Source organism: Pseudomonas argentinensis (genome assembly GCF_001839655.2).
GTDB lineage: Bacteria > Pseudomonadota > Gammaproteobacteria > Pseudomonadales > Pseudomonadaceae > Aquipseudomonas > Aquipseudomonas argentinensis_B.
Window position 1 is genome coordinate 2,652,672 of the sequence record NZ_CP056087.1, and the last position, 916,351, is coordinate 3,569,022.

The following is a 916,351-nucleotide window of genomic DNA, read 5'->3' on the forward strand; positions in this document are numbered from 1 at the left end:
AAGCCGAACAGGGACTTCGGATTTCCCCGATTCTGATCCAAGTTTTGATGCTTTTAGGCACGCCTACACCAATGCGGTTTGGTCTTGGCTTTCGACGCCTGGAATATCAAGGCTGGGTGGTGATTACATAGAAAGTCGAAATTCGAGAAATTTCGAGTCTGAGCGCGGCAAGCGCGATATGAATGGGGATTTGTACAATAACGACGTAGGGCGTCAACTCGGTCAGCAAGATTGGTCTAGTGCTGGTGACATCGGTGATGCAGTACTTGATAAGCTAAAGCGCGGAGATTTGATCACTGATCCTCAGAATGATCCTAGAACTGACCCGGCAAATTTTCCGGAAAATTTAAATGCTCAGCCAATTGATGATAACTTAAGAGAGTCACTTAGAGACTTGATGGATAAGTGGCAGGGTTATCTCGATGATAACCGTATGAGTGAAGACAGTAAAGATATCATTAGAGATTTAATCACCTATTACGACACGGGTGCAAGTTGCGCAATTGCACCAATGGCTAATTCCGGCTTCATGTCTGCTATGAATTTTGTTCCACGAGTGGATCCTTTGGCACTCGATTTGGATGGTGATGGAGTTGAAACTGTTCCATCTAATCTCGGAATTGTCTTTGATTTTGATGGCGATGGGGTAAAAACCGGCACTGGATGGCTGGGCGGTGACGATGGCTTCCTGGTGCTCGATAGAAATGGAAACCGTCAAATAGATAATGGGGGGGAGCTCTTCGGTGTCGATACTATAAAAATTGATGGCTCGAAGGCTGCAAATGGATTCGACGCTTTAAGTGACTTTGATACAAATTCAGATGGTGTCTTTAACATACAAGATGATCGATTTGGCGAAGTTCTTATCTGGAGTGATGCTAATCAAGACGGCCTGTCTCAGCAAGGGGAACTGAAAACCCTTTCTGATCACGGCATCGTCGCGATTAACTTAACTTCTAATAGTGTCGCTCAGGAGTCTAATGGGAATTTGATTAGTGCTCTAGGGAGTTATGTTAGAAATGATGGTAGCGCTAGCTATATCAGTTCCAGCCTGTCCCAAGCGGCCAACCTCGACTTGGCCTCCAATCCTTTTTATAGGAAGTTTACCGATACCATAACGCTCGATGCATCGGCCAAATCACTACCCGATATGTATGGCTCGGGAGCAGTCCGTGATCTGCGCGAAGCTACTATGCTTAATCCGCATTTGAAGAGAGCATTGTCTGATTACTCCCAAGGTGGAACCAGACTCGAGCAAATAGGAATGATCGCTGGCGTAGTAAAGGAATGGGCTGCTAGTTCGAATTTCAGAACCTTCGATCAACGGGTCTCTGACCTCAATACTGATAAGGCAAGGTTCGTTTTTTCCTATTCTTGGGAAAAGCCAGATAGCACCGAATTTGCCGCCGGAACATCGGGGGGTAACGGAAACAATGTCGGGTCTATCTCTATCGGTGAAGGTCTCAGTGAGCCCTCGGCGGAACAATTAGCCCAGAAAGCTCTTTTAGAAAAAATAAAAGTTCTAGAAATTTTTAACGGGCAAGATTTTTTCAAATTCGTATCTACTAAAACTGTAGATAGCAGTGGCAAAGAATTTGTTAGTGCGAGTGTAGGTGCAGGTTCTATTCAGGGCGGTCGTACTACGTTCGGTGGTGGAATCGAATCAGGAGACGCTACGTATTATATTACAGAAAAGCACTTGGCAGTTGATAGTACTCAAGCCGCGTTTATCAATCAAGCATATGAGGCACTGTTAGAGTCTGTGTATCAGGGTTTAATCCTTCAAACTCGGCTATCTAAGTACTTGGGGGAAATCCAGGTTGGTGTGACATTGGATGGCGTCTCTCTAGACTATAGCAGCGTTTCAAATAAGCTGGAGGCTGCTTACGAGGCCGATCCCGTTAATGCAGTTCTGGACTTGTTTGAACTCATGAAGGAGCTGAGGGGGCCTTTGAATGAATGGTCTACCAGGCTTGGGGTATGGGTTGAATCATTAACGCCAGAGAACAGGTCGGCAGTTGCGGTTCAGCTGGGGGCACAAACAATATTCAGCTTCTTAGATCAGAGTGGACAGAATAAATCTTTAGAGGGTGGAGTCGATTTCGCTATCGGCTCGGGTGCGGACGACCAAATACACGGTAATAACGGCGACGATTATTTGTCGGGTAAAGAGGGTAGTGATTATTTAAGTGGGGGCGCAGGGAGAGATATTATCGTCGGCGGGAACGGCAATGATATGCTGTTTGGTGAGGGTGGCAACGATATTCTCAACGGCGGGGCTGGAGATGACTATTTAGACGGAGGCGAAGGAGCGGATACATATATATTTGGGGTCGGCTCTGGTAACGATGTCATTCATAGCTATGATCGATCCATAGGTCGATTTGATGTCGTCTCTGTTTCTGGCGGTCTGACCAAGGCGGATATTGATGTCTCTCGCGTCGGTAATGATCTGCTACTGAAAATAAAAGGGCAAAGTGACTCTTTAAAAGTTGAAAGATTCTTCTATCTAGATGCTAAGGGCGGATACCAGATAGATCAGATCTTGTTCTCTGGCGGGCAATCCTGGGGGCGTGATGAGATAATGAGATTGGTTTTGTCCCCAGGTGAAGGCCTAACTCGGCTGCAGGGTTACGAGTCTGCTGATACGATAGCTGGTTCTGATTCGCACGAGTTGATTGAAGGCAATGGTGGTAATGATACCTTGTCGGGAGGTGGTGGTAATGACAACATTATTGGTGGCGCAGGCAATGATGTCATAGATGGCGGTGAGGGAAATGACTATCTGAATGGCGGAATTGGTTCAGATACATATCGCTTTGGTTTTGGCTCAGGTCATGATGTTATTTATAATCATGACACCTCCGCCTCTCGCCTAGATCGTGTATTGCTAGGTGGCAATTTAGAGAAACATCAGGTTTCGTTACGCCGGTCTAGCGACGATCTTTTGATACATCTGGAGGGCGGGCTCGACAGTTTGCGTATACAGTCATTCTTTTATAAGGATGGTGCTGGTGGATATCAAATAGATCGCATAGATTTTTCTAATGGGTCTTCTTGGAGTGTTGATGAGATCAAGGTAGCTGTAATTGCTTCAACCGATGCTGATGATCAATTGCTAGGCTATTCAGGTAGTGATCTAATCGAAGGCGGTATTGGCAATGACCTGCTAGATGGAAAAGGTGGGGATGATACCCTTTTCGGTGGTTTGGGAAACGATACGCTGAATGGTGGTATAGGTGATGATACTCTGGTTGGTGGGCGAGGGAATGATAGTTTAAACGGTGGTGCAGGCTCAGATACATATGTATTTGGTCGTGGCGACGGCAATGATCGAATTTTAAACCTCGATAATACGATTGGGAGGTTAGATGTACTAAGCCTTTCCGCAGGTATCGCTCAATCGGATATCCGTTTGACTCGCAGCGGTAACGATGACCTTGTACTCACCATCGTTGATACAGGTGATTCTGTTTCTATTCTGAGTTTCTTTGCTGGTGATGCAACGAGCGGACATTTTATTGATCGAATCGTTTTCGCCGACGGTAGCTTCTGGACGCTTGAGCAAATCAAGCAGCTAGTTTTGCAGCCCACAAGCGGGGCGGACACCTTATACGGCTATGCGTCAGATGACCTGATCAACGGCGGCGCGGGTCACGACACCTTGATTGGTAATCAAGGGAATGATCATTTGATTGGCGGCGAGGGTAATGATCGCCTTGAGGGTGGCGACGGCGGCGACACTCTGGATGGCAGCGCCGGCAATGACTACCTCACCGGCGGGGAAGGCTCTGATACCTACCTGTTCGGTCGCGGTTACGGGCAGGATGTGATCAATAACTTTGATCGTTCTGCTGGTTCCGAAGACGTTATTCGGCTTGCTGCGGATGTTTTACCTGCCGATGTTCGCCTGACCCGTCTGCAGAACAGGCTCATCTTGAGCATTCAAGGCAGTGACGACAAACTGACGGTTGAACACTACTTTGAAAGTGATGCCACCGACGGTTATCAGATTGATCGAATCGTTTTCGCTGACGGTACTTCGTGGAATGTCGAGTCGGTCAAGCAGCTGGTACAGGTTGGCACTGATGGGGCTGATAACCTTTATGGCTATGCAACAGATGATGTCCTTGACGGTGGTGCTGGCCATGATGTGCTCCATGGCTACGACGGGAATGATCATCTATCGGGGGGCGCCGGAAATGATCATTTAACCGGGGGCGCTGGCAACGACACCTTGTTGGGTGGTGATGGTGGTGACGAGCTGTCTGGTGGGGCAGGCGAGAACGTACTTGACGGCGGCGTCTGCAACGATCTCTATTGGGCCGGCGAAAAAGACACCTATATCTTCCGGCAAGGTAGTGACCACGACCGAGTAAGCGGGTTACCAGATGAAGCCACTATTAAGGTTGAGGGCTACAGCCTTGAACAGTTGTTGTTACGTCGTAATAGCGACAATCTCGTTGTCTCTTTCCTAGGTAATAGTCAGGACACATTGACGTTCGAACGGTTCTTCGATGGTAGCAGTCCGCAGCGCGGGCTGATCCTTAAGGATGCGCTAGGAAATCTGGAAGTATTGGATTCCGAGGGTCTAAATGCGAGAACGCTGGCTGGCTCGACGGGAGACGATCATATCCAGGCTAACGATCTGGACAATACGATTTCTTCTGGCGATGGTGCAGACCACATTCAAGGTTTCGCTGGCAATGACTTACTTAGTGGCGGCGCTGGCGATGATTTGCTTCAGGGTGGACAAGGTGATGACACCCTGGTGGGCGGTTCCGGCGACGACCAGCTGCAAGGGGGGCAGGGAGACGATCTATACCATTTCTCCGCTGGAAACGGTGTCGATCTCATTCTGGACGAAAGCGGTAACGACAGGCTGCAACTGACTGATGCGGCTCCTGCAGATGTCGTTTTGCGTCGTGATCAATACGACTTGGTGATAAGCCGTACGGCCACTGGTGATCAGATTCGAGTCAAGGATCAGTTTTCTTACCAGGCGGGTCTAAATGGCCATACACCAGTTGAGTCAATTCTCTTTGCCGATGGCACATCTTGGGATATTGCTCAGATTAAGCAAATGGCGTTGGCCGGTACCGATGTTGCTGATGAGATTTTCGGCCACCCGGACGACGACCTGATTGGAGCCGGAGCGGGGGACGATATCGTTCACAGTCACGAAGGTGATGATGAAGTTCATGGCAATGAAGGCAATGACACTCTGAATGGAGGTGATGGTAACGACACCCTGTTTGGCGGTGCCGGTGACGACCTACTTAATGGGGACTGGGGTGATGACGAGCTACACGGAGGTGACGGCAACGACACCCTCCATGGCGGCGGCGGTTATGATCAACTCCATGGTGACTCCGGTGATGACCATCTTTACGGCGATGGGGTGCTCTCAGGCGGTTCCGGAAATGACTACCTGGAAGGCAGCGGCCTGCTAGCTGGCGGCGATGGTAACGATACCCTCAAGGGCCAAGGCTTCGACACCTTGCAAGGCGGTGCTGGTGATGACCTGATTGAGGCATACAGCAATGCCTGGAATCAGGGCACCAATATCATCGAAGGCGGCACGGGTAACGACACCATCTACGGCTCGTTCGGTGAGGACACCTACATCTTCAATCTGGGCGATGGCCATGACCTGCTGATTGAGCGTCGTGCGAATGAGGCCTACAGCAACATTGAGCCGACTGCAGATACCTTGAGCTTCGGGGAAGGTATTTCGGCCAGCGATCTGAGCTTCCACCGCCGTGGTCTGGACATGGTTATCGAGCATGCCAACGGCACTGACTCGATCACGGTACAGAACTGGTTTAAGGAGCCCAATGATCACTTCAAACTGGAGTACTTCGTTTTCGCCGATGGCAGCGAACTGAGCCAGGCGGAAGTCGAAGGCCAGGTAATCTGGCATGGCACCTCTACTACGGATAGCTTTATCGGTTATCGCGACCTCAATGACACCATGCAGCTTGGCGCCGGTGACGACCAAGCATGGGGCCGCGCCGGCGACGACGTGATTCATGGTGAAAACGGTAACGACTACTTGGATGGCGAGGCTGGTAACGACACCATTTCTGGCGGTGCCGGAAACGATCAACTAATGGGCGGTACAGGTAATGATCTGTTGGCCGGAGGCTTGGGGGACGATAAGTACGTTTACTTCCCAGGCGGCGGTGTAGACAAAATCGACAATACCGGCGGTGGCAATGATGGGGTGTTCTTCAGCGGCGGTATTGACGAGGCGCGCCTAACGTTCAAACGTGACGGCAATGATCTCCTGATCCTCGTGGATGAGGACGCTGAACAGTCAGTACGAGTGCTAGGTCATTTCTTGGGTGGCGACAAAGCCATCAGCTACGTGCAGCCTGATAGCGGCTTCATGATCAATGCCGCTCGCATTGCGCAGATCGTGGCAGCCGCAAACATCCCGGGTGGTTTCGAAACTCTGGTCGAGGGTACAGCCACGGGCGAGCAACTCGCTGGCGGACAAGGTAAAGATTTACTCCGCGGTCTGGCCGGCAATGACACCTTATTTGGCATGGGTGGTGATGACCAGCTCGAAGGCGGCGATGGCAACGACTACCTTTCCGGTGGCAACGGATCGCAGAGTGGTTCGGGTAGCGACATACTGATTGGCGGTAATGGCAACGACGTGCTCGATGGAGAGGATGGCAATGACCGGCTGGCCGGTGGCGCTGGCGACGATCAGTACTACTACCGTGCTGGTGGCGGTGTCGATGTCATCGACAACAGCGGCGGTGGTTTCGACGGTGCATTTTTCATCGGTATCGCGCGAACTCGATTGAGTTTCCATCGTGAGGGTAACGATCTGCTGGTTCTGGTGGACGGCGATATTCAGCAGCAGTTGAAAGTTACCGATCACTTCCTCGGTGGCGATTTCGCCATCGATTACGTTCAGCCCGATGGTGGTAACTACATCACCACCGCCCAGATTGCTGGCCTGCTAACAGCTCTGCCCGGCGGTGGCACCGGCGAGCCGGGCGATGGTGAAGGCCCTGGTAATGGTGAAGAACCAGGTGACAGCGGTACCAATCCAGGCGGCGGCGATCAGCCTCCGGTTGCAGGCGTTGGTGGTGATGATGTCCTCACCGGAACTGCTGCCAATGATGTGCTGATTGGTGGTGCTGGTAAGGACACCCTCAATGGCGGGGCGGGTAACGACCGGCTGCTAGGCGGTGTTGGTGACGACACCTATATCTACACAGCTGGCCAGGATGTGCTTGAAGAACTCGGCGGCATCGACACTCTGCGCTTCGCCAATGGAATTACCTTTAACCAGGTAGCTTCTGGCCTGGGTAAGTCGGGTAACGACCTCGTCCTGAAGGTAAATGGCAGCTCCACCAACCAAGTGACCCTAAAAGACTTCTTCCTGGGTGGTGATAACTTGGTTGAAACGATCAGCTTCGATACAGGCGGGCAGTTGACTGCGGCGCAGATCTTTGGAGCTTTTGGCCTTGCTGTACCTGCAGCGTCTGCAGCTGCGTTTGACAGTGTAGTGCAGGGCACCGGCGGTAATGATGCGGCACTGAATGGCACTGCTCAGCGTGATTTGCTGCAAGGTTTTAACGGCAATGATCAGCTATCTGGTGCTGCTGGAAATGATCGCCTTGAAGGTGGCAACGGTAACGATACCCTCAGCGGTGGCACTGGTAATGACACGCTAGTTGGCGGCCGTGGCGATGATACTTATGTGTTCGCGGCAGGCGGTGGGCAGGACGTCATCGACAACATCGGTGGTGGCTTCGACACCTTGCGTTTCGATGGCATCACGTTCAACCAAGTCTCCAGCGGGCTGATGAAAAGCGGCAACGATCTGGTGCTGAAGGTCAGCGGCGGTAGCGATCAAGTCACACTGAAAAACTGGTTCTTGGGTGGCGACCATGTGGTCGACGTAATCAGCTTCGCTTCGGGCGGTCAGCTGACTGCTGCCCAGCTGTTCGGTGCTTTCGGTCTGACGAATCCGGACACCAAGGGTTCGCCGAACTATCAGGGGGTACCGGATGAGCGTTCCTTTGGCACCATCCTGGCAGGGCAGGCTGGTGATCAAAACATCATTGGCTCGTCCGATGCTGACTTAATCGATGGCGGTGCTGGCAACGATAAGCTGCGTGGTGGCAAGGGTAATGATTACCTGCTCGGTGGTGATGGAAGTGATACCTACTACTTTGCTGCCGGAGATGGCCAGGATGTGATCAATAACCTCTCCAATACCCCAGCTGACAGCGATGTACTGAGTATCGAAGGCATCACTCGGGATAATCTCTGGCTGTCGCGCCAGGGAAATAACTTGGTGGTCGATGTGCGAGGCTCAGGGGACAGTGTCACCGTGCAGGACTGGTATGCAGACTCAGCCCAGCGTCTGGATGTCATTCAGGCCGGTAGCTCTTCTTTGTATGCAAATCAGGTCGATAACCTCGTCAACGCCATGGCTGCCTTCGGCGCACCCGCTGGAGGTGAGATCAATCTGACGCAAGCGCAAAAAGAACAGCTCAATGTCGTCATTGCTGCCAACTGGCAGTAGATCTGAGGGAAGAGAAAACCCGGCGATTAGCCGGGTTTCTTCATCCAGTAAAAATTTCTCCTCCTCACACCCTGGCCCGCCAGCAAATCACTCCGAACCTGGGCGGGCTTGCGATCACTTGGAAGAGGCCTTGACGATGTTCACCTGTTACACCTTAGGCTGCGCTGAGGATCATCTGTGAGGCTCGACCAGTACCCCTCAAACGATGAATTTAGTGCGGTAGGTACTCATAACCATGGCGAGAGACTGATTGAGCCGTCATAGGGATTGACGGCTCAAGGAAGCTATTGCAGGCGCGCTTGACTTAAACCCCCAAGTCGTCCCGGAACCTAATTTCAGAGAGGCGGGGAGTGAGATTCTCCTCAGGCACACGCCTGAGGATCTCACACGCGATCGCAAACCTAATGTCTTTCAATGCGCGCAAATGCTCACGATTGAACGAGCGAAAGTCATGCAAAAGTGGACGTTTACCTTGTTCGATGTCGGACAATAGGTGGCCTACGACTTCTGACATGCCTTCAGCGCTCGCCAAACGAGGGATATCGCAGTCAGGCTTGCCAATCTGAATGTACTCGATGCTCTTAAGCACAAAGCTTTGTAGAACGGGCAGTGCAAACAACTCCAACGCACATACCCACACCAGACGTTCCTCTTCGCGAGTCATTCGCCTACCCATTTCCCTTCTGCAGATCTGCTCGTGTGGCGATCCAGCGATACGCTGGAGGGGCCGCACGTCTATGGCACTTTACCATGGCCGAGAAACCAGCCACTGGATTTCAGGACGGCGTTGAGCAAGCCGTAATTGAGAGATCCCGCATATATGTATATAGTCATATATGCGGGTTGCGTGCTGTTGTGTTGATCAACGCGCGCCCTGGGAGTTTCCACGCATCAATATATGGCTAATTCGCGATTCGAAAATGGTCTGAAGAAAAAGCATGAAAATTTCGATTTATTCCGACCTTCATTTGGAGTTCGGCGTTGGTTTCGAACCACCCAATTGTGATGCCGACATAGCTGTGCTGGCCGGCGACATTGGAAAGGGCGTCCGTGCAACGGAGTGGGCTAACCAATCCTTTAAATGCGATGTGGTGCAGATTGCGGGCAATCATGAGTTCTATGGCGGCCACATTGGTCGCACCTGGGAGAAAATGAAGGCAGTCGCGGCGCCGCATGTACACCTCTTGGAAAACCAAGCATTCATCTGGGAAGGCGTACGCTTCCTGGGCACCACGGCGTGGACTGACTTTTCGATCACCGGTAATGCGCCGATTGCTGCCTTCGAGGCCCTTAGCCGGATGAACGACTACAAGCTGATCCGTGCTGGTGACAGCTATCGAAAGCTCCGCCCGGCTGATGTGATTCAGCGCAACCGGATTGCTCACGACTGGCTGAAAAGCGAGCTGGAGAAGCCGTTTGACGGCAAAACCTTAGTGATCACACATCACGCGCCGCTCGCTTCCATAGTGGGGGAGGATCACCTCAGTGCTGCCTACGCAAATGAATGGCCGTCACTTCTGAGTAAGGCTGACGCGTGGATTTTCGGGCACACGCACGAAGCGGTGGATGAAGAGTTCTACGGGTGTCGGGTGATCTCCAATCCGCGCGGTTACCCAGGGGAAGAGACAGGATTTGACCCCAGCTTCGTGATTGATCTTTAAGTTTTTCCAGGAATTTATGCGGTGGATGAAAAAAACATACCTGCTGATGTCGAGAAGGCCTCTCGTATCAATTGGGGCGTGCTAATCGATGCTTACCTGACGAACGCTGCGAGAGTGGGCAGTCGTTATGCCGGTACGCTCTTTTTGGACTGCGCGGGCTCGATCAGCAATGGTGAGACTGTCGTGACACCGCCAGTGCGTAGGCTCACTTCACGCGGAGATTTCTGCTTGGTACAGAGCGCGTGTGGCAAGGATCACTACGTCATCGTTTCCGAATGTGAGCCCTCACGCCTCCACTTGGTGTGAGCATCTCTCCCTGTATATCGATAAGCGTTGTCAGCTGAGCTGCAGGCAAAGTCGATTAGTACCATCCTGCTGTACGAGCCGCCGGGGTAGATGACCAATGTTGGACGTGTTGAATGCGTTTAGAGCGATGTTGTCGCTACCTTCGCAGCATCAAGTAACGGCAATCATGAGCCAAGTTTATCTGTGGAATGGACACCTATGCGGTGAGGTTCATGGCGACAAGGAAAAGCGCTTCCGCGATGGCGCTCGGATGATGAGCTCAAGAATCAATTTCGGATTTGAGATCTCCGGCCATCGGCTCTTTCTCACCCAGTCTGGGAGCCTGTATCTCATAGCCAGCTGGCGAAGTTTTGATGGGGGTAGGGATGGCCTGGATTTTTCAAATGGGATTAGCCCCGTCGATCTCATGTTTCGTAGTGATCCTGAACGTCAACCGGACTTCTCGAATGACGTCGAGCTTGCCAATGAAGATGAAGTGAAGCTGATCAACGTCGGGCTTCCGAATCAACGCAGGTGTAGGACGATAGCAACTGTGGACGAGGCAGATATCAAAGGTGACAGGGTAGAAGAGCGCAATTCAACGATATTCCAGCTTGCCCACCTGATGGATCCTGAGGAGCTCAAAAGCACGCTTGAACAAGCGCGAGACGAGTTCATGGCAATGGAGAAAACTCAGGTTCTCATCGAATGCACCAGACGCCGTCCTGACCCGTTTTTCCTTCCGCTGCTTTCACTGGGATACCTCCCGGAGTGGCAGGCCGTTCTTGTTTTGGATGGACAATTCAACGTTTCCGCGAAAGCGACACACCATGCTGCAATCCGCTTGCTAATCGCGCTTCCAGTCAGCGCGCTCAGTGATGAGCTTCGCGACCTGAGGTTTCAGGTTGATGTCGGCGTTTAGGGCGCTAGCTATACCAAGTCCACCGCCGGTTAGGTGACCCCAGGAGCCTCAATGAAGACCACAGCAGTAATTTTTGATGTCTTCGGAACTGTCATCAGCATCGAGGACAGGCGCAACCCGCACCTGCAGCTTCTGCGTCTGGGCCGGCAGCAGGGGCGTTGGCCCACGGCTGACGATGTGAAGATGATCATGACGCATGAGCTCGGCTGGGAGGAGTTAGCGCGCTGCCTCGACATTCGAGTCAGCCATGAGCAGCTGCAGCACCTAGCTGAGGAGCTCGAAGCAGAGCTTTCGAGTTTGCAGGTCTACCCGGATGCGGCCCAGGCAATTGCGCTTCTGCAGTCGGCAGGCGTCAAGATCGGTTTGTGCTCAAATTTGGCCTCTGGGTATGGCCCCAAGGTTCGAGAGTTGTTACCGGGGCTGGATGCCTATGCGTTTAGCTACGAGCTGGGTGTGACGAAGCCGGATCCATGCATTTACCAGGCGGTGTGCCGCGACTTAGGGGTTCAACCTGGTCAACAACTGGGAGACGAGAGGGTGGTAATGATAGGAGACTCTATTAGGTGCGATCGCGACGGGGCTAGAGCAGCCGGGATTGCTGGGTGTTACCTGAGTCGCGCGGGCGGTGGCGATTTTTCCAACCTGATCGAATTTGCTGAGCGGGTTCTGAAAGAATGATGAAGTATCGTGATGGCTTGCTACAGGGGATCTGGAGCCAGAGTGTTTTCTCGCAAGGATGTGTAGATTAATATGTACCCCCTCAAAAAGGTAATCATTTCATTTACTTTGTGCCCAGTATTGGTTGTGATTTTCGGCGCATTCGATTTTGCTAGAGTGGAGCTTTTGTCGCAAAGCTCCAGCATGAGCACGGCTGAAATATTTGTTGCTGCATTTTGGCTTTGTGTGCTGGGATCTCTGACTAGCTTACTCTTTTATGGATTGCCGGCCTTGATTCTATCAGTCATATATGCGTCTTTTAGGCTCTATAAATGCGCTCTTCATGTCTTTATCGTAACCATGGCTGGAGGTTTTGGCGCACTGGCTTGGGGTACGGTTCTATCTATGGATATAAATGAGACGTTCAACTTCCTATCAGGTGCAATAACTTCGCTCGTTATGGCTATGTATGCGCTTCCCAAGAAAATAATCCGTGATCATACGGGCGACCCCTAAAGGCGCTAAGCGAACTAGGTTTGTAAAAGAAATCTAGGACAGGATTACCGTTGTTGCCCAACAAAGCTTGTGATACTCCGCACCCTGGGATGCTTTTTTGTGCTGACTGCCCCGGCTTACCCACCAACAGCCCGGCGCCCAGCCGAGCGCTGTTACCTTATGCAGACTGACCGGTAGGCATGAATGCTCACCGGTTGGACATGGCCCCAAGGGCGTGAGGAATTCGGAGCTCACCTGTTGGATCATGCATCGACCAGATCTGTCGCTAACTGTCACCAATATTCCTCATTTATCCCCTGTCGATGGCTAGATTTTCTTAACGACGCCAAGATTTTTTTAATATCCGCGGCGAAGATCCAGAAAATTTTAACCAAATCGCCACGCTACTGGCTTAGCCGCCTGGTCGGACAGTTACGGGATTTATTAGGCCCAGCGCAATTCAATCAGAGCAAAGTCGTACATTCTCTCGGGCCGTGTCAGACAATGCTACCGTTCGTCGGCTATTAGGCGTCTTTTCGACTTTTTTTCACTTCGCCCCCTTAAAAAATTTTAAACGCGACGGAGTTTATATATTTGAGGGCAAAGAAAAAGCAGCAATGGAGACAGCCCCGTTGCCTGCAGAACTCTCACGGTTTCTCCCACCAGGGTTTGAGCTTTTCGCGGTGAGCTTTTAACGATTTCGAGGCGTGCGATTAAATGGCGGTCTCTGGCGATCAGCTCGACAGGGCGGCCATAGGGCATCGGTATTTCGCAGCCTCTGGCTGCGACTTTTCTTTTGACCTCAAATAATTGGGAAAATAGGGCAAATTTTTTGAGAAAACCACTATATGTTGTGGTTCTTGATGCTATCTCCCAGGGGCACGGCCTTTTCTGAAGCCGCTGCGCTAAACCTGCAGAAGCCAGAGCTGGCTCCCCCTTTCACGGATTTTTCCTTCAACAAATATCTCCGGCCAGTCTCTAAGACTCAACGCGCGCAGGTCTGGCGCAGGGCTCAGGTGGCTAACCAGGCGAAGGCATTGATTCGCCGAGGAGAGATTCTATGAATGTGTTCATAAGCTCCGTGGTGCGGGGATTCGAGGCTTACAGGGCTGCGGCCAAGAAGGCGGTGATGCTGTTAGGACACCACCCGGTGATGTCCGAAGATTTTGGTGCTCGCCCGTACTCATCAGAAACGGCCTGTATGACTGAGGTCGATCAGGCTGACGTTGTGATCATGGTGCTTGGTGCGGATTTTGGATTCGCCACGAGCAGTGGCGAGTCAGTTACTCAACAGGAGTTTCGACGCGCTGTGGCCGGGCGAAAGCCGGTGCTCGCTTTCTTGCAAAATGTGCCGGCAGAAGAAAGGCAGGACGCGTTCCGCAGGGAGGTTTCGGATTATGTCGATGGGCTGTTTCGCGTGACATTCACCAGTGAGCAAGAACTCTCTGATGGGATCGTTCAGGGATTGAATCAACTCACCGTCACACGCGGCGCGGTCGCAGAAACGGAATTCGTCGAGCGCTTAAGGGTGCTCCAAGGTCATAGCCATTTTGGAAATTGGAACCAGGAAACTCGCTTAGAGCTGGCCTTCCTTCCGCAGCCCGAACTAGCAGGTTCGTTGCGCCGGGTTCACGGTGAACACGAGTCTTTCTTCCTGAAACTCTGCAACGCCGGCCTCAGCTCGGTGAGAGATGGTTACGAGGATTTTGACCAGGGCGATGTCACAGGGATCGATACTAAGTCGGTGCGCTGGCGTTACCACGATTGCGGGTTGGCCAAGCTGTCGGTTGTGCTCCAATCACCGGCCTCCCACAACAACTTGATCGCAAGCTATTACGTATCCCCCTCACGGGTAAGGGCGGTCGCCGTTGCTGCGTTCGGCCTAATCAATCAGGGTAAAGGCGGATGGTTCCAGCTCGGGCTTTACAGTCTGTCCCACAAGCTTTTCCAAGAACCTCCGGCGTCTCTGGGTAATTCTATTAGCCTGGCGCCCGGTTCGACGGAGAGCGTTGAGGAGAGAGTGCTGCTGATACCGGCGTCTTCAGCAGCGTATGAGCGTTGGCTAGACGAAGCGCTCTTTCGGATTGGCCGGAAGCTGACGACTTAGGCACAGGCACGGCGGCGCGGGGAAGACGGTACGCGCGAGGTTCAAATTCGTCACTCGGCGCGCTCAAGCGCCTCTTGAAGCGCAGCAAGCGCATCCGCCAGGCGCGCGTCCTCTCTAGGATCTCCAGTTGCCGGTTGGAACGACTGGCAGTGACGAAGTAGCGCGTCGCGGTCGTTATGGTTGAGATCAAATTCGACTAGCACGGCAGGGGCTCCGATCAGACTGTGATCCCCGCGAATCTACCCATTGCGATGCAAGTTTCCAACTGGCCCGTCGATCAACACGCCTATTGCTGGGGATTTGGCCTGTACCAATGGCGCCCGACTGTCGAACTGGAAAGATTTAGAGCGCGAGCAACCTCTAACTGATTGAGGCCCTTGGCTTTGAGCGCGTGAACCGCCTTGGTGGTTTCGACGCCCCTGGCGGCTTGCGGGTGCGTCAGCTCTGCCTGATCAGCGTCCAATTGCACATCGAAAAGCTTCAGCTCATTGAGCTCTCGGACGGTCTCTTCCAGGACTTCTCTGGCTGACACCCCGCGCTGTGCGCCGTGTGCAAGAGCTAAGAGGGTGAGCGGGGCAATCTGCATGCCCCGCGCAACGGAATCGTTGGCTTCGATCGTCACCGCTCGCTCACCTCGCTCCAGTCGGCTGACGTACGAAGTGTCTACGCCGACTGAAAGATCCTGCTGTCTAAACCCCTTGTTTTTCCGTAGCAAACGGAGCGTCAAGGCATAGGCGTCGCGGAGCAACATACACGTGTCCTGCAAAAGGAGACGGTATGCCGTGTTTGTTATGTCCCTCACAAATGTATATAGTCATGCATCCGGGATTTCCGATTTTCTTATGGTTTTTCAACGGATGTCGGCATGACTCCCAGGCCTGCTGCCGCCTCTCACAAGGGGCCTGCCGAGTTGCCCTGGTCGCCGATTAGCCGCCAGCCATAGGCCCGCAGCCTCCAGACCGATCGGCTTCACGACGGAAGAGGGCGAGTTGGACACTGCCTGCTCACGGAATTTAGATAAATTGATAAAGGGATTGCTGTATGTCGCAAATGCGCAAAATTGTCGTAACGGTTAGAAATCATAAAGACAGCGACACAGGCAATTCTTCGACGCTCTATCAGCGAGTAAGGGCTGAAGATGAATCGGGCAATACTATCTACTTTAAAGCGTTGTTAATCCCCGATTACATTAGAAAAAAGGGCGCCTATGATAAGGACGTTCCGCGAACTTGGTTCGTGAAAGAGACCTCGAAAAAAATTACTGTTGTTGTTGGCTTTGAAAATAGCAGGGGTGAGTTTTTCTTTGATGCCGATGAGCTCCGGGAAGTTACTCGCGGAGCAAGGGTACAAGGTTTGATTTTTGCTATTGCCGCGGTACCAGCGTCTGTAATTATTGCAATCGCAACGTACGGATTAGGGCTGCTCCTAATGCCAGTGTTTTTTTTCTTGGCTTATCGATTCTTTTTCAAAATTCCTGCTGTGTTAGGACATAAAACTCTGCAACGTGATTTTGAGGGGTTTGGGATCAAAATTTAGCGCTTACGATTGTTCTAGTCGGATAGGCTTTGCATGAGACGAAACTATGAGTCGCAAAGTACCCACTACAGCGAAATGCCAAGATCCTGGCGATGGTAGCGGTGATTTCATAATTGACCTTCCGCCAGAGATACTAGCGGCTCTGGGCGTTGGCATCGGAGACTTATTAAGTGTTGAGCTAGTTGATGGTTTGATAGTTCTCAAAAAAGTGCGCGATGATGAAAGGACGTCGTGAGAGTTGGCCAGCTGTGCGCGTTTTCAAGGGGGATGTTGGCTATTCGCCCAAAAGGTTTTTTCGGGTGGCATCAAAAAATAGCGTTTTTGTCGGATGGTATTAGTTGTGTAGGGTAGGGGAATGAGCTGGGAAGTGACTATCGAAAACTGGGATGGGGAGGGCGCTATCGGCATTCCCGACGAAGCGTTGCACAAGCTAGGCGTCAATGTTGGCGATAGCGTCTACCTGTTGATTGAGTACGTCGGCAATGTTCCCTGCCTTGTGCTCAGCAAAACACCTCAAGTCCCGGATCGCACCGATGAGCTGGTTTCGCATTGGGATCGATCTGGGGAGGAGTCGCAGTGATCATGCTGGGCGACTCGTGGTTGCGAGCAGCGATCGATGAAGTGTTTGGCAGATATCTACAGGGCTTGGGAGCTTCCGTGAAACTGGCCGATTCAGGCAATGGAAACGACTCAGGTGAGTGATGATTTTGACGCGCCTGATTCGTCGCGCGAGGTTGACGAACAAGTAGGTCATTACGACGTGCCCCTGTGTCCAAATCGTCTAATTTTGGCTGTCGAAGCTGCGCGTGGGCCGGGCACTGCGCTCGCGTTGCTCCGAGAGCATCTGCAGCTGCGCGAAACCGCAACGATGGTGTTCTCTGCCTACAGCGATTGCTTCTTTTTGCGGCTAGATGAGATCGACCGCTTTCAGAACCGGCGTGTCGGCGGGCTGGAGGCAGTGACAACTATGCCGTTCAAGGCGGTCGAGATCTTCAAGCACGAGATTTCGACCTGGACAGGTTGAGATGTTGCTGGAGTTGAAGACATGCAGGGTGTTAGGGCGCTTACAGCGCTTGGATTGATTCCCGACGCACCGTGAACGGGTGCTCCGCGCAAATCAGAGCTAAACGCTCAAGGGGTGGTTCCGAAAGTGTTGTCGGTGAGTTTTCATGAGAGGCTTATTCGCGCCGCCTTCCACCATTGAAAGCAAGTCGAGGCCCTCTCTGTAGCTGAGCTGAAACTTGTCTGTTGTTGCCTGCCTTGCGGTGATCAGATCCTTCGAGGCGCTGGGTGAGAGACGCATTTGTCTAAAGCTCATATGACTGAGCGCAATCTTTATAATGGAGCGGCTGTTTCGTAGCTTGAAAACGGAGTAGGTGCCGACGGTGGGCTACATGACGACAGCGCTGGCTGAGCAGGACATTAGCCGCTATCTCATGCAACGCTAGAACTGGACAAGGCCGCATCAGCACAACGGTTTCGTACCGCCGGCGGTTGTGGAAGAAAAACTCAACTCTGTGTCCGGGAATTGTTGACCACTACATATGGCTCTGTGTCGAGCGGGGGATAGGGGCAGCGCACGTTCGGTGCGCTGCCCGGTGAGGCGGTTGTTACCGGCCTTACGGCGTCTTCAGTTTTGCGTGTGCATCCAAATCCCTGCGCAGAGTCGCCACATTCTCAGCGGACACTTCCATGGCGCCGTTGGACTACCCTCGCTCCGGTAGACATCCCCGGCCTATGAATCGCGTTTTGATGCCTCCCAGGGCCCAAAGATCGTCCACGCTCCTGTGATCACTGCATAAGCGCTTTAGGGCGCATGTACAGTCATTATCTGAGGGTATAGGGTAGAGCCGGAATTCTCGATCTTTGGAGGGGTGCATGTATCAGGCTATAGGGATTGCCAAGACCCTCAGTATTTTTGCCACCCTGTGTCTGGTGGCTTTTATTGTTCTTAACCACGGCAATATCAGTGCCCTGATGGCGGGGCCACTGCCGGCGCTCGGGCGTGCCGTGTCATCGAGTGTTGCTGCGGGTAGCCTCGTTCTTTTCCTCGTGGGACAAACATTCCTCTTTCCTTGGATCTGCAGGTTGCCCCTGATCTGCAAGATCTTTCCTCCCATCGACGGCGTTTGGAATATGCGCTTGGACTCTAATTGGGGGGTGATTCAAAAGTGGCTTGGGCTGGGCGACGGCACGCAGCTTCATGTCGTCGAGGGGAAGGTACGAATCAAGTCGCGGTTCTTCAGTGTAGGGATGGAGTTCGAGTCGAACGACCGTTATTCAGACTCCAAGACGATCTGTGTCTCTGTTCGTCCGAGTACGCAAGCTGGTCTGATCGAGTTGAACTACATGTTCGTCAACAGCACTCTGGTGCCAGTCCCGACTGACTCCAATTCGCATAATGGTGCGGCTAGGGTCTTTCTCAAGGAGGACGGTGGGCGCCTATTCATGGAAGGAACCTACTTCACGGATCGTAACTGGACAGACGGTCTCAACACTGCAGGGAGGGTGACCTTTACCCGTGATTTAGCTGGCTAACCTTGGCAAAGAGCTTTTGACGCAAAAAGTTACAAATACAATATGTAGTGTAATTTTAGTGTCATTGATCTATATGTTGTGTGGTGGCACCATGTCATCTCAGACGTGTGGTCATGCCCACTTGCTGCTGCCCCTCGCTAAGTAACGGCCCTCGGCGGACATTACTTGGCAAAGGGTTACAGTCTTGAGATCCGTCGGCGCTTGAGTGCTAAGGGGCCTCAATACCTCGTTCAGCAATTGCAGCTGGCACCGTTCAACATCCATTTGAGCGGAGACTCCTCATGCCAAATTTTAGGTTCTTCACGGAATCCCGGGAAACACAGAAACAAGAACGCCGATTTGATTGATGATGTTCGTGCGAGCAAACACATCTACCAAACCGGCGTTCTTATGCGCGATATTAATACTTTCCTTCCTTTTTGGGAGGGCTTTTCTGTCGTCACGATCAAGCCTGATGGCGACGCGCTTCAGATCGAACTGATTCCCCACGCCACCCGATTCCCTTCCTGTGGCGGCTGCCAAAAGCCCTGTTCAACCACTCATGAGTATTGCGAACGAACCATTCGCGATCTGCCGATTCTCGGCCGTGCGGTGCGCCTCAGCGTGTTGCTCAGGCGGGTGGGCTGTCGTGACTGCGGCAAGCGCATGGAGGCTGTCAGTTGGCTGGACCGCTATGCCCGCATGACGCGCCGCTTAGCCGAGGCAGTCATTCAAGCCTGCGAGCGCCTTCCCACGCTACACGTGGCTCAGATGTTCGGGCTGCATTGGGACACCGTTCGGTTGCTGGAGCGTCGAGCCTTGCAAGCGGCGTTGAGCGTTTTGCCAAAGGCGCAACCGCGACGCCTAGTGATGGACGAGTTCGCCCTTTTCAAAGGTCATCGTTACGCCAGTGTGGTGCTGGATGCGGATACCCGGCGAGTGCTGTGGATCGGTGAAGGCCGCAGCCGAGCGGCAGTCAGGCCTTTCTTCGAAGAACTGGGGCCAGAGGGTTGTGCTCGAATCGAAGCGGTGGCGATGGACATGAACACCGCTTTTGACCTGGAGGTTCGTCAGCACTGTCTCAACGCGAGAGTGGTCTACGACCTCTTCCATGTGGTGGCCAAATATGGCCGAGAGGTGATTGATCGGGTCCGCGTCGACGAGGCTAACCGGTTGCGCCACGACAAGCCTGCCCGCAAGGTCATCAAGCAGGCGCGATGGCTATTGCTGCGCAATCCGCAGAACTTGAAAGCGCCGGAACAACAGGTCCGTCTGGAGGACCTGCTGGCCGCCAACCAAGCGTTGATGACGGTCTATTTGATGAAGGCTGAACTCAAAACACTCTGGACGCCGAGTACTGCCTGGGCCTGGCGATCGGCCTGGAAGCAATGGCTGCGCCATGCCCAGGAAAGCGAACTACCGGCTCTGATCCAGTTCGCCAAACGACTAAAGACTTACTGGCGGGGCATCATCAGCCGGGTTCGCTGGCCGATGCACACCGGTCAGTTGGAAGGAATAAACAATCGAATAAAGGTGATCAAGCGGATGGCGTACGGTTACCGGGATAGCGAATTCTTTTTCATGAAGATCAAGAGCGTCTTTCCCGGCAATCCGTGATGAACCAAATTTTAGCCCACTGCTGTTCACGACGACCGGGGAGTCCTGCTTCCTTGATGAGCTCAACCTTGACGCTGGAGAGTTGTCTCAGATTGATGGTGCACGAAAGGATATTAGGGAGGCCCTGAAGGCTGGTCTCCCTCAGAAACTACGCGATAAAGGCCTAGAGGGCGATGTTTGTGAGCCGCGTTTCTACATCCAGGGATCTCGCGCTTACAAGACGCTCAACAGCCCCTGTTTCACACCGCCGCAGCAGTCGGATATCGATGATGGTGTCTATCTGCCGCTGAGTGTCATGCGCGAGGAAAGCAGCCCCAAGCTTGCGATTAGCTTGTTTTTCGACGCCGTAATTGAAGTGCTCGGCCCGCTCTGTAGGGCCAACTGGTGGAGTACGAAAAGCAAAGACACCTGTGTCCGCGTGACGATCTCTGATCGAGCTCACATTGACCTCCCTTTGTACGTCATCCCCGACAAGCTGTTTATGCAGATCAAGGCCAATATGGAGAGCCGTGGGCACGCCGTGTTCGACGCTGCTATCAACTCCGAGCAGGACAGCTGGAAAACGCTGCCGAAAGATAAAATTCTGCTGGCAGACCGTGAACAGGGTTGGCGCAAATCCGACCCGATGGCGATGAAAAACTGGTTCAAGCATGAGGCTTTGGAAAAAGGCGATCAGCTTGTTCGGGTTGTGCGGTACCTCAAGGCATTCCGAGATAAGCAGTGGAAAGAAAAGGGGCCTAGCTCCATCCTTCTCATGGCCGCTGCCTGTCCCTTGTTTGAGTACCATGACAAGCGCGATGACCGCTCTCTGCTGAACGTGGTCAAGGGCATCCCCGCAGCGCTTCGGGCTGGCGTGAAAAGTCCAATCGATCCGGAGGCTTCGCTCACTGCACATCTGAGCCGAGAGGATATCGATACAGCGGTCATGCACTTCCAGGATTTTGCACAGTACCTGCAAGGAGCCATCGACTCGCCAGATCCGCATACAGCTTACGCTTGGATGCATAAGATGCTTGGTGATCGTTTTCCGAATGCCCCTCATCGTATGAAGGCGTCTGACGGCATGCCCGCATCAATGGCCGCGATTGCTCCGCTAGCGGGCCCACCGGAGACAGTTAAGCGCACCAAGGCAGGTTGAGCGCGTGGAGCAGTTACCGGAGGTGCTTCGTCACATGGTGGCTTGGGGATTTACCAAGGTGGATCCTCAACCGCATGGTGATTGGATCGTCATGAACGGTGGGTTGCCGACTGCTACGCAAGGCAATGTGCCGTGTGATGTGTGGATTGATCGAACACACCAACGGGTGCCTATGGTGAGGCTCACCCGGCTGCCTGATCACCTCCCGGGACTGGTACCCCATCTGGGGCCGTCGGGCTTTCTTTGCTATTCGGCTCCAGGCACTGAGGTGGTCGACATCTTCGACCCTGTTGAGCAGACCCGTACCTCATTGCTTCAAGCCGCTCATGTGCTTGAGCAGATCCTCGCAGGAGGGATGGTCGAGGATCTACAGGAGGAGTTTTTTGCATTCTGGCAGGGGGCGTCCTGCTTTCATGACGTAGAGCGGCGCTCGTCAGGGTCGCTGAAAATGCTCAGGTTGTCTGACTCAGGCATGTTCGTGATTACTGACGACGATGAACGAAGTCGGCTCAAGTTTGCTCGCAGCGGCAGGACGATTGGAGACTTTAGTTCTCAGCTGGTCATGCTCACGTCTACTGCTGCCCCTAGGCCCCTGCAGGAGTACTGGCCACCGGAAAATGTCGACCAGATTCTGGCTTGGCAGGGGAAGCTGGATGGTGCCTGCCGGCGCAAAATCTACGATAAGATCGTTGATGCATACCGTGAGCGCTGGAACGCCATCGCTTTTGTCATCGAGTCCAAGAAGACCGGTTATAGCTACGGCTTTATGGTGTATGAACTCCAGCGTAACCGGCCACCTGGTCAGGCCTATACCGATCAGGGGCTCCCAATCTTCGATTGCCCTGTCCAACCTTTGGAAATGGTGCGCGTGGACGACAAGTATTTGTGCCAGCGCAATATCCCTAAGCAAGCCACCTTCATAGGAAAACGCATCGCCTTGATTGGCTGCGGCACCATCGGAGGTTTTCTCGCTGAGATGCTCATGAAGGCAGGGGCGGGCCTGGGCGGTGGAGAGCTGCTGCTGATCGATAATGACAGCTTGGCACCACAGAATCTGGGCCGACATCGACTGGGATTCAATCGACTATTCCTTCCGAAATCGTCTGCGCTGGCGAGCGAGCTCAAGGTTTCCATGCCGGCGCTGAACGTGAAAGCATTTGAGGTCAAAGCCCAAGAGGTGAACCTATCTGGGGTTGATCTCGTCATTGATGCGACAGGAGAAGAGGCATTCGGGCATTGGCTGGCTAAGGCTATCTCCAGCCCGCTACTACACGTCTGGATCGAAGGTGCAGGCGTCGCCGTGAGAGCTCTGACCAGGTTCGAGGCACGGCAAGGTTGTTACCGTTGCCTGACTGATCACAATCATGAGGGAGCGCTGATATCTGTCGAAGGGGGTCTAGAGCCCATCTTTGCAGGGCAGGGTTGTGAAGGGCTGTATGTGCCTTTCCCGGCGTCTGTCTCGATCCAGGCGGCTGCTTTGGCACTCGATTCGGCATTAGCCTGGGTTGGCGCAAAAGCCTGGCCCTCGCTCTCGACTCGTGTGGTCGACACGAGCTACGAGTTGCTGACGCAGGATTGCTCTCCTTTAAAGCGTCCTGGATGCCCTGCATGCAGTTCATGAATACCTGGAAGGTACCTGGTGGCGACCAGCTCGTTTATTTGCAGCAGCAGCCACTGGAGGTGTTTGGTCGGTACATCCAGGATGGCACTGACTCAAAAGAGGCAGGTGGCATTTTGCTTGGCCACGTGCGTGGTGAGCACCTGGAGATTATCGAGGCTACGGAGCCGAGCACCATGGATAGGCGTTTCCGTTACCTTTTCGAGCGTATGACCTTTTTCCACCACCGGCTCGCGATGAAAAGGTGGAGTGATAGCCACGGCCTGATTCGTTACGTCGGTGAATGGCACACTCATCCTCAGGATTACCCGACACCTTCCTCAACCGATCTCCATGAGTGGCAGATTCTGGCCGCTGATCGACGTGATGAAAGGCCTTTGCTGGCATTGATCGTTGGTTGCCAGAGCCTGCATGTCGAATACATGCACTGCACTGGCAAAAGGCAGGTGCTGAAGCATGGCGTGGAATAGGGAGCCAAGGCAGGCCTGCTACGAGGCATCTACCCTGGCCGGGCTCAGCGTAGCAACGGCCGACGCTGCGCGTAGGCCGTCGAGATGACCGAGGGCTCTACTTGTGTTGGGTGCCTTTCACGTACTGAAAAGTAGGTAAGTGCGGGGTATTCCCAGTCGCCATCTGAACTTCATGGAGATTCAAGGAACGCCTCAAGTTGCTCGCCGAAAACTTTCTGGTGCTGAGCTTTGCCAAAACTGACCAGAGTTCACAGATCAGTCGGAGCTCGCGAGCTGACATAGGCCGAGCGGGATCGTTGCTAGAGGGAAACAAGAAGTCATCTCTTTTGATTTTGTTACGGTTGATGTATGCCTCAACAGTTGACACGCCGGGCATCGATAGCGCGTCACTTTGCGCTAACAAAATCTGTTTGCGCTGAAGAGGATGCCCAGATTTGGAGAGATCGATGTGCGCAATAATTCGGGGCGGCTGGTCGGAGAACTCGGATTGCCGCAAGGCCAGTTCGCTCGCCTTAATTCCCAGGAACTCGTTGCTACGTAGCCCCGACAGCATAAACACAAGCAGCGTCATATCACGCAGATTGCCAGACTCTTCCACCACACGAACGATTGACCGGAGCTCCTCTGCGCTTATCAACGTAGGCATCTCTGATCCTGAGGCACCTTCGAGGCTCTGCGCTTCTGTTGCTGGTGTCTGGTTGTTGCCTGCATCGTCAATCAACGCTGGCTGCGACTCTGGCTGGGCAGTGACGGTTGAGGCACTCTGAGGTGCTAGGGCGGTCAAGCTGGTCAAGGGGAGCGAATGTACCAACTGCTGCAGGTTGGCCGGGAGTATGTGTAATGCAGGATCTGCCTGCGCAGCCATGTTAATCGCGTACTTGATCGCGTCGCGTACTTCACTTTCAGATGGAGTGTAAGGATCTCCACTATAAACCTTGGCCGACATTGTCACGTCATGATAATCGTCATAGCCAAAACCCCGGGCGAGGAGCTCCCGCGCTTTTGAGAGGCTGATGGGATACAGGCCTGACCAGTCACGGGTCAGTCGTTTGGCGATTTGCTTGAAGCCTTTCTGAGGGGCGAGATCAGAGGGATAGACAGGAACGCGCATGCAGTTCTCCATAATGCCATGGTGTCGGCTGCCCACTGGCAAATGTCGAATTGCGTGCCGGTGTGGGAGATGCAACCTGTGCTGAAAGCTATGCGTGCCGACCGCGCGGTTCAGGAATACCGCAAGACCCTGATGCTAGCATGAGCATGGGAACGGCATCCATTCGGTGTTCACTTCAGGGCGTGTATTGGCCAATAGGGACGGAACCCAATACCGAACGTATCCTCAAGCAGGTGAGCTTCTCGAAACTCGATTGATGGATCCGCACTGAGGGTCTGGTAGATGTCTCTTTTACCCGCTTCCGGCATGCGTGCGCCGAAAATGATGGCGGAGATCGGCGCAGGGGCTCGATAGAGTTTTGCTCCAACGGGCGATACGACTCGCCACTCCTTCTCATAGCTCCATTGACGTGCCTTGGTGTACACGCAGATATCGATGAAGTTCTCGTCCGCGTCAGCAGCCAAGTTTTTCGCAGAAAGCGACGGGTACGTATCGGTATATCTGACGGGGCGCGCCATCCTCTCCAAGAGGCTGTCGTCGTCAACCCTGTACTCGATGCAGAACCCTTTGTGGTATTGCGCGTAATGAGACCACATCAGGATCTCGTTGGGTGATTCTGTGAGGCAAAGTACACCGATGCTGGCCATCTGGGCGGCTAGCGAGTCGCGAAGCTGCACGTACGCTGCCTCGTCCTGAGCACTCACCAACCTGAGAGAGTTATCTAATTGAGTGCCATGTTTTTTCGCCACCAGCTCTACTGCGTGAGCAACGGACTCTTCTAGCTTCTTCGGATCAAGGTTTATCGCGCAGTCGAAAGGGTCGTTAAAGGATTCGGGGCTGGACAGCCAGACGGTTCCCTCAACCAGTGACTTGAGGGAGTACTCGGTGACGCTCTGGTACTTGTACAGGAAGGCGGGGATGCGCATAACGTAGACCGATTTTCGTGGCTGGGAGTTTGCGCCTGTAGCGCTGACCAGTTCAAAAGCTAAGAGTTGGTCGAGCCAGGACGCCGTTCAATGGTGAGGCTGGTTAAAGAGCGGAGGGCCCCGTATGCCCGTATGCGAGACCTAGCGGTTTCCATTGTTTCCGCCGCGTGATCGCCGAACGCGGCAGGGGAGCAGGGCAGACGCCCGAGTAGCTGAGTAGCTCGGCTCACGATAGCTGGCCTGGAAATCTACACACAGACGCCTGCATCTGCGCGTTGAGCAAGTGCATGGCATTGGGATGAACCAGCCGCTCAGTAATGGTATCCAGGAGTCTTCTTAAACGGAAAAATGGAGATACTGATGGCTCAATCATCCAAAAACGGCCCCAATGCTTGGTTTGCACCTGCCAGCGCGCCCGTCTACAAGTTCTTCTTGCTGCCGTTGATGATGCTTCTCCCGCTGTGCGGGCTCTGGATGCAGGGGCACCTGACACAGGCAAATGCAGTGTGGTCGTGTGCTGCATCGTCGCTGGTTTACATGCTCTTGCCCCTAACAACGTCCCTGTGGCGTGATGACGATCTACGTGCGTACCGGGGGTACCGAGCAGTGATCGTGGCCGAACTCAGGGAGCCTAGTACCTCACCTAAGCGCAGGCGCTACCTGCTCCGCCGCCTGTCCAAGCTGAAAAGTCAGTATCACCTGGTCTTAAATCCTGCACCGGCTATGAGGGTTGCAATGACGCTGGGGTCAACAGCGTCCCATTTAGCTCGCGTGATCTCGCGATTCTGGTAGCTTATTCGCAGTCTGGCCTGCTGCTAGAGCGGCCAATCATGGCATACGAAAGCTCTGCCCCGCGCAGCAAGGAAAGTGTGTAAACCTCTATTTTTGACCTGTAAACCGCTTAGGTTTACAGGTCAAATTTCAAGGCTACACGCGGGCACCTCCAAGAAATTATGGCGAATTATGGCTCAGCAATAATTCCCCGCAGAGCCCCATGCTAGGAGCCTCGCCAAAAGTGAGCGCCTGGCTATGTGCGTGGTCAAGGTGCGTTCGATGACCCCTTACGCTCGACGTGTTCAAGACCTGCGATTTGCTTCATCTGTCTCTACTCGTGAAACAAGTCCGAGCTCAGTGAGCGCCTTCACGTTCTCCGGCTCTACAACCCGGGAGATATCCGACGCTGTCCAACTCGACATCTCTTGCCGAAAAATTTCGCCCGCACGAAAAGGCATCGTCGACACCGCCTCCAGCAATCCGACTCGCTTATTTTAGCGATCAATGTCGTCCAGCAGCAGGAAATAGCACTCCGCGTACTCTGAGTAGACGAGCCGAGCTGACGCACGATGATGCAGATGCTCGCGCAGCAACTCCAGGGCAAACCCAGGGCCTCGGACTGCTTCGACTGCAGTTATCATTCGGCTCGGACACAGCGGCAAGTCATGTCGAGCTGCTCCTTGGAGGTGCGCACTCAACGCCTGTCGCTCCCCAATCTTCTCCATACTTTACCCTTGCCTTTGAATCATCATGAACTGAGGGTAAATCCCCCACGGAGCCGGGCAAATGCCCTCTCTCCAATACCTACGGATACAGCATGAAAGCACTGTCATCATGCCACTGGCCAGGATCGATATGACTTACATTAATTTGCCCATTGATCAACAAGCTGCAATCAGCGACGTCGATGAGGAGGCGCTTAGTGCGGCAGTACAGAGGTGCCTGGATGAAGAGCGTGTCGGCCCGATTCAAGGCCTTGGGCTCAATGGCTGTGGGCCATACGTGGGTAACAAGCTGAATCTATTCCAGCAAGCGATTGCTGAGCACTGCAAGGCCAAGGCTTATGCCAAGCGCGAACGCACTCGGCAGGATGCACTGAATGCCGGCGATGACCTCATTCACGCTGTGCAGCAGATGAAAGAGCGGCTCGAAGAAGAGCGCAAACAGGGGGAGCTGTTCTTCATTGATGATCAAATCATGCCGCCTTTCCATCTCGGCAAGCGACTGTCAGTGCAAGTGTCGTATCGCTGGCGAGCGTCCTCGTCTGCGGACTGGAAGTATGGGTACCTGACGTTCGTCTACGATTTCTCCCCTCAGCCCAACTACGCCACGCCGCTGCCCAAGCGCAAACCCAGCTCGGCGCAGGCGGCGAGGGATCTCGAAGACAGCCTGTACCGCGAATGGGAGCACTTGAAAACTTTGGCGCTCTACTCCATGAGGAAGTTCTTCCGCGATGGCGGCGACGGTGATGCTGTGCCTGAGAAGTTTACGGTGCGCCCTAGTCGATACGGTGCAGGCCTGGATAACCTCAGTTGTGATTTTTGGCTGCCCGAGAGGTCAGCACCATAAACCCGGCCAGCTGTCAGCTTCGATGGTCACTGATGGGATTGAGGGGGCTTAGGGGGCCAGGGAAGGCAGAGGGAAATCGCCATCCTTGGCAGCCGAAAGCTACAGCTTTTGCTTTGAGCTCAAACCGCTGTGATTTTCGTCGAGGTACAGGATCGCCTGTGACAGTTACCGTCTCGTGCAGCACGTAAGCATCAGCTCAGGTTTCGCTTTGAGGGTTGAGCGAGTTCGATCGCTTCTGCCTAGGTTTCGAGGGCGCTCATCAATCTCCGGTCTTCTCGGGCATCTCCACTGCGTGGCTCGTGGTCATGGCAGTGTCTGAGCAGTGCCTCCAGATCGTTGTAATTTAGGTCTAAATCGATGAGCATAAATTCTCTCCGATACATTGATTTGCCATAGGCATGCTACGGGGTTTCATCCGCTTGCCTGGGATGTTACCTCGGCATTTACCTTGTTTGAGCGATGAAGGATTTGCGGTTGAAGACTGACGCAGAGGCGCTGGTGTGGGAGTTGGCTGGCGAGCGTTATGGGGATGACTTGGAGCAAGTCGTCACTGCAGCTATCCAATCGTTCAAGCGGCGCCCTGGGCTCGGTGGCCTTACTTGGGTGTACGCTCAAACCATTGGTGAGCAGGGGTTGTGGGTGCTCATCGAGGCTCTTTCCTGTAACGCGGTGGGCAGATTCCATGTCGCGAACGGTGGCGTCGAAATTCGTATCGGGCTCCTGAGTCACTTGCTCTGGTGTCTCCGTCAAAAGTTGATGGACGATGGGCACGCTCCGGCTCGCATGAGGGATGATCATTTTGCGGGCGATCTAGGCCTATAGGTTGTTTCTCATCACTCAGGGTTGGCGCTCCGGAAAGACACCCGCATCCACTGGTTAGCGTTGTTTCATCAGGACTGGTCAGAACAGCTCAAACTCATGCTCGTCAACAGCCTTGTAGATTCTGCCTTTCAGATCAGTTGCGAATGCTCGAATGGTCAGTATGGCTTGCTGTACTTCTGCATGATCAAGCTGAATCGGAACATCATCGATAGTCCTCCCGTTGCGATGCACGATGTCATGCCGCTTGGAGCAGATCGTACTGATCTCGTTCAGATCGAGACCGGCCATGTGATGTCCAAACGCCGCACTCATCACTGTTTTGATGGTTGAGGGATTGTGGAAGGAGAGGGTGGAGAGCGTATTCAACACGATGCTTTCCATGCCTTTGGGCTGGTCGATGATTTCCTTGAGGGTGAATTTCTTCTTGCTCAAGTCGTCGTAACCTTTCGCTATGTTGACCATGAAGGTCGGGTGGCTCACCACCAGCGAGCGCACAACTGAGCTGATGAGCGATTCGAGCAAGGTCACTGAGTGGGCGTAGACGAGCTTGTAGAGCGTCTGGGTTTTATCTCTGTCCAGGGGCTGATCCAGAAGGTCTGAGGCAGTGACCAGCTCCTGCGCAAACTCGTTGAAGAACGTGTTGTGTGAGTGCCGCTCCAACCATCGATATTCAGCCTCTTCTTCGAATGCATCGCGCATTGAAGAGTACTCGGCAGACATCCTTTCCCACGTTTCGACGTCTTCGTCTGGGTCAATCTCAATGCCGTAGGTGGCTTTGATCCAGGCCAGGCATCGCGCCTGTTCAGCGTCGAAGTAATAGTCTTTCGTTGAGCTCATTTTGCCTGTTCGTCCTTTCAGTGGGCGATGGTGTAATCGGTTGGAGCTGTGTGAGAGCGATCTGTTGAAAGCGCTAGGCTGGTGGGCCTGCCAGTGGCTACTGGTTAGCTCCCCGTGCTTGCCGCCGGGAGTCCTTTCGGCCCTGGTGAATGATTGCTTCGCACAAAGGGCCACGTCACCAGCAGGAACACAGCCATTCCCGCTAGGTCGGCCAGGAAGTGATGGTACGCCTCGGTGAACGGTATGCCGTTGGTGGCTGGGTCGACGAATACCTCGTTTCCAATCGAAAAGAAGAGCGTAATGGCTACGCCAATCCATGGTGTCCATGAGGTGCCCTCGTTGAAGTCCCGGGCGATCGAGCGCTTCAGAACCTTCAGAAATGACAGTGGCCATGAGGCAAGCGGTATTACACGGATCGCCTGCAGCACCTGGCGCAGACTGGGTTGCTGCAGACGATTACGCGGGAAGCTGAGGTAGCTGAAAAACAGGGGGAAAGTGAACCCGAATAGCACATTGCACATCGAGTAATTCCAACCGATGATGTCAAAAACGAAGAATTGGATAACACAGAACGCGATCGAGATTGCAGCGAAAATCAGGCCAGGAATAAAGACTTTGAAACGCTTCAGCAGCATGGCAATACCTTGTAAGTGACGGGGAATCGCCCGCTCACACACGCTAGCGGTAACACGCCTTGTAGGGCAACTCCGCCCCTGTACGCCACGCAACTCCATGCAGTAGGTGTATGTACTGAACGATCCAGCCCCCAGAGACTTCCTGCCTGAGCAACCCACAGCCTGGCATTGCCGGGCTGTGCATCGACTCAGGAGAGGTTGAGCGCAAGCGGAGCGCGAAAGCGAGTCGGATGAAAGCCCGAAGGCCAAGTCCCGGGCGAAGCCCAGGGGCTTGGTTCACGACAGTCGGTCTGCAAGGCTCGCCCCGTTATTATCTTCTCTGCATGGTCAACAACCAACACCGGCCAGAACTTGGGCATTCATTTGCGATCAAGGAGTAGCCTGCCGACTATACACTTCATCAATAGCGTTGAAGACATTTATGTTCTTCTCATGAATTGTTTCATTGGTGAAACCTTTGGTGGCAAGAATTAATTGCCGGCCCAAAATCAAGTAGTGGTTGTAGGTCGTTGTAAAGTTTTCATGCCCCAATTGATTCATGATGACTTCCGTGATAGCGAGATCTAGAACTTCGGCATTCTTCTCAAGTATTCCTTCTGTGCCGTGGTGCTGAATCATCATTAGCGTTGGCCACCACTTGCGGGTGTGATAAAAGATATTCGATGACTTGAAGCTTGGGTCTTTGGCAGCGGCTAGTTGTTTGGCGTAGTTTGTGGCATTTGCAATTCTTTCAACAGTGACGGGCTCGCCGCGATCAGTAAGGAATAAAATAGAGAGTGGGCACTTTTTCCCGTAGTTTTCACGGTATAGTTTGGCGCGCTTAGCATATTCCTTTTCAGTGTATTCGGTGTTGACCATTTCTAGGGCATAGGCTGGGATTATGATTTCCCTGTGTTTGTTTCCTTTTCCTACCAGGTTGTAGGTGAACGTGGTGGCAGTTTTATCCATCTCACTGTACGGCAGGATGTGGCGATTTTTTCCGGTGCCCATATAAGGGAAGTCAACAAGCTCCATAGGGCGCATGCCGGTCGCAAGGGCTAGCTTGAAAAGACACTTGAAAACAGGGTCTGGATATGACTCGGTAAGTGTTGAAATATCCTGGCTAGATATGAGTGTCTTGGCTCTCTTCTGTCTGGCTTCTCGATCAAGTACCTTGATAGAGCTTGAGTCTATAGTCTGTTTTGCTCTTTTCTGAATATAGTTAAGAAGGTGGTGGCTTCTGAAATTGGCGATCCAGGTTTTTAGATGAATTCTGAACTGAGTGGCTATCTCGCGCTCATGAAGCCATTTGAAAAAATATAATACTACGCAGGCGTCATTGAAAATAGTTTCAGATTTCGGGCGAAGCTTGTTGTTTATGACGCGGTCGGTCTGCCTGTGAACCTGCCAGCGTTTGAGATCTTTGTTGGTGATGTGGGTATGATAGTCGCCAGGGTTTATGTTTTTGAAGCGAGGCAGGACAGAGATGAATTTATAAAATTTAGTAAGTATTGTGGCGTAGCGCTTGGAGGTTTGAAGGGAAGAGCGTGTTTTTTCGTACAGATATAAATTCGGCATGCTGAGCAAATAGTTTTTGTTCTTGTTGCTCGCAATCATGATGTAATGTTCCACGGCCTTGTCGTATTCGACCGTGCGATAGTCCAAGCGTCTAAATTCAAATTCCATCAGTCGCCCTGCCTGATTTTGTTTATATGAATGGAATCAAATCCCCAGTTCATCGAAGGTAATTTGGCGTTATCAGCATCCCTGAGTTCTTCGGGCGGAATATCTCTAAAGTTGAACTGGCGCTGGGAGGCAATGATGGCTTCTGAAGCGCTATAGGGGACATACATTGAAAATGATGTAATGGGACGCAGTGCTTTCATCAATAGCTTGATTTCTTCTTGGCTGTAGATGGGGAGCCTTATGACGATGAGAAGCCTTTGTTTTGCAGGGTGGACGCGATCACCAAACGATTTGAAGGTGGAGATGTACTTTTCTTGAAAGAATATAATGTCAATCTGTTCTGGGTTGGGTAGTTTTTTGATCTGCTTTATCGTCTCGGCAAGCTTTTCTTCTTTGCGGTCTTCATAGTCCGAAAAATTTTTGGAATCGGCATAGGCTTGGTTTGCTTTATCAAGGTTGAAGTCAAAGCAGATAAAATTTTTGTCAGATTTTCCTGTGGTGAGCGGCGCGTTGGTGTTTGCCGCCAGGAAATCCATCGTCAGCTTTGCATTTTTAACCTCCAGCTCTGTTACCAATTTATTCAGGTAAGCGTTATGGTTACCTTGGTTGGTAAGGGTGGCTGTCAGTTGGCTTGCTTCAAATGCAAGTATGTCATTGTTCATTAGAGTGGATAAGTGGTTTTTTACGACCGCGTCCAGCTCTTGCTTGTGAGCAGATATTTTGGTGCTCAGTTCGTTTTCCAGTTTTAATATACGCTCATCTTTGTTCTCAATGAGTTCGGTCAGCGAAGCATTGTCATCGACAAATAGCCGAGCGATAGGCATTTTTCCGCTGGAATAGTCCTTCAGGTCACCGTAGTAACGATTGAACGCTTGTCTACTGATCTTGGCTAAGAGGCACAACTCAGACACTGATATCTTGGTTTGGCCATGCTCAAGTTGGTGATCCTTGATAATCGATATCAAGCGGTCGCGGGTTTCTTGGCTGCTCATGCTTGAAGATCCATTGTGGGAATAATGGTGAAGGACTGATTGTTTCTCAGCTGTTCCAAGTGCCTGGCATTGTCAGTAACCTTCTTCCTAAGCATGACCTTGGAGTTTTCGGACAATGTGTCATCTGCAGCCGTCAGCATATGCTGATAAAAATCCATATTGTCCTGTAATGCCTGTTTAGCCTTTGCCACTATGACTGCGTGAATGCACGATGTGTCGCAGAACATGGGGTCTGGCAGAGCATTCTTGATAATGCCTTCGCGGTGGGAAAGGCAGGGCGGAAGTGAGGGCGAGGAGTACAGTTGCGTGGTCATGCAATAGCTGCCAACCGCAGTGCGGTGGATGAATATAGGCTCACCTGATGAGAGCAAGTGGGTCACATAGGTGAAGACAGTTACCTTGAGTTGTTTGCCGCTAAATGCTTCGGGGTGAGAGGCAATCTTGTCTAGAATGCGCCGGGCGCCTTCACCTGAAGAGACGGTATCTTTCACGGAGCTGACAATGTCGGTGAAGTCATCAATGTAGTTCTTTTCGATGGCCTTGGCCACGCTTTGAACAATATAGGGATTCCTGCCGATGTAGCGCATCGTCATTGCGTAACTGGCGTGCCCGAAAAGAAGTCGAATAATGTCTACGTTCCGCTCACTTCGGTTGATTAGAATTTCAGCGATGGTCTTGCGGAAACGGTGCGTGTGTACCCGGTCAATATTGAGATCTTCTTCAATTTTCTTCGTGATATGTTCTATCCGCAGAGACGGGGTTTTACTGATTTTTTTCGTGCTGAGCACTGATTGGAAGAGATATCCTTCTCTGTAGGCGTTAAGGTCTTTTCGCAGTTGCTCGTATTCCTTTACTTTTCTCCCTACGAACTTAGGGAGAGGGATAGAAGTAGTATCTCCATTGTAGTTGGGGTCGTTACTAGTTTTGTAACGGGTTACCTGTAATTTATATCGACCGGATTTGGTGAGGATGACATGTTCGAACTTTAAGACGTCGATTTCGCTAACTCGCAGTCCGGTCACTAAGGCCACGAGGATGTAGATGGCATTACGAATCTCTGTTAGAGAGGCGAGGGCGCTGGAGTACCATGAGTAACTCCAGAACGAGCCGCTCTTGTAATCTCTCTTGATTCTGCTGGTGGTTATAATTTCTTTTCCGTCGATATTGAGATTAAGGTTTTCCTCAATTTCAATATCTATTTGAGCTTTTGTGATAGTTTTGCTTTGTAGTTCTAAATAACCATTGTTTTTCGCAAACTCCGCTGCTTTCTGGAGCGGGGCTATTACCTTTTCCGTCCAGAATGAGGCGTATTCGACCATTTTCTTGAGGTCAGCCTCCGCGAACGGAGCCCAGGACGCAATCGAACCGTTGAAATGGCCTATTACGTCTTTTTTCCGTTCAGGCGTATCAATTGCTGTTGCAGGTACTGAGATACGATGTTCGACAGGTATAAGCTGTTGGACGCTCAGTGACATCCAGAACCGAATATACAAGAAGAGGTAGTGGTAATGGGTATAGGCTGAGGATTCCTTGGCGCGATCCAACGCATCATTCAAAATTTTGCTAGTTATGAAGCTGAGGGACTCAGCATCACCCGTTAGGTGGTTGTCCTGAAGTACGTACTTTGCAAGGATTACAAACTTATGGCTATGTCCGTGAGTCGTTGAGTACGCTCGGATGCCGCCGAAGGGCGAAAATTCTGGGATTAAGTGGTATATGATAGACTTTTTAATAGCTGCCATACTGGCGGACAAGTTATTAAACGTAACCCGTCTCACTGTTCCATCATCACCTTTAAAAATGATCCAGGTTGGATCGCTGTATAGTGAGTGCTTGGAAATGGGGAAGTCCCCGTTCGGGTACAGCTCCAGTTTTTTAAGAAGTGTACTTTGGGTTTGAGTATCTGCCCCTGTAACCTCTACCAATAGGCGCTCAAGTTCTAGTTCCTCAGCCTCTCCAGCCTCCTCAGGGTCATCCATGAGGTCGATAGCTAAGGCTTCATCGAGAATAGCCTGAGTTTTCTTGTTACTTTTATCTGAGGCCTTATTCATTCTTTGTCCTCCTCCTCAAGTATAAGCTGCAGGAAGTTCAGGTCTCGTGGCAAGAGGGGAGTGTTGCGGCGTTGATAGCGAGCAGCTTCTCGGACAGCCTGCTCATCGTCCCAGTTATCTAGAATCGAATCGATCTTCATCAGCTCAATTTCATAATCGTTGCTGTAATCTGAGCTGGATTCTGGCTGATCTTCGATAAGCTCAAGAACGTGAATGCGGCGCTCCACCAAGTACGGAAGTGAATCCTCGAAAATATTGCATTGGCTGCAAAACACACATTTGCTGATTACGTAGCACCGTTTGCCCTCGGGCACACGATTTCGTGCTCCGTGCCAAGTTGGCTGCAGCTGGTTGGCGCAAGCCCAGAGAGGCTTCTCCATTCCCGGTATGTGAAAGACCTTGAACGGCAGCTGTACGGCTTGCTGTGGGGGCGTGCCGAGCATGCCATCGAAATTCCCTGACAGCATCAGCGCCAATACGGCCTCAAGCTCTGATTCAAGCCTGTCATACCTTTCTTGTTGGGCCAGAGCGGAATTATCGTAATGAACGTCGGTGGTCACAGTGCTGGCATGGCCTAATAGCAGCGCAAGCAAACCATGTGAGCTTTTCTTCTTCTCTTTTTGAAGCTTTACCCAGGTAGGGCGAAGCCGTGTGGTTAAGTCTTTCCCTGCCAACAACCGTTCGCCATTCTCATAGACAGGGTAACGTTTCAAGAATTGCTTAATGCCCTGCAGGAACGCCTTTTCGTTCGAGGCTGATGTGTGACGGCCACCTTTGCTCACCCAGTCGCCATAGAAACGGATACAGAGGAATGCTGGATTGTAGTCCTCACTCGTCATCCGATGTTTGATGTAGTCAAACTCGTAATCTTTGAGTACGGAAGAAAGCTTGATCGACAGGTGAATCAGGTTGAATGCAGAGTATTTGTTGCTCCTGCTGCTGGGCGCCAAAATCTCTTTAGGGGCGTAGTAGGGCTTGTCTAATCCCTGGCTCTTATTTTTCTCGGTCTGGAGCATGACATACTCTTCATCCATTACGCCCGTTAATGCATGCTCAACATTTTTGGGATCTACGGCCAGTACTGCCTCTTTGTTCCAGTTGGTTTGAAGCATGATGAACTGGATCAAGCACGACATATCCAGCATCGTCGGGAAATATAGCCCGAGAAGATCATTCCACATCACTGGGACGTTTGTTTTAGGTATGGTGTAGCCGGCTCTCCACTTAAGGATAAAGAGGTGAATAACGTCGCTGCAGTGACTTAGTGCAAATGTTTTGCTGACAGAATATTTTTCCCCTATTTCCTCTAAATCCATTTCAAAAGGATAACCATTGTCTAGGAATGTCTTGATTACCCTCGCAAGGTCAGGCGTAAAATTCGCAATGGTTGGGCTAAGATTGGAGTTGATAGGGGTTTCGAAAATAAATTCATCATCCCGATTGTTGTACTCATCCATTATTAAGTCTTGCCAGTTAGGACGTTCGGCAATCCTGCGAAATGACGGGTCGCTTGAGTTTTCCAATCTGCGGTAGAGGTCGCGCAAATTAAATTTTAAGTTATTGTCTAGATGGTACTGTAGCCAGTGAAAAATAACAGATCGACTGTATGTTATTTGGTCGAGAACTTCTTGGTAGGTGTAAGGTTCGGCCTGATGAACCCGTTCGCGAAATTCAAGCTTTGCATAGAGTTCGTCGATGTGTGACGTGAAAGCACCCGCCAGCATTTCGTTGGCTTCATTAGTCAGCGGCATTCGAGGTTGATGTTTGTCTCGTGCTGCGTAGGGGAACATCATGTCTGGAATGGCGTCAGTGAGTGAGGACGCATTCCGTAGGGCTGTCTGGATTCGAGATAAGTTTTCCAGTCTCTCGCCATTCTCAAGGAGATAGTTTTCAAAGCGCTTCATAACTTCAGCGCTGAGATCGGTGATCTTCTCTATCTGAAGGGCTGGAGGGTTGTAAGCGTTGTAATCTTCAGCGAAGTTGAAGAAGATATTAATTGCTCGGCGAAGTGTGCTTCCGGATACTCGGCTTCTTGTCGGGCAGTACTTGATAAAGATCAAGTGCATTGCCATGCAGATCGGCTTCTTTGCGTCGTAAAAACTGTGCCCTTGGTAATGACATTCTACGTCATGGTTGTCGCTGGACTTTAAGACGTCAAAGACGGCTTCCTTGGGTTTGTATAAGTGATCCACTGCTTAGTTCTCGCCTCTCGCGTTGGCAGAGAGTGAAGCCCATGCGCTATCTAACTTGTTTCGATACTCTATGATTGTTCCGTCATTGTGAATGACAGTGTCCATGTCCTGCACAGCAATTCCAGATTCCGAGGAGTGTTGATTTACAGGCTCAGCATCTTTTCGGACGATGTGCCAGATCACGCCATTGATTTTTCGGATATATGCCGCTTCGTTCTCAAAGCGAATGTCTTTGATGATAATGATGTTTTTGTTTTGAGTGTTAAGGGCGGGTTTGGTAACAAAGGCAGATGTGTTGATATCTTGCTCTGGCATTGCGCTGTAATGAGCAAAGAAGTCAGGGAAGTCGGTTAAAGCTTTAGTCTTTACCAGTTCAATCATTTGACTGGGTGTCATCTGCCAGAAAGGATCGACATTCATCCTGTCGTTATCTTCCCAGCACTGTTTGTCGCTCATGCCGAAGAACGCCTTGGCGCCAAGGATGAATGGAAGGTCAGGATTGGACAGGTGCTCTGCAGGGACTGGTGTGATTGCCTCTTGGGCGTAGATCTCGCGGTCTGCGCGCATCAACCAGTGATCTAAGTTATGGCCCCTCATCCATTCGGTGCCTACTCGCTGGAAGAATTCCCTAGGCGAAAGGCCCCATGCACCCACCCTGATCTCCTTTGCGTTATCATCCCAGGTCTGTGAATCAGATAGGTTGAAGAGAGCTTGGCAACCTCGTTTGAGGGGGTCTGCCAGGGCATAGGCAGTCACTTCTGGGTGCTGCTGCAAGAAGGCGGCAGCTGTGTCCTTCCCAGATCTGGCCCTTGCGGCTAGCCCTACGACTCTCTTCATTTTGTCCTAACTCCACGGTTCATAAGGCTTTAAGGGTTTGTTTACATTTTTTTTTGACTTGAGTATAGCAGCTTGTTTCCACTTTTGCCGATTCCAAAACAAGATGCCACCTATGCCTACCAGGGCGGCGGCCGGGGGCTGGATATCGCGCGCATCGCCCAGCTGGAGGATTTCGTCCAGGGTGCGCTGCGCCCGGACCTGACCCTGGTATTCGACCTGCCGGTGGAGGTGGGCCTGTCCCGCGCCGCCGCGCGCGGTCGCCTGGATCGTTTCGAGCAGGAAGGCCGCGCCTTCTTCGAAGCGGTACGCGCCACCTACCTGCAGCGTGCCAAGGCCGAACCAGCGCGTTACCGGATTGTCGATGCGTCGCAGTCCCTGGGTGCCGTGCAGCGGGACCTGGATGCCTTGCTGCCGCAGCTGCTGGAGTTGCAGCGTGGCTGACGTCTACCCCTGGCAGGCTGCGCTCTGGCAGCAACTGGCCGGACGCACCCAGCATGCCCACGCCTATCTGCTGCATGGCCCGGCCGGTATCGGCAAGCGCGCCCTGGCCGAGCGCCTGATGGCCTTGCTGCTGTGCAAGTCGCCAGTGGATCTGCAACCGTGCGGGCAATGCAAGTCGTGCCACCTGCTGGCCGCCGGCAGCCATCCGGACAACTACGTGCTGGAGCCGGAAGAAGCCGACAAGCCGATCAAGGTCGACCAGGTGCGTGCGCTGGTCAACTTCGTGGTGCAGACCGCGCAACTGGGCGGGCGCAAGGTGGTGCTGCTCGAACCCACCGAGGCGATGAACCTCAATGCTGCCAACGCGCTGCTGAAAAGCCTCGAAGAGCCGTCCGGCGATACCGTGCTGCTGCTGATCAGCCACCAGCCGAGCCGCCTGCTGCCGACCATCAAGAGCCGCTGTGTGCAGCAGGCCTGCCCGTTGCCCAGCGAGGCGATGAGCCTGCAGTGGCTCGGCGAAATGCTGCCCGGTAGCAGCGAACAGGACATCCGCGAGCTGTTGTACCTGGCGGCGGGCTCTCCGCTGGCCGCTGCCAGGCTGCAGGAGCAGGGCGTACGCGAGCAGCGCGCCCTGGTGGTCGACGGCGTCAAGAAGCTGCACAAGCAGCAGGCCTCGGCCAGCCAGTTGGCCGAAGCCTGGAAGGACGTGCCACTGCCGCTTTTGTTCGACTGGTTCTGCGACTGGGCTCACCTGACCCTGCGCTATCAACTGGCCCAGGACGAGCAGGGCCTTGGCCCCGCGGACATGGCCAAGGTGGTGCAGTACCTGGCGCAGAAGTCTTCCCAGGCCAAGGTGCTGGCCATCCAGGAATGGCTGCTGCAGCAGCGCCAGAAAGTGCTGGGCAAAGCCAACCTCAACCGTGTGCTGCTTCTCGAAGCCTTGCTGGTGCAGTGGGCAAGTCTGCCTGGACCGGGCTAGAATCGACCCCACGTCATGACTTCAGGAATCACGCATGAACTTGCCACCTAATCTGGGACCCCGTAACGGCATCCTGTCCCTGACCATCAAGGACAAGTCCGTGCTGTATGCCGCCTACATGCCCTTCATCAAGAATGGCGGCCTGTTCATTCCCACCAACAAGAGCTACAAGCTCGGTGACGAAGTGTTCATGCTGCTCAACCTGATGGATGAGCCGGAGAAGATTCCGGTGGCCGGCAAGGTGGTGTGGATCACCCCCAAGGGCGCCCAGGGCAATCGCGCCGCTGGCGTAGGCGTGCAGTTCAACGAAGGCGACAATACCGCCCGCAACAAGATCGAGACCTACCTGGCCGGCGCCCTCAAGTCCGATCGCCCCACCCATACGATGTAACAACAGCCGCACGCTTCGAGCCTCAAGCGCCAGGAAAGCTTTGGTGCTCTCGGTTCTACCTGTGGCTTGAAGCTTGCCGCTCGAGGCTTCCCATCATGCTCATCGATTCCCACTGCCACCTCGATCGTCTCGACCTGGCCGCCCATGGCGGTTCTCTGGACGACGCGCTGGCGGCCGCCCGTGCCCGCGGCGTCGGCCATTTCCTGTGCATCGGCGTGAGCGCCGACAATGCCGCTGCCGTGCGTGAACTGGCGGGGCGCTACGCCGATGTCGACTGCTCCGTCGGCATCCATCCGCTGGATCTCGAGCCCGGCAGCGCGCCGGCGCTCGACTGGCTGCTCGCCGAACTCGACCATCCCGGTGTGGTGGCCATCGGCGAGACCGGTCTGGACTATCACTACGAGCCCGAAGCGGCCGAGCTGCAGCAGGAGGCATTTCGCCTGCACCTGCAGGCCGCGCAGATCACCGGCAAGCCGGTCATCGTGCATACCCGCGAAGCCCGCGCCGATACCCTGAGTCTGCTGCGCGAAGCCGCGCTGCCCCAGGGCGGCGTGCTGCACTGCTTCACCGAGGACTGGGAGATGGCCAAGGCGGCGCTGGATATCGGCTTCTACATTTCGCTGTCCGGCATCGTCACCTTCCGCAACGCCGACGCGCTGCGCGAGGTCGCCCGCCAGGTGCCGGCCGACCGCCTGCTGGTGGAGACCGATTCGCCGTACCTGGCGCCGGTGCCGCACCGTGGCAAACCGAACCTGCCGGCGTACGTGCGTGACGTCGCCGAGTACCTAGCAACCCTGCGTGGGGTCAGCTATGAGACCCTGGCGCAGCAGACCGGCGACAACTTCCGGCGGTTGTTCCCGCTGGCGCGCGTCGCCGCTGGCACCTGAGGCACCGAGGAAAACCGCGAGCAGTTTTGCCGTCGCTTGCGCCGCTGCAACGGCTGGCCGCCAGCGAGTGGGCAGAAGAGGTTCTTTGCATTTTCGCGGGGAGAGTACGCTGGACACCGGACTGGCAAGTTTGTGTGCGTATCGCTTACCTACATAGCACCATCCATTACCGAGTCCACTGAGCGTTTTGGTTGCGCCCCTTACGGGCGCCACACCTTGATTCGCAGCGCTCACCCCCCGAGTGAGGAACTGCGTGATGTTTTCGAACGTACGCTCGGTGTACCGCTGTTCCAGGAACAGGTCATGCGACTGGCGATTGTCGCGGCTGGATACTCACCTGGTGAAGCCGACCAACTCAGACGATCTATGGCCGCCTGGAAGCGCCATGGTGGACTGGAGCCGCACCAGATCCGATTGCGTCAGGGCATGCTCGAACGAGGCTGCAGAGAGGGGTTCGCGGCTCGCATCTTCGAGCAGATCAGGGTTTCTGCAGCTATGGTTTTCCGGAGTCGCACGCGGCCAGTTTCGCCCTGCTCACCTACGCCTCGTGCTGGCTGAAATGTCATGAGCAATCAGCCTATGCCTGCGCCCTGATCAACAGCTGGCCGATGGGGTTCTACAGTCCCGACCAAGTTCTGCAGGATGCACGCCGGCACGGCGTTGAAATCCGTCCTGTCGACGTGACGATGAGCGATTGGGACTGCACACTGGAAGCTCTGGATCGCCCGCTGCCGGCACTGCGAATGGGCCTGAGGATGATCAGGGGACTGGCTGAAGCGGTGGGCAGAAGGATCCAGGTCGAACGGGAAGTGAAGGCGTTGGAGACGTTGGAGACCTTTGTCTACGCGCGGGACTCGATCACAAGGCACGCCAGCTTCTTGCTGAAGCTGATGCGCTGAAAAACCTCGCTGGGCGCCGCCATGCAGCGCGTTGGGAATTGCAGCGGTGCAGCAGCCCCCCTATCTCTGTTTGCTCAGGAGCCCGATGAGAAGCCGGTAGCGATTCCAGAGCCCAGCGTGGCTGAGAACATGCACGCGGATTATGCGCGGACAGGCACGACCCTGGGCCGCATCCGATGTCGTTACTCAGGGCTCAGCTTAAGAAAATGCGTGCGAAGAGCTCGCGGGATTTGCGGGAGATGGGGGACTGCAATCACGTCGCTGTGATCGGGATCGTGACTGGTCGTCAGCGACCATCGACGGCGGGCGGTGTAACGTTTGTGACCCTGGAAGATGAGTTCGGCATGACCAACGTGATCGTCTGGAAGGACTTGGCCGAGCAGTATCGATCGGCCCTGGTGCATTCGAAGCTGCTCCAGGTAAAGGGCAAGCTGGAGGATCAGGAAGGCGTGGTGCACTTGATCGCGCGGACAGGAGCGACTTGCTAGAGGGGCTGGATGTGAGGAGTAGAAACTTTCACTGATGCTTTCGATTTGGGGCCATTCTCTCAACTACCAACCTAACTGGCCGAAACTGGTCGGCTGCAGCTGTAGGGGATGGGCAGTTATGGCCAATACCAGCCCAACAGCAAGTCTATGATTCTGCTACCAGACGTGTCTCACACTTCGCGCAGTCGAGGCCGCTACGTCACGACCTTAGGCGCTAAAAGGTTCGCTTTAGATGTCCGGCTTAGCAAGCTGTCGGCCTAAAGCAGATGGTAAGCACAGGAGCCGAGTCAACGAACCGGCTCCGGGCGCCATTGGTAGAGGAATGCTGAGAGCCCTTGGTTATATTCTGAAGCTCTGCACTAACCGATTCAGTTGCGCAGACTGCTGCTCAAGCTCTTTACAGGCTTGCAGCGTGGTACGCAGGTTCTCCACCCCATTTTGGTTCAACGTGTTGATTTCCGTGATGTCCATGTTGATCGACTCGACCACAGCGGTTTGCTCCTCTGTGGCCGTCGCCACAGACTGATTCATGCCGTCAATTTCGTCGATTCGTGTGGTCACGCTACCAAGACGGTCGCCAGCCAGGTTCGCCACCTGCACGGTCTTATCACTCTGCAGCTGACTCTCTTCCATGGTGCTGACGGCGCTTCGGGCTCCTGATTGCAATTCATCAATCATGTGCTGCACCTGCTGAGCCGACTCCTGCGTCCGGTGCGCCAAGTTGCGGACCTCATCTGCCACTACGGCGAATCCGCGTCCTGCCTCCCCTGCACGTGCCGCTTCGATTGCAGCGTTCAGTGCTAACAAGTTTGTTTGTTGCGAAATTCCAGTAATCACTTCCAAAATCTGGCCGATGTTCGCCGTTTTCGCGTTCAAGGTCTCAATGGTTTGGCAGGACTCACTGATCTTCTGAGAAAGTTCGCGCATGGACGTGATTGACTGGCCCAGAACCTGCTGACCATCTGTAGAAAGCGCACTGGCATCCGCCGAATGTTCAGAAGCTACGGCAGCATTGCGGGCAATTTCATGGGCGGCAGCACCGAGTTCATTTATTGCCGCTGCGACGCTGGTGGTTCGCGACGCCTGTTGGTCAGAGTTCATCAGCGATGCGTTGGAAGCGCTTACCACTCGCGAAGCAACTTCGTTTAGCTGGAGGGTTGAAGACGCTACATCTTTGATCGTCTGATGAATACGTTCAACAAAGCGGTTGAACGATGCTCCAAGCTGGCCGAACTCGTCTTGGCGGTGTACTTCCAGACGCCGCGTCAAATCACCCTCGCCCTCAGCGATGTCCTGCATTGCCCGCCCCATCACGAAGAGTGGCTGCATCAGGGCGCGTGTGAGAATACCTAATAGAGTCATAATGAGGATTACGGAAATCACGGTGGCGAGAGCGGCGGATACGCGAAACTCCTTAAGCATCGAAAATGCGAAGGACCGTTCCAGCGCCAGGCCTATCTGCCAATTCGCGGAGGGGATACCTTGTAGCGGATTGAAATGCACAAGTAAGGGCTCATCGCCAGCCTCAACCTCACTCAAGCCATTCTTTGCCACCAGACCGCTGCCTGGGTAGGCATCCTTCAGAGGCTTCAGGATTAGCTCTTTATCGGGATGAATCAGAATTTTGCCGTCTGCGCTAACGATAAACGCATGGCCGTGACCATCGAAATCGAGCGAGTTAATGATCGCACTGACGTTAGCAAGATCGATGTCCGCGCCCGCTACACCGATAATTTCGCCACCTCTATTGACCGGGGTCGCAACGGTAATCACCAACTTGCCGGACGAAGCTGCGATGTAGGGCTCGGTCACAATCGTCTGACCAGCAGTCATCGCTGCTTTGTACCAGCCTCGTGCGCGTGGATCGTAGTCCGCCGCGCGTGAGCCTGCCGGTACTGAAAACATCATCCCGTCGGCGCCGCCGAAATAGCTGAGCTGAAAAGAGGAACCGTAGACGGACAAGCCGACGATCTGCTTTAGCTTATCAGGCGCTGTACCCTCCGCGCCGATCTGCTGGGCCATAGAGTCGACCAGCGACATGTTGCCCCGCAGCCAAGTCTGGATATTGGAAGTGGTTAACTCGCCCAGCTCCGCCATCGAACGCTCGGCATCCACTCGCAGCGATTGACGTTGCTGATAATCATTGAACAGTACAAACATTGCGAATGCGAATACAACCGTCAATCCTGCAGCTAGCAGGATCTTGTGGCGAAATTTCAGGTTGAGTGCCATAAAACTGCTCTCTAGGATCGGTAAGGAAGGATGTGTGAGTTCCGAACTCGGTTTCGCGCTTAGTAGGTATCGGCTGAGATGTTCACCCCTTTAGCGAGCTCGTCCTGAAACCATATCGCTTCATTGAGGGGCCACGACCCCGGCTCATCGATAGGTTCGAAGTCCAGTTCTCGATAATTCGTGAGTGAATGAAAGTCGACGTACGTCTGCTCACGTTCTATGAGCGTATGGCCGGTTGGCGACGGCCCTACTTCGACCGTCGCTTTACGGGGTCAAACCTGGGTCTGCTCCATCATTTTCAAGGCGTCATCGACTTCGACCCCGAAGTATCGAACGATGCTCTCCAGCTTCGTAATAGAAGAACCGGCACTCTGTTGGGGAGGTACTGGCAAAACCTAGCTCTTAAAGGGCCCCAGCGACCTACTCGGTGGAGCTAGATGGGGCAACCTTTACTGCGTAGCAGATCATCGAATCGGTTGGGATCGAGCGTCCCGGCTCTGATCGACTTCAAGATGCTGGATTCCCTGTCTAGAAGAGCATTGCAGCGCTCCGCTACGGAAATCAGGTCGGTTGCTGGAATGGCGACAACACCAGTGACGGGTTAGTGCCTGAGCGTGCTCCAGGCAAATCAAGCAAGCGATACAGCTGACGCCTGTTTGGCTAAAGCAACACAGCGCTGCGCCAGTACGTTAGTGGGATCCACGAAAGCAACGCTGATACCGGCAACATCAAAGTCATCAGATTGGGGAATGATCAGCGGGAGCTCGGTACAACCGAGGATCAGCACCGTCGCGCCCTGTTCGACCAAATGTGCAGCAGCGAGTAGGAGTTCCTCCCGGCACTGTCCAGAGTTGAAGCCGGCCTTCACACCGTGCTCACCGTAAATGGCGTTCATCACTAGCTCCTGATGGGGTTCGTCAGGGACAATAAATTCAATGCCAACATGCTCAGCAGCCTGGTGGTAGACACGGCTTTGAATCGTGCCTGAAGTAGCTAAAAGACCAACTTGCCTTGACGAGCCATAGGCCTGTCGGATGTGCTCGATGGTCTCGGTGAGCATGTTGATGATCGGGATACCCAGATGCCCTTGAATTCGTTCTACGAAGGCATGTGCGGTGTTGCAAGGGATGGCTATCGCATCAGCCCCCTCCTGCTCCAGGCGTTTGCAGGTGGAGTACATCGCGACAGTGGGGTCGGCCTCCTTGCGCAGCAGATTGGCTGTCCGATCCGGGATCTGTGGGTTCTGCTCCACGACTATTTTGATGTGATCCTGGTCGCGCCCGGCCGGAGTGTTCTTAACCACTTTACCCATGAAGTCGACGGTAGCAGCTGGCCCCACACCGCCCACAATTCCCAGCTTGAACGGTGCGATGCTGATACCAGAATCACCGGCCGTTGCAAAATCCGCGTAGACCGAATTTACATCGACGCAATTGAGACCGCGCCGGCAAAGCTCCTGCGCGACTAATGACAGTTCAGTCATCCCAGGCAACAGCACATCTACACCTTGCTGCTGAAGATTAAGTCCGACCTGGTGCAGCAACTCAACAGCAACGCCATCTAAGTGGCCAGCCTTCAGACCTGCCTGTCCATATACCGCCTCCATCAGTGCAGCTTGGCTGGTCTCAGAGGGGTAGACGATGTCAAAGGCATCGCCCAGATAGCGCTCAAACAGACCAGACGCCCTGACGTAGTCAGATGCCAGCACGCCAACCCGTGCCCCAGGCGCCGCTGTCTGCTCCAGATGCTGTTTGAGCGCCGTCATCATGTTGACGATCGGGATATCTAGCTCTGCGCGTAGCTCGTCAAGAAAGGTGTGGCTCGCGAAGCAAGGAACCAGAACCTCGTTGGCACCGCTTTGGGCATATGCCTGGCAGACCTGAAAAACGTACAGCTTTCGGGACGTCATGTTGGCATCGGCACTGAGCTTAACGGCCAGCCCCTTGAACGGATGCTGTTCGAATAGCAGGTGATAGCGTCCTTGATCTGCCAGCACTGGCTGGCTCTTGATCAGTTTTAGAAACAGATCACCACCAGCCAGAGAGCCAAGTCCACCGATGATTCCAAGTGTGCGACCGTTGTTGTTGCTTCGCGACAGTTTCATTTCTTGCTCGGATTAGGCAATGATAAAGATAGGGGCGAGACAGTGTTTAGGCACTCTGAACTGGCTGGTTTCGCGATTGCTTTAGCGTGGCCTGCTCGTGCTGAGCATCACTGCCCGGTTTATCCTCAAGTGTGGAAATGACTGCCGTGGCGATGCTGTTACCCACCACGTTGGTCGCCGTGCGTCCCATGTCTAGGAACTGGTCGATAGCTAGGATCAGTAGCAGACCGGCTTCCGGCAAGCTGAACATCGGAAGTGTTGCAGCGACGACAACCACAGAAGCACGCGCCACACCTGCCATTCCCTTGCTGGTCACCATGAGCGTGAGCAGAATCAGGATCTGCTGGGTAAAGCTCAGATCAATGTTGTAGGCCTGGGCGATGAACATGATCGCAAAGGCCTGATACATCATCGAGCCGTCGAGGTTGAATGAATATCCGAGAGGTAGCACAAAACTCGAAACGCGTTTAGGGGCGCCAAATTTCTCTAGGGCTTCGATGGTTTTCGGATAGGCCGACTCACTACTTGCCGTGGAAAAGGCCAGGAGTACCGGCTCTCGGATCAGTTTGCCTAGATGGAAGACCGGACGACCCAAGAAAAAATAACCGACGGCAAAGAGGGTGGCCCAAAGGATAAGAATTCCCAGGTAGAACTGGCCGATCAGCTTGCTGTAATCCAGAAGAAGGCTTATCCCTTGAGTTGTTACTGCAGCTGCCAGTGCCGCGAAAACACCGACAGGGGCGAATAACATGACGTAGTCGGTGACCCGAAACATCACTTTGGCTAGTTCGTCGACGATGTTCCCAATGGCCTCGTAGCCTTGCCGCTTCACAAAAGCGAGTGCCAGACCGAAGAAGATCGAGAAGACCACGATTTGGAGGATTTCGTTATTGGCCATCGCCTCCGCAATGCTGCGGGGGAACACATGGCTAATGAAGGTCTTCAGGCTGAAATCACCGACATTTACTGCAACACCGGTAGCCACATGTGTCTCCGGTGCGACCATGTTGAGTCCCGCGCCCGGCTGGAAAATATTAACCAGCAGCATACCTAGGGCAAGGGAGAACACAGACGCACTCAGGAACCAGATCATTGATCTAAGCCCGATCCGCCCTACCGAGCCTGAACTGCCCAAACTGCTGATGCCGGCAACCAGGGTAGCAAACACAAGTGGTGCGATGATCATCTTGATCATGCGCAGGAAGATATCGGTAAGCAGGCTAAAGTAGCCCGCAATCTCCTTCGCGGCCTCTGGACTACCTGCGTATCGGTTGCAGGCCCAGCCTACGATGATCCCAAGCACAATTGCGATGGCAATGTACTTAGGGAGCTTTTTGCTATTCATAAAAACCTCTCTTGTTTTTGTAGACAGATCGCTAGCTGGCTCGAAGCCGCTGCCGGGTATGCAGGAGTTGGTTCAACCGAAGGCAGCGAGGAGTTGGAGCGAACGCGATGTCCAGCTACAGGCCGTGTAGGTCTTTGGTCGAGGAAGCTGTCAGGCGAGAAAGAAAGAGTTGTCGCCGATCAGTTTCAAGCCGAGATTAAAGGGCGGCAGCGGCTGAGTTGATGAGTAAGCGCCATAGGTCTATGCGTTTTTGTCATAGTTTTTTCTGAAGCTTTTGGCAGCGGATCCGCCAGTCTAATCTTCGCCGACGACTGGCCGGCACAGCTGCGGCGATATGCAAGGTGAGAGCTGCATGCAAACGAAATGGATCGACGATCTCTTAGCGGTCGCTGAGACCAAGAATTTCTCCCGAGCAGCGGAGATCCGTTTCATTACTCAGTCGGCGCTGTCGCGCCGCATAAAGTCGTTAGAAGAGTGGGTCGGGGTCGATCTCGTTGATCGCGGCACCTACCCTGTGCAGCTGACCAAGGCTGGCCGAGTCTTCTGTGAGCAGGGGCGCGACGCGCTTGCTGCTTTCATGGAGCTGCGATCAGCACTCCGTAGTGGTGATCGAATGCCTGGGCGCTCCGTTCAAGTTGTCGCTGGTCATACTCTGTCGATGACCTTTGTTCCTAAATGGTTCGCTCAGTTCCAACGTCGAAGCGGACACTTTAACGCACGAGTTCAGGCCGCTAATGTGCATGAAGCAGTCATTGCGTTGGCTGAGGGAAACTGCGACTTGATGATAGGTTACAACCATCCAGCCGCACCGATCTATTTGGACTCCGAGCGATTTACGGGGCTGCGAATAGGTCAGGATGCGTTTCTTCCGGTCTCTGCACCTGACAGCAACGGCAATCCACTCTTCAAGCTGGCTGCATCAGGCGAAAAGCAAATTCCTTACCTCGCGTACACGGAAACATCATCCCTAGGACGCGTCGCTGAGAACATCCTTCGGACTGCGCAAAGCAAGCCTGTATTAAAACGCTGTCATGAGGCCGACATGGCGATGCACTTGATGCGCATGGCGCGAGAGGGATACGGCGTCTCTTGGCTTCCCGAGTCAGCCGTGGAAGAGGAAATCGCAAGTGGAAACCTCGTGATAGCTGGAGGTCAGGAGTGGCAAGCACAGTTAGAGATTTGGTCGTTCAAGAGCAATGCAAATACAAATCAAACCATGCTTGATCTTTGGGCCTCGCTTGAGCGAGATAGGCGATAATGTAGTGGTCCACTAACCCCGGACACCTTTTTAGGCGAAGATGATCGCCATGTAGAGGTGTTCGATGAGCAGACAACGACGTACTTTCACTCCTGCCTTCAAGCGTGAGGCTGCCAGCCGGGTGCTCGACCAAGGCTACAGCTGCCCCGAGGCCGCCAAATACCTCGACGTGGGTGAGACCGCCCAGGTGCAACTGGAGCGTGGAGGCGTCACGCCTAGTGCCAAAGCGCTCACGCCGGAACAGCAGACGATTCAGGAGCTGCAGGCCCGTATCAACCGGTTGGAGCTTGAGAAGAAAATCTTAAAGGAAGCCACTGCGCTCTTGATGGCCAAGGAGCACGGGCGCAGACGTTGAAGTCGATTCGGCAGTTGGCCAAGCGTCACCCTGTTCAGCTGTTGTGTTCGGTCTTCGAGCTGCCTCGCTCGTGTTACTACGCTTATCTGGCACGACGGCGTCGTATCGATGTGCGCCGAGTAAGTCTGCGCAGCCGCATCAACGAGCTGTTCAGCCAAAGCCGTAGCTCAGCCGGTAGCCACAGTATCGTCGCCATGCTCAAGGACGAAGGCACCGAGGTTGGGCGCTTCAAGGTCAGAGCTTTGATGAGGGAACAAGGATTGATCAGCAAGCAGCCAGGCTCTCGGATATTCCCAATATCCTCGACCGGCAGTTCACCGTGGCAGCGCCAAACAGGGTCTGGTGCGGCGATATCACCTATATCTGGACACAGGGTCGATGGAGTTACCTGGCCGTCGTCCTGGACTTGTACCGCCGTAGAGTGGTGGGCTGGGCGATGTCTGCCAAGCCTGATGCCGAATTGGTCATCAAGGCGCTCGACAGGGCTTACGAGATGCGTGGCAGGCCGCAGGGTGTCCTGTTTCACAGCGACCAGGGCAGCCAATATGGCAGCCGTAGTTTCCGTCAGCGGCTTTGGCGCTATCGGATGACGCAAAGCATGAGCCGACGGGGAAATTGCTACGACAACGCACCCATGGAGCGGCTGTTTCGTAGCTTGAAGACGGAGTGGGTACCAACGGTGGGCTACATGACCACAGCGCTGGCCGAGCAGGACATTGGCCGCTATCTCATGCAGCGTTACAACTGGGCAAGGCCGCATCAGCACAACGTTTTCGTGCCGCCAGCGGTTGCGGAAGAAAGACTTAATCCTGTGTCCGGGAATTGTTGACCACTACAACCCTCACTTCCCCGCGCTATGGGAAAAACAAAAAAAACCCGGCTTCGGGACGGAATCCGGGTCAAGACCATTAGGAGTCGAACGAAGTGCGCGGTCCTCGGCACTTCGGCCGCTGCGACACTTGGGGGAATATGCCGCACCGGTACGATTGAGTATTGGTCATCCGCGGCCATCGTCCATGGCGGCTTTAAACGGATTTGGAATACTCCTGCCGCCTCTGAGTGCCTATTCGCCGAGGATCGTCCGCAGGCGCTGCAGGCTGTGCTCGATCACCCGTGCTTCGGTATAGAAGTGCGGTGACAGGCGAATGCCGCCGCCGCGCTGGGCGCAGATGATCTGTTCGGCCTTGAGGCGTTCGTGCAGGTGGCGATTGTCCCAGGCGTCTGCGGTGAAGGTGACGATACCGGCGCGCCGATCAGGTGCCTGGGCGCTGAGCAGGCGCACGCCCGGCATCTGGTTCAGGCCATCGAGCAGCCACTGGACCCGCTCGTGCAGCGCACGCTCGACCTGCGCCATGCCCACTTCCTCGAGCAGCGACAGGCTGGCCTCCAGGGCCATGGCGCCGAGCATGTTGGGGCTGCCGCATTCGAAGCGGCGGGCGCTGCGGGCCGGCGCCCAGTCGTCGCGGTCATAGTCGCCGGCGTTCTCCAGCATGTGCCAGCCGTATTCGTGCAGGGCCAGCCGCTCACGCAGATCCTGGCGGCAGTAGAACACGCCCAGGCCTTCCGGGCCGAGCATCCACTTGTGGCCGTCGGCCATGGCGAAGGCGCAGCGGCTGCGCTGCACGTCCATGGCCAGAGCGCCCAGTTGCTGGATGGCATCGATGCACAGCAGCACGCCACGCTGTTCACAGCCGATGCCCAGGCGCTCCAGGTTCAGACGCAGGCCACTGGCATACTGTACGGCGCTGATCGCCATCAGGCGGGTGCGCGGTGTGCAGGCGGCGAGCAGGGCGCCTTCGGCATCGCCGCCCTGCAGATCGACCTGCACCACTTCCACGCCGCGCGGGCGCAAGGCTTCCCAGACGATGCGGTTGGAGGGGAATTCCTCGCTGCTGATGATCACCTGGTCGCCGTCGCGCCAGTCGAGGCCGAAGGCCACGAACGACAGGGCTTCGGAGGTGTTCTTGAGCAGTGCGATGTCGGCGCGCGAGGCAGCGTTGAGCAAGCGCGCCAGGCGCTCGCGCAGGGTGCGTTCGGTAACCAGCCATTGCGAGTAGTCGCGGGCGCCGGTGGCGATATTCTCCCGGGCGAAACGCTCCACGGCCCGCGCGCTGCGCGCCGGCCAGGGAGCGACTGCGGCGTGATTGAGGTAGTAGAGATCGGCCGGTTGGGGAAACTCGTCAGTGATGGCATTCATGTCGTGTGATCCGTGCAATTTGGCGTTAGTTGGGCATAATAGCGGACTTGAATTCCGACCTTGTCATTTCCCTATGCAGAAAGAACCCCGCAAGATCCGTGAGTTTCGCCGCCGCGAGCAGGAGATTCTCGATATCGCTCTGAAACTCTTCCTCGAGCAGGGTGAGGACAGCGTGACCGTGGAGATGATTGCCGACGCCGTGGGCATCGGCAAAGGCACCATCTACAAGCATTTCAAATCCAAGGCGGAAATCTACCTGCGCCTGATGCTCGACTACGAGCGTGACCTGAACGAGCTGCTGCATTCGTCCGATATCGATCGCGACAAGGAAGCGCTGTCGCGGGCCTACTTCGAATTCCGCATGCGCGACCCGCAGCGCTACCGCCTGTTCGACCGCCTGGAAGAGAAGGTGGTCAAGGGCAATCAGGTGCCGGAACTGGTCGAGCAGTTGCACAGCATTCGCGCCTCGAATTTCGAACGCCTGACCCAGCTGATCAAGGGACGCATCGCCGAAGGCAAGCTCGAAGACGTGCCGCCGTACTTCCACTACTGCGCGGCCTGGGCGCTGGTGCATGGCGCCGTGGCGCTCTACCACTCGCCGTTCTGGAGCAACGTGCTCGAGGATCAGGAAGGCTTCTTCCAGTTCTTGATGGACATCGGCGTGCGCATGGGCAACAAGCGCAAGCGCGACAGCGAAACGCCTCCCGCCTGAGTTGCTGCGCGACCTGCCAGGGCCGCGCGGCTCTCCTGGCGCGAAACCTGCTTGGAGCAGACATTCGCCGGTTTTCCGTCGCCGGTGTCGGGAGATTTCCTATGCGTAACCTGTTCGCCCTGGCCTTGGTGCTGAGCCTGACCGGCTGCATGAACGTCAGCGACATGGCCGATGGCGCCACCTACCACCTGCGCGATGCCGGCGTGCTGGACTACAGCAAGATCCGCCGCTCGGCGTCCTGGCGCCTGCAGGCCGACTCGTTCATCTACATCGCCCAGGGGCCGTTCACCCCCAACGGCAAGCATGCCTACCCGCGGCCCAACGTGGTGGCCGAGGAAGCCTTTCGCGGCTTCGTCGAGTACTTTCCCATGGTTCGCCGCGCCAGGGCGCCGGTTGGCCTGGATGAAGCGCTGGGTGAGGCCCGGGCCGCTGGCGCTCACTACTTGCTTTATACCCGTTTCGCCTACGCCGACGATCGCATCGGCACCATGGAGGAGTGGGAGGATCAGGAGGAATTCGATCGCCTGGGCACCGACCGCAGCGTGCTGCAGCTGATGCTGATCGAAACCAATACCCGCTTTCTGGTGGACACCGCGCGCATCCGCAGCCGCGGTGGCTTCCTGACCTTTTACGATGCCCGGCCCGAAGACCTGATCCGGGCGCCGCTCGAGGATTATGCGCGTACACTTCTGGGTTTCAGCCGATAACTCGGGAGAGACGATGAGCGAGGGCGACAAGGCCGGCGATCTGCTGGCGCAGATTCCGCCGGCAGGCAGCAAGGGTATGCCCCCGGTACACCTGTGGAACCCCGATTTCTGTGGCGATATCGACATGCGTATCGCCCGTGACGGCTCATGGTTCTACATGGGCACGCCAATCGGCCGGCCGGCGATGGTGCGGCTGTTCTCGACCATCATTCGCCGCGATGGCGATGACTACTTCCTGGTCACGCCGGTGGAGAAGGTCGGCATCACCGTCGACGACGCCCCCTTCGTGGCGGTGTCGCTGCAGGTGAGCGGGCAGGGGGAAACCCAGGTGCTGAAGTTCGTCACCAATGTCGGCGACGAGGTGGAGGCGGGGGGCGAGCATCCGCTGCGCGTCGAGCTCGATGGGCGAACTCAGGAACCATCGCCCTATGTACATATCCGCGCCAACCTGGAAGCGCTGATTCACCGCAACGTGTTCTATCAGTTGGTGGAGCTGGCCCAGACCCGCGAAATCGATGGCCAGCCCTGGCTGGGCGTGTGGAGCGGCGGGGTGTTCTTTCCCATCGGACCGCTGGAATAACACCCAATAAAAAGGCTCCCGAGGGAGCCTTTATTTCGCGTTGTAGACGGGCATGCGAGCTAGAGCCCTGCAAGGCCTAGGCGGCCCCGAAAAAACAGGCGAGGAAGCGGCCGGGGTCGCGGGCGACTGTACTGGTGTACATGAGCATGACTCGCTTCGCTCACCCTCCGGGCCGCGCTAAAGCGCGTTAGCCGCAAGCGGCTCCCCGACCGGGCTGGCGATCCAGCCTGTTTTTAACGCCGCAGGGCCGACGCGCAGCTGGCCGTGGTCACATGTTGGGGTAGTTGGGACCGCCCGTACCTTCCGGCGCCACCCAGGTGATGTTCTGGGCCGGATCCTTGATATCGCAGGTCTTGCAGTGCACGCAGTTCTGCGCGTTGATCTGGAAGCGCTTGCTGCCATCGTCGTTGCCCACCACTTCGTACACGCCGGCCGGGCAGTAGCGCTGCGCCGGTTCGTCGTACAGCGGTAGGTTCTTGTCGATCGGGATGCTCGGGTCGGCGAGCTTCAGGTGACAAGGTTGCTCTTCTTCATGGTTGGTGTTGGAGAGGAACACCGAGCTGAGCTTGTCGAAGCTGAGCTTGCCGTCGGGCTTGGGGTAGTCGATCTTCTTGCAGTCGGCAGCCAGCTTGAGGCAAGCGTAGTCCGGCTTGTTGTCGTGCAGGGTGAAGGGCGCCTTGCCGCCGAACAGATTCTGGTCGACCCAGTTGATGCCGCCGCCGATCACCGCGCCGTACTTGTGGATCGCCGCGCCGAAGTTGCGGCTGCGCAGCAGTTCGTCGTACAGCCAGCTGGCCTTGAAGCCATCGACGTAGCTGCGCAGCTCGTCGCCACCTTCGCGGCCGGCGGCCAGGGCTTCGGCGATGGCCTCGGCGGCCAGCATGCCGGACTTCATGGCGGTGTGGCTGCCCTTGATCTTGGCGAAGTTCAGGGTGCCCAGGTCGCAGCCGATCAGCGCACCGCCCGGGAAGACCATCTTCGGCAGCGAATTCAGGCCGCCCTTGGCAATGGCGCGGGCGCCATAGGCGACGCGCTTGCCGCCTTCAAGATACTGCTTGAGCACCGGGTGATGCTTGAGGCGCTGGAATTCGTCGAACGGCGACAGGTGCGGGTTGGCGTAGGACAGGTCGACGATCAGGCCGACCACCACCTGGTTGTTTTCCAGGTGATAGAGGAAGGAGCCACCGGTGTTCTCGGTGCCCATGATGTCCATCGGCCAACCGGCGGTGTGCACCACCAGGCCCTGCTGGTGCTTGCTCGGGTCGATGTCCCAGATTTCCTTGATGCCGATGCCGTAGTGCTGGGCGTCGGCTTCGCTATCCAGGTTGTACTTCTTGATCAGCTGCTTGCCGATATGGCCGCGGCAGCCTTCGGCGAACAGCGTGTACTTGCCACGCAATTCCATGCCGGGGGTGTAGTAGCCTTCCTTCGGATTGCCTTCACGGTCGACACCCAGGTCGCCGGTGACGATGCCGCGCACCACGCCGTTCTCGTCGATCAGTGCCTCCTGAGCGGCGAAACCCGGGTAGATTTCCACCCCGAGGTTCTCGGCCTGCTGGGCCAGCCAGCGGCACAGGTTGGCCAGCGAGATGATATAGTTGCCTTCGTTGTGCATGGTCTTGGGCACGAAGAAGCCCGGCACCTTGACGGCGCTGTCGGCATCCTTGAGCACATAGATGTCGTCACCCTTGACCGGGGTGTTGAGCGGGGCGCCCAGCGCTTTCCAGTCGGGAAACAGCTCGTCGAGGGCGCGCGGTTCGAATACCGCGCCGGAGAGGATGTGGGCACCCACCTCGGAGCCTTTCTCGACCACGCAGACGCTGATTTCCTGGCCAGCCTCGGCGGCTTTCTGCTTCAGACGACAAGCGGCGGACAGGCCGGCAGGGCCGGCGCCGACGATGACGACGTCGAACTCCATAAATTCGCGTTCCACGGGCTATCTCCTCATCTAGGCTCTCTAATTTTCATGGCGGGCCGGCATCCTTCCCGAGGCGCGCCCGCGCAGTATATAGCGAGCCCGGATCTGGGCCAATACAAACGTTTGTTTGAATTTTCTGTAGGCCTGCTAGAATCCGGCTACAACACGAATGGCTCGCAGCCAGTCGTATTGACCGAGTTGGGTCCTACGGTCAAGATACGGGCGGTTTTGCGCTCGCCGTCTGGGCTGAAGGTCGCTCGCGTCCTGCTTGTCTGCATCACCCGCATGCTCGCTTCTGGCGACATTCCTATTCACCGGAGAGTAACGAGGAATCCATGAAGGTTCTTGTAGCTGTCAAACGAGTGGTCGATTACAACGTCAAGGTTCGCGTCAAACCGGACAACAGTGGCGTCGATCTTGCCAACGTCAAGATGTCGATGAACCCTTTCTGTGAAATCGCCGTTGAAGAAGCCGTGCGCCTGAAAGAGAAGGGCGTGGCCAGCGAGATCGTGGTGGTTTCCATCGGCCCGACCCAGGCTCAGGAGCAACTGCGTACCGCCCTGGCGCTGGGTGCTGATCGTGCCATTCTGGTCGAGTCCGCCGACGAGCTGAACTCCCTGGCCGTCGCCAAGCTGCTCAAGGCCGTGGTCGACAAGGAGCAGCCGCAGCTGGTCATTCTCGGCAAGCAGGCCATCGACAGCGACAACAACCAGACCGGCCAGATGCTCGCCGCCCTGACCGGCTACGCCCAGGGCACCTTCGCCTCCAAGGTGGAAGTCAATGGCGACAAGGCCAACGTGACCCGTGAGATCGACGGCGGTCTGCAGACCGTTGCCCTGAACCTGCCGGCCATCGTCACCACCGACCTGCGCCTGAACGAGCCGCGCTATGCATCGCTGCCGAACATCATGAAGGCCAAGAAGAAGCCGCTGGAAACCCTGACCCCCGACGCGCTGGGGGTTTCCACCGCGTCCACCGTCAAGACCATCAAGGTCGAGGCGCCTGCGGCACGTGGCGCCGGTATCAAGGTCAAGTCGGTCGCCGAACTGGTCGAGAAACTGAAAACCGAAGCGAAGGTGATCTGATGACTATCCTGGTAATCGCTGAAAACACCAATTCCGTGCTGGCACCTGCCACCCTGAACACCGTTGCCGCTGCCCAGAAGATCGGTGGCGACATCCACGTGCTGGTCGCCGGCCAGGGCGTCGGCGCCGTTGCCGAAGCCGCTGCCAAGATCGCCGGCGTGGCCAAGGTGCTGGTCGCCGACAACGCCGCGTTCGCTCACCAGTTGCCGGAAAACGTCGCGCCACTGGTTGCCGAGCTAGGTAATAGCTACAGCCACGTGCTGGCCGCTGCCACCAGCAACGGCAAGAACATCCTGCCGCGCGTCGCTGCCCAGCTGGACGTCGACCAGATCTCCGAAATCGTATCCGTGGAAAGCCCGGACACCTTCAAGCGCCCGATCTATGCCGGTAACGCCATCGCCACCGTGCAGTCCTCGGCTGCCGTGAAAGTGATCACCGTGCGCGCCACCGGCTTCGACGCCGTGGCGGCCGAAGGCGGCTCTGCGGCCATCGAAAACCTCTCGGCAGGCGGCGACGCCGGCAAATCGGCGTTCGTCGGTGAAGAGCTGGCCAAGTCCGACCGTCCGGAGCTGACCGCCGCCAAGATCGTCGTTTCCGGTGGTCGCGGCATGCAGAACGGCGACAACTTCAAGCACCTGTACACCCTGGCCGACAAGCTCGGCGCCGCAGTGGGCGCTTCCCGTGCCGCCGTGGATGCCGGCTTCGTGCCGAACGACATGCAGGTCGGCCAGACCGGCAAGATCGTCGCGCCGCAGCTGTACATCGCGGTCGGTATCTCCGGCGCGATCCAGCACCTGGCGGGCATGAAGGACTCCAAGGTGATCGTGGCGATCAACAAGGACGAAGAAGCGCCGATCTTCCAGGTCGCCGATTATGGCCTGGTGGCTGATCTGTTCGAAGCCGTACCGGAGCTGGAAAAGCTGGTCTGATCCGCTTTTACCGCAACGCAAAAACCCGCTCATCGAGCGGGTTTTTTTGCGCCAGATCACTACGGTGCTACTGCCGCTTTGCTGGCCTCGGCCGCCTGCTGGCTCGCCTGGTCGATGAATTTCAGGTAATCGGCGGCGCTTTCCTCCGGGCGTTCGAGAATCGGCGCGTGACCGCAGCCCTTGATGATCACCACGCTGGGATCCTTGAGCAGCGGCTGCATGGTCTCGATGCTGGAAACGTCGAGGATGCGATCCTGGTCGCCCCAGAGCAGCAGGGTGGGCGCGTCGATTCTCGGCAGCTCGGGTTCCAGAGGCAGATAGCGGTCGTGCAGGTGTTCGAATACCTGTCGCTGATGGGCGCTGTCGGCGACGGCGCGCTGCGCCAGGTACTGGTGCAGTCGTTCGGGCAGTTGCGGCGGTGCGACGAACAGCCAGTCGAGCAACTCGTCGAATTGCGGTGCGCTTTCCACCAGCAACGGATTGTCGCCCTGTTCTTCGAGGTGCTGGAAAAACGCGCTGCGTCTCGGCGCAGTGACCCCGGCATTGGCGATCAGTGCCAGGCTGGTCACCCGTGCGGGGTAGCGGGCCGCATACAGCGCGGCGATATGGCCGCCCATGGAATGGCCGGCCAGGTGCAGGTGGCGGATGCCCAGGGCATCGACGAACGCCGCCAGTCGCTCGGTCTGGGTGCCGACGTCATAGCTGCCCTGGGGCCGGTCGCTGGCGCCGAAGCCGGGCAGGTCCACGGCAACCACGTGATAGCGCTCGGTCAGCGCCCGGGCGAACCACAGCCAGGTGCTCTTGTCGGCGCCAAAGCCATGCACCAGCAGCACGGTCTCGGCGCCCTGGGGGCCGCCTTCGTAGTAGCTGACCTTGAGGTCGCCCGCGCTGGCGCTGCGCTCCTGCAGCCCCGCGCGCCACTGCTCGACGCCCTGGTAGACCTTCAACTGCGCCGCTGGCGACAGGTACAGAATGGTGCCGGTAGCAATGGCCAGGAGAACGAGTAGGGCGGGGATCAATTTCTTCATGCGCCGTCTTATCGCTGATTATCGAGATCGTATGAGCTAGCATGTCATGAATCCCCGGCCGGTGGATGGCCGGCTGCATCGGAATCGAGAGTGTGCCAATGGGTAAGCGAGGTTTTGGCTGGGCTGGGCTATGGGTGAGTGCCGCCATGTTGCTGGCTGGCGGCGCCCAGGCCGCCGGTAAGTGCGAGCGGCTGGTGGCCACGGGCAACCCCGAGTATCCGCCATACCTGTGGCGTGACCCGCAGAATCCGGAAAAGCTGATCGGCGCGACCGTCGATCTGCTCAAGGCAGTGGCCGAGGACCTTGGCGTCGGCATCGAGGTGATCTATGCCGGGCCCTGGTCGCGGGCCCAGGAGGAGGTACGCACCGGGCGCGTCGACATGCTGGCCGGCGCCTTTCTCACCTTGCCGCGCCTGGAGACCATGGACTTCGTGCACCCGGCCTTTCTGTCCACGCCGAGCGTGGTGTGGGTGCGCAAGGGCCAGGAATTCCCATACGCCAGCTGGTCTGACCTGCAGGGGCGTACCGGCGATACCCTGGTCCACAACAGCTTCGGTCAGGCCTTCGATGCCTATGCACGCGACAACCTGACCCTGGAAGGCGTTTCCAGCCTGAGCCAGGCCTTCCAGAAACTGTTGCTCGAGCGTACCGATTACGTGCTCTATGAGCGCTATCCGGGGCAGGCGCTGGCCTCGACCCTGGGCCTGCAGGACGACCTGCAGGTGCTCGACCCGCCGGTGTCCAGCGAAGGGCTGCATCTGGCGCTGTCGCACAACTCGGCGTGCAATGACGCCTGGCTGCGCGGACAGCTGGCCAAAAAAATGACAGAATTCACCGCCGCCGGCATGCCGCAAACCCTTCTGCAGCGCAATTTGCAGCGCTGGAAGGAGCAACAGCCCGCACCGGCTGCCAGTGTTCCGAATCAGTAGGACATACCCGTGATCTATCGATATACAGGCGCCGCCCTGGCGCTGCTGTTGCTCCAGGGCTGTGCCAGCGATCCCGCGCCGACCGAGCAGATGCGTCTGACCGAACAGGTGGTCGAGCAGGCGCGTACCGTGGCTGCCGGCGATACCCTTGCCGAGTTGAGCCAGGCCGAAGAAAAACTCGCCCACGCCCAGGCCGCCATGACAGCCGGCGCCTACCGCACGGCGCGGGTGCAGGCCGAACAGGCCGAGCTGGATGCGCGCCTGGCCGAGGCCCGGGTGCTGACGCTGCGCAGCCAGGCGCAGTTGACCGAACTCAACCGCCGTATCGGGCGTTTGCGTGATCAGCTGGGAGCCATGCCATGAGCCCGCTACGTGTTGGCGCCCTGGCGCTGATGAGCCTGGCCATGGGCGGTTGTGCCGGCCTCGGTGATGAGCATACGGCCGATCTGGACGCGGCCCGTGCCAGCTTTCAGGCCGTGAAGGAAGACCCGCAGGTGCTGCGCAGCGCACCCAAGGACGTGATTCGCGCCGGCGAGTCCCTGGGCCGGGCCGAGCGGCTTGCCGGCTACTGGGGCAGCGCCGACGACGTCGCCCACTACGCCTACCTGAGCCAGCGCTACAGCGAGATCGCCCGGGAGCATGCCAAGCTTGCCCTGGATCAGGAGCGAGCGGCGCGCCTGGAACTGGAACGGCAGCGCCTGCAACTGGCGCTGCGCGAGGCCAAGCTGGTCAGTGTGCAGGAGCAAAACGCCTGGCTGGAAGAGCAGATCGTCAACCTGGCCACGGCACAAACCGATCGCGGCCTGGTGATGACCCTGGGTGACGTGCTGTTCGATGCCGGCGAAGCGCGCCTCAAGGCCAGTGCCAACCGCACCGTGCTCAAGCTGGTGCAGTTTCTCCAGCTCAACCCGCGGCGCACCGTGCGCATCGAAGGCTACAGCGACAGCAGCGGCAAGCGTGAAGAGAACCTGGCGTTGTCCCGAGCGCGGGCACAAACCGTCGCCGATGCGCTGATCGACCTGGGCATCGATGCCAAGCGTATCGAAGTGCAGGGTTTCGGCGAGAGCTTCCCGGTGGCGGAAAACGCCTCGGCCAAGGGACGGGCGCAGAACAGGCGGGTGGAGATCCTGTTCTCCGACGAACAGGGGCGCCTGGGCGCCACGCGCTGAGCCGGTTGCATCGAAACCCCGCGCTGGAACAGTGCGGGGTTTTTTATTGCCTGTGAAGTGGGTGTATCGTCCAGATATTTCAAGGCTGTACCGGTACAGAAACATTTTGATGGGCTACTGTTATGGTTCAGTATCGGGAAGAAACGGCCATGACCAATCTGTTGCTTTATCAGCGTATCGCTCAACAGCTGGCGGATGACATCCGCCGCGGCGTCTATCAGCCCGGCGAGCGGGTGCCCTCGGTACGCAAGATGAGCGCGCAGCTCAGCGTCAGCCATGCCACGGTGCTGCAGGCCTATGCCAACCTGGAGGATCTCGGCCTGATCCGCGCGCGGCCGCAGTCCGGCTTCTACGTGCACCAGACGCCGGCGCTGACCGCCGACACGCCGGATATCGCCCGGGTCGAGCGGCCTGGCCTGGTGACGCGCAGCAGCATCATCAACCAGGTGCTCGGCGAAGCACGTCGTGAAGGTGTTTTCCCACTCGGCGCCGCGGTGCCTCATGTCGACTACCTGCCGGTGCGTGCGCTGCACCAGCAGCTCGCCAAGGTCACCCGTTTCCAGAGCCCGCGGGCGTTCAGCTACATGTTCAGCCCGGGATTCGAGCCGCTGCGCCGCCAGGTGGCGATTCGCATGCGCGATGCCGGTGTGCTGGTCGACCCTTGCGAAGTGGTGATCACCCACGGTTGCGTCGATGCCCTGCAGATGAGCCTGCGGGTGCTTACGCGGCCGGGCGACCTGATCGCCACCGAGTCGCCGACCTACTACGGCCTGCTGCAACTGGCCGATCTGCTGGGCCTCAAGGTCATCGAGATCCCCAGCGACCCGACCACCGGGATCAGCGTGGAGGCATTGCAGCTGGCGGCCAGCCAGTGGCCGATCAAGGCGCTGGTGCTGACCGCGCGCCTGAGCAACCCCCTGGGCGGCACTATCCCCGAGGCCCGGCAGAAGCAGCTGCTGCGCCTGGCCAGCGATTTCGACATCCAGATCGTCGAGGACGATATCTACGGCGAGTTGATGTTCGAGCAGGGCCGTACCAAGGCGCTCAAGGCCGGCGATCTGGAAGGGCGCGTGGTGTATTGCTCGAGTTTCTCGAAAACCCTGTCGCCCGGTGTGCGCATCGGCTGGATCATCGCCGGCAAGTACCAGGACGAGGTGCAGCGCCTGCAGATGTTCACCACCCATTCGGCGTGCAGCGTCACCCAGATGGCCGTTGCCGCGTACCTGGAGAACGGCGGCTATGACCGCCATCTGCGGCATATCCGCCAGGAGTACCGCAAGAATCTCAGCGCCTTCCAGCTGGCGATCCAGCAGTATTTCCCCGAAGGCACGCAGATCACCCGGCCCAACGGGGGCTTCATCCTCTGGGTCAGCCTGCCGGCGCGGGTCAATACCAAGGACCTGCACATCAGCGCGCTGCAGCAGGGCATCAGCATCGCCCCGGGGCTGATCTTCAGCAACACCGAGCAGTTCAACCACTGCGTGCGCATCAACTGCGGCATTCCGTGGAACCGCGAGGCGGAGCGCGCGCTGATGACCCTGGGCATGCTGGCCACCCAATTGTGTCAGGAGGCGAGTTGAGGCGGCTCGTGTCGGGTTAACCCGAATCAGCGGCTGCCTGCGTCTACTGGATCAGAACGCTCTTTCGATCCAGGAGAAACATCATGGGCAGCCGTTCCCCATTCGTGTCGTACAGCATTGCCGGCAGCATCGTGCTGTCACTCGCCGCCTGCAGTGCCGGGCACAATCCCTCGAACGACTCGGCAGCCAAGCCGGCACCAACCACCGAATCGCCTCCTGTCGGGCCTGCTATCGTCCCGGCGCCGATGATGACGCGCATGGCCGCGCCGGCGGCGCGCGAGTACGCGTATAGGCCGCCGGCCGAAGCCAGCCGTGAGCGATACCAGCGCCTGGCTGCCAACCCGGTACAGTCGGTTGCCGAGGCGCCGGTGTCGACCTTCAGTATCGACGTCGACACCGGCAGCTACGCCAACGTGCGCCGCTTCCTGAGCGAAGGGCGCTTGCCGCCCGCCGAGGCCGTGCGTCTGGAGGAGCTGGTCAATTACTTCCCCTATGCCTATCCCTTGCCCACAAGCAGCGCGCCGTTCGGGGTCGGCGCCGAGCTGGCCGTCACGCCCTGGAACCCGCAGAGCCGCCTGCTGCGCATCGCCATCAAGGCGTCGGACAGGCAGGTCGAGCAATTGCCGGCCGCCAACCTGGTGTTTCTCGTCGACGTGTCCGGCTCCATGGATCGCCCCGATGGGCTGCCCCTGGTGCAGAGCACCCTGAAGCTGCTGGTCGATCAATTGCGGGCCGAGGACCGCGTGTCGCTGGTGGTTTACGCCGGTGATTCCAGCGTGGTGCTGGAACCCACCGCGGGTTCGCAGAAAGCGCAGATCCGCGCGGCTATCGAACAGCTGCGTGCGGGCGGCTCGACGGCAGGCGAGTCGGGCATTCAGCTGGCCTATCGGCAGGCGCAGAAGGGCTATATCGAGGGCGGCATCAATCGCATCCTGCTGGCCACCGATGGCGACTTCAATGTCGGCGTCAGTGACTTCGAGAGCCTCAAGGCGCTGGCTGCCGACAAGCGCAAGAGCAGTATCTCGCTGACCACCCTGGGCTTCGGTACCGGCAACTACAACGAGCAGCTGATGGAGCAGCTGGCCGACGCCGGTGACGGCAACTACGCCTATATCGACAACCTGCGTGAAGCGCGCAAGGTGCTGGTCGAGCAGCTCAGTTCGACCCTGGCCACGGTGGCGCGGGACGTGAAGGTCCAGGTGGAGTTCAACCCGGCCCAGGTCAGCGAATATCGCCTGCTCGGCTACGAGAATCGCGCCCTGAAACGCGAAGACTTCAGCAACGACAAGATCGATGCGGGGGATATCGGCGCCGGGCACAGCGTGACCGCGCTGTACGAAATCGTGCCGGTCGGCAACCCGGGTTGGCTGGAGCCGCTGCGCTATCGGCAAGTGGCGCAACCACCTGCGGGCGACAGCGAGCTGGCCTGGCTGCGCATCCGTTACAAGACGCCGGAGCAGAACCACAGTCGTCTGCTGGAGACTGCCGTCGAAGCACCGGCGTCCATCGCGCCAATCACCAAGGCCAGCGAGGACCTGCGTTTCGCCGCCGCCGTCGCCGCGTTCGCCCAGCAACTGAGCGGTGGCCCGTACACCGGCCATTTCGACTGGGCGGCCACCGCGGCGCTGGCACGGGGCAGCCGGGGCGATGATCCGTTCGGTCTGCGCAACGAGTTCGTGCAACTGGTGGAACTGGCGCAAAGCCTGCAAACTGCCGACTCCCGCACCTCTGGAGCCGAGTGAGTGTGACTGTCCAACCTCCCAGCGCCGAGCCCGGCGACGCCGACCTGTTGCGGCGCTACCGGGCCGGCGACGCTGCAGCCTTCACGCAACTCTATGAGCGCCATCGCCTGGGGCTGTTCCGCTTCCTCATGGGCTTGTGCAGCGATCAGGCGGTCGCCGAGGAGGTGTTCCAGGAGACCTGGATGAGCCTGATTCGCAGCGAGTCGTTGCAGCGAGAAGCCGCGGTGCTGTTCAAGACCTGGCTGTACCAGATAGCGCGCAATCGCCTGATCGACCACTGGCGCAAGCATGGCAAGCGTCAGCAGCGCGAAGAAGCGTTCGACGAGCAACTGCATGACCAGGCCATGGCCGAGCCGGATCCCGAGCGCCAGCTCAGCCTCAGCCAGGATCGGGCGCGCATCCAGGCGGCGCTTGCCGATTTGCCGGCCGAGCAGCGCGAGGTATTCCTGTTGCGTGCCCACGGCGATCTGGAGTTGCACGAGATTGCCGAGCTGACTCGCACGCCGGCAGAAACGGTAAAAAGCCGCCTGCGTTATGCGCTGCAGAAAATGCGCCGCCTGCTCAGCACGGCCGAAGAGGTAGCACCATGAACGATCACCGGCACGAACACGATGAGCGCTTGCTGCGTCACGTCCGTGAGCACAGCGGCGAGCGGCCAGGGCCAGCGTTGGACGCGCGGATCCTGGCGGCAGCTGGCGAAGCGGCCGCGGCCAGGCGGCGCCCGCCGGAGGGCTTCTGGGCACGGCTGCGTCGCGCACTCGGTGGTGCCTCGGCGCACGGACGCTGGTCAGCAGCCTTTGGTTGCCTGGCGCTGCTGGGCGTGGGGCTCGGGCTGAGCCTGCAGACGCTGGAACAGCCGCCGGCTCGCTACGATGCGCCGGCTGCCGCGATGCAGCGGCAGGCACCCATGGCCTTGCAGGCCCCTGCCAGCCCGGCACCCATGGCCGAGATGAGTGAAGCGCCCCGGGTCATGGCCCGCATGGCGGCAAAGGCGGCGCCGCCACCCGCGCAAGTGCTGGCCGCACTGCGCGATATTGCCGACCAGCGTGAGCGGGGTGAAGCAGAGCAGGCGCAGCAGCGCATCGACCGCCTGCAGGCGGAGCAGCCGACCCTGGATGTGGAAGCCGAGCTACGCCGTCTATCCAGGGAATGATGGTGCCAGGGCGACGGGTGGCACTGCCATTCGGCAGACTGGCTGGCGTTATCGTCCAGTCGTTTTAGAATGCAGGATTATCGTTACACGAACCGATGGGGGAATGTCGATGCGCTATCTGTTGTTGCCGCTGTGTCTTGCCGTGCTGCTCAGTGCCTGTGGCGCCGATGAGCAGGGCAAGGACGTGCCGCGCAAGGACAGTGAGCCGGCAGTGGCCGTCGAGCCCGCCAAGCCGGCCCAGCCGGTCGCGCCGCCTGAGCCGCCAGCCGCGCCGGCCGTACAGCCTCAGGCCGCCGAACCGCAGCCCCAGGCCGCTCGGAAACCGGCGCCTGCCGAGCCGAAAAAGGCCGCCCAGCGTGCCAAGCCCGCTAAGGCTGCGCAGAAGGTCGCCCAGACGCCGCCCAAGACCAAGCTGGATCTCAGCCTGCCACCCGAGCTGGCTGCTGCGCTGGACGCCGAAGACAAGGCCGCGGCCGATGGTGCGCCGCCGATCCTGCCGTCGTTCTTCGAAGAGCGTAAATCCGCGCTCAACCCCTTCCAGGTCAGCGGCAAGCTGCTGACTGGCGAACTGGGCTCCGAATACTGGAATGCCGTCGAAGGCGCCGAACTGCAGTTCGAGTTTCGCCGCTAGCTGGTTTGCCTAGACGATACGCAGCGGGTAGCTCAGCAAGGTGAAATGCGCCAGATTGACTAGCCCGTGCAGGGCGATGGCCAGGCTCAACCGGCCGCTGACCTGCATGACCAGGCCATAACCCAACCCCGCTACCGCGGCCACCATTGCAAAGCTCGGGCTGAAGGGGATATGCACGGCGCCGAACAGCAGCGCCGTCACCAGTATTCCTGGCCACATTCCTAACCAGCTCACCAGGCGCGCCTGCAGCAAACCGCGAAACAGCAATTCTTCGGCCAGTACCGCGACGACCAGGTTGACCGCCAGCCAGGCACCGAGCAGCTCCGGCCACTTCGGTTGCCAGGCGACCACGCCCAGCAGCAGCGCAAGGCCCGGAACCGCCAGTAGGGTGACGATGAATATCGGCACCACGAAAGCGGGCCGTGGCCTTGGCCTCGGTGGCAAGCCCAGCCACCAGGCGAGTAGGGTGCAGCCCACCAGCAACTTGTCCCATGACAGCCTCAGCAGGTAAGGCGCGGCGTCCGCGCTGATGCGCTGTGGCTGCGTGATGACCCAGGGTGCGAATCCCTGCAACAGATGGGCTGCCAGCAGAACGCTGGCGATTATCACCAGCGCGCTCCACAGCTCCTGGGGCAGGCGCGTGGGCAGTAGCACCAGAGCAATGAACAGCAGGGCCCACAGCAGGCCGATGGGCTGGATATGACCCATGAGCACACCCGCCAATAGCGGGCAGCAGGGCAGTAACAGGCGGGGGAAAAAGGGCATCGCGCCTCCTGGGTGGCGGCGCAGTTTACCGGGCGACGTCAGCTTGTGCAGGCGTGATCAGCGATCTTGCGCGTCCTTGGCGTTCTGCTCGATTTCCCGTTCGTGGATGCGCTTTAGTTGCTCGTCGCTGAGCGGCAGCTTCCTGGCACTGTCTCGCAGCATCAGCAGGCCACCGACGATGGAGCCGATCGCCAGAATCAGGATCAACCAGGCATACCAGGGCATGTGCGACTCCTTCTATCGAGTGATGGGCCTCGCGTCGATCGAGGTATCGAGGCCCTGTGCTGAAGACCGCCCGTCGCTGCCCTTGGTTCAGGTTAACGCGCGGTTCAGCGGCGCACCTGCTTGAGCGTCTCGGCGATCATGAACGCCAGTTCCAGGGACTGGTCGGCGTTCATCCGCGGGTCGCAATGGGTGTGATAACGGTCCGACAGGCCGGCCTCGGTGATCGGTTTGGCGCCGCCGATGCATTCGGTCACGTCCTGGCCGGTCATCTCGATATGGATGCCGCCGGCATAGCTGCCCTCGGCGTGGTGCACGGCGAAGAACTGCCGTACCTCGGCGAGGATCTGCGCGAAATCCCGGGTCTTGTAGCCGCTCGACGCCTTGATGGTGTTGCCGTGCATCGGGTCACTGCTCCACAGCACCTGGCGGCCTTCGCGCTGCACGGTGCGGATCAGCCTCGGCAGGCCGGCCTCGACCTTGTCGGCACCCATGCGCACGATCAGGTTGAGGCGGCCCGGGTCGTTGTCCGGGTTGAGGATGTCGATCAGGCGGACCAGGTCCTCGTCGGTCATGCTCGGGCCGACCTTGACGCCGATCGGGTTGCCGACGCCGCGCAGGAATTCGACATGGGCGCCGTCCACCTGGCGGGTGCGGTCGCCGATCCACAGCATGTGCGCCGAGCAGTCGTAGAAGTCGCCGGTCAGGCTGTCGCGGCGCACGAAGGCTTCCTCGTAATTGAGCAGCAGGGCTTCGTGGGCGGTGAAGAAACTGGTCTCGCGCACCTGGGCCGCGCTGTCCATGCCGCAGGCGCGCATGAAGGCCAGGGTCTCGTCGATGCGGTCGGCCAGTTGGTGGTATTTCTGGGCCAGGGCCGAGTTGGCGATGAAGTCCAGGTTCCAACCGTGCACCTGGTGCAGGTCGGCGAAACCGCCCTGGGCAAAGGCGCGCAACAGGTTCAGCGAGGCGGTGGACTGGTGATAGGCCTGCAGCAGGCGCTGCGGGTCCGGCGCGCGGCTGGCCGCATCGAAGCCGATGCCGTTGACGATATCGCCACGGTAGGCGGGCAGGGTGACCCCGTCGATGGTTTCGTCATTGGCCGAGCGCGGCTTGGCGAACTGACCGGCCATGCGCCCGACCTTCACCACCGGGCAGCCGGCCGCGAAGGTCATGACGATGGCCATCTGCAGCAGCACCTTGAAGGTGTCGCGGATCTTCGCGGCGCTGAATTCGGCGAAACTCTCGGCGCAGTCGCCGCCCTGCAGCAGGAAGGCGCGGCCCTGGGTGACCTCGGCGAACTGCTTGCGCAACTCGCGCGCCTCGCCGGCGAATACCAGGGGCGGGAAGCTCGCCAGGGTCTGCTCGACCTGGGCGAGCCTGGCGGCGTCCGGGTATTGAGGTTGTTGCTGGATGGGGCGGCTTCTCCAGCTGTCGGGGCTCCAGGGCTGACTCATGGCGGCTTCTCTTGTGGGCGATGGGGCATGGTAACCGATCGCTGACCGGCGCCGAGCATGGCGCCCGGCAAAAACCGATGGCATTTAGCACGTGACCTGAGCGCGCCCCATCGCCGACAATCGCGTTCTAGCCCGGCCTGAGCCGGGGAACGCGACGGTGGAGAATCTGCGCATGCCTGGCTTGCCTCCGGTGGAGGAGATGAAGGACGAAGTGGTGCTGGCCGAGGTGCACGATGCCTTCGGGGTGATCCGTGTGATCGAGGTCGGCGAGTACCGGTTTCTCGAGTTCGGTGAGTCGATCGAGCAGAGCTGCGTGTTCACCGCCGACCCGAGCTGGCTGGAGTACGACTACACCCGCGCCATGTTCGTCGGTGCGCTGTGCCATGAGGCGCCGGAAAGCGCGCTGTTCCTGGGGCTGGGCGCCGGCACCCTGACCCAGGCCTGCCTGCGCTTTCTGCCCCTCGACGATGTCGAGACCATCGAACTGCGCCCCGACGTGCCGCGCCTGGCCATGCAGTACCTGGGGCTGGAAGACGATCACCGGCTGACGGTGCGCATCGGCGATGCCATGCAGCTGCTGCCCAGCGCGGAAACCGCGGACCTGATCTTCGTCGACCTGTATACCGACACCGGCCCCGGCGTCGGCCACCTGGCCTGGCGTTTTCTCGATGACTGCCGGGCCAAGCTCAACCCCGGCGGCTGGCTGATCATCAACCAGTGGGCCGGCGACGACGGCAAGCCATTGGGCGCCGCGCTGCTGCGCGGCCTCTATCACCGCCACTACTGGGAATGCCCGGTGGTGGAGGGCAACGTGGTGGTGCTGGTGCCGGCCGAGCTGGACCAGCAGTTCGACCGCGAGGCGGTGAGCCGGCGCGCCCAGGCGCTGCAGGCGCAGCTCGGCTATTCGCTACAGCCGCTGATCGACGCCATACGGATGGCGAGCTAGGGTCTGCTCCCGCTGCATCCATGGTCGCGGGGCCTGGCAAGGGGGGCATTCGCTGGAGCGGTGAGCAGGCTCCTCGGAATCAACCGGCGACGGCGCTGTCCCTTTAGCATCTCGGATGTTCGGCGCGCCTGCCTGAGCCTGCGAAGCCCTCAAGCCCATTGCCACGGAGCCCTGTCATGAGCGATCAAGATCTTCCCACCCTGTATCGCGCCTATATCGACTGCCTCAACCGGCAGGACTGGGCGAACCTCGGACAGTTCGTTCACCACGATGTGGTGCATAACGGGCGGCGCCTGGGGCTCGATGGCTACCGCGCGATGCTCGAGCGTGACTACCAGGAAATACCCGATCTGCAGTTCAACATCCGCCTGTTGACCTGCGAGGAATCGATGATCGCCTGCCGCCTGGATTTTCACTGCACCCCGAAAGGCCGTTTTCTCGATGTGCCCGTCAATGGCCGCAAGGTGGCCTTCAGCGAGAACGTGTTCTATGCCTTTCGTGACGCCAAGGTCGCAGAAGTCTGGTCGGTCGTCGACAAGGCGGCGATCGAAGCGCAGCTCACCAGCAGAGCCTGACCGTTCGATCAATATCGGGGCGGCTGCGGCATACTGTCGCGAGCCGGCCGCTACCTGCCGTGCGCCTATTGTGTGAAAAAGCGCACACGTCTGTATGAATTCCGGTATAGTACGCGCCGGCCAATTCATGGCCACGTTCAAGTAGTGCAACTCGCCCGGAAGCTTTCCGGCAGCCAGTCCGCCAAGCGGGCTATCTTGACGATTCACTTTTCACCACGTTTTCGCAAATCCCCGCCGACCAGGCTGCCAGGGTGACCCACAAGGTCCTACATGGCATGCGCAGCTTTGGAACATGGGTCTTTGCGGATGCACTCAGAGGCAGACCCATGACCCAGGAAATCGGCGGCTTCGCCGCACTCGGACTTCATTCCAACATTCTCGCCGCGCTGACCGCCGTCGGTTACGAAGAGCCGTCGCCCATTCAGTCGCAAGCCATCCCGGTGATCCTCTCCGGTCAGGACATGATCGGCCAGGCCCAGACCGGCACCGGCAAGACCGCCGCCTTCGCATTGCCGATCCTGTCGAAGATCGATCCGGCCAAGCGTGAGCCCCAGGCGCTGATCCTCGCCCCGACTCGCGAGCTCGCTCTGCAGGTTGCCACCGCGTTCGAAACCTACTCCAAGCAGATGCCTGGCCTGAGCGTGGTCGCCGTCTACGGTGGCGCGCCGATGGGTCCGCAGCTCAAGGCCATTCGCCAGGGCGCACAGGTCATCGTCGCCACCCCGGGCCGTCTGGTCGACCATCTGCGTCGCGACGAGAAAGTACTCTCGACCATCCAGTACCTGGTACTCGACGAAGCGGACGAAATGCTCAAGCTGGGCTTCATGGACGACCTCGAAGTGATCTTCGAAGCCATGCCCGAGAGCCGTCAGAGCGTGCTGTTCTCCGCCACTCTGCCGCACTCGATCCGCGCCATCGCCGAGAAGCACCTGCGCGAGCCGCAGCACATCAAGATCGCTGCCAAGACCCAGACCGTCTCGCGCATCGAGCAGGCGCACCTGATGATCCACGCCGATCAGAAGACCAACGCCGTACTGCGTTTGCTGGAAGTCGAGGAGTTCGACGCGCTGATCGCCTTCGTGCGTACCAAGCAGGCCACCCTGGACCTGGCCGCCGCGCTGGAAGCCAAGGGTTTCAAGGCCGCCGCGCTGAACGGCGACATCGCCCAGAACCAGCGTGAGCGTGTCATCGAGTCGCTCAAGGATGGCCGTCTGGACATCGTCGTGGCCACTGACGTCGCCGCCCGTGGTATCGACGTGCCGCGCATCACCCACGTGTTCAACGTCGACATGCCGTACGACCCGGAATCCTACGTGCACCGTATCGGCCGTACCGGCCGTGCCGGTCGCGATGGCCGTGCGCTGCTGCTGGTGACCCCGCGTGAACGCCGCATGCTGCAGGTGATCGAGCGCGTGACCGGCCAGAAGGTTGGCGAGGTCAAGCTGCCCAACGCCCAGCAGGTGCTGGATGCGCGCATCAAGAAACTCACCAACAGCCTGGCGCCGCTGGTTGCCGACGCCGAAGCCAGCCATGGCGATCTGCTCGACCGCCTGACCGCCGATATCGGCTGCAGCCCGCGTGCCCTGGCCGCTGCGCTGCTGAAGAAGGCCACCAATGGCCAGGCTCTGGATCTGGCCAGCGTCGAGCGCGAGCAGCCGCTGGTGCCCGGCGTCGGTGGTGCACCCCGTGAGCGCCGTGAGCGTGATGGCGAGCGCAGCGGTGAGCCGCGCGAGCGTCGTGCGCCGATGCCGCTGGCCGAAGGCCGTGCGCGCTGCCGTACCGCCCTGGGTGCCCGTGACGGTATCGCGGCCAAGAACCTGCTGGGCGCGATCCTCAACGAGGGTGGCCTGGCCCGTGAAGCCATCGGCCGCATCCAGATCCGCGAGAGCTTCAGCCTGGTGGAGCTGCCGGAGGATGGCCTCGAGCGTCTGCTGACCAAGCTCAAGGACACCCGCGTTGCCGGCAAGCCGCTGAAGCTGCGTCGCTACCGCGAAGACTGATCCGTTCGTGCAGCACTGATTCGGGGGAGCCAATGGCTCCCCCGAGTCGTTTCTGGAACCTGAACCGTCGCTTGCCGGGCCTAGGACGATCCGGCCGGCGGCTCTACAATCGGCCGTCCTTGTTTTCGTGATGCCTCGAATGCCCACCTGTCTTGTCCATCCGCTGCCCTATCAGGCCGACCCCGCCGTCTATTTCCAGCCCGTGCGCCAGGCGCCGGGCGCGGTGTTGCTGGATGCCGGTCGGCCGGTGGCAACCCGTGGGCGCTATGATCTGCTCAGCGCCTGGCCGCTGGCCCAGTTGGCGCCAGGGCAGGGGGAGTCGGGCGCTGCGTTCTTCGCGCGGCTGCGCGAGCAGCTCGCAGCACTAGGGCCCGCCGAAATGCCGCCAGGTGCCGAACTGCCGTTCGCCGGCGGCCTGCTCGGTTACCTGGCCTACGATTTCGGCCGTCGTATCGAAGCGCTGCCTGAGCAGGCCCGGGACGATCTGGATTTTGGCGACGCGGTGTTCGGCCTGTATGCCTGGGCGCTGATCAGCGACCACCAGGCGCGTACCAGCCAGCTGGTGTTCCATCCCGCCTTGCCAGCGGCCGAGCAGGCGCGCCTGCTGGCGTTATTCGAGCATCGGGGTGAGGCCCCGGAGCAGGCCGCCTTCGCGCTGCTGGCGCCGTTTCAGGCGAATATCGAGCAGCAGCGCTACGGCGAGGCCATCGACCGGATTCAGGCCTATATCGCCTCCGGTGACTGCTATCAGGTCAACTATGCGCAGCGCTTCCAGTCCCGCTATCAGGGCGATCCCTGGCAGGCCTATGGCGCATTGCGGGCTGCCTGCCCAACGCCGTTCGCCGGCTACCTGACCCTGCCCGGTGGCGGCGCCTTGCTGAGCCTGTCGCCGGAGCGTTTCATCCGGGTCAGTGGAGGGCAGGTGGAAACGCGGCCGATCAAGGGCACCCAGCCCCGCGGCCGTGACGCGCAGGAAGATGCCAGCAACGCCCAGGCGCTACTCGCCAGCGCCAAGGATCGCGCCGAGAACCTGATGATCGTCGATCTGCTGCGCAACGACCTGGGGCGCAGCTGCCGTATCGGCTCGGTGCGCGTGCCCGAGCTGTTCGCCCTGGAGAGCTACCCCAACGTGCACCACCTGGTCAGCGCGGTGACCGGGGAGCTGGCCGCTGACAAGGATGCCCTGGGCCTGCTGCTGGGCGCCTTTCCGGGGGGTTCCATCACCGGTGCGCCGAAGATCCGCGCGATGCAGATCATCGACGAGCTCGAGCCGACGCGCCGTGGCCCTTATTGCGGCTCGCTGCTGTACCTGGACGTGCGCGGCGAGATGGACAGCTCCATCGCCATTCGCAGCCTGCTGGCCAAGGACGGCGTGATCAGTTGCTGGGGCGGTGGCGGTATCGTCGCCGACTCGGCCTGGCAGGCCGAGTATCAGGAATCGGTCACCAAGGTGCAGGTGCTGCTCAGTACCCTGGAGCGCTTCTCCAGGGTCTGTTGATGTTTCAAGCACGGCGTTGAAGCATCAACAGATCCTAATCGAAGCGGTAGATGTCCATGCCCAGGGCGCCCAGGGTGAAGCCCTGGTGCTCGATGGCAAAGGTGCCGCCGGCGCCGCGGGCGAAGAACAGCGGCAGCAGGTGCTCGTCACTGGGATGGTTGCGCCGCGCGTGAGGGGCCTGGCGGCGGTAGTCGAGCAGTGCTTGCAGGTCGTCCCGTTGCAGCTTGTCGACCATCCAATCGCGAAATTCCAGGGCCCAGGGCGCCGCTTCGTCGCCGGTGGAGCGCCAGTCCAGCTCCCCCAGGTTGTGGGTGATGCTGCCCGAGCCGATCAGCAGCAGGTTCCGCTCGCGCAGCCCGGCCAGCGCTTCGCCTACGCGCAGTTGCAGCGCCGGGCCCTGGCGGCTGGGCAGGGACACCTGCACCACCGGGATATCGGCGTCAGGGTAGAGCAGCGACAGCGGCACCCAGCTGCCATGATCGAAGGGGCGACGCTCATCGGTTTGTGCGGCCAGGCCGGCCGCCCCCAGGCGCTGGACGATGTCCTCGGCCAGCTGTGGGTTGCCGGGCGCTGGGTACTGCACCTGGTAGAGCTCGGCAGGAAAGCCGCCGAAGTCATGCCAGGTTTGCGGTTGCGCATTGCTCATCACCTGCAACGCCTCGCTTTCCCAATGGGCCGACACCACCACGATGGCCTCCGGGCGTTGCAGCTCGGCAGCGAGGCGAGTGAGGGCGGGGCCGCTGGCGCCGGGTTGCAGGGCAAGCATGGGCGAACCGTGGGAAATGAACAGGCTGGGCTGCATGATGGTCTCCTAGTGACGTCATCATGATCCATCAGCCAAGTTGGCCTAACAACGGCTAAAGTCTGCTCGGTGTTATCTGTTTTCTTGATGGCTTGAGGGTAAAACATGCAGGATTCATTCTGGCTGCAACGCTGGCACGCCAACCAGATCGGCTTTCATGCCCGGCAGGTCAATGACCTGCTGCAGCGCCACTGGGCCACGGTAGCGGGTGCGAGCGAAGCGCCGGTGCTGGTGCCGCTATGTGGCAAGAGCCTGGACATCGCCTGGCTGGCGGCGCGGGGGCATCGGGTGGTGGGGGTGGAATTGGCGGAAGTGGCGGTCGTGGCGTTCTTCGCCGAGCAGCGCATACAGCCGGTGATAAGCGAGGAGGGCGCCTTCAAGGTCTATCGCCATGGGCGTGTCGAGCTGTTCTGCGGTGATTTCTTCGCGCTCGAGGCTAAGCATCTGCAGGATTGCGCATTGTTCTACGACCGCGCGGCGTTGATCGCGCTGCCGGCTGAGATGCGTGAGCGCTACGTGCACCACCTGCAGCAAATCCTGTTGCCGGAAAGCCACGGCCTGCTGGTGACCCTGGACTATGACCAGAGGCTGATGGACGGGCCGCCGTTCTCGGTGAGCGACGCAGAGGTGCGCAGCTGGGCCGGCAGCATATGGGAAAGCGAATTGCTGGAAAGCCAGGATGCCCTGGAGGATCGCTTCAGAGCCCGCGGCCTAGCGCGCATGGACGAGCGCGCCTACCACCTGCGGCTGCTGTGAGCTGAATCGCAGGCATGAAAAAGGCGACCCGAAGGTCGCCTTTTCGTTGGTGTTGCGATCAGCCCAGGCGGCGCAGGGCTTCGATACGCTCTTCCAGCGGCGGGTGGGTCATCAGCAGGCCGGCCAGGCCGTTCTTCAGGCCACCATTGATGCCGAAGGCGGTCAGGCTGTCGGGCATCTGCACCGGTACACCCTGTTCGGCACGCAGGCGCTGCAGGGCGGCGATCATCGCGCCCTTGCCGGCCAGTCGTGCACCGGCTTCGTCGGCCTTGTACTCGCGTTTGCGCGAGAACCACATGACGATGATGCTGGCCAGGATACCCAGCACCAGTTCGGCGAAGATGGTCGCCACGAAGTAGCCGATGCCATGGCCGTCTTCGTTCTTCAGAATCGCCTTGTCGACGAAGTTGCCGAAGATACGTGCGAAGAACATCACGAAGGTGTTCACCACGCCCTGGATCAGCGCCAGGGTGACCATGTCGCCATTGGCCACGTGGCCGATCTCGTGGGCCAGCACGGCGCGCACTTCATCGGGGGAGAAGCGCTCGAGCAGGCCCTGGCTGACGGCGACCAGCGCGTCGTTCTTGTTCCAGCCGGTGGCGAAGGCGTTGGACTCGTAGGCCGGGAAGATACCCACCTCCGGCATCTTGATGCCGGCATCGCGCGACAGCTCTTCGACGGTCTGCAACAGCCACTGCTCGTGGCGGGTACGCGGTTGGGTGATGATTTCGGTACCGGTGCTCATCTTCGCCATCCACTTGGACAGAAAGAGCGAGACCAGCGAGCCGGCAAAACCAAAGACGGCGCAGAATATCAGCAGGCTGCCGTGGTTCTGGCCGGTGAAGCGATCAACCCCCAGCAGTTTGAGGGTGATGCTGGCGATAACCAGTACCGCCAAGTTGGTAGCCAGGAACAACATAATGCGCATCATGGTGTGAAACGACTCCTCACGAGTAAAGACAGGCTCATTACGGCGGCTATATAAGGGCGCGCCCTATGGCGATTCAACCGAGTCACTATTTCAAACTGTGTCGCCTTGCCCGTCCGCTGCAAAGGGTCGTGCACGGGCGCCAATGCTTAGATGGGCTTTTTCGCGATTATTTCAATCGCGGCCGAGAAAAACCGCCGCTCGCGAGGCGTAGCCGGCGGGCCGACGACCCTCAGCCAGGCGCAGCCGGGCGCTGTTCGAAGAGTTGGCGAGTCAGTCGCGCAATCCGTTCACCATGTTGCTGGGCGAGCGCGTCGCGCAATTGAAAGGCAAGGGTCGCCTGCACCCGATCCACCGCAGGCGGTAGGGCTTCATCCTCGTTGACCGCCCGCGGGATGCCGCGCGACAGGCGCAGAAAACCCTTCTCGCTCAGCACCGCCTGATCGAGGGCGTCATAGCCGATGGTGGATTCGTAGCGCAGGTAGCCTTCTTCAGCCAGCCACAACAGCGCGCCCAGGCAGGCCTGGTGGCGCTTGCTCGGCAAGCCGAATTCGTCCGGCTCTTCGCGGCCGATCAGGTCTTCCACGTACAGCGAGGCCTTGCGCGGAAAGGCCTGGTAGAGCATCAGCAAACCGCTGGCGGCGTCCTTGTAGAAGTCGTCTATCTGCAGGTCCATGGGCTCGTGCTCTGGCGAGGGTTACTGGCGGTAGGTCTTGAGGAAGCTGCCGATACGGCCGATCGCCTGTTCCAGGTCGTCGACGCGGGGCAGGGTGACCACCCGGAAGTGGTCCGGCCACGGCCAGTTGAAGGCGGTGCCCTGGACGATCAGCAGCTTCTCGGAGAGCAGCAGGTCGAGGACGAACTTCTCGTCGTTGTGGATCGGGCAGACCTTGGGGTCGATCTTCGGAAAGGCGTACAGGGCGCCCATGGGTTTCACGCAACTGACGCCGGGGATGTCGTTGAGCAGCTCCCAGGTGCGGTTGCGCTGTTCCAGCAGGCGACCATTGGGCAGCACCAGGTCGTTGATGCTCTGGTAGCCCCCCAGTGCGGTCTGGATCGCATGCTGGCTGGGCACGTTGGCGCACAGGCGCATGTTGGCCAGGATGTCGATGCCTTCGATATAGCTTTTCGCGGTGTGCTTGGGCCCGGAAATGATCACCCAGCCGGAGCGGAAACCGGCTACCCGGTAGGACTTGGACAGGCCGTTGAAGGTCAGACACAGCACGTCCGGCGCCAGGGAGGCGGTGGAGATGTGCTGGGCTTCGTCATAGAGGATCTTGTCGTAGATCTCGTCGGAGAAGATCACCAGGTTGTGCTGGCGGGCCAGTTCGACGATGTCCTGCAGCACCTCGCGCGAATACACGGCACCGGTGGGGTTGTTCGGGTTGATCAGCACCAGTGCCTTGGTGTTCGGGGTGATCTTGGCGCGCATGTCGGCGATGTCCGGGAACCAGCCGGCCTGTTCGTCGCACAGGTAATGCACCGGCTTGCCACCGGAGAGCGCCACGGCAGCGGTCCACAGCGGGTAGTCGGGTGCCGGGATCAGCACTTCGTCACCGTTGTTGAGCAGCGCCTGCATGGCCATGACGATCAGCTCGGACACGCCGTTGCCCAGGTAGATGTCCTCGATGCCGACGCCTTCGATCTGCTTCTGCTGGCAGTACTGCATCACCGCCTTGCGCGCGCTGAACAGGCCCTTGGAGTCGCTGTAGCCTTGCGCCGTGGGCAGGTTGCGAATCACGTCCTGGAGGATTTCCTCGGGAGCTTCGAAACCGAATGGCGCCGGGTTGCCGATGTTCAGCTTGAGGATGCGCTGGCCTTCCTCTTCCAGACGCTTGGCGTGCTTGAGCACCGGGCCGCGAATGTCGTAGCAGACGTTGGCGAGCTTGTTGGATTTGCTGACCTGCATGGTGAAGAATCCCGAATCGAAGAAGGGCGGCCTGCAATGGGCCGTTGCGGCGGCGAGCCGTGGCGGGTTGAGGTGTCGAATCATACGTGTCAGCCTGAGTCGGGCAAAGATACAGATAGGGCTTTTTTATCCCGAGGAGGACGGCCTGTGAGCAAGCTCGAAAAACCCCTGGAAACCTGGCGCGAGGAGCTGACGGACGCGCAGTTCAACGTCTGCCGCCTGGGCGGCACCGAACGGCCGTTCACCGGTGAGTACCACGACAGCAAGGTGCCGGGCGTCTACCAGTGCGTGTGCTGCGGCACGCCGCTGTTCGACTCGGATGCCAAGTTCGATTCCGGCTGCGGCTGGCCGAGTTACTTCCAGCCGCTCGACGACCAGGTGATCACCGAACTGGACGACTTCAGCCACGGCATGCATCGCATCGAAGTGCGCTGCAGCAACTGCGAAGCTCACCTGGGCCACGTGTTTCCCGACGGCCCGCGGCCGACCGGGTTGCGCTATTGCATCAACTCGGTGTCGCTCAAGCACGTGCCGCGCGAGGCGTAAGCGGCAGGCCGGCATCAGGTCCGCTGATGGCGGGCCTGTTTTTGGATGAATCGGATTGTGTGCAATTCAATTGCTGGCTACTCTTTTCGCTCCATGCAAAAGAAGAGCGCTGACGCCATGAGCCAAGACCTGCTGGCCATACCTTGTACCACCATCACCGGCGAGCAGACGCGCCTGGGCGATTTCGGCGCCAAGGCCTTCCTGGTGGCCAATACCGCCAGCCAGTGCGGCTTCACGCCGCAGTACCAGGGGCTCGAAGCGCTCTGGAAGCGCTACCGCGACAAGGGGCTGGTGGTACTGGGCTTTCCCTGCAACCAGTTCGGCAAGCAGGAGCCGGGCGACGAGCAGGCGATCTCCAGTTTCTGCGAGCTGAATTTCGGGGTGAGCTTCCCGCTGTTTCGCAAGGTGGAGGTCAATGGCCCGGCGGCGCATCCCCTGTTCGTGCAGCTCAAGCGCCAGGCGCCGGGCTTGCTCGGCACGCAGCGGATCAAGTGGAATTTCACCAAGTTCCTGATCAGCGGCGATGGTCGTCAGGTCAGCCGTTACGCACCGACCACCAAGCCTGAGGCGCTACAGGCGGCCATCGACGCGCTCACCGATGGATGACCTGGCCCTCGACCGGCAGCTGTGTTTCAAGCTGTACGCGGCGTCCCGCCAGGTGATACGTGCCTACAAGCCGATGCTCGACGGCCTGCAACTGACCTACCCGCAGTACCTGGTGATGTTGGTGCTCTGGGAGTGGGACGAGGCAGCGCCGCCGCAGCCGACGGTCAAGGCCCTGGGCGAACGCCTGCTGCTCGATTCGGGCACCCTGACCCCGCTGCTCAAGCGCCTGCAGGCGGCAGGCCTGGTGGAGCGTCGGCGCAGCGCCGTGGACGAGCGCGAGATGCACCTTTGCCTCAGCGCGCAGGGGCGCGAGCTACGTCGCCGCGTGCCGGTTCTCAAGCAGCAGTTGCTCTGCGAGCATGGCGTCGATACCAGGCAGCTGGAGCCCCTGCGCGCCCAGCTGGATGCGCTGCTGCAGCGCTTGGCCGAGCCGTTACCCGGTTAACAGGTGGTGGCCGCCGCTCAGGCGGGCAGCCACTGGTCGAGCAGGGCGAGCAGCTCTTCACGGCGGAACGGCTTGGCCAGGTAATCGCTCATGCCCGCGGCCAGGCAGCGCTCGCGCTCGTCCGACAGGGCATTGGCGGTCAGCGCGATGATCGGCAGCTGCTGCCAGGCAGGATTTTGCCGAATGCGGCGGCTGGCCTCGTAGCCATCCATGACCGGCATGTTGCAGTCCATCAGCACCAGTTCGAAGGCTTCTTCCTGCAGCCGCTCCAGGGCCTGCTGGCCATTGTTGGCCAGCACCACCTCGAGGCCCTGTTTGGCCAGCATGCCCTTGGCGACCAACTGGTTGACCGGATTGTCCTCGACCAGCAACACGCGCGCCGGTTTGCGGTCGCTGGGGATCGGTTTGGGCGCGCCGGCCGAGTCGTCGGATGGCCGCTTCAGCGCGTGATTCAGCGCCTGCAGCAGGTGCTGCCGGGTCAGCGGCCTGGCGACCTGCTCCAGGGGCGCGAGCGCTGCAGCCCGTTCGCTGTCCAGGAAGCTGCCATAGGCGGTGACCAGGATGATCGGCGTCGCCGTCTGCTGGCGCAGCCTTTCCATGCAACTGGGGCAGTCGCTGACGATCACGTCGGCGTGGATATCCTCGGCATCCCGGGCGCTGTCCAGGCGGCGGTAGCCCAGCCCCCAACTGCCGATCAGCAGCGGCAGCAATTCGGCCAGGCCGGTGTCCGCAGCACAGATCGCCAGCACGCGTCCGCTAAGCTGGGGTGCCGGTTGCGGCGCCTCCATGCCCGGCAACGGCAGGATGGCACTGAAACGACTGCCGCTGCCTGGTGTGGATTGCAGCTCCAGCGTGCCCTGCATCGCCTCGCAGAGGCGGCGGGTCAGGGCCAGGCCCAGCCCGGTGCCACCGAACTGCCGGGTGATATTGGCGCCAGCCTGGGTGAACGGCTGGAAGATGCGCGCCTGGGCATCCTGGGCAATGCCGATGCCGGTGTCGCACACTTCGATACGGATGCGTTCGCCTTCAGCGCTGATACGAATGTCGACACGGCCTTCGCGGGTGAATTTCAAGGCATTGGACAGCAGGTTGCTGACGATCTGCCGAACACGGGTCGGGTCGCCGAGCACCTGGGCGGGCAGCCGGGGATCGATCAGGCAGGTCAGCTCCACGCCGGCCTGGGCATTTTGCGACAGCAGGCTGGCGGTGCCTTCCACCAGGGCGCCGAGGTCGAAGGCGATGCGTTCCAGTTCCAGCTGGCCGGCCTCGAATTTCGACAGGTCGAGGATGTCGTTGAGCAGGTCCACCAGCACCTTGCCCGAGTCGTGGGCGATGGACAGCTGCTGGCGTTGTTCGCTGTTCAGCGGCCCTTCCAGCGACAGGGCGAGCATGCCCAGCAGGCCATTGAGCGGGGTGCGGATTTCGTGGCTCATGTTGGCCAGGAAGATCGAGCGTGCCTGGGCCATGGCCAGGGCGTCGCGGCGGGCCTGCTCCAGCTCGTGGTTGGAGCGGCTGAGGCGGCTGTTGGCCGCCTTCAGCTCGACGGTGCGCGCCGAAACGATGGCCTCCAGTTCGCCCAGGTAGTCGGTGAGGCGATCCTCGGCGGTGCGCCGGTGCTCGATCTCGGTGGCGATGCTGGCGAACTGGCGGTTGGCGACCTTGACCAGCACGCCGATCTCGTCGCGTTCGTGGCCGGGCGGGCAGGGCAGCGGGGTGCGGTCGGGCGTACGCAAGTCGCGGCCGGCGAGCGCCTGGATCACCTGAGTGAGCGGCTTGGTCAGCATGAAGTAGAACAGCACCAGCAGGATCACCGACAGCAGCAGGCTGCGGGTGAAGCCATTGACCATGGTCAGCACCGAGCGCTTGAGAAAGTTGCTGCCGAAGGCATAGGTGTCGATGTCGAGCTGCAGCATGCCGAGCTGTTCGTCCGGCGCGTGATCGACCGAGAGCCTGGTCTCGAAATGGCGGCTGCTGCCAAACAGGAAGTCGCTGAACAGCCGGTAGCGGCTCTGCATGGATGGCTGGGTGGCGCTGGCCAGCACTTCGCCGTTGCTGTCGACGATGCGCGCGCCGATCACCGCGGGCGAGCGCCGCAAGCCCACCACCAGCTCCTGGGCCAGTTCGGCATCGATGTTATAGGCGATTCGTGCGGCCGGGTTGTGGCTGATCTCCATCAGCGCACGAATCTCGCGGTTGATGGCCGCGTCTTCACTGGCATAATCGACGCCGATCTGCACCAGGCTGAGTAATGCGCCCAGAATGAACGCGACGAGAACGGTAAGGCCTGCCTGCTTGAATGACAGTCGCTGTCTGAGTGGTATTTCCATATTGGGTGGCGCTATCTCGTTCCGATCGCTGCCCAAGCATAGACGATCTGGCCTGTTTTTCGGCATACCCGCCTCACAGACTGAATATCCGAGGAGCTGCTACGTGGATTCCCGTATTACCGATTTTCTGGCTCGCGCCGAGAGCGTGCTGACCCGTCTCGAGCCGCTGTTGCCGGCTGTTCGCGAGCCGCTGGACTGGAGCCATACCCTGGCTGCGCGCTGGCAGCGCGAGGGCCGTTCGGGCTACTTGCAGGCGCTCAAGGTGAGCCTGGACATGAGCCTCGCCGACCTGATCGGCGTCGATACCCAGCGCGAGCAGCTGGCGCGCAACACCCGGCAGTTCGTGCAGGGCATGCCTGCCAACCATGCGTTGCTGTGGGGGGCGCGCGGCACGGGCAAATCGTCGCTGGTCCGCGCGCTGCTGGCCGAGCATGCCGGCGCCGGACTGCGCCTGATCGAGATCGAGCGTGATCACCTGGCTGATTTACCGCGGGTGGTGGAGCAACTGATGAAGCTGCCGCAGCGCTTCATCCTGTTCTGCGACGACCTGTCGTTCGAGGCGGGCGAGGGCGATTACCGGGTGCTCAAGAGCGTGCTCGACGGCTCCCTCGAGCGTTCCCCGGAAAACGTGCTGCTGTATGCCACCTCCAACCGCCGGCATCTGGTGCCGGAGCGCGAGAGCGACAACGCCAACACCAGGATGGTCGACGGCGAGCTGCACCCCAACGAGGCCGTCGAGGACAAGATCGCCCTGTCGGATCGCTTCGGCCTGTGGCTTTCCTTCTACCCTTTCACCCAGCAGCACTATCTGGATGTGGTGCGCCACTGGATCGAGGTCCAGGCGCAGCAGGCCGGCCTGCAGTGGCAGTGGAGCGAGGAGCTGGAAAAACTCGCCGTGCGCTGGGCCACCGGGCGCGGTAATCGCAATGGCCGCTGCGCCTATCAGTTCGCCCGCCAGTGGGTCGGGCTGCAGTTACTGGAGACATCGCAATGATCGATTTGAGTCAAACCGCTTCCGGCCTGGACGGTTACGCCCTGCTGACCGCCCAGCTGGAGGCCCTGCTGTCCGGCGAACGGGATTTCGTCGCCAATGCCGCGCAGTTCAGCGCCTTCGTCTATCACGAGTTGGAAGGGCTGAACTGGGCCGGTTTCTATCTCGTCAAGGGCGATGAATTGGTGCTCGGCCCGTTCCAGGGCAAGATCGCCTGCGTGCGCATCGCCTTCGGACGCGGCGTCTGTGGCGCCGCCGCCGCGTCGCGGCAAACCCAGCGGGTGGAGGATGTGCATGCGTTCCCGGGTCATATCGCCTGCGACAGCGCCTCCAATAGCGAACTGGTGGTGCCGTTGATCAAGGAGGGCCGGCTGATCGGCGTGCTGGACCTGGACAGCCCGCGGGTAGGGCGTTTCAGCGAGGCGGATCAGCGCGGTATCGAAGGCTTGGCCGCCGTGCTGCTGCGCGCCAGTGATTGCTGAGGGCTGAGAGGCGCAGGCCTCTCAGTCGTACAGCGCCTTCTTCTTCCAGTCGCCGTCGTCTTCCATCGACTTGAGCCCCTCGGTCAGCTCGCTGTTGGCATCGCCGCTAGGTGCCTGCGAGCTGACCAGCATGGCATTGACACGCTCGAGCTGCTTCTGGAATTGCGCCAGGGTCGCCTGGTAGCGCGCAGTGTCGGCCTGCTTCTGCAGGAACTGCACGCCGCGTTCCAAGGCCAGCCGCGCGTGTCCGGTCTGTTGCTGCTGCAGCGCCTGCTTGGCCTGGTTGCCGTACAGCTCTATATACAGCTGCACCAGCATGTGGCGAATTTCCTTGGCCCAACCCTTGGCTTCGTCCACCGGCAGCATGCCGGCCTGCGCCAGTTTGCCGACCTGACCATGCAGGGCCTCCAGCTGTGCGCGTACCTGGGTGGCCTTGGCATCGTCGGTCACATGGAAGGGCGCGTTGCGTACCGGAATGTCCTGGCCCTGGGCGATCAGCTTGCGCAGTTCCTCGGCCATGGTCGCGTAGGCGCTGTCGTGCTTGTCGACTTCCAGAATGCGTTCGGCGTACTGCAACTGCAGGCGGCACAGCAACAATTTGAGTTCGGGAGTCATGAACTGGCCGGCGAACTGTTCGTTGAGATCGGCGATACGCCGATAGCGTTCGGCCAGATCCGCTTTCAGGCGCGATTTCTTGCGCTTGTTGTTTTCGGCCAGTTGATTCAGGTAGGCCAGCAGCACCAACAGCGTGATACCGCCGATTATCGCCATGGTGATCACGAGCGAGGACATCGTCTTAACCTCTCGAATGCCGTTGTGCAGGGCGCAGCGACCCGCGAGGTGGTGGCTGCTTGTCAATGCCGATCAGTTTACTCGCGTTCTGCCATCATTGCGCGCATTAGGCGAGGGCGCGCGCCGCCAGCCTGCTGCATTAAAGCAGGCGGTATTGGTTTGTACTGCGCCGGTGGTGCCGGAATCCGGGTGAAGTCGTTGATTTTAAAAAATTTTATATGAGAGGTTGACGACCGTTGAAAGCCTCCATAGAATGCGCGCCACTTCCACGGTAATGCTGAAAAGCACAGCGGGGAAGCCGGAGATTCCGGGCAATGTCCCCTTCGTCTAGTGGCCTAGGACACCGCCCTTTCACGGCGGTAACAGGGGTTCGAGTCCCCTAGGGGACGCCACTTCCAAGAGAAGTGGAGCAGCAAAAGATTGCGGGAATAGCTCAGTTGGTAGAGCACGACCTTGCCAAGGTCGGGGTCGCGAGTTCGAGTCTCGTTTCCCGCTCCAGATTCTAGATCCAGCCTGGCAGCTGGATCGCGGTAAGAAGTTCCAGGTCCCCTTCGTCTAGTGGCCTAGGACACCGCCCTTTCACGGCGGTAACAGGGGTTCGAGTCCCCTAGGGGACGCCAATTTGTTGTAACTGCGGGAATAGCTCAGTTGGTAGAGCACGACCTTGCCAAGGTCGGGGTCGCGAGTTCGAGTCTCGTTTCCCGCTCCAAATAAACGAAAACGCCGCTCAATCGAGCGGCGTTTTCGTATCTGCGTTTCGGCGCTGAAAGGAGCCCGCCAGCATTTTGGATTGCTGGCGGGCTTTTTCGTCAGTGGCGGCTGGTTGATGCCGGCATTGCCAGCGGCTGCGTTTACTGGTTTCTGCCGATCAATCTAGCCATGCCTGCTCGGGATGATGTGGGGTTTGTGGTTTTCCGCACCTCGAAACCTGTACCTATCTCGATTAAGAGTCAGGGTACCGCTGCGTCTGTTCTCTATATCAGGAAGACCACGCGCCGCGGCCAGGTGCTTGCTCGGCGCGCGGGATGGCACCAAGTTCATCGAGGTCATCGCGAAATGGCGCGTGCGCCTGTCGATAGGGCAGTAGGCTAAGGATATCTGTTGGCGAGCCCCGTCATCACCTTTCGCGCCGCAGTCAAGGTCCAGAGTGTTGCCATGTAAGGCGGCCAGCGAGGCAGATGCCCGACGCTGCCCAGGCGTGATTGGAAACTGATCAGGCGGTCGACCTCTGGCGTTCATTCGGCAAGATCGAGAACACCGTGCCGAGATAGGCTACGGTTTTCTGAACCTCGCCAAAGGTGGCACTGCGCCGGACGGGCGCCCCATGCAAGGCGCCGGTGAAGAACCGTGGCGCCATGATGAACAGATGGCAGGGCGGTAACCTGTTCACCCCACGCAGTTGCTATAACCCCAGCTGTTTTAACGCACTTATTCAATAGCCTCTGGGTAGGCATAAAGGCGCCTAACTGGCATAACCTCACGCCTCCGACTTATGGCTTCTCGCTATCATTGCAATGAGAAGTGTTTGCATTCAGGATTGGCGCTCCTTGCCAAGAGCGTGACCTCACATGGAATGTTCTCAACAGTCATTGCCAGCCTCGGGTCGAAGAGGGTTTCGGCCGTCCTTTGCCGCGAATGCATCTGCTTATCGCCGTGCCGCTGCCGCCATTGATCGCAAGGCGTTGCTGGCTGCCTATCAGGCTCAGCGTCATTCGTTGCTCAATGTGGCGACACGCATACTGGGCTGTCGCAGCAGAGCCGAAGATGTCCTGCAGGATGCCTTTCTCAAATTGTGGGAGGGCAACCTCAATCTTTCTCGGCTGGAGGCGCCCGAGCGCTACCTGAGTCGTCTGGTGCGCAATCTGGCCATCGATCATCTGCGCCGCTTGCAGCTGGAGCAGCGCTACGGAGCTGTCGCCGAGCTGGCGGATCTGCAGCCCTCGGAGATTTCCCCGGAGCAGGCGGTAGGCGGGCAGCAGGCGGTGCGCCGGTTGCTCGATGCCCTGGCCGAGCTGACCCCGCGCATGCGGCGAGTTTTCACCCTCAGTCGGTTGGATGGTCTCACCCAGCGCGAGGTGGCGACTCGACTGGGTGCGTCCCCGGCGCTTATCAATCTGATCTTGCGCGATACCCTGGGGCATTGCCGTGTTCGACTCGACGGGCATTGCTCGCGTAACTGTCCCCTGACCAAGAGGTTGTGAATGAAGCTGCTGCGTCTGGTTTTTCACGAATATCGCTGGTCCATCGCGCTGGTGCTGGGGCTTAGCCTGAGCAGCGCTTTGCTCAGCGTGGCGGTGATCGCCTTCATCAACCAGCGCATGCTCACGCCAGCGGGCAATCCGGGTGAGGCACTGGGGCAGTTCATCGCCTTGCTGGCGTTACTGCTGGTGCTGGCCTCGGCGGCGCAACTGTCACTGACGGCGCTGGGCCACCGTTTCGTCTACCGCATGCGGCGGGCCTTGGTGAAGCGGGTGCTGGACACCAGCATCGAACGCCTGGAGATCATCGGTGGCTCCAACCTCATCGCCAGCCTGTCGAGCGATATCCGCAACATCACCCTAGCCTTCGTGCATCTGCCCGAACTGATTTACGGCAGTGTCCTGACGCTGGCGGCATTCGCCTATCTGGCTTGGCTGTCGCCCGGCCTGTTCGTCACCACGCTGCTTTGGATGAGCTTTACCCTCGGCGTCGGCTGGCTGCTGGTCGGTCGCCTCAATCACCACCTGCGCATGTTGCGTGAGTCCGAGGATCGACTCTACGGGGATTACCAGGCAGTGATCGATGGGCGTAAGGAACTGACCCTCAACCGCGATCGCGCTCAGCGCCTATACGAAGACGAGTTCGACCTCAGCGCTCGCGCCTATCGCGATCACGTGACCCTGGCCGACCGTTACCACGGCCTTGCCAGCAACTGGGCCAACATCATGGTGCTGGGCACCATCGGCCTGGTGTTCTACCTGGCCAACGGTCTGGGATGGGCCTCCACAGCGGTGGCCTCGACCTATGCGCTGACCATTCTGTTCATGCGTACGCCGCTGGTCTCGGCAGTGGCAGCGATCCCGGCACAGATCGCCGGTCGCGTGGCACTGGACAAGGTGGAATCGCTGGCGCTGGCGCCCCATGTGGAGGCCTTCAAGCACCCGGCCGACCCCTTGAGTGGCCAGTGGCAGGTGCTGGAGTTGCACGAGGTGGAGTATCGCTATCCGGCGCAGGACGGTGAGCCCGGCTTTGACGTGGGGCCGGTCAGCCTTCGCCTTGAACGCGGCGAGACGGTGTTTCTGGTCGGTGGCAACGGTAGCGGGAAGTCTACTCTGGCGCGTCTGCTGACGGGGTTGTACATCCCGCAGCGCGGCGAGATCCGCGTCGACGGCCGGGTGATCGGAGCGCAGGAGTGGTCGGCCTACCGTCAGCTGTTCGCATCGGTGTTCACCGACTACCACCTGTTCTCGCAGCTGCTTGGCCCGCAGGGTGTGGCAGCGTCTGATGAAGAACTCGATCACTGGCTCGGCAGCTTGCACATGCGCCACAAGGTGCAGGTGGCGGCAGGGCGCTTGCGCGACACGCGCCTGTCGGCCGGTCAGCGCAAGCGTTTGGCCCTGCTCCTGGCGCTGCTCGAAGCGCGCGATATCCTGCTACTCGACGAGTGGGCCGCCGATCAGGATCCGCTGTTTCGCCAGGTATTCTACCGCGAGCTGTTGCCGCAGTTGAAAGCCGCCGGCAAGACCGTATTCGCCATCAGTCACGACGACCACTACTTCGATCAGGCTGACCGCCTGCTGAAGATGGATAGTGGACAGCTCTATGAGTTGCAGGGCGAACATCGCGCCCGGGCCAGTCGCAACGCGCTACTGGAGATCGGTGGCGCCGCTCATTCCTGAATAGTGTTGTCCTTGTTGCGCCCGCTTGATGCGGGCGCAGTTGTTGCTGCCGGAGTGATTTCACAGTCCGCAGGCAATTGCCCCTAAACATTCCTCTCCCTCGTTCGTCAGTGTTAATGAGAATGTTTTCCAGTTCATTCCGGCTGGCGAACCGCCCATTCAGTACGCAGATATCGGGAGGATTTATGGGGCTCGTTTACGACTATATCGGGGTTGGCTTCGGGCCCTCTAACTTGGCACTGGCCATCGCTACCGAAGAGTTCGCGCAGCGCAGTGGACGAGAGCCCAGCGTCTGCTTTATCGAGCGCAAGCCTTCATTCAACTGGCATGAAGGAATGCTGATCGACGGTTCGAGCATGCAGATATCCTTCCTCAAGGATCTCGCCACGCTGCGCAATCCGGCCAGCCGTTTCACCTTCATCAGCTACCTCAAGGCATGCGGGCGCCTGGAGGACTTCATCAACCTGAATACCTTCTATCCCAGCCGCGAGGAGTTCAACGACTACCTCGGCTGGGCCGCCGATGCATTCGCCGGGCAGGTCCATTACGGCGAAGAGGTGACCAGCATCGAGCCGTTCTACAGTGCCGGCGTATGTGCCGGCGTGGAGGTGGTTTCACGCGGTACGGACGGACAGAGCACGCGGCGCCGCGGGCGCAACCTGGTGCTGGGTATCGGCGGTGTGGCACAGATCCCGGCGGCCTTCGCCGGCCTGGCTGATCCACGCATCGTGCATTCCTCGCGCTACCTGGGCGTGCTCGATGCCTTGTTGGGCGATGGCAGTCCTCCACGTCGGGTCGCCGTCATCGGGGGTGGACAGAGCGCCGCGGAAATCTTCCATGATCTGGCGTGCCGCTTCCCGCAGGTCGAGGCCAGTCTTTTGATACGCGGCGGCAGCCTCAAACCCTCCGATGACAGCCCGTTCGTCAACGAGATATTCAATGCTGACTTCACCGACCGCATCTTCGCCCAAGGCCCTGAGCAGCGCGCGCGGATGCTGAGGGAGTACCGCAACACCAACTATTCGGTGGTCGATCTGGAGCTGATCGAGAAGATCTACCACCTGTTCTACCAGCAGAAGGTTCGCGGTCAGCACCCCCATCGTTTGCTCACCCATCGCGAAGTCATGGCCGTTGCCACCGACGACAACGGTGTGGAGTTGAGCCTGCGTAACACGGTGGGCGGCGATCAGCACAGCGAGCGATTCGATGTGGTGATCCTCGCCACCGGCTATCGCCGTGATTATCACCGCACCCTCCTGGAGGGCTTTGCCGACTACATCGAGGGCGATGCGGTCGACCGTCAGTACCGCTTGTCACTGCGTGCTGGCTGCCAGGCACAGATTTTCCTGCAAGGCAGCTGCGAGGGCAGCCACGGCCTCAGCGACACCCTGCTGTCGGTACTGGCCCTGCGTTCCGAGGAGTTGGTCACCTCGATGTTCGCGGAGCCCTCCGGCACGCAGGTGCGCGAGTCGCTGCGTCTGGCCGCGGCATCGCTCAGCTAACCGACTGACGCAGGTTTTCCTACTTTCGCGAGCGGCTCGGCAGTCTTGCTAGGCCGTTGCGCAGGCACGAATTTTCACGGGTGACAAGATGAGATCGATGGTGGATCAGGCGCAGCACTTTGCCGACATTCTGGACTATCACGCCGAGCGCACGCCGGGCCGAGTGGCCATCCGGCATATCGTGGCGGATCAGGGCGAGCCACTATTGACGACTTATGGCGAACTGCGGGAGCAGGCGCTGGCCGTCGCCGGCCTGCTGCAGCAGCGCCTGGGCTGTCAGGCGGGGGAGCGTTGCGTGCTGATGCTGCCCAGTGGCGCCGAGTACGCTGCTACCTTCTTCGGTTGCCTGTACGCCGGTGTGATCGCGGTGCCGGCCTTCCCGCCGGAGAACAACCGGCAGATGCATATCGAGCGCCTCACCGGCATTCTGCTCGATGCCCAGCCCGCAGTGGTGCTGGCGCCGCGCGAGGTGATCCAGCGTTGCCAGGCGGATCTGCAGCCGCTGCTCGCGCCCGAGGCAAAGATGATCGCCATCGAGGATGTCGATGCCCACGACCGCGCTGGCTACCAGCCGCGTTTGATTACCAGCGATGCGCTGGCTTTCCTGCAATACACCTCGGGTTCCACCCGTGCGCCCAAGGGGGTAATGGTCAGCCACGCCAACCTGCTCGCTAACGAGCGCAGCATGAACCGGGGCTTCAAGGCCATTGAGGAGGAATCCTGGGTCAGCTGGCTGCCGCTGTACCACGACATGGGGCTGATGGCCGGGCTGCTGCTGCCGGTTCTGCACGGCGGTACCCTGACGCTGATGGCACCGAACTTCTTTCTCGCCAGGCCGGCGCGCTGGTTGCAGGCCATCAGCCAATACGGGGGCACTTTCTCCGGCGGGCCGGATTTTGCCTATCGCCTGTGCGCCGAGCGTGTGCCACAGAGCAGCCTGGAGACACTCGATCTGAGTAGCTGGCGTCTGGCGTTTTCTGGCTCCGAGCCTATCCGGTTGGACACTCTGCAGGCCTTCAGCCAGCGTTTCGCGGAGGTGGGTTTTCGTGCTCAGGCGCTGGCGCCGAGCTACGGATTGGCCGAAGCGACGCTCTATGTCTGCACCGACGCCGCTGAGCGCGAACCGCAGGTGGAGGCGTTCGCCAGCAAGACAGCTGGCCAGGCGGGTAGCCGCCTGCCGGCCTGTGGCTGGAGCGATGCGCAGCACCCGCTACGCATCGTCGAGCCGCAGACGCTGGAGGTGCTGGAGGATGATCAGGTCGGCGAAATCTGGGTTGCCGGGCCGAGCATCGCCCAGGGTTACTGGCGCAACCCTGAGGCGACTGCCGAGGCCTTCGTCGAGCGTGACGGCCGGCGCTGGCTGCGTACCGGCGACCTGGGCGTGGTGCGCGAGGGTCAGCTGTTCATCGCCGGGCGCCTGAAGGATCTGATCATTCTCAATGGTCAGAATTTCTACCCGCAGGACATCGAGCAGGCCCTGGAGCAGGACATCGAACTGCTGCGTCAGGGACGTACAGCCGCGTTCGCCGTTACTGACGAGCAGGGAATGGAGGGCGTTGGCCTGGCTCTGGAGGTCAGCCGCAACGTGCGCAAGCTGATCAGTGCCGAGATGATCTGCCAACGCATCGCCGATGGCATGGGTGAGCGCTTCCAGCTCGCGCCACAACTGATTCTGTTGCTCGAGCCAGGCGCCTTGCCGCGCACTACCAGCGGCAAGCTGCAGCGCTCGGCCTGTCGCAGCGGCTGGCAGAACGGCAGCCTGGCGATCTTCGCGCAGTGGTACAAGGGGCGCCTGCAAGGTGCTGATACGACGAATCCGCTGCCGCAAGCCAATGTCGTGCTGCCGCAGGTGCTGCAGGCCTGGCAGGAAGTGCTGGGCTGCACGGTGCTGGAGGAGGGCGACCACTTCTTCGCGCGCGGCGGCGACTCGGTGGGCGTGATGCAAGTGCTGGCGCGCCTCAACGCCGAGCTGGGGCTGGAGCTGCAGGCCGACAGCCTGTTCGAACGGCCGCGCCTGGGTGAATTCAGTGCCTGGGTCGCGGCGCAGCCGCGTACGGCCCGGCAGATGCCGCCACTGCAGGGCGAGGTGCGTGACGCGCAATGCGCGCAATCCTATGCGCAGCAGCGCCTGTGGTTTCTCGAGCGCTTGCAGGGGGATGCCAGCGCCTACCGGCTGGGCGGTGAACTGTGTTTCCGGGGCCGGCTCGACGAGGCGGCACTGCAGCGCAGCTTCGATGACCTGATCAGTCGCCACGAGAGCTTGCGCACGCGCTTCTCTGCTGGTGAAGAGGACGGCGTGCCGCTGCAGCGCATCGATCCGCCTTTTGCTGTCGATCTGGTGCGTTTCGATCTACGTGGCGAGGCGGATGGGGAGGCGGCACTGGCACGCCTGCGCGAGGCGCGGATGAACCTGCCGCTTGATCTGCAGCAAGGCCCCTTGTGGCATCTCGCCCTGGTGCGGGTAGGCGAGGCCGATCATCGCCTGTTGCTGGTGATGCACCACATCATCTGCGACGGTTGGTCGATCCAGGTGCTGATTCGCGAGTTCGCCCAGCTCTACGCTGCCCATGTACTCGGCCAGGCGGCGAACCTGCCGGCGCTGCCCGTGCAGTACGCCGACTATGCGATCTGGCAGCGACGCTGGCTACTGGCGGGCGAGGGTGAGCGTCAGCTGACTTATTGGAAGCAGCAGCTGGGCGATGAGCAGCCGTTGCTGCAACTGCCTGCCGACCATCCGCGCCCGGCGCGTCAGAGCCACCGGGGTGCGCGCCATGCCATTCGTCTCGATGAGGCGCTGAGCCAGCGTCTGCACGCGTACGCTGCTGATCAGGGCGTCACTCTGTTCATGCTGCTGCTGGCCGCCTTCAAGGTGCAACTGCAGCGTTACAGCGGCCAGCGCGATATCCGCGTCGGCGTGCCCAGTGCCGGGCGCGTGTGCCGGGAGACCGAGGCGCTGATCGGCTTCTTCGTCAACACCCAGGTGTTGCGCAGCGAGTTCGGCGGCGAGCACAGCTTCGCCGATGTGGTGGCCCAAGCGCGGGCAGCGGCCCTCGGCGCGCAGGATCACCAATTGCTGCCCTTCGAGCAACTGGTCGAGGCGCTGGCGCCGCAGCGCAGCCTGAGCCACAACCCGCTGTTCCAGGTGAAGTTCACCCAGCAGTTCGCCTTGGCCCAGGATCTGGCCCTACCCGGCGTAAGTCTCAGCGCGCGCCAGCTCGACGAGCAGGCCGCACACTTCGACCTGGGGCTGGATATTACCGACTTGCCCAAGGGTATCGAGGCTGCCTTCACCTATGCCCAGGATCTGTTCGACGCCGAGCGCATCAATGCATTGGCTGCCGATTTCGAGCAGCTGCTGGAGCAACTGCTGGCGCAGCCGCAAGCGCCGCTGGCCAGCCTGCAACTGACGGTACAGCCCTCGCAGGTGGTGGGCGTCGAGTGCAGGTTCGCCGCTGCGACGGTGCTCGATCTGTGGCAGCCGCATGTGCACGGCGAGGCCGTGGCTCTGATGCACGATGGCGTGCCCTGCAGTTTCGCCACGCTGGAAGCCCAGGCCAATCAGCTGGCACAGCATCTGCTCGCCCTAGGGGTGGCGCCGGAGCAGCGCGTCGCCCTGTGCCTGCAGCGTTCGCCGTCTTTCGTCATCGGCCTGCTGGCTGCGCTCAAGGTCGGGGCTGCCTTCGTGCCACTCGATCCGGCCTGGCCAGCGCAGCGCCAAGCGTTCGTCCTGGCCGACAGCGCCTGTGTGGCATTGCTCTGTGAATCCGTATCGGCGCAATCCTTCGCCGGCCCGAAGCTGGACTTCAGCGCCGATGCGCCGTGGCGCCAGCAGCCCAGCGAGGCGCCAACGGTGCTGGTGCATCCGCTACAGGCAGCCTATCTGATCTACACCTCCGGCACCACCGGCCAGCCCAAGGGCGCAGTGATCAGCCATGGGGCGCTGGCCGACTACGTACAGGGCATGCTCGAACAATTGGCTCTGGCGCCTGAGGCGAGCATGGCGATGGTGTCCACCGTTGCGGCCGACCTGGGCCATACCGTGCTGTTCGGCGCGCTGCTGTCCGGGCGTACCCTGCACCTGCTGAGCGCGGAAACCGTGGCCGATGCCGATAACCTTGGGGATTACCTGACCACGCAGCAGGTCGGCATTCTCAAGATCGTACCCACCCATTTGGCTGGCCTGCTGCAGGCCGGCGCAGGTGAGCGGGCGATACCTGCGCATGCTCTGATCGTTGGTGGCGAAGCCCTGCCGGCCGAACTGGTGAAGGAGGTCAAGCGTCTGCGCCCGCAGTGCCGGCTGATCAACCACTATGGCCCCAGTGAAACCACGGTCGGCGTGCTGACTTACGAGGTCACGGACGTCGAGCTGGCAGCACTGGGCGGCGTGGTGCCGATTGGCCGGCCATTGCCCAACGTCCGCGCCCTGGTGCTGGACATGGCCCTGACGCCGCTGCCGCAGGGTGCGGTCGGCGAGCTGTACCTGGGTGGGCCTGGCCTGGCACGCGGTTATCTCGATCGTCCGGGGCTGACGGCGGCGAGTTTCCTGCCCGATCCCTTCGCCAAGGGTGAGCGTCTTTATCGCACCGGCGACCGTGCGCGCCTGCTGGCCGACGGGCGTATCGAGTTTCTCGGGCGCAGCGATGATCAGGTAAAGGTGCGCGGTTATCGCGTCGCCCTCGGCGAGATCGTGGCGCAGCTGCGCGGCCTGGCGGGCATCGCCGATGCCCATGTGCAGCTGGACGAACGTGGCCAGTTGCTCGCCTATGCGGTCGCGCAGGAGTCTTCTCTCGACCCCGCGCAGGTGCAGGCACAACTGGCCGAGCGCCTGCCGGATTACATGCTGCCGAGCCATGTGCTGCTGCTCGAACGCTTCCCGCTGACCGCCAATGGCAAGCTCGATCGTCAGGCGCTGCCGCAACCGCAGGCGGCAGAGCAGGGTTTCGAGGCGCCGCACGAGGGCATCGAGACGCAACTGGCAGCGCTCTGGCAGCAGGTGCTGAAGGTCGAGCACGTCGGTCGGCACGACAACTTCTTCACCCTTGGCGGCGACTCCATCCTCAGTCTGCAGATCATCGCCCGGGCGCGGCGCCAGGGCATTCGCCTGACGCCCAAGCAACTGTTCGAGAAACAGAGCATTGCTGAGCTGGCGCAGGTCGCCGTAGTTGCAGAGACGCCGGTGGCACCCGCAAGTGCCAGCGCAGAGGTGACGCACAGCTTCGCCCTGACGCCGATCCAGGCGCGCTTCTTCGCCCAGCCTCCGGCGCGCATCGGCCACTGGAACCAGGCTTTGCTGCTGGCGGCGGACGAGCCGCTCGACGCTCGTGCGCTGGCTGAGGCACTGCAGGCCGTGGTGCGTCATCACGCCAGCCTGCGCCTGAGTTTTCAGCAGGACACGCAGGGCAACTGGCAGCAGCGCTATCGTGGTGCGCAGCCGGCGCAGGAGCTGCTGTGGGTCTGTCAGGTGGCCGCCGCCGATGACCTGCCGGCGCTGTGCGACGAAGCCCAGCGCAGCCTGGATATCGAGCGCGGCCCGCTGCTGCGCGCGGTACTGGCCCAGTTGCCGGACGGGCGCAATCGCCTGATGCTGGCTGTTCACCATCTGGCGGTCGATGGTGTGTCCTGGCGCGTGCTGCTCGACGATCTGCAGCAGGCCTATGCGCAGCGACTGGCCGGAGAGACGATTAGTCTCGCGGCCGTTGCGACCAGCTTCCAGCAATGGTCGGCGCATCTGCAGACCCTGGCGGGCAGCCCGCAGCTGGCAGCACAACTGGAGTACTGGCAGGGTTTCAGCGCCGCCGCAGCCTGTCTGCCCTGCGAACGGCCCGAAGGCAGCGCCAAGGTCGCCGATGCCGGCCAATTGCATCTGACGCTCGACGCTACCTCCACTGCGCGCCTGCTCGGCGAAGTGCCAGCGGCCTACCGCACGCAGATCAACGATGTGCTGCTGGCGGCGTTGGCCCAGGCCTTATGGCAGTGGAGCGGTCGCCGGCGCACGGTGATCAGCCTGGAGGGCCATGGCCGCGAGGAAGATCGGCTCGATCTGAGCCGCACGCTGGGCTGGTTCACAAGCCTGTACCCCGTGACGCTGCAGGCCAGCGATGACTTGAACGCTACCCTCAAACTGGTCAAGGAAGGGCTGCGTCAGGTGCCGGACAAGGGCATCGGCTACGGCGTACTCAAGTACCTGGCCAAGGCCCCGCTAGAGGAACTGACGGGCCAGGGGCTGACCTTCAACTACCTGGGCCGTTTCGATGACCAGGCCAGTGCACGCTGGCGTCTGGCCGACGAAGCGAGCGGCGCGCCACGCGACGGCAGCGGCCCGCTGGCCAATGCCCTGGCCATCGACGGTCAGGTGCGTGGTGGTTGCCTGCAACTGGCACTGACCTATAGCCGCGCGCGTTTCGAGGCGAGCACCGTCGAGCGTCTGCTGGGTTTGTACGACCAGGCGCTGCGGCAGTTGATCGAGCATTGCTGCGCGCCCGGAGCCGGCGGCCTGACACCTTCCGATTTCCCTCTGGCAACGCTCGGTCAGGCGCAACTCGACGCCTTGCCTTATGCGCCGCAGCAGATCGAGGATCTGTTCCCGCTGGCGCCGATGCAGCAGGGCATCCTCCTGCACAGCCAGCTGGAGCGGGGCAGCGGCATCTACCTGATGCAGGACCAGTATGCCGTGGCCAGTGCGCTGGATGTGGAAGCCTTCACCCATGCCTGGCAGCAGGTGGTGCAGCGTCACCCGGCGCTTCGCACAGCCTTCTGCAATCTCGACGACACACCGCATCAGCTGGTGCTGCGCCAGGTGCCTTCGCCCGTGCAGTTCCTCGATTTCAGCGAGCTGCCGCGCGATGAAGCCGAGGCCAGGTTGCAGGCAATCCTGGACGAGGAGCGTCAGCTTGGCTTCGACTTCACCCGGGCGCCGCTGCTGCGCCTGCGCCTGGTGAAGTTCGCCGAGGCCGATCTGCGCATCGTGCAGAGCCATCACCATGTCCTGATCGACGCCTGGTGCCGGGGCCTGATGCTGGCCGAGTTCTTCGCCCAGTACCGCGCTCGCCTGCTTGGGCGCAGGCTGCAACTGCCGCCGGCGCGACCCTATCGCGACTTCATCGCCTGGCTCGCACGTCAGGACGAGGCGGCCAGCCGTCGCTACTGGCAAGACGAGCTGGCCGGCTTCGACACGGTCACACCACTGCCTTATCGCTACCAGCAGGGCGAGGCGGGTATGCGCGATGTCAGCCTGGCGCTCGACGCGGCGCAGACCCGCGCTCTCGCCGAGCAGGCGCGGCGCCATCAGTTGACCGTCAACACCTTCGTCCAGGCTGCCTGGGCGCTGCTGTTGATGCGCTACAGTGGGCGTGATGACGTGCTGTTCGGCGTCACCGTGGCCGGTAGGCCTACCGAGCTGGAGGGTATCGAGGAGGCGCTGGGGCTGTTCATCAACACCTTGCCGCTGCGCGTGCAGCTCCCGGGTGCGGACTCGACCGGGCTGCAATTGCTGCAAGCGCTGCAGGCGCAAAATGCCGGCATGCGACAGCATGAGCAGCTGTCCCTGGCCGAGGTGCAGAGCTTCGCCGACACCCCGCGCGGCCAGCCGCTGTTCGACAGTCTGTTCGTATTCGAGAACGTGCCGCTCGGCGGCGAAGTGCAGCAGGCCGTTGAGACCTACCGCATCACGCCGTTGACCAACCGTACCCATACCAATTACCCCTTGACCGTGGTGCTGCTGCCGGGCTCCAGTTTGACCCTGCAACTAAGCTTCGATACTCAGCAGTTCGCCGTGGCCGACATGCAGGTGCTGGTCGAGCATTTCCGTCGTTTGCTACTGCAGTTGAGCGAGGCACCGCAACGTCCGCTGAGCGCATTGCGTCTGCTCGACGATGGCGAGCGCGACGCCCTGAGCCAACTGGGGCAGGGCCAGACGCAACCCCAGTGGTATGCGCAGAGTTACTTGGCGCGCTTCGAGGCCCAGGTCGAGCAGCATGGCGCCCGTACCGTGGCCCGCTGTCAGGGGCAGACGCTGTCCTACCTCGAGCTCAACGAGCGGGCCAACCGTATCGGTCACGGCCTGATCGAGTGCGGTGTGCAGTTCGATGACGTGGTGGCGCTGTATGCGCCCCGTGACCTGCCACTGCTGAGCCTGATCATCGGCGCATTCAAAGCCGGTGCCGCCTACCTGGCGCTGGACGAGCGCCATCCGCCGGCGCGCAGCGCGCGCATGCTGACCAGCAGCGCCGCACCGGTGCTGATCACCCCGCGCGAGCAGCTGGCGCAGGTTCAGGCGATGCTCGCCGAACTGCCGCAGCCGCCGCGCGTGCTGGTCTATGAAGACCTGCTGGAGCATAGCCGCAGCGACAATCCCGGGCGCTATGCCGGCCCCGAGCACTTGGCCTACCTGATCTACACCTCCGGCTCCACCGGCGAGCCAAAAGGGGTGATGGTCAGCCAGCGCGGCATGCTCAACAACCAGTTGGCCAAGGTGCCTTATCTGCAACTCGGCGAAGCGGACGTGATCGCCCAGACTGCCGCCACCGGCTTCGATATCTCGGTCTGGCAGCTGCTCACCGCGCCGCTGTTCGGTGGCGCGCTGGAGATCATCCCCGATGCCATCACCCATGACCCGCAGGCCCTGCTCGCGTGCGTCGCTGATACCGGGGTGAGCGTGCTGGAGGCGGTGCCGGCGGTGATCGACGGCATGCTCGAAGCGTCGCCCGTGGCGCTGCCGGCATTGCGCTGGCTGTTGCCCACCGGCGAGGCGCTGAGCCATGAGCTGGCCACGCGCTGGTTCGCCCGCTACCCGCAGGTGCCAATGATCAACGCCTACGGCCCGGCCGAGTGCGCCGATGACGTGACGCTGTACCGTCTGGACGCGGCTCCGCCGCGGCGACAGCCCATCGCCATTGGCCAGCCGACCGACAACAACCGCCTGTACGTGCTGGGCGGCGACCTCGAGTTGCTGCCCAGCGGTGTGGTCGGCGAGCTGTACATCGGTGGCACCGGTGTGGGCCGTGGCTATGCCGCGCGCCCGGGGCTGACGGCCGAACGCTTTGTGCCCGACCCCTTCGGCGCACCTGGCGAGCGCCTGTATCGCAGCGGCGATCTGGCGCGCTGGAACGCCGAGGGCTACCTCGAATACGTCGGCCGGGTGGACTTCCAGGTGAAGATCCGTGGCCAACGTATCGAACTGGGCGAGATCGAGGCCTGTCTGCTGGCCAGTGCGCCGCTGCGTCAGGCAGTGGTGGGCGCCCACGAGGGCGCCGCCGGTACGCAGCTGATCGCCTATGGCGTGGCCGAAGCCGGCCAGCAGGTTGAGGTGCAGGCGCTGCGTGAGGCGCTGGCTGCGCAGTTGCCAGCCTACATGGTACCGGCGCAGATCATCCTGTTGCCGCGCCTGCCGCTCAACGCCAACGGCAAGCTGGATCGCCGCGCGCTGCCGGCACCACAGGTGCAGGCACACAGCTTCGAGGCGCCACAGGGTGAGCTGGAGCAGCATTTGGCACAACTCTGGCGCGACCTGCTCAAGGTGGAGCAGGTCGGCCGTCACGACCACTTCTTCGAACTCGGCGGCCACTCGCTGCTCGCCACCCGCCTGCTGGCGCTGATCCGCGAAACACGGGGAGTCACGGTGCCGCTGGCACAGGCCTTCGAGGCCACCACCGTGGCCGCCATGGCCAGCCTGATCCGCAACCTGGAAAACCAGGCTCTCAATGATGAACGCCTGGACGCGCTCGACGACCTGATGAGCGCTCTGGAGGAAATTCAGTGAATCTGTTGCATGACAAAGCCTTGCTGCTGTCGCGTCGCTTTCTCGGCCTGGGGCCGCAGCAGCGCCGCGCCTTCCTCGACAAGCTGCGCGAACAGGGGCTCGACGCCTCGGCGCTGCCGATCCCGCCGGGTGCGGCCGATGCCGAGGGCAGCGTGCTATCCTACGCGCAGCAGCGCCTGTGGTTCCTCGAACAGCTGCAGCCGGGTAACAGCGCCTATCACCTGCCGGGCGCCCTGCAATTGCAGGGGACATTGGACGAGGCCGCGCTGCTGGGCGCCTTCGGCGATCTGGCGCAGCGTCACCCGAGCCTGCGCACGCGCTTCTTCGCCGATGCCGACGGCAACCCGCGCCAGTGCATCGAAGCAGCGCCGGCACTGACCCTGGAACCGCTGCACGGCGATGACTTTGCTGCCCTGGCGCGGGAGTTCGCCCAGCGCCCGTTCGACCTCGGGCAGGCGCCGTTGTGGCGCATCGGTTTGCTGCGCCAGGATGAGCAAAGGCATGTGCTGCTGGTCTGTCTGCACCACATCATCGCAGACGGCTGGTCGATCCAGCTGTTGTTGACCGAACTGGCGCAGTTCTACCGCGCGCGCGTGCAGGGCGAACCGGTCGCACTCGCCGAGCTGCCGCTGAGCTACGCCGACCACGCCCTATGGCAGCGCGCCTGCCTGGATGCCGGCGAAGGTGGGCGGCAACTGGCCTACTGGCGTGAGCAACTGGGCGACGAGCAGCCGCTGTTGGAGCTGCCTTGCGATCATTCGCGCCCGGCGCAGCAGAGCTTTCGTGGCGCGCGCCTGGCCTTTCGCGTGGAGCCCGCGCTTGCCGCGCGCGTGCGCGAGCTGGCGCGGCAACAGGGCTGCACGCCGTTCACCGTGCTGTTGGCGGCCTACAAGGTGTTGCTGCATCGCCTGAGCGGCCAGCGCGACCTGCGTGTCGGCGTGCCCATCGCCGGGCGTACGCAGAGCGAAACCCAGGGGCTGATCGGCTTCTTCGTCAATACCCAGGTGCTGCGCAGCGAACTGAGTGGCGAGCAGAGTTTCAACCAGTTGCTGGAGCAGGTGCTGCGCACGGCGCAGGGTGCCCAGGCGAATCAGGCGCTGCCCTTCGAGCAACTGGTCGAGGCATTGCAGCCCGAGCGCAGCCTCAGCCACAACCCGCTGTTCCAGGTGCTGTACAACCACCAGCAGCGCCCGCAGGACAGCCTGCAACTGACGGCCGATCTGCACGCGGAGCTGATTGCCCTGGACAGCGGCAGCGCCCAGTTCGACCTGGCGCTGCATACCTGGGAAGGCCCGGGTGAGGAGCTGGCCGGCAACTGGAATTACGCCCTGGATCTGTTCGAGGCGGCGACGGTCGAGCGTCTGCACCAGCGCTTCATTCGCCTGCTGGAGCAGTTGCTGGCGCAGCCGCAACTGGCCATTGGCGAGCACCGCCTGGACGATGATCAGGATCGCCTGGCACTGACGAGCTTCAACGCCACCCGTGTCGATTACGGCGCGGTCGAGCCGGTGCATCGTCAGTTCGAACGCCGTGTGCAGGCGCAGCCGCAGGCCATCGCCCTGGTGTTCGGCGAGCAGCGTCTGAGCTATGTCGAACTGGACCTGCGCGCCAACCAGCTGGCTCACCATCTGCAAAAGCTCGGCGTGAGCCGCGACAGCCTGGTGGGTGTGGCGGCGCTGCGTTCGGTGGAGATGGTGGTGGCGCTGTACGCCATCCTCAAGGCCGGCGGCGCCTATGTGCCGATGGACCCGGAATACCCGGCCGAGCGGCTGCGCTACATGCTCGATGATGCCGGCGTCAGCCTGCTGCTAAGCCACGATGCGGTGATCGACAGCCTGCCGCAGGTGGGCGGTGTGCAGGTGCTCAACCTCGATCATCTGGATGTGAGCGGCGAGCCGCATACCTCGCCCGAGGCGAATATTCACCCGGAGCAACTGGCCTACCTGATCTACACCTCCGGCTCCACCGGCAAGCCCAAAGGGGCAGGCAACAGTCATGCGGCGCTGCACAACCGCCTGGCCTGGATGCAGGAGGCTTACCAGCTCACGGCTGAAGATCGGGTGCTGCAGAAGACCCCGTTCAGCTTCGACGTGTCGGTGTGGGAATTCTTCTGGCCACTGATCACGGGCGCACGCCTGGTCATGGCGCAGCCGGGCGATCACCGCGACCCGGCCAAACTGGTCGAGCTGATCGAGCGTGAAAAAATTAGCACCTTGCACTTCGTGCCCTCGATGCTGGCGGCCTTTGTCGGTCATGGTGACTTGCACGGCTGCGAAAGCCTGCGACGTATCGTCTGCAGCGGGGAAGCGCTGCCGGCGGAACTGGCCTGCAGCACGCGGCAACTCTTGCCCCAGGCCGAGCTGTACAACCTGTATGGCCCGACCGAAGCGGCCATCGATGTGACCCACTGGCACTGCAGCGGCCAGGAGCGGCGCAGCGTGCCGATTGGCCGGCCGATCGCCAACCTGCAGATCCATATCCTCGACGAACGCCTCAACCGGCAACCGATTGGTGTGGCTGGGGAACTGTATATCGGCGGCGTCGGCCTGGCGCGCGGTTATCACCGTCGTCCCGGTCTGACCGCCGAGCGTTTCGTCGCCAGTCCCTTCGGCGACGGCCAGCGCCTGTACCGCAGCGGCGACCTGGCGCGCTGGACCGAAGCGGGCGTGCTGGAGTACCTGGGTCGTATCGACCATCAGGTGAAGTTGCGCGGCTTGCGTATCGAGCTGGGCGAGATCGAAGCGGCGCTGCTGGAACATCCGGCGCTGCGTGAGGCGGTGGTGCTGGTGCGCGAGGTAGCGGGTAGCCCACAGCTGGTGGCCTACGTGGTCGGCGATGCGTTCGAGGAAGAGGCACTGCACGCCCAGCTTAAACAGCGCCTGCCCGAGTTCATGGTGCCGAGTTACTTCGTGCAGCTCGAGCGTCTGCCGCTGTCGCCCAACGGCAAGCTGGAACGCAAGGGGCTGCCGGAGCCGCAACGCATCCAGCGCGATTACCAGGCGCCGCGCCCTGGACTGGAAAGCCAGTTGGCGGCCATCTGGCAGGAATTGCTGTGTGTAGAACGGGTAGGGCGCGACGACAACTTCTTCGAGCTGGGTGGCGACTCCATTCTCAGCTTGCAGATCATTGCCCGTGCCCGCCGTCAGGGTATCGAGCTGACGCCACGGCAGCTGTTCGAGCGTCAGAGCATCGCCGAGCTGGCTCAGGTCGCAACCCGCAGCGCCGAGACGTCGGGATGCATCATCGACAGTCAGCGCGACATCCCGCTGACGCCGATCCAGCACTGGTTCTTCGCCCAGCCGATGGACAATCGCCAGCACTGGAATCAGTCCGTGCTGCTCAGTGCACGCGAGCCGCTGCAGCCACAGCGCCTCCACGCTGCCCTGCAGGCCGTGCTGGAGCAACACGACGCCTTGCGCCTGCGTTTTCAGCAGCAGGGCGACAGCTGGCGTCAGCGCTATGCGGCCGAGGCCGAAACGCTCGAACTGCGCGTCGAGCGCTGCAGCCTGGCCGAGCTGAGTGCGCTGTGCGATGAGGTGCAGGCCAGCCTCGATCTGAGCCATGGCCCATTGTTGCGCGCCGTGCTGGTGCAGTTGCACGAAGGCGGCGAGCGTCTGTTGCTGGTGGTTCACCACCTGGTGATCGATGGCGTTTCCTGGCGCATCCTGCTCGATGACCTGCAGCGTGCCTACGCGCAACTGGGCGTGGGCGCCGCTGCCGATCTGGGGCGCAAGAGCAGTGCCTGGCAGAGTTGGAGCGAGCGCCTGTCGGCCTATGCGTCCAGCCCCGAAGTGGCCGGCGAACGTGGCTACTGGCAGGCGCTGCCGGCTGATCGCGGGCTGCCCTGCGACCACCCGCAAGGGCGCAACCTGACGGCCTGCGCTGAACGTTTGGAGGTGCAGCTCGACCCTGCCTCCTCCGAGGCACTGCTGACACAGGCCCCGGCGGCGTACCGCACGCAGATCAACGACCTGCTGCTCAGTGCACTGGCCCTTGCCTTGCGTGACTGGAACGGGCAGGCGCAAACCCTGATCGCCCTCGAAGGCCATGGCCGCGAAGCGCTGTTCGAGGAGCTGGACCTGAGCCAGACTCTGGGCTGGTTCACCAGCCTCTACCCGCTGCTGCTGCAGGCTGGTGATGACTGGGATGCGACCCTCAAGGGCACCAAGGAGAACCTGCGCCAGGTACCGCGCGGCGGCATCGGTTACGGCCTGCTGAAATACCTGCAGGGCGAGGACCTGCCGGCGCTGGATGATGCGCTGCTGTTCAACTACCTGGGCCGCATGCAGACCAGCGGGCAGTTGTTCGACCTGGCTGAGGAAGCGTCCGGCGCGCAACGCGACGCCAGCGCACCGCTGACCTGTGCCCTTGCTCTGGACGGTCGCGTCACGGGCGGCTGCCTGCAGTTCACCTGCACCTTCAGCCATGAGCGTTTCGAGCGCGAGCGCATCGTCGAACTGCTCGAGGCGTACCGCTGCGCGCTCGTCGAGCTGGTGCAGCACTGCCGCACGCAGGCTGCTGTCACTCCCAGCGATTTCCCCTTCGTGCCGCTCAGCCAGGTCGATCTCGACAGCCTGCCGCTGCCGGCCCGGCAGATCGAGGCTATCTATCCGCTGACACCGATGCAGCAGGGGCTGTTGTTCCACAGCGAACTGCAGGTGGCCGATGGTGCCTACGTCAATCAGCTCAGCCTGGAGGTCGAGGGCTTGCCGGTGGCGCGTTTCAAGGCGGCCTGGGCGGTTGCGCTGCAGCGCCATCCGCTGCTGCGCGGGGCGTTTTTGCGCCTGGGCGCCGATCAACAGGCGGTGCAGCTGGTGCAGCGCGAGACGCATCTGACGATTCGCGAACTGGATGGAAGCGACCTCGATCTTCAGGCACTGCTGCGCGAGGAGCGCGAGACGCCATTCGACCTGACGCGGCCGCCGCTCATGCGCCTGGTGCTGGTACGCCTGGGCGAGGGGCGTCATCAATTGATCTGGACCCTGCACCATATTCTGCTCGACGGCTGGAGCAGTGCCGCGCTGCTGGCGCAGGTACTGCAGGACACGCGCGGCGAGGGCGGCGCGCACGAGGTCGGGCATTACCCGGATTACCTGGCCTGGCTGCAACGGCAGGATCTTGCTGTCAGCGAGGCGTTCTGGCGTGAGCAGCTGCAGGGCTTCGATGAGCCGACGTTACTGACCGGCAGTCTGCACAGCGAGCTGCCTACCAGTGGCAGCGGCGTGCATGTCCTGAACCTGCCGCGTGCTGAACTCGAAGCCTTCGCCAAGGCTCGACGCATCACCCTCAATACCCTGATCCAGGCGACCTGGACGCTGCTCCTGCAGCGTTATTGCGGGCGCCGCCAGGTGGCCTTCGGTGCCACCGTAGCGGGGCGGTCGGCGACTGTGGCGGGCATCGAACACATGCTTGGCCTGTTCATCAATACCCTGCCGGTGGTGCAGGCCCCGCAGCCTCATGAGCCTGTCGGTGACTGGCTCGAAGCGCTGCAGGCGCACAACCTGGCGCTGCGCGAGCACGAGCAGGTGCCGCTGTTCCGCCTGCAACAACTGGCCGGCCACGCCGGGCGCGAGCTGTTCGACACCCTGCTGGTGTTCGAGAATTATCCGGTGGATCAGGTGCTTCAGGGGCAGGGCGATGGCCTGCGCTTCACCAATCTGCAGGCGCACGAGCAGACCCATTATCCGCTGAGCCTGGCGGTGATGGCCGGTAACGAGCTGCAGGTGCACTGGCATTATCAGCGCGCGCATTTCAACGATCGGCAGATCGCCGGCATGGGTCGCCAGTTCGAGCGATTGCTGCGAGCCCTGTGCGCCGATGCGCAGCGCTGCATCGGTGAACTGCCCTTGCTGGGCGAAGCCGAGGTGGCCGAAGTCGAGGCCTGGAACGACCCAACGCCAGTTCCGAACAGCACTCAGTTGTTGCCAGGGCGCATCTCTGAACAGGTGCGTCTGCGCCCGACGGCCATTGCCCTGGTGCATGGCCAGCAGCGCCTGAGCTTCGCCGAGCTGGAAGTCCGCGCCAATCGCCTGGCCCATCAACTGATCGCCCATGGCGTTGGTGCCGAAGTGCGCGTCGGCGTGGCGCTGGAGCGCGGCATCGAACTGTTCGTCGCCCTGCTGGCGGTGCTCAAGGCCGGCGGTGCCTATGTGCCGTTGGACCCGGACTACCCCGGTGAGCGCCTGCGCTACATGCTCGAAGATGCCGGGGTGAAGCTGCTGCTGAGCCACCAGGCGGCCCTGCCACGCCTGCCCGAGGTGGCGGGTATCGAGGTGCTCGACCTCGATCAGCAGGAGCTGAGCGGCGAATCGTCAGAAGCGCCTGAGGTGAGTATCCACCCCGAGCAACTGGCCTATCTGATCTACACCTCCGGCTCCACCGGCAAGCCCAAGGGTGTGGCGGTGGCCCATGGTGCGATCGCCCTGCATTGCCAGGCCATTGGCGAGCGTTACGAACTGACGGCCGAGGATCGCGAGCTGCATTTCCTCTCGGTCAGCTTCGACGGCGCCCATGAGCGCTGGCTCACACCACTGAGCCATGGCGCGCGGGTGGTGATCCGCGACCAGCAACTGTGGAGCGTGCAGCAGACCTATGACTGCCTGATCGCAGAAGGCATCAGCGTGGTGGCCTTGCCGCCCAGCTACCTGCGTCAGTTGGCCGAATGGGCCGAGCAATGCGGTCGAGCCCCTGGGGTGAAAACCTACTGCTTCGCCGGTGAAGCCTTCAGTCGCGAGCTGTTGCAGCAGGTGATCCGCAGCCTGCAACCGCAATGGATCATCAACGGCTACGGACCGACCGAAACCGTGGTCACCCCAACCCTGTGGCGAGCACCGGCGGCCACGGCCGATTTCACTACCGCTTACGCGCCGATTGGCGACCGGGTCGGGGCGCGTCAGGGCTATGTGCTGGATGCCGACCTCAACCTGTTGCCGGTCGGTGTGTCCGGCGAGCTGTACCTGGGCGGGCTGCTGGCGCGGGGTTATCTAGATCGACCAGGTGCTACCGCCGAGCGCTTCGTGCCCAATCCGTACCGCCCCGGTGAGCGTCTGTACCGCACCGGCGACCGCGTGCGCCTGGGCGCTGACGGCCAGCTGGAATACCTGGGCCGGCTGGATCAGCAGATCAAGCTGCGTGGCTTCCGCATCGAGATCGGCGAAGTCGAAGCGGCGCTGAAAGCCTGCGCCGGTGTGGGTGAAGCGCTGGTGGTGGTCAAGGACAGTGCCGTCGGTAAGCGTTTGGTGGGCTACGTCAGCGGCCAGGGTTTGAGCGAAAGCGAGTTGAAAGCGCAGCTCAAGCAGCGCCTGCCGGCGCATATGGTGCCGAGCCATATCCTGGCGCTGGAGCGTTTGCCGCTGCTGCCTAACGGCAAGCTGGATCGGCAGAGCCTGCCGGAACCGCAGGTGGAGGCGGGGGGTTACCAGGCGCCGCGCACCGAGCAGGAACGGCTGCTGGTCGAGCTGTGGAGCGAATTGCTGGAGCAGCCGCGCATCGGCCGTGAGGATCATTTCTTCGAACTGGGTGGTCACTCGCTGCTGGCGACGCAACTGATCTCCCGCCTGCGCCATGCGCACGGGCTGGATCTGCCGCTACGCGCCGTGTTCGAGGCGCCGCTGCTCAGCGATCTGGCCAGGCAGCTGAAGCAGGCCGCTCAGACCGTCAACCGGCCTCTGCAGGCCAGAGGCGAGCGGGCGCAGGCGCCGCAATCCTACGCCCAGCAGCGCCTGTGGTTCCTCCAACAACTGGAGCCGAGCAGCAATGCCTATCACCTGCCGGGCGTGTTGCGCCTGCGTGGTGAAGTGGACCGGCAGGCACTGCAGCGGGCCTTCGAAGCCCTGGCCGAGCGTCACTGGATTCTGCGTACCACCTTCACCCAGGACGCCGAGGGCAAGCCGCTGCAATGCATACAGCCGCAGGCGTCGGTGAATCTGGAGAGTCTCCAGGCCAGGGGCGAGCATGCCTTCCAGACCCTGGCGCGCGCGTTCATGGAAAAGCCTTTCGATTTGCGGCAGTCGCCGCCATGGCGTGTTGCCCTGGTGACCCTGGAGCCGGGCGAGCAGCGCCTGCTGCTGTGCCTGCATCACCTGCTGTCCGATGGCTGGTCCGTGCAGATTCTGCTGGCCGAATTCGCCGCCCTGTACAACGCCGCCCGCGCTGGCGTGGCGGCTGCACTGCCGGCACTGGTCGTGCAGTACGCCGATTACGCGACCTGGCAGCGTGAGTGGCTGGCAGGCGGTGAAGGCGCGCGGCAACTGGCCTACTGGCGCGAGCAGCTGGGCGACGAGCAGCCGCTGCTGGAACTGCCTTGCGACCATCCGCGACCGGCGCGGCAGAGTTTTCGCGGTGGGCGGGTGCATTTCCGTCTCGGTGCGACCTTGGGCGAGCGCCTGCGCGATTTGGCCCAGGCGCAGAATGCGACGCCCTTCATGGTGTTGCTGGGCGCCTACAAGGTGCTGCTGCACCGAATGAGCGGTCAGCGTGACCTGCGTGTCGGCGTGCCTATCGCCGGGCGTACACGTACCGAGGTCGAGGGGTTGATTGGATTGTTCGTCAATACTCAGGTGCTGCGCAGCGAGATTGTTCCGCAGCAGAGCTTCACGGCCTTGGTCGAGCAGATAAGGCGCACCAGCCTGGACGCCCAGGCGCATCAGGAACTGCCCTTCGAGCAACTGGTTGAGGCGTTGCAGCCCGAGCGTAGTCTCAGCCACAACCCGCTGTTCCAGGTGGCCTATGACCATCAGCAGGTGCGTCATGAGGCGTTGGGGCAGCTGCAGGATCTGCACGCCGAAGTGCTGAGCCTGGCCGATGGCGGCAGCCAGTTCGACCTGGCGCTCAATACCCAGGAAGATCGCCACGGCCAGTTCAGCGGCAACTGGAACTACGCCCTGGATCTGTTCGAGGCGGCCACGGTGGAGCGTCTGCATCAGCGCTTTATCCGTCTACTGGAGCAGTTGCTGGAACAACCGCAGTTGGCCATCGGCGAGCACCGTCTGGACGATGACCAGGATCGCCTGGCGCTGACGAGCTTCAACGCCACCTGCGTCGATTACGGCGCGGTGGAGCCGGTGCATCGTCAGTTCGAACGCCGTGTGCAGGCGCAGCCGCAGGCCATCGCCCTGGTGTTCGGCGAGCAGCGTCTGAGCTATGTCGAACTGGACCTGCGCGCCAACCAGCTGGCTCACCATCTGCAAAAGCTCGGCGTGAGCCGCGACAGCCTGGTGGGTGTGGCGGCGCTGCGTTCGGTGGAGATGGTGGTGGCGCTGTACGCCATCCTCAAGGCCGGCGGCGCTTATGTGCCGATGGACCCGGAATACCCGGCCGAGCGGCTGCGCTACATGCTCGATGATGCCGGCGTCAGCCTGTTGCTGAGCCATGACGCGGTGATCGACAGCCTGCCTCAAGTGGCGGGCGTGCAGATGCTCAATCTCGATCATCTGGATCTTTCTCAAGAGCCGCAGACCGCGCCCGAGGTGGCGATTCACCCCGAGCAACTGGCCTACCTGATCTACACCTCCGGCTCCACCGGCAAGCCCAAAGGGGCAGGCAACAGTCATGCGGCGCTGCACAACCGCCTGGCCTGGATGCAGGAGGCTTACCAGCTCACGGCTGAAGATCGGGTGCTGCAGAAGACCCCGTTCAGCTTCGACGTGTCGGTGTGGGAATTCTTCTGGCCACTGATCACGGGCGCACGCCTGGTCATGGCGCAGCCGGGCGATCACCGCGACCCGGCCAAACTGGTCGAGCTGATCGAGCGTGAAAAAATTAGCACCTTGCACTTCGTGCCCTCGATGCTGGCGGCCTTTGTCGGTCATGGTGACTTGCACGGCTGCGAAAGCCTGCGACGTATCGTCTGCAGCGGGGAAGCGCTGCCGGCGGAACTGGCCTGCAGCACGCGGCAACTCTTGCCCCAGGCCGAGCTGTACAACCTGTATGGCCCGACCGAAGCGGCCATCGATGTGACCCACTGGCACTGCAGCGGCCAGGAGCGGCGCAGCGTGCCGATTGGCCGGCCGATCGCCAACCTGCAGATCCATATCCTCGACGAACGCCTCAACCGGCAACCGATTGGTGTGGCTGGGGAACTGTATATCGGCGGCGTCGGCCTGGCGCGCGGTTATCACCGTCGTCCTGGTCTGACCGCCGAACGCTTCGTCGCCAGCCCCTTCGGCGACGGCCAGCGCCTGTACCGCAGCGGCGACCTGGCGCGCTGGACCGAAGCGGGCGTGCTGGAATACCTGGGTCGTATCGACCACCAGGTGAAGTTGCGCGGCTTGCGTATCGAGCTGGGCGAGATCGAAGCGGCGCTGCTGGAACATCCGGCGCTGCGTGAGGCGGTGGTGCTGGTACGTGATCAACAGCTGGTGGCCTATGTGGTCGGCAGCGATTACGACGAGGTTGAGCTGCGGGCGCGGTTGAAACGGCGCCTGCCCGAGTTCATGGTGCCGAGTTACTTCGTGCAGCTCGAACGCCTGCCGCTGTCGCCCAACGGCAAGCTGGAACGCAAGGCGCTGCCCGAGCCGCAGCGCGTTCAGCGCGATTACCAGGCGCCGCGCCCTGGGCTGGAAAGCCAGCTCGCAAACATCTGGCAGGAACTGTTGGGTGTAGAACGGGTAGGGCGTGAGGATGATTTCTTCGTCCTTGGCGGTCATTCGCTGCTGGCTATGCAACTGGTGTCGCAGATTCGTCGCCAACTGCAGCGTGAGCTGCCGCTACGCGCGGCTTTCGAGGCCAGCACCCTCAGTGATCAGGCCCGGCAGCTAGCGGTGGCCGATGCCGTACTTGGTGTCGGCCTGCAGGCTCGCCAGCGTGCAGCGCGCAGCCCACAGTCCTTCGCTCAGCAGCGCCTGTGGTTCCTTGCCCAACTGGAGCCCGACAGCCTGGCCTACCACCTGCCTTGTGCCGTGCGCCTGACGGGTGAGTTGGATATCCAGGCCCTGCAAGGCAGCTTCGACACACTGGCCCAGCGCCATGAAAGCCTGCGCACCACCTTCGCCAGCGGCGACGAGGGTGAGCCTTTGCAATGCGTGCAGCAGCCGATTTCGGCCGGCATCGAGCGACTGCGGGCGCAGGACCAGGCGCAGCTGCGACAGCAGGTCGATACCTTCAATCGGCGCCCCTTCGACCTCGAACAGAGCCCGCCCTGGCGTGTGGCGCTGATCGAACTGGGGCCGCAGCAGCACGTGCTGGTGCTCTGCCTGCATCACATCATCGCTGATGGCTGGTCGATCCAGGTGCTGCTCGACGAGTTCGCCGTGCTCTATCGGGGGCATGCCGAAGGGCAGCCGGTGGAACTGGTGGCACTGCCGATCCAGTACGCCGACTATGCCCTGTGGCAGCGTGATCACCTTGCAGGCAGTCGCCTGGCCGAGCAGGTGCAGTGGTGGCGTGAGCAGCTCGGCAATGAACAACCGCTGCTGGAGCTGCCGGGGGATCGACCACGTCCGGCCGTGCGTCTGGGGCAGGGTGCACGGCATGCCTTCAGCTTGCCGGCCAGCCTGGCCGAGCGACTGCGCGAGCAGGCGCAACTGCACGAAGTGACCCCGTTCATGCTGATCCTGGCGGTCTATCAGAGCCTGCTATATCGCCTGACCGGCCAGCGCGACCTGCGCATTGGCGTGCCGGTGGCCGGGCGTACCCAGAGCGAGAGCGAGGGGCTGATCGGCCTGTTCGTCAACACCCTGGTGATTCGCAGCGAAGTGGACGGGCAGCACTCGTTCCTCGACCTGCTGCGGCAGGTCAAGGCGCGGGTGATCGGCGCCCAGGCCCATCAGGATGTGCCCTTCGAGCAACTGGTCGATGCTCTGCAGCCGGAGCGCAGCCTTAGCCACAACCCGCTGTTCCAGGTGGCGTACAATCATCAACGCCAGGACCAGAGCGCCCTGCAGGCGCTGCCCGGCCTGCAGTGCGAAAACCTCGACTGCCAGGGGCGGAGCGCTCACTTCGATCTGGTGCTGGGCACCCTTGAACAGGCCGATGGCCGCTTAGAGGCCTACCTGGATTACGCCACCGATCTGTTCGATGCCTCCAGTGTCGAGCGCCTGGCCAGCCAGTTCCTGCGTCTGCTCGATGGCGCATGCCGCATGCCTCAGATATCGCTGGCTGATCTGCCCTTGCTGGACGCCGCCGAAGTGGCCGAAGTCGAAGCCTGGAACTATCCAGCGACGCTTCCGAGCACCATTCAGCTCTTGCCGGAGCGTATCGCCGAGCAGGCGCGCCTGCGCCCGACGGCCATTGCCCTGGTGCATGGCCAGCGGCGCCTGAGCTTCGCCGAGCTGGAAGTCCGCGCCAATCGTCTGGCCCATCAACTGATCGCCCATGGCGTTGGTGCCGAGGTGCGCGTCGGCGTGGCGCTGGAGCGCGGCATCGAACTGTTCGTCGCCCTGCTGGCGGTGCTCAAGGCCGGCGGCGCCTACGTGCCGCTGGACCCGGACTATCCCGGCGAGCGTTTGCGTTACATGCTCGAAGATGCCGGGGTGAAGCTGCTGCTGAGCCACCAGGCGGCCCTGCCACGCCTGCCCGAAGTGACCGGTATCGAGGTGCTCGACCTTGACCAGCTGGAGCTAAGCGGCGAATCGTCAGAAGCGCCTGAGGTGGATATCCACCCCGAGCAACTGGCCTATCTGATCTACACCTCCGGCTCCACCGGCAAGCCCAAGGGCGTTGCGGTGGCCCATGGTGCGATCGCCCTGCATTGCCAGGCCATTGGCGAGCGCTACGAACTCACGGCCGAGGATCGCGAACTGCATTTCCTCTCGGTCAGTTTCGATGGTGCCCATGAGCGTTGGCTCACACCACTGAGCCATGGCGCGCGGGTGGTGATCCGCGACCAGCAGTTGTGGAGCGTGCAGCAGACTTACGACTGCATGCTTGCCGAGGGCATCAGCGTGGTGGCCTTGCCACCAAGCTACCTGCGCCAGTTGGCCGAATGGGCCGAGCAATGCGGTCGAGCCCCTGGGGTGAAAACCTACTGCTTCGCCGGTGAAGCCTTCAGCCGCGAGTTGCTGCAGCAGGTGATCCGCAGCCTGCAGCCGCAGTGGGTCATCAACGGCTACGGGCCGACCGAAACCGTGGTCACCCCGACCCTGTGGCGAGTGCCGGCGGCCACGGCTGACTTCACTACCGCTTATGCGCCGATTGGCGACCGGGTCGGGGCGCGTCAGGGCTATGTCCTGGATGCCGACCTCAACCTGTTGCCGGTCGGTGTGGCCGGCGAGCTGTACCTGGGCGGGCTGCTGGCGCGGGGTTACCTGGATCGACCGGGCGCTACCGCCGAGCGCTTCGTGCCCAATCCGTACCGCCCCGGTGAGCGTCTGTACCGCACCGGCGACCGCGTGCGCCTGGGCGCTGACGGCCAGCTGGAATACCTGGGCCGGCTGGATCAGCAGATCAAGCTGCGCGGTTTTCGCATCGAGATCGGCGAAATCGAGGCGGCGCTGAAAGCCTGCGCCGGCGTGGGCGAAGCACTGGTGGTGGTCAAGGACAGCGCGGCGGGCAAGCGTCTGGTGGGCTACGTCAGCGGCCAGGGTTTGAGCGAAAGCGAGTTGAAAGCGCAGCTCAAGCAGCGCCTGCCGGCGCATATGGTGCCGAGCCATATCCTGGCGCTGGAGCGCCTGCCGCTGCTGCCTAACGGCAAGCTGGATCGGCAGAGCCTGCCGGAGCCGCAGGTGGAGGCGGGGGTTTACCAGGTGCCGCGCACCGAGCAGGAGCGGCTGCTGGCCGAGCTATGGAGCGAGCTGCTCGGTATTAGCCAGATCAGCCGCGATGCCCAGTTCTTCGCCCTGGGCGGTGATTCGATTCAGTCCCTGAGCCTGGTGACACGGCTGCGCAAGGCCGGTTGGGAGCTGACGCCCAAGGCGGTATTCCAGCATCCGCGCCTGGCCGATCTGGCTGCGGTGCTGACACCGGTCAGCACTCAGAGCGTGATGGTGCCGCGCGCCAGTGGCGAGCTGCCGCTGACGCCGATCCAGGCGCATTTCTTCTCGCTGCCCATGGCCAACCGTGCGCACTGGAACCAGGCCTTGCTGCTGGATGTGCGCCGGCCTTTGCAGGTCGCGCCTCTGCAGCGTGCGCTGCAAGGGCTGTTCGAGCATCACGATGCGCTGCGTCTGGCCTTCCGTCAGGATGAAACGGGCAACTGGCAGGCCTTCTACCGGGACGAGGAGCAGGCCGAGCGTCTGTTCTGGCAGCGCCGCATCGACTCGGAAGCAGCCCTGCAGGCGCAATGCGAGGCCGCCCAGCGCAGCCTGGATCTGCAGCACGGCCCACTGCTGCGGGCGCTGCTTGCGGACATGCCGGATGGCAGTCAGCGCCTGTTGCTTGCGGCTCATCACCTGATCATCGATGGCGTTTCCTGGCGCATCCTGCTGGATGATCTGGCCCGCGCCTACCAGCAGGCTGTGGCTGGCCAGCCGGTCGATCTCGGTGACCGGCCAGGCAGCTATCAGGCCTGGGCCGAACATCTGTGGCGCCACGCGCAGGGAGCGCCGCTGGCCAGCGAGATGGACTACTGGCAGGCGCAGCGTGCCGGCCAGCGTTTGCCCGTGGATGACCCTGCCGGCGAGGCGAGCCATGCCCAGGTGCAGACCTGTACCTGGCAACTGAGCGAAGCGCAGACCCGGCGTCTGCTGCGCGAAACCCTGCAGCAGCAGGATGCGCGTATGGACGAGGTGCTGCTTGCCGCCTTGGCCGAAGGATTGCGCCGCTGGGGCGGCCTTGATGACAGCCTGATCGCCCTCGAAGGTCATGGGCGCGAATGGCTCGACGAGCATGCCGAGCAGGATATCGCCCGTACGCTGGGCTGGTTCACCAGTCTCTTTCCGCTGCGTCTGCAGGCGCAGGAGACGCTGCCACAGACCTTGGCCGATGTGCGTCGGCGCCTGCGCAGCGTGCCCAACAAGGGCCTGGGCTATGGTCTGCTGCGCCATCTGGGTAATGCCGAACAACGCCTTTGTCTGGCCGAACTCGGCGAACCCGATGTGGCGTTCAACTACCTGGGGCAATTCGACGCGCAGCTCGGCGATGGTCACTTCGCTCCCGCCAGCGAGTCGCCGGGCACTCTGGTCGATCCGACCACGGCGTTGACCCGGGAGCTGGAAATCAACGGCCAGGTGTTCGCCGGTCGTCTGAGCCTCAGTTGTCGATTCAGTGCGCAACGCCATCGGCTGCAGCGCATCGAAGCGTTGCTGGCGGCGGTGGGCGATGCACTGCAAGCCCTGATCGACGACACGCCGGCCGTGTCTGTTCCAAGCCCGCATGTCACGACGGCTGCTGCGCCCAGCCCCTTGCTGCGCCTGAACCAGGCGGATACCGAACGGCCCACGCTGTTCTGCGTTCATCCGGTGAGCGGCACGCTGGTCGGCTACTACCCGCTGGCCCGTGCTCTGGCGCCGCACTGGCAGGTATTCGGCCTGCAGAACCGGCAATTGCTGCAACCGGCCTGGCGTGATCAGAGCCTCGAACAGATGGCCCGTGATTACGTCAGGGTGATGCTGGAAACCCAGCCGCAGGGTCCTTACCACCTGCTCGGCTGGTCGATGGGTGGCGCCCTGGTGCTGGCCATGGCCCGGCTGCTGGAGCGTCTGGGCAAGGCGGTGGCCTTCGTCGGCTTGGTGGACGGCTATGTACCCGGCGCCGGTCTGGCCCGTGCACCACGCGCCGCCCTGGCAGAGGCGTCGGCCTCGGGCGATGACGACTGGCAACAGTTGCTCGCCCTGGAGCGGCACATGCACGCGCTGGCCGCGCAGCACCGGCATATCCAGGCGCTACGCAGCCCGGTACAGGCCTGGTGGGCCGCGCACTCGCCGGAGAACAACCGCAATGGCGAGGCGCTGCTGCAGGCGGCGCTGGGCCGCGAGTTGCAGCTGTCGAGCTGGGTTCAGGCCGACCACCTGGGCATCGTTTGCGATCCGTCCTTTATCGAACACCTGAGCCGGCAACTGGCTGCGCTCGATCAATCGTCACGGCCGCTGGGCCTGGAGAGTCACGATTATGCAAATTGAACCGCACTACGATCCGCTGCCGATGCCTGTCGCTCTCGATCTCGGCCCGGAGGCCACGCTGCGTGGCGCCGACTACCGCTTCGCCAGCACGGCCAGGCTGCAGCACCAGAGCGAGGTGGAGTCCAACGCGCGCAGCTATCCCAGGCGCATCCCGCTGGAGCTGCGCCGCGCGGAGGGTATCCATGTGCAGGATAGCGAGGGCCGCTGGTTCATCGACTGCCTGGCCGGTGCCGGCACCCTGGCCCTGGGGCATAACCATCCCGTCGTGTTGCAGGCCATTCGCGGTCTGCTCGATGGCAAGCGGCCGCTGCACACGCTGGACCTGATGACCGAAGCCAAGGACGATTTCATTACTGAACTGTTCGCCTGCCTGCCGGCCGAGTTCGCCCGCGATGCGCGCATCCAATTCTGTGGGCCAGCCGGCACCGATGCGGTGGAGGCGGCCTTGAAGCTGGTGCGCACGGCCACCGGGCGCAGCCAGATGCTGGCTTTCCATGGCGCCTACCACGGCATGACCCAGGGCGCTCTGAGTCTGATGGGCAGTCTGGGGCCCAAGCAGTATCTGGACGGCATGGTCAGTGGCGTGCAGATGCTTCCGTATCCCTACGGCTATCGCTGCCCGTTCGGCCTGGGCGGTGTCGAGGGCGAGCGGGTCGGCCTGCATTACATCGAGAACCAGTTGTGCGACCCGGAAAGTGGCGTATTGCCGGCTGCCGGTATGATTCTGGAAACAGTGCAGGGCGAGGGTGGGGTGATCGCCCCGTCCGCCGACTGGTTGCGCGGTATTCGCCGTATCACTCGTGAGGCCGGCGTGCCGCTGATTCTCGACGAGGTGCAATGCGGCATCGGTCGCACCGGTAAGCTGTTCGCCTTCGAGCATGCCGGCATCACGCCGGACGTGCTGGTGCTGTCCAAGGCCATCGGCGGCAGCCTGCCGCTGGCGGTGGTCGTCTATCACAAGGATCTCGACCGCTGGCAGCCGGGCGCTCACGCCGGTACCTTCCGTGGCAACCAGATGGCGATGGCGGCAGGCGCCGCCACCTTGCGCCTGATCCGCGAGGAGCGTCTGGATCAGCACGCCGCCGCCATGGGCGAACGCCTCTGTGCTCATCTGCAGGCCTTGCAGGCGCGCTACCCGCAGATCGGCGAAGTGCGCGGCAAGGGATTGATGCTTGGGGTGGAAATGGTCGATCCACGAGGCAAGGCAGATTCCATGGGCCACGCTCCGCACAACCGCGCGCTGGCCTCGGCCGTGCAGCAGCAGTGTCTGCGTCGGGGCCTGATTCTGGAGGTCGGTGGGCGCCATTCCAGTGTTCTGCGTTTGCTGCCGCCGCTGATCATCACGGCGGCGCAGGTGGATCAGGTGGCGGAACTCTTCGCCAGCGCCCTCGACGCCGCGGTCGACCAATAACAACGTTCTGCAAGAACGATCCACCGTCGCTCTCGCGAAGGCAGGTGCCCAGCTGGTGTGGAATGGCTTCCCGCCTGAGGCGGGAATGACGGCTGTTTCAAGATTGCCAATCAAATCGATCAGTGCATGGTCCATCTACCGCGATAGTGGCAGAGTAATTTCAAATTGCCTGCTAAATGATAAAAGTTACTATTCAGTTTTGCGTTCATATTGGTTAGGCTAGCCAGCGTTTTCTTGACGGGCCAGCGGATTGGCTGGCGGTATCGGGGGAGAGGATGATGTCGAAAGCAGAGCAAGGTGCTGGACGTTTTCAACTGAAATGCCTGGCTGTGGTGATCGCTGCTGCATGCCATGGCGTGGTTCAGGCGCAGGAGAGCGATGATGCCAATCAGGTGACATTGCCTGCACAAACGGTCACCGGTGAACTGGAGCGCCCGCAAGGCCCGGATTATGGTTACAAGGCCGAGAAAAGCCTGACCGCCAGCAAAACCAGCACGCCGCTGTCGGAGACGCCGCGTTCGGTGTCGGTGGTGACGCGCAAGCGCATCGAGGACCAGAAGTCGCAGAGCCTCACTGATGTTCTGGGCTACGTGCCGGGTATCTTTGCGCCGCCATTCGCCGCTGGTGATGGCCTGGCTGGCGACCTGTTCTTCATCCGCGGCTTCAACGCCACCGACTTCGGCTACGGCCTGCTGCGCGATGGTTTGCGCGTCCAGGGCAACCGCTACGACACCACCAGCGAGCCCTATGGCCTTGAGCGGGTGGAAGTGTTCCGCGGGCCGACCTCGATTCTCTATGGCGAGAACGCGCCGGGTGGCCTGGTCAACCTGGTCAGCAAGCGTCCAACCGCCGCTCGGCAGGGCGAAGTGCAGCTGAGTTACGGCAGCAACAACCGTAGACAGTTGAACGTGGATGTGTCCGGCCCGCTCACCGACAGCGGCAGCGTGCTGGGCCGCGTGGTCATGGTGGGGCGCAAGTCTGACACTCAGACCAACCATGTGCAGGATGACCGCATCTACATCGCGCCGTCGCTGACCCTGGATTTCGACGATTTCAACAGCCTGACCCTGTTGGCCACTTACCAGAAGGACCGCACCAATCTCGAGCTGGGTCTGCCGGCCGCCGGTACGTTGTTGAATAACCCCAATGGCAAGCTTGACAAGGACACGTTCCTAGGACATCCAGACTGGAACGATTTCGACCGCGAAGCGTGGACTGCCGGCTACGAATTTACCCACCGCTTCAACGATGATTGGCAGTTCCGCCAGAACTCGCGCTACATGCAGTCGCAAATTCAAAGGTATGAAACCTGGCCAGGCAACCTGAACGGTGGTGGTTTTGGCACAACCCTAGCCATGACAGCCTACGATCGCTATAACAAGTCGATTGCCTACTCCCTGGATAACCAGCTAGAAGGCAAGTTCAGCGCAGGCGGTTTGGAAAATACGGTATTGTTTGGGGCCAGTTTCGACCGTACCTCCTTCAATCAAAATTGGGATGCAGGTGTGGTTGGCTTGGGGGTGCCTGGCCCTATCAACATCTTCGATCCTGTTTGGACTGCCAAACCGACTACCCCGGTTGCGGTACAAAACACTCTGCTGACTCAGGATATGCAAGGCCTCTATAGCCAGGTCCAGAGCAAGTACGAAAATTGGATATTCCTTCTAGGTGGACGTTACGATTGGGTTGATAGTGACTTCCGCAATAAGCTCGCACCAACCACCGATATGAGCGCGAAGGATGAGAAGTTCACTTGGCAGGCCGGTGTGATGTACGAGTTCGAGAACGGTCTGTCCCCGTATGTCAGTTACTCCACAGCGTTCGTTCCCGTACAGCAAACTACCAGCGCTGATGGCCCGCTCGACCCGATTACCGCCGAGCAATATGAATTGGGCCTGAAGTACGAGCCGAAAGGCTGGAATACGATGTTCACCGCCGCGGTGTTCGATCTGCGCAAAGAGGACGATATCTACTTTGAGAGTGGTATTCCCCGTCAAGTTGGGGAAAGTCGCTCCAAAGGTATTGAGCTGGAAGTCAATAGCGATATTAGCGCCAACCTGAATGTCACGGCGGCGTATACCTATACAGACGTGCGAATCACCAAGGATTTTCCCGGGTCCTTGCTTGAAGATAAACAGATCACTGGCGTGCCACGTAATCAAGCCTCAATCTGGGCCAATTATCGCTTCCTTGATGGCGCCTTACGTGGTCTGCGCTTGGGCGGCGGCGTGCGCCACTTCGACAGTACCTTCGCCTACACTCCGCAAACGCTTTACGGCAAGCTGGACACCGGCGACGTGACCCTGGTCGATGCCGCCATCGGCTACGACATCGACGAGAACTGGTCGGTCGACCTCAACGCCAAGAACCTCTTCGATCAGGAGTACGTGGCAGGCTGCAACAATGCCGGGCGTTGCTACTGGGGCGATGAACGCACCTTCCTCGGTAGCGTGTCGCTGCGCTGGTAAGCGGCAACCGAGCGGGCAAACCAAGGCGAGGGGGATACCCTTCGCCTTTTTGCATATATAAGGACAACGGATGACGAGTTTGAGTCGCCCAGGGCAACCAGCTGCTATGCGCGGGTTCGGTCACGCTGGCCTGGCGCTGCTGGGGCTCGCGCTGCTGTTGGGCATGCTGCTGTGGCAGGGCGTGTTGCGCCACCCCTCGCCAACAGCCGAGGCCTGGTTGGCGCCGCTGTCTTCAACGCCGTCGCTCGACGGCCTGCTGCTGTGGTGGATCCAGCTGCCACGCGCCTTTGCCGGGGTCGTGGTTGGCGCCTGTCTGGGCGTTTCCGGGGCGATCATGCAGTTGATCACGCGCAACCCGCTGGTGTCGCCGGATCTGCTGGGCATCACCGCCGGGGCGCAACTGGGCGTTATCCTCGGCATGCTCCTGCCTGGCGCCTTGGGTTTGCCGTTGATCTTCGTCGGCGGGTTGCTGGCGGCGCTGTTTACCTTCCTCATGGCCGGCGGCTGGAACACTTCACCACTACGTCTGACCCTGGCCGGCGTGGCGGTGGGGCAGACCTTTGCCGCGTTGATCGCGTTGTTTCTCAGCCTCAACGACCAGGCCGCGATGGTGGTATCGCTGTGGAATACCGGTTCGCTGCAGCAGTTGGGCTGGGGCGCGATGCATCCGGCGCTGTATCTGTTACCGCTGATTGCCCTGGCGCTGCTGGTGCTGATGCGCCCGATGAACCTGGCCGTGCTGGGCGACGGGCAGATGCGCTCGTTGGGTCTTTCGCCGGCCTGGCTGAAAGGGCTGAGCATTGCTTTGGGTAGCCTGCTGGCGGCGCTGGCCATTCATCTGGCCGGGCCGCTGGGCTTTATCGGGTTGATCACGCCGAATCTGCTGCGCTTTGCCTTCGCTGTGGTGCGGCCTTCCCGATTGATCCCCTTGTGCGCGATCTGGGGGGCACTGCTGACGGTACTCGCCGATGCGCTGGTAGCGGCGGTGGAGCCCTGGTTCCAGCTGCCGCTGGGGGTGCTGTCGGCCATTCTCGGTTCGGCGGCGATTCTCTTGCTGCTGCGCTACGGGCGCAGCGCGCCGGTGGCGGCGGTCACGGCGAGCATGCCGGGCGAGAGCCGGGCCATGCGCCTGCCACTTTGGTCATTCGTCGTGCTCTCCGTGCTGGTCTGCCTGGTGCTGCTGGTAGGGGGCACGGCGCAGGGCGAGTCGGGCGTCTGGGCATTCTGGCAGCGGGTGTGGGCCAGTGAGCCCATGGCCTTGACCCTGCTCGATCTGCGCTTGCCGCGCCTGCTGGTGGATATGGCCGCCGGGGCACTGCTGGCAACCGCCGGCATGTTGTTGCAGGCGGTCACGCGCAACCCGCTGGCCGGCCCGGAAATTCTCGGGGTAAGCCAGATGGCGGCCCTGGTGGTCCTGCTGGCACTGATCTTCATGCCCGAGCTCGCGGTAGCCTGGCGCTTCCCGCTGGCCTGGCTGGGCGCCGGCCTGGCGCTGGTGGTCGTCATCGGCCTCAACCTGCGCCATGGCCTCGAGCCGTTGCGCGTGACGCTCACCGGTTTTGCCATCAGCGGTGTGGTGCTGGCCCTGGTGAGCCTGCTGATGGCGCAGTTCACCAGCAATATCGCCCAGGCGCTGATCTGGATGGTGGGCAGCAGTTACGGGCGTACCTGGGGCGATCTGCAGGCCATGTTGCCATGGCTGGTGATCGGGTTGGCGCTTTGCGCGGCGACCACGCGCTGGATGGACCTGCTGCAGTTGGGTGAGGGCGTAGCCAGCAGTCTCGGTTTGTCGGTACCGAGCCGCAGGGTATTGCTTATCGTGCTGGCCAGCGCATTGATTGCGGCGGCGGTGGCGGTGGTTGGGCCAGTGGCGTTCATTGGTTTGCTGGTGCCCCATGGCGTGCGTCTGCTGGGTTTTCATCGTGCCCGTCAACGCCTGCTGGCGGCGCCACTACTGGGCGCGACCCTGCTGGCCTCGGCCGATTTGCTCGGGCGCGTGCTACTGGCGCCACTGGATATCCCGCTGGGGATCGCCACGGCCGCCATCGGTGCGCCGTTGTTTCTACTGTTGCTCAGTCGTGTCTATTTCAGTGACAAAAGGAGCTAGCGCGGTGGCGATGCTGCGTCTTTTCTGTGGGGCGTTGCTGCTCTGTCTGGCGCAGGGCGCCTTGGCGGCCGATGCGCAACTGGTGGCCCGGCAGTCGGCCGGCGTTGGAGATGCGCCGCAGCGGATCGTCAGCCTCGATGAGCTGAGCACCGAGCTGCTGGTGTCGCTGGGGATCGAGCCGGTTGGGGTGGCCAACCTGGCCAGCTACCGCCGCTATATCGGTATCGGCAACGACCTGCTCGAGCGCAGCATGGCGCTGGGCAGCGCGCAGCAGCCCAATCTGGAGGCCATCGCCCGGCTCAAGCCGGATCTGATCGTCGGCGTGGCCTACCTGCACCTGCCGTTGTTCGAGCGTCTCGACGGCCTGGCGCCGACCCTGATCTATCAGGTGTCGCTGGCATCGGCTGGCTATGACGGCGTGGCCATTGGCGAGGTCATGCTGGAGCATCTCGGGCGCCTGACCGGACGCCAAGAGCGTGCTGCTGCAGTGATCCGCGAGGGCCGGCAGGCGCTGGCTGCCGCGCGTCAGGCCGTTCGCGAGCGAGACCTGCAGGGCGAGCCGGTGGCCGTGCTCTATCCGCTGGTGCAGCAGGGCAGTTTCATTGCCCTCAACCAGCAGGCACTGATTGGCAGCCTGATGAACCGCCTGGAGGTACGCTCGCCCTGGACCCTGCGTTCCGCACACAGTTTGCATCGGCGCATCGATATGCGCACCTTTGCCAGCGAGCCGGGGCTGCGCGTGCTGTTCATCGGTGGGCAGGAGCAGGCGCCGTTCTTCGCAAGCCCCCTGTGGAAGGCCCTGCCAGTCGCCCAGCAGCGGCGTTACGCCTTTCTTCCCACGCCGTACTGGACCTTTGGTGGCCCGCGCTCGACGGCCGCCATCGCGACCCAGGTGCGCGAGGCGATCAAGGCAATGAATCGTTGAATTTTGTCTTTGGCCATTCGTCCTTTAAGAGGACCCTGGCGACCATCGGTATTGGCCAGGGCAAGCCACTTTCACAGAGGTCATAGCATGAGCTTCGACAACGACAACGCGCGCTTTCTGGTCGTGATCAATCATGAGCAGCAGTATTCCATCTGGCCCGAGTACAAGATCATTCCCGAAGGCTGGTCCGCGGTGGGCGTGTCTGGCGACAAGGCGGCCTGTCTGGCTCATATCGAAGAGGTGTGGACCGACATGCGCCCGCTGAGCCTGCGCCAGGCCATGGCGTGAACAGCGACCTGCGGGGACCGCGATGATGAATCAAGTGACCGATCTGACGCATGTCGCCCTGAGCATCGAAGCCGGCCTGCCGATGCGCGTCAGCCCGCTGCAGGCCGGGCAGAGCTTGCGCGAGCATATGCCGGCCCTGCAGCAGCTGGTGGCCGAGCATCTCGAAGTGAGCGGCGGTCTGCTGTTCAGTGGCTTCGCCAATGCCGATGTGGCGGGCTTTCAGCAGTTTGCCGGCGCATTCGGCCATCCGCTGCTGAGCTACGAGTTTGGCTCCACGCCGCGTAGTCGGGTAAGTTCGGGTGGGGTGTATACCTCCACCGAGTTTCCTGCCCATCGACCGATTCCGCTGCATAACGAGCAGGCTTACACCACCGAATGGCCGTTGCGCATCTGGTTCTATTGCGCCCAGGCGGCCGAACAGGGGGGCGAGACGCCGATCGCCGACAGCCGTGAAGTGTTCCGGCGTATCGACCCAGCCATCCGCCAACGTTTCGCCGAACGCGGCCTGCTTTATGTGCGCAATTACGGCAATGGGCTGGATCTGCCCTGGCAGCAGGTCTTCAATACCGAAGATCGACAGGTAGTCGAGCGTTACTGCAGCGCCCGTCGCATTGATCTCGAGTGGATCGGCGATGATGAGCTGCGCACGCGCCAGCTGTGCCAAGGCGTCGCCCAGCATCCGCGTACCCGTGACTGGGTCTGGTTCAACCAGGCGCACCTGTTTCACCTGTCGGCCCTGGATATCGATACCCAGGAGGTATTGATCGACGCGGTCGGCCTCGAGGGGCTGCCGCGCAACGTGTATTTTGGGGACGGGACGCCCATCGAGGCAAGTCTGCTGGACGAGGTGCGTGGCGTGCTGGACGCCTGCACCATCCGTTTCCCTTGGCGCGACGGCGATATCCTGATGCTCGACAACATGCTCACGGCCCACGCACGCGATCCCTTCAACGGGCCGCGCAAGGTGGTGGTGGCGATGGCCGAGGCCTATGGCCAAGAGGGCTTCCAATGAACGTGTTACCACTGCCTGACGGGCGCGTGCTGCAAGGCGAGTCGCGCGAATCGACGATCTGGCTGAGATGCGACGGCCGACCGCTGATGCAACTGCGTACCAGCGAGGCCAACATCGTGCAGGTGCTGGAAGTGGCTACGGCCGATCTGGCCGATGCCCTGTGGTGCGCCAGCTATTGGTGGTTCGCCGCTCATCCGCAGGCGCCAGGTCTACTGTGGCAGGGGCTGGATCAGCAGGCTGTGCAACCCTGTGGCGACTGGTTGCGTAAAGACGCCGGCACGCAAAGCACGCTGGTCGAGCGCAGCGTGTTCTGGCAGTTGCCGCAGCCCTGGCTGCGCCAGGCGTCGCCGCCTTATCCGCAGCAAATGGTGATGAGTGACGGCAAGCGTCATCCGCGGCGCCGGGTCAAGCCCCAGGGCGAGGTGTACCGGCGCTTCGATGCGCGGTTGGGCGCCTGGATATCCCTGCGTACGCTGGACATGGAGCAGGACCTGGAGCGCTTCAATCGCTGGCAGAACACGCCGCGGGTCCTGCATTTCTGGCAGGAAGGCGGAGATCTGGCACAGCACCGTAGCTATCTCGAGACCATCGCTGCCGATCCGCATGTGTATAGCCTGATAGGCTGCTTCGACGACCAGCCCTTCGCCTACTTCGAGCTCTACTGGGCCAAGGAAGATCGCATCGCGCCTTTCTATTCTGTGGACAACCATGATCGTGGCATTCACATGCTGGTGGGTGAGCAGGCACATCGCGGGCCGCACAAGGTGGCTAGCTGGCTGGCGGCGCTGACCCATTACGCCTTTCTCGACGATCCGCGTACAAACCTGGTGGTAGCCGAGCCACGTGCCGACAACGCGAAGATGATTGGCTACATGCAAACGCTGGGTTACTACCGGGAAAAGGAATTCGATTTTCCTCACAAGCGCGCCGCGCTGATGGCGATTGGGCGCGAGCGTTTTTTCGATAGCGGGGTATTGTGTTGAGCGCACCCGGAATCGCTCAGGATGATTGAGGCACTGGCGCCGCTGTTCATCGGCGATTTCTCCTCGTATCGGGACACCCTGGTGTTGCACGATGACCCAAGGCCCTCGGTGCCGTTGCGCGAACTGCTCAGCGCCGAGGGCCTGCCGGCGCTGTTGGCGCGCTTCGGTGAGGCGTACGCAGACGGTGACCGCCGCGCGCTGCTTTCGCAGTGGTCGAAGCATTATTTCGTACGCCTGATCCCGCCGGTGGTGGCTGCCGCACTGGTGCTGAATCGGCGCCTGCCGCTAGATCTTGATGACATTGAGGTGGTGCTCGATGAGGAGCACCTGCCACAAGCGTTCAAACTGCGCCACGCGGGCGGGTCTTTCGCCCCTGACGATCCGTTCGAGCGTTTCGCTCATCTCCAGCACGATCACTTGGCACCCCTGATCCAGGCATTCACCGCGCAGGTGAAGATCGCTCCGAAAGTGTTGTGGAGCAACGCTGGCAATTATTTCGAGTGGATCCTGACCGCGCTTGGCAAGGTGCTGCCGGCACCAATGCTGGCCGATGGTTTCAGCCTTCTGCAGGCGACACTGCAGCCTGATGGCGGCCGCAACCCGTTGTATCAGCCGGTGCGTTATGTCGAGCTGCAGGGCGCTGCATTGCCCTGGCGGCAACGGCGGGTGTGCTGCATTCGCTATCTGCTGCCCGAGCTCGAGCTATGCGAGAACTGCCCCTTGCTGGACGAGCCCCCCGTTGCTGGCGATAGCTTGGATTGAGTCTGCAGTTGCAGGCCGTGATTTGACGCGTTGGCGGGGCTTGGGCAGTTTGCCTAGGGTCTGTTGACGTTTCACGCACGGCCGCGCCGGAGCCCGGTTTGTCGCGAGGCAAGGCACGAGCCGCGAAGTTTAGTGGGCTAAATGAGCCGGCGAGAAACGCCGCATCGCGACAAAACGGGCCCGGCCCTGCGGGTTGCGCGAGAAATCTCGCCATGCGTTGTTGGAGGACTTGGCAAGGGAACAACCATTCCCTGCGTCCTCCGCCTAGCCTGGCGAGATTTCTCGCGGCAACGCGGCTCGCGCTGAAACGTCAACAGACCCTAGTGCAGATAGCTGATCGGTGAACCGTCCATCGGGTTGGCCATTACGCCCATGGGCACACCATAGATGCGCTCTAGCGTTTCGCTGTGCATCAGTTCGGCCGGGCTGCCCTGGGCTAGCAGGCGGCCACTGCGCAAGGCCAGCAGGTGGTCGCAATAGCGTGCGGCCATGTTGATGTCGTGCAGCACCACCAGCACACCCAGGCCCAGCTCCTGGCTAAGTTCTCTGACGCGCGAGAGGACTTCCACCTGGTGAGCGATGTCCAGCGCCGAAGTGGGTTCGTCAAGCAACAGATAGCGGGTGTTCTGTGCTAGCAACATGGCCAGCCAGACACGCTGGCGCTCGCCTCCCGACAGTTGATCGACCAGGCGCCCGGCGAAAGCAGCGGTATGGGTCAGCTCCATGGCACGCTCGATATGCGCCCGGTCCTCGCTGCCCAGGCGACCAAGGGCGCCGTGCCAGGGGTAGCGACCGAAGCCCACCAGCTCACTTACTGTGAGGCCCTCGGTCTGAGGCGAATGTTGCGGCAGGTAGGCAACTTGCCTGGCGAAATCGCGTTGCCCCCAGGCCGACAATGGCTGGCCATCGAGACGAATGATCCCCATGCTGGGTTGCTGCTGGCGAGCGAGCAATTTGATCAGGGTCGACTTGCCCGAACCGTTATGGCCAATCAGGCCGATCATGCGGCCGGAGGGAAGGCTCAGGCTAAGGGGGTGCAGCAGAGTACGCCCAGCAACGCTGAAGCTGGCGCTTTCCAATTCAAACATGGGCTCTCCGCCGGTTGAATCTAGAAGAGGGCGCCAATCTAGTTCAAACGCTAATCGTTATCAAATCTGCTTCTGTATTGGGCATGCAGTCGCGAGGGCGGCATGATTCCCGTGCTCGATCCATCGCTATCGCACGGGCGCGCGCCTGCCTGGAGCGTGGCCTGATCGTCGAGCTGGGTGGCCGGCACGGTGCAACCGTCAGGTTCCTGCCGCCGCTGATCATCAGCGAGGCGGAGGTCGATCTGGTCGGGCAGATTCTCTACCAGGCGGCGCAGAGCGTAGAGAATGCCAGCCGCGACAACTGACGGGTATACCGGGAGGCCCAGGCGCCGCGCTGGCCGACTTAATGGCGGCTGCCGGGTGCCGGCATGGCCAGCAGCTGCTTTTCCTGGTTCCAGTCGAACGGCTCGTCGTTTTCCTCGGCATGGAAGCGGCGCTCGTCGAGCTGCTGGTACAGCTCGATCTCTTCGTCCGGCATGAAGTGCAGGCAGTCACCGCCGAAGAACCACAGCAGGTCGCGCGGCACCAGGTGGGCGATCTGCGGGTAGCGCTGGAAGATCTGACTGATCAGCTCCTGGCCCAGGTACAGGCTGCGCTCCATGTCCACGGGCAGCTCGGCGAGCAGCTCGTCGTAGCGCTCGAGGAAATTGGCATGGCTGGCATCGAGAATCTGCTCGGCTTCACCCAGGGCGACCAGGATGGTGCGCAGGTGATTGAGCAGGACGATGTGGTGGTCGAGGTGGGGATTGGCCATGTCCGGGTGATCCTGAAAGTGAAACGGGCGCCGGAGTATAAAGTCCACGGCGCCCGCTGTCGTCTCTGCAGTTCGACTACCTCACCTTGCCCTCGCTGGGCAGCAGCTCTTCTTTGCCGAAGTCATCGACATCGATCACCACGCGGCGGGCCTGCTCGGCGCGCTGCAGCTGCTGGCCTTCCTCGGCGCTGAGTACGCCGGCGGTAACCGCCGTTTCGATCTCGTTCTGCCCAGGTGTTTCCTTGACCTGACCGGCCTTGACGGACTTGTACAGCTTCTTCTGCAAAGGCGCGGCTTCCTGCAGCAGGTTGAGGGCATGTTGCAGGGCGCCGACCGGATCCTCGGTCGAGGTGGGCCGGAAGCAACCTTCGAGTACAGCTTCCAGTGCCGGGTCGCCGGCATTGCGGCCGATGATTGCGGCGACCTGGGCGTCGAGGTGATCGTCCGGGCCCTGGTGACGGCGGCCGAAGGGGAACACCAGCACGCGCAGGGCACTGCCGAGCAGGCGGTTGGGGAAGTTGCTGAGCAGCTCGTCGATGGCGGTTTCGGCCTTGCCCAGGCTTTCTTCCAGCGCCCAGTGCAGCAGCGGGCGAACGTGCTCCGGATAATCCTGGTCGTGGTAGCGCTTGAGCGCCGCCGAGGCCAGGTACAGGTGGCTGAGTACGTCACCGAGACGTGCCGACAGGCGCTCGCGACGCTTCAGTTCGCCGCCCAGCAGCATCATGCTGAGGTCGGCGAGCATGGCGAAGGCAGCGCTCAGGCGATTGAGGGCGCGGAAGTAGGGGCGGCTGATGCGATCCCCCGGTACCTTGCCGAGCAGGCCCAGGCTGAGACTCAGGACCAGCGTGCTGGCGGCGTTGCTGACGGCGAAGCCGATGTGCTGCATCAGCAGGTCGTCGAACTCCAGCAGCGCCTGGTCGCGGTCTTCACGACCGGCCAGGGCCATTTCCTTGAGCACGTAGGGATGGCAGCGAATGGCGCCCTGGCCGAAGATCATCAGGTTGCGCGAGAGGATATTGGCGCCCTCGACGGTGATGAAGATCGGCGCGCCTTGCCAGGAGCGGCCCAGGTAGTTGCTCGGGCCCATGATGATGCCCTTGCCGCCGTGCACGTCCATGGCGTGGGTGATGCACTCGCGACCGCGCTCGGTGAGGTGGTACTTGAGGATCGCCGACAGCACCGAGGGCTTCTCGCCCAGGTCCACCGCGTTGGCGGTGAGGATGCGTGCGCTGTCCATCAGCCAGGCGTTGCCGCCGATGCGCGCCAGGGCCTCCTGAATGCCCTCGAAGGCCGACAGCGGCACGTTGAACTGCTCACGCACCTGGCTGTACTGGCCGGTGACCAGGCTGGTGAACTTGGCGGCGCCGGTGCCCACCGCCGGCAGGGAAATCGAACGGCCCACCGACAGGCAGTTCATCAGCATCATCCAGCCCTTGCCCAGGTACTCGGGGCCGCCGATCAGGTAGTCCAGCGGGATGAACACGTCCTTGCCGGAGTTGGGCCCGTTCATGAAGGCAGCGCCCAGCGGTATATGGCGACGGCCGATGTCCACGCCGGGTGTATCGGTGGGGATCAGCGCCAGGCTGATGCCCAGTTCGTCCTTGTCGCCGAGCAGGTGATCGGGGTCATAGGCCTTGAAGGCCACGCCCAGCAGGGTCGCCACCGGGCCGAGGGTGATGTAGCGCTTTTCCCAGTTCAGGCGCAGGCCGACGACTTCCTCGCCGTTCCACTGGCCTTTGCAGACGACGCCGCTGTCGGGCATGGCGCCGGCATCGGAGCCGGCCAGCGGGCCGGTCAGGGCGAAGCAGGGGATGTCCTCGCCTCTAGCCAGGCGCGGCAGGTAATGGTTGCGCTGCTGTTCGGTGCCGTAGTGCAGCAGCAGTTCGGCCGGGCCGAGTGAGTTGGGCACCATCACCGTGGAGGCCAGGTCGCCACTGCGGGTGGCCAGCTTCATCGCCACCTGGGAGTGGGCATAGGCGGAAAAGCCCTTGCCGCCGTATTCCTTGGGAATGATCAGGGCGAAGAAGCCGTGCTGCTTGATGTGCGCCCAGGCCTCGGGCGGCAGGTCCATGCGCTGGCCGATCTGCCATTCGCTGACCATGGCGCACAGCTCTTCGGTGGGGCCATCGATAAAGGCCTGTTCCTCGGCGGTGAGGGTGGCTTTCGGGTAGGCCAGCAGCTTGTCCCAGTCCGGGCGCCCACTGAACAGCTCGCCGTCCCACCAGACGGTACCGGCTTCGATGGCGTCCTTCTCGGTGCTGGACATCGGCGGCAGCACCTTCTGGAACCAGGCGAACAACGGCGCGGTGAAGTGCTTGCGGCGCAGTTCCGGCAATGCGAGCGGAATGGCGACCGCTAGCCACAGCAGCCAGAAGATCACCAGCAGCCAGCCCGGCGCATGGTTGTAGGCGCCCATGATCAGCAGGTAGGCGGCGACTATCGCCAGGGCGGGTAGGGGAGCCGTGCGGCGGTGGGCCAGATAGGCCGTACCGATGACCAGAACGAGCAACCAGACAGCGAGCATGCAGAATCCTCCGTGATGGCGACAGCAGAACGGCGTGTGCCGCCATAATCGTAGTCGGCCCGGGTGAAAGCTGCCGACAAGGGCGTAACAGGGCGCTTCCTGCAAGGGGTGGCCCGTCACGTTCCCGATAGTGACCCCGTTGCAGGCCGGCGAGTTCGTATAACAAATTGCCTGTGCGGATGACCTGTTGGTCAGCCGCTGAGTGGCGCCAGTGCCTGTGTTATGAACCCGGTCGATAGCCAACATCACCGTGGCTGGCTTTCTTCTTGGCGACACAGTGGTAGGGTTGTCAGCCTCTTGGCTGGCAGGACTCTGATTAAGGACGGTTGGTGATGCTGAAAATTTGGGGCCGCAAGAATTCCAGCAACGTGCGCAAGGCGCTGTGGTGTGCCGAGGAGGCCGGCGTCGCTTATGAGCGAGTCGAGGCCGGTGGCGCCTTTGGGGTGGTCGACCAGGCCGAGTACCTGGCGCGAAATCCCAACGGCCGTGTGCCGATGCTCGAGGACGGCGACCTGGTGTTGTGGGAATCCAACGCCATCGTGCGGTACCTGGCCGCAGCCTATGCGCCGGGCACCCTCTATCCCGAAAACCCCGCCATTCGCGCATGTGGCGACAAGTGGATGGACTGGACGAGCTCCAGCTTCGCCGGTGAATTTCGCGATCTGTTCTGGGGCATGCTGCGGACCCCGGTCGAGCAGCGCAACTCGGCGCTGATCGAAGCCGCCCGGCAGCGCTGCATCGACCTGCTGGCAATGCCCGAGCGGGCGCTGGGCGAACAGCCCTACCTGTCTGGTGACCGCTTCGCCATGGGCGATATCCCGCTGGGCAGCTTTATCTACGCCTGGTTCGAAATGCCCATCGAGCGCCCGGCGCAGCCCAACCTGCAGGCCTGGTACGCGCGTTTGTGCGAGCGGCCTGCCTACCGGCGTGCGGTGATGACCGAACTGACCTGAGGGCACCTCTAAATACCGCCTGCGTTGTCATCGCCGCGTTGAAAACAGACTTGGATGCGAGTCCAATCAAAATGCTCATCCCGCTTTTTCGCCTGTTTTCGCCTTGCGATGACTGCCTCGCCTACGTTTTTAGAGGCGCCCTGAATGGCAATTACGTTGCAATGTTTGCCCGGCATTCCCCTCTAAACCCTGTCTTTTTAATGGGTGCATATCCTTTATGAGTACTGCTCTGTCGATCCGACAGCTGACCAAAACCTATGGCAACGGCTTTACTGCCCTGCACGGCCTCGACCTGGACGTGGCCGAGGGCGACTTCTTCGCCCTGCTGGGCCCCAACGGCGCCGGCAAGTCCACCACCATCGGCATCCTCTCCACCCTGGTGAACAAATCCAGCGGCACGGTCAGCGTGTTCGGCCATGACCTGGATGCCCAGCCCGCGGCGCTCAAGCGCTGCATCGGCGTGGTGCCCCAGGAGTTCAACTTCAACCAGTTCGAGAAGGTCTTCGACATCGTCGTGACCCAGGCCGGCTACTACGGTATTCCAGCACGCCTGGCCAAGGAGCGCGCCGAGCTGTACCTCACCCAGCTGGGGCTGTGGGACAAGCGCGGCGTGGCATCTAGGGAGCTGTCCGGGGGCATGAAGCGCCGGCTGATGATCGCCCGCGCCCTGGTGCACGAGCCGCGCCTGCTGATCCTCGACGAGCCGACCGCGGGTGTGGACATCGAGCTGCGCCGATCGATGTGGAGCTTTCTCACCGAGCTCAACGAGCAGGGCATCACCATCATCCTCACCACCCACTACCTGGAAGAGGCCGAGCAGCTGTGCCGCAACATCGGCATCATCGATCACGGGCGGATCGTCGAGAACACCAGCATGAAGGCGCTGCTGGGCAAGCTGCACGTCGAGACCTTCCTGCTGGATCTGAAGAACGATCTGGCCGCCGTGCCGGCGCTCGTGGGCTACCCTGCCAAACTGGTCGATCACCACACCCTGGAGGTGCAGGTCGACAAGAGCCAGGGGGTCACCGAGCTGTTCCGCCAGCTGGCGGCGCACGATATCGAAGTGCTGAGCCTGCGTAACAAGAACAACCGCCTGGAGGAGCTGTTCGTGTCCCTGGTCGAGAAGAACCTGTCGAAGGTGGCCATATGAACCAGCAGTCCGAGTTCAACGCCAACCTGGTGGCCCTGCGCACCATCGTCTACCGGGAAGTCCGCCGTTTCATGCGCATCTGGCCGCAGACCCTGCTGCCCCCGGCGATCACCATGGTTCTGTACTTCGTGATCTTCGGCAACCTGATCGGTCGGCAGATCGGCGACATGGATGGCTTCACCTACATGGAATACATCGTGCCGGGGCTGATCATGATGTCGGTGATCACCAACGCCTACGGCAACGTGGTGTCGAGCTTCTTCGGCAGCAAGTTCCAGCGTTCGGTGGAGGAGTTGATGGTGTCGCCGGTATCGCCGCACACCATCCTTATCGGCTACGTCACCGGCGGCGTGTTGCGCGGGCTGGCGGTCGGCATCATCGTCACCCTGCTGTCGCTGTTCTTCACCCACCTGCAGGTGCATCACCTGGGGCTGACCGTGCTGGTGGTGTTGCTGACCGCGACCATCTTCTCCCTGGGCGGCTTCGTCAACGCGGTGTTCGCGCGAAATTTCGACGATATCTCGATCATCCCGACCTTCGTGCTGACGCCGCTGACCTACCTGGGCGGGGTCTTCTATTCGATCAGCCTGCTGCCGCCGTTCTGGCAGACGGTGTCGCTGGCCAACCCGGTGCTGCACATGGTCAATGCCTTCCGCTACGGCATTCTCGGCGTGTCGGACATCAGCATCGGCACCGCCATCGGCTTTATGCTCGTTGCCACGGCGCTGCTCTATGTACTGTGCGTGCGCCTGCTGGTCAGCGGCCGCGGGATGCGCCAGTAAGCGCCATCGCGCGGCGGGCGGTGGCCGGGTTCTACAGCCAGCCGTAATGCCGGAAGCTGGCGTACAGGCCGGCGCAGCCTGCGCCGATCACGCCCAGTACGGCGAAGTAGCCGTACTGCCAGCTCAGCTCCGGCATGTTGTGAAAGTTCATGCCGTAGATGCCGGCCACCGCGGTGGGGAAGGCCAGGATCGCCGCCCAGGCGGCGAACTTGCGTTGCACCACGCTCTGCCGGGATGACTCCAGCAGCAGGCCGATCTCGATGGCGTGATCGGCCATCTCCCGCAGGTTGGTCAGGTCTTCGAGCAGGCGATTGACGTGAATCGCCACGTCGCGAAAGTAAGGCCGCATGTTCTTGTCGATAAAGGGAAAGTCCAGGTGCTGCAGCTCCTGACAGATCTCCGCGAGCGGCCCGATATTGCGGCGCAGGCGCAGCAGGTCGCGGCGCAGCTGCTGGATGCGCACCACTTCGCCGTGGGTCATGGCGCACTCGAGCACCGTCTGTTCGAGCTGCTCCAACTCGGCATAGTAGGTGTCCATCAGCGGCCGGTAGTTCTCGATGATGAAGCTGATCAGCGCGTAGAGCACGAAATCCTCGCCGTGCTCGAGCAGCAGCGGCCTGGCCTCGCAGCGCTGGCGCACCTTGGAGTAGGGCGCGGAGTCGCCATAACGGGCGCTGATCACGTAGCCCTTGCCGGCGAACAGCTGGGTTTCCACGAAGGTCAGTTCACCGCCGACCTGCACGGGCGAATAGAGCACCAGAAACAGCGCGTCGCCGAATATCTCCAGCTTGGGACGGGTGTGGCGCTGCAGCGCATCTTCCAGGGCCAACTCATGCAGGTTGAACTGCCGTTGCAAATTGCCGAGTTCCTCGCTGCCGGGATCGTGCAGGCCGATCCAGACGAAGTGCTCGGGCTTGCAGGCCCATTCCCGACCTTCGTCGAGGTGGATGTCGCCGACCTTGCGGCCCTTGCTGTAAACCGCTGCTGCGACCACTTCGCCCATGGTGTGCCCCGTGCATGATTGTTGGCGGCAGCTTACCTGCTTATCTCGGCGCGCTCAGCAGTCACGTGATCGATCTGCACGGCTGGGGCGGCGAAGAGGCTGGCGTGCAGGGAGGCCGCACGCCAGCCTGGGGGCGTTACAGCGACTGCTGCTTGTCCAGCTCGATGGATTTATCGAGGGTTTCCAGCAGGGCGGCGCGCACCTTGAGCTTGGTCTTACGGTGGGCGTTCATGTTGATCTTCTTGAACTGTGCCGCGACGGCCAGGGCGGCGGCCATCAGCTGCTCGGCCGGCACCACCTTGTCGAGAAAGCCGGCGTCGATGGCGCCTTGCGGGTCGAACATCTCGCCATTGATCACCGAGCGATGGAAGGCCGATTTGCGCAGGCGATCACGGGCCAGTTCGATGCCCACGTGGTGCATGGTCATGCCGATCTGCACTTCGTTGAGGCCGATGGTGAAGGGGCCCTCGACGCCGATACGGTAATCGCTGGAGAGCAGCAGGAAGGCGCCCTTGGCCACCGCATGGCCGGGACAGGCGGCGATGATCGGGTAAGGGTGGGCGAGCATGCGCCTGGCCAGGGTCGAGCCGGCGGCGACCAGGTCGATGGCGTTCTGTGGGCCGGAGGTCATCACCTTGAGGTCATAGCCGCCGGAGAGAATGCCCGGCTGGCCGGTAAGGATGACGATGGCCTTGTCCTGGATGGCGCGATCCAGGGTCGCGTTGAAGGCCTCGATCACCGCTGGCGAGATCGCATTCACCTTGCCGTTGTTGAGCGTCAGCGTGGCGACGCCGTCATCGAGTTGGTAGCTGATCAGGTCGCTCATGGTCGACTCCTTGTTGTGAAAGTGCGGCTGACGTTACCCATCCGGCCTGCTCTGGTAAAGCACGAAGGGTGACCGTCGAGTCAGGGTGGCTCGCTCGCTACAGCAGCAAGGCAAGCCGTCGGCTCACTGGCCGTGCCGATGATGGAAGGGACGAATTACCACTACAGACTTTTTTTAGGCGCCGCTGGCCAGCGCTCATGGGCCCTTTGCTCGCGCTGACCTGGTGGCGGGTAGGCCGGTCGCGCGCTCGCGATGGCTTAAGCGCATGAATCTTTTGAAAAAAGTTTTGCGTTTGGGAAAGGCTTCGATTACATTAGCGCGCCTCGACAGACAGCACGTCTGGCGAGATCCGGTGAAGTGTCCGAGCGGTTGAAGGAGCACGCCTGGAAAGTGTGTATACGGGAAACCGTATCAAGGGTTCGAATCCCTTCTTCACCGCCACTTTCGCAATACTTAGAGCCCTGAAAACGTTACCGTTTTCGGGGCTTTTTGCATTCCAGGCCAGGTAACTGTCGAAAGCGCTTTATTCGTAATGCGTCCAGAGCCGTAGCACCTTGAGCACGTGCTCATCCTGCAGCACCTGATAAACGAGCCTGTACTGGATGTTGATGCGCCGTGAGTAGGCGCCGGACAGATCGCCCACCAGCTTTTCGTAGGGCGGTGGGTTCTGAAAGGGGTTTTCCTGTATCAAGTTCAGCAAAGCCTTGGCCTTGTCCTTCAAGCCTGCTGCAGCAAGCTTCTTGGCATCTTTTTGAGCCTGTTTCGTGAAGGCGAGCTGCCAAGTCACCAGTCCAGTTCCTTAGCGCAGTTGTCTACCGGCTCTTCCATGCCTTCTTTGATGGATTCGCGCATGCCTGGAACGGACAAGAGGTACAGCGTTTCCTGGATGGCTTCCCAGTCCTCGGCCGAGACCAGGACGGAGTTGGTGCGCTTGCCCGAGATCATAATCGGCTGATGGGATTCGGCGGATTGATCCATCAGACGATATAGGTTGGTGCGTGCTTCGCTGGCGGTAAGTATTTGCATGATGATTGGCCTCTTAGGGATGCTTGAATCGTACGCTAAGTCGTACGTCGCGTTAAGGGCTTTTCATCGCTCATGGGTGAGTTGCGAGGCATCCTGATTGTCCGCATCCACCGGCTCGTGTATCGTCCGCGGCCTCTGATGGAGCACCCTGCGCCCGTCAGGTTCTATCGTTTCAGCTCCCCACCTTCAAACAAAAACCAAAAGCCACTCGGGCATTTGGGTTTTGGCGTCCGCGTTTCTGTCACGGCGTCTTTCCCTGAAGCATCCCCATTGGCCAAGCATTGCTTGTCCTCGAGCGCAGCTGTGTGTGCGGTTTAGGTTGTCTGTAACGGTTATATCACTGTTCTCGATGCGCCTGTGTGGCGGCATCGTTCCGAGGTTTTTATGTCGCAATTGCTTGGCATGGCGCTGGGGCCCTTGCTCGGTTTGTTCATCATCAGTATCGGTAACGGCTTCATTTCGTCGCTGACCACGCTGCGCCTGGATGCGGCGGGGGTGTCGGCAACGGTGATCGGTATCGTGTCGGCGTCCTACTTTATCGGCCTGACCCTGGGCGCGCTGTTCAACGACCGGCTGATCCTGCGCATCGGCCATATCCGTGCCTACAGCAGCTTCGCCTCGCTGACCGCGGTCAGCGTGTTGTTGCAGGGCCTGTTCTTCGACCCCTGGGCCTGGTTCGTTTTCCGCCTGGTCGCCGGCTGGTCGATTCTGGGCGTGTTCCTGGTGGTGGAAAGCTGGATGCTGCTGGCCGGCGACCAGAAGGTGCGTGGCCGCCTGCTGGCGCTGTACATGATGGCGCTCTACGGTTCCGGCATGCTCGGCCAGCTGCAACTGGGCGCCATCGACGCCTGGGGTGAAACCGCGCCCTTTATGGTGGCCGGGCTGCTGGCCTCCTTGTCGGTGCTGCCGATGGGCATCATTCCGCGGGTGACGCCCCTGGTCGAGAAGGTCGAGCCGCTGCTGCCGCATCAGTTGATCCGCATGACCCCGACCGGGGTGATTGGCTGCTTCGGTTCGGGCATCGCCATCGCCGCGGTCTATTCGCTGCTGCCGCTGTATCTGCAGCGGGTGGGCATGAGCGTCAGCGAGGTCGGGCAGATGATGGCCAGCGTGATCCTCGGCGCCATGCTGCTGCAGTACCCGGTGGGGCGCTGGTCCGACCAGCATGATCGGCAGAGCGTGCTGATCGTGCTCAGTCTGTTCTGCCTGCTGATCTCCCTGGCGATCATGATCCTGCCGTCCTCGCCGCTGTTGCTGATGGTGTTGCTGTTCCTGCTCGGTGGCGGGGTCTTCGCCGTCTACCCGGTGGCGGTCAGCCATGCGGCGGACCGCGCGCCGGCCGGGGCGCTGGTGCGCATGGTGCAGGGGCTTCTGCTGATCAACTCCCTGGGCTCGGCGATCAGCCCGCTGATGATCTCCCCGCTGATGGAGCACGACGGCGACGCCGGACTGTTCCTGGCCTTCAGCCTGCTCAACGGCTGCCTGGTGATGCTGTTCTTCTGGCGCCGCAAGCTGCGCCCGGCACCCCAGCCTGTGGCACCATTCGAGCCGGCGACGCCCGCTTCTATGGTCGGCGCGGAGCTGCGGGTGACCGAGGACCTGGTACAGGGCGCGCTCGAACACGAGCGCCAGGAAGACCTCTCCGATGTGGTGCCCGGCGTCGAGGTTGCCGAGCCAGCGGTCGATGTGACCCTGGACGGCCGGCAGCGTGAAGGCGGGTTGCAGGCCTGAGCCGGCCGATAAGGGAGGGCAGCTATGAAGTGGGACATATTCTGCTGCGTCGTCGACAACTATGGCGACATCGGCGTGACCTGGCGCCTGGCGCGGCAACTGGTGGCCGAGCAGGGCGCCGAGGTGCGCCTGTGGGTCGATGACCTGGCGGCGCTGGCGCGCATCTGCCCGCAGGCCGAGGCCGGGGCCAGCTGTCAGCGATTGAGCGGGGTCGAGGTACGCCATTGGGCGTCGGCCTGGCAGGCGGTCGAGCCGGCCGACGTGGTGATCGAAGCCTTTGCCTGCCAATTGCCTGCCGATTACCTGGCGGCGATGACGGGGCGCAAGACGCCGGTGCTCTGGCTGAATCTGGAATACCTGAGCGCCGAGCGCTGGGTCGAGGGCTGCCACGGCCTGCCATCGATGCAGGGCAACGGCTTGCAGAAGTTCTTTTTCTTTCCCGGATTCACTGCCGGCACCGGCGGGCTGCTGCGTGAGCGCGGGCTGCTCGCCGCGCGGGACAGGCTGCAGGGCGATGCCGAGGCCCGCGCAGGGTTCCTCGCCTCCCTGGGCATCACGCCGGCCGCCAATGCCCGCCTGGTTTCCCTGTTCGCCTATGAGAACGCCGCGCTGGCCGGCTGGCTGGATACCTTGGCCGGCGATGCCATGCCCACCCAGCTGCTGGTGCCGGAAGGGCGGATTCTCGGCGATTTGCAGCGCTGGGCGGGGCAATCGCTCGAAGCCGGCAAGGTGCTGCAGCGCGGCGCCTTGAGCGTTCAGGTGGTGCCCTTCATGCAGCAGGAGCAGTACGACGCGCTGCTTTGCAGCTGTGATCTCAACCTGGTGCGCGGCGAGGACTCCTTCGTGCGAGCGCAGTGGGCCGCTCGGCCGCTGGTCTGGCATATCTATGCGCAGCAGGAAGACGCACACCTGGAAAAGCTCGAGGCCTTCATGGTCCTCTACTGCCAGGGGCTTTCAGACGAGGCCGAGGCCGCGTTGCGTGCCCTGTGGCACGCCTGGAACACGGGTGAGGCGATGGCACCGGCCTGGGGCGCCTGGCGGCACCATGCCGATGAACTGGCCGCCCATGCCCAGACGTGGGCCAGGCGCCAGGCGGTACGTGCAGATCTTGCCGCGGCGCTGGTGCAGTTTTACCGAAATTGGCTATGATACGCGGCCTCGAATTTTGTAAATCCATTCAGATCCGGATATTCGTATGAAAACCGCACAAGAAATGAAGCCTAACAGCGTGGCCCTGATCGACGGCCAGCCATGGCTGATCCAGAAGGCCGAGTTCACCAAGTCCGGTCGTAACAGCGCCATCGTCAAGATGAAGCTGAAGAACCTGATCAACGGCTCCAAGACCGAAACCGTCTACAAAGCCGACGACAAGATGGAGCCGGTCATCCTTGAGCGCAAGGAAGTGAACCTGTCCTACATCAGCGGCGACGACTACGTGTTCATGGATCCGGAGTACAACTCCTACGAGCTGCGCGCCGAAGACCTGGAAAGCGTCCTGCCGTTCATCGAAGAAGGCATGAACGACGTCTGCGAAGCGGTGTTCTTCGAAGGCAAGGTCATCTCCGTAGACCTGCCGACCACCATCGTGCGTCAGCTGGCCTACACCGAAGGCTCGGCCCGTGGCGACACGTCCGGCAAGGTGATGAAGCCTGCCAAGCTGAACAACGGTACCGAAGTGAAAGTGGCCGACTTCTGCGAAATCGGCGACTGGATCGAAATCGACACCCGCACCGGCGAGTACAAGTCCCGCGCCAAGGCGCCGGTCTGATCGTCAGGCTCGCGATGTGAAAACCCGGCCTCAGCGCCGGGTTTTTTATGCGTGCCCTTCGGCTGAGGCGAGGGCGGCGGTGCAGACGTGCTACTCGTCGCGGCCATCGAGCATGGTGCGCTTGAGCATCACGTAGACCGCGCCGGTACCGCCGTGCTTGGCGATGCACGAGGCGAAACCCAGCACCTGCGGATGCTGACGCAGCCAGGTGTTCACATGGCTCTTGATCATCGGTTTGCGGCCGTCGGTGCGCACCGCCTTGCCGTGGGTGACCCGCACGCAGCGGATTTCCAGCTTGGTGGCTTCGGCGAGAAACTCCCAGAGGGTGTCGCGGGCCTTCTCCACGCTCATGCCATGCAGGTCCAGGCTGCCGTCGAAGGGAATCTGGCCGAGCTTGAGTTTGCGCATCTGGCCGTCCTGAACGCCGTTGCCGGCCCAGAAAAGGGCGTCCTCGGCGCCGACGTCGATGACGAACTGGTCGGACAGGCCATCGACCTTGAGGGTGTCGGTACGCTGCGTGGCGGCCTGGCGCAGGGTGGCCAGGCGTGCACGGTCGCTCCTTGGCTTACCGGTGTCGGCACGGTCGTGCTTGATCGGCTTGACGCCTAGCAGCTGGGCTTTGAACAGGGAAAGGTCATCGTCTTGCATGGGGCCTCCGCACGGGCGCCCAGTTTACCAAGCGGCGCAGGGCGGGTCAGTCGCGTTTCTTCATCAGCTGCGGTGACATCGCCAGGTCGGCCCGGCGCTGGCGCATGCGCCGCCGGGATTTGCGCCAGCCCAGCACGCCACCCCAGAACAGCACCAGGCCAAGCACCAAGAGCACGCTGGCGTCGACCGTCGAATCATTGAGGCTCCCCAGCGCCGGCGGGCGGCCCAGCAGGGTCGACGCGCCGGCCATCATGAGCAGAATGCCGAATACCGCGATCAGCGCCGTCAGGTACGCGACGAAGCGCAACCGCAAGCTGCCCGGGCGTCTAGGGCGCAGGTGGCTGGCATTGAAACCGTCTGTTTGCTTCATGCGCTAATTCCTCGATGGGTCTTCTCGCTATGACTGGCAGTGTAGTAGCGGGTTCACAACAACGCGGCGTCCATGGGCTTGTAGCCGGTGAGGATCTCGCCATCAAGAGCGATACAGGGCTGGACGCCATAGCAAGAACGATCGACGAAGAGACTGCACTCGCCCGCAATACGCGCCTGGCTCGCCCTTGTGGGGCGTGCCAAGCGCGTAGGCCCGAGCGGTGTTTCGACCGGGCTGGCAATCCAGATAGGCTTTAACGCGGCAGGTGCCGACGCACCGACGGCCGTGATCAGGTTTTTACAGCAGGGCGTTGGCGTCCGGCACCCAGGCGGCGAAGTTGTCGGCCAGGGCGATCATTTCCACGCGGTGCATGTCGGCGGCGCTGATCACCTTGCCATCCGGCGTCGGCAGGTCACGGGTGGCGCAGGCGGCATCGACCACGGTGCAGCGGTAGCCGTAGTCCTTGGTGGCACGAATGGTGGTGCTGATGCTCGAGTGGGTCATGAAGCCGCACACGATCAGGTCCAGATGGCCGAGCGACTGCAGCTTCTCGTGCAGCTCGGTGCCGGAAAAGGCGTTTGGCATGCGCTTCTCGACGACGATTTCGCCGGGCAGCGGGGCCACTTCCGGCAAGTGATCGCCACGGGGGCCGCGTGGATCGAGCAGGCCACCGGGAATGCCCAGGTGCTTGATATGCACGATGGCGCCGCCCTGGGCACGCACGGCGTCGAGCAGCTTGGCGATCTCCACCAGGGCCGCGTCGAGGCCGGGCAGTTGCACCACGCCGCTGCGGTACTCTTCCTGGGCATCGATGACCAGCAGGGTCGCATTGCTCAGGCTGGCGGGGGCGTGGCCACGGCCGGTGAGCTGATAGAACGTTTGCGGGTGGGACGACATGTACGACTCCTTGCTGGCGCGGTTAACGGTGCACATTGTCCGCCTCTATGACGCCGCTGTGAACCTCTCTGTTGGTTGTATTGCTGCGTTGCAGCGCAGCGGTGCCAGAAGAATCGTTTCAGCTCACCGGCGCTGGTAAGCGTGCGGCGCCGTGACAATCTCCCCGGGGCGCTGGAATGCCGGGGCCGGCCTGCTAGACTAACGCCTTTTGCCCGGAGCCCTGTTGTGAACGATGCCCGCCCAGCCCTGAATACTCGCCTGCGCACCCTGCGTGACTACATTCGTTGGGCGGTTAGCCGTTTTCAGGCCGAGGAGCTGTTCTTCGGGCATGGCACCGACAACGCCTGGGACGAGGCCCGGCAACTGGTGCTCGGCGCCTTGCATCTGCCCTGGGAAATCGCCGACAGCTACTTGGATTGCCGCCTCGAAGACGATGAACACCTGCACCTGCAAACCCTGCTCAAGCGCCGCATCGAAGATCGCGTACCCACCGCCTATCTGCTCGGCGAGGCCTGGTTCTGCGGCTTGCCATTCATCGTCGACGAGCGCGTGCTGGTGCCCCGTTCCCCGATAGGCGAGTTGATCGAGCAGCGCTTCAGCCCCTGGCTGGCCGGCGAGCCGGCGCGGATTCTCGACCTGTGTACCGGCTCGGGCTGCATCGGTATCGCCTGCGCCTACGAGTTCCTCGACGCCGAAGTGGTGCTGGGTGACCTGTCCTTCGAGGCGCTGGAAGTGGCCAACCGCAATATCGAGCGTCACGGCCTCGAGGAACGGGTCTATACCGTGCAGGGTGACGGTTTTGCCGGGCTGCCGGGGCAGCGCTTCGACCTGATCCTGTCCAACCCGCCCTATGTGGATGCCGAGGATTTCGCCGATATGCCGGCCGAGTACGGGCACGAGCCGGAAATGGGCCTGGCCTGCGGTGACGATGGGCTGGACCTGGTGCGGCGGATGCTGGCCGAAGCGGCCGATCACCTGACCGAGAAAGGCCTGCTGATCGTCGAGGTGGGCAACAGCCAGGTGCATGTCGAGGCGCTGTACCCCGAAGTGGATTTCGCCTGGCTGGATTTCGCCCGCGGCGGCCATGGCGTGTTCATGCTGTCGGCCGAGCAGTGCCGTGAGCATCAGGCGCTGTTTCGCGAGCGCTGCTGAGGCAATATAAGACTTGTTAGCTCGAGTCATTTGGGATTAGCAGGCCGCTATGTGGCGCAAGCGGCCGCAAGCTGCAAGCCCCGAGCTACAAGTTAAAAGCAGTCCACAGTGCTCTAGCTTCTTCTTGCAGCTTGCAGCCCAATGTCCGCTTTTGCCGGCGCAGTCAACGCTCTTTTATCCACCACTGCGATTGCAGGGGGGTAGATGGGGCAGGCCGCGCATGTGCAGCGTCAGCTACGCGCCCAGATCCACTCTATGGATTGGTGATTATCTGTGGGAGCGGGCCATGCCCGCGAAAAAATCACGGGCATGGACTCGGCGTCCCCGCCCGTTCCGACAGGTAAAGCAACGATGTCCGCCGGTCGGCATCCGTGAGTTTAGCCTCAGGCTTCGCGCCCACCGCGGCGCAGCAGGTAGCTGTCCATGATCCAGCCATTGGCCTCGCGCGCGGCAGCGCGGGTCGTGGCGATCTGCTCGGCCACCTCGGCGAGCGTTCCTGAGATAAGGATCTCATCCGGCGTACCGACGTAGGCCCCCCAGTAGATGTGCAGATCTTCGTCGATCAGGTGGCGATAGCTTTCCCCGGCATCGAGCATCACCACCACGCTGTCCACGCCCTCTGGCCAGCCTTCGCGCAGGCGGCGGCCGGTGGTGATCTGCACGGCGCGGCCGATCTGGTTCAGGGGAATGCGGTGGCGGGCGGTAAGTGCCTGCACGCTGGTGATGCCCGGAATCACCTCATAGTCGAGGGGCATGCCACTGGCGATCACCCCGTCGAGTATGCGGATGGTGCTGTCGTACAGTGACGGGTCGCCCCAGACCAGAAAGGCGCCGGTTTCGCCATCCTGCAACTGGCCGAGCAACTGCTCGAACACCGCCTGCTTGTCGCGATTGAGGCTGTCGATGCTGGCGTCGTAATTCGCCACATCGCGCTCGCGTTCCGGGTTGGTCGCTTCAAGGATGCGGTACTGGCGGTCCGGCGCTATATAGCGGTCTAGGATCAGGCGGCGCAGGGCGATCAGCTTGTCCTTGGCTTCACCCTTGTCGAGGAGGAAGAACACGTCGGCGCGGTTGAGCGCCTTGATCGCCTGGGTGGTGAGGTAGTCGGGGTCACCGGCACCGATACCGATGATCAGGATGTCGTTCATGCTGCGTGTCTCGTTCTTGCGATGGCGCGCAGCATATCAGGAGCGAGCGGTAGAGCAGGGTAGAACACTGCTTGTGGGAGCGGGTGGAGACGCCCAGTCCATGTGCGCGAAAAGCCTCGCGGGCATGGCCCGCTCCCACAGATCTATTCCCTTGGCTCAGCCCGCCGCCAGCTTCAATACCGGCTCCGGCTCGGCGACGCCGGCCAGGAACTCGTCGCCCCAGCGGCGGATGTCGTTGTAGCTGACGATATCGAACAGCTCGCGCAGTCGCGCCTTGGCCTCGGCCTTGGGCATGTTCAGCGCCAGGTAGCAGGTATGCGCCAGGTCGGCGGTGTCGTGGGGGTTGGTCAGCAGCGCGCCCTTGAGTTCGGCGGCGGCGCCGGCGAATTCCGACAGGGCCAGCACGCCCTGGCCTCTGGTGAGCCCCTGGGTGACGACGAATTCCTTGGCCACCAGGTTGAGGCCGTCGCGCAGTGGGGTGATCCACATCACGTCGGCCATGGCGTACCAGGCCACCACCTCGTCGAACGGGAAGCTGCGGAAGAAGAACTGCACCGGCGTCCAGCCGATCCGTGCGAAGCGGCCATTGATGCGCCCGACCGCCTGTTCGATCTGCGACTGCAGTTCGTCGTAGATGGTCATCTCCCGGGCGGCCGGCACGCAGATGCTGACCAGGGTGATCTTCTTGTGCAGTTCCGGGTTGTCGGCCAGCAGGCGCTCGTAGGCCTGCAGTTTTTCCAGGATGCCCTTGGTGTAATCCAGGCGCTCGACCGACAACACCAGCTTGATGCCGCTCAGCTCCTTGCGCAGGTTGGCCATCTGTTCGCGGGTCTTGTTCTGGGCCAGGGCGTTGCGCACCCGGTCGATATCCAGGCCGACCGGGTGGGCGCCGAGCTTGACCACCCGGCTGTCGGTGTCCACCGCGGTGGTCATTCGCTCCAGGCCCACGGCGCAGCCGTAGGTGACGAAACGCGGTGCGCAGTTCTGTCGGCTGACGGTCTGCAGCGGCGTGACGCCCCGGGCCACGTCGACGAAGTTCTCCACCTGACGGGGAATATGAAAGCCGATGTAGTCGCACTGCAGCAGGCTGCCGATGATCTGCCGGCGCCACGGCAACACGTTGAACACGTCCGCCGACGGGAAGTAGGTGTGGTGGAAGAAGGCGATGCGCAGGTCCGGGCGCAGCTCGCGCAGGTAGCCCGGCACCATCCACAGGTTGTAGTCGTGCAGCCAGACCACGGCACCGATGGCGGCTTCCTCGGCGGTGCGCTCGGCGAAGGCGCGGTTGACCTTGAGAAACACCTGCCAGTCGTCCTCGTCGAAGCGCGCGCGCTCCCAGAAGGTGTGCAGCGTCGGCCAGAAGGCTTCCTTGGAGAAACGCTTGTAGAAGATGTCGACTTCCCTCTTGCTCAGCGCCACCCGGGCGGCAGTGAGTTTCGGGTAGCGCTCGGCGTCCACGGTGGTGTGGGTTTCGAAGGGCTCGTCAGCGCCTTCATCGACCGCCCAGGCCACCCAGGAACCCGGGCGCGCGTCGCCGAAGAAACTCATCAGGGTGGGGATGATGCCGTTGGGCGAGGTTGGGCGGCGGCGCTGGATCTTGCCGTCCGCGCCGCGATATTCCTCGTAGGGCAGGCGGTGATAGACCATCACCAGCTCGGCACGCCCCGGTTCGGTGGCGGTGCGTTTCTCGGCGGCGATGCCGTGCTCATCGAGAAAGCCGAAATGCACGAAGGCCTGCAGAATGCCGCCACAGCCGGGGCGATCCGCCTGCAGGATCCACGACTGGTGCTCGGTGGCCTTGAGCAGCTTGGGCTCGGACTCGCCCACGCAGACGCCCTTGTAGGTGCCGTCGAGCATATTCAGGTCATTGAGGGTGTCGCCACAGGCCAGCACTTCGCCGTCGTCGAGCTGCAGCCAGTCGACCAGCGCCCCGAGGCTGGTGCCCTTGTTGACGCCCCTGGGCAAAAAGTCGAGGTAGCGATCCGCGGAATACAGCAGACCGCAACCTAGCCTTTCTGCGACCTCGGCAAGGGTCGGGTCGGCGGCCTGTTCAGGTGTGCAGAAGTACGAGCAGCGGCGCGCCTGGGGCACGTCCTGGCGCTCCAGGCCGAAGCCTTCCAGGGCCTGGGCCACCTGGCTCTCGCCCGGCCAGCGGGCATCGACCTGACCCTGCAGATCCTGAATCGGTTGCAGGCTGTCGCCATGTACGAAGGTGGCGCCGACGTCGGCGATGATGAAATCCGGTTGCGGCAGGGTCGGGTCGGCCAACAGCGGCAGGACCGCTTCGAGGCTGCGCCCGGTAACGTAGGCCAACTGGATCTCCGGGTGGGCGGCGATGGTCTGGTAAAGGCTCAGGCGGTCCTCGGGATCACCGGCGAGAAAGGTTCCATCGAGATCGGTTGCAAGTAGCATGCGCTGTCTCCCTGTCAAAGCGCCGGCAGTGGCCGACGGGTAAAGCGGGCACCTGGTTGGCGCCTCTGTTCTGTAGGCCTGTAAGCCTACGACGAAGCGGCCGCGCGCTCCTGCACGCGGCCGCGGTTATCGGGGCCCGGGTCGTTGTCATCGTCTGCCGGCGGGGCGTCTGGCATCAGTTCCAGCACGGTATGGCTGGTGCGCAGCATCGGCACGAAGTGCGCCTGTTCACCGGCGACCAGGTCGCTGACGCGACGCAGACGATAGAAGGTGTAGGCCGACAGCAGCCCCAGGGTGGCGGCGAAGTACAGCGGCAGTGCGGCGGCGCCCAGGTGCTGCATCAACAGGCCGGCGAGCAGCGGGCCGCACACCGAGCCGACGCCGTTGACCATCAGCAGGCTGCTGGAGCCGGAAAGAATCTCGTCGCGGTGAAGCTGATCGATCAGCTGCGCCACGGCGATGGGGTAGATGGCGAACGACAGTCCACCGAACAGGAACATCAGCCCCAGCAGCGTGCGCCCGGCGGGCAGCAGGCTCATCGCCAGGGCGACGATCACCGCCGCGCTGACCACCCAGAACAGCACCCAGCGCCGGTCGTGCTTGTCGGAAAAACGCCCGATCGGCCATTGCAGCAATGCGCCGCCGAGAATGGCCGCGCTCATCATCAGGCCGGTCCCGGCAGCGTCGAAGCCGTTGAGGCTGGCATACACTGGCGCCATGCCCCAGAACGCGCCGAGTGCCAGGCCGGACAGGCCGGCAGCGGCAATCGACAGCGGCGCGATGCCGAGGATGGCGCGCAGGTTGGTGTGCAGGGTGTCCGGCACGCTGGGCTGGGGCTGGCGGGTCAGGGTGATGGGCATCAGCGCTGCGCTGATCAGCATGGCCGCCAGGGCGAACAGCAGGAAGTCGGTCGGCTCGGCGAGGTTCAGCAGTTGCTGGGCGGCCGCCAGGGCGCCGAGGTTGACCGCCATGTACACGGCAAACATCTGCCCGCGTTTGTCGTTGGGCACCTGGGCGTTGAGCCAGCTCTCGATGACCATGTACAGGCTGACCAGCGCCAGGCCGTAGAGTACCCGCAGGCCGAGCCAGACCCAGGGATCGACGAGCAGCACATGGAGCAGTGCGGTGATGGCGGCGAGGGCGGCGCAGAAGGAGAAGGCACGGATATGCCCCACGCGGCGCACCAGCGGAATCGCCAGCCAGGTACCGAGGAGAAAACCGACGAAGTACCCGGACATGATCAGGCCGAGCATCCCGGTGGAGTAGCCTTCGGCGACGCCACGCAGGGTCAGCAGGGTGTTGAGCAGGCCATTGCCGAGGAGGAGTAATGCGACCCCACCCAGCAACGAGCTGATAGGGGCAATCAAGGACCACATGGCAAACAACCCTAGGGAACAATGCCGGTGATGGCAAGCAGGAAGCGCGCCAGTGATCCTTGGGGGTGGTTTCTATCTACTTGATATTAAAAGAATATTTCTATCGACGAACGGTAGTCGCGGTTTTTAGGGCAGTGAAAGGCACTAGCGTGGTGCACGCAGAAGCGAGTTTTCCCCGCTCATGGGCATTTTACTTGCGCCCCTCGACCGCCTTCGCCAGCTCGTCGGTGCGTGCCGCCATGACGAAGTCGTTGCGGTGCAGGCCCTTGATGGAATGGCTCCACCAGGTCACGGTGACCTTGCCCCATTCGGTGAGCAGCGACGGGTGATGGTTCTCGGTCTCGGCGATCTCGCCCACCGCATTGGTGAACGCCAGCGCATGCTTGAAAGTGCGAAAGGCGTAGGCCCGCTCGAGCTGCATCACGCCGTCACGAACCTCGATGTTCCAGTCCGGGATTTCCTTGATCAGCTGTGCCAGTTCGGCCTCGCTGACTTTGGGCGCATCGGCGCTGCAGGCTTCGCAAGTGGCTTTGGACAGTGCGGTCATGGGGTTTCCTCGAGTTTACAGATGGCAAGTGAGCAATTGACGGGGCCTCGCCTGGGCTGGCCATCCAGCTTGTTCTTAACCCAGGCGGGCCGACGCCTAGCAGATCGTGGACAGATTCTCAGGCCGCCTTGGGTGGAAATTTCGGTGCATGCAGGCCGAGCGCCATGGCTTGCTGCACCAGACCCATGATGTCCTGTTGCGCCACGGCGAACAGTCGCTGCAGGTCCGGAAGCACGAAGTACAGCGGCTGCAGAATGTCGATGCGATAGGGCGTGCGCATGGCTTCCACGGGGTCGAATGGCTGGTGCTCGGGTTCGCCGGACAGACAATACACCGCCTCCCTGGGCGAGGAGAGAATGCCGCCGCCGTAAATGCGCCGGCCGGCGGGCGTATCCACCAGGCCGAATTCGATGGTCATCCAGTACAGGCGCGCCAGGAACACCCGTTCCTGTGGGCTGGCAGCCAGGCCCAGGCGGCCGTAGGTGTGGGTGAATTCGGCGAACCAGGGGTTGGTCAGTAATGGGCAGTGACCGAATATCTCATGGAAGATATCCGGCTCCTGCAGGTAGTCCAGATCCGCTTCGGTGCGGATAAAGGTGGCCACCGGAAACTGCCGGTTGGCGAGCAGCTCGAAGAAGCGCTGGAACGGAATCAGCGCCGGCACCTGGGCGACCTGCCAGCCAGTGCTGGCCTGCAGCACGCGATTGATATCGGGCAGTTGGGGAATGCGCTCACGGGGCAGGGCGAGCTTGTCGATGCCGTCCAGGTACTCCTGGCAGGCCCGTGGCTCGACCACCTCCAGCTGGCGCCCGATCAGCGTCTGCCAGGTGCGATGCTCGACCTCGCTGTAGTCAATGAAGCCGTTCGCGTCAGGCTGCCTGGCAACGTATTGGCTGGCTTTCATCTGGCGATCTCCCTGCACATCCGCTCTGGTCGTGGCTGGCCTGAGCATGCCGCAGGCGGGTGCGCTTTGCGCGGGCGTGAGCGGTGTTTCGGGATCCGAGAAAGAGCCGTTTTCGTAAAGAAAGCATTACGTCATGGGCGAAAGCCTGTGCCTGGCCCAGTGGCTTCCTCTAGACTGGCAAGAAACCTTGACGAAAATAACAAGAGCGGCCGTCATGCGTATCAAGATCCACTGCCAGAACCGTGTAGGCATCCTGCGCGACATCCTCGAATTGCTGGTCGATTACGGCATCAACGTCGCCCGCGGCGAGGTCGGCGGCGAGCAGGGTAACGCCATCTACCTGCATTGCCCCAACCTGATCAATCTGCAGTTCCAGGCCCTGCGCGCCAAGTTCGAGGCCATCACCGGCGTGTTCGGCGTCAAGCGCGTGGGGCTGATGCCCAGCGAGCGCCGTCATCTGGAGCTCAACGCCTTGCTCGGTGCCCTGGAGTTCCCGGTGCTGTCCGTGGACATGGGCGGCAGCATCGTCGCCGCCAACCGGGCGGCGGCTGGTCTGCTCGGTGTGCGGGTCGACGAAGTACCGGGCATCGCCCTGTCGCGCTACGTCGAGGATTTCGACTTGCCGGAGCTGGTGCGCGCCAATCGTTCGCGGATCAATGGCCTGCGGGTGAAGGTCTGCGGCGACGTGTTTCTTGCCGATATCGCGCCGCTACAGAGCGAGCACGACGACAGCGAAGCCATGGCCGGCGCGGTGCTGACCCTGCACCGCGCCGACCGCGTCGGTGAGCGCATCTACCAGGTGCGCAAGCAGGAGTTGCGCGGCTTCGACAGCATCTTCCAGAGCTCCAGGGTGATGGCTGCGGTGGTGCGCGAGGCGCGGCGCATGGCGCCGCTGGACGCGCCGCTGCTGATCGAAGGCGAAACCGGTACCGGCAAGGAGCTGCTGGCTCGCGCCTGCCACCTGGCCAGCCCACGCGGGCAGTCGCCGTTCATGGCGCTCAATTGTGCCGGCCTGCCCGAGTCGATGGCCGAGACCGAGTTGTTTGGCTACGGCCCCGGCGCTTTCGAGGGCGCCCGCGCCGAAGGCAAACTGGGGCTGCTGGAGCTGACCGCAGGCGGCACGCTGTTTCTCGATGGCGTCGGCGAAATGAGCCCGCGCCTGCAGGCCAAGCTGCTGCGCTTTCTGCAGGACGGCTGCTTCCGCCGCGTTGGCAGCGACGAGGAGGTGTACCTGGACGTGCGGGTGACCTGCGCCACCCAGGTCGACCTCTCCGAGCTGTGCGCCCGGGGCGAGTTTCGTGAAGACCTCTACCACCGGCTCAACGTGCTGAGCCTGCATATCCCGCCGCTGCGTGAATGTCTGGATGGTCTGCAGCCGCTGGCCGAGCACTTTCTCGATCGCGCCAGCCGGCAGATCGGTTGCCCGCTACCGGGCCTGGCGCCAGCCGCGCTGGAGAAACTGGGCCGTTACCATTGGCCGGGTAACGTCAGGCAGTTGGAGAACGTGCTGTTCCAGGCGGTGTCGCTGTGTGACGGCGCGGTGGTGAAGCCCGAACATATCCGCCTGCCGGGTTACGGCGCGGCGCAGCCGCTGGGCGACTTCTCGCTGGAAGGCGGGCTGGATGCCATCGTCGGGCGCTTCGAGAAGGCCGTGCTGGAGCGCCTGCACGGTGAGTTCCCCAGTAGCCGTCTGCTCGGCAAGCGCCTGGGCGTGTCCCATACCACCATCGCCAACAAGTTGCGTGAGCACCGGGTGGGCAAGGAGTAAACAGAAATCAAACGAGCCCGGTGGTCCGGACTCGTCTGGCGGGGCCTCAGCGAGCGCTGACGGGCTGCGCGCGGGGGCCGGGCAGAATGCCGTTGACCGGGTTGCTGCTCAGCAGGCGGGCGCTGGTGATGCCGGCGATCTCGTGGCCGCGGTCGTTCAGGCTGTTCATCACCTGGTTGACCAGGGCGGTGATCAGGATGCCGGCGAGGCCGCCGCCACTGTTCTGCTGCTGTTCGGCGCTGCTGGCCCGGGCGACGCCTTTCCACAGTTCCTTGCCGGTGCGCAGGTCGACCAGGGTGGCGCTGGCGGCCACCGCCACCTCGCTGCTGATCACCTTGTAGCTGCTGCCGTATTCGGTCACGTCGATATACAGCACGGTGTCAGCGCCGAAGATCTCGTAGAGCTTCTGCGGCGGAACCTCGCGGATTTCCTCGGCATTGAGCATGCCGTTCTGCTTGAAGGTCTCGTTGACCACCGCCACCGGCAGCACGTAATAGCCGGCTTCGCTCAGGGGCGCGGTGATCAGCGAATACATGCTGAAGGTGGCCTTGATGTCCGGCGATTTGTTGACCGGCGGCAGGACCAGGATGGAGGCCGGGCTGCTTTCCTTGAAGGCGCTGTAGTCGTAGGGCTGCTGGGTGGCACAACCGGCCAGCAGGGCGATGGCGGCCAGGGCCGCGAGGGTTCTGAGAGAGTTCAGTAGAAGCATGTCGGTCACTTGGCCATATTGCGCATCAGGAAGTCCATGTACTGAGCGGACTCGGGGAACAGGGCTTTCTCGGTTTCGAATTGCTGGCGCACCTGATCGGGCTTGCCGATTTCCGCGTACAGCATGCCGAGATGGGCATGAAAGCCCGGTGGCAGGGTGCGGTCAGCGGCGCGAGCCTTCTGGACGCTGGCTTCCAGCGCCGCGATCTGCTCTTCGGTGCCGGTGGTGTTCTCGAAACGCTGATAGACCTGCTGCTGGTAACCCTCCCAGTAGTACAGCGATTTCGGTTGCTGGGCGCAGCCGGCCAGCAGGGCGGAGGCCAGCAGGGTGGTGAACAGAAGTGGGGATTTCATGGTTCGCTCCTCGCTCACTTGACCGGGCGCCAGGCGCCGCTGTCGACGCCGCTGACCAGCTTGTTCACCGCCTCGCGGATCGCCAGGTCGAGGACCTTGCCATTGAGGGTGGAGTCGTAGCTGGCGGTGCCGCCAAAGCCGATGATCTCGCGGTTCGACAGGGCGTATTCGCCGGCACCCTGGCTGGAATACACCACTTCGGAGGTGGCCACGTCGACGATGTTGAGGTTCACCTTGGCGTAGGCGATCTGCTGCTTTCCGCGGCCCAGGATGCCGAACAGCTGGTGGTCGCCGACTTCCTTGCGGCCGAACTCGGTGACGTCACCGGTGACCACGAAGTTGGCACCCTTGATCTGCTGAGCCTGCTTGGAGAAGCCCGATTCCTGCTGCAGTTCGCTGAGGTTGTCGCGGTCCAGCACGTTGAAGCGGTTGGACTGCTGCAGGTGGGTGATCAGGATGGTCTTGGCCTGCCCGCCAAGGCGGTCGACGCTGTCGCTGAAAATGCCGCGCAGGTAGCTGGAGCGGTTGTCGAACTTGCCAACGGCGATCGGACTGCGTGGGCCGCTGTACTGGCTGGTGGCGGTGTTGACCTTGGCGACTTCCAGGGTACGCGAGCTTTCGGTGGCGCAGCCGGCGAGCAGCACGAGCACACCTGCGAGGCCAGCGGTAATGATCTTGTTCATACGAATCTCGTTTGCAAAGTGGGCAGGGCGAGCCTGTAGCAGGCAGGAATCAACCGGACACTTTCACGAGAGATGAGGCATGGGACGGCTTCGCGACGCGACGCGAGGCGCTTGAAGAGTCGATCCATGACGCTGACCCTGGAATGGGTGCGGGGTGCTTCCTGCTGCGGCGATTCTATTGGGCGGCAAGGCGTTTTGCCAGCATTGTCGTTCGCCGCTGTGATCCGTTTCGCGTCTTCCGGCTCGCCAGGCCGTATCAGACGGCCGCGCTTTCCGGCAGCAGTGTGGCGATCAACGCCCGGACGCTGCCAGGCAGCGCCTCCAGGTCGCGCACCAGCATGCTGCGCTCGCGAATCGCCCAGGGCTCTTCCAGTTCGATGGTGTGCAGTTTCATGGTGCGGCGGTGCCGGCTGGCGGCGGACTCGGGAATGATGCCGATGCCGACGTTGGCTTCGACCATGCGGCAGATGGCTTCGAAGCCGGACATCTGGATGCGCAGCGACAGGGTGCCGCCCAAGGTCTCGACATGCTCGCGCAAAAAGGTCAGCAGGGTACTGCCGTCGTGCAGGCCGATGTGCTGGTATTGCAGGGTATCGCGCAGGCTGACGCGCTGGCGGCCGGCCAACGGGTGGCCGTCCGGCACCACCAGCACCAGGCGGTCGGTGCTGAAGTGCAGCACTTGCAGGCCGGCGGCTTCCACCGGGCCGGCGATGATGCCCAGGTCGGCGCCGCCATCGAGCACGCCACGCACGATATCGCGGCTCAGGCGCTCCTGCAGGTCAACCGTCACGCCGGGCCGGCCGGCGAGAAAGCCTGCGAGTACCTCCGGCAGGAATTCGGTTACCGCCGTGGTGTTGGCGAAGATGCGGATATGCCCGGCCGCATCGCTGCCGTATTCGGTGAATTCGCTTTTCAGGTAATCGACCTGGCGCATGATCAACCGCGCGTGCTGCAGCAGGCGCTGGCCGGCCGGCGTCAACTCCACGCCACGGCTGTCGCGGTACAGCAGGCGGGTGTCCAACTGGCCTTCCAGGGCCTTGATGCGCGCGCTGGCTGCGGCGGGCGACAGCGAGGCACGCCGTGCGCCCTGGGTCAGGCTCGGCGACTCGGCGATATGGATGAAGAGGCGCAAATCCGGCAGGTCGAAGTGCATGGCAGCTCGGCATTTGGTTGGAAACGGCGTTCAGCATATCCAAACGCCGGATTAAATAAATGCGGATTCTCGGAACGTTCATCGGCTTGCATCCTGCCTGCACTCCAAGAACAAGCCGGAATCGACCATGAGTGACTCTGCTTTCGCCGCCTGGATTGGCCGCACCGAAGAAGCCCACGACCAGCTGAGCCGCAATCTGGTCAAGCGCATCGCCGCGACCCTGGGCGAAGACACCCCCGCCCATGGTGAGGCGCTGCCGCCGCTCTGGCACTGGGCGTTCTTCCAGGAGCCCATCGCCGAAAGCGGCCTGGGCGGTGACGGGCACCCGGCCCGCGGTGGCTTCCTGCCGCCGGCGGAAAACCGCAATCGCATGTGGGCCGGTGGTCGCCTCGAGTTCATCGCGCCCTTGCGCGTCGGCGGCGAGGCCACCCGGGTATCGACCATCAAGCACATCGAAGAGAAGCATGGTCGCACCGGCGCACTGCTGTTCGTCACCGTGCAGCACGACTACCTGCAGGACGGCGAGCTGGCGATCCGCGAGGAGCAGGACATCGTCTACCGCGAGCCCAGCCCGCCCAAGCGCGGCACCGGCGAAGCGCTGCCGGCCAGTGACTGGCGCGAGGCCGTGGTGCCAAGCCCGACCCTGCTGTTTCGCTACAGCGCGGTGACCTTCAACGGCCATCGCATCCACTACGACTGGCCCTACGTCACCGACACCGAAGGCTACGCCGGTCTGGTGGTGCACGGCCCGCTGATCGCCACCCTGAACCTGCGCGCCTTCTGCCGCGCCCAGCCCCAGGCGCGGCTGCGCCGTTTCGCCTATCGCGGCCTGCGCCCGCTGGTGGCGCCCGAGCCGTTCGAGGTGGCCGGGCGCATCAATGAGCCGGGCAGGGCGCAGCTGTGGGCGGGTAACGCCGCGGGCATGGCCCAGCAGGCCGAGGTGGAATTCGAATGATTGAGCCTAGGTAGAGTGGATCGCGCTTCACCGATCCACCGATATCGGCCGCGAAAACAACAAGAATCGAGGAATCAAGATGACCCCGGAACAGAACGAAGAGCTGAATTTCATCCGCGAAGGCGTGCGCGGCCTTTGCGCCGAATTCCCCGCCGAGTACTGGCGCAAGATCGACGAGGAAAAGGGGTTCCCCGAAGCCTTCGTGGCGGCCATGACCGAAGCCGGCTGGCTGTCGGCGATGATCCCGGAGGAGTACGGCGGCTCGGGCCTGGGCCTGGCCGAGGCCTCGGTGATCCTCGAGGAGGTGAACCGCTGCGGCGGCAACTCCGGCACCATCCACGGGCAGATGTACAACATGTTCACCCTGCTGCGTAACGGCAGTGACGAGCAGAAGAGCTACTACCTGCCCAAGCTGGCCAGCGGCGAGTTGCGCCTGCAGTCCATGGGCGTCACCGAGCCGACCACCGGTACCGACACCACCAAGATCAAGACCACCGCGGTGCGCCAGGGCGACACGTACGTGATCAACGGGCAGAAGGTGTGGATCTCGCGTATTCAGCACTCCGACCTGATGATCCTGCTGGCGCGCACCACGCCGCTGGCCGAGGTGAAGAAGAAGTCCGAAGGCATGTCGATCTTTCTGGTCGACCTGCGTGAGGCCATCGGCCACGGCCTGACCGTGCAGCCGATCGCCAACATGGTCAACCACGAAACCAACGAGCTGTTCTTCGACAACCTGGAAATCCCCGCCAGCAGCCTGATTGGCGAGGAGGGCAAGGGCTTTCGCTATATCCTCGACGGCCTGAACGCCGAGCGCACGCTGATCGCTGCCGAGTGCATCGGCGACGGGCGCTGGTTCATCGAGAAGGCCAGCGCCTACGCCCGTGATCGCGTGGTGTTCGGCCGGCCCATCGGCCAGAACCAGGGCGTGCAGTTCCCCATTGCCAAGGCCCATATCGAAGTGGAGGCCGCCGACCTGATGCGCTGGCGCGCCTGCGAGCAGTACGACCGCGGCGAGAATGCCGGGGCCAGCGCCAATATGGCCAAGTACCTGGCGGCGGAGGCTTCCTGGGCGGCGGCCAACGCCTGCCTGCAGACCCACGGCGGCTTCGGCTTCGCCAACGAATACGACGTCGAACGCAAGTTTCGCGAGACCCGCCTGTATCAGGTGGCGCCGATCTCCACCAACCTGATCATGTCCTACGTGGCCGAGCACTTGCTCGAACTGCCGCGCAGCTTCTGAGGTCTCGACCATGAGCACACATACTCAGCAACTGGCCGCGTTCCTCGCTGAACTTTCCTACGAGCAGATTCCCGGCCACGTGCTGGATCGCACCGAAGACCTGTTTCTCGACTGGCTCGGTTCGGCCCTGGCCAGTGAAGGCGCGCGGCCGATCCCGCTGTTCGAAGCTTACGCGCAGAAGATGGGCCCGGCCGATGGCCCGGCGCGCATCCTGGTCAATGGGCGTGGCACCTCGGCGTACTTCGCGGCGCTGGTCAACGGCGCGTCATCCCACCTGGTGGAGCAGGACGACCTGCACAACAGCTCGGTGCTGCACCCGGCCACCGTGGTGTTCCCGGCGGCCCTGGCGGCCGCGCAGGACCTGGGCAAGTCCGGTCGCGAGCTGTTGCTGGCCTCGGTGGCCGGCTACGAGGCGGGCATCCGCATCGGCGAATTCCTCGGCCGCTCGCACTACCGCATCTTCCACACCACGGCCACGGTCGGCACCCTGGCCGCCGCCGTGGCCGTGGGCAAGTTGCTGGACTTCGACAGGCAGCAGTTCGTGCATCTGCTGGGCAATGCCGGTACCCAGGCCGCTGGGCTCTGGGAGTTCCTGCGCGACGCCGCCGATTCCAAGCAGCTGCACACCGCCAAGGCCGCCGCCGATGGTCTGCTCGCCGCCTACTTCACCGCCCAGGGCCTCACCGGTGCGCAGAACATTCTCGAAGGCGAGCAGGGCATGGCCGCCGGCATGTCCAGCGATGCCGACCCGAGCAGGCTGGCGGATCGCCTCGGCAGCCGCTGGGCGTTGGCGGAAACCTCGTTCAAGTTCCACGCCTCGTGCCGGCATACCCACCCGGCTGCCGATGCACTGCTCGACCTGATGTGGCGCGAGGGCCTGCGCCATGACGATATCGCCAGGGTCATCACCCATGTGCACCAGGGCGCCATCGACGTGCTCGGTCGCGTGGTGGTGCCGCAGACCGTGCACCAGGCCAAGTTCTCCATGGGCACCGTGCTCGGCCTGATCGCCGTGCATGGCAAGGCGCAGCTCAGCGAATTCGCCAACCTGTCGCTGACCGATGCCAACGTAGCTGCCTTTCGCGACAAGGTCAGCATGCGCCTCGACCCCGAGGTGGACGGCGCCTATCCGGCGCGCTGGCTGGGTCGGGTCGAGGTGCTCACCACTGACGGTCGCACCCTGCATGGCGCCATCGACGAGCCCAAGGGTGACCCCGGCAACAGCCTCAGCCGCCTGGAGCTGGAAGACAAGTTCCGTCGCCTGCTGGCCTTTGCCGGCAAACGCAGCAGCGATGAGGCGGGCGAGCTGATCGCCAGGGTCTGGCGCCTGCGCCAGACCGATGAATTGAGCCACCTGGCCTGACGGCTCGCTTCGACTTTCCGGTGGATCGGTAAAGCGCGGACTACGCGTCCCGATCCACCCTACGGAACAGGGAACTGCATATGAACAACCCACAACAACCCCGGCCACTGGACGGCATCACCGTGGTCAGCCTGGAACATGCCATCGCCGCGCCGTTCTGCACCCGTCAGCTCGCCGATATGGGCGCCCGGGTGATCAAGGTCGAGCGCCCCGGCAGTGGCGACTTCGCCCGGGGTTACGACGAGCGCGTCAACGGCCTGGCCTCGCACTTCGTGTGGACCAACCGTTCCAAGGAAAGCCTGACCCTGGACCTCAAGCAGGACGATGCCGCCAAGGTGCTCGATAGCCTTTTGGCCAAGGCCGACGTGCTGGTGCAGAACCTGGCACCTGGCGCTGCGGTGCGCATGGGCCTGTCGTTCGAGGCGCTGCATGAGCGCTTCCCGAAGCTGATCGTCTGCGACATCTCCGGCTACGGCGAGGGCGGCAGCTACGAGAAGAAAAAGGCCTACGACCTGCTGATCCAGAGCGAGGGCGGCTTTCTGTCGGTGACCGGCGGCGCGGGTGAGGATCAGCTGGCCAAGGCCGGTTGCTCCATCGCCGATATCGCCGCTGGCATGTATGCCTACAGCAATATCCTTTCGGCCCTGCTGCTGCGCGGCAGGACTGGCCTGGGCAGCCGCATCGACGTGAGCATGCTCGAGAGCCTGGTCGAGTGGATGGGCTATCCCCTGTACTACGCGTACGACGGTGCCACGCCGCCGCCGCGTGCCGGGGCCGCCCACTCGACCATCTACCCCTACGGCCCTTTCCCAGCGGGCGACGGCGGCACGGTGATGCTCGGCCTGCAGAACGAGCGCGAGTGGCAGGCGTTCTGCGAGCGGGTATTGCTGCAGCCGGAGCTGGCCACGGACGAGCGCTTCTCGGCCAACTTCAAGCGCTCGGCCAATCGGGAAACGCTGCGCGCGATTATCAATGAAGCCTTCGCTGCGCTGAGCGCCGAACAGGTGATCGAACGGCTGGAACAGGCGCAGATCGCCAACGCCCACGTCAACGACATGGCCGGCGTCTGGGCCCACCCACAGCTCAAGGCCCGTGACCGCTGGCGTCAGGTCGACAGCCCCGCCGGCAGCCTGCCTGCCTTGTTGCCACCGGGCAGCAACAGCGCCTTCAGCCCGCGCATGGACCCCGTGCCGGCGTTGGGCGAGCACACCGACTCGCTGCTGGCCGAGCTGGGCTACGGCGAGGCGCAGATAGCCGGCCTGAAGGTGAGCGGGGCGGTTTGAGAGCTGTTCGCGACAGGTCGTGCGTGGCCCATCCCCTGTGCAATGGTGCCGCTGTCAATTGGTGGGCTAAAGCCCACCCTACGGCAGGCCTGCGCGAATTGTAGGGTGGGCTTCAGCCCACCATTTACCAATTAACGAATTTCACGTCAGGAAGCCGATGCCATGACGACCTCCATCATCCGTACCGCGCTGTTCGTTCCCGCCTCGCGACCCGAGCGCATCCCCAAGGCCCTGGCCAGTGGCGCCGATGCGGTGATCGTCGACCTCGAGGATGCGGTGCAGGAAAGCCTCAAGGTCGAAGCCCGCGACAACCTCGAGCGTTTCCTGGCAGGCAATCCCGAGGCGCGCCTGCTGGTGCGTATCAACTCGCCCGAGCACGCCGGCCATGCCGAGGATATTGCGCTGTGCCAGCGCCATGCCGGAGTCATCGGTGTGCTGCTGCCCAAGGTGGAAAGCGCCGCCCAGGTGGCTCGTGTGGCCGAGGCCGGCAAGCCGGTCTGGCCGATCATCGAGAGCGCCCGTGGTCTTTACGAACTGCCGGCCATCGCCGCGGCGCCCGGGGTCGAGCGATTGTCCTTCGGCGGCCTGGATCTGGGCCTGGACCTTGGCCTGAACAGCGGCACCCCGGCAGCCGAGCGCCTGCTCGATCAGGCGCGCTACGCCGTTCTGTTGCATAGCCGCCTGGCCAATCTGGCCGCACCGCTGGATAGCGTGTTTCCGGCGATTCAGGATCAGGCCGGCCTTGACCGCGCCAGCCGGGACGCCCGCGACATGGGCTTCGGCGGCCTGCTGTGCATCCATCCCAGCCAGGTTGCCGTGGTCCACGGGGCCCTGGCGCCTTCGGCCGAAGAGCTCGACTGGGCGCACCGCGTGCTGAGGGCCGGCGAGGGCGGTGACGGGGTGTTCGTGATCGACGGGCAGATGGTCGATGCACCGGTAGTCGGGCGCGCTCGGCGCATCGTCGCCCGCGCCGGCGATACGGGCTGATGGCGCGGGCCCATTCGGCACGGCCGAATGGGCCTTTGCACAATGCCGAATTCCGCCGAAGCAGGCGCGGTTGTAAACAGAGTTCTACCTACCAACAACAACAAGATGAGGTCACTCCATGCTCAAGCTTTCTCTCAAGGCGCTGGTCTGCGCTGTGTCACTTTCCGTGGCTGGCGCGTTGCACGCCGCCGATCCGATAAGCATCAAGTTCGCCCACGTGGTTGCCGAGCACACGCCGAAGGGGCAGGGCGCGCTGCTGTTCAAGAAGCTCGCCGAGGAGCGTTTGCCCGGCCGGGTCAAGGTCGAGGTGTACCCGAACTCCTCGCTGTTCGGCGATGGCAAGGAGATGGAAGCGCTTCTGCTCGGCGACGTGCAGTTGCTGGCGCCTTCGCTGGCCAAGTTCGAGCACTACGCCAAGCCCATCCAGATCTTTGATCTGCCGTTCCTGTTCGACAATATGGAGGCGGTCGACCGCTTTCAGGCCAGCGAGCAGGGCAAGGCGCTGCTGACCAGCATGGAGGGCAAGGGCATCACCGGCCTGGCCTACTGGCACAACGGCCTGAAGCAGCTGTCCTCGAACAAGGCGATGCACGAGCCCAAGGATGCCCGCGGCCTGAAATTCCGCGTGCAGGCGTCGGCGGTGCTCGACGAGCAGTTCAAGGTGCTGCGCGCCGCACCGCGCAAGATGAGCTTCGCCGAGGTCTACCAGGGCCTGCAGACCGGCGTGGTCAACGGCACCGAGAACACCTGGTCGAATTACTACAGCCAGAAGGTCCATGAGGTGCAGCCGTTCTTCACCGAGTCCAACCACGGCCTGATCGACTACATGGTGATCACCAACACCAAGTTCTGGAGCGGCCTGCCGGAGGATGTACGCAGCGAGCTGGACAAGATCATGGTCGAGGTTACCGCCGAGGTGAACCGCCAGGCCGATGACCTCAACAAGGAGGCCCGCGCGGCCATCGTCAAGGCCGGCACCAGCGAGATCATCCAGCTGACCCCGGAGCAGCGCGAGCAATGGCGCGAAGCCATGCGCCCGGTCTGGAAGAAGTTCGAAAGCGATATTGGCGCCGATCTGATCAAGGCGGCCGAGGCGTCCAACCAGGCGCAGTGATCACCCTGGGGTTCGCTAGGTCAACGGCCGCATCCTCCAGGATGCGGCTTTTTTATGGTTCATCACGGATTGCCGGGAAAGACGCTCTTGATCTTCATGAAAAAGAATTCGCTATCCCGGTAACCGTACGCCATCCGCTTGATCACCTTTATTCGATTGTTTATTCCTTCCAACTGACCGGTGTGCATCGGCCAGCGAACCCGGCTGATGATGCCCCGCCAGTAAGTCTTTAGTCGTTTGGCGAACTGGATCAGAGCCGGTAGTTCGCTTTCCTGGGCATGGCGCAGCCATTGCTTCCAGGCCGATCGCCAGGCCCAGGCAGTACTCGGCGTCCAGAGTGTTTTGAGTTCAGCCTTCATCAAATAGACCGTCATCAACGCTTGGTTGGCGGCCAGCAGGTCCTCCAGACGGACCTGTTGTTCCGGCGCTTTCAAGTTCTGCGGATTGCGCAGCAATAGCCATCGCGCCTGCTTGATGACCTTGCGGGCAGGCTTGTCGTGGCGCAACCGGTTAGCCTCGTCGACGCGGACCCGATCAATCACCTCTCGGCCATATTTGGCCACCACATGGAAGAGGTCGTAGACCACTCTCGCGTTGAGACAGTGCTGACGAACCTCCAGGTCAAAAGCGGTGTTCATGTCCATCGCCACCGCTTCGATTCGAGCACAACCCTCTGGCCCCAGTTCTTCGAAGAAAGGCCTGACTGCCGCTCGGCTGCGGCCTTCACCGATCCACAGCACTCGCCGGGTATCCGCATCCAGCACCACACTGGCGTAACGATGACCTTTGAAAAGGGCGAACTCGTCCATCACTAGGCGTCGCGGTTGCGCCTTTGGCAAAACGCTCAACGCCGCTTGCAAGGCTCGACGCTCCAGCAACCGAACGGTGTCCCAATGCAGCCCGAACATCTGAGCCACGTGTAGCGTGGGAAGGCGCTCGCAGGCTTGAATGACTGCCTCGGCTAAGCGGCGCGTCATGCGGGCATAGCGGTCCAGCCAACTGACAGCCTCCATGCGCTTGCCGCAGTCACGACAGCCCACCCGCCTGAGCAACACGCTGAGGCGCACCGCACGGCCGAGAATCGGCAGATCGCGAATGGTTCGTTCGCAATACTCATGAGTGGTTGAACAGGGCTTTTGGCAGCCGCCACAGGAAGGGAATCGGGTGGCGTGGGGAATCAGTTCGATCTGAAGCGCGTCGCCATCAGGCTTGATCGTGACGACAGAAAAGCCCTCCCAAAAAGGAAGGAAAGTATTAATATCGCGCATAAGAACGCCGGTTTGGTAGATGTGTTTGCTCGCACGAACATCATCAATCAAATCGGCGTTCTTGTTTCTGTGTTTCCCGGGATTCCGTGAAGAACCTTTTTTATGCGCATAAACCAGCTGCGCTAGGTCCGGCTATTCAACTGCCTTGCCATCCCCTCGCTCACCTTGGCGCATCTCGCAGACTCCTCCTCGTATCCCATCGCCCCCCATAAATCCCCTGAACCCCCGCCAGCCCTAGCCAGTCATTTCAGTACCTCCGAATATTTCAAAGTATTTCTGAAATTGATAACAAGTATTACGAAATGTAATTGGGTTGATCGCTGCCTGGGCAGTAATCTGCAGGGCATTCACTGCCTGGGCAGGTAATTCTCATGCCGCATTTCGACCGCGAGCGATTCTCGCTGCAGCACTCACCCGGCCATCTGATCGCGCTGATCAATCAGCTCAAGGACCGCATGCTCGAGCGCCATCTGGTGGATCACGGCGTGACGGCCGCGCAGTTCAAGGTGGTGCTGCTGATCAGCCAGAGCCGTGCCAGCACGCCTGCCGACCTGGTGCGCCTGCTCAGCCTAGACAGCGGGGCAATGACCCGCATGCTCGACCGTCTGGAACAGAAGGGCCTGCTCACCCGCGAGCGTAGCCATGAGGACCGCCGCCAGGTGCGCCTCACCCTCACCGACGCGGGCAATGCCCTTGGCGTGCGGGTGCCGCAGATCGCCGCCGACGCCACCAATGAGCTGACCGGCTGCCTGAGCCGCGCCGAACTCGACGAATTCCAACGCCTGTTGAAAAAAATGCTGATGGCCGCCGGCGCCTTGCCAGAGCTGCCAGGAGAATGATGAACACCATGCCGTTGCGTACCCCCCTGTCGCTGATTTTCAGCGCCCTGTTGCTGGCCGCCTGTGCCTCCCAGGACGGCCTGCACACCAGAGGCCACACCCTCGACGCCGCCAGCCTGCAAGGGCAGACCTTCACCGGCAACCTGTCGCCGGCCGCCTGGCCGGCCAGCGACTGGTGGAACCGCCTGGGCGACACGCAGCTCGATGCGCTGATCGAAGAAGCCCTGCGCAGCAACCCGGATCTGCAGGTCGCCGATGCCCGCGCCCGCCAGGCCAATGCCGCGGTGCTGGCTGCCGATGCGCAGCGCCAGCCGAACCTGGATGCCAATGCCAATGTCACCCGCTCACGCTCCGCCCGGGTCGATGATCCCAGCGGGCAGGGCGGCCGTTACGGCACCCTGCGCAGCCTGTCACTGGAAGGTGGCTACCACTTCGACCTGTGGGGCGGCGATCGTGCTGCCTGGGAAGCAGCCCTGGGCCGCGCCCGCGCCAGTGAGGTGGATCGCCAGGGCGCGCGCCTGACCCTGGCCGCCGAGGTCACCCGCGCCTACAACGACCTCGGCCTGGCCTACGCTACCCAGGATCTTGCCGAGCAGGACCTCAAGCGCAGCCGCGACATGCTCGACCTGGCCCGCAGCCGGGTCGATGCCGGCCTCGACAGCGAATACCAGCTGCAACAGACCCAGAGCCTGGAAGCCGCCGCCGAAGCCAGCCTGACCGCCGCCACCCAGCAGGTGGACAGCGCACGCATTCGCCTGGCGGCGATGCTCGGCCAGGGGCCGGACCGTGGCGCCACGCTGCCCAGGCCGCAACTGATCGCCCCCACGGCGGTGAGTTTGCCGGCCAACGTGCCGGCCGAACTGCTCGGTCGCCGCCCCGACCTGGTTGCCGCGCGCTGGCGCGTCGAGGCCGCCACCCGCGACATCGACGCCAGCAAGGCGGACTTCTATCCCAACCTCAACCTGAGCGTGGCAGCCGGCAGCAAGTCGCTGCTCGGTGATGCCATGTTCGGCGGTGCCAGCCGCTTCTTCAGCGTTGGCCCGGCCCTGAGCCTGCCGATCTTCGACGGCGGCGCCCGCCGCGCTGCACTGGCTGGGCGCAACGCCGATTACGACGTGGCCGTGGCCCAGTACAACCAGACCCTGGTCGGCGCCTTGGGTGATATCGCTGACGGCATCAGCCGCATTCGCTCCCTGGAGCAGCAGATCGCGCAGCAGCAGCGGGCCCGCGACATCGCCCGCAGCTCCTACGACATTGCCATGCAGCGCTATGCCGACGGCATCGGCAACTATCTCGATGCGCTAAGCGTCGAGCAGCAACTGCTGCAGAGCGAACGCCAACTGGCCAGCCTGCGTGCCGAGCGTATCGACGCCTCGGTGTTGCTGATGCAAGCCCTGGGTGGCGGCTTCGAAGCGCCCGTCCAATCATCCACTTCCGCACGCTGAGTACCCGCCATGACCGACTCTCAAGCCAACGCCGCCAACCCGAACTCGGGCAAGCGCAAACGCCTGCTGATTGGCCTCGGCATCATCGTCGTGCTGTGCAGCGCGGCCATCTTCGCCTACCACGAGCTGTACGGGCGCTTCTATGAAGAGACCGACGACGCCTACGTGGGCGGCAACCTGGTGCAGATCACCCCGCAGATCACCGGCACCGTCACCCGTATCGCCGTGGACGACGGCGACTATGTCGAGGCCGGCCAGCCCCTGGTATGGCTTGACCCGGCCGACACCCAGGTGGCCCAGCAGAGCGCCGAGGCCAACCTGGCGCGTACGGTGCGCCAGGTGCGCGGGCTGTACAGCAACGTCGACAGCTACAAGGCCCAGGTGGCCTCGCGCAAGATCGACGTGCAACGCGCCAAGGCCGACTACCAGCGCCGCGTGACCCTGGCGAGCAAGGGTGCGATTTCCCGCGAGGAGCTGGCCCACGCCCAGGACACCCTGAACAGCGCGCAGAGCGCCTTGACTTCCGCCCAGCAGCAACTGGATACCAATCAGGCGCTGGTCGACGACACCGTGATCGCTTCCCACCCGGACGTGAAGAGCGCCGCCGCGCAGCTGCGCCAGGCCTTTCTCAACAATGCCCGCAGCACCCTGGTGGCGCCGGTCAGCGGTTACGTGGCGCGTCGCTCGGTACAGGTCGGTAGCCGCATCCAGCCCGGCGCGGCGCTGATGGCGGTGGTGCCGCTGCACGAGGTGTGGATCGACGCCAACTTCAAGGAAACCCAGCTGCGCGAGATGCGCATCGGCCAGCCGGTGACCGTCGAGGCCGATCTGTACGGCGATGACGTGACCTACCAGGGCCACGTGGAAAGCCTCGGCGTGGGCACCGGCAGTGCCTTCTCGCTGCTGCCAGCGCAGAACGCCAGCGGCAACTGGATCAAGATCGTGCAGCGCCTGCCGGTGCGTATCCGCCTGGACGACGAGGCGCTGGACAAGCACCCGCTGCGCATCGGCCTGTCCACCACGGTGGCCGTCGACCTCCATGACCAGAGTGGCGCCCAGCTCACCACCCAGATGCCCGAGCAGGCGCGCTTCAGCACCGCCGTTTACGACGCACCGCTGGGCGAGGCCGACGCGCTGATCGAGCGGATCATCCACGCCAATGGCCCGCAGAACGCCAGTGCCGCCCAGGCGAAGCAGGGCTGACATGAGCGACGCCAATTTCCGCCCGGCCAGCATGCTGCTGGCCACCATCGGCATCTCCCTGGCGACCTTCATGCAGGTGCTCGACACCACCATCGCCAACGTCGCCCTGCCGACCATCTCCGGCAACCTGGGCGTCAGCTCGGAGCAGGGCACCTGGGTGATCACCTCGTTCGCCGTGTGCAACGCCATCGCCTTGCCGCTGACCGGCTGGCTGGCGCGGCGCTTCGGCGAGGTGAAGCTGTTTCTCGCCGCGGTGGTGCTGTTCGTGATCACCTCGTTTCTCTGTGGCATCGCCCGTTCGATGCCCGAGCTGGTGGTGTTCCGCGCCCTGCAGGGGCTGGTCGCCGGCCCGCTGTACCCGATGGCGCAGACGCTGTTGCTGGCGATCTTTCCCAGTGCCAAACGGGGCATGGCCCTGGCGCTGCTGGCCATGGTCACCGTGGTGGCGCCGATCATCGGGCCGATTGCCGGCGGCTGGATCACCGACAGCTACAGCTGGCCGTGGATCTTCTTCATCAACGTGCCGATCGGCATCCTCGCCACCCTGGTGGTGTGGACGCAGATGCGCAACCGCCCGGAAACCACCGTGCACCAGCCCATCGACTACGTGGGGCTGATGCTGCTGATGCTGGGCGTCGGCGTGCTGCAGGTGGTGCTCGACAAGGGCAACGACCTGGACTGGTTCGAGTCGACCTTCATCCAGATCGGTACCGCCATCTCGGTGGTCGCACTGGTGGCCCTGGTGATCTGGGAGCTGACCGACCAGCACCCGATCATCAACCTGCGCCTGTTCATGTACCGCAACTTCACCTTCGGCACCCTGGCGCTGGTGCTCGGCTACTCGGGCTTCTTCGGCATCAACCTGCTGCTGCCCCAGTGGCTGCAGACCCAGCTGGGCTATACGCCAATCTGGGCGGGGTTGGCGGCGGCGCCGATCGGCATCCTGCCGCTGTTCCTGTCGCCGCTGGTGGGCAAGTACGCCCACAAGTTCGACCTGCGCCTGCTGGCCGGCGGCTCGTTCCTGGTGATCGGCGCCTCGTGCTTCATGCGCGCCTCGTTCAACACCGAGGTGGACTATCGGCATATCGCCGAGGTGCAGGTATTCATGGGCCTGGGTATCGCGCTGTTCTTCATGCCGACCACCAGCATCCTGCTCTCCAGCCTGCCGCCCAAGGACATCGCCGACGGCTCCGGCTTGGCCACCTTCCTGCGGGTGCTGGGCGGCAGCTTCGCTTCGTCGCTGACCACCTGGGTCTGGCACCGCCGGGAGATCTACCACCACGCCCAGCTCACCGAGCACGTCACGCCCTATGACCCGGCCACCCACCAGTACCTGGAGCAGCTTGGCGGTGCGTCGCAATCGGCCTACCTGCAGATCGACCAGGTGGTGGAAAGCCAGGCCTACATGCTCTCCACGGTGGACTACTTCACCCTGATGGGCTGGCTGTTCTTCGGCCTGATCCTGATCATCTACCTGGCCAAGCCGCCGTTCTCGGCCAAGGGGGCAGAGGCAGGCGGCGGGCATTGATGACTGCCTGCAGGCGTCGTGGTGACCCTGCCCAGGTAGCCCGGGTTGAACGAAGTGATGCCCGGGGCTGGTTTCCTGGGTATTGCCGCGCTCGACCCTAGGCTATGGGCGTTCGATCAGGCGCCTGCTTCGTTCATCCATTTCGGTTTCGGGTAACGACGGTCCGACTTGCCGGCCTTGAGGATCGCGCCGGGCACCTCGTGGCCGATCAGCTCGGGCAGGGTGGCCGCGGCAGCCAGCAGCGCATCCAGATTCACCCCCGTCTGCAGCCCCATGCGCTGGAACATGTGCACCAGGTCCTCGGTGCAGATATTGCCGCTTGCGCCCGGTGCGTAAGGGCAGCCGCCCAGGCCGCCGAGGGAGGCGTCGAAGCGGTCGATGCCGGCGTTCAGCGCCGCCAGGGCATTGGCCAGGCCCATGCCACGGGTGTTGTGAAAGTGCGCGGTGAACACTGCCTCGGGCCAGCGCCGCAGCGACTCGCGGCAGATACGCTCGACCTGGCTGGGATCGGCCATGCCGGTGGTGTCGCACAGGGTCACGCCCTGCACGCCGAGGTCGAGCAGGCGCTCCGTCAGCTCATGGACGCGGGTTTGCGCCACCTCGCCCTCGAACGGGCAGCCGAAGGTGGTCGACAGCGATGCATTGATGAATACACCGCTGCCACGGGTGACCTCGATGATCTCGCGAAACTGCGCGAGCGACTGCTCCGGCGTCATGCGCAGGTTGGCCAGGCCGTGGGTGTCGCTGGCCGACATCACCAGGTTGATCTCGTCCACCGCGCACGACAACGCCCGCTCGCAGCCGCGCACGTTGGGCACCAGCACGGTGTATTCCACGCCCGGCACGCGCTGGATGCCGCGCATCACGTCTTCGGCATCACGCAGGTTGGGAATGGCCTTGGGCGAGGTGAAGGAGGTGACTTCGATCTTGGCCAGTCCGGTGCGGGACAGCCTGTCGATCAGCGCGACCTTGGCTTCGGTGGGCACGAAGGCCGCTTCGATCTGGAAGCCGTCGCGGGTGGCGACGTCCTGGATATAGAGGCGTTTGTTCATGGGTAGTCCTCAGGAGAGCTGCAAGCCGCAAGCTGCAAGTAAAAGCTTGGAGCCCTTTTTCTTGAGGCTTGCCGCTTGAAGTTGGGTAGGGTGGATGACGCTCTTTTCATCCACCATTGCGATCGTGGATGGGCTGCAGATGTCTGCCATGGACATGGGTGTTGGTGGACAAGCTTCGCGTTGTCCACCCTACGATATAGAGGCGTTTGTTCATGGGTAGTCCTCGGGAGTAGCTACAAGCGGCGAGTAAAAGCTTGGAGCCCTTTTTCTTGAGGCTTGCCGCTTGAAGTTGGGTAGGGTGGATGACGCTCTTTTCATCCACCATTGCGATCGTGGATGGGCTGCAGATGTCTGCCATGGACATGGGTGTTGGTGGACAAGCTTCGCGTTGTCCACCCTACGATATAGAGGCGTTTGTTCATGGGTAGTCCTCGGGAGTAGCTGCAAGCGGCGAGTAAAAGCTTGGAGCCCTTTTTCTTGAGGCTTGCCGCTTGAAGCTTGCAGCTGCTTTTAGATGATCCCCCGTTCGCGCAGGCCAGCGACTTGCTCGGCGCTGAGGCCAAGCCCAGCGAGGATGTCGTCGTTGTGCTCGCCTAACTGCGGGCCGCCAGCGCCGATGCGCCCCGGTGTGCGGCTGAGTTTGGGCAGCACGCCCGGCACCTTGAGCGGGCCGACGCTGGTCTGCACCTGCTCGATCATCTGCCGCGCCAGGTAATGGGGGTCCTGCACAATATCGGCGGCGGTGTAGGGATAGCCGGCCGGCACCCGGGCGCCCTCGAGCGCTTCGATCACCTCGTCGCGGCCGCGCTGGGCCGTCCATTCGCCGATGGCGGTATCGATCAGTTCGGCGTGCTGGCTACGCCCGTCGTTCTGCGCCAGGCGCGGGTCGTTGCCCAGGTCGTCGCGGCCGATCAGGCTCATCAGGCGCTTGTAGATGCTGTCGCCATTGCCGGCGATCAGTACGTAGCGGCCGTCGTTGCAGGGGTAGGAGTTGGACGGGGTGATGCCGGGCAGGGCGCTGCCGGCCGGCTGGCGGACGTAGCCGAAGGCGTCGTATTCGGGCACCAGGCTTTCCATCATGGCGAACACCGACTCGTACAGGGCCACGTCGATCTCCTGGCCTTCGCCGCTACGCGCTCGCTCCTGCAGGGCCAGCAGCACGCCAATCACCCCGTACAGCGAGGACAGCGAATCGCCGATGCTCACCCCGACCCGTACCGGCGCCTGGCCGGGGTAGCCGGAGAGGTGGCGCAGGCCGCCCATGGCTTCGCCGATCACCCCGAAACCGGGGAGGTCGCGGTAGGGGCCGGTCTGCCCGTAGCCGGAAATGCGCAGCATGATCAGTCGCGGGTTGATCGCCTTCAGTGCCTCGTAGCCCAGGCCCCAGCCTTCCAGTGTGCCCGGACGGAAGTTCTCCACCAGGATGTCGGCCTCGGCTATCAGCTTACGCACGATGTCCTGGGCTTCGGCCTGCTTCAGGTCGAGGGTCAGCGAGCGCTTGTTGCGCGACTGCACGTGCCACCAGAGAGAGGTGCCGTCCTTGATCTTGCGCCACTTGCGCAGCGGGTCGCCGACGCCCGGCGGCTCGATCTTGATCACCTCGGCGCCGAATTCGCCGAGCAGCTTGCTGGCGAACGGCCCGGCGATCAGCTGGCCCATTTCGATGACCTTGAGGCCGGCCAGGGCCATGGGTGCAACGGTTGTGTTGGCAGGCATGTGCGGCTTCCCGATGACTTGGGTACGATGGCGCCGAGCATCGCCCAGGGCGCGGCCCGCCGCAATCAGTCAATCGCCAAGTCTGGCTTCGTGCTACACGAAGGCTTATGGTGCCGACTGCTGTCCGGTGCCCTCAACGTGGGCACCGGCCTTTCGTCAGCCACGAAGCGGAGCCTGCCATGCGTGTGGATTTCACCACCCTCAAACTGTTCGTCGCCATCGCCGACGAGCGCAGCCTGACCCGCGCCGCCGAGCGCGAGCATCTGGCGCTGGCGGCGGTTAGCAAGCGCATCAGCGACCTCGAGGCGCACCTGCGCACGCCCTTGCTGTATCGCCAGCCCAAGGGCGTGGCCTTGACGCCGGCCGGTGATGCGCTGCTGCACCATGCGCGCAACCTGCTGGACAACATCCAGCACATGCAGGCCGACCTCAGCGAGTTCAGCGAGGGCATCAACGGCCATGTGCGCATCCACGCCAACACCTCGGCGGTGATCGCCTTTCTGCCCGAGGACCTGGCGGCCTTCAGCGCCGAGCACCCGCAGATTCGCATCGACCTGGAAGAGCGGGTCAGCAGCGAGATCATCCACGCGGTGCGCGAAGGGCTGACCGATATCGGCATCTTCGCCGGTCATGTGCAGGCCGATGGCGTGCAGGTGTTTCCCTACCGTCACGACCGCCTGGTGCTGGTGGTACCCAGCGGGCATCCGCTGGCGGCTCGCGAGCGGGTGACGCTGTCGGAAACCGTTGGCTACGACTTTATCGGCCTGCAGAAGGAGGCCTCGCTGCACAGCCTGCTCAGCGAGGCGGCGCAGCAGGCCGGTGTGCATCTGCGGGTGCGTATCCAGGTTCGCAGTTTCGAGGCCATCTGCCGGATGATCCATACCGGCCTGGGCATCGGCGTACTGCCCGAGCAGGCGGTGCGCACCTATCTGCCGAGCATGGCGGTACGTGCGGTGGCGATCGAGGACGCCTGGGCGGTGCGCGAGCTGAACATCTGCGTGCGCCATTACGACAACCTGTCGCTGATCTCCCGGCAGATGGTCGATCACCTTGCCTTCGGCAACGGCGAAGGCAGGCTTGGCCAATCAAGAATTTAGTCGGCGCTGGGGCTGCAGTAGAGTTCGTCGCGAACAAAGGCATCCGGTGGCCCAGGCCCCCGTACCAATAACAACAGGAGATCGCCTCATGTCCCGCTTGCTCTGCCGCAGCCTGTCCTGCGCGCTGCTGTCCACCGCCATGGCCTTCGGCGCAGCCGTTCAGGCCGAGGAAATCGTCATCAAGTTCGCCCATGTCGCGTCCGACCAGACACCCAAGGGGCAGGGCGCGCGCATGCTGCAGAAACTGGTCAAGGAGCGCCTGGCCGGCAAGGCGCGGGTGGAGGTGTACCCGAACTCCTCGCTGTTCGGCGATGGCAAGGAGATGGAGGCGCTGCTGCTCGGTGACGTGCAGCTGTTGGCCCCCGCCCCGGTGAAGCTGGAGAAGTACCAGCCGCGGGTGCAGATCTTCGACCTGATGTTCCTGTTCGACAATGCCGCCGCGTCCCAGCGTTTCGAGCAATCGCCCAAGGGCCAGGAGCTGCTGCACAGCCTTGAGAACAACGGCATTCTCGGCCTGGCCTACTGGCTCAACGGCATGCGCCAGTTCACTGCCAACAAGCCATTGCACCTGCCGAGCGACGCCCGCGGGATGAAATTCCGCGTGCAGCCGTCTGACCTGCAGGCTGCGCAAATCAGCGCGCTGCGTGCGGTGCCGCGCAAGATGGCCTTCGCCGAGATCTACCAGGGTCTGCAGACCGGGGTCATCAACGCTTCCGACAATCCCTGGTCGAACATCTACAGCCAGCGCCACTATGAAGTGCAGCAGTACATGATCGAATCCAACCACGCGGTCGGCAATTATATGCTGATCACCAATGCGAAGTTCTGGAACGGTTTGCCAGACGATATTCGTGGTGAGCTCAAAGGCATCATCGATGAAGTCACCCGCGAGGTGAACAAGCAGGCGCTGGCGCTGAACGAGCGGGACAAGCAGCAGATCCTTGCCGATGGCAAGCGTGAGCTGATCGTGCTCACCGATGCAGAACGCCAGCAATGGCGTGAGGTGATGCGCCCGGTGTGGAAGGAATACGAAGGCAAGATCGGCAGCGACCTGATCGAGGCGGCCCAGGCGGCCAACGCTGCCGCCCAGTAAGCAGAGAACAAAGAGGAGGGCTGGCATGCTCGACCACCTGGATCATCTGGTACTCACCGCCACCGATGCCGAGGCGACCACGCATTTCTATACCGAGGTGCTGGGCATGCGCCTGGAAACCTTTGGCAGTGGCCGCCAGGCGTTCTGTTTCGGCAACCAGAAGATCAATCTGCATGTGCGCGGCCAGGAGTTCGAGCCCAAGGCTCATCTGCCGTTACCGGGTGCGCTGGATCTGTGCTTTATCGCCAGCCAGCCCCTGGACGAGGTGATCGCCCATCTGTAGCGAGTCGGCTGGCCGATCATCGAGGGCCCGGTGATGCGCACCGGCGCCACCGGCCCGATCCGGTCGGTGTACCTGCGCGACCCCGATCTGAACCTGATCGAGCTCTCCGAGCTGGTGTGAGTTCTGCGATGAAGGCTGCTAGGTGGCGGGAGCGGCCGTTCGTAGGGTGGACGACGCTTCATCCGTCCACCGCTCTGCGAGCGCAATGGTGGACAAAAAGAGCGTTGTCCACCCTACGCTGGGAACGTCCGCTATCGCCTTGATCTTGCCGATCCTGGCGCTTCGACAGCACTGGGCGCTGTCCGGCGTGAGCTATTCGCCAAGACCGAAGGCCGCGTTTACTAATCGTGAATATCTGCCCGCTAACGTCGGGTTTAGAGTCGGCTTGCCAAAACAATTACAACAACCCTCTCTGGGAGACCGCTGATGCAAGCTTTGCAGCGCCTGTGGAGTCGCCTCGAAGAAGTCGCCATCGCCTTTCTTCTCGCCGCGATGACCCTGGTCACTTTTTCGTACGTGGTATTCAACAACATCTACGGCGTGTTTTATTCGCTGGGAGATTCGCTGCCTTTCGCCAACGATGCGATGTTCGCCATCGGCGACAGCATCCTCTACGTGGCCCAGGAAATGACCTGGAGCGTGGCGCTGACCAAGGCCATGTTCGGCTGGCTGATTTTCGTCGGCCTGGCCTGGGGGGTTCGCATCGGCGCGCACATCGGCGTCGACCTGCTGGTGCGCCAGTTCAGCCCCGCCAATCAGCGCCTGATGGCCATCCTGGCACTGCTCATCTGCCTGGGCTACTGCGCGCTGATGACCTATTCCAGCGAGCAGTGGGTTGCCGTGCTGTACAGCGTCGGCACCGGCGCCGAGGATCTGGATCGCTTCGGTGTTCGTCAGTGGCACATCGTGATGATCGTGCCGATCGGGTTCGCCCTGATGTTCGTACGTTTCCTGGAAATCTTCATTCGCGTGCTGCAAGGCAAGCAACAAGGCCTGGGCTTGCACAGCGAAGTGGACGATGCCGTGAAGCTGGCTGAAAACGACAAGGCGGAGACACGCGCATGACCATTGCCTTTCTGTTCGTCGCCCTGTTCGTGCTGATGTTCATCGGCATTCCGGTGGCGATTTCCTTGGGCTTGTCCGGGGCCATGACCATCCTGTTCTTCAGTAACGACTCGGTGCGTTCGCTGGCGATCAAGCTGTTCGAGACCAGCGAGCACTACACGCTGCTGGCCATTCCCTTCTTCCTGCTGTCCGGCGCCTTCATGACCAGCGGCGGCGTGGCCCGCCGCCTGATCGATTTCGCCAACGCCTGCGTCGGTCATATCAAGGGCGGCCTGGCCATCGCCGCGATCATGGCGTGCATGCTGTTCGCCGCGCTGAGCGGCTCGTCCCCGGCCACCGTGGCCGCGGTCGGCTCGATCGTCATCGCCGGCATGGTGCGTTCGGGCTACAAGCAGGACTTCGCTGCCGGCATCGTCTGTAACGCCGGCACCCTGGGCATCCTGATTCCGCCGTCGATCGTCATGGTGGTCTACGCCACCGCGACCGAAACCTCGGTGGGCAAGCTGTTCATGGCCGGCGTGGTACCCGGCCTGCTGCTCGGCCTGGTGCTGATGGTGGTGATCTACATCATGGCCCGCGTGCAGAACATGCCGTCGCTGCCGCGCGCTTCGCTCAAGGAGATCCTGGTTGCCGGGCGCAAGGCGGGTTGGGGGCTGCTGCTGATCGTGATCATCCTTGGCGGCATCTACTCGGGCATGTTCACGCCGACCGAAGCCGCAGCGGTGGCCGCGGTATACGCCGCGTTCGTGGCGATCTTCGTCTACAAGGACATGACCATCGGCGAATGCCCGAAGGTGATCATCGAGGCCGGCAAGCTGAGCGTGGTGCTGATGTTCATCATCGCCAACGCCATGCTGTTCGCCCACGTGCTGACCACCGAGCAGATCCCGCAGTCGATCACCGCCTGGGTCGTGGAGCAGGGCTTTTCGCCCATCGAGTTCCTGATCGTGGTGAACATCGTGCTGCTGATCGCCGGTACCTTCATGGAGCCGTCGGCGATCATCCTGATCCTGGCGCCGATCCTCTTTCCGATCGCCATGCAACTGGGCATCGACCCGATCCACCTGGGCATCATCATGGTGGTGAACATGGAAATCGGCCTGATCACGCCGCCGACGGGCCTGAACCTGTTCGTCACCTCGGCGGTCACCGGCATGCCGCTGACCCGCGTGGTACGCGCCGTATCGCCATGGCTGCTGGTGATGCTGGGCTTCCTGCTGCTGGTCACCTATGTGCCGTTCATCTCCCTGGGGCTGCCGAACTGGCTGGGCATGTAAGCACCCTGGCCTGACGTCGATCCCCTGACCCAGAAACCCGGCCCAGTGCCGGGTTTTCCATGTTTCAGCCAGGCCGAGGTGGCATTTCCAGAGCCTTGAACAACGCCGGTGCCGGCATCGGCCTGGCGAACAGGTAGCCCTGCAGGAACTGCACGCCGTGCTGACTGAGGTAGGTACTCTGTTCGACGGTTTCCACACCTTCGGCGACCAGGCCGAGCTCCAGGCGCACCGCCAGGTCGAGGATGTTGTCGAGGATATGCCGGGACAGGGCGTCTGAGCCGATCAGGGAGACGAAGCTGCGGTCGATCTTCAGGTAGTCGACGCGAAATTCACGCAGGTAGGCGAGGCTGGAGTGGCCGGTGCCGAAATCATCGATGGCGATGCGCACGCCCAGCTCGCGCAGCTGGGCGAACAGCTGTTCGGTCACTGGGGTGGAGGTGATCATCTGCCGTTCGGTGAGCTCCAGCACGAGGTTGATGTGCCCGGCCGGGAAGGCCGCCAGAAAGTCGCGACACTCTTCCAGCCGATGCAGATTCTGGCAGTGCGCCGCGGTGATGTTGATGCCGATATGAAAGCCTGGCGGCAGCTGCTCCACCCGGCTGGCGAAGTCGTCGCGTACCTGACCCATCAGCGCGCTGGTCATGGGTACGATCAGCCCCACACGCTCGGCCAGGGGGATAAATTGATCCGGCGGCACCAGGCCTTCTCTGGGATGCTGCCAACGCATCAGCACTTCCACGCCATCCCAGCTGCCGTTGCGAGCATCCACCAGCGGCTGGTAGTAGGGAATGAATTCGCCGGCTTCCAGGGCGCGCTGCAGCTCGCCGCTGGGCGAGGCCGAGCGCAGGCTGAAACGATAGGTCGCAGTGCCGGCCAGCGCGCCCAGCACCAGAAACAGCAGGAACTGCGGCACATAGTGGACACGCATGTACTGCAGCGAGGCGCCAGCGGGATAGCTGGCGAGTACCTTGAACGGATAGCGCGAAGACAGGGTGCTGAAGGGGTAGTCGGTGTTTTGCATCACTGCGCTCTGGCTGACCAGGCCATCGGCGGTCATCCAGTTCGCGCCGACCGAGAGCTGCAGGGGCACTTCCTGGCCATTGACCTGCAGCAGGTTGTTCAGGTGCTGGCCGTCGATACCGATAAGCACGCTGCCGTTGGCATCGCTCTGTCGGTAGACCAGCACGGCGCGTTCCGGGGTGACCGGGTTGCCCGGCATCAAGCGCAGGCGGCCGTCGCTGTAGGCGGCAGGCTCTTCGGCAATGTCGTAAGGGCCCATCAGCGAGGTGCAGTAAATGATGCCATCATGCACCAGGTTGACCGAGCGGGCGAAGGGGCTGGCGGTGGCCTCGCGACGAAGTTGCGGTTCCACTTCTGTGCAGGAGCGGCCCGCGAGTTCGACCACCGCATTAGCCGCCTGCGCCGCATTGTCGAGTACCCCTTCAAGCTGTGCCTGGGCACCCAGTGCGCTCTTTTGTGCGCGATCAGTCAGTAGCGTCGCGGCCTGCCAGTACATCAGTGGCATGCCCAGCAGCAGTGGCAGCGCCGCCACACTCAGCGAGGTGCTCAGCCGCCGAGCGCGTCCGCGCGAGCGAAGGGTGGAGAAGGGCATGAGGATCCTTGGTCCGGATGGCTGTAACGAGCTTAGCGAAAGACGTCCGACAAGAATGCTCGCTGCGTCTCGCAATTGGTGCCAAACGCCTATTATCGTGGCGTTCGCGAGTAATCACGGTCTGGCCGCTGGGGCTGCGACCAAGGTTCTGGAGCGCTAAGACCATGGTCGAATGGTTGAGCAGGAGGGCGATGGTTACAAATGTGGGCATAGAAAAACAACATTAATAAAGCCGAGGTGATTCAATGAGTGCTGCGTCCCTGTATCCCGTGCGCCCCGAGGTGGCGGCCAATACGATGACTGACGAGGCCACCTACAAGGCCATGTACCAGCAGTCGGTGATCAACCCCGATGGCTTCTGGCGCGAGCAGGCGCAGCGCCTCGACTGGATCAAGCCGTTCACCAAGGTCAAGCAGACTTCCTTCGACGACCATCACGTCGATATCAAATGGTTCGCCGACGGCACCCTGAACGTTTCCTACAACTGCCTGGACCGTCACCTGGAAGAGCGTGGCGATCAGATCGCGATCATCTGGGAAGGCGACGACCCGTCCGAGCACAAGGAAATCACCTACCGCCAGCTGCACGAGCAGGTGTGCAAGTTCGCCAACGCCCTGCGTGGCCAGGACGTGCACCGTGGCGACGTGGTGACCATCTACATGCCGATGATCCCCGAAGCGGTGGTGGCCATGCTGGCCTGCGCGCGCATCGGCGCCATTCACTCCGTGGTGTTCGGCGGCTTTTCGCCCGAAGCCCTGGCCGGACGCATCATAGACTGCCAGTCCAAGGTGGTGATCACCGCGGACGAAGGCCTGCGCGGCGGCAAGAAGATCCCGCTCAAGGCCAACGTCGACGACGCCCTGACCAACCCCGAGACCCGCAGCATCCAGAAGGTCATCGTGGTGCAGCGCACCGGCTCCGACATCAAGTGGAACCAGCACCGCGACATCTGGTTCGAGGACCTGATGAAGGTCGCCGGCAGCGTCTGCGCGCCGAAGGAAATGGGCGCCGAGGAAGCGCTGTTCATCCTCTACACCTCCGGCTCCACCGGCAAGCCCAAGGGTGTGCTGCACACCACCGGCGGCTACCTGCTGTACGCGGCGCTGACCCACGAGCGGGTGTTCGACTACAAACCAGGCGACGTCTACTGGTGCACCGCCGACGTGGGCTGGGTCACCGGCCACAGCTACATCGTCTACGGCCCGCTGGCCAACGGCGCGACCACCCTGCTGTTCGAAGGCATCCCCAACTACCCGGACGTGACCCGTGTGTCGAAGATCATCGACAAGCACAAGGTCAACATCCTCTACACCGCACCGACCGCGATCCGCGCCATGATGGCCCAGGGCGAAGCGGCCGTGGCCGGCGCCGACGGCTCCAGCTTGCGCCTGCTGGGCTCGGTGGGCGAGCCGATCAACCCGGAAGCCTGGGACTGGTACTACCGCAACGTCGGCAAGGAGCGTTGCCCGATCGTGGACACCTGGTGGCAGACCGAGACCGGCGGCATCCTCATCAGCCCGCTGCCGGGCGCCACTGCGCTGAAGCCGGGCTCGGCGACCCGTCCGTTCTTCGGTGTGGTGCCGGCGCTGGTCGACAACCTTGGCAACCTGATCGAAGGCGCCGCCGAGGGCAACCTGGTGATCCTCGATTCCTGGCCGGGCCAGTCGCGCAGCCTGTACGGCGACCACGACCGTTTCGTCGATACCTACTTCAAGACTTTCAAGGGCATGTACTTCACCGGCGACGGTGCGCGCCGCGACGAAGATGGCTACTGGTGGATCACCGGCCGCGTCGATGACGTGCTCAACGTGTCGGGCCACCGCATGGGCACCGCCGAGGTGGAAAGCGCCATGGTCGCTCATCCGAAGGTCGCCGAAGCGGCGGTGGTCGGCGTACCGCACGACATCAAGGGGCAGGGCATCTACGTCTACGTGACCCTGAACCAGGGCCAGGAGCCGTCCGAGCAGCTGCGCCAGGAGCTCAAGGCCTGGGTACGCAAGGAAATCGGTCCGATCGCCACGCCGGACGTGATCCAGTGGGCGCCGGGGCTGCCCAAGACCCGTTCGGGCAAGATCATGCGCCGCATCCTGCGCAAGATCGCCACGGCCGAGTACGACAGCCTTGGCGACATCTCCACCCTGGCCGACCCGGGTGTGGTGCAACACCTGATCGACACCCACAAGTCGATGCAGAGCGCCTGCGCCTGACCTGATCGCCCTGGACCCGAACGCCCCGCGCTGGCCCGCCAGCGTGGCGCGTTCGCTTTGAGCTATCGTCGGTGGACTTGCAAGTCAGAATTGGCTGATTTTTATTCTGTCAAGATGCCTGCAGGGCGCCGCTGCGGCTTCTGTAATTAGTTGTCGCATCTGGGAAATATCGCCTGCCGCGCTATCGCTAGAATGCCGCACTTCCGTGCGCCGTCCGCAGCCCTGCGTTACGCTGGCGAAGGCACCCCTCCATGGCCCGGCTTTACCTGCCTTGCGGCCAGTGAAACCCCATCCCTGTCAGGAGTTTCCCCATGAAGAAGATCGCACTGCTCGGCGCGCTGGCACTATCCCTGCTGTCGCCGCTGACCATGGCCCAGGAGGCCAAGGCGCTGCGTATCGGTATCGAAGCGGCCTACCCGCCGTTCGCCTACAAGACTCCCGACGGCAACATCACCGGCTTCGACTACGACATCGGTGTGGCCCTGTGTGAAGAAATGAAGGTCGAGTGCAAGTGGATCGAGCAGGAGTTCGATGGCCTGATCCCGGCCCTGAAGGTGCGCAAGTTCGACGCCGTGCTGTCGTCGATGTCGATCACCGAAGAGCGCAAGCGCGCCGTGGACTTCACTGGCAAGTACTACGCCACCCCCGCCAAGCTGGCGATGAAGAGCGGCGCGGTGATGAACGACGTGGCCAGCGACCTCAAGGGCAAGAAGATCGGCGTGCAGCGCTCCTCCGTGTATGACCGCTATGCCACCGATGTCTTCGCCCCGGCCGGTGCCGAGATCGTGCGCTACAGCTCGCAGAACGAAGTGTTCCTGGACCTCAGTGCCGGTCGCCTGGACGGCACCATCGCCGATTCGGTGAACATCGAAGACGGCTTCCTGAAAACCGAGGCCGGCAAGGGCTTCGCCTTCGTGGGCCCGGATTTCACCGAAGAGAAGTACTTCGGCGAAGGCCAGGGCATCGCCGTGCGCAAGGGCGACAAGGCGCTGGCCGACAAGATCAGCGCCGCGATCCTGGCCATCCGCGAGAACGGCAAGTACCAGGCCATTCAGGACAAATACTTCAGCTTCGACGTCTACGGCAAGTAACACCACGATCTGCCGAGCACGGGCCTGCGCTGTTCCAGCAGGCTCTGGCCATGGTGATTTCTTGTTGGAGGTGGCACACGCTGACTCGCGGCGTGTGCCACTTTTGCGTTGCATTTCCGGCGCCTGCGGGCGCACGCATGAGGTAAGCGGATGCTCAACGGCTACGGCTCGTCCATTATCGAGGGCGCCTGGCTCACCCTGATTCTGGCCCTGACCTCGATGGCGGTGGCGATCGTGCTCGGCCTGATCGGTGCGGCGTTTCGGCTGTCGCCGGTGCGCTGGCTGGCGGTGCTGGGGGAAACCTATTCGACGGTGATTCGCGGCATTCCCGACCTGGTGCTGATCCTGCTGATCTTCTACGGTGGCCAGGACATGGTGAACCGGGTCGCGCCGATGCTTGGCTACGACGACTATATCGACATCAATCCGTTCATCGCCGGTGTGTTCACCATGGGCTTCATCTTCGGTGCCTATCTGTCCGAGACCTTCCGCGGCGCCTTCATGGCCATTCCCAAGGGCCAGGCCGAGGCGGGCGCGGCCTATGGCATGAGCGGCCTGCAGGTGTTCCTGCGCATTCTGGTGCCGCAGATGATCCGCTTCGCCATCCCGGGCTTCACCAACAACTGGCTGGTGCTCACCAAGGCCACCGCGCTGATCTCGGTGGTCGGCCTGCAGGACATGATGTTCAAGGCCAAGAGCGCCGCCGACGCCACCCGCGAGCCCTTTACCTTCTACCTGGCGGTGGCCGGCCTGTACCTGCTGATCACCAGTGTCTCGCTGCTGGCCCTGCGTTACCTGGAAAAACGCTACTCGGTCGGCACCAAGGCTGCCGAGCTGTGAGGGCCGCACGATGATCTTTGATTACACCGTCATCTGGGACAGCCTGCCGCTGTATTTCGGCGGCGTGCTGGTGACCCTCAAGCTGCTGGCCATCGCATTGTTCTTCGGCCTGCTGCTGGCCATTCCGCTGGCGCTGATGCGCACCTCACGCTCGCCCTGGGTCAACGGCCCGGCCTGGCTGTACACCTATGTGATTCGTGGCACGCCGATGCTGGTGCAGTTGTTTCTCGTCTATTACGGCCTGGCCCAGTTCGCGGCGGTGCGCGAGAGCCTGCTGTGGCCTTACCTGTCCAACGCCACCTTCTGCGCCTGCGTAGCGTTCGCCATCAATACCAGCGCCTACAGCGCCGAGATCCTGGCCGGCAGCCTCAAGGCCACGCCCCATGGAGAGATCGAGGCGGCCAGGGCCATGGGCATGTCGCGGGCCAAGCTGTACCGCCGCATTCTCCTGCCGTCGGCACTGCGCCGCGCGCTGCCGCAGTACAGCAACGAAGTGATCATGATGCTGCACACCACCAGCCTGGCGTCGATCGTCACCCTGATCGACATCACCGGCGCGGCGCGCACCGTCAGCTCCCAGTACTACCTGCCGTTCGAGGCGTTCATCACCGCCGGCCTGTTCTACCTGTGCCTGACCTTCATCCTGGTGCGCCTGTTCAAGGTGGCCGAGCGTCGCTGGCTGGCCTACCTGGCCCCGCGACGTTCCTGAGCCCTCGGACTTCTGAAAGAGTGAAAAGCATGTACAAGCTCCAAGTGACGGACCTGCACAAGCGCTACGGCAGCCACGAGGTGCTCAAGGGCGTATCGCTGGCGGCCCGGGCCGGGGACGTGATCAGCATCATCGGCTCCAGCGGTTCCGGCAAGAGCACCTTCCTGCGTTGCATCAACCTGCTCGAGCAGCCCCATGCCGGGCAGATCCTGCTCAACGGCGAGGCGCTCAAGCTGGTGCCCGGCAAGGGCGGCGCCCTGCGCGCCGCCGACGACAAGCAGCTGCAGCGCCTGCGCTCGCGACTGGCCATGGTGTTCCAGCACTTCAACCTGTGGGCGCACATGAACGTGCTGGAAAACGTCATGGAGGCGCCGGTGCACGTGCTGGGCATGGGCAAGGCCGAGGCCCGCGACAAGGCCGAGCACTACCTGCAGAAGGTCGGCGTGGCCCATCGCAAGGCCGCTTACCCCGCCCATATGAGTGGCGGCGAGCAGCAGCGCGTGGCCATCGCCCGGGCCCTGGCCATGGAGCCGGAAGTGATGCTTTTCGACGAGCCCACCTCGGCCCTCGATCCCGAACTGGTCGGCGACGTATTGAAAGTCATGCGAGATCTGGCCGCCGAGGGGCGTACCATGGTGGTGGTCACCCACGAGATGGGCTTTGCCCGCGAGGTGTCCAATGGATTGCTGTTCCTGCATCAGGGCCTGGTAGAGGAGCAGGGCGACCCGCGCGAGGTGCTGGCCAACCCGCAATCTCAACGGCTGCAACAGTTCCTCAGCGGCAGCCTCAAGTAGTTGGCGTTATCATCCCCGACCTATCACTGCCTTCAGAGCCCAGCCTGCCCATCATGACTGCCCCCCGAATCGGCTTCCTGCTTTGGCCCTCCACCAAGCCCCTGACCCTGGCGCTGGCGGAAGAAGCCCTGAGCGTCGCCCAGCGCGTCCATCCGGAGGTGGTCTACGAGGTGGCGTTCCTGCAGGCCGAAGAGCCCGCCGAGGGCGCCTGGCGGCTGCCGGGCAGTTCCTGGGCGGCGGGCCTGGAAGGCTATCGCAAGCTGTTCCTGCTCGCCGACGAGCCACCGGCTGCCGTGGCACCGGCATTGGCCACGGCGCTCAAGCAGGTGGCGCGCAACGGTTGTTGCCTGGGCGCGGTGGCGGCGGGGGTCTACCCGCTGGCGCAACTGGGGCTGCTCGACGGTTACCGGGCATCGGTACACTGGCGCTGGCAGGACGACTTCGCCGAGCGTTTTCCGAAGGTGATCGCCACCAGCCACCTGTTCGACTGGGACCGTGATCGCCTCACCGCCTGTGGCGGCATGGCGGTGATGGACATGCTGCTGGCGCTGCTGGCCCGTGACCACGGCGCCGAGCTGGCCGGCGCGGTATCCGAGGAACTGGTGGTCGAGCGTATTCGTGAAGGGGGCGAGCGCCAGCGCATCCCCCTGCAGAACCGCCTCGGCTCCAGTCACCCCAAGCTGACCCAGGCGGTGCTGCTGATGGAGGCCAATATCGAGGAGCCGCTGACCACCGACGAGATCGCCCAGCACGTGTGCGTGTCGCGCCGCCAACTGGAGCGTATCTTCAAGCAGTACCTCAATCGCGTGCCCAGCCAGTACTACCTGGAGCTGCGCCTGAACAAGGCCCGCCAGCTGCTGATGCAGACCAGCAAGTCGATCATCCAGATCGGCCTGTCCTGCGGCTTTTCCTCGGGGCCGCATTTCTCCAGCGCCTACCGCAACTTCTTCGGCGCCACGCCGCGGGAAGACCGCAACCAGCGGCGCAGCAACAGCCCCTTCGAGCTGACCTCGGCGCCTGCGGAGCGCGGCTAGGCAACCGTCTCGATCGTCACCTCATCTCGCGGGCATGGACTAGGCGCCCCGCACGCTGCCACTGCATGCAGCAGCCAGGGTGGACCGGGGCGCGTAGCCGGCGCTTTTTGCGTCCACCCGCTGCAGGCTGCCTGCCGGCCCGGATCAGTGGCTCCAGATAATCCCGATCAGCAGGTAGCACAGCAGGGTCACCAGCACCACGCTGTAGAGGTTGATCACGAAGCCCGCCTTGATCATCGACTGGATGCGCATCAGCCCGGTGCCGAACACCAGGGCGTTGGGCGGCGTCGCCACCGGCATCATGAAGGCGCAACTGGCAATGATGGCCGCCGGGATGGCCAGCAGTTCCGGGGCAAGCCCCTGGGATACCGCCAGGGCTCCTACCAGGGGCAGGAATGCCGCGGCCGTGGCGGTGTTGGAGGTGATCTCGGTCAGCATGTTGATGGTCAGCACCACTACGCCGATGATCAACACCAGGGGCAGGCTGCCGATGCCTTGCAGACCTTCGCCGATCCAGCCTGCCAGCCCTGTGGTGGTGATGGTACCCGCCAGCGACAAGCCGCCGCCGAACAGAATCAGAATGCCCCAGGGCACCTTGTTGGCGGTGTTCCAGTCCATCAGCAAGACGCGGGTCGACCCCTCCCGCTGCGCCGGGATCAGAAACAGCGCCATGGCACCGATCATGGCGATCAAGGTGTCGTCGAGGGCGGTGACATATTGCGACAGCAGCGGCTGGGTAACCCAGGCCATGGCGGTACAGCCGAACACCAGGGCCACGCGCTTTTCACCGGCCGACCAGTTGCCGAGCTCGGCGAGTTCCTGGCGCAGCATCGCGCGGCTATCGCCACCCTCCAGCTCGAAGCCGCCGCGGGTCAGCCACCACCAGGTGAACACCAGCATGCAGCTCGACACCGGTACGCCGATGAGCATCCATTGGCCGAAGCCGATATGCACATCGTGGTTCTCGCGCAGGTAGGCGGCAAGCAGGGCATTGGGCGGCGTGCCGATCAGCGTGGCGATGCCGCCGATACTGGCGGCATAGGCGATACCCAGCAGCAGCGCGGTCGCGAAGCGCTCATGCTCGCGCTCGTCGCCCCGCTGGGTGAGCATGCTGATGACCGACAGGCCGATGGGCAGCATCATGATGGCGGTTGCCGTATTGCTGACCCACATGGCCACCAGCGCCGTGGCCAGCATGAAACCACCGACCTGACGCGCTGGCTGGTTACCGACGGCTATCAGTGTGCGCAGGGCCATACGCTTGTGCAGGTTCCAGCGCTGCATGCCAAGCCCTAGCAGGAAGCCGCCGAGGAACAGGAAGATGGTCGGGTTGGCGTAGGGAGAGGTGGCCTGCTGAATGGTGCCGATGCCCAGCAGCGGGATCATCGGGATGGGCAGCAGGGCGGTAGCAGGGATGGGAATGGCTTCGGTCGCCCACCAGGTGGCCATCAGGCCAATAAGGCCGGCGGTCAGCCAGGCTTCCCGGCTGAGGCCGGCCGGCGGCTCGCTGGCAATGCAGGCAAGGAGTAACAGAGGCCCGAGAAACAGGCCGATACGGGCGGCCAACAGTGCTCCACTGGATTGTTCTGGTTTGCTCATTGTCTTGTTCTCGTTGTTTTTTTCGCCGAGAACTATGACCCCTGACGCTCTATATGGGGCGTTGCAGCTGTTTCAGCAGGTTTCCCGTGCCTGCTCAGGCACAGGGCGGCAGGGCCATGATCGGCAGGGCGATGAACACCACGGCGATGGCGCCGATCAGGTGCCCAGCCGCCGAGACACTGGCCAAGAAGCGCTCGCGTTCACTGCAGTGCGGGCGCTTGGCGGCCTGCTGGAACAGCCGCGCCAGGCCCAGCAACAGGCCGGCGGTGAGCAGCGACAGCAGGCCCAATGACAGGTTGAGCCAGGTCCAGGGGCCGTCTTCCAGCGGCGGCGGGGCCACCGAGCAACCGACCCCCTGGCCACCGTACAAGGCAACGAACCACAGGCTCCAGATGCTCAGGCCGGTGGCGATATGAACCGGGTTGTAGACCGAGCGCAGGCTTCGCATCAGGCGCCTCCGAAAGCAGGTGGGAAGAGGGCGATGGCAAAGTAGCTGACCCACAGCACACCGAGGTTGTAGGCCCACAGCTGGGCGACCACCAGCGGCTCGTAGGGCGAATCGGCGCCGACATAGCCGATACGTACGCGCAATGCCTGCAGCATGCTGAGGATGCTGGCGAGCAGGGCATGGCCAAGGCTGTAGGCGAGCATCACGAAGATCACCGCATCGTGGGCGCGGGCGGTCGGCTCCAGCGTTTCGCTGAGCAGCGCGACCAGCAGCAGAGCGCCCTGCACCAGGCCAATCGCGGCCAGGCCGAGCTGGCAGGCGAGTAGCCCGCGGGCGTCGCCCAGGCGCAGCCGTGCCAGTACGCGGCGGTGCCAGGGGGTCGCCAGGCTGAGTAGCAGAGCGGCGGCCAGCAGCAACCAGTGGTTGATCACCGGTGCGTCCGGCACCTGCCAGTTCGGCGCCACCGTCCACAGGTAGAACCAGCCGAACAGCAGCGACAGGTACAGCGCGCCGTTGGACAGCAAGGTCACGCCCATGCCCCACAGGCCAGGGCCATCACAGGTGCGCGAATGCAGCGGCGGCTCATGGGGTTGGGTACGGGCATCCGGCGCGGCCTTGGGGTGGGCGCCGTTCTCCCAGCTCCAGCGCAGCAGCACCACGATCGCGGCACAACAGGCGAACAGCGCCAGCAGGTAGGTCTTGGCCAGCAGGCTCAGGCACAGCATGGCGATGAAGCAGGCGGCGATAAATGGCAGCCAGCTGTTGCCGGGCAGGTGGACGATCTCCCGCACCTTGCCGGTCAGCGGATCGACCCCCCAGGTTTCCCGGCGGCCGTGGTCGATCACCGTCAGGGCGTGCTCGCCGCGGGCCATGCTTTCGCCCAGGTCCGGGTCGCGCCACAGCGGGTGGCGGTCGGTGACCTTGGCCAGGCTGACGAAGTTGTAGGGGTTGGGCGGCAGGCTGGTGGCCCATTCCAGGGTGTCGGCCTGCCAGGGGTTGTTGCCGGCGGGCTTGCCGTAGCGGTAATGCAGCACCAGATCCAGCAGCAGGGTGGCGATACCGATCACCATGATGAAGCTGCCGATGGACGAGACCAGGTTGGGCATGTCCCAGCCCAGACCCGTTTCATAGGTATATACCCGCCGCGGCATGCCCAAGAGGCCGGTCCAGTGCATGATCAGGAAGGTCATGTTGAAACCGATGAACACCAGCCAGAAGCCCCATTTGCCGAGGCGTTCGGAGGCCATGCGCCCGGAGAAGTGCGGCAGCCAGTAATACAGCCCGGCGATCAGCGGAAACAGCATGCCGCCGATCAGCACGTAGTGAAAATGAGCGACCACGAACTGGGTGTCGTGGACCTGCCAGTCGAACGGCACCAGGGCCAACATCACCCCGGTCAGCCCGCCGCACACGAAGATGATCAGGAAGCCCACCAGCCACAGCATCGGTACGTTGTAACGCGGTTTGCCGAGCCACAGCGTGGCGATCCAGGAGAACACCTGAATCGCCGTGGGAATCGCTACCAGCATGCTCGCGGCGGAAAAGAACGCCTGGGCCAGCTGCGGGATGCCCACCGTGAACATATGGTGCACCCACAGGCCGAAACTGATGAAACCGGTGCTCAGCACGCCCAGCACCACGGCGCGGTAGCCCACCAGCGGGCGGCCGCAGAACACCGGCAGCAGGGTGGAAACGATACCGGCCGCCGGCAGGAAGATGATGTACACCTCGGGATGGCCGAACAGCCAGAACAGGTGCTGCCAGAGCAGCGGATCACCGCCGCGCGCCACCTCGAAGAACGGCAGGCCGGCGGCGCGTTCCAGTTCCAGCAGGATGCTGCCGAGGATCAGCGGCGGGAAGCCGATGACGATCATCATCGCCATGGTGAGGATGTACCAGGCGTAGATCGGCATCCTGTTCAGCGCCATGCCCTCGGCGCGGGTGCGCAGGATCGACACTACAAGCTCGACCCCGGCCGACACCGCGGAGATTTCCACGAAGGTGATGCCCAAGAGCCAGAAGTCGGCGTTGAGGCCCGGCGAATGCGCCGCGCTGGACAGCGGCGTGTACATGAACCAGCCGGCATTGGGCGCCACACCGAACAGCAGGCTGGAGCAGATGATCAGCCCGCCGAACAGGTAGCACCAGTAGCCGAGGGCCGACAGGCGCGGGAACACCAGGTCGCGGGCGCCAAGCATCTTGGGAATCAGGTAGACCGCCAGGCCTTCCATCATCGGAACGGCGAACAGGAACATCATCACCGTGCCGTGCATGGTGAACACCTGGTTGAACACCTCCGGGCCCATGAAGGCATTGCCCGGCAGCGCCAGCTGGGTACGGATCAGCATGGCCAGCAGGATGCCGAAAACGAAGAAGCACAGCCCGGTGACCATGAAGCGCAGGCCCAGGGTGGTGTGATTGACGATGGTCAGCGCCCGCCAGCCGCGCGGGTTGCCCCAGACGTCGTCGAACTGGTCGTGCAGGGCATCGGCCTCGGCGGTTTCGCGGCACTGTTCCTGGCGTGTGTCATTCATGGTTCGAGGCCCTCCAGCCAGGTGGCGATGGCCTGCAGGTGCTCGGCATCGAGGTCGTCGGTCAGCGGCATACCGGTGCCCGGTTTCAGGCGTCCGTGCTCGCGGAGCCAGGTCAGCGTGGCGCCGGATTCGTTGGCCAGCAGGCCACCGCCGAGGTGGCGGCGGCTGGCCAGGTCGGTAAGGTCCGGGGCGCGATTGCCGGCGCTGACGCCGGCCACCCGGTGGCACATGCCGCAGTGGGCGAGAAAGGTGTCGGCGGCCGGGCCTTGCAGCGCGTCGACCCGGGGCTCGCGGCGGGCGTCGATCCAGGCAGCGAAGTCGTCTTCGCTGTGCGCCTGCACGTCGAGCACCATATGGCTGTGCTGGGTGCCGCAGAACTCGGTGCACTGGCCGCGAAAGGTGCCGGGCTCGTCGGCCTGCAGGCGGATGCGGTTCTCGCGGCCGGGAATCATGTCGATCTTGCCGCCCAGGCGGGGCACCCAGAAGGAGTGGATCACGTCGGCGCTGCTGACCGCGATGTCCACCGGCCGGCCGGCCGGCAGGTGCAGCTGGTTGGCGGTCACCACGCCACTGTCCGGGTAGCGCACCTCCCACCACCACTGGTGGCCGATCACCTCGATCTGCAACGGCCGCTCGCCGAGGATCGGCAGCTGCATCATGCGCTGGCCCACCGGAATGCCGAAGGCCAGCAGCAGTACGATGGTCACCGAGGGCAGCAGGATGCCGCCGCCGATCAGCCAGCGCCGCTGGATGCGCCGGGCCTCCTCGAGCGAATACTCGCGCGGTTTACGCCACAGGGCGTAGATCCACAGGGCGCTGACCACCACCAGCACCAGGGTGAAGAAGCCGCACATGGCCCACCACAGCAGGGCGATGTCCCGCGCCGCTGGGCCGGCAGGGGCCAGAATTGATTGGTCACCACTGCACGCGGAGATAATCGGAACTGCTGCGGCGACTGCGGTCAACTTGAGTAGGGTCGCGCAAGCACGGCCTTTTCTCGAATCGACAGGGAGGCCGCCATGGCTGAGCAACAAGAGTCCATCATCAGTCGCGCGGCCATCGCCGGGCACCCGCTGCACCCGATGATGATCCACTTTCCGGTCGCCGCGCTGCTGGGCCTGGTGGCCACCGATTTCGCCTACTTCTGGACCACCGACCCATTCTGGGTGCGCGCCAGCCTGTGGCTGGCCGGCGTCGGCGCGGTCGGCGGCTGGATTGCCAGCATCGCCGGGCTGATCGACCTGCTGACCGTCAAGCGCATTCGCCAGAAGATCAGCGCCTGGTGCCACGCCATCATCGCCGTGATGATGCTGTCCCTGGCGTCGCTCAACTGGATGCTGCGCTACCGCCACGGCGAGGAGGGGTTCGAAATCTGGGCGTTCTATCTGTCGTTGTTCACCGCCGGGCTGATCGCCATCGCCGCGTACCTGGGCGGGCGCCTGGTCTATGAGCATGCCGTGGGTGTCGACGTCGAGTAGATCCGGCTTGGGCCCGCCTGCATTCATGGGTGGGTAGCTCCTGGTCAGAAAGGTTTGGCGATCACCAGCCACAGGGTGGCGGCAATCATGCCGAAGGTGATGCCGCCCAGCGCCGCGCAGGCGACGGTCAGGGCAGGACGTGGCTGGCGTTCGCACTGCAGGATCAGCAGGCCGCACAGCGCGTGGCAGATGACCATCACTGCCACGGTGGTGAGCTTGGCCACCAGCCAGATGCCAAAGGTGCCGTCACGCAGGAACAGGGCGGTGCCGCTGCCGATGGCGATCAGCGCGGCAGGCGTGGCCACCAGGGTGAAGATCGTGCGGTTGAGTACCGGATGGCCGGGGCGCTCCACGCTGTAGGCCGTGCGGCAGTTGGCTGCGATCAGCGCAGGCAGGTAGAGCAGGGTGCCGCACCAGGCGAACAGTGCGGTGAAGTGCAGCAGTTTCAGCAGTGGCATCGGCGCCCTCCATTGCCAGTCGTCCTGAGGTCTGCCTGTGTGACCCTGGCCGGCGAAACCCGGTTCGACCTTTTCGCCGCTCTCACCAGGCGGCCACCGCAGCCTTCACTCGACCCTTGCAGGCCGCATTCTGCCTGGCCTGGCGCCGCTGCCACATGCAGCGTAAGGGCGCTGCGCCGGTCCTGAAGGTATCCGCGGTTGTGTCACTGAATGTGTGGGCATGGTGGTGCGACCCGACAGGGTGTGACCCCGTGACGGGCGCGGCGCCCTGGCAGGCGTGGTAAACTTGGCGCCACTTCGCAGCCAATCGGGCTGCCCACTGTCGCGCTGGCGGCAGCCACTTCCAGCTGGCCGCAAGGCCGGGAGATCGGATAGATGCACACGACGCAGTTGGTCGATCCCTTCGGCCGGCGCATTACCTACCTGCGACTGTCAGTGACCGATCGCTGTGACTTCCGCTGCACATACTGCATGAGCGAGGACATGGTCTTCGCGCCCCGTTCGCAGATCCTCAGCCTCGAAGAGCTGTACAACGTCGCCGATGCGTTTATCGGGTTGGGCGTCAAACGCATTCGCATCACCGGCGGCGAACCGCTGGTGCGCAAGAATCTGCTCAGCCTGCTGCGTCGCCTGGGCGAACGCAGTGAACTCGAAGACCTGTCGATCACCACCAATGGTTCGCAGCTAGCGCATATGGCGAACGACCTGCGCGCCGCTGGCGTCACCCGCCTGAACGTCAGCCTCGATTCGCTGCAACGCGAGCGCTTTGCCGCGTTCACCCGCCGCGACATGCTCGACCAGGTGCTCGCCGGCATCGACGCAGCAGCTGCGGCGGGCTTCCGGCGCATCAAACTCAACAGCGTGGTGCAGACCGGTCGCAACGACGACGAAGTGCTGGGTCTGGTCGAGTACGCCATGGCCCGGGGCCTGGACATCAGTTTCATCGAAGAGATGCCGCTTGGCAGCGTGGTCAGCCACCAGCGCGAGCAGACCTTCTGCTCCAGCGACGTGGTGCGCCAGCGCATCGAGCAACGTCATGCGCTGGTGCGCAGCAGCCATGTCACCGGCGGGCCGTCGCGTTACTGGCAGGTCAGCGGCAGCGACACCCGCGTGGGTTTCATCTCGCCGCACAGCAACAACTTCTGCGGCGACTGCAACCGAGTGCGCGTCACCGCCGAAGGCAAGCTGGTGCTCTGTCTGGGACATGACAACGCACTGGATCTGCGCAGCCTGATGCGTGCCCATCCGTGCGACAGCGAGCGCCTGCGCGAGGCCTTGGTCGGTGCGCTGCAGCTCAAGCCCGAGCGCCATCACTTCGAGACCGACGAGCAGGTGCAGGTCATACGTTTCATGAGCATGACCGGCGGCTGAGAATCTATCCACAGTCAGCTGCGCGTCGGCCCTGCTTCGTTGAAAGCAAGCTCGGCCTGCTCATTTACAGCTCGCGAAGTCGCCCGCGACTCCGACCGGTTCTCGCTTGCTTTCGCCTCGCAGTTCTCTAGCTCGCAAGACTTTGCACAGATTCTGGTCGTTTTTGCTATCCAGACGAGCGGTTCGCGCCCAGGCGGTGCGGGCCTTTGCCCACAGCCGGCTGATCGCCGTTTAGCTGGCTCGCCGGAATTTCCCTGAACCTCCGCGACAGGCGCTCACTCAACTTAAGGGAGCGGCCCATACAGGGCTATTTTCTGAAGCGACGAGGAGATTCAAAGTGGATAACAAAGACGTTATTTCGGTACTGAACGACCTGATCGAAACCAGCAAAGACGGCGAGAAAGGCTTCAGCGAGTGTGCCGAAGACGTGAAAGAGCCGCGCCTCAAAACCTTCTTCGTTCAGCGTTCGCAGGACTGCGCCAGCGCCGCAGCCGAGCTGCAGCAACTGGTACGTGGCCTGGGCGGCGACCCGGAAACCAGCTCCAGCGTTTCCGGTGCCCTGCACCGTGGCTGGGTCGACCTGAAATCGCTGCTGACCGGCAAGAGCGAAGAGGCCATCCTCAATGAGTGCGAGCGCGGTGAAGACGTCGCCCTCAAGGCCTATCGTGAAGCCCTGCAGAAAGACCTGCCAAGCAACGTTCGCGTTGTTCTGGAAAAGCAGATGCAAGGCGTACAGCGCAACCATGATCAGGTCAAGGCACTGCGTGATTCCGCCCGCGCCAACTGATCGACGCTGATTGAAAAAAGGATGCCCGCGGGCATCCTTTTTTGTGCCTGCAATGGCAGCGGTGATGGTCATCGAGAATAGTTCTTACTGACGTTTGGGCGAGCGTTTGTTACCCTATGTTTCCGTTTTTTCTGCTGGCGCTCGTCGCCGGCTCGCCGTGCAGTAAAGGTTCTTCCCTCCATGACCATCCCCGTGTTCCTGGCTCGCCCCATGGCGGCCCTGTGTCTGGTCTGCAGCGTCGCTGCCCAGGCCACCGACTATCCGCTCACCGTCACCGACCTGGCCGGCCGCCAGGTGACCCTTGAGCACGAGCCCCAACGCATCGTGCTCCAGGATGGGCGCGACCTGTTCGCCCTGGCGTTGCTGGACCGTGATGACCCGTTCAAGCGCATCACGGTATGGAACAACATCATCAAGCGCTCCGATCCCAATACCTGGCAGGCCTTCCAGAAGCGCTGGCCGGAGAGTTCCGGGCAGGCCATCGACATGCAATTCGGCGACGAGGGCGACATGAACCTCGAAGCCGTGGTTGCCGGCAAACCCGACCTGCTGGTATTCCAGCTGCGTGCGCGCAGATCCCTGGAAGGTGCAGGCGTCGAGCGCAAGCTGGCGGCGCTGAACATTCCGGCGATCTATGTCGACAGCGACCTGGACCCGGTGCCCAACGGCCAGCAGAGCGTGGCGCTGCTCGGCAAGGTGCTCAACCGCGAGGCCCGCGCCAGGGAGTACCTGGATTTCTACAAGGTGCGCCTGGCGAAGGTCGACAAGGGGGTCGCCGAGCAGGGCAAGCGCCCGCTGGTGTTCGTCGAGGCCAAGGCCGGGCAGGGCGGTGCCACCAGCTGCTGCTTCACCCACGGCGACGTGTACTGGGGCAAGCTGGTGCAGGCGGCCGGCGGCGATAACCTCGGCAGCCGGCTGCTGCCTGGCGCCACGGGCGACGTGACCCTGGAAACGGTGATCAGCCGGAAACCCGACGTCTACCTGATGAGCGGCACCCAGTTCCCGGGCAGTGCCTCGATTTCGCCACCCTTCGGCTTCGGCCCCAGGGTGCAGCAGGCGGCCATAGACAAGGCCATGCAGCAACTGTTGCAGCGTCCCGGCATGGCGCAGCTGAGTGCCGTGCAACAGGGTCGCGTGTATGGCGTGTATCACCAGTTCTATGCCAGCGCCTGGAACATTCTGGCGGTCGAGTACCTGGCCCAGGCCTTTTATCCGCAAGCCGCCACTGGCCTGGATCATGCCGCCAGTACCCGCGCGCTGCTGGGCATGACCGGTCTCGGCGACGTGCCGGCGATTCTGTTCGGCCAGGCGCCTGCCAATGAGTGAGTCCGCGCTAGGCGCAGCCCCGGCCGAGGGCTACCAGCAACGCTATGCGCGCACGGTCTGGCATCGCTGCCTGCTGCTGGCCGGGCTGGTGCTGGTGGCCTTGATCGCGTTCATCGCCGATCTGGTGGTGGGCTCGGGGACCCTGAGTTTTGCCGATGCGCTGCAGGGGCTGTTCACCCCGGATCGGGTAGATGCCTCCACACGGGTGATCCTCTGGGAGCTGCGCATGCCGATGACGCTGATGGCGGTGCTGGCCGGCACCTGCCTGGCGCTGGCTGGGCTGATCATGCAGACGGTGCTCGACAACCCGCTGGCCGAACCCTTCACTCTGGGCATTTCCTCGGCGGCGGGCTTCGGCGCCGCGCTGGCGCTGACCTTCAACCTGTCCCTGGCGCAGTGGCTGCCGGGTTTTGGCGCTGAGATGCTGGTGACGGCCAACGCCTTCCTGTTCTCGCTGCTCACCGTCGGCGTGATCCTGCTGCTGACCCGCGGGCAGATCGGCCTGCAGGCCATCACCCTGCTGGGTATCGCCGTGCATTTCGTGTTCAGCTCGTTGCTCGGCCTGGTGCAGTACGTGTCCAGCGTCGATCAGCTGCAGAGCATCGTGTTCTGGCTGATGGGCTCGCTGCTCCACGTGACCTGGAGCAAGGTCGGGCTGTGCGCCGTCATCGCCCTGGTGGCGGTGCCGCTGGTGCTGCTGCAGGCCTGGGCACTGACCGCGCTGCGCAGTTTCGGCGAGCAGGCGGTGGTGTTCGGCATCCGCGTCAAGCGCGTGCGCACCAGCATGCTGGTGCTGGCCGCGCTGCTCGCCGGTGCGGTGACCTCGGTGGTCGGCATCATCGGCTTCGTCGGCCTGGTCGCACCCCATGTGGCGCGCCTGCTGGTTGGTGAGGATCAGCGTTTCACCATCGGCGTGACCCTGGCCTGCGGCATCATCTTCGTCACCCTGGCGTCCCTGGCCAGCAAGCTGATCGTGCCGGGCGCGGTGCTGCCGATTGGCATGGTCACCTCGCTGATCGGCCTGCCGTTCTTCATCATCCTGATCCTGCGTGACCGGAGGCTGACCTCTCGATGAGTTTCCTCACCCAGGATTACCGCGTTTCCATCGGCGGCCGGCCGATCATCCGCGACTTCGCCGTGCGTGCCGAAGCGGGGCGCACCCTGGCCCTGCTCGGCGCCAACGGCGCGGGCAAGTCGACCTTCATGAAAGGCCTGTGCGGCCTGCTGCGCGCCGAGGGCTCGGCGACCATCGACGGCACCCAGCTGATCGGCCTGGAGCCGGCGTTGCGGGCGCGGCTGATCGGCTACGTGGCCCAGGATCTGACCCACCTCGATGTGCGCCTGTCGACCTACGAGCTGCTCTTGCTGGCGCAGCATGGCGGTGCCCGGGGCTGGGCGACCCAGCGCGACAGCCAGCGCCGCGCCAGCGACGTGCTCGACCTGCTGGGCCTGCAGCGTTTCGCCGAACAGCAGCCCGGGCAGTTGTCCGGCGGTGAGCGGCAGATGATTTCCCTCGCCCTGGCGCTGGTGCGCAGCCCGCGCCTGCTGCTGCTCGACGAGCCGACCTCGGCGCTGGACCTGGCCAACCAGTTGCACATGCTCGAGGCGGTCAGCGCTTATACAAGGCGCGAGAATATCGTCACCCTGGCGATCTTCCACGACATGAACCTGGCCAGCCGTTACGCCGACGATGCGCTGATGATCAGCCAGGGGCGCGTGCATGGCTGCGGCACTGTGGAAGAGATGCTCACCCCCGAGCATCTGGCGCAGGTGTACGGTGTGGATTGCCGAACGCTGAGCGTGGACGAGGGCGCCTATACCGCGATCTATCCGGTGTCGGTGATCGGCGCGTAAAGCTCCAGGGTATAGCGGCGCTCAACCCGAGCTACAGGTAGCCGACTAACACCTGTGGGAGCGGGCGGGGACGCCTAGTCCATGCCCGCGAAGCTGTCGCGGGCATGGCCCGCTCCCACATTCTCACATGCCGGGTAATCAGCCGAAGTCCACCCTCGATGTGAGGCTGCAGCTTTCTCGCAATCTGCGGCTCAGCCATCCCGCCGATGCACGCTGTTCCCCGCAGCAAAGGTCTCTCTGACCATCCGATCATCACCCAGGGTAATCAGCGCGAACAGCCGTTCGGCCAGGTTGCCGCTCTGCCGCAGGCGGTAGTCGATCAGCGGCGTGGCCTGGTAATCGAGCACCACGAAATCCGCGTCCTTGCCGGCCGCGAAGTTGCCGATGCGCTCGTCCAGATACAGCGCCCGGGCGCTGCCCAGGGTGGCCAGGTACAGGGACTTGAACGGGTCGAGCTTCTGCCCCTGCAGCTGCATGATCTTGTACGCCTCACTCAACGAACGCAGCTGCGAGAAGCTGGTGCCGGCGCCGATATCGGTGCCCAGACCGACGCGTACCTTGTGCTGCTCCATGCGCTTGAGATCGAACAGGCCGCTGCCGAGAAACAGGTTGGAGGTCGGGCAGAAGGCCACCGCCGAGCCGGTTTCCGCCAGGCGCTGGCATTCGGCGTCGCACAGGTGCACCGCGTGGGCGAACACCGAGCGTGGGCCGGTCAGCTGGTGCTGGTCGTAGACATCCAGGTAGCCGCTGTTGTCCGGGAACAATGCCTTGACCCACTCGATTTCCTGGCGGTTTTCCGACAGGTGCGTGTGCAGGTACAGATCGGGGTATTCACGCAGCAGGCGCCCGGCCATGGCCAGTTGCTGCGGCGTGCTGGTCGGCGCGAAGCGCGGCGTCACCGCGTAGTGCAGGCGGCCCTTGCCGTGCCAGCGCTCGATCAGCTCGCGGCTGTCGGCGTAGCCCGATTCGACGGTGTCGGTCAGTGCCTCGGGGGCGTTGCGGTCCATCAGCACCTTGCCGGCGATCATGCGCAGGTTCAGTGCCCTGGCCACTTCGAAGAAGGCGTCCACCGATTGCTTGTGCACGCTGCCGAATACCAGGGCAGTGGTGGTGCCGTTGCGCAGCAGTTCCTTGACGAATACCTCGGCCACTTCGCTGGCGTGGGCCTTGTCGGCGAAGCGCATCTCGGTCGGGAAGGTGTAGGTGTTCAGCCAGTCGAGCAACTGCTCGCCATAGGCGCCGATCATGCCGGTCTGCGGGAAGTGGATGTGGGTGTCGATAAACCCAGGGGTGATCAGCGCGTTCTCGTAGTGGGTCAGGGCGACGCCGGACAGCCGCGGCAGCAGCTCGGCAGCCGGGCCCACTTCATGCACCTTGCCGTCCTCGACCAGCAGAATGCCGTCTTCGAAATAGGCGTAGGACGCCTCGATGCCGACTTCGGCCGGGTCGGCCAGGCTGTGCAGAATGGCGCCGCGGTAGGCGTGGGAACTAGTGGACATGGGGCCTCGATAGAAATCCGCTGGAGCGGTGCTGGGCTTCGCGGAAGGCGATGCCCGCTGGGCGAGCGCCATGACAAGGGGCGCTCGCAGCTGTGAACCGGGATTCTGCGTGACAAGCGCGGTGTCGACAACCATGGCCGTCGCTGAGGCGAATGTTGACCTTATGGTCAGATGCTGGGGCGAGGCGCTACGTCGTCGAGTCTGGCCGTTGGTGCATCGGCCTTCAGGGTCTCCGGCATGCCCAACAGCAGCAGCACCGCACAACCGGCCACGGCGGCAAGCACCAGGAAGGCGCTGTCGTAACCATTGGCCTCGGCGACATATCCGGCCAGGCCGTTGCTCAACGCCGCCCCGATACCGAACACCAGGCTGACGCTGGCCAGGCTGACGTTGAAGTGGCCGCTGCCGTGGGTCAGGTCGCGCACCATCAATGGGATCAACGCACCGAACAGGCCGGCGCCGATGCCGTCGAGCAGCTGCACCGAGACCAGCCAGAGCGGATCGTCGCTGAGCGTATAGAGCACGCCACGGATCGGCAGAATCAGAAAACCGGCCAGCAGCAACGGTTTGCGCCCCCACAGGTCGGCGCGGGCACCGACCAGCATGGCCGCTGGAATCATCACCAGTTGGGCGGCGACGATACAGGCCGAGATCAGCGTGGTGGCCAGCTCAGGGTTGGCCAAGGCCAGTTTCTGCCCCACCAGCGGCAACATCGCCGCGTTGGCCAGGTGAAACAGCGCACAGCACAGCGCCAGCAGCACCAGCGGCGGCTGGGTGAGCAACTGCCGCAGCGGGGTCAGCGCCATACCGGGTTCACGGCCCCGGGCCTGGTCGGCATCGATGGCGCGCGCCGGGATGCTCAGCGCCGACAGCAGGCTCAGCAGGGCCATGGCGGTCATCAGATAGAACACCGCTACCGGGCCCCAGAGGTAGGCGAACAGCCCGGCCAGCAGTGCCGCCGTGGCGTTGCCGGCGTGGTTGAAGGATTCGTTGCGGGCGATACGTCGGGTAAAGGCTTTCGGCCCGACGATACCCAGGGTGATGCCGGCCAGCGCCGGGGCGAACACCGAGGACGCCATGCCGGCGGCGATCTGGCTCACCGCCACCCAGGCGAACTGCGCCTGCCACAGGGTGACCAGGCAGGCGAGGGTGACGAGGATGGAGGCGCTGACGATCAGCAGGCGCTTGTCGCGCACCCCGTCCACCAGGGCGCCAGCGGGAATCTGCGCCGCCAGCCCGGCCAGCCCGCCAAGGGCCATGACCAGGCCGATATCGCCGGCCTGCCACTTGTGCACCGACAGCAGGTAGATCGCCAGGTAGGGGCCGAGCCCGTCGCGTACATCAGCCAGAAAGAAATTCAGACGATCCAGTTTCGCGGCGCATGCGTACGTCGGCATGGAGAACCTCGGGCGGCAAGAAAACGCGCCAGGCGATTGCGCTGGCCTGGCGATTGGATGCCAGCGAAGCGGCGGCGTTCCATGTGCACAAGCGCTGCTCAGCTTCATGGCGCTGCTGTGCTAAACTCGCGGCCCCTCTGGCCATTGGCCAGGCCCCACGTTCCCCAAGCATCGCGCCTCAAGGACCTTTATGACGCCGTGCGCCGCTGACCTCCCTGCCAATCCGGTTGCCGTCTCGGCGGGTGCCTGCCCATGCGCCTGAAATCCATCAAGCTGGCGGGCTTCAAGTCCTTCGTCGACCCCACCACGGTGAACTTTCCCAGCAACATGGCGGCGGTGGTCGGCCCCAACGGCTGCGGCAAATCCAACATCATCGATGCCGTGCGCTGGGTGATGGGCGAGAGTTCGGCGAAGAACCTGCGCGGCGAGTCGATGACCGACGTCATCTTCAACGGCTCCAATACCCGCAAGCCGGTGACCCAGGCCAGTATCGAACTGATCTTCGACAACAGCGACAACACCCTGACCGGCGAGTACGCGGCCTTCGCGGAAATCTCCATCCGCCGTCGGGTGACCCGCGACAGCCAGAACACCTATTTTCTCAACGGCGTGAAATGCCGCCGGCGCGACATCACCGATATCTTCCTGGGAACCGGCCTGGGTCCGCGCAGTTACTCGATCATCGAGCAGGGCATGATCAGCAAGCTGATCGAGGCCAAGCCCGAGGAGCTGCGCAACTTCATCGAAGAGGCCGCCGGCATCTCCAAATACAAGGAGCGCCGCCGCGAGACGGAAAGCCGCATCCGTCGCACCCAGGAAAACCTGGCGCGCCTGAGCGACCTGCGTGAAGAACTGGAGCGCCAGCTCGAGCGCCTGCACCGCCAGGCCCAGGCCGCCGAAAAGTACCAGGAATACAAGGCCGAGGAGCGCCAGCTCAAGGCGCAACTGACCGCCCTGCGCTGGCAGACCCTGAACGAGCAGGTCGGCCAGCGCGAGGCGGTGATCGGCAACCAGGAGGTCAGCTTCGAGGCGCTTGTGGCCGAGCAGCGCAACGCCGATGCCAGCATCGAACGGTTGCGTGACGGCCACCATGAGCTGTCCGAGCGTTTCAACCTGGTGCAGGGGCGCTTCTATTCGGTGGGCGGCGATATCGCCCGGGTCGAGCAGAGCATCCAGCATGGCCAGCAGCGCCTGCGCCAGTTGCAGGACGACCTGCGCGAAGCCGAGCGCGCACGCCTGGAAACCGAATCGCACCTGGGCCACGACCGCACCCTGCTGGCCACCCTCGGCGAAGAGCTGGCCATGCTCGAACCGGAGCAGGAAATCACCGCCGCAGCTGCCGAGGAATCCGCCGCCGCGCTGGAAGAAGCCGAGACCGGCATGCACGGCTGGCAGGAACAGTGGGACGCCTTCAACCAGCGCAGCGCCGAGCCACGCCGCCAGGCCGAGGTGCAGCAGTCGCGCATCCAGCAGCTGGAGCAGAGCCTGGAGCGCCTTGCCGAACGCCAGCGACGCCTGGGCGATGAACTGCAGCAACTGGCCGCCGACCCGGAAGATGCGGCGATCATCGAGCTGGGCGAGGAGATCGCCGGCGGTGAGCTGGACCTCGAACAATTGCAGGAGCAGGAAGCCGAACAGGCCGAGCGCCTGCAGCAACTGCGTGACGAACTGCAGCATACCGGCCAGGCCCAGCAGCAGGCCCAGGGCGAGCTGCAGCGTCTCAATGGCCGCCTCGCTTCCCTGGAAGCCTTGCAGCAGGCCGCACTGGACCCCGGCAAGGGCACGGCGCAGTGGCTGCGCGACAACGGCCTGGAGCAACGCCCGCGCCTGGCCGAAGGCCTGCGGGTAGAGAGCGGCTGGGAGCTGGCGGTGGAAACCGTGCTTGGCGCCGACTTGCAGGCCGTGCTGCAGGATGATTTCACCAGGCTGGACTTCGCCGCCTTGGAGCAGGGCGAGCTGCGCCTGGTGTCGGCGACCGCAGACGGCCAGCGCATCGCCGGCAGCCTGCTGGACAAGGTCGAATCCCCCGTGGATCTCGCGCCCTGGCTGGGCCAGGTGCGCCCGGTCGAGAACCTCGACCAGGCCCTGGCCGAACGCGCCGCCCTGGCACCTGGTGAAAGCCTGGTGAGCCGTGATGGCTATTGGGTCGGACGGCATTTCCTGCGCGTGCGGCGTGCCAGCGAGGCGCAGAGCGGCGTGCTGGCCCGCGCCCAGGAGCTGGAGAGCCTGGGCCTGGAGCGCGATGAGCGCGAGGCTGCGCTGGCACTGCTTGAGGAAAGCCTGCAGGCCCTGCGCGAGCGTCAGCGCCAGGAAGAAGAACTGCGCGAGCAGCAGCGTCGCCAGTTGCAGGATCAGGCACGCCGCCTGGGCGAGCTCAAGGCGCGCCTCTCGGCGGGGCAAGCCAAGGCCGAGCAGTTGCTGCTGCGGCGTCGGCGCATCGAGGCGGAACAACAGGAGCTGGCCGAGCAGCGCGCCATGGAAACCGAGCAACTGGGCGAGGCGCGCCTGTACCTGCAGGATGCGCTGGACAGCATGGCCTTGGACACCGAGCAGCGCGAAAGCCTGCTGGCCAGCCGCGATGCCCTGCGCGAGCGCCTCGACCGGGTACGCCAGGAAGCCCGTCAGCAAAAGGATCACGCCCACCAGCTGGCCGTGCGCCTGGGCTCGCTGCGTGCCCAGCATGATTCCACGCGCCAGGCCCTGGAACGTCTCGAACTGCAATCCGAGCGCCTTACGGAAAAGCGCGAGCAGCTCGACCTGAACCTGGAAGAGGGCGCCGCACCGCTGGAAGAGCTGCGCCTGAAACTCGAGGAACTGCTCGAACGGCGCATGGGCGTCGAAGAGGAGCTGCGCCTGGCGCGTCTGGCCCTGGAAGACGCCGATCGTGAACTGCGCGACGCCGAGAAGCGCCGTACCCAGGCCGAACAGCAGGCGCAGCTGCTGCGCGGCCAGCTGGAGCAGCAGCGCCTGGAGTGGCAGTCGCTGAACGTGCGTCGCAAGGCGCTGCAGGATCAACTGCTGGAAGATGGCTACGACCTGCACGGCGTGCTCGCCACCTTGCCTGACGAGGCGAGCGAGGCGGCCTGGGAGCAGGCCCTGGAACAGATGGCCGGGCGCATCCAGCGGCTCGGCGCCATCAACCTGGCAGCCATCGAGGAATACCAGCAGCAATCCGAGCGCAAGCGTTACCTGGATGCCCAGGACGCCGACCTGGTCGAAGCGCTGGACACCCTGGAAAACGTCATCCGCAAGATCGACCGGGAAACCCGCAACCGCTTCAAGGAAACCTTCGACCAGATCAACGCCGGCCTGCAGGCGCTTTTCCCGAAAGTTTTCGGCGGTGGCAGCGCATATTTGGAACTCACCGGCGAAGATTTACTCGATACCGGGGTGACCATCATGGCGCGTCCACCGGGCAAGAAGAACAGCACCATCCATTTGCTGTCCGGCGGCGAGAAGGCATTGACGGCGCTGGCGCTGGTTTTTTCCATCTTCCAGCTCAATCCGGCACCGTTCTGCATGCTCGACGAGGTGGACGCACCGCTGGACGATGCCAACGTCGGGCGTTACGCGCGGCTGGTCAAGGAGATGTCGGCAACCGTGCAGTTCATCTACATCACCCACAACAAGATCGCCATGGAAATGGCCGACCAGTTGATGGGCGTGACCATGCACGAACCCGGTTGTTCGCGCCTGGTGGCGGTGGATGTCGAGGAGGCGTTGGCGATGGTGGACAGTTGAGAGGGCCAGCTAAGGGTTTTGTCGCGTAAAAACCGGCCGCAGTGGCGGTTTTACAGCGTTTTGCCGGTGTAAAGTTGCCTTTCGTCGTGCTAGCTTAACGCCCACTTTTGTTGCGCGTGGGAAAACGCCAGTCAGAACATGGAGTTGGCGCCACGTTTCAAGGTCATCAGTAGGGGCCAGGACGCCTTTTTTCATCAATTTTTTGCTTTAGGGGTCAGGACATTTCATGGAATTCGGTCTACGCGAGTGGCTGATCATCATCGGTATCATCGTCATCGCCGGCATCCTTTTCGATGGTTGGCGGCGGATGCGCGGTGGCAAGGGCAAACTCAAGTTCCGGCTCGACCGCAACCTGTCCAACCTGCCCGATGACGAGGGCGACCCCGACGTGCTCAGCCCGCCCCGGGTGGTGGAGCGCAACCACGAACCCTCGCTGGACGAAGACGACCTGCCGTCGATGAGCGCCCGTGACGTCAACGGCCGCCGTCGCGGTGAGCCACGCCAGGGCGACCTGGACCTGACCTCCGACGAGCCGGTGCCGACCCTGCTCAGCCCGGTGGACGACGAACTCGATACGCGCAACAGCGTCTCCAGCAAGCAGGGCGACAAGGATCTGCCGCCGGTCGAGGAAGTGCTGGTGATCAACGTCATCGCCCGCGACGAACAAGGCTTCAAGGGCCCGGCGCTGCTGCAGAACATTCTGGAAAGCGGGCTGCGTTTCGGCGAGATGGACATCTTCCATCGCCACGAGAGCATGGCCGGTAACGGTGAAGTGCTGTTCTCCATGGCCAATGCCCTGAAACCGGGCACCTTCGACCTGGACGACATCGAAGGCTTCAGCACCCGTGCGGTGAGCTTCTTTCTCGGCTTGCCGGGCCCGCGTCATCCCAAACAGGCCTTCGACGTGATGGTCGCGGCGGCGCGCAAGCTGGCCCACGAGCTCAACGGCGAACTCAAGGACGATCAGCGCAGCGTGCTGACCGCACAAACCATCGAACATTACCGTCAGCGCATCGTCGAATACGAACGCCGCCTGTTGACGCAAAAACGCTGAAAGAAAGTGGCACCGACGAGCCTCAAGCTACAAGCCCAGCGCTTGGCTTGAGGTTTTTCGTTTCTATGCCCTGGCCGTGGCCCGCCGAGACCGACCCACATGAAAGACTCCGCCCAACGTATCCTCGAACTGCGTCACGAACTGGACGCGCACAACTACCGCTACTACGTGCTCGACGAGCCGAGCGTGCCCGACGCCGAATACGATCGCCTGTTCCGTGAGCTGCAGGCGCTGGAAGCCGAGCACCCGGAACTGGTGACGCCCGATTCGCCGACCCAGCGTGTCGGTGGCGAAGCGCTCAGCGCTTTTGGCGAGGTGCGCCACGAAGTGCCGATGCTCAGCCTCGGTAACGCCTTCGAAGAGGACGACCTGCGGGCCTTCGACCGCAACGTGCAGAGCGGGCTGGGGCTACGCAGCGGTGACCTGTTCGGCGCGGGTGGCGAAGTCGAATACAGTTGCGAGCCCAAGCTCGACGGCCTGGCGGTGAGCCTGCTGTACCGCGATGGCAAGCTGGTGCGCGGCGCCACCCGCGGCGATGGCACCACCGGCGAGGACATCAGCGTCAACGTGCGCACCATCCGCAATGTGCCGCTCAAGCTGCAGGGCAGCGGCTGGCCGGAGGTGCTGGAGGTGCGTGGCGAAGTGTACATGTCCCGCGCCGGCTTCGAGCGCCTCAACGCCGCCCAGGCCGAGATCGGCGGCAAGACCTTCGCCAACCCGCGTAACGCCGCGGCCGGCAGCCTGCGCCAGCTGGACTCGAAAATCACCGCCAGCCGCCCGCTGGAATTCTGTTGCTACGGCCTCGGCCAGCACAGCGCCGAGCCGGCGCCAACCCAGGTCGGCATGCTGCAGCGCCTGAAGACCTGGGGTATCCCCATCAGCCCCGAGCTGAAACTGGCCAAGGGCGTGGACGAGTGCCTGGCCTATTACCGCGATATCGGCGAACGACGCATGGGCCTGGCCTATGACATCGACGGCGTGGTGTTCAAGGTCAACAACATCGAGGACCAGCAGCAGCTGGGCTTTCGTGCGCGCACGCCGCACTGGGCCGTCGCCCACAAGTTCCCGGCCATGGAGGAGCTGACCGAGCTGCTCGACGTGGAATTCCAGGTCGGCCGCACTGGCGCGGTGACCCCGGTGGCGCGCCTCAGACCGGTCAAGGTGGCGGGCGTGACGGTGGCCAACGCGACCCTGCACAACATGGATGAAGTGGCGCGCCTGGGGGTGATGATCGGCGACACGGTGATCATCCGCCGCGCCGGTGACGTGATTCCCCAGGTGATGCAGGTGGTCACCGAACGGCGCCCCGAGAATGCGCGCCCGGTCGCGGTGCCGGAGCAATGCCCGGTCTGTGGCTCGGCGGTCGAGCGCACCCAGCTGATCAAGCGCAGCAAGGGCCGCGAAACGGTCAGCGAGGGCGCCGTGTATCGCTGCGCCGGTCGCCTGGCCTGCGCCGCCCAGCTCAAGCAGGCGATCATCCATTTCGTGTCGCGCCGCGCCATGGACATCGAGGGCCTCGGCGAGAAAAGCGTCGAGCAACTGGTGGACGAAGGCCTGGTGGGCTCCCCGGCCGACCTCTACACCCTGGCGTTCGAGCAGATCGTCGGCCTGGAAGGCTTTGCCGAGGTGTCCAGCCGCAAGCTGCTCGACGCCATCGCCGACAGCAAGCGCCCGGCCCTGGCGCGCTTCATCTACGCCCTGGGGATTCCCGATGTCGGCGAGGAAACCGCCAAGGTGCTGGCACGCTCCCTGGGCTCGCTGGAGCGCGTCACCCAGGCGCTGCCCGAGGTCCTGACCTACCTGCCGGACATCGGTCTGGAAGTGGCCCACGAGATCCACAGCTTCTTCCAGGATGCCCACAACCAGACGGTGATCAAGCACCTGCTCGAGCGTGGGCTGGAACTGCAGGAGCAAGGCGAACTGGCGGCCGAGTTCGCCGCCAGCACTACCCTCGGCGGGCTGCTCGACAAGCTGAACATTCCCTTCGTGGCAGCCACCGGGGCGAAGAACCTGGCCGAGCGCTTCAAGACGCTGGAAGCGGTGATCACCGCCGATTGGCTGGATCTCAGCGCCATGAAAGGCCTCAACGAAAAAGCCAAGCAGTCGGTGCGTGAGTTTTTCGCCAACGTCGAGAACTCCAATCGCGCACGGGCCATCGAGGCGCAACTGCGTGATTTCGGCATGCACTGGGAGAGCGAGAAGAAGGTCGTCGAAGGCCTGCCCCTGGCCGGCCAGACCTGGGTGCTGACCGGCAGCCTGGAAGTGATGAGCCGCGACATCGCCAAAGAGAAACTGGAAAGCCTGGGCGCCAAGGTGGCTGGCTCTGTGTCGGCGAAAACCACCTGCGTGGTCGCCGGCCCCGGCGCGGGTTCGAAACTGGCCAGGGCCACCGAGCTGAACGTCCCGGTGCTCGATGAACAGACCTTTATCGCCAGGCTGGGTGATTACGGTGTTGCCGCTGAGTGAGGAGTGGGAACTGCTCTAAGTGGGAGCGGGCATGCGCGCGATTTTTTCGCGGGCATGGCCCGCTCCCACAAGGTTCCCTGCGTGTGCTCGGATGGGTGAAACCCATCAAGCCGGCTCTTGAGTACCCCCTCAACCACCCGCCAACATCATCCAGAACGACGCCCCGACCCCGACGATGCTTTCGCCCGCCACCAGGCCGGCTGCGGCGGCGATGGTGAAGCGCTCGCCGAGGCTGCGCCAGCGCGACTGCACCACCCAGGCGAGCAGGGCACCGATGGCCATCATCAGCGAGATCGACGCCGGAATGATGAACGCCAGGCCGAAGGCCGCCGAGCTCGGCAGCAACCGGGCGTAGATCGACTGCTCGGGCAGGCTGGCTTCCAGGACGCCGAACGCCACGCCGCACAATGCGCCGATCAGCATGGCCCAGCGAATGCTGGCGTCGAGGGAGTCGAGGCCAAAGCCCAGTACCTCGGCCACCGCCTTCCAGGTGGCCACGGCCGGTGCCGGCCACTGCTGGGTGATCAGCATGCCTTGTGGGTCGGGAATCAGGATCTGGTAGACCAGCACGCCGACGACGCTGCCGACCAGGATACCCAGGCACTGGGCGATCAACTGGTTGTAAGGCTTGGCGCCGATGGCGTGACCGACCCGGAAGTCATTGAGCAGGTCGGTGCATTGCCCGGCGGCGCCGCCAGCGGTGTTGGCGGCCATCAGGTTGACGCTGATCTGCCCCGGTGCGATCACCCCGAAGGTCAGTTGCGACAACTGCCCGGTGGCGCCAATCGGCGGAATGCCGGTCGCCCCGACCACCCGCGCCGCCATGCAGGCGAGGGCGACGGCCAGGGGCACGCTGAGCAGCGCCATCAGCGGGTCGATATCGAACAGCGATACCTGCAGCGTCACCACCAGCAGCGAGGCCAGGGCCAGCATGAGCAGCGGCAGTTTCGCCGGGCTGTGCCGGGGCGTTTCACCCGTGGCGCGGACGACCCGCCGGCTTGCCACGAAGCGCACCGCCAGCGCGGTCAGGGTGGCGCAGACCAGCAGGGTCACGCCGGGCCACAGCAGCCATTCCACCAGGGGGGCGAACTGCGGGCCGCTGGCGTCATCGGCAAGGGTGACCAGGCCGCTGCTCAGCAACCAGGGCGCCAGACCGCCCCAGGCGATCAGCGCGCCGAGCAGCAGCGACAGGCCGACGCGAATGCCAATGATGCCGCCAAAGCCGATCAGCAGTGGTGACGGGTCGAGGTTGAAGGTCAGCCGCTCCAGCTGCGTGCTGGGCGACCAGCGCGGCAGGCCGTAGAGGAAGGTATCGGCCCATTTGACCAGGCCACCGAGCAGGGCTGCCGCACCGAGCACGCAGAGGCGTTGCAGCGCGTCACGGCCGTGGTTGTAGACTTGCTGCATGGTTTCCAGGGTGGCGACCGCTTCTGGAAAGCGCAGGCGGGTGTCTTCCACCATGCTGCGGCGCAGGTACCAGGCCACCCAGATCCCCAGAAAGCTCACCGAAAATACCCAGGCCACCAGGGGCAGGGTCGGCAGTTGCTGGCCGGTCAGCAGGGTGTAGGCCGGTATGGGCGCCACCAGGCCGCCGGCGATGATCGAGGCGGCCGCCGAGGCAGTGGTCTGGTTGATGTTGCTCTCGCGCATGGTCCAGGCCGTGCCCAGGCGCCAGCGCACCAGGCTTTGCCAGATGCCATAGCTGACCAGCAGGGCGATGATCGACATATTGAATGACCAGCCGATCTTCAGGCCCGAATAGATGTTCGACGGCGTCAGCAGGGCGCCGAGCAGTACACCGGAAAACAGCGCGCGGAAGGTGAGTTCGCGGTCGGCGAGCATGGCGAGCCTGCAACTGACGAATGTCGTCGTTTGAGGCGACAGGCTGGCGGGGGTTCAGTCTTAACGGAGGGGTGGTGCTGCGGGGAGAGCGGCGGGGCGCCGTAGGGCACCCCGCCGATGGATCAGTTGACCGCGTCGGTCAGGGCCTTGGCCGGTACGAACTTCACGACCTTCTTGGCAGCGATTTCGATGGCCTTGCCAGTCTGCGGGTTGCGACCGGTGCGCGCCGGGCGCTCGCTGACCTTCAGTTTGCCGATGCCCGGCAGGGTGATTTCACCACCATTTTCCAACGCGTCGCTGACGATCTCGCTCAGCTGATCGAGTGCCGCACGGACGGTGGTCTTCGGCGTGTCGATGGCTTCTGCGATGTCACCGATCAGTTGGTCTTTGGTAATGGCCATGTGATTGCTCCTTGGGATGAAAAGTCTGGCGTCGGATAACGCGGGTACTCGTGGATGATCGATCGGGGCAGTTCTGCCCGATCAGTCAGGCTTCATTGTGACCGACCTGCTGCGGGTTAATTCCGCCGCAGTGCTCAATTACGGGCATTTAGGGCCGTTTGCTGCGGCCAGTAACGGCCTTGGACCATGCCGAACATACTGGCGGTTCTGCAATCGGGTCTATTCTGCTGGAAACAGTCGCCAGAACCGTTGGGGTTCTGCTGGGGGAGCCATGCTGCGTCTATTCGCTGATCTCGGGTTTCGTTCGAAGATCACCTTGCCGATCATCTTTCTGGCGCTGCTGTTGGTGCTGATAGGCGCATTGGCCATGTGGGGAGTCGGCCAGGTGGTCGGCGCCAGCAACCGGCTGACCCACCATTTCCTGCCGGGGGTGAGCCTGCTGCTCAACGCCGATCGCGACCTCTACCAGGCGCTGGTCGCCGAGCGCAGCCTGCTCAGCGATGACGCGTCGGAACATGCCGCCGCCCTGCGCCAGGCCCAGGCCGAGAACGTCAAGCAGGCTGCCGATCGTGTTCGGGCCTACGCGCAAATGCAGCCGGGCGACGAAGCCACGCAGCTGGTGCACGAGTTCGAGCGTGCCCTCGCGACCTGGGAGCGCAGTGCTGCGCGGGTCATGCAACTGATCGGCACAGATCCAGCGGCCGCCGCTCGCCTGAGCTTTGGCGACAGCGAGGTGCAGTTCGATGCCATGCGCGAGGTCATCGACAAGCTCGGCGAGCTGGAAGACCAGGCCGCCAAGGATGTCGGCACCGCCGCGATTGCCCAGGGAGAACGCCTGAGCTGGCAGCTCGGCGCAGCGGTGTTGAGTGGCCTGCTGGTGTGCCTGTTGCTGATCGTCGCCTTCCCGACGCTGGTGACCCGCCCGCTGCACCGTTTGCTCGAGCGCATCGAGCAACTGGCCGATGGCGACGGCGACCTGCGGGTGCGCCTGGAAGTGTCGTCGCGCGATGAACTCGGCCGGCTGAGTGCCACCTTCAACCGCTTCCTCGACAAACTGCACCCGATGATCAGCGACGTGGGACGGGTTACCGGCGAGGTGGCCAATGCGGCGCAGGGTCTGGCGGTGATGGCGGCGACCAATGACCGGCTGATCAACAGCGAGCATGCGGCGGTCGATCAGGTCAGCACGGCGGCGACCGAGATGAGCGCCGCGGTGCACGAGGTCGCTCGCAGCGCCCAGGGCGCCGCCGATATCGTCCGCCAGGCCGAGACTCAATCACGCGAAAGTGCGCGGGTGGTCGGTGCGACCATCCAGACCATTCGGCACCTGGCCGGCGAGGTGGAAAGCGCGTCGCAGAGCATCCAGGCGCTCGAACAGGAGGCTGGCAGGATCGGCGAGGTGCTGGCGGTGATCCGCGGCATCGCCGATCAGACCAACCTGCTGGCGCTCAACGCCGCCATCGAAGCCGCGCGGGCCGGGGAGCAGGGCAGAGGCTTCGCGGTGGTGGCCGACGAGGTACGTGCCTTGGCGGCGCGCACCCAGCAATCGACCACGGACATCCAGGACATGATCATGCGTCTGCAGGGCGGGGTGCAGAATGCCGTCAAGGCGACCCAGACCGGCAGCCTGAAGGCCCGGGAAAGCGTCGACCAGGCGGCATGCGTGGATCAGGCGCTGAACGACACCAGCGACTCGCTGCAACGCATCAACGACATGACCGCGCAAATCGCCACCGCGTGCGAGCAGCAGAGCAGCGTCACCGAGGAGATCGCCCGTAACATCACCGATATTCGCGAGCTGTCCAACGAGGCGGCACATACGTCGCAGCAGAGCACGCAGGCCAGCCAGCGCCTGTCCGAGCTGTCCAGCGATCTGGCGCGACTGGTCGGGCGCTTCCGCGTCTAGCCACCCATATGCACGCTAAGTGCTTGAAGCAGTTGTAAGTTCGGCGCAAGCCGGTACAATGGCGCCGGCTCACTGCATGGTGAGCCGCGTTATGGTGGTCCTGCCGGTCCCCCCGCAACGATTACCCGTGAACCTGGTCAGATCCGGAAGGAAGCAGCCACAGCGGGAACATTGTGTGCCGGGGTGTGGCTGGCAGGATCGCCTCCATCTCCAGGCCCGTTCGGGTCATGGTCTCTCAGAATACGGCTTCGGCGCTCGGTACCTACCGCAGCGGCGCTTTCTGCTGTCTGCCGTTATGTTCCGGGCAGGCGATCGTTCATGTTGGCCGTGAAAAAGCCGGTGCAGCCAAGCCGCCATGATCCCCTTCACGCGCTGCGATGATTTCAGAATGTGGCGGTTCCGCCGACATCTGCGGGTCTTTAGAATCCCGGCAAATCCTTCGAGGGCAGAACCATGGCCGGGAGCCAGATAGAACGGGCATTGCACCTGCTGGAAAATCTGGCAGGCGCCGGCGACGTACCGATGCAGACGCTTGCCGAGCAACTGCAGATTCCCAAGAGCGCCACCCACCGCATGCTTGCCGAACTGGTGCGTCTGGGGTACGTGCGCCAGGACGCCGAGACCAGCCGCTATAGCTTGTCGACCAAGCTGGTCGCCCTGGGCTTTCGTTACCTGGCCGGCAGTGGCGCGGATATCGTGCAGCCGATCCTCGATCGCCTGGCCCGGCAAAGTGGTGAGCTGGTGCGCCTGGGGGTGATCGAAGGCGAGCGCCAGACCTGGATCGCCAAGTCCCAGGGCGCGCGCTCCGGCTTGCGCTACGACCCGGACATGGGCCGTGACGCGCCGCTGCGCTATACCGCATCCGGCCATGCCTGGCTGGCCAGCCTGACGGATGCCGAGGCGCTGGCACTGGTGGCGCGCCAGCACATAGCCGACGACAGCGAATTCGGCCCCAACGCGCCCCATGATGATCAGGCGCTGCTCGGTTATCTGCAGCGTGCCCGCGAGCGCGGCTATGCAATGGTGGTGGAAACCTCCTCGCTGGGCACCTGCGCACTGGCGGCGGTGGTCAGCCATCCGCAACAGGGCGGGGTGATTGGCGTACTGAGCATCGCCGGCCCCAGTGCGCGCATGCCGGCCGGGCGCATGGAGCAGCTTGCACCACTGTTGCTGGAAGCGGCTGCCGAGCTGTCATCGGCGAGCCAGGCTTCGGATCTGTTCCGCTGACCGGCTGATAGCGTTCGATTAACGCCCGAGCGATAGCAACGCTATTGATTGAATATGGAACCGGGTTCTAGATTGTTGTCAGGCGCCATGTGCCAACGACAATCAGAAAAGGACTCGAGTCTTGACCCCCCTACGAATCGTTCTGCTCGGTGCCGGCATCATGGGCCGCCAACACCTCAACTATCTGCGCGAGCTGCCAGAAGCCACCCTGTGCGCCATCGTCGATCCCGCCGAGCAAGCCCGACAGTTGGCCAGCGAACACGGCGTCCCCTGTTTCGACGAGTTGCAGGGGCTGCTCGATAGCGGCCTGGCGCAGGCGGTGATCATCGCCAACCCCAATGCTGCCCACGTACCCAGCGCAGTGCGCTGCATCGAGGCCGACCTGCCGGCGTTGCTCGAGAAGCCGGTCGGCGTGAACCTCCTGGAAGTACGCGAGCTGGTGGCGGCGGTCGAACGTAGCGGTGTGCCGGTGCTGGTCGGCCATCATCGTCGCCACAACCCGCTGATCGGCAAGGCGCGGGAATTGATGCGCCAAGGCGCGTTGGGCCGGCTCACCACGGTCACGGCGCTCTGGCAACTGCAGAAGCCGGACAGTTATTACCAGGTGCCTTGGCGGCGTGAGCCTGGGGCGGGCATGCTGCTGACCAACCTGATCCATGATCTGGATCTGCTGCGTTACCTGTGCGGCGAGGTGGAGCAGGTTCAGGCGCTTACCAGCCGTGCGGTGCGCGGTTTCGCCAACGAAGACAGCGCAGCGATCATCCTGCGTTTCGCCAACGGCGCCTTGGGTAGCCTGACCGGCTCCGACGCGGTGGCCGCACCCTGGAGCTGGGAGCTGAGCGCCGGGGAAAATTCGCTGTACCCAAGGCAGCCTGATCAGCCTTGTTACCTGCTGGCTGGTACCGCAGGTTCACTGAGCATCCCGCAACTGCGCTACTGGTCGTACGCGTCGCCAGGTGCAGGCTGGCACGAGCCCTTGCACAGCTTGGAGCAACCGCATGAGGCCGCTCCTGCGCTTTTGTTGCAGCTCAGGCATTTTATCGAGGTTGCCAGGGGCGACGTGCCGCCGCTGGTCAGTGCAGCCGACGCGGGGCGCACCCTGGCGTTGTATGACGCCATCTCCCGCGCCGCCGAGCAGGGCTGCGCCACCGTACCCGAATCCATCTGAGCCACCGTCCATTGGCGGGCCATGGCCCGGAGAAAAGATCGATGCGCACCCACGAACGCCCCATTTCCCTGGCCAGCCTGACCGTGCTGGAGCTGTCCCCACCGCAGATGGTCGAGGTGGCGGCCCGCAGCGGCTACAGCCATGTCGGCCTGCGCCTGATCCCCGCCACCAAGCAAGAACATCACTTTGCGCTGGTGGCCGACCCGAATCTGCGCCGGCAGACGCTCAAGCGGCTGCGCGATACCGGCATCGGCGTGCTCGATGTTGAGATCCTCCGTCTCAAACCACACACACGCTGCAGCGACTTCGCGTCAGTGCTGGAGGTTGGCGCCGAGTTCGGAGCCAGCGAGGTGCTGGTCGCCGGCAACGACCCGGACGAAGCACGGCTGACGGACAACTTCGCCGAATTGTGCGACCGCGCCATGGCGTACGGCTTGCGCCCCCACCTGGAGTTCATGCCCTGGACCAACGTTGCCGACCTGTCACAGGCGGTGCGTATCGTGCGTCAGGCCGGGCGTGCCAACGGCGGCGTGCTGGTCGATGCCTTTCATTTCGACCGTTCGGGTTCACGCCTCGACGCGCTGCAGCAGGTGGAACCATCATGGCTGCGTTATGCCCAACTGTGCGATGTGGCCGGGCCGCGACCGGACGACATGACGGAGATTCTGCGCCAGGCGCGCAACGAACGGCGCTTCCCCGGTGATGGCGATTGTGACTTGATGGGGCTGTTGCGCTGTCTACCGGCCAATGTTCCGTTGAGTCTGGAAGTGCCCAACCGGCAGGTGGCGGATCCGGCACGGCGGGCGCAGCTGGCCATCGACAAGACCCGGCTATTGCTGGAACGCCTCGCGCCGTCGGTATGAGCCTACCCGCATCCGCGATGGCAGTGGAACCTTTAGATAGTTAGTTTGCTACCGATAACGACGTCTGGATCACGAGAATCCCCATGAGCACCCCGAGTTCGCTGTCAGGCGTCAACCATCCCCTGAAGGGCATCGCCCTGGTGGTGCTGGCGACCTTCCTGTTCGCCAGCCATGACGCGCTGTCCAAGTACCTGTCCGGCATCTACCCGGTGATCATGGTGGTGTGGGCCCGCTACGTGGTGCATACGTTGTTGATGGCCGGTATCTTCCTGCCCCAGTCGGGCCTGCGCGTGCTGCGCAGCAAGCGGCCGGGGCTGCAGGCGCTGCGGGCGATCTGCCTGCTGGGCTGCAGCCTGTTCTTCACCACCGGCCTCTTGTACATCCCCCTGGCCGAGGCCACGGCGGTCAACTTCCTGGCCCCGCTACTGGTCACCGCGCTGTCGGTGCCCCTGCTCAAGGAGCATGTCAGTCGTGGGCAGTGGGCCGCTGTGCTGGTCGGCTTCGTGGGGGTGCTGATCATCGTGCATCCGGGCGGCGATCTGTTCACCCCGGCAGTGCTACTGCCGCTCTGTTCGGCGAGCTGCTTCGCTGCCTACCAGATACTCACGCGGCTGCTCAGCCAGCACGACACGCCGACTACCAGCAACTTCTTCACCGGCCTGCTCAATACCTTGCTGATGAGCTGCCTGGTGCCGTTCTTCTGGCAACTGCCGCAGTGGCACCATTTGCCGCTGATGCTGGCCCTGGGGGCGTGCGGCATGTTCGCCCATCTGCTGCTGACCAAGGCCTTCCGCCATGCCGCGCCGGCACTGCTGGCGCCGTTCGGCTATTGCCAGATCGTCTTCGCCGGCCTCTTGGGGCTGATCATCTTCGGCCACGACCCTGAGGCGAGCGCCAAGGTGGGCATCGCCATCATCTGCCTCAGCGGGTTGGCGGCCGCCTACCAGCAACGCAGAAAGCGCTGAAGGTTTCCTCCGCTGGTATGCAAGAAGGCCCGTCAAGGGCCTTCTCTTTTCTACATCGGTTTGGTCAGTGGCTGGCTTCGTTCACACTGTTCTGGCGGGCGGCGTCGTACTCGGCCTTGTCCATCGGCTTGGCCCCCGGCTTGCCCAGTTCGCTCATCGGGATGCGGTAGGTTTCCGGCGCGATGAAGGCGGCGATGGCGCACAGGCAAGTGATGCCGAATGCCAGGCCGCCGACCAGCCATGGGATGTTGTCCGAGCCGGGCGGCGCGACCATGGCGAACACCGCGGGCAGCATGGCGGTGAGCATGGTGCCGATGTTCTGGGCGATGGCCATGGCCGAGACGCGATAACGGGTCTGGAACAGCTCCGGATAGAAACTTGGGAACACCGCGTTGTAGCCCTGGTAGACCACGCCCCACATCAGCAGCGACATGATGAACGCCAGCGGCACGTTGCTGATGCTGATCGCATACAGGTAGCCGAAGGCCAGCAGGCCCGAGCCCAGCGCGCCGGTGATCATGGTCGGGCGGCGGCCGATCTTGTCGGAGAGGTTGCCCACGAAGGGGATCACCAGCACCGCGACGATGTTGCCGACCACGGGAATCCACAGGTAGATGCTCTTGTCGAAGCCGATCCCGTAGGCCGGTTGCACGGCGTAGGCGGCGCCGAAGATGGTCGCCACCACCGGGATCACGTTCATCAGCGCCATGACCATGACCAGAAACATGGTCCGCCAGCTGGTGCTGAAGGCTTCGGCGATCGGCGACTTGGCGATCTTCTGCTTGTTCTCTTCGTTGACGAAGGCCGGCGTCTCGTGGACTTCACGACGGATGATGAAGCCCGCCAGCAGCACGAAGGCGCTGAGCAGGAACGGGATCCGCCAGCCCCATTCGTTGAACGCTTCGGTCGGCATGAAGTAGGCCAGCGGCAGGAACACGGCTGCGGCAAGCACCTGGCCGGCCTGCACGCCCTGCAGCGTGAAACTGGCATAGAAGCCTCGTCGTCCGAACGGCGCATGTTCGAGGATCATCGAGCTGGCGCCGGAGATCTCGCCGGCTACGGCAAAACCCTGGATCAGACGCAGCACCACCAGCAGCGCCGGAGCGAGGAAACCAATGTCGTGGTAGGTCGGCAGCAGGCCCACGGCCATGGTGGAGATGCCCATCAGAAACATGCACAGCAGCAGCACGTTCTTGCGACCACGGGTGTCGCCCCAATGGCCGAGAACGAAGGCGCCTACCGGGCGGGCCAGGTAACCGACGCCGTAGGTGGCCAGCGAGGCGACGATGGCCATCTTCGGATCGGTGCTGGGAAAGAAGATCTGCGGGAAGATCAGCGCGGCAGCTTGCGCGTAGATGAAGAAATCGTAGTACTCCAGCGCTGAACCGACCCAGCCGCTGGCAGTGGCTTTCTTGGCTTGTGAACTTGAGGGCTTAGCCATCATGGTCTCCGTTGTTATTAGAGCGCCGAGCGAAGCGGCATCTGGATGCGGCTTGCCACGGCGTGAGGGGACCGGCCTTGTGGATGGCACCGGTCAACCCGCTTTCAGGATTATCGAGCGGAGTGTCGCGAGTCAGGGTTGGACGTGCGCAGGGGCAGTTGGCTGGGTGGACGCCAAAAAGCGTGCGAATGGTATGCGGGTATGCGCAAGCTGGGAAGTGAACATGGGCGTACTCTTATTGAAATTGTTATGGATGAAGCGGGGTCGTTTGCTGATCGCGGCGGAAGGGTTTCCGTCACTGCAGTGGGAAAACATGGTGTTGCAAACCACGAAATAGCGTCAATTCGATAAACGGCCTATTGTTCGATAATCGCACGAAATACTAACTAGTTCGTACACTTTGAATTGCCGCCTCCCGCGGGCGCGCGAATAATCGCTGCAGGCCTTAAGAGATGGCATCGGGATGAACGGCCTGGCGAGTTCCAGGCTCGAACGCTCTGTCGGCTACGCTTGCCGATGCCGGGCCAGGTCTTACACGATCCGCAGAGGTCGTCATCTACAAGGAGCTGAAGTATGCATCGCTCGATCGCCACCGTCTCGCTGAGCGGCACCCTGCCCGAGAAACTCGAAGCCATCGCCGCTGCCGGCTTCGATGGCGTGGAAATTTTCGAGAACGACTTGCTGTACTACGCGGGCAGCCCGCGCGACGTGCGCAAGATGTGCGCCGATCTGGGCATCGCCATTACCCTGTTTCAGCCTTTCCGTGATTTCGAGGGCTGCCGTCGCGATCGCTTGCAACGCAATCTGGATCGCGCCGAGCGCAAGTTCGACCTGATGCAGGAACTCGGCACCGACCTGGTGCTGGTGTGCAGCAACGTGGCGGCCGACTCGCTCGGCGACGAGGACATTCTCGTCGATGACCTGCGCCTGCTGGGCGAGCGCGCCGGCGCGCGCGGCTTGCGTATCGGCTACGAGGCGCTGGCCTGGGGGCGCCACGTCAATACCTACCAGCAGGTCTGGAACCTGGTACGCCAGGCCGACCATCCGGCGCTCGGCGTGATCCTCGACAGTTTCCATACCCTGTCGCTCAAGGGCGACCCGGCGGCCATCGCCGAGATCCCGGGCGACAAGATCTTCTTCGTGCAGATGGCCGATGCGCCGCTTCTGGCCATGGACGTGCTGGAGTGGAGCCGCCATTTCCGCTGCTTCCCGGGGCAGGGCGAGTTCGACCTGCCAGGCTTTCTGGCGCCGATCATCCGCACCGGCTACAACGGCCCGCTGTCGCTGGAAATCTTCAACGATGGCTTTCGCGCCGCGCCACCACGCGCCAACGCGGTCGATGGCCTGCGTTCGCTGCTGTACCTGGAAGAAAAGACCCGGCAACTGCTGGCGGCCGATGCCCAGGCGCCGAACCTCGACCTGTTGTTCGAAACGCCCGCGGCGAGCCGCTACCACGGCGTCGAGTTCCTCGAGTTCGCCGTCGACGAAGCGGCTGGAGCCAAGCTGTCCGGTTGGCTGCAGCGCCTGGGGTTTGCCAGGGCCGGCGAGCACCGCTCCAAGGACGTCAGCCTGCTGCGCCAGGGCGACATCAACATCGTGCTCAACGCCGAACCCTATTCCTTCGCCCACGGCTTTTTCGAGGCCCATGGGCCGTCGCTGTGCGCCACCGCGCTTAAGGTCAAGGACAGCGCCGCGGCGCTGCAGCGTGCCGTCGATTACCGTGGCCACCCGTATCGCGGCCTGGTCGGCCCGAACGAGCGGGAGATTCCGGCCATGCGCGCGCCCGATGGCAGCCTCATCTACCTGGTCGACCAGGCCGAAGCAGGGCAGACCATCTATGACAGCGACTTCAAGCTTGACCCCGCCGCGCTACCGACCGGCAGCCTGCAGCGCATCGACCATATGGCGCTGGCGCTGCCGGCGGACAGCCTCGACAGCTGGGTGCTGTTCTATAAAAGCCTGCTGGATTTCGAGGCCGATGATGAAGTGGTGCTGCCCGACCCCTATGGCCTGGTGAAGAGCCGAGCCCTGCGCAGCCGCTGCAGTTCGGTGCGTTTGCCGCTGAACATCTCGGAGAACCGCAACACCGCCATCGCCCACGCACTGTCCAGCTACCGTGGCTCCGGTGTGCATCACATCGCGTTCTCCTGCGAGGACATCTTCCAGGAAGTCGAGCGGGCCAAGGAGGCCGGGGTGCCGCTGCTGGACATCCCGCTCAACTATTATGACGATCTCGCCGCGCGCTTCGATTTCGACGACGAGTTCCTCAGCGAGCTGGCCTATTACAACGTGCTCTACGACCGCGATGCCCAGGGTGGCGAGCTGTTCCACGTGTACACCGAGGCGTTCGAGGAGCGTTTCTTCTTCGAGATCATCCAGCGCAAGAATGGCTACGTCGGTTATGGCGCCGCCAACGTCGCGGTCCGTCTGGCGGCCATGGCCAAGGCACGTACTGGTGTGACGCGGCAGGCCAAGCTGTAAGCTGTGCGCAGGCGGATGCGTGCCGATGGGCGCATCCGCTTTTCGTTTGCAGTGATAACAAGAATGCTTTGATGAGTGATTCCATGACCGCTACCCTCGAGCCTGTGAGCCAGGAACAGGCCGCAGCGCCGCGCAAACCGCCGCGCAAGAACAACCCGGAGAAGACCCGGGAGAATATCCTGCAGGCCGCCATCACCGAATTCGTCCGGCAAGGGCTGTCGGGTGCCCGGGTCGATGCCATCGCCGAGCGCACGGCGACGTCCAAGCGCATGATCTATTACTACTTCGGTAGCAAGGAGCAGCTTTATCTCGAAGTGCTCTCCAAGTTGTATGGTGATATCCGCAGTACCGAGCGCCGGCTGCACCTTGATGAGCTGCCCGCGCCGGACGCCATTCGCCGGCTGGTCGAGTTCACCTTCGATCACCACGACCGCAATTCCGATTTCGTGCGCATTGTCAGTATCGAGAACATCCATTACGGCGAGTACGTGAAGCAGTCGCCGGAAATCCGCCGGATGAGCGACGTGGTGCTGCTGACCCTGGGGGAGACCCTCAAGCGTGGCGAGAAGGAAGGGCTGTTTCGCGAGGGGCTCGATACCCTGGACGTGCACATGCTGATCAGCTCGTTCTGCTTCTACCGCGTCTCCAATCGGCACACCTTCGGAGAGATCTTCCAGATCGACCTGCCGGACGAACAGGTCAAGCAGCGCCACAAGACCATGATCTGCGAAGCGGTATTGCGCTATATCACACGCTGAGCTTATCACCTGGTGAGCTCAGGCCGACTCGTTGCTGAGTCGGCCCGTTGGCATCAGCCGTTCATGCTGTGGAAGTGATCGAGCATGCGCTGGGCATCGGCCTGGGCGTCGCTGAACAGCTCGAATGCCTTCACGGCCTGAAAGACCGCCATGTTGCCACCGTCCAGGGTCCGGCAGCCGACGGCACGGGCTTCACGCAGCAGTTCGGTTTCCAGCGGGAAGTAGACGATCTCCGCGACCCACAGCGCCTTGCGAAGCAGCGCCTTGTCGACCGGCATGCCGGGCAGCTTGGCCATGCCCATCGGCGTGGTGTTGACCAGGCCATCGGCGGCAGCCATCGCTGAACTCAGGTCACCGCCGGCCCCGGCACGTGGTGAACCGAAGTGCTTGTTGAGGTTGGCGGCCAGGGCCTGGGCACGCGCGGGCTCGACGTCGAAGATGCTCAGCTGTTCGACGCCCTCGCTGAGCAAGGCGTGGGCGACCGCGGCACCGGCGCCCCCGGCGCCCATCTGTACGACACGCCGGCGGGCGACGTCACCCAGGCCGCGCTTGAAACCTTCGGAAAAACCCAGGCAGTCGGTGTTGTGACCGATGCGTTTGCCATCCTTGAACACCACGGTGTTCACCGCCCCGATGCCTCGGGCTTCGTCGGAGAGTTCGTCGAGCAGCGGAATGATCGCCTGCTTGCAGGGAAAGGTGATGTTGAGCCCGGTGAAGCTCATGCGCTCGGCGGCGCTGAGCAGGTCGGGGAGGGCGCCGATGTCGAGCTTCAACTGATCCAGGTCGATCAGCCTATATAAGTAGCGAATCCCCTGGGCATCGCCTTCATGCTCGTGCATGGCGGGCGTACGCGACGCCTGGATGCCTGCGCCAATAAGGCCGGCCAGAATGCTCTTGCTGGAAGTCATGGCTGCCTATTCCTTTACCAGGTGGCTGAAATGGTGAAGCGCCGCGCGATAGCCATTGCTACCGAGGCCGCATATCACGCCAAGGGCGACCGGTGAAACGAAGGAGTGATGGCGGAAGGCCTCCCGCTTGTGCACGTTGGAGAGGTGCACTTCGATGACCGGCAGCTCGCTGGCTACCAATGCGTCGCGAATGGCGACGGAAGTGTGCGTCCAGGCAGCGGGGTTGATCACGATGCCGGCGCAGCGACCGCGAGCCTTGTGGATCCAGTCGACCAGTTCGGCTTCTTGGTTGGTCTGCCGGAACTCCGTGGCCAGGCCCAGCGCTTCGGCGCTGTCTGCGCAGAGCCTGGAGATATCGGCCAGGGTTTCATGGCCATAGGTGGCCGGCTCACGGGTACCGAGCAGGTTCAGGTTCGGGCCGTTGAGAATCAGAATGATGGGAGCCATGGTGCTTCCTGTTGTTATTGTGGAATCCGCCTGTTATGGCTCAGATAAAAATGTACTAACTGGTTAATTAGGTCAACTGGCTACCTATATAAGAGGAGGGCAAAGCGTTCGATTATCGAGCCGCAGGTAATCTTGCAAGAAATCGAAATAAACGGTTGACCTGAGTTTCAGGGAGCCTATAATGCGCACCACTTCCGGCGCAGCCTGATCTGAAAACTCCTTTGAATACAAAGAGTTAGAAGAAAATAAGGGTTGCGCGGGCGGCGAATTCGAGTAGAATGCGCCGGCATCGACAGGGTGGTTTGAGTGGCGCTGTTGATGGTTCGATCAGGTTTGATCGAAGGCGGTAAAGAGGGTGTTGACAGCGGTTTGTAACGCTGTAGAATGCGCCTCCCGCTGGAGAGAAGATGATCTGGTCGGGCGCTGCAAGGTGTTGAGAAGAAAGAAAAAGTTCTTCAAAAACAGCTTGACAGCAAATGAGGGTGCTGTAAGATGCGCGCCTCGGTTGAGACGAAAGCCTCAGCCAACCGTTCTTTAACAACTGAATCAAGCAATTCGTGTGGGTGCTTGTGGGTTAAGACTGACTGATCGCAAGATTATCAGCATCACAAGTAAACACTCGTTAATTCGAGAGTTACCTCTCTAGCGATAGAGAGATTTGCGATTGCTGAGCCAAGTTTAGGGTTTTCTCAAAACCCAAGCAGTATTGAACTGAAGAGTTTGATCATGGCTCAGATTGAACGCTGGCGGCAGGCCTAACACATGCAAGTCGAGCGGTTGAAGGGAGCTTGCTCCCTGATTCAGCGGCGGACGGGTGAGTAATGCCTAGGAATCTGCCTATTAGTGGGGGACAACGTTTCGAAAGGAACGCTAATACCGCATACGTCCTACGGGAGAAAGCAGGGGACCTTCGGGCCTTGCGCTAATAGATGAGCCTAGGTCGGATTAGCTAGTTGGTGGGGTAAAGGCTCACCAAGGCGACGATCCGTAACTGGTCTGAGAGGATGATCAGTCACACTGGAACTGAGACACGGTCCAGACTCCTACGGGAGGCAGCAGTGGGGAATATTGGACAATGGGCGAAAGCCTGATCCAGCCATGCCGCGTGTGTGAAGAAGGTCTTCGGATTGTAAAGCACTTTAAGTTGGGAGGAAGGGTTGTAGATTAATACTCTGCAATTTTGACGTTACCGACAGAATAAGCACCGGCTAACTCTGTGCCAGCAGCCGCGGTAATACAGAGGGTGCAAGCGTTAATCGGAATTACTGGGCGTAAAGCGCGCGTAGGTGGTTTGTTAAGTTGGATGTGAAAGCCCCGGGCTCAACCTGGGAACTGCATCCAAAACTGGCAAGCTAGAGTACGGTAGAGGGTGGTGGAATTTCCTGTGTAGCGGTGAAATGCGTAGATATAGGAAGGAACACCAGTGGCGAAGGCGACCACCTGGACTGATACTGACACTGAGGTGCGAAAGCGTGGGGAGCAAACAGGATTAGATACCCTGGTAGTCCACGCCGTAAACGATGTCAACTAGCCGTTGGAATCCTTGAGATTTTAGTGGCGCAGCTAACGCATTAAGTTGACCGCCTGGGGAGTACGGCCGCAAGGTTAAAACTCAAATGAATTGACGGGGGCCCGCACAAGCGGTGGAGCATGTGGTTTAATTCGAAGCAACGCGAAGAACCTTACCTGGCCTTGACATGCTGAGAACTTTCCAGAGATGGATTGGTGCCTTCGGGAACTCAGACACAGGTGCTGCATGGCTGTCGTCAGCTCGTGTCGTGAGATGTTGGGTTAAGTCCCGTAACGAGCGCAACCCTTGTCCTTAGTTACCAGCACCTCGGGTGGGAACTCTAAGGAGACTGCCGGTGACAAACCGGAGGAAGGTGGGGATGACGTCAAGTCATCATGGCCCTTACGGCCAGGGCTACACACGTGCTACAATGGTCGGTACAAAGGGTTGCCAAGCCGCGAGGTGGAGCTAATCCCATAAAACCGATCGTAGTCCGGATCGCAGTCTGCAACTCGACTGCGTGAAGTCGGAATCGCTAGTAATCGTGAATCAGAATGTCACGGTGAATACGTTCCCGGGCCTTGTACACACCGCCCGTCACACCATGGGAGTGGGTTGCACCAGAAGTAGCTAGTCTAACCTTCGGGAGGACGGTTACCACGGTGTGATTCATGACTGGGGTGAAGTCGTAACAAGGTAGCCGTAGGGGAACCTGCGGCTGGATCACCTCCTTAATCGAAGATCGCAGCTTATTCATAAGCTCCCACACGAATTGCTTGATTCATTGTAGAAGACGATGCTGTAACGCCTTGCCTAGGCCGGTGCTCAGTTGGTTGGAGCGCACCCCACGCTGTTGTAGAGAGTAGGGTGAGGTCGGCTTGGTGCCGCCCTGTTATAGGTCTGTAGCTCAGTTGGTTAGAGCGCACCCCTGATAAGGGTGAGGTCGGCAGTTCAAATCTGCCCAGACCTACCAATTCAGGTGCAGATGATACGGGGCCATAGCTCAGCTGGGAGAGCGCCTGCCTTGCACGCAGGAGGTCAGCGGTTCGATCCCGCTTGGCTCCACCACTTTCGGGTTACAGTCGTTACGTTGAGAGTTCAGAAATGAGCATTCCTGCCGGTGGCAGAGAGAATGTTGATTTCTGGTCTTTGACCAGTCGATACATCGTTCTTTAAAAATTTGGGTATGTGATAGAAGTGACTGATTGGCTGCTTTCACTGGCAGTTGATCTGGTCAAGGTAAAATTTGCGTTGTTCTCAAGTGCAAATTTTCGGCGAATGTCGTCTTCACGTTATAGACAGTAACCAGATTGCTTGGGGTTATATGGTCAAGTGAAGAAGCGCATACGGTGGATGCCTTGGCAGTCAGAGGCGATGAAAGACGTTGTAGCCTGCGATAAGCTTTGGGGAGTCGGCAAACAGACTGTGATCCAGAGATCTCTGAATGGGGGAACCCACCTAGCATAAGCTGGGTATCATGCACTGAATACATAGGTGCATGAGGCGAACCAGGGGAACTGAAACATCTAAGTACCCTGAGGAAAAGAAATCAACCGAGATTCCCTTAGTAGTGGCGAGCGAACGGGGACTAGCCCTTAAGTTGATTAGAGTGTAGTGGAAGGCTCTGGAAAGTGCCGCCGTAGTGGGTGATAGCCCCGTACACGAAATGCTCTTATCAATGAAATCGAGTAGGACGGAGCACGAGAAACTTTGTCTGAATATGGGGGGACCATCCTCCAAGGCTAAATACTACTGACTGACCGATAGTGAACCAGTACCGTGAGGGAAAGGCGAAAAGAACCCCGGAGAGGGGAGTGAAATAGAACCTGAAACCGTATGCGTACAAGCAGTGGGAGCCTACTTTGTTGGGTGACTGCGTACCTTTTGTATAATGGGTCAGCGACTTATATTCAGTGGCGAGCTTAACCGAATAGGGGAGGCGTAGCGAAAGCGAGTCTTAATAGGGCGTTTAGTCGCTGGGTATAGACCCGAAACCGGGCGATCTATCCATGGGCAGGTTGAAGGTTAGGTAACACTGACTGGAGGACCGAACCGACTACCGTTGAAAAGTTAGCGGATGACCTGTGGATCGGAGTGAAAGGCTAATCAAGCTCGGAGATAGCTGGTTCTCCTCGAAAGCTATTTAGGTAGCGCCTCGTGTATCACTGCTGGGGGTAGAGCACTGTTTCGGCTAGGGGGTCATCCCGACTTACCAAACCGATGCAAACTCCGAATACCAGCAAGTGTCAGCACGGGAGACACACGGCGGGTGCTAACGTCCGTCGTGAAAAGGGAAACAACCCAGACCGTCAGCTAAGGTCCCAAAGTTATGGTTAAGTGGGAAACGATGTGGGAAGGCTTAGACAGCTAGGAGGTTGGCTTAGAAGCAGCCACCCTTTAAAGAAAGCGTAATAGCTCACTAGTCGAGTCGGCCTGCGCGGAAGATGTAACGGGGCTCAAACCATACACCGAAGCTACGGGTTCAACGTAAGTTGAGCGGTAGAGGAGCGTTCTGTAAGCCTGTGAAGGTGAGTTGAGAAGCTTGCTGGAGGTATCAGAAGTGCGAATGCTGACATGAGTAACGACAATGCGAGTGAAAAACTCGCACGCCGAAAGACCAAGGTTTCCTGCGCAACGTTAATCGACGCAGGGTGAGTCGGCCCCTAAGGCGAGGCAGAAATGCGTAGTCGATGGGAAACGGGTTAATATTCCCGTACTTCTAATTACTGCGATGGAGGGACGGAGAAGGCTAGGCCAGCACGGCGTTGGTTGTCCGTGTTTAAGGTGGTAGGCTGGTTTCTTAGGTAAATCCGGGAAATCAAGGCCGAGAGCTGATGACGAGTTGTCCTTTAGGACGATGAAGTGGTTGATGCCATGCTTCCAGGAAAAGCTTCTAAGCTTCAGGTAATTAGGAACCGTACCCCAAACCGACACAGGTGGTTAGGTAGAGAATACCAAGGCGCTTGAGAGAACTCGGGTGAAGGAACTAGGCAAAATGGCACCGTAACTTCGGGAGAAGGTGCGCCGGTGAGTGTGAAGGGTTTACCCCGTAAGCACATGCCGGTCGAAGATACCAGGCCGCTGCGACTGTTTATTAAAAACACAGCACTCTGCAAACACGAAAGTGGACGTATAGGGTGTGACGCCTGCCCGGTGCCGGAAGGTTAATTGATGGGGTTAGCTAACGCGAAGCTCTTGATCGAAGCCCCGGTAAACGGCGGCCGTAACTATAACGGTCCTAAGGTAGCGAAATTCCTTGTCGGGTAAGTTCCGACCTGCACGAATGGCGTAACGATGGCGGCGCTGTCTCCACCCGAGACTCAGTGAAATTGAAATCGCTGTGAAGATGCAGTGTATCCGCGGCTAGACGGAAAGACCCCGTGAACCTTTACTATAGCTTTGCACTGGACTTTGAGCTTGCTTGTGTAGGATAGGTGGGAGGCTTTGAAGTGGGGACGCCAGTTCTCATGGAGCCATCCTTGAAATACCACCCTGGCAACCTTGAGGTTCTAACTCTGGTCCGTTATCCGGATCGAGGACAGTGTATGGTGGGTAGTTTGACTGGGGCGGTCTCCTCCTAAAGAGTAACGGAGGAGTACGAAGGTGCGCTCAGACCGGTCGGAAATCGGTCGCAGAGTATAAAGGCAAAAGCGCGCTTGACTGCGAGACAGACACGTCGAGCAGGTACGAAAGTAGGTCTTAGTGATCCGGTGGTTCTGTATGGAAGGGCCATCGCTCAACGGATAAAAGGTACTCCGGGGATAACAGGCTGATACCGCCCAAGAGTTCATATCGACGGCGGTGTTTGGCACCTCGATGTCGGCTCATCACATCCTGGGGCTGAAGCCGGTCCCAAGGGTATGGCTGTTCGCCATTTAAAGTGGTACGCGAGCTGGGTTTAGAACGTCGTGAGACAGTTCGGTCCCTATCTGCCGTGGACGTTTGAGATTTGAGAGGGGCTGCTCCTAGTACGAGAGGACCGGAGTGGACGAACCTCTGGTGTTCCGGTTGTCACGCCAGTGGCATTGCCGGGTAGCTATGTTCGGGAAAGATAACCGCTGAAAGCATCTAAGCGGGAAACTTGCCTCAAGATGAGATCTCACTGGAACCTTGAGTTCCCTAAAGGGCCGTCGAAGACTACGACGTTGATAGGCTGGGTGTGTAAGCGTTGTGAGGCGTTGAGCTAACCAGTACTAATTGCCCGTGAGGCTTGACCATATAACACCCAAACAATTTGGCTGTTAGACGGTTGAAGTCGACAGTAATGCCGAAGATTTGCGAGAACACGCACTACCAACCGATATCACATACCCAATTCGCTGCAGCGGCTAAACCCCGAAGCAGCAACCAGTTTGCTTGACGACCATAGAGCGTTGGAACCACCTGATCCCATCCCGAACTCAGTAGTGAAACGACGCATCGCCGATGGTAGTGTGGAGCTTCTCCATGTGAGAGTAGGTCATCGTCAAGCTTCTATAAGAAACCCCAGGTCTCGACAGAGATCTGGGGTTTCGTCTTTTCGGCACATAAAAACCGGAAGATGCAGGGCAAGCTGCCCTGGGTATCGCTTCGCTCAACCGCAGGCTACGGACGATATAGCCCTAAAGACTCAGGCTCCACCGTGGCAGAGTTGCTGAAGGGAGCGGCGGCAGCGCCCTGATCAAGAAACCCCAGATCTCGACAGAGGTCTGGGGTTTCGTCTTTTCAGAGCGGTAAAACCGGATCCACAAAGGCGATTCGCATGTCCCCCTGTATGGCTGCGCTCAAACCAGCTACGGGCCGACTCGTAGGGGCCTGTGCACCGCAGCGACATAGTGGTGGAAGGATGAAGCGTCTTCCACCCTACGGATCTGCGTATGGCTCGTAGCTTGTATCAGCTGAAGGCGTATACCCAGGGACTGGCTAGTTCAATACCTGCCTGCCTTGCATACGGAACATGTCGCAAAGCCGGGCATAGTGATGCCTGGACTTAACTACGCCGAGTCGAGCAGGGGCAGAACCATCTGTACGTCATTGAAACGAAAAACCCGCACAAGGCGGGTTTTGATCGTTGCAGCAGATGGACCTGTATCAGTCACCGCGATATTCGCAGCCGCTGGTGCAGGTCTCGTGGATGCGGATGCGCGACAGCTCCGGCAGCAAGGGCTTGAGTTGCTGCCATACCCATTTGGCGAGGATCTCGCTGGTCGGGTTTTCCAGGCCGGGAATGTCGTTGAGGTAGTTGTGGTCGAGCTGCTCGTAGATCGGCTTGAAGATGGCCTTGATCTCCGAGAAGTCGCGAATCCAGCCGGTATGGGGGTCGACCTCGCCCTCGATATAGACGGCGATGCGGAACGAATGACCATGCAGGCGGCCGCATTTGTGGCCTTCGGGGACGTGGGGAAGCCGATGGGCGGCTTCGAAGATGAATTCTTTGAACAGTTCCAAGGCCAATCTCTTTTCTACAGGGCGAACAGGCTGCGATTCTAGCAGCCTGCTGCGACCCATAGGGGCTTACTGACCCAGTGCCGCGTTGCGATCGTGGCGATAGACGCTCACGGCTTCGTACACGGCCTTGCGCAAGCGGTTGATGCCGCCGATCGGCCGATGCTCGGGCAAGGCGTGCCAGGGATTGAACGACAGGTTGTCGCAGAACAGGTTCTGCTCCGTGCTATCGAAGTCCTGGGCTGGCAGGCGGATATCGGCGACGGTTTCGAACGGCGCGATCTTCTCGTCCCACTCTACGCTGGGGTCTTCGATCGGCATGTAGTAGTCCGGGTTCTGCTGCTGTACCTGCAACGCAAAACAGGCTGGCATGCGATCCAGCGAGAGCTGCTGATAAAGCGCGCTACGCAGGAAATTGGGCAAGTCGGTGTTGGGCTTGGGAATGTCGTAAGCCGGGCAGTTTTCCGGGGTTGGAATGACCCGGTACTTGATGTTGTGTGGGCCCAGCTTGAACGGCGCGATGGAGTTGTAGGTGGTTTCCACCGGGCTGCTGGGCGCCGGCGACAGGGTTTTCAGTGCGATGATCAGGTGGCGCAGCTCCCAGCTTCGCGGGTCCCAGCTCGGAAAGAAGGCCAGGGCTTTCTTGCCGTCCGCTTGCGCCGCGAAGTTGCTGCGGTACTCCGCCACGTCGCGAACGAAGAAGGCCGGGTGATTGAACATCACGAAATCCTGATCGCCGGCACTACGCGGATTGCTCATCAGCTTGGTACCCGGTACGTCGAGCAGTTTGATGGCCATGCCCCGCGCATCGCGAGCGCGGTCGAATTGCGGGTAGGCGTTGCCGTTGGACAGGCGCATCCACGCTTGCCAGGTCTTGCCCGGCTCGGCGAGCACGCCATGGCGCAGGCTCTCATCGAGATCCGCCTTCACGGTGACTTCAGCCTTGACGCAGCCGTGGGCCTTGGCATGGGCGTCACGCAGGACGCGGGTATTGTCGCGGTGCTGCTCGACGACACGGATGGCGTCGTCGATGATGCCGGCGGTATAGGCGGCTTCGTTTGCCGGGATTTGCTCTTCGCTGGAAACCGGGCCGGAGAATTTCCAGCTGTAATAGGCGCTACCGGCGGCCCAGCCCCCCAGGGCGACGACCAGCAGCAAGACCAGGGTTCTGCCCAGCAGGCGTCCGAGCCACAGCCAGAATCGTTTAAGCATCGTTGGACTCCTCGAGATTGGCTTTCACGCTGCCCTGGCAGTATTGCCCCGGGCTCCAGGGCTTGGCCGGCACCTCGCTCAACTGGTTTTCCAGGGCGGTATTACCCAGCACTTTCAGGTACTCGACCAGCGCCCAGCGTTCTTCCGGTTGCAGGCCGCGGCCGATGACGCCGTCGTTGCGGCAGCCATCGCGAAACTCATGGCCACCGTTGCCGTTGCCCTTGATACGGGTATCGAGCAGGAAGCCGCCGGGAAACTTGTCGCTGACGAAACCCACATGTTTGGGATCGAATTCGAAATTACCCACCCAGAAGCTGCTGGGCCGCTCCGATACGGGCGACAGCAGATGAAACAGCGTTGGCACCGAGCCGTTGTGCAGGAAGGGTGGAGTGGCCCAGATGCCATCCAGGGGGCGTACCTTGTAGCCACGAATTTCCTGGACGCCAATGGGCAGGCCGTAACCATTCATGCGTTTGCGCTGCTCGGGCGTGATGCCGTTGTCGCGGTAGGCGCGGTCTTCGACGTAGGCGGTGACATAGGCCAGCGCCTCGGCAGTGGAGATGGCGCTGAAGTCGATCTTGTCGAGGCTGTTACTGTGTAGTTCGACATCCAGTTTGGCCAGTTCGTCTTTCTTCCAGCCCAGCTTGCGGATGTCGAAGCGGTGGTCGGCGATATTGTCGGCGGTGGTGGAATCGGTACCCACGACGGACGTTTCGACGACCTGCATGTACCACTCGGGATCCCGATCGGGCGCCATGCGCCGATCCGGTGGTACGACCTTCGGGGCGTGGCAATGGGCGCAGTTTTCCTGGAACAGGGCGCGCCCCCGGCTGGCGAGGGGCAGGTCGATCTTGCCAAGGACCTGTTGCGGCCAGGCGGGTGGCTGCAGGTGCTTGAGCGTTTCTTCCAGCTGGTAGAGGTCGTTGATGCGTACACTGGAGGCGTAGCGCTGGTCGTGGGGCACGGCGCGCCCGTTGTCGTCGAGCAGATGCAGCGAGGCGCCGACCCCCAGCGCCTCACCGACGTTACGGGCCATGGGTTGCATGGCCGAACCGTTCCATTGCACCCAGTCGAATTTCCAGATGTCCCACAGATGCGGATAGCTGACCGGCGCGTCGGCCACGCGGTAGTTCGCCGCATCGATGCTGTCACCGAAGACGGTGTTGGCGATGCGGCCGAACGCATCGGTACGGCCAAAGCCTTCTTCGGTCGGGTAGAGGCCGCGGTGCCAGTCGTTGTAGGCGGTATTCAGCAAGCGATCGAGCACCTGCTTGAACTCCACGCGCAGGCTGTCGTAGTCACGCTGGTAATGCTCACCCAGCACCTCATGGGCGAAGCGGCGGAACTTCAGCGGATTGTAGTAGGTGAACGCCATGCTCATGCCGAGGGCCTGGCCAAAGCTGCCGCCCTTGAGCGTCGGCACGGTGGATGCCAGCGAGTGCAGCGCGGCGCCACCGTCGATACGTACCGCCTGGCCCTGATAGCGTAGCTCGCCGGTGTGGCAGGCGGCGCAGGTAATGTCCAGGTACTGAACGCCGCTTTCATCGTCCTGGTGGCGGGCAAAACCCACGGGCAGGTTGCCGGGGTTCAAGGCCGTGGCTTTCTGTGCGGGCTGGGTCAGAAAACCGAAGCGCGCGAGATAGTCCGGATCGGCGAACTTGGCCTTGCTGAACGGCAGTTCCAGCGCCGAGAACCAGGCATACTGCAGGCCTTTTACCGAGGTGCCCTGGGGCGTGTAGTAATAGAACTGACGCTGCTGATCGTTCCACTGGCCGAGGTAGTGCACTTTTTCCACCGGCGTGTAAGCCGGCAGATTGGGCCTGGCGATGTAGTAGACGATGACCAGCAGAGCGGTCAGCAGGAGCAGAATGATGATCTGCACGGCGCGGCGAATGAGGCGCATCGGGGACATCCTTGTTGCGTTTTTCTGGTCGTGTTCCTTTATGCCCATGCTGCCGGTTAATGGCAAGATGCCATGGGAATATCTTCAGTAATCAGCCGAACGGCTATCCGCTGATGCCCAGCCAGTTGGTCACGCAATCTATCGCTGCGCGCTGTCGTTCATGCCAGGTACCGGCGATTTCCACCACGTTCTGACCATTGGCCGTGAGCCATTGCGCGCAGCCCTGATAAAAGGCCAGGCGCTCTGCCAGGTCCGGCTGGCAGCGTTGGCCGTCGCCGACCCACTCGACGCCGCGCGGGTCGAGCAGCAGGTGCAGGTGATACTCCCGGGCCAGCAGGGCCGGCTCCATCCAGTCCGGGCAATCACCGAACAGGGTGCGGCTCCAGAGGATATTGCTGAGCAGATGGGTGTCGAGGATCAGCAGGTGAGGGCGCTGCGCAAGGGCGGCATCTTCCCAGGCGAGCTGCCCGCGGGCGATGGTGGAGATATCGGCGTAGCAGGTATCGCGCTGCAGGCTATCGATGAAGTGGCGGACGTATTCACCGACCACTATACCGCCGAAGCGCTGTTGCAGTTCGCTCGCCAGCCAGCTCTTGCCGGTGGATTCCGGGCCGGTCAGAACCAGGACGTTCATGGCCGCGCAGCGACCACTTCGCGGCGCCAGGTCAGCCAGCCATGGCAGGCAAGCAGCGTGAACAAGGCGTACAGCGCAGCGGTAAGGTACAGCCCCTGATCGATGAACAGCACGACGAACAGCACGTCGAGGAGTACCCACAGCGCCCAACACTGCAGGCGCTTCTTGGCCATCCACACCTGCGCGACGAGGCTGAAGGCGCACAGCGTCGCGTCCTGCCAGGGCGCACTGGCATCGGTGTAGGTCATCATCAGCAGGCCCAGTACAGCCGAGCCGAGCACGCCCAGGGCAAGGCCGAAGAGCGTCTGGCGCAGGCCCAGGCTGGATACCTGCAAGCGCTCGTCGGGACGCTCGCCGCGCGTCCAGTGCCACCAGCCGTAGAGCTGCAGGGCGGCGTAGATGCATTGCAGCAGCGTGTTGGAGTAGAGCCTGGCCTGGAAGAACAGCCACGCATAGAGCACCACCATGACCAGCCCGATGGGCCAGCACCAGGGGTTCTGTCGCACGGTCAGCCAGACGGCGATCAGGCCGAGCAACGAGGCGCAGACTTCTAGCGGTGACATGGAACCTCGTGCATGTAACGGGCGGGCGCGCATTCTATCGTCTGTCGCGCCCGGAGGGACCGTTCGGCTGGCAGGAAATGCAATTTCGCTTTGATAGCGTTTTGAAATTGCTCGCTGGTGCTTTATAACTGCCCCCTTTTTTCGGCCCTGCTGGAACCTCCACCAGCGGCTCTAGTCCGAGAAACAATCCCTTTACAGCCAGTTCATCTGGCACCTTTCCGAGGAGTTTCGATGGACAGCTGGCTCGCGTTTCAGGCGCTGATTCTGGGTATCGTTGAGGGTCTTACCGAGTTCTTGCCCATTTCCAGCACCGGACACTTGATCGTGGTGGGTGACTTGCTGGACTTCAATGGCGAGCGTGCCACGGCCTTCAAAATCATCATCCAGCTCGGCGCCATCCTGGCGGTGATGTGGGAGTTTCGCCAGCGCATCCTGTCGGTGGTCACCGGCCTGGGGAGCGATCCCATGGCGCGGCGCTTCACCGTCAATCTGATGATCGCCTTCTTCCCGGCGGTGGTGCTCGGCCTGCTGTTCGCCGATCTGATCGAGCACTGGCTGTTCAACCCGATCACGGTCAGCGCCGCGCTGGTCGTTGGCGGCGTGGTGATGCTCTGGGCCGAGAAGCGTCAGCACCGCATCCTTGCCGAAACGGTCGACGACATGGACTGGAAGCTGGCCCTCAAGGTCGGCTTCGCCCAGTGCCTGGCATTGATCCCGGGTACCTCGCGCTCCGGCTCGACCATCATCGGCGGCCTGCTGTTCGGTCTGTCGCGCAAGGCGGCCACCGAGTTCTCGTTCTTCCTGGCAATGCCGACCATGGTCGCCGCCACCGTCTACTCGCTCTACAAGTATCGGGACATCCTGCAGTGGAGCGATCTGCCGGTATTCGCCATCGGTTTCGTCACCACCTTCATCGTCGCCATGCTGACGGTGCGCGCTCTGCTGGTGTTCATCGCCAACCACAGCTATGCGGTGTTCGCCTGGTACCGGATCGCCTTCGGCCTGCTGATTCTGGCCACCTGGCAATTCGGCTGGATCGACTGGAGCACGGCCGAGGGCTGATCGCCTCGCCGCGGGTGATGCACATGCAGGGCCGGGAACAGGCCGGGCGCATCAAGCGCTGGGACGATGACAAGGGCTTTGGGTTTATCCAGCCCATTGCCGGTGAGGGCGACCTGTTCGCGCACATTTCGGCGATGCGCGGGGATCGTCGGCCTGCTGTGGGTGACCAGGTGCTGTTCGTGGCCGGGCGTGACGAGCGCGGCCGCCCGCGTGCCGAGCATGTGCGCCTGGCCGGTGAGCTGGCCATCGACCAGCCGCAGATTGGTGTCAAACCTGGTACCGGCAAGCCCAGCGCCAAGGCTGCCAGGCCAACCGCGCGCAGGGCCGGACGGCCTAGGGGTGCACTGCGTAACCCGCTCGCCAAATGGCTGATTTTCGCCGCGTTGTGCCTGCTGCCGGTGGTCGGCGCATTGCGCTGGCTGGCGATTGGGACGGTGTGGCCGGCGCTGCTCTATCCCGTGGCCAGCGTGCTGTGCTTGTTTCTTTACTGGCACGACAAGAACAGCGCCCAGCAACGCCGCCAGCGTATGCCGGAAAACACCTTGCACCTGATCGAGCTGGCAGGCGGCTGGCCGGGTGCGCTGGTGGCCCAGCAGGCCTTTCGGCACAAGACGCGCAAGGCGTCCTACCAGCTGGTGTTCTGGGCCATCGTGGTGCTGCACCAGCTGGTCTGGATCGATCGGTTGATGCTCGGCGGTGCCTACACCAGCGGCTGGTTGCGCGGCCTGTTATAGGTCGAGCAGCAGGCCGACCTGCTGTTTGCGTGGCAGGCGCCGCACCACGAGCTGGTGGGAGCGGGTCAGCAGATCCCGCAGTTCCTCGTCACCCAGTGGCGGTTGGCTGCCGCTCATGCTGATCCAGTGAGCCCGGGCGAGGTAGGGCGCCGGCCGGATGCCGGGCCGATCGGTGAGACCCAGAAACAGCGCGTCATCCACCTTGAAGGCCAGGTTGTCGCCGAGAAAAATCCACGACGGCGAACATCTTGTTGTGCGCCACGGAGAACACCTGGTTGCTGCCCCACTTGTAGTCGACGCGAGCACCCGGCAGTTGCAGACAGAAGGCGATCAGTTCATCGCGAGTCATGGTTGCACCGCCTTTGGCAGCTGCGCCCGGCGCAGCAGCAACAGGCTCAGGCCCAGGCCGAGCAGCGCCAGCAGACCCGAGGCGAGAAATACCGCGCCGTAGTCGTAAGCGGTGGCCACCAGGCCCATCAGCGGGCCGGCGACGCCAAGCGCCAGATCGAAGAACAGTGCATAGGCGCCCAGCGCCGAGCTGCGGCTGGCCGCGGGAATATTGCCGATGGCTTCGACGCCAAGCGCCGGATACACCAGCGACAGGCCAAAGCCGGTGAGCGCCGCACCACACAGGGCCAGGGCGGGAATCGGCGCGATCCATAGCAGCAACAGGCCGAGGGTTTCGATCGCCAGGCAGACGGTCGCGACCCGGTAGCCACCGCGTCGCTCGATGGCCCCGGCGAACAGCAGGCGGGCGGCGATAAAGGCCAGGCCGAAGGCGCTCAGGCAATAGGCCGCGTGCTCCCAGCCGAGGCTGGCGTAATACAGGGTGACGAAGGTCGCCAGGGTGCCGAAACCGATGGAGCCCAGGGCCAGTGCCAGGCCGTTGGGGGCAATGGCCAGGAACACGTTGTGAAACGGCAGGCGCTTGCCCTGAATCACCGGAATGGCCGGTTTGTCGCGCGCCACCCACAGCGCACCAAGGCTGAGCAGGGTGATGGCCGCGCCTATGCTCCACAGGCCAAGCGTCGCGGCCATCAGCACGCCCAGCGGTGCGCCGATGGCGATGGCACCGTAGGAGGCGATGCCATTCCAGGAGATCACCCGAGCCGTGTTCTCGGCGCCGACCCGACCGATGCCCCAGGTGATCGAACCGGTACCGATCAGCGCCTGGGAGATGCCCAGGGCGACACGCCCGGCCAGCAGCAGGCCCAGGCCGGTCTCGCCGGAAGCCCCATGCAGGCTGGTCGCCGCCAGGGTCAGTACGCCGCTGCCCAGGGTGCCGCCTAGGCCATATACCACCGCGCGCTTGGGGCCGATGCGGTCGATCAGCATGCCCGTGAGCGGTCGTGAAACCAGGGTCACCAGGTACTGCAGGCTGATCACCAAACCGGCCATTACCGAGCCATAGCCCAGGTCATTGAGCACGAAACCGGGCAGCACGGCCAAGGGCAGGCCGACGCAGAGAAAACCGATGAAGGTGAAAAACACCACGGCCAGAATTCGCGCGGTCTGGCCGGGAGCCTGGGGCTTGCGAGCGGTCATCGGCTGTCCTGTTCGGTGGGGTGGGAGATAACGTTATCAGGTTGCTCTGACCCTGGTCGAATCAGGTCCGTTCCAGGCATTAGCCAACCGTTGCTGCTGGCCTGGATCATATGGTCGAGCCAGGCACGTACCGCTGGCAGCATGCCGCGCCGGTGAGGGTAGACGGCCTGCAGGTGCCCGCCGGGCAGGTTCCAGTCCGGCAGCAGGTGTACCAGGCGGCCGGCCTGCAGATCGGTCAGGCATTTGGTGTGTGGCAGCATGGTGAAACCCAGCCCCTGCAGGGCGGCCTCCCGACGGATATCGAAGTCTTCGATGCTCAGACGGGCTTCCAGGGTCACTTCGCGGCGGATGCCGGCAGCATTTCTGAGCAGGTGATGGATGCGTCGGTCGCTTGCCGCCGCGCCAAGCGCCGGTAGCTGCTGCAGATCATCGGGGGTACGGATGTCCAGGCCGTGCAGCAATGCCGGAGCAGCCACCAGATAGGCGGAGGCGGGTGCCAGTTGGCGGGCGATCAGCGACGGATCCTCATCGCTCTGATCACGGACCCGCAGCGCGACGTCGAGGCCCTCTTGCAGCAGGTCCACGCGGCGATTGGTCAGCACCACATCGAGTTGCACCAAGGGGTACTTGGCCAGAAAGCTGGTGATCACCGGGTGCAGCCCGGCGCGCGCCAGCTCCACGGGGCAGGACATGCGCACCCGCCCGCGTGGCTCGCTGCTCAGCGAGGCCACGGCCTCCTGCGCCTGCTCGGCTTCGAGCAGCATCGCCTGGCAATGGCGCAGGTAGCGCTCGCCGGTTTCGGTCAACGCCAGTTTACGGGTGGTGCGCTGCAGCAGGCGCACACCCAGACGCGCCTCGAGTTCGGCCACGCGCCGTGACAGGCGCGACTTGGGAATGCCCAGCTGTTGCCCGGCGGCGCTGAAGCCGCCGTGCTCGACCACCTTGGCGAAGTACATCAGGTCATTGAGGTCCTGCATGAGAGCTCCGGCCCGTAAAAAAAGGATTGTTCTGCTGGTGGAACACATCTTCGCATTATTGCCGACTAATCAGTGATTGGCTTCATCGGTAGGATTAATCCATCAAACAGTAACCGACCTCTTTCTAAGGAGCACTTGATGAAACTTCTGCATCTCGATTCCAGCATTCTTGGCGACGCTTCCGCTTCTCGCCAGCTCAGCGCAGCGGTTACCGAAGCCTGGAAAAGCAGCCAGGCCGATATACAGGTGACCTACCGCGACCTGGCCAGCGATGCCCTGAGCCACTTCTCGGCAGCCAGCCTGGTTGCCGGTGGCACGCCAGCGGAACTGCGCGACGCCGCCCAGGCGCACGAAGTGGCCCTGGCCGAAGCGACGCTGGAAGAATTCCTGGCGGCCGACGCCATCATCATCGGTGCACCCATGTACAACTTCACCATCCCCACCCAGCTCAAGGCCTGGATCGATCGAGTCTGTGTCGCCGGCAAGACCTTCGCCTATGACGAGAACGGCCCGAAGGGCCTGGCAGGCGGCAAGAAAGTGATCATCGCCTCCACTGCCGGCGGCGTCCACGCCGGGCAAGCCAGTGGCCAGGCCCATGAGGACTACCTGATTCGGGTGCTGAATTTCCTGGGCATCACCGATATCGAGGTGGTGCGTGCCGAAGGCCTGGCATACGGTGAAGAGCCGAAAGCCAACGCACTGCGTAGCGCCCACACGCAGATCGACGGGCTGTTCGCCGCCGCCTGATCGAACTTCCGCTGGCGGCGCGCGGGTTTTCCTGACGCCGCAAATGTGCTTCCTTGTGTGCCAGGCGCAGCTTGTGCTGCTTCATTGAGGGAGTCATGGGATGAAGAAATCACTGTTGTCGGCAGCGTTGCTGGGGCTGGCAGGGCTGGCGCAGGCGGGTGTGGTGGTCAAGAGCGTGCCCTACGAGATCGATGGCCAGCCGTTCGAAGGCAAACTGATCTACGACGATGCGATCAGCGAACCACGCCCCGGCTTGCTGATGGTGCCGAACTGGATGGGGGTCACTGACGCCTCTGCCGAGAAGGCGGCACGGGCTGCCGGCGACAAGTACGTGGTGTTCATGGCCGACATGTACGGCAAGAACATCCGCCCCAGCAATGCCGACGAAGCCAAGCAAGCGGCAACGACAGTACGCAGGGACCGCGCGCTGATGCGCAAGCGCGCCCAGGCCGCCGTCGAGGTGCTCAAGGCGCAAACCACCCAGGTGGCACTGGATACCACCAAACTGGGTGCGATCGGTTTCTGTTTTGGCGGTGGAACCGTGCTGGAGCTGGCCCGTTCGGGTGCACCATTGAAAGCCTTCGTGTCGTTCCACGGCAACCTGGATACGCCAAACCCGGCCGATGCCAATGACATCAAGGCGCCGGTGCTGGTGCTGCACGGTGCCGATGATCCGGCGGTGCCGCAGGCGCAGGTCGATGGCTTCGTTGCAGAGATGAAGGCCACCAAGGTGGACTGGCAACTGGTCAGCTATGGCGGTGCGGTGCATTCATTCACCAACCCACAGGCCAATACGCCGGGTAGCAATCAGTACCACCCACTGGTCGCAGCCCGTGCCTTCAAGGCGATGAACAATCTGCTCGATGAGGTGTTCGAGTAACGCCAGGCGGAGAAAGGGAAGGCCGGCTGGCCTTCCCTTGTCGCGGTTACTTGGCGGGTAGAACGGCGATGTCGATGATGTCGGCCGGCAGATTCTTGATCTCACCCAGCGCGCTGGCCTTGCCGGTTTCCAGATTGACCTGGTGCAGCGTGGTGCCGGTCAGCAGGTAAGCGGTGTTGCCGCCTTTACCGTCACTCTTGATATCCAGCGCTGCGCTCTTCAGGCCGTCGCCGAGCTTGCCGACCACTTGCTGAATACCGTCATTTGGCGGGTTCTGCAGCATCAGGTTGCCACTGGCCAGATCTACGGTGTAGAGGGCGGTTTTCTCGGTGCCCTTGTAGGCGTTGGTGTACGCACCGGCTACCACCTTGGCGGTCTTGCCGGCGTACGGGCCGTCCTGGGCGTAGGCGACCTTGCCGTCCACCACCACTTCACCACTGTCGACATTGACACGCAGGCTGGTGCCATCGGCTGCCAGCAAGCGCAGGCGGTCGGCGACCGGGTTGAAGTCCACCACGGCCTGGCCCTTGCCTGGCAGCGCCTGGCTCAGTTTGGCGGCCTTGCTGGCCATGCCGCTCTTGGCATCGACGGTGTACAGCTGGCCAGCAGCATCCAGGCCGTAGATCGAGCCATTGGCCGGGCGTACATCGAGGCCACGCAGGCTGGAAACGCCGCTGAGTTTCACGTCGGAAGCGACGGTGAGGGTCTCTGTGTCGATGTGCAGCAGCTTGCCGTCCGCACTCAAGGCCAGCAGGGCATCGGCATTGGCGGTGGCGCAGCCCAGGGCAGCGGTGGTGATGGCGATACCGAGCATTTTCTTGGCAATGTTCATGAGCGTCCTCTCTATGGGTAAGGCGCGAAGGTCTCTTCGCGCTCGCATCCAGGCGCCGTGAAATAGAGCACCTGTTATCAATACCCACGAGAGCGGCGGGCAGATGTCGGCAGACATATCTGTTTACATCTGCCGAATCTGCTCAGTCCACTGCCGCCATCACTGCACGGCCGATATACAGCACTTCACCCGTAGGCCGGTTCAGCGGCGAACCGCCGGATGGTTCCAGGGTCAGCTCGAACAGCTGACCGGCGCGTACCGCGCCGATCTGCTCGGCGGACAGGGTCAGGCGCTTGCCCGGCTCGACCAGACCCAGCGAACGGGGGCCGTCCTTGGGATCGACCAGTGTCCAGAACTGTACCGAGCGGTCCGCCGCGACCTGGTCATCGCGCAGCGGTTCGAGCAGCAAGGTGCCGGCTGCATCGATATGCACCACCCAGCCTGGCGCTGCCGCTTCGCCCGGCGGTTGCAGGACGGCGGTGTAGCTCGCCTGCGGGGTGTCGCTCTGCCAGGGCATGGGCAACAGGGCCATGATCAGCGCCATTGCCAGGGCTGCGCTGGTCAGACGCCAGGCGCTCAAGCTCGACCACCAGGCCTGCCAGGCGCTGGTTCGCTGGCCCAGATTCAGGGTTTGCTGCAACCTAGGCCAGAGGGCCGGCGAGGGCGCGCTGGGTTCGAGCCTGTCACTGAGTTCGAGAAAGTGCTGCTGCCATTGCAGCGCCATGGCGGCAGCCTGCGGGTCGCGCTCGATCAGTTCGGCGACTTCGTCGGCCTGCTCCTGCCCGAGCAGGCCAAGCACGTATTCGCCGATCAGCGCGCGGCGTTCTGCGGGGTCGGTGCTGATCATCGTTGTAAACACTCCTGCAATGCGCGTAAACCGCTACGAATTCGCCCTTTGATGGTGCCCAGCGGGGTGGCCAGGCGCTCGGCGATCTGCTCATGGGTCAGGCCACGGTAGAACGCCAGCAGAACCGGATGGCGCCGTGGCCGCTCGAGCTTCTGCAGGCAGGTACGCAGGTGGCGTTTGTCCGACTGCTGTTCGTGCTGCTGGGCAGCCGATGGGCTATCGTCAATCAGGTGGTCGGCGATGTCGTCGGCCAGCGCCACCGTGCGGCCGCGCTGGCGCAACTGGTTGAGGGCGCGGTAACGCAGGATGCTGTAGATCCACGCCCGACCACCGCCCAGCGAGCGCTGGAAGCGCCCGGCATTGCGCCAGATCTGCACGAAGGCATCGTGCAGACAATCCTCGGCCGCGTCGCGCTGGCCCAGCAGGCTGATGGCCAGCCCGAGCATCTGCGCCGATTCCTGGCGGTACAGCGCCTGCAAGGCGCGCTCGTCATGGCGTGCGCAGGCTTCTAGGGTGCGGTCGTAATCGAACATCGGGTCAGACATGCCGTCGTCCTGTAATGGGGCGTTCTGAGGGTGGCAAGGGTTATACCCGAGACCAGGCCGTTTGGATGTGCCGGTAATGAAACAATCGGTCTCGTCAGCTGGGTGGCAGCGGTCGCCGATAGCCTGAACTTGAGCGAAGCGGTGGCAGTCTATGCTGCTCAATGCCAGAGGAGCGTCTGCATGCGCCTGATTCGTCTCGGTTTTTTATTGTCGGCGGGGCTGCTGGCGGGTTTTGCCGAGGCTCGCGAGTATCGCTACAGCGATGCCCACCTGCATTACGTGGATTTCTTCCAGGAAAGCGCCGGCATGGACATGCTGCTCAAGCGCATGGATGAAGCGAAGGTCGAGCACGTGATGTTCTCGGGCATTCCGGTCGCCAAGAAATGGCACGAGGACGAGCCCAAGCGGCCGCGCTACTACGCCGGCGACGATGCCGCGGCCTATTGGTACAGCGCCACCGACGTGCTGATTGCCCATGCCTACAAACAGGTACCCGAGGCCCAGCGCCACCGCTTTCATCCCTTCCTGTCCGGCTTCAACCCCAACGACAAGAACTCCGATTCCCATATCCGTCGCATGCTGGAGCTCGAACCCGGGCTGTGGCAGGGCATCGGTGAGGTGTTCACGCGCCATGACGATCTCACCTCACTGATCGAGGGCAGCACGCCGCGGGCCAACAACGAGGCCATGACGCGGGTCTATCACCTGGCCGCCGAATACGACCTGCCGGTGATGATGCACTCCAACATCACCTCCAAGCGCGAGCGCAACCCGCTGTATCTGCAGGAGATCGAGGAACCGCTGCGTAACCACCCCCACGTGCGTTTCATCTGGGCCCACGCCGGCACCAGCATGGAGATTCATCGCCACCAGGAGAAGCTGGATTTTCTCTTTGATACCCTGGCGCGCATGCTGGAGAGCTATCCCAACCTGTACATCGATCTGTCCTGGACCATGCTCAGGCCATACCTGACCGATGAGCGCGGCACGCCGGACCCCAAATGGGTAAAGCTGGTCGAGCGCTACCCGGACCGCTTCATGGTCGGTTCCGACGTGGTCGGGCGCTTCGACAGCCTGGGCGAGTACATGCACGGCTTCGACCGCTTTCTCGATGCGCTGCCTGAGGATGTCGCCCACAAGGTCGCCCGGGACAATTTCCTGTCCATCCTGCCGCGCAAGGTGCAGGAAGCCTTGCCAACCTCTCACTGAGGCTGTCATCAGGTTGTCATTGCCGCGTCATAGCCTCGCGCCATTCCAATGGAGGAGCGTGAGATGGACTGGTTCAGGCCGAGGTGCGAGTGCAGGGGCCGGTCGAGTACGGCGTCTTTATCAGCCAACACAAGAATTTTCAGCCGGGTGAGCGGGTGCTGACCCAGGCCAGCCAGCAAATGGAACGAACGACCGTGGTGCCTGCCAAACTGGGCACCAAGTTCGGCATGCGTTATACCCTGACCGGCAAGACGGTCGATGGCGAGCCACTGACCCTGCTGTACCTCACCCCCGGCGTGATCGGCGCCGACGGTCAGCGCCATGACAAGTTCGTGGTGACGCAGAAGCTGGTGCCCGATGCGCCCCAGGATGTCATGGCCTTCGAGTTTTCCGAGAACCATGAGGTGGTGCCTGGGGAGTGGCATTTCCTGCTGTTCCAGGGCGATCGCAAGCTGGCCGAGCAACGCTTCGACGTGCGCTGAGAAAACGCCAGGCAAATAAAAACGGCGCCCTGAGGCGCCGTTTTTTATGGTGAGCAGCCGATCAGTTGCCGGCCCAGCGCTTGAGCACCAGGGTGGCGTTGGTGCCACCGAAGCCGAAGCTGTTGGACATGATGGTGTCCAGCTTGGCGTTTTCACGGGTCTCGCGCAGGATCGGCAGGTCGGTGACCGCCGGGTCCAGCTCTTCGATGTTGGCCGAGGCGGTGATGAAATTGCCTTCCATCATCAGCAGGCAGTAGATCGCCTCGTGCACGCCAGCGGCGCCCAGGCTGTGGCCCGACAGGCTCTTGGTTGAGCTGATGGCCGGCGCCTGGCCTGCGAACACTTCACGAATACCCTTGATTTCCGCAACATCCCCGACCGGAGTCGAGGTGCCGTGGGTGTTCAGGTAGTCGATCGGGCCGTCGACGGTGGCCAGCGCCTGCTGCATGCAGCGCACCGCGCCTTCGCCGCTCGGGGCGACCATGTCGTAGCCGTCCGAGGTCGCGCCGTAGCCGACGATTTCCGCGTAGATCTTGGCACCACGGGCCAGGGCGTGCTCCAGCTCCTCGACCACGACCATGCCGCCGCCGCCGGCGATGACGAAACCGTCACGGTTGGCATCGTAGGCACGAGAGGCTTTTTCCGGCGTGTCGTTGTACTGGGTGGAGAGGGCGCCCATGGCATCGAACAGGCAGCTCTGGCTCCAGTGCTCTTCCTCACCGCCGCCGGCGAAGACCACGTCCTGCTTGCCGAGCTGGATCTGCTCCATGGCCTGGCCGATGCAGTGGGCGCTGGTGGCGCACGCCGAGGAGATCGAGAAGTTGACGCCCTTGATCTTGAACGGGGTCGCCAGGCAGGCCGATACGGTGCTGCCCATGGTACGGGTCACACGGTACGGGCCAACGCGCTTGACGCCTTTCTCGCGCAGGGTGTCGATGGCTTCCATCTGGTTCAGCGTGGAGGCGCCACCGGAGCCGGCGATCAGGCCGGTACGCGGGTTCGATACCTGCTCTTCGCTGAGGCCCGAGTCCTTGATCGCCTGCTCCATCGCCAGGTAGGCGTAGGCAGCGGCATCACCCATGAAGCGGAACAGCTTGCGGTCGATCAACTCTTCCAGGTTCAGGTCGACGGAGCCCGACACATGGCTGCGCAGACCCTTCTCGGCGTATTCCGGATTGAAGCGGATACCGGGGCGGCCAGCGCGGAGGTTGGCGGAGACGGTTTCTTTGTCATTGCCCAGGCAGGAAACGATGCCTAGACCGGTAATAACGACGCGACGCATGGAAAGGATCCTTTAGAAACTGTCGGTGGAAGTGAACAGGCCGACCCGCAGGCTTTCGGCACTGTAGATCTCGCGACCATCGACACTCACGGTGCCATCGGCGATCGCCAGGATCAGCGAACGGGTGATGGTGCGTTTGATATGGATGTTGTAGGTGACCTTCTTGGCGGTAGGCAGCACCTGGCCGAAGAATTTCACTTCGCCCGAACCCAGGGCGCGACCACGGCCGGGGTTGCCCTGCCAGCCGAGGAAGAAGCCGACCAGCTGCCACATGGCATCGAGGCCAAGGCAGCCTGGCATCACCGGGTCACCTTCGAAGTGGCAACCGAAGAACCACAGATCAGGATTGATATCGAGCTCTGCGACAATTTCGCCTTTGCCGTACTTGCCGCCCGTTTCGCTGATGTGGACGATCCGGTCGATCATCAACATGTTGGGGGCGGGCAGTTGCGCATTACCCGGGCCGAACAGTTCGCCGCGGCTGCAGCGCAACAGATCTTCCTGGGTGAAGGCGTTTTGTTTGGTCATGCGAGCTCCTCAATAATCCCCACGCGCCTCGGCTGGGTAAATCGTCCTGGCCGGCTGCGCATGAGTGATGCGACTGCCAGCAGCCTAGTCATAGACTGTTGCGTTGTGGTGAAAGTCACAGTGTGGTGAGTACAGTTGTACTCTGCAGGCGGCAATGGTGTCATAGATGCCCCTTTGATGCCCACTTCAACCAGCAAGCGTGCAGTATTTTCGCCCATCTGACTAGAGGTTGCGAGCGTTGCGCGCCCCGGTGGGGGCGAATTCGCTTGGCTGCTGCGCAACTGGCGTCAATTCGTTGCGCCGCCGCTCGACAGCCAGCGCTCGAGCACGTCCTGCAGCTCCGTGCGTTTGAACGGTTTGGCGAGGTAATCGTTCATTCCGGCTTGCAGGCAAGCCTCGCGGTCGCCCTGCAGGGCGTTGGCGGTCAGGGCGATGATCGGCAGGCGACCTGGCGGGCCGAGATCGCGAATGCGCCGGGTGGCTTCGTAGCCATCCATGACCGGCAGGCGGCAGTCCATGAGTACCGCGGCGAATGGCCGTTGCTTGACCGCCGCGACTGCCTGGGCACCATCGGCGACCAGCTCCACCTGGTAACCCAGGCTGCGCAGCATGGCTTCGATCACCGTCTGGTTGACCGCGTTGTCTTCCACCAGCAACACCGAGCGTACTGCCGCTGCTGCAGGTGCACTGCTTGCGGTATGGGTGGGCAGCTGCACCTGCTGGGCGGAAAAGGGCAGGGGAATTTCCAGGGTGAAGCAGGAGCCACGGCCCGGCTCGCTCTGTGCCTTGAGCGTGCCGCCCATGCATTCGGCGAGGGTGCGGGCGATCGGCAGGCCCAGCCCGGTGCCACCGTAGCGCCGGGAGATCGAGTTGTCGGCCTGCTGGAAGGCGTCGAACATGGTCTCCAGGCGCTCGGCGCTGATGCCTATTCCGGTGTCGTGCACCTTGCACGTGAGCCACAGCACCTGATTGTCCAGAGCTTGCCAGTGGGCCTCGATACGCACCTCGCCGCGCTCGGTGAACTTCAGGGCGTTGCCGATCAGGTTGACCAGGATTTGCCGCAGGCGCGTCGGGTCACCCTGAACCTGTGGCGCCGGCAGAGCGTCGTCCAGCTCCAGGCGCAACTGCAGGCCACGCTGCTGGGCGCTGTGCTGGAAGGCTTGCCGGGCGGCCTTGAGCAGGGCCGGCAGGTTGAAACTGATCAGCTCCAGCTCCAGTGCGCCGCGTTCGATACGCGAGAAATCGAGGATGTCATTGATCACCTTCAACAGGTGCTCGGTGGACTCCATGGCCAGTGCGGCATATTCGTGCTGTTCCTCGCTCATGTCGGTGGTGTCGAGCAATTGCAGCATGCCGAGCACGCCGTTCATCGGCGTGCGCAGTTCATGGCTCATCATGGCCAGGAAGTCGGACTTGGCCCGGTTGGCCAGGTCGGACTCCTCGCGCGCCTTGATCAGCAGGGTCATGGCCTGCTGTTGCTCCTGGGCCGCGTTGTTCAGGCCGTTGGCCAGGTTATTGATATGCCTGGCCAGCGTCGCCAGTTCGCCGCCGCCGACCTCGGGAAGCGTGGCCTGATAGTTGCCGGCCTGGATGGCGGTGACGGCGTCGCTCATCGCGCTCAGTGGCCTGGACAGACGGCTGGCCAGGCGGCGCGCCAGCAGGAAGGTCAGCAGCAGGGCGAACAGCACGAGCACCGTGACCTTGAGGAGAATTTCCTGTTGCCGGGAATTGAAGGCATCACTGGACATGCCGACGACCACGCGACCGAGGTAGTCGGCGCCAGGCAGGTCGGCCACCCGTGGGCGGGCTTCGCCGAAATCCGTATCGAGATCGATCTGCTGCTGTTGGATGGGCGCCTGGAAGATGTCCAGATGGCCGTTGCCGGCATGTGGTTGGTCGGGCTTTTCGAGATAGGCCAGGATGTTCTCGTCACGGTCGCGTACTTCGACGAAGCGCACGTGGGGCGTTTTCAGCGTGGCCTGCAGCAGGGACTCCAGCACCCGACGATTGCCGGAAATGACTCCGTACTCGGTGGCAGGGGCCAGTTGGCTGGCGATCAGCTGGCCGGTGTGGTTGATCTCCGCGCGCAGGTCCTGCAGGCGATTGAAGGTCAGGAAACCGGTCAACAGCAGGGTCAGCAGCAGGGCAGGGCCGACGCTGATGAGCTGGGTACGGGCATGAATGTTCCAGCCTCGCCACCGTTTCATGGCGTATCTCCTTGCGACAGATGCCGGGCGAGCTCGGCATCACTGGGCAGGGTGATACCCAGTGCGCGTGCCACCTGCGGGTTGCCAAGCACCTTGAACGTGGACGAATAGGTGCCTGCGGGCCACTGCGCCGGCGCCTGGTCGAGCAACTGGTCGAGCGTGACGAGCCAGTCGTTCAGATCGCCGTAGGTACTGACCAGGCTGCCGGCACGCACGAAACCTGCGCTCGGGCCGATCAGGGCGTGTTGCTGGCCGTAGCTGGTCAACAGCAGGGTCTTGGCGGTCAACGGGTTGTAGAGGTCGTCATCGGCGACGGCGAGCAGCACGTCGCTGGCGCTGAGCACGCGAATCACCGGCTGGTTGTCACGGGTATCCGGCCAACCCTGGGCCACGATTTCCAGACCCAGCCCGCTGGCGGCCTGCCGCAGCTCCTGAATCAGAAACTCGTTATGGGGGTCATACAGCACACCCACGCGCCTGGCCTTGGGCAGCAGATGCTTGAGCAGCCGCAGCTGGCGGCGGGGGGCCGGATCCTGCCAGAGCACACTGAGGTTCGCGGGCCGGAGCTCGCCAAGGGTTTCGCGAGCCCGGGTTTTGTTGACCTGCAGCACCAGGGTCGCCGGGGCATTCGACGACTCGAGGCGCCAGGCCAGCGCCGCCTGGCCGAACAGGATCAGGCGCGTATCACCGGGGATCTGATCGAGGGGCGGCATTTCGTTCAGGGGCATGATGCGAACGCGGTCGGCGGGGCGTGCCGCTGCCAGCGCGTTGCCGAATTGCTGCAGCGTGGTGGTATCGCCCGCGGTGCTCAGCAGCAGTTCCGCTGCCTGTACCGCGGGGGAGAGCAAGCAGAGTACGACCAGGGCGCGGCGAATCCAGGCGCGGCACGGGCAATGGCGGGTCATCTAGGGTCCGATAGGCGGCATGGGGCTGGGCACGCGCAGGCGAGCGATGTCGCCAGCAATATGGATTGATCAACGACAATGATAGACGACACGCAACGGCCCTGTTCGCGCAGAGCGGGCATGTTAACCGAGCCGCGCTGCGTTGCCAGCCATGCATGCCAAAATCGCGACCCTCTCGGATGCCCGGTAATGCCTCGCGACGCCACAAGGCTGGTCGTCGCAACGGCTAACCGTATAATGCCCGGCACTTGCACAGCATTCACAACGGACTGGTCATGACACAACAGCAACCTATCGCAGTACTGGGTGGCGGCAGCTTCGGCACCGCCATCGCGAACCTGCTGGCGCAGAATGGGCATCGCGTCCTGCACTGGATGCGCGACCCCGTGCAGGCTGAAGCCATTCGCACCCAGCGCGAAAACCCTCGCTATCTCAAGGGCGTCAAGGTGCTCGACGGTGTGGAACCGACCACCGATCTGACGGCGGCGCTGCAGGCGTGCGAGCTGGCGTTCGTGGCGCTGCCGTCCAGCGCGCTGCGTCAAGTGCTGCAGCCGGTGTCCGGCCTACTGGCCGGCAAGCAGTTGGTCAGCACTACCAAAGGCATCGAGGCGCAGACCTTCAAGCTGATGAGCGAGATCATCGAAGAGGTCGCTCCCCAGGCGCGCATCGGCGTGCTCTCGGGGCCGAACCTGGCCAAGGAAATCGCCGCGCACACCCTGACTGCCACCGTGGTGGCCAGTGAGGACGAGGCGCTGTGCCGCACGGTGCAGGAAGTGCTGCACGGGCGTACTTTCAGGGTCTACGCCAGTACCGATCGTTTTGGCGTCGAACTGGGCGGTGCCCTGAAGAACGTCTACGCCATCATCGCTGGCATGGCCGCCGCGCTGGGCATGGGCGAGAACACCAAGAGCATGTTGATCACCCGGGCCCTGGCGGAGATGACCCGCTTCGCCGTGCACCTGGGCGCCAATCCCATGACCTTCCTGGGCCTGGCCGGGGTGGGCGATCTGATCGTTACCTGTTCGTCGCCGAAAAGCCGCAACTACCAGGTCGGTTTCGCCCTCGGCGAGGGCCTGAGCCTGCAGGAGGCCGTCGAGCGCCTCGGCGAAGTGGCCGAAGGCGTCAATACCATCAAGGTGCTCAAGGCCAAGGCCGAAGAGCTGCAGGTGTACATGCCGCTGGTGGCTGGGCTGCACGCCATCCTGTTCGAAGGGCGCACCCTCGATCAGGTGATCGAGGCGCTGATGCGCGCCGAGCCCAAGACCGATGTCGACTTCATTTCCGCCACGGGTTTCTGAGGACAAATCGTTATGAATGATCACCCCAAGGGCGAGCCCATCGGCCTGCGCCTCGTCTGGATGCTGTTGTTCCTGTTCGTCTGGCAACTGGCCGAACTGCTGCTGGCTGGCGTCGTGCTGCTGCAGCTTATTTACCGCCTTATCTACGGTGCGCCGAATGCCGGTCTGCTGAGCTTCGGCGACAGCCTCAGCCAGTACCTGGCGCAGATCGGTCGCTTCGGCACCTTCAACACCGAAACCAAGCCCTGGCCGTTCGCCGACTGGCCGGCTGCGCGCCCACCGCAAGGCGAGGCGGCGCATGGCGTGCCGCCGGCACCTCAGCCGGTCCGCGACGAGGAGGCAAAGCCATGAGTCAGCCGGCATGAGGCTGTGGTTGCTGCGCCACGGGCAGGCCCAGGCCGAGGCACGTACTGATGCGGCGCGTGAATTGACGGCCCATGGCCGCGACGAAGTGAGGCAGTCGACCGAGCACCTGCGGGGTCGCTCGCTCAACATTTACGCCAGCCCCTATGTGCGTGCACAACAGACGGCTACGCTGGTGCGTGACGCCCTGGCGGTGGATCGCCCGTTGCAGACGGTTGCCTGGCTGACCCCCGACAGCGACCCGCGTGACAGCCTGGTCAGGTTGCAGCAACTGGCTGGCGATGAAATCCTGCTGGTTTCCCATCAGCCCTTCATCGGCGCACTGGGTGGGCTCCTGGTACACGGTCATCGCCAGCAGCCGCTGGCCATGCATACGGCCAGCCTGGCGCTGCTCGAAGGCGATGACCTGATCGCCGGGCTGATGTCCCTCAGCCTGCTGGCGCACCCCGAGGTGCGCTGAAGGTGCCGAGTCGAACAACGTCATAACAACAAGGATCGACCATGAGCATCTGGCGCCAGACACCCAACCTCGACGAACTGAACGCCGCCCAGCGCAATACCATCGGCGAGCTGCTGGACATCCGCTTCGAGGCCTTCGATGACGAGTCGCTCACCGCCAGCATGGTGGTCGATTCCCGGACCCATCAACCTTACGGCCTGCTGCATGGCGGGGCCTCGGTGGTGCTGGCCGAAAGCCTGGGCTCCACGGCCAGCTACCAGTGCATCGACACGCAAAAATTCTTTTGCGTGGGCCTGGAGGTCAATGCCAACCACCTGCGTGGGCTGCGCAGTGGGCGCGTCACCGCGGTGGCCAGAGCGGTGCACCTGGGCCGTACCACCCACGTCTGGGACATTCGTCTGCATGGCGATGACGGCAAGACCAGCTGCATTTCCCGACTGACCATGGCCATCGTGCCGCATGGCAGCCCGCCGCCACAGGGCTAGTTGCGCCGGGTACTTGGCCGGAGCGTCGTCCTTCCTGACCATTACGGGCGTTGCCGCCTGCGGGGGGCTGCCTGACAATCCCTTCACTGCCCGCCACCAGCACGACTGCCATGCACCAGTTGATCTTCTTCGCTCACGCCAACGGGTTCCCCTCGGCCACCTACCGCAAATTGTTCGCGGCGCTGGCGCCGGAGTATCAGGTGCAGCACCTGGCGCAGCATGCCCACGACCCGCGCTTCCCGGTGAATGACAACTGGAGCAACCTGGTCGACGAGCTGCTCCATCACCTCGAGCAATGCGCCGAGCCGGTATGGGGCGTGGGCCATTCCCTGGGCGGGGTGCTGCATTACCACGCGGCGCTGCGTCGACCGGATCTCTATCGCGGCCTGGTGATGCTCGACTCGCCGGTGCTCAGTCGCCTCGATCAGCTGGTGATTCAGGCGGCCAAACGCCTGGGCCTGATCGACCGCCTCACGCCTGCCGGGCGTACGCTGGGCAGGCGCGAAGCCTTCGTCGATGGGCTGGAGGCACGGCGTTATTTCGCCGAGCGTGCGCTGTTCAGCCGTTTCGACCCGGAGTGCCTGGACGCCTATGTCGAGCACGGCCTGCACCCTCACCAGGACGGCCTGCGCCTGCGCTTCGAAGCGGCGACCGAAATCAGCATCTATCGCAGCGTGCCCCATACCAGCCCGGGGCGGCCGCAACAGCTGCAGGTGCCACTGGCTTTGGTGAAAGGGGCGCAGAGCCGTGTGGTGCTGCCTCATCATGGGCGCATGGCGCGGCGCGCTCCCCGGGGCGAGTTCCTGACCCTGCCGGGCGGGCACATGTTTCCGCTCGAACACCCGGACGCCACTGCGCAATTGATCCGCCGCCTGTTCACGCGCTGGCAGGAACCTGCCGAGGGCGTGCGATGAGCCTTGTGCCCGAAGAGATACGCCTGCGCTTGCCGCATATCGAACTGGCCGCTCAAGTGTACGGCCCGACCGACGGCATACCGGTTATCGCCTTGCATGGCTGGCTGGACAATGCGGCGACATTCGCCCGCCTGGCCCCGAAGCTTCGGGGCCTGCGCATCGTCGCGGTGGATCTTGCCGGCCATGGCCACTCGGCGCACCGCCCGCCAGGGGCTGGTTATGCCCTGTGGGACTACGTGCACGACGTGCTGCTGGTCGCCGAACAGCTCGACTGGCCGCGTTTCAGCCTGCTCGGCCATTCCATGGGGGCCATCGTTTCGGTGCTGCTGGCGGCAACCTTTCCCGAACGGGTGCAGCGCCTGGCATTGATAGACGGCCTGGTGCCACCGACCATCGAGGCCGATGCAGCGGTGGCCACCTTGGCCGAGGCGCTGCGTGGGCGCCTGACCCTGGCCGCCAAGCGCAAACCGCTGTATCCCAGCCTCGAGCGCGCTGCCCAGGTGCGCCAGCGCGGTGTTGGCCAGGTCAGTTTCGAGGCGGCCCGGTTACTGGCGCAGCGCGGGCTGATGCCGGTGGAGGGCGGTCTGACCTGGCGCACCGACAGCCGTCTGACGCTGGCGACGCCGATGCGCCTGACCATGGCCCATGTGCAGGCGTTCGTCACGGCGCTGAGCTGTCCCACCCGCCTGGTGCTGGCCGAGCAGGGGCTCCTGGCGCCCCGTGAAGGCCTGGCCGAATTGTTGAGGCAGACGCCGATCACGGTCGAGTGCCTGCCCGGCGGTCACCACCTGCATCTGGATGACGAGCAGGGCGCGCAACTCGTAGCAGACTGTTTCAATCCATTCCTGAGTGCGCCTTGACGGCCCGTTGCAACTGGGGAAAGGTGTCGGGCACTGCCATGGAGATCTGCATGACCGACCTGTGTACCGTCGCGCCGGATGCGCTGCCCACCCCATTTGCCTGTTCGCTGACGCCTCTCGCCATCGGCGTAAGAGGGGCGGCATGCGCCTGAGTTACCTGCTTGCCCTGCTGGTGTTCAGCCCGTTGGCCAGTGCCGATGTGGCCGGTAGTCGCGATCTGGATGGGTTGCCGCGTTTCCCGGGCAGTGAAATCGTTACCTTCAGGGAACAGGCCGACCAGGAGCGCCTGTATCCCCAGGGTACCGCCCGGCGCATCAGCGGGCGCCTGCGTTACGAGCGCGAAGTGCTCGTCCAGGGGGCGCTGACGGCGGTCACCTACGAGTTGCCGCGTACCCACAGCGCCAATGAAGTGTTCGCCCAGGCGCGCGAGGCCCTGCAGGATCAGGATGCGCAACTGCTCTACTGGTGCCAGGGACGTGAGTGCGGCTCCAGCAGCCTGTGGGCCAATTCGGTGTTCGGCAACTCCACGCTGTACGGCTCCGATGACCAGCAGGCCTATGCGTTGCTGCGCCTGGCAGAGCCCAACGAGGACAGCCTGGTGGCGCTGTACAGCATCACCCGGGGTAATCGCCGCGCCTACCTGCATGCCGAGCAACTGGCGGCGGACCAGCCCTTGGCTAAGGTGCTGCCAACCCCCGCCACGCTGTCGCGTCAGCTCAAGAGCACCGGCGAGCTGCGCTTGCCGGGGCAGGATGAGCCCAAACCGGAGTGGACCGAACTGCTGGCGCGCAGCCTGAACCTGGACAGCACCCTGCGCGTCAGCCTGTCCGGCGTCAATGCCGAGGCCTGGCGTGAAGCACTGATCGAAGAGCGGGTCAGGGCCGCGCGCCTGGAAATCGGCGAGAGCAGTGGCGACGGTTTGCGTATCGACGTGCTACGTTGAGCGCGCCCGTGCCACGGGCCTGAGTCTGGTTTTCTGGAAGTCCTGAAAAAATGCCGAATAACGACCGCTTGCTGGTGCAGATCCTGCTACTGGGGCTGCTGGGTGCAAGCCTATGGGTGCTCGCGCCATTCTGGTCAGCACTGTTCTGGGCGGCCGTGCTGTCTTTCGCCAGTTGGCCGGTGATGCGCTGGCTGACGCGCGTGTTGAAAGGCCGGCAATCGATTGCCGCCGGCGTGCTGACCGGGGTGTGGATCGTGCTGGTGGCGGTGCCCCTGGTGATGCTGGGCTTCAACCTCGCCGACCATATTCGTGATGCCACCGCGATGCTCAAGGACGTTCAGGTCGAGGGCCTGCCGCCACCGCCTGGCTGGCTGGCCTCGGTGCCCCTGGTCGGCGGCCGCCTGGTGCGCATCTGGGACACCCTGGATCAGCAGGGCTCGGCGCTGTTCGCCACGGTGCAGCCGTATCTCGGCCAGGTGGGCAACTTCCTGCTGGTGCGCAGCGCCAAGATCGGCGGCGGCATTCTCGAACTCGCCCTGAGCCTGATCCTGGTGTTCTTCTTCTATCGCGACGGCCCGCGCCTGGCAGCCTTCGTGGAAAGCCTGCTCGAAAGACTGATCGGTGATCGGGCCCAGCATTACCTCGAGCTGGTAGCCGGGACCGTGCAGCGGGTGGTAAACGGGGTGATCGGTACCGCGGTGGCGCAGGCGCTGCTGGCTTACATCGGCTTCATGATCGCCGGCATTCCGGGCGCCTTGCTGCTGGGCCTGCTGACCTTCGCCTGCAGCCTGATCATGGTGCCGCCCCTGGTCTGGGGTCCGGCGGTGGGCTGGCTGATCTGGCAGGGCGAGATCGGCATGGCGATCTTCCTCGGCGTGTGGGGCTTTTTCATCATCAGCGGCGTGGACAACATCCTCAAGCCGTACCTCATCAGCCGCGGCGGCAACCTGCCGCTGGTGGTGGTGTTGCTCGGCGTGTTCGGCGGCATCCTGGCCTTTGGCTTCATGGGCCTGTTCCTGGGGCCGACCCTGCTGGCCGTGGCCTATAGCCTGCTCAGTGACTGGGTCGCCCACAAGGCGCCGGCGGGCCTGCCGCCCCGTGAGGAACGCAGCCCGCCGTTGTAGCACGGCGACTCAACGGTCGCCGCGTTCGTACCTGTCGAGGGTGTCGCTGGCGATCTGCCGGCCCAGCATGATCAGTTCCGGCGCCTTGTAGAACTCGAAGAAGCGGCACACCCGCTTAGGCACGTTGATCAGGATGTCCGGCGGGTAACCGGCGATCTTGTATTGCGACAGCGAGGTCTGCATCACCTCGAAACTCTGGTTGATCAACTCCAGCAGCGACGCCGGCCCGGCCATATGGGCCACTCGCGAGCCGCTGGCCGACCTGGGCGCGCTGTCGCCCTGGGGCGCGGCAGCCGGTTGCTGGCCATGGGGATCCACCGGCTCCTGTAGCCACAGATCGGGTTGTCGCGGCACTGCCGGTTCGGTTACCTCCAGCAGCAGCGGGTCGTCCTCGCCACCTTTGCGCCGCAGCGATGGCAGGTGCGAGCCCAGCGAGGTCATGATCTGATCGAAGCGTCCCTTCAGGGCTGCAGGGCGCTCGATTACGGGCAACTGGTAGTGCTGTTGATGGGCCGAGTTGAGGTTGACGGCGACGATCAGGTCGCAATGGCTCGATACCACCGGCACGATGGGCAGCGGATTGAGCAGGCCGCCATCGACCAGCATGCGCTTGCCCTGGATCACTGGGGTGAACAGGCTGGGAATCGCCGCCGAGGCGCGCATGGCCTGGTGCAGACAGCCTTCCTGGAACCAGATTTCCTGCTGGTTGGTGAGGTCGGTCGCCACCGCCGTGAAGGGGATGTTCAGCGACTCGATGTTGATTTCGCCGACGATGTCGCGAATCCGCCCGAAGACCTTTTCCCCGCGTATGGCGCCCAGACGAAAACTGACATCCAGCAGGCGCAGCACGTCCAGGTAGTCCAGGCTCTGGGTCCAGTCGCTGTAGTCCCTGAGCTTGCCGGCCGCATAGATGCCGCCGACCACCGCACCCATGGAACACCCGGCGATACAGCCAATCTCGTAGCCGCGCGCCTCCAGCTCCTCTATCACGCCGATGTGCGCATAACCACGCGCACCACCCGAGCCCAGCACCAAGGCCACTTTCTTGCTCATTCAGCTCTCCCTGATTCGTGCGGCTGTCCGCGCGCATTGTGCGCCTTGTCGCACGCCGATAGTGGCACTTTTTCACTGCCCTATCGTCATACACAACACCGGCAAGCTGATTGCCGGCCAACCTCTGGAGTATGCGACATGAAAGCCTGGATTCTCTTACCGATTGCGCTGTTGGCGGGCTGCTCAGCGACCACGTCCTACCGTGACAGCTGTGCGACCCAACTCGATGCGGCCTGGCAGGAACTCGACCTGGCCAAGGCCGAAGGTTTTGCCGGTACGGTCAGCTATTCCAAGGCCGCCTCGCTGATGACCGCGGCTAAAACCCAGCAGCAGTTCGAGGCCTACCGCGGCTGCACCAACAAGTCCGAGAAGGCGCGCTTCTATATTCGTGAGTCCCGAGCGGGCCGTTGAGTCGCGCAGTGGAGTAAGCTTGCGGCAATCTGAATGCCGGAGATCGCAATGCTGCTCGATTTCGCTGACCTGACCCCGCTGGACCGCTACCGCTGGCTCGCCGCAACCGTCACACCCAGGCCGATCGCCTGGGTGTCGAGCATCTCGAGGGAGGGCGTGACCAACCTGGCCCCCTTCAGCTTCTTTCAGATGATCAGCGACGAGCCAGCGACGCTGATGGTCAACGTCGGCACCCGGGATGACGGCGCCCTGAAAGACACTCTGCGCAATGCCCAGGAAACCGGGGAGCTGGTCATCCATCTGGTGGCGTTCGCGCAAGCCGAGGCCATGAATGCCAGCGCGGCCTTCCTGCCGCGCAGCACCAGCGAATTTGTCCAGTGTGGCATCGACTCGATAGCCAGCAGTCGCGTCGCGCCGCCACGGGTCAAGGGCGCCGCCGTGGCGTTCGAGTGCCGGGTCGCGCAGATCATGGGGTACCCACAGGACAAGCCCAACCATCACCTGATCTTCGCTGAAGTGCTGCTGGCGCATATCAGTGACGAGGTGCTCAACGAGAAAGGGCGGATCGACCCGCAGCGCCTCGATCTGGTCGGGCGTCTGGGCGGCACGGCCTACAGCCGCACCCGTGACACCTTCGACCTGCAGCGCCCGCTGTGACCCACCAGTAACGTTCGATACGCGAGCGCGGGGCGGGGAGCAGGTGGCGAGATGAAGTGTGCGCGGAAACGGTCCTGCCGACGCCGTCGTCAGCCCTGAACCCACGCCGATTCTAGCAGCGCTCTTGGCTTATGGCGATGTGCGATCGTCCGCTGGCCTGATTCTGCGACGGCCGACGATATCCTGAAAACGACATCGCCTTAGCTAAAATCCCCCGTTGGCGCCTTGCTGGCTTGTCGCCACTAGTGGCCTGTATCACTGTTGATGCCTGGAGGGCTACTGCCCAGCACGGGAGGGTTGGCAATGGTATCTCTACGCGCACTGGCCAGCCTGGCAACGGCGGTCAAATTGTCCCTGGGATTCGGCGTGGTGCTGCTGCTCACCCTGGTGGTGGCGGCTACTGGGTTTTTCGCCCTGGGTGACGTGGGCGCCAGGTTTTCCCTGCTCGAGCGTTTCAGCGACATCAATGATCGGGTCGCGCAGATGCGCCGCACCGAACAGGCCTTCATCACCACCGGCGACGCGGCGCAGACGCAGCGCCTGCACGAACAGGCCCAGGCCATCCGCGAGCAGGTGCAACAACTGCACGATCAGGTGACCGATAGCGAGCGTGAGGCGCTGCAGCAGGTCGATGGAGATATCGCCGAGTACGTGCAGGTCTTCGATCGCTATGTGGAGCAGAGCGACAATATGCGGCTGTCGCTGGATGCCGCGAAGTGGCTAGTGGTCGGTGCCGCCAACAGCCTGGATCTGCTCAAGGATGGGCTGGCCGAGGACGGTGTCTACGCCCTCAAGGAGAGCCAGGGCAACCAGGGCGGCGAGGCGGTCACCCAGGCAGGTCAGATCGGCAAGGTGCATGTGCTGCTCCTGCAGGCCCTGGAGCAGGCGCGGGTGCTCCTGGAAAGCAGCCGCAGCAGCGGCGAAGTGCCCGGCACCAGCATCCAGGAAGCGCTCGATGCCCAGACCCAGGCGGCCCAGTTGCGCGACGCGCTGGGTGACCCGGGGTACCGTTCGGTGCTTGCCGAGGTGGTGGGCAATATCGACTCCTTCAACCAGCGGTTGCAGGAGTACACCGGCCTGCTGCAACAGCAACAGCAGGAGCATGGGCAACTGGTGGCGCGTGCCGACAAGGTGGTCGAGCGGGTCAGCCAGACCTATGCCCAGCAGAAAGATGCGCTTCACCGCCTGGTGCGCAGCAGCGCGCTGCTGATTCTGATCGCCGCCGCTGCCGCCTTGCTGGTCGGCCTGCTGGCGACGTTGCTCATCACCCGGGTGATCGTGCAGCCGCTCAAGCAGGTGACCGCGGTCGCCCAGCGCATCGCCGCTGGTGACCTCTGCGCCGAGATCGAGGTACGCCGCACCGACGAGATCGGCCAGCTGCTGCTGGCCATGCAAGGCATGTCGCGGGACCTGCGCAGCATGGTCGGGCGCCTGCAGGACGGCGTGGCGCAGCTGTCCACCTCGGCGCAGACGCTGTCCTCGGTCACCGAGCAGGCGCGTCAGGGCGTCAGCGGCCAGAAGGAAGAAACCGATCTGGTGGCCACCGCGATCACCCAGATGGCGGCGACGGTTCATGAGGTGGCGCAGAATGCCGAGCAGGCTGCCGCCTCCACCGCCCAGGCCGATTCACGGGTCGCAGCGGGCAGCCAGGTGGTGCGGGAAACCCTGCAACGCATCGAGCAACTGGTCGCGGCCATGGCGGTGACCCGGCAGGGTATCGAACAGCTCAGCGCCGACACCCGCAACATCGACGCGGTGCTGGAGGTGATCAAGAGCGTGGCGCAGCAGACCAACCTGCTGGCGCTCAACGCGGCGATCGAGGCGGCGCGGGCGGGTGAGCAGGGGCGTGGGTTCGCGGTGGTCGCCGACGAGGTACGTGCGTTGGCGCGGCGTACCCAGCACTCCACCGAGGAAATCGAAGGGCTGCTGCGCACCTTGCGTGCTGGCGCCACCCGCTCCGTGGCCGACATGCGCCAGAGCGACGAACTGGTCGAGCAGGTGGTGCACGACGCCCGCCATACGCAAGAGGCCTTGACCGGTATCGCCGACGCCGTTGCGGTGATCCACGGCATGAACCAGCAGATCGCCGCTGCCGCCGAACAGCAGACCGCGGTGGCCGAGGACATCAACCGCAGCGTCACGTCGATTCGCGACCTGGGCGAGCAGTCCGCCGCAGCCATGCGGGAAAACGCCGGCTCCAGCCAGCAACTGGCAACGCTGGGGCGCGAATTGCAGGGCATGGCCGCGCATTTTCGCCTCTAGCGCGCTGCGCTGCGGCGTCCGCCGTTGCGCTGCGGGCCTGGGCCTGGTGCACAGTTTCGTCAGCAAACATTACGTAACGCTTTGCCCGCCGCCGTCAGGTCAGTAGCATCGGGCCACTTGCACGAGGAGTGGATGATGCACACGAAACTGGACGCCTGCCTGGATACCATCAACCAGGTGCTGCTCGGCAAGGAGGCGCAGGTGCGCCTGGCGCTGACCTGCCTGCTGGCCCGCGGTCATCTGTTGATCGAGGACCTGCCCGGCATGGGCAAGACCACCCTCAGCCATGCCCTGGCCAAGGTGCTGGGGCTGAGCTTCCAGCGCATCCAGTTCACCTCTGACCTGCTGCCGGGCGATATTCTCGGCACCTCGGTGTTCGACAAGGACAGCGGCCAGTTCCTGTTCCACCCCGGCCCGGTGTTCGCCGAGCTGGTGCTGGCGGACGAGATCAACCGTGCCACGCCGAAAAGCCAGAGCGCGCTGCTCGAGGCCATGGAGGAAGGACAGGTGACCATCGAGGGCGCGACCCGGCCGCTGCCCGATCCCTTCTTCGTCATCGCCACCCAGAACCCGATCAGCCAGAGCGGCACCTTCGCACTGCCGGAATCGCAACTGGACCGCTTCCTGATGCGCCTGTCGCTGGGTTATCCGGCCCGTGCCGCAGAGAAAGCCCTGCTGCTCGGCGAGCCCCGCCGCTCGGTGCTGCCGACGCTGGACGCGGTACTCAATCATGCTGAGCTGGCGAAGCTGCAGGCTGAAGTGCCCAAGGTGCGCGTCAGTGATGCGCTGGTCGACTACGTGCTGCGCCTGGTCGAAGCCACGCGGACCCAGCCGCAGTTCGCCTGGGGCCTGTCGCCACGCGGCAGCCTGGCGCTGCTGGCGGCAGCACGCGCCTGGGCGCTGCTGGCCGAGCGCGATTACGTGATTCCCGAGGACGTCCAGGCTGTGCTGCCGGCCGTGGCCGGGCATCGCCTGCGTGATCAGGCGGACCCGGCCGGTCACGGCGGCGGTGCCCTGGTGCAGTGGTTGCTGCGCGAGGTGCCGGCACTTTGACGGGCGCCTTCAGGCAGCGCTGGGATCGCTGGCTGGCCAGGCGCATACCCGCGGCCGCCAGTGTCCAGCTCAACCAGCGGCGGATCTTCATCCTGCCGAGCCGCGTGGGCGTGGCCTTTCTGTTCGCCCTGCTGGTCATGCTGCTGGCCGCCATCAACTATCAGAACAGCCTGGCCTACGGGCTGACCTTTCTGCTCGGCTCGGTATTCGTGGTGACCATCCTGCACACCTACCGCAACCTGGCCGGGCTGGTGCTGCATGCCGGTGGCGCCGGTGCGGTGTTCGCCGGCGAGGCGGCGCGCCTGCGGGTACGTCTGGAAAGTCGCGGCCGCGCCCACGAGGCCATCGCCCTGGGCTGGCCACCTGCCGAGCTGCAGCAACAGGACGTGCCGGCGCAAGGTTCGGTGGAGTGCGAGCTGAGCCTGCAGACTCAGCGCCGCGGCTGGCTGCAGCCCGGTCGCTTGCGGGTGGAAAGCCGTTTTCCTCTGGGGCTGCTGGTCGCCTGGAGCCATGTCGACCTCGATCAGGCGGTGCTGGTCTATCCGCGGCCACTGGAGGGCGAGCTGCCGCTGGCGCCCGTCGGCAGTGAGGGTGACGAGCAGGCCGGGCTGGTCAGCCAGGGGCAGGGCAGCGATGACTTCCAGGGACTGCGCACTTATCAGCCCGGCGATTCACGCCGGCGGATGCACTGGAAGGCTTATTCGCGCGGGCAGGGATTGTTGGTCAAGGACTTCGCCGCCCAGACCGGCCGCGACCTGTTGCTGGATTTCGATGTGCTCAGCGGCGACCTGGAAAGCCGCCTGTCACTGCTCTGCCACTGGGTGCTGGTACTCTCCGAACGCCAGCAGCCGTTCGCCCTGCAGCTGCCGAACGAGTCGCTGCCGGTGGCCATTGGCGAACGCCACCGTGAGCAGTGCCTGCGCGCGCTGGCGCTGCATGGAGCGCGAGCATGAGCAGCGTCGCCGGCATTCCGCGTATCAGCCTGACCTGGCTGCTGGTCGCCCAGGCACTGGTGATCCTGCCGCACACCTTCCACCTGCCGATCTGGGTGATCGGCCTGTGGCTGGGCTGTGCACTGTGGCGCATCCAGATTTTCCGCATGCGCGCCGGCTACCCCAGCCTCGTCGTGCGGATCGGCCTGATCGCCCTGGCGGCGGCGGGCGTATTTCTGTCCCGCGGTACCCTGGTCGGGCTGGATGGCGGGGTGGTGCTGCTGGTGGCGGCATTCACCCTCAAGTTGCTGGAGATGCGCAGCCGCCGCGATGCGCTGGTGGTGATCTTTCTCGGCTTCTTCGTGGTGGTCACCGCCTATCTGTTCGATGACGGCATGCTCGTCGCGCTGTTCAGCCTGCTGCCGGTGTGTGCCCTGTTGGCCGCCCTGATCGGTCTGCAGCAGAGCGGCACGGCAACACGGCCGTGGCGCACGCTGCGCCTGTCGGCCAGCCTGCTGCTGCAGGCGCTGCCGCTGATGCTGCTGCTGTTCCTGTTCTTCCCGCGGTTGGGGCCGCTGTGGTCGTTACCGGTACCCAACGAGCGTGGCGCGATCACCGGATTGGCCGACAGCATGGCGCCCGGCGATATCGCCGAGCTGACCCGCTCCGGTGAACTGGCCTTTCGGGCCAGCTTCGATAACCGGGTGCCGGCGCGTAGCGAGCTGTACTGGCGCGCGCTGACGCTGGATCATTTCGATGGCCGGCGCTGGTCGCAGTCGTCTGGGGAGCAGTTCTCGCCGGCGCCGCAGTGGCAGCCCCGTGGTGAGGCGCTGCACTACAGCGTGGTGATGCAGCCGACCACGCGGCCCTGGTTGTTCGCCCTCGACGTGGCCCGGACCGACATGCCAGGCACACGGCAGATGGGCGATTTCCGGTTGCAGCGCAACCGTCCGGTGGACCGTGCGCTGCTCTATGACGTGAGTTCCTGGCCTGACGCGCTGCGCGAGCCGCAGCTGCCGCCGGGCCGGCGGCAGGCCTTGCTGCGCCTGCCCCGTGAGGGTGATGCGCGCAGTCGCGCCTGGGCTCGGGAATTGCGCAGCCAGTATGCGCAGGATGAACAGTTGGTCGCGGCGCTGCTCAGCCATTTCAACCGCCAGCCCTACGTCTATACCCTGACGCCAACCCCCCTGGGCGACGACTCCATCGACGAGTTCCTGTTCGATACCCGCAGCGGCTTTTGCGCGCACTACGCCGGCGCCATGACCTTCGTGCTGCGCGCCGCGGGCATTCCCAGTCGCGTGGTGGCCGGATACCAGGGCGGCGAACTCAGTGGCAAAGGCAGCTATGTGCAGGTTCGCCAGTTCGATGCCCATGCCTGGGTCGAGTACTGGTTGCCGGAGCAGGGCTGGAGGCGTGCGGACCCAACCTTTCAGGTCGCCCCCGAGCGCATCGAGCAAGGCCTGGAGCAGGCCCTGGCCGGTGAACAGAGCTTTCTCGCCGACTCGCCGTTTTCGCCGTTGCGTTACCGCAACCTGACCTGGCTGAACGAGCTGCGCCTGGCCTGGGACGACCTCAACTACGGCTGGCAGCGCTGGGTGCTGGGCTATCAGGGCGCGCAACAGTTCGAACTCCTGCAGCGCTGGTTCGGCCAGGTCGACGCCGGCAGGCTGATTCTTGCGCTGGTCGGCGGCGGTGGTTTGCTGCTGGGCCTGCTCTCGCTGTGGCTGTTCAAGCCCTGGCGGGTCGAGCGTGACCCCTTGCTGCGCCTCTTTCAACGCTTCGAGCGACTGCTGGCCCAGCATGGTGTACGGCGCCATGCCGGCGAGGGGCCACGGGTCTTCGCACAGCGTGCCGGCAAGGCACTGCCCGCTCAGGCAGAAGCCATTCTTGCCTTCGTGCAGGCTTTCGAAGCGCAACGTTACGCGGGGCAGAACATTTCCCCCAAGCGCTGCTCCAACAGCTGAACGCGCTGCGCCGCCAACTGCCTTGGCGCTGGAGCCGATCCCCTTGAACGGTTTTTCAGGAGTTCCGTGATGAGTGGTTTTGTCGGTACGTTGCGCAGCGAAGTGCTGCGCCTAGAGGTTGCGTTGTACGCCTGTCGCGAGCGTCTGCAGGCGCAGACCGATGACGAGGCGCTGCATGATCTGCGGGTCTGTTTGCGCCGCTTGCGCAGCCTGCTCAAGCCGCTCAAGGGCGCTGCCGGGAGTGATCCCTTGCAGAAGCGAGCCGCCGAGCTCGGGCGTCTGACGGGCCCGATACGGGATCTGGAGGTGCTGATCGGCACCTTGCGCGCCAGCGGTGAGCACGTCGCTGCTGAGCGACGTCTGGCGCAGCGCCGCAAGGGCGACGCGCTGGTACTGAACAGCCGCGCATTGCCTGCGCTGTTCCGCGCCCTGGACGAGTGGCCCCGGGAGCTGGCTGCCCAACAGGCGAGTGGCGAGCTGGAAGACTTGCACAAGAAGGTGCGGCGCTACCTGCGCAAGCAGCTTGCCAAGCTCGTCGAGTCCCTGGACGATGCAGCCCATGATCGCCACCGCGTGCGCCTGCTGATCAAGCGCGTGCGCTACACTGCCGAGGCCTACCCACAGCTTTCGCCGCTGTCGGCTGGGCAATTGAAACTGCTCAAGAAAGGCCAGGCGCTGCTCGGGGATTGGCACGACCATGTGCAGTGGCTGGCGACCGCCGAGCGCGAGCCCGATCTGCGTGGCTTCATCCCCGCCTGGCGCGCCTCGATGGAGGCCGCCGAGCGCTCGGCGCAAACCATCCAGGCGCGTCTGCTGGCAGCACTCCAGCCCCAACAATGACCGATCTGCCGTCTGCGCCGGGCTCGCAGTTGCGTGGTGCGTCTCTTACCATCCGTACGATGACAAGGGGAGGTGACCATGGATTTCTTCGAGCTACTGGAACAGGTGCAGCGTACACCCGAGGCGCTGTCGATTCCGCCTGACTGGGGCCAGGGCCGCGCCAGCTTCGGCGGCGTGGTGGCGGCGCTGGTCTATGCCGTGATGCGCGGCAAGGTACCCGCCGATCGCCCACCGCGGTCGTTGGCGATCAGCTTCGTCGCGCCGGTGACGCCCGGCATCGCCACCAGCTTCGAGGCCGAGGTGTTGCGCGCGGGCTCGGCGGTCAGCCAGGTGCTGGGGCGTGCCGTGCAGAACGGCCAGGTGGTGGCGTTGATACAGGGCAGTTTCGGTACGCCGCGCAGCTCTTCGATCAGCGTGCCGGCGCTGCCGGCACCCGCGATAAAGGCGCCCGAGCAAAGTCAGGAGTTGCCCTACATCCCCCAGGTCACCCCGGAGTTCACTCGTCATCTGGTGCTGCGCTGGGGCTTGGGCGGCCTGCCGTTCAGTGGAAACCCGTCGCGGGAAATGGGCGGTTGGGTACGTTTTCGCGATCAGCAGCGCATCGAAACCCTCGACGAAGCCCTCCTGCTCGGGCTGGTCGATGCCTGGCCACCGGCGGTGTTGTCGCTGCTCGACAAGCCGGCGCCTGGCAGTTCACTGACCTGGACCATCGAGTTCATTCAGCCGCTGCACCCTATCACCTCGGACCAGTGGTGCCTGTACCGCGCCGAGATCGAGCATGCCCGCGATGGCTACGGGCATGTGGCGGCCGGGCTGTGGAGCGCGGACGGAGAATTGCTGGCCATCAGCCGTCAGACGGTCACGGTATTCGACTGAGCGTCACCCAGCAACGCCTGGCGCGCCAGGGCATAGGCGGCAATGGCCCCCAGGCCCGACAGCACCAGGGCAAGGGCACCGGAGCCGCTGCCCGCCAGCGCCAGGGAGACCAGCAACAGCGGCAGGGCAACGGCCAGCATCGGCATGTCCAGCGATTCGGTGTGACGGACGAGGGTAGCGGCTTGGGTGCTCATGAACGGTCTCCTGCATCAGATGGAGCCAGTCTATGGCCCAGGCGCCAGGGTCGCGAATTGATCCGTCCTATACGCCAGATAGGGTTTCTACTATCTGCCGCAGGCGGCTGGCCGTCAGGGTTTTAGCTGGCGGATGGCCCGGGACAGCTCGCCCGCCAGGTCGGCCAACTGGCTGCTGGTGGTGGCGGACTCCAGGGTCTGCTGGACGGTCTGTTCAGTGACGTCACGAATGCCGATCACCGAGCGGGTCATTTCTTCGGCCACCAGGCTCTGTTGTTCTGCCGCGACGGCGATCTGCGTGTTGCTTTCGCGCATTTGCGCCACCGCGCCGGTGATCGCCACCAGGGCGTCGCCGGCCTCATGGGCAGCGCGCACGCAATCGTCGGCTTTCAGCGAGCTTTCCTGCATGAATTCCACGGCATCGCGGGTACCGGCCTGCAGCGTACCGATCATGCTGGTGATCTCGTCGGTGGAGTCCTGCACGCGCTTGGCCAGGTTGCGCACCTCATCGGCCACCACGGCGAAACCGCGGCCCATTTCGCCGGCCCGCGCCGCCTCGATGGCGGCGTTGAGGGCCAGCAGGTTGGTCTGTTCGGCGATGCCGTGAATGACGTTCACCACGCTGCTGATCTTCTGGCTGTCGGCGGCCACCTGCTCGATCATGGTGGCCGTCTGCTGCACCCCGCTGGACAGGCCGGTGATGGATTCGACCACACGGGTGACCACGGTCTGCCCGGCGCCGGCGAGCTGGTCGGCGGCCTGCGACTGGTCGCGGGTGGTGGCGGCGTGTTCGGCGATGTGGTGAACGGTGGTCGACATCTCGTTGATGGCGGTGGCGGCCTGATCGGTTTCGCTCTGCTGGCCGAGCATGCCCTGGCGCACCTCCTTCATGCTTTGCGCCAGGCGCCCGGTGCCCTCGTCGAGCTGCGAGGCCGCCTGGATGACGGCGCCAACGACCCGCTGGTAACCAGCCTGCATGGCATTGAAGGCACCGGCCATCTGCCCGACCTCATCGCGGCTCTGCAAGGGCACGCGGGCGGCCAGGTCACCGCTCTTCTCGACGTGCAGCATGACATCCTTGAGGGTATTGAGGTGGCTGAGCAGAAAGCGGATCAGCAGTTGCGAGGCGGCGAGCAGGGCAAGCATCAGCACGGCAACCGCCACGGCGTAGCGGCCGGCACGCTCGGCGAACACCTGGGCCAGGCTGCGGCCAGTGGCGAGGACGGCGATACGCTGGTCGCCAGCGCGCTCGACGAGTTGCGCGCCGAGCAGCGGGTCGCTGCCGAACAGGGCGTCATGTTCCAAGGCAACCCAACCGCGACCGCCCTTCAACGGCGTGGCATCCACCTTGCCGGGCAGCCCCGGTGCCTCACCGGCCTTGAAAGCGACGAGAGCAGCTGTGGCAGGCAGCGGCTGGTCGACCGGCCAGGTGGCGAGCAGTTGCGCCCGCTGCTGGACATTGGCGCGGGCGGCCTGGGCATAGGTGTCCTGCTCCTGAAGCATGGCGAACAGAACCAGTAGCAGGGTGGTGACGAAGGCGACGGCATTCACCGCCCAGAACTTGTGTTTCAGGGAGATATCGCGAATCCACACGGGCATGTTCTTTTGCTCTCGACATGAATGAAGTGCTGGCAAGGCGCCATTATTCTTTCATGGGCAAATTCATCATCCCTTGATATGAGTCAACGGCAGCCGACGACTCGGCTGCCACGGCTCGCAAGCAGCGCGGTTGCCTCCAGGTCAACGGCGACGATCCACCTGACTTGAGGGCTCCCGGTCATCTTCCCGATCATCGACCGGTTCGGCGAGGGTCGGTAGGGCGAAGAAGGCTCGGGCGCAGGCCGTCGTGTGGCTGGCCACATGATCGGGTGATTCCTGGCGGTGCAGGGCCACTTCGCGCAGCACCTCGGGCAGAAACGCCGGCTCGTTGCGACCGCCCTTGGGTTTCGGGCGCAGGCTGCGCGGCAGCAGGTAGGGCGCGTCGCTTTCCAGCATCAGACGGCCGACCGGGATCTCCTTTACCAGCGGATGCAGGTGCGCCCCGCGGCGCTCATCGCAAATCCAGCCAGTGATGCCGATGTGCAGGTCCAGATCCAGGTAATCGAACAGCGCCCGCTGCTCGCCAGTGAAGCAATGCACCACGGCGGCCGGCAGGCGATCGCGGTAATCGCGCAGAATCTGCACGAAGCGTGGGTGGGCGTCGCGTTCATGGAGGAACACCGGCATTTGCAACTCGGCGGCCAGGCTCAGTTGTTCCTCCAGGGCTTTTTCCTGCTGCGGGCGTGGCGAAAAATCACGGTTGAAGTCCAGCCCGCATTCGCCCACCGCCCTGACCTGCGGTTCACCGAGCAGGACACGCAGGCGCTTGCTGTCGTCACTGCTCCAATGCCTGGCGTCATGGGGGTGCACGCCGGCGGTGCTGAATAGCCGCTCGGCGCGCTCGTCGAGTTTGTGGCACAGGCTCAGCGCATGGTCACTTTCACCCAGGCTGGTGCCGGTCAACACCAGCTGGCAGACACCCGCTGCGAAGGCGCGTTCGAGCACGGCCGTGTGCTGGTCGTCGAAGCTTGCGTGAGTCAGATTGACGCCGATGTCGATGAGTTGCATGGTGTGACCCTGTAAAACGAGAGGGCGCAGCATAACAGAGCTTTTTATCTCCACTAAAAAGCTAAGAATTACAAAAACTTGTTGTCGATTCGTGACGTAAATAAAGAGCCGAGCCGTCATGGTGGTGGCCGTGCCACGCCTGGCGATCCGCCTTCGAATCACCCTCTCTGGCTATCAGCCGGTTTCCGCTATCGGAGCATCGATATTGCGTGTCCTGTTCATCATCTGCCTGCTGCTCTGGCTGCCCATGCCGGCACTGGCACGTATCGCCGGTCCTCTGGAGGTCACCGGCACGGCTGCGCCACGGGATCTGCCGGGGATTCGCAAGAGCGGCGAGCTGCGCGTGCTGGTCAACCAGAGTCGCAACAGCTCGGGTGAGGTGAAGGGACAGAGCTTCGGCGTGGAATACCAACGCCTGCGTGCCCTTGAGCAGTACCTCAACCGCAACGCCCGCGATGGCCGCAACCTGCGCCTGAAACTGATTCCCAAGGCCAAGGACCAGCTGCTCGCCGCCCTGCAGCGTGGCGAAGGTGATCTGGTTGCTCCAGGCGAGCTGCTGAGCAGCAAGGGCGGCAACGTGCTGGCCAGCGAAGCGATACGCCGTGACGTACCGGTGGTGATCGTCGCCCGGCAGGGCAATCGGCGTTACCAGCGGCTCGAGCAGCTGGCCGGGCGCAGCCTGTCGCTGCCGGCCGGCAGCGTGGCCAAGGAGGCGCTGCACGACATCAACCGCCGGCTCGAGGCGCGCAAGCTGCCGCCCATCGTCGTCGAGTGGGTGGATCCGACCCTGGCCGTCGAGGATGTGCTGGAAATGGTCCAGGCCGGCATCTTCGATTTTACCGCCGTGGAGCTGCACATCGCCGAGCGCTGGGCCAAGGTGATGCCCAAGCTGCGTGTTGACCGCCACCTGGTGCTCGATAACCAGGGCGCCATGCGTTGGTACATGCGCCGCGACGCGCCCATGCTCAGTGCCAGCGTCGACCGCTTTCTGGACGGCTACCGGGTGCCCGATGATCAGGACGCCGCTTTCCAGCGCGTGTACCGACGGCTCTACAAGGTGCATTCGCCCATGGGGCGTACCGAGCGCCAGCGCCTGGAGCGGGTGCGGCCAGTGCTGCAGCGCTACGCCGAACAGCATGATTTCGATTGGCTGGCCCTGGCCGCCCTGGCGTTCAAGGAGTCGACGCTCAACCCGGCGGCCCGCGGCAGCAGCGGCGCCACCGGGTTGATGCAGATCACCCCGGCGGCGGCGCGCAGCGTTGGCATCAGCGATATCTCCCGAGTCGAGAGCAACGTGCAGGCCAGTGCCAAGTACCTTGCCAAGATTCGCCGTGGCTTCTTCAACAGCCCGCGGCTCAACGAGCGCGAGCGTATGGCGTTCGTGCTCGCCGGTTACAACCTCGGCCCGCAGAGGGTGCAGAGCCTGCGGGCGGAAGCGCGGCGCCGCGGCCTCAACCCCGATCAGTGGTTTTTCCAGGTCGAGCGGGTGGCGATGGAAGAGTTGGGCATGGGCGTGGTGAGCTACGTTAACGCGGTGAACAAGTACTACCTGGCCTACGCCCGCGAGCGCTATTCCCTGGAACCGGGGCAAAAGGTGAGCATGGGGAAATAATCGATTTATTCGATTATTTTTAGCGGTTTTATTCGGTATTCATATTGATTATCTGAATTAATATGCCGCCATCTCACTCGCCTAGCAAAGGATTCACCCCATGAACTCATTCATCAAATCACTGACAACCACCCGTGCCGGCTTTGGCCTGACCCTCCTGCGCGTGCTGGTCGGCATCACCTTCATGGCCCATGGCGCGCAGAAACTCTTCGGCTGGTTCGGCGGCTACGGCCTGGCCGGTGTCGCCCAGTGGATGGAGAGCATCGGCCTGGCGCCGGGCTACCTGATGGCCTTGCTGGCTGGCAGTGCCGAATTCTTCGGCGGCCTGGCCCTGGTCATCGGCCTGCTGGTTCGGCCTGCGTCGGCGGTACTGGCGGTCACCATGCTGGTGGCGATCTTCTCGGTGCATATCGGCAATGGCTTCTTCATGGCCGACAACGGCTACGAATTCGCCCTGGCCCTGCTGGCCGCCACGCTGGCCCTGCTGATCGAAGGCGCCGGGCGGCTGTCGCTGGACAAGCGCATCGCCGGCTGACCGCGGCGCCACCTGAGAAAGCCCGCCCATGGGGCTTTCCTGGTTATTGACAGGCTGATCGGCAACTCTCTAGGATTGCCACTTGCGCCGATTTAGACAGCTACTTGCGGGGCGCCTCAGGGGCTCGACATCGAGTCTCGAAATTCCGCTAAAGCGCTGGTTCGGTGTTGCCTCTCACCGCTGCCCAGCGGGATTTTCGAGGCGGAGACAAGCACCCATGACCTGCTCCCAGGCGGCACAGATTCGTATCGTCCCCATCACCACCCGACTGGTTCGCCGCAATCCGCGCATCCTGCTCGGCGGCGTCCATCAACCGATCCTGCTGCGTTATCTGGACGGTTGGCCCGCCCGCCGCGACGGCCAGCGCGCCTTTCTCGTGCAGTTCGCCGAGCCGGGCGAGTCGCTGCAGCGTTTCGCCGATGACAGTTTCGACTTCGCCGTGCTGCAACGGCCGAGCGCCGAGGCGCTCGGCCAACTGACGCGTATCGCCCGGCAGGGGTTGATCACCCTGCGCTGAATGGCGTTTACGGATAGTCGATGGCGACGATGTACCAGTACTTGTCGCCGGTCGGCGTCTGTACCCGCACCTCGGCGTCCAGGCCCTTGCCGACCAACGCCCGGGCCAAGGGTGAGTCGATGCTGATCAGGTTCAGCTTGAGGTCGAGTTCGTCGGGGCCGACGATGCGATAGCGCGCCTCAACGCCGTCTTCATCTTCGAGGGTGACCCAGGCACCGAAGTACACCTTGTCGGGGTCGCTGGGACGGGTATCCACCACCTTGAGCTTTTCCAGGCGTTTGGTCAGAAAGCGCACGCGGCTGTCGATCTCGCGCAGCATCTTCTTGCCGTAGGTGTATTCGGCGTTCTCCGAACGATCGCCCTGGGCCGCCGCCTCGCTGACCGAACGGGTCACCTCGGGCCTGCGCACGTGCCAGAGCTCGTGCAGCTCGGCGCGCAGGCGCGCCTCGCCTTGCGGGGTGATCAGGGGCGTGCCCGCGGCGCGGGGAGGGCGGTATCGGCTCATGCTCGGCTCGGTCTATGGCGGACGCCCAGTCTATCAACCCTCGCGCAGAACGGTGAGCGGGCTGGCGTTCAGCGCGCGGCGGGTACCGAGCACACCGGCAATGCCGACCAGCAGCGCACCGATCAGCGGCAGCACCAGCAGCCATGGATGGGGCTGCCAGTCCATCTGGAAGGCGTAGCGGTAGATCAGGAAACTGACCAGTTCGCAGCCCAACGCGGCCAGCAGGCCGCTGGCGGCGCCCAGCAGGCCGAACTCGGCGCGCCTGGCCTGTACCAGCAGCTTGCGTTCGGCACCCAAGGCTCGCAGCAGGGCGCCCTGGTGGATACGCTCGTCCAGGGTCGACTGCAGGCCGGCGAACAGCACGGCCAGGCCCGCGGCCAGCACGAACAGCAGCACGAACTCGATGGCGATGGTGACCTGGGCGAGGATGCTGCGCAGTTGGTTGAGCAGCGCCTCGACCTGCAGCAGCGATACCGAAGGGAAGGCGCGGGACAGTTCCACCAGCTGCTGCTCGTGCTGCGGCGGCAGGTAGAAGCTGGTCAGGTAGGTCACCGGCAGATCCTTGAGGGTGCCGGGCTCGAAGATCATGAAGAAGTTGGGCTGGAAGTTGTTCCAGTCCACCTCGCGCAGGTTGGTCACCACCGCATCGCGGTCGACGCCGCCAACATTGAAGGTCAGGCGGTCGCCGAGCTCGATGTGCAGGCTCTGCGCCAGTTCGTCCTCTACCGACACACCGGGCAGCTCTTGCCGTTCACCCGCTGTCCACCACTGCCCGGCGGTGAGGGTATTGCCATCGGGCAGGTCGGCGCTCCAGGTCAGGCTCAGGTCGCGGCGTACCGCGCGTTCGCCACGGGAATCCTCGGTGACGTACTGACGAACCGGCTCGCCGTTGACCTGGGTCAGGCGGCCCGGCACCACCGGGTAGAGCGGGGCGGGATGGGGAGAAAGCTGGGCGAGGCGTTCGGCGAAGGCGTCGCGTTCGGCAGGCAGAACGTTGAGGGCGAAATGATTGGGGGCGTCGACTGGCAGCTGCTCCTGCCAGTTGTCCAGCAATTCGCCGCGCAGCAGGGCGATCAGCGCCATCGCCAGGAGGATCAGACCGAAGGCCAGGGCTTGCCCGGCTGCCGCGAGCGGGCGGCGCAGTAGCTGACCCAGGCCCAGGCGCCACGGCAATGCGGCGCGAGCCAGCAGGCGGCGCAGGCTCTGCAGACCGAGCAGCAGCAGGCCGCCCAGCAGCAGGGCGGTGATCAGCCCGCCACCGAGCAGGGCCAGGGTCAGCGTCAGGTCGAGGCTCAAGCGCCACATGATCAGGCCCAGGGCGAGCAGGGCAGTGCCGTAGACCAGCCAGGAACTTGCAGGCACCGGCAGCATGTCGCGGCGCAGTACGCGCAGCGGCGGGACGCGGCCCAGCGCCGCCAGTGGCGGCAAGGCGAAACCGGCGAGGGCCACCAGCCCGGTGGCGATGCCGGCCAGGGCGGGCCAGACGCCGCCGGGGGGAACTTGCGCGGGCAGCAGGCCTTGCAGCAGGTGAAACAGCGTCTGCTGGGCAAGCCAGCCGAGCAGCGCGCCGGCCAGGCTGGCGAGCAAGCCGAGCATCGCCAGTTGCAGGCCGAACAGGCTCAGCGCCTGGCGCCGCGACAGGCCCAGGCAGCGCAATAGTGCGCTGGCGTCGAAGCGGCGGCTGGCGAAGCGCGACGCCGACAGGGCGACCGCCACGCCAGCCAGCAGTACGGCGGCCAGGCTGGCGAGGTTCAGGTAGCGCTCGGCACGATCCAGGGCGCCGCCGACGCGGCGGCTGCCATCGCGGGCGTCGTCGAAGCGCTGGTGGGCCGCCAGTCCCGGCTCGATGGCCTGTCGATAGCTGGCCAGGGCATCGCTCGGGCCGTTCCACTGTTCGATGTAGCGCACCCGGCTGCCCGGTTGCACCACGCGGGTGGCCGGCAGGTCGTCGAGGTGCATCAGTACATGAGGCGTCAGGCTGTAGAAATCGCCGGCTTCATCCGGCAGGTAGGTCAGCACCCGGGTGAGGCGCAGCTGCTTGGCGCCGACTTCGATCTGGTCGCCAGTTTTCAGGTTCAGGGCCGCCAGCAGGCGCGACTCCGCCCACACCTCGCCAGGCCCTGGCCCTGGGCTGACGGTTTCTTCGGCATAGGGCGCCGCGGCGCTCTTGAGCTGGCCACGCAGCGGGTAGCCCTGGCCGGCGGCCTTGACGCTGGCCAGCTGGATGCCGGCGTCGCTGGCGATCACGCTGGAGAACTCGACCACCTGGGCGTGCTGCAGCCCGCGCCTGGTGCCGGCCTCGATCTGCTCGGCGCTGGCGGGGGCGCTGCCCCTGAGAATCAGATCGGCGCCCAGAAATTCGGTGGCGCGCAGGCTCATGCCCTCGTTCAGCCGGGCCCCGAAATAGCCAATGGCGGTGCTGGAGGCGACGGCGATCAGCAGGGCGAAGAACAGCACGCGCAGCTCGCCGGAGCGCGCATCGCGCAGCAGCTGGCGGCCCGCCAGCGCCAACAGGCCGGAAAAGGACAGGGCGCGCATCAGGCGTCCACCGCTGCCACCAGGTGGCCGGCCTCCAGGCGGATGATGCGCTTACAGCGCGCGGCAAGGCGCTCGTCATGGGTGACCAGCACCAGGGTCGCGCCGCGCTCCCCGTTGAGTTCGAACAACAGGTCACTGATGCGCTCGCCCGTGTGGGTGTCCAGGTTGCCGGTGGGCTCGTCGGCGAACAGCACATCGGGCTCTGCGGCAAATGCCCGGGCGATGGCCACGCGTTGCTGTTCACCGCCGGAAAGCTGGCGCGGCGAGTGGGTCAGGCGTGCCCCCAGGCCGACGCGCTCGAGCAACTCGCTGGCGCGCTGCCGGGCGTCGCTGCGGCCTTCGAGCTCCAGGGGCAGCATGACGTTTTCCAGGGCATTGAGACTGTCGAGCAGCTGGAACGACTGAAACACGAAGCCCACGTGCTCGGCGCGCACCCGGGCACGGGCGTCTTCATCCAGGCTGCCGAGATCGTTGCCGGCCAGCAGGATGCGCCCGGTGCTCGGCAGATCGAGGCCGGCCAACAGGCCGAGCAGGGTGGATTTGCCGGACCCCGAACTGCCGACGATGGCCAGGCTGCCCCCTTTTTCCAGCTCCAGCGACAGGTCGTGCAGGATGGTCAACTCGCCTTCCGCGCTGGAGACCACTTTGGTAAGGTTCTGCGCAGACAGAATGCTTGAGCTCATGAGGAATCCGATGCGTGCAATAGTGAAGGGGGCCATTCTGGGCCTGCTGCTGATAGGGCAGATGGCGCAGGCGGGGACCGTGCTGGTCGTTGGCGATAGTATCAGCGCCGCTTTTGGCATGGATACCCGGCAGGGCTGGGTTCATTTGCTCGATGAGCGCATGCGCAACGAGGGGTTCGAGCACCAGGTGGTGAACGCCTCGATCAGCGGCGACACCAGCGCTGGCGGGGCGGCGCGGCTGCCGGCGCTGCTGGCCGAGCACCAGCCGCAACTGGTGATCGTCGAGCTCGGTGGCAACGATGGCCTGCGTGGTTTGCCACCAGGCCAATTGCAACAGAATCTTGCATCGATGATCGATGCTTCCCGTGGCGCCGGTGCCAAGGTGCTGTTGTTGGGCATGCGCATCCCGCCCAATTACGGCGAGCGTTACACCACTGCGTTCGCCAGGGTGTTCGACGATGTGGCCGCCGACAAGAATGTGCCGCTGGTGCCCTTTCTGCTCGAGGGCGTGGGCGGTATCGCCAGCCTGATGCAGGATGACGGCGTGCATCCTGCCGTGGCCGCCCAGCCGCGGCTGCTCGAGAATGTCTGGCCGAGCTTGAAACCATTGCTGTAACGGGCTTTTCCGCTGACGGTGTTTCGGCTAATGTGGCGCCCCCGTTCTGGAGCCCCCCATGTTGCGACCCGTCTGGTCTCTGTATGCCTACCAACTGATCGAGCCGGACGAGCAGCTGGATCTGTTCGCCTGCCGCGAGGTGAAGGTGCACCTGGTCGCTCGTCAGCTGGAGCTTGGTGGTCACGCCGATCGCACCCTGTGCGGTGGTCTGCTGCCCGCGCAGCCGCTGTGGCGCGACCTGGAACGGCCGATGTTGCAGGACCGCCGCCTGTGCCGCGCCTGCCTGGCGACGCTGGAGGCCCAGCGTCGTGGTGAGCGGCCCGCGTGGCCGGGGCGCTGAGGGGCGCCACGGTATACAATCAACTCCCACCATCATCACCACCTCGAAGGTTTTCTGCATGTCGCCGCGCGTTTCAGCTCTTGCCCGCTGTCTGTCGTTGGGTGCTGTCTGTCTGGCAGGTTCCGCTGCCGCACTGGAATTGCCGTTGCCACCGCCCGGCGAGGACATCGTCGGCGAGATCCAGGTCATCAAGGCGCGCTACGAGGATACTTTCGCCGACATCGGTACGGCGAACGACCTGGGCTATCTGGAAATGGTCGCCGCCAATCCGGGTGTGGATGCCTGGCTGCCGGGCGAGGGCACCGATATCGTGCTGCCGACCCGCTTCATCCTGCCGCCCGGGCCGCGCGAAGGCATCGTGATCAACCTCGCCGAATACCGGCTGTACTACTTCCCGAAGGGCCAGAACGTGGTCCATACCTATCCGCTGGGCATCGGTCGCGAGGGCTGGAGTTCGCCGGTAACCCAGGCGCGCATCACCGCCAAGACGCCGAACCCGGGTTGGTACCCACCGCAGTCGATTCGCGATGAGCACGCGGCCGACGGCGACCCGCTGCCGAGTTACGTACCGCCAGGCCCGGACAATCCACTGGGGCCCTACAAGATGACGCTGTCGGTGCCGGGCTACCTGATTCACGGCTCGAACAAGAAATTCGGCATCGGCATGCGCGTGAGCCATGGCTGCTTCCGCATGCTCAACAACAACGTGCTGGAGCTGGCCGGCATGGTGCCGGTCGGCACGCCGGTGCGTATCGTCAACGAGCCGTACAAGTTCGGCGTGAGCGGCGGCAAGGTCTACCTGGAAGCGCACACGCCGCTGGGCGAGGAGGATGCCCCGGCGGTCGATCACCACACCGAGGTGGTCAATGCCCTGATCCGCCGTAATGACCTCAGCGCCGATACCCTGGACTGGGACGTGGTGCGCGAGGTGGTGGCGGCCCATGACGGCCTGCCGGTGGAGATCGCCTCGCCGCGCGACGCGGTAATCCAGGCGCAATCGCCCGCGTTCTGACGGCGGCGGGCGTGGCGCTCTCGGGAGCGCCCCGTGCAGCATTCATGCAGACATGAAAAAGCCGGCTCGAGAGCCGGCTTTTTCATTGCCCGGGGGCGATTACTTGCGGCTGGCTTTTTCCAGCATACGCAGAGCGCGCTCGTTGGCCTCGTCAGCAGTTTGCTGAGCCTTCTGAGCGGCAGCCAGTGCTTCGTCAGCCTTGCGGTAGGCTTCGTCGGCACGAGCTTGAGCGCGGGCTGCTGCGTCTTCGGTTGCAGTCAGGCGAGCTTCGGTTTCTTTGGTGACGCTGCTGCAACCGGTAGCCAGAACTGCGGCCAGAGCCAGAGCAGAGAATTTCAGAACGTTGTTCATCGTGTTCCCCTTAGGGTCAGTTTTTTGCTTTATTGAAGCCCTTTCCCGAACCCGGAAAATGGCCGGCGTACATACTACCTGTAACTTTTAGTAAGTAAACGGACGAGGGGCAAGGGTTCCGAATTTTTTCTCTGAAATGAATATGCTAGCGCCGACTACCTGTACGGATGGCGGCTATGTACGCAGCTGAGCGCGAGGATTTTCCCACCTCGGATTTCTCTGGGTCGGCAATTTCTAGGTGAACGGATTTTGCCTTGCCCTTTACGTTCTACAGTGGCTTTATAGCCTATTGTTACCGGATGTACGCAGGCCCTGCCGGGGATGTCGTGCCTGGCCCAATCGAGAGGAGTAGTAATGAGCGAGCCACTGTCCATTCATCATGACCTTGCCGGTCACCAGTTCGAGACCACAGTGGATGGGGATCGCGCTTATCTTTCCTACATGGATCTGGGCAAGCAGACCCTGGATATCTATCGCACCTTCGTGCCCAACTCGCTGCGCGGTCGTGGCATCGCCGCGGCCCTGACCAAGACGGCGCTGGATTACGCCGACAGCATGGGCTACACGGTGATCGCGTCCTGCTCCTATGTGGAGCGCTACATGGCGCGTACCGAAGGCGCTGCCGAGCAGGACTGAAACAGACGCCGCCATGAAAAACGCCGAGCAGATGCTCGGCGTTTTTCATGGCGGCGGTCTCAGCCGCGCTGGCGCTTGGGCAGTACGTCCCTGAGTTTGCCGTGCATGCTGCGCAGGGTCTTTTCGGTGCTTTCCCAATCGATGCAGGCGTCGGTGATCGAAACGCCGTACTTGAGCTGTTGCAGGTCCTTGGGAATCGACTGGTTGCCCCAGCCCAGGTGGCTCTCGACCATCAGGCCGACGATCGACTGGTTGCCTTCGAGGATCTGGTTGGCGACGTTGTCCATCACCAGGGGTTGCAGCGCCGGGTCCTTGTTGGAGTTGGCGTGGCTGCAGTCGACCATGATGTTCGGCTTGATCGATGCCTTCTTGAGTTCCTGCTCGCAAATCGCCACGCTGACCGAGTCGTAGTTCGGCTTGCCATTGCCGCCACGCAGCACCACGTGGCCGTAGGCGTTGCCCTTGGTGGTGACGATGGATACGCCGCCTTGCTGGTTGATACCCAGGAAACGGTGCGGGCTGGAGACCGACTGCAGGGCGTTGATGGCCACCGTGAGGCCGCCATCGGTGCCGTTCTTGAAGCCGACCGCCGAGGACAGGCCCGAGGCCATTTCCCGGTGGGTCTGCGACTCGGTGGTGCGCGCGCCGATCGCCGACCAGCTGATCAGGTCCTGCAGGTACTGCGGGGAAATCGGATCCAGCGCTTCGGTGGCAGTGGGCAGGCCCATTTCCGCGAGGTCGAGCAGGAGCTTGCGGCCGATATGCAGGCCGTCCTGGATCTTGAAGGAGTCGTCGAGGTAGGGATCGTTGATCAGGCCTTTCCAGCCGACGGTGGTGCGCGGCTTCTCGAAGTACACGCGCATGACCAGGTACAGGGTGTCGGAGACTTCCTCGGCGAGCACCTTCAGGCGCTCGGCATATTCGTGGGCGGCTTTGATGTCGTGGATGGAGCAGGGGCCAACCACCACGAATAGGCGGTGGTCCTTGCCGTCGAGGATGTCACGCACCACCTGCCGGCCGGCCGATACGGTGCGTTGCGCACGTTCGGTCAGTGGAATCTCGAGCTTGATCTGTTCCGGGGTGATCAGGGTTTCGTTGGAAGCGACGTTGAGGTCGTTGATCGGTAATTCAGCTGTCGTGCTTTTCATCGGGTGGGTCATCGGGTCACGGGAGCCGGCCGCCAGCGATCCCCGTGCAGCGGGCACAGCAGTATGGGCACAGCGGGGAAGCTGAACCTTAGCGCGTTAGCGCCCGTCGAGACAATGGCATTTAGGGCCTGGACGGGTGAAAGATGGCCAGCCGCTGCTCGCGCCATTGCTGAGCAATGGGCTCCAGGGCAGCACCTGGCCAGCCTGCTATTCGCGATGCCTGCGGTAGCGTTGCAGGTTGTAGATTTCTTCGACCCTGCGCGCGCCGCTCGGACGCCTGCTCGCTGAAGGCGACGCCTAGCAGATAATGCGCCGATTGCCTCGTGCACCAGGCGACCTGACCAGGGTAGGCTAGCACCCAGTACCGCAATGTGCAGCGTGACCGGCGTGCCCCGGACCAGGGGTGACTGGACTGGCAGGCGGCGCCAGGGCTGAGGTTGGCCAGCGTTGGTTGGCGCTGGGCGGCTGGCGGCGTAGCCTCAACTCCACAGGCAGATCGCTGCCATGACGAAGAAAGCGACGCATGAACGAGCACCCCGGTTGCCATCAGAATGATAGTGTCCTGCCGCGTATAGCCACGCAATTGGAATTGACCGATTTTGATGCCGATCGGCGGTTGCTCGATCTTCCCGGCGCATCATTGGTGATCTTCACCAGTCAGGGTTGCGCGAGCTGCCGCTACGCGCGCCAGCGGCTTCCAGGGATGGCGTTGCCCATCGCGCGTCTGGTGTGGATCGACGCACAGGAGAACTTCGGCCTGGTGCAGCGCTATGAGGTCTTTCAGCTGCCGGCGCTTTTCGTGGTGCGCGATGGCGCGTTCTTCGGTGCGCTGCACACCAGGCTGTCGGCAGCCGAGCTGCGGGAAGCGGTGGCCGAGGCCCTTGCCAGAGCGCCCGAAGACCTGCCCTGAGGCGGTGCACCCTGGCAGCTACAGCGCTCGGGCTGGGCATGGGTTAGCCTTTTACAGTGGCTTTTTCACGACGCTGCTAAGCTCAAGCCAGGCCCCGCCGTGCCGGCAGTCGAGGAGGCCGCATGATCCGTTCGATTCTCTACGCCACCGATCTTGGTTTGTATGCGCCTTATGTGTTGCAGCACGCGCTGGCAATGGCCCGCAGTTTCAAGGCGCGCCTGCACGTCGTGCACGTGGTGGAACCCATGGGCCTGTTCGCCGAATCCGTTCTGCAGACCTACGTCGACGAGGACCGTCTGAAGGAGCTGCGCAGCACGGGCCTGGAGACCGTCATGAGCAATATCGAGCTGCGTGTGCTCGAGGGGTTCCGTGACGAGCTGGGCGACAATCCCGAGGACCTAGAGCTGATCGGCTCGGTCAGCGTTCTGCGTGGTGATCCGCCGATTTCCGTTCTCGAACACGCCCAGAAACTCGCCGTGGATCTGCTGGTCGTAGGCAGTCATAGCCACGGCGCGGCGCTCGAGGTGCCCATGGGCCGCACGGCTGCCAGACTGCTGCAGTTGTGCGATGTGCCGGTTTATCTGGTGCCCATGTTGCAACATCGATCCCGCCATGAGTGAACGGCGCAACCCAGATAAAAAATCTATATATACCGCCTTTACCATTAATATGGTTATATAGCGGATCGATGATCAGGCGGCGGCCTATCCGCTTTGAGGGATTTATATGAAGCTTCAGCAACTGCGCTACATCTGGGAAGTTGCGCACCATGACCTCAACGTTTCCGCCACGGCGCAGAGCCTGTACACCTCGCAGCCGGGGATCAGCAAACAGATCCGCCTGCTCGAAGACGAGCTCGGTGTCGAAGTCTTCGCCCGCAGCGGCAAGCACCTGACCCGCGTGACCCCGGCGGGCGAGCGGATCATCACCACCGCCGGGGAGATCCTGCGCAAGGTCGAGAGCATCAAGCAGATCGCCCAGGAATTCTCCAACGAGAAGAAGGGCACGCTGTCCATCGCCACCACCCACACCCAGGCGCGCTATGCGCTGCCGCCAGTGATCAGCAGCTTCATCAAGCAGTACCCGGAAGTCGCCCTGCACATGCACCAGGGCACGCCGACGCAGATCGCCGAAATGGCTGCCGACGGTACCGTGGACTTCGCCATCGCTACCGAAGGCCTGGAACTCTACAACGACCTGGTGATGATGCCGTGCTATCGCTGGAACCGCTGCGTGATCGTGCCCCAGGGGCATCCGCTGAGCAAATTGCCGAAGCTGACCCTCGAAGCGCTGGCCGAGCACGAGATCGTCACCTACACCTTTGGCTTCACCGGCCGTTCCAAGCTCGATGAAGCCTTCAGTCACCGTGGGCTGACGCCCAGGGTGGTGTTCACCGCCGTCGATGCCGACGTGATCAAGACCTACGTGCGCCTTGGCCTGGGTGTCGGCATCGTGGCTGGCATGGCGGTCGATCCGACCCTGGATCCGGATCTGGTGGTGCTCGATGCCAGCGAGCTGTTCGAGTCCAGCGTGACGCGCATCGGTTTCCGTCGCGGCACCTTCCTGCGCGGCTTCATGTGCGATTTCATCGAGACCTTCGCCCCGCACCTGACCCGTGACGTGCTGGCCAAGGCCGTGCAGTGCCACAACAAGGTCGAACTCGAAGAGCTGTTCAAGGACGTCAAGCTGCCGCTGCACTGATCAGCAATGCAGAACCGAAAAATGGCGCTCTAGGGCGCCATTTTTTCGTCTCGAGATCAGTGGCTCAGGTGCAGGCCACACTCGCGGTTGTCTTCACCCTTGGTGGGGTCGAAATAGTCGAAGTTGTTCGGCAGGCCGTGGGCGGTCAGGTACCCGTAGAGATCCTTGGAGGACCAGTGCAGCAGCGGGGCGACCTTGATCAGGCCGTCCGGGTTGATGCTCACCGGCTGCATCTGCGCACGTACCGCCGTGTCGGTGGCGCGCAGGGCGGTGAACCACACCCCTGGCGCGGTTTCGCGCAGGGCGCGGGCGAAGGGCTCGAGCTTCACTTCTTCGGTGAACGCGGCATGGCGCGGGTCGTCCAGCCCAGGCGTCGGGCCGTCGATGGCCTCGCGGTGGGCACGGCTGCGCTTGGGCAGGTAGGTGATCAGGTTGAGGCCCAGCTGCTGGGTGACTTCATCGGCAAACCGGTAGGTGGCCTCGGTGTTGTAACCGCTGTCCATCCACACGACCGGGATATCGGCCTTGACCTGGCTGACCATGTGCAGGATCACCGCTTCGAACGGGCGGAAGTTGGTGGTGCAGATGGCGGGTTTGCCCAGGCCGATCGCCCACTCGATCAGCTTTTGCGGCTGGTTGGCGAATTCGGCGTTGAGTCTGTCCAGGTCGAGATCCATTGCGGGCTCCGAGGCGTGTGGGTGAGAGGGGCGATGGTAGCAAATCTGCGCGGCAGCCGTGGCAGCGCGGCAGGGTGATCAAGGCTGAGCGAGCCTGCTACCGGGGTAGCCGGTAGCAGGCGGCTTGATCAGATTTCCACGGGCGGAATATGGCCGAACAGTTCCTGGGAGAAGCGCGTGCGCTGCTCGGCGTTTTCCTGGATGCCCTTGGCGGCCAGTTCTGCCAGGCGCGCTTCCACGGCGTGGGCGCGATGGGTCAGGCCGCAATCGTTGGCGATCTGGATGTTCAGGCCGGGGCGGGCGTTGAGCTCGAGAATCAGCGGGCCCTTGTCCTGGTCGAGCACCATGTCGACACCGATATAGCCCAGGCCGCACAGCTCGTAGCAGCCGGCCGCAAGCTTCATGAAGCCATCCCAGTTGGGCAGCTGCACGCCATCCACCGCGTTGGTGGTATCGGGGTGCTTGGTGATCTTGTTGTTCAGCCAGGTACCGCGCAGGGTCACGCCGGTGGCCAGGTCCACACCAACGCCGATGGCGCCCTGATGCAGGTTGGCCTTGCCGCCGGACTGGCGGGTCGGCAGGCGCAGCATGGCCATCACCGGGTAGCCCATCAGCACGATGATGCGGATGTCCGGTACGCCTTCGTAGCTGATGCTCTTGAAGATGCTGTCCGGGGTAACCCGGTACTCGATCAGCGCACGGTCGCGGTGGCCACCCAGGGAGTACAGGCCCGAGAGGATGCTGGAGATCTGCTGCTCGATTTCCGAGTGGCTGACGATCTTGCCGGACACCGTCTTGAAGCGATCCTCGAAGCGGTCGGCGATCACCAGGATGCCGTCGCCGCCGGCGCCCTGGGCCGGCTTGACGACGAAATCGCTGCGCTCACCGATGATCTTGTCGAGGTTGTCGATCTCCTTCTCGGTGGAGATCACCCCGTACATTTCCGGCACGTGAATGCCGGCTTCGATGGCGCGCTGCTTGGTGATGATCTTGTCATCGACGATCGGGTACAGGTGGCGCTTGTTGTACTTGAGCACGTAGTCCGCGTTGCGGCGGTTGATGCCCATGATGCCCTTGGCTTCAAGGGCCTTCCAGGTTTTCCAGAGACCTAGCATTGGCTCAATCCTTCAGGAAGGCTTTGAAGCGGAACAGTTCGGTCAGGCGGTAGCCGCGGTAGCGACCCATGGCCAGCATGAAGCCCACCAGCACCAGCAGCACCGCCGGGAAGGTGAACACGAAGTACACCAGCTCCGGCACGCTCATCAGCAGGTGCGCCAGGGTGGCGGCGACCAGGGTGCCGATGGCGACCTTGAAGGCATGGCCACCGCCACGCTCTTCCCAGGTGATCGACAGGCGCTCGATGGTCATGGTCAGAATCACCATCGGGAACAGGGCGACCGACAGGCCGCGTTCCAGGCCCAGCTTGTGGCTGAACAGGCTGATGGCGGCGATCAGCACCACCACGAAGGTCAGCACCACCGACAGCCTTGGCAGCATCTGCAGCTTGAGGTGCTCCAGGTAGGAACGCAGCGACAGGCCCAGGGCGGTGATCACCGTGAACAGGAAGATACCGAAGCCCAGTTGGGTTTCCCGGAAGGCCAGGGCGATCAGCACCGGGGTGAAGGTACCCAGGGTCTGCAGGCCGCCGAGATTGCGCAGGATCAGGATCACCAGCACGCCGATGGGGATCATCACCATGATCATGAAGGTCTGCTGGGTCTGCAGCGGCAGGCCGTACAGCGAGTACTCGAGGAAGTCGGCGTCGGTGTTCTCGTCGGTCAGCTGGGCGAGGCGAATGGCATTCATCTCGCTGTTGTTGAGGGTGAAGGTGGTGGTGGCCTGACGACCGCCATCGAGGGTGATCAGCGGCTCGTCACCGGTCCACCAGACCAGGCGATCGGCCGGCAGGCCCTGCTCGCCGGTTTCCGGGTTGAAGTACAGCCAGCGGTCGCCGTTGAAGCTGCGCAGCCACAGCTCCGGGCTCTGCTGGATGTCGGCAGCCAGGCGGATGGTGTGCACGCGCTCCATCGGCACGTGGGCGATGGACAGCAGCAATTCGACGGCCTGGGCCTTCTTGGTGGTCGAGGCATCACCGCCGAGCAGCAGCTTGGCGTTGTCGTCGTTGGTGTTGTTGACGCGCTTGATGGTCTCGCTGATGAAGGTCTCGACGTCGGCCGAGTGCTGGCGGATCGGCGCCAGCAGCGCCTCGGCGGCGATCTTCTCGGGGCCTTCCACCGGGATGCTGTCACGGAAGATCGGGCCTTTGGCCTTGGCCTGCTCGCCGCTGTAGCGCTTGGTCAGCACCAGGCGGTAGTAGAGGGTCTGCTTGCCGCTGGCGCGGCGCGCCGACCAGGTCACCTTGCGGTTGCCATCGGCCCGGTTGACGCTCACCCCGTAGTTGTTGGAGATGAAGCTCTCGTTGAGGCTGACGTAGTCCTGGTTCAGCGGCGGTACGAACATCTGCAGCTTGATCGGGTCACGGCCATTGGCCTGGAATTCGACCCGGGTGTCGATGTTCCAGAGGTCGTCGGTTTCGTCACTGCTGACCGGGATGCCGAGGATGAAAATCTGATAGGCCGTAATCAGAACGCCCAGGCTCACCAGAATGGTGATCAGGATTTTCAGATGCAGGGTAAGAGAGCGCATGGGGATTACTCGCCGGATTTTGCTTTGGAACAGTCAGGTTTCCCTGCTGCGTATTTTAGGCTGGGGTCGACCAGGGCATCGAAGCGCTTGAGCGCGTCGGAGCCGATCAAGAGCGGGTATTGGAAGGCGCTGCGATCGGTAAGGTTCACTTCGATCTGGCGTTTGACGTTACCCATGCACAGGTCCAGTTCGATGACCGGGCGCGCGGTGTAGCTCTTCTCGTCATCCTCGTCGACATCACCGGCGCGGCGCTTGATCTTGCTGATGCGGGCAAGAGGGCGCTCGATGGGGTGCGCGTGGGCATCGTCGATGGCCAGGTAGAAACGCACCCAGCGCTCGCCGTCGCGCTTGAAGCGCTCGATGTCGCGGGCGCTGAGCGAGGCGGTCTGGGCGCCGGTGTCGAGCTTGGCGGCCACTTCCACGTCGATGTCGAGGCTGACGTATTCGTTGAGCCCATAGATGGTTTTGTCCGCGGCGATAGCGTGGCAAGACAGCGCCAGCAGGCAGGGCAGAGTCGTTAGGAAATGAAGTCTCATGGGTCCTTGAATAGATGAAGCGATGGACGATCCATGCGCCATTGAAGACGGCCCCCAGGCCGCTGCTGCAGCGGCCTGGGGGCGAAATGAGGCGAAGTCTAGCATGGCCTGCAAAGGCGCCGACAGTCGCTTGTATGGCGTGGTGCGGGGGGCAATAGGTATCGGGTGGCAGGGCGGTACCCGACAGATACCCGCCCTGCAGGGCGATGCCTGCGCCTCAGGCCATTGCCTGCTGGCGTGCCGGGTCGTTCTTCAGCGCCTCGAACTCGGCGAAGGACACCAGACGCTGGCGCTCGGCGTCCCATAGTTTGAGGTTCAGGCAGCGCCAGATGTCCCGCGGATGCAGGGATGTGACGATGGGTGACTGCAGGGCGGGAATCGCCGCCATGGCTTCTGGCAGGCGATAGAACGGGATGCTCGAATTGGCGTGGTGCACGTGATGGTAGCCGATATTGGCGGTGAACCAGGCCATCAGCGGCCCGGTGCGCATGTAGCTCGAGGAATGTACGGCAGTGGCGGTGTAGTTCCATTGCTCTGGCGTCAGGTAGCGAGCGCCGGGAAAATTGTGCTGGCAATAGAACATGTACACACCCAGCGCCGAGCCGACCAGATGCGGCACCAGCAGCGCGAACAGCAGGATGTCCGCTGCGTTGATCGCCAGAAAGGCCACGCTGCCGATATTCAGGCCCAGGGCCAGCAGAGCCCAGGGGCGATGGCGCGGCTGGGTGAGCAGCGACACCACGCAGATGCTGAACACGAAGATGGTCTGCGAACCCAGCAGGATCATCAGGGGATGGCGGGCGATCCGGTAGCGCAGGCGTTTCCAGCTGTCGGCCCGCTGATATTCATCGGTGGACAGCAACGGGAAGGTACCCAGGTCGGTGTGGGTCGACAACAATGGCCAACGGCCGTTTTCCGCGCCCACGTACTGGCAGCTGTGGCCGTGGTGGTAGTCGTGTGACTGGCGCCACAGGCCGGGCGGTGCCATGAGCAGCAGGCCGAAAGCCTTGAAGAACAGCGCGGCGAATCGCGAGCCGCGCAGGAAGGCGCCGTGCATGTAGTCGTGGTACAGCACGAACAGGCGGACCACGGCCAGGCCCAGCAGCACACCCGACAGCAGGCGCAACGGCCACGGCAGCGCGGCCACGGCGCCTGCGCTGAACGAGGCGATCACCGCCAGGGTGGTGAAGAAATGCCGCCAGCTGGTGAAGCGGTTCTCCTGAGTGAAGGGCTGGGTCTGGCCCAGGATGTCCTTGGCGTACTGGCGCAATTGCTCGGCGTCCATGGCATCGGTGGGCCAGGGCGCTGGACAGCTCGCTGGCGCTTGCTCGGTTGCTTTGCTCATGTCAGGTCCTCAGGCCAGGGCCGCTTCGCTGGTGGCCGCCGTGTTGTCCGGCAGCGGCTCGCGGTGTTGCCATGGGCGGGCTTGCTCCAGCTGCGCCGCCAACCGGAACAGCAGGGCTTCTTCGCCAGCGGCCGCGCTGAACATCAGGCCGATCGGCAGGCCCGCGGCGTTCCAGTGCAGCGGCAAGGAAATAGCCGGTTGGCCAGAGGCGTTCTGCAGGGCAGTGAAGGGGCTGTAGTCGACGATCGGCGCGTAGGCTTTCTCCAGATCCTGTTCGTGGATGTCTATGCAGCCATTGCGCAATGGTGGCGTGGCCAGGGTCGGGGTCAGCCAGCAGTCGTAGCGCAGGTGAAACTGGGCCATCTGCCGGCCGACCTGTTGCGCCACCAGCTCGGCCAACTGGTATTCCACCGCGCTGACGGCCAGCCCTCGCTGATGCACGGCCTGGGTCAGGCCTTCGAGCTCGTGGGGCTGCGGGCGCCGCCCCAGTTGCATGGCCATCAGCTCCACCGCGAAAGCGATCCCGGAAAACCACAGCGTGGCGAAGGCCTGATCGAACGTCGCAGCGTCGATCTCCGGCTGCGCCTGCTCGACCTCATGGCCCAGGGCCTCGAGCAGCGCTGCAGTGCGTTCCACGGCCTCGACGCAGTCGGCGTGCAGGGGGCGGCCATAAAGGTCGACGGGGGAAAAGGCGATGCGCAGCCGCCCGGGCTGCCGCCGGGTTTCGTCGAGAAAGGCACCGCTCACCGGCGGCGCCCGGTAGGGGTCGCCGGGTACCGCGCCGTGCGTGGCATCGAGCAGCGCAGCGCTGTCACGCACGCTGCGGGTCAGCACGTGTTCGTCGAGCAGCCCGCTGAGCAGTTCACCGAAGTCCGGGGCCATGGAGTTGCGTGCCCGGGTGGGCTTGAGCCCCACCAGGCCGCAACACGACGCCGGGATGCGAATCGAGCCGCCGCCATCGTTGCCATGGGCGGCCGGTACCATGCGCGCGGCCACCGCAGCTGCTGCGCCACCACTTGAGCCGCCGGTGGAATAGGCGAGGTTCCAGGGGTTGCGTGCCGCACCGTAGTAGTCGCTCTCGGTGGTCGGCAGGATGCCGAACTCCGGGGTATTGGTCTTGCCGACGAACACCAGGCCGGCACGGCGAAAGCGCGCCACCAGCTCGCAGTCCTGGGTCATCAGGCGATCGTGCAGCAGGCGCGAAGACAGCCGCGACGGCATGCCACGGCAGTCGCCGAGGATGTCCTTGAGCAGGAAAGGGACGCCGTGCAGGGGGCCCTGGGCGGCGACGGGTGTGTCGAGCGACTGGCGTGCCAGGTCGTAGGCCTTGTGGACCACCGCGTTGACGGCGGGGTTGCAGGTTTCGATGCGGCGTATCGCCGCCTCGAGCACCTCGTGGGCGCCGACCTGCCTGTTGCAGATCAGCTCGGCCAGGCCGATGGCGTCGTATTGCGGGTATTCGCTGAAAGACACTGGGCTTCCCTCCGTACGCCGTCACCGGTCTGCAGAGGATCGACGCATGGGCGCGATCCGGGCACGACAAGGGCGCAACTATCATTGAATCCAGAGGCATCGGCGATCCGCCGTGACAGCCGGGGAGGGCTGTGGCGTGGTGGACCGACGCTGCACGGGGCGGGCACTCGGGAGCCATTATTGGAGGCCGTTTCGTGTCGTCGGTATACGCCGTATGGAGTATTCCTTTCGTGACCTCCCTTTCACAGGATGGTGGCGCATGGAAATGCACACGAAGCGTCTAGAGAGCACGCTCTCGACCATGGCGCTGAAGGATTCCGCATGAGCGAGAGCATAATAAATGGCGCAGATTAAGCAGGATGGTGACGGTTTCCTTTACACCCATTTTTCCGAATGCCTGAGACACCACGCGCGAGCCACGCCGGATCGGCTCGCCTACCGCTTTCTCGCCGATGGCGAAGATGGCCTAACCATCACTTTCGCCGAGTTGGATACGGCAGTACGCGCCCTGGCGGCGCTGCTGCAGGCGCGCTACAGCCCCGGCGAGCGGGTGCTGATCCTGCTACGTCCCGGGCTCGGTTATGTCACCGCTTTCATGGGGTGTCTGTACGCCGGGTTGGTGGCGGTGCCGGCCTACCCGCCGGGGGCCACCAAGACCCTGGGTCGTCTGGAGGGCATTCTCACCGACTGCCAGCCAGTGGCCGCCCTGGTGGCTGGCGGAGATGTGAGTGAAATCGCCGCCAGCCTCGCCGCAGTGGCGCCGCAGACGGAGGTTCTCGACCTCGATAAGCTGGATGTGCGGCATGCCGAAGGTTGGCAGCCCGTCGCGGGGCTGCGCAGTGATCCAGCCTTCCTGCAGTACACCTCGGGCTCTACCGGCAACCCGAAGGGCGTGATCATCAGCCACGGTAACCTGATCCATAACTCGCAGTGCATCAGCGATACCTTCGGCATCTCCCCGGACAGCCATATCGGCAGCTGGTTACCGCCTTACCACGACATGGGGCTGATCGGCGGCATTCTGCAGGCCCTGTATGTCGGCTGCTCGGCTACCCTGATGACGCCTATCGCCTTCCTGCAGCGCCCCCTGCGTTGGCTGCAGATGATCAGTCGCTACCGGGTCACGGTCAGTGGCGGCCCCAACTTCGCTTATGAACTGTGCGCCCGCAAGGTGCGCGACGAAGACCTGCAATCACTGGATCTGAGTTGCTGGGCCGTGGCCTACAATGGCGCCGAGCAGGTTCGGGCCAGGACCTTGCACGCCTTCGCCGACAAATTCGCTGCCTGTGGCCTGCAGGCTGGCGCGCTGTTTCCCTGCTATGGCCTGGCCGAAGGGACCTTGCTGGTGACCGGCAACGGCCTGGCCCGCGGCGCGATCGTGCGCAGCTTTCATGCCGACCTGCTGGAGCACAATCGCGCGGTGCCGCTGGCGGTCGGGCAGCCGGTCGAGGGGCGGGCACGCACCCTGGTCAGCAGCGGGCGGCCGACCCCGGGGCTGGAGCCTTTCATCTGTGATCCCGACAGCGAGCGCCGCCTGGGCGACGGGCAGGTCGGCGAGATCTGCATTGTTGGTCACAGCGTCTCTGCCGGCTACTGGCAGCGGCCGGACAGCACCGCCGAGGCATTCCGGCCCGCGCACGTGCAGCAGACCCCCTGGCCGCGATTCTTTCGCACCGGTGACCTGGGCTTCATGTTGGAGGGCGAGCTGTACGTCAGTGGCCGAGTGAAGGATCTGATCATCCTCAATGGCGTCAATCACCACCCGGGCGACATCGAGTGCTCGGTGTTGCGCGCCCATGAAGGCTTCAGGCCCGACGGCGCAGCGGCGTTCAGCATCGAAACGGACGACGGCGAGCAGTTGGTGGTGGTTCAGGAGGTGGAGCGCCGCGCGGTACGCGGGCTGGACGTGGTCAAGGTGCTGGCCGAGATTCGCGCCGCGCTGTGGCAGCAGCACCGTTTGGCACAGCCCTGGCTGCTCTTGGTGAGTGGCGGCACGCTGCCGCGAACCTCCAGTGGCAAGGTGCGTCGGCAGGACTGCCGGCGCCTGTTTGGCGCCTATCTGCAGGCGTTGGCGGCAGGCGAAACGGCACCCCTGCAGCAGCGGGTGATCGCGGTGGAGCAGGGCGGGCAACAGCGTGTCGAGCCGGGATCGCAGCACCAGGAGCTGGCGGTATGAGGCCCCATCTCGCGCTGGAGCTCGCCCAGCGTCAGCCGATGTTCTTTGCGCTGCATGGGTTTCACGGGCAGCGCCCGCAGCCCCTGAAAAGTCGACTATTGCCACTGTTCCCGGTGGACCGTGAGCAACGCCAGACGCTCAGTCGCGTGCTCAACGCAATCACCTCGGCGACCACCATCACCGAGTTGAAAGCGCGCACCCAGCAGGCGCTGCCGCTGTTGCTGCCCTGCGAGAACTTCGTGTTCGCCTGCGGTCATGTAAAAGCCCACCGGGTGTTCATCAAGCACCTGATTTCCGCTGATGCGGTTTCGGAGAACTATCTGCAGGACATCGTCGGGCCGGACGGCATGGTTCCGCCCTTGTGCCTCGATCCGCTCGAGCACTGCGGCCTGCCGAAGTTTACCTCGGTGTCGGCCCTGGACAGCGACATCGACCAGATCTGGGCGAGCATCTTTCGCCGCTACGGCATTCGCAATTTGGCCTGGATGGTTCTGCCCTGTCTGCACCGCAACGCCTTCTCGGCGTACTTCTTCCAGAACCTGCCTGCGTCGGTGATCCAGGAGTGCAAGGTGCGCATGGCCTTGCTCACCCCCTATGTGCACATCGCCCTCAACCGTACCCTCGGCGCCCGCCGGCTGCTCCAGCAATCGGGCAGCAAGGGCCGGGCGCACTGCCTGGCGCTGCTGTCCACTCGCGAAGTCGAGATTGCCCGCTGGGTGGCGCGGGGCAAGACCAATTGGGAGATCGGACAGATTCTGCACATCAGCGACAAGACCGTGAAAACCCACATGCAGAACATCTTCTCCAAGCTGCAGGCCACCAGCCGAGCGCAGATCGCTGCGCTGTTCGCGGACGCCTGAGCCGCGGCGCACTACTCCCCATGGAGTATTGAGGCACACTCGCCAAGAGCGGAGCATCGAACCTGCGCACAGCCACCGGCTAGCGCGTGAAACCAAGCAGGATGCATGTGCCGGCCCCCGGCGGGGCCGTGCACTCTGGAGGTCAAGGTGCACATCGACGATATAACCACGGCCGTGATCGATACCCTGGCCAGGATGCTGGACATCGAGTCCACCGCCCTCGACCGTGAGCGTTCGTTTCACGAAATGGGGCTGGATTCGGTGCTGCTGGTCGGGTTATCCGCCGAATTCGAGGATCGCTTCGGCGTTTCGCTGGACCCGGAATTCGCCTACCAGCACGACAGCGTGCACAAGATCAGCCAGCACCTGCATGGCCTGCTGAACGAAGAGGTGGCATACGGATGAGCCTCTCGCTGATCAACCGAACCCGCCAGGAACTGCTCGACTTCGTCGGCCTCGACGAAACCATCGTCAGTGCCAGCGGCACGCAGCTGGTAACCGCGGCAGGCCAGACCCTGATCGATTTCGTCGGCCAGTTCGGTGCGGTGCCTTTCGGCTACGCCCCGCAGCGCCTCGTCGAGGCGGCTACGGCCTTTCTCGCCTCGCCGCAGCCGACGTTCGTGCAGCCGTTGCTCAACCCGGTGGTCGAGGCCCTGGCCCGACGGCTGATCGAGGTCGCACCCGGCGAGATGGCCCGGGTGACCTTCACCACCAGCGGCGCGGAAACCGTGGAAGCGGCGATCAAGCTGGTGCGCGCCGCCACGGGCCGCGAGCTGGTGGTTGGCACCCTGAGCGGGTTTCACGGCAAAACCCAGGGCGCCGTGGGGGTGACCGGCAAGGCGATCTACCGTGAATCCTTCCAGATCCGCACCGATGGCTACGCCCATGTGCCCTATGGCGACCTGGCTGCCCTCGAGGCGTTGTTGCGTGAACAGCGGGTGGCAGCCTTCTTCGTCGAAGCCGTCCAGGGTGAGGCCGGCATGGTCACCCCGCCGGACGGCTATCTGCTGGGTGCCCAGCAGCTGTGTCGGCAATACGGTGCGCTGTTCGTGCTCGACGAGATCCAGACCGGCCTGGGCCGTACGGGCACATTGTTCGCGGCCAGCGCCCATGGCCTGAATCCGGATGTGTTGCTGCTGGCCAAGGCCCTGGGTGGCGGCCTGGTGCCGCTCGGCGCCTGCCTGTATGCCGAACGCTGCTGGAGCCGCGACTTCGACCGCCACCACAGCTCCACCTTTGCCATGAACGGCTTTACCGCCAGCGTTGGCCTGGCAGTGCTCGATCAGCTCGCCGCCGATGACGCTGCCGTGGTCAAGCAGGCCGCTGCGCGCGGCAGCTACCTGCGTGACGGCCTGCAAGGCCTGCTGGCGCGCTATCCCCAGGTATTCGCCGGCCTCGATGGCCGCGGCCTGATGCTGGGGCTGAAATTTCGCCGTTGGTCAGGCGAGCGGCTGTACAGCTTCTCGCTGGCCAGCGCCTTTGGCGCGCTGGTGCCGATCGTCTGCGGTTACCTGAAGTCGCGCCATGGCGTGTACTGCCTGCCGACGCTCAGCGAAGGCAACGTGCTGCGTATCCAGCCATCGTTCGTCATCAGCGAGGCGCAAATCGACCAGTTGCTGACCGGCCTTGGCGCTGCTGCAGAACTGATTGCCCAGGGCCTGCACCATCGCCTGATCCTCGAGGCCCACGGCTTTGCCAACCCGCAGGGCGTGCCCGGCCGCGCCAGCCAGCCTGTCGCGAAGCCGCGCGCTGGCGGCGGGCGCTGCCTCGGACGGTTCGCCTTTCTGCTGCACCCGACCACCCCGCAAAGCGTCAACGGCGACCGCATCGTCGAGGCGCTCGGCGTCTCGGCCGAGGAAAAAGGCTTCATGCAGCAATGGCTGGACGACTTTTCCGAGTGGGCCAAACCGGACCTGGATGCAGGTGTGTCCTACCACGCCGAGCGTGTCTACAACGCCGCGGGTGATTACGTCGAAGGTTGGCTGGTCGGCAGCCTGCTGCAACCGCGCGACCTGATGCGCCTGAGCCTGGGGCGGCGGCGCAAGCTGCTGGACAACTACCTGGCGACGGTAGCCGAGTTGGGCGTCGATTTCGTCGGCCTCGGCGCCTATACCTCGGTGATTTCCAACGCCGGCGAGGATGTGCGCAACGAACGCTTCCACACCACCACCGGCAATAGCCTGACCGCCATGGTCGGCGTCGATGCCCTGGTCAGCACCTGTGCCAACCGGGGCGCGCCACTGGCCAAGCGCCTCACCGGGGTGATCGGCGCCTATGGCTCGGTCGGCCGCCTTGCCAGCCTGCGTCTCGGCCAGTACGCCGAGCACCTGGTGCTGCTGGGCAACGCCGCCAACCGCGGCGCCATGCAGGCGCTCAAGCGGGTCGGCGGCGAGTTGTATCGCGCTGCCCTGCAGGCGCTGCTCGCCGGGCAACGTCGCGGTATCGCCCGCAGCCTGGCCGCGGCGCTGCCCCCCGGCCAGTCACTGGAGGCATTGCTGGCTCGCGATTGCAGCGAAGAGCAGGGGCTGTGTGCGCTGTTCGACGAGGTCGATGCCTTGGTGCGAGGGACCGGCACGCTGGCGCCGCTGAGCATCGACTCCGATCTGGAGCGCTGGCTGCCGCGCCTGGACGCCCTGCTGTCGGCCACCTCCAACGGCTCGGCCTTTATCGATTCGCAGCGCCTGCGCAGCAACGCGGTGATATGCGACTGCGCGCAGCCGCCGGACATCGGCCGCTCCTCGCTGGCCGACCGCCCGGACGTGTGCGTGATCGAGGGCGGGCTGATCCAGATGCCCGAGCGTGGCCAGCGCTTCGGCAACCAGAACCTGACCGACCTGCCCACCGGCGTGACCTTCGCCTGCCTGGCCGAAACCCTGGTACTGACCATGGCCGGCAAGCGTCGCGACTACAGCGTCGGCAAGCGCCCGTCACTGGAAGACGCCGAGGAGATTTTCGAGTTGGCACTCGGCCTGGGCTTCGCGCCGGTGGTCGAGCAACCGGTCGAGAAGGCCGGCTGACGGATTGCCCGGCCGCACCGCCAGATGGCCGGGCCTAGAAGAATGGAAATCGAGGATCAATCATGTCGATGCTGCATGCACGGAACGTCACTGAGCAACGCCTGCCGGGTCTGATCGGCGCGCTGGAACAACGCGGGCGGATGGCGCTGGAAACGGCGGATTCCGCTGAGGTCTGCGAGCTGTTCCGGCGCTACCGCGCCGCAGGCCTGATCATTCCCGAGACCTATGGCGGCCTGGGGGTCTCGACCCGCGAAACCGTCGAGATACTGCGTGTGGTGGGCTCGCTGTGCCCCTCGCTGGCAGTGATGATGACCATGCATCACCACACCATCGCCACCATCGTTCAGCTCGGCGGGCTGATCCCGGCCGCCGATGAGCTGCTCTGCGCTATCGCCCAGAACCAGCTGCTGATCGCCTCGGCGTTCGCCGAAGGCAAGAGCGGCGCGCAGATCTTCAACAGCAGCGTGAAGGCCCAGGCGGTGGAGGGCGGCTTCCTGCTCAGTGGCAGCAAGAAGCCCTGCACCATGAGCCATCACATGGACGTCATCGTGGTCGGCGTGGTGCGCGAGAACGCCGATGGCGGCTTCACCCAGGGTTTTGCGGTGGTCTTCGAGGATGGCAGCCGGGTTACTCGCCAGCCGTTCTGGAACACGCCGGTGCTGGCCGCGGCCAACAGCCATGCCCTGGTGTTCGACGAGGTGTTCGTGCCCAGCGAACGCATGCTGCTCGCCGAGGGCGACGACGAGGCGGTGGCAGCATCGGTGCAGGAAACCTCCCTGTCGGGGCTTTGCTGGTTCCAGCTGATGGTCGGCGGCACCTACCTGGGGGTGGTGTCCGCCATGGCTGGGCTGCTGCTGGCGCGCCGCGGCGGTGAGGACGCGCCGCTGGCGCAACTGGCCATCGAGCTGGAAGGCGCACAGCAGGCGCTGATCGGCACTGCGCGGGAGCTCGAAGAACAACGTGCCGCCGACGAGGCCACCTACGCCAAGGCGCTGTGTACACGGTTCATGGTGCAGGGCGCCATCGAGCGTAGCAGCAACCTGGCCGTCGAGGCCCTGGGCGGCATGGCGTTCATCCGCTCCAACGAGGTCGCCTACCTGCTGGCCGCGTCCCGGGCGATCTGTTTTCACCCGATTTCACGGGCGGCAGCGGTGCCGCTGCTGGCGGATTTTCTGGGCGGCAGCGTGGCCGCCCATGGCTGATCGGCTGCCTGCCCGCTGGCCGGGCGTCTCTCTGCCACCGAACTGGAGCTAGAACCCATGGCCCACTCCACGGACTCGCTGTACCCCGGCTGCCGGCCAACGTCAGCCCGCTGTTCCATTTCGTCGCCATTCCCCTGTTCGCCGTGCTGGTGGCCTTCAGCGGGGTGGCAATCATCGCCATCCTCATCTTGTCGTTCGCCTTGCAGCTGGGGCGCCGGCTACTGGGTTGCGTGCCGGGTGCGACACGTTTCGGTGACGCCTGGGTGAGGGGGTATCACCGCCAGGTGCAGCGCCTGGCGGATCGCTGGCTGAAGGACCCGCGTGACGAACCGATCCTGGCGGCGGCGCTGACCCTGGCGCTGACGGCAGGGCCGGTGTTCATCCTCCAGTTGTGGCTGGGCGCCTTGGCCTGGCCTCTGGTGCTGGCGTTCTATGCGGCGGTGTATGGGCCCAATATTCGCGGCTTCGTGCGCTCGTTCAGTTCGATGCACCAGGAAGGTCATGTGCCGGGCGGCGTCTTCAAGCGCCCGAGCCGGCTCGACAAAAGGTGCGGCAACTCCTTCCTGTACATGTTCTTCGCCATTCCCATGGGCCTCACGCCCCATGCCCTGGCGCACCTGCAGCAGCATCACCGCGAGAACGCCGGGCCGCTGGATATCTATGCCACCGCCCGTTACGACCACGCCAACCTCTGGCATTTCGTGGTCTACATGGTGCGCGAAGTGATGTACCAGCAGTTCCTGATCTCGCCCTACCTGTACTTTCGCAGCCGGGAGAAGCGTGCGCAGATGCGCGCCATGATCGCCGGCAATCTGCTGCACCTGGCACTGTTCGCCGCGCTGGCGTGGTACAGCCTGCCCGTCGCGGTCTTCTACATGCTGGTGCCCTGGTGCGCGAGCAACGTGCTGATGGGGGTGATCCACTGGAGCCAGCATGCCTTCTATGGCGGGCAGAGCGACCCAAGGGCGTACATGTACAACACCGTCACGCTGCTGGAGAAACCGGTCAACATCCTCAACGAGGGGTACCACGTCTGCCACCATCATTGGGCCAACGTGCACTGGTCGGAGAGCCCGCAGTTGTTCGAACGCATCAAGCCGGAGATGCGCGCCGCCCAGTCCATGGTGTTTCGTGATCTCAGCGTGATGGACCTGTTCCTGCTGCTGATGCTGCGCCGTTTCGAGGTGCTGGCCGACAAGCTGGAGTGGTGGGAGCCGCTGTCGCAGGCGGAGAAGGTCGCGCTGCTCAGGCAGCGGGTGCGACCGGCGCCGATCCACGAACACGAGCGCCTGCACCAGCAGGCGGTCGCGCGACGTCAGGCGACAGTCGAGCCGGGCTTCGCCCCGGTGCAGGGGGTGCAGTCATGAGCCGGCCCCTGTCGCTGAAGGTCGCCGCCATCGAGCAGGAAACCGCTGACGCCGTCACCATCCATCTCAAGCAGCCGCTGCTGCGGCGCATTCGCTACGAGGCCGGGCAGTACCTGACCCTGGAATTCGATGTCGAGGGTGGCAAGGGCTGCCGCGCCTATTCCATCAGCAGCACGCCGGGCCTGGACCGGGCCCTGGCGATCACCGTCAAGCGGGTGGCCGGCGGCCAGGTGTCCAATCGCCTGGTGAGTGGGCTGGCAGCCGGTGATCGCGTCCAGGCCCTGGGCGCCCAGGGGCGATTCACCTTCGCACCGAAACCGGGGCAGGGGCGGCATATCGTCCTGTTCGCGGCGGGCAGCGGTATCAGCCCGATCTTCTCCATCCTGCGCTCGGCCCTGCATTTCGAAGCGGATGCGCGGGTGACCCTGATCTATGGCAACCGGCATGCCGGCGCGGTGATCTTCGCCGACAAGCTCGAGGCCTTGCAGCGCAGCTTCGCCGGGCGCCTGGAGGTGTTGCATGTGTTTTCCCAGCCCCAGCAACCCTGCCGCTACAGCGGTCGGCTGAACCGCGAGCGCGTGGTCGAGTTGCTCGACGGGCTTCCTGACCTGGAAGTGTCGCGTTGCGAGTTCTATACCTGCGGCCCGGCGGCCATGATGGACGAGGTGACCGCGGCGCTGGAGGGACTGGGGGTGCGCCGCGAAGCGATCCATCTGGAGTGCTTCACGCCACGGCAGGCCAGCGACAGCGGCGAGGGGCGGGTGGCGCGCCGCGTGAGCCTGTTGCTGCACGGCCAGGAGCATCGGTTCATGGTGGGGGCCGGGCAGAGCATCCTCGACGCCGCCCTGGATAACGGTCTGCAACCGCCGTTCTCCTGCCGCAGTGGCTTCTGTACCGCCTGCGTGTGCACGCGGCTGGCCGGTGAGGTGGGCATGGGGCACGAGCACGGCTTGTCGGCCGCCGAGCTGGAGAAAGGGCAGGCGCTGATGTGCGTGGGCTTTCCGCTCAGCGACGACGTACGGCTGAAGATCGACTGACCAGGCGGAGGAAACAGGATGATCGCTGACCAACGGCAGCACGCAACCCATGATGCGATACGCCTCGACAGCCGTGCACGGCTACGGGTGGAGCCCTCTCAGCAGGCTCGGTTACAGGCGCTGATGCAGCCTGATGGGGCCCGCTTCATGCGCTGGGTGGCCTTGCACCTGACGGTATGGGGGGCAGCGGCGGCGCTGATCCTGTTTATCGACACCCTCTGGATCCAGGGGCTCGCGACCCTGGTGCTGGGCAGCCAGTTGCATGCCTTTACCGTGCTGCAGCACGACTGCGGCCACCAGAGCGCCTTTCGCTCGGCTGCCTGGAATCTCTGGGTGGGGCGCCTGCTGGCCTGGTTCATCGTGTTCCCGTTCTCGTCCTTTACCGAGTGCCACAAGCGCCACCATCGTTACCTGGGCGACCCCCAGCAGGATCCGGATGACTGGAACTACCTGGCCGGGGTGCGCTGGATGTTCCTGCGCATCGCCCTGTTCGTGCCGCGCTTCACCTACTTCTCCCTGGTTCGCTATGGGCATGCGGTACGCAACCGGGTGGTGCGTGAACTAGTGTTCAACCTGACGAGCATGGGCCTGCTGTGCGCCATTTTCGTCGCCTGCGAGCGCCTCGATGCATTCCTGCTGATCTTCGCGGCGCCGCTGCTGTTGCTGGCCCTGGTGATCAACCCGATCTCCCGGGGCTACGAACACTTTCCCATGGCCACCCTGCCTGCCGAGCAGGACGAGCGCCTGGACCTGTCGAGGAACACCATCACCGTGACCAGTCGAGTCGTCGGCCTGCTATGGGCCAACATCAATTACCACGTCGAGCACCATGTATACCCCAACGTGCCGTTCTTCAACCTGCCCAAATTGCATGGGCTGCTGGCCCATCAGTCGTTCCAGCGTGACCGCTGGCTGCTGGCCCGACTGTTCAGCGATCCGGCCCCTCGACCCGCCACGCCAACGGTCATGGAAGGACGCAGTTCATGAGCCGGGACTGCATCTTCTGCAGCATCGCGGCGGGCAGCGCACCGGCCGCATTGGTGCACCGCGACGAGTACTGCATGGCCTTCATGGATGTGCATCCCCTCGGCCAGGGGCACGTATTGCTGATCCCCCTGGCCCATGTCGAGAAGCTCGAGCAGCTTGATGCCGGGCAGCGCAGCCACCTGTACCGGGTCTATGACCAGGTGCTCGCGGCCCAGCGCCGGGCAGGCTTCGGCGTCGAGGGGACGCACCTGATCGTCAATGACGGCAAGGCCACCAACCAGCACGTTCCCCACGCTCATCTGCACCTCGTACCACGTCGGCGTGGCGACGCCCTTGGCTTCGCCTGGCGGCTGTTGCTGCATTTTTCCGGGCTGTTCGGGCCGCGAACCCGCGATGACAGGCTGCAGGCCCAGGCCCGTGCCATCGCGGCCGCCCTGGCGAGCGACAGGGCCCCGTGACCCGGCGGGTTCGCCCTACATCCACTCAGGAGTTGTCGTTGCATGAACGCACCAATGCAGGGAGGTGCCTGTACGCCGCGCAGGTACAGGGTGTTGATCGTCGGCGCCGGTTTTTCCGGCATCGGCATGGCCATCCGCTTGCGCCAGCGCGGCGAGGAGGACTTCGTCATCTATGAGAAGGAGGCAGGCTTCGGCGGCACCTGGTGGGTCAACCAGTATCCGGGCTGTGCCTGTGATATCCCCTCGCATCTGTACTCCTTTTCCTTCGCGCCGAACCCGGGCTGGACGCGGCGCTTTTCCGCGCAAGCGGAGATCCGCGATTACCTGATCGATTGTGCCCAGCGCCATGGTCTGGAGGCTCATACGCGCTTCGATACCAGCGTGAAGTCGCTGCGCTGGCTCGAGGACCAGAGCCTCTGGGAAGTCACCGATGAGCGCGGCGAGACGGTGCACGCCAGGGTGGTGGTCACCGGCACCGGCGCGCTGTCGATGCCGCGTGCACCGGAGATCCCCGGAATCGAGCGGTTTCGTGGGCGGATCTTCCATTCCCAGCGCTGGGCGCATGACTACGCGCTGGCTGGCAAGCGCGTCGGGGTGATAGGTACGGGCGCCTCGGCGATCCAGTTCATTCCGGCAATCCAGCCGCAGGTGGCCAAACTGGTGGTGTTCCAGCGCACCGCGCCGTGGATCATTCCCAAGCTGGATCGCGTTTTCAGCGCCGCCGAGCGCAAGCTGTTGCGCGCCGCGCCGTGGCTGCAGAAGCTGTTGCGGGGCGCCATCTACACCGCGGTCGAGGCCCGCGTGCTGGGCTTCGTGTTCCAGCCACGGTTGATGGCGCTGCACCGCTTGCTTGCCCTCACCCTGATGCGCTGCCAGGTCAGCGACCGGGCGCTGCGCCGCCAGCTCACCCCGGATTACGCCATCGGTTGCAAGCGTATCCTGATCTCCAACGACTATTACCCGGCCATCGCTCAGCCCAACGTCGAGCTGGTGACCCGCGATATCGTCGAAATCACCGAAGACGGGCTCGTTACCCGCGACCAGGTGCGCCATCCGCTCGATGCGCTGATTCTCGGTACCGGCTTTTCCGCCAACAGCCTGTTTCCGCGCGGCATGATCTTCGGCCGCCAGGGCCGCGACCTGCTCGATGCCTGGCCCCAAGGCCCGGAGGCTTACAAGGGCACCACGGTGGCCGGTTATCCCAACCTGTTCCTGCTGATGGGGCCCAACACCGGGCTGGGCCATAACTCCATCGTTTACATGATCGAGTCGCAGATCGCCTACGTGCTCGGCGCCCTGGATGCCATGACCGAGCAGGGCCTCGCCAGCGTCGAGGTGCTGCCGCAAGCGCAGCAGCGTTTCAACGACCAGCTCCACGGGCGCATGCGCGGTACCGTGTGGAGCCGTGGGCAGTGCCAGAGCTGGTACCAGCACCCGCAGAGCGGCCGCAACGTGGCGCTGTGGCCGGGGCTCACCTGGGTGTTTCGGCGCCAGACCCGCCGATTCGACACCGAGGCCTACTGCCTGACGCCGCAATTGGCCGAGCAGCGCCAGGCCCATGAACAGCCCATTCAAAGGTGTCGACAGGAGGAGCTGGTATGAGCGGGCCAGGCAGGAGCGTTTTCGCTTTCGGCTGTTACATGTTGGTGTTGGGGCTAGGGCTGCTGCTGCTGCCCAATCTGCTATTGGGGCTGTTCGGTTTCCCGCCAACCCGTGAGGTATGGATCCGCGTGGTCGGCCTGCTGGTGCTCTATCTCGGCGTCTACTACCTGTATGCGGGGCGCTGGGAGCACCGGGCTTTCATCGGCCTGACGGTACCGATCCGCCTCTCGGTGCTGCCGGTTTTCTCACTGTTTGCCAGCCTGAACCTGGTGTCACCGATGCTGGTGTTGCTGGCCGTGCCGGATCTGTGCGGCGCCCTGTGGACCTGGCGCACCCTGGTCCAGAAGCGCTCATCGTCTGCACCTGGCCTGAGCCCCTAGGGCTGGCGCAACCACAATGGGGGCGGCGCGACTTGGTGTTGCCAGATAAAACTGCGTATTGTCGACAATAACTTCCTTGCCTTTGACTTGGTTGGCTAAATGGCCTATTTATTAGGCTGTTTTTGCGATTGGTGTCGACACTATGTCGGGCTTCGAGCTTCACGACCTCCATAACGATTCGGATACCCTGGCCGAAAACGTCTTCCGCCAGATCCAACTGGCCATCGTGCGTGGCGAGATGGCGCCGGGCAGCAAGATTTCCGAGCCCGAGCTGGCGCGTATCTATGGCATCAGCCGCGGGCCGCTGCGCGAGGCGATCCATCGGCTGGAAGGGCAGAAGCTCCTGGTGCGCATCCCGCATGTGGGGGCGCGAGTGGTGTCGCTCAGCCATGCCGAGCTGATCGAGCTGTACGAGGTTCGTGAATCCCTCGAAGGCATGGCCTGCCGTCAGGCGGCCGAGCGCATGAGCCAGGAGGAGATCGACGAGCTGCGCCGGGTGCTGGACCTGCACGAGCAGGATGCCGCGTTCCAGGCTGGTGTCGGCTACTACCAACAGGAAGGCGACTTCGACTTCCATTACCGGATCATTCAGGGCAGCGGCAACCGCACCCTGGCCAAGTTGCTGTGCGACGAGCTGTATCAGCTGGTGCGCATGTACCGCCTGCAGTTTTCCGCCACGCCCAATCGGCCGCACCAGGCCTTCGCCGAACACCACCGCATCCTCGACGCCATCGCCGAGCGTGACGGCGAGCTGGCCGAACTGCTGATGCGCCGGCATATCGGCGCCTCCAAACGCAATATCGAGCGGCATTACTTGGCCCAGGCCGGGCAAGTGGCGCTCGCCAAACCGTCCAAGACCCGAGGTGATTCATGACCCAGCTTTCTGCCGGCCAGCGTTTTCGTCAGGCCCTCGCCGCCGAAGCACCGTTGCAGGTGATCGGCGCGATCAACGCCAACCACGCGCTACTGGCCCAACGTGCCGGCTTCAAGGCGATCTACCTGTCCGGTGGCGGTGTGGCGGCCGGCTCGCTTGGCCTGCCGGACCTTGGCATCAACACCCTGGAAGACGTACTGATCGATGTGCGCCGCATCACCGACGTGTGCGACCTGCCGCTGCTGGTGGACATCGACACCGGTTTCGGCCCCAGCGCCTTCAACATCGAGCGCACCATCAAGAGCCTGATCAAGGCCGGTGCGGCGGCAGCGCATATCGAAGATCAGGTGGGCGCCAAGCGCTGCGGTCATCGCCCGGGCAAGGAAATCGTCTCCTGCGAGGAGATGGTCGACCGCGTCAAGGCCGCCGCTGATGCCAGGACCGACCCGGACTTCTTTCTGATCGCGCGCACCGATGCCATCCAGGCCGAGGGTGTGGAGGCCGCCATCGAGCGTTGCCAGCGCTATGTGGAGGCGGGTGCGGATGGCATCTTCGCCGAGGCCGCCGTTGATCTGCCGACTTACCAGCGCTTCGTCGAGGCACTCAAGGTGCCAATCGTGGCCAATATCACCGAGTTCGGCGCCACGCCGCTGTTCACCCGCGACGAACTGGCGTCGGTGGGCGTGGCCATCCAGCTCTACCCGCTGTCGGCGTTCCGCGCGGCCAACAAAGCGGCGGAAAGCGTTTACACCTCGATTCGCCAGAATGGCCATCAGCAGGACGTGGTCGAGCAGATGCAGACCCGTGGCGAGCTGTATGAGCGTATCGGCTACCACGCCTTCGAGCAGAAGCTCGACGCGCTGTTCGCCGCCAAGAAGTGATCGCCTGGCGGGCCGCACCGCGCCCGTGCATAACAACAAGACATCCCCTGCGGATGAAAGGAGAGACTGATGAGCGCCACCGACACCACCGTTGCGGGTTTCAAGCCGAAGAAGTCCGTGGCCCTGAGCGGCACCGCTGCCGGCAACACCGCCCTGTGCACCGTGGGCCGCACCGGTAATGACCTGCATTACCGCGGTTACGACATTCTCGATGTTGCCAACACCTGCGAGTTCGAGGAAATCGCCCACCTGCTGGTGCACGGCAAACTGCCGACCGTTGCCGAATTAGCGACCTACAAGGCCAAACTCAAGGCGCTGCGTGGTTTGCCAGCAGCGCTCAAGGTCGCGCTGGAGCAGCTGCCGCCTTCGGCCCACCCGATGGATGTGATGCGCACCGGCGTATCGGTGCTCGGTTGCCTGTCGCCGGAAAAGGATGATCACAACCACCCCGGCGCGCGAGATATCGCCGACAAGCTGATGGCCTCGCTCGGCTCGATGCTGCTGTATTGGTACCACTTCAGCCACAACGGCAAGCGCATCGAGGTGGAGACCGACGACGACTCCATCGGCGGGCATTTCCTGCACCTGTTGCACGGCGAGGCGCCTCGCGATTCTTGGGTGCGCGCCATGCACAGCTCGCTGAACCTGTATGCCGAGCATGAATTCAATGCGTCGACCTTTACCTCGCGGGTAATCGCCGGTACCGGGTCGGACCTGTTTTCCGCCATCGCCGGTGGCATCGGCGCATTGCGCGGGCCCAAGCACGGCGGCGCCAACGAGGTGGCCTTCGAGATCCAGAAACGCTACGACACCGCCGATGAGGCCGAGGCCGATATTCGTGCGCGGGTGGAGAAGAAGGAGGTGGTGATCGGCTTTGGCCACCCGGTTTACACCGTCAGCGATCCGCGCAACAAGGTGATCAAGGAAGTGGCGCGGGAGCTGTCGGCCGAGCAGGGCAACAACAAGATGTTCGACATCGCCGAGCGCCTGGAAACCGTCATGTGGGATATCAAGAAGATGTTCCCCAACCTCGACTGGTTCAGTGCCGTCAGCTACCACATGATGGGCGTGCCGACCGCCATGTTCACCCCGCTGTTCGTCATTGCCCGCACCGCCGGCTGGTCGGCGCACGTGATCGAGCAACGCATCGACGGCAAGATCATCCGCCCGAGCGCCAACTACACCGGGCCTGAAGACCTGACGTTCGTGCCGCTCAAGGATCGCAAATAATTAATCATGGAAAACGCCATGAACCACACCGTGAACAGCCAATACCGCAAGCGCCTGCCCGGCACCGACCTCGATTATTTCGATGCCCGCGAGGCCGTCGAGGCGATCCAGGCCGGCGCCTGGGAGAGGCTCCCTTACACCTCGCGGGTGCTCGCCGAGCAATTGGTGCGCCGCTGTGACCCGCGGGATCTGACCGCTTCGCTGGAGCAACTGATCCATCGCAAACGCGATCTGGACTTCCCCTGGTACCCGGCGCGGGTGGTCTGCCACGACATTCTCGGCCAAACCGCGCTGGTCGACCTGGCCGGCCTGCGTGACGCCATCGCCGAGAGGGGCGGTGATCCGGCCAAGGTCAACCCGGTGGTGCCGACCCAGTTGATCGTCGACCATTCGCTGGCCGTGGAAGCGGCGGGCTTCGACCCGGACGCCTTCGAGAAGAACCGCGCCATCGAGGATCGCCGCAACGAGGACCGCTTTCACTTCATCGACTGGACCAGGACCGCGTTCAAGAACGTCGACGTGATCCCCGCCGGCAACGGCATCATGCACCAGATCAACCTGGAGAAGATGAGCCCGGTGATCCAGACGCGCGGCGGCATCGCCTTTCCGGATACCTGCGTCGGCACCGATTCCCATACCCCGCACGTCGACGCCCTGGGCGTGATCGCCATCGGCGTCGGCGGCCTGGAGGCCGAGACGGTAATGCTCGGCCACCCGTCGATGATGCGCCTGCCGGATATCGTCGGTGTCGAGCTGACCGGAAAACGCCAGCCGGGCATCACCGCCACCGATATCGTCCTGGCACTGACCGAGTTCCTGCGCAAGGAGCGGGTGGTGGGCGCCTGGGTCGAGTTCTTTGGCGAGGGGGCGGACAGTCTGTCCATCGGTGACCGTGCGACCATTTCCAATATGTGCCCGGAATATGGCGCGACGGCTTCGATGTTCTATATCGATGGCCAGACCATCGATTATCTGCGGCTCACCGGTCGAGAACCAGAGCAGGTCGCCCTGGTGGAGCACTACGCCAAGACCCTTGGCCTGTGGAGCGATGCGCTGACAACCGCCGAGTACGAGCGGGTGCTGCGTTTCGACCTGGGCAGCGTGGGCCGCAACATGGCCGGGCCGAGCAACCCGCACCGTCGCCTGCCGACCTCGGCACTGGCCGAGCGCGGTATAGCCGACGAAGCCAAGCTGCAGGCCGGCAGGGGCGAGGAAACCCAGGGCCTGATGCCCGATGGCGCGGTGATCATCGCCGCCATTACCAGCTGCACCAACACCTCCAACCCGCGCAACGTGGTCGCGGCTGGCCTGGTGGCGAAAAAGGCCAATGCCTTGGGCCTGCTGCGCAAACCCTGGGTGAAAACCTCCTTCGCGCCGGGCTCCAAGGTCGCCAAGCTGTATCTGGAAGAGGCCGGTCTGCTGCCGGAACTGGAAAAGCTTGGCTTCGGCATCGTCGCCTATGCCTGTACTACCTGCAACGGCATGTCCGGCGCCCTGGATCCGGTGATCCAGAAGGAAATCATCGACCGTGATCTGTACGCCACCGCCGTGCTGTCGGGCAACCGCAACTTCGATGGGCGCATTCACCCCTACGCCAAGCAGGCTTTCCTCGCCTCGCCGCCGCTGGTGGTGGCCTATGCCATCGCCGGTACCGTGCGCTTCGATATCGAACGGGATGTGCTCGGCCATGACTCGTCTGGCAACCCCGTTACGCTGAAGGACCTGTGGCCGAGCGACGAGGAGATCGACGCCATCGTCGCTGCCTCGGTGAAGCCCGAGCAGTTCAAGCAGATCTATATCCCGATGTTCGACCTGGGCAGCGTGCAGGAAGCGGAAAGCCCGCTGTACGACTGGCGGCCGATGAGCACCTATATCCGCCGCCCGCCGTACTGGGAGGGCGCGCTGGCCAGTGACCGCACGCTCAAGGGCATGCGCCCGTTGGCGATACTGCCGGACAACATCACCACCGATCACCTGTCGCCGTCCAACGCCATCCTGGCGGACTCGGCCGCCGGTGAGTACCTGGCGAAAATGGGCTTGCCGGAGGAGGACTTCAATTCCTACGCGACGCATCGGGGTGACCATTTGACCGCCCAGCGCGCCACCTTCGCCAACCCGCAGCTGGTCAACGAGATGGTCGTGATCGACGGGCAGGTGAAGAAGGGCTCGCTGGCTCGCGTCGAGCCGGAGGGAGAGGTGATACGCATGTGGGAAGCCATCGAGACCTACATGAACCGCAAGCAGAACCTGATCATCGTGGCGGGCGCCGACTACGGGCAGGGCTCGTCTCGCGATTGGGCGGCCAAGGGCGTGCGCCTGGCCGGGGTGGAAGTGATCGTCGCCGAGGGCTTCGAGCGCATCCACCGTACCAATCTGGTGGGCATGGGCGTGCTGCCGGTGGAGTTCAAGCCGGGCACCACGCGCCTGACCCTGGGCCTGGACGGTACCGAGACCTACGATATCCAGGGCGATATCACGGCACGCGGCGAGCTGACCCTGGTGGTCAACAGGCGCAACGGCGAGGTGGTGCGGGTACCGGTGACCTGCCGGCTGGACACGGCGGCCGATGTCAGTGTGTACAAGGCCGGTGGCGTGCTGCAGCGCTTCGCCAAGGACTTCCTCGAAGGCGCGGTGGCGTGATCGCGTAGGGTGGATCACGCCTCATCGATCCACCGTGGAACCCGCCACGGTGGATGGGAAAAGCGCCAGCTACGCGCCCCGATCCACCCTACGATTAGCGCGTCGCCCGGATGCAAACCGGGAAAAACCAGCACCATCATTTCCTATCAGGACTGCACTCATGGCTTATCTGCCGCAAGTGAAAATCCCCGCCACCTATATGCGTGGCGGTACCAGCAAGGGCGTGTTCTTTCGCCTGCAGGATCTGCCCGAACAATGCCAGGTGCCGGGCGAGGCCCGCGATACGCTGTTCATGCGGGTGATCGGCAGCCCCGACCCCTATTCGGCACATATCGATGGCATGGGCGGGGCGACGTCGAGCACCTCCAAATGCGTGATCCTGTCGAAAAGCAGCCGGCCTGATCACGATGTCGACTACCTCTACGGCCAGGTCTCCATCGACAAGGCCTTTGTCGACTGGAGCGGCAACTGCGGCAACCTGTCTGCCGCCGCCGGTGCCTTTGCCATCCATGCCGGCCTGGTGGACGCTGCGCGCATTTCCGAGAACGGCACCTGCAGGGTGCGTATCTGGCAGGCCAACATTCAGAAAACCATCATCGCCCAGGTGCCGATCACGGACGGCCAGGTCCAGGAAACCGGCGATTTCGAACTCGATGGGGTGACCTTCCCGGCGGCGGAGATCGTGCTGGAGTTTCTCGATCCGTCCGATGAGGGCGAGGAGGGCGGCTCGATGTTTCCCACGGGCAATCTGGTGGACGAGCTGGACGTACCGGCCGAGGTTGTAGAGGGGGGCACCTTGAAGGCGACCCTGATCAGCGCGGGCATTCCAACCATCTTCGTCAACGCCGCGGACATCGGTTATCAAGGCACCGAGCTGCGCGAAGACATCAACTCGGACCCGGCGCAACTGGCGCGCTTCGAGCAGATTCGCGTGGCCGGCGCGTTGCGCATGGGGCTGATCAAGAGCGCCGAGGAGGCGCTGACCCGCCAGCATACGCCCAAGATCGCTTTCGTCAGCCCAGCGAAAAGCTACCGGGCATCGAGCGGCAACCAGGTCGATGCGGACGAAGTGGATCTGCTGGTGCGCGCGCTGTCCATGGGCAAGCTGCACCACGCCATGATGGGCACCTGCGCGGTGGCCATCGGCGCGGCGGCGGCGGTGCCCGGCACCCTGGTCAATCTGGCAGCAGGCGGCGGCGAGCGCCAGGCGGTGCGCTTCGGGCATCCCTCCGGCACCTTGCGCGTTGGCGCCGAAGCGGGGCAGGTCGACGACCGCTGGGTAGTCACCAAGGCGATAATGAGCCGCAGTGCCCGCATCCTAATGGAAGGCTGGGTACGGGTGCCAGCGTGATACCGGCAACTCGTCAGTGCTGAGTCGTGCTGAGTAGCAAACCGCCTGCGCCCATAAAAAAGGCGCCGGTGGTGCGGTTCAGCCGCTGTGCGCCTTGGCGGGTACGGATGAAGCGGCGGATCTGCCGACCGAACAGGGCATAGACCAGCGAGGCGGCGTATTCGGCCAGCAGGTAGGTGGCGCCCAGGTATATGAACTGTTCGCTTGCCGGCTCGCCGGGCTTGATGAACTGCGGGAAGATCGCGGCGAACAGAAGAATTGCCTTGGGATTGCTGATGCCGATCAGAAACTCCTGCAGCATCAGACGGGACACCTGCCGTTGTGGCTGCACGGCCGGCACTGCGCCGTCGAGGTCCAGGCCGCTGAACTCCCGGCTACGCCAGGCGCTGATACCCAGATACAGCAGGTACAAAGCGCCGACCCACTTGATCATCGTGAAGGCGGTTTCCGATGCCAGCAGCATGGCGCCCAGGCCCACGGCGGAAATGCTCAGGAAGATGGCGAACGCCGCCACGCGCCCGGTGGTGGCCAGCAGGGCTGCGCCGATGCCATGGCGGATACCGTTGTTCATCGCGCAGAAGTTGTTGGGACCCGGCGTCAATGCGATCACAAAGGCGAGCGGGGCGAACAGCACGGCATCGGACAGCGTCATGGCGAATCCCTCACGGGGGCGGTTATTTGAAGCGTCGTTCGACGCCTTTTTCCACCAGGATCTTGGCGGAAATCTCTTCCACCGAGAAGTGGGTGGAGTCGATGAAGGCGATCGATTCGCGGCGGAACAGGCTTTCCACCTCGCGCACCTCGAACTCGCACTGAGCATAGCTGGCGTAGCGACTGTTTGGCTTGCGCTCGTTGCGGATGGCCGCCAGGCGGTCGGGGTCGATGGTCAGGCCGAACAGCTTCTCGCGGTACTTCTTCAGCGAAGCCGGCAGTTGCAGGCGCTCCATGTCGTCTTCGGTAAGCGGGTAGTTGGCGGCGCGAATGCCGTACTGCATGGCCATGTACAGGCAGGTCGGGGTCTTGCCGCAACGCGAGACGCCGACCAGGATCAGGTCGGCCTTGTCGTAGTAATGGGTGCGCGCGCCGTCGTCGTTGTCGAGGGCGAAGTTGACCGCCTCGATGCGCTCCATGTAGTTGGTGTTGCCGCTGATCGAGTGCGACTTGCCCACCGAGTACGACGAATGGGAGGCGAGCTCCTGCTCGAGGGGGGCCAGGAAGGTCGAGAAGATGTCGATCATGAAGCCGCGGGACTCGGCCAGGATGTCGTGGATTTCCTGGTTGACGATGGTGGCGAAGATGATCGGATTGGCGCCATCCTTGTCGGCGGCATTATTGATTTGTTGTACCATGGCGCGCGCCTTTTCGACGCTGTCCACGTAGGGGCGGGTGAGCTTGGTGAAGCCGATGGTGTCGAACTGGGCCAGCAGGCTTTGCCCCAATGCCTCCGCGGTGATACCGGTGCCGTCGGAGATGAAGTACGCGGTTCGTGTCATTGCGCAAATGGCCTATAAGCTGGGAACGAATCTTGGCTATGATAGGTCGGTTTTTCTGCCGGCCCTGATGGGTTTGCATTGTTACTTATTTTCCAGGGCCAGGCCATTGTCCACCCGGCGCATGCCGACGGCGTTTCCAGCCCATGAGCTTTTCCAACACTGAAGTGGAGAGATCACCTTGGCAGAGTACGTAGTTTCCCTCGATAAGCTCGGCAATCACGATGTCGAGCATGTAGGGGGCAAGAACGCCTCCCTCGGCGAGATGATCAGCAACCTGGCGGGTGCTGGCGTTTCGGTTCCCGGTGGTTTCGCCACGACGGCCCAGGCCTATCGCGACTTTCTCGAGCAGAGTGGGCTCAATGCGCAGATCCACGAGGCCCTGGACGCCCTGGACGTCGACGACGTCAACGCCCTGGCCAAGACCGGCGCGCAGATTCGCCAGTGGGTGATGGAAGCCGAGTTCCCGGCCGCGCTCAACGAGCAGATCCGCACCGCCTTCGCCGCCATGGCGGGTGGCAATGACAACATGGCCGTGGCCGTGCGCTCCTCGGCCACCGCCGAAGACCTGCCCGATGCCTCCTTTGCCGGTCAGCAGGAAACCTTCCTGAACATCCGCGGCGTCGACAACGTCATCCGCGCCGCCAAGGAAGTCTTCGCCTCGCTGTTCAACGACCGCGCCATCGCCTACCGCGTGCACCAGGGCTTCGACCACAAGCTGGTCGCCCTGTCCGCAGGCGTGCAGCGCATGGTGCGTTCGGAAACCGGCACCGCCGGGGTGATGTTCACCCTCGATACCGAATCGGGCTTCCGCGACGTGGTGTTCATCACCGGTGCCTACGGCCTGGGTGAAACCGTGGTGCAGGGGGCGGTCAACCCCGACGAATTCTATGTCCACAAGCAGACCCTGGAGGCTGGTCGTCCGGCGATCCTGCGTCGCAACCTGGGCAGCAAGGCGATCAAGATGGTCTATGGCGACGAAGCCAAGGCCGGCAAGTCGGTCAAGGTGGTGGATGTCGACCGTGCCGACCGCGCGCGTTTCTGCCTGACCGACGCCGAGGTCAGCGAGCTGGCCAAGCAGGCCATGATCATCGAGAAACACTACGGTCGCCCGATGGACATCGAGTGGGCCAAGGACGGTGACGACGGCAAGCTGTACATCGTCCAGGCCCGTCCGGAAACCGTGAAGAGCCGTGCCAGCGCCACCGTGATGGAACGCTACCTGCTCAAGGAAAAAGGCACGGTGCTGGTCGAAGGCCGCGCCATCGGCCAGAAGATCGGCGCCGGCAAGGTGCGGGTGATCAACGACGTGTCCGAAATGGACAAGGTCCAGCCGGGCGACGTGCTGGTTTCCGACATGACCGACCCGGACTGGGAGCCGGTGATGAAGCGCGCCAGCGCCATCGTCACCAATCGCGGTGGGCGTACCTGCCACGCGGCGATCATCGCCCGTGAACTGGGTATTCCGGCGGTGGTCGGCTGCGGCAACGCCACCCATGCACTGCGTGACGGCCAGGGCGTGACGGTTTCCTGCGCCGAAGGCGACACCGGCTTTATCTTCGAGGGCGAGCTGGGTTTCGACGTGCGTCAGAACTCCATCGACGCCATGCCCGAACTGCCGTTCAAGATCATGATGAACGTCGGCAACCCCGACCGCGCCTTCGATTTCGCCCAGTTGCCCAACGCCGGTATCGGCCTGGCGCGCCTGGAGTTCATCATCAACCGCATGATCGGCGTGCACCCCAAGGCGCTGCTGAACATGGACGGCCTGCCACCGGAAATCCAGGAAAGCGTCGAGAAGCGCATCGCCGGCTACGCCGACCCGGTGAACTTCTACGTCGAGAAGTTGGTGGAGGGCATCAGCACCCTGGCGGCGGCGTTCTGGCCAAAGAAGGTCATCGTGCGCCTGTCCGACTTCAAGTCCAACGAATACGCCAACCTGATCGGCGGCAAGCTGTACGAGCCCGAAGAAGAGAACCCGATGCTGGGCTTCCGCGGCGCATCGCGCTACATCAGCGAGTCGTTCCGTGACTGCTTCGAGCTCGAATGCCGGGCGCTGAAGAAGGTCCGCAACGAGATGGGCCTGACCAACGTCGAGATCATGGTACCGTTCGTGCGCACCCTGGGCGAAGCCAAGCAGGTGGTCGATCTGCTCGCCGAGAACGGCCTGGCCCGCGGTCAGGATGGCCTGAAGGTCATCATGATGTGCGAGCTGCCGTCCAACGCCATCCTGGCCGAGGAATTCCTCGAATACTTCGACGGTTTCTCCATCGGCTCCAACGACCTGACCCAGCTGACCCTGGGCCTGGATCGTGACTCCGGGATCGTCGCGCACCTGTTCGATGAGCGTAACCCGGCGGTCAAGAAGCTGCTGTCCAACGCCATTCAGGCTTGCAACAAGGCCGGTAAGTACATCGGCATTTGCGGCCAGGGGCCATCGGATCACCCGGACCTGGCGCGCTGGCTGATGGAACAGGGTATCGAAAGCGTCTCCCTGAACCCGGACTCGGTGCTGGAAACCTGGTTCTTCCTCGCCGAAGCCCAGCCCAGCTGATCGAAGCGGTTTCAAGGATGACCCGAGGGCAGGTTCTACCTGCCCTTTTTTTGTGGCCTGCCATCCCTGGCGGCCACCCTTCGGGCCGTCGCAAGCGATGTCAAAAACTTCTTCCGGAAGTTTTTTGTGCCGCTGTGCGGGCGCCAAGCCGAGGGCCCCTGTACTGGTCGTGTCACCAGGTTTTGAAATTTGCTGTCTGCCACCGGGCGATCCCTGCGGCGGGCAGTCTATTGTGTCAGAGCGAAGAAGATGCAAAGCAGCAGTGTGTTGTTTCCCGTAGCGCTGATGAGTGCCGAGCTACGGGGTGACCTGAGTGAAGATGTCTACCGCCTCAAGCCGGGCAACAGTCCGGACTTCAGTGTCGAGCTGGCCGTCACCCGTCTGGGTTTGGCGGGGCAGGAACAGGCGCGCGGCGAGCCGGTTATCCTGCTGCATGGCAGTTTTACCAATCGACGTTTCTGGTACTCGCCCGGCGGCATTGGCCTGGCGCCTTATCTGGTGCGCGCCGGTTTCGATGTGTGGATCGCCGAGATGCGCGGCCATGGCCTGTCGCCGCGCAACCTGGCTTACCGGGATAATTGCGTGGCGCACTATGCCCGCTACGATTTGCCGGCGATCGCCGCGTTCGTCGCCGAGCAGAATCCGGCGCCGATCCACTGGCTCGGCCACTCGCTGGGCGGCCTGACCCTGGCGGCGGCGCTGGGCGGCGGTTACCTGCCGCAGGCCGGTGTCGCCAGCCTGGTGCTATTCGGGGCCGAGGTCAGCCGCCGCTACTGGGGGCTCAAGGTGCCGCCCATCGAGTGGATCGCGCGCCTTGCGCTCAAGCGATTCACGGTGCTCTCGGGGGCGCGGCTCAAGCGCGGTCCGGAGGACGAGCCGGTCGGCATTGCCCTGGAAACCCTGCGCTGGCACCGCCTGTTCGGGCGCTTCGGCGACGCCGAGCGCGACTGGTGGGCCGGGTTGCAGCAGGTCAGGGTGCCGCTGTTGGCGGTGGCCAGCGACGGAGATCGGCAGTGCCCGCCCGAGGCCTGTCGCGCCTTGTTCGGGCAATTCGCCTCGGCTGATCGCCGGTTCGTCAATCTGGGGCGCGGGCAGGGCTTCGCGCATGAGTACGATCACGTGCAGATGCTGGTCAGCAAGCCGGCCCAGGCCGAAGTGTGGCCATTGGTACGCCGCTGGCTAGCCGGCGAGCGCCAGCTCCCGCGCCATGGGGCGGACGAGCAGGATGGGGCGGCTATCGCTGTTGCGCCGTGATGCCGCCAGGATAGCGCGCCGAGAGTGTTCGAGGCGTAGTGGATAAGGCTATGCTGCAGGCTTCGCACGCCCATCAGGAGCTTCGCCATGCACTACAGCACGCCCGATCTGTGTGACGCCAACCCGGAACTGGTCAGCGTCGTGGAGCCGATGTTCAGCAACTTCGGCGGCCGCGACTCGTTCGGCGGGCAGATCGTCACCGTCAAATGCTTCGAGGACAACTCCCTGGTCAAGTCCCAGGCCGAGCAGCCCGGTGCCGGCAAGGTGCTGGTGGTCGATGGCGGCGCCTCGCTGCGCTGCGCGCTACTGGGCGACATGATCGCCGAGAAGGCGGCGAGCAACGGCTGGGAAGGCATGGTGATCTACGGCTGCGTGCGTGACGTCGACGTGCTGGCGCAGACCCACCTGGGTGTACAGGCACTGGGCAGCCATCCGATGAAAACCGAGAAACGCGGCCTGGGCGACCTCAACGTGGTGGTCAGCTTTGGCGGCGTCAGCTTCCGCCCCGGCGAATACCTGTATGCCGACAACAACGGCATCATCGTTTCGCCGCAGGCGCTGCAAACCGAGTAAGCCGCGCGCAGCAGTCTGCGCGGCCAGCAACCATCAGAGGTAGGGATGTACGAGGAAGACAACGCGCAGTGGGGCCTGGTGCACGGCTTCGTGCTGGACGGCAAGGGCGGCGCCCAGGCGGTGGCCCGCGAGCACCTCGACGGCTTGCAGCTCGAGGACGGGCAGAGCCTGTGGCTGCACTGGGATCGCAGCCACCCGCAGACCCAGAGCTGGCTGCGCCGCGACAGTGGTCTGAGCGAGTTCGCCTGTGACCTGCTGCTGGAGGAAAATACCCGCCCGCGGGCCTTGCCGCTGCCGGACGACGAATTGCTGCTGTTCCTGCGCGGCGTCAATCTCAACCCTGGGGCCGAGCCCGAGGACATGGTCTCGGTGCGCATCTCCGCGGGCGCGCAGCGGGTGATCTCGCTGCGCTTGCGTCCGCTGCGGGCCACCGAAGACCTGATCGAACGGCTGCAGGCAGGTAAGGGGCCGAGAAACCCTTCCGAGCTGATCCTGCAGCTCAGCGATTACCTCACCGACAAGATCGAGGATCTGGTGACCGGGCTTTCCGACCTGGTCGACGAGCAGGAAGAGCAGGTCGATGGCAACGAGCGCAGCTTGCCCGATCACGGCCTGCTGCTGCATATCCGTCGCCGCGCCGCGGGCCTGCGCCGCTTCCTGTCGCCGCAACGGGATATCTACGCGCAGCTCACCCGCAGCCAGTTGCCCTGGTTGAGCCACGAAGACAGCCTGTACTGGAACGAGCTCAACAACCGCCTGCTGCGCTATCTCGAGGAGCTGGAACTGACGCGCGAGCGCATCGGCCTGCTGCTGGAAACGGAGAACCGCCGGCTCGACGTGCGCATGAACCACATCATGTTCCGCTTCGGCATCATCACCTGCATCTTCCTGCCCATGAGTTTCGTCACCGGCCTTTTGGGCATCAACGTCGGCGGTATTCCCGGTGCGCAGAGCCCCTATGGCTTCCTGGTCGCGTGCCTGCTCATGGTATTGATCGGCCTCGGCCAGTGGCTGCTGTTTCGCCGCCTGCGCTGGGTGTGATGTGACTCGCCGCGCAGCCGCTTCGTCTAGCGGAGACGTTCTGTGAGGTCTGCCATGCACGATCCATTCGAAGAATCTCTGCGTGATCTGTTGAAAACCCCGTCTTCGCCGGCGCGCGACGACGATGCCTGCTTGAACCGGGTGCTGAAAACCGCCAACCGCCAGGTGGGCGCGGGCGACCTGTTCGGCCTGATGGGGCACTGGGCCAGCGCCCTGATGATCGCCCTCAACACTGGCTCTTCCCATGTCGCACCGGTGTCCCGCCGCCGTGCTTGTGCTCGTTCCTCCGATAAGGCTCAATGAAATGGAACTCGATCCCTGGACCCATAGCCTGGTCGCCGCGATGACGGCGCTGTGGACGAAAGTCGCTAGCTTCATTCCCAACCTGTTCGTGGCGCTGGTGCTGGTGCTGCTGGGTTTCATCGTAGCCAAGCTGCTCGACACCTTGCTCTCCAAGCTGCTCGGCAAGCTGGGCCTGGATCGCCTGATGGCCGGCACCGGCCTGACCAAGATACTGGGTCGCGCGGGCTTCCAGGTGCCGGTTTCCACCCTGATCGGCAAGATCGTCTACTGGTTCGTGCTGCTGATATTCCTGGTCTCGGCTGCCGAGTCGCTGGGCCTGGAGCGCGTTTCCGCGACCCTCGACGTACTGGCGCTATACCTGCCCAAGGTATTCGGTGCGGCGCTGATCCTGCTTGCCGGTGTGCTGCTCGCCCATCTGCTCAGCGGCCTGGTGCGTGGCGCCGCCGAAGGTGTCGGTCTGGAGTATGCCCATGGCCTGGCGCGACTGGCCCAGGGCCTGGTGATCATCATCAGCATCTCCGTGGCCATCGGTCAGCTGGAGGTCAAGACCGACCTGCTCAACAACGTCATCGCCATCGTGCTGATTTCCGTCGGCCTGGCGGTGGCGCTGGCGCTGGGGTTGGGCAGCCGCGAACTGGCCAGCCAGATCCTGGCCGGCATTTACGTACGTGAGCTGTACCAGGTCGGCCAGGCAATCGAGGTGGGCGGCGTCGAAGGACAGATCGAGGAGATCGGTACGGTCAAGACCACCGTGCTGACGGACTCCGGTGAGCTGGTGTCGCTCGCCAATCGCGTGCTGCTCGAGGAGCGGGTAAGCAGCCGCTAAGGGGCATTTCTGCTACCCTATGCGCCCAGCCAGCGGCCTGTTCGAACAGGCGCTGGCTGTTTTCGTCCTGACCGTTGGCCCGACCTGCTTTGAACGCACCCCAATCACCGTCACTGCGCTATGACCCACGCGAGCTCTCCGACGAGGAGCTGGTGGCGCGTGCCCATGACGAGCTGTTCCATGTCACCCGTGCTTACGAAGAATTGATGCGTCGTTACCAGCGCACCCTGTTCAATGTATGCGCGCGATATTTAGGGAACGATCGAGATGCCGACGATGTCTGTCAGGAAGTGATGCTCAAGGTTCTTTATGGGCTGAAGAACTTCGAGGGTAAATCGAAGTTCAAGACCTGGCTCTACAGCATTACCTACAACGAATGCATCACTCAGTACCGCAAGGAGCGTCGCAAACGTCGTTTGATGGATGCGCTGAGTTTGGATCCTCTGGAAGAGGCGTCGGAAGAAAAGGCGCCGAAGATAGAGGATCGAGGCGGATTGGATCGCTGGCTCGTGCATGTCAACCCAATCGACCGGGAGATCCTGGTACTGCGTTTTGTCGCAGAGCTGGAGTTTCAGGAGATCGCCGACATCATGCACATGGGGCTCAGTGCAACCAAAATGCGCTACAAGCGCGCGTTGGACCGATTGCGGGAAAAGTTTGCAGGTATTACCGAAAGTTAGTTCGGTGCAGGCTTTAACTGGCAAAGGTGAGTTTTGTTAAACTTACCGCAGACTCGCATGTCTACCTGCATGCGGATCAATCACTCATAGATGGGGATTTAACGGATGAAACTGAAAAACACCTTAGGCGTAGTCATTGGCTCCTTGGTAGCCGCTACCTCCATGGGCGTGCTGGCTCAAGGCCAAGGCGCTGTCGAGGTGGAAGGCTTTGCCAACCGCTACTTCACCGACGTTCAGCGTGATTTCGCTCATGACGAAGGCAACCTGTTCGGCGCAAGCGTTGGTTACTACCTGACCGACGATGTCGAGCTGGCACTGTCCTACGGCGAGTACCACGACCTGCGTGGCGAAGGCGCTGCTGGCAGCAAGAACATCAAGGGCAACCTGACTGATCTGAAAGCCCTCTACCACTTCGGCCAGCCGGGTGTAGGTCTGCGTCCTTATGTCTCCGGCGGCGTTGGTCACCAGAGCATCGGCGACGCCAACAGAAGCGGCCGTGACACTTCCACTCTGGCCATCGTTGGCGGCGGCGCGAAGTACTACTTCACCGAGATGCTGTACGCTCGTGCTGGCGTTGAAGCCCTGTACAACATCGACAAGGGTGACACCGAATGGCAAGCCGGCGTGGGTGTCGGTCTGAACTTCGGCGGTAGCACCCGTCAGGTCGCTCAGGTAACCGAGCCGGCTCCAGAGCCAGTTCCGGCACCGGCTCCGGTCGTTGAAGAAGCTCCGCAAGTCGTTCGCGTCGAACTGGACGTGAAATTCGACTTCGACAAGGCTGCTGTCAAGCAAGAAAGCTACGGTGACATCAAGAACCTGGCTGACTTCATGAACCAGTACCCGCAAACCAGCACCACCGTTGAAGGTCACACTGACTCCGTCGGTACCGACGCGTACAACCAGAAGCTGTCCGAGCGCCGTGCAAACGCTGTTCGTGACGTGCTGGTCAACCAGTACGGCGTAGGCGCTGATCGCGTCAACTCCGTTGGTTACGGCGAGTCCCGTCCGGTTGCTGACAACGCCACCGAAGAAGGCCGCGCTATCAACCGTCGCGTTGAAGCCGAAGTCGAAGCCCAAGCCCAGTAATAGGCTCAGGCGTCACGAAAAACCCGGCCTAGGCCGGGTTTTTCTTTGCCCTCAGAAAGGCTGGGGGCAAATAAGAACGGCACCTACCAGAGCACCCGATGGGGGAAGGTGATCTGGCAGATGCCGTGTCCGTTACCTGGCTTCCCATAAGAGCGGCGCAAGGTGTCGTTCATTTTCTTGAAGCAAACATCGCGCCAAACGCCCTGCGGCTACTTGGCGGTACTAAGCGCTGTTTATTTGCAGGATCTGAACCACTGGCGGGCAACGCACCTTGTCGTGTGCTTCTTTATGAGGCAGGGCAGGCCCGGGCTTCCTCGACATAGTCCCTGAGCCAGCGCAGCACTTCCACAGCCTCCCAGCGATTGGGATCGAACATCGCGTAGGCCAATCCCTGGTAGCCCACCACATCCAGCTGACGGTGATAGCCAGCCCGTTGCAGCAGCGCTTCGATCTCGGCAAAGCAGGTATTGAAGTGCAGGCGATTGAACGGCGTTTTACCTTCGGTAACGATCCCCTCCAGATGCAGTTCCTCGACGATGAGGCGCACCTTGTCCAGCGGCATCCGATTGACCGTGTGTTTGAGTTGCAATACGTCCAGCATCGTTAGGCTCCCGCTATAGGCCTGATCTCGGCTGGAATGTTCCGAGCCCGTGATCATGTGGTGACGGCTGCTAGGGTAATTCAAAAGTACTGTACAAATAAACAGTATTCGGTAATAGTGAGTCTCGACGCTTGTCGACTCCCATGTGCGGCGGCGCTGCGTGGCGCTGCTCATCAATGCCGAGGACTCCCTGTAATGCACCAGATACTCATGACAATTGTGCTGTTGGTAACGCTGACCGGTTGCGTGCAACCCCAGGTCGAGCAACCCAAGGTCAATGCCAATTACCTGGTCATCGAAGACAGCCAGGCCTGGGCTGTGCTGGTTTCCGATGGCAAGCGTGTTGAAGAGCACGGTGTGGTGGTCGATGCCATCAAGCTGGCCAGCAACGATGCTCCCGTGGCCGCCAGCTACGTGATCGACACGCCAAATTGCGGCAAGCTGCAGTGGCTGGTCGAGCGTCAGGACGCCGCCGATGGCGTGACCACACGCATGACCCTGCACGACAACAAGCAGCTGGGCGCATCGAATTGCGTGATCGGCGAGGGCCTGACGCGAATCTGGACGGTGCTGGACTATTCCAGTTGAACTTGGTCCAGCTGACCTCAGGCGCCGACGCTGACTGCCGCTTTGCGTTCTTCGGCGGTGATGCGCTGGCAGATCTCGATGATCTGTTCACGCATCCAGCGGTTGGCGGGATCCTGGTCAGTACTGTCGTGCCAGTACAGGTGGGTTTCCAGCGAGGGGATGCCGGCCACTGGCAGTTCGCTGAAATGCAGGTCGTTGTCGCGGGCAAAGCGCTCCGGTACGGTGATCGCCATGTCGGTGTCGCGCATCACCCGGCAGGCCATCAGGTAATGCTGCGAACGCAGGGCGATACGTCGCTGAATACCCATCTTTCCGAGTGCCAGGTCGACATAGCCCAGGCCGCTGCGGCGGCTGGATATCTGGATATGGGTCAGTGACAGATAGGCCTCCAGGCTGAGCTTTTCCTTGGCCAGTGGATGCCCGTGGCGCATGGCGCAGACATAGCGATCTTCCATCAGTTTGACGTGGCGCACCTGCGGGTCGATGTTCAGTGGTGCGTCCACGGCGAAATCCAGCCGGCCGGCGGCCAGTTCCTTGGTGGTTTCGCGACGGCGAACCAGCATGCTTTCGATGGTCACGCTTGGTGCCTGGCGGCGCAGGCGCTGGAACAGCGGCGGCAGCACCACCGCTTCGGTCAGGTCGGTCATGCTGATGCGAAAGCTCTTGGTCGCCTGCGCCGGGTTGAAGGTGCGGCTTTCCTGTACCGAGATGCGCAACTGCTGCAAGGCGTTGCGCACCGGGGTGATGATGTTCTGCGCCATGGGCGTGGGCACCATGCCCTGGGCGGTGCGCACGAACAACGGGTCGTTGAAGGTCTCGCGCAGACGGGCCAGGGCATTGGATACCGCGGGCTGGGTAATGCCGACGATCTGCCCGGCGCGGGTGAGGTTGGCTTCGGTGTAAATGGCGTCGAAGACCACGAAAAGATTGAGATCCACCTTGTTCAGGTTCATGCCTGAGCGACTCCGTGCGTTGTTCTTGTGCGCCGATCTTATATCGGTGATGAATGTTTATACACGCTGAAAATAGCGTCGATAAATGACCCGCCGTCCACTAGCATCCTCCGCACACAGAAATGCAGCCGAGGTGCGCCGTGGATTTCGCCTATTCCCCCAAGGTTCAGCAGTTGCGCGAGCGCGTCAGCGCGTTCATGCAGGATCATGTCTATCCAGCCGAGGCCGAGTTCGAGCGCCAGGTCGCCGAAGGTGATCGCTGGCAGCCGACGGCGATCATCGAGCAGCTCAAGGACCGCGCCAAGGGCGAAGGCCTGTGGAACCTGTTCCTGCCCGATTCCGAACTGGGCGCCGGGCTCACCAACACCGAGTACGCGCCGCTGGCCGAGATCATGGGCAGCTCGCTGATCGGCCCCGAGCCGTTCAATTGCGCGGCGCCCGACACCGGCAACATGGAGGTGCTGGTGCGCTACGGCAGCGAGGCGCAGAAACACCAGTGGCTCGAGCCGCTGCTCAGCGGCGAGATTCGTTCGGCCTTTGCCATGACCGAGCCGCAGGTTGCCTCTTCGGACGCCACCAATATGCAGGCCACGGCCGTTCGTGATGGCGAGCATTGGGTGATCAATGGCCGTAAGTGGTGGACCTCGGGCGCCTGTGACCCACGCTGCAAGATCATGATCTTCATGGGCCTGACCAACCCGGATGGCCCGCGTCACCAGCAGCACTCGATGATCCTGGTACCCATGGACACCCCTGGGGTGAAAGTACTTCGCCCGTTGCCGGTGTTCGGTTATGACGACGCGCCCCACGGCCACGCCGAAGTGCTGTTCGACGATGTTCGCGTGCCGTACCAGAACGTGCTGCTCGGCGAGGGCCGCGGTTTCGAGATTGCCCAGGGGCGCCTCGGTCCTGGGCGCATCCACCACTGCATGCGCTCCATAGGCATGGCGGAGCGGGCCCTGAAACTGATGTGCGAACGCGCCATTGGGCGTACCGCGTTCGGCAAGCCGCTGGCGCGCCTGGGCGGCAACATCGACCTGATCGCCGAGTCACGCATGGAAATCAACATGGCGCGCCTGCTCACCCTCAATGCGGCGTACATGATGGATACGGTCGGCAACAAGGTAGCGGCCAGCGAGATCGCACAGATCAAGGTGGTGGCGCCCAACGTGGCCTTGAAGGTCATCGATCGTGCCATCCAGATGCATGGCGGGGCAGGGGTCAGTGGCGATTTTCCCCTGGCCTACTGGTACGCCATGCAGCGCACCCTGCGCCTGGCCGATGGCCCGGATGAAGTGCACCGTGCGGCCATCGGCAAGTACGAGTTGGGCAAGTACCTGCACAGACCCTAGCTGCCCGGCTCCTTGTCAGTGCCCGGCACCAGGCTCAGCTTCTCGCCGTTCAGGCGCATGTGCAACTGGGCCGCGAAGGCCCGCGCGGCGCCCTCATCGTCGAACATCAGCGTGCGCTTGCCCAGGCGCACGCACCAGCGTGCCCCGTCGGGTCGGTCCATGCGTTCAAGCAGCACGTCTCGTTCGCTCACGTCGTCTCGGCAGGTTTCTTGTCACGGGTTTTCAGCAACGACAGGATCACGCCGCCGGCCAGTACGCCCATGGTAACGCCGAGCGACAGCAGGGCGGGCACCTTGATGAAGCCGTGCAGGAAAATCTTGCAGCCGATGAACATCAGCACGATGGCCAGTGCGTACTTGAGGTACACGAAGCGGTGCATCAGCGCAGCCAGGGCGAAGTACAGGGCGCGCAGGCCGAGGATCGCGAAGATGTTCGAGGTGTAGGCGATGAACGGATCCTGGGTTATGGCGAATACCGCTGGCACGCTGTCCACCGCGAATACCAGGTCCGCCAGTTCGATCAGCACCAGGGCCAGCAGCAGCGGGGTGGCGAACAGCAGCATCTTGCCGCTGGCCGGGTCCTTCTGGCGTACCAGGAATTTGCCGCCGTGCAGGTCATCGGTGACCCGGATGTGCTTGCGCAGGAAGATCAGCAGCTTGTTCTGCGACAGGTCCGGGTGCTCGTCATGATCCTTGCTGAACAGCATCTTGATGCCGGTGAACAGCAGGAACGCGCCGAACACGTAGAGGATCCAGTCGAACTCCTGCACCAGGGCGGTGCCCAGGCCGATCATGATGGCGCGCAGCACGACCACGCCGATGATCCCCCAGAACAAGACGCGGTGCTGGTATTTGCGCGGGATGCCGAAGAAGCCGAGGATCATCGCCATCACGAAGACGTTGTCCATCGACAGCGACTGTTCGACCAGAAAGCCCGTGTAGAACTCCAGCGCCTTGGTGGCGCCCAGTTCCCACCACACCCAGCCACCAAAGGCGACGCCCACGCTGAAGTAGCCCGAGTAGAGCAGCAGGCTCTCGCGCATTTCGATTTCGTGTTGGTCGCGGTGCAGCACGCCGAGATCGAAGACCAGCAGCGCGATGACGATGACGATGAAGGCCAGCCAGAAATAGTACGGGGTGCCGAGAAACGGCGTGAGCATAAAGGCATGTAGAGCTGTCATGGGCCCTCCCTGTCGATGCCTAAGTTGAGATTCAACTTAGTGACTCCGACATCACGATGAGGGGACTCATCGCCAGAGGGGCCCGGCGTCACATGTTCATAAGGCTAGGATGAATCGGGCGGTTCGGCAAGTACCTGCCGCGCCTGGAAAAATCAGTAAACCCAGACCTCCACGCGGCGATTCTTGATCCTGCCGCTGTCGCCTTCGTTGTCGGCGACCGGCAGGTCGTCACCCAGGCCGGTGACCTCACGCATCACCACACCTTCGCGAGCCAGTTCGCGGCGTACCGCCATGGCGCGCAACTTGGAAAGCAGCTCGGCACGGGCGGAGACCGCCTTGGGATCGCCAAAGCCGACCAGCACCACCCTGTTCTGCAGCTTGTCGTGCTGGCGCAGGTAGTCGAGCACGCGGCGCAGGTCCTGCTGCGCCTTGTTGTCCAGGCTGGCGCTGCCTTCCTGGAAACGAAAGTTCACCGACAGGCGCTGGGCATTGCGGGCCAGTTCCTGATAGGCCGGCGGCATATCCGCAGTGGCCTCGATTTTCACCGCTTCGACGGTCTGCGCGATGAAACCGTTCTGCGCGACGATTGCCTGGCCCCTGGGGCTCTGGGCGAATTGCAGCAGGGCTTCGGCCCAGGGATTGCTGCGCTTCGGCGGCCCGTACAGGAACAGGCGGCGCGACAGCGGGTAATCCTCGGTGGCGATCAGCGTCACGCTCGGTGCCATCGGCTGCGAATCACCAGCGGCAATGGCCACCGCCTTGGCCTTGCGCACGTAGGGCAGGCCGATGAAACCGATGCCGTTGGGATCGCGGGCCACCGAGTCGGACAGCTGTTCGCTGGACTCGAAGCGCTTGGCCTTGGCCGACAATTGCTTGCCGTTGGCGCCCAGTACCAGTTCCTTGAAGGTGTCGAAGGTGCCGGAGTTGTCGTCCCGGGCGTACAGGTTGATGGCGCCGGCGCGGCCGCCAAGCTGCGACCAATCGCTGACCTCCCCGGAGAAGATCTGCGCCAACTGCTGGGTGCTGAGTACGTCGATGGGGTTGCTAGGGTGTAACACGATGGCCAGCCCGTCGATGGCGATGACCTGTTCGGCGTCCTGGCTCTTCATATTGCCGAGCGACGACAGGCTGGCGCTTTCGCTGTCCTTGATGGGGCGCGAAGAGGCGGCGAGTTCGGCGCTGCCCTGGCCGATGGCGGTGAAGCCGGTTCCCGACCCGTGGGCGGCGATGGTCACGGTAATCTTGCGGCCCGCGCCATTCAGCGCGCTGACCGCCTGCTCGTTTTCCTGGGTGACCCTGGTGCGAATGTCGTTGAGCCCTTGCTCCTGCATCAGGCCCTTGACCAGGGCCGGGCCGAGACTGGCGCCGATGGTGTTCGAGCCCTGAATGCGCAGCACCGGCCGGTCATCAGCCGGCAGGGGCAGGGCGGCGAAGGCCGTCCAGGGGCTCAGGTAGAAGACGAAACCGAGCAGCAGGAAGGTCGCCGTTCGGCTCCAGGTCTCATGGTCACAACGGGTTGAGGTGCGCAGCATGCGGCAATCACCTTGCAAGGGGCGGTTGAAGTGCTGCGACGATAAGACAGAAAAATGACTACACGATGACGGTCAGCAACCGAGTTGCAGCCAGATCGGTGCGTGGTCCGACGGTTTCTCCATGCCGCGCAGCTCGTAGTCGATACCTGCGTCCTCGAGGCGCTCCTGCAAGGCGCGCGAGGCCAGGATCACGTCGATGCGCAGGCCACGCTTGGGCTCGTCCTCGAAGCCGCGGCTGCGGTAGTCGAACCAGCTGAAGCGGTCATCGACCTCGGGGTGCAGTTGGCGGAAGCTGTCGACCAGGCCCCAGTTCTTCAGCGCTGCCAGCCACTCGCGCTCCTCCGGCAGGAAGCTGCATTTGCCGGTTTTCAGCCAGCGCTTGCGATTGACCTCGCCGATGCCGATGTCGCAGTCCTCGGGAGAAATGTTGATATCGCCCATGACGATCAGTGGCTGGTCATGGGCGAAGCGGCTTGCCAGCAGCGCCTGCAGATCCGCGTAGAAGCGCTGCTTGGCGGGAAACTTGGTGGGATGGTCGCGGCTCTCGCCCTGGGGAAAGTAGCCATTCATCACCGTGACGGGATTGCCGTTGGCGTCCGCATAGGTGCCATAGATAAAGCGCCGCTGGGAGTCCTCGCCGTCGTCCGGAAAACCCTTGGTGATCTCCAATGGCGCCTGGCGCGACAGCAGTGCGACACCGTAGTGGCCTTTCTGGCCGTGGTAATGGACGTGGTAGCCCAGCTCACGGATTTCCGCCTCGGGGAACTGCTCGTCGCTGACCTTGGTTTCCTGCAGGCCGATCACGTCCGGCTGGTGCTTCTCGATCAGCGCCGCGAGTTGATGCGGGCGGGCACGCAAGCCGTTGATGTTGAAGGAAACGAGTTTCATGTGGCGATCCTGAACGTAGCGGGCAGTAAAACTGCGATGCTAGCCGATCAGCTCGGCAGGCGGCCAGCGCAGTGGAAATTCGTTTCCATTCATAAGTGCACTGGAATAGCGCGTTTGCCGTGATAGCATCCCGGTATGAGAGTAATTTCGACACTCGGCGCGGGATGCGCGCTCATGCTGTTCAGTGCTGCGCTGCTTGCTGAAGACGCTCGTCTGGTGGTCAGCGTACAGCCAGCCAACAATGCCCTGAAGAGCAATGTCGAAGGCTACATCGGCAATCTCGGCGAGCGCGATGTCGAGGCGCTGCAGCGGCTACGGCGGGTGGTCGAGGGCCAGGCCGAAAAAGCCGCCCAGGCACTGGGTTATTACCAGGCGCAGATCAGCAGCGAAGTGGTCGAGCAGACGCCGCCACGCCTGAATGTACGGATCGTGCCCGGCGAACCGGTGCGCATTGGCAAGGTCACCGTCAGGGTCGATGGGCCGGCGTCGCAAATGCGCGCCTTTCAATTGCCCAAGAACGCCCAGCTGACTCAGGGCGCGCGGCTCAATCATGGCCGCTACGAGGCGGCCAAACGGCATATCCAGAACCAGGCGTCGCGCTATGGCTTCTTTCGCGGGCGCTTTACCCAGCAGAGCCTGCGTATCGATCCCCAGGCCGGCCTGGCCGATATCGAGCTGGTCTACGACAGCGGCCCGCGCTACAGCCTGGGCCACGTCAGCTTCGAAGGCGACATGCCCTTCGATGACGAACTGCTGCAGCGCATGGTGCCGTTCCCGGCGGACACGCCCTATGACTCGGAGCGCATCGCCGAGCTCTACCAGGCGCTGCGTTCGAGCGGCTACTTCGAATCGGTGCGGGTCGATGCCAGCCCCACGGTGGCCGAGCAGCAGGTGATTCCCGTCAACGTGCACCTGCAGACCCGCTTGCCGCGCACCATGGGCCTGGGCCTGGGGTTTTCCACCGACGTCGGCCCGCGCGGGCGCATCCAGTGGGAGCGGCACTGGGCCAACCCGCAGGGGCACAGCTATGGCGCGGAAATGGAGCTGTCGGCGCCGCGGCAGAACGTCGGCCTGTGGTATGACATACCCGGCAACCCACCGATAACCGACAAGCTGCGCATCGCCGGCGGCTACCAGTACGAGGAGCTGGCCAATACCGACAGCCTCAGCCGCCTGCTGACCGTCGGCCCGGAATGGCACAGCCAGCTCGACAGCGGCTGGCAGCGGGTGATTTCCCTGAAATGGCAGCGCGAGGAATACCGCCTTGGCGATGACTCGGGACTCAGCACCCTGCTGATGCCCGGCATCAGCTATTCCTACCTGCACAGCGACAGCCGCATCGATCCCAACGATGGCTATCGCCTGCAATTCGACGCCTCGGTGGCCAAGGAAGGGCTGCTGTCCGACTCCGACGTGGTACACGGCAACGTGCTGGTCAAGGGCCTCACCACGCTCTGGCAGAACCATCGATTTCTCGGTCGTGCCCAGTTCGGCGGTACCGAGTCCAAGGGCTTCAATTCATCGGTGCCGCCGTCGCTGCGCTTCTTCGCCGGTGGCGACCAGAGCGTGCGCGGCTACGACTACCAGAGCCTGTCGCCGGTGAACAACCAGGGCGACAAGATCGGCGCGCGCTACATGCTCGCCGCCAGCGCCGAGTACCAGTACAGCGTCGCCGACAAGTGGCGCGTGGCGACCTTCTACGACACCGGTAACGCCTTCAATTCGCTGGACATGCCGACCCTCAAGAGCGCCGTGGGCATCGGCGTGCGCTGGGTGTCGCCGGTGGGGCCGCTGCGCCTGGACCTGGCGCATCCGCTGGATGACGAAGGCGGTGTGCGCCTGCACTTTTCCATGGGGCCGGAACTGTGAGGCGGGCGTTCAAGTATGCCGGCCTGAGCCTGGCCGGGGTGCTGACGCTGCTGCTGGTGCTGTTGGTATGGATGTTGGCGTCGGCGTCCGGCAGCCGCTGGGCCCTCGGCCTGGTGCCCGGGCTGCAGGTGGAGGGCTTCGAAGGACGGTTGGGCGGGCGCTGGAGCGCTGCGCAGCTGCGCTGGCAGCAGGGCGACGACCAGGTATTGGTGGCCCAGCCGCGGTTCGACTGGTCGCCGGCGTGCCTGCTGCGTTTGACCTTGTGCATCGACACCCTGCGCACTGAGCGCATCGAGCTGAATTTCGCGCCGGGCGAGGAGGCGCCAAGCGACGAACCCTTCAGCCTGCCGCAGCTGGAGCTGCCGGTGGCGCTGCAGGTCGGCGAGGTGTGGATCGGCAACCTGCAGTTCAACGGTGATGACCAGCTGCAGGGGCTCGAACTGGCCGCGGACTGGGCACACGAGGGGTTGAATATCCGTCGGCTGCATGTGCAGCGTGACGACCTGGTCGTCGACCTGCAGGGCCATGTTCGGCCCAGCGGTGAATGGCCGCTGCAGCTGCAGGGCAGCGCCGTACTGCCGTCGCCCGATGAGCAGCCCTGGAACCTGACGCTGCAGGTCGAAGGCAATCTGCGCCAGCGCCTGGCCCTGGTAGTCGACAGCAGCGGTTATCTGGCCGGGCGCCTGAGTGGCGAGGTGCAGCCGCTGGTCGAGCATATCCCGGCAACGCTGACGCTTAGCGCCGACGGCTTCAAGGCCGAGGCATCGCTGCCCGATACCCTGCGACTGAACGCTGTCACCCTCAAGGCCGCCGGCAATCTCCACGACGGTTACGGCATCGACGGCACGGCCACGCTGCCCGCCGAAGGGGGCCCGGTTGCCCTAGCGCTGCGGGGCCGTGTCGATGCGGCCGGCGCGGATATCGAAACGCTGCGCCTGGCAGCCGCCGCAAGCCAGTACCTGGCGGTTAACGGTCGCCTGGACTGGCAGGACGGCTTTAGCGCCGACACCCATGTCGACTGGCAGGATTTCCCCTGGCTGCGTCTGTATCCGTTGCAGGAAGCCCCCCCGGTCACCGTCAAGACGCTCACCGGTGATCTCGCCTACGACAATGGCAATTACCTGGGCAACCTGTCCGCCGCGCTCGACGGCCCGGCCGGTGCGTTCACCATACAGACGCCGCTCAGCGGCGACCTGCAGCAGATCCACCTGCCCCAGCTGCAGGTGCGTGCCGGGCAAGGCAAGATCGAGGGCCAGCTCAGCGTCGGCTTCGCCGAGGCGGTGCGCTGGGATGCCCAACTGCAGGTCAGCGACTTCGACCCCGCTTACTGGGTCGCCCAGTTGCCCGGGCGCATCGCGGGTCCGCTGCGCACTCAAGGGCAATTACTCGACGGGCGCCTGGAGTTGACCGGCGACCTCGATCTGCAAGGCCGTCTGCGTGGCCAGCCAACGCAGCTGCAGGCCAAGGTCGCAGGTGCCGGTGAGCGTTGGGATGTAAGCGCATTGAACATGCGTCTGGGCGACAACCGTATCGACGGCAGCGGCCAGCTGGATCAGCGCCTGCAGGGCCAGGTGCGCATCGCTCTCGATCGGCTCGGTCAGTTGTGGCCGGGGCTGCAGGGGCAGGCCGCCGGGCGATTGAACCTGGCCGGCAGCCTGCAAGCCCCGCAAGGTACCTTCAGCCTCGATGGCCAGGGCCTGGCATTCGAGGCAATGCGCCTGCGTCAGCTGGGCCTGGATGCCACGCTGGACGGCAACGGCCAGGCCAGGGTGCAGTTGCGCGGCCAGGGTATCGCCAGCGGCGACAGCCAGCTCGGCAACCTGACGGTCAATGGCACCGGCAACTCGCTTCAGCAACAGGTGGACCTCAGCCTGCAAGGGCCGCAATTGCAGACCAGCCTGGCGCTCGATGGCACCCTGGAGCAGGGCAACTGGCGCGGTCGCCTGAGTCGCGTCGAGATACAGGCCGGCGGGCAGAACTGGCGGCTGCAGGCACCGGCCTCGCTGGTGCGCCTGGCCAGCGGCGAGATCGACCTCGGCGCCCACTGCCTGCGCTCCGGCGCGGCCAGCCTGTGCGGCGAACAGCAGCGCCTGCAGCCGGAACCGAAGATCCGTTATCGCCTCGCCGACTTTCCGCTCGACAGCCTGGCGCCGTGGTTTCCGGATGATTTCGCCTGGCAGGGCACCCTCGATGCCGACGTGCATCTGGATCTGCCGGCCGCAGGCCCCAGCGGGCGCGTGGTGGTGGATGCCGGCAGCGGCACCTGGCGCGTGCGCGACCAGGATCGATGGGTGGATTTCACCTACGACAGCTTGCGCCTGAGCAGCGAGCTGCGCCCGCAACGCATCGACACTGAGCTGAACCTGCGCGGCCCACGCATCGGCGAATTGTCGGTACAGGCGCAGCTCGACCCGCGCCCGGCGAACAAGCCCTTGTCCGGCCAGTTTCGCCTGGGCGGCCTCGACCTGGCCATTGCCCGGCCGTTCGTGCCCATGGTCGAGCGCCTGGCCGGGCAACTGAACGGTAGCGGCACGCTGTCCGGTGATCTGCTCAAGCCGTTGGTCAACGGCCAGCTGGCGCTCAGCGGCGGCGAACTCTCCGGTGGCGAACTGCCCACCCGTTTCGAGGACCTGGACGTTCGTGTGCTGATCGCCGGCGAAAGCCTGCAGCTCGACGGTGGCTGGCGCAGCGGCGAGCGAGGGCAGGGCACGCTCGACGGCGCGCTGGCCTGGGGCGGCCCGCTCAGCGGCAACCTGAACGTGCGGGGCAATCGCCTGCCGGTGACCGTCGAGCCCTATGCCGACCTGGAGGTCGAGCCGGACATGCAGGTGCGCCTGGCCGATGATCAGCTGTCGGTCAGTGGCAAGGTGTCGATTCCCCGCGGCAAGATCGTCGTTCGCGAGTTGCCGCCGTCCACCGTCAGAGTCTCCGACGACGCGGTGATCGTCGGTGCCGAGGCCCGCGAGCAGCAGCCGGTGGCGATCAGCATGGATATCGATGTGGAGGTGGGCAGCGACAAGCTGACCTTCAGCGGCTTCGGGCTCAATGCCGAGCTGGCAGGCCGCGTTCATATCGGCGATGACCTGGATACCCGCGGCGAGCTGAACCTCAACAAGGGCAACTTCCGCGGCTATGGCCAGCGCCTGACCATCCGCCGTGCGCGCCTGCTGTTCGCCGGGCCCATCGATCAACCCTTCCTGGACATCGAGGCGATCCGCAAGGTCGACGACGTGGTGGCCGGGCTGCGCCTGACCGGCAGTGCCGACCAGCCGCGCACCGAGGTGTTCTCCGAGCCGGCCATGAGCCAGGAACAGGCGCTGTCCTATCTGGTACTGGGCCGGCCGCTGTCGACCGGCAGCGAGGACAACAACATGCTTGCCCAGGCCGCGCTGGCACTCGGCGTCGCGGGCAGTTCCGGAGTCACCGGCTCGGTGGCGCAAAGCCTGGGCATTCAGGACTTCCAGCTGGACACCGACGGCAGCGGCCGTAGCACCAGCGTGGTGGCCAGCGGCAACCTGTCCGAGCGCCTGAGCCTGCGTTACGGGGTCGGCGTGTTCGAGCCGGTCAATACCGTGGCGCTGCGTTATGCCCTGACCCGCCGCCTGTACCTGGAGGCGGCGAGCGGCCTGGCCAGTTCTCTGGACCTGTTCTACAAGCGGGATTTCTAGGCCTGACCGGAGGCGGCCGGCAGCGCCGAGATAAGCGTTTGCGGGCCGCGTCGACTGGCGTAGGATGACCGTTCCTGCGTGTTTTCACCCATCAAGAGAAGGATTGTTTCATGGCACAAGTAACCCTGCGCGGTAACCCGGTTGACGTCGATGGCCAACTGCCGCAAGTCGGTCAGCAAGCGCCGGCGTTCACCCTGGTCGGTGCTGGCCTGGCCGACGTGAGCCTGAGCAGCCTGGCGGGCAAGCGCAAAGTGCTGAACATTTTCCCAAGCGTCGATACCCCGACCTGCGCCACCTCGGTGCGCAAGTTCAACGCCGAAGCCAGCCAGCTGGCCAATACCGCCGTGCTGTGCATCTCCGCTGACCTGCCGTTCGCCCAGGCGCGCTTCTGCGGCGCCGAAGGCCTGGAGAATGTCATTAATCTGTCGACCATGCGCGGCGCCGCCTTCCTCAAGGACTACGGTGTGGCCCTGAGCTCCGGCCCGCTGGCTGGCGTGGCCGCCCGCGCCGTGGTGGTGCTGGATGAGCACGACAAGGTGCTGCACAGCGAGCTGGTCGGCGAAATCGCTGACGAGCCAGACTACGACGCTGCCCTGGCTGCGCTGAGGTAAGCCACCCGCGCTACCCGAAACGGCCTGCCTTGCGCAGGCCGTTTTCGTTTCAGCGGGTCATTTGTTCAAGGCCGCGGTGACCAGCCGGCGCAGGCGGTTGGCCACCGGCGACAGTTCGCGGCCTTTGACCAGCAAGAGGTAGTAGGGCGACATCTCGATGGTCATGTTCAGCGGCAGCACCTTGAGCCGGGCGCCGACCTGATCGCCGAGCAGCAGGTCCGGGACCTCGCTGGCCAAGGGCGCGATGGCCGATGACGACACCAGGATGGCGATCATCGCCAGCAGCGAGGTGGTGTTGGTGATATTGGTCGGCAATGGTGCGCCGGCACTCAGAAACGCCGTTTCCATCGCCTCGCGGATCGGCGCCCGATGGCTCTGCATCACCCACTCGTAGTTCGACAGATCGCGCAGCGTCACCTGGTCGACGTTGGCCAGGGGATGATCCTGGCGCACGATCAGCTTGAGGGTTTCGGTGCGCGCCGGGTAGATCTCGAAATCCGCCGGGTTGACGCCGCGGGGCAGGCGGGCCAGTACGAAATCGTTCTTGCCGCTCGCCAGGTCATGCACCAGTTCATCACTGGCGGCCACGTTGACGTGCACATCGGCGCGCGGCGAAATCGCCTTGAGCTGGCGAATCGCCGGAATCACGAAACCCACCGCTGCCCCCGTGACGGCGCCGACCGTGGTCATGCCGCCTTCGCCGCGCTTGAGCTCCTCGACGTCCTGGGCCAGGTCGCGCAGCTCCACCAGCATGTTGTGCGCGCGGCGGGCCAGCGCCCGGCCGATCAGCGTCGGCAGCATGCCCTTGGCATGGCGTTCGAACAGCCGGGCGCCCAGGGTGTGTTCGATATCGGCCAGCATGCGCGAGGCGGCGGGCTGGGTGACGGTCAGCTCGTCGGCAGCCAGGCCGAGCTGCCCATGCTCGGCGATGGCGGCGATCAGCCGTAGCTGGGGAATCTTCAAGTGACGGGCAATGCCGATGTCCATGACGGTGCTCATTGTTGTCGTTATGCGCCGAGTGTGCGCCTTGAACAGCGGCCTGTCGATCATGGTATGCCAATATTGGTATGCCGTTGCGCGAAATATGAATTTGCTTGATATGGGGGTGTGCTTCTATCGTCAGGGCTGCTTTGAGCTCTTCGTTGCCCGAACAACAATAATCGCGATGTCGCGCGTTCCTGAGCGCGCCAGGCGTCGCCAGGAGAAGCTGAATGAACACAGTCCGTAAACTCGTGGCCGCCATGGCCATGGGCGCCACCCTGGTAAGCGCCGCTTCCGTCGGTGCTGCCGAGAAAGGCTTCGTGGGTATCGCCATGCCGACCAAGTCGTCCGCCCGCTGGATCGACGACGGCAACAACATGGTCAAGCAGCTGGAGAAAGCCGGCTACAAGGCCGACCTGCAGTACGCCGAAGACGACATTCCCACCCAGGTCTCGCAGATCGAGAACATGATGGTCAAGGGCGTCAACGTCCTGGTCATCGCCGCCATTGACGGCACCACCCTGACCAACGCCCTGGAAAACGCCAATGCCGCGGACATCAAGGTGATCGCCTACGACCGTCTGATCCGCGACAGCGAATACGTCGACTACTACGCCACATTCGACAACACCAAGGTCGGCGTGCTGCAGGCCGAATCCCTGGTCAAGGGCATGCAGGCGCGCGGCAAGGGTCCGTACAACGTCGAGCTGTTCGGTGGCTCGCCGGACGACAACAACGCCTACTTCTTCTACAACGGCGCCATGTCGGTGCTGCAGCCGCTGATCGACAAGGGCGAGATCAAGATCCTCTCCGGGCAGACCGGCATGGGCAAGGTCGGCACCCTGCGCTGGGACGGCGCTACCGCCCAGGCGCGCATGGACAACCTGCTGTCCGCCAACTACACCAAGGAACGCCTCGACGGCGTGCTGTCGCCCTATGACGGCATCTCCATTGGCGTGCTGTCGTCCCTCAAAGGCGTCGGTTACGGCTCCGGCGACATGCCGATGCCGATCGTCACCGGCCAGGATTCGGAAGTGCCGTCGGTTAAATCGATCCTCGCCGGCGAGCAGTATTCGTCGATCTTCAAGGACACCCGCCAGCTCGCCGAAGTGACCGTCGGCATGGTCAAGGCGCTGCTCGAAGGCAGCGAGCCGCAGATCAACGACACCAAGACCTATGACAACGGCAAGAAGGTGGTGCCGGCGTACCTGCTGCAGCCGGTCACGGTCGACAAGAGCAACTGGGAAAAGGTGCTGATCGACAGCGGCTACTACACCAAGAACCAGGTCCAGTAAGCACGCCCCCGCCGGCAGCCAGGCGCTGCCGGCCATCCACCTCCTCGTTTACCTGAGCATGGCGCGCCCGCTGCGGTTGGCGCGTGCCTTGCGGATGGATAAAGCCATGCAGCAAGACATCATTCTGGAAATGCGCGGCATCACCAAGACGTTCCCGGGCGTGAAGGCGCTCAACAACGTCAACCTCAAGGTGCGCCGCGGCGAGATCCATGCCCTGTGCGGCGAGAACGGCGCCGGCAAATCGACCCTGATGAAGGTGCTCAGCGGCGTCTACCCCCACGGCAGCTACGACGGCGAGATCGTCTACGAAGGCAAGCCGCTGGCTTGCAGCGGCATTCGCGACAGCGAGCGCGAAGGCATCATCATCATCCACCAGGAGCTGGCGCTGGTGCCGCTCTTGTCCATCGCCGAGAACCTGTTTCTCGGCAACGAGATCGCCAGCAACGGGGTGATCGACTGGCCCGAGGTGTATCAGCGCACCGAAGGGCTGCTCAACAAGGTCGGCCTCGACGAGGTGGCCACCACGCCGGTCGAGAAGCTCGGCGTCGGCAAGCAGCAATTGGTGGAGATCGCCAAGGCGCTGGCCAAGGACGTCAAGCTGCTGATTCTCGACGAGCCCACCGCAGCGCTGCAGGAGAACGACAGCCAGAAGCTGCTCGACCTGCTACTGGAGTTCCGCGCCCAGGGCATTTCCTCGATCCTGATTTCCCACAAGCTCAATGAAGTCAGCCGCGTTGCCGACAGCATCACCGTGCTGCGCGACGGCGCCTCGGTGAGCAGCATGGATTGCCACACCGAAGAAGTCAGCGAGGAAACCATCATCCGCGGCATGGTCGGCCGCGACATGGAAAACCGTTACCCCGAGCGTACGCCACAGATCGGCGAAACCCTGCTGGAAATTCGCGACTGGAACGTCTGGCACCCCGAGTCGGCTTCCCGGCAAATGATCCGCAACGTTAACCTGCGCGTGGCCGCTGGCGAGGTGGTCGGTATCGCCGGGCTGATGGGGGCAGGGCGCACCGAGCTGGCCATGAGCGTGTTCGGCAGGAGCTACGGGCGCAACATTTCCGGCTCCGTGCACCTGCGCGGCCAGCAAATCGACGTGTCTACCGTGCGCCGCGCCGTCGACAACGGCATCGCCTACGTCACCGAGGACCGCAAGGCCCTGGGCCTGGTGCTCGACGAAAGCATCCTGTGCAACACCACCCTGGCCAACCTGCCGGGGGTGTCCAGCCATGGGGTGATCGACGAGCACGAGGAACGCCGCGTTGCCGAGCAGTACCGCGAGGCGCTGCATATCCGCACGCCCGGGGTGTTCCAGAAGGTGCTCAACCTGTCCGGCGGCAACCAGCAGAAGGTGGTGCTCAGCAAATGGCTGTTCGCCAAACCCGAGGTGCTGATTCTCGACGAGCCCACCCGCGGCATCGACGTCGGGGCCAAGTTCGAGATCTACAGCCTGATCAACCAGCTCGCCGCCGACGGCAAGGGCGTGATCATCATCTCGTCGGAGATGCCTGAGCTTTTGGGCATGTGCGACCGCATCTACGTAATGAACGAAGGCGCCTTCCTGGGCGAACTGGCACGTGAAGAGGCGAGCCAGGAAAAGATCATGTCGATGATCGTCAAGGCGTGAGCGAGGACAACGCAATGGAAACCAACAACCAAACCGCCCAAACCCAGCAGGCGCGACCCTCTCTGCTGGGGCACATGAAGAGCCATATCCGCGACTACGGCATGCTGCTGACTCTGGTGGTCATCATGGCGCTGTTCGAGGTGCTCACCGATGGCACGCTGATGCGCCCGGTGAACCTCACCAACCTGCTGCTGCAGAACAGCTACATCATCATCATGGCCTTGGGCATGCTGCTGGTGATCGTCTCCGGGCACATCGACCTGTCGGTGGGCTCGGTGGTCGGTTTCGTCGGCGCCGCCGCGGCGGTGATGATGGTGCAGTGGGGCTGGTCCACCTCGCTGGTGGTACCCGTGTGCCTGCTGATGGGCTGCCTGATCGGCGCGGCCCAGGGCTACTGGATCGCTTACTGGCAGATCCCCTCGTTCATCGTCACCCTGGCCGGCATGCTGGTGTTTCGTGGCCTGACCCTGGCAGTGCTCGATGGCCAGTCGATCGGCCCGTTCTCCAGCAGCTTCCAGCTGATGAGCAACGGCTTCATCCCGGACATCTTCGGCGTCAAGCGGCCCAACGTGACCGCCATCGTGCTCGGTGTGTTCGCTGCCGGGCTGATCATCTACCTGGCGGTGCGCGGCCGTCGCCGCGCCAAGCGCTATGGCATCGTCGATGAGCCGGCGCCGTTCTTCGTTGCCAAGAACCTGCTGATCGCCGGCGCCATCGTCTACATCGCCTACCTGCTGGCCACTTACCGCGGCCTGCCCAACGTGCTGATCATCATGGCCATGCTGATCAGCGCCTATACCTTCCTGACCAACCGCACCACCCTGGGCCGACGTATCTACGCCATCGGCGGCAACGTCAAGGCGGCCAAGCTGTCGGGCATCAACACCGAGCGCCTGACCTTCTTCGCCTTCGTCAACATGGGCATGCTCGCCGCCCTGGCCGGGCTGATCTTCGCCGCACGTCTGAACACCGCCACGCCCAAGGCCGGCGTGTCCTTCGAGCTGGACGTGATCGCTGCGGTGTTCATCGGCGGTGCGTCGATGTCCGGCGGCGTCGGCAAGATCATCGGCGCGGTGATCGGCGCCCTGATCATGGGGGTGATGAACAACGGCATGTCGATCCTCGGCATCGGCATCGAATGGCAGCAGGTGATCAAGGGGCTGGTGCTGCTGGCCGCGGTGATCTTTGACGTGGTGAACAAGAGCAAGTCCCGTTAAGGCATGCCCAGTCGCCGCCACCATCTTTCCGCAGTACCGCGCGCGCCAGGCACAGCCGGGCGCCGCGGGATGAACACGAGGTAACAGGCCATGAACAGCCACAATCAACCCTCAGGCAAGGCGGTGTACGCCGACCTGGCCGGGCGCACCGTGCTGATTTCCGGTGGCGCCACCGGCATCGGCCGCGCGCTGGTCACGGCGTTTGCCAAGCAGGGCGCACGTACCGCCTTCGTCGATATCGACGACAAGCACGGCAAGGCCCTGGCCAGCGAGCTGAGCGAGGCGGGGCACCAGGTGCTTTTCCTGCGCTGCGACATCACCGACGTGAAGGCCTACCAGGCGGCCATTCACAAGGTCGCCGAACGGTTCGGGCCGATCACCGCGCTGCTCAACAACGCCGCCAACGACGTGCGCCACGCCCTGGATTCGATCAGCGTCGAGCGTTTCGACGAGCTGATTGCCGTCAACCTGCGCCACGCCACCTTCGCCACCCAGGCGGTGGTGCCGATGATGCGCCAGGCCGGCGGCGGCGCGATCATCAACTTCGGCTCGGTGGGCTGGATGATGGCCTCGGCCGGCTACCCGGTGTATGCGGCGAGCAAGGCCGCCACCCACGGCCTGACCCGAGGCCTGGCGCGGGAGCTGGGCAAGGAGCGGATTCGCGTCAACACCCTGGTGCCCGGCTGGGTAATGACCGACAAGCAGCTTGCCATGTGGGTCGACGAAACGGCCAAGGAGCAGATTCGCCAGAACCAGTGCATGCCCGGCCAGTTGCTGCCCGAGCATATCGCCGACATGGCGCTGTTCCTGGCATCCGATGCGGCGGCCATGTGCACCGCGCAGAATTTCATCGTTGATGGAGGTTGGGTATGAGTACCTTCAAGCCGGCAGTCTGGCCGCGCAAGCTGCGCTCCACCGAATGGTTCGGCGGCAACTCGCGGGATCATATCTACCACCGCAGCTGGATGAAGAACCAGGGCCTGCCGGCCGACCTGTTCGACGGCCGCCCGGTGATCGGCATCTGCAACACCTGGTCGCAGCTCACCCCGTGCAACGCCCACCTGCGGGATCTGGCCGAGCGGGTCAAGCACGGCATTTACGAGGCCGGGGGCCTGCCGCTGGAGTTTCCGGTGTTCTCGGCTGGGGAAAGTTCGCTGCGCCCGACCGCGATGATGTACCGCAACCTGGCGGCGATGGACGTCGAGGAGGCGCTGCGCGCCAACCCGCTGGACGGCGTGGTGCTGCTGGCCGGTTGCGACAAGACCACCCCGGCGCTGTTGATGGGCGCGGCCAGTGTCGACATTCCGGCCATCGTGGTGTCCGGCGGGCCGATGCTCAATGGCTGGTTCCGCGGCGAGCGGGTCGGCTCGGGTACCGCGCTGTGGCAGATGTCCGAAGACATCAAGGCCGGCAAGATGAGCCGCGAGGACTTTCTCGAGGCCGAGCAGTCGATGTCGCGCTCGCCCGGCTCGTGCAACACCATGGGCACCGCCAGCACCATGGCCAGCATGGCCGAGGCGCTGGGCATGGCACTGTCCGGCAATGCGGCGATTCCGGCGGTGGACAGCCGCCGCCGGGTCATGGCGCACCTGACCGGGCGGCGCATCGTGCAGATGGTCAAGGACGACCTGAAACCGTCCGACATCATGACCCGCCAGGCCTTCGAGAACGCCATCCGCGTCAACGGCAGCATCGGCGGCTCGACCAACGCGGTGATCCACCTCTTGGCCATCGCCGGCCGTGTCGGCGTCGACCTGACCCTGGATGACTGGGACCGCCTCGGCCAGGACATCCCGACCATCGTCAACCTGATGCCCTCGGGCAAATACCTGATGGAAGAGTTCTTCTACGCCGGTGGCCTGCCGGTGGTGATCCGCATGCTCGGCGAGGGCGGCAAGCTGCACAAGGGCGCGCTGACCGTCTCCGGGGAAACCATCTGGGAGGAGGTCAAGGGCGTTCGCAACTGGAACGAGGACGTGATCCGCCCCGTCGACAAGGCGCTCACCGCCAAGGGCGGTATCGCCGTGCTGCGCGGCAACCTGGCGCCCCGCGGGGCGGTACTCAAGCCGTCGGCCGCATCAAAGCACCTGATGCAGCACCGTGGCCGCGCCGTGGTGTTCGAGGACATCGACGACTACAAGGCGAAGATCAACGACGAAAGTCTGGATATCGACGAACACTGCGTGATGGTGCTGAAGAACTGTGGCCCGCGCGGTTATCCGGGCATGGCCGAGGTCGGCAACATGGGCCTGCCGCCCAAGGTGCTGCGCAAGGGCATCACCGACATGGTGCGCATCTCCGATGCGCGCATGTCCGGCACCGCCTACGGCACCGTAGTGCTGCACACCACGCCGGAAGCGGCGGCCGGCGGCCCGCTGGCGGTGGTGCGCGATGGCGACATGATCGAACTCGACGTGGAGGCGCGGCGTATCCACCTGGATATTCCCGATGAGGAGCTGCGCCAGCGTCTGGCCGAATGGCAGCCCACCGTCGAGGCGCCGACCAGTGGCTATATCAAGCTGTTCCACGACCACGTCGAGGGCGCCGACAGTGGGGCGGACTTCGACTTCCTCAAGGGCTGCCGCGGCGCCGGTATTCCCAAGGACAGCCATTGAGCGGAAGAGGACAGCACATGAGCGAGGTCAGCTGGATCGCCGTCGACTGGGGCACCACGCAATTGCGCGCCTGGGCAATATCGGCGGGCGGCGAGGTGCTGCAGCGTGGCGCCTCGGCGCGTGGTATGGGCAGCTTGGCGCCGGATCAGTTCGAGGCGGCTTTGCTCGAGCTGATCGACGGCTGGCTGTCTGGCGATAAGGTCACCGAGGTGGTGGCCTGCGGCATGGTCGGTGCGCGCCAGGGCTGGTGTGAAGCGCCCTATGCCGAGGTGCCCTGCGCCCCCCAGGCCATGGCGCGGGTGATCAGGCCGCAAGTGAGCGATACGCGGATGCGCGTGTCAATCATCCCCGGGCTCTGCCAGCGCGCGCCGGCCGATGTGCTGCGCGGTGAGGAAACCCAGATCGCCGGTCTGCTGGCGGTGCAGCCGGACTATCACGGCCTGGTCTGCCTGCCCGGTACCCACAGCAAATGGGCCGAGGTGGGCGAGGGCCAGGTGTTGGGCTTCCAGACCTTCATGACCGGCGAGCTGTTCGCGCTGCTTAGCGGGCAGTCGGTGCTGCGTCATGGCATGCGCGGTGATCAGCCCCTGGATTGGTCGGCCTTCGAATTGGGCCTGCGCGCCGCCACCGAGCGCCCGTTGCTGGGCGCCTTGTTCGGCCTGCGTGCCGAAGGCCTGCTCGAAGGTCTGGCCCCGGCCGCGGCCTGGGCGCGCCTGTCGGGGTTGCTGATCGGCCAGGAGCTGAGGGGATTGCCTGAACGCTGGCAGGGCCTGCCGGTCTGTGTAATCGGTGATGGCGAAGCGGCCGAGCGCTATCGCCATGCACTGGCGACTCTGAACCTCTCGGCCCGGACCCTGGACGCCGAGCGGGTCACCCTGGCCGGCCTGGCGGCCGCCCACCGGCACATTCGAGGAGGCACCTAGACATGACTGCGACCCCCCACGGCAGCACCGCTGCGCGTATCGCCGACTCGCGGGCCTGCACCCTGGGCGAGGGCGTGTTCTGGCACCCGCAGCGCGAGCAGCTGTTCTGGTTCGATATCCTCGGCAAGCGCCTGCTCAGCCAGCAGAATGGCCAGCCGCTGGAATGGGCGCTCGGCGAGCGTGCCTCGGCCGCCGGCTGGATCGACAGCGATCGCCTGCTGATGGCCAGCGAAACCGCCTTGTCGATCTTCGATTTGCGCAGTGGCGCCCGTGAGCAGGTTTGCCCGCTGGAGGCGAACAACCCGCTGACCCGTTCCAATGATGGCCGCGCTGACCCCTGGGGCGGTTTCTGGATCGGCACCATGGGCCTCGAGGCCCTGCCCCAGGCGGGCGCCATCTACCGTTATTACCGGGGCGAACTGCGCCGGCTGTTCGCCGATATCACCATCACCAACGCCATCTGTTTTTCTCCGGACCGGCGCTTCGCCTATTTCGCCGACACGGCCCGTCAGCAGATCTGGCGCCAGCCGCTGGACGAATTGCACGGCTGGCCGAGCGGTGAGGCGCAACCCTTTATCGACGGCCGCGTGGCCAACCTGAATCCCGATGGTGCCGTGGTCGACGCCCAGGGCCGGCTGTGGAGCGCGCAGTGGGGCGCCTCGCGGGTCGCCTGTTACGACAGCAATGGCCAGTTCCTGCAGGCCGTGGCGTTTCCCGCCTCGCAGATATCCTGCCCGGCATTCGGTGGGCCCGATCTGTCGACGCTGTTCGCCACCTCGGCGCGCGACGGCCTGGAGGACGATCAGCTCGCCGCCGAAGCCCATGCCGGCAAGCTGTTCGCGGTGGAAGTGCCGGCCCAGGGCCAGGCCGAACATCGGGTAGTGCTCTAGGCGCCTACCGCCGTTGGGGTAACACCAGGCAATACATCCGCTGCGCCTAGGGAGCCCGAAACAGAGCCGCTAGGGGTCTTCATCCGGTGCATTTGTCGCTTTAAAACATCTGTGGAGGTAAATAGCCGGTAAAGAGGCTTTGCTTCATGCCGAGGAGTGCTTATCGTTCACGCTCCTCACAGGAAGCGATTGGCTCATGTCCGAAGTAAACACAACGTCCAGCACCCCATCCTCGAAACGTCAGTGGTTCATCGGTCTGCTCTTGCTGGCGTTGATCATCCTTCTGATCTGGTGGTTCTGGCCGGCCAAAAGCGCCCCGCAGGACATGCAGGGCTGGGGTTTCGACAACGTGCCGGTGCGCATCGCCCAGGTCGAATCCCGCGACTTTCCCATCGTGCTCAAGGCCCTGGGCACGGTCACCGCCTACAACACCGCCAATGTTCGCGCCCGCGTCGATGGCCAGTTGACCGAGGTGCTGTTCAAGGATGGCCAGCCGGTCAAGGCCGGTGACGTGCTGGTGCAGATCGACCCGCGGCCCTACCAGATCGCCCTGCAGCAGGCCCAGGGTACCCTGGCCGAAAACCAGGCCCAGCTGCGCGCCGCAGAAAAGGATCTGGCGCTGTATCGCGGCCTGTTCAAGGAAGACTCCATCGCCCGCCAGACCCTGGATACCCAGGAAGCGCTGGTCAACCAGTACCGCGGCACGCTGCAGAACAACCAGGCCGCCGTGGCCGAAGCCAAGCTGAACCTGGACTTCACCAGGGTGCGCGCGCCCATCGATGGCCGCCTGGGCATTCGCCAGGTCGACCGGGGCAACCTGGTCGCATCCGGCGATACCGATCCCATCGTGGTCATCACCCAGACGCTGCCGATCTCGGTGGTGTTCACCTTGCCCGAAGGCGAGCTGCCCGCCGTGCTGAAGCAGGTTCGCAGCGACCGCAAGCTGGTGGTGCAGGCCTGGGATCGCAGCGAGAAGCAGCAATTGGCCGAAGGCGTGCTGGAGAGCCTGGACAACCAGATCGACACCGCCACCGGCACGGTCAAGCTCAAGGCGCGCTTCGAGAACGCCGACGAGATGCTGTTCCCCAACCAGTTCGTCAATACCCGGCTGCAGGTCTCGGTACGCAATGACGCCCTGGTGGTGCCGGTGGCCGCCGTGCAGTTCGGCGCCAGCGGCACTTTCGCCTACGTGATCGATGGCGAGGACAAGGTTCAGGTACGCCAGATCAAGGTCGGTCCCAGTGATGGCGAGTTCACGGTGATCGAGGAGGGCGTCGCGGCTGACGAGCGCGTCGTGGTCGAGGGCACCGACCGCCTGCGCGAAGGCAACAAGGTGGAAGTGATCGGCCAGGGCACCAGCGAGCCGCCCGCCACCGGGGAAGCCGCCCCGCGGGTGCGTAGCGCTTCATGAACGTCTCGCGCCTGTTCATCCTGCGACCGGTCGCCACCACGCTGATCATGCTGGCGATCTTCCTCAGTGGCGTGATCGCCTACCGGCTGTTGCCGGTGTCGGCGCTGCCCGAGGTGGATTACCCGACCATCCGGGTGATGACCCTCTATCCGGGCGCCAGCCCCGACGTGATGACCAGCGCGGTGACCGCGCCGCTGGAGCGCCAGTTCGGGCAGATGGCCGGCCTCCAGCAGCTGTCGTCGACCAGCTCCGGTGGTGCCTCGGTGATCACCCTGCGCTTCAACCTCGAGGTGCAGCTGGATGTCGCCGAGCAGGAAGTGCAGGCCGCCATCAATGGCGCCACCAACCTGTTGCCCAACGACTTGCCGGCGCCGCCGGTGTACAGCAAGGTCAACCCGGCGGACACGCCGGTGCTGACCCTGGCGGTGACCTCCAGGGAATTGCCGTTGCCCCAGGTCAATGACCTGGTCGACACCCGCCTGGCCCAGAAGCTGGCGCAAACCACCGGGGTCGGCCTGGTGTCGCTTGCCGGCGGCCAGCGCCCGGCGGTGCGCATCCGCGTCAACCCCGAGGCCCTGGCGGCCTACGGCCTGAACCTCTCCGACGTGCGCACGCTGGTCAACGCCAGCAACGTCAACCAGCCCAAGGGCAACTTCGACGGCCCGACGCGGGTGGCCCAGCTCGACGCCAACGACCAGTTGCGTTCGGCCGACGAATACCGCGAGCTGATCCTCACCTACGCCAATGGCGCGGCGCTGCGCCTGGGCGACGTGGCGCAAATCGTCGACGGCGCCGAGAACCAGCGCCTGGCCGCCTGGGCCAACCAGAACAGCGCAGTACTGGTCAACGTGCAGCGCCAACCGGGCGCCAACGTCATCGACGTGGTGGACCGCATCCAGACCCTGCTGCCCAACCTGACCCAGGGCCTGCCGGCCAGCGTCGAGGTGACGGTGCTCACCGACCGCACCCAGACCATCCGCGCTGCGGTGCGTGACGTGCAGCACGAGCTGATGCTGGCCATCGCCCTGGTGGTGATGGTCACCTTCCTGTTCCTGCGCAAGGTGTCGGCAACCCTGATTCCGTCGGTAGTGGTGCCGCTGTCGCTGATCGGCACCTTTGGCGTCATGTACCTGGCCGGCTTCACGGTCAACAACCTGACGCTGATGGCGCTGACCATTGCCACCGGTTTCGTGGTGGACGATGCCATCGTCATGCTGGAGAACATCGCCCGCCATCTTGAGGACGGCGAGACGCCGCTCAACGCCGCGCTCAAGGGCGCCCGGCAGATCGGCTTCACCCTGGTGTCGCTGACCCTGTCGCTGATCGCCGTGCTGATCCCGCTGCTGTTCATGGCCGATGTGGTGGGACGGCTGTTCCGCGAGTTCGCCATCACCCTGGCGGTGGCCATCCTGATTTCCCTGGTGATCTCCCTGACCCTCACGCCGATGATGTGCGCGCGCCTGCTCAGGCACGAGCCGGAGGCGGAGCAGGGGCGCTTCTACCGTGGTGCCGGGGCCGTCATCGACGGCATGATCGAGCGCTATGCGGTGGGCCTGCGCTGGGTGCTGCGCCATCAGCCGCTGACCCTGCTGGTGGCCATCGGTACCATGGCGCTGACCGTGGTGCTGTACCTGGCGGTGCCCAAGGGCTTCTTCCCGGTGCAGGACACCGGGGTGATCCAGGGCATTTCCGAGGCGCCGCAATCGATTTCCTTCAGCGCCATGAGCGAGCGCCAGCAGCGCCTGGCCGATGTGATCCTCAAGGACCCGGCGGTGGCCAGCCTGTCGTCCTACATAGGCGTCGACGGCGACAACCCGACGCTCAATAGCGGGCGCATGCTGATCAACCTCAAGCCCCATGCCGAGCGTGACGTCAGTGCCAGCGAAGTGATCGAGCGGCTGCGCCCGGAGCTGAGCAAGCTCGCCGGTATCGAGCTGTTCATGCAGCCGGTGCAGGACCTTTCCATCGAGGACCGGGTCAGCCGTACCCAGTTCCAGTTCAGCCTGGAGTCGCCGGATCCGGCCCTGCTGGAAACCTGGTCGGCCAAGCTGGTCGAGGCGCTGCGCCAGCAGCCCGAGCTCAGCGACGTGACCAGCGATCTGCAGAGCCGCGGCCTGCAGGTGTACCTGAACATCGACCGCGACATGGCCGGGCGCCTGGGGGTGAGCGTCGCCAATATCGACGATGCGCTGTACGACGCCTTCGGCCAGCGGCAGATCTCCACCATCTACACCCAGGCCAGCCAGTACCGCGTGGTGCTGGAAAGCGCCAATGGCGGCAGCATCGGCCCGGCCGCGCTGCGCCAGATCCATGTGGCTACCGCCGACGGTGACCAGGTGCCCCTGTCGTCCCTGGCCCGGGTCGAGGAGCGCGCAGCGAGCCTGTTGATCAACCATATCGGCCAGTTCCCGGCGGCCACGCTGTCGTTCAACCTCAGCCCCGGCGTCGCCCTGGGCGATGCGGTGGCAGTGATCGAACGGGTGCAGCAGGAGATCGAGATGCCGGTCAGTGTGCAGATCAATTTCCAGGGCGCCGCCGAGGCCTTCCGCGCCTCGCTGTCGTCGACCCTGCTGCTGATCCTCGCCGCCATCGTGACCATGTACATCGTGCTCGGCGTGCTCTACGAGAGCTACATCCACCCGGTCACCATCCTCTCGACCTTGCCGTCGGCGGGTGTGGGTGCCTTGCTGGCGCTGCTGCTGACCGGCAACGACCTGGGGCTGATCGCGATCATCGGCATCATCCTGCTGATCGGCATCGTCAAGAAGAACGCCATCATGATGATCGACTTCGCCCTCGACGCCGAGCGCCACCAGGGCATGACGCCCCATGACGCCATCTACCAGGCGGCGCTGCTGCGCTTCCGGCCGATCCTGATGACCACCCTGGCGGCACTGTTCGGCGCCATCCCGCTGATGCTCGCCTCGGGCTCCGGCGCCGAGCTGCGCCAGCCCCTGGGCCTGGTGATGGTTGGCGGCCTGCTGCTCAGCCAGATCCTCACGCTGTTTACCACCCCGGTGATCTACCTGTACTTCGACCGCCTGGCGCGGCGCTTCAGCGGCCGCAGCGCGGCGGGGGTAGCGGTATGAGCGGCAAGTTCCAAGCGGCAAGCCGCAAGTTGAAGACGTGCCGCAGCGGGGCCTTTGCTTCTCGCTTGCAACTTGAAGCTTGTGGCTTGTGGCTGCCTCTATGAATCTTTCGGCACCCTTCATCCGCCGCCCGGTGGCCACGCTGTTGTTGAGCCTGGCGATCATGCTGCTCGGCGGCGTCAGCTTCGGCCTGCTGCCGGTGGCGCCGCTGCCGAACATGGACTTCCCGGTGATCACCGTACAGGCCAACCTGCCCGGGGCCAGCCCCCAGGTGATGGCGGCCACCGTGGCCACGCCGCTGGAGCGTTCCCTGGGCGCCATCGCCGGCGTCAGCCAGATGAACAGCAACAGCAGCCAGGGCAACACGCGGATCATGATCGAGTTCGATCTGGACCGTGACATCAACGCCGCGGCCCGCGAGGTGCAGGCGGCCATCAACGCCTCCCGGGAGCTGCTGCCCAGCGGCATGCGCAGCATGCCGACGTACCGCAAGATCAACCCGTCCCAGGCACCGATCATGGTGCTGTCGCTGACTTCCAGCGTGCTCGACAAGGGCCAGCTGTACGACGTGGCCTCGACCATCGTCGGCCAGAAGCTGTCCCAGGTCACCGGCGTCGGTGAGGTGCAGATCGGCGGCAGTTCGCTGCCGGCCGTGCGCGTGGCCCTGGAGCCGCGCCTGCTCGACCAGTACGGCGTGGCCCTGGACGATGTGCGTGCGACCATCGCCGCCGCCAACGCCAAGCGCCCCAAGGGGGCTGTGGAGGACGCCGAGCGCCACTGGCAGGTGCAGGCCAGCGACCAGCTCGAGCGCGCCGCCGACTACGTGCCGATGATCATTCGCTACCAGGACGGCGCGGCGATCCGCCTGGGCGATGTCGCCCAGGTCAGCGACGGCGTGCAGGACCGCTACAACAGTGGTTTCTACAACGACAAGCAGGCCGTGCTGGTGGTGGTGAACCGGCAGAGCGGGGCGAATATCATCGAAACCGTGGCCGGGATCCGCGCCTTGCTGCCGGAGCTGCGCAGCGTGATTCCGGCCAGTGCCGACCTGGAAGTGGCCATGGACCGCTCGCCGGTGATCCGCGCCACCCTCAAGGAGGCCGAACACACCCTGCTGATCGCCGTGGTGCTGGTAATTCTGGTGGTGTTTGCCTTTCTGCGTCGCTGGCGCGCGGCGCTGATTCCTGCCCTGGCGGTGCCGGTGTCGCTGGTCGGCTCGTTCGCCGCCATGTACCTGTTGGGCTTTTCGCTGAACAACCTGTCACTGATGGCGCTGATCATCGCCACCGGGCTGGTGGTGGACGACGCCATCGTCGTGCTGGAGAACATTTCCCGGCATATCGAGGCGGGCGAGACGCCCATGGCCGCTGCCTTCAAGGGCGCCCGCGAAGTGGGTTTCACGCTGCTGTCGATGAACGTCTCGCTGGTGGCGGTGTTCCTGTCCATCCTGTTCATGGGCGGGCTGGTGGAGCGCCTGTTCCGCGAGTTCTCCATCACCCTGGCGGTGGCCATCGTCATTTCCCTGCTGGTATCGCTGACGCTCACGCCGATGCTCTGCGCCCGCTGGCTCAAACCCGAGCCCAGGGAAGAAGCCCGTGAGCCGGGGCGGCTGGAGCGTATCGGTGCGCGCATCGTGCGCGGCTACGAACGCAGCCTGGACTGGGCGCTGCGCCACTCGCTGCTGATGCTGATCAGCCTGTTCGCCACCATCGCCCTCAACGTGTTTCTGTTCGTCAGCGTGCCCAAGACCTTCATGCCCCAGCAGGACACCGGCCAACTGATGGGCTTCATTCGCGGCGACAACGGCCTGTCGTTCCAGGTCATGCAGCCGAAGATGGAAGCCTACCGCCGCGCGATTCTCGCCGACCCGGCGGTTGAGAGCGTGGCGGGCTTTATCGGCGGCAACAGCGGCATCAACAACGCCATCATCATCGTGCGCCTCAAGCCGATTGCCGAACGTGATCTGTCGGCCCAGCAGGTGATCGACCGCCTGCGCAAGGAGGTGCCGAAGATTCCCGGTGGTCGGATGTTCCTGATGCCCGACCAGGACCTGCAGGTGGGCGGCCGCCAGGGGCGCAGCTCGGAAAACGAATACATGCTGATGTCCGGTGACCTGGACGCCCTGCGCGAATGGCTGCCCAAGGTGCGCGAGGCGCTGCGCGCATTGCCCGAGCTGACCGACATCGACGCCACCGAGGACGGCGGCGCGCCGCAGATTCGCCTGGTGGTCGACCGCGACGAGGCCAAGCGCCTGGGCGTGGACATGAGCCTGGTGACCGGTGTGCTCAACAATGCCTTCAGCCAGCGGCAGATCTCCACCATCTACGACAGCCTCAACCAGTACAGCGTGGTGATGGAAATCAACCCGCGCTACGCCCAGAGTCCCGAGGCCCTGAGGCAGATCCAGCTGATTACCGCGGACGGCGCGCGGGTGCCGCTGTCGGCCATCGCCCACTGGGAAAACAGCCTGGAAGATGATCGCATCAGCCACCAGGGCCAGTTTGCCGTGGAAAACATCGGCTTTTCCCTGGCCGAAGGCGTCAGCCTCGACCAGGCGACCCGCGCCATCGACCGCGCCGTGGCACGCATCGCGCTGCCCACCGAGGTGCAGGGCACCCTGGGCGGCACCGGCGCGGCGTTCCAGAAGACCCAGGACAACCAGCCGTGGATGATCCTGATGTCGCTGGTGGTGGTGTACATCGTGCTCGGCGTGCTTTACGAGAGCTACGTGCACCCGCTGACCATCCTCTCCACGTTGCCCTCGGCGGGCGTCGGTGCGCTCCTGGCGCTGCAGCTGCTCAACACCGAGTTCAGCCTGATCTCGCTGCTGGGGCTGTTCCTGCTGATCGGCGTGGTGAAGAAGAATGCCATTCTGATGATCGACCTGGCCCTGCAGCTCGAACGCCACGAGCACCTGAGCCCGGCCGAGTCGATCCGCCGTGCCTGCCTGCTGCGCTTCCGGCCGATCATGATGACCACCCTGGCGGCGCTGCTCGGCGCCTTGCCGCTGATGCTCGGCAGCGCCGAGGGCTCGGAAATGCGCCAGCCGCTGGGCATCACCATCGTCGGTGGCCTGATTCTCAGCCAAATTCTCACGCTTTACACCACGCCTGTGGTCTATCTCTATCTCGATCGCCTGCGCCACCGGGTCAACCGCTGGCGTGGCGTGCGCACCGATGCCGCTCTGGAAACGCCTCTATGACTTTTGCTTCCCGTCGAACCCTCTGTCTGCTGGCGCTCAGCGTTGCCCTGGCCGGTTGCGCCATCGGGCCCGATTACCAGCGTCCGGAGATCAGCACACCGGCGTCCTTCAAGCAGGCTGACGGCTGGAAGGCCGCCGTGCCGGCCGACGCCCTGGCACGGGGCGCCTGGTGGGGGCTGTACGGCGACGGCGAGCTCAATGCCCTGGTCGGTCGCCTCAACGTCTCCAACCAGAACCTGGCCGCCTCCGAGGCCCAGTACCGCCAGGCCCGCGCTTTGCTGCGCAGCGGCCGCGCGGCGTTCTTCCCGACCCTGTCGACCAGCGCCGGGATGACCCGGGCCGGGCAGGGCGGTGGTGACAGCACCCTGCGTACCGCCGATGGCATCGCCATTGGCGGTGGAAACTCGTCGAGTATCAGCAAGAACTACGACCTGAGCCTCAATGCCAGCTGGGAGCTGGATCTATGGGGCAAGCTGCGCCGCGGCCTGGAGTCCAACCGCGCGGCCTTCGAAGCCAGCGCCGCCGACCTGTCTGCCGTACGCCTGAGCCTGCAATCCGAGCTGGTGCAGAGCTACCTGCAATTGCGCGTACTGGACGAACAGCAGCGCCTGCTCGACGCCACCGTGGCGGCCTATCAGCGTTCGTTGCGCCTGACCGAGAACCAGTACCGCGCCGGTATCGTGCCGCGTTCCGACGTCGCCCAGGCGCTGACCCAGCTGCGCAGCACCGAAGCCCAGGCCATCGACCTGCAATGGCAGCGTGCCCAGCTCGAACATGCCATCGCCGTGCTGATCGGCGTACCGCCCAGCGAGGTCAGCATCGCCCGCCGCGACACCTTGCCAGGTTTGCCGGAGGTGCCGGCCAGCGTGCCATCTGCGCTGCTGGAGCGGCGCCCCGACGTGGCGGCGGCCGAGCGCCGGGTGATCGCTGCCAACGCCGAGATCGGTGTGGCCAAGGCCGCCTGGTTTCCTGACCTGACCCTTTCCGCCGCGGGTGGCTACCGCGGCAGCAGCTTCGCCGACTGGATCAACCTGCCCAATCGCTTCTGGTCGGTGGGCCCGCAACTGGCGTTGACCCTGTTCGACGGCGGCCGGCGCAGCGCCGAAAGCGAGCGAGTCGAGGCGGCCTATGACCAGACCGTGGCGCAGTACCGCCAGGCGGTGCTGGACAGCTTCCGCGAAGTCGAGGATTACCTGGTGCAGCAGCGCGTGCTGGGCCGCGAAGCCGAGGTGCAGGCCCAGGCGCTGGACGCGGCGCGGGAATCGCTGCGCCTGATCGAGAACCAGTACCGCGCCGGCACCGTGGACTACAACAGCGTGGTCAACGTGCAGGCCACTGCCCTGAGCAATGAGCGGAGCGCCCTGACGCTGCTGGGCAGCCGCCTGACCGCCAGCGTGCAACTGATCGCCGCCCTGGGCGGTGGCTGGGATGTGCAGCAGCTCGAAGAAGGCGAGGATTAACCACGATTCGTAGAACCGTAGCCCGGATTAGCCGCAGGCGTAACCCGGGAATCATCGCTGAGTCGTGAGGAAGAACCCGGGTGTCGCTTCGCTCGACCCGGGCTACAGGTACTGGTCAAGCCTGACGGTATACACCCTTGCCCGGCAGGCGCTCACGGTCGTGGGACGCATCGAATTCCAGCGCCGGCCCCTTGGGCACGATGCCGGTCGGATTGATGGTCTGGTGGCTGGCGTAGTAGTGGTGCTGGATATGCCACAGGTCCACGGTCGCCGCCACGCCGGGCCACTGGTACAGCTCGCGCAGCCAGTTGCTGAGGTTCGGGTAGTCGGCGATGCGCCGCAGGTTGCACTTGAAGTGGCCGTGGTACACCGCATCGAAGCGCACGATGGTGGTGAATAGCCGCCAGTCGGCCTCGGTCAGGTATTCGCCGGCCAGGTAGCGTGAATGGCCCAGGCGGGTCTCCAGTACCGTCAGCTCATCGAACAGTTCATCGAAGGCTTCCTCGTAGGCCGCCTGGGTGGTGGCGAAGCCGGCGCGATAGACGCCGTTGTTCACCGCCGGGTAGATGCGCGCATTGAGCGCGTCGATCTGCCCGCGCAAGGCCTCGGGGTAGAAATCCAGGTGGTTGCCGGTCAGCCCATTGAACGCCGAGTTGAACATGCGGATGATCTCCGCCGACTCGTTGCTGACGATGCGCTGTTGCCTCTTGTCCCACAGCAGCGGCACGGTGACCCGGCCGGTGTACTCCGGGTCGTCCCTGGTATAGCGCTGGTGCAGGAAGGCAAAGTCATCCAGGGCGTCGCCGCTGGAGCCGTGTTCGACGTCGAAGGTCCAGCCGTTCTCGCGCATCAGCCAACTGACTACCGACACGTCGATCAGCGGTTCGAGGCCCTTGAGCGTGCGCAGAATCAGCGTGCGGTGCGCCCAGGGGCAGGCCAGCGACACGTAGAGGTGATAGCGCCCGGCTTCGGCGGCAAAACCACCTTCGCCCGATGGGCCGGCCGAGCCGTCGGCGGTGATCCAGTTGCGCCGCTGGGCGTTCTCCCGCTTGAAGCGGCCGCCGGCGCCGGTGTCATACCATTGGTCGTGCCATTGGCCCTCGATCAGCAAGCCCATGTCCGTTACTCCCCCTATCATTTGATTGCCTGGAGTCTACCCAGTCAGCTATCGACAGAAGACGTAAAAACCGGGTTCAACGAATCGGCTGACTCGATAGATGGCGCGCCTGCCAGCGTGTTTCCGCCTCGGCGAACGCCGCATCACGCGACATGCCGAGCCCACGCAAGGCCAGCGCCATGGTGGCGATGATCGCGTATTGGCCATAGGCATCTTCGCCATCACCACGCCACACGGCCTGCAGGTGAGCCGGGTCCAGGTGCTCGGGTTTGACGTGGCGGCGCTCGGAAAGCATCGGCCAGTCCTCGTCCCAGTTCTCGCCGTGTTCGGTGCCGTACAGATGGCAGACGGCATCCGGGTTGAGTTCGATCTCGCCACCGTCACCCTTGACCACGATGGCGTGGTCGCCAAGCAGCCGGCTGGCCTCGCGGTGCACCGCCTGATAACCCGGGTGGAAGATGCTCTGCAGGCCGCAACGTGCGGCCAGGGGGTTGAGAATGCGCGCCAGGGAATGGATCGGCGAGCGCAGGCCCAGCACATTGCGCAGGTCGATCATGCGTTGCAGGGTGGGCATCCAGTCGCCCAGGGGCATAAAGACGAGGTTGCCGCTGTCCAGGTGTCGCGAAACCTCTTCCCAGCGGCGGCACAGCGGGATGTCCAGCTCGCCGAGCAGCTGCTCGCTGTACAGGCGCCCGGCGGTATGCGCGCCGCCGCCGTGCATGAAGATGCGCAGGCCGCTGCCTGCCAGGGCCTTGGCGGCGAGCAGGAACCAGGGCAGGTGGCGCTTCTTGCCGGCATAGGTCGGCCAGTCGAAATCGACCGCAATCGCTGGCGCCGCCAGGCGCGCGCGAACCGCTTCGGTAAAGCCGGCCATTTCCTCGGCGCTTTCCTCCTTGTGGCGCAGCAGCATCAGAAAGGCGCCGAGCTGGGCATCTTCGACCTTGCCGTCGAGGATCATGCCCATGGCCTCGCGGGCTTCCTCGCGGGTCAGGTTGCGCGCGCCGCGCTTGCCCTTGCCGAGAATGCGCACGAAGGCGGCGAAAGGATGTTCTGCGGGGGTGATCAGGTTCATAGGCAATTCGTGGGCTTGGGCAGGCCCGCCAGCTTGGCGGCGAGTTTGGCGGGAGTGCCATTGAACAGGCGGTTGAGGTGCAGGCTGTTGCCCTTGTCCGGCCCCAGTTTGAGGGCCACGTACTTGATCAGCGGGCGGTTGGCCGGCGACAGCTGGAACTCGGCGTAGAAAGCGCGCAGCAGCTCGAGGATCTCCCAGTGTTCGGCGCTCAGCTCAAGGGCTTCGCGCTCGGCCAGGGCCGTAGCGACCTCGACGGACCAAGCCTGCAGATCGAGCAGGTAGCCATCCTTGTCCAGCTCGATGGGGCGGTCGTTGACGATCAGGGTGCTCATGACCAGGTGTTCACCTTGCTGAATTGGCAGGCGAGGGCGACGAACCTCGGGTAGTCGATCCGCTCGATGGCTGCGGCAGGTTCAAGGCCGCGGGCCTGGATATCTTCGGCCAGGGCGTACAGCGAGACACCTTGCAGCGCTGCCAGGGCTTCTGCGTGGCCATTGCCAGGCTGGGCAGCGTAGGTGGCGTCGCCGCACAACAGCAGGCCGTCGCCGCTGCCCAGCAGGCGCAGGCAACTGCTCAGTCGGTCGTCGCTGAACGGGGAGCTGGAGAGTACATGCAGGGTCTTCATCACAGGGTGATCACCTGATCGTAGCGGTCGATAAGGGCGCGCAGCCCGTCGCTGTCCAGGCGCTCGACGTCCAGCGAGGTTTCCCTCAAGCCGCGCAGCGCAAGGCTATGGGCGCAGGCATACAGGGACTCGACGCCGAACATCGGCAGGGCCTGCAGGTTGGCGGTCAGATCCTTCTGCTGCACTGCCTGAGGCGCTTGCCCGACAGCCAGCTGCAGCACGCCGTCATCGAGAAACAGCAGGCCGATGGGCAGGTCGAAGGCGCCGCCGGCCAGGGCGATATCCAGCGCTTCGCGGGCGCCAGTGCCGTTCCAGGGTGCCTGGCGGCTGATGATCAGCAGGGATTGGCTCATCTCAGTCGCCTCCAAAGCAGATCAGCCGGTCGGCGTCTTGCGCCGCTTCGTGCAACTGGCCCAGGCCGGACAGCACCCAGGGCGCGGGCAGGTTGGCCGCCCCGCGCTCGTAGCGGCGTGCTTCCCTCTCGTCGAGCACGCCACGGCGCAGGGCGGCGGCGATGCACACCACACCGTCGAGCCCGTTGCTGGCGACGAATTCGCGCCACTGGCGCGCCACATCGGTTTCATCCTGGGGGCTGACGATGGTGCCCGAGGCGCTGTGCACGCCGTCGGCGTAGAAGAACAGGCGCACGATCTGGTGCCCGCCTTGCAGCGCCGCTTCGGCAAAGCGCAGCGCGCGGCGGGAAGAGGGCGCCGAAGGCGGCGAAAACAGGGCGATGGCGAATTTCATGAACGGCCCGGCTGTGGAAACAGGGCGCCATGATAAAGCCTGAGCGGTGGGGACAGAAACGAAAAAGCCCATATCCGCGGATATGGGCTTGCGCTGACGCAGTGCGAGCGGATTAGCGCTTGATGTCGCGCTGGGTCGGGCCGGTGTACAGCTGGCGCGGACGGCCGATCTTGTACGGGCCGGAGAGCATTTCCTTCCAGTGCGAGATCCAGCCGACGGTGCGCGCCAGAGCGAAGATCACGGTGAACATGCTGGTCGGAATGCCGATCGCCTTGAGGATGATCCCCGAGTAGAAGTCGACGTTCGGGTACAGGTTGCGTTCCTTGAAGTACGGATCGTTACGGGCGATCTCGTCGAGCTTCATCGCCAGTTCCAGCTGCGGGTCATTGATGCCCAGCTCGGCCAGTACTTCGTCGCAGGTCTGCTTCATGACCTGGGCGCGTGGGTCGAAGTTCTTGTAGACGCGGTGACCGAAGCCCATGAGTTTGAACGGGTCGTCCTTGTCCTTGGCCTTGGCGATGAACTTGTCGATGTTCGACACGTCACCGATTTCGTCCAGCATGGCCAGCACGGCTTCGTTGGCGCCACCGTGGGCCGGGCCCCAGAGCGCGGCGATACCGGCAGCGATACAGGCGAACGGGTTGGCACCCGAAGAGCCGGCCAGGCGCACGGTGGAGGTCGAAGCGTTCTGCTCGTGGTCGGCGTGCAGGATGAAGATGCGGTCCATGGCCTTGGCCAGCACGGGGCTGATCGGCTTGGTCTCGCACGGGGTGTTGAACATCATGTGCAGGAAGTTTTCCGCGTAGTTCAGATCATTACGCGGGTACATCATCGGCTCGCCCTTGGAGTACTTGTACACCATGGCGGCGATGGTCGGCATCTTGGCGACCAGGCGCATCGCGGAAATGTCGCGGTGCTGCGGGTTCTTGATGTCCAGTGAGTCGTGGTAGAAGGCGGAGAGGGCGCCGACCACGCCACACATGATGGCCATCGGATGGGCATCACGACGGAAGCCGTTGAAGAAGGTCTTCAGTTGTTCGTGAACCATGGTGTGGTTCTTGATGGTGCTGACGAACTGGGCCTTCTGCTCTTCGTTCGGCAGTTCGCCGTTGAGCAGCAGGTAGCAGGTCTCCAGGTAGTCGGCTTTCTCGGCCAGTTGCTCGATGGGGTAGCCGCGGTGCAGCAGTACGCCCTTGTCACCATCAATGTAGGTGATCTTCGACTCGCATGAGGCGGTCGACATGAAGCCGGGGTCGAAGGTGAAGTTGCCCGTGGCAGTCAGGCTCCGCACGTCGATGACATCTGGGCCAACGGTGCCGGATAAAACGGGCAGCTCGACGGGGGCTGCGCCCTCGATGATCAACTGCGCTTTTTTGTCAGCCATGTGTGGCCTCCTAGTTATGCTTGGAATCATCAGTCGGCCCCCCACGCAGGGCCCGCATCACTATAGTGTTATGAATCTGAAAGTCAATTTGCGAAAACCCAGGTACTAGAAGGGTTTGAGTGCCCTGCCTGCGACAAAAGGGCGCGCCCTATTACGCCATTTTCAGGCTTGACGCAATCGCTATTAGGTCGAGGTAACCGCGTTGTCATTAGCGACCTAACTGTCTATACTCTGCGCCCGACTACCAAGGGCCTTGAGCCCGGTTTCTGGTGGTTGTCACTTCTTGGGTGATGGGTACCTGACCAGTGCGCTTCCCGACAACTCAGCCCTGATAGCTGGGGCTCTCAGTGTGATAATAAAGCCGTGAATAGCCAACGACCTGTAAACTTAGACCTTCGGACGATAAAACTCCCAGTCACTGCTTACACGTCCATTCTTCACCGTATATCTGGCGTGATCCTTTTCCTCGGCATTGCCGTGCTGCTGTTCGGGCTCGACAAGTCGCTGGCCTCGGAAGAGGGCTTCGCGCAGGTGAAAGAATGCTTGACCAGCCCGCTGGCCAAGTTCGTGATCTGGGGACTGTTGTCCGCTCTGCTGTACCACCTGGTGGCCGGTGTGCGCCACCTGATCATGGATGCTGGAGTCGGTGAGACGCTGGAAGGCGGCAAGCTGGGTTCCAAAATCGTTCTCGTCGTATCGGCGATCCTGATCGTGCTGCTGGGGGTATGGATATGGTAACTAACGTCACGAATTTCTCGCGTTCGGGTCTCTACGACTGGATGGCTCAGCGCGTTTCTGCGGTCGTGCTCGCGGCTTATGTCCTGTTTCTGCTGGGCTACATCGTCCTGAATCCAGGCATGGGCTACGCGCAGTGGCATGGTCTGTTCTCCAATAATGCAATGCGCATCTTCAGCCTGTTGACCCTCGTTGCCCTCGGCGTTCACGCCTGGGTCGGCATGTGGACGATTTCCACCGACTACCTGACGCCGACCGCGTTGGGCAAGTGGGCAACCGTTGTGCGTTTTCTGTTCCAGGCCACGTGTGGCATCGCCATGTTCGTGTTCTTCGTCTGGGGCGTGCAGATTCTTTGGGGTTTCTGATTCATGACTAGCATTCGTACTCTTTCCTATGACGCCATCATCGTCGGTGGTGGCGGTGCCGGTATGCGCGCTGCGCTGCAGCTGGCGCAAGGCGGTCACAAGACAGCAGTGGTCACCAAGGTCTTCCCGACCCGTTCTCACACCGTTTCCGCCCAGGGCGGCATCACCTGTGCCATCGCCTCGAACGATCCGAACGATGACTGGCGCTGGCACATGTACGACACCGTCAAGGGTTCCGACTACATCGGTGACCAGGACGCCATCGAATACATGTGTTCCGTCGGCCCGGAAGCGGTGTTCGAACTCGAGCACATGGGGCTGCCGTTCTCCCGTACCGAGCAGGGTCGTATCTACCAGCGTCCGTTCGGTGGCCAGTCCAAGGGCCCGGACAATCCGACCCAGGCTGCCCGTACCTGCGCCGCTGCCGACCGTACCGGTCACGCCCTGCTGCACACCCTGTACCAGGCCAACCTGAAGGCCGGTACCTCGTTCCTCAACGAATGGTACGCGGTCGATCTGGTCAAGAACCAGGACGGCGCCATCGTCGGCGTCATCGCCATCTGCATCGAAACCGGCGAAACCGTCTACATCCGTTCCAAGGCCGTGGTGCTGGCCACCGGCGGTGCCGGCCGTATCTACGCCTCCACCACCAACGCGCTGATCAACACCGGTGACGGCGTGGGCATGGCCCTGCGTGCCGGCGTGCCGGTGCAGGACATCGAGATGTGGCAGTTCCACCCGACCGGTATCGCCGGCGCCGGTGTACTGGTTACCGAAGGCTGCCGTGGTGAGGGTGGTTACCTGATCAACGCCCATGGCGAGCGCTTCATGGAGCGTTATGCGCCCAACGCCAAGGACCTTGCCGGTCGTGACGTGGTGGCCCGTTCCATGGTCAAGGAAGTGATCGCCGGCAACGGCTGTGGCCCGAACAAGGACCACGTACTGCTCAAGCTCGATCACCTCGGTGAGGAAGTGCTGCACAGCCGCCTGCCAGGCATCTGCGAACTGTCCAAGACCTTCGCGCACGTCGACCCGGTGGTTGCGCCCGTTCCGGTCATCCCGACCTGCCACTACATGATGGGCGGCGTTGCCACCAACATCCATGGTCAGGCCATCACCCAGGACGCCAATGGCAACGACAGGATCATCGAGGGCCTGTTCGCCGTGGGCGAAGTGGCGTGCGTATCGGTGCACGGTGCCAACCGCCTGGGCGGCAACTCGCTGCTCGACCTGGTGGTATTCGGCCGCGCCGCCGGCCTGCACCTGGAAAAAGCGCTGAAGGAAGGCGTGGAAGTCCGCGGTGCCAGCGAAACCGACATCGAACTGTCGCTGGGCCGTCTGGCTGGCGTCAACGAGCGCAGCAGCGGTGAAGACGTCGCCACCCTCAAGCGCGAGCTGCAGTCGTGCATGCAGAACTACTTCGGCGTATTCCGTACCGGCGAATACATGAAGAAGGGCATCGCTCAGCTGTCCGACCTGCGCGAGCGCATCGCCAAGGTCAAGATCAACGACAAGAGTCAGGCCTTCAACACCGCGCGTATCGAAGCGCTGGAGCTGCAGAACCTGCTGGAAGTCGCCGAAGCCACTGCCATCGCAGCCGACACCCGTACCGAGTCCCGCGGCGCCCACGCCCGTGAAGACTTCGAGGACCGTGACGACACCAACTGGTTGTGCCACAGCCTGTACTTCCCGGGTGAGAAACGTGTCGCCAAGCGCGATGTCAACTTCTCGCCGAAGACCGTACCGGCGTTTGAACCCAAAGTTCGTACTTATTAAGGGTGGCTACCATGTCTCTTGGCAAAAGCTTGAAAGTCAGCGTTTATCGCTACAACCCGGAAGCGGACAAAGCGCCGTTCATGCAGGACTTCGACATCACCATCGATGGCAAGGACCTGATGGTGCTGGACATCCTGGCCCTGATCAAAGAGCAGGACGAAGGCTTCTCCTACCGTCGCTCCTGCCGTGAAGGCGTGTGCGGTTCCGACGGCATGAACATCAGCGGCAAGAACGGCCTGGCCTGCATCACGCCGATCTCCAGCGTGGTCAAGGGCAACAAGCTGGTGATCCGCCCGCTGCCCGGCCTGCCGGTCATTCGTGACCTGGTGGTCGACATGAGCATCTTCTACAAGCAGTACGAGAAGGTGCAGCCGTTCCTGCAGAACGACACCCCGGCTCCGGCCATCGAACGCCTGCAGTCGCCGGAAGAGCGCGAGAAGCTCGACGGCCTGTACGAGTGCATCCTGTGTGCGTGCTGCTCGACCAGCTGCCCGTCGTTCTGGTGGAACCCGGACAAGTTCCTGGGCCCGGCAGCCCTGCTGCAGGCCTACCGGTTCCTGGCCGACAGCCGTGATACCAAGACCGCGGAACGATTGGCATCGCTCGATGATCCATTCAGTGTGTTCCGCTGCCGCGGGATCATGAACTGCGTGAACGTGTGCCCCAAGGGTCTGAACCCGACCAAGGCCATCGGTCACGTACGCAACATGTTGCTGCAAAGCGGTACCTGATTCACCGTTCTTTAGCTGTACCCGTAACGCCTGCCGCACCGACGTAATGTCGGTGTTGCAGTATCGCCAGGGCGTTGGCCTAGCCGCCGACGCCCTTATACGAAAAATATGACGACCAGCAGGGGCATTCGGGCTGGTGCCCGGACTATCTGCGGGATTCTTGGTGGCTTGCTGAAGTCGCTGCAACATGACTTCGCAAGCCAGTCGGTGTCCTCGCCGGTGGTGTCCCCTTACCGAGGGTGACCAAGCATGCAAGAAAGCGTGATGCAGCGCATGTGGGACAGTGCCCACCTATCCGGTGGTAACGCTGCCTACGTGGAGGAGCTCTATGAGCTCTACCTGCACGATCCCAACGCCGTGCCGGAAGAGTGGCGCACTTATTTCGATAAGTTGCCGTCCGAAGGCAGCACCGCCAATGACGTATCGCACTCGACGATTCGTGATCATTTCGTGTTGCTGGCCAAGAACCAGCGTCGCACTCAGCCGGCTTCTGCCGGGACCGTGAGCAGCGAGCACGAGAAGAAGCAGGTCGAAGTGTTGCGGTTGATTCAGGCATTCCGCATGCGTGGCCACCAGGCGGCTCAGCTCGATCCGCTTGGGCTGTGGCAGCGCCCTGTTCCTGCTGATCTGTCGATCAGCCATTACAGCCTTACCGACGCGGATCTGGATACCACCTTCCGCACGGGTGGTCTGGCAATCGGCAAAGAAGAGGCAACTTTGCGGGAAATCCGCGACGCTTTGCATCAGACATATTGTCGCACCATCGGCTCCGAGTTCACCCACATCGTCGATTCCGATCAACGCAGCTGGTTCCAGCAGCGCCTGGAAAGCGTACGCGGCCGCCCGCAGGTTTCCGCCGAGGTGCAGAGCCATCTGCTCGAGCGTCTGACCGCCGCCGAAGGCCTGGAAAAGTACCTGGGCACCAAGTACCCGGGCACCAAGCGCTTTGGTCTGGAAGGTGGCGAGAGCCTGATTCCGCTGCTCGATGAAATCATCCAGCGCAGCGGTTCCTACGGCACCAAGGAAATCGTCATCGGCATGGCCCACCGTGGCCGTCTCAACGTGCTGGTCAACACCTTCGGCAAGAACCCGCGCGACCTGTTCGACGAGTTCGAGGGCAAGAAAGTCGAGGGCCTGAGCTCCGGTGACGTGAAATACCACCAGGGTTTCTCCTCCAACGTGATGACCTCCGGCGGTGAAGTTCACCTGGCGCTGGCGTTCAACCCGTCGCACCTGGAAATCGTCTCTCCGGTGGTCGAGGGCTCGGTACGGGCGCGTCAGGATCGTCGTAACGACGCCCTGGGCGACAAGGTACTGCCGATCTCCATCCACGGTGACGCCGCGTTCGCCGGTCAGGGCGTGGTCATGGAAACCTTCCAGATGTCGCAGACCCGTGCCTACAAGACGGGTGGCACCATCCACATTGTGATCAACAACCAGGTCGGCTTCACCACCAACCGGGCCGACGACGCGCGTTCCACCGAGTACGCCACCGACGTCGCCAAGATGATCCAGGCGCCGATCTTCCACGTGAATGGCGATGATCCGGAAGCCGTGCTGTTCGTCACCCAGCTGGCCGTCGATTACCGCATGCAGTACAAGCGTGACGTGGTCATCGACCTGGTCTGCTACCGCCGCCGTGGCCACAACGAGGCCGACGAGCCGAGCGGCACCCAGCCGCTGATGTACCAGCAGATCGCCAAGCAGCGCACCACCCGTGAGCTGTACGCCGATGCGCTGAGCCAGTCCGGCAGCCTCGATGTCGATGCCATCCAGGCCAAGGTGGACGACTACCGTACCGCCCTGGACAACGGTCAGCACGTGGTCAAGAGCCTGGTCAAGGAGCCGAACAAGGAACTGTTCGTCGACTGGCGTCCGTACCTGGGCCATGCCTGGACCGCGCGTCATGACACGCGCTTCGATCTCAAGACCCTGCAGGAGCTGTCCAACAAGCTCTTGGAAACGCCGGACGGCTTCGTCGTTCAGCGTCAGGTCACCAAGATCTACGAAGACCGCGCCAAGATGGGCGCCGGCGGCCTGCCGCTGAACTGGGGCTACGCCGAAACCATGGCCTATGCGACCCTGCTGGTCGAAGGTCACCCGATCCGTATCACCGGTCAGGACGTTGGCCGCGGTACCTTCTCGCACCGCCATGCGCAGTTGCACAACCAGAAGGACGGCACCTCCTACCTGCCGCTGCAGCACCTGTACGAAGGTCAGCCGCGTTTCGACCTGTACGACTCCTTCCTCTCGGAAGAAGCCGTGCTGGCCTTCGAATACGGCTACGCCACCACCACGCCGAACGCGCTGGTGATCTGGGAAGCCCAGTTCGGCGATTTCGCCAACGGCGCCCAGGTGGTGTTCGACCAGTTCATTTCCAGTGGCGAAACCAAGTGGGGCCGTCTGTGCGGCCTGACCATGCTGTTGCCGCACGGTTATGAAGGGCAGGGCCCGGAGCACTCCTCGGCACGTCTGGAGCGTTACCTGCAGCTGTGCGCAGAGCACAACATCCAGGTGGCGGTACCAACCACGCCGGCGCAGATCTACCACCTGCTGCGTCGCCAGGTCATTCGTCCGCTGCGCAAGCCACTGGTGGTGCTGACACCGAAGTCGCTGCTGCGCCACAAGCTGGCCGTATCGACCCTGGAAGATCTCGCCGAAGGCTCGTTCCAGACCGTCATTCCGGAAATCGATGCGATCGACCCGAAAAAGGTCGAGCGCCTGGTGCTGTGCAGCGGCAAGGTCTACTACGACCTGCTGGAAAAACGCCGCGCCGAAGGCCGCGAAGACATCGCCATCGTGCGTATCGAGCAGCTGTACCCGTTCCCGGAAGACGACCTGGCCGAGATTCTTGCGCCGTACAAGAACCTCAAGCACATCGTCTGGTGTCAGGAAGAGCCGATGAACCAGGGCGCCTGGTACTGCAGCCAGCACCACATGCGTCGTGCCGCTTCGGCGCACAAGAAGTCGCTGGTGCTCGAGTATGCCGGGCGTGATGCGTCGGCGGCTCCGGCCTGTGGTTACGCGTCCATGCACGCCGAGCAGCAGGAAAAACTGCTGCAGGATGCCTTCACCGTTTAACGCCATCGCGAAGGAGGCGGCCCACCGAGGCCGCTTCCTCGAAATCACCGAATTAAGGAAAAGAACACAATGGCTATCGAGATCAAAGCCCCTACATTCCCGGAATCGGTCGCCGACGGCACCGTGGCCACCTGGCACAAGAAGCCGGGCGAAGCGGTCAAGCGCGATGAGCTGATCGTCGACATCGAGACCGACAAGGTAGTGATCGAAGTGCTGGCCGAGGCCGATGGTGTGGTCGCCGAAATCATCAAGAACGAAGGCGATACCGTCCTCTCCAACGAAGTGCTGGGCAAGCTGACCGAGGGTGGCGCTGCCGCCGCCGCGCCGGCCGCTGCGCCTGCGCAAGCCGCTGCTGCGCCGGCTCAGGCTGCTGCTGCACCTGCCGCTGCTGGTGACGACCAGATCCTCTCGCCGGCCGCTCGCAAGCTGGCCGAAGAGAACGGCATCGACCCGAACAGCCTCAGCGGTTCGGGCAAGGGCGGCCGGGTGACCAAGGAAGACGTGGTCGCTGCCGTCGAAGCCAAGAAGAACGCGCCGGCCGCCAAGCCGGCTGCTACCGCCGCTGCAGCAGCGCCGGTGGTAAGCGGTGCTGGCGACCGCACCGAGAAGCGCGTGCCGATGACCCGCGTTCGCGCCACCGTTGCCCGCCGTCTGGTCGAAGCCCAGTCGAACATGGCGATGCTGACCACCTTCAACGAAGTCGACATGTCCGAGATCATGGCGCTGCGTTCGAAGTACAAGGACCAGTTCGAGAAAGCCCACAACGGCACTCGCCTGGGCTTCATGTCCTTCTTCGTCAAGGCGGCTACCGAGGCGCTGAAGCGTCTGCCGGCGGTCAACGCCTCGATCGATGGCAACGACATCGTCTACCATGGCTACCAGGACATCGGCGTAGCCGTTTCCAGCGACCGTGGTCTGGTGGTTCCGGTTCTGCGTAACGCCGAACTGATGGGCCTGGCCGACATCGAAGCCGGCATCGCTGCCTATGGCAAGAAAGCCCGTGACGGCAAGCTGTCGATCGAAGAGATGACTGGCGGCACCTTCACCATCACCAACGGAGGTACCTTCGGTTCGATGATGTCGACGCCGATCGTCAACCCGCCGCAGGCCGCGATCCTGGGCATGCACAACATCATCCAGCGCCCGGTTGCCGTGAACGGCCAAGTGGTCATTCGCCCGATGATGTACCTGGCACTGTCCTACGATCACCGCCTGATCGATGGTAAAGAAGCCGTGACCTTCCTGGTGACCATCAAGAACCTGCTGGAAGACCCAGCGCGTGTGCTGCTGGACATCTAATACACCAGCCTCAAGCTGCAAGCGCCAAGCTTCAAGAGAAGCGCTCCGTCTTGCAGCTTGAAGCTCGAAGCTTGAAGCTGAAAAGGAATCTTTTATGAGCCAGAAATTCGACGTGGTAGTCATCGGTGCCGGCCCTGGCGGCTATGTGGCCGCCATCAAGGCCGCTCAACTCGGTCTCAAGACCGCGTGCATCGAGAAGTACCAGGACAAGGACGGCAAGATCGCCCTGGGCGGCACCTGCCTGAACGTCGGTTGCATTCCCTCCAAGGCGCTGCTGGACAGCTCCTGGAAGTTCCACGAAGCCCAGGACGGTTTCGCCGTTCACGGCATCAGCGCCAAGGGCGTGAGCATCGACGTACCGGCAATGGTCGGTCGCAAGAACACCATCATCAAGAACCTCACCGGCGGCGTTGCCGGCCTGTTCAAGGCCAACGGCGTGACCCTGCTCGAAGGTCACGGCAAACTGCTGGCTGGCAAGAAAGTCGAAGTCACCGACAAGGACGGCCAGACCTCCATCGTCGAAGCCGACAACGTGATCCTGGCTTCCGGCTCGCGTCCGATCGACATCCCGCCGGCTCCGGTCGACCAGGATGTCATCGTCGATTCCACCGGCGCCCTGGAGTTCCAATCGGTACCGAAGAAGCTGGGCGTCATCGGCGCTGGCGTCATCGGTCTGGAACTGGGTTCGGTCTGGGCTCGCCTGGGCGCTGAAGTGACCGTTCTGGAAGCGCTGGACAAGTTCCTGCCGGCCGCTGACGAAGCCGTCTCCAAGGAAGCCTTCAAGACCCTCACCAAGCAGGGCCTGGACATCAAACTGGGCGCTCGCGTGACCGGCTCCGAAGTCAAGAAGAAGCAGGTTACCGTCAACTACACCGACTCGGCTGGCGAGCAGAAGATCGTCTTCGACAAGCTGATCGTTGCCGTTGGCCGTCGCCCGGTGACCACCGACCTGCTGGCTTCGGACAGCGGCGTGGACCTGGACGAGCGTGGCTACATCTTCGTCGACGACCATTGTGCCACCAGCGTTCCGGGCGTCTATGCCATCGGTGACGTGGTGCGCGGCATGATGCTCGCCCACAAGGCCTCGGAAGAGGGTGTGATGGTCGCCGAGCGCATCGCCGGCCACAAGGCGCAGATGAACTACGACCTGATCCCGTCGGTCATCTACACCCACCCGGAAATCGCGTGGGTCGGCAAGACCGAGCAGCAGCTCAAGAGCGAAGGCGTGGCCGTCAACGTCGGCACCTTCCCGTTCGCCGCCAGCGGTCGTGCCATGGCTGCCAACGACACCGGCGGTTTCGTCAAGGTCATCGCTGACGCCAACACCGACCGCGTGCTGGGCGTTCACGTCATCGGGCCAAGCGCGGCCGAGCTGGTACAGCAGGGCGCCATCGGCATGGAATTCGGCACCAGTGCCGAAGACCTGGGCATGATGGTGTTCTCGCACCCGACGCTGTCCGAGGCGCTCCACGAAGCCGCGCTGGCAGTCAACGGTGGCGCGATTCACATCGCCAACCGCAAGAAACGCTAAGAAATCGTCGGTGCGTTGCCGGCCCTTGGGCGGCGACGTACGGACGGTTTTTCGCGAAGCAGAACCACGGTGCATGGCCCGTGCGAGGCCCAGGCCTATCGCGGAATGTGCGCCGGGCTGCCTTGAGGCAGCCACAGGTGGTGCGGCACGTGAGTGCAGCACCGATGCGCAATACCTAAACGAAGACGGTAGACAAGCATGAATCTTCACGAGTATCAGGGTAAGCAGCTGTTCGCTGAATACGGCCTGCCCGTATCCAAGGGCTTCGCCGTAGACACCCCGGAAGAGGCCGCTGAGGCCTGCGAAAAAATCGGCGGGACCGAGTGGGTCGTCAAGGCTCAGGTACACGCTGGTGGCCGCGGTAAAGCGGGCGGTGTGAAACTGGTCAAGAGCAAGGAAGACGCCAAGGCTTTCGCTGCCAACTGGCTGGGCAAGCGCCTGGTGACCTATCAGACTGACGCCAATGGCCAGCCTGTCACCAAGATTCTGGTCGAGTCCTGCACCGACATCGCCAAGGAACTGTACCTGGGCGCGGTCGTTGACCGTTCCAGCCGCCGTATCGTGTTCATGGCCTCCACCGAAGGTGGCGTGGACATCGAGAAGATCGCTCACGAAACCCCTGAGAAGATCCTCAAGGCGACCATCGATCCGCTGGTCGGCGCACAGCCGTTCCAGGGCCGCGAGCTGGCTTTCCAGCTGGGCCTGGAAGGCAAGCAAGTCGCTCAGTTCGCCAAGATCTTCGTCGGTCTGGCCAAGCTGTTCAAAGACCACGACCTGGCCCTGCTGGAAGTCAACCCGCTGGTCATCAAGGCCGACGGCGACCTGCACTGCCTGGACGCGAAGATCAACATCGACGCCAACGCCATGTACCGTCAGCCGAAGCTGAAGACCTTCCACGACCCGTCCCAAGACGACGCCCGTGAAGCGCATGCTGCCAAGTTCGAACTGAACTACGTTGCCCTCGAAGGCAACATCGGCTGCATGGTCAACGGTGCCGGCCTGGCCATGGGTACCATGGACATCGTCAACCTGCACGGCGGCAAGCCAGCCAACTTCCTCGACGTAGGTGGCGGCGCAACCAAAGAGCGCGTGACCGAAGCCTTCAAGATCATCCTGTCCGACAGCAACGTCGCTGCCGTTCTGGTGAACATCTTCGGCGGTATCGTTCGTTGCGACATGATTGCCGAAGGCATCATCGGTGCAGTGAAAGAAGTTGGCGTTAAGGTTCCGGTTGTCGTCCGTCTGGAAGGCAACAACGCTGAACTGGGTGCCAAGGTACTGGCCGACAGCGGCCTGAACATCATCGCGGCAACCAGCCTGACCGACGCTGCTCAGCAAGTCGTCAAAGCTGCGGAGGGCAAGTAATGAGCGTCCTGATCAATAAAGACACCAAGGTCATCTGCCAGGGTTTCACTGGCTCGCAGGGTACCTTCCACTCCGAACAAGCCATCGCCTATGGCACCCAGATGGTTGGCGGCGTGACCCCGGGCAAGGGCGGCACCACTCACCTGGGCCTGCCGGTGTTCAACACCGTGAAAGAAGCCGTCGAAGCCACTGGCGCCGATGCTTCGGTCATCTACGTTCCGGCTCCGTTCTGCAAGGACTCGATCCTGGAAGCGGCTTTCGGCGGCATCAAGCTGATCGTCTGCATCACCGAAGGCATCCCGACCCTCGACATGCTCGACGCCAAGGTCAAGTGTGACGAGCTGGGCGTGCGCCTGATCGGCCCGAACTGCCCGGGCGTGATCACGCCCGGCGAGTGCAAGATCGGCATCATGCCGGGTCACATCCACCTGCCAGGCAAGGTCGGCATCGTGTCGCGTTCCGGCACCCTGACCTATGAAGCCGTCAAGCAGACCACTGACGCCGGCTTCGGCCAGTCCACCTGCGTGGGCATCGGTGGCGACCCCATCCCGGGCTCCAACTTCATCGACATCCTGAAGCTGTTCCAGGAAGACCCGAAGACCGAAGCGATCGTCATGATCGGCGAGATCGGCGGTTCGGCTGAAGAAGAAGCGGCTGCCTACATCAAGGCCAACGTCACCAAGCCTGTAGTGTCCTACATCGCTGGCGTTACCGCTCCTCCCGGCAAGCGTATGGGCCATGCTGGCGCCATCATCTCCGGCGGCAAAGGCACTGCAGACGAGAAATTCGCTGCTCTGCAGGACGCTGGCGTGAAGACCGTGCGTTCCCTGGCTGACATCGGCAAGGCCCTGGCCGAGCTGACCGGTTGGGAAGTGAAGAAGGCGTAAGCCATTCTGATCTGCAAAGAAGGCCACCCGAGGGTGGCCTTCTTTTTTGCCTGCAGAAATGTTGCCCAGGCGACAGCACATTACAGCCAGCCGTCAGCCGGGCTGGAACGGGCGGGGCGTTTGCGGCAAAATCGTTAGCTTTGCAACTAACGGGCCTGGTCTCTATCCGAAACCTGCTCGCAACAAGGGTTCGCGCCACAAGGGCGAACGACGTTTCCCTCTATCCATCGGGATTCCCTCTCTCAACTCGGTTTCAGTGATGTGGTATTTCCCTCTATGACTCGCTTGAAAAGCCTGGATATCCTGGCTCTCGGTTTCATGACGTTCGCGCTTTTTCTGGGCGCGGGCAACATCATCTTCCCGCCCAGTGCGGGCTTGTCTGCCGGTGAAAACATCGGTGCTGCCGCTGTGGGCTTTCTGCTGACCGGTGTCGGCCTGCCGCTGCTTACCGTGGTAGCTCTGGCGCGTGTGGGCGGTGGTCTGCCTGCTTTGACCACGCCAATGGGACGCTGGGCGGGTATCGCGCTGGCGGTGGCGGTGTATCTGACGATCGGCCCATTGTTCGCCACGCCACGCACCGCCGTCGCTTCGTTCGAAATCGGTGTGCAGCCTTTCGTGGGCAGCAGCGCAACGGCCCTGTTCGTCTACACCCTGGTGTACTTCGCGGTGGTGCTGTTCCTGTCGCTGACGCCCGGGCGCCTGGTCGATCGGGTCGGCAAGTTCATCACCCCGGTGCTGATCGTCGCCCTGGTGATCCTGGGCGGTGTCGCGGTGTTCGCACCGGCGGGTGAGGTGGGTGAGGCGACTGGCGCCTATCGCAGCGAACCCCTGGTACAGGGCTTCCTGCAGGGCTACCTGACCATGGATGCCCTGGGCGCTCTGGTGTTCGGCATCGTGATCGCCAATGCGGTACGTGCCCGGGGCATCACCGACAGTGGGCTGATCACCCGCTATTGCGTGATTGCCGGCATCATCGCCGCGGTGGCGCTGTCACTTGTCTACCTGTCGCTGTTCTATCTCGGTGCCACCAGCCATGAGCTGGCTGCTGGCGCGGAGAATGGCGGGCAGATTCTCTCCAGCTACGTGAACCAGACCTTTGGCTCTGCCGGTTCGCTGTTGCTGGCGGTGGTGATCATTCTGGCTTGCCTGACCACCGGCGTGGGCTTGCTGACGGCCTGTGGGGAGTTCTTCAGCGACCTGCTGAACGTGTCCTACCGCAGCGTGGTCATCGTGCTGGCGGTGTTCAGCCTGGCCGTCTCCAATCAGGGCCTGACCCAGCTGATCAGCGTGTCGGTGCCCGTGCTGGTCGGGCTTTACCCGCTGGCGATCGTGCTGGTGGCGTTGAGCCTGATGAACCGCTTGTGGGTATCGCAGCGCCGAGTATTCATGCCGGTCATGGCCGTCACCTTGATCTTCGGCGTGGCCGACGGCATGGCCGCCGCAGGCTGGGGGGCCTACGTGCCCCAGGTGCTGAGCAAGTTGCCGCTGGCCGCCCAGAGCCTGGGCTGGCTGGTTCCGGTACTGGTGACACTGGTGACCAGCTGCGTGGTCGATCGCGCGTGTGGAGCCAAGCGTCAGGTCAGCGCCTGATCGCCCCTGCGCCGCACAAGAGCCGCTCCCCTGGAGCGGCTTTTTATTGCCTGCCACGGCTATAATCGCTCCAGCTTACAAGGAGCCTGCATGTCCATCAGCGAAGACTACCTCCACCATCTGATTGCCGCCTGCTGGTTCGTCCTGTGCTGGGCAGGCTACACCCGCTATGCCCACGCCAAGGGGCGCACCACGCCATGTCTGGCCAGCGTGCTGCACCTGTATCGCGAGGACTGGATGCGCCGCATGCTGCTGCGCGAGAACCGAATCGCCGACGCCAATGTGATCGGCAACCTCGAGCGCAACGCCTCGTTCTTCGCCTCCAGCACCTTGATCATCCTGGCCGGTATTCTTACCGTGCTGGGCGCCTCGGATCGCGCGGTTTCGCTGCTCGCCGACCTGCCGTTCGTGCAGTCGGTCAGCCGCGGCATCTCCGAGGTCAAGCTGCTGTGCCTGGGCGTGGTGTTCGTCTACGCCTTCTTCACCTTCAGCTGGTGCATGCGCCAATACAACTTCGCCGCCGTGCTGGTGGGCTCGGCGCCGATGATCGGCGAGCGCCACGTGACCGAGCAGGAGCGCAAGGCGTTCGCCGAGCGCACCGCGCGGGTGATCTCGATGGCGGCCAACCAGTTCAACTATGGCCTGCGCGCCTACTATTTCGGTATGGCCACCCTGGCGTGGTTCATCAACCCCTGGTTCTTCATGATGGTCAGCGCAGGGGTCGTGGTGGTGTTGTATCGCCGCGAGTTCCATTCGGATGTACTGGAAGTCATGGTGTACACACAAACGCCGACCTTCGAGCCGGCCAAGGAGAAAAGCGAGTGAGCATTCCATTCTGGTGCATCTTCATCAGCGCCTTGCTGATCTTCATCGCGAAGATACCGGTGGCCAAGGCAATGAAGGAGGAGGGAGGGCACTACGATAACCATCATCCGCGAGCGCAGCAGGCACGCCTGACAGGCGTGGGCGCACGCGCATTGGCGGCGCATCAGAATAGCTTCGAGATGTTCCCGCTTTTTGCCGTGGGCGTGTTGATGGCGCAGGTTACCCAAAGCAGCGGATGGCTGGTCGATATGCTTGCGGTGATATTTGTGCTTTCGCGAGTGCTCTACCTGCTGTGCTATCTGGCAGATCTGCATTGGCAGCGCAGTGCGGTATGGGTGGTGGGCTTGATATGCAGCTTGTTACTGATGCTGACGCCAGCACTCTGACAGGTGCAGGGCCGGGAGAGGGGACACTATCCGCAGCAAGCTGCGGATAGTGTGACAAGCATTAAGGCTGCTTGGCAGGTGCGGCTGGCTCAGCCGGTACCGCGGGTGGTGTAGCGGGCATGCCATCACCAGGTGCGGTGTTTTCCGGCGTGCTCTGCTGAGAATTCTGCTGTTGCTCGTCGGCGCGCTCTTGGGCAGCCTCGGCTTCTTTCTGAGCAGCTTCGTTGCTCTCTTGTGCCGCGTCGTTCATGGACTCTTGAGCTTCGGTACGGGATTCCTGAGCTTCTTGAGCTTTGTTTTCGGAAGGCTTGTCACAGGCCGCAAGGCCCAGCGTGGCAGCCAGCATGAAGGCGTAAGCGACTGATTTTTGCATGGTGGTGTTTCTCCTTAGGGTGAATGCCATTACCGTTTTTCGAGGCGCCGAAGGCGGGATAAGTTCACTGACTTTGTATCAACGCGCTTTTTTGTCCCGCTCAACCCCGTGAAAGCACCAATCCAGGGCCACCACGAAAAACGAAAAGGCTCGACGCGTCGATGGAACGCGCGCGCCGTGATGATTATCGTGGCGCCTTTTGCGCCGCTGACCGTGCTCGGTCGACGCCTGCTACTGATCTAAGGAAATCGAATGGATGCGTTGTTGATCCTGGGCGGCCTGCTGCTGATCCTCGTCGGCCTGGTGCTGTTGGTGATGCGCGGCTTCGCCACCAGCCTGCTATGGGGCTGGGCATGCCTGTTGCCGCCGTTGACGCTGCTGTTCATCGTGCGGCACTGGCGTCGGGCCAAGCAGCCCCTGGGCTGCTGCGCCCTGGGTATGATTCCGCTGATCGTCGGGCTGGCGGTGATGGCCGGGCAGGATCCGCAACGCCTGGAGGCCATCATCGGTCTGCAGTGGCTGCAGACCGAGCAGCCGGCATCGGGTGAGCTGGACATTCATCTGCATGGCCAGCTCAAGGGCGAGCCCTTCACGCCCCAGGAAGGTGCGCTTATCGATGGCGTGCTCAGCCTGCGCGAGGGCCAGGATTTCTTCGCGCGTCGCGAGTTGAGCATTCGCGGTCTGCCAGTGGGCGCCGACGGCTTGCGGCTGGATGTACTGCCCGATGATCCGGGGCAATTGCCGGAAGTCGAGCTGAGCTGGTTGTCGCCCGACCAGGAGCTGCCCGAGGCCCGTCAGCTCAAGGGTGGTTATACCCTGCACCTGGACCTGCGTCCAGAGGAGCCGAACCGCCTGGTGGGCGAATTCCATCTAGTGTTGCCGGCGCAGTTCCAGACCACCCTGACCGGCAAGGTCGAGCTGTTTCGCAATGGCTTGCGCTACCGGCAGGGCGAGGTCGATCGCACGGTCGATTCGCGCGATACCCTGAGCTACCTGATCACCGATTACCTGCAGCGACGCTTCGCCACCCGTGACGTGCAGCTGGCGCCGCTACCGTTGCACAACGTGACCACCGGCAGCTTGGCGCTCGACGTACAGGCGCGTGTGGGCGGCCAGGAACAGCGCGTTCCGGTGCACTTGAGCAAGCATCCGCAGCTTGGCTGGCGAGTCGATGATGATCGTTTCCCCGAGTTGCCTGAAATCGATAAATCCGCTGCGGCCGCTGCTGCGCCCAAACCGGCGCTGAGCGCGCCACCCACACCGCCCGATACGCGCCCGGAGCTGACTCTGGCGCGCCTGCTCGCCGAGCCGCAGCGCTACGTCAACCAGCCCATGCGCCTGTTTAGCGAGAAGGGCAGCGCGGTTCAGGGCCAGTTCGCCGGCCTCGACGAACAGGGGCAACTGGTGCTGCGTCAGCGCCTGAACGGCGCGGGCGAGGCACGCTTCACCATGGCGCCGGCGGACGTGGTGTATGTGGAGCGCGTCGACGACTGACTTGAATTTTTCCATGCCGCCCCCACCTGATGGTCATCCGCCGTACCGCGGCTTAGCCATCAATGTGGAGTTAGATGACCATGAGTGTGGAAACTCAAAAAGAAACCCTGGGCTTCCAGACCGAGGTAAAGCAGCTGCTGCACCTCATGATTCACTCGCTGTATTCCAACAAGGAAATCTTCCTGCGCGAGTTGATCTCCAACGCCTCCGACGCCGTCGACAAACTGCGTTTCGAGGCGCTGGCCAAGCCTGAGCTGCTCGAAGGCGGCTCCGAGCTGAAAATCCGGGTGAGCTTCGACAAGGACGCCAAGACCGTCACCCTCGAAGACAACGGCATTGGCATGAGCCGCGAAGAGACCATCGCCCACCTGGGCACCATCGCCAAGTCCGGCACCGCCGACTTCCTGAAGAACCTCTCCGGTGACCAGAAGAAGGACTCGAGCCTGATCGGCCAGTTCGGCGTCGGCTTCTATTCCGCGTTCATCGTCGCCGACAAGGTGGAGGTGTTCACCCGTCGCGCCGGTCTGGCTGCTGGCGAAGGCGTGCACTGGGCCTCGAAGGGCGAAGGCGAATTCGAGATCGCCACCGTCGAGAAAGCCGAGCGCGGTACCCGTATCGTCCTGCATCTGAAGAGCGGCGAGGAAGAGTTCGCCGATGGCTGGCGCCTGCGCAACGTCATCAAGAAGTACTCCGACCATATCGGCCTGCCGATCGAGCTGCCGAAGGAATTCCACGGCGAAGAGAAGGACAAGCCGGCCGAGGGGTGGGAGGTAGTCAACCGCGCCAGCGCGCTGTGGACGCGCCCGCGCACCGAGGTCACCGATGAGCAGTACCAGGAATTCTACAAACACGTTTCCCACGACTACGACAACCCGCTGAGCTGGAGCCACAACAAGGTCGAAGGCAAGCTGGAATACACCTCGCTGCTGTACGTGCCAGGCCGTGCCCCGTTCGACCTGTACCAGCGTGAAGCGCCGCGCGGTCTGAAGCTGTATGTGCAACGCGTGTTCATCATGGACCAGGCCGACGAGTTCCTGCCGCTGTACCTGCGCTTCATCAAGGGTGTGATCGACTCCAACGACCTGTCGCTGAACGTTTCGCGCGAGATCCTGCAGAAGGACCCGGTGATCGACTCCATGAAGTCGGCGCTGACCAAACGCGTGCTCGACATGCTGGAGAAACTGGCGAAGAACGAGCCCGAGCAGTACAAGACCTTCTGGAAGAACTTCGGCCAGGTACTCAAGGAAGGTCCGGCGGAAGACTTCGCCAACAAGGAGAAGATCGCCGGCCTGCTGCGCTTCGCCTCGACCGCCGAAGGCGAGGGCGAGCCGGTGGTCTCCCTGGGCGACTACGTCAGCCGTCTGAAGGAAGGCCAGGACAAGATCTACTTCCTCACTGGCGAGTCCTATGCCCAGGTCAAGAACAGCCCGCACCTGGAAGTCTTCCGCAAGAAAGGCATCGAAGTGCTGTTGCTCACCGATCGCATCGACGAATGGCTGATGAGCTACCTCACCGAGTTCGACGGCAAGTCGTTCATCGACGTGGCCCGTGGTGATCTGGACCTCGGCTCGCTGGACTCGGAAGAGGACAAGAAGGCCCAGGAAGAAGTCGCCAAGAGCAAGGAAGGCCTGGTCGAACGCCTGAAAACCGCGCTGGGCGAGCAGGTCGCCGAGGTTCGCGTTTCCCACCGCCTGACCGACTCGCCGGCCATCCTGGCCATCGGCGAACAGGACCTGGGTCTGCAGATGCGCCAGATCCTCGAAGCCAGCGGGCAGAAGGTGCCGGACTCGAAGCCGATCTTCGAATTCAACCCGAGCCACCCGCTGATCGAGAAGCTGGATGCCGAGCCGGACGAAGATCGCTTTGGCGACCTGTCGCATATCCTCTTCGACCAGGCCGCCCTGGCAGCAGGCGACAGCCTGAAGGACCCGGCCGCCTACGTGCAGCGCCTGAACAAGCTGTTGGTCGAGCTGTCCGCCTGAGAACCTGTCTACGACTAACTGCGCGTCGGCCCTGTGGCGTTCAAAACAGGCTCGGGATGCTCATGTACACCAGTACACTCCGCTTCCTCGCCTGTTTTCGCCTTGCAGGTCTCCAGCTCGCAAGGTCGTAAACAGCTTCTAGCCGCTAGCCGCAACGTAAAACGCCGCTCTATGAGCGGCGTTCTTGTATTTGCAGCCTCATTTTCGATTGCGTAGCCCGGGGCGAGCTCAACGATACCCGGGGAATATGCTGGGTATCGCGATGCTCAACCCAGGCTACGCCGACAGGCTCTATGCCATATGAGTGTGCAAAACATGCCGTGAGGCGCGATGCAAAAATGTGGGAGCGGCTTCAGCCGCGATCAGCCTTGAAATCGCCGATAGCATCGCGGCTAAAGCCGCTCCCACGAACCCGCGCCCAGCCTTCTAAAAGCGTACTACAGAGCTGATGGGAGATCGGGAAGGTGGGAGCGCGCCATGCGCGCGAAAAAAAAGCGGGCATGGGCCGCTCCCATAGGGGAAACCTGATATCGGCTTCTCGCCAGGGGGCGCAGGTTGCAACCGATATTGGCCAAGTCTGCGAAGCTAACATCCGTCCATACGAAAAAGCCCCATCATCCAGCGGATGACGGGGCTTCCTGTCGTGCCGGCTCAGCCGATCAAACGATGATGCCCTGGCTGCGCAGGTAGTCGTCGTAGGTGCCGCTGAAGTCGGTCACGCCGTTATCCGACAGCTCGATGATGCGCGTGGCCAAGGAGCCGACGAACTCGCGGTCGTGGCTGACGAAGATCAACGTGCCCGGGTAGTTCTCCAGCGCCAGGTTGAGCGCCTCGATGGATTCCATGTCCAGGTGGTTGGTCGGTTCGTCCATCACCAGCACGTTGGGTTTCTGCAGGATCAGCTTGCCGAACAGCATGCGGCCCTGCTCACCCCCGGAGATCACCTTGACCGACTTGAGGATCTCGTCGTTGGAGAACAGCATGCGCCCCAGGGTGCCGCGAATCACCTGCTCGCCGGTGGTCCATTGGCCCATCCAGTCGAACAGGGTCACATCGTCCTCGAAATCGTGGGCGTGATCCTGGGCGTAGTAACCGACCTCGGCGCTCTCGGTCCATTTCACTGCGCCGGCATCGGGCTTCAACTCGCCGACCAGGGTGCGCAGCAGGGTGGTCTTGCCGATCCCGTTGGGGCCGATGATCGCCACGCGTTCGCCGGCTTCGACGGTGAAACTGAAGTTCTTGAACAGCACCTTGTCGTCGAACGCCTTGCTGAGCTTCTCGATGGTCACGGCCTGGCGATGCAGCTTCTTGGTCTGCTCGAAGCGGATGAACGGGCTCACGCGGCTCGACGGCTTGACCTCGGCCAGCTGGATCTTGTCGATCTGCTTGGCACGGCTGGTGGCCTGCTTGGCTTTCGAGGCGTTGGCCGAGAAGCGGCTGACGAAGCTCTGCAGCTCGGAAATCTGCGCCTTCTTCTTGGCGTTGTCGGCCAGCAGCTGCTCGCGCGACTGGGTCGCGGCGGTCATGTACTCGTCGTAGTTGCCCGGGAACAGGCGCAGCTCGCCGTAATCCAGGTCAGCCATGTGGGTGCAGACCGAGTTCAGGAAGTGACGGTCGTGGGAAATGATGATCATGGTGCTGTTACGCGCCGTGAGGATGGTTTCCAGCCAGCGGATGGTGTTGATGTCCAGGTGGTTGGTCGGCTCGTCGAGCAGCATCACGTCCGGATCGGAGAACAGCGCCTGGGCCAACAGCACACGCAGTTTCCAGCCGGGCGCCACTTCGCTCATCGGGCCGAAGTGCTGCTCCAGGGGAATGCCCAGGCCGAGCAGCAGCTCGCCTGCGCGGGACTCGGCGGTGTAGCCGTCCATCTCGGCGAACTCACCTTCGAGCTCGCCAACCTTCATGCCGTCTTCTTCGCTCATTTCCGGCAGCGAGTAGATGCGGTCGCGCTCGGCCTTGACCTTCCACAGCTCCTCGTGGCCCATGATCACCGTGTCGATCACGTTGAATTCTTCGTAGGCGAACTGATCCTGGCGCAGCTTGCCCAGGCGCACGTTCGGCTCGAGCATCACCTGGCCGCCCGACGGCTCCAGATCGCCGCCGAGAATCTTCATGAAGGTCGACTTGCCGCAGCCGTTGGCGCCGATCAGGCCGTAGCGGTTGCCGTTGTTGAACTTGACGGAAACGTTCTCGAACAGCGGCTTGGCGCCAAACTGCATGGTGATGTTAGCGGTGGAGATCAAAGGTGTTACCTATCAATAAGTTATGAGCGCTTTTGCCAGGCCGACAGCGATTCGAGCTGATCCAGCTCGCCCCGGTGCAGAGTCGAGTTGGGCCATTTGCGCGGAGGTTGAGGGCAGCGTTCGTTCGGCGTGATCGAGCTGCCAGGCAATAAAGGCGGGATTACAAGCCTGATATTGCCGCTATTGTCGCATAGCTGTGCCGGCAGTTGTATGGCGTCCTGCGATGGTCGTGGCGGCAACGTCCCACTGCCTGTGCCATGCCAGCTCACGGCGTGCTGCGCCGGTAGGCAAAGCGCCGTTCGGCTGAAAGCTGCAAAGTTTCCTGAATCCCCGTAACAGCGCCTCTGTCACTAGTTACAGACGCGGTATTTCCCACCCATGTCGATGAGGTGACAGTAGTGAGATGCTTTATCTGTGGCGACGACGCCTGGTTGATTTCCAAAACCGGTACCTATGCAGCGTGCGATTGCCGCACCTGTGGCTTGTATCGAGTCGAGGGTGGCTGGTTCCAGGGCGCCGCTGCGCCGGTGCCTGCCGAGGATTTTCGCGCCTTTCTGCAATTACAGCGCGAAGAAAGCCCGGATGACACCCCGGTGATCAGCAGCGAATCGGCCAAATCGTTGCTCGCGCTGAGCCAGCTCAATACCTCGCAAGCGACCTGAACCTTGGGGTTCGCCTGCGCGTATGGGCCGGCGCGGCGTATGGCTTCGGCCAGGTTTCGATAACGGCGAGGGCATTTGGAACTTATGGCGCGCCAAGCATCTACAGTGCTGGGATTATTCGCTAACGGATGGAACATCGAAATGGCCAGTTCACCTCTGCTCACCACAGCCATCGTTTCGCTCGCCATGGCCATGGGACCGTGCCTGGTCGCGGCCGACCCGGGTAACGGCAAGGGGCACGGGCAGGCCAATGGCAAAGGTCAGGCCGAGCATTACCAGGGGCCAGGCAAACAAGCTGGTGGTGGGCCGAAGGCGGGGCGCCATGGCGGCCCGTCGATCGATCGCGGCGGAGTATTGAGCATCCTGCAGGGCAATCGATCCTACTGGTCGCCAGGCCCCAGCCTGCCGCCGGGCATTCAGAAGAATCTGGCGCGTGGCAAGCCGCTACCGCCGGGCATCGCCAAAAAGCTGGATGGCCGGCTGCTGGGGCAATTGCCGCGCTATGACGGCTACGAGTGGGTGCAGGCCGGTGTGGATCTGATTCTTGTTGCAGTGGCTACCGGGGTCATCTACGAAGTGCTGAATGGCGCGCTGGATTGACGCGTCGCCAGGCCAGGCAGCCGGTGACCTGCCAGGCCGCATCAAGCGCTTTTAGAGCGAACGATCCGCCCGGCCTTGACCTCGCCGGCATATTTGTTGAGCCGGTCTTCATCGTTGGTCAGCACGCCGACCATGCGCAGAATGGCCCACGCATCCGCCTCGTTTTCCGTGCCGCGCAGCCGTTCGGCTATTTTCAGCAAGTCGACGGAGACCCATCGAAGGTCTTCGGCCACGGCTTTCAGGTCTTGCTTGAGTATCTGGGTTTGGCGCTGGCCCATAGGTCCTGTTCTCATAGATTGGGAATCTGCACCGGTCAAGTGGAATAGCTCGCCGACCCGGTGCACTTTGCATCGACAAATTATCCTGCTTTTCGACCGCCATCGAAATCGACTTTTCGGCATGGCCCAAGGCGCTGCATTGGAGCAGCGGTGCTGCCATGAAGATTGACGCAGCCACGACGCTCGAGATGGCAAATGGCTATACTGCGATACGCAATGGCTTCGCGGATTGCGCTTTGCAGCCTGGCGAACTCGGCCCCTTCAAACTCTCGACTACGCAACCCCATGGTCACCACCGTCATCCTCGGCATGCTCTGCGTGTACCTGCTGTGTTTTTGCGTGATGTTCATGCTGATCAGCACGCGGCTCGCCGACAGGAAAATGGGCATGGAGGTCTTCGCGCTCGGCAATCTGCTGCTCGGCCTTGCCTATATCCTCCAACTGTTCGGCGGCGCGCCTGGCTGGAGCATGTTGAGCGTAATCAATCACAGCCTGACGCTCTGCGCGCCTGTCGCCTACCTGCTTGGTGCCCTGCGGTTCTTCGAACGACCCACAGCGGTGGTGCGCCCATTGCTTGCCCTGGCGGTTACCTACACGGTCGCCCAGGCGCTGGTGCAGCTGTGGCTCGGCGACGAGGCGCGTCATGCCTTGCTGGCCGGCACCTGTGCGCTGCTCTTTCTGCTCATGATGCTGGCGGCGCTGCACGGCAGCCGAACCTTCGCCAAGGATCTGCGAGTCGAGATGCTGGTGATGGCGGCGCTGATCGGCGGCATCTGCGCACTGAACGCCGCCAAGCTGGCGATGATCGTCAGCGGTGGCATGGCCGCGCTGGATATGAACGGCGGCTTTCAGAAGGTCTTCTACCTGTACATGTCGTTCCTGGCGACCGTACTGCCGCCCTGTGCGGTATGGCTGGTGCTGCGTCGCCTGACCGATGAACTGCGCAGCCTGGCGGCCCATGATCCGCTGACGCGCCTGCTCAACCGGCGCGGGCTGATGGACGCTCTGGAGGTACATTTTCGCTCACGTACTGCGCAGCCAGCCTTTCTGTTGATCGTCGACATCGACCACTTCAAGCGCATCAACGACACCCATGGCCACCAGGCCGGTGATCTGGTGCTGTGCCAGGTTGCCGACGTCATCAAGGCCAGCGCTCGCCAGGGCGATCTGATCTGCCGCCTGGGCGGGGAGGAGTTCGTGGTGGTCGCCCTTGGCTCGGACAGCACGGGTGTATTGCAACTGGCGCAGCGCATGCGCGCGGCAATCGACAACCATGAGGTATCTGATTCGAGCCGAGGCCAGGCCATTCGCTGCACGGCGACCATTGGTGTTTCAGGCCCGTTCAACGGCGTGCAGGTGTTCGATGAGTTTCTGCTGCAGGCGGATTCGGCGTTGTATCAGGGGAAAGCGGCGGGGCGTAATCGGGTTGAGTGGTCTTCTGTGCATCAGGTTTAGTCCAGTGCCATCCAGGTCTCAAATGGATATCGCGTCTGGCGCTGTCTCGTCATTCGACTTCTTGCCTTTGCAGCGCAGCTGACGAGTTGGTATGGCGGCGGCTGCGGCGAACCTGCCAGGCTTTCAAAGCCTCTGACACTGACACCTTCTCCTGCGGTGCGCTGTGTTACTTGCATGCGAACTACCGGCACCGCGTGCTCAGGTGTTTTGAACAGACAAAAGCAGGCCGGTACTCGCGTACCGGCTTGTTTGATCTTTTACTTTTTACTTATCGCGCAGGAAGTTCAGCAGGTCCTGGTTCAACTGGTCCTTGTTGGTATCCGCCAGGCCGTGGGGCGCGTCTTTGTAGACGATCAGCTTGGCACCTTTGATCAGCGCCGCCGAGGCTTTGCCCGAGGTTTCGATGGGGACAATCTGGTCGTCGTCGCCATGGATGACCAGGGTTGGCACGTCGAACTTGGCCAGATCCTGACGGAAGTCGGTTGCGGAAAAAGCGGCGATCGAGTCGTAGGTGTTTTTCGCACCGGCGCTCATGCCCTGTCTCCAGAAGGACTGGATCCGGCCCTGCGACGGTTTGGCACCGGGCCGGTTGTAACCGAAGAACGGACCGGAGGCGATATCCAGATACAGCTGCGAGCGGTCTTCTTTCGAGGCCTGGCGCAGGCCGTCGAATACCGAGAGTGGCAAGCCATTCGGGTTGCTGGCGGATTTCAGCATGATCGGTGGCACCGCGCTGATCAGGGCGGCCTTTTTCACCAGACCGGTTCCATGCCTGCCGATATAACGCGCCACTTCGCCGCCTCCGGTCGAAAAGCCGACCAGGGTCACCTCCTTGACCCGAAGCGCGGCAATCACGGCGGCCAGGTCGTCGGCGTAGTGGTCCATGTCGTTACCGTCCCAGGGCTGGCTGGAGCGACCGTGCCCGCGTCGGTCATGGGCGATCACCCGGTAGCCTTTCTCGGCGAGAAACTCCATTTGCGATTCCCAACTGTCGGAGTTCAGCGGCCAGCCGTGGCTGAACATGACGACCTGGCCATTTTTCGGACCCCAGTCCTTGTAATACAGTTCGACGCCGTCCTGGGTGGTGATGGTGCTGGCGGAGTGCGGAATCTCGGTCAGGGAATCGGCCGCCATGGCGATGACCGGCAAGGCGGCAGTGGCGAAGGCTGCCAGGGTATTACGAATGGATTTGTTCATGACCTGTACCTCTATCGTCTCGGAAAGGGATGGTTTGCTGTGTTGACGAGGGACAGTATCTAGGGTCTGATGATACGAAATATCACTAATCGTCCATTATTTTTAACGGATCGTATTTTTATGGTTGATCGTCTCGAGGGCTTGCTGGGACATTTCTCGGTCAGCGCGCGCACGTTCCAGGCAGGCCCGTTATGTGGCATCAACACCTTGGATGGCAGCCTGCCCTACGGCCAGCTGCACCTGTTGCGTCATGGCAAGGCCGAAGTCTGGCATGGCGCGACACGCGCGCACCGCCTCGACGGACCGACACTGCTGTTCTACCCCCGCCCCCTTGCGCACCGATTCGTGACCGATCAGGAGCAGGGGGCCGAGTTCGTCTGCGCGCACATTGCCTTCGAAGGGCACGCCGCGAACCCGCTTGGCAATGCGCTGCCCGGCTGCGTGTGCCTGCCGCTTGCCTCCTTGCCTGACTGCGTGCCGGTACTGACGCTGCTGTTCGCGGAAGCGCAGGCAAGCAATTGCGGGCGTCAAGCGATGCTGGACCGTCTGTTCGAGGTGATACTCATCCAGTTGCTGCGGCATTTGATGGAGCATGGCAGCACCCAGGCAGGGTTGCTGACTGGCCTCGCTCATCCCCAGCTGCGCCACGCGCTCGCGGCGATGCACCAGGCTCCCGCCAAGGCCTGGTCTGTCGAGTCCCTGGCCAGCGTGGCGGGCATGTCGCGCAGCGTCTTTGCCAACCAGTTTCGCGATGTGGTCGGTGAAACGCCGGCCGGTTATCTGCAGCGTTGGCGCATCGGGCTGGTGCAGAAATGGCTGAAGAATGGCCAGCCGCTCAGGCTGATTGCCGAGGAGGCCGGTTACAGCAGCGAGCCTGCCCTGTCGCGGGCGTTCAAATCCCAATGTGGCTTGTCGCCGAAGGCCTGGCTCGCTCAGGAACAGCAGCGTTCGCTTGAAGCGCGGCTGTAATTGCGCCCCCTCGTTCAGCCGCGCTGTGGCGCTATTGGCCTGGAAGAAGCCCGCAAATCCGGGCTTTCACGGGGGCAGGCAAGCGCTTTACCGCTTGTTCAAGCGCTGCGCCAACCGATCCCCGCCAAACTGGATAAGGCTGACCATCACCACCAGCACGACGATCACCGTCAGCATCACCTGGGTGTCGAAGCGCTGGTAGCCGTAGCGGTAGGCCAGATCGCCGAGGCCGCCTGCGCCGATGGCGCCGGCCATGGCGGAGGAGTTGATCATGGTGACCAGGGTGATGGTGAAGCCGCCAACGATGCCGGGCAGGGCTTCGGGGAGCAGTACGTGCCAGACGATATGCCGGCGGCGGCAGCCCATGGCCTGGGCGGCTTCGATCAGCCCGTGGTCGACTTCGCGCAGGCTGACTTCGGCGATGCGCGCGAAGAACGGCGTGGCGGCGATGGTCAGGGGCACCACGGCGGCCCAGACGCCGTAGGTGGTGCCGACCACCAGGCGGGTGAAGGGAATCAGCGCGACCATCAGGATCAGAAAGGGGATGGAGCGGAACAGGTTGACGATGGCGCCCAGCACCCGGTTAAGCCGTGGTGCCTGGAAGATGCCGCCCTTGCTGCTGGTGACCAGAAACACCGCCAGCGGAATGCCGGCCAGCAGGGCGAGCAGGGACGACACGCCGACCATCAGCAGGGTGTCGAGCAGGCCTTGCCACAGGCGTTCAAACAGCAGAGACATAACCCAGTACCTCCATATGGTCGGCCAGCGCGCGGGCGTTTTCGATGAGTGCGTCATGACCGAGGGCGCACGGGCCGACGGCCAGTATCAGGTGGCCCACGGCGTGGCCCTGGATCTGTTCCAGGCTGGCGTCGAGCAGCGTGGCGCGGCCGCCCAGGGCGGCGCCGATTGCTGGCAGGTCCGGTTCCAGACCCGTGCCGGCGAAGTGCAGGCGCAGCACCAGATCATCCGAGCTGCTGCCGCATTCTATTTGCAGGCGCTGTTGCAGACTTGCCGGCAGGGCGTGTTGCAGCGGCGCGAGCAGGGTGCGGGTGACCTCGTGGCGCGGCGCGCCGAATACCTGCCAGACCGGCCCTTGCTCGACCACCTCGCCACGCTCCAACACCACCACGCGGTCGCAGATCTCGCGGATCACCGCCATCTCGTGGGTGATCAGCACCACGGTCAGGCCCAGGCGCTGGTTGATCTCGCGCAGCAGGCCGAGAATGGCGTGGGTGGTTTCCGGGTCGAGGGCGCTGGTGGCTTCGTCGCAGAGCAGAATCTGCGGGTCGTGCACCAGGGCGCGGGCGATGCCCACGCGCTGTTTCTGGCCGCCGGAGAGCTGCGCCGGGTAGGCGCTGTGCTTGTCCTGCAGACCGACCAGTTCGAGCAGCTCGCGCACCTTGCGCTGGCGGGTTTCGCGCGGCACGCCGGCGACCTTGAGGGGCAGCTCGACGTTCTGCCACACGGTCTTGGCGGACATCAGGTTGAAGTGCTGGAAGATCATGCCGATGCGCCGGCGCAGGGCTACCAGGGCGTCATCGTCATAGCCGGCGATGTCGCTGCCGTCGATCAGCACGCGGCCACTGCTGGGCCGCTCCAGGCGATTGATGGTGCGCAGCAGCGAGGATTTGCCGGCGCCGCTGCGGCCGATGATGCCGAACACTTCGCAGCGGCTGATCGACAGGTCGATATCGACCAGCGCCTGTACCGGGCCCTCGGCGCCCTCATAGGCTTTGCCGAGCTTGTCGAAGTGCAGGTGAACGCTGGCCGCCAGGCTGGCCTGGGCCGCTTGCTGCAAGTGGGGATCGAAGCCGCTCATGTCAGATCTCCCAGCCGGCCTGGTAGAGGTTGCCGTGGGCCTTGTCGAGGGCGGCGCGCACGGCCGGCGAGTGCTGGTAGATGTCGATGAACTTGAGCAGGCGCGGGTCCTGCGCCTTCGCCGGCTGGGCCACGAAGTGGATGATGTACTCGGGATGGTCGACGCCGTCGAACAGCAGGGCCGAGGCCGGATCGAAGGTCTTGGCGAGGCGGATGTAGGCCGGGTAGCCCTGCACCAGGTCGACCTCGTCATAGGCGCGTACCAGCTGCACGGCTTCCAGCTCGATGACGCGGATGTTCTTCGGGTTGGCGGTGATGTCCTGCTGGGTCGCCTTGTAGCCGACGCCCGGCTTGAGCTCGATCAGCCCGGCCTTTTGCAGCAGCTGCAGGCCGCGCCCGCCGTTGACCGGGTCGTTGGCGATGGCCACCTTGGCGCCGTCCGGCAGGCTGGCGAAATCCTTGTGCTGCCTGGAGTAGAGGCCGACGTTGTTGACCACCCCGCGTGCCACGGGCACCAGGTCGTAGCCGCCCTCGGCCTTGGCGTTCTCCAGGAAGGGGATGTGCTGGAAATAGTTCACGTCGATGTCGCCATTGGCCAGGCTGACGTTGGGGGCGATCCAGTCGGTGAACTCGATCAGCTGCACGTCCAGGCCTTGCTTTTTGGCTTCGGCCACGGCCACTTCCAGCGGCGGGGCGAAGGCAGCGGTGGTGCCGAGCTTGAGGGCGGGCTCGGCCTGGGCCAGGGTGCTGGCGGCGAACAGCGCAGCGAAGGTCAGGGTTTTCAGCGATTTGAGCATGGTGGCGTCCTTGTTGAGTCAGAGCAGGTTCAGCGCGTTGGCGCTGAGGCTTCGCAGTTCGTGGGGGATGGCGTTGGCCTGTTGCAGGCGGGCAGGGTCGCGCCAGGTGGCGGCCGGGTGATCCGCCGGCAGCCGGGGGCCGTTACCAAACAGCTTGTGGCGCAGGGCACCGCCTGCGTAGGCGGTCTTGTAGCGGCCGCGCTGTTGCAGCTCGGGGATCACCAGGTCGATGAAGTCGGCGTAACTTTGCGGGGTGACGATGCGCGTAAGGTTGAAACCGTCCAGGCCGGTGGCGTCGATCCACTCGATCAGCTGTTCGGCCACCTGGCCGGACGAGCCGATCAATACCGGGTAGCGGCCGCCCAGGGCGTGCTGTTCCAGCAGCCGGCGCTTGGTCCAGCCGGTGAAGGTTTTCACCACCGATTCGATGGCGTTGGTCTTGCGCGCCGGAAGCGGCTCGTCGAGGCCGAAGGCGGCCAGGTCTATCCCGGTGGAGCTGGAAAAGTGCGCGATGCCGGCTTCCGGGCTGGCGTAGCGCAGGTACTCGGCGTGCTTGTCACGGGCATCGGCCTCGGTGGGCGCGACGATCACGGCGATACCCATGAATACCTTGATCGCATCGCCCTTGCGCCCAGCCGCCACGGCGCTGGCGCGCACCTGCTCGACCTGGGCGCGTACCGCCTCGATGCCATTGCCGCCGATAAACACGCACTCGGCGTGCTGCCCGGCAAAGCGTGAACCGCGCGCCGACGAGCCGGCCTGGAAGAGCAGCGGGGTGCGCTGTGGCGAGGGCTGGCTGAGGTGGTAACCCTCGACCTGATAGAACTCGCCGTGGTGGCGCACCTTGTGCACCTTGCCGGGCTGGGCGTAGACGCGCCGTTCGCGGTCGGCGAGTACGGCATCGTCCTGCCAGCTGCCTTCGAGCAGCTTGTAGAGCACTTCCAGGTATTCGTCGGCCTGGTCGTAACGGCGGTCGTGCTCGACCTGCTGGCTCAGGCCCATGGCCTTGGCGGCGCTTTCCAGGTAACCGGTGACGATATTCCAGCCGATGCGGCCACCAGTCAGGTGATCGAGGGTGGAGAGCCTGCGGGCGAAGGTGTAGGGCGCCTCGTAGCTGAGATTGGCGGTGACCCCGAAACCCAGGTGACGGGTGACGCTGGCCATGGCCGACACCAGCAGCAGCGGGTCGTTAACCGGCAACTGGATGGCTTCCAGCAGGGGCAGGTCGATGCCGCTGCCGTACACGTCATAAACGCCGAGGATGTCGGCGATGAACAGCCCGTCGAACAGCCCACGCTCCAGTAGCTGGGCCAGGTCGGTCCAGTAGCTCAGCCCGTTGAAGTTCACCGACTGATCATGGGGGTGCGTCCACAGGCCATGGTGAATATGCCCAACGCAGTTCATGTTGAAGGCGTTGAGGAGGATCTGTTTGCTCATCAGATCGTCCCCCGGCGCGGTGGCAGGCGGTCGTTGAGGTAGAAGTCGCCAATGGCGTGGTACTTCCAGCGCACCGGGTCGTGCAGGGTGTGGGTGCGGGCGTTGCGCCAGTGACGGTCGAGGCCGTGTTCGGCCAGGGTGGCGCGGCTGCCGGCCAGCTCCAGCAGCTTGCTGCCCAGCAGCAGCGAGGTTTCCGTGCTGATCGCCCGGGCTTCGGCGACCGCAATCGAGGCTGCCGCCATGCTGTCGGCATCCGGGGCGGACTGGGCGCGGTCGACGAATTCGCCGGCGCGCTCCAGCAGCGCCTCGCTGGCCGCCAGGCGCACGCGCAGCTTGCCGATTTCCTGCTGGGTCAGCGGATCATCACTGGCCTTGTCGACGCCGGCGTCGATCCATGGGCGCGACTTGTGCCGCACGAAATGCAGCAGGTCTTCATAAGCGCCACGGGCGATGCCGGTGTCGATGGCCGCGTGCAGCAGTTGGGCGAACGGGCCGACCGTGGTCGGGCGCTCGAAGGCGCTCTGGAACGGCACCACGTCATCGGCCGCCACCGCCACGCCTTCGAACACCACGCTGCCACTGCCGGTGGTGCGCTGGCCAAAGCCGCTCCAGTCGTCGATCACCTGCACGCCGCTGGCCTGGCGCGGCACGAAGGCGAGGAAGCCGACGCCGTCTTCATCGATCGCCAGGGTGGGGATGCGCTGGGCGAAGAGGGCGCCGGTGCAGTAGAACTTGCGCCCGTCGATGCGGTAGCCGTCGGCGCTGCGGGTCAGCCGCGTGTTACGATCCAGCGCGGTCCTGGTGCCCAGTTCGGCCAGGGCATTGCCAAAGCGCTGGCCGGCCAGCACCTCGGCATACAAACGGCGTTGTTGTGCCTCGTTGCCGTTCACCCGCAGCACTTCCAGAGCGTAGAAATGGTTCTGGGGGATTTGCCCCAGCGAGCCGTCGGCCTGGGCGATGCGGGCGATGACGTTGGCCAGGGTGACGGCGGAAACCCCTACGCCGCCAAAAGCCTTGGGCACGCTGATACCGCCGAGGCCGGACTGGCTGAACTGCTCCAGCTCGCCATAGGGCAACTGGCGATTGGCATCGCGTTCGGCTGCACCGGTTGCGAAGTGCTCTGCCAGGCGCGCGGCAGTAGCCAGCGCCTCGGCGTCGTCGCGGATGGTTACCGCTGCGGTTTTGAGAAGTGCGTTCATGGGTCAGATCCAGGAATGGCGGTTGGGGCGAGTGCCGTTGAGGTGCCAGGCGCCGATGGCGTGATACTTCCAACGCACCGGGTCGTGCAGGGTGTGGGTGCGGGCGTTGCGCCAATGGCGGTCGAGGCCGAACTCGGCCAGGGTGGCGCGGCTGCCGGCCAGCTCCAGCAGCTTTTCGCTGGCCTGCAGGCTGATTTCGGTGGTGAGCGCCTTGGCTTCGGCCACGGCGATCGAGGCCCGCGCGGCGCCGTCCGCATCGATGGGGGCAGCGGCCACGTCGTCGAGCACGCGGGCGGCCCCATGCAACAGTGCCTCGGCGGCGTGCAGCTCGATCTGCAGGCGGCCGATATCGGCGATCACGTAAGGGTCATCACCGGCGCGCTCGACCTTGGCGTCGATCCATGGCCGGGATTTCTCACGCACGAAGGCGATGGCGTCACGCACCGCGCCGTCGGCGATGCCCAGGTCGATGGCCGCCTGGATCAATTGGGAAAACGCGCCCTGGATGCTTGGCTTGCCGGCCAATGGCCACAGCGGCACGAGGTTGTTCTCATCGACCTCCACCTCATTGAGCAGCACGGTGCCGCTGGCGGTGGTGCGCTGGCCGAAGCCGGACCAGTCATTGACGATGCGCAATCCGGCGCGGCCGCGCTGGATAAAGGCCAGCCACGGGCGGCCCTGGTCGTCCAGCGCCTTGGCGGTCACCCAGTGGGCGAACAGGGCGCCGGTGGAGTAGAACTTCTCGCCACTGAGCAGCCAGCGGCCGTCGCGCTGGGTCAGGCGTGCACGCAGCTCCAGGGTGTGCTTGCTGCCGCGCTCGGGGCCGCCGTTGCCGATGCGCCAGCCGGCGAGCACGCTGGCGAACAGGCGCTGCTGTTGCTCCGGGCTGGCGGCGGCGTGCAGCAGGCCGATCAGGCCGAAGTGGTTTTGCGGAATCTGCCCCAGCGCCGGGTCGACGGCGCTGATGATGCGAAACACTTCGGCGATGGTCGGGTACGACAGCTGCTGGCCGCCAAAGGCGCGCGGCACGGCGATACTGCCCAGGCCGCTGGCGGTGAAACGCTCCACCAGCTCCCAAGGCAGGCGCCGTTCGCGGTCGCGCTGGATGACATCGGCCTGGGCGGCCTGGGCCAGGGCACGGGCGGCCTCCAGTGCGTCGGCATCGCTGGTCAGAATGGCAGCGGGGTGTAGGGGCGGTGCGACGTCCTGGTCGGAGACGCTGTCCTCAAGGGTAATCGGACGGGTCATGTGAACCTCATCGTGTGGCTGATTGCGCAGCGGCACCGGTAAGGCGCGCGCAGCGGCGGGAATCGAGGCGCCGGTGGTCCGGTGGCGGGGATTGATTCGGTGATTGGTGGGCTGCTGCCGCTATCGGCTCAGCTGTACAGCGAGGGCGGCGGGCCCTGGCCGCTGAGCAGCCAGTGACCGAGGTCGCGCACCTTGTAGTCGATGGGGTCGTGCAGGCTGTGCACCCGCACGTTGCGCCAGAAGCGATCGAAGCCGTAGCGCGAGCTGGTGGCGCGGGCGCCCATGTTCTCGAAGATCAGACTGGTGATATCCAGCGCAGCACGCACTGCCACCACCTTGGCCTCACTGATGGCCAGGGCGACCTCGGCGCGTTCGGCGGCGGTGAGTGCGGATTTTTCCCAGGCGCTCTGCAGGCGCTGCGCGGCGTGCTCGGCCAGGGGCAGAGCGGCGCGATAACGCAGCCACAGCTCGCCGTAGCGTTGCTGGATGAACGGGTCGTCACCTGCCTGGGCCACGCCGGAGGCCGGCCAGGGGCGGCTCTGTTCGCGGGTGTAGCGCAGTGCGGCGTCCAGCGCGCCCTGGGCGTTGCCCAGGTAGAGCTGGGTAAGGATCAGCTGCGACAGGCACGCGCGCAGGGTGGTGCGCGGGCTGGGGCCGACCGGGCCGAGCAGCTCGCTGCCGTCGACGAACACCTGCTCGAACTGCACGGTGCCGCTGTCGGTCTGGCGCTGGCCGAAGCCGTCCCAGTCCTGATTCACCGCCAGGCCTTCGCGCCCGCTGGGCAGCACGATGAACACGCGATCTTCGGAGTTCTTGCCGCGTGGTGCACTGATCACCAGGGCATCGGCGCCCAGGGCGCCGGAGCAGAACGATTTGCTGCCGTTGAGCTCGAAGTGCTCCTCGCGCCGGGTAAGGTGCAGCCCGACGTCACGGCCATTGGTGGCATTGCCCCAGAACCAGCGCTCCTGCACCGTGGTGGTCAGCCAGTGGCGCTGCTGCTCGGGGCTGGCGAACAGCAGGATGGTCGCCACCTGCAGGTGCTGGAAGGCAAACAGGTGGGCGAGCGAGCTGTCCGCCGCGGCCAGGTGGCGCACGATGCGGTAGATCTCCGGCCAGGCTGCGCCTTGGCCACCAAATTGCTGCGGCACGGCGAGAGTCAGCAGGCCGCTGCCGCGCAGCAATTCGCGCTCGGCCAGTGCGCTGCCGCCGGCCTTGTCGCGCTCCACGGCGCTGGCTGCCAACTGGCGGGCCAGGCGCTCGACCGTGGCGCTGCGGCTGCCGAAATCGGCCGGGAACAGATGCGCGGCGAACAGCGGTTGTTCCGGGCGGGCCAAATGAAGGCGTGCTTCGCTGCTCATTTCGCGGGGCTCCAGAGAGTGACCTTGCTGGCATCGACGGCCTTGGGCAGCAGGCCCGCGGCAAAGAAGGCATCGGCGATTTTCTGTTGTTCGGCCAGGCTGCCCGGATCGACCAGGCGAACTTGGTAGCTGCGTTTGGCATTGGCTTGCTCGACCACCACGGGGTCGAGATTGCCCCACAGCGGGCCGAGGATTTCAGCCGCCTGGCGCGGGTTGGCGCGCAGCCAGTCACCGGCTTTCACCAGTTCGCTGAACACGCTCTGCAACACCTGCGGACGAGCCTTGGCGAAGGCGGCGCTGCTCAGGTAATAGCGCTGGTAGTCGGCCAGGCCTCCGCCGTCGGCGAGGATACGGGTGGACAGTTGCTGCTGGGCGCCACTGAGGAATGGCTCCCAGGTCACCCAGGCGTCGACCTTGCGGTTCTCGAAGGCGGCGCGGCCGTCGGCGGGCGTCAGGTAGGCCGGTTCGATGTCGCCGAATTTCAGCCCCGCCTTGGCCAGTGCGGCAATCAGCAGGTAGTGAACGCCGGCAGCCTTGGTGACGGCGACCTTCTTGCCTTTTAGGTCGGCCAGGGTTTTGATCGGCGAATCCTCGCGCACGACGATGGCCTGGGCGTGGGGCGAGGGCGCTTCCTGGGCGAAATAGGCGAGGTCGGCACCAGCGGCCCGGGCGAACACCGGTACGGTATCGGCGACGTCGGCCGAGAGGTCGATATTGCCGACACTGAGCGATTCCAGCAGCGGCTGGCCGCTGGGGAATTCGTGCCAGCTGATGCTGACGCCCTGGTCCGCCAGCGCCTTTTCCAGGGTGCCCTGGCGCTTCAGCAGGCTGATCAGGGTCGAGGATTTCTGGTAGCCGATGCGCAGCTGTTCAGCGGCTTGAGACAGCGGCGCGGTGGCGAGGCCGAAGCTCAGAAGCAAAGCAAGCAAAGGGCGGTGCAGGGAGTGGAGCAATGACATGGCAGGGCCTCGGCAAAAACGCGTGGCGGCCATGCAGGGACGATCACACGTACTTCATGAATGAGCTGGTGAAGTCCGGTGATCCGGTGGAGAGAAGCTAATCGATATAAAAAACGGTTGGTAAATAATTTTTTGTACTTAGCTTAGGTCGACAATCCTCGGTTGAGGTATATGCAAAATAGTTACTACAAAGTGAAAAATAATTCTTTTTAGGGATTAGCGTTGCTCTCGTAGATTAGCCAACAGCCGACAGCGGACCACCGCATCGGGCCCGAATCAGGGGCTCTCTGCCAACGTCTTCATGTCGGCGACCGTCGAGCCCCTGAGCCGTGCCCGTTCTAACAGCACCCCCGCACTGGAGCATCGAGCATGAACAAGTCCACCCTGGCGCTGGCTGTCACCCTGGCCACTCTGGCCACCGAAGCGAGCGCCGCCGGTTTCATCGAAGACAGCAAGGCCAGCGTCGGCCTGCGCAATTTCTATTACGACCTGAACACCAAGAACACCGCCAACAACAATGGCAAGGCGCAGGAGTGGGGGCAGGGGTTCATCTTCAACTACGCCTCCGGTTTCACCCAGGGCACCGTCGGCTTCGGCGTCGAGGCCATCGGCCTGCTTGGCGTGAAGCTCGACTCCGGCGGCCGGGCTGGCAAGGCCGGCCGTGATCGCACCCCAGGCCAGCTGTTCCCGCTCGACAGCGACGGCAGCGCGGTGGACGACTATAGCAAGGCCGGGGTGACCGCCAAACTGCGTCTGTCCAGGACCGAAGCGCGCATCGGCACCCTGCAGCCCAAGCTGCCGGTGGTGATATTCAACGATGGCCGCCTGCTGCCGCAGACCTTCGAAGGCGGGCAGATCACTTCCAATGAAATCGACGGCCTGACGCTGACCGCCGGCCAGCTGGAAAGCACCAAGACCCGCAGTTCCACCGACGACATCGCCCTGCGCATCGCCGGTGCCTCGGGCGAGGCCGACACCAACACCTTCTACTTCGCTGGCGGCGACTGGAAGGCCACCCCGGACCTGACGCTGCAGTACTACTACGGCAACCTGGAAGACTTCTACAAACAGCACTTCCTTGGCCTGGTCCATAACTGGGCGATCGGGCCGGGGTCGCTGAAGAGCGACCTGCGCTACTTCGACAGCAATTCCGATGGCAAGAACGGCAGCGCGGCGGGCCGTGCCCAGGGCTACACCAGCAACGGCTACTACGGTAATGGCGTGACCACCGGCGAGGTCGACAACCAGACCTGGAGCGCCTTGTTCACCTACACCCTGGGTGGCCACTCCGCCGGCCTGGGCTACCAGCAGGTCGAAGGCGACAGCGCCTTCCCGTTCCTCAACCAGTGGGGCGGCTCGTCGTCCTACCTGATCACCGACCGGCAGATCGGCAAGTTCGCCAGTGCCGGCGAGCGCACCTGGGTGGCCGAATACGCCTACGATTTCGCCAAGCTCGGCGTGCCGGGCCTGAAGGCCAGCCTCGCCTACCTCAAGGGTGACAACGTCGACTCCTCCAGCAGTGACCTCAAGGAGTGGGAGCGTGACCTGCGCCTGGATTACACCCTGCTCGACGGCCCGCTCAAGGGCCTGGGCGTGTCCTGGCGCAATGCCACCCAGCGCGGCAACGTCGCCACCGATGCCGACGAGAATCGCCTGATCCTGAGCTACACCCTGACGCTGCTGTAAGGCCCGTTATCGCCATGAGCCGGCGGCCCGCAACGGGCTGCCAGCGTAGTTCATAAGGAATAGAGTCATGAACAGAACCGCTTTACGTGTCGGGCTCGCCGCCCTGCTTGCCGCCTGGCTGCCGGTTGCCGCGCATGGGGCGCCGCTCAAGGAAATTCGCCTGGATTACGCCTTTTATTCGCCGGAAAGCCTGGTAATCAAACACAACGGCTGGCTGGAAAAAGACTTCGCGCCTTCTGGTACCGAGGTGCGCTGGGTGCTTTCCCGGGGCAGCAACAACTCGCTGGAATTTCTCAACAGCGGCGCGTCGAATTTCGCGCTTACCTCCAGTATCTCGGCCTTTGTCAGCCGCGCCAACGGCCAGCCGGTCAAGGCCGTCTACAGCTACCTCTGGTACGTGCCCAGTGCCATCCTGGTACAGGCCGATTCACCCTACCGAACATTGCATGACCTGCGTGGCAAACAGATCGCCGCCACCAAGGGCACCGACCCGTACTTCTTTCTGCTGCGCGCCCTGGCCGCCGAAAGCCTCGAGCCGACCGACGTGAAAATCGTCCACCTGCAACATCCCGAGGGGCGCACCGCGCTGGAGCAAGGCCGAGTGGACGGCTGGGCGGGGCTCGACCCGCACATGGCCGGTGCGCAACTGGCCGGCGCGCGCTTGATCTACGAAAACGCCGGTTTTGGTCTTGGCGCCTTTCTCAATACCCAGGAGCGCTTCCTCAGCGAACAGCCCGAAGCCGTGGCCACGGTGGTCAAGGCCTACGAGCGCGCACGTCGCTGGATCGTCGCCAACCCCGAGCAGGCCGCTCAACTGATCGCCGGTGAAACCCAACTGCCGGTCGAAGTGATTCGCCTGCAACTGGGCCGTTACGATTTCAGCAAACCGCTGCCAGGCCAGCGGCATCTGGAGGCGATCGAGCCGGTCATCCCGCTACTGGTTAGCGATGGTGTGCTGCGCCGCAATGCCGATACCGAGGCGGCACTGGCCAGCCTGATCGATGCCCGCATCGCCAAGCAAATTGTCGAGGTCCGCGATGAGCCGCGCTGAGAGTCTATCTCGTGCCCAGTCGAGCCTTGTATGGCGCAGCCGGCTGCCTGGCTTGTCGAGCCTGCGCGGATGGTTGCTGCCACTGACGTTACTGGCCGTGCTCGAAGCGGTGGTGCGTATCGGTTGGATACCTGCCTATCTGATGCCCGCGCCCAGCGAGCTGGCGATCACTCTCTGGGAGCTGGCCGACGGCCCGCTGTGGGCCCACATCCTCGCCAGCACCCTGCGTGTGCTGGCAGGATTCGCCATTGGCGCTTCGCTGGCGCTGCTACTCGGCTCGCTGGTCGGGTTGAGCCGCCGGCTGGAAGCCTACCTGGATCCGACCTTCCAGGCCTTGCGTGCCGTTCCGGGCCTGGCCTGGGTACCGCTTCTGCTGATCTGGCTGGGCATCGACGAGTCGTCGAAAGTCACCCTGATCGCCATTGGTTCGTTCTTTCGGGTGTACCTGAACCTGGTGGCCGGCATCCGTAACGTCGACCGCAAACTGGTCGAGGTGGGCGAGCTGTACGACCTCTCACGTCTGGCGACCGTCCGCCGGATTTTCGTGCCGGCCGCGCAGCCGTATCTGTTCACAGGTTTGCGGGCGGGCCTGTCGATGGCCTGGCTGTGTGTGGTGGCAGCCGAACTGCTGGCCGCTACCGAAGGCATCGGCTACCTGCTGACCGATGGTCGTGAAGTCTCGCGCCCCGATCTCGTGCTGGTGGCCATCGCCACCCTGGCGGTGATGGGCAAACTGAGCGACAGCCTGTTGAAGGCCCTGGAAATCCGTGCGCTGGCCTGGCGGGACAACTACGGCGCAGAGAAATGATGATCGCCTTGATCGAACTGCGGCGAGTCAGTAAATCCTTCGGTGCCACTCTGGTGCTCGATGACGTCAGCTGGGGCCTGGTCGCGGGGGAAGTGGTCAGCCTGCTCGGCCCCAGTGGTTGCGGCAAGAGCACCTTGCTGCGCATCGCCGCGGGGCTGGATCGCGACTACCAGGGCGGCTTGCAGTTGGGTACACAGTTGCAGCGGGGGCGTGGCAACGGCATCGGCGTGGTGTTCCAGGAACCGCGGCTGATGCCCTGGCTCAGCGTGGCGCAGAACGTCGGCTTTGTCGATGGCCGGATCGCCGACGACAAATGGGTACAGCAGCTGCTGCATGACGTTGGCCTGCAGGGGCGCGGTGATGCCTTGCCCAAGCAGCTGTCGGGCGGCCAGGCGCAACGTGTGGCGATTGCCCGGGCGCTGTACAGCAAACCCCAGGTGCTGCTGCTCGACGAACCGTTCAGTGCGGTGGATGCCTTCACGCGGATGAAACTGCAGGATCTGCTGGTGGATCTGGCGGCCCGCTACGCAATCGCCGTGCTGCTGGTCACCCATGACCTGGACGAGGCGTTCTACCTCAGTGATCGGGTGCTGATTCTCGGCGGTACGCCCAGCCGGTTGCAGCGAGAACTGGCGGTGCCGCTGGCGCGTCCCCGTGATCGGCGCTCGCCCCACCTGGCGCAGCTGCGAAGTGAAGCACTGACCGAGTTGTACCAGTCCCACGCGCTGTAAGCGCCTGTTCATGACCTTTCTGGGCATGCGTACGTGCAACTACAAGGCAAAAGCGGACATTGAGCTTCAAGCCGCAAGCCTCAAGCTGCAAGAAGAAGCTAGAGCACTGCGGACTGCTTCTAACTTGTAGCTTGTAGCTTGTAGCTTGCGGCCGCTACCGCCACGTTGCAGTCAAATAGAAGGCCCGGCATGAAGATCATAAGCAGGCGCTAAGCGCCCGCGTTGGAGTCGGGCGCTGGTGTGTCACACCACGCCGGTAGCTTTCGGCGTATCGGCGCGGCTGCCCCATTCGGTCCAGGAGCCGTCGTACAGCGCCCCTTCGGGCAGCCCGGCCACTTCCAGGCCCAGCAGCAGGACTGCGGCGGTAACCCCGCTGCCGCAACTGGTGATCACCGGCTTCTTGCCATCGACACCTGCGGCGCTGAACAGGGTACGCAGGGTATCGGCTGGTTGCAGGGTGTGATCGCTGCGCAAAAGCCGGCTGTAGGGCAGGTTCTGGCTGCCGGGGATATGCCCCGAGGCGACACCCGGGCGCGCCTCGGCGGTGCTGCCGTCGAAGCGATTGGCGGCGCGGGCATCGAGAATCAGCGTGTCGTCGCGCTCGACCGCCTCCAGCACATCGCCCAGCCCCCGAACCTTGCGGCTGTGCACGTTGACCTGGAAGCTGCGTTCGCTGGCGGCCGCCGGCTCGCCGGCTTCGGTGGCGCGTTGTTCGGCCAGCCATTTGGGCAGGCCGCCATCGAGTACCGCCACATTCTGATGACCGAAGTAGCGAAACAGCCACCAGGCGCGGGCGGCGGAGAACAGCCCCTTCTGGTCGTAGACCACCACGCGGCTGTCGTTGCCCACGCCCTGGGCGCCGGCCAGCCGCGAGAAGCGGCCCTGGGACGGCAGGGTGTGGGGCAGCGGCGTGTCGGGGTCGGAGAAGGCCTCGATATCGAAGAAGCGGGCGCCGGGAATATGCGCCTTCAGGTATTCCTCGCGGCCATTCTTCGCCTCGTTGGGCAGGTAGGTGCTGGCGTCGAACAGCACCAGGTCCGCGGCATTGCCTTCGCGGGCCAGCCAGTCGGTGGTTACCAATGGTCCAAAAGTCATGCTTGATCTCCTTTTGCAGCGTTGGCGTTCATCCTGCCAGCTTGACGAGCCCGGCGCAGCCCCTGGCGACCGGCTGTAGCAGAGCGCTTTTGCCTATGCACAGAGCGCGCTCAGTCGCGAAAGAACACCTGTACCAGATGATAGCCGAACTGGCTCTTGATCGGCCCGTGCACCTCACGCAGCGGCTTCTTGAAAATCACCTGATCGATCACCCGCACCATCTGGCCGGGCCGTACTTCGCCGAGGTCACCTCCTTTCTTGCCCGACGGGCAGGTGGAGTGCTTGCGCGCCAGCACGTCGAAGGCTTCACCGCCGGCGATGCGCTTCTTCAGGGCAGCGGCTTCCGCTTCGGTCTTGACCAGGATGTGGCGGGCCATTGCCTTTGCCATGACAGGTTCCTCATTTATCGGGCGCGTATTGTGCCAGTATTCGCGTCGCCAGCTAAATGGCGTCATTAATTCGGCCTTAACGGGCCAATACCTTCATCGAATCTTGGCTAACGTAATAGCTTCAGTCGACAGGAACGCTGCCCATGGATCTGCACGCAATGCTGAAAATCCTCTCCAGCCAGGATGGCTCGGATCTCTACCTGTCGACCGGTGCGCCGCCCTGCGCCAAGTTCAATGGCGTGCTCAAGGCCCTGAGCAGCGAGCCGCTCAAGGCCGGCGCCGTGGCGCAAATCGCCGATGCGGTGATGGACGGCGCCCAGCGCGAAGAATTCGAGCGCGAACTGGAAATGAACCTGGCGATCTCCCTCAATGGCGTCGGGCGCTTTCGAATCAACATCTTCAAGCAGCGCAACGAGGTGTCCATCGTCGCGCGCAACATCAAGCTGGACATTCCGCGCTTCGAGGATCTGAGGCTGCCCGAGGTGCTGCTCAAGACAGTGATGGAAAAACGCGGCCTGGTGCTGTTTGTCGGCGGTACCGGCTCCGGCAAGTCGACCTCGCTGGCCGCGCTGATCGACTACCGCAACCGCAACAGCGGCGGGCACATCATCACCATCGAGGACCCGGTGGAATACGTGCACCGGCACAAGAAGTCGATCATCAACCAGCGCGAGGTCGGCGTGGATACGCGCAGCTTCCACGCGGCGCTGAAGAACACCCTGCGCCAGGCACCGGACGTGATCCTCATCGGCGAGATCCGCGACCGGGAAACCATGGAGCACGCCCTGGCGTTCGCCGATACCGGCCACCTGGCGATTTCCACCCTGCACGCCAACAACGCCAACCAGGCGCTGGACCGCATCATCAACTTCTTCCCCGAAGACCGCCGCCCGCAACTGCTCAACGACCTGGGCAACAACCTCAAGGCCTTCGTGTCCCAGCGCCTGGTCAAGACCACCGACGGCAAGCGCCGCGCTGCGGTCGAGGTGCTGCTCGGCACACCGACCATCCGCGATCTGATCAAGCGCAACGAGTTTTCCGAGATCAAGGAGATCATGGAAAAGTCCAGGACCCTGGGCATGCAGACCTTCGACCAGGCGCTGATCGACCTGGTCAACGAAGGCGCCATCGACGAGGAGGAGGCCGTCAAGAACGCCGACTCGGCCAACAACGTACGCCTCAAGCTCAAGCTTTACCGTGACAATCCCGCTGTTGCGGCGCCCGCAATGCAACCAGCGGCTGCGCTAGCCGACGTTCCCCCGGTGACGCCTGCCGGGCCCGCAGACTGGGGGCTGGAACTGAAGCTGGAAGACATCGAGCAAGACGCGCCACCCGAGGATCCGGGGCGCCACGGTATCTGATCCCCTTCAGCACTGTATGGGCGAAATTGTACAGCGCTGTGCGTGGCGCGTATGCCGGGGATGACCGTAGATTGCCTTATGGTCAAGAATTCCGGGGTAAGACATGCGCGTAGCCGTACTGACATTCGATGGTTTCAACGAGCTCGACTCGTTTATCGCCAGTGCCTTGTTCAACCGCCTGCGCGAGCAGGGCTGGCAGGCGCAGATCACCTGCCCGAGCGCGCAGGTCACCTCCATGAACGGCGTACGGGTCGAGGCTCAGCAGCCGCTCGAGTTCGCCCGTGAAGCGGATGTGGTGCTTTTCGGCAGCGGCATCAAGACCCGCGAGATCGCCCAGGACCCGAGCATCCTCGAGCGCCTGCAGCTTGACCCGGGCAGGCAGTTGATCGGCGCTCAGTGTTCGGGCACGCTGCTTATGGCCAAGCTGGGTTTGTTGCAGGCGCTGCCGGCCTGTACCGACCTGACTACCAAGCCCTGGGTGGTGGAGGCGGGGATCGAAGTGCTCAACCAGCCCTTCTTCGCCCGTGGCAACCTGGCCACGGCGGGCGGTTGCCTGGCGGCGCCCTACCTGGCGGCCTGGGCCATCGCCCGGTTGGCGGGTGAACAGGCTTGCGCCGAGGTGCTGCATTACGTGGCGCCGGTGGGCGAGAAGCAGGCGTTCGTCGATCATGCCCTGGGGGTGATCCGGGCCTATCTGCCGTAACGGATCATCGCTGTGGGCGAGCTTCGTGGGCTTCGATGATCGCCAGCACTTCAGCAATCGTGCTTTGCAAGTAACGCCCGGCGCGGTAGTCGGTCTTGGCTGCTTCGCCTCCGTCGACCACCGCCTGGGGCTGCTCGACGAAGCGGCCGATCGGCTCGAAGCGATCGTCCAGTACCAGCACCAGCGGAATCGAGATGCGCTCCAGCTCCAGCAGCGTTTTCAGGGCGTGCTCGGCGCGAGCCCTGGAGATGATCGCCAGGCTCACCTTTGCTTGCAACTGCTGCAGGTGAGCCATCGCCGCGAGGTTGAGCTGGCAATCCGGGCACCACATCTCACCGGCGGCCAGCAGATGATAGCGACCCTGAACGGCGGCCAGGCGCTGATGAGTCTCGGCGCTCAGGGCGTCGGTGCGGCCGAGCTGCGCCTGGGCGGTTCGAACCGTCTCGATCTCGGCGGGCAGGCCACGGCTGGCGAAGGCGTTGAATGACTCGCCGATGGCGAACAAGTCCTGGTAACTGGGCATTGACGTGCTCCTGTGGGCGGTGGTGCAGTCCAGCAGAAAAGTTCGGGTGCGGCAACCGCCTTAGCGGTTGGGTACGTAGCGTTCGATGATCCGCTGCAGGCTGCCGTCGTCGCGCATGCCCTCCAGCGCATCGTGGACCGATCGGACCAGTTGCGGGTCGCACTGCAGTGAGCAGGCGATGTACATGTCCAGCGGTGCGAGCAGGGCGCTCATGGCCAGCTCCGGCCCGCCGTCCCAGAGGTGACGACCTTCCAGGTCGGTGGTGAACCAGGCATCCACGCGGCCGCGCCTGACCAGTTGGATCGGCTGGTCGCCGAGTTTCAGGGCGTAGAGCTGGTCATTGGTAAAGCCGGCACGCCGGAGGATCTCTTCTTGCGCGGTGCCCAGGCCGACGGCCACCAGGCGATAGCGCTGGCGTGCCTCCTCCAGGCTGGAAACCGGATCGTCGCGGGTGAAGAAGGCGCGGGACAGCGGCTGGATATTGGCGACCCAGGTAAAGTGCGCTTCGCGTCCTGGGGTGCGCGAGAGAGGTACGATCATCACGTCGCGCGCTTGCTGGGTGCGCTTCTGGGCACGCGCCCAGGGCGCGTTTTGCACCACGGCACGGTAGCCTGCTCGCTGCAGCGCCATGATGGCGATGTCACCGGTAATGCCATGGCCGTCGTCGCCATGCAGCGCCAATGGCGCGGCATCCGGCATGTACAGCTGGATCGGACGTGGCTCGGCGGCCAGGTAGCAGGGCAGCAGCAGTGACAGCAGGCAGGCGATAAGGCGCAACGCGAACATTCCTTGGCGGTATGTCGCGAGTATAGGAGCTGCCGAACCGGATATCCGGGAACTACTGGCGCGATGGACGGAAGGCGGTTCCCATACCGGTAGGTTCAGGGCGATCACCCGGCCGTGTACCGGGTGATCGCCCCCGTCAGCTTTGCAGTGCGGGCAGGTCGCGATACAAGTCCAGCGCCTGGGGATTGGCAAGGGCATCGGTGTTTTTCACCGGTTTGCCGTGCACCACGTTGCGCACCGCCAGTTCGACGATCTTGCCGCTGATGGTGCGCGGAATATCGGTCACCGCAATGATGCGCGCCGGCACATGGCGCGGCGTGGTGTTGGCGCGGATCACCTGGCAGATCTGTTTCTGCAGCGCCTCGTCGAGCGTCACGCCGTCGCGCAGGCGCACGAACAGCACCACGCGCACGTCGCCGTCCCATTCCTGACCGATGGCGATGGACTCGAGCACCTGCTCGACCTTTTCCACCTGGCGGTAGATCTCGGCGGTGCCGATGCGCACGCCACCGGGGTTGAGCACGGCGTCCGAGCGGCCATGGATGATCAGCCCGCCATGGGGCGTTTCTTCGGCGTAGTCGCCATGGGCCCAGACGCCGGGAAAGGTCTCGAAATAGGCGCTGCGAAACTTCTCGCCGTCGGCATCGTTCCAGAAGCCCACCGGCATGGAGGTGAAGTGGCGGGCGCAGACCAGTTCGCCCTTTTCGCCGACCACTGCCTTGCCCGCGTCGTCCCACACCTGCACGTCCATGCCCAGGCCCTTGCACTGGATCTCGCCGCGGTACACCGGCGCCACCGGGTTGCCGAGGGCGAAGCACGAGACGATATCGGTGCCGCCGGAGATGGACGACAGGCAGACATCGGCCTTGATGTCGCGGTACACGTAATCGAAACTTTCATGGGCCAGGGGCGAGCCGGTGGACAGGAGCGCCTTGAGGCGGCTCAGTTTGTGGGTTTCGCGGGGCTTGGCAGCGGCCTTTTCCAGGGCGGCGATGAACTTGGCGCTGGTGCCGAAGATGCTGATGTCCTCGGCGTCGATCAGGTCGATCAGCCGGGTTGGCTGCGGGTGAAACGGCGAGCCGTCGTAGAGCACCAGGGTGGCGCCCAGGGCCAGGCCGGAGACCAGCCAGTTCCACATCATCCAGCCGCAGGTGGTGTAGTAGAACAGCGTGTCGTCGGCGCTCACGTCGCTGTGCAGGCCTAGCTCCTTGACGTGCTGCAGCAGCGTGCCGCCAGCGCCGTGGACGATGCACTTGGGCACGCCGGTGGTGCCGCTGGAGTAGAGGATGTACAGCGGCTGCTCGAATGGCACGGCAATGAAAGTCGGCTCGCCTTCGGCCTGGTAGAAATCGTCCCAGCACTCGACCTTCGCCTGGGTCTGGAAATCATCGGCCTTGCAGCCGGTGTTGGCGTAAGGCACCACCACCAGCTGCTGCAGGGTCGGCAGGTGGGTGAGTATTTCGTTGAGCTTGTCGGTCAGGTCGAGGTTCTTGCCGGCGTAGCGATAACCGGCGCAGGCGATCAGCACCTTGGGTTCGATCTGCCCGAAGCGGTCGATCACGCCCTGGGTGCCGAAGTCAGGCGAGCAGCTCGACCAGGTGGCGCCCAGGCTGGCGGTGGCGAGCATGCCGACCAGGGTTTGCCAGGTGTTGGGCATAAAGGCCGCGACCCGGTCGCCACTGCCTACGCCGGCTTCTTGCAGGCTGCGCTGCAGGCCGGCGACATGGGTCGCCAGTTGCGCATAGGTGAGTTGCTCACGGCTGCCGTCTTCGCCGATGGCGACGATGGCCGGATGGTCGTCACGGCGACGCAGCAGATGCTCGGCGAAGTTCAGGGTGGCGCCGGGAAACCAGTGGGCGCTGGGCATCGCCGGGCTTTCTTCGAGCACCGCTTGCGGCGCCTGGGCGAAGCGAATGTCGAAGACCTCGACTATGGCCTGCCAGAAGGCCTCGCGCCTGTTCACGCTCCAGGCGTGCAGGGCCGGGTAGTCGGCCAGGTCCAGGCCGTGGCGCTGGTTGATGAAGCGACGAAAACCATCCATGCGGGTGGTAGCGATACGCGAGGCGGAGGGTGTCCAGAGTGGCGTGTTCATCGGTACATCCAGTCAGGCGAGAAAATAGAAGCAGCCGGCGATAACCAGGCCGGAGTAGATCAGGGCGATCAGGCAGTAGCCCATGATGTCGCGGGCGCCGAGGCCGACGATGCCGAGCAGCGGCAGCGCCCAGAAGGGCTGGATCATGTTGGTCCAGGCGTCGCCCCAGGCAATGGCCATGGCGGTGACCGCCGGCTCCACGCCCAGCGCCTGCCCGGCGGGCAGCATGATCGGGCCCTGCACGGCCCACTGGCCGCCACCCGAGGGCACGAAGACGTTGACCACACCGGCGCTGAGAAACGCCAGCAGCGGGAAGCTGTCCGCCGACGAGCCATCGATGAACAGCTGGCTGATCTGCCCGGCCAGCGAGACGCCGCCCGCGCTGGCGCCGGTCATCATGCCCATGATGCCGGCATAGAAGGGGAACAGCAGCACGATGCCGCCGATGCCGCGCACGCTGATGTCGACGGCGCGCATGTAGCGCTCCGGGCTGCCGTGCAGCAGCAGGCCGAGAAACAGGAACAGGCCGATCACGGTGTTCAGGTCCAGGGCCAGGCCCTTGTCCATGAAATGACCGACGTAGAACAGCGCGGCCATGGCCACCAGGGCCAGGCCCAGCAGGCGGCTGTCGTCCAGGCGCTGGGCCGGGGTGTCGCGCTCGGGCGCTTCGGCCTCGGGTTCCCGCAACAGCTCGGGGTCGGCCACCTTGGTCTGCGCAGGCGCTGGGTGCATGGCGCGGTTGAGCAGCGGCAGGCCGACTACCAGAAAGGCGATGATGGTCAGGTTGAGTGGCGTGAACAGGGTCAGCGCCACGCCGATCGGTGCATCGATCACGCCGCCGCTGACCTTGGCCACGTCGGGCCCACCGCCGGCCAGCGCCAGGGGAATGGAGCCGGACAAACCGCCGTGCCAGACCAGAAAGCCCGAATAGGCCGAGGCCACCAGTAGCGGGTAATCCACACCCTTGACCTGCCGAGCCAGGGCGCGCGCCATCACCGCGCCGATCACCAGGCCGAAGCCCCAGTTGATCCAGCAGCCGGCCAGGGCGATCAGGGTGATCGCCACGATGGCCTGGGTAGGCGTACGCGGAATGGCCGCCAACCGATCCAGCAGGCGGCGAACCGGTGGCGCACTGGCCAGCGCGTGGCCGGTAACGAACACCAGGGCCATCTGCATGGCGAAGGCCAGCAGCGCCCAGAAGCCGACGTTCCAGTGGCGCACCATGGCCGGCAGGCTCTGCTCGGTGCTGAACATGGCCAGCGCCAGGACGAAAAGGGTGAGCAGGGCGGAAAACACGAACGACGAGGGCAGGTAGCGCTGAACCAGCTGCACGCTCCAGTGGGTGATTCGGTTGAACATCGGGTGACCTCTTATTGTTGTTGTGCGGCGCCTCCTGGCGCCGTTCCCTGCAGTCTATCGCGATTATTGGGCCAGCCAGCCGCCGTCCATGTTCCAGGCCGCGCCGCGCACCTGGGCGGCGGCATCGCTGCACAGAAACAACGCCAGCTCACCGAGCTGCCTGGGTGTGACGAACTCCAGCGATGGCTGCTTCTCAGCCAGTAACTTGCGCTTCTCCTCTTCGCTGTTGCCGCTCTCGGCGGCGCGGGCGTCGATCTGCGCCTGCACCAGGGGCGTCAGCACCCAGCCGGGGCAGATGGCGTTGCAGGTGATGCCGGTGGTGGCGGTTTCCAGGGCCACCGATTTGCTCAGGCCGACCAGCCCATGCTTGGCCGCCACGTAGGCGCTTTTGCCGGCCGACGCCGCCAGGCCGTGGGCCGAGGCGATATTGATGATGCGCCCCCAGTTACGCCGGCGCATGCCGGGCAGCGCCAGGCGGGTGGTGTGGAAGGCCGAGGACAGATTGATGGCGATGATCGCGTCCCAGCGCTGCGGAGCGAAATCTTCCACGGGCGAGACGTGCTGGATACCGGCGTTGTTGACCAGAATATCGAGGCTGCCGAACTCCTGCTCGGCGTAGGCGATCATCGCCTCGATCTGCTGCGGATCGCTCATGTCTGCAGGATGGTGAAGCACCTTGCCGCCGAATGCAGCCACGGCGTCGATGGCCGCCTGGGCGTCGCCAAAGCCATTGAGCAGCAGATCGGCGCCGGCGTCGGCCAGTACCAGGGCGATACCCAGGCCGATGCCGCTGGTGGAGCCGGTGACCAGTGCGGTCTTGCCTTTCAGATTCATAACAACTCCTTGGGTGCGCGGCGCTTGCCGCGGGCCGCGCATCTCAAAAAAATTAGACGATGCCGGTGGCGTAGAAGACGCCGATGACGAAAAACACGGCGAGGGTCTTGATAAGGGTGATGCCGAAAATGTCCTTGTAGGCTTCGCGGTGGGTCAGCCCGGTAACCGCCAGCAGGGTGATCACCGCGCCGTTGTGGGGCAGGGTGTCCATGCCGCCGCTGGCCATGGAGGCGACGCGGTGCATGACTTCCAGCGGGATATTGGCGGCGTTGGCAGCGGCGATGAAGCTGTCGGACATGGCTGCCAGGGCGATGCTCATCCCGCCCGAGGCCGAACCGGTGATTCCGGCCAGCAGGGTGACGGTCAGCGCCTCGTTGACCAGCGGATTGGGGATGCCCTTGAGTGCATCGGCGAGGATCAGGAAGCCCGGCAGCGAGGCGATCACCGCACCGAAGCCGTATTCCGACGCCGTGTTCATCGCCGCCAGCAGCGAGCCACCCACGGCGCTCTTGGTGCCCTCGGCGAGTTTCTCGCGGATCACCCCGAAGGCGCTGATCAGCACCAGCAGGATGCCCAGCAGCAGCGCCGCCTGCACCGCCCAGATGGCGGTCAGCTTGCTGACGTCGGTCTGCAGCGGTGTGGCCATGCCGGCCAGTTGCAGGCTGTGGGTCTTGCCGTAGAACGCGGGAATCCACTGGGTGAACAGCAGGTTGGCAACGCCCACCAGAACCAAGGGCGCAATGGCCAGCCACGGGCTCGGTAGCTTGATGTCGTCCGGGGTTTCCGGTTCGTTGCGCAGTTCGGTGCCGTAGCCTTCACCCGCGCGCCCTGCCTTGTTCAACTGGCGGCGCAGGTAGAGCATGCCCACACCGAGCACGAACAGGCTGCCGATCAAGCCCAGCCAGGGCGCGGCCCAGGCGGTGGTGTTGAAGAAGGTGGTGGGGATGATGTTCTGGATCTGCGGCGTGCCGGGCAGGGCGTCCATGGTGAAGCTGAACGCGCCCAGGGCGATGGTCGCCGGAATCAGCCGCTTGGGAATGTTGCTCTGGCGGAACATCTCGGCGGCGAAGGGGTACACCGCGAACACCACCACGAACAGCGACACGCCGCCGTAGGTGAGCAGGGCGCAGACCAGCACGATCACCAGCATGGCCTGGCCGGCGCCGAACACCCGAATGGCCGCGGCGACGATGGAGCGCGAGAAGCCGGACAGCTCGATCAGCTTGCCGAATACCGCGCCGAGCAGAAATACCGGAAAGTAGAGCTTGATGAAACCGACCATCTTCTCCATGAACACCCCGGTGAAGGCGGGCGCCACGGCGCTGGGATCGGTGAGCAGTACGGCGCCGAGGGCGGCGATGGGAGCAAAGAGGATGACGCTGTAGCCACGGTAGGCGGCCAGCATCAGCAGAGCGAGTGCAGCAAGCGCGATGATGACACTCATCGACTGTCTCCTGACCCTGCAGCACGGCGAATCGCAGGCTGCCGTTAGCCTTCGAGTAACTCGCACAGGCGCTGTGGGCGCTTTTGTTTTTGTTGTCGGCGGCGGGTGAGCCCGCCGCCTGGCTTTAGCGAGTTCTATGCCAAGTTGTTAAGTTGCTGAACTGAAAGGATTTTATCTTTATCGCGACGATATGCTGCTTCGTTTGTCCCAACTTTGGGACGAAAACGGACGGTTGATTCGTCCAGCATGGCATTTGCACTTGTCCCGAAAATGGGACGAGTCTCGAAATTAGGACGAGAGACCGAGCTCGAGCATCTTTCGGTACAGGGTGGAACGGCCCAGTCCCAGGCGCTGCGCCGCCTGTGGCACATCGCCGGCCGTTGCGGCCAGCGCCTTGCGGATCAGCTCGCGCTCGAAGCCGGCCCGGGCCTGATGGAAGTCTTCGATCTGCCCATCGTCCGCCGCCGCTGGCTGTGTCTCTGGCAAGGCCTGCAGCGTGCCGATGGCTGCCGCTACCGCAGCAGGGTCGAGCAGCGTTTCATCGCTGAGCAGGCAGGCGCGCTCGAGCACGTTGTGCAGTTCACGCACGTTGCCGGGCCAGGCATGGCGGGCGAGCAGGGCCATGGCATCCGGATGCAACTCATGGCGACCCTGCAGCGCATCGAAGATCGCTTCGCACAGCGCCGGCAGATCTTCCAGGCGCTCGCGCAGCGGCGGCACGGCGAGGGTCAGTACGTTGAGCCGGTAGTACAGATCGGCGCGGAAGGTGCCTTTGCGCACCGCCGCATCGAGGTCAATGGAGGTAGCGGCAATCAGCCGAACATCGCTGCGCAGCACCTCATTGGAGCCCACCGGCTCGAATTCCTTCTCCTGCAGCACACGCAGCAACTTGCTCTGCAGCGGTAAAGGCATATCGCCGATCTCGTCGAGAAACAAGGTGCCGCCGTGGGCGATCTGCAGCTTGCCGGCGCGGCCCTTGCGGTCTGCGCCGGTAAAGGCACCTGGGGCGGTGCCGAAGAATTCGGCCTCCAGCAGGGTTTCCGGGATCGCCGCGGTATTCAGGCTGACGAAGGGTTTGCTGGCCCGTGGCGAGGCATTGTGAATGGCGTGGGCCAGCAGCTCCTTGCCGGTGCCTGTCTCGCCCAGCAGCAATACCGCCGAATCGCTGGTCGCACTGCGCCGCGCCAGGCGCTTGACCTCCAGGCTGCGGGCGCTGGTGCCGATGAACTGGGCGAAGCTGTATTTGGCCTGGCGCGACTTCAGTTGCGAGAGGGTCGACGCCAGTTCCTGCTGCATGCGCTGGTAGCGGGCCAGCAAGGGCGATAGCGATCGCAGTTCGTCGAACAGGGCAAAACCGATGGCGCCGATCACCTGGCCGGCATCGTCATGGATGGGCAGGCGCATGACCACCAGCGGCTCGCGGGGCGTGTCCATCAAGTCCAGGAGGATAGGGCGGCCGCTCTTCACGACCTCGCGCAACAGGCTGCCCGGAATCACGCTTTCGCAGGGCCGGCCGATGGCTTCGGCGGCGCTGCGCAGGCCGAAGCGCTGGGCATAGCGCTCGTTCATCCAGACGATATGGGCATCGCGGTCGACGATGATGGTGCCTTCGCTGGAGTGTTCGAAGATCTCGAACAGCGATCGGATGGCCGACTGGCGAATGTGGGGGTAGTTGCCGAGATCCTGCATGGCGCGCTCGTCATGGGCATGGAGCGCGGATCATAACGCGGCGCGGCACCCTTGCGGTGCCGCGCCACCGCCTCAGGAGGCTTCGGCAGCCTTGCGCGGGGCTTTGCTGGCAGGCGCTTCGATCAGCCCGTCGGCGCGGAACATCGCCTTGATGCCACGCACGGCCTGGCGAATGCGGTCCTGGTTCTCGATCAGGGCGAAGCGCACGTGGTCGTCGCCATAGTCACCGAAGCCGATGCCCGGCGACACGCAGACCTTGGCCTCGGCCAGCAGCTTCTTGGCGAACTCCAGGGAGCCGAGGTGGGCGTAGGCCTCGGGAATCTTCGCCCATACGTACATCGACGCCTTGGGGTTTTCGACCATCCAGCCCAGCTCGTGCAGGCCCTTGACCAGCACGTTGCGGCGCTGGCGGTACTGCTCGGCGATATCCAGCACGCATTGCTGGTCGCCTTCCAAGGCGGCGATGGCCGCCACCTGCAGCGGTGTGAAGGTGCCGTAGTCGTGGTAGCTCTTGATTCGCCCCAGGGCGCTGACCAGCTCCGGGTTGCCGACCATGAAGCCGATCCGCCAGCCGGCCATGTTGTAGCTCTTGGACAGGGTGAAGAACTCCACGGCAATGTCCTTGGCGCCCGGCACCTGCATGATCGACGGCGCCTTCCAGCCGTCATAGACGATATCGGCATAGGCCAGGTCGTGGATCACCAGCACGTTGTACTGCTTGGCCAGGGCCACCACGCGCTCGAAGAAATCCAGCTCCACGCACTGCGCGGTCGGGTTGGAGGGAAAGCCGAGGATCATCATCTTCGGCTTGGGGATGCTCTCGCGGATCGCCCGCTCCAGCTCGATGAAGAAGTCCACGCCCGGTACCAGCGGCACCGAGCGCACCTGGGCGCCGGCGATCACCGCACCGTAGATATGGATCGGGTAGCTGGGGTTGGGCACCAGCACCGTGTCGCCATGATCCAGGGTGGCCAGCATCAGATGCGCCAGGCCTTCCTTGGAGCCGATGGTGACGATGGCTTCGCTTTCCGGGTCGATATCGACCTGATAGCGATCCTGGTACCAGTGCGAGATGGCCCGGCGCAGGCGCGGAATGCCGCGGGAGGTGGAGTAGCCATGGGTGTCTTCACGCTGGGCGACCTGTACCAGCTTTTCCACGATATGCGGCGGGGTGGCGCCATCGGGGTTGCCCATGCTCAGGTCGATGATGTCCTCGCCACGGCGGCGGGCGGCCATCTTCAGTTCAGCGGTGATGTTGAAAACGTAAGGGGGGAGACGATCGATGCGCGCAAAGCGGCGCGAAGCCTGGTCAGCCATGCTTTCCTCGAGAGACGTAAGCGCCCGGAACCGTCCGAGCGACGTAGGCCACTGCGGTGGCCTGGGCGGACAATAAGCCCCGCTGCAGGCTTTGTCGAGAGACTTGATGAGCGTGGCGAGAGGTTTTTCTACCTCGTCTACCTGTCGCCAAGAAACGCTATCCTAGCGAGCGACTCGAACACCGACACATCGTGCGGGCACCGGGCAGGCCAGTGCCGCATCACCACCAGAGAGGGAGCCTTATCAGATGACTCACCGCACTATCGCCATGGCCCTGTTCACTGCCAGTCTTGCCGTGACGTTGCCGGTCGCTGCGATGACCGAGCAGCAATTCCAGGACAAGGCCGAGCAGGTGTTCGCGCCATTGATGGACGAGTACGACGTGCCGGGCCTGGCGGTCGGCATCACCTGGCAGGGCAAGCACCATGTGTTCACCAGGGGCCTGGCGAACCGTGAAGCAGCCACGCCGGTGTCTCGCCAGACGCTGTTCGAGCTGGGCTCCCTGAGCAAGACCTTCAACGTCACCCTGGCAGCATTGGCCCAGGAGCGTGGCTTGCTGTCGCTGGATGATCAGGTCGGCGAGCGCCTTCCGGTGTTGAAGGCCTCGCCGGTCGGTGCGTTGAGCCTGATGGATCTGGCTACCCATCAAAGCAGTGGCCTGCCGCTGCAGGTACCGGATGACATCAAGGGCGACAGTGCGCTGATGACCTGGCTGCGCCAGTGGCAGCCGACGGCTGGCGCGGGCCATGAGCGGGCCTACTCCAACGTCAGCATTGGCCTGCTGGGGCGTATTTCCGCCAGCGCATTCGGGCAGCCCTATGCCCAGGCGCTGCAGGAGCAGGTATTGGCGCCGCTGGCGCTCGCCAGCACCTATGTCCAGGTACCCGCCGCGCAGATGCAGCGCTATGCCTACGGCTATGGGCGGCAGGACGACAAGGCCATCCGGGTGAGCCCCGGCATGCTGGATGCGGAGGCCTACGGCTTGAGGTCGAACATCGACGACATGCTGCGTTTCGTCGATATCAACCTGGGCTCAACGGCGGCGCCCAAACCACTCGCCGCCGCCATCGCGGCTACCCACCAGGGGGTGACGCGAACCGCGCCGTTCACCCAGGCGATGATCTGGGAGCGTTATCCCTGGCCGCTTTCACGTGAACAACTGCTGGCCGGCAACGCGCCGTCCATGGCCCTGGAAGCGCAGCCTGCCAGCCGCTTGGCCAAGCGGGAAGCCGGCGAGCAGGGCGTGCTGTTCGGCAAGACCGGCTCGACCAATGGCTTTGGCGGCTACGCAGCCTTCGTGCCCGACGAGCGCATTGGCGTGGTCATGCTGGCCAACCGCAACGTGCCCCTCGAAGCCCGAGTCGATGCGTCCTACAAGCTGCTGCAGCAGGTGTTGGAAACCGGCCGCTGAAGCTCAAGCGCAGCGGTCCTCATAACGTCTTGCAGCTTTCCCGTCAGGCATAAAAAAGGTTCATCACGGATTGCCGGGAAAGACGCTCTTGATCTTCATGAAAAAGAATTCGCTATCCCGGTAACCGTACGCCATCCGCTTGATCACCTTTATTCGATTGTTTATTCCTTCCAACTGACCGGTGTGCATCGGCCAGCGAACCCGGCTGATGATGCCCCGCCAGTAAGTCTTTAGTCGTTTGGCGAACTGGATCAGAGCCGGTAGTTCGCTTTCCTGGGCATGGCGCAGCCATTGCTTCCAGGCCGATCGCCAGGCCCAGGCAGTACTCGGCGTCCAGAGTGTTTTGAGTTCAGCCTTCATCAAATAGACCGTCATCAACGCTTGGTTGGCGGCCAGCAGGTCCTCCAGACGGACCTGTTGTTCCGGCGCTTTCAAGTTCTGCGGATTGCGCAGCAATAGCCATCGCGCCTGCTTGATGACCTTGCGGGCAGGCTTGTCGTGGCGCAACCGGTTAGCCTCGTCGACGCGGACCCGATCAATCACCTCTCGGCCATATTTGGCCACCACATGGAAGAGGTCGTAGACCACTCTCGCGTTGAGAGAGTGCTGACGAACCTCCAGGTCAAAAGCAGTGTTCATGTCCATCGCCACCGCTTCGATTCGAGCACAACCCTCTGGCCCCAGTTCTTCGAAGAAAGGCCTGACTGCCGCTCGGCTGCGGCCTTCACCGATCCACAGCACTCGCCGGGTATCCGCATCCAGCACCACACTGGCGTAACGATGACCTTTGAAAAGGGCGAACTCGTCCATCACTAGGCGTCGCGGTTGCGCCTTTGGCAAAACGCTCAACGCCGCTTGCAAGGCTCGACGCTCCAGCAACCGAACGGTGTCCCAATGCAGCCCGAACATCTGAGCCACGTGTAGCGTGGGAAGGCGCTCGCAGGCTTGAATGACTGCCTCGGCTAAGCGGCGCGTCATGCGGGCATAGCGGTCCAGCCAACTGACAGCCTCCATGCGCTTGCCGCAGTCACGACAGCCCACCCGCCTGAGCAACACGCTGAGGCGCACCGCACGGCCGAGAATCGGCAGATCGCGAATGGTTCGTTCGCAATACTCATGAGTGGTTGAACAGGGCTTTTGGCAGCCGCCACAGGAAGGGAATCGGGTGGCGTGGGGAATCAGTTCGATCTGAAGCGCGTCGCCATCAGGCTTGATCGTGACGACAGAAAAGCCCTCCCAAAAAGGAAGGAAAGTATTAATATCGCGCATAAGAACGCCGGTTTGGTAGATGTGTTTGCTCGCACGAACATCATCAATCAAATCGGCGTTCTTGTTTCTGTGTTTCCCGGGATTCCGTGAAGAACCATAAAAAAGCCCCGCGCTGGGCGGGGCTCTTTCTGACGCGGGTGAAGCCTTACGCTTGAACGACCGGGATGTTCGCGTTGGCCGCGGCCTCGCGGAACTCGGCGATCTGGTCGAAGCTCAGGTAGCGGTAAACGTCGGCAGCCATGCTGTCGATGTTCTTCGCGTACTCCATGTACTCCTCGACGGTCGGCAGCTTGCCGATGATCGATGCGACAGCGGCCAGTTCGGCCGATGCCAGGTACACGTTGGCACCATCGCCCAGACGGTTCGGGAAGTTGCGCGTCGAGGTAGACACCACGGTGGAGTTCGCCGCCACACGTGCCTGGTTACCCATGCACAGCGAGCAACCCGGCATTTCCATGCGTGCACCGGCCTTGCCGTAGATACCGTAGTAGCCTTCTTCGGTCAGCTGGTGAGCGTCCATCTTGGTCGGTGGCGACAGCCACAGACGGGTCGGGATGGAACCCTTGACCTTGTCGAGCAGCTTGCCGGCAGCGCGGAAGTGGCCGATGTTGGTCATGCACGAACCGATGAACACTTCATCGATCTTCTCGCCCTGAACGCTCGACAGCAGGCGTGCGTCGTCCGGGTCGTTCGGCGCGCAGAGTACAGGCTCCTTGACGTCGGCCAGGTCGATTTCGATGATCTCGGCGTACTCGGCGTCGGCGTCGGCGGACAGCAGTTCCGGCTTGGCCAGCCAGGCTTCCATGGCCTGAGCGCGACGCTCCATGGTGCGGGCATCGCCGTAGCCTTCGCTGATCATCCAGCGCAGCAGGGTGATGTTCGACTTCAGGTACTCGGCGATGGCCTTTTCCGGCAGCTTGATGGTGCAGCCGGCAGCGGAGCGCTCGGCCGAGGCGTCGGACAGCTCGAATGCCTGCTCGACGGTCAACTCGTCAAGGCCTTCGATCTCCAGGATGCGGCCGGAGAAGATGTTCTTCTTGCCTTTCTTCTCGACGGTCAGCAGGCCCTTCTGGATGGCGTAGTAGGGGATGGCGTGGACCAGGTCACGCAGGGTGATGCCCGGTTGCAGCTTGCCCTTGAAACGCACCAGAACGGATTCCGGCATGTCCAGCGGCATCACGCCGGTGGCGGCGGCGAAGGCCACCAGGCCGGAGCCGGCCGGGAAGCTGATGCCGATCGGGAAGCGGGTGTGCGAGTCGCCGCCGGTGCCGACGGTGTCGGGCAGCAGCATGCGGTTCAGCCAGCTGTGGATGATGCCGTCGCCAGGACGCAGGGACACGCCGCCACGGGTGCGGATGAAATCCGGCAGGGTGTGGTGGGTGGTGACGTCGATCGGCTTCGGATAGGCCGCTGTGTGGCAGAACGACTGCATGACCAGGTCAGCGGAGAAGCCAAGGCAGGCCAGGTCCTTGAGCTCGTCGCGGGTCATCGGGCCGGTGGTGTCCTGGGAACCGACGGTGGTCATCTTCGGTTCGCAGTAAGTGCCTGGGCGAACGCCTTTGCCTTCCGGCAGGCCGCAGGCCTTGCCGACCATCTTCTGGGCCAGGGTGTAGCCCTTGCCGGTGTCGACCGGGGCTTCCGGCAGTTTGAACAGGTCGGTTGGGCCCAGGCCCAGCTCGGCGCGGGCCTTGTCGGTCAGGCCGCGGCCGACGATCAGCGGGATACGGCCGCCCGCGCGGACTTCGTCGAGCAGCACCGGGGTCTTCAGTTCGAAGGTGGTGATGACCTCGTCGGTGCCGTGCTTGCAGACCTTGCCCGCATGGGGATAGACGTCGATCACGTCGCCCATCTCGATATTCGACACGTCGAACTCGATCGGCAGGGCGCCGGCATCTTCCATGGTGTTATAGAAGATCGGGGCGATCTTGGAGCCGAAGCAGAAGCCGCCAGCGCGCTTGTTCGGCACGTACGGAATGTCGTCACCGAAGAACCACAGCACCGAGTTGGTGGCGGATTTACGCGAGGAACCGGTACCGACCACGTCACCGACGTAGGCAACCGGGAAGCCCTTGGCGCGTACTTCTTCGATCTGCTTCAGCGGGCCGATGGAGCCTGGCTGCTCGGGAACGATGCCATCGCGGGCCATTTTCAGCATGGCCAGGGCGTGCAGCGGAATGTCCGGGCGCGACCAGGCGTCCGGGGCAGGCGAAAGGTCGTCGGTGTTGGTTTCGCCGGGCACCTTGAAAACGGTCAGGCTGTACTTCTCGGCGATCGCCGGGCGCTTGGTGAACCACTCACCGGCGGCCCAGGACTCCAGAACGGCCTTGGCATTGGCGTTACCCGCCTTGGCTTTCTCGGCGACGTCGTGGAAGGCGTCGAACATCAGCAGGGTGTGCTTGAGCTGTTCGGCAGCTACGGTGCCCAGCTCGGCGCTATCGAGCAGCTCGACCAGGGTGGCGATGTTGTAGCCGCCCTGCATGGTGCCGAGCAGTTCGGTGGCGCGCTTCTTGTCGAGCAGCGGGGAGGTGGCTTCACCCTTGGCGACGGCGGACAGGAAGCCGGCCTTCACGTAGGCCGCTTCGTCGACGCCTGGCGGCACGCGATTGGTGATCAGATCGAGGAGGAATTCTTCTTCGCCGGCCGGCGGGTTCTTCAGCAGGTCGACGAGACCGGCCGTTTGTTCGGCGTTTAGCGGCTGGGGCACGATACCCTGGGCGGCACGCTCTGCTACGTGTTTGCGGTAGGCTTCAAGCACAGTTATTACCCTCATCAGTGGTCCCAAATGGGAAGTCCGGGACGCATGCAGGAAAGCATCAAACACATCCGTTGCGCAGCCTCATGGGCTGAGCACGATGGTTTCGATGCTTCCATCCGGAAGCTGCTTTCAAAGTTTTACGCCTGCAGAGCGGGGCTGATGAGGGGCTGGCATGGCCTGAGGGTGACCACGCCAACATCGCGCTGCAGGATCGACTGTGCTCGTGACGCTTTGAAAACAGCTTCCAACGGACATTGGCGCCTTTGGCAAGGCGCGCTGATTCTAGCGGAATCTTCGCGCGAAGTTAAGTGAAAGACCCATCGACCTCTGGGGTGATCCCCATTAGACAAAGGGCTAAGATGCACCCCTTCATTGTCCGGTTTATCGATTCAACGCATGCCCAATCAACGTATCAAGACACCTTGCATAGGTCTGTGCTCCACGGTATTCGGGGATACCGTATGCCGTGGTTGCAAGCGCTTTCACCATGAGGTGATCAACTGGAACGGCTACAGCGACGAGGAAAAGCAGTCGGTGTGGCTGCGCCTGGAAATGTTGCTGGTGCAGGTGATGACCGCCAAGCTGGAAGTGTTCGATGAGGCGCTGCTGCTCAAACAGCTGCAGCAGCGGCAGATTCGCTTCGTTGCGCAGCAGTCGGCCTATTGCTGGGCCTATCAGTTGCTGGCCCGCGGTGCCCGGGTGATCACCCAGCTGGAAGCCTACGGCATCGTATTGCTGCCCGAATTTCGCGATTGGGAGTTGCCGGAGCTGCGCGACGCCATCGACCGCGAGTTCTTTCTGCTCTCCGAAGCGCATTTCGAACGCTATATCGCGCCGCGCTTCCTCAAGGAAGGCATGGAGCTGCGCGTCTGATTCGCACGCGCGGTTCTTGAATGCAAAAAGCCCGGCACCTGGCCGGGCTTTTTCTTGCCGCGAGACCTGTCAGCGGTATTCGCACAGGTAGGCGGTGTCCTGTTCGACCTTGAGCTGGAACTTGCTGTCGGCCGGCACGGTGAAGCGGCTGCCGGCCGTGAAGGTTTCCCAATTGTCGCTGCCCGGCAGCTTGACGGTCAGGGCACCTGCGATCACGTGCATGATCTCCAGCTGGCCGGTGCCGAATTCGTATTCGCCTGCCGCCATCACGCCAATCGTGGCCGGGCCTTCTGCCATGCCGAACGCGATGGATTTGACGGTACCGTCGAAATACTCGTTGACCTTGAACATGTGCATCCTCGTGAGCGGCAGAATAGGTGGCTGGCAAGTATGCCCAAGGCATCTGGTGGCGTCACGTGTTGCGCGTGCCGCTTCGCTCGACCATGACCAAGGGCAGCAGGCGGGCGGTATTGCGTGCATCGTTCAGTGCGCGGTGCTGCTGGCCGCTGAAGCTGATGCCCGCCAGCTGCAGTGCGGCATTCAGGCCAACCGGACGGGGCAGTTGCCGCTCCTCGGTGAAGCGGCGCTTGAGATTGAGGTGGGGTAGCGTCTGCAAATGGCTGGTGAGTTCATGGCGCTGCCAGTCCTGCTCCAGCTGCTGGCGATCGTAATCGCCCCAGCTGCACCAGCCCTGCAGGCGCGGGTGATAGGGCTCCAGCCAACGCTCGAATTGCGGCCACAGCACCGGCAGCGTGGCGGCTTGATCCACTTCCGACTGGCTGATATGGGTCAACTGTCGGCAGAAGCGGGTCAGCATAGGGCGGCGCAATGGCCTTACGAAACGTTGGAAATGGTCGATCTCATGGCCGCCGGCATCGACCAGGCTGGCGCCGATTTCGATGATCTCCATGTGTTCCACCGGCCAGCCACCTTCTTCGGTGGTGGCTTCCAGGTCGATGACCAGCCAATACCCCATTGCCGCTCCTTTTGCTGCCGTCATGCCAGGGTCGCTCAGGGCTCAGACCGACGAGTGGTGCGATTCGTGCCATATATGAAATGCCATCATGGCCATTGTGTCTTTGCGGCGCTGGCTATACTTGCGCACGGAAGACCGTGGTTCTCTATTTCCCGCGTGAAAGGTGAGTGTGCTTCATGGATGACTCTGTGGTGTTTTCAGATGACGAGACGATTGGTGAAAGCACCCACCAGGCGTGGCGCATCCTGACCGTTGATGACGACCCTGACTTCCAGCGCGCAACCGCCTTTGCGATCGGCGAGATGGACATCCTCGGCCGGCGCGTCGAGATCCAGCAGGCTTTCAGCAACCGCGAGGCCGCCATGCTGCTGGCCGAGCAGCAGGATTTCGCCCTGGTGTTGCTCGATGTGGTGATGGAGACCGAAGACGCCGGGCTGCGTTTGGTCAAGACCCTGCGCGAGGTCATCGGCAACGCCGAGATCCGCATCGTCCTGCTCACCGGCGAGCCCGGCATGGCACCGGTGCAGAGCGTGATGCGCGACTACGACATCAACGACTACTGGTCCAAGAGCGAACTGAGCGCCGAGCGCCTGCGCACGGTGCTCACCGCCGGGCTGCGCAGCTACTCCCAGCTCAAGGCCACTGCCCGGGCACGCCGCGGCCTGCAGATGATCGTCGAGTCCAGCAATGCGCTGTTCTGTTCGAAGAACACCCGTGAGCTGTCGGCCAAGATTCTTTCCGAGATCGCCTCGCTGCTCGATCTCCAGGCCGAGGGCATCGTCTGTGTGAAGGCCCATGATGCCGGGCCCGGCGAGCTGCCTGACGCCTATGTGATCAGTGCCAGCGGCCGCTTCTACGGTTCCATCGACGGCAACCTCAATGGCCTGGGCGATGACGCGGTGGCCAGTGCGCTGCGCTGCTGCCTGCAAAAGCAGGCCACCCTGCGTTTCGACGATTGCACGGTGCTGTTCTTTCCGCGTTTCCAGGCGGGTGCGGACTACGCCTGCTACGTGGCCACCGAGCGTACGCTGGACGATACCGAGCTGGAGCTGCTCGAGGTGTTCAGTGCCAGCATCAGCCGAGGGCTCTACAACGTGGCGCTGTTCAGCCGCCTGGAGGAGATGGCCTACCAGGACGACCTGCTGAAGATTCCCAACCGCAATGCGTTGATCCGCATGCTCGACATGACCCTGAGCAGCCCCAACAAGAATGATCGGGTGCTGGTGCTGCTCGACATCGACAACTTCTCGGGTGCCAACACCGCTTTCGGGACCGGCTATGGAGACTTCATCCTCGGGCTGGTGGCCAACCGCCTGCGCGATGCCTTCGATGGCAATGTACTGATCGCGCGGATCCGCGATGATCTGTTCGCCGTGCTGGGCCCCGAGGATCAGGTGCGCGCCGAGGACATCGTGGCCTTGTTCCGTCGTCCCAACCGGCCCTACGAGCTGGGCCAGGTGCACAGCCTGAGCAGTGTCACCCTGTATCTGCGCGATTTCGAAGACAGCGCCAGCGTGGCGCTGCAGGACGCAAGGCTGACCCTCAAACAGGCCAAGCAGCTGGGCCATGACCAGCACGTGGTGCACGACCGCCGGCTGCAGAGCGCCCATGCCGAGTCGTTTCGCCTGTTGCTGGCGCTGCGTGATGCGGTGGCCAGCGACCTGATCAGCATCGAGCTGCAACCCCAGATCGATCTGCGCAGCGGCGTGGTCACCGGGGTCGAGGCCCTGGCACGCTGGTACCAGGCTGACGGCAAGGCAGTCCCGCCGCTGCAGTTCATTCCGCTGGCCGAGGCCACCGGCTACATCCTGCCCCTAGGCGATCTGCTCATGCGCCTGGCGTTGCAGGCAGCGCGGCGCCTGGCCGAAGGGGGTTACCGCGACATCCGCGTGGCGATCAACGTGTCGGCCACCCAACTGCTGCAGCGCGACTTCATCGAGCGATTCACCCTGCACCTGGAGGCGGCCGGCGTAAATGCTGACCAGGTCGAGCTGGAAATCACCGAGTCGGTGGCCATGCGTTCGTTCGAGCAGGTCTGCGAGCAGCTGCTGGCGCTGCGCGCGATGGGCGTCAAGGTGGCCATCGACGACTTCGGGACCGGTTTCTCGTCTCTCAACTACCTGCGCCAGCTGCCGGCCGACCGCTTGAAGATCGACCGTAGTTTCGTCGAGGAGCTGCGTGCGCAGGACGATGGTCAGGCAATCGCCGAAGCGATCATCCAGATCGCACGCCGTGTCGGCATGACGGTGATCGCCGAGGGCGTGGAGAACCAGCAGCAGGCCGAGTGGTTGAAACAGCATGATTGCCTGGAGGCCCAGGGCTATCTGTATGCCAGGCCAATGCCACTGGAGCGCCTGCTGACCTGGCTGGGCGAGCGTTCGCCGCGGTGATGAAGCGCCGCATCGCCGGCTGGCGAACGGCGCTTGCCAGGCCGCTGCCGCGCAATCTGCTGGTGTTGTTTCTGCCCTGGTCGCTGCTGATCGTGGTGCTCAGCCTGTTGCTCTACGATCGTATGCTCAATGATCGCCTGGAGCCGCTGCTCGAGGCGCAGACCGACAGCCTCAACGAGGGCGTGGCAGTGCTGGAGCGGCACCTGTCGAGTCTGCGTGGCGACCTGCAGTTTCTCAGCCAGCAGCCCTTGCTCAAGCGCGCCGTGAGGCAGGATGCCGACGATAGCGACGCCGCGCTGAGTGAGCTGTTCGCCGAGTTTTCCAACAGCCGGGCGATCTACCAGCACATCCGCTGGCTCGACGAGAGCGGCATGGAGCGGGTACGCATCGACAGCGTTGCGGGAAAGGCGCAGCGGGTTGCCGCAGCGGATTTGCAGAATGACTCGGCCGCCTATTATTTCGTGGAGACCATGCATCTCTTCAAGGGTGAGTCGTACCTGTCGCGCTTCGATCTCGAGCGAAAGTACCGGCCTGACGGCTCCGTCGACTCCCTGATACCGATCCTGCGTGCGGCGGTGCCGGTTTTCAGCGAGCGTGGCGAGCGGCGCGGCATCCTGATCCTCGACTATCGCGCCGAGCGCTTGCTGGAGCGGCTGCGCGAAACCTCCGTGGCCTATGGTGGCTGGTTGCAGCTGCTCGATCATGAAGGTTACTGGATGCTCGGCGAGCGCCCCGAACACGCCTGGGGCTTCTTGCTGGGCAAGCCCGAACTGACCCTTGCCAGCCACCAGCCGTCGAGCTGGCGACGCTTGCAGAGCGAGCAGCGTGGCTCGTTCATCGATTCGGCAGGCTTCTGGGCCTACAGCCATTTCCGGCCGAGCGATGCCGCTTCGGCAACCTCCAATGCCGCCGACCACTGGCTGTTGCTGTCTCACCTGCCTGCCCAGAACCTGAGCGAATTGCGCTGGGACGTCCTGTGGCGCGTCCTGCTGTTCTTCAGCGTCCTGCAGGGCGTGGGGCTCTTGATCAGCGTGCGTCGCGCCATCGACGAGGCCGAGCGGCTGCGCGCCGAGCACGGCCTGCACCTGAGCAGTCGGGCCCTGGCCGCCAGCAACGAGCAGTTGCAGCGTACCGTCGAGCAGTTGCAGCGCACGCGCCGTGCTTTGCTGCAGGCTGAAAAGCTGTCGTCCCTTGGCACCATGGTGGCCGGCGTCGCCCATGAGTTGAATACGCCAATAGGCGCCGCCAGCGTGGCGGCTTCGACCCTGGAGCGGGCCAGCCAGGAGTTCCAGGTGGCGATGCGCGAAGGCCTGAAGCGCACCACCCTGGAGCGTTTCGTGCAGCGTACCGACGACGGCCTGAGCATCATTCTGGTCAGCCTGGAGCGCATGTCGCAGTTGACCCGCGCCTTCAAGCAACTGGCCACCGACCGTGCCAGCACGGAACGGCGGCGCTTCGACCTGCGTGAACTGGTGGAGGAGGTGGTGCTGCTGTTGCAGCCGAAACTGCGCCAGAACGATCATCGGATCCTGGTGGAGGTAGCCCCGAATCTGCTACTGGACAGCTACCCGGGGCCTCTAGGGCAAATCGTGCAGAATCTCGTCGACAATGCCCTGGTTCATGCATTCGATCCCGGGGTGAAAGGTGTGGTCACCGTCCGTGGTCAGGTCGATGAGGCGCAAGGCCAGTGCGTGATCGAGGTCATCGACGATGGTCGCGGCATGAACGAGGAACTGATGGGCAAGATATTCGACCCGTTCTTCACCACCCGGCGCGGCCAGGGCGGTACCGGCCTGGGCTTGCATATCACCCACCAGCTGGCGGTGGATGTGCTCGGCGCCGAGCTGGAGGTCCACAGCACGCCGGGAGCGGGGGCGCGCTTCAGCATTCGCTTTGATTTGAACTGACTGTCGAGGCTGCCTGCTCGCCGTGCGGTAGGCTAGAATCGCCGCCGTTTGCTGCATGCCCCTTGTTCGAGGTCCGTTCCATGCAATGCCGTCCTGGTTGTGGCGCCTGCTGTATCTCCCCGTCGATCAGTTCCTTCATCCCGGGTATGCCCAATGGCAAGGCTGCCGGCGAGCGCTGCGTGAATCTGGCCGAGGACAATCGTTGTTCGATCTTCGGGCGCGAGGATCGACCCGCCGTGTGCGCCGCATTTTCGGCCGATTTCGCTGTCTGCGGTAATAGCCGTGAAGAAGCCATCCGCCTGCTGGCGTGGCTGGAAGGTGCCACGGCAACGGCTGTCTGACCCTCTACAGACAAACCCCGGAGAATGAAATGTCGTTGACCCGTTTGTTGCTAGCAAGTACGGCGCTGTGTCTCGCCTCTGCCGCCCATGCCGAGGACTGGCGCCTGGCCAAGGACGAGGAGGGCATCAAGGTCTACCTCAGCGAGGTGGCTGGCTCTCCCTACAAGGCTTACCGCGGCGTTACCCTGATCAAGAGCGATGTGGCCAAGCTCAGGGCGCTGCAGGAGGACGTGGTGGCTTCCTGTGGCTGGATTCACGAGTGCCAGGAGCAACGGCTACTCAAGCAAGAAGGGGATAAAAGCTGGACCTACACCCGTTTCAACACGCCATGGCCGGTGACGCCACGGGATTCGATCATCGAGGTCACCACCGAGCAGGGCGCCAATGGCAGCGTGACTCGCACCCTGCACGGCGTGCCTGATTATCGCCCCGAGGAAAAGGGCTATGTGCGCGTTGCCAGTGTCGAAGGCCATTGGACGATGACGCCCAAGCCCGACGGCATGGTCGAGGTGGAGTACGAAGCGCATACCGATCCCGGTGGCAGCGTGCCGTCCTGGTTGTCCAACAAGTTCGTGGTGGAGGCGCCATTCAATACGCTCAAGGGCATGCGCGAAAAGGCCCAGCAGTAATATTTCCAGGCCATAAAAAAACCCGCCATTGAGGCGGGTTTTTTGTTTCCGGGTGACGATCGATCAGTCGTCGCCGCCCATGATGCCGAAGATCTGCAGCAGGCTGACGAACAGGTTGTAGATCGATACGTACAGACTGATGGTCGCCATGATGTAGTTGCGCTCACCACCGTGAATGATCGCGCTGGTCTGGAACAGGATACAGGCCGACGAGAACAGTACGAAGCCAGCGCTGATCGCCAGTTGCAGGCCGCTGATCTGGAAGAAGAAGCTGGCCAGTACCGCACCCAGCAGGACGAAGAAGCCGGCGGTGATGAAACCGCTCAGGAAGCTCATGTCCTTGCGCGTGGTCAGCACATAAGCCGACAGGCCGCAGAAAACCACGGCCGTCATCATGAACGCGGAGCTGACGACTTCGGCACCGTTGGCCATGCCCAGGTAACGGTTGAGAATCGGGCCCAGGGTATAGCCCATGAAGCCGGTGAGGGCGAAGGTCGACAGCAGGCCCCAGCCGGAATCACGCAGCTTGGCGGTCAGGAAAAACAGGCCATAGAAGCCGATCAGCACCACAAAGATGTTCGGGTAGGGGACGTTGGCACGCTGTGCCATGAAGGCCACGATGCCGCTGAATGCCAGGGTGAGAGCCAGCAAACCGTATGTATTACGCAGAACGCTGCTGACTGCGGTTTGTTCAACCCGTGTAGGGCTATGGGCGTAATCTTGTTCGCGCATGGCGACACTCCTAGTAAATGCTGTTGGTCCGTGACCAAGGTCGAGAAGCATCTTAGCAGAGCCTTGGGTACTGCCAAGTCAGAGTGTTTGACAGTGTGTTGCGTTCCGGTAAGATGCCGCCCGCAGCCTGGGAGGTTGCAAAGGAATGTTTCGGCAAGCCGAGACAGTTCGTGTCGACCTGGAGGGTTGGCAGAGCGGTTGAATGCACCGGTCTTGAAAACCGGCGAACGTTAATAGCGTTCCCAGGGTTCGAATCCCTGGCCCTCCACCACTTCTGAAAAAGCCCGGCGTTCGCTGGGTTTGTTCGTCGTCCTCTATAGCTATAGCTATAGCTATAGCTATAGCTATAGCTATAGCTATAGCTATAGCGCGCGAGTGCGCCGTGCCGTAGCTCGGGAAGGAGAGATGCACGCCAGTCCCTTGCCCGGGTTCGCTTTCGATGGTCAGTGGACCATTCATCTCGTGACGAAGCCGCGCACCATGGCCGGGTCAAGGCCGGTGCCCTTGCCATTTTCCTTGGTGGTGAAGAAGGGCGCGAATACCTTGTCGGGCATTTGCGCGCTGATGCCGCAGCCCGTGTCGATATCCTGCAATCGCCTAACCAAGGGCCAGGCGTGTTTGCCGCTGTCGTTCCGCCGTCGAGCCTCTCAGCCCTGGCTGAACTCACCAAGGATTAGCAGGAGCGAATAGATGCCTGCGCCCAGAAGCGAGGCGAGTGACAAGGCGACGCCGAGTGCTATCCAGATCATGGTCGTGTTCTTCATATGGGCTGTTGACGGACTGCCCGCCCGCTAGCGGCGCTGGTGGGGCATAATCGAAACAGAATGAACACCCTGCAGGTTCGTTCAGGTAATTTGTGCGACTGACCGGTCAGGTTTTGCGCGGTTCGCGGAGCCGCTGGGGTCACGCAAGGCGAGGTGCTTGTTATTCGGGTGGCGGGAGCGGGGTCGCTGGGCTGGGGGCGCCGGGCATCCGCGATGGGTGGGGGCAGGGCTCCAGTACGGCTCATCCGTCTGGGTTTCTAGCGCGGCTCTGCTGTATCGAGGCCGCGCTGCAAGGGAAGCCGGTAATTATCCACGCTAACTGCAGCGCATCGATCAATAACCCAGTGTGCCTTTAAGATCGGCATACACCGCGGTCATCAGGATCTTGTTCTGCAGCTGGGCCGCGGTCAGGCGGCGCGTGGCCACCAGATTGCATTGCAGATCGAGGCAGTCCACCTGCAAGCCTTCGGCAGAGGCCTCCGTGATGATGTGGTAACGCCCGGCGGTCACGGTTTTGAGCTGCTTGATGAGCATGTCCATGGAAAATCCCTCGGTTCGGTTCGCGGTCTGTAAATTCAGAGCCATGCGACGGGTAGGGCGTTCCGAATATATTCCTTGCAAGGCAGCGCCCGGCGGCGCGGCATCTTTTCGACTGTTTGGTCACGAAAACACGGCCCAAGACCCATCCGTGTCGCAATGACACCTGCATGCCCACGACGGGTCTGCAAGAATGCGCCCAGGTAAATCCGTTCACCGTCCCCGGGATGTTTGGCGCTTGTAAATTGACGCCTATCACTAACTCATCCGTCAGGTTTTTTGTTATGGTGCGGTTCTCTCAGGTTGTCGCCGTGCGGCGCTCGCGCAGGTACGAGGTGTTCGTTTGATTAAGGTATTGGTTGTTGATGATCACGACCTCGTTCGTACGGGTATCTCGCGCATGCTGGCCGACATCGACGGCTTGCAGGTCATCGGTCAGGCCTGCTCCGGCGAAGAGGCGCTGAAGAAGGTCCGCGAACTCAAGCCCGATGTCGTGCTGATGGACGTGAAAATGCCCGGCATCGGTGGGCTCGAGGCCACCCGCAAACTGATGCGCAGCCATCCCGACCTGAAGGTCGTCGCGGTTACCGTGTGTGAAGAGGATCCGTTTCCCACTCGGCTGCTGCAGGCTGGCGCCGCTGGCTATCTGACCAAGGGTGCCGGCCTGGAGGAAATGGTGCAGGCCATTCGCATGGTGTTTGCCGGCCAGCGTTTCATCAGCCCACAGATCGCCCAGCAACTGGCCCTGAAATCCTTTCAGCCACAGAGCAGCAATTCGCCGTTCGACCTGCTTTCCGAGCGGGAAATCCAGATTGCCCTGATGATTGCCGGCTGCCAGAAGGTGCAAAGCATTTCCGACAAGCTGTGCCTGTCGCCGAAAACCGTGAACACCTACCGCTACCGGATATTCGAGAAGCTTTCGATCACCAGCGATGTGGAATTGGCGCTGCTCGCCGTCCGCCACGGCATGGTCGATGCCACCAGCTGACGTGAGCCCAGTGTTCGATTCCAGTGCCTTTCTCGCCACCTGCAGTGGGCGCCCAGGCGTTTATCGCATGTTCGACGCCAGCGGCAACCTGCTGTATGTCGGCAAGGCGAAGAACCTCAAGAAGCGGCTTGCCAGCTACTTTCGCAAGACCGGGCTGGCCACCAAGACCATGGCGCTGGTGGGCAAGATCGCCCAGGTGGAAACCACCATCACCGGCAATGAAACCGAAGCGCTATTGCTTGAGCAGACCCTGATCAAGGAATGGCGCCCGCCGTACAACATCCTGCTGCGTGACGACAAATCCTACCCTTACGTGTTCCTGTCCGATGGTGATTACCCGCGCCTGGATATCCACCGCGGCGCGAAGAGTCGCAAAGGTCGCTATTTCGGACCCTACCCCAGTGCGGGGGCGATCCGCGAAAGCCTGGCGCTGTTGCAGAAGGCCTTTCTGGTTCGCCAGTGCGAGGACAGCTACTACCGAAATCGCACACGACCGTGCCTGCAGTACCAGATCAAGCGCTGCAAGGCGCCGTGCGTGGGCCTGGTCGAGCCGGCCGAGTACGCCGAGGACGTGCGTCACTCGGTGATGTTCCTGGAAGGGCGCAGCAACGCCTTGAATGCCGAGCTGTCCGCCAACATGCAGCTGGCCTCCGCCGCGCTGGATTTCGAGAAGGCAGCGGAACTGCGTGACCAGATGGCCTTGCTGCGCCGGGTTCAGGACCAGCAAAGCATGGAGGGTGGCACCGGCGACGTCGATATCATTGCGGCAATGGTCAATCCCGGGGGCGCCTGCGTGCACCTGATCAGCGTGCGTGGCGGGCGGGTGCTGGGCAGCAAGAATTTCTTTCCCCAGGTGGCGATCGAGGAAGAGACGCAGGATGTGCTGGTCGCCTTCCTCGGCCAGTATTACCTGGGCAGTCACGAGCGGGATCTGCCCAGCGAGTTGATCGTCAATGCGCCGCATGAAGACTATCCGGTGTTGATTGCGGCCATTCAGGAGCTGCGTGGTCGCGAGTTGGCCATCAGCTACCGGGTGCGCGGTACGCGTGCACGCTGGCAGGCGCTGGCGGTCACCAATGCCGAGCAGGCCCTGGGCGCCCGGCTGGCCAATCGTGAGCATATGGCCGGGCGTTTCGATGCCCTGGCCGAGGCACTGGAGATGGACGAGGTGCCGCAGCGCCTGGAGTGCTTCGATATCAGCCACTCCAGTGGTGAGGCGACGGTGGCCTCCTGTGTGGTATTCGGCCCCGAAGGCCCGATCAAGTCGGATTATCGGCGCTACAACATCGAAGGCGTGACCGGCGGCGACGACTACGCAGCCATGCATCAGGCGCTGACCCGGCGTTTCAGCAAGGTCAGGCAGAACGAGGGCAAGTTGCCGGACATCCTGCTGGTCGACGGCGGCAAGGGGCAGCTGGCGATGGCGCGTGAGGTGCTGACCGAGCTCGAGGTTCCGCCGTTGATCCTGCTCGGCGTGGCCAAGGGCACCACCCGCAAGCCCGGCCTGGAAACCCTGTACCTGAATGATGCCGCCCATGAATTCACCCTGCCGGGCAATTCGCCAGCCCTGCACCTGATTCAGCAGATTCGCGACGAATCCCACCGTTTCGCCATTACCGGCCACCGGGCGCGCCGCGGCAAGGCACGGCGTACCTCGAGCCTGGAGGAGGTGGCAGGCGTCGGGCCGAAACGGCGCCGTGAACTGCTCAACCATTTTGGCGGTCTGCAAGAGTTGTCCCGTGCCAGTACGGAAGAAATCGCCAAAGCGCCGGGCATCAGTAAAAAGCTCGCCGGTTTGATTTATGCGGCACTGCACAGCGAGTAGAATGCCGCCTCACCTAACCGTCCAGTCGAGCCGATGAATATCCCCAACCTCCTCACGGTGCTCCGCGTTCTGCTGATCCCGATCTTCATCCTGTTGTTCTACATGCCATTTTCCTGGAGCTATTGGGCTGCCAGCGCGGTATTCGCCTTCGCGGCGGTGACCGACTGGCTGGATGGTTATCTGGCTCGCCGCTGGGAGCAGAGCACCCCATTCGGCGCATTTCTGGATCCGGTTGCCGACAAGCTGATGGTTGCCACGGCACTGGTGCTGCTGGTGGCCGAGCACGCCAACCTGTGGCTGACGCTGCCGGCGACCATCATCATCGGCCGCGAGATTGTCGTATCGGCCCTGCGCGAGTGGATGGCCGAACTGGGCGCCAGGGCGCACGTGGCGGTCTCCAACCTGGGTAAATGGAAGACCGCTGCGCAGATGGTCGCCTTGGTGATCCTGCTCGGCAATCCGCCGCTGTTCGGTTTCTGGGTGCTGATGGGCTATGCACTGTTGCTCGTGGCGGCAGCGCTCACGCTGTGGTCCATGGTGCAGTACCTGCTCGCCGCGTGGCCGCATCTGAGCGTGACCGCCGAAAAGAAATAACTTTTTTGAATCAAAGGCTTGACTGGGCGTTGTGAAGATATAGAATGGCGCCCGTCGACAAGACAAGCGGGAATAGCTCAGTTGGTAGAGCACGACCTTGCCAAGGTCGGGGTCGCGAGTTCGAGTCTCGTTTCCCGCTCCAGTTTCAACGGGCCGTCACGTACGGCCCGTTCAGTTTAAGGCTGAGTAGCAGAGTGGTTATGCACCGGATTGCAAATCCGTGAACGCCGGTTCGATTCCGACCTCAGCCTCCAAACGCAAAGCCCCGTAGTTACTGACTACGGGGCTTTTTTATGCGCGCTGGAAAGCGCATCCAAAGTGCTATTTCGAGCTCGTCCAAAGCTTTGGAAGGTCGAGGACTTGCTTCAGACGGCAGCGCGCCCGACTTTCATCGAGACAGGGTGCGTTGCCCGTGGGCACCGGCTGGGGGCTAGCAGTTTGTGCCGCCTGCTAGGCGCTGCCCTCCGGCCGTCCCGTGCTCTTGATCTTCAGAAGCGGCAAGCTCGCTTCAAACCGCCTTTGACCTGGGGTAACTGCTGAGATAGCGAGAAAGTTCGTCTCGGCCCGGTGCGCGGTGCGGGGCGCCGGGGCCGTCATTGGGGATGTAGAACTTGTCGGAGCGAGGGTGCTTTTCCTCTGCCAGGGAAACGGTCTGCAGTGACACCCAGGGCAGCACGATCGCGCCATCTTCGAAGCCGTAACAGCCGGAAAGCGACGCCAGGTGTAGGGTCTTCCTGTTGCCCCCCGGCAAGGTCAAGGTAGCCTGGCGCTCATTGAACAGACGGTGGGCGAACACCGGGCCCAGGAGCTTTTCGATGTGCTCGTTCAGGCTGCTGATGATCCCAGGCACCAGCATGATGTCGTCATGCTTCTTCATCGCCAGGTCGAGAACGCGGGAAAACTCTTGCAGGCAAGCGCCGTATTTCAGGGTGTGGTGCATCATGGAGAGTGTGTGTCCTTACTTCGTGTGGCTCCTGGTTGCTAGGGTAGTGCTCCCTGATCCATCTTGGAAGCTGCGGCCGCTTTGGTCGGCATGACAATCCGACGATCAGGCTCCGATGTTTTCAGGCGTTAACGGGGTCCCCCCCCGATATGTGGAACGTGGCCCCTGGCCCGAGCTCAACAGCCGGAAATGAAAAAGCCCCGAGAAAGCCGGGGCTTTGATTTGACCATGCACCTATAGGCAATTAGCGTGTGCCCGTCTTGAGGCCGTCGAGGTAATCGATATTGGCTTCCTGAGCTTTCTTGCTCGGCTTGGCCGCAGTTTGCAGTTCGCTCTTCAACTTCGCTTCCAAGGCATCGATCAGCAAGGTCTGCCTTGCCTGGCCTTCCAGATGGGCTTCGATGGCGCGGATGATCTCGGTGTTCATGCTGGTGTAGTTGTCATTGGCCAGGTCTTCGATGCGCTTGCGCATTCCATCCGGCAAACGGACGACGAACTTGTCCGCGGTGCGGGCATTGAAAATGGGTTTGCTCACGATTGGTTCCTCCATATCGAGTAATACTAGCTATTTGATAGTGTCTGAGGCGATAGTTCAGTCGGCCGGACGATTGGTACCCAAATTAAGACGCTGAACAAACTCCCTGCCTCTGCCCGAACCCGGCTTGTATATAGGCCACGCCAAAACAGTCATTATACCCTGTCTAATGTGGCATAGTGATATTGCCTGTCAACTCGGAAGCGGCATGGAAGTCCGGTAGCGTGATGCAGGCATCAGTATCTGAACCAACGAGAAGGAACTCGCAGGGCCGTTCATACGCCATCGCTGAAAATCGCCACTGACTTCGGCCTCAGGGAAAGCCTGTCGAAGTGGATCACCCATTCGCGACCTTGCTCGAATGGCAGCGGTTACCGGGCATTGTTAAAGGCCGAGACACTGACCGACATCCGGCAACTGCGGCCGCGACTCACGCCGATCAACACGCTCATCGTCCTCGCCCGGTAACCGTTAGGTTTCAGGGGGAGATCGGGTCGCTGGCCGGGAAGGTTTCCTCCAGCGCGTTTTCCATTCGTGCCTCTTCATTGCGCTTGCCGGCCTCGGTTGTGGTCGCTGCGCTGGGCTCACGCGGCGGCTCCTCGTCGCCACCATCGCGCTGGGTCTCCAGCAGGCTTTTGAGCTGGCAATGCCCGGTCAGCCCGCGCTTGGCAATCATTGCCGAGGCGGCGATCTTGAGCAGCCCCCCCACGCCGCCCTGCCTGATGCCACTGACCATGCCCATCGTGCCCACGGCCAGCGAGAGCAAGCGTTCGGTACCCTCTACGTTCTGCGTATGCATGTTTCACCTCATCGACTGTCGGTAATGCCCACCTAGGGGCAGTGAAGTAGGGAGAGGGCAGAACAGCGGGAGGTTCACGGTGCCTTACGAGTGGTCGCCCGGGGCATGGCAAACCGCCAGCCGATAGACGGGACAAAATGTCTCATGCCGGATTTCATGGGACAGCTAGACTCCACTCGTCATCAACGTGAGGAAGGAGTTTCCAGGATGATGTCCATTCTCGAGCAGCGTCATATAGTCGAATGTGCGTTTCTGCCCTTGGCGTGCAGTTGCGCCATCGATGGCAATGAGTCGGTGACGATTCAGATCAAGGATCCGGTCACCGCCCAGGTGTACCTGAATGTCACGGGAATTTCCCGCGCCGAACTGTCGACTTCCCGCCAGATTTCGCAACTGGTTATGCAGCTTCGCCAGGATCTGCGCACCCTGAATTCCGGCACGGCCAAGCGGCAGGCCTGAGCGCCTCGCAAGAGAGAGAGGGAACTGCCTGCCCGTACCTGGGGCCTCAGTTAGCAACATTGACCTGAGGAGGGCGACGATATGGACGGTGGAAAATTCGATGGCTACGATCTGGAGCGCTTCAACGCCTTGCTGGCGCAGGAGCTCGGCCTGAGCGAGGACGAGTTGCAGACCTGGATGCAGGAAGAGTGTGAGCGTGTCGACGAGAATGGCCAGTTGATCGGGCATGCGGTGACATTCAAGGCGGATATGCCCTTTGACCTGCGTGCGCGGATACGCGGCATGGCCGGAGACCATGTGGCTCACACCGGCATCATCCCGCTCGACGCCTGAGGCCTGACGGTCGCAAGCGGCAAAAAGCCTGAACTCTGCCGCTTGGCCAGGCCTCCAAAAAACATCAACCACTGTATGGAGCATTCGCCAATGGCACGTAAAACTTCGCTCGAGAGCGGCCTGGATCAGTTTCAACAGGAAAGCGCCAAGGAATTGAAGAAGCTTCTTGATCAGGCCAGCAAGGCGCTGGGTGATGCCGAGTCGTTTTCCGGTGACAAGGCCCATGAAGCCCGCGAAAAAGTGATCGCGCTGCTGAACGAGGCCAAGGGCACCATCACCGACAAAGGCCGTGAGGCTGTCGAATTAGGTCGCGAGACCATCGGCAATGCCCAGGATCGTATCGAAAGCAACCCCTGGACCTCGGTGGCCGTCGCCTCTGGTTTCGGCCTGCTGATTGGCCTGCTGGTCGGCCGTAGCAGCAGATAACTGCCGACGCGGGGTTGCCTGAGCCCTGCAGACGCGACCAGTGCTGTTGCGCTGCTAAACCGACAGCGCAACGCGATAACCTCGTAGATCACTGATTTACGAGGTTTTTTATTGCGTGCTTTAAACTTGCGGCGTTGCCTGGGGGTGTATATAGTCCTGCCCTCGCATATTTCGCCGCCCCGATGGTGAAATTGGTAAACACAGCAGACTTAAAATCTGCCGGCCGCAAGGCCTTGCCGGTTCGATTCCGGCTCGGGGCACCATTTCAGGCGTCGGCCCAGGCGAAGCCCGCGCGTCGGTCCTTTTATTTCTACGGGCGTGTCTCTCAGGCGCATCGGGTGAAGCATGGACAGCGCACTCGCTCCATTTCCCGAATCCTCATTGGCCGGCTTCAGATTGCGGCGCATCCGTCCTGACGATATCGAACAGGTCTATGCCGCTCTGTCGCATCCCCAGGTGATCGGCCATTACGGTGTTTCCTACCCGAGTCTGATCGCTACCCGCGAGCAGATGCAGTGGTATGAGCGGTTGTTGGCAGACGAAGCGGGCATCTGATGGGCACTGGCCGATGAACATGACATGTTGATCGGGTTCTGTGGCTTCAGTGACTGGAACCACGCGTACCACAGTATCGACATGGGCTACTGGTAATTGCCATTGCCGCAGCACTGGCGGCGCAGCCTCATGCGCAGGCCCTGCCGCACGTGCTTCGCCATGCCTTGACGGTCATGGGCATGCACCGCGTTCACCTGGATATCGAGCCGGAGAACGTCGCGAGTTGGCGACTGGCCGAGAAACTGGGCTTCAGCCGCGAAGGCACCTTGCGCGACGTCGAGTACAAGGGCGGGCGCTATCTGAGCCTGCATCAGTACAGCCTGCTGAGCACCGATCAGGCAGCGCGCGTGCTGGTGGCAGGCTGACCGGCGATAGCTGGCCGCCGCCGTGACGACGGCCAGCTCGGCGGATCAGTAATGCGCCTTGACCAGCAGGCTGATGGCGCTCTGATTGGTGCCACCGAGCACCTCGTCACCCAGCGGGCTGTCGTTGTCGATGCCGTACTTGTGCTTCCAGTAGTCGTACTCGACGCCCACGTAGAATTTCCGCCCCCAACCCATGGCCTTGGCCAGGTCGTATTTGATCTGCGGGTTGATGTGCAGATTGGCGTGATAACTGTCGTCGTTGTCCACCACCCAGTCGATGAAGCCATCGATCACCAGCTCCGAGCGGCCAACCGGGACGGTGTAGCTCCACACCGGGGTGATCTGCCAGACGTCGCGGCCGTCGCGCTTGCCATCCGGGCGGCGCAGGTAGGTGTTGAGCTGGAAGTAGTCGAAGCCGGGAATCGCCAGGTCCAGCGCCGGGCCCAGCAGGTAGGCGTCGACGTCGTCCTCGCCGAATTCATAGGTGGCCGCCAGCAGCACATCCTTGACCGGACCGAACGACAGATCGGCACCACTGAGTTTTCCGAACGACAGCCGTGGGCTGATTTCACCATAGAAGGTGTGGCCGTCACCGGCACCATTGGTGGCCTCGGTGTTGTACTTGATGCCGTCGACGAACAGGAACAGGTCACCGAAGCTCCAGCCGCTGGCGTGCTCGAAGGTCAGCGTCTGCTGGCGGGGCGGATCGATCTTGAAGTCGATGCCGTTAAGGTAGGTCAGGCTGTTGTCCTGCCAGAGCAGGAGGTCGGCCATGGCCTGGGCAGGCGCCAGCAGGCTACCCGCCAGCAACAGGGAGGTTGCGGAGTGTTTCATCACGAGGTGTTCCGGCAAGTGTTGAATAGTCGCTATGCCGCGTTGGGCGTCGAAGGCGTACGCAGGGGCAGGCAAGCGCTCTGCGGCGGCTGTCCCGGCAGCGCGCCGCGCGGGAGTGTACAGCATTTGCAGGTATCGGATGCGCCATGATCGGCCGGGCCGCAGAAACGACTGCGCCGTTTTCCGTTGGCGGGAAAACGGCGCAGGTCTCGCAGCGATGGGGTAGGTCAGGCGTCGAGCTGCTTGGCCGTCTCGACGCCGGAGGAGCTGAGCTTGATGGGGTAGTGGATGGACAACTCGCCGTCCGATTCGGAAAGGTTGCCATCGTGGATCAGGCCGTTTTTCTGCAGGTGCCTGAGCACGTCCACGACCGCGTGCTCGCCACGGAAATTGTCCAGCACCTCTTTGCCCAGGCCGGCAGGATGAGCGTGCAGCAGACGAGTGAGAACTTCTTTCTTCAGGTCATTGTCGATGGACATGCGAACCTCGCGTTGCGGTGGGTTTCACCTGTTGTGACTGCCCGCTGCCGCAAACGTTTGAGCTGTTTGCATTGCTCCCGTTGTAAGCCTTGCACGTCCTGCTAGACTGCTGCGGCGTCGATAACCCTCTCTCATTCAGGGACTTCCATGATCAAGAAATGCTTGTTTCCTGCCGCTGGCTACGGCACTCGTTTTCTCCCGGCAACCAAGGCCATGCCCAAGGAAATGCTGCCAATCGTGAACAAGCCGTTGATCCAGTACGGTGTCGAGGAAGCGCTGTCTGCCGGCCTTACCGAAATCGCCATGGTGACCGGTCGCGGCAAGCGTTCGCTGGAAGACCACTTCGACATCAGTTACGAGCTGGAAGAGCAGATCCGCAATACCGACAAGGAAAAGTACCTGGTCGGCATTCGTCGCCTGATCGACAACTGCACCTTCTCCTACACCCGCCAGGTGGAAATGAAGGGCCTGGGCCACGCCATCCTCAGCGGCCGTCCGCTGATCGGCGACGAGCCGTTCGCCGTGGTGCTGGCCGATGACCTGTGCCTGAACCTGGAAGGTGACAGCGTGCTGACCCAGATGGTCAAGCTGTACAATCAGTTCCGCTGCTCGATCGTGGCGGTGCAGGAAGTGCCCATGGACGAGATCCACAAGTACGGCGTGATCGCCGGCGAGATGATCCGCGACGACATCTTCCGCGTGAACAGCATGGTCGAGAAGCCCAAGGCCGAAGATGCACCGTCCAACCTGGCGATCATCGGCCGCTACATCCTGACCCCGGACATCTTCGAGCTGATCGAGAAGACCGAGCCGGGCAAGGGTGGCGAGATCCAGATCACCGATGCGCTGCTCAAGCAGGCGCAAGACGGTTGTGTACTGGCGTACAAGTTCAAGGGCCAGCGTTTCGACTGCGGCGGTGCCGAGGGTTACATCGAGGCGACCAACTTCTGCTACGAGAACCTGTACAAGACCGGCAAAGGCTGAATCGCGTCAGTCGCATTCGGAAAAACCGCCCTCGGGCGGTTTTTTTGTGCCAGCCGTGTCCTGCACGCGCATGGCAAGCCGCGGTCGCTCAGCTGGCGTTGATCGGCGTCGCGCCGGGGCCGAGGGGTTGGCCGTAGCTGAACTCGATCTGGTGACCGGCCGGATCGCGAACGCCGCAGTAATAGCCCACTGGATACGGCTCGTCGCGCTGCGCCCAGAGCAGGCACCCGGCAGCCTCGGCCTTGGCGACCACCGCATCCACCTCGGCGCGGCTCTGCAGGGCGAAACCGAAGTGGCTGTAATCGTTGGCCGCCAACTGGCGCGGCTGACCACCGGGCATGATCACGAAGATGAACTCGCTCTCCCGACCCGGCTCGGCCATCCACACGATCTGCGAACCCTTGCCGGGGCGACGGTGGATGACCCGCATGCCGCAGAAGTCTTCGTAGAAGTCGATACAGGCCTGCAGGTCCGGTACGTGCAGGGCGAGATGGGTAAGAATTGGGCGCATGAGCGTGCTCCTCTGTTAAGCCTCTAGACCCGGCAGCGTGCCGACAAGTTTGACCCTTGTGCCAGGCGGGCAGGGCGCTGCGTTTGCGGTATGCTCTGCGTCTGTTCAGGAGGCTGTTATGACCTACGATTTCGATCTGTTTGTAATCGGCGCCGGCTCCGGCGGCGTGCGTGCGGCGCGCTTCTCGGCCGGCTATGGCGCCCGGGTGGCCGTGGCGGAAAGCCGCTATCTGGGTGGCACCTGCGTCAACGTCGGCTGCGTGCCGAAAAAACTGCTGGTCTACGGCGCCCAGTTCGCCGACGAATTCGAGCACGCCGAAGGCTTCGGCTGGACACCAGGCCAGGCCAGTTTCAGCTGGCCGACGCTGATCGCCAACAAGAACCGCGAGATCGAGCGCCTCAACGGCGTCTACCGCAAGCTGCTGGTGGGCAGTGGCGTCACTCTGCTCGAGGGCCATGCACGCCTGCTCGACGAACACCGGGTGGAAGTCGGCGGCAAGACCTATAGCGCCGAGCGCATTCTGATCGCCACCGGCGGCTGGCCCCATATTCCAGAGATTCCGGGTCATGAGCACGCGATCAACTCCAACCAGGCGTTCTTCCTGGAAGCGCTGCCCAAGCGCATACTGGTGGTGGGCGGTGGCTACATCGCCGTGGAGTTCGCCTCGATCTTCAACGGCCTGGGCGCCGAGACCTCGCTACTGTACCGCGGCGAGCTGTTCCTGCGTGGCTTCGACAATTCCCTGCGCACCCACCTGCATGAAGAGCTCGGCAAGCGCGGCCTGGACGTGCAGTTCAACACCGACATCGCGCGCATCGACAAGCAGGCCGACGGCAGCCTCAAGGCCACCCTCAAGGATGGCCGTACGCTGGAAGCCGACTGCATCTTCTACGCCACCGGTCGGCGCCCGATGCTCGACAACCTTGGCCTGGAAAACACCTCGGTCAGCCTGGACGACAAGGGCTACATCAAGGTGGACGGCGAGTACCAGACCTCCGCGCCGTCGATCCTGGCCATCGGTGACGTGATCGGTCGCGTGCAACTGACGCCCGTGGCCCTGGCCGAAGGCATGGCGGTGGCGCGTCGCCTGTTCAAGCCGGACGAGTACCGCAAGGTCGACTACCGGATGATCCCCACCGCGGTGTTCAGCCTGCCGAACATCGGCACCGTGGGCCTTAGCGAAGAGCAGGCCCGCGACGCCGGGCATGAAGTGAAGATCTTCGAGAGCCGCTTCCGGCCGATGAAGCTGACCCTGACCGAGAGCGACGAGCGCACGCTGATGAAGCTGGTGGTCGATGCCAATACCGACCGGGTGCTGGGCTGCCATATGGTCGGGCCCGATGCCGGCGAGATCGTCCAGGGGCTGGCGATCGCGCTCAAGGCCGGGGCGACCAAGCAGGTGTTCGACGAGACCATCGGCGTTCACCCCAGCGCCGCCGAAGAGTTCGTGACCCTGCGTACGCCGGTGAACTGACTTGTCGATGAACCTGCTGTTCTACCTGGCTGACCTGTTCGGGGTAGCGGTGTTCGCCATCACTGGCGCGCTGATGGCCGGTCGCAAGTCCATGGACCTGTTCGGTGTGCTGGTGATCGCCATCATCACCGCCCTGGGCGGCGGCACCCTGCGCGACGTGATTCTCGACAATCACCCGGTCAGCTGGATTCGCAACGACACCTATATCCTGGTGGCTACCCTGTCGGCGCTGGGCACGGTGATCTGGGTGCGCATGACCCGGCCGATCCATGAAAAAGGCCTGTTGATCGCCGACGCCTTCGGGCTGGCGGTGTTCACCGTGATCGGCACCGAGGTCGCCCTGCAGTACGCCATGCCATCCAGCACGGCGGTGATCATGGGCGTCATGACCGGCGTTGCCGGCGGCGTGATGCGCGATGTGATCTGCAACGAGATTCCGCTGATCTTCAAGAAGGAGATCTACGCCACCGCCTGCCTGGCCGGGGCGGTGACCTTCGTGCTGCTGCGCATGCTGGAAACCCCGCACTGGCTGGATACCGGGGTGGCCATGCTGGTGGTGCTGGGCATTCGCCTGGCCGCCATTCGCTGGCGCTTTTCACTACCGCGGTTCCACTTGCTGGACCGCGACTGAGCCCGATCGCCTGAACGCTGCTCGTTCTCGCCACTCACACTGCTCGCCAAGGATGGTTGGTTCGATGGACCGCTTGCTCCTGTGTCTTTGTCTGATCTGCTCCAACGTCACCGCTCAAGAGGTGGTCAACGACGTGAGCGGTCTCAACCCTGTGGTGGTGGCGCGCGTGGTCGCGCCACGTAGCGAGCGGGATGTCGCCGATGCGCTGCGCAGTCACCTGGGCCCCGTCAGCATTGGCGGCGGGCGTTACAGTATGGGAGGGCAGACCGCTGCAGACGGCGCCCTGCAGCTGGACATGCGCGGTCTCGATCAGGTGCTGGCGTTCTCTGCCGAGCGCCGCGAGATTCGCGTACAGAGCGGGATCACCTGGCGCGCGATACTCGAATACATCGACCCATACGACCTGTCGCCGCAGATCATGCAGTCCTACGCCAACTTCACGGTGGGTGGCTCGTTATCGGTCAATGTGCATGGCCGCTATGTGGGTGAGGGGCCCATCGCGGGTTCGGTGAAGGCCATCCGTGTGGTGCTCGCCGACGGCCGCGTGGTGGATGCCAGCCCGAGCCAGAATGCCGCGCTGTTCCATGGCGTGATCGGCGGCTACGGCGGTCTGGGGGTCATAGTCGAGGCCACGCTAGGCCTGGTCGAGAACAGTCGAATTGCCCGGGAAAGTCAGGTCATGGCGCTGCAGGACTATCGGCCGTGGTTCTACCGCGAGGCAACCTCCCAGTCCGATCTGGTGATGCACAACGGCATTCTCTATCCCGATGATTTCTCCACGGTGCGCGCGGTTTCCTATCGGCGAACCGAAGCAGCGTTGACCGAAACGGACCGACTGAGCCCAGCGCAGCAGGGCAGCCATCTGCAGCGCGCGGGGATTCGCCTGAGCGGCTCGCCATCGGGCATCAAACTGCGCGAGGCGGCGCTCGACCCGCTGCTGTTTCGCAGCCCCAAGGTGCAATGGCGCAACCACGAGGCCAGCCTCGATCTCAGCGAGCTGGAGCCGATATCCGGGGCGGATTTCAGTTATGTGCTGCAGGAGTACTTCGTGCCGCCGGCGCAGCTGGAACTGTTCGTTGGCGAACTGGCGCGCCTGACTCATCAGCATCAGGCCAAGCTGATCAACGTTTCCATTCGCCATGCCAAGGCTGATCCGCACACGTTGCTGAGCTGGGCGCCCGAGGAAGTTTTCGCGTTGGTGCTCTATTACCGGCAAGGCACATCTGACAGCGAGCGGCACAAAGCCGCGGCCTGGACGCGTGATCTGATTGCCGCTGCCTTGCGCTGTGGCGGTCGGCATTACCTGCCGTATCAGATTCACGCCAGCCGCGAGCAGTTTCTGCAGGGTTACCCGCGGGCAGCGGAGTACTTCGCGCTCAAACGTCAGGTGGATCCCCGCAACCGCTTTCGCAACCGGCTGTGGGATGCCTATTACCAACCCTGATCAGTGACGAGTGGGTGCGTCGCCAAGAAACTTGCTGAGAAACTGCTGGGTGCGTGCCTGTTTGGGCGCGCGGAAGAGTTCGCGGGCATCGCCCTGTTCGACGATCACGCCGCCGTCGATAAAGATCGCCCGGTTGGCCACGTCACGGGCGAAACTCATCTCGTGGGTGACGATCACCAGGGTGCGGTTTTCTTCGGCCAGGGCGCGGATGGTCGCCAGCACTTCGCCTACCAGTTCCGGGTCCAGGGCCGAGGTCGGTTCGTCGAACAGGATCACGTCCGGTTCCATGGCCAGTGCCCGAGCGATGGCGACACGCTGCTGCTGACCGCCGGAGAGGCGCTTCGGGTAGGCGTCTTCCTTGTCAGCCAGGCCGACCTTGGCCAGCAACTGCCGGCCGAGTTCGATGGCCTTGTCGCGCGGCTGTTTCCTGACCACCACCGGGCCTTCGATGACGTTTTCCAGGGCGCTGCGGTGGGGGAACAGGTTGAAGTTCTGAAACACGAAACCCACGTGCTGGCGCAGCCTGCGAATCAGCCCCTGTTGCTGGCCGATCGGTTTGCCGGCGTCGATCTCGATGTCGCCGACGCGGATGCTGCCGCCATCGGGGGTTTCCAGGAGGTTGAGGCAGCGCAGCAGGGTGGTCTTGCCCGAGCCGCTGGGGCCGATGATGGCGACCACCTCGCCGGGGGCGATATCCAGGTCGATACCCTTGAGTACGGCCTGGCCCTTGAAGGATTTGCTCAGGTTGCGAACGGTGATCATGCTTGAGGCCATCAGTTGTCCGCCTCGTGGCGGTTGACGCGTGCTTCCAGGCGGTTCTGCAGGTGGGCGAGCAGGCTGGAGAGAATCCAGTAGATCACCGTCGCCGCCAGGTACATGGCGAACACCTCGTAGGTGCGGGCGGTGATCAATTGGGCCTGGCGGAACAGCTCCGGCACCTGGATGGTGGCCGCCAGGGCGGTGTCCTTGACCAGCGAGATGAAACTGTTGCCCAGCGGTGGCAATGCCGTGCGCATCGCCTGCGGGAGAATGGCGCGCAGCATCGTCTGGCTCTTGCTCATGCCGATGCTGGCGGCGGCTTCCCATTGACCGCGGTCGATGGAGGCGATGGCCGCGCGCATGATCTCGGCGACGTAGGCCGCCATGTTCAGGGAAAAGCCGATCAGCGCCGCGGTCAGGGGCTCGAGCTGCAACCCCAGTTCAGGCAGGCCGAAGTAGATGACGAACAGCTGCACCAGCAGTGGCGTGCCGCGGAAGAACGAGATGTAGACCCTGGCCAGCCAGCCCAGCGGGGCGATGGCGTAGAGCCTGACCAGGGCAAGGCCGAAGCCCAGCAGCATGCCGAAGAACATGCCGCCGAGGCTCAGAACGATGGTCCAGATCGCGCCCTTGAGGAGAAAGGGCAGGGAGTCCAGCACCAGCTGGAAGGTGTCCGGCATCATTGCGTGACGTCAGCCTTGAACCATTTCTCGGAGAGCTGTTTCAGGGTGCCGTCGCTGCGCAGCTTGTCGAGGGCCTTGTTGAGGGCCGCGAGCAGCTTCGGGTTGCCTTTGCGCAGGGCGATCCCCGATTCCTGGCGAGAGAAGGCATCGCCGGCAACGGCCATGCGCTCACCGGTCTTGGCGACCATCTCGAACGCGGCCAGGCGGTCGACTAGCACCACGTCGATACGGCCGACGTTGAGGTCCTGGAACTTGGTCGGATCATCGTCGTAGGTACGGATGTCGGCCTGCGGCACGTTTTCCTTCAGCCACTGCTCATAGTTGGTACCCAGGCCCACGCCGACCTTCTTGCCGGCCAGATCCGCGGCGCTCTTCACGCTGGCCGCTTCGCTCTTGCGGGTCAGGGCCTGGATGCCGGAAACGGTGTAGGGCGTGGAGAAGTCGTACTTCTTCTTGCGCTCGTCGGAGATGGTGACCTGGTTGATCACCACGTCGATACGACCCGATTCGAGGGAGGCGAGAATGCCGTCCCACTTGGTCGGCTGGAAGCTGGCAGTCACGCCCAGTTCCTTGGCCAGCGCGTTTGCCAGGTCCACTTCGAAACCGGCGAGCTTGCCGCTTTCGTCCTGGAAGTTGAACGGTGGGTAGGTGCCTTCCAGGCCCACCTTGATGCTGCCGTTGTCCTTGATCTTCTGCAGGTCATCGGCCGCGTAGGCCTGGCTGCCTGCGCCGGCGAACAGCGCCAAGCCGAGGCTGCCAATAAGGAAATGTCGACGCAGTGTGGCAATTATCATGATCAGGCCTCGGGGGTGTTGTTATGAGGTGCTTGGGACGCGGCACTCTAAGATGGGCGGGGTAGTCGAGAAAATAATAAAAAATTATTTGTATATGCCGTTCAGAGAGTCAAGGACTGGTACGCAAATAACGCAGGCGCGCCGCCGGTATGCAGGAAGACGACCGGCTTGCCTTCCTCGAACGCGCCTTTGTGGATGCCGTCGAGCAGGCCGGCGAAGGCCTTGCCGGTATATACCGGATCGAGCAGCAGGCCCTGGCTGCTCGCCAGCAGGCGAATGGCGTCCAGTGTGCCGGTGTTCGGCTCGCCGTAGCGCGGGCCGTAGTACTCGTCCCACAATTCGATGGCCAGCGCTTCCGGCACGTTGACGCCCAACAGCTCTGCGGTGCGTTGTACCAGGCCCAGCACCCTGGGGCGCTGCAGGTTGGCGGGGCGCGATACGGTAACGCCGAGCACCCGCCATTCAGGCAGCACATGGGCCAGGGCCAGCGCCAGGCCCGCATGGGTCGCACCGCTCCCCGAGGCCAGCACCAGGGTGCCGCTGTCGAGGCCCTTGACGCTGACCTGTTCGGCGAATTCCAGCCCCGCCTTGACGTAGCCCAGGGTGCCGAGGGCGTTGGAGCCGCCGATGGGAATCACGTAAGGGCTCTTGCCGGTGGCACGCAGGCGGTCGGCCTTGGCCATCAGCATCAGATCCGGCTCTTCGAGATTGTCGACATGCTCCACACGCGTGCCGAACAGGTCCAGCAGCAGGCGGTTGCCGTTGTGCAGGTAGTTCTGCTCCTGGGTGTCGATGGGGTTTTCCAGCAGGGCAACGCAGGCCAGGCCCAGCTTGGCGGCCAGCGCGGCGGTCTGGCGCACGTGATTGGACTGGATGGCGCCGGCGGTGATCAGCGTATCGGCCTGCTGGGCCAGGGCGTCGGAGCCCAGGTATTCCAGCTTGCGCGCCTTGTTGCCGCCCAGGGCGAACAGGGTCAGGTCATCGCGTTTGACGTAGATATCGCGGCCCATATGGTGCGACAGGCGCAGCAGGTGTTGCAGCGGGGTAGCATGGGGAACCAGTTCCAGGCGCTCGAAACGGCTCAGGGCTTCGCTGATCATGTTCATCAATCCGCAATGGAGGTGCTTTCACTGTAGAAGTGACCGCCCGAAACACAACAAGTGCGCCGGCTTCTGCTTATTCTGATAAGAAATATGAGAATGAATTAAAAGTATTTTCCACGTATAACTGTGAATCGTATTGTCAGCGCGCCGCCGCTATCCGGTCCGGCCGAATCATCCCCATGCTGCTGTCGGTCCACCGGCAACTATCGAGAATAAACATGAAAAAAACGCTTCTGTTGGCTGCATTGGCTTCCATCCTGACCACCCCGGCATTCGCCGCCGAGAAACTCACCGTGGCGGCCACGCCGGTTCCCCACGCCGAAATCCTCGAGCTGATCAAGCCGAAACTGGCGGAGCAGGGCGTCGACCTCGAGATCAAGGTGTTCACCGACTACGTGCAGCCCAACCTGCAGGTCGAGCAGAAGCAACTCGATGCCAACTACTTCCAGACCAAACCCTACCTGGACAGCTTCAATGAAAGCCGTGGCACCCACCTGGTGATCGTCAAGGGCGTGCACGTCGAACCCTTCGGCGGCTACTCGCGCAAGTACAAGAGCCTTGATGAACTCCCGAATGGCGCCACCATCGCCATCCCCAACGAAGCCAGCAACAGCGGCCGTGCCCTGCAGCTGCTGCAACATGCCGGCCTGCTGACCCTCAAGGATCCGGCCAACATCCAGGCTACCCCGAAGGACCTGGCCAGCAACCCGCACAACTTCACGTTCAAGCAGCTCGAAGCGGCCATGCTGCCGCGCGTGCTGGATCAGGTCGACCTGGCGCTGATCAATACCAACTACGCGCTGGAAGCCAAGCTCAACCCGAACAAGGACGCGCTGGTGCTGGAGAACAAGGATTCGCCGTACGTGAACTACCTGGTAGCCCGCCCGGACAACCAGAACAGCGAAACCATCAAGAAGCTCGCCGCCGCCCTGACCAGCCCGGAGGTGAAGGCCTTTATCGAGAAGAAATACTCGGGCGCCGTGGTGCCTGCGTTCTAAGAACCTGTCCACGATCTTTTAGGGGGCTTAAAAAGGCTGCTACAAGGCTGAAGCGGACATTGAGCTTCAAGCCGCAAGCCTCAAGCCGCAAGAAGAAGCTAGAGCACTGCAGAGCGCTTTTAGCTTGGGGCTTGCAGCTTGAGGCTGCTCCCGCCACTTTGCAGTCAAGGCGCTGAAGTCGAGCCGAAAGATCTTGAGCGGGCTCCAAGGCTCACGCCTGCTGTACGGACGCCGACAGGGCTGAACCTTGTCGGCGTTTTCGGTTGTACAGGCGTATGCGGATCGCCATAAGCAAATGCGAAAAAGGTATTTAAATTAATTTTTTTATATCGATATAGTTCTCCCATGCGTACCCGCTGGCTAACCGGCGCGCCGCACGACTGAATACAGGTGCCTGACACCTGCTTCTTAAGATGCGCCCCGCTGGCGCCCTTACCGTGTGGAGTTGCGCAAATGCCCGCCGTGTCGTTGAGTTCTGCCAGTCACCAGCCGACGCAGAACTTCGAAGTACGTCCGTTTTCCGCCGCCATCGGGGCCGAGATCGTCGGCCTCGACCTCAGCCGCCCGTTGAACGACGCCGATTTCGCCCGTGTTCACCAGGCCCACCTCGACTACAACGTCGTGGTGTTCCGCGACCAGCGCATCACCCCGCAGCAGCAGATCGATTTCAGCCGCCGCTTCGGTATCTTGCAGATCCACGTGCTCAAGCAGTTCCTGCTGCAAGGCCACCCGGAAATCTTCATCATCTCCAACATCAAGGAGAACGGGCAGCCGATCGGCCTGGGCGATGCCGGCAAGTTCTGGCATTCGGATCTTTCGTACAAGGAATTCCCCAGCCTGGGCTCCATGCTCTACGCCCAGGAGCTGCCCGAAGAGGGCGGCGATACCCTGTTCGCCAGCCAGCAGCTGGCCTTCGAGACGCTGCCGACCGAGTTGCGCCAGGCCATCGACGGCAAGCGCGCTGGCCACTCCTATACGACGCGTTATGCCGATGAGGTGTTCGCCGGCATTCGTCGCCCGACGCTGACCGAGGCGCAGCTGGCCGAGGTCAAGGCGGTGATCCATCCAGTGGTGCGCACTCATCCGGAAACCGGCCGCAAGGGCCTGTTCGTCAACGAGAACTTCACCACTCATATCCTCGATGTGCCCGAGGACGAGAGCCGGCAGATCCTCGCTGAGCTGTACGCCCACAGCGCCAAACCGGAATTCATCTATCGCCATCAGTGGCGGGACAACGACATGGTGTTCTGGGACAACCGCGCGCTGATCCATCTGGCCACCGGCTTTCCCAGCCATCTGCGCCGGCGCATGCACCGCACCACTATCCAGGGCGATGCGCCGTTTTAAGCGGTAGCTCGCCACACCCGAATTTCCGCACTTTTTTGACTGGAGCCTCGATATGTCGGCAGGCAAGCGCTTTCCCTTTATCCCTCGTTTTGGCCGGCTGGCTGGCAGCATCGCCCTGAGTCTGAGCCTGCTGGCCGGCAGCCTGGCGGCGCCGCAATTCGCCCATGCCGAGGGGCAGATCCGTATCGCCGAGCAGTTCGGCATCGTTTACCTGCTGCTCAACGTGGTGCGTGACCAGCAGCTGATCGAAAAGCACGGCAAGGCCGAGGGCCTGGACATCAAGGTCGACTGGCAGCAGCTCTCCGGTGGCTCGGCGGTCAACGATGCGCTGCTATCCGGCGCCATCGATATCGCCGGTGCCGGCATCGGCCCGCTGCTCACCGTGTGGGATCGCACCCACGGTCGTCAGAACGTCAAGGGCGTGGCTTCACTCGGCAACTTTCCTTACTACCTGCTGAGCAACAACCCCGAGGTCAAGACCATCGCTGACTTCTCCGCCAAGGACCGTATCGCCGTGCCAGCCGTGGGCGTATCGGTGCAGTCGCGCTTCCTGCAGTACGCCGCCGCCAAGCAGTGGGGCGACAAGGCATTCAACCGCCTCGACAAGTACACCGTGGCACTGCCGCACCCGGATGCCACCGCGTCTCTGAAAGCCGGTGGCACCGAGCTGACCGGGCACTTTTCCAACCCGCCGTTCCAGAACCAGGCGCTGGAAAACCCCGATGTGCATGTGGTGCTCGACACCTACGAGCTGCTCGGGCCGAACTCGCCGACCGTGCTCTATGCCACCGAGAAATTCCGCACCGAAAACCCCAAGACCTACAAGGCTTTCGTCGCGGCACTGGCCGAAGCGGCGGACTTCGCCCAGCACGACAAGGGCGCGGCAGCCGACACCTACCTCCGCGTCACCGGCGCCAAGATCAGCCGCGAGGATCTCCTGAAAATCATCGACAACGAGCAGTTCCAGTTCACCGTCACCCCCACCAACACCTACCCGCTGGCCGACTTCCTGCACCGTGTCGGCGCCATCAAAAACAAACCGGCCAGCTGGCAGGACTACTTCTTCCAAGACGCCGCCATCGGTCAGGGAAGCTGAAATCATGAACGCCACTCTGCAAGGCCACACGGCCGGTACCCCCGTTGCAGGTGCCTTCGACACCCTGTTGCAGGTGGACAGGGTCAGCCTCGAGTACCGCACCCCGCAGCGCGTCGTGCGCGCTACCCACGAGGTCAGTTTCGAGGTGGACCGTGCCGATCGTTTCGTGCTGCTCGGCCCGTCTGGTTGCGGCAAGTCCACGTTGCTCAAGGCAGTCGCCGGGTTCATCGAACCGGTGGCCGGCACCATCCGCCTCGATGGCGCCCAGGTGCGCGAGCCAGGCCCGGATCGCATCGTGGTGTTCCAGGAGTTCGACCAACTGCCACCGTGGAAGACGGTGAAGCAGAACGTGATGTTTCCGCTGCTGGCCTCACGCACCCTGGGCCGTAGGGAGGCCGAGGCGCGTGCCCTGGATTATCTGCACAAGGTCGGCCTGGCTGCCTTTGTCGACGCCTATCCGCACACCCTGTCCGGCGGCATGAAGGCGAGGGTGGCGATCGCCCGTGCCCTGGCCATGCAGCCGAAGATCCTGCTGATGGACGAGCCCTTCGCCGCCCTCGACGCTCTGACCCGCCGCAAGATGCAGGAGGAGTTGCTGGAGCTGTGGGAGGAGGTGCGCTTCACCCTGCTGTTCGTCACCCACTCCATCGAGGAGGCGCTGATCGTCGGCAACCGCACGCTGCTGCTGTCGCCACACCCTGGCCGGGTGCGGGCAGAAATCAACAGCCATCAGTTCGGCCTGCACAGCCTCGGCGGCGTTGGCTTCCAGCAGACCGCGCAGCGGATTCACCGCCTGCTGTTCGACGAAGCGGTCGACAACGGCACGGCCGCCGAGCTGGGTTTCCAGGATATCCGCATCGCCTACTGAGGAGCGTTTCGCCATGAGTCTTTCCCCCGCACGGCGTGAGGAATACGAAATCCCCCTGCAGCCGCTGCCCGGTCTCAAGCTGGAACGCGAGCTGTCCCTCGGTCAGCGTCTATGGCAGCAGGGCTGGCTGCGCAAGTCGCTGATTCTGCTGGCCCTGGCATTGATCTGGGAGGTGGCGGCCCGCTACCAGGCCAACGACCTGCTGCTGCCCAGCTTCCTGCAGACGGCCAGGGCCTTCATGGAAGGCATCGGCACCGGCGAGCTGCTGGAAAAGATGGCGATCTCGCTGTCGGTGCTGGTCAAGGGTTACCTGATCGGCATCGTCCTGGCCTTTCTGCTGACCAGCCTGGCGGTCTCGACCCAGCTCGGCCGCGACCTGCTGTCGACCCTGACCTCGATGTTCAACCCGTTGCCGGCCATAGCGCTGCTGCCGCTGTCGCTGCTGTGGTTCGGCCTGGGCGAGAACAGCCTGATCTTCGTGCTGGTGCATTCGGTGCTCTGGGCCCTGGCGCTCAATACCTACGCCGGCTTTCTCGGCGTTTCCGAGACCCAGCGCATGGCCGGGCGCAACTACGGCCTCAAGGGCCTGCGTTTCGTGCTGTTCATCCTGATCCCGGCGGCACTGCCGTCGATCCTCTCGGGGCTGAAGATCGGCTGGGCCTTCGCCTGGCGCACGCTGATCGCCGCCGAACTGGTGTTCGGCGCCTCCAGCGGCAAGGGCGGCCTGGGCTGGTACATCTTCCAGAACCGTAACGAGCTGTACACCGACAAGGTCTTCGCCGGGTTGGTGGCGGTGATCCTGATCGGCCTGCTGGTGGAGAACCTGATCTTCGCCAGCATCGAGCGGGTCACCGTCAAGCGCTGGGGGATGCAGCGTTAGGGCACAGTAGGGTGGATCACGCTTCACCGATCCACCGTTTCGCAATCGCAATGGTGGATGAAAAGAGCGTCATCCACCCTACGTAACCAACTTACTGATCACATAACGAGAAACGACCATGACCACCACGTTCAAACTTGGCCGCCTGGCCACTGCGCTGGGTTTGCTCGGTGCCCTGGCGATTCCGCTGGCCGCTCAGGCCGAAGGCCAGATCAGCATCGCCCAGCAGTTCGGCATCGGTTACCTGGTGCTGCACGTGGTCAAGGACCAGCAATTGATCGAGAAGCACGCCAAGGCCCAGGGCCTGGACAAGATCGACGTCGAGTGGCGCACCATCTCCGGTGCCACCGCCATGAACGAGGCGCTGCTGGCCGGTGCCATCGACGTGGTGTCGGCTGGCGTGCCGCCGATGCTCACCGTCTGGGACCGCACCCACGGCCGGCAGAACGTCAAGGCCGTGGCCTCGCTGGGTTCGCTGCCCAACTACCTGCTGAGCAACCGTGAGGAGGTGAAGAGCCTCGATGATCTCGGCGAGAAGGACCGTATCGCGGTGCCGGCTGCCGGTGTCGGCTTCCAGTCGCGTACCCTGCAGATCGAGACCGCCAAACGGTATGGCAATGCCGACTTCCAGCGCTTCGACAAGATCTCCGTCAGCCTGCCGCACCCGGATGCCACCGCGGCGCTGACCAGGGGCGGCTCGGAAATCACCGCGCATTTCTCCAGCCCGCCGTTCCAGTACCAGGCGCTGGAAAATCCCAGGGTGCACAAGCTGACCAGCAGCTACGACATCCTCGGCGGCCAGGCCACCTTCAACGTGCTCTACGCCACCGAGAAATTCCACGACGACAACCCGAAGACCTACCAGGCCTTCTACGACGCCCTGGTCGAAGCCTCGCAGATCATCAGGGCCGACAAGGCCGCGGCAGCCGAGACCTACATCCGCGTGGAGAACTCCAAGCTGCCGCTGGCGTTCGTGAAGAAGATCATCGAGGATCCGGAAAACGACTTCACCGTGTCGCCGCAGCGCACCTTCATCTACGCCGAGAAGCTGCACGAGCTGGGCGTGCTGAAGAACCAGGCCAGCTCCTGGAAGGAATACTTCTTCGAAGAAGCCTATGCCAATCCAGGGAGCTGATCAGCGTTGAACTGGATAGGGCCCTGGATACTGGGCGCTTCACTTCTGGCAGCGTAGCGACTCGATGAATGGCTGGGGAACGACCAGCAAGGGCAGTTCCTGCTTGGCTTGCAGGCTCTCCATAGTTCACCAGAGGCGGCAAGTGGATCGACTGGCTCGCCTGCTGACTTCAGCTGCCATCAACAAAGCCCGCCTGGGAAATCAGGCGGGCTTTGTTGCATCTGCGTGCAGAGCATCAGACCAGCAGGGGTTTGCGGCTATGGACGGGGTTCGGGAATAATTTTTCGTTTAGCATGGATCGCGCCGCGCCGATGATTGAGCACTGCGAAGATGTCAGGCCTTTGGCGATCTTGCACAGTCAGTCCTTGCGATTGCGGCGCAACTCCTCCAGCAACTTGTGCTTGTCGCGCTCGCGCTTGGCAATCACGTCACGCTCGCTGCGGATCTGGGCATGGCTGAGCAAGGCAAAGATAAAGCTGCCGCCGATGATATTGCCGGCCAGGGTAGGCCCCGCAAACATCAGCCAGAAATCGCCCCAGCTCACTTCGCCGGCATACACCAGATAAGACACCTCTACCGAGCCGACCACGATATGGGTGAAGTCACCCAGTGCCATCAGGTAAGTGATCAGCACGATAATGGCGATCTTGGCGCTTTCCATCGAGGCGATCATCCACACCATGGTGGCGATCATCCAGCCTGAGATGATGCCTTTGGCAAGCATCTTGGACACGTCGTTTTCCATCACCTTACGGCCGATTTCCAGAAACGCCACGTCGGTCTGGGCATCGAAAATCGGCAGGCGCAGCATCACCCAAGCCACCAGCAGGGTGCCGGCCAGGTTTCCGCATAGCACCACGCCCCAAAGACGCAATAGTCGCCCGACATTGTTCAGGGTCAGCTTGCTCATCACCGGCAGCACGGCGGTCAGGGTGTTTTCCGTAAACAGTTGCTGACGGGCGAGGATCACCGCCAGAAAGCCTGCCGAATAACCGAGGCTGGCGATCACATGACTTTCATCGCTGGGGCCCAACCGAGAGCGGAACAAACCCATGGCCATCAGCGACAGGCCCATGGTCAGCCCGGCGGCCAGCGCCGACCACCATAATGCTGCGATGCTGCGTTCCAGCTCATGGTCGCCCTGGATCCTGATGGTTTCATGCAACACCGCCGCCCGCGGCGGCAGCTTCTCATCGATCTCGCGCTCTTCTTCGGCTGACAGGCCGGGGGTCTTGCCGTCTGCTTGTTCGTGCATACCAGTTACCTTCAGGGGTGGAACGGCGGAGGCCCGTCTGTCTGAGAACCTGTTCAAAGTCTGCTGCGCGTCGGCACTGCGGCGTTAAAAACAAGCTCTGAGGATTTCAGACCTGCGGCGCCCGGCGTCGTTCTGCCGTTATGAAGGCGTCCATGCCTCGCGGCAAAATGGGCTACAGCGCAGCCGTGCGTGAAACGTCAACAGACCCTAGTGCGTAGTGGAATATGGTTATGATAAAAGGGTTCTTTTAAGGCATAAGGCCATCGGGCAGGCTACCGCCCTTATCTGCCCCCTCGTAAGGAAACCCTGGATCATGCTGAAGAAACTCCTGCTGGCGACTGCCGTCACCACCTCGCTGCTCGGTAGCGCTGCGGCGCTGGCTGCGGACAAGCCGATTCTCAACGCCTCCTACGATGTCGCCCGCGAGCTGTTCGCCGAGATCAACCCCAAGTTCCAGGCTCACTGGAAAGCCGAGACCGGCAAGGATCTGAAGATCGACCAGTCGTTCGCCGGCACCTCGCGTCAGGCCCAGGACATCATTCAGGGCAAGAAGGTCGACACCGTTACCTTCAACCAGGTCACCGACGTGGACATCCTCGCCAAGCGTGGCCTGGTGCGCAAGGACTGGGCCGAGCAGTTCCCCAACCACAGTTCACCGTACTACAGCACCACCGCCTTCCTGGTTCGCAAGGGCAACCCCAAGAACATCAAGAACTGGGACGATCTGGCCCGTGAAGACGTGAAGCTGGTGTTCCCCAACCCGAAAACTTCCGGCAACGCCCGTTACAGCTACCTGGGCGCCTGGCTGTACGCCAACGAAGCGTTCAAGGGCGACGAAGCCAAGATCAAGGCGTTCGTCGGCAAGGTGCTGCGCAACGTCGAAAACTTCCCCACCGGCGGCCGTGGCGCCACCGTGGCCTTCGCCCAGAACGGGCAGGGCGACGTGCTGCTGAGCTTCGAATCGGAAGTGGTGAATATCGCCAAGGGCGAAGAATTCAAGTCCGGCGAGTTCGAGGTGGTGGTTCCGCCGGTGAGCGTGCTGGCCGAGTTCCCGGTGGCCATCGTCGACAAGGTGGTGGACGAGAAGGGCACCCGCGACGTGGCCAAGGCCTACCTGAACTTCCAATACAGCAAGGACATCCAGAAGCTGCTGACCACCTACCACTACCGTGTGCAGGACAAGGAAGTAGCCGCCGAGACCGCGGGCCAGTTCCAGGAGCTGCGCCTGGTCAACCCGACCGAGGTACTCGGTACCTGGGACGAGATCACTGCCAAGCATTTCGATGGCAATGGTATCCTCGACCAGCTTCTGGCCGAAGGCCGGTAATCGGCTTGCAGTCGACCGACGGCGATAAGGCAGAAGCAGCCGCTCGCTAGGTAGGGTGGATGACGCTCTTTTCATCCACCATTGCGATCGCAGAGAGGTGGACGGGTGAAGCGTCGTCCACCCTACAAAAGGCCGCTAACGCCACTTTGCAGCCAGTACAGATGGCGTTACCGCGGAAGAAGAAATAAGGGCCAGTGGCTGCGGCCAGTGAGTGCTGACCACCCTGGCTATCGAGCGCATTAGCCGTACTCCACGAACCGCCGACCTCGGCGGTTTGTGCATTCAAGGATTTCCGAGTGAGCAAGACCCCTGTTTTCTTTCTGCAGAACCCGTTGCTGCCGGGTTTTGGCCTGAGCTTCGGTTTCAGCGTCTTCTACCTGTCGCTGGTCATCCTGTTTCCGCTGTCCGCCTTGCTGCTGTACGTCAGCGACATGAGCTGGGCGCAGTACTGGCAGGCGATCAGTGATCCGCGCGTGGTGCAGAGCTACAAGGTGACCATCAGCGGCGCCTTCTACTCGACGGTGATCGTCACGCTGATCGGCCTGCTGATCGCCTGGATCATCACCCGTTACGACTTCCCGGGGCGCCGCCTGGTCGATGCCCTGGTGGACCTGCCATTCGCGCTGCCGACTTCGGTGGCCGGCTTGACCCTGGCGACCCTGCTGGTGCCGGGCGGCTGGCTGGGTCAGTATTTCGAGGCCGCGGGCATCAAGATCGCCTATGCCTACCCGGGCCTGCTGATCGCCATGGTGTTCACCAGCCTGCCGTTCGTGGTGCGTACCGTGCAGCCGGTGCTGCAGAGCCTGGGCAGCGAATACGAGGAAGCGGCGCGCACCCTGGGCGCCAGGAAGTGGCAGAGCTTCGTCTACGTAGTGCTGCCGAGCCTGGCACCAGCGCTGATCACCGGCGCGTCGCAGTCGTTCGTGCGCAGCCTGGGCGAGTTTGGCGCGGTGATCATGATCGCCGGCAACATTCCCTACAAAACCGAAGTGTCCTCGCTGATGATCTTCGTGCGCCTGCAGGAGTTCAACTACCCGGCGGCGGCGGCGATCGCGTCGGTGATTCTTCTGGCTTCGCTGTTTCTGCTGTTCACCTTGCAGGTGGTGCAGGGCAGGCTGTTCAAATGGCAGAGGCAAGGTCGATGAAAAAGCCTCAATACTGGCATCAATGGTTGCTGATCGGCCTTGGCCTCGGCGCGGTCGCGCTGATGCTGCTGGTGCCCCTGGCGCTGATTTTCACCCGGGCGCTCAGCGGTGGCTGGGCGATGCTGGTCGACAACCTGTCGCAAGACTACATGCAGCACGCCATTGGCCTGACCCTGCTGGTCGCCGCGCTCACCGTGCCGCTGAACCTGTGCTTCGGCATTCTGCTGGCCTGGTGCGTGACCCATTACGACTTCCGCGGCCGCAAGTTGCTGACCACCCTGGTGGACATTCCCTATGCGGTGTCGCCGGTGGTGGCGGGTCTTTGCTATCTGGTCGTCTATGGGCTGGAAAGCGCCTTGGGGCAGTGGTTCTACGCGCGCGACATGCAGCTGATGTTCGCCTGGCCGGGCATCGTGATGGTCACGGTGTTCGTCACCGCCCCTTACGTGGCGCGTATTCTGATTCCGGTGATGCAGTCCCAGGGCAACGACGAGGAAGCCTCGGCGCTGTGCCTGGGTGCCAACGGCTGGCAGATCTTCCGCCATATCACCCTGCCCAACATCAAGTGGGCGCTGCTGTATGGCGTGGTGGTCACCAATGCCCGGGCGGTCGGCGAGTTCGGAGCGGTGTCGGTGGTCTCCGGCACCATCCTCAACCAGACCCTGACCCTGCCGCTGCTGGTCGACCAGCTCAACAACGACTACAAGCCGGTAGCGGCCTTCACCGCCGCAGCGTTGCTGGCCTGCATGGCGCTGCTCACCCTGTTGCTCAAGACCTACATGGAATGGCGCCAGCGGGTGAACATGCAGCGCGCTGCCGACAGCTGAGTCAGCGGGCGATCTGCGTCAGGTGCCTGGCCAGGGCGGTCTTGAACGGCGGCAGGTTCTGCGCCAGGCGCAGGCCCGCATTGCGCAGCAGGCGGGTAGGCGCGCGATCATCGGTGTACAGGCGCACCAGCAGGTTGGTGGCCTGATACAGCGGCCAGCTGGCCCGCTGCTGGGCACTGGCGTAGCGCTGCAGTACGCCTGGCTCACCGATGTCCCGGCCATGGTGCAACGCGCCGAGCAGGGTGTCGGCCAGGCGCTTCTGGCTTTGCAGCCCAAAGTTGAAGCCATGGGCCGTGACCGGGTGCATGCCCACCGCGGCGTCACCGACCAGCGCGCTGCGCAGCCCGGCGAAGCGCTCGGCATAAACGCCCACCAGCGGGTAGGTGATGCGCTCGCCCAGCAGCTCCATGCGCCCCAGGCGCCGGTCGAAACGCCGTTCCATCTCGCGGGCGAAGGCCTGTTCATCGAGGCTCATAACCCGATTCATTTCCCCAGGCGCAAGGGTCAGCACCGCCGAGGCGCAGTTGCCGTTCAGGGGCAGCAGGGCGAGGGTCTGCCCGTAGCCGAACCATTCCCAGGCGACCTGTTCATGGCTGTGCTCGTGGGCCATGCGGCAGACAAGCATGGTCTTGCCGAAATCCTCCTGGCGTGCGCCGATGCGGAGGCGCCTGCGGGTTTCCGAAAAACGGCTGTCGGCCGCGACGATCAGGCGAGCCTGCAGCGTTGCGCCGTCGCTCAAGCGCAGGGTGACGCCGTCAGCCGAGCAACTCAGCTCGCTGATCGTGCGTTCGCAGAGCAGTTCGATATCTGTACATTCGCTTACCGCGCCATAGGCGGCCCGGCGAATCACCTGGTTGGCCACCAGGCAGCCGAGGCGCTGTTTGCCAACCGCCGCGGCGGCAATGCGCAGGGCATAGGGGGAGGGGCCGTTGAGCACCTGGGCGTCGCGCAATGGCGCAATTTCCTCGGGAAAAAACTGTTGCCACAGGCCCAGGTTCTCGAGGGTGCGTTGCGAGGCGTGGGTCAGTGCGATGTCGCGACCGTCGAATGGCGGCGTGGCCAGTTCAGCTTCCCTCTGCCGTTCGATGATACGGATGGACAAGCCATGGCCCGACAACGAGCGCGCCAGGCATAGCCCGGCAGGCCCGGCGCCCACGATCACGACATCGGTTTTCATGGCTGTTTCTCCTGAAGATCAGCCGCCAGTCTAGGTCAGCACTAGCCGGCAAAACTTGCTCAGGATCAGCCCATCTCGGGATTACCAGAAGCCGATGGGGTGACGCTCGTTGATGTAGTCGAGCGGCAGGGCGAAACCCTTGCGGAAGAAATTGGCCAGGCGGGTATCGATGACCTTTTCGTTGATCGAGGCGAGCAGCGACTCCTGACGGTGGATATCGCCGCTGTCGGCGTAGAACTCCTCGTGCAGCATGCGCTGCGAGGCCAGGTTGGCGACCAGGCTGTAGCTGCTCACGGTGTCTTCACCCGGTCGGCTGGCCGCCAGGATCAGGCGCGGCTTGTCATGCTCCAGCACCAGATCGACCACCACGTCGAGATCGTGATTGCGTGCGTAGCTGGCCGCTTCCTCGAACAGCGGGCGCGCCTTCTCGCTCAGCGCCTGGACGAATGCCTGACGCAGCGAGTCGTCGCTCACGTCGTGCAGCTCTTGGGTGTCTTGCGGTTTGCGCAGCGTATTCACCTGTCATCCCCTCGTTCTTAGGCTCTCTAGCCTGGGAAAAACAGCCCGGGTGCGGAGTTCATCCGACACGATCAGCGGTCGGCGCTAAATGCTTCGGAACTTGTGTGCCCCAGCCACTGCCATAGACACACGGTAACGATTGGGTAGGAGACATTCGCGGGCATGCAAAACATCGAGCAGGCGGTCCATTTCCTGGAAAAGTACAACCTGGTGCTGAGCACCGCGGAGTCGGCCACGGCCGGCCTGCTGGCTGCCACGGTGGCTGCCGTGCCGGGTTGTGATGGCGTGCTCGAGAGCGGCTTCGTGGTGTATTCCAAGCGCGCCATGCAGGCCTCTCTGGGCGTCAAGCCGGAGACCATCGAGACCTTCGGCATGAACAGCGAAGAGGTTGCCCGCGAGATGGCCTTGGGCGTGCTGATGACCAGCAGCGCCGACATCATCCTGGCCATCACCGGCGCACCGACCGCCGACGACAAGCGCGGCCAGGAAATCTATGACGGCGCCATGTGCTTTGCCTGCGCCACACGCCTGGCCGAGCACCAGGGGGTGACCAGCGAGACCGTGATCCTTCCCGGCGACAACAACGAACGACGTGCGGCCGCCGCACGCCATGCTTTGCTGCAACTGCCTTATTACTACGAACGGCTGCGTCAGACCTCCTGATGCCGGCGTTTCAGCGACTTGAGCAACATTGACCATTCAAGGAAAACCCATGATCAAGAAATGCCTGTTCCCTGCCGCCGGTTACGGCACGCGCTTCCTTCCGGCGACCAAGGCCATGCCCAAGGAAATGCTGCCCGTGGTCAACACGCCGCTGATCCAGTACGGCGTCGAGGAAGCACTCGATGCAGGCCTGAACGAGATCGCCATGGTCACCGGCCGCGGCAAGCGCTCGTTGGAAGACCACTTCGACATCAGCTACGAGCTCGAGCACCAGATCCGCAATACCGACAAGGAGAAGTACCTGGTCGGCATTCGTCGCCTGATCGACAACTGCACCTTCTCCTACACCCGCCAGGTGGAAATGAAGGGCCTGGGCCACGCCATCCTCAGTGGTCGCCCGCTGATCGGCGACGAGCCGTTCGCCGTGGTGCTGGCCGACGACCTGTGCCTGAACGTCGGCGGTGACGGCGTACTGACCCAGATGGTCAAACTGTACAACCAGTTCCGCTGCTCGATCGTGGCGGTGCAGGAAGTGCCGATGGACGAGATCCACAAGTATGGCGTGATCGCTGGCGAAACCATCCGTGACGACATCTTCCGCGTCAGCCACATGGTCGAGAAGCCCAAGGCCGAAGACGCGCCGTCGAACCTGGCGATCATCGGCCGCTACATCCTGACCCCGGACATCTTCGACCTGATCAAGGACACCGAGCCAGGCAAGGGCGGCGAGATCCAGATCACCGATGCCCTGATGAAGCAGGCGCAGGAAGGTTGCGTGCTGGCCTACAAATTCAAGGGCCGTCGTTTCGACTGCGGGGGTGCCGAGGGCTACATCGAGGCGACCAACTACTGCTTCGAGAACCTCTACCGTGAGGGCCGCGGCTGATCCGCGACGCTGAACGAGAAAACCGGGCCAGGGCCCGGTTTTTTTTTGTGTGGATCAATCGCGCCTCGGATCACCAGCAGGGTACGGTCGTTACGCCAGCCAACTCCACTTCGCTCCTGAATCCAACGGTCTGGCGAGCGCGCTGGTCATGTGGCGTCGAATCCCGCTGCCTGCAGCTGCCACAGTCTTTCGAAACTGCCACCTTGCTGACGCAGCTGTTCGGGCGCGCCGTCTTCGACGATACGACCCTTTTCCAGCACCACCACCCGATCGAAGCTGGCCAGCGTCGACAGCCGGTGCGCCACGGCCAGGACGGTACGGCCCTGCATCAGGTTGGCCAGGGCGGCCTGGATTTCCGCTTCCGAATGGGTGTCGAGTGCCGAGGTGGCCTCGTCGAGAATCAGGATCGGTGCGTCCTTCACAAAGGCCCGGGCGATGCCCAGGCGCTGGCGTTGGCCGCCTGACAGCATGACGCCGCGTTCGCCGACCAGGGTGTCATAACCCTGGGGCAGCTCACGGATAAAGGTATCGCAGAAGGCATGGCGGGCCGCAGCGACCACCTCGTCGTCACTGGCATCCGGGCGGCCATAGCGGATGTTCTCACGAATGCTGCGGTTGAACAGCGCGGTTTCCTGGGGCACCACGGCCATGCGGGCGCGCAGGCTGTCCTGACTGACGTGGCGGATATCCTGACCGTCGATCATGATCTGCCCGGCCTGCACGTCGTCGAGGCGCTGGATCAGACTGATCAGCGTCGACTTGCCGGCACCGGAGGCGCCTACGATGCCTACTTTCTGACCGACCGGCACATGCAGGTCGAAATCGGTGAACACGCGGCGGCCATCAGGGTAGGCGAAAGCCACCTGATGGAATTCGATATCGCCACGCGCGAGCGATAGCTGGGTATCCGGGTCATCCAGCGCATGGGGCTGCACGATGATGCGCAGGGTGTCTTCGATGGCGCCGAGTTGCTGGGTGGTGTCGACCAGTGCCAGGGCCAGATCGCGCGAACCGTGCAGGATGCGAAAGGTGAGGGCGCTGACCATCACTACGTCGCCAGCGGTCACGGTGCCGGCGATCCACAGCTGGATGGCCCATACCAGCATGCCGCCGGCCATCAGCGACAGGCAGATGTCGTGCATTACCCGGGCTTTTTCCAGGTACATCCAGCTGCGCCGCTGGGCACGGGCTTCCAGGCCGATTTCCTCGGCCAGGCGCCGGCTCTCGCGATCGCGGGCGGAGAATGCCTTGATGGTCCATACGTTGGACACCACGTCCACCAGCTCGCCACCCACCCGTGCTGCCTGGGCGGCGAAGCGTTGGTGCTTGGTGCGGCCGCGGATACCGAAACCGGTGATCAGCGCCGCGACCACCATCACGAATAAGATCAGCGCCCATGCCATGTGCGCATGCACGGTGAACAGCACGATGACCGCGCCGAGAAAGTCCACGCAGGGCGGCATGATCTTCCAGGCCAGGCCACCATAGATGGCGCCAGCCGCCTGGCCGGTGGCGGAAATGCGGTTGCCCAAGGCGCCGGCGAAGTGTTCGGCGAAGTAACGCATCGGGTGGCCGGTAAGATGGCGGAACAGGTCGACACGCAGGTCCACGCAACTGGCCACCACCGTGTGGCAGCCGAGCCAGCCGCCGAGGCGCCAGAACACGTTTTCGATCACGATCAACCCGATGAACAGGCACAGGGGCAACCACACCTGAGCCTGCTGGCGGTCATCGGTGGCCATGGCGTCTACCAGCAGCTTCATGCCGTATTGCACGGCCACCGCGCAAGCACTTGCGCCGAGAATGAGCAGGAACACACCGCCGAAATGCCAGGGGCGGCGGCGCACGTAATGGCCGAGAAAGGCCACCGGGCGGGCGGGCAGATGGCAGCTTCGCTGGGCGGCCTGAGCGCTCATGCCTGGGCCACCAGACGAGCCGCCAGCGCCTGAATCTCTGCCTGTTGGCGACGTAGCTCTTCTGCGAACGGCGTGTAAAGGGGCCGTTCACCGCGGGCATCGGCGTAGCCGAAGAGCCCCGTCTGGCAATGCCGGTCATCCGTCCAGCCGGGGTAATCGAGGACCGGGTACAGGCAGATGCCCTCCAGCGGCAAACCACGCTGCAGGGCCAGGCGCACCTGCTCGCCGACATAGCGCAGCCATTCGGCGCGTTGCTCGCCTTCGGCGCCCGTTTCGGCAACCAGCAAAGGCCGGCGGTAACGCTGATGGACCTCGGCGAGCATACCGGCGAATGGCCGGTAGCCCGGCTCACCGCGCCACAGTGTGCCACCGCCCGCATACCACTGATTGTTCGGGTAGAAATTGACGCCGACGATATCCAGGTACTCCGGCTTGCCGCCGAGCCCAGGCCACTGCAGGCCGGCGAGCATGTCCCAGGCTTGGAACTGGGCCAGGCGGTAGCGCTCGGCTTCGGCCTGGGCGTCAGGACGATCGGTGCGCGGCACCACGTGAATCAGGGGGTCGACCTGAACGAAGCGTGCCCGCGGATCAATGTTGCGGATGGCTTCGATGGCGGCGATGCTGGCGCGCACCAGTTGATGCTTGAGTTCGTCACCACGGCCTTCGCTCAGCGGCGAAAAATAGGCCACTTCACCGCCCGCCCAGGCCCAGAAGGACATTTCGTTGAGCGGCGAATAGAAGGGCACGCGGTCGCTTTCATCGCGCACTACACGCGCCGTCGCCGCCGCGAAACGCGCGAAGCGTTCCACGAACTCGGGCCGCCAGATGTCGATGTCGTCGGGCCAGCCGTAATGGCAAAGGTCCCAGATCACCTGTATACCGGTCTGTTCGGCAGCCCGAAGCTGAGGCAGAAAACTCGACCAGTCGTAGTGCCCGGGCTGCGCCTCGATCAGGTGCCAGCGCAACCCGTCCCGTGCCGAACGGATGCCTTGGACGCGCAAGGCCGCGTAATCCTCGCGGGCCCAGGCGGCATGGCCAGTGCCCTCGAGCAAATCGAGCCGGCGCCCATCGCCGCGGCGATGCGTCGAGCATTCGAAGCCGCCCAGGAAGAAACTCTCGAATAGCGAGGGGAGGTGCATCGCGCGTCCTCAGGTGGCTTGCCTGGCGGGGCTTTGATCGTGCTCCAGGTCGGCTGCAGGGTCACCGCTGTGAGCCTGCTCAATGCGTTTGTACAGCGCCAGCGCCTGGCCGACGACCTGATCCATATTGTAGTACTTGTAGGTACCCAGCCTGCCAAGGAAGGTCACGCCCTCGGTCTGGCTGGCCAACTGCTCATAGCGCTTGTAGAGCTCGGCGTTTTCCGGGCGCGGAATCGGGTAATACGGGTCGCCTTCGGCCGATGGGTATTCATAGGTGATGCTGGTGCTGGGGTGCTGCTGGCCAGTGAGGTGCTTGTATTCGCTGATGCGTGTATAGGCCACTGCTTCGTCAGGGTAGTTGACCGTGGCCACTGCCTGGAACTGCGCCTGGTCGAGGTTACGGTGCTCGAACTTGAGTGACCGGTAGGGCAGTTTGCCGAAGCAGTGGTCGAAATACTCGTCGACCGGGCCACAGTAGATCAGGTGCCCGTAGCGCACCTCGTCACGCACCTGGCGGAAATCGGTATCCAGTTGGATGGTGATGTTCGGATGGTCGAGCATGCGCTCGAACATTCGCGTGTAGCCGTGCAGCGGCATCTGCTGGAAGGTGTCGGTGAAATAGCGGTCATCGGTGTTGGTGCGCGTTGGCACCCGCGAGGTGACCATCTTGTCGAGTTGTGACGGATCGAGCCCCCATTGCTTGCGGGTATAGCCGCGAAAGAATTTCTCGTAGAGCTCGCGGCCGATCTGGTTGACCACCACGTCTTCGCTGGTGTGGATGGTGGCTACCGGCTCGGCTCGGCCGGCCAGATACCGTTCGGCTTCTTCGTCACTGGCCAGGCTCAGGCCATACAGCGCGTTGAGGGTGGTGCGATTGATCGGGATGGGTACTTGCTGGCCGTCGACCACCGCCAAGACGCGGTGCTCATAAGGCCGCCATTCGGTGAAACGCGACAGGTAGTCGACGATTCGCTGCGAATTGGTGTGGAAGATGTGCGGCCCGTAGCGATGCACCAGCACGCCCGCTTCGTCATGGTGGTCGTAGGCGTTGCCGCCGATATGCGCGCGGCGGTCGACCACCAGCACGCGCTTGTCCAGCCCGGCGGCCAGTCGTTCGGCGAGCACGCTGCCGGCGAAACCAGCCCCGACGATCAGGTAATCGAAGGCCTCGGTGAGGTCTTCGCCTGGCGATTGCTCAGCGACGCGGGTAGGGCGATTCAACGGATGCATTCGATCATCTCCTTCATCTTGGCCTGGGTCTGGTCCCAGGACATATCGCCCAACACACGGTCGGCCGCTGCCTGCATGGCGTCGCGGTCAGCTGCCAGCGCAAGGGCCTGCTCGCAGGCTGCCACAAACTCCTCGGCGGTCGCTGCAATCAGCACCAGGCCGCAGTCGCCGTAGCTACGCACCACATCGTGGATAGGCGTTGACACCACTGGGCGCCCGCCGGCCAGGTACTCCGGGGTCTTGGTGGGGCTGATGAAGCGGGTCGAGGCGTTAAGGGCGAATGGCATCAGGGCCACATCCCAGCCGGCGAGGTAGCGGGGCAGTTCGTCATAGGTCTTGCCGCCCAGGTAATGGATGTTCGGCTGGCTTGGCAGGGCTGCCGGGTCGATCTTCACCACCGGGCCGATCATCACCAGCTGCCAGTTCGGGCGCATGCTCGCCACGGCACCGAGCAGGTCGATATCCAAACGCTCGTCGATCACGCCATAAAAGCCGAGTCTCGGCGTGCCGATTCGGGCCTGGTCGGCGGGCTCTTCCTGAGGCTGCCGGGCGGCGGCGAAATGGCTGATATCGACGCTGCTGGGAAAGGCGTGGGCGTTGTCATGCAGCTCGCGCTTGGCTTCCCAGATGCTGTAGCCACCGGTGAACACCAGGTCCGCCTTGGCCAGTAGCTCACGCTCACGCTGCACCAGCTCGGGCGGCGCGCCGTGGAATGCGGACAGTTCGTCCATGCAGTCGTAGATGATGGCGCGTGGCTGCAGGTGATCGGTGAACGCCAGGCTCATCGGCGTGTAGTACCAGAGCAACAGGTCATCGACCTGTAAGCGCGCCAGGTAGGCGTCCAGCAGCTGGCGAGTCGCGGCGTGGCCGGCCTGCGCGTCGACACCATGGGGCAGGCGGGGCACCAGCACCTGCACACCTTCCTCGTCGGGTCGTACTTCCAGCCAGGGGTCGGCCTCGTCGGTGACCACCGGTTCTTCGAAGAACAGCACGTTGCAGGTGCGAACGAAACGGGCCATCAGGTGCTGCGGCCGCTGATAGACGAAACTCCAACGCAGGTGTGACAGACACAGCAGCGTCGGGAGGCTGGGGTCGAAAACCACCGCGGTGTCAGCTTCGGCCGAAGGTTTCGATGACTTGCCGATTTGCCCTTGAAAAGATCCTGCCCAGCTCATGTTCGCGTCTCCTTAAATTGGCCGCACAAGCGAAGCGGCGGGATTCAGCACCGGCGTTTCGGTTAAGCGAGTGGATGCGAAAAGTGGACGATGGGGGTTCCGAGCAGTTCAAGTCATCGGCTGAAAGGTCGCCGGATGACACGTTCATCCTATGACCTGAACTCCTGTGAACAGACCTTCGTCGTTATCTCTGTAGTCGGTCGTCTTGCAGCCGAACACGCAGCCCGTGTCGTTGATGCAGTCCATGGGTGTCATCTCTCGAGCGACCCAAGCGGAGGTCAACATGATATTGGTCACAGGCGGAGCCGGTTATATCGGTTCCCATGCAGTTCTTGCGCTTCTAGAAACCGGCCACGAGGTGCTGGTGCTGGACAATCTCTGCAACAGCTCGCGGCTATCGCTCGACCGCGTAGCCTTGCTGACGGGCCGCCAGCCGCGATTCATCGAAGGCGACGTGCGCGATGGCGCGCTGCTCGATGAACTGTTCCAGCGCTGGCCCATCACTGCGGTGATGCATTTTGCCGGGCTCAAGGCTGTCGGCGAGAGCGTGCGCGAGCCGCTGCGCTATTACGAAACCAACGTGGCCGGTAGCATCACCCTATGCCAGGCGATGGCCAGGGCAGGCATCTTCCGGCTGGTGTTCAGCTCGTCCGCCACCGTTTATGGCGAGTCGGTGAGCATGCCGATTCGCGAAGATTGCCCGACTGGCATTCCCACCAATCCCTATGGCCAATCGAAGCTGATGGCCGAGAACGTGCTCAAGGCACTGGCCGACTCCGACCCGCGCTGGTCCATTGCCCTGTTGCGTTACTTCAATCCTATCGGCGCCCATGAGTCCGGCCTGATTGGCGAAGATCCCAACGGCACTCCAAATAACTTGCTTCCGTACATGCTTCAGGTCGCGGTTAGACGACAGCCGCAGCTGAGCATCTACGGCGGCGATTACGCCACCCACGATGGCACCGGCGTTCGCGATTACATTCACGTGATGGACCTGGCGCAGGGGCATATCTGCGCCCTCGAGAGGCTTGGCCGCAGCGCTGGTGTATCGGTTTGGAACCTGGGTACGGGACAGGGATATTCGGTGTTGGAAATGGTGCGTGCCTTCGAGCAGATCACCGGGCGCGCGTTGCCATACCGTATCGTTGCGCGGCGGCCGGGTGACATCGCCCAGTGCTGGGCCGACCCCAGCAAGGCGCGAGTCGAACTGCAATGGAACGCCGAGCGCGACCTGCATGCCATGCTGGCCGACGCCTGGCGCTGGCAGCTCAGCAATCCCCAGGGGTATCAGCACGAGCAGGCGCCGCAGGCGGTCATGGTCGGCTAACCGGCGGGTGGGCCTGCTGCGGCGCAGCAGGCCCGTTGTCGCGACCTCAAGGGATATCCGGCAAGGTCAAGCTTGCCAGGGGCAGACAGTCGTTCTGATTGTCCTCCAAAGCGTCGCGTGTGCGCTCGTAAGCCTCATCGGCCGCGGTGATCAGCAAGTGCCAGTCGTCCGAGGAAATCACGGCGCGTTCCTTCAGCTCGTCGGCACGGGCGACCAGTGTCTGGTGATAGTCACCCGGGCATTGCAGTCGATATACATCATCTTCAAGCAGCATTCGCCAGGCTGCCAGCTCCATTTCGGCAGGTGTTTCGCTCATACAGCGGTCCCCTTGCACAAGGAATCGAGGGTTCATGACATTGACCGCGCTGGCCAACACCCGTGTGCACGCCCCGGACGAACGGGGCGCGCGGATCGCCGTAGTCAACTGACCTGGTTGAGCAGGTCGCGCCGGATCAGGTCACGAACCGTTGCCAGGTGCACCTCCTCCTGCTCGAAGGCGGGTTTGAAGCTTTCGGCGATGAGCGGGTGGCCGCCTTTGTGGGCCAGTTCGATAAGTAGCTCCCAGGCAGCGTTGTCTTCCAACTCGATGGTCAATATGGCGCTCAATGATTGCGACAGGGTAGTGCGCGGATCGGTCAGCACCTGCAGCACGCCTTGCGCCTTCACCGCGGCGACATCGGCACAGGGAGTCATGGTCGTCGGGTCGCCGCCCAGGGTTTCGATGGCCTCGCGTACCAGGTTCATGTGCTCGAGTTCCTGGGCCTGGATCTCCCGAAGGGTAGCCACAAGCGCCGGGTTGGCGCCGACCGCCGAGGTGGCCTTGGCGACCATCGCTTCGTACAGCCGCACGCCGGTTCGCTCGAACGCCAGGCGTTCGCCGAGCTTGTCCAGCAGCACTTCCGGGTGATTGCCGAGCATCTTGTCCAGGGCGGTCTTGAGCATACCTTTGGTGGAGCCGGGTGGTGGCACCGAGCCGATGCGCTCGGCGGTGCCGATGGCCTGTTCGCGTGCCTGGGTATAGGTGCCCATGTCGCCCGGCACATCAGCCGGGTAAAGGCGTGTGGCTTCGAGTTGCTGTTGGGTATCCTGTGGCGACATTTTTGCGCCGGTGCGATTGAGTCCCAGGTTGACTTGTCGTTCGCTCATCATGCTTCTCCCGCCGGGTTGAGTTCGGAGCCGGGTTTCCAGTGGTAGCCGGCCGATACGACGTTGGCCGGCACGCCCTCGCCATTGAGGCGCGCGCGGTAATCCAGCGAGGCACGGCCTTCCTTGTCCTTGGCAACGTAGTCCACGCCACGGGCGCGCAGGTCGATCTCCTGCGCCAGGGTCTGGCGCACGAAGTCACGTTGGCTCTTGAACTGGATCATTTTCGGCAGTTGGCCACCGAGCACTTCGGCCGGATCGCGACGTTCGTACTTCTTGAACAACTCGCAGGCCAGGTTGAGGTGGCCCAGTTCGTAATCGAGGAAGCGCTCCCATAGCGCACGGATACGCGGGTTGTCCTCCTGCTCGGCGCAGCTGGCGTAGGTATAGACCTCCATCGCCTCGTGCACGAGCCACTTCTCCATAAAGCTTTCGCTGGGGTCTTGCAGCGAGCCGTACTGCGTGACGTGCTGCTCCTCGACCGAGGCGATTTCGGCATACAGCGCCCTGGCCACGGGGTCGGCGAACAGCGGACCGATGTTCATGTAATAGTCGTGGGTCTGGTATTCGGCACCGGTAATCAGCGCGGCGTGGATCTTGGTGATCAGCGCGGCGCTGTCTTTCTGATAGTTGTCGCGCAGGTCATCGTCCGGGGCGCGATGATGCTCGCTGGTCGGGCGGCCGGGAATGATGTCCGTGTAGCCCTGCAGGATATTGTTGGCGTCCTTGCCTTCCAGGCGATCGAGCATCGCCGCGTAGCGGTACAGGTGATCGAAGTCTTCGAGCAGGCCAAAGCGATAGGTCTGCGCCTGGTAGGGATCCGGCTCGTTCTGGGCGACCGCCGCGGTGACTTCGATGGCCACCTGCTCGTAGGCCACGGTGGTTTCCAGCGGTGAATGATCGGAAGACAACAGCCAGTTGATCGCGGTCATCTGGTGCTGTTCGACGCGGCGGATCTGCGCCAGGGGCAATTGCAGTTCCTTGTGAAAACGCGCCCCGAAGTGCTTGAGGCGCAGCGCATCGGCCTCGACGCCATTCATCAGGATCACCCGGACCCGGGTGAACGCATCGTCGTCCAGCTTGCTGATCGGTCGGCTGGCCATCTCGCGCCAGGTGAACGTCTGCTTTTCCAGGGGCGTTCCCCTGTTGTCCAGCAGGGTGTCGATCGTGCTCATGGGTAAACCTCCATCATCATTGTCACGGAAGTCGGCGACATCTCGGGCCTGCCGTACTTCCTGGACTGATGGCGGGTTCGGCCCATTACAGGCCTGCGACAAGTGGCCGCTTCGCTGCCCGGTTCGTTTTCGATAGGCTCTGTCACTGGCCTATAAGCACCGCCCTAGAGCGGTTCGAGCCGTTTCGATGGTGCTCGCTCGGGGCACCGGGTGTGTGACGTAAGTTATTGAATGGATGAGCTTTTTCCCACTCGTCAATCATCGTGCACCAGGGAACGGGTGCTTGGCGTCCAGGTCTTGTAGGATGGTGGGCGGTCAGGTCTGCAGTGCCCCTGCATGCCAGGGCGAAAGCAGGCGGATCGCATACATGACGCGGCTGTCGAAGCTCGGGCAGGGGCCGCGGGCAGTTTTGTTAGCGCCCATTTTTAAGGTTCTAGTTCGCTGGTTTGTCAGCTCACAGGCGCACCTCACGATGATCATCAACGCTCTGGTTTTCTTCACTACCCTGACCGCCATGGAAGGCGTGGCCTATCTCGCCCACAAGTACGTGATGCACGGTTGGGGCTGGGGCTGGCATCGCTCTCATCACGAGCCCCGCGAAGGCTGGTTCGAGAAGAACGACCTGTACGCGGCGGTATTCGCCGGGCTGGCCATCGTGTTGATCGCCCTGGGCACCCAGGGTTGGCACCCACTGGAATGGATCGGCGCCGGCATGACCGCCTACGGCCTGGTGTATTTCGTCGTCCATGACGGCCTGGTGCATCACCGCTGGCCGTTTCGCTTGGTGCCGCGCAGCGGCTATCTCAAGCGCCTGTATCAGGCGCACCGGATGCACCACGCGGTGGAGGGCAAGGAGCGCTGCGTGTCGTTCGGGTTTCTCTATGCGCCGACTACGGCGCGTCTGAAGGCGCAGCTGCGGGCGATGCACGAGGGTCCGCTGCGCAAGGCGGACGGGGCCGCTGCCACAGATCGGCGGAACGAGCCGGCCAGCGCGCGAAACGGCTCGTAACCGCCTGCCACAGGCCGCTCAGCACCGCGCCGATCTTCTCTGCCTTGGAGGTGGAGATGCGCTCATCCCAGGCGTGCTCGCCAGCTTCCAGCACCTTCATGCCGATCTGCCGATAGACCACGGCCGCCGTCGCTACCGCCCAGGCAGAGCGCCAGGGCAGGGCGCTGAGGCCTGCCCTGGCGCTGGCATAGTAGGGCTCGGCCAGCTCGACCAGGCGCTGGCCGAGCAGGGCCACAGCCGGGCGGTGATGGATGTCGGCGAGCCGGTCGAGGGGGACGGCCTGCTCTTGCAGCCATTGCTCGGGCAGGTAGCAGCGGCCCACGGCGGTGTCATCGATGATGTCGCGGGCGATATTGGTCAGCTGGAACGCCAGGCCCAGGTCGCAGGCGCGATCCAGGGTCGGCTCATCGCGCACGCCCATCACCCGGGCCATCATCAGGCCCACCACACCCGCGACGTGGTAGCAGTACTCGAGGGTGTCATCGATGCTCAGGTAGCGGCGCTCCAGCACATCCATCTCGAAACCGGCCAGGTGTTCGAGGGCGTGCTGCTCTGGAATCTGGTGGGCGAGCACCACCTGGCGAAAGGCCGCGAAGGCCGGGTCGTCCAGCGCGTCGCCGCGGTAAACCGCATGGGTCTGGGTCTTCAGGTGTATCAGGCGCCGCTCGGCTTCCTCGCGGCTGATCGACACGGCGTCGTGGCCGGCCTCCTGACCATCGATCACGTCGTCGCAGTGGCGGCACCAGGCGTAGAGCATCACGGCGCTGCGCCGGGTGGGTTCGTCGAACAGTTTCGAGGCCGCGGCAAAGCTTTTCGAGCCCGCCGCGATGCTCCGGTTGGCGTGTTCGATCAGCGCGTCGTCCTGCGGCACGCCGGTCATGCCTGCAGGTCCTCGAGCATCAGGCTAGCGGTGGCCTTGGCCGACCCGATCACGCCCGGTACGCCTGCGCCCGGATGGGTGCCGGCGCCGACCAGGTAGACGTTACCCAGCTGGGCATCGCGGTTGTGTGGGCGGAACCAGGCGCTCTGCTGCAACACCGGCTCCAGTGAGAACGCCGAGCCCTGATAGGCGTACAGCTCGTCGCGAAAATCATCCGGGGTGAAGATCCGGCAGGTCACCAGATCCTCGCGCAGGCCGGGCATGTAGTGTTCTTCGAGATAGGCGAGGATACGGTCGCGGTAGCGCGGCCCTTCGATGCTCCAGTCGATGGGCGCGTTACCGAGGTGCGGCACCGGCGACAGCACGTAATGGCTGGAGCAGCCCTCGGGGGCCAGGCTCGGGTCGGTCACGCAAGGCGCGTGTAGGTAGAGGGAGAAATCCTCGGCCAGGGTCTGGCCCTTGAAGATTTCCTCGATCAGCTCGCGGTAGCGCGGGCCGAAACACACCGTGTGGTGCTGCAGCTGGGGCTGCGGGCGCTTGAGACCAAAGTGGATCACGAACAGCGAGTTGCTGAAGCGCTTGCCTTTCAGGCGCTTGCCTTCCTGGCGGCCGCGCGGGTGGCCAGCCAGCAGCTTGTCATAGGTGTGCACCACATCGCCGTTGGAGGCCACGCTGTCGGCCTTGAAGTGCCGGCCGTCCTGCAGACGCACGCCCGTGGCGCGGTTGCCCGCGGTGTCGATGGCGGCCACGTCGGCGTTCAGTTCCAGCGTGCCGCCCAGGTCTTCGAACAGCCTGACCATGCCCTGCACCAGCGCGCCGGTGCCGCCCTTGGGAAACCACACGCCCCATTCACGTTCCAGGGCATGGATCAGCGTGTAGATCGACGAGGTGGCGAAGGGGTTGCCGCCCACCAGCAGCGAGTGGAAGGAGAACGCCTGGCGCAGTTTGTCGTGCTCGACGAAGCTCGACACCATCGAATAGACGCTGCGCCACGCCTGCAGGCGGGCCAGCTGTGGGCCGACTTTGAGCATGTCGCCAACCGACAGGAAGGGCACGGCGCCGAGCTTCAGGTAGCCCGCCTTGAACACGGCTTTGGAATAGGCGAGAAACCGCTGGTAACCGGCCACGTCAGCCGGATTCAGGGCGGCAATCTGCCGGTCCAGCTCGGCCTGGTCGTTGGCGTAGTCGAACTGCGTGCCGTCTTCCCAGCACAGGCGGTAGAACGGCGCGACCGGCAGCAATTCGACGTAGTCCTCGATCCTGCGGCCGCTGAGGGCGAACAGCTCCTCGATGGCGCTGGGGTCGGTGATCACCGTCGGGCCGGCATCGAAGGTGAAGCCCTGGTCGCGGTACACATAGGCACGGCCGCCGGGCTGGTCACGTTTTTCCAGCAGGGTGGTCTGGATGCCCGCACTCTGCAGGCGGATGGCAAGGGCCAGCCCGCCGAAACCCGCGCCGATGACGATGGCTGTTTTCGCTTGGTTCATGAACGCGTCTCGAAATGCCTGGGCGAGTGGCGCAGGGCCGCCCGCATGGCTTGGTCAACGGGGACCGGCGGTTTGCCGACAAGAATTCGTGCACGGTCGTACCAGGGGTTGCGGCTGGCGTAGAAACGCTCGATCAAAGCGGCTGGCAGGCCGTAGAAACGTTGCATCACCTGCCAGCGATCCTGTGGCCGGCCGGCCAGGAACAGCATGCGGTTGAGCAGGCGATAGAAACCCTGGTTGCGCCATTCACCCCTGGCGTGCTCGCGCAGATCGCGGGCCAGGGCGGCGGCGTCGCCCAGCTGATAACCCACCAGCCAGTCGGCCAGGCGCACGGCGTGGGGCAGGGAGTACCCGGTGGTGCAGTGGAACAGGCCGGCGCGCAGGCCTGATAGCGGCTGGCCGGCGGCCTCGTCCCAGAAAGCGTCGAAGTCGCCGGCCAGGGTGATCGGTAGCACACCCTGTTCCTCGCGCAGGCATTCGGCTATCTGCCAGCCATGCTGCTGCGCATAGGCTGCGATGTGCTGGCGAAGCTGGTCGGTACCGGCGCGGTGCTGGTCCACGTAGTGGGTGTCCTCGATCAGCAGGGTATCGGCCGAGAAGGGCAGCACGTAGACGAACCGGTAGCCATCGCCCTGGGGCACTCGCGCATCCATGATGATTGGCGCAGTCAGCCCGTGGGGCCGTTCGAGGCGCAACAGCTGGCCGACGAAGGCCTGCTGGCCAAGCACCAGGTTGCTGCTGGGCCGCGCGCCACGCCCGTCGATGACCGCCCGCGCCTCCAGGCGCTCGCCGCTTTCCAGCATCACCCGGGTTGGGCTGACCTCGGCGATGCGGCAGCCCAGCAGCAGCCCGCTGCCCAGCGCCGGGGTGAGCACCTCGGCGAAGCGCTCGCCGGTGATGCTCGCATAGCCGCTGTTCAGGGTTCGCGACAAGTAGGGGAAGTGCACCTGGTAACTGGCCCAGCGCTTGACCACCAGCGGTTCCAGCCAGCGGTGCTGAGCATCACTCAGGTCGCCGTCATGGAACGACCAGGTGTGGTTGCCGCCCAGGCTCTGTTGCTCCTCGATGCACAGCACCTTGAGGTCCGGGCGTTGCTGCTGCAGGCGCCAGGCGATCAGGCCGTTGGCGAGGCCGCCGCCGGCCAGGATCAGGTCGTAGGTCATAGGGTGTGCGCCTGTGCGGTGGCGTGGCTGACCACGGCAGCCTCGACGATATCGGCCGCCCGGCTTACCCCGCCGGCCTGCTGCAGCTCGTCGATCAGCGCGTCGAAGCCTGACAGCGGCCGGGCGAGCAGCTCGCGAAGCGCCGCTTCGATACGGGCCGCGCTGGCTCGCCGGCTCAGTTGGCTGCCCACACCACGGTAGGCCACCCGTGCAGCGACGCCCGGCTGGTCGAAGGCGATCGGCATCACCAGCATCGGCGTGCGCGCAACGATGGCATCCATCACCGTGTTCAGGCCGCCGTGGGTGATCACCGCATCGGCCCTTTCCAGCGCCCATTGCTGCGGCGCGAAGTCGGTGACCCAGGTGGCGCCGCGGTCGATCAGACGGCGTTCCTGGGCGGCATCGAGCTTGCCGCAATGGGCGATCAGCAGCTGCCCATCGAGGCGCTTGCAGGCCTTGGCGATGCGCTCGAACAACCCGAGCCGGTCGCCCTGCAAGGTACCCAGGCTGGCGAAAAAGAACGGCCGTGCCCCGTCGATCGGCCATTCACCCTGCTGCGGCGTGGCCGGGCTGCGCAGCGGGCCGACCGCATGGAAATGCGCCGGCAACTGGCTGCGTGGGAAATCGAAACCGCCTAGGGTCTGGCTGAGCTGCGCCAGGGGCGACAGGCACTCATGCAGGGCCGTGCGTGGCGGCACGCCCAGGCGCAGCGCCGCATCCTGGATCACTCTACCCAGGGGCTTCATCAGCCAGTCGTATACCTGGGTGCTGCCGCGGTACATGTGTTGACTGCGTTCATCGGTGGCGTAGGCGAAGGGCATCACCGGCAGGGGCAGCCCCGGCTCACGGTTGACCGGCAGCGCGCAGGCTACCGAGAAGAACGGCAGGCCCAGGCTTTCCGCGACCAGCCCGCCGGCGGGTTCCATCTGGTCGCAGAGCAGGGCCTCCACGCTGTTATCGGCCAGCGCCTGGGGCAGCTCGTTGCAGAGCATGGCGGTGGTGGCTGCCATCTGCTTGATGATGCGCCGCAGGCCCCAGGGCGTGTCCGGGCGTGCGGCCTGGTGCAGGGTGCGCGCCAGGCTGCCGGGCGGGTGGCTGTTGGCACCCACCGAGCGAAAGGTCACACGCGGGTCGCTGAGCCAGTGCGCGGCGTCGGACTGATGAAAGAAGGTCACCCGGTGGCCGCGGCCGATCAGCTCGACGGCGAGGGCCTGCAGGGCCTGGAAGTGACTGTAGTAAGGCGGTGCGACAACCGCGAAGTGGGTCATGCCTGGCTCGCCAGCAAAGGCGCCTGGCGCAGCGCGGCCAGGTTGGCCGAACCGGTGCAGAAGCACGCGGTACGCAGTTGCCGAATGACGATCTGGAAATGCTCGATCACCGCCTCGGTCGACAGTGTTGCGCCGGGCAGCGCGCCCGCCGCCTGGCCGACGATATCGGCGCCCAGGCGGATGGCCCTGGCGGCATCGACGCCGTCGCGTACCCCGCCGGAAGCGATCAGCGTCACGTCCGGCAAGGCAGCGCGTATCGCCTGCACGGCGCTGGCCGCAGGAATGCCCCAGTCGGCGAAGGCCATGGCCACCGCCCGATCGGCCGGGTTGGTGGCACGCTCGCCTTCCACGGCCGCCCAGCTGGTACCGCCGGCACCGGCCACATCGATGACCTGCACACCGGCCTCGACCAGCGAGCGGGCCACGCTGGCCGACAAGCCGGCGCCGACTTCCTTGACGATCACCGGCACCTCCAGGCTGTCGACCACCCGGGCGATCTGCGTCAGCACACCGCGCCAGTCACGGTCGCCTTCGGCCTGCACGGCTTCCTGCAGCGGGTTGAGATGAATGATCAGGCCATTGGCCTGTAGCGCATCGACCGCGCGCCGAGCCAGGTCGAGGCCGTTCACCTCGAGCAACTGGGCGGCGCCGATATTCGACAACAGCACGATATCCGGAGCGAGGCGACGCAGCTCGCGGGTCAGGCCCTGGTCATTGCCGGTCTGCAGGCTGACGCGCTGGGAGCCGACGCCCATGGCGATGCCCAGTGCCTGGGCGGCCTCGGCCAGGTGACGGTTGATGGCTTCGGAGCGCACCGCGCCACCGGTCATGGAGCTGATCAGCAGGGGCGCCTGCAGCGGGGCGCCGAGCAGCGAGGCGCGCAAGTCGATGGCGCCATGGTCGAGTTCGGGCAGGGCGCAGTGCTCGAATTGCACCTGCGACCAACCGGCGCCGACACGGGTAACGGCCTTGTGCCGATCCAGAACGATATCCAGATGATCATCCTTACGCCGACTGAGGTCGCTATTATTCATGCAGGCTCCATTGCGCCGGAATCATTTTGCTGTGCATGCGGTCTGTCCAGAACGGAATAATCGAATAGCATGTCGATCGAGCCGCCTTGTACAAGTTTTTGAACAACCTGCTGGCGGGCAAGATTATCAGGCAACCGCGCGCATTAGACGTTCCAACATTACAAATCGGCTTTGGTTACGATGATTGAGATGCCAGGATCGTACAACGTCGTGACCCTCGGTACGTAACAGGTGTGCGTACTGCAGGCATACAGAAGAAGAGAGTGAACGATGACAGCCTATGCGACCGCAACGATCGACAGCGGATTCACCGAACACCTGATGCAGCTGCGTGCCGCCGTCGATGATCGACTCGACGAGCTGTTGCCGCCTGCCAGCAACGAGCGCGACCTGGTCGCCGCGGCGATCCGTGACGGTGCGCTGGCGCCGGGCAAGCGTATGCGCCCGCTGCTGTTGCTGCTCGCCGCCAACGGGCTGGGCGCCAACCAGCGCCAGGCGCTGGATCTGGCCTGTGCCATCGAGATGGTGCATGCCGCCTCGCTGATTCTCGACGACATGCCCTGCATGGATAACGCCCAGCTGCGCCGCGGGCGGCCCACCGTACACCTGACGTTCGGTGAAGACATCGCCATTCTCGCGGCCGTGGCGCTGCTGTCACGGGCTTTCGGCGTGGTGGCCTCGATCGACGGGCTGCGCCCGCTGGTGCGCACCCAACTGGTGGAAATTCTCGCCAACACCGTCGGTTCGCAAGGCTTGGTGCAGGGGCAGTTGCAGGACCTGCGCGACGGCAAGCACGCCCGTAGCGAAGAGGAAATCGCCGCCACCAACAACCTCAAGACCGGGGTGCTGTTCAGCGCGATCATGGACATGGCGTTTCTGATCAGCGATGCACCCAAGCCGCTGCGGGGGGTGCTGCAGCGCTTCGCCATCGAGCTGGGGCACGCCGTGCAGCTCTACGACGACCTGCAGGACATCAATCCCAACAGCGACAAGGACCAGGGCAAGGACAACGGCAAGTCGACGCTCCTGGCGCTACACGGTGAGCAGAAGGTGCGCGAGCGCCTCGATGGTCACCTGGCGCGGGCACACATCTGCCTGGATGAAGCCTACCGCGGCGATGCCCATATCGGCCGCTTCCTGGGCATGCTGTTCGGCTGATTACCGGGGCAGCGCTTCCAGCGCGGCCTGCAGGGCTGCCGCATCACTGAAACGCTGTTCACCCACCACGTTGCCATTGTGCACGTCCAGCCACTGCACGGTTTCCCGATCACCGGCGTAGCGGCTGGCGACCCGACCGGTCTGGTCGAGCATGATCCGATACTTGGCCGAGCGCATGGCCGGCACCGCGACCATCTTGGCCAGCGACGGCATCTTCTCGATGTCGGCCACGTAGACCACGTGACGAGCATCCAGGAAACCCTCCGGCTGTTCTTCCAGCGCGCCGTTGACCAGGCGGGCGGTGGACATGCTGCGCGCCACCAGCACCACGCGGGCGCTGTCGTCCAGGGTATAGGCCTTCTCGAATTGATCCAGCAGCGTCCAGCGTGTCGGCGCGGGCGCGTCGGTCGCCCAGGTGGAGGAACAGACAACACTGAACAACAGGATGCAAAGTCGTTTCATGGCAAGCCGCTCGGTAAAAAAGTGGCAGCACAATAGAGCGCGGCGGTCACGCTTGCCAAATATTTTGCATTTGCCCGGCCCGCTCGGCGCTGCAGCTGCCGGCCTGGGCAGGGCCCGGTAAATCCGAGTGCCAGGCTACCTTTCGGGATGGTTGTTAATTAGAATCGATCTCGTTATTGATCTTTCGTAACGGGTGTTTGCATGGGTGGTGTGGCTGTATCGAGCGAACGCGCGTTCGACGACCTGTACCGGGAGCATCGCAGCTGGCTGGAGCAGTGGCTGAGCCGCCGCCTGGGCAATGGCTGGGATGCCGCCGATCTCAGCCAGGATGCCTTCTTGCGCGTGTTGGCCGGTTCCCAGGCGATCAGCGAGCTGCAGGAACCCCGTGCCTACCTGAAAACCATCGGTAAACGCCTGCTGATCAACCTCTACAAACGGCGCAGCCTGGAGCAGGCCTATCTGGAAGCGCTTGCGCAATTACCGGAAGCCTGTGCGCCGTCGCCGGAAGAGCGCTGGCTGGTGCTGGAAACCCTGCAGGCCTTGGACGAACTGCTCGACGGCTTGCCCCAGATGGTGCGCCGGGCGTTTCTGCTCAGCCAACTCGAAGGGCTGAGCTACCGGGATATCGCCGAACGCCTCGAGGTCTCCGAGCGCAGCGTCAAGCGCTATATGGCGCAGGCCTACGAGCACTGCCTGCTGGTCGAGCTGTGCTGAAGCGGGAGGTCAGTGGCGACACTCGGCATGTCGCGCGCTCGGCGGCGCGTTGGCTGGCGTTGCTCGAGTCCGGCGAGGCCAGTGAGCACGACCACAGGGCCCTGCAGCGTTGGCGTGACGTGCATGCCAGCCACGAACATGCCTGGCAGAAGATTCAGGCCTTGCGTTCGCGCTTTGGCGCATTGCCATCCGAGTTGGCGATGGCCAGCCTCGACCGCCCTGACCAGGGCCGGCGGCGCCTGCTCAAGGGCATGCTCGGGTTCGCCACCCTGGCTCCAGCGGCCTGGCTGGTCAGCCGTGAACTGCCGATCGAAGCCTGGCGTGCCGATCTCTCCACCCAGGTCGGCGAGCGGCGCCGGCTGACCCTGGCCGATGGCAGCGTGCTGGATATCAATACCGATTCTGCGCTGAACCTCGACGCCGATGGGCGTCGCCTGACTCTGCTGCGGGGCGAGGTGGCCCTGAAGGTCGCTGACAGCGCTCCATTCGTTATCGAGACCCGCCAGGGCAGGGCGACCCTTGCGGCTGGAGAGATCTGCGTGCATCAGCAGGGCGATAGCTGCCAGTTCTCGGTGCTGGCTGGGTCGGTGCAACTGCAGGCAAGTACTCATGAGACACAGGTTCTGCAGCGGGGGCAGCGAGTCACGCTGCGCGCTGGGCGCATCCAGTCCACCCAGACCTTCGACACTGGTGCGCCTGGCTGGCGTGACGGTGTGCTGATGGCCAACGATCAGCCGCTCGGCGACTTCCTGCGCGAGCTCGACCGCTACCGGCCGGGCATTCTGCGCTGGTCGCCGGCCTTGGAGACGCTACGCGTCACCGGCAGTTTTCGCCTCGCCGATACCGATCAGATCCTCGATCTGCTGGCTGCCAGCCTGCCGCTGGACGTGCTCAAGCGTACCCGTTACTGGGTCACCCTGGTGCCGCGCGAAAAAATTGCCTGAAGCCTGTCCCTTTTTTTTCACCCACCTGTCATGGGAGGTAGTGAATTAAAAAGAGAGCGTCTGCCATGCCTTCACTGACACGTCATCGGCCTCGTCTGGTGTCTTCGATTTCCTGCTCCACCCTGTGCCTGAGCCTGATGCTCGGGCTGGGCAGCATCGCGCCGCTGAGCGCCGGGGCACAAACCGCCGAGCGCAGCTACAGCGTGCCGAGCAGTAGCCTCGGTGAGGCCCTGAGCCGTTTCGCCAGCCAGGCCGGGGTAAGTCTGTCGGTAGATCCGGCGCTGGTCAGCGGGCGCAGCAGCCATGGGCTGTTCGGCACCTACAGCGTCGATGAAGGCTTTGCGCGCCTGCTGCAGGGCAGCGGCCTGCGCCTGCAACCGGTGGGCGACTCGGCCTATACCGTTGCGCCGGCAGCCGACAGTGCCGACACCCTGGAAATCGCCCCCACCGCCATCACCGGGGTGACCATCCCTTCGCAAAGCCTGGAAGGTGAGCGCTACGCCGGCGGCCAGGTCGCGCGCCGCAGCTCCCAGGGGCTATTGGGCTCGCGGGATTTCATGGAGTCGCCCCTGAGCATGACCACCTACACCAGCGAGGCGGTGAAAAGTACCCAGTCGCGCACCCTGGCAGACCTCACCGCCAGCGACCCGGCGGTACGCTCCACCAACCCGGCGGGCGGGCGCTTCGAGCAGTTCACAATTCGTGGTTTCAGCCTGTTCAACAGCGATGTGTCCTACGACGGGCTGTACGGCATCATGCCGACGTACTCCATCGACATGGAGATGGCCGACCGCGTCGACATCCTTCGTGGCCCGACCCAGCTGGTCAACGGCATCTCGCCACGCGGTAGCGTCGGCGGCGGCATCAACCTGGTGCCCAAGCGCGCCACCGACAAGCCGATCACCGAGTTCACCGGCAGCTACGCCTCGGACAGCCAAGTCGGCGGTGCCGTCGACGTGGGTCGTCGTTTTGGCGAGGACAACCGCTTCGGCATTCGTTTCAACGGCGTCAAGCAGTCCGGTGATACCGAATGGGATCACCAGAAGGTCAACCGCGAGATGGCCGTGGTCGGGCTGGATTTTCGCGACGAGCGCCTGCGCCTGTCGATGGATCTGGGGCACACCGAGCGCGATACCGATGCGCCCCAGGAGCGCGTGCTGGTCGGCGCCAATGCCCCTGTGCCAAGGGTCGATGACGTACGCCATAACTATGCCCAGGCCTGGACGAAAGCCGAGACCAGCGACACCTTCGGTGCGCTGCGTGGTGAGTACGATATCGACGATTCGCTGATGGTTTACGGGGCGGTAGGGGCGCGCAAGAGTAATTACGATTTCCTGCGTCATAACGTGTCGATCACCAATGCCGCTGGTGACTTCACCATCCAACCCCGTGACTTTACCCGGGATGAAGACGTACGCACTGTAAACGCAGGTGTACGCAAGTGGTTCCAGACCGGGCCCGTCAGCCATGAGGTCAATCTGGCTGCCGATTATTTCTCGATGGATTTCGAGAATGGCGGTGGGCGTTACGCCAACCGTGCGGGCAATCTCTACAACCCGATCGCGACACCTGAGCCGACAGTGCGGACTCGTGATGATGCCAAGGTCTACACCGAGAACCGCTTCAGTGGTGTCGCGCTCTCCGACACCATGGGGTTGCTCGAGGACCGAGTGCTGCTGACGCTGGGTGCACGCTGGCAGCGCGTGAAGGTCGATGATTGGGAAAACGGCATCAAAGGCGAGACCGGCTACGACGAGGAGAAACTGTCGCCCTCGGTCGGTGTGCTGTTCAAGGCCACCGATCAGCTGTCGCTCTACGCCAACTACATGGAAGGCCTGAGCCAGGGCAAGATCGCGCCGTCCACCGCCAACAACGAAAACCAGATATTCGCGCCCTTCATCAGTCGTCAGCTTGAGGCCGGCGCCAAGTACGACCTGGGTAGGTTCGCGATTACTGCCGCTGTGTTCCGCATCAAGCAACCGGCTTACGAGACGGCGGCGCCAGTAGGTAGTCAAGTCGAGGGGACGTTCGGCCCCAACGGCAAGCGCATCAACGACGGTATCGAGCTGAACGTGTTTGGCGAGCCCATCGAAGGCTTCCGCCTGCTCGGGGGCGTGATGTATATCGACAGCGAGCTGAAAGACACCAATAACGGCGGCGCCAACGATGACAACCGCGCGCCGGCCACCCCCAAGTACAACGCCAACCTCGGCGCCGAATGGGACGTGCCAAGGGTTCAGGGGCTGACCCTGACCGCCCGCAGCATGTACAGCAGTTCCCAGTATCTGGATCAGGCCAATACCAAGGAGATCGACTCCTGGACGCGCTACGACCTGGGCGCGCGCTATGTCTTCAAAGTCAGCGAGACCGATGTCACCTTGCGTGGCACCGTCGAGAACGTGGCCAACTCCCGGGACTGGATCTCGGCGGGCGCCTCGGATGACAGCGAGGCGGGCCTGACCCTTTCAACCCCGCGCACCTTCTTGCTGTCGGCAACCCTCGGGTTCTGATCCAGTGACTAGGATCGAATTTGCAGGGTAGTAACAGGTCGTTGTCCGGGCGCACATTGATGCGCCTGTCCCTGGGCGTTCTAGCTGGCGGTGCAATCCCCCTGGCCAAGGCCGGGCCTGCACCGCGGCGCGTCATCAGCCTGTTTCAAGGCGCCACCGACACTGCGGTGGCGCTTGGCATTCGGCCGGCCGGCGTGGTCGATCCGCGGAGCGAGAAACCCATGTATCGGTACCTGCGCCGGTCCTGGCCGGCGTGGCCCATGCCGGCCTGGAGACCCCGCCGAGCCTGGCGGACATCGCCTCGCTCAGCCCGGACCTGATCGTCGCCTCGCGCTTTCGCCGCGAGCGGATTGCCAGGCTGCTCGAACAGCCATGCCGGCAGCGTACTGGCCGAGCTGGGTTTCGTGTGGAACCAGCGGACTATTGCTCGACCTGCCCGTTGATCCGCCCGAAGGCCCCCGCGATGACGCCAGCGACCGAAACCGTTGCCGCTTATCGCGGTTCCGCGCTCGGGTGGCCATCCCCTCGTCTGTCTGCCAGCGCGATCTTGGCGCCATTCTCCTGATTGACCATCCAGCGCAGCAGGCTGACCAGCGACACCTTGTGATCCCGCGTGGCGCCCCAGATGGACTGGTTCTCGCAATACAGCTCGGTATAGCGGCTGAGCACCAGGTGGCGGCCATCGGTGTCGAGGCGCAGTTCCAGTTCGCGGCAATGCAGGGTGGTCATATCCGGGGTTCTGATTCGCCGGTGTAGGACCAGCACGTCTTCAACGCTCATCGCTCGCTCCACAAAGATCCGCTTGTGTGCCGAGTTTGCCCTCGGCGACGAAATGCGCTCGCCGCTCGGCCACCGCATCGCGCAGGGCCAGGTAGTAATCGGGCTGCTTTCTCAGCTCGTCGGTCAGCGGCAGCGCCTCGGCGCGGCCATCGACGATGCCGCCGACGGTATTCACCGTGCCCAGTGTCTCCAGGGTGTCGCTGTTGCTGCCGAACGGCGAGACCACGAAACTCAGTACCTTGCCGCTGGCGTCGCGCAGGTTGCCGGTGCCCAGCAGCGGCAATTCGACGATCGGGCCGTTGGCGATATTCCACACGCCGAAGGTCTGGCCGAAGTCCGCCTCGTGACGTTCGATGTCCAGCCGTCCGGACACGTCGATCAGGCCGAGGATACCCACCGTGGTATTGAGCGCGAAGCGGCCGACCGTGGTGACCGAGCGCCGACCGTTGCCCTGCAGCAGATCGTTGATGAACACCTTGGGTTCGCCGAAGTTGGCGACGAAATTGTGCACGCCGCCCTGCACGAAGCCGGGCAGGTGCCGATAGCCGCGGGCCACCGGGGCCAGCAGGTAGTCGTCGACGCTGCGGTTGAACGCGAAGATGCCGCGGTTGAGCGGCTCGACCGGGTCATGGGGCGCTGCCAGCGTGCCCTGGCAAAGCTGGGTGGAAGAAGGGGTGGGGCTGGCACAGCCCGCGGCCAGGCTCAGGGCAGCAGCCAGCGAAAGCGTACGGGTGAAGGGACGAGCGAAAGCAGGAGTCGGCATGGGTGATCCTCGATGGAAATTGCGCCGATGCTGCCTGGCAGGTTTTGCCGGTGAATGTCCGCCTTGTTGCGAAATCGCCGCTTTATTGCCGGATTGAAATATATGACGCGCCCGCGCCAATGGTTTTAGATAGCCGCTCCACAACTGCCCGCAGCGAGCCCCGCGTGAACCACCTATTGCTGGTGGACGATGACCTCGACGTCCTCGCCCTCCTGAAGAAATTCCTCGAGCTGCACGGCTACCGCGTCGACGTGGCCACCGATGGCGCCAGCCTGTGGCAGGCGATGCAGCGCCAGCAGCCCGACCTGGTGATCCTCGACGTCATGCTGCCGGGGGAGAGCGGGCTGGTGCTCTGTCAGCGCCTGCGCAGCGAACACGGCATGGCGGTGATCATGCTCACCGCCATGGGCGAACTCAGCGACCGCGTGGTGGGCCTGGAGCTTGGCGCCGATGACTACCTCACCAAGCCCTTCGACGCCCGTGAGCTGCTGGCCAGGGTGCGCGCGGTGCTGCGTCGTACCGGCCAAGTCAGGAGCGTGCTCAACGACAAGCCGCGACCGACCCTGGAGTTCGCCGGCTGGCAGCTGGACGTCACGCGCCGGGAACTGCGCTCGCCGGACAAGGTGATGATTCCGCTGTCCGGTGGCGAATTCGAGTTGCTGCTGGTGTTCGCCGAGCACCCGCGCCGGGTGCTCAGCCGCCAGCAACTGCTGGACATGACCCGCGGCGAGGCCTTTGAGGCCTTCGATCGCAGCATCGACGTGCAGGTCAGCCGCCTGCGCCGCAAGCTGGAGGGCGATGTCAGCGGCGTGCCGATGATCCGCACGGTGCGCAACAGTGGCTACCTGTTCACTCCCAGCGTGCTGGTGAAACGATGAAGCCGCTGCAATGGCTCAACTGCCCCAGCGATACGGTGGCGCGCTGGATCGCCCTGACCACCATGGCCGCCATGCTGACCGCGCTGCTGCTGACCTGGGCACTCAGCCAGCTGGCCGGCGTATGGGCACGGCCACCGCTGCTGCAGACCGGACTGCTGGAGAGCCTGGCCAGTATCAGCCGGATCATCGACGCCGCGCCGGTCGAGCAGCGGCCGTCCATCGCCAGGTTCGCCAGTAATGAGATATACAGCACCACCTGGCTGCGCCGCTTCGAGGATGCCGAGGTGCCCACGCCGTACGACGATGCGGAGTTTCGCGCCGGGGAAGAGTTTCTGCGCAGCCAGTTGGGCAATCCCAACGCCAGGATCCTGGGCTATGAGCCGGATGAATGGCCGGTCAACGACCCACGGGCAGGTTATGCCCTGTTGGTCGAATTGCGCGACGGCTCATGGGTGAAGTTCTCGGCATTCACCCGCAACTGGGGCCTCGACCCATTGCCGCGCAACCTGATCGTCATCGCCCTGGTGCTGCTGTCGACCATTGCCGTGGCGCTGATCGCCACACGCCATCTGGCTGGGCCGCTGGAGCGCTTCGCCCGCGGCGCCCGGCGCTTCGGCAGTGATTTCCGCGCGCCGCCCATCGCCGTCGAGGGGCCCCGGGAGATCCGCCAGGCCATCGTCGCCTTCAATGCCATGCAGGCGCAGTTGCAGCACTTCATCCATGACCGCACACAGATGCTCGCGGCGATTTCCCACGACCTGCGCACGCCGCTTACGCGCATGCGCCTGCGCGGCGAATTCATCGACGACCCGGAGCAGCAGGCCAAGCTGTTTCGCGATGTGGACGAGATGCAGGCGATGATCAACAGCGCCCTGGAATTCTTCCGCGACGAAGCCCGCCTGGAACCGGCGACCGCCTTCGACCTCGCCGGGTTGCTGCACACCCTGGTCGACGACTACCGGGATGCCGGCATCGAGGTGCAGCTGAGCCCTCCCGGGCGACTGGTCTATGTCGGTCGGCCGATCGGCATCAAGCGCGCGCTCGGCAACCTGCTCGACAACGCCATCAAGTATGGCCGCGAGCCGGCCGTCACTCTGGAGCAGGGCGCACACGGCGTGCTCATCCGCGTGCGGGACCGCGGGCCGGGCATCGACCCGGCGTATCAGGAGGAGGTCTTCAAACCCTTCTTCCGTATCGAGGGCTCGCGCAACAAGCACACCGGCGGCGTTGGCCTGGGGCTTTGTGCCGCCCGGGCCATCGTGCTGGAACACGGCGGCAGCCTGTCCTTGCGCAATCGCCCCCGCGGCGGCCTGGACGTGCGAGTCGAACTGCCGTTCACCTGAGCACCTTACGACGTTCAGCTGACCGGTCCGGCCTTCCGGCTCGCCAAGAAGGCCCCAGCCGGAGGGCTCGTGGACGTCCGGCGACGTCATCGTGACAAAGCCGGCCGGTTCGACAGGTTTCTGATGGACGCCGGCCGGCAGAGGATCCTTCTTGAAGGAAGGCGATTGGTGGGCGCCCAGCGGATCCGCGCTGGTCTCGCGCTCGGCCATCTTGCGCGTGCCATTTTCCAAGAAGGCGAACACTGAAGTTCCTGTGCAGCCTGGGCGTCGCTGCGTTCTCCCGTTTACTCCTAAGCGGGCCGCGGGCCATGGGCGGTGGTTGACGGTCGAACAGCCTCGACCGGCCGTTACATAAGTTGCACCGGCTGCCGGTTGCGCAGGTCACAAGCCTACGATGATCATCCTGGGAGCCGCCGATGAAACGCCTGCGCATCGCCACCTTCAATATCAATGGCATCAACGCCCGACTGCCCAACCTGCTGAGCTGGCTGGAGCGCGAGCAGCCGGACGTGGTGTGCCTGCAGGAGCTCAAGACGCCGGACAAGTCGTTCCCGGCCAGGGATATCGAAGCGGCCGGCTACGGCGTGGTATATCAGGGGCAGACGTCGTGGAACGGCGTGGCTATTCTCGGCCGCGACACCCAGCCCCTGGAAATTCGTCGCGGCCTGCCCGGCGCCGAATGGGACACCCAGGCGCGCTATATCGAGGCGGCGGTACTCGGCGTGGTGGTGGCCTGCCTGTACCTGCCCAACGGCAACCCGCAGCCCGGCCCGAAATTCGCTTACAAGCTCAGGTGGTTCGAGCACCTGATCGAGCATGCACAGACCCTCCAGGCCAGCGAGCACCCCGTGGTGCTGGCTGGCGACTTCAACGTGGTGCCAACCGATTTCGATATCTACAACACCCGTTCCTGGCTGAAGGATGCCTTGCTGCAGCCCGAGAGCCGCGAGTGTTTCCAGCGTCTGCTGGATCAGGGCTGGGTGGACGCGTTGCGCACCCTGCACCCGGATGAACAATTGTTCACCTTCTGGGACTACTTCCGTCGCCACTGGCAGAGCAACTCCGGGCTGCGGATCGACCACCTGCTGCTCAACCCGGCACTGGCGCCCTACCTGCAGGCGGCGGGCGTGGACACCTGGGTGCGTGGCGAGGAGCACCCCAGTGACCATGCGCCAACCTGGATCCAGCTGAGCAGCCGCAAACGGCGAAGCAAATGACGCCCATGCTGAACCCTTATGGACGATCAGAGGTTTTATTTCTTTTGGAAATAAGTAAAGACCGTTTTCATATTTGCAGCCGCTTTGGGTGACAAGGACAATGCTCTATTACGCAATTTTTTGATACAGGTCAAAGCCTTACTTTAAAGGTGCCTTTTGAACCCATCCCTCAGCGGCCAGCTGGCCAGAACGCTTTTCGACAGCCAGCCGGGGCCTGACGAGCGTCAGCGTGCCCGCGACGGCCTGATCGACTATTTCGCCTGCTTGCTGCCGGTGCAGCTCGGCCTGGTGCAGGACTCGGGACTGGCGCCGATACGTGGGGTGTTTCCTGCTGCGCGCAGCATGGAAAATCATGCGTTGCAGCTCGGCTACATGAGCCATGCGCTGGATTTCGACGACTACCATGGGACCTTTCGCGGCCACCCGACCACCGTGGTGCTGTCGACGCTGCTGGCTTTGCTCGAAGACCAGCCGCCGATGGCGGTCGAGGACTTTCTCGACGCCTATATCCTCGGCGTCGAGCTGGCGGGGCGCCTGGGCAAGGCCATCGGCACCCGTCATTACGCGGCGGGGCTGCACAGCACCGCGACGCTGGGCGTGATTGCGGCGACCGGCGCCGCGTGCCGGTTGCTGCGCCTGACGCACGAACAAAACGAAGTCGCCCTTGGCCTGGCCGCCACCCAGGCTTCGGGCCTGCGCGCCCAGTTCGGCTCCGCGGCCAAGGCGTTGCATGCCGGTTTGGCCGCACGCAGCGCGGTCAACAGCGTCGAGTTGGCCCGCGCCGGTTTCGCCGCGCAGCGCCACGGCGTGCTGGAGGCATTTCTGGCCACCCTGGGTTACGGCGTCGAACGCCCCGATGATCTGCTGGCCGAGTGGGGCGCACCCTGGCGAATCATCTCGCCAGGCCTGGAGTTCAAGCGCTACCCAACCTGCGGTGGTACCCACAGCGCCGCGGAGGCGGCCTTCGCGCTACGCGAGCGGCTCGGCGGCGACATGGACGCGGTGCAGCATATCGAGGTGAGCTTCCCGCCGGGCGCCGATACCGCGCCCAATATCATCGCCCCGGTCAATGGCGTGCAAGCACGCTTCAGTCTCGAATACGTGATCGCCGATGGGCTGCTCAACGGTGCGATTTCCCTCGAGCGTTACGGCGAAGAACCGGTCGATACCCGGATCGCCGCGCTGGCCGCCCGGGTACGCCGGGTACCGGACCCCAGTGCGCCGGCCGACGAGCTGGATCCGGACCGGCGCTTTCACCGCGTCACCCTGTTCATGGCCAATGGCACGTCCCACAGCCACTGCGTGACCCGCCTGGAAACCGCCGCCGCGCCCACCGATGTGCTGGCCAAGCTGCGCAACAATCTTCGATCCCTGCCCGAGGCCCGGCTGGCCGCGATCAGCGGGGATCTGCACCTCGCTGACGATGCTGCGCTGCATCGCCTGGCTTCACTCATTCGCTGTCAGTAAGGATTGGTTATGTCCGTGCAATCTGCTTCACCCCGTCAATTGCGCCTCGGCCTGTTCGTACAGGCGCTGGGGCACCACGTGGGCGGCTGGCGTGCCGAGGGCGCGAAAGGCTCGCCCACCGACATCGACTGGTTCACCTGGATCGCCAGGAAGGCGGAAGAGGGCAAGTTCGACATGTTCTTCGTCGGCGACGCCCTGGCCACCAGCGTGCACCGCCTGCCATCCACCATGTCGCGCCTGGAGCCGCTGACCCTGCTCTCGGCCCTGGCCGTGCAGACCAAGCACATCGGCCTGGCCGCCACCGCGTCCACCACCTTCGACGAGCCGTTCCACCTGGCGCGGGCCTTGTGCTCGGTGGACCATATCAGCCGTGGCCGTGGTGCCTGGAACGTGGTCACCTCGTTCTCCCTCGACGCCGCGCGCAACTTCAGCCGTGAAGACCTGCCGTCCCACGCCGACCGCTATGAAATGGCCCGCGAGTTTCTCGACGTGGCCTTCAAGCTGTGGGATGGCTGGGAAGAGGGCGCCATCGTCCGCGAAAAGGAAACCGGCCGTTACTCGGACGAAAGCAAGATCCACGCGGCCAACCACAAGGGCAAGCACTTCCAGGTGCAGGGCCCGCTGAACATCGCGCGCTCGCCCCAGGGCCGCCCGGTGATCATCGAGGCCGGCTCGTCGCCGGCAGGCCAACAGTTGGCCGCGCAAACCGCCGAGGTGGTGTTCACCGCCGCGTCGTCGCTGGAGGAGGGCCAGGCCTTCTACCAGAGCCAGAAGCAGTTCGTGCGCGACGCCGGTCGTCAGCCGGACCATCTGCTGATTCTGCCGGGGGTGATGCCCATCGTCGGCCGCACCCGTGAAGAGGCCCAGCAAGTGTGGAACCAGCTCAACGAGCTGGTGGACATCGACAACGGTATCGAGCAACTGTCCGCCCGTTTCGGCGTGGACATGACCGCCTACCCACTCGACGGCCCGGTGCCGGAAATCCCCGCCACCGAAGGTAGCCAGAGCCGCGTCAAGCTGCTCACCGAGCTGGCCGCCCGCGAGAACCTGACCCTGCGCCAACTGGCGGCGGTGGCTGCAGGCTCCCGTGGTCACCGCGTGGTGGTCGGCACCGCCGAGGATATCGCCGATGACTTCCAGCACTGGCTGGAGCAGGGCGGCGCCGATGGTTTCAACATCATGCCGGCGGTGCTGCCCGAGCAGCTGGAGCTGTTCGTCGAGCTGGTGATTCCCGAGTTGCAGCGCCGCGGCCTGTTCCGCACCGATTACCAATTCAGCACGCTGCGGGAAAACCTCGGCCTGCCTTCCGTCGACGAAAACTTTGCCGCCGTTGCCCCGCTGGCAACCGAGAAGGAGTGACCATGAAAGGTTCTGCACTGACCGCCGCTGCTTTCGCGCTGCTGCCACTGACCGGCGCCATTGCCGCCGACAAGGGCGTGCCGTTCAACGCCACCGCCAAGCCGGCGGCCGACGCCGCCCTGCATGACACGCTGCCGGAGGCGATCAAGAAGCGCGGCAGCATCATCGCCGGCACCAACCCCAATACGCCGCCGACCACTTTCTACCAGGCCGACAACAAGACCCTGGCCGGGCGCGAGATCGACATCATCAGCGCGGTCGCCGACCGCCTCGGCGTCAGGCTGGAACTGCGCGACACCGGCGGCTTCGACAACATCATTCCGGGATTGAAATCCGGGCGTTACGACGCAGCGATCTCCAATATCGACGCCAACGCCAAGCGCCTCGAACAGGTCGATTTCGTCGGCTACTACAACGCCTCCAAGCTGGCCCTGATCGGCCGTGCGGATGCCGACAAGGGGCCGTTCAACAGCTTTGCCGAGCTGTGCGGCCAGACCGTCGGCGCCGGCGCCGGCACCTCCCAGGTGACCCGCCTGCAGCAGGCCAGCGAGGCCTGCGTGGCCGATGGCAAACCGGCCATCCAGGTGCCGATCTTTCCGGATCGCCCAGCCGGCGTGCAGGCGGTGATCAGTGGCCGCGTGCCTATGTTCTTCGGCCCGTACGAGGGCCTGCGTTACCAGGCCAACCAGGTGAAGGCGCTGAAACTGGCCGGCGAGATCACCATCGAGGACACCATCGTCTCCATCGCCCTGGTCAAGGATTCGCCGCTGGGCAAACCGATCCAGGCGGCGCTCAACTCGCTGATCAAGGACGGCACCTACCAGCAGATCCTCGACAAGTGGGAAATCGGCTTCGGCGCCGTCGAAACCGCCGGCCTCAACGAAGAAAACCTCAAATGAGCCAACGGCCTGACGACGACATCGCCGGGCTGCGCATCGTCAAGCACCGTCACTGGGGGCGCTGGTTCAGTGCCCTGATCGTGCTGGTGCTGCTGTCGCTGGTGGCCACCTCGATGGTCAACAACCCGCGTTTCGAATGGGAGGTGGTGGCGCAGAACCTGACGGAGGAGTCGATTCTCGCCGGCGTGCTGATGACCATCGAACTGACGGTCATCTCGGTGGTGTTCGGCTTTGCCGGCGGCACGCTGCTGGCCCTGATGCGGCTGTCTTCCAATCCGGTGCTGGTCAGCGTCAGCTGGGCCTATACCTGGTTCTTCCGCGCCGTGCCGATGCTGGTGCAGCTGTTTCTCTGGTACAACATCGCGGCGCTGTATCCGCAGCTGTCGCTGAGCCTGCCATTGGTGGGCGAGGTGTGGAGCGCGGCGACCAACGAGATCATCAGCCCGTTCAGCGCTGCGGTACTGGCCCTGGTGATTCACCAGTCCGCCTATGCCGCGGAGATCATTCGTGCCGGTATCCAGAGCGTTGGCCAGGGCCAGCTCGAAGCGGCCAAGGCGCTCGGCTACCGGCCCGGACAGATCTTCCGGCAGACCGTGCTGCCCCAGGCCATGCGCACCATCCTGCCGCCCGCCGGCAACGAGGTGATCGGCCAGCTGAAAACCACCGCGGTGGTGTCGGTGATCGCCCTGCAGGACGTGCTCTATTCAGCGCAGATCATCTACCAGCGCACCTATGAGGTGATCCCGCTGCTGCTGGTCGCCACCCTCTGGTACCTGGTGATGACCTCGGTGCTGTCGGTGCTCCAGCATTACATCGAAGTGTGGTACAGCCGCGGCAATGGCCCGGCGCGCATAAGCTGGCTGCGCCGCAACAAAGGCACGCAGGAGTCCGCGTCATGAGCGAGTCCATCCGCCTGCGTGGCGTGCACAAGCAGTTCTCCGGCAATACGGTGCTGCATGGCATCGACCTGGACATCACCGCCGGCTCGGTGACGGTGATTCTCGGGCCGTCCGGCTCGGGCAAGTCGACCCTGCTGCGCTGCATCAACCACCTGGAAAAACTCGACGGCGGCACCATCCACGTCGGTGACACCCTGATCGGTTATTGCCGCAAGGGCCAGGCGCTGTACGAACTGCCGGAAAAGGCCGTAGCGAAGCAGCGCCAACGCATCGGCATGGTGTTCCAGCAGTTCAACCTGTTCCCGCACCGCACGGTGCTGCAGAACATCGCCGATGCACCGATCCGCATCCTCGGCCAGAAACGCGCTGACGTGGAGGCGCGGGCCATGCAGCTGCTCGACCAGGTCGGCCTGGCGCACCGTGCGCAAGCCTGGCCACGGGAGCTGTCCGGCGGGCAGCAGCAGCGAGTGGCGATCGCCCGGGCACTGGCCATGCAGCCAGAGGTGATGCTGTTCGACGAGCCGACCTCGGCACTGGACCCCGAGCTGGTGGGCGAAGTGCTGCAGGTGATGAAGCAGTTGGCGCACTGGGGCATCACCATGGTGGTGGTCACCCATGAAATCGGCTTTGCCCGCGAGGTGGCGGACAATATCGTGTTCATGGACAACGGCAAGGTGGTGGAGGCGGGCGATGCCCGCGCCTTGCTGGACGACCCGCAGCATCCACGGCTGCGTGAGTTCCTGGCCAGCGTGCTGTAAGGCGCCGTCTGGTGGTGAGCCCTTGCTCATCGCCAGGTGCTTTATTTAGCCCGGCTTGCGTGAACGGCATTTAGAAATTGCGCAGCCGTTGTAGATGGGAGAGGGCGTCGAATCGAGGCGAGCTGCCAAGTAACAGCGCAGCCACGCGCGCAGACGGGTCGGAATCGCTCGCCTGATGCGTTAAAGTAGCCGGTTTGCGTAAGAACCGTCATGGCCATAGCCATGAAGGGCTTCAAACCTTCAAATATGTGTGGTGAAGATGACCAAGCCTTTCATTTCGCTGTGCCCGGAGGTCACTCGGGCACATGCGTTGAGGCTGATGGACTGGTTGGAAGATGATCGCGTTACCTGCTACCTGAGCGATTCGCGTGATGTTTCCCGCTCCATCGAACACGCCATCGATCGGACTCAGTTGCCGATTCTGACCCATCTGTTCAACCAGGGCGGCCGCTTCTTCATGGCCTATGACCGGTATGACGAACCGGTGGGCTTCGTGCGTCTGATCAAGAGCGGCGCGGAGTGCGAGATCGTCCTGGCCATCGGCGACAGCGACAAGTGGGGGCAGAACCTGGGCACCCGCACGATCCGCGAAGGCATGAAACTGGCCTTTCTCGACATGCGCGCCGAGAAACTCATCGCCAAGATCCATCCGGATAACCTGCGCTCGCAGAAAGCCTTCCTGCGCAGCGGCTTCGAGCTCGGGAGCGAAACGCCGACCATGACCTCATGGGTCATGACGACCGGTCGCTACCTGCAGCTGCTGCGCGAAGATTCCTTCCGCGATGCGCCAGGGATCTACATCACCGAAATGGACAAGGCCAAGCTCGACAATTTGATCGCGCTGGAGGAAGGCCCGGTCGTCCAACTCGAACACGAGCTCGAACGCGCCGTTGTCGTCGAGGCTGAACAGGTGCCCAGCACCGTCGTCACCATGAACTCCAGGGCCCTGGTGCAACTGGGCGACGAAGCGTTCGAAGTGACCCTGGTTTACCCCGAAGACGCTGACCACAGCGCCGGCAAGCATTCGGTGTGCTCCGATCTGGGTGCCGCCATCCTGGGGTATCAGGAGGGTGACGCCATCGACTGGCGAATCGCCGGGCGTACGCGGCAGATCGAGATCAGGAAGGTGCTTTACCAGCCGGAGGCTGCGGGCGATTTCCATCTGTAATTGCACCTAGCTCCGTGTTTGCTCATTAGCGCGAAGATTGAATCGTCCCGGATTTTCTATACCTCCTGACGCGGGTTCAGCTAATAAAATGCAGCCAGCAGTCATCCTAAAAGACGGGGGTGTTCATGATGTGATCAGTGCGTTCTTTTCATTCGCTCAGCCTGAAGCTGATTCGTGCAGAGTTACTGGTTAGCGCGTCGCTTTCACTAAATCTTCACAAAATCATAGTTTGATGGCATACGGCCATCTGTTTAGATGCACGCTGTTTTGACGCCACTTTTGCCTTTCATGGACGAAATGCATGTACGCAGACCGCAGCTCGCTGTACATACGTTTAGTTATTTTTCTGCCTACGCTATCTATGGCGCAGACGATGGGAGAGCGTGAGCTAATCCGCAAGCCTCAGGAGCGCCTGCAGGAACTCCAGCAGTTGCCAGGCAAGCACGCCGAACCGAGCGTGCCCCCGACATCCGGAAACGAGCGCTGCTTCGCCATCGAACAGATCGAGATCAGCGGCGCCAGCCTGCTGTCCGAGGCCGATCGCAGCACCATTCTCGCCCCGTTCGCCGACAGCTGTTTGGGCGCCAGCCAGCTCAACGAGCTGCTCAAGGCGATCACCAACCATCATGTCGACCATGGTTACGTGACCACCCGGGCCTACTTGCCGCAGCAGGATCTGTCGGCCCTTACCCCGATGATCACCGTGGTCGAAGGCCGCCTAGAAGGCCTCGACAGTTCTGCCCTGGCGATTGACCGCGAGCAGGCCATGAGCTTTCCCGGCAAGGTCCTCAACCTGCGTGAGCAAAGCTCATCCTCGGTAAGCACATCGATCAGTCGGGCAACCGCGCCAGCTAATGGCAACTGGGATTCAACCACGGCCTATATCGGCACAGCCTTCGTCAACGCCGATATAGGCCGCCAGCGGCCTCCCTGGAACGCCCCGACGTGATCACCGAGCGCGAGCGCCCGGTGTATTTCCGTTTCGACCTGTTCTTCTGATTGCCGATTCGCTTACACCCTGGAGCACCCTGACATGGACGTTCGCAGCCCGTTTTTCCAGAACATCGCCCTGATCGTTGCCGGCGTCATGTTCCTCAACCCCATCGTCGCCACTGCGGCGCAACTGACGGTTGACGCCCAGGCCGGCGGCAATACCAGCCTCGACCAGGCCGGCAATGGCGTGCCCATCGTCAATATCGCCACGCCCAATGGCAGCGGCCTGTCGCACAACAAGTTCACCGACTACAACGTCGGCCAGCAGGGGCTGATCCTCAACAACGCCACCGAGCGGCTGCAGAGCACCCAGCAGGGCGGCATCATCATTGGCAACCCGAACCTGCAGGGGCGAGCCGCCGGCGTCATCCTCAACGAAGTGACCGGCAGCAACCGCAGCCAGCTCAAGGGCTACACGGAAGTGGCCGGGCAGGCAGCGCACGTCATCGTCGCCAACCCCCACGGCATCACCTGCGACGGCTGCGGTTTCATCAACACCCCGCGGGCGACCCTGAGCACCGGCGCGCCGGTGGTCAACAATGGCCGCCTGCAGGGCTTCGACGTCAATGGCGGCGACATCGCCATCGAAGGCGCTGGCCTCAATGCCAGCAACGTCGACCAATTCGACCTGATCACCCGCAGCGCGCAGATCAACGCCGAGATCCACGCCAAGCGCCTGAACATCATCGCTGGCCGCAACGAGGTCGATGTGGCCACCCTGCAGGCCACTGCCAAGGCCGATGACGGCTCCCAACAGCCGCAACTGGCCATCGACAGCTCGGCCTTGGGCGGCATGTACGCCGGCGCGATTCGTCTGGTCGGCACAGAGGCGGGCGTGGGCGTGAAACTGGCCGGTGATATGGCCGCCAGTGCCGGGGATATCCAGATCGATGCCAGTGGCAAGCTGAGCCTGGCGCAGACCTCGACCGCTGGCGACCTGGCCATCGAGGCGGGTGAGATGGCGCTGACTGGTAAGACCTACGCCGCCGGCCAGGCCAGGCTCGGCGCGCAGGGTTCGCTCCAGGTGCAACAGAGCCTGGCTGCGGCGGGGGATGTTCAGCTCAAGGCGGGGCAGGTGATCAACCAGGGCCTGGTCGAGGCCGGCGTCAGGGCCGACAACAGCCGCACGGCGGCGGATCTGCGCATCGAGGCGCAGCAGGTGCGCAATGCCGGCAGCCTGATCGGCAATCGCCAACTGGAGGTCAAGGCCAGCCAGCGCCTGGACAATCAGGGTGGCACGCTCAGTGCCAAGACGCTTACCCGAATCGATGCAGCGCAGTTGGATAACCGTCAGGGCCAGGTGCGCGGCGATGCTGCTTTGAGTGTGGTGGCGGGGGACGTGGACAACCGCAGCGGGCAGATGGCTGCCAAGCAAGTGGACATCGCCGTAGCGGCTGACGGTGCGCTCGACAATCGGCAAGGTACGGTGTTTGCCCAGGAGCGTCTGGACGTTACAGCAGGCGATTTGGACAACAGCGGTAAAGGGACCCTGGCCAGTCAGGGGAGCCTCGGCGTCACGCTCAGCGGCCACCTCGATAACCACGGCCAGGGAACGCTGGTCAGCCAAGGCTCACAGCGTATTCGTGCGGCCTCCGTCGACAACAGCGACGATGGTCTGCTATCGAGCCACGCCAGTCTCAGCCTGAACGAGGCAGCGACGGACAACCGAGGTGGCAGGATTCAGGCTGACGGAGTGCTCAGTCTGAATCGGGGCCGCCTGGACAACCAGGGCGGCACGCTCAGTGGCAAGGGGAACGTGAGTCTTGAACTGGCCGGCCTGGACAACCGTAATCAAGGGCAGGTCAGCGCTAGGGGAGATCTCGATGCGAAGATCGATCACCTCGAGCAGGCCAACGGCGGTGAATTGCTCAGCCAGGGCCGGCTAACCCTGGAAGGCAAACGCTTGGATAACAGCCAGGGTGGCTTGATTGCCGCTACTGAAGCCTTGCAGATCGTCGCTGGCGAAGCCCTGCTCAACACGGGCGGGGAAATTTCCACGCCCGGCCTGGCAGTGGTTCGAGTCCAGGCCGATAGCGGGCAACCCGCTGCCGTGCTGGATAACAGCGGCGCTGGTCTGATCGTCGCGGATCAGGGGCTGGAGCTGTACGTTCAGCGTTTGCTGAATAATGCCAAGGGTGTGCTCGCCGGGCGTGATGGCTTGATTTTGCGCGGTGGCAGCCTGGACAACAGCGCTGGCGGCACCCTGACGAGTCAGCGAACGATTGGTGTGCAGCTCGAGGGGGCCTTGAACAACCAGAGTCAGGGCCGAATTCTCGCGGCCAATGGCCTGCAGATCGAAGCCGCTCGCATCGATAACCAGGCGGCTGGTCTGCTTTCCAGTGGCGCGGCACTGGGCGTTACGGGGGGCACCCTGAACAACCAGGGGGGCGTGGTGGTCAGCGATGGTCAACTGAGCATCCGTAACAGCAGCCTGAACAATAGCCATGCCGGTAGCATCAGTGCCGGGCAGACGCTGAGCATTGAAACTGGGCAGCTCGATAATCACGGCCAGGGTGGGATCACCGCCGCTGGCGACCTTTCACTGAATGCCACCCAGCTCAACAACCACGACCAGGGCCGGATCGCCGCCAAGGGCACAGCCCAGGTCAGCGCCACGGCGCTGGATCAGCACGCGGGTGGTGAGCTGGTCAGCGAAAGCGCGCTGACCCTCGACCTGCAGGGCGGTGACCTCGATAACAGCGGCCAGGGCCTGATCGCCACGCCGGGGGCCTTGCTGCTGAAGAACCTCGGCAAGGTCGACAACAGCGCCGGTGGTGAAATCTCCAGCAGCCAGGGCTTTCTGCTCAAGGCCCGCGAGCTTGACAACAGCGCGGGCCGGGTGATCAGTGCCCAGGCGCTGCAACTGCAGATCACCCAACTGCTGAAGAACAGCCTCAAGGGCGTGCTCTCGGCCGGCAGCCTGGAAGTGACGGCGGCCAGCCTGGACAACGCCGCCGCCGGGGTGCTGGCCAGCAAGGGCGATATGCAGATCAAGCTTACCGGCAAGCTGGCCAACCACGACCAGGGCACCCTGTCGGCGGCCCAGGCGTTGAACGTTGAAGCAGCCGAGTTGGACAACGCCAACGCCGGCCTGCTGGCCAGCGGTGCCGAGCTGCAGGTGACGACCGGCGTCCTGAACAACCAGGGCGGCCGTCTGCTCAGCCAGGCAGGGTTCGTGCTCAAGTCAGGCGACCTGGATAACCGCGCAGGTGTGATCAGCAGCCGCCAGGCCCTCAACATGACGGCCAGCGCGGTCGACAACCGCGACAATGGCCTGATCACCAGTGCCGATGCCCTCGACCTGACGGCCAGCCGCCTGGACTCCAGCCGCGACCTCGGTAACAGCGGTGGCGAACTCTCGGCCAAGAAAGACCTGCGCCTGACCGTCAGCCAACTGATCCAGCGCCAGGGCCGGCTGATCGGCGAAGCGGGTGTGCACATCGACCTCAAGGGCGGCGACCTGGACAACCGTGGCGGTTTGCTCACGGCCAACGGCCCGTTGAGCCTGCAGGCGCTGGGCAAGCTGGACAACCGCGATGGCGGAGAAGTCTCCAGCACCCAGGGTTATCGGCTGCTCGCCAGTGCCATCGACAACGGCGAGCAGGGCCGCATCATCAGTGCCGGTAAGCTCGGTCTCGATGTGGGCACTGGCGATGTGCGTAACGCCGCAGGCGGGCTGATCTCCGGCTGGCAGGGCGTGGATATCGCCGCTGGCAACCTGGACAACAGCGCACGCGGCACCGTCTCCAGCCGGGGTGGCGCGCTGATGGTCAAGCTCGACGGCAGCCAGGGCGTGTTGAACAACAGCGGTGAAGGCGCTCTGGTCAGCAAGGCAGCGCTCGAGATCGAGGCCGGCAGCCTGGACAACAGCGCCAAGGGCATCGTCTCCAGCGGCGGCGATCTCGACCTGCGCCTGAGCGGCGCGCTCGACAACAGCGGCCACGGCCTGATCGACAGCCAAGGCAGCCTGACGGCCAATACCGGGGCGGTGAACAACAACGCCGGGCAGATCGGCAGTGGCAAAGCAGCCAGCCTGAACGCGGCCAGCCTGGACAACCGCGCCGGCCAGTTCACCAGTGGCGCGGCGCTCGGCCTCACCCTTACGGGCGAACTGCTCAATGGCCAGCAGGGCAAGCTGGCCAGTGCCGACCCGCTGGTGCTCAAGGCCCAGGCTGTCGACAACCAGAGCGGCAGCCTGATCAGCCAGAACCTGCTCGACCTGACTGCCAGCAGTTTGAATAACGCCAATGGTGGCACCGTCGCTGCACGCAATGGCCTGAACCTGCTGCTGACCGGCGCCCTGAACAATGCAGGCGGCGGCCTGATCCACAGCCAGCTCGGAACCATCAGCATCCGCGCACAAGACCTCGACAACACCGCCGGCAGCCTGAGCAGCCAGGGGGACCTGCTGCTCACCCTGGATGGCAAGCTGGATAACCAGAACGGCCAACTCCAGAGCCGCGGCGGCAACCTCGACCTGCAAGGCGCCACGCGTATCGACAACCGTGGCGGCGTGCTCAGCAGCCTGACCGGCTGGCTCAAGCTGGTCAGCGCCGGGCTGTTCGACAACGACGGCGGCACCACCCAGGCGCAGACGCTGAGCGTCGAGGCCCAGGGCCTGAACAACCGCGGCGGGCACCTCTCTGCCGTGAGCGGCAGCAGCGCGATCGACCTGGGCCGCGCCATCTTCAACAACCAGGGTGGTGGCCTGTATGCCCACCAGTTGCTCGGCGTGATCGCCGGCGATTTCAACAACCAGGGCGCCGCCTCGGGGCAGGGTGGCAAGGTGGCGGCCGGGCGCATCGACTTCGGCCTGTCGGGAGCGCTGAACAATACTTACGGCATCGTCGAAAGCACCAGCAGCCTGCGCCTGGCCAGCGCTGGCCTGGACAACCGCAACGGCAGCCTGCGTGCATTGGGCAGCAGCGGTGATACCCGTATCACCGCTAGCAGCCTGGACAACCGCCAGGGCCGCATCGAAACCGCCAACACCCACCTCGTGCTCGACACCGCCAGCCTGCAGAGCAGCGGCGGCAGTATCCTGCATGTCGGCACCGGCAACTTCGGCCTCAGCGCCGCCCAGGTCATGGGCGCTGGTGGTGACCTCAGCACCAACGGCCTGCTCAGCCTGACAGCCGATAGCTGGACCAACACTGGCGTGCTGCAAGCCGGGCGCCTGGTGCTGAACATCGGCACCTTCACCCAGACCGCCACGGGCCAGTTGCTGGCCAGCCAGTCCCTGAGCGGCAGCGGCGGCACCTGGATCAACGACGGCCTGCTGGCCAGCGACGGCAGCTTCAGCCTCGACCTGAGCGGTGCCTACAGCGGTGCCGGGCAGGTGACCAGCCTCGGTGCGCTGAACCTGAAAGCCGCCAGCCTCGACCTGGCGAGCGCCGCCCGCATCAGTGGCGGCGGGGTGAGCATCATCAGCAGCACGGGCACCCTGACCAACCGCGGGAGACTGACCTCGGCCGGTGGGCTGACCGTCAGCGCCGCCACCTTGAACAACTACGGCACCTTGGGCAGCAGCGAGACGCTGCGGCTCGTGGCGCCCAACCTGCTCAACGAGAGGGGGTTGATCTTCAGTGGCGAAGATATGGCGCTGCGGGTGGATAACTTCACTAATAAGTATGGGGATGTATACAGCCTGGGGGCGTTGAGCATTGCAGGCGATGATCAACTGAGTAATGCAAGCACGGTCGAGAATATTTCCTCGACTATCGAAGGCGCTGGCGATGTCTCTGTACATGCCGCTGCATTAATTAATCGCAGTGATGTGTTCAGTATCGGGCGAACCTTGGTGTCAGGGTTTATTGCAGTTCGCTGTCATGATTGCAAAGGGGATAATTACAATGTCGATTATATTGCGAGAGAGACGTATAAGAGTGAAGTTATAGGGGGCACGCCGTCATCAGCGATACTGGCTGGCCGCGATTTTTATTTTCAGGGCAGTCGTTTTTTCAATCAGAGCAGCACTGTATCTGCTGTCAGAAATCTCAACGTCAATACAGCTGAATTCACCAACCAAGGTGCAGTAAGCGGCACGATTGAGCGGACGCGAATTTACAACGCCGCTACGACAGATGGTTCAGTCGGACGTTTCATTAGTGGCACTGTTACGCCTTACAATCGGCGTAATAGTCCAGATTTTCCGAATAAATACTATGTAACCAGCTCAGGAGAGATTCGGCTGGCTTTGATTGTATGGGTTGATTTTTATCCTGAGTATGGCGGAGATATTTATGAGTATCAGGACTCTGTCACAGGTGCTTATGTAGGGACCGCCTATTCAGTTGAAGAGTCTCTATATGACGCGAATAACCTGTTGGCCCTTCCTTCGCGCCTAAACAACTACAGGCTGGTGAGTGACGTTGAAATCACAACGTCTGGCAGTACGTCCTACCCAGGTATCATGCAGGCGGGCGGAAATATCGTCATCAACGCGACAAACAGGCTGGAAAATGGCCTGCTTAGGGAAAACACCGCGCTACAGAGTGGAACCGGCCGAGTAGGCAACACCACAGCTAAGGGCACTGGCAAAACCACCGTGGTTCTGCTTAACCCCCAACTCCCCCCAGACCTGCAGCAAAAACAAGTCAACCCGCTAACGCTCCCCGGCTTCACCCTGCCGCAAGGCGAGAACGGCCTGTTCCGCCTGAGCCATCAAACAGCGCTCTCTGGGCGCGCCAGTACTATGCAAGGTGTAGACGCAAGGCCGAACGCAGTTGGCAGCTTGAGTTCGGTGAGCGTCAATGCAAATCAGGCTTCGCAGGCTCCTGTAACGGCAACTGGGAGTGCTTGGAGTCTGCAAGGCGGCCCTGCGGCGGTGGGTTTACCGAACGTTGATTTACCCCAGGTTGTAGGTGTCCAGAACCTGCCAGGCAATGCCGCGCCGCCTGTTCGGCACAAATATCTGATCGAAACCAACCCGGCGCTGACCGACCTCAAGCAATTCGTCAACTCCGACTATCTGCTGGGCAAGCTGGGCTATGACCCGGACCAGGCGCAAAAGCGTTTGGGCGATGGACTCTACGAACAGCGTCTTGTACGTGAGGCCATCGTGGCACGCACTGGCCAGCGCTATCTCGCCGGCCTGACCAGCGACGAAGCGATGTTTCGTTATCTGATGGATAACGCTGTTGCGAGCAAGGAACGGCTGAACCTGAGCCTGGGCGTGACCTTGAGCGCCCAACAGGTGGCGGCGCTGACTCACGACATCGTCTGGCTCGAAGAGCACGAGGTGGCGGGCGAGAAGGTGCTGGTACCCGTGCTCTACCTGGCCCAGGCCAAAGGTCGCCTGGCTGCCAACGGAGCGCTGTTCCAGGGCCGCGACGTCACGCTGATCAGCGGCGGCGAACTGGTCAACCAGGGCACCCTGCGCGCCAGCGAAAACCTCAATGCCACGGCCGGCAACATCCACAACAGCGGCCTGGTCGAGGCGGGCAAGCGCCTGCAACTGCTGGCGACCGACAGCATCCGCAACGCCCAGGGCGGCATCATCGCTGGGCGCGATGTCAGCCTGATCGCGCTGACGGGAGATGTAGTCAACGAACGCAGCGTGACACGCCACCAAACCAGCCACGGCAATAACCGCACGATCCAGGACTTCGTCGACAGCGCCGCGCGCATCGAAGCCGCCAACGATCTGAGCCTTATAGCAGGGCGCGACTTCAGCAACCTGGGCGGTGTGCTGGCCAGCCGGGGCGACCTGACCATCGAGGCCGGGCGTGACGTCAACATCAGCTCGGTAGAAGAGCGTGTCAGCCAGGCTCGCGGTCGTCATTACCTCAACGAGCGGGTGGCCCAGGTGGGCGCCCAGGTCAGCGCCGGGCGCGATCTGGATATCAGCGCCGGGCGTGACCTGGGCGTGATCGCCAGCCGCCTGGAGGCGGGGCGTGATGTCGCCTTGGCGGCAGGCAATGATGCCTTGATTGCCTCCGCTGCCAACGAAAGCCACTTCCTTTCCAAGAGCAAGAGGGTCATCAACCAGCGCGATCAGGTTCGCCAGCAGTCCAGCGAGATCATTGCGGGCGGCGATATCGCCGTCAGTGCCGAGAGCAACCTGGTGGTTGCGGCCAGCAAGCTGCAGGCCGGTGACGAAGCCTACCTGGTTGCCGGTGAGAACCTGGCCCTGCTCAGCGCCGAAGACTACGACTACTCGCTCTACCAGAAGAAGAAAAAGGGCAGCTTCGGGCGCAAGAGCTTCAAGCGCAACGAGAGCACCCAGGTCACCAATGTCGGCAGCGAGATCACCACGGGCGGCGATCTGACCCTGGTCAGCGAAGGCGACCAGCTCTACCAGCGCGCCCATCTGCAAAGCGGTAACGACCTGACCCTGGTCAGTGGCGGGGATATCACCTTCGAGGGCGTCAAAGACCTCGAGCAGGAAAGCCGCGAGAAGAGCAAGAGCAGCCTGGCCTGGCAGTCGAGCAAAGGTAAGGGCAAGACCGAAGAGACCTTGCGCCAGAGCGAGCTGATTGCCCAGGGCGACCTGGTGATCAAGGCCGTCGATGGCCTGAAGATCGATATCAAGCAGGTCAACCAGCAGTCGGTCAGCCAGACCATCGAGGCCATGGTCAAGGCCGACCCCAACCTGGCCTGGCTGAAAGAAGCCGAAGCCCGAGGTGACGTGGATTGGCGCCGCGTGAAGGAAGTGCACGACTCCTTCAAGTACAGCAGCTCCGGGTTGGGGGTTGGGGCGCAGATAGTGATCGCGATTGTTGTGGCGTATTTTGCAGGTCCCCTGCTCAGCCAGGGTATTGGCTCTTTAGGCGGCGCGACCGCTGCCGCCGGCTCAGGTACTGCAATGGCCGCATCAGGCACGGCCACGGCGTCTGCTGTGGCCGCCGGTGCCACAGCGGGGTCAACGGTTGCAGCCGGTTGGGCCAACGTAGCGCTTACGGCAGCGGCTACCGGTGCGACCAGCAATGCCGCGATCAGCGCTATCAATAACCGAGGTAACCTTGGAGCGGTACTCAAGGATGTGACCTCCAGCGACAACCTCAAAGGCTACGCGTCCTCGGCCATCACCGCAGGTTTCACCTCGGGAGTGCTGGATAGCGCCTTTGGTGTTACGGGTGACAATGTCAATAAGATCACCAAAGGCTTCAACCTCAGCAAGGCCAGTGAGCTGGCCAAGTTCGGCTCCTATCTCGGCGCGCAGGGCGCGGTACAGGCCGTAGCGCAAACCGCTATCCAAGGCGGCAGCCTGGGTGACAATTTGCAGACGGCCTTGACCGGCCAAATGCAGCACTTGTTGCAGGCTGGCGTCTTCCACAGCGTGGGTGACTTTGCCGATGGCAAGTGGCTGAAGAACATCAATTGGGATGATGGCAGCCCTGAAAAAATCGCTCTGCATTCTGTGATGGGCGGTTTACTCAGCGAGGCGACTGGTGGTGACTTCAAGACAGGGGCGCTGGCTGGCGGTGCCAACGAACTGCTGGTCGAACAGCTTACTGGCGTGATCAAAGGCGACAAAGGCCTAGAGCTGATGGTGTCGCAATTGATTGGCGTGGCTGCGGCGACGGCCACCGGTGGCGATCCGGCCAAGGCAGCGGAGCTGGCGAAGAACGCGACGGCTTATAACCGGCAGCTACATGCGGCTGAAGAAAAATGGTTGAGGGAAAACGCCAAGCGCTTTGCTGAGGAACAGGGCATCAGTGAACAGGCGGCGCTGGAGCGCCTGAGTCAACAAGCCCTCAAGGAGGTCGACTACCTATGGCGTGGGCTGCTCAGCGACGGCGACGACAGCACGGCGCAAGCCTTCCTGGCGGGTGCTGGTCAGACGTTTACCAATGACCTCGGCGAGCGGCAAGCGCTCTTTACCGCCCAGGGGCAGCAGCTGTTCCGGCCGGAAATGTTCGCCGATACAGCCGATCCGAAGTTCTACAGAGACTTCGTCCAGAGCGGCATCAGCCGAGACCTAAGCGCAGGTGTCCTGAAGGAATTCAAGGACTCCGGTATCGCCTTGAAGGACGATGCAGTCGAGCTGGGTAGGTTGCTCGTCGAACAGCCTGGCACTGTTCTAGACGGCCTTTGGGAGGGCATCAAGGGCACGCCTCAGGGCGTCGTGGATAGTTTCCACGAAAGCGGCAATGCCTTGGGCGAGGGCGCGGCGACAGCTTTCAACGAAAACATCGCCGGTAAACTCAATGCCATCTACGGCATGGACGTCTCCACCGCCCAGGAAACGATGCTGCTGCTGCGCACGGTGACGGCCGTGGCCAGCGCCGGTGCGGCGGGCGCGGTGGGCAAGGCGGGGGGCAAGGTCAGTGCTGAGCTTGCCGAGTCTGTTGGCAAGAAACTGGACGACGTCATCGATCAGTTGGCCGAGCAGGCCTTTGCAAAAAGCGGGGGCGTTTTCGACCCGAGTGGTAAACCCTTGCTTGATCTCAAGGTGTTGACCAATGAGCAAAAAATGGCCCTGGGTGAGTTGTTTGGCGAGCAGACGGTGAAGAAAATCATTCCTGAAGGTGAAAAGCTAGCGCGCATCCCGGGCGTGGGTGAGACGGGGATCGATGACCTGTACAAGGTCAACCGTGCAGATGTGGATTATGTAGTGATTGAATACAAGTTTGTGGGTAACGGGACTGGCAAAGGTAGTACACGGTTGGGTGATACCTTGGACGGAAAGCAGGGCAGTGAGAGTTGGGCATTGGGATCGGGGCGATTAGAAAAAGCTGTTGAGGACAGAATGATAGCTGCGGATATCGCAGACTCAATTAAGGCAGCTCGTACAGAGACTTGGGTTGTAACTACTAGACCGGATGGATCGACAATTGTTGAGGTGCTCGATACGGTTGGTAGATCGAAGCCGATAGATACATCTAATATATTAATTCCGAATGTGAATTTGTCGGGAGCTAAACTATGATTCGAGCGCCATTGGGAGACCAAGCATACTGGGATAAATGGGTTGATTTCAGTGAGGGGCGTACCCGGAAGATGTTATATGCCTTGGGATTACCCAGCAAAAATCAGAATTATGATCCCCAATATTCTTTTGATGCTGCTATTGAACATATACGCCTGTTTCTCGAGCGCTATTCTCGAGGTGATTCTGTCCGTAATTTAACTCAGCACTTTACCGGCTTGCTCGATGCCTGGGATTTGTCAAACAGGCTGGCCAACGAGTTGAATGCACAGCTGAATCCCGGCCAAGGTTGGGATCATCGTCATCTCTTAACGGCACCCCTGGCAACCGATGATCCACGCAGTCACGCCGATCCACGCTCATGGACCTTTAAATTGAGCGATCTCAACCACTACAACTGGTGTTTTTGGTTGGTGGGGTTGGCACTCGCCTTGGATATCTCGGATGACCAGTGGCAACGCCTGTTGCTGCTGATCGGCGGTGAAGGTGAGGACGAGCTACTCGATCGAGTGATTGCCAGCCGCGAGCCGTCACGTCGTATCGGTGGCGCGCTGCTTCATTCCAAACCCTATGCGCGCTTGCTAAAGGCGATAAACGCGCCGAAGGAACAACAGGCCGAGTGGCTGCGCGACTTTGTCGAGCATTGGTACGTGGAGTTGAAGCGTAAGGGCAAGGACGAATTGTGGTGGTATATCTATGGCGACCCGGAAAAACACCCATTGGAGAAGGGCAGCTACTTTGGCCGCTGGTGCGTTGAGGCGGTCGCTGCCGTCAAGGCGTTCGGACTGGACGATAGTCTCTGCCTGGGACACGAGCACTACCCCGGCGACTTACTACGCCCGGATGGGCCGAGCACACATCCTGTGCGACCGGAGCCGAAGCGCGGGTGGTTCGCCCGCCTCGTGGGAAAAGAACGCGATAAGACGGAATAACAGGCGCATGTAAAAAGGCATATTTATTTTTGAAGACCGAGCCGCTCTTCATCAACCCGACTACCTGCTGGGCAAGCTGGGCTATGACCCCGACCAGGCGCAAAAGCGCTTGGGCGATGGCCTCTATGAACAGCGTCTGGTGCGCGAAGCCATCGTGGCGCGCACGGGCCAGCGTTATCTCGCCGGCCTGACCAGTGACGATGCGATGTTCCGCTACCTGATGGACAACGCCGTCGCCAGTAAGGAACGACTGAACCTGAGCCTGGACGTGACCTGGGCGTGATCGCTAGTCGCCTGGAGGCCGGGCGCGATGTCGCCCTGGTGGCAGGCAATGATGCCTTGATCGCTTCCGCCGCCAACGAAAGCCACTTCCTTTCCAAGAGCAAGAGGATCATCAACCAGCGCGATCAGGTTCGCCAGCAGTCCAGCGAGATCATTGCGGGCGGCGATATCGCCGTCAGTGCCGAGAGCAACCTGGTGGTTTCGGCTAGCAAGCTGCAGGCCGGCGACGAAGCCTACCTGGTTGCTGGTGAGAACCTGGCCCTGCTCAGCGCCGAAGACTACGACTACTCGCTCTACCAGAAGAAGAAAAAGGGCAGCTTCGGGCGCAAGAGCTTCAAGCGCAACGAGAGCACCCAGGTCACTAATGTTGGCAGCGAGATCACCACGGGTGGAGACCTGACCCTGGTCAGCGAAGGCGATCAGCTCTACCAGCGTGCGCATCTGGAAAGCGATAACGACCTGACCCTGGTCAGTGGCGGGGATATCACCTTCGAGGGCGTCAAAGACCTCGAGCAGGAAAGCCGCGAGAAGAGCAAGAGCAGCCTGGCCTGGCAGTCGAGCAAAGGTAAGGGCAAGACCGACGAGACCCTGCGCCAGAGCGAGCTGATCGCCCAGGGCGACCTAGTGATCAAGGCAGTCGATGGCCTGAAGATCGACATCAAGCAGGTCAACCTGCAGTCGGTCAGCCAGACCATCGAGGCCATGGTCAAGGCCGATCCCAACCTGGCCTGGCTGAGAGAAGCCGAAGCCCGAGGTGACGTGGATTGGCGCCGCGTGAAGGAAGTGCACGACTCCTTCAAGTACAGCAGCTCGGGGTTGGGGGCTGGGGCACAGATAGTGATTGCCATTGCGGTGGCGTATTTCACGGCGGGGGCGGCGAGTGGATTGGTAGCGAGCGGCGCCTCGACGGCAGGCGCATCCGCCGCAGCCACTGGTGCCAGTGGCGCATGGGCTGCCGGCACCAGCGCCGCACTCCAGGGGGCGGGCTGGGCCAATTTGGCAGCTACGACTGTGCTCACTGGCGCTGCTAGTAATGCTGCGATCAGTACTATCAACAACCGGGGTAACCTGAGTGCCATCTACAAAGACGTCACGTCGAGTGATGCCGTAAAAGGCTATGCGGTCGCTGGTGTAACTGCTGGCCTTACCGCTGGCCTTTACGATGGCTGGACGGGCACTGAGACGACCTCAAGCTCGGCAAGCAGTGCAGCCGGCGGCTCCGGCACTTTGGCAAATAGCGGTGCCGTTGCGACAAGCGGTGGGCTATCGAGTGCAACCGGTATTGGGCAATTTGCAGCAAATCAAGCCTTGCAAAATGGAACATCCGCTATCTTGAACAAGGCGTTAGGCCGTGATGGAAGTCTGGATGAAGCTCTGCAGGCGACCTTGGCTAATACCTTTGCAGCGGCCGGATTCAATTTGGTTGGCAAGACCTCACGCGACTACCAGTTAGGGAACAGCAGCCTATCGAAAATAGGTTTGCACGCCGTCATGGGCGGGCTTGCCGCTGAAGCTATAGGTGCTGACTTTAGAACTGGCGCATTAGCTGCCGGAGCAAATGAAGCGCTTATAAGTACCCTGCTGAAGCAATACGACGGCATGAGTCTTAATGAGAAAAAGAGCTTAATTACTATGAACTCGCAATTGATTGGAGTGGTTGCTGAAATGGAACCAAATACAATGAGTTTGGGATTTATGACCTTGTCCCGCCAGGTGCTGTTAAATATGGACAAGCTGCTACTTCTCTTGGTCAAGATATGGCTGTTCAGGGCGCCTCACCAGAGGAAGTATCGGCTGCCCTGTAGGCAATGGCTCGTGGCGATGGTTATGATGGCCCAGAGCCGGCTAAGGAGCTTTTAAAAGCGTGGGCAATGACAGTGCTTACCGGTGGTGGCATGTTGGGAAATGGCGCTAGATTAGGATCCCTAGCACTAGGCGCAACTATAGGTGGGGGGCTAACGTCAGTTACCAACTAAGTACGGACTTAAACTCCATTAGTTACACTGATGCCACTGTAGCGGCGATTGTCGGCGCACTGAGTCAAGGGAGGGGATTTCTTGCCACGGAGGCGATTAGTGTTAGTGGCGCGTACGTTGGTAGCCAAGTTAAGGGAGTTGATCCTACTGGGGCGATGATTGGTGCGGGAGTTGGTACAGCAGCAGGTGCTGTTGCGGGGAAGGTTGTTAAAGACTCTTTGCCAAACTCTATGCCAAGCTCTTTAAAAGAAAATATCAGCGTTATTTTTGGCGCGGCTGCTTCAGAAGGGGTAGGCCCGTTATTAATAGTTGAGGAAAAGAAAGGTGAAAAATAAAAAACAATGGATTTTATGGCTGATTAAGACGCTTTCCATATCGACAGTGATGAGCTTTTTTGCAATGTTCTTTGCTGCTCTGTTAACTCGGCTCGTTAAGGGGATGGAGTTGGATTTAGTTGGGCTGATAGGCCCTTCTCTGAGCTTCTCCTGGCGGCTGGGAATTATAGTGACTGTGGTGGCGGTTGCTTTGGTGCTCATTGGCTCTTTAAGTAACTCTACAAGTAAGCAGCCTGGAGAAAAAATATCGCAAGATGACTAGAGAAAGAGAAAGGGGCAGGTTCTGAGGAATCCCTACAAAATTACTCCAGTACCTGAGCTTGCCGGTGAGCCTCTTCACGCAGCGATAGCTCCATCCTGCCGAGAGCCGAACAAGACAAATCAATGCAATAGTAAATGCAATAGGAGACAGACTAAATCGATGGGGTCAGAGTCTGAGGAATCCCCACAAAATATCCATGCAGATCAACCGGATAGCTTGAAGATGCCTGCATGAGTCGGGCAGTTTGGTAGTCGCCAAACCAACCAACCCCCGAGACTCATGCAGGCAGTACGATTCTTACACAAGGCATTTTCCCAAGCACTCCCCACAATCCACAGTAAACGACTGAACGCCTTGATGAGCGGCGACAGTGCGTTGTTGCATAAGCCCCAAGGATGGGGCAGCGGTTTACATGTCTGGTGCGAATGTCTAGAGCAGCAGGTCGAGCGAGGAGAAATGCCAGGCGGCTCAACGTGCCATCTTTGTCGAGGTGGGAGGCAAACGGGGCACAGGCCGATCCAGCGGTTAGCCGCCTCGCATATCTAATTTAACATAATATACATTATGCGAAGTTATGTGCTGTGGTTTGCCAGGCTCAAGCGGTCAGTTTTCAACGCTCAAATCCGCCTCTGTCCCGCCAGGCACTCACAGTGCCTATTGAGCGCTCACTCAGCAAATCACGCCCCCATCAGAATGCCGACGGCAATGAACACGAACAGACAGGCACAGAAGAATCCGCCGACGATCAAGGTCGCCTTCATGGCTCTTACCAAACGATTGTGCATTGCAAACCTCGGCCAGGCTGTGGTGAGTCCTGGCAATTCGACCACCGTCGTGACGCTCCAGGTTCAGTATTTCCGCCGGCCGCGTTCCTTACGAAATCAGCCCCAAGGTCAGGCCCTTCAAGGTGGCGGCTGCCCGCGTTGAACACTCCAGCTTGCGAAAGATGCTCTCCATGTGCGTGCGCACGGTGCTGGGACTGATCGACAGCCTGCGCGCCACTTCCTTGTTGCTGGCACCGCGGCTTATCTCGGAAAGGATGTCGCATTCCCGGGCACTCAACAGCGCGCTTCTCTGCTGAGGCGGCCGCTGCTTGCCTGCAGCGGCCGCGATCACGGTTTCGCATATGTCGCTGTCGAACACGCCGCGGCTGGCATCCTGGCGCAGCGCGCTCTGCGCCTGGGCCATATCGTGGGCCGATCGCCATGGCCTTGTGCTGCGCAGTGCTACCCAGGCAACTGCGGCCGCCAGTAAACGGTGCTCTTGGCTCAGGGCGTCAGCGGCCAGGCCGCGGAAATGGCCGCTGCCGTCGAGCCGTTCATAGGCATGGGCGGCAATGTCTCCCGGGCGCTGCAGTTCGGCGATGGGCTTGCAGGCTTTTTGCGTCCAGTACGGCACCAGATGAACGCGCTCTGCAGCACCGAACGGTAAAGCCCCCATGCTGTTCCAGATATGGTTGGAGACTGCCGCCCGGCCCAGGCCGTGCACGAGCGCAGCCTGACCGAGCTCGACCAGCGCGGCGTCGGGCAAGCCCCACAGCCGACCTGCCTGGACGGCAATATCCGCAACCTGCCTCGAATGACCTGCCAGCCACGGCAGCTTGAGGTCGATCACATCGCCCACCAGGCTCAGGGGTACCTGGCTGCGGGACGGCGCTTTGTCACCAGGCGCCTCGTCATGCGCCAACTGTGCCAGCCAGCCACCGGCGTGACGTTGCAGAAATGCCGCCAGCTTCGCGGGATAACGCCGGTCGCCCTGCCCGCCAATCCATTGCAGTGCTGTCTGCAGTCCGTGGGTGCGGCTGAGAATTTCCAGATCACCGGCCAGCACCACCTGGTAGACCGCCTCGGGAATCTGCCCGTGACTTAGCCCAGCCGGTCGGCCGGAGCCATCATGGGTTTCGAAGACTCGGTACAGCGCCGCTTCGACATCCGCGCCCAGGCCCAGCGTGCTCGCCACCTGTTCCGACACCTCGCAGTGCACGACGGCGAGCGAACCGGCTTCATGCACGGCGCGCATATGGTCGGCGCCCAGGGTTTGATCGAGCATGGCGCGGCGCCCGTCGACGTCATCGCCCAGCAGATGACTGAACCCCTCAGCGTTGGCGGTGCAGCCGGACCAGCGCAGCAAGGCGACCTGCTCGGCCACATCGAGATGGGCGCCCTCGCCCAGGCTCGCTTGCGCCAATTGCCTGGCCAGCCTGGCGACGCGCATCGAATGCCCCAGAGGTTGACCCATGCTCAGATCGCCGACCTGGGCGATGGCAGCCAGTGCCGCACCCGCAGAAACGAGAAGTGACGGAGCGTCGCTCACTAGAACAGTCCTTAGATCGGATAAATGACCGATACCGGCCAGGCGGCTTGGCCAGCAGAATTTGAACCACACCCACACAGGAGTTTATGCAATGAAAACCGTCAAATCTCAAATCGCTGCAATCGCACTCGCCATCGGCAGCACCTTGACCCTTGGCACCAGCTACGCCGCTGGCACCTCACCTTCGGTGGTGATCGTTCACGGCGCCTTCGCCGATGGTTCCGACTGGGCCAAGGTGGTGCCGCTGCTGCAGGCCGAAGGCGTTACCGTCACCGTGGTGCAGAATCCCCTTACCTCCCTGGCTGACGACGTGGCTGCCACCCAGCGCGTGCTGAACAATCAGGGTGGCAAGGTCGTTCTGGTCGGCCATTCCTGGGGCGGTACAGTCATCACCGAAGCTGGCAACGACAACAAGGTCAGCGCGTTGGTCTACGTGGCGGCCTTTGCACCGCAAGCCGGGCAAACCAGCGGCGAACAGGGTAAAGGGGCGCCGACGCCGCCCGGCATCAGCCAGCTGAAGACCGATAGCAACGGTTTCATCTACCTGACGCCCCAAGGCATGGCCAGCGATTTCGCCCAGGACCTGCCGGCCGCCCAGACCGCCGTGATGACCGCTACCCAGGGCCCGATCAAGGCGTCCGCGTTCGAAGACAAGGTTACCGCTGCAGCCTGGAAGACCAAGCCGTCCTGGTACCTGCTCGCCACCCAGGACCGGATGATTCACCCGGACGTTCAGCGCGCTTCCGCCAAGCGCATCGGGGCGCACCTGAGCGAAGTGGATAGCAGCCACGTGCCGCAGCAGTCCAAACCGGCCGAGGTCGCCAAGGTGATTCTCCACGCGGTGCATGAAGTGGCTGGGCAATGACCCAGAGCGGTTGCTGACACCGCGCCGGGGCCTTCATCGCGATGAAGGCCCCGGCGTTTTCACGCTACAGGATCAGGCTACCGATAACGGCGAGAATGAACGCGATGCCACCGAGCAGCGTTTCCATCACCGTCCAGGTTTTCAGCGTGGTCTTCTCGTCCATTTCCAGGAAGCGGCTGACCAGCCAGAAGCCGGAGTCGTTGACATGGGACAGCACCGTCGCACCACCTGCAATGGCCACCACGATAAAGCACAGGTCGAACTCGCTCAGCCCGGGCGTGGCGGCGACCATCGGTGCCACCAGCGCGGCGGTGGTGGTCAGTGCCACGGTAGCCGAACCCTGGGCCACACGCAGCGCCGCGGAAATCACGAAGGCGGCGAGGATGACCGGCATGCCGGTGTCCGACAGGGTGCCCGCCAGGGCGTCACCAATACCGCTGGTGCGCAGCACACCACCGAACATGCCCCCTGCCCCGGTGACCAGAATGATCGAGCAGATCGGCCCGAGCGCGCCTTCGCAAACCTTCTCCAGGTGCTGGCGGCTATGCCGGCCGCTGAACGCGATCAGCGCGAAGAGCACGGTGATCAACAGCGCCACGGGGGTCTTGCCGAGCATGCGCAGGAACTGCACCCAGTTGCTGCTGCCGTCGACGGCGCCCATCACGGTCAGCGTATTGAGCCCGGTATCGAGGAAGATCAATAGCAGCGGCAGCAGCAGGATGGTCATGACCAGGGCGAAAGCCGGTGGCGTGACGGTCTCGTCGCGCGGCACATCGGTCAGGAAGCTGCTCGGTAGCTTGAGATCGAAACGCTTGCCGGCCCAGCGGCCGAACAGATAGGCGCCGAAGTACCAGGTCGGAATCGCGATCACGGCACCAACGATAACCAGCAGGCCAATGTTCGCCCCCAGTAGTTCGGCGGCGGCCACCGGACCAGGATGTGGTGGAACCAGGGCGTGCATGGCCGCGAAGGCACCTGCCGCGGGCAGTGCGTAGGTCAGCGTCGAACCACCGAAGCGCTTGGCCACACTGAAGATGATCGGCAGCATGACCACCAGGCCGGCGTCGAAGAAGATCGGAAAACCGAACAGCAGCGAGGCCACGCCCAGCGCAAATGGCGCCCGCTGTTCGCCGAACTTGTTGATCAACGTGTCGGCCAGCACCTGGGCGCCGCCGGTGATTTCCAGCAGGCGGCCGATCATCGCGCCAAGCCCGACCAGCAAGGCCACCGCCGCGAGCGTGGTGCCGAAGCCGCCGAGTAGGGTCGGCACGATCTTGTCGAAGGGAATCTGCGTCGCCAGGGCCGTGAAGATGCTTACCAGCACCAGCGCCAGGAACGCATGCAGGCGGAAGCGGATGATCATCAGCAACAGCAGCAGAACGGCGCCAGCGGCGATGGACAGCAGTGGCCCGGCGCCAAGGGTGGTGGTCACCTCATTCATGATGAGCGCCCTCCTCCAGGCCTGCGGTCTGGTGATCGAAGGGTGTGCAGTACAGCTCAGCCTGATGTTTGGTATTCATGTCGCCTCCACTTGTCTTTGTTATGGGAGATCCATGGGTGCACGGTCAGCGGTCGTCGTCGGACGCCCGCCACCAGTCAGCGGCCTTGCGGCCAAGGGTATCGATGGGTTGCGTGGCATCCAGCGCCAGCGTCGAAGGCTCACCAAAGGGCGGCTCCAGGGTGGCGAACTGGCTGTCGATAAGGCTGGCGGGCATGAAGTGGCCCGGGCGATTGCCAACGCGCTGGGCGGCTTCCCCGCGGGACAGTTCGAGAAACACGAAGCCCAGGCCAGGCACGGCTTCGCGCAGCCGGTCGCGGTACTTGCGCTTGAGTGACGAGCAGGTCAGTACGGGATGGGGATGAATCTCGAGTGCGCGGGTCAGCTCCTGACCCAGGCGGGCCAGCCACTCGGCACGGTCATCGTCATCGAGGGGAATTCCCGCGCTCATCTTCTCGATATTGGCGGGCGGATGAAATTGGTCACCTTCGATCAGGTAACCGCCGACATGGTTGGCGATCGACTCGCCGACGCAGCTTTTGCCACATCCGGATACGCCCATGACGACCACTGCGGTTATCGGTTTGCTCATTGCAACTCCAGCAGAAGACAGCGCTATCTTTGGCGCATAAAACAATGCGCAAGACAGCGGCTTCAGATGTTGTAACTGTTATACGCCGGTTCCTGCTGCTCAGCGGCTGCTGACGCATCGCGGTCGATTGCCAAGCCTTTGAGACAGCGCTACCTTAACCAGCAACTCCGGCCGATGACAACCCCTGGCGATGAAATCCCCGACCCACAGCAGTTCCCGCACCCTCGGCATGCCGACCCTGGCGCAGGTCGCCGAACGCGCCGGGGTATCGACCATCACGGCGTCGCGGGCATTGCGCGGCGTGGCCACGGTGGGTGCCGATCTCGCCGAACGGGTGCGCAAGGCCGCCGATGAGCTGGGTTACGTGGCCAACCCGGCGGCGCGAACCCTGGCGTCGGCGCGCGGCACCTCGGTGGTGGTGCTGATTCCGTCGCTCTCCAACCAGCTGTTCATCGAACCGCTGGAGGCCATTCACGAGGTGATGCGCCCGCGCGGTATCGAGGTATTGATCGGCGACTACCACTATTGCCGCGACGAGGAAGAGCGACTGGTGCGCAACTACCTGCCGTACCGGCCGATGGGCATGTTGCTGACCGGTTTCGACCGCACCGAAGGCACGCGACACCTGCTCAGCGCCAGCGGTATTCCCTGTGTGCACATGATGGAGTTGAGCGATGCGCCAGGTATCGCCAGTGTCGGTTTCTCCCAGCAGGCCGCAGGCGAAGCGGCAGCCGCACACCTGCTGAAGCAAGGCCGCAAGCGGCTGGCCTATGTGGCGGCGCAGCTGGATCCCCGGGTGATGCAGCGCGGCGAAGGCTTTCGCCGCGCCCTGCATGCGGCGGGCGTCTATGACCCGGCCCTCGAGCTGCTGCACCCTCTGCCCTCGTCCATTGGCCTGGGTTGCCAGCTGTTTCGCGAGCTAATGCAGCGCCACCCGGATGTCGACGGCATCTTCTTCTGTAACGACGACCTAGCCCAGGGCGCGCTTTTCGAGGCGCAACGCTGCGACATGGCCGTGCCGGGCCGTGTGGCGATGGTCGGGTTCAACGACCTGCCGGCTTCTGCGCATACCGTGCCGCGGCTGTCATCGATCCATACACCGCGCACCGAAGTGGGCCGCGAGGCCGCCAACCTGCTGCTAAAAATGCTCGATGGCCGCCCCGCCACGCCCAATATCGACCTGGGGTTCGAACTGCGGGTGCGCGAAAGCAGCTAGGGCGTCATCAAATCGCAATGGATCTGGGCGATGCTGCAAGCCTGACACAAGGATGTGTCGCCCCAGAAAAGAGCCCGGTCGATACCGGGCTTTTCTTGGTTCTGGGGCTGATCACTCCAGCGTCAGGGCGACCCGTCCACGCTCGGGGCAGGCTTCCATGTAGCGATGCGATTCGGCGAACTCCTCGAAGGCGAAGGTCTTGTCGATCCGCGGCTTGAGTAGTCCATCGGCGGTGAGCATGTTGATGTGATCCAGCGCGCGCTGCACGGCAGCATGATCCTGCTCGATGCCCAGTTCCGAGTGCCCGGTGAAGTCCAGCACGCAATGACGGAAGAACTGCAGGTGCTTCTTGAACGCGGCACAGGCCGGGAACGCGGTGTCATTGCCACCGTTGAGGCCATAGAGGATCAGCTTGCCGCGGGTAGCGGCCACGTCACCGAGCAGCTTGAGCTGCTGGCCGGCGCAGTGGTCGAGAATCACCTCGGCGCCCTTGCCTTCGGTGTAGCGCTCGACCTCGAGGACCAGGTCCTGCTCCTCGGTAAAGATGATCTTGTCGGCGCCCAGCTCGCGCAGGAAGTCGCGGCTGCCCGGCACGCTGGTGGACACGATGACGTTGGCGCCCAGCGCCTTGGCCAGCTGCACCGACTGTGGCGCCAGGCAATGGCAGGCTTCGGTGATCAGCACGTGCTGGCCGGCCTTGAGCTTGGCCAGGTCGACCATGGCGAAATAGGCGAACAGCAGGCCGGTGTAATGGATACTCGCTTCGACCGGGCTGAGCACGTCGGGGTAACGGGTCAGCGCATAGCGCGGCACCACCACGACATCACCCCAGGTCGGGTAACGGTTGGGCGTGTTGGCCGGGAACGCGGCCACCGGCGTGCCGACCGCGAGATCGTCGACGCCCTCGCCCACGGCTTCTACGATACCGGCCAGCTCGGAGCCGACACCGGAGGGCAATTTGGCTTCCTCGGACGCCAGGTTCTGGCGCCACAGCACGTCACCCCAGCTGACGCCAAGCGCCTGGACACGTACCAGCACCTCCCCGGCGTTCGGAGTGGGTGTCGGCATTTCTTCGCACTGCAATACGCTGGCGTCGCCGAACTTGTGGAAACGGATCATGCGGGACATCGTCAACCTCAACTGATCGCGGATTGGGTCATTCACTGGATTCGACTTTATCTGCAGACCTGGGTGCACACCACCCGACACGACTAATAGTCGTCATGCCTGGCAGTGATATAGGCCGGCACAACGTGTGGATATGCGAATGATACCGGTGTCTTTCCCAATGCGCTCAAGTGCTCGTACTATTGGCGGACAAGGCTCTCACCAGCGTCCCGCTCTGGCAAGCCCGCACATTTGGAACCCGGATGAACCGCAACGACCTGCGCCGTCTCGATCTCAACCTGCTGATCGTGTTCGAAACGCTGATGCATGAACGCAGCGTGACCCGTGCGGCAGAGAAACTGTTTCTTGGCCAGCCGGCAATCAGCGCGGCCTTGTCGCGGCTGCGCAACCTGTTCGACGACCCCTTGTTCGTGCGCACCGGCCGCAGCATGGAGCCGACCGCAAGGGCCCAGGAAATCTTCGCCCTGCTCTCACCGGCGCTGGATTCGATCTCCACGGCGGTCAGCCGCGCCTCGGAGTTCGACCCGGCCACCAGTACCGCGGTGTTCCGTGTCGGCCTGTCGGACGACGTCGAGTTTGCCCTGCTCCCCGCCCTGCTGCGCCGCCTGCGCTCCGAAGCGCCCAACGTGGTGCTGGTGGTGCGTCGCGCCAACTACCTGCTGATGCCCAACCTGCTCGCCTCCGGGGAAATCTCGGTGGGTGTCAGCTACACCGAGGAGCTGCCGGCCAACGCCAAGCGCAAGACGCTGCGGCGCAGCAGGCCGAAGCTGCTGCGTGCCGATGCTATACCCGGTAAGTTGAGCCTCGACGAATACTGCGCTCGCCCCCATGCCATGGTGTCCTTCGCCGGCGACCTCAACGGCTTCGTCGACGACCTGTTGGCGCGTTTCGGTCGCACCCGCAAGGTGGTGCTCGCCGTGCCGCAATTCAACGGCCTGGGCACCCTGCTGGCGGGCACCGACCTGATCGCCGTGGTGCCCGACTACACCGCCGCCGCGCTCACTGCGGCTGGCGGCTTGCGCGCCGAAGACCTACCCTTCGAAAGCGACAGCTTCGAGATGTCCATGGCCTGGCGTGGCGCCCAGGATAACGACCCGGCCGAGCGCTGGCTGCGCTCGCGGATCCAGATGTTCTTCGGTGATCCCGACAGCCTGGAATAGCACGTGGGATCGGCTAGCAGGCCTAGATTAAATAGATAGGTAGCTTTCTTTTTATATTCCAACGGGTAATATCATCATTCGCGATGATATTTATTTTCGTGGCGTTCGATTCGTGCCCGGATGTTGCAGCGACCAGACTCCGCCTCCATCACTCCCTCTTGGCGGATCGCAATCATGGAACAGCCCAATCCACGGCTCTGGCAATTTCCCCTGGCCCTTACCGCAGCACTGGTGCTGGCGGCCTGTGGCAAGAATCAGGAAACCGCACAGCAGATGCCTGCTCCCAAGGTCAGTGTGGCCGAAGTCATTCAACAGCCTCTCAACGAGTGGGATGAATTCACCGGCCGCCTGGAAGCGCCGGAATCGGTGCAGATTCGCCCCCGGGTTTCCGGCTTCATCGACAAGGTGAGCTTTACCGAAGGGGCACTGGTGAAGAAAGGCGACCTGCTGTTCCAGATCGACCCGCGCCCCTTCCAGGCCGAAGTCAAACGCCTAGAGGCCCAACTGCAGCAAGCCCGCTCCAATCAGGTTCGCGCCAGCAGCGAAGCCCAGCGTGGCGAGCGCCTGCGTGAAAGCAACGCGATTTCTACCGAGCTGGCCGATGCGCGCAAGAGCGCGGCCCAGGAAGCCCAGGCCGCGGTGGCCGGCATTCAGGCCGAACTCGACAACGCCCGCCTCAATCTCAGTTTCACCCGGGTGACCGCGCCCATCGATGGCCGCGTCAGCCGCGCCGAGGTCACCGCCGGCAACCTGGTCACTGCCAGCGAATCGCTGCTCACCTCCCTGGTTTCCACCGACAAGGTGTACGCCTACTTCGATGCCGACGAGCGCGCCTTCCTGAAGTACACCGAACTGGCTCGCAAGGCCGGTCACGACAGCCGCGGCAAGAGCCCGGTTTACCTGGGCCTGTCCAATGAAACCGGCAACCCGCACCTGGGCCAGCTGGACTTTCTCGATAACCAGGTCAACCCGCGCACCGGCACCATCCGCGGCCGCGCCGTGTTCGACAACCGTGATGGCCAGTTCACCCCGGGCCTGTATGCGCGCCTGAAGCTGGTCGGTAGCGACACCTACGACGCCATGTTGATCCAGGACGTCGCGGTCGGCACCGACCTGGGCAAGAAGTTCGTGCTGGTGCTCGGTGACAACAATACCGTGGCCTACCGCTCCGTGGAACTTGGACCCAAGCTGGAAGGCTTGCGCATCGTGCGCAGCGGCTTGGCCAAGGGTGACCGCGTGGTCGTCAATGGCCTGCAGCGCGCCATTCCGGGCAGCACCGTGGATCCGCAAGCCGTGCCGATGGCCGACGAGAAGACCCTGGCGACCCTGGAAAAGCAGCGCAAGGCAGTGGCCTCGGCGCGCAATGACGAACCCCTGAAGGTCAGCCTCAAGTAACAGCGGGCCTCGCCCTCTCCACCTTCCTACCCGAGACCTGCTCGCGCCGCCCATGGCGTGGGCAGGCTGGGCTGTGCCCGCATCACAAGGACATTAACGATGAACTTCTCGCAGTTCTTCATCCAGCGGCCGATCTTCGCCGCCGTGCTGTCGCTGATCATCCTGATCGGCGGCGCCATCTCGCTGTTCCAGCTGCCGATCAGCGAATACCCGGAAGTGGTGCCGCCCACCGTGGTGGTACGTGCCGATTTCCCCGGTGCCAACCCCAAGGTGATCGGCGAAACCGTGGCCTCGCCGTTGGAGCAGGCCATCGTCGGCGTCGAGGGCATGCTCTACATGTCATCCCAGGCGACCAACGACGGGCGCATGACGCTGACCATCACCTTCGCCCTGGGCACCAATCTGGATACCGCCCAGGTCCAGGTGCAGAACCGCGTCACCCGTACCATGCCGACGCTGCCCACCGAAGTGCAGCGCCTTGGCGTGACGGTCGACAAGGCCTCGTCGGACATGACCATGGTGGTGCACCTGACCTCGCCCAACGACGCCTACGACATGCTCTACCTGTCCAACTACGCCTCGCTGAACATCAAGGACGAGCTGGCTCGCCTCGATGGCGTCGGTGACGTGCAGCTGTTCGGCCTGGGCGACTACTCGATGCGTGTGTGGCTGGACCCGGACAAGGTCGCTTCCCGCGGGCTCACGGCCACCGACGTGGTCAACGCCATCCGCGAGCAGAACCGCCAGGTGGCGGCCGGCTCGCTGGGCGCGCCACCGGCGGCCAGCGACAACAGCTTCCAATTGTCGATCAACACCCAGGGCCGCCTGGTCAGCGAGGAGGAGTTCGAGAACATCGTGGTGCGCGCCGGCGAGAACGGCGAGATCACCCGCCTCAAGGACATCGCCCGGATCGAGCTGGGCTCCAAGCAATACGCCCTGCGCTCGCTGCTCAACAACAAGCCCGCCGTGGCCATGCCGATCTTCCAGCGCCCCGGTTCCAATGCCATCGCCATTTCCGATGCGGTGCGCGAGCGCATGGCCGAACTGAAGCAGAGCTTCCCCCAGGGCGTGGACTACGAGATCGTCTACGACCCGACCATCTTCGTACGCGGCTCCATCGAGGCGGTGGTGCACACCCTGCTTGAGGCCATCGTGCTGGTGGTGCTGGTGGTCATCCTGTTCCTGCAGACCTGGCGCGCGTCGATCATCCCCCTGGTCGCCGTGCCGGTGTCGTTGATCGGCACCTTCGCGGTCATGCATATGTTCGGCTTCTCGCTCAACGCCCTGTCATTGTTCGGCCTGGTGCTGGCGATCGGCATCGTGGTCGATGACGCCATCGTCGTGGTGGAGAACGTCGAACGTAATATCGGTCTGGGCAAGACGCCGCTGGAGGCGACCCGCCAGGCCATGAAGGAGGTCACCGGGCCGATCGTCGCCACCGCCCTGGTGCTCTGCGCCGTGTTCGTGCCGACGGCGTTCATTTCCGGGCTTACCGGGCAGTTCTACCAGCAGTTCGCGCTGACCATCGCCATCTCCACGGTGATCTCGGCCTTCAACTCGCTGACCCTGTCGCCGGCCCTGGCCGCCGTATTGCTCAAAGGTCATCACGAGCCCAAGGACCGTTTCTCGGTGGTGCTCGACCGGCTGTTCGGCCGCTGGCTGTTCAACCCCTTCAACCGCGTGTTCGAGCGGGCCAGCCATGGCTACGTCGGCACCGTACGCCGTGTGGTGCGCGGCAGCGGCATCGCCCTGATCCTCTATGCGGGCCTGATGGGACTGACCTACCTGGGCTTTTCCAGCACGCCGACCGGCTTCGTGCCGCCCCAGGACAAACAGTACCTGGTGGCGTTCGCCCAGTTGCCGGACGCCGCCAGCCTGGATCGCAGTGAGGCGGTGATCAAACGCATGTCGGATATCGCCGCCAAGCATCCAGGTGTGGAAAACACCGTGTCGTTCCCGGGCCTGTCGATCAACGGCTTCACCAACAGCCCGAACAGCGGCATCGTGTTCGTCACCCTCAAGGATTTCGACCAGCGCGAGGATTCGTCGCTGAGCGCCAACGCCGTCGCCGCCGATCTCAACGGCCAGTTCGCCAGCATCCAGGAAGCCTACATCGCGATCTTCCCGCCGCCCCCGGTGATGGGCCTGGGTACCATCGGCGGCTTCCGGGTGCAGTTGCAGGACCGTGGCAGCCTGGGATACGAGGAATTGTACAAGCAGACCCAGAACATCATCGCCAAGAGCCAGAACGTACCGGAGCTGGCCGGGCTGTTCACCAGCTACCAGGTCAACGTGCCCCAGGTGGAAGCCAACCTTGACCGCGAAAAGGCCAAGACCCATGGCGTGGCCATTGATGACATCTTCGACACCATGCAGGTCTATCTGGGCTCGCTGTACGCCAACGACTTCAACCGCTTTGGCCGTACCTACCAGGTCAACGTGCAGGCCGACCAGCGCTTCCGCCTGGACGCCGAGCAGATCGGCCAACTGAAGGTGCGCAACAACCGTGGCGAGATGATTCCGCTGTCGACCTTCGTCAAGGTCAGCGACACCTCCGGCCCGGATCGGGTGATGCACTACAACGGCTTTATCACCGCCGAGATCAACGGCGCGGCAGCCCCCGGCTATAGCTCCGGCCAGGCCGAAGCGGCGATGGCCAAGCTGCTCAGGGACGAACTGCCCAACGGCATGAGCTACGAGTGGACCGAGCTGACCTACCAGCAGATCCTCGCCGGCAACACCGCGCTGTTCGTGTTCCCGCTCTGCGTGCTGCTCGCCTTCCTGGTGCTGGCCGCCCAGTACGAGAGCTGGAGCCTGCCGCTGGCGGTGATCCTGATCGTGCCGACGGTGCTGCTGTCGGCCATCACCGGGGTGATCCTGTCCGGTGGCGACAACAACATCTTCACCCAGATCGGCCTGATCGTGCTGGTGGGCCTGGCGTGCAAGAACGCGATTCTCATCGTCGAGTTCGCCAAGGAGCAGCAGGAGCATGGCCTGGACCGCGTCGCCGCGGTGCTGGAAGCCTGCCGCCTGCGCCTGCGGCCGATCCTGATGACCAGCTTCGCCTTCATCATGGGCGTGGTGCCGCTGGTGCTGTCCAGCGGCGCTGGTGCGGAAATGCGCCATGCCATGGGCGTCGCGGTATTCAGCGGGATGCTCGGCGTGACCTTCTTCGGCCTGCTGCTCACCCCGGTGTTCTATGTGCTGATCCGCGCCTCCGTGGAAAAACGCGAGGCGCGCAAACAACAGGCCCGTCTGCAGGAGGCCCAGGCATGAATTCGATGACCCATCGGGTGTCGCGCACCCTGCTGATCTCCGCCCTGGCGCTGGCCATCAGCGCCTGCGCGGTCGGCCCCGATTACAGGGCGCCACAGGACGCTGCCGTGGTGTCCGCGCAAGCGGCCCAGGGTGGCTACGACACCGCTCGCTTCGAAGCGCAGTGGTGGCAGCAGTTCGATGACCCGACCCTCGATCAGCTGGTCGAGCAGTCGCTGCAGAACAACCGCGAGCTGCGTGTGGCCTACGCCCGCTTGCGCGCTGCCCGGTCGATTCGCGACGACGTCGCCAACGACCGCCTGCCCACCGTCACCAGCCGGGCCAGCAGCGAGATCGGCAAGGCCCAGCAGCCCGGCGTGACCGAGCAGCGAGTCAACGCCGAGCGCTATGACCTGGGCCTGGACATGGCCTGGGAGCTCGACCTGTTCGGACGCATCCAGCGGCAGCTGGAAGCCAGCGAAGCGCAGATCGAGGTGGCCCAGGCCGACTACCAGCAGCTGCAGGTCAGCTTGATCGCCGAGCTGGTCGACGCCTATGGCACCTTGCGCGGCGCCCAGCTGCGCGAAGGCATCGCCCGTTCCGACCTGGAAAACCAGCAATCGTCGCGGGACATCATCGAGCGTCGCCGTGAGGTCGGCATGGGCAGCGAACTGGACGTGCTGCGTTCCGACGCGCGCCTGGCAGCCACCGAAGCCACGCTGCCACAGCTCCAGGCGCAGCAGGTGCGGGCGCGCAACCGCATCGCCACCCTGCTCGGCCAGCGCCCCGATGCGCTGAGCGTCGACCTGTCACCGCGCCCGCTGCCGGCCATCGCCAAGGCCTTGCCGATCGGTGACCCCGGCGAGCTGCTGCGCCGCCGACCGGACGTGCGCGCTGCCGAACGCGAACTGGCGGCGGCCACCGCCCAGGTTGGCGTGGCCACGGCGGATCTGTTCCCGCGGGTCAGCCTGTCCGGTTTCCTCGGCTTTACCGCCGGGCGCGGCTCGCAACTCGGCTCCTCGGCGGCGCGCGCCTGGGGCGTGGCACCGACCATCAGTTGGGCGGCGTTCGACCTGGGCAGCGTCCGGGCCCGGCTGCGTGGCGCCGAGGCGGATGCCGACGGCGCCCTGGCCAGTTACGAGCAGCAGGTGCTGCTGGCTCTGGAAGAGTCGGAAAACGCCTTCAGCGACTACGGCAAACGCCAGCAACGTCTGCTGTCGCTGGTGCGCCAGTCGGAGGCCAGTCGCGCCGCGGCGGCCCAGGCCGCGCTGCAGTACCGTGAAGGCAGCGCGGACTTTCTGGTGCTGCTCGACGCCGAGCGTGAACGCCTGGCCGCCGAAGACAGCCAGGCCCAGGCCGAGGTCGAGCTGTATCAGGGCATCGTGGCCATCTACAAGGCACTGGGCGGCGGCTGGCAGCCGGCGTCCTGATCCTTTTTCCTCCCCCGGCCGGTTAACGGCCCTTGCCACCCCACGCAGACGCCCCTCTGCGTGGGGATTTTTTTTGGATCCATGAAAGCCCGTGCGCTGTTGTTGTGAGAACGGGCCATGTCCGTGATGTCGCGCGCACGGCCCAGGCGTCCCCGCGCGCACCCACGGGTGTGATCAAGCACGGCCACCATCCCCACCTGCAAAAATGATGGTTTGCATCGGAATCCTCGATTGCCCGGCAGGCCGCCTTCCGGTACAAACGGCACCTTGTTGCCGTAGGCCTTCATCTGGAGAGTTGCATGTCCCGCCCCGCCCCGCTGTTGCTGCTGATCGCCCTGGCCAGCGCCCTGATGCTCGCCGGCGCCCTGATTGCCCAGCATATGTTCGGCTGGGAGCCCTGCACCCTGTGCGTGCAGATTCGCCTGTGGCTGTGCCTGACCGCCGTCATCGCCCTGCTGCTGAGCGCGGCCTCGGCAGCCCGCCTGACCTGGCTGGCGGTGCTGCTGTGGCCGCTGTTGCTGGCCGCCAGCGGCATGGCGCTGATCGACAATGCCCATGTCACCCTGATCGAACTGGGCATCATGGAAAGCAGCAGTTGCTCGCCCTTCCCGTTCTACTATCAGCAATTGCCATTGCATGAATACTGGCCTGGCGTGTTCATGAGCGGCGGCGTGTGCGGCATGAACGACTACAAGATTCTCGGTGTGCCGTTCACCGCGTGGACACTGGCGAGCATCGCCGCGCTGTTCGTGCTGGTGCTGGTCACCCTGTGGCGCAGCATTCGCGGCACGCGCTGAGCCCTAATGCGCAAGGTACTGGTGATTGGCTACGTGTGGCCGGAGCCGCGCTCGTCCGCGGCCGGCAGCCGCATGCTGGAGCTGCTCGGGGTGTTTCGCGGCCAGGGCTGGCAGGTCACCTTCGCCAGCGCCGCGGCGCTGTCGACCCACCGTGCCGACCTGGCCGAACTCGAGATCGAGGAAGTCGCCGTCGCCCTCAACTGCGACAGCTTCGATACCTACGTCGCGGCCCTGCAGCCGGACCTGGTGCTGTTCGACCGCTTCTTCACCGAGGAGCAGTTCGGCTGGCGGGTCGAGCGGGCCTGGCCAGCGGCCCTGCGGGTGCTCGATACCAGCGACCTGCACTGCCTGCGCGATGCCCGCCACGGCCTGCTCAAAGCCAGCCAGCAGGCCTGCGCCAACGAAACGCAGCGCCAACAGGTGGGGCCGGTGCAGGCCTGCGCCCAGCAGCTGTATGCGGCCATGGCAGGCGGCGACATGGCCCAGCGCGAGGTGGCGTCGATCTACCGCTGCGACCTGACGCTGATGATTTCCGAATTCGAGATGCAGCTGCTGCAAGCGCAGTTCGGCGTGCCGGCGAGCCTCTTGCACGACTGCGCGCTGATGCTGATCCCGCCAGTGCTGACCGACCTACCCTTTGCCGAGCGCGCGCATTTTCTGAGCATCGGCAATTTTCGCCATGCACCCAACTGGGACGCCGTGCTGTGGCTCAAGCACGCCCTGTGGCCGCTGATTCGCGCGCGGCTGCCGCACGCGCAGCTGCATGTCTATGGCGCCTACCCGCCGCCCAAGGCCACCGCGCTGCATAACCCCAGGCAGGGCTTTCAGGTGCTGGGCTGGGTGGACGACGCCCACCGGGTGATGGCCCAGGCCCGCGTCTGCCTGGCGCCCCTGCGCTTCGGCGCCGGCATCAAGGGCAAATTGGCCGATGCCATGGCCTGTGGCACGCCCAGCGTGACCACCTCCATCGGCAGCGAGGGCATGCACGGCGAACTGCCCTGGCCGGGCATTATTGCAGACGATGGCCAGGCGTTCGCCGAGGCGGCCGTGCAGCTTCACGAAGACCCCGCCAGGTGGTCACAAGCCCGCGACCACGCCGCCCCGCTGCTGCAGCAGCGCTTCGATCGCCTGCGCCTGGCCGGCGAGCTGCTTGCCCGGCTGGAACAGCTGCTGGATACCCGTGACGCGCATCGGCAACGAAACTTCGTGGGCGCCATGCTGCGCCATCATCAGCACAAGAGCACCCAGTACATGTCCCAGTGGATCGCCGCCAAGCACGCACGCGGCAATTGACCCGACGAAGTGGCATTTTGCCTGATGACTTGGCACAGCTAGGACGGCTGTCACATATCTGGCGCCATGATTACACTAGACTTCACCTACAATCCTAATCGGTGCCAACGGCCGCTACTGCCAACCAGCGTCCGACCACAAAAACAGTCGACAAGAATAAGGTCTTCCACATGCTGAAAAAGATTGCTGTCGCGGCCGCCTGCGCCCTGACGCTCACCTCCTATACCGCCGTTGCCGAAGAAGGCGCGCTGGTGATCAAGCTGTCCCATGTGGTGGCCGACGATACGCCCAAGGGCCAGGGCGCGCTGATGTTCCAGCGCCTGGTCGACCAGCGCCTGGAAGGCAAGGTGCGGGTCGAGGTCTACCCCAACTCCTCGCTGTACGGCGACGCCAACGAGCTGGAAGCGCTGCGCAACAACGAGGTGCAGATGCTGGCCCCGTCCCTGGCCAAGTTCGACCAGTACACCAAGCAGCTGCAGGTCTTCGACCTGCCCTTCATGTTCGATGACCTGGAGGCGGTCAATCGCTTCCAGAAACGCGCCAAGGGTCGCCAGCTGCTGCGCTCCATGGAAGACAAGAACATCGTCGGCCTGGCCTATTGGCACAACGGCATGAAGCAGATGTCGGCAACCAAGGCCCTGCGCGTGCCAGGCGATGCCGCCGGCCTGAATTTCCGCATTCAGAACTCCAAGGTGCTCGACGCCCAGTTCGCCCAGCTGGGTGCGACTGCGGTGAAGATGCCGTTCGCCGAGGTCTACAAGGGCCTGCAAAGCGGCCAGGTACAGGGCGCGGAAAACCCCTGGTCGAACATCTACAGCCAGCGCCTGCACGAGGTGCAGCCGTTCATCACGGAAACCAACCACGGTGTGCTCGACTACATGCTGATCAGCAACGCGCGCTTCTGGTACGGCATCCCCCACCAGATCCGCACCGAGCTCGAAGCGATCATCGACGAGGTCACCTACGCGGTGAACCGCCAGGCCGAGGAAGCCAACCAGGCCGATCGCCGGCGTATCGAAGCCTCCGGCAAGAGCCAGATCATCACCCTCACCCCGGAACAGCGCCAGGCCTGGCGCGAGGCGATGCAGCCGGTCTGGCAGCAATTCGAGGCCGAGATCGGCAGCGACGTGATCAAGGCCGCCCAGGTGGTGAACCGCAAGCGGCACGACTGATCACCGCAAACGAAAGAGGCCCGCATGACGCGGGCCTCTTTCGTTTTACATCACAGTCCATGGCCGGGCGAAATCCGGAAAGTCGCCGCCGGATATCGCTGCGCTCGAGGCGGGCTACGAGAACGCGACTATCGGGACGCGTGCTGCGCCCCTTCGAACCACGCCAGCTTCTCGCGCAACAGCACAACCTCGCCAACGATCACCAGCGTCGGGGCATGCACCTCATGCTGCGCCACCAGGTCCGGCAGGTTGGCCAGGGTGCCGGTGAATACCCGCTGGTTTTCCGTTGTGCCCTGCTGGATCAGCGCCGCCGGCGTGCTGGCGGCCCGGCCATGGGCGACGAGCTGTTGGCAGATGGTCGGCAGCCCGACCAGGCCCATGTAGAACACCAGCGTCTGGCTGGAGGCCACCAACTCCTGCCAGGGCAGATCGGCGCTGTCGTCCTTCAGGTGCCCGGTGACGAAACGTACGGATTGGGCGTGGTCGCGGTGCGTCAGGGGAATGCCAGCATAGGCCGAACAGCCGCTGGCCGCGGTGATGCCCGGCACCACCTGGAAGGGAATGCCATGGGCCGCCAACTGCTCGATCTCTTCGCCGCCACGGCCGAAGATGAACGGATCGCCGCCCTTGAGGCGCAACACGCGCTTGCCGGCCTTGGCCAGGTCGATCAGCCGCTGGTTGATCTGCTCCTGGGGCACGGCATGATCGGCGCGGCGCTTGCCCACGTAGATACGCTCGGCGTCACGTCGGCACAGCTCGACGATGGCCGGGGCGACGAGACGGTCGTAGAGCACCACATCGGCCTGCTGCATCAGGCGCAACGCCCGAAAGGTCAGCAGGTCGGGGTCGCCGGGACCGGCGCCGACCAGGTACACCTCGCCCAGCGCCTGGGGAGCCGCGCCGTTGATCTTGTCTTCGAGCAGGCGGCGGGCCTCACCGAGCTTGCCGGCGAAGGCGCTCTCGGCGACCGGGCCCTGGAATACGTCTTCCCAGAACACGCGGCGCTGCTGCACCTCCGGGAACAGGTTCTTGACCTGGGCGCGGAAGATTTTCGCCAACCCGGCCAGCTGGCCGTAGGTGGCCGGGATCCAGGTCTCGATCTTGGCGCGGATCAGGCGAGCCAGCACCGGGGCATCGCCACCGCTGCTGACCGCGACGATCAGCGGCGAGCGGTCGACGATGGCCGGGAAGATCACGCTGCACAGCGCCGGCGCATCGACCACGTTGACCGGAATACCCAGGGCCTGGGCCTGTTCGGAAATCTGCGCATTGAGCGGCACGTCGTCGGTCGCGGCGATGACCAGCGACACGCCCTGCAGGTCACCTGCCTCATAGCCACGCAGCAGCAGCTCCCCCGCCCCTTGCGCGACCAGTTCGCGCAGTTCACCGACCACGTCGGGTGAGACCACCCGCAGCGTAGCGCCGGCATCGGCCAGCAGCCGCGCCTTGCGCAAGGCGATTTCGCCACCGCCCACCACCAGCACGCGGCGGTTCTGCAATTTGTGGAACAGGGGAAGGAAGTCCATGGGGCAGCCTCAAGCGGCAAGCCACAAGCCGCAAGCTGATCCAGCTGCTTGCGGGGTCGGACTTACCGCTCCATTTCGATAGCAGGATGCAGGCTGAGCGCAGCCTGCGGATACGGCGGAACAAACAATAGCTTCAAGTACTAAGCGCAGCCGTTCAGCTTGCCGCTTTCAGCTTGAGGCTTGCCGCCGCTTTCAGATGACCTCGATGCCACCCATGTACGGCTTCAGCACCTCAGGCACGCGGATGCTGCCGTCGGCCTGCTGGTAGTTCTCCAGCACCGCGACCAGGGTGCGGCCCACCGCCAGGCCGGAGCCGTTGAGGGTGTGCAGCAGCTCGGGCTTGCCGGTTTCCGGGTTGCGATAACGCGCCTGCATGCGGCGCGCCTGGAAGTCGCCACAGTTGGAACACGAGGAAATCTCGCGGTACTTGTCCTGGCTTGGCACCCAGACCTCCAGATCGTAGGTCTTGGTGGCGCTGAAGCCCATGTCACCGGTGCACAGGGCCAGCACGCGGTACGGCAGCTCGAGCAGCTGCAGCACCTTCTCGGCGTGGCCGGTCAGCTCTTCCAGGGCTTCGAAGGACTTGCCCGGCTCGACCACGTGGACCATCTCGACCTTGTCGAACTGATGCTGGCGGATCATGCCGCGGGTATCACGGCCCGAGGCGCCCGCCTCGCTGCGAAAGCACGGCGTGTGGGCGACGAATTTCAGCGGCAGCTGCTTGGCCTCGATGATCTCGCCGGCAACGATATTGGTCAGCGACACTTCGGCGGTCGGGATCAGGTAGAAGTCGGCCTCGCCCTCACGGCTGATCTTGAACAGGTCTTCCTCGAACTTCGGCAGCTGGCCGGTGCCCTGCAGTGCAGGCGCCTGTACCAGATACGGTGTATAGGCCTCTTCGTAGCCGTGCTCGGCGGTGTGCAGGTTGATCATGAACTGCGCCAGGGCGCGGTGCAGGCGGGCGATCGGCCCACGCAGCAGCGCAAAGCGGGCGCCGGACAGCTTGGCGGCGGTTTCGAAATCCAGCCAGCCGTGCTGCTCGCCGAGGCTGACGTGATCCTGCACGGCGAAATCGAAGGTACGCGGCGTACCCCAGCGGCGCACTTCGACGTTGTCGTCTTCATCGGCGCCCACTGGCACCGACTCGTGGGGCAGATTGGGAATGCTCAGCAGCAGGTTGTCGAGCTCGACCTGGATGGCGTCCAGTTCGCGCTTGCCCTCTTCCAGCTCGTTGCCCATGCGGTCGACGTCGGCCAGCAGCGGCGCGATGTCTTCACCGCGTTGCTTGGCCTGGCCGATGGACTTGGATCGACTGTTGCGCTCGGCCTGCAGTTGCTCGGTGCGGGTCTGGACGGACTTGCGCTGGGCCTCGAGGGCTTCGACGCGGGTCACGTCCAGTTCATAGCCACGGGTGGCCAGACGCTGGGCAATATCGTGCAGTTGGCTGCGCACCAGTTTGGAATCGAGCATTTCAGGTTCTCGTCGATCAGAGTTTGGTTAACGAAAGGCCCGCCCAGGTGGCGAGCAGGCCGCCCAGGACACTCACTGCCACATAGGCCAGGGCCAGCGGCGCCTGGCTGCCTTCCAGCAGGCGCAGGGTGTCCAGGGAAAACGAAGAAAATGTGGTGAAACCGCCCAGCACGCCGACGATCAGCCCGGCCCGAACGGGCAGCGGCACCTCGGGGCGCATCAGGAACAGGCCGTAGAGTACCCCGATCAGCAGGCAGCCGACGAGGTTGACGAGCAAGGTGGCGCCATAAAAATGCTGCGGCCAGTTGGCAGCGACCCAGTTGCCGGTGAAAAAACGCGCCAGGGTACCCAGTGCGCCGCCGACGGCAACCGCCGCAATGGTGACGATCATGACTTTCTCCGTTGCCTGGGGCTGTTGGCATCCTGGTTGGCCAGGTGGGCCAGCTTGTCGCGAATCTTCAGCTCCAGGCCGCGTGGCACCGGCTCGTAGTAGCGCCGCGGCTCGAGGTCCTCGGGGAAGTAGTCCTCGCCGGCCGCGTAGGCATCGGGCTCGTCATGGGCGTAGCGGTATTCGTCGCCGTAACCGAGCTCCTTCATCAGCTTGGTGGGCGCGTTGCGCAGGTGCAGCGGGACCTCTCGGGAGCCATTCTCGGCGACATCGCGCTTGGCGGCCTTGAAGGCCATGTACACGGCGTTGCTCTTCGGCGCGCAGGCCAGGTAGACGATGGCCTGGGCCACGGCCAGTTCGCCTTCCGGACTGCCCAGGCGCTCCTGCACGTCCCAGGCGTTCAGGCACAGGGTCAGGGCGCGCGGGTCGGCGTTGCCGATGTCCTCGCTGGCCATGCGCACCACGCGGCGGGCGATGTACAGCGGGTCGCAGCCACCATCGAGCATGCGTGCGAACCAGTACAGCGCACCATCGGGGCTGGAGCCGCGAATCGACTTGTGCAGCGCGGAAATCTGGTCGTAGAAGGCCTCGCCACCCTTGTCGAAACGCCGCCGCGTATCGCCAAGCAGGTCGAGCAACAGGTCGCTGCCGATCTCGCTGCCGTCGTCGGCCAGATCCGCGGCGTTTTCCAGGAAGTTGAGAAAGCGCCGGCCGTCGCCGTCCGCGGCGCTCCTGAGAATCTCGAAACTTTCCTGGGGCAGCCTCAGGCGCCGCTCGCCCAGCCCCTTGGGCTCGCTCAGAGCGCGCTCGACCAGCTTGCGCAGTGCGGCGTCGTCGAGGCTCTTGAGCACGTAGACCCGGGCGCGGGACAGCAAGGCGTTGTTGAGTTCGAAGGACGGGTTTTCGGTGGTCGCGCCGATGAAGATCAGCGTGCCGTCTTCCACATAAGGTAGAAAGGCGTCCTGCTGGGACTTGTTGAAGCGATGCACTTCGTCGACGAACAGGATGGTACGGCGGCCATACTGCGCCGCATGCTGCTGGGCCATCTCGACGGCCTGGCGGATTTCCTTGACCCCGGACAACACCGCGGAAATGGTCTCGAAATGCGCGTCGGTGACCTGGGCCAGCAGGCGCGCCAGGGTGGTCTTGCCGACCCCGGGCGGGCCCCAGAAGATCATCGAATGCAGGGCGCCCTGCTCCAGCGCTTCGCGCAGCGGCTTACCACGGGCCAGCAGGTGCTCCTGACCGACGTATTCGTCCAGGGTGGTCGCCCGCAAACGGGCGGCCAGGGGCTGGGCGACGGGCGCGCTGCGAAACAGATCCACGACTTACCTACTCTTGAATGACGTCCGCACCCTCGGGGATTTCGAAGCTGAACTGCTTGTCATCCAGAGGCTGGTTCATCTTCACGCTCATGAACAGGATATTGGTGCGCTGGCCGATGCTGTCGATCAGTTGCATGTCGTTCAGCACGCCGTTGCGAAAGGACAGGCGCAGGCTGTCGAACAGGGTGTCCTTGGACTTCGGCTTGAGGATGAAGTCCACCACGCTGCCGCCTTCCTTGAAGGTGATCTCGAAGTTTTCGCGAATCTGCGACACGTCGCCGGACAGCAGCAGCGCCGGGGTATGGGTCAGGCGCTGATCGAGGGACTGGATGGTCACCTGCTCCAGATCCGGGTCGTACAGCCACACCTGCTTGCCGTCGGATACCAGCAGTTGTTCCATCGGCTCGTCGGTGTGCCAGCGGAACAGGCCGGGGCGCTTGAGGGCCAGCTCGCCAGCGGTTTCCTGCAGCTGGGTGCCGCTGCCATCGAGGGACAGCTGGGAAAAGCGTGCGGTGATGGTCTGCGCCTGGTTGAGCAGCTCGGTCAGGCGTTTGACCGCCGCCTCGTCGTCAGCGTGGGCGAACAGGCTGGCCGTGGTGAGAACGGCGAGCAGCATCAGGCGAATCAGGCGCATGGGGATCCTCTGTCAGATTAATCGCGGTTCTGCCCGGGTGCGATGACCTCGCGCGAGCCGTTGGTGTTCATCGGGGTGACGACGCCGGCCATTTCCATGGCTTCGATCATCCGCGCAGCGCGGTTGTAGCCGATCTTCAGCTTGCGCTGCACCGAAGAGATCGAGGCGCGGCGGCTCTCCAGTACGAAGTTGACCGCTTCGTCGTACAAAGGATCACTTTCGCTGTCTTCACCACCCTCACCGCCGCTGCCGCCGTCGAAGCCACCGCCACCGCCCTCTTCCGAGCCGGCGAGAATGTCTTCGTTGTAATCGGGGGCGCCACGCAGCTTCCAGGCCTCGACCACGCGGTGCACTTCATCGTCGGACACGAAGGCGCCATGCACGCGGATCGGCAGGCTGGTGCCCGGCGGCATGTAGAGCATGTCACCGTGGCCGAGCAGCTGTTCGGCACCACCCTGGTCGATGATGGTGCGCGAGTCGATCTTGCTCGATACCTGGAACGCCATACGGGTCGGGATATTGGCCTTGATCAGGCCGGTGATCACGTCCACCGAGGGGCGCTGGGTGGCGAGAATCAGGTGGATGCCGGCGGCCCGCGCCTTCTGGGCGATACGGGCGATCAGTTCCTCGACCTTCTTGCCGACGATCATCATCATGTCGGCGAACTCGTCGACCACCACCACGATGGTCGGCAGCGGCTTGAGCAGCGGTGCTTCGTCTTCCATGCTCTCGCGACGATACAGCGGGTCGGCCAGCGGCTCGCCGGCCTCGATGGCGTCCTTGACCTTGCGGTTGAAGCCCGCCAGGTTGCGTACGCCCATCTTCGACATCAGCTTGTAGCGGCGCTCCATCTCCGCCACGCTCCAGCGCAGGGCGTTGGCCGCCTCCTTCATGTCGGTGACCACCGGGCACAAGAGGTGCGGAATGCCTTCGTAGATCGACAGTTCGAGCATCTTCGGGTCGATCATGATCAGCCGCGCGTCTTCCGGGCTCGACTTGAACAGGATCGACAGGATCATCGCGTTGACGCCCACCGACTTACCCGAACCCGTGGTACCGGCCACCAGCAGGTGGGGCATCTTGGCCAGGTCGGTGATCACCGGCTTGCCGCCGATGTCGTGGCCCAGGGCCAGGGCCACCGGCGACTTGGCGTCGTCGTATTCCGGGGTGGACAGCACTTCGGAGAAACGCACGATCTGGCGGTTCTCGTTGGGAATCTCGATGCCCACCGTGGTCTTGCCGGGAATCACCTCCACGACCCGTACGCTGGTCACCGCCAGGGAGCGGGCCAGGTCCTTGGCCAGGTTGGCGATGCGGCTGACCTTGACGCCAGCGGCCGGCTGGATCTCGTAGCGGGTGATCACCGGGCCCGGATGGATCGAGTCCACCGTGACCTCGACGCCGAATTCCTTGAGCTTGATTTCCAGCAGGTGACCGACGCCGGCCAGGGACTCGGGCGAGTACTCGACCTTCTTGGCCTCGGCCGGGTCGAGCAGCGAGATCGGTGGCAAGGTGCCTTCCACGGCGCTGTCGACGAACAGCGGCACCTGCTTTTCCTTCTGCACGCGCTTGCTCGGCTCCGGCGCCTTGGGCGCGACCGGTGCGGAAATCATCGGTGCCGGGCGGCTTTCGCGTTCGCTCATGTGCTTGTTGAGCGACTCTTCGCGCTCGATCAGGCGTTCCTTGACCTTGGCCTGCTCACGGCGATCCTTGACCACCGGGGCGGCGACCTCGTGCACCCGTTCGTCCACTTCGCGCAGCTGGGCGACCAGTTGCTTGCGATCCTGGCGCGAACTCCACCAGCGATTGACCACGCTCTGCACCAGCTCCAGCAGGTCGAGGGTGATCTTGCCGGTCAGATCCATGACCTTGAACCAGGACAGGTCGGTGAACACGGTCAGGCCGAACAGGAACAGGGCGATGAACAGCAGCGTGCTGCCCTGCACGTTGAGCGCCGCGACGGTCAGTTGCCCGAGGCTCTCGCCCAGCGCGCCACCGGCCGAGGCCGGCATGTTGGCGCCGCTCTGGAAATGGATGTAGGCCAGCGCCGCACCGGACAGCACCAGGAACACCAGGCCGATCAGCCGCCAGGAAAACAGCCAGCCGCTCCAGTGCCAGGGCTCGTGGCGGGCCCGGAACACCTGCAGGGCCTTGATGCCCAGCAGCAGCGGAAACAGGTAGGCGAAATAACCGAGGGCCATGAACAGCACGTCGGCGAACCAGGCACCGGCCCGCCCGGCGGCATTGTGCACCTGCTCGACGTTGCTGGTGTGGGTCCAGCCCGGATCGGCCGGGTCATAGGTGAGCAGCGCCATCCACACGTAGAGACACAACGCCCCAAGAGCGATCAGGGCGCCCTCTTTGAGGCGATATGGCAATTGCTGACGCCAGGCTGGCGCCGGTGCTGTAGAGCTAGAGTTCTTCAAAACGCATCTGTTCCTGCGCTGCTAGCGCGCCGAATGATCGGTGGAGGACGAAACGCCGCCATTGTACGGCATGCCGCCGGTGCGTTGGGGAACCGATCGCCCGGCTGGCTCCCGCTCGTCCCGTGCTTCGGTGTAGCATAGCGGCCACTATTCGTCCGTGCGGCTCAATTTGAGCATGCATTCTCTTTTGTGACAAAGGCTTATGAGGTGTTTTTATGAGCGAAGTCAAGCATTCCCGCCTGATTATCCTGGGCTCCGGGCCGGCCGGTTACAGCGCCGCCGTATACGCCGCTCGCGCCAATCTGAAGCCTGTCATCATCACCGGCATTCAGCCTGGCGGCCAGCTCACCACCACCACCGAGGTCGACAACTGGCCGGGTGACGTGGAAGGGCTGACGGGACCTGGGCTGATGGAGCGCATGCAGAAACACGCCGAGCGCTTCGAAACCGAGATCATCTACGACCACATCCACACCGCCGAGTTGCAGAGCCGGCCGTTCACCCTCAAGGGCGACAGTGGCACCTACACCTGTGACGCGCTGATCATCGCCACCGGCGCTTCGGCCCAGTACCTGGGCCTGCCCTCCGAAGAAGCGTTCGCCGGCAAGGGTGTGTCCGCCTGTGCGACCTGCGACGGTTTCTTCTACCGCAACCAGGTGGTCGCCGTGATCGGTGGCGGCAACACCGCCGTGGAAGAGGCGCTGTACCTGTCCAATATCGCCAAGGAAGTGCATCTGGTACACCGCCGTGACAAGCTGCGTTCGGAGAAGATCCTGCAGGACAAGATCTTCGACAAGGCTGCCAACGGCAATATCAAGCTGCACTGGAACCACACCCTGGAAGAAGTGCTGGGCGACGCCAGTGGCGTGACCGGCGCCCGCCTACGCAGCACCCAGGACGGCAGCACCTGCGACCTGCCCCTGGCGGGCGTGTTCATCGCCATCGGCCACAAGCCCAACACCGATCTGTTCCAGGGTCAGCTGGAAATGCGTGACGGCTACCTGCTGGTCAAGGGCGGCAGCGAAGGCAACGCCACGGCCACCAGCATCGAGGGCGTGTTCGCCGCGGGCGACGTGGCCGATCATGTCTATCGCCAGGCCATCACCTCGGCCGGCGCCGGCTGCATGGCCGCCCTGGACGTCGAGAAATTCCTCGACGACAACTGAGGCTCCGGGCGGGGTAACGCCCGCCCTCCCCCGCTGCGGTCTCGCCCATGCTTACCTGGTTGCAACGCGACTCCCTGACCTTTCCGCCGCTCGACAAGGCGCTGCGCGAACCCAACGGCCTCTTGGCCGCAGGCGGCGATCTGCGCGCCGAGCGGCTGATCGCCGCCTATCGGCATGGCTGCTTTCCCTGGTACCAGGATGGCCAGCCGCTGCTGTGGTGGTCACCGGATCCGCGCACCGTGCTGTTTCCCGACGAGCTGCACGTCTCGCGCAGTCTGCGCAAGGTCATCCGCCAGGGGCATTTTCAGGTGACCTTCGACCGCGCCTTCGCCGAGGTCATCCGCGCCTGCGCGGCGCCTCGCGACTACGCGGACGGCACCTGGATCACCACCCCCATGCAACAGGCCTATATCGACCTGCACGAGCGCGGCGTGGCGCACAGCGTGGAAGTCTGGCAGAACCAGCAACTGGTCGGCGGGCTGTATGGGCTGGCCATGGGCAGGCTGTTCTTTGGCGAATCGATGTTCAGCCGGGCCGACAATGCCTCCAAGGTCGGCTTCGTCAGCCTGGTCGAGCGACTCGAGGCGTGGCAGTTCGAGCTGATCGACTGCCAGATGCCGACCCAGCACCTGCACAGCCTCGGCGCCCGCGCCATCAGCCGCCAGGCGTTCGCCGATTACCTGGCGCGCTTTCTGGATCAGCCCAGCCCGGCCGACTGGCGCGCCGCTGGCGACCGGTGACAGGCGCCCTGGCCCGCAGCTCGGCGCTGGCATACACTGATTCGAGGCCATTCCTGGGAGTCGATCATGACTGAGCTGGCTCGCCTGAAGTTCTACGCCACGCAGCCCCATCCCTGCAGCTATCTGCTCGAGGAACAGGCCACTACGCTGTTTCTCGATCCCAGCCAGCCGATGGACGTGGAGATGTACGCCGAGCTCTCCGAGCTGGGTTTCCGGCGTAGCGGCGATCACCTCTACCGCCCGCATTGCCAGCGCTGCACCGCCTGCGTGCCGGCGCGAATTCCGGCTGCCCGATTCGCCCCCAATCGACAGCAGCGACGCATCCTAAAACGCAATGAATCACTTGAAGTAAAAGCGGTAAGCCCTTCATTCAACGAAGAATATTATCAGCTATATGCGCGCTATATCGAGCAGCGCCACGCCGACGGCGACATGTATCCACCGAGCCGTGAGCAGTTCTCGACCTTTCTGGTGCGCGACCTGCCGTTCTCCTGTTTCTTCGAGTTCCGCGAGCAGGGCCGGCTGCTCGCCATTGCCGTGACCGACGTGCTACCCAATGGCCTGTCGGCGGTCTACACCTTCTACGACCCTGACGAAGAGCGGCGCAGCCTGGGTCGCTACGCCATCCTCTGGCAGATCGGCGAAGCGCTGCGCCTGAAGCTGCATGCCGTATATCTTGGCTACTGGATCAAGAACTGCAGAAAGATGAACTACAAGACCCAGTACCGCCCCATCGAGCTGTTCGTCAATCAGCGCTGGGTCGCCCTGACCTGAAATCGACGATTTTCCTGGCCTTTCGCTGCCGAAACAGAGGCAGCCCCTTGGCGTCAACCCTGGTTTTCAGGCACAATGCTTGCCGCTTTTGCCTGGGGCCAGTTGCGCCGGGCCATTCTCTGGATACCGAGGGCTTTACTGCATGTCGAAAGAAGACAGCTTCGAAATGGAAGGCACTGTCGTCGACACCCTGCCCAACACCATGTTTCGCGTGGAGTTGGAAAACGGGCACGTCGTTACCGCGCACATCTCCGGAAAGATGCGCAAGAATTACATCCGCATTCTGACTGGTGACAAGGTTCGCGTAGAGCTGACCCCGTACGACCTGAGCAAGGGTCGCATCACCTATCGCGCCCGCTAACGGAGCAAGAGCAGGGTTTTCTGCTCTGCTCCCAGCAGCCAATAAAAAGCCCGGCACTCATGCCGGGCTTTTTATTGGCTTATCGCCGTAAGGCAGCGCGGGGCGCCATAAGCACCCCGCCGTACCTCAGGCCATCTCCGCGGTGGTCTCGAACTCGAACGTCAGTTCGCCGTTTTCGAGATTCACATGCACCGTGCCGCCGTGCTCGGAGAGTTCGCCGAAGAGGATCTCCTCCGCCAGCGGTCGCTTGATGCGATCCTGGATGAGGCGAGCCATCGGCCGGGCGCCCATCTGCACGTCGTAACCCTGCTCGGCCAGCCAGTCGCGCGCGGCATCGCTGACCTCGAGCATGACGCGCTTGTCCTCGAGCTGCGCCTGCAGCTCGATGAGGAACTTGTCGACGATGCTCTTGATGGTGTCATGACTGAGGCGACCGAACTGGATGATGGTGTCCAGGCGGTTGCGGAACTCCGGCGTGAAGCTCTTCTTGATCACTTCCATGGCGTCGGACGAGTGATCCTGGTAGCTGAAGCCGATCGACGCCCGCGAGGCGGTTTCCGCGCCGGCGTTGGTGGTCATGATCAGGATCACGTTGCGGAAGTCCGCCTTGCGCCCGTTGTTGTCGGTCAGCGTGCCGTGGTCCATGACCTGCAGCAGCAGGTTGAAGACTTCCGGGTGCGCCTTCTCGATTTCATCGAGCAGCAGTACGCAATGGGGCTGCTTGGTGATCGCCTCGGTCAACAGGCCGCCCTGGTCGAAGCCGACGTAGCCGGGTGGCGCGCCGATCAGGCGCGACACGGTATGGCGCTCCATGTACTCGGACATGTCGAAACGCACCAGTTCCACACCCAGTGCCTTGGAAAGCTGGCGAGCCGCTTCGGTCTTGCCGACCCCGGTAGGGCCTGCGAACAGGAACGAGCCGACCGGCTTGTCCGGCGCCTTGAGGCCGGCGCGCGAAAGCTTGATGGCGGTGGCCAGCGAGTCGATGGCGGCGTCCTGACCGAACACGGTCAGCTTCAGGTCGCGTTCCAGGTTGCGCAGCAGTTCCTTGTCGGAGCTCGAAACGTGCTTCGGCGGAATCCGCGCGATCTTGGCGACGATGTCCTCGACCTGGGGCACGTCGATACGCTTGACGCGCTTGTCCTCGGGCTGCAGGCGCTGGAAGGCGCCCGCCTCGTCGATCACGTCGATGGCCTTGTCGGGCATATGACGGTCATTGATGTAGCGCGACGCCAGCTCCGCAGCAGCGCGCAGCGCTTCGTCGCTGTACTCGATGTCGTGGTGCTGCTCGAAGCGCCCCTTGAGCCCCTTGAGAATGCCGATGGTGTCTTCCACCGACGGCTCTACCACATCGACTTTCTGGAAGCGACGGGCCAGGGCCCGATCCTTCTCGAAGATGCCGCGGAATTCCTGGAAGGTGGTGGAGCCGATGCAGCGGATCTCACCGGACGACAGGGCCGGCTTGAGCAGGTTGGAGGCGTCCATCACGCCGCCCGAGGCCGCACCGGCACCGATGATGGTGTGAATCTCGTCGATGAACAGAATGGCCTGCGGGCGTTTGCGCAGCTCGGTGAGCAGCGCCTTGAGGCGCTTCTCGAAATCACCGCGGTACTTGGTGCCAGCCAGCAGTGCACCGAGATCCAGGGAATAGACCACGCTGTCGGCCAGCAGGTCGGGCACCTGGTTGTCGACGATGCGCTTGGCCAGGCCCTCGGCGATGGCGGTCTTGCCGACACCGGCCTCACCGACCAGCAGCGGGTTGTTCTTACGGCGTCGGGCAAGAATCTGCGCAACGCGCTCGACTTCGTGCTCGCGACCGACCAGCGGATCGATGCGCCCCTGGCGGGCCATTTCGTTCAGGTTGCTGGCGTAGGCGTCCAGCGGATTGCCCGAGGAAGAGGACTCGCCGCCCTCTTCGTCCTGCATTTCCGGGTCGGCCTCGGGGGACGCGCCCTGCCCCGGCACCTTGGAGATGCCGTGGGCGATGAAATTGACCACGTCGATACGGGCCACGCTCTGCTGCTTGAGCAGGAACACGGCCTGGCTTTCCTGCTCGCTGAAGATCGCCACGAGCACGTTGGCCCCGGTGACTTCACGCTTGCCGGAACTCTGCACGTGGAATACCGCGCGCTGCAGCACACGCTGGAAGCCCAGCGTCGGCTGGGTTTCACGTTCTTCGTCATGCTGGGGAATCAGCGGTGTGGTGGAGTCGATGAATTCCTGCAGGTCACTGCGCAGCTTGTCCAGGCTGGCACCGCAGGCGCGCAGCACGCTGGCTGCCGCTTCGTTGTCCAGAAGAGCCAGCAGGAGGTGCTCCACGGTCATGAATTCATGACGTTTTGCGCGTGCCTCCTTGAAGGCAAGGTTGAGGGTGACTTCGAGCTCTCGATTTAACATAGCTTCACCTCATGCCCAAGCGGCCGGCGTTAACCGTCCTTCTCGATTTCACAGAGTAATGGATGCTGGCTTTCCCGCGCGTATTGATTGACCTGCGTGGCCTTGGTCTCGGCGATATCGCGGGTGTAGAGCCCGCACACGGCGCGACCTTCGGTATGCACGGTCAACATGATCCTGGTTGCCACCTCGCGATTGAGGTTGAAGAAGGTCTCAAGTATCTCGACCACGAAATCCATGGGGGTGTAGTCATCATTGAACAAGACCACCTTGTAGAGAGGAGGCGCCTGCAATGCCGGCTTGGACTCCTCGACGGCCAGGTCTGATGAGTCGTCCTCATGCGGTGCGGGTCGATCCTGATTGAATGTTAGTCGAATCTGGCTACTTGCATGCATGCTGGATAAAAGGTTCGTGGAGGTGAATGGAGCGGGCCGCAGAAATAAGACCCGTTTATCGTCGTTTCGTGCGATGCCTTGACTATCGGCAAAAGGGTGTTACAACCAAAGGATACCCCTACGGGGTGAAAGGGCTTGCGTTCACTGGGGATTCCCGTGAACGCTGGATCTAATGTGGATGATACTCCAGCAGTGGGGTTCCTTGCAGAGGGATATCAGCATGCTAAGTGGTAAGGTCAAGTGGTTCAACAACGCCAAGGGCTACGGATTCATCCTCGCCGACGGCCGAGATGAGGACCTGTTCGCCCATTACTCGGCCATTCAGATGGATGGCTACAAAACCCTGAAGGCCGGCCAAGCCGTCAGTTTCGATATCATTCAAGGCCCCAAGGGTCTCCACGCCGTGAATATCAGCGCCGCTCAGGCCCTCCAGGATGTGCCTGCCCCGACAGCCAGCCCGGCACGGGCGACCGCCGTCGGAGCCTGACCTTTCACCTGTTCAACAACCGGCCCCAGTGGCCGGTTTTTTATGGGGCAAGCAGCCGCTCAACGCAATCGACCCGGTGTTAGCGAATGCTTCGAACGACGGAAAACGCATCTTCGCCATGGGCGCGAGCCACTCGCTACGTCGGTTTGATATACTCGGGCGCTGACTGAGTAGTCATAAGGGCGTCCATGCCTGGAGTACGGCTTCCAGCACCCGTCGTGCCGGTCTTGTCAGGCGATCCGTTACCGCCATCAGCCGGCCACGACACCCAACATCATCGGGATGGAACTTCGAATTCGCATCATTGATGCCGCGCTGTGGCCAGAAGCCACCTCACCCGGATCAGTGCCGCGCAAGTTCAGTAAAAAGAGAGTTAAATCAAATATGACCACACGCTCGAAGATTATCTACACCCTCACCGACGAAGCCCCAGCGCTCGCGACCTACTCCCTGCTCCCCATCGTCAAAGCCTTCACCGCCTCCTCCGATATCGCCGTCGAGACCCGCGACATTTCGCTGGCCGGCCGTATCCTGGCGCTGTTCCCCGAGTTTCTGACCGACGCTCAGAAGCAGGGTGACCACCTCGCCGAGTTGGGCGCCCTGGCCACCACGCCAGAAGCCAACATCATCAAGCTGCCGAACATCAGCGCCTCGGTGCCGCAACTCAAGGCCGCCATCAAGGAACTGCAGAGCCAGGGCTACGCCCTGCCCGACTACCCGGATGCCGGCGACAGCGACGAAGCCCGCGACATCCGCAGCCGTTACGACAAGGTCAAGGGCAGTGCCGTGAACCCGGTCCTGCGCGAAGGCAACTCCGACCGCCGTGCGCCGCTGTCGGTGAAGAACTACGCCCGCAAGCACCCGCACAAGATGGGCGCCTGGGCTGCCGACTCCAGGTCCCACGTGGCGCACATGGAGAGCGGTGATTTCTACGGCAGCGAAAAAGCCGCCCTGATCGACGCCCAGGGCAGCGTGAAGATCGAGCTGATCGGCGCTGACGGCAGCGCCACCGTGCTGAAAGAGAAGACCTCGGTGCTGGCTGACGAAGTCCTCGATTGCTCGGTCATGAGCAAGCAGGCCCTGCGCAGCTTCATCGCCGCCCAGATCGAAGACGCCAAGAAACAGGGCGTGCTGTTCTCGGTGCACCTGAAAGCCACCATGATGAAGGTCTCCGACCCGATCATCTTCGGCCAGATCGTGGCCGAGTTCTACAAGCCAGCCCTGGAGAAGCACGCCGCTGCCCTGCAGGAAGCCGGCTTCAATCTGAACAACGGCATCGGCGACCTGTACGCCAGCATCAAGAAGCTGCCGGCCGACAAGCAGGCCGAGATCGAAGCCGACATCAACGCCGTCTACGCCGAGCGCCCGGCGCTGGCCATGGTCAACTCCGACAAGGGCATCACCAACCTGCACGTGCCGAGCGACGTGATCGTCGACGCCTCGATGCCGGCGATGATTCGCGACTCGGGCCGCATGTGGAACACCGCAGGCGAGCTGCAGGACGCCAAGGCGGTGATCCCGGATCGCTGCTACGCCGGCATCTACCAGGCGGTGATCGAAGATTGCAAGGCCAATGGCGCCTTCAACCCGACCACCATGGGCAGCGTGCCGAACGTCGGCCTGATGGCGCAGAAAGCCGAAGAGTACGGCTCCCACGACAAGACCTTCCAGATCCAGGCCAATGGCGTGGTGCGCGTCAGCGATGCCAGCGGCAAGGTGCTGATGGAGCAGAAGGTCGAGGAAGGCGACATCTTCCGCATGTGCCAGACCAAGGACGCGCCGATCCAGGACTGGGTCAAGCTGGCCGTCAACCGTGCCCGCCTGAGCAACACCCCGGCGGTGTTCTGGCTGGACCCGGCGCGTGCTCACGACGCCGAAATGATCAAGAAGGTCGAGAAGTACCTGAAGGATCACGACACCAACGGCCTGGACATCCGCATCCTCGCCCCGGTCGACGCCATCAAGTTCTCCCTGGCGCGCATCCGCGAAGGCAAGGACACCATCTCGGTGACCGGTAACGTGCTGCGTGACTACCTGACCGACCTGTTCCCGATCATGGAGCTGGGCACCAGCGCCAAGATGCTGTCGATCGTGCCGCTGATGAACGGCGGTGGCCTGTTCGAAACCGGCGCTGGCGGTTCGGCACCCAAGCATGTGCAGCAGCTGGTCGAAGAGAACTTCCTGCGCTGGGATTCCCTGGGTGAATTCCTGGCCCTGGCCGCTTCCCTGGAGCACCTGGGCAACACCTACGACAACCCCAAAGCCCTGGTGCTGAGCAAGACCCTGGACCAGGCCACCGGTCAGTTCCTCGACAACGACAAGTCGCCGGCGCGCAAGGTTGGCGGTATCGACAACCGCGGCAGCCATTTCTACCTGGCGCTGTACTGGGCACAAGCCCTGGCAGCCCAGAGCGAAGACGCCGCCCTGCAGGCGCAGTTCGCGCCGCTGGCCAAGACCCTGAGCGACAACGAAGCCAAGATCGTTGCCGAGCTGGGCGCGGTCCAGGGCAAGCCGGCGGAAATCGGTGGCTACTACGCACCGGACAAGGCGCTGACCGAAAAAGTCATGCGTCCGAGCGCGACCCTCAACGCGGCCCTGGCTTCCCTGGCCTGAGTAGTTTGTTGATCTAGCGGCACCGACAACCCCGGCCTTGCGCCGGGGTTGTCGTTTTCAGTTCTCGAAAAAGGAGTCAGCATGACCTGGCACGCACATGTCACCGTCGCCACCATCGTCGAGCACGAGGGGCGCTTTCTGTTCGTCGAGGAACTCAAGGGCGGACGCCTGGTGCTCAACCAGCCCGCCGGCCACCTTGAACCAAAGGAAAGCCTGCTGCAGGCCGCGGTGCGCGAAACCCTGGAAGAAACCGCCTGCGACGTCGAGCTCACCGGCGTCAGCGGCATCTACCTGTACACCGCGCCGAGCAACGGCGTGACCTATCAACGTATCTGTTTTGTCGCCAATCTGCTGCGGCACCACGCCGACCGTGCGCTGGACAACGACATCAGCGGCATTCGCTGGCTCACTTACGACGAACTGCTGGCCGAGCGCGGTCGCCTGCGCAGCGAACTGGTGCTGCGTTGCCTGGACGACTACCTGGCCGGCGCCCGCTTCCCCCTCAGCCTTCTCCACGACCCCATGTGAATGCCGCCCATGCGCGCCAGACTGAAACCCGCCGCGCATCCTGTTAGAATCCCGTCCCTTTGAAGCCCGTATTGATTCCGACCATGCAAGATCCAGCCACCCAGCGCGTCATCGTCGGCATGTCCGGCGGTGTCGACTCCTCCGTCTCGGCCCTGCTGCTGCTCGAAGCCGGCTACCAGGTCGAAGGCCTGTTCATGAAGAACTGGGACGAAGACGACGGCACCGAATACTGCACCGCCATGGACGACCTGGCCGATGCCCAGGCCGTGTGCGACCGCATCGGCATCAAGCTGCACACCGCCAACTTCGCCGCCGAGTACTGGGACAACGTGTTCGAGCATTTCCTGGCCGAATACAAGGCCGGCCGCACGCCCAACCCGGACATCCTCTGCAACCGCGAGATCAAGTTCAAGGCGTTCCTCGACTACGCCCTGATGCTCGGTGCCGACCTGATCGCCACCGGCCACTACGTGCGCCGCCGCGATGTCGACGGCCGCAGCGAACTGCTCAAGGGCCTGGATGCCAACAAGGACCAGAGCTACTTCCTGCACGCCGTGGGCGGCGAGCAGATCGCCAGGACCCTGTTCCCGGTCGGTGAACTGGAAAAGCCCGAGGTGCGGGCGATCGCCGAAAAATACGAGCTGGCCACGGCCAAGAAGAAGGATTCCACCGGCATCTGCTTCATTGGCGAGCGGCGTTTCAGCGATTTCCTCAAGCAGTACCTGCCAGCGCAGCCGGGCACCATCGAAACCACCGAGGGCGAGGTGATCGGCAAGCACCACGGCCTGATGTACCACACCATCGGTCAACGCCAGGGCCTGGGTATCGGCGGCCTCAAGGATGCCGGTGACGAGCCCTGGTACGTGCTGCACAAGGACCTGGCCCGCAATGTACTGGTGGTCGGCCAGGGCAACGAGCACCCGTGGCTGTTCTCCCGCGCCCTGCTCGCCTCGCAGATCTACTGGGTCAACCCGGTGGCGCTCGACGTGCCGCGGCAGCTGACCGCCAAGGTGCGCTACCGCCAGGCCGATCAGGCCTGCACCCTGGAGCGCACGGCCGAGGGTTATCGTGCCACCTTCGAGCAACCGCAACGCGCCGTCACGCCGGGCCAGTCCGTGGTGTTCTACGACGGTGATATCTGTCTTGGCGGCGGCGTGATCGGAAGCGCCGAGCCCTGGAGCGAGGGCGCCCCGCGATGAACCCGATTCAGGAACAATTGATTGCCCTCGGCGCGGTGTTTCAGGCCGCGGTAATGGTCGACAAGATCGCCAAGACCGGCCAGGCCGGCGAAAGCGAAGTGACCTGCCTGATCGGTAGCCTGCTGGTACGCGATGCCAACGGCACCCTGGATGTCTATGGCGGCGATGACCTCAATCTGCGCGACGGCTATCGCGCCCTGGTCAGCGCTCTGGAGCGCGACCCCACCAGCCTGCAGCGCGAGCCATTGCGTTATGCCCTTGCCCTGCTCGGCCTGGAACGCCAACTCGACAAGCGCGGCGACCTGCTGCAGTTGATGGGCAATCGCCTGGACCAGATTCAGAACCAGGCCGAGCATTTCGGCATCGCCCACGAGAACGTCATTTCCTCGTGCGGGGCGCTCTACCAGGACACCATCAGCACCTTCAAGCAACGCATTCAGGTGCAGGGCGACAGCCGCTTCCTGCAGCAGCCGGCCAATGCCTCGAAGATTCGCGGCCTGCTGCTCGCTGGGATTCGCTCGGCCCGTCTCTGGCGCCAACTGGGCGGGCACCGCTGGCAGTTGGTATTCAGCCGCCGCAAACTGCTGCGCGAGCTGTACCCGATGCTGCGTGGCTAAGGGCAGGCTTCAGGCTTCAGGCTTCAGGCTTCAGGCTTCAGGCTTCAGGCTTCAGATTAGGTTTTCATTTCAACTAAATGGTTTAAAAGGTTTTTTCATTTAAAGCGCCTGTCCATCAATCGCTTTTACCTGCAGCTTGCAGCCTGCAGCGAGCGCCTTCATGTATGATATGCGCCCTTTTCCACGCCCGACTGTCCGAGAACGCCTCCCATGCAGCTTTCCTCGCTCACCGCGGTTTCGCCCGTAGACGGCCGCTATGCCGGCAAAACCAGCGCCCTGCGCCCCATTTTCAGCGAATACGGCCTGATCCGTTTCCGCGTTCAGGTGGAAGTCCGCTGGCTGCAGCGCCTCGCCGCCCATGAAGGCATCAGCGAAGTGGCGCCCTTCTCCGCCGAAGCCAACGCCCTGCTCAATGAGCTGGCGGAAAACTTCGCCGTCGAGCACGCCGAGCGCGTCAAGGAAATCGAGCGCACCACCAACCACGACGTCAAGGCCGTGGAGTACCTGCTCAAGGAGCAGGCCGCCAAACTGCCGGAGCTGGACAAGGTCAGCGAGTTCATCCACTTCGCCTGCACCAGCGAGGACATCAACAACCTGTCCCACGCCCTGATGCTGCGCGAAGGCCGCGACAAGGTACTGCTGCCGGTGATGCGCCAGATCGCTGCCGCCATCCGCGAGCTGGCGGTCAAGTTCGCCGACGTGCCGATGCTGTCGCGCACCCATGGCCAGCCGGCTTCGCCGACCACCCTGGGCAAGGAACTGGCCAACGTCGTCTACCGCCTCGAGCGGCAGATCGTGCAGATCGCCGCCGTGCCGCTGCTGGGCAAGATCAACGGCGCTGTGGGCAACTACAATGCCCACCTGTCGGCCTACCCGCAGGTCGACTGGGAAGCCAACGCCCGCCAGTTCATCGAAGGTGATCTGGGTCTGCAGTGGAACCCCTACACCACGCAGATCGAGCCGCACGACTACATCGCCGAGCTGTTCGATGCCATCGCGCGTTTCAACACCATCCTCATCGACTTCGATCGCGACGTCTGGGGCTATATATCCCTGGGCTACTTCAAGCAGAAGACCGTGGCTGGCGAGATCGGCTCCTCGACCATGCCGCACAAGGTCAACCCCATCGACTTCGAGAACTCCGAAGGCAACCTGGGTATCGCCAACGCGTTGTTCCAGCACCTAGCCAGCAAACTGCCGATTTCGCGCTGGCAGCGTGACCTGACCGATTCCACGGTGCTGCGTAACCTCGGTGTCGGCTTTGCCCACAGCCTGATCGCCTACGAAGCAAGCCTCAGGGGAATCAGTAAGTTGGAGCTCAATGCTCAGCGTATTGCTGAAGACCTGGACGCCTGCTGGGAAGTGCTCGCCGAACCGATCCAGACCGTCATGCGCCGCTACGCCATCGAGAACCCCTACGAGAAGCTCAAGGAGCTGACCCGCGGCAAGGGCATCACGCCCGAGGCGCTGCTGGCCTTCATCGACACACTGGACATGCCCGCACCGGCCAAGGAAGAGCTCAAGCAGCTCACGCCGGCCAACTACATCGGCAACGCCGTGGCCCAGGCCAAGCGCATCTGACCGACGGGCACGCCCGAAAACGCCCGGCTGACGCCGGGCGTTTCTTTTTATACGTATCTATCAATATCAAGGACTTATAGATGAATCCTGATGCTCCTCTTCAGCAATTGGGTGGCCTGAGCGCACGCGAATTCCTGCGCGATTACTGGCAGAAGAAGCCCTTGCTGGTGCGCCAGGCCATCGCCGACTTCGAGAGCCCGATTTCTCCCGACGAGCTGGCCGGCCTGGCGCTCGAGGAGGAAGTCGAGTCGCGCCTGGTGCTCGAGCACGGCGAAACGCCCTGGGAAGTTCGCCGCGGCCCGTTCGCCGAGGATGCCTTCGCCGAGCTGCCGGAACGTGACTGGACCCTGCTGGTGCAGGCGGTCGACCAGTTAGTGCCCGAAGTCGCCGAGCTGCTGGAGCAGTTCAAATTCCTGCCCAAGTGGCGCATCGACGACGTGATGATCAGCTTCGCTACCCCGGGTGGCGGCGTTGGCCCGCACTTCGACAACTATGACGTGTTTCTCCTGCAGGCCCATGGCCGTCGCCGCTGGCAGATCGGCCAGATGTGCGACGCCGCAAGCCCGCTGCTGCCAGATCTGGACATGAAGATCCTGGCTCAATTCGATCAAACTGAAGAATGGGTGCTCGAGCCCGGCGATATGCTCTATCTGCCGCCGCTCCTGGCCCACTGTGGCACCGCCGAGGACGATTGCATGACTTATTCCGTGGGTTTCCGCGCCCCCAGCGCGGCCGAAGTGCTGACCCATTTCACCGACTTCCTTGGCCAGTTCCTGCCGGACGAGACGCGCTACAGCGACGCCGACGCCGCACCGACCAGCGACCCCCATGAGATTCAGCGTGACGCGCTCGATCGCCTCAAGGCGCTGCTCGCCGAGCACATGAGCGACGAGCGCCTGCTGATGACCTGGTTCGGCCAGTTCATGACCGAGCCCAAATACCCGGAGCTGGTCGCCGGCATCGAAATCGACGAGGACGGCTTCCTCGATCAGCTCGAAGATGGCGCCATTCTGATTCGCAACCCCAGCGCGCGCCTGGCCTGGTCGGAAGTTGGCGATGGCCTGGTGCTGTTCGCCAGCGGCCAGAGCCGTCTGGTGTCCGCCAGCCTGCGCGAGCTGCTGAAGATGATCTGCTCGGCCGACGCCCTGCACCTGGAAAACCTGGGCCCATGGCTGGGCGACGACGAGGCCCGGGAGCTGGTGCTCGAACTGGCCAAGCAAGGAAGCCTGGAGTTTGCTGCCGATGAATGACCTGCACGTACGCATCGCCGACTGGCACAGGGATTACGAGGAGCTGCGTCGCATCCGCGAAACGGTTTTCGTGGCTGAACAGGCCGTGCCGCCTGAACTGGAATGGGACGCCGAAGACAGTGATGCCGTGCATTTTCTCGCCTGCGAGGGCGATTACCCGATCGGTACGGCGCGCCTGCTCGCCGACGGCCAGATCGGCCGGGTGTCGGTGCTCAAGGACTGGCGCGGCCTGAAAGTCGGCGAAGCGCTGCTGCAGGCGGTGATCGCCGAAGCGGAAAAACGTGGCCTGAGCCAGCAAATGCTCAGCGCCCAGGTGCAGGCGACGCCGTTCTATGAAAAGCTGGGCTTCACTGTAGTGAGCGAGGAGTACCTGGAAGCCGGTATCCCTCACGTCGACATGGTGCGCAGCAGCAGCTGATGTCAGCTGTGGCACGCACCGGTGCCACAGAGGTCAGCATGAACAACGAACATACGGCCGCCGATCTCGAGCCCATCGAGTTCGAGTCGCCTGGGCGTTTCACCCTGCACAACCCGGATAGCCAACTGCCAATGCCGGCGATCTGGGAGCCCGCCCCTTTCGTTCTCGGTAGCGAGCAGCTGCTACAGCGCTTCAGCTCGCCCGAGCAGGCGCGCAGCCACGCCCTGGCGCTGATGCAACAGGCCAGCCGTACACTGTGCCTCTACAGCCCCGATCTCGAACCCTGGCTTTACAACCACAGCAGCATGGCCCAGGCATGCACGCAGTTCGTGCTCAGCCATCGCAACAGCGGGCTGCGCATTCTGGTGCGTGACAGCAGTCGCGCCGTCCGCGATGGGCATCGGCTGATCGGCTTGTCGCGCAAGCTGTCCAGCCATATACAGATTCGCCGCTGCCACCCGGATTATGCCGCTCCCGATGGCGCCTTTCTGCTGGCTGACGATCAGGGCCTGCTGATGCGCCCCGAGCCGGATCAATTCGGCGGCTATGCGAACTATCGGGACGCCCCACGCGTGCGTCAGTTACAGCGACTGTTCGACCAGACCTGGGATACCAGCATCACCGACCCTGACTTGCGGAGTTTCCTGCTATGAAGAGCATTCTGCCATGAAGCGGCATTTTCTCGGCGCCGCCCTGCTCGCGCTCAGTCTCTCGGCGACGGCCGCCACCGAAGTCATCCCACTGAACTACCGCACCGCTGGCGATCTGCTGCCCGTGGTGCAGTCGGCACTGGGCCACGAAGGGCGCGTCAGCGCTTATGGCAACCAGCTGATAGTCAATGCCTCGCCAGGCAAGATCGACGAGGTGCGCGCCTTGCTCGCCCAGCTCGACACCCAGCCGCGACGCCTGCTGATCAGTGTCGATACCAGCGAGTCGACCTACCGTGATGACCGCGGCTATGCCGTGGACGGCAGCATCAGTGCCGGCAATGGTCGGGTGGACATCGGCCGTGGCGAGGTGGACGGCCGCGACCAGGCGCGCGTCATCCGCCGCAGCACCGACAGCCGTGGCGGCGGTACCCAGCAGGTGCAGACCAGCGAAGGCTATCCGGCGCTGATCCAGGTCGGCCAGAGCGTGCCACTGACCACCTCCAGCCGTGGTCCCTATGGCCAGGTGTACAACAACACCGAGTACCGCAACGTTACCCAGGGTTTCTATGTGACCGCCAGCCTGGCCGGCGACGTGGTGCACCTGGACATCAGCAGTAACCGTGACCGCGTCAGCCAGCAGCAACCTGGCGTGATAGACATCCAGCAGGCCGATACCCGGGTCAGCGGTCGGGTAGGCGAGTGGATCAACATCGGTGGCAGCAGCGAGCAAAGTCAGGCCGATCGCAGTGGCTTGATGCGCCGCTACTCCACCGAAGGTCGCAACGACATGAGCATGCGCGTGAAAGTCGACGTGATCGACTGAAAGCCCCGTAGAACGTGACTGTATGGTCGCTCTAAGACTTATGTAGTAGATCTAAAAAAACACTACAAAAACGATTGACGAACATTTTCGTCGGTCGCATGATGGCCTCGCTCCCGCTAATCAGGGGCTCTGGAAACCGAGCCTCCGGATCGCTCCCGCTCACCGCAGGGATCGATTCGTGTTGTTAGCAGGCTGCTGAAAAACTAGCTGCGTTGCTGCTGCTTCGTTGGAAACCGGCTCAAAGTGCTCATGTACTACTCGTACAGTCGCCCGCGACTCCGACCGCTTCTCGCCAGCTTCCGCCTCGCATCAGCCGCCTCGCAAACGTTCTTCAGCAATCTGCGCGCCCACAAGGCAGCTCGACGAGATGGCGACTGGAACGAGGTTGTCCTGAGGGACGGGGAAGCGCTTTACGTATCGAACTGCAAGGTGCCAAGGGCGTCCACGGGCCTGTACGCACCACCGCTCGCCTACCCGGCAGCAGGCAACCGATACGCTTCGTCCGCCCGGCCACGGCCCTCCTCCTTCCGGTTATATCTCAACGTCTGCGGTGAGCTCGCGCCGTGCCCTGCGCCTGTGCTGTGCGCAGCGCCCGGTGTTCGCCCCAACACATACTTGAAGGATTGACCATGTCAGCTTACGAAAACGACATCAAAGCCGTTACCGCCCTGAAAGAAGCCGCTGGCAGCAGCTGGAGCGCTATCAACCCGGAATCCGTCGCTCGTATGCGCGCCCAGAACCGCTTCAAGACCGGTCTGGATATCGCCAGGTACACCGCGGCCATCATGCGCAAGGACATGGCCGAGTACGATGCCGATTCTTCGGTCTACACCCAGTCGCTCGGTTGCTGGCATGGTTTCATCGGCCAGCAGAAACTGATTTCCATCAAGAAGCACCTGAAGACCACCAACAAGCGCTACCTCTACCTGTCCGGCTGGATGATCGCTGCACTGCGCTCCGAATTCGGCCCGCTGCCGGATCAGTCGATGCACGAGAAGACCGCCGTCGCCGCACTGATCGAGGAGCTCTACACCTTCCTGCGCCAGGCGGACGCCCGGGAGCTGGACCTGCTGTTCAGCGCCCTCGACGCGGCCCGCGAGTCGGGTGATCGCGCCAGGCAGAGCGAGATCCAGGCGCAGATCGACAATTTCGAAACCCACGTGGTGCCGATCATCGCCGACATCGACGCTGGCTTCGGCAACCCCGAGGCCACCTACCTGCTGGCCAAGAAGATGATCGAGGCCGGCGCCTGCTGCATTCAGATCGAAAACCAGGTCTCCGACGAGAAGCAATGCGGCCACCAGGACGGCAAGGTCACCGTGCCCCATGCCGACTTCCTCGCCAAGATCAACGCGGTGCGCTACGCCTTCCTCGAGCTGGGCGTGGACGATGGCGTGATCGTCGCCCGTACCGACTCCCTGGGCGCCGGCCTGACCAAGCAGATCGCCGTGACCAACGAGCCGGGCGACCTGGGCGACCAGTACAACGCGTTCCTGGACTGCGAGGAAATCAGCCCGGCCGAACTGAACAATGGCGACGTGGTGATCAACCGGGGCGGCAAGCTGCTGCGACCCAAGCGCCTGGCCTCCAACCTGTTCCAGTTCCGCAAGGGCACCGGCGAGGATCGCTGCGTGCTGGACAGCATCACCTCGCTGCAGAACGGCGCGGACATGATCTGGATCGAAACCGAGAAGCCCCATGTCGGCCAGATCAAGGCCATGGTCGATCGTGTTCGCGAAGTGATCCCCAACGCCAAGCTGGTCTACAACAACAGCCCGTCGTTCAACTGGACCCTGAGCTTCCGCCAGCAGGTGTTCGATGCCTTCGTTGCCGACGGCAAGGACGTGTCGGCCTACGACCGCACCAAGCTGATGAGCGCCGAGTACGACGAAACCGAACTGGCCCAGGTCGCCGATGAGAAAATCCGTACCTTCCAGCGCGATGGTTCGGCCCACGCCGGCATCTTCCATCACCTGATCACCCTGCCGACCTACCACACGGCGGCTCTTTCCACCGACAATCTGGCCAAGGGCTACTTCGCCGACCAGGGCATGCTCGCCTACGTCAAGGGTGTGCAGCGTCAGGAGATCCGTCAAGGCATCGCCTGCGTCAAGCACCAGAACATGGCGGGCTCGGATATCGGCGACAATCACAAGGAGTACTTCGCCGGTGAGGCCGCGCTCAAGGCCGGCGGCAAGGACAACACCATGAATCAGTTCCACTGAGAATCGCGCCGCCTGGCGCAAGTGCGAGCCCTGGCCCCGGCAGCGATGCCGGGGCTTTTTATTGGCAAGTAAGGAGTGCAGATTTACTGGTTGCATCCATTACGCACAGCCTGTGAAGGCGCGTTAAAAGAACAGATTCTCAAATGATATATATTCTTATTGAAGCGAATCTTAACTTGCACTACATGTAACTTGTGCTCGCCGTCGAAGTTTCCACCTTGTTTTTATAGCTCCTTGATTTGCGGGGTTTTCTGAATACTGGCTGATTGCAGGCATGCGACGTTTTATTTATTTTTTGTGCGGAAAAATTTACTTACACCCAATACAGGCATAACATTATGGGAATTGATTCAAGGCCCTTAATGCCTTGCCATAATTTTAAATCGTGCGTTAAGCCGTTCCTTGCCTGAGGAGCCCCGGCATGCTGGAAGCAAGCAGTTCCCTGTCCCACAACTGGGCGTTGGCCGTTTTTCTGCTGGGCGTCGTGGGCCTCTGTGCCTTCATGATGGGCGTCTCCAGCCTGCTGGGTAGCAAAGCCTGGGGGCGCAGCAAGAACGAGCCTTTCGAATCGGGCATGCTTCCCACCGGCAGCGCACGCCTGCGCCTGTCCGCCAAATTCTATCTGGTCGCGATGCTCTTCGTGATCTTCGACGTCGAAGCCCTCTTTCTCTTCGCCTGGGCCGTCTCCGTTCGCGAAAGCGGCTGGGCCGGCTTCATCGAAGCAGCCATTTTCATAAACATTCTGTTGGCAGGTCTTGTCTACCTTTGGCGTATCGGTGCGCTGGATTGGGCACCCGAGAGTCGTAAGGCGCGGCAGGCGAAGCTGAAACAATGAGGCTTTGGCGATGCAATACAAACTCACTCGGATCGATCCGGATGCTCCCAACGAGCAATACCCGATCGGCAAGCGGGAGGTCGTTACCGACCAACAGCTAGAAGACGAGGTGCACAAGAACATCTACATGGGAAAACTCTCGGATGTTCTTAGCGGTGCGGTGAACTGGGGTCGCAAGAATTCCCTGTGGCCGTACAACTTCGGGCTGTCCTGCTGCTACGTGGAAATGACCACCGCCTTCACCGCGCCGCACGACGTTGCGCGTTTCGGTGCCGAGGTGATCCGTGCATCCCCGCGCCAGGCCGACTTCATGGTCATCGCCGGCACCTGTTTCATCAAGATGGCGCCAGTCATCCAGCGTCTCTATGAGCAGATGCTCGAACCCAAGTGGGTCATTTCCATGGGGGCGTGCGCCAATTCCGGCGGCATGTACGACATCTACTCGGTCGTTCAGGGTGTCGACAAGTTCCTTCCCGTCGACGTCTACATTCCCGGTTGCCCGCCCCGTCCCGAGGCGTTTCTGCAAGGCTTGATGCTGCTGCAGGAATCCATCGGTCAGGAGCGCCGCCCGCTGTCCTGGGTCGTTGGCGATCAAGGCGTTTACCGCGCCGAGATGCCTTCCCAGAAAGAACAGCGCCGCGAGCAGCGTATTGCGGTTACCAACCTGCGTTCCCCTGACGAAGTCTGAGTCCTGCTTCCTTATATAAGCCGGACTCACTCTCACCGTTGACCGATAGCGATCGAGACCATGACTGCAGACACCATCGTGTCCATTGCGCCGTACAAGGCGGACGACCAAGACGTCGTCGTTGAGCTTCAATCCCGTTTTGGCGCCGACAGCTTCACGCTGCAGGCCACCCGCACCGGCATGCCGGTGATCTGGGTTGGCCGCGACAAGCTCGTCGACGTCTTGCGCTTCCTGCGCCAGGCCACCCGCCCCTACGTCATGCTCTATGACCTGCACGGTGTCGACGAGCGCCTGCGCACCCAGCGCCGCGGCTTGCCGGACGCCGACTTCACCGTGTTCTATCACCTCATGTCGCTGGAGCGTAACAGCGACGTGATGATCAAGGTGGCGCTGCGCGAGGGCGACCTCAACCTGCCCTCTGTTACCGGCATCTGGCCGAACGCCAACTGGTACGAGCGCGAAGTGTGGGACCTGTACGGCATCCACTTCACCGGTCATCCGCACCTGACCCGCATCATGATGCCGCCGACCTGGGAAGGTCACCCGCTGCGCAAGGACTACCCGGCCCGCGCCACCGAATTCGATCCGTTCAGCCTGACCCTGGCCAAGCAGCAGCTTGAAGAAGAAGCCGCGCGCTTCAACCCCGAAGACTGGGGCATGAAACGCCACAGCGAGAACGAGGACTACATGTTCCTCAACCTCGGCCCCAACCACCCGTCCGCCCACGGTGCCTTCCGCATCATCCTGCAGCTCGACGGCGAAGAGATCGTCGATTGCGTGCCGGAAATCGGTTACCACCACCGTGGCGCCGAGAAGATGGCCGAGCGCCAGAGCTGGCACAGCTTCATCCCCTACACCGACCGTATCGACTACCTGGGCGGGGTGATGAACAACCTGCCCTACGTGCTCTCGGTCGAGAAGCTCGCCGGCATCAAGGTACCGCAGAAGGTCGACACCATCCGCATCATGATGGCCGAGTTCTTCCGTATCACCAGCCACCTGCTGTTCCTGGGTACCTACATCCAGGACGTCGGTGCCATGACTCCGGTGTTCTTCACCTTCACCGACCGCCAGCGCGCCTACAAGGTGATCGAAGCCATCACCGGTTTCCGTCTGCACCCGGCCTGGTACCGCATCGGTGGCGTCGCCCACGACCTGCCGCGCGGCTGGGACAAGCTGGTCAAGGAGTTCGTCGACTGGCTGCCCAAGCGTCTCGACGAGTACGAAAAGGCCGCCCTGAAGAACAGCATCCTCAAGGCCCGTACCATCGGCGTGGCCCAGTACAACACCAAGGAAGCGCTGGAATGGGGTACCACCGGTGCCGGCCTGCGCGCCACCGGGTGCGACTTCGACCTGCGCAAGGCCCGCCCCTACTCCGGCTACGAGAACTTCGAGTTCGACGTGCCGCTGGCCGCCAATGGCGATGCCTACGACCGCTGCATGGTGCGCGTCGAAGAGATGCGCCAGAGCATCCGCATCATCGACCAGTGCCTGCGCAACATGCCGGAAGGCCCGTACAAGGCGGATCACCCGCTGACCACGCCGCCGCCGAAAGAACGCACGCTGCAGCACATCGAAACCCTGATCACCCACTTCCTGCAGGTTTCCTGGGGCCCGGTGATGCCGGCCAACGAAAGCTTCCAGATGATCGAAGCGACCAAGGGTATCAACAGCTACTACCTGACCAGCGACGGCAGCACCATGAGCTACCGCACGCGCATCCGCACGCCGAGCTTCCCGCACCTGCAGCAGATCCCTTCGGTGATCCGCGGCAGCATGGTCGCCGACCTGATCGCGTACCTGGGCAGTATCGACTTCGTCATGGCCGACGTGGATCGCTGAGGAGAACACCATGAACATGATTCAGACCGACCGTTTCGCCCTCAGTGAAACCGAGCGCTCGGCCATCGAGCACGAGATGCACCACTACGAAGACCCGCGTGCGGCGTCCATCGAGGCCCTGAAGATCGTCCAAAAGGAGCGTGGCTGGGTGCCGGACGGCGCCGCCGACGCCATCGGCGCGATTCTCGGCATTCCGGCCAGCGACGTCGAAGGCGTGGCCACCTTCTACAGCCAGATCTTCCGCCAGCCGGTCGGCCGCCACATCATCCGCGTGTGCGACAGCATGACCTGCTTCATCGGTGGCCACGAGAACGTGCTGGGCAGCATCAAGGCCGAGCTGGGCATCGTGCCTGGGCAGACCACCGCCGACGGCCGCTTCACCCTGCTGCCGGTGTGCTGCCTGGGCAACTGCGACAAGGCGCCGGCGATGATGATCGACGACGAAACCTTCGGCGACGTGCAGCCCGAAGGCGTGGCGCAACTGCTGGAGAACTTCCAATGATCAGCCGCAGCTCCAACCAGCTGACTTCCTTCGGCCCGGCCAACCGCATCGCCCGCAGCGAAGAGAGCCATCCACTGACCTGGCGCCTGCGCGACGATGGGCAGCCCGTGTGGCTGGACGAATACCAGCAGAAGAACGGCTATGCCGCCGCTCGCAAGGCCCTAGGGATGGCCCAGGCCGACATCGTGCAGACCGTCAAGGACTCCGGCCTCAAGGGCCGCGGTGGCGCGGGCTTTCCCACCGGGGTGAAGTGGGGCCTGATGCCCAACGACGAATCCCTGAACATCCGCTACCTGCTGTGCAACGCGGACGAGATGGAGCCCAACACCTGGAAGGACCGCATGCTGATGGAACAGCTGCCGCACCTGCTGGTGGAAGGCATGCTGATCAGCGCCCGGGCCCTGAAGGCCTACCGCGGCTACATCTTCCTGCGCGGCGAATACGTCGACGCCGCCGCCAACCTCAACCGCGCCATCGAGGAAGCCAAGGCCGCCGGCCTGCTGGGCAAGAACATCCTGGGCAGCGGTTTCGATTTCGAACTGTTCGTGCACACCGGCGCCGGGCGTTACATCTGCGGTGAAGAAACCGCGCTGATCAACTCCCTGGAAGGCCGCCGCGCCAACCCGCGCGCCAAGCCGCCCTTCCCCGCTGCGGTGGGCGTGTGGGGCAAGCCGACCTGCGTCAACAACGTCGAGACCCTGTGCAACGTGCCGGCCATCGTCGCCAACGGCGTGGACTGGTACAAGTCCCTGGCCCGCGAAGGCAGCGAAGACCACGGCACCAAGCTGATGGGCTTCTCCGGCAAGGTCAAGACGCCGGGTATCTGGGAGCTGCCGTTCGGCATCAGCGCCCGCGAGCTGTTCGAGGACTACGCCGGCGGCATGCGCGACGGCTACACCCTCAAGGCCTGGCAGCCCGGCGGTGCCGGCACCGGCTTCCTGCTGCCCGAGCACCTCGAGGCGTCCATGTACGCCGCCGGCATCGCCAAGGTCGGCACCCGCATGGGCACCGGCCTGGCCCTGGCCATCGACAACACGGTGAACATGGTGTCGCTGCTGCGCAACATGGAGGAGTTCTTCGCCCGCGAGTCCTGCGGCTGGTGCACACCCTGCCGTGATGGCCTGCCATGGAGCGTGAAGATCCTCCGTGCCCTGGAGCGCAAGCAGGGCACCCGCGAGGACATCGACACCCTGCTCGGCCTGGTCAATTTCCTCGGCCCCGGCAAGACCTTCTGTGCGCACGCACCGGGCGCCGTGGAGCCACTGGGCAGCGCGATCAAGTATTTCCGTGAAGAGTTCGAAGCCGGCGTGGGCGCCATTGCGCCGCAACCGCCGGTAGCGGCACACGCGGTATAGGCCCGCTGGCCGGACAGGTGGGCGCGATGGCGCCGTCCGGCCCAGGTCGTTGAAGAGAATTCCCTTAGCCCGTCCACCTCACGGTGGGCAAACGAAGACTGAAGAAAAATGGCCACTATCCACGTAGACGGCAAAGATCTCGAAGTCGATGGTGCGGACAACCTGCTGCAGGCCTGTCTGTCCCTTGGTCTCGACATCCCCTACTTCTGCTGGCACCCGGCGCTCGGCAGCGTTGGCGCCTGCCGCCAGTGCGCGGTGAAGCAGTACACCGACGAAAACGACAAGCGCGGCCGCCTGGTCATGTCCTGCATGACGCCAGCCACCGACAACAGCTGGATTTCCATCGACGACGAAGAGGCGGTGGCCTTCCGCAAGAGCGTCGTCGAGTGGCTGATGACCAACCACCCCCATGACTGCCCGGTCTGCGAGGAAGGCGGCCATTGCCACCTGCAGGACATGACGGTGATGACCGGCCACAACGCCCGTCGCTATCGGTTCAGCAAGCGCACCCACCAGAACCAGGAACTCGGCCCGTTCATCGCCCATGAGATGAACCGCTGTATCGCCTGCTACCGCTGCGTGCGCTACTACAAGGATTACGCCGGCGGCACCGACCTGGGCGTCTACGGCGCCCACGACAACGTGTATTTCGGCCGGGTCGAAGACGGCACCCTGGAAAGCGAGTTCTCCGGCAACCTGGTCGAGGTCTGCCCGACCGGTGTGTTCACCGACAAGACCCACTCCGAGCGCTACAACCGCAAGTGGGACATGCAGTTCGCCCCGAGCATCTGCCATGGCTGCTCCAGCGGCTGCAACACCAGCCCGGGTGAGCGTTACGGCGAAGTGCGCCGCATCGAGAACCGCTTCAACGGCTCGGTGAATGGGTACTTCCTCTGCGACCGTGGCCGTTTCGGCTATGGCTACGTCAACCGCGAGGACCGTCCGCGTCAGCCGCTGATGGTGCTCAGCAAGATGAAGATGGGCCTGGACGCCGCGCTGGACCAGGCTGCCGCCCTGCTCAAGGGTCGCAAGGTGATCGGCATCGGCTCGCCACGGGCCAGCCTGGAAGGCAACTTCGCCCTGCGCGAACTGGTCGGTGCCGGCAATTTCTATTCCGGTATCGCCGCGGCCGAGCAGGCCAACATCCGCCTGATCCGCGACGTGCTGCAGAACGGCCCGCTGCCGGTGCCGACCCTGCGCGACATCGAGAGCCACGACGCGGTATTCGTGCTCGGTGAGGATCTGACCCAGACCGCCGCGCGCGTCGCCCTGGCCCTGCGCCAGTCGGTCAAGGGCAAGGCCACCGAAATCGCTGCCGGCGCGAAGATCCAGGACTGGCACATGGCCGCCGTGCAGAACGTCGCCCAGCACGCGCTCAACCCCCTGTTCATCGCCAGCGTCACCGCCACCCGCCTCGACGACGTCGCCGAGCAGTGCGTGCACGCTGCGCCGGACGACCTGGCGCGCATCGGCTTCGCCGTGGCCCACGCCATCGACCCGAGCGCCCCGGCCGTCGAGGGCCTGGAGACCGAGGCTGCCGAGCTGGTGCAGCGCATCGCCGAGGCGCTGGTGGGCGCCAAGCGCCCGCTGATCGTTTCCGGTGCATCCCTGGGCAGCCGCGCCTTGATCGAGGCGGCGGCGAACATCGCCAGCGCCCTGAAGAACCGCGAGAAGAACGGCTCCATCAGCCTGGTGGTGCCGGAAGCCAACAGCATGGGCATGGCTCTGCTGATGGGCGAGCAGTTCGCCGGCAACAGCCTGGACGACGCTCTCGAAGCGCTCACCTGCGGCCAGGCCGACGCCCTGGTGGTGCTGGAGAACGATCTCTATCACCGCGCCGACGCCAACAAGGTGGACGCGGCCCTGGCTGCCGCCAAGGTGGTGATCGTCGCCGATCACCAGAGCACCGCCACCACCGCCAAGGCGCACCTGCTGCTGCCGGCCGCCAGCTTCGCCGAAGGCGACGGCACCCTGGTCAGCCAGGAAGGCCGCGCCCAGCGTTTCTTCCAGGTCTATGACCCGTCCTACTACGACGCCAACATCCTGGTGCGTGAAGGCTGGCGTTGGCTGCACGCGCTGCACAGCACGCTGCACAACCGTGTCGTCGACTGGACCCAACTGGATCAGGTCACTGCCGCTTGCGCCGCGAGCAACGCCCAGCTGGCCGGTATCCGCGACGCCGCGCCAGGCGCCTCGTTCCGCATCAAGGGCCTCAAGCTGGCTCGCGAGCCGCACCGCTACAGCGGCCGGACCGCCATGCGCGCCAACATCAGCGTGCACGAGCCCCGTCAGCCCCAGGACAAGGACAGTGCCTTCGCCTTCTCCATGGAAGGCTATGCGGGCAGCCAGGAAGATCGCCAGCAGATTCCGTTCGCCTGGTCCCCAGGCTGGAACTCGCCGCAAGCCTGGAACAAGTTCCAGGACGAAGTCGGTGGTCACCTGCGTGCCGGTGACCCCGGCGTACGCCTGATCGAAGCCAAGGGCGCAAGCCTGGGCTGGTTCAGCGTACCCGCGGCCTTCAACCCGGCCCAGGGCACCTGGCAGGCCGTGCCGCTGCATCATCTGTTCGGCAGCGAGGAAATGTCCTCGCGCGCCGCGCCGATTGCCGAACGCACGCCCGACGCCTACGTGGCGCTGGCCAAGGATGAAGCCGACCGCCTCGGCGTCAATGATGGCGCCCTGCTGCAACTGAGCGTCAACGGCCAGAACCTGCGCCTGCCGCTGCGGGTCAGCGAAGAACTGGGCATCGGCCTGGTCGGCCTGCCGGTCGGCCTGGGTGGCATTCCGCCCGCCTTCGCCGGCGCGCCCGTCACCGGTATCGGGGAGGCCGCACAATGAGCTGGTTGACGCCCGCGCTGCTCGACATCATCCAGGAAGTGCTCAAGGCCATCGTCATCCTGCTCGCCGTGGTGGTGTGCGGGGCGCTGCTGAGCTTCGTCGAGCGCCGTCTGCTCGGCTGGTGGCAGGATCGCTACGGCCCCAACCGGGTCGGTCCGTTCGGCATGTTCCAGATCGCTGCGGACATGCTGAAGATGTTCTTCAAGGAAGACTGGACACCGCCGTTCGCCGACAAGATGATCTTCACCCTGGCGCCGATTGTCGGCATGGGTGCCATGCTGGTGGCCTTCGCGATCATCCCCATCACCCCCAACTGGGGTGTGGCGGACCTGAACATCGGTATCCTGTTCTTCTTCGCCATGGCCGGTCTGTCGGTGTATGCCGTGCTGTTCGCCGGCTGGTCGAGCAACAACAAGTTCGCCCTGCTCGGCAGCCTGCGCGCCTCGGCCCAGACCGTTTCCTACGAGGTGTTCCTGGCCCTGGCGCTGATGGGCATCGTCGCCCAGGTCGGCTCGTTCAACATGCGCGCCATCGTCGATTACCAGGCCGAGCACCTGTGGTTCATCATTCCGCAGTTCTTTGGTTTCTGTACTTTCTTCATCGCTGGCGTGGCCGTGACCCACCGTCACCCCTTCGACCAGCCGGAAGCGGAGCAGGAGCTGGCCGACGGTTACCACATCGAATACGCCGGCATGAAATGGGGCATGTTCTTCGTCGGTGAATACATCGGCATCGTGACCATTTCCGCGCTGCTGGTAACCCTGTTCTTCGGTGGCTGGCACGGTCCGTTCGGCATCCTGCCGCAGATCCCGTTCTTCTGGTTCGCGATCAAGACCTGCTTCTTCATCATGATCTTCATCCTGCTGCGCGCCTCGATTCCGCGCCCGCGGTATGACCAGGTCATGGCCTTCAGCTGGAAGTTCTGCCTGCCGCTGACCCTGATCAACCTGCTGGTGACCGGCGCCGTCGTGCTGGCCACGGCCCAGTAAGGAGCGAGTGATGTTCAAATATATTTGGGACGTACTGGTCGGTACCGCGACCCAGTTGCGCAGCCTGGTCATGGTCTTCGGCCATGGCTTTCGCAAGCGCGACACCCTGCAATACCCGGAAGAGCAGGTCTACCTGCCGCCACGCTACCGCGGCCGCATCGTGCTGACCCGCGACCCCGATGGCGAAGAGCGCTGCGTGGCCTGCAATCTGTGCGCCGTGGCCTGCCCGGTGGGCTGCATCTCGCTGCAGAAGGCGGAAACCGAAGACGGTCGCTGGTACCCGGATTTCTTTCGCATCAACTTCTCGCGCTGCATCTTCTGCGGCCTGTGCGAGGAAGCCTGCCCGACCACCGCGATCCAGCTCACCCCGGATTTCGAAATGGGCGAGTTCAAGCGTCAGGATCTGGTGTACGAGAAAGAAGACCTGCTGATCTCCGGCCCCGGCAAGAATCCGGACTACAACTTCTACCGCGTGGCCGGCATGGCCATCGCCGGCAAGCCGAAAGGCGCCGCGCAGGACGAAGCCGAGCCGATCAACGTCAAGGGGTTGTTGCCATAATGGAATTCGCCTTCTATTTCTCCGCCGGGGTCGCGGTTGCCTCGACCCTGGGCGTGATCACCGGCAAGAACCCGGTGCACGCCCTGCTCTACCTGATCATCTCGCTGCTGGCCGTGTCCATGGTGTTCTTCAGCCTGGGCGCGCCGTTCGCCGGCGCCCTGGAAATCATCGTCTACGCCGGCGCCATCATGGTGCTGTTCGTGTTCGTGGTGATGATGCTCAACCTGGGCCCGGCCTCGGTACAGCAGGAGCGCACCTGGCTGACGCCGGGCATCTGGATCGGCCCGGCGCTGCTTTCCGCCGTGTTGCTGGGGCAGCTGCTGTACGTGCTGTTCGCGGTACCGAGCGGTGCCACCGTCGGCCACACCACGGTCGATGCCAAGGCCGTCGGTGTGCACCTGTTCGGCCCGTACCTGCTGGCCGTCGAGCTGGCCTCCATGCTGCTGCTGGCGGCACTGGTCGCCGCCTATCACCTGGGCCGTAACGACATCAAGGATGCTACGCCATGAACGGTATTCCAATGGAGCACGGCCTGGCGCTGGCCGGCGTGCTGTTCAGCCTTGGCCTGGTCGGCCTGATGGTGCGCCGCAACATCCTGTTCGTGCTGATGAGCCTGGAAGTGATGATGAACGCCGCCGCCCTGGCCTTCGTGGTGGCCGGCGCGCGCTGGGCCCAGGCTGACGGGCAGATCATGTTCATTCTGGTGATCGCCCTGGCCGCCGCCGAAGCGAGCATCGGCCTGGCGATCCTGCTGCAGCTGTATCGCCGCTTCCACACCCTCGATATCGACGCAGCCAGCGAGATGCGCGGATGAACCTCCTATTCCTGACCCTTCTGTTCCCACTGATCGGCTGGTTCATCCTGGCCTTTTCCCGTGGCCGCCTGAGCGAAGGCGCTGCCGCCGTCGTCGGTGTCGGCTCGGTCGGCCTGTCGGCCCTGACCACCGCCTGGATCATGTGGCAGTTCAATGTCGCGCCACCGGAAGGCGGCGTGTACACCCAGACCCTGTGGCAGTGGATGAGCGTCGACGGCCTGGCGCCGAGCTTCACCCTGTATCTGGACGGCCTGTCGCTGACCATGCTTGGCGTGGTCACCGGCGTGGGCTTCCTGATTCACATGTTCGCCAGCTGGTACATGCGCGGTGAAGAGGGTTACTCGCGTTTCCTCTCCTACACCAACCTGTTCATCTTCAGCATGCTGCTGCTGGTGCTGGGCGACAACCTGATGACCCTGTTCTTCGGGTGGGAGGGCGTGGGCCTGTGCTCGTACCTGCTGATCGGCTTCTACTACAAGCACGTGCCCAACGGTAACGCGGCGCTCAAGGCGTTCATCGTCACCCGCATCGGCGACGTGTTCCTGATGATTGGCCTGTTCCTGCTGTTCCTCAACCTCGGCACCCTGAACATCCAGGAGCTGATGGTACTGGCCCCGCAGAAGTACGCAGCCGGCGACACCTGGCTGTGGCTGGCGACCCTGATGCTGCTCGGCGGCGCGGTCGGCAAGTCCGCCCAGCTGCCGCTGCAGACCTGGCTGGCCGACGCCATGGCCGGCCCGACCCCGGTTTCCGCGCTGATCCACGCTGCCACCATGGTCACCGCGGGCGTCTACCTGATCGCCCGCACCAATGGCCTGTTCCTGCTGACCCCGGAGATTCTCGAACTGGTCGGCATCGTCGGCGGCGTGACCCTGGTGCTGGCGGGTTTCGCCGCCCTGGTGCAGACCGACATCAAGCGTATCCTCGCCTACTCGACCATGAGCCAGATCGGCTACATGTTCCTGGCCCTGGGCGTCGGTGCCTGGGACGCGGCGATCTTCCACCTGATGACCCACGCCTTCTTCAAGGCCCTGCTGTTCCTCGCCTCCGGCTCGGTGATCCATGCCTGCCACCACGAGCAGAACATCTTCAAGATGGGCGGCCTGTGGAAGAAGCTGCCACTGGCCTACGCCAGCTTCATCGTCGGTGGCTCGGCCCTGGCGGCGCTGCCACTGATCACCGTGGGTTTCTACTCCAAGGACGAGATCCTCTGGGAGGCCTTCGCCAGCGGTCATTCCGGCCTGCTCTATGCCGGCCTGCTGGGCGCCTTCATGACCTCGATCTACACCTTCCGGCTGATCTTCATCGCCTTCCACGGCGAAGCGAAGACCGAGGCTCATGCCGGGCATGGCATCGCCCACAGCCTGCCGCTGATCGTGCTGATCGTGCTGTCGACCTTTATCGGTGCCTGGATCACCCCGCCGCTGGCTGGCGTGCTGCCGCAGAGCGCCGGGCACGCCGGTGGCGATGCCAAGCACAGCCTGGAAATCGTCTCGGGCTGCATCGCCCTGGCCGGCATCCTGCTGGCGGCCATGCTGTTCCTTGGCAGGCGCAGTTTCGTGAACACCGTCGCGGGCAGCGCGCCGGGGCGTTTCCTGTCGGCCTGGTGGTTCGCCGCCTGGGGCTTCGACTGGCTTTACGACAAGATTTTCGTGCAGCCGTACCTGCTCCTGTGCCGCGTGCTCGCCCGCGACCCGATCGATGGTGCCATCGGCATCGTCCCGCGCCTGGTGCGTGGCGGTCATGGTGTGCTGAGCCGCAGTGAAACCGGGCATCTGCGCTGGTACGCCATCTCCATCGCCGGGGGCGCCGTGCTGGTGCTCGCCGCCGTGATGATGGCCTGACCGATGATCCCGAATACTTTTTCTAAGGAAACTCGTCCGTCATGATTCTGCCTTGGCTAATCCTGATCCCCTTTATCGGCGGCCTGTTGTGCTGGCAGGCGGAGCGCTTCGGCGGAACCCTGCCGCGCTGGATCGCGCTGCTGACCATGTCCCTGCTGTTCGGCCTCGGCCTGTGGCTATGGGGCACCGGCGATTTCAGCCTGGCGCCTGCGCCGGGTGCCGAGCCACGCTGGGCCCACGAATTCCAGGTGCGCTGGATCGAACGCTTCGGCATCAGCATCCATCTGGCGATGGATGGCCTATCGGTGCTGATGGTCACCCTCACCGGCCTGCTCGGTGTGCTGTCGGTGCTCTGCTCGTGGAACGAGATCCAGAACCGGGTCGGCTTCTTCCACCTCAACCTGATGTGGATCCTCGGCGGCGTGGTCGGCGTGTTCCTGGCCATCGATCTGTTCCTGTTCTTCTTCTTCTGGGAAATGATGCTGGTGCCGATGTATTTCCTCATCGCGCTCTGGGGTCATAGCGGCAGCCCCGGCAAGAGCCGCATCAACGCGGCCACCAAATTCTTCATCTTCACCCAGGCCAGCGGTCTGGTGATGTTGGTGGCGATTCTTGGCCTGGTGTTCGTGCACTTCAACCAGACCGGCGTGTTCACCTTCAATTACGCCGATCTGCTCAAGACCGAACTGTCCGAGGGTATCGAGTACCTGCTGATGCTGGGCTTCTTCATCGCCTTCGCGGTCAAGTTCCCGGTGGTGCCGCTGCACTCCTGGCTGCCCGACGCCCACGCCCAGGCGCCGACCGCTGGCTCCGTAGACCTCGCCGGTATCCTGCTGAAAACCGCTGCCTACGGCCTGCTGCGCTTCTCGCTGCCACTGTTCCCCAATGCCTCGGCGGAGTTCGCGCCGATCGCCATGTACCTGGGCGTGTTCGCCATCATCTATGGCGCCCTGCTGTCCTTCGCCCAGACCGACATCAAGCGCCTGGTGGCCTACTCCAGCGTGTCGCACATGGGCTTCGTGCTGATCGCCATCTACTCGGGCAGCCAGATTGCCCTGCAGGGCGCGGTGGTACAGATGATGGCCCACGGTCTGTCGGCCGCGGCGCTGTTCATCCTCTGCGGCCAGTTGTACGAACGCCTGCACACCCGCGACATGCGCGAGATGGGCGGCATCTGGGCGCGTATGTCCTGGCTGCCGGCGCTGAGCCTGTTCTTCGCGGCCGCCGCACTGGGCTTGCCGGGTACCGGCAACTTCGTCGGCGAGTTCCTGATCCTGATTGGCAGCTTCCCGGCCGCGCCGTGGGTCACGGTGATCGCCGCGACCGGCCTGGTGCTCGGCTCCGTCTACTCGCTGATCATGATCCACCGCGCCCACTTCGGCCCGGTGAAGAACGACAGCCCGCTGCCGGGCCTGCAGTTTCGTGAACTGAGCATGGTGCTGTGCCTCGCGGTGCTGCTGATCCTGCTCGGTGTTTACCCGCAGCCGGTGCTCGACACCTCTGCCGCCAGCATGCAAGGCGTGCAGCAGTGGTTCAGTGGCGCCCTCGATCAACTCGCTTCGGGCCGGTAAGGGTTCAAAATCTATGGAACATCACGCTGTGCAATTCTCCACCCAACACCTGATCGCCCTGCTGCCGCTGCTGGTCACCTGCGCCACGGTAGTGGTGGTCATGCTGGCCATTGCCTGGAAGCGCAGTCACGCGATGACCTTCGTGCTCTCGGTGATCGGCCTCAACGCTGCCCTGCTGTCGCTGCTGCCGACCCTCGGCGTCACTCCGCTGCAGGTGACCCCGCTGATGCAGATCGACACCTTCGCCTGCTACTACATGGCGCTGGTGCTGATCGCCACCCTGGCCTGCGTGACCCTCACCCATGCCTACCTGGGCGAGGCGACGGTCAGCGACGGGCAGACCAAGGGCTACCCGCGCAACCGCGAAGAGATGTACCTGTTGCTGCTGCTCTCCGCGGCCGGGGGCCTGGTGCTGGTCAGCACCGAGCACCTGGCCGGCCTGTTCATCGGCCTGGAGCTGCTGTCGGTACCCACCTACGGGATGATCGCCTACGCCTACTTCAACAAGCGCTCGCTGGAAGCCGGTATCAAGTACATGGTGCTGTCGGCCGCCGGCAGCGCCTTCCTGCTGTTCGGCATGGCACTGCTGTATGCCGACGCCGGCAGCCTGAGCTTCGCCCAGATCGGTGCCAGCCTGGCCGGTGCTAGCGGCAGCCAGCTGGTGCAGATCGGCATCGGCATGATGCTCATCGGCCTGGCGTTCAAGCTGTCCATGGTGCCGTTCCACCTGTGGACGCCGGACGTCTACGAAGGCGCTCCGGCGCCGGTGGCAGCGTTCCTGGCCACCGCCAGCAAGGTCGCGGTATTCGCCGTGCTGCTGCGCCTGTATCAGCTCTCCCCGGCCACCGCTGGCGGCTGGCTGAACGACCTGCTGACGGTCATCGCCATCGCCTCGATCCTGTTCGGCAACCTGCTGGCCCTGGTGCAGAACAACCTCAAGCGTCTGCTCGGCTATTCGTCCATCGCCCACTTCGGTTACCTGCTGGTGGCGCTGATCGCCAGCAAGGGCCTGGCCGTGGAAGCCATCGGCGTGTACATGGCCACCTATGTGCTGACCAGCCTGGGCGCCTTCGGGGTGATCACCCTGATGTCCACGCCCTACAACGGCCGTGACGCCGATGCGCTGTACGAGTACCGCGGCCTGTTCTGGCGCCGCCCGTACCTGACCGCGGTGCTGACCGTGATGATGCTGTCGCTGGCCGGCATTCCGCTGACCGCCGGCTTCATCGGCAAGTTCTACGTCATCGCTGCCGGTGTGCAGGCGCAGTTGTGGTGGTTGATCGGTGCGCTGATCCTGGGTAGTGCCATCGCGGTGTTCTACTACCTGCGGGTGATGGTCACCCTGTTCCTCAACGAGCCGAACCTGCAGCGCCACGACGCACCCTTCAACTGGGGCCAACGTGCCGGTGGCATCATGCTGATGCTGGTGGCAGCCCTGGCCTTCGTGCTCGGCGTGTACCCGCAGCCGTTGCTGGACCTGGTTCAGCAGGCCGGCCTGGCCGCTGCCGCGCTCTGATTCGAGTGCGACGAAAAACGGCTGCCCCAGGGCAGCCGTTCTGGTTGACGCGGGATGTTACTCGGGCAGCCTGACGGTCTTCTTGCCCGCCGCGAACAGGTTCCAGCTGGCGACGAACAGCGCGGCGACCAGCGGCCCCAGCACGAAGCCGTTGAGGCCGAACAGGGCCATGCCGCCCAGGGTGGAAATCAGGATCAGGTAGTCGGGCATGCGGGTATCCTTGCCGACCAGGATCGGACGCAGGATGTTGTCCACCAGGCCAATCACCAGCACGCCGAACAGGGTCAGCACCACACCCTGCCAGACGTCGCCACTGAGCAGCAGGTAGACCGCCACCGGCGCCCAGACGATGCCGGCACCGGCCGCTGGCAAGAGCGACAGGAAGGCCATCAGCACGCCCCACAGCAGCGGGCTGGAAATGCCCAGCACCCAGAAAATCAAGCCGCCCAGGGCACCCTGCACCGCTGCCACGACGATGTTGCCCTTGACCGTGGCGCGCACCACGCGGGTGAACTTGATCTGCAGGCGACGCTTGGTGTTGTCGCCCAGCGGTACGGCCATGCGGATGTCGCGCACCAGTTCCTGCCCATCACGCAGCAGGAAGAACAGCAGGTACAGCATGATGAAAAAGCTGATCACGAACTCGAAGGTGCCCTGGCCGATGGCGAACACCTTGGTCGCCAGGTACTGGCTACCGGCGGCGGCGCCGCTGGTGATACTTTCCTGCAGATCGGCCATGTTGCCCATGCCGATGCGGTCGATCTGCTGCTGCAGGAACGGCGGCAGCATTTCCTTGGTACTGGTCACGTAGGCGCCGACATCCAGCTCGCCGGAGTCGATGCGCTGGTAGATGCTGGTGCCCTCGGCAACTATCGCCGAGGCGATGAAGATCACCGGCAGAATCGCCACCAGCAGGCAGACGACCAATGTCATCAGCGCCGACAGGTTACCGCGTCCGCCAATGCGCCGCGCCATGCGCCGCTGCAAGGGCGCGAACACCACGGCCAGCGCCACCGCCCAGAACACCGCCCCGTAGAACGGCAGCAATATCCAGATGAAGGCGATCGTCACCAGGACGAGCAGGAGGAGGAAGGTTTTCTTTTCGAGGGACGTCGTCTGCATGGCCGGATCACAAGGGGGATATGCCCCTTAGTCTCCCGTGCCGCCGACAAAGTGCACTCTTATTCAGGCGAGCGTCCCTGCTCGCCTCGACAGCTCAGATGCGGAACTGGCGTACCAGGTTTTCCAGGCCCTGACCGAGTTGCGCCAGGCTGCGTGCGGTCTGGGCGCCCTGACGGGTTTCCTCGGCGACGCTGTCCACCGCGCCGGCGATCTGGTGCACGCTGCGGTTGATCTCCTCGGCCACCGCGGTCTGCTCCTCGGCCGCACTGGCGATCTGCGCGTTCATGGCATTGATGGTGCCGATCAATCCGGCGATGGCATCCAGCGAGGCGCCGGCCTTGTTGGCCTGCTCGCTGGTGATCTCGCCGGCGTCACTGGACTGGCGCATGGCATTGACCGCCTCGCGGGTGCCGCTCTGCAAACGGTCGATCATGCCCTGGATTTCCTGGGTGCTCTGCTGGGTGCGGCTGGCCAGTGCCCTTACCTCGTCGGCGACCACGGCGAAGCCGCGGCCCGCCTCGCCCGCACGCGCCGCCTCGATGGCCGCGTTGAGTGCCAGCAGGTTGGTCTGTTCAGCGATCGAGCGGATCACGTCGAGCACGCTGACGATGGAATGCACGTCCTGCTGCAGGCTATCGAGGGAGGTGCCGCTGCCGCGAATGTCGCCGACCAGCGAATGGATACGGGCGATGCTGCCATCCACCACCTGCTTGGCCGCCTGCCCTTCGCGGTCGGTCTGCTGGGCCGCCTCGGCCGCCCCCTGGGCGCTCTTGGCCACTTCATGGGCAGCGGCGGACATCTCGTTGATGGCGGTCGCCACCTGGTCCGTTTCGTGGCGCTGCCTTTCCATGGCCTGCTCGGAGCGTTGCGCCTGGGCGGCGACCTGGCCAACCAGCTCGGTCAACTGGCCGGTCATCTCGGTAATCTGCCGCACCAGCCCGTGCACCTTGTCGACGAAACGATTGAACGAGCCGGCCAGCTCGCCCAACTCGTCACGGCTGGTGACCGGCAGGCGCTTGGTGAGGTCGCCGTCGCCGGCGGCGATGTCATCGAGGCTGGCCTTGATCTGCTGCAGCGGGCGCAGAAAGGTGTTGGCGAGGATGCCGCCAACCACGCCGAAGGTCACCAGCAGCACGGCGGCGATCACCACAATGCTGGTGATGATGGTGCTCACCCGCTGGTCGATGTCGGCGCGCACTTCGACGATCTGCGCCTCGACGCCGTCCAGGTTGACCGCGGTGCCGAGCGCCATGTCCCACTTGGGCAGGTAGTAGCTGTAGGCGAGCTTGGGCACCTGGATCGACTCGTTGCCGGGTAACGGCGAGGAATAGTTGACGTAGTAGCTGTTGTCCTTGGCGACGCGCACCAGCTCGCGGTTCACGAACACGCCGTTGACGTCGCGCCGATCATTGAGGCTCTTGCCAACATCCACGGGGCTGTCGCTGCGAAACAGCCGCACCACGTTGGAGTCATGACCGAAGAAGTAGCCGTCCTTGCCGTACTTGATCTTCGACAGGATGGCGATGGCCTGTTTGCGGCTCTCCAGGTCGCCACTGGGCGCGGCGTCATACAGGCTCTGCACGGCGCCCATGGCGATTGCGCTGTAGTTCTGCAGCTCGTTGCGCTTCTCGGCGAGCAGGCGCTCACGGGTTTCAGTGACCTCCTGCTCCGCCAGGCCGTACAGCACCTTGGCGGCAGCGCCGCTCAGCACCACGGCGAACAGCAGAACGGGAACCAGAGCCAACAGCACAACTTTGGACTTCAAGGTCAGGCGCATTTTTATTTTCCTTTGACCAGATAAAGCCAAGGATAGCTGGCTTCTGCTCAGGTCATCGGCAGCCGCCTACGAAAACTTGAGCGCCCAGGCGACAGCCGGGAAATGCCTTACAGCACCATGGCGGCGACCCAGCCAAACACCAGCAGCGGCAGGTTGTAGTGCAGGAAGGTGGGCACCACGGTGTCCCAGATATGATTGTGCTGGCCGTCGACGTTGAGGCCCGCCGTCGGCCCCAGGGTCGAGTCGGAAGCCGGCGAGCCGGCATCGCCGATGGCACCGGCAGTGCCGACGATGCATACCGTGGCCAGAGGGCTGAAGCCCATCTGCACGCACAACGGCACGAAGATCGCGGCGATGATCGGCACCGTAGAAAACGACGAGCCGATGCCCATGGTCACCAGCAAGCCGACCAGCAGCATCAGCAGCACGCCCAGGCCCCTGCTGTCGCCGATCCAGCCGGCGCTGGCGTCGACCAGGGCCTTGATCTCGCCGGTTTCGCGCATTACTTCGGCGAAACCCGAGGCGGCGATCATGATGAAGCCGATCATCGCCATCATCTTCATGCCTTCGGTGAACAGGTCGTCGGTCTCCTTCCAGCGCACGATGCCCGAGGCGGAAAACACCACGAAACCCAGCAACGCGCCGATGATCATCGAGTCGAGCCACAGCTGGGCGGCAAAGGCGATGGCCACCGCCACGCCGGCGACGATCAGGCTGCGTCGGTTATAGCTGGCGTCCACCCGCTCGGTGCGCTCGACCCGCGCAAGGTCGTAGCTGCGCTTGCCGCGGTAGCTGTACAGGGCGAGCAGCAGACCGGTGACCATGCCCAGGGCGGGGATCAGCATGGCGTGGCTGACGTTCACGCCGCTCACGTCCACTCCGCTGCGCACCACGTTGGCGAGCAGGATCTCGTGGAGAAAGATGTTGCCGAAGCCTACCGGCAGAAACATGTAGGGCGTTATCAGGCCGAAGGTCAGCACACAGGCGATCAACCGGCGGTCGATCTGCAAACGGGTGATCACGTACAGCAGCGGCGGCACCAGCAGCGGAATGAAGGCGATGTGGATGGGCAGGATGTTCTGCGAGGAGATCGCCACGGCGAGCAACAGGCCCACCAGCATCCATTTCAGCACCCCGCCGCCGCCCTCTTCCTGGCGACCGACCAGGGTCAGTGCCTTGTCGGCCAGGGCATGGGCCAGGCCGGACTTGGCGATCGCCACCGCGAAGGCGCCCAGCAAGGCGTAGGAAAGCGCCACGGTGGCGCCGCCACCCAGCCCCTTGTTGAAGGCCGCCAGCGAGCCGTCCATGCCCAGGCCGCCGATCATGCCGCCAGCCAGCGCGCCGATGATCAACGCCACCACGACGTGGACCCGGCAAAGGCTGAGAATCAGCATGATGCCGACGGCGGCGATAACTGCATTCATGAGAGGCTCCTCGAATCGCCATCAGCGGCGCAATCTGCTGGTTGCCGGACTCGGCAGGCCATAAAGAATCGTCGAAAGCGCTTTCAGGTCGCTTGCGACGGCCCATAGGGTTGCCGCCAGGGATGGCAGGCCGCAAAAAGCGTCGCACTCTGCCGGAAGCTGGCCTGGGTGTCAAAAAACTTCCGGGAGAAGTTTTTGACGTCGCTTGCGACGGCCCGAAGGGTGGCGGCCAGGGATGGCAGGCCACAAAAAACCGCGCTAGGCGTCGCGGGCGAGTCATCATGTAGCGCGGTTCTAAGCAAATAGCACAAACGTACTTTGCGTGTTCAACCGCGGGCGTTAGCCTCACGCCCCTTTATCAACGGAGGATCCCATGCTCGATATCGTTCTGATCGCCGGCTCAAGCCGCCCCGACAGCCAATCCGCCAAGGTTGCCCACTTTCTGCGTCAACGCCTGGTCACCCTGGGCAAGACCAGTGCCGAGCTCAGCCAGATCATCGACCTTGGCGCCGGCCCGCTGCCGCTGTGGCCTGCCGACGACAACGGCACCTGGGCCGACTACGGCCCGCGCCTGCAGCGCGCCGATGCGGTGGTGGTGATCGCCCCGGAGTGGAATGGCATGGCCGGCCCGGCGATCAAGAATTTCTTCATCTACGCCAGCAAGGCCGAACTGGCCCACAAGCCGGGGCTGCTGGTGGGCGTGTCGTCGGGAATCGGCGGCGGCAGCCCGATTGCCGAGCTGCGCAGCTCCAGCTACAAGAACTGCCGGGTCAACTACCTGCCCGAGCACCTGATCATTCGCTCGGTGACCAAGGTCCTCAACGAGGACCAGCCGGCCAGCGAAGACGACAGCCGCATTCGTGCCCGTATCGATTACGCGCTGGATATCCTGGCCAGGTACGGCGAGGCGCTGAAACCCGTGCGCGCCGCCATCGACCTCAGCGACCCGGCATTTACCAATGGCATGTAAGTGTCAGGCGCGGGGTGCGGATCGTCAGGCGATCCGCACCTCATCCCGGAAATAAGCGCTTATCGGGCGCGCAGCGGCAGCTCGATGCGGACCTGCAAGCCGCCCAGTTCACTGTCGTGCAGCGTGAGGGTGCCGTCCCAGGCATCGACGATATCGCGCACGATCCCCAGGCCCAGGCCATGGCCCGCGGTTTGCTCGTCCAGGCGAATACCGCGGCTGAGCACTTCTTCGCGGCGTTCGCTGTCGATCCCGGGCCCATCGTCATCGACGCTCAATACATAGGCCTTGTCGGTGCGTTCGATACTCAGGCGCACCTGGCTGTCGGTCCACTTGCAGGCGTTGTCCAGCAGGTTGCCGAGCAGCTCCAGCAAGTCCTCGCGATCACGGGGCAGGCGCAGGTCGGGCGGCGAGGCCTGCCAGCTCAGCTCGATGCCACTGTCGTGGATCATGCCAAGGGTGGCGAACAGACCGGGTAATTCTTGCCGGCAATCGAAGTGCGCGCCGGGCAACGCCTCGCCGGCCAGGCGCGCGCGGCCCAGCTCGCGGGCGATACGCTGCTCGATCTGCTGCAGGTGTTCGATCAGGTTGTCGCGAAGTTCGGGGTGCGCACGCAGTTCGTCCCGGGAGGCCAGGTTGACCAGCACCGCCAGCGGCGTCTTCAACGCATGGCCCAGGTTGCCCAGGGCATTGCGCGAGCGCTTGAGGGTTTCTTCTGTGTGGGCCAACAGGTGGTTGATCTGCTCCACCAGCGGCTCCAGCTCCTCGGGCACCTGTTCATCCAGCCCGGAGCGCTGCCCTTGCTGCAACTGGGCAATCTGCACGCGGGTCTGCTCCAGCGGCCGCAATGCGCGGCTGACCGCCAGGCGCTGCAGCAGCAGAATCAACGCCAGGCCACCAAGTCCCAGCGCCAGGCCGATACGCTGCACCCGGCGGAAGCTGTCCAGCACCGGCGTGTAGTCACGGGCCACGGTAATGGTCAGCTCCTGGCCGAAGCGCCGGTATTCGCCGCGAAAGGTCACCAGCACCTGTTCCTGAGGCCCCTCCTGCAGCACGGGTTGCAGGCCGTCCACGTCCGAGGGTTGCAGTTCGCTGTCCCACAGCGAGCGGGAGCGCCAGCTCTTGTCGCTGAAGCCGATACGGAAATACAGGCCCGAATAGGGGCGCTGATAGGCCGCGCTCAGTCGCGACTCGTCGAGCTGGATACCGGACGGCCCGCGCACCAGCGCGATCAGCAGCGATTGCGCTTCCTCTTCGAGCCCGGCCTGCATGTAGCGCCGCAGGTTGTTGTCGAACAGCCACAGGCAGGTCTGCGCCAGCAGCAGGCCAATGATCAGCAACACGCTGATCAGGCTCAGGCTCAGGCGCCGCTGGATCGACCTCAAGCGGCGCTACCGGTGAACCGATAGCCCTGGCCGCGGCGGGTTTCGATCACCTCGCGGCCGAGCTTGCGGCGCAGGTGGTTGACGTGCACCTCGATGACGTTGGAGTCGCGCTCGGTCTCGCCGTCGTAAAGGTGTTCGGCCAGGTGGCTCTTGGAGAGGATCTGCCCGGCGTGCAGCATGAAGTAGCGCAACAGGCGAAACTCCGCGGCGGTCAGCTCGATCGCCTGCTCGCCACGGCTGACGCACTGCCGGCTTTCATCCAGGTGCAGCCCGGCGGCCTGCAACTGCGGCTGATTGGCCAGGCCGCGGGCGCGGCGCAGCAGCGCCTGGATGCGCAGCTGCAGTTCTTCGGGGTGAAAGGGTTTGGTCAGGTAATCGTCGGCACCGACCTTCAGGCCTTCGATACGCTCGGCCCAGGAGCCGCGGGCGGTGAGAATCAACACCGGGGTGACCACGCCACCCTGGCGCCACTCCTGCAGCACCTCGAGCCCCGGTTTGCCAGGCAAACCGAGGTCGAGAATGATCAGGTCGTAGGGCTCACTGGCGCCCTGGTACACGGCGTCGCGGCCGTCGGCCAGCCAGTCCACGGCATAGCCCTGGCGGGTCAGTGAGGCGGTCAGTTCATCGGCAAGCGGTACGTGGTCTTCAACCAGCAACAGGCGCATGTCAGTCGTCTACCTCATCCTTCAGGATCTTGCCGTCGTGGGCATCGAGCTCCAGTTCACGAACCACCCCCTCGCGGGTCAGCAGTTCCACTTCATAGACGAAGACATCGTCTTCTTCCTCCAGCTCGGCCTCGAGCAGGGTCGCACCCGGGTAGCGCTCCAGGGCGGCGCGCATCAGCTGGTCGAGAGGCAGGATCACGCCACTCAGGCGCAGATCCCGCGCTTCGTCCTGGTCAAGGTCACGTGCGCTGGCCACGCACGTCAGCGCGGCCAGCGAAACGATGCAGATGCAGCGAAAAACGGGGTTGCCTTTCATCAATCATCCTGGTGGTTCTTGAGCACGGTGCCGTTGGTGGCATCCAGTTCGACGTCCCACTTCTGGTTCTGGGCGTCGCGGATTTCGACCTGGTAGAGGTAGCGGCCGTATTCTTCCTCGAGCTCGGTGTCGCCCAGTTTACCGCCGGGATGGGCGGCAAGGGCAGCCTCGTTGAGCCTCTCGAACGACTGGATGGTGCCGGCGTCACGCAGTTTCAATGCCTCGTCCGGCCCCAGATCTCGGGCCTGGGCGACACCTGCAGCGGCGGTGAGCGCAGCAACGGCGAACAAAGCGGTCAATTTCTTCATGGTGATCTCCTGAGTAATCGTGTTTCGACGATGTTCAGGTTAAGGGGAGCGACTTAATTCAACCTGAATTACCCCACAGACCCGCCCAGCCTACGGCCTTATACTGGCGCCTCTTCAGCGGAGGCCGGCATGAGCGCCATTCAGATCAAGTTCCCTGCCCTCACCCTCAAGGCCGGTCAGCGCGCCCTGGTGCGCATTCGCGAGCGCGGTCTGCAACCCGGCGATGTCGGCACCCTGCCCGGCGCCGCGGGCGGGCCCAAGGCGCTGGGCATTCAGGGGCTGGATATCGCCCTGTTCGGCGACTGGCTGGCCCGGGCGCCCCGCGAGCGCTCGCTGATCGGCGCGTCCATCGGCTCCTGGCGCTTCGCCAGCGCCTGCCTCCCCGACCCTGCCGCTGCGCTGCAGCGCCTGGGTGAGCTGTACACCGGCATGCGTTTCGCCAAGGGCGTGAGCATCATCGAGGTGACCGAGCGCTGCGTGCGCATGCTCGACGAACTGTTGCAGCATCAGGACGCCGCGGTGCTCGACAATCCCCACTACCGGCTCAACATCCTGGTGGTGAAAAGCCATGGCCGGCTTGCCGAGGACGATCGCCGCTCCCTGGGTCTGGGGCTGTCGTCGGTGATTGGCAGCAACCTGCTCGGCCGCCCTCGCCTGGCCCGTCACTTCGAGCGGGTGATCCTGCACGACGCCCGCCTGGCGCCGCCGCTGCATCCGCTGAGCGACTTTCCCTCGCGCTGCCTGCCGCTGGATGTCGGCAACCTGCGCCACGCCCTGCTGGCCTCCGGCTCGATCCCCTTCGTGATGCAGGGCGTGCGCGACATTCCCGGCGCAGGCTCCGGCACCTACCGCGACGGCGGCCTGCTGGATTACCACCTCGACCTGCCCTACAGCGGCGATGACGTGGTGCTGTACCCGCACTTCACCGATCGCATCATTCCCGGCTGGTTCGACAAGGGCATGCCCTGGCGCCGGGGCGATGCCATGCGCCTGCAGGACGTCCTGCTGCTGGCCCCCTCGCGTGACTACCTGGCCCGCCTGCCCTACGGCAAGCTGCCGGATCGCAAGGATTTCACCCGGTTCCTGGGCGACGATGCCGGGCGCGAAGGCTACTGGCGCCAGGCGATGGATGAGAGCCGGCGCATGGGCGACGAATTTCTCGAGCTGACCGAAACGGGCCGCCTGGCCGATCATCTGCTGCCGCTATAACCCGCCGCAGGCCCCTCGCGGGCATTTGCGACGGCAGTCAGAAAACCGCCACTGGCTATTTCAAGCAAATTAACCGCCTGTCTGCACTGATAAAAATCCCTGAACTTAACGGAACTGATCAGCAGGGCTATTTTCCTATTTGGTGTTGATGCCATTTTCGGTAGTTAAACAGTAAGTGCACGGCCCAACGGCGTGCCGCCACCCTTGAAAACTTTGACGCCCGTCAACTTCACAAGATGATTTTCGGTTTTATTTGAAAATTAATTAATTTGGATGTGACTTGCAGGGCTCATCGAACCATCAACAACTAGGACCGTCGGCGTTGAGCAAGCTCGCTGACACTATGAATCATTGGGAAACCCTCGGAGAACCGACCCCATGAACGCTTCGCTGCGTTTCAATGATGCACTGCTGATTGCCGACCGCGCCTTTCAACCTTTCCACTGCGTGGCCTGGGCGCCGCAGGACGGTACCGGCGTACTGAGCCTGACGATCGTCGACCGCACCAATACGCCGTTGATCGACCGCGCGCAACTGACCAGCAGCATCTACAGCGACCCCCAGGAGCTGGCCAAGGCCCTGAAAAAGTCCCGTGACGAGCTCAGCAGCAAGGGCTTCGATCTCGCGCCCTGGAGCATGCCGGAATAACACGCCGGCACTTGTTTTTGCCAGTTGCCGCCCCTCTGGTGCGGCAACTTGCCTCAGTTTTATAAGTGCCCTCTTCTTGTTTATACGTTCGCCTTGGTGCCCTCGTTAAAGTCTGAACTTCCCGCCGCGTTCAGCGGGCTAAGTCTTTAACTGTTGCCATGAGCGAACCGGCATGCAAAACCTCGTTGTAACTTCGCCGTCCATCTTATATCGCGCTGCCGCGTATCCGGCCGATGATCTTCATCTGCCTGTAGGTTGCTTGATCGTGGAAACGACGCGATGAGCAGCCTGTCGATCACCCCGGAACTGCCCAACGACCTGCACTACGTGGACGACCGCTCGCCCGGCATCACGCGCCGCAAGCTGCGCGGTAAGTTCTGCTACTTCGAGCCCAATGGCGAGCGTATTCGCGACACCCAGGTGATCGCCCGCATCAATGCCCTGGCAATACCGCCCGCCTACGTGGACGTATGGATCTGCCCGGACCCCAAGGGTCATCTGCAAGCGACCGGCCGTGATGCCCGCGGCCGCAAGCAGTATCGCTATCACCCGCGCTGGCGTGAAGTGCGCGACACCGACAAGTACGCCAACCTGCTGCTGTTCGGCAAGGCGCTGCCCAAATTGCGCCAGACCATAGAGCAGCATCTGCTGCTGCCCGACCACGGCCGCGAAAAGGTCATGGCCACCGTGATCACCCTGCTCGACAACACCCTGATCCGCATCGGCAATGTGCGCTACGCCAAGGAAAACCGCTCCTATGGGCTGACCACCCTGCGCAACCGCCATGTCGAGGTGCAGGGCAGCGCCATCCGCTTCCACTTTCGCGGCAAGAGCGGTATCGAGCATGAGGTGGAAGTCAGCGATCGTCGCCTGGCGCGCGTCATCCGCCGCTGCCTGGAGTTGCCGGGCCAGCACCTGTTCCAGTACCTGGACGCCAATGGCGAGCGCCACACGGTGACCTCGACGGACGTCAACAATTACCTGCGCGAACTCACCGGTGCCGACTTCACCGCCAAGGATTACCGCACCTGGGCCGGCAGCGCCCTGGCGCTGACGCTGCTGCGTGAACTGGAGTGGCAGCCGGAGAGCTCGGCCAAGAAACACGTGGTGGGCATGGTCAAGCAGGTCGCCGAAGAATTGCGCAACACGCCGGCAGTGTGCCGCAAGTGCTACATCCACCCGGCGCTGATCGAGGCCTTCCACGCCGGCGAACTGGCCGACCTGCGCCTGGCGGCCGCCCGCAAGGGGCTGCGCAGCGAGGAAAGCCTGCTGATGCGCTTTCTGGAAAAACTTCCGGTTGCCTGAAAAGTGGCAAGATCTGTGGGCCTTATGTCGTTGCTGCCATAACGCTTTGTGCGCACACTGGCCTTCTCCATCCCGAGGGGCCCGCCATGGACGACCGCAAATGTATTGCCGCGTTAATCTACCCGGACTTCATGAGTCTGGATGTGGTCGGACCACTGCAGGTATTCGCCTCCGCCAACGTCGAACGTCGTCGCCAGGGCCTGGGCGATGCCTACCAGCTGCTGATGCTCGCCGATCAGGCCGGCCCGGTGAACAGCTCCGCCGGCATGCGGCTGATCGCCGATGCAGCATGGAGCGAGGTGGATCCGGCCAGCCTGGATACCCTGCTGATTCCCGGCGGCTTCGGCGAAGGGCAGCAATGTGAAAACAGGCCCCTGCTGAGCTGGCTGCAAAATGCCGAACCCCATATCCGGCGCCTGGGCTCGGTCTGTTCGGGGGCACTGATTCTGGCCCGTACCGGCCTGCTCGACGGCAGGCGGGTGACCACCCACTGGGCCGATATCGACACCTTGCGCCAACACCCCAAGCTGCTGGTCGACAGCGATTGCCTGCACACCTATGACCCGGCAGCGGGCGACGGCAGCGGGCATCTGTTCACCTCCGCCGGCGTCACCGCCGGCATCGACCTGGCGCTGGCCCTGGTCGAAGCCGACCTGGGGCGCAGCATGGCGCTGGCAGTGGCGCGCCGCCTGGTGATGTTCCTGCGCCGCCCTGGCGGCCAGGCGCAGTTCAGCGCCCTGCTCGTCCCGGAGCCCAGCCGTACTCCACGCCTGGCCGAATTGCTCGAATGGATTCCAGCCAATCTGGGCAGCGACCTGTCGCTCCAAGCGTTGGCGAACAGAGCGCGGATGACTCCGCGCACCTTGTCCCGGGTATTCGCCAGGGAGCTGGGTAGCGGGCCGGCGGGCTACGTCGAGCGCATCCGCCTGGAAGCCGCTCGCAGCCTGCTGCAGGACGCCCAGGCTTCGATCGCTACCGTCGCCCGGCTGACCGGCTTCGGCCACCCGGAAAACCTGCGCCGGGTGTTTCACAAGCACCTGTCCATCAGCCCTCAGCACTACACCGAACGTTTCGGCCGGGAGACCCACCATGCTTGAGCTGCGCCCCAACTGCGAATGCTGTGATCGTGACCTGCCACCCGAATCCCTGGAGGCGCGTATCTGCTCGTTCGAGTGCACTTACTGCCGCGATTGCGCCGATACGCACCTGCAGGGTCATTGCCCCAACTGCGCCGGCGAGCTGGTGCGCCGCCCGATCCGTCCTGCGGCCAAGCTGCCGGCCAACCCACCCTCGACCTTGCGGGTGCTCAAGGCGGGAGGATGCCATGCTGCTGGTGCGTAACCCTACGCTGCTGATCCTGTTCCTCGCCCAGGCGCTGTACTGGAGCTGTTCGCTGATCGGCATCACCCTCACCGCATTGATCGGCATGCAGTTGTCGCCCTACAACGGCCTGGCCACCCTGCCCCTGGCCTTACTGGTGCTCGGCAACCTGCTGGCGACCCATCCGCTGTCGCTGTTCATGCAGCACCAAGGTCGCCGGCCCGGCCTGACCCTGGGCGCCGCGGCCGGGATTCTCGGCGGCCTGATCAGCGCCCTGGGGGTCTGGCTCGGCGACTTCATCCTGTTCTGCCTCGGCGCGTTGCCGATTGGCGTCTACCAGGCCTCTGCCATGTATTACCGCTTCGCGGCGCTGGAAACGGTCGACGACGCCCACAAAGGGCGCGCGGCGGCCTGGGTGATCGCCGGTGGTGTCTGCGCCGCGCTGATCGCCCCGAGCCTGACGCTCTGGGCGCGCAACGCGATGAGTACGCCGTTCGTGGGCGCCTATGTGTTACTGGCGGGGCTGGCCTTGCTCGGGCTGTTGCTGCTCAGCACGCTGCGTGAAGGGGCGATTGCCGTGGCGCCACGGGGTGACGTGCGCAGCCTGCTGGCACGCCCGGCGATCCGCAGTGCGCTGGCGGTCACCGCCATCGGCCATGGCCTGATGATTCTGGTGATGAACGCGACGCCGCTGGCCATGAGCTTCTGTGGCTTGCCTCTGGATAGTGCCGCTCAGGTGATCCAGTGGCATATGCTGGGCATGTTCCTGCCTGCCCTGATCGCCGGGCCGCTGGTCGATCGCCTGGGCAGCAGGCCAGTGGCCATGCTGGGTATCGCCATGCTTGGCGGCAGTGCGCTGGTCGGGCTGAGCGGCCAGGCGCAGGCCTACTTCCTGATTTCCTCGCTGCTGCTGGGTATCGGCTGGAACCTGATGCTGGTGGCCGGCACCACCCTGCTGGCAAGCGCCCACGAGCCCGCCGAACGGGGCAAGGCCCAGGGGCTCATGGAACTGGCCAATGGCAGCGTGGCGGCCTGCGCCGCCTTCGCCTCCGGTGCGCTGATCACCGGGCTGGGCTGGTTTCAGGTCAACCTGGCCATGCTGCCCTTGCTGGTGATTGCGCTGATGGCATTGCTGATCCGGCCTGTCACAAGAGCGCCTGCGGCGAGCTAGACGCCGAACACCGTGACCTGGTTGCGGCCGTTGCGTTTGGAGCTATAGAGCGCCTGATCGGCCCACTGGATGACCTGCTGATGATCGTGGCTGGGCTCGCTCAGGTCGGCCACGCCGAGGCTGATGGTAAAAGGGATCGTCTGCCCCTCGTGACTGACCTGCAAGCGCTCGACGATCAGCCGCAGGCGTTCGGCGAACACCCGACCGCCCGCCGCGTCCACATCCGGCAGCAGCACGACGAACTCCTCGCCGCCGTAGCGCCCGGCGATATCGGTATCACGCAGCTGTTCGCGCAGCACCTTGGCGACGCTCTGGATCACCCTGTCGCCCGCCTGGTGGCCATAGGTATCGTTGACCTTCTTGAAGTGGTCGATATCGAAAATCACCAGCGCCGCGCTGCTGCCGTAGCGACGATGACGGGCGTGCTCACGCTTGAGCTCCTCTTCCCAGTAGCCACGGTTGTTCAGCCCAGTCAGGCGGTCGGTGCGCGAGAGGTGTTTGAACTGGTCGCTCATGGCCTGCAACTGGCGCTTGTTCATCGCCACGTCCGTCACGTCATAGATGATCACGCACAGGTGCTCGATCTTGCTGTTGGTGGCCACCAGCGGCAGGATGGTGGTGTTCTGGTACATGAAGTCTTCCAGGCCGGTGATCGGCTGGTAGTTCTTGAAGCGCACCAGGTACGGCCGTTGCTCCCAGATGGTGAAGGCCGGCGTCCCCAGGGTGACAACGTTTTCCACCTTGTTGCGAAACCAGACCTCATCGACCTCCGGAAACAGCTCGAAGAACGAGCGCTCCGCGGCATCGCGCGCGGTACGCCCGGAGTGATTCTCCATGAAGCTGTTCCACACCTCCACATGGTACTGACGGTCGAGCACCACCACGCCGACATCGATGCTCTGCACAATGGCCAGCAGCCAGTGGAAATCGTTTAGATCCATGTTCTCAGCCATGTCTTTTCATTCCATCAGATAGGCGAGTTTGTTGGTCAGCAACGGCACCGAGTCCTCGGTGAACAGCAGCAGCAGATCGAAGTGGATGTCGTGCCCTTCGATGCTGTAGCTCACCTCAACCGCCAGGGTCTTGCGCCAGCGCTGGCTGTTGATGCGAATCAGCTCGTCGATGGAGGCGTGCTCGCCGAGTATCTGCGGGTGACCCTGGGAGAAGCTCACGTCGAGCTGCTCGGCGATACCGCTCAGGCACGCGCCGATCAGGATGCTGGACATGTCCAGGAGCATTTCCATGGATGAATGGTTGTGCTGCTGCCACTGCATGAGCCTGGCCATGTCGGCCACTTCCGAATCATGGAAGATCAGCAGCGCCTCGCCGGCGATGCCCTCGCCGATATAGCCCTGACACACCGCGGTCAGGCCGTCGCCACGCTGGGCGTCGGCCAGAGCCATGTGCAGCTCGCTGACCTCGAGAATGTTGACGTTGGGAATCGGCAGTTGCACGAACACCCCGAGCACCCGGGCCAACAATGCGGCCGCTCGGCCCATGGCGACGTTGACCACTTCGCGGAAGGCGTCGCGAAACGACACCTTGGGTTCGGGCAGGGTCGTGGTGGTGGCCGCTGCCGCAACGCGCAGAAAGCCGAGTTGGTCCAGCGTCTGACGTAGCAACTCGGGGTCGGCGGGCTTTTTCAGGAAAGCCAGGGCGCCAAGTTCCTTGACGCGGCGAATCGCCTCCTCCTGCACGTCACCCGACACCACGATGACGTTTTGCGCGCGGCTCTCGGCCTTCAGCGCCGCGAGCACGCCGTAGCCATCGAGCACCGGCATGGTCAGATCGAGTAGCAAGAGATCGAAGTGGGCGGCGCGCAATTGCTCGAGCGCTTCTTCGCCGTTGGCGGCCTGGCTGACGGTTACCGGCCAGTCGGCAGGCAAGGCGCGCAGCAGCTGCTTGCGGGCCATGTTGGAGTCATCGCAGACGAGAAGAGATGCTGTGGGCATCGATACGCCTCAAGAGGTGGGCCTGATCCGCCTTGGGCTGCGGCGGGTGTACCGACAGCAACGCCTTCCCTGGTGCGTTACTGTCACTTATAGCAGAGCGCCAGCCCGTGTCGGGTGTTTTCTAGCGCGTTGATCGAGTTTCAAAGCAGACAAGGCGACCGAAGTCGCCTTGTCACTGCACCCGCTGTGGTCAGTAATACGCGTTCTCGCGATTGCTGTGGTCGGTCACGTCGCGCACGCCCTTGAGCTCCGGAATACGCTCGAGCAGGGTTTTCTCGATGCCCTCCTTGAGGGTCAGGTCGGCCTGGCCGCAGCCCTGGCAGCCGCCACCGAACTGCAGCACGGCAATGCCTTCGTCGACCACGTCGATCAGGGTGACCTGGCCGCCGTGGCTGGCCAGGCCCGGGTTGATCTCGGTCTGCAGGTAATAGTTGATGCGCTCGTTGAGCGGGCTGTCTTCGTTGACCATCGGCACCTTGGCGTTCGGCGCCTTGATGGTCAGCTGACCGCCCATGCGGTCGGTGGCGTAGTCGACCACGGCATCTTCGAGAAACGGCTCGCTGACGGCATCGATCCAGGCCGTGAAACTGGCCAGGCCGATGGCCTGGTCTTCCGGCTTCTGTTCGCCCGGCTTGCAATAGGCGATGCAGGTTTCCGCGTACTGGGTACCGGGCTGGGTGATGAAGACCCGGATACCGATTCCCGGCGTGTTCTGCTTGCTCAGCAGGTCGGCCAGGTAATCATGGGCGGTATCGGTAATGGTAATGGTGCTCATGGCAACTCCTCACGGTCATGGGCGAAGTGTACGGCAAATGACCACCTCGAATAAAGTCCTACCATTTTACTCAGGATAAGGCCTGTAGCTGGCCCTTGCCCGACCGCTCGTTGATCCAGGCCTTGGCCTGGACGAAAAAGCGCTTCTCGATCAACTCGTAGCTGCCCCACGAAGCCAGGGCGATCAGCGGCATGCAGGCGACGATGACCACATGGGGATTCAGATCCAGGCTGGCCTGCAGGTACCAGCCCAGGGACAGGATGATCACGTGCAGCAGATACACCGAATACGAGCAGTCGCCCATGCGCGCCAGCAGACGGTTGTCGTTGAACCACGGCTCCATGGCGATGCAGGCCGCGACGATCAGTGCGCTGGGCACCCCCCAGTGCAGCAGGCGCATGCTATTGTCGAAGTGGTAGATGGCCAGCAGCGAGCCGGCGATCACCAGCAACGGCAGCCACAGCCCCTGGCGGATCCAGCCGCGGCTGTAGACCATGCCCAGCAGCACGCCGAACAGGAACTCGTAGACGATGCTGTTGCGGTAGAAGTTGCTCAGCCAGGGCTGGGTGGCCAGCAGGCCGAAGATCATCAGCATCACCGCCACGAACACCAGGCGCAGGCGCTGGGGAACCACGAAGGCCAGGGCGAACAGCAGGTAGAAGAACATCTCGTAGTTGAGCGTCCAGCCGACGTTGAGCGTCGGGTACAGCCCGAAGCCTGCGGGATTTTCCGCGGGAATGAACAGCAGCGACAGCACCAGATGCTGCAGATCGAAGGCCTGGGTGGGCATTACCGGGTTGGCGAAGGCGATGATCAGCGCAGCGATCAGCGAATACAGCCAGTAGGCCGGCACGATGCGCAGGGCGCGGTTGAGCATGAAGCGCCACGGGGTGATGGTCTTGCCCTGGGTGGACAGGTAGATCACCAGGCCGCTGATGACGAAGAAGATATCGACGCCCACGGCGCCCTTGTCGGAAAAAAGATGGCCCATGAAACTCTCGGCCCTGAAATCGAAAAACACCTGCATGACATGGTGAAAGACCACAACCCAGGCTGCCAATGCCCGGAGCGCCTGCACTGAAATCAGCATAGAACCGCCACTCTCCCTCTCGTTGAAACCGGTACGGGGCAGCCCCTCAACGATCGACTGCCACAGCCTCCGACCGCAGTGGGGAAAGAAAGATCGGGTGAATTGGCCAAGCGCTGCGCCGAGGCCGCTGGCCCCAGTTCGCCATGCCAAGGGGGTCTTAACCGGCGCGAAGCGGCCTACAGGTTCTGGTAGCGGTTCATGTCCAGCACGCCGGCCTCCACCGGTTCATGCTCACGGATATGCGCGGTGAGGTCGTGGAAGTGCTGCCAGAACTGCGGATGGGTGCGGCGAATGCCCCAGCGCTCGACGATCTGCTCGAAGGCCGCGGCGTCGCGGGCCTGCTCCATGGCGGTCACGAAGTCCGGCACCTGGGCCGCCGGCATCGAGAACACGAAGTTCGGGTAGCTGCTCAGCACCTCGGGGTAAATCGTCAGGGTGTCGAGGCGCGGCTGGTAGCGCAGTTCCTCGCCGAGCATGAAGGCGACGTTGCTGTGCGCGCGATTGCGCAGCAGGCTGTAGACCTCGCGACGACCGCCCCCCTCGACCCGCAGCAGCGTGGCTTCCGGCAGTTGCTCGATCACCCTGAGTTGCGCGGCCGGCGTGGAGGCCAGGCGGCTCAGCGCCTGCTCCGCCTGACGCAATTCAGCTGGCAGGCCACCACGATGGCAGTGCTCATCGGTGCAGCGATTGATCGGATCGGGTCGGGCGTTGAGTGCAGCGAAGCGCTGCAGCAGTTGCTCGCCGAACTGGCGCTTCGGATCGTCATCAGCCAAGGACAAGCCGCTCGGGGTTTTCCGGTCCAGCGGGTAGTAATCCATCCACGCCTTGAGCTTGCCGCTGTACTGGTACCAGTGGCCAAAAATCGCCTTGCGCGAATCGGCCGGCATCAGGCGCAGGAAGTTCTGCTCGGCGCCATTGCGGATCAGGTCGAAGTACAGGCGTGTCTGCGCCTGGTGCGAGACGTTGCCGAACACGTCGAAGTTGACCACCAACTGGTAATAGGTGCGCTCGAGCAGCGGGTAGTCCATCCACCAGAGGGTCTGTGGGATCTCGCCCACCAGGCCTTTGCGTACCGAGGCGCTGTCGTGCTGGCGGAAGATCGACAGCAGCGCGTTGTCGTTGCCCCGCCAGATCTGCGACCACTCCGGTGCCGGCGCTTCGCCATACGCCTCGGTGCGTAGCGCCTCGTAGTCATTGCGCTTGTCGCGGTAGCTGCGCCACAGGCCCAGCAGATCGCCGATCTCGTCGAGCTGGCCGGGCATGGCCAGCAAAGGGGTGGCCGCGCCGCGGTAGGCCGGGTCGGTGATGTACAGGTCGTGCTGCGGGTCCTGGAAGAACACCCAGAAGTTGTCGCGAATCACGTCGGTGGCGATCTGCCCGCGGCACACCGGCCCGCGGATGAAAGTGCGCACGAAGTACTCGGCGTTGTCGAGCATGAACTGATAGCGCGCCTGGGCCGGAATCGCCTCGAACGCCAGGAATGGATTGGAGCGGTGCTGCACGCCGTAACCCGGCAGCGTAGTCACCTGCCAGTCGGTACCAAAGAACAGGGAACGCACATGCGCAAGCTTGGCGGCGCTGAGCGGATAGGTGATGTGAGTCTTGTGAACGATCACGCCCTGGACCGGCATCAGCCGATAATGGAAGGCCATACCCGGGTCGTCGTTGGGGCGCCGCGTGGCGATGATGTCCACTGGCTGCCCGCTCGGCGTGCGCGAGCGCACCAGCTGGAAGAAATGCCCGGCCTCGCCCCCTGCGAAATACAGGTGGGCGAGAAACAGGTGCTCGTAGAGCCAGCGGCTGACCAGCCTCTGTTCGTTGCCCGAGGCATTGAGAAAGCGCTCCCAGGCAGCGACCTGCCGGGCTTCGGCGGGGCCGGGCTGCAGCGGCTGCTCATCGACCGGCGCGCCCTGCTGCAGCCAGCGCTGCACGGTCTGGTAATCCTGCTCGGTGAGGCCGGTGACCGCGAACGGCATGCCGGCCATGGGGTTCTTGCCGGCGAAGTCGGCGAACTCGCCCGGTAGCGCGCACTGGTTGGCGCGCTCGATGCCGATGTCCAGATCCTTGGGCAGCTTGCTGTTGGGCGGCAGCGGCGTGGCGTGCCCCAGTTCGAGCATACGCGCCATCAGCGCCGCCTGGCCGCCCTGCTGCTCCAACACCGAATGAAAATCCTTGCGGCGCCAGGCCGGCGCACCGTGGGCATCCATGAACAACCGCGTGGTGGCCTGGGTATGGGTACGCGTGCCGTCGTACACGGGAGCCTTGCTGGCGCCGCGCTCGGTTCCCTCGCCGCTGCCCAGGTTGAGCTGGCACGGCGCGTCGTAGCAGGCGTGGCAGGCCACGCAGTTGTGCGTGAAGATCGGCTGGATATCGCGGCTGTAGGAAATGCCCTGTGCCATTGCCAGGGGGTTGATGAGGAGGTAGAGGGTCAACAGCAGCCGGCGGCACATGGAGCGAATTCCACGAATTTGGCGGCGCATTCTAGCCGTCTCGCCTGTGCCATCGCTATGCCTGCACCCGCGTTTGGGCACCGCCACAACATGAACATAATTCATGCACAAGTGCGCAGCGCAGAAATGGCCTCTGGGTTTGTTATCATTTGCAGTCTCGTCGTAGCCTCCCGTTCAGAGCCTTTTTTCATGCCCTTGTCAGATCGCAGCGCACGCCTCCAAGCACTTCAGCACGCCCTCAAGGAACGCATCCTGATCCTCGACGGCGGCATGGGCACCATGATCCAGAGCTACAAGCTCGAAGAAGCCGACTACCGCGGTGAGCGCTTCGCCGACTGGCCGAGCGACGTCAAGGGCAACAATGACCTGTTGCTGCTCACCCAGCCGCAGATCATCGCGGCAATCGAGAAGGCCTATCTGGATGCCGGCGCCGACATCCTGGAAACCAACACCTTCAACGCTACCCAGGTGTCCCAGGCCGATTACGACATGGAGTCGATCGTCTACGAACTGAACGTCGCCGGCGCCCGCGTGGCCCGTGAAGTGGCCGATGCCAAGACCCTGGAAACCCCGGACCGCCCGCGCTTCGTCGCCGGCGTGCTTGGCCCGACCAGCCGCACCTGCTCGATCTCCCCGGACGTCAATGACCCCGGTTACCGCAACGTCACCTTCGACGAACTGGTGGACAATTACACCGAAGCGACCCGCGGCCTGATCGAAGGCGGTGCCGACCTGATCCTCATCGAGACCATCTTCGATACCTTGAATGCCAAGGCGGCGATCTTCGCCGTGCAGCAGGTGTTCGACGAGGACGGCGTCGAACTGCCGATCATGATCTCCGGCACCATTACCGATGCCTCCGGCCGCACCCTGTCTGGCCAGACCACCGAAGCCTTCTGGAACTCGGTGGCCCACGCCAAGCCGATTTCCGTGGGCCTGAACTGCGCCCTCGGTGCCAAGGAGCTGCGCCCTTACCTGGCCGAACTGGCGGCCAAGGCCGGCACCCACGTGTCGGCGCATCCCAACGCCGGCCTGCCCAATGCCTTTGGTGAATACGACGAAACCCCGGCGCAGATGGCCGAGGTGGTCGAGGAGTTCGCCGCGTCGGGCCTGCTGAACATCATCGGTGGTTGCTGCGGCACCACGCCGGGCCACATCCAGGCCATTGCCGAAGCGGTCGCCAAGTACTCGCCGCGCCCGATTCCGGACATCCCCAAGGCCTGCCGCCTGTCGGGCCTGGAGCCCTTCACCATCGACCGCCAGTCATTGTTCGTCAACGTCGGCGAGCGCACCAACATCACCGGCTCGGCCAAGTTCGCCCGGCTGATCCGCGAAGAAAACTACACCGAGGCCCTGGAAGTCGCCCTGCAGCAGGTGGAAGCCGGCGCCCAGGTGATCGACATCAACATGGACGAAGGGATGCTCGACTCGAAAGCCGCCATGGTCAGGTTCCTCAACCTGATCGCTGGCGAGCCGGATATTTCCCGCGTGCCGATCATGATCGACTCCTCCAAGTGGGAGGTGATCGAGGCCGGCCTCAAGTGCATCCAGGGCAAGGGCATCGTCAACTCGATCTCCATGAAAGAAGGCGTCGAGCAGTTCAAGCACCACGCCAAGTTGTGCAAGCGCTACGGCGCCGCGGTGGTGGTGATGGCCTTCGACGAGGCCGGCCAGGCCGATACCGCCGCACGCAAGAAGGAAATCTGCCAGCGCAGCTACGACATTCTGGTGGGCGAAGTGGGCTTCCCGCCGGAAGACATCATCTTCGACCCGAACATCTTCGCCGTGGCCACCGGTATCGAGGAACACAACAACTACGCGGTGGACTTCATCGAAGCCTGCGCTTTCATCCGCGATAACTTGCCCTACGCGCTGAGCTCGGGTGGCGTGTCCAACGTGTCGTTCTCGTTCCGCGGCAACAACCCGGTGCGCGAAGCGATCCACTCGGTATTCCTCTACTACGCCATCCAGAACGGCCTCTCCATGGGCATCGTCAACGCCGGCCAGCTGGAGATCTACGACGAGATCCCCAAGGAGCTGCGCGACGCGGTCGAGGACGTGGTGCTCAACCGTAACGAAGGCGCTACCGAGGCCCTGCTGGCCATCGCCGACAAGTACAAGGGCGACGGCGCCGCCAAGGAAGTCGAGAACGAGCAATGGCGCTCCCTGCCGGTCGACAAGCGCCTGGAACACGCGCTGGTCAAGGGCATTACCGCCTTTATCGTCGAGGACACCGAGGAGTGCCGCCAGCAATGCGCACGGCCCATCGAGGTCATCGAAGGCCCGTTGATGAGCGGTATGAACGTGGTCGGCGACCTGTTCGGCTCGGGCAAGATGTTCCTGCCACAGGTGGTCAAGTCCGCCCGGGTGATGAAGCAGGCCGTGGCCCACCTGATCCCCTTTATCGAAGCCGAGAAAGGCGACAAGCCGCAAGCCAAGGGCAAGATCCTCATGGCCACCGTGAAAGGCGACGTGCACGACATCGGCAAGAACATCGTCGGCGTGGTGCTGGGCTGTAACGGCTACGACATCGTCGACCTGGGTGTAATGGTGCCGGCCGAGAAGATCCTGCAGACCGCCATCGCCGAGAAGTGCGACATCATCGGCCTGTCCGGGCTGATCACCCCGTCGCTGGACGAGATGGTTCACGTCGCCAAGGAAATGCAGCGCCAGGGCTTTACCCTGCCCCTGATGATCGGCGGCGCGACCACCTCCAAGGCCCATACGGCGGTGAAGATCGATCCGCAGTACAAGAATGATGCGGTGATCTACGTGACCGATGCCTCGCGCGCGGTAGGCGTGGCCACCCAACTGCTGTCCAAGGAGCTCAAGCCCGATTTCGTGCAGCGCACCCGCGACGACTACGTGGTGGTGCGCGAGCGCACCTCGGCCCGGGCTACCCGTACCGAGCGCCTGAGCTACGCCAACGCCGTCGCCAACAAGCCGAAGTTCGACTGGGCGAGCTATACCGCGCCGCAGCCGAGCTTTACCGGCGTGAAGGTGCTGGAAGATATCGACCTCAACGTACTGGCCGAGTACATCGACTGGACGCCCTTCTTCATCTCCTGGGACCTGGCCGGCAAATACCCGCGCATCCTCAGCGACGAAGTGGTCGGCGAAGCGGCCACCAACCTGTTCAACGACGCCAAGGTGATCCTGCGCAAGCTGATCGACGAGAAGCTGATCAAGGCCCGCGCGGTATTTGGTTTCTGGCCTGCCAATCAGGTGCGTGACGACGATATCGAGGTGTACGGGGAAAACGGTGAACAGCTCGCCACCCTTCACCATCTGCGTCAGCAGACCATCAAGCCGGACGGCAAACCGAACCTGTCCCTGGCCGACTTCGTCGCGCCGAAGCAAAGCGGTATTACGGATTATGTGGGTGGCTTTATCACCACCGCCGGCATCGGCGCCGAGGAAGTGGCCAAGGCCTACGAGGCCAAGGGCGACGACTACAACGCGATCATGGTCAAGGCCCTGGCCGACCGTCTTGCCGAAGCCTGCGCCGAATGGCTGCACGAGCGCGTGCGCAAGGAGCACTGGGGCTACGCGGCGGACGAGCAACTGGACAACGAGGCGCTGATCCGCGAGCAGTACAAGGGCATCCGCCCGGCCCCCGGCTACCCGGCCTGCCCGGATCACACCGAGAAAGGCACGCTGTTCAAACTGCTCGACCCCGAGGCCGACTACAACAAGGCCGGCCAGAGCGGCGTTTTCCTGACCGAGCACTACGCCATGTTCCCGGCGGCAGCGGTGTCCGGCTGGTATTTCGCCCACCCCGAGGCGCAATACTTCGCCGTGGGCAAGGTCGACAAGGATCAGATCGAGCGCTACACCGAGCGCAAGGCGCAGGACATCGCCGTCAGCGAACGCTGGCTGGCGCCCAACCTGGGGTATGACGAATGAGTGAGCAACCCTATCTGCTCGACGGGCTGGAAACCGCCGATATGCTGGTCATCGACGGCCTGCACGCCTTCGACTTCCAGCTCGACGACGCGCTGCTCGACCAGGCCGACGCGGCCGCCGAAGCGGATCAGCCGTTTGCCAGCGAAGCCGTGGTGCTGTCCATCGAGGCCCAGGACGGCCGCGAACGCAGACGCTGGCAGTTCAGCTACAACGCGGTGATGGAGGCTGAATACGAAGCTGGCGACGACAGCTGGTTGATCGACGGCCACCGGCTGGTTTGCCTGGGCGCGATCAGCGCTGAAGCCGACTGACTACGCACGCGTCGAAGCAACACTTGCCGGCAAATCCGCTTAGCGAAAAAGCCAGCGGCGGCAGCACTCATGACAGGTGCGACGACGAACGCCTGACGATCTTGATCGAGTGCTTGAGGGTCGGCTTGCGCGTCACGCTGATCGCCTTGCGGGTCACGGTGTCGAGGGTGATGTTCCAGAACCCGCTGCTGGGTACGGTGATCTTGGCCGGGAACTTGTCGAAGGCGCCGCCGTGATAGGTGTGACGGCCGCCATTCTTGAAACTGCGAAAGTTCGCATCGTTCATCAGACGGATATTGCAGGGTTGCGAGCATTCGATGATGACCAGGTCATCCTCGTTGAGGTGCTCGCGCTGGTGGATGTACTTCATCAAGCGCTCCTAAGGGTTTCAGGGCGCTAGCATGACTCACCAGCCGTCCGACAGCAAAGCCCGCGACCGATCCAGCCCCAGATAACTGGCCAAAATACGCTGCCAGCTGCCGTCACGGCGCATGTCGGCGAAGGCGGCCGTCATTTGCCGAGATAAGGTCTGAGCGCCCTCAAGCTTGAGGCTCCCGGCGATATGGCTGCGGGTATTGCTCAGTGGCTTGCCGAACCGCAGCGGTGTCTGGGCGTTTATCTCATGCCAGAGATACAACGCCCGCAGGTCGATCTCATACCAGGCCACCACCCGGCCGCTGTGCAACAACTCGGCCGCCTGTTGCGGATCGGTGACCTCCACCACCCGCTGATCGCCGGTGCGAATTCGTTTGATTTCATCGGCACGGGAGGTACCGGCCATTACCGCCACTGGCCCGGCTCGCAGAGCATCGCCCAGGCTGTCGAAGGTACGATCGAGGCTGACCAGTACATAGGGTGTGGGCAGCACGTCGAGCAGCCAGACGAATTCCACCTCGCGCTCGGGGGTACGCCCCAGGTTGAGCACGATGCCATGGGGGTCGCCTTCGGCTTCACTCAGCACCCGGCGCCACGGCACGCTGCGAAACACGCATTGCTGCGCGGTGCGCGCACAAAGCTCATGCATCAGCTCACCGAACAGTCCGGCACGCTTGGCAGCGCCATCGGCAAACGGCATCTGCCCCTGCCCGACATAGACGTTCAGCGGCTCGCCCTGAACGCCGCCAACGTCACCCAGGGCGAGCGCCAGCACCAGCGTGCAGGCGGCGCGACGACCACGGGCCATGACCTCATTTATGCACACGCGCCAATTCCATTCCGATCGCAGAAGACAAGACGAGATGCAGTGTGCATCAGCGCCCGGCAAATGCCTATCAGCCCAGTGCGGTATCCAAGAACATCATCACCGCGAAACCTCCCATCAACCCCAGGGTCGCGGATGTCTGGTGACCATTGCGGTGGGTCTCGGGGATGATCTCGTGGGAAACCACGAACAGCATGGCACCGGCTGCCAGGCCCAGGCCGATGGGATAGGCCAGCGCGTAGCTGCTGGACATGCCCACGCCCACTAGCGCCCCCAGGGGCTCCATCAACCCGCTGGCTGCGGCGATCAATGCCGCGCGCAATGCCGTTATACCGATGGTGCGCAGCGCCAGGGCAACGGCGAGGCCCTCGGGAATGTCCTGAATGGCAATGGCGCTGGCCAGGGGAATGCCGACCTGCATGTCATCGGCTGCGAAACCGACACCGATGGCCATGCCTTCAGGAAGGTTATGCAGGGTGATGGCGAACACGAACAGCCACACGCGGCTCAGCCGGCTGCTGTGCGGCCCCTGGGCGCCAGCACTTTCGTGCTCGTGAGGGGTGAAATGATCGAGCCCCAACATCAGCAGCACGCCCAGGGCGAGCCCGATCACCACCGTCGCGGCGCCCCGCATGCCGCTACCGGTCAGGTTCTCGGCAGCTTCCAGGCCGGGAAGGATCAGGGAAAAGGAACTCGCAGCCAACATCATGCCCGCCGCGAATCCCAGCATGCTGTCCTGGGTCTTGACGCTGATACTCCCCAACGCCAGGGCCGCGATAGCACCCAGGGTGGTTGCCGCAAAACCGGCCCCGCCACCATACAGGGCATGGCGGATGCGCTCCGGATGGCCGTCATCGAATATGTTGAACAGGCTGCTGACCAGCAGCCATACCACGACCAGCACGGCAACGCCCAGGCCAGCCGCTACCCAGGGCGACTCACGCACCTGGGACATCCATGCCTGCAGGAAGCCGTTGCGCTCGGAAAGCGTTTGCATAGAACCTCTTTGATCGACCCCGAAAATAGGCGGCGCCAACGGGCCGCCTGTCTAGGGTCTGTTGACGTTTCAACGCGAGCCGCGTTGCCGCGAGAATTCTCGCCAGGCCGGGCGGCGATCCGCTAGGCGGAGGACGCAGGCAATGGTTATTCCCCTGCCAAGTCCTTCAACAACGCATGGCGAGATTTCTCGCGCAACCCGACGGGCTCCGGCGCGGCCGTGCGTGAAACGTCAACAGACCCTAATGCGACAAGCAGATTATCGCCCGCGTTTCACCTCCGTGCTGCGCGGTCTTCGCATTCTGGTAAAGCACTACCCAACGGCATGACGGTGCGGATGATTCTCAGTCGTTCGCACCCTTTGCGCCCGGCCGTGAAAAGCATGCACAACGATTCACCGACACAGTTATGCATGCTTTCTGGCTTAGCACCAAAAGTTCTTTTCTTATATTCAAACATCACTTTTGCGCATAAACCTGAACTGGTATCGTGCCCCGGCTCCGCACCAGGAGTGCGCGGCCGTGCGCGCAGATTTGCTGTAACAGGTCATCGAAGCAGTGTGAGTGACGGCTTGCCAGGGCCATTCAGCCGACGAAGACCATTCGCCTGCTGATCCAAGCCGCACTGTCGCGCCGCAATGGTTTTTCATCGATCTGGCAAGCAGCCTGATAACAGGATTCCCATGTACGTATACGACCAGTACGACCAGAAAATCGTCGAGGACCGCGTCAAGCAGTTCCGCGATCAAACCCGCCGGTATCTCAGTGGCGAACTGAGCGGCGAAGAATTCCGTCCGCTGCGGCTGCAGAACGGTCTGTACATCCAGCGTTTCGCGCCCATGCTGCGCATTGCCGTCCCGTACGGCCTGCTCTCCTCCACCCAGGTCCGCAAGCTGGCGCAGATCGCCCGCGACTACGACAAGGGTTACGCGCATATCAGCACCCGTCAGAACGTGCAGTTCAACTGGCCTGAACTGGAAGACGTGCCGGAGATTCTCGCCGAGCTGGCCACCGTGCAGATGCACGCCATCCAGACCAGCGGCAACTGCATCCGCAACACCACCACCGACCAGTTCGCCGGCGTCGCCAAGGACGAAATCGTAGATCCGCGCCCCTGGTGCGAGATCATCCGCCAATGGTCGACCTTCCATCCCGAGTTCAGCCACCTGCCGCGCAAGTTCAAGATTGCCGTCAACGGTGCCACCAGTGACCGCGCGGCCATCGAAGTGCACGACATCGGCCTGGAAGCGGTGAAGAACGCCGCCGGTGAGCTGGGTTTCCGCGTCGCCGTGGGTGGCGGCCTGGGCCGTACGCCGATCGTCGGCAGCTTCATCAACGAGTTTCTGCCCTGGCGGCACCTGATTTCCTATCTCGACGCCATCCTGCGTGTGTACAACCGCTATGGCCGTCGCGACAACAAGTACAAGGCGCGTATCAAGATCCTCGTCAAGGCGCTGACCCCGGAAGTGTTCGCCGAGCGCGTGAACGCCGAATGGGCGCACCTCAAGGATGGCCCGACCACCCTGACCGAAGCCGAAGTGGCCCGCGTTGCCGCGCATTTCGTCGACCCCGCCTACCAGGCGTTGCAGGATCAGGACGTGCAGCTGGCCAAGCTCGATGCCGAGCACCCGGGCTTTGCCCGCTGGCGACAGCGCAACACCTTCGCCCACAAGAAGCCGGGTTACGTGGCCGTCACCCTGTCGCTCAAGCCGACCGGCGTCGCCCCGGGCGACGTCACCGACAAGCAGCTCGACGCCATCGCCGACCTGGCCGATCGCTACAGCTTCGGCGAAGTGCGCAACAGCCATAACCAGAACATCATCCTCGCCGACGTCGAACAGGCACAGCTGTTCACCCTGTGGGGCGAACTGCGCGACAAGGGCTTCGCCACGCCGAACGTTGGCCTGCTCACCGATATCATCTGCTGCCCGGGTGGCGATTTCTGTTCCCTGGCCAACGCCAAGTCGATTCCGGTGGCCGAAGCCATCCAGCGCCGCTTCGACAATCTCGACTACCTGTTCGACATCGGCGACATCGATTTGAACATCTCCGGCTGCATGAACGCCTGTGGTCACCACCATGTGGGCCATATCGGCATTCTCGGCGTGGACAAGAAAGGTCAGGAGTTCTATCAGGTGTCCCTCGGCGGTAGCGCCGGCCGTGATGCCAGCCTGGCGCAGATCCTCGGCCCGTCCTTCGCCCAGGACGACATGCCGGACGTGATCGACAAGATCGTCAACGTCTACGTCGAGCAGCGCACCGAAGAAGAAACCTTCATCGACACCTTCCGCCGTATCGGTGTTGCCCCGTTCAAGGAGCGCGTATATGCAGCGAATCATTAAGAACGGCCAGATCGTCGACGAAAGCTGGCACCTGCTGCCCAAGGAAACCGCCTTCGAAGAGCTGTCCAACTGCGACGACCTGATCGTGCCGCTGAACCTGTGGCTCGAGCACGGCCACGCCCTCAAGGCCCGCGATGGTGGCCTGGGCGTGTGGCTGGACGCCGAGGAAGAAATCGAATCGATCGTCGATTCCCTGGACGCCTTCCAGGTCATCGCTCTGAACTTCCCGGCGTTCACCGACGGCCGTCACTCGTCCTCCGCCTACCTGCTGCGCACCCGCTACGGCTTCAAGGGCGAGCTGCGCGCCATCGGCGACGTGCTGCGTGACCAGCTGTGGGCACTCAAGCGTTGCGGCTTCGACGCTTTCGCCCTGCGCGAAGACAAGGACGCCGAAGACGCCCTGAAAGCCTTCGAGGAGTTTTCCGAGGTCTACCAGGCCTCCGCCGACCAGCCGCAGCCGCTGTTCAGGCGCCGCGCCTGAAACTAGAAAACCCGCCAGATGGCGGGTTTTTTAATGGTCGCGTATTGAGCCTCGGCAGCGTAGGGCGAACCGGAAAGCCGGCCGCTCGTAGCGAATCGAACAGTCCGCCACCCTGAGGCCACCCTCCTCCAGAGGCATGCTGCCAGGCTGTCACGGCGTACTGTCTTCGGCGAGTACGCCCTACCGCAAGTACAAATTCGCCCCATCAATGACCAAGCCGTCGGAAGGCGCCTCCCGGCGAGTTTCAAGCCTCAGTCGAGCCTGACCAACACCCGCCCCGTCTGCTCGCCTTGCAGGATGCGCTCGATGGCCGCCGGCAACTCGCTCAACCCGACCTCGGTGGCCAGTGTTTCCAGCTTCGGCAGTTTCCACTGCAGCGACAGCTTGTCCCACATCGAGGCCTTGACCACCAGGGGCAGCTCGACCGAGTCGACGCCCAGCAGGTTGACGCCGCGCAGGATAAACGGCAACACGCTGGCCTGGAAATCGGCCCCGGCGGTCAGCCCGCAACAGGCCACGCTGCCACCGTAGCGGGTGGCCTTGAGCACGTTGAACAGGATATCGCCGCCCACCGTATCCACCGCACCGCTCCATTGCTCGCGCAGCAGCGGCCGGTCCGTGCCGCTCTGCAGTTCCAGCCGTGGCACCACCTGGGAAGCGCCCAGGCGCGTGAGCATGTCGCTCTGCTGGGCCTTGCCCGTGGCGGCGCTCACCTGATAACCCAGGGTGCTGAGCAGCAGCACCGCGACGCTGCCCACGCCGCCGCTGGCACCGGTGACCAGTACCGGGCCGTTCTGCGGCTCAACGCCAGCCTGTTCCAGCTTGTCGACGCACAGCGCCGCGGTCAGGCCTGCGGTGCCGAGAATCATCGCCTCGCGCAGGGACAGCCCTTGCGGGCGCTTGATCGCCCAGCCGGCGGGAACCCGAATGTACTGGCCAAAGCCACCGGCGGTATTCATGCCCAGGTCGTAGCCGGTGACGATCACTTCATCGCCTTCGGCGAATTCGGCGGCGCTGGAGTGCACCACCACACCGGCGGCATCGATCCCCGGCGTATGCGGATAGTGCTTGCTGACGCCGCGCTGGCCGGTGGCGGACAGCGCGTCCTTGAAGTTCAGCGATGAATAGCGAACGCGGATCAACAGCTCGCCCGCGGGCAAGTCGGCCACGTCGCGCTCGACGACTTGCAGGCCGAAATGGCCACTGGTGTCGGGCGCAGCTTGCAGGGCAGTGAAATTCGTCATCCAGACCTCCTTGATCCGCTCGCGCGGAGGGTGCGGGTTACCAGAAGCGTTGCTGGCTCAGACGGCCCAGCCAGGTCAGGGCAAAACGGTCCAGCGCTACGCTGGCAGCCAGGCCGACACGCTCCTGCAGGGATTTCTTCTGCACATAGTGCAGCTGGTACAGATCGGCCTCGCGAGCGCGCTCGGCCAGGTATTCGTCGCTGGTCTTCAGCTCATCGACCAACTGTTTTTCCAGGGCCGCCATGCCCAGCCAGACTTCGCCGGTGGCGATCTCGTCGATCTCCAGCTGCGGGCGGTAGCGGGCCACGAAGTTCTTGAACAGCTCGTGGGTGGTTTCCAAGTCTTCCTGGAATTTCTCCCGGCCCTTCTCGGTGTTCTCGCCGAACACCGTCAGGGTGCGCTTGTATTCACCGGCGGTCAGTACCTCGAAGTCGATGTCGTGCTTCTTCAGCAGGCGGTTGACGTTGGGCAACTGGGCGACCACGCCGATGGAGCCCAGGATGGCGAACGGCGCGGAAATGATCTTCTCGCCGATGCAGGCCATCATGTAGCCGCCGCTGGCGGCGACCTTGTCGATGCACACGGTCAGCGGCACGCCAGCCTGGCGAATGCGTGCCAGTTGCGACGAAGCCAGGCCGTAGCTGTGCACCATGCCACCGCCGCTTTCCAGGCGCAGCACCACTTCGTCCTGGGGCGTGGCGAGGCTCAGCAGCGCGGTGATCTCGTGGCGCAGGCCATCGGTGGCCGAAGCCTTGATGTCGCCGTCGAAGTCGAGCACGTAGACCCGCGACTTCTGTTGTGGCTGCTTCTTCGCGGCCTTGGCAGCCTTGGTTTCTTCCTTGCTCAGCGCCTTCAACTGATCCTTGTCGAGAATCGATTGCTCGAGACGCTGGCGCAGCGCCTTGTAGAAATCATTGAGTTTGGTGACCTGCAACTGGCCGCCACCGCGACGCCCGCGGCTGCGCAGTACGGCAAGCGCCACCAGCACGACCAGAATGGCCACCACGAGCGTCACCGTCTTGGCCAGAAACCCTGCGTAATCAGCAAGAAACTCCACACACTTCCCCTTATCCAATCGACGGCCTCGCGCAGAGGCCCGCAGCGTCCAGCATACCGGCGGCGCCAGGCAGCCACCAGCGGCAGCAGCGGCTTTGCAGCGCCCGCCAGGCGATTCAAACAAACGTATGATTTTTCGTTGACAGCCTCCGCCCATCCCTCCTACCCTCGCCTCACATTCAAGGTTCCCGGGTTGCAGCGTACGTGGGCAGCATCTACCTGATTCGACATGGCCAGGCCTCATTCGGTGCAGAGGATTATGATGTCCTCTCGTCGCTGGGCGAGCGTCAGTCGGCCCTGCTCGGCAGCCACCTGGCCCGGATCGGACTGCAGCTCGATCGCGCGGTCAGCGGCAGCCTCACCCGCCAGGCCCGTACCGGCCGCCTGGTACTCGAACAGTTTGCCGAAGCGCCTGAGTTGCAAACCGATGCGGCCTTCAACGAATTCGATGCCGAAGGCGTGATCCGCGCCCTGCTCCCCGCCCTGCTGCCCCATGAGCCCCAGGCCCTGGAAGTGATGCGCAATGCCGCGCACAACCGCGCCGAGTTCCAGCGGCTGTTCGTGCGCCTGATTGACACCTGGGTCGGCGGTGACTACGACGCACCGGCGCTGCAGAGCTGGCAGGCCTTTGTCGACCAGGTGAACGGCGGCCTGCAACGCCTGCTCGACCAGGCCCAGGCCGGCGAGCGCATCGCCGTGTTCACATCCGGCGGCACCATCACCGCCTTGATCCACCTGCTGACCGGCATGCCGGTCGCCAGCGCGTTCGCCATGAACTGGCAAATCGTCAACACCTCGCTAAGCTGCCTGAAGTTCCAGGGCGAGCGGGTGACCCTAGCTTCCTTCAATAGCCATGCCCATCTGCAGCTGTTGAACACCCCATCGCTCATTACCTATCGCTGAGCGACGGCCAACGCGCCCGCAAGGGTGCAGAACAATCGGAAAACACAAGGAAACCACCATGAGCGTCGCAGACATCGTCCAAACCATGAAAGCCAAGTTCAACCCCAGCGCCGCCGAAGGCCTGGACCTGGTTTTCCAGTTCAACATCGAAGATGCTGACAACCACTACCTGATCGTCAAGGACGGCACCTGCGAGGTCAAACAGGGCGACAGCCCGGACGCCAACGTCACCCTGATCATGGACAAGGAAACCTTCAAGGGCATCACCACCGGTGAAACCGACGGCATGCAGGCCTTCATGGCCGGCAAGCTGCGCGCCGAAGGCGACATGATGCTGGCGCTCAAGCTGAGCGAACTGTTCCCGGTCTGAGGATCAGGCCAGCGGCTGAACACAGAAACCGGAATCCCAGGATTCCGGTTTTTTTTGGCAGCCGCCCGCCGCCTGGCGTATCAGCGGGCTTGATTCGCCACCAACAGCCGTATCGATAAGCCCGCACCGCCCTTGTGACCTGATGCCGGGCTGATTAGATTGGCCCGATCATCACCGCCAACGACAATGAGAAGGGATAGGGATGACACTCACCGACCGGCCCGGCGCCATCCGCCAGGGCGAAGAACTCGATGCCCGCGCCATCGACACCTACCTCAAGGCCCATATCAGCGACCTGCAGGGTGAACCGCAGATCAGCCAGTTCCCCGGCGGCGCGTCCAACCTCACCTACCTGCTGCGCTACGCCGACCGCGAGCTGGTGCTACGCCGCCCGCCCTTTGGCCGCAAGGCCAAATCGGCCCACGACATGGGCCGCGAATTTCGCATCCTCAACCAGCTCAAAAGCGCCTTCCCCTATTGCCCGCAGGCCTTCGTGCACTGCACCGACGCATCGGTGATCGGCGCCGAGTTCTACGTCATGCAGCGCCTGAACGGCATCATCCTGCGCGCCGATCTGCCTGCCGAACTGCAACTGTCGCCCACTCAGACAACCACCCTGTGCAGGAGCTTCATCGACCGCCTGGTCGAGCTGCATCAGGTCGATTACCAGGCGTGCGGCCTGGCCGACCTGGGCAAGCCGGAGGGTTACGTGGCGCGGCAGGTCAACGGCTGGAGCGAACGCTACGACAACGCGCGAACCCCCGATGCGCCCGGCTGGCAGGAGGTGCGCAGCTGGCTGCAGGAGAAGATGCCGGCCGATCATCCGCGGCCGGCCATCGTGCACAACGACTACCGCTTCGACAACGTGATCCTCGATGCCAACGAGCCGTTGCGCATCATCGGCGTGCTCGACTGGGAGCTGACCACCCTGGGGGACCCGCTGATGGACCTGGGCAATACCCTGGCCTACTGGATCGAGGCCGACGATCCGGCGCCCTTGCAGCTGATGCGTCGCCAGCCGAGCAACGCGCCTGGCATGCTGACCCGCCAGGCATTCGTCGATTACTACGCCGAGCGCGCCGGCATCCGCATCGACTGCTTCGATTTCTATTACCTCTACGGCCTGTTCCGCCTGGCCGGCATCGTCCAGCAGATCTACTACCGCTACCACCACGGGCAAACCGCCGACAAGCGCTTCGCCTCCTTCGTGCAGATGAACGCCTTGCTCGAACAGATGGCCCTCGGGGTCATCGCGCGCTCATCGCTCTGACGCCATCACTTACAGAGACTCACGCCATGTCCAAGACCCAGTTGTTCGACCTCGACGGCAAGATTGCCTTCGTGTCCGGTGCCAGCCGCGGCATCGGTGAAGCCATCGCCCACCTGCTGGCCCAGCAAGGCGCCGAGGTGATCGTCGCCAGCCGCAAGCTGGACGATTGCCAGACCGTGGCCGATGCCATCGTCGCCAAGGGCGGCAAGGCCGTGGCCATGGCCTGCCATATCGGCGAGATGGAGCAGATCCAGGCGGTATTCGCCGAGATTCGCCAGCGCTTCGGCCGCCTCGATATCCTGGTCAACAACGCGGCCACCAACCCGCAGTTCTGCAACGTGCTGGATACCGACCTGGGCGCCTTTCAAAAGACCGTCGACGTGAACATTCGCGGCTACTACTTCATGTCCATCGAAGGCGGCAAGCTGATGAAGGAGAATGGCGGCGGCAGCATCATCAACGTGGCCTCGATCAACGGCGTATCGCCCGGCGAGTTCCAGGGCATCTATTCGGTGACCAAGGCCGCGGTGATCAGCATGACCAAGGTGTTCGCCAAGGAATGCGCGCAGTTCGGCATCCGCTGCAATGCCCTGCTGCCGGGGCTGACCGACACGCGCTTCGCCTCGGCATTGACCAAGAACGAGGCGATCCTCAACTTCGCCCTGCAACGCATTCCGCTCAAGCGCGTGGCCGAGCCGAGCGAAATGGCCGGGGCGGTGCTCTATCTGGCCAGCGATGCATCGAGCTACACCACGGGGGTGGCGCTGAACGTCGACGGTGGGTTCCTGTCCTGAACCTGTCCGCGATCCTCGCAGCTGGAAACTCGCATTGCTATGTATGGACGGTAAAAGCGGACGTTGAGCTTCAAGCCGCAAGTCTCAAGCTGCAAGAAGAAGCTAGAGCACGGCGGACTGCTTCTAACTTGTAGCTTGGGGCTTGCAGCTTGCGGCTGCTTCCGCCGCGTTGCAGTCATTGCACATGAACCACCTCGAGCTGCGCCAAGAACGGCTCAGCAACTCATTGCCAATCCTTGAGCGCCTGATGAGCCGCCTCGTTCATCGGCTCGGCCAACAGGCCGGTGGGCGTCAGGCTGACGTTGAACACCGCCTTGTCGGCCATCGGCAGGTAGGTCACCCGGCGGGCCTGGGCATCGAACATGAACAGGTCATGCTGGCCCAGGCGCAGCCAGCGCCACAGGTCCACGCCATACAGGCTGTGGGTCAGCTCGGCCTGGGTGTAACGCGCCTGACTCTGCTGCTCGATGGACAGGAAGCGGCTATTGAGCTTCTCCAGGCGATAGCCCGGTTCCAGGCCGATCAGCGCGGCGAGCCCCTTCCATTGCAGCAGACGCACATCCAGCTGCCACAGATCGCCTTCCAGGTTGACGCTGCGCTGTACGCCGCCTTCGAGAATATCGACCTGATAAACGTTGGCCGTGCGATGAAAGCTCAGGGTCAGCAGCGGCTTGTTGACGGGCAATGGTTCGTAGCGGCTCAGGTCGTAGGCCACCAGCCCTACCAGCACCGCGGCGGCAAGAAACACCAGGCCGCTGGTACCGCGCAACCAGGCGAGAAACCAGCGCCCGCCGAACAGAATGCGCAAGGCGATGAACAGCACCAGCAATGCCAGCAGAGCCGTTGCCCAGGCGAGCGCGTTGTACTGCATCGAATCGATTCCTTGTCAGTGAAAATATCGGCATTATGCGCAGCGCATTCGCCGGCGAATAGCGCCGTTGCCGCACAATCGGATACAGGTCGCCTTTTATGTCCTTCCCTTTGGAAATGGCCGTCGATCCCACGACGCTGCTGTTGCTCGCCCTGGTGGCCTTCATCGCCGGGTTCATCGACGCCATCGCCGGTGGCGGCGGCCTGCTGACCATTCCCGCCCTGCTCACCACCGGCATGCCGCCGCACCTGGTACTGGGCACCAGCAAGCTGTGCGCGACCTTCGGTTCGGCAACCGCCGGCTACACCTTCTACCGGCGCAAGCTGTTCAGCCCCGGCAAATGGAAGAACGCGATGGTCGCCACGGCAGTCGGCGCCATTGGTGGTGCGGTGCTGGTGCACTGGATGCCGGCCGAATGGATCAACAAGATGCTGCCGGTGGTGGTGTTCGCCTGCGGCCTCTACCTGCTGTTCGGCAAGACACCCGATGCGCCGCTGGACGCCGACCTGCCCATCGCCACCCGGCGGCAATGGCCACAGGGCATCAGCCTGGGTTTCTATGATGGCGTGGCGGGGCCGGGAACCGGCGCGTTCTGGACGGTCAGCACCCTGCTCATGTACCCCCTGGACCTGGTGCGCGCCAGCGGCGTGGCACGCTCGATGAACTTCATCAGCAATGCCTGCGCCCTGGCGGTGTTCGTCGTCGCCGGTCAGGTGGCCTGGGTGGTGGGCCTGTGCATGGGCTTTTCGCTGATGGCCGGTGCCTTTCTCGGCGCGCGCACGGCGATTGGTGGCGGTTCGAAGTTCATCCGCCCGGTGTTCATTCTGGTGGTGCTGGGGCTGACCACGCGGCTAGTCTGGCAGCACTGGATCGGCGCCGCCTAGGCGGCGTGCCACGTAGGCGTCGATCAGGTAACGGGCGATCGAGCGCGAAGCCGGCAATGGCGGCAATGCATGGATCGAGAACCAGCGGGCGTCCTCGATCTCCTCTTCCTGCATGACGATCTCGCCGCCGGCATAGTCGGCATGGAAGCCGAGCATCAGCGAGTGCGGGAACGGCCAGTTCTGGCTGCCCTGGTAGCGGATATTGCAGACTTCCACGCCCACTTCCTCGCGTACCTCGCGGACCACGCACTGCTCCACCGATTCGCCCGCTTCGACGAAACCGGCCAGGGTGCTGTACACCCCCGAGACGAAGCGCGGGGAACGGGCCAGCAGCACCTGGTCGCCGCGGGTGACCAGCACGATCATGCTTGGCGACAGCCGCGGATAGTGGCGCAGGTTGCACGCCGGGCACTGCATGGCACGCTCGCCGGGCACCTGCAGCATCGCCGTGGCGCAGCTGCCACAGAAGCGATTGTCGCTGGCCCAGGTACCGATCTGCGCCGCGAAGCCGAGCATCTGGAACAGTTCGGCGTCACCTTCGAGCATCACCTGGCGCAACGACTGCCACTGGCAGCCCGGCAGCTCGGCCTTGCCCTGCAATTCGAGCAGGTAGAGCGGCTCACCGCGAAAATGGCCGAGGCCATGCTCGGCGATCACCGGCAGCTCCTGCTGCTTCAGCCACTCGCGGGGAAACAGCAGGCCGTTGGCATCGCCGAGAAAATGCTGGCGATGGTGGGCCAGCACCAAACCGCCTGGCTGCTCACCATCGAGCAGCCCGGGTTGCCAATGCGCGGCCATCAGGCGGCCACCTCGTGGCCCAGGGCGCGCACGCTCTCGGCTGCCAGGTCCAGCACGCTGGGCTGGGCCAGGCCGGTGTCGGCCTCCAGGTAGTACTCCAGGCTGCTCAGGGCATCGGCCAGCACTTCCAGGCGCGCCTCGGCGGGCATCTGGTCGGTATCGAGCATCTGCGTCTGGATGTAGTCGGCGCAGGCGCCCACCAGCGCCGCTGCGCGCTCCTGGCCGAGGAACCACAGGCCTCCGCGCACGGCCTGCAGGCTGAACGGCACGTTGGACAGGTGCATGCGGTCGCCGGACGATTCCAGGTACGCGGTAATCGCTCGCTTGGCCAGGGCCAGGCCGGCACGGGCTTCGTCGAGCACCACGACGCGCGCCTCGAACAGCTGGTGCTGGGCGAAGGTGCACACCTCGGGTTCGACCCGCGGCGTGGCTACGCGCTCGCCACGCTCGAGGGTCGCCACCATGCCTTCGACGTAGAGTACGGCGTCTGCCAGGGCGATCAGCTGCTGCGACTCGACCGGCGCGCCCTCACACCAGGCACTGACCGTTGGCAACTGGTTGGCCAGTGAATTGCCCGCCGAGCTCAGGCCGACCATTGCCAGGGTCTTGCTCAGCTTGCCGAGCAGCGCATGCAGGCTGGTCAGGCCGTCTTCCTGCAGGGTGCCGCGCTCACCCAGGTCGAGCAGATCCTTGACGCTGGCCAGCTCCTCGCGAATCGCCGAGCTCAACGAGCGTATCACCGCCTTGCCGGGCCCGGCGAGGCGCTGGTATTCCTCTTCGAGCAGGTGATCGGTAAAGGGCAGCGCGGTGATGCCGAACAGCTCGCGCACCTCGCTCGCCAGCGGGCCGCGCCCGGCGGACAGCGCCACCAGATACAGCAACTCCTTGAGCAGGCTGCGTGGCGGCTCGTAGGAGCCGTTGACCAGCATCTGCCGCAGTTCCCGGTCAATGCGTGAGAACAGTTGCTTGCGCGACTTGCGCGGCAGCAGCTGGCCATCGTTCAGCGCTTCCAGGGCGGCCGCGCCGAGCCAGCACAGGCGCCCCCGCGGCTCGTTGGCGAACAGCCCATCCAGGCGGCTCATGGCCCGGCCCATCAGCTTCATGCTGGCCGCCGGGTTCTGCTCGCGGATATAGCCCAGCAGGCCGACCTGGTACATCTGCCGCAAGCGGCGGCCTTCGCTCTCCTTGGCGGCGGCGTCCAGCGCCGGCGGCGCCATGCGCGGCCGGGCCTGGTCAAGGCGTACGCTGAAGAAGAAGCTCTCGGGCAACGGCGGCTGCTTGCACGCCTGGCGCAGGTCGTTGATCGCCGGCAGCAGCAGTTCGGGCATTTCCTGGCGGTGGGCATCCAGCCCTTCGAGGTAGCGGCGCAGCACATGCAGCGCATTGCTCAGCGCCGCCAGCTGCGCATCGCGCTCGTTGCCGACGCCGGCGGGGATGTCGGTGGCCTGGTCGAGCACTTCCTGGGCGAGCAATTCCGCGCCGGTCAGTTCGATCAGGTTGAGCGTGCCGCGCACCTGCTGCAGGTTATCGACCGCCTGCTGCAACAGGGCGCCGTTATTGCGCTCGACGATAAACTGCTCGAGGCTCGCTTCGGCCTCTTCGATCGTGGCGAACAGTTCGTCGCGAACCAGCCCCAGTGACGATGCTCCAGAAACCATTCGCTAGTGTGCCTCCCGCACAGGTGATGAAACCGCGCTCAATCAGCGAACTCGGGATTCTGCTTGTTCATATGGGCCATCATCGCCACGCGCAGGTCGGCCGACTGCAGCATGGCGGCGTTCCAGGTGGCGACGTATTCGAGGCCGTCGTCGACCCGGTGATCGCGCATGTAGCGAATCATTTCCTTGGTGCCACGCACGGCAACCGGCGATTTTGCGGCGATCGCCCGGGCAATGTCCATCACGCCGGCCAGCAATGTGTCGTGGGTCTCGAATACGCGGTTCACCAGGCCGATCTGCCGCGCTTCGGCGGCCTCGACGACGCGCCCGGTGTAGGCCAGCTCGCGCAGCATGCCATCGCCGATCAGGCGCGGCAGCCGCTGCAGGGTGCCGACATCGGCAGCCATGCCGATGTCGATTTCCTTGATGGCGAACTGCACGTCCGCGCTGCAATAGCGCATGTCGCACGCGCTGATCAGGTCGATCGCGCCGCCCAGGCAGTAGCCCTGGATGGCGGCCAGCACCGGCTTGCTGCACTGGTCGACGGCGTTGAAGGAGGCCTGCAGTTCGACAATCTTGCGGCGCAGCCTTTGCGCATTGCGGCCGACATCCTTGCCCAGCTGGCTGCTGACCTGTGCCAGCAGGTTGAGGTCGATGCCGGAGGAAAAGTGCTTGCCGGCCCCGGAGAGCACCACCACGCGAACGTCGTCGCTTTCGTCGGCCCAGCGGAAGATATCGATGATTTCCGTCCAGAAGGCGGCGTTCATCGCATTGATCTTGTCCGCCCGGTCAATCACCACATGGGCGATCTTGTCCTGTAATTCGACGCGAAAAGCCTGATAGTGCGGCATGCAACTCATCCTTCTGCTGGCGGCTCGAGCACCCCCGCCACGGCAGCAGGGGACGAACCGCGCAACTATAGCAAGCGGCGCCTGAAAGTCGATCACGCCGCGCGTGACGCAAGGCACGTCACGCCATCGCCAGCGCCTGGCTCACTGCTCGATGATGCAGTCCACCGTGTAGTAACTGCCCTGCTCGCCCTCATGGCGCTGCAGGCCGTGGACATCGGCGTCGAAACCCGGGAAACGCTGCTCGAAGGCCTGGGCGAAGCGCAGGTAGTCGATGATCGAGCGGGTTTGCGCGGTGAAGCGCTCGCCCGGCATGATCAGCGGGATACCTGGCGGATACGGCACCAGCATCACCGCGGCGATACGCCCTTCGACGTCATCAACCAGCACCTCCTCCACCTCGCCGCGCACCAGCTGGTCGTAGGCATCGGCGGGCTTGAGGGCGATTTCCGGCAGCACGGTGTACATGCGCTTGAGGGACTTGGCGGTGGCGTTCTCGCGGTAGCAGTCGTGCAGCGCATCGCACAGGTCGCGCAGGCCCATGCCCTGGTAGCGGAGCGCGCCTTCGCGGGCCACCGAGGGCAGCACCGAGCTCAGCGGCAGGTTGGCGTCGTAGCTGCGCTTGAACTCCAGCAGCTCGGTCAGCAGCGTGCTCCACTTGCCCTTGGTGATGCCCATGGAGAACAGCACCAGGAACGAGTACAGGCCGGTCTTCTCGACCACCAGACCACGCTCCCAGAGAAACTTGCTGACCACCGCGGCGGGAATGCCGCGCTCGTCGAGGCGGCCGCCGGCGGTCAGGCCGGGCATCACCAGGGTGACCTTGATCGGGTCGAGCAGCACGTAGTCTTCAGCGACGTCACCGAAACCATGCCAGTCGGCTTCGGGTTGCAGCAGCCAGTCCGGCGTCGACACGTCGTCGGTGCCCTCGGTCTGCGGCGGCTGCCAGATGCTGAACCACCAGTCCTCGCTGCTCAGGCTCTGCCCCAGGTTGGCCAGGGCACGGCGGAAGCTCAGGGCCTCGTCGAAGGTTTCCTGGATCAGCGAGCGCCCGGCCGGCCCTTCCATCATCGCCGAGGCCACATCCAGCGAGGCGATGATGCCGTACTGCGGCGAGGTGGAGATGTGCATCATGAAGGCTTCGTTGAAGCGGTCGCGGTCGAGCTGGCGTACACCGCCATCCTGCACGTGGATCATCGACGCCTGGCTGAAGGCGGCGAGCAGCTTGTGGGTGGAATGGGTGGTGAACACCATGGGGCCGGCGGCCTCGCGGGTGGTGCCCATGCCGTAGCGGCCGGCATAGAACTCGTGGAACGCCGCGTAGGCGTACCAGGCCTCGTCGAAGTGCAGTACTTCGACCGAATCGCCCAGGGTGCGCTTGATCAGCTCGGCGTTGTAGCACAAGCCGTCGTAGGTCGAGTTGGTCACCACCGCCAGCTTGACCTTGGGCGCCCGCCCGCGGGCCAGCGGGCTGGCATCGATCTTGGCCTGGATCGACTCGCGGGTGAATTCACTCAGCGGAATCGGCCCGATGATGCCCAGCTCGTTGCGTTCCGGCGACAGGTACAGGGGAATCGCGCCGGTCATGATGATCGCGTGGAGGATCGACTTGTGGCAGTTGCGGTCGACCAGCACCAGGTCGTCGCGGCCGACCATCGAGTGCCAGACGATCTTGTTGGCGGTCGAGGTGCCGTTGATCACGAAGTAGGTGTGGTCGGCGCCGAAGTTGCGCGCGGCGCGCTCCTCGGCAGCCGCCAGGGGGCCGGTGTGGTCGAGCAGCGAGCCGAGTTCGGGCACCGAGACCGACAGGTCGGAGCGCAGGGTATTCTCACCGAAGAACTGGTGAAAGGCCTGCCCCACCGGGCTCTTGCGGTAGGCCACGCCGCCGCCGTGCCCCGGCGTGTGCCAGGAATAGTTGGACTGCGAGGTGTGCTGCACCAGCGCCTTGAAGAACGGCGGTAGCAGGCCGTCGAGGTAATTGCGCGCAGCGCGGGCCACCTGGCGGGCCAGAAACGGCACGGTGTCCTCGAACAGGTAGAGAATGCCGCGCAGCTGGTTGAGGTCGGCCATGGCTTCGGCCGGCGCGTTCTCGATGGTGACCTGCTCGCCGAGGGCGAAGATCGGCAGCTGCGGCGCGCGGCGCCGGGCGATGCGGATCAGCTCGACCATGTCCTGCAGCAGGTGGCGGTTCTCCCCGGCGCCTTCGGCGGCGACCAGGATGCAGGCCAGGCCGTGGTGGGTCGAGGCGACGATATGGCCTTCCGCCGAACTGGCGGTGGACAGAATGGTGAAACCGTCCTGTTCCAGCTCGGCGGCGATGGCCCGCACCCGCTCGCCGGCCACGGTATCGGCCTTGATGTCACGATGAACGATGAGTACCGGGAACTTGAGGTCTTTGTACATCGGCTACACCTGAGGTCATGCGGGATGGCCCCGCTATACCCTCAGGGTAGAGACTCGCCGCAGAGGACGGAACCCCTCGCGCAGAGCGCTATACGAAAAGGTCGCAATTGCCCGCTCAGGAGGCCGTCGCACCCTGCTCCGCAGCTTCCATCTGCGCCCACAGGGCCGGTGCCCCGGCAGCCTTTTCGATCACCGCCAGGCGTGCGGCATGGGCAGCCAGCTCTTCGGCACTGGCGGCGAGCACCACGCCACGGGGCCGGTCGGCGGGCAGGCGACGAATCGGCGTGGCCTGCTGGCGACCACTGCCATCGCCCTCGGCGCCTTCGCCAGCCAGCGACAGGTTGGTCTGCCCACCGGTCATCGCCAGGTAGACGTCGGCGAGAATCTCCGAGTCGAGCAAGGCGCCGTGCAGCTCGCGGCCGGAGTTGTCGACGCCGTAGCGCTTGCACAGTGCATCGAGGCTGTTGCGCTGGCCCGGGTGACGCTCACGGGCCATCTGCAGGGTGTCGAGCACGTCGCAGTAGGACGAAATGTCCGCGCGCTCGTGCTGGCCGATCAGGGCGAATTCGTTGTTCAGGAAGCCGATGTCGAACGGCGCGTTGTGGATGATCAGCTGCGCGCCCTTGACGAATTCGTAGAACTCGTCGGCGACGTCCTTGAAGCGCGGCTTGTCCTTGAGATCCTCGTTGGTGATGCCGTGCACCGCGATGGCACCTTCGTCGATCTCGCGATCCGGCTGCAGGTAGATGTGGAAATGCCGCCCGGTCAGGCGCCGCCCCTCGACTTCCACGCAACCGATCTCGATGACCCGGTGGCCATCGTTTACCGGCATACCGGTGGTTTCAGTATCCAGTACGACTCTACGCACGCTTCATGCTCCTGATATCTTCGACGCCACGGTTGGCCAGTTGGTCGGCCCGCTCGTTGCCGGGGTGGCCGATATGGCCGCGCACCCATTCCCAGGTCACGTTGTGGCGGTTGACCTGCTCGTCCAGCTGTTGCCAGAGGTCGGCATTCTTCACCGGTTCCTTGGCCGCGGTTTTCCAGCCGCGTTTCTTCCAGTTGGGCATCCATTCCTTGATGCCCTTCATGACGTACTGCGAATCGGTGACCAGGCGCACGTTGCACGGACGCTTCAGCTCGGCCAGGCCGCGAATCGCGCCCATCAGCTCCATGCGGTTGTTGGTGGTCACGGCCTCGCCGCCCCACAATTCCTTCTCGACACCCTGGAACACCAGCAATGCCCCCCAGCCACCGACGCCCGGATTGCCCTTGCAGGCACCGTCGGTGTAAAGCTCAACTTGATCGGACATGCAGCGCCTTTATCTATGCTCTGATTTCGAGGTGCGGGGCCGGGTCAGGCGCCGTCACGGTCGCGACGGCTGAGCTTGGCCACCGGCATGGGCATCAGCTTGCCCATCGGCTCGCGACGGGACTGGCGCAGCGGGCGCAGGCCGACCACCAGCTTGCGCGCCACCAGTACGTAAAACCCGCCGCCCGGCGATTGCCAGGCGCCGCCCCAGCGCTCCAGGGAGGCCAGCCGAGCCTGCCAGGCCGCCGAAGCAAGCGGCGGACGATAACATCCGAAGCGTCGTTTCTCCAGCGCGAAGCCCAGCAGGTTGAGCCAGTCACCGAGGCGCCCCGGAGCGATGCAGCGGGCATCGTGCAACACGTCGTGGGCGAACAGGTGGCGCACGCCCCAGGCGCTCATCGGGTTGATACCGACGATCAGCAGGTGCCCGCCGGGCCGCACGCTGCGCGCGGCCTCGCGCAACAAGCCATGGGGGGACTGGCTGAAATCCAGGCCATGCTGCAATACCACCACGTCGGCCGCGTGCTCGACCAGCGGCCAGGACTGCTCCTCGCAGACGATTTCGACCCCGGCGAATGGCGCGCCCAGGCGCACGCTGCGCTGGATCTGTCGGGTTTCCAGGGAGGTTTCGGCGCAGGGGCCGTAATGCACCAGGTAGCCGCCGAAGAACCGAGCCAGCTCTTCGTCGAGCAGGCGCTGTTCCTGCTCGAGCAGCAGGCGGCCCAGGGGGCTGGTGAACCATTGCCGGGCCGCGCCGATCAGCTGCAGCCAGTCGGCATCGGCCTGGGCGAAAGGGTTGTCGGTCATGGACGCGTGCTCATGGAAAGTACCTGCATAGCCATCTCTAACAATGACACCTGGGGTCTGACGACGTTTCACGCACGGCTCGCGTTGAAACCTCAACAGCCCCTAAGATGCACCTTTGTCCCCAGCTTGGCGACCACCTGATGATCAAGATCGAAGCCCTCAGCGCATTCTCCGACAACTACATCTGGCTGCTGCAGGATGCGCAGCACAAGCGTGTCGTGGTGGTCGACCCTGGCGACGCGGCACCCGTGCAGGCCTGGCTGCAGCAACAGGGCGACTGGACCCTGAGCGATATCCTGATCACCCATCACCACAACGATCACGTCGGCGGCGTCGAACAGCTGCGCCGCGAAACCGGAGCGCGGGTCTACGGCCCGGCCAGCGAGAACATCCCGGGCCGCGACCAGGCGCTGATTGATGGCGACCGTATTGAAGTGCTGGGCCTGGCCCTGCAGGTTTTCGCGGTACCTGGCCACACCCTGGGCCATATCGCCTTCCATCAACCCGAGCAACACTGGTTGTTCTGCGGTGACACCCTGTTCGCTGCCGGCTGCGGTCGCCTGTTCGAGGGCACGCCCCTGCAGATGCACCAGTCGTTGCAGCGCCTGGCCGAACTGCCGGACGACACGCTCATCTATTGTGCCCATGAATACACCCTGAGCAACCTGCGCTTCGCCAGGGCCGTCGAGCCGGGCAACCTGCAGATCGCCGAGCGCTTGGCACAGGTCGAGGCGTGGCGTCAGCACGGGCAGATCAGCCTGCCGTCCAAGCTGAAGCTCGAACGGGCCACCAACCCGTTTTTGCGCGCCGCCGAAACATCGGTTAAAGAAATGGTAGCCAGCCGGGAAGGACGCGCCATGGCCAGCGAAAGCGAGGTTTTTGCCGCGCTGCGGGCCTGGAAGGATCGCTTCTGAAGCGCCGACTGGCCCGCAAAATCCTGGTCAAAACTTGACCACCCCTGGATCGGTTTCTAGAATCCCACGACTTTCGATCCAGGACACCCCCCATAACCAATGCCTTCTTCTCGACCTAACCCCTTGAATTCAAAGGCATTGGCCCTGCGTTATCCGGCGCTCGCCCTGGCGGTTTGTGCCGTGCTCAGCGGTTGCCAGAGCCTCGATCAACAGCAGGTCGAGCACGGGCCGACGGTAGATTTGAGCGGCAGAACGCCCCATCAGCCGTTGTGGATCGAAGGCACGGCCAAGGCCGAACAGCCCAAGGACATCTGGGAACGGGTGCGTTCCGGCTATCAGTTGCAGGATGCCATCGGCGTCAACCCGCGTATTGAGCAGCAGCGCCTGTGGTTCTCCAGCAACCCGTCGTTCGTGGAGAAGGCCGGGGAGCGCAGCAACCCCTACATTCATTACATCGTCGAGCGTCTCGAAGAGCGCAACATGCCGATGGAGCTGGCGCTCCTGCCGATGATCGAGAGTGCCTACAACCCTTTCGCCTACTCGCCGGCCGATGCCGTCGGCCTGTGGCAGTTCATCCCCTCCACGGGGCGCAATTTCAACCTGCGCCAGACCCGCTGGTACGACGGCCGCCGCGATGTCACCGCGTCCACCCAGGCGGCCATGGATTACCTGGCGCGCCTGCACGAGATGTTCAACGGTGACTGGTTGCTGGCCCTGGCGGCCTACAATGCCGGTGAAGGCCGCGTGAGCCGCGCCATCGAGCGCAACCAGAAGCTCGGCCTGCCGACCGACTACTGGAATCTGTCGCTGCCCCAGGAAACCCAGAACTACGTGCCCAAGCTGCTGGCCCTGTCCCAGGTGGTCATGGCGCCGGATGCCTATGGCGTGAGCCTGGCACCGATCGCCAACGAGCCCTACTTCGAGGAGGTGGAGCTCAAGCAGCGCATGGATCTGGCCCGCGTCGCCGCCCTGGCCGAGGTCGATGAAGACGAGCTGTACCTGCTCAATCCCGCCTTCAAGAAGCGCATAACCATGGACGGCCCGCAGCACCTGCTGGTGCCGACCCAGAAGGTCGAACTGCTGACGGCCAACCTGTCGACGCTCAAGCCCGAGGAGCGTGGCCTGCAGGAATACGTGGTGCGCGCCGGGGACAACCTGCACGGCATCGCCAACCGCTACGAGCTGAGCGTTGCCAGCATCAAGGCGCTCAACCAGCTCAGCGGCAATACCCTCGCCGTGGGTCAGCACCTGAACCTGCCGACCAGCCTGCAGGCGCTGCCTGGCCAGGCGCCGCAACGCGCCGTCAACACGGCCGTGGCCTCGCGCAACTACACCATTCGCAATGGTGACAACCTCTGGCAGATCGCCAAGGCCCACAAGGTGTCGGTCAACGATATCCAGCGCTGGAACGCCCTGAAAGGCAATTCGCTGAGCGTCGGGCAGACCATCAGGCTGCAGGGTGGCGGTTCCGGCACCAGAACCGTCGCCCAGCGTGACGGCGTCACCTACTACAAGGTGCGCAAGGGCGACTCCCTGCACCTGATCGCCAAGCGTTTCAAGGTGCAGATGAAGAACCTGCAGAGCTGGAACCCGCGCACCGGCAAGGCCCTGAAACCGGGTCAGGTGTTGACCCTGCGGCTGCCTGACTGACGCGCGTTGCAACACCTTTGACGCGAGCCGCCGGGGCCGCTCTTTTTCCTGTACAGACAAGCTGTTACTGTACGGAAACCTTGCTGCCCCGGAACCGGATATTGCTCTTGAGACGCCCTCTCCTCTCGCTGTTTTTTGGCCTGGCCACCAGCTTCCCGGCCTGGGCAACGCTCAGCGAAAGCCATGGCTATGCGCAGTTCGGCGCACTCAAGTATCCCGCCAGTTTCACCCACTTCGACTGGGTCAACCCCGAAGCCCCCAAGGGCGGCACCTTGCGCATCATGGCCGCGGGCAGCTTCGACACGCTCAACCCCTACACCCTGAAGGGCACCAGCCCGGTGGCCACCGCCAACTTTCTTCAATACGGCGTGACCGAGCTGAACGAGCCGCTGATGGTGGGCACCGGGCTGTACGATCCGTCCGGTGACGAGCCGGCCTCCAGCTACGGGCTGATCGCCCACTCCGTGGAATACAGCGAAGACCGCAGCTGGGTGGTGTTCAACCTGCGCCCGGAGGCGCGCTTCCACGATGGCAAGCCCATCACCGCCTATGACGTGGCGTTTTCCTACCGATTGCTGCGCAAGGAAGGCCACCCGCAGTACCGCACCAGCCTGCAGGAAGTGAAACGGGTCGATATCCTCAACCGCCATCGCGTGCGCTTCGTGCTCAAGCGGGCCAACAATCCGTTGCTGATCCTGCGCCTCGGCGAGCTGCCGGTGTTGCCCCAGCACTACTGGAAAGACCGCGACTTCAAGGCCACCACCTTCGAACCGCCGCTGGGCAGCGGCCCCTACCGCATCACCCGGGTCAATCCGGGGCGCAGCCTGACCTTCGAGCGGGTGGAGGACTGGTGGGGCGCGTCCTTGCCGGTCAACCGCGGCAAATACAACGTCGACCGGGTCGAGGTGGACTTCTACCGCGACAGCCATGTCGCCTTCGAGGCCTTCAAGGCCGGCGAATTCGACTTCTATATCGAACAGCAGGCAAAGAACTGGGCCAACAACTACCGCTTTCCGGCGGTAAGCCGCGGCGACGTGGTGCGGGCGGAAATCCCCCACCAGATTCCCACCCAGACCCAGGCGCTGTTCATGAACACCCGCCGCGCCACCTTCGAGGATGCACGCGTGCGCGAAGCCCTGGGCCTGATGTTCGATTTCGAGTGGACCAACCGCACCCTGTTCAACAGCGCCTACACCCGCGCTGCCAGCTATTACCCGAACAGCGAGTTTTCCGCCAGGGGCAAACCCGAAGGCGCCGAGTGGCTGCTGCTGTCGCCGTTTCGCGGACAGTTGCCGGCCAGGCTATTCACCGAGCCCTTCACCATGCCGGTGACCGACGGCCGTGGCATTCCCCGGGAAACCATGCGCCGCGCGCTCGGTCTACTTGCCGAGGCAGGCTTCAAACCTTCCGGCCAGCGGCTCACCAACGCCAAGGGCCACCCGCTGCGTTTCGAGATACTGCTGGTCAATCCCAACCTGGAGCGCATTCTCCAGCCATTCACCGAGAACCTGGCCAGCATCGGCATCCAGGCCAACTTGAGAACCGTGGATCGCGCCCAATACAAACAGCGCCTGGATCGCTTCGAGTTCGACATGATCCTGCTGACCCTGCCGCAAACCCTCAGCCCTGGCCTGGAGCAATCCCTGTACTTCCACTCCAGCCAGGCCAGCGTGAAGGGGGGCAAGAATTACGCCGGCATCAAGGATCCGGTCGTCGACGCCCTGCTCGAAAAGCTGCTCGCCGCCCGAACCCGAGACGAACAGGTGGCCGCGACCCGCGCCCTGGATCGGGTGATGCTCTGGCAGTACTACACCATTCCCAACTGGTACATCGACTATCACCGCCTGGCGTACCGCAACCGCTTTGCCTTCGTCGCCACGCCGCCCTACACGCTGGGGCTGCGCAGCTGGTGGCTGAAACCCACGGAGACCACCCAATGACGCGCCCACTGCGTTCATTTCTCATGCATGGCAGCGCCCTGCTGCTGCTCGGCCTCGCCAGCTTCGCCGGGGCCGCCCCGCAACACGCGCTGACACTGTACGGCGAGGCGCCGAAATACCCGGCCAACTTCAAGCACTTCGATTACGTGAACCCGGATGCGCCCAAGGGGGGCGTGCTGCGTCTGCCTGGCCTCAACGGCTTCGACAGCTTCAACCCGTTCATTCCCAAGGGCAACCCGGCCGACCGCATCGGCCTGATCTACGACACCCTCACCTACCATTCGCCGGATGAGCCCTTCACCGAATACGGCCTGCTCGCCGAAAAGGTCGAGAAAGGCGCCGACGACAGTTACGTGCGCTTCTATCTCAACCCCAAGGCACGCTTTCATGACGGCGAACCGGTCACCGCCGAGGACGTGATCTTCACCTTCAACACCTTGCTCGAACATGGCGACCCGCTGTACCGGCACTATTACGCCGACGTGGCCGAGGTGGTCGCCGAGAATCCGCGCACCGTGCGCTTCGACTTCAAGCATGCCGGCAACCGCGAGCTGCCGCTGATCCTCGGCCAGCTGCAGGTGCTGCCCAAGCACTGGTGGGCTGACCGTGATTTTTCCCGGGGCAGCCTGGAGCCGCCGCTGGGCAGTGGCCCCTACCGCATCGCCAACTTCTCACCGAACAGTTCCATCCGCTTCGAACGCGTGAAGGACTGGTGGGCCAAGGACCTGCCGGTGGCCCGCGGGATGTACAACTTCGACGAAATCCGCATCGAGTACTTTCGCGACATGGCCGTGGCCCTAGAGGCCTTCAAGGCCGGCCAGTTCGACGTCAACCTCGAGTACTCGGCGAAGGACTGGGCCACCGGCTACAACTCGCCGGCGCTGCGCGCCGGCCGCTTTGTCCAGGAAGCCTTTCCCAACCGCAACCCGGCCGGCATGCAGGGTTTCGTATTCAATACCCGCAAGCCGATGTTCCAGGACCCACGGGTGCGTGAGGCGATCGCCCAGCTGTTCGATTTCGAATGGGCCAACAAGCAGCTGTTCTACGGCGCCTACAAGCGTACCCACAGCTACTTCGAGAACTCGGAAATGGCCGCCCGAGGCCTGCCCAGCCCGGCCGAGCTGAAGCTTTTGGAGCCGCTGCGCGGGCAGATTCCCGATCGCGTGTTCACCGAGGCCTTCGCACCGCCGGTCAGCGACGGCAGTGGCATCATTCGCGACCAGGCGCGCCGCGCCTATCAGCTGCTCACCGAGGCCGGCTACCGGATCGAGAACGACAAGATGGTCGATGCCAATGGCAACCCGCTGGCGTTCGAGTTCCTCAACACCCAGGCCAACCTGGAACGGGTGATCCTGCCGTTCAAGCGCAACCTGGCCGAGCTGGGCATCGACCTGCAGATTCGCCGTGTCGACGTTTCCCAGTACATGAACCGCCTGCGTTCGCGGGACTTCGACATGACCTCGTCGATCTGGCCGCAATCCAGCTCGCCCGGCAACGAGCAGCGTGAATTCTGGCATTCGAGCAGCGCCGACAACCCGGGCAGCCGCAACCTCATCGGCCTGCGTGACCCGGCGATCGACAAGCTGGTCGAGGGGCTGATTCAGGCCGATTCCCGTGAGTCGCTGATCACCCACACCCGCGCCCTGGATCGGGTGCTGCTGTGGGGCCACTACGTGGTGCCCAACTATTACGTGGATGCCTATCGCGTCGCCTACTGGAAGCGCTTCGGCCATCCGGAGAAATCGCCGCTCTACGACTACGGCCTGATGACCTGGTGGCAGGAAAAGCCGATCGGCGAAGTGATCAGCCGCGACGATGCGTCCACCACCGAGCAGGAAGAACGCTAGATGCTCGCCTATATCCTGCGGCGCCTGCTGCTGATCATCCCGACCGTGTTCGGCATCCTGGTCATCAACTTCGCGATCATTCAGGCCGCGCCCGGCGGCCCGGTAGAACAGATGATCGCCAAGCTCGAGGGCTTCGACGCGGCCGCCGGTGGCGCCACGGGGCGCATCTCCGGCGGCGGCGGCGAAGTGTCCACCGCCGGCTCCAACTACCGCGGCGCCCAGGGCCTGGATCCGGAGCTGATCGCCGAGATCGAGAAGATGTACGGCTTCGACAAGTCGGCCCCCGAACGCTTCTGGATCATGATCAAGAACTACGCCAGGCTGGACTTCGGCGACAGCTTCTTTCGCGACGCCAAGGTCATCGACCTGATCATGGAAAAGATGCCGGTGTCCATTTCCCTGGGGTTATGGAGCACGCTGATCATGTACCTGGTGTCCATCCCGCTGGGTATTGCCAAGGCCACCCGACACGGCAGCGCCTTCGACGTGTGGACCAGCTCGGCGATCATCGTGGGTTACGCCATTCCCGCGTTCCTGTTCGCCATCCTGCTGATCGTGTTGTTCGCCGGCGGCAGCTACTGGGACTTCTTCCCGCTGCGCGGCCTGACGTCCAGCAACTTCGAGGAGCTGAGCCTGAGCGGCAAGATCCTCGACTACTTCTGGCACCTGGCCCTGCCGGTCACCGCCCTGGTGATCGGCAACTTCGCCACCCTTACCCTGCTGACCAAGAACAGCTTTCTCGACGAGATCAACAAGCAGTACGTGACCACCGCCAGGGCCAAGGGCCTGAGTAATGCCCGGGTGCTCTACGGCCACGTGTTCCGTAACGCCATGCTGCTGATCATCGCCGGTTTCCCGGCCGCCTTCATCGGCATCTTCTTCACCGGATCCCTGCTCATCGAGGTGATTTTCTCCCTCGACGGCCTGGGCCTGCTGAGTTTCGAGGCGGCGATCAACCGCGATTACCCGGTGGTCTTCGGCACCCTGTTCATCTTCACCTTGCTGGGACTGGTCGTGAAACTGATCGGTGACATCACCTACACCCTGGTCGATCCGCGCATCGACTTCGAAAGCCGGGAGGCCTGAGCCATGGCACTTTCCCCGCTCAATCAACGTCGTTTCGAGCGTTTCAAGGCCCACAAGCGCGGCTGGTGGTCGCTGTGGATCTTTCTCGCGCTGTTCTTCGTGACCCTGGGCGCCGAGCTGATCGCCAACGACAAGCCGCTGGTGGTCAGCTATGACGGCGAACTGTACTTTCCGGTGCTCAAGCGCTACCCGGAGACCACCTTTGGCGGTGAATTTCCGCTGCAGGCCAACTACAAGAGCCCGTATATCCAGGAGCTGATCGAGCAGAAGGATGGCTGGATGGTCTGGCCGCCGATCCCCTTCAGCTATTCGAGCATCAACTACGACCTCAAGGTGCCCGCCCCCGCGCCGCCCTCGGCAGCCAACTGGCTGGGCACCGACGACCAGGGCCGCGACGTGCTGGCCCGGGTCATCTATGGCTTTCGGATTTCCGTGCTGTTCGCCCTGGCGCTGACCCTGGCCAGCTCGGTGATCGGCGTTGCCGCCGGTGCCCTGCAGGGTTTCTACGGCGGCTGGGTGGACCTGGCCGGGCAGCGCTTCCTGGAGGTCTGGTCAGGCTTGCCGGTGCTCTACCTGCTGATCATTCTGGCCAGCTTCGTGCAGCCCAACTTCTGGTGGCTGCTCGGCCTGATGCTGCTGTTCTCCTGGATGAGCCTGGTAGACGTGGTGCGCGCCGAGTTCCTGCGTGGTCGCAACCTCGAATACGTGCGCGCAGCCCGGGCGCTGGGCATGCGCAACGGGGCGATCATGTTCCGCCATATCCTGCCCAATGCCATGGTCTCGACCATGACCTTCCTGCCGTTCATCGTCACCGGCGCCATCGGCACCCTCACCGCCCTGGACTTCCTGGGCTTCGGCCTGCCGGCCGGCGCGCCGTCGCTCGGCGAGCTGGTCGCCCAGGGCAAGTCCAACCTGCAGGCGCCCTGGCTGGGCATCAGTGCCTTCGCCGTACTGGCCATCATGTTGAGCCTGCTGGTATTTATCGGCGAAGCGGCTCGCGATGCGTTCGATCCGAGGAAATAAGATGAGCCACCCCGATAACCTCGTCGAAATCCGCGACCTCTCCGTCGCCTTCGTCAACGGCGGCAGCAGCCGCAGCGTGGTCAACCACATCAGCTTCGACATTCGCCGAGGCGAGACCCTGGCGCTGGTCGGTGAAAGCGGCTCCGGCAAGTCGGTGACCGCCCACTCGGTCCTGCGCCTGCTGCCCTACCCCCTGGCCCAGCATCCCAGTGGCAGTATCAACTATGGCGGCGACGACTTGCTCAAACTGCCCGAGCGCAAACTGCGTGGCATCCGCGGCAACCGCATCGCCATGGTGTTCCAGGAGCCGATGACCTCGCTGAACCCGCTGCACAGCATCGAAAAACAGATCAATGAGGTACTCGCCCTGCACAAGGGCCTGCGCGGCAAGGCCGCTACCCAGCGCACCCTGGAGCTGCTGGAGCTGGTCGGCATTCCGGAACCGCACAAGCGCCTCAAGGCCCTGCCCCATGAGCTGTCGGGCGGCCAACGCCAGCGGGTGATGATCGCCATGGCCCTGGCCAACGAGCCGGAGCTGCTGATCGCCGACGAGCCGACCACCGCGCTGGACGTGACCGTACAGCTGAAGATTCTCGAACTGCTCAAGGACCTGCAGGCGCGCCTGGGCATGGCCATGCTGATCATCACCCATGACCTCAAGCTGGTACGCCGTATCGCCCAACGCGTGTGCGTGATGCAGAACGGCGAGCTGGTCGAGCAGGCGGATTGCGAAACGCTGTTCACCGCGCCGCAGCACCCCTACACCTGCGAGCTGCTGGCCGCCGAGCCGGACGGCGACCCGGTCGCCAGCGACGACGCGCAGACGCTGCTGGCCGTGGAGGACCTGCGGGTCTGGTTCCCGATCAAGAAAGGGTTGCTGCGCCGCACGGTCGATCACGTCAAAGCCGTGGACGGCATCAACTTCAGCCTGCAACGTGGCCAGACCCTTGGCATCGTGGGCGAGAGCGGCTCGGGGAAATCGACCCTGGGCCTGGCGATCCTGCGTCTGATCGGCAGTCAGGGTCGCATCCGCTTCGGCGAGCACCACCTGGACGGCCTGTCCCAGGGTGACGTGCGCCCGCTACGCCGGGAAATGCAGGTGGTCTTCCAGGACCCCTTCGGCAGCCTCAGCCCGCGCATGACGGTGGGCATGATCGTCGGTGAAGGGCTGCGCATCCATCGCATCGGCACCGCGGCCGAGCAGGAGCAGGCGATCATCGATGCGCTGCAGGAAGTCGGCCTTGATCCGCAAAGCCGCCATCGTTACCCCCACGAGTTCTCCGGTGGACAGCGTCAGCGCATCGCTATCGCCCGTGCCCTGGTGCTCAAGCCGGCGCTGATCCTGCTCGACGAGCCGACCTCGGCCCTGGACCGCACCGTGCAGCGCCAGGTGGTCGACCTGCTGCGCTCGCTGCAGGCCAAGTACAACCTGAGCTACCTGTTCATCAGCCATGACCTGGCGGTGGTTCGCGCGATCAGCCATCAATTGATGGTGGTGAAACAGGGCCAGGTCGTCGAGCAGGGCGACGCCAGGCAGATCTTCCAGGCGCCGCAGCACCCCTATACCCAGCAGCTTCTGGAGGCGGCATTTCTGACCACCGTGAAACCTGAAACAGCCTGAACCGGTGCCTGAGCCTGCGGCGCAAAGTCGGCGCAGGTTCAACACGGCGCCAACGGGATCGCCGTCAGGCTGAACCCTGAAAACTCTGCAGATGCACAAAGGCCCCGAAATCGGGGCCTTTGTCGTTGCAGCGGATACGGGCCTTAATAGCGCTCGATGTCCGCCTTGCTTTCCAGCAGCTTGCGGTAGGCGGCGAAGTCCTCCTGGCCACTGCGCGAAGCGAGGAAGCGACGGTACATGGCCTTCTCCTCGTCGCTCAGGGCCTGCTCCGGCTCGCTGACACCCTTCAGGCGAATCACCACGAAGTCACCGTTGGCCAGCGCAATGCCGCTGAACTCGGACTTCTCGCCGGTCGGCTTGGGCATGCGGAACAGCGCCTGCAGCACGGCCGGATCGACGCCGTCCTGGTTGCGCGTGGCGGCCTCGACGACCTGCCACTCGGCGCCTCCCTCCACCTTGCCATCACGCAGCTCGGCGACCATCTGCTCGCCAGCAGCCTTGGCGGCCTCACTAGCGCGGGTCTTGGTCAGCTGGGCACGAATGCTGTCGCTTACCTGGTCGAGCTCCAGCTGTTGCGGCTTGCGGTGTTCCTTGACGCGGATGACCACCAAGGTATTCGGGTCGAGTTCGATGGCGCTGCTGTTGCTGCCATCTTCCAGCACTTCCTGGCTGAAAGCGGCTTGCAGAACCTGACGGTTGGCGGCAATGCCTTCACCACCCTGGCGACCGAACGGCTCGCTGGTCTGCACTTTCAGGCCCAGTTCCTGGGCGGGTTGCGCCAGGTCCGAGGATTCGAAGGCGGCGTCTTCGAGCTGCTTGGTAGCTTCCACGAAACGCTGCTCGACGCGTTGCGCCTTGAGGTCGGTCTCGAGCTTTTCCTTCAGGCTGTCGAACGACGGCACTTCAGGGGCCTGGACGCCGAGCAGCTTGATCAGGTGCCAGCCGAACTCGGTGCGCACCGGTGCCGACACTTCATCCTGCTTCAGCGCGTACAGGGCATCCTCGAAGGCCGGGTCGTAAACGCCCTTGCCCGCATAGCCCAGGTCACCGCCTTCGCTGGCCGAGCCCGGATCCTGGGAGAACTCCTTGGCCAGGGCAGCGAAGTCTTCTCCGCCCTGCAGGCGCTTCTGGACCTCTTCGATCCTGGCCTTGGCCTGCTCGTCGCTGACGTCGCCGCCCACCTCGATCAGAATGTGAGCGGCCTGGCGCTGTTCGGCCAGGTTGGCGATTTCCGACTCGTAGGCAGCTTTCATTTCGTCGTCGCCGACGGCAACCTGCGAGAAGAAGGCGTCCTTCTTCAGTTCGACGTACTCGATGACCACCTGCTCCGGGCTCATGAACTGAGACTGCTGGGCATCGTAGTAAGCCTTCACGTCATCATCGCTGACCTTCACCGCGGCAGGATCCGCCTTGATGGTGCGGGTCGCGAAATCACGGGTCTGCTTCTCGAGGCGCGCGAAGGCCGCCACTTCTTCATCGGTGACGAAGCCGCTACCGGAGATACCGGCGCGCAGTTGGCCGATCAGCATTTCCTGCTCGAGCATCTGGCGGAACTGCATGCGGGTGTAGCCAAGCTGACGAATCACCTGGTCGAAGCGGTCGGCATTGAAGCGCCCCTCCACCTGGAATTCGGGCGTCTGCACGATCACCTGGTCGAGCGCGGCTTGGGAAAAGGCGAACTTGGAGTCCTTGGCGCCCTGCAACAGCAGCGAACGCTCGATCAACCCCTTGAGGGAGGCATCGCGCAGCAGACGCTCATCGAGCATGGCCGGGTCGAATTCCTTGCCCAGTTGCTGCAGCAACTGGCGGCGCTGCATCTCCACAGCCTGGTTGAGCTCGTTCTGGCTGATCTTCTCGCCATTCACGTCGGCGGCGTTCTGGCTATTGCCGGTGCCGGTGATGATCGCGTCAACGCCCGTCAACGCCATGAGAACGACGATCAGGCCGATGATGGTTTTGGCAATCCAACCCTGTGAATTGTCCCTGATATTTTGCAGCATGCTTCCCCCAGAACGGCCACGTACTAAAAATGGCCGCGCAGCGTGGGTAAAATCCGGATAGAAGAAAGGCGCATCCTGGGATGCGCCTTCTCGTAACGTGCGAAGCGGATCGGGATCACGACTTTACAATCCCCGGCGTGACAGACCGCATGGTCTTATTGCCGCCCCACAACCGAGCCGGGATTAGCCGACCCGGCGGGCAAAGGCCCGAAGACGCTTAGTTGACGGCGTCTTTCAGTGCTTTACCAGCTTTGAAACCTGGGATCTTGGCAGCGGCGATGCTGATCGGCTTGCCAGTCTGCGGGTTGCGGCCAGTGCGAGCAGCACGCTCTTTGACAGCGAAAGTACCGAAACCAACCAGTACAACGGAATCACCAGCCTTCAGAGCGCCAGTAACGGATTCAATCACTGCGTCCAGCGCACGGCCAGCAACAGCTTTCGGGATATCAGCAGATGCGGCGATGGCATCGATCAGTTCCGACTTGTTCACTCTAAGTCCCCTTAATTTCGGTTTAGGTTGTTTCTTGATTTTAATGGAAGCGAATCGGGTGCTGGATGGCCTGCCGACACGGTAAGAGCCGCTTTATATCAAGGGCTCCAAAAAAGTGTCAAGGAAGGCATCCGGCTAATGCGTGCTGATTCGCTCCTTGGAATCAGACTCGCGTTTTTCATCCTTTGCAACCAACTCCGGAGCCGCGTCTGGCAAGGGCTCCGGCGCGTATTGCAGCGCAATTTGCAGGACCTCGTCAATCCATTTAACCGGTTTAATCTGCAGGTCCTGCTTGATGTTCTCGGGAATTTCCTTGAGATCGCGAACATTCTCTTGGGGAATGATCACGGTTTTGATTCCACCCCGATGAGCCGCCAGCAGTTTTTCCTTCAGGCCGCCAATGGCCAGTACCTGACCGCGCAGGGTGATTTCCCCGGTCATGGCGACATCGGCGCGCACCGGAATCTGCGTCAATGCCGACACCAGGGCGGTGCACATGCCCACACCGGCACTCGGGCCATCCTTGGGCGTGGCGCCCTCGGGCATGTGGATGTGGATGTCGCGTTTCTCGTAGAAATCCGGCGCCACGCCAAGGCTCTGGGCACGGCTGCGGACCACGGTCTGCGCGGCCGTGATCGATTCGACCATGACATCGCCCAGCGAGCCGGTCTTGATCAGATTGCCCTTGCCGGGCACCACGGCAGCCTCGATGGTCAGCAATTCGCCGCCCACCTGGGTCCAGGCCAGCCCAGTCACCTGGCCGATCTGATCCTGCTGTTCGGCCAGACCGTAGCGGTGCTTGCGCACGCCCAGGAAATCCTCGAGCGAGTCGGCGGTGACCACGACATGGAAGCGTTTTTCCTTGGCGTGCTTCTTCACCGCACGCCGGCAAACCTTGGCGATCTGCCGCTCGAGGCTGCGTACGCCCGCCTCACGCGTGTAGTAACGAATGATGTCACGGATCGCCGCTTCCTCGAATTCCAGCTCGGTCTTCTTCAAGCCGTTGGCCTGAATCTGCTTTGGCGCGAGGTATTTGGTGGCGATATTGACCTTCTCGTCTTCGGTGTAACCCGGCAGGCGAATCACTTCCATGCGGTCCAGCAGCGCGGCTGGAATGTTCATGGAGTTGGCGGTGCACAGGAACATCACATCGGACAGGTCGTAGTCGACTTCCAGATAGTGATCGTTGAAGTTGTGGTTCTGCTCCGGGTCGAGTACCTCGAGCAGCGCCGAGGCCGGATCGCCGCGCATGTCCTGGCCCATCTTGTCGATTTCGTCGAGCAGGAACAGGGGATTGCGCACGCCGACCTTGGTCATCTTCTGAATCAGGCGACCCGGCATGGAGCCGATGTAGGTACGGCGATGGCCGCGGATTTCCGCTTCGTCACGCACACCGCCCAGGGCCATGCGCACGAACTTGCGATTGGTGGCGCTGGCGATGGATTCGGCCAGCGAGGTCTTGCCCACGCCAGGCGGGCCGACCAGGCACAGAACCGGGCCCTTGAGCTTCTTCACGCGCTTCTGCACGGCGAGGTACTCGAGGATGCGCTCCTTGACCTCCTCGAGGCCGTAGTGATCGGCATCGAGGATGTTCTCGGCGCGCGCCAGGTCCAGGCGCACCTTGCTCTGCGCCTTCCACGGCACGTTCACCAGCCAGTCGATGTAGGAGCGCACCACGGTAGCTTCGGCGGACATCGGCGACATCTGCTTGAGCTTGTTCAGCTCGGCCTGGGCCTTGCCATAGGCTTCCTTGGTGAGCCCGGCATTCTCGATGCGGCGCTTGAGCTCATCGAGCTCGTTATGGCCCTCCTCGCTGTCGCCGAGCTCTTTCTGAATGGCCTTCATCTGCTCATTCAGGTAGTACTCGCGCTGGCTGCGTTCCATCTGCTTCTTGACGCGACCACGAATGCGCTTCTCGACCTGCAGCAGGTCGATCTCCGCGTCCAGCAGGGCCAGTACGTGCTCGACCCGGGTCGGCAGGTCGACGATCTCGAGGATTTCCTGCTTCTGCTCGATCTTCAGCACCATGTGCGCGGCCATGGTATCGACCAGGCGGCTGGGCTCATCGATGCTGTTGAGCGAGGAAAGCACCTCGGCCGGCACCTTCTTGCCCAGTTGCACGTACTGCTCGAACTGGCTGAGCAGGCTGCGGGTGAACACCTCGCTCTCGCGCTCGGGGGCTTCGACCTCGTCGAGCAGCTGCACTTCGGCGGCGCTGTAGCCATCGGCTTCGATGAACTGCTCGATCTCGCCACGTTGCTCGCCCTCGACCAGCACCTTGACGGTGCCGTCGGGCAACTTGAGCAGCTGCAGCACGGTGGCGACGGTGCCGACTCGGTAGAGCCCTTCTTCACTCGGTTCATCGTCCGCGGGATCTTTCTGGGCGAGCAGCAGGATCTGCTTTTCGCCATTCATCGCCGCTTCGAGCGCTTCGATGGATTTCTCACGGCCTACGAAAAGCGGGATGACCATGTGCGGATAGACCACGACATCGCGCAAAGGCAGGAGAGGCAATTCGATGGTTGTCTTCATGATTTTGAGCTCTACGGCGGCCTTGCGGCCGTAAACGGTGGGATTACCCTTGACCCTAAGATGGGGGTAGCCCCACGAAAAAACAAGCGTTGCCGGCTGTAAAAGCAAAGGGGCCCGCAGGCCCCTTGCTTACAACGTATGACGAACGCGTTACGCGTCAGGCGCCACCTTGGCAGGCGGCTCGCTGTTCTCGTAGATCAGCAGCGGCTTGGAGCTGCCGTCGATCACGCTTTCATCGATGACCACCTTGCTGACATCCGTTTGCGACGGAATGTCGTACATGGTGTCGAGCAGCACGCCTTCCAGGATCGAGCGTAGACCACGGGCGCCGGTCTTGCGCTCCAGAGCCTTGAGCGCAACGGCCTTGAGTGCGTCGGGACGGAACTCGAGGTCCACCCCTTCCATCTCGAACAGCTTACCGTATTGCTTGGTCAGCGCGTTCTTCGGCTCGGTGAGAATCTGCACCAGTGCAGCCTCGTCGAGCTCCTCCAGCGTGGCGATGACCGGCAGGCGGCCCACGAACTCGGGAATCAGGCCGAACTTGACCAGATCGTCCGGCTCGATTTCACGCAGCGACTCGCCGATCTTCTTCTCGACGTCCTTGGTACGCACCTCGGCGCTGAAGCCGATGCCACCCTTGGTCGAGCGCCCCTGGATCACCTTCTCGATGCCCGCGAAGGCGCCACCGCAGATGAACAGGATATTGCGCGTGTCGACCTGCAGGAACTCCTGCTGCGGATGCTTGCGACCGCCCTGGGGCGGCACCGAGGCAACGGTGCCTTCGATCAGCTTCAGCAAGGCCTGCTGCACGCCCTCGCCCGATACGTCACGGGTGATCGACGGATTGTCGGACTTGCGGGAAATCTTGTCGATTTCGTCGATGTAGACGATACCCATCTGGGCCTTCTCGACGTCGTAGTCGCACTTCTGCAGCAGCTTCTGGATGATGTTCTCGACGTCCTCACCCACATAGCCAGCCTCGGTAAGGGTGGTCGCATCGGCGATGGTGAACGGAACGTTGAGCAGGCGCGCCAGGGTTTCAGCCAGCAGCGTCTTGCCCGAACCGGTCGGGCCGAGCAGCAGGATGTTGCTCTTGCCGAGCTCGACGTCATCCTTCTTCTCGCGCTGGTTGAGGCGCTTGTAATGGTTGTAGACCGCGACCGCCAGAATCTTCTTGGCGCGCTCCTGCCCGATCACGTACTGATCGAGGATCGCGCTGATCTCCTTGGGAGCCGGCAGCTTGTGCGCGCTGCTCTCGGCCTGGGCTTCCTGCACCTCCTCGCGGATGATGTCGTTGCACAGGTCGACGCACTCGTCGCAGATAAATACCGAGGGGCCAGCAATCAATTTGCGTACTTCATGCTGGCTTTTGCCGCAGAAGGAGCAATAAAGCAGCTTGCCGTTGTCCTCGCCGTTGCGGGTGTCAGTCATTCGATCAATCCAATACCGTAGGCTTAAAACACAAGATGGAGCCAAACCGGGGCATTTTCAAGCCCGATGTGCCGCAGACCGACTATCGTCGGCCTGCGGCGTCACGCTTCAGCCGATTTGCTCGCGACGGCTGTGTACCTTGTCGATCAAGCCGTAGTTGACCGCTTCTTCACCGCTCATGAAGCGGTCACGGTCGGTGTCACGGGCGATCACTTCGATCGGCTGGCCGGTGTGGTTGGCCAGGACCTGGTTCAGGCGCTCGCGAATGAACAGGATTTCCTTGGCATGGATCTCGATGTCCGAGGCCTGGCCCTGGAAGCCGCCCAGCGGCTGATGGATCATCATGCGCGAATGCGGCAGGCAGTAACGCTTGCCCGCGGCGCCGCCAGCCAGCAGCAGCGCACCCATGCTGCACGCCTGACCGATACAGGTGGTCGATACGTCCGGCTTGATGAACTGCATGGTGTCGTAGATCGACATGCCGGCGGTTACCGAACCGCCTGGCGAGTTGATGTACAGGTGGATGTCCTTGTCCGGGTTCTCGGCTTCGAGAAACAGCAGCTGCGCGGCCACCAGATTGGCCATGTAGTCTTCGACCGGGCCGATCAGGAAGATCACGCGCTCCTTGAGCAGGCGCGAATAGATGTCATAGGCGCGCTCGCCACGAGCGGACTGCTCGACGACCATGGGAACCAGACCGCCAGCGGCCTGGATATCGGACATTTGCTGCATGAAAGGATTGTGCGACATTTCCAGCATTCGCTCCCTAATAAAAGTCATGTCTCGAATACGCATAAGCCAGCACTGAGGCTGGCTTATGGTGTTCTCGAACGAGGCGAAGAAATCAGGCGGCTTGTGGAGCTTCTGCCGGCTTGACTGCTTCTTCGTAAGAGACCGATTTGTCAGTCACATTGGCCTTCTGCAAAACAGTATCTACAACTTGCTCTTCCAGTACAACCGAACGCACTTCGTTCAGTTGCTGGTCGTTCTTGTAGTACCACGCCACGACCTGCTCCGGCTCCTGGTAGGCCGAGGCCATTTCCTGGATCAGCTCACGTACGCGGGCGTCGTCGGGCTTGAGTTCGAACTGCTTGACCACTTCGGCAACGATCAGGCCGAGGGATACGCGGCGCTTGGCTTGCTCTTCGAACAGCTCGGCCGGCAGTTGGTCGGGCTTGATGTTGCCACCGAACTGCTGAACGGCCTGCACGCGCAGGTTGTTCACTTCGTTGGCGATCAATGCTTTCGGCACTTCGACCGGGTTGGCGGCCAGCAGGCCTTCCATGACCTGGTTCTTGATCTTGGACTTGATGGCCTGACGCAGTTCACGCTCCATGTTCTTGCGAACTTCGGCGCGGAAACCTTCCAGACCACCTTCCTTGATACCGAACAGGGCGAAGAACTCGTCGTTCAGCTCCGGCAGTTGCGGGGCGGAAACGCTGTTGACCTTGACGGTGAACTCGGCGGTTTTGCCGGCCAGGTCGAGGTTCTGGTAGTCCTCGGGGAAGGTCGGGTTGATCACCCGCTCTTCACCGGCCTTGGCGCCGATCAGGGCATCTTCGAAGCCCGGGATCATGCGGCCGGAGCCCAGCACCAGCTGAGTGCCGGTGGCGGAACCACCCGCGAAGGCCTCACCGTCGATCTTGCCGACGAAATCGATGTTCAGCTGGTCGTCTTTCTCGGCAGCGCGGTCCACGGCTTCGAAACGGGTGTTCTGCTTGCGCAGGATGTCCAGCATGTTGTCGACGTCGGAGTCGGCCACTTCAGCCTGCTGACGCTCGATGGCGATGCCTTCGAGGCCGCTGACCTTGATTTCCGGGAACACTTCGAAGGTCGCGACGAACTCCAGGTCCTTGCCCTTCTCCAGCACTTTCGGCTCGACCGAAGGCTGGCCGGCAGGTGCGAGTTTCTGTTCGGCCACCGCCTCATAGAAGGAAGACTGGATGACGTCGCCTACCGCTTCCTGGCGCGCGTCGGCTTCGAAGCGCTGGCGAATCACGCTCATCGGCACCTTGCCGGGACGGAAACCAGGGATCTTGGCTTTCTGGGCAGTCTGCTGCAGACGCTTGTTGACCTGGGTCTCGATGCGCTCGGCCGGCACAGTGATGCTCATGCGGCGCTCGAGAGCGGAAGTGCTTTCAACAGAAACTTGCATGGATATTCCTCGTTGCACAGACGTATGCCGGCCGCTTACCGGCCCCATTCAAGGGCATGCATTCTAGAGGGAGGTCTTGCAGAAGTCACCCTAGATGCAGGTGGCAAACGGGAGGGGCGTAAAGATGGTGCGGACGGAGAGACTCGAACTCATCGCAGCCCCTCCCACCACACGTGTAACCCGCATTCTCTCTGGCTCTCGCTCAGAGCGTGAGCCTGAATTTGTTCCCAAGTCGTTCCCAAGAACGAAGGGGAGCGGCACTTTAAAAGGCGCTCCAGGCCGGGTCAACCAAATTTTCAGTTCAGCCCTCATTTTTAGGTAATTTTGGTAATTTTTTGGATTTACCACCTTGAAAACCAATCAGATCAATAGCTTAGCGTGATTTCTTAAAGGTAATAATTTGGTAATTTTTAGGTAAGCGGATTACCCATCTAGGGCGTAATTTGAGGAAAATAAAAATTCCTTTAAAAACATGAAGATAGGAATTTATTACTTTTGCCCTTACCCTAAATTACCTTCGAAGGTAATGACTGAAACCCAGCAACCACGCGGCCTGCACCCCTGCTCAACCCCCTCCTGACCGTTATTACCTTTTTCCGACACCGCTCCTGAAATGAGCTTCGAGGCTTCCTTTTTATTAGCTTGGTGCAGGGTTCTGCAGGTAATTCCCCATCCGCATCCTCCAAGGCAGCCCAACAGCCGTGCCGCTCAGCGACTGGTGCAGGCATGCAGAAAAAGCGACATGTTTAGCGCCCAGGTGTGGTGGGGGGACGACTGCGCGCGCCAGGTGCTGCTGCCCCTGGCTGCCCCCCCGGCCTCGTCCGACCTCCCTGCCACCTGGCCGGCCCGCGACCACCTCAGCACCGCTGCCCCGGCGCGTTGCGAAATTCCCGAAAGCCCCGTATTCCGTGGCTTTCAGCCCGATTCAGATGGACTACAACCCCCCCCGATATGGCATGCTTCAGTGGGGCACTTCATTCATTCAGGCGCACCTTTTCTAAGCCGCCCAGGCACAAAAAAACCGCCCTAAGGCGGTTCACTCGTTGCGTGGCTGAGCGGTGTCAGCTGGTACCGGCAGCCGTCACCGGCAACTGGAACTCGTCGAACCGCACCACCTCCTCCCCCAGCCACTCATTCACCTGCAGCAGCCTGGCCTGAATCGGCTCCAGTTCGTTCATCGCCCACACCTCGGCGGCATCCCTGATCGAGCCGAACCCGCCGGCGTTCTGCGGCACGATGCCCATCAGTTGCGGCGGAATGCGCAGGGCCGCCAGCAGGTCGTCACGGCTGATGTTCTTGATCGCCGCGAAGTCGTCCTTGGCTGACACCTCGCTGATCGGAATCAACTGGATGCCCTCTTTCTTACCACCTGGCGCGTACATGAACAGGTTGCGGAAATTGCCCGGGCCCTTGCTGTCCTTCATGGCCTGGCGCAGATCGGTGACGAACGACTCGTCCTGCACCGCATCCGTCATGTACAGGATGAAGCCCGCGTGCGACCCGTTCTGGTAGTACTTGCGTCGGAACAGCGTGGCCGACTCATTCAGCAGCGCGCTCTGAAGCGCCGCCAGCCACTCGGGCAGCCCGTAGATTTCCTGGTTGATGTCGGCCTCGCGCACATGGCACACCGTGCCGCGCCGGAACTCGTGCTCATCCTTCCAGCCGCGCACCTGGTAGTACTGGTCCAGGTCGGTACCGCGCCGCATGTACTTGGCCAGCACCGGCCGCAGCCCCAGCGTGCTGCGCAGCATATTGTCGTGCTTCTCCAGGTAGGCGTTGCCGAAGGTGCCCCAGTCCGTGGCGAACTGCTCGAACGCCTGGCGGCTCAACAGCCGGTGCGGCTTGAAGGTGCGCACCAGCATGTTGCGACGGAAATTAAGGCCCGACTGCAGGTAGACGCTCGCCCTGGTCGACCGGGCCAAGCCGTCCAGCGACATCGGCGGCTCATACCATCGCCCATTGGCCCAGCATTCCAGGTAATCCAGGATCTCCCGGCCATCGAGCACCGGCACCGGGTCTCCGAACGTGAACGCCTCAGCGCGCGCGCCCTGGCCACTCAATTGCTGGGCCTGCGCCCCTTGGTTATCGCTCATCAGCTGAACTCCATGATGGCCGTGTTGCTGGTGGTCTGCCCTTCCAGCGGCTCATTGATCAATGCGTGGAACAGCGCCCACGCCAGGTCGGCATGCCCGGTCGCATCACTGCGCCCGGCCGTGTAGGTGAATTGGCGCCCACTGGGCGTCATGGTCTTGCGGATGGCCATCAGCGCCTGCGCGACGTCCGTCCAGCCGGCGTCGAACTCGAAGCGCCCTTTGCGAATCACGTCCCAGGCCTTCATCACCAGGCGGGTTTTCACTTCCGGGCTGTAGCTGAAGGTGCGCAGGCCTGGGAAGAACTGCTTCACCAGCTGCGCGACGCCAGCGCCCATGCCTGTGGTGTCGATGCCGATATAGGTCACCCAGTAGCGCTGGGTGACCTGCTGGATTGTTCGCGCCTGGGCTTCGAAATCCATGCCGCGGAACTGATGCTTTTCGACCAAGCGAAACTTGCCGCCCGGCACGAGCGGCGGCGCCACCACCACCAGGCCGGCCGTGTCGCCGTTCTCGGCCGGGTCGTAGCCCACCCATACCTGGCGCTCGCCCAGCGGCCGCGGCGCGAACGGCTTGTAGTCCTCCCACACCTCCCAGCTGTCGACCATGCAAGGCTGCAGCATCTGAAGCGGGAAGATGCTGTCGCCGTCGTTCACGAACTGGCACATCAACAGGTTTTCGAAGGCCTGGGCGTCGTACTCGAGGCGCAGCTCTTCCAGGTCGAACAGATCGCACCCTCGCGACTCCGCATCCAGAATGGTCACGATCTGCCGCCAGATCCCGTCATCGCACCGCCGGCCCTGCTGCAGGGCATCGTGGCTCACATCGATGTTCAGGTGCTGCGCCGTAGGCTTGCCCTTGTTGTGCCGCTCGCCGGTCCAGTAGATATACGCCGGGTGGGCCATGCTCGATGGCGTCGAGAAGTACGTCTTGCGCCAGTGCTTATGCAGCGCCATGCCCGAGGCGACCTTGTTGATTTCCTCGAAGCCGTGCACCCAGAAGAATTCGTCGAAGTAGAAATTGCCGCTGCGTCCCTGAGCGGTGCGAAAGTTCGTACCCAGGAAGTGCAGCTCGGCGTTGTTCCACAGCACGATGGGGTCGCCCGTCAGCTTCACCCCCAACACCTCGTTCATGAACGACTGCATGTAGTTCTTGAACTGGTGCGCCTGCGCCTTGCTGGCCGATAGGAAGATCTGGTTACGCCCGGTGGTGATCGCGTCGATCAGGGCCTCCCGCGCGAAGTAATACGTGGCGCCGATCTGACGCGACTTGAGCAACATCCGCGTGCGCTGGTTGCCAGCGCGGTACCAGTCGAGCTGGTAATCGAAGCACCCATCCTTGAACGCCTCGACCAGCGTCTCGATCTGCTCTTCGCTCAGCTCGTTGCGAACCGCCTGTTTTTTTGGTCCTTCGTTGCGCTTGGCTAGGTTCGGGTTGAGCTCGCCCTCGGTGCCGCCATCCTGGAAGCGTTGGATGCGCGCTTGCCGCTCCAGTTGCCGGTGCAGCAGATCGATTTCCTTGAAATCGCCGCCCGTCTTCCCCTCTTTCAGGATCAGCTGCACCAGCCGCGCTTCCAGCGCCCCGCCGATACGCTCGACGTTATCGGCCCTGTCCCATTCGTCCCTGGTCTTCCAGCTGTGGACGGTCTTTTCCTTCTCGCCCAGGTAGTCGGCGATATCGGTGATGCGCCAACCCGTCCAGTACAGGAATTTGGCCTGGCGGCGGGAGTCGGTGGTCGGCTGGTAGGGGGCGGTAGTGTTCATGGCGCCGATGCTGCCGCCCGCGCGCGTAAGCCCCTACCGGCGGGCGTTGTAGCGCGCCGCTCTACAACCTCACGTCGTTGCCGCCGCCTCGCCCACTGCCGACCATGCCCTCAACGCGAAACCCGCCACCAGCGACCCGCACCGAGGATTCCCAAGCATGTCCGCCACCGCCAAAAAATTCCGTTCCAAATGGACCCGCATCGCCACCGAAGGCGCCACCACCGACGGCCGCAAGATCGAGCGCAAATGGATCGAGCAGATGGCTGCCCAGTACAGCCGCAACACCTACGGCGCACGCATCAACTGCGAGCACATCAAGTCGTACTTTCCGGGCAGTGAGTTCGGCGCCTATGGCGACGTGGTGGCGCTGAAGGCTGAAGAAGTCGAACTCAACGGCGAGAAGAAGCTCGGCCTGTTCGCCCAGCTGGAGCCCAACGAAGCACTGCTCGCACTCAACAAAAAGGGCCAGAAGATCTACACCTCCATCGAGGTGCAGCCTGAGTTTGCCGACACCGGCAAGGCGTACCTGGTCGGCCTGGCCGTAACCGACACCCCGGCCAGCCTGGGTACCGAGGCGCTCAGTTTCAGCGCCCAACACGGCACCTTGGCCGGCCGCAAGCAGCACGCCGAGAACCTGTTCACCGCTGCGGCCGAAACCGCCCTCGACTTCGAAGAAATCGACGACACCCCCAGCATGTTCGCCGCCCTGAAAGGCCGCATGGCCGACCTGCTGAAACTGAGCAAGGACAAGGAAGGCAAGGACGCCGCCCACTTCGCAGAGCTGGGCGAAATGATCGGCGACCTGGCCGAGCACGGCGCCAAACAGGCCGAAGCCTTTGCCACCGTGAAGTCCGCCCACGAAAAGCTCCAGGCCGACCACACCAAGCTGGCCGGCGAATTCGCCGACCTGCTCAAGAAGCTGGGCGACACCCAAGAGCACTCCCACAAACCGCGCCCCCCGGTCACCGGTGGTGATGGCGCCACCCTCACCGACTGCTGATCCCCACGGACAAGCCACACCCACGGAACACCGGAGAAACCAATGCGCAACGATACTCGCCAACACTTCGACGCCTACCTGAACCAGCTGGCCAAGCTGAGCGGCGTCAGCGACCCGACCAAGACTTTTGCTGTAGATCCAACCGTCCAGCAGCGTCTGGAAACCCGTATGCAGGAATCCAGCGAATTCCTCAGCCGCATCGGCATGCCCGGCGTCGACGAACTCAAGGGCGAAAAGGTCGGCCTGGGCGTCAGCAGCACCATCGCCGGCCGTACCGACACCACCGGTGACGGCGTGCGTGTACCGCGCGACGTATCCGATCTGAGCAAGGACGGTTACGAATGCCGTCACACCGATTTCGACACCGCCGTGCGCTATGCGCAGCTGGACGCCTGGGCCAAGTTCCCCGACTTCCAGGCCCGTCTGCGTGACGCCATCCTCAAGCGTCAGGCCCTCGACCGCATCATGATCGGCTTCAACGGCACCAGTGCCGCCGCAACCACCAACCGCGCCACCAACCCGCTGCTGCAAGACGTGAACATCGGCTGGCTGCAGAAGTACCGTAACAACGCACCGCAGCGCGTGATGAAGGGCGGCAAGGCTGCAAACAAGGTCGTGATCGGCACTGGTGAAACCGCTGACTACAACAACCTGGACGCCCTTGTGTTCGACGCCGTGGCGAACCTCATTGACCCGTGGCACCGCAAGGACACCGGTCTGGTCGTGATCCTCGGCAGCAACCTGGTGCACGACAAGTACTTCCCGCTGATCAACAAGGAACAGGCCGCCACCGAGAAGCTGGCCACCGACATGATCATTTCCCAGAAGCGCATGGGCGGTAAGCAACCGGTCGAAGTACCGCATGTGCCGGACGGCGCCATGCTCATCACCAGCCTGGAAAACCTCGCCATCTACTGGCAGATCAGCGGTCGCCGCCGCCACGTCCAGGAAAACCCGAGCAAGAACCGCATCGAGAACTTCGAGTCCAGCAACGACGATTACGTCGTCGAGGACTACGGCCTCGGCTGCCTGATCGAAAACATCGAACTGCTGGAGGCCTGATCGCCATGGCACTGAGCCCTGCCAAGCGCCACTTCCAGCAGGCCACGGCTGCCATCGAGGCAGCCGCGGTGCTCGGCCCAGCCCTGACCATGGAAGGCGCCACCGCGTACGAGCTGATGCAAGCCCAGCTGCACCAGCACAAACAGCAACTCAAGAAGATCCAAAGCCAGGAAGGCAAGGCCGACACCAAGCGCAAGCTCCTGCCGGACTACGCCCCCTACGTCGAAGGCGTGCTCAGCGCTGGCAAGGGCGCCCAGGACGACGTGCTCACTACCATCATGCTGTGGCGCATCGACGTGGGCGACTACGCCGGCGCCCTGGCCATCGCCGAATACGCGTTGCCCTACAACCTCACCATGCCCGACAGCTTCGAGCGCTCGCTGGGCTGCGTCGTCGCCGAGGAAATCGCCAACGTCGCCATCAAGCAGCAGAAGGCCAGCGGCTCGTTTGATCTGGAGCTGCTGCTGCGCACCGAGGCGGCTACCGCCAACGAAGACATGCCCGACGAAGCCCGCGCCAAACTCCACCTGGCCATCGGCAAGGCGGCATCTGCCCTGGTACCGGACGACGCCGACGCGGTCGACGCCCTGCCCCTGCTGCTCATGGCCAAGCAGGATCTGGCCCGCGCCATCGAGCTGCACACCAACTGCGGCGGCAAAAAGGATCTGGAGCGCGTCGAGCGCCTCCTGAAGAAACACGCCGGCACCACCGGCTAACCGAGCGTCCCCACGCGCCCGGCGGCTCGGGGTGAATCAGACAGGGTGTCTCCTTCCCTGCCCTGTGAAACCCCGACCACCGCCGACTTGAGGCCCTGACCATGAGCGCATTCATAGCGGGTGGCGTTGCAGCGCCGCTCACACTCACCAACGACGGCTTCTGGCCGGACATCGACCTTGCCGACCTGCGCGACGCCCAGCGCATCGCCAGCAGCGTCACCAATGGCCGCCTGGAAACCGCCGTGGTGGCGGCCATGATCAGCGTCAACCGCGAACTCAGCACCCGCAAGCTGCGGTACCAGGCCGAGGGGCACACTCACCTGGACGCCGTACCCGCCGACAAGATCGCCGAGCGCAGCGTCCTCACCATTCTCTACCAGCGCGCCGTCTACAGCGCCGCCAGCGCCGAGGTAGCAGAGCGCTACCGCAGCTTCGACGCCACCAACAGCGGCGCCGCCAAGGCCGAGGAAGAAGAACCCACCGTCGACGACTACCGCCGCGACAGCCGCTTCGCCATTCGCGATCTGCTCGGCATCAGCCGCACCACCGTCGAGCTGCTGTGATGGCCACCCTCCGCGCCCACCAGAACGAAACCCTCGACGCCCTCTGCTGGCGGCACTACGGCCGCACCGCCGGCGTCGTCGAGGCCGTGCTCGAGGCAAACCCCGGTCTCGCCGACCTGGGCCCCAACCTTCCACAAGGCCACCCCGTCACCCTGCCCGAGGCCGCCCCGCAGCCCGAGCAGCAGGCGGTAACCCTATGGGACTGACCGTAACTACAGGGCAAAGGAACCATGAAAATGCCTGACCGACCGGAAACCTGGGCCTTTCTCCTGGCCTGGCTCGAAAGCCACCACCCGCTGGTATACGCCGCGCTGCTCTCTGCGGCACTGGCCGCCGCCCGCCTCATCTACACCGGTGGCAGCCTGCGCCGCGCCCTGGGCGAGGGCTTCATCTGCGGGCTCATCACCCTGGCGGCCAGTAACGGCCTGTCGCTGATCGGCATCCCCCTGGAAGCCGCCCCCTTCTTCGGCGGCGTCATCGGCCTGCTGGGCGCGGACTCCATCCGCGCACTGCTGCAACGCATCGCCCAACGCAAGGTAGACACCCCATGACCCAGCCCACCCTTCGCCACGGCGATCGCTCCCAGGCCGTCCAGCAGTTGCAGCGCTCACTGGTCGCCCGCGGCTACACGCTCTACCCGGACGGCGAATTCGGCGACAAGACCGAGGCCGCAGTACGCGCCTTCCAGCTCAAGGTTGGCCTGGTGGTCGATGGCGCAGCCGGCCCGAAAACCCTGGCCGCCCTCGCCGGCGCCGACTGTTCCAAGCTGCTCAGCAACGCCACCCTGGTGGCTGCTGCCAAACGCCTTGGCGTAGAGCTGGCCTGCGTCTATGCCGTCAACGAAGTGGAGTCCGCCGGCGCTGGCTTCCTGGCCAACGGCAAGCCCGCCATCCTGTTCGAGCGGCACATCATGCATCGCCAATTGAGCACCCCGCGCACCTCTGATCAGGTCGCCGCCAAGCTCAAGGCCCGCGCCGATCTGCTCGCTACGGAATTCCCCAACCTGGTCAACGTCCGCCCCGGCGGTTACGCCGGCGGCGTGGCCGAGCACCAGCGCTTGGCCCAGGCGCGCCAGCTCGACGACACAGCCGCGCTCGAATCGGCCAGTTGGGGCGCCTTCCAGATCATGGGCTTCCACGCCACCAGCCTGGGCTACCCCTCCGTCCAGGCCTTCGCCGTCGCCATGGCCCAGGACGAAAACGCCCAGTTCAACGCCTTCGTGGCATTCATCGAGGTCGATCCCGTATTGCATAAGGCGCTGAAGGCGCGCAAATGGGCCGACTTCGCCAAGCGCTACAACGGCCCCAACTACGCCCGCAACCTCTACGACGTGAAGCTGCAGCGCGCCTATGAGCGCCATGCCGGCTGTGGCTGCGGCCAACAGGCGGCCGCGTGAGCACCCTGCGCCAGGCCGCCTACGGCCTCGCCCTGCTGCTGGCCACCGCGTTGCTCATCTGGGGCAGCTACCAGCAGAGCCAAGCCGCCCAGGCTCGCGCCGAGGTCGACGCCGAGCGCATCACCGCCCTTGAACAGCGCAGCGCCCGCCAGGCCCAAACCATCATCACACTGGGCGCCGATATCGCCGCCCAGCGCCTGGCCCAGCAGAGCCTGCAGAACACCCGCGCCGACCTGCAGCAGGCCAACGCCATGCACCAGGTGCAGAAAAAGGAGACCGTCCGTAATGACCCGCCTGCACAGAACTGGGCTGCTCAGCCTCTGCCTGCTCTCACTCGCCGCCTGCACCAGCGCCCCGCCATCACCGGAGCCAGTGGTTACCGTGCTTTCCTGTCCGGTCGTAACGCGCTGCCCCTGCCGCCGGCGGCGCCGATCGATAACGGCGGTCTCAGCGACGACAACGACGCCCTGCTCGCCGCCTGGGCCGACTGCGCCGCCCAGGTCGATGCCGTGTACGAGCACAACCAGCAGAAGCCCGCGCCATGAAGAAGCCCAACAGCCTGCGCGCGCACCTGCTTGCCAGCATCCCAAGCCTGCAGCACAACCCAGACCGCCTGCTGGTGTTCGTTGATGGCGGCAAAATCCGCTCAACCAGCGCCCCCGGCCTGTCGTTCGAATACGAGTACCAGCTCAACGTCATCATCACCGACTTCCCCGGCTCGCCGGATGCTGTCAGCGTGCCCCTGCTCGCTTGGCTGTTGGTCAACCAGTCCGAAATGCTCACCAACCTGCAGAAGAGCACCGACGGCATCCAGTTCGAAGTCGACGTGCTCGACGGCAGCACCGTCGACCTGTCGCTTACCCTGCCGCTGACCGAGCGCATCATCGTCAAGCGGCAGGCCGACGGCACCCTGCATATCAGCCACCCGGACGAACCCCAGCTCACCCCGCACCTGCCGCAAACCACGGTGCAGCTGATCGGCGAAGGCCAGGTGCTGGCCCAGTGGCCAAGCGGCCAGCCGGTCGGCGTCGATATCGAAACCCCACACCCGGCGCCCCGTCGTGGCTGACCTCAACGCCCTGGAAGATTGGGCCGGCGGCCTGCTGGCCAAGCTCAGCCCCACCGAGCGCCGTCAGCTCAACCAAGGCGTAGCCCGCAACCTGCGCCGCAGCCAGCAGCAGCGCATCGCCCTGCAGCAAAACCCGGACGGTACCCCCTTCGCCCCACGCAGGAGCCAGAAGGCCCTACGAGGCAAAAAGGGTCGTATCCGCCGCCGCATGTTCACCAAGCTGCGCACGGCCAAGCTGCTCAAGATGCAGAGCAACCCCAACGCCATCGCCATTGGCTTCCTCGGCCGCACCGCTCGCATCGCCCGCATTCACCAGTACGGCCTGAAAGACCGACCCGGCCGAGGTCAGAGCGATGTCCAGTACGACCGCCGCGAGCTGCTCGGCTTCACCTCTGCCGAGCTGGACAGCATCCGCGACCAGTTGCTCGAACACCTCACCCGCTGACCGGCCGTTGTAGCCGCCCTGCCTACAACGCCCACCGCGTGCCGTGCGCGCGCGTGGCCGTCAGCATCGGCCCCATGAATATTGCCGACATCATCCGCCGCCTCGAAAACATGATCCGCTTCGGCACCATTGCCGAAGTCGACCATGCAAAGTCGCGTTGCCGCGTCTCCACCGGTGGCATCATTACCAATTGGCTGCCGTTCTTCTCCCGCCGTGCCGGTAGCACCAATGAGTGGGACCCGGTCAGCGTCGGTGAACAGTGCGTGGTGTTCTGCCCAAGCGGTGATCCGGCTGTCGGCATCGTCCTGGCCGGCATCTATTCCGAAGCCAACCCCGCCAAGAGCAGCGACCCAGCCGTTCACCGCGTGGAATGGGCCAACGGCGATTACGTCGAGCACCACGCCGAAACAGGCGCCTATGCGCTCAAGGTCAGCGGCCACGTCGATATCCAGGCCGCCAGCCTGTCCATCCAATGTTCCGGCGCCGTCAGCATCAACGGCAGCCGCATCGATCTGAACTGAGGCCGCCCATGCCTGCCACTGCCCGCCTCGGCGATACCTGCACCGGCCACGGTTGCTGGCCACCGCGCGCCAACACCGCGGCAAGCCCAAACGTGAACATCAACGGTATCCCCGCCCACCGCCAGGGCGACGCCTGGGCGCCCCACACCTGCCCCAGCATCCCGCAAACCCACGCCAGCACCCTGGCAAGTGGCAGCGCTACCGTCTTCGTCAACGGCAAGCAACTCGGCCGTGTCGGCGATCCCGTGGCATGCGGCTCCAGCGTTGCAGCTGGCAGCCCCAACGTATTCGCAGGGGGCTGACCATGGCCGGCCTATCCCGCACCACCGGCACAGCCCTAGAAGGCATCGAGCACCTGCGCCAGTCCATCGCCGACATCCTCACCACGCCAATCGGCTCGCGCGTCATGCGCCGCGACTACGGCAGCAACCTGCCGTTTCTGATCGACCAGCCCTTCAACGCCCACACCCGCATGCTCTGCTACGCCGCCACCGCCATGGCCCTTATGCGCTGGGAACCCCGCGTGCGCCTCACCCACGTCAGCATCGCCCTGGGCGAAACACCCGGCGCAGTCGTCATCGATCTGAAAGGCACGCCTGTGGACGGCAACCAGACCTACAACTTGCAAATTCCGCTCGCCATGGGGGCCGCCACATGAGCTTCACCGCTATCGACCTTTCCCGCGTGCCGGCACCCAGCGTTGTCGAGTCCCTGGACTACGAGCAGATCCTCGGCGAGCTGCTCGCCGAGTTCGCCGAGCGCTACCCGGCCATGGATCAGTTCCTCGAATCTGATCCAGCCATCAAGCTGCTCGAGGTCTTCGCCTACCGCGAGCTGCTGCTACGCCAGCGCATCAACGAGGCGGCCAAAGCCGTCATGCTGCCCTACGCCCTGGGCGAGGATCTGGAAAACCTCGGCGCCCTGTTCGGTGTCGAGCGCCTGGTCACAGCCCCCGGCGACCCGACCGCCTTCCCGCCGGTGCCACCGCAGTACGAGAGCGACAGCGAGCTGCGCTACCGCATCCAGCTCTCGCTGGAAGGCCTGAGCACCGCAGGGCCCGAGGGCGCCTACGTCTTTCACGCCCTCAGCGCGAGCGGGGAAGTACTCGACGCATCCGCCATCAGCCCCACCCCAGGTGTTGTCCTGGTCACCGTGCTATCGCGCGCCGGCGCCGGTGTGCCCAGCGCCGAGCTGCTCGCCACCGTCAGCAGCGCGCTGACGGACGAATCCGTGCGCCCCCTGACCGACTACGTCCAGGTGCAGCCGGCCACCATTACCGACTACGCCATCAACGCCCGCTTGTACTTCTACGCCGGGCCCGACCGCGAAGTGGTCATGGCCAACGCCAGGGCTGCCGTCACGGCCTACACCGCCGCTCAGCATCGCCTAGGTCGTGACGTGACCATTTCCGGCCTGCATGCCGCCCTGCACCAGCCAGGCGTACAACGTGTCGAACTGCAAAGTCCGGCAGCCAGCATCGTGGTCAGCCGCCAGGGCGCCACGTTCTGCACGGCTATCGAGCTGATCGATGGTGGGCTCGATGAATAGTTTGCCGAGTCTGCTGCCGCCCAATGCCACCGCACTGGAGCGCGCGGTTGAGCAGTTGCAGGCGCGCTCTGCCACCGTGACTGTGCCGCTGCGTAAGCTGTGGAACCCCGATACCTGCCCGGCGCCGCTGCTGCCCTGGCTCGCCTGGACGCTCTCGCTCGACGGCTGGCAGCCCTACTGGCCCGAATCCATCAAACGCGAGCGGATTCGCATGGCCGTCGAGATTCAGCGCCGCAAGGGCACCGCCAAAAGCGTGCGCGATGTCGTGCGCAGCTTTGGCTCGAGCCTTGCTATCCGTGAGTGGTGGCAGATGGAGCCCAAGGGCGGACCGCACACCTTCGCACTCACCCTCACGCTCGGCGCCGGGGTGCCCAACACCATCGAATACCAGCAAGACGTCGTAGCCGAGATCGAGCGTACCAAGCCCGTGCGCTCGCACTTCACCTTGAACTTGGGCCTGTCTGCCACCGGCGGCTTGGGCCTAGGCGGCGCTGCCCGCCCAATCATCTACCGCCGCATCCAGTGCACCGAGGCCCCCTAATGGCACTACAAATCACCATCACCAACGCCGGCCGGGCTGAAATCATCGCGGCAGAGAACACCGGCACCAACCAGGTCACCATCACCGCCGTGGCGCTGGGCACCGGACGTTACGCGCCCAGCAAAACCCAAACCGCGCTGCAGGCTGAGGTCAAACGTGTCACCAGCATTGCCGGCCAGGCCGTCGCGGCCGACACCATCCACGTCATGGCGCTCGACGAATCCACCGCCACGTACAACGTCGGCGAATTCGGCCTCATCAGCGACAAAGGCACACTCATCGCCATTTACTCGCAGCTGCCAGCAGTTGGCTGGATCATCAGTAAGGCCCCAGCCTCCACCCTGCTGCTCGCAACGGACATCATTCTCGAAAGCCTGGACGCACTGAATATCACCTTCGGTAATATCGCGTTCATCAATCCACCAGCAACGGTAGACACGCCGGGCGTGGTCCAACTAGACGACACCCTGACCAGCACCAGTCGCAGCAAAGCCCTCACCGCCCTGCAAGGCAAAGTACTGGCCGACCAGGTCGCCACAAAAGCCACCAAGGCAACGACCCTTGCCGGCTATGGCGTCAGCTTTGCATCGCAAACCGAGGCGGAAACCGGCGCAGACACCAGCAAACCCATGTCAGCGCTGCGCGTGTTCCAGGCCATCGCCGCCAAGGTGATCCAAGCCACGGAGAGCGCCCTAGGCATCGCCCGCATTGCCACCCAACACCAGGTGAACGCCGGCACCGACGACACCACCATCGTCACCCCCAAGAAATTCATGGTTGCCCACAGTTATGCCAACCTGGGCGGCAAACCCACGACGCTCGGTGGCTACGGCATTACCGATGCAGTGCCCGTTTTTTTCAGCGGGGACTGGGCCGACCTAACTGCTTCACGCTTCCTGCGTTCGAACGTCAACGGCCCAATCGGTGCCACCATCGTCGGTGGGCTGCAGAGCGTCATCACCTCAGGTGGTTTCGCCCTCAACGTCGTGGGCCGGAACGGGCGCTTGTTCTGGCAAACCCTGGGCGACTCCGACAACGCATGGCATGAAGCAAACGCCTGGTCAGCGCTCACCAATACCCCCACAACCCTCTCGGGCTATGGCGTCAGCTTTGCATCGCAAACCGAGGCGGAAACCGGCGCAGACACTAACAAACCCATGTCAGCGCTGCGCGTGTTCCAGGCCATCGCCGCTAAAGTGATCCAGGCCACAGAAAGCGCCTTGGGCATCGCCCGTATTGCCACCCAACTCCAGTTGAACGCCGGCATCGACGACACCACCATCGTCACCCCCAAGAAATTGCGCCTCGGCGTCACCTACAGCTTCGGCAACAACGGCTACATCTTCTTGCCCCAATGGCTCGGCGGTTTCGGCCTGCAATGGATGGTCGGCGCGGCACAAACTTCAGGCTCAAACGTAGTGGTCAACTTCCCGGTTCCCTGGCCAACCGCCACTTACGGCTCGTGGATCGAACAAGCCAGTGGCTCGGCAGAAGTGAACTGGAGTCCTTCCGGACTCAACGTCAACAGCGTCACCGTTAACTGCCATGGCCCAGGCGTTGGCACACCCCGCGTCCTCGCAATCGGTCGATAGGAATCAGCCATGTCCCGTTTCTACAGCCCCTCCACCGGCCTGTTCTACATCGCAGGCCTGCACACGGATATTCCCGCAGATGCCAATCCCATCAGCGCCGAACTATTCGCCCAGGTCGTCAATGATCGCCCTGCCGAAAAAATCGTGGTTACCGATGCCGATGGCATGCCCGCTCTCGCAGATCCGCCACCACCCAATACCGAACAGCTCGCCGCCTCGGCAACTGCCACACGCAGCCACAAACTCGAAGAGGCCGCCAAAGAGATCGCCCCGCTACAAGATGCGGTAGATGTCGGCATGGCCACTGCAGCAGAACAAGCCAAGCTCAACGCCTGGAAGGTCTACCGTGTGCTGCTGAGCCGCATCGAACAACAGCCAAGCTACCCGCACATCATCGCCTGGCCATCCAGCCCGGCCAACTGACTTGCCCTGGGGAGGGATTGCCTCGCTACGGCGGGGCTTTTTTATGCCCGCACGCTGTAGCGCACCTGCCTACAACGCCCACCGCTCGCCGAGTTGCCGCGCGCGCGTCAGGCTCAGCACTGTCATTTCCCAACGCAGGCACCAGTCATGGCCGACGAATACCACCACGGCGTCCGAGTCCTCGAAATCAACGAGGGCACCCGCCCGATTCGCACCGTATCCACCGCCGTCGTCGGCATGGTCTGCACCGCAGAAGACGCCGACCCGCTGGCCTTCCCGCTCGACACACCCGTGCTGCTCACCAACGTGCAGAGCGCCATCGCCAAGGCTGGCACCAAAGGCACCCTGCGCCCGAGCCTGCAGGCCATCGCCGACCAGACCAAGCCGTTCACCATCGTCGTGCGCGTCGCCGAAGGCGCTGGCCAAACCCAGGCCGAAAAGGACGCCGCCACCGTCAGCAACCTGATCGGCACCACCAACGCCCAGGGCAAATACACCGGCATGAAGGCCCTGCTGGCCGCCAAGGGTAAGCTCGGCATCGTGCCGCGCATCCTGGGCGTGCCAGGGCTGGACAGCCTACCGGTGGCCACCGCCCTGGTCGCCATCGCCCAGGACCTGCGCGCCTTCGCCTACGTCAGCGGCTGGGGCTGCAAGACCAAGGAAGAGGCCGTCGCCTACCGCAACGGCTTCGGCGCCCGTGAAGTCATGGTCATCTGGCCATCGTTCGAGAAGTGGGACACCACCACCAACGCCACCGTAGTGGCCCCGGCCGTCGCAGTTGCCCTCGGCCTACGCGCCAAGATCGACCAGGAAGTCGGCTGGCACAAGACCATTTCCAACGTCACCGCCAACGGTGTGACCGGCATCAGCGCGGACGTGTGGTTCGACCTGCAAAACCCCGCCACCGATGCCAACTACCTCAACGGCAACGAAGTCACCACGCTGATCAACGAAACCGGCTACCGCTTCTGGGGCTCGCGCACCTGCAGCGAGGACCCGCTGTTCGCGTTCGAGAACTACACCCGCACCGCCCAGATCCTGGCCGACACCATGGCCGAGGCCCACTTCTGGGCGGTGGACAAGCCCATGAACCCGGGCCTCATCAAGGACATCATCGCCGGCATCAACGCCAAGTTCCGCGAGCTGAAAACCGCCGGCTACATCATCGACGGCCAGTGCTGGTACGACGAAGAAGCCAACGACGCCACCACCCTCAAGGCCGGCAAGCTGTTCATCGACTACGACTACACCCCCGTGCCGCCCCTTGAAGACCTCACCTTCAAGCAGCGCATCACCGACCGCTACCTGCTCGACTTCGCCGCGCAGATCAACGCCGCCTGACCCCGGCCAAGCCGCTAACGCACACAGGAGCAACGCCCCATGGCACTGCCTCGCAAACTCAAGAACATGCTGCTTTTCAACGACGGCGGCAGCTACCAGGGCGTCATCAAGACCTGCATCCTGCCGCCCCTGGCCCGCAAGATGGAAGCCTTCCGCGGCGGTGGCATGAACGGCCCGGCCTTCGCTGACCTGGGCCTGTCCGACGACGGCATCAAGTTCGAGTGGACGCTCGGCGGCCTCGACCTGCAGGTGCTCAAGCAATGGGGCGCCATCCGTGCCGATGGCGTGCCGCTGCGCTTCGCCGGCGCCTACCAGGACGACGCCACCGGCGAAGTCGTCGCCGCGGAAATCATCGTGCGCGGCCGTCACGAAACCATCGAGATGGGCGAAGCCGCTGCTGGTGAGGACACCGAGCACAACATCACCACCGCCTGCACCTACTACAAGCTCAGCGTGAACGGCGAAGACCTCATCGAGATCGACGTCCTCAACTTCATCGAGCGCGTCGACGGCAAGGATCTGCTCGCCGAGCAGCGCAAGGCCCTCGGCCTCATCTGACCTCCACTGCAACGCCACCCGGCGCGCTGACCCGCGCCGCCCATTCCCAAAGGAGCCACCCCATGGAAAACAAAGACGAAGCCGCCACCAAGGCCGCAGCAGCACCCGCCAACCCGAACCAGGCCACCGTCACCCTCGACACGCCGATCGAGCGCGGTACCACCACCATCACCGACGTCACCCTGCGCAAGCCAATGTCCGGCGAGCTGCGCGGCGTCGCGCTTACGGACCTGCTCAACCTCGAGGTCAACGCCCTGCGCAAGGTGCTGCCACGCATCACCACCCCCATGCTCACCGATGTCGAAGTCGGCCGCATGGACCCCGCCGACCTGGTCGAGCTCGGCACCACGGTGGCCGGTTTTTTGTTGAGGAAGTCGGTGAAGGCGGAAGCATTCCTCGTTGCGTAGATGACGCCATGGCCGACCTGGCCGTGGTCTTTCACTGGGCGCCCAGCCACATGGACGCCCTCAGCCTCACCGAACTGATGGAATGGCGCGAGCGCGCCCGGGTACGGAGCCAGAGCGATGGCGGCAAATAACCTCAAACTGCAGCTCATCCTCTCCGCCCTGGACAAAGTCACCGGCCCGCTGAAAAAGATGCAGGGCGGCAGCATCGGCGCCGCCCGAGCCCTCAAGGATGCCCGCGACCGCCTCAAGGAACTCAACGCCCAACAGAAGGACGTCAGCGCCTGGCGTACCCAGCGCACCGCCGCCCAGCAGACGGAAACAGCCCTCGACGCCGCCCGCGAGCGCGTGCGCACCCTTGGCCAGCAGATGAAGGCCACCGGCGTACCCACCCGCGAGATGACGCGCGACCTCAAGGCCGCCATACGCGAAGCCACCGGGCTCAAGCGCGAACACCAGCAAAACCAGATCCAGCTGCAGGGCCTGCGCAACAAACTCAACGCAGCCGGCATCAGCACCCGCAACCTCGGCGCCGGCGAGCAGGCGCTCAAGGCCAAGATCGCCGCCACCAACGCCGAGCTGGTGAAGCAAGAGAACCGTCTCAAGCGCGTCACTGCCCAGCAGCAGCGCCTGGCACGTAACAAAGCGCAGTACGAGAAAACCCAGGCCCTCGCCGGCGGCATGGCGGCCAGCGGTGCCGGCGGCCTGGCCACCGGTAGCGGCATCCTTTACGCCGGCGCCCGCATGCTCGCACCTGGTGTGCAGTTCGACGCCGACATGAGCAAGGTGCAAGCCCTCACCCGCCTGAAAAAAGACGACGCCCAGCTGGCGGCCATGCGCGCGCAGTCTCGCCAGCTCGGCGCCGACACCATGTTCAGCGCCACCGATGCCGCCCAGGGCCAGGGTTTTCTGGCCATGGCCGGCTTCAAGCCGCAAGCCATCCTGGAAGCCATGCCGGGCATGCTCGACCTGGCCAAGGCCGGCGACAGCGGCCTGGCGGAAACCGCTGATATCGCCTCGAACATCCTCACCAGCATGGGTCTTCAGGCCAAGGACATGACCCGCCTCGGCGACGTGCTGGTCGGCGCCTTCACCCGCTCCAACACCAACCTGCAGATGCTCGGCGAAACCATGAAGTACGTGGGCCCAGTCGCCGCCAGCGTCGGGCAGGATGTCGAAACTGTCGCCGCTATGGCCGGCAAGCTGGGCGACGCCGGCATTCAGGGCAGCATGGGCGGTACCGCCCTGCGCGCGATCCTCAACCGCCTCAGCGCACCGCCAAAAGCAGCGGCTGACGCGTTGGACAAGCTCGGGATTAGCGCAGCGGATGCCACCGGAAACATGCGCGCCATGCCGGAAATTCTCACTGAGCTGTATGAGAAGACCAAGAAGATGGGCGACGTCGAGCGCGCCGGCATCCTCAAGCACATTGCCGGTGAAGAGGCCGTCAGCGGGCTGCAGGTACTGGTCAAGCAGGCGGGCACTGGTGAGCTGCAGAAATTCATTGCCACCCTACGTGAAACCCAGGGCGAGGCGGCAGCGACTGCCAAGATCATGGGCGACAACCTGGTCGGCGACCTGGACGAACTGTCCTCTGCCTGGGAAGACCTCGGCATCCAGCTCCAGGAACAACAGAACGGCCCGCTGCGCGAAATCACCCAGAATCTCGCCAACATTGTGGGCGGCGTCAAAGCGTGGATCGTCGAGAACCCGGTGCTGGCCGGGCAGATCGTCAAAACGGCCGCCGGCCTCGGCATCATCATGGCTGTCATGGGCAGCATCACCCTGGCCCTGGCCAGCATCCTCGGCCCGTTCGCCATGGTGCGCTTCGCCATGATGCTGCTCGGCATCAAGAGCCTCGGCCTGGTCACCGCCCTGAAGTTCGTGGCCAGCGCGCTGCTGTGGATCGCCCGCCTCGCCATGGCCAACCCCATCGGCCTGCTCATCACCGTGCTCGCCGGCGGCGCCTACCTCATCTACCAGAACTGGGACGCCGTGAAGGCCTACATGGCCGGCCTGTGGGCTGAGCTGAAGGAAGGGTTCAGCGGCGGCATCGGCAGCATCATCGCCACCCTGCACAACTTCAGCCCCCTGGGCCTGATCTACCGCGCCTTCGCCGGCGTGCTCAGCTACCTGGGCGTAGAACTGCCCAGCAAATTCACCGACTTCGGCGGCATGCTCATGGACGGCATGGTGCGTGGCATCACCGCCGGCCTGGGTAAGGTGAAAGACGCCATCACCGGCGCCGGCGAGAGCACCATCGGCTGGTTCAAGGAGAAGCTCGGCATCCACTCGCCATCGCGCGTGTTCGCTCAGCTCGGCGGCTTCACCATGGCCGGCCTCGGCCAGGGCCTGGCCAACGGTGAAGGCGACGTGCTCAAGCAGATCGCCGGCACCGCCCGCGCCATGACCGAGGCCGGTACCAGCCTGCTCACCGGCGGCATCACCTTCGACAGCCGCCCGCCCGTTGCCGCCGGCGGCGGTGGCATGGTCGTCCAGGGTGACACCATCAACCTCACCATCAACGCCACGCCCGGCACCGACACCGCCGGCCTGCGCCAGATGATCAACCAACTGCTCGACGAGCGTGAGCGGGGCAAGGCCGCGCGCATCCGCTCGCGCATGAGCGATCAGGACTGATCCAAGAAGGAAAGCCAACCCATGATGATGTCCCTCGGCATGTTCGTGTTCAGCCTCAGCACCCTCGCCTACCAGGAGCTGCAGCGGCAAACCGACTGGCGCCACCCCACCACCAACCGCGTCGGCGCCAACCCGGCCCGGCAGTTTGTCGGCAAGGGTGAAGACACCATCACCATGCCCGGCATCCTGCTGCCCGAGCTGGCCGGCACGGCGATGTCCCTCGACGCCCTGCGCACCATGGCCGACACCGGCAAGGCCTACCCCCTGGTGGAAGGCACCGGCCGCATCCTGGGCGTGTGGGTGATCGAGAGCATCAGCGAGACCCGTACACTGTTCTTCCGCGACGGCGCAGCCCGCCGCATCGAGTTCAGCATCACCCTCAAGCGCATCGATGACGGCCGCGTCGACATGCTCGGCAACATCCTCTCCACCGGCCTCAACATCCTGCGGAGGCTGTTTTGATCGAGGCCGCGATCAAGGCCGTCACGGGCTTCATCACGCAGCAGGCCGAGGGCATGGCCCGCGATGCCAGCTACCCGGTACCGGCGTTCCGCCTCACCGTGAACGGCGCCGATATCGCCAACCTCATCGCCCCGCGGCTGATCAGCCTCACCCTCACCGACAACCGCGGCATCGAGGCCGACACGCTCGACATCCAGCTCAGCGACCACGACGGCCTGCTGGCCATCCCCCCGAAGGACGCCACCGTGCGCCTGTGGCTCGGCTGGAGCGATACCGGCCTGGTCGACAAAGGCACCTACACCGTCGACGAGCTGGAACACAGCGGCTCGCCGGACGTGCTCAGCATCCGCGCCCGCAGCGCCGACCTGCGCAAAGGCTTCAAGGCCAAGCGTGAACGCAGCTGGAGCAACGCAACCCTGGGCGACGTACTGCGCGCCATCGCCAGCGCCTACAGCCTCACGCCCGTCATCGAGCAGGCCCTCGGCGCGCTGCGCCTGCTGCAGGTCGACCAGGCCGGCGAGTCCGACGCCAATCTGCTCACCCGCCTGGGCGACGAGCACGACGCGGTGGCCACCGTCAAAGCCGGCCGGCTGCTGTTCACCCCCATGATCGGCGGCCGCACCGCCAGTGGCCTGGCCCTGCCTCACGTAACCCTCACCCGGGCGGATGGCGATGGCCACCGCTACCTGCAGGCCGACCGCGACGCCTACACCGGCGCCAAGGCCTACTACTACGACGTCAACAGCGCCAAGAAGCGCGAAGCCATCGCTGGCGGCGGCGACAACATCAAAGAGCTGCGCCACACCTACGCCGACCAGCAATCCGCCATCCGCGCCGCCCGGGCCGAGTGGCGCCGCATCCAGCGCGGTACCGCCACGCTCAGCTACACCCTGGCCAAGGCCCGGCCGGAACTGATCCCCGAACTGACCTACACCCTCGAAGGCATCAAGCAGGAGATCGCCGCCACCATCTGGCACGGCGGCAACGTACAGCACAGCCTCACCGCAGACGGCGGCTTTACCACCGCCCTGGAGCTGGAGAGCCAACTGCCAGACGAACTGATCGACGAGATCGCCGAGCGCGAAACTGGCGCCTACACCGGCGTTGTGGCCTGGTACCGCACCAAGGATGGCAAGCAAGAAAAGGTCACGGCTGGCGAGCCCAAGCGGCTGCGGCGCCTGGCGCGGTTGTATACCAACAAGAAAAACGCGCAAAAAGCGGCGGAAAGAGAAGCGAAGCGATTGCTACAAAACCGCTCAGCGTAGAACTCGAATAGTCTCGATAGCTCTCCCATCTAAAACAACACCTACCGGGAGAACCTCGATGCATACGCTCATTGAAAATTTCAAAGCAGATGCTGCTTGCCGATACTTGGTTACCACCAAGGCCACGCCAGACGGGCTTCTCATTGAATGCCTGGATTTTGAAAACAATTTGCTGATGAGCCGAAAGCTCTCCAACAACCAGCTAAAAAATCGCCAGCTGTTAGAGACCGTCATTGGCGATCTTAAATCTCAGCTACGTCTGATTTGAGAATACTCAGGTAAAAGCTCTCACCGGTTCTCTTACGTATAATTTTCTGTACAGGGTTTATTGACTTCTTTTCACGATCGCACACACTCGCCTTTTAATTTCGGGTGCAAGAAGCGTCGTGAAGAAGATGAAGCTGACCGAGGCGATGCTCCACATCAGTCGCTATTTCGCCCCGCTAACAGTGGGTATGACGCTTAAATCACCCACAACCATGGACCTGGAGCTCACGGATCCGCTTACCAGGGGATCAGTGCGACTGTTTGGAATTCCATGCCGGCCATCAGTTACGCCAGCGGAGCTATATCAACTGATCAACCTCATTGAGAGCCAGGCAAAGGCACGTAATTCCGAGCTATTCAGTGCTCATGTCGTACATAAACTTCAACAGCAGTAGCCCTCTCGTCGTCGCATATGGCTTATTGCTAGCAAAGAGGCGTATGATAAATTGAACAGCCCTTGATACTCTGAGTTCTGAGCTGTACAGCCGAGCACCCGAGATGACTCCGTATTTCCAGCAGTTTGCAGCGTCAGTTTCCGGTCGTTATGTCGTACAGACTGAATGCACCGCCACCGGCATGACATTGCTTTGCAGCGACCTAGCCGGCAACCTTATCGCCAGCCGAATGTTCACCACCAAGCAGCTCCGCAATGCACCGCTCGTGAGCCTGGTTATGTCAGATCTGAGGGCGACCCTTGATAAGCTGGAGCTGCCGCTGACGCCGCTCCCGGAATCGCTCCATCCCAGCGCCTCCTAGCCGTACTGCCCGCATGCGCACGCCGTTCCGCTGGTCGGCGTTTTCGAACCATCGCCAGCCCTCTGTCTTCGAAATCTTGCAACTCATATCCCAATCGGCGTCTATCAGAGGAATAGCGACATGGCGAGTAGCAATCCTGGCAATTTTTCGAACAACCGCGAGCGGGCGGCCGAGGCCGGTCGCAAAGGCGGCAAAAACAGCAAAGGGAATTTCGCTTACGACCGGGAAAAAGCGGTCGAGGCGGGAAGGAAGGGCGGCCTGTAGTGGTCAACTTATACCGGACAGTGGGTTAAGTTTTTCTTCGGCCACCGCAGGTGGCAGTCCGTCGTTGAACTGATGCGGCCTGATCCAGTTGTAACGGTGCATCAGGTAATGACTGATGTCCCGTTGAGCTTCTTGAGCGGTTAGGTATCCGGTCGTTGGAACCCATTCCGACTTTAGGCTTCGGAACAGGCGCTCCATCGGTGAATTGTCCCAGCAATTACCCCGACGACTCATGCTCTGCTGCATTCGGTAGCGCCACAACCGCTGGCGGAACAGACGGCTGGCGTACTGACTGCCCTGGTCCGAATGGAACATTACCTGTTGTGGCTTGCCGCGTTGCTCGTAAGCCATGTCCAGGGCCTTGATGACCAACTCGGCATCTGGTTTGGCTGAGAACGCCCAGCCAACTACCCGGCGGGTATGTAGATCCAGCACTGCGGCCAAGTAATACCAGCGACCTTGCACCCAGATATAGGTGATGTCGCCACACCAGACCTGATTGGGTGTTTCCGTCGCGAACTCGCGATTCAGTCGATTGGGAATATCTGGTCGCTCAACCGTGGCCTGCTTGTAGGCGTGCGAGCCTGGTTGCTTGCTGACCAGGCCCAGCTCACGCATCAGCCGGCGCACACGAAAACGGCCAATCGTCTCGCCACTCTCGCGCAGCATGCCCAAGATGCTCCGACTTCCAGCCGAGCCTCGGCTCCGGCTGAACAACTGATTGACCTGGCTACGTAGCGCCACGCGGCGAGCATCGACACGACGACATCGAAGACGATGGGCGTAGTAGCAAGACCGCACCACATCGAAGGCTGAACAGACCACTTCCACCGACTCCTGCTCACTCAACTGGTCTATCAGCGCGTACGATTGAACTCGTCCGACATCAAGAGAGCGGTAGCCTTTTTTAGGATCGTTTTCTCTCGTTCCAGTCGGTCTATCCTGGCTTCCAACTCCTGGATTTTCTGCTGCTCGGGTGTCAGTGCCTTGCTTTTCGGCGTGACTCCCTGGCGCTCATCTTGGAGCTGTTTCACCCAGCGTCGTAATGCCGAGTCCACGACGCCCAGTGAACGGCAGGCCTCGACATGGCTGTAGCCTTGATCCAGTACCAAGGCCGCTGCCTCTCGCTTGAACTCTGCGGAAAACGTACGTCGTTGCTTGCTCATCAAACACCTCTTTCGCGGCGAGGATTTTCGCCTAAATCGGTGTCCGGAATCAGTAGACCACTACAGCCAGCACAGAAAGAAAGAGCCGGCAGAGTCGGCTGCTTAAATAAAAGGGCCCGCTTGTGCGGGCCTTTTCATGTCCGATGCTCGCCCGGTCAGCTGGCTTTGCGATCACCTTGCCCGCTTGCGGCTAGATGGCACTGCAGGTCTGAGGCGAATTTGTCGATCGCCGCCCAGTTCATCAAATCACCGGCCCGCACGCCTTTCACTTCCAATACCACGGCGTCGCTGACCGGGTCACAGACCTGGATAGCGATGAGGCCTACGGGCGTGATAGTGCACTTGCACACGTGAGGTATCAACGCGGCTTGTATCAACTGTCGTTGCTGCCTAGGAGACATCATGGCGAAGACCCCGTAGTGGTGCGTTCATGTGATAGTCCTTCACCGAGCATGAGTAGCATCAGTATGAGACAGTTTCGCAACAACGCATGTTCGATTGCGGCATAACCTTATTCGAATTGCGACTATTAGCCTCTCACCCCGATCAACTCATCCCACCGAGTCGTGTAAAACCGGCTCTTCATCTCGCGCTTCATGCCCCACCAGGGGTCGACCGGCACCCGGCCCAGCCGCAGGGTGCCGGCGCCCTCCCGCTTGTTGATCGCATCCAGCGCCGCCATCACCCGATCACTGCCCACCCGCGCCGCCGGCGCGAACAGATCCGCCGTTAACTCACCGCGCTGGCTCAGATCCATCAGCAGAATCGAGCACTTCGAGTACGCGAAGCCTTGCCGGTAGATCGCATACAGGGCGCGCAGCGCCGGCGCCAGAATGTCCCGCGTGTCATCGGTGGGCACCGGCAGCGCCACGGTCTGTGCGTTGGCGTAGCGCGGCAGCGCGGGGTTGTGGATCTGCGTCTTGATGCTCACCTGGATCGCGCCGCACAGCGAACGCTGGCTACGCAGCTTCTCGCACGCGCGCGTTACGTAGGTCGCCAGCGCCTCACGAATCGGCGCTAGGTCTTCGAGCTTCTCGCCAAACATCTTGCTCGAGCAGATCGCCTGTTTCGGTGGCGGCCCCTCGTTGAAGTCCAGGCAACTCACGCCGCGCAGCTCCCGCGCGGTGCGCTCCAGGGTCACGCCGAACTGCTTGCGCAGGGTGGCCACGTCGAAGTGCGCCAAATCCCACGCTGTGTTGATGCCCAGGGTCTGCAGCTGTGGCGCCAGGCGCCGGCCGATGCCCCACACCTCGCCCACGGGCGCAATGTGCAGCAGCTTGGCCTGGCGCGCCGGGTCGGTCAGGTCCACCACGCAGCCCGTGGCCGGCCACTTCTTCGCCGCCCAGTTGGCCAGCTTGGCCAGGGTCTTGGTCGTGCTGATGCCCACGCCCACCGGCATGCCGATATCACGCAGCAGGCGCGCCCGCACCTGCCGGCCGAGGCCGTCCAGGTCAGCAATGCCGGTCAGGTCGGCCCAGCACTCGTCCACGCTGTACACCTCGATGCCCGGCACCATATCGCGGATGGTGCGCATCACCCGGTTGCTGATGTCCGCGTACAGCGTGTAGTTGCTCGAACGCACCACCACGCCGCCGGCGCGCAGCTGGTCCCGTACCTTGAAGTAAGGCGCACCCATGGGAATGCCCAGGGCCTTCACTTCCGCCGTGCGGGCGATCACGCAGCCGTCGTTGTTCGAGAGCACCACCACCGGCTTGTGCTTCAGCGCTGGCTGGCAAATGCGCTCGCAGCTGCAGTAGAAGCTGTTGCAGTCGATCAAGGCGAATACCTGGTCCATGCTCAGCGCCCCACGTAGCTGATCACCCAGCGCACCACGCCCCAGATCTGCACGCACTCCTCGTACTCGAGGTTGACGTCGGGCGTGAAGCGGTTGGGCGCGCGCAGCACCAGGCGGTCGTGGCCGTCATCGATCATCAGGCGCACGCGGTAGCAGCCGTCGTCCTCGAGGTCGACCACCACGTACTGCTCGCGCTTGCTCATGGTGCCGCGGTCCACCACCAGCCGGTCGCCGGGGTACATGCCGAAGCCGATCAGGCTGTCGTCTTCCACCCGCACCACCCACACGTGAGGTGCCCCCAGGCTGGTCAGCGCGTCGAGCGAAAGCCCCTCCTCCTTCTCGTCCTCGGCGGGGGATTGAAAGCCCGTGATTCGCAGTTCCTTGGCTTCGGGCAACAGGTGAACGAGCCGCTGGTTGCGGCCCAGAATGGTGAGTGACATGGGGGTGAATCTCGAATTACTGTATGCACATACAGTAATCGAGGCATTCGCATAATGGCAAAAGGCAATTCCCGAGCGGCAGCCGCTCTCAGCACCTACGAACTGCTCGGGGCCCGATTTCAGCGGGTTATCAACTCCCCGGCCGCGCAGAAATCCCGATCAGCGGTACTGCTCCGCGCCGAGGGCGACAGCCCGGACGACTGGTCCTCGACAAGATCAGCGAGAACGACAACGCCGCCATCGCTTGGCGCGACGATGGCGTGCAGCTGTTCTGAACGGTGGAAAATGGGTAATGACGTTCAGCCCAAAGCCATACGGGCCACGCACCTAGCCACCCTTGGCGCCTTGCAGACTCGCGGCCGTATGTTGCCGCCCCCGCACCGGCTGCTCGTTAAGCACGCGCATGTCTTCTCTTATCTGCAAGACTAGTTTCAAAATGCCTCGCGAGTTATTCAGCTCGGTCCGGTCGATACCAGCCACCGTCATACGAATCTCATCAGAATCCGGGTTGCATATCTGTAACATCACAGAGCCCTCAACGCTGATGGTGCAACGGCAACGCAATGGCAGAAAAGCCGCCTCTATTATCTGCCTCTGTTCTAAATCCGATAACATATCGCCACCTACAAAAGTGTATGTAAGCTCTTCACAAATGGTTGCTAACAAAGATTGCCCTTATGTCCATAAACATCAAGTGAAAAAGCGCTAAAACTCACACACCAAACATTAAGCGCCGGTCAACTTCTACACAAAGCTATATCGACTAAACGCCTGTACAACTATCCGCTAGCGAGAAACAAAACTATACAAAACCTTATACATACAGTGTAAAAATATCGATATTCGTATAAATCATACCCCCAAAAACAAACAGTGATGAAGGTATAGGCAATGGCAATTTAATATAAATTACCATTCATCCCAATTTCAGAAATTATTAGGAACGAAAAAAAACCAGCATTTTCCCAATACGTGTGGGGGCTACACCTCACTCACTCATTTTACTCAAGAGGAAAATGTCATGACTAACAACAACCCTGGCAACTTCGCTAACGACCGCGAGAAAGCATCCGAAGCAGGCCGCAAAGGCGGCGAAAACAGCGGCGGCAATTTTGCCAACGATCCGGAGCGCGCATCCGAAGCGGGCAGCAAAGGTGGGCAGAACAGTGGCGGTAATTTCGCCAACGACCCAGAGCGCGCCGCTGAAGCGGGCCACAAAGGTGGGCAGAACAGCGGCGGCAATTTCGCTAACGACCATGAACGTGCCGCTGAAGCAGGCCGTAAAGGTGGCCAAAATAGCCATGGCGGCAATGGTGGCCAACAGTAAAGGTTATAGTCGATGCGTGTATCGACTATAACCATCTGAAACGCGCTATTAAAGGGAGTTTAAAGCCGTTTGAACAAAATAAGTTCCTTGGATGCAATGGCTCTGATACATCGATATTTTGAGCCATTGCATATCCAAACCTTATTCCACGCACCGCTAATGGTCCAAATCGAGATATGGGATCCAGATATTCAACGCCAAGTTTTAATTGGCGAATACCCCTGCACTACAACATTAAGCTGCGGAGATATAATGGAATTGATCACAGCCATTGAAGCCCAACTGCAACGATCGCACACGAATTTATATGCCTACCACCGCGGAGTAACGGGTATTGGCTTAAGGCCCAAACGTTGAGACCCCCGGCACGTAACCGGGGGTTTCTGTTTATGGCCTCGCCTTGCGCGTAGCCATTGCCTCCATCGCGCGGCGCATAAAGGCCTGCTCGCCTTCGTCCAATTGCCGGTAGAAGCGGATCAGCATCCGCTCGGCCGGCGTGAGTGGTTCCCTATCGGGCTGGGCAACCTCGCAGCCTGGTTGACTACCCACAGTCCCTTTCCCATCGTTCATCGCTCTGCATGCTCCATGTTGTGCAGTGGAGCTCGTAGCGTCGCGTCGGTGACGACCGGTTACCACCTGGGGCCAAGATCGAAAAAGGGCAGCCGTGATCGATCTTTACAAACCATTCGCGGTAGAATGCCCAGCGCTTGGAGGGCGAGTTCAAAATGATCGATGCAGTTGACCTTTTCTGTGGTGCGGGCGGCCTGACGGCTGGGATGCTCAACGCAGGAATTTCGGTGCGCGCGGGCTACGACATCGAAGCCCAGTGCGAATACGCCTATAGAGAGAATAACCGCGCAGCTTTCGTCGCTTGCGACGTGAAAGACGTGACGGCCGAGCAGCTTCTCGGCTGGTACCGCCCCAATCGTTATCGCCTGCTGGCTGGCTGCGCCCCCTGTCAGCCGTTCTCTACCTACAACCAAGGGCGTGATACTCGTACCGATCGCAAGTGGCCGCTGCTCTACCACTTCGCTCGTCTCATCGAAGAAACCGAGCCCCATCTGGTTACGATGGAGAACGTGCCCGATGTGACCAAGCACGAGGTGTATCGAGACTTCGTGGCCAGCATGTTCGAGAAGGGCTATCAAATCTGGGACGGGCGTGTCTCCTGTGTCGACTATGGCCTGCCACAGAAGCGTCGTCGGCACGTGCTTCTGGCCTCAAGGTTGGGCCTGCCGATCAGCATCATCTCTCCAACTCACAAGGACGCTCCCGTCACCGTGGAAAGTGCGATACGGCATCTGCCACGTATCGCGGCTGGAGAGTGCGACCCGAACGACCCGCTTCATCGAGCTGCCACGCTTACACCACTCAATTTCAAGCGAATCATTCACTCGAGGCCAGGTGGCACTTGGCGAGACTGGCCGGAGGAGCTTGTTGCCGAATGTCACCGCAAGGAAAGTGGCAAGACCTATGCCAGCGTCTATGGCCGGATGCGGCCGGACGAGCCCAGTCCCACGATGACCACTCTTTGCTATGGCTTCGGGAACGGTCGTTTTGGGCATCCTGACCAAGCACGCGCGATATCACTACGCGAAGCGGCGATCCTGCAGTCTTTTCCAGACACATACGTGTTCATGGAGCCCGAGAACATTACCTTCAAAGCAGTAGGCCGCATGATTGGAAACGCGGTACCTGTCCGACTGGGCGAAGTGATCGGGGAAAGCTTGATGAACCATGTCAGGGAGTACGAGGCCCAGAGAGTGGAAGGTCAAATTCGCGCCTGAGTCGAGCCTCCAAAGCCAGCAAGTCCTTTGTTTCACACTCCCAAACAACCAGAACACGCCAGCCCAGCTCTCTAAGCTGGGCCTCTTTACGAGCGTCACGCTTGATGTTGGCATCGAACTTGGGAATCCAGAATTCTTGGCGAGTTTTTGGAGTAGTGGCGTATCTACAACCAGGATGCCGATGCCAGAAGCAGCCATGAACAAAAACCACTGTTTTATGCTTTGCGAGAACAATATCTGGAGAGCCAGGAAGATTCTTCTGGTGTATCCGAAAGCGCAACCCCACTCGATGAAGCACTGACCGCACTCTAATTTCAGGGGCGGTATTTTGCCGACGCACCGCCCGCATCTTATCGCTTTGAGTAGTTGACACTATTGTTTGCCGGCATCCAGCGCATCAATAACTCTCTGGATTTTGTCGACAGATCCGCGCGCCTGAATATACGCGGCATATCCATTGAGCGCTGAATCAACTAGCTCTTTGTACTTGATGACCCGCCCATTGATAGATTTCAGCATCTGGTCAATCAGTTGTTGCGATTGTAAAGCGCCTTCTTCCTTTAGAGGTTTGCCTAGAACAAATACGACCTCGTAAGGCTCGTCCGAGCGTTTTCGATCATCCAGACATTTGAGCAAAGCATCTCTATACTTCACCCCTTGCTGAACGAGTTCCAGAACACCCATGGCTCGATCAGCCCGTTTTAGCTCAATAATCACGTGGCGCCCTGAAGTCTTGCGGTATTTGATATCAACGCGCCCTTTACGCTCACTATTAGTTAATTTAGCTGATATCTTGCCAAACTCATCATTGACGGGCTTTTCGATAATTTCACTACCGGTTGCCCGTTCCCACGAAGGATCCAAAAGCCAGAGGTGATCAAAAAGGTAGTCTTGAAGTACTTTCTCAAGCTCGTTATTAGTTATCTTTGCCTGAAAGGCTTTAATAACGCTAAGGCGATTGCTTACGATATCCCTGTAAAGAGAGGCCTCAATTGAATCAAGATTGGCGAGCAATGGGAGCAACGTCTGAGCATCAACAGACATCGCCTCACTCAACTCTTTAGTACTGCCAATCATTTTGGCCCGTTCAAACCCCAAAATGGCGTGCTTCAATACAATATTTTCACCATCTTCAGCATCTAAGCTTGAGATTGAACCAATCATTTTTTGTGCATGCTTGCGATGATCAACCGAAAGTCCGTCCAACCACTCGCGAACAACTGGATTGAAAGTCTGAACCTCATCAGCCCTGTCAATAGCCCTCCACGTGCTCCAGTCCGACTCAATTTTAGCCAATGTGCTTTTTACAAAAGATACCACTTGACTATATCGGGGATCACCTTCTTGGATCCTCTGTCGATCACTAGTAGCAATATCACGCAAGTCGCTGTCATCAAGAAAGTTAATATCGAGATGCCCGACTAAATACTTGGTGTAATGACGCCCATCATTAACTTCGTTCAACACGTTCTCTTGAAACAGGCGCCCTCTGGCAAGCACAACAATCACGTTGATATTGCCGGCGGCAGAATCAAGATCTTTAGGCTTGTTAGCCGTTCCGATCCACCCCTTCACGCTGAGCCCTGAATCCCAGCCATCTAAAGTGCCGGGCAATTCATGAGTTCTGATCACATAATCCTCAAGCCATGCTGGGGGCTCCCATCCGCCGATTGGCCAAATATATTGGAGCTTTTCAAGATCACCACGATCTTTGAGAGTTACTTCTTTCTCAAGCCCATTCTTGTGCTTAATTATGATCTTGAAGTCTTCCTGGCCTATTACCGAAAACCTCCGTGCCAATCGCTGAATCAGGTTTGCTGTACGTATGCGATCTTTATGTAGCTCCCTCAAAACCAATCTAGTGCCGTTCTTTTCCGGACATAGCTCTGTGGATATCGGTTCGGGGTAATAAGCCCTGTAGCCTGCAGCAGCTTCCCTAATGCCCTTAACTTCCATACGGAAGGCATTCTTTTCGCCATTTATATATGAATAAACCTCAACGACATTAGCAATCGAGAAAGGAGCTAGCTTTCCAACGCCCTTACGCCCCATTACTGGGCGTTTTTTAAGCAAGCTTACATCGCCATCTTCTTTTCGCTTTTGGAAGCCCACCCATAGAAACTTTTTATTGATAGCATCCAGATCCATCCCAATGCCGTTATCAAGGATATCAATGAACTGTAAGTTCTCTTCGATATCTATTTCGACCCGCTCAGCGTCGGCATCCCAAGCATTAGCAACCATCTCAGTCAAAACAGCTGGTACGTTGCTATAAAGATTGATCCCGAGATGTTCTAAAACATTCAGATCAACAGTTAATTTGTATGGACCTGACGCATTGTCTTGCATATAAATCCCTTTATAGAGCACTAGGGTGGGATAGCTATTTATCTTTAGGCTGAGCTGTTGATGCTAACGCGCTGATCATTTTCCGAGTGTGCTTCTGCTCTTCATCAGATAACTGTCTGAAGCACACCAACAGATCAGCTTCGGCTTCGCTGATCGCATCGGCGGCCGCGGGTGTGCGCCGGCCTGCTATGACGTAGAGCACGTCTACGCCTTTTTCAGCTATGGCAGCCAGGTACTCAGCATCTGGACTGCGCTCGCCCTTCTCGTAGTTGAACTGCGATGTCTTGGCCACACCGGCAACAGCCGCGAAATCTGCCTGGTTGAAGCCCAAGCGGACACGCTCTTCCCTCAGCCGATCACCGATATTCAACAAAACGACCCCTTAAGGCGTTGACACTTCAACATTCGTTGAATAATCTGAGCCTGTCATCACACGAAATCACACGAATCTGCACTATGCCGAACGCCTACCCCACTGAGCAAGCGTGCAAAGCAGCGCGCGAGCGGCTGCAAAAGCTTGGACTGACTGCAAAGGAATGGGCCGAGCAGAACGACTTCACGCCCAGCACCGTCTACGCGGTGCTCAATGGGCAGAAGAAGTGCCTGCGCGGTGTCTCGCACCGGGCCGCTGTACTGCTGGGCATCAAGGCCGGTGAGGTGGAACAGTAATGGCTACCACCCCGAGCAAAAACCAGAAGCGCCCCGCTCCCGTTCTAGAAACACGCCGCCAGGTCATGAGCGCGGTAATCGCCGCGTTCCCGGGCGGCCGTGAGTCCGCCGCTGCCCGCCTGGGCCTGCCCCTCAAGAAGCTGGACAACCACCTGTACGAGAACGCCGGCAGCCAGCCGCTGACCGACGCCCAGGTGCTCCAGCTCGAGCAGCAGGCCGGCACCGCTCACCTGCCGGATTACATCTGCCACCTCTACGGCGGTGTGTTCGTGCCCATGCCCGAGCAGGGCGAGCTGGACAACCTGGACCTTTACGCCCGAGGCCTGAGCACCAGCCAGCTGCGCGGCATGGTCGACCAGCTGATCGCCAAATCCCTGGACGACGGCGTTATCTGCGAAGCCGAGGTGCAAGCCATCCTCGCCGCCCACCGCCAACACATCGCCGCACGCCATAGCGAAGTCACCGCCGTGATCGTGCTGCACAGCAAAGGAAGCCAACCATGACCGTGCAACCGCGCAGCCCTGACGCCCCAGCTGACACCTACACCGTGCTCAAGAGCAACAAGCGCGGGGACAGGATTGAAATGGACATCCCGAGTGATGCCATCCGCTCACCGCTTGAAACCGAGGCGGGCTTTCACCATCGCGTAGCAGTAGCCAGGCGGGTCACCGCTGCGGAATGTCGTACTCCATCTGCCTGCTGTCATCGCGGAACAGTTCGATCACCAGAGGCTGCGCCAGCTTGTACAGATCCAGGAGTGTGTAGTCCTTGCCGGGCACACCGCCTGCAGCAATGAGCGACTGCTCGACGTTGTAGGCCATGGCCAGGTACTCGTCGATCAGAGCACCACGGGCAAATACATCCAGTTCTTTAATCAGCGGTTTGGTCATGTGAATTCCTTATCTGCGTTTGAAGGGCGCACATGAATATCACAGGCCGGCGCGAGCGGTAACCGCTTGACCCTGGGGAAACCAGGGCAGGCAACAGGACACGAATCAGGCGCTGGATGCGTCGCCATTGAACCGGCCCAGCCGGTGCCGCGACTAGCGGCGGGGAGACAGCTTGAGTACGTACAAACTGGTATGCCCGGCATGCCACGGGAGCATGCGCATCCGAACCAGCGTGGGGCAAACACCTTGCTTCCGCTCCACGTATTACCAGTGCCAGAACGTGGCCTGCGGCGCAACGTTCAGCGGCTCGGTAACGATCGATTACCAGCTCAGCCCGTCCGGCCTTGAACAGCCGCTGATGGTGCTGCCGGTCGCCCCGGCGGTGGAGCGCATGAAGGCCCTGCGCGACAACGCCAAGGCCACCAACCAGATGGACCTGCTTGCAGCACTGGAGGAAGCGGTATGACCCAGCTCGAACACGTCGACGCCACCGACTACCGCACCCGCATGCAGGGCTGCGCCCAGGCCTTTATCGAGCAGCACCAGGCCGAGCACCTGAGCGGCGACCCGCAGTTGTTCGAGCGCACCTGCCTGCACCTGGTGCATGCCCTGGAGGTGCCCTTGTTCCTGGCACCGCGCCTGGCGCACCTGGCACTGAGCCAACACACCCGATAACCCCGTTTTCACCCAGCCCACGCCGTGGGTTTGGGCAAGTTGCGCCCGGAGCACGCCATGCACGTACACATCGAGCTGACCCAACCCATCGCCGAGGCCTGGCTGCAGCGCCTGCGTAGCGAGCTGCGTGAGGGCTTCCAGCAGCACTGGTATGACGATCGCTACCGCGACGTGCCTGCCGGCCTGCGTAGCGCGCGCATCCTGCAGGACTACCCCGCCCTCGCCGGCCACAAGCAAACCATCGGCGTGCTGCAGCTTGCGCTGAGCCAAGTGGAGAAACGCGCGTGAAGGCGATGGACAACGCTGTACGCGCCGAGGTGCTGCGCCGGCTGGAAACCGAATACAACCTGCAGCCGGCGAAAGGCACCAAGTACCTGCGCAAGGGCGTGTGCCCAAGCTGCGGCAAGCGGGAGCTGTATTCACGCAGCGACGAGCCGTGGTTCATCAAGTGCGGCCGCGAGAGCAAGTGCGGCGAGCAGTGGCACATCAAGGAGCTGTACGAGGATCTGTTCGACGACTGGAGCACCCGTGCGCCGGCCACCGATGCCGCGCCCAACGCCTCGGCCGACAGCTACCTGCAGTTCGCCCGCGGCTTCGACCTCGCACTGATCAAGGGCTGGTACACCCAGGAGAATTTCTGGAGCCGCGATGCCAACGCCGGCAGCGCAACGGTGCGTTTTGCCCTGGAGCACGGCGGCTACTGGGAACGGCTGATCGACCGCCCGCACCGCTTCGGCAAGCAAAAGGCGCGCTTCGCCCCAGGCAAGTCGCCCAAGGGCTACTGGTGGTGCCCGCCGAGCGTGGATCTGTTCACGGTGAAGGAGCTGTGGATCGTCGAGGGCATCTTCGACGCCATCGCCCTCACCCACCATGGCATCGCTGCCGTATCGGCCATGAGTTCGGGCGCCTTCCCGGCCGAGGCGCTCAAGGCGCTGGCCCGCAACCGCGGCGGCAAGCTGCCAACGCTGGTGTGGGCGCTGGACAACGAGCCCGGCGCACGCCGCTACATCCGCAAGCACGCTGCCATGGCCCGCGAGCTGGGTTACAGCTGCAACGCGGCGCAGATCCCGCAGCGTGACCGCAAGGTGGACTGGAACGACCTGCACCAGCGCTGGCAATTCATCGACAACGCCGAGCAGCGTGCGGACCGCTTCCACCGCGATATCGAGGAGGCCCTTTACCACGGCTCCCTGCTGCTGGCCGAAACCGCCGCCGAGAAAGGCGTGCTCATGTACGAATGGCGTGAGCGCTACGAATTTCACTTCGCCTTCGAGAACCGCCTGTACTGGTTCAAGATGGACCTGGAGAAATTCAACAAGGCCATGCAGCAGCTGGAGGGCTCGGACCGCCACGAGGACCAGCTGCTCAACGACAAGCAGCGCCGCGAGAAGGCGCTGCGCCAGTGCGGCGGCGTGGTGGAAATCGCCAACTGCTACCCCGAGGCGCTGTATTTCCAGCGCAACGAGGTCACGGACGAATCCTGGTACTACTTCCGCGTCGATTTCCCGCACGACGAACCCACCGTGCGCAACACCTTCACCGGCGGCCAGGTGGCGGCCGCCAGCGAGTTCAAGAAGCGCCTGCTGGGCATGGCCGCCGGCGCGGTGTTCACCGGCAGCGGCGCCCAGCTCGACAAGATCATGCGCGACCAGCTGTTCGGCCTGAAAACCGTGCAGACCATCGATTACGTGGGCTACAGCAAGGAACATGGCTGCTACGTGTTTGGCGACCTGGCCGTGCGCAGCGGCCAGGTGGAGCGGGTGAATGCCGAGGATTACTTCGAGTTCAAGAAGCTGCGCCTGAAAACGCTGCAGAAGTCGATCCGCATGGAGATCAACGGCGACGCCCACGACTACCGCACCGAGTGGCTCGACTGGCTGTGGCTGTGCTTTGGCGCCCAGGGCCTGGTTGCGCTGACCTACTGGTTCGGCTCGCTGTTCGCTGAGCAGATCCGCGCGGAGTTTCAGTCCTTCCCGTTCCTGGAGGTGACCGGCGAGGCCGGCGCGGGCAAGTCCACGCTGCTGATGTTCCTCTGGAAGCTGCTCGGCCGGCAGGACGAAGAAGGCGACGACCCGCTCAAGATGACCAAAGCCGGCCTGCGCCGCTGGCTGAGCCAAACGGCCAACATGCCGGTGGTGGTGCTCGAGGCGGACCGCAGCGACCCGGAGGGTGGCCAGGGCAAAGCCTTCGACTTCGACCAGTTCAAGCCGCTGTTTAACGGGCGCGGGCTGGGCCTGACCGGTGTGAAGAACGGCGGCAACGACACCAACGCGCCGCCCTTCCGCGCCTCCCTGGTGTTCAGCCAGAACGCCACGGTGGCTGCGTCCGAGGCGATCCTCACGCGCATCGTGAAGCTGCACTTCATGCGGCCCACCGTCACCAGTGCCAGCCGCGCCGCGGCGGACAACCTCAACCACCTGCAGGCCAGCGACGTGAGCCACTTCCTGCTGCTGGCCACCAAGGCCGAGCAGAAGGTGCTGGAGGTATTCCGCGAGCAGGTGAAGGTGCACGAGCAGACGCTGCGCGCCATGCGCGAGATCCGTGTGGAGCGAATCATCAAGAACCACGCACAGATGCTCGCCCTGCTCGATGCCCTGCGCCTGGTGGTGCCCATCACCGACGAGCAGCTACGCACCACCCGCGAAGAACTGCTGGTCATGGCGCTGGACCGCCAGGGCGCCATCAACGCCGACCCGGACGAAGTGCGCACCTTCTGGGACGTGTACGACTACCTACAGTCGCTCAGCGATGACCCGGTGGTGAACCACAGCAAGAAGCCGGACGTGATCGCCATCAACCTCAACGAATTCGCCGAGCGCGCCGCCGAGCACAAACAGAAGCTGGCCGACGTGGCCACCCTGCGCACCCTGCTCAAGCTCAGCCGCTCACGCCCCTGCCTCGACCCTAACCGCGCCGTCGACAGCGCCGTACGCGCCGCTTTCAACAGCCGTAACCCCATGTCCCCACGCCCCTGCACCGTGAAGTGCTGGGTCTTCAAGGCATAACCCCCGCCCAGGCGCTGCAACGCCCAGGCACTCAACCCCAAAGGAGAAGCACCATGCAAAACCAACAAACCCCGCAATGGCTGGAGCTGTTCACCACCGCATTCGGCGCCAAGGGCCTCGTCGCCCTGGCCTGGTGGGCCGGCGCCTACCACGCCGAGCGTATTCGTAACCTGCAGGGCACCTATCCCATCCTGCACCTGCAGGGCGGCGCTGGTTGTGGCAAGTCCACCCTAGTCAGCAACCTGTGGCGGCTGTCCGGCGAGCCGGCAGACACCATCTTCCAGGCCAACGCGACCTTTGCCGCACTGATCAGCAACCTGGCCAAGGCGGTCAACCGCCCTGTCGTCGTCGACGAGTCCGAGCGTGCAGCCCCGGCATACGAGCCACCATTCGCCGCCTGCTATGAGGCGGGTACCGTGCTGCGCAGGTGGGCGGTCATGGGCGAACCAGAATTGAGGGAAGTCACCTTCCGGGGCGCGCTGGCCGTGGTCGGCGGCAACAGCCCGGTGCTTCGCTCGCGCTCCGTCGCGCTGGATCTGGATAGCTCGGCACGCACCGCTGACAACCAGGCCGCGGTAGAGGCGCTGTACGCGCTGCACATCAGCGACCTTACCGAGTTCCTGACCAAGGTGCAGCAGTACCAGGACATGGCCGTCTTCTGCATGGGCAAGGCCGAAGCCCTGGCCTTCGAGCTGGCCGACCAGGTGAACGCGCAGCTCACCATCCGCGACGCCCGCAACCACGCCCAGCTGATCGCCCTGCTCGACTTCCTCGACACCCTGTTCCACGTCCCCGCCGCCGCCCTCGAATCCGCTAAGGCCGAGGTGCGCCGCATGGCCTGGCACACCGTCGGCCGCACCCGCGGCCCGATCGAGGACTGAGCCATGAACGACGAAACCCCAACCAGCGTCATCGCCACCCTGATCGGCAGCGGCATCGCCCTGCTGCTGCTCGCCGCCGGCGCCAACGCCGCCCCGGACCTGCTGCTGGCCCTCACCCACTGACCCAACCGCCCAGGCGCTGCAACGCCTGGGCATCACCCGAAGGAGAAGCAACATGCTCAACCTGGAACTGGCCATGGCCTTTGAGGACTGGGCCAAGCCCCGCGGCTACGACCTGCAACGCAACCCTGCAGACCAGCAGTTTTACAACGTCGAAACCCGAGCTGCCTGGCTCGGCTTCGAAGCGGCACACGGCCCGGACGGCTGCCGCCCCTACGGCCAGCAGCTTTACGCGGTGATCAAGAAATCGAGCGAGTACGCTCACCAGGGCGACAAGTTGTTCCCCGTGCGCGTGGCTGCGGCGCCCTACGGCGACTACATCGTGCACGGCGGCGTGGGCGGCGTGTACCGCAAGAAGGACGTGGATTTCTACGTGATCGAGGACGGCAAGCAATACCGCATCAGCTGACACCGGCAAGGCCGGAAAAAGAGCGGCGCCGGGGGCTGCAACCCCCGACGCCAACCACCCCAAAGGAGAAGCACCATGCAAGCACATCAACCCCAAGGCGGCGGCGCAGAGCCTATCACACCACCAGCCCGCACCAGGCCCCCTCTCGCCGGCAGCCGCCTGGATATGTCCAGCATCTGCGACATCTGCGGCAAAGCCCGCTCCACCCGCAAACACGCCAAGTGCAGCCGCATCCGCCAGAAGATGAAAGACGCCTACTGGCAAACCCACATGGCCGAGCAAGCCGCGAAGAAACAGGCCAAGCAGGAGCGCCGCCGTTATGCGCGCTAGCTATCCGTATCGCGGCTAGAACAGCGTCAAATTCATTCTAGGCCCGGCAACGGGCCGCACTCATTTGCGGCTCATAGACTGGGCTTTTCGGCTTTTCCCGAGGCAGCAATGGCAGATGGCGTTGAAGTACGCGGCAATCGCGTGCGTGTGTATTTTCGGTACGAGGGCGAGCTCTGCCGTGAGCCAATCCCCGGTACCGCGACCAAGGCAGTGATAGCAAACGCTGAACGCCTGGTGGGCATCATCAACTACGAAATCGCGGCGGGCACCTTCAGCTACGCTCGGCATTTCCCCAACTCACCCAGGCTGGTGGGCAACACCCTGGGGCATTTCCTCGACCTGTGGCTGGATATCAAGCGCAACGAAATGGCGCCGTCCGGCTTCCGCACCTACAAGAGCAAGCTCGAAAACCACATTCGCCCGCGCTGGGGTTCGCACCAGGCCGACATGATCGACCATCTGGATCTGCAGGCGTGGGTGCAGAAGGAGCTGCTGCCCAAGCTGCATAACAAGACGGTCCGGGAGATCCTGAACATCATGCGGCAGGTGTATGTGATCTACCGCACCCGCAACCGATCAGCCCACGACCCAACCGAAGGCCTGACCGTTCGCCTGCCCGACCCAGACGAAGCCGACCCTTTCACGCGCAGCGAGATCAGGGACATCCTGCAAGGCCCCTCAGAGCGGCAGCAGGAGCTGAATCTGGCTCAGTTCATGATCTGGGCAGGCCCAAGGGTGTCAGAGGCCATCTCGCTCGCCTGGGAGGACGTAGACCTGAAGAACGGCACGGTGAAGTTTCGGCGCTCCCAGGTGCGCGGCCATTACAAGGTGACGAAAACCCGGCGATCAACACGTGAGGTGCGCCTGCTGCGGCCGGCAATGGAGGCACTGGAGGCCCAGCGCAGGTTCACGGAAAAGGTTCGGCCGGTGGAAATCGAGGTCACCGACCGGGACAACAAGACGAAGAAGCGACAGACGGTGCGGTTCGTCTTCCACTGCACAACCACCGGCGCCGCTCACTCCAGCTCGGACATGCTGCTCAAAGGCTTCTGGAAGCCCCACCTGCATGCGGTGGGTGTGCGCTATCGCGGGCCGAACAACTGCCGGCACACGTATGCCAGCCAGCTGCTAAGCACCGGCGCGGTGCCGGTGGACTGGATCGCCGAGCAAATGGGCCACACGTCGGCCGCGATGATCTGGCGCCACTACGGCAAATGGATCAATCGCGACGGCGCCGACATGATCGGCATCCTGGAGCGCGCCCTGGAGCTGTAAATCACCCCGCCAGAAACGACAAAAGGCAGCCCTCGCAGGCTGCCTTTTTCGTTCGCCATTCCCAAAGTGTTCCCAAATCCGTTCCCAATTTAGGGTGGATCGGTCTACAGCCCTTTGAAATCAGCCACTTACATGGTGCGGACGGAGAGACTCGAACTCTCACGCCTTGCGGCGCTGGAACCTAAATCCAGTGTGTCTACCAATTCCACCACGTCCGCGTGGTAATGCGTTTTACAAACAAAAACGCCAGGCTTTTAAGGGCCTGGCGCTTTCAGAATATGGGGTGGACGAAGGGGATCGAACCCTCGACACCAGGAGCCACAATCCTGTGCTCTACCAACTGAGCTACGCCCACCATATTGCTTTGCTGCTTCACTTGTGCCGACACACCTAGTGGCGCACCCGGCAGGACTCGAACCTGCGACCATCCGCTTAGAAGGCGGATGCTCTATCCAGCTGAGCTACGGGCACTTATCCATCCACCAGAGCAGACTTCAAGCTTCGGCTAGTGCGGCTACTTTCGTTGCTGCCTTTGCCACTTTACCCTGTCACTTGCTGTGCTCGCCAAGTGGTGCGCATCTTATAGAGGCGTCCCTGAGGCGTCAACACCCGAATCGAAAAAAATTCAGTTAGATAAAGGAGTTACACCAAATCTGCGCTCTCCCGCCTTTGCCCTTCCTTAATGCCATGCGAGAATGCGCGTCCTTTTTTCTCCCTTTCGATGGTTAACCAAGCGCAATGACCGCACAACTGATAGATGGCAAAGCGATTGCCGCCAATATCCGCCAGCAGATCGCCCAGCGCGTCGCCGAACGACGCGAGCAGGGGCTGCGCGCCCCCGGCCTGGCAGTGATCCTGGTCGGCAGCGACCCCGCCTCTCAGGTTTACGTCGCGCACAAGCGCAAGGATTGCGAGGAAGTCGGCTTCATCTCACGTGCCTATGACCTGGGCGCCGAAACCAGCCAGGACGAATTGCGCGACCTGATCGACTCGCTGAACGAAGATGCCAGCATCGACGGCATCCTGCTGCAGTTGCCGCTGCCGGCCCACCTCGACGCTTCGCTGCTGCTCGAGCGTATTCGCCCGGACAAGGACGTGGACGGTTTCCATCCTTATAACATCGGCCGCCTGGCCCAGCGCATGCCACTGCTGCGCCCCTGCACCCCCAAGGGCATCATGACCCTGCTGGCCAGCACCGGCCAGGATCTCTATGGCATGCACGCCGTGGTGGTGGGTGCCTCGAACATCGTTGGCCGGCCGATGGCCATGGAACTGCTGCTGGGCGGCTGCACCGTGACGGTCACTCACCGCTTCACCAAGGACCTGGCCGGCCATGTGGCCCAGGCCGATATCGTCGTGGTTGCCGCCGGCAAACCGGGCCTGGTCAAGGGCGAGTGGATCAAGGAAGGCGCGATCGTCATCGACGTCGGTATCAACCGGCAGGCCGACGGCAAGCTGATCGGCGACGTGGTCTATGAAACCGCCCTGCCCCGCGCCGGCTGGATCACCCCGGTGCCCGGCGGTGTCGGCCCGATGACCCGCGCCTGCCTGCTGGAAAACACCCTGCATGCCGCGGAACACCTGCATGCCTGAGGGTTCTGCAGCGACAGGTAACGGCGCCCACGGGGCGCCGTTTTCATTCAGCCCAGCGAGCGGGTGGCGCCCTGGGGCTTGCGCACGAACCACAGGACCCGGCTGACGCCCCGGGTAACGGCCACATAACCCAGGCGCAGGCTTTCGTCCGCCATCGCCTGGTCATAGCTGTTGGCGAAGAAACCGCAGTAGGCGTACAGCGCATTACGCAGCGGATGGGGCGTGGTTGGCAGGCAGTCGTCGACGATGATCGCCACCTCGGCCTGCAGCCCCTTGGCGCGGTGGATGGTATAGGCCTTGACCGGCAGCTTGCGGTCGAGCCCCGCCTGGATGTCTTTCAGGGTGTCGTTGCGCCGCCCCAGCAGCAGCACGGCCGTGCGCTCCCCGGAGTCGATGTCGCGGGCATAGTCGCATTGCGCCGCGATCTGCCTGTGCAGTTCGGCCATATCACGGGCCAGCTCGAACGGCGTTACCAGCCTCACCCCGTGACTGCCTGGCGGTGCACTGCGGATCGCCGCGGTCGCCTTGTCCTGCTTGAAGGCCACCTCGCCGAGTATGGATTCGGCATCGCGGATCACCGGCTCGATGCAGCGATAGTTGGCCTGCAGCATCAGCACCGCACTCTTGCCCCTGCCTTTGCTCGGGAAGTGCCGGTCGAAGGCCATGAACAGCTCGGGTGAACTGCCGCGCCAGCCGTAGATCGACTGCCAGTCGTCGCCGATGGCCATCAGGCTGACCGCGACGCCCATGCCGGCCAACCGCCGGTGCAGCGCCTGCAACCACTGCACGATCTGCGGTGAGACGTCCTGGAACTCGTCGATCAGCAGATGGGAAAAGCCCTGCAGCATCGCTGCATCCAGACGCGCATCGCCCTCATGGAGCCGCTGCGTGAGTTGTTGGAAGGCACCATTGAAGGTCATCAGTCCCTGCTGGCTCAGCTGCTGACCGAAGGCCTGCCAGAACGCCTGCAGTGCCAGCAGGAAGGTCCGTTCGACTGGTGAGCAGGCCAGCGCCGCCACCCTCATCTGCTCGATACCAATGCCGATGCTTTCGATAAAGCCCGCCTGCCCGTAAAACACCTCGAACAAGGGCGCAGCATGCAGCTCGCCCGGCAACCTGAAAGGTTGCATCGGCGCCTTGGGCAGCGTCTTTTGCGGATCGGGCGGCGGGGAACCGAGTAGCTCGTGAACCCAGCCGCGAAACGCCGGATCAGCGGCGTAGCAGGCCTGGTAGGCGTCCTTGAGCAAACGCGTTTGCGCAGGCCCCAGGCGCCCGCCGGCCAGGGGGTTGTCCGGCTCGTTCGCCAATGCCTGCTTGTCGCCCAGCTGCTCGAACCAGGCGGGATTGCCCAGCACCGGGCGCGCCAGTACGCCCATGGCCGAATGGAAGGTGCGTACGCGTTGGCGGACCGCCTGCACATCGACGGGTGACTGCCAGAACTCGAGCACCTTGACCAGTCGTTCGCGCAGCTCGGCGCAGGAGGCGTTGGTGAAGGAAATCACCGTCAGCCGCTCAGGCTCGACATTCAGGTGGCAGAGCATGAACACCACCCGCAGCACCAGGGTCGTCGACTTGCCTGAGCCGGCCCCGGCGAAGATGCGGGTCAGCGGCTGGCGACAGAGGATCATCGCCCACTGCTCGTCGGACGGCGCGCCGATGACGCCAGCCGCAACAGCCCGCGCCACCGTCTCGCGCATCGCCTGTTCCTGGGCTGCCGTTACCTTGATTGCCGCCGCCGAGTAGATACCGGCGCTAGCGCGCCTTACCGGCTTTTTTGGGGCTGGCTCTCCTTTGTTTTTGCCAGCCTGCGCTCCCTTGGCTCCGCGCCTTGCCGCTGCAGGCATTTTCTTCGCTGCCGGTTTTTTCGCCGCTGCCTTTGCGCGCTCGGCGGCGGCATGCTTCTCGGCCTCAAGGTACGCCGCGGTACGCGGGAAGTAACGAGCCAGGGTGTTGGAGAGCAGCACTTTGTAGCGGGTCAACATGGGGTTTCCGTGGCGTTTTCGGTATGTGCTTCTGGAAATGAAAAGGCCGCATCAGCGGCCTTTTCATCGAGGTGGGCGATTACTCGGCGAGGCGCCAGGTGGTGCCGCCCTTGCCATCTTCGAGCACCACACCGAGCGCAGTGAGCTGATCGCGGATGCGGTCGCTTTCCGTCCAGTTCTTCTCGGCCCGTGCCTGCAGGCGTGCGGCAATAAGGGCCTCGACTTCGGCTGCATCGACCTTGCCGGCAGCACCGGCCTGAAGGAATGCCTCAGGCTCGAGCTGCAGCACGCCAAGCAGACCGGCCAGCGCCTTGAGCTGAGCGGCCAGGCCAGCAGCCGCCTGCAGGTCGGATTCACGCAGGCGGTTGACCTCGCGAATCATCTCGAACAGCACGGCGCAGGCTTCCGGCGAGTTGAAGTCGTCGTCCATCACCGTGCTGAAGCGCTCGACGAAGGCCTCGCCACCGGCAGGCTGAGCCTGCGGCAGGCCCTTGAGGCCGTTGTAGAAACGCTCCAGGGCGCCCTTGGCTTCGCGCAGGCTTTCTTCGGAGTAGTTGATCGGGCTGCGGTAGTGGCTGGAGACCAGCAGGTAGCGCACCACCTCCGGGTGATACTTCTCCAGCACCTCGCGGATGGTGAAGAAGTTGCCCAGGCTCTTGGACATCTTCTCGCCGTCCACGCGCACCGCGCCGGCGTGCATCCAGGCATTGGCGTACTGCTTGCCGGTGGCCGCCTCGCTCTGGGCGATTTCGTTCTCGTGGTGCGGGAACACCAGATCCGGGCCGCCGCCGTGAATGTCGAAGGTCTCGCCCAGGCAGCAGGTGGACATCACCGAGCACTCGATATGCCAGCCCGGCCGGCCCTTGCCCCAGGGCGACTCCCAACTCGGTTCGCCCGGTTTGGCGCCCTTCCAGAGCACGAAGTCCAGCGGGTCTTCCTTGATTTCGTCGACCTCGATGCGCGCGCCGATCTTCAATTCGTCGATCTTGCGCCGCGACAGCTTGCCGTAGGTCTCGAACCGGGTGACGCGGTAGTACACGTCGCCATTGCCGGGCGCGTAGGCATAGCCCTTGTCGATCAGGGTCTGGATCATCTGGTGCATGCCGGCGATATGGCCGGTGGCACGCGGCTCGATGTCCGGGCGCAGCACGCTCAGCCGCGCTTCGTCTTCATGCATCGCTGCGATCATGCGCTCGACCAGTGCTTCGAACGGCTCGCCGTTCTCCTTGGCACGCTTGATGATCTTGTCGTCGATGTCGGTGATGTTGCGCACGTAGGTCACGTCATAGCCGCGATGGCGCAGCCAGCGAGTGACCACGTCGAAGGCGACCATCACCCGGGCGTGACCGATATGGCAGAAGTCGTAGACGGTCATGCCGCACACATACATGCGCACGCTGTTACCGATCAGCGGCTTGAACGGTTCCTTGACCTTGCTGAGCGTGTTGTAGATCGACAGTGCCATTACTGACCCCACGAATCGCGCAGCGTGACGGTACGGTTGAACACCAGGGCGTCGGCGGTCGAATCCTTGTCCAGGCAGAAATAGCCCTCGCGCTCGAACTGGAAGCGGTCGTCAGCGGCGGCCCTGGCCAGCGATGGTTCGGCACGGCAGCCGCTGAGCACTACCAGCGATTCGGGGTTGATGTTGTCGAGGAAGCTGCCGCCCTCTTCGGCCTTCTCCGGGTTGGCCGAGCGGAACAGACGGTCGTACAGACGCACTTCGCATTCGACGCTGCCTGCAGCCGGCACCCAGTGGATCACGCCCTTGACCTTGCGGCCTTCCGGGTTCTTGCCCAGGGTGTGCTCGTCATAGGAGCAGCGCAGTTCGACGATATTGCCGGCGGCGTCCTTGATGGCATCAAGGGCGCGGATCACGTAGCTGCCACGCAGGCGCACTTCACCACCGGGAATCAGGCGTTTGTAGCCATCCGGCGGGGTTTCCTCGAAGTCGCTGGCGTCGATGTAGATCTCGCGGCTGAACGGCAGCACGCGGGTGCCCATGTCCTGCTTGGGATGGCGCGGCAGCTCCAGGTTCTCGACCTGGCCCTCGGGGTAGTTGGTGATCACCACCTTGAGCGGCTTGAGCACGCACATGGCGCGCGAGGCGTTGGCGTCCAGGTCTTCGCGGATGGCGAATTCCAGCATGCCGATATCCACCAGGCCGCCGGCGCGGTTGACGCCGATCATGTCGCAGAAGGTGCGGATCGACGCCGGGGTGTAGCCGCGGCGACGGTAGCCGGACAGGGTCGACATGCGCGGGTCGTCCCAGCCGTTGACGTGCTTCTCGTCGACCAGTTGCTTGAGCTTGCGCTTGCTGGTGATGGTGTAGTTCAGGTTCAGACGGGCGAATTCGTACTGACGCGGCTGCGCCGGCACCGGCAGGTTGGCCAGGAACCACTCGTAGAGCGGGCGGTGATCCTCGAATTCCAGGGTGCAGATCGAGTGGGTCACGCCTTCGATGGCATCGGACTGGCCATGGGTAAAGTCGTAGCTCGGGTAGATGCACCACTTGTCGCCGGTCTGGTGGTGATGGGCGTGGCGGATGCGGTAGAGGATCGGGTCGCGCAGGTTCATGTTGCGCGAGGCCATGTCGATCTTGGCACGCAGGGAACGGGCGCCGTCCGGGAATTCACCGGCCTTCATGCGGGCGAACAGGTCGAGGTTCTCCTCCACGCTGCGCTCGCGGTACGGGCTGTCCTTGCCGGGGGTATTCAGGGTGCCGCGGTATTCGCGCGCCTCGTCCGGCGTCAGGTCGTCGACATAGGCCTTGCCGGCCTTGATCAGCTCGACGGCCCAGTCATGCAACTGGTCGAAGTAATTGGAGGCATAACGCTCCTCGCCGGCCCAGGTGAAGCCCAGCCATTGGACATCGGCCTTGATGGCATCGATGTATTCCTGGTCTTCCTTGGCCGGGTTGGTGTCGTCGAAACGCAGGTTGCACTCGCCACCGAATTCCTGGGCCAGGCCGAAGTTCAGGCAGATCGACTTGGCATGGCCGATGTGCAGGTAGCCGTTGGGCTCCGGCGGGAAACGGGTGATGATCTTGGCGTGCTTGCCAGCGTCCAGGTCGGCCTGAACGATGGGCAGCAGGAAGTTGGCGGCTTTTTCGACGGTGGGCTTGCTCATGGTGTCCTTAGCGCATGCGGATTGCGGCACAGGGTAGGCCGGCTAAAACAAAGCGCTTATCATAGCCCAAGCTGTCAACCCCCTGACAGGCCTTGGTGCCTGCTCACTGACCTTCGAGCAGCATTAATGCCCCGGTCAGCCTGAAGCGGCCCGCGATTTTCTCGACAGAGCGATTAAGCACATGATCAAGCTGCACACCAACCACGGCGTCATCACCCTCAACCTGTTCGAAGACAAGGCGCCAGAAACCGTCGCCAATTTCAAGGAATACGTGAAGAGCGGCCACTACGACGGCACCGTGTTCCACCGCGTGATCGGCAATTTCATGATCCAGGGCGGCGGTTTCGAGCCGGGCATGAAGCAGAAGCCGACTCGCTCGCCGATCAAGAACGAGGCCAACAACGGCCTTTCCAACAAGACCGGCACCGTTGCCATGGCCCGGACCATGGAGCCCCATTCGGCCAGCGCGCAGTTCTTCATCAACGTTGCCGACAACACCTTCCTCGACCACAGCGCGCAGACCGTACAGGGCTGGGGTTACGCGGTGTTCGGTGAAGTGGTCGAAGGCATGGACGTGGTCGAAGCCATCAAGGGCGTATCCACCACCATGAAGTCCGGCCACCAGGACGTACCGGCAGACGACGTGATCATCGAGAAGGCCGAGATCGTCGAGTGATCCTGCTGATCTCCGACCTGCATCTTGAACAGGAGCGCCCGGACATTTCCCGGGCGTTCTTGCATTTTCTCGACACTCGGGCGCGCCAGGCCGCAGCGCTGTACATCCTCGGCGATTTTTTCGAAGTGTGGATCGGCGACGACGCCATGACCTCTTTCCAGCACGGCATCGCCGCGGCGCTGCGGCGCTTGAGCGACAGCGGCACGCGCATCTACCTGATGCACGGCAACCGCGACTTTCTGCTTGGCAAGGCCTTTTGCCGCGAGGCCGGCTGCACCCTGCTCGGCGATCCCCATACCGTTGAACTAGCGGGCGAAAAGGTGCTGCTGATGCACGGCGACAGCCTGTGCACCCTGGATATCGGCTACCAGAAGATGCGCCGCCTGCTGCGCAACCCGCTGAGCCTGTTCATCCTGCGCAACCTGCCGCTGAACACCCGCCACAAGCTGGCGCGCAGGCTGCGCTCGGAAAGCCGTTCACAGACGCGCATGAAGGCCAGCGATATCGTCGACGTCACGCCCGATGAAGTGCAGCGGGTAATGGCACGTTATGGCGTGAAGACGCTGATCCACGGCCACACCCACCGCCCTGCCGTCCATGAGCTGCTGGTCGACGGTCAATCGGCGCGGCGAATCGTCCTCGGCGACTGGGACAAGCAGGGCTGGGCCCTGCAAGTCGATGAAAACGGCTTCAACCAGACCGCCTTCGCCCTGGACTGAAACACCAGGCAGCCCGGCGTTGAGCGCAGCGATACCCGGGAGTTATCCCGTTTAAGCCTGCGGAACGCCACTGTGAAAGCGAAACTCAGTGTCAGGGGATTCGATCAATTCCCGCTCGACCGCCCTCACCCGCTCGATGGTCTGATCGACATCGGCCGCATCGCCATACTGATAGGCCAGTTTCAGGTAGCCCTGAAAGTGCCGCGCCTCGCTCTTCAGCAGCCCGAAGTAGAACTTGCCCAGCTCGTCGTCCAGATGCGGCACCACTGCCTCGAAGCGCTCGCAGCTACGCGCCTCGATAAAGGCGCCGACCACCAGGGTGTCGACCAGCTTGTAGGGTTCGTGGTTGCGCGTCACCTTGCGCAGGCCCGAGGCATAACGCGCCGCCGATACCGGCCGCAGGCCGATCTTGCGGCGTTTCATGATACGCAGCACCTGCTCGTGATGGACCAGTTCCTCACGGGCCAGGCGCGACATCATGTTGATCAGATCGACATGGCAGCTGTACTTGGCCATCAGGCTCAGCGCCGTGCTGGCGGCCTTGAATTCGCAGTTCTTGTGGTCGATCAGCATGATGTCCTGATTGGCCAGTGCCGCCTCGACCCAGGCCTGGGGCGTGCGGCAACCAAGAAAGTCGTGAATTTCCGGCAGGCTCGGCATGGCGCTGCGGCGGCTGGGCAATGGCTGATCGGGGGCAGTGGCTGGAAACAACACGGCTATGGGCTCTGGCAGCTGGGGGTCGATAAGCCGGCCATTATAGGGCCGCCAGCGCGGCGCGTCCTGTCTATCGGCCCGCGCAGGGCGTGGCTGGGTCGAGCGGCTCAGTGGTTTTCCAGCCAGGCGTTCATCTGGGCGATTTCCTGCTCCTGGGCGGCAATGACCTGCCTGGCGAGCCTCAGCACCTCTGGGTCGGAGCCGTAGGCCAGTGCGACCTTGGCCATCTCGATGGCGCCCTGGTGGTGAGGAATCATCCCGCGCATGAAGTCCTGATCGGCGTTACCGCTGAACTCGACGGCCATGGCACCGTGCATGCGGTGGTTGACCGCCTCGAATGCAGCCTTCACTTCAGCGCTCTTAACGGCATCGACAGCCGCCTCATAGCTCGCCGCGTTGGCGACCAGCCATTTATTCATCAGGTCGATCTCCTGATCCTGGGCGGCGATCACCTCGTTGGCCAAGGCACGCACCCTCGCATCGCTGCCATACTGCAGCACGACCCTGGCCATCTCGATGGCGCCCTGATGATGGGGAATCATGCCGCGCATGAAATCCACGTCGGCACTGCCGGTCAGCGTGACCGCCATCGCCTTGTGCATCCTGTCGTTGACGGCGCGGTAGGCGGCCGTCGAGGCACTGGCCTTTGCCGGCTTGGCTGGCGCCCCGTGCGCCGCATGCCCGCCGGCATGGCCATCGGCTGTTTCCCCCGCGGCGGCCAGGCCGGTGCTCAGCAGCGCCGTGCCGGCACACAACAATAAACCTAGGGCTTGGGCTTTCATTGACGATCCTCGACCTTTGATGGAAGGTCAGAACCTACACCTTGCCACGACGGCAAGGTCAAGCCGTGGCCTGCCGCTGCGGCACGGATCCACTGGGCCAGGGTCACAGGCGTAACAGGCCATCTATAGTGACTAGGCAGCCACAGGCAGAGGAAACCCCATGCAAGCCGTCCGCAGCATTCTCGTCGTCATCCAGCCGGATCATCCGGAGGCCCTGGCCCTGAAACGCGCCAAGCTGATCGCTGGGGTGACGCAGTCCCATCTGCACCTGCTGATCTGCGATGAGTCGGGCGAACACAGCGGCCACCTGCGCCTGCTCGGCAATGCCCTGCAGCAGGATGGCTACAGCGTCAGCAGCGAACAGGCATGGCATGGCAGCCTGCATGAAACGGTCAGTACGGTGCAGCAGGCCGAGGGCTGCGGCCTGGTGATCAAGCAGCACATGCCAGACAACCCGCTGAAAAAAGCTCTGCTGACCCCCGACGACTGGAAGCTCTTGCGCTACTGCCCCTGCCCGGTGCTATTGGTGAAAGCCCAGACGCCCTGGACCGGCGGCACGGTACTGGCCGCCGTGGACGTGGGCAATGTCGACGGCGAGCATCGCGCGCTGCACACCCGCATCGTCGAGCACGGCTTCGACATCGCCAATCTGGCGAAAGCCGAACTGCACGTGCTCAGCGCCCATCCATCGCCCGTGCTGGCCGCCGCCGATCCGACCTTCCAGCTGCGCGACACCATAGAGGAAAGCTACCGCCAGCAGTGCCGGGCATTTCAGGCGGCCTATGACATCGATGACGGGCACCTGCATATCGCCGAAGGCCCGGCCGACGTACTGATCCCGCACTTCGCCCACCAGTTGCGCGCGGCCGTCACGGTGATCGGCACCGTGGCGCGCACGGGTTTCAGTGGTGCGCTGATCGGCAACACCGCCGAGGTGATTCTCGACAACCTGGAAAGCGACATTCTGGTGCTCAAGCCAGACAGCATCATCGAACACCTGGAGCAACAACTCAGCGAGCGCTGATCACTCGCGCAACGGCTGCCTTGGCTTGCTGCGCAAGGGATCGAGCAACGACGACAAACCATTGTGATCGATCTCCTGCATCAGCGCCAGCAACTGACCGATCTCCCCCTTGGGAAAGCCTTCACGGGCGAACCAGTTCAGGTAATGCCCCGGCAGGTCGGCGATCACGCGGCCCTTGTATTTGCCAAAGGGCATTTCTCGGCTCACCAACAATTTCAGGTCTTCGGGTTTCATCGCATCAGCCGTCAGGTTCGCGTGGGCGGGCCATTATGCCGCAACCGCCAGGCGGTTGGGCCGGCCGCTCGACTCGGGTAAGCTGCGCGCCGTTCACCTCTATAGGTACTCATCATGATTATCAAGGCACTGCGCCTGGGCCTCGGCCAGCTGATCGTTCTCGGCGACCTCGCCACCCGTCCGGCGAAGATGAAGCGCTCGCCTGAGGCACAGGCTGCCGTCGACCAGGCCGCGGCCAACCTGGCGCTCTATCAGTTCAAGGCCTGCCCCTTCTGCGTGAAGATTCGCCGCAAGCTGCATACCCTGAACGTGCCCGTTGCCCTGCGTGACGCCAAGAACGACGCCACCTCGCGCAGCGAGCTGGAGAGCCAGGGCGGCAAGATCCAGGTGCCCTGCCTGCGTATCGAAGAAAATGGCCGGAGCACCTGGCTGTACGAATCCAAGGCCATTGCCGCCTACCTGGATCAGCGCTTCGCGGGGTGAAGCGCCCTAGGGCGGCTGCAACAGCCCCCGCGCAAGCACCGCGCTGACACGCAGGCTTGTAGAGACGCCTTAGTGCTGATGGCTGCGCCCGACATGGGATACATCCTTGTCGGCATGCAGGCTGTCACTGGTGCTGAGCTGGCGGATGATCGCGCAGGGCGACGACCGCCGATCGGCCAGGCAGCTGTTGCGCAGCTCGACCAGCTGCCCCTGCAACGACTGCAGGCTGGCAATACGCCCGTTGACGTGCTCGATATGCTCGTCGATCAGGGTGTTGATGGCCTCGCAGTTTTCCGCTGGCCGGCCGCGCAGGCTGAGCAGCTCGCGAATCTCGTCGAGCGTCATGTCCAGGGTGCGGCAGTTACGGATGAAGGTCAGCCGCTCGACATGCTCCGGCAGGTACAGGCGGTAGTTGCCTTCGCTACGCTGGGGTGCGGGCAACAATCCCTCGCGCTCGTAATAGCGGATGGTTTCGACCTGGCAGCCGGTAATCGTCGCCATTTCGCCAATTTTCATGATCACCTCTCCTCCAGTACTTGACCCTATAGTGGCTACAGGGTGTTCACTCTGCAACAGGATAGTTGGGAGAGCCCCCATGTCGAATTGCTGTGATCATGACCGTACGCCGAAACCTGCACGCCCTCAGGCGACCTGCTGTGCGAGCGATACGACGCCTTCCTGCTGCGCCTCGGCAAGCCATTTGATCGCGGGGATCAGCGAACCGGCAGCCAGCCAGGCGAACCTCGCCACGGAGAGCAGTGCTCTGCGGATCGAGCAGATGTGCTGCCCGACCGAGGAGCGCCTGATCCGCGGCAAATTGCAGCCCCTGCCCGAGGTGCACGACCTGCAATTCAACCTGCTCAACCGCACCCTGCTCATCGAACATCAGGCTGGCGCCGCACCGCTGTTGATCAAGGCGCTCGCCAGCCTGGGCATGCAGGCCCAGCCCCTGGCCGCCGAGACCCGGGTGCGCATCGAGCAGATGGATTGCCCCACCGAAGAACGCCTGATCACCGACAAACTGGCCCGCCAGCCCGGCATCGAGGCGCTGCAATTCAACCTGATGCAGCGGGTGTTGACCATCCGGCACCGCCCGGATGGGCTCGAACCGGCGTTGCAAGCGATCCGTGAACTGGGCTTCACCCCACAGCCAGAGAGCGGCGAAGAGCAGCCCGTGCCCCTCGAACCAGCGAACAACAAGTTGCCCTGGCGACTGATCGGTGCCGGCGTGGCGGCCTTCGTGGCCGAGCTGCTGCATTTCACCAACGCCGCGCCGCAATGGCTGGTTGCGCTGATCGCCCTGGGCGCCATCCTCACCGCCGGCCTCGACGTCTACAAGAAGGGCTGGATAGCCCTGAAGAACCTCAACCTGAACATCAATGCGCTGATGAGCATCGCCGTGACCGGCGCGCTGCTGATCGGCCAGTGGCCCGAGGCGGCCATGGTCATGGTGCTGTTCGCCATCGCCGAGCGGATCGAGGCGAAATCCCTGGATCGCGCCCGCAACGCCATCCGTGGCCTGATGGCGATGACCCCGGAACGGGCCACGGTGCGTCAGGCCGACGGCAGCTGGCAGGCGCAGGATGTCACCCGGGTGGCCATCGGCAGTCTGGTACGGGTGCGCCCCGGTGAGCGCATCGGCCTGGATGGCCAGGTCACCGAGGGCAACTCGACGGTCGATCAGTCGCCGATCACCGGGGAAAGCCTGCCGATCGAGAAAAGCGTGGGCGACACCCTGTTCGCCGGCACCCTCAACCAGGGCGGCGCGCTGCAATACCAGGTCAGCGCCGCCGCGGGCAACAGCGCGCTGTCGCGCATCATCAAGGCCGTGGAGGAGGCGCAAGGCGCGCGGGCGCCAACCCAGCGTTTCGTCGACCGCTTCGCGCGGATCTACACCCCGCTGGTATTTCTGCTCTCCCTGGCGGTGGCCGTGGTGCCGCCGCTGCTGTTGAACGGCAGCTGGTTCGACTGGGTGTATCGCGCCCTGGTGCTGCTGGTGGTCGCCTGCCCCTGCGCCCTGGTGATCTCCACGCCGGTCAGCATCGTCAGCGGCCTTGCCGCAGCGGCGCGCAAGGGCATCTTGGTCAAGGGCGGCGTGCACCTGGAAAACGGCCGGCACATTACTCACCTGGCGCTGGACAAGACCGGCACCCTCACCTACGGCAAGCCGGTACAGACCGACTACCAGGCGCTCGCCGAGGATGCCGAGGACTATCGCCAGTTGGCGGCCAGCCTGGCGGCCCGCTCCGATCACCCGGTGTCCCTGGCGGTGGCCACTGCAGCGCAGCAACAGGGCGTCGAGCGGCTCGATGTACAGGGGTTCGAGGCGCTGGCCGGTCGCGGCGTAAGAGGCATGATCGATGGTCAGCGCTACCAGTTGGGCAACCACCGCCTGCTCGAGGAGCTTGGCCTGTGCTCCGCGGAGATCGAACACCGCCTCGACGAACTCGAGCGGCAGGGCAAGACGGTGATCGTGCTCAGCGACGAAAGCCGCGCCCTGGCCCTGTTCGCGGTTGCCGACACGCTGAAGGACAGCAGCCGCGAAGCGATCGCCAGCCTGCATGCCATGGGCATCAAGACCCTGATGCTCACCGGCGACAACCAACACGCCGCCCAGGCCATCGCCGTCCAGGCGGGCATCGACGAGGCCCGCGGCGACCTGCTGCCCACCGACAAGCTGGCGACCGTGGAGAAACTGCTCGAGCAGCAAGGCATGGTGGCCATGGTCGGCGACGGCATCAACGACGCCCCTGCCCTGGCGCGCGCCGATGTCGGCTTCGCCATGGCGGCGATCGGCACCGACACGGCCATCGAAACCGCCGATGTGGCGATCATGGATGACGACCTGCGCAAGATTCCCGCGTTCATTCGCCTGTCGCAGCAGACGGCCGCGATCCTCAAGCAGAACATCCTGCTGGCCCTGGGCATCAAGGCGATCTTCCTGGCCATGACCGTCACCGGCCACGCCACCATGTGGATGGCGGTGTTCGCCGATGTCGGTGTGAGCCTGCTGGTGGTGTTCAACGGGTTGCGGCTGCTGCGCAAGTAGCAGCCTGCTGCCTCCACGTTTCCATTGTGGGAGGGTGCCATGCGCCCGATTCGCGGGCATGGACTGGGCGTCCCCGCCCGCTCCCACAGGATATTGTCCGCCGCGAGACCGCTCAAAACGTAGGATGGACGATGGGTTGCGCCCCCATCCTCCGCAAAGCCGATCAGCCCAGCATGGTCACATGCTTCGGGTGGCTGGCGACCCGCGCCAGCCAGGCATTGACGGCCGGATAAGCGCTGAGGTCGAAGCCACCTTCGTGAGCGACATGGGTGTAGGCGTACAGGGCGATGTCGGCGATGGTGTAGCGATCCCCCACCAGATACGGCGTCTGCTCCAGCTGCCGTTCCATGACGCGCAGCGCCTTGTGACCGCGCACCTGGCAGACCTTGTACTCCTCGGCGCGCGCCGCCGGCATGCCTTCGAGCCATTGGATGCGCCGCGCCACGGCAATGTACGGCTCATGGCTGTACTGCTCGAAGAACTGCCACTGCAGCACCTGGGTACGCAGGCGCGGCTCGGTCTCGAGGAACTCGCTGCCATCGGCGAGGAAATTGAGAATGGCGTTGGACTCCCACAGGCAGCTGCCGTCCTCCAGTTCCAGCACTGGAATCTTGCCGTTGGGATTCTTGGCCAGAAACTCGGGGCGCTGGTTTTCACCCTTGAAAATATCGACGGGCACCCACTCGAAGGATTCGCCGAGCAGGGTCAGCATCAGCTTGACCTTGTAGCAGTTGCCCGAGCGGTAATCGCCATACACCTTGTACATGTTCACCCCTTTTACCGATAGTCACGCCGCGTTCGCAGCCAGCCCTTGCCGCACCACACCCGCCAGCCGGCGCAGCCCCTCACCCAGGCGCTGCGGTGCCACGTGGCTGAAGTTAAGCCGCAGGTAACCAGGCTCGCGATCCGGGTCGATGAAGAAGGGTTCGCCCGGCATGAAGGCCACGTTCTGCGCCAGCGCCGCATCGAGCAGCAGGCGCGTATCCTGGGGCTGCTTGAGCTTCAGCCAGAAGAACAGGCCTCCCTGGGGAATCTGCCAGTCGGCCAGGTCGCTGAAGTGTTCGACGAGCGCCGCCTGCATCGCATCACGTCGCAGACGATAGAAATCACGCAGCTCGGCCAGGTGCTCACGGTACTGCTCGCTGCCCAGCCACTGCAGGGCCTGCCACTGGCCGACCCGGTTGGTGTGCAGGTCTGCCGACTGCTTGAGGCGCAGCAGATGGGGGAACAGGTCCGGCGTGGCGATCAGGTAGCCGACACGCAGCCCCGGCAACAGGGTCTTGGAAACCGTGCCGGTGTAGATCCAGCTGGCCTTGCGCAGGCGGCTGACGATGGGCGTGGCGCTGCCGGCATCGAACACCAGCTCGCGATACGGCTCATCTTCGATCAGGGTGACCCGGTAGCGGTCCAGCAGGGCCGCCACGGCATCGCGCTTGGCTTCGCTGTAGCGCACGGCGCTGGGGTTCTGGAACGTCGGAATCAGGTAGGCGAAGGCCGGGCGCTGGCGTTCCAGCTGCGCTTCGAGGGCGTGCAACTGCGGGCCGTCGGCCTCCTGGGGCACGGCCACGCAGTCGGCGCCGAACAGCTGGAACGCCTGCAGCGCCGCCAGGTAGGTCGGCGCTTCGAGCAACACCTGGGTACCCGGGTCGATGAACAGCTTGCTGGCCAGGTCCAGGGTCTGCTGCGAGCCACTGACGATCAACACCTGGCTGGCCTCGCAGGGCACACCCAGCAGCCGGGCTTCGCCAGCGATGGCTTCGCGCAGTGCCGGCTCGCCCTCGCTCATGCCGTACTGCCCCATGCTGGCGGGCATCTGCGACCAGTCGAGCCTGGGCAGCATCTCCTCGGCCGGCAGGCCACCGGCGAACGACATCACTTCCGGGCGCTGGGCGGCCGCGAGGATTTCCCGGATCAGGGAGCTTTTCAGGCGGGAGACGCGTTCGGAGAAGGCCATGGGGTCACCAGGTGATAATTCATGAAACGAGGGTCTGTTGACGTTTCACGCACGGCCGCGCCGGAGCCCGTTTTGCCGCGAGGCAAGGCACGAGCCGCGAAGTTTAGCGGGCTAAATGAGCCGGCGAGAAACGCAGCATCGCGGCAAAACGGGCCCGGCCCTGCGGGTTGCGCGGGAAATCTCGCCATGCGTCGTTGGAGGACTTGAAAAGGGAACGCCATTCCCTGCGTCCTCCGCCTCGCCTGGCGAGATTTCTCGCGGCAACGCGGCTCGCGTTGAAACGTCAACAGACCCTAGGTCAAACTGCTTGACCGAAAGTACGATGCCCGAGACATATACGTCAACATGATTGACCTTAAAAATTCAGCCGATCAGCAAACTGCCATGGCCGCCTTCTTCTTCGGTTACCAGGCGTTCACCACCAAGGCCGATGAAATGCTCGCGCGCCGCGGCCTGTCGCGGGTGCATCAGCGCATCCTGTTCTTCATCGCGCGGCATCCGGGGCTGAGCGTCAGCGAACTGCTCGGTTATCTGGGGGTGAGCAAGCAGGCCCTGAGCATTCCCCTGCGCCAGCTGATGGAAATGCACCTGAGCCGGAGCGTCACCGCCGAGGACGACAAGCGCAAGCGCCTGCTCGGCCTGACCGTCGAAGGCGCCAGACTGGAGCGCGCCCTGCGCCGCGAGCAGGTCAAGCTGCTGCGGCGGGCGTTCGATGAGAGCGGCAGGCAAGCGGTCGAGGGCTGGCTGGCGGTCAACAAGGCGCTTTGCGGTACAGCTCGCCCACCGGAGTAGCCCCGCCCCAACTGTACGGTCACTTATCGCGAGCTCTGTATGGCGACGATCCCGGCGGCAACCCTTATCGTCGTCGTTCACTCAAGAGAACTCGTCATGACCCCGGAACTGCTGCTCGCCTTCGTCGCCTTCGCTTTCGTCACCTCGATCACGCCAGGCCCCAACAACATGATGCTGCTGGCCTCCGGCGTGAACTTCGGCGTGCGCCGCAGCGTGCCGCACATGCTCGGGATCAGCCTCGGTTTCATGGTGCTGATCATCTGCGTCGGGCTGGGTTTGGGGCAGCTGTTCGAGCGACTGCCGCTGCTGTACACGCTGCTGCGCTACCTGGGCGCCGCCTACCTGCTCTACCTGGCCTGGAAGATCGCCGGCTCCGGCGCGCCGGACAGCACCGGCGGCGAGCGCGGCAAGCCCTTTACCTTCCTGCAGGCCGCGGCGTTCCAGTGGGTCAATCCCAAGGCCTGGGTCATGGCCATCGGCGCCATCGCCACCTACACCCCGCAAGAGAATTTCCTGGTCAACGTGCTGCTGATCGCCGCCCTGTTCGCCGTCGTCGGCGGGCCCTGCGTCGGCTTGTGGACGGTGGCCGGCAGCCTGCTGCGCAACTGGCTGCGTAACGCCACGGTGCTGCGCGTCTTCAATATCGGCATGGCCGTGCTGCTGGTGGTCTCGCTGTACCCGATACTCGCCGACATCAAAGGAGTGCTGTAATGCGCGAGAGCAGCCAAACGCGCCTGCGCCCGCTGGCCGACACCTCCACCTCTGCGGTGGTTGCCGGGTTCATCGGCATGCTCACCGGCTATACCAGTTCCCTGGTGCTGATGTTCCAGGCGGGCCAGGCCGCCGGATTGACCAGCGGACAGATTTCCTCGTGGATCTGGGCGCTGTCGATCGGCATGGCGGTGACCTGCATCGGCCTGTCGCTGCGCTACCGCGCCCCGGTGATGGTCGCCTGGTCGACGCCGGGCGCGGCGCTGCTGATCACCAGCCTGCCCGGCGTGCCCTACGGCGAGGCGATCGGCGCCTATATCCTCTGTTCGGCGCTGATTCTGGCGTGCGGGCTGACCGGCAGTTTCGACCGCATCATGCGCCGCATTCCCGGCTCCATCGCCGCGGCGCTGCTGGCCGGCGTACTGTTCAAGATCGCCCTGGAAATCTGCGTGGCGGCCGAGCAGCAACCACTGCTGGTGATCGCCATGCTGTTCACCTACCTGCTGGGCAAGCGCCTGCAGCCGCGCTACGCCGTGCTGGCCGCGCTGGTGGTCGGCTGCGTGCTGGCCGGTATGCTGGGGCTGCTGAATTTCTCCCAGTTCGAGCTGCAACTGGCCACCCCCGAGTGGACCACACCGAGCTTCTCCATCGCCGCGGCGATCAGTATCGGCATCCCGCTGTTCATCGTTGCCATGGCATCGCAGAACCTGCCGGGCATGGCGGTGCTGCGCGCCAACGGTTACGACGTACCGGCGTCGCCCCTGCTCAACACTACCAGCCTGGTGTCGGTCCTGATGGCGCCCTTCGGCTCCCATGGCATCCATATGGCCGCCATCAGCGCGGCCATCTGCGCCGGTCCGGAAGCCCATGAGGATCCGCGCAAGCGCTACACCGCCGCGGTCTGGTGCGGGATCTTCTACGGCATCGCCGGGCTGTTCGGTGCCACCCTCGCCGCCCTGTTCGCCGCCCTGCCCAAGGCGCTGATCCTGTCGGTGGCCGCCCTGGCGCTGTTCGCCTCGATCATCGGCGGCCTGACCCAGGCCATGGGCGAACCCCGGGAACGCGAAGCGGCGCTGATCACCTTTCTGGTCACCGCTTCGGGCATGACCCTGTTCGGGGTCGGCTCGGCGTTCTGGGGAATCGTCGCCGGGTTGCTGACGCTGCTGCTGCTCAATGGCGGGAAGCGCGGTGCCTGAAGGCAGTGGTATAGCGATAGCGGCCATTGGCTGCGGGCACCAATTGGTGGGCTAAAGCCCACCCTACAGTTCGTACGCCATAACGTAGGGTGGGCTTCAGCCCACCAAAAATTGAATGGCCGCTACTTTCTTGAATCAGTCGTTACGCGGCGACATCTCAGACCTCGGCCCTCAACTGCTTGCCATGGGCCGCATTCACCCACCAGCCGAAGGCCGCAGCGGTGAAGAACATGATGATGCTGTACAGCGCCGCGGGAATCGCCATGGTGCTGTTGTTGAGCAGCACCGGGCTGAGCGCCAGGGCAATGGCCAGGGTACCGTTGTGGATGCCAATCTCCATGCCGATGGCGATGGCTTGGCGCAGGCTCAGGTTGAGCAGGCGCGGCACGAAGTAGCCCACCGCCAGGCTCAGCAGGTTGAAGGCCAGCGCCGCGGCGCCCACCACCGGCGCGTAATCGAGCACCGTCTGCCAGTCCTTGACCAGTGCCAGCACGATGATCAGCAGCAGGAACAGGGCGGAAATGATCTTCACGGGGTTTTCCATGCGCAGGGCGAAACCGGGAAAGCGGCTGCGCAGGAACATGCCGATGGCCACCGGCCCCAGCACGATGACGAACACCTGCACCACCTTGGCGAATTGCAGCGCAATGGCCTGGTCACCTTCCATGAAGTAGGCCAGTGACAGGTTGACGATAAAGGGCATGGTCAGCACCGCGACCACCGAGTTCACCGCGGTCAGGGTGATGTTCAGCGCCACGTCGCCATGGGCCAGGTGGCTGTACAGGTTGGCCGAGGTGCCGCCGGGCGAGGCGGCCAGCAGCATCATGCCGACCGCCAGGGCGGGCGCCAGGCCAAATGCCTGAACCATGAAGAAACAGGCCACCGGCAGCAGCAGCAACTGGCAGAACAGCCCGATCAGCACCGGCTTGGGGTACTTCACCACCCGGGCGAAATCCGCCAGGGTCAGTGACAAACCCAGGCCGAGCATGATGATGCCCAGGGCCAGGGGAAGAAACACACTCAGCAAGGGACTTGCAGTCATCGCTACCTCGGCCTGGTCAGACTTCCGTGATCGTGATCCACACTGTAGCGGGCTATCGACGCCTTGCGCGCGGGCGATGGCCCCATCAGTTCGATGGATCGGCAAACATTCGGCCACTGCGACATCCTTGTCCAATCCCAGGCCGAGGATTATCACCACAGCTTATTTCAACGGAGGCTCTCCATGTCCACTCAGCTCAACCGTCAGTTTCTGCTCGCCAAACGCCCCAGCGGCATGGTCAGCCGCGATACGTTCGATTACGTGGAAAAACCGGTCGGCGAACCGGGCAATGGGCAGATCCTGGTCAAGAACCGCTACCTGTCGCTGGACCCGGCCATGCGCGGCTGGATGAACGAAGGCAAGTCCTATATCGCGCCAGTGGGCCTGGGCGACGTGATGCGCGCCCTCGGCGTCGGTGAGGTGGTGGCCTCCAACCACCCGGATTACTCCGTTGGCGATCACGTCAATGGGGCCCTCGGCGTGCAGGACTATTTTCTCGGCGAGCCCAAGGGCTTCTACAAGGTCGACCCCAAGCGCGCGCCGCTGCCGGTGTACCTGTCGGCCCTCGGCATGACCGGCATGACCGCCTACTTCGCCCTGCTCGATGTCGGCGCACCGAAAGCCGGTGACACCGTGGTGCTGTCCGGCGCCGCCGGCGCGGTGGGCAGCATTGCCGGGCAGATCGCCAAGCTCAAGGGCTGCCGGGTGATCGGCATCGCCGGCGGCAGGGAGAAATGCGCCTACCTGATCGACGAGCTGGGTTTCGATGCGGCCATCGATTACAAAAGCGAAGACCTGCCTGAAGCCCTCAAGCGCGAATGCCCCAAGGGCGTCGACGTGTATTTCGACAACGTCGGTGGCGACACCCTCGATGCCGTACTCGGCCGCTTGGCGCCCAAGGCGCGTATCGTCATCTGCGGGGCGATCAGCCAGTACAACAACAAGGAAGCGGTCAAGGGCCCGGCCAATCACCTGTCCCTGCTGGTCAATCGCGCACGCATGGAGGGCTTCGTGGTCATGGATCACGCCGCCAACTTCGCCAGCGCCGCGGCGGAAATCGGCGGCTGGCTGGCCAGCGGCCAGATCAAGTCCAGGGAGCACGTCGTCGAGGGCCTGGAAACCTTCCCGGAAACCCTGCTCAAGCTGTTCAAGGGCGAGAACTTCGGCAAGTTGGTACTCAAGGTCTGACCTTCAACCGGGCGGCCAACAGGCCGCCCGGCTCTCACCCCCAGTGCAACAGTTCCTGGTCGCCTGCCCGCTGGTCACCCACGAAGCAAAGATGGCCACTGGCCATTAAATTGCTTGAGCCTGCATGACCGTTCGGTTAGTTTCGCCGCCATGCAGCCAGACGGCTAAACGTTTTCACGCGCCGGAGTCAGGATGGAACTGTTCTTCACTGCCATAACCCTCGTGCTGGTCGGCGCGGTCTACTTCCTGCTGCAGCGCGCGCGCAGCCCGGCAACGCAATGCCGCAAGCAGATGAGTGACTGGCTGGCGCGCTTCGACGCGGCCACGCCGGTCGAACAACACGAGATGGCCGAAGCGCTACTGCGTCAATCGGCCGAGTTGGCGTCGCAGATGGGGATCGAGGTCTATCTCGACGAATTGCTGCCGGCCGGTGACGACCCCATCGAGCTGATCCGCGCCTGGCAAGCGCAGCTGCCCATCGCCATTCCCGCCCATGCCCTGCCCAACACGCCCGCACGCACGGTGGGCGCCCTGCTGCTGATTCGCGACGTGCAACCGGAGAGCTTTCGCGCGCTGCTGGGCCAGGCCGTCACCAGTTGAGGGCGGTACAGGGCTTCTACGAGCCCCCAGGGCCTGCGAGGCAAGGCACGAGCCGCGAAGTTTAGAGGGCTAAATGAGCCGGCGAGAAACGCCGCATCGCGGCAAAGCGAGCCCGGCCCTGCGGCTTGCGCGGCAGTGTCAATAGGCCCTAGAGGCTGCGCATCAGGATGATCGGCAAAGCCGTGAACAGCAGCGTAACCACGAAAAGAATCAGCAGCAGATCAAGGCTATAGAAGGTCACGTCATTCTCCAGGCGGACAGGCTTGGTGTCCACATCAGGGTTACCCACGCCGCATCGATTGCGGCAACAGAGGCCAGTGACCACTTCCCGGTTGCGCGATGGTTCATGAGCGCAAGACTTCGGATCACCCTTTCACCATAGCTCAGCTATCGCCCACTGGCATGCCGGCATGCGACAGGCTGCCGCATGCCGGCGACCCGATGGCCCTCCCCGTCAGACCATTGACCGGAACTTCTGCGCTCTGAAGCCTACTGAAAACTGTATCGGCTTTTTCAGGAGACCCCGAATGGGACAGTGGAACATCTGGTTAGATCGCGACCTGTGGATCGCCATCGGTATCGTGGTGGCGGCGACCGCAGTGATCTATACCGTGCTGCGCACCTTGGTCGGCATCGTTCACAAGCGGCTGCTCACCTGGTCCAAGGGTCAGGACGGCAACTGGCAACATTTCGTCGCGGTGGTGGTTGGGCGTACCAACCGCACCCTGCTCCTGGCGTTCTCACTGTTGCTGGCCCTGCGCCTCCCGGAACTGCCCGGCAGCTGGCAGGCCGCGCTGAGCCACACCTGGTTCGTCGCCCTGGCGCTGCAGATCGCCCTCTGGGTGGATACCGGGGTGCGCCTGTGGTCGCGCAGCCTGGTGGTCGGCAAGCACGGTGGCAGCGGCTACAACCCGGTGATGACCACCATCATCAGCATCATGGTGCTGATCGTCATCTGGTCGGTGATGCTGCTGTCGATCCTCGCCAACCTGGGCGTGGACATCACCGCCCTGGTGGCCAGCCTCGGGGTCGGTGGTATCGCCGTGGCGCTGGCGGTGCAGACGGTGCTGAGCGATGTGTTCGCCTCGCTGTCGATCGGCGTCGACAAACCCTTCGAGATCGGCGACTTCGTGGTGTTCGGCGAGGTGGCCGGCAGCATCGAGCATATCGGCTTGAAGACCACGCGGATCCGCAGCCTCAGCGGCGAGCAGGTGGTCTGCGCCAACGCCGACCTGCTGCGCCAGATCGTGCACAACTACAAGCGCATGGACACGCGACGCATCGTGTTCAAGTTCGGCATCAGCTACGACACGCCGAGCGACAAGGTGCGCCAGGTGTCGGAACGGGTCGGCGAGATCATCCGCGCCACGCCGAAAACCAAGTTCGACCGCGCGCACTTTCTGGGCTTCGACGAGAGCCAGCTGACCTTCGAGGTGGTCTATATCGTGCAAAGTTCGGACTACAACCAGTACATGGACATCCAGCAGGAGATCAACCTGCAGCTGCTCGATGCGCTACGTGAGCTGGATGTGCGCTTCGCCCTGCCGCGCCGCGATCTGCGCCTGGTCGGCGAGCACATGCCGACCCTCAAGGTGGCGGGCTTGCCGCAGCAGGCCGAGCACGAGGCGGAGGATCAGGAGCAGCGCCTGCCGCGCTTCAGCTAAGCCTGCGCGGACAGGGTGTCAGCGGCAACCGCTCAGGCGGTTGCAATTGACCCGGTCGCGATCCCCCTGGGAGCTGGACAATCGGCTGACCACGTTCCAGCCGATTCGGCGGCTGGAGCCGACCCACACCTGCCCGTCGGCGCTGACACCGGTGAACAGCTGCAGCCGGCCATAGGTGGTGCTGGTCTGTGACCAGCCGAGCCCGCTGATCACGTCGAAGCCGCGCATCAGGGTGTCGTTGCCCTGCTGGGCGATGCCATAGTGGTTGCCGAAACGATCCGTGCAGTTGAGCAGCGTCGCGCTGCGCGTACAGCGCATGGCGTCGCCCGGCAAGGTAAAGGCGGCGTGGGCCGACAGGCTCAGGCAGAACAGCAGGACGGTGGTAATCCAGCGCAACGGGGTATCCACTCGCAATCAGGTCCGTCAGCCTATCAGATCGATCAGAATCGGCCAGTCAGCGGGTACTCGACCGCCAGCCGCAGCTGATCCGTGTCGCCCTCCGCCTGCGCCGCGTTGCCGCGGTGCACGCTCTGGCGCAGCAGCACGTTGAGCCCTTCCAGGGTGCCGGACTGCACCACATAGCGCAGGTTGAGATCGCGCTCCCAGTGCTTGCCGCCCTTGCCGTAGCCCAGCCAGGCGTAACTGCCCTTGGGGTCCACGTCGCTGCCGTCGATGCCGCTGCCACGCACATAGGCAGCGCCGGCGCTGAGCCCGGGGAGGCCGAGAGCGGCCATGTCGTAGGTATAGGCCAACTGCCAGGATCGCTCATTGGGCGCGTTGAAGTCGGAAAGTTGCACGGCATTGCCCAGCCAGATGGCACCGCGGGTCACGTAATCGAAGGGACTGTCGCCATCGACCTTCTGGTAGCCCAGGGCGATCTTGTGAAAGCCCTCGCTGTAGCTCAGCAGCAAACTGGCGGTGGTATTGGACACCCGGCCGGCCAGCGCCTGACCGATGTCGCTGCTGCGGTAGAGATTGAGATCGGCGCTCAGCGCTCGCTCGTCATCGAAGGCATGGATGTAGTTGACGCCCAGGTAACCCGTACGCCAGCTGTCTTCCAGCTCACCACCGTAGAGGCTCAGCGACAGTGCCGGCACGCCCGTATAGGAGCCGCCCACGAAGCTGAACGCGTTGCCCAGTGGCCGGCTGGGGTCTGCGTAGTTGATGATCAGTGGATTGTTGTTGCTGCGCGAATTGCGATCCGCCGAGCCGGTGAAGTGCCCGCCGGTCAACACCAGGTCATCGATTTCGCGGCTGTCGATAAACCAGCCGGTATGGGTTTCCGGCAGCAGACGGCTATCCGACGAGGAAAAGATCGGCGTCTTGACCCGTTGCTCGCCGTAGCGCACCCAGGTCGATGACAGGCGCGCCTTGACGGCTGCGCCACCGCGCGCAGCGTCGTTCTGATCATAACCGTCGTTGTCCACCGGCATGTGACGCATCTTGCCCGCGCGACCGCCGCCGCCATCGAGCTTGTGTGACAGGTACAGATGGCCATCGAGCCCGAAACCCACGGTGCCCTGGGTGAATCCGGACTTCACCTCGCCCTGCATGCCGTAGCCCCACTCCTCGGCATAACCGTTGCGGCTGTCACGCGGCTTGTAGGCGTTGCGTGCGCCATTGCTGCGCCCGCCATTTCGATAGTCGCGATTCTCGTACACACTGCGATTGAGCAGGCTCCAGGTGGCATCGCCGATAAAGCCGGCACTTTTGACCTGCTCGTCGCCAGCTGCCAAGGGCTGGGGTGAAACGCAGCATGCCGTTACGGCAAGCAAACCTAGATATGACCTGTTCACGATTGCTCCTTGATTGAACCCATATGCCAGCAAAGGCTGAATGCCGCCGCCATGCCAATGCCCATCAATGCCCACCACAACAGTTGTGGCGGTGCCTGATCGGCCGGCAGGAAGCGGCCGATCAACACGTTGCTGAGCAGCGCGACCAAGCCGCCTACCCCCGCAAAAAATCCGTAATAGGCCGCCAGTTGGCCGCGCTTGGCGTAATGGGGCACATGGGCCGAGAGCAGCGGCAGCACCAGCAGGCTGCCGAGGCTGAACAGGGCAGCCATCAGCTGCACGGCCAGCTGCGCGCCCAGCAGGGTGACCAGCGGCTCGGCCAGCAGGCCGTAGCTGGCTGCCATCAGCGCCAGGCCTGCGCCCATGCCCTGCCCTTCGCTGATCCAGCGCTGGCGCAGGCTGCTGACCGGCATCTGCAGCAGCACACCGACCAGGGCGGTGATCACGAACACCCGGGTGATCCACTCCTGGCCGCCGCCATAGGCGTGGCTATAGGCCGGCACCGCCAGGTACAACGGGTGAAACAGCAGCGGATAGGCCGCAGCCAGCAAGGCGAAGCGCAGGAACGGCCACTGCCGGAGCATGTCCAGACATTGGCGCAGCATGGTCACCGGTTGTTCGCCCGAAACCAGATCCTTGAGCGGCAGGAAGCGCCACTGCACCAGCGTCATCACCAGGAAAAGCGCCGCCGATACGCTGCCGGTCACCGAAAAATCCACGCTGATGAACAGCAGGCCAGCCAGCGGCCCGAGCAGCATGCCGGCGGTGCTGGCCATGTTGTGCAGGGCGAACGCCTGCTTGCGCAGCTGTGTGTCCTGGCATTCGTCCGCCAGATAGGCTTGGGCGCAGGGTGTGAACAACGCGCCGGCGAAACCGCTCAGGCAGGCGGCCAGCAGCAGTACCGCCAGGCTCTCGGAAAAGCCGAACACCGCGAAGCCGACACAACGCACCGCGCAGCCGATCAGAATGGCGCGCCGGTAACCGATGCGATCGCCCAGCAAGCCACCGAGCAGGAACAACCCCTGCTGGCTGAACACGCGGATGCCGAGCACCAGGCCCACCGCCCAGCCGGCCAGGCCTAGGTTCTCGCTGAGATGCCCTGCCAAGTACGGCATCAGCATGTAGAAGCCGAAGTTGAACGTCAGCCCGTTGAGGATCAGTACACGCGCTGCCGGAGACAGCGAACTCAGGGTGGTCAGGACAGGGCGCATCAGGGCACGACACTCATCGAAGACATGGGCATTCAGTATGCCGAATTGGCCTGTTCGATGATCTGCTCGAAACGCTGCTTGGCCCGGGCCGGAAGCGATGCGGGAATCTGCACTTCGCGGCTCGGGCGATCGCCAACCTGAATCAGCATCACCATGCCCATGGCCAGGTGGGGGATGCACTGGATGCCATAGAAGCCCGGCACCTCGAACTTCACCTCGATTTCCTCGTTGATTCTGCCCTTGAACGGCTCGGCAGCCGCGGGCAAAAAAACCGGCAGGCTCGCGGCGTTATGACTCGGGTGGGTGGCGATGAACTTGACCCTATCCCCTGGCGCGATGGCCAGGTAATCGGGCTCGTAGACCATGGCACCGCCGGCGCCGCGGTTGAGCATCTTCACCTCGTGCACCTCGGCCCGGGCCGCGGTGCAGATCAGGGTTGTCAGAAGCGTGATGGCGTAGCGAATGGGCATGGCAACCGTCCGTGTCAGGCAGGATGAAAACGCAGCACCCGGGCGCCGTCTTCCGGGTCGGTCAGGTAGCGGGCGCGCACCCCGAAGGTGTCGCGCAGGCGCTCGGTGGTAAGTACTTCGTCGGGCTCGCCCAGTGCCACCAGGCGGCCGTGTTCCATGACCCCGAGACGATCGCATTCCAGGGCCTGGTTGAGGTCATGCAGGGCGATCAGGGTGGTGACCGGCAGCGCCCGCACCAGGTTGAGGATCGACAGCTGATGCTGGATATCCAGGTGATTGGTGGGCTCGTCGAGCAGCAGCACCTGGGGTTGCTGGGCCAGCGCCCGGGCGATGTGCACCCGCTGGCGCTCACCCCCGGACAGTGTGCTCCAGGCATGCTCGTGCATGTGGGCCATGTCCACGTCGGCCAGGGCCTGCATGACAACGCGCTCGTCATCGGCCGACCACGGCTGCAGCGCCGACAACCAGGGCGTGCGCCCCAGTTCGACGGCATCGCGCACCGTCACGGCGTCGCTGGTATCGGCCTGTTGCTCGACGAACGCCAGTTGCCGGGCCACCTCGCGGCGGCTCAGGCTCGCCAACGGCTTGCCATCGAGCTGCACCTGGCCACTGCCCGGTGCACGAATGCCGGAGAGCAGCTTGAGGAGGGTCGATTTGCCCGAACCGTTGGGCCCGATCAGTCCCAGGGTTTCGCCCTGGCGCACCTCGAGGTCGACGCCCGCCACGATCGCCCTGCCCTTTACCGACCAACCCAGGTCGCTGCACTGCAACATGGTGCTCATCGCCTTTGCCTCCCGCGCACCAGAATCACCGCGAACGCCGGCGCGCCGACCAGGGCGGTGACCACGCCGATCGGCAGCACCTGGCCCTTGATCGCCGTACGCGACAGCACATCGGCGGCGATCAGGAACACCGCGCCAGTCAGTGCCGAGACCGGCACCAGCCGGCCGTGCCGCGCACCGACCAGCAGCCGCGCGGCGTGGGGGATCACCAGGCCGACGAAACCGATGGAGCCGACGATCGACACCATCACCGCCGTGACCAGGGCGGTACAGGCGATCAAGGTGGCCTGTACGCGGCGCACCGGTACGCCCAGGGAGGCCGCCGACTCGGCGCCAAAGGTGAAGGCATCCAGCGCCCGGGTATGCCAGGCAACCAGCAAGACCCCGGCCAGCGCCATCGGCACGGCCAGCAGTACGTCCTGCCAGTTGACCCCGCTGAGGTTGCCGAGCAGCCAGAACATGATGCCGCGGGCCTGCTCGGCGCTGGCCGACTTGGTGATCAGAAAGGAGGTCAGCGCATTGAACAGTTGGGAGCCGGCGATGCCGGCAAGAATGATCTGCGCACTGCCGCTGATGGCGCCACCGCCCGCCGCCCGGGCCAGCAGCGCGACCAGGCCGAATGCGGCGACCGCGCCGAGAAAGGCGCCCATGGACAGCGACAACATGCCGGCCCCGACCCCGAGCAATGCGACGGAAACCGCGCCGGTCGAGGCGCCGGCAGAAATACCCAGCAGGTAGGGGTCGGCCAGGGGGTTGCGCAGCAATGCCTGCAGCACCACTCCGGACACCGCCAGCCCGGCCCCGCAGCTGGCGGCGACCAGGGCGCGGGTCAGGCGGTAATTCCAGACGATGCCCTCGTCGATCGGGTCGAGCACGAAGCCTGCCCCGAACAGCTTGTTGGCCAACACCTGGAACACCACCGAGGGCGCAATGTGGGTTTCACCCAGGGCGATCCCGGCGATCACCGCCACGCCGAGCAATAGCAGGCAGAACAGGGTCAGCAGGAACAGGCGCGAACTGCGTGCGATCATTGGAAGTCGTCAACGGCCTTGGCAAGGGTTTCGATGCCGCTGATCATGCGCAGCGAGGCCTGCATGCCATCGGCATCGATGATCACGATGCGCCCATGCTTGACGGCATCCATGTGCTTGGCGACCGGGTCGTTGCGCAGGAATTCGAGCTTCTTCTGCACATCGTCGGCGGGAAAGCGACGGCGGTCCATGCGCGCCAGCACCAGCACCGTGGGGTTGGCCTTGGCCAGGGTCTCCCAGCCGACGCTCGGCCATTCCTCGTTGGACTCGACCACGTTGCGTAGCCCCAGGGATTTCATCATGTAGTCGGCCACGCCCTTCTGGCCCGCCACGTAGGGGTCCAGATCCATGTCCGGGCTGGAGAACCAGAACAGCGCGGAAATATCCCTGGCCTGACGCTGCTCGGCACCGGCCACCGCCGCGGCCAGGCGCTTCTGCAGATCGGCGACCAGGGCGTCGCCCTTGTCCTGCACGTCGAAGATCTGCGCCAGCTGGTCGATGCTCTTGTACAGGCTGTCGATCTGGAACGGCTGCAGGCGGGTGCCGTCGGCGCCGACCAGGTTGTCCTTGCCTTCGCAGTCGGTGGGCATGATGTAGGTGGGGATGTTCAGGTCGTGAAACTGCTTACGCGTACCCACCACACCCTGCTCGCCCACCATCCACTCGAACTGCACCGCCACCAGGCCCGGGCGCTTGCCGATCACCGACTCGAAGCTCGGGTCGTTGTCGGCCAGGCGCGGCACCTTGGCATTCTGCGCCTCGAATTCGGGCAGCACGTGGCTGAACCACAGCGAAGTACCGGCCAGGCGCTCGCCCAGGCCCATGGAATAGAGGATTTCGGTGCCCGCCTGGCCGATGGTCACGGCAGTGCCGGGGCTTTTCGCAAAGGTCAGCGACTGCCCGCAGTTTTCCAGGCTGAGCGGATACTGGGTCGGGCCGGCGGCACAGGTCAGAGAAGACAGACTCAGGGCGGCACCGATGAGGGCAAGGCGTGACACGAACATCCGGGTGATCTCCTAATCAACAAATACGCATAAAGGCAGTGCGTAGGCTGGAGAACACATCACGCCGCGCGGCCACGGCCACGCCTGTCCCTTGCGGGAAGTGATCACGGATGCCCCCTCCCGGACACCCCGCCGGCGGTTCGATTACTGGCGCCTGCCCACCAGAAGCGGAAGCAGACCCATGCCGGCAGGTCTCCTGACTGGTACGTCTGCGCAACGCGGCGGCCTTCCCGGAAGCGATTCCCAGTGACACGAATGCAGCGCTGCTCGATACCTACAGTTGCGGGGGCAGTTCCGTTTGGCCACCCGAGGTGGCGACGGATTCCCTATTAATTCCTCACGGAAACCGGCGCCGGCATCTTAAACGATTAAGTGATCCGCCTGCAGCGCTTTGCCGCCGTTTTACCGTTCACAACACCAGGCCTCTTCAGCCAGAGCCACGCAACGCCCTACGAAAAGCGCCGCCATTATTGTTACAACATAACATTTTGGCAAGCGCATTTAGGCGAGGTTTTCGCGGTGCCCCCGAATCGACGAGCAAGGCTTGTAATGAGAATTAAAATCATCAAGACTGAATGCGTTACTTTATAACGTAGCCAATGGAGCCCCCATGAAACCCGATATCCACCCCACCTATCGCCCTGTCCTGTTTCACGACGTTGCCGCTGACGCCTACTGGCTGATCGGCTCCACGGTCGAGACCGACAAGACGCGCCAGCACAGTGACGGCAACACCTATCCCTATGTCACCCTGGACGTATCCAGTGCATCGCACCCGATCTACACCGGCCAGCAACGCCAGGTCACCAGCGAAGGTCGCGTGGCCGGCTTCAACAAGCGCTTCGCCGGCTTCGCAGGCGCCAAGTCATGAAGGTCGTCGCCTCGCTGAAACAGGCCAAGCTGCGCCATCGCGACTGCCAGATCGTCAAACGTCGCGGACGCATTTACGTGATCTGCAAGACCGAGCCGCGCTTCAAATGCGTACAGGGCCGCCCCAAACCCCAGCGCAAGAACAAGGGCTGAGCGCCTGTATCACCGCCTCGAGGCGCCGCGCACCCTCAGCGAGGGATCACGGCGTCGACGGGGCATTGCGATTGGAAGCTATCGCCGCGGACGAGCTCGCCGCCCTCGGCAGCGGCACTGACAACTCTACGCGCAGCATGGCGAAGCGAATCGCCAGGGCCGCGCCGGACTCCCGACAATAACCATATCCCTCCCTTATCGGCTGGCCTGTTGCCAGGGGTGCCAAGCCGTGGAATGCAGCCAGCACCTGCTACCGTACCTTTACGTCCTGGTCATGCAGCGGGACAGCGCCCGAAAAGTCCAGAGCACCTGAGCCCATTCGACCTTGGCTGCCGGCGGTCTGGCGGCTTACAAGGTGTGGTCATAGAGAATCGCCGCGCCCACGCCGATCAGCACCAGGCCGCCGAGGATTTCCGCCTTGCGGCCGATCGCGGTGCCGATCAGGCGCCCGAGCATCACGCCTATGGTGACCATGGTCATGGTCGCCAGGCCGATGGCCAGCGCCGCGGGCCAGATGTTCACATCGACGAAAGCCAGGCCGACACCCACGGCCAGCGCGTCGATGCTGGTGGCGAATGCCGTGGCGGCCAGCAGCCAGAAGGAATGCGCCGTGGGTTTCTCTCCTGCCTCGTCGGCCTCGGGCTGCAAGCCCGCGTGGATCATGTGGCCGCCGAGTAACAGCAGCAGCGTGAAGGCGATCCAGTGATCCCACTGTTCCACATAGCCAGCCGCGGCCTGGCCGATGAACCAGCCGACCGCCGGCGTGATGGCTTCGATCACGCCGAAGATCAGACCGGTGCGCAGGGCATCGAGAAATCGGGGGTTGTGCAGCGAGGCGCCCTTGCCGACAGCCGCGGCGAAGGCATCGGTGGACATGGCGAAGGCCAGGAAGACAAGAGAAAGGAAACTCACGGTTACGTCTCGGTCGGGCTACGAGTCAATGACCGATACACGCGCCCGACCTCAGGCACGTATCAGTCATTGGTCTCACCAACCGAAAGGTGTTCGTACCACGGCTGCTGCCGAGAATGTTGATACGAACGCTGCCGAGCGAACCCGGAAGCAGGCTACTCCCCAAAGAGGCCCGCACTTTACTCAAAAGCGCAGCGCGAAAAAACCATTTTTTCTACCGGGAAATCAGTCGTTTCGACAGGAAGGTTCGCTACCCGGCCACTGGCTGCGCAGGCAGCGTGCCGATGGGCTGTCTTGCACCGCGGCTAACAGGGGGGCGCAGAGCTCCAGAGGGCGGCTCGGCGGAAGCCGCCATCCGCGACACTCAGCCAGTGACGCTGCCTTTGAACGGGCGCCCGGCGAAATACGTCCACCAGGCTGGCGACGACCATCTCGCCCATACCCGTGGGGGTCTGCATCGTGGCGCTGGCGCGGCTGCGGCACCACCTGCTCGAACTCGAACAGCTCGCCGGGCACCTGGGGCTCGTCGGCGAACACGTCCAGCCCGGCACCGGCGATCTACCCACTGCAGCGCGGCGACGAGGCCAACTGTCCCAGGCGCTTCCGGCAGATCCACGGACTGCCGCCCAGCCAGTTCCGCCGCTAGCAACTGAACCCGGGCACGCCGCCGATTCCGTTTACCGACTCGCTCGCTAGGCGGCGCTGGCTGCCTGGGCGGCACGCAGGCGGCGCACGTAGAGCACGCCCCAGGTCAGCCCCAGCAGTGCCGAGGCCAGCGATCCCAGCAGCACGCCCAGCTTGGCGGCGGCCAGCAGGTTGGCATCGCTGAATGCCAGGTTGGCGATAAATATCGACATGGTGAAGCCGATCCCCGCCAACAGGCCGATCAGGGCCACACCGCCCCAGGACACGTCGGCGGGCAAGCGGCACAGGCCGAGCCTGACCACCAGCCAGCCGACGCTGATAACCCCGACCGGCTTGCCCACCAGCAGCGCGATGGCCACGCCCATCATCACCCAGTGCGAGGTGCTCGACGACAGATCGGTACCACCCAGGCTCACCCCGGCGTTGGCCAGGGCGAACAACGGCATCAGGCCGAAGGTGACCCAGGGGTGCAGTGCCAGTTGCACGCGCACCACCGGCGGCAGTAATTCGCGCTGGGCCAGGCGCAACTCGCGCAGCGCCTGCGCGGCCTCGTTGGAGGCCACCGCCGTGCCGCTGTCGTCCTCCAGCTCGCGGGCGATACGGCCGACGGCATCACGGGGCAGCTCGCGAGTGGGCAGGCACATCACCGGCGTCATCAGGCCGAGAATCACCCCGGCCAGCGTCGGGTGCGCGCCGGTCATCAACAAGCCGCCCCACATCAGCGCACCTGGCAGCACGTAGGCATAGGCCGAGCCGATGCCGATGCGCTGCAGCCCCAGCACGGCCAGTGCACCAACACCGGCCAGGGCAAAGCCGCTGTAGTTGAGGCCGTCGGAATAGAACAGCGCGATCAGGGTCACCGCGATCACGTCGTCGATCACCGCCAGGGTCAGCAGGAAAATGCGCACGCCCGAGGGAATGCCCTTGCCCAGTAACGCCAGCAGGCCAACGGCAAAGGCGATATCGGTCGCCGCTGGAATCGCCCAGCCGTGCAGCCCGGCGCCCTGGTGGTTGAGGCTGGCGTAGATCACTGCCGGCATGATCACGCCGCCGCAGGCGGCAGCAATGGGCAGCGACGCCTGACGCAGATCGGCCAGGGCACCGTCATGCATTTCGCGGCGAATCTCCATGCCGACGATCAGAAAGAACAGGGTCATCAGGCCGTCGTTGATCCAGAAGTGCAGCGATTGGGAAAAACCAAAGCTGCCGAAGCCGAACGACACCGGCGCATGCCAGAGCGCGTGATAGCTGTCGGCGTAGGGCGAATTGGCCCAGATCAGTGCGGCGGCGGTAGCCAAGAGCAGCACCACGCCACTGAAGGCTTCACGATGAAGCAGGTTGCGAATGCAAGCGAAGGCATGCTCAGCCAAACGCTGGGCACGGGGAACATCCTGAACAGACGGGCGTGATTTCATGGCCGAAAAAGGCTCCGCGCGGCGGCCCGACCAACGCTACTAGACCTGTCTCGCCGCACCATACGGCTGACACCCGGCCGCCATCCTACACAGGAGCCCGCTTAGCACACCAGCCCCGTTGCCCTCGCATGGCCGCCGCGCGGAGCGGCCAGGCGAGGGGCTTGTGGTCGCCGCCAGGCTGGGTCAGCGCCCGGTCTTGATCCGCGTCCATTCGCGGGTGATGATCCGCTGGATCGGTGCGGGCAGGTCGGCAGACACGTACAGCTTGGCGATCACTTCGTCCGCCGGGTAGATGCCCGGGTTATCCCGCACACTGGGCTCCAGCAGCGCGGTGGCATCCTTGTTGGGGTTGGCATAGCCCACGTAGTCGCTCACCGGGGCGATGACCTCGGGGCGCAGCAGGTAATTGATCAGCGCGTGGGCGCCCTCGGCGTTGCGGGCATCGCGGGGAATGGCGAGCATGTCGAACCATAGGTTGGCGCCCTCTTTCGGAATCACGTAGCGAATATCCACGGATTTACCGGCATCCCTGGCGCGACTCTGGGCCTGCATCACGTCACCGGAGTAGCCCACCGCCAGGCAGATGTCGCCGTTGGCCAGGTCGGAGATATAGCGCGACGAATGAAAGTAGGTCACCGAGGGGGCCAGCTTCTGCAACAGCGCCGAGGCCTTGGCGTAGTCATCGGGTTGCTGGCTGTTGGGATCGAGGCCCAGGTAATGCAACGCCTGGGGAATGATCTTTACCGGCGCATCGAGAAAGGCCACGCCGCAGCTGCGCAACTTGGCCAGGTTGTCGGCATTGAACACCAGTTCCCAGGAGTCCACCGGCGCGCCCTCGCCCAGTACCGCCCTGACCTTCTCGGCGTTGTAGCCGATGCCGACCGTGCCCCACATGTACGGTACCGCGTACCGGTTGCCGGGGTCGGCGGCCTCCAGGCGCTGCATCAGGCGGGGATCGAGGTGCGGCCAATTTGGCAGCCTGGCGCGATCGAGGGGCTGATACACCTGGGCCCGAATCTGCTTGGACAGGAACTGGCTGGACGGCACCACCAGGTCATAGCCCGAACGCCCGGAGAGCAGCTTGGCCTCGAGCATCTCGTTGGTTTCGAAAACATCGTAGGCGACGGCGATGCCCGTCTCCTTCTCGAAATTCTTCAGGGTGTCGGGGCCCATGTAATCGGACCAGTTGTAGAAATGCACCTGTTTGTCGTTACCCTGGGCGAAGGTGCAGGCGACGAGGCTGAGACTGGCGAACAGCAGCTTGGTCATGATCGATCCTTGTTGAGTGGCGACGTGCTGGGGTGGGCGACCGCTTGCAGGGCGCGCGTGGCGCACTTTTTCAGTCCGCGGCCGTTGCCAGCGATGGAGCGGGCGGGCACCGAGGCAGCCAGCTTGCGAAAGCAGGCTATGCCGGCGAGCCCCACTTACTGTTCTAGTAGAGGGGGCGAAAAATACAAACTACCCGCTATCGCCTGCCCCCCCAAGCCGCAACGAAGCCCCTCGCCTGCATGCCGGCAGCCGCGGTCATGCGGTGTCGATATCGACCAGGGGCGCCACCTGCCGCCTAATCTCCCCCGCCGCCACCGTCCCCACCCTCACCGCCAAAATCACCGCAGGCACGATGATCATCGACGATGGCGTTGCCGGGGCCGCTGGAACAGCTCGAGTTGCCAGCGTCGCGGTGTCGAGCGGTGCTCTTCCTGCGCAAGAACCCATATAGAAAACGCAGGGCAAGCGCCACCAACAACCCCACGGATATCCAAAGGGTCACACTGTTGAACCAGTTGCCTTGAATGATCATTGCCGACTCCTGCCATCCCCTGCGGCGATACGACGCCGTAAACCCATCCTGCGGGTGCGGGCCCTGAGCGTGCTCCGACATGAGGTGCGCTGACCATTCAGCGTCGCGCCTTGCCGGGAGATAGTCGCTACGGAGCACACGACCTCATGAACGGACCCACTTGTTCAGACACAGCGCAAATGCGCGTCGACCCAGCCTTGCAAGCCGGTGGTTTCAATCTGCCGTTGCGCATTATAGGTCTGCGCCTTGGGCCAGGCCACGCCCTTGCCCTGGGCGAAAACCGCCCTGTATCTGCGCATCGAATCATCGGGCTGGGCGGCCAGCTCGGCGCTGAGCACTGGCAAGGTCCACACCAGGCGTTCAACCTGGCGACCCAGCGACTGATCGATGACGTCTGCAAGCTGGCGGTAGGTGATCGTGTCGCCAGCCGTGAAGGTCACCCGGTTGAGCCGCTCGGGGTCGAACAGGATCCTGGCGGTAAGACGGGCGATATCCTGCGGGGTGGTCACCGTAACCGCCGTTTCCCAGCTGCCCAGGGCGCGCACCCGGTTGTGCTGCAGGTCGACCACTCCAAAGGCCGGTTCGAACAGAAAGCTGGTGAACATGCCGGTGGCGATGATCTGCCACTGCAGCCGCGACTGGGCACGTAGCAGCTGGCGTACATCGAGCTGTTCGTCGAACAGGTTCTGGGGGCTGCCGTAGCCGATCTGGTCGTAGTCCACGCCGAACTGCCAGGGCACATAGTGCTTCACATCCGAGCGCAGGGCCGCGCGGGTCAGTTTGAGTTGCATGCCCGGCCCGGAGACGAAGCCGAGGCAGCTGATCAGCCTGTCGAAGCCGCTGAACAGCGTGGCGAGCGACTGCTCGCTGTCGTTCACCACATCCGCCGTCACCACGCCGACGCCGAGCCCGTCGAGCTCCGCGAGAAGCCCGCGTCTATCCGCTGACGCAGCGCCCGGCGCCGCGGGCCGCAGCATGACGGTTACCTGTACGCCAGGCAGGCCTGCCAGCGCGTGCAGCATGGCCAGGCCGAGTTCCCCGGCGCCCAGTACCAGGATGTTGTCGGTTGTTGCCACAGGGGTTGGTTGCATCGCAGACTCCGGTCGAACGCTCAATGACGATGCGCTCATCCTGTCACCCCTGACCAACATTCAGAAGAAGGCACACGCGTGATACCGCATGGATACGATGACGGAGGATGACGTGATTCGCGTTGCCCAGGCCACCTGCGATGCACTCGGCGACGAGGACGACACGCTCAAGCGCGAGGTGCTGACCCATGCCGGCAATCGTTGGTCGCTGGGCATCGTTCATGCGCTGGGCGCCCACGGCAAACTGCGCCATGCCGAGCTTGGTCGACGCTTGCCAGGCGTCACCCAACGCATGCTGACCCGCAGCTTGCGGCAACTCGAAAGAGACGGTTTGCTCAGCCGCTTCGACCACCGCGAGGTACCGCCGCGGGTCGATTACCAGCTGACACCACTGGGCCGCAGCTTCCTGGCCCGCATGGTGCCGCTATGGATGTGGCTGCTCGAACACGCCGAGGATTTTCGCAGCGCAAGAGCGCGCTTCGACGAGACGCGAGGCGCAGGTGAAAACCCAGCGAAGCCTCCAGGGTCTGTTCCCGTTTCGCGCACGGCCGCGCCGGAGCCAGTTTTTGCGCGAGGCAAGGCACGAGATGCGAAGTTTGGCGGGCCAAATGAGCCATCGAGTAACGCCGTCTCGCACAAAAAACGGCCCCGGCCCTGCGGGTTGCGCGGGAAATGACCTCCGCTGTCGTTGCAGGACTTGGCAAGGGAATGAACAGACCCTAGGGTGGTGAATTAACCGCAATCTATCTCGGCGCTCATGGTCGATCTGGATACCGGCGTCTGACACCGCAGCGCCACCCATCAGGACCCTGGGGACCCATGAAGTACGCAACGTTTTGCCCGCTCGCCACAATCGAACGGCTTTGCCGTGGCACCACTACCGTGCTGGCAGTGGCAGCCAGCCTTGGGCTCCTCGCCGGCTGCACCGCCAGTGAGGACAGCCAGAACGAGGTGTCGAACGATTCGCCCCTTGCCTCGACCAGTACCAAGCTGTCCCCGCTCGATGAACGGGATATCGCGGCCAACCCCTTGAAGGGGGAACTGATATGCGCCTTCTCGGTGGGGCGCAACACGCTGCTATACGCTGCCGGCAACGTCGCCACCCAGGCCGACGCTGAGGCAATCGTGAAGTTCGCCGATCAGGTGATGACGGTGCGGGCGCCCGGTGGCTTCGACCAGATGCTGCAGGGCACGACATTCAAGGGTGAACGACTGGTAATCGAGGTAAAACTCACCGAGCAGCCCCACAAGGCCGACGGGAATGGCGCTTCTGTCTACCCGTCCGCCACGCTCACCTACATTCGCAACGACAGCGCGATGCGCTCGGAGCAAGGCCAGTGGGAGTGCGGGCCGTGAGGGGGCGAGTCATCGCCCCCCGGTTTTACCCACCGCACAGGCTGGAGCGTGCCTAGACCCTGAACCGGGCGACGAGGACATTCAGATCAAGCGCCAGACGAGCCAGCTCGCTGCAGGCAGCGGCAGTCTGGTTCGCCCCCGAAGCGCTCTGGATCGACAGGTCGCGAATGCTGATCAAATTGCGATCGACTTCACGGGCCACATGGGCCTGCTCTTCCGACGCCGTGGCGATCTGCAGGTTTCGCTCGTTGATCTGGCCAATGGCGTCGACGATCTGCTCCAGCGAACGGCCGGCTTCGTCGGCCATTTGCAGCGTATTGTTGGCTTCGCTGCTGCTGGTCTGCATGGCCAGCACCGCGCTTTCGGTGCCGGTCTGTATGGCCCCGATCATCTGCTCGATTTCCTGGGTTGATGCCGAAGTGCGATGGGCCAGGCCGCGCACCTCATCGGCCACCACGGCGAAACCGCGGCCGTGCTCGCCAGCGCGTGCCGCTTCGATCGCGGCGTTCAGGGCCAGCAGGTTGGTCTGGTCAGCGACGTTGCGAATGACGTCCAGCACCTTGCTGATATCGCGTGCCTGTTCCGCCAATCGCTGAACCTGTGCGGAGGAATCAAGAACGTTACCTGACAATTTGCGAATCGCCGAAACCGTGCGTTCCACATGCTGATAACCGGCTTTGGCCGACCCCGTGGATTCGCGGGCCGCATCCGAGGCACCGCTGGCGTTGCGTGACACTTCCTCGACAGCGGCGCTCATCTCGGTAACCGCAGTGGCCGCCTGGTCGATTTCCGCGTTCTGATTCTGCATCACACGCGTGCTTTCCTCGGTCACCGCGGCCATCTCCTCCGCGGCCGATGCCAGCTGCGTGGACGACTCGCCGATTTGCCGGATCGCCTGGTTGAGGTTTCTTTGCATGAGCGCCTGGGCGGCCTGCAAGCGGCTGGCTTCGTCCTTGCCAGTGACGCTGATGGTTTTGGTCAAATCGCCCTCAGCAATACTCTCCGCACTGAGCATGGCTTCATTGATGGGCCCGGATATCGAACGGGTCAGCAAGGTGGCCAGCAGCACGGTCAGAACCACCGCCACGGCGATGGTCACCAGCACCCCCGTTCGCCCGTGACTGTAGGTTTCACTGGCGTTGATGCCGGCCTGTCTGGCGCCAGCGGCGTTGAAGGCAATCAGTGCATCGAGCTGCTTTTGCAGCGTCTCGCCTATTGTACGACCGCTGCTGTTGCTCAGGCTCAACGCCTGCCCTGATTGCTGCTGACGCAGCAGATTCATCACCTGTTGCTGCATGTCGAGATAGCGCTGGGCACTGTCGAATACGCGTTGAAAAACCGCGCTTTCTTCTCCGGGCATCAGCAGGTCGCGTTGATAGCGGGTCAGAACCTCCTGGAACGAGGAACGATAGCTCTGTATCGCCGCGTCATCCACGACTCCGGTATTGGTACCTTCAGTGGAGGCGAGAACCCGCAAGGTTTCAAGACGAATATTGAGCAGATCCTTTTGCATTTCGCCAGATGCCTGGATGCTCGCCATCCAGTTGGTCTCGATATCCTGTTCGGCGAGGTAAAGATCACTGAGCCTGGAGAGCGAAAAAAACCCCAGCGCCACAACCAGGAGTGAAATCAAGGCGAAGCAAAAAGCAGCCCGAGGGGCAATATTGAAATCCCGGAAAGACATGGGGGGTGCACCATAAGGAGGAGTCCATCACCAACGCCTCCTTGTCGGCCAAGCTAAAGCAGCCACCGCTGATGGCGGGCACAATGATATCAAAAAGCCACCTGAAACCATATGAAACAAAGTATTACTTGAAGAAATTCAGCAACAGCCTGCCAGACCTTATTTTTTTCTCTTTTAAATCAATATGTTGTCGCCTACATCCATTTATCTAACGGACGGACGGTAGCGTTTGGCAGGCCAATCAGAAAAATTCTGCTAAGACAGGGAGGCAGCCAACCAGCCCCGCTGTACGGCCACGCGTACCCGCCAGTGCAGGAAACGGGCGTGTTGGGCATCAGCTTGCAGTGGGGGGACGCGAGGCTTCCACTCAAGAGCAGTGCCGCCCTTTCAGCCTGGCCGAGATACAGGCCAGCCAGCATGGCCGACAGGAATAACCCTGCCTGCCACGGGCCGACCAGCAAAAGCACCACCGCAGGCCCCGGGCAGACTCCCGCGATTCCCCAGCCCACCCCGAACAACAGGCTGCCGCCGATCAGGCTGGCGTCCACCTCGCGCTTGATCGGCAACTGCATGGGCGCGCCTGACAGGGAACGTTTTCGCTTGCCTGCCCAATTCATGGGAATCGCGACCACCGCGATGGCCCCGGCCATGACCAGGGCCAATGATGGATCCCAGGCGCCGGCCACATCGAGGAAGGCCAGCACCTTGGCAGGATTTACCATGCCTGCCAGTAGCAGGCCCAGGCCGAATATCAACCCGGCGAGAAAAGCGCTCAGCTTGGTCATCTTCACGCTCCCAGCACATGACGAATGAGGTAAACCGTGGCGAAGCCGGTACCCATGAAGCATGCCGTGGCGACCAGGGAACGCGGCGCCAGCCGCGAGATTCCACATACGCCGTGGCCGCTTGTGCAACCCGAGCCATACCCCACGCCCACCCCGACCACCAGCCCGGCCAGGATCAACGCGGGCCACCCGCTATCGATCTGTATCTCCGGCAAGACAGCGAATGCGCTCCACAGTAACGGCGCAAGCATCAGCCCCAGAAGAAAGAGCATCTTCTCACCCCAGGCGTTACTGCCGCGCGCCAGTGCGGCACTGATCAGGCCACTGATACCTGCGATGCGACCATTGAAGAGAACGAACACACTGGCAGCCAGCCCGATCAGGGCCCCACCAGCCAATGAAGCCCACGGCGTGAAACTGCCCCAGTCAATGCTCACCCGTCCGCTCCTCTACGCCGCTGCGTAAATTCATAGATATAGCAATCTGACACCTTTCGGCCTAGTGACCTTGGAATCAGGTGTTTCACGGTGGCAATGCAGCAAGGTGGAGAACATCCCTGTGCAGCAATGCCAGGACGCCCCTCGGGCGCCCTGCTGATCCGTGGTTAAACTGCGACGCGAAGCGTGCTAGTCCGCCAGAGGCTCCAGCGAGGGGAAGTCGGCCAGCAGCTCCACCAGGGTCTCTCGAAGCCATCGATTGGCCGGATCATGATGAAACCGGGTGTGCCAATGCAGATGGATATCGTAGCCAGTGATAGTCCAGGGAAGCGGCACAAGGCGAACCCGCGCGATTTCAGCAAAGCGGCGCCCCACCGCCAGGGGCACGGTCGCGATCATGTCCGACTCGGCCACGAGAAAGGGCACTCCCATGAACCGCGGCAGGCTGAACCTTATCCGGCGGGTGACACCACGCAGGGCCAGCTCGCGATCCAGGATACCCATCCCACGACCGTCGGCCTGAACGGCGACATGCTCGGCTTGCTGATACTGCTCCATGGTCAATCGATCACCGATGAGGGGGTGATCCTCACGAACGATGCACACGAACGTATGGCCGTACAAGGCGCGGTTGCGGATCGACGAGTTGACCAGGCGCGGGAAGTAGCCGATAGCGGCGTCAACGTCACCGGCATCCAGACCCTCTTCCAGTTGTTCGGGTGACAGCGCCAGCGTACGGATACGCAGCCGCGGAGCGCGCTCGTCCAGCACCCGCATCAACTTGGGCAGGAAAACCATCTCGCCGATATCGGACATGCACAGCACCAGTTGCCGCTCCGAGTGCTCGGCCAGGAATCCCGAGGATGGCAGCACCTCGTTGCTCACCAATTCGAGAATGCGTTGCACCGGCTCGGCAATCTGCAAGGCCCTGGCCGTGGGCTGCATGCCTCGTGAGGTTCTCACGAACAGCGGGTCCCCGAACAAGGTACGCAGCTTGGACAGGGCGAAGCTCATGGCCGGCTGGCTAAGCCCCATCAGATCACCGGCCTGAGTGACGCTCTGCTTGCGGCGCAGTGCATCGAAGACCTTCAGCAGGTTGAGGTCGACATCTCTGATATCCATATTTTGGATTTCATATATAAGCCAAATTAGGTTTTCGGATTCTAGGTGCCATCCTAGACTCGCCACAAGACATCCGTGAAACACGGCCTGGCTGTAAAAATAACAACAACGGAGCACACGATGCCCAAGAAGCTGCGAAGCAATTTCCCCTATGGCTCTTACTTATGGGCCGTGCGCGCGGCCCAGTGGCGAGCGTTGGGAATCGACGAAAGCGAACTGGAAAAACCAAAGATCGCCATCGTCAATTCCTCGTCCAATCTGGCCATCTGCTTCAGCCACCTGGATGGCATCGCTGCCGAGCTCAAGCAATCGATTCGCGATGCCGGCGCCCTGCCCTTCGAGATTCGCACGGCCGCTCCGAGCGACTTCATCACCGGCGCGGGTGCTGGCGGCGCCTATATGCTGGCCGCTCGCGATCTGATCACCAATGACATCGAAGTTGCGATCGAAGGGGCCCAGCTTGACGGCATGATCTGTCTGACCTCTTGCGACAAGACGGTACCCGGCCAGCTGATGGCCGCCGCGCGCCTGAACATCCCGACCCTGATGGTGGTATGCGGCTACCAGCCAAGCGGTGAATACAACGGCCAGCACGTGGATATCGAAGACGTCTTCATCGGCTCCATGCACGCGCTCACCGGCAAGCTGCCAGTGGAGCAACTGGTGGGCATGGCCCGCAATGCCATCAAAGGCCCGGGCGTGTGTTCCGGCATGGGTACGGCCAACTCCATGCACCTGGTTTGCGAAGCCCTGGGTATGGCCCTGCCGGGCAGCGCGCCGATTGCCGCCAACAGCTCCCGGATGTTCGACTTCGTGCGCCAGGCCGGGCAGCGCATCGTGGCCATGGTCGAAGAAGACCTGAAACCGCGTGACATCCTCGGCCCCGGGGCTTTCGCCAATGCGGTCAGCGTGGTACTGGCCGCGGGTGGCTCGGTGAACTGTATCAAGCATATGCAGGCCGTGGCCGCCGAAGGGGGTATCGACGTCGACGTGTACGGCCTGTTTCGCGAGCTGGGCAACCGCATACCGGTACTGGTGGGCGTTCGGCCCATGGGCGAGCACAGCATCGAGCAGATGGAGGCCGCGGGTGGCGGCCGGGCCTTGCTCAAGCGCCTGGAGCCGCTGCTGCACGGTGAGGCGCTGACCGTCACCGGGACAACCCTCGCTGACAACCTGCGCGACGTGACCATCGCCGACGAACAGGTCATACGCCCCCTGCAGCGCCCGTTCGCAACGCAACCGGCGATCGTCATGCTACGTGGCAACATCGCGCCCCAGGCAGGGATCGTCAAATACGGCATCGATCCGAACAAGATGCGCCGTTTCAGCGGCCCGGCGATCTGCTTCGAGCGCTCCGCCGAGGCCATCGAAGCGTTGCAGGATGGCCGTATCAGGCCGGGCCATGTGGTGGTGATGCGTGGAGCCGGCGTGCGAGGCGGCCCGGCCATGGGCGGCGGCGCATCGCGCGTGGTGTTCGCGATCGACGGCGCAGGCCTCGGGGACAAGGTGGCCATGCTCACGGACGGTCACCTCTCCGGCCTGGTATGCAAAGGCCTGGTGGTGGCTGAGGTCGCCCCGGAAGCAGCCATCGGCGGACCGCTGGCGCTGGTAGAAAATGGCGACATCATCGATATCGACCTGGACGCCAATCGCCTCGAGGCACGTCTGGAGCCCGCCGAGCTTCAGGCGCGCGCAGAGCGCTGGCAGGCCCAACCGGCCCAGTTCGGCGGCGGGTGGCTGGATATCTACCGGGGTGCCGTCAAAGGCATGGAGCATGGAGCCGTCCTGATCAAACCGCTGGACATCAGCGACGAACAGGAGGCTGCACGATGAAGCTTCGCGATGACGAGAAGGCCATGCTCGATGGTGCCCAAGGCCCGGCGGTCAGCAAGGCCATGGATCTGCTGGTGCGCTATGGCGAGGCGTTGGGGGCCGAGCGTTTGGTCGATACCAACAACGTTGCCGGCACCATTGGCGCCACCACGCCCTTCCTGCGCCAGTATGGCGACCGCCATGGCGGCATGGATGCGGTGTTCAGTGAATTCAATCTGGACAGTGCAGAGGTCGTGCCCATCCCCAAGGTCAAGGTGTTCAGCAGCCACCTGCAGCAGGGAATCGATCCTCGCCATGCCGCACGCCAAGGGGTCAGCGAGGACGTCGTGCGCATCTACGAGCGGGGGCAAACCTACAGCAGCGGCCTGGGCGTACAGCCGCTCAATACCTGCACGCCCTATCAGGTCGGCAACGTGCCGGTCAAAGGCGAGCACTGCGCCTGGATGGAGTCCTCGGCAGTCATCTACATCAATTCGGTACTGGGCGCGCGCACCAATGCCGAGGGCCGGGAAAGCACCGGTGCGGCCATGTTGACCGGAAAGATTCCCTACTGGGGGCTGCACATCGATGATAACCGTCGCGGTACTCACCTGATTCAGCTGGACATCGATGTCAGCAGCACCGCGGACTGGGGGCTGCTCGGCTACTGGATGGGCGAGCAGGTTCAGGACCGCATCCCGGTGATCGAAGGCGTCAGGCACCAGCCCAATCTGGCCCGGCTCAAGCACTTTGGCGCGGCGGCTGCTTCCAGTGGTGGCGTGGAGATGTATCACCTGGTCGGTGTGACACCCGAAGCACGCACCCGTGAGGAGGCATTCGGCGGGCGCGAAATCGAGTCGGTGTTGCGCTTCGGTGCGGCCGAGCGTCGCTGGGCTTACGAACAGGTCAACATCACGGCGCGAACCGCCCAGGTGGACTTCGTCATGCTCGGCTGCCCGCATTACAGCCTGGAGCAGATCTGGGAGGTCTGTCAGCTGCTCGAGGGCCAGCGCCTGAGCGCCAACACCGAGCTCTGGATATTCACCGCGGCCTCCATCAAGCAGCTCGCAGATCAGGCCGGCTATACGCGCATCATCGAAGCAGCCGGTGGCCATCTGATGACGGATACCTGCTCGGCCATCGGCAGGGTGATTCCCAAAGGCACCCAGGTGGCGGCAGTCGATTCGACCAAGCAGGCCCATTACCTGCCCGCCATCATGGGCATCGAAACCTGGTTCGGCACGACTGCCGAGTGCGTCCAGGCCGCCATCGACGGCCGCTGGACGGGAGCCCTGAAATGACCGATTCGTTCACGCTCACAGGTCGCAAGGTCGTCGGTGGCATTTTCGAGGGAGAGGCGCTGGTGACGCGGGACCGGATCTCCGGCTGGGGTGGCATCGACCCGCGTAGCGGCACGGTGATCGAGACCCGTCATGAACTCAAGGGCATCAGTTTCGCCGGCAAGGTTCTGGTCTTTCCCGGTGCGAAAGGGTCTTCCGGGTGGTCCTCGCAATTCCATATCGCTCGGCTCGCCGGTATGGCGCCAGGCGCCCTGCTGTTCAACGAGATGACAGCCAAGATGGCCCTTGGCGCCGTTGTGGTTCACGCACCGGCGTTGACGGCATTCGATGACGATCCCCTCTGGCGTATTCGCACCGGCGACTGGGTACGGGTCGACGCCGACGCAGGTACCGTCGAGGTCACCCCCCGGCACCTCAGCGGCCGTCCGGAAAACCAGGCGTCTCGAAGTACCAACACGGAGCCCTGAAGGCTCCATTGCACACCTCATCGCCGCTTTTTCACCTGGCTTCAGGTGACGGGTTCGGCTGCTCATTTTTCAGCGCAAGGTAGGTATCCATGGCTCATATCATTCGCACGGTTCGTCGTGACCATGCCCCACAGGCCCAACGCCTCAAGGCCGACATCTGCATCGCAGGCGCCGGCATCTCGGGGGTGTCCGCTGCTCTCGAAGCGGCGCACCTGGGCAAGCGCGTCGTACTCTTCGACGCCCTGCCCATGCTGGGCGGCCAGGCTGTCGGCTCGATCATCGGCACCTTCTGTGGCTTGTTCTCCAACGGCCCGAATCGCCGGCAACTGACCCATGGCATCGCCGATGGCATTTTGCGTGATCTGGGCGCCAGCGGTGACCTGCACCACAAGGTCGGCCCACTCACCACCGTGGTGTACTACGACGAGGTGGCGCTGGGGCGCTGGATCGGCCAGCAGATTCTCGATGCCGGCATCACCGTGGTACTCGGCGCGGTGCTGCGTGACGTGGTGCGCGAGGGCAATCGCGTCTGCCAGGTCCAGCTGGCCACGCGCTATGGGGATGTCCTGGTGGATGCCGACGGCTTCGTCGATGCCAGCGGCGATGCCGCCCTGACCTGGAATGCGGGCTTCGCCTGTCGCGAGCCAGACACCCCGATCTACGGCACGCAGATGTTCGTCATGGAGCATATCGACGAAACCCACCTGCCCAGTCGCGAGGCGTTCACGGAACGGGTCAAGGCACGTGTCAGGGATTACGGCGTCGAGCGCGACGACGGTCTGTTCTTCCAGTTTCCCGGGCGTGGCACGGCAGCCTTCAACATGACCCATATCGAAACGCCGCTGGATCCGGTCGCCGCCTCGCATGTGGCCATCGAGGGGCGCCAGCAGGTGGACAAGGTCATTGCCTTTCTCAAGTCCGAGTACCCACAGGTCTACGGCCAGGCTCGGGTTCGTGCCTATGCCCTGCCCGGTATCCGCCAGACCCGCTGGATCGTCGGCCAGCATCACCTGACCACCGATGAGGTACGAGCAGCCACGCGCTTTCCTGACGCGGTGGCCCAGACGTCATGGCCCGTGGAGCTGCATGGCGATGCGAAAGGCTACCAATGGGAGCCCTTCGGCGATGATCATGTGCATAGCGTGCCACTGCGCAGCCTGCTACCGGAGGGCAGCGACAACCTGGTGGTGGCCGGGCGTTGCGTAGACGCCGATGCCGCAGCGCTGTCGAGCATACGGGTCATGGGGCCCTGCATCGCCATGGGCGCTGCTGCGGCACACGCCCTGAATCTGGCAGGGCCCCAAGGCAAAGTCGGCGATGTACCGACGGCAGCCTTGCAGGAGCGCCTCAGTTTCAACCTGCAGTAACGGCTCATGCCCCGCAGACAGGCGGGGCGCTACAACAAAAAAATCGCAGCGCTGTGGAGAATAACAATGTCACAACCACGCACAATCGATGTTGCCGCCCTTATCGAGGGTCGCAAGCTGACGCGCTTCAACTACGTGGTGATCGCCGTGTCGGTGCTGATCACCTTTCTGGACGGCTTCGACCTTCTGGTGCTGTCGCATACGGCCTCCTACATCGCCGACGAGGTCGGCCTGGACAAGATCCAGCTGGGTGAGATCTTTTCCGTGGGCCTGTTCGGCATGATGCTGGGCGGCTTCTTCTTCGGCTACCTGGGTGATCGTATCGGGCGCCGCCCCACCATCATCTTCTCGACCCTTTCCTTTGGCGTGCTGACCCTGCTGTTCGCCCTGGCCAACAGCTACGAGTCGCTGATGGTGCTGCGGTTTTTCAACGGTTTTGCACTGGGCGCCATGCTGCCGCTGTGCTGGGCGTTGAATATCGAGTTCGTCCCGAAACGCTACCGCTCCACGGTGGTGACCATCATCATGGTCGGCTTCAGCCTCGGCAGTGCCATGGCCGGGCCGCTCACCGTCTGGCTGGCTCCCCATATCGGCTGGCAGGGTGTGTTCATCTTCGGCGGTATTCTCACCCTCCTGGCCAGCACCCTGTTGCTCTTCACCCTGCCCGAGTCGGTGCGTTTCCTGACCACCAAGCGCCGCGAGCCGGAAAAGATCGCCCGCATACTCAAGCGTCTCGATCCGGGCATTGACGTTCGCCCCGGTGATCGCTTCGTGCTGCTCGACGAGATCGACGTGGGAACCAGGAACTTCCGCGTCAGCCAGCTGTTTCTCGGCAAGCTGAAATGGATCACGCCGATGATCTGGATCGGCTATTCGGCCAGCTCCATGGCCATGTACTTTCTCGCCTCCTGGAGTCCGCTGGTCTACACCTACGCCGGCTTCGACCGGGCGACCGCCTCCTGGGTCAGCTCCATCGCCTCGTTCACCGGTGCCATGGCAGGCCTGGCGATGATGCGCTTCGTGGATACTCGTGGCCCCTATGCCGTGATGATCTACCCGCTCCTCGCCCTGCCCTTCCTGCTGATACTCGGCATCACCGGCATGCAGGGCAGCGCCTTCCTGATCCTCAGCATGGTCGGTGCCGTGTTCGTCAAAGGCAGCCATTACGGCATCCTCAGCATTGCCGGCATCTTCTACCCCAGCGCCATCCGGGCGAACGGTGCGGGCTGGGCCACATCGATCGCCAAGATCGGTTCGATCCTCGGCCCCTTGCTGGGTGCCTATGTGCTCAACAGCGGCCTACCCGTGGTCAAGAGTTTCCTGATCCTGGCGATCTGCCCCGCTGTGCTGGCGCTGTGCGCCTTCATCGTCGGACGCATCGTCGACAAGGAGCCCCCCGTGCAGCCGCTCTCGGCAACTTCGCCAACCTGAGTCGTTCGCCGGTACGTCCGGCACTCCCCCAACCTTGCCTTCTCGTCGCGTCCCCAGGGCGCGGCCGGGGGCGCTTACGCCCGCGTTCTAGCCACTCCCGCGCCTGGAGACCAACAACAATGATCAGGACCCTGATGACTTCCCGCTCTGCCCTGGCCCTCGGCTTCGGCACCCTGCTGACCGCCACGCTGCCGGCCAACGCTGCCTTCATCGAAGACAGCACCGCCAGCCTGACCACCCGCAACTTCTACCTGAACCGGGACTTCCGGCAAAGCGGCGCCGCCCAGTCGAAAGCCGAAGAATGGACGCAGGGCTTTATCGCGCAGTTCAACTCGGGGTACAGCGAAGGCCCCGTAGGGTTCGGTGTCGATGCGCTGGCCGAGCTGGGCATCAGGCTCGACTCGAGTCGTGATCGGCGAGGCACCGGGCTTCTGCCCTTCGGGCCGACCAGCCAGGAGCCGGTAGACGATTACAGCGAGCTGGGCCTGACCGGCAAGACGCGCCTGTCGCAGACCGAGTTGCACATCGGCACGCTGGTGCCGGTGCTGCCGCTGGCCTACTACAGCGACACACGTCTGCTGCCGTCGACCTTCACCGGCGCCATGCTGACCTCCCGGGAAATAGACAGGCTGACCTTCACGGCTGGCCGCCTGACCCACGCCAATGGCCGCGACTCCGCGGGAAACGATGACATCAGCTATGCAGGTCAAAGCAGCGCGCACCTGGATATGTTCGGTGGCGACTACCAGCTAAATCGGAACCTGACGCTGCGCTACCACCATGGCGAACTGGAAGACATCTATCGCCAGCAGTTCGCGGGCGTCGTCCATACCCTGCCACTGGGCGATACGATCAGCCTGAGAACCGACCTTCGCTACTTCGACAGCCGCGACATCGGTGCCGGCAAGGCAGGCGACATCGATAACCGCAACGTCAATGGCATGTTCACGCTGAGCGTCGGCTTCCACCGATTTGCTGCCGCCTTTCAACGTCTATCCGGCGACAGTGCATTTCCGGTCATCGATACCGGCACCCCCTACGTCGCCAACCTGGTGACCTACAACCCGTTCACCAAGACCAACGAGAAATCCTGGCAGCTGCGCTACGAATATGACTTCGCCGGCATGGGCATTCCCGGTCTGTCGTTCATGACCCGCTACGTCGCGGGCAGCGACATCCACAGTGGCGCCATACGCAATGGCCGTGAGTGGGAGCGGGACACCGACATTGGCTACATCGTGCAGAGCGGCCCGTTGAAAGGCGTCAATGTGCGTTGGCGCAACGTCACCTTTCGCTCCGGTAACGGGCTGACCCAGGACCTCGATGAGAATCGCCTGATCGTCGCGTACACCCTGAAATTCTGGTGACGGCCCGACCGGCTCTGCCCGCGCGGAGCCGGCCGCCTGTGGAGAATAACAATGACAACGCCACGCACCATTGATGTCGCGGCCCTGATCGAGGGCCGCGCGCTCACGCGCTTCAATTATCGGGTGATCGCCGTTTCGTTGCTGATCACCTTCCTGGATGGCTTCGACCTGCTGATGCTGTCGCATACCGCGTCCTACATGGCCGATGACATCGGCCTGGACAAGCTGCAACTGGGCAAGGTGTTTTCCATCGGCCTGTTCGGCATGATGCTCGGCGGCTTCTTCTTCGGTTACCTGGGCGATCGCATCGGCCGCAGGCCGACCATAATCCTGTCGACGTTCTCCTTTGGTTTCCTGACGCTGCTGTTTGCCTTGGCTGACAGCTATGAAGCATTGCTCGTGCTGCGCTTTTTCAACGGCTTTGCGCTCGGCGCGATGCTACCGCTTTGTTGGGCCTTGAATATCGAGTTCGTTCCCAAGCGCTATCGCTCCACGGTAGTCACCATAATCATGGTCGGTTTTAGCCTTGGAGGTGCCATGGCCGGCCCGCTCAGTGTCTGGCTGGCACCTCAGTTCGGCTGGCAGAGCGTGTTCGTGCTGGGCGGGGTCGCCACGCTGGCCTCCAGCGTACTGCTGCTATTCACCTTGCCCGAGTCGGTACGTTTTCTGGTGAGCAAGCAGCGTCAGCCGGAAAAGGTCGCGAGGCTGCTCAAGCGACTTGATCCCGGCATCGACCTGGGCTCGGACGATCGTTATCTGCTCGCCGACGAAATTGACCTGGCCCAGCGCCCGTTCCATGTCGGCCAACTGTTCATGGGCAAACTGCGGTGGATAACGCCGCTGATCTGGCTTGGCTTCGGGGTCAGCTCCATGGCGATGTACTTTCTCGCCTCCTGGAGTCCTCTGGTCTACACCTATGCCGGCTTCGACCGCAGCACGGCATCCTGGGTGAGCTCCTTCGCATCGTTTAGCGGCGCCATGGCTGGCCTGGCACTGATGCGGTTGGTCGACGCCAAGGGCCCCTACGCGGTGATGATCTACCCCTTGCTCTCGCTGCCCTTTCTACTGGTGCTGGGCATCGGTGGCCTGAACGGCGATGCCTTCATCGTGCTCAGCCTGATCGGGGCGATCTTTGTAAAAGGCAGCCACTATGGGATCACCAGCATTGCCGGAATATTCTACCCAAGCGCGATCCGCGCCAATGGCGCCGGCTGGGCGGCCTCGGTTGGCAAAATGGGATCGATCCTCGGCCCCCTGCTCGGGGCCTATGTACTCAACAGCGGGCTGCCGGTGGTCAGGAGCTTTACCGTACTTGCGCTTTGCCCAGCTGTATTGGCCCTGTGCGCTTACTGCGTGGCGCGTATCGATGCGGGCGGCTGCCCCGGAACCGGACAGCCCGCAGCCACCCGAGAGTCCGGCGATCTGTAGGACAGTCCATTAGGCGCCCGCCTTCGTTAATCCTCGAGGCGCGCTTAACCGACCGGCAAGTGCAAACAAAGAACCCGGCTCAGGCCGGGTTCTCTGGTGCGAGCTCACGAACGTGGCGTCGGCAACAAGCCTTAGCCAGGGTCGTGAGCGCTGCACGATGCCTAGAGCAAGGGAAAGGCTTAGCGAGCAGCAACCTCAACGACCGCCTTGGTCACCACTTCTGCCTGCCTGAGGGCATGTTCCACGACAACGGTCTCGATACTTTGAACGCTGGTACCCAGGCGCTGCTTGGCCACGGCCAGGCCGTAGGCCGCCAGTTCATCGCTGTCGAGATCGCTGGCATGCTGCGGCACCTGGACCAGCAGCACGCCATCGTTCATCAGCGTAACCTGCAGGTCCAGGCGCTGCCCGTTGGCCATTGCCACCGAGCCCTCGGCCGACTTGCCGCCTGCACGTTGCAACACTGGCGCCTGGCGGCTGCCGGTGGCGGCCAGCTCCAGGGTGATGCTGTTGCCCAGGTCGGTGGCGGCGTACTGGCCCTCACCCCGCAGCGGCTCGCCGGCACGGGTACGGTAGATATCCAGGCTCTTGCTTACCGCAGGCTCGGCGCTGCCCTCGGTCAGGGCCAGGCTCATCCGGCCATTACCCGAGAGCACCGCATCCTGCAGCACCAGGGCATCGCCGGTGACCAGGCCTGCCGGGCTGGTGGCCAGGTTCGGCGTGTCGCTGAACAGCGCCGTGGATGGCAGCACCTGAACCGAAGCGGGCCCGAGCACCACCACCTGGTTGTCAGGACGCTTGACCGCATTGCCGGTGCCATTGGCCCCTTCCGGCGCGTTGATCAGGCCGACTGGCGGCTGGATTGGCGGCTGAATGCTGGCGGTACCGGTCACCGGCTGGTCAGCCAGCAGGTAATTGCCCGCGTCGTCACCGAGCAACTGCAGGTCCGTGACCTTCACCGTCTTGCCCTGCCCGGCAGCCGGGGTGTCGAACGTGGCCTTCCCCGATGCCCCCACGGCATCGCCGTCGATGACGCCATCGAGGGCGATATCGCGGATGATTGCCGTACCCAAACCATCGTAGGGTTTGTCGGCGATATCGACGATGGCGGTCAACAGCTTGCGGTCGATGTCCGCCTTGCCGATCTCGGCACCGGTATCGAAGGCGTAGTTGTCGGCCTCCTCGCCGGTCAGGGCGATACCGGAGCCGGATACGGACTTGTTCTGGCCGGCGTTCTTGTCGCTGAACGCACCGGTAGTGCCGGAAGCGCCCACCTTGCCTTCATCGCCATCGACGATGCCCACCAGGGCGACGTTGCTCAGGTTCGCGGTGGTGGTGCCGTCGTAGGTCTTGTCTGCCACATCGGCGTTGGCGGTCAGCAGCTTGCGGTCGATGTCCGCCTTGCCGATCTCGGCATCGGTGTCGAAGGCGTAGTTGTCGGCCTCCTCGCCGGTCAGGGCGATACCCGAACCGGACACGGACTTGTCCTGGCCAGCGTTCTTGTCGCTGAACGCGCCAGTATTGCCGGAAGTGCTCACCTTGCCTTCATCGCCATCGACGATGCCCACCAGGGCGACGTTGCTCAGATTGGCGGTGGTGGTGCCGTCGTAGGTCTTGTCTGCCACATCGGCGTTGGCGGTCAGCAGCTTGCGGTCGATGTCCGCCTTGCCGATCTCGGCACCGGTATCGAAGGCGTAGTTGTCGGCCTCCTCGCCAGTCAGGGCGATACCGGAGCCGGACACGGACTTGTCCTGGCCAGCGTTCTTGTCGCTGAACGCACCAGTATTGCCGGAGGTGCCCACCTTGCCTTCATCACCCGCGACCACACCCACCAGGGCGACGTTGCTCAGATTGGCGGTGGTGGTGCCGTCGTAGGTCTTGCCCGCCACATCGGCGTTGGCGGTCAGCAGCTTGCGGTCGATGTCCGCCTTGCCGATCTCGGCATCGGTGTCGAAGGCGTAGTTGTCAGCCTCCTCGCCGGTCAGGGCGATACCCGAACCGCTGACGGATTTGTTCTGCCCGGCGTTCTTGTCGCTGAACGCACCGGTAGTACCGGAAGTGCTCACCTTGCCTTCATCACCGTCGACGATGCCTACCAGCGAGACGCTGCTCAGATTCGCGGTGGTGGTGCCGTCGTAGGTCTTGCCCGCCACATCGGCATTGGCGGTCAGCAGCTTGCGGTCGATGTCCGCCTTGCCGATCTCGGCATCGGTGTCGAAGGCGTAGTTGTCAGCCTCCTCGCCGGTCAGGGCGATACCCGAACCGCTGACGGATTTGTTCTGCCCGGCGTTCTTGTCGCTGAACGCACCGGTAGTACCGGAAGTGCTCACCTTGCCTTCATCACCGTCGACGATGCCTACCAGCGAGACGCTGCTCAGATTCGCGGTGGTGGTGCCGTCGTAGGTCTTGCCCGCCACATCGGCATTGGCGGTCAGCAGCTTGCGGTCGATGTCCGCCTTGCCGATCTCGGCGTCGGTGTCGAAGGCGTAGTTGTCGGCCTCCTCGCCGGTCAGGGCGATACCCGAACCGCTGACCGACTTGTTCTGCCCGGCGTTCTTGTCGCTGAATGCGCCCGTGGTACCGGAGGTGCCCACCTTGCCTTCGTCACCGGCGACCACACCCACCAGGGCGACGTTGCTCAGGTTCGCGGTGGTGGTGCCGTCGTAGGTCTTGCCCGCCACATCGGCATTGGCGGTCAGCACCTTGCGGTCGATCTGCCCGACGTCGCCGCTCACGCTGGAGGCGTCGACCTGATAGCCGTAGACCTTGACGTTGCCGTTGGTGGCTTCGGACACCTCGACATCGTCCACGGTGACCTGCTTGCCCGCGCCGGCATTCTTGTCGGCGTAGTAGGCATTGCCAAAGGAGAGCACGTCGATGGTGTCACCATCGATGGCGCCGCTCATGGCGAAGTTGGCATCGCTGACAGCGGCGGCGGCGTTGCCGTCATAGGTCTTGCGAACCTCGCCCTGCAGCTCCACCTTCACCTTGGGCGCATAGCTGTACAGATGGCCGTTGCCGTTGCCCAGCACGGTGTCGCCATACTGCGCGGCGTACTGCTTGAAGGCCACGTCCAGGCCACCGCGCAGGTCATCCAACGGGCTGCTGGAATAGGTCAGCCAGCGGCCATTGCTGGCGGACAGCGCATTGGCGCCGGCCTGGTTGACGAAATTGCGCTCGGCCACCAGCACCACGGCATCGCCGCTGCCTTGCGCGGTAACGGTGCCGCCGCTGCCGATCACCACGTCGCCGACGCCCGCCTGGGCCATCACGTGCCCACTGCCATGGCTGTTGCTCAGCGCCCCATCGACCTGGATATTGCCGTTGAGCAGCGACAGGTTGTTGTTGGCGTTGAAGCTGAAGCCAGAGGAGTCGACCGTGGTGGTGCCGGTGCCGTCGGCGCGACCGATGGTGAGATTCCTGATGCCCACCAGTTTGCTGATGTCGGTGGCCGGCGCGTTGCCGTCCAGGAAGATGCCGCCGCCGGCGCTGCCACTGCTGCTGTTGAGCAGGATGTTGGTGGTGACGTCGTACGGCTCCAGGCGGATGCTCGCGGTGGACAGGTTCTGCAATGTGGCCTGGGTGAAGTCGACGTTGTTGGCGCGCAGGGTCAGCAGGTCGGTGCCGGTGTCCAGGTTGACGGTGCTGGTAAAGTTGATCGCGCCGTCGGTGTAGATGGACGCGCCCCCGAGCATGGTCAGCGGAGTATTGAAGTTGACGTCGCCGCTGAGGCTCAGCAGGCCCGCCAGGCGTTTCTCGCCCGTCGAGCCGCCCAAGCCCTTGCTGCCCATGGCATCACCAAAGAACAGGCGGCCACTGCCCAGGGTGATATCGCCGTTGAGGGTGGCGATGCTCTCGGCATAGGCCGTGGTGCCAAAGGAGAGATACAGGTTGCCGCCGTTGGTGTTGATCGGCGTATCGATGGTCAGGGCCCCACGGCCCCCCAGGTCGGAGTCACTGGACAGGCGCACGTAACCACCTGCGGTGCTCAGGGAGCCGGCGATGGTCAGGCCGTCGGCGCCCAGCAGGGTGATGCTGCCGGCACCGGGCGTGCCGCTACCGATGGTATTGACATCGTGATCCGGCAAGTCGGCCAGCGCGGGGTTCACCCCGGCGCCCTTGGCCACGAGGTTGAACACGCCATTGATGGAGCCGGTGCGGGTGCCACCGGCCTGCATGTAGATACTGCCGCTGCCGGAAACTTCCAGCGTGTTGCTGCTGTTGGCGAAGCTGATGGAGGTGGCGGTATTGCCGCTGTTGAGCACCTCGGCCCGGAAACTGACATCGTCCTGCATGCTGATGGTGCCATCGCCGCCGTTCAGGTTCAGATCGGCGAAGTGAATGCTGTCGGTGGCCTGCAGCAGCACGTTGGCGGTTTGTGCTTCCAGATTCTTCTCGTACACCGTCACGTTACCGGTGCTGGCCCCCAGATCACCGTCCGTGCCGTTGCCGCCGGAAACGGTGATAGTGGTCGGGTCCAGCAGCAGGTCACCGGTGCGCCCCTTGGCCGCGCGGGCATCGGTCATCCCGGCGTAATGCAGGGTCTGCTTGCCGGACACCTCGGCCTTGCCGCCGTTGCCAGCCTGCTGGCCACCACGGATCGAGATGTCGCCGGCGAAACGGTTGTCGCCGTCCGCCCAGAACACCACCGTTCCGCCGTCGCCAGCCTGGGTGGCATCGGCCTTGGCCTTGACGTTGCGCTCGACCGTCACCTGGGTGGCATTGGCCACCGTGGCATCCTGGCCCTGCCAGCCGCCACCCACCTTGATCGTGCCGCCACCGGTCGCACCGCTGGCATCGAGAGTGGCATCGGCCACGGCGATGCGCTCGCCGGTGACCACGATGCTGCCGCCCTTGCCCTGTTCGGAGGACACGTCGAGGGTGCCGGCAACCTGGGTCAGGCCGCCCTCGGCATCGCCGTCGAGCAGGATGCGGCCACCGCGCTCCACCAGGCCCTTGGCCTCGATGACGCCGCTGTTGTTGATGACGCTGCTGAGCAGCGCATCGGCCGAGCGCGCGCTGAGCGACACCAGGCCGCCGTCGGCGCTGATCTGCCCGTCATTGCGCACCGCGGCCTCCAGAACGCCACGCTCGACATTGACGCCCACCAGGCCATCGCCCTGGAAATCCAGGCTGACCTTGTCGCCCGCCGCGAGTACGGTGCTGCCACCGGGTGTACGAATGCTACCGCTGTTGCCGACCTGCGGGCCGATCAGCGCCACCATTCCACCTGGCGCGGCGTTCACGCTGCCCTGGTTGACCACCGCACCGGCCCCGGCACCGCCACTGAGGGTGGTCTTGCCGGCGAGAAAGTCCTGGTCGCTGATCTGCAGCGACGACGCCACCAGCCCGCCCACGTTGACCTGGGCACCCTTGCCGATCACCACGCCGTTGGGGTTGAGCAGCCACACCTGGCCGTTGGCGTCGAGCTTGCCGAGGATCTGGCTGGCATTGCCGCCGCCGATCACCCGGTTCAGGGCGATGCTGTTGGCACCGGGCTGGTGAAAGGTCACGCTGGCATCGGTGCCGATATCGAAGCTGTTCCAGTTGGTGACCAGCTTGCCGCTGTGCTGATCGACCACCATATGGCTACCGTTCTGCGAAATGTTGCCGCTACCACCAACTATGGTTCCACCCGTGGGCAGGTCGGCCGCCAGTACGGCGCCGCTGCCGAGCAGGCCGACGGCAGCCAGGAAACCGACCACGCCGCCACGTTTGCCGCGTGCGGTGGAATGTTCTGCAACGGCAACGAATGCCTGGTCGGCGTCGCTCCAGACAAGACGGTAAAGATGATTCAACGAAGCGCGCTTCATGGTGTGCTCCTAAAATTTGTAGAGGGCCGCAACGGACCGGATCAGAATGCGTACGAAGCCTGGATCCAGGCGCGCCAGTCACTGGCGCGGCTGTCGGCATCCAGGCCGGAAAGGCTGCGCCCTGGGTTGTTGTCCAGGGTGCGCGCGACGGCGGTACGCAGGCTGAAGCTGCCGGCCCACAGGTTGGCGCCCACACCTACGGCATGCAGGTCGTAGCGGTTGCTGTCCCCGGCGTTGTTGATCGAGCCCGGCCAGGGATCCTGGTGCAGCCAGATACGCCCGCTATCGACGAAGCCCAGGCCCTGCAGCACCACGCCTGGCAGGTTCAGATCGATATTGCGGCGCAGCTCCAGCGTCGCCAGCCAGCCCTGGTCACCCGAGGCCTCGCCCACCGGATAGGCGCGCACACCGGCCGGGCCACCGAGCAGGAATTTCTCCGACGAATCGAGGTTGTCACCGGACCATTGCGCGGAAAGGCCGCCGAACAGCGTCCACGGGCTGCCAGCGCCCAGGCTCTGCAGGCGCGACAGGCGCAGGTTGAGCTTGTGGAAGCTGCCGTCGCTGCCGGCGCCGACGCGATCGGCGAACTGATCGTCGCGGTTGCCCGAGAGGTCGAGCTCGCCCAGGGTCAGCGCCAGCATGGCCTCGGTCACACCGCCACCGGCCAGCGAGTCGAAGCGGTTGCCGCTCATGGCCAGGATCAGGTTGTTCAGCTCGCGGTCACGCAGGTTGATGCCCAGGGCCTCGTCCTCGAGGGCCTTGTGCTCATAGGTGGCGGACAGGTCGAGGTTCTGCAGACGCGAGCGGATCAGCGGGTAGCTCAGGCCCAGCGAGCCGCTACGGGCGTTGCCGCGCAGATCCAGGGGGCGGAACTGCTCCTGGTCGACCTCATAGCGCAGGTAGGAGCCGGCGGCGTTCAGGCGCAGGCCCGAGGCATTCAGCGGCAGGCTGTAGGAGGCGCCGACGATGTCGGTACCGGTGCTCTTGCTCAGGCCGATACTGAACTGATCGCCGATACCCAGCGGATCATTCAGGCTGACTTGTGCATTTGCGCGAGCGCTGCCCGTGCTACGGTTGCCATAGTTATCCGCCGACAGGCCGCCGGATACCAGCGGGCCGCGCCTGGCTTTGATCAGCAGGCGGCTGGTGCCCGGCTCGGCGCCCACGTCCAGCGCGGACTGCGCGCTGACACCCGGCTGGTCGTTGATCAGCAGCAGCGCGCGTTCCAGATCTTCGGCGTGCAGCACCTCATCCTCGGGCAAGGCGGCGGCGGCGATCCGGCGCAGGCGCTCGGGATCGCTGCGGGTGTCGCCCTGCACCTCGATGCGCGAGGTGCCGGACTGCAGGCGACCCTTGATCAGGGCGATCTCCAGTTCCCCGTCGGTGAGGTCCTGACGTGGCAGGTAGGCACGTGCCAGCACATAACCGCGACCGCGCAGGTAGCGGGTCAGGCTTTCCACCAATTGCTGCAGGCCGGCGTGATCCAGGGTCTTGCCCAGCACCGGCTTGGTCAGTTCCCGCAGGTTCTCGGCCTCGGCCAGTTCGGTATCGCCGCTGAAGCGAATGGCCTTGAGCTGCACGCGCAAGCCGGAGTCCGTTGGCCGGCCGCTGGTGCCGGAGGGCAACTCGATGGCGGCAGGTGGCTGGGTGGAACGCGGCTCGGAAGGTCGCGTCTGCTGATGCTCGTTGAGCAACTGACCGGCGTCCGGCAGCACCTGGGCAAGCGCCAGCTGGGCGGTAGCGGTACCGGCCAGCACGATGGCGCAATGCAGCAGATGCTTACCCGCACGAACGGAATCCTTGTGAGGAACTGGCATCGTACAACTCCATGAAGATTGGGAAACCACCCGCCAAGCCGTAGCTGGGGATGAAAAGCCCGCGGAGTCTAATCACCCGCTGAACAGGTCGATTTTGTATGGCCGGACGGATGTTTTGCTGCAGCGGACATCGCGTATGAAATCCGCAAAAAGGCGACGAAACGTAGCGAAGCGACCCGATTCGAAGGGTTCCCTAGCACTCAGGGCCGCGGGAATCAGCAGCCGGTCGGCCAAGCGTTACTGGCCCGCGAGCATCCGGACCGACTGGGGCGTCAGTACCGACCGCGCACTGAAACGCCAACGCTACGCGGCGCACCTGGCAGGACCCCGTAGTCCCCGGAGCCCAGTGTGGCGTAGAAGGCGCTGGCATAGTCCTGGTCGAAGAGATTGCGCGCCCACAGCTCCACGGCCCAGCGCTGGTCGGCCTGGCCGATGCCCAGGCGCAGGTCGGTCAGGCCATAAGCCGACTGGTAGCTGCCGGTGCCGCGCTCCAGCACGCCGTAGTAGCCGCTGCGCCAGCTGTAATCGAGCGCGCCGAACAGCTCCAGCCCGGCCTCCAGCGGCCTGCGGTAGTCGACCCCGGTGGCCAGGCTCCAGCGCGGCGCATTGAACAGTCGCTTGCCGGACAGGTCGCACGACCAGGCCCCGCTTTCCGGCGGACAGGGCGCATTGTCGAAGGAGCGGTAGCGCGCATCGCTCAAGGCCAGGCCCAGGTGCCAACCTACCTGGGACGTCAATTGCAGGCGCCCGTCCACCTCGATGCCACGCAGGCGTACCTTGCCGACGTTGATCAGGCTGTCGCGCAACGGCGGGGATAGCTCATCGGCCGGCTCGCTGTTGCTGAGTGCCTGGTAGTCGTCCACGTCGGTCTGGTACAGCGCCACGTCGAGCGAGGCACGATCGCCCCACCATAGGCTCTTGATACCGAGCTCCACGGCCGTCGCGCGCTCGGCATCGAACACCGGGGCAATGGCGTCACCAGTGACTTCCAGGTTGATGCCCCCAGCTTTGTAGCCCCTCGACCACCGGGCATAACCAACCACGGCGTCGTTGAGCTGGTAGCTGAGCGCCAACTGTCCGGAAAGATTGTTTTCCGCAATGCGGTTGCTTCGCGTGTAAGCACCGCCCAAGGCGATATCACGCAGCCGTTGGCCGCCCAGTTGCGATACCAGGTCAGAGCCCAGCGGGGCCAGGCCGCTGACACTTCGAGTAATTTCGCCACGCTTGCGCTCGCGGCTGTAACGCAGCCCGGGGGTAATGGCCAGGCGCTCCGTGGGGCGCCAGGTGAACTGGCCGAATACGGCCTGGGTGTCGCTGTCCTGCCCGCCGCGAAAGCGCTGCTCGGCGCCCTGCAACAGCGAAGGCGGCACCATGCCAGGAGTGATGCCAAGGTCAGTGACTTGCTTCTGGTCGCCCAGAAAGAAAGCCGCAGCGTCACGGCCGAAGGCCACGTCGACGTCTCGCTGCAGACGCTGCTGCAGGTAATAGACGCCCAGCAGGTAATCGAAACGCTTGCCGAGCGACTGCGCCAGGCGCAGCTCCTGGCTGAACTGGTGATGATCGAGCTGTACCGCCGAGCGCGCCACCGAGAGCGGCATGCTGTCGGCGTCATGCCGACTGTCATAAGACCAGTCGCGATAGCCGGATAGGCTGGTCAGCGTGAGATCGTTGTCCAGGTAGTTATCGAGTTGCAGCGTCAGGCCGCGCTGCAGCGTTTGCAACCGATTGCCGTCGTTCTGCTCGACACGGCGGGCAGACGGCGAGACCGACGAGGGTCGGTAGCCGACGAACGCTGCTCGTTGCCGCGTCATGCTACTCAGATGACTGGCAGCAAGAACCGCACTCTCGTCCTGCACCGCATGGTCGGCTATCAGCCTGGCGCTGAATCGCTCGTTTGGCGCCCATAGCAGCTGGCCGCGCAACCCTTGGCGATCCTGCTCGTTAAGCCGCCCGCCGTTGAAGCGATTGTCGATAGCGCCCTCTCTGCTTACGTCGAAGAAGCTCAACCGCCCGGCCAGTTCATCATCGATCAGCGGGCCCGAAACGCTAGCGCGGTAGTGGCGCAGGCCATCCTGGCCCATCCTGATTTCACCCTGCCCTTGGTTTACGAAGGTCGGCATACGGCTACTCAGATTGATGGCGCCAGCAGTGGCATTCTTGCCGTATAGCGTCGCCTGGGGCCCACGTAGAATTTCCGCACGTTCGATATCGCCGAAATCCAGAGGGGTCATGCCCTGGCGGCCCAGGTAAACCCCATCGAGGTATACCGCAACGCTACCCTCGAGCCCATCGTTGGCAGAGCTCGAGCCCAAACCTCGGATACCGATGGCGGCATAACGCGGATTGGGGGCGCTCAACATCAGGCCGGGAACACGCTGCGCCAACGTGCCCAGATCCTCGTGGCCGGCATCACGCAGTCCGTCAGCTTCGATTACCGAAACGCTGGCAGGCACCCGCTGGCTTGGTTCTTCGCGATGGTTCGCGCCGACAACCTTTATCGCGTCGAGCTCAACGACGGCCGCTTCAGCCAGGGCCATGCCCGGGAGCGCGAGCAGCATCCAGAAAGAGGTCCGCGCAATGGACTTCACAGCGCCTCCTGAGGCTTGCTGGCAATGCGGCTCAGGTTATCCACCCGCGCCAGCAAATCCCTGCTGGAGGCGGGCTTGAGCAGGGTGTCATCGAAACGGAGACTGCCCGGCATATCCATGGGGCGCAGGGCGGGGACGGCCGAATACAGCAGCACGGGCAGGCCCGGCCAGCGCGCGCGCACCCGACGCAATAGCTCCCAGCCATCCATGCCCGGCATGCGCATGTCGGAAATCAGCAGATCGAAGGTTTCCGACGCCAACTGCTCCAGCGCATCCTCGGCGCTGCCTGCGGTTTGCACCTCGAACTCATAGCCCGCCAACAAATCGCTGACCCAATCGCGGTTTTGCGGCAAATCATCGACGATCAGAACCTTGCGACCATTGCCAGCCACCGGCACGCCATGGTTCTCGACGAAACTGCTGTCGAGTTCCTCTTCGCTGGCGCAGGCTAGCGGCAAGTGGAAACTGAACCGACTGCCTTTCGGCTCCAGGCGCTGCAACTCGAGCTCGCTACCCATGATCTGCAGTAACTGGGTGACGATCGACAGCCCCAGGCCGCTGCCGTCGTAGCCCTCCACCCCTGGACCACGCTGGAAAGGCTTGAGCAGTCGCTCTGGCGACTGGGCATCTATGCCGATTCCGCTGTCGCTGATGCTGAAGTGCAGAAGCGCCTGTCCGGGTGAGCTGTGCTGACAGGTCACCTCAAAAACGATCACGCCATCATGGGTGAATTTCGCCGCGTTACCCAGCAGGTTCAACAGCACCTGACGAAGGCGGCGGAAGTCCGCACGCACCAGGGCAGGCAGGTCGTCGGCGAAGCAGCAGCCAAAGCGGTTGTTCTGACGCGATGCCAGGAAGCCCGCCTCCTCTTCCAGCTCCTGGAGAAAACCGTACAGGTATCCGGGTGCCAACGTGAGCTCCAGTTGCTGCAGCTCGCTCTTGGAAAACTCCAACAACTCGTCGATCAGCTCCAGCTGCTGACGCGCATTGCGCTCGACCTTGCTCGGGAAGTCGTCGACAACGCCAGCCCGGGCCATGCGCGCATAATCGATGATGCTCACCAGCGGTGAGCGCAAGTCGTGGCTGATACGTGCCATCAACGAACTACGTGCTCGCAAGGACTCGTTCAACTGCCCGGTACGGATGGCGACGGTGCTTTCCAGGCGCTCCTGCTCTTCCCGTTGCTGATTCTCGAGCGCCGTTAGCGCATGCCGCTCGCGGCGCCGGCTACGAACCACCTCGGTGACCAGGGTACACACCAGGATGGCCACACCCGGCAAGGTCGAAGACAGACTGAGAACGCTCGCGCGAGCCTGCCAGGGCAGCGTGTCGAGCTGCAGCACGTAACGAACGACGAATTGCACCAGCATGAATAACGGTACGGCCCATGCCATCCAGCTCAGTTGCAAACCGCGTCGCCAGGCGACGATCAGCGTGGCCGGCAAGAGGATGTAGGCAGCCACGCGCGTACACCATTCGGAGACGGGCCGTCCTTGTACGGAGTCGACAAGAAGTCCCCAGAGACAGGCAGCCGCGAAAGCGAGCAGTACGGCGTGATAAAGCCATCCCCACACTGGCGGCAGATATCGCACCTGCAGCAACTCACGGGCATAGGCCAAAAAGCATAGGAACGACAGGATACTGAGCGCTGACCACAGTGGCAGGCTCCACTGCATCAGCCCCGGTAACAGGATCAAGTACCCGCTCGCGACAACGGTCACCAGGACATAGGAAAATACCGTTGCCGCATGCACAGCCAGCAGCCGTGAGCGCACGATCCAACCGACCACGAGGCTGAACGGCACTACCAGCAGCACGATGCCAAGGGTAATGCCGTCGGCCAGAGAAACCCATTGCCTATCCTGTAGCAGCGTCGTCTCGTCCCACAGGACCGGTTGCAGCAGCAGCAGTGTCGGCGTGCTGATGCGCACCAGCACCTGAACCCGTTCGCCGGGTTGTATCAGCAGCTCGAATACCGGCTGCCGTTCGACCACCGGCCACTGCTCGAGGGGGTAGGCAGCTCCCGCGACCTGCCTGCTCCAGGTGCCGCGGTTAAGGACATGCACCTGGATGTCATGCAAACGGGGCTCACCCACCGTAAGCCAGCGGCGACATACCGCTGAATGAGCGTTATGGAGCTCGAATTTGAGCCAGTAGGCCGAATGGCTGTACTCCTGGCCAAGCAACTCGGGCGTTGCCGCCTGGAAACGTGACTCGGGCAACGCCAACACCTGTGCCGCGTCGAGCCGGGCACTCAGATCCTCGAAAATCTTTGCCTGGGGCGCGAGGTCCACACGGGAGGCCTGGCAAACATCTAGCGCCCAAACGGATGGGCTGACAGATAGGAGCAGCAACAGGAGGCCAGAGCTGCCGCCGACCCAGCGCAACCGGAGAGCGCCCGGCAGAGATACAGCGAACTGGCGAAGGCAGTTGGTGAGTCGAACCGACATCAGTTGGTCATTCCTGCCTTCCGCCAGCTGGGTGTTGACCATCCTTCATGTGTGCTTGCTGGCGATACTGGCTTGGCGTCATGCCCACTCGCTCACGAAAGGCAGTGGTGAAGTTGCATGCACTTCGAAAGCCGACCTGATCGGCGATATCCTGGATATCCATCGCACTGTCGCTCAGCAACTCCTGGCCTCGGCGTATGCGCACTTCGCGGATGTAGGCGAACACCGTGCTGCCCAGGTGCTCACGAAAAATGCTCGACAAGCGTTTCTCATGGGTGCCGGCCTTACAGGCAATTTCTGCCAGCGAGGGCATGTCGGCCAGGTTCTGGGCAATCAGCCGCATGGCGACGCGCAATGAAACTTCATCTTGATTCGCCGGCTCAACGTCATCGCTGCGTGAGCCCGATGCGGGCTCACGCCACGACAACTGCAGATGAATGCGGATTCGCGCCAGGATCTCCTGGGGGTCGCAGCTCTTGAGGACATAGTCCACGCTGCCTAGCGTCAGCCCTTCAACACGTTCCTCTACCGCACCGGCAGAGGTGAGAAAGATCACCGGGGTTCGGTGCGTCGCAGGCGATTCGCGCAACATGCGGCAGACGGCGAAGCCATCCATTCCCGGCATGCGCACATCAAGCAGAATAAGATCAGGCTTCAGCGCCAAGGCACGCTGATAGCCCTGACGAGGATCGCTGGCCATCGAAAGACGCCAGGGCTGCTGCCGCAGCAAGCCAACGATGCCGCGCAGCTCCTCAGGAGAGTCGTCTATGACAAGGATATGCGGTGCGTTATTGAAATTGTTCTGCATGACTTCGTCCCATCTGGCGATATGGGCTCGGCAGACGCCCCATCATCAGTCGTTGCATATCCTTCTAAGCAAAAGCGTCGTCCGCCACGGCAAAAGGCCCGCCATCGATAGCGCGCTAAGATAACGCAAAGCCTTGCAGATAAACACGATGCAGCGTCCCACATACGACCACAGGTCGTCGCGAAAACCGGCACCCACCTCGTCCCTCCTGGCAGCCAATCTGGCCGACCTCTATTGGTTGGTGCATGTTGTCCAGGCGGGTAGCTTTTCCGCTGCGGCGCTGGGCACCGGGATGGCCAAGTCCAATCTGAGCAGGCGCATCATCCAGTTGGAAAAGCGCATGGAGGTACAACTGCTGATCAGGAAGCCACGCGCTCTACATCTCACACCAATAGGCTCTCGCATCTACAGCCATGCCTTGAAGCTGCTCCACGCCGCCGAAGCCGTGGATGAAATCGCCAAGCAAGCCACCGGCCTTCCCCGCGGCCCGTTGCATTTATCGGCACCGGGAATACTCGCCCCCTGGCTGTATGGCTGCCTGCGCACCTTCAGGGAGGCCTACCCCGATGTAGCGCTGCACATGACCGAAGCGGACGAATTGACCGACCTGGCGGGCAATCACCTGGACACCTCACTCAGTTTCTGCGATGTGCCGGGTAACAGTGATGATGTGGTCTCCAGACCCCTGGCCGAGCTGGAGATGGTCATCGTCGGTGCCCCGGAGTTGGTCGAAAGACTTGGCAATCCCACACCCCTGTTAGAAGTGGAGGGACGCGACCTGCTGGTATCTGCACCACCCGCCAGGGTGCAGCACCGGGTATCGATGGCCGGCGAGCGGGCGCTTGAGAGCGCCGCCCTGTATGCGAGCAGCTACCAGGCCGCGCTCAACAGCGCGCGTGCCGGACTGGGCCTGGCAACCCTTCCCTTACACGCCTGCCTCGCTGACTTGCAGGCGGGCAGATTGCGCCGCGCCTGCGCAGCGGAACGCCCGCCATCAAAGAAACTCTACGCGCTGATGAATCCTCACCGAAGCATAACCCCCGCTGCCCGCGCCCTGGTCAGCCATCTGCGACATTCACTGATGAATGAGACGATCACCGGTATCAGCGCTCTGGATGACGATGTCGCCACTTATCAGTGATCGCATTCAGGCGTGGCGCCCCCCGAGGCCAAGAGACAAAGCCTCCGAAACCAGACACGAGACAAAAAACCCGGCGCAGGCGTCGGGCTTCAAACCTTTGGTTGCAACAGCGATCAGTTGGATTTGGTATCGTGCTACCGATCGTCGTCGCTCAACTCATCCTGGTCATCCGCAGGCGACGTCGAGCCAACATCGCGCTCTGCTTCCGATTGGACGGCGTCCTGCTCCTGCTTCGAACCATGCCCCTGGGTGGAGCTGTTAACCGATGGGCCTTGATAAGGTGCTGCCGGGCCATTGTTCTCTTCGATTGTCATAGCGGATCTCCAAGTCGGCGCAGAGCGTCTGCGCGTACTAGGTTGGTTGAAACCGGCCACGCGAAGTGCCCGCCGTTCGACAAACGGCAAGGGCACGGCAACCCCAAGAGCAATTGCCGCTACAGGCTATCGCCAAATCTTGGCCACTGGCTGCTGGCCCTGGGCAAGACAGCGCAGTTCGATCGAAGGGCCGGCTTTCTTGGTAAACTTGCCTGGCGGCGCGGCCGAATCAGAGCTACTCGCCGCCCAAGCCAACGTTGATTGCAGGTCACCCTCCTGATGCCTCAGGCTAAAAACGGCAGCCCTGCCTTATAAGCACCGAACAGACTTGAGCAATATGCCCCCAGAATTATCCGCAATGCCCGCCGGTACGGGTTCCGCGCTATCCCGCCGCTTCTCCGTGGCGCCGATGATGGACTGGACTGATCACCATTGCCGCTATTTCCTGCGTCAGCTGTCGCAGCACGCGCTGCTGTACACCGAGATGGTCACCACCGGCGCATTGCTGCATGGCGATACCGGGCGGTTTCTGCACCACGACCAGGCCGAGCATCCCCTGGCATTGCAGCTGGGTGGCAGCAATCCGGCCGATCTGGCGGCCTGCGCGCGGCTTGCCGAGCAGGCGGGCTACGACGAGGTGAACCTCAACGTCGGCTGCCCCAGTGACCGGGTGCAGAACAACATGATCGGCGCCTGCCTGATGGCCCATCCGGCGCTGGTGGCCGAGTGCGTCAAGGCGATGCGTGAGGCGGTGGGCATCCCCGTCACCGTCAAGCACCGTATCGGTATCGACGGGCGCGACAGCTACGCGGAACTCCGCGATTTCGTCGGCCAGGTGCGCGATGCCGGCTGCCGCAGTTTTACCGTGCATGCGCGCATCGCCATCCTCTCGGGCCTGTCGCCCAAGGAGAACCGTGAGATTCCGCCGCTGCGCTACGACATCGCCGCCCAGCTCAAACAGGATTTCCCCGAACTGGAACTGGTGCTCAATGGCGGCATCAGGACGCTGGAGGCCTGCCAGCAGCACCTGCAGACCTTCGACGGCGTGATGCTGGGCCGCGAGGCCTACCACAACCCGTACCTGCTGGCCGGGGTCGACGGGCAACTGTTTGGCAGCGAGCGCACGCCAATCAGCCGCCTCGAGGCGATGCTCGCCATGCGCCCCTATATCGAGCGGCACATGGCCGCTGGCGGGCTGATGCACCACGTCACGCGGCACATGCTCGGCCTGGCCCAGGGCTTCCCCGGAGCGCGACGCTTCCGTCAGCTATTGTCTGCGGACATTCACAAGAGCGATCAGCCGCTGGCCATTTTCGACCAGGCGACCGAGATCCTGCAGGGCCGTTGAGCGAGCACCGCCGCTCAACGGTTGTGCCACCAGTTGAGCGGCACCTGAGGCTCAGGTAAGGTCGTGGCACCCGAATCGACAAGGCCGTGCCATGACCTCCAAGCTGGATCAACTCAAGCAGTTCACCACCGTGGTTGCCGACACCGGCGACATCGACGCCATCGCCCGCCTCAAACCGGTGGACGCCACCACCAACCCCTCGCTGCTGCTCAAGGCCGCCGCGCTGCCCCGCTACGCCGAACTGCTCAAGCAGGCGGTGGCGGCCAGCCAGGGTGATGTCGACCTGGCCAGCGACCGCTTTGGCGTGACCGTGGGCCGGGAAATCCTGCAGGTGATCCCCGGGCGCATCTCCACCGAGGTGGACGCTCGCCTGTCCTTCGACACCCAGGCCACCCTGAGCCGTGCCAAGCGCCTGGTCGAGTTGTATGAAGAAGCAGGCGTGAGCCGCGAGCGCATCCTGATCAAGATCGCCTCGACCTGGGAAGGCATCCGCGCCGCCGAGCAACTGGAAAAATCCGGCGTACAGACCAACCTCACCCTGCTGTTCTCCTTCGCCCAAGCCCGTGCCTGCGCCGATGCCGGCGCCTTCCTGATCTCGCCGTTCGTGGGGCGTATCTACGACTGGTACAAGAAGGCCGAAGGCCGTGACTACCTGGGCGCGGAAGACCCTGGTGTGCAGTCGGTGGCGCGCATCTACGACTACTACAAGGCCCAGGGCCACAAGACCGTGGTGATGGGCGCAAGCTTCCGCAATATCGGCCAGATCGAACAGCTGGCCGGCTGCGACCGCCTGACCATCAGCCCCGAGCTGCTGCAGCAACTGGCCGACGACAACGGCCCGCTGGAGCGCAAGCTCGATACCGAGGTATCCGGGCAGAGCGAGGCACGGATCAGCGAGAGCCAGTTCCGCTGGGACATGAACGAAGACGCCATGGCCACCGAAAAACTCGCCGAAGGCATCCGTCAGTTCGCCCGCGACCAGGAAAAACTGGAAAAGCTGCTCGCTGCCAACAGCTGACCTGAAACGCAAAACGGGGCGCCGATGCTGTCGGCGCCCCGTTTTTTTATGGCCGGGCTTCAGGGTTGCTGTTCGAGCGCACTGACCAGGTCATGGAAGGCCGCGCGGTTCGACTCGTTCAGGCCCATCAGGATGCGATGCGCCTCCAGCACGTGGGCGCGCACCACGTCTTCCGATTGATCCTGGGAAGGCAGGTCGGCCAGGCAATCCGGGCACTCGTAGGGCTGGTCGATGATGTTGAACACCTGATCGAAGCCCATCGACTGCAGCAGCCGCGTGATGTCTGCGTGGGTGGTCACCACGGTCGGCAACAGGCCGACCTTCTGCCTAGACAGAATCGACAGCTTGGCCAGCAGCCCCAGGGTGGTGCTGTCGATGCTGCGCGTTTCCGTCAGATCGATGACGATGGCGGAGAAATTCAGCGCGGTGAAAATTTTCTCGATCGTGGAGTCCAGCGCCGAACACAGGGTCAGGCGCACTTCGCCGATGAACTTGAGGACGAAGGTACCATCCTGCTCGGCGAACTGGATTCTACCGGGGCTTATCCCAGGATTCATGCAAGGTTCCTGCTTAACACCAGCAAGGCGATATCATCCGGCATCTCCGCCAGATTGGCCAGTCCAAACACGCTACGCAACCCATCCAGGGTTCCACCTGCCTGGCTGACCAGCTTGGGCAGCAAGGCTTCTTTTTCCTGCAAATTGTCGCCGTCGAGCAAATCGAGGATGCCGTCGGACAGCAAGGTCAGGCTGAATGATTCGGGAAGGTCGATTTCCAGGTTGTGGTAATCGGCCTCCTTGAACAGGCCGACCGGCAGGCCGCGGCCTTCCAGGTAATAGGCCTGGCCACCGGTGTACATCACCGGCAGCGGCAAGTGGCCGCCGATGCTGTAGGTCAGCCGGTTGGATGCCTCGTCGATCACCCCACCGAGCATGGTCACGTGCTTGCCCAGCTTGCAGTTGATCAGGCCGCGGTTGATATGGCTGAGCACGTCCGACGGTTTGAACTCGGGCAGCATGCCGTTGCGCCGCGACTCGTAGAGCAGGCGCGTGGTCATGAACTTGAGCAGCACGGTGACGAAGGCCGACGAGGCGCCGTGGCCGGAAACGTCCGCCAGGTAGAAGGCCACGCGGCGCTCGTCGACCCGGAAGTAGTCGACGAAATCACCGGACAGATACAGCGATGGGATGATCTGGTGGGCGAACGACAGCCCCTCGTCTTCCCACGGGGTGACCGGCAGCATGTTCATCTGCACCTGGCGCCCGGCGTTCTGGTCTTCCTGCAACAGGTGCAGGCTGGCCTGCAGCTCGCGGTTGGCGGTTTCCAGCTTCTCGCGGTAGCGCTCGTTCTCCTGGCGCAGGTGCACGCGATCCAGCGCACGACGCACCGAGTGCTCGAGCACGGCCAGGTCTTCGAGGGGCTTGATCAGATAATCGGCAGCGCCAAGGCGCAGCGCCTCCACCACATCGGTCATCACCCCGGCGCCGGAGACCACGATGATCGGCGCGGAGACTTCCAGCGCATTGATGCGGCGGATCAGTTCGAGACCATCGACCTGGGGCATGCGCAGGTCGCAAATGACCAGATCGGGCCGTTCGCGCTCGAACACTTCGAGACCTTGCAGGCCGTTGCTGGCCAGCAGGATGCTGAAGCCGCTGTCTTCCAAGTAGGCTGCAATGCTGGCGCGGACGACTTCGTCATCATCGATCAGCAGCAATGTGGCACTGGTTTTGTGCATGGGGTTTCCAGGCAAACTGCGCCGGGGATGGTTAGCGTAAACGCAGCCAACGACCTGCGCGGGTACACGGTTCGCGTCAAGGCGCAGACGGTACTCCCATCCTCAGCGCGATTCAACAGGCGCCGTTAGCCGCCGAGCAGCTTTACACCTCAAATGGGCGGGGGTTATAAGAATCGCAGCACAGCCCCGACCTACAATGAGGATAGCCCGATGAGTCAGAATGATCGTGATTACACGGAAAAGCGCGATTACATTCGCATGCGCCTGGAAACCCAGGTAACGCTCACTCATGGCGGCCAGACCGTTCCAGCGTTATGCCGAGACCTGTCGAGCACCGGTATGCAGCTCGAGGCGCAGTGTCAGGCGAAGGTCGGTGACAAGGTAAGCGTGTTGATTCCGTCCACTCACGATTCGCTCAAGGGGCTGGAAACCGACGCGGAAGTGGTACGCGTGACGGACCTGGGTGATGGCCGGCAGGTTCTCGGCGTCGCCGTGACCTCAATGAACTGAAACACACTGTAACGTGATGGAGCCAGCCTCCATCACGCCTCTCTCGGGCCGTTAGGCCACCTGCCCTCAGGCAGCCGCCCTTTCCCGATTCCTAGAAATCGTCTTCCACATCGCCATCGCGCACGCGGAACTCGCGGTTCTGCAGATAGGCATTGCGAATGAAGATGTACTTGTCGCCGCTGATCATGCGCTCGGCGTCCAGCAGGCTGGCACGGGTATCGACGATATTGACGCCGCGGGTGACGTTGCGGGTCGGCACATGGTCCATGTAGGGATAGGGCGTCAGGAAGCTGTCCGGAACCTTGCTTGGCGCATCACGCAGCGAGCTCGGACCGAGCAGCGGCAGCACCAGATACGGGCCGCTTTGCACGCCCCACACGCCCAGAGTCTGGCCGAAGTCTTCATCGCTGCGTTGCAGGCCCATGTTGCTTGCCACGTCGAACAAGCCCAGCACACCGACGGTGGTATTGAGCAACAGGCGGCTGGTATCCACGCCGGCATCGTGGGCCTTGCCCTGGAGAAGATTGTTGGCCAGGTTGCCGACGTCGCCGAGGTTGCGGAATACATTGTGCACGCCGGTTTCCAGGAACTGCGGCGTCACCGCCCGATAACCCTGGGCCAGTGGCTTGAGGGCGTAGGTGTCGACGGTATCGTTGAAGCGAAAGACGGGACGGTTGAACGATTCCCAGGGATCCTCCGTTGCCGCCTGGCCTGCCAGCGGCAGTGCCATCAAGCCGGCACAGGCCAGCTTCCGACCGAGGCTTGCGATCCAATCGGGTCCAATCAAGCGCATTGCTGTTCTCCTAGGCTAATGAGCGCGGCCTGTCCGGCGGCAGCGGCGTAGTATAAAGCCGTCCGCTGCCAATAGGCAGCGCACCGCGACATCCGGGTGCTGCATCACACGACCACATGTCTGGAGACTGCGCTTCGTCACCTCACCGTCACATTGGCTTGCCATGTTTGTCGGGATCATCGCCAGGGAACGACATCATATGCCTCAGCCAGCGTTTTGCGCCGACACCTCCTCCTTTACGGCGATCCTCTTTGGCCTGTCCGGCTGCCTGGTGGATTTCGGCGCACGCAGTGCGTCCTTGAGCGGCCAGCGCCACCTGGCACTGGTGCGCGAAGGCGGCAGCCCGGCCCGTCATGCCGTCGGTAGCCTGGAGCTGGACAGCTGCGCCGAGCCGACCCCCGGCGCGTTGAGCACCCTGCGCAGCCTGCATGAACAGCACGTGCCCTGCGCCTGGCTTGACGAACTGCCAGAGGCCTTGACCCAGAGGCTGGCCAGCCGCCTGCCCGACTGGCTGGCAGCCTCGCCGAGCTGCACCCAGCGCACCTGGCCCGCGCCGGATGCCTGCTGGCAAGCCCTGGCGGCGCTGCAGATCGAACGCCTGGAGGGCTGCGTGCTGGTCAGCGGCGAACCGCGCCTCGTGCAGGCCGGCCTGAATGCCGGATTGTGGACCGTGGGCCTCGCGGCCTGCGGCTCACTGGCAGGCCATACGCTGGCTGACTGGCAGCTGCTCGACGAGGTGCAACGCGAGCGCTTGCGCGCTGACGCCACGCTAGCGCTCTATCGGCTCGGCGCACATTCGGTGATCGACCAGCTTACCGACCTGCCCGCCTGCCTCGACCACCTGCAGATTCGCCGCAGCAAGGGCGAGAAGCCCTGAGCCAGCAGGCTCCGCTTGGGCCAGGCTGAGCAAGAAGTACTGACCTTTCGTCGCGCGGCACGGTCAATTGTCTTGCCTATCAAGAGAGGGAGAGTCCCATGCCTGCGAACCATCTGCAGCAGCAACTGGAAGAGCTGCGCAAGCAACTGGTCGAACATCCGCCAGAAAACGAAGAAGATCGCGAGTCGCTGGAACTGATCGCCCGCGATATCGAGCTGCAACTGGCGGCGCAACCGGTGACCACGCCGGATGCCTCGCTGGTCGATGGGGTCAATCTGGCCGTGGAACGTTTCGAAGTGAGCCACCCGAATCTCGCCGCAAGCCTTCGCAACATCATGCAGACCCTGGCCAATATCGGGATCTGACCCAGGCGCCGCGCAAACGAAACCAGCCATCAGGCTGGTTTTTTTGCGCGGCCTTCCTGAGCGAGCGGCGTGCGAGCGAGAGGACGCGCTTATTGCCTGACCAGGCGCCGGTTCGGCGGCACCTCGGCCAGCGTGGTGCGGTACGGGTTGATATCCAGGCCGCCGCGGCGCACATAGCGCGCATAAACGGTCAGGTACTCGGGCTGCAGGCATTTCTGCAGATCCAGGAAAATCCGTTCCACGCACTGCTCGTGGAAATCCGCGTGCTGGCGGAAACTCACCAGATAGGCCAGCAGGCTTGCCGGGTCCAGCGCCGCGCCGCGGTATTCGACCACCACACTGCCCCAATCCGGCTGGCCGGTGACCGGGCAGTTGGACTTGAGCAGATGGCTGTGCAGGCGTTGCTCGACGATTCGCGTCTGATCACAGTCGAGCAGCTCCGGTTGTGGCGCGGCGTAATTGCTGATGCTGACATCCAGTTCGTCGATACAGCTACCTGGCAACGCCGTCAGCCCTTCCCGGGCGGCTTCGTCCAGGCTGCGTATACGCACGGCTACCGGCTTGCCGGCAGTGGCGGACAAGTCGTTTTCCAATACGCCGAGCAACTCCGCGGTGCCGGCGAACACCGACTGGTTCAACGAGTTGAGGTACAGCTTGAACGACTTGGACTCGATGATGTTCGGCGAGTCAGCGGGAATCGCGAACTCGCCAATGGCCACCACCGGTTTGCCGGAGGGCAGCAGCCAGGACAACTCGAAGCAGTTCCAGTAGTCCACGCCGCGGTATGGCAGCGTTTCGGCGCTCAAGCCCAGTTCGGTCCACTTGGTGGCGCGGGGAATGGGAAACAGCAGTTCGGGCGAGTAAGTCGCGACGTACTCGCTGCTCTTGCCCAGCGGCGAATGTTCCACGGAATTCATGAGGCGTTACCTGCAGTGCAACGGGTGCGGCGGCGAGCGGCGCCGCACGAGAATGAAGGAGCGGATCAGCCCAGCTCGGCGACCAGCCTGGCCAGGGCAGCGGCAGGATCGGCCGCCTGGCTGATCGGGCGGCCGATCACCAGGTAATCGGACCCGGCAGCCAATGCCTGGCGTGGGGTAAGAATACGGCGCTGATCGTCCTGAGCGCTGCCGGCCGGGCGAATGCCTGGTGTTACCAGTTGCAGCGCCGGCTGCGCGGCCTTGAGTGCCGGCGCTTCGAGGGCCGAACAGACCAGGCCGTCCATGCCGGCCTTTTGGGCCAGGCCAGCCAGGCGCAGGACCTGCTCCTGGGGCTCGATATCCAGGCCTATACCGGCCAGGTCCTCGCGCTCCATGCTGGTCAGCACCGTGACACCGATCAGCAGCGGCACCGGGCCGTTGAAGGTATCCAGCACCTCGCGGCAGGCGCTCATCATGCGCAGGCCGCCGGAGCAGTGCACGTTGACCATCCATACGCCCATTTCCGCGGCAGCCTTGACGGCCATGGCGGTGGTATTGGGGATGTCGTGGAATTTCAGGTCGAGAAACACCTCGAAGCCGCGGTCACGCAAGGTGGCGACGATGTCCGACGCGCAGCTGGTGAACAGCTCCTTGCCCACCTTCACCCGGCACAGTTTCGGATCGAGCTGATCAGCCAGAGCCAGTGCCCCCTCGCGGGTCGGGAAATCCAGGGCGACGATGATGGGGGTCTGACAAACGGACATGAGGTAACTCTCGAGCGGGCCAAATTCGGCGCGCATTGTAGCGCAAGCGATTGCCGATGGGGGTTGCAACGACTAGAACTGCGCCGCCAGGCGCAAGCCTTCGCCACGCCGGCAGGCGATGCGGACGGCAGCCAAGCCCAACCAGTCGGCCAGGCGCCTTACCGCGCCTGCCAGCGCCACGATGCCGTCCTTGTCCAACCCGGGGGACTCGCCATGCACCCCATGGATCGCCAGGCATCCCTGGCTACGCTCGGCACGCACGTCCAGCCGCGCGACGATCCGCTCGCCAAACAGGAACGGCAGCACGTAGTAGCCATACACGCGTTTGTGTTGCGGCGTGTAGATTTCCAGTCGATAGCGGAAATCGAACAGCCGCTCGGTACGCGAGCGCTCCCAGATAAGCGAATCGAACGGCGACAGCAGCGTGCAGGCCGCGACCCGGCGCGGCACTTTCAAGGGCGCGACGCAGTACGCCGGCTGCGCCCAGCCCTCTACGCGGACAGGGCTCAACGCGCCCTCCTCGAGCAGTTCCTGCAACCGTGCGCGGCAGTCACCCGGCTGCAGACGAAAGTAGTCGCGCACGTCTCGCTCGGTCGCGACGCCCAGCGCCCTGGCCGCGTGCAGCACCAGCGCGCGTTGTGCATCGGCCTCGCCAAGCTGCTGCGCCAGCACGGACGCCGGCAGCACCCGCTCCGGCAGATCGTATAACCGTTCAAAGCCGCGGCGACCGGCTACCGTCACTTCACCCGCGGCGAACAGCCATTCCAGTGCCTGTTTTTGCGCCGTCCACCCCCACCAGGGGCTGCTGCGCGAGCGTTCCTCGGCCAGGCTGCCGGCGCCCAGTGCACCGCGCTCCGCGACCGCCTGCAGCACTTCGCGAATCAGCGGCTGCTGCTCGCGCCCGAGCGCTGCCAGCCCCTTGTAGATCCCGCGCCCCTCCTTCGCTCGTTGCATGCGCCAGCGCAGCAGTGGGTAGTAGTCGAACGGCAGCAGGGAGGCTTCGTGGCCCCAGTATTCGAACAGCGTGCGCTGCCGCCCCTGGCTCCAGGCGGCCTGCTGCAACAACTGCGGATCGTAGTGGCCGAGGCGTGAATACAGGGGCAGGTAATGCGAGCGCACCACCGCGTTCACCGAGTCGATCTGCAGCAGGCACAGCCGCTCGATCACCCCATTGACCGCACGGCTACCAGGCGCCCCGGATCGCGGGCGCTGTGCGAACCCTTGCGCGGCAAGCACCACGCGCCGTGCCTGGGCGGTCGACAAGCTGGCTGTGATCGACATGGCTGCACCAACGATGAATGGAAAAAATACGGTAACCCATCGCGCCGAATCGACCAACCGTGGCCGCCTACTTGCTCAGCGGGTCGTCCCAGAAGGGCCGCTGGGTCTCCCTGAACAGCTCACTGCGGCTGAGCCCCAGGTCCTTCAACGCGGCGTCGCTGAGTGATGCCAGCAGTTGCCGCTCATACGCCAGGTGCTGCCAACGGCGCACCCGCGCTGCATGTTTTTTCAACCAGCGGATGAAACGCCAAGGCTGACGCTGCGAAGTCGGTTCGACACCTGCCTGATGATCCATCTTGTCTTCCTCCTGAAGGGATGGATTCAGTGTCGGGCCGGGCGTAAGATCAATCCAACGAATGTTTCTTATGCTATGCATCTAGGAGATTGATGAATGGCGCTATACCCCAACATCGACAGCGAACTGCTGCGTACCTTTGTCGCCATAGCCGATCATGGCGGCTTCACCCGGGCCGCCGAGGCGGTCAGTCGCACGCAGTCGGCAGTGAGCATGCAAATGAAGCGCCTCGAGGAAGATGTGATCGGCCGGGCACTGTTTCAGCGCGAGGGCCGCCAGCTCACCCTGACTGCCGAGGGCGAAATACTGCTGAGCTATGCCAGACGCATTCTTCAGCTGCACACCGAAGTGCTCAACATCCTCTGTCAACCCGACATGGTCGGCACCCTGCGCATCGGCACGCCGGACGATTACGTGATGCGTTTCATGCAGGGCATCCTGATCCGTTTCGCCCAGGCCTATCCGCTGGTTCAGGTGGAGTTGCACTGCGAACCTTCGTTCGCCCTGTTGCAGCGGCGCGACCTGGATCTGACCATCGTCACGCGCGAGCCCGGTTCGGAGATCGGTGAGTTGCTGCGCCAGGAGCACCTGGTCTGGGCCCAGGCCTCGGCGGCCAATCTGCATGAGGCCGATCCGCTGCCGCTGGCGATGTTCAACAACCAGTGCTTTTGCCGCACCTGGGCCTGCAACGCCCTGGAGGCGAATTCGCGCAGCTACCGCATCGCCTACAGCAGCCCGAGCCTGTCGGCGATCATGGCGGCCGTCAGCGCCGGGCTGGCGATAACCGCCCAACTGCGCAGCCTGATCACCGCCGACCTGCGCATTCTCGGCCACGCTGAAGGCATGCCGGAACTGCCGATGGCCAGCGTGATGCTGTTGCGCAACGAGCGCACCCGTTCACCGGCCAGCGAGGCGCTGGCCGAGCAGATCCTCGAAGGCTTCAGGCTCTGAGGCCGAGCATCAGCGCGCAGACCAGCAGGAACGCGGTGAACAGCACGCGTAACTGGCGCTCCGGCAGGGCATGAGCCAGGCGTACGCCCCAGCTGATGCTGAGCAACCCGCCAATTGCCAGCGGAATGGCCAGCGTCCACTGCACGTGGCCATGCAGGGCGTAGGTGGCCAAGGTCACCCCGGTGCTGGGCGCCGCCAGTGCCAATGACAAACCTTGCGCCACCACTTGCGAGGTGCCGAATACGCTGGTGAGAATCGGTGTGGCGATCACCGCGCCGCCAACACCGAACAGCCCACCCAGCAGGCCCGAGCCACTGCCCAGCACGCCCAGCCATGGCCAGGGGTGACGCAACTGGCCCGACGCCGCCGGTGAATGCAGGAACATGCGCAGCAGGTTGTAGAACGCCAGGGCGATCAGGAAGCCCACGAACGCCAGGCGCATCGACTCGGGGTCGAGAGTGACCGCCCAGCTCGCCCCGAACAGTGCGAACACGAAGCTGCTCAGGGCCAGGGCCAGGGCATGGCGCAGGTCGATGCGGTTGCGCTGGTGATAGCGCCACAGCGCCAGCAACACATTGGGCACCACCATCACCAGCGCCGTGCCCTGGGCAAGCTGCTGATCCAGCCCGAACAGCACGCCCAGCGCCGGAATCGCGATCAGGCCGCCGCCAATGCCGAACAGCCCGCCAAGGGTGCCAAGTGCCAGGCCGAGCAGGATATTCAGGGCAAACGCGAGCAGATCCATGGTTCATCTCGTTCAAACAGGGTGAGCGCATGCTACCCATCGCCCGCTGGATGGGTAACGCATAGCCCGGCATAATGGCTGTGCGATACACGCATAGCGAGCCCCCCCATGAATCCCGATGCCCTGACCGATCAGCTCAGCCTGTTTCTCGATGTGCTGGAGAGTGGCAGCTTTTCCGCCGCGGCCAGGCTGCATCCGCTCACGCCGTCGGCCGTATCGCGACGCATCGATGCCCTGGAACGTTCCCTCGATTGCAGCCTGTTCAGTCGTAGCACCCATGCGGTGCGGGCAACCCCAGCGGGATTGGCATTCGCCGAGCGGGCCCGGCGGATTCTCGCCGAGCTGCACCTGGCGCGCGCCGAGGCTGTATCGCTGAGCAGCGCCCCGGAGGGGCTGATCCGTATCGACGCCCCTGCGCCGTTTGGCCGCCGGCACCTGGCACCGGCAATTGCCGATTTTCTCACTGCCTACCCAGGGCTGGACGTGCAACTCAGGTTGATCGACAGCTTTATCGACTTGCATGGCGCCCATTTGGGCGAAGTGGATCTGGTGCTGCGCATCGGCCCCCTGGCCGATACCCGCCTGGTGGCGACGCCGCTGTCGCCGATGGTCCGCGTGGTATGCGCCAGCCCGGCCTACCTGGAACGCCGTGGCGTGCCGCGTATGCCCGCAGAACTGCTGGAGCACGATGGCCTGGACTGGGACGGCCTGGCCCCCGCCTACGCCTGGCGCTTCGAGAACGGGGGCAAGCTGGCGGTGTACCGCCCTCGCCGCCTGCGCATGACCGCCAACAATGCCGAGACCCTGGTGTTCAGCGTGCTGGCGGGCCTCGGCGTGGCGCATTTGCCGACCTGGCTGGTCAGCGAATACCTGGTGCGTGGCGAACTGGTGGCGCTGTTCTGCGACAACGGTCTGCCGGCACCGGAGCCCAGCGGCATCTACGCGTTGCGCCTGGAGCGCGACACCGACTCGCGCAGCCGCCTGCTGCTGGAGTTTCTGAAAAACCGCTTTGGCCCGACACCACCCTGGGATTTGCCGCTGCAAGGCGCCCTGCAGCGCGGCGCCGGCAACTAGATGAAAAAACGCGGCCTAAGCCGCGTTTTTGTTGGTGGACCGCCGAGCAGCTATCAGAAGAAGCCCAGCGGGTTGATGTCGTAGCTGATCAGCAGGTTCTTGGTCTGCTGGTAGTGGTCGAGCATCATCTTGTGGGTTTCGCGCCCGACCCCGGACTTCTTGTAGCCGCCGAAGGCAGCGTGCGCCGGGTACAGGTGGTAGCAGTTGGTCCATACCCGGCCGGCCTTGATGCCGCGGCCCATGCGGTAGGCGCGGTTGATGTCGCGGGTCCACACGCCGGCGCCCAGGCCGAACTCGGTGTCGTTGGCAATGGCCAGGGCTTCGGCTTCGTCCTTGAAGGTGGTCACACCGACCACCGGGCCGAAGATTTCCTCCTGGAACACGCGCATTTTGTTGGTGCCCTTGAGCAGGGTCGGCTGGATGTAATAGCCGCCCGCCAGATCGCCCTCGAGCTTCTCGGTGGCGCCGCCGGCCAGCAGCTCGGCGCCTTCCTGCTGGGCGATCTCCAGGTAGCCGAGGATCTTGTCGTACTGCTGCTGCGAGGCCTGGGCGCCGACCATGGTGTCGGTGTCCAGCGGGTTGCCGCGCTTGATGGCCTTGATCTTCTTCATCACCTCGTTCATGAACGGCTCGAAGATCGACTCCTGCACCAGCGCCCGCGATGGGCAGGTGCACACCTCGCCCTGGTTGAAGAAGGCCAGCACCAGGCCTTCGGCGGCTTTCTCGATGAACGCCGGCTCGGCCCCCATGATGTCTTCGAAAAAGATGTTCGGGCTCTTGCCGCCCAGCTCCACGGTGCTGGGGATGATGTTGGCGGCGGCGCATTTCATGATGTGCGAGCCGACCGGCGTGGAGCCGGTAAAGGCGATCTTGGCGATGCGCGTGCTGGTGGCCAGGGCCTCGCCGGCCTCGCGGCCATAGCCCTGGACGATATTGAGCACACCCGGTGGCAGCAGGTCGCCCATGATTTCGGCCAGCAGGGTGATCGACAGCGGCGTCTGCTCGGCAGGTTTCAACACCACGCAGTTACCCGCCGCCAGGGCCGGGGCCAGTTTCCAGGCGGCCATCAGCAGCGGGAAGTTCCAGGGGATGATCTGCCCCACAACGCCCAGCGGCTCGTGGAAGTGATAGGAGGCGGTGTGCTCGTTGATCTCGGCGGCGCTGCCTTCCTGGGCGCGGATGCAGCCGGCGAAGTAGCGGAAGTGGTCGGCGGCCAGGGGCACGTCGGCATTCAGGGTCTCGCGCACCGCCTTGCCGTTATCCCAGGTCTCGGCCACGGCCAGCAGTTCGAGGTTGGCCTCGATGCGGTCGGCGATCTTCAGCAGGATCAGCGCGCGATCCTGTACCGAAGTTTTGCCCCAGGCATCGGCGGCGGCGTGGGCGGCGTCCAGGGCCTTGTCGATGTCCTTGGCGTCCGAGCGGGGGAATTCGCCGATGGCCGAGGCATCCACCGGGCTGGTGTTGGTGAAGTACTGACCGCCCACCGGCGCGACGAACTCGCCGCCGATGTAGTTGCCGTAGCGCGGCTTGAGGGTGACGACGGCGCCTGCGGTACCGGGTTTGGCATAGATCATGTGAGCGACCTCTTTATTGTTGAGACCTGTCCTCTGAGGCCAGAGAAAGGCCGGGGTTCGATTCCGAGTCAGCAGCCCGCCGCCTGCCACCGAATCGCCGTCAACCGGCATGGCAGAGCCCGCGGCTGCCGAGCTGCTATCAGGGTAGACGCCTTCGCAGATTTTCGCCGCTGGCTCGTCCAGCCTCGGCATCGAGCCTCCATTCAGCCGCTGCGCCGTCCTCCGGGAAGATTCCCTGAACATTGCCAGAGCACGGGCAGTCACCTGATCACACGGCAACCCTCTGGAGACGGTCATGATCAAATTCCCGGGATCGGCGCTGCTGCTCGTAGCCTGGCTCAGCGCTGGCGTACAGGCTGATGACAACGGCATGTCCTTGCAACAGCAACGCGACAGGATCGGCGACGAAATGGTTCGCGAGCGCACCGGTGCGCCGCCTGCCAGCGAGAGCGGCACGGGCCAGGCGATGGATCCGCAGCAACAACAGCCCGAGCAGCAGGCACCCCGCAGCACCCTCAATTCCCCTGCCAGGCAGGGCGACACCGGGCAGCAGCCAGGTGACCAGAATCTTCAACGTCAGCCCTCCACCACCACGCCGGAGGCCGGCACCCGGGACGGGTCTGCCCCGCAAGCGGGTTCGTCTGGCGGTTCCACTGCTCCGGCTACGCCGGGCACCGGTGGCGGCAGCCAGGACAGCGGCGGTGCTGTGATGAGCAATTAGGCGAGAATCCGCCACCTACAGGCACCTTGTAGTGATTCAGAGGCGGGATTTCGCCACCTGCTTCACAGAAACGTCATATGAAAATTGATGCAGATCACTAGCTCAGTGATAGGCAAGGATTCAGGCACGCATATTGCTTTTCGGGGCCAGCCTGCGACGAAAGCGCGCACATGAAGGTAAATGCCCGGCGTTTCAAAAAATCACCGGGACTGATCGGTTTCGCAGAACGAAACCTGGCTGCATGCAACAGGCGCTGCCACTCCATCATCCGGAGCGACACCAACGTCGGTCTTGCGGTCATGCAACTACATCACTGGAAATGGTCTGTCTAATGAAGAAACTCCTGCTGTCCCTACTGTGCTTGAGCGCGCTCGGCTGCGCCAAGCAACCCGAACCGGAAAAATCCGTGGACGTCCTGCTGATCGGCGGGGGCATCATGAGTGCGAGCCTCGGCACCTACCTCAACGAACTGGAGCCGACCTGGAAAATCGACCTGTACGAGCGCCTGCCCGAGGTCGCCAGCGAGAGCTCCAACGCCTGGAATAACGCCGGTACCGGTCACTCGGCGCTCGCCGAACTGAACTACACCCCGGAAAAGGCCGACGGCACCATCGACATCAGCAAGGCCGTGGCGATCAACGAATCCTTCGAGATATCCAAGCAGTTCTGGGCCTATCAGGTCGAGCAAGGTGTGCTGAAGAATCCGAAGTCGTTCATCAACGACGTTTCACACATGAGTTTCGTGTGGGGCGACAAGAACACCGAATTCCTGAAGAAGCGCTATGACGCCCTGCAGCACAGCTCGCTGTTCCGCAATATGGAGTTTTCCGACGACCCGGCACAGATCAAGGAGTGGATCCCGCTGGTGATGGAAGGCCGCGAGCCCGGCCAGAAAATCGCCGCGACCCGGGTACAGACAGGCACCGATGTCAATTTCGGTGAAATCACCAACCAGTTGCTGAACAACCTGTCGCAGAAAAAGGACGTGTTCAACGTTTATGTTCAGCAGGAAGTGCGCGATATCACCCGCGCCGACGACGGCACCTGGAACGTCACCATGGCCGACCTGGCCAACGGCGACAAGCTGAGCACCGTCAATGCCAAGTTCGTGTTCATCGGTGCAGGCGGCGGCGCGCTCAAGCTGCTGCAGAAATCCGGCATTCCGGAAGCGGAAGGTTACGCCGGCTTCCCGGTTGGCGGCTCGTTCCTGGTTACCCGTAACCCGGAAATCGCCGCCAGGCATCAGGCCAAGGTCTATGGCCTGGCATCGGTAGGCTCGCCGCCCATGTCGGTTCCGCACCTGGATACCCGGGTGATCGATGGCGAGAAAGTCATCCTGTTCGGGCCGTTCGCCACCTTCTCCACCAAGTACCTGAAAAAAGGTTCGTTGCTGGACATGTTCGGCACCATCACCACCCACAACATTTCGCCAATGATCAATGCGGGTATCGACAACTTTTCGCTCAGCACCTACCTGATCGGCCAGCTGATGCTCAGCCAGGAAGACCGCATGCACTCGCTGCGCGAATACTTCCCCGAAGCGCAGGACAAGGACTGGGAACTGATCCAGGCCGGTCAGCGCGTGCAGATCATCAAGAAGGATCCTGAGAAAGGCGGCATCCTGCAGTTCGGCACCGAAGTGGTCAGCTCCGAGGACGGCTCCATCGCCGCCCTGCTGGGCGCCTCGCCAGGCGCCTCCACTGCCGCGCCGATCATGCTTCACCTGATGGAGCGCACCTTCAAGGACAAGATCCAGACGCCAGAATGGCAGGCCAAGCTGAAGGAGATCATCCCCTCCTACGGCCAGACCCTGAACAACAACCTGGAGCTGACCAACAAGACCCGCGCCTGGAGCAGCGAGCGTCTGCAGCTGACCTTCGTCGAGGTCAAGCCGGAACAGCCGCAGGCCGAAGAAGCCCCGCAAGCAGAGGCTGCAGCCGAAGCGCTGTAAGCCTGTCGGCGGGCGCCTCCACGCAAGGCGCCATGTTGGAACGAAAAACGGCCCGCAAGGGCCGTTTTTTTGCGCTGCTTTTGAGCCGATCAGGCCGGCTGGGGCGCCTTGCCATGGGCTACGAAACGCAGCATCCACTCGCCAACGGTACGCCCGTGATGATCCTGATGCAGGGTATCGACCGCTGCACGGTAGGTGGGTTCGCCGATGTGCTGCTGACGAATATCCAGCAATGCCCGGGAATACTCGGGCACGAACTCGGGATGGCCCTGGAAGCACAGCACCTGATCACCGATGCGATAGGCCGCATGGGCACAGAACGGGCTGGTGGCCAGCAGCGTGGCGTTTTCCGGCAGCCGGGTGACCTGATCCTGATGGCTGATCAACAGCGTCAATTCATCCAGTGCCGGCGTCATCCAGTCCGGCTGTTCGGTCAACTGATAGCGATGAATGCCCACGCCCCAACCGCCACTGGCGCGCTCGGCCTTGCCGCCGAGCAGCAGCGCCAGCAACTGGTGACCAAAGCAGATGCCGAGCAATTTGTCGCCCGCCCGATAGCGTTCGAGCAGATAGTGCTTGAGCGTTTCGATCCACGGGTCGGTGGCGAACGAATCGGCCTTGCTGCCGGTAACCAGGTACGCATCGAAGCGTGCTTCGGCGGGCGGGTAATCGCCCTGCATCACGTTGTATACGTGGAAGCTGGCTGCAATGGCCTGGCCAGCGAAGAGACGTTCGAACATCTTGCCGTAGCCCTGGTACTGGTCGACCAGCTCGGGGCGCAGGATGTCGGTTTCCAGAATGCAGATCTGCAGCGACATGACGGTACCTGAAAAAATAACGGAGCAATCAAAGCCTGCCTTGGCGGCTGCATCAAGGCAAGAGGCATGCCGCTAATCGAGTCATCAGCCGATTCGATAGCCGCCATTACCAGCATTTACTTCTGCGCCGGCCCTAGCGGAACGATGATTCATCCCATCGGCCCGCAAGGCCATTGACGAGCGCAAACGCCATGCACAGCCAGACCATTCGATACGCACGCAACGGTGCCCTGGGCGCCATCGGCCTTTACCTGGCAATCGCCCTCCCCCTGCTGGCGGCGAGCATGCAGCACCCGGTACTGGCCTCTCCAGCGAGCCAGGCAGCCGCGCCTGCACCGATGCAGGGCAGTTTTACCTGAACCCCAAGCGAAACGTCAGACTCCAACCTGCAGTGCCTGAATTCGGGCGAGTTCATCCCAATCAGTGGAGGAGTTTTACGATGCTCAAGAAGACCCTGACTGCCCTTACCGCCGCTGCCGCCATGAGCGCGGGTCTCGCCATGGCCGATCGCCCGGGTGCCGACTGGATCAGCATCGAGCAGGCGCTGAGCAGCGCCAAGCAGGCTGGCTTCACCCAGATTCACAAGATCGAGGCAGACGACGCCGGCTACTGGGAAGGTGAAGGCACCAAGCAGGACAACCGCCTCTATGAATTCCGCGTGGATGGCAAGAGCGGCAAGGTCATCCGCGAGCAGCTGGACAACTGATTGACCCAGCCTGGCGAACCGGCCCAAGCGGCCGGTTTTTTTATGACCGTGAAAACTCCGGACGAACGGTCGCTGACTATCGGTAAGGGCTCGCAGGCTGCGTGCCGTCTGGCGCCGGGGTTATACGCAAGCGCAAAAGGGTTCCATATCCTTCAAATGCTCTTTCGTATTTCTTTAGAAACAAGCGATCTAAAAAACCGGACCGCGCCCTCTACAGTCAATACGTACGCCGTCGGGTTTTGCCGAGGCACTGGGGACGAAGCGGTAATCACGGCCCATCACAACAATCAAAAGGCGAACGGCCATGTTCAAGAAACCGAAATTCCGCCAGGCGGGGCTGATCCTCTTTGCCACCGCCGTCTTGTTGATCCTTCCCAACCTGAGCCGCATGATAGGTTAGGCCGCTCAGTTGACCCGCGGCATCCACCAGGCCAGGATCAGCGGCAACCAGCCGATCGCCAGGAGGGTCGAGCACATCACCAGGCTCGCGACCTGTTCGGGTGAGCGATTGGCGCGCACCGCGAACAGGTAGTTGAACACCGCCACCGGCATGGCCGACTGCACCACCAGCACGGCGTGGGTCAGCGGCTCCAGCCCCATCGCCGCGCCGATGCCCCAGCCGACGCCAGCTCCCAGAACGATGCGCAGCGCGCCCAGCACCAGCCCGGAACCCAGATGATGCAGGCGAATGCTGGCCAGCGAAACGCCCAGGGTCAGCAGCATCAGCGGAATGGTCATGCCACCCACCAGGCCGACGGTATTGGCCAGCCAGCGCGGCAGTTGCAGATCCATGAAGATCATCGGCAGCGCCAGCAACAGGCTGACCAGAATCGGGTTGCGCAGTAACTCCTTGATGGAGGCGGCATTGCCCGACAGGGCGATACCGACGCTGAACTGCATGATCGACAGGGTCAGGAAAAAGGCCACGGCCAGCGCCAGGCCATGCTCACCAAAGGCATACAGGCTGATGGGCAGGCCCATATTGCCGGTATTGGGAAACAGGAACGCCGGTACCAGCACCTTCCATTGCTGGCGGAACAGGCGGCTGAACAGCACCCCAAAGAGCCCCATGCAGGCCGTTACCAGTACGCAGCCCAGGGCCATGCTGGTGAAGGCCTTGGGATCGATATCCGCACGACTCAGGGTGGCCAGCACCAGGCTCGGCGTACCGATGGTCAATACCAGGCGGGCAATGAATTCGGTGGGATAGGCCTGACCGCTACGGGCCCAGGCATAGCCGATGGCGGAGACGATTATCACCGGCGCCAATACAGCAAACAACTCGGCCAGCATGGTTTCTCCCTTCGGGCAAAGCGGCCATGCTAGAAGCGATCATCCCATGACCGCAAGCCATGCGGGGTGGATGGGCGCGCCGGCAGAGGCGAAGAGGCCCTGCCCTCCGGCTCACTGGGCCTGTACGCTGACCAGTGGCTCGACATCGACCCGCGCCATCATCCGCTCGCTACCGCCGCCGCGACGCATGCCGCGTACCGGGCAGGCATCGAGGTAATCCAGGCCGATCGCCAGCTTGAGATGCCGCTCGGGCCGGGCCAGACAGTTGGTGACGTCGAAGCTGTACCAGGCGCCGTCCAGCCAGGCTTCGGCCCAGGCGTGGCTGGCCAGGTGGTCCTGGTTGTCGGCGACCAGGTAGCCGGACACGTAGCGCGCCGGGATGCCCAGGCTGCGCGTGCAGGCGATGAACGCGTGGGCGTGGTCCTGACAAACGCCCTGGCGCCCGGCGAAGGCTTCGGCCGCGCTGGTTTGCACGGCGGTCGAACCGGGCTGATAGCGGATATGCGCGTTGAGGCCGTGCATCAGGTCGATCAGCGCATGGCGATCGCGACGCTGGGCGCACTGCATCCAGGCGAAGTCGCGCAGCGCCGCATCGGCATCGGTCAGCCGGGTAAAGCGCAGGAACGGCAGCGCCGACTGGCTTTCGTGCTCGGCATCGCTCGACTCGTCGATCTCGACCAGGCCCCGGGCGCCGATGACGATCGACTCGTGGGGCTCGTCCAGGGTCAGCACGTGGAGGATGTTGCCGTAGGGGTCACGTTGCGCGCGAACGGGCCGCGGCAAATCCAGCTGCCAGTCGAGTATCTGCTGGCGAGCGCTGTCGTGGGGGGTGAGACGCAGGTACTGGATGCTGGCCCGCACCTGATCCTCGTAGTGATAGGTGGTGTTGTGGCGTATGGACAGTCTCATGCGACCTCCAGATAGGACGTGTGGATGGCGCTGCCGAGTTGGTGAATTTGCTCGATGAATTCGGTCAGCCAGACGTGCAGCCCTTCCTCCAGCACTTCATCGATGCTGGTGTAGCGCAGCCGCGCATTGAGTTCGGCGGCCAGGCGCTGCGCCGGTCGGCCGTTGTCGCCGGGCAGGCCGGCGAGCATCTGGTACAGCTCGTCCATGCACGCGCTCAGCGAGCGCGGCACCTCACGGCGCAAGAGCAGCAACTCCGAGACCTTGCGGGCCCCTGGCGAGCCTCGATAGACCTCGGCGAAGGCCTCGAACGACGACAGTGCACGCAACAAGGCGCTCCACTGGTAGTAGCTGTGGGCGGGCCGACCATCGGCATCGTCGATGCCCTCGCCGAGCAGCTCGTAGCGTGAGTCGAGCAGGCGCAAGGTGTTGTCGGCGCGCTCGATGAAGGTGCCCAGGCGAATGAAACGGTAGGCCTCGCCGCGCACGATGGTGCCGAAGGTGGCGCCGCGAAACAGGTGGGAGCGCTCCTTGACCCACTCGCAGAAACGGCTGATGCCATAACGGCCCAGCCCCTGCTCGGCGATGCCGCGGATCTCCAGCCAGGTGGCGTTGATGTTTTCCCACATGTCGGCGGTGATGCGTCCGCGCACGGCGTGGGCATTGCTGCGCGCCGCGCCCAGGCAGCCGTAGATGCTCGCCGGGTTCTGCGCGTCGAGGGCGAAGAAATGCAGGATGCGCTCGGCGTGCAGCGCGCCGTGGCGTTGCTGGTAATCCTCCAGGGTGCCGGTGATCAGCAGCGGCATCGCCAGTTCGTCGAGGCCGTCACGGCGCCCGTCCTGGGGCATCAGTGACAGCGAATAGCTGACGTCCAGCATGCGCGCCAGGTTCTCCGCGCGCTCCAGGTAGCGGGACATCCAGTACAGATCGGAGGCGGTTCTACTCAACATGTCTCAGTCCTCCACCACCCAGGTGTCCTTGGTACCGCCGCCTTGCGACGAATTGACCACCAGCGAGCCTTCGCGCAGCGCCACCCGGGTCAGGCCCCCCGGCACGATGCGGGTCTCCTTGCCGGACAGCACGAAGGGGCGCAGGTCGATGTGGCGCGGCGCGATGCCGTTCTCGACGAAGGTCGGGCAGGTCGACAGGCACAGGGTCGGCTGGGCGATATAGGCTTCGGGCCGGGCGATCAGGCGCAGGCGAAAGGCCTCGATTTCCGCGTTGCTGGCCGCCGGGCCGACCAACATGCCGTAGCCGCCCGAGCCCTGGGTCTCCTTGACCACCAGGTCCTTGAGGTTGGCCAGCACGTGGGACAGCTCCGCCGGCTTGCGGCATTGCCAGGTCGGCACGTTCTTGAGAATCGGCTCCTCGTCCAGGTAGAAGCGGATCATCTCGCCGACATAGGGATAGATCGACTTGTCGTCCGCCACCCCGGTACCGATGGCATTGGCCAGCACCACATTGCCCGAGCGATAGGTCGATAGCAGCCCGGGCACACCGAGCATGGACTCCGGGTTGAAGGCCAGCGGATCGAGGAAGGCGTCGTCGAGGCGACGATAGACCACATCGACCTGCCTGGCGCCTGCGGTGGTACGCATGAACAGCTTGTCGTCGCGCACGAACAGGTCGGCGCCCTCCACCAGCTCGACGCCCATCTCCCGGGCCAGGAAGGCGTGCTCGAAATAGGCGCTGTTGAACCGCCCTGGCGTGAGTACCACCACGGTCGGGTTGTCGAGCGGGCTGGCGCTCTTCAGGGTGTCGAGCAGCAGGCTGGGGTAATGGTCGATGGGCGCGATGCGCTGGTTAGTGAACAGCTCGGGGAACAGGCGCATCATCATCTTGCGGTCTTCGAGCATGTAGCTCACGCCGCTGGGTGTACGCAGGTTGTCCTCGAGCACGTAATAGGTGCCGTCGCCGTCACGCACCAGGTCGACCCCGGCGATGTGCGCATAGAGGTCGCGGTGCAGGTCGAGGCCCTGCATCGCCAGCTGGTAGCCCTCGTTGGCCAGCACCTGCTCGGCGGGGATCAGGCCGGCCTTGATGATGCGCTGGTCGTGGTACAGGTCGGCGAGGAACATGTTCAGCGCCTGCACGCGCTGGATGCAGCCACGCTCGACGATGCGCCACTCGCTGGCCGGGATGCTGCGCGGAATGATGTCGAAGGGAATCAGGCGCTCGGTGCCCTGGGCATCGCCATACAGGGTGAAGGTGATGCCGGCACGGTGGAAGAGCAGGTCCGCCTCACGGCGGCGCTGGTCCAGCAGATCCTGGGGAGTTTCCTTGAGCCAGCGGGAAAAGGCCTGGTAATGGGCGCGGCAGCTACCGTCAGGCAGGTGCATCTCGTCGTAAAAGGTGCGGGTCATGCTGTACTCCTTGCAGCCCTGTTCGACCCGTACACTGCAAGCGCCGAGCCAGCGGTTTTATTCCTTTAATATCAATTACTTATTTTAAAACCGAAACCACCTTGCACCATCTTGAAGCGCGATCGGCAGACCCAGGCTGGGGCATGCGCGATCCGCAGGCATCATGATCAACCAGGCTGACGGAGACATGGCTGCCGCCATGTAATCTCAGACAGGTGAGGCGGCAAAGCATTGCACTTTTCTGTCATGCCCTTTTGTCCAGAAGTGTCGGTGCGACAGAAACATTGCCGGCGCATTGCGTTCCCACCTGTGAGAGGTCAGGCATCGACCTGGCCGCCACGCTTCTCATGACAAGGACCGCACGATGAACAGCCTGATACCGCCCTACATCCTCGACCGCATCATCGGCCACGGTTCCGAGCGCCAGCGCGATTGCGCACGCAACACCCTGCAGCACGTCAGCTCACTCAGGCACAACAACGGCAAGCCGCGCCCGAGCAACGTGCAAGCGCGCCAGCTGCTGCCCGCCGGCCAACCCGAGCGCAGCATCTTCGATGCGCAGCAGCAGATGCAGCTGCCTGGCCAGCTCGCCCGCCGTGAGGGCCAGCCGGCCACCGGCGACGACGCCGTCGACGAAGCCTACGAGGCGCTGGGCGCCACCTACCGGTTCTTCCACGAGGTGCTCGGCCGCCATTCCATCGACGGCAACGGCCTGCCGCTGATCGGCACCGTGCACTATGGCCAACGCTATGAGAACGCCTTCTGGAATGGCGAGCAGATGGTCTTCGGCGACGGTGACGGCGAGATCTTCAACCGTTTCACCATCGCCCTCGACGTGGTCGCTCACGAACTGACCCATGGGGTGATCGACAGCGAGGCGGCGCTGGTCTACGTCAACCAGTCCGGCGCCCTCAACGAATCGCTTTCCGACGTGTTCGGCATCCTTACCAAGCAATACGCCCTGCAGCAGACGGTCGAGGCGTCGGACTGGATCATCGGTGCCGGCCTGCTCACCGAGTCCGTGAACGGCAAGGGGCTGCGCTCGATGTCGGCTCCCGGTAGCGCTTACGACGACCCGCTGCTGGGCAAGGATCCGCAGCCTGGGCACATGGGCGATTTCGTGCAGACCCGCGAGGACAACGGCGGCGTGCACATCAATTCGGGCATTCCCAACCGCGCCTTCTATCTGGCCGCCAAGGCGCTGGGCGGCCATGCCTGGGAAAAAGCCGGGCCGATCTGGTACGACACCCTTTGCGACGAACGCCTGGCCAACGATGCTGACTTCAGCGAATTCGCCCGCCTGTGCGTGGATCGCGCCGAACGGCGGTTCGGCCAGGGCTCGCCAGAGGCCGCCGCGGTGGCCAAGGCCTGGCGTGACGTGGGGATAGAGGTCAGCGCAGCATGAACGAGCTACCGCCACTGAGCGACGAGGCATTGGTGCGCATTTCCCGGCAAGGTGGCTTCGCGGCCATCGCCACGCTCAGTCGCCCCCGGGAAATCGACTTTGCCCAGTGCGACCCGGACCAGCGTGGGCAGGTGTGTTCGCTGCTGGAAGCCTGCCTGCCGGTTGCCAGCAAGGAGGCAGGTCGCGCTGACCAGCGCTTCTACCGGATCGAGCTGCAGGCATGCGCGCAGCGTGCGCAGGAGAAGCTGGTGCTGAACGTTCCCGAGGAGCGGGCTCCCCGGGATCTGGTGAAGCTCTGGAAAAATGGCCTTTAGCAGGCCGTTTAAAAACGTAGGCGAGGCAGCCAGTGCAAGGCAAAAGCAACCGAAAAAGCGGAGTGTACGAGTTGTACATGAGCAATTTGAGGTTGTTTTTAACGCAGCAATGGCAACGTAGGTAGTTTTTCGACGGCCTGTCAGCCTCTGTCATTACCCCTGGCGGCTTACCGGGCTCAGCTGCTGGGTAACACCCCAGCCATCGAGCTCGCCGCCGAGGGGAATCACCACCGACTCCAGGTCCTGGGCGAAATCCCCGATGCCGGCAGGCGTGACGTGCATCACCTTGCTGACCTGCAGATACCAGTCGCCCTCGTCACGCTCGGTGACCTGGGCATGCAGGCTTTCGCCGCGAAAGTTGTGGGTCGCCTTGAGGGCCCGGGCGCGGTCGGGAAAGATGGCGTAGAACTCGATGGGATGAACGCTGGCGAAATCGAATCCACCTTCCTTCATACGGCGCAGAATGCCGCTACCAACATCTTCGTGCAGAATCGTGCTCATAGTTGATCTCCATCGGACGAGGAATTGATACGCCGTGGAACCGGCGATCTGTCTCAACATGCAACACACGGCGCACCGTGATGACACCCGCGGGTACGAACTGGTCTGAAGACGCGTGCCCGATTCGCGCAGCACGCCTCTCAAGCATAGACCGCAGGTTGCCTGCGGTCATCCAACTATCTTTGCCCCCGCAGCTCGTCGGCCTGCCTCGCCGGCCGGCACCACCGTGCTATACACGAGGGTGAAGCCACGCCCTGCCGGCAGCGCCATGATCACCCTGCCGCCTGGGCCAGACCCACGAGGTACACACCATGAGTACGCTGCAGTGCACTTACCGCGACCACTACATCAGTGCCGACGTCATGGAGCACCCCGGCATCCCCACACCCTGGGCCGGCGGTTGCCGTATCACCACACCGGACGGTCGCACCACGCGACGTCTGTCGCTGCCGGTCAACGGTGCCTTTCTCGATGACCTGACCAAGGCCCAGCGGGCCTCCATTGCCCACGGCAAGTGGCTGGTCGATCAACATCTGGATAAAAGCCGGGATCTTTTTTCGGAAAATGTGGCCAAACGCCACGCAGCATGAGACTGCGGCAAAAAGCCTGCATACGCAGCGGGCCTTTGGACTGATATTCCGGCATGCACATGCCTCGATTCGACCGGTCTCATGCCTCACCGATTCGGCCGCGCTCAGGTGCGGCCGTTCCCATTCGAGACGAAGGTTGGATTTTCATGGCGAACCGTACGCTTTCAATTTCCGCTGTTGTAATGACCAGTATCCTGGCGCTGAGCGCCTGCAGCGACGCCAGCAATACCCCCGCCAAGACCGCCTCCGCCGCCCAGAGCAGCCCGCCCAAGCTGCAGGAAAGGGAGGATCTCAGTCCCTTCGCCGGCTTTGCCAGTGCCCGTTTCGGCAGCGACGAAACGGCCGTGCGCGCAGCCTGGAAGGGCTCGCTGCGCGACGGTGGCGGCTCGGACAGCTGCCGCCAGCTGTTCCAGGATCCACGCCCGGCCAAGGGCTTCGGCACCTCGTTCATGCTCGAGAACGGCCAGTTCGTGCGTTACGACATCGACAGCCGCGAGCGCAAGGCACCCCGCGGCCTGCAGGTGGGCAGCAGCGCCCAGCAGATCCGCGCCACCTACCCGGGCCGCTTCGAAGAGCAGCCCAACAAGTATGTCGAAGGTGCGACGGACTTTATCGTCACGCCCTATATCGATAGCGAAGCACGGATGGTGTTCGAGACCGATCCCGACGGTGTGGTGACGCGCTGGCGCATCGGTTTGCCACCGGCGGTGTTCTACGTCGAAGGCTGCAGCTAAGTCGCTCCACCCATAAAAAAACCGGCGCCAGGCGCCGGTTTTTTTATTTGCGTTTCAGGGCTTGGGTTTATCCGGCATGCCGTCCACCACCCCCGCCGTGTTATCCAGCAAACTCTTGGTAGCGGTTTGCAGGAAGCCTTCCATACGTTTTTTCAGCGCTTCGTCAACGGGCCCTTCTATCCGCGTGGCAGTGGGTTTCGCCCCCAGCCGATAGCTATAGAACCGTGGTTCGAAATCCTTGGGCTGCACCAGCACGTGCTCGGCAGTGACGATGGCCACGGTCTGGTCGCCGCCAGACGGCTTGATCACGCCCACGCCACCATCGCCCTCGGGCAGGTTGAGCAGGTCGCGTCCCCAGCACTGATGGCGTACCTCGCCACCCAGACGGCCCATGATGGTCGGCACGATATCCACCTGGGTGCCGACGGTATGCCTGACCTTGCCGAATTTCTCCTGAATGCCCGGTGCGATCAGCAGCAGCGGTACGTTGAAGCGCTGCAGATCCATTTCCGTGACCTGGTCGAAGCCGCCAAAACCATGGTCGCCCACGACCACGAACAGGGTCTGCTTGAAATACGGCTCCTTGCGCGCCTTTTCGAAGAACTGCCCCAGCGCCCAGTCCGAATAGCGCATGGCGGTGCGGTGCCGATCTTCCTTGCCGTTGATCATCACCGGCTCGACCGGCAGGTCTTTCGGCAGGGCATAGGGTGTGTGGTTGGAAAGGGTCTGAAACAGCGCATAGAAGGGTTTATCGCCGTAGTTGGTCTTCAGTTCCAGGGCGCCCCGGTCGAACATGTCCTGGTCGGACACCCCCCAGGTCGGATCCATGAACACCGGGTCGACGAAGTCCTCACGGCCGATGAAGTGGGTCATGCCCTGGTTGCTGAAGAAGCCGGACTGGTTGTCCCACTGGAAGTTGCCGTTGTAGACGTACAGGTTGTCGTAGCCACGGGCGCCCAGCAGCTGCGGCAGGCCGGAGAACTTGTGGGCACCTTCAGGCGTGCGCATCAGGTATTCGAAGCCGGGCAGGTTCGGGAAGCACGCCATGGTGGCGAACATGCCCTGGTGGGTATGGGTGCCGTTGGAGAAGAAACGGTCGAACAGCAGCCCCTCCCGGCTCAGCTTGTCGAAATACGGGGTGATATTGCCGGGCGCACCCAGGGCGCCGACCGAATGCCCGGCGAAGCTTTCCATGAGGATGACCACCACGTTGCGGATCGGCAGGGTCTTGTCGCTCGGCGGCGTATAGACGCGGCGGATGGCGGCGCTGTCGGCATCGACCAGTTGGTCGTCCACGGTCAGCAGCATGTCGCGGGTGATCTGCCGGGCCTGCTGGTCGTCCAGGGTCGCTTGCCAGGTGTTGTCACGGTGCGGGCCGAAGGTCGCCTGGGCCGCGCTGAACAGGGTCAGGGTGCCATTGAGGCCCAGCTGGTTGGCGAACATCGACTCGGTGGCATAGGCATCGCCCCAGCGCAGCGGCGGGCCCTGGCGCAGATGGCCGCGGGCAGCGATCACCGCGATCAGCAGGCACAGGAGGAACACCGACACCCGCCAGTACCAGGCCACCGCAGGCCGTGCGCCGCCAGCGCGGGCCGGCGCCTGGGGGCGGCTGGCGCGATCGAAGCGGCTGAACATCCACCATAGCAGGCCGGTGACGACGAACCAGGCGATCAGGTAGCGCGCCACCGGGAACCCATTCCACAGCATGCTCATCACCGTGGCCTGGTCTTCCTGCAGGTACTGGAACACCAGGCTGTTCAGGCGCTGGTGGAATTCCTTGTAGAAATCCAGCTCGGCCAGGCCGAGAAACAGCGTCACGCTGGCGAAGACCGTCAGCCACAGGCGCTGCCAGCCGCGGGCCAGCATGGCGCGGGTGCTCAGCAAGGCGATCAGCAGCGGCGCGCAGGCGTAGACCACCACCCGCAGGTCGAAGCGCAGGCCGTTGTAGAAGGCCTCGACGAATGCGGCGCTGGGCGTGTCGCCGATCAGCTCGCGGTTGTAGACCAGCAAGGCGACGCGCAGCAGGCTGTACATCACCAGCAGGGCCAGGCCACTGAACAGGGTGAAGAGCAACTGGCTGCGTATCGGCTGCAGGGAATGGGGGGTGTTGGAAGGGGTGCCCTGAACTGCTGTAGGGGTCATGTTCGATCATCCACAAAAGACGTTTACTGCAGGCCCGCCCTGTCACGGCGAGCGGCGGCGCGGCAGTCTGGAGGGTCGAATGTGAAAAATTTGTTGCACTGTTCTGACACCCGAAGTGGACGGTGCTTTGGTTTGAAAGTCATTTTTCACGCTGACAAGGTGTCGCCTCGGCGTTATCGTCACGCCATGCCAAGCACCGAATTCCTCACCCTGCCCTACCAGGCGCCCTGGGACTGGCAGCAGTTCCACGCCCACTTCAGGCTGCGCGCCATCGCCGGGCAGGAATACCTGGGCGAGCACGACTACTGCCGCAGCTTTTGCCTTGGTGATGTCACCGGCTGGTTTCGCGTCACCGCCCTGCCCGGCCAGCATGCCCTGAGGCTGGAGCACAGTGCCTCGGCCAGCGCCTGCCTGGCGGAACTCACCCGGCGGGTGCGGCGCATGTTCGACCTGGATGCCGACCCGGCGCTGATCGCCGCCCATTTCGCCGCCGACCCGCATCTGGCACAGATGCTCGCCCGCCACCCCGGCCTGCGCCTGCCAACCGCCTTCGATGCCTTCGAACAGGCGGTGCGTGCCATCGTCGGCCAGCAGGTCACGGTCAAGGCCGCGGTGACCATTACCGGGCGCCTGGTTGGAAGGCTCGGCGAACCGCTGGCCGACGCGCCCGCGGGTATCGACCGGCTGTTTCCAACGCCCGAAGCCCTGGCCGCAGCCAACCTCGACGGCATCGGCATGCCCGGCAAGCGCGTGCAGACCCTGCAGCACTTCGCCGCCCAGGTCGCCAGCGGCACGCTGCGCCTGGATATCAGCCAGGGCGCGAGCGAGTTGATCGAGCGCCTCTGCGCCCTGCCCGGCATCGGCCCATGGACGGCCGAGTACATCGCCCTGCGCGCCTTCGGCGACGCCGATGCCTTTCCCGCCAGTGACCTGGGCCTGCTCAAGGCACCGATCTGGGGCCCCACCGGCATCACCGCCCGGCAACTGCAGCTGCACGCCGAAGCCTGGCGGCCCTGGCGCGCCTATGCCGCCGCGCACCTGTGGCACAACTACTCGGGAGGCTGAGAATGTTCTATCGCTACCAGGAAAGCCCCATCGGCCGTCTGTTCATGGCCGGCGACGAGAATGGTCTGCAGCAGCTATTGATGGACGTGGAGCGTACGCCCTGGCGGATCGGTGACGGCTGGCAGGCGGCCGGCTCGCAGCTCGATGATGCCAGCCGCCAGCTCGATGAATACTTCGCGGGCCACAGGCAGCGCTTCGAGCTGCGCCTCAATCCCCAGGGCACGCCTTTCCAGCAGATAGTGTGGCAGGCATTGCAGCAGATTCCGTTCGGCAAGATCGACAGCTACAGCGCCCTGGCCCAGCGCATCGAACGGCCCAACGCCGTGCGCGCCGTGGGCGCGGCCAATGGTGCCAACCCGATCTGCATCATCATCCCCTGCCACCGCGTGATCGGCCGCGACGGCAGCCTGACCGGCTTTGCCGGCGGCCTGCCGCGTAAACAGTTGCTGCTGGAGCTCGAAGGTGCCGTGCCCAGACTACAGGCCAGCCTGTTCTGAGAAGCGGCTCAGTCTTCCAGGCGTGGGAAAGCGGCAGCAATGGGGTCACCACTGGGCCTGGGCTGCGCCGCGTTCGCGGCAGACAGGCGAATCGCCACGCAGTGCGGAAACTCGCCTAGGTCGAACCAGTGGCGCGTACCGGCCGGCACGCTGATCAGTCCATTGCGCTCACCGACCAGCGCATAGACGTAGTCATCGATATGCAGGTTCAACAGCCCCTGCCCGGCCAGGAACAGATACAGCTGCACGCCATCGGCCTCTACCTCCACGGGGGCTTCGAGCGGCTTGTCGCCCTCGCGGGGCCAGTGACGCTGGTCGATGCTGATCACCTCGACCTGGCGCAGGTCGCCGTCACGCCTGAGCTGCTCCAGCGGCTCGCCCAGCGCGGCGAGGATGGCGTCCCCAGCGTCCCCGGCCTGCACCCGGCTTTCCAGCGGTAACTCGCGAAACTCGATACCGACCGCCGCCAAGGTGCAGGTGATGTCTTCGGCATGGCCCAGCACCTTGTTGGGGATCAGCGGGCTGGACTGGTGATGAACGCTCAGGCGACTCATGGGTGATTCCTGTTCGGCTGTGGCCACCTTGCGGCGACCTGATGGGTCATGTCGGCTCGGCCGTGCGCCGGGCCATGATAACGGCTGCGAGCAAAGCAGCCAGCCCTGCCAGGGCGAATGTCCACTGTGGGCCGAGGCCGTTCCAGCTGTAGCCCGCGTACAGCGCACCCAGCGCGCCGCCGATGCCGGCCAGCGAGGCATACAGCGCCTGCCCCTGGCCCTGCTGGCGGGCGCCGAAGCTGCGCTGCACGAAGGCGATGGATGCGGCGTGGAAACTGCCGAAGGTGGCGGCGTGCAGCAGTTGGGCGAACAGCAACACAGCGAGGTGATCGGCGAAAAAGCCCATCAACACCCAGCGCAACGCGGCGATGGCGAAACTGGCGACCAACACCTGGCGCAGGCTGAAATGCCCGAGCAACCGCGCCATGGCCATGAACACCAGTACCTCGGCAACCACCCCCAGGGCCCAGAGCATGCCGATCAATCCGCGGCTGTAGCCGAGCTGCTCCAGGTGAATGCTCAGGAAGGTGTAGTACGGCCCGTGGGACAGCTGCATCAGCGCCACGCACAGGTAGAAGGCCAGCACACCGGGCTGCCTGAGCTGCTTCAGGAAACCGCCCTGGCTCGCCGACTGCGAGGACGCCAGTGGCCGGGCATCCGGCACCCAGAAGCTGCTCAGGGCAATGCCGGTGATGATCAGCAGCAGCACCCAGGGATAGACGTCCAGGCCGAGCAGATCGAAGGCCTTGCCCAGGCCGACCACGCTGAGGATAAAGCCGATCGAGCCCCACAGGCGAATCTGCGCATAGCGCGCCGACTGCTCGCGCAGGTGCGCCAGGGTGATGACCTCGAACTGCGGCAGCACCGCATGCCAGAAGAAGGCATGCAAGGCCATCACCAGGGCCAGCCAGGCATAACTCTGGCTGACGAAGATCAGGCTCAGGCTGAGCAAGGTGCACAAGGCGCCCAACCGCACGATGAGCAAGCGTCTGCCGCTATAGTCGCCGAGCCAGCCCCACAGGTTCGGGGCGATGCAGCGCATCAGCATGGGAATGGCCACCAGCTCGCCGATGCGTGCCGGTGAAAAGCCCAGGTGCGCGAAGTACAGGCCCAGAAACGGCGCGGTGGCGCCGAGCAGCGCGAAGTAGAACAGGTAGAAACCGGACAGGCGCCAGTACGGAACAGCCGCCACAGGCTACAGGCCGCAGGCTTCAGGAAAGAGCCGCTGTGGCCTGCAGCCTGGCGCTTGCAGCCGGCAACTCATAGCTGCGGCAACGCCGGCGTAGTCACGCGCACATCGGCGTTCTGCCCACGGTGGCGCAGCAGGTGATCCATCAGCACCATGGCCATCATCGCTTCGGCGATCGGCGTGGCACGGATGCCGACGCAGGGGTCGTGGCGGCCCTTGGTGATCATGTCCACCGCGTTGCCATCGACATCCACGGAGCGCCCTGGCGTGGTGATGCTGGAGGTCGGCTTGAGCGCCAGGTGGGCGACGATCGGCTGGCCGCTGGAAATGCCGCCGAGAATGCCGCCGGCATGGTTGGACAGGAAGCCCGCCGGGGTCAGCTCGTCACGGTGCTCGGTGCCGCGCTGGGCCACCGCGGCGAACCCGTCACCGATTTCCACGCCCTTGACCGCGTTGATGCTCATCAGGGCATGGGCCAGCTCGGCGTCCAGGCGGTCGAAGATCGGCTCGCCAAGGCCCGGCATCACCCCTTCGGCGACCACGGTGATCTTCGCACCCACCGAATCCTGGTCGCGGCGCAGCTGATCCATGTACGCCTCCAGCGCCGGCACCTTGTCCGGGTCAGGGCTGAAGAAGGCATTCTGCTCTACCGAATCCCAGGTCTTGAAAGGGATTTCGATGGGGCCGAGCTGGCTCATGTAGCCGCGAATGACGATGCCCTGGCTCGCCAGGTACTTCTTGGCGATGGCCCCGGCCGCCACGCGCATGGCGGTCTCGCGGGCCGAGCTGCGGCCACCGCCACGGTAGTCGCGGATGCCGTACTTGTGGTGGTAGGTGTAGTCGGCGTGGGCCGGGCGAAACAGGTCCTTGATCGCCGAGTAGTCCTTGGACTTCTGGTCGGTGTTGCGGATCAGCAGGCCGATGGCGCAACCGGTGGTCTTGCCCTCGAACACCCCGGAAAGGATTTCCACCTCGTCGGCTTCCTGGCGCTGGGTGGTGTGACGGCTGGTACCGGGCTTGCGGCGATCCAGGTCGCGCTGCAGATCGTCCAGGGAAATCTCCAGGCCGGGCGGGCAGCCGTCGACGATGGCGACCAGCGCCGGGCCATGGCTCTCGCCTGCCGTGGTGACGGTGAACAGCTTGCCGAAGGTATTGCCGGACATTGCGCGAGACTCCAGAGACGTTCGATCTGCAGCCTGCGGCGAAAAGGCAGGCCCATAGAGAAAGCCGCTGAGTATACTCCCAGCCAACCGCCGAGATCACCCGTGCGCGAACCTTTGGCCATTTGCCAGCGTCCAACAGAGCCCATCACAGACCCGTCTCCATCATGCTGCGAGCCTTGCTTTTGACCCTTTCCCTCTTCACCGGCCTGGTCCAGGCCGCCCCCATCCTGCGTGAACCGGTCAGCCTGGATACCGGCCAGGGCGTGCTGCACGGCTCGCTGGTGCTGCCGCAGCGCAGCGAAGCGGTGCCCGTGGTGCTGCTGGTGGCCGGCTCGGGGCCGACCGACCGCAACGGCAACAACCCCGGTGGCGGGCATAACGACGCCCACCGCAAGCTGGCCCAGGCCCTGGCCCAGCAAGGCATCGCCAGCGTGCGTTACGACAAGCGCGGTATCGCCGCCAGCTTTGCCGCCACGCCTCAAGAGCGCGACCTGAGTGTGGAGCGCTACGTAGCCGATGTGGTGGCCTGGGTGCAGCAGCTGCGCGGGGACAGACGCTTCAGCCAGGTCATCCTGGTCGGCCATAGCGAAGGCGCGCTGATCGCCACCCTCGCTGCCAACGGCTCGGGCGTCGACGCGCTGGTGTCCATCGCCGGCAGTGCGCGGCCCATCGACCAACTGCTGCGCGAACAACTGCGCAATCGCCTGCCGCCGCGCCTGCGTGGCGAGGCCGAGGCGCTGCTCGAAGCGCTGCATGAGGGCCGCCAGGTGCCCCAGGTGTCGGATGAGCTGACCGTGCTGTTTCGCACCAGCGTGCAGCCCTACCTGATTTCCCTGTTCCGCCAGGACCCGGCGGCGGCCTTCGCCCAGGTCAAGGTGCCGGCGTTGATCCTGCAGGGCGATCACGATATCCAGGTCAGCGTGCAGGACGCCGAGGCGCTGCACGCCGCCAACCCGCGGGCCGAACTGCAGATCGTCAACGGCATGAACCACGTGCTGCGCATCGTGCCGCTGGACAGGGCGGCGCAGCTGGCCTCCTATGACAACCCGGATCTGCCCCTGGCCCGCGGCCTGACCACTCGCCTGGCGAGCTTCATCGAGGCGCTGCCACCTGCAGAGACGGCCAAGGCTGCCGATAACCCGTAGAACCTCTCATGACCTGCTGCGCAGCGACCGCTGGCTGCCCCTGGCGATCATGAGTCCGTCCCGATCGCCCTGCCGCCTGCAGAGCGGCTTCTCGAGGAACGCCAGATGACCGACAGCGTAACCACCGCCGTCGCCGCGCCGGAAGGCGAGCAACCCGAATCGTCCCACCCCTGGGCGAACCTGCACCCGGAGCATTTCCGCCTGCTGCGCCTGTCGCCCCTGCCCGTCGACCGCCACACCGGCGCGCGCCCGCTGCGCTTCGTGCAGCTCGGCCGCCTCGAGCGGCACAGCAAGGAGCAGAGCCTGTTGCGCCTGAGCCTGCAGTTGCCCGGCCAGAAGGTGCGCAAGGAACAGAACGTGCTGGAGCTGTGGCTCGATCACCGCGCCAAGGAGGCGCGCTTCGGTCCTGACAGCGGGCTGAGTCTGGAGCCGCAGAACCGCGGTCTCGGGCGCTTTCTGCTGGCCCAGGCGGCGGCCTGGGCAAAGCAGCACTGCGCCCACTACAGCCTGGAAAGCGGCCCGCTGCCCAGCCGCGATGCGCTTAACGACGAGGCCCGGGCGCGCCGCGATCACTGCCTCAAGGCGCAAGGCTTCAGCGTCGACTACCAGGAAAATCAGCTCAAGGCGCAGTACAGCGCCGCGCGGGTCAGCGCCCTGCACAGCGACTGGAACGCCGACAAGGTGCAGTTCATCGAGCAGCTGGACGCCGCGCAGATGCTGCAGCTGGCCGACCAGAACCTGCAGGAACAGGACGTCCAGCTGCGCAAGCAGCGTGAGCGCCTGGAGCAGCTCAAGCGCGAGGATGGCGGCCTGCGCTTCACCATCGCTTGCCTGGTGGCCTTCTGTCTGTTCCAGGCGGGGTTGCTGATCTGGATCGCCACCCACTGATCGCCCTCGCAAGGCCCGCGCAAAAAGGGTTCTTCGCATTTTAGGGGGAATGTCTGGTTGACACCGGACTGGCGAGTTTGTGTGTACGCGGGTGTTTTCGGCGTTCAAGCTGCATTACGTGGGTTTGATGACCTCTCCCGTTTCGCCCTGTCGGGCGAGTCACTTTTGCGGGCAAAAGTAACCAAAACCCTCCGCCCGATCATCCGGCCCCGGCTACGCCGGGGTTCGCTCACTCCATCGCCGTTCCAGAGGCCCGCCGCGAAGGGCCATCCATGGCCCATCGCGGCTCTCGCGGCATCCATGCCGCTCAACCTCTTACACGACGATTCCATTCGCCCTCCTGGACGGGCTCTGCGCGCCCCCCTGAATCGCAGGCAGTTCACCAGTTCGTAGGGTGGATGACGCTCTTTTCATCCACCGTGCGATCACGGGGCGGTGGACGGGTGAAGCGTCGTCCACCCTACGAACTGAAGGGGACTGGGCGTCGCCTGTTTGATCGCAACTCCAGAGCAAAGGCAAAAACAGACGCCGCCGAGCTTGAGCCTGTAGAAATCTTGCAAGCTCGCGCTCCGGTCCCGTCAGGAGGCCGAGTGGAGGTGTCGCGTAGGGGGACGAGCCGCATGGATGCGGCGAGAGGCTTAATGGGCCAGGGATGGCCCATGTAAGCCGGCCCCCGGAGCGGCGCCGGAGCGAGGGAAGTTTCGCGCAGCGAAACCCGGATGTCGGGGTGCCCTTCTTTGGCACACCTTTCTTGGGCAAGCAAGAAAGGTGTGGCGCCCGTAAGGGGCGCAACACAAAGGGTCAGTAGACGCGGTAATGGATAGTGCAAAGCCAGTAAGTAATAAGCACACAAACTTGCCAGTCCAGTGTCAGACCTATCCTCCCCGCAAAAATGCGAAGAACCATAAAAAAAGCCGTTGCTCAGAGAGCAACGGCTTTTGCGTTTCAGCGCACCTTCGTGATCAGACGCGGAAGTGGCTGACCATCTGCTGCAGCTGGCTGCCCAGACGAGCCAGCTCGACGCTGGAGGCAGCGGTTTCCTCACTGGCGGACGCGGTCTGCTCGGAGATGTCACGCACGTTGATCACGCTGCGGCTGATCTCCTCGGCCACCGCGCTCTGCTGCTCGGCAGCGGCGGCGATCTGCTGGTTCATCGACTGGATGTTGGACACCGTGCGGGTGATGCTTTCCAGCGAACCACCGGCCTTGCGGGTCAGCTCGACACTGCTGTCGGTCAGCTCGCGGCTGCTGTGCATGATACTGGCCACCTGCTGGGTGCCGTGCTGCAGGCCGGCGACCAGCTCCTCGATCTCCTCGGTGGATTTCTGTGTGCGTTGCGCCAGGCCACGCACCTCGTCGGCGACCACGGCAAAGCCACGACCGGCCTCGCCAGCGCGAGCGGCTTCGATGGCCGCGTTGAGGGCCAGCAGGTTGGTCTGCTCGGCCACCGCCTTGATCACGTCCATCACGCTGCCGATCTTGTTGCTCTCCTGCTGCAGATGGCTCATCGCTTCGGTGGAGCGGGTCACTTCGGCCGCCAGGCGTTCGATCTGCGCGATGGCCTCGCCGACCACCCGGTCGCCCTGGTTGGCCTCACGGTCGGCGTCGGCGGCAGCGCGCGAGGCATCGGCGGCGTTGCGTGCCACTTCCTGCACGGTGGCGGACATCTCGTGCATGGCGGTGGCCACCTGATCGGTTTCCACCTTCTGGCTGTTGACCCCGGCGCTGGTCTGCTCGGTAACGGCCGACAGTTCCTCGGCGGCGCTGGCGATCTGGGTGACGCCGTCGCGAATGCCGCCGATCAGATCACGCAGGGTGCTGCCCATGCGCTGGATACCCAGTTGCAACACGCCCAGCTCGTCGCGGCGCGTCACCTGCAGGGTCTGGCTCAGGTCGCCACCGGCGATGCGCTCGACGGCCACCAGGGTCTCCTGCAGCGGGCGGGTGATCTGCCGGGTGATCAGCCAGGCCGCCAGGATGCCGACCAGCAGCGCGATCACCGTGGTGCTCAATTGCAGGGTACGGGCCGAGGCCGTTTCACTGTCGCGGCGTTCCATCTGGATGGCGGTGAGCTCCTTGCTGATACGCACGATCTCGTAACCTTCCTCGGTCAGCTCCTTGCGCGCCACGGCGATGGTCTCGGTGGCGGCCTTGAAGGCCATGACCGCAGCGCGGTAATTCTCGAGGCTGGTGGTGATCAGGTTGACCCGCTGCCCATGGTCGGCAGCGAACATCTGGCGGAACGCTTGCAGGTCCTCGATGGTCTTGTCGATCTGCGCCAGGGCGTCACGCTCCGCCTCGGCCGTCGGCGTGGTGGTATAACCGCGCACGTTGAAGCGCACCAGTTGCCAGTTTTCCTTGGCCTTGGTGATGGCCTGGAACTGAGCGGCCCGGTTCTCCTCATAAGGCGGCAGCGCCATGACCGCGGCGTTGATCTCCTCCATGGCCTGACCGGCAACAACGGCGTGACGTGCCATTTCTTGACGCGCCTGGTTGGCGGCGCGGTAGCCGCTACGCATCTTGTTCAGCGATACTTGATAAGCGTCGATCTGCGCGCCCTGGTCCTGCAGCAGGCGTACGTTTGCGGGGCTCGTGAACGATGACAGCACCTGGGCGTGCTGGGCCTTGAAGCCGTCGAGCGATTTCTGCACGGTTTCGGCGATTTGCTCGTCGCCGTTGGCCAGCATGTATTGCAGACGGGTGACGCGCAGATCGGTCAGGCTGTCATTCAGACGGGCGATGTCAGCGGTCCAGTCACTGCGCTGGATAAGGCTGCCCAGGCTGGTCCAGCCGGTCAGCGCGAGTACACAGGTAAGCGCGAGCACGAGGCCGAAGCCCAAGGCGAGTTTCAAGGTGACGCTGATGTTCGAAAACCAGCTGTTCATATAATAATTCTCCAATTTGTAACCGGGTTCAGGCAGCTGGAAAATTGTTATTGGACCTAGCTGTTTTTTGAGCGGCACGCATTCTATCGGCAGGGCCCTAAATAACTAGAGACCAATGAATTGTTTCAGCTGATAGGCGGCGATACGGGCGGGAAGTTGACGCCCGTGGTAGGAGATAAATCACGACTGTTCAACGATATAGCGCGCAACAACGGCGATTCGCCAATATCCCGGCTATTTCAGGCGTGACCATCCGTCGCACGCCGTTTCAGGCCAATCGCCATACCGCGCCATCCAGGGCGCCATAGATAGCCCTTTCGAACGTCGCCTCGATGGTCATGCCGCCGGTGAACTCGCCAAAGGCCGGCAACAGCGTCACTGCCGGCTCGATGCTGAAGCACGGCATGCGCAGCCGATCCCGCCCTCGCCCGCGCAGCACGAACACCGGATGCAGGTGCCCGGCCAGCACGTGGCGGTCCGGGTGAGCCATCAGCTCGTGACACAGCGCGAACGGTCCCATCGGCCAGGGCTCGCTGACCACCTCGATTGCCAGTTCGTCTGGCGGATCGCCGGCACGGCGATCATGGTTGCCGCGTACCAGCAGGATCTGCAGATTGGCGTGTCGGCTGCGCCAGGCCTGCAAGGCAGCCAGGGTGCTGCCGCTGCGGGCCGGCCTGGCGTGCAGGAAGTCGCCGAGAAAGATCAGCTGGCCGCAGGGATAGACCTGCAGCAGTTGGTCGAGGCGCTGCAGGTTGCGGGCCGTGGTGCCCTGGGGCACCGGCTGGCCGAGCACCCGGTAGGTGGCGGCCTTGCCGAAGTGCGCATCGGCGATCAGCAGCGCCTGCCTGGCCGGCCAGTACAGGGCCTTGTCGGCCAGCAGCCACAGCGTTTCTCCGGCTATTTCCACTGCCAGGTGGGCTGTACTCATGCCGACCCGGTCCTGGTCTTGCGTCTTGGCCGACCATCCTTGCGCTTGCGCTCGCCACGGCGGATCGGCGGCTCGACTTCCACCAGCGGTGCGTCTGCCACCTGCGGCCCGGGCCCGGCGGCGCGCTCCAGTTCGCCGAGCATGCGGGCGATGCGGTCGGCGAGCTTTTCCGAGCTGAGCCGTTCGCGAAAACGCTCCACCATCAGCGGGAACGCCAGCGGCGTGGCGCGGCGCAAGGCATGCAGATTCAGCTGCGCGGCGCGCATGTCGGCCAGGGTATGACGCAGCTGCTGCACGTCCAGCTCCTGACTGAGCACTTCGTCATGGGCCTGGATGAGCAACAGGTTGTCCGGGTCGTACTGGCGGAACACATCGAAGAACAGCCCACTGGAAGCCTGCACCTGGCGCAGGCTCTTGCCCGCGCCGGGGTAACCGCCGAACACCAGGCCGGCGATCCGGGCGATCTCGCGGAAGCGGCGCTGCGCCAGCTCCCCGGCATTGAGGCTGGCGAGCACATCATGCAGCAGGTCGTGATCACCGAACAGGTCAGCATCGAGCAGCTGCGGCCAATCCACCTCGCTGGCGCACAACAGTTCCAGGCCGTAATCGTTGACGGCAATGGAAAAGCTCAGCGGGCGCCGCTGTCCCAGGCGCCAGGCCAGCAGACTGGCCAGTCCCAGGTGCACGTTACGGCCCGCGAAGGGGTATAGAAACAGGTGCCAACCCTCACGCGAGTGCAGGGTCTCGGCCAGCAAGGTGCCGGGCGCAGGTAATGCCGACCAGTTGGCCTGCACCTCCAGCAGCGGCTGCAACAGACGCATCTCCGGCCCCTCGAAACGGCCCTGGGCGGCCTCGCCGAAACGCGCCACCAGCGCTTCGGCCAGGGTGTTGGAGAGCGGCATGCGCCCGCCATTCCAGCGTGGCACGCTGGCCTTGCCGGCGGCGCTGCGCTTGACGTAGGCAGTCATGTTCTCCACCCGCACCAGTTCCAGTGGTCGGCCGCCGAACAGGAACACATCGCCGGGGCGCAGGCGGGCGATAAAGCCCTCCTCGACGCTGCCCAGCGAGCCACCACCGCCGCCTTTGCTCCACCATTTCACGGTCAGGCTGGCATCGCTGACGATGGTGCCCACGCTCATCCGGTGACGGCGCGCCAGGCGCGGGCTGGGCACCCGCCACACGCCCTCTTCGTCCGGTTCCACACGCTGGTAATCCGGGTAGGCGCTGAGGGACTCGCCGCCCTGGCGTACGAAGGCCAGGGCCCAGCGCCACTGCGCCTCATCGAGGTCGCGATAGGCCCAGGTGCTGCGTATCTCGCGCAGCAGTTCATCAGGCCGAAACCCACCACCGAGCGCCATGCTGACCAGGTGCTGGACCAATACATCCAGGGGCTGATGGGGGGATTGTCGCGCCTCGATACGCCCCGCTGCCACCGCATCCTGCAGGGCGGCGGCTTCGAGCAATTCCAGAGCGTGGGTCGGCACCAGGGTCGCCCGCGAGGTACGCCCCGGCGCATGCCCGGAGCGCCCGGCACGCTGCAGCAGGCGGGCGACGCCCTTGGCCGAGCCGATCTGCAGGACCCGTTCGACCGGCAGGAAGTCGACCCCCAGATCGAGGCTGGAGGTGCATACCACCGCCTTGAGCTTGCCCTGCTTGAGCCCGGTCTCGACCCAGTCGCGCACCTCCCGAGCCAGGGAGCCGTGATGCAGGGCGATCAGCCCGGCCCAGTCCGGGCGTGCCTCGAGCAAGGCCTGGTACCAGAGTTCCGATTGCGAACGGGTATTGGTGAACACCAGGCTGACGCTGCTGCTGTCCAGTTGCTCGACCACCTGGGGTAGCAACCGCAAGCCCAGGTGACCCGCCCAGGGGAAACGTTCCACCGCCGGTGGCAACAGGGTGTCGATCAGCGGCTTGCCGCCCGGTTCGCCGCGCACCAGACGACCGCTGCCGTCGGGCAGCAACACCTCCAGGGCGTGAGGCTGATTGCCCAGGGTCGCCGACAGGCCCCAGACGATCAGCCCTGGGTTCCACTGGCGCAGCCGCGCCAGGGCCAGCTGCAACTGCACACCGCGCTTGTTGCCGAGTAATTCGTGCCATTCGTCCACTACCAGCATGCCGACATGGGCGAACTGGGCTTTCGCGTCGGCGCCGGTCAACAGCAGGGTCAGACTTTCCGGGGTGGTCACCAGGGCCGTGGGCAGGCGCCGGGACTGGCGCTGGCGTTCGGCGCTGCCGGTGTCGCCGGTACGCATGCCCACCGTCCAGGGCAATTCTAGGCCGTCTACCGGCGCCTGCAGGGCGCGCTGGGTGTCGGCCGCCAGGGCGCGCATCGGGGTAATCCACAGCACCGTCAATGGTGCTGCCGGCGCGGCTCGCGTGCTGGCTGCGGCCTTTTCTGCCGGCGCTTTACCGGCGAAACGATTGAGGGCGGCGAGCCACACCGCGTAGGTCTTGCCGGCGCCGGTGGAGGCATGCAGCAAGCCACTCTGCCCATCGGCGACCGCCTGCCAGACCGTTTTCTGGAAAGCGAAGGCCTTCCAGCCGTTACGCCGTAGCCAGGTGCTCGCCAGGTTCACGGCAACAGTGCCTGCAGCAATTCCAGGGTGTCGGCCTCCTCCACGCCCTTGTCGTGACGCCAGCGCAGCATGCGCGGAAAGCGCACGGCGATGCCGCTCTTGTGCCTGGGCGAACGGGCGATGCCTTCGAAGCCCAACTCGAACACCAGGCTGGGCGTCACGCTGCGTACCGGGCCGAACTTCTCCACGGTGGTCTTGCGCACGATGGCGTCGACCTTGCGCATTTCCTCGTCGGTCAGCCCCGAATAGGCCTTGGCGAAGGGCACCAGGCGCCGCTCGGGGTCTCCCGGCGGGCCGTCCCAGACGGCGAAGGTGTAGTCGCTGTACAGGCTGGCCCGGCGACCATGGCCGCGTTGGGCGTAGATCAGCACGGCATCGACGCTCAAGGGGTCGATCTTCCACTTCCACCAGACGCCGACGTCCTTGCTGCGCCCGACGCCATAGGCCGCCTTACGGCCCTTGAGCATCATGCCCTCGACCCCCAGCGCGCGCGAGGCTTCGCGCTGCTCTGCCAGGGCCTGCCAGGTATCGCCCTGCAGCAATGGTGACGGCATCAGCCGCGGGCTGGCGCAGCCCGCCACCACCTCCTCCATCTGCATACGCCGCTGGTGCTGCGGGCGGCTGCGCCAGTCCTCGCCCTGCCACTCCAGCAGGTCGTAGGCGAGCACCGCCACCGGCACTTCCTCGAGCAGCTTGCGGCTCAGGGTCTTGCGGCCGATGCGTTGCTGCAACAGGGCGAAGGGCTGGATGCCGAACTGTTCGAGCTGTTCCTCGACCTGCTCGTTGAGGCGCTCGGCGGGCTCGTCGGCAGCCTGGGCCATCAACTCGCCCTGCTGAACCGTGGCTTCAGGCGCGTGGCGCCAGACCACCAGTTCGCCATCGATCACCGTGCCATCCGGCAACAGGGGCGCCAATTCCTGCAATTCAGGAAAGCGCTCGCTGATCAGTTCCTCGCCCCGCGACCAGACCCACAACTGCCCGTCACGCTTGACCAGTTGGGCACGGATGCCATCCCACTTCCATTCGATCAGCCAGTCGGCGGGCGCGCCCAGACTGGCCTCGAACTCGTCCGGCGGGCGCTGCAGCGGGTGGGCCAGAAAGAATGGATAGGGCTGGCCGCCACGCTGGGCGTGTTCATCATCCGATTCGCCGGCGATCAGCCGCTCATAGGACGCGGCCGTGGGCCGATGCGACAGATCGGTATAGCCGACCAGGCGCTGGGCGACGCGTTTGGCGTCCACCTCGGCGATGGCCGCCAGGGCGCGGGTGACCAGCAGCTTGGAAACCCCGACCCGGAACGCGCCGGTGATCAGCTTGATGCTGATCATCAGCGATGGCCGGTCGAGCTGCGCCCACAGGGCATCGAGGCGCATCGCCAGTTCATCGGGCGGCAACCCGCGCAGCGGCAGCAGCTTTTCCTCGACCCATACGGCCAGACCGTCCGGCGAGGTGGACGTGGCTTCGGGCAATAACAGGGCGATGGTTTCCGCCAGGTCGCCCACCGCCGAATAGCTTTCCTCGAACAGCCAGTCGGACAGCCCGGCGCGCTGCATCGCCAGTTCGCGCAGCTGTCGTGAAGGCACCAGTTGTCGCGGCCGGCCACCGGCGAGAAAGTACACGGCCCAGGCGGCATCGGCCGGCTCGGCATCGCGCAGGTAATCCTGCAGAGCGGCGAGCTTGGCGTTGCTCGAGGTAGTGGCGTCGAGGCGCGCGTATAGCTGCGCGAAGGCGATCATGAATTCGCCTCCGCGGCGGCGTCGTCTTCCTCGCCGTATTCGGTGGCGAAGGCCTGGGCATCCAGGCCCTGCTCGCGCAGGTGGCGTACCAGGATGTTCACCGAGCCGTGGGTGACCATCACCCGCTCGGCGCCGGTCTGCTCGATGGCCCACAGCAGCCCCGGCCAGTCGGCATGGTCGGACAGCACGAAACCGCGGTCCACGCCCCGGCGCCGGCGCGTGCCACGCAGCAACATCCAGCCACTGGCGAAGGCATCGCTGTAGTCACCGAAGCGGCGTATCCAGGTGCTGCCACCGGCCGAGGGCGGCGCCAGCACCAGCGCCTGGCGCAGCAGCGGATCGCCTTTCGGCACCTCGCCGGCGTAACGGGTCGGCGGCAGGTAGACACCGGCATCGCGGTACACCTGGTGCAACGGTTCCATGGAGCCGTGGCCGAGAATCGGCCCGATGCGTTCATCGATGCCATGCAGGATGCGCTGCGCCTTGCCGAAGGCGTAGCAGAACAGCACGCTGGCCCGCCCGGCCTGCTGGTTCTGCCGCCACCAGTCGTTGATGCCGGCGAAGATCTGCGCCTGTGGCTGCCAGCGGTAGATCGGCAAACCAAAGGTCGACTCGGTGATGAAGGTGTGGCAACGCACCGGCTCGAAGGGGTCGCAGGTGCCATCCGGTTCGACCTTGTAGTCGCCCGAGGCCACCCAGACCTCGCCGCGGTACTCGAGGCGCACCTGGGCCGAGCCCAGCACGTGGCCGGCGGGATGAAAGCTCAGGGTGACGCCGTGATGGTCGATGGTCTCGCCATAGGCCAGGGTCTGCAGGTTGATGTCGCGCCCCAGGCGGGTGCGCAGGATGCCTTCGCCCTGCGCGGCGGCCAGGTAATGGGCGCTGCCGGCGCGCGCGTGGTCGCCATGGCCATGGGTGATGACGGCGCGCTCGACGGGGCGCCAGGGGTCGATATAGAAATCTCCGGGAGGACAATACAGGCCTTCGGGCCGTGCAATCACCAGATCCAAGCAGGCGACCTCCGGATAGCAAATGAGGGGGATGTAGCGAGGTGTAGAGAGGCGGGCCACCGCCGGCGGCGCAAGCCGCCGACGGCTACGCCTGCATCAGGGATGCAGGCGCTGGCTCATATGTAGCCCAGTAGCAGCAGCACCAGCACGATGACCAGCACCAGTCCCAGACCGCCGGTAGGCCCGTAGCCCCAGCTGCGGCTATGCGGCCATGCCGGGATGGCACCAATCAGCATCAGGATCAGAATGATCAGCAGTATGGTTCCCAAGCCCATGGCTATCTCCTTGCTTGTCTGTCGACGGCCACTGGTTAGCGGCGCGCCTGGCATCGGAAGCCCGGGTAAGGCGTTCCGGTCGATGCAGGGCATGGCGCTGCGGCGAAGCCAGCGTCTGGCAGAGCGCTCGACGCAGCGCCATGCCCTACACCTTTTACGACTTGGCCGGGAAACGGAAAGTGCAAACTTTAAGTGACCGGAGACAGGATTGCGGTCGGAAACGCAGTAGAAATAGAGCCGTTGCTAGTCAGCCAGGGCGAAGCGCGCCGCCCGCTCGATCAGCTCGTCATCGGGGCGTACGCCGGTGTACAGCACGAATTGCTCGACGGCCTGCAGCACGATCACTTCACCGCCGGTGATCACCGGCTTGCCCAGGGAACGGGCCAGGCGAATCAGCGGGGTTTCCACCGGCACGGCGACCACATCGAATACCCAGTTCGCCGCCTCCACCACCCGTTCGTCAAAAGCCAGCTGGTCGGCCTCGGCACCGCGCATGCCCAAAGGCGTGACGTTGACCAGCAACTGCGCCGGCTCGTCGTCCAGTGCCTCGCGCCATTGCACCCCACACTGCCCGGCCAGCGCCCTGCCTGCCGCTTCGTTACGGGCGACGATGCAACCATCGGCGAAGCCGCTGTCGCGCAGGGCGCAGGCCACCGCCTTGGCCATGCCGCCGCTGCCACGCAGGGCGTAGCGGCTGGTGGTGGGCACAGCATGCTTGTCCAGCAGCTTCACCACGGCGCTGTAGTCGGTGTTGTAACCGGTCAGGCGGCCGTCATCGGCCACGATGGTATTGACCGACTGCAGCGTCGACGCCGACTCGTGCAGGCCGTCGAGGTGCCTGATGCAGGCTTCCTTGAACGGCATCGACACCGCGCAGCCGCGAATGCCAAGGGCGCGGATGCCGCCGATGGCCGCCGGCAGATCGGTGGTGGTGAAGGCCTTGTACAGGTAATCCAGCTCCAGCTCGCGGTACAGGTAGTTCTGAAAGCGCGTGCCGAAATTACCTGGCCGCCCGGACAGCGACATGCACAGGCGGGTGTCTTTGCTGATACGCAGGGTCATTGGCGAACCTCGGAAATGACGACGCCGGTTCGACAGAGGCATCGAGCCGGCGACAGGGAATGTTCAGGGCATGCGGGCCGCGACTCAGTCCAGCAGGGCGAGCGCCTCGGCACTGGCCTGGCGCACGGCGTCCCAGCCTTTGCTGCTGTCGAGCATCCAGCTGCCGCCCACGCACATCACGTTGGGCAATGCCATGTAGCGCTGCAGGTTGGCCGGGCCCACGCCGCCAGTCGGGCAGAAACGGATATCACCGAACGGGCCGCCCAGCGCCTTGAGCGCGGCGGTGCCGCCACAGACCTCCGCCGGGAACAGCTTGAAGCGGCGATAGCCTAGGGCGTAGCCGACCATGATCTCCGAAGCGCTGGCCACGCCCGGCAGCATCGGCACCGGGCACTCCAGCGCGGCGCGCAGCAGGTCGTCGGTGCAGCCGGGGCTGACGACGAACTGCGCGCCGGCCTCTTCCACCGCGGCTAGCATGTTGCGGTCGAGCACCGTGCCGGCGCCCACGCACAGGTGCGGGCGCTCCTCTCGCAGGCGGCGGATGGCGGTCAGGCCATGGGGCGAGCGCAGGGTGATTTCCAGCACCTGCAGGCCGCCGGCATCCAGGGCGTCGGCCATTGGCAGAATGTCTTCCTCCCGGGCGATGGTGATCACCGGCATGATCCGCGCTCGGGCGCAGAGCGCGTCGATGCTGTCGATCTTCTCCGCCATGGTCGGGGCTGGGCGGCTGATGGCTTGTGTCATGGTCGTTCCTTTCGGGCCTAGGGGCACCAGTAGATTTCGAGCGGCGCGCGCAGAAACGCGCTGATCGGCATGTTCTTGTGATTGTCTTGCTGCAGGGCCTGTTCGAGCACCTCGAGCTTGCCCTGCCCCTCGATGGCCAGCAGCGGCAGGTGCGCCGCCTTGAGCAACGGCAGGGTCAGGGTCAGCCGCTGATGAGGCACGCTTGGTGCCAGCATCGGCAGGCAACGGCGCGGGCATTCATCGCTGAGCGCCTCGTCCAGATTGGGACTGTTGGGAAACAACGAGGCGGTATGGCCATCGGTGCCCATGCCCAGTATCAGCACGTCGATGCTCGGCAGGTCACGCAGCGCCTGTTCGGCAAGCTGCGCCGCCTGTTCGAGGGTAGCGGCGCTCTGGTACAGCCCCAGCAATTGCGCCTCGGCCGCCGGCCCCTGCAGCAGGTGGCGGCGCACCAGCGCCTCGTTGCTGTCTTCGTGGCTGGTCGGTACCCAGCGCTCGTCGGCCAGGCTCACCAACACCTTGGCCCAGGCCAGCGGCTGTTGCGAAAGCGCCTTGAAGAAGGCAATCGGGCTGCGCCCGCCGGAGACCACCAGGGTAGCCCGGCCGTGGCTGTCGATGGCGTCACGCAGCGCGCCGGCCACGTTCTCGGCCAGGGCCTGGGCCAGTTGCTGGGCGTCGCTGTGGCTGCGGGCGACCACGCCCACGGGAAATTCGAGGTCAGAGATCGCCATACCAGGCCCTCCCGTCGCGAGTGATCAGGGCGATGGAGCTCATCGGCCCCCAGGTGCCGGCGACATAGGGTTTGGGTGGGTCGCCGAGTTTTTTCCAGCCGTCGATCAATTGATCGCACCACTGCCAGGCGTGCTCGATTTCGTCCTTGCGCACGAACAGGTTCTGGTTGCCGCGCATCACTTCCAGCAGCAAGCGCTCGTAGGCATCGGGAATCCGCGCGCTCTTGTAGGTCGCGGAGAAATTCAGCTGCAGCGGACCGCTGCGCAGCTGCATGCCCTTGTCCAGGCCCTGGTCCTTGGTCATCACCTGCAGGGAAATGCTCTCGTCCGGCTGCAGGCGGATGATCAGCTTGTTACCGATCAGCTGGCGCTGTTCCGGGGCGAAGATGTAGTGCGGCGGTTCCTTGAAGTGGATGACGATCTGCGACAGCTTCTGCGCCATGCGCTTGCCGGTACGCAGGTAGAACGGCACGCCGGCCCAGCGCCAGTTGCGGATGTCGGCGCGCAGGGCGACGAAGGTTTCGGTGTCGCTCTGGGCGTTGGAATTCTCTTCTTCCAGGTAGCCGGGCACCGGCTTGCCGTCGCTGGTGCCGGCCACGTACTGGCCACGCACCACGTGGCGTGACAACTGCTCGGCGGTCATCGGCTCCAGGGCCTTGAGCACCTTGACCTTCTCGTCACGGATGGCGTCGGCCGACAGGTCGCCGGGCGGGTCCATGGCGATCAGGCAGAGCAGCTGCAAGAGGTGGTTCTGGATCATGTCGCGCAGTTGGCCGGCCTTGTCGAAATAGCCCCAGCGGCCCTCGATGCCGACCTTCTCCGCCACGGTGATTTCCACGTGGGTGATGTGGTTCTGGTTCCACTGGGTTTCGAACAGGCTGTTGGCGAAACGCAGGGCGATCAGGTTCTGCACCGTTTCCTTGCCCAGGTAATGGTCGATCCGATAGACCTGGGTTTCCGGGAAATAGGCGGCCACCGCATCGTTGACCGCGCGCGACGAGTGCAGGTCGTGGCCGATGGGTTTTTCCAGCACCACCCGGGTGCCCTCGGCCAGGCCGACCGCGGCGAGGTTGGCGCAGATGCCGCCGTACACCGAGGCCGGGGTGGCGAAGTAGGCGATCAGTTGACGGCCACTGCCCACCGCTTCGGCCAGTTGCGGGTAATTGTCCGGCGGCAGGAACTCCATGCTCAGGTAGCGCAGGCGCGCCTGGAAGCGCTGCATCACCGCCTCATCGAGCTCAGGAGCCGGCAGGTAGCGGCGCAGATGGGCATCGATGGTGCTCAGGTGCTTGTCGGGGTCGCCACCGTCGCGTGCCAGGGCGAGCAACTGGGTATCCTCGTGCAGCAGCCCGGCGCGGTCGAGCTGGTAGAGGGCGGGAAACAGCTTGCGCAATGCCAGGTCGCCCAGGGCGCCGAACAAAGCGAGGGTACAAGGCTCAACGGGAATCATCGACATGATCTTTGTTCTTCTAAAGTTACCCTATTGATAGCGGGTAATCCGCCATTTCGCAACCGCAAATGTAGTAATAAACACAACATATTCGTAGAGTACGTCGAGCGGGTAGCCAGTAGACCAGCCCCGGCTTAGGATAACCCGGCATTTCATCGGACAAGGACAACAATGGATCGCGTGCGCAACCTTCTCGAACAGATCCAGGGCCGCCTCGAGAGCCTCAACAAGGCCGAACGCAAGGTCGCCGAAGTGATCCTGCTCAACCCGCAGCAGGCCACCCGCCTGAGCATCGCCGCCCTCGCCCAGGCCGCCCAGGTCAGCGAGCCGACGGTCAACCGCTTCTGCCGTTCGTTCGGCGTCAACGGTTATCCGGAACTGAAGATGCAACTGGCCCAGAGCCTGGCCAGCGGCGCGGCCTACGTGAGCCGTGCGGTGGAAGCCGACGACGGCCCCGAGGCCTATACCCGCAAGATCTTCGGCAGCGCCATCGCCTCGCTGGACAGCGCCTGGCAAAGCCTGGATGCCAACCTGATCAGCCGCGCCGTCGACCTGCTGATCCAGGCCCGGCAGATCCACTTCTTCGGCCTGGGCGCCTCGGCACCCGTGGCCCTGGATGCCCAGCACAAGTTCTTTCGCTTCAACCTGGCGGTATCGGCCCATGCCGACGTGCTGATGCAGCGCATGCTCGCCTCGGTGGCGCATACGGGCGATCTGTTCGTGATCATTTCCTACACCGGCCGCACCCGCGAGCTGGTCGAGGTGGCGCGCCTGGCGCGGGAGAATGGTGCCTCGGTGCTCGGCCTGACCGCTGCCGGCTCGCCGCTGGCCCAGGCCTGCAGCCTCAGTGTGCACATTCCGCTACCCGAAGACACCGACATCTACATGCCGATGACCTCGCGGATCATCCAGCTGACCGTGCTCGATGTACTGGCAACCGGCATGACCCTGCGCCGCGGCGCGGACTTCCAGCCGCACCTGCGCAAGATCAAGGAAAGCCTCAACGCCAGCCGTTATCCGGCCAGCGAAGAGCCGCTTTAGCAGCTGCAAGCTGCAAGCTGCAAGCTGCAAGCTGCAAGCTGCAAGCTAGTCTTGCGCGACTGCGAAATCGTAGTCAGCTTTCACTTGCGGCTTGTCGCTTGCAGCTCGAGGCTCTATTTCCACCAGTACTCCACCTGCACACCGAAGTTCGAGCCGTTGCGCGCACTACCGAACGCACCGGTGTCGGACAGGGCCGAGCCCTCGGCCAGCAGATTCGCCGCCTCCTGCGCCGCCTTGTTCCAGGTGGCGTAGGTGTAATACAGGCGAATTTCCGGGCGCTCGAAGAAGCCGGGGCCGTTCGGCGACCAGGTGGGCGCGACGGTGAACTTGCTCAGTTTGCGGGTACCGCCGGACGCGTCCACCTGGTCATGGCCGATCTCGCCGACCAGCTTGAACTGCTGGGTGAAGGCATAGCTGGTACGCCCGCCCACCGACCACCAGTCCTGGTCGCCGCCATCTTCACGCTTGTCCTTCTGGTACACGGCCTGCACCTGACCGCCCAGGCGTGGGGTCAGCTGGAAGTCGAAGAACTCGACCACGCGCCAGCTCTTGGCGCCGCGATCCAGGGTCGGGTCGCCGGTGTAGCCCAGGCCGGTACCCGGCCCTTCGCCGTACTGCAGGGCCAGTTTGTTGTCACCGCTGAGGCCGAGGAAGTTCTTCTGCACGTGCTGGCCGGTCACCGCCCAGCCGCTGTTCGAATCCTCGACGGAGGATGGCTTGTCGATATAGCTGACGCCAACCTCGATTTCGCCGCCCGGGTTGGTCACGAAGCCGCCGACGTTGAAGTCGTGGCGGTTGATGTATTCCTTCTGGTCGTAGCTGTCCTTGCGCGAGAACACGTAGCTGTACTTGTAGTCACCGATCTTCATCTCGTCGATACCGAAACCGGTGGCGCTCTGGTTCCAGTAGTAGAAGTCGGAGATATGAATGTCGTTACGTTTGTAGAAGCGCCGCCCGGCCCACAGCGAACCGCCGTTGAGTGCCGGCATGTTGCTCCACTCGGCATACATCTGGTTCATCCGCGCGGTGCCGTGGTCACCGGTGAATTTCGGCGTGTGCCCGTACTCGTTGAACAGCTGGGCCATGCCCTCGATGCTCAGCACCGAGCCATCGTCGAGCGTGAACAGATCCTGGCGCAGATCCAGCTCGGCGTAGTGCTCGCACTCGTTACCCAAGCGGTACTTGGAACGCGCACCCGGCAGCTGGAAGCATGACTGCCGGCCATTGCCATCGGCCGTGCCGGCGCCGCTGCGCACGTAGCCGGAAAACTCCAGCGCCATGCTCGTAACCGGCAGTGTCAGGGAGCCCAGCGCCATGGCCAGACCGATACCTGCTGATCGTTTCATATCCTCTCCTGCAGTTTTTTATTGTTGTTACCGCTTTGCAATGCCGGCATCAGGACTACGAGGCCGACTCCTTCTCAACGATTCGCTAACGAGGTGACGTTGTCTGGCTGTGCCGCGCGGGCCAGGGGCCGCACCCGCTCGCCGCTCTGGGCATCGAACAGCAGCGCCCGGGAGGCATCGATGTGCAGTTCCAGGTGCTGACCGACCGGCGGCGCCTGATCCGGCGCCAGGCGACAGCACAGCTTGCTGTCGTTGACGGTGACGAACACCAGGGTGTCCGGTCCGGTGGGTTCGGTGACTTCCACCTGCGCAGGCAGCGCAGTCGCTTGTGCCGCGCCGGCGGCAAGCTGCACCTGCTCCGGGCGCACGCCAAGCAGCATGTCGCGCTGCTCGGTGCCTTCCGGCAGCTCGCCCAGGGGCAGCTCGCAGCGGCCGATGGACGACGCGAGCAGCGCCCACACCTGACCGTCGCGGCGCTGCAGCTGCACGGGGATGAAGTTCATCGGCGGCGAGCCGATGAAGCTGGCCACGAACTGGTTCGCCGGGTCGTTGTAGATCTGTTGCGGGGTGCCGAACTGCTGGATCACGCCCTCCTTCATCACCGCGACCTTGTCGCCCAGGGTCATGGCTTCGATCTGGTCGTGGGTGACGTACACCGTGGTGGTCTTCAGGCGCTGGTGCATCAGCTTGATTTCGGTGCGCATCTCCACCCGCAGCTTGGCGTCGAGGTTCGACAGCGGCTCATCGAACAGGTAGATCTTCGGCCGCCGCGCCAACGCACGGCCCATGGCCACGCGCTGCTGCTGGCCGCCGGAGAGCTGGCCGGGTTTGCGCGCCAGCAGGTGTTCGATCTGCAACAGCTTGGCGACCCGGGCCACCTCCTCGTCGATGGCCGCCGCGGGCAACTTGCGCATCTTCAGGCCGAAGGCGATGTTGTCCCGTACGTTCATGGTCGGGTACAGCGCGTAGGACTGGAACACCATGGCGATGTCGCGATCCTTGGGACTCATGCCGCTGATATCGGCGTCGTCGACCAGGATCGCGCCATTGCTGATGTTCTCCAGGCCGGCGATGCAGTTCATCAGGGTGGATTTACCACAGCCCGAGGGACCGACCAGGATCAGGAATTCGCCATCATCGATCTTCAGATCGATGCGTTTCAGCGTGTCCGTCAGGCCGCTGCCGTAGGACTTGTTGACGTTGCGCAGTTCGAGCGTTGCCATTTACTTCTCTCCACTTCGAAAGCCCCGCGAGCGAGCGCAGCAGCTTTCAACCCTTGACCGCGCCGGCCGTGAGGCCGCGCAGGAAGTACTTGCCCGCCAGGATGTACACCAGCAGGGTCGGCAGCCCGGCGATCATCGCCGCGGCCATGTCCACGTTGTATTCCTTGGCCCCGGTGCTGGTGTTGACCAGGTTGTTGAGGGCCACGGTGATCGGCTGGGCGTCGCCACTGGCGAACACCACACCGAACAGGAAATCGTTCCAGATCTGGGTGAACTGCCAGATCAGGCAGACCATGATGATCGGCACCGACATGGGCAGCAGGATGCGCCCGAAGATGGTGAAGAACCCGGCGCCATCCAGGCGCGCCGCCTTGACCAGGGCATCCGGCACGCTGACGTAGAAGTTGCGGAAGAACAGCGTGGTGAAGGCGATGCCGTAGACCACGTGGACCAGCACCAGGCCGACGGTGGTGTTGGCCAGGCCGAACTTGCCGAGGGTGAAGGAGGCCGGCAGCAGGATGGTCTGGAACGGCAGGAAGCAGCCGAACAGCAGCAGGCCGAAGAACAGCTGCGAGCCGCGGAAGCGCCACATCGACAGCACGTAGCCGTTCAGCGCGCCGATCGCCGTGGAGATCAGCACCGCCGGAATGGCCATCTTCGCCGAGTTCCAGAAATGCCCGCCGACCACGTCCCAGGCCTTGACCCAGCCGATCAGGGTAAAGGCGTCGGGCAGCGACAGCAGGTTGCCGGCGCGCACGTCCTCGGGGGTCTTGAAGCTGGTCAGCAGCATCACCACCAGGGGCACCAGGTATAGCGCGGCGGCGAACAACAGGGTGGCGTGAATCGCCAGGCGGCTTGGACTGAAGGCCTTAGTCATGGCGCTTGCCTCGCAATTCCGAGTAGAGGTACGGCACCAGGATCGCCAGGATCGCGCCGAGCATCAGCATCGCGCTGGCCGAACCGATGCCCATCTGGCCGCGGCTGAAGGTGAAGTTGTACATGAACATCGCCGGCAGGTCGGAGGCGTAGCCAGGCCCGCCCGCGGTCATCGCCGCCACCAGGTCGAAGCTCTTGATGGCGATATGGGCGAGGATCATCACCGCGCTGAAGAACACCGGCCGCAGGCTCGGCAGCACGATGCGCATATAGATGGTCGGAAGATTCGCGCCGTCCACCTGGGCAGCGCGGATGATCGACTGGTCGACGCCGCGCAGCCCGGCCAGGAACAGCGCCATGACGAAGCCCGAGGCCTGCCACACGGCAGCGATCACCAGGCAGTAGACGACTCGGTCGGGGTCCACCAGCCAGTCCAGGCGAAAGCCTTCCCAGCCCCAGTCACGCAGCAGCTTGTCCAGGCCCAGGCCAGGGTTGAGCAGCCATTTCCAGGCGGTGCCGGTGACGATCATCGACAGCGCCATGGGGTACAGGTAGATGGTGCGGATGAAGCCTTCGCGGCGGATGCGCTGATCGAGCAGCACCGCCAGCAACACGCCGATGACCAGGCTGATGCCGATGAACAGGCCGCCAAACACCATCAGGTTCTTGCTGGCGACCCACCAGCGGTCGTTGTCCAGCAAACGTATGTACTGCTGCAGGCCCACCCACTTGTAGCTGGGCATGAAGCTGGAATTGGTGAACGACAGCACCGCCGTCCACAGGATGTAGCCGTAGAACCCCACCAGCACCACCAGCATGGTGGGCGCCAGTACCAGCTTGGGCAGCCAGCGCTGCAGCGCATCGAAGGGTGAAGCCTTGCCGATTACCGTCGTGACACTCATCGGGCATACCCTGTGTAGAGAAATTCGGGACGAACGCCGCCGGCGACAGGCGCAATGCCTGGCGCACGGACGGATGGTGAATTCAGCTAGGCCGCCGGACGACGGCCCGCTTCACGCTACTGCGCCGACTTGATCGCCGCGGCGATCTGCGCGCCGGCCTTGCTCGGGTCGGCGTTCTTGTCGCTCATGAAGTTGGTGACCACATCGAAGATCGCCCCCTGCACCGCCAGGTTGGTGGCCATGCTGTGGGCCATGCTCGGCTCCAGCTTGCCGGCCTTGTCGGCCGCCTGGAAATCCTTCATGGAGGCCTGGGCGCAGCTGTCGAACTTGTTCATGTCCAGGTCCGCACGCACCGGGATCGAGCCCTTGTTCTCGTTGAACACGTACTGGAACTCGGGCTCCAGGGCGATCCGTGCCAGCGCGTGCTGAGCGGCGATGTCGCCCTCTTTCTTCAGCCTGAACATGGCCAGGGAATCGATGTTGTAGGTGTAGCTGCCCGCGGTGCCCGGCATCGGTACGCACTGGTAGTCCTTGCCGGCCATCTTGCCGGCGGCGGTCCACTCGCTCTTCGCCCAGTCGCCCATGATCTGCATGCCGGCCTTGCCGTCGATGACTTCCGCGGTGGCCAGGTTCCAGTCACGGCCGGCGCGGTTGTCGTCCATGTAGGTGGAGAGCTTCTTCAGCGCGGTGAACACTTCGGTCATCTGCGGGCTGGTCAGGGTCGCCTCGTCGTTCTCGACGAACGCCTTGTGGTAGCCCTCGGCGCCCATGATGCCGAGCACGAGGCCTTCGAACACGGTGCTGTCCTGCCACGGCTGGCCACCGTGGGCCAGGGGCGTGAAGCCGGCGGCCTTGAGCTTGTCGCCGGCGGCGTAGAGTTCGTCCAGGGTGGTCGGCGCCTTGTCGATGCCGGCCTTCTTGAACACCGCCGGGTTGATCCACAGCCAGTTGACGCGGTGGATGTTCACCGGCACGGCGACGTAGTGGCCGTCGTACTTCATGGTGTTGGAAACGGTTTTCGAGAGCAGGCCATCCCAGTTGTTGGCCTTGGCCACGTCATCCAGCGGGGCGAGCAGATCCAGCGCGCCCCACTCCTGCAGGTCCGGGCCCTTGATCTGGGCAGCGCCTGGCGGGTTGCCGGAGACCACGCGGGTCTTGAGTACGGTCATCGCGGCGGAGCCGGCACCACCGGCCACGGCGCTGTCCTTCCAGGTGTAGCCGTCCTTTTCGACCAGCTCACGCAGAACCTTCACGGCTGCCGCTTCGCCACCGGAGGTCCACCAATGCACGACTTCGACCGTACCTTTGGAATCGGCCGCCAGTGCGGTGAGGGGAAACAGGGAGGCGAGAGAAACGGCAGTAGCGAGACGGGTGATCGCGTTCATCGAAGTACCTTTCTTGTTGTTAGCGGCAAGTCATGGCGCTTGCGTTGCAGGGAGTGTAATCAGGGTTCGCGGGCACACAGGTAACGAAGGGATGCATAAATGTCACCATCTGGTTACATGCGCGAAAAGGCCGTGGCCAGGCTCGGCGCCAGCGCCAGGCGCGGCAGCACAACGGCCTGGTAGGCGTGATACAGGTCGGGCTTGCCGGGCCAGATACTGGCGGCCGGCCGGTTATCCGTGTCGAGCTCATGGTGCCAGCTGCCCTGGTGCAGATCGATGAAATGGACAGAGGTGAATTCCCAGAAACGTCGATACCACTGCTCGTAGATCGGCTCGCCGGTGCGCCGCAGCAAGGCCGCCGCTGCCGCGCTGGCTTCCGCCTGCACCCAATGCAGACGCGCGCGCACCACCGGCTGCGCCTGCCAGTCGAGGGTGTACACCAGCCCCGGTGCGCCATCGGCATGCCAGGCATCGCGACAGGCACTGGTGAACAGCCCGCGGGCATCGTCGAGCAGCCAGCCTGGCGCAGCGAGACCTGCATGCGCCAAGGCGGCTTCCAGGTGCAACAGCAGGCGTGCCCACTCGAAGCTGTGGCCGGGCGTGCTGCCATAGGGGCGGAATGGATCGGCGCGGTTGTCGGCGTTGTATTCCGGCAGCGCCCGCCAATGCCGGTCGAAATGCTCGACCACGGCATGCCCACGGGAGGCGGCATGCCCGTGGATCAGCCGCTCGGCGATACGCAGCGCGCGCTGCAGCCAGACGCTGTCGCCGGTGACGTCGGCCAGGGCCAGAAATGCCTCCACGCCATGCATATTGCTGTTGGCACCACGGTAGGCTTCTTCCTCGGACCAGTCACGGTTGAAGCTCTCGCGTAGCGCCCCCTCCTCCTCGCTCCAGAAATGCAGCTCGAGAATGCTGATCGCTTCGTCCAGCAGTGCATCGGCTCCAGGCCGGCCGGCCGCCTGGGCGGAGCTGGCAGCCAGGGCCACGAAGGCGTGCAGGTAAGCGCTCTTGTCGCCACGGCGAGTGGCATCGGCGAACCAGCCACCGGCCACTTCGTCCCGTAGCCTGCCCTGCAGCGCGGCAACGCCGTGATCGACCAGCGCGTCATGGCCGGCAATGCCCTGCAGGTGAGCCAGGGCGAAACAGTGGGTCATGCGGGTGGTATGGATCAGCTCGGCGCTGGCACCGGGCGGCAGCGCACCTGTTTCATCGAGGCCGGCGAAGCCATGTTCGACCTTGGCGGCACGGGCAAACGGCAGCAGGCGCAGGCCTTCGGCATTCAGCCAGGCCAGGTGGGCCGGCTCGACCAGCCAGCTGTCAGCGGGTAACGGGGATGGGATCATTATTGTTATTCCATGCAAACGGTTAGTGGCCCCACCGGTCGGTAGCCTGGGTTGAGCGCAGCGATACCCGGGAACTGCAAACACCCGGGTTACGCCTTTGGCTGACCCAGGTTACAAACGCTATTGCCGGCACCGGTGCGGCACTTTATCCGTGCACAAATCGCTGGAGGCTCACGGCAAAAGTCTACTGGCGGCTGCATATCCCCAGGTAACGAAGGCCTGCGGCTTTGTCACCAGACGGTGACATTCAATCCGGCATCCGCGGCAGGCGCAGGGTCACCCGCAGCCCGCCTTCACGCATGTTCTGCAGGCTCACCTCGCCGCCGTGACTGTGGGCGATGTTGCGCGCGATGCCGAGCCCCAGGCCATAACCCTGCTGCTGCCCGGCCAGGCGAAAGTGCGGCTCGAACACCTGTTCGAGGCGCTGCTCGGGTACCCCCGGCCCCTCGTCGTCGACGTGCAGCACGTAGGCCTCGTCATCATCCTCGACATGCAGATGGGCGCGGTGGCCGTACTTGAGCGCATTGTCGATCAGGTTGCCGATGCAGCGGCGCAGCGCCAGGGGCTTGCCGAGATAAGCCGCCTGGGCCTCGCCATGCAGGGTCACGCGGCCGTTGCCCGCCGGCGCCAGGCACGGCTCGACCAAACAATGCAGCAGCTGGTTGAGGTCCACGGGCTCGATGTTCTCGTGGATGTCGGTGTCCTTGACGCATTGCAGGGCGCCCTTGACCAGCAGCTCCAGCTCGTCGAGGTCGCGGCCGAACTTGGTCTGCAGGGCTTCGTCGTCGAGCAGTTCGACGCGCAGGCGCAGCCGGGTGATCGGCGTGCGCAGGTCGTGGGAAATGGCGCTGAACAGCTGGGCGCGCTCGGTCAGGTAACGGCTGATGCGCTCGCGCATGGCGTTGAAGGCACGCGCCACCTCGACCACTTCCTTTCCGCCGGTCTCCTCCACCGGCTGGATATCGGCGCCCAGCGACAGATGCCGTGCGGCGCGCGCCAGGCGCTTGAGCGGGCGGCTCTGCCAGCGCACCAGAACGCCGATGAACAGCAGCAGAAAACCGCTGCTGAGCAGGATGAACCACAGCTGCTGGGTAGGCAGCACCGGCTCCTCCAAGCTGGTGTAGGGCTCGGGCAGCAGCGAAGCGATATACAGCCACTCGCCGGGCGCCAGCTGGATCTGGGTGACCAGCACCGGCGGGTTGACCGGCTCCAGGGTCAGGGCGTAATGGGCCCAGGAACGCGGTAGCTCGTCGAGCTTCAGGCCGCCATTGAAGATACGCAGGTCGTCCGGGCTGACGAAGGTCACGGAAATGTCCGCGCTGTTGCCCAGAGAAGCACGCAGTATTTCGCTCACCGCCTCGGTCACCGCCAGCTTGCGCGGCGTGTCGGGCAACAGCTGCATGGCCAGTGGCCGGTCGTTGAGGCTGACCACGAAACGGGTGCCGCCCATGCTGCGCAGCTGGTCGAGCACCATGGGCCGGTAGGCCACCGGCAGGGAACGGAAATAACGCACGCTGGCCGACATCGAATGGGCCAGGCTGCGCGCGGAGGTCACCAGCCCCTCGAGCTGGGTGGCGCGCAACTGCGACAGCCAGATGGCGCTGGACAGGGTTTGCGCGGCCAGCACCGAGAGCAGTGTCAGCAGCAACATGCGGCCCAGCAAGGAGCGTGGAATCGGCACCAGCCGACGCCAGTCAGCGCGCATTGCCGGCCTGGGCGGTCACGGCAGCAGCCAGCTGGTAGCCGCTGCCGCGCACCGTGCGGATCAGCCGTGGCGGCTTGCTGGTGTCACGCAGGCGCTGGCGCAGGCGACTCACCGCCATGTCGACGATGCGCTCGAGCGGCATCATTTCGCGCCCGCGGGTGGCGTTGCCGATGGTGTCGCGGTCGAGGATCTGCTGCGGGTGATCGAGAAACAGCTTGAGCAGCGCGAAGTCGGCACCCGACAACAGCACCTCCTCGCCGTCGAGGTGGAACAGCCGGTGGCTGACCATGTCCAGGCGCCAGTCATCGAAGGCCAGCACGTCCGCGCCACGCTCCTGGGCGAAATTCACCCGGCGCAGCAGCGCCTTGATACGCGCCAGCAACTCGCGCGGGCTGAACGGCTTGCCGAGGTAATCGTCGGCGCCCAGCTCCAGGCCGATGACCCGGTCGGCCTCGTCGGAGCTGGCGGTGAGCATGATGATCGGCACCTGGGCGAAACGCTGGTGTTCGCGGGTCCAGCGGCACAGGCTGAAGCCGTCCTCGTCGGGCAGCATCACGTCGAGAATCACCAGATCCGCACCACCCTCGCAGAGCGCCTCGCGAAACCCGGCACCATCGGCCACGGCCCGCACCTGCAGGCCGGCGCGGCCGAGGTAGGTTTGCAGCAGTTCACGAATATCCTGGTCGTCGTCGACCAGCAGAATCGATTTTCCGGCTCTCACATCGATGATCCTTGTTGTTTTTATGGGCGACGCTTGGACAAACGATTGGCCTCTCAGCTCCGTTGCAGCTGCTGCTCCACCGCCACACCGGCGCCGACCAGGCCTGGGTAAGGCGCGGTTACCAGCCATACCGGCAGGCCGTCGAAGTAATCGCTCATGCAGCCCTTGTCGCGCAGGCTGCGCGAAAAGCCGCTGGCCATGAAGAAGTTGGCGAAGCGCGGCACCATACCACCGGCGATAAACACCCCGCCTCGCGCCCCCAGGGTCAGCACGTTGTTGCCGGCCACACGGCCGAGCAGGCAGCAGAACAGCTCCAGCACATTGACCGCCAGCGGCTCGCCCTCCAGCGCAGCACGGGTGACCTGGGCCGCGCTCTGCAGAGAAGCCGGCTGACCATCCACCGCGCAGGTGGCGCGGTACAGCGCCAGCAGCCCGTTGCCACTGAGCGCACCGGCCTCGGCGCTGACGTGGCCGAGCTGGCGATGCAGCGCCTGCCAGATCAGCGCTTCGCGGTTGCTGCCCACCGGCAGGTCGACGTGGCCACCCTCACCCGGCAAGGCGTGCCAGCTGCCATCGGGCAACGCCAGCAGGGTACCGACGCCCAGGCCGGTGCCGGCACCGATCACCACCGCCGGGCGCCCAGGCTGCGCCACGCCCGGGCAGACGGTGATGTACTCGTCGTCCTGCAGGCAGGTCATGCCCAGAGCCATGGCGGAAAAGTCGTTGATCAGCAGCAGTTCGCGCACCTGCAGCTCGGCACAGAACGCCTGGCGATCGATACGCCAGGCATTGTTGGTGAAACGAAAGGGATCGACCTCCACCGGCCCGGCGCAGGCCAGACAGATGGTGTCCACCTCGCCGAGTGCCAATCCTTCGGCTGCCAGGTAGGCGGCGATGGCCTGCTCGACGGTGGCGTGATCAGCTGTGGCCGACACCCTTACCGAATGCAGGCCGCCGTCGCGCCACAGGGCGAAACGCGCATTGGTGCCGCCGATGTCGCCAACCAGGGCCAGGCTCATCGCAGCGAATCCAGTTCGGTGGTAAAGGCACTGGCGCCCTCTTCCGCAGGGCTGAACGCGGCGCGCATAAAGGCGAACAGCTCACGGCCACAGCCGACGCCGGTGCCTTGCGGGCGCGGTGCGATCTCCCGGGCGTTCCAGACGATATCGTCGACCAGCACCCGCAGATGCCCGGTTACGCCATCGACGCGGATCAGGTCACCGTCACGCACCCGTGCCAGCGGCCCACCATCCCAGGCCTCGGGGCTGACATGAATGGCCGCCGGCACCTTGCCCGACGCGCCGGACATCCGCCCATCGGTGACCAGCGCCACCTTGAAGCCGCGATCCTGCAGGATGCCCAGGTACGGCGTGAGCTTGTGCAGCTCCGGCATGCCATTGGCCTTCGGGCCCTGGAAACGCACCACGGCAACGAAGTCGCGCTCCAGCTCGCCGGCCTTGAAGGCCTCGGCCAGCTGGACCTGGGTCTCGAATACCCGTGCCGGCGCCTCGACCACCCGATGCTCGGGCGCTACCGCCGACACCTTGGCCACGCCGTTACCGAGGTTCCCGGTGAGCACCCGCAACCCGCCTTCGGGCGAGAACGCTTCCGGCACGCTGCGCAGGATGTTGCGATCCAGGCTTTGCTCCGGGCCCTGGCGCCACACCAGGCGCTCGCCATCGAGGAAGGGCTCCTGGGTGTAGCGCGACAGCCCGCGACCGGCGACGGTGTAGACGTCCTCGTGCAGCAGGCCGGCGTCGAGCAGCGTGCGTACCATGAACGGCACGCCGCCGCAGGCATGGAAATGGTTCACGTCGGCCTGGCCGTTGGGGTAGACCTTGGCCAGCGTCGGGGTGACGGCGGACAGATCGGCCATATCCTGCCAGGTCAGCTGGATACCGGCGGCACGGGCGAAGGCCGGAATGTGCAATGTGTGGTTGGTCGAGCCGCCGGTGGCGTTTAGCGCCACCACCGAGTTGACGATGGCCTTCTCATCGATGATCCGGCACAGCGGCGTGTACTCGCCGCCCTGGCGGGTCAGGCGCACCACCTGGTGGGCCGCCTCGGCGGTCAGCGCGTCACGCAGCGGCGTGTACGGGTTGACGAAGGACGAGCCCGGCAGGTGCAGGCCCATGATTTCCATCACCACCTGATTGGTATTGGCAGTGCCGTAGAAGGTACAGGTGCCGGGGCTGTGGTAGGACTTCATCTCCGACTCGAGCAGCTCTTCGCGGGTCGCCTTGCCTTCGGCGTAGAGCTGGCGAACCTCGGCCTTTTCCTTGTTGGGAATGCCCGAGGGCATCGGCCCGCCCGGCACGAAGATCATCGGCAGGTGGCCGAAACGCAGCGCGCCGATCATCAGCCCCGGCACGATCTTGTCGCAGATGCCCAGCAGCATCGCCGCATCGAACATGTTGTGCGACAGCGCCACGGCCGTGGACATGGCGATCACCTCGCGGCTGGCCAGGCTCAGTTCCATGCCCGGTTCACCCTGGGTGACGCCGTCGCACATCGCCGGCACACCGCCGGCCACCTGGCCCACGGAGCCGACCTGGCGCAACGCCTGCTTGATCAATTCCGGGTAGTGTTCGTAGGGCTGGTGGGCAGAGAGCATGTCGTTGTAGGCGGTGACGATGCCGACGTTGGCTTCGTTCATCAACCGCAGGCGCTGCTTGTCTTCGGCCGAACCACAACCGGCCACGCCATGGGCGAAGTTGGCACATTGCAGCGCGCCGCGGTGCGGGCCCTGGCTATCGGCGGCGGCCATCTGCGCCAGATAACGCTCACGGGTGGCGCGGCTGCGGGCGATCAGGCGGTCGGTTACCTCGAGGATGCGGGGATGCATGGTGTCGACTCCGGGCTAACAGGTAGCACTTCGAATTGTATTTTTATCAAAATATTGACAGCTAAAACGCTTGATTTCTACTTTCATGAGAATAATCTTGTTTTTAAAACAACATATAAGGATCGACGCTCATGACATTGCGAATTGCCATCAATGGTTTCGGCCGCATCGGCCGTAACGTGCTCCGGGCACTCTATACCCAGAGCTACCGCGAAAAAATGCAGGTCGTCGCCATCAACGACCTGGGCGACAGCGCCATCAATGCCCACCTGCTCAAGTACGACAGCGTACACGGCATTTTCGACGCCGACGTCGAGGTGGACGGGCAGAACCTGCTTATCAATGGTGACCGCATCGCGGTCAGCGCGATCCGTAATCCTGCCGACCTGCCATGGAAGGATCTCGACGTCGACGTGGTGTTCGAATGCACCGGCCTGTTCACCGAGCGCGACAAGGCGGCCGCCCACCTGAGTGCAGGCGCACGCAAGGTGATTATCTCGGCACCGGCCAAGGGCGCGGATGCGACCATCGTCTACGGCGTCAACGAGGGCAGCCTGCGCGCCGATCAGCAGATCATCTCCAACGCCTCCTGCACCACCAATTGCCTGGCACCGGTCGCCCAGGTGCTGCAGCGCGAACTGGGCATCGAGAGCGGGCTGATGACCACCATCCACGCCTACACCAACGACCAGAACCTCTCCGACGTCTACCATAGCGACCCCTTCCGGGCGCGTTCGGCCACCCAGTCGATGATCCCCACCAAGACCGGCGCCGCCGAAGCGGTCGGTCTGGTACTGCCGGAGCTCGCCGGGCGCCTGACCGGCATGGCGGTGCGCGTGCCGGTGATCAACGTGTCGCTGGTCGATCTGACCATCCAGGTGCAGCGCGATACCAGCGTCGAGGAGGTCAACGCCCTGCTCAAGGCGGCTGCCGAGAAATCCCCGGTACTGGGCTACAACACACTGCCGCTGGTGTCCTGCGACTTCAACCACAACCCGCTGTCGTCGATCTTCGACGCCAACCACACCAAGGTGAATGGCCGACTGGTGAAGGTGCTGGCGTGGTACGACAACGAATGGGGGTTCTCCAACCGCATGCTCGATACCTGCCTGGCAGCTCACGCCGCCAAGTGAGCCAGCGCTGACAGACGCAGCGATGCATCGAACGGCATAAAGGCTCGGTAAATCGCTGCGAGCGGATTACAATTGCCGCCCGCCTCGCCCCCAATGCCAAGCGCAGTATGCTGGCAGCGGGGCCAGGCAGCCGCTCATCGATATCCGCCACCACTGGAAGCCGCATGGACTCTAGCCGCAACACTCTCGAACAGCATTACACCGCCATTCTCGGCCAACTCGGCGAAGACGTTTCCCGTGAAGGCCTGCTCGACACGCCCAAGCGCGCCGCCAAGGCCATGCAGTACCTGTGCAATGGCTATGAAAAGACCCTGGAGGAAGTCACCAACGGTGCGCTGTTCAGCTCCGACGCCAGCGAGATGGTGGTGGTCAAGGATATCGAGCTGTATTCGCTGTGCGAGCATCACCTGCTGCCCTTTATCGGCAAGGCCCATGTCGCCTACATTCCCAATGGCAAGGTGCTGGGCCTGTCCAAGGTCGCGCGCATCGTCGACATGTACGCCCGCCGCCTGCAGATCCAGGAAAGCCTGAGCCGGCAGATCGCCGAAGCGGTTCAGCAGGTCACCGGTGCCCTGGGCGTGGCGGTGGTCATCGAGGCCAAGCACATGTGCATGATGATGCGCGGCGTGGAAAAGCAGAACTCCTCCATGGTCACCTCGGTGATGCTCGGCGAATTCCGCGCCAACGCCGCGACCCGCAGCGAGTTCCTGAGCCTGGTCAACGGCTGAGGCGAGCTTGCTCACATGAAGAGCGTCTTGGCCCATACCTTGCAATAGCGAGGCTAGGCAGATGCTCCCGCCCGACCCGCTTTGTGGGAGCGCGCCCTGCGCGCGAATCGCGGGCATGAACTAGGCGTCCCCGCCCGCTCCCACAGTTCTCCTGCCCACCACACAGCCAACGCCGATAGCGGCGCCCTGCCCCTAGCTCTTCTCCACGAACTGCAACTGCGCCAGCCGCGCATACAGCGGATTGCTGGCGACCAGTTCGGCATGTTTGCCCAGCGCCACCAACCGTCCCTGATCGAAGACCGCGATGCGGTCGGCGCTCTTTACCGTGGCCAGGCGATGGGCGATCACCAGGGTGGTGCGCCCGCGCATCAGCTCGGGCAGCGCCTGCTGGATCAGGTGTTCGCTCTCCGCATCCAGGGCGCTGGTGGCTTCGTCGAGCAGCAGGATCGGCGCATCCACCAGCAGTGCCCGGGCAATCGCCAGGCGCTGCCGCTGGCCGCCAGAAAGCCCCAGGCCGGCATCACCCAGGTGGGTCTGATAGCCCTGGGGCAAGCGCTCGATAAATTCGTGGGCATGGGCGGCACGTGCGGCGGCCTCCACTTCGGCGCTGCTGGCGTCCAGCCGGCCATAGCGGATGTTGTCTTCCACGCTGCCGAAGAACAACGCCGGGTGCTGGGAGACCAGGGCAAAATTCTCGCGCAACGCGTGCGGATCGAGCTGCTTGATCGGCAGGCCATCGATCAGGATGCTCCCCTGCAACGGGTCGTAGAAGCGCAGCAGCAGGTCGAACAGCGTCGACTTGCCGGCCCCGGACGGCCCGACGATGGCTAGGGTTTCACCTGGCTCGACCGCCAGGGTGATGCCTTGCAGCGCCAGGCTATCGGGGCGCGTCGGATAGGCGAAGGACAAGCCCTGCACTTCGATACGCCCTTGCACCGGCTGCGCAGGCGTCAAGGCGCCTTCGAGCGGCCCATGGATCTCGTTGCGGGCAGCGAGCAGTTCGCTGATCCGCTCGGCGGCGCCAGCGGCACGCTGCAGTTCACCGATCACCTCGCTGAGGGTGCCGAACGAGGAGCCGACGATCAGGCTGTAGAACACGAAGGCTGCCAGCTCGCCGCCGCTGATGCGCCCGGCGATCACGTCCATGCCGCCGACCCAGAGCATCACGCCTACGGCGCCGAGCACCAGCACGATAACTACGGTGATCAGCCAGGCGCGCTGGGCGACGCGTTTGCGCGCCGTGTCGAACGCCGCCTCGGCGGACAGGCCGAAACGCCGGCGATCCTCGGCCTGGTGGTTGTAGGCCTGCACGGTCTTGATCTGACCGAGCACTTCGCTGACGTAGCTGCCGACATCGGCGATGCGGTCCTGGCTCTGCCGCGACAGCTCGCGTACGCGGCGGCCGAACAGCAGGATCGGCGCCACCACCAGCGGCAACGCGGCCAGCACGATAGCGCTGAGCTTGGGATTGGTGACCACCAGCAGGATCATGCCGCCAACCAGCATGATCAGGTTGCGCAGCGCCATCGACAGCGACGAGCCGATCACCGACTGCAGCAAGGTGGTGTCGGCCGTCAGCCGCGACTGGATCTCCGAGGCGCGGTTGTGGGCATAGAAGCCAGGGTGCAGCCCAACCAGATGATTGAACACCCGCTTGCGGATATCCGCCACCACCCGCTCGCCCAGCCACGACACCAGATAGAAGCGCGTGTAGGTCCCCACCGCCAGGGCCAGTACCAGCACGAAGAACAGCAGGATCGAATGGCGCAGCGCTTCCGGCGATTGGGTAGCCAGGCCCTGGTCGACCAGCAGCTTGATGCCCTGCCCCATGGACAAGGTAATGGCGGCGGTAAACATCAGTGCCAGCAGCGCACCGGCCACCCGCCCGCGATAAGGGGCGATGAACGCCCATGAGGTACGCAGGGCTTCGCGCTGGCGAACGGACAAAAACGATTTCATGGCGGGCTCGAAGGCTGATGGCAGGCTGTAGCACATCAGATGGGGGGTGCCGCGGCAAACATCAAGCACAGGAGCCGCGTGATGCAGCAAATCGCAGGCAATAAAAAGCCCCGCCTGGACGGGGCTTTGTAGATCGCTGCGGCGTCAGGCCTTGTTCAGCGACTCGACGCCGACTTGGTCCCACAGTTCTTCAGCCAGGTGGAAGGTGGCGTTGGCCGCGGGAATGCCGCAGTAGATCGCGCTCTGCATGATCACTTCCTTCACCTCCTCACGGGTCACGCCGTTGTTCCTGGCGGCCTTGAGGTGCAGCTTCAATTCACCCTCGCGGTTCATCCCGATCAGCATGGCGATGGTGATCAGGCTGCGGGTATGGCGCGGCAGGCCGGGGCGCGTCCAGATATCGCCCCAGGCATGGCGGGTGATCATCTCCTGGAATTCCTCGTTGAACGGCGTCAGCTTTTCCAGGCTGCGGTCGACATGGGCATCGCCCAGCACGGCGCGGCGCACCTGCATGCCGGCGTCGTAGCGTTGTTTCTCATCCATCGGTGGCTCCACTTCGTTCCCAGCGTAGGCATCGCGTGATGCCCACGCACAGCATGCTCAATTGGTTTGCAGAAAGCTCAGCACGCGCCCGGTGAACAGCTCACCGGCCTGCACGTTGGACAGATGCGCGGCGTCGAACTCGACCAGCTCGGCGCCCGGAATACGGGCCTGCATGAAGCGGCCATGCTCTGGAGTAGTCACCGCATCACCGGTACCGCAGACGATCAGGGTCGGTGCCGTGATGGAGGCGATCTGCTCGCGGAAATCGGCATCGCGCACCGCCGCACAATTGCCGGCGTAGCCCTGGGGCGAGGTCTGCGCCAGCATGGTGACGATGGGCTCGACCTTTTCTGGCCGCTCCTTGGCGAACGGCGCGGTGAACCAGCGTTCGATGGAGGCATTGCGCAGGTCACGCATGGCCTTCTCGCCGCCCTTGAGCACGGTATCGATGCGGGTGTTCCACACCTCGTCGGTGCCGATCTTCGCGCCGGTGTTGCACAGCACCAGGCGATCCAGGCGCGAGGCGGCGTTGATCGCCAGCCACTGGCCGATCAGCCCGCCCATGGACAGGCCGCAGAAATGCGCCTTGTCGATATTCAGCGCATCCAGCAGCGCCAGCACGTCGCGGCCGTTCTGCTCGATGCTGTAGAAGCCCGGCGTGACCAGCGACTGGCCATGGCCACGGGTGTCGTAGCGCAGCACCCGGAAATGCCGGGTAAAGGTGGGGATCTGCGCGTCCCACATATGCAGGTTGGTGCCCAGCGAATTGGAGAGCACCAGCACCGGTGCGTCGGCGGGGCCTTCGAGCAGGTAATTCAGGTCGCCATCGGCGAGGGATACCACAGGCATGACAATCTCCTAGATGATCTACGAATTCAGTTCACGGCTCTGCGCCACGGCGCGCTCGACCCAGCGTCGCGCCTGGCCCAGGTAATGGGCGGGATCGAGCAGACGATCCAGTTCTTCAGCGGGCAGTTGCGCGCTGACCTCGGCATTGGCGCCGAGCACTTCGCGCAGGTGAACGCCCTCCTCTACCGCCTGCTTGCAGCAGTGCTCGACCAGATGGTGGGCGGCGTCGCGGCCAATGCGCTGGGCCAGGGTGATGCTCACCGCCTCGGCGAGGACCAGGCCACGGGTCAGTTCGAGGTTGGCGGCCATGCGCTCGGCATCCACTTCCAGGCCAGGTACCAGAATCAGTGCCTGCTGCAGGGCACCGGAGACCAGGCAGCAGAGTTCGGGCAGCGTCTCCCATTCGGCGTGCCACAGGCCCAGGCTGCGTTCGTGCTCCTGGGGCATGGCGGCGAACATGGTGGCGACCAGCCCGGGCGCGCGGGTAGCGGCACCGATCAGCACCGCAGCGCCCACCGGGTTGCGCTTGTGGGGCATGGTCGAGGAGCCGCCCTTGCCCGGCGCCGAAGGCTCGAACAATTCGCCGGCCTCGGTCTGCATCAGCAGGCTGAGGTCACGGCCCAGTTTGCCCAGGCTGCCAGCGATCAAACCAAGCAGGCTGGCGAACTCCACCAGGCGATCACGCTGGGTGTGCCAGGGTTGCTCGGGCAGTTGCAGGTCCAGCTCGGCTGCCAGTGCGCCGGCCACCGACCAGGCCTTGTCGCCCAGAGCCGCCAGGCTGCCGGATGCGCCACCGAACTGCAGACACAGCAGGCGCGGTTTTATTTCCTCGAGGCGCTGACGATGGCGGTCGATGGCGCCCAGCCAGCCGGCGATCTTCATGCCCAGGGTGACCGGCGTGGCGTGCTGCAGCCAGGTGCGCCCAGCCATGGGCGTTGCCCCATGGCGCTGGGCCTGCGCGGCCAGCTGTCCGCTCAGAGCCTTCAGATCCTTTTCCAGCAGCGCGATGGCCGCCCGCAGTTGCAGCACCAGGCCACTGTCCATGGCGTCCTGGCTGGTGGCGCCCAGGTGCAGGTAGCGCTCGGCCTCGGCATTGCTCGCCGCGATGCGTTTGCCGAGGGCCTTGACCAGCGGAATCGCCGAATTGCCGGCGCTGCCGATGGCCACCGCCAGCGCATCGAAATCGTAGAGTTCGGCGCGGCAAGCCGCCTCGATATCGGCCACCACCGCCTGGGGAATCACCCCGGCCGCGGCTTCGGCCCGGGCCAGCGCCGCCTCGAAGTCGAGCATGCCCTGCACGCGCCCCTGGTCGCTGAACACCTGGCGCATCGGCGCGCCGGTGAAGTAGGCATCGAACAGCTGGCTAGCGGGCCTTGAACTCATACAGCGAACACTCCATGGTCAATGATCGTGGTGCAGGTAACTGGCCTGGCGCGGCAGGCGCAGGCTGACCAGAAAGGCCAGCACCATCATGCCTGATACGTACCAGTAGAAGGTCTGTTCCATACCAATGGACTTCAGCCCCAGGGCGACGTATTCGGCCGAACCGCCGAACAGTGCGTTGGCCACCGCGTAGGCCAGACCAACGCCCAGGGCGCGGACTTCCGGCGGGAACATTTCGGCCTTCACCAGGCCGCTGATCGAGGTGTACAGGCTGACGATCGCCAGCGCCGCGATGATCAGCAAGAAGGCCATCACCGGGCTCTGCACGGTATGCAGCAAGGCCAGGATCGGCCAGGTGCAGATCGCTCCCAGGGCGCCGAACCAGAGCATCGAGGTGCGCCGACCGATACGGTCGGACAGCGCGCCGAACAGCGGCTGCATGATCATGAACAGCAACAGCGCACCGGTCATGATGCCGCTGGCGGTCTTGGCGCTCATGCCGGCCGAGTTGACCAGGTACTTCTGCATGTAGGTGGTGAAGGTGTAGAAGATCAGCGAGCCACCGGCGGTGTAGCCCAGCACGGTGAAGAACGCGGCCTTGTGGTGCTTGAACAGGTAGGCGACGCTGCCCGATTCCTGGTTGCCGATCTGGTCCTGCTTGGCGGTTTCGTCCAACGAGCGACGCAGGTAGAAGGCCACCACGGCGGCCATGGCGCCGATCACGAACGGGATGCGCCAGCCCCAGGCACGCAGCTCGTCTTCGCTCAGCGCCTGCTGCAGGATCACCACCACCAGCACCGCGAGCAGTTGCCCGCCAATCAGGGTGACGTACTGGAAGGAGGCGAAGAAGCCGCGCTGGCCCCTGAGCGCCACCTCGCTCATGTAGGTGGCGGTGGTGCCGTACTCGCCGCCCACCGAAAGGCCCTGGAACAACCGCGCCAGCAACAGCAGCACCGGCGCCAGGGTGCCGATGCTGCTGTAGGTGGGCATGCAGGCGATGGCCAGGGAGCCCAGGCACATCATCAGCACCGAGATCATCATCGAGACCTTGCGGCCGTACTTGTCGGCGACGCGACCGAACACCCAGCCGCCAATCGGCCGCATCAGAAAGCCGGCGGCGAACACCCCTGCGGTGTTGAGCAGCTGCACGGTGGGGTCATCGGAAGGAAAGAAGGCCGGCGCGAAGTAGATCGCGCAGAAGGCGTACACGTAGAAGTCGAACCATTCGACCAGATTGCCCGAGGAGGCACCGACGATGGCGAAGATGCGCTTGCGGCGCTCTTCGGGGCTGTAGTTGGAGGCTTCGTACGCCGCGCTGGCTTCAGTACTCATCATGGATACTCACTGGTAGGAAACGGAACCGTCCCTACTCCGACCCCATATGTAACTAAATGATTCGTCATTTTGGGTCACCCATCCTCACCAGGCACGGCGTCGTGGACCGTGACATGGTGAGGACAAACGAAACTGCGAAAGTAGTCTTGGCAATGGAATTGACAGCTTGGTCATGATCGTGGGAGCGGCCATGGCCGCGAATCGGGCGCATGGCGCCCTCCCACAAATGCGCGGTCTGGGTCGAGTGCCGTAGGGTGGACAACGCTCTATTTGTCCACCGGTGCGATTGCGACGCGGTGGACGGATAAAGCGCCGTCCACCCTACGACAGGCAGCTTCGTCACCATGCAAACAGCCCGTCAAACCCGCTCGATAGCCAGCGCCAGCCCCTGCCCCACGCCCACGCACATGGTGGCCAAACCAAGCTTGCCGCCGGTCTTCTCCAGGTGGTGCACGGCGGTCAAAACCAGACGGTTGCCGCTCATGCCCAGTGGATGACCAAGGGCGATGGCGCCGCCGTTCGGGTTGACCTTGGGGCTGTCGTCCGGCAAGCCGAGATCGCGGGTGACGGCCAGGCCCTGGGCGGCGAAGGCTTCGTTGAGCTCGATCACGTCGAAGGCATCGATCTCCAGGTTCAGGCGAGTCAGCAGCTTGCGCACCGCCGGCACCGGGCCGACGCCCATGATGCGCGGTGCGACGCCGCCGCTGGCCATGCCCAGCACCTTGGCGCGTGGTTTGAGGCCATACTGCTTAACCGCTTCGGCCGAGGCCAGGATCATCGCCGAGGCGCCGTCATTGAGGCCCGAGGCGTTGCCGGCGGTAACGGTCTTGTCCGGGCCGTTGACCGGCTTGAGCTTGGCCAGGCCTTCGGCGGTGGTGTCGGCACGCGGGTGTTCGTCGCGGTCGACGACCACGTCGCCTTTCCTGGTTCTGATCACCACCGGGACGATTTCCTCGGCGTAGTAACCGCGTTCCTGGGCAGCCGCTGCACGCTGCTGGCTGCGCAGGCCGAAGGCGTCCTGGTCGGCGCGGCTGACGCCATATTGCTCGGCGACGTTGTCACCGGTGACCGGCATCGGGTCGACGCCATATTGCTCTTTCATCACCGGGTTGACGAAGCGCCAGCCCAGGGTGGTGTCTTCCAGCTTCTGGCCGCGGCCGAAGGCGCTGTCGGCCTTGCCCAGCACGTAGGGTGCGCGGGTCATCGACTCGACGCCGGCGGCGATAGCCAGCTCCATCTCACCCGAGGCGATGGCGCGGAAGGCAGCACCGACCGCTTCCATACCCGAGGCGCACAGACGATTGAGGGTCACGCCAGGCACCATTTCCGGCAGGCCGGCAAGCAGCAGCGCCATGCGCGCGACGTTGCGGTTATCTTCCCCGGACTGATTGGCGCAGCCCATGAATACTTCATCGACCGCTGACCAGTCGACCTGCGGGTTACGCTCGACCAACGCCTTGAGCGGGATCGCTGCCAGGTCGTCGGCGCGTACCGCAGACAGCGCGCCGTTGAGGCGGCCAATCGGCGTGCGTACGGCGTCGCAGATGAATACCTCGCGGTTCATTCGTCACCTCCTTTCTGGCCATGGGCCTCGGCAGTACGGGCTTCCAGATCGCGCAGCGCGGCCAGTTCCTCGGCTTTCGGCGCCTCGGTGGTGGTCACATTGTCGGCGAAACGGATCTGCCAGCCGGTATTCTCGATCACCTGCTCGCGGGTCACGCCTGGATGTAGCGAGGTGACGATGAACTCATTGGTGCCGGCTTCCGGCTCCATGATGCACAGGTCGGTGATGATCGCCACCGGGCCTTCTCCCGGCAGGCCCAGGCGCTTGCGATGATCACCGCCTTCGCCGTGACCGACCGAGGTGATGAACGCCAGCTTGTCGACGAAGGTGCGGTGCCCCTGCTTGAGGATGATCAGCACCTTCTTGGCGCTACCGGCGATCTCCGGCGCGCCACCGGCACCGGGCAGGCGCACTTTCGGCGCCTGGTAGTCGCCGATCACCGTGGTGTTGATATTGCCGAACTTGTCGACCTGAGCGGCGCCCAGGAAGCCGACGTCGATGCGCCCGCCCTGCAGCCAGTAGCGGAAGATCTCGCCGGTCGGCACCACGGTGTCGGCGGTTTCGGCCAGCTCGCCGTCACCGATGGACAGCGGCAGCACGCTCGGCTTGGCGCCGATGGGGCCGGATTCGTAGATCAGCACCACTTCCGGCGCGTGGGTCAGGCGCGCCAGGTTGGCGGCCTTGGACGGCAGGCCGATGCCGACGAAGCACACGCTGCCATTGCCGAGGCGGCGCGCGGCGGCCACGGTCATCATCTCGTTGGTGTTGAAGTCGCTCATCACTTGGCCTCCCCGTCAATCTTCGCCTGGTACTGCGCAAAATCCTCGGTGCCGCGGATGTATTCGTCGATCCAGGCGGTGAAGGTTTCGCGGTCGCGGGCAATCGGGTCCCAGGCCTGGTAGAAGCGGTTGTCGCGCTCGTAGTAACCGTGGGCGTAGGACGGATGGGCGCCACCAGGCACCACGCAAACCGCGGTGATGGCCCAGGTCGGCAGCACGCAGGCGTTCATCGGCGCCTGCAGGTCGTCGACGATTTCCTCGACGGTGACGATGCAGCGCTTGGCCGCCAGGGCCGCTTCCTTCTGCACGCCAAGGATGCCCTGGATCAGCACGTTGCCCTTGCGGTCGGCCTTCTGGGCGTGGATCACGGTGATGTCCGGGCGTACGCTGGGCACCGCCGCCAGCTTCTCGCCGGTGAAAGGGCAGTCGATGAACTTGATGTCCGGGTTGACCTTGACCAGGTCCGAACCCTGGTAGCCGCGCAGCACGGCGAACGGCAGGTTGGAGGCGCCGGAGACATAGGCATTGGCCATGGCGGCGTGGCTGTGCTCGCTGATTTCCAGCTTGTGCGGCCAGTGCTTCTCGACGGCATCGCGCAGCCGCTGCAGCGAACCGACACCGGGGTTGCCACCCCAGGAGAAGATCAGCTTCCTGGCGCAACCGGCACCGATCAGCAGGTCGTAGACCAGATCGGGCGTCATGCGCACCAGGGTCAGGTCCTTCTTGTTCTGCCGAATCAGCTCATGGGAGGCAGCGGTCGGAATCAGGTGGGTGAAGCCTTCGAGGGCAAGGGTGTCGCCGTCGTGAACGAAGCGTTCGACCGCTTCGCGCAGGGAGAGAATCTCAGCCATGGTCGTTCTCGTCTTGTTGCTCTGGATACCGTGGGCGGCGATTAGCCGTATGATCCAAGGTACTCATCCAGTAGGCAGCTAACAATCCGATAATCGACTATCCGTTCGATAATCGAACAACGTTTGCATGGACCTGCAATTTAACGCGACACACCCAAAGACCGAAAACCACTTGTCCACAGGCATAAAAAAGGGCGACCGAAGTCGCCCTTTCTGTGGATTACCCGAACTTAGTTCTGGTTTTCCATCTGCGCACGAATCAGATCACCGATGGTGGTCGGACCGGAAGTTTCAACTTCCTGCTTGCGCATTTCCTTGATGGCTTCTTTTTCGTCTTCAACGTCTTTCGACTTGACGGACAGGCTGATCACGCGGCTCTTGCGATCGACGCTGATGATCTTGGCCTCTACTTCTTCGCCTTCTTTCAGAACGTTGCGCGCGTCTTCAACGCGGTCACGGCTGATTTCGGAGGCTTTCAGAGTGGCTTCGATGCCGTCGGCCAGGGTGATGATGGCGCCCTTGGCGTCAACTTCCTTCACGGTACCGCGAACGATGGTGCCCTTGTCGTTGACAGCAACGTAGTCGGAGAACGGATCTTCTTCCAGCTGCTTGATGCCCAGGGAGATGCGCTCACGCTCCGGGTCGACCGACAGGATGACGGTTTCCAGCTCGTCGCCCTTCTTGAAGCGACGTACGGCTTCTTCGCCGACTTCGTTCCAGGAGATGTCGGACAGGTGAACCAGGCCGTCGATGCCGCCGTCCAGACCAATGAAGATACCGAAATCGGTGATCGACTTGATGGTGCCGGAGATCTTGTCACCCTTGTTGAACTGACCGGAGAAGTCTTCCCATGGGTTGGTCTTGCACTGCTTGATACCCAGGGAGATACGACGACGCTCTTCGTCGATGTCCAGAACCATGACTTCCACTTCGTCGCCAACCTGAACGACTTTCGACGGGTGGATGTTCTTGTTGGTCCAGTCCATTTCGGAAACGTGTACCAGGCCTTCCACGCCTTCTTCCAGCTCTGCGAAGCAGCCGTAGTCGGTCAGGTTGGTCACGCGCGCCATGACGCGGGTGCTTTCCGGGTAGCGCGCCTTGATGGCAACCCATGGGTCTTCGCCCAGTTGCTTCAGGCCCAGGGAAACACGGTTACGCTCGCGATCGTACTTCAGAACCTTGACGTCGATCTCGTCGCCAACGTTGACGATCTCGGACGGGTGCTTGATACGCTTCCAGGCCATGTCGGTGATGTGCAGCAGGCCGTCGACGCCACCCAGATCCACGAATGCGCCGTAGTCGGTGAGGTTCTTGACGATACCCTTGACCTGCTGGCCTTCCTGCAGCGATTCCAGCAGCGCTTCGCGCTCGGCACTGTTTTCGGCTTCCAGGACGCTGCGACGGGAAACGACAACGTTGTTGCGCTTCTGGTCCAGCTTGATGACCTTGAACTCGAGCTCTTTGCCTTCCAGGTGAGTGGTATCACGCACCGGACGGACATCGACCAGGGAACCTGGCAGGAACGCACGGATGCCGTTAACGTCGACAGTGAAGCCGCCCTTAACCTTACCGTTGATAACGCCCTTGACCACTTCCTCAGCGGCGAAAGCTGCTTCCAGAACGATCCAGCACTCGGCGCGCTTGGCTTTTTCGCGGGACAGCTTGGTTTCACCGAAGCCGTCTTCGACCGCGTCCAGCGCTACGTGTACTTCGTCACCGACCTTGATGGTCAGCTCGCCTTGTTCGTTGAAGAACTGCTCCAGAGGGATGACGCCCTCGGACTTCAGGCCAGCGTGAACGGTAACCCAGTCGCCGTCGATGTCGACCACGATGCCGGTGATGATGGCACCCGGCTGCATGTCGAGGGACTTCAGGCTTTCTTCAAAAAGTTCTGCAAAGCTTTCGCTCATGTTGATTCCTGTAGGGGCGGGCGGGGATTCGCCCTGCTCCGCATTCCAGACAATGCGGGTTTATTCATATAAAAAGAGGCCTACGGGACTGGGACTGGTCTCCCGTATGCCTCCCTTGCGAGCCGAAATTGGCTCTTTTCAACCGGCGAGGTCGCGATTGGCGACTTCGCTCAGGATTCTTTCCAGCACCTGCTCGATGGACAACTGGGTGGAATCCAGCTGGATTGCGTCGGCTGCCGGCTTGAGCGGAGCCACCGCACGCTGGGTATCACGCTCGTCGCGCGCCCGGATCTCATCGAGAAGACTCGCGAGATTAACATCATCGCCCTTGGCCTTCAACTGCAGGTAACGCCTATTGGCACGTTCCTCGGCGCTGGCGGTGAGAAAAACCTTCAGCGGCGCGTCTTCGAAAACCACCGTACCCATATCCCGCCCGTCGGCGATAAGCCCCGGCGCTTCGCGAAAGGCGCGCTGGCGCTGCAACAGGGCCTCTCGCACGGCAGGCAGTGCGGCAACCTGGGAGGCACCGGCACCGACGGTCTCGTTGCGAATGGCGTCGGTCACCTCCTCGCCCTCGAGAATGATGCGCTGGGGCTTGCCGTCGCCGGCTGCGAGGAACTGCACGTCCAGATGGGCGGCCAGCAGCTTCAGCGACTCTTCGTTGCTCAGATCGACGCCATGATTACCCGCGCAGAACGCCAGCAGGCGATACAGCGCGCCGGAGTCGAGCAGGTTCCAGCCCAGCTGCTTGGCCAACAGGCCGGCAACCGTGCCCTTGCCCGAGCCGCTCGGTCCGTCGATGGTGATCACCGGCGCATTCAGGTTCATTGCTTGTCCTCCACGGCGACACGCATACCCACCTGCCCGGCCAGGGCCAGGAAGTTGGGGAACGAGGTGGCGACGTTGGCGCAGTCGTGGATGCGAATCGGCGCAGTGGCGCGCAGCGAGGCGACGCTGAAGGCCATGGCGATACGGTGATCACCGTGGCTGTACACGTCGCCGCCGCCGATGCGCTGGCCGCCGTCGATGATGATGCCGTCCGCGGTCGGCTCGACCTTGACGCCCAGGCTGGTGAGACCATCGGCCATCACCTGGATACGGTCGGACTCTTTCACCCGCAGCTCTTCGGCGCCGCGCAGCACGGTGCGGCCTTCGGCGCAGACGGCCGCGACGAACAGCACCGGGAATTCATCGATGGCCAGTGGCACCAGCTCCTCGGGAATCTCGATGCCCCTGAGCTTGGCGCCGCGCACGCGCAGATCGGCCACCGGCTCGCCGCCGACTTCACGCGGGTTCTCCAGGCTGATGTCGCCGCCCATCAGGCGCAGGATCTCGATCACGCCGATACGGGTCGGGTTGATGCCGACATGCTCGAGCAGCAGGTCGGAACCTTCGGCGATGGAGGCCGCGACCAGGAAGAAGGCCGCCGAGGAAATGTCCGCCGGCACTTCGATGCGGGTGGCGGTCAGCTTGCCGCCGGCCTGCAGAGAGGCCACCGGGCCATTGGACTCGACCGCATAGCCGAAGCCGCGCAGCATGCGCTCGGTATGGTCGCGGGTCGGCGCCGGCTCGGTCACGGTGGTGACGCCTTCGGCGTACAGGCCGGCGAGCAGCAGGCAGGATTTCACCTGGGCGCTGGCCATCGGCAGGGTGTAGGTCAGCGCCTTGAGCTTGCTGCCGCCACGAATGGTCAGCGGCGGACGGCCGTCCGGGCCGGTCTCGACCACCGCGCCCATTTCCCGCAGCGGATTGGCCACGCGGTTCATCGGGCGCTTGGACAGCGAGGCGTCGCCGGTCATGGTCACGTCGAACGGCTGGCCGGCCAGCAGGCCGGAGAGCAGGCGCATCGAGGTGCCGGAGTTGCCCACGTAGATCGGGCCGGGTGGCGGCTTGAGGCCGTGCAGGCCGACGCCATGGATGGTCACGCGGCCATGGTGCGGGCCTTCGATGACCACGCCCATGTCGCGAAAGGCCTGCAGGGTCGCCAGGGCGTCTTCACCCTCCAGGAAACCTTCGACCTCGGTCGTGCCCTCGGCCAGGGAGCCGAGCATGATCGAGCGGTGCGAGATGGACTTGTCGCCCGGTACGCGGATGCGGCCGGCGACCTTGCCGCCAGGATTTGCCAGAAAAATCAAATCGTTCGAGTGCATAGCGTCCACATAGGCCCGGCGGGCCAGTATTTTGCTGAAATGTTCGCGGGCCACCCGGGCGCGGGTGAATACGCCCAGCAGATGATGCCCGTCCCCTGCGTCGACCGCGTCGCGCAAGGCGTCGAGGTCGTCGCGAAAAACATCCAAGGTACGCAGCACGGCCTCGCGGTTGGCGAGAAAGATGTCGTGCCACATGACCGGGTCGCTGCCGGCGATTCTCGTGAAATCGCGGAAGCCGCCGGCGGCGTAGCGGAAGATCTCCAGGTTTTCGTTGCGCTTGGCCAGCGAGTCGACCAGGCCGAAGGCCAGCAGGTGCGGCAAGTGGCTGGTGGCGGCGAGTACCTGGTCGTGGTGTTCGACCTGCATGTGCTCGACATCGGCGCCCAGCTCGTGCCACAGCTGATCGACGCGCTGCAGCGCTCGCGCGTCGGTCTGCGCCAGCGGCGTGAGGATCACCTTGTGGCGCTTGAACAGCTCGCCATTGGCCGCCTCCACCCCGCTCTGCTCGGAGCCGGCAATCGGATGGCCCGGCACGAAGCGCGCCGGCACGCCGCCGAACACCGCGCCGGCAGCGCGCACCACATTGCCCTTGGCGCTGCCGGCATCGGTCAGGATGGCACCACCCAGATCCAGCTTGGCCAGTTCACCGAGCACACGCTCCATGGCCAGGATAGGAACGGCCAGCATGATCACGTCGGCGCCCTGACAGGCGGCAGCCAGTGCTTCTTCGCAACGGTCGACCACGCCAAGCTCGACGGCCAGGCGCCGCGACCGCGCATCCAGGTCCACGCCCACCACTTCACGGCACACACCGCGGGCACGCAGCCCCTTGGCGAAGGAGCCGCCGATCAGCCCGAGGCCGACCACCACCAGGCGCTCGACCAGCGGCTGCATGGCTGCAGTGCGTTGCGTCACGCGTTCAGCACCTTGCGCAGCGCTTCCAGGAAGCGGGCGTTCTCGGCCGGCAAGCCGATGGAAACGCGCAGGTGGTTGGGCATGCCGTAGCCGGCGACCGGGCGCACGATCACGCCTTCATGGAGCAGGCCCTGATTGATCGCCGCGGTATCACGGCCGAAGTCGATGGCCAGGAAGTTGGCCTTGGACGGAATCCAGCCCAGGCCCAGCTCACGGCAGCCTTCCTGCAACTGCAGCATGCCGGCGGTGTTCACCTCACGGCTGCGTGCCAGGTATTCGGCATCGTCGAACGCAGCACAGGCCGCGGCCAGGGCGAAGCTGTTAACGTTGAACGGCTGGCGAACGCGGTTCAGCACGTCCGCCACCTCGGGCCGGCTCAGGCCATAGCCGACGCGCAGCGAGGCCAGGCCATAGGCCTTGGAAAAGGTGCGCGACACCAGCAGGTTGGCGTGCTCGGCCAGGTAATCCAGGCCGTCTGGCAGCTCGTCGCCGTCGGCGTATTCGATATAGGCCTCGTCCAGCACCACCAGCACGTTTTCCGCCACGGCGGCGAGGAAGTCGCGCAGCGCCTGCTTGCCGAACCAGGTGCCGGTCGGGTTGTTGGGGTTGGCGATGAACACCACGCGGGTATTGGCATCGATGGCCGCCAGCATGGCCGGCAGGTCATGGCCGAAATCCACCGCCGGCACGACCTTGGCCTGGGCACCGACGGCCTGGGTGGCGATCGGGTAAACCGCGAAGGCGTGCTCGCTGAACACCGCGTTCAGGCCGGGCGCCAGGTAGGCACGGGCCACCAGCTCGAGGATGTCGTTGGAGCCGTTACCCAGGGTCACCTGGGCGGTGGTCACGCCACAGCGCTCGGCCAGCAGGGTTTTCAGGGCGAAACCATTGCCATCGGGATAACGGGTCAGCTCGTCCAGCTCGGCACGGATCGCGGCCAGCGCCTTGGGGCTCGGGCCCAACGGGTTTTCGTTGCTGGCCAGCTTGACGATGCTGGCCGGGTCCATGTTCAACTCGCGGGCCAACTCGTCGACCGGCTTGCCTGGCACGTAGGGGGACAGTTTCTGTACGCCTGGCTGGGCCAGGGCGATGAAATCACAAGTCATAGCTGCAAGCCTCAAGCTATAGCCACAAGCTGGAAGCCAGAACGCTGCTCACTTGCAGCTTGTGGCTTGCAGCTTGCAGCTGCTGATTAAAGTACCGCCTTGGGGTAGGAGCCCAGCACCTTGAGCGCCACGGCTTCCCCATTGATTTTCTCCAGCACGTCCTTGATCAGCGGGTCGCGGTGGTGGCCGACAAAATCGATGAAGAAGGCGTAGGTCCACTTGCCGCTGCGCGACGGGCGGGTTTCGATGCGGGTCAGGTCGATGCCGTTCTGGTGGAACGGCACCAGCAGCTCGTGCAGGGCACCGGGCTTGTTGCGCATCGAGACGATCACCGAGGTCTTGTCGTCGCCGGTGGGCGGCACTTCCTGGTTGCCGATGATCAGAAAGCGCGTGGAGTTGTCCGGGCGATCCTCGATCTTCTCGGCCAGGCGGGTCAGGTCGTACAGGTTGGCGGCCATGTCGCCGGCAATCGCCGCCGAGTTCCACTCGCTCTTCACCCGGCGGGCGGCATCGGCGTTGCTGGAAACCGCCACGCGCTCGACGTTCGGGTAGTGGGCGTCGAGCCACTTGCGGCACTGGGCCAGGGACTGGGCGTGGGAATAGATGCGGGTGATGCGGTCGGTCTTGGTGGCATCGCCGACCAGCAGGTGGTGGTGGATGCGCAGCTCCACTTCGCCGCAGATCACCAGATCGTGCTCGAGGAAGCTGTCCAGGGTGTGGTTGACCGCGCCCTCGGTGGAGTTCTCCACCGGCACCACGCCGAAGTTGACGGCGCCGGCCACCACTTCGCGGAACACTTCGTCAATCGCCGCCATGGGCTGGCTGATCACCGCGTGGCCGAAATGCTTCATCGCCGCCGCCTGGGAGAAGGTGCCTTCCGGGCCCAGGTAGGCGACCTTCAGCGGGTTCTCCAGGGCCAGGCAGGAGGACATGATCTCGCGGAACAGCCGCGCCATGTCCTCGTTGCCCAGTGGGCCGCGGTTGCGCTCCATCACCCGCTTGAGTACCTGCGCCTCGCGCTCGGGGCGGTAGAACACCGGCACCTCGCCCTCGGCCAGGGTCGCCATCTTCACCCGCGCCACCTCTTCGGCGCAGCGCGCACGGTCGCTGATCAGCTCGAGGATCTTCTCGTCCAGGCTGTCGATGCGCAGGCGCAGGGCCTGCAACGCCTGATCGGTATTGGCGTCGTTGCTCATCAGGCGTGCTCCTTCTCGAACTCCGCCATGTAGGCAACCAGCGCCTCGACCGCATCCACGCCCACGGCGTTGTAGATGGAGGCGCGCATGCCGCCCACCGAACGATGACCCTTGAGATTGAGCAGGCCGCGGGCATCGGCGCCAGCCAGGAACGGCTTGTCCAGGCGCTCGTCCGCCAGGCGGAACGGCACGTTCATCCACGAGCGGGCGTTCTTGGCGATCGGGTTGCTGTAGAACTCGCTGGCGTCGATGGCCTTGTACAGCAGGTCCTTCTTGGCCTTGTTGCGCTGCTCCATGGCGGCGACACCGCCCTGCTCCTTGAGCCATTCGAACACCAGACCGGACAGGTACCAGCTGAAGGTCGCCGGGGTGTTGTACATCGAGCCGTTATCGGCGGCTACTTGATAGTTGAGCATGGTCGGGCAGCTGCTACGCGCGCGGCCGAGCAGGTCTTCGCGGATGATCGCCACCACCAGACCGCTGGGGCCGATGTTCTTCTGGGCGCCGGCGTAGATCAGGCCGAATTTGGAGATGTCCACTTCGCGCGACAGGATGTCCGAGGACATGTCGACCACCAGCGGCACGTCGCCAGTCTCGGGGATCCAGTCGAACTGCAGGCCACCGATGGTTTCGTTGCTGGCGTAGTGCAGGTAGGCGGCGTTCCTGGACAGCTGCCACTCGTTCTGCCCGGGGATGGCGAAGTAATCGTAGGGCTTGGCGCTGGCGGCGACGTTGACGTTGCCGTAACGGCGCGCCTCTTCGATGCTCTTCTTCGACCAGATGCCGGTGTCGATGTAGTCGGCGGTACCGTCTTCGGGCAGCAGGTTGAGCGGAATCTCGGCGAACTGCTGGCTGGCGCCGCCCTGCAGGAACAGCACCTTGTAGTCGGAGGGAATGCTCAGCAGGTCGCGCAGATCCTGTTCGGCCTTTTCGGCGATGGCCACGTAGTCGTCGCTGCGGTGGCTCATTTCCATGACGGAAAGGCCCTTGCCCTGCCAGTCGAGCAACTCGGCCTGGGCGCGCTGCAGAACGGCTTCGGGAAGCGCGGCCGGGCCGGCGCAGAAGTTAAAGGCTCGCTTGCTCACAATTCACTCTCGCTTGACTGTCTGCTACATCTATCTGGCGAAATGCTGCCTGCAGTGCCGTAACCCCGCAGGCAGAGCGGCGCGGTTAAGCGTCGCGATCTTCTGCTGCTGGCTCGCCACCCTCTGCTGCCGGCTCTTCGCCTGCAACAGCCTCATCGGCTTCGGCGACGACGACAGGGTTGCCCTCTTCGTCCAGCGCCTCGTCGATGTCTTCCTCGGAAGGCTCCTGCACACGCTCCAGGCCGACCAGTTTCTCGTCCTTGGCCAGCTTGATCAGGGTCACGCCCTGGGTATTGCGGCCGGAACTGGAGACTTCGTCGACACGGGTGCGTACCAGGGTGCCCTGGTCGGAAATCAGCATGATTTCCTCGCCATCCTGCACCTGGATGGCGCCGATCAGCGGGCCGTTACGCTCCTTGGTGATCATGCCGATCACGCCCTGGCCACCCCGGCCGCGACGCGGGAACTTGGACAGCGCGGTACGCTTGCCGAAACCACGCTCGGAAGCGGTGAGGATCTGCGCACCGGATTCCGGGATCAGCATGGAAATCAGGCGCTGGTCCTTGCCGATCCGCATGCCGCGGATACCACGGGCGCCACGGCCCATGACCCGCACCACGCTCTCGGCGAAACGGATCACCTTGCCGGCGCTGGAGAACAGCATGACTTCCTTGGAACCGTCGGTGATGGCGGCGGCGATCAAGGTGTCGCCTTCCTTCAGCTTCAGGGCGATCAGGCCGTTGGAACGCGGACGGCTGAATTGCACCAGCGGGGTCTTCTTCACGGTACCGGAGGCGGTGGCCATGAAGATGTAGGCGCCAGTCGGCTCGGCCACCAGCTCGGCGGTTTCGCCTTCGACTTCCTCGACCTCGGCGACTTCTGCCACTTCTTCGGCTTCGACGATCTCGCCTTCGAGCACGGCGTCGTCGCTGTCGTCCACGTCGTCGGCGCCGGCCTGCTGCTGCAGGGCCTCGAGGTCGATCTGCAGCATGGTGGTGATGTACTCACCCTCCTCCAGCGGCAGCAGGTTGACCAGCGGGCGGCCGCGGGCGGCGCGGGACGCTTCGGGAATTTCGTAGGTTTTCAGCCAGTACACCTTGCCCTTGCTGGAGAACAGCAGCAGCGTGGCGTGGCTGTTGGCGACCAGCAGGTGGGCGATGTAGTCCTCGTCCTTGATGCCGGTGGCCGACTTGCCCTTGCCGCCGCGGCGCTGGGCCTGGTAGGCGGTCAATGGCTGAGTCTTGGCATAACCGCCGTAGGAGATGGTCACCACGCGTTCTTCTTGCGGGATCATGTCACCCAGGGTCAGGTCCAGACGCGAGTCGAGGATCTCGGTACGGCGCTTGTCGCCGAACTCGGCCTTGACCGCTTCCAGCTCCTCGCGAATCACTTCCATCAGGCGCTCGGCGCTGGTCAGGATGCGGATCAGCTCGCCGATCTGGTTGAGGATTTCCTGGTACTCGGCCAGCAGCTTCTCGTGCTCCAGGCCGGTCAGGCGGTGCAGGCGCAGGTCGAGGATCGCCTGGGCCTGTTCCGGCGACAGGTAGTACTTGCCGTCACGCAGGCCGTATTGCGGATCGAGACCTTCCGGGCGGCAGGAGTCGGCACCCGCGCGCTCGACCATGGCCTCCACGGCGGTGGATTCCCAGGCGGTGGAAATCAGCGCTTCCTTGGCTTCCGATGGTGTCGGCGAGGCCTTGATCAGGGCGATGACCGGGTCGATGTTGGACAGCGCGACCGCCTGGCCTTCGAGGATGTGACCACGCTCACGGGCCTTGCGCAGTTCGAACACGGTACGCCGGGTGACCACCTCGCGGCGGTGCAGGATGAAGGCCTCGAGCATGTCCTTGAGGTTGAGGATCTTCGGCTGGCCGTCGATCAGCGCCACCACGTTGATGCCGAACACGCTCTGCATCTGGGTCTGGGCGTAGAGGTTGTTGAGGATCACCTCGGGCACTTCGCCGCGGCGCAGCTCGATGACCACGCGCATGCCGTCCTTGTCGGACTCGTCGCGCAGCTCGGTGATGCCCTCGAGCTTCTTCTCCTTGACCAGCTCGGCGATCTTCTCGATCAGGCGCGCCTTGTTCAGCTGGTACGGCAGCTCGGTGACGACGATCTGCTGGCGGCCGCCGACCTTGTCGATGTCCTCGACTTCGGCGCGGGCGCGGATGTAGATGCGGCCACGGCCGGTGCGGTAGGCCTCGATGATGCCGGCGCGCCCGTTGATGATGCCCGCGGTCGGGAAGTCCGGGCCGGGGATGTACTGCATCAGCTCATCGACGGTCAGCTCCGGATTGTCGATCAGCGCCAGGCAGCCATCGATCACTTCGCCCAGGTTGTGCGGCGGGATGTTGGTGGCCATGCCCACGGCGATACCGCTGGAACCGTTGACCAGCAGGTTGGGGATCTTGGTCGGCATGACCGCCGGGATCTGCTCGGTGCCGTCGTAGTTGGGCACCCAGTCGACGGTTTCCTTGTGCAGGTCGGCCAGCAGCTCGTGGGCCAGCTTGGTCATGCGCACTTCGGTGTATCGCATGGCGGCGGCGTTGTCGCCGTCCACCGAACCGAAGTTGCCCTGGCCGTCGACCAGCAGGTAGCGCAGCGAGAAGGGCTGGGCCATCCGCACGATGGTGTCGTAGACGGCGGTATCACCGTGGGGGTGATATTTACCGATCACGTCACCGACCACACGGGCGGATTTCTTGTAGGGCTTGTTCCAGTCGTTGCCCAGCTCGCTCATGGCGAACAGCACCCGGCGATGCACGGGCTTCAGGCCATCGCGCGCATCCGGCAAGGCACGCCCGACGATCACGCTCATCGCGTAGTCGAGGTACGACTGTTTCAGTTCATCTTCGATGTTGACCGGGAGGATTTCTTTGGCCAGTTCGCCCATGAGTAGCCTGATTCCTTTTTTCTGATGAAACTCCGCCCGGCTCATCTGCAGCCGGACGAAGCGCGTCGCAATGGCATCAGGCCAGCGACGACTCACGACAAATCAATACGTTATGTCATGCATTCGAGCAGTGACGGCAACCGCAGGCGGCGCCCCTGAAAACTGCCGGAGCTTACCACAAAGCGCGCCCTGCACCTATCCCCGCAGCGTATGAAGCCGGGTGCTCAATGCAGCCGTTTGCGACACATCAGCTGAGTGAGCTTGGCCGCGTCCGGGCGCTCGATCACCCCGCGCTCGGTGACCAGGAAATCCACCAGGTCGCCCGGGGTCACGTCGTAGCGCGGCGCCACCTCGTCCACGCCCGTGATGCGCTCATGGGGCGAATAGGCCAGCGGGCCGCGGCCCAGGTCGTGAAAACCCTCCTCGCCGCTCTCCTGCTGCAGGTCGATGAGCGCGCTCGGCGCCACCACCATCAGCCGCACACCATGGTGCATGGCCGCCACGGCCAGCTGATAGGTGCCGATCACGCCCAACACATCGCCATTGGCGGCGATCCGCTCGGCGCCGACGATGGCCCAGGTGATACCCCGTTCCTTCATCACATGGGCGAGCGCCGCATCGGCGCTCAACGCGGCGGCGATGCCTTCGCGCTGCAGTTCCCAGGCAGCCCGATGCGCGCCCTCCAGAGACGGCCGGCTCTCGCCCAGGTAACAGCGCTCCAGCAGGCCTTCGAGCTGGGCCGCGCGCACCACCCCAAGGGCCGTACCGATGCCGCCACCGGCCAGCGCGCCGGCACAGCCGATGCTCATGAGGTTCTGCAGGTTGCCCTGAAACCCGCGGATCAGCTCCACGCCAAGCTGGGCCATGGCCAGATTGGCCTCGCGGTCGCGCTGATGGGCGCCACGGGCTTCATCCTCCAGCACGGCCAGGGCCTGCGCACCGGGCTTCATGACCGCCAGACGCTGCTGCATGCGCGCCAGCAGGCGCTCGCCCTCTTGCGCTGGCAGACCGGCCGCGCACAGCGCATCGCGATCGACTTGCAGCCCGGCGCGCCAATCAGCGCCCTCGTCCACCCGCTGCCGGGCACCGAGCACCAGCGCGTAGCCGCTGCAGATCAGCCGGGCGGCAGCGCCCAGCAGCGCGCCTTCGGCCAGCACCGTGGCCACGGCAGACACCGAATGACAGGCCTGCCAGACCTGCTCGCCAGGCAGGCGGCGCTGATCGAGCACGTGCAGCACACCCTCGCGCCAGACCAACCCCACGACCTGCTCGGCAGCCAGCAAACGCTCGCGCATCACCTACTCCATCCAAGAAAGCCGGCCAGTATACGCCTGGCAGGCACCGCGCCGCACGCCACGCACCTTCAAGACTGGCGCGTTCCTCTATAGACTCAGGGTTTTCGCTCAGGGAGCCCACCCATGGCCGACGCCCCGCTCGACCTTCTATTGCTGCCCACCTGGCTGGTGCCGGTCGAGCCTGCCGGCGTCGTGCTGCACGACCATGGCCTGGGTATCCGCGACGGCCGCATCGCGCTGATCGCCCCGCGCGCCGAGGCCCTGCGCCGTGGCGCGACGGAGGTCCGCGAACTGCCCGGCCGCCTGCTGACCCCCGGCCTGGTCAACGCCCACGGGCATGCCGCCATGACCCTGTTCCGCGGCCTGGCCGATGACCTGCCACTGATGACCTGGCTGGAAAAGCATATCTGGCCGGCGGAAGCCAAATGGGTCGATGAGCAGTTCGTGCAGGACGGCACCGAGCTGGCCATCGCCGAACAGATAAAGAGCGGCATCAGCTGCTTTGCCGACATGTACTTCTTTCCCGAGATGGCCTGTGAGCGGGTGCACGCCAGCGGCATGCGCGCACAGATCAGCATCCCCGTGCTGGACTTCGCCATCCCTGGCGCCCGGGATGCCGACGAGGCCCTGCGCAAGGGCGTGACCCTGCTCGACGACATGAAGCATCACCCGCGCATCAGCGTGGCCTTCGGGCCCCATGCACCCTACACGGTCAGCGACGCGAATCTGGAAAAGCTGCGCATCCTCGCCGAGGAAGTGGACGCCGGCATCCACATGCACGTCCATGAAACCGCCTTCGAGGTGCAGCAGAGCCTGGAACACCACGGCGAGCGCCCCCTGGCGCGCCTCAATCGCCTGGGCCTGCTGGGCCCGCGCTTCCAGGCCGTGCACATGACCCAGATCGATGACGAGGACATCGCCCTGCTGGTGGCCACCAACAGCAGCGTGATCCACTGCCCGGAATCCAACCTCAAGCTGGCCAGCGGCTTCTGCCCGGTCGAGAAGCTCTGGCAGGCCGGCGTCAACGTGGCCATCGGCACCGACGGCGCGGCCAGCAACAACGACCTCGACCTGCTCGGCGAAACCCGCACCGCTGCCCTGCTGGCCAAGGCCGTGGCCGGCTCGGCCAGCGCCCTGGATGCACACCGCGCCTTGCGCATGGCGACCCTCAACGGCGCCCGCGCCCTGGGTCTGGAGGGCGAGATCGGCTCGCTGGAGCTCGGCAAGGCCGCCGACATCGTCGCCTTCGACCTGCGCGGTCTGGCCCAGCAACCGGTCTATGACCCGGTTTCACAACTGATCTACGCCACCTCCCGGCACTGCGTCGAGCACCTCTGGGTCGCCGGCAAACCGCTGCTCGAAGAAGGCCGGCTGACGCGCCTGGACGAAGAACGCATCGTTGCCACCACCCAGCGGTGGGGCGCGAAAATAGCCGGACGTCCGGCACATTGATCACCACCTCCGGCAAACTGTCACAGGGCAACGGCCAGCAAACCGCCCCGGCGGGCGCGCAAAACTGGCAACATGGGCGCCTATCGCGTCCTGTCCTACGCATTCGCTTTATCCAGGGAAAACCATGAGCAACGTCGACCACGCTGAAATCGCCAAATTCGAAGCCCTCGCCCATCGCTGGTGGGACAAGGAGAGCGAGTTCAAGCCCTTGCACGAGATCAACCCGCTGCGCGTCAACTGGATCGACGAGCGTGCCGGCCTGGCCGGCAAGAAGGTGCTCGACGTCGGCTGTGGCGGCGGCATTCTCAGCGAGGCCATGGCCCAGCGCGGCGCCAGCGTGACCGGTATCGACATGGGCGAGGCGCCCCTGGCGGTGGCCCGCCTGCACCAACTCGAGTCAGGCGTTGAAGTGGATTACCGGCAGATCACCGCCGAGGCCATGGCCGAAGAAATGCCCGGCCAGTTCGACGTGGTCACCTGCCTGGAGATGCTCGAGCACGTACCGGATCCGTCCTCGGTGATTCGCGCCTGCCACAAGCTGGTCAAGCCCGGTGGCCAGGTGTTCTTCTCCACCATCAACCGCAACCCCAAGGCTTACCTGTTCGCGGTGATCGGCGCCGAATACATCCTACGCCTGCTGCCACGTGGCACCCACGACTTCAAGAAATTCATCCGCCCCTCGGAACTGGGTGCCTGGAGCCGCCAGGCCGGCCTGGAGGTCAAGGACATCATCGGCCTGACCTACAACCCGCTGACCAAGCACTACAAGCTGGCCAACGACGTCGACGTCAACTACATGGTGCACACCCGCAAGGCCGACTGATCGCCCTGCCCTCGCTCAGGCCGCCGACACGGGCGGCCGCTGGGCCTGCGCCTGGACCCACCGCGCGTAGGCCTCGACCGCCAATCCCACGTCCTCCACGGCCACCGCCTCGGCCGGGTTATGGCTGATGCCAGCGGCACAACGCACGAACAGCATGCCAACCGGCCAGCGCTCGGCCATGGCGATGGCGTCATGGCCGGCGCCGCTGGGCAACGACAGGCTGCGCCCTTGCACCTCATGCAGTACCCGCGTCAGCGAGGCCTGCATGGCGGGGTCGCAGCGGGTCGCCGAAATCCCGTAGTACTGGCTGGCGTGAAACTGCAGCCCGCGCTGCCGGGCGATGGCCTCGCCCTGGCCGAGCAGATCATCGAGCAGATCGGCCAGGGCGCGATCCTCCGGGCCACGGACATCGAGGGTCAACTCGACCGCGCCGGGAATGACGTTCACCGCTCCCGGATGGCATTGCAGGCAACCCACCGTGGCCACCAGCTGCGGGCCATGCTGCGGCGTCCGTGCTTCGACCGCCACCATCCACTGCGCCGCTGCGGCCAGGGCGTCCTGGCGATGGCTCATCGGCACCGTGCCGGCATGCCCGGCCTGGCCAACGAAGCGGCAATTGAGCCGCCGCGCGCCATTGATGGCGGTGACCACACCGAGCGCCAGATCTTCGCGTTCCAGACACGGACCCTGCTCGATATGCAGCTCCAGATAGGCGGCGTAATCCTCGGTTTGACGGGTGGCGCTGGCGACAGCCGCCGCATCGAGCCCCCAGGCCGCCATGGCCTGAGCGACCGTCACGCCAGCGGCATCGGCTTGGGCAAGCCATTGCTGGGGCCAGCTGCCGGTCAGGCCACGACTGCCCAACAGGGTGATACCGAAGCGCGTGCCCTCCTCGTCGGCGAACCCGACGATCTCGATGGCCAGCGGCAGGCGGATTCCCAGGTCTTGAAAGCGCTGCACCACCTCGATGGCGGCGACCACGCCAAGCATGCCGTCGTAGCGGCCGGCATTGCGCACGGTGTCCAGGTGGGAGCCGAGCAGCAGCGCCTGGGCGCCAGCACTTTGGCCTTCGTAACGGCCGCAGATATTGCCGACGGCGTCCTGCCAGGTGCGCATGCCGGCCGCCTGCATCCACTCGCCCACCAGGGCATTGGCGCGCTGGTGCTCGGCCGACAGATAGACGCGGGTGAGGCCCTCGGCGGACTCGCTGAGCGCCGCCAATTCGTCGCAGCGCGCCATGACCCGCACCGCGGCCTGCTGATTGTCCAGGGCGCCCATCAGCCGCGCTCGCCGTAGTGATCCCAGGCCGCCTGCATGGCCGCGCCCTGGGTGGTACGCAGGCCAAGGCGATTGAGCACCGCCTCCAGGGCGCTGAGGGTCTGCATCACGCAATCCTTGCGGGCGTTGTAGCCCATGGTGCCGATGCGCCAGATCTTGCCAGCCAGCGGCCCAAAGGAGGTGCCGATCTCGATGCCGAAGTCCTGCAGCAGGATCTGGCGCACCTGCTCGCCGTGTACACCGTCGGGAATCACCACGCCCAGCACGTTGTTCATCTTGTGTTCGAGGTTGCCGAAGGTCTCCAGGCCCATGCCCTGGATGCCCTTGAGCAGGGCGTCGCCATGCAGCTTGTGGCGGGCGATTGCGGCGTCCAGGCCTTCGTCGAGCAGTACCCGCGCGCACTCGCGGGCGCCGAACAGTGCCGAGGTGGCTTCGGTGTGGTGGTTGAGGCGCTCGGGGCCCCAGTAGTCGAGGATCATGCCGAGGTCGAAGTAGTTGGAATAGATCATCTCGTCATCGCCGTCCTGGTGGGCGGCGGTACGGATGCCGGCCTCCACGTGGGCGCGACGACGGATCACCTCCACCATCGTCGCACTCAGGGTGATCGGCGCGGTGCCGGACGGCCCGCCCAGGCACTTCTGCAAGCCGGCGGACACCGCATCCAGGCCCCAGGCATCGGCCTCCAGCGGGTTGCCGCCCAGGGAGGCGGTGGCGTCGGTATAGAACAGCACGCCGTGGCGGCGGCAGATGTCACCCAGCTCGGCCAGCGGCTGCAGCAGGGTGGTCGAGGTATCGCCCTGTACGGTCAGCAGCAGGCGCGGCTTCACCTGCCTGACGGCATCCTCGATCTGCTCTGGCGTGAACACCTCACCCCAGGGCACTTCGATGCTGTGCACCTCGGCGCGGCAACGCCGGGCGATTTCACAGAGCAGATGGCCGAAGCGACCCAACACCGGCACCAGCACCTTGTCGCCCGGGCGAATCGCCGACACCAGAATGGCCTCGATACCGGCGCGGGAAGTGCCGTCGACCAGCAGGGTGGCGGCATTGGCGGTGCGGAACACGCCGCGGTACAAGGCCATCACCTCGTTCATGTAGCCGGTCATGGCCGGGTCGTACTGGCCGATCAGCTGGCTGGACATGGCGCGCAGCACGCGGGGGTCGGCATTGATCGGGCCCGGGCCCATGAGCAGGCGCTGGGGCGGATTGACGGGCAGGAAAGTCGTGTTCATCTGCTGGTTCTCGTTCTGGTGACGCTCAGTTCAGTCCGCGTACGGACGAGATGAATTGCTTGAGTTCGGCGCTCTGCGGGTTGGCGAACAGCTCGCGGCTGGCGCCCTGCTCCCACACCCGGCCCTGGTGCATGAACACCACGCGGTCGCCGACTTCCTGGGCGAAGTTCATTTCGTGGGTGACCAGGATCAGGGTCATGCCCTCCTTGGCCAGTTGTTCGAGCACCTTGAGCACCTCGCCAACCAGTTCCGGATCGAGCGCCGAGGTGATCTCGTCGCACAGCAGCACCTTGGGCGACATGGCCAGCGCACGGGCGATGGCGACCCGCTGCTGCTGGCCGCCGGAGAGGCTTGCCGGGTAGTAGTCCAGGCGATCACCCAGGCCAACCTTCTCGAGCATGCGCGCGGCCAGCTCGCGGCACTCGGCATCGCTCTTCTTCAGCACGCGACGCGGTGCCAGCATGACGTTCTCACGGGCGGTCATGTGCGGGAACAGGTTGAAGCTCTGGAACACCATGCCCACCGAGCGACTGATTTCCCGGGCCTGGGACTCGCGATCGGTGACGGTCATGCCGGCGAGCTTGATACTGCCGTCCTGATAGCCCTCCAGCCCATTGATGCAGCGCAGCAAGGTGCTCTTGCCCGAGCCACTGCGGCCGATGATCGACACCACCTCGCCGACCTCGATGTCGAGATCGACCCCCTTGAGCACGTGGTTGTCGCCGTAGTACTTCTGTACCTGATCAATGGTGATGAGCGGCATTGAATTTCTTCTCCAGATACTGGCTGTAACGCGACAGCGGATAACACATCAGGAAGTAGCCCAGCGCCACCAGGCCGAACACCTTGAAGGGCTCGTAGGTGACATTGTTGAGGATGGTGCCGGCCTTGGTCAGCTCGACGAAGCCGATGATCGATGCCAGTGCCGTGCCCTTGATCACCTGCACGGCGAAGCCGACGGTGGGCGCGATGCCGATGCGCAGCGCCTGGGGCAGGACGACGCGAAACAGGGTCTGCCCGAAGCCCAGCCCCAGGCAGCGACAGGCCTCCCACTGGCCCTTGGGCAAGGCGCGGATGCTGCCATGCCAGATATCCACCAGAAACGCACTGGTATAGAGGGTCAGCGCCAGGGAGGCCGCGGTCCAGGGCGACACGTCGATGCCCAGCAAGGCCACGCCGAAGAACGCCAGAAACAGCTGCATCAGCAGCGGCGTGCCCTGGAACAACTCGGTGTAGCCGCGAATCAGCCAGTGCGGCCAGGCGCGCTTGGACAGCCGCGCCATGACCAGCGCAATGGCCACCAGGGTACCGCCGATGAAGGCAGTGAGCGACAACAGCACGGTCCAGCGCGCGGCCAAGAGCAGGTTGCGCAGGATGTCCCAGTCGGTGAAGGTGGTCAGCATGGCTGCTCTCCAAACCACTTGCGCCCGGCCGCCAGCAGCAACTGGCGCATGGCGATGGACAGCGCCAGGTACATCAGGGTGGTCACCAGATACACCTCGAAGCTCAGGAAGGTACGCGACTGGACCAGGTTGGCGGCGAAGGTCAGTTCCTCGTGGGACACCTGGGAAACCACCGACGAGCCGAGCATGACGATGATGCACTGGCTGACCAGGGCCGGATAAATGCGTTTCAGCGACGGCGGCAACACCACCCGGATGAAGGTTTGCGTGCGGCTCAGGCCCAGCACGCGGCCGGCCTCCCACTGGCCACGGGGCGTGACCTGGATACCGGCGCGGATGATCTCGGTGCTGTAGGCGCCGAGGTTGATCAGCATGGCCAGCAGCGCCGCCTCGCCCGCCGTCAGCTTCACCCCCAGGTTGGGCAGGCCGAAGACGATGAAGAACAGCTGCACCACGAACGGCGTGTTGCGGATCAGCTCGACGTAGACGCCCCACAGGCCACCGAGAATGCTCGGCCGGCCGCTGCGCAGGGCCGCGCCAAGAATGCCCAGGGCCACGCCGCCCACGGTCGCCATCACCGTGAGCTGGATGGTGACCCAGAGACCGGAGAGCAGCTCCGGCCAGTAGGGCCACAGGGCGGAAAAATTCAGCTGCGCCATCATCGTTCAGCCCTTACGCGCCCAGGTTCGCCGGCAGCGGCGCCTTCAGCCACTGTTCGGACAGGCCATTGAGGGTGCCATCGGCCTTGGCCTGCTCGATCAGCGCGTCGACCCTGGCTTTCAGCGCCGCTTCGCCCTTGCGCAGGCCGATGTAGCAAGGCGAATCCTTGAGCATGAATTTGGCGACGGGCGCGCGGGCAGCGTTCTGGCGCTCGATGGCGGCGACCACCAGGTTGCCGGTGGCCACATACTCCACCTGCCCGGACAGGTAGGCCGACAGCGTGGTGTTGTTGTCTTCGTAACGCCTGACCTGGGCACCTTCGGGCGCCACCTCGGTGAGCACCATGTCCTCCACGGCGCCGCGGGTCACGCCAATCGACTTGCCGACCAACTCGTCGGCCTTCTCCAGGGTGCTGTCCTTGGCGCCGAACACGCCAAGGAAGAACGGCGCATAGGCCGCACTGAAGTCGATCACCTGCTCACGCTCGGCATTCTTGCCCAGGCTGGAGATCACCAGGTCGACCTTGTCGGTCTGCAGGTACGGCACCCGGTTGGCACTGGTGACCGGCACCAATTGCAACTTAAGTTTCATCTCCTTGGCCAGGTACCTGGCCATGTCGATGTCATAGCCCTGGGGCTGCAAGTCGGTGCCCACGGAGCCGAAAGGCGGGAAATCCTGCGGCACGGCGACCCGGATCACCCCGCGCTTTTCGATCTCCTGCCACTGGTCGGCCAGCGCGGTGGCCGCCTGGGTCAACAGCAGGCCAGCGGTCAGCAGTGCAATCAATCCCTTCTTCATCGGCTTCACCCCATCATCGTCAGTCATGAAACGAAAGATTCTTATATTTCGAATTTGCAACCAACGTGCCAGAGCACTTTCCGACCACGCTTCTCCGGAAAACCTCGTGAATCCAGCCTTGCAAGCCAACAAAAACGGAGCTTACGAATAAGCGCTACAGCGTTCAAAGCGCCATAAAGAGGCAAAACACGCAATTCAAGCGCCACAAAAAAGGGCGCCATCTGGCGCCCTTCGGTGTTCGCGCACCACGAAGGCGCACTAACGTTGCTCCAATTCGTCCAGTTGCCCATACAGCCCGGCAATCTGGTGGATGCGCTGACGCCCCTGGGTCAGTTGCTCGTGCAACAGCGCGTTGACCAACAGGTTGATCAGGCTGTTGGCGCTGGCATAGCTGTCGAATGCCGACACGCTGTCCAGCGGCGTACACAGATGCCAATGCGCCAGTTCGATGACGCCCTGGGCCTGGGGCTCGCAGATCACCAGGGTGGGCACCTGCTGGGCCTGCAGGGCTTGCAGCAGCGGGCGAATGATCCGCGGGCGACGCCGGAAGCCCAGCACCACCACCAGGTCGTCGGCGCTCAGATCCACCAGCTCTTCAGCCAGCGTTTGCCCCGGCTGCGGCAACACCTGCGCCCCGCTGCGCACCTGCAGCAGTTGCTGGCGCAAGTGCAGGGCCACGGGAAAGGCATTGCGCATACCGACCACGAAGACCCGCCGGCTACTGCCGAGCGCCCGGATCACCTCACCGAATTGCTCGGCATCGATGGCATTGACCCACTGGGTAAGGTTGGCCATCTCCTGCTTGTAATGGCGGGCCAACAGGGTGTTGCCCTGCACCACGTCGCGGTTGTCGGCCACCGGCAGACCGCTCTGGCGCAGGTTGCGCTGTTCCTCGCGCATGTCCTTGTATTTCTCGTAGCCCAGGCGCTTGAACAACCGGCTGACGGTAGCCTTGGAGACCCCGGCAAGCCGCGCCAGCTCGGCGCTGTTGTAGCTGACCAGGTCATCGTAGTGGTCGAGCACGAAGTCAGCGATGCGCTGCTCCTGTGGCGCGAGCTGTGCATAGTGACTGCGCAGACGTTCATCGAGTCGAGTCATGGAAGGCGCCTTGTAACTTTCGTTTCATTCGGTCGATGATATAGGAAGTACTCATCTGCCTGAAATCGCCACGCCTCAATTCATCGAAAGCGCACCGAGGTGCCGAGCCGCCACCTTCGCAAGGAGAACACCATGACCCCGATCACCCCCGACTGGGCTGCCTATGTCGCCCAGATGGAACAGGTTCTGGCCCTGGAGCTGGACGACGCACGACGCCAGGAACTGCTCACCCAGTTCAGCCGCATCGCCGCGATGGCGGCGCCGCTGATGGCGTTCCCGCTCGATGATCGACTGGAAGTCGCCGGGGTGTACCAGGCATGAATCCGGCCCTGCTTTCCATCAGCGAACTCAGAAAGGCCCTGGCGGCGGGCGAGCTCAGCGCCGGGGAAATCGCCGAGCACAGCCTGGCGGCGATCGAGCGCCATGATCCGGCGATCAACGCCTGGACGCAGATCACCGGGCAGCGCATGCGCGACGAGGCTGAGCGGCTGGATCGCCAACGACGGGAAGGCTCGCCCCTGCCGCCGCTGGCAGCGGTGCCTTATGCGGTGAAGAACCTGTTCGACGTCGCCGGCTACTCGACCCTGGCCGGCGCGCGGCTGTTCCAGGATCGACCGGCCGCGCCGGTCGACGCCTGGGCCGTGCGCCAGCTGTCGGCCAGTGGCGCCCTGCTCTCGGGGATGCTGAACATGGATGCCTACGCCTACGGCTTCACCACGGAGAACACCCACTTCGGCGCGACCCGCAACCCCCATGACCTCTCGCGCATCGCCGGTGGCTCCTCCGGCGGCTCGGCAGCGGCGGTGGCGGCCGGCCTGGTGAATTTCTCCCTGGGCAGCGACACCAACGGCTCCATTCGCGTGCCCGCCTCGTTGTGCGGAATCTTCGGCCTCAAGCCCACCTTTGGCCGGCTGTCGCGCAGCGGCTCGCACCCCTTCGTGGGCAGCCTCGACCATATCGGCCCGCTGGCGCGCAGCAGCGCCGACCTCGCCGCGGTCTACGACGCGCTGCAAGGCCTTGATCCGGCGGACGGCTTCCAGGCCAGCCAGCCCGCGCACGCCGTGTCGGCGCTGCTGGAGCGCGACCACGATGGCCTGCGCGTCGGCGTGCTCGGCGGTTACTTTCAGCAGTGGTGCGACGATAGCGCGCGCGACGCCGTAGCCCGGGCGGCCAAGGCCCTGAACGCCAGCGAAGAAATCACCCTGGCGGACGCCGAACTGGCGCGTACGTCGGCATTCATCATCAGCGCATCGGAAGGCGGCAACGCCTACCTGCCGGCACTGCGCCGCGCCCCGGAGGTTTTCGAGCCGCTGTCACGGGAGCGCCTGCTGGCCGGCGCGATGATTCCCGCCGCCTGGTACGTGCAGGCCCAGCGCTTCCGGCGCCACTTCCAGCAGCAGGTACTGCCGCTGTTCAACGGCATCGATGTGCTGATCGCCCCCGCGACGCCCACCAGCGCCACGCCCATCGGCCAGGAAACCCTGCGCATCAATGGCGTCGACCTGCCAACCCGCGCCAGCATGGGCATGCTGGCGCAGCCGATTTCCTTTCTCGGCCTGCCGGTGGTCAGCGTACCCCTGCGTGCGGCCAACGGCCTGCCGATCGGCGTGCAGCTGATCGCTGCGCCCTTCAAGGAAGAGGTATGCCTGCGCGCTGCCGCTGCGCTGGAGCGCCAGGGTATCGCGCAAGCCCAAGCCGTGAATCTGGAGTGCAGCCATGAGCCCTGAACAACTGGACCTGCCCGCCGTGCGGGCCGAAGTCACCGCTGCCTTCCAGCGCTACGAACAGGCGTTGATCAGCAATGATATCGCCGTGCTCGACGAGCTGTTCTGGCACGACCCGCGCACGGTTCGCCTGGGGGCCGCCGAGAACCTCTACGGCATCGACGAGATCCGCGCATTCCGCGCCGCGCGACCAGCCGCCGGCCTGCACCGCGAATTGCACAACACGGTGATCACCACCTACGGCGAGGACTTCGCCGTATGCAGCACCGAGTTCACCCGGGAGGGCAGCCGGCGCATCGGCCGCCAGCAGCAGAGCTGGGTGAAACTGGACGGCCAGTGGCGCATCGTCGCCGCCCAGGTCAGCCTGATGAGCTGAGCGGCTGCGCGCTGCGACAAACTGACATAGAGTAGGAGCACCTGTTCCGCCCCATCGGGCATCGTAAACTGGCAACATGCGCTTCATGCCCGTTACCCACGCCAGTGTGGCCACACGCCACGCTAGACTCGAATTCCAAGGAGGCCTGATGCGCTTGCGCGCGGTTCTTTTCGACATGGATGGCACGCTGCTCGACAGCGCGCCGGACTTCATCGCCATCTGCCAGGCCATGCGCGCCGAGCGCGGCCTGCCGCCGGTGGAAGAAAAGCTGATTCGCGACCACGTCTCCGGTGGCGCCCGGGCGATGATCCTCAACGCCTTCGACATCGACCCGATGAGCCCGGGTTTCGAAGCCTTGCGCCTGGAGTTCCTGGAACGTTACCAGGACCATTGCGCGGTGCTGACCCGTCCCTACGAGGGCATCGAGCCGCTGCTCGAGGACATCGAGCGGGCCAAGCTGCTCTGGGGCGTGGTGACCAACAAGCCGCTGCGTTTCGCCGAGCCGATCATGCAGCGCCTGGGCCTTGCCGAGCGCTCCTCGATCCTGATCTGCCCGGACCACGTGACCCGCAGCAAGCCGGACCCCGAGCCGATGATCCTGGCCTGCTCGACCCTCAAGCTCGACCCGGCCAGCGTGCTGTTCGTCGGCGACGACCTGCGCGACATCGAATCCGGCCGCGACGCCGGCACCAAGACCGCGGCGGTCACCTACGGCTACATCCACCCCGACGACAACCCCCGTCACTGGGGCGCCGACGTGGTGGTCGATCATCCGTTGGAACTGCGCAAGGTGCTCGATCAGGCGCTGTGCAGCTGCTGAGCCGCAAGCTGCAAGCTGCAAGCTGCAAGCTGCAAGCAAAGTGACGACTCACGCTTTCCAGACATCAATGGCTTTTGCTTGAGGCTCAGGGCTTGAAGCTTGCCGCTCTTCGAAGGAGCCTTCCATGTTCGATTACAGCGCCCGCCCCGACCTGCTCAAGGATCGCGTGATCCTGGTGACCGGCGCGGGCCGGGGGATCGGCGCCGCCGCGGCGCGTACCTACGCGGCCCACGGCGCCACCGTGCTGCTGCTGGGCAAGAGTGAAGAGAACCTGGCGCGCACCTACGATGCCATTGAAGGAGCCGGCCATCCGCAACCGGTGGTAATCCCCTTCGACCTGGAGACTGCGCTGCCGCACCAGTACGACGAACTGGCGGCGATGGTCGAAAAGGCGTTCGGCAAACTCGACGGCCTGCTGCACAACGCCTCGATCATCGGCCCGCGCACGCCGCTGGAGCAGCTGTCGGGCGACAATTTCATGCGCGTCATGCAGGTCAACGTCAACGCCATGTTCATGCTCACCAGCACGCTGCTGCCGCTGCTCAAGCTGTCCACCGATGCCTCGGTGGTGTTCACCTCCAGCAGTGTCGGCCGCAAGGGCCGTGCCTACTGGGGGGCCTACGCGGTGTCCAAGTTCGCCACCGAAGGGCTGATGCAGGTGATGGCCGATGAGGTCGACGGCATCACCGCGATTCGCGCCAACAGCGTCAACCCGGGCGGCACCCGCACCGACATGCGCGCCCAGGCCTACCCGGGGGAAGACCCGCAGACCCGGCCGACGCCAGAGGCCATCATGCCGGTCTATCTCTACCTGATGGGGCCGGACAGCCAGGGCACCAACGGCCAGGCATTCGACGCGCAGTAACCGTTGCGGCAGATGCCCTGCAGCCGATTTGTGCTCTCCTCTTTTTCATCGACGGTGGCTGCGACATTAATTTGTCGCGGCCATATGGAAAGCGGCAATTGCTTGCCGTGAATCTGACGGCCGATTGCCATCAATGGCTCTCTGCCTCCATCCAGTCGTCGCAACCCATTGAACCTCAAGGCTTTCAGGCAAGCCTAAAAGACTGGCACGAAATTAGCTCTGTAGCTCACAAGCTGCAACGAAGCGCCAGAGGTTCAAAAAAAATGGTTCCACCCAGCCAGAAAAACACGATCGATTTCGACGCTGCCAAACTGCAGCGCCTCGGTTTCTCACCCCGCAAGGAGCAGACCCGCCCGGTCAGCCTGGCGCAACTGCATCAGCGCCTTGGCCTGCAGCTGCAGACCAGCCTGGACGGCGAGCGCATCCTCGCCCTCTTCTTTCGCGAGCTGCAGCATCTGGTTCCGGTGGACTCGCTGGGCTATCAGCACTCGAGCAGCGACCTGCGCCTGGACTTCGGCCAGCAGGCCAATCACTCGGCCACCTACCGCCTCAGTCACGAGAGCGAGTACCTGGGCGAGCTGACGTTCCGGCGCCGCCAGCGCTTCTCCGATCACGAACTGGCGCAGCTCGAGTCCCTGCTGGCCAGCCTCATGTATCCGCTGCGCAACGCCCTGCTCTACCGCGTGGCGATCCAGAGCGCGTTACGTGACCCGTTGACCAACACCGGCAACCGGATCGCCATGGATCAGATGCTGGGCCGCGAGATCGAACTGGCGCGTCGCAACGGCCAGCCCTTGTCGGTGCTGATGCTGGATATCGATCACTTCAAGGGCATCAACGATAAGCATGGTCACAGCGCCGGTGATGAAGTGCTCAAGGCCGTCGCCACCACCCTCAAGGATCAGCTGCGCAACATCGACATGGTGTTCCGCTATGGCGGCGAGGAATTCGTGGTGCTGCTGTCCGGCACCCCGCGCGAGGGCGCGCAGCTGGTCGGCGAGCGCTTGCGTGAGGCGGTACTGGGCTTGCAGTGCGTGGTTCAGGGCCGACCGGTGAAGATGTCCATCAGCCTGGGCTGCGCCACCCTGGAACTCGGCGAGTCCGTGGACAGCCTGCTCAACCGCGCCGACAAGGCGCTGTACAGCGCCAAGCGCAGCGGCCGCAATTGCCTGGCCATGGCCGTCTGACGAGCCCGCCAGCGCCCCTACGAAAAAGGGCCCCATCGGTGACGATTGGGGCCCTTTTCGTGCCAGGCGTCAGCCTGTCACTGTGGCTTGCGGCTGCCGCGGCCGAAACCCGGACGCTGGCCATCACCAGCCGGGCGGCTACGGCGGTTGTCGCCACCGGCCGGCTTGCGTGGCGCCCGATCACTCGACTCGGCACGCTCGCCACGCGGCTTGCCCGGCTTCTTGCCGACATCGCGCGGGCGCTCGGCAACCGGCGTACCACGGGCCGCTTCACCCCGTGGCGTGCGCGGTGCACGGCTGGGGCGCTCGCCCTGCTCGTCACGCGAGCTGCGCTGCGCCGGCCCACCATTGGCGGGGCGCAGGCTGCGGGCCGGGCGCTCGCCGCGGCCAACCGGCTTGGCGGCCTTGCGCTGCAGGCGGTCGAGCTTGTCGCGGGTCTTTTCCTTCATTTCCGGCAGGGCGACCGGCTTGAGGCCGACCTCTTCGCTGAGAATGTCGACTTCGCGCTGGCTCATCTCGCGCCAGCGGCCCATGGGCAGATCGGAGGTCATGAACACCGGGCCGAAGCGCACGCGCTTCAGGCGGCTGACCACCAACCCCTGGGATTCCCACAGACGGCGTACTTCGCGGTTACGACCTTCCATGACCACGCAGTGGTACCAGTGGTTGAAGCCTTCACCACCCGGCGCTTCCTTGATGTCGGTGAACTTGGCCGGGCCGTCCTCGAGCATCACGCCCGCCTTGAGGCGATCGATCATCTCCTCGTCCACCTCACCGCGTACGCGCACGGCGTATTCACGGTCCATCTGGTAGGACGGGTGCATCAGGCGGTTGGCCAGCTCACCGTCGGTGGTGAACATCAACAGGCCGGTGGTGTTGATGTCCAGGCGGCCGATGTTGATCCAGCGGCCTTCTTTCGGACGTGGCAGGCGGTCGAACACGGTGGGGCGACCTTCCGGATCGTCGCGGGTGCAGATCTCGCCGTCGGGCTTGTTGTAGATCAGCACGCGGCGCACGGTTTCCGTCGCCTCTTCGCGACGCAACAAACGACCATCGACGGAGATGGCGTCATGCAGATCGACACGCTGGCCGAGGCTGGCATCGTTGCCGTTGACCTTGACGCGGCCGGCGGTGATCCAGGCTTCGATTTCGCGGCGCGAGGCCAGGCCCATGCGCGCCAGGACCTTTTGCAGTTTTTCCCCAGCGGGGCTGTATTCTTCGGTTTCACTCATCTGGGCACCTCCCGGTGTTTTCTGGTGATGGGACGATCAAGTCGTCGAAGGGGCGCGAATCATACGCGGATCGGACGCAGGAAGCACCTGGCAGCAGAGCATAGCCGGCGAGTGGTTCAACGCCTGACCGCTGGTCGGCGGCTAGCGTTTGCGGCGCGCCTTGCTGCCCATCGCCAGCAGGCGCATGTCGGCCTCGGCGATGACCAGACGCTGCTCGGCCTTGTCGAGCTTCTTCCAGGCCTTGATTTCCGCCTTGCTGCGCCCGCAGCCGAGGCAGATGCCGTCATCGAACTTGCAGACGCTGATGCAGGGGTCCTTCATGAAGTCTCTTCGCGCTCGCTGGTGGACGGGTCATCCGCAGCGTTAGAGACCGTTTGCGGCGCATCGGGGTTCGACTCATCGGCCTCGCGCGCCAGATCATCGAAGTCGGTTTTCAGGCCCTGCTCCATGGCATCGAGCTCGGCCAGCAGCGAGCCAAAGCTGGTTTCGGCCTTGCCCTGGGCGTCGGCGTCCGGCTCGGAATCTTCGTCCGCCAGGGCCAGATCGGCGCGCGCCTGCAGGCTCTGTGGCACGGCCGGGTCATCGTCGTCCTGGGCCAGGATCGGCTCGGGCTCCAACTCGCGTAGCGCCGCCAGGGGTGGCAGCTCGTCGAGGTTCTTCAGGTTGAAGTGATCGAGAAAACCCTTGGTGGTGGCGAACATGGCCGGCCGACCGGGCACGTCGCGGTAGCCGACCACGCGAATCCACTCGCGCTCCTGCAGGGTCTTGACGATCTGGCTGTTCACCGCCACCCCGCGGATCTCCTCGATCTCGCCACGGGTGATCGGCTGCCGGTAGGCGATCAGTGCCAGGGTTTCCAGCATGGCCCGCGAGTAGCGCTGCGGGCGCTCTTCCCAGAGGCGGCCGACCCAGGGCGAGAAGGTATCGCGAATCTGCAGGCGATAACCGGAGGCCACTTCCTTGAGCTCGAAGGCGCGGCCCTTGCAACTGCCGCCGAGAATGGCCAGCGCCTTGCGAAACACATCGGCCTCGGGGCGCTCGGCTTCCTCGAACAACTCCATGATCCGCTCGAACGACAGCGGCTTGCCCGAGGCCAGCAGCAGGCCTTCGAGCAAGGTGGAGAGTTGCTTGGGATCGGACAGATTCATGGACGGGACATACCGAGCGCGGCCGTAAAAGCGGCGAGTCTAGCAGTTCATTCGAACGCGCTGTCGCCCTCTTCCACGCCTGCCACGCGCAGGCGCACGTGCACGGCGGCAAACGCCTCGTTCTGCACCAGCTCGACCAGCGATTCCTTGACCAGTTCGAGAATCGCCATGAAGGTCACCACCACGCCAAGGCGCCCTTCCTCGGCGGTGAACAGCTGCACGAACGGCACGAAGGCGCCGTCCTTGAGGCGGTCGAGCACGTCGCCCATACGCTCGCGGGTGGACAGCGCCTCGCGGCTGACCTGGTGGCTTTCGAACATGTCGGCGCGGCGCAGCACTTCGGCCATGGAGACCAAGAGTTCCTGCAAATCTACCGTCGGCAGCAGCTTGCGCGCCCGCGCCTCGGGCGCCTCGACCCGCGGCACGATCAGGTCGCGGCCCACCCGCGGCAGGGCATCGATGCCTTCGGCGGCGGCCTTGAAACGCTCGTATTCGAGCAGGCGTCGAATCAGCTCGGCGCGCGGGTCGTCCTCCTCTTCTTCGGCCTCTGCCGAGCGCGGCAGCAGCATGCGCGACTTGATCTCGGCGAGCATGGCGGCCATCACCAGGTACTCGGCGGCCAGCTCCAGGCGCACCGTGTGCATCAGCTCGACGTAACCCATGTACTGGCGGGTGATCTCCGCCACCGGGATGTCCAGCACGTCGATGTTCTGCTTGCGGATCAGGTAGAGCAGCAGGTCCAGCGGTCCTTCGAAGGCCTCGAGAAACACTTCCAGGGCATCCGGCGGGATGTACAGGTCGACGGGCAGCTCGGTGAGCGCCTCGCCATAGACCATGGCGAACGGCAGCTCCTGCTGGGCACCGGCCTGGCTGTCGACGGTCTCGCTGGCCATCGAATCAGCGCCACTCGGCGAACGGAGACGGGTCGCCGCAGCCGACGCGAATCACCTCCGGCTCGTCGTCCAGCAGGCTGATCACCGTGGAGGCCTCCAGGCCGCCAAAGCCGCCATCGATGATCAGGTCCACCTGATGCTCGAGCATCTGGCGCATCTCGTAAGGGTCGCTCATCGGCAGGTCTTCACCAGGCAGGATCAGGCTGACACTCATCATCGGCTCGCCGAGTTCCTCGAGCAGCGCCGCAGCGATGGGATGGCTGGGCAGCCGCAGGCCGATGGTGCGCCGCTTGGGGTGCAGCAGCATGCGCGGCACTTCCCGGGTGGCGTTGAGAATGAAGGTGTACGGCCCCGGCGTGTGGTTTTTCAGCAGCCGAAAGGCGGCGGTGTCGACCTTGGCGAAGGTGCTGAGCTGCGACAGGTCGCGGCACACCAGGGTGAAGTTGTGCTTGTCATCGAGCTGACGCAGGCGGCGGATGCGCTCCATGGCGTTCTTGGCGCCCATCTGGCAGCCCACCGCGTAGGACGAGTCGGTCGGATAGACCACCACGCCGCCATTGCGGATGATGTCGACCGCCTGCTTGATCAGACGGGCCTGGGGGCTTTCCGGGTGGATCTGAAAAAACTGGCTCATGGCTAATGACTCTCAAACGGCTTCGTACGAGGGCGCGCAGCCGAAACGCGTCCATAACGGGGAAAGGTCATCGGGCAGCGGCCGGTACAGGCCCAGCTCCGACCAGTCGCCAGGGGCGTGGAAGTCGCTGCCGACGCTGGCCAGCAGGCCGAACTCACGCGCCAGGATCGCCAGGCCACCGACCTGCTCGGCCGGCTGCATGCCGTTGACCACTTCCAGCGCATGGCCGCCTGCCGCGGCGAAGGCCGTCACCAGCCTGCGGCGCTTGCTGCGTGTGAAATCGTACTGCCAGGGGTGGGCGAGGCTGATCCATGCGTTGGACTGGCGCAGCGTCTCGAGCGTTTCATCTAATGTGGGCCAGTGCTGCTTGACATCGCCGAGCTTGCCGGAGCCCAGCCATTTGCGAAAGGCGTCGGCGCGATCCTTGACGAAGCCGCCGCGCACCAGGAACTCCGCGAAGTGCGGGCGCGCCGGCGCGTTGTCGCTTTCGCCCTGGGCCTGCTGAATGGCCCGCGCCCCTTCCAGCGCCCCCTCCATGCCCTTGAGCGCCAGGCGCCGGGAAATCTCCTCGGCGCGCAGCCAGCGCCCCTGGTGCAGATCGGCGATGGCCCGGCGCAAGGCCGGTGCTTCGCTGTCGAAGGCGTAGCCCAGCACATGGATGGTCGCCCCGCCCCAGATACAGGACAGCTCGATGCCATTGACCAGTTGCACGCCCAGCTCGCTTGCCGTGGCGCGGGCCTCAGCGAGCCCTTCGAGGGTGTCGTGGTCGGTCAACGCCAGCATGGTGACGCCACGCCCGTGTGCCCGCGCGACCACCTCGCCAGGCGGCAGGGCACCATCCGAAGCGGTGCTGTGGCAATGAAGATCAACCTGCATAAGGGGCGCTTTCCCGACGATTCATGTTTGTTATTATGCCGCGGCCGGCAGATTCTTGCCCGCTATCGCGCTGTTTCTCGCCTCTTTCTCGCGGTTTACCGCCTGGCCCACAAGGACCGACATGCTCTACGCCATCATCGCCACCGACGTGGAAAACTCCCTCGAGCTTCGCCTCTCCGTTCGTCCCGCTCACCTGGCTCGCCTGGAACAGCTGAAAAGCGAAGGCCGCCTGGTGCTGGCCGGCCCCAACCCGGCCATCGACAGCAACGACCCGGGCCCGGCGGGTTTCACCGGCAGCCTGATCGTCGCCGAGTTCGAATCGCTGGAAGCGGCCAAGGTCTGGGCCAACGCCGACCCGTTCCGCACCGCGGGGGTTTACGCCGAGGTGGTGGTCAAGCCCTTCAAGCACGTACTGCCGTAATCGGGAATCGTCATCGCCGCCATGAATGAGCTGCTGTTGATCGACGACGACGTCGAGCTCTGTGACCTGCTGGCCAGCTGGCTGGCCCAGGAAGGCTTCCAGGTCACCGCCCGTCACGATGGCCGGGGCGCGCGCCAGGCACTGGCACGAAACACCCCGGACGCCGTGGTGCTGGACGTGATGCTGCCCGATGGCAGCGGCCTGGAGCTGCTCAAGCAACTGCGCAGCGAGCACCCGGACTTGCCGGTGCTGATGCTTTCGGCCCGTGGCGAACCCCTGGACCGCATTCTCGGCCTGGAGCTGGGCGCCGACGACTACCTGGCCAAACCCTGCGACCCCCGCGAGCTGACCGCGCGCCTGCGCGCCGTGCTACGGCGCAGCCTGCCACCGGCTGTATCCAGCCAGATCGAGCTGGGCGACCTGCGCTTCAGCCCGGCCCGTGGCGTGGCGGCGTTGGGCGCCGAGGGTCAGGAGATCGTGCTGACCCTCTCCGAAAGCCGGGTGCTCGAAGCGCTGCTCAAGCAGCCCGGCGAGCCGGTGGACAAGCAGGCGCTCGCCCAACTGGCCCTGGGCCGCAAGCTGACCCTCTACGACCGCAGCCTGGACATGCACGTCAGCAACCTGCGCAAGAAGATCGGCCCGCACGCCGATGGTCGCCCGCGTATCGTGGCGCTGCGTGGCCGTGGCTACTACTACGCGAGCTGAGCATTTACACAGTACGGTCTCTCTTTACCCTGCCTTTACCTTGGCTGACTGCGCCTTACCTTGAACGCCCTAATCTGGGCACATCCGGCAACTGGCCGGTTTCGAGACAAGGAGAAACACCATGCGCAAGACCATGACCGCCCTGCTCCTCGCCATGACCCTGCCGACCCTGGCCATGGCCGCTCCCGGTGGCGAGCACCGCCCAGGCGGCCCGGGCCCCGGCCCACGCATGTTCCATGAGCTGGACCTGAGCAAGGAACAGCAACGCCAGGTTCACAAGCTGATGGGCGAGCAGAGAAAGAACGACCGCGAACTGACCCAGCGCTACCTGGACAAGCTGCCAGAAGCCGACAGGAAGGCCCTGGACAGCGAGCGCAAGGCCTCCCGCGACAAGCAGCAAAGCGCCATTCGCGCCGTGCTCACGCCCGAGCAAAAGAAGACCTTCGACGAGCAGGTCGCCAAGATGAAGGAACGTAAAGCCGACCGCGAAGCCTTCGAAGCCTGGAAAGCCGAGCACAAGAAAGCGGGCTGATCCTAGGGTCTGTTGCCCTGACGCTGGCCGTGATCGCGGCCAGCCCGTTACCCGCCTGCGTCATTCATCTGGCGCAGGCTTTTGCCGTTTGAGGAGTCTCCTGTGCGCTCATTGTTCTGGCGGATCTTTGGCAGTTTCTGGCTGGCGATCGCCCTGGTCGCCGGCCTGTCCATGCTGCTCGGCCGCGCCCTGAATCAGGACGCCTGGATCCTCAAACAGCACCCGGGCCTGGAAGACCTGCCGGCGCAATGGGTACAGGCCTTCGAGAAAGACGGCCCCAAGGCTGCGCAGGATCTGCTGGAGAAACGCAAACGGCGTTTTCGCATCGACACCCAGGTACTGACCGACGCCGGCCAGCCGGCCATTCGCGGTACCTTCCCGCCGCGGGCCGCCGCCCTGGAAGAACGTAGCAAAGGCGACAAACGCCTGCCCTGGCGGCGCCTGACCACCGATTACACCAGCCCGACAAGTGGCGAAACCTACCTGTTCATCTACCGTATTCCGCACCCGGAGCTGGACGCCTGGCACCGCGGCAGCCTGCTGTGGCCGCTTAGCGCTCTGGGTATCGCGCTGGTGGTGCTGACCCTGCTGAGCCTGTTGCTGACCCTGTCCATCACCCGCCCGCTGGATCGCCTGCGCGGTGCCGTGCATGACCTGGGACAGACCGCCTACCAGCAGCACAGCCTGGCACGCCTGGCCAGCCGGCGCGACGAGCTGGGGGTGCTGGCCAATGACTTCAACCGCATGGGCGCCCGCCTGCAGGACCTGATCGGCAGCCAGCGCCAGTTGCTGCGTGACGTTTCCCACGAGCTGCGCTCGCCCCTCGCCCGCCTGCGCATCGCCCTGGCCCTGGCCGAGCGCGCCGAGCCGGCCGAACGTGAAAAACTCTGGCCGCGCCTGACCCGTGAATGTGATCGCCTGGAAGACCTGATCAGCGAAATCCTCACCCTCGCCCGCCTCGACGCCGAGCCTGGCACCGTCCAGCCCATCGACCTGGCGCAACTGGCCGCCAAGCTGCGCGAGGACATGGCCCTCGGTCACCCGCACCAGCAGCTCGACGTCAGCCTGCAGCCGGGCATGCACCTGCACGGCTGGCCGGCAATGATCGAGCGCGCCCTGGATAACCTGCTGCGCAATGCCCTGCGCTTCAACCCGGATGGCCAGCCGATCGAACTGAATGTCGTGCGCCGCGGCAACGAAGCGCACCTGGAGGTTCGCGACCATGGCCTCGGCGTGGCTGGCGAATACCTCGGCCAACTGGGCGAACCCTTCTTCCGCGCCCCCGGCCAGGCGGCAGCCGGCCACGGCCTGGGGCTGGCCATCACCCGCCGCGCCGCCGAACGCCATGGCGGCCGCCTGCAACTGCAAAACCACCCGGACGGCGGTTTCAGCGCCAGGCTGATCCTGCCGTTGGAAACGGCGGTTTAGCCTTCCACCACCAGCCTAATGATGGCGCAAGCGGCCACTCGAAGATCCCTGTGGGAGCGGGCGGGGACGCCTAGTCCACGCCCGCGAGTTCGCGCGCATGGCGCGCTCCCACGCAGGGTCGCCAATGCATCTCACCCGGTACAAAGCGGGCTGGAAATCACGCCTGAGCCTTGCCCGTCCAGCCGCGGACGAATTCGTCGACATTCGCCGTCGGCGCCTCACGCAACTCGCGCTGCGGCGTGCCCAGGTACAGATAGCCGATCACCTGCTCGTTGGCCGCCAGGCCAAGGCCGGCGTCCACCACGGCGTCGTGGGACAGTTCGCCCGTGCGCCACACCGCGCCGATGCCCTGGGCATAGGCGGCGAGCAGGATGCCCTGGGCAGCGCAGCCGGCGGCCAGCACCTGCTCCTGGGCCGGCACCTTGGGATGTTCCTGGATACGGGCGATGACCACTATCATCAAGGGTGCGCGCAGCGGCATGTTGCGCGCCTTGGTCAGTGCCTCCTCGTCAGCGTCCGGGTACTTGTTGGCAATCGCCTCGGCGTACAGTTCGCCAAGGGCATGGCGCGCGTCCCCTTCGACGGTTAGAAATCGCCAGGGGCGCAGCTGACCATGATCGGGCGCACGCAGTGCGGCCTGGAACAGGCGCTCGCGCTGCTCGGCGGTCGGCGCCGGTTCGATCAGGCGCGGCGCGGAAACACGGTTGATCAGCGCTTCGAGGGCATCCATCGACTCATCTCCAGAGAAAAGAGCCGCGATTCTAACCAATGCCTGAGCGGCGCGCCTTCGCCGCCCGCAGCCGCGTGTAGCCTTGAGCCCAGCGAAACCCGGGAACGTGCCCGCCTACGCCACCCGATCCGGCGACAGCTCCGGCTGCAGGGGCGGCGTCAGCGGCGGCAGGCCGTAGGCCTTGCGGGCATCGTCGCAGCGCGGATTGTGCACGCCATTGACCCAGGACGCCTCGAATTCGCGGCAGGTGCTGGAGCGCTGCTCGTAGAGCGTGCAGCGCGTGCCCTGGCCGACATCGCCGAGCAGCGCGTTGCAGCGTGCCGGCTTGATGTCGGTGCCGCGCATGGCGACGCGATGGGGGGTGATCTGGATGACCTGCTCGTCCGGCACGCTGCCGCCGGCGGATTGGCACTCGCCCCAGAAGAAGGACACACGAAAATACGCGCAGCAGGCGCCGCACGTGAGACAAGGATTGCTTTCGGACATGATGAGAGGGCTCAGAAACCGGCAAGGGCCGGCACCTGGCCGCGTATTCTATGCACTGCCAGCCACTTGTAAAGGGGCCCGAGAGCGCCTGACGACGGGCGTGCGGGCAGGTTTACAGCGGTGCAGGCACAGGTAGAATGGCGCCACTTTTTCGCGGATAAAACCGATGGCCTGGCCGACCCTACGACTCATCGCGTTCATCAATGGCATTTTCCTGATCACCCTGGCCATTGGCATGATCGGCCCGATGTTCACCCTGTTCGTCTTCGACCGTGCCGAGCAGGTGAGCCCCTTCGCCTGGTCCAGCCTGATCACCTTTGTCGCCGGGCTGTCGATGATCGCCCGCGGCAGGCCCAGGGACGTTCACCTGCGCCCCCGCGACATGTACCTGCTGACGGTGTCGAGCTGGCTGATGGTGTGCATCTTCGCCGCCCTGCCGTTCATGTTCACCCAGCACATGAGCTACACCGACGCCTTCTTCGAAAGCATGTCGGGCATCACCGCCACCGGCGCCACGGTGCTGATCGGCCTGGACAACATGTCGCCGGGCATCCTGATCTGGCGCTCGATGCTGCATTGGCTCGGCGGTATCGGCTTTATCGCCATGGCGGTGGCGATTCTGCCCATGCTGCGCATCGGCGGCATGCGCCTGTTCCAGACCGAGTCCTCGGACCGCTCCGACAAGGTCATGCCGCGCTCGCACATGGTCGCCAAGTACATGGCTGTGGCCTATTTCGGCATCAGCCTGCTCGGTTGCCTGGCCTTCTGGCTGGCCGGCATGAGTTTCTTCGATGCGATCAACCACAGCATGTCGGCGATTTCCACGGGCGGCTTCTCCACCTCGGACCTGTCCCTGGCCAAATGGACGCAGCCGGCCGTGCACTGGGTCGCCGTGGTGCTGATGATTCTCGGCAGCCTGCCGTTCGTGCTCTACGTCTCGACCTTGCGTGGCAACTACGGCGCCGTGCTGGGCGATCAGCAGGTGCGCGGCTTTCTCGGCATTCTTCTGAGCGTCTGGCTGAGCATGGGCACCTGGTATTACTTCACCACCGACCTGCACTGGCTCGATGCCCTGCGCCACGTGGCCGTCAACGCCACCTCGGTGATGACAACCACCGGCTTCGCCTTGGGCGACTACTCGCTGTGGGGCGGTTTCGCGGGCATGCTGTTCTTCTACCTGGGCTTTATCGGCGGCTGCTCGGGCTCCACGGCCGGCGGCCTGAAGATCTTTCGTTTCCAGGTCGCCTACATCCTGCTCAAGGCCAACCTGATGCAACTGGTGCACCCCCGTGCGGTGATCAAGCAGCAGTACAACCGCCACCGCCTGGACGAGGATATCGTCCGCTCGATCCTGACCTTCTCGTTCTTCTTCACCATCATCATCGCCGTGCTGGCCCTGGCCCTGACCCTCTGCGGTCTGGACTGGATCACCGCCCTGAGCGGCGCCGCCAGTACCGTCGCCGGCGTCGGCCCGGGCATGGGGCCGATCATCGGCCCGGCCGGCAACTATGCCAGCCTGCCGGACATGGCCAAATGGTTGCTGACCCTGGGCATGTTGCTGGGCCGCCTGGAAATCCTTACCGTGCTGGTGCTGCTGATGCCGGCGTTCTGGCGGCACTGACCCTGTTGCTGCGGAGGATCTCGGCCTAGACTCTGCTGACATAACAACAACAGGAAGCCGCCGATGAGCAGCCAGCCCAGTGAACGTTTCAACTCCTTCGCCGAGTTCTACCCCTACTACCTGGAAGAACACCGCCACCCGACCTGCCGCCGCCTGCACTATGTGGGCAGCCTGTTGGTGCTGGTGGTGCTCGGCTATGCGCTGATCAGCGGGCAATGGCTGTGGCTGCTGGCCGTGCCGGTGATCGGCTATGGCTTCGCCTGGGTCGGTCACTTCGCCTTCGAGCGCAATCGCCCCGCCACCTTCCAGTACCCGCTGTACTCGCTGATGGGGGACTGGGTGATGCTCAAGGACATGCTCACCGGGCGCATCCGTTTTTGAACGGTTCTCAGGCGCGGTTCCTGCCACGCCTGTCCAGCGCGATTGCCGGCGTCACAGGGCATTGCGCCTTTGCCGCCCGGCCTTGCAGCGTATATGATCCCAGTTTTCCGCTGGCCCCGTCCGCACGCCGCCTGTAGCCTGGCGATCGGTCATGCAGTCGGACTTTCAGCAGGGTCGCCGTTAGCGCATGAATACCACTCTTCCCGCCGTCCCCAATGGCCTGCCCTCGCTGCTCACGCGCGAATACTACTCGCGGGTGCTGGCCTATCTCGCCGTGGCCGCCAGCGTCGCCGCCGGCACCTACGTGCAGGTGTTCAGCCACAGCCTGCTATGGATCGTGCCCTACGCGCTGCTCTACCCGCACCTGGCCCACTGGCTGAGCAAGCGTTTTCGCGACGGCCACCGGCACCGCACCCTGATGACCCTGCTGTTCGTCGATGCCCTGCACTGCGGCGCGTTTGCCGCGCTGCTGGGCTTCTCGGTGGTGCCCAGCCTGATGTTCCTGCTGACCCTGAGCTTCAGCACCCTGATCGTCGGCGGCTTGCGCGACATGGGCCTGGCGCTGCTGGTCGCATTCAGCGGCACCCTGCTCACCGCCTCGCTAACCGACCTGCACGTGGCCCCGGAAACACCGGCGCTGGTGGCCCTGGTGAGCATCGCGTTCACCACCCTGTATATCTGCATATCCGCCTACTTCGTGCATCAACAGGGCATCCGTCTCGCCCAGGTGCGCAACCAGATCAAGGGCGAACAGGAAAAGGCCGCGCGCCTGGCCCGCAATCTGGCCAAGTACCTGTCGCCCCAGGTGTGGGAATCGATCTTCAGCGGCAAGAAACATGTGCGCCTGGAGACCCAGCGCAAGAAACTCACCGTGTTCTTCTCCGATATCCGCGGCTTCACCGAGCTGTCCGAAGAGCTGGAAGCCGAGGCCCTGACCGATCTGCTCAACACCTATCTCAACGAGATGTCGAAGATCTGCATGAAGTTCGGCGGCACCATCGACAAGTTCATCGGCGACAGCGTCATGGTGTTCTTCGGGGACCCGAGCAGCCAGGGCGCCAAGAAGGACGCCATGGCCGCGGTGTCGATGGCCATTGCCATGCGCAAGCACATGAAGGTGCTGCGCCAGCACTGGCGGGCCCAGGGCATCACCAAGCCGCTTGAGATCCGCATGGGCCTCAATACCGGCTACTGCACGGTGGGCAACTTCGGCGCCGACACGCGCATGGACTACACCATCATCGGCCGCGACGTGAACCTCGCCAGCCGCCTGGAAAGCGCCGCCGAAGCCGGGGAGATTCTGATCTCCCACGAGACCTATTCGCTGATCAAGGACGTCATCATGTGTCGCGACAAGGGCCAGATCAACGTCAAGGGCTTTACCCGTCCGGTGCAGATCTACCAGGTGGTGGACTTCCGCCGCGACCTGGGTGCCAGCTCCAGTTACGTCGAGCACGAGCTGCCCGGCTTCTCCATGTACCTGGACACCAACGGTATCCAGAACTTCGACAAGGAGCGGGTCATTCAGGCCCTGCAGCAGGCCGCCGAGAAGCTGCGCGACAAGATCATCATGTGACGCGCGGGGCTCTCAGCAGCTGCGCGCCGCGGTCGCCAGGCGCTCGCTGCTTGCCGGGGCGCCGTTGAGCAGCGGCTGGCAGGCGATAAACTCCACCGCCGAAGCCCGCCATGACTGACGCCCGGCCTCCTCGGCACAGCGCGTGCGATCGAGTTCCAGCGCCGCCAGGCAGGCGTCACGCAGGTCCTCGGCCAGCACCCCGGTAACGCCCGGCACCACCACATCCAGGGGCCCGGCCACGGCAAAGGCCGCCACCGGCGTGCCGCAGGCCTGGGCCTCGAGCATCACCAGGCCGTAGGTGTCGGTACGCGAAGGAAACACCAGCACACTGGCACGCCGGTAGAAATCGGCGAGCGCCTCGCCATGCTGGTAGCCGAAGAACTTCACCCCCGGGTAGGCCTGCTCGAGCATCGGCCGCTGCGGGCCATCGCCCACTACCCATTTCTCCCCGGGCAGGTGCAGGTCGAGAAACGCCTGCAGGTTCTTCTCCGGTGCGATACGCCCGACATACAGGAAGATCGCACTCACCGGCGCAGCCAGCCCTGCCATGGGGGCGAAGCGCCGCGCGTCCACGCCCTTGCGCCATAGCATCAGGCGCTTCAGTCCACGCTGGGCAAGCCCTGCGCGCAGCCGCTCGGTACTGACCAGCACCGCCTGGCTGTGCCGATGGAACAGCCGCAGGCAGGCGTAGCCCACCCCAGCCCGACCCAGGCGCAGCGCGCCGTCAGGTACTCGGGAAAGCGCGTGTGCACCGCACTGGAAAACGCCAGGCCGCGACGCAGCAGCCAGCGCCTGGCGGCCCAACCCAATGGTCCTTCGGTGGCCAAGTGCACGCAGTCGGGTGCGAAGGCTTCGATGGCCGGGCCGACGCGCCACAGGTTCCACGCCAGGGGGATTTCCCCATAGCCCGGGCACGGTATGCAGCGGAAGGTTTGCGGCGACAGCACCTCGACCTGGTGCCCCATGGCGCGCAGTTCGCCGACCAGCGCCTGCAGGCTGGTGACCACACCGTTGACCTGGGGCGCCCAGGCGTCGCTGACGATCAGCAGCCTCATGCCGCCGGCTCGATAACCGCCACCTCGTCGGCCTGCAGACGTGCCAGGCGCTGTTGCTCCTCGGCCAACCGATACAGTTCGATGCGACCATCCGGGTGCTCGATCAGTGCCGTGCAGGACTCGACCCAGTCGCCGCAGTTGAGGTACTCGACCTCGCCGAGCGTGCGAATCTCGGCATGGTGAATGTGCCCGCAGACCACGCCATTGAAGCCCCGGCGCGCGCATTCGTGGGTGATGGCCTCCTCGAAGTCGCTGATGAAATTCACCGCCGTCTTCACCTTGTGCTTGAGGTAGGCCGACAGCGACCAGTAGCCATAGCCGTAACGGCGCCGCCAGTGGTTGAGCCAGCGGTTGAGCACCAGGGTCACGGTGTAGGCCGAGTCGCCAAGAAATGCCAGCCAGCGGTGGTAGCGGGTGATCACGTCGAACTGGTCGCCGTGGATCACCAGCAACCTGCGGCCATCGGCGGTCACGTGCTCGGCTTCGTCGACCAATTGGATATTGCCCAGCAGCAGTTTCGAATAGCGGCGCAGGAATTCGTCATGGTTACCGGTGACATAGATCACTTCGGTACCGCGCTTGCTCATGGTCAGTAGACGGCGGATCACGTTGGTGTGCGCCTGGGGCCAGTAGATGCCGCCGCGCAGCTTCCAGCCATCGATGATGTCGCCCACCAGGTAGATCCGCTCGGCCTGATAGCGCTTGAGAAACGCCGCCAGGTGTTCGGCCTGACTGTCGCGCGTGCCCAGGTGCACGTCGGAGATCCACAGTGTGCGTACACGCTGCTTGCGGCTCGGCCTTACCAGGGGTTCGATGCTCATCGGGCGGTCTCCGGCAGATTTTCGCCGAGCTTGCGCCAACGCGGTGAAATGATTGTGAACGGGCCATGGCAATTCAATGACGAAAGCGTGCTGCGCCGTAGCGGATACCGCACCTGCCGCAAAGCGATTCTCGGCGTACACTAGGGTCTGTTGGAGGAACTCGCCATGTCAGCGCTCTTGTCTGTACGCCACTACCACCAGGACGTCGTCTGCCACGAGCATGACCACGCCCAGCTGGTGTTCGGCCTGAGCGGCCACCTGCACTTCGAAGTGGCGGGCCTGGGCAGCCACGTCAGCCGGCAAACCTTGGCAGTGGTACCGGCTGGCGCACGCCATGCCTGCGAAAGCCGAAACGGCAGCGAATGCCTGGTGCTCGACGTGCCGGCCGGCGACTGGCTGGAGCGGAACCTGTGTGATCATGCCGATGCTAGCCGCCGGCTGCTGGAGGCACCGCTCAAGGTCGAGCTGTCGGCCAACCAGAGCGGACTGGTCAACTGGCTGGCCGCCAGCGCGGTCAACGACCCGCTGATCGCCCGCCAGGGCTCTATCCTGCTGCTGGCCAGCCTCAACGCACAAGCGGCGCCCCTTCCCACTCTGGGCCTGCCGCTCAGTGCACTGAACGCCTATATCGAGCGGCACGCGGCCCACCCCATCCAGGTGGCGGACCTGGCCCGCCTCGCCGGGCTTTCCGCTGCACGCTTCCACCACCGTTTTCTCGACGAGACCGGGCTCACGCCCATGGCCTACGTGCGCGACAAACGCCTGCGCCTGGGCCGCCAGCTGTTGCACAACAGTCGCCTGAGCGTCGGCGAAATCGCCGCCCGGGTCGGCTACACCTCGCAGAGCGCCTTCACCGCCGCCCTCTCCCGGCAATTCGGCGAAACGCCCCGGGTGCTGCGCGAGCGCCAGCCTGGCGACAAATAACGCCAGCCCTGCGACAGCCTCTCCTGCTTTGGGCCGCTAGGCTCGTACGAAAAGTCTCCGAGCGAAGGTCAGGCGAGGCAAAAATCGGTGAGGAACGGACTGGGCTCGCATCCGAGTTTACGAGTTGTAAATGAGCATTCCGAACCGATTTTTAACGAAGCATCACCGAGCGCAGGTACTTTTCGTACAGAGCCTAGAGTGCGGCCAAAACAGGAGAGCATCATGCAGATCATCGAATGGCAGGACTTCGAGCGCGTCGAGTTGCGCGTCGGTACCCTTATCAGCGCAGCGCCTAACGAGAAAGCGACCAAACCTGCCTATGTACTGCAGGTGGATCTCGGCGAGCTGGGCGTGCGCACCTCCAGCGCACAACTCACCGCCCATTACCGCGCCGACGAGCTTTTGGGCCGCCAGGTGCTGTGCGTATGCAACTTCGCCCCCAAGCGCATCGCCGGGGTGCGCTCCGAAGTGCTGGTCACGGGGGTCTATGACCATGACGGCAAGGTCGTGCTGGCCAGCTTCGACAGGCCACTGCCCAACGGCGCACGCCTGGCCTGAACCACAGACACCTAGGGCGGACCGGGGCGGCGGCCGCTCAGGAGCGCCAGCGATCAGTCCGCCATGACGGAGCACGGCGTACTGCTGCGCGAACGGAACGCCGCCCGGTACGCCCTAGGTTTCGGTTTCGCGGATGTTCGGCTTCAGCTACCGCCCGGGCGGTCGCTATGGCCCAGGGCGCGGGCCGGGTCGATCTGGTCGCGAACCCGCTGCTTGAGCACCTTGGCCTCGGGAAAGCCGCCGTCGGCCTTGCGCTCCCAGATTTCCACGCCATTGCACTGGATACGAAAGGTGCCGCCCGTGGCGGGCTCGAGGCTGACCCTGGCCAGATCATCGGCGAAGGTGGAAAGCAGCTCCTGGGCCAGCCAGGCGGCGCGCAGCAGCCATTGGCACTGGGTGCAATAGGTGATGGTGACTTCGGCTTTGCTGGGGCTCATGGGATTACTCCGGTGAACGATGGGCGTTTACAAGCGCCCATGAAAAAGCGCGGCTAGGGTCTGTTACCGTTTCAACGCGAGCCGCGTTGCCGCGAGAAATCTCGCCAGGCTAGGCGGAGGACGCAGGGAATGGTTGTTCCCTTGCCAAGTCCTCCAACGACGCATGGCGAGATTTCCCGCGCAACCCGAAGGGCCGGGCCCGTTTTGCCGCGATGCTGCGTTTCTCGCCGACTCATTTAGCCAGCTAAACTTCGCGGCTCGTGCCTTGCTTCGCGGCAAAACGGGCTCCGGCGCGGCCGTGCGTGAAACGGCAACAGACCCTAGGCCGCGCTCGATACAGAGGCAGAGGACTCAGGCGATACGTGCGAGCAGTTCGCGGGCTTCCTGTTTCTCCTGCTCGTCGCCTTCGTTGATCACTTCGTTGAGGATGTCGCAGGCGGCTTCCAGGTCATCCTGTTCGATATAGGCCATCGCCAGGTTGAGCTTGGTGAGGTTCTGGTGGTTGGTGACGAAACGGTCGGCATCGTCGGCCGATTCCCCTGGCAGCTCGTCCAGCTCCAGCCACTCCTCCTGCGGGCCCTCCTCCTCGACCAGCATGGTGCCGGCGAACGGACTGTTCACGTCATGGCCGAAGATATCCTCCGGCGTCTCCTCGGCTGCCGCCGCCGTGTCGGCCTCGGCGCCGGGGCGTTTCTTGCGCGAGGCATTTTCGAAGGGGTTGACCAGATCCCAGTCGGCGTCCAGCGACAGGTCGTCGAGATTGAGCTGGAAGTCGTCATCCTGGGGCTTGTGCTGGGGCGCGGGCGCTGGCGTCTCATCCAGGTCCAGGGTCAGGTCTTCCAGGGGGCCCAGGGATTCGAGCGGCTCCATTTCATCGGTTGGCTGGGCGAATAGCGCCGGGTAACCCGCCTTGAGGGCGTCGATACGGGCAGCGTCGAAACCGGCCTGGCGCAGGCGCATTTCCTCTTCGGCGAAGGCCGCGACGTTGCCCTTCTGCGCCAGCACTTCGAGCAGACGGAAACCGATATCCAGGCGCTGCGGGTTGGCCTGTGACGCCTGACGCAGTACCGAGACCGCCTCCCCCAGTCGGCCATAGGCCAGGTAGATATTGGCGGCATCCAGTGGATCGGTGGAGCTGCTATCGGTGCGCGGGGCGACCGGCGCTCGCACCGGCGGAGGTACATCCGCCTCGATGGCGCGCGGCGCGAAAATCGGCTCGACAGGCTCGGCCACAGGGGCCTGCACCACCGGCGGCACGACCACCACGGGCTCGGCGATGACCTCTTGATCGGGCTTACGTTTGCGCTTGAAAAGCACCAGCAGCAGTGCCACCAACCCCAACAGGGCAGCCAGCAGGATGTTCCAAAGACTCCAGAAACCCTCGGCCTGTACCGGCTGCGCCGTAGCGGTGGCCGGTGCCGGAGCGGGCTGAGGGGCAGCGCTCGGTGCGGCAGCCTGGGGCGCCGGCTCAGCGGGCTCAGCGGGCTCAGCGGGCGCGACCGGCGCGGCTACCGGGCGCTGGGCCAGTTGTTCGAGCAATTGGGCGATTTGCTGATCACGCGCTTCCATGCGCGTCATCATGTCCTTCAGCTGGTTCTGTACGGTCAGCAGATCCTGCTGCAACTGCAGGTTCTCGGCGGTGCGGTTGGCAACCTCCTCCTCGACCCGGCGAATCTGCGCCAGCACCTCCACTTGCGGTTCGGCAGGCTGCTGAGGCGCGGTGTCGGGGATGATTTCCGCAGGCGCGGCCGGACGCTCCGGGGTAGCCAGGTCGGCAGGCTGGCCAGGCGCGGCCCCGGGCATCCGCGCGTGGTCGGGTAGCAACAGCGAAGCGCCAGCGCGCAGGCGATGAATATCGCCGTTGCTGAACGCATCGGGGTTGAGTGCATGGATGTCAAGCATCAGATCCTGCAGCGACGACTGGTCGCCATCGACCCGCAGTTTGGAGGCGATCACCCACAGGCTCTCGCCGCTGGCTACCTGGTAGCGCTCGCCGCGGCTGGCGATCGGCGTGCGGCGTGGTGGCGCGTAGGCGGTGAACTGCTGGTCGCCCACCGCTGCGGCCTGGCTGCCGTGGGCGGACGAAGACGGCGGATCGAGCAGCACCGTGTATTCGCGCAGCAATTGCCCACCGGGGCGCTTCAGCTCGACGATGAAGTTCAGATAGGGCTCGCGTACCGGCTGGTTGGACACCACCCGCACGACGCTCTTTCCACCACGCAGCAAGGGGCTGAAGCGCAAATCGTTGAGGAAATAGACCCGGTCGACGCCGGCGCGGTTGAAGGCATCGGCCGGCGCCAGTGCCACCTTGATGTCCGATGGGGTCATGTCATCACCCACCGCCAGCAACTGGATTTCCGCGTTCAGTGGCTGGTTGAGAGCCGAATGCAGGGTGATCTCACCCAGCCCCAGCGCAGGCGCCAGCCCCGAATAAAACGCCGAGCTCGATGCCAGGCCGATCAGCAGATGACGAACATGAGTCATAAAAGCTCCCGATAACTCCGCTCGAAAACAGTTGCAGCGGCTCTAACCGGGCCGACGATTCTGCAAGGTGCGGCGTGCATAGCGCTGCCTCGGCAAACGCTCCTTGTCCCACCGAGTAGTGAGTATGGTCACAATTCAAAGACTTGCGAGTTTCTCGAGCCGTTCAAGTCATCCCGCTCGAGCACCAAGCCATCATACGCAAAAAGCCAGAAATACGGCTACTTATGTGAACGCCGTCAACCTTGTGACGGCCGCAGGTTCCACGCCGCGAGCAGGGTCAGCGCGAACAGCGCGCCCATCAACCAGAAGCTCTGCTGGAAAGCCACCACCTCGGCGGGGAAGTCACCGCCCTCCTGGCGATGGCGCCACTCCAGGAAAAAGGTCAGCAGGTTCACGCCGAAGGCCCCGCCCAGCTGCCGCACGAAGGTGATGGCGCCCGCGCCGTGGGGCACCTGCTCGCGATCGAGCGCATCCAGCGCACCGGTGGTCAGCGCCGGCAGCAGGATGCCCAGGCCGATCCGCCCGATACAGGCCCAGAAACACAGCACCAGGAAGGACGCGCCCGGCTGCAGCCAGCCAAGGCCGACCGAGGACACCACCAGCGCCAGCAGACCCGCGATCAACAGCACGGCCGTCGACAGATGGTCACTCAAGCGCCCGCCCATGAACGAGGCGACGCCCATCACCACCCCGGTCGGCAACAGCAGCAGGCCCGCCCAGCCTGCGCTGTAGCCCTCGATGGCCTGCACATGCAGGGGGATGATGTAGGTGGTGCCGTAAAGCCCCATGCCAAGGGCGAGTGCCACCCAGCTTGCCTTGCGAAAGCCGACGTGCCGCCACAGCGCCAGCGGCAGCAAGGGTCGGCTGCTGAAGCGGCTGCGCCACAGAAACCCGGCGATGGCCGCCAGACCGATCACGCCCGGTGCCCACACCCGCGGTTCGGCCCAGGCGAAACGCTGGGCCTCGGCCAGCGCGCCGAGCGTGGCGAACAGGCCGACGTTGAGCAGCATGAATGCCCAGAGGTCGAGAAACGGAGTATTGCGCTGACGCTCGCTGGGCATCAGGAACAACCCGGCCAGCATGGCCAGGAAACACATGGGCAAGGGCAGCCAGAACACCGCATACCAGCCGAACATATCGACCAGGTAGCCGCCGATGGTCGGCCCCAGGGTGGGCGCGATCATCACCCCGAGCCCATAGGCGCCCAGCGCAGCGCCGCGACCGCCGCCAGCGAATACCCTGAAGATCAGCACCATGGCCAGCGGCTGGACGATGCCGGCGCACAGGCCCTGAATGATGCGCAGGGTGATCAGTTGCCAGGCCGCGCTGGCGACCAGGGCAAGCACCGAGGTGACGATGAACACGGCCAGGCCGGCCTGCGCCGTGGCCCTGGCGCCAAAGCGGGCCTGGGCCCAGGCGGAGAGCAGCAGCCCCGAGGTCATCGCGGCGAGAAAACCGGTGGACAGCCACTGGGCCAGGGGGCGGCCGATGCGAAAGTCGGCCATGATCGCCGGCAGCGCGACGTTGACGCTGGTCGACGCCAGGATCATCGCCATGCTGCCGAGCATCAGCACCATCAGCAGGTAATTCGGATAACGCGGCCCGTAACGTCTCTGCAGCAGAGACAGGTCCTGCATCAACGCCGCTCCAGATTGCCCAGAATGCGTGCGTGCACCTGCTGGCAGCGGCGCAGGTCTTCCTGGTCGATGCCGGCAAACAACTCCTCACGCAGTTGCGTGGAAATCGCCTCGATCTTTTCGATCAGCGGCTTGGCGGGCGGACACAGGGCAATCTTCTTGGCGCGGCGATCTTCGGGTACCGCATGGCGCACCACCAGGCCCTGGGCTTCGAGGCTGTCGAGCAGCCGGGCCAGCGTCGGCCCTTCAACGCCGACGCTCTGCGCCAGTTCGCGCTGGGTCGGCAGTTCGGCGAACCGGCCGATATGCAGCAGCACCAGCCAACGCGCCTGGGAAAGCCCCAGCCCAGCGAGTCGTCGATCCAGTTCTGCGCGCCAGGCACGGGACAATTGCGCCACTTGCATGGCGAAACGATGGGGTTCGTTCGGGGACATGGAGGTCGCTCTTCGAATTATCAAAAACTAATTATTAGCGAGCTAACCATAGCTTTTGGCAGAGAGCAAGATTGCCGTCGTAACCAGATACACCCCTGTCGCCCGTTCGATCAGGCCTCGAACTCCGCCTGCAGCGCGGCGCGCACGCAGTGCAGCACGCCCTCCTCTATACGCCCGGCGAACAGCGGGCTGACCTCGGCGACCGGCGGCAACTCGCCCTCGCCGTCGAGAAAAGCATCCTGAATTTCGCCCAGCAGCTCCTCGGGCAGATCGAGGGCCTGCTGCAGGGAAATCTGCTGCTCGGCAATGGCTTCGGCGAGCATCGCGTAGGCGCTCTTCGGGCTGCAGCCCAGTTGCGTGGCGATCTGGCTCGGCGTCATGCCGGCACGGGCCAGGCTGACCAGCTCGTGACGCAGGTCGACCACCGGCGCTGGCGTGGCATCGCCGGCCAGTACCTCCAGGAACGCCTCGCCGTAGCGCTCCAGCTTGCGGGCACCGACACCGCTGACCCGGGCCATCTCGGCCATCGTGGTCGGCTTGCTGCGCAGCATTTCCAGCAGCGTGGCATCGGGGAAGATCACGTAAGGGGGTACCGCATGCTCCTCGGCCAGGCGCTTGCGCAGGGCGCGCAGCGCTTCCCACTGCTCGCGCTCGTCGCCGCGCACCAGTTGCCGCGCAGCGCTGCCGGAAGCCTTGGCGCTCTGCTGGGGCTTGAGGTCGCGACGCAGCAGCAGGGTCACCTCACCGCGCAGCAAGGGCCGGCAGCTGTCGGACAAACGCAGGCCGCCAAAGCCCTCCAGGTCGACATCCGCCAGGCCGCGGGCGACCAGCTGGCGGAACAGGGAGCGCCACTCGCCTTCGCTGAGCGCGCCGCCCACGCCGAAGACCGACAGGTGCTGATGGCCGAGGCCGCGCATCTTCTCGTTGTCGCGGCCCAGCAGGATGTCCACCAGATGGCCGACGCCATAACGCTGGCCACTGCGATAGATGGCCGACAGCGCCTGGCGGGCCGGCTCGGTGGCATCCCAGGTCTGCACGCCGTCGGTGCAGTTGTCGCAATGCCCGCAGGGCTGCGGCAGTTCTTCATCGAAATAGGCCAGCAGCACCTGGCGACGGCAGCGGGTTTCCTCGCACAGCGCCAGCATGGCGTCGAGCTTGTGCTGCTCCACGCGCTTGTGGCGCTCGTCGCCTTCGGAATTGGCCAGCATCTGCTTGAGAAAGATCATGTCCTGCAGCCCGTAGGCCATCCAGGCATCGGCCGGCAGACCATCGCGCCCGGCGCGGCCGGTTTCCTGGTAATAGGCCTCCAGCGACTTGGGCAGGTCCAGGTGCGCGACGAAGCGCACGTTGGGCTTGTCGATGCCCATGCCGAAGGCGATGGTGGCCACCATGATCAGGCCTTCCTCGTTGAGAAAGCGCTTCTGGTTGAACGCCCGCAGCTCGGCCGGCAGGCCGGCGTGGTAGGGCAACGCCGGGAAGCCCTGCTCGGTCAGGAAACCCGCCACCTCCTCGACCTTCTTGCGCGACAGGCAATAGACGATGCCGGCATCGCTCTTGCGCGCCGCCAGGAAGGCCAGCAGCTGCTTGCGCGGCTGCTCCTTGGGCACGATGCGATAGAAGATGTTGGGCCGGTCGAAACTGGACAGGAAACGCTCGGCATTGTGCAGGTGCAGGCGATTGACGATTTCCTCGCGAGTGCGCATGTCGGCGGTCGCGGTCAGGGCGATGCGCGGCACCTGGGGGAACAGCTCGGCCAGTTGCCCCAGTTGCAGGTACTCGGGACGGAAATCATGGCCCCATTGCGACACGCAGTGGGCTTCGTCGATGGCGAACAGGGCGATCTGCAGCTGCTGCAGGAAGTCCAGCATGCGCGGCTGCACCAGGCGCTCCGGGGCCAGGTAGAGCATCTTGATCTCGCCGCGGCGGATCCGCGCCGCGATGTCGCGCTGCTGCTCGGCCTCCAGGGTGGAATTCAGCGCCACCGCCGCCACACCGAGCTCCTCCAGGGTGGCCACCTGATCGTCCATCAGGGCGATCAACGGAGACACCACCACGGCCAGCCCGTCGCGCAGCAGCGCCGGTACCTGGAAGCACAGCGACTTGCCGCCGCCGGTGGGCATCAGCACCAGCGCATCGCCGCCGCTGGCCACGCGCTCGATGATCGCGCCCTGGCGACCCCGGAAGCTGTCATAGCCGAATACGTCTTTGAGGATGCGTTGCGCCTGCTCGAGCATGTAGGGTCTCCGAATCAAGCGGGGCATTATACGCACCTGGGCCGCAAGGTGCGGCCTTGACACCGCTCTTTACCTGCAACTCTGGCTGCCTGCGCAGGTCTGCACTTGCACGGCAACGCAGATAGTTTTTCAACAGCCTGCTAGAATCCAGCCTCGTTTACTTCTCCAAGGTAGCCACCGATGTCCTTCGCCGAGCAACTGTCCCGCCTGCAAGCCTTCCTCGATGCCGATGACCTGCACGAAGAGGCTCTGGACTATGTCGCCGCCCATGGCTACCTGACGGCCCTGTCCATCTGCCCGGAAAAGATCGAGCCGCGCGAGTGGATCGACGCCCTGTTCTCCGAGCCGCCGCATTACCGCAGTGACGAGGAGCGCGACGAGATCGAAGCCACCCTGATCCAGCTGCAGGCCCATATCGCCCGTCAGCTGGCCAGCGACGACGAGCCGGAAGTGCCGTGCGACCTGGACCTGGGCGACGAGCCGGACGACTCCGACCTGCGCGGCTGGTGCATCGGCTTCATGGAAGGCGTGTTCCTGCGCGAGAGCGTCTGGTTCGACGACGCCGAAGACGAAGTCAGCGAGCTGCTGCTGCCGATCATGGTTGGCTCGGGCCTGTTCGACGAGCAACCGGAGTTCGCCGAGATCGCCCGCGACCGTGACCTGGTCGACAGCATGGTCGATCAGATTCCGGAGCTGCTGACCGCGCTGTTCCTGCTGTGCAACGCCCCCGACGAGAAGCCTGCGCTGCTCAAACCCCGCCCCCACTGATGGCGACGCCGTCGTCATGGCGCGCGAACCCTTCGAAACCCGCAACCCGCTGCTGCGCTATTGCCTGCTGACCCTTGGCTGGCTGAGCGTGGCGCTGGGCGTGCTCGGCATCTTCCTGCCGCTGCTGCCCACCACCCCCTTCCTGCTGCTGGCCGCGGCGTGCTTCATGCGCAGCTCGAAGCGCTTCTACCTGTGGCTGGTGGAACACCCGCGCCTGGGCCCGTGGATCCGCGACTACCTGGCTGGCGAAGGCATCCCGCGCAAGGCCAAGGTCTACGCCATCGGCCTGATGTGGCTGAGCATCGGCCTCTCTTGCTGGCTGGTGCCGCTGATCTGGGCGCGACTGTTCATGCTGACCAGCGCCGTACTGGTCAGCCTGTATATCCTCAAGCAGAAGACCCTGCCGGATCGCCGCTGAACGGCCGCTAACCCTACGCCCGCAAAGCCAGTGTGGTGCCACAGATCAGATGGCGTATCCGAGCGATTGGGCCCATTGGTCGCTCAAAGGCAGAAGCGGCCGTTCCCCATGTAGGGTGGACAATGCTCTTTTTGTCCACCATGCGACCGCAGGGCGGTGGACGGGAGAAGCGTCGTCCACCCTACGCCTGATCCACTGTGGGAGCGGGCCATGCCCGCGAAAAATCACGGGCACGGCCCGTTCCCCATGTAGGGTGGACAACGCTCTTTTTGTCCACCATGCGACCGCAGGACGGTGGACGGGAGAAGCGTCGTCCACCCTACGCCTGATCCATTGTGGGAGCGGGCCATGCCCGCGAAAAATCACAGGCACGGCCCCGTTCCCCATGTAGGGTGGACAACGCTCTTTTTGTCCACCACGCGATCGCAGGGCGGTGGACGGGAGAAGCGTCGTCCACCCTACGCCTGATCCATTGTGGGAGCGGGCCATGCCCGCAAAAAATCACGGGCACGGCCCCGTTCCCCATGTAGGGTGGACAACGCTCTTTTTGTCCACCACGCGACCGCAGGGCGGTGGACGGGAGAAGCGTCGTCCACCCTACGCCTGATCCACTGTGGGAGCGGGCCATGCCCGCGAAAAATCACGGGGCACGGCCCGTTCCCCATGTAGGGTGGACAACGCTCTTTTTGTCCACCATGCGATCGCAGGGCGGTGGACGGGAGAAGCGTCGTCCACCCTACGCCTGATCCATTGTGGGAGCGGGCCATGCCCGCGAAAAAACACGGGCACGGCCCGTTCCCCATGTAGGGTGGACAATGCTCTTTTTGTCCACCATGCGATCGCAGGGCGGTGGACGGGAGAAGCGTCGTCCACCCTACGCCTGGTCCATTGTGGGAGCGGGCCATGCCCGCGAAAAAACACGGGCACGGCCCGTTCCCCATGTAGGGTGGACAATGCTCTTTTTGTCCACCATGCGATCGCAGGGCGGTGGACGGGAGAAGCGTCGTCCACCCTACGCCTGGTCCATTGTGGGAGCGGGCCATGCCCGCGAAAAATCACGGGCACGGCCCGTTCCCACGGGATAGGGTAATGGCCGCTCCCGCCACAGGGCTGCCACCCCAGATTACGATACCCCGCTCGCCGCGTCGGCCAGACCGCGACGCTAGGCGTTCCCACAGGTTCTACAGCACTTCAGGCGCTGGCAATCATCGAGAACCGTAACAGCAATGCCGGTTTGAACCGCTGAAACGCGCTCTAGCTTCAGAAAGCGCGCCTATCGCACGCTCCGCTCGAACGCCGCCTCCAGGGCATCGTTGAGGGTGCGCAGTACCTTGACCCGGGCGAACTGCTTGTCGTTGGCCTCGACCAATGTCCAAGGTGCCAGGCGGGTGCTGGTGCGGTCGACCATATCGCCAACGGCCTCCCGGTACAGCGGCCACTTCTCACGGTTGCGCCAATCCTCCTCGGTGATCTTGAAACGCTTGACCGGGTTGTTCTCACGCTCGCGAAAGCGCAGCAGCTGGGTCTCTTCGTCGATGGCCAGCCAGAACTTCACCAGCACCACGCCGGCGTTGCTCAGCTGCTCCTCGAAGTCATTGATCTCGCCGTAGGCGCGCAGCCAGTCCTCGGGCGCGCAGAACCCCTCGACTCGCTCCACCAGCACCCGGCCATACCAGGAACGATCGAACACGGTGAACTTGCCGCGCGCCGGTATGTGCCGCCAGAAGCGCCACAGGTAGGGCTGCGCGCGCTCCTCGTCGGTTGGCGCCGCGACCGGTACGATGCGGTACTGACGCGGGTCCAGCGCTGCCGCCACACGGCGAATCGCCCCGCCCTTGCCGGCGGCATCATTGCCCTCGAACACCGCGACCAGGGCGTGGCGGCGCATGCGTTTGTCGCGCATCAGCTGCGCCAGGCGCGCCTGTTCCCGGGTCAGCTGCTCGCGGTAATCGGCCTTGGCCAGGCTCAGGCCCATATCCAGGCTGTCGAGCAGGCTGCGCTGGTCGGTTCGCGTCATCAGCGGCGTGGTGTGCGGCAACGGTGCCCGCTCGGCGCTGCCGCGCAGCGCCGCCTGCAGGCCTTCGAGCAGGATGCGCCCGACCGTCAGGCTGCGGTAATTGGCATCGGCACCGGCGACGATGTACCAGGGTGCGTAATCCCGACTGGTGCGCCGCAGCACGTCTTCCCCAGCGCGCACGAACTTGTCGTAGGTCTTCGACTGCTGCCAGTCCAGGGGGCTCAGGCGCCAGCTGTGCAGTGGATCGTCCTGCAGGGTCTTGAGCCGGGTGAGCATCTGCTTCTTGGACAGGTGAAACCAGAACTTGAAGATCAGCGTGCCCTCGTTGCAGAGCATCTGCTCCAGGCCCAGCGCCCCGTCGATGGCGCCGTTGAGCTGATCCTTCTTCAGGTCGCCGTGCACCCGGCCCTGCAGCATCTGGCTGTACCAGTTGCCAAAGAAAATGCCGATGCGCCCCTTGGGCGGCAGCTGCCGCCAGTAACGCCAGGCAGGCGGTCGGGCCAGTTCCTCGTCGGTCTGCTGGTCGAAGGTGCTGACCTGGATGAGCCGGGGGTCCATCCACTCGTTGAGCAGCTTCACCGTCTCGCCCTTGCCTGCGCCCTCGACGCCATTGATCAGGATGATCACCCCATGGCGACCCTGCTCGCGCAGCGCGTACTGGACTTCGAGCAACGCTTCGCGCAGTACCTGCTCTTCGGCAGCGAACGTGGCCTTGTCGATGACGTGGTCGATCTCGGCGGATTCGAACATAAGCACCTCTTCCTGAACGGTGCATGCAGACTAGGGGCCGTTTACCGCTTCGCGCAAGGGACGGCGCTCGGGCTGCCCGGTCCGCTGCTGCAAACGGGCGCATCACGACCGCGCCTTGGCCCTGCTAGAATCGCCGCCCTGCTCGATACAGACCCTCGACAATGGCCGATCAATACGCACAACTCGACTGGAACGAACAGGGCCAGCCCTCCTCGCGCCAGTATGGCGACGTCTACTTTTCCCGGGAAAATGGCCTGGAAGAAACGCGCTACGTGTTTCTCGACAACAACGACCTGCCACGCCGCTTTGCCGCCCTGCCGCCGGGCGAGCAATTGGTGATCGGTGAAACCGGCTTTGGCACCGGGATGAATTTTCTCTGCGCCTGGCAATCGTTCGACGAGCAGGCACCCGCCGGCGCGCACCTGCATTTCGTCAGCGTGGAGAAGCACCCTCTCAACCAGGCGGATCTGCAGCGTGCCCTGGCGCTATGGCCCTCCCTGCAGCGCTACAGTCAGCAGTTGCTCGAGGCCTATCGCTGCCTGAACCCGGGCTTCCAGCGTCTGCTGTTCGACGATGGCCGGGTGGTGCTGACCCTGCTGATCGGCGATGCATTGGCCATGCTGCCGCAACTCGATGCGCGCATCGATGCCTGGTTTCTCGATGGCTTCGCGCCGTCGAAGAACCCCGAGATGTGGACACCGGAGCTGTTCGCGCAGTTGGCCAGGCTGAGCGCACCGGGCACCACGCTGGGCACCTTCACGGCCACCGGCTACGTGCGCCGTGCTCTGGTCGAAGCGGGCTTCGCCATGAAGCGGGTGCCGGGCCTCGGCAAGAAATGGGAAGTGATGTGCGGCGCCTTCACCGGCTCTGCCAGCAATCAGACCAAGCCCTGGTTCGCGCGGCCGACTGATCACCCCTCAGAACGAAACGCCCTGGTGATCGGCGCCGGGCTGGCCGGCTGCGCCACGGCTGCGAGCCTGGCCAGACGCGGCTGGCAGGTCACGGTGCTGGAGCGCCATGGAGCCGCGGCCCAGGAAGCCTCGGGCAACCCCCAGGGCGTTCTCTACCTCAAGCTGTCCGCCCACGGCACCGCCCTGTCGCGGCTGATCGTCGATGGCTTCGGCTACACCAGGCGGCTGCTCGAGCGCCTGCACAAGGGCATGGACTGGGACGATTGCGGCGTGCTGCAACTGGCGTTCGACGAGCGCGAAGCCCAGCGCCAGGCCAGGCTTGCAGCCGCCTTCCCGCCCACGCTGCTCGTCCCACTGGATCGCCAGGAGGCCGAACGGCAGGCCGGTATCGCCCTGGCGAGCGGCGGCTTGTTCTATCCCGATGCCGGCTGGGTGCATCCGCCAGCGCTGTGCGCGCAGTTGCTCGATCATCCCGCAATTCGCATGCACGGCCACCAGGAGGCCCTGAGGCTTGAGCGTATCGACGGCCAGTGGCAGGCACTGGGCAACGAGCAGGTACTGGCCGAGGCGCCAGTGGTGGTGATCTGCAGCGCGGCGGATACCCTGCGCTTCGAACAAAGCGCGCACCTGCCGCTCAAGCGTATCCGCGGGCAGATCAGCCGACTGCCGGCGTCACAACGCAGCGCCGCGCTGAGCACCGTGGTCTGCGCCGAAGGCTATGTAGCGCCCCCGCGCCAGGGGGAGCACACCCTGGGCGCCAGCTTCAACTTCGACAGCGATGACCTGACGCCGAGCAGCGCCGAACACGCCAGCAACCTGGACCTGCTGCGGGAAATCTCAGGCGACCTGGCCGAGCGCCTCGAGGCCGATAAGCTCGACCCGGCCAAGCTGCGGGGCCGTGCCGCCTTTCGTTGCACCAGCCCGGATTACCTGCCGATCATCGGCCCGCTGGCCGATGCCGAGCAGTTCGCGCAGGCCTATGCCGTGCTGGCCCGCGACGCCCGCCAGGTGCCGCCAGTGCCCTGCCCCTGGCAGCAAGGCCTGTACATCAACAGCGGCCACGGCTCCCGCGGGCTGATCACTGCGCCGCTATCCGGCGAACTGATCGCCGCCTGGCTGGAAAACGAACCGCTACCCGTCCCCCGCGACGTTGCCGAAGGCTGCCATCCCAATCGCTTTATGCTGCGGCAGCTGATCCGCAAGGGATGAGTGAACACGACACACCGCTGCCGCCCGCGTTCTGTAAACACCTGCCTTGAGCAATTCGCGGGCATGGACTGGGCGTCCCCGCCCGCTCCCACAATCGACGCCTTGGCAGCGCTCTTTCGGACAGACACCATTCTTTTCTGTGGGAGCGGGCCACGCCGGCGAAGCGATTGCGGCCTCGCTGGGCAGCCAGGACCATCCTACTTCCGCCCATTTTATTGAACGTTCGCCGCGCACGGAGACTCGAAAAAACTCGAGCCTGCTGCGCTGCCTCCCTGCACGCAGCAGCTTTTTCACTGCTCGATCGTCTCCGGCGCGCCCTGGAGCGCACTGGAACTCAGCACCGGTACAACACTGGTACGGACTGACGTTAAGGAGGAACAGAGCCCAGGAAGCATGCGGGCTTTATAGATTATGTGCGGAATAGCAGGCGAACTTCGATTCGATAACCAACCAGCCGACCTGGCTGCCGTTGAACGCATCACCCACCACCTCGCCCCTCGCGGCCCGGATGCCCATGGCTTCCACAGCCGCGGTCCCGTCGCCTTCGGCCACCGCCGCCTGAAGATCATGGACCTCGCCGAGGCCTCGGGCCAGCCGATGATCGACAACGATCTCGGGCTGTCGATGGTCTTCAACGGCGCCATCTACAACTACCCGGAATTGCGCGGCGAGCTCGAGCAGCTCGGCTATCGCTTCTTCTCCGGGGGTGACACCGAGGTGCTGCTCAAGGGCTATCACGCCTGGGGCGCCGACCTGCTGCCCAAGCTCAATGGCATGTTCGCCTTCGCCATCTGGGAGCGCGACAGCGGGCAGCTGTTCATCGCTCGTGATCGCCTGGGCGTGAAGCCGCTGTACCTGTCCAAGACCAAGGAGCGCCTGCGCTTTGCCTCCAGCCTGCCGGCGCTGCTCAAAGGCGGCGATATCGGCAAGACCCTGGATCCGATCGCCCTCAACCACTACCTGAACTTCCATGCCGTGGTACCCGCACCACGCACCATCCTCGCCGGCGTGGAGAAACTGCCGCCAGCCACCTGGATGCGTATCGACACCAATGGCAAGGTCGAGCAGCAGGTCTGGTGGACGCTGAACTTCGGCCCGAACGCCGACGAAGCCAACTTCACCTTCGAAGACTGGCGCGACGCCACCCTGGACAGCATGCGCGAAGCCGTCGAGATCCGTCAGCGTGCCGCCGTGGATGTCGGCGTACTGCTGTCGGGCGGCGTCGATTCCAGCATGCTGGTCGGCCTGCTGCGCGAAGCCGGTGTCGACAACCTGCTGACCTTCTCCATCGGCTTCCAGGATGCCGGCGGCGAGCGCGGCGACGAATTCCAGTATTCGGACCTGATCGCCAAGCGCTTCGAAACCCAGCACCACCAGCTGCGCATCGGCGAGAACGAGATTCTCGATCAGCTGCCGGCCGCCTTCCGCGCCATGAGCGAGCCGATGGTCAGCCACGACTGCATTGCCTTCTACCTGCTCTCCCGGGAAGTGGCCAAACACTGCAAGGTGGTACAGAGCGGCCAGGGCGCCGACGAGCTGTTCGCCGGCTATCACTGGTACCCGCTGGTCGATGGCGCTGACGATGCCTATAGCGCCTATCGCAAGGCCTTCTTCGACCGCGAGCACGAGGAGTACGCCGCCTGCGTGCAGCCAGCCTGGTTGACCGATGACGTGTCCGGCGAATTCGTCCGCCAGCACTTCGCCCAGCCGGGCGCCAGCGCTGCCGTGGACAAGGCGCTGCGCCTGGACAGCACGGTGATGCTGGTCGACGACCCGGTCAAACGCGTCGACAACATGACCATGGCCTGGGGCCTCGAAGCCCGTACGCCGTTCCTGGATTACCGTGTGGCGGAATTGTCGGCGCGCATCCCAGGTCGGTTCAAACTGCCGGAAGGCGGCAAGTACGTGCTCAAGGAGGCGGCCCGCAAGGTCATTCCGGCCGAGGTCATCGACCGCAAGAAGGGTTACTTCCCGGTGCCGGGCCTCAAGCACCTGGAAGGCGCGACCCTGGGTTGGGTGCGCGACCTGCTGGTCGACCCGGCCCATGACCGCGGCATCTTCAACCCGCAGATGCTCGACCGCCTGCTCATTGACCCACAAGGCCAGCTGACGCCCCTGCGCGGCTCCAAGCTGTGGCAGATGGCGGCGCTGAACCTGTGGTTGAGCGAACAGGGCCTGTAACGACGAATCGGGGGAGCTGCGGCTCCCTCGCTCCCAACTGCAAGGGCCGTATCCGCCTCGCTGCGGATTATCAGACAGGCCATTCGATAGCCGGCAATGCCGGTAATGCGCAAGCAAAGGAACATTCTTCAATGCGAGCCACTGCCCATAACCAACGCCTTCTCCGGGGCCAATCCCCCTCCTACGAGCGCCTGCAGGCACGGTTTGCCGAGGAGCACGGCGATGGCATCAGCCAGCCGCAAATCGTTCACTGCGGCTGGGGCCGGCTACTGATTGGCCACACCTTCCCCGATGCCGCCGTGCTGGCCGAGGAGCTGCTCAGCGAGCAACCCGGTGAGCGTGATATCGCGCTCTATGTCGCGGCGCCCCAGCAGGTACTCGCCCACGCGCCGCAGCAACTGTTTCTCGACCCCTCGGATACCCTGCGCCTGTGGTTCAGCGACTACCGCCAAGCCCGCCGCGGCTTTCGCGGTTTTCGCGTACGTCGGGCGCAAACCGAAGCGGACTGGCAGGCGATCAACTGCCTGTACCAGACCCGCGGCATGCTGCCGCTCGATCCGGAGAAGCTCACCCCACGCCACCAGGGCGGCCCGGTCTACTGGCTGGCCGAGGATGAAGACAGCGGTGCGGTGATCGGCAGCGTGATGGGCCTCAATCACCAGAAGGCCTATCAGGATCCCGAGCTGGGCAGCAGCCTCTGGTGCCTGGCCGTCGACCCGGCCTGCAGCCGCCCGGGCGTAGGCGAAGTGCTGGTACGCCACCTGGTCGAACACTTCATGAGCCGCGGCCTCAACCACCTCGACCTGTCGGTGCTGCACGACAACGACCAGGCCAAGAAGCTGTACGCCAAGCTTGGCTTTCGGGAACTGCAGACCTTCAGCATCAAGCGCAAGAACGGTATCAACCAGCCCCTGTTCCTCGGCCCGGGGCCGGATGACAAGCTCAACCCCTACGCGCGCATCATCGTCGACGAGGCCCGTCGGCGTGGCATCGATGCGCAGATCGACGACGCCGAAGCCGGCCTGTTCACCCTGAGCCAGGGCGGCCGGCGTATTCGCTGCCGCGAGTCGCTGACCGACCTGACCAGCGCCGTGACCATGACCCTCTGCCAGGACAAACGCCTGACCCATCGCACCCTGAGCCGCGCCGGCCTGAGCCTGCCGGCCCAGCGCCTGGCCGGCAGCGCCGAGGACAATGCGGCGTTCTTGGCCGAGCACGGCAGCCTGGTGGTCAAGCCCGTGGATGGCGAGCAGGGCCAGGGCGTTGCCGTGGATTTGCGCACACCTGCCGAGGTGCAGGCTGCCATCGAGCGTGCCCGCCCGTTCGACGAACGCGTCTTGCTGGAGAGCTACCACCAAGGCTTCGACCTGCGCATCGTGGTCATCGGTTTCGAAGTGGTCGCCGCCGCGATTCGCCGCCCCGCCGAAGTGCTGGGTGACGGCCGCCATACCATCGGCGAGCTGATCGATGCCCAGAGCCGTCGCCGCCAGGCCGCCACCGGCGGCGAGAGCCGTATCCCCAAGGACGCCGAAACCCTGCGCACCCTGCACGCTGCCGGTTACGACTATGACAGCGTGCTGCCCCAGGGCAAGCGCATGGCCGTGCGCAAGACCGCCAACCTGCACACCGGCGGCATTCTCGAAGACGTCACCGGCATTCTGCACCCCACGCTTGCCGAGGCAGCCGTCAAGGCGGCTCGCGCGCTGGACATCCCGGTGGTCGGCCTCGATCTGCTGGTACCCGCCGCGGATCAACCCGAGTACGTGTTCATCGAAGCCAACGAGCGCGCGGGGCTGGCCAACCATGAGCCCCAGCCGACCGCCGAGCGGTTCATCGACCTGCTGTTCCCCCTGAGCCATGGGGTCGGCGACTGACCACCGATCTGCCACCAGGCGTGGGCCTACGCGATGGCATGCACCCATGCGCGTAGGCGCACCGCCCGGCGCGAATCGATAGCAGTCCTGGCGCATTGCTGCATGGGCCCGCTAGCCGATTGCAGCCGCATGCGGGCAGTCCGTCACGCTTCAACCTGGCCGAGGCAACCGAGAGCGCCAATGCCGGTCAGGCCTTGAAACCCTGGCGGCAAATGCAGGTCAGGATGTAACACAGCGCAAATTTGTCCGTCCGTCGATAGGCGTCACGCAGTCACCAGAGACAGACGCCGCCCGGCGGCCCGCCCCGTCCTAGATGGAGAGCCCATGTCGCAAATTCCAGAACCCGATGTCGAGTACATGCAAAAAGTCCTGCTGGAGATGCTCGCCATTCCCAGCCCCACCGGTTTTACCGACACCATCGTGCGCTACGTCGCCGAGCGTCTGAGCGAAATCGGTATCCCCTTCGAAATGACCCGCCGCGGCACCATTCGCGGCACCCTCAAAGGGCGACGCGACAGCCCTGACCGCGCTGTGTCCGTGCACCTGGACACCATCGGTGCCATGGTTCGCGAGATCAAGGACAACGGCCGTCTGTGCCTGACCGCCGTGGGCTGCTGGTCCAGCCGCTTCGCCGAAGGCAGCCGGGTCAGCGTGTTCAGCGACCATGGCGTATTCCGCGGCAGCGTCCTGCCCCTGCTCGCCTCCGGGCACGCCTTCAACACCGAAGTGGACCAGCTGCCGATCTCCTGGGATCACGTTGAACTGCGCCTGGATGCCCTGATCGCCAGCCGCGCCGACTGCGAAAGCCTGGGGGTATCGGTGGGCGACTTCGTGGCCTTCGATCCGCTGCCCGAGTTCACCGAAAGTGGCCATATCAGCGCACGCCACCTGGACGACAAGGCCGGCGTCGCCGCCCTGCTCGCCGCGCTCAAGGCGGTGGTGGAAAGCGGCCAGGAGCCGCCCATCGACTGCCACCCGCTGTTCACCATCACCGAAGAAGTCGGCTCCGGCGCGGCCGCCGCGCTGCCCTGGGACGTAAGTGAATTCGTGGGTATCGACATCGCCCCGGTCGCCACCGGCCAGCGCTCCACCGAACATACGGTCAGCGTGGCCATGCACGACTCCGGCGGCCCCTACGACTATCACCTGTCGCGGCAACTGCTGCGCCTGGCCAGCGAGAACGAGATCCCGGTGCGCCGCGACCTGTTCCGCTACTACCACAGCGACGCCCAGTCCGCCGTCACCGCCGGCCACGATATCCGCACGGCGCTGATCGCCTTCGGCTGCGACGCCACCCACGGCTACGAACGCACCCATATCGACAGCCTCGCGGCCCTCTCCCGCCTGCTCGGCGCCTACCTGCTCAGCCCGCCGGTATTCGCCAGCGATGCGCAGCCGGAAAACGGCTCGCTGGAACGCTTCAGCCACCAGCTGGAACATGATGCGCAGATGGAGCCGGATACGCGGGTGCCGACGGTGGATAGCTTGGTGGGGAATCGGGAGAGAGACGGCTAAGGCGCAACGCGGCGGGTGGCTAGCGACAATTGCGTGGGAGCCGCGACTCGCGGCGAATCCGCAAATTAACATCAAGGCCTCTAGGAGGCCTTGTGTTTATTGCGCCGAGACTGGCGCTCTTAGACTGTCATAGCGCCATGTGGCGGTAAGACTGCATGGTTAGCAAATGAATCTTGCGCCTGGGCTCGTTGCTACAATCCCTAATCGAGGGGCTGTCTTGCCGATCGCCGCAAGTACATCCAATCGACGATCTCACCCTCTGGGGTATAACCGCAGACCGTTTCGCGCAGCAGTTGACGCACCCGGTCGTAGTCGTCCTGCTCGACGGCTTTGAGCAGATTCTCGACGACCACCTTGAAGGACTCCCAGGGCAGGTGCTCTTCGTTGGCGCGCATGATCATCGGGTGCTCGGTGGGGCTCACGTTGTCACCGATCAGCAGCTCTTCATAGAGTTTCTCACCTGGACGCAAACCGGTGAACTCTATGGCGATATCACCATTGGGATTTTCGTCCGAGGCGATACTGAGCCCCGTGAGATGGATCATCTTCTCGGCCAGCTCGGCGATCTTCACCGGTTGGCCCATATCCAGCACGAACACATCGCCACCCTGCCCCATGGAACCGGCCTGGATCACCAGTTGGGCGGCTTCGGGGATGGTCATGAAGTAACGCGTGATATTGGGGTGGGTAACCGTCACCGGGCCACCCTTGCGAATCTGCTCGTAGAACCGCGGAATCACCGAGCCTGAAGAACCGAGCACATTGCCGAAACGCACCATGGTGAAACGGGTCTTGTTGACCTGGTGCACACCTTCCTTATCGCCGAACAGCACGGGCGCAGGCTCCCGGCTCAAAGCCTGCAGCACCATCTCAGCCAAACGCTTGGTGCTGCCCATCACATTGGTAGGCCGCACGGCCTTGTCGGTGGAGATCAACACGAAGTGCTCGACACCAGCCTTCAAAGCGGCCTGGGCCGTATGCAACGAACCCAACACATTGTTCAATACGCCTTCGGCGATATTGTGCTCAACCATGGGCACATGCTTGTAGGCGGCCGCGTGGTAAACGGTATTCACATCCCAGGCACGCAACAGTTCGACCTGGCGCTGCTGGTTACGTACCGAGCCTAGGATCGGCACCAGACGCACCGCCAGCGACTCACGACGGATCCGCTGCTCCAGCTCGCCATGAATGGCGTAGAGGTTGAACTCGCTGTGCTCGAACAACAGCAGCGTTTTCGGGCCGGAGCCAAGTATCTGTCGGCACAACTCGGAACCGATCGAGCCGCCGGCCCCGGTTACCATTACCACCCGGCCACGGATGCACCGCTCGAACAACTCGCGTTGCGGAGGCACGGTGTCCCGTCCCAGCAGGTCTGCTATATCGACCTCTTGTACATCCTCGACCTTTACCCGACCACTGGCCAGATCCATGAAGCCGGGCACAGTGCGCACATGCAGGGGGTATTGTTCCAGTGCTTCGAGTACCTCTCGGCGACGTGTACGTGATGCCGATGGCAATGCCATCAGGATCTCGGTAGCGCCCGTATCATCGATCATTTGCTGGATATGACGCGGCGAGTACACGCGCAGCCCGGCGATAATGCGGTTGGCGATGTTGGGGTCGTCGTCGATAAAAGCTACCGGGCGCTTCCTACGCCCCATCCGCAAGGCCGCGGCCAACTGATTACCCGCCGAGCCTGCGCCATAAATGGCCACCGGCGGAGCACATGCATCACGGCTGCTGAACTTGAAGGGTTGATCAGCGGCGAACCAGTGCCCCATGAAGAACTGGCGCATCGCCAGGCGCAGCCCGCCGATCAACATGATGCTCAGCCACCAGTAATTGAACACCATGGAGCGGGGAATCACCGCCCGCGCATCCTGATGCCAGTAGATCGCCAATGCCAGAATCAATGCCGATAGAGAGACCGCCTTGGCGATGGCGATAAGCGCCTCGGTGCCAAAATAACGCATGACGGCGCGGTACATACCACAACGAATAAACAATGGAATGGAGATAAGGGGCGCCAACACAAAGAGCCACAGGTGGCCGTCAAGCGGATAAACCTCTTCGAAATCCCCCAGGCGAACGACAAAGGCCAGCCACAATGCCGCCCATACCAGCATCACGTCGACGGCCACCTGGATCAGACGTTTTTGGCGACGGCGCAGCCGTACCAGACGAGTACGCAGCAGCTCAGCAGACCTCAACAAAACAACACCTCATATCCCTGGAGCAAGCCATGGCCAGGCAAAACCTGGCAGCGCGAGTAGTTCCGAAATCGCCCTGATTGCTTAAATAGACAGCGCGGTTCAACGCTGCAAAACCGTTCCGGGCGCATGCAGCGCACCATCTTCGACTACAACATGATAACCAGCACAGCAACCGGCCTGCAGCCAGGCCCTGGCACCTACCTTTACCCCTCCCGCGAGTTGCACGCCAACACCCAGGTGAGCGAAGTCACCCAGCACTGCGTCGTGATCAACGGTCGCATTGGCGTTCACGATAGCACCATGACCGAGCACAGCGCCCACACCGACCATCGCCATAGCCATTACCGCAACGCCATTACCCACCTCGGCATCGTTGCTGACAAAGGCCCGCGGATGAATGACTGTCGCCAGGGGCAGCCCGGCGGCCTCGATCAGCAGGCTCCATCGTTCGCGCAGCGCATTGTTGCCAACCGCAGCAATCGCTGCACTGCCGGAGCTGGCGTGAGCAGCAAGGTCATCCGGTTTGCCGACCACCGCTATACCATAAAGCTCGCTCAAGCCAGGCCATCTATCATCCAGAAAACGGACGGACTGCCACTGGCCGGAGAGTAGCGCCGCTTCGGCAACCGCCCTGCCATGGCCACCAGCGCCCAGTATCAGCAATGTGTTTTTCATTTTGACTCCAGTGCCCCGGCCTTGAACCTGGCTGCCAAAAAAACCAGCGGAAGATAAGCAATCAACAAACCGATAGTACCGTCCACGCCACCAAAGCCGACCCACAGGGCGATAGGGAGCAGCCATAACAGGTTGATGGCGGTTACCGCCAAGGTCACAGGCAGGTGGCGGCCGTAATGGCGCGAGGCATATTGATAAGCATGGCTTCTGTGCGCTTCGTAAACACGATCACCACGCAGAAGCCGGCGCAATAGCGTATAGGTGGCATCGACGATAAAAACGCCGAGCAATATCAACCAGGCCCACAACAGCTCCGGCGATGCCGCCGCAGCCTGCAGCGAAAGAACGCCAAGCGTGATCCCCAGGAAACCACTGCCGGCATCGCCCATGAAAATGCGCGCCGGTGGAAAGTTCCAGATCAGGAAGCCGAACACCGCAGCAGCCAGAGACAGCACGGTAACCAATGCGCCTTGGGTATCTCCAAGCCAGGCATAAAGCAATGCGCCTCCGATACAGACGCAGATGGCCTCCACGCTGGCGATACCGTCGATACCATCCATGAAGTTGTAGAGATTGAGCAGCCAGACCAGATAGATCGCAGCCAACAGATGGCCAAACCAACCAAGATCGACCAGGGTGCCGAACAGACTGATCGCTGGCAGCCCATCCAGCCAGAACAGCGCCCAGCCGGCAGCCGCAAAATGCCCGAGCAAACGCCAGCGAGCGGCGATGTGCCCATGATCGTCAAGAAAGCCGACCACGGCCACCAGCCCACCCGCGCCACACAAGGCGAACGCGACGGAACTGTCTACCTGGTCAAGCAGGGCCAGGCCAAGCACTGCGAAAATAAAGCACAGCACGATGGCTACGCCGCCGCCGCGCGGCGTGGGTACCGAGTGAGAACTACGTGCGTTGGGGATATCCATAAGGCTGCTAGCCAGTGCATAGCGCCTCAATAACCAGGTCAGCAAACACGACAGGCTGGCAATGACCAGCAAAACGGTGATCAACAAGTAACTTCTCCTGAGAACCTGTTCACGATCTAGCGAGCTAGAGCGATACAAGGCAAAAACAAGCGAGGAAGCGGAGTTTACAAGTGGTAAATGAGCATTCCGAGCTTGTTTTTAACGCAGTAGCGCCGACGCGCAGCAGATCGTGAACAGGTTCTAACCCCTACCGATCACGGTAGGTATCTGGTCAGCCAGCTTCAAACGCACGGGCGGTTTTGCGCAATGCATCATCGACGCTAACAGGCGGCGCCCAACCCAATAGCTCACGGGTTTTGCCAATATCCACCTGCAGGGAGCCGCAGAGCCGCTGTGCAATAGCGCGTTTACCCAACATTGCTGCGCCGGCTTGCAGCAGGCTGGCGGGAACCGGCAACAGCCGTGCCGGCCGGCCAAGCGCCTTGCCCATGCGCTGCAACAGTTGCGTCGTGGATAGATCCTCACCGTCGCTGACCAGGAACGTCTGGTTGGCCGCCGCGGGGTGATCGATACAGGTGGCAATCAGATCCACCAGGTTATCCACGGCCACCAGGCTGCGCTTGTTTCCCGTGGCGCCCAGCGGCAGCGGAATACCCTTGCGCAACCAGCTCATCATGCTGCGGAAATTGGCCTTCACACCGGGGCCGTAAACAAGCACCGGCCTGATGATCACCACTTCCATCCCGGTTTCTTGCGAGAGTGCCTGCAAGCCCTGCTCAGCCTCCAACTTGGAAATGCCATAAGGGTCGACGGGCATCGGGGTATCATCGGCGGTGTAGGGCTTACCAGATGCGGTTCCCTCACCATTGACCTTGATCGAGCTGATAAAAACGAAGCGCTTTACTCCAGCACTAACCGCCTGACGAGCCAGATTCAAAGTGCCAGCAACATTGACCGCGCGAAACTCGGCTAGAGGATCTTTGGCCTGATCGTCCATGACATGAACACGAGCGGCACTATGAATAACGGCCTCAACACCCTCCAAGGCCTGGCGCCAATCCGTATCCCCCCTCAGATCCGCAACCTGCACGACCGTGACCGACTCAGGAAACGCCGACTCCTGCCGCCGTACCGCGGCACGAAGTTGCAGACCACCCTGAGTTGACAGCCTTTTCAACAGCCCTCTTCCGACAAAGCCAGTAGCGCCGGTCAATAAAACTCGCATGCCTCCACCTCTTTTAGCGCTCAGACCTTCGACCAGACCGTACGATTAATATAGCCGGTATAGCTAAGCACCACCCTGACCACCTGTTTCGATACAGGACCAGCCTGATAATCCTTCACCAAAGGCATCACTCGACGAGCCCGGTCATGCTGACTGGTCACTACACGTACTGCATCCAGTACACGTTCCGATCTCAAGCCACTCATGATCAACGTGCCTTCGTCCATACCCTCAGGCCGTTCGTGGGCATTGCGAATGGTAATGGCTGGCAGATTGAGCAACGAAGCCTCTTCCGTAATAGTGCCGCTATCAGAAAGCACACAGAAGGCCGCCATCTGCAGCTTGATGTAATCCAGCAGACCAAAGGGTTTAACGAAGCGAATCAGCGGATGATCCAGCGACTCGCCTAATGCCTCCAAGCGCTTACGGGTACGGGGATGCGTGGAGACGATGATCGGGTACTGGTAGGTTTCAGCTAGCGCCCGCAGGGTTTCCAGTAGGTCACGAAGATTCTCGGGCGTATCGACGTTCTCTTCCCGATGGGTACTGACGATGAAGAATTTACCCTCCTCCAGCCCTTCGCGCTGCAGTACATTCGAAGCCTGGATACGCGACATGTAGTAATCCAGCACTTCCTCCATGTGCGAACCGGTCTTGATGATGGTTTCCGGGCGAATACCCTCGGCGATCAGGTAACGGCGCGCATGTTCGGTCAGCACCATATTGATATCGCTCAGATGGTCGAGAACCTTGCGGTTCAACTCCTCCGGCACACGCTGATCGAAACAACGATTACCCGCCTCCATATGGAAGACCGGGATCTTCCGGCGCTTGGCCGCTATCACCGCCAGACAGGTGTTGGTGTCGCCATACAGCAAGAGCGCATCGGGTTTTTCCAGTTCGAACACCTCATCGGCCTTGGCGATCACTTCGGCGATGGTCTTCGCCGCCGTATCTCCGGCAGCCCCGAGGAAATGATCCGGCTTGCGAATCTCCAGATCATCGAAAAAAACCTGGTTCAGTTCGAAGTCGTAGTTCTGCCCCGAATGCACCAACACATGCTGAACCTGCTTATCCAACTCCGCGATCACGCGGCTCATCTTGATCAGCTCCGGACGGGTGCCGACCAGTGTCATCACCTTAAGCATCGAGCTGCTCCTGAATGTAGTCCAGTTTGAGCAGTACATCCTTGATACCTTGAATGCTCAAACGCTCGGTATTGTGCGAGGTATAGTCGTCCAGTTCGGAAATATGTTGCTCGCCCTCGACGAAAAACTTCTTATAGTTGAGGTCGCGGTTATCCGCAGGAATTCGGTAATAACGGTCCATGTCTTCAGCCTTGGCCATTTCCTCGCGAGAAATCAGCGATTCATACAACTTCTCGCCATGCCGAGTGCCGATCACCTTTACCGAGTTGTCGCGGGAAAACAGCTCTTTGAGCGCCTGCGCAAGATCCGCAACCGTCGAGGCAGGGGCCTTCTGCACAAAGATGTCGCCCTGTTCGGCATGCTCGAAGGCATGCAGAACCAAATCCACGGAATCTTCAAGCGACATCAAGAAACGGGTCATGTTCGGATCGGTGACGGTCAGCGGCTCGCCACTCATGAGCTGGCTGATAAACAGAGGGATCACCGAGCCACGCGAAGCCATCACATTACCGTAGCGAGTCGCACAAATAACCGGACCGGATTCTGGAATCATCCGCGACTTTGCGACCATGAGTTTCTCCGCCATAGCTTTGGAGATTCCCATAGCATTGATCGGGTACACCGCCTTGTCCGTACTGAGGACCACCACGCGCTTGACGCCAGTGGCAATCGCCGCGTTTAGCACATTCTCCGTGCCAATGACATTGGTACGTACCGCTTCCATGGGGTAGAACTCGCAGGATGGCACCTGCTTAAGAGCCGCTGCATGGAAGATATAGTCAACACCGACCATCGCCTGAGAGATGCTGTCGTAATCGCGCACGTCACCAATATAAAATTTGACCTTGTCATTGGCGAGAGCAATTCGCATATCCTCTTGCTTCTTCTCATCCCGGCTGAACACCCGGATTTCCTTGACATTTGTATCGAGGAAGCGTTTTAGCACAGTATTACCGAAGGAGCCGGTACCGCCGGTAATCATCAGGACTTTGTTATCGAACATAAGCAGTTACCACACTCAAAAAATATAAGTAATCAACGCTGGTCGAGCATCATCTTGACCAAGTCAGGCCAGGCCGGGGTAGGTAACCCGCAGCCTGACGGAAGCGGGAAGAATCCAACGAGCGGTCGATGCATAACTGCTCGTCTGGAATGACCTGAATCTTGTGTCCGTAAACCTCGGCCACCAGTCTGAGCAGCGACAACTTGTCGATCGGCTCGACCGACACATGATAAAGACCGTGCAGCCCGGGATTCGGGATCACATAATCTTTCATCACCCGGGCCAGTTCGACAGTGGGCAGGCCCGAGAATATGGCTTTTGCATAGCCCTTGACCGGATCATTTTGTGAAAGAAACCAGTCCACCAACGAAAAGTTAGTACCCAGCTCATGGCCGATAATAGACGTACGCAGCGTAATCGCGTGCGGCACCTCATGCAGCTCGCCAATGAACTTCGACTTGCCATAGAGATCTTCCGCATCCGACAGGTCAGCCTCGGTATACATCCCCTTACGGCCAGAGAACACACAATCCGTGCTAACATGGATCAGCCGAGCGCCCGCCAAACCACAGAGCTTCGCTAACCGATGCGGCAACATCGCGTTAATTGGCAAGGCCGAAAGTGGATCGTTGGCGTCAGCCAGCTGCTTGATCAAACCCACACAGTTGATGACGATATCGGGACGGGTACGCGCCAGCACACTGAGCAACGCATCTTGATCAAGAACATCGACATTGCTAATCAGCTGAGAATGAAGTTGCTCAGAAAAATGACGTCGCCCTCCGGAACTGCGCAACGTGCCCCAGGTCTGGAACGCTTCATCATATGAAAACTGCTTGAAAACTGCACTTCCAAGCATGCCTGTAACGCCTAAGACTAAAGCCCTCACCTATCAACCTCTCTGTCTTGAGCGATCCTTCCTTCAAGGATCTCGATTAAACGCCGGCCTTGGCTATTCATATCAAAGTTCTCAGCAAAATAGCTTTGTCCAAAGCCGCCCAATTGGGTGCGCTCGACAGCAGGCATATGAAATAACTTCTCAATTGCACGGGCTAGTCCAACACCGTCCTCCGCTGCACAGCAAAATCCAGCTCCCGCCTCTTCGACGATTCGCGCACCCTCCCCGTCCAAGGCTGCAATAATGGGGCGCCCTGCAGCAAGGTAAGCCTGCAACTTGCTCGGTATAGTTAGGCTGAAAACCTCGCTTTTCCTCAATGTGACAAGCAGACCAGCTGCGCGGCTGAAAAACTGAGGCATTTCGTCGGAAGGGAAACGACCGACCAAGTGCATATTATCCAGATCTAATGCCGCTTTCTGCGCTTCAAGCCATGCGTACATGCTACCGGCCCCAACAATAATGAGCTTGCACTTAGGTAGATGCTTTAACCGTGTCGCGGCATCCACTAAGGTTTCAAGCGACTGGGCAGTGCCGAGATTACCTGCAAAAACCAGGCAAAAATTCTGCTCCATAAGAGCTAATAGTTCTGCGGGAACCTGTGTTTTTGCCGTTGTCTGAAATCCACTTTGCACATAACAGTTAGGGTAGTAGATAATTTTCTCTGCATTGGCATAACGCATCACCGAAGCCTTGAATGCACGTGACTGAATGAGCAGGGTATCACTACACCCGTAAAGCGCTCTTACAAGCACTCCAACACACCATAATGCAAAACGGTTTTTGACAAAGCCTGTCGCCCTAAGACTCTCCGGCCACAAATCCTGCACCCACACCGCCAGATGTGCCTTTGTCTTCCACTTCAACAGTATGGCCGGCAGCGCGGACAAAATCGGAGATGGCGCAAAAACGAAGATTACGTCATATGGCGTACCTTCTGTTTGTAGGGCCTTGGGGAAAAAACGAATGCCATTGATAACAAAAGACAGATAGTTAAGTACCAGTCCTATCGCACCTCGCCCACGGGGTCGTAATGGTGCACGAAAGACTGGTATTTGGTTGGCATACAACTCCCTATCACAGCCATGCGCCGTGTACCCCGCAAATATCTGCCCCTCCGGATAGTTAGGTTTACCGGTAAAGACCTGCACCTCATGCCCCTGAGCGACCAAAGTCTTAGCCAGATCATTAACGATGAACGTCTCTGGCCAAAAATACTGAGTAACCAACAGTATCTTCACGTATTCGCGACCTTGAAAAGTGCACGCCAAGTAAGCATCGCCGTGCGAGACCACTTGTAGTCCAGCGACCGTTCAGCCACGCTTTTAGAAAGCGCGTTTAGAAGCATAGGATCGGTCAGTGTACCCGATAGAACCTGCGATATTTGTTGTGGGTCATCCGGGGATACATACCTGACCGCATCCCCTCCGAACTCAGGCATCGGTGCGTAATCGGACGATACGATAGGCACACCGGCGCCCATCGCCTCTAAGAGAATATTGGGACAATTCTCACAAGCCGACATGAACGTAAACAAGCTGGCATGCTTATATAACGCAGGCAATGATGAGTAGGGGAATTCACCGAGTAAAAATACCGACTCATCCAGGCCCTGTGTCGCAACAAAATCATGCACTTCTGTAGCGGCCGGCCCTTTGCCACCACCCACAATCAATAATTTATACTCATCGCGGATTGAATCACTCAACAGAGTATAGGCTTTGACCAGTTGCAAGTGACGCTTGTAAAACTCGAACCGGGAAACATACAAAATATACTTGCCTGAAAAAGGAAGAGCAGGCCGTTCTGACACATCATTCACTACAAAAAAATCATTGGCAATACCATGTGCAATGGTGACCGCCTGCTTGACCGATATATACTGCTCGATAATACGCCGAGCATAATCTGAAATAAAAATGACCAAATCTGCTGACACCATGCTCGCGAGCATGCGCCGTTTCAAAAGGTAGTTTTTGAATTTAAGTTTAAGTGATTTTGCACCTGCCAATGCCTGCTTATCAAATGGGAGCATGTTCCTGAACATGGTTACCACTCGGCAACCTGCCGGAGGTCTAGTGTTCACAACACCGCCCGGACAGAACAATAAGTCCGCCTGCAGCTTTGAAAGCCAGACAGGCAGAATGAAACGCTCCCAGAACAATCTCAGCACCGGATTATAAACTGGAAAACGGGTTCGAATACGACGCACATTCTCTGTCTGAAACCGATCGAGATCGTCATAGCCAAAAATATATACCTGCGCCTGCTCTTCTGGAAGATTTTCCAGCAAATTATAAAGATATGTCTTCCCACCCCCAACCTTGGCAGAGAAAGCATTAATAACAATTACCATAAACGCACCCTTAGCCGAACAAACAAAAACGCACCAACAAGCGGAACAACAACAAATAGAGCAAATGAAAAAAAGACATTTGTAAATTCCGAATAGCTAAATCGCGCCGCCACCAAAACATAGTTGAACGCCAATATAAAAAGCCCACCCTTAAAGTAAAAATCAGCACTACCATCAAAACAATACACAACAACTCTTCTAAACAAACAAACAGCGCTAATCATTACAATTATAGTTAAAAGCCCCCCCCACAAAAAGCCTGGAACCAATCCAAAATTCATAACACCCTCTACAAAAGAGCCAGGCGCCAAATTGGACATGCCCCCCACTGATCACCAGTATAGATTTTTGTGAACACCAACCCGCCAGTATCAGGCTTTCCTGGATAAATAGCTCGAGGGATAAAATTCGTAAGGAGAGTGGCATATGTCGCCCCTAGCAAGGGGTCATTTATATTACTATCAGCCAATATCTCTAAGGGATTCGTACCATAGTAAAAATGGGAATAATTTAATTTCGCCAAGCTAAATTCTGAAAAATCACTGCCGCCGAAATCATTTCTAAAAGCGCCATAAAAAGCAATAAAAAACAAAAAAAGGCATGAACACCCAACAACAGTTACCATATTTATCCTTCTAAGCAAATAATGCCTCATGACCAATATTGTAACCAATGGCATCAACAAAGAAGAGCGAGAGCCGGAAGTAAAACAGACAAAAAGAAAAATACCGGTAGAAAGTAGAAAGATAAAAATCTTTAGCGCACCCTTTCGACTGTCAAGCATAAACACATAGCACAAATACACATAAAAAACTTGAACAGAAGAAAACACAACCAGAATCCAACCACGCCCCTCAAACTCAACCACTCTAAAGGCAAGGGTCATTATGTATGCGACAATACCACCCTCATCAATGACCATTTTTATTTTTAAAAAAAGGGCTGGCAACAGCAACAATAAAAGCACAGCATATTTGGCAACAGGAACATCCTGCTTACTAACATATGCGCCGCACTCAACCCCTGAGTCTATAAATGCAACTATCAATAAAGCGACCATCAAAAACAAATAGGCAAAAACCGTCAAATCGGAAACATCACCAACAAATACACCAAGATAGAAAAGAAATGTGAAAACAAAAAGAATCTTCCCGGGCGATAGTAAATCCTTGTTCAGGAAGAACATAATACATCCAATAAAAAAAACCACCATAAACAAAATAAATTCAACCACAAATACCACCTAGATACTCATCGGCTACATTATCTAAAGCATATGCGGAGAGAATTTTTTCGACTTGATTTAGAGAAACACCCTCTAAAATAGCCTTAGGGATAAACTCACCAACAGCGTCTACAGACGCTAGTTCTTTTATATGCAATACCCTTCCCTTCAAGCGCTCATCACATAACAACTCTGTTCGATCTTTTTCATAAAAATTGACTATTGGCAGTCCAGTAGCTACATACTCAACGACTTTACTTGGTGTCATTACACAATTTGAATTCTCTATATTTATCAGAATATCTGCCCCTCTAACCAACTCAACAGCCTGATCACGAGACACTAAACCATGATACCTCACACACCCCACATTCACCTTTGATGCAGGGACACCATTTAAAGCGCCATAGACGTTGACAATAATATTCAGGCGCTTACAAAGTTCATTAAAAAATTCCACCATAAAATATGGCTCTCTTATGCCTCGATGAAATGCACCTACATATACAAGATTAAAAGGCTGCTGCACAACAGCTCTCTCACCTTGAAAAAAAGCACTTACATTAACTGCGTGAGGTATAACAGTAGTTCTAGCGCATGATGCCGCACCCAAAAAATCCACATACTCCCCTAAGGTTTCCGCATTCGTAAATACAACCTTGTCAGCAGACTCAATGACCTTCTTCTCAAAGCAAAAATTTAAAAACTTATAGATTTTTAAATTATTGGGCGGCATTGAAATAGAAACAGAAAATGGGTCACCATAATCAGCAATCCAACGGCTATTAGCTTTATTAATTTTTTTATAAGCCAGCCCTCCTAAATGTGCAGAGAATGTTGGAGAATAACTAACTACCAGATCGTACTGGACATGCCTGTGCTTAAAGAGTGAGGCCAATAGAAACGGTAGCCAGTGCCACAGACCGTCAGGCCAGAAGAAGAAGCGATTCACCTTTTTAAGCAGGGAGATAGTAGCTGACCGTAAAGCGCTCGGCCTCCCAGACGATGTCACGTTCGAAGGGTGCATAGCGTTCTGCCGTCTCACAAAACCAATGCGCTCGATAGTCACACCATCTCTTGTCTCACAACGCGCATCATCGACACGCCCTGCGATCACCTTCACTTCATGACCATCTGCGGCCCATACCTTTGCAATCTGGCTCCAGCGATAGGCGTGGGCTCCGACAAAGGGTTCGAAATAGTAGTTAATGATCAATATTTTCATGAGCTATTCTTTTCATATAGAGAATCAACGCAGCCGCGGAGCAGAGATAGCCAAAAGCGCAAGCTAACGCCACTCCATAAAACTCATTGAAAACCAACATAATTGGCAATGCGATAACAATAGCTAGCAGTCCTAGGCAGATACTCTTCAACATACTCCTATACTGCCTTAGCGCTAGCAAATAGGTCGCGGCGGGGGCTGAAATCAAAGAGCACAATGAACATCCCGCAAATAATACAAAAGCCAACTGCCCCCCTGGATATTTCCCTGCACCAAGAAGCGGCATCACAAGCCATACAGCAGCAATGGCAAGAATTGAAGCCAGCAGCGCATATGGGATTTTCTTATAAAAAATACTAATTACACGCTTAATTTCTTTAGAATTTCCGCTCGCCATTCTAGGTAGCAATACAACATTTATGGCATAAACCACCATAGAAAATAAAGCTTGGTAACGCATCGCAACACCATAAGTTGCAACAATTTCAGCTGTCCCAAAAAAGCTAGCAAGCACAAGCGCAATATATGGCATGCAACCGGTTAAAATGGAATAGAGAACAAGATCCCCCCTCACAATCAAATAATTTAGCGAACTTATGATCCCGCCATGCGCTGGCTTATCGTCCAAGTCATTTCTAGAATTAGCGCAAGCCACGCAACTCACGTATAGCACAACAAGCCAAGCTGAAAATACCAGCGCCATCAGATAATAATCTGCCGTCTGCATGCCTAGAAAAACTAATGCAGCGGTGAGAACAGCCCAAATAATATTCTTCAAGACATCCAGAATAACAAATCTTTTAAAGTCCTCATTTTTCTGGGCGACTATTCTCAACATCTGAAAACAAATGAACGCGAAATATCCTGCCACGAATAGTAAACCAGCTTTGCTTTCTAGAATTGCAACGGTGTAGAAAAATAATATACTTCCGACTGGCAAAGCGATCAGCAGCCGACTTTGCCGTGCAATAGCTACGAAATTAGAGTGATCGGCAATATAGAGTCGCTCAATCAAACCGCAGGCAACCTGATACCCCACCATAATTGAGGTAAACACCACAGTAAAATAAGCATATTGATCAACAGCTAGAAAGCTGATCAGATACAACGACACCCCTATATTGACGGCCTTGGAAAATCCGTCTCCAAGAAACACCGTTATAATACGCTTCAGCATATTCAGTGAATCTTCTCAACATACCAGCTTATAGCTGATTCCAGACCTTGACGTATTGGCCATACTGGCTCGTACCCAATCAAACCCTTGGCCTTGCTTATATCCGCCAGAGAATGCCGGACATCGCCTTGACGGAAATCGCCGTGAGCCGCCTCAAGATGATAGCTAAAGCCGTTATGATTCACGCATTCTTTCAGGTGAGAAAAAAGGTCATTGAGTGTTGTTTGATCGCCTACGGCGACGTTATAAACCTGTCTTTTTGCTGAATTGTTAGCTGTTGCAGCCAATAAATTAGCCTGGACTGCATTCTCGACGAAGCAGAAATCGCGGCTAGTTTCACCATCACCATTTATTATTATTTTCTCGCCCTTAATCATTGCACTCACCCATTTCGGAATGACCGCCGCATAGGCCCCATTTGGATCTTGACGCTTACCAAAAACATTAAAATAACGCAGTCCAATCGTGTTAAAGCCATAAGACTTAGCAAATACATCGGCATAGAGTTCGTTTACATATTTGGTCACGGCATAAGGTGACAGTGGTTTACCAATTACATCTTCAACCTTGGGAAGACCGGGGTGATCACCGTAGGTAGAACTGCTTGCCGCATAAGTAAAGCTTTCTACCTGAGCATCCCGCGCCGCCACTAGCATATTCAAAAAACCATCGATGTTAGTACTATTTGTCGCGATAGGATCTTTGATGGAGCGCGGCACCGACCCCAGAGCAGCCTGGTGCAAAACATAGTCCACGCCTTGGCAGGCCTGATGACACTCTTCAAGATTTCGAATATCACCAACAATGAGCGTAAAGCGCCGCCACTGCTCTTGACTGACCAGCCGCTTGACTTCATCAAGATTATGCTGGTAACCCGTAGAAAAGTTATCTAAACCGACCACATTCTGATTGAGTTGGAGCAAGGTTTCTAATAAGTTAGAGCCAATAAAGCCAGCCACACCCGTGATTAACCATGTTTTAGGAGCGGTGGGTAGTGTTTCCAATAAGGATTCGTAAGGTGTCATAGATTTCCCTCAAAATAAGGCGCGTGTGTTTACCCTTCAAACTTATCGATGAATTGAAAGGCATTTCCTCAGCACGTTAATTATTGATCACAAACGGAGATCAGACTCTTCAGCGCTCAGTAGGTATTTAAGATCATAAAGCACATGCTTCGCCTTACCAAACGCCCGAATATTAGCAGCACCTAAAATTTTAAATTGACTATGCGCCACGGCAAGAATGACGCCATCATAAGAGCCAACGCCTGGTTCCAATACCGGGGTAATACAGTACTCATGCTGCGCTTCTTCGACGCTCACCCAAGGATCATAGATATCGACTTGTATATTGTACTCCGCTAATTCACGAGCGATATCAACTACCTTAGTGTTGCGCAGGTCCGGGCAGTTCTCCTTGAAGGTCAGGCCCATAATCAATACTCGAGCGCCATCGACATGGATCCGGCGCTTGAGCATGGCCTTGATCAGTTGTGATACCACATAAGCCCCCATGCAATCATTCAAGCGGCGACCGGCAAGAATGATCTCTGGGTGATAGCCGATGGATTGCGCTTTGTGCGTGAGATAATACGGATCGACACCAATACAATGCCCACCGACCAAGCCCGGACGAAAAGGCAGGAAATTCCATTTGGTACCAGCGGCCTGCAAAACGGCTTCGGTGTCGATTCCCATCTTATTGAAGATGATGGCTAGTTCATTGATCAATGCGATGTTTAGGTCGCGCTGGGTGTTCTCTATGACTTTAGCAGCTTCAGCTACCTTAATGCTGCTGGTCTTGTGTGTACCAGCGATGACAATTTGCTTATAGAGCGAATCCACCAAATTGGCAACTTCAGGAGTAGAGCCGGAAGTAACTTTCTTGATAGTAGTGACACGATGCTCCTTGTCTCCCGGATTTATACGTTCAGGGCTGTAACCGGCAAAGAAATCTACATTGAACTTTAAGCCAGAAGCTCTCTCTAGAACCGGTACGCAGTCCTCTTCTGTTGCACCTGGATATACTGTTGACTCATAAATAACGATATCGCCACACTTCAAAACTTTCCCGATAGTTTCCGAAGCCTTCACTAGCGGCATCAGATCAGGTTGCCGATGTTCATCAATAGGCGTTGGCACAGTAACGATAAAAACATTGCATTCAGCCAAATCAGAAATATCCGTTTTAAAACTTAGCTGCCCTGCACTGGCGAGGTCTTCGTCACTTACTTCCAGAGTCATATCATGCCCTGTTTCAAGGGCGCGAATGCGCGAAGCATTGATATCGAACCCCACTACAGAGCGCACCTTGCCGAACTCTACAGCGAGCGGAAGTCCAACATAGCCAAGACCGATTATCGCCAGCTTTACATCTTCAAGTTTTAGCATTGTCTTTCCTAATCCTTCCACTAAATCAAGGCATTGGAGCAAAATCCCAGAACCGTTTTTTCTGCAACCGTTCCGACAAAGCTGTCGCACCACCAAAGCCTCTAATGCGTTATTGTGCTACCTTCGTGCAAAAAATGCCCCATCAGCTATGACTCCGCAACGACTTGATGGGGAGCCATGATATTTAAATCCAATTTTAGCTATTTACTTTGGTCATTCAGTTTCGTAGTCAGTTGCTGAGTCGCCTCTAGCTCGCCATACACAATCCAAAATTCATACGACAATTACTCGCTTGGAAAGCCTTAGCATAAATCATCTATACTACTGAATTTTCCACCGTTTTGACGCCATCGCAACAAGAGCGAAAAATATACCTATTACCCAACCCGCTAAAATACCCAGGATGACTATCAAAATCTTTTTAGGCTTGATCGCAGCCCTCGGGTAGACAGCCTGCTGATCGACATTCACTAACTGCAGATTCGACAAATCAAGGTTCAACGCCTTCAACGCCGTTGCTTCCTTGTTCCACTTGGCATAATCACCAATAAATAAATCTTCCTCTTCGCGCTCTTTGAGCAGCTGAATCTCACGGTTTTGTTCGAGCAGCCGCAGCTTGGTCTGGATTTCCGCGATGCGTGGCTCAGTGAAGTCATCCGAGCGGCGTTTTTGCAAGGCGCTACGCTCAGCTTCCAATGCTTCGCTACCCATGAAATACAGCGGAATCTGCTGATTATTAACTTCGGTACGAATTACATTGCCGGAGGTTGGCGCCTGAGCCGTTTCACCCAACGCAGAAGGTGTGCTTGGTTTTTCGATACCCAGCGATTTGGCAATCAGAATGGCTTCATTCAGCTGAGCGATACGGTCATCTCGGCGAGTTCGTAGCTGTTTGCGGAGTGCGGCGAGCTCGTCATTCAGCTGCGCCTTCTTGAGGTCATCAGCCTCGCCCAGCTCGGCGATTTTCGCCTGCTTGCCGGCCTGGTAGGCTGCACGCTCAGCGGCCATGGCTTGTTCGAGTTTGGTGAGGCGGTTTTGGATGATAACTTCAACATCCTTGGCAATAGCGATACGCTCCTGCTCGATTACATACTCGATCAAGCCATTAACTATATCTGCACCTTTAACGCCCCAAGGGTAGGTATAGGCCAGGCCCACATATGGAAAGCCGCCGTCACTTTTCTTCGGGTCTGGCCGGAGAATAGCGAAGCTTTCATTTATCTGGTTCAAGCCCTGCTCCAAGGTCTGATCGTCGCTGATGGCGTCCGGCCCGAAAAGATCCTGATGCTTGCGGTAAAAAGCCAAGCGGTACTCATAGGAGCTGATACCGGAGCCGACACGCTGCAAGGCTTCATCTGGGGTCAGCGTATAAACCCCCGAAGCATTCAACTCATCCAGCACGTTCATGGCAATGGGCCGCACCACGCTTTGGGTCTTGTAATACTTGGTTGCCAACAATGCATAGGCGACGGCGATCACGGTTACAACCGCCGTCACCCCAACGATCAGCCGCTTGCGTGCCCAAAGCGCGCGTATGAGCTCGCCCAGATCGATTTCATCGTTCTGTTGGCGAATATTGGGAGCTTGCGACATGGGCTCGATCATCCTGTTTCAAAGCGGTGGAAAGGAAATACTACGCACGCTCACAGCGGTAAAGGCCACATGTATGCGATAACGGAGGTGAGGGTTGAAAACGTATATGCCCCTTGCAGGGGGGTGACGCTCACGCAAGGCGATGCTGCAGCATAACCACCCAGGCATGTGAGCGAAGAATGGCGGCCGACAGCCGGCGGGTGCATGGAGAAGGAGACGCGCGCGTGCTAGCTCAAGCAAGTGAGCGTAGTACGGTGGGGCTGGCTTTTTTGGGAAATCAAGCATCGTTTCGCGGGATCAGGCAAACCATTGCCTTCACTACAGTCCTCTTGAGCCTGAGCGCGAGCAAAGGCTGTGATCTTCACCATCGTTCGACACCCGTTAGCACGAATGATCAGGCATTCGTCGCCGAGAAGTAGCTCCTGATGGCGTTAGCAGCGGATGCCAAGCAGGTCTGTCGGGCCCGGCATTCTATCCATTTTTCACTGAAAGTTTGCTATCTCTGTGACGAAAATCTCATACAAGCTGTACGTTGGTAGCACCTATGCCGCACCGCCCACCCCCAAAGCTGGTATATCGAGCAGGCAGCTCAGCCATAGATTCAGTGAGGCAGTAGTCGCGCCTGCCCCGTGCTTGTCAGCAGGCACCGCCCAGAGTGTTCAGGCCATTTTTTGAGCTCTGTCTTCGCCAGCTCTGCGGGGCAAAGCAGTAACATGCTGCCGAAACCGAACAGCTTGAATGCCTTGATCCGGGCAGCGCCTTGCTGCTTGGGCTGGAGCGACCAGACGTTGGTATCAAGTTCGCCAATTACGTTCTTGTCGGTAAGCAGGTAATCCTGCACGTGGCTGTCGCGCACGCCCATGACATTGGCTGCGGCATAAGTGACGATGCCCAGCGTGGCGGGCGACAGCACAATGTAGAACAGCAACGCGCCAATAAAGCCGGCCAGGCACAGCCGCCAGCGACGCACCAGTGCGCCACGCGTCTTGTAGAAAGCCCATACAGGCACCAGCGCAATGATCATCGAAAACACCGCGATCAGCATCAGCCGCCCTACACCCTCGGGGGTGTCTTCTCCTCGATAGGCCATCAGAACCATTTGTGTGGGAAACACACCGCTCACCACGGTGCCCAGCAACGCCAAAAACAGGAAGAAGAGCAAAGTCCATGGAGAGGCTGCCTTGCCTTTTTTCGGCCTCTTAGCACAATAATTAACCGGAACACGCAGCTTGCGATTGAATAAATAAACAACCACTGTTGCCAGAGCGGTGACCAAGCACACCAGAAGAAATATGACTTTAACCCCCCATTCAGGAGCCCAGAGGATCAAGCTGCCGAAACAGGCATACCCAGCCGAGACGATGAAGAAAAGTGTGCTGACCGCTTGACGCTGTAAGCACGGGCGGCGATTGAGCATGGAAACGGCAAGACCGAATAGCACAGCTGAAGTTGCCATGATCAAAATAAAGGCGATGCTCATAAGCCCGACGAAAACCAGCCACACGAGAAGCAAGGCTTGATCCCCTGCAGCGGCCTGGAAGAGATCGGTTCGGCCAATGGCATGGGTGTAACAAAACAAGCTCGCGCCCCCCACAATTAGGCCAAGCAAACTGAGCAACCAGGCAATTGCACCCCAGTGGGCCAGCACGCGCTCTAGAAGCGGCTTGGAAAGAAAATCGCTTGTTTGCGCGGACTTTACATCTGTCATTGGCTCTCCTGTTTAGTTAATAAGCATCTTCAAATAGATCGCCCAGCGTAGTGTTTCTTGCCTATGCGTTACCTATCGCTTGCTATGAGCTGCGCCGGTGATAGTGGCGGCCAAGCCAGCTTTGGCATATTGACGTAACAGCGCTTCCCGCAATGAGCCTTTGGCGCCCTCCTCCCCATGCACCAACCGAATCTCCCCCGGCCACTGCTCCATCCCAGTCACGAACCCAACCAACCCTGCCTGATCAGCATGGGCCGAGTACCCGCCAATGCTGTGCACGGCTGCGCGGATCTCGTAGCGCTGGCCATCGAACTCTACGTAGCCGTTGCGCGGCCCGAAGCGCTGGATGGCATGGCCGGGCGTGCCTCTGGCCTGATAGCCGACGAACAGCACGTCGTGCCGAGGGTCGCCGAGCATGGCCTTGAGGTAATTGACGATGCGGCCGCTGGAACACATGCCGTTGCCGGCGATAACGATGGCGGGACGGGCGCTGCTGACCAGGTGATTGAGAATCTTCTGGTGGGCAGCGTGGCTGTCGACGGTGATCAGTTGCTCGAACGCCAGCGGCCTTCTGCCGGCCTGCACGCGGGCCTGGGCTTCTTCGTTCCAGTGGTCTTTGAGTTCGCGGTAGGCCTGGGTGAAGCGGCTGGCCAAGGGTGAGTCGAGGATGATGGGCAGGCGGGGCCAGTCGGGTTCGGCAGGGGCATTTGGTGCGGATTCGAGATTTTCGCGGGCGTGGCCCGCTCCTACAGAGGCTTTTGGAGCGGCTGGGGTGTCCAGCTTTTTGCTGTGGATGATGTCTTCCAACTCGTAGAGCAGCTCCTGGGTGCGGCCGACACTGAAGGCGGGGATCAGCACGGTGCCGTTTTTGGCCAGGGCATGTTCGATAACCTGCTCCAGGCGCTGGCGGCGGGTGCTGCGGTCTTCGTGCAGGCGGTCGCCGTAGGTGCTTTCCAGCACCAGGATGTCGGCGCGGCGTGGTGGTACGCAGGGCTTGAGAATCGGCGTGCCGGGGGCACCGAGGTCGCCGGAGAACACGATACGCGTGCTGGCTTCGCCTGGGCGGTACTGCACATCGATTTCCACATAGGCGGAGCCCAGCATATGGGCCGCGCGCTGCAGCCGCACCTTGGCCTGCAGGCCCTCATCACTCTGCAGGGTGAACCAGTGATCGTAAGGCAGCGCGATGATTCGCTCCTCCACCTGCCTGAGGTAGCGCTCTACCTGCTTCTGGTCACGGCTGAAGGTGAGCTTGAAGGCGTCCTCCAGCACGATGGGCAGTAGCTTGGCCGAGGGCTCACTGCAGAGGATCGGCCCCTTGAAGCCGGCGGCCAGCAGATAGGGAATGCGCCCCACATGGTCGGCGTGTACGTGGGTAACGATCAGGGCGCGGATACCGTCGGGGGAAATTCGATAAGTTGGTGGTCGGCCCGCGCACCGAGCGGCGAGGCATCGGCGCCCTGGAAAAGCCCGCAGTCGATCAGCACGCTGCTGTGCTGCGTCATATGCAACTGATGGCAGGAGCCGGTCACACCGTCCTGGGCGCCATGATGGGTGATGCGGGGGTACTCCATCGGTTAATCCCTTAACGTCTGGCAGATGAATTCTCGAGCGGGCAATGATGCGATAGGCAGCGACTGGATGAAAGTGCTGCGACATATCCTGTATTGCAGCTTGTATGGCTCGCGGCTGATGGCCGGATGCTAAAACCCCGCCCCAGCGATCAGCGCTGCGGGCAACCCAGTGTTACGGGGACTATCAGCTATGGGAAGGACATCAATCGGTGACGTCGCCCGTTGCAGGCAAATCTAAGGGTGCAGAAATCACAGAGGGGGCACATGGCAGCACGCTTGCGGGTGGTGGATTCTGCCAAGATGCAGAGCTTATTCGTCCTCGTCGTTCACCCGGTCACGCAACTCCTTGCCCGGTTTGAAGTGCGGAACGAACTTGCCATCCAGGCGCACCGACTGCCCTGTCTTGGGGTTACGACCGACACGCGGGGCGCGGTAATGAAGGGAGAAACTGCCGAAGCCACGGATCTCGATGCGATCGCCGGTCGCCAGCGCCTGGGACATCTGTTCCAGCATGGTCTTGATGGCCAGCTCGACATCTTTGTTTGAAAGCTGCCCTTGGTGGGTGACGATTCTTTCGATCAACTCCGACTTGGTCATACTTTTCCCTTCGTTTTCAAGCGGCTATGTCACTCGATGGGAAGGTTGTAGCACGCTGATCAGCTTTTGAACAGCCTAAAAAATCACCAGCTCTGAAAATGTGTATGGCGTCTTGAATCCATTGCCACTGATTCCGGCAGGTGAAGGTAAGTCGTTGACTGTGCAGCATTGTTGGCAAACGCGCTGATTGACGCTCGGTACCGGCAGGCGCGAGGCACGAAAGGTGATCAAATCCCCGCGGGCGCCGTCCAAGCAAGTCCATGCAACCGATGGTCAGAGGCCGCCAGCGCCTCAGGAGAAAACCGTGCTAATCCCCGCCAGTCTGCTCGAGGCAGATACCCTCACCCGCCTGATCGAGGACTTCGTCACCCGCGACGGCACCGACAATGGCGACGAAACACCGCTGGAAACCCGGGTGACACGGGTGCGCCGGGCGCTCGACAAGGGCGAAGCGGTAATCGTGTTCGACCCGGAAAGCCAGCAGTGCCAGCTGGCGCTCAAGCGTGACGTGCCGAAGGAGTGGCTAGAGGAGGATGACGGCTAGTAGCCATGGCTTGTCATTGATTGCGCGTCATTTATACCTACTGTAGGGCCTACTCGCCGAAGGCAGTACGCCGTGAGAGGCTGGCAGCATGCTTCTGTAGGAAAGTCGCTGCCTCCAAAAGGCGGACTGTTCGCTTCGCGCCTGAGTCCGCCCTACGCAGCTACGCGCGGCCGGCGTCCCGGTCCGTGCTACGCAGCTACGCACGGCCGGCGTTTCGGTCCGCCCTACGCAGCTGGTGGGGTACTCGCGGCGAATGGTTTGGTCAACGCGTTATCCACGCAATCCCCCTTCCCGCTCCCAGGCACAACGCACACGCAGCGCGCCGTCTTGGGGGCTGTGCAGGCCGTTCTCCGACTCCGCTTCCCAGCGGAAGGTGTGGGTACCGTTCAGTTCGGTCTCCAGGTGCACCACGGCACTGGCCCAGTAGAGGCGCTTGAGCAGCGCTTCGAACTCGGCGACCCACAGCTTCCATTCGTATTCGATGGTCTGGTAACTGGCGCCGAAGTGAATCACCTGGGTCTGGTACAGGCCGCTTCCCGGTTGCTGGCAGCACGAAAACATCTCGCGCCCCAGAAACGGCCAGGCGTCGCCGCACGGCAATGCGTCGAGCACCTGCTTGTTGAGCAGGCGCCGCAGGCGGCTCTCCGCCGGGCTGTCCGACGGCCAGTCACGAATGTTGCCGTAGACGATGGATTCCGATTCCACGGGGGCACTCCGCTAAAAACTGGCAGCCTTCTATCACAGCCCGCGATGCAGGGGAATGCTGCGCTCAGAACGGTCAGTCAGGACAGTGATGGGGATCATTCAATCGGCTGTGCGATGCTCCCGGGCTTCGCTGCGCGCTACCCGGGCTACGACGGATCAGGTCGTGGTGCGGCGCGGGCCCTTGCGCATCGACCAGGCCAGCAGCACCATCACCACGGCCATGCCCGTCAGTACCAGGAACGGCACCTGGTAGGTGCCCGACATATCGCGCGCCAGGCCACTGAGCACCGGGCTCAGGCACGCCACGCTGTAGCCTGAGCCGAGCATCATCGCCGTCCAGCGACTGACCGCCAGCGGCGAGCCGGCTTCATAGATGGGCAGCAGCAGCGACAAGGCAAAGGAGCCGCTCATGCCGAAGCCCAGGGTCAACGCCCAGAACTCCGGGGTGAAGGTGGGCACGAAGGTGATCATGCTCAGGCTGACCAGGGTCAGGCTGCCGCAGGCGACCATCAACAGGTAGTGGTTGAAACGCTGCACCAGCAACGGCAACAGGAAGGAGCTCGGCAAGCCCATCAGCATGGCCAGGCTGAACAGCGTGTTGCTGTGCATCGCCGACAGCCCCGCCTCCTGGTAGCGCGCCACCGTCCAGGTCGCCACGGCGTAGAACAGGCCGGCCTGCAGGGCGAAGTAGCCACTGATCAACCAGGCCCGGCCCTCGCGCCAGGGCAGCCCGGCGGACGCGTCTTCCTGGCTCAGGGGCTCGGCGTGCTGCTTGGGCAGAAGGCACCAGATGACCACCGCCAGCAGCGCCGGCACTGCCCAGATGGCCAAGCCATAGCTCCAGTCGTCGCCGAACAGCTGGGTGACCGGCATGGTCAGCACCACGCCGATGGCACCACCCACGGCCATGCTCAGCGAATACCAGGCCAGCACCTGGCCCATGCGACCAGCGAAATGGCGCTTGATGAAGCCCGACAGCAAGGGCCCGGCAATGGCGATGGCGGCCCCCAGCAGCACCGCGCTGCCGACCAGTATCGCGCTGGCGTGGCCCACCAGACGCAGCGTCAGCGCCAGGGCGATGGCGCCCAGGCACAGGGTAATGGTGCGTTCCAGGCCAAGGCGCACCGCCAGCCGGGGCGCGAGGGGCGCCAGCAGGCCCATGCACAACACCGGCAGCGCGGTAGTAAGGCTGATAAAGCCACGACTCAGGGACAGTTCCTGAGCGATGCGTTCGATAAGCGGCGCCAGCGAGGTAATGCCGGGTCGCAGGTTCACCGCTGCGGCCACCAGGGCCAGCAGCAGTAAAGCGCGGGAGACGGGTTTCACAGGAGTTCCTGATCAGGTGGCCAGGTTTAGCCGAGGCGGCAACCCTACTCGTGCGCTGCGATTAGGGCAAGCGCGACCGCGGGCTGCCCCTATGCACTGGCCTGAGAACTTGCTCGCGATCATTCGCCGTAATTGCACCCGTAATGACCACAACGTGGCGCAAGCGGCCGTAAGGCGCTCCCACATGGATCAGGCGTAGGGTGGACGACGCTTGTCCCGTCCACCGCCCTGCGATCGCATGGTGGACAAAAAGAGCGTTGTCCACCCTACATAGGGAACGGCCGCTTCTGCCGGTCGATTCACAGGATCCAAGCTCCCCAGAAATCCAAAGCTCGTAAGCAGGCTCAAGGCGCCTTCGCTTCGCGTTGCCCGGAAGCCTTGGCGCGCATCTTCTCGCACATCAGGGTCATCTCGTCATACAGCAGCTGCGGGTTCTTCTGCTTCAGCGCCCAGGCCTGGCGGCCCTGCTCGTGGGGCAGAATCATGAACTCGCCGGCAGCCACTGCCTGGAAGATATAGTCGGCGATGAACTCGGCGTTGATCGGCGAGCTTTCCAGCAACTTGCCGACCTGGGCCTTCATGGCGGGCGTCGGGCCGCGGAACGAATCGAGCAGGTTGGTCTGGAAGAATGATGGGCACACCACGTGCACGCCGACCTGCAGGGGCTTGAGCTCGGCCAGCAGGCTTTCCGAGAGCGCCACCACGCCGGCCTTGGCGACGTTATAGTTGCTCATGCCCGGGCCCTGCATCAGCGCCGCCATGGAGGCGATATTGACGATACGCCCGTGGCTGCGCTCGAGCAGCGGCAGGAACGCCTTGCAGCCCTTGACCACGCCCATCAGGTTGATCGACAGCTGCCAGTCCCAGTCCTCGAGTGACAATTCGGCAAAGAAGCCGCCCGAGGCAACGCCGGCGTTGTTGATGATGATGTCGATACCGCCGAATTTCTCTTCGCAGGCCTGGGCCAGGGCGGTCAGCTGGCTGTAGTCACGCACGTCGCAACGCAGGGTGAAGCCGTCGCCGCCCGCCTCGCGCACCAGGCGCAGGGTCTCGGCCAGCCCGGCGTCGTTGACGTCCGACAACGCCAGGTGCCAGCCCTCGCGCGCCCAGCGCAGCGCGAGCTCGCGCCCCAGGCCGGACCCGGCCCCCGTGATCATCATGCGATTGCTCATACCCAACCTGCCCTGCTGGCCAATGAAAGACAGCCCGAGTGTAGCGAAGGCGCAGGCGCCTCCCAGCCATCATCAGCTTGTTGAATGAACGCACCGCGGGGTGGGTAGGGCGCGGCTCGTGCGACCGGTTATTCCTGGGTATCGCTTCGCTCAACCCAGGCTTCGGCCTCGGGGCTACTGAAACAGGCGCGTACTCAGTTCGTGGCTGGCCTCCAGCAGAATCGGCAGGAAGCGGCTCTCCAGCTCCTGGCGAGACACGCGGCCCACATGGGTGCCGACGTTGAGCGCCGCCAGCACCTGGCCGGCGGAATCCTTGAGCGGCACGGCGATGGAGCGCAGGCTGACCTCCAGCTCCTGGTCGATGATCACCCAGCCCTGGCGGCGGATTTCCTCGATATTGGCACGCAGGTCTTCAGGCGTGTGCAGGGTGCGGCTGGTTTTTACCTGCAGATCCGCATGGCTCAGGTAGTCGTCCAGCGCCGCGTCATCCAGCGCCGCCAGCAGGATACGGCCCATCGAGGTGCAATACGCCGGCAGCCGGCTGCCCACGCTCAGGTCGACGGAGATCAGGCGCTGGGGCGTCGCCGAGCGGGCGATATAGAGAATTTCGTCGCCTTCCAGCGTCGCCATCGAACAGGCCTCGTGCAGCTGCTCGCTGAGGCGGTCGAGAATCGGCTGCGCGGTAACGGCCATGGGTGTGGACGACAGGTACGCATGGCCCAGGGTCAGCACCTTGGGCAGCAGCGAGTAGACCCGCCCGTCCGTGGTCACGTAACCGAGCTTCATCAGGGTATGCAGGCAACGACGCACCGCCGCACGGGGAATTTCGGTGCGGTGGCTGATCTGGGCGATGGTCAGCTGGCGCTTGCGCTCCTGGAAGGCGTGGATGACTGCCAGCCCGCGGGCCAGGGAGGTCATGAAATTGGGGTCGCCGGCAAAGGCCTCGATGCGCTTGGCCGGCGACGCGATGATCGGCGGCGCCATCGAACTGGGCGCGGAACGGGATTCGGGCATGGCACTGTCACCTGTCCAGAGGGTATGCGCGATTATCGAACTGCGGTTCGATAATCGCAAGGCGACAGACACGTTGGAAGGTGGACTGCCTAGAAGCGCCTGGAATGGGCATCAGAAAGCAAACCGCCCCGGGACAGGGTCTCCAGGGCGGCTTGAATATCGGTGCGAATGAAGCGTGCTTGGCAGCGATGGCTACTGCGCGTGATGGCGGTACAGCGCCGGCGGCACGCCGCTGCTGTCTACCGGCTCCCAGGGGCCTTGCAGGGTGCCGGCCCAGCTCCAGCCGCCTTGCCAGCGATAGAAGGTGCGCTCGCGGTAGTAGGTGTTGCGCTCGGAGTCGATCTGGTAGACGCCCAGCGTACCGTTCCAATGGCTGGAGACGCCCGGTGGCGGCGCGAAGCGTGGATGGGACTTGCTCACCGGCGGCGAGCCGGCGGGGGCCGAAGGGCCGCCATCGGGCTTGCCAGGCGCCGGGCTATGCAAGGTACAGCCGGCAAGGCTCAACAAGGTGGCTGCCACGGCAGCGGAAATCAGTCTGTTCATGGTGGTGTGCCGTCAGGGCTATCGATGACAAGGCGTTGCACGTCCTGGGTGCTGCTGGCCAGCGGTTGCCCCTGGCCGATCCACTCGCCGCTCTTTGCATCGCCGGCGCGCGAAATGCGTGCTACCAGTTGAACCTGATCGAACGCGGAAAGTTTCAGCTGCGGCATCATCGCATCGCTGTCGGCCAGGCTGACCTGGGCTGGCAGCTCGGCCACGGTGAGGCGCTTGGCCGCCAACGGCATCGGCGGCCCGGAAGCGGCGCGGGCAAAGACGAACACCGTATCACCGGGCCGCACCTTGTCGCGCAGCGCCGGCGCCAGCTCGACCCGCACCTGCAGGCCAGGCGCTTGCGGCTGTGCAGCGCCGACATCACCGCCCTGGGCGCCCAGCTCCTGGCGGGCGCGCTCGATACCGCCGACAATCGCCTGGCGCGAGGGATCGCCCTCGGGTAGCACGGCCACCAGGCGCTGCCAGTAGCCGATGGCATCGGCGAAACGTTGCTCCTCATAGGCAGCGATACCCAGCAGGCCCAGGCTGGTCACCTCCTCCGGGTCCGCTTTCAAGGCTTCGCTGGTCAGGGCATCCAGCTGCGGGCTCCACTGTTTGTCAGCAGCAAAGTACAGCGCCTGTGCCCACTGCCCGAGCAGCTCCGGCTCACGCCCTGCCACCTTGACCGCCTGCCCGAAGGCGCGAGCAGCATCGGCGGCGCGCTGCTGGGCCATATAGCTGCGGCCGAGGAAGTACCAACCCTCGGCGGACTTCGGGTTGTTCTGCACGGCCTGTTCCAGGCGCGTGGTCATCTCTTCGATGCTGTGTGGTTCACCTGCGAAGGTGCGGGCCTGCTCGACCTGGTCGATGGCGCCCCACTGCTGGTAAAGCAGCACGGCCAAGACAGGTATCAGCACCACGGCCAGCAGCGGCACGGCGCGCCCCAGGCGGCGGCCCTGCCGGGCTTCGCTGCCGTCGGTATCGGCCAACAACTCGCGGGCGGCTTCGTCACGGGCAGCCTGCAGCTGCGCGGCATCGAGCGTACCGGCCTGGTGCTGTTGCTCCAGCTCGCCCAGGCGCTCCTGATAGAGGGTGACGTTCAGCGCAGTGCGATCCTCCTCGGCCTGCACCTTGCGCCCGCGCAGCAGGGGGATGAGCAGAAAACTCACGGCGAGCAGACACAGCAGGCCGGCGGACAACCAGAATTCGATCATGGGGCTTTCTTATCCTCAGGCGCCTGCTCGAGCAGTTGCGCCAGACGTTGCTGTTCATCGCTCGACAGGCCCGTGGAGGCCTCACCGCCAACCTGGCGACGGCACAGCACGATCACCCCCAGCAACACGAAGCCACCGGCCAGAAGCGCTGCCGGGCCATACCAGAGGAGCAGCGTGCGGCCGCTGACCGGCGGCTTGTAGAGCACGAAGTCGCCATAGCGGGCGACCAGGTAGTCGATGATCTGCGCATTGCTCTGGCCCGCCTCGAGCATGCGGTAGATCTCGGCGCGCAGGTCCATGGCGATCGGCGCGTCGGAGTCGGCGATATTCTGGTTCTGGCATTTCGGGCAACGCAGCTCTTCGGTGAGCTGGCGGTAGCGGGCGCGCTCGGCTTCGCTGGCGAACTCGTAGGTGTCGATGGCCGCCTGGGCGACGCCACCCAGCGCCAGCAGGAGAACCAGGCCGGTCAGCAGGCGCATCATTGCCCTGCCTCGTCGACCATCTGCTGGTACAGCGGCGCCAGCTTCTCGCGCCAGATCGCCTCGTCGATCACCCCGACGAACTTGTGGCGGATGACGCCCTTGGCGTCGACGAAGAAGGTCTCCGGGGCGCCGTACACGCCAAGGTCCAGGCCCAGGGTGCCCTTGGCATCGCTGATATTGAGCTGGTACGGGTCGTGAAATTCGCTCAGCCATTTCTGCGCGGCCCCGTTGTCGTCCTTGTAGTTGACGCCATGGATGGTCACGCCCATGGCCGCCAGCTTGTTGAGCACCGGGTGCTCGACCTTGCAGGCCACGCACCAGGTGGCCCAGACGTTGACCAGCGACGGCTTGCCCAGCAGGTTCTGCTGGGTGATCAGCCCATCGCCCGCCACCGCCGGCAGCGAGAACGCCGGGAAGGGCTTGTCGATGAGCGCCGATGGCAGTTCGGACGGGTCGAGAAACAGCCCGCGGTAGAGGAACACCGCCACGCCGAGAAAGATCACCAGCGGTAGCAACAAGATCAGCCGTCTCATGCCCGTGCCTCCTGCAGGCCCAGCGCGTCACGCACGCGGGTTTTGACTTTCATCCGGTAGCGCTTGTCGGCAGCGGCGAGAAAGCCGCCGAAGCCCATCATCAGGGCGCCCAGCCAGATCCAGCGAACGAAGGGTTTGATATGGATACGCACCGCCCAGGCGCCCTGCCCCAGCGGCTCGCCGAGGGCGACGAACAGGTCCCGGGTCAGGCCGGCGTCGATGCCCGCCTCGGTCATCACCGATTGCTGCACGGTATACAGGCGTTTCTCCGGGTGCAGCACGGCAATCTGTCGCTCGCCGTCGAAGATGCGCACCGTGCCACGGTCGGAAATGAAGTTCGGTCCTTCATGGTGCGCTGCGCCCTCGAACACGAAGCGGTAGCCACCCAGCTCCACCGCCTCGCCCGGTGCCATGCGCATATCGCGTTCGAAGCTGCCAAGGCTGGTGAGGATCACCCCCAGTGCGCAGACCGCCAGGCCCAGGTGCGCCAACTGCATGCCCCAGTAGCTGCGGCCCAGGCTGGCCATGCCTTTGAAAACGCCCTTGTGGCGGGTCTTGTCCTGGATGTCGCGCAGCCCGGCCAGAACCACCCACGCGGCCAGCAGGCAGACGCCGAGCACCGCCCAGTGGAAATCGCCCCATGCCAAGCTGGCCAGCAATGCCAATATCACGCTGGCGACCAACACCGGGGTGAGCATGCCCAGCAGCCAGCGCAACGGCGTGTCCTTCCAGCGCACCAGCACGCCGACCGCCAGCACGGCCATCAACAGCCCCATCAACGGCACGAACAGCGCATTGAAGTATGGCGGGCCGACCGACAGCTTGGCACCGCTAAGGGCATCGAGCACCAGCGGATAGAGGGTGCCGAGCAGGATCATCGAAGCAGCCACCACCAGGATCAGGTTGTTGGCCAGCAGCAGGGTTTCCCGCGACCACAGGCCGAAGCCGACCTGGCTGCGCACCACCGGCGCACGCAGGGCGAACAGGGTCAGCGAGCCGCCGACCACCAGCAGCAGGAAAGCCAGAATGAACACCCCGCGCTCCGGGTCGCTGGCGAACGCGTGTACCGAGGTGAGCACGCCGGAGCGCACCAGGAAGGTACCCAGCAGGCTCAGGGAGAAGGCGGCGATGGCCAGCAGCACCGTCCAGCTCTTGAACACGCCGCGTTTCTCGGTCACCGCCAGGGAGTGGATCAGCGCAGTGCCGACCAGCCAGGGCATGAACGAGGCGTTCTCCACCGGATCCCAGAACCACCAGCCGCCCCAGCCCAGCTCGTAATACGCCCACCAGGAACCCAGGGCGATACCGATGCCGAGAAAGGCCCAGGCGACGATGGTCCAGGGCCGCGACCAGCGTGCCCAGGCGGCGTCCAGCTTGCCGCCGAGCAGCGCGGCGATGGCAAAGGCGAAGGCCACCGAAAAGCCCACATAGCCCATGTACAGCATCGGCGGGTGGATGATCAGGCCGAAGTCCTGCAGCAGCGGATTGAGGTCGCGGCCGTCGGCCGGCACGTTTGGCAGCAGGCGGGTGAAGGGGTTGGAGGTGACGATCAGAAACAGCAGGAAGCCGACGCTGATGATGCCCATCACCCCCAGCACGCGGGCCAGCATTTCCTCGGGCAGCTGCCGCGAGAAGATCGCCACGGCAAATGTCCAACCGCCGAGAATCAAGGCCCAGAGCAGCAGCGAGCCTTCGTGGGCGCCCCATACCGCGCTGAACTTGTAGTACCAAGGCAGCGCCGTGTTGGAATTCTGCGCCACATAGGCCACGGAGAAGTCGTCGATCATGAAGGCGTAGGTGAGACAGGCGAAGGCGAAGGCCAGAAAAGCGAACTGCCCCCAGGCCGCCGGTTGCGCCAGGCTCATCCACTGGCGGTCGCCGCGCCAGGCACCGATCAACGGCAGCGTGGACTGCACCAGGGCCAGGCACAGCGCCAGGATCATCGCCAGATGGCCGAGTTCGGGAATCATCGTGGGGCCTCCCCGGTTTTCTCGTAGTGCCTGTTCATGCCGCTCTGCTCCAGGGCCTGCTTGACCTCGGGCGGCATGTAGTTCTCGTCGTGCTTGGCCAGCACTTCGTCGGCGAGCAGCAGGCCGGCGTCGTCGACCTTGCCCATGGCGACTATGCCCTGCCCCTCGCGAAACAGGTCCGGCAGGATGCCGTGGAAGCGAATGGTCACCTGCGCCGCACCATCGGTGACCACGAAGTCGGTCTGCAGGGAATCGCTGGAGCGCTTCACCGAGCCCTCTTCCACCAGGCCGCCGGCACGGATGCGGGTAGCGACCGGCGCTTCACCGTTGGCGATCTGCGTCGGTGTGTAGAACAGGTTGATGTTCTGCTGCAGGGCGCTCAGGGCCAGCGCCACGGCGATACCAACGCCGGCAACGATGGCCAGCACGATAAACAGGCGCTTCTTGCGGACGGCGTTCAACGTGACTCCTCCCGGCGCATACGGCGCGCCTCATCCTGCAGGTAGCGGCGCCTGGCCTGCAGCGGCAGCAGCACATTGAGCACCAGCACCACCAGGCAGATACCGTAGGCCGACCACACGTAAGCGCCATGGTTACCCATGGCGAGAAAGTCGGCGAATGACGCGAAACTCATCGTTTGCCCTCCACCAGCGCGCGAATCTCGGTTTTCACCCAACTGCTGCGCGCCTCACGGCGTAGCACTTCGAGGCGCATGCGCATCAGCAGCACGGCGGCGAAGAAGCAGTAGAAGCCCAGCACCATGATCAGCAACGGCAACCACATCTGCACTGGCATCGCCGGCTTGTCGATGACGCTGAAGGTGGCCGGCTGGTGCAGGGTGTTCCACCACTGCACCGAGTACTTGATGATCGGGATGTTGATCACCCCGACCACCGCCAGCACCGCGGTGGCCTTGGCGGCGCTGTCGCGGTTGCTGATCGCCTGGCCGAGGGCGATCACGCCGAAATACAGGAACAGCAGGATCAGCATCGAGGTCAGGCGCGCATCCCAGATCCAGTAGGTGCCCCAGGTCGGCTTGCCCCACACGGCTCCGGTGATCAGCGCGATGGCGGTCATCCAGGCGCCAATGGGCGCCGCCTGCTGCAGGGCCACATCGGCCAGCTTCATCTTCCACACCAGGCCGACCAGGCCGGCCACGGCCAGCAGCACGTAGATCGACTGGGCCAGGAACGCCGCCGGTACATGGATGTAGATGATCCGGAAGCTGTTGCCCTGCTGGTAGTCCGGCGGCGCGAAGGCCAGGCCCCAGACCGTGCCCACGAGCAGCAACAGCGCGGCGGCAATCGCCAGCCCGGGCAGCCAGCGGCCACTGATTTCATAGAACCATTTGGGCGAGCCCAGCTTGTGAAACCATGTCCAGTTCATCAGGTCACTCATCATTCTCCGAGGTCAGGGGCCGGCGGCCATCCTCGGTAGCACGTTCAATCACTCGCTGACGCTGATAGTCAGGCCGGCGGCTATGGCGAAGGGTGTCAGGGTTACCGTCAGTGCGGTGAGGCTGGCCAGCCAGAGCAGATGCCCGGCCACCGGCAACCCTTGCAGACTCGCCTGCAAGGCCCCGCTGCCGAGAATCAGCACCGGGATGTACAACGGCAGAATAAGTAGCGCCAGCAGCAGCCCGCCACGCTTGAGGCCCACCGTCAGGGCGGCGCCAATGGCGCCCAGCAGGCTGAGAATCGGCGTACCCAGCAGCAGTGAGACCAGCAATACCGGCAGGCAGCGCCCCGGCAGGCCCAGCATCAAGGCCAGCAAGGGCGACAGCAGCACCAGGGCCAGGCCGGAAAACAGCCAGTGGGCCGCCACCTTGGCCAGAACCAGCACCGGCAAGGGGCGCGAGGAAAGCAGCCATTGCTCCAGGGAGCCGTCCTCGAAGTCGCTGCGAAACAGGCCGTCGAGGGAGAGCAGTACCGCCAGCAGCGCCGCAACCCACACCAGGCCCGGCGAAAGGCTCTGCAGCAGTTGCGTTTGCGGCCCCACGGCCAGCGGAAACAGGGCGATGACGATAGCGAAGAACACCAGTGGATTGGCCAGCTCTGCGGGGCGGCGACCTAGCAACCGCGCCTCGCGCACGACCAGCAGCATAAACAGGCTATTCATGGGCCATGCTGTCCCAGATCAAGATCCCGGTAGCCATCCGGCACGCGGCTCAGCGAATGGTGCGTGGTCAGGACCACCAGACCGCCCTCCCTGCAATGTGCCGCCAGATGGTCTTCAAGCTGGCTCACTGCCTGTTTGTCCAGTGCGGTAAAGGGCTCGTCGAGAATCCACAACGGCGGGCCGTCCAGATACAACCGTGCCAGGGCCACGCGGCGTTGCTGGCCGGCAGACAGCGTAAGACAGGGCACGTCTTCGAAACCGCGCAGCCCGACGGCCTCCAGGGCCTGCCAGATCTGCTCGCGGCTCGCCGGGCGATGCAGCGCGCACAGCCAGGCGAGGTTCTCTTCGGCGCTGAGCAGCCCCTTGATGCCGGCGGCATGACCGATCCACAGCAGGTCGCCGCTGCGGCTGGCGAGGGGCTGCCCCTTGAGGCGCACGCTACCGCTGGTGGGCGGCCTGAGGCCGGCAAGCACCCGCAGCAGGCTGGTCTTGCCGCTGCCGTTGGGCCCGGACACCTGCAACATCTGCCCGGCGTCCAGTCTGATGTCGAGGTTCTCGAACAACAGCCGCCAGTCCCGTTCGCAGGACAGCGCAGTGGCTTCGAGAAAGGGACTGCTCACAACGCGGGCACCTGGTTCAAGTCGGGACGATTGCGGCCGCTATACTCTTGCGGACGTTCGGATTGGCCGCGAGTATACATGCCCGCCCTGCTCGCCCGCAGTGTGCAGTGGGCCCAGAGTATGAGACTTAATGACCGAGATCAGTGGATCGCGCCCTGTTGCCCCCCCGCCGGCGGCCAACAGACCCGCAGTTAGCGCTGCCGACCTGGCGGTAAAGCTGCTCAAACCCCTCGACGGCCTGATGGCGGCTGGGGAAAGCGCCAAGGCCGAGGTGGTTGGCGTCAAGGAAGGTGCGCAGAGCTTCCAGCTGATGCTGCGCGTGACCCTGGACGGCGGCCGCCAGGCGACCCTGCAGGCCAGCAGCCCGCAGCCGCTCGCCCAGGGCACGGCGCTCGCCGTCACCGCGCTCTCCGATACCCGCCTGGCGCTGGCCGTCCTGGCCGGCGGCAGCAAACCGCTGACCAGCATCGACCTCGAGCAGCTGCCCGTCGGCACCCTGCTGCAAGGCAAGGTGCTTTCGCGCGAAGCGCTGCCCGTGCAAGTCGCTCAGACCACCGTATTCAAAGTGCTGGTCAACCTGCTCAACACCGGGTTGGCCGGCAAGACCCTGAGCCTGGAAACCAGCCTCGACCTGGCGCCGGGCAGCCTGCTCAGCGCGCGGGTGCAGGGTGACCAGTCGCTGGCCTTTCTGCCGCTCAGTGGCCGCCTCGACCAGCTGGCCCTGCTCCAGCAGCTCGGCAGCCAGCAAAGCCGCCAGGGCTCGCTGGAAGGCCTGATGGCGGCGCTCAAGGGCATGGGCGGCCAGGGCGGCCTGCCCGATGGCTTGAAGGGCAGCATCGACAAACTGCTGTCTGGCCTGCCGACTGGCGAACAGATGAGCAACGGCAAGAGCCTGATGCAGGCGCTGGAAAACAGTGGGCTGTTTCTCGAGAGCAAACTGCTGGCTGGCCAGACCGGCGGCCTGGGCACCGACATGAAGGCCAACCTGCTGCGCCTGGTCAGCCAGTTGCTGCCCCTGCTGCCCGGCGCAGCGCCCCTGGCGGCGGCGACCGCTTCGGCCAACGCCATGACCCAGGCGCTACCGGCCCTCGCCCGCAACCTGCTGGGCAATATCGGCCAGAGCAGCGGTCGCCAGCAGGCGATGAGTTTCCCCCTGCCCAGCCGCCTGCTGCAATCGATGGATGAAGAGGCGGACCTGGAGGCGCTGCTCAAGCTCGCGGCCGCCGCCATCTCGCGCCTGCAGACCCACCAGCTGTCGAGCCTTTCGCAAAGTCAGGTCGGCCCCGAAGGCCAGCTGTTGACCACCTGGCAGATGGAAGTGCCGATGCGCAATCAGCAGGAACTGGTGCCGCTGCAGGTGAAGATTCAACACGAGGAGCCGGCGCCCTCCGGCAAGCAGGATCCCAAGGAGGCGCTGTGGCGTATCGATCTGGCGTTCGACCTGGATCCCCTGGGGCCGCTGCAGGTGCAGGCGCAGTTGGCCCATGGCAGCCTGTCCAGCCAACTGTGGGCCGAGCGCGCCAGCACCGCCGGGCTGATCGACCGCGAACTGGGCAATCTGCGCGAACGTCTGGTGGCCGCTGGCCTTACGGTGGGCGACCTGGTGTGCAGCCTGGGCACACCACCCCAGGGCCCGAGAACCTCCCTGGAACAACGCTGGGTCGATGAAACCGCATGAGCAGTAAAGCCCCACGCCAGGCCATCGCCCTCACCTACGATGGCCAGAACGCCCCCAACCTCAGCGCCAAGGGCGACGACGAGCTGGCCGAGGCCATACTGGCCATCGCCCGCGCCCACGATGTGCCGATCTACGAGAATGCCGAACTGGTGCGCCTGCTCGCGCGCCTGGAACTGGGCGAAGCGATCCCCGAACAGCTGTATCGCTGCATCGCCGAGATCATCGCCTTCGCCTGGTACCTGAAAGGCAAGTTCCCGGCGGGTTTCGACCCACGGGGCAAGCCCAAGGATGGACCGTTGAGGCTCGAAGGGCCTGCTGGCAAGAGCGGCAAGCGTTAGATCGCCAGACGACCGCGCCCCAGGAAGATTCGAAGGGATAAAAAGAATGCTTAGGAGCGGCGTGCCTGATGCAGCTTGGCGACCAGTTCCGCCTCGGCCTTGCTGAGGCCGCAGGACTGGGTGAGGTCGTCGGCACTGGCGCCCATGCCGACCAGGCGCGCGGCCTGGGTAAACGACAGGCTGGTAGGGTCGCGCTGCTCGATCTGGGTCAGCTTGTCAGGCAACGGCGCAACGGTACGGCGCAGCTCGTGCAACTCCTCGCCCATGCGGATGCTACCGGTCAGGTAGGTATCCAGGCGCTTGCCCAGCTCGCGAATACGCTGGTCGCGCTGGGCATCGCGTTCGGCCTGCAGCTGGCTGGCCAGGCGCAAACGTCCGGCAAGCCAGACGCAGGTGCCCACCAGCCCGGCACAAACCAGGGCAAGAACGATGAGTGCGGCTTCGAGCACCTCAGATGCTCTCCAGCTCCGACCACTCCTCCTCGGTCATCATCTTGTCCAGTTCGACCAGGATCAGCAGCTCGCCGTTCTTGTTGCACACGCCCTGGATGAACTTGGCCGATTCGTCGTTACCGACGTTCGGTGCGGTTTCCACCTCGGACTGACGCAGATAGACCACTTCGGCCACGCTGTCGACCAGAATGCCCACCACCTGCTTGTCCGCCTCGATGATGACGATACGGGTGTTGTCGGTGACGTCGGAGGAATCCAAGCCGAAACGCTGGCGCGTGTCGATGACGGTGACCACGTTGCCGCGCAGGTTGATGATCCCCAGCACGTAGCTCGGCGCGCCCGGTACTGGGGCGATCTCGGTGTAACGCAGCACTTCCTGCACCTGCATCACGTTGATGCCGTAGGTCTCGTTGTCCAGACGGAAGGTGACCCACTGCAGGATCGGATCTTCAGCGCCTTGTGCAGAGCTTTTCTTCATGGCCTAGCCTCGTCATTGACCGCGCGTTGCGGTGCGCGGGAGTCCCGCTATTCAGGTGATCGCACGCTGTCGCGCGTACGAACGTTATCAGTGTATCTGCCCGTTGTGCATGCGCTTGGTGGCACCGCTGGCGATCAGCTCGGCCAACGCGGCGACGTCCAGCAGCGCGCACATGTGTTCGATCACGGTGCCGGCCAGCCAGGGCCGCTGGGAACGCTGGCTACGCCATTTGATCTCGTCCGGGTTGAGGCGAATCGAGCGGCTGACCTGATGAACCGCCAGCCCCCATTCGTAGCCTTGCACGGAAATCACGTACTGCAACCCCTGCTTGAAATCATCTCGGTAACGATCCGGCATGACCCAGCGTGCGGTATCTAGCACCTTCAGGTTGCCGGATTGTGATGGCAGTATGCCCAAAAACCAGTCCGGTTGGCCAAACAAAGGTGTCAGCTCCTGGCCGGCCAGCGGGTAGATCGACCCCAGGCACACCAACGGCACCGCCAGGGTCAGGCCGGCGACATCGAACAGCAGGCATTCGAACGGCTCTTCGGCCCAATCGGGGCGACCGTCGGGCTGGGTCAGGAAGATCTGTGGTGCCGGGCGATGCACGTCGGCGACCGGCTCGACCACCGGCGGCATGGCAATGGGCTCGACCACGACCGGGGCAACCGCCTCGGCCACCGGCGCGGCCACCTCGACCCGCGGCTCGCTCGCCACCTCGGCGGCAGCCGGAACCAGGGCCAGCGCCGGGGCATCGGCACGCGGCGCCAGTTGCGCATCACGCACCTGTTCCTCGAGCACGGCGGCCTCGAATTCATCGAGGGTACTGTGCTCGAGGGTTTGTTCGAGCTCGATCGCGGCATCCTGCAGCAACCCATCGAGGTAAGACTGCAGCGCCAGTTGGGGCCGAGTTGCAGTAGCAGTGGAACGACTCATGAAGGCAACCTGCAGAAGATATCTGTATGTGCTATCGGCCGCTGGGGCGGCAGACTTGAGCCGATTCGCGCAGAAAATTCAGCCCGCATGCTCAGGCCACCTGGGAGGCGGGCTGCTGCGCCAGCAAGTGCTTGAGCAGCGCGCGGTACGCGATGGTGCCACGGCTGTTGCCGTCGAACTGCGAGGGCGTCAGCCCGGCGCGGCTGGCGTCACGCAGGCGGGTATCGACAGGGATATAGGCCTGCCAGAGCTGCTCGGGATAGGTGTGCTTGAGCAGACGCAGGGTCGACAGCGAAGCCTGGGTGCGGCGGTCGAACAGTGTCGGCACGATGGTGTAAGGCAGCGCCTGCTTGCGCGAGCGATTGATCATGGTCAGGGTGTTGACCATGCGTTCCAGGCCCTTGACCGCCAGGAACTCGGTCTGCACCGGAATTACCAGCTGCTGACTGGCCGCCAGGGCATTGACCATCAGCACGCCGAGCAATGGCGGGCTGTCGATCACCGCATAATCGAAGTCCTGCCACAGCTGCGCCAGGCTCTTGGCGACTACCAGGCCCAGGCCGCTCTGACCTGGCGATTGACGCTCCAGGGTAGCCAGCGCGGTACTCGAGGGTAGCAGGGAAATATGTTCGTGGCTGGTGGGCAGCAGCAGCTGTTTCGGCAGGCCCTCGGGCACGTTGCCCTGGTGCTGGAACAGATCGAAATTGCTGTTTTCCAGGGTATCCGGGTCGTGACCGAAGTAGCTGGTCATCGAGCCATGGGGATCGAGGTCGACCACCACCACACGCTTGCCAGCATCGGCCAACAGGCCTGCCAGGGCGATGCTGGAAGTGGTCTTGCCCACGCCGCCTTTTTGATTCGATACAGCCCACACTCTCATAATCTTCATCCTCCCGGGGACAGGCCTGGCCTGGCCGAGACTAGTTGCCCATTGCAGGGACTGGCGACGGGGAATTGACGGCGCCGTTGGCAGACGCCGGTGCTGCAGGCCCTGTAGCAGGTTGCGTGCCAGCGCGTTGCAGCGCTGCATCAGGCTGCGCGTTGGCGCTTCCCACACCACTCACACTACGCCGTACATCGAGATTACGCGAGACCACCAGCACCACCCTGCGGTTACGCGCCCTGCCCTCCGCCGTGGCGTTATCGGCCACTGGCTGGAACTCGCCGTAGCCCACGGCGGCCAGGCGCGACGGATCGACGCCATCCATGGCCAGCATGCGCACGATGCTCGCAGCACGCGCCGCAGACAGCTCCCAGTTGGTGGGGTACTGCGCCGTCCTGATCGGCTGGTTGTCGGTGAAGCCTTCGACGTGCACCGGATTGCCGTAAGGCGCCAGGATCTTGGCGATCTTCTCGATGATCTCGAAGGCCTCGTCGTTCGGCAATGCGTCACCGCTGGGAAACAACAGCCCGGAGCTCAGTTCGATCTCGATCCACAGTTCATTGCCGCGCACCTTGAGCTGATCGCTCTGCAACAGCCCGCCAAAGGCATCGCGAATGCTGTCGGCGATGTTCTGCAGGGTCGAGGCGGCGATCTGCTGGGGCGACGCCTCGTCGACCATCGAACGATCCGGCTCGGTGGTGCGCGGGCGCTCGTCGCCCACCGGTATGGGCTTGATCGAGCGATCCGGCTGGTTGAAGACGCCGGTCAGGGTTTCCGAAAGGATCTTGTACTTGCCTTCGTTGATCGACGAAATCGAATACATGACCACGAAGAAGGCGAACAGCAGGGTGATGAAATCGGCGTAGGAAACCAGCCAGCGCTCATGGTTCTCGTGTTCTTCGTGATGGCGTCGGCGGGCCATGATCAGCTCATGAAGCCTTGCAGCTTCAGCTCGATGGACCGTGGATTTTCCCCTTCGCCGATCGACAGGATGCCTTCCAAGAGCATCTCGCGGTACGCCGACTGGCGCAGCGCCACCGATTTCAGCTTGTTGCCGATGGGCAGCAGCAGCAGGTTGGCGATGGCCACACCGTAGATGGTGGCAACGAACGCCACGGCGATGCCGCTACCCAGCAGGCTGGGGTCGGCCAGGTTGCCCATCACGTGGATCAGCCCCATGACCGCGCCGATGATGCCGATGGTCGGTGCGTAGCCGCCCATGCATTCGAAGAACTTGGCGGCCTGGATATCGCGGCTTTCCTGGGTGTAGAGATCCACCTCGAGAATGCTGCGAATGGCTTCCGGCTCGGCGCCGTCGACCAGCAGTTGCAGACCCTTGCGAGCATAGGCGTCGGGCTCGCCATCGGCGACCGCCTCCAGGCCCAGCAGGCCTTCCTTGCGCGCGGTCATGCTCCAGTTCACCACGCGGTCGATACCGCCAGGCAGGTCGATCTGCGGCGGCACGAAAATCCAGCGCAGGATGCTTACCGCCCGCTTGAACACCCCCACGGGCGTCTGCAGCAACGCCGCACCCAGTGTCCCGCCGATCACGATCAGCGCCGCCGGGCCGTTGAGCAGTGCCGAGACATGACCGCCTTCCAGGTAGTTGCCGCCCAGAATCGCGACGAACGCCAGAATGACGCCGATCAGGCTCAGCACATCCATCAGAAGCAGGCCTCGACCAGATGGCGACCGATATCATCGAGGGGGTAGACCGCATCGGCCAGGTTGGCCTTGACGATGGCCATGGGCATGCCGTAGATCACGCAGCTGGCTTCATCCTGGGCCCAGATCTGGCTGCCGCCCTGCTTGAGCAGGCGCGCACCTTCACGGCCGTCGGCCCCCATGCCGGTCAACACCACGGCCAGCACCTTGTCGTTGTACGACTTGGCCGCCGACCCGAAGGTGATGTCCACGCAGGGCTTGTAGTTCAGGCGCTCGTCACCGGGCAGGATGCGGATGGTGCCGCGGCCGTCGATCATCATCTGCTTGCCGCCTGGCGCCAGAATGGCCAGGCCGGGGCGCAGGATGTCGCCGTCCTCGGCTTCCTTGACGTTGATCTTGCAGAGCTTGTCCAGACGCTCGGCAAAGGCCTTGGTAAAGGCCGCTGGCATGTGCTGGATCAACACGATGGGCGTCGGGAAGTTGGCTGGCAACTGGGTCAGCACGCGCTGCAGGGCTACCGGGCCGCCTGTCGAGGTGCCGATCGCCACCAGCTTGTAGGCTTTGCGCTTGGGCGCCGCACTGGGAGCGGCATGCCGCTCGGCCGGCGGGTGGCCCGCGCTCGGCTGCGGCCGTGCCAGCGCTGCGGGCGTGCTCGGGGCGCTGGCAGGTCGGCTCGAACTACCGCCGGCAGGCGGCGTCAGGGACGCCGTGCCGAACCCCCGGCGGTTGCTGCGCGAGATGCTGTGAACCTTCTCGCACAGCAACTGCTTGACCTTCTCCGGATTGCGCGAGATGTCCTCGAAGTTCTTCGGCAGAAAGTCCACCGCACCGGCGTCCAGCGCATCCAGGGTGACCCGGGCGCCTTCGTGGGTGAGCGAGGAGAACATCAGAACCGGCGTGGGGCAGCGCTGCATGATGTTGCGCACGGAGGTGATGCCGTCCATGAGCGGCATCTCGTAATCCATGGTGATCACGTCCGGCTTCAATGCCAGGGCCTGATCGATGGCCTCACGGCCGTTGGTGGCCGTGCCGACCACGGTGATGTTGGGATCAGACGAGAGAATCTCCGAAACCCTGCGGCGGAAAAAACCGGAGTCATCGACTACCAGTACCTTGACAACCATAAACACTCCTAAGCGGCACGGCCGTCGCCGTGCCGCGGACGATCAGAGACGCCGTGCGTAGCGCTTGAGCATGCTGGGTACATCGAGGATCAGTGCGATGCGGCCATCACCAGTGATGGTCGCACCGGACATGCCGGGGGTGCCCTGGAGCATCTTGCCCAATGGCTTGATCACCACCTCTTCCTGGCCGACCAGCTGGTCGACCACGAAGCCGATGCGCTGGTTGCCCACGGTGAGAATCACCACATGGCCTTCGCCCTGCTCTACGTGCGCCGCACTGCTCACCAGCCAGCGCTTGAGGTAGAACAGCGGCAGCGCCTTGTCGCGCACGATCACCACTTCCTGGCCATCGACCACATTGGTGCGCGACAGGTCGAGGTGGAAAATCTCGTTGACGTTGACCAGCGGGAAGGCGAACGCCTGGTTGCCCAGCATCACCATCAGCGTCGGCATGATCGCCAGGGTCAGCGGCACCTTGATGACGATCTTCGAACCCTGGCCCTTCTGGGAGAACACGTTGACGGTGCCGTTGAGCTGGGAAATCTTGGTCTTCACCACGTCCATGCCCACACCGCGGCCGGAGACGTCGGAAATCTCGGTCTTGGTCGAGAAGCCGGGGGCGAAGATCAGGTTGTAGCATTCCAGGTCGGTCAGGCGATCGGCCGCGTCCTTGTCCAGCAGGCCCTTTTCCACGGCCTTGCTGCGCAATACGTCGGCGTCCATGCCCTTGCCGTCATCGGTGATCATCAGCAGGATGTGGTCGCCTTCCTGCTCGGCGGACAGCACCACCCGCCCGGTACGCGACTTGCCGGCCGCCTCGCGCTCGTCCGGGCTTTCCACGCCGTGGTCGACGGCGTTGCGCACCAAGTGCACCAGCGGGTCGGCGAGGGCCTCGACGAGGTTCTTGTCCAGGTCGGTCTCTTCACCCACCAGCTCGAGGTTGATCTCCTTCTTGAGCTGACGGGCCAGGTCGCGAACCAGGCGCGGGAAGCGTCCGAAGACCTTCTTGATTGGCTGCATGCGGGTTTTCATGACCGAGGTCTGCAGATCGGCCGTGACCACGTCGAGGTTCGACACCGCCTTGGACATGGCCTCGTCGCCGCTGTTGAGCCCCAGGCGCACCAGACGGTTACGCACCAACACCAGTTCGCCGACCATGTTCATGATCTCGTCCAGGCGGGCGGTGTCGACGCGAACGGTGGTTTCCGCCTCGCTGGCCGGTGCGGCGGCTGCCGGGGCAGGTGCCGGCTTGCTGCTCTCCGCTTTGGCGGCAGCGGGAGCCGCCTTGCCTGGCTCCGGCTTGGCGGCAGGCGCAGCCTTGGTCGGTTCGGCCTTGGCCGCAGGCGGCGCAGCCTTGGCAGGCGCCGGAGCAGGAGCGGGTTTTGCAGCAGGCGCAGCGGCCGCGGCCGGCGCTACCGCAGGCGCGACGAACTGGCCCTTGCCATGCAGCTGGTCGAGCAGCGCTTCGAATTCGTCATCGGTGATCTCGTCGCCCGGCGTAGCCGCAGCCGCGGGCTCGGCGGCCGTTGCGACCGGTGCAGCAGCCGGCGCCACGGCAGGCGCGACGAACTGGCCTTTGCCGTGCAGCTGGTCGAGCAGCGCTTCGAATTCGTCGTCGGTGATTTCATCGCCCGGCGCTGCTGCAGCCGTCGGCTCCGGAGTCGAGGGCACCACCGCCGCGGCGGCCGGCGCCGCGAACTGGCCCTTGCCGTGCAACTGGTCGAGCAGCGACTCGAACTCGTCATCGGTGATTTCGTCGGTCGAGGCACTGGTCGCTGCTGGCGTTTCGTCGCCCAGGGCATCGAGCAATTGCTCGAATTCGCTGTCAGAAATATCTGCTGAAGGCTCGACCGCGGCCGCCACGGGCTCCGCAGGCGCGGGGGCCGGCTCGGCCGCCACTGCGGGCGCAGCCTCTGGCTCGGCGCCACCCGGCTCGGCCAGGCGTGAGAGTGCTGCCAGCAGCTCCGGCGAGGCAGGCGTCAGTTCCACCCGTTCGCGCACCTCGGTGAACATGCCGTTGACGGCGTCCAGTGCTTCAAGCACCACGTCCATCAGTTCGGCATCCACACGGCGCTCACCCTTGCGCAGGATGTCGAACACGTTCTCGGCAATATGGCAGCATTCCACCAACTCGTTGAGCTGCAGGAAGCCGGCACCACCCTTTACCGTGTGAAACCCTCGGAAAATCGCATTGAGCAGGTTCATATCGTCCGGGCGGCTTTCCAGCTCCACCAACTGCTCGGACAATTGCTCAAGAATTTCGCCGGCCTCTACCAGGAAATCCTGGAGGATTTCTTCATCGGCGCCGAAGCTCATATGACGTGCTCCTAAAAACCCAGACTGGACAGCAAATCGTCGACGTCGTCTTGGTTCGAGGCGACGTCATCACGCTTATCGGCATGAATCTGCGGACCTTCACCGCGGGACGGATTTTTTTCTTTGTTCTGCTCGGCACGCAGCTCTTCGTGGTTGTGATCGATACCGGCGAAGCGATCGACCTGGCTGGCCATCAGCACCAGCTTCAGCAGATTGCTCTCGACCTCGGTCACCAACTGGGTGACGCGCTTGATCACCTGACCGGTCAGGTCCTGGTAATCCTGCGCCAGCAGAATGTCGTTGAGATGCCCCGACAACTTGCTGGTGTCGCGCTGGCTGCGCGCCAGGAACAGCTCGATACGCTTGGCCAGTTCACGGAACGCCTCGGCACTCATTTCGCGGCGCATGAAGCGCCCCCAATCCTCGGCGAGCGAATCGGCCTCGCTGCTCAGGTCGTTGACCAGCGGCGCACTCTGCTCGACCAGATCCATGGTGCGGTTGGCCGCACGCTCGGTCATGGTGACCACATAGTTCAGGCGCTCGGTCGCATCGGCGATCTGCGAGATTTCACTGGCGTGCGGTACGCGGGGATCGAGCTGAAAGTTGACGATCGCGTTATGCAGCTCACGAGTGAGCTTGCCGACTTCGAGATAAAGACCCCGGTCGCGCGCCTTGTTCAGTTCGTTGATCAGCTGTACGGCTTCGCCAAAGTTGCCTTGCTCGAGGCTGTCGACCAGTTGGCGGGCATTGCTTTTCAGGGTCGACTCGAGGTCAACATCGTTAGATTCATGGTGTTCCATAACAACCTCGCGGCAGACATCAGCCGTTAACCCGCTCGAAGATTTTCTCGATCTTTTCCTTGAGCACCTGAGCGGTGAACGGCTTGACTACATAGCCATTCACACCGGCTTGCGCGGCCTCGATGATCTGATCGCGTTTGGCTTCCGCCGTGACCATCAGCACAGGCAGGTGCTTGAGTCGCTCGTCGGCACGCACGGCGCGCAACAGGTCGATGCCCGTCATGCCCGGCATGTTCCAGTCGGTTACTAGAAAATCGAAGCTGCCGCTCTGCAGCATCGGCAACGCGGTCGTGCCGTCGTCAGCCTCTGCCGTGTTGGTGAACCCCAGATCACGCAAGAGGTTCTTGATGATCCGTCGCATCGTCGAGAAATCATCGACGATGAGGATTTTCATGTTCTTGTCCAAGTCGACCTCCGTACAGTCCTAAAACGCCTGCAACCTTGTGCAGCGCTTATTAATCGTGAAACCGGCCTGGCTGAACGCCGCAATCGATTGCGCTCGGCTTTGCTGCGTTCACTGTGTGCCCCGCCCTGCTGTCCTGCATTTACCACAAGGACTGGCTCGACCAACTCCAGCCCCTGAACAAATTCCTATGCGCGCCACTCCCCTAGCCGCGCTCGCAAACGAGCGGCACACTGGCTATGCAGCTGGCTGACCCGCGACTCACTCACCCCCAGTACCTCGCCGATTTCCTTGAGGTTCAGCTCCTCGTCGTAATACAGCGACAACACCAGCCGCTCACGCTCCGGCAGATTACTGATGGCATCGGCCAACGCGGCCTGGAAACGATTGTCCTCCAGCTCATGCGATGGTCCGTGATGCAGGGAACTCGTGTCTTCCTGCAGCCCGCCGTTCTCGCCTTCCTGCAAGAGGTCGTCGAAACTGAACAGACGGCTGCCCAAAGTGTCGCCAAGAATGCCGTAGTAATCTTCGAGACTCAATTGGAGTTCGGCAGCAACCTCGTGATCTTTAGCGTCGCGACCGGTTCTGGCCTCAATTTTTCGTATCGCATCACTGACCATGCGGCTGTTGCGGTGCACCGAGCGCGGTGCCCAGTCGCCCTTGCGCACTTCGTCGAGCATGGCGCCGCGAATGCGGATGCCGGCAAAGGTCTCGAAACTGGCACCCTTGCCGGCGTCGTACTTACGCGATGCCTCGAGCAAACCGATCATGCCGGCCTGGATCAGATCGTCGACCTGCACGTTGGCCGGCAGGCGGGCCAACAGGTGGTAGGCGATACGTTTTACCAGCGGCGCGTGGCGCTCGATCAACTGATGCTGTGAATCTCGTGCTGTTGCCTTGCTGTACATTCGGAGTCCAGAGGCTGTCGTCATACAGCCGTGTCTGCAGTCGGTTGTTGCACCAGGCGCTCCACGAAAAACTCCAGATGACCACGCGGGTTGGCCGGTAAGGGCCATGCATCGACCTTCTGGGCAATCGCCTTGAACGCCAGCGCGCACTTCGAACGAGGGAACGCCTCATACACCGCACGTTGTTTCTGTACGGCCTTGCGAACCGATTCGTCGTAGGGAACCGCGCCGACATACTGCAGCGCGACATCCAGAAAACGGTCGGTCACCTTGGTCAGCTTAGCAAACAGATTGCGACCTTCCTGGGGGCTGTGCGCCATGTTGGCGAGCACCCGGAAACGGCTCATGCCGTGGTCGCGATTGAGCAGCTTGATCAGCGCGTAGGCATCGGTGATGGAGGTCGGTTCATCGCACACCACTACCAGCACTTCCTGGGCGGCGCGCACGAAGCTGACCACCGAATCGCCGATGCCGGCAGCGGTGTCGACGATCAGCACGTCGAGGTTGTCGCTGATGTCGCTGAAGGCCTGGATCAGGCCGGCATGCTGCATGGGCGTGAGCTGCACCATGGCCTGGGTGCCGGAGGCCGCGGGCACGATACGAATGCCACCAGGGCCCTGCAATACCACGTCGCGCAGATCACATTGGCCGTCGATGACGTCGGCCAGGGTGCGTTTGGCGGTCAGGCCGAGCAACACGTCGACGTTGGCCAGGCCAAGGTCGGCATCCATGAGCATGACGCGCCGACCGAGATCGGCGAGCGCCAGTGACAAATTCACCGACACATTGGTCTTGCCAACGCCGCCTTTGCCGCCGGTCACCGCGATCACCTGTACGGGATGCATACCCATGTTATCTATACACCTTATCTAACTTCACTGTGGGCCCTGGGGCCATTGTGCGCTGTAGCGGCGAGCACGACCAGCGCTTCGCCACACTCAACCCGTTCAACCGGCCTGCCTGGCCGGGTTCTGATAGAGCCCGGCGAACATGTCGGCCATCGTATCCTCGCTCGGCTCATCGGGTGCCTGCAGGCCAACGGCGCGACTGACCAGCTGGTGGCTGCGCGGCACGTGCACGTCATCCGGAATGCGCGGACCATCTGCCAGGTAGGCTACCGGCAGGCGGTGGCCAATAGCCAGGCCCAAGACCTCGCCCATGCTGGCAGCTTCGTCCAGTTTACTCAGAATGCAGCCGGCCAGCCCACAGCGCTTGTAGCTGTGATAGGCCGCCTTGAGCACCTGGGCCTGGCTGGTAGCGGCCAGCACCAGGTAATTGCGGGCATTGATGCCGCGACTGGCCAGCGCCTCGAGTTGCATGCGCAGCGCCGGATCGTTGGCGGGCAGGCCGGCGGTGTCGATCAGCACCACGCGCTTGCGAGCCAGTGGCGCCAGGGCCTGGGTCAGCGACTGCCCGGGGTCGACCTGGGTCACCGAGACGCCAAGAATCCGTCCCAGGGTCTTGAGCTGCTCCTGGGCACCGATGCGGTAGCTGTCCATGCTCACCAGGGCGATGCTGGCGGCGCCGTACTTGAGTACGTAGCGAGCGGCCAGCTTGGCCAGGGTGGTGGTCTTGCCCATGCCGGCCGGGCCGACCAGGGCGATCACGCCGCCCTCTTCCATCGGTTCCTGCTTGGGCGTCTGAATCGAATGGGCGAGGTGCGCCAGCACCATGCGCCAGGCCTGGCGCTGATCGGCGATCGACGCCACGCGCTCGAGCAGCGTGCGCGCCAGTTCGGCGGGCAGCCCCATACGCTGCAGGCGACGCCACAAGGTGGCCTGCTGTGGACGCCGGGCCTGCATCTGCCCCCAGGCCATCGAACCCATCTGCATTTCGATCAACTCACGCAGGCCATGCAGTTCGGAGCGCATGGAATCCAGCGCCGACTGATCAACCGAGGCCGCAGCCGGCTTCTGCTGCTGGCGCTGCAACACGGCATCCAGGCTGTCGGCGGACGGTGTGGCAGGCGCCGCGCCAAACAGCTGACGGTCCTTGCCGGCATCGAGCTGACTGCGCGTGGTCAGTTCGGCATGGGCCGAAGCGATGCGCGACTGGGTCTTGCGCAGCTCGGCTTCCAGCGCCGGGTTGGCCTGCCGCGCCGGTACCGGCGGAGCCTGATAATCGAGCGCAGCCGTCAATTCCACACCACCGGCCACGCGGCGGTTGGCGATGATGGTCGCATCGGCGCCCAGCTCATCGCGCACCAGCTTCATGGCTTGGCGCATATCGGCAGCGAAAAAGCGTTTGACCTGCATGGCCCGTACCCTCGATTAGTTCTGCCCCACCGTCGCAACGATGGTGACCTGCTTGTTGTCCGGAATTTCCTGGTACGCCAGAACATGCATGCTCGGGACGGCCAACCGGGCGAAACGCGAGAGCATTCCCCGAACCGGCCCGGCTGCCAGCAGAATCACCGGCTTGCCAAGCATCTCCTGACGCTGCGCTGCTTCCACCAGGGAACGCTGCAGCTTCTCGGCCATGCCAGGTTCGAGGAGGATGCCATCCTCGGAGCCCTGACCGGCCTTCTGAAGACTGTTTAGCAATATCTGTTCCAACCTTGGCTCAAGGGTGATCACAGGCAGCTCCGGCTCTAGTCCCACGATGTTTTGCACGATGGCGCGGGACAGCGCGACACGAACTGCCGCCACCATGGCGGCGGGATCTTGACTCCTTGGCGCGACGTTGGCGATGGCCTCGGCGATGGTGCGGATATCGCGCACCGGTACCTGCTCCTGCAACAGCGCCTGCAATACCTTGAGCAGGGTCGACAGGGAAATCAGGCCCGGCACCAGCTCTTCGGCCAGTTTCGGCGAGCTTTTCGCCAGCAGCTGCATCAATTGCTGGACTTCTTCGTGGCCGAGCAGCTCATGGGCGTGCTTGTGCAGGATCTGATTGAGGTGCGTGGCCACCACGGTACTGGCGTCCACCACGGTGTAACCGAGCGACTGCGCCTGGTCGCGCTGGCCCGGGTCGATCCACACCGCCTCCAGGCCGAACGCCGGATCTCTGGCGGCCACCCCATTGAGGGTGCCGAACACCTGGCCGGGGTTGATCGCCAGTTCCCGATCCGGGTACACCTCGGCCTCGGCGACACTGACGCCCATCAGGGTCAGGCGGTAGGCGTTGGGCTGCAGGTCCAGGTTGTCGCGGATATGCACCGATGGCATCAGAAAGCCCATCTCCTGGGAGAGCTTCTTGCGCACGCCCTTGATACGCGCCAGCAGCTGCCCACCCTGGTTGCGATCGACCAGGGGAATCAGCCGGTAGCCCACTTCCAGGCCGACCATGTCCACCGGCACCACGTCGTCCCAGCCCAGTTCCTTGACCTCCTGGGCGCGCTGGGCCGGCAGCAGTTCCTGCTGGCGCTGCACTTCGATGACTTCGGCTTCCTTGACCTTGCGCTGCTTGTTGGCGATCCAGTACGCCGCGCCGGCGGCCACCAGGCCAAGGCTGATGAACGACATGTGGGGCATGCCCGGCACCAGGCCCATGGCGATCATGATTGCCGCCGATACGGCCAGCGCGCGGGGCGAGGCGAACATCTGCCGGTTGACCTGAGCGCCCATGTCCTCGGCGCTGGAAACGCGGGTGACCATGATCGCCGCGGCGGTGGACAGCAGCAGCGAGGGGATCTGGGCGACCAGGCCGTCACCGATGGTCAGCAGCGTGTAGATACGCCCGGCGTCGCCGAAGCTCAGACCGTGCTGCAGCATGCCGATGGCAATGCCGCCGATCAGGTTGATGAACAGGATCAGCAGGCCGGCCACGGCGTCGCCGCGCACGAACTTGCTGGCACCGTCCATGGAACCGTAGAAATCGGCTTCCTGGGCCACCTCGCTGCGGCGCTTCTTGGCTTCCACCTGATCAATCAGGCCGGCGTTGAGGTCGGCGTCGATGGCCATCTGCTTGCCGGGCATGGCGTCCAGGGTGAAGCGCGCGCTCACCTCGGAAATGCGCCCGGCACCCTTGGTGACCACCACGAAGTTGATGATCATGAGGATCGCGAACACCACGATACCGACCACGTAGTTGCCGCCGATCACCACCTCACCGAAGGCCTGGATCACCTTGCCCGCCGCGTCGTGGCCGTCCTGGCCATGCAGCAGCACCACCCGCGTGGAGGCCACGTTGAGGGCCAGACGCAGCAGGGTCGCGGCCAGCAGAATGGTCGGGAACACGGCGAAATCCAGCGGCCGCAGCGCGTAGATCGCCACCAGCAGCACGACGATCGACAACGCGATGCTAAAGGTGAACAGCACGTCGAGCAAAAACGGCGGGATTGGCAGCATGACCATGGCAAGCATGACCAGCAGCAACAGCGGAATGCCGAGATTGCCTTTGCGCAGCCCGGAAAGGTTGCTGCGAACGTCGCCAATCATTTGTGCGCGATCTAGTGCCACGTGGGTACCCCGACTGATTCAATCTTTTGACGTCCAGGACGTCTCTGCAGCCGGTACTGCAAGAACCTTTCCAACTCTTCGAAAGCCGCGAAACAGGCGGCTCCCACCGGCGGCCAAAGGCCGCCACCGCGCAACCGGGGGACGAAAACACGAACCCCACCGGCAAAGGCCAGTCACAGCCTGTGAGCAATGGCTCCACCCAAACACGATCCACCAAGGAGAGCACCATGAAACGTTGGATGATGGCCGCCCTGGCCAGTTGCTGCGCGGCCAGCCTGCACGCCGCTGACAAGACCGTCGAACTCAACGCTGTGGATGCCAACGGCGTCGGCAGTTCGGTGGGCAAGGTGGTGATCAGCCAGAGCCCTTACGGCGTGGTGTTCACCCCCGAGCTGCATGACCTGGAGCCCGGGGTGCATGGCTTCCATGTACACGGCAAGCCCAGTTGCGACCCGGCGCCCAAGGATGGCCAGCCCTCCGCTGCCGAAGCCGCTGGCGGTCACTGGGATCCGAAAAACACCGGCAAGCACGGCCTGCCCTGGGGCGACGGCCATCTGGGCGACCTCCCCGCCCTGCTGGTGACCGCCGACGGCAAGGCCAACCAGCCCGTGCTGGCGCCGCGCATCAAGAGCGTGGACGAGCTCAACAACCTGTCGCTGATGGTACACGCCGGTGGCGACAACCACGCCGACCATCCCAAGCCTCTGGGCGGCGGTGGCGCACGCGTGGCCTGTGGCGTGATCGAGTAACGGACCGGGCGCAGCCTGCACCTGGGCAGGCTGCGCTCACTCATTCGTCCCGGCGCAGATCCGGCGGTATGGGCAGATCCTTCAGCGGCGCCGGCCGCTTGCCCTTGCCGGCCTGGAACTGGCGGATCTGATAGACGTACGCGAGCACCTGGGCGACGGCGAGATACAGGCCGGCAGGAATTTCCTGATCGAGCTCCGTGGTGTGGTAGATCGAACGTGCCAGGGCCGGCGACTCCAGCAGCAGCACGTTGTGCTCGGTGGCGATCTCGCGGATCTTCAGCGCGGTGAAGTCGCTGCCCTTGGCCAGCAACAGGGGCGCCTGCCCCGCTTCCGGGTCGTATTTCAAGGCAACGGCAAAGTGCGTCGGGTTGGTGATCACCACGTCGGCCTGGGGCACGGCCTGCATCATGCGCCGCTGGGTCATCTCGTGCTGCAGCTGGCGAATGCGCTGCTTGACCTCCGGCTTGCCCTCGCTGTCCTTGTACTCGTCCTTGACCTCCTGCTTGGTCATCATCAGCTTCTGCTTGTTGTCCCAGAGCTGGAAGGGCACGTCCACCGCAGCGATCAGGATCAGCCCGAGGGACATCCACAGCGCGCTCCAACCGACGACCTGGGCCGAATGCATGATCGCCGACTCTATGGGTTCGTTGGCGATCGCCAACAGATCGTCGCGATCCATCGAAAGCACCACCAGTGCCACCACCAGAATGACGATGAATTTCCCCAGCGCCTTGAGCAGCTCGACCAGCGCCTTCATCGAGAACATGCGCTTGAGCCCGGCAAGCGGATTCATGCGGCTGAACTTGGGCGCCATGGCCTTGGCCGAGAATAGCCAGCCACCCAGGGCGATCGGCCCGACGATGGACATCACCAGCAGAACGACAAGCAGCGGCATCAGCGCCTCGAGCGCCAACTGCCCGGAAGCGGCCAGCCACAGGGCCATGCTGCGCTCGTCCATCAGTACCTCGCGCGACAGCGAGAAATTGCCGCGCATCATCTCCAGCATGGCGTTGCCGATCGACCCGCCGGTGGCCAGCAGCCCACCGGTCCCCGCCAGCATGATGGCCAGGGTGTTGAGTTCACGGGAACGCGCGATCTGGCCTTTTTCACGGGATTCGCGGCGGCGTTTCTCCGTGGGTTCCTCGCTTTTATCGGCACCGCTATCCGACTCGGCCATCAGCTCGCCCTCGCCAGTTCACGCAGCATGATCAGTGCCTCGGTCGCCAGGGCCTGATAATGCGCCAGGATGTCAGCCAGAGAAATCCACACGATCACCATACCCAGCACCAGGGTGAGCGGAAAACCGATGGAGAAGATGTTCAGTTGCGGCGCCGCACGGGTCATCACGCCAAAGGCGATGTTCACCACCAGCAGCGCGGTGACCGCCGGCAACACCAGAATCAGCGCGGCGCCCATCACCCAGCCGAGCTTGGTGGCGATCTCCCAATAATGCTCGACCTGCAGACCGGAGCCCGGCGGCAGGGTCACGAAGCTCTCGGCCAGCACCTCGAAGACCACCAGGTGGCCGTTCATGGCCAGGAACAGCAAGGTCACCAGCATGGTGAAATACTGGCCGATCACCGGTACCGAAATGCCATTGGCCGGGTCGACCATGGAGGCGAAACCCAGGCCCATCTGCATCGCCAGGATCTGCCCGGCGACCACGAAGACGTGAAAGAACAACTGCAGCACGAAGCCGAGCATCACCCCGATGAGGATTTCCTGGGCGATCAGCATGAAGGCCTGCAGGCTGATCGAATCGACCAGCGGCATCGGCGGCAGGGTGGGCACCACCACCACGCTGATCGCCAGGGCCAGGTACAGGCGCACCCGGGTCGGTACCAGCTGGGTGCCGATGATCGGCACCACCATCAGCAGGGCGGCGATGCGAAACAGCGGCAGCACGAAACTGCTGACCCAGCTGCCGATCTGCGCGTCGCTCAGCTCGAACATCGGCTCAGCCGATCAGCTGCGGAATGTTCATGATCAGGTTCTGCGTGTATTCCATCAGCTGCTGCACCATCCAGGGCCCGGCAACGATCAGGGTCAGCAGCATCACCAGCAGACGCGGCAGAAAGCTCAGGGTCTGTTCGTTGATCTGCGTGGCGGCCTGGAACATGGCCACCAAGAGGCCCACCAGCAGGCTGGGCATGACCAGCAGGCCGACCATCAGGGAAATCAGCCAGAGTCCTTCGCGGAATAGATCGACAGCAACTTCAGGGGTCATGTGAGCCTCGCTACAAGGTGCCGAAACTGCTGGCCAGGGTGCCCATGATCAACGCCCAGCCGTCGATCAGCACGAACAGCATGATCTTGAACGGCAGCGAAATGATCAGCGGCGACAGCATCATCATGCCCATGGCCATGAGGATACTGGCCACCACCATGTCGATGATCAGAAACGGGATGAAGATCATGAAACCGATCTGGAACGCGGTCTTGAGCTCCGAGGTCACGAAGGCCGGCACCAGGATGGTCAGTGGCGCCGCTTCCGGGCTGGTGATATCGGTGCGCTGGGACAGGCGCACGAACAGCTCCAGATCGCTTTCCCGGGTCTGCGCCAGCATGAAGTTCTTGATCGGCACCTCGGCCCGCTCGATCGCCTGCTGCGCCGGCAGTTGCTCGTTGAGGTACGGCTGCAGCGCCTCGCGGTTAATCTGGTCGAACACCGGGGCCATGATGAACATGGTCAGGAACAACGCCAGGCCGATGAGAATCTGGTTGGACGGGGTCTGCTGCAAGCCCAGCGCCTGACGCAGGATCGAGAACACGATGATGATCCGCGTGAAGCTGGTCATCAGCATGAGGAACGCCGGGATAAAGCTCAGCGCCGTCATGATCAGCAGGATCTGCAGGCTGACCGAGTACTCCTGCTGCCCCTCGGCATCGGTGCTCAGAGTGATCGCCGGAATCGACAGCGGATTGCTGCCCTGCTGGATCAGCGGGCTGGGTGATGGCGGCTCCTGGGCAAAGGCCAGCGAAGCTCCCAGCGCGAACACCAGCACAAGCAGAAGTCGCAACATCAGGACTTGTCCTTCTGATCCTTGCCCAGCAGTTCCATGAGGCGCTGGGAAAATTCGGTGGAAGCCGGCTCGGCATCGGCCAGGTGAACCGGCTCGCCCATCACGTGCAGCGGGTTGATGCGCCCAGGCGTGAGGCCAAGCAGGATCTGCTCGTTGCCCACCTGCACCAGCACCAGTCGGTCACGGGGGCTCAGCGCCTGGCTGGCGACGATCTTGATCACCTTGCCATTGTTGGGCCCCAGGCGCTGCACGCGGCGCATCATCCAGGCGAGCAGGAAGATCAGGCCGATCACCAGCAGCAGGCCGATCACCAACTGGGCCAACTGGCCGGCGATGCCGCCGCTGGCCGCAGGCGCCTGGGTAGCCGGTTCGGCGGCTAATGCGAAGCATGGCAACGCCAGCAGTGTGAGCAGGAGTCTGTTCATGCGTCAGCGCAGCTTCTTGATGCGTTCACTGGGGCTGATCACGTCGGTCAGGCGGATGCCGAACTTCTCGTTGACCACCACCACCTCGCCATGGGCGATCAGGGTGCCGTTGACCAGCACGTCGAGCGGCTCGCCGGCCAGACGATCGAGCTCGATCACCGAGCCCTGGTTGAGCTGCAACAGGTTGCGGATGGTGATATCGGCATTGCCCACTTCCATGGAGATGGACACCGGAATGTCGAGAATCACATCGAGGTTCGGGCCTTCCAGGCTGACCGGGTTGCTGGCCTTGGGCATGCTGCCGAACTCTTCCATCGGCGCACGCGGTGCAGCCGGCTGGCTGGCCGCACTGGCGGCCAGCATCGCGTCGATATCGTCCTGCCCGCCCGCATCACCGGACTCGGACAGCGCCGCCGCCCACTCGTCGGCGAGCGCCTGTTCCTCGGGGCTGGTTTGTTCGTTCTCGTCTGCCATCGTTCAACCTCGGCTGGCGTTTATCGGTTTGGCCACGCGCGCGGCGCGGCAGATGATTGGGCTAACGGTGTTGGCGATCCACGGGGTCGAGCACCTGCAACGACAGGTTGCCCTTGTGCGAGCCCAGTTTGACCTTGAAGGATGGCACGCCATTGGCGCGCAGGATCATGTGCTCGGGCAACTCGACGGGAATCACGTCGCCGGGCTGCATGTGCAGAATGTCGCGCACCTTGAGCTGACGCCGCGCAACCGTGGCGCTCAACGGCACGCTGACGTCGAGGATGTCTTCGCGCAAGGCCTTGACCCAGCGCTCGTCCTGGTCGTCGACATCGGACTGGAAGCCGGCGTCGAGCATCTCGCGGATCGGCTCGATCATGGCGTAAGGCATGGTCACGTGCAGGTCGCCACCGCCGCCGTCGAGTTCGATATGGAAGGTGGATACCACGATCACTTCGCTGGGGCTGACGATGTTGGCCAGGGCCGGGTTGACCTCCGAGCCCACGTACTCGAAATTGATGTCCATCACCGCCGCCCAGGCCTCGCGCAGGTCGATGAACGCCTGATCGAGCACCATGCGCACCACACGCAATTCGGTAGGGGTGAATTCGCGGCCTTCGATCTTGGCGTGGCGGCCATCGCCGCCAAAGAAGTTGTCGACCAGCTTGAACACCAGCTTGGCATCGAGAATGAACAGGCCGGTGCCGCGCAGCGGCTTCATCTTCACCAGGTTGAGGCTGGTGGGCACGTACAGGGA

Annotated in this window: 792 protein-coding genes, 14 tRNA genes, 3 rRNA genes, 1 other RNA gene, 27 pseudogenes and 2 riboswitches (2 of these 839 only partly in view); of the genes and pseudogenes, 446 read left to right on the forward strand and 391 right to left on the reverse strand. The window is 63.2% G+C overall.

Features of this window, described 5'->3' with window-relative positions; genetic code table 11:
* Positions 1-8,554: the 3' portion of a calcium-binding protein gene (locus SA190iCDA_RS11800; RefSeq protein WP_139159580.1), read on the forward strand. The gene continues 77 nt to the left of window position 1, outside the view; the window shows 8,554 of its 8,631 coding nt (coding positions 78-8,631); its start codon lies beyond the left edge, outside the window; the stop codon is at positions 8,552-8,554.
* Between the two features lie 304 nt (positions 8,555-8,858).
* Here SA190iCDA_RS11800 and SA190iCDA_RS11805 read toward each other — a convergent pair whose 3' ends face one another.
* Complete coding sequence (locus SA190iCDA_RS11805; protein WP_070888298.1) at positions 8,859-9,218, reverse strand: hypothetical protein; 360 nt, start codon at positions 9,216-9,218, stop codon at positions 8,859-8,861.
* Between the two features lie 274 nt (positions 9,219-9,492).
* Here SA190iCDA_RS11805 and SA190iCDA_RS11810 point away from each other — a divergent pair, with 274 nt between their 5' ends.
* From SA190iCDA_RS11810 to SA190iCDA_RS11830, 5 genes are all read left to right on the forward strand, one after another.
* On the forward strand, positions 9,493-10,215 hold the full coding sequence (locus tag SA190iCDA_RS11810) for a metallophosphoesterase (RefSeq protein ID WP_070888297.1): 723 nt from the start codon (positions 9,493-9,495) through the stop codon (positions 10,213-10,215).
* A gap of 403 nt (positions 10,216-10,618) precedes the next feature.
* The gene (locus tag SA190iCDA_RS11815) at positions 10,619-11,422 is read left to right on the forward strand and encodes a hypothetical protein (RefSeq protein ID WP_070888296.1); all 804 of its coding nucleotides are present in this window, start codon (positions 10,619-10,621) and stop codon (positions 11,420-11,422) included.
* A 51-nt stretch (positions 11,423-11,473) separates the two neighbouring features.
* Positions 11,474-12,100, forward strand: coding sequence for an HAD family hydrolase (locus SA190iCDA_RS11820; protein WP_070888295.1), 627 nt, complete (start codon positions 11,474-11,476; stop codon positions 12,098-12,100).
* A gap of 72 nt (positions 12,101-12,172) precedes the next feature.
* A complete protein-coding gene (locus SA190iCDA_RS11825) occupies positions 12,173-12,595 on the forward strand; it encodes a hypothetical protein (RefSeq protein ID WP_070888294.1) in 423 nt (140 codons plus the stop codon).
* 1,039 nt (positions 12,596-13,634) lie between these two features.
* Positions 13,635-14,681 (forward strand): DUF4062 domain-containing protein, encoded by a 1,047-nt coding sequence (locus SA190iCDA_RS11830; protein ID WP_083329930.1) that lies wholly within the window; start codon positions 13,635-13,637, stop codon positions 14,679-14,681.
* Between the two features lie 286 nt (positions 14,682-14,967).
* Here SA190iCDA_RS11830 and SA190iCDA_RS11835 read toward each other — a convergent pair whose 3' ends face one another.
* The gene (locus tag SA190iCDA_RS11835; protein ID WP_070888292.1) at positions 14,968-15,432 is read right to left on the reverse strand and encodes a helix-turn-helix domain-containing protein; all 465 of its coding nucleotides are present in this window, start codon (positions 15,430-15,432) and stop codon (positions 14,968-14,970) included.
* Between the two features lie 290 nt (positions 15,433-15,722).
* Here SA190iCDA_RS11835 and SA190iCDA_RS11840 point away from each other — a divergent pair, with 290 nt between their 5' ends.
* The 10 genes and pseudogenes from SA190iCDA_RS11840 to SA190iCDA_RS11885 all read left to right on the forward strand — a co-directional run bounded on the left by SA190iCDA_RS11840 (position 15,723) and on the right by SA190iCDA_RS11885 (position 23,577).
* Positions 15,723-16,217, forward strand: coding sequence for a hypothetical protein (locus tag SA190iCDA_RS11840; RefSeq protein ID WP_070888291.1), 495 nt, complete (start codon positions 15,723-15,725; stop codon positions 16,215-16,217).
* Between the two features lie 46 nt (positions 16,218-16,263).
* Positions 16,264-16,452, forward strand: a complete 189-nt coding sequence (locus SA190iCDA_RS11845) for an AbrB/MazE/SpoVT family DNA-binding domain-containing protein (protein WP_083329929.1) — start codon at positions 16,264-16,266, stop codon at positions 16,450-16,452.
* Between the two features lie 120 nt (positions 16,453-16,572).
* Positions 16,573-16,797, forward strand: coding sequence for a hypothetical protein (locus tag SA190iCDA_RS11850; RefSeq protein ID WP_070888290.1), 225 nt, complete (start codon positions 16,573-16,575; stop codon positions 16,795-16,797).
* A gap of 99 nt (positions 16,798-16,896) precedes the next feature.
* Positions 16,897-17,241 (forward strand): hypothetical protein, encoded by a 345-nt coding sequence (locus tag SA190iCDA_RS11855; protein WP_139159579.1) that lies wholly within the window; start codon positions 16,897-16,899, stop codon positions 17,239-17,241.
* A 316-nt stretch (positions 17,242-17,557) separates the two neighbouring features.
* Positions 17,558-17,752, forward strand: a pseudogene (locus SA190iCDA_RS11860) (IS3 family transposase); the annotation flags it as partial.
* A 343-nt stretch (positions 17,753-18,095) separates the two neighbouring features.
* Positions 18,096-18,755, forward strand: coding sequence for a hypothetical protein (locus SA190iCDA_RS11865; RefSeq protein ID WP_070888288.1), 660 nt, complete (start codon positions 18,096-18,098; stop codon positions 18,753-18,755).
* Positions 18,756-19,145: 390 nt separating this feature from the next.
* Positions 19,146-20,351, forward strand: a complete 1,206-nt coding sequence (locus SA190iCDA_RS11870) for an ISL3 family transposase (protein ID WP_329610183.1) — start codon at positions 19,146-19,148, stop codon at positions 20,349-20,351.
* 22 nt (positions 20,352-20,373) lie between these two features.
* Positions 20,374-21,489 carry a CBASS cGAMP synthase gene (locus SA190iCDA_RS11875; protein ID WP_268963897.1) on the forward strand — a complete coding sequence of 372 codons (1,116 nt, stop codon included), beginning with the start codon at positions 20,374-20,376 and terminating at the stop codon, positions 21,487-21,489.
* A gap of 4 nt (positions 21,490-21,493) precedes the next feature.
* Positions 21,494-23,110: a ThiF family adenylyltransferase gene (locus tag SA190iCDA_RS11880; RefSeq protein ID WP_070888150.1), complete on the forward strand. Its 1,617-nt coding sequence runs from the start codon at positions 21,494-21,496 to the stop codon at positions 23,108-23,110.
* On the forward strand, positions 23,098-23,577 hold the full coding sequence (locus SA190iCDA_RS11885) for a Mov34/MPN/PAD-1 family protein (RefSeq protein ID WP_070888151.1): 480 nt from the start codon (positions 23,098-23,100) through the stop codon (positions 23,575-23,577). Before SA190iCDA_RS11880 ends, SA190iCDA_RS11885 begins: the two co-directional genes overlap by 13 nt.
* 97 nt (positions 23,578-23,674) lie before the next feature.
* On the opposite strand, the gene SA190iCDA_RS11890 is transcribed toward SA190iCDA_RS11885, so the two are convergent.
* Together SA190iCDA_RS11890 and SA190iCDA_RS11895 are read right to left on the reverse strand one after the other, a co-directional pair.
* Positions 23,675-24,688 carry a tyrosine-type recombinase/integrase gene (locus tag SA190iCDA_RS11890; RefSeq protein ID WP_070888152.1) on the reverse strand — a complete coding sequence of 338 codons (1,014 nt, stop codon included), beginning with the start codon at positions 24,686-24,688 and terminating at the stop codon, positions 23,675-23,677.
* Between the two features lie 170 nt (positions 24,689-24,858).
* Positions 24,859-25,614: a DUF2971 domain-containing protein gene (locus SA190iCDA_RS11895; RefSeq protein WP_070888153.1), complete on the reverse strand. Its 756-nt coding sequence runs from the start codon at positions 25,612-25,614 to the stop codon at positions 24,859-24,861.
* 1,629 nt (positions 25,615-27,243) lie between these two features.
* Between SA190iCDA_RS11895 and SA190iCDA_RS11900 the strand changes: the two genes are divergently transcribed.
* A complete protein-coding gene (locus SA190iCDA_RS11900; RefSeq protein ID WP_070888207.1) occupies positions 27,244-27,957 on the forward strand; it encodes a hypothetical protein in 714 nt (237 codons plus the stop codon).
* A gap of 900 nt (positions 27,958-28,857) precedes the next feature.
* Here the strand turns inward: SA190iCDA_RS11900 and SA190iCDA_RS11905 are convergent.
* From SA190iCDA_RS11905 to SA190iCDA_RS11935, 7 genes are all read right to left on the reverse strand, one after another.
* Positions 28,858-29,616: a HEPN domain-containing protein gene (locus SA190iCDA_RS11905; protein ID WP_070888156.1), complete on the reverse strand. Its 759-nt coding sequence runs from the start codon at positions 29,614-29,616 to the stop codon at positions 28,858-28,860.
* 104 nt (positions 29,617-29,720) lie between these two features.
* Positions 29,721-30,251 carry a hypothetical protein gene (locus tag SA190iCDA_RS11910; RefSeq protein WP_070888157.1) on the reverse strand — a complete coding sequence of 177 codons (531 nt, stop codon included), beginning with the start codon at positions 30,249-30,251 and terminating at the stop codon, positions 29,721-29,723.
* Positions 30,252-30,620: 369 nt separating this feature from the next.
* The gene (locus tag SA190iCDA_RS11915; RefSeq protein WP_236100847.1) at positions 30,621-31,916 is read right to left on the reverse strand and encodes a hypothetical protein; all 1,296 of its coding nucleotides are present in this window, start codon (positions 31,914-31,916) and stop codon (positions 30,621-30,623) included.
* On the reverse strand, positions 31,916-32,908 hold the full coding sequence (locus SA190iCDA_RS11920) for a TetR/AcrR family transcriptional regulator (RefSeq protein ID WP_070888159.1): 993 nt from the start codon (positions 32,906-32,908) through the stop codon (positions 31,916-31,918). The genes SA190iCDA_RS11915 and SA190iCDA_RS11920 overlap by 1 nt, the downstream gene beginning before the upstream one ends.
* Positions 32,905-34,959, reverse strand: coding sequence for a tyrosine-type recombinase/integrase (locus tag SA190iCDA_RS11925; protein ID WP_070888160.1), 2,055 nt, complete (start codon positions 34,957-34,959; stop codon positions 32,905-32,907). Before SA190iCDA_RS11925 ends, SA190iCDA_RS11920 begins: the two co-directional genes overlap by 4 nt.
* Positions 34,956-37,151, reverse strand: coding sequence for a hypothetical protein (locus SA190iCDA_RS11930; protein ID WP_070888161.1), 2,196 nt, complete (start codon positions 37,149-37,151; stop codon positions 34,956-34,958). Before SA190iCDA_RS11930 ends, SA190iCDA_RS11925 begins: the two co-directional genes overlap by 4 nt.
* 3 nt (positions 37,152-37,154) lie before the next feature.
* Positions 37,155-37,988: a deoxynucleotide monophosphate kinase gene (locus SA190iCDA_RS11935; protein ID WP_083329919.1), complete on the reverse strand. Its 834-nt coding sequence runs from the start codon at positions 37,986-37,988 to the stop codon at positions 37,155-37,157.
* 102 nt (positions 37,989-38,090) lie between these two features.
* Between SA190iCDA_RS11935 and SA190iCDA_RS11940 the strand changes: the two are divergent.
* The 5 genes and pseudogenes from SA190iCDA_RS11940 to SA190iCDA_RS11960 all read left to right on the forward strand — a co-directional run.
* Positions 38,091-38,429: pseudogene (locus SA190iCDA_RS11940) on the forward strand (dTMP kinase); the annotation flags it as partial.
* On the forward strand, positions 38,422-39,408 hold the full coding sequence (locus SA190iCDA_RS11945) for a DNA polymerase III subunit delta' (RefSeq protein WP_070888162.1): 987 nt from the start codon (positions 38,422-38,424) through the stop codon (positions 39,406-39,408). The pseudogene SA190iCDA_RS11940 and the gene SA190iCDA_RS11945, both read left to right, overlap by 8 nt.
* Positions 39,409-39,442: 34 nt before the next feature.
* The gene (locus SA190iCDA_RS11950) at positions 39,443-39,799 is read left to right on the forward strand and encodes a PilZ domain-containing protein (RefSeq protein ID WP_013791815.1); all 357 of its coding nucleotides are present in this window, start codon (positions 39,443-39,445) and stop codon (positions 39,797-39,799) included.
* Positions 39,800-39,894: 95 nt separating this feature from the next.
* Positions 39,895-40,686, forward strand: coding sequence for a TatD family hydrolase (locus SA190iCDA_RS11955; RefSeq protein WP_070888163.1), 792 nt, complete (start codon positions 39,895-39,897; stop codon positions 40,684-40,686).
* 237 nt (positions 40,687-40,923) lie between these two features.
* Positions 40,924-42,108: pseudogene (locus SA190iCDA_RS11960) on the forward strand (OB-fold nucleic acid binding domain-containing protein); the annotation flags it as partial.
* Positions 42,109-42,412: 304 nt separating this feature from the next.
* On the opposite strand, the gene SA190iCDA_RS23450 reads toward SA190iCDA_RS11960, so the two are convergent.
* The 4 genes and pseudogenes from SA190iCDA_RS23450 to SA190iCDA_RS11980 form a co-directional block, all read right to left on the reverse strand.
* Entirely contained in the window at positions 42,413-43,174 is a 762-nt protein-coding gene (locus SA190iCDA_RS23450) for a methyl-accepting chemotaxis protein (RefSeq protein WP_419203929.1), read from the reverse strand.
* 141 nt (positions 43,175-43,315) lie between these two features.
* A pseudogene (locus SA190iCDA_RS23455) lies at positions 43,316-44,305 on the reverse strand (cache domain-containing protein); the annotation flags it as partial.
* A gap of 628 nt (positions 44,306-44,933) precedes the next feature.
* Complete coding sequence (locus tag SA190iCDA_RS11975) at positions 44,934-46,409, reverse strand: aspartate/glutamate racemase family protein (RefSeq protein WP_070888167.1); 1,476 nt, start codon at positions 46,407-46,409, stop codon at positions 44,934-44,936.
* A gap of 46 nt (positions 46,410-46,455) precedes the next feature.
* Positions 46,456-47,754 carry a dicarboxylate/amino acid:cation symporter gene (locus SA190iCDA_RS11980; RefSeq protein WP_070888168.1) on the reverse strand — a complete coding sequence of 433 codons (1,299 nt, stop codon included), beginning with the start codon at positions 47,752-47,754 and terminating at the stop codon, positions 46,456-46,458.
* A gap of 352 nt (positions 47,755-48,106) precedes the next feature.
* Between SA190iCDA_RS11980 and SA190iCDA_RS11985 the strand changes: the two genes are divergently transcribed.
* Positions 48,107-49,012 (forward strand): LysR substrate-binding domain-containing protein, encoded by a 906-nt coding sequence (locus SA190iCDA_RS11985; RefSeq protein ID WP_070888169.1) that lies wholly within the window; start codon positions 48,107-48,109, stop codon positions 49,010-49,012.
* A 64-nt stretch (positions 49,013-49,076) separates the two neighbouring features.
* Positions 49,077-50,196 (forward strand): annotated as a pseudogene (locus SA190iCDA_RS11990) (IS3 family transposase).
* Between the two features lie 234 nt (positions 50,197-50,430).
* Here the strand turns inward: SA190iCDA_RS11990 and SA190iCDA_RS11995 are convergent.
* Entirely contained in the window at positions 50,431-51,564 is a 1,134-nt protein-coding gene (locus SA190iCDA_RS11995) for an aminotransferase class V-fold PLP-dependent enzyme (protein ID WP_070888171.1), read from the reverse strand.
* A 73-nt stretch (positions 51,565-51,637) separates the two neighbouring features.
* Here SA190iCDA_RS11995 and SA190iCDA_RS12000 point away from each other — a divergent pair, with 73 nt between their 5' ends.
* From SA190iCDA_RS12000 to SA190iCDA_RS12010, 3 genes are all read left to right on the forward strand, one after another.
* Positions 51,638-52,276: a TetR/AcrR family transcriptional regulator gene (locus tag SA190iCDA_RS12000; protein WP_027906448.1), complete on the forward strand. Its 639-nt coding sequence runs from the start codon at positions 51,638-51,640 to the stop codon at positions 52,274-52,276.
* A gap of 101 nt (positions 52,277-52,377) precedes the next feature.
* On the forward strand, positions 52,378-52,983 hold the full coding sequence (locus SA190iCDA_RS12005; protein WP_070888172.1) for a DUF4823 domain-containing protein: 606 nt from the start codon (positions 52,378-52,380) through the stop codon (positions 52,981-52,983).
* Between the two features lie 13 nt (positions 52,984-52,996).
* Positions 52,997-53,563 (forward strand): DUF1285 domain-containing protein, encoded by a 567-nt coding sequence (locus tag SA190iCDA_RS12010; RefSeq protein WP_070888173.1) that lies wholly within the window; start codon positions 52,997-52,999, stop codon positions 53,561-53,563.
* Positions 53,564-53,831: 268 nt separating this feature from the next.
* On the opposite strand, the gene SA190iCDA_RS12015 is transcribed toward SA190iCDA_RS12010, so the two are convergent.
* Positions 53,832-55,496: an electron transfer flavoprotein-ubiquinone oxidoreductase gene (locus tag SA190iCDA_RS12015; protein ID WP_070888174.1), complete on the reverse strand. Its 1,665-nt coding sequence runs from the start codon at positions 55,494-55,496 to the stop codon at positions 53,832-53,834.
* A gap of 320 nt (positions 55,497-55,816) precedes the next feature.
* Here SA190iCDA_RS12015 and SA190iCDA_RS12020 point away from each other — a divergent pair, with 320 nt between their 5' ends.
* Together SA190iCDA_RS12020 and SA190iCDA_RS12025 are read left to right on the forward strand one after the other, a co-directional pair.
* The gene (locus SA190iCDA_RS12020) at positions 55,817-56,566 is read left to right on the forward strand and encodes an electron transfer flavoprotein subunit beta/FixA family protein (RefSeq protein ID WP_070888175.1); all 750 of its coding nucleotides are present in this window, start codon (positions 55,817-55,819) and stop codon (positions 56,564-56,566) included.
* Positions 56,566-57,495 carry an electron transfer flavoprotein subunit alpha/FixB family protein gene (locus tag SA190iCDA_RS12025; RefSeq protein ID WP_070888176.1) on the forward strand — a complete coding sequence of 310 codons (930 nt, stop codon included), beginning with the start codon at positions 56,566-56,568 and terminating at the stop codon, positions 57,493-57,495. Before SA190iCDA_RS12020 ends, SA190iCDA_RS12025 begins: the two co-directional genes overlap by 1 nt.
* Positions 57,496-57,554: 59 nt before the next feature.
* Here the strand turns inward: SA190iCDA_RS12025 and SA190iCDA_RS12030 are convergent, their stop codons facing one another.
* Entirely contained in the window at positions 57,555-58,523 is a 969-nt protein-coding gene (locus tag SA190iCDA_RS12030; RefSeq protein ID WP_070888177.1) for an alpha/beta fold hydrolase, read from the reverse strand.
* 98 nt (positions 58,524-58,621) lie between these two features.
* On the opposite strand from SA190iCDA_RS12030, the gene SA190iCDA_RS12035 reads away from it, so the two are divergent.
* The 8 genes from SA190iCDA_RS12035 to SA190iCDA_RS12070 all read left to right on the forward strand — a co-directional run bounded on the left by SA190iCDA_RS12035 (position 58,622) and on the right by SA190iCDA_RS12070 (position 65,727).
* Complete coding sequence (locus SA190iCDA_RS12035) at positions 58,622-59,452, forward strand: transporter substrate-binding domain-containing protein (RefSeq protein WP_070888178.1); 831 nt, start codon at positions 58,622-58,624, stop codon at positions 59,450-59,452.
* A gap of 90 nt (positions 59,453-59,542) precedes the next feature.
* A complete protein-coding gene (locus SA190iCDA_RS12040) occupies positions 59,543-59,815 on the forward strand; it encodes a DUF4398 domain-containing protein (RefSeq protein ID WP_419203931.1) in 273 nt (90 codons plus the stop codon).
* Complete coding sequence (locus SA190iCDA_RS12045) at positions 59,812-60,621, forward strand: OmpA family protein (protein ID WP_070888180.1); 810 nt, start codon at positions 59,812-59,814, stop codon at positions 60,619-60,621. Before SA190iCDA_RS12040 ends, SA190iCDA_RS12045 begins: the two co-directional genes overlap by 4 nt.
* Positions 60,622-60,770: 149 nt before the next feature.
* On the forward strand, positions 60,771-62,201 hold the full coding sequence (locus tag SA190iCDA_RS12050; RefSeq protein ID WP_070888181.1) for a PLP-dependent aminotransferase family protein: 1,431 nt from the start codon (positions 60,771-60,773) through the stop codon (positions 62,199-62,201).
* A gap of 83 nt (positions 62,202-62,284) precedes the next feature.
* Positions 62,285-63,943 (forward strand): vWA domain-containing protein, encoded by a 1,659-nt coding sequence (locus tag SA190iCDA_RS12055; RefSeq protein WP_070888182.1) that lies wholly within the window; start codon positions 62,285-62,287, stop codon positions 63,941-63,943.
* Positions 63,944-63,945: 2 nt separating this feature from the next.
* Positions 63,946-64,533, forward strand: a complete 588-nt coding sequence (locus tag SA190iCDA_RS12060) for an RNA polymerase sigma factor (protein ID WP_070888183.1) — start codon at positions 63,946-63,948, stop codon at positions 64,531-64,533.
* The gene (locus SA190iCDA_RS12065) at positions 64,530-65,096 is read left to right on the forward strand and encodes a hypothetical protein (protein ID WP_070888184.1); all 567 of its coding nucleotides are present in this window, start codon (positions 64,530-64,532) and stop codon (positions 65,094-65,096) included. Before SA190iCDA_RS12060 ends, SA190iCDA_RS12065 begins: the two co-directional genes overlap by 4 nt.
* Positions 65,097-65,205: 109 nt before the next feature.
* Positions 65,206-65,727, forward strand: a complete 522-nt coding sequence (locus SA190iCDA_RS12070) for a hypothetical protein (RefSeq protein ID WP_139159575.1) — start codon at positions 65,206-65,208, stop codon at positions 65,725-65,727.
* Between the two features lie 9 nt (positions 65,728-65,736).
* Here SA190iCDA_RS12070 and SA190iCDA_RS12075 read toward each other — a convergent pair whose 3' ends face one another.
* The 3 genes from SA190iCDA_RS12075 to SA190iCDA_RS12085 all read right to left on the reverse strand — a co-directional run bounded on the left by SA190iCDA_RS12075 (position 65,737) and on the right by SA190iCDA_RS12085 (position 68,168).
* On the reverse strand, positions 65,737-66,492 hold the full coding sequence (locus tag SA190iCDA_RS12075; RefSeq protein WP_070888185.1) for a CPBP family intramembrane glutamic endopeptidase: 756 nt from the start codon (positions 66,490-66,492) through the stop codon (positions 65,737-65,739).
* A 57-nt stretch (positions 66,493-66,549) separates the two neighbouring features.
* Positions 66,550-66,717, reverse strand: coding sequence for a DUF2897 family protein (locus SA190iCDA_RS12080; protein ID WP_070888186.1), 168 nt, complete (start codon positions 66,715-66,717; stop codon positions 66,550-66,552).
* A 104-nt stretch (positions 66,718-66,821) separates the two neighbouring features.
* Entirely contained in the window at positions 66,822-68,168 is a 1,347-nt protein-coding gene (locus tag SA190iCDA_RS12085; RefSeq protein ID WP_070888187.1) for a class II 3-deoxy-7-phosphoheptulonate synthase, read from the reverse strand.
* 172 nt (positions 68,169-68,340) lie between these two features.
* Between SA190iCDA_RS12085 and SA190iCDA_RS12090 the strand changes: the two genes are divergently transcribed.
* From SA190iCDA_RS12090 to pabB, 4 genes and pseudogenes are all read left to right on the forward strand, one after another.
* Entirely contained in the window at positions 68,341-69,114 is a 774-nt protein-coding gene (locus SA190iCDA_RS12090) for a spermidine synthase (protein WP_139159576.1), read from the forward strand.
* Positions 69,115-69,290: 176 nt separating this feature from the next.
* A complete protein-coding gene (locus SA190iCDA_RS12095) occupies positions 69,291-69,689 on the forward strand; it encodes an ester cyclase (protein ID WP_070888188.1) in 399 nt (132 codons plus the stop codon).
* Between the two features lie 292 nt (positions 69,690-69,981).
* Positions 69,982-71,689 (forward strand): annotated as a pseudogene (locus SA190iCDA_RS12100) (DEAD/DEAH box helicase).
* Between the two features lie 139 nt (positions 71,690-71,828).
* Positions 71,829-73,187 (forward strand): aminodeoxychorismate synthase component I, encoded by a 1,359-nt coding sequence (gene pabB / locus SA190iCDA_RS12105; protein ID WP_070888190.1) that lies wholly within the window; start codon positions 71,829-71,831, stop codon positions 73,185-73,187.
* A gap of 34 nt (positions 73,188-73,221) precedes the next feature.
* On the opposite strand, the gene SA190iCDA_RS12110 is transcribed toward pabB, so the two are convergent.
* On the reverse strand, positions 73,222-73,989 hold the full coding sequence (locus SA190iCDA_RS12110; RefSeq protein WP_070888191.1) for a DODA-type extradiol aromatic ring-opening family dioxygenase: 768 nt from the start codon (positions 73,987-73,989) through the stop codon (positions 73,222-73,224).
* Between the two features lie 105 nt (positions 73,990-74,094).
* Here SA190iCDA_RS12110 and SA190iCDA_RS12115 point away from each other — a divergent pair, with 105 nt between their 5' ends.
* Entirely contained in the window at positions 74,095-74,745 is a 651-nt protein-coding gene (locus SA190iCDA_RS12115) for a thiopurine S-methyltransferase (protein WP_070888192.1), read from the forward strand.
* A gap of 58 nt (positions 74,746-74,803) precedes the next feature.
* On the opposite strand, the gene htpX is transcribed toward SA190iCDA_RS12115, so the two are convergent.
* The 3 genes from htpX to SA190iCDA_RS12130 all read right to left on the reverse strand — a co-directional run bounded on the left by htpX (position 74,804) and on the right by SA190iCDA_RS12130 (position 77,582).
* Positions 74,804-75,676: a protease HtpX gene (htpX, locus tag SA190iCDA_RS12120; RefSeq protein ID WP_027906469.1), complete on the reverse strand. Its 873-nt coding sequence runs from the start codon at positions 75,674-75,676 to the stop codon at positions 74,804-74,806.
* 229 nt (positions 75,677-75,905) lie between these two features.
* Positions 75,906-76,349, reverse strand: a complete 444-nt coding sequence (locus SA190iCDA_RS12125; protein WP_070888193.1) for a hypothetical protein — start codon at positions 76,347-76,349, stop codon at positions 75,906-75,908.
* Positions 76,350-76,370: 21 nt separating this feature from the next.
* A complete protein-coding gene (locus SA190iCDA_RS12130; protein ID WP_070888194.1) occupies positions 76,371-77,582 on the reverse strand; it encodes a pyridoxal phosphate-dependent aminotransferase in 1,212 nt (403 codons plus the stop codon).
* 147 nt (positions 77,583-77,729) lie between these two features.
* Here SA190iCDA_RS12130 and msrB point away from each other — a divergent pair, with 147 nt between their 5' ends.
* The 3 genes from msrB to SA190iCDA_RS12145 all read left to right on the forward strand — a co-directional run bounded on the left by msrB (position 77,730) and on the right by SA190iCDA_RS12145 (position 79,179).
* A complete protein-coding gene (gene msrB, locus SA190iCDA_RS12135) occupies positions 77,730-78,128 on the forward strand; it encodes a peptide-methionine (R)-S-oxide reductase MsrB (RefSeq protein ID WP_070888195.1) in 399 nt (132 codons plus the stop codon).
* Positions 78,129-78,245: 117 nt separating this feature from the next.
* Positions 78,246-78,734 carry a glutathione peroxidase gene (locus SA190iCDA_RS12140; protein WP_070888196.1) on the forward strand — a complete coding sequence of 163 codons (489 nt, stop codon included), beginning with the start codon at positions 78,246-78,248 and terminating at the stop codon, positions 78,732-78,734.
* Positions 78,727-79,179 carry a MarR family winged helix-turn-helix transcriptional regulator gene (locus SA190iCDA_RS12145; protein WP_070888197.1) on the forward strand — a complete coding sequence of 151 codons (453 nt, stop codon included), beginning with the start codon at positions 78,727-78,729 and terminating at the stop codon, positions 79,177-79,179. Before SA190iCDA_RS12140 ends, SA190iCDA_RS12145 begins: the two co-directional genes overlap by 8 nt.
* Positions 79,180-79,196: 17 nt before the next feature.
* Here the strand turns inward: SA190iCDA_RS12145 and SA190iCDA_RS12150 are convergent, their stop codons facing one another.
* Complete coding sequence (locus tag SA190iCDA_RS12150) at positions 79,197-81,506, reverse strand: hybrid sensor histidine kinase/response regulator (RefSeq protein ID WP_070888198.1); 2,310 nt, start codon at positions 81,504-81,506, stop codon at positions 79,197-79,199.
* Between the two features lie 103 nt (positions 81,507-81,609).
* On the opposite strand from SA190iCDA_RS12150, the gene SA190iCDA_RS12155 reads away from it, so the two are divergent.
* Positions 81,610-82,500, forward strand: a complete 891-nt coding sequence (locus SA190iCDA_RS12155; protein WP_070888199.1) for an ATP-binding protein — start codon at positions 81,610-81,612, stop codon at positions 82,498-82,500.
* Positions 82,497-82,979 carry a GAF domain-containing protein gene (locus tag SA190iCDA_RS12160; protein ID WP_070888200.1) on the forward strand — a complete coding sequence of 161 codons (483 nt, stop codon included), beginning with the start codon at positions 82,497-82,499 and terminating at the stop codon, positions 82,977-82,979. Before SA190iCDA_RS12155 ends, SA190iCDA_RS12160 begins: the two co-directional genes overlap by 4 nt.
* A gap of 21 nt (positions 82,980-83,000) precedes the next feature.
* On the opposite strand, the gene SA190iCDA_RS12165 is transcribed toward SA190iCDA_RS12160, so the two are convergent.
* Entirely contained in the window at positions 83,001-83,771 is a 771-nt protein-coding gene (locus SA190iCDA_RS12165) for a hypothetical protein (protein WP_070888201.1), read from the reverse strand.
* A 316-nt stretch (positions 83,772-84,087) separates the two neighbouring features.
* Between SA190iCDA_RS12165 and SA190iCDA_RS12170 the strand changes: the two genes are divergently transcribed.
* From SA190iCDA_RS12170 to fhuF, 17 genes are all read left to right on the forward strand, one after another.
* Positions 84,088-84,163 (forward strand) — tRNA-Glu (locus tag SA190iCDA_RS12170).
* A gap of 30 nt (positions 84,164-84,193) precedes the next feature.
* A tRNA-Gly gene (locus tag SA190iCDA_RS12175) sits at positions 84,194-84,269 on the forward strand.
* A gap of 46 nt (positions 84,270-84,315) precedes the next feature.
* Positions 84,316-84,391: transfer RNA gene (locus SA190iCDA_RS12180), tRNA-Glu, on the forward strand.
* Positions 84,392-84,404: 13 nt separating this feature from the next.
* Positions 84,405-84,480, forward strand: a tRNA-Gly gene (locus SA190iCDA_RS12185).
* A 1,015-nt stretch (positions 84,481-85,495) separates the two neighbouring features.
* A complete protein-coding gene (locus tag SA190iCDA_RS12190; protein ID WP_236100848.1) occupies positions 85,496-85,972 on the forward strand; it encodes a sigma-70 family RNA polymerase sigma factor in 477 nt (158 codons plus the stop codon).
* On the forward strand, positions 85,973-87,649 hold the full coding sequence (locus tag SA190iCDA_RS12195) for a multidrug ABC transporter permease/ATP-binding protein (protein ID WP_070888203.1): 1,677 nt from the start codon (positions 85,973-85,975) through the stop codon (positions 87,647-87,649).
* A 185-nt stretch (positions 87,650-87,834) separates the two neighbouring features.
* The gene (locus tag SA190iCDA_RS12200; RefSeq protein ID WP_070888204.1) at positions 87,835-89,151 is read left to right on the forward strand and encodes a lysine N(6)-hydroxylase/L-ornithine N(5)-oxygenase family protein; all 1,317 of its coding nucleotides are present in this window, start codon (positions 87,835-87,837) and stop codon (positions 89,149-89,151) included.
* A gap of 97 nt (positions 89,152-89,248) precedes the next feature.
* A complete protein-coding gene (locus SA190iCDA_RS12205) occupies positions 89,249-98,908 on the forward strand; it encodes a non-ribosomal peptide synthetase (RefSeq protein WP_070888205.1) in 9,660 nt (3,219 codons plus the stop codon).
* Positions 98,905-114,903 carry a non-ribosomal peptide synthase/polyketide synthase gene (locus SA190iCDA_RS12210; RefSeq protein ID WP_236100849.1) on the forward strand — a complete coding sequence of 5,333 codons (15,999 nt, stop codon included), beginning with the start codon at positions 98,905-98,907 and terminating at the stop codon, positions 114,901-114,903. The genes SA190iCDA_RS12205 and SA190iCDA_RS12210 overlap by 4 nt, the downstream gene beginning before the upstream one ends.
* Positions 114,893-116,314: an aspartate aminotransferase family protein gene (locus SA190iCDA_RS12215; RefSeq protein WP_070888247.1), complete on the forward strand. Its 1,422-nt coding sequence runs from the start codon at positions 114,893-114,895 to the stop codon at positions 116,312-116,314. The genes SA190iCDA_RS12210 and SA190iCDA_RS12215 overlap by 11 nt, the downstream gene beginning before the upstream one ends.
* 278 nt (positions 116,315-116,592) lie before the next feature.
* The gene (locus SA190iCDA_RS12220; protein ID WP_083329924.1) at positions 116,593-118,782 is read left to right on the forward strand and encodes a TonB-dependent siderophore receptor; all 2,190 of its coding nucleotides are present in this window, start codon (positions 116,593-116,595) and stop codon (positions 118,780-118,782) included.
* Between the two features lie 70 nt (positions 118,783-118,852).
* Positions 118,853-120,889: a Fe(3+)-hydroxamate ABC transporter permease FhuB gene (gene fhuB / locus SA190iCDA_RS12225; protein WP_070888246.1), complete on the forward strand. Its 2,037-nt coding sequence runs from the start codon at positions 118,853-118,855 to the stop codon at positions 120,887-120,889.
* Between the two features lie 10 nt (positions 120,890-120,899).
* Positions 120,900-121,814, forward strand: a complete 915-nt coding sequence (locus SA190iCDA_RS12230; RefSeq protein ID WP_139159577.1) for an iron-siderophore ABC transporter substrate-binding protein — start codon at positions 120,900-120,902, stop codon at positions 121,812-121,814.
* A gap of 87 nt (positions 121,815-121,901) precedes the next feature.
* The gene (locus SA190iCDA_RS12235; protein ID WP_070888245.1) at positions 121,902-122,102 is read left to right on the forward strand and encodes an MbtH family protein; all 201 of its coding nucleotides are present in this window, start codon (positions 121,902-121,904) and stop codon (positions 122,100-122,102) included.
* A 25-nt stretch (positions 122,103-122,127) separates the two neighbouring features.
* The gene (locus tag SA190iCDA_RS12240) at positions 122,128-123,114 is read left to right on the forward strand and encodes a TauD/TfdA family dioxygenase (RefSeq protein ID WP_070888250.1); all 987 of its coding nucleotides are present in this window, start codon (positions 122,128-122,130) and stop codon (positions 123,112-123,114) included.
* A complete protein-coding gene (locus SA190iCDA_RS12245; RefSeq protein WP_070888244.1) occupies positions 123,111-124,097 on the forward strand; it encodes a GNAT family N-acetyltransferase in 987 nt (328 codons plus the stop codon). Before SA190iCDA_RS12240 ends, SA190iCDA_RS12245 begins: the two co-directional genes overlap by 4 nt.
* 21 nt (positions 124,098-124,118) lie before the next feature.
* Positions 124,119-124,859, forward strand: coding sequence for a siderophore-iron reductase FhuF (gene fhuF, locus SA190iCDA_RS12250; protein WP_070888243.1), 741 nt, complete (start codon positions 124,119-124,121; stop codon positions 124,857-124,859).
* A 320-nt stretch (positions 124,860-125,179) separates the two neighbouring features.
* Here the strand turns inward: fhuF and SA190iCDA_RS12255 are convergent, their stop codons facing one another.
* The gene (locus SA190iCDA_RS12255) at positions 125,180-125,947 is read right to left on the reverse strand and encodes an ATP-binding cassette domain-containing protein (RefSeq protein WP_070888242.1); all 768 of its coding nucleotides are present in this window, start codon (positions 125,945-125,947) and stop codon (positions 125,180-125,182) included.
* A gap of 137 nt (positions 125,948-126,084) precedes the next feature.
* On the opposite strand from SA190iCDA_RS12255, the pseudogene SA190iCDA_RS12260 reads away from it, so the two are divergent.
* Positions 126,085-126,252, forward strand: a pseudogene (locus tag SA190iCDA_RS12260) (diaminobutyrate--2-oxoglutarate transaminase); the annotation flags it as partial.
* 38 nt (positions 126,253-126,290) lie between these two features.
* Here the strand turns inward: SA190iCDA_RS12260 and SA190iCDA_RS12265 are convergent.
* Both SA190iCDA_RS12265 and SA190iCDA_RS12270 read right to left on the reverse strand, forming a co-directional pair.
* Entirely contained in the window at positions 126,291-126,701 is a 411-nt protein-coding gene (locus SA190iCDA_RS12265) for a PA2817 family protein (RefSeq protein ID WP_070888240.1), read from the reverse strand.
* A gap of 76 nt (positions 126,702-126,777) precedes the next feature.
* Entirely contained in the window at positions 126,778-129,225 is a 2,448-nt protein-coding gene (locus SA190iCDA_RS12270; RefSeq protein ID WP_070888239.1) for an acyl-CoA dehydrogenase, read from the reverse strand.
* Positions 129,226-129,557: 332 nt separating this feature from the next.
* Between SA190iCDA_RS12270 and SA190iCDA_RS12275 the strand changes: the two genes are divergently transcribed.
* The 3 genes from SA190iCDA_RS12275 (at position 129,558) to SA190iCDA_RS12285 (ending at position 132,110) form a co-directional block, all read left to right on the forward strand.
* Entirely contained in the window at positions 129,558-130,178 is a 621-nt protein-coding gene (locus tag SA190iCDA_RS12275; RefSeq protein ID WP_070888238.1) for a glutathione S-transferase family protein, read from the forward strand.
* Between the two features lie 217 nt (positions 130,179-130,395).
* On the forward strand, positions 130,396-131,328 hold the full coding sequence (locus SA190iCDA_RS12280; RefSeq protein WP_070888237.1) for an ABC transporter ATP-binding protein: 933 nt from the start codon (positions 130,396-130,398) through the stop codon (positions 131,326-131,328).
* A complete protein-coding gene (locus SA190iCDA_RS12285; protein WP_070888236.1) occupies positions 131,325-132,110 on the forward strand; it encodes an ABC transporter permease in 786 nt (261 codons plus the stop codon). Before SA190iCDA_RS12280 ends, SA190iCDA_RS12285 begins: the two co-directional genes overlap by 4 nt.
* 31 nt (positions 132,111-132,141) lie before the next feature.
* Here the strand turns inward: SA190iCDA_RS12285 and SA190iCDA_RS12290 are convergent, their stop codons facing one another.
* Both SA190iCDA_RS12290 and SA190iCDA_RS12295 read right to left on the reverse strand, forming a co-directional pair.
* A complete protein-coding gene (locus tag SA190iCDA_RS12290) occupies positions 132,142-133,113 on the reverse strand; it encodes a magnesium and cobalt transport protein CorA (RefSeq protein ID WP_070888235.1) in 972 nt (323 codons plus the stop codon).
* 136 nt (positions 133,114-133,249) lie between these two features.
* Positions 133,250-133,939, reverse strand: a complete 690-nt coding sequence (locus tag SA190iCDA_RS12295) for a crotonase/enoyl-CoA hydratase family protein (RefSeq protein WP_070888234.1) — start codon at positions 133,937-133,939, stop codon at positions 133,250-133,252.
* 351 nt (positions 133,940-134,290) lie between these two features.
* On the opposite strand from SA190iCDA_RS12295, the gene SA190iCDA_RS12300 reads away from it, so the two are divergent.
* Positions 134,291-134,380: transfer RNA gene (locus SA190iCDA_RS12300), tRNA-Ser, on the forward strand.
* 82 nt (positions 134,381-134,462) lie between these two features.
* Here the strand turns inward: SA190iCDA_RS12300 and SA190iCDA_RS12305 are convergent.
* Positions 134,463-134,726: a Txe/YoeB family addiction module toxin gene (locus tag SA190iCDA_RS12305; RefSeq protein WP_070888233.1), complete on the reverse strand. Its 264-nt coding sequence runs from the start codon at positions 134,724-134,726 to the stop codon at positions 134,463-134,465.
* Positions 134,723-134,965, reverse strand: coding sequence for a type II toxin-antitoxin system Phd/YefM family antitoxin (locus SA190iCDA_RS12310; RefSeq protein WP_070888232.1), 243 nt, complete (start codon positions 134,963-134,965; stop codon positions 134,723-134,725). Before SA190iCDA_RS12310 ends, SA190iCDA_RS12305 begins: the two co-directional genes overlap by 4 nt.
* 384 nt (positions 134,966-135,349) lie before the next feature.
* Here SA190iCDA_RS12310 and SA190iCDA_RS12315 point away from each other — a divergent pair, with 384 nt between their 5' ends.
* From SA190iCDA_RS12315 to efp, 3 genes are read left to right on the forward strand one after another with little or no spacing between them, the layout of a single operon-like run.
* Entirely contained in the window at positions 135,350-136,696 is a 1,347-nt protein-coding gene (locus SA190iCDA_RS12315) for an MFS transporter (protein WP_070888231.1), read from the forward strand.
* A 24-nt stretch (positions 136,697-136,720) separates the two neighbouring features.
* Positions 136,721-137,845, forward strand: coding sequence for an elongation factor P maturation arginine rhamnosyltransferase EarP (gene earP / locus SA190iCDA_RS12320; RefSeq protein ID WP_070888230.1), 1,125 nt, complete (start codon positions 136,721-136,723; stop codon positions 137,843-137,845).
* 46 nt (positions 137,846-137,891) lie between these two features.
* The gene (gene efp / locus SA190iCDA_RS12325) at positions 137,892-138,464 is read left to right on the forward strand and encodes an elongation factor P (protein ID WP_070888229.1); all 573 of its coding nucleotides are present in this window, start codon (positions 137,892-137,894) and stop codon (positions 138,462-138,464) included.
* 90 nt (positions 138,465-138,554) lie between these two features.
* Here the strand turns inward: efp and SA190iCDA_RS12330 are convergent, their stop codons facing one another.
* From SA190iCDA_RS12330 to SA190iCDA_RS12340, 3 genes are all read right to left on the reverse strand, one after another.
* Positions 138,555-139,112, reverse strand: a complete 558-nt coding sequence (locus tag SA190iCDA_RS12330) for a Smr/MutS family protein (protein WP_070888228.1) — start codon at positions 139,110-139,112, stop codon at positions 138,555-138,557.
* 46 nt (positions 139,113-139,158) lie between these two features.
* Positions 139,159-139,482 (reverse strand): hypothetical protein, encoded by a 324-nt coding sequence (locus tag SA190iCDA_RS12335; protein ID WP_070888227.1) that lies wholly within the window; start codon positions 139,480-139,482, stop codon positions 139,159-139,161.
* A gap of 297 nt (positions 139,483-139,779) precedes the next feature.
* The gene (locus tag SA190iCDA_RS12340; RefSeq protein ID WP_070888226.1) at positions 139,780-140,379 is read right to left on the reverse strand and encodes a cysteine hydrolase family protein; all 600 of its coding nucleotides are present in this window, start codon (positions 140,377-140,379) and stop codon (positions 139,780-139,782) included.
* A 246-nt stretch (positions 140,380-140,625) separates the two neighbouring features.
* On the opposite strand from SA190iCDA_RS12340, the gene prmB reads away from it, so the two are divergent.
* Positions 140,626-141,531 carry a 50S ribosomal protein L3 N(5)-glutamine methyltransferase gene (gene prmB / locus SA190iCDA_RS12345; protein ID WP_070888249.1) on the forward strand — a complete coding sequence of 302 codons (906 nt, stop codon included), beginning with the start codon at positions 140,626-140,628 and terminating at the stop codon, positions 141,529-141,531.
* A gap of 383 nt (positions 141,532-141,914) precedes the next feature.
* On the opposite strand, the gene cobF is transcribed toward prmB, so the two are convergent.
* The 5 genes from cobF to phhA form a co-directional block, all read right to left on the reverse strand.
* Complete coding sequence (gene cobF / locus SA190iCDA_RS12350; protein ID WP_070888225.1) at positions 141,915-142,679, reverse strand: precorrin-6A synthase (deacetylating); 765 nt, start codon at positions 142,677-142,679, stop codon at positions 141,915-141,917.
* A gap of 156 nt (positions 142,680-142,835) precedes the next feature.
* Positions 142,836-145,091: a glucosylglycerol-phosphate synthase gene (gene ggpS, locus SA190iCDA_RS12355; protein WP_070888224.1), complete on the reverse strand. Its 2,256-nt coding sequence runs from the start codon at positions 145,089-145,091 to the stop codon at positions 142,836-142,838.
* Between the two features lie 86 nt (positions 145,092-145,177).
* Positions 145,178-146,467 carry an MFS transporter gene (locus SA190iCDA_RS12360; protein ID WP_070888223.1) on the reverse strand — a complete coding sequence of 430 codons (1,290 nt, stop codon included), beginning with the start codon at positions 146,465-146,467 and terminating at the stop codon, positions 145,178-145,180.
* Between the two features lie 190 nt (positions 146,468-146,657).
* Positions 146,658-147,014 (reverse strand): 4a-hydroxytetrahydrobiopterin dehydratase, encoded by a 357-nt coding sequence (locus tag SA190iCDA_RS12365; protein ID WP_070888222.1) that lies wholly within the window; start codon positions 147,012-147,014, stop codon positions 146,658-146,660.
* 118 nt (positions 147,015-147,132) lie between these two features.
* A complete protein-coding gene (gene phhA, locus SA190iCDA_RS12370) occupies positions 147,133-147,918 on the reverse strand; it encodes a phenylalanine 4-monooxygenase (protein ID WP_070888221.1) in 786 nt (261 codons plus the stop codon).
* A gap of 214 nt (positions 147,919-148,132) precedes the next feature.
* Here phhA and SA190iCDA_RS12375 point away from each other — a divergent pair, with 214 nt between their 5' ends.
* Positions 148,133-149,686: a sigma-54-dependent transcriptional regulator gene (locus tag SA190iCDA_RS12375; protein ID WP_070888220.1), complete on the forward strand. Its 1,554-nt coding sequence runs from the start codon at positions 148,133-148,135 to the stop codon at positions 149,684-149,686.
* Positions 149,687-149,732: 46 nt separating this feature from the next.
* On the opposite strand, the gene SA190iCDA_RS12380 is transcribed toward SA190iCDA_RS12375, so the two are convergent.
* The 4 genes from SA190iCDA_RS12380 to SA190iCDA_RS12395 form a co-directional block, all read right to left on the reverse strand.
* Positions 149,733-150,395, reverse strand: a complete 663-nt coding sequence (locus SA190iCDA_RS12380; RefSeq protein WP_070888248.1) for a DUF799 domain-containing protein — start codon at positions 150,393-150,395, stop codon at positions 149,733-149,735.
* A 5-nt stretch (positions 150,396-150,400) separates the two neighbouring features.
* Positions 150,401-150,748 carry a DUF4810 domain-containing protein gene (locus SA190iCDA_RS12385; RefSeq protein ID WP_070888219.1) on the reverse strand — a complete coding sequence of 116 codons (348 nt, stop codon included), beginning with the start codon at positions 150,746-150,748 and terminating at the stop codon, positions 150,401-150,403.
* A gap of 14 nt (positions 150,749-150,762) precedes the next feature.
* Entirely contained in the window at positions 150,763-151,431 is a 669-nt protein-coding gene (locus SA190iCDA_RS12390) for a CsgG/HfaB family protein (protein ID WP_083329923.1), read from the reverse strand.
* 256 nt (positions 151,432-151,687) lie between these two features.
* Complete coding sequence (locus SA190iCDA_RS12395) at positions 151,688-152,584, reverse strand: LysR substrate-binding domain-containing protein (protein WP_070888217.1); 897 nt, start codon at positions 152,582-152,584, stop codon at positions 151,688-151,690.
* Between the two features lie 127 nt (positions 152,585-152,711).
* On the opposite strand from SA190iCDA_RS12395, the gene SA190iCDA_RS12400 reads away from it, so the two are divergent.
* The 6 genes from SA190iCDA_RS12400 (at position 152,712) to SA190iCDA_RS12425 (ending at position 159,529) form a co-directional block, all read left to right on the forward strand.
* On the forward strand, positions 152,712-153,539 hold the full coding sequence (locus SA190iCDA_RS12400) for an FAS1-like dehydratase domain-containing protein (protein ID WP_070888216.1): 828 nt from the start codon (positions 152,712-152,714) through the stop codon (positions 153,537-153,539).
* Between the two features lie 79 nt (positions 153,540-153,618).
* Positions 153,619-154,782, forward strand: a complete 1,164-nt coding sequence (locus SA190iCDA_RS12405; RefSeq protein ID WP_070888215.1) for an acyl-CoA dehydrogenase family protein — start codon at positions 153,619-153,621, stop codon at positions 154,780-154,782.
* Between the two features lie 10 nt (positions 154,783-154,792).
* Positions 154,793-156,145 carry an MmgE/PrpD family protein gene (locus SA190iCDA_RS12410; RefSeq protein WP_070888214.1) on the forward strand — a complete coding sequence of 451 codons (1,353 nt, stop codon included), beginning with the start codon at positions 154,793-154,795 and terminating at the stop codon, positions 156,143-156,145.
* 80 nt (positions 156,146-156,225) lie between these two features.
* Positions 156,226-157,428, forward strand: coding sequence for a CaiB/BaiF CoA transferase family protein (locus SA190iCDA_RS12415; RefSeq protein WP_070888213.1), 1,203 nt, complete (start codon positions 156,226-156,228; stop codon positions 157,426-157,428).
* Positions 157,429-157,590: 162 nt separating this feature from the next.
* Positions 157,591-158,415 carry an HpcH/HpaI aldolase/citrate lyase family protein gene (locus SA190iCDA_RS12420; RefSeq protein WP_070888212.1) on the forward strand — a complete coding sequence of 275 codons (825 nt, stop codon included), beginning with the start codon at positions 157,591-157,593 and terminating at the stop codon, positions 158,413-158,415.
* 118 nt (positions 158,416-158,533) lie between these two features.
* Positions 158,534-159,529, forward strand: a complete 996-nt coding sequence (locus SA190iCDA_RS12425; protein WP_070888211.1) for a TRAP transporter substrate-binding protein — start codon at positions 158,534-158,536, stop codon at positions 159,527-159,529.
* A 62-nt stretch (positions 159,530-159,591) separates the two neighbouring features.
* On the opposite strand, the gene SA190iCDA_RS12430 is transcribed toward SA190iCDA_RS12425, so the two are convergent.
* Positions 159,592-160,797 (reverse strand): ISL3 family transposase, encoded by a 1,206-nt coding sequence (locus SA190iCDA_RS12430; protein ID WP_329610183.1) that lies wholly within the window; start codon positions 160,795-160,797, stop codon positions 159,592-159,594.
* Between the two features lie 371 nt (positions 160,798-161,168).
* Between SA190iCDA_RS12430 and SA190iCDA_RS12435 the strand changes: the two genes are divergently transcribed.
* Genes SA190iCDA_RS12435 through SA190iCDA_RS12450 form a run of 4 tightly spaced genes read left to right on the forward strand, consistent with a single transcriptional unit; the run spans position 161,169 to position 165,812 of the window.
* Positions 161,169-161,636, forward strand: coding sequence for a MarR family winged helix-turn-helix transcriptional regulator (locus tag SA190iCDA_RS12435; RefSeq protein ID WP_070888313.1), 468 nt, complete (start codon positions 161,169-161,171; stop codon positions 161,634-161,636).
* Positions 161,636-163,081: an efflux transporter outer membrane subunit gene (locus SA190iCDA_RS12440; protein WP_170834011.1), complete on the forward strand. Its 1,446-nt coding sequence runs from the start codon at positions 161,636-161,638 to the stop codon at positions 163,079-163,081. The genes SA190iCDA_RS12435 and SA190iCDA_RS12440 overlap by 1 nt, the downstream gene beginning before the upstream one ends.
* 9 nt (positions 163,082-163,090) lie before the next feature.
* The gene (locus SA190iCDA_RS12445) at positions 163,091-164,284 is read left to right on the forward strand and encodes an efflux RND transporter periplasmic adaptor subunit (RefSeq protein ID WP_070888314.1); all 1,194 of its coding nucleotides are present in this window, start codon (positions 163,091-163,093) and stop codon (positions 164,282-164,284) included.
* Between the two features lies 1 nt (position 164,285).
* Positions 164,286-165,812, forward strand: coding sequence for a DHA2 family efflux MFS transporter permease subunit (locus SA190iCDA_RS12450; RefSeq protein ID WP_070888315.1), 1,527 nt, complete (start codon positions 164,286-164,288; stop codon positions 165,810-165,812).
* Between the two features lie 116 nt (positions 165,813-165,928).
* Here SA190iCDA_RS12450 and SA190iCDA_RS12455 read toward each other — a convergent pair whose 3' ends face one another.
* Positions 165,929-166,864 carry a hydroxymethylglutaryl-CoA lyase gene (locus tag SA190iCDA_RS12455; RefSeq protein ID WP_070888316.1) on the reverse strand — a complete coding sequence of 312 codons (936 nt, stop codon included), beginning with the start codon at positions 166,862-166,864 and terminating at the stop codon, positions 165,929-165,931.
* Between the two features lie 510 nt (positions 166,865-167,374).
* Positions 167,375-168,580, reverse strand: coding sequence for a CaiB/BaiF CoA transferase family protein (locus SA190iCDA_RS12460; protein WP_070888317.1), 1,206 nt, complete (start codon positions 168,578-168,580; stop codon positions 167,375-167,377).
* Between the two features lie 179 nt (positions 168,581-168,759).
* Between SA190iCDA_RS12460 and SA190iCDA_RS12465 the strand changes: the two genes are divergently transcribed.
* The 5 genes and pseudogenes from SA190iCDA_RS12465 to dctM all read left to right on the forward strand — a co-directional run bounded on the left by SA190iCDA_RS12465 (position 168,760) and on the right by dctM (position 173,395).
* On the forward strand, positions 168,760-169,677 hold the full coding sequence (locus SA190iCDA_RS12465) for a LysR family transcriptional regulator (protein ID WP_070888318.1): 918 nt from the start codon (positions 168,760-168,762) through the stop codon (positions 169,675-169,677).
* An 88-nt stretch (positions 169,678-169,765) separates the two neighbouring features.
* Positions 169,766-170,770 carry a DctP family TRAP transporter solute-binding subunit gene (locus SA190iCDA_RS12470; protein ID WP_070888319.1) on the forward strand — a complete coding sequence of 335 codons (1,005 nt, stop codon included), beginning with the start codon at positions 169,766-169,768 and terminating at the stop codon, positions 170,768-170,770.
* A 25-nt stretch (positions 170,771-170,795) separates the two neighbouring features.
* Positions 170,796-171,173, forward strand: a pseudogene (locus SA190iCDA_RS12475) (VOC family protein).
* Between the two features lie 306 nt (positions 171,174-171,479).
* Complete coding sequence (locus SA190iCDA_RS12480; RefSeq protein WP_236100851.1) at positions 171,480-172,118, forward strand: TRAP transporter small permease; 639 nt, start codon at positions 171,480-171,482, stop codon at positions 172,116-172,118.
* On the forward strand, positions 172,115-173,395 hold the full coding sequence (gene dctM / locus SA190iCDA_RS12485) for a C4-dicarboxylate TRAP transporter large permease protein DctM (protein ID WP_236100852.1): 1,281 nt from the start codon (positions 172,115-172,117) through the stop codon (positions 173,393-173,395). The genes SA190iCDA_RS12480 and dctM overlap by 4 nt, the downstream gene beginning before the upstream one ends.
* Positions 173,396-173,459: 64 nt before the next feature.
* On the opposite strand, the gene SA190iCDA_RS12490 is transcribed toward dctM, so the two are convergent.
* Positions 173,460-175,007, reverse strand: coding sequence for an EAL domain-containing protein (locus tag SA190iCDA_RS12490; protein ID WP_070888285.1), 1,548 nt, complete (start codon positions 175,005-175,007; stop codon positions 173,460-173,462).
* Between the two features lie 245 nt (positions 175,008-175,252).
* Between SA190iCDA_RS12490 and acs the strand changes: the two genes are divergently transcribed.
* The 6 genes from acs (at position 175,253) to argR (ending at position 181,682) form a co-directional block, all read left to right on the forward strand.
* The gene (gene acs / locus SA190iCDA_RS12495) at positions 175,253-177,214 is read left to right on the forward strand and encodes an acetate--CoA ligase (RefSeq protein ID WP_070888284.1); all 1,962 of its coding nucleotides are present in this window, start codon (positions 175,253-175,255) and stop codon (positions 177,212-177,214) included.
* A 311-nt stretch (positions 177,215-177,525) separates the two neighbouring features.
* Positions 177,526-178,305, forward strand: a complete 780-nt coding sequence (locus SA190iCDA_RS12500; RefSeq protein WP_070888283.1) for an ABC transporter substrate-binding protein — start codon at positions 177,526-177,528, stop codon at positions 178,303-178,305.
* Positions 178,306-178,455: 150 nt separating this feature from the next.
* Positions 178,456-179,145 (forward strand): ABC transporter permease, encoded by a 690-nt coding sequence (locus SA190iCDA_RS12505; RefSeq protein ID WP_070888282.1) that lies wholly within the window; start codon positions 178,456-178,458, stop codon positions 179,143-179,145.
* A gap of 10 nt (positions 179,146-179,155) precedes the next feature.
* On the forward strand, positions 179,156-179,854 hold the full coding sequence (locus SA190iCDA_RS12510; protein WP_070888281.1) for an ABC transporter permease: 699 nt from the start codon (positions 179,156-179,158) through the stop codon (positions 179,852-179,854).
* 29 nt (positions 179,855-179,883) lie between these two features.
* Positions 179,884-180,648 (forward strand): ABC transporter ATP-binding protein, encoded by a 765-nt coding sequence (locus SA190iCDA_RS12515; protein ID WP_070888280.1) that lies wholly within the window; start codon positions 179,884-179,886, stop codon positions 180,646-180,648.
* A 53-nt stretch (positions 180,649-180,701) separates the two neighbouring features.
* Positions 180,702-181,682, forward strand: coding sequence for a transcriptional regulator ArgR (gene argR, locus SA190iCDA_RS12520; RefSeq protein ID WP_070888279.1), 981 nt, complete (start codon positions 180,702-180,704; stop codon positions 181,680-181,682).
* 144 nt (positions 181,683-181,826) lie between these two features.
* Here the strand turns inward: argR and SA190iCDA_RS12525 are convergent, their stop codons facing one another.
* The 4 genes from SA190iCDA_RS12525 to coxB all read right to left on the reverse strand — a co-directional run bounded on the left by SA190iCDA_RS12525 (position 181,827) and on the right by coxB (position 187,117).
* The gene (locus tag SA190iCDA_RS12525) at positions 181,827-183,281 is read right to left on the reverse strand and encodes an SLC13 family permease (protein WP_070888278.1); all 1,455 of its coding nucleotides are present in this window, start codon (positions 183,279-183,281) and stop codon (positions 181,827-181,829) included.
* Between the two features lie 94 nt (positions 183,282-183,375).
* Positions 183,376-183,729, reverse strand: a complete 354-nt coding sequence (locus SA190iCDA_RS12530; RefSeq protein ID WP_070888277.1) for a hypothetical protein — start codon at positions 183,727-183,729, stop codon at positions 183,376-183,378.
* Positions 183,729-186,263 (reverse strand): cytochrome c oxidase subunit I, encoded by a 2,535-nt coding sequence (ctaD, locus tag SA190iCDA_RS12535; RefSeq protein WP_070888276.1) that lies wholly within the window; start codon positions 186,261-186,263, stop codon positions 183,729-183,731. Before ctaD ends, SA190iCDA_RS12530 begins: the two co-directional genes overlap by 1 nt.
* Positions 186,260-187,117 carry a cytochrome c oxidase subunit II gene (coxB, locus tag SA190iCDA_RS12540; RefSeq protein WP_070888275.1) on the reverse strand — a complete coding sequence of 286 codons (858 nt, stop codon included), beginning with the start codon at positions 187,115-187,117 and terminating at the stop codon, positions 186,260-186,262. The genes ctaD and coxB overlap by 4 nt, the downstream gene beginning before the upstream one ends.
* Before the next feature lie 165 nt (positions 187,118-187,282).
* Between coxB and SA190iCDA_RS12545 the strand changes: the two genes are divergently transcribed.
* The gene (locus SA190iCDA_RS12545) at positions 187,283-187,741 is read left to right on the forward strand and encodes a DUF2231 domain-containing protein (RefSeq protein WP_070888274.1); all 459 of its coding nucleotides are present in this window, start codon (positions 187,283-187,285) and stop codon (positions 187,739-187,741) included.
* 44 nt (positions 187,742-187,785) lie between these two features.
* On the opposite strand, the gene SA190iCDA_RS12550 is transcribed toward SA190iCDA_RS12545, so the two are convergent.
* Positions 187,786-188,199 (reverse strand): CopD family protein, encoded by a 414-nt coding sequence (locus tag SA190iCDA_RS12550; protein ID WP_070888273.1) that lies wholly within the window; start codon positions 188,197-188,199, stop codon positions 187,786-187,788.
* Between the two features lie 375 nt (positions 188,200-188,574).
* Here SA190iCDA_RS12550 and moaA point away from each other — a divergent pair, with 375 nt between their 5' ends.
* From moaA to SA190iCDA_RS12575, 5 genes are all read left to right on the forward strand, one after another.
* Positions 188,575-189,570, forward strand: coding sequence for a GTP 3',8-cyclase MoaA (moaA, locus tag SA190iCDA_RS12555; protein WP_070888272.1), 996 nt, complete (start codon positions 188,575-188,577; stop codon positions 189,568-189,570).
* 337 nt (positions 189,571-189,907) lie between these two features.
* Positions 189,908-190,357 carry a PA2169 family four-helix-bundle protein gene (locus SA190iCDA_RS12560; RefSeq protein ID WP_070888271.1) on the forward strand — a complete coding sequence of 150 codons (450 nt, stop codon included), beginning with the start codon at positions 189,908-189,910 and terminating at the stop codon, positions 190,355-190,357.
* 180 nt (positions 190,358-190,537) lie between these two features.
* On the forward strand, positions 190,538-191,683 hold the full coding sequence (locus tag SA190iCDA_RS12565; protein WP_083329927.1) for an ABC transporter substrate-binding protein: 1,146 nt from the start codon (positions 190,538-190,540) through the stop codon (positions 191,681-191,683).
* Positions 191,676-192,758: a FecCD family ABC transporter permease gene (locus tag SA190iCDA_RS12570; RefSeq protein ID WP_070888270.1), complete on the forward strand. Its 1,083-nt coding sequence runs from the start codon at positions 191,676-191,678 to the stop codon at positions 192,756-192,758. The genes SA190iCDA_RS12565 and SA190iCDA_RS12570 overlap by 8 nt, the downstream gene beginning before the upstream one ends.
* Entirely contained in the window at positions 192,755-193,537 is a 783-nt protein-coding gene (locus SA190iCDA_RS12575) for an ABC transporter ATP-binding protein (protein WP_070888269.1), read from the forward strand. Before SA190iCDA_RS12570 ends, SA190iCDA_RS12575 begins: the two co-directional genes overlap by 4 nt.
* 191 nt (positions 193,538-193,728) lie before the next feature.
* Here the strand turns inward: SA190iCDA_RS12575 and guaD are convergent, their stop codons facing one another.
* A complete protein-coding gene (gene guaD, locus SA190iCDA_RS12580) occupies positions 193,729-195,036 on the reverse strand; it encodes a guanine deaminase (RefSeq protein ID WP_070888268.1) in 1,308 nt (435 codons plus the stop codon).
* 167 nt (positions 195,037-195,203) lie between these two features.
* Positions 195,204-196,433 (reverse strand): MFS transporter, encoded by a 1,230-nt coding sequence (locus SA190iCDA_RS12585; RefSeq protein WP_070888267.1) that lies wholly within the window; start codon positions 196,431-196,433, stop codon positions 195,204-195,206.
* A 252-nt stretch (positions 196,434-196,685) separates the two neighbouring features.
* On the opposite strand from SA190iCDA_RS12585, the gene smc reads away from it, so the two are divergent.
* From smc to ligA, 3 genes are all read left to right on the forward strand, one after another.
* Positions 196,686-200,174 (forward strand): chromosome segregation protein SMC, encoded by a 3,489-nt coding sequence (gene smc / locus SA190iCDA_RS12590; RefSeq protein ID WP_070888266.1) that lies wholly within the window; start codon positions 196,686-196,688, stop codon positions 200,172-200,174.
* Between the two features lie 226 nt (positions 200,175-200,400).
* On the forward strand, positions 200,401-201,228 hold the full coding sequence (gene zipA / locus SA190iCDA_RS12595; RefSeq protein WP_070888265.1) for a cell division protein ZipA: 828 nt from the start codon (positions 200,401-200,403) through the stop codon (positions 201,226-201,228).
* 99 nt (positions 201,229-201,327) lie between these two features.
* Positions 201,328-203,694, forward strand: coding sequence for an NAD-dependent DNA ligase LigA (ligA, locus tag SA190iCDA_RS12600; protein WP_070888264.1), 2,367 nt, complete (start codon positions 201,328-201,330; stop codon positions 203,692-203,694).
* Between the two features lie 129 nt (positions 203,695-203,823).
* On the opposite strand, the gene SA190iCDA_RS12605 is transcribed toward ligA, so the two are convergent.
* Positions 203,824-205,536: an OPT/YSL family transporter gene (locus tag SA190iCDA_RS12605; RefSeq protein ID WP_070888263.1), complete on the reverse strand. Its 1,713-nt coding sequence runs from the start codon at positions 205,534-205,536 to the stop codon at positions 203,824-203,826.
* Positions 205,537-205,658: 122 nt separating this feature from the next.
* Positions 205,659-205,937 carry an HU family DNA-binding protein gene (locus tag SA190iCDA_RS12610; protein ID WP_013791713.1) on the reverse strand — a complete coding sequence of 93 codons (279 nt, stop codon included), beginning with the start codon at positions 205,935-205,937 and terminating at the stop codon, positions 205,659-205,661.
* 271 nt (positions 205,938-206,208) lie between these two features.
* On the opposite strand from SA190iCDA_RS12610, the pseudogene SA190iCDA_RS23460 reads away from it, so the two are divergent.
* From SA190iCDA_RS23460 to SA190iCDA_RS12640, 7 genes and pseudogenes are all read left to right on the forward strand, one after another.
* Positions 206,209-206,937 (forward strand): annotated as a pseudogene (locus SA190iCDA_RS23460) (MCP four helix bundle domain-containing protein); the annotation flags it as partial.
* A 201-nt stretch (positions 206,938-207,138) separates the two neighbouring features.
* Positions 207,139-207,843: a methyl-accepting chemotaxis protein gene (locus SA190iCDA_RS23465; RefSeq protein WP_419203933.1), complete on the forward strand. Its 705-nt coding sequence runs from the start codon at positions 207,139-207,141 to the stop codon at positions 207,841-207,843.
* A gap of 101 nt (positions 207,844-207,944) precedes the next feature.
* Positions 207,945-208,041: signal recognition particle sRNA small type (gene ffs, locus SA190iCDA_RS12620), an RNA gene on the forward strand.
* 255 nt (positions 208,042-208,296) lie between these two features.
* Positions 208,297-209,070 carry an IclR family transcriptional regulator gene (locus SA190iCDA_RS12625; protein WP_070888261.1) on the forward strand — a complete coding sequence of 258 codons (774 nt, stop codon included), beginning with the start codon at positions 208,297-208,299 and terminating at the stop codon, positions 209,068-209,070.
* A 160-nt stretch (positions 209,071-209,230) separates the two neighbouring features.
* Positions 209,231-210,238, forward strand: coding sequence for a Gfo/Idh/MocA family protein (locus tag SA190iCDA_RS12630; protein WP_070888286.1), 1,008 nt, complete (start codon positions 209,231-209,233; stop codon positions 210,236-210,238).
* Positions 210,239-210,279: 41 nt separating this feature from the next.
* Positions 210,280-211,101, forward strand: coding sequence for a sugar phosphate isomerase/epimerase family protein (locus SA190iCDA_RS12635; RefSeq protein ID WP_070888260.1), 822 nt, complete (start codon positions 210,280-210,282; stop codon positions 211,099-211,101).
* A gap of 83 nt (positions 211,102-211,184) precedes the next feature.
* Positions 211,185-212,066 (forward strand): DMT family transporter, encoded by an 882-nt coding sequence (locus SA190iCDA_RS12640; RefSeq protein ID WP_070888259.1) that lies wholly within the window; start codon positions 211,185-211,187, stop codon positions 212,064-212,066.
* A 64-nt stretch (positions 212,067-212,130) separates the two neighbouring features.
* Here SA190iCDA_RS12640 and SA190iCDA_RS12645 read toward each other — a convergent pair whose 3' ends face one another.
* Complete coding sequence (locus SA190iCDA_RS12645; RefSeq protein WP_070888258.1) at positions 212,131-213,507, reverse strand: MFS transporter; 1,377 nt, start codon at positions 213,505-213,507, stop codon at positions 212,131-212,133.
* Positions 213,508-214,080: 573 nt separating this feature from the next.
* Here SA190iCDA_RS12645 and quiC point away from each other — a divergent pair.
* Both quiC and SA190iCDA_RS12655 read left to right on the forward strand, forming a co-directional pair.
* A complete protein-coding gene (quiC, locus tag SA190iCDA_RS12650) occupies positions 214,081-215,988 on the forward strand; it encodes a 3-dehydroshikimate dehydratase QuiC (RefSeq protein ID WP_070888256.1) in 1,908 nt (635 codons plus the stop codon).
* 71 nt (positions 215,989-216,059) lie between these two features.
* Positions 216,060-216,746 carry a TetR/AcrR family transcriptional regulator gene (locus SA190iCDA_RS12655; protein ID WP_070888255.1) on the forward strand — a complete coding sequence of 229 codons (687 nt, stop codon included), beginning with the start codon at positions 216,060-216,062 and terminating at the stop codon, positions 216,744-216,746.
* A 53-nt stretch (positions 216,747-216,799) separates the two neighbouring features.
* Here SA190iCDA_RS12655 and SA190iCDA_RS12660 read toward each other — a convergent pair whose 3' ends face one another.
* Positions 216,800-217,654, reverse strand: coding sequence for a shikimate dehydrogenase (locus SA190iCDA_RS12660; RefSeq protein ID WP_070888254.1), 855 nt, complete (start codon positions 217,652-217,654; stop codon positions 216,800-216,802).
* A 6-nt stretch (positions 217,655-217,660) separates the two neighbouring features.
* Positions 217,661-218,101, reverse strand: coding sequence for a type II 3-dehydroquinate dehydratase (gene aroQ / locus SA190iCDA_RS12665; protein ID WP_070888253.1), 441 nt, complete (start codon positions 218,099-218,101; stop codon positions 217,661-217,663).
* 708 nt (positions 218,102-218,809) lie between these two features.
* Here aroQ and SA190iCDA_RS12670 point away from each other — a divergent pair.
* The 5 genes from SA190iCDA_RS12670 (at position 218,810) to rrf (ending at position 224,082) form a co-directional block, all read left to right on the forward strand.
* Positions 218,810-220,345: ribosomal RNA gene (locus tag SA190iCDA_RS12670) — 16S ribosomal RNA — on the forward strand.
* A gap of 162 nt (positions 220,346-220,507) precedes the next feature.
* A tRNA-Ile gene (locus SA190iCDA_RS12675) sits at positions 220,508-220,584 on the forward strand.
* Between the two features lie 19 nt (positions 220,585-220,603).
* Positions 220,604-220,679: transfer RNA gene (locus SA190iCDA_RS12680), tRNA-Ala, on the forward strand.
* 258 nt (positions 220,680-220,937) lie between these two features.
* Positions 220,938-223,829 (forward strand): 23S ribosomal RNA (locus tag SA190iCDA_RS12685).
* Between the two features lie 137 nt (positions 223,830-223,966).
* Positions 223,967-224,082, forward strand: a 5S ribosomal RNA gene (gene rrf / locus SA190iCDA_RS12690).
* Together the 16S, 23S and 5S rRNA genes with 2 tRNA genes alongside form the textbook arrangement of a ribosomal RNA operon.
* 599 nt (positions 224,083-224,681) lie before the next feature.
* On the opposite strand, the gene queD is transcribed toward rrf, so the two are convergent.
* From queD to pnuC, 5 genes are all read right to left on the reverse strand, one after another.
* Positions 224,682-225,038, reverse strand: a complete 357-nt coding sequence (gene queD, locus SA190iCDA_RS12695) for a 6-carboxytetrahydropterin synthase QueD (RefSeq protein WP_074888665.1) — start codon at positions 225,036-225,038, stop codon at positions 224,682-224,684.
* 66 nt (positions 225,039-225,104) lie between these two features.
* Entirely contained in the window at positions 225,105-226,247 is a 1,143-nt protein-coding gene (locus SA190iCDA_RS12700; protein ID WP_070887841.1) for a catalase family protein, read from the reverse strand.
* A complete protein-coding gene (locus tag SA190iCDA_RS12705; protein WP_070887840.1) occupies positions 226,240-228,150 on the reverse strand; it encodes a di-heme-cytochrome C peroxidase in 1,911 nt (636 codons plus the stop codon). The genes SA190iCDA_RS12700 and SA190iCDA_RS12705 overlap by 8 nt, the downstream gene beginning before the upstream one ends.
* A 103-nt stretch (positions 228,151-228,253) precedes the next feature.
* The gene (locus tag SA190iCDA_RS12710) at positions 228,254-228,784 is read right to left on the reverse strand and encodes an AAA family ATPase (protein WP_070887839.1); all 531 of its coding nucleotides are present in this window, start codon (positions 228,782-228,784) and stop codon (positions 228,254-228,256) included.
* On the reverse strand, positions 228,781-229,347 hold the full coding sequence (gene pnuC, locus SA190iCDA_RS12715) for a nicotinamide riboside transporter PnuC (protein ID WP_070887838.1): 567 nt from the start codon (positions 229,345-229,347) through the stop codon (positions 228,781-228,783). Before pnuC ends, SA190iCDA_RS12710 begins: the two co-directional genes overlap by 4 nt.
* Positions 229,348-229,578: 231 nt before the next feature.
* Here pnuC and SA190iCDA_RS12720 point away from each other — a divergent pair, with 231 nt between their 5' ends.
* Both SA190iCDA_RS12720 and SA190iCDA_RS12725 read left to right on the forward strand, forming a co-directional pair.
* Entirely contained in the window at positions 229,579-230,409 is an 831-nt protein-coding gene (locus tag SA190iCDA_RS12720; RefSeq protein ID WP_070887837.1) for an undecaprenyl-diphosphate phosphatase, read from the forward strand.
* Positions 230,410-230,432: 23 nt separating this feature from the next.
* Positions 230,433-231,143 carry a DUF1294 domain-containing protein gene (locus SA190iCDA_RS12725; protein ID WP_070887853.1) on the forward strand — a complete coding sequence of 237 codons (711 nt, stop codon included), beginning with the start codon at positions 230,433-230,435 and terminating at the stop codon, positions 231,141-231,143.
* Here SA190iCDA_RS12725 and SA190iCDA_RS12730 read toward each other — a convergent pair.
* The 3 genes and pseudogenes from SA190iCDA_RS12730 to SA190iCDA_RS12740 all read right to left on the reverse strand — a co-directional run bounded on the left by SA190iCDA_RS12730 (position 231,138) and on the right by SA190iCDA_RS12740 (position 233,665).
* A pseudogene (locus SA190iCDA_RS12730) lies at positions 231,138-231,492 on the reverse strand (MmcQ/YjbR family DNA-binding protein). The gene SA190iCDA_RS12725 and the pseudogene SA190iCDA_RS12730 sit on opposite strands and share 6 nt — an antisense overlap.
* Positions 231,489-232,688: an MFS transporter gene (locus tag SA190iCDA_RS12735; RefSeq protein WP_070887836.1), complete on the reverse strand. Its 1,200-nt coding sequence runs from the start codon at positions 232,686-232,688 to the stop codon at positions 231,489-231,491. Before SA190iCDA_RS12735 ends, SA190iCDA_RS12730 begins: the two are co-directional and overlap by 4 nt.
* Positions 232,685-233,665, reverse strand: a complete 981-nt coding sequence (locus SA190iCDA_RS12740; protein WP_070887835.1) for a LysR substrate-binding domain-containing protein — start codon at positions 233,663-233,665, stop codon at positions 232,685-232,687. The genes SA190iCDA_RS12735 and SA190iCDA_RS12740 overlap by 4 nt, the downstream gene beginning before the upstream one ends.
* A 138-nt stretch (positions 233,666-233,803) precedes the next feature.
* Here SA190iCDA_RS12740 and SA190iCDA_RS12745 point away from each other — a divergent pair, with 138 nt between their 5' ends.
* Both SA190iCDA_RS12745 and SA190iCDA_RS12750 read left to right on the forward strand, forming a co-directional pair.
* Positions 233,804-234,412, forward strand: a complete 609-nt coding sequence (locus tag SA190iCDA_RS12745) for an FMN-dependent NADH-azoreductase (protein WP_070887834.1) — start codon at positions 233,804-233,806, stop codon at positions 234,410-234,412.
* A gap of 100 nt (positions 234,413-234,512) precedes the next feature.
* Positions 234,513-235,292 (forward strand): dienelactone hydrolase family protein, encoded by a 780-nt coding sequence (locus SA190iCDA_RS12750; RefSeq protein WP_070887833.1) that lies wholly within the window; start codon positions 234,513-234,515, stop codon positions 235,290-235,292.
* 46 nt (positions 235,293-235,338) lie between these two features.
* Here the strand turns inward: SA190iCDA_RS12750 and SA190iCDA_RS12755 are convergent, their stop codons facing one another.
* The 3 genes from SA190iCDA_RS12755 to SA190iCDA_RS12765 form a co-directional block, all read right to left on the reverse strand.
* Positions 235,339-236,124 carry a DUF4394 domain-containing protein gene (locus SA190iCDA_RS12755; RefSeq protein WP_236100853.1) on the reverse strand — a complete coding sequence of 262 codons (786 nt, stop codon included), beginning with the start codon at positions 236,122-236,124 and terminating at the stop codon, positions 235,339-235,341.
* A 142-nt stretch (positions 236,125-236,266) separates the two neighbouring features.
* Positions 236,267-236,971 carry an anti-sigma factor gene (locus SA190iCDA_RS12760; protein WP_070887832.1) on the reverse strand — a complete coding sequence of 235 codons (705 nt, stop codon included), beginning with the start codon at positions 236,969-236,971 and terminating at the stop codon, positions 236,267-236,269.
* Positions 236,968-237,516: a sigma-70 family RNA polymerase sigma factor gene (locus tag SA190iCDA_RS12765; protein ID WP_070887831.1), complete on the reverse strand. Its 549-nt coding sequence runs from the start codon at positions 237,514-237,516 to the stop codon at positions 236,968-236,970. The genes SA190iCDA_RS12760 and SA190iCDA_RS12765 overlap by 4 nt, the downstream gene beginning before the upstream one ends.
* Positions 237,517-237,696: 180 nt before the next feature.
* Between SA190iCDA_RS12765 and SA190iCDA_RS12770 the strand changes: the two genes are divergently transcribed.
* Together SA190iCDA_RS12770 and SA190iCDA_RS12775 are read left to right on the forward strand one after the other, a co-directional pair.
* A complete protein-coding gene (locus SA190iCDA_RS12770) occupies positions 237,697-238,725 on the forward strand; it encodes an amidohydrolase family protein (RefSeq protein WP_070887830.1) in 1,029 nt (342 codons plus the stop codon).
* A gap of 68 nt (positions 238,726-238,793) precedes the next feature.
* Entirely contained in the window at positions 238,794-239,207 is a 414-nt protein-coding gene (locus SA190iCDA_RS12775; RefSeq protein WP_070887829.1) for a DUF3859 domain-containing protein, read from the forward strand.
* A gap of 61 nt (positions 239,208-239,268) precedes the next feature.
* Here SA190iCDA_RS12775 and fabB read toward each other — a convergent pair whose 3' ends face one another.
* From fabB to SA190iCDA_RS12795, 4 genes are all read right to left on the reverse strand, one after another.
* Positions 239,269-240,489 carry a beta-ketoacyl-ACP synthase I gene (fabB, locus tag SA190iCDA_RS12780; RefSeq protein ID WP_070887828.1) on the reverse strand — a complete coding sequence of 407 codons (1,221 nt, stop codon included), beginning with the start codon at positions 240,487-240,489 and terminating at the stop codon, positions 239,269-239,271.
* Positions 240,490-240,501: 12 nt separating this feature from the next.
* Entirely contained in the window at positions 240,502-241,017 is a 516-nt protein-coding gene (gene fabA / locus SA190iCDA_RS12785; RefSeq protein WP_013791679.1) for a 3-hydroxyacyl-[acyl-carrier-protein] dehydratase FabA, read from the reverse strand.
* Positions 241,018-241,304: 287 nt separating this feature from the next.
* The gene (locus tag SA190iCDA_RS12790; protein WP_070887827.1) at positions 241,305-243,224 is read right to left on the reverse strand and encodes an ATP-binding protein; all 1,920 of its coding nucleotides are present in this window, start codon (positions 243,222-243,224) and stop codon (positions 241,305-241,307) included.
* On the reverse strand, positions 243,221-244,129 hold the full coding sequence (locus SA190iCDA_RS12795; RefSeq protein ID WP_070887826.1) for an ABC transporter substrate-binding protein: 909 nt from the start codon (positions 244,127-244,129) through the stop codon (positions 243,221-243,223). The genes SA190iCDA_RS12790 and SA190iCDA_RS12795 overlap by 4 nt, the downstream gene beginning before the upstream one ends.
* Before the next feature lie 275 nt (positions 244,130-244,404).
* Here SA190iCDA_RS12795 and SA190iCDA_RS12800 point away from each other — a divergent pair, with 275 nt between their 5' ends.
* From SA190iCDA_RS12800 to SA190iCDA_RS12835, 8 genes are all read left to right on the forward strand, one after another.
* On the forward strand, positions 244,405-245,427 hold the full coding sequence (locus SA190iCDA_RS12800) for an NAD(P)H-dependent glycerol-3-phosphate dehydrogenase (RefSeq protein WP_070887825.1): 1,023 nt from the start codon (positions 244,405-244,407) through the stop codon (positions 245,425-245,427).
* Between the two features lie 12 nt (positions 245,428-245,439).
* On the forward strand, positions 245,440-245,778 hold the full coding sequence (locus SA190iCDA_RS12805; protein ID WP_070887824.1) for a DUF4389 domain-containing protein: 339 nt from the start codon (positions 245,440-245,442) through the stop codon (positions 245,776-245,778).
* A gap of 10 nt (positions 245,779-245,788) precedes the next feature.
* Positions 245,789-246,250, forward strand: a complete 462-nt coding sequence (gene sixA, locus SA190iCDA_RS12810) for a phosphohistidine phosphatase SixA (RefSeq protein WP_070887823.1) — start codon at positions 245,789-245,791, stop codon at positions 246,248-246,250.
* Between the two features lie 41 nt (positions 246,251-246,291).
* Complete coding sequence (locus SA190iCDA_RS12815; RefSeq protein WP_070887822.1) at positions 246,292-246,735, forward strand: hotdog fold thioesterase; 444 nt, start codon at positions 246,292-246,294, stop codon at positions 246,733-246,735.
* A 110-nt stretch (positions 246,736-246,845) separates the two neighbouring features.
* Complete coding sequence (locus SA190iCDA_RS12820; RefSeq protein ID WP_070887821.1) at positions 246,846-247,649, forward strand: alpha/beta fold hydrolase; 804 nt, start codon at positions 246,846-246,848, stop codon at positions 247,647-247,649.
* Positions 247,646-248,509 carry an alpha/beta fold hydrolase gene (locus tag SA190iCDA_RS12825; RefSeq protein ID WP_070887820.1) on the forward strand — a complete coding sequence of 288 codons (864 nt, stop codon included), beginning with the start codon at positions 247,646-247,648 and terminating at the stop codon, positions 248,507-248,509. Before SA190iCDA_RS12820 ends, SA190iCDA_RS12825 begins: the two co-directional genes overlap by 4 nt.
* A gap of 142 nt (positions 248,510-248,651) precedes the next feature.
* A complete protein-coding gene (locus SA190iCDA_RS12830) occupies positions 248,652-249,452 on the forward strand; it encodes a DUF4892 domain-containing protein (RefSeq protein ID WP_070887819.1) in 801 nt (266 codons plus the stop codon).
* A gap of 50 nt (positions 249,453-249,502) precedes the next feature.
* Entirely contained in the window at positions 249,503-250,576 is a 1,074-nt protein-coding gene (locus SA190iCDA_RS12835) for an AI-2E family transporter (protein ID WP_070887818.1), read from the forward strand.
* Between the two features lie 9 nt (positions 250,577-250,585).
* Here the strand turns inward: SA190iCDA_RS12835 and SA190iCDA_RS12840 are convergent, their stop codons facing one another.
* Positions 250,586-251,629, reverse strand: a complete 1,044-nt coding sequence (locus tag SA190iCDA_RS12840) for a patatin-like phospholipase family protein (protein WP_070887817.1) — start codon at positions 251,627-251,629, stop codon at positions 250,586-250,588.
* A gap of 138 nt (positions 251,630-251,767) precedes the next feature.
* Here SA190iCDA_RS12840 and SA190iCDA_RS12845 point away from each other — a divergent pair, with 138 nt between their 5' ends.
* The 9 genes and pseudogenes from SA190iCDA_RS12845 (at position 251,768) to SA190iCDA_RS12880 (ending at position 260,624) form a co-directional block, all read left to right on the forward strand.
* Entirely contained in the window at positions 251,768-252,040 is a 273-nt protein-coding gene (locus tag SA190iCDA_RS12845) for a hypothetical protein (protein ID WP_013791667.1), read from the forward strand.
* 48 nt (positions 252,041-252,088) lie between these two features.
* The gene (locus tag SA190iCDA_RS12850; RefSeq protein WP_070887816.1) at positions 252,089-252,697 is read left to right on the forward strand and encodes a flavin reductase family protein; all 609 of its coding nucleotides are present in this window, start codon (positions 252,089-252,091) and stop codon (positions 252,695-252,697) included.
* Between the two features lie 690 nt (positions 252,698-253,387).
* Positions 253,388-254,053 (forward strand): annotated as a pseudogene (locus SA190iCDA_RS23470) (methyl-accepting chemotaxis protein); the annotation flags it as partial.
* Positions 254,054-254,356: 303 nt separating this feature from the next.
* Positions 254,357-254,959 (forward strand): annotated as a pseudogene (locus SA190iCDA_RS23475) (methyl-accepting chemotaxis protein); the annotation flags it as partial.
* Between the two features lie 135 nt (positions 254,960-255,094).
* The gene (locus tag SA190iCDA_RS12860; RefSeq protein WP_070887814.1) at positions 255,095-256,012 is read left to right on the forward strand and encodes an AAA family ATPase; all 918 of its coding nucleotides are present in this window, start codon (positions 255,095-255,097) and stop codon (positions 256,010-256,012) included.
* Positions 256,009-256,965 (forward strand): DUF58 domain-containing protein, encoded by a 957-nt coding sequence (locus SA190iCDA_RS12865; RefSeq protein WP_070887813.1) that lies wholly within the window; start codon positions 256,009-256,011, stop codon positions 256,963-256,965. The genes SA190iCDA_RS12860 and SA190iCDA_RS12865 overlap by 4 nt, the downstream gene beginning before the upstream one ends.
* A pseudogene (locus SA190iCDA_RS12870) lies at positions 256,962-258,955 on the forward strand (transglutaminase TgpA family protein). The gene SA190iCDA_RS12865 and the pseudogene SA190iCDA_RS12870 overlap by 4 nt, the downstream one beginning before the upstream one ends.
* 22 nt (positions 258,956-258,977) lie before the next feature.
* On the forward strand, positions 258,978-259,748 hold the full coding sequence (locus tag SA190iCDA_RS12875; RefSeq protein WP_070887811.1) for a CHAD domain-containing protein: 771 nt from the start codon (positions 258,978-258,980) through the stop codon (positions 259,746-259,748).
* A gap of 78 nt (positions 259,749-259,826) precedes the next feature.
* Positions 259,827-260,624, forward strand: coding sequence for an acyl-CoA thioesterase (locus tag SA190iCDA_RS12880; protein ID WP_070887810.1), 798 nt, complete (start codon positions 259,827-259,829; stop codon positions 260,622-260,624).
* Here SA190iCDA_RS12880 and SA190iCDA_RS12885 read toward each other — a convergent pair.
* The 3 genes from SA190iCDA_RS12885 to SA190iCDA_RS12895 form a co-directional block, all read right to left on the reverse strand.
* Complete coding sequence (locus tag SA190iCDA_RS12885) at positions 260,600-260,818, reverse strand: hypothetical protein (protein ID WP_070887809.1); 219 nt, start codon at positions 260,816-260,818, stop codon at positions 260,600-260,602. The two genes, SA190iCDA_RS12880 and SA190iCDA_RS12885, sit on opposite strands and share 25 nt — an antisense overlap.
* A gap of 114 nt (positions 260,819-260,932) precedes the next feature.
* A complete protein-coding gene (locus SA190iCDA_RS12890) occupies positions 260,933-262,417 on the reverse strand; it encodes a methyl-accepting chemotaxis protein (RefSeq protein WP_070887808.1) in 1,485 nt (494 codons plus the stop codon).
* Between the two features lie 141 nt (positions 262,418-262,558).
* Positions 262,559-263,425 carry a TatD family hydrolase gene (locus tag SA190iCDA_RS12895; protein WP_070887851.1) on the reverse strand — a complete coding sequence of 289 codons (867 nt, stop codon included), beginning with the start codon at positions 263,423-263,425 and terminating at the stop codon, positions 262,559-262,561.
* Between the two features lie 202 nt (positions 263,426-263,627).
* Here SA190iCDA_RS12895 and SA190iCDA_RS12900 point away from each other — a divergent pair, with 202 nt between their 5' ends.
* The 3 genes from SA190iCDA_RS12900 to SA190iCDA_RS12910 all read left to right on the forward strand — a co-directional run bounded on the left by SA190iCDA_RS12900 (position 263,628) and on the right by SA190iCDA_RS12910 (position 266,089).
* Positions 263,628-265,037, forward strand: coding sequence for a transglycosylase SLT domain-containing protein (locus tag SA190iCDA_RS12900; protein WP_070887850.1), 1,410 nt, complete (start codon positions 263,628-263,630; stop codon positions 265,035-265,037).
* Between the two features lie 100 nt (positions 265,038-265,137).
* Complete coding sequence (locus tag SA190iCDA_RS12905) at positions 265,138-265,572, forward strand: DoxX family protein (protein ID WP_070887807.1); 435 nt, start codon at positions 265,138-265,140, stop codon at positions 265,570-265,572.
* A gap of 217 nt (positions 265,573-265,789) precedes the next feature.
* A complete protein-coding gene (locus SA190iCDA_RS12910) occupies positions 265,790-266,089 on the forward strand; it encodes a hypothetical protein (RefSeq protein ID WP_070887806.1) in 300 nt (99 codons plus the stop codon).
* A gap of 7 nt (positions 266,090-266,096) precedes the next feature.
* On the opposite strand, the gene greB is transcribed toward SA190iCDA_RS12910, so the two are convergent.
* Genes greB through SA190iCDA_RS12925 form a run of 3 tightly spaced genes read right to left on the reverse strand, consistent with a single transcriptional unit; the run spans position 266,097 to position 269,815 of the window.
* Complete coding sequence (gene greB, locus SA190iCDA_RS12915) at positions 266,097-266,594, reverse strand: transcription elongation factor GreB (protein ID WP_070887805.1); 498 nt, start codon at positions 266,592-266,594, stop codon at positions 266,097-266,099.
* A gap of 33 nt (positions 266,595-266,627) precedes the next feature.
* Positions 266,628-269,132 carry an ABC transporter permease gene (locus SA190iCDA_RS12920; RefSeq protein WP_070887804.1) on the reverse strand — a complete coding sequence of 835 codons (2,505 nt, stop codon included), beginning with the start codon at positions 269,130-269,132 and terminating at the stop codon, positions 266,628-266,630.
* Entirely contained in the window at positions 269,132-269,815 is a 684-nt protein-coding gene (locus tag SA190iCDA_RS12925; protein WP_070887803.1) for an ABC transporter ATP-binding protein, read from the reverse strand. Before SA190iCDA_RS12925 ends, SA190iCDA_RS12920 begins: the two co-directional genes overlap by 1 nt.
* A gap of 10 nt (positions 269,816-269,825) precedes the next feature.
* On the opposite strand from SA190iCDA_RS12925, the gene SA190iCDA_RS12930 reads away from it, so the two are divergent.
* From SA190iCDA_RS12930 to SA190iCDA_RS12940, 3 genes are read left to right on the forward strand one after another with little or no spacing between them, the layout of a single operon-like run.
* A complete protein-coding gene (locus SA190iCDA_RS12930; RefSeq protein WP_070887802.1) occupies positions 269,826-270,431 on the forward strand; it encodes an arylesterase in 606 nt (201 codons plus the stop codon).
* Positions 270,432-270,489: 58 nt separating this feature from the next.
* On the forward strand, positions 270,490-270,771 hold the full coding sequence (locus SA190iCDA_RS12935; protein WP_070887801.1) for a hypothetical protein: 282 nt from the start codon (positions 270,490-270,492) through the stop codon (positions 270,769-270,771).
* A gap of 58 nt (positions 270,772-270,829) precedes the next feature.
* On the forward strand, positions 270,830-271,783 hold the full coding sequence (locus tag SA190iCDA_RS12940) for a L,D-transpeptidase family protein (RefSeq protein WP_070887800.1): 954 nt from the start codon (positions 270,830-270,832) through the stop codon (positions 271,781-271,783).
* A gap of 99 nt (positions 271,784-271,882) precedes the next feature.
* Here the strand turns inward: SA190iCDA_RS12940 and oprI are convergent, their stop codons facing one another.
* A complete protein-coding gene (gene oprI / locus SA190iCDA_RS12945; protein ID WP_013791646.1) occupies positions 271,883-272,134 on the reverse strand; it encodes an outer membrane lipoprotei OprI in 252 nt (83 codons plus the stop codon).
* A gap of 354 nt (positions 272,135-272,488) precedes the next feature.
* On the opposite strand from oprI, the gene SA190iCDA_RS12950 reads away from it, so the two are divergent.
* Positions 272,489-272,770 (forward strand): GNAT family N-acetyltransferase, encoded by a 282-nt coding sequence (locus tag SA190iCDA_RS12950; RefSeq protein WP_070887799.1) that lies wholly within the window; start codon positions 272,489-272,491, stop codon positions 272,768-272,770.
* Between the two features lie 59 nt (positions 272,771-272,829).
* Here SA190iCDA_RS12950 and SA190iCDA_RS12955 read toward each other — a convergent pair whose 3' ends face one another.
* Positions 272,830-273,918, reverse strand: a complete 1,089-nt coding sequence (locus tag SA190iCDA_RS12955; RefSeq protein WP_070887798.1) for a 3-deoxy-7-phosphoheptulonate synthase — start codon at positions 273,916-273,918, stop codon at positions 272,830-272,832.
* A gap of 523 nt (positions 273,919-274,441) precedes the next feature.
* Here SA190iCDA_RS12955 and SA190iCDA_RS12960 point away from each other — a divergent pair.
* The 3 genes from SA190iCDA_RS12960 (at position 274,442) to cysB (ending at position 276,529) form a co-directional block, all read left to right on the forward strand.
* Positions 274,442-274,828, forward strand: coding sequence for a thioredoxin family protein (locus SA190iCDA_RS12960; RefSeq protein WP_070887797.1), 387 nt, complete (start codon positions 274,442-274,444; stop codon positions 274,826-274,828).
* Between the two features lie 122 nt (positions 274,829-274,950).
* Positions 274,951-275,448: a universal stress protein gene (locus SA190iCDA_RS12965; RefSeq protein WP_070887796.1), complete on the forward strand. Its 498-nt coding sequence runs from the start codon at positions 274,951-274,953 to the stop codon at positions 275,446-275,448.
* A 106-nt stretch (positions 275,449-275,554) separates the two neighbouring features.
* Positions 275,555-276,529, forward strand: coding sequence for an HTH-type transcriptional regulator CysB (cysB, locus tag SA190iCDA_RS12970; RefSeq protein ID WP_070887795.1), 975 nt, complete (start codon positions 275,555-275,557; stop codon positions 276,527-276,529).
* Between the two features lie 56 nt (positions 276,530-276,585).
* Here cysB and SA190iCDA_RS12975 read toward each other — a convergent pair whose 3' ends face one another.
* From SA190iCDA_RS12975 to SA190iCDA_RS13000, 6 genes are all read right to left on the reverse strand, one after another.
* The gene (locus tag SA190iCDA_RS12975) at positions 276,586-277,206 is read right to left on the reverse strand and encodes a phosphoadenosine phosphosulfate reductase family protein (protein ID WP_070887794.1); all 621 of its coding nucleotides are present in this window, start codon (positions 277,204-277,206) and stop codon (positions 276,586-276,588) included.
* Positions 277,207-277,334: 128 nt separating this feature from the next.
* Positions 277,335-278,321 (reverse strand): alpha-L-glutamate ligase-like protein, encoded by a 987-nt coding sequence (locus SA190iCDA_RS12980; protein WP_070887793.1) that lies wholly within the window; start codon positions 278,319-278,321, stop codon positions 277,335-277,337.
* Positions 278,322-278,325: 4 nt separating this feature from the next.
* Positions 278,326-279,852 carry an inactive transglutaminase family protein gene (locus SA190iCDA_RS12985; protein WP_070887792.1) on the reverse strand — a complete coding sequence of 509 codons (1,527 nt, stop codon included), beginning with the start codon at positions 279,850-279,852 and terminating at the stop codon, positions 278,326-278,328.
* Positions 279,853-279,857: 5 nt separating this feature from the next.
* The gene (locus SA190iCDA_RS12990) at positions 279,858-280,388 is read right to left on the reverse strand and encodes an ATP-dependent zinc protease (protein WP_070887791.1); all 531 of its coding nucleotides are present in this window, start codon (positions 280,386-280,388) and stop codon (positions 279,858-279,860) included.
* Positions 280,389-280,605: 217 nt separating this feature from the next.
* Positions 280,606-281,733 (reverse strand): fatty acid desaturase family protein, encoded by a 1,128-nt coding sequence (locus SA190iCDA_RS12995; RefSeq protein ID WP_070887790.1) that lies wholly within the window; start codon positions 281,731-281,733, stop codon positions 280,606-280,608.
* 9 nt (positions 281,734-281,742) lie between these two features.
* Positions 281,743-283,206 carry an amidase gene (locus SA190iCDA_RS13000; RefSeq protein ID WP_070887789.1) on the reverse strand — a complete coding sequence of 488 codons (1,464 nt, stop codon included), beginning with the start codon at positions 283,204-283,206 and terminating at the stop codon, positions 281,743-281,745.
* 340 nt (positions 283,207-283,546) lie between these two features.
* Between SA190iCDA_RS13000 and SA190iCDA_RS13005 the strand changes: the two genes are divergently transcribed.
* The 16 genes from SA190iCDA_RS13005 to prpF all read left to right on the forward strand — a co-directional run bounded on the left by SA190iCDA_RS13005 (position 283,547) and on the right by prpF (position 303,268).
* Entirely contained in the window at positions 283,547-285,382 is a 1,836-nt protein-coding gene (locus tag SA190iCDA_RS13005; protein WP_070887788.1) for a fatty acyl-AMP ligase, read from the forward strand.
* Positions 285,379-286,242 (forward strand): LuxR C-terminal-related transcriptional regulator, encoded by an 864-nt coding sequence (locus tag SA190iCDA_RS13010; protein WP_070887787.1) that lies wholly within the window; start codon positions 285,379-285,381, stop codon positions 286,240-286,242. The genes SA190iCDA_RS13005 and SA190iCDA_RS13010 overlap by 4 nt, the downstream gene beginning before the upstream one ends.
* Before the next feature lie 147 nt (positions 286,243-286,389).
* The gene (locus SA190iCDA_RS13015; RefSeq protein ID WP_070887786.1) at positions 286,390-286,647 is read left to right on the forward strand and encodes an acyl carrier protein; all 258 of its coding nucleotides are present in this window, start codon (positions 286,390-286,392) and stop codon (positions 286,645-286,647) included.
* Entirely contained in the window at positions 286,644-289,259 is a 2,616-nt protein-coding gene (locus SA190iCDA_RS13020; protein ID WP_070887785.1) for an aminotransferase class III-fold pyridoxal phosphate-dependent enzyme, read from the forward strand. Before SA190iCDA_RS13015 ends, SA190iCDA_RS13020 begins: the two co-directional genes overlap by 4 nt.
* A gap of 62 nt (positions 289,260-289,321) precedes the next feature.
* Positions 289,322-290,461, forward strand: coding sequence for an acyl-CoA dehydrogenase family protein (locus SA190iCDA_RS13025; RefSeq protein ID WP_070887784.1), 1,140 nt, complete (start codon positions 289,322-289,324; stop codon positions 290,459-290,461).
* Positions 290,462-290,625: 164 nt separating this feature from the next.
* The gene (locus SA190iCDA_RS13030; protein ID WP_236100854.1) at positions 290,626-291,828 is read left to right on the forward strand and encodes a fatty acid desaturase; all 1,203 of its coding nucleotides are present in this window, start codon (positions 290,626-290,628) and stop codon (positions 291,826-291,828) included.
* Positions 291,825-292,865 carry a ferredoxin--NADP reductase gene (locus tag SA190iCDA_RS13035; protein WP_070887782.1) on the forward strand — a complete coding sequence of 347 codons (1,041 nt, stop codon included), beginning with the start codon at positions 291,825-291,827 and terminating at the stop codon, positions 292,863-292,865. Before SA190iCDA_RS13030 ends, SA190iCDA_RS13035 begins: the two co-directional genes overlap by 4 nt.
* Before the next feature lie 147 nt (positions 292,866-293,012).
* A complete protein-coding gene (locus SA190iCDA_RS13040) occupies positions 293,013-293,852 on the forward strand; it encodes a fatty acid desaturase family protein (protein ID WP_170833990.1) in 840 nt (279 codons plus the stop codon).
* Positions 293,849-294,310, forward strand: coding sequence for an HIT family protein (locus SA190iCDA_RS13045; protein ID WP_070887780.1), 462 nt, complete (start codon positions 293,849-293,851; stop codon positions 294,308-294,310). Before SA190iCDA_RS13040 ends, SA190iCDA_RS13045 begins: the two co-directional genes overlap by 4 nt.
* Positions 294,311-294,352: 42 nt before the next feature.
* Complete coding sequence (locus SA190iCDA_RS13050; protein WP_070887779.1) at positions 294,353-295,912, forward strand: flavin-containing monooxygenase; 1,560 nt, start codon at positions 294,353-294,355, stop codon at positions 295,910-295,912.
* On the forward strand, positions 295,909-296,292 hold the full coding sequence (locus SA190iCDA_RS13055; protein ID WP_070887778.1) for a hypothetical protein: 384 nt from the start codon (positions 295,909-295,911) through the stop codon (positions 296,290-296,292). The genes SA190iCDA_RS13050 and SA190iCDA_RS13055 overlap by 4 nt, the downstream gene beginning before the upstream one ends.
* Before the next feature lie 142 nt (positions 296,293-296,434).
* Positions 296,435-297,166, forward strand: coding sequence for a GntR family transcriptional regulator (locus SA190iCDA_RS13060; protein WP_070887777.1), 732 nt, complete (start codon positions 296,435-296,437; stop codon positions 297,164-297,166).
* Positions 297,163-298,047, forward strand: coding sequence for a methylisocitrate lyase (gene prpB, locus SA190iCDA_RS13065; RefSeq protein ID WP_070887776.1), 885 nt, complete (start codon positions 297,163-297,165; stop codon positions 298,045-298,047). Before SA190iCDA_RS13060 ends, prpB begins: the two co-directional genes overlap by 4 nt.
* Positions 298,048-298,116: 69 nt before the next feature.
* A complete protein-coding gene (prpC, locus tag SA190iCDA_RS13070) occupies positions 298,117-299,277 on the forward strand; it encodes a bifunctional 2-methylcitrate synthase/citrate synthase (protein WP_070887775.1) in 1,161 nt (386 codons plus the stop codon).
* Between the two features lie 30 nt (positions 299,278-299,307).
* Positions 299,308-301,917: a Fe/S-dependent 2-methylisocitrate dehydratase AcnD gene (acnD, locus tag SA190iCDA_RS13075; RefSeq protein WP_170833991.1), complete on the forward strand. Its 2,610-nt coding sequence runs from the start codon at positions 299,308-299,310 to the stop codon at positions 301,915-301,917.
* 160 nt (positions 301,918-302,077) lie between these two features.
* Positions 302,078-303,268, forward strand: a complete 1,191-nt coding sequence (gene prpF / locus SA190iCDA_RS13080) for a 2-methylaconitate cis-trans isomerase PrpF (protein WP_070887774.1) — start codon at positions 302,078-302,080, stop codon at positions 303,266-303,268.
* Positions 303,269-303,281: 13 nt separating this feature from the next.
* On the opposite strand, the gene SA190iCDA_RS13085 is transcribed toward prpF, so the two are convergent.
* Both SA190iCDA_RS13085 and SA190iCDA_RS13090 read right to left on the reverse strand, forming a co-directional pair.
* Positions 303,282-303,920 carry a LysE family translocator gene (locus SA190iCDA_RS13085; protein ID WP_070887773.1) on the reverse strand — a complete coding sequence of 213 codons (639 nt, stop codon included), beginning with the start codon at positions 303,918-303,920 and terminating at the stop codon, positions 303,282-303,284.
* Positions 303,921-303,942: 22 nt separating this feature from the next.
* Positions 303,943-304,761, reverse strand: a complete 819-nt coding sequence (locus SA190iCDA_RS13090) for a pyruvate, water dikinase regulatory protein (protein ID WP_070887772.1) — start codon at positions 304,759-304,761, stop codon at positions 303,943-303,945.
* A 178-nt stretch (positions 304,762-304,939) separates the two neighbouring features.
* On the opposite strand from SA190iCDA_RS13090, the gene ppsA reads away from it, so the two are divergent.
* From ppsA to SA190iCDA_RS13130, 8 genes are all read left to right on the forward strand, one after another.
* The gene (gene ppsA / locus SA190iCDA_RS13095) at positions 304,940-307,312 is read left to right on the forward strand and encodes a phosphoenolpyruvate synthase (protein ID WP_070887771.1); all 2,373 of its coding nucleotides are present in this window, start codon (positions 304,940-304,942) and stop codon (positions 307,310-307,312) included.
* Between the two features lie 249 nt (positions 307,313-307,561).
* The gene (locus tag SA190iCDA_RS13100) at positions 307,562-308,566 is read left to right on the forward strand and encodes an alpha/beta fold hydrolase (RefSeq protein WP_070887770.1); all 1,005 of its coding nucleotides are present in this window, start codon (positions 307,562-307,564) and stop codon (positions 308,564-308,566) included.
* A gap of 87 nt (positions 308,567-308,653) precedes the next feature.
* The gene (rraA, locus tag SA190iCDA_RS13105) at positions 308,654-309,139 is read left to right on the forward strand and encodes a ribonuclease E activity regulator RraA (protein WP_070887769.1); all 486 of its coding nucleotides are present in this window, start codon (positions 308,654-308,656) and stop codon (positions 309,137-309,139) included.
* A 45-nt stretch (positions 309,140-309,184) separates the two neighbouring features.
* Positions 309,185-310,180, forward strand: coding sequence for a CorA family divalent cation transporter (locus SA190iCDA_RS13110; RefSeq protein WP_070887768.1), 996 nt, complete (start codon positions 309,185-309,187; stop codon positions 310,178-310,180).
* Between the two features lie 54 nt (positions 310,181-310,234).
* Positions 310,235-310,483, forward strand: coding sequence for a CrfX protein (locus SA190iCDA_RS13115; protein ID WP_070887767.1), 249 nt, complete (start codon positions 310,235-310,237; stop codon positions 310,481-310,483).
* A 1-nt stretch (position 310,484) separates the two neighbouring features.
* Positions 310,485-311,309 carry a mechanosensitive ion channel family protein gene (locus tag SA190iCDA_RS13120; protein WP_070887766.1) on the forward strand — a complete coding sequence of 275 codons (825 nt, stop codon included), beginning with the start codon at positions 310,485-310,487 and terminating at the stop codon, positions 311,307-311,309.
* An 89-nt stretch (positions 311,310-311,398) separates the two neighbouring features.
* On the forward strand, positions 311,399-311,989 hold the full coding sequence (gene sigX, locus SA190iCDA_RS13125) for an RNA polymerase sigma factor SigX (protein ID WP_075930079.1): 591 nt from the start codon (positions 311,399-311,401) through the stop codon (positions 311,987-311,989).
* A 105-nt stretch (positions 311,990-312,094) separates the two neighbouring features.
* Positions 312,095-313,075, forward strand: a complete 981-nt coding sequence (locus SA190iCDA_RS13130; protein ID WP_070887765.1) for an OmpA family protein — start codon at positions 312,095-312,097, stop codon at positions 313,073-313,075.
* Positions 313,076-313,361: 286 nt separating this feature from the next.
* On the opposite strand, the gene SA190iCDA_RS13135 is transcribed toward SA190iCDA_RS13130, so the two are convergent.
* Complete coding sequence (locus tag SA190iCDA_RS13135; RefSeq protein ID WP_070887764.1) at positions 313,362-313,676, reverse strand: transcriptional regulator; 315 nt, start codon at positions 313,674-313,676, stop codon at positions 313,362-313,364.
* Positions 313,677-313,871: 195 nt separating this feature from the next.
* Between SA190iCDA_RS13135 and SA190iCDA_RS13140 the strand changes: the two genes are divergently transcribed.
* Positions 313,872-314,264 (forward strand): hypothetical protein, encoded by a 393-nt coding sequence (locus SA190iCDA_RS13140; protein ID WP_070887763.1) that lies wholly within the window; start codon positions 313,872-313,874, stop codon positions 314,262-314,264.
* Positions 314,265-314,281: 17 nt separating this feature from the next.
* Here the strand turns inward: SA190iCDA_RS13140 and SA190iCDA_RS13145 are convergent, their stop codons facing one another.
* Complete coding sequence (locus SA190iCDA_RS13145) at positions 314,282-315,217, reverse strand: LysR family transcriptional regulator (RefSeq protein ID WP_070887762.1); 936 nt, start codon at positions 315,215-315,217, stop codon at positions 314,282-314,284.
* 140 nt (positions 315,218-315,357) lie between these two features.
* Between SA190iCDA_RS13145 and SA190iCDA_RS13150 the strand changes: the two genes are divergently transcribed.
* Complete coding sequence (locus SA190iCDA_RS13150; RefSeq protein WP_070887761.1) at positions 315,358-316,569, forward strand: acyl-CoA dehydrogenase; 1,212 nt, start codon at positions 315,358-315,360, stop codon at positions 316,567-316,569.
* On the opposite strand, the gene SA190iCDA_RS13155 is transcribed toward SA190iCDA_RS13150, so the two are convergent.
* The 4 genes from SA190iCDA_RS13155 to xthA all read right to left on the reverse strand — a co-directional run bounded on the left by SA190iCDA_RS13155 (position 316,566) and on the right by xthA (position 320,169).
* The gene (locus SA190iCDA_RS13155) at positions 316,566-316,760 is read right to left on the reverse strand and encodes a hypothetical protein (protein WP_139159559.1); all 195 of its coding nucleotides are present in this window, start codon (positions 316,758-316,760) and stop codon (positions 316,566-316,568) included. The two genes, SA190iCDA_RS13150 and SA190iCDA_RS13155, sit on opposite strands and share 4 nt — an antisense overlap.
* A complete protein-coding gene (locus SA190iCDA_RS13160; RefSeq protein ID WP_070887760.1) occupies positions 316,757-317,749 on the reverse strand; it encodes a TerC family protein in 993 nt (330 codons plus the stop codon). Before SA190iCDA_RS13160 ends, SA190iCDA_RS13155 begins: the two co-directional genes overlap by 4 nt.
* A 152-nt stretch (positions 317,750-317,901) precedes the next feature.
* Positions 317,902-319,281 (reverse strand): substrate-binding domain-containing protein, encoded by a 1,380-nt coding sequence (locus SA190iCDA_RS13165; protein ID WP_070887759.1) that lies wholly within the window; start codon positions 319,279-319,281, stop codon positions 317,902-317,904.
* A 72-nt stretch (positions 319,282-319,353) separates the two neighbouring features.
* Positions 319,354-320,169 (reverse strand): exodeoxyribonuclease III, encoded by an 816-nt coding sequence (gene xthA / locus SA190iCDA_RS13170; RefSeq protein WP_070887758.1) that lies wholly within the window; start codon positions 320,167-320,169, stop codon positions 319,354-319,356.
* A gap of 135 nt (positions 320,170-320,304) precedes the next feature.
* Here xthA and SA190iCDA_RS13175 point away from each other — a divergent pair, with 135 nt between their 5' ends.
* From SA190iCDA_RS13175 to tpx, 3 genes are all read left to right on the forward strand, one after another.
* Positions 320,305-322,038 carry an autotransporter assembly complex protein TamA gene (locus tag SA190iCDA_RS13175; protein ID WP_070887757.1) on the forward strand — a complete coding sequence of 578 codons (1,734 nt, stop codon included), beginning with the start codon at positions 320,305-320,307 and terminating at the stop codon, positions 322,036-322,038.
* Positions 322,035-325,706 (forward strand): translocation/assembly module TamB domain-containing protein, encoded by a 3,672-nt coding sequence (locus tag SA190iCDA_RS13180; RefSeq protein ID WP_070887756.1) that lies wholly within the window; start codon positions 322,035-322,037, stop codon positions 325,704-325,706. Before SA190iCDA_RS13175 ends, SA190iCDA_RS13180 begins: the two co-directional genes overlap by 4 nt.
* 110 nt (positions 325,707-325,816) lie before the next feature.
* Positions 325,817-326,317, forward strand: coding sequence for a thiol peroxidase (tpx, locus tag SA190iCDA_RS13185; protein ID WP_070887755.1), 501 nt, complete (start codon positions 325,817-325,819; stop codon positions 326,315-326,317).
* A 57-nt stretch (positions 326,318-326,374) separates the two neighbouring features.
* Here tpx and SA190iCDA_RS13190 read toward each other — a convergent pair whose 3' ends face one another.
* Positions 326,375-327,304: a LysR family transcriptional regulator gene (locus SA190iCDA_RS13190; protein ID WP_070887754.1), complete on the reverse strand. Its 930-nt coding sequence runs from the start codon at positions 327,302-327,304 to the stop codon at positions 326,375-326,377.
* A 224-nt stretch (positions 327,305-327,528) separates the two neighbouring features.
* Between SA190iCDA_RS13190 and chvE the strand changes: the two genes are divergently transcribed.
* The 11 genes from chvE to SA190iCDA_RS13245 all read left to right on the forward strand — a co-directional run bounded on the left by chvE (position 327,529) and on the right by SA190iCDA_RS13245 (position 345,033).
* Positions 327,529-328,593: a multiple monosaccharide ABC transporter substrate-binding protein gene (gene chvE / locus SA190iCDA_RS13195; RefSeq protein ID WP_070887753.1), complete on the forward strand. Its 1,065-nt coding sequence runs from the start codon at positions 327,529-327,531 to the stop codon at positions 328,591-328,593.
* A 106-nt stretch (positions 328,594-328,699) separates the two neighbouring features.
* On the forward strand, positions 328,700-330,226 hold the full coding sequence (gene mmsA, locus SA190iCDA_RS13200; protein ID WP_070887752.1) for a multiple monosaccharide ABC transporter ATP-binding protein: 1,527 nt from the start codon (positions 328,700-328,702) through the stop codon (positions 330,224-330,226).
* Positions 330,227-330,240: 14 nt separating this feature from the next.
* Positions 330,241-331,443, forward strand: coding sequence for a multiple monosaccharide ABC transporter permease (mmsB, locus tag SA190iCDA_RS13205; protein WP_070887847.1), 1,203 nt, complete (start codon positions 330,241-330,243; stop codon positions 331,441-331,443).
* Positions 331,444-331,533: 90 nt separating this feature from the next.
* A complete protein-coding gene (locus SA190iCDA_RS13210; protein WP_070887751.1) occupies positions 331,534-332,316 on the forward strand; it encodes an SDR family NAD(P)-dependent oxidoreductase in 783 nt (260 codons plus the stop codon).
* Positions 332,313-334,058: an L-arabinonate dehydratase gene (gene araD, locus SA190iCDA_RS13215; protein ID WP_070887750.1), complete on the forward strand. Its 1,746-nt coding sequence runs from the start codon at positions 332,313-332,315 to the stop codon at positions 334,056-334,058. The genes SA190iCDA_RS13210 and araD overlap by 4 nt, the downstream gene beginning before the upstream one ends.
* A gap of 17 nt (positions 334,059-334,075) precedes the next feature.
* Positions 334,076-334,981 (forward strand): 2-dehydro-3-deoxygalactonokinase, encoded by a 906-nt coding sequence (locus SA190iCDA_RS13220; protein ID WP_070887749.1) that lies wholly within the window; start codon positions 334,076-334,078, stop codon positions 334,979-334,981.
* Between the two features lie 2 nt (positions 334,982-334,983).
* Positions 334,984-335,871 (forward strand): SMP-30/gluconolactonase/LRE family protein, encoded by an 888-nt coding sequence (locus SA190iCDA_RS13225; RefSeq protein ID WP_070887748.1) that lies wholly within the window; start codon positions 334,984-334,986, stop codon positions 335,869-335,871.
* A gap of 196 nt (positions 335,872-336,067) precedes the next feature.
* Positions 336,068-337,282, forward strand: coding sequence for an MdtA/MuxA family multidrug efflux RND transporter periplasmic adaptor subunit (locus tag SA190iCDA_RS13230; RefSeq protein ID WP_070887747.1), 1,215 nt, complete (start codon positions 336,068-336,070; stop codon positions 337,280-337,282).
* The gene (locus SA190iCDA_RS13235) at positions 337,279-340,371 is read left to right on the forward strand and encodes an MdtB/MuxB family multidrug efflux RND transporter permease subunit (protein ID WP_070887746.1); all 3,093 of its coding nucleotides are present in this window, start codon (positions 337,279-337,281) and stop codon (positions 340,369-340,371) included. The genes SA190iCDA_RS13230 and SA190iCDA_RS13235 overlap by 4 nt, the downstream gene beginning before the upstream one ends.
* 100 nt (positions 340,372-340,471) lie before the next feature.
* Positions 340,472-343,573 (forward strand): efflux RND transporter permease subunit, encoded by a 3,102-nt coding sequence (locus tag SA190iCDA_RS13240; protein ID WP_070887745.1) that lies wholly within the window; start codon positions 340,472-340,474, stop codon positions 343,571-343,573.
* Entirely contained in the window at positions 343,570-345,033 is a 1,464-nt protein-coding gene (locus SA190iCDA_RS13245) for an efflux transporter outer membrane subunit (protein ID WP_070887744.1), read from the forward strand. Before SA190iCDA_RS13240 ends, SA190iCDA_RS13245 begins: the two co-directional genes overlap by 4 nt.
* A 115-nt stretch (positions 345,034-345,148) precedes the next feature.
* Here the strand turns inward: SA190iCDA_RS13245 and SA190iCDA_RS13250 are convergent, their stop codons facing one another.
* The 7 genes from SA190iCDA_RS13250 to gltA form a co-directional block, all read right to left on the reverse strand.
* The gene (locus SA190iCDA_RS13250) at positions 345,149-346,150 is read right to left on the reverse strand and encodes a glutathione S-transferase family protein (protein WP_070887743.1); all 1,002 of its coding nucleotides are present in this window, start codon (positions 346,148-346,150) and stop codon (positions 345,149-345,151) included.
* Between the two features lie 76 nt (positions 346,151-346,226).
* Positions 346,227-347,222 carry a glycosyl transferase family protein gene (locus tag SA190iCDA_RS13255; RefSeq protein WP_070887742.1) on the reverse strand — a complete coding sequence of 332 codons (996 nt, stop codon included), beginning with the start codon at positions 347,220-347,222 and terminating at the stop codon, positions 346,227-346,229.
* The gene (locus SA190iCDA_RS13260; RefSeq protein WP_070887741.1) at positions 347,219-347,554 is read right to left on the reverse strand and encodes a TusE/DsrC/DsvC family sulfur relay protein; all 336 of its coding nucleotides are present in this window, start codon (positions 347,552-347,554) and stop codon (positions 347,219-347,221) included. Before SA190iCDA_RS13260 ends, SA190iCDA_RS13255 begins: the two co-directional genes overlap by 4 nt.
* Entirely contained in the window at positions 347,551-347,847 is a 297-nt protein-coding gene (gene tusB, locus SA190iCDA_RS13265; protein WP_070887740.1) for a sulfurtransferase complex subunit TusB, read from the reverse strand. Before tusB ends, SA190iCDA_RS13260 begins: the two co-directional genes overlap by 4 nt.
* Complete coding sequence (gene tusC, locus SA190iCDA_RS13270) at positions 347,847-348,200, reverse strand: sulfurtransferase complex subunit TusC (protein WP_070887739.1); 354 nt, start codon at positions 348,198-348,200, stop codon at positions 347,847-347,849. The genes tusB and tusC overlap by 1 nt, the downstream gene beginning before the upstream one ends.
* Before the next feature lies 1 nt (position 348,201).
* Positions 348,202-348,594: a sulfurtransferase complex subunit TusD gene (tusD, locus tag SA190iCDA_RS13275; RefSeq protein ID WP_070887738.1), complete on the reverse strand. Its 393-nt coding sequence runs from the start codon at positions 348,592-348,594 to the stop codon at positions 348,202-348,204.
* A 112-nt stretch (positions 348,595-348,706) separates the two neighbouring features.
* Positions 348,707-349,978 carry a citrate synthase gene (gene gltA / locus SA190iCDA_RS13280; RefSeq protein ID WP_070887737.1) on the reverse strand — a complete coding sequence of 424 codons (1,272 nt, stop codon included), beginning with the start codon at positions 349,976-349,978 and terminating at the stop codon, positions 348,707-348,709.
* Positions 349,979-350,341: 363 nt separating this feature from the next.
* On the opposite strand from gltA, the gene sdhC reads away from it, so the two are divergent.
* The 12 genes from sdhC (at position 350,342) to SA190iCDA_RS13340 (ending at position 364,549) form a co-directional block, all read left to right on the forward strand.
* Positions 350,342-350,716, forward strand: coding sequence for a succinate dehydrogenase, cytochrome b556 subunit (gene sdhC / locus SA190iCDA_RS13285; RefSeq protein WP_070887736.1), 375 nt, complete (start codon positions 350,342-350,344; stop codon positions 350,714-350,716).
* Complete coding sequence (gene sdhD, locus SA190iCDA_RS13290; RefSeq protein WP_070887735.1) at positions 350,710-351,078, forward strand: succinate dehydrogenase, hydrophobic membrane anchor protein; 369 nt, start codon at positions 350,710-350,712, stop codon at positions 351,076-351,078. Before sdhC ends, sdhD begins: the two co-directional genes overlap by 7 nt.
* Before the next feature lie 3 nt (positions 351,079-351,081).
* Entirely contained in the window at positions 351,082-352,854 is a 1,773-nt protein-coding gene (gene sdhA, locus SA190iCDA_RS13295) for a succinate dehydrogenase flavoprotein subunit (protein WP_070887734.1), read from the forward strand.
* Positions 352,855-352,865: 11 nt separating this feature from the next.
* A complete protein-coding gene (locus SA190iCDA_RS13300) occupies positions 352,866-353,585 on the forward strand; it encodes a succinate dehydrogenase iron-sulfur subunit (protein ID WP_013791587.1) in 720 nt (239 codons plus the stop codon).
* A gap of 249 nt (positions 353,586-353,834) precedes the next feature.
* Positions 353,835-356,666 (forward strand): 2-oxoglutarate dehydrogenase E1 component, encoded by a 2,832-nt coding sequence (locus SA190iCDA_RS13305; protein WP_070887733.1) that lies wholly within the window; start codon positions 353,835-353,837, stop codon positions 356,664-356,666.
* Positions 356,667-356,735: 69 nt separating this feature from the next.
* Positions 356,736-357,965: a 2-oxoglutarate dehydrogenase complex dihydrolipoyllysine-residue succinyltransferase gene (odhB, locus tag SA190iCDA_RS13310; RefSeq protein WP_070887732.1), complete on the forward strand. Its 1,230-nt coding sequence runs from the start codon at positions 356,736-356,738 to the stop codon at positions 357,963-357,965.
* Between the two features lie 94 nt (positions 357,966-358,059).
* Complete coding sequence (gene lpdA, locus SA190iCDA_RS13315; protein ID WP_070887731.1) at positions 358,060-359,496, forward strand: dihydrolipoyl dehydrogenase; 1,437 nt, start codon at positions 358,060-358,062, stop codon at positions 359,494-359,496.
* Positions 359,497-359,694: 198 nt separating this feature from the next.
* Positions 359,695-360,861, forward strand: coding sequence for an ADP-forming succinate--CoA ligase subunit beta (sucC, locus tag SA190iCDA_RS13320; RefSeq protein WP_070887730.1), 1,167 nt, complete (start codon positions 359,695-359,697; stop codon positions 360,859-360,861).
* Positions 360,861-361,748 (forward strand): succinate--CoA ligase subunit alpha, encoded by an 888-nt coding sequence (sucD, locus tag SA190iCDA_RS13325; RefSeq protein ID WP_070887729.1) that lies wholly within the window; start codon positions 360,861-360,863, stop codon positions 361,746-361,748. The genes sucC and sucD overlap by 1 nt, the downstream gene beginning before the upstream one ends.
* 276 nt (positions 361,749-362,024) lie before the next feature.
* Positions 362,025-363,338: a branched-chain amino acid transport system II carrier protein gene (brnQ, locus tag SA190iCDA_RS13330; RefSeq protein WP_070887728.1), complete on the forward strand. Its 1,314-nt coding sequence runs from the start codon at positions 362,025-362,027 to the stop codon at positions 363,336-363,338.
* Positions 363,339-363,428: 90 nt separating this feature from the next.
* Positions 363,429-364,163 (forward strand): DUF599 domain-containing protein, encoded by a 735-nt coding sequence (locus tag SA190iCDA_RS13335; RefSeq protein ID WP_070887727.1) that lies wholly within the window; start codon positions 363,429-363,431, stop codon positions 364,161-364,163.
* Positions 364,160-364,549 carry an MAPEG family protein gene (locus SA190iCDA_RS13340; RefSeq protein WP_070887726.1) on the forward strand — a complete coding sequence of 130 codons (390 nt, stop codon included), beginning with the start codon at positions 364,160-364,162 and terminating at the stop codon, positions 364,547-364,549. The genes SA190iCDA_RS13335 and SA190iCDA_RS13340 overlap by 4 nt, the downstream gene beginning before the upstream one ends.
* Positions 364,550-364,610: 61 nt before the next feature.
* Here SA190iCDA_RS13340 and SA190iCDA_RS13345 read toward each other — a convergent pair whose 3' ends face one another.
* Complete coding sequence (locus SA190iCDA_RS13345; RefSeq protein WP_070887725.1) at positions 364,611-364,922, reverse strand: hypothetical protein; 312 nt, start codon at positions 364,920-364,922, stop codon at positions 364,611-364,613.
* Between the two features lie 252 nt (positions 364,923-365,174).
* Between SA190iCDA_RS13345 and SA190iCDA_RS13350 the strand changes: the two genes are divergently transcribed.
* Positions 365,175-366,416, forward strand: coding sequence for an MFS transporter (locus SA190iCDA_RS13350; protein WP_070887724.1), 1,242 nt, complete (start codon positions 365,175-365,177; stop codon positions 366,414-366,416).
* A gap of 80 nt (positions 366,417-366,496) precedes the next feature.
* Entirely contained in the window at positions 366,497-368,398 is a 1,902-nt protein-coding gene (htpG, locus tag SA190iCDA_RS13355) for a molecular chaperone HtpG (protein ID WP_070887846.1), read from the forward strand.
* 659 nt (positions 368,399-369,057) lie between these two features.
* On the opposite strand, the gene SA190iCDA_RS13360 is transcribed toward htpG, so the two are convergent.
* The gene (locus tag SA190iCDA_RS13360; RefSeq protein WP_070887723.1) at positions 369,058-370,644 is read right to left on the reverse strand and encodes an ABC-F family ATPase; all 1,587 of its coding nucleotides are present in this window, start codon (positions 370,642-370,644) and stop codon (positions 369,058-369,060) included.
* 398 nt (positions 370,645-371,042) lie between these two features.
* Between SA190iCDA_RS13360 and SA190iCDA_RS13365 the strand changes: the two genes are divergently transcribed.
* Positions 371,043-371,306, forward strand: a complete 264-nt coding sequence (locus tag SA190iCDA_RS13365; protein ID WP_139159557.1) for a hypothetical protein — start codon at positions 371,043-371,045, stop codon at positions 371,304-371,306.
* Between the two features lie 141 nt (positions 371,307-371,447).
* Positions 371,448-371,906: an anti-virulence regulator CigR family protein gene (locus tag SA190iCDA_RS13370; RefSeq protein WP_070887721.1), complete on the forward strand. Its 459-nt coding sequence runs from the start codon at positions 371,448-371,450 to the stop codon at positions 371,904-371,906.
* Positions 371,907-371,947: 41 nt separating this feature from the next.
* Here SA190iCDA_RS13370 and SA190iCDA_RS13375 read toward each other — a convergent pair whose 3' ends face one another.
* Together SA190iCDA_RS13375 and SA190iCDA_RS13380 are read right to left on the reverse strand one after the other, a co-directional pair.
* A complete protein-coding gene (locus SA190iCDA_RS13375; protein ID WP_070887720.1) occupies positions 371,948-372,184 on the reverse strand; it encodes a hypothetical protein in 237 nt (78 codons plus the stop codon).
* Positions 372,185-372,264: 80 nt separating this feature from the next.
* Positions 372,265-372,573 (reverse strand): hypothetical protein, encoded by a 309-nt coding sequence (locus SA190iCDA_RS13380; RefSeq protein ID WP_170833986.1) that lies wholly within the window; start codon positions 372,571-372,573, stop codon positions 372,265-372,267.
* Here SA190iCDA_RS13380 and SA190iCDA_RS13385 point away from each other — a divergent pair.
* Positions 372,572-373,639 (forward strand): GGDEF domain-containing protein, encoded by a 1,068-nt coding sequence (locus tag SA190iCDA_RS13385; protein ID WP_236100855.1) that lies wholly within the window; start codon positions 372,572-372,574, stop codon positions 373,637-373,639. The genes SA190iCDA_RS13380 and SA190iCDA_RS13385 overlap by 2 nt on opposite strands.
* A gap of 264 nt (positions 373,640-373,903) precedes the next feature.
* On the opposite strand, the gene SA190iCDA_RS13390 is transcribed toward SA190iCDA_RS13385, so the two are convergent.
* Positions 373,904-374,836 carry an alpha/beta fold hydrolase gene (locus SA190iCDA_RS13390; RefSeq protein WP_070887718.1) on the reverse strand — a complete coding sequence of 311 codons (933 nt, stop codon included), beginning with the start codon at positions 374,834-374,836 and terminating at the stop codon, positions 373,904-373,906.
* A 120-nt stretch (positions 374,837-374,956) separates the two neighbouring features.
* Here SA190iCDA_RS13390 and SA190iCDA_RS13395 point away from each other — a divergent pair, with 120 nt between their 5' ends.
* Positions 374,957-375,805, forward strand: coding sequence for an AraC family transcriptional regulator (locus tag SA190iCDA_RS13395; protein WP_070887717.1), 849 nt, complete (start codon positions 374,957-374,959; stop codon positions 375,803-375,805).
* 87 nt (positions 375,806-375,892) lie between these two features.
* Here the strand turns inward: SA190iCDA_RS13395 and SA190iCDA_RS13400 are convergent, their stop codons facing one another.
* The 8 genes and pseudogenes from SA190iCDA_RS13400 to SA190iCDA_RS13435 form a co-directional block, all read right to left on the reverse strand.
* Complete coding sequence (locus tag SA190iCDA_RS13400; RefSeq protein ID WP_170833989.1) at positions 375,893-376,543, reverse strand: methionine ABC transporter permease; 651 nt, start codon at positions 376,541-376,543, stop codon at positions 375,893-375,895.
* Positions 376,527-377,561 (reverse strand): annotated as a pseudogene (locus SA190iCDA_RS13405) (methionine ABC transporter ATP-binding protein); the annotation flags it as partial. The pseudogene SA190iCDA_RS13405 and the gene SA190iCDA_RS13400, both read right to left, overlap by 17 nt.
* Before the next feature lie 64 nt (positions 377,562-377,625).
* Positions 377,626-378,420, reverse strand: coding sequence for a MetQ/NlpA family ABC transporter substrate-binding protein (locus SA190iCDA_RS13410; RefSeq protein WP_070887715.1), 795 nt, complete (start codon positions 378,418-378,420; stop codon positions 377,626-377,628).
* An 18-nt stretch (positions 378,421-378,438) separates the two neighbouring features.
* A complete protein-coding gene (locus SA190iCDA_RS13415) occupies positions 378,439-379,857 on the reverse strand; it encodes an LLM class flavin-dependent oxidoreductase (RefSeq protein WP_070887714.1) in 1,419 nt (472 codons plus the stop codon).
* On the reverse strand, positions 379,857-381,056 hold the full coding sequence (locus SA190iCDA_RS13420) for an SfnB family sulfur acquisition oxidoreductase (protein WP_070887713.1): 1,200 nt from the start codon (positions 381,054-381,056) through the stop codon (positions 379,857-379,859). Before SA190iCDA_RS13420 ends, SA190iCDA_RS13415 begins: the two co-directional genes overlap by 1 nt.
* A 3-nt stretch (positions 381,057-381,059) precedes the next feature.
* Positions 381,060-382,304: an SfnB family sulfur acquisition oxidoreductase gene (locus tag SA190iCDA_RS13425; protein ID WP_070887712.1), complete on the reverse strand. Its 1,245-nt coding sequence runs from the start codon at positions 382,302-382,304 to the stop codon at positions 381,060-381,062.
* A gap of 128 nt (positions 382,305-382,432) precedes the next feature.
* Positions 382,433-383,662, reverse strand: coding sequence for an acyl-CoA dehydrogenase family protein (locus tag SA190iCDA_RS13430; protein WP_070887711.1), 1,230 nt, complete (start codon positions 383,660-383,662; stop codon positions 382,433-382,435).
* Entirely contained in the window at positions 383,659-384,621 is a 963-nt protein-coding gene (locus SA190iCDA_RS13435) for an aliphatic sulfonate ABC transporter substrate-binding protein (protein WP_070887710.1), read from the reverse strand. The genes SA190iCDA_RS13430 and SA190iCDA_RS13435 overlap by 4 nt, the downstream gene beginning before the upstream one ends.
* Before the next feature lie 369 nt (positions 384,622-384,990).
* On the opposite strand from SA190iCDA_RS13435, the gene SA190iCDA_RS13440 reads away from it, so the two are divergent.
* The 4 genes from SA190iCDA_RS13440 (at position 384,991) to SA190iCDA_RS13455 (ending at position 388,897) form a co-directional block, all read left to right on the forward strand.
* Positions 384,991-386,307 (forward strand): OprD family porin, encoded by a 1,317-nt coding sequence (locus SA190iCDA_RS13440; RefSeq protein WP_070887709.1) that lies wholly within the window; start codon positions 384,991-384,993, stop codon positions 386,305-386,307.
* Positions 386,308-386,374: 67 nt separating this feature from the next.
* Positions 386,375-387,358, forward strand: a complete 984-nt coding sequence (locus tag SA190iCDA_RS13445) for an aliphatic sulfonate ABC transporter substrate-binding protein (protein WP_070887708.1) — start codon at positions 386,375-386,377, stop codon at positions 387,356-387,358.
* Positions 387,345-388,166 carry an ABC transporter permease gene (locus SA190iCDA_RS13450; protein WP_070887707.1) on the forward strand — a complete coding sequence of 274 codons (822 nt, stop codon included), beginning with the start codon at positions 387,345-387,347 and terminating at the stop codon, positions 388,164-388,166. The genes SA190iCDA_RS13445 and SA190iCDA_RS13450 overlap by 14 nt, the downstream gene beginning before the upstream one ends.
* Positions 388,166-388,897, forward strand: a complete 732-nt coding sequence (locus SA190iCDA_RS13455; protein WP_070887844.1) for an ABC transporter ATP-binding protein — start codon at positions 388,166-388,168, stop codon at positions 388,895-388,897. Before SA190iCDA_RS13450 ends, SA190iCDA_RS13455 begins: the two co-directional genes overlap by 1 nt.
* 243 nt (positions 388,898-389,140) lie before the next feature.
* On the opposite strand, the gene sseA is transcribed toward SA190iCDA_RS13455, so the two are convergent.
* Both sseA and SA190iCDA_RS13465 read right to left on the reverse strand, forming a co-directional pair.
* Entirely contained in the window at positions 389,141-389,992 is an 852-nt protein-coding gene (gene sseA, locus SA190iCDA_RS13460; protein WP_070887706.1) for a 3-mercaptopyruvate sulfurtransferase, read from the reverse strand.
* 110 nt (positions 389,993-390,102) lie between these two features.
* Complete coding sequence (locus tag SA190iCDA_RS13465; RefSeq protein ID WP_013791549.1) at positions 390,103-390,381, reverse strand: peptidylprolyl isomerase; 279 nt, start codon at positions 390,379-390,381, stop codon at positions 390,103-390,105.
* A 143-nt stretch (positions 390,382-390,524) separates the two neighbouring features.
* Between SA190iCDA_RS13465 and SA190iCDA_RS13470 the strand changes: the two genes are divergently transcribed.
* Positions 390,525-391,742 carry a PilT/PilU family type 4a pilus ATPase gene (locus SA190iCDA_RS13470; RefSeq protein ID WP_170833988.1) on the forward strand — a complete coding sequence of 406 codons (1,218 nt, stop codon included), beginning with the start codon at positions 390,525-390,527 and terminating at the stop codon, positions 391,740-391,742.
* A 103-nt stretch (positions 391,743-391,845) separates the two neighbouring features.
* Positions 391,846-392,445, forward strand: coding sequence for a DJ-1/PfpI family protein (locus tag SA190iCDA_RS13475; RefSeq protein WP_070887705.1), 600 nt, complete (start codon positions 391,846-391,848; stop codon positions 392,443-392,445).
* A 4-nt stretch (positions 392,446-392,449) separates the two neighbouring features.
* Here SA190iCDA_RS13475 and SA190iCDA_RS13480 read toward each other — a convergent pair whose 3' ends face one another.
* The 8 genes from SA190iCDA_RS13480 to alaC form a co-directional block, all read right to left on the reverse strand.
* The gene (locus SA190iCDA_RS13480) at positions 392,450-392,968 is read right to left on the reverse strand and encodes a thioredoxin family protein (RefSeq protein ID WP_070887704.1); all 519 of its coding nucleotides are present in this window, start codon (positions 392,966-392,968) and stop codon (positions 392,450-392,452) included.
* Between the two features lie 60 nt (positions 392,969-393,028).
* Positions 393,029-393,745, reverse strand: a complete 717-nt coding sequence (locus tag SA190iCDA_RS13485; protein ID WP_170833987.1) for a substrate-binding periplasmic protein — start codon at positions 393,743-393,745, stop codon at positions 393,029-393,031.
* Positions 393,746-393,890: 145 nt separating this feature from the next.
* Complete coding sequence (locus SA190iCDA_RS13490; RefSeq protein ID WP_070887702.1) at positions 393,891-395,846, reverse strand: acetoacetate--CoA ligase; 1,956 nt, start codon at positions 395,844-395,846, stop codon at positions 393,891-393,893.
* Positions 395,847-395,858: 12 nt separating this feature from the next.
* Positions 395,859-397,205 carry a short-chain fatty acid transporter gene (locus SA190iCDA_RS13495; RefSeq protein ID WP_070887701.1) on the reverse strand — a complete coding sequence of 449 codons (1,347 nt, stop codon included), beginning with the start codon at positions 397,203-397,205 and terminating at the stop codon, positions 395,859-395,861.
* A 63-nt stretch (positions 397,206-397,268) separates the two neighbouring features.
* Entirely contained in the window at positions 397,269-398,039 is a 771-nt protein-coding gene (locus tag SA190iCDA_RS13500) for a 3-hydroxybutyrate dehydrogenase (RefSeq protein ID WP_070887700.1), read from the reverse strand.
* Between the two features lie 52 nt (positions 398,040-398,091).
* Positions 398,092-399,483 (reverse strand): GntP family permease, encoded by a 1,392-nt coding sequence (locus SA190iCDA_RS13505; protein ID WP_070887699.1) that lies wholly within the window; start codon positions 399,481-399,483, stop codon positions 398,092-398,094.
* 288 nt (positions 399,484-399,771) lie between these two features.
* Complete coding sequence (locus tag SA190iCDA_RS13510) at positions 399,772-401,172, reverse strand: sigma-54 interaction domain-containing protein (RefSeq protein WP_070887698.1); 1,401 nt, start codon at positions 401,170-401,172, stop codon at positions 399,772-399,774.
* 72 nt (positions 401,173-401,244) lie between these two features.
* Positions 401,245-402,489: an alanine transaminase gene (alaC, locus tag SA190iCDA_RS13515; protein ID WP_070887697.1), complete on the reverse strand. Its 1,245-nt coding sequence runs from the start codon at positions 402,487-402,489 to the stop codon at positions 401,245-401,247.
* A 247-nt stretch (positions 402,490-402,736) separates the two neighbouring features.
* On the opposite strand from alaC, the gene ampC reads away from it, so the two are divergent.
* Positions 402,737-403,900, forward strand: coding sequence for a class C beta-lactamase (gene ampC / locus SA190iCDA_RS13520; RefSeq protein ID WP_070887696.1), 1,164 nt, complete (start codon positions 402,737-402,739; stop codon positions 403,898-403,900).
* Positions 403,901-403,963: 63 nt separating this feature from the next.
* Here ampC and SA190iCDA_RS13525 read toward each other — a convergent pair whose 3' ends face one another.
* A complete protein-coding gene (locus SA190iCDA_RS13525) occupies positions 403,964-405,169 on the reverse strand; it encodes an ISL3 family transposase (protein ID WP_329610185.1) in 1,206 nt (401 codons plus the stop codon).
* Between the two features lie 145 nt (positions 405,170-405,314).
* Positions 405,315-407,924 carry a bifunctional aconitate hydratase 2/2-methylisocitrate dehydratase gene (gene acnB / locus SA190iCDA_RS13530; RefSeq protein ID WP_070887317.1) on the reverse strand — a complete coding sequence of 870 codons (2,610 nt, stop codon included), beginning with the start codon at positions 407,922-407,924 and terminating at the stop codon, positions 405,315-405,317.
* A gap of 396 nt (positions 407,925-408,320) precedes the next feature.
* On the opposite strand from acnB, the gene SA190iCDA_RS13535 reads away from it, so the two are divergent.
* Entirely contained in the window at positions 408,321-408,797 is a 477-nt protein-coding gene (locus SA190iCDA_RS13535; RefSeq protein WP_070887318.1) for a DUF1289 domain-containing protein, read from the forward strand.
* Positions 408,798-408,866: 69 nt separating this feature from the next.
* Here SA190iCDA_RS13535 and SA190iCDA_RS13540 read toward each other — a convergent pair whose 3' ends face one another.
* Both SA190iCDA_RS13540 and SA190iCDA_RS13545 read right to left on the reverse strand, forming a co-directional pair.
* Positions 408,867-409,148 (reverse strand): pyrimidine/purine nucleoside phosphorylase, encoded by a 282-nt coding sequence (locus SA190iCDA_RS13540; RefSeq protein WP_070887319.1) that lies wholly within the window; start codon positions 409,146-409,148, stop codon positions 408,867-408,869.
* A gap of 61 nt (positions 409,149-409,209) precedes the next feature.
* Complete coding sequence (locus SA190iCDA_RS13545) at positions 409,210-409,773, reverse strand: exonuclease domain-containing protein (protein WP_070887320.1); 564 nt, start codon at positions 409,771-409,773, stop codon at positions 409,210-409,212.
* Between the two features lie 176 nt (positions 409,774-409,949).
* On the opposite strand from SA190iCDA_RS13545, the gene SA190iCDA_RS13550 reads away from it, so the two are divergent.
* From SA190iCDA_RS13550 to SA190iCDA_RS13565, 4 genes are all read left to right on the forward strand, one after another.
* Positions 409,950-412,163 carry an EAL domain-containing protein gene (locus SA190iCDA_RS13550; protein ID WP_070887321.1) on the forward strand — a complete coding sequence of 738 codons (2,214 nt, stop codon included), beginning with the start codon at positions 409,950-409,952 and terminating at the stop codon, positions 412,161-412,163.
* Positions 412,163-414,070, forward strand: coding sequence for a sensor histidine kinase (locus SA190iCDA_RS13555; protein WP_070887322.1), 1,908 nt, complete (start codon positions 412,163-412,165; stop codon positions 414,068-414,070). Before SA190iCDA_RS13550 ends, SA190iCDA_RS13555 begins: the two co-directional genes overlap by 1 nt.
* 80 nt (positions 414,071-414,150) lie before the next feature.
* Positions 414,151-414,411 (forward strand): YkgJ family cysteine cluster protein, encoded by a 261-nt coding sequence (locus SA190iCDA_RS13560; protein WP_070887505.1) that lies wholly within the window; start codon positions 414,151-414,153, stop codon positions 414,409-414,411.
* A gap of 29 nt (positions 414,412-414,440) precedes the next feature.
* On the forward strand, positions 414,441-415,040 hold the full coding sequence (locus tag SA190iCDA_RS13565) for an START domain-containing protein (RefSeq protein WP_070887323.1): 600 nt from the start codon (positions 414,441-414,443) through the stop codon (positions 415,038-415,040).
* Positions 415,041-415,103: 63 nt separating this feature from the next.
* Here the strand turns inward: SA190iCDA_RS13565 and SA190iCDA_RS13570 are convergent, their stop codons facing one another.
* Positions 415,104-415,772, reverse strand: coding sequence for a Bax inhibitor-1/YccA family protein (locus SA190iCDA_RS13570; RefSeq protein ID WP_027905471.1), 669 nt, complete (start codon positions 415,770-415,772; stop codon positions 415,104-415,106).
* 180 nt (positions 415,773-415,952) lie between these two features.
* On the opposite strand from SA190iCDA_RS13570, the gene SA190iCDA_RS13575 reads away from it, so the two are divergent.
* Positions 415,953-416,043: transfer RNA gene (locus SA190iCDA_RS13575), tRNA-Ser, on the forward strand.
* Between the two features lie 184 nt (positions 416,044-416,227).
* On the opposite strand, the gene SA190iCDA_RS13580 is transcribed toward SA190iCDA_RS13575, so the two are convergent.
* Both SA190iCDA_RS13580 and SA190iCDA_RS13585 read right to left on the reverse strand, forming a co-directional pair.
* Complete coding sequence (locus tag SA190iCDA_RS13580; RefSeq protein WP_139159542.1) at positions 416,228-416,365, reverse strand: hypothetical protein; 138 nt, start codon at positions 416,363-416,365, stop codon at positions 416,228-416,230.
* Positions 416,366-416,869: 504 nt separating this feature from the next.
* The gene (locus tag SA190iCDA_RS13585) at positions 416,870-417,076 is read right to left on the reverse strand and encodes a hypothetical protein (RefSeq protein ID WP_070887324.1); all 207 of its coding nucleotides are present in this window, start codon (positions 417,074-417,076) and stop codon (positions 416,870-416,872) included.
* 340 nt (positions 417,077-417,416) lie between these two features.
* On the opposite strand from SA190iCDA_RS13585, the gene uvrY reads away from it, so the two are divergent.
* The 5 genes from uvrY (at position 417,417) to SA190iCDA_RS13610 (ending at position 420,734) form a co-directional block, all read left to right on the forward strand.
* Entirely contained in the window at positions 417,417-418,061 is a 645-nt protein-coding gene (gene uvrY / locus SA190iCDA_RS13590) for a UvrY/SirA/GacA family response regulator transcription factor (RefSeq protein WP_070887325.1), read from the forward strand.
* Position 418,062: 1 nt separating this feature from the next.
* Positions 418,063-419,886 (forward strand): excinuclease ABC subunit UvrC, encoded by a 1,824-nt coding sequence (uvrC, locus tag SA190iCDA_RS13595; RefSeq protein ID WP_070887326.1) that lies wholly within the window; start codon positions 418,063-418,065, stop codon positions 419,884-419,886.
* Positions 419,887-419,919: 33 nt separating this feature from the next.
* Positions 419,920-420,480 carry a CDP-diacylglycerol--glycerol-3-phosphate 3-phosphatidyltransferase gene (gene pgsA / locus SA190iCDA_RS13600; protein WP_070887327.1) on the forward strand — a complete coding sequence of 187 codons (561 nt, stop codon included), beginning with the start codon at positions 419,920-419,922 and terminating at the stop codon, positions 420,478-420,480.
* A 66-nt stretch (positions 420,481-420,546) separates the two neighbouring features.
* A tRNA-Gly gene (locus tag SA190iCDA_RS13605) sits at positions 420,547-420,622 on the forward strand.
* Positions 420,623-420,660: 38 nt separating this feature from the next.
* Positions 420,661-420,734: transfer RNA gene (locus SA190iCDA_RS13610), tRNA-Cys, on the forward strand.
* Positions 420,735-420,988: 254 nt separating this feature from the next.
* Here the strand turns inward: SA190iCDA_RS13610 and SA190iCDA_RS13615 are convergent.
* The 3 genes from SA190iCDA_RS13615 to SA190iCDA_RS13625 form a co-directional block, all read right to left on the reverse strand.
* Complete coding sequence (locus SA190iCDA_RS13615) at positions 420,989-421,423, reverse strand: hypothetical protein (protein ID WP_070887328.1); 435 nt, start codon at positions 421,421-421,423, stop codon at positions 420,989-420,991.
* A gap of 244 nt (positions 421,424-421,667) precedes the next feature.
* Positions 421,668-421,958 carry an Arc family DNA-binding protein gene (locus SA190iCDA_RS13620; protein WP_083329877.1) on the reverse strand — a complete coding sequence of 97 codons (291 nt, stop codon included), beginning with the start codon at positions 421,956-421,958 and terminating at the stop codon, positions 421,668-421,670.
* A 478-nt stretch (positions 421,959-422,436) separates the two neighbouring features.
* A complete protein-coding gene (locus SA190iCDA_RS13625) occupies positions 422,437-422,757 on the reverse strand; it encodes a YgaP family membrane protein (protein ID WP_070887330.1) in 321 nt (106 codons plus the stop codon).
* Positions 422,758-422,967: 210 nt separating this feature from the next.
* Here SA190iCDA_RS13625 and SA190iCDA_RS13630 point away from each other — a divergent pair, with 210 nt between their 5' ends.
* The 6 genes from SA190iCDA_RS13630 to SA190iCDA_RS13655 all read left to right on the forward strand — a co-directional run bounded on the left by SA190iCDA_RS13630 (position 422,968) and on the right by SA190iCDA_RS13655 (position 424,895).
* Complete coding sequence (locus SA190iCDA_RS13630; RefSeq protein ID WP_236100857.1) at positions 422,968-423,216, forward strand: DUF1652 domain-containing protein; 249 nt, start codon at positions 422,968-422,970, stop codon at positions 423,214-423,216.
* An 81-nt stretch (positions 423,217-423,297) separates the two neighbouring features.
* Complete coding sequence (locus tag SA190iCDA_RS13635) at positions 423,298-423,549, forward strand: hypothetical protein (protein ID WP_070887332.1); 252 nt, start codon at positions 423,298-423,300, stop codon at positions 423,547-423,549.
* Positions 423,550-423,639: 90 nt separating this feature from the next.
* On the forward strand, positions 423,640-423,975 hold the full coding sequence (locus tag SA190iCDA_RS13640) for a DUF883 family protein (RefSeq protein WP_070887333.1): 336 nt from the start codon (positions 423,640-423,642) through the stop codon (positions 423,973-423,975).
* 176 nt (positions 423,976-424,151) lie between these two features.
* Positions 424,152-424,238 (forward strand) — tRNA-Leu (locus SA190iCDA_RS13645).
* An 82-nt stretch (positions 424,239-424,320) separates the two neighbouring features.
* Complete coding sequence (locus SA190iCDA_RS13650) at positions 424,321-424,530, forward strand: hypothetical protein (protein ID WP_236100858.1); 210 nt, start codon at positions 424,321-424,323, stop codon at positions 424,528-424,530.
* Positions 424,531-424,709: 179 nt separating this feature from the next.
* Positions 424,710-424,895: a GNAT family N-acetyltransferase gene (locus tag SA190iCDA_RS13655; RefSeq protein WP_236100859.1), complete on the forward strand. Its 186-nt coding sequence runs from the start codon at positions 424,710-424,712 to the stop codon at positions 424,893-424,895.
* Positions 424,896-424,940: 45 nt separating this feature from the next.
* Here SA190iCDA_RS13655 and SA190iCDA_RS13660 read toward each other — a convergent pair whose 3' ends face one another.
* Both SA190iCDA_RS13660 and SA190iCDA_RS13665 read right to left on the reverse strand, forming a co-directional pair.
* A complete protein-coding gene (locus tag SA190iCDA_RS13660; RefSeq protein WP_070887334.1) occupies positions 424,941-425,729 on the reverse strand; it encodes an outer membrane protein OmpK in 789 nt (262 codons plus the stop codon).
* A 227-nt stretch (positions 425,730-425,956) separates the two neighbouring features.
* Complete coding sequence (locus SA190iCDA_RS13665; RefSeq protein WP_070887335.1) at positions 425,957-426,208, reverse strand: hypothetical protein; 252 nt, start codon at positions 426,206-426,208, stop codon at positions 425,957-425,959.
* Positions 426,209-426,355: 147 nt separating this feature from the next.
* Between SA190iCDA_RS13665 and galU (SA190iCDA_RS13670) the strand changes: the two genes are divergently transcribed.
* Positions 426,356-427,192 (forward strand): UTP--glucose-1-phosphate uridylyltransferase GalU, encoded by an 837-nt coding sequence (gene galU / locus SA190iCDA_RS13670; protein ID WP_070887336.1) that lies wholly within the window; start codon positions 426,356-426,358, stop codon positions 427,190-427,192.
* An 88-nt stretch (positions 427,193-427,280) separates the two neighbouring features.
* Here the strand turns inward: galU (SA190iCDA_RS13670) and SA190iCDA_RS13675 are convergent, their stop codons facing one another.
* Positions 427,281-427,703, reverse strand: coding sequence for a VOC family protein (locus tag SA190iCDA_RS13675; protein ID WP_070887337.1), 423 nt, complete (start codon positions 427,701-427,703; stop codon positions 427,281-427,283).
* Between the two features lie 118 nt (positions 427,704-427,821).
* Between SA190iCDA_RS13675 and gorA the strand changes: the two genes are divergently transcribed.
* The 3 genes from gorA (at position 427,822) to SA190iCDA_RS13690 (ending at position 431,252) form a co-directional block, all read left to right on the forward strand.
* A complete protein-coding gene (gene gorA, locus SA190iCDA_RS13680; protein ID WP_070887338.1) occupies positions 427,822-429,177 on the forward strand; it encodes a glutathione-disulfide reductase in 1,356 nt (451 codons plus the stop codon).
* Positions 429,178-429,184: 7 nt separating this feature from the next.
* Positions 429,185-429,808 carry a trimeric intracellular cation channel family protein gene (locus SA190iCDA_RS13685; RefSeq protein ID WP_070887506.1) on the forward strand — a complete coding sequence of 208 codons (624 nt, stop codon included), beginning with the start codon at positions 429,185-429,187 and terminating at the stop codon, positions 429,806-429,808.
* 64 nt (positions 429,809-429,872) lie between these two features.
* Entirely contained in the window at positions 429,873-431,252 is a 1,380-nt protein-coding gene (locus SA190iCDA_RS13690) for an FAD-binding protein (protein WP_070887339.1), read from the forward strand.
* On the opposite strand, the gene tcyN is transcribed toward SA190iCDA_RS13690, so the two are convergent.
* The 4 genes from tcyN to SA190iCDA_RS13710 all read right to left on the reverse strand — a co-directional run bounded on the left by tcyN (position 431,253) and on the right by SA190iCDA_RS13710 (position 434,588).
* The gene (tcyN, locus tag SA190iCDA_RS13695; RefSeq protein ID WP_070887507.1) at positions 431,253-432,014 is read right to left on the reverse strand and encodes an L-cystine ABC transporter ATP-binding protein TcyN; all 762 of its coding nucleotides are present in this window, start codon (positions 432,012-432,014) and stop codon (positions 431,253-431,255) included.
* An 11-nt stretch (positions 432,015-432,025) separates the two neighbouring features.
* Complete coding sequence (gene tcyL, locus SA190iCDA_RS13700; protein WP_070887340.1) at positions 432,026-432,694, reverse strand: cystine ABC transporter permease; 669 nt, start codon at positions 432,692-432,694, stop codon at positions 432,026-432,028.
* Positions 432,691-433,488: a cystine ABC transporter substrate-binding protein gene (tcyJ, locus tag SA190iCDA_RS13705; protein WP_070887341.1), complete on the reverse strand. Its 798-nt coding sequence runs from the start codon at positions 433,486-433,488 to the stop codon at positions 432,691-432,693. Before tcyJ ends, tcyL begins: the two co-directional genes overlap by 4 nt.
* Positions 433,489-433,589: 101 nt before the next feature.
* Positions 433,590-434,588 (reverse strand): D-cysteine desulfhydrase, encoded by a 999-nt coding sequence (locus tag SA190iCDA_RS13710; protein ID WP_070887508.1) that lies wholly within the window; start codon positions 434,586-434,588, stop codon positions 433,590-433,592.
* Positions 434,589-434,809: 221 nt separating this feature from the next.
* On the opposite strand from SA190iCDA_RS13710, the gene SA190iCDA_RS13715 reads away from it, so the two are divergent.
* From SA190iCDA_RS13715 to SA190iCDA_RS13740, 6 genes are all read left to right on the forward strand, one after another.
* Positions 434,810-435,589 carry a MetQ/NlpA family ABC transporter substrate-binding protein gene (locus SA190iCDA_RS13715; protein WP_070887342.1) on the forward strand — a complete coding sequence of 260 codons (780 nt, stop codon included), beginning with the start codon at positions 434,810-434,812 and terminating at the stop codon, positions 435,587-435,589.
* Between the two features lie 453 nt (positions 435,590-436,042).
* A complete protein-coding gene (locus SA190iCDA_RS13720) occupies positions 436,043-436,936 on the forward strand; it encodes a TauD/TfdA dioxygenase family protein (protein WP_070887343.1) in 894 nt (297 codons plus the stop codon).
* A 52-nt stretch (positions 436,937-436,988) separates the two neighbouring features.
* A complete protein-coding gene (locus SA190iCDA_RS13725; RefSeq protein ID WP_070887344.1) occupies positions 436,989-438,032 on the forward strand; it encodes an ABC transporter substrate-binding protein in 1,044 nt (347 codons plus the stop codon).
* A gap of 4 nt (positions 438,033-438,036) precedes the next feature.
* Complete coding sequence (locus SA190iCDA_RS13730) at positions 438,037-438,900, forward strand: ABC transporter ATP-binding protein (RefSeq protein ID WP_070887345.1); 864 nt, start codon at positions 438,037-438,039, stop codon at positions 438,898-438,900.
* A 13-nt stretch (positions 438,901-438,913) separates the two neighbouring features.
* Positions 438,914-439,780 carry an ABC transporter permease gene (locus tag SA190iCDA_RS13735; RefSeq protein WP_070887346.1) on the forward strand — a complete coding sequence of 289 codons (867 nt, stop codon included), beginning with the start codon at positions 438,914-438,916 and terminating at the stop codon, positions 439,778-439,780.
* A 118-nt stretch (positions 439,781-439,898) separates the two neighbouring features.
* Positions 439,899-440,915, forward strand: coding sequence for an ABC transporter substrate-binding protein (locus tag SA190iCDA_RS13740; RefSeq protein ID WP_070887347.1), 1,017 nt, complete (start codon positions 439,899-439,901; stop codon positions 440,913-440,915).
* A 358-nt stretch (positions 440,916-441,273) separates the two neighbouring features.
* On the opposite strand, the gene SA190iCDA_RS13745 is transcribed toward SA190iCDA_RS13740, so the two are convergent.
* Complete coding sequence (locus SA190iCDA_RS13745; protein ID WP_070887348.1) at positions 441,274-442,170, reverse strand: formate/nitrite transporter family protein; 897 nt, start codon at positions 442,168-442,170, stop codon at positions 441,274-441,276.
* Positions 442,171-442,483: 313 nt separating this feature from the next.
* Here SA190iCDA_RS13745 and cysP point away from each other — a divergent pair, with 313 nt between their 5' ends.
* The 3 genes from cysP to cysW all read left to right on the forward strand — a co-directional run bounded on the left by cysP (position 442,484) and on the right by cysW (position 445,469).
* Positions 442,484-443,497: a thiosulfate ABC transporter substrate-binding protein CysP gene (cysP, locus tag SA190iCDA_RS13750; protein ID WP_070887349.1), complete on the forward strand. Its 1,014-nt coding sequence runs from the start codon at positions 442,484-442,486 to the stop codon at positions 443,495-443,497.
* A gap of 296 nt (positions 443,498-443,793) precedes the next feature.
* Positions 443,794-444,642 (forward strand): sulfate ABC transporter permease subunit CysT, encoded by an 849-nt coding sequence (gene cysT, locus SA190iCDA_RS13755; RefSeq protein WP_070887350.1) that lies wholly within the window; start codon positions 443,794-443,796, stop codon positions 444,640-444,642.
* Positions 444,639-445,469, forward strand: coding sequence for a sulfate ABC transporter permease subunit CysW (gene cysW, locus SA190iCDA_RS13760; protein WP_070887351.1), 831 nt, complete (start codon positions 444,639-444,641; stop codon positions 445,467-445,469). Before cysT ends, cysW begins: the two co-directional genes overlap by 4 nt.
* A gap of 1 nt (position 445,470) precedes the next feature.
* On the opposite strand, the gene ubiM is transcribed toward cysW, so the two are convergent.
* The gene (ubiM, locus tag SA190iCDA_RS13765) at positions 445,471-446,646 is read right to left on the reverse strand and encodes a 5-demethoxyubiquinol-8 5-hydroxylase UbiM (protein ID WP_070887352.1); all 1,176 of its coding nucleotides are present in this window, start codon (positions 446,644-446,646) and stop codon (positions 445,471-445,473) included.
* An 81-nt stretch (positions 446,647-446,727) separates the two neighbouring features.
* Positions 446,728-447,165, reverse strand: a complete 438-nt coding sequence (locus SA190iCDA_RS13770; RefSeq protein ID WP_083329880.1) for a hypothetical protein — start codon at positions 447,163-447,165, stop codon at positions 446,728-446,730.
* A 162-nt stretch (positions 447,166-447,327) separates the two neighbouring features.
* Between SA190iCDA_RS13770 and SA190iCDA_RS13775 the strand changes: the two genes are divergently transcribed.
* Positions 447,328-447,828: a CinA family protein gene (locus SA190iCDA_RS13775; RefSeq protein WP_070887353.1), complete on the forward strand. Its 501-nt coding sequence runs from the start codon at positions 447,328-447,330 to the stop codon at positions 447,826-447,828.
* A 49-nt stretch (positions 447,829-447,877) separates the two neighbouring features.
* Complete coding sequence (gene galU / locus SA190iCDA_RS13780; RefSeq protein WP_070887354.1) at positions 447,878-448,714, forward strand: UTP--glucose-1-phosphate uridylyltransferase GalU; 837 nt, start codon at positions 447,878-447,880, stop codon at positions 448,712-448,714.
* 146 nt (positions 448,715-448,860) lie between these two features.
* On the opposite strand, the gene SA190iCDA_RS13785 is transcribed toward galU (SA190iCDA_RS13780), so the two are convergent.
* Genes SA190iCDA_RS13785 through SA190iCDA_RS13800 form a run of 4 tightly spaced genes read right to left on the reverse strand, consistent with a single transcriptional unit; the run spans position 448,861 to position 454,174 of the window.
* Positions 448,861-450,630 (reverse strand): ABC transporter ATP-binding protein, encoded by a 1,770-nt coding sequence (locus SA190iCDA_RS13785; RefSeq protein ID WP_070887355.1) that lies wholly within the window; start codon positions 450,628-450,630, stop codon positions 448,861-448,863.
* Entirely contained in the window at positions 450,627-451,769 is a 1,143-nt protein-coding gene (locus tag SA190iCDA_RS13790) for a beta-glucosidase (protein WP_070887356.1), read from the reverse strand. The genes SA190iCDA_RS13785 and SA190iCDA_RS13790 overlap by 4 nt, the downstream gene beginning before the upstream one ends.
* Before the next feature lie 9 nt (positions 451,770-451,778).
* Entirely contained in the window at positions 451,779-452,999 is a 1,221-nt protein-coding gene (gene glf / locus SA190iCDA_RS13795) for a UDP-galactopyranose mutase (RefSeq protein WP_083329881.1), read from the reverse strand.
* Positions 452,987-454,174 (reverse strand): glycosyltransferase family 1 protein, encoded by a 1,188-nt coding sequence (locus tag SA190iCDA_RS13800; protein WP_070887357.1) that lies wholly within the window; start codon positions 454,172-454,174, stop codon positions 452,987-452,989. The genes glf and SA190iCDA_RS13800 overlap by 13 nt, the downstream gene beginning before the upstream one ends.
* A 283-nt stretch (positions 454,175-454,457) precedes the next feature.
* Between SA190iCDA_RS13800 and galE the strand changes: the two genes are divergently transcribed.
* On the forward strand, positions 454,458-455,501 hold the full coding sequence (gene galE / locus SA190iCDA_RS13805; RefSeq protein ID WP_070887358.1) for a UDP-glucose 4-epimerase GalE: 1,044 nt from the start codon (positions 454,458-454,460) through the stop codon (positions 455,499-455,501).
* 46 nt (positions 455,502-455,547) lie between these two features.
* Here the strand turns inward: galE and SA190iCDA_RS13810 are convergent, their stop codons facing one another.
* From SA190iCDA_RS13810 to SA190iCDA_RS13820, 3 genes are all read right to left on the reverse strand, one after another.
* Positions 455,548-455,817 carry a hypothetical protein gene (locus SA190iCDA_RS13810; protein WP_070887359.1) on the reverse strand — a complete coding sequence of 90 codons (270 nt, stop codon included), beginning with the start codon at positions 455,815-455,817 and terminating at the stop codon, positions 455,548-455,550.
* 104 nt (positions 455,818-455,921) lie between these two features.
* Positions 455,922-456,647 carry a ferritin-like domain-containing protein gene (locus SA190iCDA_RS13815; protein WP_070887360.1) on the reverse strand — a complete coding sequence of 242 codons (726 nt, stop codon included), beginning with the start codon at positions 456,645-456,647 and terminating at the stop codon, positions 455,922-455,924.
* A complete protein-coding gene (locus tag SA190iCDA_RS13820) occupies positions 456,647-457,819 on the reverse strand; it encodes a hypothetical protein (protein ID WP_070887361.1) in 1,173 nt (390 codons plus the stop codon). Before SA190iCDA_RS13820 ends, SA190iCDA_RS13815 begins: the two co-directional genes overlap by 1 nt.
* A gap of 472 nt (positions 457,820-458,291) precedes the next feature.
* Here SA190iCDA_RS13820 and SA190iCDA_RS13825 point away from each other — a divergent pair, with 472 nt between their 5' ends.
* Complete coding sequence (locus SA190iCDA_RS13825; RefSeq protein ID WP_083329882.1) at positions 458,292-458,828, forward strand: sterol desaturase family protein; 537 nt, start codon at positions 458,292-458,294, stop codon at positions 458,826-458,828.
* Here the strand turns inward: SA190iCDA_RS13825 and crtB are convergent.
* Genes crtB through fni form a run of 5 tightly spaced genes read right to left on the reverse strand, consistent with a single transcriptional unit; the run spans position 458,710 to position 464,660 of the window.
* The gene (gene crtB / locus SA190iCDA_RS13830; RefSeq protein ID WP_070887362.1) at positions 458,710-459,708 is read right to left on the reverse strand and encodes a 15-cis-phytoene synthase CrtB; all 999 of its coding nucleotides are present in this window, start codon (positions 459,706-459,708) and stop codon (positions 458,710-458,712) included. The genes SA190iCDA_RS13825 and crtB overlap by 119 nt on opposite strands.
* Positions 459,705-461,195, reverse strand: coding sequence for a phytoene desaturase (locus SA190iCDA_RS13835; RefSeq protein WP_070887363.1), 1,491 nt, complete (start codon positions 461,193-461,195; stop codon positions 459,705-459,707). The genes crtB and SA190iCDA_RS13835 overlap by 4 nt, the downstream gene beginning before the upstream one ends.
* On the reverse strand, positions 461,192-462,358 hold the full coding sequence (crtY, locus tag SA190iCDA_RS13840) for a lycopene beta-cyclase CrtY (RefSeq protein WP_070887364.1): 1,167 nt from the start codon (positions 462,356-462,358) through the stop codon (positions 461,192-461,194). The genes SA190iCDA_RS13835 and crtY overlap by 4 nt, the downstream gene beginning before the upstream one ends.
* The gene (locus tag SA190iCDA_RS13845; RefSeq protein ID WP_070887365.1) at positions 462,355-463,626 is read right to left on the reverse strand and encodes a glycosyltransferase; all 1,272 of its coding nucleotides are present in this window, start codon (positions 463,624-463,626) and stop codon (positions 462,355-462,357) included. Before SA190iCDA_RS13845 ends, crtY begins: the two co-directional genes overlap by 4 nt.
* Positions 463,623-464,660, reverse strand: coding sequence for a type 2 isopentenyl-diphosphate Delta-isomerase (fni, locus tag SA190iCDA_RS13850; RefSeq protein ID WP_070887366.1), 1,038 nt, complete (start codon positions 464,658-464,660; stop codon positions 463,623-463,625). Before fni ends, SA190iCDA_RS13845 begins: the two co-directional genes overlap by 4 nt.
* Positions 464,661-464,930: 270 nt before the next feature.
* Here fni and SA190iCDA_RS13855 point away from each other — a divergent pair, with 270 nt between their 5' ends.
* Positions 464,931-465,818, forward strand: coding sequence for a polyprenyl synthetase family protein (locus SA190iCDA_RS13855; RefSeq protein ID WP_070887367.1), 888 nt, complete (start codon positions 464,931-464,933; stop codon positions 465,816-465,818).
* On the opposite strand, the gene SA190iCDA_RS13860 is transcribed toward SA190iCDA_RS13855, so the two are convergent.
* Complete coding sequence (locus SA190iCDA_RS13860; protein ID WP_070887368.1) at positions 465,819-466,280, reverse strand: hypothetical protein; 462 nt, start codon at positions 466,278-466,280, stop codon at positions 465,819-465,821.
* 201 nt (positions 466,281-466,481) lie between these two features.
* Here SA190iCDA_RS13860 and SA190iCDA_RS13865 point away from each other — a divergent pair, with 201 nt between their 5' ends.
* The 4 genes and pseudogenes from SA190iCDA_RS13865 to SA190iCDA_RS13880 all read left to right on the forward strand — a co-directional run.
* Positions 466,482-466,994, forward strand: coding sequence for a sigma-70 family RNA polymerase sigma factor (locus tag SA190iCDA_RS13865; RefSeq protein ID WP_070887369.1), 513 nt, complete (start codon positions 466,482-466,484; stop codon positions 466,992-466,994).
* Entirely contained in the window at positions 466,988-467,938 is a 951-nt protein-coding gene (locus SA190iCDA_RS13870) for a FecR domain-containing protein (RefSeq protein ID WP_083329883.1), read from the forward strand. Before SA190iCDA_RS13865 ends, SA190iCDA_RS13870 begins: the two co-directional genes overlap by 7 nt.
* A 65-nt stretch (positions 467,939-468,003) precedes the next feature.
* Positions 468,004-470,448 (forward strand): TonB-dependent receptor, encoded by a 2,445-nt coding sequence (locus SA190iCDA_RS13875; RefSeq protein WP_070887370.1) that lies wholly within the window; start codon positions 468,004-468,006, stop codon positions 470,446-470,448.
* A gap of 59 nt (positions 470,449-470,507) precedes the next feature.
* A pseudogene (locus tag SA190iCDA_RS13880) lies at positions 470,508-470,818 on the forward strand (iron-siderophore ABC transporter substrate-binding protein); the annotation flags it as partial.
* Between the two features lie 122 nt (positions 470,819-470,940).
* Here SA190iCDA_RS13880 and SA190iCDA_RS13885 read toward each other — a convergent pair.
* Both SA190iCDA_RS13885 and SA190iCDA_RS13890 read right to left on the reverse strand, forming a co-directional pair.
* On the reverse strand, positions 470,941-471,228 hold the full coding sequence (locus SA190iCDA_RS13885; protein ID WP_070887371.1) for a hypothetical protein: 288 nt from the start codon (positions 471,226-471,228) through the stop codon (positions 470,941-470,943).
* Positions 471,218-471,991, reverse strand: a complete 774-nt coding sequence (locus SA190iCDA_RS13890) for a VacJ family lipoprotein (RefSeq protein ID WP_070887372.1) — start codon at positions 471,989-471,991, stop codon at positions 471,218-471,220. Before SA190iCDA_RS13890 ends, SA190iCDA_RS13885 begins: the two co-directional genes overlap by 11 nt.
* 164 nt (positions 471,992-472,155) lie before the next feature.
* On the opposite strand from SA190iCDA_RS13890, the gene SA190iCDA_RS13895 reads away from it, so the two are divergent.
* The 16 genes and pseudogenes from SA190iCDA_RS13895 to SA190iCDA_RS13975 all read left to right on the forward strand — a co-directional run bounded on the left by SA190iCDA_RS13895 (position 472,156) and on the right by SA190iCDA_RS13975 (position 497,632).
* On the forward strand, positions 472,156-472,869 hold the full coding sequence (locus SA190iCDA_RS13895; protein ID WP_070887373.1) for a response regulator: 714 nt from the start codon (positions 472,156-472,158) through the stop codon (positions 472,867-472,869).
* Positions 472,866-474,212 carry an ATP-binding protein gene (locus tag SA190iCDA_RS13900; RefSeq protein ID WP_070887374.1) on the forward strand — a complete coding sequence of 449 codons (1,347 nt, stop codon included), beginning with the start codon at positions 472,866-472,868 and terminating at the stop codon, positions 474,210-474,212. The genes SA190iCDA_RS13895 and SA190iCDA_RS13900 overlap by 4 nt, the downstream gene beginning before the upstream one ends.
* Before the next feature lie 416 nt (positions 474,213-474,628).
* Entirely contained in the window at positions 474,629-475,429 is an 801-nt protein-coding gene (gene xth, locus SA190iCDA_RS13905) for an exodeoxyribonuclease III (RefSeq protein ID WP_070887375.1), read from the forward strand.
* 156 nt (positions 475,430-475,585) lie between these two features.
* Positions 475,586-476,896, forward strand: a complete 1,311-nt coding sequence (locus tag SA190iCDA_RS13910; RefSeq protein ID WP_070887376.1) for an MmgE/PrpD family protein — start codon at positions 475,586-475,588, stop codon at positions 476,894-476,896.
* A 9-nt stretch (positions 476,897-476,905) separates the two neighbouring features.
* A complete protein-coding gene (locus tag SA190iCDA_RS13915) occupies positions 476,906-478,255 on the forward strand; it encodes an LLM class flavin-dependent oxidoreductase (protein ID WP_070887377.1) in 1,350 nt (449 codons plus the stop codon).
* Positions 478,256-478,257: 2 nt separating this feature from the next.
* Entirely contained in the window at positions 478,258-479,154 is an 897-nt protein-coding gene (locus SA190iCDA_RS13920) for an ABC transporter substrate-binding protein (RefSeq protein ID WP_070887378.1), read from the forward strand.
* Entirely contained in the window at positions 479,151-480,053 is a 903-nt protein-coding gene (locus tag SA190iCDA_RS13925) for an amino acid ABC transporter permease (RefSeq protein WP_070887379.1), read from the forward strand. The genes SA190iCDA_RS13920 and SA190iCDA_RS13925 overlap by 4 nt, the downstream gene beginning before the upstream one ends.
* Positions 480,050-480,811 (forward strand): amino acid ABC transporter ATP-binding protein, encoded by a 762-nt coding sequence (locus SA190iCDA_RS13930; RefSeq protein ID WP_070887380.1) that lies wholly within the window; start codon positions 480,050-480,052, stop codon positions 480,809-480,811. The genes SA190iCDA_RS13925 and SA190iCDA_RS13930 overlap by 4 nt, the downstream gene beginning before the upstream one ends.
* A gap of 210 nt (positions 480,812-481,021) precedes the next feature.
* Positions 481,022-481,979 (forward strand): annotated as a pseudogene (locus SA190iCDA_RS13935) (GNAT family N-acetyltransferase).
* Positions 481,980-482,280: 301 nt separating this feature from the next.
* Positions 482,281-482,928 carry a POTRA domain-containing protein gene (locus SA190iCDA_RS23245; protein WP_083329884.1) on the forward strand — a complete coding sequence of 216 codons (648 nt, stop codon included), beginning with the start codon at positions 482,281-482,283 and terminating at the stop codon, positions 482,926-482,928.
* 138 nt (positions 482,929-483,066) lie between these two features.
* Positions 483,067-485,361 (forward strand): annotated as a pseudogene (locus SA190iCDA_RS23480) (filamentous hemagglutinin N-terminal domain-containing protein); the annotation flags it as partial.
* 3 nt (positions 485,362-485,364) lie between these two features.
* Positions 485,365-493,845 (forward strand): DUF637 domain-containing protein, encoded by an 8,481-nt coding sequence (locus SA190iCDA_RS13955; RefSeq protein ID WP_236100862.1) that lies wholly within the window; start codon positions 485,365-485,367, stop codon positions 493,843-493,845.
* A complete protein-coding gene (locus tag SA190iCDA_RS13960) occupies positions 493,842-494,777 on the forward strand; it encodes a PoNe immunity protein domain-containing protein (RefSeq protein WP_070887384.1) in 936 nt (311 codons plus the stop codon). The genes SA190iCDA_RS13955 and SA190iCDA_RS13960 overlap by 4 nt, the downstream gene beginning before the upstream one ends.
* A gap of 58 nt (positions 494,778-494,835) precedes the next feature.
* A pseudogene (locus SA190iCDA_RS13965) lies at positions 494,836-496,721 on the forward strand (DUF637 domain-containing protein); the annotation flags it as partial.
* A 469-nt stretch (positions 496,722-497,190) separates the two neighbouring features.
* Positions 497,191-497,370 (forward strand): hypothetical protein, encoded by a 180-nt coding sequence (locus SA190iCDA_RS13970; RefSeq protein ID WP_139159544.1) that lies wholly within the window; start codon positions 497,191-497,193, stop codon positions 497,368-497,370.
* Positions 497,360-497,632, forward strand: a complete 273-nt coding sequence (locus tag SA190iCDA_RS13975) for a hypothetical protein (RefSeq protein WP_139159545.1) — start codon at positions 497,360-497,362, stop codon at positions 497,630-497,632. Before SA190iCDA_RS13970 ends, SA190iCDA_RS13975 begins: the two co-directional genes overlap by 11 nt.
* Before the next feature lie 873 nt (positions 497,633-498,505).
* Here the strand turns inward: SA190iCDA_RS13975 and SA190iCDA_RS13980 are convergent.
* Positions 498,506-499,945 carry an HD domain-containing phosphohydrolase gene (locus tag SA190iCDA_RS13980; RefSeq protein ID WP_070887386.1) on the reverse strand — a complete coding sequence of 480 codons (1,440 nt, stop codon included), beginning with the start codon at positions 499,943-499,945 and terminating at the stop codon, positions 498,506-498,508.
* Positions 499,946-500,036: 91 nt separating this feature from the next.
* Here SA190iCDA_RS13980 and SA190iCDA_RS13985 point away from each other — a divergent pair, with 91 nt between their 5' ends.
* Positions 500,037-500,810: an alpha/beta hydrolase gene (locus SA190iCDA_RS13985; RefSeq protein WP_070887387.1), complete on the forward strand. Its 774-nt coding sequence runs from the start codon at positions 500,037-500,039 to the stop codon at positions 500,808-500,810.
* Between the two features lie 64 nt (positions 500,811-500,874).
* Here SA190iCDA_RS13985 and SA190iCDA_RS13990 read toward each other — a convergent pair whose 3' ends face one another.
* Both SA190iCDA_RS13990 and SA190iCDA_RS13995 read right to left on the reverse strand, forming a co-directional pair.
* Positions 500,875-502,251 carry a GntP family permease gene (locus SA190iCDA_RS13990; protein WP_070887388.1) on the reverse strand — a complete coding sequence of 459 codons (1,377 nt, stop codon included), beginning with the start codon at positions 502,249-502,251 and terminating at the stop codon, positions 500,875-500,877.
* A 124-nt stretch (positions 502,252-502,375) separates the two neighbouring features.
* Positions 502,376-502,900 carry a gluconokinase gene (locus SA190iCDA_RS13995; RefSeq protein WP_070887389.1) on the reverse strand — a complete coding sequence of 175 codons (525 nt, stop codon included), beginning with the start codon at positions 502,898-502,900 and terminating at the stop codon, positions 502,376-502,378.
* A gap of 190 nt (positions 502,901-503,090) precedes the next feature.
* Between SA190iCDA_RS13995 and SA190iCDA_RS14000 the strand changes: the two genes are divergently transcribed.
* Complete coding sequence (locus SA190iCDA_RS14000; RefSeq protein ID WP_070887390.1) at positions 503,091-504,116, forward strand: LacI family DNA-binding transcriptional regulator; 1,026 nt, start codon at positions 503,091-503,093, stop codon at positions 504,114-504,116.
* Positions 504,117-504,227: 111 nt separating this feature from the next.
* On the opposite strand, the gene SA190iCDA_RS14005 is transcribed toward SA190iCDA_RS14000, so the two are convergent.
* Positions 504,228-505,244 carry a zinc-dependent alcohol dehydrogenase family protein gene (locus SA190iCDA_RS14005; protein ID WP_070887391.1) on the reverse strand — a complete coding sequence of 339 codons (1,017 nt, stop codon included), beginning with the start codon at positions 505,242-505,244 and terminating at the stop codon, positions 504,228-504,230.
* A gap of 242 nt (positions 505,245-505,486) precedes the next feature.
* Here SA190iCDA_RS14005 and SA190iCDA_RS14010 point away from each other — a divergent pair, with 242 nt between their 5' ends.
* From SA190iCDA_RS14010 to SA190iCDA_RS14040, 7 genes are all read left to right on the forward strand, one after another.
* Positions 505,487-506,404 (forward strand): LysR family transcriptional regulator, encoded by a 918-nt coding sequence (locus tag SA190iCDA_RS14010; protein ID WP_070887392.1) that lies wholly within the window; start codon positions 505,487-505,489, stop codon positions 506,402-506,404.
* A 174-nt stretch (positions 506,405-506,578) separates the two neighbouring features.
* A complete protein-coding gene (gene mexE / locus SA190iCDA_RS14015) occupies positions 506,579-507,799 on the forward strand; it encodes a multidrug efflux RND transporter periplasmic adaptor subunit MexE (RefSeq protein WP_070887393.1) in 1,221 nt (406 codons plus the stop codon).
* A gap of 99 nt (positions 507,800-507,898) precedes the next feature.
* Complete coding sequence (locus SA190iCDA_RS14020) at positions 507,899-511,075, forward strand: efflux RND transporter permease subunit (RefSeq protein ID WP_070887394.1); 3,177 nt, start codon at positions 507,899-507,901, stop codon at positions 511,073-511,075.
* A gap of 5 nt (positions 511,076-511,080) precedes the next feature.
* Positions 511,081-512,484 carry an efflux transporter outer membrane subunit gene (locus SA190iCDA_RS14025; RefSeq protein ID WP_070887512.1) on the forward strand — a complete coding sequence of 468 codons (1,404 nt, stop codon included), beginning with the start codon at positions 511,081-511,083 and terminating at the stop codon, positions 512,482-512,484.
* 299 nt (positions 512,485-512,783) lie between these two features.
* Complete coding sequence (locus SA190iCDA_RS14030) at positions 512,784-513,281, forward strand: disulfide bond formation protein B (protein ID WP_070887395.1); 498 nt, start codon at positions 512,784-512,786, stop codon at positions 513,279-513,281.
* Between the two features lie 6 nt (positions 513,282-513,287).
* Complete coding sequence (locus SA190iCDA_RS14035; RefSeq protein WP_070887396.1) at positions 513,288-514,574, forward strand: glycosyltransferase; 1,287 nt, start codon at positions 513,288-513,290, stop codon at positions 514,572-514,574.
* 170 nt (positions 514,575-514,744) lie between these two features.
* Positions 514,745-515,746: a TRAP transporter substrate-binding protein gene (locus SA190iCDA_RS14040; RefSeq protein ID WP_070887397.1), complete on the forward strand. Its 1,002-nt coding sequence runs from the start codon at positions 514,745-514,747 to the stop codon at positions 515,744-515,746.
* Between the two features lie 128 nt (positions 515,747-515,874).
* On the opposite strand, the gene cysG is transcribed toward SA190iCDA_RS14040, so the two are convergent.
* From cysG to ftsK, 6 genes are all read right to left on the reverse strand, one after another.
* Complete coding sequence (gene cysG, locus SA190iCDA_RS14045; protein ID WP_070887398.1) at positions 515,875-517,272, reverse strand: siroheme synthase CysG; 1,398 nt, start codon at positions 517,270-517,272, stop codon at positions 515,875-515,877.
* A gap of 192 nt (positions 517,273-517,464) precedes the next feature.
* On the reverse strand, positions 517,465-518,742 hold the full coding sequence (gene serS, locus SA190iCDA_RS14050) for a serine--tRNA ligase (protein ID WP_070887399.1): 1,278 nt from the start codon (positions 518,740-518,742) through the stop codon (positions 517,465-517,467).
* A gap of 16 nt (positions 518,743-518,758) precedes the next feature.
* Complete coding sequence (gene crcB / locus SA190iCDA_RS14055; RefSeq protein ID WP_070887400.1) at positions 518,759-519,133, reverse strand: fluoride efflux transporter CrcB; 375 nt, start codon at positions 519,131-519,133, stop codon at positions 518,759-518,761.
* Positions 519,130-520,455 (reverse strand): replication-associated recombination protein A, encoded by a 1,326-nt coding sequence (locus SA190iCDA_RS14060; RefSeq protein WP_070887401.1) that lies wholly within the window; start codon positions 520,453-520,455, stop codon positions 519,130-519,132. The genes crcB and SA190iCDA_RS14060 overlap by 4 nt, the downstream gene beginning before the upstream one ends.
* A 7-nt stretch (positions 520,456-520,462) precedes the next feature.
* A complete protein-coding gene (lolA, locus tag SA190iCDA_RS14065) occupies positions 520,463-521,089 on the reverse strand; it encodes an outer membrane lipoprotein chaperone LolA (RefSeq protein WP_070887402.1) in 627 nt (208 codons plus the stop codon).
* Positions 521,090-521,106: 17 nt separating this feature from the next.
* Positions 521,107-523,515: a DNA translocase FtsK gene (gene ftsK / locus SA190iCDA_RS14070; RefSeq protein WP_070887403.1), complete on the reverse strand. Its 2,409-nt coding sequence runs from the start codon at positions 523,513-523,515 to the stop codon at positions 521,107-521,109.
* 215 nt (positions 523,516-523,730) lie between these two features.
* Here ftsK and trxB point away from each other — a divergent pair, with 215 nt between their 5' ends.
* The 4 genes from trxB (at position 523,731) to infA (ending at position 526,556) form a co-directional block, all read left to right on the forward strand.
* Positions 523,731-524,681 carry a thioredoxin-disulfide reductase gene (gene trxB, locus SA190iCDA_RS14075; RefSeq protein ID WP_070887404.1) on the forward strand — a complete coding sequence of 317 codons (951 nt, stop codon included), beginning with the start codon at positions 523,731-523,733 and terminating at the stop codon, positions 524,679-524,681.
* A gap of 47 nt (positions 524,682-524,728) precedes the next feature.
* Positions 524,729-525,421 carry a leucyl/phenylalanyl-tRNA--protein transferase gene (gene aat / locus SA190iCDA_RS14080; RefSeq protein WP_070887405.1) on the forward strand — a complete coding sequence of 231 codons (693 nt, stop codon included), beginning with the start codon at positions 524,729-524,731 and terminating at the stop codon, positions 525,419-525,421.
* A 66-nt stretch (positions 525,422-525,487) separates the two neighbouring features.
* Entirely contained in the window at positions 525,488-526,195 is a 708-nt protein-coding gene (locus SA190iCDA_RS14085; protein ID WP_070887406.1) for an arginyltransferase, read from the forward strand.
* 142 nt (positions 526,196-526,337) lie between these two features.
* Positions 526,338-526,556, forward strand: coding sequence for a translation initiation factor IF-1 (gene infA / locus SA190iCDA_RS14090; protein ID WP_002553999.1), 219 nt, complete (start codon positions 526,338-526,340; stop codon positions 526,554-526,556).
* A 126-nt stretch (positions 526,557-526,682) separates the two neighbouring features.
* Here the strand turns inward: infA and clpA are convergent, their stop codons facing one another.
* Both clpA and clpS read right to left on the reverse strand, forming a co-directional pair.
* Complete coding sequence (gene clpA / locus SA190iCDA_RS14095) at positions 526,683-528,953, reverse strand: ATP-dependent Clp protease ATP-binding subunit ClpA (protein ID WP_070887407.1); 2,271 nt, start codon at positions 528,951-528,953, stop codon at positions 526,683-526,685.
* 29 nt (positions 528,954-528,982) lie between these two features.
* Positions 528,983-529,345, reverse strand: a complete 363-nt coding sequence (clpS, locus tag SA190iCDA_RS14100) for an ATP-dependent Clp protease adapter ClpS (protein ID WP_070887408.1) — start codon at positions 529,343-529,345, stop codon at positions 528,983-528,985.
* Between the two features lie 220 nt (positions 529,346-529,565).
* On the opposite strand from clpS, the gene cspD reads away from it, so the two are divergent.
* The 24 genes from cspD to nuoN all read left to right on the forward strand — a co-directional run bounded on the left by cspD (position 529,566) and on the right by nuoN (position 557,089).
* On the forward strand, positions 529,566-529,832 hold the full coding sequence (gene cspD / locus SA190iCDA_RS14105; RefSeq protein ID WP_070887513.1) for a cold shock domain-containing protein CspD: 267 nt from the start codon (positions 529,566-529,568) through the stop codon (positions 529,830-529,832).
* Positions 529,833-530,216: 384 nt separating this feature from the next.
* Positions 530,217-532,445 carry an NADP-dependent isocitrate dehydrogenase gene (locus SA190iCDA_RS14110; protein WP_070887409.1) on the forward strand — a complete coding sequence of 743 codons (2,229 nt, stop codon included), beginning with the start codon at positions 530,217-530,219 and terminating at the stop codon, positions 532,443-532,445.
* 81 nt (positions 532,446-532,526) lie between these two features.
* Positions 532,527-532,973: an NUDIX hydrolase gene (locus SA190iCDA_RS14115; protein WP_070887410.1), complete on the forward strand. Its 447-nt coding sequence runs from the start codon at positions 532,527-532,529 to the stop codon at positions 532,971-532,973.
* A gap of 83 nt (positions 532,974-533,056) precedes the next feature.
* Complete coding sequence (gene mnmA, locus SA190iCDA_RS14120; RefSeq protein ID WP_070887411.1) at positions 533,057-534,172, forward strand: tRNA 2-thiouridine(34) synthase MnmA; 1,116 nt, start codon at positions 533,057-533,059, stop codon at positions 534,170-534,172.
* Positions 534,169-534,789 (forward strand): high frequency lysogenization protein HflD, encoded by a 621-nt coding sequence (gene hflD, locus SA190iCDA_RS14125; protein WP_070887412.1) that lies wholly within the window; start codon positions 534,169-534,171, stop codon positions 534,787-534,789. The genes mnmA and hflD overlap by 4 nt, the downstream gene beginning before the upstream one ends.
* A 210-nt stretch (positions 534,790-534,999) precedes the next feature.
* Positions 535,000-536,370: an adenylosuccinate lyase gene (gene purB / locus SA190iCDA_RS14130; RefSeq protein ID WP_070887413.1), complete on the forward strand. Its 1,371-nt coding sequence runs from the start codon at positions 535,000-535,002 to the stop codon at positions 536,368-536,370.
* Between the two features lie 80 nt (positions 536,371-536,450).
* Entirely contained in the window at positions 536,451-537,620 is a 1,170-nt protein-coding gene (locus SA190iCDA_RS14135; RefSeq protein WP_070887414.1) for a cupin domain-containing protein, read from the forward strand.
* Positions 537,613-538,038, forward strand: coding sequence for a GNAT family N-acetyltransferase (locus SA190iCDA_RS14140; RefSeq protein ID WP_070887415.1), 426 nt, complete (start codon positions 537,613-537,615; stop codon positions 538,036-538,038). The genes SA190iCDA_RS14135 and SA190iCDA_RS14140 overlap by 8 nt, the downstream gene beginning before the upstream one ends.
* A 38-nt stretch (positions 538,039-538,076) precedes the next feature.
* Positions 538,077-538,691: a histone acetyltransferase HPA2 gene (locus SA190iCDA_RS14145; RefSeq protein WP_070887514.1), complete on the forward strand. Its 615-nt coding sequence runs from the start codon at positions 538,077-538,079 to the stop codon at positions 538,689-538,691.
* Between the two features lie 13 nt (positions 538,692-538,704).
* Positions 538,705-539,511 (forward strand): secretin N-terminal domain-containing protein, encoded by an 807-nt coding sequence (locus SA190iCDA_RS14150; protein WP_070887416.1) that lies wholly within the window; start codon positions 538,705-538,707, stop codon positions 539,509-539,511.
* A 629-nt stretch (positions 539,512-540,140) separates the two neighbouring features.
* Positions 540,141-541,736: an isocitrate lyase gene (locus tag SA190iCDA_RS14155; protein ID WP_070887417.1), complete on the forward strand. Its 1,596-nt coding sequence runs from the start codon at positions 540,141-540,143 to the stop codon at positions 541,734-541,736.
* Positions 541,737-542,157: 421 nt separating this feature from the next.
* A complete protein-coding gene (locus tag SA190iCDA_RS14160) occupies positions 542,158-542,571 on the forward strand; it encodes an NADH-quinone oxidoreductase subunit A (RefSeq protein ID WP_070887418.1) in 414 nt (137 codons plus the stop codon).
* A 10-nt stretch (positions 542,572-542,581) separates the two neighbouring features.
* The gene (locus SA190iCDA_RS14165) at positions 542,582-543,259 is read left to right on the forward strand and encodes a NuoB/complex I 20 kDa subunit family protein (protein ID WP_070887419.1); all 678 of its coding nucleotides are present in this window, start codon (positions 542,582-542,584) and stop codon (positions 543,257-543,259) included.
* A 60-nt stretch (positions 543,260-543,319) separates the two neighbouring features.
* The gene (gene nuoC, locus SA190iCDA_RS14170) at positions 543,320-545,101 is read left to right on the forward strand and encodes an NADH-quinone oxidoreductase subunit C/D (RefSeq protein WP_070887420.1); all 1,782 of its coding nucleotides are present in this window, start codon (positions 543,320-543,322) and stop codon (positions 545,099-545,101) included.
* Positions 545,102-545,111: 10 nt separating this feature from the next.
* Positions 545,112-545,603: an NADH-quinone oxidoreductase subunit NuoE gene (nuoE, locus tag SA190iCDA_RS14175; protein WP_070887421.1), complete on the forward strand. Its 492-nt coding sequence runs from the start codon at positions 545,112-545,114 to the stop codon at positions 545,601-545,603.
* The gene (gene nuoF, locus SA190iCDA_RS14180) at positions 545,600-546,958 is read left to right on the forward strand and encodes an NADH-quinone oxidoreductase subunit NuoF (RefSeq protein ID WP_070887422.1); all 1,359 of its coding nucleotides are present in this window, start codon (positions 545,600-545,602) and stop codon (positions 546,956-546,958) included. The genes nuoE and nuoF overlap by 4 nt, the downstream gene beginning before the upstream one ends.
* A gap of 108 nt (positions 546,959-547,066) precedes the next feature.
* Positions 547,067-549,796 carry an NADH-quinone oxidoreductase subunit NuoG gene (nuoG, locus tag SA190iCDA_RS14185; protein WP_070887423.1) on the forward strand — a complete coding sequence of 910 codons (2,730 nt, stop codon included), beginning with the start codon at positions 547,067-547,069 and terminating at the stop codon, positions 549,794-549,796.
* Entirely contained in the window at positions 549,793-550,785 is a 993-nt protein-coding gene (gene nuoH / locus SA190iCDA_RS14190; protein ID WP_070887424.1) for an NADH-quinone oxidoreductase subunit NuoH, read from the forward strand. The genes nuoG and nuoH overlap by 4 nt, the downstream gene beginning before the upstream one ends.
* Before the next feature lie 10 nt (positions 550,786-550,795).
* Positions 550,796-551,344 carry an NADH-quinone oxidoreductase subunit NuoI gene (gene nuoI / locus SA190iCDA_RS14195; protein WP_027905361.1) on the forward strand — a complete coding sequence of 183 codons (549 nt, stop codon included), beginning with the start codon at positions 550,796-550,798 and terminating at the stop codon, positions 551,342-551,344.
* A complete protein-coding gene (nuoJ, locus tag SA190iCDA_RS14200; protein ID WP_070887425.1) occupies positions 551,344-551,853 on the forward strand; it encodes an NADH-quinone oxidoreductase subunit J in 510 nt (169 codons plus the stop codon). The genes nuoI and nuoJ overlap by 1 nt, the downstream gene beginning before the upstream one ends.
* The gene (gene nuoK / locus SA190iCDA_RS14205; protein ID WP_013791402.1) at positions 551,850-552,158 is read left to right on the forward strand and encodes an NADH-quinone oxidoreductase subunit NuoK; all 309 of its coding nucleotides are present in this window, start codon (positions 551,850-551,852) and stop codon (positions 552,156-552,158) included. Before nuoJ ends, nuoK begins: the two co-directional genes overlap by 4 nt.
* Entirely contained in the window at positions 552,155-554,002 is a 1,848-nt protein-coding gene (gene nuoL, locus SA190iCDA_RS14210) for an NADH-quinone oxidoreductase subunit L (RefSeq protein ID WP_070887426.1), read from the forward strand. Before nuoK ends, nuoL begins: the two co-directional genes overlap by 4 nt.
* A gap of 41 nt (positions 554,003-554,043) precedes the next feature.
* Positions 554,044-555,573 (forward strand): NADH-quinone oxidoreductase subunit M, encoded by a 1,530-nt coding sequence (nuoM, locus tag SA190iCDA_RS14215; RefSeq protein WP_070887427.1) that lies wholly within the window; start codon positions 554,044-554,046, stop codon positions 555,571-555,573.
* Positions 555,574-555,601: 28 nt separating this feature from the next.
* Positions 555,602-557,089, forward strand: a complete 1,488-nt coding sequence (gene nuoN / locus SA190iCDA_RS14220) for an NADH-quinone oxidoreductase subunit NuoN (protein WP_070887428.1) — start codon at positions 555,602-555,604, stop codon at positions 557,087-557,089.
* Positions 557,090-557,146: 57 nt separating this feature from the next.
* Here the strand turns inward: nuoN and SA190iCDA_RS14225 are convergent, their stop codons facing one another.
* From SA190iCDA_RS14225 to SA190iCDA_RS14235, 4 genes and pseudogenes are all read right to left on the reverse strand, one after another.
* Positions 557,147-558,211, reverse strand: a complete 1,065-nt coding sequence (locus SA190iCDA_RS14225; protein WP_070887429.1) for an AI-2E family transporter — start codon at positions 558,209-558,211, stop codon at positions 557,147-557,149.
* A gap of 94 nt (positions 558,212-558,305) precedes the next feature.
* Positions 558,306-559,127 (reverse strand): methyl-accepting chemotaxis protein, encoded by an 822-nt coding sequence (locus tag SA190iCDA_RS23485; RefSeq protein WP_419203936.1) that lies wholly within the window; start codon positions 559,125-559,127, stop codon positions 558,306-558,308.
* Between the two features lie 84 nt (positions 559,128-559,211).
* A pseudogene (locus tag SA190iCDA_RS23490) lies at positions 559,212-559,988 on the reverse strand (cache domain-containing protein); the annotation flags it as partial.
* A gap of 107 nt (positions 559,989-560,095) precedes the next feature.
* A complete protein-coding gene (locus SA190iCDA_RS14235) occupies positions 560,096-561,412 on the reverse strand; it encodes a Na+/H+ antiporter family protein (protein ID WP_070887431.1) in 1,317 nt (438 codons plus the stop codon).
* Positions 561,413-561,785: 373 nt separating this feature from the next.
* On the opposite strand from SA190iCDA_RS14235, the gene SA190iCDA_RS14240 reads away from it, so the two are divergent.
* Positions 561,786-562,382 (forward strand): NADPH-dependent FMN reductase, encoded by a 597-nt coding sequence (locus tag SA190iCDA_RS14240; RefSeq protein ID WP_070887432.1) that lies wholly within the window; start codon positions 561,786-561,788, stop codon positions 562,380-562,382.
* Positions 562,383-562,441: 59 nt separating this feature from the next.
* On the opposite strand, the gene SA190iCDA_RS14245 is transcribed toward SA190iCDA_RS14240, so the two are convergent.
* Genes SA190iCDA_RS14245 through SA190iCDA_RS14260 form a run of 4 tightly spaced genes read right to left on the reverse strand, consistent with a single transcriptional unit; the run spans position 562,442 to position 565,053 of the window.
* The gene (locus SA190iCDA_RS14245; protein ID WP_070887433.1) at positions 562,442-563,764 is read right to left on the reverse strand and encodes a sensor histidine kinase; all 1,323 of its coding nucleotides are present in this window, start codon (positions 563,762-563,764) and stop codon (positions 562,442-562,444) included.
* Positions 563,761-564,429, reverse strand: a complete 669-nt coding sequence (locus SA190iCDA_RS14250; RefSeq protein WP_070887434.1) for a response regulator transcription factor — start codon at positions 564,427-564,429, stop codon at positions 563,761-563,763. Before SA190iCDA_RS14250 ends, SA190iCDA_RS14245 begins: the two co-directional genes overlap by 4 nt.
* 1 nt (position 564,430) lies before the next feature.
* Positions 564,431-564,745 carry a PepSY domain-containing protein gene (locus tag SA190iCDA_RS14255; protein ID WP_070887435.1) on the reverse strand — a complete coding sequence of 105 codons (315 nt, stop codon included), beginning with the start codon at positions 564,743-564,745 and terminating at the stop codon, positions 564,431-564,433.
* Positions 564,745-565,053 (reverse strand): PepSY domain-containing protein, encoded by a 309-nt coding sequence (locus tag SA190iCDA_RS14260; protein WP_070887436.1) that lies wholly within the window; start codon positions 565,051-565,053, stop codon positions 564,745-564,747. The genes SA190iCDA_RS14255 and SA190iCDA_RS14260 overlap by 1 nt, the downstream gene beginning before the upstream one ends.
* 129 nt (positions 565,054-565,182) lie before the next feature.
* Between SA190iCDA_RS14260 and SA190iCDA_RS14265 the strand changes: the two genes are divergently transcribed.
* From SA190iCDA_RS14265 to SA190iCDA_RS14290, 6 genes are all read left to right on the forward strand, one after another.
* Positions 565,183-566,262, forward strand: a complete 1,080-nt coding sequence (locus tag SA190iCDA_RS14265) for a hypothetical protein (RefSeq protein ID WP_070887437.1) — start codon at positions 565,183-565,185, stop codon at positions 566,260-566,262.
* Between the two features lie 378 nt (positions 566,263-566,640).
* Positions 566,641-566,910, forward strand: a complete 270-nt coding sequence (locus tag SA190iCDA_RS14270) for a hypothetical protein (RefSeq protein WP_070887438.1) — start codon at positions 566,641-566,643, stop codon at positions 566,908-566,910.
* Positions 566,911-567,189: 279 nt separating this feature from the next.
* Positions 567,190-568,215, forward strand: a complete 1,026-nt coding sequence (locus tag SA190iCDA_RS14275) for a DNA topoisomerase IB (protein WP_070887439.1) — start codon at positions 567,190-567,192, stop codon at positions 568,213-568,215.
* An 86-nt stretch (positions 568,216-568,301) separates the two neighbouring features.
* Complete coding sequence (locus SA190iCDA_RS14280; RefSeq protein ID WP_070887440.1) at positions 568,302-569,312, forward strand: GlxA family transcriptional regulator; 1,011 nt, start codon at positions 568,302-568,304, stop codon at positions 569,310-569,312.
* Positions 569,305-569,556, forward strand: a complete 252-nt coding sequence (locus SA190iCDA_RS14285) for a DUF1272 domain-containing protein (protein WP_070887441.1) — start codon at positions 569,305-569,307, stop codon at positions 569,554-569,556. Before SA190iCDA_RS14280 ends, SA190iCDA_RS14285 begins: the two co-directional genes overlap by 8 nt.
* Positions 569,543-570,706 (forward strand): MFS transporter, encoded by a 1,164-nt coding sequence (locus SA190iCDA_RS14290; RefSeq protein WP_236101291.1) that lies wholly within the window; start codon positions 569,543-569,545, stop codon positions 570,704-570,706. Before SA190iCDA_RS14285 ends, SA190iCDA_RS14290 begins: the two co-directional genes overlap by 14 nt.
* Here the strand turns inward: SA190iCDA_RS14290 and SA190iCDA_RS14295 are convergent.
* The 5 genes from SA190iCDA_RS14295 to SA190iCDA_RS14315 all read right to left on the reverse strand — a co-directional run bounded on the left by SA190iCDA_RS14295 (position 570,703) and on the right by SA190iCDA_RS14315 (position 576,973).
* Positions 570,703-571,659 carry a diguanylate cyclase gene (locus SA190iCDA_RS14295; protein ID WP_070887443.1) on the reverse strand — a complete coding sequence of 319 codons (957 nt, stop codon included), beginning with the start codon at positions 571,657-571,659 and terminating at the stop codon, positions 570,703-570,705. The genes SA190iCDA_RS14290 and SA190iCDA_RS14295 overlap by 4 nt on opposite strands.
* Positions 571,660-571,665: 6 nt before the next feature.
* Positions 571,666-572,658 carry a response regulator gene (locus SA190iCDA_RS14300; RefSeq protein WP_070887444.1) on the reverse strand — a complete coding sequence of 331 codons (993 nt, stop codon included), beginning with the start codon at positions 572,656-572,658 and terminating at the stop codon, positions 571,666-571,668.
* A gap of 190 nt (positions 572,659-572,848) precedes the next feature.
* Positions 572,849-573,433 (reverse strand): Fe-S biogenesis protein NfuA, encoded by a 585-nt coding sequence (nfuA, locus tag SA190iCDA_RS14305; protein ID WP_070887445.1) that lies wholly within the window; start codon positions 573,431-573,433, stop codon positions 572,849-572,851.
* A 70-nt stretch (positions 573,434-573,503) separates the two neighbouring features.
* The gene (locus tag SA190iCDA_RS14310) at positions 573,504-574,523 is read right to left on the reverse strand and encodes an acyltransferase family protein (RefSeq protein ID WP_070887446.1); all 1,020 of its coding nucleotides are present in this window, start codon (positions 574,521-574,523) and stop codon (positions 573,504-573,506) included.
* A gap of 176 nt (positions 574,524-574,699) precedes the next feature.
* Positions 574,700-576,973, reverse strand: a complete 2,274-nt coding sequence (locus tag SA190iCDA_RS14315; protein ID WP_070887447.1) for a fatty acid cis/trans isomerase — start codon at positions 576,971-576,973, stop codon at positions 574,700-574,702.
* Positions 576,974-577,162: 189 nt separating this feature from the next.
* Here SA190iCDA_RS14315 and metH point away from each other — a divergent pair, with 189 nt between their 5' ends.
* Both metH and SA190iCDA_RS14325 read left to right on the forward strand, forming a co-directional pair.
* Positions 577,163-580,879 carry a methionine synthase gene (gene metH, locus SA190iCDA_RS14320; RefSeq protein WP_170833979.1) on the forward strand — a complete coding sequence of 1,239 codons (3,717 nt, stop codon included), beginning with the start codon at positions 577,163-577,165 and terminating at the stop codon, positions 580,877-580,879.
* Entirely contained in the window at positions 580,876-581,190 is a 315-nt protein-coding gene (locus tag SA190iCDA_RS14325) for a DUF5629 family protein (protein ID WP_070887448.1), read from the forward strand. Before metH ends, SA190iCDA_RS14325 begins: the two co-directional genes overlap by 4 nt.
* Before the next feature lie 67 nt (positions 581,191-581,257).
* Here SA190iCDA_RS14325 and SA190iCDA_RS14330 read toward each other — a convergent pair whose 3' ends face one another.
* The 3 genes from SA190iCDA_RS14330 to SA190iCDA_RS14340 form a co-directional block, all read right to left on the reverse strand.
* Positions 581,258-581,560: a DUF1883 domain-containing protein gene (locus SA190iCDA_RS14330; protein ID WP_070887449.1), complete on the reverse strand. Its 303-nt coding sequence runs from the start codon at positions 581,558-581,560 to the stop codon at positions 581,258-581,260.
* A gap of 36 nt (positions 581,561-581,596) precedes the next feature.
* Positions 581,597-582,391 carry a substrate-binding periplasmic protein gene (locus tag SA190iCDA_RS14335; RefSeq protein WP_236100863.1) on the reverse strand — a complete coding sequence of 265 codons (795 nt, stop codon included), beginning with the start codon at positions 582,389-582,391 and terminating at the stop codon, positions 581,597-581,599.
* 70 nt (positions 582,392-582,461) lie between these two features.
* Positions 582,462-583,388: a ZIP family metal transporter gene (locus SA190iCDA_RS14340; RefSeq protein WP_070887451.1), complete on the reverse strand. Its 927-nt coding sequence runs from the start codon at positions 583,386-583,388 to the stop codon at positions 582,462-582,464.
* Positions 583,389-584,069: 681 nt separating this feature from the next.
* On the opposite strand from SA190iCDA_RS14340, the gene SA190iCDA_RS14345 reads away from it, so the two are divergent.
* Together SA190iCDA_RS14345 and SA190iCDA_RS14350 are read left to right on the forward strand one after the other, a co-directional pair.
* Positions 584,070-585,728: a nitrite/sulfite reductase gene (locus SA190iCDA_RS14345; protein WP_070887452.1), complete on the forward strand. Its 1,659-nt coding sequence runs from the start codon at positions 584,070-584,072 to the stop codon at positions 585,726-585,728.
* Complete coding sequence (locus SA190iCDA_RS14350; RefSeq protein ID WP_013791370.1) at positions 585,712-586,209, forward strand: DUF934 domain-containing protein; 498 nt, start codon at positions 585,712-585,714, stop codon at positions 586,207-586,209. The genes SA190iCDA_RS14345 and SA190iCDA_RS14350 overlap by 17 nt, the downstream gene beginning before the upstream one ends.
* Positions 586,210-586,460: 251 nt before the next feature.
* Here SA190iCDA_RS14350 and SA190iCDA_RS14355 read toward each other — a convergent pair whose 3' ends face one another.
* On the reverse strand, positions 586,461-587,453 hold the full coding sequence (locus tag SA190iCDA_RS14355) for a YhdH/YhfP family quinone oxidoreductase (RefSeq protein WP_070887453.1): 993 nt from the start codon (positions 587,451-587,453) through the stop codon (positions 586,461-586,463).
* Between the two features lie 37 nt (positions 587,454-587,490).
* Entirely contained in the window at positions 587,491-588,510 is a 1,020-nt protein-coding gene (gene sohB / locus SA190iCDA_RS14360) for a protease SohB (protein WP_070887454.1), read from the reverse strand.
* Positions 588,511-588,713: 203 nt separating this feature from the next.
* On the opposite strand from sohB, the gene SA190iCDA_RS14365 reads away from it, so the two are divergent.
* The 4 genes from SA190iCDA_RS14365 (at position 588,714) to SA190iCDA_RS14380 (ending at position 591,846) form a co-directional block, all read left to right on the forward strand.
* Entirely contained in the window at positions 588,714-589,412 is a 699-nt protein-coding gene (locus SA190iCDA_RS14365) for a histidine phosphatase family protein (RefSeq protein ID WP_070887455.1), read from the forward strand.
* Positions 589,413-589,470: 58 nt separating this feature from the next.
* Entirely contained in the window at positions 589,471-589,782 is a 312-nt protein-coding gene (locus tag SA190iCDA_RS14370) for an SCP2 sterol-binding domain-containing protein (protein WP_070887456.1), read from the forward strand.
* Positions 589,783-589,984: 202 nt separating this feature from the next.
* On the forward strand, positions 589,985-591,052 hold the full coding sequence (locus SA190iCDA_RS14375; RefSeq protein ID WP_070887457.1) for a phosphotransferase family protein: 1,068 nt from the start codon (positions 589,985-589,987) through the stop codon (positions 591,050-591,052).
* 26 nt (positions 591,053-591,078) lie between these two features.
* Complete coding sequence (locus SA190iCDA_RS14380; protein WP_070887458.1) at positions 591,079-591,846, forward strand: SDR family oxidoreductase; 768 nt, start codon at positions 591,079-591,081, stop codon at positions 591,844-591,846.
* 223 nt (positions 591,847-592,069) lie between these two features.
* Here the strand turns inward: SA190iCDA_RS14380 and SA190iCDA_RS14385 are convergent, their stop codons facing one another.
* Positions 592,070-592,717: a hypothetical protein gene (locus tag SA190iCDA_RS14385; RefSeq protein WP_070887459.1), complete on the reverse strand. Its 648-nt coding sequence runs from the start codon at positions 592,715-592,717 to the stop codon at positions 592,070-592,072.
* Between the two features lie 98 nt (positions 592,718-592,815).
* Between SA190iCDA_RS14385 and SA190iCDA_RS14390 the strand changes: the two genes are divergently transcribed.
* Positions 592,816-593,601 (forward strand): TSUP family transporter, encoded by a 786-nt coding sequence (locus SA190iCDA_RS14390; RefSeq protein WP_070887460.1) that lies wholly within the window; start codon positions 592,816-592,818, stop codon positions 593,599-593,601.
* Here the strand turns inward: SA190iCDA_RS14390 and nudC are convergent.
* The 7 genes from nudC to SA190iCDA_RS14425 form a co-directional block, all read right to left on the reverse strand.
* On the reverse strand, positions 593,569-594,399 hold the full coding sequence (gene nudC, locus SA190iCDA_RS14395; RefSeq protein ID WP_070887461.1) for an NAD(+) diphosphatase: 831 nt from the start codon (positions 594,397-594,399) through the stop codon (positions 593,569-593,571). The genes SA190iCDA_RS14390 and nudC overlap by 33 nt on opposite strands.
* Entirely contained in the window at positions 594,399-596,057 is a 1,659-nt protein-coding gene (locus SA190iCDA_RS14400) for a ferrous iron transporter B (protein WP_070887462.1), read from the reverse strand. The genes nudC and SA190iCDA_RS14400 overlap by 1 nt, the downstream gene beginning before the upstream one ends.
* Before the next feature lie 38 nt (positions 596,058-596,095).
* Positions 596,096-596,908 (reverse strand): crotonase/enoyl-CoA hydratase family protein, encoded by an 813-nt coding sequence (locus SA190iCDA_RS14405; RefSeq protein ID WP_070887463.1) that lies wholly within the window; start codon positions 596,906-596,908, stop codon positions 596,096-596,098.
* A gap of 141 nt (positions 596,909-597,049) precedes the next feature.
* Complete coding sequence (locus tag SA190iCDA_RS14410) at positions 597,050-599,308, reverse strand: Orn/Lys/Arg decarboxylase N-terminal domain-containing protein (RefSeq protein WP_070887464.1); 2,259 nt, start codon at positions 599,306-599,308, stop codon at positions 597,050-597,052.
* Between the two features lie 115 nt (positions 599,309-599,423).
* The gene (gene dnaQ, locus SA190iCDA_RS14415; protein WP_070887465.1) at positions 599,424-600,176 is read right to left on the reverse strand and encodes a DNA polymerase III subunit epsilon; all 753 of its coding nucleotides are present in this window, start codon (positions 600,174-600,176) and stop codon (positions 599,424-599,426) included.
* Positions 600,169-600,621, reverse strand: coding sequence for a ribonuclease HI (gene rnhA / locus SA190iCDA_RS14420; RefSeq protein ID WP_070887466.1), 453 nt, complete (start codon positions 600,619-600,621; stop codon positions 600,169-600,171). Before rnhA ends, dnaQ begins: the two co-directional genes overlap by 8 nt.
* A gap of 44 nt (positions 600,622-600,665) precedes the next feature.
* On the reverse strand, positions 600,666-601,427 hold the full coding sequence (locus SA190iCDA_RS14425; protein WP_070887467.1) for a class I SAM-dependent methyltransferase: 762 nt from the start codon (positions 601,425-601,427) through the stop codon (positions 600,666-600,668).
* A gap of 140 nt (positions 601,428-601,567) precedes the next feature.
* Between SA190iCDA_RS14425 and gloB the strand changes: the two genes are divergently transcribed.
* From gloB to SA190iCDA_RS14460, 7 genes are all read left to right on the forward strand, one after another.
* Entirely contained in the window at positions 601,568-602,341 is a 774-nt protein-coding gene (gene gloB / locus SA190iCDA_RS14430) for a hydroxyacylglutathione hydrolase (protein WP_070887468.1), read from the forward strand.
* Between the two features lie 99 nt (positions 602,342-602,440).
* On the forward strand, positions 602,441-603,991 hold the full coding sequence (locus SA190iCDA_RS14435) for a LysM peptidoglycan-binding domain-containing protein (RefSeq protein WP_070887469.1): 1,551 nt from the start codon (positions 602,441-602,443) through the stop codon (positions 603,989-603,991).
* A 107-nt stretch (positions 603,992-604,098) separates the two neighbouring features.
* Positions 604,099-605,931, forward strand: a complete 1,833-nt coding sequence (locus tag SA190iCDA_RS14440; protein WP_070887470.1) for an extracellular solute-binding protein — start codon at positions 604,099-604,101, stop codon at positions 605,929-605,931.
* Positions 605,928-607,778: an extracellular solute-binding protein gene (locus tag SA190iCDA_RS14445; RefSeq protein WP_070887471.1), complete on the forward strand. Its 1,851-nt coding sequence runs from the start codon at positions 605,928-605,930 to the stop codon at positions 607,776-607,778. Before SA190iCDA_RS14440 ends, SA190iCDA_RS14445 begins: the two co-directional genes overlap by 4 nt.
* The gene (locus tag SA190iCDA_RS14450) at positions 607,779-608,864 is read left to right on the forward strand and encodes a microcin C ABC transporter permease YejB (protein ID WP_070887472.1); all 1,086 of its coding nucleotides are present in this window, start codon (positions 607,779-607,781) and stop codon (positions 608,862-608,864) included.
* A gap of 3 nt (positions 608,865-608,867) precedes the next feature.
* Positions 608,868-609,887 carry an ABC transporter permease gene (locus SA190iCDA_RS14455; protein ID WP_070887473.1) on the forward strand — a complete coding sequence of 340 codons (1,020 nt, stop codon included), beginning with the start codon at positions 608,868-608,870 and terminating at the stop codon, positions 609,885-609,887.
* Position 609,888: 1 nt separating this feature from the next.
* The gene (locus SA190iCDA_RS14460; protein WP_070887474.1) at positions 609,889-611,508 is read left to right on the forward strand and encodes an ABC transporter ATP-binding protein; all 1,620 of its coding nucleotides are present in this window, start codon (positions 609,889-609,891) and stop codon (positions 611,506-611,508) included.
* 143 nt (positions 611,509-611,651) lie between these two features.
* On the opposite strand, the gene SA190iCDA_RS14465 is transcribed toward SA190iCDA_RS14460, so the two are convergent.
* From SA190iCDA_RS14465 to SA190iCDA_RS14500, 8 genes are all read right to left on the reverse strand, one after another.
* Positions 611,652-613,508, reverse strand: a complete 1,857-nt coding sequence (locus SA190iCDA_RS14465) for a SurA N-terminal domain-containing protein (RefSeq protein WP_070887475.1) — start codon at positions 613,506-613,508, stop codon at positions 611,652-611,654.
* 217 nt (positions 613,509-613,725) lie between these two features.
* On the reverse strand, positions 613,726-613,998 hold the full coding sequence (gene hupB, locus SA190iCDA_RS14470; RefSeq protein ID WP_003239952.1) for a nucleoid-associated protein HU-beta: 273 nt from the start codon (positions 613,996-613,998) through the stop codon (positions 613,726-613,728).
* Positions 613,999-614,133: 135 nt separating this feature from the next.
* Entirely contained in the window at positions 614,134-616,530 is a 2,397-nt protein-coding gene (gene lon / locus SA190iCDA_RS14475) for an endopeptidase La (protein WP_070887476.1), read from the reverse strand.
* A 150-nt stretch (positions 616,531-616,680) separates the two neighbouring features.
* Positions 616,681-617,961, reverse strand: a complete 1,281-nt coding sequence (clpX, locus tag SA190iCDA_RS14480; protein WP_070887477.1) for an ATP-dependent Clp protease ATP-binding subunit ClpX — start codon at positions 617,959-617,961, stop codon at positions 616,681-616,683.
* Between the two features lie 108 nt (positions 617,962-618,069).
* Positions 618,070-618,711 carry an ATP-dependent Clp endopeptidase proteolytic subunit ClpP gene (clpP, locus tag SA190iCDA_RS14485; RefSeq protein ID WP_070887516.1) on the reverse strand — a complete coding sequence of 214 codons (642 nt, stop codon included), beginning with the start codon at positions 618,709-618,711 and terminating at the stop codon, positions 618,070-618,072.
* A 94-nt stretch (positions 618,712-618,805) separates the two neighbouring features.
* Positions 618,806-620,116, reverse strand: a complete 1,311-nt coding sequence (gene tig, locus SA190iCDA_RS14490; protein WP_070887478.1) for a trigger factor — start codon at positions 620,114-620,116, stop codon at positions 618,806-618,808.
* 1,061 nt (positions 620,117-621,177) lie between these two features.
* Complete coding sequence (locus SA190iCDA_RS14495) at positions 621,178-622,209, reverse strand: phage portal protein (RefSeq protein WP_070887479.1); 1,032 nt, start codon at positions 622,207-622,209, stop codon at positions 621,178-621,180.
* Positions 622,209-623,969, reverse strand: coding sequence for a terminase ATPase subunit family protein (locus SA190iCDA_RS14500; protein ID WP_070887480.1), 1,761 nt, complete (start codon positions 623,967-623,969; stop codon positions 622,209-622,211). The genes SA190iCDA_RS14495 and SA190iCDA_RS14500 overlap by 1 nt, the downstream gene beginning before the upstream one ends.
* 157 nt (positions 623,970-624,126) lie before the next feature.
* Between SA190iCDA_RS14500 and SA190iCDA_RS14505 the strand changes: the two genes are divergently transcribed.
* The 28 genes and pseudogenes from SA190iCDA_RS14505 to SA190iCDA_RS14635 all read left to right on the forward strand — a co-directional run.
* On the forward strand, positions 624,127-624,969 hold the full coding sequence (locus SA190iCDA_RS14505) for a GPO family capsid scaffolding protein (protein WP_070887481.1): 843 nt from the start codon (positions 624,127-624,129) through the stop codon (positions 624,967-624,969).
* Positions 624,970-625,011: 42 nt separating this feature from the next.
* Positions 625,012-626,031 (forward strand): phage major capsid protein, P2 family, encoded by a 1,020-nt coding sequence (locus SA190iCDA_RS14510; RefSeq protein WP_070887482.1) that lies wholly within the window; start codon positions 625,012-625,014, stop codon positions 626,029-626,031.
* Positions 626,032-626,036: 5 nt separating this feature from the next.
* Positions 626,037-626,747: a phage terminase small subunit gene (gene gpM, locus SA190iCDA_RS14515; RefSeq protein WP_070887483.1), complete on the forward strand. Its 711-nt coding sequence runs from the start codon at positions 626,037-626,039 to the stop codon at positions 626,745-626,747.
* 101 nt (positions 626,748-626,848) lie between these two features.
* A complete protein-coding gene (locus tag SA190iCDA_RS14520) occupies positions 626,849-627,310 on the forward strand; it encodes a head completion/stabilization protein (RefSeq protein WP_070887484.1) in 462 nt (153 codons plus the stop codon).
* Positions 627,310-627,516: a tail protein X gene (locus SA190iCDA_RS14525; RefSeq protein WP_070887485.1), complete on the forward strand. Its 207-nt coding sequence runs from the start codon at positions 627,310-627,312 to the stop codon at positions 627,514-627,516. The genes SA190iCDA_RS14520 and SA190iCDA_RS14525 overlap by 1 nt, the downstream gene beginning before the upstream one ends.
* Positions 627,517-627,546: 30 nt before the next feature.
* A complete protein-coding gene (locus SA190iCDA_RS14530) occupies positions 627,547-627,861 on the forward strand; it encodes a phage holin, lambda family (RefSeq protein WP_027908730.1) in 315 nt (104 codons plus the stop codon).
* Positions 627,858-628,706, forward strand: coding sequence for an N-acetylmuramidase domain-containing protein (locus SA190iCDA_RS14535; RefSeq protein ID WP_070887486.1), 849 nt, complete (start codon positions 627,858-627,860; stop codon positions 628,704-628,706). Before SA190iCDA_RS14530 ends, SA190iCDA_RS14535 begins: the two co-directional genes overlap by 4 nt.
* 285 nt (positions 628,707-628,991) lie before the next feature.
* Positions 628,992-629,251: pseudogene (gene lysC / locus SA190iCDA_RS14540) on the forward strand (Rz1-like lysis system protein LysC).
* The gene (locus SA190iCDA_RS14545; protein ID WP_070887488.1) at positions 629,248-629,775 is read left to right on the forward strand and encodes a phage tail protein; all 528 of its coding nucleotides are present in this window, start codon (positions 629,248-629,250) and stop codon (positions 629,773-629,775) included. Before lysC ends, SA190iCDA_RS14545 begins: the two are co-directional and overlap by 4 nt.
* Entirely contained in the window at positions 629,768-630,220 is a 453-nt protein-coding gene (locus SA190iCDA_RS14550; RefSeq protein WP_070887489.1) for a phage virion morphogenesis protein, read from the forward strand. The genes SA190iCDA_RS14545 and SA190iCDA_RS14550 overlap by 8 nt, the downstream gene beginning before the upstream one ends.
* A gap of 74 nt (positions 630,221-630,294) precedes the next feature.
* Positions 630,295-630,741, forward strand: coding sequence for a phage baseplate assembly protein V (locus tag SA190iCDA_RS14555; RefSeq protein ID WP_070887490.1), 447 nt, complete (start codon positions 630,295-630,297; stop codon positions 630,739-630,741).
* 8 nt (positions 630,742-630,749) lie between these two features.
* Positions 630,750-631,043 carry a PAAR domain-containing protein gene (locus SA190iCDA_RS14560; protein ID WP_070887491.1) on the forward strand — a complete coding sequence of 98 codons (294 nt, stop codon included), beginning with the start codon at positions 630,750-630,752 and terminating at the stop codon, positions 631,041-631,043.
* 2 nt (positions 631,044-631,045) lie between these two features.
* Entirely contained in the window at positions 631,046-631,399 is a 354-nt protein-coding gene (locus SA190iCDA_RS14565; RefSeq protein ID WP_070887492.1) for a GPW/gp25 family protein, read from the forward strand.
* Positions 631,396-632,289 carry a baseplate assembly protein gene (locus tag SA190iCDA_RS14570; RefSeq protein WP_070887493.1) on the forward strand — a complete coding sequence of 298 codons (894 nt, stop codon included), beginning with the start codon at positions 631,396-631,398 and terminating at the stop codon, positions 632,287-632,289. The genes SA190iCDA_RS14565 and SA190iCDA_RS14570 overlap by 4 nt, the downstream gene beginning before the upstream one ends.
* Positions 632,282-632,830, forward strand: a complete 549-nt coding sequence (locus SA190iCDA_RS14575; protein WP_070887517.1) for a phage tail protein I — start codon at positions 632,282-632,284, stop codon at positions 632,828-632,830. Before SA190iCDA_RS14570 ends, SA190iCDA_RS14575 begins: the two co-directional genes overlap by 8 nt.
* The gene (locus SA190iCDA_RS14580; RefSeq protein ID WP_070887494.1) at positions 632,830-634,422 is read left to right on the forward strand and encodes a phage tail protein; all 1,593 of its coding nucleotides are present in this window, start codon (positions 632,830-632,832) and stop codon (positions 634,420-634,422) included. The genes SA190iCDA_RS14575 and SA190iCDA_RS14580 overlap by 1 nt, the downstream gene beginning before the upstream one ends.
* A gap of 9 nt (positions 634,423-634,431) precedes the next feature.
* A complete protein-coding gene (locus SA190iCDA_RS14585; RefSeq protein WP_070887495.1) occupies positions 634,432-634,845 on the forward strand; it encodes a tail fiber assembly protein in 414 nt (137 codons plus the stop codon).
* A 147-nt stretch (positions 634,846-634,992) separates the two neighbouring features.
* Positions 634,993-636,186 carry a phage tail sheath protein gene (locus SA190iCDA_RS14590; RefSeq protein WP_070887496.1) on the forward strand — a complete coding sequence of 398 codons (1,194 nt, stop codon included), beginning with the start codon at positions 634,993-634,995 and terminating at the stop codon, positions 636,184-636,186.
* A 39-nt stretch (positions 636,187-636,225) separates the two neighbouring features.
* Positions 636,226-636,744, forward strand: a complete 519-nt coding sequence (locus SA190iCDA_RS14595; RefSeq protein ID WP_070887497.1) for a phage major tail tube protein — start codon at positions 636,226-636,228, stop codon at positions 636,742-636,744.
* A 62-nt stretch (positions 636,745-636,806) separates the two neighbouring features.
* The gene (locus tag SA190iCDA_RS14600) at positions 636,807-637,151 is read left to right on the forward strand and encodes a phage tail assembly protein (RefSeq protein WP_070887498.1); all 345 of its coding nucleotides are present in this window, start codon (positions 636,807-636,809) and stop codon (positions 637,149-637,151) included.
* A gap of 8 nt (positions 637,152-637,159) precedes the next feature.
* Positions 637,160-637,282 (forward strand): GpE family phage tail protein, encoded by a 123-nt coding sequence (locus tag SA190iCDA_RS14605; protein WP_027908746.1) that lies wholly within the window; start codon positions 637,160-637,162, stop codon positions 637,280-637,282.
* Entirely contained in the window at positions 637,269-639,788 is a 2,520-nt protein-coding gene (locus SA190iCDA_RS14610) for a phage tail tape measure protein (RefSeq protein WP_070887499.1), read from the forward strand. The genes SA190iCDA_RS14605 and SA190iCDA_RS14610 overlap by 14 nt, the downstream gene beginning before the upstream one ends.
* Positions 639,789-639,809: 21 nt before the next feature.
* Positions 639,810-640,250, forward strand: coding sequence for a phage tail protein (locus tag SA190iCDA_RS14615; protein ID WP_070887500.1), 441 nt, complete (start codon positions 639,810-639,812; stop codon positions 640,248-640,250).
* Entirely contained in the window at positions 640,247-641,515 is a 1,269-nt protein-coding gene (locus tag SA190iCDA_RS14620) for a phage late control D family protein (protein ID WP_070887501.1), read from the forward strand. Before SA190iCDA_RS14615 ends, SA190iCDA_RS14620 begins: the two co-directional genes overlap by 4 nt.
* A 58-nt stretch (positions 641,516-641,573) precedes the next feature.
* The gene (locus SA190iCDA_RS14625; protein WP_070887502.1) at positions 641,574-641,783 is read left to right on the forward strand and encodes a DUF3509 domain-containing protein; all 210 of its coding nucleotides are present in this window, start codon (positions 641,574-641,576) and stop codon (positions 641,781-641,783) included.
* Positions 641,784-641,994: 211 nt separating this feature from the next.
* Positions 641,995-642,177 (forward strand): hypothetical protein, encoded by a 183-nt coding sequence (locus SA190iCDA_RS23495; protein WP_419203938.1) that lies wholly within the window; start codon positions 641,995-641,997, stop codon positions 642,175-642,177.
* Between the two features lie 103 nt (positions 642,178-642,280).
* A complete protein-coding gene (locus tag SA190iCDA_RS14630) occupies positions 642,281-642,538 on the forward strand; it encodes a hypothetical protein (RefSeq protein WP_070887503.1) in 258 nt (85 codons plus the stop codon).
* Positions 642,539-642,676: 138 nt separating this feature from the next.
* Positions 642,677-642,802 (forward strand): annotated as a pseudogene (locus SA190iCDA_RS14635) (general stress protein); the annotation flags it as partial.
* Positions 642,803-642,805: 3 nt separating this feature from the next.
* Here SA190iCDA_RS14635 and SA190iCDA_RS14640 read toward each other — a convergent pair.
* The 4 genes from SA190iCDA_RS14640 to SA190iCDA_RS14650 all read right to left on the reverse strand — a co-directional run bounded on the left by SA190iCDA_RS14640 (position 642,806) and on the right by SA190iCDA_RS14650 (position 646,203).
* Positions 642,806-643,968 (reverse strand): IS3 family transposase gene (locus tag SA190iCDA_RS14640; protein ID WP_139159584.1). Its coding sequence is split into 2 segments (ribosomal slippage): positions 642,806-643,713 and positions 643,713-643,968, totalling 1,164 coding nucleotides; the frame shifts between segments, so codons are not numbered across the junction.
* A gap of 155 nt (positions 643,969-644,123) precedes the next feature.
* Positions 644,124-644,372 carry a DUF1652 domain-containing protein gene (locus SA190iCDA_RS23500; protein WP_070888061.1) on the reverse strand — a complete coding sequence of 83 codons (249 nt, stop codon included), beginning with the start codon at positions 644,370-644,372 and terminating at the stop codon, positions 644,124-644,126.
* Between the two features lie 125 nt (positions 644,373-644,497).
* Positions 644,498-645,763, reverse strand: a complete 1,266-nt coding sequence (locus tag SA190iCDA_RS14645) for a Y-family DNA polymerase (protein WP_070888062.1) — start codon at positions 645,761-645,763, stop codon at positions 644,498-644,500.
* 2 nt (positions 645,764-645,765) lie between these two features.
* Positions 645,766-646,203 (reverse strand): LexA family protein, encoded by a 438-nt coding sequence (locus SA190iCDA_RS14650; protein WP_070888063.1) that lies wholly within the window; start codon positions 646,201-646,203, stop codon positions 645,766-645,768.
* 54 nt (positions 646,204-646,257) lie between these two features.
* Here SA190iCDA_RS14650 and SA190iCDA_RS14655 point away from each other — a divergent pair.
* Positions 646,258-646,478, forward strand: a pseudogene (locus tag SA190iCDA_RS14655) (DUF1654 domain-containing protein).
* 52 nt (positions 646,479-646,530) lie between these two features.
* Here SA190iCDA_RS14655 and SA190iCDA_RS14660 read toward each other — a convergent pair.
* Positions 646,531-646,818, reverse strand: coding sequence for a DUF1652 domain-containing protein (locus SA190iCDA_RS14660; RefSeq protein WP_070888064.1), 288 nt, complete (start codon positions 646,816-646,818; stop codon positions 646,531-646,533).
* A 406-nt stretch (positions 646,819-647,224) separates the two neighbouring features.
* Here SA190iCDA_RS14660 and SA190iCDA_RS14665 point away from each other — a divergent pair, with 406 nt between their 5' ends.
* The 3 genes from SA190iCDA_RS14665 (at position 647,225) to SA190iCDA_RS14670 (ending at position 649,317) form a co-directional block, all read left to right on the forward strand.
* Positions 647,225-647,530, forward strand: a complete 306-nt coding sequence (locus tag SA190iCDA_RS14665; RefSeq protein ID WP_070888065.1) for a general stress protein — start codon at positions 647,225-647,227, stop codon at positions 647,528-647,530.
* Positions 647,531-647,626: 96 nt separating this feature from the next.
* Positions 647,627-647,887 carry a DUF1652 domain-containing protein gene (locus tag SA190iCDA_RS23505; RefSeq protein ID WP_083329910.1) on the forward strand — a complete coding sequence of 87 codons (261 nt, stop codon included), beginning with the start codon at positions 647,627-647,629 and terminating at the stop codon, positions 647,885-647,887.
* Positions 647,888-648,255: 368 nt separating this feature from the next.
* Positions 648,256-649,317, forward strand: coding sequence for a DNA cytosine methyltransferase (locus tag SA190iCDA_RS14670; RefSeq protein WP_070888138.1), 1,062 nt, complete (start codon positions 648,256-648,258; stop codon positions 649,315-649,317).
* Here SA190iCDA_RS14670 and SA190iCDA_RS14675 read toward each other — a convergent pair.
* The 3 genes from SA190iCDA_RS14675 to SA190iCDA_RS14685 are packed head-to-tail and all read right to left on the reverse strand — an operon-like array spanning position 649,271 to position 652,036.
* Positions 649,271-649,666 carry a very short patch repair endonuclease gene (locus SA190iCDA_RS14675; RefSeq protein WP_083329911.1) on the reverse strand — a complete coding sequence of 132 codons (396 nt, stop codon included), beginning with the start codon at positions 649,664-649,666 and terminating at the stop codon, positions 649,271-649,273. The two genes, SA190iCDA_RS14670 and SA190iCDA_RS14675, sit on opposite strands and share 47 nt — an antisense overlap.
* Positions 649,667-649,689: 23 nt before the next feature.
* A complete protein-coding gene (locus SA190iCDA_RS14680) occupies positions 649,690-651,666 on the reverse strand; it encodes an ATP-binding protein (RefSeq protein ID WP_070888067.1) in 1,977 nt (658 codons plus the stop codon).
* Between the two features lie 34 nt (positions 651,667-651,700).
* Entirely contained in the window at positions 651,701-652,036 is a 336-nt protein-coding gene (locus tag SA190iCDA_RS14685) for a helix-turn-helix domain-containing protein (RefSeq protein WP_070888139.1), read from the reverse strand.
* An 86-nt stretch (positions 652,037-652,122) separates the two neighbouring features.
* Here SA190iCDA_RS14685 and SA190iCDA_RS14690 point away from each other — a divergent pair, with 86 nt between their 5' ends.
* Together SA190iCDA_RS14690 and SA190iCDA_RS14695 are read left to right on the forward strand one after the other, a co-directional pair.
* A complete protein-coding gene (locus tag SA190iCDA_RS14690) occupies positions 652,123-652,335 on the forward strand; it encodes a DNA-binding protein (protein ID WP_070888068.1) in 213 nt (70 codons plus the stop codon).
* Positions 652,335-652,838: a YmfL family putative regulatory protein gene (locus SA190iCDA_RS14695; protein ID WP_170834003.1), complete on the forward strand. Its 504-nt coding sequence runs from the start codon at positions 652,335-652,337 to the stop codon at positions 652,836-652,838. The genes SA190iCDA_RS14690 and SA190iCDA_RS14695 overlap by 1 nt, the downstream gene beginning before the upstream one ends.
* 162 nt (positions 652,839-653,000) lie before the next feature.
* Here the strand turns inward: SA190iCDA_RS14695 and SA190iCDA_RS14700 are convergent, their stop codons facing one another.
* Positions 653,001-653,225, reverse strand: coding sequence for a hypothetical protein (locus SA190iCDA_RS14700; RefSeq protein WP_070888070.1), 225 nt, complete (start codon positions 653,223-653,225; stop codon positions 653,001-653,003).
* 214 nt (positions 653,226-653,439) lie between these two features.
* On the opposite strand from SA190iCDA_RS14700, the gene SA190iCDA_RS14705 reads away from it, so the two are divergent.
* From SA190iCDA_RS14705 to SA190iCDA_RS14740, 8 genes are all read left to right on the forward strand, one after another.
* Positions 653,440-653,691 carry an ogr/Delta-like zinc finger family protein gene (locus tag SA190iCDA_RS14705; RefSeq protein ID WP_070888071.1) on the forward strand — a complete coding sequence of 84 codons (252 nt, stop codon included), beginning with the start codon at positions 653,440-653,442 and terminating at the stop codon, positions 653,689-653,691.
* Positions 653,688-653,900 carry a hypothetical protein gene (locus tag SA190iCDA_RS14710; protein ID WP_070888072.1) on the forward strand — a complete coding sequence of 71 codons (213 nt, stop codon included), beginning with the start codon at positions 653,688-653,690 and terminating at the stop codon, positions 653,898-653,900. Before SA190iCDA_RS14705 ends, SA190iCDA_RS14710 begins: the two co-directional genes overlap by 4 nt.
* 57 nt (positions 653,901-653,957) lie before the next feature.
* On the forward strand, positions 653,958-654,188 hold the full coding sequence (locus SA190iCDA_RS14715; RefSeq protein ID WP_070888073.1) for a hypothetical protein: 231 nt from the start codon (positions 653,958-653,960) through the stop codon (positions 654,186-654,188).
* A gap of 5 nt (positions 654,189-654,193) precedes the next feature.
* Positions 654,194-656,905 (forward strand): toprim domain-containing protein, encoded by a 2,712-nt coding sequence (locus SA190iCDA_RS14720; protein WP_070888140.1) that lies wholly within the window; start codon positions 654,194-654,196, stop codon positions 656,903-656,905.
* A 53-nt stretch (positions 656,906-656,958) separates the two neighbouring features.
* On the forward strand, positions 656,959-657,786 hold the full coding sequence (locus tag SA190iCDA_RS14725; RefSeq protein WP_070888074.1) for a hypothetical protein: 828 nt from the start codon (positions 656,959-656,961) through the stop codon (positions 657,784-657,786).
* Positions 657,787-657,961: 175 nt separating this feature from the next.
* On the forward strand, positions 657,962-658,315 hold the full coding sequence (locus SA190iCDA_RS14730) for a hypothetical protein (RefSeq protein ID WP_070888075.1): 354 nt from the start codon (positions 657,962-657,964) through the stop codon (positions 658,313-658,315).
* Between the two features lie 75 nt (positions 658,316-658,390).
* Entirely contained in the window at positions 658,391-658,645 is a 255-nt protein-coding gene (locus SA190iCDA_RS14735) for a hypothetical protein (RefSeq protein ID WP_070888076.1), read from the forward strand.
* A 108-nt stretch (positions 658,646-658,753) separates the two neighbouring features.
* Positions 658,754-659,920, forward strand: coding sequence for an Arm DNA-binding domain-containing protein (locus SA190iCDA_RS14740; protein WP_070888077.1), 1,167 nt, complete (start codon positions 658,754-658,756; stop codon positions 659,918-659,920).
* Between the two features lie 133 nt (positions 659,921-660,053).
* On the opposite strand, the gene SA190iCDA_RS14745 is transcribed toward SA190iCDA_RS14740, so the two are convergent.
* From SA190iCDA_RS14745 to SA190iCDA_RS14755, 3 genes are all read right to left on the reverse strand, one after another.
* Positions 660,054-660,138 (reverse strand) — tRNA-Leu (locus SA190iCDA_RS14745).
* 61 nt (positions 660,139-660,199) lie between these two features.
* Positions 660,200-660,275 (reverse strand) — tRNA-His (locus tag SA190iCDA_RS14750).
* Positions 660,276-660,314: 39 nt separating this feature from the next.
* Positions 660,315-660,391, reverse strand: a tRNA-Arg gene (locus SA190iCDA_RS14755).
* A gap of 267 nt (positions 660,392-660,658) precedes the next feature.
* On the opposite strand from SA190iCDA_RS14755, the gene folD reads away from it, so the two are divergent.
* The gene (gene folD, locus SA190iCDA_RS14760; protein ID WP_070888078.1) at positions 660,659-661,513 is read left to right on the forward strand and encodes a bifunctional methylenetetrahydrofolate dehydrogenase/methenyltetrahydrofolate cyclohydrolase FolD; all 855 of its coding nucleotides are present in this window, start codon (positions 660,659-660,661) and stop codon (positions 661,511-661,513) included.
* A 47-nt stretch (positions 661,514-661,560) separates the two neighbouring features.
* Here folD and SA190iCDA_RS14765 read toward each other — a convergent pair whose 3' ends face one another.
* The 3 genes from SA190iCDA_RS14765 to SA190iCDA_RS14775 form a co-directional block, all read right to left on the reverse strand.
* Positions 661,561-663,495, reverse strand: a complete 1,935-nt coding sequence (locus tag SA190iCDA_RS14765; protein WP_070888079.1) for a DEAD/DEAH box helicase — start codon at positions 663,493-663,495, stop codon at positions 661,561-661,563.
* 79 nt (positions 663,496-663,574) lie between these two features.
* On the reverse strand, positions 663,575-664,960 hold the full coding sequence (gene cysS, locus SA190iCDA_RS14770) for a cysteine--tRNA ligase (RefSeq protein WP_070888080.1): 1,386 nt from the start codon (positions 664,958-664,960) through the stop codon (positions 663,575-663,577).
* On the reverse strand, positions 664,960-666,624 hold the full coding sequence (locus SA190iCDA_RS14775; RefSeq protein WP_070888081.1) for a glutamine--tRNA ligase/YqeY domain fusion protein: 1,665 nt from the start codon (positions 666,622-666,624) through the stop codon (positions 664,960-664,962). Before SA190iCDA_RS14775 ends, cysS begins: the two co-directional genes overlap by 1 nt.
* A 181-nt stretch (positions 666,625-666,805) precedes the next feature.
* Between SA190iCDA_RS14775 and SA190iCDA_RS14780 the strand changes: the two genes are divergently transcribed.
* On the forward strand, positions 666,806-667,300 hold the full coding sequence (locus SA190iCDA_RS14780; RefSeq protein WP_070888082.1) for a peptidylprolyl isomerase: 495 nt from the start codon (positions 666,806-666,808) through the stop codon (positions 667,298-667,300).
* Positions 667,297-668,019 carry a UDP-2,3-diacylglucosamine diphosphatase gene (lpxH, locus tag SA190iCDA_RS14785; RefSeq protein WP_070888083.1) on the forward strand — a complete coding sequence of 241 codons (723 nt, stop codon included), beginning with the start codon at positions 667,297-667,299 and terminating at the stop codon, positions 668,017-668,019. Before SA190iCDA_RS14780 ends, lpxH begins: the two co-directional genes overlap by 4 nt.
* Before the next feature lie 51 nt (positions 668,020-668,070).
* Here lpxH and SA190iCDA_RS14790 read toward each other — a convergent pair whose 3' ends face one another.
* Positions 668,071-668,679, reverse strand: a complete 609-nt coding sequence (locus tag SA190iCDA_RS14790; RefSeq protein ID WP_070888141.1) for a tRNA-(ms[2]io[6]A)-hydroxylase — start codon at positions 668,677-668,679, stop codon at positions 668,071-668,073.
* Between the two features lie 161 nt (positions 668,680-668,840).
* Positions 668,841-669,515: a DUF305 domain-containing protein gene (locus SA190iCDA_RS14795; RefSeq protein ID WP_070888084.1), complete on the reverse strand. Its 675-nt coding sequence runs from the start codon at positions 669,513-669,515 to the stop codon at positions 668,841-668,843.
* 160 nt (positions 669,516-669,675) lie between these two features.
* Here SA190iCDA_RS14795 and SA190iCDA_RS14800 point away from each other — a divergent pair, with 160 nt between their 5' ends.
* A complete protein-coding gene (locus SA190iCDA_RS14800) occupies positions 669,676-670,539 on the forward strand; it encodes a universal stress protein (protein WP_070888085.1) in 864 nt (287 codons plus the stop codon).
* Here SA190iCDA_RS14800 and SA190iCDA_RS14805 read toward each other — a convergent pair whose 3' ends face one another.
* Entirely contained in the window at positions 670,540-670,773 is a 234-nt protein-coding gene (locus SA190iCDA_RS14805) for a DUF3820 family protein (RefSeq protein WP_070888086.1), read from the reverse strand. It lies immediately after the preceding gene.
* A gap of 114 nt (positions 670,774-670,887) precedes the next feature.
* On the opposite strand from SA190iCDA_RS14805, the gene SA190iCDA_RS14810 reads away from it, so the two are divergent.
* Positions 670,888-671,256 carry a glutathione S-transferase N-terminal domain-containing protein gene (locus tag SA190iCDA_RS14810; RefSeq protein ID WP_070888087.1) on the forward strand — a complete coding sequence of 123 codons (369 nt, stop codon included), beginning with the start codon at positions 670,888-670,890 and terminating at the stop codon, positions 671,254-671,256.
* Positions 671,257-671,325: 69 nt separating this feature from the next.
* Here the strand turns inward: SA190iCDA_RS14810 and cadR are convergent, their stop codons facing one another.
* Positions 671,326-671,772, reverse strand: a complete 447-nt coding sequence (gene cadR, locus SA190iCDA_RS14815; protein WP_070888088.1) for a Cd(II)/Pb(II)-responsive transcriptional regulator — start codon at positions 671,770-671,772, stop codon at positions 671,326-671,328.
* A 418-nt stretch (positions 671,773-672,190) separates the two neighbouring features.
* Between cadR and SA190iCDA_RS14820 the strand changes: the two genes are divergently transcribed.
* Positions 672,191-674,305 (forward strand): heavy metal translocating P-type ATPase, encoded by a 2,115-nt coding sequence (locus SA190iCDA_RS14820; RefSeq protein ID WP_139159573.1) that lies wholly within the window; start codon positions 672,191-672,193, stop codon positions 674,303-674,305.
* Between the two features lie 163 nt (positions 674,306-674,468).
* Here SA190iCDA_RS14820 and SA190iCDA_RS14825 read toward each other — a convergent pair whose 3' ends face one another.
* Together SA190iCDA_RS14825 and SA190iCDA_RS14830 are read right to left on the reverse strand one after the other, a co-directional pair.
* Positions 674,469-675,071 carry a glutathione S-transferase family protein gene (locus tag SA190iCDA_RS14825; RefSeq protein WP_070888089.1) on the reverse strand — a complete coding sequence of 201 codons (603 nt, stop codon included), beginning with the start codon at positions 675,069-675,071 and terminating at the stop codon, positions 674,469-674,471.
* Positions 675,072-675,092: 21 nt separating this feature from the next.
* A complete protein-coding gene (locus tag SA190iCDA_RS14830; protein WP_070888090.1) occupies positions 675,093-676,259 on the reverse strand; it encodes a PLP-dependent aminotransferase family protein in 1,167 nt (388 codons plus the stop codon).
* Positions 676,260-676,604: 345 nt separating this feature from the next.
* Between SA190iCDA_RS14830 and SA190iCDA_RS14835 the strand changes: the two genes are divergently transcribed.
* From SA190iCDA_RS14835 to SA190iCDA_RS14845, 3 genes are all read left to right on the forward strand, one after another.
* A complete protein-coding gene (locus SA190iCDA_RS14835; RefSeq protein WP_070888091.1) occupies positions 676,605-677,051 on the forward strand; it encodes a MarR family winged helix-turn-helix transcriptional regulator in 447 nt (148 codons plus the stop codon).
* A gap of 96 nt (positions 677,052-677,147) precedes the next feature.
* Positions 677,148-677,762, forward strand: coding sequence for a LysE family translocator (locus SA190iCDA_RS14840; protein WP_070888092.1), 615 nt, complete (start codon positions 677,148-677,150; stop codon positions 677,760-677,762).
* A complete protein-coding gene (locus SA190iCDA_RS14845; RefSeq protein ID WP_070888093.1) occupies positions 677,762-678,958 on the forward strand; it encodes a benzoate/H(+) symporter BenE family transporter in 1,197 nt (398 codons plus the stop codon). The genes SA190iCDA_RS14840 and SA190iCDA_RS14845 overlap by 1 nt, the downstream gene beginning before the upstream one ends.
* 157 nt (positions 678,959-679,115) lie before the next feature.
* Here the strand turns inward: SA190iCDA_RS14845 and SA190iCDA_RS14850 are convergent, their stop codons facing one another.
* Positions 679,116-680,000 (reverse strand): bile acid:sodium symporter family protein, encoded by an 885-nt coding sequence (locus SA190iCDA_RS14850; protein ID WP_070888094.1) that lies wholly within the window; start codon positions 679,998-680,000, stop codon positions 679,116-679,118.
* A gap of 183 nt (positions 680,001-680,183) precedes the next feature.
* On the opposite strand from SA190iCDA_RS14850, the gene SA190iCDA_RS14855 reads away from it, so the two are divergent.
* Both SA190iCDA_RS14855 and SA190iCDA_RS14860 read left to right on the forward strand, forming a co-directional pair.
* Entirely contained in the window at positions 680,184-681,188 is a 1,005-nt protein-coding gene (locus SA190iCDA_RS14855) for an NADP-dependent oxidoreductase (RefSeq protein ID WP_070888095.1), read from the forward strand.
* Between the two features lie 192 nt (positions 681,189-681,380).
* Positions 681,381-681,788, forward strand: a complete 408-nt coding sequence (locus tag SA190iCDA_RS14860; protein WP_070888096.1) for a hypothetical protein — start codon at positions 681,381-681,383, stop codon at positions 681,786-681,788.
* Positions 681,789-681,936: 148 nt separating this feature from the next.
* On the opposite strand, the gene SA190iCDA_RS14865 is transcribed toward SA190iCDA_RS14860, so the two are convergent.
* Positions 681,937-682,077 carry a hypothetical protein gene (locus SA190iCDA_RS14865; protein WP_170834004.1) on the reverse strand — a complete coding sequence of 47 codons (141 nt, stop codon included), beginning with the start codon at positions 682,075-682,077 and terminating at the stop codon, positions 681,937-681,939.
* A 238-nt stretch (positions 682,078-682,315) separates the two neighbouring features.
* On the opposite strand from SA190iCDA_RS14865, the gene SA190iCDA_RS14870 reads away from it, so the two are divergent.
* A complete protein-coding gene (locus SA190iCDA_RS14870) occupies positions 682,316-683,452 on the forward strand; it encodes a mechanosensitive ion channel family protein (RefSeq protein ID WP_070888097.1) in 1,137 nt (378 codons plus the stop codon).
* 18 nt (positions 683,453-683,470) lie between these two features.
* Here the strand turns inward: SA190iCDA_RS14870 and SA190iCDA_RS14875 are convergent, their stop codons facing one another.
* Genes SA190iCDA_RS14875 through SA190iCDA_RS14905 form a run of 7 tightly spaced genes read right to left on the reverse strand, consistent with a single transcriptional unit; the run spans position 683,471 to position 689,746 of the window.
* Positions 683,471-683,860: a hypothetical protein gene (locus tag SA190iCDA_RS14875; RefSeq protein WP_236100864.1), complete on the reverse strand. Its 390-nt coding sequence runs from the start codon at positions 683,858-683,860 to the stop codon at positions 683,471-683,473.
* A 32-nt stretch (positions 683,861-683,892) separates the two neighbouring features.
* Positions 683,893-685,248, reverse strand: coding sequence for an OprD family porin (locus tag SA190iCDA_RS14880; protein ID WP_070888099.1), 1,356 nt, complete (start codon positions 685,246-685,248; stop codon positions 683,893-683,895).
* Positions 685,245-686,459 carry an MFS transporter gene (locus tag SA190iCDA_RS14885; protein ID WP_070888100.1) on the reverse strand — a complete coding sequence of 405 codons (1,215 nt, stop codon included), beginning with the start codon at positions 686,457-686,459 and terminating at the stop codon, positions 685,245-685,247. The genes SA190iCDA_RS14880 and SA190iCDA_RS14885 overlap by 4 nt, the downstream gene beginning before the upstream one ends.
* Before the next feature lie 32 nt (positions 686,460-686,491).
* Positions 686,492-686,929, reverse strand: coding sequence for a pseudoazurin (locus tag SA190iCDA_RS14890; protein WP_070888101.1), 438 nt, complete (start codon positions 686,927-686,929; stop codon positions 686,492-686,494).
* A gap of 14 nt (positions 686,930-686,943) precedes the next feature.
* Complete coding sequence (locus SA190iCDA_RS14895) at positions 686,944-687,711, reverse strand: ABC transporter ATP-binding protein (RefSeq protein ID WP_070888102.1); 768 nt, start codon at positions 687,709-687,711, stop codon at positions 686,944-686,946.
* Positions 687,708-688,742 (reverse strand): FecCD family ABC transporter permease, encoded by a 1,035-nt coding sequence (locus tag SA190iCDA_RS14900; RefSeq protein WP_070888103.1) that lies wholly within the window; start codon positions 688,740-688,742, stop codon positions 687,708-687,710. Before SA190iCDA_RS14900 ends, SA190iCDA_RS14895 begins: the two co-directional genes overlap by 4 nt.
* On the reverse strand, positions 688,739-689,746 hold the full coding sequence (locus tag SA190iCDA_RS14905; RefSeq protein WP_070888104.1) for an ABC transporter substrate-binding protein: 1,008 nt from the start codon (positions 689,744-689,746) through the stop codon (positions 688,739-688,741). The genes SA190iCDA_RS14900 and SA190iCDA_RS14905 overlap by 4 nt, the downstream gene beginning before the upstream one ends.
* A gap of 168 nt (positions 689,747-689,914) precedes the next feature.
* A riboswitch (cobalamin riboswitch) is annotated at positions 689,915-690,112 on the reverse strand.
* A gap of 244 nt (positions 690,113-690,356) precedes the next feature.
* On the opposite strand from SA190iCDA_RS14905, the gene SA190iCDA_RS14910 reads away from it, so the two are divergent.
* Together SA190iCDA_RS14910 and ykgO are read left to right on the forward strand one after the other, a co-directional pair.
* The gene (locus SA190iCDA_RS14910) at positions 690,357-690,617 is read left to right on the forward strand and encodes a type B 50S ribosomal protein L31 (RefSeq protein WP_070888105.1); all 261 of its coding nucleotides are present in this window, start codon (positions 690,357-690,359) and stop codon (positions 690,615-690,617) included.
* Positions 690,614-690,769: a type B 50S ribosomal protein L36 gene (gene ykgO / locus SA190iCDA_RS14915; RefSeq protein ID WP_042552546.1), complete on the forward strand. Its 156-nt coding sequence runs from the start codon at positions 690,614-690,616 to the stop codon at positions 690,767-690,769. Before SA190iCDA_RS14910 ends, ykgO begins: the two co-directional genes overlap by 4 nt.
* A 348-nt stretch (positions 690,770-691,117) precedes the next feature.
* Here ykgO and mntP read toward each other — a convergent pair whose 3' ends face one another.
* The 6 genes and pseudogenes from mntP to SA190iCDA_RS14945 all read right to left on the reverse strand — a co-directional run bounded on the left by mntP (position 691,118) and on the right by SA190iCDA_RS14945 (position 696,633).
* Positions 691,118-691,645, reverse strand: coding sequence for a manganese efflux pump MntP (mntP, locus tag SA190iCDA_RS14920; protein WP_419203941.1), 528 nt, complete (start codon positions 691,643-691,645; stop codon positions 691,118-691,120).
* A 40-nt stretch (positions 691,646-691,685) separates the two neighbouring features.
* Positions 691,686-691,852: riboswitch (yybP-ykoY riboswitch) on the reverse strand.
* A 193-nt stretch (positions 691,853-692,045) separates the two neighbouring features.
* Positions 692,046-692,239, reverse strand: a pseudogene (locus SA190iCDA_RS14925) (2-hydroxyacid dehydrogenase); the annotation flags it as partial.
* Between the two features lie 134 nt (positions 692,240-692,373).
* Entirely contained in the window at positions 692,374-693,741 is a 1,368-nt protein-coding gene (nhaA, locus tag SA190iCDA_RS14930) for a Na+/H+ antiporter NhaA (protein WP_070888107.1), read from the reverse strand.
* 183 nt (positions 693,742-693,924) lie between these two features.
* The gene (locus SA190iCDA_RS14935) at positions 693,925-695,010 is read right to left on the reverse strand and encodes a polyamine ABC transporter substrate-binding protein (RefSeq protein ID WP_070888108.1); all 1,086 of its coding nucleotides are present in this window, start codon (positions 695,008-695,010) and stop codon (positions 693,925-693,927) included.
* 295 nt (positions 695,011-695,305) lie between these two features.
* The gene (locus SA190iCDA_RS14940; protein WP_139159571.1) at positions 695,306-695,542 is read right to left on the reverse strand and encodes a hypothetical protein; all 237 of its coding nucleotides are present in this window, start codon (positions 695,540-695,542) and stop codon (positions 695,306-695,308) included.
* A 164-nt stretch (positions 695,543-695,706) separates the two neighbouring features.
* Positions 695,707-696,633 carry an aromatic alcohol reductase gene (locus tag SA190iCDA_RS14945; RefSeq protein ID WP_070888109.1) on the reverse strand — a complete coding sequence of 309 codons (927 nt, stop codon included), beginning with the start codon at positions 696,631-696,633 and terminating at the stop codon, positions 695,707-695,709.
* Between the two features lie 88 nt (positions 696,634-696,721).
* Here SA190iCDA_RS14945 and SA190iCDA_RS14950 point away from each other — a divergent pair, with 88 nt between their 5' ends.
* Together SA190iCDA_RS14950 and SA190iCDA_RS14955 are read left to right on the forward strand one after the other, a co-directional pair.
* Positions 696,722-697,309, forward strand: a complete 588-nt coding sequence (locus SA190iCDA_RS14950; RefSeq protein ID WP_419203771.1) for a winged helix-turn-helix transcriptional regulator — start codon at positions 696,722-696,724, stop codon at positions 697,307-697,309.
* A gap of 143 nt (positions 697,310-697,452) precedes the next feature.
* Positions 697,453-697,989, forward strand: coding sequence for a hypothetical protein (locus SA190iCDA_RS14955; protein ID WP_070888110.1), 537 nt, complete (start codon positions 697,453-697,455; stop codon positions 697,987-697,989).
* A gap of 52 nt (positions 697,990-698,041) precedes the next feature.
* Here the strand turns inward: SA190iCDA_RS14955 and SA190iCDA_RS14960 are convergent, their stop codons facing one another.
* The 4 genes and pseudogenes from SA190iCDA_RS14960 to SA190iCDA_RS14975 all read right to left on the reverse strand — a co-directional run bounded on the left by SA190iCDA_RS14960 (position 698,042) and on the right by SA190iCDA_RS14975 (position 702,017).
* On the reverse strand, positions 698,042-699,673 hold the full coding sequence (locus SA190iCDA_RS14960) for a methyl-accepting chemotaxis protein (protein WP_070888111.1): 1,632 nt from the start codon (positions 699,671-699,673) through the stop codon (positions 698,042-698,044).
* A 389-nt stretch (positions 699,674-700,062) separates the two neighbouring features.
* A pseudogene (locus SA190iCDA_RS14965) lies at positions 700,063-700,458 on the reverse strand (DUF6691 family protein); the annotation flags it as partial.
* A 2-nt stretch (positions 700,459-700,460) separates the two neighbouring features.
* A complete protein-coding gene (locus tag SA190iCDA_RS14970; RefSeq protein WP_070888112.1) occupies positions 700,461-700,895 on the reverse strand; it encodes a YeeE/YedE family protein in 435 nt (144 codons plus the stop codon).
* Positions 700,896-701,084: 189 nt separating this feature from the next.
* Complete coding sequence (locus tag SA190iCDA_RS14975) at positions 701,085-702,017, reverse strand: LysR family transcriptional regulator (RefSeq protein ID WP_083329913.1); 933 nt, start codon at positions 702,015-702,017, stop codon at positions 701,085-701,087.
* 75 nt (positions 702,018-702,092) lie between these two features.
* Between SA190iCDA_RS14975 and SA190iCDA_RS14980 the strand changes: the two genes are divergently transcribed.
* The 7 genes from SA190iCDA_RS14980 (at position 702,093) to SA190iCDA_RS15010 (ending at position 711,190) form a co-directional block, all read left to right on the forward strand.
* Positions 702,093-703,850, forward strand: a complete 1,758-nt coding sequence (locus SA190iCDA_RS14980; protein WP_236100865.1) for a dihydroxy-acid dehydratase — start codon at positions 702,093-702,095, stop codon at positions 703,848-703,850.
* On the forward strand, positions 703,847-705,130 hold the full coding sequence (locus SA190iCDA_RS14985) for an aconitase X (RefSeq protein ID WP_070888114.1): 1,284 nt from the start codon (positions 703,847-703,849) through the stop codon (positions 705,128-705,130). The genes SA190iCDA_RS14980 and SA190iCDA_RS14985 overlap by 4 nt, the downstream gene beginning before the upstream one ends.
* A complete protein-coding gene (locus SA190iCDA_RS14990) occupies positions 705,127-705,597 on the forward strand; it encodes an aconitase X swivel domain-containing protein (protein ID WP_070888115.1) in 471 nt (156 codons plus the stop codon). The genes SA190iCDA_RS14985 and SA190iCDA_RS14990 overlap by 4 nt, the downstream gene beginning before the upstream one ends.
* A gap of 89 nt (positions 705,598-705,686) precedes the next feature.
* The gene (locus SA190iCDA_RS14995) at positions 705,687-706,964 is read left to right on the forward strand and encodes an FAD-dependent oxidoreductase (RefSeq protein WP_070888116.1); all 1,278 of its coding nucleotides are present in this window, start codon (positions 705,687-705,689) and stop codon (positions 706,962-706,964) included.
* A gap of 66 nt (positions 706,965-707,030) precedes the next feature.
* On the forward strand, positions 707,031-708,395 hold the full coding sequence (locus SA190iCDA_RS15000) for an MFS transporter (RefSeq protein WP_070888117.1): 1,365 nt from the start codon (positions 707,031-707,033) through the stop codon (positions 708,393-708,395).
* Positions 708,396-708,529: 134 nt separating this feature from the next.
* Positions 708,530-709,762: an OprD family porin gene (locus SA190iCDA_RS15005; RefSeq protein ID WP_236100866.1), complete on the forward strand. Its 1,233-nt coding sequence runs from the start codon at positions 708,530-708,532 to the stop codon at positions 709,760-709,762.
* 138 nt (positions 709,763-709,900) lie between these two features.
* Positions 709,901-711,190, forward strand: a complete 1,290-nt coding sequence (locus SA190iCDA_RS15010; protein WP_170834006.1) for an MFS transporter — start codon at positions 709,901-709,903, stop codon at positions 711,188-711,190.
* 179 nt (positions 711,191-711,369) lie between these two features.
* Here SA190iCDA_RS15010 and SA190iCDA_RS15015 read toward each other — a convergent pair whose 3' ends face one another.
* The 5 genes from SA190iCDA_RS15015 to SA190iCDA_RS15035 form a co-directional block, all read right to left on the reverse strand.
* Positions 711,370-717,003, reverse strand: coding sequence for a YDG domain-containing protein (locus tag SA190iCDA_RS15015; protein WP_236100867.1), 5,634 nt, complete (start codon positions 717,001-717,003; stop codon positions 711,370-711,372).
* A 41-nt stretch (positions 717,004-717,044) separates the two neighbouring features.
* Complete coding sequence (locus SA190iCDA_RS15020; RefSeq protein ID WP_083329914.1) at positions 717,045-718,820, reverse strand: ShlB/FhaC/HecB family hemolysin secretion/activation protein; 1,776 nt, start codon at positions 718,818-718,820, stop codon at positions 717,045-717,047.
* A gap of 272 nt (positions 718,821-719,092) precedes the next feature.
* The gene (locus SA190iCDA_RS15025) at positions 719,093-721,378 is read right to left on the reverse strand and encodes a TonB-dependent receptor (protein WP_070888145.1); all 2,286 of its coding nucleotides are present in this window, start codon (positions 721,376-721,378) and stop codon (positions 719,093-719,095) included.
* Positions 721,379-721,404: 26 nt separating this feature from the next.
* A complete protein-coding gene (locus SA190iCDA_RS15030) occupies positions 721,405-723,858 on the reverse strand; it encodes a hybrid sensor histidine kinase/response regulator (RefSeq protein ID WP_083329917.1) in 2,454 nt (817 codons plus the stop codon).
* A 7-nt stretch (positions 723,859-723,865) separates the two neighbouring features.
* On the reverse strand, positions 723,866-724,666 hold the full coding sequence (locus tag SA190iCDA_RS15035) for a response regulator (RefSeq protein WP_070888121.1): 801 nt from the start codon (positions 724,664-724,666) through the stop codon (positions 723,866-723,868).
* Between the two features lie 148 nt (positions 724,667-724,814).
* Here SA190iCDA_RS15035 and SA190iCDA_RS15040 point away from each other — a divergent pair, with 148 nt between their 5' ends.
* Complete coding sequence (locus SA190iCDA_RS15040; protein ID WP_070888147.1) at positions 724,815-725,807, forward strand: LysR family transcriptional regulator; 993 nt, start codon at positions 724,815-724,817, stop codon at positions 725,805-725,807.
* 134 nt (positions 725,808-725,941) lie between these two features.
* On the opposite strand, the gene SA190iCDA_RS15045 is transcribed toward SA190iCDA_RS15040, so the two are convergent.
* Positions 725,942-726,121: a hypothetical protein gene (locus SA190iCDA_RS15045; protein WP_070888122.1), complete on the reverse strand. Its 180-nt coding sequence runs from the start codon at positions 726,119-726,121 to the stop codon at positions 725,942-725,944.
* A 358-nt stretch (positions 726,122-726,479) separates the two neighbouring features.
* On the opposite strand from SA190iCDA_RS15045, the gene dusA reads away from it, so the two are divergent.
* Both dusA and tal read left to right on the forward strand, forming a co-directional pair.
* A complete protein-coding gene (dusA, locus tag SA190iCDA_RS15050; protein WP_139159572.1) occupies positions 726,480-727,469 on the forward strand; it encodes a tRNA dihydrouridine(20/20a) synthase DusA in 990 nt (329 codons plus the stop codon).
* A 91-nt stretch (positions 727,470-727,560) separates the two neighbouring features.
* Positions 727,561-728,487, forward strand: coding sequence for a transaldolase (gene tal / locus SA190iCDA_RS15055; protein ID WP_070888124.1), 927 nt, complete (start codon positions 727,561-727,563; stop codon positions 728,485-728,487).
* A 59-nt stretch (positions 728,488-728,546) separates the two neighbouring features.
* Here the strand turns inward: tal and rssC are convergent, their stop codons facing one another.
* The gene (gene rssC / locus SA190iCDA_RS15060) at positions 728,547-729,032 is read right to left on the reverse strand and encodes an anti-sigma factor antagonist RssC (protein WP_070888148.1); all 486 of its coding nucleotides are present in this window, start codon (positions 729,030-729,032) and stop codon (positions 728,547-728,549) included.
* An 8-nt stretch (positions 729,033-729,040) separates the two neighbouring features.
* Positions 729,041-730,225, reverse strand: coding sequence for a two-component system response regulator RssB (rssB, locus tag SA190iCDA_RS15065; protein WP_070888125.1), 1,185 nt, complete (start codon positions 730,223-730,225; stop codon positions 729,041-729,043).
* 210 nt (positions 730,226-730,435) lie between these two features.
* On the opposite strand from rssB, the gene SA190iCDA_RS15070 reads away from it, so the two are divergent.
* Complete coding sequence (locus SA190iCDA_RS15070; RefSeq protein ID WP_070888126.1) at positions 730,436-730,735, forward strand: PilZ domain-containing protein; 300 nt, start codon at positions 730,436-730,438, stop codon at positions 730,733-730,735.
* A 91-nt stretch (positions 730,736-730,826) separates the two neighbouring features.
* Here SA190iCDA_RS15070 and SA190iCDA_RS15075 read toward each other — a convergent pair whose 3' ends face one another.
* The gene (locus SA190iCDA_RS15075; RefSeq protein WP_070888127.1) at positions 730,827-731,528 is read right to left on the reverse strand and encodes a VacJ family lipoprotein; all 702 of its coding nucleotides are present in this window, start codon (positions 731,526-731,528) and stop codon (positions 730,827-730,829) included.
* Between the two features lie 199 nt (positions 731,529-731,727).
* Here SA190iCDA_RS15075 and SA190iCDA_RS15080 point away from each other — a divergent pair, with 199 nt between their 5' ends.
* Together SA190iCDA_RS15080 and SA190iCDA_RS15085 are read left to right on the forward strand one after the other, a co-directional pair.
* The gene (locus SA190iCDA_RS15080; RefSeq protein ID WP_070888128.1) at positions 731,728-732,405 is read left to right on the forward strand and encodes a phosphatase; all 678 of its coding nucleotides are present in this window, start codon (positions 731,728-731,730) and stop codon (positions 732,403-732,405) included.
* A 98-nt stretch (positions 732,406-732,503) separates the two neighbouring features.
* The gene (locus SA190iCDA_RS15085) at positions 732,504-732,770 is read left to right on the forward strand and encodes a DUF4404 family protein (protein ID WP_070888129.1); all 267 of its coding nucleotides are present in this window, start codon (positions 732,504-732,506) and stop codon (positions 732,768-732,770) included.
* A gap of 89 nt (positions 732,771-732,859) precedes the next feature.
* Here SA190iCDA_RS15085 and queF read toward each other — a convergent pair whose 3' ends face one another.
* The 4 genes from queF to SA190iCDA_RS15105 all read right to left on the reverse strand — a co-directional run bounded on the left by queF (position 732,860) and on the right by SA190iCDA_RS15105 (position 736,027).
* Complete coding sequence (gene queF / locus SA190iCDA_RS15090; protein ID WP_070888130.1) at positions 732,860-733,687, reverse strand: NADPH-dependent 7-cyano-7-deazaguanine reductase QueF; 828 nt, start codon at positions 733,685-733,687, stop codon at positions 732,860-732,862.
* A gap of 65 nt (positions 733,688-733,752) precedes the next feature.
* The gene (gene pyrF / locus SA190iCDA_RS15095; protein ID WP_170834007.1) at positions 733,753-734,451 is read right to left on the reverse strand and encodes an orotidine-5'-phosphate decarboxylase; all 699 of its coding nucleotides are present in this window, start codon (positions 734,449-734,451) and stop codon (positions 733,753-733,755) included.
* A 72-nt stretch (positions 734,452-734,523) separates the two neighbouring features.
* Positions 734,524-735,732 (reverse strand): winged helix-turn-helix domain-containing protein, encoded by a 1,209-nt coding sequence (locus SA190iCDA_RS15100; protein ID WP_070888132.1) that lies wholly within the window; start codon positions 735,730-735,732, stop codon positions 734,524-734,526.
* A gap of 67 nt (positions 735,733-735,799) precedes the next feature.
* Positions 735,800-736,027, reverse strand: coding sequence for a DUF1127 domain-containing protein (locus tag SA190iCDA_RS15105; protein WP_070888133.1), 228 nt, complete (start codon positions 736,025-736,027; stop codon positions 735,800-735,802).
* 96 nt (positions 736,028-736,123) lie between these two features.
* On the opposite strand from SA190iCDA_RS15105, the gene SA190iCDA_RS15110 reads away from it, so the two are divergent.
* The gene (locus SA190iCDA_RS15110; RefSeq protein ID WP_070888134.1) at positions 736,124-736,978 is read left to right on the forward strand and encodes a LysR substrate-binding domain-containing protein; all 855 of its coding nucleotides are present in this window, start codon (positions 736,124-736,126) and stop codon (positions 736,976-736,978) included.
* Here the strand turns inward: SA190iCDA_RS15110 and SA190iCDA_RS15115 are convergent.
* On the reverse strand, positions 736,968-737,723 hold the full coding sequence (locus SA190iCDA_RS15115) for a sulfite exporter TauE/SafE family protein (RefSeq protein ID WP_070888135.1): 756 nt from the start codon (positions 737,721-737,723) through the stop codon (positions 736,968-736,970). The two genes, SA190iCDA_RS15110 and SA190iCDA_RS15115, sit on opposite strands and share 11 nt — an antisense overlap.
* Positions 737,724-737,831: 108 nt before the next feature.
* Here SA190iCDA_RS15115 and SA190iCDA_RS15120 point away from each other — a divergent pair, with 108 nt between their 5' ends.
* Positions 737,832-738,797 (forward strand): LysR family transcriptional regulator, encoded by a 966-nt coding sequence (locus tag SA190iCDA_RS15120; RefSeq protein ID WP_070888136.1) that lies wholly within the window; start codon positions 737,832-737,834, stop codon positions 738,795-738,797.
* A gap of 53 nt (positions 738,798-738,850) precedes the next feature.
* On the opposite strand, the gene SA190iCDA_RS15125 is transcribed toward SA190iCDA_RS15120, so the two are convergent.
* The gene (locus SA190iCDA_RS15125; protein ID WP_236100868.1) at positions 738,851-740,371 is read right to left on the reverse strand and encodes an aldehyde dehydrogenase family protein; all 1,521 of its coding nucleotides are present in this window, start codon (positions 740,369-740,371) and stop codon (positions 738,851-738,853) included.
* Between the two features lie 295 nt (positions 740,372-740,666).
* Between SA190iCDA_RS15125 and SA190iCDA_RS15130 the strand changes: the two genes are divergently transcribed.
* Positions 740,667-741,092, forward strand: a complete 426-nt coding sequence (locus SA190iCDA_RS15130) for a hypothetical protein (protein WP_070886209.1) — start codon at positions 740,667-740,669, stop codon at positions 741,090-741,092.
* Between the two features lie 331 nt (positions 741,093-741,423).
* A complete protein-coding gene (gene mqo, locus SA190iCDA_RS15135; RefSeq protein WP_070886210.1) occupies positions 741,424-743,043 on the forward strand; it encodes a malate dehydrogenase (quinone) in 1,620 nt (539 codons plus the stop codon).
* Between the two features lie 89 nt (positions 743,044-743,132).
* Here the strand turns inward: mqo and SA190iCDA_RS15140 are convergent, their stop codons facing one another.
* Positions 743,133-743,861 carry an amidotransferase gene (locus SA190iCDA_RS15140; RefSeq protein ID WP_070886211.1) on the reverse strand — a complete coding sequence of 243 codons (729 nt, stop codon included), beginning with the start codon at positions 743,859-743,861 and terminating at the stop codon, positions 743,133-743,135.
* 191 nt (positions 743,862-744,052) lie between these two features.
* Between SA190iCDA_RS15140 and SA190iCDA_RS15145 the strand changes: the two genes are divergently transcribed.
* The gene (locus SA190iCDA_RS15145; protein ID WP_170833952.1) at positions 744,053-744,220 is read left to right on the forward strand and encodes a hypothetical protein; all 168 of its coding nucleotides are present in this window, start codon (positions 744,053-744,055) and stop codon (positions 744,218-744,220) included.
* A gap of 80 nt (positions 744,221-744,300) precedes the next feature.
* Positions 744,301-744,567, forward strand: a complete 267-nt coding sequence (locus tag SA190iCDA_RS15150; protein WP_070886212.1) for a PepSY domain-containing protein — start codon at positions 744,301-744,303, stop codon at positions 744,565-744,567.
* Positions 744,568-744,972: 405 nt separating this feature from the next.
* On the opposite strand, the gene SA190iCDA_RS15155 is transcribed toward SA190iCDA_RS15150, so the two are convergent.
* From SA190iCDA_RS15155 to SA190iCDA_RS15170, 4 genes are all read right to left on the reverse strand, one after another.
* On the reverse strand, positions 744,973-745,860 hold the full coding sequence (locus SA190iCDA_RS15155; RefSeq protein ID WP_070886213.1) for an AEC family transporter: 888 nt from the start codon (positions 745,858-745,860) through the stop codon (positions 744,973-744,975).
* Between the two features lie 111 nt (positions 745,861-745,971).
* Positions 745,972-746,769: a transglutaminase family protein gene (locus SA190iCDA_RS15160; protein WP_070886214.1), complete on the reverse strand. Its 798-nt coding sequence runs from the start codon at positions 746,767-746,769 to the stop codon at positions 745,972-745,974.
* Complete coding sequence (locus tag SA190iCDA_RS15165; protein WP_070886215.1) at positions 746,766-747,716, reverse strand: alpha-E domain-containing protein; 951 nt, start codon at positions 747,714-747,716, stop codon at positions 746,766-746,768. Before SA190iCDA_RS15165 ends, SA190iCDA_RS15160 begins: the two co-directional genes overlap by 4 nt.
* 3 nt (positions 747,717-747,719) lie before the next feature.
* The gene (locus tag SA190iCDA_RS15170) at positions 747,720-749,129 is read right to left on the reverse strand and encodes a circularly permuted type 2 ATP-grasp protein (protein ID WP_070886216.1); all 1,410 of its coding nucleotides are present in this window, start codon (positions 749,127-749,129) and stop codon (positions 747,720-747,722) included.
* Positions 749,130-749,493: 364 nt separating this feature from the next.
* Here SA190iCDA_RS15170 and SA190iCDA_RS15175 point away from each other — a divergent pair, with 364 nt between their 5' ends.
* The gene (locus tag SA190iCDA_RS15175) at positions 749,494-750,534 is read left to right on the forward strand and encodes a M4 family metallopeptidase (protein WP_070886217.1); all 1,041 of its coding nucleotides are present in this window, start codon (positions 749,494-749,496) and stop codon (positions 750,532-750,534) included.
* Complete coding sequence (locus SA190iCDA_RS15180) at positions 750,531-750,848, forward strand: protealysin inhibitor emfourin (protein WP_070886218.1); 318 nt, start codon at positions 750,531-750,533, stop codon at positions 750,846-750,848. Before SA190iCDA_RS15175 ends, SA190iCDA_RS15180 begins: the two co-directional genes overlap by 4 nt.
* Positions 750,849-751,001: 153 nt before the next feature.
* Here SA190iCDA_RS15180 and SA190iCDA_RS15185 read toward each other — a convergent pair whose 3' ends face one another.
* Positions 751,002-751,349 (reverse strand): ribonuclease E inhibitor RraB, encoded by a 348-nt coding sequence (locus SA190iCDA_RS15185; RefSeq protein ID WP_070886219.1) that lies wholly within the window; start codon positions 751,347-751,349, stop codon positions 751,002-751,004.
* A 311-nt stretch (positions 751,350-751,660) separates the two neighbouring features.
* Here SA190iCDA_RS15185 and SA190iCDA_RS15190 point away from each other — a divergent pair, with 311 nt between their 5' ends.
* Complete coding sequence (locus tag SA190iCDA_RS15190) at positions 751,661-751,939, forward strand: hypothetical protein (RefSeq protein WP_070886220.1); 279 nt, start codon at positions 751,661-751,663, stop codon at positions 751,937-751,939.
* Positions 751,940-752,121: 182 nt separating this feature from the next.
* Positions 752,122-752,673: a hypothetical protein gene (locus SA190iCDA_RS15195; RefSeq protein ID WP_083329808.1), complete on the forward strand. Its 552-nt coding sequence runs from the start codon at positions 752,122-752,124 to the stop codon at positions 752,671-752,673.
* Between the two features lie 54 nt (positions 752,674-752,727).
* Here the strand turns inward: SA190iCDA_RS15195 and SA190iCDA_RS15200 are convergent, their stop codons facing one another.
* Positions 752,728-754,815, reverse strand: a complete 2,088-nt coding sequence (locus tag SA190iCDA_RS15200; protein ID WP_070886222.1) for an LTA synthase family protein — start codon at positions 754,813-754,815, stop codon at positions 752,728-752,730.
* Positions 754,816-755,001: 186 nt separating this feature from the next.
* On the opposite strand from SA190iCDA_RS15200, the gene SA190iCDA_RS15205 reads away from it, so the two are divergent.
* Positions 755,002-755,880 carry a DNA-3-methyladenine glycosylase family protein gene (locus tag SA190iCDA_RS15205; protein WP_070886223.1) on the forward strand — a complete coding sequence of 293 codons (879 nt, stop codon included), beginning with the start codon at positions 755,002-755,004 and terminating at the stop codon, positions 755,878-755,880.
* A 2-nt stretch (positions 755,881-755,882) separates the two neighbouring features.
* Complete coding sequence (locus SA190iCDA_RS15210) at positions 755,883-756,377, forward strand: methylated-DNA--[protein]-cysteine S-methyltransferase (protein ID WP_070886224.1); 495 nt, start codon at positions 755,883-755,885, stop codon at positions 756,375-756,377.
* 8 nt (positions 756,378-756,385) lie between these two features.
* Here the strand turns inward: SA190iCDA_RS15210 and SA190iCDA_RS15215 are convergent, their stop codons facing one another.
* The 3 genes from SA190iCDA_RS15215 to aroC form a co-directional block, all read right to left on the reverse strand.
* Positions 756,386-756,931 carry a hypothetical protein gene (locus SA190iCDA_RS15215; protein WP_070886225.1) on the reverse strand — a complete coding sequence of 182 codons (546 nt, stop codon included), beginning with the start codon at positions 756,929-756,931 and terminating at the stop codon, positions 756,386-756,388.
* A 46-nt stretch (positions 756,932-756,977) separates the two neighbouring features.
* The gene (locus tag SA190iCDA_RS15220) at positions 756,978-758,123 is read right to left on the reverse strand and encodes an MFS transporter (protein WP_070886226.1); all 1,146 of its coding nucleotides are present in this window, start codon (positions 758,121-758,123) and stop codon (positions 756,978-756,980) included.
* A 68-nt stretch (positions 758,124-758,191) separates the two neighbouring features.
* Positions 758,192-759,283 carry a chorismate synthase gene (gene aroC / locus SA190iCDA_RS15225; RefSeq protein WP_070886227.1) on the reverse strand — a complete coding sequence of 364 codons (1,092 nt, stop codon included), beginning with the start codon at positions 759,281-759,283 and terminating at the stop codon, positions 758,192-758,194.
* Positions 759,284-759,447: 164 nt separating this feature from the next.
* Here aroC and SA190iCDA_RS15230 point away from each other — a divergent pair, with 164 nt between their 5' ends.
* Complete coding sequence (locus tag SA190iCDA_RS15230) at positions 759,448-760,428, forward strand: alpha/beta hydrolase (RefSeq protein ID WP_083329809.1); 981 nt, start codon at positions 759,448-759,450, stop codon at positions 760,426-760,428.
* A gap of 105 nt (positions 760,429-760,533) precedes the next feature.
* Positions 760,534-761,316: a hypothetical protein gene (locus SA190iCDA_RS15235; RefSeq protein WP_070886228.1), complete on the forward strand. Its 783-nt coding sequence runs from the start codon at positions 760,534-760,536 to the stop codon at positions 761,314-761,316.
* Positions 761,317-762,278: 962 nt separating this feature from the next.
* Here the strand turns inward: SA190iCDA_RS15235 and SA190iCDA_RS23510 are convergent.
* The 11 genes and pseudogenes from SA190iCDA_RS23510 to zwf form a co-directional block, all read right to left on the reverse strand.
* Positions 762,279-763,142 carry a methyl-accepting chemotaxis protein gene (locus tag SA190iCDA_RS23510; RefSeq protein ID WP_419203943.1) on the reverse strand — a complete coding sequence of 288 codons (864 nt, stop codon included), beginning with the start codon at positions 763,140-763,142 and terminating at the stop codon, positions 762,279-762,281.
* Positions 763,143-763,181: 39 nt separating this feature from the next.
* Positions 763,182-764,201: pseudogene (locus tag SA190iCDA_RS23515) on the reverse strand (methyl-accepting chemotaxis protein); the annotation flags it as partial.
* Positions 764,202-764,469: 268 nt separating this feature from the next.
* The gene (gene pdeM / locus SA190iCDA_RS15245) at positions 764,470-765,129 is read right to left on the reverse strand and encodes a ligase-associated DNA damage response endonuclease PdeM (RefSeq protein WP_070886230.1); all 660 of its coding nucleotides are present in this window, start codon (positions 765,127-765,129) and stop codon (positions 764,470-764,472) included.
* Complete coding sequence (locus tag SA190iCDA_RS15250; protein ID WP_070886231.1) at positions 765,126-767,705, reverse strand: ligase-associated DNA damage response DEXH box helicase; 2,580 nt, start codon at positions 767,703-767,705, stop codon at positions 765,126-765,128. The genes pdeM and SA190iCDA_RS15250 overlap by 4 nt, the downstream gene beginning before the upstream one ends.
* Entirely contained in the window at positions 767,702-769,441 is a 1,740-nt protein-coding gene (locus SA190iCDA_RS15255; protein WP_070886232.1) for an ATP-dependent DNA ligase, read from the reverse strand. The genes SA190iCDA_RS15250 and SA190iCDA_RS15255 overlap by 4 nt, the downstream gene beginning before the upstream one ends.
* Complete coding sequence (locus SA190iCDA_RS15260) at positions 769,438-770,451, reverse strand: ligase-associated DNA damage response exonuclease (RefSeq protein WP_070886233.1); 1,014 nt, start codon at positions 770,449-770,451, stop codon at positions 769,438-769,440. Before SA190iCDA_RS15260 ends, SA190iCDA_RS15255 begins: the two co-directional genes overlap by 4 nt.
* Positions 770,452-770,567: 116 nt before the next feature.
* Entirely contained in the window at positions 770,568-770,726 is a 159-nt protein-coding gene (locus SA190iCDA_RS15265; protein WP_004373322.1) for a DUF3309 family protein, read from the reverse strand.
* Positions 770,727-770,969: 243 nt separating this feature from the next.
* The gene (locus tag SA190iCDA_RS15270) at positions 770,970-771,788 is read right to left on the reverse strand and encodes a shikimate 5-dehydrogenase (protein WP_070886234.1); all 819 of its coding nucleotides are present in this window, start codon (positions 771,786-771,788) and stop codon (positions 770,970-770,972) included.
* A gap of 84 nt (positions 771,789-771,872) precedes the next feature.
* Positions 771,873-772,532: a bifunctional 4-hydroxy-2-oxoglutarate aldolase/2-dehydro-3-deoxy-phosphogluconate aldolase gene (locus SA190iCDA_RS15275; RefSeq protein ID WP_070886235.1), complete on the reverse strand. Its 660-nt coding sequence runs from the start codon at positions 772,530-772,532 to the stop codon at positions 771,873-771,875.
* Positions 772,533-772,549: 17 nt separating this feature from the next.
* Complete coding sequence (pgl, locus tag SA190iCDA_RS15280; RefSeq protein ID WP_070886236.1) at positions 772,550-773,263, reverse strand: 6-phosphogluconolactonase; 714 nt, start codon at positions 773,261-773,263, stop codon at positions 772,550-772,552.
* On the reverse strand, positions 773,250-774,719 hold the full coding sequence (gene zwf, locus SA190iCDA_RS15285) for a glucose-6-phosphate dehydrogenase (RefSeq protein ID WP_070886237.1): 1,470 nt from the start codon (positions 774,717-774,719) through the stop codon (positions 773,250-773,252). The genes pgl and zwf overlap by 14 nt, the downstream gene beginning before the upstream one ends.
* A gap of 174 nt (positions 774,720-774,893) precedes the next feature.
* Here zwf and SA190iCDA_RS15290 point away from each other — a divergent pair, with 174 nt between their 5' ends.
* Positions 774,894-775,754 carry a MurR/RpiR family transcriptional regulator gene (locus SA190iCDA_RS15290; RefSeq protein ID WP_170833955.1) on the forward strand — a complete coding sequence of 287 codons (861 nt, stop codon included), beginning with the start codon at positions 774,894-774,896 and terminating at the stop codon, positions 775,752-775,754.
* Positions 775,755-775,867: 113 nt separating this feature from the next.
* Here SA190iCDA_RS15290 and SA190iCDA_RS15295 read toward each other — a convergent pair whose 3' ends face one another.
* The 10 genes from SA190iCDA_RS15295 to edd all read right to left on the reverse strand — a co-directional run bounded on the left by SA190iCDA_RS15295 (position 775,868) and on the right by edd (position 788,103).
* On the reverse strand, positions 775,868-777,100 hold the full coding sequence (locus SA190iCDA_RS15295) for a maltoporin (protein WP_070886239.1): 1,233 nt from the start codon (positions 777,098-777,100) through the stop codon (positions 775,868-775,870).
* Positions 777,101-777,174: 74 nt separating this feature from the next.
* Positions 777,175-778,323 (reverse strand): ABC transporter ATP-binding protein, encoded by a 1,149-nt coding sequence (locus tag SA190iCDA_RS15300; RefSeq protein ID WP_070886240.1) that lies wholly within the window; start codon positions 778,321-778,323, stop codon positions 777,175-777,177.
* Between the two features lie 46 nt (positions 778,324-778,369).
* Entirely contained in the window at positions 778,370-779,200 is an 831-nt protein-coding gene (locus SA190iCDA_RS15305; RefSeq protein WP_013791167.1) for a carbohydrate ABC transporter permease, read from the reverse strand.
* The gene (locus tag SA190iCDA_RS15310; protein WP_070886241.1) at positions 779,193-780,101 is read right to left on the reverse strand and encodes a carbohydrate ABC transporter permease; all 909 of its coding nucleotides are present in this window, start codon (positions 780,099-780,101) and stop codon (positions 779,193-779,195) included. Before SA190iCDA_RS15310 ends, SA190iCDA_RS15305 begins: the two co-directional genes overlap by 8 nt.
* Before the next feature lie 116 nt (positions 780,102-780,217).
* On the reverse strand, positions 780,218-781,486 hold the full coding sequence (locus tag SA190iCDA_RS15315) for an ABC transporter substrate-binding protein (protein WP_070886242.1): 1,269 nt from the start codon (positions 781,484-781,486) through the stop codon (positions 780,218-780,220).
* Between the two features lie 113 nt (positions 781,487-781,599).
* Positions 781,600-782,832, reverse strand: coding sequence for an AGE family epimerase/isomerase (locus SA190iCDA_RS15320; protein WP_070886243.1), 1,233 nt, complete (start codon positions 782,830-782,832; stop codon positions 781,600-781,602).
* A gap of 247 nt (positions 782,833-783,079) precedes the next feature.
* Positions 783,080-784,537 carry an ATP-binding protein gene (locus SA190iCDA_RS15325; RefSeq protein ID WP_070886244.1) on the reverse strand — a complete coding sequence of 486 codons (1,458 nt, stop codon included), beginning with the start codon at positions 784,535-784,537 and terminating at the stop codon, positions 783,080-783,082.
* Entirely contained in the window at positions 784,527-785,258 is a 732-nt protein-coding gene (locus SA190iCDA_RS15330; RefSeq protein ID WP_070886245.1) for a response regulator, read from the reverse strand. Before SA190iCDA_RS15330 ends, SA190iCDA_RS15325 begins: the two co-directional genes overlap by 11 nt.
* 53 nt (positions 785,259-785,311) lie before the next feature.
* Entirely contained in the window at positions 785,312-786,277 is a 966-nt protein-coding gene (locus tag SA190iCDA_RS15335; RefSeq protein WP_070886246.1) for a glucokinase, read from the reverse strand.
* Positions 786,274-788,103 carry a phosphogluconate dehydratase gene (gene edd / locus SA190iCDA_RS15340; protein ID WP_070886247.1) on the reverse strand — a complete coding sequence of 610 codons (1,830 nt, stop codon included), beginning with the start codon at positions 788,101-788,103 and terminating at the stop codon, positions 786,274-786,276. Before edd ends, SA190iCDA_RS15335 begins: the two co-directional genes overlap by 4 nt.
* A 131-nt stretch (positions 788,104-788,234) precedes the next feature.
* On the opposite strand from edd, the gene gap reads away from it, so the two are divergent.
* Positions 788,235-789,236 (forward strand): type I glyceraldehyde-3-phosphate dehydrogenase, encoded by a 1,002-nt coding sequence (gene gap / locus SA190iCDA_RS15345; RefSeq protein ID WP_070886248.1) that lies wholly within the window; start codon positions 788,235-788,237, stop codon positions 789,234-789,236.
* A gap of 164 nt (positions 789,237-789,400) precedes the next feature.
* The gene (gene folE, locus SA190iCDA_RS15350) at positions 789,401-789,964 is read left to right on the forward strand and encodes a GTP cyclohydrolase I FolE (protein ID WP_070886249.1); all 564 of its coding nucleotides are present in this window, start codon (positions 789,401-789,403) and stop codon (positions 789,962-789,964) included.
* Positions 789,965-790,156: 192 nt separating this feature from the next.
* On the opposite strand, the gene SA190iCDA_RS15355 is transcribed toward folE, so the two are convergent.
* The 16 genes from SA190iCDA_RS15355 to SA190iCDA_RS15430 form a co-directional block, all read right to left on the reverse strand.
* Positions 790,157-791,923 carry an ABC transporter transmembrane domain-containing protein gene (locus SA190iCDA_RS15355; protein WP_070886570.1) on the reverse strand — a complete coding sequence of 589 codons (1,767 nt, stop codon included), beginning with the start codon at positions 791,921-791,923 and terminating at the stop codon, positions 790,157-790,159.
* Between the two features lie 144 nt (positions 791,924-792,067).
* The gene (gene pcaC / locus SA190iCDA_RS15360; protein ID WP_070886250.1) at positions 792,068-792,466 is read right to left on the reverse strand and encodes a 4-carboxymuconolactone decarboxylase; all 399 of its coding nucleotides are present in this window, start codon (positions 792,464-792,466) and stop codon (positions 792,068-792,070) included.
* Positions 792,467-792,523: 57 nt separating this feature from the next.
* Entirely contained in the window at positions 792,524-793,315 is a 792-nt protein-coding gene (gene pcaD, locus SA190iCDA_RS15365) for a 3-oxoadipate enol-lactonase (RefSeq protein WP_070886251.1), read from the reverse strand.
* 18 nt (positions 793,316-793,333) lie between these two features.
* A complete protein-coding gene (locus SA190iCDA_RS15370; RefSeq protein ID WP_070886252.1) occupies positions 793,334-794,698 on the reverse strand; it encodes a 3-carboxy-cis,cis-muconate cycloisomerase in 1,365 nt (454 codons plus the stop codon).
* An 18-nt stretch (positions 794,699-794,716) separates the two neighbouring features.
* On the reverse strand, positions 794,717-796,030 hold the full coding sequence (locus SA190iCDA_RS15375) for an MFS family transporter (RefSeq protein WP_070886571.1): 1,314 nt from the start codon (positions 796,028-796,030) through the stop codon (positions 794,717-794,719).
* 361 nt (positions 796,031-796,391) lie between these two features.
* The gene (gene pcaF, locus SA190iCDA_RS15380; protein WP_070886253.1) at positions 796,392-797,597 is read right to left on the reverse strand and encodes a 3-oxoadipyl-CoA thiolase; all 1,206 of its coding nucleotides are present in this window, start codon (positions 797,595-797,597) and stop codon (positions 796,392-796,394) included.
* Positions 797,594-798,376, reverse strand: a complete 783-nt coding sequence (locus SA190iCDA_RS15385; RefSeq protein WP_070886254.1) for a CoA-transferase subunit beta — start codon at positions 798,374-798,376, stop codon at positions 797,594-797,596. The genes pcaF and SA190iCDA_RS15385 overlap by 4 nt, the downstream gene beginning before the upstream one ends.
* Positions 798,376-799,227: a CoA transferase subunit A gene (locus SA190iCDA_RS15390; protein ID WP_070886255.1), complete on the reverse strand. Its 852-nt coding sequence runs from the start codon at positions 799,225-799,227 to the stop codon at positions 798,376-798,378. The genes SA190iCDA_RS15385 and SA190iCDA_RS15390 overlap by 1 nt, the downstream gene beginning before the upstream one ends.
* A gap of 230 nt (positions 799,228-799,457) precedes the next feature.
* Positions 799,458-801,137, reverse strand: a complete 1,680-nt coding sequence (gene rpsA, locus SA190iCDA_RS15395; RefSeq protein WP_013791124.1) for a 30S ribosomal protein S1 — start codon at positions 801,135-801,137, stop codon at positions 799,458-799,460.
* A gap of 138 nt (positions 801,138-801,275) precedes the next feature.
* On the reverse strand, positions 801,276-801,965 hold the full coding sequence (cmk, locus tag SA190iCDA_RS15400; RefSeq protein ID WP_070886256.1) for a (d)CMP kinase: 690 nt from the start codon (positions 801,963-801,965) through the stop codon (positions 801,276-801,278).
* Positions 801,962-804,181, reverse strand: coding sequence for a bifunctional prephenate dehydrogenase/3-phosphoshikimate 1-carboxyvinyltransferase (locus SA190iCDA_RS15405; RefSeq protein WP_070886257.1), 2,220 nt, complete (start codon positions 804,179-804,181; stop codon positions 801,962-801,964). The genes cmk and SA190iCDA_RS15405 overlap by 4 nt, the downstream gene beginning before the upstream one ends.
* Positions 804,182-804,198: 17 nt before the next feature.
* A complete protein-coding gene (gene hisC, locus SA190iCDA_RS15410) occupies positions 804,199-805,308 on the reverse strand; it encodes a histidinol-phosphate transaminase (RefSeq protein ID WP_070886258.1) in 1,110 nt (369 codons plus the stop codon).
* 86 nt (positions 805,309-805,394) lie between these two features.
* Positions 805,395-806,504, reverse strand: coding sequence for a prephenate dehydratase (gene pheA / locus SA190iCDA_RS15415; RefSeq protein WP_070886259.1), 1,110 nt, complete (start codon positions 806,502-806,504; stop codon positions 805,395-805,397).
* Positions 806,504-807,589, reverse strand: coding sequence for a 3-phosphoserine/phosphohydroxythreonine transaminase (serC, locus tag SA190iCDA_RS15420; protein ID WP_070886260.1), 1,086 nt, complete (start codon positions 807,587-807,589; stop codon positions 806,504-806,506). The genes pheA and serC overlap by 1 nt, the downstream gene beginning before the upstream one ends.
* Positions 807,590-807,674: 85 nt before the next feature.
* Positions 807,675-810,482, reverse strand: a complete 2,808-nt coding sequence (gene gyrA / locus SA190iCDA_RS15425; RefSeq protein ID WP_070886261.1) for a DNA gyrase subunit A — start codon at positions 810,480-810,482, stop codon at positions 807,675-807,677.
* Between the two features lie 224 nt (positions 810,483-810,706).
* Positions 810,707-811,777 (reverse strand): s-methyl-5-thioribose-1-phosphate isomerase, encoded by a 1,071-nt coding sequence (locus SA190iCDA_RS15430; protein ID WP_070886262.1) that lies wholly within the window; start codon positions 811,775-811,777, stop codon positions 810,707-810,709.
* A 123-nt stretch (positions 811,778-811,900) separates the two neighbouring features.
* On the opposite strand from SA190iCDA_RS15430, the gene SA190iCDA_RS15435 reads away from it, so the two are divergent.
* Positions 811,901-813,229, forward strand: a complete 1,329-nt coding sequence (locus SA190iCDA_RS15435; protein WP_070886263.1) for a TRZ/ATZ family hydrolase — start codon at positions 811,901-811,903, stop codon at positions 813,227-813,229.
* Between the two features lie 124 nt (positions 813,230-813,353).
* Positions 813,354-814,052, forward strand: coding sequence for a bifunctional 2-polyprenyl-6-hydroxyphenol methylase/3-demethylubiquinol 3-O-methyltransferase UbiG (ubiG, locus tag SA190iCDA_RS15440; protein ID WP_070886264.1), 699 nt, complete (start codon positions 813,354-813,356; stop codon positions 814,050-814,052).
* Positions 814,053-814,067: 15 nt separating this feature from the next.
* Here the strand turns inward: ubiG and hpxK are convergent, their stop codons facing one another.
* From hpxK to SA190iCDA_RS15475, 7 genes are all read right to left on the reverse strand, one after another.
* Entirely contained in the window at positions 814,068-815,330 is a 1,263-nt protein-coding gene (gene hpxK / locus SA190iCDA_RS15445) for an allantoate amidohydrolase (RefSeq protein ID WP_070886265.1), read from the reverse strand.
* Positions 815,330-816,562, reverse strand: a complete 1,233-nt coding sequence (locus SA190iCDA_RS15450) for a pyridoxal-phosphate-dependent aminotransferase family protein (protein WP_070886266.1) — start codon at positions 816,560-816,562, stop codon at positions 815,330-815,332. The genes hpxK and SA190iCDA_RS15450 overlap by 1 nt, the downstream gene beginning before the upstream one ends.
* A 25-nt stretch (positions 816,563-816,587) precedes the next feature.
* Complete coding sequence (locus SA190iCDA_RS15455; RefSeq protein WP_070886267.1) at positions 816,588-817,325, reverse strand: amino acid ABC transporter ATP-binding protein; 738 nt, start codon at positions 817,323-817,325, stop codon at positions 816,588-816,590.
* Complete coding sequence (locus SA190iCDA_RS15460) at positions 817,306-817,962, reverse strand: amino acid ABC transporter permease (protein ID WP_070886572.1); 657 nt, start codon at positions 817,960-817,962, stop codon at positions 817,306-817,308. Before SA190iCDA_RS15460 ends, SA190iCDA_RS15455 begins: the two co-directional genes overlap by 20 nt.
* Positions 817,959-818,627, reverse strand: a complete 669-nt coding sequence (locus SA190iCDA_RS15465) for an amino acid ABC transporter permease (RefSeq protein ID WP_070886268.1) — start codon at positions 818,625-818,627, stop codon at positions 817,959-817,961. The genes SA190iCDA_RS15460 and SA190iCDA_RS15465 overlap by 4 nt, the downstream gene beginning before the upstream one ends.
* Positions 818,628-818,637: 10 nt before the next feature.
* On the reverse strand, positions 818,638-819,450 hold the full coding sequence (locus SA190iCDA_RS15470; protein WP_419203790.1) for a transporter substrate-binding domain-containing protein: 813 nt from the start codon (positions 819,448-819,450) through the stop codon (positions 818,638-818,640).
* Positions 819,451-819,681: 231 nt separating this feature from the next.
* The gene (locus SA190iCDA_RS15475; protein WP_070886269.1) at positions 819,682-820,521 is read right to left on the reverse strand and encodes a MurR/RpiR family transcriptional regulator; all 840 of its coding nucleotides are present in this window, start codon (positions 820,519-820,521) and stop codon (positions 819,682-819,684) included.
* Positions 820,522-820,653: 132 nt separating this feature from the next.
* Here SA190iCDA_RS15475 and hpxX point away from each other — a divergent pair, with 132 nt between their 5' ends.
* From hpxX to SA190iCDA_RS15505, 6 genes are all read left to right on the forward strand, one after another.
* Positions 820,654-820,842 carry an oxalurate catabolism protein HpxX gene (hpxX, locus tag SA190iCDA_RS15480; protein WP_070886270.1) on the forward strand — a complete coding sequence of 63 codons (189 nt, stop codon included), beginning with the start codon at positions 820,654-820,656 and terminating at the stop codon, positions 820,840-820,842.
* Positions 820,839-822,248, forward strand: coding sequence for an AtzE family amidohydrolase (locus SA190iCDA_RS15485; protein WP_070886271.1), 1,410 nt, complete (start codon positions 820,839-820,841; stop codon positions 822,246-822,248). Before hpxX ends, SA190iCDA_RS15485 begins: the two co-directional genes overlap by 4 nt.
* The gene (gene hpxZ / locus SA190iCDA_RS15490; protein WP_070886272.1) at positions 822,238-822,621 is read left to right on the forward strand and encodes an oxalurate catabolism protein HpxZ; all 384 of its coding nucleotides are present in this window, start codon (positions 822,238-822,240) and stop codon (positions 822,619-822,621) included. Before SA190iCDA_RS15485 ends, hpxZ begins: the two co-directional genes overlap by 11 nt.
* 148 nt (positions 822,622-822,769) lie before the next feature.
* Positions 822,770-823,441 carry an N-acetylmuramic acid 6-phosphate phosphatase MupP gene (mupP, locus tag SA190iCDA_RS15495; RefSeq protein WP_070886273.1) on the forward strand — a complete coding sequence of 224 codons (672 nt, stop codon included), beginning with the start codon at positions 822,770-822,772 and terminating at the stop codon, positions 823,439-823,441.
* Between the two features lie 124 nt (positions 823,442-823,565).
* Positions 823,566-824,306: a YciK family oxidoreductase gene (locus SA190iCDA_RS15500; protein ID WP_070886274.1), complete on the forward strand. Its 741-nt coding sequence runs from the start codon at positions 823,566-823,568 to the stop codon at positions 824,304-824,306.
* A 263-nt stretch (positions 824,307-824,569) separates the two neighbouring features.
* A complete protein-coding gene (locus SA190iCDA_RS15505; RefSeq protein WP_070886275.1) occupies positions 824,570-825,493 on the forward strand; it encodes a GGDEF domain-containing protein in 924 nt (307 codons plus the stop codon).
* Positions 825,494-825,570: 77 nt separating this feature from the next.
* Here the strand turns inward: SA190iCDA_RS15505 and rluB are convergent, their stop codons facing one another.
* The 6 genes from rluB to SA190iCDA_RS15535 form a co-directional block, all read right to left on the reverse strand.
* Positions 825,571-826,725, reverse strand: a complete 1,155-nt coding sequence (rluB, locus tag SA190iCDA_RS15510; RefSeq protein WP_070886276.1) for a 23S rRNA pseudouridine(2605) synthase RluB — start codon at positions 826,723-826,725, stop codon at positions 825,571-825,573.
* Between the two features lie 141 nt (positions 826,726-826,866).
* Complete coding sequence (locus SA190iCDA_RS15515; protein WP_070886277.1) at positions 826,867-827,046, reverse strand: DUF1289 domain-containing protein; 180 nt, start codon at positions 827,044-827,046, stop codon at positions 826,867-826,869.
* Positions 827,043-827,873 carry an SMC-Scp complex subunit ScpB gene (gene scpB / locus SA190iCDA_RS15520; RefSeq protein WP_070886278.1) on the reverse strand — a complete coding sequence of 277 codons (831 nt, stop codon included), beginning with the start codon at positions 827,871-827,873 and terminating at the stop codon, positions 827,043-827,045. The genes SA190iCDA_RS15515 and scpB overlap by 4 nt, the downstream gene beginning before the upstream one ends.
* Before the next feature lie 47 nt (positions 827,874-827,920).
* The gene (locus SA190iCDA_RS15525; RefSeq protein WP_170833956.1) at positions 827,921-828,649 is read right to left on the reverse strand and encodes a segregation and condensation protein A; all 729 of its coding nucleotides are present in this window, start codon (positions 828,647-828,649) and stop codon (positions 827,921-827,923) included.
* Between the two features lie 121 nt (positions 828,650-828,770).
* Positions 828,771-829,400 (reverse strand): L-threonylcarbamoyladenylate synthase, encoded by a 630-nt coding sequence (locus tag SA190iCDA_RS15530; RefSeq protein WP_070886280.1) that lies wholly within the window; start codon positions 829,398-829,400, stop codon positions 828,771-828,773.
* Positions 829,401-829,412: 12 nt separating this feature from the next.
* On the reverse strand, positions 829,413-830,276 hold the full coding sequence (locus SA190iCDA_RS15535; RefSeq protein WP_070886281.1) for a PHP domain-containing protein: 864 nt from the start codon (positions 830,274-830,276) through the stop codon (positions 829,413-829,415).
* A gap of 121 nt (positions 830,277-830,397) precedes the next feature.
* On the opposite strand from SA190iCDA_RS15535, the gene SA190iCDA_RS15540 reads away from it, so the two are divergent.
* From SA190iCDA_RS15540 to SA190iCDA_RS15555, 4 genes are all read left to right on the forward strand, one after another.
* Positions 830,398-830,697, forward strand: coding sequence for a YciI family protein (locus tag SA190iCDA_RS15540; protein WP_070886282.1), 300 nt, complete (start codon positions 830,398-830,400; stop codon positions 830,695-830,697).
* A 21-nt stretch (positions 830,698-830,718) separates the two neighbouring features.
* Entirely contained in the window at positions 830,719-831,402 is a 684-nt protein-coding gene (locus SA190iCDA_RS15545; protein WP_070886283.1) for a response regulator transcription factor, read from the forward strand.
* Positions 831,403-831,523: 121 nt separating this feature from the next.
* Positions 831,524-831,934 carry a Spy/CpxP family protein refolding chaperone gene (locus SA190iCDA_RS15550; RefSeq protein ID WP_070886284.1) on the forward strand — a complete coding sequence of 137 codons (411 nt, stop codon included), beginning with the start codon at positions 831,524-831,526 and terminating at the stop codon, positions 831,932-831,934.
* 102 nt (positions 831,935-832,036) lie between these two features.
* Entirely contained in the window at positions 832,037-833,362 is a 1,326-nt protein-coding gene (locus tag SA190iCDA_RS15555; protein WP_070886285.1) for a sensor histidine kinase, read from the forward strand.
* Positions 833,363-833,519: 157 nt separating this feature from the next.
* On the opposite strand, the gene SA190iCDA_RS15560 is transcribed toward SA190iCDA_RS15555, so the two are convergent.
* A complete protein-coding gene (locus SA190iCDA_RS15560) occupies positions 833,520-834,092 on the reverse strand; it encodes an NAD(P)H nitroreductase (protein WP_070886286.1) in 573 nt (190 codons plus the stop codon).
* A 114-nt stretch (positions 834,093-834,206) separates the two neighbouring features.
* The gene (locus tag SA190iCDA_RS15565) at positions 834,207-834,578 is read right to left on the reverse strand and encodes a YkgJ family cysteine cluster protein (protein WP_070886287.1); all 372 of its coding nucleotides are present in this window, start codon (positions 834,576-834,578) and stop codon (positions 834,207-834,209) included.
* 166 nt (positions 834,579-834,744) lie between these two features.
* Between SA190iCDA_RS15565 and SA190iCDA_RS15570 the strand changes: the two genes are divergently transcribed.
* The 3 genes from SA190iCDA_RS15570 to SA190iCDA_RS15580 all read left to right on the forward strand — a co-directional run bounded on the left by SA190iCDA_RS15570 (position 834,745) and on the right by SA190iCDA_RS15580 (position 838,156).
* Entirely contained in the window at positions 834,745-836,199 is a 1,455-nt protein-coding gene (locus tag SA190iCDA_RS15570) for a TrkH family potassium uptake protein (protein ID WP_070886288.1), read from the forward strand.
* A gap of 63 nt (positions 836,200-836,262) precedes the next feature.
* A complete protein-coding gene (locus SA190iCDA_RS15575; protein WP_070886289.1) occupies positions 836,263-836,580 on the forward strand; it encodes an Mpo1-like protein in 318 nt (105 codons plus the stop codon).
* Between the two features lie 187 nt (positions 836,581-836,767).
* Complete coding sequence (locus tag SA190iCDA_RS15580; protein ID WP_070886290.1) at positions 836,768-838,156, forward strand: adenylate/guanylate cyclase domain-containing protein; 1,389 nt, start codon at positions 836,768-836,770, stop codon at positions 838,154-838,156.
* Between the two features lie 12 nt (positions 838,157-838,168).
* Here the strand turns inward: SA190iCDA_RS15580 and SA190iCDA_RS15585 are convergent.
* A pseudogene (locus tag SA190iCDA_RS15585) lies at positions 838,169-839,211 on the reverse strand (glycosyltransferase family 4 protein).
* Complete coding sequence (locus SA190iCDA_RS15590) at positions 839,208-840,032, reverse strand: UDP-2,3-diacylglucosamine diphosphatase (protein ID WP_070886292.1); 825 nt, start codon at positions 840,030-840,032, stop codon at positions 839,208-839,210. Before SA190iCDA_RS15590 ends, SA190iCDA_RS15585 begins: the two are co-directional and overlap by 4 nt.
* A 165-nt stretch (positions 840,033-840,197) precedes the next feature.
* Between SA190iCDA_RS15590 and SA190iCDA_RS15595 the strand changes: the two genes are divergently transcribed.
* Together SA190iCDA_RS15595 and SA190iCDA_RS15600 are read left to right on the forward strand one after the other, a co-directional pair.
* On the forward strand, positions 840,198-840,956 hold the full coding sequence (locus tag SA190iCDA_RS15595; RefSeq protein WP_070886293.1) for a helix-turn-helix transcriptional regulator: 759 nt from the start codon (positions 840,198-840,200) through the stop codon (positions 840,954-840,956).
* A 222-nt stretch (positions 840,957-841,178) separates the two neighbouring features.
* The gene (locus SA190iCDA_RS15600; protein WP_070886294.1) at positions 841,179-841,514 is read left to right on the forward strand and encodes a tRNA-binding protein; all 336 of its coding nucleotides are present in this window, start codon (positions 841,179-841,181) and stop codon (positions 841,512-841,514) included.
* 143 nt (positions 841,515-841,657) lie between these two features.
* Here the strand turns inward: SA190iCDA_RS15600 and SA190iCDA_RS15605 are convergent, their stop codons facing one another.
* The 5 genes from SA190iCDA_RS15605 to recQ all read right to left on the reverse strand — a co-directional run bounded on the left by SA190iCDA_RS15605 (position 841,658) and on the right by recQ (position 848,740).
* Positions 841,658-841,951 (reverse strand): SelT/SelW/SelH family protein, encoded by a 294-nt coding sequence (locus SA190iCDA_RS15605; RefSeq protein WP_070886295.1) that lies wholly within the window; start codon positions 841,949-841,951, stop codon positions 841,658-841,660.
* Positions 841,952-842,302: 351 nt separating this feature from the next.
* Positions 842,303-844,435 (reverse strand): FimV/HubP family polar landmark protein, encoded by a 2,133-nt coding sequence (locus SA190iCDA_RS15610; protein WP_139159502.1) that lies wholly within the window; start codon positions 844,433-844,435, stop codon positions 842,303-842,305.
* A gap of 236 nt (positions 844,436-844,671) precedes the next feature.
* The gene (locus SA190iCDA_RS15615) at positions 844,672-846,072 is read right to left on the reverse strand and encodes a DHA2 family efflux MFS transporter permease subunit (RefSeq protein ID WP_070886296.1); all 1,401 of its coding nucleotides are present in this window, start codon (positions 846,070-846,072) and stop codon (positions 844,672-844,674) included.
* The gene (locus SA190iCDA_RS15620; RefSeq protein ID WP_070886297.1) at positions 846,072-846,506 is read right to left on the reverse strand and encodes a MarR family transcriptional regulator; all 435 of its coding nucleotides are present in this window, start codon (positions 846,504-846,506) and stop codon (positions 846,072-846,074) included. The genes SA190iCDA_RS15615 and SA190iCDA_RS15620 overlap by 1 nt, the downstream gene beginning before the upstream one ends.
* A gap of 110 nt (positions 846,507-846,616) precedes the next feature.
* Positions 846,617-848,740, reverse strand: a complete 2,124-nt coding sequence (recQ, locus tag SA190iCDA_RS15625) for a DNA helicase RecQ (protein ID WP_070886298.1) — start codon at positions 848,738-848,740, stop codon at positions 846,617-846,619.
* Between the two features lie 180 nt (positions 848,741-848,920).
* Here recQ and SA190iCDA_RS15630 point away from each other — a divergent pair, with 180 nt between their 5' ends.
* The gene (locus SA190iCDA_RS15630) at positions 848,921-849,508 is read left to right on the forward strand and encodes a YecA family protein (RefSeq protein ID WP_070886299.1); all 588 of its coding nucleotides are present in this window, start codon (positions 848,921-848,923) and stop codon (positions 849,506-849,508) included.
* Between the two features lie 16 nt (positions 849,509-849,524).
* A complete protein-coding gene (locus tag SA190iCDA_RS15635) occupies positions 849,525-849,926 on the forward strand; it encodes a YbaN family protein (RefSeq protein ID WP_070886300.1) in 402 nt (133 codons plus the stop codon).
* A 1,273-nt stretch (positions 849,927-851,199) separates the two neighbouring features.
* Here SA190iCDA_RS15635 and pap read toward each other — a convergent pair.
* Positions 851,200-852,693, reverse strand: a complete 1,494-nt coding sequence (gene pap / locus SA190iCDA_RS15640; protein WP_070886301.1) for a polyphosphate:AMP phosphotransferase — start codon at positions 852,691-852,693, stop codon at positions 851,200-851,202.
* Between the two features lie 161 nt (positions 852,694-852,854).
* Here pap and mnmC point away from each other — a divergent pair, with 161 nt between their 5' ends.
* The 4 genes from mnmC (at position 852,855) to SA190iCDA_RS15660 (ending at position 860,383) form a co-directional block, all read left to right on the forward strand.
* Complete coding sequence (mnmC, locus tag SA190iCDA_RS15645) at positions 852,855-854,813, forward strand: bifunctional tRNA (5-methylaminomethyl-2-thiouridine)(34)-methyltransferase MnmD/FAD-dependent 5-carboxymethylaminomethyl-2-thiouridine(34) oxidoreductase MnmC (protein ID WP_070886302.1); 1,959 nt, start codon at positions 852,855-852,857, stop codon at positions 854,811-854,813.
* A gap of 411 nt (positions 854,814-855,224) precedes the next feature.
* Positions 855,225-856,994 carry an N-acetylglutaminylglutamine amidotransferase gene (locus tag SA190iCDA_RS15650; RefSeq protein ID WP_070886303.1) on the forward strand — a complete coding sequence of 590 codons (1,770 nt, stop codon included), beginning with the start codon at positions 855,225-855,227 and terminating at the stop codon, positions 856,992-856,994.
* Between the two features lie 131 nt (positions 856,995-857,125).
* Positions 857,126-858,868, forward strand: a complete 1,743-nt coding sequence (ngg, locus tag SA190iCDA_RS15655; protein ID WP_070886304.1) for an N-acetylglutaminylglutamine synthetase — start codon at positions 857,126-857,128, stop codon at positions 858,866-858,868.
* A 324-nt stretch (positions 858,869-859,192) separates the two neighbouring features.
* Entirely contained in the window at positions 859,193-860,383 is a 1,191-nt protein-coding gene (locus SA190iCDA_RS15660; RefSeq protein ID WP_070886305.1) for an osmoprotectant NAGGN system M42 family peptidase, read from the forward strand.
* Positions 860,384-860,583: 200 nt separating this feature from the next.
* On the opposite strand, the gene SA190iCDA_RS15665 is transcribed toward SA190iCDA_RS15660, so the two are convergent.
* The 19 genes and pseudogenes from SA190iCDA_RS15665 to ihfB form a co-directional block, all read right to left on the reverse strand.
* Positions 860,584-862,512 carry a nucleoside-diphosphate sugar epimerase/dehydratase gene (locus SA190iCDA_RS15665; RefSeq protein WP_170833957.1) on the reverse strand — a complete coding sequence of 643 codons (1,929 nt, stop codon included), beginning with the start codon at positions 862,510-862,512 and terminating at the stop codon, positions 860,584-860,586.
* Between the two features lie 186 nt (positions 862,513-862,698).
* Positions 862,699-863,274, reverse strand: a complete 576-nt coding sequence (locus tag SA190iCDA_RS15670) for an acetyltransferase (protein ID WP_083329810.1) — start codon at positions 863,272-863,274, stop codon at positions 862,699-862,701.
* Positions 863,271-864,281 (reverse strand): MraY family glycosyltransferase, encoded by a 1,011-nt coding sequence (locus SA190iCDA_RS15675; RefSeq protein WP_070886575.1) that lies wholly within the window; start codon positions 864,279-864,281, stop codon positions 863,271-863,273. Before SA190iCDA_RS15675 ends, SA190iCDA_RS15670 begins: the two co-directional genes overlap by 4 nt.
* A gap of 190 nt (positions 864,282-864,471) precedes the next feature.
* Positions 864,472-865,425 carry a UDP-glucose 4-epimerase family protein gene (locus tag SA190iCDA_RS15680; protein ID WP_070886308.1) on the reverse strand — a complete coding sequence of 318 codons (954 nt, stop codon included), beginning with the start codon at positions 865,423-865,425 and terminating at the stop codon, positions 864,472-864,474.
* Between the two features lie 20 nt (positions 865,426-865,445).
* Positions 865,446-866,573: a non-hydrolyzing UDP-N-acetylglucosamine 2-epimerase gene (gene wecB / locus SA190iCDA_RS15685; protein ID WP_070886309.1), complete on the reverse strand. Its 1,128-nt coding sequence runs from the start codon at positions 866,571-866,573 to the stop codon at positions 865,446-865,448.
* Positions 866,566-867,576, reverse strand: a complete 1,011-nt coding sequence (locus SA190iCDA_RS15690) for a polysaccharide biosynthesis protein (RefSeq protein WP_070886310.1) — start codon at positions 867,574-867,576, stop codon at positions 866,566-866,568. Before SA190iCDA_RS15690 ends, wecB begins: the two co-directional genes overlap by 8 nt.
* A 49-nt stretch (positions 867,577-867,625) precedes the next feature.
* On the reverse strand, positions 867,626-868,435 hold the full coding sequence (locus SA190iCDA_RS15695) for a dTDP-4-dehydrorhamnose reductase family protein (RefSeq protein ID WP_419203802.1): 810 nt from the start codon (positions 868,433-868,435) through the stop codon (positions 867,626-867,628).
* A 26-nt stretch (positions 868,436-868,461) separates the two neighbouring features.
* Positions 868,462-869,712: a glycosyltransferase family 4 protein gene (locus SA190iCDA_RS15700; RefSeq protein ID WP_070886312.1), complete on the reverse strand. Its 1,251-nt coding sequence runs from the start codon at positions 869,710-869,712 to the stop codon at positions 868,462-868,464.
* On the reverse strand, positions 869,709-870,827 hold the full coding sequence (locus SA190iCDA_RS15705; protein ID WP_070886313.1) for a glycosyltransferase family 4 protein: 1,119 nt from the start codon (positions 870,825-870,827) through the stop codon (positions 869,709-869,711). The genes SA190iCDA_RS15700 and SA190iCDA_RS15705 overlap by 4 nt, the downstream gene beginning before the upstream one ends.
* A complete protein-coding gene (locus SA190iCDA_RS15710; protein WP_236100870.1) occupies positions 870,821-871,108 on the reverse strand; it encodes a hypothetical protein in 288 nt (95 codons plus the stop codon). The genes SA190iCDA_RS15705 and SA190iCDA_RS15710 overlap by 7 nt, the downstream gene beginning before the upstream one ends.
* 8 nt (positions 871,109-871,116) lie before the next feature.
* Entirely contained in the window at positions 871,117-872,013 is an 897-nt protein-coding gene (locus tag SA190iCDA_RS15715; RefSeq protein ID WP_236100871.1) for an oligosaccharide repeat unit polymerase, read from the reverse strand.
* Positions 872,014-872,053: 40 nt separating this feature from the next.
* Entirely contained in the window at positions 872,054-873,277 is a 1,224-nt protein-coding gene (locus SA190iCDA_RS15720) for a glycosyltransferase (RefSeq protein ID WP_083329811.1), read from the reverse strand.
* Positions 873,258-874,454, reverse strand: a complete 1,197-nt coding sequence (locus SA190iCDA_RS15725; RefSeq protein WP_070886314.1) for a lipopolysaccharide biosynthesis protein — start codon at positions 874,452-874,454, stop codon at positions 873,258-873,260. The genes SA190iCDA_RS15720 and SA190iCDA_RS15725 overlap by 20 nt, the downstream gene beginning before the upstream one ends.
* A gap of 2 nt (positions 874,455-874,456) precedes the next feature.
* Positions 874,457-875,479 carry an NAD-dependent epimerase/dehydratase family protein gene (locus tag SA190iCDA_RS15730; RefSeq protein ID WP_083329812.1) on the reverse strand — a complete coding sequence of 341 codons (1,023 nt, stop codon included), beginning with the start codon at positions 875,477-875,479 and terminating at the stop codon, positions 874,457-874,459.
* Between the two features lie 87 nt (positions 875,480-875,566).
* Positions 875,567-876,844 carry a Vi polysaccharide biosynthesis UDP-N-acetylglucosamine C-6 dehydrogenase TviB gene (tviB, locus tag SA190iCDA_RS15735; RefSeq protein ID WP_070886315.1) on the reverse strand — a complete coding sequence of 426 codons (1,278 nt, stop codon included), beginning with the start codon at positions 876,842-876,844 and terminating at the stop codon, positions 875,567-875,569.
* Between the two features lie 321 nt (positions 876,845-877,165).
* Positions 877,166-878,437, reverse strand: a complete 1,272-nt coding sequence (locus tag SA190iCDA_RS15740) for a Wzz/FepE/Etk N-terminal domain-containing protein (protein WP_139159504.1) — start codon at positions 878,435-878,437, stop codon at positions 877,166-877,168.
* A 601-nt stretch (positions 878,438-879,038) separates the two neighbouring features.
* Complete coding sequence (locus tag SA190iCDA_RS15745; RefSeq protein ID WP_070886317.1) at positions 879,039-880,145, reverse strand: hypothetical protein; 1,107 nt, start codon at positions 880,143-880,145, stop codon at positions 879,039-879,041.
* Positions 880,146-880,217: 72 nt separating this feature from the next.
* A pseudogene (locus tag SA190iCDA_RS15750) lies at positions 880,218-881,719 on the reverse strand (MBL fold metallo-hydrolase RNA specificity domain-containing protein).
* Between the two features lie 309 nt (positions 881,720-882,028).
* Entirely contained in the window at positions 882,029-882,316 is a 288-nt protein-coding gene (ihfB, locus tag SA190iCDA_RS15755) for an integration host factor subunit beta (protein WP_070886319.1), read from the reverse strand.
* A 304-nt stretch (positions 882,317-882,620) separates the two neighbouring features.
* Here ihfB and SA190iCDA_RS15760 point away from each other — a divergent pair, with 304 nt between their 5' ends.
* The gene (locus tag SA190iCDA_RS15760; RefSeq protein WP_070886320.1) at positions 882,621-882,860 is read left to right on the forward strand and encodes a YheU family protein; all 240 of its coding nucleotides are present in this window, start codon (positions 882,621-882,623) and stop codon (positions 882,858-882,860) included.
* A 270-nt stretch (positions 882,861-883,130) separates the two neighbouring features.
* On the opposite strand, the gene SA190iCDA_RS15765 is transcribed toward SA190iCDA_RS15760, so the two are convergent.
* From SA190iCDA_RS15765 to ccmA, 14 genes are all read right to left on the reverse strand, one after another.
* Complete coding sequence (locus SA190iCDA_RS15765) at positions 883,131-883,565, reverse strand: hypothetical protein (RefSeq protein WP_070886321.1); 435 nt, start codon at positions 883,563-883,565, stop codon at positions 883,131-883,133.
* Positions 883,566-883,721: 156 nt separating this feature from the next.
* Positions 883,722-884,891, reverse strand: coding sequence for a CynX/NimT family MFS transporter (locus SA190iCDA_RS15770; RefSeq protein WP_070886322.1), 1,170 nt, complete (start codon positions 884,889-884,891; stop codon positions 883,722-883,724).
* A 344-nt stretch (positions 884,892-885,235) separates the two neighbouring features.
* On the reverse strand, positions 885,236-886,063 hold the full coding sequence (locus tag SA190iCDA_RS15775; RefSeq protein WP_070886323.1) for an SDR family oxidoreductase: 828 nt from the start codon (positions 886,061-886,063) through the stop codon (positions 885,236-885,238).
* A gap of 174 nt (positions 886,064-886,237) precedes the next feature.
* On the reverse strand, positions 886,238-887,077 hold the full coding sequence (locus SA190iCDA_RS15780) for an IclR family transcriptional regulator domain-containing protein (protein ID WP_070886324.1): 840 nt from the start codon (positions 887,075-887,077) through the stop codon (positions 886,238-886,240).
* Positions 887,078-887,269: 192 nt separating this feature from the next.
* Positions 887,270-887,620 carry a hypothetical protein gene (locus SA190iCDA_RS15785; protein ID WP_070886325.1) on the reverse strand — a complete coding sequence of 117 codons (351 nt, stop codon included), beginning with the start codon at positions 887,618-887,620 and terminating at the stop codon, positions 887,270-887,272.
* A complete protein-coding gene (ccmI, locus tag SA190iCDA_RS15790; RefSeq protein WP_070886326.1) occupies positions 887,617-888,822 on the reverse strand; it encodes a c-type cytochrome biogenesis protein CcmI in 1,206 nt (401 codons plus the stop codon). Before ccmI ends, SA190iCDA_RS15785 begins: the two co-directional genes overlap by 4 nt.
* Positions 888,819-889,304, reverse strand: coding sequence for a cytochrome c-type biogenesis protein (locus SA190iCDA_RS15795; protein ID WP_070886327.1), 486 nt, complete (start codon positions 889,302-889,304; stop codon positions 888,819-888,821). Before SA190iCDA_RS15795 ends, ccmI begins: the two co-directional genes overlap by 4 nt.
* Positions 889,301-889,837 carry a DsbE family thiol:disulfide interchange protein gene (locus tag SA190iCDA_RS15800; RefSeq protein ID WP_070886328.1) on the reverse strand — a complete coding sequence of 179 codons (537 nt, stop codon included), beginning with the start codon at positions 889,835-889,837 and terminating at the stop codon, positions 889,301-889,303. The genes SA190iCDA_RS15795 and SA190iCDA_RS15800 overlap by 4 nt, the downstream gene beginning before the upstream one ends.
* Positions 889,834-891,807 (reverse strand): heme lyase CcmF/NrfE family subunit, encoded by a 1,974-nt coding sequence (locus tag SA190iCDA_RS15805; protein ID WP_070886329.1) that lies wholly within the window; start codon positions 891,805-891,807, stop codon positions 889,834-889,836. The genes SA190iCDA_RS15800 and SA190iCDA_RS15805 overlap by 4 nt, the downstream gene beginning before the upstream one ends.
* On the reverse strand, positions 891,804-892,268 hold the full coding sequence (ccmE, locus tag SA190iCDA_RS15810) for a cytochrome c maturation protein CcmE (protein WP_070886330.1): 465 nt from the start codon (positions 892,266-892,268) through the stop codon (positions 891,804-891,806). The genes SA190iCDA_RS15805 and ccmE overlap by 4 nt, the downstream gene beginning before the upstream one ends.
* Positions 892,265-892,441 (reverse strand): heme exporter protein CcmD, encoded by a 177-nt coding sequence (gene ccmD / locus SA190iCDA_RS15815; RefSeq protein ID WP_070886331.1) that lies wholly within the window; start codon positions 892,439-892,441, stop codon positions 892,265-892,267. Before ccmD ends, ccmE begins: the two co-directional genes overlap by 4 nt.
* Positions 892,438-893,196: a heme ABC transporter permease gene (locus tag SA190iCDA_RS15820; RefSeq protein WP_170833958.1), complete on the reverse strand. Its 759-nt coding sequence runs from the start codon at positions 893,194-893,196 to the stop codon at positions 892,438-892,440. The genes ccmD and SA190iCDA_RS15820 overlap by 4 nt, the downstream gene beginning before the upstream one ends.
* A 57-nt stretch (positions 893,197-893,253) precedes the next feature.
* Positions 893,254-893,925 (reverse strand): heme exporter protein CcmB, encoded by a 672-nt coding sequence (gene ccmB / locus SA190iCDA_RS15825; protein WP_070886332.1) that lies wholly within the window; start codon positions 893,923-893,925, stop codon positions 893,254-893,256.
* Positions 893,922-894,545 carry a cytochrome c biogenesis heme-transporting ATPase CcmA gene (gene ccmA, locus SA190iCDA_RS15830; protein ID WP_070886333.1) on the reverse strand — a complete coding sequence of 208 codons (624 nt, stop codon included), beginning with the start codon at positions 894,543-894,545 and terminating at the stop codon, positions 893,922-893,924. Before ccmA ends, ccmB begins: the two co-directional genes overlap by 4 nt.
* Positions 894,546-894,675: 130 nt before the next feature.
* Between ccmA and SA190iCDA_RS15835 the strand changes: the two genes are divergently transcribed.
* Entirely contained in the window at positions 894,676-896,223 is a 1,548-nt protein-coding gene (locus SA190iCDA_RS15835; protein WP_070886334.1) for a flagellar hook-length control protein FliK, read from the forward strand.
* Positions 896,220-896,561: an EscU/YscU/HrcU family type III secretion system export apparatus switch protein gene (locus SA190iCDA_RS15840; protein ID WP_070886335.1), complete on the forward strand. Its 342-nt coding sequence runs from the start codon at positions 896,220-896,222 to the stop codon at positions 896,559-896,561. Before SA190iCDA_RS15835 ends, SA190iCDA_RS15840 begins: the two co-directional genes overlap by 4 nt.
* Before the next feature lie 50 nt (positions 896,562-896,611).
* On the opposite strand, the gene SA190iCDA_RS15845 is transcribed toward SA190iCDA_RS15840, so the two are convergent.
* The 14 genes from SA190iCDA_RS15845 to flhA all read right to left on the reverse strand — a co-directional run bounded on the left by SA190iCDA_RS15845 (position 896,612) and on the right by flhA (position 910,905).
* The gene (locus SA190iCDA_RS15845; protein ID WP_027911376.1) at positions 896,612-897,010 is read right to left on the reverse strand and encodes a DUF2802 domain-containing protein; all 399 of its coding nucleotides are present in this window, start codon (positions 897,008-897,010) and stop codon (positions 896,612-896,614) included.
* A gap of 1 nt (position 897,011) precedes the next feature.
* Entirely contained in the window at positions 897,012-897,491 is a 480-nt protein-coding gene (locus tag SA190iCDA_RS15850; protein ID WP_013791056.1) for a chemotaxis protein CheW, read from the reverse strand.
* Positions 897,492-897,578: 87 nt separating this feature from the next.
* A complete protein-coding gene (locus SA190iCDA_RS15855; protein ID WP_070886336.1) occupies positions 897,579-898,427 on the reverse strand; it encodes a CheW domain-containing protein in 849 nt (282 codons plus the stop codon).
* 91 nt (positions 898,428-898,518) lie between these two features.
* Positions 898,519-899,307 (reverse strand): ParA family protein, encoded by a 789-nt coding sequence (locus tag SA190iCDA_RS15860; RefSeq protein WP_070886337.1) that lies wholly within the window; start codon positions 899,305-899,307, stop codon positions 898,519-898,521.
* A 40-nt stretch (positions 899,308-899,347) separates the two neighbouring features.
* Positions 899,348-900,235: a flagellar motor protein MotD gene (motD, locus tag SA190iCDA_RS15865; RefSeq protein ID WP_236101301.1), complete on the reverse strand. Its 888-nt coding sequence runs from the start codon at positions 900,233-900,235 to the stop codon at positions 899,348-899,350.
* Positions 900,235-900,975 (reverse strand): flagellar motor protein, encoded by a 741-nt coding sequence (locus tag SA190iCDA_RS15870; protein ID WP_070886339.1) that lies wholly within the window; start codon positions 900,973-900,975, stop codon positions 900,235-900,237. The genes motD and SA190iCDA_RS15870 overlap by 1 nt, the downstream gene beginning before the upstream one ends.
* Entirely contained in the window at positions 900,975-902,099 is a 1,125-nt protein-coding gene (locus SA190iCDA_RS15875) for a protein-glutamate methylesterase/protein-glutamine glutaminase (RefSeq protein WP_070886340.1), read from the reverse strand. Before SA190iCDA_RS15875 ends, SA190iCDA_RS15870 begins: the two co-directional genes overlap by 1 nt.
* A gap of 42 nt (positions 902,100-902,141) precedes the next feature.
* Positions 902,142-904,415, reverse strand: a complete 2,274-nt coding sequence (locus SA190iCDA_RS15880; RefSeq protein ID WP_070886341.1) for a chemotaxis protein CheA — start codon at positions 904,413-904,415, stop codon at positions 902,142-902,144.
* A gap of 11 nt (positions 904,416-904,426) precedes the next feature.
* Positions 904,427-905,215 carry a protein phosphatase CheZ gene (locus SA190iCDA_RS15885; protein WP_070886342.1) on the reverse strand — a complete coding sequence of 263 codons (789 nt, stop codon included), beginning with the start codon at positions 905,213-905,215 and terminating at the stop codon, positions 904,427-904,429.
* Between the two features lie 19 nt (positions 905,216-905,234).
* On the reverse strand, positions 905,235-905,609 hold the full coding sequence (locus SA190iCDA_RS15890; RefSeq protein ID WP_170829026.1) for a chemotaxis response regulator CheY: 375 nt from the start codon (positions 905,607-905,609) through the stop codon (positions 905,235-905,237).
* Between the two features lie 197 nt (positions 905,610-905,806).
* Entirely contained in the window at positions 905,807-906,550 is a 744-nt protein-coding gene (gene fliA, locus SA190iCDA_RS15895; protein WP_070886343.1) for an RNA polymerase sigma factor FliA, read from the reverse strand.
* Positions 906,547-907,386 (reverse strand): flagellar synthesis regulator FleN, encoded by an 840-nt coding sequence (gene fleN / locus SA190iCDA_RS15900; RefSeq protein ID WP_170833959.1) that lies wholly within the window; start codon positions 907,384-907,386, stop codon positions 906,547-906,549. Before fleN ends, fliA begins: the two co-directional genes overlap by 4 nt.
* 87 nt (positions 907,387-907,473) lie before the next feature.
* Positions 907,474-908,781, reverse strand: a complete 1,308-nt coding sequence (flhF, locus tag SA190iCDA_RS15905) for a flagellar biosynthesis protein FlhF (RefSeq protein WP_070886345.1) — start codon at positions 908,779-908,781, stop codon at positions 907,474-907,476.
* A 15-nt stretch (positions 908,782-908,796) separates the two neighbouring features.
* On the reverse strand, positions 908,797-910,905 hold the full coding sequence (gene flhA / locus SA190iCDA_RS15910; RefSeq protein ID WP_070886346.1) for a flagellar biosynthesis protein FlhA: 2,109 nt from the start codon (positions 910,903-910,905) through the stop codon (positions 908,797-908,799).
* Positions 910,906-911,153: 248 nt separating this feature from the next.
* Between flhA and sodC the strand changes: the two genes are divergently transcribed.
* Positions 911,154-911,675: a superoxide dismutase family protein gene (sodC, locus tag SA190iCDA_RS15915; RefSeq protein WP_070886347.1), complete on the forward strand. Its 522-nt coding sequence runs from the start codon at positions 911,154-911,156 to the stop codon at positions 911,673-911,675.
* Between the two features lie 40 nt (positions 911,676-911,715).
* Here the strand turns inward: sodC and flhB are convergent, their stop codons facing one another.
* The 7 genes from flhB to fliM all read right to left on the reverse strand — a co-directional run.
* A complete protein-coding gene (flhB, locus tag SA190iCDA_RS15920) occupies positions 911,716-912,852 on the reverse strand; it encodes a flagellar biosynthesis protein FlhB (RefSeq protein ID WP_070886348.1) in 1,137 nt (378 codons plus the stop codon).
* A complete protein-coding gene (fliR, locus tag SA190iCDA_RS15925) occupies positions 912,852-913,628 on the reverse strand; it encodes a flagellar biosynthetic protein FliR (protein ID WP_070886349.1) in 777 nt (258 codons plus the stop codon). Before fliR ends, flhB begins: the two co-directional genes overlap by 1 nt.
* 4 nt (positions 913,629-913,632) lie before the next feature.
* Complete coding sequence (fliQ, locus tag SA190iCDA_RS15930) at positions 913,633-913,902, reverse strand: flagellar biosynthesis protein FliQ (protein WP_013791040.1); 270 nt, start codon at positions 913,900-913,902, stop codon at positions 913,633-913,635.
* Positions 913,903-913,912: 10 nt separating this feature from the next.
* Positions 913,913-914,698: a flagellar type III secretion system pore protein FliP gene (fliP, locus tag SA190iCDA_RS15935; RefSeq protein ID WP_070886350.1), complete on the reverse strand. Its 786-nt coding sequence runs from the start codon at positions 914,696-914,698 to the stop codon at positions 913,913-913,915.
* Positions 914,698-915,123 (reverse strand): flagellar biosynthetic protein FliO, encoded by a 426-nt coding sequence (gene fliO, locus SA190iCDA_RS15940; protein WP_070886351.1) that lies wholly within the window; start codon positions 915,121-915,123, stop codon positions 914,698-914,700. The genes fliP and fliO overlap by 1 nt, the downstream gene beginning before the upstream one ends.
* Positions 915,124-915,126: 3 nt before the next feature.
* On the reverse strand, positions 915,127-915,597 hold the full coding sequence (fliN, locus tag SA190iCDA_RS15945) for a flagellar motor switch protein FliN (protein ID WP_070886352.1): 471 nt from the start codon (positions 915,595-915,597) through the stop codon (positions 915,127-915,129).
* 61 nt (positions 915,598-915,658) lie between these two features.
* A protein-coding gene (gene fliM, locus SA190iCDA_RS15950) for a flagellar motor switch protein FliM (RefSeq protein WP_070886353.1) crosses the window boundary here: on the reverse strand, positions 915,659-916,351 show its 3' portion. The gene runs 282 nt beyond the window's last position; the window shows 693 of its 975 coding nt (coding positions 283-975); the start codon falls outside the window, past its right edge — the gene reads right to left on this strand; the stop codon is at positions 915,659-915,661.

Bases quoted from the DNA above. Each gene is read 5' to 3' on its own strand.
- ctaD (WP_070888276.1), bottom strand. From the start codon at position 186,263: ATGAATGACACACGCCAGGAACAGTGCCGCGAAACCGCCGAGGCCGAT.
- SA190iCDA_RS13825 (WP_083329882.1), top strand. From the start codon at position 458,292: ATGATCATCAACGCTCTGGTTTTCTTCACTACCCTGACCGCCATGGAA.
- SA190iCDA_RS12755 (WP_236100853.1), bottom strand. From the start codon at position 236,124: ATGAACATTGCCAAGAAAATGCTCGGTATCGCCATCACCACCGCTGCC.
- SA190iCDA_RS14270 (WP_070887438.1), top strand. From the start codon at position 566,641: ATGAACGCTTCGCTGCGTTTCAATGATGCACTGCTGATTGCCGACCGC.
- SA190iCDA_RS14260 (WP_070887436.1), bottom strand. From the start codon at position 565,053: ATGAAGAAATTGACCGCTTTGTTCGCCGTTGCTGCGCTCACCGCCGCT.
- SA190iCDA_RS15130 (WP_070886209.1), top strand. From the start codon at position 740,667: ATGATCAAATTCCCGGGATCGGCGCTGCTGCTCGTAGCCTGGCTCAGC.
- SA190iCDA_RS14495 (WP_070887479.1), bottom strand. From the start codon at position 622,209: ATGAGCGATAACCAAGGGGCGCAGGCCCAGCAATTGAGTGGCCAGGGC.
- SA190iCDA_RS12720 (WP_070887837.1), top strand. From the start codon at position 229,579: ATGGACAGCTGGCTCGCGTTTCAGGCGCTGATTCTGGGTATCGTTGAG.
- SA190iCDA_RS14895 (WP_070888102.1), bottom strand. From the start codon at position 687,711: ATGAGCACCATGTTGCAGTGCAGCGACCTGGGTTGGTCGGTAAAGGGC.
- SA190iCDA_RS11845 (WP_083329929.1), top strand. From the start codon at position 16,264: ATGAGTCGCAAAGTACCCACTACAGCGAAATGCCAAGATCCTGGCGAT.
- SA190iCDA_RS14740 (WP_070888077.1), top strand. From the start codon at position 658,754: ATGGCAGATGGCGTTGAAGTACGCGGCAATCGCGTGCGTGTGTATTTT.
- clpP (WP_070887516.1), bottom strand. From the start codon at position 618,711: ATGTCGCACAATCCTTTCATGCAGCAAATGTCCGATATCCAGGCCGCT.
- SA190iCDA_RS13570 (WP_027905471.1), bottom strand. From the start codon at position 415,772: ATGCGCGAACAAGATTACGCCCATAGCCCTACACGGGTTGAACAAACC.
- pcaC (WP_070886250.1), bottom strand. From the start codon at position 792,466: ATGGATGAGAAACAACGCTACGACGCCGGCATGCAGGTGCGCCGCGCC.
- SA190iCDA_RS13410 (WP_070887715.1), bottom strand. From the start codon at position 378,420: ATGCTCAAATCGCTGAAAACCCTGACCTTCGCTGCGCTGTTCGCCGCC.
- SA190iCDA_RS15035 (WP_070888121.1), bottom strand. From the start codon at position 724,666: ATGCAGAACAATTTCAATAACGCACCGCATATCCTTGTCATAGACGAC.
- SA190iCDA_RS14710 (WP_070888072.1), top strand. From the start codon at position 653,688: ATGACCCAGCTCGAACACGTCGACGCCACCGACTACCGCACCCGCATG.
- SA190iCDA_RS14610 (WP_070887499.1), top strand. From the start codon at position 637,269: ATGGCGGCAAATAACCTCAAACTGCAGCTCATCCTCTCCGCCCTGGAC.
- SA190iCDA_RS14705 (WP_070888071.1), top strand. From the start codon at position 653,440: ATGCGCATCCGAACCAGCGTGGGGCAAACACCTTGCTTCCGCTCCACG.
- mmsB (WP_070887847.1), top strand. From the start codon at position 330,241: ATGGAAACCAACAACCAAACCGCCCAAACCCAGCAGGCGCGACCCTCT.
- SA190iCDA_RS15370 (WP_070886252.1), bottom strand. From the start codon at position 794,698: ATGAGTTCAAGGCCCGCTAGCCAGCTGTTCGATGCCTACTTCACCGGC.
- SA190iCDA_RS12750 (WP_070887833.1), top strand. From the start codon at position 234,513: ATGAAGAAATCACTGTTGTCGGCAGCGTTGCTGGGGCTGGCAGGGCTG.
- SA190iCDA_RS23495 (WP_419203938.1), top strand. From the start codon at position 641,995: ATGGACCTGGAGCTCACGGATCCGCTTACCAGGGGATCAGTGCGACTG.
- araD (WP_070887750.1), top strand. From the start codon at position 332,313: ATGAGTACCTTCAAGCCGGCAGTCTGGCCGCGCAAGCTGCGCTCCACC.
- nuoE (WP_070887421.1), top strand. From the start codon at position 545,112: ATGAACATGATTCAGACCGACCGTTTCGCCCTCAGTGAAACCGAGCGC.
- SA190iCDA_RS12710 (WP_070887839.1), bottom strand. From the start codon at position 228,784: ATGAACGTCCTGGTTCTGACCGGCCCGGAATCCACCGGCAAGAGCTGG.
- SA190iCDA_RS13390 (WP_070887718.1), bottom strand. From the start codon at position 374,836: ATGAACAAATCCATTCGTAATACCCTGGCAGCCTTCGCCACTGCCGCC.
- SA190iCDA_RS15310 (WP_070886241.1), bottom strand. From the start codon at position 780,101: ATGAGTGTCACGACGGTAATCGGCAAGGCTTCACCCTTCGATGCGCTG.
- SA190iCDA_RS11910 (WP_070888157.1), bottom strand. From the start codon at position 30,251: ATGCTGCTGAAGCGTTTCAAAGTCTTTATTCCTGGCCTGATTTTCGCT.
- SA190iCDA_RS14820 (WP_139159573.1), top strand. From the start codon at position 672,191: ATGCAGGCCCAGCCCCTGGCCGCCGAGACCCGGGTGCGCATCGAGCAG.
- SA190iCDA_RS12745 (WP_070887834.1), top strand. From the start codon at position 233,804: ATGAAACTTCTGCATCTCGATTCCAGCATTCTTGGCGACGCTTCCGCT.
- hpxX (WP_070886270.1), top strand. From the start codon at position 820,654: ATGACCCCGATCACCCCCGACTGGGCTGCCTATGTCGCCCAGATGGAA.
- SA190iCDA_RS14355 (WP_070887453.1), bottom strand. From the start codon at position 587,453: ATGACGAATTTCACTGCCCTGCAAGCTGCGCCCGACACCAGTGGCCAT.
- SA190iCDA_RS13555 (WP_070887322.1), top strand. From the start codon at position 412,163: ATGAAGCGCCGCATCGCCGGCTGGCGAACGGCGCTTGCCAGGCCGCTG.
- SA190iCDA_RS13055 (WP_070887778.1), top strand. From the start codon at position 295,909: ATGAGCGGGCCAGGCAGGAGCGTTTTCGCTTTCGGCTGTTACATGTTG.
- SA190iCDA_RS14585 (WP_070887495.1), top strand. From the start codon at position 634,432: ATGTCCCGTTTCTACAGCCCCTCCACCGGCCTGTTCTACATCGCAGGC.
- SA190iCDA_RS14730 (WP_070888075.1), top strand. From the start codon at position 657,962: ATGCTCAACCTGGAACTGGCCATGGCCTTTGAGGACTGGGCCAAGCCC.
- SA190iCDA_RS12000 (WP_027906448.1), top strand. From the start codon at position 51,638: ATGCAGAAAGAACCCCGCAAGATCCGTGAGTTTCGCCGCCGCGAGCAG.
- SA190iCDA_RS11995 (WP_070888171.1), bottom strand. From the start codon at position 51,564: ATGAATGCCATCACTGACGAGTTTCCCCAACCGGCCGATCTCTACTAC.
- aroQ (WP_070888253.1), bottom strand. From the start codon at position 218,101: ATGGCTCCCATCATTCTGATTCTCAACGGCCCGAACCTGAACCTGCTC.
- SA190iCDA_RS14725 (WP_070888074.1), top strand. From the start codon at position 656,959: ATGCAAAACCAACAAACCCCGCAATGGCTGGAGCTGTTCACCACCGCA.
- SA190iCDA_RS14405 (WP_070887463.1), bottom strand. From the start codon at position 596,908: ATGCCGCACTATCAGGCTTTTCGCGTCGAATTACAGGACAAGATCGCC.
- SA190iCDA_RS15785 (WP_070886325.1), bottom strand. From the start codon at position 887,620: ATGAACAGACTGATTTCCGCTGCCGTGGCAGCCACCTTGTTGAGCCTT.
- SA190iCDA_RS15880 (WP_070886341.1), bottom strand. From the start codon at position 904,415: ATGAGCTTCGGCGCCGATGAAGAAATCCTCCAGGATTTCCTGGTAGAG.
- SA190iCDA_RS12110 (WP_070888191.1), bottom strand. From the start codon at position 73,989: ATGCAGCCCAGCCTGTTCATTTCCCACGGTTCGCCCATGCTTGCCCTG.
- SA190iCDA_RS12905 (WP_070887807.1), top strand. From the start codon at position 265,138: ATGAACTCATTCATCAAATCACTGACAACCACCCGTGCCGGCTTTGGC.
- SA190iCDA_RS15780 (WP_070886324.1), bottom strand. From the start codon at position 887,077: ATGCCCGAATCCCGTTCCGCGCCCAGTTCGATGGCGCCGCCGATCATC.
- fliQ (WP_013791040.1), bottom strand. From the start codon at position 913,902: ATGACCCCTGAAGTTGCTGTCGATCTATTCCGCGAAGGACTCTGGCTG.
- SA190iCDA_RS14670 (WP_070888138.1), top strand. From the start codon at position 648,256: ATGATCGATGCAGTTGACCTTTTCTGTGGTGCGGGCGGCCTGACGGCT.
- SA190iCDA_RS23450 (WP_419203929.1), bottom strand. From the start codon at position 43,174: ATGAACTCTGACCAACAGGCGTCGCGAACCACCAGCGTCGCAGCGGCA.
- SA190iCDA_RS13240 (WP_070887745.1), top strand. From the start codon at position 340,472: ATGAATCTTTCGGCACCCTTCATCCGCCGCCCGGTGGCCACGCTGTTG.
- SA190iCDA_RS13715 (WP_070887342.1), top strand. From the start codon at position 434,810: ATGAAAAAAACGCTTCTGTTGGCTGCATTGGCTTCCATCCTGACCACC.
- SA190iCDA_RS15835 (WP_070886334.1), top strand. From the start codon at position 894,676: ATGACCGAGATCAGTGGATCGCGCCCTGTTGCCCCCCCGCCGGCGGCC.
- galU (WP_070887354.1), top strand. From the start codon at position 447,878: ATGATCAAGAAATGCCTGTTCCCTGCCGCCGGTTACGGCACGCGCTTC.
- ykgO (WP_042552546.1), top strand. From the start codon at position 690,614: ATGAAGGTCGTCGCCTCGCTGAAACAGGCCAAGCTGCGCCATCGCGAC.
- hflD (WP_070887412.1), top strand. From the start codon at position 534,169: ATGAACCCGATTCAGGAACAATTGATTGCCCTCGGCGCGGTGTTTCAG.
- infA (WP_002553999.1), top strand. From the start codon at position 526,338: ATGTCGAAAGAAGACAGCTTCGAAATGGAAGGCACTGTCGTCGACACC.
- SA190iCDA_RS14780 (WP_070888082.1), top strand. From the start codon at position 666,806: ATGATCAAGCTGCACACCAACCACGGCGTCATCACCCTCAACCTGTTC.
- SA190iCDA_RS14595 (WP_070887497.1), top strand. From the start codon at position 636,226: ATGGCACTGCCTCGCAAACTCAAGAACATGCTGCTTTTCAACGACGGC.
- SA190iCDA_RS14800 (WP_070888085.1), top strand. From the start codon at position 669,676: ATGCAAGCCGTCCGCAGCATTCTCGTCGTCATCCAGCCGGATCATCCG.
- fabB (WP_070887828.1), bottom strand. From the start codon at position 240,489: ATGCGTCGCGTCGTTATTACCGGTCTAGGCATCGTTTCCTGCCTGGGC.
- SA190iCDA_RS14810 (WP_070888087.1), top strand. From the start codon at position 670,888: ATGATTATCAAGGCACTGCGCCTGGGCCTCGGCCAGCTGATCGTTCTC.
- SA190iCDA_RS13455 (WP_070887844.1), top strand. From the start codon at position 388,166: ATGATCGCCTTGATCGAACTGCGGCGAGTCAGTAAATCCTTCGGTGCC.
- SA190iCDA_RS13675 (WP_070887337.1), bottom strand. From the start codon at position 427,703: ATGCGCCCAATTCTTACCCATCTCGCCCTGCACGTACCGGACCTGCAG.
- pnuC (WP_070887838.1), bottom strand. From the start codon at position 229,347: ATGTCACCGCTAGAAGTCTGCGCCTCGTTGCTCGGCCTGATCGCCGTC.
- rluB (WP_070886276.1), bottom strand. From the start codon at position 826,725: ATGAGTGAAACCGAAGAATACAGCCCCGCTGGGGAAAAACTGCAAAAG.
- SA190iCDA_RS14845 (WP_070888093.1), top strand. From the start codon at position 677,762: ATGCGCGAGAGCAGCCAAACGCGCCTGCGCCCGCTGGCCGACACCTCC.
- SA190iCDA_RS12005 (WP_070888172.1), top strand. From the start codon at position 52,378: ATGCGTAACCTGTTCGCCCTGGCCTTGGTGCTGAGCCTGACCGGCTGC.
- SA190iCDA_RS14555 (WP_070887490.1), top strand. From the start codon at position 630,295: ATGAATATTGCCGACATCATCCGCCGCCTCGAAAACATGATCCGCTTC.
- SA190iCDA_RS12420 (WP_070888212.1), top strand. From the start codon at position 157,591: ATGACGACCTCCATCATCCGTACCGCGCTGTTCGTTCCCGCCTCGCGA.
- SA190iCDA_RS15680 (WP_070886308.1), bottom strand. From the start codon at position 865,425: ATGCGAGTTTTATTGACCGGCGCTACTGGCTTTGTCGGAAGAGGGCTG.
- SA190iCDA_RS13495 (WP_070887701.1), bottom strand. From the start codon at position 397,205: ATGTTCAACCGAATCACCCACTGGAGCGTGCAGCTGGTTCAGCGCTAC.
- SA190iCDA_RS13525 (WP_329610185.1), bottom strand. From the start codon at position 405,169: ATGCGCGATATTAATACTTTCCTTCCTTTTTGGGAGGGCTTTTCTGTC.
- SA190iCDA_RS12315 (WP_070888231.1), top strand. From the start codon at position 135,350: ATGTCGCAATTGCTTGGCATGGCGCTGGGGCCCTTGCTCGGTTTGTTC.
- SA190iCDA_RS13970 (WP_139159544.1), top strand. From the start codon at position 497,191: ATGATTGGTGCGGGAGTTGGTACAGCAGCAGGTGCTGTTGCGGGGAAG.
- ampC (WP_070887696.1), top strand. From the start codon at position 402,737: ATGACTCACCGCACTATCGCCATGGCCCTGTTCACTGCCAGTCTTGCC.
- SA190iCDA_RS15045 (WP_070888122.1), bottom strand. From the start codon at position 726,121: ATGACAATCGAAGAGAACAATGGCCCGGCAGCACCTTATCAAGGCCCA.
- SA190iCDA_RS12450 (WP_070888315.1), top strand. From the start codon at position 164,286: ATGAGCGACGCCAATTTCCGCCCGGCCAGCATGCTGCTGGCCACCATC.
- ubiG (WP_070886264.1), top strand. From the start codon at position 813,354: ATGAGCAACGTCGACCACGCTGAAATCGCCAAATTCGAAGCCCTCGCC.
- SA190iCDA_RS15610 (WP_139159502.1), bottom strand. From the start codon at position 844,435: ATGACTCATGTTCGTCATCTGCTGATCGGCCTGGCATCGAGCTCGGCG.
- mupP (WP_070886273.1), top strand. From the start codon at position 822,770: ATGCGCTTGCGCGCGGTTCTTTTCGACATGGATGGCACGCTGCTCGAC.
- SA190iCDA_RS14330 (WP_070887449.1), bottom strand. From the start codon at position 581,560: ATGAAGTACATCCACCAGCGCGAGCACCTCAACGAGGATGACCTGGTC.
- SA190iCDA_RS12220 (WP_083329924.1), top strand. From the start codon at position 116,593: ATGTCGAAAGCAGAGCAAGGTGCTGGACGTTTTCAACTGAAATGCCTG.
- SA190iCDA_RS14855 (WP_070888095.1), top strand. From the start codon at position 680,184: ATGTCCACTCAGCTCAACCGTCAGTTTCTGCTCGCCAAACGCCCCAGC.
- SA190iCDA_RS13165 (WP_070887759.1), bottom strand. From the start codon at position 319,281: ATGCTGCGCACCTCAACCCGTTGTGACCATGAGACCTGGAGCCGAACG.
- SA190iCDA_RS13085 (WP_070887773.1), bottom strand. From the start codon at position 303,920: ATGACGCTGTCCGATGCCGTGCTGTTCGCCCCGCTCGCCTTTGTGATC.
- SA190iCDA_RS14945 (WP_070888109.1), bottom strand. From the start codon at position 696,633: ATGCAACCAACCCCTGTGGCAACAACCGACAACATCCTGGTACTGGGC.
- SA190iCDA_RS14455 (WP_070887473.1), top strand. From the start codon at position 608,868: ATGGCACTTTCCCCGCTCAATCAACGTCGTTTCGAGCGTTTCAAGGCC.
- SA190iCDA_RS12840 (WP_070887817.1), bottom strand. From the start codon at position 251,629: ATGAGCAAGAAAGTGGCCTTGGTGCTGGGCTCGGGTGGTGCGCGTGGT.
- SA190iCDA_RS13025 (WP_070887784.1), top strand. From the start codon at position 289,322: ATGTCGATGCTGCATGCACGGAACGTCACTGAGCAACGCCTGCCGGGT.
- nfuA (WP_070887445.1), bottom strand. From the start codon at position 573,433: ATGAGCACCATTACCATTACCGATACCGCCCATGATTACCTGGCCGAC.
- SA190iCDA_RS12130 (WP_070888194.1), bottom strand. From the start codon at position 77,582: ATGCAGGTCAGCAAATCCAACAAGCTCGCCAACGTCTGCTACGACATT.
- SA190iCDA_RS14695 (WP_170834003.1), top strand. From the start codon at position 652,335: ATGGCTACCACCCCGAGCAAAAACCAGAAGCGCCCCGCTCCCGTTCTA.
- SA190iCDA_RS14500 (WP_070887480.1), bottom strand. From the start codon at position 623,969: ATGAACACTACCGCCCCCTACCAGCCGACCACCGACTCCCGCCGCCAG.
- SA190iCDA_RS13960 (WP_070887384.1), top strand. From the start codon at position 493,842: ATGATTCGAGCGCCATTGGGAGACCAAGCATACTGGGATAAATGGGTT.
- rpsA (WP_013791124.1), bottom strand. From the start codon at position 801,137: ATGAGCGAAAGCTTTGCAGAACTTTTTGAAGAAAGCCTGAAGTCCCTC.
- SA190iCDA_RS13480 (WP_070887704.1), bottom strand. From the start codon at position 392,968: ATGCCCAGTTACCAGGACTTGTTCGCCATCGGCGAGTCATTCAACGCC.
- SA190iCDA_RS13740 (WP_070887347.1), top strand. From the start codon at position 439,899: ATGACCACCACGTTCAAACTTGGCCGCCTGGCCACTGCGCTGGGTTTG.
- SA190iCDA_RS11925 (WP_070888160.1), bottom strand. From the start codon at position 34,959: ATGAATAAGGCCTCAGATAAAAGTAACAAGAAAACTCAGGCTATTCTC.
- SA190iCDA_RS15305 (WP_013791167.1), bottom strand. From the start codon at position 779,200: ATGACTAAGGCCTTCAGTCCAAGCCGCCTGGCGATTCACGCCACCCTG.
- SA190iCDA_RS12160 (WP_070888200.1), top strand. From the start codon at position 82,497: ATGATCGATTTGAGTCAAACCGCTTCCGGCCTGGACGGTTACGCCCTG.
- SA190iCDA_RS14675 (WP_083329911.1), bottom strand. From the start codon at position 649,666: ATGCGGGCGGTGCGTCGGCAAAATACCGCCCCTGAAATTAGAGTGCGG.
- SA190iCDA_RS13220 (WP_070887749.1), top strand. From the start codon at position 334,076: ATGAGCGAGGTCAGCTGGATCGCCGTCGACTGGGGCACCACGCAATTG.
- SA190iCDA_RS13300 (WP_013791587.1), top strand. From the start codon at position 352,866: ATGTCTCTTGGCAAAAGCTTGAAAGTCAGCGTTTATCGCTACAACCCG.
- SA190iCDA_RS13790 (WP_070887356.1), bottom strand. From the start codon at position 451,769: ATGCACCTCCCCTCGCTATTCGAGAGTTTCTTCCTGGGCGGCTTCGAA.
- SA190iCDA_RS12525 (WP_070888278.1), bottom strand. From the start codon at position 183,281: ATGAGCAAACCAGAACAATCCAGTGGAGCACTGTTGGCCGCCCGTATC.
- chvE (WP_070887753.1), top strand. From the start codon at position 327,529: ATGAACACAGTCCGTAAACTCGTGGCCGCCATGGCCATGGGCGCCACC.
- pdeM (WP_070886230.1), bottom strand. From the start codon at position 765,129: ATGAGTACAGCCCACCTGGCAGTGGAAATAGCCGGAGAAACGCTGTGG.
- SA190iCDA_RS12340 (WP_070888226.1), bottom strand. From the start codon at position 140,379: ATGTCGTCCCACCCGCAAACGTTCTATCAGCTCACCGGCCGTGGCCAC.
- fliO (WP_070886351.1), bottom strand. From the start codon at position 915,123: ATGAACAGACTCCTGCTCACACTGCTGGCGTTGCCATGCTTCGCATTA.
- SA190iCDA_RS13475 (WP_070887705.1), top strand. From the start codon at position 391,846: ATGCGCGTAGCCGTACTGACATTCGATGGTTTCAACGAGCTCGACTCG.
- SA190iCDA_RS13860 (WP_070887368.1), bottom strand. From the start codon at position 466,280: ATGAAACGACTTTGCATCCTGTTGTTCAGTGTTGTCTGTTCCTCCACC.
- crcB (WP_070887400.1), bottom strand. From the start codon at position 519,133: ATGATCGTCACCATTGCGGCGGTTGCCGTCGGCGGCGCACTGGGTACC.
- SA190iCDA_RS12090 (WP_139159576.1), top strand. From the start codon at position 68,341: ATGCCTGGCTTGCCTCCGGTGGAGGAGATGAAGGACGAAGTGGTGCTG.
- SA190iCDA_RS15320 (WP_070886243.1), bottom strand. From the start codon at position 782,832: ATGATCCCATCCCCGTTACCCGCTGACAGCTGGCTGGTCGAGCCGGCC.
- nuoK (WP_013791402.1), top strand. From the start codon at position 551,850: ATGAACGGTATTCCAATGGAGCACGGCCTGGCGCTGGCCGGCGTGCTG.
- SA190iCDA_RS13420 (WP_070887713.1), bottom strand. From the start codon at position 381,056: ATGAACGCACTTCTCAAAACCGCAGCGGTAACCATCCGCGACGACGCC.
- SA190iCDA_RS13090 (WP_070887772.1), bottom strand. From the start codon at position 304,761: ATGACACGAACCGCGTACTTCATCTCCGACGGCACCGGTATCACCGCG.
- SA190iCDA_RS15465 (WP_070886268.1), bottom strand. From the start codon at position 818,627: ATGATGGCGCAGCTGAATTTTTCCGCCCTGTGGCCCTACTGGCCGGAG.
- SA190iCDA_RS12955 (WP_070887798.1), bottom strand. From the start codon at position 273,918: ATGAAAAGCACGACAGCTGAATTACCGATCAACGACCTCAACGTCGCT.
- SA190iCDA_RS14400 (WP_070887462.1), bottom strand. From the start codon at position 596,057: ATGGTTTCTGGAGCATCGTCACTGGGGCTGGTTCGCGACGAACTGTTC.
- SA190iCDA_RS13640 (WP_070887333.1), top strand. From the start codon at position 423,640: ATGGCACGTAAAACTTCGCTCGAGAGCGGCCTGGATCAGTTTCAACAG.
- SA190iCDA_RS15630 (WP_070886299.1), top strand. From the start codon at position 848,921: ATGTCCTTCGCCGAGCAACTGTCCCGCCTGCAAGCCTTCCTCGATGCC.
- SA190iCDA_RS15275 (WP_070886235.1), bottom strand. From the start codon at position 772,532: ATGACACAAGCCATCAGCCGCCCAGCCCCGACCATGGCGGAGAAGATC.
- SA190iCDA_RS12965 (WP_070887796.1), top strand. From the start codon at position 274,951: ATGATCCGTTCGATTCTCTACGCCACCGATCTTGGTTTGTATGCGCCT.
- SA190iCDA_RS23505 (WP_083329910.1), top strand. From the start codon at position 647,627: ATGGCTCTGATACATCGATATTTTGAGCCATTGCATATCCAAACCTTA.
- SA190iCDA_RS13430 (WP_070887711.1), bottom strand. From the start codon at position 383,662: ATGAGCAGCGAAGCACGCCTTCATTTGGCCCGCCCGGAACAACCGCTG.
- SA190iCDA_RS14280 (WP_070887440.1), top strand. From the start codon at position 568,302: ATGGACGACCGCAAATGTATTGCCGCGTTAATCTACCCGGACTTCATG.
- mnmA (WP_070887411.1), top strand. From the start codon at position 533,057: ATGCAAGATCCAGCCACCCAGCGCGTCATCGTCGGCATGTCCGGCGGT.
- SA190iCDA_RS15405 (WP_070886257.1), bottom strand. From the start codon at position 804,181: ATGCAGCCGCTGGTCGAGCGCCTGGTGGTGGTCGGCCTCGGGCTGATC.
- SA190iCDA_RS12635 (WP_070888260.1), top strand. From the start codon at position 210,280: ATGCGCACCCACGAACGCCCCATTTCCCTGGCCAGCCTGACCGTGCTG.
- SA190iCDA_RS13990 (WP_070887388.1), bottom strand. From the start codon at position 502,251: ATGAATGAGGTGACCACCACCCTTGGCGCCGGGCCACTGCTGTCCATC.
- SA190iCDA_RS13720 (WP_070887343.1), top strand. From the start codon at position 436,043: ATGCCCGCCGTGTCGTTGAGTTCTGCCAGTCACCAGCCGACGCAGAAC.
- folD (WP_070888078.1), top strand. From the start codon at position 660,659: ATGACCGCACAACTGATAGATGGCAAAGCGATTGCCGCCAATATCCGC.
- SA190iCDA_RS14860 (WP_070888096.1), top strand. From the start codon at position 681,381: ATGGAACTGTTCTTCACTGCCATAACCCTCGTGCTGGTCGGCGCGGTC.
- SA190iCDA_RS14590 (WP_070887496.1), top strand. From the start codon at position 634,993: ATGGCCGACGAATACCACCACGGCGTCCGAGTCCTCGAAATCAACGAG.
- SA190iCDA_RS12550 (WP_070888273.1), bottom strand. From the start codon at position 188,199: ATGCCACTGCTGAAACTGCTGCACTTCACCGCACTGTTCGCCTGGTGC.
- SA190iCDA_RS15470 (WP_419203790.1), bottom strand. From the start codon at position 819,450: ATGACTGACGATGATGGGGTGAAGCCGATGAAGAAGGGATTGATTGCA.
- SA190iCDA_RS12290 (WP_070888235.1), bottom strand. From the start codon at position 133,113: ATGGGCGAAGTGGTCGCAGCAGCGGTTTACAGCAAGGGCCGCAAGGTC.
- SA190iCDA_RS12505 (WP_070888282.1), top strand. From the start codon at position 178,456: ATGCTCAACGGCTACGGCTCGTCCATTATCGAGGGCGCCTGGCTCACC.
- SA190iCDA_RS14510 (WP_070887482.1), top strand. From the start codon at position 625,012: ATGCGCAACGATACTCGCCAACACTTCGACGCCTACCTGAACCAGCTG.
- SA190iCDA_RS12040 (WP_419203931.1), top strand. From the start codon at position 59,543: ATGCGTCTGACCGAACAGGTGGTCGAGCAGGCGCGTACCGTGGCTGCC.
- SA190iCDA_RS14910 (WP_070888105.1), top strand. From the start codon at position 690,357: ATGAAACCCGATATCCACCCCACCTATCGCCCTGTCCTGTTTCACGAC.
- wecB (WP_070886309.1), bottom strand. From the start codon at position 866,573: ATGCTTAAGGTGATGACACTGGTCGGCACCCGTCCGGAGCTGATCAAG.
- queF (WP_070888130.1), bottom strand. From the start codon at position 733,687: ATGAATTCCGTGGAACATTCGCCGCTGGGCAAGAGCAGCGAGTACGTC.
- SA190iCDA_RS15270 (WP_070886234.1), bottom strand. From the start codon at position 771,788: ATGACCCTGCGTATCAGCAAAGACACCCGCCTGTGCATGTCGCTGTCC.
- SA190iCDA_RS14340 (WP_070887451.1), bottom strand. From the start codon at position 583,388: ATGCAAACGCTTTCCGAGCGCAACGGCTTCCTGCAGGCATGGATGTCC.
- SA190iCDA_RS15070 (WP_070888126.1), top strand. From the start codon at position 730,436: ATGAGTCAGAATGATCGTGATTACACGGAAAAGCGCGATTACATTCGC.
- SA190iCDA_RS15635 (WP_070886300.1), top strand. From the start codon at position 849,525: ATGGCGCGCGAACCCTTCGAAACCCGCAACCCGCTGCTGCGCTATTGC.
- SA190iCDA_RS12055 (WP_070888182.1), top strand. From the start codon at position 62,285: ATGGGCAGCCGTTCCCCATTCGTGTCGTACAGCATTGCCGGCAGCATC.
- SA190iCDA_RS15695 (WP_419203802.1), bottom strand. From the start codon at position 868,435: ATGCTTGGAAGTGCAGTTTTCAAGCAGTTTTCATATGATGAAGCGTTC.
- quiC (WP_070888256.1), top strand. From the start codon at position 214,081: ATGCATCGCTCGATCGCCACCGTCTCGCTGAGCGGCACCCTGCCCGAG.
- SA190iCDA_RS13985 (WP_070887387.1), top strand. From the start codon at position 500,037: ATGAAAACCGTCAAATCTCAAATCGCTGCAATCGCACTCGCCATCGGC.
- SA190iCDA_RS15295 (WP_070886239.1), bottom strand. From the start codon at position 777,100: ATGAAACGATCAGCAGGTATCGGTCTGGCCATGGCGCTGGGCTCCCTG.
- SA190iCDA_RS23465 (WP_419203933.1), top strand. From the start codon at position 207,139: ATGAGCGCCGCGGTGCACGAGGTCGCTCGCAGCGCCCAGGGCGCCGCC.
- SA190iCDA_RS12960 (WP_070887797.1), top strand. From the start codon at position 274,442: ATGAACGAGCACCCCGGTTGCCATCAGAATGATAGTGTCCTGCCGCGT.
- SA190iCDA_RS14390 (WP_070887460.1), top strand. From the start codon at position 592,816: ATGTCCTTCCCTTTGGAAATGGCCGTCGATCCCACGACGCTGCTGTTG.
- cysG (WP_070887398.1), bottom strand. From the start codon at position 517,272: ATGGACTTCCTTCCCCTGTTCCACAAATTGCAGAACCGCCGCGTGCTG.
- SA190iCDA_RS12935 (WP_070887801.1), top strand. From the start codon at position 270,490: ATGTTGCGACCCGTCTGGTCTCTGTATGCCTACCAACTGATCGAGCCG.
- SA190iCDA_RS13490 (WP_070887702.1), bottom strand. From the start codon at position 395,846: ATGAACACGCCACTCTGGACACCCTCCGCCTCGCGTATCGCTACCACC.
- nuoC (WP_070887420.1), top strand. From the start codon at position 543,320: ATGACTGCAGACACCATCGTGTCCATTGCGCCGTACAAGGCGGACGAC.
- SA190iCDA_RS14300 (WP_070887444.1), bottom strand. From the start codon at position 572,658: ATGCCCACAGCATCTCTTCTCGTCTGCGATGACTCCAACATGGCCCGC.
- SA190iCDA_RS15150 (WP_070886212.1), top strand. From the start codon at position 744,301: ATGCTCAAGAAGACCCTGACTGCCCTTACCGCCGCTGCCGCCATGAGC.
- SA190iCDA_RS12790 (WP_070887827.1), bottom strand. From the start codon at position 243,224: ATGAAACGGTGGCGAGGCTGGAACATTCATGCCCGTACCCAGCTCATC.
- SA190iCDA_RS12890 (WP_070887808.1), bottom strand. From the start codon at position 262,417: ATGCCCGTGTGGATTCGCGATATCTCCCTGAAACACAAGTTCTGGGCG.
- SA190iCDA_RS14840 (WP_070888092.1), top strand. From the start codon at position 677,148: ATGACCCCGGAACTGCTGCTCGCCTTCGTCGCCTTCGCTTTCGTCACC.
- SA190iCDA_RS13615 (WP_070887328.1), bottom strand. From the start codon at position 421,423: ATGATGCACCACACCCTGAAATACGGCGCTTGCCTGCAAGAGTTTTCC.
- nhaA (WP_070888107.1), bottom strand. From the start codon at position 693,741: ATGAAATCACGCCCGTCTGTTCAGGATGTTCCCCGTGCCCAGCGTTTG.
- SA190iCDA_RS14160 (WP_070887418.1), top strand. From the start codon at position 542,158: ATGCTGGAAGCAAGCAGTTCCCTGTCCCACAACTGGGCGTTGGCCGTT.
- SA190iCDA_RS14380 (WP_070887458.1), top strand. From the start codon at position 591,079: ATGTCCAAGACCCAGTTGTTCGACCTCGACGGCAAGATTGCCTTCGTG.
- SA190iCDA_RS15040 (WP_070888147.1), top strand. From the start codon at position 724,815: ATGCAGCGTCCCACATACGACCACAGGTCGTCGCGAAAACCGGCACCC.
- SA190iCDA_RS15315 (WP_070886242.1), bottom strand. From the start codon at position 781,486: ATGAACGCGATCACCCGTCTCGCTACTGCCGTTTCTCTCGCCTCCCTG.
- SA190iCDA_RS11905 (WP_070888156.1), bottom strand. From the start codon at position 29,616: ATGAGCTCAACGAAAGACTATTACTTCGACGCTGAACAGGCGCGATGC.
- SA190iCDA_RS13845 (WP_070887365.1), bottom strand. From the start codon at position 463,626: ATGACCCACTTCGCGGTTGTCGCACCGCCTTACTACAGTCACTTCCAG.
- SA190iCDA_RS12725 (WP_070887853.1), top strand. From the start codon at position 230,433: ATGCAGGGCCGGGAACAGGCCGGGCGCATCAAGCGCTGGGACGATGAC.
- SA190iCDA_RS12920 (WP_070887804.1), bottom strand. From the start codon at position 269,132: ATGCGCGCCCTGTCCTTTTCCGGCCTGTTGGCGCTGGCGGGCCGCCAG.
- SA190iCDA_RS12705 (WP_070887840.1), bottom strand. From the start codon at position 228,150: ATGCGCCTCATTCGCCGCGCCGTGCAGATCATCATTCTGCTCCTGCTG.
- SA190iCDA_RS12010 (WP_070888173.1), top strand. From the start codon at position 52,997: ATGAGCGAGGGCGACAAGGCCGGCGATCTGCTGGCGCAGATTCCGCCG.
- SA190iCDA_RS15740 (WP_139159504.1), bottom strand. From the start codon at position 878,437: ATGTCGCAAGCTCCCAATATTCGCCAACAGAACGATGAAATCGATCTG.
- SA190iCDA_RS14630 (WP_070887503.1), top strand. From the start codon at position 642,281: ATGACTCCGTATTTCCAGCAGTTTGCAGCGTCAGTTTCCGGTCGTTAT.
- lolA (WP_070887402.1), bottom strand. From the start codon at position 521,089: ATGCGCCTGATTCGCCTGATGCTGCTCGCCGTTCTCACCACGGCCAGC.
- SA190iCDA_RS15265 (WP_004373322.1), bottom strand. From the start codon at position 770,726: ATGGGCTTGGGAACCATACTGCTGATCATTCTGATCCTGATGCTGATT.
- SA190iCDA_RS12455 (WP_070888316.1), bottom strand. From the start codon at position 166,864: ATGAACAAACGCCTCTATATCCAGGACGTCGCCACCCGCGACGGCTTC.
- SA190iCDA_RS15115 (WP_070888135.1), bottom strand. From the start codon at position 737,723: ATGGATCTGCTCGCGTTTGCCCTGAATATCCTGCTCGGCCTGGCACTT.
- SA190iCDA_RS13550 (WP_070887321.1), top strand. From the start codon at position 409,950: ATGGATGACTCTGTGGTGTTTTCAGATGACGAGACGATTGGTGAAAGC.
- SA190iCDA_RS12335 (WP_070888227.1), bottom strand. From the start codon at position 139,482: ATGAAGCAAACAGACGGTTTCAATGCCAGCCACCTGCGCCCTAGACGC.
- greB (WP_070887805.1), bottom strand. From the start codon at position 266,594: ATGAGCCGATACCGCCCTCCCCGCGCCGCGGGCACGCCCCTGATCACC.
- SA190iCDA_RS15390 (WP_070886255.1), bottom strand. From the start codon at position 799,227: ATGGCTGAGATTCTCTCCCTGCGCGAAGCGGTCGAACGCTTCGTTCAC.
- SA190iCDA_RS14720 (WP_070888140.1), top strand. From the start codon at position 654,194: ATGGACAACGCTGTACGCGCCGAGGTGCTGCGCCGGCTGGAAACCGAA.
- SA190iCDA_RS15375 (WP_070886571.1), bottom strand. From the start codon at position 796,030: ATGAGTACTGAAGCCAGCGCGGCGTACGAAGCCTCCAACTACAGCCCC.
- ccmI (WP_070886326.1), bottom strand. From the start codon at position 888,822: ATGATCGAATTCTGGTTGTCCGCCGGCCTGCTGTGTCTGCTCGCCGTG.
- SA190iCDA_RS15230 (WP_083329809.1), top strand. From the start codon at position 759,448: ATGCTGCGAGCCTTGCTTTTGACCCTTTCCCTCTTCACCGGCCTGGTC.
- tcyJ (WP_070887341.1), bottom strand. From the start codon at position 433,488: ATGATAATTGCCACACTGCGTCGACATTTCCTTATTGGCAGCCTCGGC.
- SA190iCDA_RS15205 (WP_070886223.1), top strand. From the start codon at position 755,002: ATGCCAAGCACCGAATTCCTCACCCTGCCCTACCAGGCGCCCTGGGAC.
- SA190iCDA_RS14870 (WP_070888097.1), top strand. From the start codon at position 682,316: ATGGGACAGTGGAACATCTGGTTAGATCGCGACCTGTGGATCGCCATC.
- folE (WP_070886249.1), top strand. From the start codon at position 789,401: ATGGACTCTAGCCGCAACACTCTCGAACAGCATTACACCGCCATTCTC.
- tcyL (WP_070887340.1), bottom strand. From the start codon at position 432,694: ATGATGCCGGACACCTTCCAGCTGGTGCTGGACTCCCTGCCCTTTCTC.
- prpC (WP_070887775.1), top strand. From the start codon at position 298,117: ATGAGCGCCACCGACACCACCGTTGCGGGTTTCAAGCCGAAGAAGTCC.
- SA190iCDA_RS14660 (WP_070888064.1), bottom strand. From the start codon at position 646,818: ATGTTATCGGATTTAGAACAGAGGCAGATAATAGAGGCGGCTTTTCTG.
- SA190iCDA_RS13040 (WP_170833990.1), top strand. From the start codon at position 293,013: ATGCGCTGGGTGGCCTTGCACCTGACGGTATGGGGGGCAGCGGCGGCG.
- SA190iCDA_RS13260 (WP_070887741.1), bottom strand. From the start codon at position 347,554: ATGAGCACCCTGATCGTCAACGACCGCCCCATCGAGCTGGACAAGGAT.
- SA190iCDA_RS14935 (WP_070888108.1), bottom strand. From the start codon at position 695,010: ATGACCAAGCTGCTGTTCGCCAGTCTCAGCCTCGTCGCCTGCACCTTC.
- SA190iCDA_RS15590 (WP_070886292.1), bottom strand. From the start codon at position 840,032: ATGAGCATCGAACCCCTGGTAAGGCCGAGCCGCAAGCAGCGTGTACGC.
- SA190iCDA_RS14275 (WP_070887439.1), top strand. From the start codon at position 567,190: ATGAGCAGCCTGTCGATCACCCCGGAACTGCCCAACGACCTGCACTAC.
- SA190iCDA_RS13500 (WP_070887700.1), bottom strand. From the start codon at position 398,039: ATGAATCTGAAAGGCAAGACCGCACTGGTCACCGGCTCCACCAGCGGC.
- SA190iCDA_RS12980 (WP_070887793.1), bottom strand. From the start codon at position 278,321: ATGCTAGGTCTCTGGAAAACCTGGAAGGCCCTTGAAGCCAAGGGCATC.
- SA190iCDA_RS14460 (WP_070887474.1), top strand. From the start codon at position 609,889: ATGAGCCACCCCGATAACCTCGTCGAAATCCGCGACCTCTCCGTCGCC.
- SA190iCDA_RS11835 (WP_070888292.1), bottom strand. From the start codon at position 15,432: ATGTTGCTCCGCGACGCCTATGCCTTGACGCTCCGTTTGCTACGGAAA.
- SA190iCDA_RS14150 (WP_070887416.1), top strand. From the start codon at position 538,705: ATGAAGCGGCATTTTCTCGGCGCCGCCCTGCTCGCGCTCAGTCTCTCG.
- gpM (WP_070887483.1), top strand. From the start codon at position 626,037: ATGGCACTGAGCCCTGCCAAGCGCCACTTCCAGCAGGCCACGGCTGCC.
- SA190iCDA_RS12145 (WP_070888197.1), top strand. From the start codon at position 78,727: ATGGATGACCTGGCCCTCGACCGGCAGCTGTGTTTCAAGCTGTACGCG.
- SA190iCDA_RS13885 (WP_070887371.1), bottom strand. From the start codon at position 471,228: ATGAGCGTTGAAGACGTGCTGGTCCTACACCGGCGAATCAGAACCCCG.
- odhB (WP_070887732.1), top strand. From the start codon at position 356,736: ATGGCTATCGAGATCAAAGCCCCTACATTCCCGGAATCGGTCGCCGAC.
- SA190iCDA_RS11870 (WP_329610183.1), top strand. From the start codon at position 19,146: ATGCGCGATATTAATACTTTCCTTCCTTTTTGGGAGGGCTTTTCTGTC.
- cysS (WP_070888080.1), bottom strand. From the start codon at position 664,960: ATGGCACTGTCGATCTACAACACGCTCAGCAAGGTCAAGGAACCGTTC.
- SA190iCDA_RS14560 (WP_070887491.1), top strand. From the start codon at position 630,750: ATGCCTGCCACTGCCCGCCTCGGCGATACCTGCACCGGCCACGGTTGC.
- SA190iCDA_RS13835 (WP_070887363.1), bottom strand. From the start codon at position 461,195: ATGAACCAAGCGAAAACAGCCATCGTCATCGGCGCGGGTTTCGGCGGG.
- SA190iCDA_RS12230 (WP_139159577.1), top strand. From the start codon at position 120,900: ATGCTGCGTCTTTTCTGTGGGGCGTTGCTGCTCTGTCTGGCGCAGGGC.
- SA190iCDA_RS15530 (WP_070886280.1), bottom strand. From the start codon at position 829,400: ATGAGCCAGTTTTTTCAGATCCACCCGGAAAGCCCCCAGGCCCGTCTG.
- SA190iCDA_RS12270 (WP_070888239.1), bottom strand. From the start codon at position 129,225: ATGCTCGCTGTCTGGTTGCTCGTTCTGGTCATCGGTACGGCCTATCTG.
- SA190iCDA_RS15840 (WP_070886335.1), top strand. From the start codon at position 896,220: ATGAGCAGTAAAGCCCCACGCCAGGCCATCGCCCTCACCTACGATGGC.
- SA190iCDA_RS13140 (WP_070887763.1), top strand. From the start codon at position 313,872: ATGCACCAGATACTCATGACAATTGTGCTGTTGGTAACGCTGACCGGT.
- SA190iCDA_RS15875 (WP_070886340.1), bottom strand. From the start codon at position 902,099: ATGGTTGTCAAGGTACTGGTAGTCGATGACTCCGGTTTTTTCCGCCGC.
- gyrA (WP_070886261.1), bottom strand. From the start codon at position 810,482: ATGGGCGAACTGGCCAAAGAAATCCTCCCGGTCAACATCGAAGATGAA.
- SA190iCDA_RS23500 (WP_070888061.1), bottom strand. From the start codon at position 644,372: ATGATGTCTCCTAGGCAGCAACGACAGTTGATACAAGCCGCGTTGATA.
- tusB (WP_070887740.1), bottom strand. From the start codon at position 347,847: ATGAAGACCCTGCATGTACTCTCCAGCTCCCCGTTCAGCGACGACCGA.
- cysW (WP_070887351.1), top strand. From the start codon at position 444,639: ATGAAAAAGCCTCAATACTGGCATCAATGGTTGCTGATCGGCCTTGGC.
- SA190iCDA_RS12020 (WP_070888175.1), top strand. From the start codon at position 55,817: ATGAAGGTTCTTGTAGCTGTCAAACGAGTGGTCGATTACAACGTCAAG.
- sseA (WP_070887706.1), bottom strand. From the start codon at position 389,992: ATGACTTTTGGACCATTGGTAACCACCGACTGGCTGGCCCGCGAAGGC.
- SA190iCDA_RS23485 (WP_419203936.1), bottom strand. From the start codon at position 559,127: ATGACCGGCCAGTTGACCGAGCTGGTTGGCCAGGTCGCCGCCCAGGCG.
- SA190iCDA_RS11805 (WP_070888298.1), bottom strand. From the start codon at position 9,218: ATGACTCGCGAAGAGGAACGTCTGGTGTGGGTATGTGCGTTGGAGTTG.
- SA190iCDA_RS15475 (WP_070886269.1), bottom strand. From the start codon at position 820,521: ATGACTCGACTCGATGAACGTCTGCGCAGTCACTATGCACAGCTCGCG.
- SA190iCDA_RS15005 (WP_236100866.1), top strand. From the start codon at position 708,530: ATGACTTCCCGCTCTGCCCTGGCCCTCGGCTTCGGCACCCTGCTGACC.
- SA190iCDA_RS12165 (WP_070888201.1), bottom strand. From the start codon at position 83,771: ATGTCCTCGCTCGTGATCACCATGGCGATAATCGGCGGTATCACGCTG.
- trxB (WP_070887404.1), top strand. From the start codon at position 523,731: ATGAGCGAAGTCAAGCATTCCCGCCTGATTATCCTGGGCTCCGGGCCG.
- SA190iCDA_RS14975 (WP_083329913.1), bottom strand. From the start codon at position 702,017: ATGGATATCAGAGATGTCGACCTCAACCTGCTGAAGGTCTTCGATGCA.
- serS (WP_070887399.1), bottom strand. From the start codon at position 518,742: ATGCTCGATTCCAAACTGGTGCGCAGCCAACTGCACGATATTGCCCAG.
- ccmD (WP_070886331.1), bottom strand. From the start codon at position 892,441: ATGAGTTTCGCGTCATTCGCCGACTTTCTCGCCATGGGTAACCATGGC.
- SA190iCDA_RS15160 (WP_070886214.1), bottom strand. From the start codon at position 746,769: ATGAGACTGTCCATACGCCACAACACCACCTATCACTACGAGGATCAG.
- SA190iCDA_RS12435 (WP_070888313.1), top strand. From the start codon at position 161,169: ATGCCGCATTTCGACCGCGAGCGATTCTCGCTGCAGCACTCACCCGGC.
- mmsA (WP_070887752.1), top strand. From the start codon at position 328,700: ATGCAGCAAGACATCATTCTGGAAATGCGCGGCATCACCAAGACGTTC.
- SA190iCDA_RS15195 (WP_083329808.1), top strand. From the start codon at position 752,122: ATGACCAGTATCCTGGCGCTGAGCGCCTGCAGCGACGCCAGCAATACC.
- SA190iCDA_RS15000 (WP_070888117.1), top strand. From the start codon at position 707,031: ATGTCACAACCACGCACAATCGATGTTGCCGCCCTTATCGAGGGTCGC.
- SA190iCDA_RS12820 (WP_070887821.1), top strand. From the start codon at position 246,846: ATGCACCAGTTGATCTTCTTCGCTCACGCCAACGGGTTCCCCTCGGCC.
- SA190iCDA_RS15450 (WP_070886266.1), bottom strand. From the start codon at position 816,562: ATGAACACGACTTTCCTGCCCGTCAATCCGCCCCAGCGCCTGCTCATG.
- SA190iCDA_RS13450 (WP_070887707.1), top strand. From the start codon at position 387,345: ATGAGCCGCGCTGAGAGTCTATCTCGTGCCCAGTCGAGCCTTGTATGG.
- tusC (WP_070887739.1), bottom strand. From the start codon at position 348,200: ATGAGCCAATCCCTGCTGATCATCAGCCGCCAGGCACCCTGGAACGGC.
- efp (WP_070888229.1), top strand. From the start codon at position 137,892: ATGAAAACCGCACAAGAAATGAAGCCTAACAGCGTGGCCCTGATCGAC.
- SA190iCDA_RS13865 (WP_070887369.1), top strand. From the start codon at position 466,482: ATGGGTGGTGTGGCTGTATCGAGCGAACGCGCGTTCGACGACCTGTAC.
- SA190iCDA_RS14345 (WP_070887452.1), top strand. From the start codon at position 584,070: ATGTACGTATACGACCAGTACGACCAGAAAATCGTCGAGGACCGCGTC.
- fabA (WP_013791679.1), bottom strand. From the start codon at position 241,017: ATGACCAAACAAAACGCCTTCACCCAGGAAGATCTGTTGCGCTGCAGC.
- htpX (WP_027906469.1), bottom strand. From the start codon at position 75,676: ATGATGCGCATTATGTTGTTCCTGGCTACCAACTTGGCGGTACTGGTT.
- SA190iCDA_RS15650 (WP_070886303.1), top strand. From the start codon at position 855,225: ATGTGCGGAATAGCAGGCGAACTTCGATTCGATAACCAACCAGCCGAC.
- SA190iCDA_RS15870 (WP_070886339.1), bottom strand. From the start codon at position 900,975: ATGGATGTGCTGAGCCTGATCGGCGTCATTCTGGCGTTCGTCGCGATT.
- SA190iCDA_RS14530 (WP_027908730.1), top strand. From the start codon at position 627,547: ATGCCTGACCGACCGGAAACCTGGGCCTTTCTCCTGGCCTGGCTCGAA.
- SA190iCDA_RS12235 (WP_070888245.1), top strand. From the start codon at position 121,902: ATGAGCTTCGACAACGACAACGCGCGCTTTCTGGTCGTGATCAATCAT.
- ubiM (WP_070887352.1), bottom strand. From the start codon at position 446,646: ATGAAAACCGATGTCGTGATCGTGGGCGCCGGGCCTGCCGGGCTATGC.
- SA190iCDA_RS15105 (WP_070888133.1), bottom strand. From the start codon at position 736,027: ATGGATCATCAGGCAGGTGTCGAACCGACTTCGCAGCGTCAGCCTTGG.
- tusD (WP_070887738.1), bottom strand. From the start codon at position 348,594: ATGAAATTCGCCATCGCCCTGTTTTCGCCGCCTTCGGCGCCCTCTTCC.
- SA190iCDA_RS11950 (WP_013791815.1), top strand. From the start codon at position 39,443: ATGAACTTGCCACCTAATCTGGGACCCCGTAACGGCATCCTGTCCCTG.
- SA190iCDA_RS15025 (WP_070888145.1), bottom strand. From the start codon at position 721,378: ATGCTGCTCGCGCTCCCGGGCATGGCCCTGGCTGAAGCGGCCGTCGTT.
- SA190iCDA_RS12515 (WP_070888280.1), top strand. From the start codon at position 179,884: ATGTACAAGCTCCAAGTGACGGACCTGCACAAGCGCTACGGCAGCCAC.
- SA190iCDA_RS12150 (WP_070888198.1), bottom strand. From the start codon at position 81,506: ATGGAAATACCACTCAGACAGCGACTGTCATTCAAGCAGGCAGGCCTT.
- SA190iCDA_RS15170 (WP_070886216.1), bottom strand. From the start codon at position 749,129: ATGACCCGCACCTTTTACGACGAGATGCACCTGCCTGACGGTAGCTGC.
- SA190iCDA_RS14465 (WP_070887475.1), bottom strand. From the start codon at position 613,508: ATGCTGCAAAATATCAGGGACAATTCACAGGGTTGGATTGCCAAAACC.
- SA190iCDA_RS15725 (WP_070886314.1), bottom strand. From the start codon at position 874,454: ATGCTGAAGCGTATTATAACGGTGTTTCTTGGAGACGGATTTTCCAAG.
- SA190iCDA_RS12530 (WP_070888277.1), bottom strand. From the start codon at position 183,729: ATGCGAAGCCTGCGCTCGGTCTACAACCCGGTTCATATCGCCACCGGC.
- SA190iCDA_RS15595 (WP_070886293.1), top strand. From the start codon at position 840,198: ATGTCAGCGCTCTTGTCTGTACGCCACTACCACCAGGACGTCGTCTGC.
- SA190iCDA_RS14350 (WP_013791370.1), top strand. From the start codon at position 585,712: ATGCAGCGAATCATTAAGAACGGCCAGATCGTCGACGAAAGCTGGCAC.
- fliR (WP_070886349.1), bottom strand. From the start codon at position 913,628: ATGTTCGAGCTGAGCGACGCGCAGATCGGCAGCTGGGTCAGCAGTTTC.
- SA190iCDA_RS13625 (WP_070887330.1), bottom strand. From the start codon at position 422,757: ATGCATACGCAGAACGTAGAGGGTACCGAACGCTTGCTCTCGCTGGCC.
- SA190iCDA_RS12480 (WP_236100851.1), top strand. From the start codon at position 171,480: ATGCAAGCTTTGCAGCGCCTGTGGAGTCGCCTCGAAGAAGTCGCCATC.
- SA190iCDA_RS13230 (WP_070887747.1), top strand. From the start codon at position 336,068: ATGTCCGAAGTAAACACAACGTCCAGCACCCCATCCTCGAAACGTCAG.
- mntP (WP_419203941.1), bottom strand. From the start codon at position 691,645: ATGTCCACCGATGCCTTCGCCGCGGCTGTCGGCAAGGGCGCCTCGCTG.
- zipA (WP_070888265.1), top strand. From the start codon at position 200,401: ATGGAATTCGGTCTACGCGAGTGGCTGATCATCATCGGTATCATCGTC.
- ccmB (WP_070886332.1), bottom strand. From the start codon at position 893,925: ATGAATAGCCTGTTTATGCTGCTGGTCGTGCGCGAGGCGCGGTTGCTA.
- SA190iCDA_RS13345 (WP_070887725.1), bottom strand. From the start codon at position 364,922: ATGCAAAAATCAGTCGCTTACGCCTTCATGCTGGCTGCCACGCTGGGC.
- SA190iCDA_RS13035 (WP_070887782.1), top strand. From the start codon at position 291,825: ATGAGCCGGCCCCTGTCGCTGAAGGTCGCCGCCATCGAGCAGGAAACC.
- SA190iCDA_RS11975 (WP_070888167.1), bottom strand. From the start codon at position 46,409: ATGAAACTGTCGCGAAGCAACAACAACGGTCGCACACTTGGAATCATC.
- SA190iCDA_RS12280 (WP_070888237.1), top strand. From the start codon at position 130,396: ATGAGTACTGCTCTGTCGATCCGACAGCTGACCAAAACCTATGGCAAC.
- SA190iCDA_RS14385 (WP_070887459.1), bottom strand. From the start codon at position 592,717: ATGCAGTACAACGCGCTCGCCTGGGCAACGGCTCTGCTGGCATTGCTG.
- SA190iCDA_RS15885 (WP_070886342.1), bottom strand. From the start codon at position 905,215: ATGGAACACCATGAATCTAACGATGTTGACCTCGAGTCGACCCTGAAA.
- SA190iCDA_RS15300 (WP_070886240.1), bottom strand. From the start codon at position 778,323: ATGGCAACGCTCGAACTGCGCAACGTCAACAAGTCCTACGGCAGCGGC.
- SA190iCDA_RS13585 (WP_070887324.1), bottom strand. From the start codon at position 417,076: ATGGACATGCTCATCAAGCAGCTCAAAACCGTGACCGCCGGGCGTTAC.
- SA190iCDA_RS12605 (WP_070888263.1), bottom strand. From the start codon at position 205,536: ATGCTCGCCGACCGCGAACTCACCTTCCGCGCGCTGTTTTCCGGTGTA.
- SA190iCDA_RS13005 (WP_070887788.1), top strand. From the start codon at position 283,547: ATGGCGCAGATTAAGCAGGATGGTGACGGTTTCCTTTACACCCATTTT.
- SA190iCDA_RS14240 (WP_070887432.1), top strand. From the start codon at position 561,786: ATGCTCGATATCGTTCTGATCGCCGGCTCAAGCCGCCCCGACAGCCAA.
- SA190iCDA_RS14145 (WP_070887514.1), top strand. From the start codon at position 538,077: ATGAACAACGAACATACGGCCGCCGATCTCGAGCCCATCGAGTTCGAG.
- SA190iCDA_RS14565 (WP_070887492.1), top strand. From the start codon at position 631,046: ATGGCCGGCCTATCCCGCACCACCGGCACAGCCCTAGAAGGCATCGAG.
- SA190iCDA_RS13350 (WP_070887724.1), top strand. From the start codon at position 365,175: ATGGATGCGTTGTTGATCCTGGGCGGCCTGCTGCTGATCCTCGTCGGC.
- SA190iCDA_RS14505 (WP_070887481.1), top strand. From the start codon at position 624,127: ATGTCCGCCACCGCCAAAAAATTCCGTTCCAAATGGACCCGCATCGCC.
- smc (WP_070888266.1), top strand. From the start codon at position 196,686: ATGCGCCTGAAATCCATCAAGCTGGCGGGCTTCAAGTCCTTCGTCGAC.
- pgsA (WP_070887327.1), top strand. From the start codon at position 419,920: ATGAATATCCCCAACCTCCTCACGGTGCTCCGCGTTCTGCTGATCCCG.
- SA190iCDA_RS15190 (WP_070886220.1), top strand. From the start codon at position 751,661: ATGAGTACGCTGCAGTGCACTTACCGCGACCACTACATCAGTGCCGAC.
- SA190iCDA_RS14605 (WP_027908746.1), top strand. From the start codon at position 637,160: ATGGCCGACCTGGCCGTGGTCTTTCACTGGGCGCCCAGCCACATGGAC.
- zwf (WP_070886237.1), bottom strand. From the start codon at position 774,719: ATGTCGATGATTCCCGTTGAGCCTTGTACCCTCGCTTTGTTCGGCGCC.
- SA190iCDA_RS15435 (WP_070886263.1), top strand. From the start codon at position 811,901: ATGGCCGACGCCCCGCTCGACCTTCTATTGCTGCCCACCTGGCTGGTG.
- rssB (WP_070888125.1), bottom strand. From the start codon at position 730,225: ATGCACAAAACCAGTGCCACATTGCTGCTGATCGATGATGACGAAGTC.
- SA190iCDA_RS15860 (WP_070886337.1), bottom strand. From the start codon at position 899,307: ATGAGAGTGTGGGCTGTATCGAATCAAAAAGGCGGCGTGGGCAAGACC.
- SA190iCDA_RS14805 (WP_070888086.1), bottom strand. From the start codon at position 670,773: ATGAAACCCGAAGACCTGAAATTGTTGGTGAGCCGAGAAATGCCCTTT.
- SA190iCDA_RS15665 (WP_170833957.1), bottom strand. From the start codon at position 862,512: ATGCTGGTATGGGCGGCATTGTGGCTGGCCTTTGTCGTTCGCCTGGGG.
- SA190iCDA_RS12390 (WP_083329923.1), bottom strand. From the start codon at position 151,431: ATGAACAAGATCATTACCGCTGGCCTCGCAGGTGTGCTCGTGCTGCTC.
- SA190iCDA_RS15730 (WP_083329812.1), bottom strand. From the start codon at position 875,479: ATGACACCTTACGAATCCTTATTGGAAACACTACCCACCGCTCCTAAA.
- rraA (WP_070887769.1), top strand. From the start codon at position 308,654: ATGCACTACAGCACGCCCGATCTGTGTGACGCCAACCCGGAACTGGTC.
- tpx (WP_070887755.1), top strand. From the start codon at position 325,817: ATGGCACAAGTAACCCTGCGCGGTAACCCGGTTGACGTCGATGGCCAA.
- SA190iCDA_RS15535 (WP_070886281.1), bottom strand. From the start codon at position 830,276: ATGCAGGTTGATCTTCATTGCCACAGCACCGCTTCGGATGGTGCCCTG.
- SA190iCDA_RS15355 (WP_070886570.1), bottom strand. From the start codon at position 791,923: ATGAAATCGTTTTTGTCCGTTCGCCAGCGCGAAGCCCTGCGTACCTCA.
- SA190iCDA_RS15805 (WP_070886329.1), bottom strand. From the start codon at position 891,807: ATGATTCCCGAACTCGGCCATCTGGCGATGATCCTGGCGCTGTGCCTG.
- SA190iCDA_RS14285 (WP_070887441.1), top strand. From the start codon at position 569,305: ATGCTTGAGCTGCGCCCCAACTGCGAATGCTGTGATCGTGACCTGCCA.
- SA190iCDA_RS14520 (WP_070887484.1), top strand. From the start codon at position 626,849: ATGAGCGCATTCATAGCGGGTGGCGTTGCAGCGCCGCTCACACTCACC.
- flhB (WP_070886348.1), bottom strand. From the start codon at position 912,852: ATGGCCGAGTCGGATAGCGGTGCCGATAAAAGCGAGGAACCCACGGAG.
- SA190iCDA_RS15185 (WP_070886219.1), bottom strand. From the start codon at position 751,349: ATGAGCACGATTCTGCACGAAGATGTTGGTAGCGGCATTCTGCGCCGT.
- crtB (WP_070887362.1), bottom strand. From the start codon at position 459,708: ATGACCGGCGTGCCGCAGGACGACGCGCTGATCGAACACGCCAACCGG.
- SA190iCDA_RS11865 (WP_070888288.1), top strand. From the start codon at position 18,096: ATGTATCAGGCTATAGGGATTGCCAAGACCCTCAGTATTTTTGCCACC.
- SA190iCDA_RS13415 (WP_070887714.1), bottom strand. From the start codon at position 379,857: ATGAGCAAACAGATCCTCCTCAACGCCTTCAACATGAACTGCGTTGGG.
- SA190iCDA_RS13745 (WP_070887348.1), bottom strand. From the start codon at position 442,170: ATGCACGAACAAGCAGACGGCAAGACCCCCGGCCTGTCAGCCGAAGAA.
- SA190iCDA_RS14600 (WP_070887498.1), top strand. From the start codon at position 636,807: ATGGAAAACAAAGACGAAGCCGCCACCAAGGCCGCAGCAGCACCCGCC.
- SA190iCDA_RS12830 (WP_070887819.1), top strand. From the start codon at position 248,652: ATGCGCCTGAGTTACCTGCTTGCCCTGCTGGTGTTCAGCCCGTTGGCC.
- mnmC (WP_070886302.1), top strand. From the start codon at position 852,855: ATGGCCGATCAATACGCACAACTCGACTGGAACGAACAGGGCCAGCCC.
- SA190iCDA_RS14040 (WP_070887397.1), top strand. From the start codon at position 514,745: ATGCTGAAAAAGATTGCTGTCGCGGCCGCCTGCGCCCTGACGCTCACC.
- fliN (WP_070886352.1), bottom strand. From the start codon at position 915,597: ATGGCAGACGAGAACGAACAAACCAGCCCCGAGGAACAGGCGCTCGCC.
- pcaD (WP_070886251.1), bottom strand. From the start codon at position 793,315: ATGCCTGTGGTATCCCTCGCCGATGGCGACCTGAATTACCTGCTCGAA.
- SA190iCDA_RS14535 (WP_070887486.1), top strand. From the start codon at position 627,858: ATGACCCAGCCCACCCTTCGCCACGGCGATCGCTCCCAGGCCGTCCAG.
- SA190iCDA_RS14940 (WP_139159571.1), bottom strand. From the start codon at position 695,542: ATGATCATTCAAGGCAACTGGTTCAACAGTGTGACCCTTTGGATATCC.
- SA190iCDA_RS15855 (WP_070886336.1), bottom strand. From the start codon at position 898,427: ATGAGTCGTTCCACTGCTACTGCAACTCGGCCCCAACTGGCGCTGCAG.
- SA190iCDA_RS11830 (WP_083329930.1), top strand. From the start codon at position 13,635: ATGAATGTGTTCATAAGCTCCGTGGTGCGGGGATTCGAGGCTTACAGG.
- SA190iCDA_RS11840 (WP_070888291.1), top strand. From the start codon at position 15,723: ATGTCGCAAATGCGCAAAATTGTCGTAACGGTTAGAAATCATAAAGAC.
- SA190iCDA_RS12065 (WP_070888184.1), top strand. From the start codon at position 64,530: ATGAACGATCACCGGCACGAACACGATGAGCGCTTGCTGCGTCACGTC.
- SA190iCDA_RS12240 (WP_070888250.1), top strand. From the start codon at position 122,128: ATGAATCAAGTGACCGATCTGACGCATGTCGCCCTGAGCATCGAAGCC.
- SA190iCDA_RS15335 (WP_070886246.1), bottom strand. From the start codon at position 786,277: ATGAGCCTGGCCCTGGTTGGCGACATCGGCGGCACCAATGCGCGTTTC.
- dctM (WP_236100852.1), top strand. From the start codon at position 172,115: ATGACCATTGCCTTTCTGTTCGTCGCCCTGTTCGTGCTGATGTTCATC.
- SA190iCDA_RS12035 (WP_070888178.1), top strand. From the start codon at position 58,622: ATGGGTAAGCGAGGTTTTGGCTGGGCTGGGCTATGGGTGAGTGCCGCC.
- SA190iCDA_RS12765 (WP_070887831.1), bottom strand. From the start codon at position 237,516: ATGTCTGACCCGATGTTCGATTACGACCGCACCCTAGAAGCCTGCGCA.
- SA190iCDA_RS12995 (WP_070887790.1), bottom strand. From the start codon at position 281,733: ATGAGCAAAGCAACCGAGCAAGCGCCAGCGAGCTGTCCAGCGCCCTGG.
- clpX (WP_070887477.1), bottom strand. From the start codon at position 617,961: ATGACTGACACCCGCAACGGCGAGGACAACGGCAAGCTGCTTTATTGC.
- SA190iCDA_RS15505 (WP_070886275.1), top strand. From the start codon at position 824,570: ATGGTTCCACCCAGCCAGAAAAACACGATCGATTTCGACGCTGCCAAA.
- SA190iCDA_RS15155 (WP_070886213.1), bottom strand. From the start codon at position 745,860: ATGCTGGCCGAGTTGTTTGCTGTATTGGCGCCGGTGATAATCGTCTCC.
- SA190iCDA_RS12195 (WP_070888203.1), top strand. From the start codon at position 85,973: ATGAAGCTGCTGCGTCTGGTTTTTCACGAATATCGCTGGTCCATCGCG.
- SA190iCDA_RS15715 (WP_236100871.1), bottom strand. From the start codon at position 872,013: ATGTTCTTCCTGAACAAGGATTTACTATCGCCCGGGAAGATTCTTTTT.
- SA190iCDA_RS13560 (WP_070887505.1), top strand. From the start codon at position 414,151: ATGCAATGCCGTCCTGGTTGTGGCGCCTGCTGTATCTCCCCGTCGATC.
- SA190iCDA_RS12655 (WP_070888255.1), top strand. From the start codon at position 216,060: ATGAGTGATTCCATGACCGCTACCCTCGAGCCTGTGAGCCAGGAACAG.
- galE (WP_070887358.1), top strand. From the start codon at position 454,458: ATGATATTGGTCACAGGCGGAGCCGGTTATATCGGTTCCCATGCAGTT.
- SA190iCDA_RS15325 (WP_070886244.1), bottom strand. From the start codon at position 784,537: ATGCGCGCTGACTGGCGTCGGCTGGTGCCGATTCCACGCTCCTTGCTG.
- SA190iCDA_RS13135 (WP_070887764.1), bottom strand. From the start codon at position 313,676: ATGCTGGACGTATTGCAACTCAAACACACGGTCAATCGGATGCCGCTG.
- SA190iCDA_RS13250 (WP_070887743.1), bottom strand. From the start codon at position 346,150: ATGGGCTTGCTGATCGAGGGCCAATGGCACGACCAATGGTATGACACC.
- SA190iCDA_RS15605 (WP_070886295.1), bottom strand. From the start codon at position 841,951: ATGAGCCCCAGCAAAGCCGAAGTCACCATCACCTATTGCACCCAGTGC.
- guaD (WP_070888268.1), bottom strand. From the start codon at position 195,036: ATGTCCACTAGTTCCCACGCCTACCGCGGCGCCATTCTGCACAGCCTG.
- SA190iCDA_RS12075 (WP_070888185.1), bottom strand. From the start codon at position 66,492: ATGCCCTTTTTCCCCCGCCTGTTACTGCCCTGCTGCCCGCTATTGGCG.
- SA190iCDA_RS13210 (WP_070887751.1), top strand. From the start codon at position 331,534: ATGAACAGCCACAATCAACCCTCAGGCAAGGCGGTGTACGCCGACCTG.
- SA190iCDA_RS12255 (WP_070888242.1), bottom strand. From the start codon at position 125,947: ATGTTTGAATTGGAAAGCGCCAGCTTCAGCGTTGCTGGGCGTACTCTG.
- SA190iCDA_RS13535 (WP_070887318.1), top strand. From the start codon at position 408,321: ATGCCCAATCAACGTATCAAGACACCTTGCATAGGTCTGTGCTCCACG.
- SA190iCDA_RS13785 (WP_070887355.1), bottom strand. From the start codon at position 450,630: ATGAGCGCTCAGGCCGCCCAGCGAAGCTGCCATCTGCCCGCCCGCCCG.
- nuoJ (WP_070887425.1), top strand. From the start codon at position 551,344: ATGGAATTCGCCTTCTATTTCTCCGCCGGGGTCGCGGTTGCCTCGACC.
- SA190iCDA_RS14735 (WP_070888076.1), top strand. From the start codon at position 658,391: ATGCAAGCACATCAACCCCAAGGCGGCGGCGCAGAGCCTATCACACCA.
- SA190iCDA_RS15800 (WP_070886328.1), bottom strand. From the start codon at position 889,837: ATGAGACGGCTGATCTTGTTGCTACCGCTGGTGATCTTTCTCGGCGTG.
- SA190iCDA_RS12585 (WP_070888267.1), bottom strand. From the start codon at position 196,433: ATGCCGACGTACGCATGCGCCGCGAAACTGGATCGTCTGAATTTCTTT.
- SA190iCDA_RS15575 (WP_070886289.1), top strand. From the start codon at position 836,263: ATGAGCAGCCAGCCCAGTGAACGTTTCAACTCCTTCGCCGAGTTCTAC.
- SA190iCDA_RS14700 (WP_070888070.1), bottom strand. From the start codon at position 653,225: ATGACCAAACCGCTGATTAAAGAACTGGATGTATTTGCCCGTGGTGCT.
- SA190iCDA_RS13690 (WP_070887339.1), top strand. From the start codon at position 429,873: ATGGACCGCTTGCTCCTGTGTCTTTGTCTGATCTGCTCCAACGTCACC.
- SA190iCDA_RS13565 (WP_070887323.1), top strand. From the start codon at position 414,441: ATGTCGTTGACCCGTTTGTTGCTAGCAAGTACGGCGCTGTGTCTCGCC.
- SA190iCDA_RS13190 (WP_070887754.1), bottom strand. From the start codon at position 327,304: ATGGACATCGGCATTGCCCGTCACTTGAAGATTCCCCAGCTACGGCTG.
- SA190iCDA_RS14645 (WP_070888062.1), bottom strand. From the start codon at position 645,763: ATGGACCAGGTATTCGCCTTGATCGACTGCAACAGCTTCTACTGCAGC.
- nuoM (WP_070887427.1), top strand. From the start codon at position 554,044: ATGATTCTGCCTTGGCTAATCCTGATCCCCTTTATCGGCGGCCTGTTG.
- SA190iCDA_RS15075 (WP_070888127.1), bottom strand. From the start codon at position 731,528: ATGCGCTTGATTGGACCCGATTGGATCGCAAGCCTCGGTCGGAAGCTG.
- SA190iCDA_RS14315 (WP_070887447.1), bottom strand. From the start codon at position 576,973: ATGTGCCGCCGGCTGCTGTTGACCCTCTACCTCCTCATCAACCCCCTG.
- SA190iCDA_RS12910 (WP_070887806.1), top strand. From the start codon at position 265,790: ATGACCTGCTCCCAGGCGGCACAGATTCGTATCGTCCCCATCACCACC.
- SA190iCDA_RS12700 (WP_070887841.1), bottom strand. From the start codon at position 226,247: ATGCTTAAACGATTCTGGCTGTGGCTCGGACGCCTGCTGGGCAGAACC.
- SA190iCDA_RS23245 (WP_083329884.1), top strand. From the start codon at position 482,281: ATGTACGCAGACCGCAGCTCGCTGTACATACGTTTAGTTATTTTTCTG.
- SA190iCDA_RS12415 (WP_070888213.1), top strand. From the start codon at position 156,226: ATGAACAACCCACAACAACCCCGGCCACTGGACGGCATCACCGTGGTC.
- argR (WP_070888279.1), top strand. From the start codon at position 180,702: ATGACTGCCCCCCGAATCGGCTTCCTGCTTTGGCCCTCCACCAAGCCC.
- SA190iCDA_RS14625 (WP_070887502.1), top strand. From the start codon at position 641,574: ATGCATACGCTCATTGAAAATTTCAAAGCAGATGCTGCTTGCCGATAC.
- SA190iCDA_RS12800 (WP_070887825.1), top strand. From the start codon at position 244,405: ATGACACAACAGCAACCTATCGCAGTACTGGGTGGCGGCAGCTTCGGC.
- SA190iCDA_RS15515 (WP_070886277.1), bottom strand. From the start codon at position 827,046: ATGAAGGACCCCTGCATCAGCGTCTGCAAGTTCGATGACGGCATCTGC.
- SA190iCDA_RS15705 (WP_070886313.1), bottom strand. From the start codon at position 870,827: ATGGTAATTGTTATTAATGCTTTCTCTGCCAAGGTTGGGGGTGGGAAG.
- SA190iCDA_RS13100 (WP_070887770.1), top strand. From the start codon at position 307,562: ATGCAAAGCAGCAGTGTGTTGTTTCCCGTAGCGCTGATGAGTGCCGAG.
- lpdA (WP_070887731.1), top strand. From the start codon at position 358,060: ATGAGCCAGAAATTCGACGTGGTAGTCATCGGTGCCGGCCCTGGCGGC.
- SA190iCDA_RS13660 (WP_070887334.1), bottom strand. From the start codon at position 425,729: ATGAAACACTCCGCAACCTCCCTGTTGCTGGCGGGTAGCCTGCTGGCG.
- SA190iCDA_RS15720 (WP_083329811.1), bottom strand. From the start codon at position 873,277: ATGAAAATATTGATCATTAACTACTATTTCGAACCCTTTGTCGGAGCC.
- SA190iCDA_RS12805 (WP_070887824.1), top strand. From the start codon at position 245,440: ATGAATGATCACCCCAAGGGCGAGCCCATCGGCCTGCGCCTCGTCTGG.
- SA190iCDA_RS12985 (WP_070887792.1), bottom strand. From the start codon at position 279,852: ATGCGCTCTCTTACCCTGCATCTGAAAATCCTGATCACCATTCTGGTG.
- SA190iCDA_RS14900 (WP_070888103.1), bottom strand. From the start codon at position 688,742: ATGATCGCACGCAGTTCGCGCCTGTTCCTGCTGACCCTGTTCTGCCTG.
- cysB (WP_070887795.1), top strand. From the start codon at position 275,555: ATGAAGCTTCAGCAACTGCGCTACATCTGGGAAGTTGCGCACCATGAC.
- SA190iCDA_RS12660 (WP_070888254.1), bottom strand. From the start codon at position 217,654: ATGACTTCCAGCAAGAGCATTCTGGCCGGCCTTATTGGCGCAGGCATC.
- SA190iCDA_RS13650 (WP_236100858.1), top strand. From the start codon at position 424,321: ATGGACAGCGCACTCGCTCCATTTCCCGAATCCTCATTGGCCGGCTTC.
- aroC (WP_070886227.1), bottom strand. From the start codon at position 759,283: ATGTCCGGCAATACCTTCGGCAAGCTGTTCACCGTCACCACGGCAGGC.
- SA190iCDA_RS11890 (WP_070888152.1), bottom strand. From the start codon at position 24,688: ATGCGCGTTCCTGTCTATCCCTCTGATCTCGCCCCTCAGAAAGGCTTC.
- SA190iCDA_RS15565 (WP_070886287.1), bottom strand. From the start codon at position 834,578: ATGTCCGAAAGCAATCCTTGTCTCACGTGCGGCGCCTGCTGCGCGTAT.
- sucD (WP_070887729.1), top strand. From the start codon at position 360,861: ATGAGCGTCCTGATCAATAAAGACACCAAGGTCATCTGCCAGGGTTTC.
- SA190iCDA_RS11895 (WP_070888153.1), bottom strand. From the start codon at position 25,614: ATGCGCATCCCCGCCTTCCTGTACAAGTACCAGAGCGTCACCGAGTAC.
- SA190iCDA_RS15030 (WP_083329917.1), bottom strand. From the start codon at position 723,858: ATGTCGGTTCGACTCACCAACTGCCTTCGCCAGTTCGCTGTATCTCTG.
- SA190iCDA_RS12860 (WP_070887814.1), top strand. From the start codon at position 255,095: ATGCACACGAAACTGGACGCCTGCCTGGATACCATCAACCAGGTGCTG.
- SA190iCDA_RS12835 (WP_070887818.1), top strand. From the start codon at position 249,503: ATGCCGAATAACGACCGCTTGCTGGTGCAGATCCTGCTACTGGGGCTG.
- SA190iCDA_RS12735 (WP_070887836.1), bottom strand. From the start codon at position 232,688: ATGACCGCTCGCAAGCCCCAGGCTCCCGGCCAGACCGCGCGAATTCTG.
- SA190iCDA_RS14580 (WP_070887494.1), top strand. From the start codon at position 632,830: ATGGCACTACAAATCACCATCACCAACGCCGGCCGGGCTGAAATCATC.
- SA190iCDA_RS13370 (WP_070887721.1), top strand. From the start codon at position 371,448: ATGGCCAGTTCACCTCTGCTCACCACAGCCATCGTTTCGCTCGCCATG.
- SA190iCDA_RS15255 (WP_070886232.1), bottom strand. From the start codon at position 769,441: ATGATCGCCTTCGCGCAGCTATACGCGCGCCTCGACGCCACTACCTCG.
- SA190iCDA_RS11850 (WP_070888290.1), top strand. From the start codon at position 16,573: ATGAGCTGGGAAGTGACTATCGAAAACTGGGATGGGGAGGGCGCTATC.
- tig (WP_070887478.1), bottom strand. From the start codon at position 620,116: ATGCAAGTTTCTGTTGAAAGCACTTCCGCTCTCGAGCGCCGCATGAGC.
- SA190iCDA_RS13995 (WP_070887389.1), bottom strand. From the start codon at position 502,900: ATGAGCAAACCGATAACCGCAGTGGTCGTCATGGGCGTATCCGGATGT.
- SA190iCDA_RS14575 (WP_070887517.1), top strand. From the start codon at position 632,282: ATGAATAGTTTGCCGAGTCTGCTGCCGCCCAATGCCACCGCACTGGAG.
- SA190iCDA_RS15660 (WP_070886305.1), top strand. From the start codon at position 859,193: ATGTCGCAAATTCCAGAACCCGATGTCGAGTACATGCAAAAAGTCCTG.
- SA190iCDA_RS15175 (WP_070886217.1), top strand. From the start codon at position 749,494: ATGAACAGCCTGATACCGCCCTACATCCTCGACCGCATCATCGGCCAC.
- SA190iCDA_RS13540 (WP_070887319.1), bottom strand. From the start codon at position 409,148: ATGTTCAAGGTCAACGAGTATTTCGACGGTACCGTCAAATCCATCGCG.
- ihfB (WP_070886319.1), bottom strand. From the start codon at position 882,316: ATGACCAAGTCGGAGTTGATCGAAAGAATCGTCACCCACCAAGGGCAG.
- SA190iCDA_RS15145 (WP_170833952.1), top strand. From the start codon at position 744,053: ATGCACAGCCAGACCATTCGATACGCACGCAACGGTGCCCTGGGCGCC.
- SA190iCDA_RS11855 (WP_139159579.1), top strand. From the start codon at position 16,897: ATGGAAACGACTCAGGTGAGTGATGATTTTGACGCGCCTGATTCGTCG.
- SA190iCDA_RS12410 (WP_070888214.1), top strand. From the start codon at position 154,793: ATGAGCACACATACTCAGCAACTGGCCGCGTTCCTCGCTGAACTTTCC.
- SA190iCDA_RS14115 (WP_070887410.1), top strand. From the start codon at position 532,527: ATGACCTGGCACGCACATGTCACCGTCGCCACCATCGTCGAGCACGAG.
- SA190iCDA_RS13505 (WP_070887699.1), bottom strand. From the start codon at position 399,483: ATGAGTGTCATCATCGCGCTTGCTGCACTCGCTCTGCTGATGCTGGCC.
- SA190iCDA_RS12445 (WP_070888314.1), top strand. From the start codon at position 163,091: ATGACCGACTCTCAAGCCAACGCCGCCAACCCGAACTCGGGCAAGCGC.
- SA190iCDA_RS12875 (WP_070887811.1), top strand. From the start codon at position 258,978: ATGAGTGGTTTTGTCGGTACGTTGCGCAGCGAAGTGCTGCGCCTAGAG.
- SA190iCDA_RS14990 (WP_070888115.1), top strand. From the start codon at position 705,127: ATGACCGATTCGTTCACGCTCACAGGTCGCAAGGTCGTCGGTGGCATT.
- SA190iCDA_RS12405 (WP_070888215.1), top strand. From the start codon at position 153,619: ATGACCCCGGAACAGAACGAAGAGCTGAATTTCATCCGCGAAGGCGTG.
- sodC (WP_070886347.1), top strand. From the start codon at position 911,154: ATGAAACGTTGGATGATGGCCGCCCTGGCCAGTTGCTGCGCGGCCAGC.
- SA190iCDA_RS14165 (WP_070887419.1), top strand. From the start codon at position 542,582: ATGCAATACAAACTCACTCGGATCGATCCGGATGCTCCCAACGAGCAA.
- SA190iCDA_RS14830 (WP_070888090.1), bottom strand. From the start codon at position 676,259: ATGGCCTTCTCCGAACGCGTCTCCCGCCTGAAAAGCTCCCTGATCCGG.
- SA190iCDA_RS14960 (WP_070888111.1), bottom strand. From the start codon at position 699,673: ATGTCTTTCCGGGATTTCAATATTGCCCCTCGGGCTGCTTTTTGCTTC.
- SA190iCDA_RS15200 (WP_070886222.1), bottom strand. From the start codon at position 754,815: ATGACCCCTACAGCAGTTCAGGGCACCCCTTCCAACACCCCCCATTCC.
- SA190iCDA_RS12640 (WP_070888259.1), top strand. From the start codon at position 211,185: ATGAGCACCCCGAGTTCGCTGTCAGGCGTCAACCATCCCCTGAAGGGC.
- SA190iCDA_RS12030 (WP_070888177.1), bottom strand. From the start codon at position 58,523: ATGAAGAAATTGATCCCCGCCCTACTCGTTCTCCTGGCCATTGCTACC.
- sucC (WP_070887730.1), top strand. From the start codon at position 359,695: ATGAATCTTCACGAGTATCAGGGTAAGCAGCTGTTCGCTGAATACGGC.
- pcaF (WP_070886253.1), bottom strand. From the start codon at position 797,597: ATGAACCGCGAGGTATTCATCTGCGACGCCGTACGCACGCCGATTGGC.
- SA190iCDA_RS15850 (WP_013791056.1), bottom strand. From the start codon at position 897,491: ATGAAGAAAAGCTCTGCACAAGGCGCTGAAGATCCGATCCTGCAGTGG.
- SA190iCDA_RS12095 (WP_070888188.1), top strand. From the start codon at position 69,291: ATGAGCGATCAAGATCTTCCCACCCTGTATCGCGCCTATATCGACTGC.
- SA190iCDA_RS12050 (WP_070888181.1), top strand. From the start codon at position 60,771: ATGACCAATCTGTTGCTTTATCAGCGTATCGCTCAACAGCTGGCGGAT.
- SA190iCDA_RS11815 (WP_070888296.1), top strand. From the start codon at position 10,619: ATGTTGGACGTGTTGAATGCGTTTAGAGCGATGTTGTCGCTACCTTCG.
- SA190iCDA_RS12285 (WP_070888236.1), top strand. From the start codon at position 131,325: ATGAACCAGCAGTCCGAGTTCAACGCCAACCTGGTGGCCCTGCGCACC.
- SA190iCDA_RS12215 (WP_070888247.1), top strand. From the start codon at position 114,893: ATGCAAATTGAACCGCACTACGATCCGCTGCCGATGCCTGTCGCTCTC.
- aat (WP_070887405.1), top strand. From the start codon at position 524,729: ATGCTTACCTGGTTGCAACGCGACTCCCTGACCTTTCCGCCGCTCGAC.
- prpB (WP_070887776.1), top strand. From the start codon at position 297,163: ATGACCCAGCTTTCTGCCGGCCAGCGTTTTCGTCAGGCCCTCGCCGCC.
- SA190iCDA_RS13110 (WP_070887768.1), top strand. From the start codon at position 309,185: ATGTACGAGGAAGACAACGCGCAGTGGGGCCTGGTGCACGGCTTCGTG.
- SA190iCDA_RS12070 (WP_139159575.1), top strand. From the start codon at position 65,206: ATGCGCTATCTGTTGTTGCCGCTGTGTCTTGCCGTGCTGCTCAGTGCC.
- SA190iCDA_RS15545 (WP_070886283.1), top strand. From the start codon at position 830,719: ATGAATGAGCTGCTGTTGATCGACGACGACGTCGAGCTCTGTGACCTG.
- SA190iCDA_RS12565 (WP_083329927.1), top strand. From the start codon at position 190,538: ATGACCATCCCCGTGTTCCTGGCTCGCCCCATGGCGGCCCTGTGTCTG.
- SA190iCDA_RS11810 (WP_070888297.1), top strand. From the start codon at position 9,493: ATGAAAATTTCGATTTATTCCGACCTTCATTTGGAGTTCGGCGTTGGT.
- SA190iCDA_RS14135 (WP_070887414.1), top strand. From the start codon at position 536,451: ATGAATCCTGATGCTCCTCTTCAGCAATTGGGTGGCCTGAGCGCACGC.
- SA190iCDA_RS13925 (WP_070887379.1), top strand. From the start codon at position 479,151: ATGAGCCAACGGCCTGACGACGACATCGCCGGGCTGCGCATCGTCAAG.
- SA190iCDA_RS12510 (WP_070888281.1), top strand. From the start codon at position 179,156: ATGATCTTTGATTACACCGTCATCTGGGACAGCCTGCCGCTGTATTTC.
- SA190iCDA_RS14140 (WP_070887415.1), top strand. From the start codon at position 537,613: ATGAATGACCTGCACGTACGCATCGCCGACTGGCACAGGGATTACGAG.
- SA190iCDA_RS14665 (WP_070888065.1), top strand. From the start codon at position 647,225: ATGACTAACAACAACCCTGGCAACTTCGCTAACGACCGCGAGAAAGCA.
- ngg (WP_070886304.1), top strand. From the start codon at position 857,126: ATGCGAGCCACTGCCCATAACCAACGCCTTCTCCGGGGCCAATCCCCC.
- SA190iCDA_RS11955 (WP_070888163.1), top strand. From the start codon at position 39,895: ATGCTCATCGATTCCCACTGCCACCTCGATCGTCTCGACCTGGCCGCC.
- SA190iCDA_RS12545 (WP_070888274.1), top strand. From the start codon at position 187,283: ATGGCTGAGCAACAAGAGTCCATCATCAGTCGCGCGGCCATCGCCGGG.
- SA190iCDA_RS14005 (WP_070887391.1), bottom strand. From the start codon at position 505,244: ATGTCCCGCATGATCCGTTTCCACAAGTTCGGCGACGCCAGCGTATTG.
- SA190iCDA_RS15745 (WP_070886317.1), bottom strand. From the start codon at position 880,145: ATGACAGATGTAAAGTCCGCGCAAACAAGCGATTTTCTTTCCAAGCCG.
- SA190iCDA_RS12200 (WP_070888204.1), top strand. From the start codon at position 87,835: ATGGGGCTCGTTTACGACTATATCGGGGTTGGCTTCGGGCCCTCTAAC.
- SA190iCDA_RS12385 (WP_070888219.1), bottom strand. From the start codon at position 150,748: ATGAAATCCCCACTTCTGTTCACCACCCTGCTGGCCTCCGCCCTGCTG.
- nuoL (WP_070887426.1), top strand. From the start codon at position 552,155: ATGAACCTCCTATTCCTGACCCTTCTGTTCCCACTGATCGGCTGGTTC.
- SA190iCDA_RS13115 (WP_070887767.1), top strand. From the start codon at position 310,235: ATGCACGATCCATTCGAAGAATCTCTGCGTGATCTGTTGAAAACCCCG.
- mqo (WP_070886210.1), top strand. From the start codon at position 741,424: ATGAAGAAACTCCTGCTGTCCCTACTGTGCTTGAGCGCGCTCGGCTGC.
- xthA (WP_070887758.1), bottom strand. From the start codon at position 320,169: ATGAAACTCGTTTCCTTCAACATCAACGGCTTGCGTGCCCGCCCGCAT.
- hpxK (WP_070886265.1), bottom strand. From the start codon at position 815,330: ATGGGCGCCCTGGACAATCAGCAGGCCGCGGTGCGGGTCATGGCGCGC.
- acs (WP_070888284.1), top strand. From the start codon at position 175,253: ATGAGTGCTGCGTCCCTGTATCCCGTGCGCCCCGAGGTGGCGGCCAAT.
- SA190iCDA_RS13010 (WP_070887787.1), top strand. From the start codon at position 285,379: ATGAGGCCCCATCTCGCGCTGGAGCTCGCCCAGCGTCAGCCGATGTTC.
- SA190iCDA_RS14950 (WP_419203771.1), top strand. From the start codon at position 696,722: ATGGATACGATGACGGAGGATGACGTGATTCGCGTTGCCCAGGCCACC.
- SA190iCDA_RS15120 (WP_070888136.1), top strand. From the start codon at position 737,832: ATGAATCCCGATGCCCTGACCGATCAGCTCAGCCTGTTTCTCGATGTG.
- SA190iCDA_RS13920 (WP_070887378.1), top strand. From the start codon at position 478,258: ATGAAAGGTTCTGCACTGACCGCCGCTGCTTTCGCGCTGCTGCCACTG.
- SA190iCDA_RS13120 (WP_070887766.1), top strand. From the start codon at position 310,485: ATGGAACTCGATCCCTGGACCCATAGCCTGGTCGCCGCGATGACGGCG.
- clpA (WP_070887407.1), bottom strand. From the start codon at position 528,953: ATGTTAAATCGAGAGCTCGAAGTCACCCTCAACCTTGCCTTCAAGGAG.
- coxB (WP_070888275.1), bottom strand. From the start codon at position 187,117: ATGTGCGGCTTCTTCACCCTGGTGCTGGTGGTGGTCAGCGCCCTGTGG.
- lon (WP_070887476.1), bottom strand. From the start codon at position 616,530: ATGAAGACAACCATCGAATTGCCTCTCCTGCCTTTGCGCGATGTCGTG.
- SA190iCDA_RS12625 (WP_070888261.1), top strand. From the start codon at position 208,297: ATGGCCGGGAGCCAGATAGAACGGGCATTGCACCTGCTGGAAAATCTG.
- SA190iCDA_RS13510 (WP_070887698.1), bottom strand. From the start codon at position 401,172: ATGCAGGATCTCGGCAACTACCCCCACATTCGCCAGTCGGCCATCCGA.
- SA190iCDA_RS13160 (WP_070887760.1), bottom strand. From the start codon at position 317,749: ATGACAGCTCTACATGCCTTTATGCTCACGCCGTTTCTCGGCACCCCG.
- pabB (WP_070888190.1), top strand. From the start codon at position 71,829: ATGCCCACCTGTCTTGTCCATCCGCTGCCCTATCAGGCCGACCCCGCC.
- scpB (WP_070886278.1), bottom strand. From the start codon at position 827,873: ATGAATCTGTCCGATCCCAAGCAACTCTCCACCTTGCTCGAAGGCCTG.
- SA190iCDA_RS14995 (WP_070888116.1), top strand. From the start codon at position 705,687: ATGGCTCATATCATTCGCACGGTTCGTCGTGACCATGCCCCACAGGCC.
- hisC (WP_070886258.1), bottom strand. From the start codon at position 805,308: ATGACTTGTGATTTCATCGCCCTGGCCCAGCCAGGCGTACAGAAACTG.
- SA190iCDA_RS15550 (WP_070886284.1), top strand. From the start codon at position 831,524: ATGCGCAAGACCATGACCGCCCTGCTCCTCGCCATGACCCTGCCGACC.
- earP (WP_070888230.1), top strand. From the start codon at position 136,721: ATGAAGTGGGACATATTCTGCTGCGTCGTCGACAACTATGGCGACATC.
- pyrF (WP_170834007.1), bottom strand. From the start codon at position 734,451: ATGTCCGTTTGTCAGACCCCCATCATCGTCGCCCTGGATTTCCCGACC.
- SA190iCDA_RS15670 (WP_083329810.1), bottom strand. From the start codon at position 863,274: ATGAAAAACACATTGCTGATACTGGGCGCTGGTGGCCATGGCAGGGCG.
- SA190iCDA_RS14790 (WP_070888141.1), bottom strand. From the start codon at position 668,679: ATGCCGAGCCTGCCGGAAATTCACGACTTTCTTGGTTGCCGCACGCCC.
- SA190iCDA_RS13255 (WP_070887742.1), bottom strand. From the start codon at position 347,222: ATGAACCTGATCACCCCCGCAGAACATCCTTTCGCCGCCTTCGTGCGC.
- glf (WP_083329881.1), bottom strand. From the start codon at position 452,999: ATGCATCCGTTGAATCGCCCTACCCGCGTCGCTGAGCAATCGCCAGGC.
- SA190iCDA_RS12490 (WP_070888285.1), bottom strand. From the start codon at position 175,007: ATGCCCTTCTCCACCCTTCGCTCGCGCGGACGCGCTCGGCGGCTGAGC.
- SA190iCDA_RS12895 (WP_070887851.1), bottom strand. From the start codon at position 263,425: ATGCAACTCATCGACATCGGCGTCAATCTGACTCACGCAAGCTTCGAC.
- SA190iCDA_RS15455 (WP_070886267.1), bottom strand. From the start codon at position 817,325: ATGCCGCTCATCACCATTGATCAGGTACAGAAGTACTACGGCGACAAC.
- nuoG (WP_070887423.1), top strand. From the start codon at position 547,067: ATGGCCACTATCCACGTAGACGGCAAAGATCTCGAAGTCGATGGTGCG.
- SA190iCDA_RS11825 (WP_070888294.1), top strand. From the start codon at position 12,173: ATGTACCCCCTCAAAAAGGTAATCATTTCATTTACTTTGTGCCCAGTA.
- SA190iCDA_RS13395 (WP_070887717.1), top strand. From the start codon at position 374,957: ATGGTTGATCGTCTCGAGGGCTTGCTGGGACATTTCTCGGTCAGCGCG.
- SA190iCDA_RS13445 (WP_070887708.1), top strand. From the start codon at position 386,375: ATGAACAGAACCGCTTTACGTGTCGGGCTCGCCGCCCTGCTTGCCGCC.
- SA190iCDA_RS13020 (WP_070887785.1), top strand. From the start codon at position 286,644: ATGAGCCTCTCGCTGATCAACCGAACCCGCCAGGAACTGCTCGACTTC.
- nuoI (WP_027905361.1), top strand. From the start codon at position 550,796: ATGTTCAAATATATTTGGGACGTACTGGTCGGTACCGCGACCCAGTTG.
- SA190iCDA_RS14110 (WP_070887409.1), top strand. From the start codon at position 530,217: ATGACCACACGCTCGAAGATTATCTACACCCTCACCGACGAAGCCCCA.
- SA190iCDA_RS13855 (WP_070887367.1), top strand. From the start codon at position 464,931: ATGACAGCCTATGCGACCGCAACGATCGACAGCGGATTCACCGAACAC.
- SA190iCDA_RS11920 (WP_070888159.1), bottom strand. From the start codon at position 32,908: ATGAGCAGCCAAGAAACCCGCGACCGCTTGATATCGATTATCAAGGAT.
- SA190iCDA_RS12610 (WP_013791713.1), bottom strand. From the start codon at position 205,937: ATGGCCATTACCAAAGACCAACTGATCGGTGACATCGCAGAAGCCATC.
- fliA (WP_070886343.1), bottom strand. From the start codon at position 906,550: ATGACGACAGCCTCTGGACTCCGAATGTACAGCAAGGCAACAGCACGA.
- SA190iCDA_RS12930 (WP_070887802.1), top strand. From the start codon at position 269,826: ATGCGTGCAATAGTGAAGGGGGCCATTCTGGGCCTGCTGCTGATAGGG.
- SA190iCDA_RS14450 (WP_070887472.1), top strand. From the start codon at position 607,779: ATGCTCGCCTATATCCTGCGGCGCCTGCTGCTGATCATCCCGACCGTG.
- SA190iCDA_RS15570 (WP_070886288.1), top strand. From the start codon at position 834,745: ATGGCCTGGCCGACCCTACGACTCATCGCGTTCATCAATGGCATTTTC.
- crtY (WP_070887364.1), bottom strand. From the start codon at position 462,358: ATGACCTACGACCTGATCCTGGCCGGCGGCGGCCTCGCCAACGGCCTG.
- SA190iCDA_RS12740 (WP_070887835.1), bottom strand. From the start codon at position 233,665: ATGCAGGACCTCAATGACCTGATGTACTTCGCCAAGGTGGTCGAGCAC.
- SA190iCDA_RS12630 (WP_070888286.1), top strand. From the start codon at position 209,231: ATGGGCCGCCAACACCTCAACTATCTGCGCGAGCTGCCAGAAGCCACC.
- SA190iCDA_RS13435 (WP_070887710.1), bottom strand. From the start codon at position 384,621: ATGTCATTGCTCCACTCCCTGCACCGCCCTTTGCTTGCTTTGCTTCTG.
- SA190iCDA_RS14650 (WP_070888063.1), bottom strand. From the start codon at position 646,203: ATGTCACTCACCATTCTGGGCCGCAACCAGCGGCTCGTTCACCTGTTG.
- SA190iCDA_RS12360 (WP_070888223.1), bottom strand. From the start codon at position 146,467: ATGTGGTCCTTGATTGCCCCTATCAGCTCGTTGCTGGGTGGGGTCGCA.
- SA190iCDA_RS12575 (WP_070888269.1), top strand. From the start codon at position 192,755: ATGAGTTTCCTCACCCAGGATTACCGCGTTTCCATCGGCGGCCGGCCG.
- SA190iCDA_RS13725 (WP_070887344.1), top strand. From the start codon at position 436,989: ATGTCGGCAGGCAAGCGCTTTCCCTTTATCCCTCGTTTTGGCCGGCTG.
- SA190iCDA_RS14435 (WP_070887469.1), top strand. From the start codon at position 602,441: ATGCCTTCTTCTCGACCTAACCCCTTGAATTCAAAGGCATTGGCCCTG.
- tviB (WP_070886315.1), bottom strand. From the start codon at position 876,844: ATGCTAAAACTTGAAGATGTAAAGCTGGCGATAATCGGTCTTGGCTAT.
- SA190iCDA_RS12310 (WP_070888232.1), bottom strand. From the start codon at position 134,965: ATGCAAATACTTACCGCCAGCGAAGCACGCACCAACCTATATCGTCTG.
- SA190iCDA_RS15015 (WP_236100867.1), bottom strand. From the start codon at position 717,003: ATGAAGCGCGCTTCGTTGAATCATCTTTACCGTCTTGTCTGGAGCGAC.
- SA190iCDA_RS15125 (WP_236100868.1), bottom strand. From the start codon at position 740,371: ATGATCTATGCCAAACCCGGTACCGCAGGCGCCGTCGTCACCCTCAAG.
- SA190iCDA_RS12470 (WP_070888319.1), top strand. From the start codon at position 169,766: ATGTCCCGCTTGCTCTGCCGCAGCCTGTCCTGCGCGCTGCTGTCCACC.
- SA190iCDA_RS13245 (WP_070887744.1), top strand. From the start codon at position 343,570: ATGACTTTTGCTTCCCGTCGAACCCTCTGTCTGCTGGCGCTCAGCGTT.
- SA190iCDA_RS14795 (WP_070888084.1), bottom strand. From the start codon at position 669,515: ATGAAAGCCCAAGCCCTAGGTTTATTGTTGTGTGCCGGCACGGCGCTG.
- SA190iCDA_RS14035 (WP_070887396.1), top strand. From the start codon at position 513,288: ATGCGCAAGGTACTGGTGATTGGCTACGTGTGGCCGGAGCCGCGCTCG.
- SA190iCDA_RS13875 (WP_070887370.1), top strand. From the start codon at position 468,004: ATGCCTTCACTGACACGTCATCGGCCTCGTCTGGTGTCTTCGATTTCC.
- pap (WP_070886301.1), bottom strand. From the start codon at position 852,693: ATGTTCGAATCCGCCGAGATCGACCACGTCATCGACAAGGCCACGTTC.
- SA190iCDA_RS12815 (WP_070887822.1), top strand. From the start codon at position 246,292: ATGAGCATCTGGCGCCAGACACCCAACCTCGACGAACTGAACGCCGCC.
- SA190iCDA_RS14545 (WP_070887488.1), top strand. From the start codon at position 629,248: ATGAAGAAGCCCAACAGCCTGCGCGCGCACCTGCTTGCCAGCATCCCA.
- SA190iCDA_RS12430 (WP_329610183.1), bottom strand. From the start codon at position 160,797: ATGCGCGATATTAATACTTTCCTTCCTTTTTGGGAGGGCTTTTCTGTC.
- SA190iCDA_RS12460 (WP_070888317.1), bottom strand. From the start codon at position 168,580: ATGCCTGCCAACACAACCGTTGCACCCATGGCCCTGGCCGGCCTCAAG.
- SA190iCDA_RS13060 (WP_070887777.1), top strand. From the start codon at position 296,435: ATGTCGGGCTTCGAGCTTCACGACCTCCATAACGATTCGGATACCCTG.
- fliP (WP_070886350.1), bottom strand. From the start codon at position 914,698: ATGTTGCGACTTCTGCTTGTGCTGGTGTTCGCGCTGGGAGCTTCGCTG.
- SA190iCDA_RS12330 (WP_070888228.1), bottom strand. From the start codon at position 139,112: ATGCAAGACGATGACCTTTCCCTGTTCAAAGCCCAGCTGCTAGGCGTC.
- rnhA (WP_070887466.1), bottom strand. From the start codon at position 600,621: ATGTCCGATCAAGTTGAGCTTTACACCGACGGTGCCTGCAAGGGCAAT.
- SA190iCDA_RS14325 (WP_070887448.1), top strand. From the start codon at position 580,876: ATGAGTGAGCAACCCTATCTGCTCGACGGGCTGGAAACCGCCGATATG.
- SA190iCDA_RS12975 (WP_070887794.1), bottom strand. From the start codon at position 277,206: ATGGATCTCGACCTGGACAGACTCAACGCCGAATTCGCCAACCAGCCG.
- SA190iCDA_RS13635 (WP_070887332.1), top strand. From the start codon at position 423,298: ATGGACGGTGGAAAATTCGATGGCTACGATCTGGAGCGCTTCAACGCC.
- SA190iCDA_RS14010 (WP_070887392.1), top strand. From the start codon at position 505,487: ATGAACCGCAACGACCTGCGCCGTCTCGATCTCAACCTGCTGATCGTG.
- SA190iCDA_RS13775 (WP_070887353.1), top strand. From the start codon at position 447,328: ATGCAAAACATCGAGCAGGCGGTCCATTTCCTGGAAAAGTACAACCTG.
- SA190iCDA_RS13175 (WP_070887757.1), top strand. From the start codon at position 320,305: ATGAGAGTAATTTCGACACTCGGCGCGGGATGCGCGCTCATGCTGTTC.
- SA190iCDA_RS14850 (WP_070888094.1), bottom strand. From the start codon at position 680,000: ATGACTGCAAGTCCCTTGCTGAGTGTGTTTCTTCCCCTGGCCCTGGGC.
- SA190iCDA_RS14250 (WP_070887434.1), bottom strand. From the start codon at position 564,429: ATGCGCCTGTTGCTGGTTGAAGACCACGTACCGCTTGCCGATGAACTG.
- SA190iCDA_RS12880 (WP_070887810.1), top strand. From the start codon at position 259,827: ATGGATTTCTTCGAGCTACTGGAACAGGTGCAGCGTACACCCGAGGCG.
- SA190iCDA_RS15235 (WP_070886228.1), top strand. From the start codon at position 760,534: ATGACCGACAGCGTAACCACCGCCGTCGCCGCGCCGGAAGGCGAGCAA.
- SA190iCDA_RS15085 (WP_070888129.1), top strand. From the start codon at position 732,504: ATGCCTGCGAACCATCTGCAGCAGCAACTGGAAGAGCTGCGCAAGCAA.
- SA190iCDA_RS12080 (WP_070888186.1), bottom strand. From the start codon at position 66,717: ATGCCCTGGTATGCCTGGTTGATCCTGATTCTGGCGATCGGCTCCATC.
- SA190iCDA_RS15140 (WP_070886211.1), bottom strand. From the start codon at position 743,861: ATGTCGCTGCAGATCTGCATTCTGGAAACCGACATCCTGCGCCCCGAG.
- SA190iCDA_RS14375 (WP_070887457.1), top strand. From the start codon at position 589,985: ATGACACTCACCGACCGGCCCGGCGCCATCCGCCAGGGCGAAGAACTC.
- SA190iCDA_RS15110 (WP_070888134.1), top strand. From the start codon at position 736,124: ATGGCGCTATACCCCAACATCGACAGCGAACTGCTGCGTACCTTTGTC.
- SA190iCDA_RS12085 (WP_070888187.1), bottom strand. From the start codon at position 68,168: ATGAGTCAGCCCTGGAGCCCCGACAGCTGGAGAAGCCGCCCCATCCAG.
- nuoF (WP_070887422.1), top strand. From the start codon at position 545,600: ATGATCAGCCGCAGCTCCAACCAGCTGACTTCCTTCGGCCCGGCCAAC.
- SA190iCDA_RS15500 (WP_070886274.1), top strand. From the start codon at position 823,566: ATGTTCGATTACAGCGCCCGCCCCGACCTGCTCAAGGATCGCGTGATC.
- SA190iCDA_RS13710 (WP_070887508.1), bottom strand. From the start codon at position 434,588: ATGATCAGCGAAGCCCTGAGCCGTTTCGAGCGCCTGGAACTGGTTCCC.
- SA190iCDA_RS12265 (WP_070888240.1), bottom strand. From the start codon at position 126,701: ATGGCCAATCCCCACCTCGACCACCACATCGTCCTGCTCAATCACCTG.
- phhA (WP_070888221.1), bottom strand. From the start codon at position 147,918: ATGAAAGCCAGCCAATACGTTGCCAGGCAGCCTGACGCGAACGGCTTC.
- SA190iCDA_RS12465 (WP_070888318.1), top strand. From the start codon at position 168,760: ATGCGTGTGGATTTCACCACCCTCAAACTGTTCGTCGCCATCGCCGAC.
- SA190iCDA_RS14225 (WP_070887429.1), bottom strand. From the start codon at position 558,211: ATGCAGACGACGTCCCTCGAAAAGAAAACCTTCCTCCTCCTGCTCGTC.
- SA190iCDA_RS15710 (WP_236100870.1), bottom strand. From the start codon at position 871,108: ATGAATTTTGGATTGGTTCCAGGCTTTTTGTGGGGGGGGCTTTTAACT.
- SA190iCDA_RS12645 (WP_070888258.1), bottom strand. From the start codon at position 213,507: ATGGCTAAGCCCTCAAGTTCACAAGCCAAGAAAGCCACTGCCAGCGGC.
- gap (WP_070886248.1), top strand. From the start codon at position 788,235: ATGACATTGCGAATTGCCATCAATGGTTTCGGCCGCATCGGCCGTAAC.
- SA190iCDA_RS14155 (WP_070887417.1), top strand. From the start codon at position 540,141: ATGTCAGCTTACGAAAACGACATCAAAGCCGTTACCGCCCTGAAAGAA.
- SA190iCDA_RS15615 (WP_070886296.1), bottom strand. From the start codon at position 846,072: ATGCAGGACCTGTCTCTGCTGCAGAGACGTTACGGGCCGCGTTATCCG.
- ggpS (WP_070888224.1), bottom strand. From the start codon at position 145,091: ATGCTACTTGCAACCGATCTCGATGGAACCTTTCTCGCCGGTGATCCC.
- SA190iCDA_RS14425 (WP_070887467.1), bottom strand. From the start codon at position 601,427: ATGACCGACAACCCTTTCGCCCAGGCCGATGCCGACTGGCTGCAGCTG.
- SA190iCDA_RS15210 (WP_070886224.1), top strand. From the start codon at position 755,883: ATGTTCTATCGCTACCAGGAAAGCCCCATCGGCCGTCTGTTCATGGCC.
- SA190iCDA_RS12380 (WP_070888248.1), bottom strand. From the start codon at position 150,395: ATGCTTCTACTGAACTCTCTCAGAACCCTCGCGGCCCTGGCCGCCATC.
- cobF (WP_070888225.1), bottom strand. From the start codon at position 142,679: ATGAACGACATCCTGATCATCGGTATCGGTGCCGGTGACCCCGACTAC.
- gorA (WP_070887338.1), top strand. From the start codon at position 427,822: ATGACCTACGATTTCGATCTGTTTGTAATCGGCGCCGGCTCCGGCGGC.
- SA190iCDA_RS14025 (WP_070887512.1), top strand. From the start codon at position 511,081: ATGACCCATCGGGTGTCGCGCACCCTGCTGATCTCCGCCCTGGCGCTG.
- fhuB (WP_070888246.1), top strand. From the start codon at position 118,853: ATGACGAGTTTGAGTCGCCCAGGGCAACCAGCTGCTATGCGCGGGTTC.
- SA190iCDA_RS13335 (WP_070887727.1), top strand. From the start codon at position 363,429: ATGTCCATCAGCGAAGACTACCTCCACCATCTGATTGCCGCCTGCTGG.
- SA190iCDA_RS13380 (WP_170833986.1), bottom strand. From the start codon at position 372,573: ATGCCCATTTTCCTGTCGGCGAGCCGCGTGCTGATCAGCATGAACATC.
- SA190iCDA_RS14370 (WP_070887456.1), top strand. From the start codon at position 589,471: ATGAGCGTCGCAGACATCGTCCAAACCATGAAAGCCAAGTTCAACCCC.
- SA190iCDA_RS15540 (WP_070886282.1), top strand. From the start codon at position 830,398: ATGCTCTACGCCATCATCGCCACCGACGTGGAAAACTCCCTCGAGCTT.
- SA190iCDA_RS11885 (WP_070888151.1), top strand. From the start codon at position 23,098: ATGCAGTTCATGAATACCTGGAAGGTACCTGGTGGCGACCAGCTCGTT.
- SA190iCDA_RS14765 (WP_070888079.1), bottom strand. From the start codon at position 663,495: ATGTTGACCCGCTACAAAGTGCTGCTCTCCAACACCCTGGCTCGTTAC.
- sixA (WP_070887823.1), top strand. From the start codon at position 245,789: ATGAGGCTGTGGTTGCTGCGCCACGGGCAGGCCCAGGCCGAGGCACGT.
- SA190iCDA_RS15100 (WP_070888132.1), bottom strand. From the start codon at position 735,732: ATGTCGATCACAGCCAGCTTGTCGACCGCCCAGGCACGGCGCGTGGTG.
- SA190iCDA_RS11915 (WP_236100847.1), bottom strand. From the start codon at position 31,916: ATGGAATTTGAATTTAGACGCTTGGACTATCGCACGGTCGAATACGAC.
- SA190iCDA_RS15215 (WP_070886225.1), bottom strand. From the start codon at position 756,931: ATGAGTCGCCTGAGCGTTCATCACCAGTCCAGCCCGCTGATCCCCAAC.
- SA190iCDA_RS13400 (WP_170833989.1), bottom strand. From the start codon at position 376,543: ATGTCTCTGCTGTTTGAACGCCTGTGGCAAGGCCTGCTCGACACCCTG.
- SA190iCDA_RS12115 (WP_070888192.1), top strand. From the start codon at position 74,095: ATGCAGGATTCATTCTGGCTGCAACGCTGGCACGCCAACCAGATCGGC.
- SA190iCDA_RS13890 (WP_070887372.1), bottom strand. From the start codon at position 471,991: ATGCCGACTCCTGCTTTCGCTCGTCCCTTCACCCGTACGCTTTCGCTG.
- nuoH (WP_070887424.1), top strand. From the start codon at position 549,793: ATGAGCTGGTTGACGCCCGCGCTGCTCGACATCATCCAGGAAGTGCTC.
- SA190iCDA_RS12795 (WP_070887826.1), bottom strand. From the start codon at position 244,129: ATGACCCGCCATTGCCCGTGCCGCGCCTGGATTCGCCGCGCCCTGGTC.
- SA190iCDA_RS13045 (WP_070887780.1), top strand. From the start codon at position 293,849: ATGAGCCGGGACTGCATCTTCTGCAGCATCGCGGCGGGCAGCGCACCG.
- ligA (WP_070888264.1), top strand. From the start codon at position 201,328: ATGAAAGACTCCGCCCAACGTATCCTCGAACTGCGTCACGAACTGGAC.
- SA190iCDA_RS13470 (WP_170833988.1), top strand. From the start codon at position 390,525: ATGGATCTGCACGCAATGCTGAAAATCCTCTCCAGCCAGGATGGCTCG.
- SA190iCDA_RS12950 (WP_070887799.1), top strand. From the start codon at position 272,489: ATGAGCGAGCCACTGTCCATTCATCATGACCTTGCCGGTCACCAGTTC.
- SA190iCDA_RS14690 (WP_070888068.1), top strand. From the start codon at position 652,123: ATGCCGAACGCCTACCCCACTGAGCAAGCGTGCAAAGCAGCGCGCGAG.
- prpF (WP_070887774.1), top strand. From the start codon at position 302,078: ATGGCTTATCTGCCGCAAGTGAAAATCCCCGCCACCTATATGCGTGGC.
- SA190iCDA_RS15890 (WP_170829026.1), bottom strand. From the start codon at position 905,609: ATGAAAATCCTCATCGTCGATGATTTCTCGACGATGCGACGGATCATC.
- SA190iCDA_RS13915 (WP_070887377.1), top strand. From the start codon at position 476,906: ATGTCCGTGCAATCTGCTTCACCCCGTCAATTGCGCCTCGGCCTGTTC.
- SA190iCDA_RS12925 (WP_070887803.1), bottom strand. From the start codon at position 269,815: ATGAGCTCAAGCATTCTGTCTGCGCAGAACCTTACCAAAGTGGTCTCC.
- edd (WP_070886247.1), bottom strand. From the start codon at position 788,103: ATGCATCCCCGCATCCTCGAGGTAACCGACCGCCTGATCGCCCGCAGC.
- SA190iCDA_RS14955 (WP_070888110.1), top strand. From the start codon at position 697,453: ATGAAGTACGCAACGTTTTGCCCGCTCGCCACAATCGAACGGCTTTGC.
- SA190iCDA_RS13800 (WP_070887357.1), bottom strand. From the start codon at position 454,174: ATGAGCTGGGCAGGATCTTTTCAAGGGCAAATCGGCAAGTCATCGAAA.
- SA190iCDA_RS13735 (WP_070887346.1), top strand. From the start codon at position 438,914: ATGAGTCTTTCCCCCGCACGGCGTGAGGAATACGAAATCCCCCTGCAG.
- SA190iCDA_RS12845 (WP_013791667.1), top strand. From the start codon at position 251,768: ATGAAAGCCTGGATTCTCTTACCGATTGCGCTGTTGGCGGGCTGCTCA.
- SA190iCDA_RS13440 (WP_070887709.1), top strand. From the start codon at position 384,991: ATGAACAAGTCCACCCTGGCGCTGGCTGTCACCCTGGCCACTCTGGCC.
- SA190iCDA_RS12990 (WP_070887791.1), bottom strand. From the start codon at position 280,388: ATGAGACTTCATTTCCTAACGACTCTGCCCTGCCTGCTGGCGCTGTCT.
- SA190iCDA_RS12940 (WP_070887800.1), top strand. From the start codon at position 270,830: ATGTCGCCGCGCGTTTCAGCTCTTGCCCGCTGTCTGTCGTTGGGTGCT.
- recQ (WP_070886298.1), bottom strand. From the start codon at position 848,740: ATGCTCGAGCAGGCGCAACGCATCCTCAAAGACGTATTCGGCTATGAC.
- SA190iCDA_RS13815 (WP_070887360.1), bottom strand. From the start codon at position 456,647: ATGAGCGAACGACAAGTCAACCTGGGACTCAATCGCACCGGCGCAAAA.
- SA190iCDA_RS13545 (WP_070887320.1), bottom strand. From the start codon at position 409,773: ATGGGGTATTGGCTGGTCATCGACCTGGAAGCCACCACCGAAGAAGGT.
- SA190iCDA_RS13930 (WP_070887380.1), top strand. From the start codon at position 480,050: ATGAGCGAGTCCATCCGCCTGCGTGGCGTGCACAAGCAGTTCTCCGGC.
- dusA (WP_139159572.1), top strand. From the start codon at position 726,480: ATGCCCGCCGGTACGGGTTCCGCGCTATCCCGCCGCTTCTCCGTGGCG.
- pheA (WP_070886259.1), bottom strand. From the start codon at position 806,504: ATGAGCAACGACGCCAATACCGATCAGGCGTTGCAGGCCCTGCGCCTG.
- SA190iCDA_RS12295 (WP_070888234.1), bottom strand. From the start codon at position 133,939: ATGAGCGACCTGATCAGCTACCAACTCGATGACGGCGTCGCCACGCTG.
- xth (WP_070887375.1), top strand. From the start codon at position 474,629: ATGAAACGCCTGCGCATCGCCACCTTCAATATCAATGGCATCAACGCC.
- pgl (WP_070886236.1), bottom strand. From the start codon at position 773,263: ATGGCGATCTCTGACCTCGAATTTCCCGTGGGCGTGGTCGCCCGCAGC.
- SA190iCDA_RS14255 (WP_070887435.1), bottom strand. From the start codon at position 564,745: ATGAAAGGCAACCCCGTTTTTCGCTGCATCTGCATCGTTTCGCTGGCC.
- cspD (WP_070887513.1), top strand. From the start codon at position 529,566: ATGCTAAGTGGTAAGGTCAAGTGGTTCAACAACGCCAAGGGCTACGGA.
- alaC (WP_070887697.1), bottom strand. From the start codon at position 402,489: ATGGCTGACCAGGCTTCGCGCCGCTTTGCGCGCATCGATCGTCTCCCC.
- SA190iCDA_RS14615 (WP_070887500.1), top strand. From the start codon at position 639,810: ATGATGATGTCCCTCGGCATGTTCGTGTTCAGCCTCAGCACCCTCGCC.
- SA190iCDA_RS11985 (WP_070888169.1), top strand. From the start codon at position 48,107: ATGCAAACGAAATGGATCGACGATCTCTTAGCGGTCGCTGAGACCAAG.
- SA190iCDA_RS14775 (WP_070888081.1), bottom strand. From the start codon at position 666,624: ATGAGCAAGCCCACCGTCGAAAAAGCCGCCAACTTCCTGCTGCCCATC.
- SA190iCDA_RS14680 (WP_070888067.1), bottom strand. From the start codon at position 651,666: ATGCAAGACAATGCGTCAGGTCCATACAAATTAACTGTTGATCTGAAT.
- SA190iCDA_RS13820 (WP_070887361.1), bottom strand. From the start codon at position 457,819: ATGAGCACGATCGACACCCTGCTGGACAACAGGGGAACGCCCCTGGAA.
- clpS (WP_070887408.1), bottom strand. From the start codon at position 529,345: ATGCATGCAAGTAGCCAGATTCGACTAACATTCAATCAGGATCGACCC.
- cadR (WP_070888088.1), bottom strand. From the start codon at position 671,772: ATGAAAATTGGCGAAATGGCGACGATTACCGGCTGCCAGGTCGAAACC.
- SA190iCDA_RS15485 (WP_070886271.1), top strand. From the start codon at position 820,839: ATGAATCCGGCCCTGCTTTCCATCAGCGAACTCAGAAAGGCCCTGGCG.
- SA190iCDA_RS15430 (WP_070886262.1), bottom strand. From the start codon at position 811,777: ATGCGCGAGCGTTTGCTGGCTGCCGAGCAGGTCGTGGGGTTGGTCTGG.
- SA190iCDA_RS12365 (WP_070888222.1), bottom strand. From the start codon at position 147,014: ATGACCGCACTGTCCAAAGCCACTTGCGAAGCCTGCAGCGCCGATGCG.
- SA190iCDA_RS14085 (WP_070887406.1), top strand. From the start codon at position 525,488: ATGACTGAGCTGGCTCGCCTGAAGTTCTACGCCACGCAGCCCCATCCC.
- SA190iCDA_RS15180 (WP_070886218.1), top strand. From the start codon at position 750,531: ATGAACGAGCTACCGCCACTGAGCGACGAGGCATTGGTGCGCATTTCC.
- SA190iCDA_RS14525 (WP_070887485.1), top strand. From the start codon at position 627,310: ATGGCCACCCTCCGCGCCCACCAGAACGAAACCCTCGACGCCCTCTGC.
- moaA (WP_070888272.1), top strand. From the start codon at position 188,575: ATGCACACGACGCAGTTGGTCGATCCCTTCGGCCGGCGCATTACCTAC.
- SA190iCDA_RS12205 (WP_070888205.1), top strand. From the start codon at position 89,249: ATGGTGGATCAGGCGCAGCACTTTGCCGACATTCTGGACTATCACGCC.
- SA190iCDA_RS15385 (WP_070886254.1), bottom strand. From the start codon at position 798,376: ATGAGCGACTTCAACACCAACGAGATGATGACCGTGGCCGCCGCGCGC.
- SA190iCDA_RS11980 (WP_070888168.1), bottom strand. From the start codon at position 47,754: ATGAATAGCAAAAAGCTCCCTAAGTACATTGCCATCGCAATTGTGCTT.
- SA190iCDA_RS14295 (WP_070887443.1), bottom strand. From the start codon at position 571,659: ATGGCTGAGAACATGGATCTAAACGATTTCCACTGGCTGCTGGCCATT.
- SA190iCDA_RS12770 (WP_070887830.1), top strand. From the start codon at position 237,697: ATGCGCCTGATTCGTCTCGGTTTTTTATTGTCGGCGGGGCTGCTGGCG.
- SA190iCDA_RS14310 (WP_070887446.1), bottom strand. From the start codon at position 574,523: ATGCTGATTTCAGTGCAGGCGCTCCGGGCATTGGCAGCCTGGGTTGTG.
- SA190iCDA_RS12140 (WP_070888196.1), top strand. From the start codon at position 78,246: ATGAGCCAAGACCTGCTGGCCATACCTTGTACCACCATCACCGGCGAG.
- nudC (WP_070887461.1), bottom strand. From the start codon at position 594,399: ATGGCCGCGCATTGGCAACCCGGGCTGCTCGATGGTGAGCAGCCAGGC.
- SA190iCDA_RS14030 (WP_070887395.1), top strand. From the start codon at position 512,784: ATGTCCCGCCCCGCCCCGCTGTTGCTGCTGATCGCCCTGGCCAGCGCC.
- SA190iCDA_RS15620 (WP_070886297.1), bottom strand. From the start codon at position 846,506: ATGTCCCCGAACGAACCCCATCGTTTCGCCATGCAAGTGGCGCAATTG.
- SA190iCDA_RS13425 (WP_070887712.1), bottom strand. From the start codon at position 382,304: ATGACCCGTCCGATTACCCTTGAGGACAGCGTCTCCGACCAGGACGTC.
- SA190iCDA_RS12395 (WP_070888217.1), bottom strand. From the start codon at position 152,584: ATGCACTTCGACCTGCCGGATTTGCGCCTCTTCATCCATATCGCCGAG.
- purB (WP_070887413.1), top strand. From the start codon at position 535,000: ATGCAGCTTTCCTCGCTCACCGCGGTTTCGCCCGTAGACGGCCGCTAT.
- oprI (WP_013791646.1), bottom strand. From the start codon at position 272,134: ATGAACAACGTTCTGAAATTCTCTGCTCTGGCTCTGGCCGCAGTTCTG.
- SA190iCDA_RS12760 (WP_070887832.1), bottom strand. From the start codon at position 236,971: ATGATCAGCACCGACCCCGCAGAACGCCGCGCGCTGATCGGCGAATAC.
- SA190iCDA_RS13685 (WP_070887506.1), top strand. From the start codon at position 429,185: ATGAACCTGCTGTTCTACCTGGCTGACCTGTTCGGGGTAGCGGTGTTC.
- SA190iCDA_RS13900 (WP_070887374.1), top strand. From the start codon at position 472,866: ATGAAGCCGCTGCAATGGCTCAACTGCCCCAGCGATACGGTGGCGCGC.
- SA190iCDA_RS13130 (WP_070887765.1), top strand. From the start codon at position 312,095: ATGAAACTGAAAAACACCTTAGGCGTAGTCATTGGCTCCTTGGTAGCC.
- SA190iCDA_RS12245 (WP_070888244.1), top strand. From the start codon at position 123,111: ATGAACGTGTTACCACTGCCTGACGGGCGCGTGCTGCAAGGCGAGTCG.
- SA190iCDA_RS14825 (WP_070888089.1), bottom strand. From the start codon at position 675,071: ATGTACAAGGTGTATGGCGATTACCGCTCGGGCAACTGCTACAAGGTC.
- SA190iCDA_RS12500 (WP_070888283.1), top strand. From the start codon at position 177,526: ATGAAGAAGATCGCACTGCTCGGCGCGCTGGCACTATCCCTGCTGTCG.
- SA190iCDA_RS15165 (WP_070886215.1), bottom strand. From the start codon at position 747,716: ATGTTGAGTAGAACCGCCTCCGATCTGTACTGGATGTCCCGCTACCTG.
- SA190iCDA_RS15775 (WP_070886323.1), bottom strand. From the start codon at position 886,063: ATGAGCAATCGCATGATGATCACGGGGGCCGGGTCCGGCCTGGGGCGC.
- SA190iCDA_RS12570 (WP_070888270.1), top strand. From the start codon at position 191,676: ATGAGTGAGTCCGCGCTAGGCGCAGCCCCGGCCGAGGGCTACCAGCAA.
- SA190iCDA_RS12045 (WP_070888180.1), top strand. From the start codon at position 59,812: ATGAGCCCGCTACGTGTTGGCGCCCTGGCGCTGATGAGCCTGGCCATG.
- sdhD (WP_070887735.1), top strand. From the start codon at position 350,710: ATGGTAACTAACGTCACGAATTTCTCGCGTTCGGGTCTCTACGACTGG.
- SA190iCDA_RS11820 (WP_070888295.1), top strand. From the start codon at position 11,474: ATGAAGACCACAGCAGTAATTTTTGATGTCTTCGGAACTGTCATCAGC.
- cmk (WP_070886256.1), bottom strand. From the start codon at position 801,965: ATGAACCTGAATGCGCCGGTGATCACCATCGACGGACCGAGCGGCTCG.
- SA190iCDA_RS14235 (WP_070887431.1), bottom strand. From the start codon at position 561,412: ATGAATGCAGTTATCGCCGCCGTCGGCATCATGCTGATTCTCAGCCTT.
- SA190iCDA_RS12025 (WP_070888176.1), top strand. From the start codon at position 56,566: ATGACTATCCTGGTAATCGCTGAAAACACCAATTCCGTGCTGGCACCT.
- SA190iCDA_RS15080 (WP_070888128.1), top strand. From the start codon at position 731,728: ATGCCTCAGCCAGCGTTTTGCGCCGACACCTCCTCCTTTACGGCGATC.
- SA190iCDA_RS14715 (WP_070888073.1), top strand. From the start codon at position 653,958: ATGCACGTACACATCGAGCTGACCCAACCCATCGCCGAGGCCTGGCTG.
- SA190iCDA_RS14265 (WP_070887437.1), top strand. From the start codon at position 565,183: ATGAGCGCCATTCAGATCAAGTTCCCTGCCCTCACCCTCAAGGCCGGT.
- SA190iCDA_RS14985 (WP_070888114.1), top strand. From the start codon at position 703,847: ATGAAGCTTCGCGATGACGAGAAGGCCATGCTCGATGGTGCCCAAGGC.
- SA190iCDA_RS14835 (WP_070888091.1), top strand. From the start codon at position 676,605: ATGATTGACCTTAAAAATTCAGCCGATCAGCAAACTGCCATGGCCGCC.
- SA190iCDA_RS12400 (WP_070888216.1), top strand. From the start codon at position 152,712: ATGAGTGACTCTGCTTTCGCCGCCTGGATTGGCCGCACCGAAGAAGCC.
- SA190iCDA_RS14885 (WP_070888100.1), bottom strand. From the start codon at position 686,459: ATGCGCCCTGTCCTGACCACCCTGAGTTCGCTGTCTCCGGCAGCGCGT.
- SA190iCDA_RS13630 (WP_236100857.1), top strand. From the start codon at position 422,968: ATGTCCATTCTCGAGCAGCGTCATATAGTCGAATGTGCGTTTCTGCCC.
- flhF (WP_070886345.1), bottom strand. From the start codon at position 908,781: ATGCAGGTCAAACGCTTTTTCGCTGCCGATATGCGCCAAGCCATGAAG.
- SA190iCDA_RS12125 (WP_070888193.1), bottom strand. From the start codon at position 76,349: ATGGACCTGCAGATAGACGACTTCTACAAGGACGCCGCCAGCGGTTTG.
- gloB (WP_070887468.1), top strand. From the start codon at position 601,568: ATGATCAAGATCGAAGCCCTCAGCGCATTCTCCGACAACTACATCTGG.
- SA190iCDA_RS12850 (WP_070887816.1), top strand. From the start codon at position 252,089: ATGCTGCTCGATTTCGCTGACCTGACCCCGCTGGACCGCTACCGCTGG.
- SA190iCDA_RS12275 (WP_070888238.1), top strand. From the start codon at position 129,558: ATGCTGAAAATTTGGGGCCGCAAGAATTCCAGCAACGTGCGCAAGGCG.
- brnQ (WP_070887728.1), top strand. From the start codon at position 362,025: ATGACTCGCTTGAAAAGCCTGGATATCCTGGCTCTCGGTTTCATGACG.
- SA190iCDA_RS11935 (WP_083329919.1), bottom strand. From the start codon at position 37,988: ATGAAGAGAGTCGTAGGGCTAGCCGCAAGGGCCAGATCTGGGAAGGAC.
- htpG (WP_070887846.1), top strand. From the start codon at position 366,497: ATGAGTGTGGAAACTCAAAAAGAAACCCTGGGCTTCCAGACCGAGGTA.
- SA190iCDA_RS13225 (WP_070887748.1), top strand. From the start codon at position 334,984: ATGACTGCGACCCCCCACGGCAGCACCGCTGCGCGTATCGCCGACTCG.
- galU (WP_070887336.1), top strand. From the start codon at position 426,356: ATGATCAAGAAATGCTTGTTTCCTGCCGCTGGCTACGGCACTCGTTTT.
- SA190iCDA_RS13665 (WP_070887335.1), bottom strand. From the start codon at position 426,208: ATGTCCATCGACAATGACCTGAAGAAAGAAGTTCTCACTCGTCTGCTG.
- SA190iCDA_RS12825 (WP_070887820.1), top strand. From the start codon at position 247,646: ATGAGCCTTGTGCCCGAAGAGATACGCCTGCGCTTGCCGCATATCGAA.
- SA190iCDA_RS14410 (WP_070887464.1), bottom strand. From the start codon at position 599,308: ATGTACAAAGACCTCAAGTTCCCGGTACTCATCGTTCATCGTGACATC.
- SA190iCDA_RS14570 (WP_070887493.1), top strand. From the start codon at position 631,396: ATGAGCTTCACCGCTATCGACCTTTCCCGCGTGCCGGCACCCAGCGTT.
- gltA (WP_070887737.1), bottom strand. From the start codon at position 349,978: ATGGCTGACAAAAAAGCGCAGTTGATCATCGAGGGCGCAGCCCCCGTC.
- fhuF (WP_070888243.1), top strand. From the start codon at position 124,119: ATGATTGAGGCACTGGCGCCGCTGTTCATCGGCGATTTCTCCTCGTAT.
- flhA (WP_070886346.1), bottom strand. From the start codon at position 910,905: ATGATTGGCGACGTTCGCAGCAACCTTTCCGGGCTGCGCAAAGGCAAT.
- SA190iCDA_RS13235 (WP_070887746.1), top strand. From the start codon at position 337,279: ATGAACGTCTCGCGCCTGTTCATCCTGCGACCGGTCGCCACCACGCTG.
- SA190iCDA_RS14445 (WP_070887471.1), top strand. From the start codon at position 605,928: ATGACGCGCCCACTGCGTTCATTTCTCATGCATGGCAGCGCCCTGCTG.
- SA190iCDA_RS13305 (WP_070887733.1), top strand. From the start codon at position 353,835: ATGCAAGAAAGCGTGATGCAGCGCATGTGGGACAGTGCCCACCTATCC.
- mexE (WP_070887393.1), top strand. From the start codon at position 506,579: ATGGAACAGCCCAATCCACGGCTCTGGCAATTTCCCCTGGCCCTTACC.
- SA190iCDA_RS13465 (WP_013791549.1), bottom strand. From the start codon at position 390,381: ATGGCAAAGGCAATGGCCCGCCACATCCTGGTCAAGACCGAAGCGGAA.
- SA190iCDA_RS13145 (WP_070887762.1), bottom strand. From the start codon at position 315,217: ATGAACCTGAACAAGGTGGATCTCAATCTTTTCGTGGTCTTCGACGCC.
- tcyN (WP_070887507.1), bottom strand. From the start codon at position 432,014: ATGATCACCGTTCGCAACCTGAGCAAATCCTTCAAGGGCCAGGCCGTA.
- SA190iCDA_RS13050 (WP_070887779.1), top strand. From the start codon at position 294,353: ATGAACGCACCAATGCAGGGAGGTGCCTGTACGCCGCGCAGGTACAGG.
- fni (WP_070887366.1), bottom strand. From the start codon at position 464,660: ATGAATAATAGCGACCTCAGTCGGCGTAAGGATGATCATCTGGATATC.
- SA190iCDA_RS23510 (WP_419203943.1), bottom strand. From the start codon at position 763,142: ATGGGCAGCACCCTGCGTGATCTGATCGGCGGCATTCGCGACGGCGTC.
- SA190iCDA_RS15795 (WP_070886327.1), bottom strand. From the start codon at position 889,304: ATGATGCGCCTGCTGACCGGCCTGGTTCTCCTGCTGGCGCTGGGTGGC.
- cysP (WP_070887349.1), top strand. From the start codon at position 442,484: ATGCTGAAGAAACTCCTGCTGGCGACTGCCGTCACCACCTCGCTGCTC.
- SA190iCDA_RS15560 (WP_070886286.1), bottom strand. From the start codon at position 834,092: ATGGATGCCCTCGAAGCGCTGATCAACCGTGTTTCCGCGCCGCGCCTG.
- SA190iCDA_RS12885 (WP_070887809.1), bottom strand. From the start codon at position 260,818: ATGAGCACCCAAGCCGCTACCCTCGTCCGTCACACCGAATCGCTGGAC.
- tal (WP_070888124.1), top strand. From the start codon at position 727,561: ATGACCTCCAAGCTGGATCAACTCAAGCAGTTCACCACCGTGGTTGCC.
- SA190iCDA_RS13810 (WP_070887359.1), bottom strand. From the start codon at position 455,817: ATGAGCGAAACACCTGCCGAAATGGAGCTGGCAGCCTGGCGAATGCTG.
- SA190iCDA_RS13375 (WP_070887720.1), bottom strand. From the start codon at position 372,184: ATGGGCCAGCGCCAAACCCAGATACTCAAGCAAGACCTGAAAGCCGTG.
- hpxZ (WP_070886272.1), top strand. From the start codon at position 822,238: ATGAGCCCTGAACAACTGGACCTGCCCGCCGTGCGGGCCGAAGTCACC.
- SA190iCDA_RS12440 (WP_170834011.1), top strand. From the start codon at position 161,636: ATGAACACCATGCCGTTGCGTACCCCCCTGTCGCTGATTTTCAGCGCC.
- SA190iCDA_RS15020 (WP_083329914.1), bottom strand. From the start codon at position 718,820: ATGCCAGTTCCTCACAAGGATTCCGTTCGTGCGGGTAAGCATCTGCTG.
- SA190iCDA_RS13730 (WP_070887345.1), top strand. From the start codon at position 438,037: ATGAACGCCACTCTGCAAGGCCACACGGCCGGTACCCCCGTTGCAGGT.
- SA190iCDA_RS14000 (WP_070887390.1), top strand. From the start codon at position 503,091: ATGAAATCCCCGACCCACAGCAGTTCCCGCACCCTCGGCATGCCGACC.
- SA190iCDA_RS13655 (WP_236100859.1), top strand. From the start codon at position 424,710: ATGCACCGCGTTCACCTGGATATCGAGCCGGAGAACGTCGCGAGTTGG.
- SA190iCDA_RS15690 (WP_070886310.1), bottom strand. From the start codon at position 867,576: ATGTTCGATAACAAAGTCCTGATGATTACCGGCGGTACCGGCTCCTTC.
- SA190iCDA_RS12425 (WP_070888211.1), top strand. From the start codon at position 158,534: ATGCTCAAGCTTTCTCTCAAGGCGCTGGTCTGCGCTGTGTCACTTTCC.
- metH (WP_170833979.1), top strand. From the start codon at position 577,163: ATGCCCTTGTCAGATCGCAGCGCACGCCTCCAAGCACTTCAGCACGCC.
- SA190iCDA_RS15600 (WP_070886294.1), top strand. From the start codon at position 841,179: ATGCAGATCATCGAATGGCAGGACTTCGAGCGCGTCGAGTTGCGCGTC.
- SA190iCDA_RS12375 (WP_070888220.1), top strand. From the start codon at position 148,133: ATGCGTATCAAGATCCACTGCCAGAACCGTGTAGGCATCCTGCGCGAC.
- SA190iCDA_RS11900 (WP_070888207.1), top strand. From the start codon at position 27,244: ATGACTTACATTAATTTGCCCATTGATCAACAAGCTGCAATCAGCGAC.
- SA190iCDA_RS14905 (WP_070888104.1), bottom strand. From the start codon at position 689,746: ATGTTCGTGTCACGCCTTGCCCTCATCGGTGCCGCCCTGAGTCTGTCT.
- sdhA (WP_070887734.1), top strand. From the start codon at position 351,082: ATGACTAGCATTCGTACTCTTTCCTATGACGCCATCATCGTCGGTGGT.
- SA190iCDA_RS13385 (WP_236100855.1), top strand. From the start codon at position 372,572: ATGGAGGTCTTCGCGCTCGGCAATCTGCTGCTCGGCCTTGCCTATATC.
- SA190iCDA_RS14020 (WP_070887394.1), top strand. From the start codon at position 507,899: ATGAACTTCTCGCAGTTCTTCATCCAGCGGCCGATCTTCGCCGCCGTG.
- SA190iCDA_RS15580 (WP_070886290.1), top strand. From the start codon at position 836,768: ATGAATACCACTCTTCCCGCCGTCCCCAATGGCCTGCCCTCGCTGCTC.
- SA190iCDA_RS14890 (WP_070888101.1), bottom strand. From the start codon at position 686,929: ATGCCCATTCGCTACGCCATCACGCTTCTGACAACCCTGATCTGCACC.